The organism is Dokdonia sp., assembly GCF_039945015.1.
Taxonomy (GTDB): domain Bacteria; phylum Bacteroidota; class Bacteroidia; order Flavobacteriales; family Flavobacteriaceae; genus Dokdonia.
Genome location: NZ_JBDUXP010000004.1, coordinates 1 through 830,201, shown reverse-complemented (window position 1 = coordinate 830,201; position 830,201 = coordinate 1). Strand labels below are relative to the sequence as shown.

At 33.7% G+C, this 830,201-nt stretch carries 749 protein-coding genes, 4 tRNA genes, 1 other RNA gene, 1 pseudogene and 1 riboswitch; of the genes and pseudogenes, 462 read left to right on the top strand and 293 right to left on the bottom strand.

Annotated features, from left to right (window positions below; all coding sequences use genetic code 11):
* Nucleotides 1-148 precede the first annotated feature (148 nt).
* Nucleotides 149-2,653 carry an Ig-like domain-containing protein gene (locus ABJD27_RS05935; protein ID WP_348202008.1) on the bottom strand — a complete coding sequence of 835 codons (2,505 nt, stop codon included), beginning with the start codon at nucleotides 2,651-2,653 and terminating at the stop codon, nucleotides 149-151.
* An 82-nt stretch (nucleotides 2,654-2,735) separates the two neighbouring features.
* Between ABJD27_RS05935 and ABJD27_RS05930 the strand changes: the two genes are divergently transcribed.
* Nucleotides 2,736-2,900 (top strand): hypothetical protein, encoded by a 165-nt coding sequence (locus tag ABJD27_RS05930; RefSeq protein ID WP_348162114.1) that lies wholly within the window; start codon nucleotides 2,736-2,738, stop codon nucleotides 2,898-2,900.
* A gap of 88 nt (nucleotides 2,901-2,988) precedes the next feature.
* On the opposite strand, the gene ABJD27_RS05925 is transcribed toward ABJD27_RS05930, so the two are convergent.
* Both ABJD27_RS05925 and ABJD27_RS05920 read right to left on the bottom strand, forming a co-directional pair.
* Entirely contained in the window at nucleotides 2,989-7,101 is a 4,113-nt protein-coding gene (locus ABJD27_RS05925; RefSeq protein WP_348162112.1) for a hypothetical protein, read from the bottom strand.
* A gap of 117 nt (nucleotides 7,102-7,218) precedes the next feature.
* Complete coding sequence (locus tag ABJD27_RS05920; RefSeq protein ID WP_348162110.1) at nucleotides 7,219-7,341, bottom strand: hypothetical protein; 123 nt, start codon at nucleotides 7,339-7,341, stop codon at nucleotides 7,219-7,221.
* A gap of 660 nt (nucleotides 7,342-8,001) precedes the next feature.
* Between ABJD27_RS05920 and ABJD27_RS05915 the strand changes: the two genes are divergently transcribed.
* The 10 genes from ABJD27_RS05915 (at nucleotide 8,002) to ABJD27_RS05870 (ending at nucleotide 16,900) form a co-directional block, all read left to right on the top strand.
* Nucleotides 8,002-9,597 carry a peptide chain release factor 3 gene (locus tag ABJD27_RS05915; RefSeq protein ID WP_348162108.1) on the top strand — a complete coding sequence of 532 codons (1,596 nt, stop codon included), beginning with the start codon at nucleotides 8,002-8,004 and terminating at the stop codon, nucleotides 9,595-9,597.
* A gap of 552 nt (nucleotides 9,598-10,149) precedes the next feature.
* Entirely contained in the window at nucleotides 10,150-10,755 is a 606-nt protein-coding gene (locus ABJD27_RS05910) for a hypothetical protein (RefSeq protein ID WP_348162106.1), read from the top strand.
* A 68-nt stretch (nucleotides 10,756-10,823) separates the two neighbouring features.
* A complete protein-coding gene (locus ABJD27_RS05905; RefSeq protein ID WP_348162104.1) occupies nucleotides 10,824-11,306 on the top strand; it encodes a hypothetical protein in 483 nt (160 codons plus the stop codon).
* A gap of 74 nt (nucleotides 11,307-11,380) precedes the next feature.
* On the top strand, nucleotides 11,381-12,256 hold the full coding sequence (locus ABJD27_RS05900; RefSeq protein WP_348162102.1) for a retropepsin-like aspartic protease: 876 nt from the start codon (nucleotides 11,381-11,383) through the stop codon (nucleotides 12,254-12,256).
* 673 nt (nucleotides 12,257-12,929) lie between these two features.
* Nucleotides 12,930-14,048: an AraC family transcriptional regulator gene (locus ABJD27_RS05895; RefSeq protein ID WP_348162100.1), complete on the top strand. Its 1,119-nt coding sequence runs from the start codon at nucleotides 12,930-12,932 to the stop codon at nucleotides 14,046-14,048.
* Nucleotides 14,049-14,158: 110 nt separating this feature from the next.
* On the top strand, nucleotides 14,159-14,740 hold the full coding sequence (locus tag ABJD27_RS05890) for a YceI family protein (RefSeq protein WP_348162098.1): 582 nt from the start codon (nucleotides 14,159-14,161) through the stop codon (nucleotides 14,738-14,740).
* A gap of 10 nt (nucleotides 14,741-14,750) precedes the next feature.
* Nucleotides 14,751-15,290 (top strand): YceI family protein, encoded by a 540-nt coding sequence (locus tag ABJD27_RS05885; RefSeq protein ID WP_348162096.1) that lies wholly within the window; start codon nucleotides 14,751-14,753, stop codon nucleotides 15,288-15,290.
* 10 nt (nucleotides 15,291-15,300) lie between these two features.
* Complete coding sequence (locus ABJD27_RS05880) at nucleotides 15,301-15,936, top strand: hypothetical protein (RefSeq protein WP_348162094.1); 636 nt, start codon at nucleotides 15,301-15,303, stop codon at nucleotides 15,934-15,936.
* Between the two features lie 42 nt (nucleotides 15,937-15,978).
* Complete coding sequence (locus tag ABJD27_RS05875; protein ID WP_348162092.1) at nucleotides 15,979-16,395, top strand: DUF3052 domain-containing protein; 417 nt, start codon at nucleotides 15,979-15,981, stop codon at nucleotides 16,393-16,395.
* Between the two features lie 16 nt (nucleotides 16,396-16,411).
* Nucleotides 16,412-16,900 (top strand): hypothetical protein, encoded by a 489-nt coding sequence (locus ABJD27_RS05870; protein ID WP_348162090.1) that lies wholly within the window; start codon nucleotides 16,412-16,414, stop codon nucleotides 16,898-16,900.
* 94 nt (nucleotides 16,901-16,994) lie between these two features.
* Here the strand turns inward: ABJD27_RS05870 and ABJD27_RS05865 are convergent, their stop codons facing one another.
* The 4 genes from ABJD27_RS05865 to ABJD27_RS05850 form a co-directional block, all read right to left on the bottom strand.
* Nucleotides 16,995-17,867, bottom strand: a complete 873-nt coding sequence (locus ABJD27_RS05865; protein ID WP_348162088.1) for a hypothetical protein — start codon at nucleotides 17,865-17,867, stop codon at nucleotides 16,995-16,997.
* Between the two features lie 88 nt (nucleotides 17,868-17,955).
* Nucleotides 17,956-19,026 carry a helix-turn-helix domain-containing protein gene (locus tag ABJD27_RS05860; RefSeq protein ID WP_348162086.1) on the bottom strand — a complete coding sequence of 357 codons (1,071 nt, stop codon included), beginning with the start codon at nucleotides 19,024-19,026 and terminating at the stop codon, nucleotides 17,956-17,958.
* Nucleotides 19,027-19,202: 176 nt separating this feature from the next.
* The gene (locus ABJD27_RS05855; RefSeq protein WP_348162084.1) at nucleotides 19,203-19,652 is read right to left on the bottom strand and encodes a DUF6265 family protein; all 450 of its coding nucleotides are present in this window, start codon (nucleotides 19,650-19,652) and stop codon (nucleotides 19,203-19,205) included.
* Between the two features lie 72 nt (nucleotides 19,653-19,724).
* Nucleotides 19,725-20,534, bottom strand: a complete 810-nt coding sequence (locus ABJD27_RS05850) for a helix-turn-helix domain-containing protein (RefSeq protein WP_348162083.1) — start codon at nucleotides 20,532-20,534, stop codon at nucleotides 19,725-19,727.
* 233 nt (nucleotides 20,535-20,767) lie between these two features.
* Between ABJD27_RS05850 and ABJD27_RS05845 the strand changes: the two genes are divergently transcribed.
* Entirely contained in the window at nucleotides 20,768-21,469 is a 702-nt protein-coding gene (locus ABJD27_RS05845; RefSeq protein WP_348162081.1) for a hypothetical protein, read from the top strand.
* A 50-nt stretch (nucleotides 21,470-21,519) separates the two neighbouring features.
* Here ABJD27_RS05845 and ABJD27_RS05840 read toward each other — a convergent pair whose 3' ends face one another.
* Entirely contained in the window at nucleotides 21,520-21,978 is a 459-nt protein-coding gene (locus ABJD27_RS05840; RefSeq protein ID WP_348162079.1) for a hypothetical protein, read from the bottom strand.
* 106 nt (nucleotides 21,979-22,084) lie between these two features.
* Here ABJD27_RS05840 and ABJD27_RS05835 point away from each other — a divergent pair, with 106 nt between their 5' ends.
* The 3 genes from ABJD27_RS05835 (at nucleotide 22,085) to ABJD27_RS05825 (ending at nucleotide 24,219) form a co-directional block, all read left to right on the top strand.
* The gene (locus tag ABJD27_RS05835) at nucleotides 22,085-22,414 is read left to right on the top strand and encodes a metalloregulator ArsR/SmtB family transcription factor (RefSeq protein WP_348162077.1); all 330 of its coding nucleotides are present in this window, start codon (nucleotides 22,085-22,087) and stop codon (nucleotides 22,412-22,414) included.
* A gap of 12 nt (nucleotides 22,415-22,426) precedes the next feature.
* Nucleotides 22,427-22,867: an SRPBCC domain-containing protein gene (locus tag ABJD27_RS05830; protein ID WP_348162075.1), complete on the top strand. Its 441-nt coding sequence runs from the start codon at nucleotides 22,427-22,429 to the stop codon at nucleotides 22,865-22,867.
* Between the two features lie 374 nt (nucleotides 22,868-23,241).
* Nucleotides 23,242-24,219, top strand: a complete 978-nt coding sequence (locus tag ABJD27_RS05825) for a hypothetical protein (RefSeq protein ID WP_348202005.1) — start codon at nucleotides 23,242-23,244, stop codon at nucleotides 24,217-24,219.
* A gap of 24 nt (nucleotides 24,220-24,243) precedes the next feature.
* Here ABJD27_RS05825 and ABJD27_RS05820 read toward each other — a convergent pair whose 3' ends face one another.
* Both ABJD27_RS05820 and ABJD27_RS05815 read right to left on the bottom strand, forming a co-directional pair.
* Nucleotides 24,244-24,936 (bottom strand): YafY family protein, encoded by a 693-nt coding sequence (locus ABJD27_RS05820; protein WP_348172755.1) that lies wholly within the window; start codon nucleotides 24,934-24,936, stop codon nucleotides 24,244-24,246.
* Between the two features lie 371 nt (nucleotides 24,937-25,307).
* On the bottom strand, nucleotides 25,308-25,685 hold the full coding sequence (locus ABJD27_RS05815) for a VOC family protein (protein ID WP_348172752.1): 378 nt from the start codon (nucleotides 25,683-25,685) through the stop codon (nucleotides 25,308-25,310).
* Nucleotides 25,686-25,876: 191 nt separating this feature from the next.
* On the opposite strand from ABJD27_RS05815, the gene ABJD27_RS05810 reads away from it, so the two are divergent.
* A complete protein-coding gene (locus ABJD27_RS05810) occupies nucleotides 25,877-27,973 on the top strand; it encodes a LodA/GoxA family CTQ-dependent oxidase (protein WP_348172749.1) in 2,097 nt (698 codons plus the stop codon).
* Nucleotides 27,974-27,978: 5 nt separating this feature from the next.
* Nucleotides 27,979-29,055 (top strand): FAD-dependent monooxygenase, encoded by a 1,077-nt coding sequence (locus tag ABJD27_RS05805; protein ID WP_348172746.1) that lies wholly within the window; start codon nucleotides 27,979-27,981, stop codon nucleotides 29,053-29,055.
* Between the two features lie 71 nt (nucleotides 29,056-29,126).
* Here the strand turns inward: ABJD27_RS05805 and ABJD27_RS05800 are convergent, their stop codons facing one another.
* The 6 genes from ABJD27_RS05800 to ABJD27_RS05775 all read right to left on the bottom strand — a co-directional run bounded on the left by ABJD27_RS05800 (nucleotide 29,127) and on the right by ABJD27_RS05775 (nucleotide 34,821).
* Entirely contained in the window at nucleotides 29,127-29,330 is a 204-nt protein-coding gene (locus ABJD27_RS05800) for a YgaP-like transmembrane domain (protein ID WP_348172743.1), read from the bottom strand.
* 213 nt (nucleotides 29,331-29,543) lie between these two features.
* Nucleotides 29,544-30,617 (bottom strand): DUF2652 domain-containing protein, encoded by a 1,074-nt coding sequence (locus tag ABJD27_RS05795; RefSeq protein ID WP_348172740.1) that lies wholly within the window; start codon nucleotides 30,615-30,617, stop codon nucleotides 29,544-29,546.
* A 103-nt stretch (nucleotides 30,618-30,720) separates the two neighbouring features.
* The gene (locus ABJD27_RS05790; protein ID WP_348172737.1) at nucleotides 30,721-31,437 is read right to left on the bottom strand and encodes an ATP-binding protein; all 717 of its coding nucleotides are present in this window, start codon (nucleotides 31,435-31,437) and stop codon (nucleotides 30,721-30,723) included.
* Nucleotides 31,438-31,478: 41 nt separating this feature from the next.
* The gene (locus ABJD27_RS05785) at nucleotides 31,479-32,090 is read right to left on the bottom strand and encodes a hypothetical protein (protein ID WP_348172734.1); all 612 of its coding nucleotides are present in this window, start codon (nucleotides 32,088-32,090) and stop codon (nucleotides 31,479-31,481) included.
* Nucleotides 32,091-32,767: 677 nt separating this feature from the next.
* Nucleotides 32,768-33,985: an adenylate/guanylate cyclase domain-containing protein gene (locus ABJD27_RS05780; RefSeq protein WP_348172731.1), complete on the bottom strand. Its 1,218-nt coding sequence runs from the start codon at nucleotides 33,983-33,985 to the stop codon at nucleotides 32,768-32,770.
* A gap of 107 nt (nucleotides 33,986-34,092) precedes the next feature.
* Nucleotides 34,093-34,821 carry an NAD(P)H-dependent oxidoreductase gene (locus ABJD27_RS05775; protein WP_348202004.1) on the bottom strand — a complete coding sequence of 243 codons (729 nt, stop codon included), beginning with the start codon at nucleotides 34,819-34,821 and terminating at the stop codon, nucleotides 34,093-34,095.
* 253 nt (nucleotides 34,822-35,074) lie between these two features.
* Here ABJD27_RS05775 and ABJD27_RS05770 point away from each other — a divergent pair, with 253 nt between their 5' ends.
* A complete protein-coding gene (locus tag ABJD27_RS05770) occupies nucleotides 35,075-36,274 on the top strand; it encodes an MFS transporter (RefSeq protein ID WP_348169623.1) in 1,200 nt (399 codons plus the stop codon).
* 204 nt (nucleotides 36,275-36,478) lie between these two features.
* Nucleotides 36,479-36,563: transfer RNA gene (locus ABJD27_RS05765), tRNA-Ser, on the top strand.
* Between the two features lie 256 nt (nucleotides 36,564-36,819).
* Here ABJD27_RS05765 and ABJD27_RS05760 read toward each other — a convergent pair.
* Nucleotides 36,820-37,206: a hypothetical protein gene (locus tag ABJD27_RS05760; RefSeq protein ID WP_348169626.1), complete on the bottom strand. Its 387-nt coding sequence runs from the start codon at nucleotides 37,204-37,206 to the stop codon at nucleotides 36,820-36,822.
* A 176-nt stretch (nucleotides 37,207-37,382) separates the two neighbouring features.
* Between ABJD27_RS05760 and ABJD27_RS05755 the strand changes: the two genes are divergently transcribed.
* Entirely contained in the window at nucleotides 37,383-38,003 is a 621-nt protein-coding gene (locus tag ABJD27_RS05755) for a JAB domain-containing protein (RefSeq protein ID WP_348169629.1), read from the top strand.
* Between the two features lie 70 nt (nucleotides 38,004-38,073).
* Here the strand turns inward: ABJD27_RS05755 and ABJD27_RS05750 are convergent, their stop codons facing one another.
* From ABJD27_RS05750 to ABJD27_RS05715, 8 genes are all read right to left on the bottom strand, one after another.
* Nucleotides 38,074-38,937, bottom strand: coding sequence for a hypothetical protein (locus tag ABJD27_RS05750; protein WP_348169632.1), 864 nt, complete (start codon nucleotides 38,935-38,937; stop codon nucleotides 38,074-38,076).
* Nucleotides 38,934-41,093 (bottom strand): AAA family ATPase, encoded by a 2,160-nt coding sequence (locus ABJD27_RS05745; RefSeq protein WP_348169635.1) that lies wholly within the window; start codon nucleotides 41,091-41,093, stop codon nucleotides 38,934-38,936. Before ABJD27_RS05745 ends, ABJD27_RS05750 begins: the two co-directional genes overlap by 4 nt.
* A gap of 250 nt (nucleotides 41,094-41,343) precedes the next feature.
* Nucleotides 41,344-43,059, bottom strand: a complete 1,716-nt coding sequence (locus ABJD27_RS05740) for a T9SS type B sorting domain-containing protein (protein ID WP_348169638.1) — start codon at nucleotides 43,057-43,059, stop codon at nucleotides 41,344-41,346.
* Nucleotides 43,060-43,220: 161 nt separating this feature from the next.
* Nucleotides 43,221-45,926 (bottom strand): DNA gyrase/topoisomerase IV subunit A, encoded by a 2,706-nt coding sequence (locus ABJD27_RS05735; RefSeq protein ID WP_348169641.1) that lies wholly within the window; start codon nucleotides 45,924-45,926, stop codon nucleotides 43,221-43,223.
* Nucleotides 45,927-45,947: 21 nt separating this feature from the next.
* Nucleotides 45,948-46,382: a hypothetical protein gene (locus tag ABJD27_RS05730; protein ID WP_348169644.1), complete on the bottom strand. Its 435-nt coding sequence runs from the start codon at nucleotides 46,380-46,382 to the stop codon at nucleotides 45,948-45,950.
* A 19-nt stretch (nucleotides 46,383-46,401) separates the two neighbouring features.
* The gene (locus ABJD27_RS05725; protein ID WP_348169647.1) at nucleotides 46,402-48,258 is read right to left on the bottom strand and encodes a DNA topoisomerase IV subunit B; all 1,857 of its coding nucleotides are present in this window, start codon (nucleotides 48,256-48,258) and stop codon (nucleotides 46,402-46,404) included.
* A gap of 194 nt (nucleotides 48,259-48,452) precedes the next feature.
* The gene (locus ABJD27_RS05720; protein ID WP_348169650.1) at nucleotides 48,453-49,742 is read right to left on the bottom strand and encodes a hypothetical protein; all 1,290 of its coding nucleotides are present in this window, start codon (nucleotides 49,740-49,742) and stop codon (nucleotides 48,453-48,455) included.
* 425 nt (nucleotides 49,743-50,167) lie between these two features.
* A complete protein-coding gene (locus tag ABJD27_RS05715) occupies nucleotides 50,168-51,991 on the bottom strand; it encodes a tetratricopeptide repeat protein (RefSeq protein ID WP_348169652.1) in 1,824 nt (607 codons plus the stop codon).
* 168 nt (nucleotides 51,992-52,159) lie between these two features.
* Between ABJD27_RS05715 and ABJD27_RS05710 the strand changes: the two genes are divergently transcribed.
* A complete protein-coding gene (locus tag ABJD27_RS05710) occupies nucleotides 52,160-52,918 on the top strand; it encodes a hypothetical protein (protein ID WP_348169655.1) in 759 nt (252 codons plus the stop codon).
* A gap of 8 nt (nucleotides 52,919-52,926) precedes the next feature.
* On the opposite strand, the gene ABJD27_RS05705 is transcribed toward ABJD27_RS05710, so the two are convergent.
* The 9 genes from ABJD27_RS05705 to ABJD27_RS05665 all read right to left on the bottom strand — a co-directional run bounded on the left by ABJD27_RS05705 (nucleotide 52,927) and on the right by ABJD27_RS05665 (nucleotide 61,718).
* A complete protein-coding gene (locus tag ABJD27_RS05705; protein WP_348169658.1) occupies nucleotides 52,927-54,354 on the bottom strand; it encodes a helix-turn-helix domain-containing protein in 1,428 nt (475 codons plus the stop codon).
* A 531-nt stretch (nucleotides 54,355-54,885) separates the two neighbouring features.
* On the bottom strand, nucleotides 54,886-55,932 hold the full coding sequence (locus tag ABJD27_RS05700; protein ID WP_348169660.1) for a hypothetical protein: 1,047 nt from the start codon (nucleotides 55,930-55,932) through the stop codon (nucleotides 54,886-54,888).
* Nucleotides 55,933-56,063: 131 nt separating this feature from the next.
* Complete coding sequence (locus ABJD27_RS05695) at nucleotides 56,064-56,309, bottom strand: phosphopantetheine-binding protein (RefSeq protein WP_348169663.1); 246 nt, start codon at nucleotides 56,307-56,309, stop codon at nucleotides 56,064-56,066.
* Nucleotides 56,310-56,331: 22 nt separating this feature from the next.
* A complete protein-coding gene (locus tag ABJD27_RS05690) occupies nucleotides 56,332-57,606 on the bottom strand; it encodes a beta-ketoacyl-[acyl-carrier-protein] synthase family protein (RefSeq protein WP_348169666.1) in 1,275 nt (424 codons plus the stop codon).
* A 3-nt stretch (nucleotides 57,607-57,609) separates the two neighbouring features.
* Entirely contained in the window at nucleotides 57,610-58,044 is a 435-nt protein-coding gene (locus ABJD27_RS05685) for a hydroxymyristoyl-ACP dehydratase (protein ID WP_348169669.1), read from the bottom strand.
* Nucleotides 58,041-58,838, bottom strand: a complete 798-nt coding sequence (locus ABJD27_RS05680) for an SDR family oxidoreductase (protein ID WP_348169672.1) — start codon at nucleotides 58,836-58,838, stop codon at nucleotides 58,041-58,043. Before ABJD27_RS05680 ends, ABJD27_RS05685 begins: the two co-directional genes overlap by 4 nt.
* A gap of 2 nt (nucleotides 58,839-58,840) precedes the next feature.
* The gene (locus tag ABJD27_RS05675) at nucleotides 58,841-59,893 is read right to left on the bottom strand and encodes a type III polyketide synthase (protein WP_348169674.1); all 1,053 of its coding nucleotides are present in this window, start codon (nucleotides 59,891-59,893) and stop codon (nucleotides 58,841-58,843) included.
* Nucleotides 59,890-60,600 carry a methyltransferase domain-containing protein gene (locus tag ABJD27_RS05670; RefSeq protein ID WP_348169677.1) on the bottom strand — a complete coding sequence of 237 codons (711 nt, stop codon included), beginning with the start codon at nucleotides 60,598-60,600 and terminating at the stop codon, nucleotides 59,890-59,892. Before ABJD27_RS05670 ends, ABJD27_RS05675 begins: the two co-directional genes overlap by 4 nt.
* Complete coding sequence (locus ABJD27_RS05665; protein WP_348169680.1) at nucleotides 60,597-61,718, bottom strand: NAD(P)/FAD-dependent oxidoreductase; 1,122 nt, start codon at nucleotides 61,716-61,718, stop codon at nucleotides 60,597-60,599. The genes ABJD27_RS05670 and ABJD27_RS05665 overlap by 4 nt, the downstream gene beginning before the upstream one ends.
* A gap of 291 nt (nucleotides 61,719-62,009) precedes the next feature.
* Between ABJD27_RS05665 and ABJD27_RS05660 the strand changes: the two genes are divergently transcribed.
* From ABJD27_RS05660 to ABJD27_RS05650, 3 genes are all read left to right on the top strand, one after another.
* Nucleotides 62,010-63,641 (top strand): vitamin K epoxide reductase family protein, encoded by a 1,632-nt coding sequence (locus tag ABJD27_RS05660; protein WP_348169683.1) that lies wholly within the window; start codon nucleotides 62,010-62,012, stop codon nucleotides 63,639-63,641.
* Between the two features lie 156 nt (nucleotides 63,642-63,797).
* Nucleotides 63,798-63,980, top strand: coding sequence for a hypothetical protein (locus ABJD27_RS05655; RefSeq protein WP_348169686.1), 183 nt, complete (start codon nucleotides 63,798-63,800; stop codon nucleotides 63,978-63,980).
* Between the two features lie 590 nt (nucleotides 63,981-64,570).
* Nucleotides 64,571-64,765: a hypothetical protein gene (locus ABJD27_RS05650; RefSeq protein WP_348169689.1), complete on the top strand. Its 195-nt coding sequence runs from the start codon at nucleotides 64,571-64,573 to the stop codon at nucleotides 64,763-64,765.
* A 63-nt stretch (nucleotides 64,766-64,828) separates the two neighbouring features.
* On the opposite strand, the gene ABJD27_RS05645 is transcribed toward ABJD27_RS05650, so the two are convergent.
* A complete protein-coding gene (locus ABJD27_RS05645; protein WP_348169690.1) occupies nucleotides 64,829-66,835 on the bottom strand; it encodes a dehydrogenase E1 component subunit alpha/beta in 2,007 nt (668 codons plus the stop codon).
* A 164-nt stretch (nucleotides 66,836-66,999) separates the two neighbouring features.
* On the opposite strand from ABJD27_RS05645, the gene ABJD27_RS05640 reads away from it, so the two are divergent.
* From ABJD27_RS05640 to ABJD27_RS05620, 5 genes are read left to right on the top strand one after another with little or no spacing between them, the layout of a single operon-like run.
* On the top strand, nucleotides 67,000-67,950 hold the full coding sequence (locus ABJD27_RS05640; RefSeq protein WP_348169693.1) for a 2-oxoglutarate and iron-dependent oxygenase domain-containing protein: 951 nt from the start codon (nucleotides 67,000-67,002) through the stop codon (nucleotides 67,948-67,950).
* Between the two features lie 9 nt (nucleotides 67,951-67,959).
* The gene (locus ABJD27_RS05635) at nucleotides 67,960-68,289 is read left to right on the top strand and encodes a translation initiation factor (protein WP_348169695.1); all 330 of its coding nucleotides are present in this window, start codon (nucleotides 67,960-67,962) and stop codon (nucleotides 68,287-68,289) included.
* A gap of 39 nt (nucleotides 68,290-68,328) precedes the next feature.
* Nucleotides 68,329-69,261: a DUF1835 domain-containing protein gene (locus ABJD27_RS05630; protein WP_348169698.1), complete on the top strand. Its 933-nt coding sequence runs from the start codon at nucleotides 68,329-68,331 to the stop codon at nucleotides 69,259-69,261.
* A 6-nt stretch (nucleotides 69,262-69,267) separates the two neighbouring features.
* A complete protein-coding gene (locus tag ABJD27_RS05625; protein ID WP_348169701.1) occupies nucleotides 69,268-70,140 on the top strand; it encodes a nucleoside phosphorylase in 873 nt (290 codons plus the stop codon).
* Between the two features lie 37 nt (nucleotides 70,141-70,177).
* Nucleotides 70,178-71,032 (top strand): substrate-binding domain-containing protein, encoded by an 855-nt coding sequence (locus ABJD27_RS05620; RefSeq protein ID WP_348169704.1) that lies wholly within the window; start codon nucleotides 70,178-70,180, stop codon nucleotides 71,030-71,032.
* 280 nt (nucleotides 71,033-71,312) lie between these two features.
* Here the strand turns inward: ABJD27_RS05620 and ung are convergent, their stop codons facing one another.
* From ung to ABJD27_RS05600, 4 genes are all read right to left on the bottom strand, one after another.
* Complete coding sequence (gene ung / locus ABJD27_RS05615) at nucleotides 71,313-71,978, bottom strand: uracil-DNA glycosylase (protein ID WP_348169707.1); 666 nt, start codon at nucleotides 71,976-71,978, stop codon at nucleotides 71,313-71,315.
* Nucleotides 71,979-72,056: 78 nt separating this feature from the next.
* Nucleotides 72,057-73,214 (bottom strand): hypothetical protein, encoded by a 1,158-nt coding sequence (locus ABJD27_RS05610; RefSeq protein WP_348169710.1) that lies wholly within the window; start codon nucleotides 73,212-73,214, stop codon nucleotides 72,057-72,059.
* A 4-nt stretch (nucleotides 73,215-73,218) separates the two neighbouring features.
* Nucleotides 73,219-73,665 carry a hypothetical protein gene (locus ABJD27_RS05605; protein WP_348169713.1) on the bottom strand — a complete coding sequence of 149 codons (447 nt, stop codon included), beginning with the start codon at nucleotides 73,663-73,665 and terminating at the stop codon, nucleotides 73,219-73,221.
* Between the two features lie 90 nt (nucleotides 73,666-73,755).
* A complete protein-coding gene (locus tag ABJD27_RS05600; RefSeq protein WP_348169716.1) occupies nucleotides 73,756-74,565 on the bottom strand; it encodes a hypothetical protein in 810 nt (269 codons plus the stop codon).
* Between the two features lie 493 nt (nucleotides 74,566-75,058).
* Here ABJD27_RS05600 and ABJD27_RS05595 point away from each other — a divergent pair, with 493 nt between their 5' ends.
* The 5 genes from ABJD27_RS05595 to ABJD27_RS05575 all read left to right on the top strand — a co-directional run bounded on the left by ABJD27_RS05595 (nucleotide 75,059) and on the right by ABJD27_RS05575 (nucleotide 81,765).
* Nucleotides 75,059-76,702 (top strand): helix-turn-helix domain-containing protein, encoded by a 1,644-nt coding sequence (locus tag ABJD27_RS05595; RefSeq protein ID WP_348169719.1) that lies wholly within the window; start codon nucleotides 75,059-75,061, stop codon nucleotides 76,700-76,702.
* Nucleotides 76,703-76,821: 119 nt separating this feature from the next.
* On the top strand, nucleotides 76,822-77,028 hold the full coding sequence (locus ABJD27_RS05590; RefSeq protein ID WP_348169722.1) for a hypothetical protein: 207 nt from the start codon (nucleotides 76,822-76,824) through the stop codon (nucleotides 77,026-77,028).
* Between the two features lie 252 nt (nucleotides 77,029-77,280).
* A complete protein-coding gene (locus ABJD27_RS05585; protein WP_348169725.1) occupies nucleotides 77,281-79,452 on the top strand; it encodes a DNA mismatch repair protein MutS in 2,172 nt (723 codons plus the stop codon).
* Between the two features lie 135 nt (nucleotides 79,453-79,587).
* Entirely contained in the window at nucleotides 79,588-79,998 is a 411-nt protein-coding gene (locus ABJD27_RS05580; protein WP_348169727.1) for a thiol-disulfide oxidoreductase DCC family protein, read from the top strand.
* 105 nt (nucleotides 79,999-80,103) lie between these two features.
* Nucleotides 80,104-81,765: a DUF4139 domain-containing protein gene (locus ABJD27_RS05575; RefSeq protein ID WP_348169729.1), complete on the top strand. Its 1,662-nt coding sequence runs from the start codon at nucleotides 80,104-80,106 to the stop codon at nucleotides 81,763-81,765.
* 455 nt (nucleotides 81,766-82,220) lie between these two features.
* Here the strand turns inward: ABJD27_RS05575 and ABJD27_RS05570 are convergent, their stop codons facing one another.
* The 3 genes from ABJD27_RS05570 to ABJD27_RS05560 all read right to left on the bottom strand — a co-directional run bounded on the left by ABJD27_RS05570 (nucleotide 82,221) and on the right by ABJD27_RS05560 (nucleotide 83,608).
* Nucleotides 82,221-82,661, bottom strand: coding sequence for a hypothetical protein (locus ABJD27_RS05570; protein ID WP_348169732.1), 441 nt, complete (start codon nucleotides 82,659-82,661; stop codon nucleotides 82,221-82,223).
* 65 nt (nucleotides 82,662-82,726) lie between these two features.
* Nucleotides 82,727-82,894, bottom strand: a complete 168-nt coding sequence (locus ABJD27_RS05565) for a hypothetical protein (protein ID WP_348169735.1) — start codon at nucleotides 82,892-82,894, stop codon at nucleotides 82,727-82,729.
* A gap of 540 nt (nucleotides 82,895-83,434) precedes the next feature.
* Nucleotides 83,435-83,608, bottom strand: a complete 174-nt coding sequence (locus ABJD27_RS05560) for a hypothetical protein (RefSeq protein ID WP_348169738.1) — start codon at nucleotides 83,606-83,608, stop codon at nucleotides 83,435-83,437.
* Nucleotides 83,609-83,764: 156 nt separating this feature from the next.
* Between ABJD27_RS05560 and ABJD27_RS05555 the strand changes: the two genes are divergently transcribed.
* From ABJD27_RS05555 to ABJD27_RS05535, 5 genes are all read left to right on the top strand, one after another.
* The gene (locus ABJD27_RS05555) at nucleotides 83,765-84,328 is read left to right on the top strand and encodes a hypothetical protein (RefSeq protein ID WP_348169740.1); all 564 of its coding nucleotides are present in this window, start codon (nucleotides 83,765-83,767) and stop codon (nucleotides 84,326-84,328) included.
* Nucleotides 84,329-84,707: 379 nt separating this feature from the next.
* Nucleotides 84,708-88,664: a GH-E family nuclease gene (locus tag ABJD27_RS05550; protein ID WP_348169743.1), complete on the top strand. Its 3,957-nt coding sequence runs from the start codon at nucleotides 84,708-84,710 to the stop codon at nucleotides 88,662-88,664.
* Between the two features lie 17 nt (nucleotides 88,665-88,681).
* Nucleotides 88,682-89,143, top strand: coding sequence for an ankyrin repeat domain-containing protein (locus ABJD27_RS05545; RefSeq protein WP_348169746.1), 462 nt, complete (start codon nucleotides 88,682-88,684; stop codon nucleotides 89,141-89,143).
* 696 nt (nucleotides 89,144-89,839) lie between these two features.
* The gene (locus ABJD27_RS05540) at nucleotides 89,840-90,547 is read left to right on the top strand and encodes a DUF1629 domain-containing protein (protein WP_348169749.1); all 708 of its coding nucleotides are present in this window, start codon (nucleotides 89,840-89,842) and stop codon (nucleotides 90,545-90,547) included.
* 327 nt (nucleotides 90,548-90,874) lie between these two features.
* Complete coding sequence (locus ABJD27_RS05535; RefSeq protein ID WP_348169752.1) at nucleotides 90,875-91,504, top strand: DUF1629 domain-containing protein; 630 nt, start codon at nucleotides 90,875-90,877, stop codon at nucleotides 91,502-91,504.
* 101 nt (nucleotides 91,505-91,605) lie between these two features.
* Here ABJD27_RS05535 and ABJD27_RS05530 read toward each other — a convergent pair whose 3' ends face one another.
* The 4 genes from ABJD27_RS05530 to ABJD27_RS05515 form a co-directional block, all read right to left on the bottom strand.
* Complete coding sequence (locus tag ABJD27_RS05530; protein ID WP_348169755.1) at nucleotides 91,606-93,093, bottom strand: polysaccharide biosynthesis C-terminal domain-containing protein; 1,488 nt, start codon at nucleotides 93,091-93,093, stop codon at nucleotides 91,606-91,608.
* 2 nt (nucleotides 93,094-93,095) lie between these two features.
* Nucleotides 93,096-94,424, bottom strand: coding sequence for a glycosyl transferase family 1 (locus tag ABJD27_RS05525; RefSeq protein ID WP_348169758.1), 1,329 nt, complete (start codon nucleotides 94,422-94,424; stop codon nucleotides 93,096-93,098).
* A 6-nt stretch (nucleotides 94,425-94,430) separates the two neighbouring features.
* Entirely contained in the window at nucleotides 94,431-96,866 is a 2,436-nt protein-coding gene (locus ABJD27_RS05520; RefSeq protein ID WP_348169761.1) for a YfhO family protein, read from the bottom strand.
* A 143-nt stretch (nucleotides 96,867-97,009) separates the two neighbouring features.
* A complete protein-coding gene (locus tag ABJD27_RS05515; protein WP_348169764.1) occupies nucleotides 97,010-97,270 on the bottom strand; it encodes a DUF4834 domain-containing protein in 261 nt (86 codons plus the stop codon).
* Between the two features lie 107 nt (nucleotides 97,271-97,377).
* Here ABJD27_RS05515 and ABJD27_RS05510 point away from each other — a divergent pair, with 107 nt between their 5' ends.
* Nucleotides 97,378-98,388, top strand: a complete 1,011-nt coding sequence (locus ABJD27_RS05510) for a transporter (protein WP_348169767.1) — start codon at nucleotides 97,378-97,380, stop codon at nucleotides 98,386-98,388.
* A gap of 18 nt (nucleotides 98,389-98,406) precedes the next feature.
* The gene (locus ABJD27_RS05505) at nucleotides 98,407-99,531 is read left to right on the top strand and encodes a GTP cyclohydrolase (protein ID WP_348169770.1); all 1,125 of its coding nucleotides are present in this window, start codon (nucleotides 98,407-98,409) and stop codon (nucleotides 99,529-99,531) included.
* 89 nt (nucleotides 99,532-99,620) lie between these two features.
* Here the strand turns inward: ABJD27_RS05505 and ABJD27_RS05500 are convergent, their stop codons facing one another.
* Together ABJD27_RS05500 and ABJD27_RS05495 are read right to left on the bottom strand one after the other, a co-directional pair.
* Nucleotides 99,621-100,142: an AidA/PixA family protein gene (locus tag ABJD27_RS05500; protein WP_348169773.1), complete on the bottom strand. Its 522-nt coding sequence runs from the start codon at nucleotides 100,140-100,142 to the stop codon at nucleotides 99,621-99,623.
* A gap of 357 nt (nucleotides 100,143-100,499) precedes the next feature.
* Nucleotides 100,500-101,294 carry an OmpA family protein gene (locus ABJD27_RS05495; RefSeq protein WP_348169776.1) on the bottom strand — a complete coding sequence of 265 codons (795 nt, stop codon included), beginning with the start codon at nucleotides 101,292-101,294 and terminating at the stop codon, nucleotides 100,500-100,502.
* A gap of 146 nt (nucleotides 101,295-101,440) precedes the next feature.
* On the opposite strand from ABJD27_RS05495, the gene ABJD27_RS05490 reads away from it, so the two are divergent.
* The 3 genes from ABJD27_RS05490 (at nucleotide 101,441) to ABJD27_RS05480 (ending at nucleotide 104,255) form a co-directional block, all read left to right on the top strand.
* On the top strand, nucleotides 101,441-102,175 hold the full coding sequence (locus ABJD27_RS05490; RefSeq protein ID WP_348169779.1) for a TlpA disulfide reductase family protein: 735 nt from the start codon (nucleotides 101,441-101,443) through the stop codon (nucleotides 102,173-102,175).
* 2 nt (nucleotides 102,176-102,177) lie between these two features.
* A complete protein-coding gene (locus tag ABJD27_RS05485) occupies nucleotides 102,178-102,831 on the top strand; it encodes a hemolysin III family protein (protein ID WP_348169782.1) in 654 nt (217 codons plus the stop codon).
* 113 nt (nucleotides 102,832-102,944) lie between these two features.
* Nucleotides 102,945-104,255: a DEAD/DEAH box helicase gene (locus ABJD27_RS05480; protein ID WP_348169785.1), complete on the top strand. Its 1,311-nt coding sequence runs from the start codon at nucleotides 102,945-102,947 to the stop codon at nucleotides 104,253-104,255.
* Nucleotides 104,256-104,312: 57 nt separating this feature from the next.
* On the opposite strand, the gene ABJD27_RS05475 is transcribed toward ABJD27_RS05480, so the two are convergent.
* The gene (locus ABJD27_RS05475; protein WP_348169788.1) at nucleotides 104,313-104,564 is read right to left on the bottom strand and encodes a DUF1456 family protein; all 252 of its coding nucleotides are present in this window, start codon (nucleotides 104,562-104,564) and stop codon (nucleotides 104,313-104,315) included.
* Nucleotides 104,565-104,652: 88 nt separating this feature from the next.
* On the opposite strand from ABJD27_RS05475, the gene rluF reads away from it, so the two are divergent.
* The 3 genes from rluF to ABJD27_RS05460 are packed head-to-tail and all read left to right on the top strand — an operon-like array spanning nucleotide 104,653 to nucleotide 106,802.
* Entirely contained in the window at nucleotides 104,653-105,387 is a 735-nt protein-coding gene (rluF, locus tag ABJD27_RS05470; RefSeq protein ID WP_348169791.1) for a 23S rRNA pseudouridine(2604) synthase RluF, read from the top strand.
* Nucleotides 105,388-105,389: 2 nt separating this feature from the next.
* Complete coding sequence (locus ABJD27_RS05465; RefSeq protein WP_348169794.1) at nucleotides 105,390-106,160, top strand: hypothetical protein; 771 nt, start codon at nucleotides 105,390-105,392, stop codon at nucleotides 106,158-106,160.
* Between the two features lie 36 nt (nucleotides 106,161-106,196).
* Nucleotides 106,197-106,802 (top strand): hypothetical protein, encoded by a 606-nt coding sequence (locus tag ABJD27_RS05460; protein WP_348169797.1) that lies wholly within the window; start codon nucleotides 106,197-106,199, stop codon nucleotides 106,800-106,802.
* Between the two features lie 94 nt (nucleotides 106,803-106,896).
* Here ABJD27_RS05460 and ABJD27_RS05455 read toward each other — a convergent pair whose 3' ends face one another.
* A complete protein-coding gene (locus ABJD27_RS05455) occupies nucleotides 106,897-107,544 on the bottom strand; it encodes an SIMPL domain-containing protein (protein ID WP_348169800.1) in 648 nt (215 codons plus the stop codon).
* Between the two features lie 46 nt (nucleotides 107,545-107,590).
* Nucleotides 107,591-108,241, bottom strand: coding sequence for a rhomboid family intramembrane serine protease (locus tag ABJD27_RS05450; RefSeq protein ID WP_348169803.1), 651 nt, complete (start codon nucleotides 108,239-108,241; stop codon nucleotides 107,591-107,593).
* A gap of 108 nt (nucleotides 108,242-108,349) precedes the next feature.
* Between ABJD27_RS05450 and ABJD27_RS05445 the strand changes: the two genes are divergently transcribed.
* The gene (locus ABJD27_RS05445) at nucleotides 108,350-109,255 is read left to right on the top strand and encodes a lysophospholipid acyltransferase family protein (protein ID WP_348169806.1); all 906 of its coding nucleotides are present in this window, start codon (nucleotides 108,350-108,352) and stop codon (nucleotides 109,253-109,255) included.
* Nucleotides 109,256-109,335: 80 nt separating this feature from the next.
* Here ABJD27_RS05445 and glmM read toward each other — a convergent pair whose 3' ends face one another.
* Nucleotides 109,336-110,724 carry a phosphoglucosamine mutase gene (glmM, locus tag ABJD27_RS05440; RefSeq protein WP_348202003.1) on the bottom strand — a complete coding sequence of 463 codons (1,389 nt, stop codon included), beginning with the start codon at nucleotides 110,722-110,724 and terminating at the stop codon, nucleotides 109,336-109,338.
* Between the two features lie 289 nt (nucleotides 110,725-111,013).
* Between glmM and ABJD27_RS05435 the strand changes: the two genes are divergently transcribed.
* The 26 genes from ABJD27_RS05435 to ABJD27_RS05310 all read left to right on the top strand — a co-directional run bounded on the left by ABJD27_RS05435 (nucleotide 111,014) and on the right by ABJD27_RS05310 (nucleotide 137,546).
* Nucleotides 111,014-111,613, top strand: a complete 600-nt coding sequence (locus tag ABJD27_RS05435; protein WP_348167119.1) for an acyl carrier protein phosphodiesterase — start codon at nucleotides 111,014-111,016, stop codon at nucleotides 111,611-111,613.
* 18 nt (nucleotides 111,614-111,631) lie between these two features.
* Nucleotides 111,632-111,757 carry a hypothetical protein gene (locus ABJD27_RS05430; RefSeq protein ID WP_348167122.1) on the top strand — a complete coding sequence of 42 codons (126 nt, stop codon included), beginning with the start codon at nucleotides 111,632-111,634 and terminating at the stop codon, nucleotides 111,755-111,757.
* Between the two features lie 441 nt (nucleotides 111,758-112,198).
* On the top strand, nucleotides 112,199-112,516 hold the full coding sequence (locus ABJD27_RS05425; RefSeq protein WP_348167125.1) for a tetratricopeptide repeat protein: 318 nt from the start codon (nucleotides 112,199-112,201) through the stop codon (nucleotides 112,514-112,516).
* Between the two features lie 15 nt (nucleotides 112,517-112,531).
* A complete protein-coding gene (locus ABJD27_RS05420) occupies nucleotides 112,532-113,068 on the top strand; it encodes a metal-dependent hydrolase (protein ID WP_348167128.1) in 537 nt (178 codons plus the stop codon).
* A 417-nt stretch (nucleotides 113,069-113,485) separates the two neighbouring features.
* Nucleotides 113,486-113,650, top strand: coding sequence for a hypothetical protein (locus tag ABJD27_RS05415; protein WP_348167131.1), 165 nt, complete (start codon nucleotides 113,486-113,488; stop codon nucleotides 113,648-113,650).
* A 213-nt stretch (nucleotides 113,651-113,863) separates the two neighbouring features.
* The gene (gene ggt, locus ABJD27_RS05410) at nucleotides 113,864-115,570 is read left to right on the top strand and encodes a gamma-glutamyltransferase (RefSeq protein WP_348167134.1); all 1,707 of its coding nucleotides are present in this window, start codon (nucleotides 113,864-113,866) and stop codon (nucleotides 115,568-115,570) included.
* Nucleotides 115,571-115,757: 187 nt separating this feature from the next.
* Entirely contained in the window at nucleotides 115,758-116,429 is a 672-nt protein-coding gene (locus ABJD27_RS05405; protein WP_348167137.1) for a DNA alkylation repair protein, read from the top strand.
* 339 nt (nucleotides 116,430-116,768) lie between these two features.
* The gene (locus tag ABJD27_RS05400) at nucleotides 116,769-117,224 is read left to right on the top strand and encodes a MarR family transcriptional regulator (protein ID WP_348167140.1); all 456 of its coding nucleotides are present in this window, start codon (nucleotides 116,769-116,771) and stop codon (nucleotides 117,222-117,224) included.
* The gene (locus ABJD27_RS05395) at nucleotides 117,224-119,632 is read left to right on the top strand and encodes a 3-hydroxyacyl-CoA dehydrogenase/enoyl-CoA hydratase family protein (protein WP_348167143.1); all 2,409 of its coding nucleotides are present in this window, start codon (nucleotides 117,224-117,226) and stop codon (nucleotides 119,630-119,632) included. The genes ABJD27_RS05400 and ABJD27_RS05395 overlap by 1 nt, the downstream gene beginning before the upstream one ends.
* A gap of 68 nt (nucleotides 119,633-119,700) precedes the next feature.
* Nucleotides 119,701-120,060: a four helix bundle protein gene (locus ABJD27_RS05390; protein ID WP_348167146.1), complete on the top strand. Its 360-nt coding sequence runs from the start codon at nucleotides 119,701-119,703 to the stop codon at nucleotides 120,058-120,060.
* Between the two features lie 41 nt (nucleotides 120,061-120,101).
* On the top strand, nucleotides 120,102-121,295 hold the full coding sequence (locus ABJD27_RS05385) for an acetyl-CoA C-acyltransferase (protein WP_348167149.1): 1,194 nt from the start codon (nucleotides 120,102-120,104) through the stop codon (nucleotides 121,293-121,295).
* Nucleotides 121,296-121,470: 175 nt separating this feature from the next.
* Nucleotides 121,471-123,285, top strand: coding sequence for an acyl-CoA dehydrogenase family protein (locus tag ABJD27_RS05380; RefSeq protein WP_348167151.1), 1,815 nt, complete (start codon nucleotides 121,471-121,473; stop codon nucleotides 123,283-123,285).
* A 662-nt stretch (nucleotides 123,286-123,947) separates the two neighbouring features.
* The gene (locus ABJD27_RS05375) at nucleotides 123,948-124,877 is read left to right on the top strand and encodes an SIR2 family protein (RefSeq protein WP_348167154.1); all 930 of its coding nucleotides are present in this window, start codon (nucleotides 123,948-123,950) and stop codon (nucleotides 124,875-124,877) included.
* Nucleotides 124,874-125,314 (top strand): hypothetical protein, encoded by a 441-nt coding sequence (locus tag ABJD27_RS05370; protein ID WP_348167157.1) that lies wholly within the window; start codon nucleotides 124,874-124,876, stop codon nucleotides 125,312-125,314. Before ABJD27_RS05375 ends, ABJD27_RS05370 begins: the two co-directional genes overlap by 4 nt.
* Nucleotides 125,315-125,408: 94 nt before the next feature.
* Nucleotides 125,409-126,461 (top strand): DUF2806 domain-containing protein, encoded by a 1,053-nt coding sequence (locus ABJD27_RS05365; protein ID WP_348167160.1) that lies wholly within the window; start codon nucleotides 125,409-125,411, stop codon nucleotides 126,459-126,461.
* Nucleotides 126,462-126,548: 87 nt separating this feature from the next.
* The gene (locus ABJD27_RS05360) at nucleotides 126,549-127,517 is read left to right on the top strand and encodes a toll/interleukin-1 receptor domain-containing protein (protein WP_348167163.1); all 969 of its coding nucleotides are present in this window, start codon (nucleotides 126,549-126,551) and stop codon (nucleotides 127,515-127,517) included.
* A 156-nt stretch (nucleotides 127,518-127,673) separates the two neighbouring features.
* Nucleotides 127,674-128,210 carry a hypothetical protein gene (locus tag ABJD27_RS05355; RefSeq protein ID WP_348167166.1) on the top strand — a complete coding sequence of 179 codons (537 nt, stop codon included), beginning with the start codon at nucleotides 127,674-127,676 and terminating at the stop codon, nucleotides 128,208-128,210.
* 165 nt (nucleotides 128,211-128,375) lie between these two features.
* Nucleotides 128,376-129,014, top strand: a complete 639-nt coding sequence (locus tag ABJD27_RS05350) for a hypothetical protein (RefSeq protein WP_348167169.1) — start codon at nucleotides 128,376-128,378, stop codon at nucleotides 129,012-129,014.
* Nucleotides 129,015-129,165: 151 nt separating this feature from the next.
* Nucleotides 129,166-130,074, top strand: a complete 909-nt coding sequence (locus ABJD27_RS05345; protein WP_348167172.1) for a PHB depolymerase family esterase — start codon at nucleotides 129,166-129,168, stop codon at nucleotides 130,072-130,074.
* A gap of 758 nt (nucleotides 130,075-130,832) precedes the next feature.
* The gene (locus tag ABJD27_RS05340) at nucleotides 130,833-131,552 is read left to right on the top strand and encodes a barstar family protein (RefSeq protein ID WP_348167175.1); all 720 of its coding nucleotides are present in this window, start codon (nucleotides 130,833-130,835) and stop codon (nucleotides 131,550-131,552) included.
* Between the two features lie 77 nt (nucleotides 131,553-131,629).
* Nucleotides 131,630-132,268, top strand: coding sequence for a hypothetical protein (locus tag ABJD27_RS05335; protein WP_348167178.1), 639 nt, complete (start codon nucleotides 131,630-131,632; stop codon nucleotides 132,266-132,268).
* Nucleotides 132,269-132,427: 159 nt separating this feature from the next.
* Nucleotides 132,428-132,892 (top strand): hypothetical protein, encoded by a 465-nt coding sequence (locus tag ABJD27_RS05330; protein WP_348167181.1) that lies wholly within the window; start codon nucleotides 132,428-132,430, stop codon nucleotides 132,890-132,892.
* Between the two features lie 201 nt (nucleotides 132,893-133,093).
* On the top strand, nucleotides 133,094-133,939 hold the full coding sequence (locus tag ABJD27_RS05325; protein ID WP_348167184.1) for a metallophosphoesterase: 846 nt from the start codon (nucleotides 133,094-133,096) through the stop codon (nucleotides 133,937-133,939).
* Nucleotides 133,940-134,184: 245 nt separating this feature from the next.
* Complete coding sequence (locus ABJD27_RS05320) at nucleotides 134,185-134,634, top strand: hypothetical protein (RefSeq protein ID WP_348167186.1); 450 nt, start codon at nucleotides 134,185-134,187, stop codon at nucleotides 134,632-134,634.
* Nucleotides 134,635-134,924: 290 nt separating this feature from the next.
* On the top strand, nucleotides 134,925-136,424 hold the full coding sequence (locus tag ABJD27_RS05315; RefSeq protein ID WP_348167189.1) for a serine hydrolase: 1,500 nt from the start codon (nucleotides 134,925-134,927) through the stop codon (nucleotides 136,422-136,424).
* A gap of 153 nt (nucleotides 136,425-136,577) precedes the next feature.
* The gene (locus tag ABJD27_RS05310) at nucleotides 136,578-137,546 is read left to right on the top strand and encodes an amidohydrolase family protein (RefSeq protein WP_348167192.1); all 969 of its coding nucleotides are present in this window, start codon (nucleotides 136,578-136,580) and stop codon (nucleotides 137,544-137,546) included.
* Between the two features lie 42 nt (nucleotides 137,547-137,588).
* Here ABJD27_RS05310 and ABJD27_RS05305 read toward each other — a convergent pair.
* Nucleotides 137,589-138,053: pseudogene (locus ABJD27_RS05305) on the bottom strand (transposase); the annotation flags it as partial.
* 200 nt (nucleotides 138,054-138,253) lie between these two features.
* Between ABJD27_RS05305 and ABJD27_RS05300 the strand changes: the two are divergent.
* The 5 genes from ABJD27_RS05300 to ABJD27_RS05280 are packed head-to-tail and all read left to right on the top strand — an operon-like array spanning nucleotide 138,254 to nucleotide 142,994.
* Nucleotides 138,254-139,366 (top strand): hypothetical protein, encoded by a 1,113-nt coding sequence (locus ABJD27_RS05300; protein ID WP_348167195.1) that lies wholly within the window; start codon nucleotides 138,254-138,256, stop codon nucleotides 139,364-139,366.
* A gap of 10 nt (nucleotides 139,367-139,376) precedes the next feature.
* Nucleotides 139,377-140,336: a hypothetical protein gene (locus ABJD27_RS05295; RefSeq protein ID WP_348167198.1), complete on the top strand. Its 960-nt coding sequence runs from the start codon at nucleotides 139,377-139,379 to the stop codon at nucleotides 140,334-140,336.
* A 1-nt stretch (nucleotide 140,337) separates the two neighbouring features.
* Entirely contained in the window at nucleotides 140,338-141,708 is a 1,371-nt protein-coding gene (locus ABJD27_RS05290) for a hypothetical protein (protein ID WP_348167201.1), read from the top strand.
* On the top strand, nucleotides 141,698-142,555 hold the full coding sequence (locus tag ABJD27_RS05285; protein WP_348167204.1) for a hypothetical protein: 858 nt from the start codon (nucleotides 141,698-141,700) through the stop codon (nucleotides 142,553-142,555). The genes ABJD27_RS05290 and ABJD27_RS05285 overlap by 11 nt, the downstream gene beginning before the upstream one ends.
* Nucleotides 142,539-142,994: a DUF805 domain-containing protein gene (locus tag ABJD27_RS05280; protein WP_348167207.1), complete on the top strand. Its 456-nt coding sequence runs from the start codon at nucleotides 142,539-142,541 to the stop codon at nucleotides 142,992-142,994. The genes ABJD27_RS05285 and ABJD27_RS05280 overlap by 17 nt, the downstream gene beginning before the upstream one ends.
* A 39-nt stretch (nucleotides 142,995-143,033) precedes the next feature.
* Here the strand turns inward: ABJD27_RS05280 and ABJD27_RS05275 are convergent, their stop codons facing one another.
* Nucleotides 143,034-147,803, bottom strand: a complete 4,770-nt coding sequence (locus ABJD27_RS05275; RefSeq protein WP_348167210.1) for an ATP-binding cassette domain-containing protein — start codon at nucleotides 147,801-147,803, stop codon at nucleotides 143,034-143,036.
* A 325-nt stretch (nucleotides 147,804-148,128) separates the two neighbouring features.
* Here ABJD27_RS05275 and ABJD27_RS05270 point away from each other — a divergent pair, with 325 nt between their 5' ends.
* The 6 genes from ABJD27_RS05270 (at nucleotide 148,129) to ABJD27_RS05245 (ending at nucleotide 156,041) form a co-directional block, all read left to right on the top strand.
* Nucleotides 148,129-148,446, top strand: a complete 318-nt coding sequence (locus ABJD27_RS05270; protein ID WP_348167213.1) for a hypothetical protein — start codon at nucleotides 148,129-148,131, stop codon at nucleotides 148,444-148,446.
* 75 nt (nucleotides 148,447-148,521) lie between these two features.
* The gene (locus ABJD27_RS05265) at nucleotides 148,522-149,355 is read left to right on the top strand and encodes a LytTR family DNA-binding domain-containing protein (RefSeq protein WP_348167216.1); all 834 of its coding nucleotides are present in this window, start codon (nucleotides 148,522-148,524) and stop codon (nucleotides 149,353-149,355) included.
* Nucleotides 149,356-149,463: 108 nt separating this feature from the next.
* Nucleotides 149,464-150,114 (top strand): CPBP family intramembrane glutamic endopeptidase, encoded by a 651-nt coding sequence (locus tag ABJD27_RS05260; protein ID WP_348167219.1) that lies wholly within the window; start codon nucleotides 149,464-149,466, stop codon nucleotides 150,112-150,114.
* Nucleotides 150,115-150,272: 158 nt separating this feature from the next.
* Complete coding sequence (locus ABJD27_RS05255; protein ID WP_348167222.1) at nucleotides 150,273-150,947, top strand: hypothetical protein; 675 nt, start codon at nucleotides 150,273-150,275, stop codon at nucleotides 150,945-150,947.
* 657 nt (nucleotides 150,948-151,604) lie between these two features.
* Nucleotides 151,605-155,330 carry an amino acid adenylation domain-containing protein gene (locus ABJD27_RS05250; protein ID WP_348167225.1) on the top strand — a complete coding sequence of 1,242 codons (3,726 nt, stop codon included), beginning with the start codon at nucleotides 151,605-151,607 and terminating at the stop codon, nucleotides 155,328-155,330.
* Nucleotides 155,331-155,525: 195 nt separating this feature from the next.
* Nucleotides 155,526-156,041, top strand: a complete 516-nt coding sequence (locus tag ABJD27_RS05245) for a thioredoxin family protein (protein ID WP_348167228.1) — start codon at nucleotides 155,526-155,528, stop codon at nucleotides 156,039-156,041.
* A 145-nt stretch (nucleotides 156,042-156,186) separates the two neighbouring features.
* On the opposite strand, the gene ABJD27_RS05240 is transcribed toward ABJD27_RS05245, so the two are convergent.
* Nucleotides 156,187-157,014, bottom strand: coding sequence for a hypothetical protein (locus ABJD27_RS05240; protein ID WP_348167231.1), 828 nt, complete (start codon nucleotides 157,012-157,014; stop codon nucleotides 156,187-156,189).
* Nucleotides 157,015-157,303: 289 nt separating this feature from the next.
* Here ABJD27_RS05240 and ABJD27_RS05235 point away from each other — a divergent pair, with 289 nt between their 5' ends.
* The 27 genes from ABJD27_RS05235 (at nucleotide 157,304) to ABJD27_RS05105 (ending at nucleotide 179,237) form a co-directional block, all read left to right on the top strand.
* Nucleotides 157,304-157,969: a helix-turn-helix transcriptional regulator gene (locus ABJD27_RS05235; RefSeq protein WP_348167234.1), complete on the top strand. Its 666-nt coding sequence runs from the start codon at nucleotides 157,304-157,306 to the stop codon at nucleotides 157,967-157,969.
* A gap of 113 nt (nucleotides 157,970-158,082) precedes the next feature.
* Complete coding sequence (locus tag ABJD27_RS05230; protein ID WP_348167237.1) at nucleotides 158,083-158,652, top strand: hypothetical protein; 570 nt, start codon at nucleotides 158,083-158,085, stop codon at nucleotides 158,650-158,652.
* Nucleotides 158,653-158,676: 24 nt separating this feature from the next.
* Complete coding sequence (locus ABJD27_RS05225) at nucleotides 158,677-159,249, top strand: hypothetical protein (protein WP_348167240.1); 573 nt, start codon at nucleotides 158,677-158,679, stop codon at nucleotides 159,247-159,249.
* A gap of 226 nt (nucleotides 159,250-159,475) precedes the next feature.
* Nucleotides 159,476-160,057, top strand: a complete 582-nt coding sequence (locus tag ABJD27_RS05220; protein WP_348167243.1) for a TPM domain-containing protein — start codon at nucleotides 159,476-159,478, stop codon at nucleotides 160,055-160,057.
* Nucleotides 160,058-160,240: 183 nt separating this feature from the next.
* Nucleotides 160,241-161,017 (top strand): hypothetical protein, encoded by a 777-nt coding sequence (locus ABJD27_RS05215; protein ID WP_348167246.1) that lies wholly within the window; start codon nucleotides 160,241-160,243, stop codon nucleotides 161,015-161,017.
* A gap of 210 nt (nucleotides 161,018-161,227) precedes the next feature.
* Nucleotides 161,228-161,755 carry a hypothetical protein gene (locus ABJD27_RS05210; protein WP_348167249.1) on the top strand — a complete coding sequence of 176 codons (528 nt, stop codon included), beginning with the start codon at nucleotides 161,228-161,230 and terminating at the stop codon, nucleotides 161,753-161,755.
* Between the two features lie 20 nt (nucleotides 161,756-161,775).
* The gene (locus ABJD27_RS05205; RefSeq protein WP_348167252.1) at nucleotides 161,776-162,180 is read left to right on the top strand and encodes a hypothetical protein; all 405 of its coding nucleotides are present in this window, start codon (nucleotides 161,776-161,778) and stop codon (nucleotides 162,178-162,180) included.
* Between the two features lie 102 nt (nucleotides 162,181-162,282).
* Complete coding sequence (locus tag ABJD27_RS05200; RefSeq protein ID WP_348167255.1) at nucleotides 162,283-162,762, top strand: hypothetical protein; 480 nt, start codon at nucleotides 162,283-162,285, stop codon at nucleotides 162,760-162,762.
* A gap of 78 nt (nucleotides 162,763-162,840) precedes the next feature.
* On the top strand, nucleotides 162,841-163,641 hold the full coding sequence (locus ABJD27_RS05195) for an RluA family pseudouridine synthase (RefSeq protein ID WP_348167258.1): 801 nt from the start codon (nucleotides 162,841-162,843) through the stop codon (nucleotides 163,639-163,641).
* An 85-nt stretch (nucleotides 163,642-163,726) separates the two neighbouring features.
* On the top strand, nucleotides 163,727-164,254 hold the full coding sequence (locus tag ABJD27_RS05190; RefSeq protein WP_348167261.1) for a hypothetical protein: 528 nt from the start codon (nucleotides 163,727-163,729) through the stop codon (nucleotides 164,252-164,254).
* A 77-nt stretch (nucleotides 164,255-164,331) separates the two neighbouring features.
* Complete coding sequence (locus ABJD27_RS05185; RefSeq protein ID WP_348167264.1) at nucleotides 164,332-165,120, top strand: PhzF family phenazine biosynthesis protein; 789 nt, start codon at nucleotides 164,332-164,334, stop codon at nucleotides 165,118-165,120.
* 71 nt (nucleotides 165,121-165,191) lie between these two features.
* Nucleotides 165,192-165,674 (top strand): hypothetical protein, encoded by a 483-nt coding sequence (locus ABJD27_RS05180; protein WP_348167267.1) that lies wholly within the window; start codon nucleotides 165,192-165,194, stop codon nucleotides 165,672-165,674.
* A gap of 41 nt (nucleotides 165,675-165,715) precedes the next feature.
* Nucleotides 165,716-166,390 carry a hypothetical protein gene (locus ABJD27_RS05175; RefSeq protein ID WP_348167270.1) on the top strand — a complete coding sequence of 225 codons (675 nt, stop codon included), beginning with the start codon at nucleotides 165,716-165,718 and terminating at the stop codon, nucleotides 166,388-166,390.
* Nucleotides 166,391-166,500: 110 nt separating this feature from the next.
* Entirely contained in the window at nucleotides 166,501-167,199 is a 699-nt protein-coding gene (locus ABJD27_RS05170; RefSeq protein WP_348167273.1) for an alpha/beta hydrolase, read from the top strand.
* A gap of 27 nt (nucleotides 167,200-167,226) precedes the next feature.
* Nucleotides 167,227-168,000: a hypothetical protein gene (locus tag ABJD27_RS05165; RefSeq protein ID WP_348167276.1), complete on the top strand. Its 774-nt coding sequence runs from the start codon at nucleotides 167,227-167,229 to the stop codon at nucleotides 167,998-168,000.
* The gene (locus tag ABJD27_RS05160; RefSeq protein ID WP_348167279.1) at nucleotides 167,997-168,905 is read left to right on the top strand and encodes an alpha/beta hydrolase; all 909 of its coding nucleotides are present in this window, start codon (nucleotides 167,997-167,999) and stop codon (nucleotides 168,903-168,905) included. Before ABJD27_RS05165 ends, ABJD27_RS05160 begins: the two co-directional genes overlap by 4 nt.
* Before the next feature lie 101 nt (nucleotides 168,906-169,006).
* On the top strand, nucleotides 169,007-169,768 hold the full coding sequence (locus tag ABJD27_RS05155) for a cyclase family protein (protein ID WP_348167282.1): 762 nt from the start codon (nucleotides 169,007-169,009) through the stop codon (nucleotides 169,766-169,768).
* Between the two features lie 14 nt (nucleotides 169,769-169,782).
* On the top strand, nucleotides 169,783-170,439 hold the full coding sequence (locus tag ABJD27_RS05150; RefSeq protein ID WP_348167285.1) for a LysM peptidoglycan-binding domain-containing protein: 657 nt from the start codon (nucleotides 169,783-169,785) through the stop codon (nucleotides 170,437-170,439).
* Nucleotides 170,440-170,554: 115 nt separating this feature from the next.
* Nucleotides 170,555-171,100, top strand: coding sequence for a DUF1697 domain-containing protein (locus ABJD27_RS05145; RefSeq protein WP_348167288.1), 546 nt, complete (start codon nucleotides 170,555-170,557; stop codon nucleotides 171,098-171,100).
* Between the two features lie 63 nt (nucleotides 171,101-171,163).
* Nucleotides 171,164-171,955: a LytTR family DNA-binding domain-containing protein gene (locus ABJD27_RS05140; protein WP_348167291.1), complete on the top strand. Its 792-nt coding sequence runs from the start codon at nucleotides 171,164-171,166 to the stop codon at nucleotides 171,953-171,955.
* Between the two features lie 66 nt (nucleotides 171,956-172,021).
* Nucleotides 172,022-173,098, top strand: a complete 1,077-nt coding sequence (locus ABJD27_RS05135; RefSeq protein WP_348167294.1) for a serine hydrolase domain-containing protein — start codon at nucleotides 172,022-172,024, stop codon at nucleotides 173,096-173,098.
* Between the two features lie 101 nt (nucleotides 173,099-173,199).
* On the top strand, nucleotides 173,200-173,994 hold the full coding sequence (locus tag ABJD27_RS05130) for an AraC family transcriptional regulator (protein WP_348167297.1): 795 nt from the start codon (nucleotides 173,200-173,202) through the stop codon (nucleotides 173,992-173,994).
* Between the two features lie 72 nt (nucleotides 173,995-174,066).
* Nucleotides 174,067-175,419 carry a S41 family peptidase gene (locus ABJD27_RS05125; RefSeq protein ID WP_348167300.1) on the top strand — a complete coding sequence of 451 codons (1,353 nt, stop codon included), beginning with the start codon at nucleotides 174,067-174,069 and terminating at the stop codon, nucleotides 175,417-175,419.
* A 197-nt stretch (nucleotides 175,420-175,616) separates the two neighbouring features.
* The gene (locus tag ABJD27_RS05120; protein WP_348167303.1) at nucleotides 175,617-176,324 is read left to right on the top strand and encodes a DsbA family oxidoreductase; all 708 of its coding nucleotides are present in this window, start codon (nucleotides 175,617-175,619) and stop codon (nucleotides 176,322-176,324) included.
* Between the two features lie 147 nt (nucleotides 176,325-176,471).
* Nucleotides 176,472-177,902 carry a S41 family peptidase gene (locus ABJD27_RS05115; protein ID WP_348167306.1) on the top strand — a complete coding sequence of 477 codons (1,431 nt, stop codon included), beginning with the start codon at nucleotides 176,472-176,474 and terminating at the stop codon, nucleotides 177,900-177,902.
* Between the two features lie 126 nt (nucleotides 177,903-178,028).
* Complete coding sequence (locus tag ABJD27_RS05110) at nucleotides 178,029-178,682, top strand: alpha/beta hydrolase (protein WP_348167309.1); 654 nt, start codon at nucleotides 178,029-178,031, stop codon at nucleotides 178,680-178,682.
* A gap of 123 nt (nucleotides 178,683-178,805) precedes the next feature.
* The gene (locus tag ABJD27_RS05105) at nucleotides 178,806-179,237 is read left to right on the top strand and encodes a hypothetical protein (RefSeq protein ID WP_348167312.1); all 432 of its coding nucleotides are present in this window, start codon (nucleotides 178,806-178,808) and stop codon (nucleotides 179,235-179,237) included.
* 95 nt (nucleotides 179,238-179,332) lie between these two features.
* On the opposite strand, the gene ABJD27_RS05100 is transcribed toward ABJD27_RS05105, so the two are convergent.
* Nucleotides 179,333-179,716: a DoxX family membrane protein gene (locus tag ABJD27_RS05100; RefSeq protein WP_348167315.1), complete on the bottom strand. Its 384-nt coding sequence runs from the start codon at nucleotides 179,714-179,716 to the stop codon at nucleotides 179,333-179,335.
* Nucleotides 179,717-179,835: 119 nt separating this feature from the next.
* On the opposite strand from ABJD27_RS05100, the gene ABJD27_RS05095 reads away from it, so the two are divergent.
* From ABJD27_RS05095 to ABJD27_RS05085, 3 genes are all read left to right on the top strand, one after another.
* The gene (locus ABJD27_RS05095; protein WP_348167318.1) at nucleotides 179,836-180,510 is read left to right on the top strand and encodes an RNA polymerase sigma factor; all 675 of its coding nucleotides are present in this window, start codon (nucleotides 179,836-179,838) and stop codon (nucleotides 180,508-180,510) included.
* A gap of 190 nt (nucleotides 180,511-180,700) precedes the next feature.
* Nucleotides 180,701-180,997: a hypothetical protein gene (locus ABJD27_RS05090; protein WP_348167321.1), complete on the top strand. Its 297-nt coding sequence runs from the start codon at nucleotides 180,701-180,703 to the stop codon at nucleotides 180,995-180,997.
* Complete coding sequence (locus ABJD27_RS05085) at nucleotides 180,990-181,682, top strand: TauD/TfdA family dioxygenase (RefSeq protein WP_348167324.1); 693 nt, start codon at nucleotides 180,990-180,992, stop codon at nucleotides 181,680-181,682. The genes ABJD27_RS05090 and ABJD27_RS05085 overlap by 8 nt, the downstream gene beginning before the upstream one ends.
* Nucleotides 181,683-181,706: 24 nt before the next feature.
* Here the strand turns inward: ABJD27_RS05085 and ABJD27_RS05080 are convergent, their stop codons facing one another.
* Nucleotides 181,707-182,984, bottom strand: coding sequence for a DoxX family membrane protein (locus ABJD27_RS05080; RefSeq protein ID WP_348167327.1), 1,278 nt, complete (start codon nucleotides 182,982-182,984; stop codon nucleotides 181,707-181,709).
* A gap of 230 nt (nucleotides 182,985-183,214) precedes the next feature.
* Here ABJD27_RS05080 and ABJD27_RS05075 point away from each other — a divergent pair, with 230 nt between their 5' ends.
* On the top strand, nucleotides 183,215-183,811 hold the full coding sequence (locus ABJD27_RS05075; protein ID WP_348167330.1) for an aspartyl/asparaginyl beta-hydroxylase domain-containing protein: 597 nt from the start codon (nucleotides 183,215-183,217) through the stop codon (nucleotides 183,809-183,811).
* A gap of 147 nt (nucleotides 183,812-183,958) precedes the next feature.
* Nucleotides 183,959-184,729, top strand: coding sequence for a dienelactone hydrolase family protein (locus ABJD27_RS05070; protein WP_348167333.1), 771 nt, complete (start codon nucleotides 183,959-183,961; stop codon nucleotides 184,727-184,729).
* 1 nt (nucleotide 184,730) lies between these two features.
* Here the strand turns inward: ABJD27_RS05070 and ABJD27_RS05065 are convergent, their stop codons facing one another.
* Nucleotides 184,731-185,222 carry a YkgJ family cysteine cluster protein gene (locus ABJD27_RS05065; protein ID WP_348167336.1) on the bottom strand — a complete coding sequence of 164 codons (492 nt, stop codon included), beginning with the start codon at nucleotides 185,220-185,222 and terminating at the stop codon, nucleotides 184,731-184,733.
* 23 nt (nucleotides 185,223-185,245) lie between these two features.
* Between ABJD27_RS05065 and ABJD27_RS05060 the strand changes: the two genes are divergently transcribed.
* Nucleotides 185,246-185,950, top strand: coding sequence for a methyltransferase domain-containing protein (locus ABJD27_RS05060; RefSeq protein WP_348167339.1), 705 nt, complete (start codon nucleotides 185,246-185,248; stop codon nucleotides 185,948-185,950).
* On the opposite strand, the gene ABJD27_RS05055 is transcribed toward ABJD27_RS05060, so the two are convergent.
* Nucleotides 185,937-186,473, bottom strand: coding sequence for a DUF2059 domain-containing protein (locus ABJD27_RS05055; protein ID WP_348167342.1), 537 nt, complete (start codon nucleotides 186,471-186,473; stop codon nucleotides 185,937-185,939). The genes ABJD27_RS05060 and ABJD27_RS05055 overlap by 14 nt on opposite strands.
* A 37-nt stretch (nucleotides 186,474-186,510) precedes the next feature.
* Between ABJD27_RS05055 and ABJD27_RS05050 the strand changes: the two genes are divergently transcribed.
* The gene (locus tag ABJD27_RS05050) at nucleotides 186,511-187,296 is read left to right on the top strand and encodes a membrane metalloprotease (protein WP_348167345.1); all 786 of its coding nucleotides are present in this window, start codon (nucleotides 186,511-186,513) and stop codon (nucleotides 187,294-187,296) included.
* A 92-nt stretch (nucleotides 187,297-187,388) separates the two neighbouring features.
* On the opposite strand, the gene ABJD27_RS05045 is transcribed toward ABJD27_RS05050, so the two are convergent.
* Complete coding sequence (locus ABJD27_RS05045) at nucleotides 187,389-189,455, bottom strand: LysM peptidoglycan-binding domain-containing protein (protein WP_348167348.1); 2,067 nt, start codon at nucleotides 189,453-189,455, stop codon at nucleotides 187,389-187,391.
* 9 nt (nucleotides 189,456-189,464) lie between these two features.
* Nucleotides 189,465-190,997, bottom strand: a complete 1,533-nt coding sequence (gene guaA, locus ABJD27_RS05040; RefSeq protein ID WP_348167351.1) for a glutamine-hydrolyzing GMP synthase — start codon at nucleotides 190,995-190,997, stop codon at nucleotides 189,465-189,467.
* Between the two features lie 143 nt (nucleotides 190,998-191,140).
* Here guaA and ABJD27_RS05035 point away from each other — a divergent pair, with 143 nt between their 5' ends.
* The 3 genes from ABJD27_RS05035 (at nucleotide 191,141) to ABJD27_RS05025 (ending at nucleotide 192,838) form a co-directional block, all read left to right on the top strand.
* The gene (locus ABJD27_RS05035; protein WP_348167354.1) at nucleotides 191,141-191,737 is read left to right on the top strand and encodes an RDD family protein; all 597 of its coding nucleotides are present in this window, start codon (nucleotides 191,141-191,143) and stop codon (nucleotides 191,735-191,737) included.
* Between the two features lie 157 nt (nucleotides 191,738-191,894).
* Nucleotides 191,895-192,233 (top strand): helix-turn-helix transcriptional regulator, encoded by a 339-nt coding sequence (locus tag ABJD27_RS05030; RefSeq protein ID WP_348167357.1) that lies wholly within the window; start codon nucleotides 191,895-191,897, stop codon nucleotides 192,231-192,233.
* Nucleotides 192,230-192,838 carry a hypothetical protein gene (locus ABJD27_RS05025; RefSeq protein ID WP_348167361.1) on the top strand — a complete coding sequence of 203 codons (609 nt, stop codon included), beginning with the start codon at nucleotides 192,230-192,232 and terminating at the stop codon, nucleotides 192,836-192,838. Before ABJD27_RS05030 ends, ABJD27_RS05025 begins: the two co-directional genes overlap by 4 nt.
* Nucleotides 192,839-192,846: 8 nt before the next feature.
* Here ABJD27_RS05025 and ABJD27_RS05020 read toward each other — a convergent pair whose 3' ends face one another.
* Nucleotides 192,847-193,227, bottom strand: a complete 381-nt coding sequence (locus ABJD27_RS05020; protein ID WP_348167364.1) for a hypothetical protein — start codon at nucleotides 193,225-193,227, stop codon at nucleotides 192,847-192,849.
* Between the two features lie 147 nt (nucleotides 193,228-193,374).
* Here ABJD27_RS05020 and ABJD27_RS05015 point away from each other — a divergent pair, with 147 nt between their 5' ends.
* Nucleotides 193,375-193,833, top strand: a complete 459-nt coding sequence (locus ABJD27_RS05015; RefSeq protein ID WP_348167366.1) for a hypothetical protein — start codon at nucleotides 193,375-193,377, stop codon at nucleotides 193,831-193,833.
* 6 nt (nucleotides 193,834-193,839) lie between these two features.
* Here ABJD27_RS05015 and ABJD27_RS05010 read toward each other — a convergent pair whose 3' ends face one another.
* The 32 genes from ABJD27_RS05010 to ABJD27_RS04855 all read right to left on the bottom strand — a co-directional run bounded on the left by ABJD27_RS05010 (nucleotide 193,840) and on the right by ABJD27_RS04855 (nucleotide 240,286).
* On the bottom strand, nucleotides 193,840-197,367 hold the full coding sequence (locus ABJD27_RS05010; RefSeq protein WP_348167369.1) for a TraB/GumN family protein: 3,528 nt from the start codon (nucleotides 197,365-197,367) through the stop codon (nucleotides 193,840-193,842).
* A gap of 164 nt (nucleotides 197,368-197,531) precedes the next feature.
* Entirely contained in the window at nucleotides 197,532-198,689 is a 1,158-nt protein-coding gene (locus ABJD27_RS05005; protein WP_348167372.1) for a flavohemoglobin expression-modulating QEGLA motif protein, read from the bottom strand.
* Nucleotides 198,690-198,730: 41 nt separating this feature from the next.
* The gene (locus tag ABJD27_RS05000; protein WP_348167375.1) at nucleotides 198,731-199,582 is read right to left on the bottom strand and encodes an N-formylglutamate amidohydrolase; all 852 of its coding nucleotides are present in this window, start codon (nucleotides 199,580-199,582) and stop codon (nucleotides 198,731-198,733) included.
* Nucleotides 199,575-200,606: a glutathione synthase gene (gene gshB, locus ABJD27_RS04995; protein WP_348167378.1), complete on the bottom strand. Its 1,032-nt coding sequence runs from the start codon at nucleotides 200,604-200,606 to the stop codon at nucleotides 199,575-199,577. Before gshB ends, ABJD27_RS05000 begins: the two co-directional genes overlap by 8 nt.
* Before the next feature lie 98 nt (nucleotides 200,607-200,704).
* Nucleotides 200,705-201,499 carry a hypothetical protein gene (locus tag ABJD27_RS04990; RefSeq protein ID WP_348167381.1) on the bottom strand — a complete coding sequence of 265 codons (795 nt, stop codon included), beginning with the start codon at nucleotides 201,497-201,499 and terminating at the stop codon, nucleotides 200,705-200,707.
* 125 nt (nucleotides 201,500-201,624) lie between these two features.
* On the bottom strand, nucleotides 201,625-203,070 hold the full coding sequence (locus ABJD27_RS04985; RefSeq protein WP_348167384.1) for a dicarboxylate/amino acid:cation symporter: 1,446 nt from the start codon (nucleotides 203,068-203,070) through the stop codon (nucleotides 201,625-201,627).
* A 111-nt stretch (nucleotides 203,071-203,181) separates the two neighbouring features.
* Nucleotides 203,182-204,246, bottom strand: a complete 1,065-nt coding sequence (aroC, locus tag ABJD27_RS04980; RefSeq protein WP_348167387.1) for a chorismate synthase — start codon at nucleotides 204,244-204,246, stop codon at nucleotides 203,182-203,184.
* A gap of 104 nt (nucleotides 204,247-204,350) precedes the next feature.
* Nucleotides 204,351-206,918, bottom strand: coding sequence for a DUF4157 domain-containing protein (locus tag ABJD27_RS04975; protein ID WP_348167390.1), 2,568 nt, complete (start codon nucleotides 206,916-206,918; stop codon nucleotides 204,351-204,353).
* A 4-nt stretch (nucleotides 206,919-206,922) separates the two neighbouring features.
* On the bottom strand, nucleotides 206,923-207,444 hold the full coding sequence (locus ABJD27_RS04970) for a hypothetical protein (RefSeq protein WP_348167393.1): 522 nt from the start codon (nucleotides 207,442-207,444) through the stop codon (nucleotides 206,923-206,925).
* A 25-nt stretch (nucleotides 207,445-207,469) separates the two neighbouring features.
* Nucleotides 207,470-208,822, bottom strand: coding sequence for an ATP-binding protein (locus ABJD27_RS04965; protein WP_348167396.1), 1,353 nt, complete (start codon nucleotides 208,820-208,822; stop codon nucleotides 207,470-207,472).
* Nucleotides 208,812-209,735 (bottom strand): hypothetical protein, encoded by a 924-nt coding sequence (locus ABJD27_RS04960; RefSeq protein ID WP_348167399.1) that lies wholly within the window; start codon nucleotides 209,733-209,735, stop codon nucleotides 208,812-208,814. The genes ABJD27_RS04965 and ABJD27_RS04960 overlap by 11 nt, the downstream gene beginning before the upstream one ends.
* A 225-nt stretch (nucleotides 209,736-209,960) precedes the next feature.
* Nucleotides 209,961-210,797 (bottom strand): hypothetical protein, encoded by an 837-nt coding sequence (locus ABJD27_RS04955; RefSeq protein ID WP_348167402.1) that lies wholly within the window; start codon nucleotides 210,795-210,797, stop codon nucleotides 209,961-209,963.
* Nucleotides 210,798-210,829: 32 nt separating this feature from the next.
* Entirely contained in the window at nucleotides 210,830-212,884 is a 2,055-nt protein-coding gene (locus ABJD27_RS04950; protein ID WP_348167405.1) for a hypothetical protein, read from the bottom strand.
* Nucleotides 212,885-213,018: 134 nt separating this feature from the next.
* Nucleotides 213,019-217,209, bottom strand: coding sequence for a contractile injection system tape measure protein (locus ABJD27_RS04945; RefSeq protein ID WP_348167408.1), 4,191 nt, complete (start codon nucleotides 217,207-217,209; stop codon nucleotides 213,019-213,021).
* A complete protein-coding gene (locus ABJD27_RS04940; RefSeq protein WP_348167411.1) occupies nucleotides 217,206-219,965 on the bottom strand; it encodes a hypothetical protein in 2,760 nt (919 codons plus the stop codon). Before ABJD27_RS04940 ends, ABJD27_RS04945 begins: the two co-directional genes overlap by 4 nt.
* Nucleotides 219,966-223,826: a hypothetical protein gene (locus ABJD27_RS04935; protein ID WP_348167414.1), complete on the bottom strand. Its 3,861-nt coding sequence runs from the start codon at nucleotides 223,824-223,826 to the stop codon at nucleotides 219,966-219,968.
* 3 nt (nucleotides 223,827-223,829) lie between these two features.
* Nucleotides 223,830-224,261, bottom strand: coding sequence for a GPW/gp25 family protein (locus ABJD27_RS04930; RefSeq protein ID WP_348167417.1), 432 nt, complete (start codon nucleotides 224,259-224,261; stop codon nucleotides 223,830-223,832).
* Nucleotides 224,254-224,553, bottom strand: a complete 300-nt coding sequence (locus ABJD27_RS04925) for a PAAR domain-containing protein (RefSeq protein ID WP_348167420.1) — start codon at nucleotides 224,551-224,553, stop codon at nucleotides 224,254-224,256. The genes ABJD27_RS04930 and ABJD27_RS04925 overlap by 8 nt, the downstream gene beginning before the upstream one ends.
* A gap of 10 nt (nucleotides 224,554-224,563) precedes the next feature.
* Complete coding sequence (gene vgrG / locus ABJD27_RS04920) at nucleotides 224,564-226,363, bottom strand: type VI secretion system tip protein VgrG (RefSeq protein ID WP_348167423.1); 1,800 nt, start codon at nucleotides 226,361-226,363, stop codon at nucleotides 224,564-224,566.
* Nucleotides 226,360-227,013 (bottom strand): hypothetical protein, encoded by a 654-nt coding sequence (locus ABJD27_RS04915; RefSeq protein WP_348167426.1) that lies wholly within the window; start codon nucleotides 227,011-227,013, stop codon nucleotides 226,360-226,362. Before ABJD27_RS04915 ends, vgrG begins: the two co-directional genes overlap by 4 nt.
* Nucleotides 227,014-227,042: 29 nt before the next feature.
* The gene (locus ABJD27_RS04910; protein WP_348167429.1) at nucleotides 227,043-227,219 is read right to left on the bottom strand and encodes a DUF5908 family protein; all 177 of its coding nucleotides are present in this window, start codon (nucleotides 227,217-227,219) and stop codon (nucleotides 227,043-227,045) included.
* Nucleotides 227,220-227,237: 18 nt separating this feature from the next.
* Nucleotides 227,238-227,711 carry a phage tail protein gene (locus tag ABJD27_RS04905; RefSeq protein WP_348167432.1) on the bottom strand — a complete coding sequence of 158 codons (474 nt, stop codon included), beginning with the start codon at nucleotides 227,709-227,711 and terminating at the stop codon, nucleotides 227,238-227,240.
* Nucleotides 227,704-228,165, bottom strand: coding sequence for a phage tail protein (locus ABJD27_RS04900; RefSeq protein ID WP_348167435.1), 462 nt, complete (start codon nucleotides 228,163-228,165; stop codon nucleotides 227,704-227,706). Before ABJD27_RS04900 ends, ABJD27_RS04905 begins: the two co-directional genes overlap by 8 nt.
* A gap of 56 nt (nucleotides 228,166-228,221) precedes the next feature.
* Nucleotides 228,222-229,802 (bottom strand): phage tail sheath C-terminal domain-containing protein, encoded by a 1,581-nt coding sequence (locus ABJD27_RS04895; protein WP_348167438.1) that lies wholly within the window; start codon nucleotides 229,800-229,802, stop codon nucleotides 228,222-228,224.
* Between the two features lie 42 nt (nucleotides 229,803-229,844).
* Nucleotides 229,845-230,672, bottom strand: a complete 828-nt coding sequence (locus ABJD27_RS04890; RefSeq protein WP_348167440.1) for a hypothetical protein — start codon at nucleotides 230,670-230,672, stop codon at nucleotides 229,845-229,847.
* Nucleotides 230,669-231,241, bottom strand: coding sequence for a DUF4255 domain-containing protein (locus ABJD27_RS04885; RefSeq protein ID WP_348167443.1), 573 nt, complete (start codon nucleotides 231,239-231,241; stop codon nucleotides 230,669-230,671). The genes ABJD27_RS04890 and ABJD27_RS04885 overlap by 4 nt, the downstream gene beginning before the upstream one ends.
* A gap of 202 nt (nucleotides 231,242-231,443) precedes the next feature.
* A complete protein-coding gene (locus tag ABJD27_RS04880; protein WP_348167446.1) occupies nucleotides 231,444-232,316 on the bottom strand; it encodes a hypothetical protein in 873 nt (290 codons plus the stop codon).
* A 276-nt stretch (nucleotides 232,317-232,592) separates the two neighbouring features.
* On the bottom strand, nucleotides 232,593-236,843 hold the full coding sequence (locus tag ABJD27_RS04875) for a T9SS type A sorting domain-containing protein (protein ID WP_348202002.1): 4,251 nt from the start codon (nucleotides 236,841-236,843) through the stop codon (nucleotides 232,593-232,595).
* A gap of 398 nt (nucleotides 236,844-237,241) precedes the next feature.
* Nucleotides 237,242-237,535: a preprotein translocase subunit YajC gene (gene yajC / locus ABJD27_RS04870; protein WP_348169578.1), complete on the bottom strand. Its 294-nt coding sequence runs from the start codon at nucleotides 237,533-237,535 to the stop codon at nucleotides 237,242-237,244.
* A 3-nt stretch (nucleotides 237,536-237,538) separates the two neighbouring features.
* The gene (locus ABJD27_RS04865; RefSeq protein WP_348169581.1) at nucleotides 237,539-238,000 is read right to left on the bottom strand and encodes a DUF1573 domain-containing protein; all 462 of its coding nucleotides are present in this window, start codon (nucleotides 237,998-238,000) and stop codon (nucleotides 237,539-237,541) included.
* Between the two features lie 142 nt (nucleotides 238,001-238,142).
* The gene (locus ABJD27_RS04860) at nucleotides 238,143-239,087 is read right to left on the bottom strand and encodes a transcription antitermination protein NusB (RefSeq protein ID WP_348169584.1); all 945 of its coding nucleotides are present in this window, start codon (nucleotides 239,085-239,087) and stop codon (nucleotides 238,143-238,145) included.
* A gap of 101 nt (nucleotides 239,088-239,188) precedes the next feature.
* Nucleotides 239,189-240,286: a Glu/Leu/Phe/Val dehydrogenase gene (locus tag ABJD27_RS04855; protein WP_348169587.1), complete on the bottom strand. Its 1,098-nt coding sequence runs from the start codon at nucleotides 240,284-240,286 to the stop codon at nucleotides 239,189-239,191.
* A gap of 132 nt (nucleotides 240,287-240,418) precedes the next feature.
* On the opposite strand from ABJD27_RS04855, the gene ABJD27_RS04850 reads away from it, so the two are divergent.
* The 14 genes from ABJD27_RS04850 (at nucleotide 240,419) to ABJD27_RS04785 (ending at nucleotide 258,722) form a co-directional block, all read left to right on the top strand.
* Nucleotides 240,419-242,173, top strand: coding sequence for an ABC transporter ATP-binding protein (locus ABJD27_RS04850; RefSeq protein WP_348169590.1), 1,755 nt, complete (start codon nucleotides 240,419-240,421; stop codon nucleotides 242,171-242,173).
* Between the two features lie 76 nt (nucleotides 242,174-242,249).
* Nucleotides 242,250-242,642 carry a PUR family DNA/RNA-binding protein gene (locus tag ABJD27_RS04845; protein ID WP_348169593.1) on the top strand — a complete coding sequence of 131 codons (393 nt, stop codon included), beginning with the start codon at nucleotides 242,250-242,252 and terminating at the stop codon, nucleotides 242,640-242,642.
* Nucleotides 242,643-243,022: 380 nt separating this feature from the next.
* On the top strand, nucleotides 243,023-245,542 hold the full coding sequence (locus ABJD27_RS04840) for a M14 family zinc carboxypeptidase (protein WP_348169596.1): 2,520 nt from the start codon (nucleotides 243,023-243,025) through the stop codon (nucleotides 245,540-245,542).
* A 5-nt stretch (nucleotides 245,543-245,547) separates the two neighbouring features.
* Nucleotides 245,548-246,036 (top strand): YdeI/OmpD-associated family protein, encoded by a 489-nt coding sequence (locus ABJD27_RS04835; protein WP_348169599.1) that lies wholly within the window; start codon nucleotides 245,548-245,550, stop codon nucleotides 246,034-246,036.
* Nucleotides 246,037-246,131: 95 nt separating this feature from the next.
* Entirely contained in the window at nucleotides 246,132-246,719 is a 588-nt protein-coding gene (locus tag ABJD27_RS04830) for a superoxide dismutase family protein (protein WP_348169602.1), read from the top strand.
* Nucleotides 246,720-246,869: 150 nt separating this feature from the next.
* Nucleotides 246,870-247,367, top strand: a complete 498-nt coding sequence (locus ABJD27_RS04825) for a hypothetical protein (RefSeq protein WP_348169605.1) — start codon at nucleotides 246,870-246,872, stop codon at nucleotides 247,365-247,367.
* Between the two features lie 4 nt (nucleotides 247,368-247,371).
* A complete protein-coding gene (locus tag ABJD27_RS04820; protein WP_348169608.1) occupies nucleotides 247,372-247,968 on the top strand; it encodes a YdeI/OmpD-associated family protein in 597 nt (198 codons plus the stop codon).
* Between the two features lie 89 nt (nucleotides 247,969-248,057).
* On the top strand, nucleotides 248,058-249,308 hold the full coding sequence (locus tag ABJD27_RS04815) for an amidohydrolase family protein (RefSeq protein ID WP_348169611.1): 1,251 nt from the start codon (nucleotides 248,058-248,060) through the stop codon (nucleotides 249,306-249,308).
* Nucleotides 249,305-250,717: an amidohydrolase family protein gene (locus tag ABJD27_RS04810; RefSeq protein ID WP_348169614.1), complete on the top strand. Its 1,413-nt coding sequence runs from the start codon at nucleotides 249,305-249,307 to the stop codon at nucleotides 250,715-250,717. Before ABJD27_RS04815 ends, ABJD27_RS04810 begins: the two co-directional genes overlap by 4 nt.
* A 36-nt stretch (nucleotides 250,718-250,753) precedes the next feature.
* Complete coding sequence (locus tag ABJD27_RS04805) at nucleotides 250,754-251,623, top strand: DUF2911 domain-containing protein (RefSeq protein WP_348169617.1); 870 nt, start codon at nucleotides 250,754-250,756, stop codon at nucleotides 251,621-251,623.
* Between the two features lie 263 nt (nucleotides 251,624-251,886).
* Nucleotides 251,887-255,207 carry an amidohydrolase family protein gene (locus tag ABJD27_RS04800; protein ID WP_348202001.1) on the top strand — a complete coding sequence of 1,107 codons (3,321 nt, stop codon included), beginning with the start codon at nucleotides 251,887-251,889 and terminating at the stop codon, nucleotides 255,205-255,207.
* 271 nt (nucleotides 255,208-255,478) lie between these two features.
* Nucleotides 255,479-255,868, top strand: coding sequence for a nuclear transport factor 2 family protein (locus ABJD27_RS04795; RefSeq protein WP_348170266.1), 390 nt, complete (start codon nucleotides 255,479-255,481; stop codon nucleotides 255,866-255,868).
* A gap of 244 nt (nucleotides 255,869-256,112) precedes the next feature.
* Nucleotides 256,113-257,594 (top strand): carboxypeptidase, encoded by a 1,482-nt coding sequence (locus ABJD27_RS04790; RefSeq protein WP_348172009.1) that lies wholly within the window; start codon nucleotides 256,113-256,115, stop codon nucleotides 257,592-257,594.
* A gap of 117 nt (nucleotides 257,595-257,711) precedes the next feature.
* The gene (locus ABJD27_RS04785; RefSeq protein ID WP_348170269.1) at nucleotides 257,712-258,722 is read left to right on the top strand and encodes a pirin family protein; all 1,011 of its coding nucleotides are present in this window, start codon (nucleotides 257,712-257,714) and stop codon (nucleotides 258,720-258,722) included.
* A 90-nt stretch (nucleotides 258,723-258,812) separates the two neighbouring features.
* On the opposite strand, the gene ABJD27_RS04780 is transcribed toward ABJD27_RS04785, so the two are convergent.
* A complete protein-coding gene (locus ABJD27_RS04780; protein ID WP_348170272.1) occupies nucleotides 258,813-259,718 on the bottom strand; it encodes a M57 family metalloprotease in 906 nt (301 codons plus the stop codon).
* Nucleotides 259,719-260,259: 541 nt separating this feature from the next.
* Nucleotides 260,260-260,898 carry an LON peptidase substrate-binding domain-containing protein gene (locus tag ABJD27_RS04775; RefSeq protein ID WP_348170275.1) on the bottom strand — a complete coding sequence of 213 codons (639 nt, stop codon included), beginning with the start codon at nucleotides 260,896-260,898 and terminating at the stop codon, nucleotides 260,260-260,262.
* Nucleotides 260,899-261,051: 153 nt separating this feature from the next.
* Between ABJD27_RS04775 and lysA the strand changes: the two genes are divergently transcribed.
* The 7 genes from lysA to ABJD27_RS04740 all read left to right on the top strand — a co-directional run bounded on the left by lysA (nucleotide 261,052) and on the right by ABJD27_RS04740 (nucleotide 268,505).
* Nucleotides 261,052-262,278 carry a diaminopimelate decarboxylase gene (gene lysA, locus ABJD27_RS04770; RefSeq protein ID WP_348170278.1) on the top strand — a complete coding sequence of 409 codons (1,227 nt, stop codon included), beginning with the start codon at nucleotides 261,052-261,054 and terminating at the stop codon, nucleotides 262,276-262,278.
* Between the two features lie 224 nt (nucleotides 262,279-262,502).
* Nucleotides 262,503-263,609, top strand: coding sequence for a serine hydrolase (locus ABJD27_RS04765; protein WP_348170281.1), 1,107 nt, complete (start codon nucleotides 262,503-262,505; stop codon nucleotides 263,607-263,609).
* A 92-nt stretch (nucleotides 263,610-263,701) separates the two neighbouring features.
* Nucleotides 263,702-264,268 carry a PhnA domain-containing protein gene (locus tag ABJD27_RS04760; RefSeq protein ID WP_348170284.1) on the top strand — a complete coding sequence of 189 codons (567 nt, stop codon included), beginning with the start codon at nucleotides 263,702-263,704 and terminating at the stop codon, nucleotides 264,266-264,268.
* A gap of 230 nt (nucleotides 264,269-264,498) precedes the next feature.
* Nucleotides 264,499-264,966, top strand: coding sequence for a hypothetical protein (locus tag ABJD27_RS04755; protein ID WP_348170286.1), 468 nt, complete (start codon nucleotides 264,499-264,501; stop codon nucleotides 264,964-264,966).
* 5 nt (nucleotides 264,967-264,971) lie between these two features.
* Nucleotides 264,972-266,870 (top strand): GMC family oxidoreductase, encoded by a 1,899-nt coding sequence (locus ABJD27_RS04750; RefSeq protein WP_348170289.1) that lies wholly within the window; start codon nucleotides 264,972-264,974, stop codon nucleotides 266,868-266,870.
* A gap of 2 nt (nucleotides 266,871-266,872) precedes the next feature.
* Nucleotides 266,873-268,087 carry a ferritin-like protein gene (locus ABJD27_RS04745; RefSeq protein WP_348170292.1) on the top strand — a complete coding sequence of 405 codons (1,215 nt, stop codon included), beginning with the start codon at nucleotides 266,873-266,875 and terminating at the stop codon, nucleotides 268,085-268,087.
* 22 nt (nucleotides 268,088-268,109) lie between these two features.
* Nucleotides 268,110-268,505 (top strand): antibiotic biosynthesis monooxygenase, encoded by a 396-nt coding sequence (locus tag ABJD27_RS04740; protein WP_348170295.1) that lies wholly within the window; start codon nucleotides 268,110-268,112, stop codon nucleotides 268,503-268,505.
* Nucleotides 268,506-268,680: 175 nt separating this feature from the next.
* Here ABJD27_RS04740 and ABJD27_RS04735 read toward each other — a convergent pair whose 3' ends face one another.
* From ABJD27_RS04735 to ABJD27_RS04700, 8 genes are all read right to left on the bottom strand, one after another.
* The gene (locus tag ABJD27_RS04735; protein WP_348170298.1) at nucleotides 268,681-270,237 is read right to left on the bottom strand and encodes a DUF1028 domain-containing protein; all 1,557 of its coding nucleotides are present in this window, start codon (nucleotides 270,235-270,237) and stop codon (nucleotides 268,681-268,683) included.
* 535 nt (nucleotides 270,238-270,772) lie between these two features.
* Entirely contained in the window at nucleotides 270,773-271,258 is a 486-nt protein-coding gene (locus ABJD27_RS04730; RefSeq protein WP_348170301.1) for a hypothetical protein, read from the bottom strand.
* Between the two features lie 25 nt (nucleotides 271,259-271,283).
* Nucleotides 271,284-274,949 carry a hypothetical protein gene (locus ABJD27_RS04725; RefSeq protein WP_348170304.1) on the bottom strand — a complete coding sequence of 1,222 codons (3,666 nt, stop codon included), beginning with the start codon at nucleotides 274,947-274,949 and terminating at the stop codon, nucleotides 271,284-271,286.
* A gap of 126 nt (nucleotides 274,950-275,075) precedes the next feature.
* Nucleotides 275,076-276,638 carry a hypothetical protein gene (locus tag ABJD27_RS04720; RefSeq protein ID WP_348170307.1) on the bottom strand — a complete coding sequence of 521 codons (1,563 nt, stop codon included), beginning with the start codon at nucleotides 276,636-276,638 and terminating at the stop codon, nucleotides 275,076-275,078.
* A 145-nt stretch (nucleotides 276,639-276,783) separates the two neighbouring features.
* A complete protein-coding gene (locus ABJD27_RS04715; protein WP_348170310.1) occupies nucleotides 276,784-277,464 on the bottom strand; it encodes a response regulator transcription factor in 681 nt (226 codons plus the stop codon).
* Nucleotides 277,461-278,222: an ATP-binding protein gene (locus ABJD27_RS04710; RefSeq protein WP_348170313.1), complete on the bottom strand. Its 762-nt coding sequence runs from the start codon at nucleotides 278,220-278,222 to the stop codon at nucleotides 277,461-277,463. The genes ABJD27_RS04715 and ABJD27_RS04710 overlap by 4 nt, the downstream gene beginning before the upstream one ends.
* Nucleotides 278,192-278,851 carry a hypothetical protein gene (locus ABJD27_RS04705; RefSeq protein WP_348170316.1) on the bottom strand — a complete coding sequence of 220 codons (660 nt, stop codon included), beginning with the start codon at nucleotides 278,849-278,851 and terminating at the stop codon, nucleotides 278,192-278,194. Before ABJD27_RS04705 ends, ABJD27_RS04710 begins: the two co-directional genes overlap by 31 nt.
* A complete protein-coding gene (locus tag ABJD27_RS04700; RefSeq protein ID WP_348170319.1) occupies nucleotides 278,835-279,503 on the bottom strand; it encodes a hypothetical protein in 669 nt (222 codons plus the stop codon). The genes ABJD27_RS04705 and ABJD27_RS04700 overlap by 17 nt, the downstream gene beginning before the upstream one ends.
* Nucleotides 279,504-279,844: 341 nt before the next feature.
* Between ABJD27_RS04700 and ABJD27_RS04695 the strand changes: the two genes are divergently transcribed.
* A complete protein-coding gene (locus tag ABJD27_RS04695) occupies nucleotides 279,845-280,228 on the top strand; it encodes a hypothetical protein (RefSeq protein WP_348170322.1) in 384 nt (127 codons plus the stop codon).
* A 158-nt stretch (nucleotides 280,229-280,386) separates the two neighbouring features.
* Here the strand turns inward: ABJD27_RS04695 and ABJD27_RS04690 are convergent, their stop codons facing one another.
* The 7 genes from ABJD27_RS04690 to ABJD27_RS04660 form a co-directional block, all read right to left on the bottom strand.
* On the bottom strand, nucleotides 280,387-281,496 hold the full coding sequence (locus ABJD27_RS04690) for a hypothetical protein (RefSeq protein WP_348170325.1): 1,110 nt from the start codon (nucleotides 281,494-281,496) through the stop codon (nucleotides 280,387-280,389).
* Nucleotides 281,497-281,682: 186 nt separating this feature from the next.
* On the bottom strand, nucleotides 281,683-282,057 hold the full coding sequence (locus tag ABJD27_RS04685) for a glyoxalase superfamily protein (RefSeq protein ID WP_348170328.1): 375 nt from the start codon (nucleotides 282,055-282,057) through the stop codon (nucleotides 281,683-281,685).
* A gap of 3 nt (nucleotides 282,058-282,060) precedes the next feature.
* Nucleotides 282,061-283,011 carry a nitronate monooxygenase gene (locus ABJD27_RS04680; protein ID WP_348172012.1) on the bottom strand — a complete coding sequence of 317 codons (951 nt, stop codon included), beginning with the start codon at nucleotides 283,009-283,011 and terminating at the stop codon, nucleotides 282,061-282,063.
* Nucleotides 283,008-284,618: a S8 family serine peptidase gene (locus ABJD27_RS04675; RefSeq protein WP_348170330.1), complete on the bottom strand. Its 1,611-nt coding sequence runs from the start codon at nucleotides 284,616-284,618 to the stop codon at nucleotides 283,008-283,010. The genes ABJD27_RS04680 and ABJD27_RS04675 overlap by 4 nt, the downstream gene beginning before the upstream one ends.
* Before the next feature lie 22 nt (nucleotides 284,619-284,640).
* Nucleotides 284,641-285,834 carry a tRNA 2-thiouridine(34) synthase MnmA gene (mnmA, locus tag ABJD27_RS04670; RefSeq protein WP_348170333.1) on the bottom strand — a complete coding sequence of 398 codons (1,194 nt, stop codon included), beginning with the start codon at nucleotides 285,832-285,834 and terminating at the stop codon, nucleotides 284,641-284,643.
* Nucleotides 285,835-285,958: 124 nt separating this feature from the next.
* Entirely contained in the window at nucleotides 285,959-287,344 is a 1,386-nt protein-coding gene (locus ABJD27_RS04665) for a DUF3179 domain-containing protein (RefSeq protein WP_348170336.1), read from the bottom strand.
* A 64-nt stretch (nucleotides 287,345-287,408) separates the two neighbouring features.
* Nucleotides 287,409-288,107: a hypothetical protein gene (locus ABJD27_RS04660; protein ID WP_348170339.1), complete on the bottom strand. Its 699-nt coding sequence runs from the start codon at nucleotides 288,105-288,107 to the stop codon at nucleotides 287,409-287,411.
* A gap of 76 nt (nucleotides 288,108-288,183) precedes the next feature.
* Here ABJD27_RS04660 and ABJD27_RS04655 point away from each other — a divergent pair, with 76 nt between their 5' ends.
* Complete coding sequence (locus tag ABJD27_RS04655; RefSeq protein WP_348170342.1) at nucleotides 288,184-289,587, top strand: fasciclin domain-containing protein; 1,404 nt, start codon at nucleotides 288,184-288,186, stop codon at nucleotides 289,585-289,587.
* A gap of 137 nt (nucleotides 289,588-289,724) precedes the next feature.
* Here the strand turns inward: ABJD27_RS04655 and ABJD27_RS04650 are convergent, their stop codons facing one another.
* The 10 genes from ABJD27_RS04650 to ABJD27_RS04605 form a co-directional block, all read right to left on the bottom strand.
* Nucleotides 289,725-290,573 (bottom strand): type II CAAX endopeptidase family protein, encoded by an 849-nt coding sequence (locus ABJD27_RS04650; RefSeq protein WP_348170345.1) that lies wholly within the window; start codon nucleotides 290,571-290,573, stop codon nucleotides 289,725-289,727.
* A 280-nt stretch (nucleotides 290,574-290,853) separates the two neighbouring features.
* A complete protein-coding gene (locus ABJD27_RS04645) occupies nucleotides 290,854-291,843 on the bottom strand; it encodes a hypothetical protein (RefSeq protein WP_348170348.1) in 990 nt (329 codons plus the stop codon).
* A gap of 36 nt (nucleotides 291,844-291,879) precedes the next feature.
* Nucleotides 291,880-293,775 carry a membrane protein insertase YidC gene (yidC, locus tag ABJD27_RS04640; RefSeq protein WP_348170351.1) on the bottom strand — a complete coding sequence of 632 codons (1,896 nt, stop codon included), beginning with the start codon at nucleotides 293,773-293,775 and terminating at the stop codon, nucleotides 291,880-291,882.
* A gap of 95 nt (nucleotides 293,776-293,870) precedes the next feature.
* Nucleotides 293,871-295,487 carry a CTP synthase gene (locus tag ABJD27_RS04635; protein ID WP_348170354.1) on the bottom strand — a complete coding sequence of 539 codons (1,617 nt, stop codon included), beginning with the start codon at nucleotides 295,485-295,487 and terminating at the stop codon, nucleotides 293,871-293,873.
* A gap of 230 nt (nucleotides 295,488-295,717) precedes the next feature.
* Nucleotides 295,718-296,803 (bottom strand): redox-regulated ATPase YchF, encoded by a 1,086-nt coding sequence (gene ychF / locus ABJD27_RS04630; RefSeq protein ID WP_348170357.1) that lies wholly within the window; start codon nucleotides 296,801-296,803, stop codon nucleotides 295,718-295,720.
* A 200-nt stretch (nucleotides 296,804-297,003) separates the two neighbouring features.
* On the bottom strand, nucleotides 297,004-297,579 hold the full coding sequence (locus ABJD27_RS04625) for a hypothetical protein (RefSeq protein ID WP_348170360.1): 576 nt from the start codon (nucleotides 297,577-297,579) through the stop codon (nucleotides 297,004-297,006).
* 117 nt (nucleotides 297,580-297,696) lie between these two features.
* Entirely contained in the window at nucleotides 297,697-299,094 is a 1,398-nt protein-coding gene (locus tag ABJD27_RS04620) for a hypothetical protein (protein WP_348170363.1), read from the bottom strand.
* Nucleotides 299,095-299,151: 57 nt separating this feature from the next.
* Nucleotides 299,152-299,982 carry an alpha/beta hydrolase gene (locus tag ABJD27_RS04615; RefSeq protein ID WP_348170365.1) on the bottom strand — a complete coding sequence of 277 codons (831 nt, stop codon included), beginning with the start codon at nucleotides 299,980-299,982 and terminating at the stop codon, nucleotides 299,152-299,154.
* A gap of 130 nt (nucleotides 299,983-300,112) precedes the next feature.
* Nucleotides 300,113-300,622 (bottom strand): hypothetical protein, encoded by a 510-nt coding sequence (locus ABJD27_RS04610; protein ID WP_348170368.1) that lies wholly within the window; start codon nucleotides 300,620-300,622, stop codon nucleotides 300,113-300,115.
* 232 nt (nucleotides 300,623-300,854) lie between these two features.
* Nucleotides 300,855-301,724 carry an alpha/beta fold hydrolase gene (locus ABJD27_RS04605; RefSeq protein ID WP_348170371.1) on the bottom strand — a complete coding sequence of 290 codons (870 nt, stop codon included), beginning with the start codon at nucleotides 301,722-301,724 and terminating at the stop codon, nucleotides 300,855-300,857.
* Between the two features lie 184 nt (nucleotides 301,725-301,908).
* Here ABJD27_RS04605 and ABJD27_RS04600 point away from each other — a divergent pair, with 184 nt between their 5' ends.
* The 6 genes from ABJD27_RS04600 to ABJD27_RS04575 all read left to right on the top strand — a co-directional run bounded on the left by ABJD27_RS04600 (nucleotide 301,909) and on the right by ABJD27_RS04575 (nucleotide 309,306).
* Nucleotides 301,909-304,776 (top strand): pitrilysin family protein, encoded by a 2,868-nt coding sequence (locus ABJD27_RS04600; RefSeq protein ID WP_348170374.1) that lies wholly within the window; start codon nucleotides 301,909-301,911, stop codon nucleotides 304,774-304,776.
* A gap of 105 nt (nucleotides 304,777-304,881) precedes the next feature.
* Nucleotides 304,882-306,384, top strand: a complete 1,503-nt coding sequence (locus ABJD27_RS04595; protein ID WP_348202007.1) for a BCCT family transporter — start codon at nucleotides 304,882-304,884, stop codon at nucleotides 306,382-306,384.
* Between the two features lie 59 nt (nucleotides 306,385-306,443).
* Nucleotides 306,444-307,406, top strand: coding sequence for an acyl-CoA thioester hydrolase/BAAT C-terminal domain-containing protein (locus tag ABJD27_RS04590; protein WP_348170377.1), 963 nt, complete (start codon nucleotides 306,444-306,446; stop codon nucleotides 307,404-307,406).
* Between the two features lie 83 nt (nucleotides 307,407-307,489).
* Entirely contained in the window at nucleotides 307,490-308,053 is a 564-nt protein-coding gene (locus tag ABJD27_RS04585; RefSeq protein WP_348170380.1) for a TetR/AcrR family transcriptional regulator, read from the top strand.
* Between the two features lie 70 nt (nucleotides 308,054-308,123).
* The gene (locus tag ABJD27_RS04580; RefSeq protein WP_348170383.1) at nucleotides 308,124-308,672 is read left to right on the top strand and encodes a carboxymuconolactone decarboxylase family protein; all 549 of its coding nucleotides are present in this window, start codon (nucleotides 308,124-308,126) and stop codon (nucleotides 308,670-308,672) included.
* Between the two features lie 247 nt (nucleotides 308,673-308,919).
* Nucleotides 308,920-309,306, top strand: a complete 387-nt coding sequence (locus ABJD27_RS04575; RefSeq protein WP_348170386.1) for a group III truncated hemoglobin — start codon at nucleotides 308,920-308,922, stop codon at nucleotides 309,304-309,306.
* 25 nt (nucleotides 309,307-309,331) lie between these two features.
* Here ABJD27_RS04575 and ABJD27_RS04570 read toward each other — a convergent pair whose 3' ends face one another.
* Complete coding sequence (locus ABJD27_RS04570) at nucleotides 309,332-311,452, bottom strand: response regulator (RefSeq protein WP_348170389.1); 2,121 nt, start codon at nucleotides 311,450-311,452, stop codon at nucleotides 309,332-309,334.
* A 277-nt stretch (nucleotides 311,453-311,729) separates the two neighbouring features.
* Between ABJD27_RS04570 and ABJD27_RS04565 the strand changes: the two genes are divergently transcribed.
* Nucleotides 311,730-312,887, top strand: coding sequence for an aspartyl protease family protein (locus ABJD27_RS04565; protein WP_348170392.1), 1,158 nt, complete (start codon nucleotides 311,730-311,732; stop codon nucleotides 312,885-312,887).
* Nucleotides 312,888-312,891: 4 nt separating this feature from the next.
* Here ABJD27_RS04565 and ABJD27_RS04560 read toward each other — a convergent pair whose 3' ends face one another.
* Nucleotides 312,892-314,214 (bottom strand): amidohydrolase family protein, encoded by a 1,323-nt coding sequence (locus ABJD27_RS04560; protein ID WP_348170394.1) that lies wholly within the window; start codon nucleotides 314,212-314,214, stop codon nucleotides 312,892-312,894.
* 307 nt (nucleotides 314,215-314,521) lie between these two features.
* Here ABJD27_RS04560 and ABJD27_RS04555 point away from each other — a divergent pair, with 307 nt between their 5' ends.
* From ABJD27_RS04555 to ABJD27_RS04500, 12 genes are all read left to right on the top strand, one after another.
* Complete coding sequence (locus ABJD27_RS04555; RefSeq protein ID WP_348170397.1) at nucleotides 314,522-315,700, top strand: T9SS type A sorting domain-containing protein; 1,179 nt, start codon at nucleotides 314,522-314,524, stop codon at nucleotides 315,698-315,700.
* A 136-nt stretch (nucleotides 315,701-315,836) separates the two neighbouring features.
* On the top strand, nucleotides 315,837-316,685 hold the full coding sequence (locus ABJD27_RS04550) for a universal stress protein (RefSeq protein WP_348170400.1): 849 nt from the start codon (nucleotides 315,837-315,839) through the stop codon (nucleotides 316,683-316,685).
* Nucleotides 316,682-318,901 carry a SulP family inorganic anion transporter gene (locus tag ABJD27_RS04545; RefSeq protein ID WP_348170403.1) on the top strand — a complete coding sequence of 740 codons (2,220 nt, stop codon included), beginning with the start codon at nucleotides 316,682-316,684 and terminating at the stop codon, nucleotides 318,899-318,901. The genes ABJD27_RS04550 and ABJD27_RS04545 overlap by 4 nt, the downstream gene beginning before the upstream one ends.
* A gap of 188 nt (nucleotides 318,902-319,089) precedes the next feature.
* Nucleotides 319,090-319,617 (top strand): SRPBCC family protein, encoded by a 528-nt coding sequence (locus ABJD27_RS04540; RefSeq protein ID WP_348170406.1) that lies wholly within the window; start codon nucleotides 319,090-319,092, stop codon nucleotides 319,615-319,617.
* Nucleotides 319,618-319,727: 110 nt separating this feature from the next.
* On the top strand, nucleotides 319,728-320,369 hold the full coding sequence (locus ABJD27_RS04535) for an HAD family hydrolase (protein WP_348170409.1): 642 nt from the start codon (nucleotides 319,728-319,730) through the stop codon (nucleotides 320,367-320,369).
* Between the two features lie 182 nt (nucleotides 320,370-320,551).
* Nucleotides 320,552-323,749 carry an AsmA-like C-terminal region-containing protein gene (locus ABJD27_RS04530; RefSeq protein ID WP_348170411.1) on the top strand — a complete coding sequence of 1,066 codons (3,198 nt, stop codon included), beginning with the start codon at nucleotides 320,552-320,554 and terminating at the stop codon, nucleotides 323,747-323,749.
* 301 nt (nucleotides 323,750-324,050) lie between these two features.
* Nucleotides 324,051-324,587 carry an RNA polymerase sigma factor gene (locus tag ABJD27_RS04525; protein ID WP_348170414.1) on the top strand — a complete coding sequence of 179 codons (537 nt, stop codon included), beginning with the start codon at nucleotides 324,051-324,053 and terminating at the stop codon, nucleotides 324,585-324,587.
* Nucleotides 324,584-325,210: a HEAT repeat domain-containing protein gene (locus ABJD27_RS04520; RefSeq protein ID WP_348170417.1), complete on the top strand. Its 627-nt coding sequence runs from the start codon at nucleotides 324,584-324,586 to the stop codon at nucleotides 325,208-325,210. Before ABJD27_RS04525 ends, ABJD27_RS04520 begins: the two co-directional genes overlap by 4 nt.
* A gap of 11 nt (nucleotides 325,211-325,221) precedes the next feature.
* Nucleotides 325,222-326,160 (top strand): hypothetical protein, encoded by a 939-nt coding sequence (locus ABJD27_RS04515; RefSeq protein WP_348170420.1) that lies wholly within the window; start codon nucleotides 325,222-325,224, stop codon nucleotides 326,158-326,160.
* Between the two features lie 216 nt (nucleotides 326,161-326,376).
* Entirely contained in the window at nucleotides 326,377-327,735 is a 1,359-nt protein-coding gene (locus ABJD27_RS04510) for an FAD-dependent oxidoreductase (RefSeq protein ID WP_348170423.1), read from the top strand.
* 282 nt (nucleotides 327,736-328,017) lie between these two features.
* On the top strand, nucleotides 328,018-331,245 hold the full coding sequence (locus tag ABJD27_RS04505; protein ID WP_348170426.1) for a glycosyl hydrolase: 3,228 nt from the start codon (nucleotides 328,018-328,020) through the stop codon (nucleotides 331,243-331,245).
* 18 nt (nucleotides 331,246-331,263) lie between these two features.
* Nucleotides 331,264-331,569 (top strand): hypothetical protein, encoded by a 306-nt coding sequence (locus ABJD27_RS04500; RefSeq protein ID WP_348170429.1) that lies wholly within the window; start codon nucleotides 331,264-331,266, stop codon nucleotides 331,567-331,569.
* A gap of 81 nt (nucleotides 331,570-331,650) precedes the next feature.
* On the opposite strand, the gene ABJD27_RS04495 is transcribed toward ABJD27_RS04500, so the two are convergent.
* Nucleotides 331,651-332,004 (bottom strand): 4Fe-4S dicluster domain-containing protein, encoded by a 354-nt coding sequence (locus ABJD27_RS04495; RefSeq protein WP_348170432.1) that lies wholly within the window; start codon nucleotides 332,002-332,004, stop codon nucleotides 331,651-331,653.
* A 62-nt stretch (nucleotides 332,005-332,066) separates the two neighbouring features.
* Here ABJD27_RS04495 and ABJD27_RS04490 point away from each other — a divergent pair, with 62 nt between their 5' ends.
* The 9 genes from ABJD27_RS04490 to ABJD27_RS04450 all read left to right on the top strand — a co-directional run bounded on the left by ABJD27_RS04490 (nucleotide 332,067) and on the right by ABJD27_RS04450 (nucleotide 340,714).
* Nucleotides 332,067-333,134, top strand: a complete 1,068-nt coding sequence (locus ABJD27_RS04490) for an acyl-CoA reductase (RefSeq protein ID WP_348170435.1) — start codon at nucleotides 332,067-332,069, stop codon at nucleotides 333,132-333,134.
* A gap of 74 nt (nucleotides 333,135-333,208) precedes the next feature.
* A complete protein-coding gene (gene serC / locus ABJD27_RS04485) occupies nucleotides 333,209-334,273 on the top strand; it encodes a 3-phosphoserine/phosphohydroxythreonine transaminase (protein ID WP_348170438.1) in 1,065 nt (354 codons plus the stop codon).
* Between the two features lie 70 nt (nucleotides 334,274-334,343).
* A complete protein-coding gene (locus tag ABJD27_RS04480; RefSeq protein ID WP_348170441.1) occupies nucleotides 334,344-335,294 on the top strand; it encodes a D-2-hydroxyacid dehydrogenase in 951 nt (316 codons plus the stop codon).
* A 192-nt stretch (nucleotides 335,295-335,486) separates the two neighbouring features.
* Entirely contained in the window at nucleotides 335,487-336,119 is a 633-nt protein-coding gene (locus tag ABJD27_RS04475; protein ID WP_348170444.1) for a DUF937 domain-containing protein, read from the top strand.
* Between the two features lie 243 nt (nucleotides 336,120-336,362).
* On the top strand, nucleotides 336,363-336,770 hold the full coding sequence (locus ABJD27_RS04470; protein WP_348170447.1) for a DUF6146 family protein: 408 nt from the start codon (nucleotides 336,363-336,365) through the stop codon (nucleotides 336,768-336,770).
* A 15-nt stretch (nucleotides 336,771-336,785) separates the two neighbouring features.
* On the top strand, nucleotides 336,786-337,307 hold the full coding sequence (locus tag ABJD27_RS04465) for a DUF6787 family protein (protein WP_348170450.1): 522 nt from the start codon (nucleotides 336,786-336,788) through the stop codon (nucleotides 337,305-337,307).
* Between the two features lie 2 nt (nucleotides 337,308-337,309).
* Complete coding sequence (locus ABJD27_RS04460; RefSeq protein ID WP_348170453.1) at nucleotides 337,310-337,642, top strand: hypothetical protein; 333 nt, start codon at nucleotides 337,310-337,312, stop codon at nucleotides 337,640-337,642.
* A gap of 42 nt (nucleotides 337,643-337,684) precedes the next feature.
* Nucleotides 337,685-340,108 (top strand): TonB-dependent receptor, encoded by a 2,424-nt coding sequence (locus tag ABJD27_RS04455; protein WP_348170456.1) that lies wholly within the window; start codon nucleotides 337,685-337,687, stop codon nucleotides 340,106-340,108.
* Between the two features lie 42 nt (nucleotides 340,109-340,150).
* A complete protein-coding gene (locus tag ABJD27_RS04450) occupies nucleotides 340,151-340,714 on the top strand; it encodes a type 1 periplasmic binding fold superfamily protein (RefSeq protein ID WP_348170459.1) in 564 nt (187 codons plus the stop codon).
* Nucleotides 340,715-341,200: 486 nt separating this feature from the next.
* Here ABJD27_RS04450 and ABJD27_RS04445 read toward each other — a convergent pair whose 3' ends face one another.
* From ABJD27_RS04445 to ABJD27_RS04435, 3 genes are all read right to left on the bottom strand, one after another.
* Nucleotides 341,201-342,034 (bottom strand): peroxiredoxin family protein, encoded by an 834-nt coding sequence (locus ABJD27_RS04445; RefSeq protein WP_348170462.1) that lies wholly within the window; start codon nucleotides 342,032-342,034, stop codon nucleotides 341,201-341,203.
* Between the two features lie 113 nt (nucleotides 342,035-342,147).
* Nucleotides 342,148-342,660 (bottom strand): hypothetical protein, encoded by a 513-nt coding sequence (locus ABJD27_RS04440; RefSeq protein ID WP_348170464.1) that lies wholly within the window; start codon nucleotides 342,658-342,660, stop codon nucleotides 342,148-342,150.
* A gap of 648 nt (nucleotides 342,661-343,308) precedes the next feature.
* On the bottom strand, nucleotides 343,309-344,856 hold the full coding sequence (locus tag ABJD27_RS04435) for an NAD(P)H-hydrate dehydratase (RefSeq protein WP_348170467.1): 1,548 nt from the start codon (nucleotides 344,854-344,856) through the stop codon (nucleotides 343,309-343,311).
* A gap of 478 nt (nucleotides 344,857-345,334) precedes the next feature.
* On the opposite strand from ABJD27_RS04435, the gene ABJD27_RS04430 reads away from it, so the two are divergent.
* The 17 genes from ABJD27_RS04430 to ABJD27_RS04350 all read left to right on the top strand — a co-directional run bounded on the left by ABJD27_RS04430 (nucleotide 345,335) and on the right by ABJD27_RS04350 (nucleotide 361,846).
* Entirely contained in the window at nucleotides 345,335-345,838 is a 504-nt protein-coding gene (locus tag ABJD27_RS04430) for a hypothetical protein (RefSeq protein WP_348170470.1), read from the top strand.
* A 383-nt stretch (nucleotides 345,839-346,221) separates the two neighbouring features.
* Complete coding sequence (locus tag ABJD27_RS04425) at nucleotides 346,222-347,070, top strand: hypothetical protein (RefSeq protein WP_348170473.1); 849 nt, start codon at nucleotides 346,222-346,224, stop codon at nucleotides 347,068-347,070.
* Nucleotides 347,042-347,800 carry a hypothetical protein gene (locus tag ABJD27_RS04420; protein ID WP_348170476.1) on the top strand — a complete coding sequence of 253 codons (759 nt, stop codon included), beginning with the start codon at nucleotides 347,042-347,044 and terminating at the stop codon, nucleotides 347,798-347,800. Before ABJD27_RS04425 ends, ABJD27_RS04420 begins: the two co-directional genes overlap by 29 nt.
* A 149-nt stretch (nucleotides 347,801-347,949) precedes the next feature.
* The gene (locus ABJD27_RS04415) at nucleotides 347,950-349,554 is read left to right on the top strand and encodes an AAA family ATPase (RefSeq protein WP_348170479.1); all 1,605 of its coding nucleotides are present in this window, start codon (nucleotides 347,950-347,952) and stop codon (nucleotides 349,552-349,554) included.
* Complete coding sequence (locus ABJD27_RS04410; RefSeq protein WP_348170482.1) at nucleotides 349,551-350,618, top strand: UvrD-helicase domain-containing protein; 1,068 nt, start codon at nucleotides 349,551-349,553, stop codon at nucleotides 350,616-350,618. The genes ABJD27_RS04415 and ABJD27_RS04410 overlap by 4 nt, the downstream gene beginning before the upstream one ends.
* A gap of 563 nt (nucleotides 350,619-351,181) precedes the next feature.
* Nucleotides 351,182-351,718 carry a pYEATS domain-containing protein gene (locus ABJD27_RS04405; RefSeq protein WP_348170485.1) on the top strand — a complete coding sequence of 179 codons (537 nt, stop codon included), beginning with the start codon at nucleotides 351,182-351,184 and terminating at the stop codon, nucleotides 351,716-351,718.
* A gap of 109 nt (nucleotides 351,719-351,827) precedes the next feature.
* Complete coding sequence (locus ABJD27_RS04400) at nucleotides 351,828-352,151, top strand: hypothetical protein (protein ID WP_348170488.1); 324 nt, start codon at nucleotides 351,828-351,830, stop codon at nucleotides 352,149-352,151.
* A 66-nt stretch (nucleotides 352,152-352,217) separates the two neighbouring features.
* A complete protein-coding gene (locus tag ABJD27_RS04395) occupies nucleotides 352,218-352,724 on the top strand; it encodes a cysteine peptidase family C39 domain-containing protein (RefSeq protein WP_348170491.1) in 507 nt (168 codons plus the stop codon).
* Nucleotides 352,724-353,179: a DUF2750 domain-containing protein gene (locus ABJD27_RS04390; protein ID WP_348170494.1), complete on the top strand. Its 456-nt coding sequence runs from the start codon at nucleotides 352,724-352,726 to the stop codon at nucleotides 353,177-353,179. Before ABJD27_RS04395 ends, ABJD27_RS04390 begins: the two co-directional genes overlap by 1 nt.
* Nucleotides 353,180-353,324: 145 nt before the next feature.
* Nucleotides 353,325-354,824 (top strand): serine hydrolase, encoded by a 1,500-nt coding sequence (locus tag ABJD27_RS04385; RefSeq protein WP_348170496.1) that lies wholly within the window; start codon nucleotides 353,325-353,327, stop codon nucleotides 354,822-354,824.
* 293 nt (nucleotides 354,825-355,117) lie between these two features.
* Nucleotides 355,118-355,705, top strand: coding sequence for an N-acetylmuramoyl-L-alanine amidase (locus ABJD27_RS04380; protein WP_348170499.1), 588 nt, complete (start codon nucleotides 355,118-355,120; stop codon nucleotides 355,703-355,705).
* A 37-nt stretch (nucleotides 355,706-355,742) separates the two neighbouring features.
* The gene (locus ABJD27_RS04375) at nucleotides 355,743-356,465 is read left to right on the top strand and encodes a hypothetical protein (protein ID WP_348170502.1); all 723 of its coding nucleotides are present in this window, start codon (nucleotides 355,743-355,745) and stop codon (nucleotides 356,463-356,465) included.
* Nucleotides 356,466-356,700: 235 nt separating this feature from the next.
* Complete coding sequence (locus ABJD27_RS04370; protein WP_348170505.1) at nucleotides 356,701-358,605, top strand: FAD-dependent oxidoreductase; 1,905 nt, start codon at nucleotides 356,701-356,703, stop codon at nucleotides 358,603-358,605.
* 178 nt (nucleotides 358,606-358,783) lie between these two features.
* Nucleotides 358,784-359,362 (top strand): GDSL-type esterase/lipase family protein, encoded by a 579-nt coding sequence (locus ABJD27_RS04365; protein WP_348170508.1) that lies wholly within the window; start codon nucleotides 358,784-358,786, stop codon nucleotides 359,360-359,362.
* 21 nt (nucleotides 359,363-359,383) lie between these two features.
* Nucleotides 359,384-359,881 (top strand): hypothetical protein, encoded by a 498-nt coding sequence (locus ABJD27_RS04360; RefSeq protein WP_348170511.1) that lies wholly within the window; start codon nucleotides 359,384-359,386, stop codon nucleotides 359,879-359,881.
* A 65-nt stretch (nucleotides 359,882-359,946) separates the two neighbouring features.
* On the top strand, nucleotides 359,947-361,254 hold the full coding sequence (locus ABJD27_RS04355) for a T9SS type A sorting domain-containing protein (RefSeq protein WP_348170514.1): 1,308 nt from the start codon (nucleotides 359,947-359,949) through the stop codon (nucleotides 361,252-361,254).
* Nucleotides 361,255-361,387: 133 nt separating this feature from the next.
* Complete coding sequence (locus tag ABJD27_RS04350; protein ID WP_348170516.1) at nucleotides 361,388-361,846, top strand: protease complex subunit PrcB family protein; 459 nt, start codon at nucleotides 361,388-361,390, stop codon at nucleotides 361,844-361,846.
* 3 nt (nucleotides 361,847-361,849) lie between these two features.
* On the opposite strand, the gene ABJD27_RS04345 is transcribed toward ABJD27_RS04350, so the two are convergent.
* On the bottom strand, nucleotides 361,850-362,917 hold the full coding sequence (locus ABJD27_RS04345; protein WP_348170518.1) for a methyltransferase: 1,068 nt from the start codon (nucleotides 362,915-362,917) through the stop codon (nucleotides 361,850-361,852).
* A 276-nt stretch (nucleotides 362,918-363,193) separates the two neighbouring features.
* Here ABJD27_RS04345 and ABJD27_RS04340 point away from each other — a divergent pair, with 276 nt between their 5' ends.
* From ABJD27_RS04340 to ABJD27_RS04295, 10 genes are all read left to right on the top strand, one after another.
* The gene (locus ABJD27_RS04340) at nucleotides 363,194-363,562 is read left to right on the top strand and encodes a metalloregulator ArsR/SmtB family transcription factor (protein ID WP_348170520.1); all 369 of its coding nucleotides are present in this window, start codon (nucleotides 363,194-363,196) and stop codon (nucleotides 363,560-363,562) included.
* The gene (locus ABJD27_RS04335; RefSeq protein ID WP_348170522.1) at nucleotides 363,555-364,007 is read left to right on the top strand and encodes an SRPBCC domain-containing protein; all 453 of its coding nucleotides are present in this window, start codon (nucleotides 363,555-363,557) and stop codon (nucleotides 364,005-364,007) included. Before ABJD27_RS04340 ends, ABJD27_RS04335 begins: the two co-directional genes overlap by 8 nt.
* 16 nt (nucleotides 364,008-364,023) lie before the next feature.
* The gene (locus ABJD27_RS04330; protein ID WP_348170524.1) at nucleotides 364,024-364,401 is read left to right on the top strand and encodes a nuclear transport factor 2 family protein; all 378 of its coding nucleotides are present in this window, start codon (nucleotides 364,024-364,026) and stop codon (nucleotides 364,399-364,401) included.
* A gap of 27 nt (nucleotides 364,402-364,428) precedes the next feature.
* Nucleotides 364,429-365,289 carry a hypothetical protein gene (locus ABJD27_RS04325; protein WP_348170527.1) on the top strand — a complete coding sequence of 287 codons (861 nt, stop codon included), beginning with the start codon at nucleotides 364,429-364,431 and terminating at the stop codon, nucleotides 365,287-365,289.
* Nucleotides 365,290-365,518: 229 nt separating this feature from the next.
* Complete coding sequence (locus ABJD27_RS04320; protein ID WP_348170530.1) at nucleotides 365,519-366,004, top strand: hypothetical protein; 486 nt, start codon at nucleotides 365,519-365,521, stop codon at nucleotides 366,002-366,004.
* A 311-nt stretch (nucleotides 366,005-366,315) separates the two neighbouring features.
* The gene (locus ABJD27_RS04315) at nucleotides 366,316-367,626 is read left to right on the top strand and encodes a glycosyltransferase (protein WP_348170532.1); all 1,311 of its coding nucleotides are present in this window, start codon (nucleotides 366,316-366,318) and stop codon (nucleotides 367,624-367,626) included.
* 94 nt (nucleotides 367,627-367,720) lie between these two features.
* Entirely contained in the window at nucleotides 367,721-369,286 is a 1,566-nt protein-coding gene (locus ABJD27_RS04310) for an amidohydrolase family protein (protein ID WP_348170535.1), read from the top strand.
* A 7-nt stretch (nucleotides 369,287-369,293) separates the two neighbouring features.
* Nucleotides 369,294-370,127 (top strand): hypothetical protein, encoded by an 834-nt coding sequence (locus ABJD27_RS04305; RefSeq protein ID WP_348170538.1) that lies wholly within the window; start codon nucleotides 369,294-369,296, stop codon nucleotides 370,125-370,127.
* 153 nt (nucleotides 370,128-370,280) lie between these two features.
* Entirely contained in the window at nucleotides 370,281-370,979 is a 699-nt protein-coding gene (locus tag ABJD27_RS04300; protein WP_348170541.1) for an NAD(P)H-hydrate epimerase, read from the top strand.
* Nucleotides 370,951-372,612 (top strand): NAD-dependent malic enzyme, encoded by a 1,662-nt coding sequence (locus ABJD27_RS04295; RefSeq protein WP_348170544.1) that lies wholly within the window; start codon nucleotides 370,951-370,953, stop codon nucleotides 372,610-372,612. Before ABJD27_RS04300 ends, ABJD27_RS04295 begins: the two co-directional genes overlap by 29 nt.
* Nucleotides 372,613-373,209: 597 nt before the next feature.
* Here ABJD27_RS04295 and ABJD27_RS04290 read toward each other — a convergent pair.
* The 4 genes from ABJD27_RS04290 to ABJD27_RS04275 form a co-directional block, all read right to left on the bottom strand.
* Nucleotides 373,210-373,935 (bottom strand): hypothetical protein, encoded by a 726-nt coding sequence (locus ABJD27_RS04290; protein WP_348170547.1) that lies wholly within the window; start codon nucleotides 373,933-373,935, stop codon nucleotides 373,210-373,212.
* Nucleotides 373,936-374,955: 1,020 nt separating this feature from the next.
* Nucleotides 374,956-376,512, bottom strand: a complete 1,557-nt coding sequence (locus ABJD27_RS04285; protein ID WP_348170550.1) for a LamG-like jellyroll fold domain-containing protein — start codon at nucleotides 376,510-376,512, stop codon at nucleotides 374,956-374,958.
* A gap of 8 nt (nucleotides 376,513-376,520) precedes the next feature.
* Nucleotides 376,521-378,170, bottom strand: a complete 1,650-nt coding sequence (locus tag ABJD27_RS04280; protein ID WP_348170553.1) for a hypothetical protein — start codon at nucleotides 378,168-378,170, stop codon at nucleotides 376,521-376,523.
* Nucleotides 378,171-378,269: 99 nt separating this feature from the next.
* Nucleotides 378,270-380,000, bottom strand: a complete 1,731-nt coding sequence (locus ABJD27_RS04275) for a hypothetical protein (RefSeq protein WP_348170556.1) — start codon at nucleotides 379,998-380,000, stop codon at nucleotides 378,270-378,272.
* A 554-nt stretch (nucleotides 380,001-380,554) separates the two neighbouring features.
* On the opposite strand from ABJD27_RS04275, the gene ABJD27_RS04270 reads away from it, so the two are divergent.
* The 4 genes from ABJD27_RS04270 to ABJD27_RS04255 all read left to right on the top strand — a co-directional run bounded on the left by ABJD27_RS04270 (nucleotide 380,555) and on the right by ABJD27_RS04255 (nucleotide 383,750).
* On the top strand, nucleotides 380,555-382,129 hold the full coding sequence (locus tag ABJD27_RS04270) for a protein adenylyltransferase SelO (protein ID WP_348170559.1): 1,575 nt from the start codon (nucleotides 380,555-380,557) through the stop codon (nucleotides 382,127-382,129).
* 64 nt (nucleotides 382,130-382,193) lie between these two features.
* Nucleotides 382,194-382,601 carry an ACT domain-containing protein gene (locus tag ABJD27_RS04265; protein ID WP_348170562.1) on the top strand — a complete coding sequence of 136 codons (408 nt, stop codon included), beginning with the start codon at nucleotides 382,194-382,196 and terminating at the stop codon, nucleotides 382,599-382,601.
* A gap of 12 nt (nucleotides 382,602-382,613) precedes the next feature.
* Nucleotides 382,614-383,156 carry a Crp/Fnr family transcriptional regulator gene (locus ABJD27_RS04260; protein WP_348170565.1) on the top strand — a complete coding sequence of 181 codons (543 nt, stop codon included), beginning with the start codon at nucleotides 382,614-382,616 and terminating at the stop codon, nucleotides 383,154-383,156.
* A 60-nt stretch (nucleotides 383,157-383,216) separates the two neighbouring features.
* Nucleotides 383,217-383,750: a GNAT family N-acetyltransferase gene (locus ABJD27_RS04255; RefSeq protein ID WP_348170568.1), complete on the top strand. Its 534-nt coding sequence runs from the start codon at nucleotides 383,217-383,219 to the stop codon at nucleotides 383,748-383,750.
* Nucleotides 383,751-383,781: 31 nt separating this feature from the next.
* On the opposite strand, the gene ABJD27_RS04250 is transcribed toward ABJD27_RS04255, so the two are convergent.
* From ABJD27_RS04250 to ABJD27_RS04195, 12 genes are all read right to left on the bottom strand, one after another.
* Nucleotides 383,782-384,846, bottom strand: coding sequence for a COX15/CtaA family protein (locus ABJD27_RS04250; RefSeq protein WP_348170571.1), 1,065 nt, complete (start codon nucleotides 384,844-384,846; stop codon nucleotides 383,782-383,784).
* Between the two features lie 72 nt (nucleotides 384,847-384,918).
* On the bottom strand, nucleotides 384,919-386,319 hold the full coding sequence (gene lpdA / locus ABJD27_RS04245) for a dihydrolipoyl dehydrogenase (protein ID WP_348170574.1): 1,401 nt from the start codon (nucleotides 386,317-386,319) through the stop codon (nucleotides 384,919-384,921).
* 274 nt (nucleotides 386,320-386,593) lie between these two features.
* Entirely contained in the window at nucleotides 386,594-387,736 is a 1,143-nt protein-coding gene (ribB, locus tag ABJD27_RS04240; RefSeq protein WP_348170577.1) for a 3,4-dihydroxy-2-butanone-4-phosphate synthase, read from the bottom strand.
* A gap of 134 nt (nucleotides 387,737-387,870) precedes the next feature.
* Nucleotides 387,871-389,505 (bottom strand): LptF/LptG family permease, encoded by a 1,635-nt coding sequence (locus tag ABJD27_RS04235; protein ID WP_348170580.1) that lies wholly within the window; start codon nucleotides 389,503-389,505, stop codon nucleotides 387,871-387,873.
* A 60-nt stretch (nucleotides 389,506-389,565) separates the two neighbouring features.
* The gene (locus ABJD27_RS04230; RefSeq protein ID WP_348170583.1) at nucleotides 389,566-390,213 is read right to left on the bottom strand and encodes an outer membrane lipoprotein carrier protein LolA; all 648 of its coding nucleotides are present in this window, start codon (nucleotides 390,211-390,213) and stop codon (nucleotides 389,566-389,568) included.
* Nucleotides 390,206-392,689: a DNA translocase FtsK gene (locus tag ABJD27_RS04225; protein WP_348170586.1), complete on the bottom strand. Its 2,484-nt coding sequence runs from the start codon at nucleotides 392,687-392,689 to the stop codon at nucleotides 390,206-390,208. Before ABJD27_RS04225 ends, ABJD27_RS04230 begins: the two co-directional genes overlap by 8 nt.
* A gap of 108 nt (nucleotides 392,690-392,797) precedes the next feature.
* Nucleotides 392,798-393,547, bottom strand: a complete 750-nt coding sequence (locus ABJD27_RS04220; protein ID WP_348170589.1) for a hypothetical protein — start codon at nucleotides 393,545-393,547, stop codon at nucleotides 392,798-392,800.
* A gap of 1 nt (nucleotide 393,548) precedes the next feature.
* The gene (locus ABJD27_RS04215) at nucleotides 393,549-393,911 is read right to left on the bottom strand and encodes a diacylglycerol kinase family protein (protein WP_348170592.1); all 363 of its coding nucleotides are present in this window, start codon (nucleotides 393,909-393,911) and stop codon (nucleotides 393,549-393,551) included.
* A gap of 2 nt (nucleotides 393,912-393,913) precedes the next feature.
* The gene (gene tpx / locus ABJD27_RS04210; RefSeq protein WP_348170595.1) at nucleotides 393,914-394,411 is read right to left on the bottom strand and encodes a thiol peroxidase; all 498 of its coding nucleotides are present in this window, start codon (nucleotides 394,409-394,411) and stop codon (nucleotides 393,914-393,916) included.
* A gap of 88 nt (nucleotides 394,412-394,499) precedes the next feature.
* Nucleotides 394,500-395,144 (bottom strand): peroxiredoxin, encoded by a 645-nt coding sequence (locus tag ABJD27_RS04205; protein WP_348170598.1) that lies wholly within the window; start codon nucleotides 395,142-395,144, stop codon nucleotides 394,500-394,502.
* Nucleotides 395,145-395,329: 185 nt separating this feature from the next.
* A complete protein-coding gene (gene nhaC, locus ABJD27_RS04200; RefSeq protein WP_348170601.1) occupies nucleotides 395,330-396,799 on the bottom strand; it encodes a Na+/H+ antiporter NhaC in 1,470 nt (489 codons plus the stop codon).
* Between the two features lie 109 nt (nucleotides 396,800-396,908).
* Nucleotides 396,909-398,126, bottom strand: coding sequence for an aminotransferase class I/II-fold pyridoxal phosphate-dependent enzyme (locus tag ABJD27_RS04195; protein ID WP_348170604.1), 1,218 nt, complete (start codon nucleotides 398,124-398,126; stop codon nucleotides 396,909-396,911).
* Between the two features lie 204 nt (nucleotides 398,127-398,330).
* Between ABJD27_RS04195 and ABJD27_RS04190 the strand changes: the two genes are divergently transcribed.
* From ABJD27_RS04190 to ABJD27_RS04180, 3 genes are all read left to right on the top strand, one after another.
* Complete coding sequence (locus ABJD27_RS04190; RefSeq protein ID WP_348170607.1) at nucleotides 398,331-398,789, top strand: Lrp/AsnC family transcriptional regulator; 459 nt, start codon at nucleotides 398,331-398,333, stop codon at nucleotides 398,787-398,789.
* A 1-nt stretch (nucleotide 398,790) separates the two neighbouring features.
* Nucleotides 398,791-399,429 carry a CPBP family glutamic-type intramembrane protease gene (locus tag ABJD27_RS04185; protein ID WP_348170610.1) on the top strand — a complete coding sequence of 213 codons (639 nt, stop codon included), beginning with the start codon at nucleotides 398,791-398,793 and terminating at the stop codon, nucleotides 399,427-399,429.
* A gap of 111 nt (nucleotides 399,430-399,540) precedes the next feature.
* Entirely contained in the window at nucleotides 399,541-399,723 is a 183-nt protein-coding gene (locus ABJD27_RS04180; protein WP_348170613.1) for a hypothetical protein, read from the top strand.
* Here ABJD27_RS04180 and ABJD27_RS04175 read toward each other — a convergent pair.
* From ABJD27_RS04175 to ffs, 3 genes are all read right to left on the bottom strand, one after another.
* On the bottom strand, nucleotides 399,720-400,598 hold the full coding sequence (locus ABJD27_RS04175) for a hypothetical protein (RefSeq protein WP_348170616.1): 879 nt from the start codon (nucleotides 400,596-400,598) through the stop codon (nucleotides 399,720-399,722). The two genes, ABJD27_RS04180 and ABJD27_RS04175, sit on opposite strands and share 4 nt — an antisense overlap.
* Nucleotides 400,599-400,606: 8 nt before the next feature.
* Nucleotides 400,607-401,302, bottom strand: a complete 696-nt coding sequence (locus ABJD27_RS04170) for a hypothetical protein (protein WP_348170619.1) — start codon at nucleotides 401,300-401,302, stop codon at nucleotides 400,607-400,609.
* A 210-nt stretch (nucleotides 401,303-401,512) separates the two neighbouring features.
* An RNA gene (ffs, locus tag ABJD27_RS04165) (signal recognition particle sRNA small type) lies at nucleotides 401,513-401,611 on the bottom strand.
* An 84-nt stretch (nucleotides 401,612-401,695) separates the two neighbouring features.
* On the opposite strand from ffs, the gene ABJD27_RS04160 reads away from it, so the two are divergent.
* The 15 genes from ABJD27_RS04160 to ABJD27_RS04090 all read left to right on the top strand — a co-directional run bounded on the left by ABJD27_RS04160 (nucleotide 401,696) and on the right by ABJD27_RS04090 (nucleotide 421,464).
* The gene (locus tag ABJD27_RS04160; RefSeq protein WP_348170622.1) at nucleotides 401,696-402,757 is read left to right on the top strand and encodes a glutaminyl-peptide cyclotransferase; all 1,062 of its coding nucleotides are present in this window, start codon (nucleotides 401,696-401,698) and stop codon (nucleotides 402,755-402,757) included.
* Between the two features lie 227 nt (nucleotides 402,758-402,984).
* Complete coding sequence (locus ABJD27_RS04155) at nucleotides 402,985-403,701, top strand: carboxypeptidase-like regulatory domain-containing protein (RefSeq protein WP_348170625.1); 717 nt, start codon at nucleotides 402,985-402,987, stop codon at nucleotides 403,699-403,701.
* Between the two features lie 154 nt (nucleotides 403,702-403,855).
* A complete protein-coding gene (locus tag ABJD27_RS04150; protein WP_348170628.1) occupies nucleotides 403,856-405,412 on the top strand; it encodes a hypothetical protein in 1,557 nt (518 codons plus the stop codon).
* A 166-nt stretch (nucleotides 405,413-405,578) separates the two neighbouring features.
* Nucleotides 405,579-406,034 (top strand): GNAT family N-acetyltransferase, encoded by a 456-nt coding sequence (locus ABJD27_RS04145; RefSeq protein ID WP_348170631.1) that lies wholly within the window; start codon nucleotides 405,579-405,581, stop codon nucleotides 406,032-406,034.
* Nucleotides 406,035-406,059: 25 nt separating this feature from the next.
* A complete protein-coding gene (locus tag ABJD27_RS04140) occupies nucleotides 406,060-406,551 on the top strand; it encodes a hypothetical protein (protein ID WP_348170634.1) in 492 nt (163 codons plus the stop codon).
* Between the two features lie 89 nt (nucleotides 406,552-406,640).
* Nucleotides 406,641-407,552 (top strand): sialidase family protein, encoded by a 912-nt coding sequence (locus ABJD27_RS04135; protein WP_348170637.1) that lies wholly within the window; start codon nucleotides 406,641-406,643, stop codon nucleotides 407,550-407,552.
* A gap of 174 nt (nucleotides 407,553-407,726) precedes the next feature.
* Entirely contained in the window at nucleotides 407,727-408,314 is a 588-nt protein-coding gene (locus ABJD27_RS04130) for a 2OG-Fe(II) oxygenase (RefSeq protein ID WP_348170640.1), read from the top strand.
* Nucleotides 408,315-408,360: 46 nt separating this feature from the next.
* A complete protein-coding gene (locus ABJD27_RS04125) occupies nucleotides 408,361-408,816 on the top strand; it encodes a hypothetical protein (RefSeq protein WP_348170643.1) in 456 nt (151 codons plus the stop codon).
* Nucleotides 408,817-408,823: 7 nt separating this feature from the next.
* Nucleotides 408,824-409,315, top strand: a complete 492-nt coding sequence (locus ABJD27_RS04120; protein WP_348170646.1) for a hypothetical protein — start codon at nucleotides 408,824-408,826, stop codon at nucleotides 409,313-409,315.
* Nucleotides 409,316-409,400: 85 nt separating this feature from the next.
* Nucleotides 409,401-410,294, top strand: coding sequence for an RDD family protein (locus tag ABJD27_RS04115; RefSeq protein ID WP_348170649.1), 894 nt, complete (start codon nucleotides 409,401-409,403; stop codon nucleotides 410,292-410,294).
* Nucleotides 410,295-410,496: 202 nt separating this feature from the next.
* Nucleotides 410,497-412,203 (top strand): DUF4062 domain-containing protein, encoded by a 1,707-nt coding sequence (locus ABJD27_RS04110; protein ID WP_348170652.1) that lies wholly within the window; start codon nucleotides 410,497-410,499, stop codon nucleotides 412,201-412,203.
* Nucleotides 412,193-420,184 carry a hypothetical protein gene (locus ABJD27_RS04105; RefSeq protein WP_348170655.1) on the top strand — a complete coding sequence of 2,664 codons (7,992 nt, stop codon included), beginning with the start codon at nucleotides 412,193-412,195 and terminating at the stop codon, nucleotides 420,182-420,184. Before ABJD27_RS04110 ends, ABJD27_RS04105 begins: the two co-directional genes overlap by 11 nt.
* A 44-nt stretch (nucleotides 420,185-420,228) precedes the next feature.
* Nucleotides 420,229-420,384: a hypothetical protein gene (locus tag ABJD27_RS04100; RefSeq protein ID WP_348170658.1), complete on the top strand. Its 156-nt coding sequence runs from the start codon at nucleotides 420,229-420,231 to the stop codon at nucleotides 420,382-420,384.
* 17 nt (nucleotides 420,385-420,401) lie between these two features.
* Nucleotides 420,402-420,872 (top strand): DUF1572 domain-containing protein, encoded by a 471-nt coding sequence (locus tag ABJD27_RS04095; RefSeq protein ID WP_348170661.1) that lies wholly within the window; start codon nucleotides 420,402-420,404, stop codon nucleotides 420,870-420,872.
* A 73-nt stretch (nucleotides 420,873-420,945) separates the two neighbouring features.
* Nucleotides 420,946-421,464, top strand: a complete 519-nt coding sequence (locus ABJD27_RS04090) for a GNAT family N-acetyltransferase (protein WP_348170664.1) — start codon at nucleotides 420,946-420,948, stop codon at nucleotides 421,462-421,464.
* 122 nt (nucleotides 421,465-421,586) lie between these two features.
* On the opposite strand, the gene ABJD27_RS04085 is transcribed toward ABJD27_RS04090, so the two are convergent.
* The 3 genes from ABJD27_RS04085 to smpB all read right to left on the bottom strand — a co-directional run bounded on the left by ABJD27_RS04085 (nucleotide 421,587) and on the right by smpB (nucleotide 425,353).
* Nucleotides 421,587-424,073 (bottom strand): DUF5686 and carboxypeptidase regulatory-like domain-containing protein, encoded by a 2,487-nt coding sequence (locus tag ABJD27_RS04085; RefSeq protein WP_348170667.1) that lies wholly within the window; start codon nucleotides 424,071-424,073, stop codon nucleotides 421,587-421,589.
* A gap of 154 nt (nucleotides 424,074-424,227) precedes the next feature.
* Nucleotides 424,228-424,809: a DUF1877 family protein gene (locus ABJD27_RS04080; protein ID WP_348170670.1), complete on the bottom strand. Its 582-nt coding sequence runs from the start codon at nucleotides 424,807-424,809 to the stop codon at nucleotides 424,228-424,230.
* 82 nt (nucleotides 424,810-424,891) lie between these two features.
* Nucleotides 424,892-425,353 carry an SsrA-binding protein SmpB gene (gene smpB, locus ABJD27_RS04075; RefSeq protein WP_348172018.1) on the bottom strand — a complete coding sequence of 154 codons (462 nt, stop codon included), beginning with the start codon at nucleotides 425,351-425,353 and terminating at the stop codon, nucleotides 424,892-424,894.
* A gap of 87 nt (nucleotides 425,354-425,440) precedes the next feature.
* Here smpB and ABJD27_RS04070 point away from each other — a divergent pair, with 87 nt between their 5' ends.
* Complete coding sequence (locus ABJD27_RS04070) at nucleotides 425,441-426,235, top strand: DUF6503 family protein (protein WP_348170672.1); 795 nt, start codon at nucleotides 425,441-425,443, stop codon at nucleotides 426,233-426,235.
* A gap of 70 nt (nucleotides 426,236-426,305) precedes the next feature.
* Here ABJD27_RS04070 and ABJD27_RS04065 read toward each other — a convergent pair whose 3' ends face one another.
* From ABJD27_RS04065 to ABJD27_RS04045, 5 genes are all read right to left on the bottom strand, one after another.
* On the bottom strand, nucleotides 426,306-426,848 hold the full coding sequence (locus ABJD27_RS04065; protein ID WP_348170675.1) for a phosphoglycerate mutase family protein: 543 nt from the start codon (nucleotides 426,846-426,848) through the stop codon (nucleotides 426,306-426,308).
* A 512-nt stretch (nucleotides 426,849-427,360) separates the two neighbouring features.
* Nucleotides 427,361-428,074, bottom strand: coding sequence for a class I SAM-dependent methyltransferase (locus ABJD27_RS04060; protein ID WP_348170678.1), 714 nt, complete (start codon nucleotides 428,072-428,074; stop codon nucleotides 427,361-427,363).
* A 10-nt stretch (nucleotides 428,075-428,084) separates the two neighbouring features.
* Nucleotides 428,085-428,738 carry a hypothetical protein gene (locus ABJD27_RS04055; RefSeq protein WP_348170681.1) on the bottom strand — a complete coding sequence of 218 codons (654 nt, stop codon included), beginning with the start codon at nucleotides 428,736-428,738 and terminating at the stop codon, nucleotides 428,085-428,087.
* A 77-nt stretch (nucleotides 428,739-428,815) separates the two neighbouring features.
* Nucleotides 428,816-429,364, bottom strand: a complete 549-nt coding sequence (locus ABJD27_RS04050) for a Crp/Fnr family transcriptional regulator (RefSeq protein WP_348170684.1) — start codon at nucleotides 429,362-429,364, stop codon at nucleotides 428,816-428,818.
* 22 nt (nucleotides 429,365-429,386) lie between these two features.
* Complete coding sequence (locus ABJD27_RS04045; protein ID WP_348170687.1) at nucleotides 429,387-429,770, bottom strand: acyl-CoA thioesterase; 384 nt, start codon at nucleotides 429,768-429,770, stop codon at nucleotides 429,387-429,389.
* Between the two features lie 327 nt (nucleotides 429,771-430,097).
* On the opposite strand from ABJD27_RS04045, the gene ABJD27_RS04040 reads away from it, so the two are divergent.
* The 9 genes from ABJD27_RS04040 to ABJD27_RS04000 all read left to right on the top strand — a co-directional run bounded on the left by ABJD27_RS04040 (nucleotide 430,098) and on the right by ABJD27_RS04000 (nucleotide 440,530).
* The gene (locus tag ABJD27_RS04040) at nucleotides 430,098-431,795 is read left to right on the top strand and encodes a helix-turn-helix domain-containing protein (protein WP_348170690.1); all 1,698 of its coding nucleotides are present in this window, start codon (nucleotides 430,098-430,100) and stop codon (nucleotides 431,793-431,795) included.
* Nucleotides 431,796-431,858: 63 nt separating this feature from the next.
* Complete coding sequence (locus ABJD27_RS04035) at nucleotides 431,859-432,062, top strand: hypothetical protein (RefSeq protein ID WP_348170693.1); 204 nt, start codon at nucleotides 431,859-431,861, stop codon at nucleotides 432,060-432,062.
* Between the two features lie 229 nt (nucleotides 432,063-432,291).
* The gene (locus tag ABJD27_RS04030) at nucleotides 432,292-434,199 is read left to right on the top strand and encodes a DUF4157 domain-containing protein (RefSeq protein ID WP_348170696.1); all 1,908 of its coding nucleotides are present in this window, start codon (nucleotides 432,292-432,294) and stop codon (nucleotides 434,197-434,199) included.
* A gap of 238 nt (nucleotides 434,200-434,437) precedes the next feature.
* Entirely contained in the window at nucleotides 434,438-435,880 is a 1,443-nt protein-coding gene (locus ABJD27_RS04025) for a glycoside hydrolase family 47 protein (protein WP_348170699.1), read from the top strand.
* Nucleotides 435,881-435,956: 76 nt separating this feature from the next.
* Nucleotides 435,957-436,775: a hypothetical protein gene (locus tag ABJD27_RS04020; RefSeq protein ID WP_348170702.1), complete on the top strand. Its 819-nt coding sequence runs from the start codon at nucleotides 435,957-435,959 to the stop codon at nucleotides 436,773-436,775.
* Between the two features lie 409 nt (nucleotides 436,776-437,184).
* Nucleotides 437,185-437,907: a hypothetical protein gene (locus tag ABJD27_RS04015; protein ID WP_348170705.1), complete on the top strand. Its 723-nt coding sequence runs from the start codon at nucleotides 437,185-437,187 to the stop codon at nucleotides 437,905-437,907.
* A 110-nt stretch (nucleotides 437,908-438,017) separates the two neighbouring features.
* Nucleotides 438,018-439,058 carry a hypothetical protein gene (locus ABJD27_RS04010; RefSeq protein WP_348170708.1) on the top strand — a complete coding sequence of 347 codons (1,041 nt, stop codon included), beginning with the start codon at nucleotides 438,018-438,020 and terminating at the stop codon, nucleotides 439,056-439,058.
* 148 nt (nucleotides 439,059-439,206) lie between these two features.
* Nucleotides 439,207-439,395 (top strand): class I lanthipeptide, encoded by a 189-nt coding sequence (locus ABJD27_RS04005; RefSeq protein WP_348170711.1) that lies wholly within the window; start codon nucleotides 439,207-439,209, stop codon nucleotides 439,393-439,395.
* A 229-nt stretch (nucleotides 439,396-439,624) separates the two neighbouring features.
* Entirely contained in the window at nucleotides 439,625-440,530 is a 906-nt protein-coding gene (locus ABJD27_RS04000; RefSeq protein ID WP_348170714.1) for a hypothetical protein, read from the top strand.
* Nucleotides 440,531-440,563: 33 nt separating this feature from the next.
* Here the strand turns inward: ABJD27_RS04000 and ABJD27_RS03995 are convergent, their stop codons facing one another.
* Nucleotides 440,564-441,532 carry an oxidoreductase family protein gene (locus tag ABJD27_RS03995; protein ID WP_348170717.1) on the bottom strand — a complete coding sequence of 323 codons (969 nt, stop codon included), beginning with the start codon at nucleotides 441,530-441,532 and terminating at the stop codon, nucleotides 440,564-440,566.
* A gap of 356 nt (nucleotides 441,533-441,888) precedes the next feature.
* Between ABJD27_RS03995 and ABJD27_RS03990 the strand changes: the two genes are divergently transcribed.
* The 6 genes from ABJD27_RS03990 (at nucleotide 441,889) to ABJD27_RS03965 (ending at nucleotide 454,024) form a co-directional block, all read left to right on the top strand.
* Complete coding sequence (locus tag ABJD27_RS03990) at nucleotides 441,889-442,725, top strand: class I SAM-dependent methyltransferase (protein ID WP_348170720.1); 837 nt, start codon at nucleotides 441,889-441,891, stop codon at nucleotides 442,723-442,725.
* A gap of 412 nt (nucleotides 442,726-443,137) precedes the next feature.
* The gene (locus tag ABJD27_RS03985) at nucleotides 443,138-444,688 is read left to right on the top strand and encodes an alkaline phosphatase family protein (protein WP_348170723.1); all 1,551 of its coding nucleotides are present in this window, start codon (nucleotides 443,138-443,140) and stop codon (nucleotides 444,686-444,688) included.
* A gap of 219 nt (nucleotides 444,689-444,907) precedes the next feature.
* Entirely contained in the window at nucleotides 444,908-451,459 is a 6,552-nt protein-coding gene (locus ABJD27_RS03980; protein WP_348170726.1) for a hypothetical protein, read from the top strand.
* Nucleotides 451,452-451,985, top strand: coding sequence for a hypothetical protein (locus tag ABJD27_RS03975; protein ID WP_348170729.1), 534 nt, complete (start codon nucleotides 451,452-451,454; stop codon nucleotides 451,983-451,985). Before ABJD27_RS03980 ends, ABJD27_RS03975 begins: the two co-directional genes overlap by 8 nt.
* Nucleotides 451,978-452,829: a hypothetical protein gene (locus ABJD27_RS03970; RefSeq protein WP_348170732.1), complete on the top strand. Its 852-nt coding sequence runs from the start codon at nucleotides 451,978-451,980 to the stop codon at nucleotides 452,827-452,829. The genes ABJD27_RS03975 and ABJD27_RS03970 overlap by 8 nt, the downstream gene beginning before the upstream one ends.
* A 517-nt stretch (nucleotides 452,830-453,346) precedes the next feature.
* The gene (locus tag ABJD27_RS03965; RefSeq protein ID WP_348170735.1) at nucleotides 453,347-454,024 is read left to right on the top strand and encodes a DUF4386 domain-containing protein; all 678 of its coding nucleotides are present in this window, start codon (nucleotides 453,347-453,349) and stop codon (nucleotides 454,022-454,024) included.
* 154 nt (nucleotides 454,025-454,178) lie between these two features.
* Here the strand turns inward: ABJD27_RS03965 and ABJD27_RS03960 are convergent, their stop codons facing one another.
* The gene (locus tag ABJD27_RS03960) at nucleotides 454,179-455,072 is read right to left on the bottom strand and encodes a M12 family metallopeptidase (protein WP_348170738.1); all 894 of its coding nucleotides are present in this window, start codon (nucleotides 455,070-455,072) and stop codon (nucleotides 454,179-454,181) included.
* Between the two features lie 457 nt (nucleotides 455,073-455,529).
* Here ABJD27_RS03960 and ABJD27_RS03955 point away from each other — a divergent pair, with 457 nt between their 5' ends.
* Together ABJD27_RS03955 and ABJD27_RS03950 are read left to right on the top strand one after the other, a co-directional pair.
* On the top strand, nucleotides 455,530-456,039 hold the full coding sequence (locus tag ABJD27_RS03955) for a hypothetical protein (RefSeq protein WP_348170741.1): 510 nt from the start codon (nucleotides 455,530-455,532) through the stop codon (nucleotides 456,037-456,039).
* A gap of 270 nt (nucleotides 456,040-456,309) precedes the next feature.
* Nucleotides 456,310-456,903, top strand: coding sequence for a hypothetical protein (locus ABJD27_RS03950; RefSeq protein ID WP_348170744.1), 594 nt, complete (start codon nucleotides 456,310-456,312; stop codon nucleotides 456,901-456,903).
* A 207-nt stretch (nucleotides 456,904-457,110) separates the two neighbouring features.
* Here the strand turns inward: ABJD27_RS03950 and ABJD27_RS03945 are convergent, their stop codons facing one another.
* Both ABJD27_RS03945 and ABJD27_RS03940 read right to left on the bottom strand, forming a co-directional pair.
* On the bottom strand, nucleotides 457,111-458,571 hold the full coding sequence (locus ABJD27_RS03945; protein WP_348170747.1) for a magnesium chelatase: 1,461 nt from the start codon (nucleotides 458,569-458,571) through the stop codon (nucleotides 457,111-457,113).
* A 401-nt stretch (nucleotides 458,572-458,972) separates the two neighbouring features.
* On the bottom strand, nucleotides 458,973-460,094 hold the full coding sequence (locus tag ABJD27_RS03940) for a VWA domain-containing protein (RefSeq protein WP_348170750.1): 1,122 nt from the start codon (nucleotides 460,092-460,094) through the stop codon (nucleotides 458,973-458,975).
* Nucleotides 460,095-460,287: 193 nt separating this feature from the next.
* On the opposite strand from ABJD27_RS03940, the gene ABJD27_RS03935 reads away from it, so the two are divergent.
* From ABJD27_RS03935 to ABJD27_RS03905, 7 genes are all read left to right on the top strand, one after another.
* Nucleotides 460,288-463,488, top strand: coding sequence for a hypothetical protein (locus ABJD27_RS03935; protein WP_348170753.1), 3,201 nt, complete (start codon nucleotides 460,288-460,290; stop codon nucleotides 463,486-463,488).
* A gap of 67 nt (nucleotides 463,489-463,555) precedes the next feature.
* Nucleotides 463,556-465,478 carry a S9 family peptidase gene (locus ABJD27_RS03930; RefSeq protein ID WP_348170755.1) on the top strand — a complete coding sequence of 641 codons (1,923 nt, stop codon included), beginning with the start codon at nucleotides 463,556-463,558 and terminating at the stop codon, nucleotides 465,476-465,478.
* A gap of 84 nt (nucleotides 465,479-465,562) precedes the next feature.
* Complete coding sequence (locus ABJD27_RS03925; protein WP_348170758.1) at nucleotides 465,563-466,261, top strand: DUF2490 domain-containing protein; 699 nt, start codon at nucleotides 465,563-465,565, stop codon at nucleotides 466,259-466,261.
* Nucleotides 466,262-466,406: 145 nt separating this feature from the next.
* Nucleotides 466,407-467,327, top strand: coding sequence for an adenylate/guanylate cyclase domain-containing protein (locus tag ABJD27_RS03920; RefSeq protein WP_348170761.1), 921 nt, complete (start codon nucleotides 466,407-466,409; stop codon nucleotides 467,325-467,327).
* A gap of 201 nt (nucleotides 467,328-467,528) precedes the next feature.
* Nucleotides 467,529-468,353, top strand: a complete 825-nt coding sequence (locus ABJD27_RS03915; RefSeq protein WP_348170764.1) for a LytTR family DNA-binding domain-containing protein — start codon at nucleotides 467,529-467,531, stop codon at nucleotides 468,351-468,353.
* A 124-nt stretch (nucleotides 468,354-468,477) separates the two neighbouring features.
* Nucleotides 468,478-469,137: a CPBP family intramembrane glutamic endopeptidase gene (locus tag ABJD27_RS03910; RefSeq protein ID WP_348170767.1), complete on the top strand. Its 660-nt coding sequence runs from the start codon at nucleotides 468,478-468,480 to the stop codon at nucleotides 469,135-469,137.
* Between the two features lie 459 nt (nucleotides 469,138-469,596).
* Nucleotides 469,597-470,277: a ribosome-inactivating family protein gene (locus tag ABJD27_RS03905; protein WP_348170770.1), complete on the top strand. Its 681-nt coding sequence runs from the start codon at nucleotides 469,597-469,599 to the stop codon at nucleotides 470,275-470,277.
* A gap of 78 nt (nucleotides 470,278-470,355) precedes the next feature.
* On the opposite strand, the gene ABJD27_RS03900 is transcribed toward ABJD27_RS03905, so the two are convergent.
* On the bottom strand, nucleotides 470,356-471,048 hold the full coding sequence (locus ABJD27_RS03900; RefSeq protein ID WP_348170773.1) for a porin family protein: 693 nt from the start codon (nucleotides 471,046-471,048) through the stop codon (nucleotides 470,356-470,358).
* Between the two features lie 59 nt (nucleotides 471,049-471,107).
* On the opposite strand from ABJD27_RS03900, the gene ABJD27_RS03895 reads away from it, so the two are divergent.
* Entirely contained in the window at nucleotides 471,108-471,890 is a 783-nt protein-coding gene (locus tag ABJD27_RS03895) for a hypothetical protein (RefSeq protein WP_348170775.1), read from the top strand.
* A 578-nt stretch (nucleotides 471,891-472,468) separates the two neighbouring features.
* On the opposite strand, the gene ABJD27_RS03890 is transcribed toward ABJD27_RS03895, so the two are convergent.
* On the bottom strand, nucleotides 472,469-473,704 hold the full coding sequence (locus ABJD27_RS03890; protein WP_348170778.1) for a DUF418 domain-containing protein: 1,236 nt from the start codon (nucleotides 473,702-473,704) through the stop codon (nucleotides 472,469-472,471).
* 103 nt (nucleotides 473,705-473,807) lie between these two features.
* Here ABJD27_RS03890 and ABJD27_RS03885 point away from each other — a divergent pair, with 103 nt between their 5' ends.
* Together ABJD27_RS03885 and ABJD27_RS03880 are read left to right on the top strand one after the other, a co-directional pair.
* Nucleotides 473,808-475,025: a bifunctional alpha/beta hydrolase/OsmC family protein gene (locus ABJD27_RS03885; RefSeq protein ID WP_348170781.1), complete on the top strand. Its 1,218-nt coding sequence runs from the start codon at nucleotides 473,808-473,810 to the stop codon at nucleotides 475,023-475,025.
* 247 nt (nucleotides 475,026-475,272) lie between these two features.
* The gene (locus ABJD27_RS03880; RefSeq protein ID WP_348170784.1) at nucleotides 475,273-475,521 is read left to right on the top strand and encodes a GlsB/YeaQ/YmgE family stress response membrane protein; all 249 of its coding nucleotides are present in this window, start codon (nucleotides 475,273-475,275) and stop codon (nucleotides 475,519-475,521) included.
* Between the two features lie 101 nt (nucleotides 475,522-475,622).
* Here ABJD27_RS03880 and ABJD27_RS03875 read toward each other — a convergent pair whose 3' ends face one another.
* Nucleotides 475,623-477,515, bottom strand: a complete 1,893-nt coding sequence (locus ABJD27_RS03875; RefSeq protein WP_348170786.1) for a TonB-dependent receptor plug domain-containing protein — start codon at nucleotides 477,513-477,515, stop codon at nucleotides 475,623-475,625.
* 67 nt (nucleotides 477,516-477,582) lie between these two features.
* Nucleotides 477,583-477,815, bottom strand: a riboswitch (cobalamin riboswitch).
* 92 nt (nucleotides 477,816-477,907) lie between these two features.
* Here ABJD27_RS03875 and ABJD27_RS03870 point away from each other — a divergent pair.
* The 4 genes from ABJD27_RS03870 to cobC are packed head-to-tail and all read left to right on the top strand — an operon-like array spanning nucleotide 477,908 to nucleotide 480,777.
* Nucleotides 477,908-478,411: a bifunctional adenosylcobinamide kinase/adenosylcobinamide-phosphate guanylyltransferase gene (locus tag ABJD27_RS03870; RefSeq protein WP_348170789.1), complete on the top strand. Its 504-nt coding sequence runs from the start codon at nucleotides 477,908-477,910 to the stop codon at nucleotides 478,409-478,411.
* Between the two features lie 9 nt (nucleotides 478,412-478,420).
* Nucleotides 478,421-479,464, top strand: coding sequence for a nicotinate-nucleotide--dimethylbenzimidazole phosphoribosyltransferase (cobT, locus tag ABJD27_RS03865; protein ID WP_348170792.1), 1,044 nt, complete (start codon nucleotides 478,421-478,423; stop codon nucleotides 479,462-479,464).
* Complete coding sequence (locus tag ABJD27_RS03860; protein WP_348170795.1) at nucleotides 479,465-480,226, top strand: adenosylcobinamide-GDP ribazoletransferase; 762 nt, start codon at nucleotides 479,465-479,467, stop codon at nucleotides 480,224-480,226. It abuts the gene before it with no gap.
* Nucleotides 480,211-480,777 carry an alpha-ribazole phosphatase gene (cobC, locus tag ABJD27_RS03855; protein WP_348170798.1) on the top strand — a complete coding sequence of 189 codons (567 nt, stop codon included), beginning with the start codon at nucleotides 480,211-480,213 and terminating at the stop codon, nucleotides 480,775-480,777. The genes ABJD27_RS03860 and cobC overlap by 16 nt, the downstream gene beginning before the upstream one ends.
* Before the next feature lie 134 nt (nucleotides 480,778-480,911).
* On the opposite strand, the gene ABJD27_RS03850 is transcribed toward cobC, so the two are convergent.
* Nucleotides 480,912-481,559, bottom strand: coding sequence for a diphthine--ammonia ligase (locus tag ABJD27_RS03850; RefSeq protein WP_348170801.1), 648 nt, complete (start codon nucleotides 481,557-481,559; stop codon nucleotides 480,912-480,914).
* A gap of 83 nt (nucleotides 481,560-481,642) precedes the next feature.
* Between ABJD27_RS03850 and ABJD27_RS03845 the strand changes: the two genes are divergently transcribed.
* Entirely contained in the window at nucleotides 481,643-482,791 is a 1,149-nt protein-coding gene (locus ABJD27_RS03845; protein WP_348170804.1) for an ABC transporter substrate-binding protein, read from the top strand.
* Nucleotides 482,792-483,012: 221 nt separating this feature from the next.
* Here ABJD27_RS03845 and ABJD27_RS03840 read toward each other — a convergent pair whose 3' ends face one another.
* Nucleotides 483,013-483,435: a hypothetical protein gene (locus ABJD27_RS03840; RefSeq protein ID WP_348170807.1), complete on the bottom strand. Its 423-nt coding sequence runs from the start codon at nucleotides 483,433-483,435 to the stop codon at nucleotides 483,013-483,015.
* On the bottom strand, nucleotides 483,425-484,006 hold the full coding sequence (locus ABJD27_RS03835; RefSeq protein WP_348170810.1) for an RNA polymerase sigma factor: 582 nt from the start codon (nucleotides 484,004-484,006) through the stop codon (nucleotides 483,425-483,427). Before ABJD27_RS03835 ends, ABJD27_RS03840 begins: the two co-directional genes overlap by 11 nt.
* Before the next feature lie 187 nt (nucleotides 484,007-484,193).
* Between ABJD27_RS03835 and ABJD27_RS03830 the strand changes: the two genes are divergently transcribed.
* The 3 genes from ABJD27_RS03830 (at nucleotide 484,194) to ABJD27_RS03820 (ending at nucleotide 488,653) form a co-directional block, all read left to right on the top strand.
* Nucleotides 484,194-484,628, top strand: a complete 435-nt coding sequence (locus ABJD27_RS03830; RefSeq protein WP_348170813.1) for a hypothetical protein — start codon at nucleotides 484,194-484,196, stop codon at nucleotides 484,626-484,628.
* A 216-nt stretch (nucleotides 484,629-484,844) separates the two neighbouring features.
* Nucleotides 484,845-488,138, top strand: coding sequence for a S41 family peptidase (locus ABJD27_RS03825; protein WP_348170815.1), 3,294 nt, complete (start codon nucleotides 484,845-484,847; stop codon nucleotides 488,136-488,138).
* Between the two features lie 173 nt (nucleotides 488,139-488,311).
* Nucleotides 488,312-488,653, top strand: a complete 342-nt coding sequence (locus ABJD27_RS03820) for a DUF6249 domain-containing protein (protein ID WP_348170818.1) — start codon at nucleotides 488,312-488,314, stop codon at nucleotides 488,651-488,653.
* A gap of 105 nt (nucleotides 488,654-488,758) precedes the next feature.
* Here the strand turns inward: ABJD27_RS03820 and ABJD27_RS03815 are convergent, their stop codons facing one another.
* Nucleotides 488,759-490,954 carry an ATP-dependent DNA helicase RecQ gene (locus tag ABJD27_RS03815; protein ID WP_348170821.1) on the bottom strand — a complete coding sequence of 732 codons (2,196 nt, stop codon included), beginning with the start codon at nucleotides 490,952-490,954 and terminating at the stop codon, nucleotides 488,759-488,761.
* An 85-nt stretch (nucleotides 490,955-491,039) separates the two neighbouring features.
* Between ABJD27_RS03815 and ABJD27_RS03810 the strand changes: the two genes are divergently transcribed.
* The 4 genes from ABJD27_RS03810 to lptB all read left to right on the top strand — a co-directional run bounded on the left by ABJD27_RS03810 (nucleotide 491,040) and on the right by lptB (nucleotide 494,249).
* Complete coding sequence (locus ABJD27_RS03810; protein ID WP_348170824.1) at nucleotides 491,040-492,005, top strand: KpsF/GutQ family sugar-phosphate isomerase; 966 nt, start codon at nucleotides 491,040-491,042, stop codon at nucleotides 492,003-492,005.
* Nucleotides 492,005-492,847, top strand: a complete 843-nt coding sequence (gene tatC / locus ABJD27_RS03805) for a twin-arginine translocase subunit TatC (protein ID WP_348170827.1) — start codon at nucleotides 492,005-492,007, stop codon at nucleotides 492,845-492,847. Before ABJD27_RS03810 ends, tatC begins: the two co-directional genes overlap by 1 nt.
* Nucleotides 492,848-492,944: 97 nt before the next feature.
* Nucleotides 492,945-493,295 (top strand): carboxymuconolactone decarboxylase family protein, encoded by a 351-nt coding sequence (locus tag ABJD27_RS03800; protein WP_348170830.1) that lies wholly within the window; start codon nucleotides 492,945-492,947, stop codon nucleotides 493,293-493,295.
* 216 nt (nucleotides 493,296-493,511) lie between these two features.
* Nucleotides 493,512-494,249, top strand: a complete 738-nt coding sequence (lptB, locus tag ABJD27_RS03795) for an LPS export ABC transporter ATP-binding protein (RefSeq protein ID WP_348170833.1) — start codon at nucleotides 493,512-493,514, stop codon at nucleotides 494,247-494,249.
* Nucleotides 494,250-494,318: 69 nt separating this feature from the next.
* Here lptB and ABJD27_RS03790 read toward each other — a convergent pair whose 3' ends face one another.
* Together ABJD27_RS03790 and ABJD27_RS03785 are read right to left on the bottom strand one after the other, a co-directional pair.
* Nucleotides 494,319-494,696 carry a MotA/TolQ/ExbB proton channel family protein gene (locus ABJD27_RS03790; RefSeq protein ID WP_348170835.1) on the bottom strand — a complete coding sequence of 126 codons (378 nt, stop codon included), beginning with the start codon at nucleotides 494,694-494,696 and terminating at the stop codon, nucleotides 494,319-494,321.
* Between the two features lie 28 nt (nucleotides 494,697-494,724).
* Nucleotides 494,725-495,756 carry a serine hydrolase domain-containing protein gene (locus ABJD27_RS03785; protein WP_348170838.1) on the bottom strand — a complete coding sequence of 344 codons (1,032 nt, stop codon included), beginning with the start codon at nucleotides 495,754-495,756 and terminating at the stop codon, nucleotides 494,725-494,727.
* Between the two features lie 207 nt (nucleotides 495,757-495,963).
* Between ABJD27_RS03785 and ABJD27_RS03780 the strand changes: the two genes are divergently transcribed.
* The 7 genes from ABJD27_RS03780 to ABJD27_RS03750 all read left to right on the top strand — a co-directional run bounded on the left by ABJD27_RS03780 (nucleotide 495,964) and on the right by ABJD27_RS03750 (nucleotide 501,883).
* Nucleotides 495,964-497,019 carry a histidine kinase gene (locus ABJD27_RS03780; protein ID WP_348170841.1) on the top strand — a complete coding sequence of 352 codons (1,056 nt, stop codon included), beginning with the start codon at nucleotides 495,964-495,966 and terminating at the stop codon, nucleotides 497,017-497,019.
* Nucleotides 497,016-497,714 carry a LytTR family DNA-binding domain-containing protein gene (locus tag ABJD27_RS03775; protein ID WP_348170844.1) on the top strand — a complete coding sequence of 233 codons (699 nt, stop codon included), beginning with the start codon at nucleotides 497,016-497,018 and terminating at the stop codon, nucleotides 497,712-497,714. The genes ABJD27_RS03780 and ABJD27_RS03775 overlap by 4 nt, the downstream gene beginning before the upstream one ends.
* Nucleotides 497,715-497,846: 132 nt before the next feature.
* Nucleotides 497,847-498,542, top strand: coding sequence for a GTP cyclohydrolase I FolE (folE, locus tag ABJD27_RS03770; protein WP_348170847.1), 696 nt, complete (start codon nucleotides 497,847-497,849; stop codon nucleotides 498,540-498,542).
* A gap of 133 nt (nucleotides 498,543-498,675) precedes the next feature.
* Nucleotides 498,676-500,160, top strand: coding sequence for a cysteine--tRNA ligase (cysS, locus tag ABJD27_RS03765; protein ID WP_348170850.1), 1,485 nt, complete (start codon nucleotides 498,676-498,678; stop codon nucleotides 500,158-500,160).
* Nucleotides 500,160-500,411, top strand: a complete 252-nt coding sequence (yidD, locus tag ABJD27_RS03760) for a membrane protein insertion efficiency factor YidD (RefSeq protein WP_348170853.1) — start codon at nucleotides 500,160-500,162, stop codon at nucleotides 500,409-500,411. Before cysS ends, yidD begins: the two co-directional genes overlap by 1 nt.
* 61 nt (nucleotides 500,412-500,472) lie before the next feature.
* Nucleotides 500,473-501,393: a prolipoprotein diacylglyceryl transferase gene (gene lgt / locus ABJD27_RS03755; RefSeq protein WP_348170856.1), complete on the top strand. Its 921-nt coding sequence runs from the start codon at nucleotides 500,473-500,475 to the stop codon at nucleotides 501,391-501,393.
* A gap of 1 nt (nucleotide 501,394) precedes the next feature.
* The gene (locus ABJD27_RS03750; RefSeq protein ID WP_348170859.1) at nucleotides 501,395-501,883 is read left to right on the top strand and encodes a DUF192 domain-containing protein; all 489 of its coding nucleotides are present in this window, start codon (nucleotides 501,395-501,397) and stop codon (nucleotides 501,881-501,883) included.
* A 94-nt stretch (nucleotides 501,884-501,977) separates the two neighbouring features.
* On the opposite strand, the gene ABJD27_RS03745 is transcribed toward ABJD27_RS03750, so the two are convergent.
* From ABJD27_RS03745 to ABJD27_RS03705, 9 genes are all read right to left on the bottom strand, one after another.
* Complete coding sequence (locus ABJD27_RS03745) at nucleotides 501,978-502,868, bottom strand: hypothetical protein (RefSeq protein WP_348170862.1); 891 nt, start codon at nucleotides 502,866-502,868, stop codon at nucleotides 501,978-501,980.
* Nucleotides 502,869-502,875: 7 nt separating this feature from the next.
* Nucleotides 502,876-504,213 (bottom strand): MBOAT family O-acyltransferase, encoded by a 1,338-nt coding sequence (locus tag ABJD27_RS03740; protein ID WP_348170865.1) that lies wholly within the window; start codon nucleotides 504,211-504,213, stop codon nucleotides 502,876-502,878.
* A gap of 216 nt (nucleotides 504,214-504,429) precedes the next feature.
* A complete protein-coding gene (locus ABJD27_RS03735; RefSeq protein ID WP_348170868.1) occupies nucleotides 504,430-504,582 on the bottom strand; it encodes a DUF4295 domain-containing protein in 153 nt (50 codons plus the stop codon).
* A gap of 8 nt (nucleotides 504,583-504,590) precedes the next feature.
* Nucleotides 504,591-504,773, bottom strand: a complete 183-nt coding sequence (gene rpmG / locus ABJD27_RS03730; protein ID WP_348170871.1) for a 50S ribosomal protein L33 — start codon at nucleotides 504,771-504,773, stop codon at nucleotides 504,591-504,593.
* A 20-nt stretch (nucleotides 504,774-504,793) separates the two neighbouring features.
* Nucleotides 504,794-505,033: a 50S ribosomal protein L28 gene (rpmB, locus tag ABJD27_RS03725; RefSeq protein WP_348170874.1), complete on the bottom strand. Its 240-nt coding sequence runs from the start codon at nucleotides 505,031-505,033 to the stop codon at nucleotides 504,794-504,796.
* Nucleotides 505,034-505,109: 76 nt separating this feature from the next.
* Entirely contained in the window at nucleotides 505,110-506,357 is a 1,248-nt protein-coding gene (locus ABJD27_RS03720) for a competence/damage-inducible protein A (protein ID WP_348170877.1), read from the bottom strand.
* A gap of 5 nt (nucleotides 506,358-506,362) precedes the next feature.
* On the bottom strand, nucleotides 506,363-506,704 hold the full coding sequence (locus tag ABJD27_RS03715) for an Hpt domain-containing protein (protein WP_348170879.1): 342 nt from the start codon (nucleotides 506,702-506,704) through the stop codon (nucleotides 506,363-506,365).
* A gap of 2 nt (nucleotides 506,705-506,706) precedes the next feature.
* Nucleotides 506,707-507,318 (bottom strand): fumarylacetoacetate hydrolase family protein, encoded by a 612-nt coding sequence (locus tag ABJD27_RS03710; RefSeq protein WP_348170882.1) that lies wholly within the window; start codon nucleotides 507,316-507,318, stop codon nucleotides 506,707-506,709.
* Between the two features lie 47 nt (nucleotides 507,319-507,365).
* Nucleotides 507,366-508,139: a 3'-5' exonuclease gene (locus ABJD27_RS03705; protein ID WP_348170885.1), complete on the bottom strand. Its 774-nt coding sequence runs from the start codon at nucleotides 508,137-508,139 to the stop codon at nucleotides 507,366-507,368.
* Between the two features lie 125 nt (nucleotides 508,140-508,264).
* Here ABJD27_RS03705 and ABJD27_RS03700 point away from each other — a divergent pair, with 125 nt between their 5' ends.
* The 7 genes from ABJD27_RS03700 (at nucleotide 508,265) to ABJD27_RS03670 (ending at nucleotide 512,921) form a co-directional block, all read left to right on the top strand.
* A complete protein-coding gene (locus ABJD27_RS03700; protein WP_348170888.1) occupies nucleotides 508,265-508,897 on the top strand; it encodes a hypothetical protein in 633 nt (210 codons plus the stop codon).
* Between the two features lie 64 nt (nucleotides 508,898-508,961).
* Entirely contained in the window at nucleotides 508,962-509,906 is a 945-nt protein-coding gene (locus ABJD27_RS03695) for a M28 family peptidase (protein WP_348170891.1), read from the top strand.
* Between the two features lie 69 nt (nucleotides 509,907-509,975).
* Nucleotides 509,976-510,587: a hypothetical protein gene (locus tag ABJD27_RS03690; protein ID WP_348170894.1), complete on the top strand. Its 612-nt coding sequence runs from the start codon at nucleotides 509,976-509,978 to the stop codon at nucleotides 510,585-510,587.
* Nucleotides 510,588-510,592: 5 nt separating this feature from the next.
* Nucleotides 510,593-511,201, top strand: coding sequence for a hypothetical protein (locus ABJD27_RS03685; protein ID WP_348170897.1), 609 nt, complete (start codon nucleotides 510,593-510,595; stop codon nucleotides 511,199-511,201).
* Nucleotides 511,202-511,229: 28 nt separating this feature from the next.
* Nucleotides 511,230-511,613, top strand: coding sequence for a hypothetical protein (locus tag ABJD27_RS03680; protein WP_348170900.1), 384 nt, complete (start codon nucleotides 511,230-511,232; stop codon nucleotides 511,611-511,613).
* Nucleotides 511,614-511,627: 14 nt separating this feature from the next.
* A complete protein-coding gene (locus ABJD27_RS03675) occupies nucleotides 511,628-512,146 on the top strand; it encodes a hypothetical protein (RefSeq protein WP_348170901.1) in 519 nt (172 codons plus the stop codon).
* A 160-nt stretch (nucleotides 512,147-512,306) separates the two neighbouring features.
* The gene (locus tag ABJD27_RS03670; protein ID WP_348170904.1) at nucleotides 512,307-512,921 is read left to right on the top strand and encodes a hypothetical protein; all 615 of its coding nucleotides are present in this window, start codon (nucleotides 512,307-512,309) and stop codon (nucleotides 512,919-512,921) included.
* Between the two features lie 71 nt (nucleotides 512,922-512,992).
* On the opposite strand, the gene ABJD27_RS03665 is transcribed toward ABJD27_RS03670, so the two are convergent.
* The 4 genes from ABJD27_RS03665 to ABJD27_RS03650 all read right to left on the bottom strand — a co-directional run bounded on the left by ABJD27_RS03665 (nucleotide 512,993) and on the right by ABJD27_RS03650 (nucleotide 516,770).
* A complete protein-coding gene (locus ABJD27_RS03665; RefSeq protein ID WP_348170907.1) occupies nucleotides 512,993-514,297 on the bottom strand; it encodes a dihydrolipoamide acetyltransferase family protein in 1,305 nt (434 codons plus the stop codon).
* 89 nt (nucleotides 514,298-514,386) lie between these two features.
* Nucleotides 514,387-515,493 carry a glycosyltransferase family 2 protein gene (locus ABJD27_RS03660; RefSeq protein WP_348170910.1) on the bottom strand — a complete coding sequence of 369 codons (1,107 nt, stop codon included), beginning with the start codon at nucleotides 515,491-515,493 and terminating at the stop codon, nucleotides 514,387-514,389.
* 4 nt (nucleotides 515,494-515,497) lie between these two features.
* The gene (gene recR, locus ABJD27_RS03655) at nucleotides 515,498-516,115 is read right to left on the bottom strand and encodes a recombination mediator RecR (RefSeq protein ID WP_348170912.1); all 618 of its coding nucleotides are present in this window, start codon (nucleotides 516,113-516,115) and stop codon (nucleotides 515,498-515,500) included.
* Between the two features lie 13 nt (nucleotides 516,116-516,128).
* Entirely contained in the window at nucleotides 516,129-516,770 is a 642-nt protein-coding gene (locus tag ABJD27_RS03650; protein WP_348170915.1) for a protein-L-isoaspartate(D-aspartate) O-methyltransferase, read from the bottom strand.
* Between the two features lie 132 nt (nucleotides 516,771-516,902).
* Between ABJD27_RS03650 and ABJD27_RS03645 the strand changes: the two genes are divergently transcribed.
* From ABJD27_RS03645 to miaA, 10 genes are all read left to right on the top strand, one after another.
* The gene (locus tag ABJD27_RS03645; protein ID WP_348170918.1) at nucleotides 516,903-517,862 is read left to right on the top strand and encodes a Gfo/Idh/MocA family oxidoreductase; all 960 of its coding nucleotides are present in this window, start codon (nucleotides 516,903-516,905) and stop codon (nucleotides 517,860-517,862) included.
* A 10-nt stretch (nucleotides 517,863-517,872) separates the two neighbouring features.
* Nucleotides 517,873-518,535: a hypothetical protein gene (locus ABJD27_RS03640; RefSeq protein ID WP_348170921.1), complete on the top strand. Its 663-nt coding sequence runs from the start codon at nucleotides 517,873-517,875 to the stop codon at nucleotides 518,533-518,535.
* A gap of 50 nt (nucleotides 518,536-518,585) precedes the next feature.
* Entirely contained in the window at nucleotides 518,586-519,473 is an 888-nt protein-coding gene (locus ABJD27_RS03635) for a 3-hydroxybutyryl-CoA dehydrogenase (RefSeq protein ID WP_348170924.1), read from the top strand.
* 20 nt (nucleotides 519,474-519,493) lie between these two features.
* Entirely contained in the window at nucleotides 519,494-520,075 is a 582-nt protein-coding gene (locus tag ABJD27_RS03630) for a GrpB family protein (protein WP_348170927.1), read from the top strand.
* 2 nt (nucleotides 520,076-520,077) lie between these two features.
* Complete coding sequence (locus tag ABJD27_RS03625) at nucleotides 520,078-520,548, top strand: YcxB family protein (RefSeq protein ID WP_348170930.1); 471 nt, start codon at nucleotides 520,078-520,080, stop codon at nucleotides 520,546-520,548.
* A 17-nt stretch (nucleotides 520,549-520,565) separates the two neighbouring features.
* Nucleotides 520,566-521,804 (top strand): DUF1015 domain-containing protein, encoded by a 1,239-nt coding sequence (locus tag ABJD27_RS03620; protein WP_348170933.1) that lies wholly within the window; start codon nucleotides 520,566-520,568, stop codon nucleotides 521,802-521,804.
* A 56-nt stretch (nucleotides 521,805-521,860) separates the two neighbouring features.
* The gene (locus ABJD27_RS03615; protein WP_348170936.1) at nucleotides 521,861-522,529 is read left to right on the top strand and encodes a YggS family pyridoxal phosphate-dependent enzyme; all 669 of its coding nucleotides are present in this window, start codon (nucleotides 521,861-521,863) and stop codon (nucleotides 522,527-522,529) included.
* Between the two features lie 146 nt (nucleotides 522,530-522,675).
* Nucleotides 522,676-524,055, top strand: a complete 1,380-nt coding sequence (locus ABJD27_RS03610; protein WP_348170939.1) for an exonuclease domain-containing protein — start codon at nucleotides 522,676-522,678, stop codon at nucleotides 524,053-524,055.
* Between the two features lie 71 nt (nucleotides 524,056-524,126).
* Entirely contained in the window at nucleotides 524,127-524,939 is an 813-nt protein-coding gene (locus tag ABJD27_RS03605) for an ion transporter (protein WP_348172021.1), read from the top strand.
* Nucleotides 524,932-525,840, top strand: coding sequence for a tRNA (adenosine(37)-N6)-dimethylallyltransferase MiaA (gene miaA, locus ABJD27_RS03600; RefSeq protein WP_348170942.1), 909 nt, complete (start codon nucleotides 524,932-524,934; stop codon nucleotides 525,838-525,840). Before ABJD27_RS03605 ends, miaA begins: the two co-directional genes overlap by 8 nt.
* Before the next feature lie 40 nt (nucleotides 525,841-525,880).
* On the opposite strand, the gene ABJD27_RS03595 is transcribed toward miaA, so the two are convergent.
* The 7 genes from ABJD27_RS03595 to recN all read right to left on the bottom strand — a co-directional run bounded on the left by ABJD27_RS03595 (nucleotide 525,881) and on the right by recN (nucleotide 533,944).
* Nucleotides 525,881-526,588 carry a response regulator transcription factor gene (locus ABJD27_RS03595; protein WP_348170945.1) on the bottom strand — a complete coding sequence of 236 codons (708 nt, stop codon included), beginning with the start codon at nucleotides 526,586-526,588 and terminating at the stop codon, nucleotides 525,881-525,883.
* 2 nt (nucleotides 526,589-526,590) lie between these two features.
* On the bottom strand, nucleotides 526,591-528,126 hold the full coding sequence (locus ABJD27_RS03590; protein ID WP_348170948.1) for a HAMP domain-containing sensor histidine kinase: 1,536 nt from the start codon (nucleotides 528,124-528,126) through the stop codon (nucleotides 526,591-526,593).
* A 97-nt stretch (nucleotides 528,127-528,223) separates the two neighbouring features.
* Nucleotides 528,224-528,817, bottom strand: coding sequence for a dephospho-CoA kinase (coaE, locus tag ABJD27_RS03585; protein WP_348170951.1), 594 nt, complete (start codon nucleotides 528,815-528,817; stop codon nucleotides 528,224-528,226).
* 48 nt (nucleotides 528,818-528,865) lie between these two features.
* A complete protein-coding gene (locus ABJD27_RS03580; protein WP_348170954.1) occupies nucleotides 528,866-529,816 on the bottom strand; it encodes a hypothetical protein in 951 nt (316 codons plus the stop codon).
* A gap of 9 nt (nucleotides 529,817-529,825) precedes the next feature.
* Complete coding sequence (locus ABJD27_RS03575) at nucleotides 529,826-530,827, bottom strand: glycosyltransferase (protein ID WP_348170957.1); 1,002 nt, start codon at nucleotides 530,825-530,827, stop codon at nucleotides 529,826-529,828.
* Between the two features lie 203 nt (nucleotides 530,828-531,030).
* Nucleotides 531,031-531,855 (bottom strand): SDR family oxidoreductase, encoded by an 825-nt coding sequence (locus ABJD27_RS03570; protein WP_348170960.1) that lies wholly within the window; start codon nucleotides 531,853-531,855, stop codon nucleotides 531,031-531,033.
* 436 nt (nucleotides 531,856-532,291) lie between these two features.
* A complete protein-coding gene (gene recN / locus ABJD27_RS03565) occupies nucleotides 532,292-533,944 on the bottom strand; it encodes a DNA repair protein RecN (RefSeq protein ID WP_348170962.1) in 1,653 nt (550 codons plus the stop codon).
* Nucleotides 533,945-534,301: 357 nt separating this feature from the next.
* On the opposite strand from recN, the gene ABJD27_RS03560 reads away from it, so the two are divergent.
* From ABJD27_RS03560 to ABJD27_RS03520, 9 genes are all read left to right on the top strand, one after another.
* On the top strand, nucleotides 534,302-534,907 hold the full coding sequence (locus tag ABJD27_RS03560) for a hypothetical protein (RefSeq protein WP_348170965.1): 606 nt from the start codon (nucleotides 534,302-534,304) through the stop codon (nucleotides 534,905-534,907).
* Nucleotides 534,908-535,152: 245 nt separating this feature from the next.
* Nucleotides 535,153-535,458 (top strand): hypothetical protein, encoded by a 306-nt coding sequence (locus ABJD27_RS03555; RefSeq protein WP_348202000.1) that lies wholly within the window; start codon nucleotides 535,153-535,155, stop codon nucleotides 535,456-535,458.
* 71 nt (nucleotides 535,459-535,529) lie between these two features.
* Nucleotides 535,530-536,219, top strand: a complete 690-nt coding sequence (locus tag ABJD27_RS03550) for a DUF6304 family protein (protein ID WP_348170971.1) — start codon at nucleotides 535,530-535,532, stop codon at nucleotides 536,217-536,219.
* 196 nt (nucleotides 536,220-536,415) lie between these two features.
* Nucleotides 536,416-536,718: a hypothetical protein gene (locus tag ABJD27_RS03545; protein ID WP_348170974.1), complete on the top strand. Its 303-nt coding sequence runs from the start codon at nucleotides 536,416-536,418 to the stop codon at nucleotides 536,716-536,718.
* A 403-nt stretch (nucleotides 536,719-537,121) separates the two neighbouring features.
* Entirely contained in the window at nucleotides 537,122-537,790 is a 669-nt protein-coding gene (locus ABJD27_RS03540; RefSeq protein WP_348170977.1) for a hypothetical protein, read from the top strand.
* Nucleotides 537,791-537,954: 164 nt separating this feature from the next.
* Complete coding sequence (locus ABJD27_RS03535) at nucleotides 537,955-538,815, top strand: bile acid:sodium symporter family protein (RefSeq protein WP_348170980.1); 861 nt, start codon at nucleotides 537,955-537,957, stop codon at nucleotides 538,813-538,815.
* 54 nt (nucleotides 538,816-538,869) lie between these two features.
* The gene (locus ABJD27_RS03530; protein WP_348170983.1) at nucleotides 538,870-539,277 is read left to right on the top strand and encodes a hypothetical protein; all 408 of its coding nucleotides are present in this window, start codon (nucleotides 538,870-538,872) and stop codon (nucleotides 539,275-539,277) included.
* A 10-nt stretch (nucleotides 539,278-539,287) separates the two neighbouring features.
* Entirely contained in the window at nucleotides 539,288-540,064 is a 777-nt protein-coding gene (gene speB / locus ABJD27_RS03525; RefSeq protein ID WP_348170986.1) for an agmatinase, read from the top strand.
* Between the two features lie 20 nt (nucleotides 540,065-540,084).
* Nucleotides 540,085-541,050: a hypothetical protein gene (locus ABJD27_RS03520; RefSeq protein WP_348170989.1), complete on the top strand. Its 966-nt coding sequence runs from the start codon at nucleotides 540,085-540,087 to the stop codon at nucleotides 541,048-541,050.
* 128 nt (nucleotides 541,051-541,178) lie between these two features.
* On the opposite strand, the gene ABJD27_RS03515 is transcribed toward ABJD27_RS03520, so the two are convergent.
* On the bottom strand, nucleotides 541,179-542,069 hold the full coding sequence (locus ABJD27_RS03515; RefSeq protein WP_348170992.1) for a LysR family transcriptional regulator: 891 nt from the start codon (nucleotides 542,067-542,069) through the stop codon (nucleotides 541,179-541,181).
* 180 nt (nucleotides 542,070-542,249) lie between these two features.
* On the opposite strand from ABJD27_RS03515, the gene ABJD27_RS03510 reads away from it, so the two are divergent.
* The 28 genes from ABJD27_RS03510 to ABJD27_RS03375 all read left to right on the top strand — a co-directional run bounded on the left by ABJD27_RS03510 (nucleotide 542,250) and on the right by ABJD27_RS03375 (nucleotide 570,048).
* Nucleotides 542,250-543,131 carry a haloalkane dehalogenase gene (locus ABJD27_RS03510; protein ID WP_348201999.1) on the top strand — a complete coding sequence of 294 codons (882 nt, stop codon included), beginning with the start codon at nucleotides 542,250-542,252 and terminating at the stop codon, nucleotides 543,129-543,131.
* A 240-nt stretch (nucleotides 543,132-543,371) separates the two neighbouring features.
* Nucleotides 543,372-543,707: a hypothetical protein gene (locus ABJD27_RS03505; RefSeq protein ID WP_348170997.1), complete on the top strand. Its 336-nt coding sequence runs from the start codon at nucleotides 543,372-543,374 to the stop codon at nucleotides 543,705-543,707.
* A 173-nt stretch (nucleotides 543,708-543,880) separates the two neighbouring features.
* On the top strand, nucleotides 543,881-544,255 hold the full coding sequence (locus ABJD27_RS03500) for a VOC family protein (protein ID WP_348171000.1): 375 nt from the start codon (nucleotides 543,881-543,883) through the stop codon (nucleotides 544,253-544,255).
* A 149-nt stretch (nucleotides 544,256-544,404) separates the two neighbouring features.
* Nucleotides 544,405-545,082 (top strand): TetR family transcriptional regulator C-terminal domain-containing protein, encoded by a 678-nt coding sequence (locus tag ABJD27_RS03495; RefSeq protein WP_348171003.1) that lies wholly within the window; start codon nucleotides 544,405-544,407, stop codon nucleotides 545,080-545,082.
* A gap of 76 nt (nucleotides 545,083-545,158) precedes the next feature.
* The gene (locus ABJD27_RS03490; RefSeq protein WP_348171006.1) at nucleotides 545,159-546,484 is read left to right on the top strand and encodes an AarF/UbiB family protein; all 1,326 of its coding nucleotides are present in this window, start codon (nucleotides 545,159-545,161) and stop codon (nucleotides 546,482-546,484) included.
* Nucleotides 546,485-546,733: 249 nt separating this feature from the next.
* Entirely contained in the window at nucleotides 546,734-547,741 is a 1,008-nt protein-coding gene (locus ABJD27_RS03485; protein ID WP_348171009.1) for a beta-ketoacyl-ACP synthase III, read from the top strand.
* A 603-nt stretch (nucleotides 547,742-548,344) separates the two neighbouring features.
* Complete coding sequence (locus ABJD27_RS03480; RefSeq protein WP_348201998.1) at nucleotides 548,345-548,668, top strand: hypothetical protein; 324 nt, start codon at nucleotides 548,345-548,347, stop codon at nucleotides 548,666-548,668.
* Nucleotides 548,669-549,055: 387 nt separating this feature from the next.
* Complete coding sequence (locus ABJD27_RS03475) at nucleotides 549,056-552,127, top strand: COR domain-containing protein (RefSeq protein WP_348171015.1); 3,072 nt, start codon at nucleotides 549,056-549,058, stop codon at nucleotides 552,125-552,127.
* 138 nt (nucleotides 552,128-552,265) lie between these two features.
* A complete protein-coding gene (locus tag ABJD27_RS03470) occupies nucleotides 552,266-553,039 on the top strand; it encodes a LytTR family DNA-binding domain-containing protein (protein ID WP_348171018.1) in 774 nt (257 codons plus the stop codon).
* A 75-nt stretch (nucleotides 553,040-553,114) separates the two neighbouring features.
* A complete protein-coding gene (locus ABJD27_RS03465) occupies nucleotides 553,115-553,765 on the top strand; it encodes an intradiol ring-cleavage dioxygenase (RefSeq protein ID WP_348171021.1) in 651 nt (216 codons plus the stop codon).
* The gene (locus ABJD27_RS03460; RefSeq protein WP_348171024.1) at nucleotides 553,758-554,390 is read left to right on the top strand and encodes a YceI family protein; all 633 of its coding nucleotides are present in this window, start codon (nucleotides 553,758-553,760) and stop codon (nucleotides 554,388-554,390) included. The genes ABJD27_RS03465 and ABJD27_RS03460 overlap by 8 nt, the downstream gene beginning before the upstream one ends.
* A 77-nt stretch (nucleotides 554,391-554,467) precedes the next feature.
* Entirely contained in the window at nucleotides 554,468-556,165 is a 1,698-nt protein-coding gene (locus ABJD27_RS03455) for an NAD(P)/FAD-dependent oxidoreductase (RefSeq protein ID WP_348171027.1), read from the top strand.
* A gap of 45 nt (nucleotides 556,166-556,210) precedes the next feature.
* Nucleotides 556,211-556,705, top strand: a complete 495-nt coding sequence (locus tag ABJD27_RS03450; protein WP_348171030.1) for a MepB family protein — start codon at nucleotides 556,211-556,213, stop codon at nucleotides 556,703-556,705.
* A 214-nt stretch (nucleotides 556,706-556,919) separates the two neighbouring features.
* Nucleotides 556,920-557,369, top strand: a complete 450-nt coding sequence (locus tag ABJD27_RS03445) for a MarR family transcriptional regulator (RefSeq protein WP_348171033.1) — start codon at nucleotides 556,920-556,922, stop codon at nucleotides 557,367-557,369.
* Entirely contained in the window at nucleotides 557,366-558,703 is a 1,338-nt protein-coding gene (locus tag ABJD27_RS03440) for a S41 family peptidase (protein WP_348171035.1), read from the top strand. The genes ABJD27_RS03445 and ABJD27_RS03440 overlap by 4 nt, the downstream gene beginning before the upstream one ends.
* Before the next feature lie 508 nt (nucleotides 558,704-559,211).
* Nucleotides 559,212-560,888 carry a hypothetical protein gene (locus tag ABJD27_RS03435; RefSeq protein ID WP_348171037.1) on the top strand — a complete coding sequence of 559 codons (1,677 nt, stop codon included), beginning with the start codon at nucleotides 559,212-559,214 and terminating at the stop codon, nucleotides 560,886-560,888.
* Entirely contained in the window at nucleotides 560,885-561,049 is a 165-nt protein-coding gene (locus tag ABJD27_RS03430; protein ID WP_348171039.1) for a hypothetical protein, read from the top strand. The genes ABJD27_RS03435 and ABJD27_RS03430 overlap by 4 nt, the downstream gene beginning before the upstream one ends.
* Nucleotides 561,050-561,096: 47 nt before the next feature.
* Nucleotides 561,097-561,585, top strand: a complete 489-nt coding sequence (locus tag ABJD27_RS03425) for a hypothetical protein (RefSeq protein WP_348171042.1) — start codon at nucleotides 561,097-561,099, stop codon at nucleotides 561,583-561,585.
* Between the two features lie 92 nt (nucleotides 561,586-561,677).
* Nucleotides 561,678-563,291, top strand: coding sequence for a glycoside hydrolase family 30 protein (locus ABJD27_RS03420; RefSeq protein ID WP_348171045.1), 1,614 nt, complete (start codon nucleotides 561,678-561,680; stop codon nucleotides 563,289-563,291).
* Between the two features lie 535 nt (nucleotides 563,292-563,826).
* Nucleotides 563,827-564,372 carry a DUF4303 domain-containing protein gene (locus tag ABJD27_RS03415; RefSeq protein WP_348171047.1) on the top strand — a complete coding sequence of 182 codons (546 nt, stop codon included), beginning with the start codon at nucleotides 563,827-563,829 and terminating at the stop codon, nucleotides 564,370-564,372.
* 106 nt (nucleotides 564,373-564,478) lie between these two features.
* Nucleotides 564,479-565,369, top strand: a complete 891-nt coding sequence (locus ABJD27_RS03410; protein WP_348171050.1) for a hypothetical protein — start codon at nucleotides 564,479-564,481, stop codon at nucleotides 565,367-565,369.
* A gap of 171 nt (nucleotides 565,370-565,540) precedes the next feature.
* Nucleotides 565,541-566,665, top strand: a complete 1,125-nt coding sequence (locus tag ABJD27_RS03405; RefSeq protein ID WP_348171053.1) for an aminotransferase class I/II-fold pyridoxal phosphate-dependent enzyme — start codon at nucleotides 565,541-565,543, stop codon at nucleotides 566,663-566,665.
* Between the two features lie 621 nt (nucleotides 566,666-567,286).
* On the top strand, nucleotides 567,287-567,808 hold the full coding sequence (locus tag ABJD27_RS03400; protein ID WP_348171056.1) for a DinB family protein: 522 nt from the start codon (nucleotides 567,287-567,289) through the stop codon (nucleotides 567,806-567,808).
* Nucleotides 567,809-567,832: 24 nt separating this feature from the next.
* Nucleotides 567,833-568,336, top strand: coding sequence for a cupin domain-containing protein (locus ABJD27_RS03395; protein ID WP_348171059.1), 504 nt, complete (start codon nucleotides 567,833-567,835; stop codon nucleotides 568,334-568,336).
* Nucleotides 568,337-568,486: 150 nt separating this feature from the next.
* Nucleotides 568,487-568,897, top strand: a complete 411-nt coding sequence (locus tag ABJD27_RS03390; RefSeq protein WP_348171062.1) for a hypothetical protein — start codon at nucleotides 568,487-568,489, stop codon at nucleotides 568,895-568,897.
* A gap of 18 nt (nucleotides 568,898-568,915) precedes the next feature.
* A complete protein-coding gene (locus tag ABJD27_RS03385; RefSeq protein ID WP_348171065.1) occupies nucleotides 568,916-569,317 on the top strand; it encodes a mannose-1-phosphate guanylyltransferase in 402 nt (133 codons plus the stop codon).
* 39 nt (nucleotides 569,318-569,356) lie between these two features.
* Nucleotides 569,357-569,710, top strand: coding sequence for a hypothetical protein (locus ABJD27_RS03380; protein WP_348171068.1), 354 nt, complete (start codon nucleotides 569,357-569,359; stop codon nucleotides 569,708-569,710).
* Nucleotides 569,711-569,712: 2 nt separating this feature from the next.
* On the top strand, nucleotides 569,713-570,048 hold the full coding sequence (locus ABJD27_RS03375; protein WP_348171071.1) for a hypothetical protein: 336 nt from the start codon (nucleotides 569,713-569,715) through the stop codon (nucleotides 570,046-570,048).
* A gap of 75 nt (nucleotides 570,049-570,123) precedes the next feature.
* Here ABJD27_RS03375 and ABJD27_RS03370 read toward each other — a convergent pair whose 3' ends face one another.
* From ABJD27_RS03370 to ABJD27_RS03360, 3 genes are all read right to left on the bottom strand, one after another.
* Entirely contained in the window at nucleotides 570,124-570,654 is a 531-nt protein-coding gene (locus ABJD27_RS03370; protein WP_348171074.1) for a YfiT family bacillithiol transferase, read from the bottom strand.
* Between the two features lie 148 nt (nucleotides 570,655-570,802).
* Entirely contained in the window at nucleotides 570,803-571,735 is a 933-nt protein-coding gene (locus ABJD27_RS03365) for a peptidylprolyl isomerase (protein WP_348171077.1), read from the bottom strand.
* Nucleotides 571,736-571,792: 57 nt separating this feature from the next.
* Nucleotides 571,793-573,172 carry an alanine/glycine:cation symporter family protein gene (locus ABJD27_RS03360; RefSeq protein WP_348171080.1) on the bottom strand — a complete coding sequence of 460 codons (1,380 nt, stop codon included), beginning with the start codon at nucleotides 573,170-573,172 and terminating at the stop codon, nucleotides 571,793-571,795.
* A gap of 103 nt (nucleotides 573,173-573,275) precedes the next feature.
* Here ABJD27_RS03360 and ABJD27_RS03355 point away from each other — a divergent pair, with 103 nt between their 5' ends.
* Nucleotides 573,276-574,556, top strand: coding sequence for an acyloxyacyl hydrolase (locus ABJD27_RS03355; protein WP_348171083.1), 1,281 nt, complete (start codon nucleotides 573,276-573,278; stop codon nucleotides 574,554-574,556).
* Here the strand turns inward: ABJD27_RS03355 and ABJD27_RS03350 are convergent.
* Genes ABJD27_RS03350 through ABJD27_RS03340 form a run of 3 tightly spaced genes read right to left on the bottom strand, consistent with a single transcriptional unit; the run spans nucleotide 574,553 to nucleotide 578,549 of the window.
* Nucleotides 574,553-577,072, bottom strand: coding sequence for a TonB-dependent receptor (locus tag ABJD27_RS03350; protein ID WP_348171086.1), 2,520 nt, complete (start codon nucleotides 577,070-577,072; stop codon nucleotides 574,553-574,555). The genes ABJD27_RS03355 and ABJD27_RS03350 overlap by 4 nt on opposite strands.
* Nucleotides 577,056-577,976, bottom strand: coding sequence for a FecR family protein (locus ABJD27_RS03345; protein ID WP_348171089.1), 921 nt, complete (start codon nucleotides 577,974-577,976; stop codon nucleotides 577,056-577,058). The genes ABJD27_RS03350 and ABJD27_RS03345 overlap by 17 nt, the downstream gene beginning before the upstream one ends.
* 48 nt (nucleotides 577,977-578,024) lie before the next feature.
* Nucleotides 578,025-578,549: a sigma-70 family RNA polymerase sigma factor gene (locus tag ABJD27_RS03340; protein WP_348171092.1), complete on the bottom strand. Its 525-nt coding sequence runs from the start codon at nucleotides 578,547-578,549 to the stop codon at nucleotides 578,025-578,027.
* A gap of 148 nt (nucleotides 578,550-578,697) precedes the next feature.
* On the opposite strand from ABJD27_RS03340, the gene ABJD27_RS03335 reads away from it, so the two are divergent.
* Both ABJD27_RS03335 and ABJD27_RS03330 read left to right on the top strand, forming a co-directional pair.
* On the top strand, nucleotides 578,698-580,542 hold the full coding sequence (locus tag ABJD27_RS03335) for a hypothetical protein (RefSeq protein ID WP_348171095.1): 1,845 nt from the start codon (nucleotides 578,698-578,700) through the stop codon (nucleotides 580,540-580,542).
* Nucleotides 580,543-580,871: 329 nt separating this feature from the next.
* Nucleotides 580,872-583,109, top strand: coding sequence for a tetratricopeptide repeat protein (locus ABJD27_RS03330; protein WP_348171098.1), 2,238 nt, complete (start codon nucleotides 580,872-580,874; stop codon nucleotides 583,107-583,109).
* Nucleotides 583,110-583,150: 41 nt separating this feature from the next.
* Here ABJD27_RS03330 and ABJD27_RS03325 read toward each other — a convergent pair whose 3' ends face one another.
* From ABJD27_RS03325 to ABJD27_RS03315, 3 genes are all read right to left on the bottom strand, one after another.
* The gene (locus ABJD27_RS03325; RefSeq protein WP_348171101.1) at nucleotides 583,151-584,098 is read right to left on the bottom strand and encodes a phosphoribosylaminoimidazolesuccinocarboxamide synthase; all 948 of its coding nucleotides are present in this window, start codon (nucleotides 584,096-584,098) and stop codon (nucleotides 583,151-583,153) included.
* Nucleotides 584,099-584,229: 131 nt separating this feature from the next.
* The gene (locus tag ABJD27_RS03320) at nucleotides 584,230-584,721 is read right to left on the bottom strand and encodes a hypothetical protein (RefSeq protein WP_348171104.1); all 492 of its coding nucleotides are present in this window, start codon (nucleotides 584,719-584,721) and stop codon (nucleotides 584,230-584,232) included.
* A 29-nt stretch (nucleotides 584,722-584,750) separates the two neighbouring features.
* Nucleotides 584,751-585,704 carry a PhoH family protein gene (locus ABJD27_RS03315; RefSeq protein ID WP_348171107.1) on the bottom strand — a complete coding sequence of 318 codons (954 nt, stop codon included), beginning with the start codon at nucleotides 585,702-585,704 and terminating at the stop codon, nucleotides 584,751-584,753.
* A 195-nt stretch (nucleotides 585,705-585,899) separates the two neighbouring features.
* Here ABJD27_RS03315 and ABJD27_RS03310 point away from each other — a divergent pair, with 195 nt between their 5' ends.
* A complete protein-coding gene (locus tag ABJD27_RS03310) occupies nucleotides 585,900-586,733 on the top strand; it encodes an SAM-dependent chlorinase/fluorinase (RefSeq protein WP_348171110.1) in 834 nt (277 codons plus the stop codon).
* Nucleotide 586,734: 1 nt separating this feature from the next.
* The gene (locus tag ABJD27_RS03305) at nucleotides 586,735-587,031 is read left to right on the top strand and encodes an antibiotic biosynthesis monooxygenase family protein (RefSeq protein ID WP_348171112.1); all 297 of its coding nucleotides are present in this window, start codon (nucleotides 586,735-586,737) and stop codon (nucleotides 587,029-587,031) included.
* Between the two features lie 13 nt (nucleotides 587,032-587,044).
* Here the strand turns inward: ABJD27_RS03305 and ABJD27_RS03300 are convergent, their stop codons facing one another.
* From ABJD27_RS03300 to ABJD27_RS03275, 6 genes are all read right to left on the bottom strand, one after another.
* Nucleotides 587,045-587,932, bottom strand: a complete 888-nt coding sequence (locus ABJD27_RS03300) for a DUF4835 family protein (RefSeq protein WP_348171115.1) — start codon at nucleotides 587,930-587,932, stop codon at nucleotides 587,045-587,047.
* On the bottom strand, nucleotides 587,929-589,137 hold the full coding sequence (coaBC, locus tag ABJD27_RS03295) for a bifunctional phosphopantothenoylcysteine decarboxylase/phosphopantothenate--cysteine ligase CoaBC (RefSeq protein WP_348171118.1): 1,209 nt from the start codon (nucleotides 589,135-589,137) through the stop codon (nucleotides 587,929-587,931). Before coaBC ends, ABJD27_RS03300 begins: the two co-directional genes overlap by 4 nt.
* Before the next feature lie 6 nt (nucleotides 589,138-589,143).
* Nucleotides 589,144-589,482: a DNA-directed RNA polymerase subunit omega gene (locus ABJD27_RS03290; protein ID WP_348171121.1), complete on the bottom strand. Its 339-nt coding sequence runs from the start codon at nucleotides 589,480-589,482 to the stop codon at nucleotides 589,144-589,146.
* Nucleotides 589,483-589,498: 16 nt separating this feature from the next.
* Nucleotides 589,499-590,320: an outer membrane protein assembly factor BamD gene (bamD, locus tag ABJD27_RS03285; protein WP_348171124.1), complete on the bottom strand. Its 822-nt coding sequence runs from the start codon at nucleotides 590,318-590,320 to the stop codon at nucleotides 589,499-589,501.
* A gap of 122 nt (nucleotides 590,321-590,442) precedes the next feature.
* Nucleotides 590,443-591,321, bottom strand: coding sequence for a 4-hydroxy-tetrahydrodipicolinate synthase (gene dapA / locus ABJD27_RS03280; protein ID WP_348171127.1), 879 nt, complete (start codon nucleotides 591,319-591,321; stop codon nucleotides 590,443-590,445).
* 3 nt (nucleotides 591,322-591,324) lie between these two features.
* On the bottom strand, nucleotides 591,325-591,843 hold the full coding sequence (locus ABJD27_RS03275; protein WP_348171130.1) for a hypothetical protein: 519 nt from the start codon (nucleotides 591,841-591,843) through the stop codon (nucleotides 591,325-591,327).
* A 55-nt stretch (nucleotides 591,844-591,898) separates the two neighbouring features.
* Between ABJD27_RS03275 and ABJD27_RS03270 the strand changes: the two genes are divergently transcribed.
* Together ABJD27_RS03270 and ABJD27_RS03265 are read left to right on the top strand one after the other, a co-directional pair.
* Nucleotides 591,899-592,663, top strand: a complete 765-nt coding sequence (locus ABJD27_RS03270; RefSeq protein ID WP_348171133.1) for a 5'-nucleotidase — start codon at nucleotides 591,899-591,901, stop codon at nucleotides 592,661-592,663.
* A 4-nt stretch (nucleotides 592,664-592,667) separates the two neighbouring features.
* Nucleotides 592,668-593,579 (top strand): metallophosphatase, encoded by a 912-nt coding sequence (locus ABJD27_RS03265; RefSeq protein WP_348171136.1) that lies wholly within the window; start codon nucleotides 592,668-592,670, stop codon nucleotides 593,577-593,579.
* On the opposite strand, the gene ABJD27_RS03260 is transcribed toward ABJD27_RS03265, so the two are convergent.
* The 7 genes from ABJD27_RS03260 to ABJD27_RS03230 form a co-directional block, all read right to left on the bottom strand.
* Complete coding sequence (locus tag ABJD27_RS03260) at nucleotides 593,580-594,173, bottom strand: hypothetical protein (protein WP_348201997.1); 594 nt, start codon at nucleotides 594,171-594,173, stop codon at nucleotides 593,580-593,582. It abuts the gene before it with no gap.
* A 433-nt stretch (nucleotides 594,174-594,606) separates the two neighbouring features.
* A complete protein-coding gene (locus ABJD27_RS03255; RefSeq protein ID WP_348171142.1) occupies nucleotides 594,607-595,113 on the bottom strand; it encodes a hypothetical protein in 507 nt (168 codons plus the stop codon).
* A gap of 203 nt (nucleotides 595,114-595,316) precedes the next feature.
* Nucleotides 595,317-597,305 (bottom strand): NAD-dependent DNA ligase LigA, encoded by a 1,989-nt coding sequence (ligA, locus tag ABJD27_RS03250; RefSeq protein ID WP_348171145.1) that lies wholly within the window; start codon nucleotides 597,303-597,305, stop codon nucleotides 595,317-595,319.
* A 192-nt stretch (nucleotides 597,306-597,497) separates the two neighbouring features.
* Nucleotides 597,498-598,199, bottom strand: coding sequence for an aquaporin Z (aqpZ, locus tag ABJD27_RS03245; RefSeq protein WP_348171148.1), 702 nt, complete (start codon nucleotides 598,197-598,199; stop codon nucleotides 597,498-597,500).
* Nucleotides 598,200-598,341: 142 nt separating this feature from the next.
* Nucleotides 598,342-598,932, bottom strand: coding sequence for a TIGR00730 family Rossman fold protein (locus tag ABJD27_RS03240; RefSeq protein ID WP_348171150.1), 591 nt, complete (start codon nucleotides 598,930-598,932; stop codon nucleotides 598,342-598,344).
* Between the two features lie 89 nt (nucleotides 598,933-599,021).
* Nucleotides 599,022-599,870 (bottom strand): peptide chain release factor N(5)-glutamine methyltransferase, encoded by an 849-nt coding sequence (gene prmC, locus ABJD27_RS03235; protein ID WP_348171153.1) that lies wholly within the window; start codon nucleotides 599,868-599,870, stop codon nucleotides 599,022-599,024.
* Nucleotides 599,871-599,886: 16 nt separating this feature from the next.
* Nucleotides 599,887-600,372: a GNAT family N-acetyltransferase gene (locus tag ABJD27_RS03230; protein WP_348171156.1), complete on the bottom strand. Its 486-nt coding sequence runs from the start codon at nucleotides 600,370-600,372 to the stop codon at nucleotides 599,887-599,889.
* Between the two features lie 27 nt (nucleotides 600,373-600,399).
* Here ABJD27_RS03230 and ribD point away from each other — a divergent pair, with 27 nt between their 5' ends.
* From ribD to ABJD27_RS03215, 3 genes are all read left to right on the top strand, one after another.
* Entirely contained in the window at nucleotides 600,400-601,410 is a 1,011-nt protein-coding gene (gene ribD, locus ABJD27_RS03225; RefSeq protein WP_348171159.1) for a bifunctional diaminohydroxyphosphoribosylaminopyrimidine deaminase/5-amino-6-(5-phosphoribosylamino)uracil reductase RibD, read from the top strand.
* A complete protein-coding gene (locus ABJD27_RS03220) occupies nucleotides 601,407-602,273 on the top strand; it encodes an EamA family transporter (protein ID WP_348171161.1) in 867 nt (288 codons plus the stop codon). Before ribD ends, ABJD27_RS03220 begins: the two co-directional genes overlap by 4 nt.
* Nucleotides 602,274-602,340: 67 nt before the next feature.
* Entirely contained in the window at nucleotides 602,341-602,949 is a 609-nt protein-coding gene (locus tag ABJD27_RS03215) for a YigZ family protein (RefSeq protein ID WP_348171164.1), read from the top strand.
* Here ABJD27_RS03215 and ABJD27_RS03210 read toward each other — a convergent pair.
* Nucleotides 602,946-603,344 carry a thioesterase family protein gene (locus tag ABJD27_RS03210; RefSeq protein ID WP_348171167.1) on the bottom strand — a complete coding sequence of 133 codons (399 nt, stop codon included), beginning with the start codon at nucleotides 603,342-603,344 and terminating at the stop codon, nucleotides 602,946-602,948. The two genes, ABJD27_RS03215 and ABJD27_RS03210, sit on opposite strands and share 4 nt — an antisense overlap.
* 204 nt (nucleotides 603,345-603,548) lie before the next feature.
* Between ABJD27_RS03210 and dnaA the strand changes: the two genes are divergently transcribed.
* From dnaA to ABJD27_RS03190, 4 genes are all read left to right on the top strand, one after another.
* Nucleotides 603,549-604,976: a chromosomal replication initiator protein DnaA gene (gene dnaA, locus ABJD27_RS03205; protein ID WP_348171170.1), complete on the top strand. Its 1,428-nt coding sequence runs from the start codon at nucleotides 603,549-603,551 to the stop codon at nucleotides 604,974-604,976.
* A gap of 172 nt (nucleotides 604,977-605,148) precedes the next feature.
* Complete coding sequence (locus ABJD27_RS03200; RefSeq protein ID WP_348171173.1) at nucleotides 605,149-605,607, top strand: low molecular weight protein-tyrosine-phosphatase; 459 nt, start codon at nucleotides 605,149-605,151, stop codon at nucleotides 605,605-605,607.
* A 47-nt stretch (nucleotides 605,608-605,654) separates the two neighbouring features.
* A complete protein-coding gene (locus ABJD27_RS03195) occupies nucleotides 605,655-607,037 on the top strand; it encodes a PQQ-dependent sugar dehydrogenase (protein WP_348171176.1) in 1,383 nt (460 codons plus the stop codon).
* A 9-nt stretch (nucleotides 607,038-607,046) separates the two neighbouring features.
* Entirely contained in the window at nucleotides 607,047-607,772 is a 726-nt protein-coding gene (locus ABJD27_RS03190; protein ID WP_348171178.1) for an SAM-dependent methyltransferase, read from the top strand.
* Between the two features lie 38 nt (nucleotides 607,773-607,810).
* Here ABJD27_RS03190 and ABJD27_RS03185 read toward each other — a convergent pair whose 3' ends face one another.
* The 7 genes from ABJD27_RS03185 to ABJD27_RS03155 form a co-directional block, all read right to left on the bottom strand.
* Nucleotides 607,811-608,053, bottom strand: a complete 243-nt coding sequence (locus ABJD27_RS03185) for a DUF3820 family protein (protein WP_348171180.1) — start codon at nucleotides 608,051-608,053, stop codon at nucleotides 607,811-607,813.
* A 15-nt stretch (nucleotides 608,054-608,068) separates the two neighbouring features.
* Nucleotides 608,069-608,383: a hypothetical protein gene (locus ABJD27_RS03180; protein WP_348171183.1), complete on the bottom strand. Its 315-nt coding sequence runs from the start codon at nucleotides 608,381-608,383 to the stop codon at nucleotides 608,069-608,071.
* 76 nt (nucleotides 608,384-608,459) lie between these two features.
* Entirely contained in the window at nucleotides 608,460-610,091 is a 1,632-nt protein-coding gene (locus tag ABJD27_RS03175) for an amidohydrolase (protein WP_348171185.1), read from the bottom strand.
* A 56-nt stretch (nucleotides 610,092-610,147) separates the two neighbouring features.
* Nucleotides 610,148-610,618, bottom strand: a complete 471-nt coding sequence (locus ABJD27_RS03170) for a hypothetical protein (RefSeq protein WP_348171188.1) — start codon at nucleotides 610,616-610,618, stop codon at nucleotides 610,148-610,150.
* 12 nt (nucleotides 610,619-610,630) lie between these two features.
* A complete protein-coding gene (locus ABJD27_RS03165) occupies nucleotides 610,631-611,074 on the bottom strand; it encodes a hypothetical protein (protein ID WP_348171191.1) in 444 nt (147 codons plus the stop codon).
* Nucleotides 611,075-611,146: 72 nt separating this feature from the next.
* Nucleotides 611,147-612,928, bottom strand: a complete 1,782-nt coding sequence (locus ABJD27_RS03160; protein ID WP_348171194.1) for a TonB-dependent receptor — start codon at nucleotides 612,926-612,928, stop codon at nucleotides 611,147-611,149.
* 34 nt (nucleotides 612,929-612,962) lie between these two features.
* Nucleotides 612,963-615,986: a tetratricopeptide repeat protein gene (locus ABJD27_RS03155; protein ID WP_348171197.1), complete on the bottom strand. Its 3,024-nt coding sequence runs from the start codon at nucleotides 615,984-615,986 to the stop codon at nucleotides 612,963-612,965.
* Between the two features lie 373 nt (nucleotides 615,987-616,359).
* Here ABJD27_RS03155 and ABJD27_RS03150 point away from each other — a divergent pair, with 373 nt between their 5' ends.
* Complete coding sequence (locus ABJD27_RS03150) at nucleotides 616,360-617,043, top strand: ATP-binding cassette domain-containing protein (protein ID WP_348171200.1); 684 nt, start codon at nucleotides 616,360-616,362, stop codon at nucleotides 617,041-617,043.
* A 37-nt stretch (nucleotides 617,044-617,080) separates the two neighbouring features.
* A complete protein-coding gene (locus tag ABJD27_RS03145; protein ID WP_348171203.1) occupies nucleotides 617,081-618,511 on the top strand; it encodes a hypothetical protein in 1,431 nt (476 codons plus the stop codon).
* Here the strand turns inward: ABJD27_RS03145 and ABJD27_RS03140 are convergent.
* On the bottom strand, nucleotides 618,508-619,914 hold the full coding sequence (locus ABJD27_RS03140) for a hypothetical protein (RefSeq protein ID WP_348171206.1): 1,407 nt from the start codon (nucleotides 619,912-619,914) through the stop codon (nucleotides 618,508-618,510). The two genes, ABJD27_RS03145 and ABJD27_RS03140, sit on opposite strands and share 4 nt — an antisense overlap.
* A gap of 134 nt (nucleotides 619,915-620,048) precedes the next feature.
* On the opposite strand from ABJD27_RS03140, the gene ABJD27_RS03135 reads away from it, so the two are divergent.
* The 3 genes from ABJD27_RS03135 to ABJD27_RS03125 all read left to right on the top strand — a co-directional run bounded on the left by ABJD27_RS03135 (nucleotide 620,049) and on the right by ABJD27_RS03125 (nucleotide 623,398).
* Nucleotides 620,049-621,515, top strand: a complete 1,467-nt coding sequence (locus tag ABJD27_RS03135; protein ID WP_348171209.1) for a hypothetical protein — start codon at nucleotides 620,049-620,051, stop codon at nucleotides 621,513-621,515.
* Between the two features lie 73 nt (nucleotides 621,516-621,588).
* Complete coding sequence (locus tag ABJD27_RS03130; protein ID WP_348171211.1) at nucleotides 621,589-622,476, top strand: glycosyltransferase family 2 protein; 888 nt, start codon at nucleotides 621,589-621,591, stop codon at nucleotides 622,474-622,476.
* On the top strand, nucleotides 622,469-623,398 hold the full coding sequence (locus ABJD27_RS03125; RefSeq protein WP_348171214.1) for a glycosyltransferase family 2 protein: 930 nt from the start codon (nucleotides 622,469-622,471) through the stop codon (nucleotides 623,396-623,398). The genes ABJD27_RS03130 and ABJD27_RS03125 overlap by 8 nt, the downstream gene beginning before the upstream one ends.
* Here the strand turns inward: ABJD27_RS03125 and ABJD27_RS03120 are convergent.
* Nucleotides 623,384-623,785, bottom strand: a complete 402-nt coding sequence (locus ABJD27_RS03120) for an FdtA/QdtA family cupin domain-containing protein (protein WP_348171216.1) — start codon at nucleotides 623,783-623,785, stop codon at nucleotides 623,384-623,386. The genes ABJD27_RS03125 and ABJD27_RS03120 overlap by 15 nt on opposite strands.
* Nucleotides 623,786-624,616, bottom strand: coding sequence for a glycosyltransferase family A protein (locus tag ABJD27_RS03115; RefSeq protein WP_348171219.1), 831 nt, complete (start codon nucleotides 624,614-624,616; stop codon nucleotides 623,786-623,788).
* Nucleotides 624,617-624,649: 33 nt separating this feature from the next.
* On the opposite strand from ABJD27_RS03115, the gene ABJD27_RS03110 reads away from it, so the two are divergent.
* The gene (locus tag ABJD27_RS03110) at nucleotides 624,650-625,798 is read left to right on the top strand and encodes a glycosyltransferase (RefSeq protein WP_348171221.1); all 1,149 of its coding nucleotides are present in this window, start codon (nucleotides 624,650-624,652) and stop codon (nucleotides 625,796-625,798) included.
* Between the two features lie 10 nt (nucleotides 625,799-625,808).
* On the opposite strand, the gene ABJD27_RS03105 is transcribed toward ABJD27_RS03110, so the two are convergent.
* The 8 genes from ABJD27_RS03105 to typA form a co-directional block, all read right to left on the bottom strand.
* Complete coding sequence (locus ABJD27_RS03105) at nucleotides 625,809-626,552, bottom strand: transferase (protein ID WP_348171224.1); 744 nt, start codon at nucleotides 626,550-626,552, stop codon at nucleotides 625,809-625,811.
* Nucleotides 626,552-628,033 (bottom strand): O-antigen translocase, encoded by a 1,482-nt coding sequence (locus tag ABJD27_RS03100; protein ID WP_348171227.1) that lies wholly within the window; start codon nucleotides 628,031-628,033, stop codon nucleotides 626,552-626,554. The genes ABJD27_RS03105 and ABJD27_RS03100 overlap by 1 nt, the downstream gene beginning before the upstream one ends.
* Nucleotides 628,034-629,134 (bottom strand): DegT/DnrJ/EryC1/StrS family aminotransferase, encoded by a 1,101-nt coding sequence (locus ABJD27_RS03095; protein WP_348171230.1) that lies wholly within the window; start codon nucleotides 629,132-629,134, stop codon nucleotides 628,034-628,036.
* Nucleotides 629,131-630,102 carry a GNAT family N-acetyltransferase gene (locus ABJD27_RS03090; protein ID WP_348171233.1) on the bottom strand — a complete coding sequence of 324 codons (972 nt, stop codon included), beginning with the start codon at nucleotides 630,100-630,102 and terminating at the stop codon, nucleotides 629,131-629,133. The genes ABJD27_RS03095 and ABJD27_RS03090 overlap by 4 nt, the downstream gene beginning before the upstream one ends.
* A gap of 4 nt (nucleotides 630,103-630,106) precedes the next feature.
* Nucleotides 630,107-631,585, bottom strand: a complete 1,479-nt coding sequence (locus tag ABJD27_RS03085; protein WP_348171236.1) for a hypothetical protein — start codon at nucleotides 631,583-631,585, stop codon at nucleotides 630,107-630,109.
* A gap of 3 nt (nucleotides 631,586-631,588) precedes the next feature.
* Nucleotides 631,589-632,968: a class I SAM-dependent methyltransferase gene (locus ABJD27_RS03080; RefSeq protein ID WP_348171239.1), complete on the bottom strand. Its 1,380-nt coding sequence runs from the start codon at nucleotides 632,966-632,968 to the stop codon at nucleotides 631,589-631,591.
* Entirely contained in the window at nucleotides 632,958-633,149 is a 192-nt protein-coding gene (locus ABJD27_RS03075) for a hypothetical protein (RefSeq protein WP_348171242.1), read from the bottom strand. The genes ABJD27_RS03080 and ABJD27_RS03075 overlap by 11 nt, the downstream gene beginning before the upstream one ends.
* 131 nt (nucleotides 633,150-633,280) lie before the next feature.
* Nucleotides 633,281-635,077 carry a translational GTPase TypA gene (typA, locus tag ABJD27_RS03070; protein ID WP_348171245.1) on the bottom strand — a complete coding sequence of 599 codons (1,797 nt, stop codon included), beginning with the start codon at nucleotides 635,075-635,077 and terminating at the stop codon, nucleotides 633,281-633,283.
* A gap of 495 nt (nucleotides 635,078-635,572) precedes the next feature.
* Between typA and ABJD27_RS03065 the strand changes: the two genes are divergently transcribed.
* The 6 genes from ABJD27_RS03065 to ABJD27_RS03040 all read left to right on the top strand — a co-directional run bounded on the left by ABJD27_RS03065 (nucleotide 635,573) and on the right by ABJD27_RS03040 (nucleotide 641,554).
* Nucleotides 635,573-636,292, top strand: a complete 720-nt coding sequence (locus ABJD27_RS03065; protein WP_348171248.1) for an HNH endonuclease signature motif containing protein — start codon at nucleotides 635,573-635,575, stop codon at nucleotides 636,290-636,292.
* 160 nt (nucleotides 636,293-636,452) lie between these two features.
* The gene (locus ABJD27_RS03060) at nucleotides 636,453-636,938 is read left to right on the top strand and encodes a hypothetical protein (RefSeq protein WP_348171251.1); all 486 of its coding nucleotides are present in this window, start codon (nucleotides 636,453-636,455) and stop codon (nucleotides 636,936-636,938) included.
* 49 nt (nucleotides 636,939-636,987) lie between these two features.
* Entirely contained in the window at nucleotides 636,988-637,404 is a 417-nt protein-coding gene (locus ABJD27_RS03055; protein WP_348171254.1) for an MFS transporter, read from the top strand.
* Nucleotides 637,405-637,426: 22 nt separating this feature from the next.
* On the top strand, nucleotides 637,427-637,924 hold the full coding sequence (locus tag ABJD27_RS03050) for a hypothetical protein (RefSeq protein WP_348171257.1): 498 nt from the start codon (nucleotides 637,427-637,429) through the stop codon (nucleotides 637,922-637,924).
* Nucleotides 637,925-637,990: 66 nt separating this feature from the next.
* The gene (locus tag ABJD27_RS03045) at nucleotides 637,991-638,797 is read left to right on the top strand and encodes a hypothetical protein (protein ID WP_348171259.1); all 807 of its coding nucleotides are present in this window, start codon (nucleotides 637,991-637,993) and stop codon (nucleotides 638,795-638,797) included.
* 522 nt (nucleotides 638,798-639,319) lie between these two features.
* Nucleotides 639,320-641,554: a SulP family inorganic anion transporter gene (locus ABJD27_RS03040; protein ID WP_348171262.1), complete on the top strand. Its 2,235-nt coding sequence runs from the start codon at nucleotides 639,320-639,322 to the stop codon at nucleotides 641,552-641,554.
* Between the two features lie 227 nt (nucleotides 641,555-641,781).
* Here the strand turns inward: ABJD27_RS03040 and argS are convergent, their stop codons facing one another.
* Nucleotides 641,782-643,560 carry an arginine--tRNA ligase gene (gene argS, locus ABJD27_RS03035; protein ID WP_348171265.1) on the bottom strand — a complete coding sequence of 593 codons (1,779 nt, stop codon included), beginning with the start codon at nucleotides 643,558-643,560 and terminating at the stop codon, nucleotides 641,782-641,784.
* Nucleotides 643,561-643,760: 200 nt separating this feature from the next.
* Between argS and ABJD27_RS03030 the strand changes: the two genes are divergently transcribed.
* From ABJD27_RS03030 to ABJD27_RS03010, 5 genes are all read left to right on the top strand, one after another.
* Nucleotides 643,761-644,600 (top strand): helix-turn-helix domain-containing protein, encoded by an 840-nt coding sequence (locus ABJD27_RS03030; protein WP_348171268.1) that lies wholly within the window; start codon nucleotides 643,761-643,763, stop codon nucleotides 644,598-644,600.
* Nucleotides 644,601-645,008: 408 nt separating this feature from the next.
* Nucleotides 645,009-648,230, top strand: a complete 3,222-nt coding sequence (locus ABJD27_RS03025; RefSeq protein WP_348171271.1) for a LodA/GoxA family CTQ-dependent oxidase — start codon at nucleotides 645,009-645,011, stop codon at nucleotides 648,228-648,230.
* Between the two features lie 59 nt (nucleotides 648,231-648,289).
* Nucleotides 648,290-649,420 (top strand): tryptophan 7-halogenase, encoded by a 1,131-nt coding sequence (locus tag ABJD27_RS03020; RefSeq protein WP_348171273.1) that lies wholly within the window; start codon nucleotides 648,290-648,292, stop codon nucleotides 649,418-649,420.
* A gap of 191 nt (nucleotides 649,421-649,611) precedes the next feature.
* Nucleotides 649,612-650,061: a hypothetical protein gene (locus tag ABJD27_RS03015; protein WP_348171276.1), complete on the top strand. Its 450-nt coding sequence runs from the start codon at nucleotides 649,612-649,614 to the stop codon at nucleotides 650,059-650,061.
* Nucleotides 650,062-650,531: 470 nt separating this feature from the next.
* Nucleotides 650,532-651,650: an MBL fold metallo-hydrolase gene (locus ABJD27_RS03010; protein ID WP_348171279.1), complete on the top strand. Its 1,119-nt coding sequence runs from the start codon at nucleotides 650,532-650,534 to the stop codon at nucleotides 651,648-651,650.
* A 64-nt stretch (nucleotides 651,651-651,714) separates the two neighbouring features.
* Here ABJD27_RS03010 and ABJD27_RS03005 read toward each other — a convergent pair.
* Nucleotides 651,715-651,789 (bottom strand) — tRNA-Pro (locus ABJD27_RS03005).
* A 264-nt stretch (nucleotides 651,790-652,053) separates the two neighbouring features.
* Here ABJD27_RS03005 and ABJD27_RS03000 point away from each other — a divergent pair.
* The 14 genes from ABJD27_RS03000 to ABJD27_RS02935 all read left to right on the top strand — a co-directional run bounded on the left by ABJD27_RS03000 (nucleotide 652,054) and on the right by ABJD27_RS02935 (nucleotide 663,036).
* Nucleotides 652,054-652,827 (top strand): prolyl oligopeptidase family serine peptidase, encoded by a 774-nt coding sequence (locus ABJD27_RS03000; protein ID WP_348171282.1) that lies wholly within the window; start codon nucleotides 652,054-652,056, stop codon nucleotides 652,825-652,827.
* A 7-nt stretch (nucleotides 652,828-652,834) separates the two neighbouring features.
* Nucleotides 652,835-653,245 (top strand): hypothetical protein, encoded by a 411-nt coding sequence (locus ABJD27_RS02995; RefSeq protein ID WP_348171285.1) that lies wholly within the window; start codon nucleotides 652,835-652,837, stop codon nucleotides 653,243-653,245.
* 76 nt (nucleotides 653,246-653,321) lie between these two features.
* The gene (gene gcvT / locus ABJD27_RS02990) at nucleotides 653,322-654,404 is read left to right on the top strand and encodes a glycine cleavage system aminomethyltransferase GcvT (RefSeq protein WP_348171288.1); all 1,083 of its coding nucleotides are present in this window, start codon (nucleotides 653,322-653,324) and stop codon (nucleotides 654,402-654,404) included.
* Between the two features lie 77 nt (nucleotides 654,405-654,481).
* Nucleotides 654,482-655,330, top strand: a complete 849-nt coding sequence (locus ABJD27_RS02985; protein ID WP_348202006.1) for a sugar nucleotide-binding protein — start codon at nucleotides 654,482-654,484, stop codon at nucleotides 655,328-655,330.
* Nucleotides 655,331-655,479: 149 nt separating this feature from the next.
* A complete protein-coding gene (locus tag ABJD27_RS02980; protein ID WP_348201996.1) occupies nucleotides 655,480-655,896 on the top strand; it encodes a VOC family protein in 417 nt (138 codons plus the stop codon).
* A 191-nt stretch (nucleotides 655,897-656,087) separates the two neighbouring features.
* On the top strand, nucleotides 656,088-656,948 hold the full coding sequence (locus tag ABJD27_RS02975) for an alpha/beta hydrolase (RefSeq protein WP_348171294.1): 861 nt from the start codon (nucleotides 656,088-656,090) through the stop codon (nucleotides 656,946-656,948).
* A 38-nt stretch (nucleotides 656,949-656,986) separates the two neighbouring features.
* The gene (locus ABJD27_RS02970; RefSeq protein ID WP_348171297.1) at nucleotides 656,987-657,352 is read left to right on the top strand and encodes a hypothetical protein; all 366 of its coding nucleotides are present in this window, start codon (nucleotides 656,987-656,989) and stop codon (nucleotides 657,350-657,352) included.
* A 60-nt stretch (nucleotides 657,353-657,412) separates the two neighbouring features.
* Nucleotides 657,413-657,709, top strand: a complete 297-nt coding sequence (locus tag ABJD27_RS02965; protein WP_348171300.1) for an immunity 53 family protein — start codon at nucleotides 657,413-657,415, stop codon at nucleotides 657,707-657,709.
* 31 nt (nucleotides 657,710-657,740) lie between these two features.
* Nucleotides 657,741-658,139, top strand: a complete 399-nt coding sequence (locus tag ABJD27_RS02960) for an EthD family reductase (protein ID WP_348171303.1) — start codon at nucleotides 657,741-657,743, stop codon at nucleotides 658,137-658,139.
* A gap of 36 nt (nucleotides 658,140-658,175) precedes the next feature.
* On the top strand, nucleotides 658,176-658,886 hold the full coding sequence (locus tag ABJD27_RS02955) for a membrane or secreted protein (RefSeq protein WP_348171306.1): 711 nt from the start codon (nucleotides 658,176-658,178) through the stop codon (nucleotides 658,884-658,886).
* 148 nt (nucleotides 658,887-659,034) lie between these two features.
* Nucleotides 659,035-659,316, top strand: coding sequence for a 4a-hydroxytetrahydrobiopterin dehydratase (locus ABJD27_RS02950; RefSeq protein WP_348171308.1), 282 nt, complete (start codon nucleotides 659,035-659,037; stop codon nucleotides 659,314-659,316).
* Nucleotides 659,317-659,466: 150 nt separating this feature from the next.
* Nucleotides 659,467-660,189: a YebC/PmpR family DNA-binding transcriptional regulator gene (locus ABJD27_RS02945; protein ID WP_348171311.1), complete on the top strand. Its 723-nt coding sequence runs from the start codon at nucleotides 659,467-659,469 to the stop codon at nucleotides 660,187-660,189.
* 176 nt (nucleotides 660,190-660,365) lie between these two features.
* Nucleotides 660,366-661,970, top strand: coding sequence for a choice-of-anchor L domain-containing protein (locus ABJD27_RS02940; RefSeq protein WP_348171314.1), 1,605 nt, complete (start codon nucleotides 660,366-660,368; stop codon nucleotides 661,968-661,970).
* A 121-nt stretch (nucleotides 661,971-662,091) separates the two neighbouring features.
* Entirely contained in the window at nucleotides 662,092-663,036 is a 945-nt protein-coding gene (locus ABJD27_RS02935) for an alpha/beta fold hydrolase (protein WP_348171317.1), read from the top strand.
* On the opposite strand, the gene cmk is transcribed toward ABJD27_RS02935, so the two are convergent.
* The 3 genes from cmk to lon all read right to left on the bottom strand — a co-directional run bounded on the left by cmk (nucleotide 662,990) and on the right by lon (nucleotide 667,433).
* Nucleotides 662,990-663,685 (bottom strand): (d)CMP kinase, encoded by a 696-nt coding sequence (gene cmk / locus ABJD27_RS02930; RefSeq protein WP_348171320.1) that lies wholly within the window; start codon nucleotides 663,683-663,685, stop codon nucleotides 662,990-662,992. The genes ABJD27_RS02935 and cmk overlap by 47 nt on opposite strands.
* A 124-nt stretch (nucleotides 663,686-663,809) precedes the next feature.
* The gene (gene porQ, locus ABJD27_RS02925; RefSeq protein WP_348171323.1) at nucleotides 663,810-664,826 is read right to left on the bottom strand and encodes a type IX secretion system protein PorQ; all 1,017 of its coding nucleotides are present in this window, start codon (nucleotides 664,824-664,826) and stop codon (nucleotides 663,810-663,812) included.
* Nucleotides 664,827-664,982: 156 nt separating this feature from the next.
* Complete coding sequence (lon, locus tag ABJD27_RS02920) at nucleotides 664,983-667,433, bottom strand: endopeptidase La (protein ID WP_348171326.1); 2,451 nt, start codon at nucleotides 667,431-667,433, stop codon at nucleotides 664,983-664,985.
* 432 nt (nucleotides 667,434-667,865) lie between these two features.
* Here lon and ABJD27_RS02915 point away from each other — a divergent pair, with 432 nt between their 5' ends.
* The 4 genes from ABJD27_RS02915 to ABJD27_RS02900 are packed head-to-tail and all read left to right on the top strand — an operon-like array spanning nucleotide 667,866 to nucleotide 670,781.
* The gene (locus ABJD27_RS02915) at nucleotides 667,866-668,411 is read left to right on the top strand and encodes an RNA polymerase sigma factor (protein ID WP_348172026.1); all 546 of its coding nucleotides are present in this window, start codon (nucleotides 667,866-667,868) and stop codon (nucleotides 668,409-668,411) included.
* Complete coding sequence (locus ABJD27_RS02910; protein ID WP_348171329.1) at nucleotides 668,380-668,928, top strand: hypothetical protein; 549 nt, start codon at nucleotides 668,380-668,382, stop codon at nucleotides 668,926-668,928. Before ABJD27_RS02915 ends, ABJD27_RS02910 begins: the two co-directional genes overlap by 32 nt.
* Nucleotides 668,929-668,953: 25 nt before the next feature.
* Nucleotides 668,954-670,036 (top strand): hypothetical protein, encoded by a 1,083-nt coding sequence (locus ABJD27_RS02905; RefSeq protein WP_348171332.1) that lies wholly within the window; start codon nucleotides 668,954-668,956, stop codon nucleotides 670,034-670,036.
* 25 nt (nucleotides 670,037-670,061) lie between these two features.
* The gene (locus ABJD27_RS02900; protein ID WP_348171335.1) at nucleotides 670,062-670,781 is read left to right on the top strand and encodes a head GIN domain-containing protein; all 720 of its coding nucleotides are present in this window, start codon (nucleotides 670,062-670,064) and stop codon (nucleotides 670,779-670,781) included.
* Nucleotides 670,782-670,864: 83 nt separating this feature from the next.
* Here the strand turns inward: ABJD27_RS02900 and ABJD27_RS02895 are convergent, their stop codons facing one another.
* The 4 genes from ABJD27_RS02895 to ABJD27_RS02880 form a co-directional block, all read right to left on the bottom strand.
* On the bottom strand, nucleotides 670,865-671,617 hold the full coding sequence (locus tag ABJD27_RS02895) for a metallophosphoesterase (protein ID WP_348171338.1): 753 nt from the start codon (nucleotides 671,615-671,617) through the stop codon (nucleotides 670,865-670,867).
* A gap of 74 nt (nucleotides 671,618-671,691) precedes the next feature.
* Nucleotides 671,692-672,867 carry a hypothetical protein gene (locus ABJD27_RS02890; protein WP_348171341.1) on the bottom strand — a complete coding sequence of 392 codons (1,176 nt, stop codon included), beginning with the start codon at nucleotides 672,865-672,867 and terminating at the stop codon, nucleotides 671,692-671,694.
* 148 nt (nucleotides 672,868-673,015) lie between these two features.
* A complete protein-coding gene (locus tag ABJD27_RS02885) occupies nucleotides 673,016-674,314 on the bottom strand; it encodes an MFS transporter (protein ID WP_348171344.1) in 1,299 nt (432 codons plus the stop codon).
* A 66-nt stretch (nucleotides 674,315-674,380) separates the two neighbouring features.
* Entirely contained in the window at nucleotides 674,381-675,208 is an 828-nt protein-coding gene (locus tag ABJD27_RS02880; protein WP_348171347.1) for a M48 family metallopeptidase, read from the bottom strand.
* A 277-nt stretch (nucleotides 675,209-675,485) separates the two neighbouring features.
* Between ABJD27_RS02880 and msrB (ABJD27_RS02875) the strand changes: the two genes are divergently transcribed.
* The 3 genes from msrB (ABJD27_RS02875) (at nucleotide 675,486) to lpdA (ABJD27_RS02865) (ending at nucleotide 677,935) form a co-directional block, all read left to right on the top strand.
* A complete protein-coding gene (gene msrB, locus ABJD27_RS02875) occupies nucleotides 675,486-675,962 on the top strand; it encodes a peptide-methionine (R)-S-oxide reductase MsrB (RefSeq protein ID WP_348171349.1) in 477 nt (158 codons plus the stop codon).
* Between the two features lie 84 nt (nucleotides 675,963-676,046).
* A complete protein-coding gene (gene msrB, locus ABJD27_RS02870; RefSeq protein ID WP_348171352.1) occupies nucleotides 676,047-676,439 on the top strand; it encodes a peptide-methionine (R)-S-oxide reductase MsrB in 393 nt (130 codons plus the stop codon).
* A 119-nt stretch (nucleotides 676,440-676,558) separates the two neighbouring features.
* Complete coding sequence (gene lpdA / locus ABJD27_RS02865; RefSeq protein ID WP_348171355.1) at nucleotides 676,559-677,935, top strand: dihydrolipoyl dehydrogenase; 1,377 nt, start codon at nucleotides 676,559-676,561, stop codon at nucleotides 677,933-677,935.
* Nucleotides 677,936-678,012: 77 nt separating this feature from the next.
* Here the strand turns inward: lpdA (ABJD27_RS02865) and ABJD27_RS02860 are convergent, their stop codons facing one another.
* From ABJD27_RS02860 to ABJD27_RS02835, 6 genes are all read right to left on the bottom strand, one after another.
* Nucleotides 678,013-679,845 carry a hypothetical protein gene (locus ABJD27_RS02860; RefSeq protein WP_348171358.1) on the bottom strand — a complete coding sequence of 611 codons (1,833 nt, stop codon included), beginning with the start codon at nucleotides 679,843-679,845 and terminating at the stop codon, nucleotides 678,013-678,015.
* A 4-nt stretch (nucleotides 679,846-679,849) separates the two neighbouring features.
* Nucleotides 679,850-680,281, bottom strand: coding sequence for a hypothetical protein (locus ABJD27_RS02855; protein ID WP_348171361.1), 432 nt, complete (start codon nucleotides 680,279-680,281; stop codon nucleotides 679,850-679,852).
* 110 nt (nucleotides 680,282-680,391) lie between these two features.
* On the bottom strand, nucleotides 680,392-681,123 hold the full coding sequence (locus ABJD27_RS02850; RefSeq protein WP_348171364.1) for a diphthine--ammonia ligase: 732 nt from the start codon (nucleotides 681,121-681,123) through the stop codon (nucleotides 680,392-680,394).
* Between the two features lie 5 nt (nucleotides 681,124-681,128).
* A complete protein-coding gene (aroQ, locus tag ABJD27_RS02845; RefSeq protein WP_348171367.1) occupies nucleotides 681,129-681,542 on the bottom strand; it encodes a type II 3-dehydroquinate dehydratase in 414 nt (137 codons plus the stop codon).
* Between the two features lie 102 nt (nucleotides 681,543-681,644).
* Entirely contained in the window at nucleotides 681,645-682,307 is a 663-nt protein-coding gene (locus ABJD27_RS02840) for a porin family protein (RefSeq protein ID WP_348171370.1), read from the bottom strand.
* Between the two features lie 94 nt (nucleotides 682,308-682,401).
* The gene (locus ABJD27_RS02835) at nucleotides 682,402-682,947 is read right to left on the bottom strand and encodes a porin family protein (RefSeq protein ID WP_348171373.1); all 546 of its coding nucleotides are present in this window, start codon (nucleotides 682,945-682,947) and stop codon (nucleotides 682,402-682,404) included.
* 129 nt (nucleotides 682,948-683,076) lie between these two features.
* Here ABJD27_RS02835 and xerD point away from each other — a divergent pair, with 129 nt between their 5' ends.
* Nucleotides 683,077-683,982 (top strand): site-specific tyrosine recombinase XerD, encoded by a 906-nt coding sequence (gene xerD, locus ABJD27_RS02830; RefSeq protein WP_348171375.1) that lies wholly within the window; start codon nucleotides 683,077-683,079, stop codon nucleotides 683,980-683,982.
* On the opposite strand, the gene ABJD27_RS02825 is transcribed toward xerD, so the two are convergent.
* The 9 genes from ABJD27_RS02825 to menA all read right to left on the bottom strand — a co-directional run bounded on the left by ABJD27_RS02825 (nucleotide 683,979) and on the right by menA (nucleotide 693,533).
* Entirely contained in the window at nucleotides 683,979-684,353 is a 375-nt protein-coding gene (locus ABJD27_RS02825; RefSeq protein WP_348171378.1) for a hypothetical protein, read from the bottom strand. The genes xerD and ABJD27_RS02825 overlap by 4 nt on opposite strands.
* Before the next feature lie 6 nt (nucleotides 684,354-684,359).
* On the bottom strand, nucleotides 684,360-686,594 hold the full coding sequence (locus ABJD27_RS02820; protein WP_348171381.1) for a TonB-dependent receptor plug domain-containing protein: 2,235 nt from the start codon (nucleotides 686,592-686,594) through the stop codon (nucleotides 684,360-684,362).
* A 14-nt stretch (nucleotides 686,595-686,608) separates the two neighbouring features.
* Complete coding sequence (locus ABJD27_RS02815; RefSeq protein WP_348171384.1) at nucleotides 686,609-687,922, bottom strand: M24 family metallopeptidase; 1,314 nt, start codon at nucleotides 687,920-687,922, stop codon at nucleotides 686,609-686,611.
* Between the two features lie 91 nt (nucleotides 687,923-688,013).
* Nucleotides 688,014-688,490: a hypothetical protein gene (locus ABJD27_RS02810; RefSeq protein WP_348171387.1), complete on the bottom strand. Its 477-nt coding sequence runs from the start codon at nucleotides 688,488-688,490 to the stop codon at nucleotides 688,014-688,016.
* Between the two features lie 70 nt (nucleotides 688,491-688,560).
* Complete coding sequence (locus ABJD27_RS02805) at nucleotides 688,561-689,187, bottom strand: hypothetical protein (protein ID WP_348171390.1); 627 nt, start codon at nucleotides 689,185-689,187, stop codon at nucleotides 688,561-688,563.
* Nucleotides 689,188-689,302: 115 nt separating this feature from the next.
* Nucleotides 689,303-690,394, bottom strand: coding sequence for an AMP-binding protein (locus tag ABJD27_RS02800; protein WP_348171393.1), 1,092 nt, complete (start codon nucleotides 690,392-690,394; stop codon nucleotides 689,303-689,305).
* Nucleotides 690,395-690,458: 64 nt separating this feature from the next.
* Complete coding sequence (locus tag ABJD27_RS02795) at nucleotides 690,459-691,574, bottom strand: CPBP family glutamic-type intramembrane protease (protein WP_348171396.1); 1,116 nt, start codon at nucleotides 691,572-691,574, stop codon at nucleotides 690,459-690,461.
* On the bottom strand, nucleotides 691,565-692,614 hold the full coding sequence (gene menC, locus ABJD27_RS02790) for an o-succinylbenzoate synthase (protein ID WP_348171399.1): 1,050 nt from the start codon (nucleotides 692,612-692,614) through the stop codon (nucleotides 691,565-691,567). Before menC ends, ABJD27_RS02795 begins: the two co-directional genes overlap by 10 nt.
* 10 nt (nucleotides 692,615-692,624) lie before the next feature.
* Entirely contained in the window at nucleotides 692,625-693,533 is a 909-nt protein-coding gene (gene menA / locus ABJD27_RS02785) for a 1,4-dihydroxy-2-naphthoate octaprenyltransferase (protein WP_348171402.1), read from the bottom strand.
* A gap of 107 nt (nucleotides 693,534-693,640) precedes the next feature.
* On the opposite strand from menA, the gene ABJD27_RS02780 reads away from it, so the two are divergent.
* Nucleotides 693,641-695,329: an alpha-amylase family glycosyl hydrolase gene (locus tag ABJD27_RS02780; protein WP_348171405.1), complete on the top strand. Its 1,689-nt coding sequence runs from the start codon at nucleotides 693,641-693,643 to the stop codon at nucleotides 695,327-695,329.
* 2 nt (nucleotides 695,330-695,331) lie between these two features.
* Here ABJD27_RS02780 and ABJD27_RS02775 read toward each other — a convergent pair whose 3' ends face one another.
* The 3 genes from ABJD27_RS02775 to ABJD27_RS02765 all read right to left on the bottom strand — a co-directional run bounded on the left by ABJD27_RS02775 (nucleotide 695,332) and on the right by ABJD27_RS02765 (nucleotide 698,862).
* On the bottom strand, nucleotides 695,332-695,874 hold the full coding sequence (locus tag ABJD27_RS02775; protein ID WP_348171408.1) for an NAD(P)H-dependent oxidoreductase: 543 nt from the start codon (nucleotides 695,872-695,874) through the stop codon (nucleotides 695,332-695,334).
* 139 nt (nucleotides 695,875-696,013) lie between these two features.
* Nucleotides 696,014-697,528 (bottom strand): outer membrane protein transport protein, encoded by a 1,515-nt coding sequence (locus tag ABJD27_RS02770; protein WP_348171411.1) that lies wholly within the window; start codon nucleotides 697,526-697,528, stop codon nucleotides 696,014-696,016.
* 59 nt (nucleotides 697,529-697,587) lie between these two features.
* A complete protein-coding gene (locus ABJD27_RS02765; protein WP_348171414.1) occupies nucleotides 697,588-698,862 on the bottom strand; it encodes a hypothetical protein in 1,275 nt (424 codons plus the stop codon).
* 73 nt (nucleotides 698,863-698,935) lie between these two features.
* Between ABJD27_RS02765 and proS the strand changes: the two genes are divergently transcribed.
* The 6 genes from proS to ABJD27_RS02735 all read left to right on the top strand — a co-directional run bounded on the left by proS (nucleotide 698,936) and on the right by ABJD27_RS02735 (nucleotide 704,671).
* The gene (gene proS / locus ABJD27_RS02760) at nucleotides 698,936-700,414 is read left to right on the top strand and encodes a proline--tRNA ligase (RefSeq protein ID WP_348171417.1); all 1,479 of its coding nucleotides are present in this window, start codon (nucleotides 698,936-698,938) and stop codon (nucleotides 700,412-700,414) included.
* A gap of 84 nt (nucleotides 700,415-700,498) precedes the next feature.
* Nucleotides 700,499-700,570 (top strand) — tRNA-Glu (locus ABJD27_RS02755).
* Nucleotides 700,571-700,654: 84 nt separating this feature from the next.
* Nucleotides 700,655-700,726: transfer RNA gene (locus ABJD27_RS02750), tRNA-Glu, on the top strand.
* A gap of 35 nt (nucleotides 700,727-700,761) precedes the next feature.
* Nucleotides 700,762-701,013: a 30S ribosomal protein S20 gene (gene rpsT, locus ABJD27_RS02745; protein WP_348171420.1), complete on the top strand. Its 252-nt coding sequence runs from the start codon at nucleotides 700,762-700,764 to the stop codon at nucleotides 701,011-701,013.
* A 218-nt stretch (nucleotides 701,014-701,231) separates the two neighbouring features.
* Nucleotides 701,232-701,582: a 50S ribosomal protein L19 gene (rplS, locus tag ABJD27_RS02740; protein ID WP_348171422.1), complete on the top strand. Its 351-nt coding sequence runs from the start codon at nucleotides 701,232-701,234 to the stop codon at nucleotides 701,580-701,582.
* A gap of 863 nt (nucleotides 701,583-702,445) precedes the next feature.
* On the top strand, nucleotides 702,446-704,671 hold the full coding sequence (locus tag ABJD27_RS02735) for an NADP-dependent isocitrate dehydrogenase (protein ID WP_348171425.1): 2,226 nt from the start codon (nucleotides 702,446-702,448) through the stop codon (nucleotides 704,669-704,671).
* Nucleotides 704,672-704,783: 112 nt separating this feature from the next.
* On the opposite strand, the gene ABJD27_RS02730 is transcribed toward ABJD27_RS02735, so the two are convergent.
* The 3 genes from ABJD27_RS02730 to ABJD27_RS02720 form a co-directional block, all read right to left on the bottom strand.
* The gene (locus ABJD27_RS02730; protein WP_348171428.1) at nucleotides 704,784-706,835 is read right to left on the bottom strand and encodes a T9SS type A sorting domain-containing protein; all 2,052 of its coding nucleotides are present in this window, start codon (nucleotides 706,833-706,835) and stop codon (nucleotides 704,784-704,786) included.
* 86 nt (nucleotides 706,836-706,921) lie between these two features.
* Nucleotides 706,922-707,683, bottom strand: coding sequence for a LytTR family DNA-binding domain-containing protein (locus ABJD27_RS02725; RefSeq protein ID WP_348171430.1), 762 nt, complete (start codon nucleotides 707,681-707,683; stop codon nucleotides 706,922-706,924).
* A gap of 33 nt (nucleotides 707,684-707,716) precedes the next feature.
* Nucleotides 707,717-709,678 carry a tetratricopeptide repeat protein gene (locus tag ABJD27_RS02720; RefSeq protein ID WP_348171433.1) on the bottom strand — a complete coding sequence of 654 codons (1,962 nt, stop codon included), beginning with the start codon at nucleotides 709,676-709,678 and terminating at the stop codon, nucleotides 707,717-707,719.
* A gap of 281 nt (nucleotides 709,679-709,959) precedes the next feature.
* On the opposite strand from ABJD27_RS02720, the gene ABJD27_RS02715 reads away from it, so the two are divergent.
* From ABJD27_RS02715 to ABJD27_RS02665, 11 genes are all read left to right on the top strand, one after another.
* Entirely contained in the window at nucleotides 709,960-712,335 is a 2,376-nt protein-coding gene (locus ABJD27_RS02715) for a TonB-dependent receptor (RefSeq protein ID WP_348171436.1), read from the top strand.
* 73 nt (nucleotides 712,336-712,408) lie between these two features.
* Nucleotides 712,409-713,302: a DUF4249 family protein gene (locus ABJD27_RS02710; RefSeq protein WP_348171439.1), complete on the top strand. Its 894-nt coding sequence runs from the start codon at nucleotides 712,409-712,411 to the stop codon at nucleotides 713,300-713,302.
* A 68-nt stretch (nucleotides 713,303-713,370) separates the two neighbouring features.
* Nucleotides 713,371-713,979 carry a uridine kinase gene (gene udk, locus ABJD27_RS02705; RefSeq protein WP_348171442.1) on the top strand — a complete coding sequence of 203 codons (609 nt, stop codon included), beginning with the start codon at nucleotides 713,371-713,373 and terminating at the stop codon, nucleotides 713,977-713,979.
* A gap of 21 nt (nucleotides 713,980-714,000) precedes the next feature.
* Entirely contained in the window at nucleotides 714,001-714,333 is a 333-nt protein-coding gene (locus ABJD27_RS02700) for a septum formation initiator family protein (protein ID WP_348171445.1), read from the top strand.
* Nucleotides 714,320-715,687, top strand: a complete 1,368-nt coding sequence (locus ABJD27_RS02695; protein WP_348171448.1) for a methylmalonyl-CoA mutase subunit beta — start codon at nucleotides 714,320-714,322, stop codon at nucleotides 715,685-715,687. The genes ABJD27_RS02700 and ABJD27_RS02695 overlap by 14 nt, the downstream gene beginning before the upstream one ends.
* Before the next feature lie 20 nt (nucleotides 715,688-715,707).
* Complete coding sequence (locus ABJD27_RS02690) at nucleotides 715,708-716,274, top strand: hypothetical protein (protein WP_348171449.1); 567 nt, start codon at nucleotides 715,708-715,710, stop codon at nucleotides 716,272-716,274.
* Between the two features lie 11 nt (nucleotides 716,275-716,285).
* Complete coding sequence (scpA, locus tag ABJD27_RS02685) at nucleotides 716,286-718,424, top strand: methylmalonyl-CoA mutase (RefSeq protein WP_348171452.1); 2,139 nt, start codon at nucleotides 716,286-716,288, stop codon at nucleotides 718,422-718,424.
* A gap of 110 nt (nucleotides 718,425-718,534) precedes the next feature.
* Nucleotides 718,535-720,193, top strand: a complete 1,659-nt coding sequence (locus ABJD27_RS02680; RefSeq protein ID WP_348171455.1) for a T9SS type A sorting domain-containing protein — start codon at nucleotides 718,535-718,537, stop codon at nucleotides 720,191-720,193.
* Between the two features lie 422 nt (nucleotides 720,194-720,615).
* On the top strand, nucleotides 720,616-722,022 hold the full coding sequence (locus ABJD27_RS02675) for a hypothetical protein (RefSeq protein ID WP_348171457.1): 1,407 nt from the start codon (nucleotides 720,616-720,618) through the stop codon (nucleotides 722,020-722,022).
* 126 nt (nucleotides 722,023-722,148) lie between these two features.
* Nucleotides 722,149-723,588 carry an MBOAT family O-acyltransferase gene (locus tag ABJD27_RS02670; RefSeq protein WP_348171460.1) on the top strand — a complete coding sequence of 480 codons (1,440 nt, stop codon included), beginning with the start codon at nucleotides 722,149-722,151 and terminating at the stop codon, nucleotides 723,586-723,588.
* Between the two features lie 35 nt (nucleotides 723,589-723,623).
* Entirely contained in the window at nucleotides 723,624-724,508 is an 885-nt protein-coding gene (locus tag ABJD27_RS02665) for a hypothetical protein (protein ID WP_348171463.1), read from the top strand.
* 12 nt (nucleotides 724,509-724,520) lie between these two features.
* Here ABJD27_RS02665 and ABJD27_RS02660 read toward each other — a convergent pair whose 3' ends face one another.
* Nucleotides 724,521-725,360 (bottom strand): 1,4-dihydroxy-2-naphthoyl-CoA synthase, encoded by an 840-nt coding sequence (locus ABJD27_RS02660; RefSeq protein WP_348171466.1) that lies wholly within the window; start codon nucleotides 725,358-725,360, stop codon nucleotides 724,521-724,523.
* Between the two features lie 46 nt (nucleotides 725,361-725,406).
* On the opposite strand from ABJD27_RS02660, the gene ABJD27_RS02655 reads away from it, so the two are divergent.
* From ABJD27_RS02655 to ABJD27_RS02645, 3 genes are all read left to right on the top strand, one after another.
* Entirely contained in the window at nucleotides 725,407-726,540 is a 1,134-nt protein-coding gene (locus ABJD27_RS02655) for a C1 family peptidase (RefSeq protein ID WP_348171469.1), read from the top strand.
* 143 nt (nucleotides 726,541-726,683) lie between these two features.
* Nucleotides 726,684-727,097, top strand: a complete 414-nt coding sequence (locus tag ABJD27_RS02650; RefSeq protein ID WP_348171472.1) for a hypothetical protein — start codon at nucleotides 726,684-726,686, stop codon at nucleotides 727,095-727,097.
* 53 nt (nucleotides 727,098-727,150) lie between these two features.
* Nucleotides 727,151-727,579: a hypothetical protein gene (locus ABJD27_RS02645; RefSeq protein ID WP_348171475.1), complete on the top strand. Its 429-nt coding sequence runs from the start codon at nucleotides 727,151-727,153 to the stop codon at nucleotides 727,577-727,579.
* A gap of 5 nt (nucleotides 727,580-727,584) precedes the next feature.
* Here ABJD27_RS02645 and ABJD27_RS02640 read toward each other — a convergent pair whose 3' ends face one another.
* From ABJD27_RS02640 to ABJD27_RS02620, 5 genes are all read right to left on the bottom strand, one after another.
* Nucleotides 727,585-728,418 carry a S1-like domain-containing RNA-binding protein gene (locus tag ABJD27_RS02640; RefSeq protein ID WP_348171478.1) on the bottom strand — a complete coding sequence of 278 codons (834 nt, stop codon included), beginning with the start codon at nucleotides 728,416-728,418 and terminating at the stop codon, nucleotides 727,585-727,587.
* Nucleotides 728,419-728,522: 104 nt separating this feature from the next.
* Nucleotides 728,523-728,864, bottom strand: coding sequence for a DUF2853 family protein (locus tag ABJD27_RS02635; protein WP_348171481.1), 342 nt, complete (start codon nucleotides 728,862-728,864; stop codon nucleotides 728,523-728,525).
* A gap of 79 nt (nucleotides 728,865-728,943) precedes the next feature.
* Nucleotides 728,944-730,662, bottom strand: a complete 1,719-nt coding sequence (gene menD, locus ABJD27_RS02630) for a 2-succinyl-5-enolpyruvyl-6-hydroxy-3-cyclohexene-1-carboxylic-acid synthase (RefSeq protein ID WP_348171484.1) — start codon at nucleotides 730,660-730,662, stop codon at nucleotides 728,944-728,946.
* Nucleotides 730,663-730,710: 48 nt separating this feature from the next.
* The gene (locus ABJD27_RS02625; RefSeq protein WP_348171487.1) at nucleotides 730,711-731,832 is read right to left on the bottom strand and encodes a chorismate-binding protein; all 1,122 of its coding nucleotides are present in this window, start codon (nucleotides 731,830-731,832) and stop codon (nucleotides 730,711-730,713) included.
* Nucleotides 731,832-732,254, bottom strand: coding sequence for a hotdog fold thioesterase (locus tag ABJD27_RS02620; protein WP_348171490.1), 423 nt, complete (start codon nucleotides 732,252-732,254; stop codon nucleotides 731,832-731,834). Before ABJD27_RS02620 ends, ABJD27_RS02625 begins: the two co-directional genes overlap by 1 nt.
* A 32-nt stretch (nucleotides 732,255-732,286) precedes the next feature.
* On the opposite strand from ABJD27_RS02620, the gene ABJD27_RS02615 reads away from it, so the two are divergent.
* A complete protein-coding gene (locus ABJD27_RS02615) occupies nucleotides 732,287-732,862 on the top strand; it encodes a GNAT family N-acetyltransferase (RefSeq protein ID WP_348171493.1) in 576 nt (191 codons plus the stop codon).
* Nucleotides 732,863-732,892: 30 nt separating this feature from the next.
* On the opposite strand, the gene ABJD27_RS02610 is transcribed toward ABJD27_RS02615, so the two are convergent.
* Complete coding sequence (locus ABJD27_RS02610; protein ID WP_348171496.1) at nucleotides 732,893-734,089, bottom strand: ATP-binding protein; 1,197 nt, start codon at nucleotides 734,087-734,089, stop codon at nucleotides 732,893-732,895.
* 156 nt (nucleotides 734,090-734,245) lie between these two features.
* Between ABJD27_RS02610 and ABJD27_RS02605 the strand changes: the two genes are divergently transcribed.
* A complete protein-coding gene (locus ABJD27_RS02605) occupies nucleotides 734,246-734,890 on the top strand; it encodes an esterase (protein WP_348171499.1) in 645 nt (214 codons plus the stop codon).
* 242 nt (nucleotides 734,891-735,132) lie between these two features.
* On the opposite strand, the gene ABJD27_RS02600 is transcribed toward ABJD27_RS02605, so the two are convergent.
* The 3 genes from ABJD27_RS02600 to ABJD27_RS02590 all read right to left on the bottom strand — a co-directional run bounded on the left by ABJD27_RS02600 (nucleotide 735,133) and on the right by ABJD27_RS02590 (nucleotide 738,838).
* Nucleotides 735,133-736,542 carry a proprotein convertase P-domain-containing protein gene (locus ABJD27_RS02600; RefSeq protein ID WP_348171501.1) on the bottom strand — a complete coding sequence of 470 codons (1,410 nt, stop codon included), beginning with the start codon at nucleotides 736,540-736,542 and terminating at the stop codon, nucleotides 735,133-735,135.
* A 488-nt stretch (nucleotides 736,543-737,030) separates the two neighbouring features.
* A complete protein-coding gene (locus tag ABJD27_RS02595) occupies nucleotides 737,031-738,143 on the bottom strand; it encodes a glycosyltransferase family 1 protein (protein WP_348171502.1) in 1,113 nt (370 codons plus the stop codon).
* A 14-nt stretch (nucleotides 738,144-738,157) separates the two neighbouring features.
* Nucleotides 738,158-738,838, bottom strand: a complete 681-nt coding sequence (locus ABJD27_RS02590) for a sulfotransferase domain-containing protein (protein WP_348171504.1) — start codon at nucleotides 738,836-738,838, stop codon at nucleotides 738,158-738,160.
* Between the two features lie 163 nt (nucleotides 738,839-739,001).
* Between ABJD27_RS02590 and ABJD27_RS02585 the strand changes: the two genes are divergently transcribed.
* The 17 genes from ABJD27_RS02585 (at nucleotide 739,002) to ABJD27_RS02505 (ending at nucleotide 758,540) form a co-directional block, all read left to right on the top strand.
* Entirely contained in the window at nucleotides 739,002-741,572 is a 2,571-nt protein-coding gene (locus tag ABJD27_RS02585; RefSeq protein ID WP_348171506.1) for a hypothetical protein, read from the top strand.
* Nucleotides 741,562-741,810 (top strand): acyl carrier protein, encoded by a 249-nt coding sequence (locus ABJD27_RS02580; protein ID WP_348171508.1) that lies wholly within the window; start codon nucleotides 741,562-741,564, stop codon nucleotides 741,808-741,810. Before ABJD27_RS02585 ends, ABJD27_RS02580 begins: the two co-directional genes overlap by 11 nt.
* 9 nt (nucleotides 741,811-741,819) lie before the next feature.
* Entirely contained in the window at nucleotides 741,820-743,874 is a 2,055-nt protein-coding gene (locus tag ABJD27_RS02575; RefSeq protein ID WP_348171511.1) for a radical SAM protein, read from the top strand.
* A complete protein-coding gene (locus ABJD27_RS02570; RefSeq protein ID WP_348171513.1) occupies nucleotides 743,875-745,386 on the top strand; it encodes an amino acid adenylation domain-containing protein in 1,512 nt (503 codons plus the stop codon).
* Nucleotides 745,383-746,519: an acyl-CoA dehydrogenase family protein gene (locus ABJD27_RS02565; RefSeq protein WP_348171515.1), complete on the top strand. Its 1,137-nt coding sequence runs from the start codon at nucleotides 745,383-745,385 to the stop codon at nucleotides 746,517-746,519. The genes ABJD27_RS02570 and ABJD27_RS02565 overlap by 4 nt, the downstream gene beginning before the upstream one ends.
* A gap of 16 nt (nucleotides 746,520-746,535) precedes the next feature.
* Nucleotides 746,536-747,843, top strand: coding sequence for an NAD(P)/FAD-dependent oxidoreductase (locus ABJD27_RS02560; protein WP_348171516.1), 1,308 nt, complete (start codon nucleotides 746,536-746,538; stop codon nucleotides 747,841-747,843).
* A 48-nt stretch (nucleotides 747,844-747,891) separates the two neighbouring features.
* Nucleotides 747,892-748,626, top strand: coding sequence for a methyltransferase domain-containing protein (locus ABJD27_RS02555; RefSeq protein ID WP_348171518.1), 735 nt, complete (start codon nucleotides 747,892-747,894; stop codon nucleotides 748,624-748,626).
* 257 nt (nucleotides 748,627-748,883) lie between these two features.
* Complete coding sequence (locus ABJD27_RS02550; protein WP_348171520.1) at nucleotides 748,884-749,762, top strand: sulfotransferase; 879 nt, start codon at nucleotides 748,884-748,886, stop codon at nucleotides 749,760-749,762.
* 119 nt (nucleotides 749,763-749,881) lie between these two features.
* Nucleotides 749,882-750,322: a hypothetical protein gene (locus ABJD27_RS02545; RefSeq protein ID WP_348171523.1), complete on the top strand. Its 441-nt coding sequence runs from the start codon at nucleotides 749,882-749,884 to the stop codon at nucleotides 750,320-750,322.
* Entirely contained in the window at nucleotides 750,322-753,324 is a 3,003-nt protein-coding gene (locus ABJD27_RS02540) for a hypothetical protein (RefSeq protein ID WP_348171525.1), read from the top strand. The genes ABJD27_RS02545 and ABJD27_RS02540 overlap by 1 nt, the downstream gene beginning before the upstream one ends.
* Nucleotides 753,325-753,329: 5 nt before the next feature.
* Nucleotides 753,330-754,016 carry a glycosyltransferase family 2 protein gene (locus ABJD27_RS02535; RefSeq protein WP_348171527.1) on the top strand — a complete coding sequence of 229 codons (687 nt, stop codon included), beginning with the start codon at nucleotides 753,330-753,332 and terminating at the stop codon, nucleotides 754,014-754,016.
* A complete protein-coding gene (locus ABJD27_RS02530; protein WP_348171529.1) occupies nucleotides 754,006-754,359 on the top strand; it encodes a DUF2304 domain-containing protein in 354 nt (117 codons plus the stop codon). The genes ABJD27_RS02535 and ABJD27_RS02530 overlap by 11 nt, the downstream gene beginning before the upstream one ends.
* Nucleotides 754,356-755,480, top strand: coding sequence for a glycosyltransferase family 4 protein (locus ABJD27_RS02525; protein ID WP_348171532.1), 1,125 nt, complete (start codon nucleotides 754,356-754,358; stop codon nucleotides 755,478-755,480). Before ABJD27_RS02530 ends, ABJD27_RS02525 begins: the two co-directional genes overlap by 4 nt.
* The gene (locus ABJD27_RS02520; RefSeq protein ID WP_348171535.1) at nucleotides 755,473-756,270 is read left to right on the top strand and encodes a hypothetical protein; all 798 of its coding nucleotides are present in this window, start codon (nucleotides 755,473-755,475) and stop codon (nucleotides 756,268-756,270) included. The genes ABJD27_RS02525 and ABJD27_RS02520 overlap by 8 nt, the downstream gene beginning before the upstream one ends.
* A gap of 26 nt (nucleotides 756,271-756,296) precedes the next feature.
* Entirely contained in the window at nucleotides 756,297-757,088 is a 792-nt protein-coding gene (locus ABJD27_RS02515; RefSeq protein WP_348171537.1) for an ABC transporter ATP-binding protein, read from the top strand.
* 88 nt (nucleotides 757,089-757,176) lie between these two features.
* A complete protein-coding gene (locus tag ABJD27_RS02510; protein ID WP_348171540.1) occupies nucleotides 757,177-757,809 on the top strand; it encodes a sulfotransferase family 2 domain-containing protein in 633 nt (210 codons plus the stop codon).
* A 5-nt stretch (nucleotides 757,810-757,814) separates the two neighbouring features.
* Nucleotides 757,815-758,540: a sulfotransferase family 2 domain-containing protein gene (locus ABJD27_RS02505; RefSeq protein ID WP_348171543.1), complete on the top strand. Its 726-nt coding sequence runs from the start codon at nucleotides 757,815-757,817 to the stop codon at nucleotides 758,538-758,540.
* A 465-nt stretch (nucleotides 758,541-759,005) separates the two neighbouring features.
* On the opposite strand, the gene dnaK is transcribed toward ABJD27_RS02505, so the two are convergent.
* From dnaK to ABJD27_RS02490, 3 genes are all read right to left on the bottom strand, one after another.
* Entirely contained in the window at nucleotides 759,006-760,919 is a 1,914-nt protein-coding gene (gene dnaK / locus ABJD27_RS02500) for a molecular chaperone DnaK (RefSeq protein ID WP_348171546.1), read from the bottom strand.
* Nucleotides 760,920-761,055: 136 nt separating this feature from the next.
* Nucleotides 761,056-762,357 carry a Y-family DNA polymerase gene (locus ABJD27_RS02495; RefSeq protein WP_348171549.1) on the bottom strand — a complete coding sequence of 434 codons (1,302 nt, stop codon included), beginning with the start codon at nucleotides 762,355-762,357 and terminating at the stop codon, nucleotides 761,056-761,058.
* Nucleotides 762,318-762,686: a S24 family peptidase gene (locus ABJD27_RS02490; protein ID WP_348171552.1), complete on the bottom strand. Its 369-nt coding sequence runs from the start codon at nucleotides 762,684-762,686 to the stop codon at nucleotides 762,318-762,320. Before ABJD27_RS02490 ends, ABJD27_RS02495 begins: the two co-directional genes overlap by 40 nt.
* 95 nt (nucleotides 762,687-762,781) lie before the next feature.
* On the opposite strand from ABJD27_RS02490, the gene ABJD27_RS02485 reads away from it, so the two are divergent.
* The 3 genes from ABJD27_RS02485 to ABJD27_RS02475 are packed head-to-tail and all read left to right on the top strand — an operon-like array spanning nucleotide 762,782 to nucleotide 765,450.
* Nucleotides 762,782-763,447, top strand: coding sequence for a CPBP family intramembrane glutamic endopeptidase (locus ABJD27_RS02485; protein WP_348171554.1), 666 nt, complete (start codon nucleotides 762,782-762,784; stop codon nucleotides 763,445-763,447).
* Nucleotides 763,448-763,504: 57 nt separating this feature from the next.
* Nucleotides 763,505-764,017 (top strand): GNAT family N-acetyltransferase, encoded by a 513-nt coding sequence (locus tag ABJD27_RS02480; protein WP_348171557.1) that lies wholly within the window; start codon nucleotides 763,505-763,507, stop codon nucleotides 764,015-764,017.
* Nucleotides 764,014-765,450 carry an L-serine ammonia-lyase gene (locus tag ABJD27_RS02475; protein ID WP_348171560.1) on the top strand — a complete coding sequence of 479 codons (1,437 nt, stop codon included), beginning with the start codon at nucleotides 764,014-764,016 and terminating at the stop codon, nucleotides 765,448-765,450. Before ABJD27_RS02480 ends, ABJD27_RS02475 begins: the two co-directional genes overlap by 4 nt.
* A 152-nt stretch (nucleotides 765,451-765,602) precedes the next feature.
* Here ABJD27_RS02475 and ABJD27_RS02470 read toward each other — a convergent pair whose 3' ends face one another.
* Together ABJD27_RS02470 and ABJD27_RS02465 are read right to left on the bottom strand one after the other, a co-directional pair.
* Nucleotides 765,603-767,006 carry a hypothetical protein gene (locus tag ABJD27_RS02470; RefSeq protein WP_348171563.1) on the bottom strand — a complete coding sequence of 468 codons (1,404 nt, stop codon included), beginning with the start codon at nucleotides 767,004-767,006 and terminating at the stop codon, nucleotides 765,603-765,605.
* Nucleotides 767,007-767,424: 418 nt separating this feature from the next.
* The gene (locus tag ABJD27_RS02465; protein ID WP_348171566.1) at nucleotides 767,425-767,925 is read right to left on the bottom strand and encodes a nuclear transport factor 2 family protein; all 501 of its coding nucleotides are present in this window, start codon (nucleotides 767,923-767,925) and stop codon (nucleotides 767,425-767,427) included.
* Between the two features lie 60 nt (nucleotides 767,926-767,985).
* Between ABJD27_RS02465 and panB the strand changes: the two genes are divergently transcribed.
* The 6 genes from panB to ABJD27_RS02435 all read left to right on the top strand — a co-directional run bounded on the left by panB (nucleotide 767,986) and on the right by ABJD27_RS02435 (nucleotide 771,906).
* The gene (gene panB, locus ABJD27_RS02460; protein WP_348171568.1) at nucleotides 767,986-768,804 is read left to right on the top strand and encodes a 3-methyl-2-oxobutanoate hydroxymethyltransferase; all 819 of its coding nucleotides are present in this window, start codon (nucleotides 767,986-767,988) and stop codon (nucleotides 768,802-768,804) included.
* Between the two features lie 392 nt (nucleotides 768,805-769,196).
* On the top strand, nucleotides 769,197-769,430 hold the full coding sequence (locus tag ABJD27_RS02455) for a thioredoxin family protein (RefSeq protein ID WP_348171571.1): 234 nt from the start codon (nucleotides 769,197-769,199) through the stop codon (nucleotides 769,428-769,430).
* Between the two features lie 69 nt (nucleotides 769,431-769,499).
* Nucleotides 769,500-770,228 (top strand): hypothetical protein, encoded by a 729-nt coding sequence (locus ABJD27_RS02450; protein WP_348171574.1) that lies wholly within the window; start codon nucleotides 769,500-769,502, stop codon nucleotides 770,226-770,228.
* A 5-nt stretch (nucleotides 770,229-770,233) separates the two neighbouring features.
* On the top strand, nucleotides 770,234-770,497 hold the full coding sequence (locus ABJD27_RS02445) for a DUF2024 family protein (protein ID WP_348171577.1): 264 nt from the start codon (nucleotides 770,234-770,236) through the stop codon (nucleotides 770,495-770,497).
* 80 nt (nucleotides 770,498-770,577) lie between these two features.
* Nucleotides 770,578-771,195: a MarR family winged helix-turn-helix transcriptional regulator gene (locus tag ABJD27_RS02440; protein WP_348171580.1), complete on the top strand. Its 618-nt coding sequence runs from the start codon at nucleotides 770,578-770,580 to the stop codon at nucleotides 771,193-771,195.
* A 9-nt stretch (nucleotides 771,196-771,204) separates the two neighbouring features.
* A complete protein-coding gene (locus ABJD27_RS02435; protein ID WP_348171583.1) occupies nucleotides 771,205-771,906 on the top strand; it encodes an RluA family pseudouridine synthase in 702 nt (233 codons plus the stop codon).
* A gap of 17 nt (nucleotides 771,907-771,923) precedes the next feature.
* On the opposite strand, the gene ABJD27_RS02430 is transcribed toward ABJD27_RS02435, so the two are convergent.
* The 4 genes from ABJD27_RS02430 to ABJD27_RS02415 all read right to left on the bottom strand — a co-directional run bounded on the left by ABJD27_RS02430 (nucleotide 771,924) and on the right by ABJD27_RS02415 (nucleotide 777,929).
* Nucleotides 771,924-772,994: a family 16 glycosylhydrolase gene (locus ABJD27_RS02430; protein WP_348171586.1), complete on the bottom strand. Its 1,071-nt coding sequence runs from the start codon at nucleotides 772,992-772,994 to the stop codon at nucleotides 771,924-771,926.
* A 292-nt stretch (nucleotides 772,995-773,286) separates the two neighbouring features.
* Nucleotides 773,287-775,281 carry a lipoxygenase family protein gene (locus ABJD27_RS02425; protein WP_348171589.1) on the bottom strand — a complete coding sequence of 665 codons (1,995 nt, stop codon included), beginning with the start codon at nucleotides 775,279-775,281 and terminating at the stop codon, nucleotides 773,287-773,289.
* A 79-nt stretch (nucleotides 775,282-775,360) separates the two neighbouring features.
* Nucleotides 775,361-776,218, bottom strand: a complete 858-nt coding sequence (locus ABJD27_RS02420; protein WP_348171592.1) for a DMT family transporter — start codon at nucleotides 776,216-776,218, stop codon at nucleotides 775,361-775,363.
* A gap of 148 nt (nucleotides 776,219-776,366) precedes the next feature.
* On the bottom strand, nucleotides 776,367-777,929 hold the full coding sequence (locus ABJD27_RS02415; protein WP_348171595.1) for a hypothetical protein: 1,563 nt from the start codon (nucleotides 777,927-777,929) through the stop codon (nucleotides 776,367-776,369).
* A 118-nt stretch (nucleotides 777,930-778,047) separates the two neighbouring features.
* Between ABJD27_RS02415 and ABJD27_RS02410 the strand changes: the two genes are divergently transcribed.
* From ABJD27_RS02410 to leuB, 4 genes are all read left to right on the top strand, one after another.
* Nucleotides 778,048-779,220, top strand: coding sequence for a 2-isopropylmalate synthase (locus ABJD27_RS02410; protein WP_348171598.1), 1,173 nt, complete (start codon nucleotides 778,048-778,050; stop codon nucleotides 779,218-779,220).
* Between the two features lie 317 nt (nucleotides 779,221-779,537).
* Nucleotides 779,538-780,923 (top strand): 3-isopropylmalate dehydratase large subunit, encoded by a 1,386-nt coding sequence (gene leuC, locus ABJD27_RS02405; RefSeq protein ID WP_348171601.1) that lies wholly within the window; start codon nucleotides 779,538-779,540, stop codon nucleotides 780,921-780,923.
* Nucleotides 780,923-781,537, top strand: coding sequence for a 3-isopropylmalate dehydratase small subunit (gene leuD / locus ABJD27_RS02400; protein ID WP_348171604.1), 615 nt, complete (start codon nucleotides 780,923-780,925; stop codon nucleotides 781,535-781,537). Before leuC ends, leuD begins: the two co-directional genes overlap by 1 nt.
* A 422-nt stretch (nucleotides 781,538-781,959) precedes the next feature.
* Complete coding sequence (gene leuB / locus ABJD27_RS02395) at nucleotides 781,960-783,075, top strand: 3-isopropylmalate dehydrogenase (RefSeq protein ID WP_348171607.1); 1,116 nt, start codon at nucleotides 781,960-781,962, stop codon at nucleotides 783,073-783,075.
* 107 nt (nucleotides 783,076-783,182) lie between these two features.
* Here the strand turns inward: leuB and ABJD27_RS02390 are convergent, their stop codons facing one another.
* Nucleotides 783,183-783,857 (bottom strand): 2OG-Fe(II) oxygenase, encoded by a 675-nt coding sequence (locus tag ABJD27_RS02390; RefSeq protein WP_348171610.1) that lies wholly within the window; start codon nucleotides 783,855-783,857, stop codon nucleotides 783,183-783,185.
* A gap of 376 nt (nucleotides 783,858-784,233) precedes the next feature.
* Here ABJD27_RS02390 and ABJD27_RS02385 point away from each other — a divergent pair, with 376 nt between their 5' ends.
* The 3 genes from ABJD27_RS02385 (at nucleotide 784,234) to ABJD27_RS02375 (ending at nucleotide 789,944) form a co-directional block, all read left to right on the top strand.
* On the top strand, nucleotides 784,234-785,322 hold the full coding sequence (locus tag ABJD27_RS02385; RefSeq protein ID WP_348171613.1) for a hypothetical protein: 1,089 nt from the start codon (nucleotides 784,234-784,236) through the stop codon (nucleotides 785,320-785,322).
* A gap of 207 nt (nucleotides 785,323-785,529) precedes the next feature.
* Nucleotides 785,530-786,684, top strand: a complete 1,155-nt coding sequence (locus tag ABJD27_RS02380; protein ID WP_348171616.1) for a hypothetical protein — start codon at nucleotides 785,530-785,532, stop codon at nucleotides 786,682-786,684.
* 86 nt (nucleotides 786,685-786,770) lie between these two features.
* Complete coding sequence (locus ABJD27_RS02375; RefSeq protein WP_348171619.1) at nucleotides 786,771-789,944, top strand: hypothetical protein; 3,174 nt, start codon at nucleotides 786,771-786,773, stop codon at nucleotides 789,942-789,944.
* 93 nt (nucleotides 789,945-790,037) lie between these two features.
* On the opposite strand, the gene ABJD27_RS02370 is transcribed toward ABJD27_RS02375, so the two are convergent.
* Complete coding sequence (locus ABJD27_RS02370; protein ID WP_348171622.1) at nucleotides 790,038-790,232, bottom strand: hypothetical protein; 195 nt, start codon at nucleotides 790,230-790,232, stop codon at nucleotides 790,038-790,040.
* Between the two features lie 177 nt (nucleotides 790,233-790,409).
* On the opposite strand from ABJD27_RS02370, the gene ABJD27_RS02365 reads away from it, so the two are divergent.
* The 7 genes from ABJD27_RS02365 to ABJD27_RS02335 all read left to right on the top strand — a co-directional run bounded on the left by ABJD27_RS02365 (nucleotide 790,410) and on the right by ABJD27_RS02335 (nucleotide 796,891).
* On the top strand, nucleotides 790,410-791,504 hold the full coding sequence (locus ABJD27_RS02365) for a helix-turn-helix domain-containing protein (RefSeq protein WP_348171625.1): 1,095 nt from the start codon (nucleotides 790,410-790,412) through the stop codon (nucleotides 791,502-791,504).
* Between the two features lie 103 nt (nucleotides 791,505-791,607).
* Nucleotides 791,608-792,756 (top strand): trypsin-like serine protease, encoded by a 1,149-nt coding sequence (locus tag ABJD27_RS02360; protein ID WP_348171627.1) that lies wholly within the window; start codon nucleotides 791,608-791,610, stop codon nucleotides 792,754-792,756.
* 250 nt (nucleotides 792,757-793,006) lie between these two features.
* A complete protein-coding gene (locus tag ABJD27_RS02355) occupies nucleotides 793,007-793,837 on the top strand; it encodes a hypothetical protein (RefSeq protein WP_348171630.1) in 831 nt (276 codons plus the stop codon).
* A gap of 7 nt (nucleotides 793,838-793,844) precedes the next feature.
* Complete coding sequence (locus tag ABJD27_RS02350) at nucleotides 793,845-794,381, top strand: GNAT family N-acetyltransferase (protein ID WP_348171633.1); 537 nt, start codon at nucleotides 793,845-793,847, stop codon at nucleotides 794,379-794,381.
* A 95-nt stretch (nucleotides 794,382-794,476) separates the two neighbouring features.
* Nucleotides 794,477-794,920 (top strand): hypothetical protein, encoded by a 444-nt coding sequence (locus tag ABJD27_RS02345; protein WP_348171636.1) that lies wholly within the window; start codon nucleotides 794,477-794,479, stop codon nucleotides 794,918-794,920.
* A gap of 180 nt (nucleotides 794,921-795,100) precedes the next feature.
* Nucleotides 795,101-796,351 carry a DoxX family protein gene (locus ABJD27_RS02340; protein WP_348171639.1) on the top strand — a complete coding sequence of 417 codons (1,251 nt, stop codon included), beginning with the start codon at nucleotides 795,101-795,103 and terminating at the stop codon, nucleotides 796,349-796,351.
* Between the two features lie 117 nt (nucleotides 796,352-796,468).
* The gene (locus ABJD27_RS02335) at nucleotides 796,469-796,891 is read left to right on the top strand and encodes a hypothetical protein (RefSeq protein WP_348171642.1); all 423 of its coding nucleotides are present in this window, start codon (nucleotides 796,469-796,471) and stop codon (nucleotides 796,889-796,891) included.
* Nucleotides 796,892-797,108: 217 nt separating this feature from the next.
* On the opposite strand, the gene katG is transcribed toward ABJD27_RS02335, so the two are convergent.
* Complete coding sequence (gene katG / locus ABJD27_RS02330; protein ID WP_348171645.1) at nucleotides 797,109-799,319, bottom strand: catalase/peroxidase HPI; 2,211 nt, start codon at nucleotides 799,317-799,319, stop codon at nucleotides 797,109-797,111.
* Between the two features lie 224 nt (nucleotides 799,320-799,543).
* A complete protein-coding gene (locus ABJD27_RS02325; RefSeq protein WP_348171648.1) occupies nucleotides 799,544-800,779 on the bottom strand; it encodes a S8 family serine peptidase in 1,236 nt (411 codons plus the stop codon).
* A 310-nt stretch (nucleotides 800,780-801,089) separates the two neighbouring features.
* Between ABJD27_RS02325 and ABJD27_RS02320 the strand changes: the two genes are divergently transcribed.
* From ABJD27_RS02320 to ABJD27_RS02310, 3 genes are all read left to right on the top strand, one after another.
* Nucleotides 801,090-801,236 carry a hypothetical protein gene (locus ABJD27_RS02320; protein WP_348171651.1) on the top strand — a complete coding sequence of 49 codons (147 nt, stop codon included), beginning with the start codon at nucleotides 801,090-801,092 and terminating at the stop codon, nucleotides 801,234-801,236.
* Nucleotides 801,233-802,369 carry a serine hydrolase domain-containing protein gene (locus tag ABJD27_RS02315; protein ID WP_348171654.1) on the top strand — a complete coding sequence of 379 codons (1,137 nt, stop codon included), beginning with the start codon at nucleotides 801,233-801,235 and terminating at the stop codon, nucleotides 802,367-802,369. Before ABJD27_RS02320 ends, ABJD27_RS02315 begins: the two co-directional genes overlap by 4 nt.
* Nucleotides 802,370-802,454: 85 nt before the next feature.
* Nucleotides 802,455-803,354, top strand: a complete 900-nt coding sequence (locus ABJD27_RS02310; protein ID WP_348171657.1) for a hypothetical protein — start codon at nucleotides 802,455-802,457, stop codon at nucleotides 803,352-803,354.
* Between the two features lie 13 nt (nucleotides 803,355-803,367).
* On the opposite strand, the gene ABJD27_RS02305 is transcribed toward ABJD27_RS02310, so the two are convergent.
* The 4 genes from ABJD27_RS02305 to ABJD27_RS02290 form a co-directional block, all read right to left on the bottom strand.
* The gene (locus tag ABJD27_RS02305) at nucleotides 803,368-803,706 is read right to left on the bottom strand and encodes a hypothetical protein (protein ID WP_348171660.1); all 339 of its coding nucleotides are present in this window, start codon (nucleotides 803,704-803,706) and stop codon (nucleotides 803,368-803,370) included.
* A 96-nt stretch (nucleotides 803,707-803,802) separates the two neighbouring features.
* Complete coding sequence (bshB1, locus tag ABJD27_RS02300; RefSeq protein ID WP_348171663.1) at nucleotides 803,803-804,519, bottom strand: bacillithiol biosynthesis deacetylase BshB1; 717 nt, start codon at nucleotides 804,517-804,519, stop codon at nucleotides 803,803-803,805.
* Between the two features lie 45 nt (nucleotides 804,520-804,564).
* A complete protein-coding gene (locus ABJD27_RS02295; protein WP_348171666.1) occupies nucleotides 804,565-805,740 on the bottom strand; it encodes a PLP-dependent aspartate aminotransferase family protein in 1,176 nt (391 codons plus the stop codon).
* 249 nt (nucleotides 805,741-805,989) lie between these two features.
* A complete protein-coding gene (locus tag ABJD27_RS02290; RefSeq protein WP_348171669.1) occupies nucleotides 805,990-806,598 on the bottom strand; it encodes a hypothetical protein in 609 nt (202 codons plus the stop codon).
* A gap of 289 nt (nucleotides 806,599-806,887) precedes the next feature.
* Here ABJD27_RS02290 and hutI point away from each other — a divergent pair, with 289 nt between their 5' ends.
* The 5 genes from hutI to ABJD27_RS02265 are packed head-to-tail and all read left to right on the top strand — an operon-like array spanning nucleotide 806,888 to nucleotide 810,936.
* On the top strand, nucleotides 806,888-808,117 hold the full coding sequence (hutI, locus tag ABJD27_RS02285) for an imidazolonepropionase (RefSeq protein ID WP_348171672.1): 1,230 nt from the start codon (nucleotides 806,888-806,890) through the stop codon (nucleotides 808,115-808,117).
* Nucleotides 808,114-808,689, top strand: coding sequence for a hypothetical protein (locus ABJD27_RS02280; RefSeq protein WP_348201995.1), 576 nt, complete (start codon nucleotides 808,114-808,116; stop codon nucleotides 808,687-808,689). Before hutI ends, ABJD27_RS02280 begins: the two co-directional genes overlap by 4 nt.
* The gene (locus ABJD27_RS02275) at nucleotides 808,689-809,693 is read left to right on the top strand and encodes a formimidoylglutamase (RefSeq protein WP_348171678.1); all 1,005 of its coding nucleotides are present in this window, start codon (nucleotides 808,689-808,691) and stop codon (nucleotides 809,691-809,693) included. Before ABJD27_RS02280 ends, ABJD27_RS02275 begins: the two co-directional genes overlap by 1 nt.
* Entirely contained in the window at nucleotides 809,680-810,144 is a 465-nt protein-coding gene (locus tag ABJD27_RS02270; RefSeq protein WP_348171681.1) for a GNAT family N-acetyltransferase, read from the top strand. Before ABJD27_RS02275 ends, ABJD27_RS02270 begins: the two co-directional genes overlap by 14 nt.
* 6 nt (nucleotides 810,145-810,150) lie before the next feature.
* Nucleotides 810,151-810,936 carry an MBL fold metallo-hydrolase gene (locus ABJD27_RS02265; protein ID WP_348171684.1) on the top strand — a complete coding sequence of 262 codons (786 nt, stop codon included), beginning with the start codon at nucleotides 810,151-810,153 and terminating at the stop codon, nucleotides 810,934-810,936.
* A gap of 143 nt (nucleotides 810,937-811,079) precedes the next feature.
* On the opposite strand, the gene ABJD27_RS02260 is transcribed toward ABJD27_RS02265, so the two are convergent.
* The 3 genes from ABJD27_RS02260 to ABJD27_RS02250 all read right to left on the bottom strand — a co-directional run bounded on the left by ABJD27_RS02260 (nucleotide 811,080) and on the right by ABJD27_RS02250 (nucleotide 816,145).
* Nucleotides 811,080-812,927, bottom strand: coding sequence for a T9SS type B sorting domain-containing protein (locus ABJD27_RS02260; RefSeq protein ID WP_348171687.1), 1,848 nt, complete (start codon nucleotides 812,925-812,927; stop codon nucleotides 811,080-811,082).
* A 177-nt stretch (nucleotides 812,928-813,104) separates the two neighbouring features.
* Nucleotides 813,105-813,986, bottom strand: a complete 882-nt coding sequence (locus ABJD27_RS02255; RefSeq protein ID WP_348171690.1) for a hypothetical protein — start codon at nucleotides 813,984-813,986, stop codon at nucleotides 813,105-813,107.
* A gap of 131 nt (nucleotides 813,987-814,117) precedes the next feature.
* A complete protein-coding gene (locus ABJD27_RS02250; RefSeq protein WP_348171693.1) occupies nucleotides 814,118-816,145 on the bottom strand; it encodes a S9 family peptidase in 2,028 nt (675 codons plus the stop codon).
* A 370-nt stretch (nucleotides 816,146-816,515) separates the two neighbouring features.
* Here ABJD27_RS02250 and ABJD27_RS02245 point away from each other — a divergent pair, with 370 nt between their 5' ends.
* Nucleotides 816,516-817,070 (top strand): hypothetical protein, encoded by a 555-nt coding sequence (locus ABJD27_RS02245; RefSeq protein WP_348171696.1) that lies wholly within the window; start codon nucleotides 816,516-816,518, stop codon nucleotides 817,068-817,070.
* A 55-nt stretch (nucleotides 817,071-817,125) separates the two neighbouring features.
* Here the strand turns inward: ABJD27_RS02245 and ABJD27_RS02240 are convergent, their stop codons facing one another.
* Entirely contained in the window at nucleotides 817,126-817,575 is a 450-nt protein-coding gene (locus tag ABJD27_RS02240; protein ID WP_348171699.1) for an Lrp/AsnC family transcriptional regulator, read from the bottom strand.
* A 114-nt stretch (nucleotides 817,576-817,689) separates the two neighbouring features.
* On the opposite strand from ABJD27_RS02240, the gene ABJD27_RS02235 reads away from it, so the two are divergent.
* The 8 genes from ABJD27_RS02235 to ABJD27_RS02200 all read left to right on the top strand — a co-directional run bounded on the left by ABJD27_RS02235 (nucleotide 817,690) and on the right by ABJD27_RS02200 (nucleotide 823,742).
* Complete coding sequence (locus ABJD27_RS02235; protein WP_348171702.1) at nucleotides 817,690-818,115, top strand: hypothetical protein; 426 nt, start codon at nucleotides 817,690-817,692, stop codon at nucleotides 818,113-818,115.
* Nucleotides 818,116-818,311: 196 nt separating this feature from the next.
* A complete protein-coding gene (locus ABJD27_RS02230; protein ID WP_348171705.1) occupies nucleotides 818,312-819,157 on the top strand; it encodes a helix-turn-helix domain-containing protein in 846 nt (281 codons plus the stop codon).
* Nucleotides 819,158-819,226: 69 nt separating this feature from the next.
* A complete protein-coding gene (locus tag ABJD27_RS02225) occupies nucleotides 819,227-820,120 on the top strand; it encodes a pirin family protein (protein WP_348171708.1) in 894 nt (297 codons plus the stop codon).
* A 49-nt stretch (nucleotides 820,121-820,169) separates the two neighbouring features.
* Nucleotides 820,170-821,015 carry a phosphatase PAP2 family protein gene (locus ABJD27_RS02220; RefSeq protein WP_348171711.1) on the top strand — a complete coding sequence of 282 codons (846 nt, stop codon included), beginning with the start codon at nucleotides 820,170-820,172 and terminating at the stop codon, nucleotides 821,013-821,015.
* 10 nt (nucleotides 821,016-821,025) lie between these two features.
* On the top strand, nucleotides 821,026-821,373 hold the full coding sequence (locus ABJD27_RS02215) for a hypothetical protein (protein WP_348171714.1): 348 nt from the start codon (nucleotides 821,026-821,028) through the stop codon (nucleotides 821,371-821,373).
* A gap of 578 nt (nucleotides 821,374-821,951) precedes the next feature.
* On the top strand, nucleotides 821,952-822,500 hold the full coding sequence (locus ABJD27_RS02210; RefSeq protein WP_348171717.1) for a carboxymuconolactone decarboxylase family protein: 549 nt from the start codon (nucleotides 821,952-821,954) through the stop codon (nucleotides 822,498-822,500).
* Nucleotides 822,501-822,546: 46 nt separating this feature from the next.
* The gene (locus ABJD27_RS02205) at nucleotides 822,547-822,924 is read left to right on the top strand and encodes a cupredoxin domain-containing protein (protein WP_348171720.1); all 378 of its coding nucleotides are present in this window, start codon (nucleotides 822,547-822,549) and stop codon (nucleotides 822,922-822,924) included.
* Between the two features lie 113 nt (nucleotides 822,925-823,037).
* Nucleotides 823,038-823,742: a hypothetical protein gene (locus ABJD27_RS02200; protein WP_348171723.1), complete on the top strand. Its 705-nt coding sequence runs from the start codon at nucleotides 823,038-823,040 to the stop codon at nucleotides 823,740-823,742.
* A gap of 74 nt (nucleotides 823,743-823,816) precedes the next feature.
* On the opposite strand, the gene ABJD27_RS02195 is transcribed toward ABJD27_RS02200, so the two are convergent.
* The gene (locus tag ABJD27_RS02195; protein ID WP_348171726.1) at nucleotides 823,817-824,305 is read right to left on the bottom strand and encodes a Rid family detoxifying hydrolase; all 489 of its coding nucleotides are present in this window, start codon (nucleotides 824,303-824,305) and stop codon (nucleotides 823,817-823,819) included.
* A gap of 136 nt (nucleotides 824,306-824,441) precedes the next feature.
* Here ABJD27_RS02195 and ABJD27_RS02190 point away from each other — a divergent pair, with 136 nt between their 5' ends.
* Genes ABJD27_RS02190 through ABJD27_RS02170 form a run of 5 tightly spaced genes read left to right on the top strand, consistent with a single transcriptional unit; the run spans nucleotide 824,442 to nucleotide 828,200 of the window.
* On the top strand, nucleotides 824,442-825,986 hold the full coding sequence (locus ABJD27_RS02190) for a helicase HerA-like domain-containing protein (protein WP_348171729.1): 1,545 nt from the start codon (nucleotides 824,442-824,444) through the stop codon (nucleotides 825,984-825,986).
* Nucleotides 825,987-826,006: 20 nt separating this feature from the next.
* The gene (locus ABJD27_RS02185) at nucleotides 826,007-826,534 is read left to right on the top strand and encodes a hypothetical protein (protein WP_348171732.1); all 528 of its coding nucleotides are present in this window, start codon (nucleotides 826,007-826,009) and stop codon (nucleotides 826,532-826,534) included.
* Between the two features lie 21 nt (nucleotides 826,535-826,555).
* The gene (locus ABJD27_RS02180) at nucleotides 826,556-826,924 is read left to right on the top strand and encodes a cupin domain-containing protein (RefSeq protein ID WP_348171735.1); all 369 of its coding nucleotides are present in this window, start codon (nucleotides 826,556-826,558) and stop codon (nucleotides 826,922-826,924) included.
* A 2-nt stretch (nucleotides 826,925-826,926) separates the two neighbouring features.
* The gene (locus ABJD27_RS02175; RefSeq protein WP_348171738.1) at nucleotides 826,927-827,769 is read left to right on the top strand and encodes an alpha/beta hydrolase; all 843 of its coding nucleotides are present in this window, start codon (nucleotides 826,927-826,929) and stop codon (nucleotides 827,767-827,769) included.
* Between the two features lie 5 nt (nucleotides 827,770-827,774).
* A complete protein-coding gene (locus ABJD27_RS02170; RefSeq protein ID WP_348171741.1) occupies nucleotides 827,775-828,200 on the top strand; it encodes a VOC family protein in 426 nt (141 codons plus the stop codon).
* A gap of 98 nt (nucleotides 828,201-828,298) precedes the next feature.
* Here ABJD27_RS02170 and ABJD27_RS02165 read toward each other — a convergent pair.
* Nucleotides 828,299-830,201, bottom strand: a 1,903-nt coding sequence (locus ABJD27_RS02165) for a T9SS type A sorting domain-containing protein (RefSeq protein WP_348201994.1), incomplete at its 5' end; no start/stop codon positions are given.

Here is an 830,201-nt window from a genome sequence, read left to right as displayed (position 1 = left end):
TAAATAAGACACCCTATTGTTAAATGCTTCATTTTTTTTCAACTTTTACAAATACTTAAAATCTATTATAAGTACTTATATGATTACTTATTTCCTTTAATATGAGTACGCTTTCGCGAAAGCGTACTCACATCTATTCTTCTTATTATTATCTATTGAGATATAGATATCCTGCTTGCTGCCTGGTTTCTCCATCTGCTACATATTTAACTATGTAATAGTATGTTCCTACTGGAAGTTCTTTTCCACTATTTAATGTAGCTCTTCCTTCTGAAATACCTGCGAAACCTTGGCTATCATTTAAATATCCTTCTCTAAAGTATACCTCTATTCCCCATCTATTAAATATCTGTACTGTGTTATCTGGGAAATTTTCGATTCCTCTTATAATAAAGATGTCATTTGAGTTATCACCGTCAGGAGTTACTCCATTAAAAATTTCAATATCATCTTCATTAAGTACACCTGTAATAATAATTACAGTAGGATCATCTGGTTCTCCATCTCCTTCTAGATCTACATTTGCTGTTTCTAAAGGATCATCAGAAAGGTCTGTTACTACGTTACCATTTTGATCAGCTCCAGTTACAGTTGCTTGATTTATTACCATTAGTGCTTCTATATCTGCATCTGTAAGAATATAAGTAGCAGTAAACGTAGTGCTATCCATTTCTCCTGGTAATAAATCTATAGGTCCTCCATCTACAGTAACTATCGGATCATCTATTGTGATATTAAATAACGGTACATTCCCAGTATTTGTCACTTTAAATGTATACTGAATAATTTCTCCCGCTTGTGTAAATTCATCACCATTAAGATCAATAATCTCTCCTGTTTTCTCTAATGTAATACTTCCTTGAGGGAGTTCTGTTACAGTTTCATCATCCTCTAATGTTGTATCATCATCAGAAATATCAATTACATCTTCTCCGTCTGGATCTTGACCTGTTGCAATTGCTTGATTAACGACTTCGCCATTAATAAGGTCTTCTTCTGTAATTGTATAGATTCCTGTAAATGTCGTATCATCAACTTCACCTGGTAGCAGTTCTGCAATTGGTCCACCTGATAATACAAGTCCTGGTAATGGATCGTCTAAGGTGATATTTGTAATTGTTACATTTCCTGTATTTGTTACAATAAAGGTATATGTAATTGTCTCACCAACTTGTGCAAATCCATCTCCGTCTTCATCGTTGAATACACCAATTTTTACTAATGATATACTACTTCCTTGTGGAAGAATAGTTATCGTAGTGTCATCTTCAATTGGACTATCATCATCAGATTCATCTGTAACATCACCTCCGTCTGGATCTTGACCAGTAGCAAGTGCTTGATTCATTACAGAACCTGCATCAATATCTGCTTGTGTGATTGTATACTCTCCTGTATAGGTAGTACTATCAGTTTCTCCTGGATCTAATTCTGCAATTGGTCCTCCTGATAATACAAGTCCTGTTAATGGATCTGTAATTACAATATTGGTTACTGTTACATTTCCATTATTAGTCACCGTAAAAGTATAACTGATAGTTTCTCCTACTTGTGCTACACCATCACCATTCTCATCGTTAAATGTTCCTGTTTTGATTAGTGCAATACTTGGATCTTGATCTAATGGTGTAATTGTACACTCTAAACAATCTGGATCAATAGGTGGATTATCAGGATCATTTGGATCAATAGGTGTTGGATCCTCTGACTCATCTGTTGCTGGTTCGTCAGCTCCATCTACTCCATTTGCTATCGCTAAGTTATATACACCACCTGCATCAATGTCTTCCTGTGTAAGAGCATAGACAGCTGTAAAGGTTGTACTATCACTCTCTCCAACTCCTAAATCTATTGGACCTCCTAGTACTGTTACCGATGGATCGGTAATGGTAATATTAAATAAAGGTACATCACCATTATTAGTTACTGTAAAGGTATAGATTACTGAATCTCCTTCATTTACAATACCATCGCCGTTCGTATCCTCATAAACACCATCTTTTAATAATTCTAATGATGGGTTATCAGGAGTTACTATTACTATTACCGTAGCAGTCTCTGTCGTAGTAGAACCATCTGGATTAGTTACCGTTACTGTATAGTCAAAAGTATCGGTTCCATTATAGTTAGGGTCTGGTGTATAAGTCACCGTTCCATCTGCATTGATTGTTACTGTTCCATTTGCTGGATCTGTAACATCTGTTACCTCGACATCACTGTTTGGATTAAACGTATCATTATCTAATACATCGATATCTACTGGAGTATCCTCTGGTGTGGTAGCAGTATCATCCATAACATCCTCTACTGGAGTTACTGTTACCGTTACCGTAGCAGTCTCTGTTGTAGTTGATCCATCTGGATTGGTTACCGTTACTGTATAATCAAAAGTATCTACACCAATGTAATCAGGATCTGGCGTATAAGTCACCGTTCCATCTGCATTGATTGTTACCGTTCCATTTGCTGGATCTGTAACATCTGTTACCTCAAAATCATCTCCATAGATTCCTACAAAAGTATCATTATCTAATACATCGATATCTACTGGAGTATCCTCTGGAGTGGTAGCAGTATCATCCATAATATCCTCTATTGGAGTTACTGTTACTGTTACTTTTGCTGTTGCTGTATCACCTGTACTATCTTCTATTTGGTAGAATAATTCATCTACACCAACAAAGTTAGGACCTGGTACATAATCGATTGTATCATCGGTTGGGTCATTCGGTGTATTGTTATCATTTACAGTTGCTGTTCCGTTTGAAGCAACTACAGTAATGATAATAACTCCTGTTGAAGGGCCATCTGTTCCAAAACTATCGTTATCGGTAACATCTATATTTACAGGAGTATCTTCTGGAGTTGTAGCAGTATCATCTTCTGGGTCTGGAGTTTGATTAATAGAGCCAACAGTTACTGTTTCTGTATATGTACATCCATTAGCATCGGTTACAATAATAGTATAATCTCCTGAATCTAGATCTGTTATCGAAGCTGTTGTTTCCCCATTACTCCAAGCAATGGAGGTGTTCCTCCTGAAGCAACAACCGTTGCTGTTCCATCATTTGCAGTTACACCATTTTCATCTGTAGTTGTAACATCACCAGTCACAGCGCTGTCTGGTTGTGCTATTGTAGCATCTACTGTAATAGTACATCCATTTGCATCGGTTACTACTACTGAATAATCACCTGCTATTAATTCTATAATATCTTCTGTAGTCTCTCCATTACTCCAAGCAAATGTATAAGGAAGTGTTCCTCCGCTTACTGTCAAGTTAAGAGATCCTGTATTCTCACTAAAACAAAGTACATTATTTACTGCGATTCCTCCACTCAATACACTTGGTTCATTTACAGTTACCGTAGATTGTGCAGTACAATTTGTAAAACCATCTGTTACCGTTACTGTATAATCGCCTGCAACTAAACCTGTAATATCTTCGGTTGTTGCTCCATTACTCCATAAGTATGTGAATGGCCCTACTCCTCCGGTTGTGTTTGATGAAGCAGTTCCATCTGAAAAACCATTACAACTTACATCAGTTGCACTTGTGGTAATTGCCAAATTATTACAACTTCCTGGATTTACAGTCACAGTATTCATTGCTTCACAACCATTGGCATCAGTAACTGTAACCGTATAATCGGCTGGAGTTAAGCCTGTGATTGCTGCAGTAGTCTCGCCATTACTCCAAGAGTATGTATATGGTGGAGTTCCACCTGTTCCTACAGCTGTTGCTGTTCCATTATCTAACCCTGGACCTGTCTCATCCGTAGATGTAACATCAACTCCCACTGGACTTGCTGGTTCAGTAATCGTTACACTCTGCTCTACTGCTAAACAAACTGTTCCATCTATTGTTACGCTCACTGTATATACTCCAGCTGCTAGATTACTTAACGTACTTGTTGTAACTCCTGCATCTACTTGACCTGTATTCCACGTAAACGTAAATAAAGCTCCTGAATTTGCATTGGAACTAGCACTTACAGTAGTACTTCCTGTATTTTCTCCAGCACAAAGTACATCTGTAACATCTTGAATAGCAATAACCGCATCACACGTATCACTACAACTGATAATAACACTCTGTACTAATTCACAACCATTCGCATCTGTTATTGTAACCGAATGAACTCCTGCTCCATTTCCATTAAAGTTTCCTGGTAAGTTGGTAGCAGTTGCCGTTGTCTGACTTCCTGCACTTGCACTCCATAAATATGTATATGGTGCTGTACCTCCACTTACAGTAGCGGTAGCTTCTCCATCAAGACAACCCTGTGCTGTTGTGGCATCAATTCTAGTAATATTAACACTTAATCCACTATCTGGCTCTGTGATTGTAAAGCTATCTGAAATCGTACATCCATTTGCATCTGTTGCTACTATTGAGTACGTACCAGCTACTAAGCCTGAAAGGTCTTGAGTAGTCTCCCCATTACTCCAAGCATATGTATATGGAGGTGTTCCTCCATCTATTGTAAAGTCAATCGCTCCAGTAGCGTCACCGTTACATAAAACATCTGTTGTTGTTCCCGATGCTTCTAAAGCTTTCGTTGGTTGTGTTACTGTAGCATTTGCTGTAACTATACATCCATTTGCATCAGTTACTACTACTGAATAATCACCTGCTACTAATTCTATAATATCTTCTGTAGTCTCTCCATTACTCCAAGCAAATGTGTATGGGAAGGTTCCGCCACTTACTGTTAAGTTAAGAGATCCTGTATTCTCACTAAAACAAAGTACATTGTTTACTGCAATCCCTGCACTTAATACACTTGGTTCATTTACAGTTATTGTAGATTGTGCAGTACAATTTGTAAAACCATCTGTTACTGTTACTGTATAAGATCCTGCAACTAAACCTGTAATATCTTCGGTTGTTGCTCCTGTACTCCATAAGTATGTGAATGGACCGACACCTCCTGTAGTATTAGATGAGGCGGTTCCATCTGAGAATCCGTTACAACTTACATCAGTTGCACTTGTCGTAATCGCTAAATTATTACAATTTCCTTCATTTACAATCACAGTGTTCATAGCCTCACAACCATTAGCATCGGTAGCTGTTACCGTATAGGTATTTGGTGCTAAACCTGTGATTGCCGAAGTAGTCTCGCCATTACTCCATAAATAAGTATATGGAGGTACTCCTCCTGTTGCACTAGCTGTTGCTGTTCCATTATTTAAATTTGGGCCTGTCTCATCTGTAGATGATACACTAACCTCCACAGAACTCGTTGGTTCAGTAATCGTCACACTTTGTTCTACTGCTAAACAAACAGTTCCATCTATCGTAACACTTACCGTATATACTCCAGCTGCTAGATTACTTAACGTACTTGTTGTAACTCCTGTATCTACTTGACCTGTATTCCACGTAAACGTAAATAAAGCGGCTGCGTTCGCATTTGAACTTGCGCTTACGGTAGTACTTCCTGTATTTTCTCCGGCACAAAGTACATCTGTAACATCTTGAATAGCAATAACCGCATCACACGTATCACTACAACTGATAATAACACTCTGTACTAATTCACAACCATTCGCATCTGTTATAGTAACCGAATGAACTCCTGCTCCATTTCCATTAAAGTTTCCTGGTAAGTTGGTAGCAGTTGCTGTTGTCTGACTTCCTGCACTTGCACTCCACAAATATGTATATGGTGCTGTACCTCCACTTGGAGTTGCTGTAGCTTCTCCATTAAGACATCCTTGAGCTGTTGTTGCATCTACTCGAGTGATGTTTACACTTAATCCACTATCCGGCTCTGTAATTGTGATAACAATATCTTCTGTTCTACCTAAAGCATCAGTCACTGTTACTGTATGTGCTCCTGCAAGTAAATTATTAAAAACTCCACTTGATTGGTTTGGTCCACCATCCACACTAAATTGGTAAGGTGCTACCCCTCCTGTTGCAGAAACTTCCAAAGAACCTGTAGCTTCTCCATTACATAGAACATCTGTTTGTCCTTCGGCAGAAATTATAAGTTCAAATCCGTCTACATAATCATTATTACAACTAGATTGAATATTTATTGTCCTATTAATGGTATTATCATTTGCTCCATCAACATCAGAGATCGAAATATAACCCGCTAGATCTGTTTCTGTTATTACATAATCAACGACTGCATTAATATCATTTATCTCAGTTAATGCTCTATAATTTCCGTCTGCGTCTGTAAAAACTGTTGTTGATGTATTATCATCTCCTACAACATTTATTTCTACATTTTGTAAAGGGTTTCCTTCTTCATCACTTACATTTCCACAAATAACTGGAGCTGTAATAAATATAGACACTGGATCTACATACGTAGCATTTGTAAGGTTTAAAGAATAAAAACGATCAGAATCATCATCTAACTTTCCGGTTCTATATTTAAGATTTGAATAATTTTCGTAATAATTACTAAACGTATATCTAGGATCTGTAGATATACCATTTCCATCATCAGGTGCATTACTAGGTGATTGTGCTTCCCCACGCACAAATGTTGCATTATTCGTAACATTTAGAAGTGTATTACTAGACACATAATAGGCATCAGGTAGTGACAGTTCTGCATATTCTCTCACTGTATCACTATCACCATCAATATCAAGAGGTGTCCCAAAAAATGACAATAAGATCTGATCTGCTGCTGTTCCTCCAGAAGTAACAAACTTAATATCAAAGAGGACACTTTGATCTCCATTGTTTGTACTATTAATTTGAGGTTGGAATGCAGCTGCTGTTCCAAAACCTGCAACATCAATTTGTAATAGAGAAGCCCCGTTTGCAAATTCTTCGATTTCTACGAGTGCATCTATATTTGGAAACACGTTAGAAAAACGATATACAGCACCAACTTGTAGATTTGATCCTGATATTAAAACAGGGTCGCTAAAATCTCCATTTTCTACAAATGGACTACAGGTACAATCTCTTGGAAGCAATGTATTCCTTGTATTTGCATTTGCAAAAGAATTGGTTTGTATTTCTGTTACGTTAGTTGTCTGTGCTTGTACTGAAGCCACAAACAGGATCATAACACTTAGCGCTAAAATTTGGGATTTTAATACCTTTAAGTAGTTATAATTCATATTACATTTATTTTTCATTGTGATGATGTGTAATCAAATCAAAAAAATCGCAACACAACTATCTCAAAGAATAGCGATGTCACCATTAGTTAATGTCTATTTTAAATATCTAAATTGTCAGAGGGTTTTTGATTCTTTTAAGAATGAATGTACACGACGAGCATTATCTTGAAATGCAATCGTACTTGTAACTCCCCAATGAGTATATAGATCTATTCGTCTATTTCTATACTCTACCATAATATTCACATTTTATAGTTGTATAAATTGTTTATGCTATTAGTTTGAATCAAGTTGGGTGATCAAATATATTTCAATATTACCAACTGGAAATACATTATTTTAGTTTTTAGACCTTTGTGACCAAATCATCGACGAACTACACACATTATGGTTTTCCCATAATGTTTTGTACGTGTTTAATACACAATTTTTAACGAAAATCGAAAATACTGTTTTCCCATAACAAGCAAAATGATCTACAACTCTAATTACAATCATTTCAGCATTTTAAGTTTGCTTCCGCGAAAGCGAAAAATAAATAAAAACCTAATAAAACCGTAAAAAAGGTTACAAATGAGATGTTTTTTTCTGTTTCTGTTAAGAGAAAATCGTTAAAAAACCAATAGTTCTTTGACATCAAATTTTGGAGGTTTATTTATGAATTTATTAAGTTATTTTTTGATCTCAATTTTATAAAAATAGAGGCACTCATTTTTAAATATTCAACAGGTTTTTTTTCCAAATACGACCCCATCTGAATATCCAAAAAATGTAAACAGAAAATAGTCCCTAATTATCATTCATTTTTTATTATAGCTCTATTTTTTGAGAATACATACGTATTTATTTACTACATGGTTTCCCTTATATTTGCACCAGAAAATTTATCCCATATACATGAGTATAAAAGAAGAAATCGCAAGACGTAGAACATTTGGAATTATCTCTCACCCTGATGCTGGTAAAACCACATTAACAGAGAAGTTATTACTTTTTGGAGGAGCGATTCAAGAAGCTGGTGCTGTAAAATCCAATAAGATTAAGAAAGGAGCGACCAGTGACTTTATGGAGATAGAACGTCAACGTGGGATTTCTGTAGCTACTTCTGTGTTAGCATTTGAATATCAGGGAATTAAAATTAATATCCTCGATACACCTGGGCACAAAGATTTTGCCGAAGATACCTTTAGAACCCTCACTGCAGTAGATAGTGTGATTGTCGTGATAGATGTCGCAAAAGGAGTTGAGGACCAAACCGAAAAACTCGTAGAGGTATGTCGCATGCGTAATATTCCTATGATTGTATTTGTAAACAAGCTGGATCGTGAAGGAAAAGATGCGTTTGAATTGCTAGATGAAATCGAGCAAAAATTACATCTATCTGTAACCCCTCTTAGTTTTCCTATTGGGATGGGATACGATTTTAAAGGGATCTATAATATATGGGAGAAAAATGTCAACCTCTTTAGTGGTGATAGTCGTAAAAACATAGAAGAAACGGTAGAAGTATCTGATCTTCAGGATGAAATACTCGATACCCTCGTAGGAAGTGAAGCTGCAAATAACCTAAGAGAAGAAGTAGAGCTTGTACAAGGTGTCTATCCAGAATTTGATAAAAAAGCCTATTTAGAAGGGCAACAACAACCTGTCTTTTTTGGTTCTGCTTTAAATAGTTTTGGAGTTCGCGAACTCCTAGATTGCTTTGTTCATATTGCTCCTACTCCACGTCCTAAGCAAAGTGAAGAACGTTTAGTACATCCAGATGAAAAAGATTTTTCTGGTTTTGTCTTTAAGATTCATGCCAATATGGATCCAAAACACAGAGACCGTCTTGCCTTTGTAAAAATTGTGTCTGGAGTCTTTGAACGTAACACTCCTTATTTACATGTACGCAACAAAAAGAAATTAAAATTCTCAAGTCCTAATGCCTTCTTTGCAGAGCGTAAGCAAATTGTCGATATTTCCTATCCAGGTGATATCGTTGGACTGCACGATACTGGTAATTTTAAGATAGGTGACACCCTAACCTCTGGAGAAGATATTCGTTATAAAGGAATTCCTTCCTTCTCTCCTGAGCATTTTAGATATATTAACAATGCAGATCCTATGAAGTCCAAACAACTGGCAAAAGGGATTGATCAATTAATGGATGAAGGAGTTGCGCAGTTATTTACACTAGAACTTAACGGCCGTAAAGTCATTGGTACTGTTGGTGCATTACAATATGAGGTAATCCAATACCGTCTAGAACATGAGTATGGAGCTAAGTGTACCTATGAACCGCTTAGTGTATACAAAGCCTGTTGGGTACAACCTGAAGATCCAAAAGGAGAAGAGTTTAAAGAATTCTTACGTGTGAAGCAACGCTTTATGGCAAAAGATAAAAGAGGTCAATTAGTATTTTTTGCCGATTCTTCCTTTAGCTTACAAATGACTCAGCAAAAATACCCCTCCGTAAAGATGCATTTTGTGAGTGAGTTTGAAACGGCTTAAAAAGTAAATTCTACAAATAACCTATTTTATTTCGTTCAAAAATCAAGACCCATGTTTTGCTATGGCTTATTTTTAAACATGGCTTAAAACAGCTTTAAAAAGGCATGAATTTTTGAATGCATAAGAAAATTTTATTTTCACATAAGTGTACTATAAGTTTTTCTTATTTGTTAATTTTTATTTTTTTCTAAGTTCGCTTTCCTGCCTACCGGTAGGCAGGCGCGAAAATGTATACAGAAATTATCTGCTTGATAAAATAAGTACATCTCCCCTATTTCGTTTTAGGTTCTACAAATAAAAGAAATAACAAACATTATTTTTCTCTACCAAAAGATCACAACAAGAGGATACCGAAAATGTATAAGGAATAATAGACAATTTTGTATCCCATCAATTAATTATATAAATTAGTGATCCCTTACATTATATGTATTTCTCAAAACAAGCCTCAGTATTCACTAGAGGGTATCTATTTATTCCCCTATATGATTACAAAAATCTATCCCTTAGACAGGATATATTTTTACGTTACACTACATAAAATCAAAAAAAATGAAGGTAAAAACTGAAATTGAATTAAAAGACTTGATACAAATCATATTAATTATTATAGGAGGAATCTTAACATATTGCTTCGTAAACGCTATTACAGTCAAAAATGACACCGTCAGAACAAAGCAACTACTTCTAGAAGAAATACCAGCACTATATCCCAGCCTACAGCTTAACTACACCAATCAATTTAATGAAAGCAAGGACACCCTATATATTAAGGTATACATGAAAAACTACGGAAAGTTTCCAGTTTTTGTTCCGTCACCTAATATGTATTTATTGTCTCAAAAAGACACCCTTTGGGGATACAAAACACCTAATCTGTTTTCAACATATGGAAGTTTAGCACCTGGACAAGAAAGGAAAATCGAATACATTGTGTATCAATACCCAGAAATTCCTGACTCGATAAGAATGCGCTACCCAGTAAACTTAGATGAAGAAATTACCAAAATATATTCTGAAGTGTTATCAGAATCATTAAAATCCATGAGTCATGAAAACATTGATTGGATAACAAACAAAAAGTATGACTATTACGAAGAAACCTATCAACATGGGGATAATACCATTTGGAATGATTTCTTTGACAACCCAAGGTAAGATACACTGAGCACATTTTTTCACATAAGAAGAAACGATAATTTTAATTGAATTAAACATAAGGATAAATGAATAAATGGTCAGATGTGTTATGTAAAACCACTATTTCAACACATGTACTTGAAGAAATACAAAAAGAATGTAAAAGCAAAATTACAGTATCATTCTTGGAATCAATTTCAAAAGACATCAAAAATGAAAGTGACTTTGAAGAACTAGAGAGAAACGTAAAACAATTAAAAAAGAGTATTTCTAAAGAGTTATTTAATACGGTTTTAGAGGAGCTAACCGAAATTAAAGAGGACTTAATATGGATTGGCTCAAAAAGAGGAAAATACATTGCAGAAATAAATGACTGGGCACAAAATTTCTACTCTGAATTTAGACTACATATAGAATTCGAAGACATTTTGATGGGTGGCCATTCTGAGAGAATGGTACTATTTTTAACTGGAAAGATTAAAGGAAAAGATGCATTTGAAAAACTCTTACAGTATATGGAGTCAAAAAATCCTCCCTACAAAATATTAAGCCACATTGAGATCTATTAAACGCTATAGTATACATACTATCAGGCAAGATCTATAGTTATTTATAGACGACAATTAATCTATCATACATCGATATGAAATATAACATCTTATTTCTTTTACATTTTTGTATCCTCTTTTTTTCTTTCCCTATTCTTGCACAGGACACAATTCCTATTACGATAGGTAATGACAACAGGATTTATTTAAAAGCAAGTGTAAATGGATCTGAAGCGTTAGATTTTATATTTGACACAGGAGCATCGGCAATGGTTGCAAATACAACCATGACAGACAAAAAACTCCAACTAACCTATGGCAGTACTATAGAGAATATAGGTGCAAATGGAGTAAGTACCCAAAGAGTAAGTGCAGGAAATACATTAAGAATTGGCCGTTTTGAACGAAAAAACGAAGAACTTATAGGCATTGCATATCCTAAAGAGCATTATTCATTTGATGGGGTTATAGGATATCCATTTTTTGAAGATTATCTTATGGAGATAGATTATGCCTCTCAAAGAATCGTCATACATACTTCAGAGAAGACCATTGCAAACCCTAATACCTTCGAAAAAATATCCTTACAATTTATGGGGGATCTCTTCTATATGGATATGACGGTCTTCAAAAAAGAAACTCCTGCAACATTTCCAGTTATGATTGATACCGGTTATAATGGTGATCTTATAGTCTATCATAAAATTGTGTCTCAAAAAGGACTAGCCGACCAATTTCAAAATTTAGGAAGTTCTCAATCCGAAGGTACAGACGGAACCATCATGCGATCTGATGAAGTGATGATCCCAAAAGCAATGTTTGCAAACATATTGGTAGAAAATATCAACGCAAATTTAAACAAAACCCCAGCAACTATAGATTTTACTGCAATCGTAGGTGGTGCTATTATGAAAGATTTTCATTGGATTTTTGATTTTAAAAAGAGACTCCTTTATATAAAGTCTAGGTAGGGTTATTTCTGTAATGGTTAGGTTATTCGTGGACAAAAAATAAAGTAGTGCTTTTTGTTATGCGTATAGAAACAGGAGAAAAAGAATATGCTTTTCTGTCTTAGTCTATAGTACGCTTGCCTGCCTGCCGGCAGGCAGGCGCGAAAATGTATACAGAAACTATCTGCATGAGAAAATGGATGTGTCTTTTCTATTTTGTATTGTGGGTTTCTGTAATTGTATATTTTTAAATTAAAAAACCTCAAATTCCAATTTTTACTTAGATATTCTCTTTATAAATTACGTACGCAACGTTAACACTTCCCTTACTCCCTTACTTCTACAAGCTCAGCACAACGCCTCAAGGAGGCAAACTCGTACACTATTTTCATTCCCTCTTTGGAGGTTAGGAGGATTCTCGTCAACCTGAACTTGTCTGTGCTTAACCTTTTTCAGTATTTCAGGTGCTCAAATAAAAGAATCATGTATGCCTAATGAGATTCCGAAATGAATTCGGAATGACGATAAGAGAAACCACACACAAAACATGTCTGAGTACATCGCCAAGTACAGAAACAAATTAAACAGCATCAACAATTCAATGAAGCATCAAAATGTTTTTATACAACATAAAATCTCCAACTTCATTTTATTTTAATACATTTCAGTACGCATAACACAAATCAGTACTTCATTGGATATTTGGTCTATCATCATCATCATTTTTGTAGCACAAGGTGTTTTTACACTAAGTCTATTGTTGTTATCACCACAACGTAAAGCTGTAATTGCAAATAGATATCTCGCTATTCTCATTGTATTTGTGATTTGGGTATTACTAGAATTCCTAGCAATACGAAATGCGTTTAAAGTCCCCGTTAATGCATTTTATGGTACTCGATATGGATCTTGGCTACTGGTTGGGCCTCTCCTCTATTACTTTTACAAATCGCTCACTATAGAAGGATGGCGTTTTACATGGAAGTCCTCTTTACATTTGATTCCTTTTTTGCTTTTTGTAGGTATCATTCCGCTTATAAGCGGGCAAGATTTAAGTTTGCGACAAATTCATTATGGGATGCTTGCCGTTTTTGATTACAGACCAAAAACAGTAACTGTTTTTGAATATGTGTATTCGACTGTTTTTTATGTACAGTTTGTGCATCTAGCTATCTACCTCATCATAAATTATAAGATCATCACTTCCTACACAAAGAAACTTAAGGATGAATATTCTAATTTGCATCGCATTATCTGGTTAAAAGCTTTTACCATTATCCTGATGGTTGTTTTACTTCTAGCGTCAGTATATCTCTATATTTTATTTCAAACCGATGTATATAGTAGAAATCTAGATTATATCTATGTGGTACCTATGGGACTTTTTATGTACTCTATAGGGTATTATTTATCTGGTGTACATTGGCGTAAAGTTGAGCAACCCGCTCAAAAATATCAAGCATCTAGTTTAAAAGAGGCTGTAAAATCTGATATGCAACAACGCTTAGAGCAGATTATGGATATTGATAAATTATATCTACAAAATGAGTTAAGAATCAAAGACCTTGCTTCCAAACTAGATGTAAGCAGTCATCATGTATCGCAACTTATCAATGAGCAATACGGGTGTTCTTTTTTTGACTTTGTAAATAAATACCGAATTCAGGAAGCAAAAAGCTTGATACAAACTTCTCCAGAGAAAAATTTACTACAAATTGCATTTGATGCAGGGTTTAATAATAAAACCTCTTTTATCAATGCGTTTAAAAAGTTTGAATCACAAACACCATCGGCATTTAAGAAAGCGCTGTAGCTGTTAATTTTTTACTAATTCTATGTATATACAGACAATCTTTATAAAGATTGTCGATCCCACGTGTAAGAAACAATACCATTGTTTCTTCAATCTTAAACGTATATACCATGAAAATCAAACTTACTTTTATCTTTCTTTTTTTACTTGTAGCTTCAGAAGTGGCAGCCCAAAATTATACCATAGATAGCGAACATAGCTCCGTGCAAATCCAAATCCAACGGTTTGGAGTTATTGATGTCGTGGGGAGATTTAAAGATGTAGAAGGAACTATTACCTATTCAAAAGATGATATTACAAAGTCTGTAGCAAATGCAGCTATCAAAGTAGCGAGTTATGATGCCAATAGTGCTGGTGGCGAAGCTGCTGTGAAGAGCAATGTATTTCTTGATGCAGAAACCTACCCAGAAATAACATTTACAACAACGAGTGTAGTACAGGAGAATGACAAAAACTATCTAATAGGAAATGTAACAATCCATGGTGTGACTAACGAGATTAAACTACCATTTACCATCCATGGTCCCTTACTAGACCTACCTACAAAGAAACAATCTATTGCATTTGTCGCTACCATTACTATAAATCGTCAGGATTACGGAATTGCCTTTAATGCAAAGCTCGCATCTGGTACGAGTATCATAGGAAATGATGTAAAGATCACATTGAACATTCTTGCCCTTGAAGAATAATCGTGTCTTCATGAATAGAAAAAAAGCTATGGTCGTCTTGTTATGGAGTATAAGTTTCTTATGCTATGCACAAACAGCGTATCATGAGATAGACACCGAGCAATCGACCATAGCCTTTTCTATCACGCACATGGGGCTCCTAACTGTAGAAGGTCACTTCACAGGTTTTACAGGGAGTATGATCATAGATTCTCAGAAAGAATTAAAAGATATCCAAAGTATCATTTCTGTACATAGTATAGATACTGGAGATACATCTAGAGATCAAACTCTGCGAAGCGAAGCCTATTTACACGCATCAAAACATCCTCAAATTACGTTTAATGCTACTCAGATCACAACAGATACCATCACAGGAATCTTACAAATAAAAGAGGTCAAGAAAGAAATACACCTTCCATATATCTTTCTCAATACAAAAAACACCGATGCGATTGGTATACGAATGACAACCACATTGAGTAGAAGTGATTTTAAATTAGACTTTGGCGCTATGAATATGCTTATAGGAGATACAATTAAAATCGAACTTACTATTTATAAAAAATAAACAATCGAACATGAATAAATTAATACCATTCTCGGCGATAGCATTATGCAGTGCCGGTGTACTCATTGTGATTGTAAATGCCATCGTCACTCCTTTTTTTGATACACATCTTTCCTTTGAGCAACAAGCAGCATCAACTCTTTTTTTACTAAGACAGGGATTATCTGCAATAACAGCGATACTCCTATTTTTTGGAAGTATAGGAATCTATCTATCCCTATGTAATAAAGCAAATAGGCATGGTTTTATCTCCTTTATCCTAGTATCTATAGGCAATATGGTGTTGCTTGCACAAGAATGGGGAGAGATCTTTATTATTCATCAACTAGCCCAAACAACTCCGGATGCACTTGTAAAAATAGAAGCAATAGAAAACTTTAACCAATTAGACCTAGGCGCTATTATTGCTTTTTCCTTTTTTGTTATAGGATGGATTCTATTTTCTATATTTATCATGCAAAATAATGTATATAAAGCTGTAGGACCTATATTGATTATTTCGGGTTTGTTTGCTACACCAATACTTAGTGCTGTACTTTCAGCTATCATTGGGCTCATTATAGGAAATACACTTGTAGGGTTAGGGTGGTTTATGCTAGGGCGCGAACTCTTTTATAAAATTCGCTCACAAGCAATAGCTATATGACTCCGTAAAGGAAAAGAACAAGATGTATATAAAATTCATCATATGAAGAAACCCGTTCGAACAGGATATTCAGGGAAGCCGCTGTATCAAAAGTTAGGCATCAAAGAAGAACATACCGTACGTCTTATAGATGCACCCGAAGCATATGAACAATGGTTAGAAATTCCATTTGTAATAACAAAAGCAACAGACATACAACTCGCAGACATCGTACATATCTTTAGTTTTGAAAAAGTAAAACTACAAGCCTATTTATCAGAAAATAGACATCGTATACAACAACATGGTATGATTTGGGTTTCATGGCCAAAAAAAGCTTCAAAAGTACCTACAGATATTACAGAGGATACCGTAAGAGAACTCGCATTTCCATTAGGGCTTGTAGATATAAAAGTATGTAGTGTGAGTCCAGTATGGTCTGGACTAAAGGTTGTGATTAGAAAAGAAAACAGAACATAATTATAGCATATATCTTATGAAAACAAAATACATTGTATTGACCGTAGGCATCGTTTTTTTGACTACGCCATTATTTGGACAAACCATTTTTGAAAAGATAAAAGAGGTTCCATGGGTAGGCACTGGGACTTTAATGAATAGCCCAGCAACATATAGCATGCATTGGTCTCAAGAATTAGATAATGCATTTTACACCTTAGATTTTGAAAATAACAGAAAAACAACCGATGGAAATGACATCACTTTTAAAGCAAAAGCCTACTATAAAGTAACGCAAGACACCATGGTATCTGGAACTTGGTTTGACGCTAGAGGTGTTCAATTTCCGCTTAAAGGAACAGTTTCTGAAAATCTTTTAACGATCTTTTGGGGTTCCCCAGAAACAGAGCAAGGAAAAACAGTCTATACCTATACCAAGGAGGTAGGTATTACTGTTCAAGACTATATCCTCAATAAAGAGGCCTATTATAAATTTGGAACAGCTACCTATCCAAATCCTAAATAACCACTATAATTAGAGTATAAGATATAAAGCCTACTACTATGAGCAGTAAGCTTTATAGTTCAAATAGCTAGCTTATTCAGGCATATAGCATATCTTATTGTCTGTAGGTACCATCTGGTAATATCGAAGGCATCATATACGTTGGATTTGTAAAAATTGAAAAAGCCGCAGGATCGTTAGCCTCAACTAATGCTCTTGTATTTAATCTCCATTCATTATCTATCTCATCCAATCTATTTTCTTGACCTCCTAGCATAGATGTCATTACCCAATATAAGTATTCCCCTACCTGACAATTATAGTCACACGTAGGATCATCATATGTATACCAAGCATCTGCAGGGTAATTTGCGGGTGGATTTTGAAAATTACCTCCACGAGCAATATCCATCGCGTTACTGATTTCCGAGTTAGATTGTGAGCTAAAAACTTCTGGATAAGCCCTCTCATGTCCACCATTGGTGATAATATGCCACACCTCTTCTATCGCAGCATCAAACTGTCCAGTATGTCCATTGGTATGCCATTCTGGAATGGTCTCATCGTTTCCTAAATCTTGACCAACAGTAAAACCATTAGGAGGATCAAAATTCTCTAGATCTGCTTCGACTTTCCACATAAATAAAAAGGCATTATTAGAACGCATAGAATTATAAATCGTCATATTATCTATACTACCATCCTCATCATTATCCAAGTATTGCGCCATGAGATTTGCCGCGTGTAATAGTTTTCTATCTTCTACTTGTGCTACTGCATAAATTGGAATATCAAAAACCAATACTTTTCTATTAAAATTAGTAAACCCAGTGTCCTCATTTGCTACAATTGTAAAATTTGGATCATTCCCTGGGGTTATGTTTTCTGTTGTGATAGGTGTCGTATCTGTATCGTCATTAGAACAAGACATACAGCTCATAAGTAGAAAGCAAAAAATCATTAAACTTGTCGAAACTATTTTTTTCATAAATATGCGTTTTTTGTTTTAATTAATAATGAATAACAAACTAACGGCTAATGATAAAAAATATGCACAAGAATACGTCCGACTGCATCTATTCGGACTCTTTAAGAGACAATTCGTATGCTTTTGGAGTCATCCCTTCCATGGACTTAAAAACTGTATAAAATGTTGATTTTGAGGAAAAACCAGACTCTTCTGCTAACCCTAAAATAGACATTTTCTGAGCCTTTGGAGATTCTAGTAGTCTTTTAAACTCTTCTGTACGTAAACCATTAATAAACTGATAAAAGTTTCCTTTTGTATTCAAATTAATTAGTCTAGAAACATCTCTAGAAGGAAGCGCTAGAGCATCAGAAAGTATGTTAAGAGTTAGCTTAGAATTTGCATATAATTTTTCTGAATCTATACGTACGCACATCTTTTCAAAAAGAAGCATATCTGCTTCTGATATCATATCTAACTCCTTCTCTTTGCTATCTACCTCCTCAAAGGGTATATCTTCTTCTCTATGAAACACTTGTTGTTTGAACGTTTCATGCTGTGTAAATCCGTTATAACCTATCCAATAGACCATAAAAAAGGTAAGCACCGTTGAGAGCTTAGCAAAAGACTCCACAAGATTTTCATTTTGAGTCACTACAATATCTTCAATAAACCAAAGCATATAAAACCCAAGATATATATAAACAATAATGGTAATCCATCGTATGGTTTTATGCTCCAAATCTGAATAAAAACTATTCACACGTATGCTATGTTTTTTTACGATTCTTAAGATGAATAACAACAAGCTTATATTAAAAACATAATCAAAAAGACGTAACATCCATTGGGTTCCTTCTTCAAGATCTAAAAAGTTAACCAGTACTACGGGGATAAAAAGAGCAACATACCAACCTTTAATTTTACTATTGATCGTTTGATTGATATACAATACTAAAAAAGGAATTGTCGCAAGGGATGTTTCCGGAATATAAATAAACTCTTCATAAAAAGCATCCGATATAACACCTACTACCTCAATCGCCAAACTCCAAAGAAACAAGCCTAAAAATATGTTTGCTCTTCTATTTTTAGAAGGTGATGTCATAAATAACAACCCTAACATGATAGCTGTTGCAGCAGTAAGGTTATTAATGATGATAAAGAAATCAAGTTCCATAAAACAATGATATAATTATTATATCAAAACGCGTATGTGATTTTATATTTTATTCTTAGTTGTGATGTTTGTATATACGCTTTCGCGAAAGCGTATAAAGTCACATTCCAATAGCCATTCAGATAATAGTATGATACTATTCTTAGAAAAGACTATAACACCTTATTAAAACGCACTTATTGCTTTATTATATGATATGAAAATCCTTTATCATCTTCTCCAAGTACCTGTACCAAAATTTTAGAATCTGTTACCTGTTGGTATTGAATTTTCTTTGGAAAGTCGTGATGTAAATTCTCAAAAGACAGCTTATCTGTAACCAAAGGATTCAATACAAAAGGAATCGTCTCACCACTATTTTGATTAGGTACTGTTGCTTTATAAACAACGTTTGTATCTATAATAGCAATTTGTAATGTTTCTGTAATAATTTTATTCCCATTATTCATTTTATAGGAATGTCCTATAAATTGGTCATCCTCCAGATTCCAGACTTCAAAAGTTTCTTTATTCTCTATTTTCCAAGTACCGCTTAAAAAGCTGAGGTCTTCTAGAGCAGATTGTCCCTGGCAAGAAGTCATAAGAATAACAAAACATAAAGAAGCAAACATTGATTTAAGTATCATTATAAATAGTTTAAGATTTTATGGCTAAACTACGTTTACATACCCATCTAGTATTGTAAAAAACCGACATCGTTATTTTTTCAAAAAGAAATTTGCCATAGTCTCTTCTTCAAATCCATAATTGGAAGGCTCCTCTCCTGTAAACTCTTTAAAGTTTTTAATAAAATGAGATTGGTCATAAAAACCACCTAGATATACCACATCAGACCATTTAAAGCCCTTCTCTTGCACCAAATTAAAAACATTGGAGAATCGTAATATCCTGTAATAACGTTTGGGAGATAATCCTATATGTCTTTTAAAAAACCGTTCTAAGCTTCGCTCACTGATATCAACTTGCTTTCGCATCTCAGTCAGTCCAAGTTTTCCTTGGCTTTCGATCATACATTCTGTTGCTCTTATCCCCTTTTGTAACGTATATGTGATTGTATCTACATATGTAATAAGCCAGTTTTCTATATCTGTGACTTTATCTTCAAAAGTATGATCATCTTGGATTGCAATTTGTTTTATAGGGCTCAGTACTTTCAACAAGCTATGATCTATAGTAATGACTGTATCTGTGATTGTAGCCATGTCAATACCAAATAATACCGTAAGTGCCCAAGGTTGAAATTTTATAGCAAACATCTTTGTGACACCTGTATTCTCTAGGTAAAAATAATTTGTAATCTGTCCTGCAATAAGATCTCGATCTTGAAGTTGCCAGACTCCATGAATTGTTGTGCGATAAGAATCTGCACTATGAAAAATCATTTCAGGGTATCCATCGGGAATGATTTTTTGCCTGTTAATAGTAGCATCCTGTCCACTATCTATCATCCAAAAACTCTTAATGATATGCGATAATTCAGAAGAAGGTTGTTGCTGCTTATAATTCATACTGCTATTGCTGTAGTGCTAAAATAAGTCGCATTTCTATATGCTCGACAAATAAAATTCATCCTATCTATAAAAAATATACATGTGGTTATATACGCTTTCGCGAAAGCGTACTCATAAAGACTAGAAACACATATAAAAACTAGTAATCTGCATATGGGTATAAAATTCTTAGAGGTCAATTGAACGCAACCTTTTGAATAACAACACATCTATACTAAAAAGATCCATTTATGAAAAATAATTTTTTGCTTGTTTGTTTTCTACTCATTAGTACGCATAGCCTGTTTGGACAATCTGAAGAGGTTCAAAGAAAATCTTACGTAACGTTTGATGTTCTTTCTCCTATAGCCAGTTATAGTCCTGCCTGGAAAGTAGGATATTTTAGAAAAATAAATGACCAATTTATTATCGGAGCAGAGGTCGGTATAGGAACATATGGGACCTCCATTAATTTTGTAGGAGATGGAGATTGGATTGAAAATGACTATTTTAAATTTGAAGTTTCGCCAGAATTAATCTACGTTCTGAATCCCAATCATACATTTGAGAATTTTGTTTCGGCCGAAGCTTTCTATATCCGTCATACAGATAGTTTTGAAAACAGTTCTTACAGAAGTGAAACCAATTCTCAGTATTTCAACTATGATAGTGCTGATTACCGAAGGCAAAAATTTGGTCTAAATCTTAATTATGGAGCCATTATTAATTTTTCAAAGAGATTTGGTTTAATCCCAAAAGTTGGATTTGGAGTAAGAGTGAGATCTGTTGATTTTTCAAACATTGTAAATCCCGAACTAGACCCTAACAATCAAGGAGAAGATGGTGGACTTGTAGAATCGGTCGCTCCAAATATTAGAGATTTTCTAGAAATAGAAGGGTCTGTTACAAGATTGAATTTTAATTTTGACATTAAACTCTTTTACAAATTTTAATAGACTATGTCGTATATAAAGCACCTGAATACTTGGCATTGATACGCCTCCTAGCCTGATCTATTTTTCTTTTTCTGTCGCGCTGCTTTTTTGAGAGATTTTCGTTCTTGTTTCTTTTGTTTTCGTGCTTGTATTTTTTCTGGGGAACCTCGTAGTAGATACACCATATAGCCAACTCCATTTCCTATCCCTATGCTTATATAGTGCGGGATCGCAAAAAAACCTTCAAACACTTTTCCAAAAACAGTCCCATGCTGTGCAGTACACGCCCTTCCGATATAAGACATACGCCACCAGTGACGTGTAGACTTCCCTTCGCGTCCATCTTTATATACTTCTGTTCCTGTTATATAGACACATTGTAGGTGGTGCCAAGGGGTACACTTATTTACTTTTAAAGTACCTCTTTCAAAAAGTAATACAGAGAGGCTGTCATTTACCACCGGTGTAATTTCTTGTGCTTCACCTTGCACATACACCAATAACAGAATAACACATACGAATCTCATACTACCAAGGTACGTAATTTGGTGGTAAGATGTGTCTTAAAAATTTGCGCAAGTGATTGCTTTCCTATATATTTGCAAGCAATTACTTGCGTATTAAGTGATAATTATGAATAGAGATGTATTTAATGCTATTGCAGACCCTACTAGAAGAAGTATACTCATGTCCTTGACAAGCGAGTCTCAACATGTAAATGCATTGGCAGATAAGTTTGATATGACCCGACAGGCAGTATCCTTACATATCAAATACCTACAAGAATGTGGTGTTATCACCATAAAAAAAGAAGGTAGAGAGCGTCATTGTAGTCTTGAAATTCAAAAACTAACCGAAATAGCCGATTGGTTAGAACCTTTTAGAAAGATGTGGACTGGAAAATTTAATCAACTTGATACCTTATTAGACGAACTACAATCTAAACCAAAAAAGGAATTATAAAAAACGTTTACCATGGAGAACAAACCTTTATTAATAGAACAGGAATTCAATGCACCAGTAGAACTTGTTTGGCGTGCTATTACTGAAAAAGAACTCATGAAAAAATGGTATTTTGATATCACAGATTTCAAACCAGAGGTGGGTTGCAAATTTCAATTTGAAGGTGGTGAGGAAGACAAACGTTATATCCATTTATGTGAAGTTTTAGAAGTCATTCCGCTCAAAAAACTCAAGTATTCTTGGAAATATGAAGGATACACTGGGATTTCCTTTGTTACGTTTGAATTATCATCTGTCGGTGAGAAAACTAGCGTAAAACTCATTCATGAAGGGCTTGAAACGTTTACAAATCCCGATTTCATCAGAGGCAATTTTGTAAAAGGATGGGAATACTTGATTTATACGTCCTTAAAGGAATTCCTAGAAAACGGCAAGACGCATAGATATTGGTAATCTAGCTCTTATTTTTACCTCTTCTTTGGGAATTAAGGAGACGTACTTCCTTCTGTCAAAATGATGCGTAAGTTATTTTATTTCCAAAATTAGAGTACTACTCTAAAATAAAGTGTTACTCTAATTTTTGCTTTCATTTCCCTATGAGGATTAGGGAGTCAACCGGAATTCGTCTCAGGTTCTCATCATAAAAAAGCATTACCCGTATACTGAGATTCCGAAATAAATTCGGAATGACGAGTTTCAATTTTAAAATCTACTCTCGGATTCTATATGCTACATTTTTTCAATCTAGTCGTATACAATTCGTAGACATAGGGTGTTTTATTGTTTTTATCGTACGTTTATTTAGCTTACAATAAGTATCTTGAAGTATGAATACTCATGCTGACAAAACACAAGAGAATAAAAATCAATCGGCAGCTCATGCTACTTCTCAAAAACAAAGTGATAATACGTCTGCTATTTATCTTGAAGATAATAGGCCTAAAAGTGTAGCACAGCTCAAGTTACAAGAAGCGACCCATAATAGCACATCACAACAACCTATCCAGAGGGCTATATATGAATCAGGTGGACAATGGTACTCAAACATTGCTGGGGGTCCTTTTAGAAATCAACAAGAAGCTAGGACTAAAGACCTAAAAGCTGGTGGTGATGGTCATGTTATGCCAACTCCTCAGGCTAGAAGACTTCAAGCGCCTCAACATGCGCCTTCCTACGGTGGTGGTTTTGCTCCTCCTCCGTATAGTTATTCCCAAGGTCTTCAACAACCGCCTTTTTACGGTGGTGGTAGTTTTGCTCCTCCTCCGTATAGTCATCCCCAAGGTCCTCAACAAGTGCCTTCTTATGGTGGAAGTAGTTTTGTTCCTTCTTACGGTGGAGGATATGGCAGTCAAGCACCTCGACAAGCTGCGCCTCCTGTCCTTAAACCACAATCTAAGCGTTTATTATTTGTAGATCCGAGTTCTAAAGAAGGCAAGCAAGCATTAGCTCAAGGACAACAGAGAAAGGAAAGGGAAAAAGCAGAAAGAGCGGCAGCAAAAGAAGAAGCTGCAAGAGAAGAAGCTGCAAAACCAGAAAATATAGCTCTTAGGAATCTAGAACAAGAAATTGATGATACAACTACCATTGTATATAGTCATAGCTATGGTAGCGGAGCTGCCCTTGGACATGAATGGAGTATCATGAAAGGAGGAAAGAAAATTGGAGTATATCACTATCATCCTAATCCTGCAGAAGGTGGAGATAGTTCTCCAGAATCAATTAAAGTAACTTCTTCTGGACCAAAGAGTTATTCTATACCACAAGGATTTAAAGTAAAAGCACTTACAGATTTAGCAGATAAATAAAAAAGAACAGTCTATATATCTAACCTACTTATCCCCAAAAGGACAAGTAGCAAAATAGTCTTGAATACTAAACTTGCGATCCTCAAAAGTCTCAGATAAGATTTTATAATGCTGGATGCGATCAATACGGAAGGCGCGCATGTCTTTACGTAAATGACACCAAGCAATCAAAATCCATTTATGATAGGCAGAGTACATCGCACAAGGTTCTATTTTTCTGAACGTTACATTGGGATCATCGGCTTTCTGATACTGAATCTCCATATACTTAAAATGGGTAATCGCTAACTGAATTTCTGACAGTGCATTACTAGAAAACTCTTCCCGCTCCCAATTAAAAACAAGCAGTTTGTCGTTTAATAATTCACTTTTTTCTTGTACAGATGTACGAAACACAGATTTTATCTTGATAAGTGCTTCGTTAAAATCGGTAACAAAGGAAGCATCTTTAGATTGACCGATAAGATGTTGTGCGGTAATCAAGGCATTGGCTTGTTGTTCTGTAAATTGTACAGGAGCGACTGTATATGTATCACCTAAACTATATCCACGGCCCTCTATCGTATACACAGGAATGCCAGCTTCTTCCAGTTTTCGTATATCTCTATAAATGGTACGTACACTCACATCATATTTATCTGCCAACTCCGTAGCCGTTAGCAATCGTTTAGATCGTAACAGTGTAAGTATTGATATGAGTCTAGATAGTTGTGACATATAAAACAAAGATAGCAAACGCTTGATCAAGGCGTTTGCTATATTGTTAGCATAAATTCAATGTAAAGAACTAATTAATTTCTTTGTCTAATCTTGTTAAAACTTCAGCATATTAACTTATAATCATACTTATTGTTCATTTTCTTTGCTTGTCCAAAGAAAACCGAACCAAAAGAAAAGACACTTTTTCTAAGGTATTTTTTCGCTTTAAGCGAAAAACCACAAAGTGTATCTCCGTCGCTCAGGCTCGCCCAAAGCTAACGCTTTGTCGTTTCCAAGGCTTCAAAAATTTTTAACGAAAACACTTTGTTACACTGGAGAAAAAGAAGAAAAACTTAATGATTTACTTCAAATTCACATTACATTAATAATTACCCCATAGAATGGAGTGCTACACGATTCCCTTCGGTATCGTTAAATTGAGCAATAAATCCATTTTCCTGGATATCTGTTTTTGGCATGAGTATTTTTCCGCCTGCTGCCTCTACTCTAGCCAAAGGAACACTAAGATCTTCTCCTCCATTCAAATAAATGGTAGATCCATCTGCAGATGGATTCATCCCTTCCATTTGTAAAATGGCACCACCTACTTTGTTATTCTCCATATCATACGGAAAAATACCATATTTCATATTCTTATCATCCATATGGTGGTCAATAATCTCTGCTCCTATTACTGTCGAATAGAATTTTTTTGCTCTTTCGTAATCGTTTACTGGAATTTCAAACCAATTAACTGCGTTTTTCATGATGTAATATGTTTTTAAATGTTTACTACTACAAAAGTATTTGTGATCTTGACAGAATATGTCAGGGGTGGTTTTTAAAATTTAAAAAACAACAAATTATAGCTTACTATCTGTAAACCAGTATAAATACGCATATAACTTTCGGAGATCAGTAGTAATTTTATGGCTTAATCATTTTAAATACCAAAAACATGAACCTACCTAAGTTTAGAATTTACCCCTCCATTGGAATCGCTCGAATGGGAAATGGTCCCGCTACAAAAGATCAAGTAATTTTTAGTCCAGAAGTCCCTTGGGCAAATCTATACGACACAAAACAAAATTATATTACAGAAGATGGTGCCTTAAAAAAACAAGCGCAGCGTTTTTATATTTATGAGTGTGATGCAGATGGAAAACCAGTCCGAGTCATTAACCCCGAAGAGTATGATATTAACTGGTCTGTTGAAGTCGCCAATAAAAAACCTTTTTGGTATGATTTCAATAATAGTTTAGATCTTTCTGTTGTTGCAGACAATCAAAATCTATCTCCAAATTTTGTTGAAAAAAACATTGCACCTGGCGTAGGTGCAAAGCGTAGAAATCCTAATGTATTAAATCAAGGATTACGACAAGGAGGCGGATATGATTATCGTAAAGAATTGGTAAATAGCCCTGATGCTGTGCATGTAAGTGAAGATCATAAAAGACAAGAAATTCACGGAAAATTCCCATTTACAAAAGGGAAAGCACAAAGTTTACTTGCTAAGAGTTTAAATACAAATTCAAAACAAGTCAATCTAGGAACTGCCGAGTATGATGATGGGACTTTAATATTTTATCCTGCAGACGGTCTCTCAGCATCCTTAAATCCATCGGATTTAAACACTGATTTTGCAGATAACTCAAATTGGTATGATGATATCTGTGATGGACGTATTACGGCTACTATTAAGACAAAAGACGGTAAAAAAGAATACCACCTTAATGACTCCGAAAGTGCTGCTTGGGTAGCGTCTGCTCCACCAGATTATGCCCCTCAAATCCAACCTATTTCAACCATGTTTGATTTAGTCTGTGGCGCTGCAAATGACACCTATGAACCAGAATTAAGTCTCGTATTTCCTATGATGTACCGCTTGTATAGAATGCAATGGGTGAACCTTGGAGATTTTCTTTCGCCTTCTTTTAAAGAAACCATGGATAAACTGGCAAAAGAAAATAAATTCAAGTACATCTATTCTAAAGGAACTACTCTTGAAGAAAGAGAAGAAGCAGACAAGGTTCGTGAGATGGTGTTTAACCTCTTCAGAAATCCAATTTACAACTACGACAATGAGCCTATCATTCCTAGTAAGGATATGACTAATATTGATAATCGAGGTAGCGGAACAGAAACATTAAAGTTACCTTATTATCCTGGTGATGGTATTGATTATCCGGGAAGTCCTGCACAATGGTTTGCAATTCCTCCCATGATATATGACGAATTACGTAAATGGAGAGATGGTGAATTTGAAACACCAGAACATTTCCATTTTAAGAATATCAACCAAATGGGTAAGTATTACCGAAAGCGTTTTAAACAAGCTGCAAAAGATGAAGCTAAAAAACCATTATTGATGACTAGAGCAGTTCTAGAAACACTATATGGAGGTGGATTCCATCCAGGAGTAGAACTTACTTGGCCAATGCGACATAATACTATGTATGCAGAAAACAAAATGATATATCCTTGGATATCTGAACATAAAAATTACACCTATGGTTTTTATGGCTTACGCGAAATACGTCTCAACACAGCTTCTCCAGAAGAACAAAAAGAAATCTTCTATAATGATTTTGGATTCCAAATGGATTCTGATAACATTAAAGAATCTATGAAAAAAGGAGCAGATCACTGGTTATGGAAAGCTACTCCTGGAGATTTAACTAAGTGGATGGGAATTCCTTGGCAATCTGATGCAGGAAGTTGTCAAGCTGTATTTGTAGAAAAGCAATATCCTATTCCATCTTGGTGGGCTGCAAACTTACCCGTTCAGGTATTACCAGAAGACTCTTACAATAAACTATTAGATCCAACTATCTTACTCAAAACAAAGCATAATATTTATGCATCACGTTTGGCTTGGTTACATACTACCGATACTGGGTTTATAGGATATCATGCAGAAGGAGGCTATATGAATGGCTTAATTAACATGGTTTATAAATGGAAAGATATTGGTGTCGTTACAGGTAGAAAATTAAACGTAAGAGGTTTACCAAAAACGGTATATGTTGCCTATAATGGAAAACAATCAAAATAGAATATATGATTAAAACGGATGTGATTATCATAGGGAGTGGGATTTCTGGTCTCGTTCTTTCGTTACTCTTAAAGAGGAAACAAATACCACATATTGTTTTAGATCGTTTACAAAAACAGAAAGTTATGGCATTGGCGGAAACACTTCCGCCATCTGCTATGACGTTACTTGAAGAATTAGAACTCCTCAAATTGTTTGAAGAAACGGCGCTTCGTAAAACATATGGATATCATTCTATATGGGGTAGTAAAACAATACAAACCAAGCATTTTTTTGATAATAACCCTTTTAAATATGGTCTAAAAATAGATAAACAAACGATTCGAGATACGTTAAAAACAAATGCAGAAACGCACATATTATCGTATGATTTATTAGAGAATATAGCTATTACGTCTGAAAAAGTATGTATCTCAACGCGTTATCAAAAAGAAAAGCAACACATTCAAGGGAAATACATAGTAGATGCAACAGGAAGAAATAGAGCCTTACTTCATTCCTTGCAAATTCCTATACACCACTATGATGAGCTTATATCTTTTAGTTGTCATATCCCAAGAGCAAAACATAAACATATGGTTCACGATGTGTTTACAGAATCTTTTGCTGGTGGATGGGGTATCGTTTCTGGTTTATGTAAAAACACACAAGTCATGACGTTATATACTGCCAAAAATACGGGGTTACATAAGCAACTAACCGACTATTCTAACTGGAAAACTATTCTCGCTGATACCAAATACTTACGCAAATTCTTATCAAAAGAAATTCCAGATACCATTTTAGGTGGAAAAGCAAATTCATCTGCACCTCAACACATGGCAGGTAATAATTGGCTAGCTATAGGTGATGCCGCTATGGCTTTTGATCCTTTATCCTCCCATGGGATTACAAATGCAATATACACTGCACATCGCGCCAGTCAAGCGTTAATAGCATCATCATATACCTTAGAAAATTATAAACAGGATATGCAAGGGATTTTTACAGCTTATCTAGATACTAAAAACAAACTATATCAACGTGAACAACGATGGTCAAAAGAAGCATTTTGGGAAACATATAACTTACAAGAAGTCTAAACAACTTAAGGAATTAATGTATAGATAAAATATATGTTTTATACGCTTTCGCGAAAGCGTACTCAGGAAAATTACTTGAAATATTCGTCAGAATTATTAAAATCTACGTTTATAGATTTATAAAAAGGACAAAACCCGCTAATACCAGCAACTACAAATAGGATAGATAAGAGAATAAATAAAGAACTTAAAAGTATGCCTACAGCACCGTAAATAACTACAGCAAGAAGTGCAATCGCTACGACGCATCGTGAAATACGGTCCATTATATTCATATTTTTTTTATTTCTAACCATAAGGCATTGAATTAATTACAGTACAAAAGTATTGTTTTTCCGCAAATAAACAAAGAAATATCTTACAAAATTAAATATATTATTTTTAATATATACTTAAAAAAACCAGCAAACCAGAAGGTATATATTATCAAAGTTTACTATATAACATACAAAAGTAAACCAAATCTTCTAGGCATTAAAAAGAGAAGGTTATTTTTCTGTAAAAGCTTTTAAGTTATCGAGAGAATTTTTCATATTCTTTTTGAAGTGCTTTTTAATCACCAATGCGATGATTAATTTTTTAATAAGTGAGCGTGTGACCCAGTAGGTTTCGCAAGTTACGGTACAGCTATTTTCTGTAAGTGATTCTAAAGTGTAAAACTGATAAAATTTGTCTATGGGAGGAATACTCTCTGTGAGTTCGCCATAAATCATCTTCCCTGGATCTACATCTTTTGTGACTGTCGTAAAGTTAAAATGCTTCCCATTAATAACACATACATGTTCTGACCCTAAGCGTGTGATCTCGCCTTCATTATATTCAAATCGGTCTACGCCTTTTACCCAATCTCCTCTATATCGATAATTGGTGATAATTTCTAAGACCTCATTTGCTGAAGCATCGATCTGGATCGTATAAGAAAGATTAGGTTTCTTATCCAGCTCGACGTATGTTGGGCTTTCATAAGGCAATAACTTTAGTAATTCTTTATCTACTTCTGAATAAATAAATTTAATTTCTTTGTCATCGTAGTTTTCTGCGCTTTCGCGAAAGCTAAACAATCTGCTTTCATATCCCAGACTCATCTTCAATTCGCTTGCGAGTTCATCGCTAATCAGAATATAGTTATCACTATCTATATTATTTTTAAGCAATCTATGGGTCTCTATTACAGATTCTCCAAATGGTTTTTTATTCCCTTGTACTTGTAATGACTGAATCTCTCCACAATGTGCTACAATCTTAAGTTCTAGCTGAGGTGCCATAGTACAGGCATTGCACGGGCAAATTCTATTTTTCTCCAGAAGTTTAAGGTGCCCATAAAAAGCAGTGTACATTGTCTCTACTTGGGCGAGTAATTTTTCTTGCGATGGAATGTCTTGTTCTTTATAAAAAAACAAAGCATCTCCCTCTACTTCTGCGAGTTGCAATTTTTGAGTGTTTGAAGCGATAAGAATTTCTAATAATTCTGCAATCACATGCTGACTATGCTCCACCTCTGTTGTTTGCACAAACTTTGTGAATCCAGAAATATCAGGAATAAAGAGTAATGATTTTAGCATACAGTATAATCTGTCGGAAATGATTTATAAAGATATCAAGATATTCTAATTATTTTTAAAGCCTCTTTAGTACTTTCATATTTTATGAATACTTTAATATCTCTTACGATTTGCATTTTTGTTCTTCGGAAGCTATAACCTTGCTTTTAACAGCTCTATGAATAATATCTTTTGCTTCGGCAAAAGAGATATCATACTTCATTGTAAGATTTCTGTATTCTTCAGGATATTGAGCTAGCATCGTATTATAATACACATTTAATGCATCTCTGCTAGGCAACTCATACTTTAATCGTAATTGAAATCTTCGTAACAGAGCTGTATCAATACTTTTAGAATGATTTGTAGCAGCTATCAGTAAGGTACTTTCTGGTAGGTAATCGATCAATTGAATAAGCGTATTGACCAATCGTTTCATTTCTCCAGAGTCCTTAATGTCACTGTCTCTTTCTCTACCTATATAATCAAATTCATCTATAAACAATACTGCATTTTCTATATCGGCTCTTTGAAAGATGCTTGCCATATTCTTAGCCGTTTCTCCTAATCGTGAGGAGATCATTTTCCCTAAATTTAAAATAATGATTTTTTTATTTAAGGAATGAGCAATTGCCTTTGCTGTTGTTGTTTTTCCACAGCCAGTATGACCATATAACAATACTTTATTGTCTACCGGGAGTTTATATTTTTTTAAAACATCAATATGTTTAAACTCCTTGAGTAACTGATCAAGAGCTTCTTTGTTCTCTTTACTAAACTGGATTTCACTCAATGGAAGTACATCTTCTACAGAATGCATAATTAAATCGTGTGTGCTCATCAAGTACTAGATAAAATTTATAGATTTCAAAATTAATATGTTTACACGAATTGTTTCATCTTTTCAGATATTGATTTGTAAGGGACGTGTCCAAACCATTCATCTAGAATCTCATATTCTTTGTTAAACAACACAAAACTAGGAGTCCCTCTTAATTGGTTTAATGTGAATGTGAGTGCAACTTTGTCCAGTGTACTTATATATTTTTTTACCCGTTTTTGTAATGCTTCTTTTTCTGCTTCTCCCCACTGTAGATAGTTTGGATTTAAAACACAGATACTTTCTATGACCGTATCCATATCACTAGGGTCTTCCTCAAGTTGATCCATGGCTATAGGAAAGTCTAATGTATATGGTAGTTTTTCATATCCTTGTTGGATCATCATCTTTTTAGTTTCTCCTATGACAACAGCATCCTCAACCAATGCTTTGGTATTTGCCAATGTATTTTTATCAAAATCTTCAAAAGCTGTAGAGAGTGCTAAAAAAGAAACCCCATCAGAAACAAACTCCTTATAGAGTTGATTGAAAAAGGGCAAGGCATAAGAAAAACATCCAGGGCAATTTACTTGAAATACTAATAATACATTAAGGTTTTTAATTTCAAAATCTCCCTGTAAGAGATGGTTATAATGAAATTGTAACGTTCGCATAGTTGTCATTTTTAATATACACTGCTTACTTAATAAGCAACGTTCTGATTATATATGTGTTTTCTTTTTTTGCTTTCGCGAACCTGCCTAGCCGGCAGGCAGGAGCGTACTCATAACAATTCTTATTACAAATATAGTTAGGATGCCTAATTAACAAGTATCTATTTACATACTAATTTCTTATGAAGCTATCATTTTATTTAATAAACGTAAAATGATAGCTCATCTGCTTAGATAATGTGTACTTATTTGTTAAGGATACATTCTATTTTTCTAGAAATTTAAGGTGTTCATCATTTATATACGAGTTAACACGTATTAATTACGTATTAGTACTTATTTAATAGCGTATTGTTTCCATGTACCTTGCCAATATTATTGAATTAAAAAGTAGTTTGCCCAACGAATTACAAAAATTCAAGTTTTATTTTTAGTTAGTTAGGGATACATTGGAGTTTGTGAGGTAGCTCCAAGTCTAACTTTTGAGTTTTATATCCCAACTGTAGTTGTAGTTCATAATTAGGGGATTATAACTAAAAAGCCATATCATTGTGATATGGCTTTTTTTTGTTTTCGAGAACCTCAGACTTGAGCGTATTCTAAGCGATTCTTTTTGCAAATACAATACAAATACTTAATCAAAATAATAACTCATATACGTAGGTAATTTGCACCTATTAATCTAGATATTCGGACACATCATAAATGGTTATAGGTTTTTTAAAACCCTTTATTTTAGTTCTTATATTACCTATAGGAATTATATCATTAGAAATTTGTTCATAAATAGCATCAGAAATCAAGATTTGATTTGCTATCGTTAGCGCTTCTATTCTAGCTGCGATATTTATATTTTCTCCAACAACACCGTATTTCATTCTTCTTTTTGATCCAATATTTCCAACAACCAAGTTTCCACTATTTATTCCAATGCCCATCTCTAGAATGGGAAGCTCTTTAATTTGTAGCTTTTTATTTACTTTTTTTAAGCCTCTTTGCATAGCACGAGCACATTTAACAGATTTTAAAGCAGCATCACCTATATCGTTTGGTGCGCCAAAAATAACAAGGATACCATCGCCAAGAATCTCATTAATATAACCTTCAAATTTTTGGATAATTTCTATCATTTCTTCAAAATAAATATTCAAAACTTCTATTACTACTTTTGCATTATAATTTTCAGACAAAGGAGAAAACCCTCTTAAGTCACTTACCAGTACAGTAACATAGCGCTCTTCTCCTCCTAGGTCTGTTCCTTTCTTATTTTTAATGACTTTTTCCAATAAAGATTCACTCATATACTGTCCAAATATTTGCTTATAAAATTGATTAGACTCGAGCAATTCATTATTAAGTTCTTCTAAATGTTTTTTAGATTCTAAGATTTGATGTTGGAGATCTCCTAATTTATGAAGCCTAATTCGTTCGGTTAAAAGCTTTCCCATCATTTTTAATATTCTTAACTCTATCTCTTCAAGTTGTCTTGGTTTGGTGTCTGCAATGCAAAGAGCTCCTATATTATTACCTAATAGACTTGATAATGGATATCCTGCATAGAATCGAATCTTTGGGTCATTAATGACCATTGGGTTATCTATAAAGCGCTCATCAAGAAGGGTATCTTCAACAATCAAAAGATCATCTTGCAATATGGTATGTCCACAAAAAGAAGTCTCTCTGTCTGATGATTCAAAATTTAATCCACAAGAAGAGTGGATATTTTGTTTTTTACTCTCGATAGATGAAATATATGCAATGGGAACGTTTATGCATTTTGACAAGATCATAACGACACCATCAAATTGATCTTTCTTATATGACTCAGATAAGTTAAGTGATAGCAAGTCTGCTAATCTTTCTGATTCATTTTTGGGTATTAATGGTTTAATCATAGTTTAGCATTACTTTTAAAATAGGAATCATATTTAGGTTTTTAAGTACTAAACAAACAGGATTTGAGATGTATCACAAACCCTGTTTTATCTGAAATAATGATGGATTATTCAGTTTCTAATCGCTGTTTTAATTTCATGGTTGCTTCTTTCATAACTTCCATTTTTATTTTCATACCCTGCATCATCTTTTCTTTTATAGGACGTAGATCAATTGTATATGGCATTGCTTTGAGCATTAATGCGCCATGTATTAAATTTTGGGCTGTCATTTCGACATTTCTATTTACATACGGGCTTAATCCTCCCATTGCTTCTATATAACTAGCTCCTGGACCTGCATCACCTACCCAATACACATCTGTATTTGGTGGAATCGTGCACCCAAAATGAGCCAAATTGTACAACGTATTTGCTGCTACATCATGTGCCCCATCTTCATTTCCTGTAACAACAACTCCTGCAACACTATTATACAATGGGAATTGTGTTCCCTCACCTTTTGTAGTTCCATCAAGTCTTTCTATAACCATCTGACCTACTGAGCAACGTACTCCCATCCAGACTGGCATAGCCATCACAAAAATGTCACAAGACTTCACTTTCTCAAGTATGATTGGCCATTCATCACCATTTCCCATATCATTACTAGCTCCTCCAAATTTGACATCATAATCAGTAACTCTAAGAAGTTCAATTTCTAGATTGGAATGTTCTTTTTTCATCCTCTCAATAAGCTTATGAGTAAGTGCTTCTGTATTTGATTCTTCTGGACTATATTTGATCGTGCAGTTTAAAAATAATGCCTTTAATTTTTGATCTTTGCTTACATTCATTATTCTTGTTTTTATCGTTTGTTTTATAAATTATTCATAAATATATATTTTCAATACTTGTTTTTTTAGTATTAAAATTTTAGAAGTTCCCTTAGCAGACACTTAAAAGAAAAATGTCCAGTTATTGCCTTTTCTGACTTCAAAATCATGGCAAGAAACTTCTATAAATATCTATTGCGTATTGAGTAATCGTAGCAGAAAATGGGATAAACAAAACAGCTTTCTTATCTTGACTTTTATAAGGAATTAACCAATGCCCGTAGAACACCGTTCATCTAAGCATACATCTGTATATAGTATTTTATATACTATAAGCTTTGCTCATTTTATAAATGATGCATTACAGTCTGTGATTCCTGCCATGTATCCTTTACTTAAGAGTAACTACAGTTTGACATTTACACAAATAGGGTTTATTGCTTTGTGTTATCAATTAACAGCTTCTTTGTTCCAGCCATTAATAGGGAATCTAACAGATAAGAGACCTTGGCCTTTTGCTGTTGTCATTGGAGCACTATGTACATTGGTAGGGATTATTAATCTATCTTGGGCACCTAACTATCTTTGGATTCTTCTATCGGTAGCTATTATTGGTTTAGGGTCTTCTATTTTTCATCCTGAATTATCAAGGATTGTTAGTCTTACTACAGCAAACAGAAAAGGGTATGCACAATCAGTTTTTCAAATAGGTGGTAATTCTGGTAGTGCCATAGGACCATTACTTGTGGCTGTATTTGTAATTCCGTATGGACAAGCACATGTTGCTTGGTTTGCAGTAGGTGCATCATTAGGTGTTTTTATACTCTATCGAGTTTCTAAGTGGTATAAGAATCATATCTCCGAGAGAAAAAAACAATCAAAATCACTTTTTAATGAAAAGTCATCCATGCCGTCATCTCAAATAAAAAGGGCAATTGCTGTTTTAATTATACTTATGTTTTCTAAGTATTTCTATATGGCATCTATGACTAATTACCTTACCTTCTTTCTTATAGAAAAATTTAGTCTTTCTATACATCAATCTCAATTGTATCTATTTGCATTTTTGGGTGCTATAGCCTTGGGGACATACTTTGGAGGGCCATTAGGCGACAAGTATGGGCGAAAGAAAGTAATATGGGGATCTATCCTTGGAGCAGCGCCATTTACTTTGCTATTACCTTATGTGGGTTTATTATGGGTTTTAATACTCTCTATACTCATCGGGATCATTATTGCCTCTGCCTTTTCGGCAATCTTAGTGTATGGTCAAGAGTTGCTCCCTCATAAAGTAGGTATGATTTCTGGATTATTTTTTGGCTTGGCATTTGGGTTAGGTGGTTTAGGAGCTGCATTATTAGGATATTTAGCTGACCAAACAAGTGTAATCTATATCTTTCAGTTATGCGCTTTCTTACCATTATTAGGTATTGTAACCGGATTATTACCTAATCTTACAACAACAAAGAAATAGTATCTCTCTACTAAAAACACAATACATTATGAGTATGTATTATTTTTGGAAAAAAGTATTTAAAGCATCAAATTTTATGTTTTTACAATTATAAATTTTAAAAGTAAAAATTCTTTTTAAAAAAGTAATGAAAAGGTTTTTGAAACAGAAAAAAGGTCATATATTTGCACCCGCATTCAAGGAAATACCTTGATGAGGCACTCAGGAGAATTGGCAGAGTGGTCGAATGCGGCAGTCTTGAAAACTGTTGAGGGTCACACCTCCGGGGGTTCGAATCCCTCATTCTCCGCTTAGAGCAAAGCTCGATTTCTGAATAGAAATCGGGCTTTTTCTTTTTCAAAAATGTTGAAAACATAGTTTTCCTGAATGGATGAAAAAGAAAAAGCCCAGAGATCGCGTAGCGAGATCGAGCTTTATTGTCACAAACGTGTGATCAAGGGATCTGTAATCCCTCATTCTCCGCAAAAAGCCTCGTTATCGTAATGATAACGGGGCTTTGTTTTTTTAGGTGTCAATATAGGTGTCAAAAGTCTTCCATATAAGGCTTATAATGCTCTTAAAATTATCATTTCTATAAAAAAGTAAGTATCAAAATTTCTTGTTTCAAAATTTACCGTACAAAATTCATTACCATTAAACCTTATGACATTGATTTTGAATCTTTGCAGGTATTGAAATAACACTTCTAATTGATCACTTGTCACAATAATTGGATTAGATCTATTAGCATAAAAATCTACCCAACCACCAATAGTGAATTCATTAGATTGATTAGGTTGACTTAAACCATCTCGCATATGTATTATTATCGAATAAAAAAGTTCTGGAGTAATGTCTGCATTATGTATTCTTTTTACATTATCAATTAAACTACTAATCTGTTCATCACTATTTATTACACCTTCATAGTGTACTGGATATTCTATAAACATATTTTATTTATTAATTATTGATTTCTAAATGATTTTAACCATCTGAAAGGTAAGACTATAAAACATAATCTCTATGATTTATAAAAAATACTTAATTGAAAATATTAACCCCTACACCCTTTTAATCCTTATATTTATAAATAACATAATTTCTATATAATTGTATATTTGATACTATGAACGTACGCCTTACCGAAGATCAAAAAATCCAAATTTTAAATGCAGGTGATGTATATAAGATTATGCAACAAATCTTATTACGTCAAAACAAAATACGTCGTAGTCAGGAATATTTTTGGGTGGTAGGTCTGGATAATCAAAATACGGTCTTATTTGTTGAGCTAATAAGTATAGGTGGTACAAATCGTGTAAATGTATCGCCACCCGATGTTTTTAGAATGGGTATTTATAAACTTGCTGTTAAGATGATCTTAGTACATAATCATCCTAGTGGTGTGTTAACTCCTTCTGAAAACGATAAAAACTTTACTGACCGTCTTTTAAAGGTGGGTAAGATGATAGATATTAAGGTTATAGAACACCTCATCATTACCGAGAGTGATTACTTTAGTTTTATGAATGATGGTCTTATATCTGAATTTGAAAACAATGGTCTTTACGAACTTGTCAAAAAGGAAAGTGAAGAGATGAAAGCTTTCAAATTAGAGATTGCCGAGAAGAAGGCTAAGAAAGAAGAAGCTTTAGAGATTGCTAGGCGTTTAAAATCCTTAGATGTAGATATTGAAACTATCAAAAAATCTACAGGATTAACTAAAAAGCAGATTGAGAAGATATAGTTAACTATTGAAAATTTTATTTATGAATTCTAAATCTATCAAAATACTTATATCCAATAATATATTTATTTTACTTCTGTTTAATTGCAATTAATATCTTTCTTAACTCTAGAAGTTCTTGTCTCATAACAAACCTTACTACTCCTAGATGCTCATTATCAATAGATTTATATATTTTTAACAATTCAAATTCTTCTTTTAATGTATCTAAAAAATCAATATCTGAATATTTAATATAATTATGATATGCTTTTTTTATTCTGACAATTTGAATTTGAACACCCTTCCATTTTTCTCTTCTATCTTTATGTAAATCACCTCTATGTAAACCAAACGTTTCTACAGAGGTTTTAACCATTTTCTCTTTTCTTATGTTTATACCTTCAATTGGAAAAATCTCTCCATCTTCATTATATCTAATCATAGTTTCAGGTTTATCAATACAAGGATTTATTAACAGCCTCACTTTTTCTTCTTCTTTTAAATCATTACCATAACTGGCTCTTTTTGATTCATCAAATAAAGGGAAATAATCTAGTTTACCAGAAACAAATTTTTCACCTAGATCTGTTTCGTGAGTTCCTGTTCTATTACAATGTGCACAGGCAGATAATAAATTATCCCAGTCTGCAGCTAACCAGTAATAACCTCTTATTGAATTACCTGTTTCTTTATTTTTAATACTAGTTTTTGGGCGAAAATGTTCTTTATCAATTGGAGCAGTTTTATTGATTTTAGATTCACAGTATGCACATTTACCATTAAATAATTTTATCAAAGCTTCTTTAACTTCAGGCTTTTTAAAAAGCTTATGATCAAAAGCTTTTTCTTTACCATCTGTCACATAATGTTTATGAGCTTTTTCATGTTCAATATTAGAATCCTTTTCTAGAATTTCTGGTTTTTTAGCTTTACTTCGATCTATAAATATCATTCTTCCAAGTCATTTAAAAATTCATCCATTAACTCAATTGCTATTTCTTTAACTTCTTTTACAACTTTTATTCTTGAGAATGGTTTTTTAGATTGTTTCTGTTTACTTAAAATTTCATCTATTGCTACATATAGTAATTCTTCTCTAAGGCTATTTCCTAAATGATTTTTTTCTCTAAGTACCTTTTTAAGGTCATCCAGTCTTCTTTTCTCTGAGATATTTAATGATTCACTTGACTTATATAGAAGTTCATAATATTCTATAAAGTCTTCTTCCATTTCTGGGTCAACTGTACTAAACAAACCAAAAAACTCTGAAGTTAATAATTGATCTGCTCTATACTCAGAAGGGTTTGGTAAATCTGTTAATACTTCAAGTTCCCCATTATTAGACTTCAAAACATAGGTTTCATTTTCTTCAATTCCCTTGAGACAAAGAGGGTCATGTGTTGTTGCCAAAAATTGAACATTAGGAAATGTTCTTCTTAGTCTTTTTACTATTTGCATTTTCCATCTTGGATGTAAGTTTGCACCTATTTCATCTATAACAACAAAACCTGAAGCATTTTCAATACTTTCATTATTAAGTAATAAACCTTCTATTATATTACACCCTAATGTTATTATAGATTGATAACCATCACTTAACTGATTAAAAAACTGTTTTCTATCTGAATTGTTATATTGAAACCAAACTTCTTCTGTATTTTCTTTTCTATAGATTTTGGCTCTATTTTCTAACATTAATAAGTCTAATAAAGAAATAGCTACATACTCAAACTGTTCAGGTGTTAAACGAAGAATAAATTTTAATGCATTATGTAAAGGAGTAGCTGGATTAAAAAAATTATCTACAAAACAACTTCCCTTAAAACTTTTATAATAACTATCATTTTTGTTAGAATGTTTGAATGGCCCGAATGCAAGTATTGAACTATTAATAAAATGGTCTTTTGGTAAGAAATACAATATCCTATCTGCAATTAAAACATCAGCATTTAAATTATTATTATTAAACGAAATTATAACAGATGCATTTTCGTCCTGATCTCTTTTTATTTCATGTTTATTAAATTTGAATCCAGAGTAATTTCTGCCAATTAATGTTTTTAAAGTAGCTGAAAGTGTGGAACTTTTACCAACGCCATTTTCGCCAATTAAGATTGCCCAACCAGCATTTCCATTTTTAGTACGTTTAAAATCAATTGTTATTTCATTTATAGACTTATAATTTTTTATGGAAATAGTGTTAATTTCAAATTGATTAATAACAGTTCTTGGTATATCATTAAAACTATGTTCTTGCTTTAGTGTAATTTTTAATTTTCGTCTAAAACTAGTCGGCAAAAAATTCTTTGGAGAATTAATTATATTTCTTTCCCAGAAATATTGACGAATAAAATATCTACGCATCCCCAAATAAGGAATTTCATTAGTATTAAAACTCTCTTCTAAACGCTCAAAAATATTTTGCATCTCGCTGCTATTAAAGAATGTACCGTCTGGATTATAACCTTTTTGCGCTTTTAATAAATCTTCAAAAAGATAATCCAATTCAAAAACAACAACTTTTCTAGCTTCAACCAATTCGGTTCTATTTAAACCTAATAAATCAATAGTTATTCTTCCTCGTTCCGTCTTAGTATATATTATTCCATTTTGGTCATAATAAAAATATTCTTCTGGATTTTCATATTCTGGATCTATAAAAATTGGGTTTTCTTTATTGAAAAGTGTTCCTTTTCCATAATATTTAACTGTAGCTCTTTGTTTAGATATTGGAAAATAATTTTTTTTATTAGAATTACATACTTGACAAACTGGGTACAAATTATTCCAATTAAAAGCTAACCACCAATAATGTTCTGATGAAATTTTACCATCAATATCTGCTGCTGCATGATGTGGTCTAAAATGATCTATAGTAACAAAAGAATCTTTAAATTCGGATTCACAGTACGCACATTTATTAGCTGTTTTTTTTAAAAGCTCACTTTTTACATTTTTAAGTTTTAGCTCTATGTCACTAATCGGAAACTTTTTTTGACTACGACGAGATATTGGTTGCGAAAAATGTTTTATTAATAAGCTTTTAAACTCTTTTACATCATTAGATTTAAAAAAGGCAGGCTCTTTAACTTTTATGGTTTTAATCATAATAATTTTACAGTTAACAAAATCGTTGACAGTAAAGGTAGTATTTGTTATGATTCTAGGGTAGAAATAGGTAGTAAGTTATTTGTTTATTTACACACAACTCATTTGAATATAGTCATTAAGACAAATAAAATAATTAGGATAGATCCCTCATTCTCCGCAAAAGAAACCCGCAACAATGTTGCGGGTTTTTTGTTTTCTGACAAGAGCCAAGCTTGCTTGCGCGAAACGTCTGAAAATAAAAACTCTATTACCTCCGCAACGCAAAATGTCCTACAAGAACTTGATTGCTTAACGTAAACGCTTTATACCAAAATCCAGCATCTAACAGACGTCTCCCATTAAAGGTACCATCCCAGCCCATACTTCTCGGACTAAAACTTGTAATACGTTTTCCATAACGGTCATACACTTCAATACGGGTGATGGTTTCTCCGCGTACTACAATACCACGTACTTGCCAGTAATCATTGATACCATCACCATTAGGTGTAAAATATTTTGGAAACCCTAAATCTATATCTGCATTAAGGCTTGCACTATCAATCCCACAACCATTACGATCTCTTACAAAAACTTCAACATCAGAAATTCCAAGATTAGTAAATACAGGACTATCCTGATACGGACCATCGGGAGATACGATAGAATACTCATAATCCCCTATCCCACTTACGGCGACATTGATACTCACATTCAGATTTTGAATACTTACATTTAAATCCTCTATAACTGGCGCTTCTGATACAGATACTGTAAAGGTGTGCGAACTATCACAGGTAATGATTCCTTCTTCTATAGGTACTTCTGTGATTACGTCAAGTCGATATGTACCACTCTCTGTAATAGTGACATTGCGAGTGGAAGAAATTTCTAATGCAGCGCCATTTACCATCTGAATCCAAGAAAACACCTCGCCTACTCCTGTATAGCTCAATTGTAAAGGATCATCATTATTACAAAAACTATAACTATCCTCTAAAATGATTTGAGGATTTAAATCGACAGTTTCTCCTGTGATAGGATCAAAGTAAGGACCACAACCTAAAGTCGTTGTAAAACACGTCTGTGTACAATCTATCGCATCTCCAGCAGTATTATAAGGAGTTACTGTTACATAATATTTTATTCCCTCATCAAAATCAACAACAAAGGTAGATGTCACATTTCCAAAATCTATATCATCCACAATATCTGAAGCAGTTGGACTACTACCTATCGTAAGTCTATACCCATCTGCATTGGCTACAGGTACCCATGTAAGTAAAGGCGTAATCGCGACATTATCTTCTCCATTCATAGGTGAATTAAGCATCGTACATTCTGGTACTTCCGAAGCATTGATTAATGTAGTAAAGGTACTATCGTTGTTGCAGGCTACGGCTTCTCCTACAGCATTACGAGGGGTTACACTCGCATAATATAAAGTTCCTTCTGCAAGGGGTGTTGTGATTTGAAATGAAAGCCCTCCATTGGTAATCAATTGATTTGCCAGCACGTCATTCCCTCCTAGTGTGGTTCCTATATTAAGTAGGTATTCTGTTGCTCTCGGAGCATAACTCCAGGTAATAAGAGGGGTTAAGGGTACATCAATAGTACCATCTAGCGGACTCGTAATCATATTACATCCTGGTAATGTAGTGATGCTACCTATAGTAAAAGTTTGCGCATTACATAATGTAGTGGGATCTGGATCTGCTGGATCTTCTCTAAGACCAACGATAATTGTATATGTTTCGTTTTCTGGCCATCCCATAGCAGGTCTATAAAACGTTTGTGATGGCGTTCTTTGAATTTCTGACATAACTCCACCAGAATCTGTAATCATAAGTGTATAGCCTCCTGCAACACCTTCATCTGTCCATGTAAGTTCATTTTCTACAGGTAAAGGATTGGGACTTGTTAGGGTTGCACAATCTTGCGCTTTCGCGAAAGCGGAAACAACAAACAGCAATATAGTACACAACTGTATCTTAGATATGTGAACGAAGTAAAGAATCCCTCAATTTTATTTAAATATACTTTAAAACAATGATAATGCGGTAACTTTAACAACGCAGACAATTAACAACTGTTCTAAAAAAAGCAGTTGCTACATTAAATAAAACATTAACTTCCTAGTAGTAACTAAAAAAGTGTAATCTGTCCTTCATCATCATCTTGTGCATCACCATCGATATTTTCATCTTTTGCTTTTGGAGGGGTTTGATTTGGTGTCGTACCATCACTATCTTCTGATGAAGACACTGTTTCTTCTCCTATAACTTCTATCTCTTCTTTAGGGATTTCTATAGGCGCTTCATAAGGAAGGGATTCTAGCCAATTAAGTTGTTTTAACTTTTGAGGATACAATTGGTTTCCTAATGCATTGATTCCTTTTACAGCGATAAAGTCCTCCATACTCACCGATTCATTCTCTTTTTGATCTTTCCCTCGTTCTTTATAAAATATAAGTTCGGCGACCGGTCGGTGATCGGTAGAGACTAATTCTAGTTGACTATTTGCATGGTCAGAGATAAAGGTTTCATTCTTCTCTGGATTATCAATAAAGAAACGTTTTCCATAATATCGTTCTTTTTCACCATCCCAATAAATAGCAGAAATAGGTTTTTTAGGTTCCCATTTTTCTAGTACGATCATATCATTATCAAAATGTGCTGTTACATCTGGAACAATGGTACGTGCATTCCCATGTTGATTAATAATGAGTAGCCTGTCTTCGGATCTAAATTCTCCTAGTAAATCTCCTCTACCGTCAACATTAAGGCGTTGTACAGTATCATCAAACCAAATTTTACGTGGTTTTAACGTAGAGAGTCCTTTCTCCTTAAGCTCAACCGATTTTACAGAATGTTTTGTAACAATATTTCCTTTAGAGGCACGTCCTTTTATAAGAATATCTGAAAAATCTAACTCTAAGCGTAGTTTTTTAACGCTTGCAACTGCTCTTAAATATACTGTAACTGTCTCTGCTTCCCCATTAGGATTTGGGGTAAAATAAAACATCACAGATCCTTTCTTATCATTGGTAAGATCGTACTCTTTATCTCGTGTGATTGAGGTTACATTAAAACGTTTTACATATGTAGCACCTCCTGCTCCATCTCTATAAATCATATTATAAGTCGTGCGCTTGTCTTTTTTCTTAAACACCGCCACATGAATGATATCTTTACCTATAAAGGTTTTAGTATCTACTTTGGTCACCATCATTTTACCTTCTTTGGTAAAAACAATAATATCATCTATATCAGAACAGTCAGTAACATACTCATCCCTTTTAAGAGAAGTTCCTATAAAGCCTTCTTCTCTATTTACATAGAGTTTGGTATTTCGTAAAACTACTTTTGTGGCTTGGATATCATCAAAAATGCGAATCTCCGTTTTGCGCTCTTTTCCTTTACCATAGTCTTTCTTTAAACGGGTAAAGTAATCTATAGCATATTGTGTAAGATTATCAAGGTGATGATTTACTTGTGCTATTTGTTCTTCGAGCGCATCTATTTTTTGTTGTGCTTTATCAATATCAAATTTAGAGATACGTTTGATTCGTATTTCTGTAAGGCGTGTTATATCTTCTTCTGTGACTGCTCGTTTTAAATGCCCAACATGTGGTTTTAACCCTTTATCTATCGCCTTTATAACTCCGTCCCATGTTTCTTCTTCTTCAATATCACGATAGATTCTATTTTCTATAAAAATACGCTCTAAAGAAGCATAATGCCATTGGTTTTCAAATTCATTACGTTGTATTTCTAATTCTTGGCGTAATAATTCTTTTGTACGATCTGTACTACGTTTTAACATTTCTGTCACTCCAACAAACAACGGGCTATTATCCTCTATCACACATCCTAAAGGAGAGATAGAAGTCTCGCAGTTTGTAAATGCATATAATGCATCTATGGTCTTATCTGGTGATATTCCAGAGGGAAGGTGTACTAAAATTTCAACATTTGCTGAGGTATTATCTTCTATTTTCTTAATCTTAATTTTCCCCTTATCATTGGCTTTTAAGATAGAATCTATTAAGGAACCTGTAGTCTGCCCAAAAGGGACTTCTGTGATGACAAGGGTATTTTTATCCTGTTGATTCATGCGTGCTCGTACACGTACTTTTCCACCTCGGAGTCCGTCATTATAGTTTGTAAAGTCGGCAATTCCTGCAGTTGCAAAATCTGGAAGTATTGTAAATCGTTTGTCTTTAAGATGCTTAATCGAAGCATCTATAAGTTCTATAAAATTATGAGGTAATACTTTGGTACTTAATCCTACCGCAATTCCTTCTGCTCCTTGTGCAAGAAGTAATGGGAACATCACTGGTAAGTTAATTGGTTCTTTTTTACGTCCATCATACGACGCTTGCCAATCGGTAATTTTTGGATTATACACTACATCTAGTGCAAACTTAGAAAGTCGTGCTTCTATATATCTAGATGCTGCTGCACGATCTCCTGTGAGTATATTTCCCCAGTTACCTTGGGTATCTATCAATAAGTCTTTTTGACCTATTCCTACCATAGCATCACCAATACTCGCATCCCCATGAGGGTGATACTGCATGGTGTGACCTACCACATTAGCTACTTTATTATAACGCCCATCATCTAGTTCTTTAAGCGCATGCATAATACGACGCTGCACAGGTTTAAAACCATCTTCTATAGCAGGTACAGCACGTTCTAGAATTACATATGAAGCATAGTCTAAAAACCAATCTTGAAACATCCCCGACACTCGAGTAATCGTTTCTCCTGTCACTTCCCCTCCTTCCTGAGGTAGCATCTCTTCGTTTAACTCTTCTTCGTTATGCTCGTTTATTTCTTCACTCATTGGTCAATAAAGTCCGTTAGTTTATTTAGTATTAGGTAAATAAGTATCTGCTTCTTTTCTGGTATACGATCCAACTTCATATTTCATTTCTGTTCGCAACCAAGTAAAATGTGTTTTTAATACTTCATTATTTTTTTCAAAATCTTTTTTAAGAATATCTAATGCTCCAAAAAAATGATCTGCAGCTTTAAATGATAACATTAAACCTCCTCCATTAGAATACCATTTTTGTAGTTTTTCTAATCGTTTGTCTTGCTCCTCTTTCTTGGAAATATTGTTCTCACATAGTTTCCAAAGTTTGATGTACGTTTCTGCTTTTTTCTGAGCAATCGAGTTTTTCAATTCTCGTTGTAATGCCATCTTAGCATTATATTTTGCTAGAAAAAGGCTCGTAATATATCCCACAATGATTCCTGCGGTGGCAATAAGTAAGTTTTGAAGTACATCGGTGGTCATGACTATTTGATATCGTTTACTAACTTTCTTCTACTCTATCTAATTCTACTTTCAGATTTTCAATAATAAATTTCTGACGATCTGGTGTATTTTTGCCCATATAGAAAGAGAGTAAATCTTCAATCATTAAGGCTTTATCAAGCATCACTGGTGCCAAACGAATATCCTCTCCAATAAAATATTGGAACTCATCAGGAGAAATCTCTCCAAGTCCCTTAAATCGGGTGATCTCAGGTTTTGCCCCCAACTTAGCCATCGCATCTTGTCGCTCTTGCTCACTATAACAATAGATCGTTTCTTTTTTATTACGAACTCTAAACAAAGGGGTTTCTAAAATATATAAATGTCCTTCTTTAATAATTTCTGGAAAGAACTGTAAAAAGAAGGTGATCAATAATAATCTAATGTGCATTCCATCTACATCGGCATCAGTTGCGATGACGATATTGTTATAGCGTAAGTCCTCGATAGACTCTTCTATATTAAGCGCTGCTTGTAGGAGATTGAATTCTTCATTTTCATACACAATCTTCTTGGTAAGCCCATAGCTATTTAAAGGTTTTCCTTTTAAACTGAAAACAGCTTGTGTATTTACATCTCTTGATTTTGTAATCGATCCACTTGCTGAATCTCCCTCTGTAATAAATAGGGTGGATTCTAGATTACGTTCTTTCTTACTATCCGTAAGATGAATACGGCAGTCTCTTAACTTTTTGTTGTGTAAGTTGGATTTTTTTGCTCTGTCTCTGGCTAACTTTCGGATACCAGAGAGATCTTTACGTTCTCGTTCTGCTTGTAATATCTTTCGCTGTAAAGCATCTGTAACCTCAGGATTCTTATGTAAAAAATTATCTAACGATTTTTTAAGAAAGTCATTAATATAGGTGCGTACCGTAGGTAGATCGCCTCCCATATCTGTACTTCCCAACTTGGTTTTTGTTTGAGATTCAAAAACAGGCTCCATGACTTTAATACTAATGGCAGACACAATAGATTTACGTATATCCGAAGCCTCGTAATTTTTACCGTAAAATTCTCTAATGGTTTTTACTACGCTTTCGCGAAAAGCTGCCTGATGTGTTCCACCTTGTGTCGTATTTTGTCCATTCACAAACGAGTGATACTCTTCTGAGTACTGCGTTTTACTATGCGTAATCGCTATTTCTATATCATCTCCTTTCAGATGAATAATAGGATATAAACGATCCCCTTCAGCAATACTTTCAGAAAGTAAATCTTTTAGCCCATTTTCTGAAAAGAACTTTTCCCCATTAAAAACAATCGTCAATCCAGGATTGAGATACACATAATTTTTAATAAGACGTTCTACATACTCACTACGAAATTTATAATTTTTGAAGATCTTCTCATCTGGAGTAAAAGAAACTTTCGTCCCGCGACGACGAGACGTTTCATCTAATAAATCTTGATTATTCAGTTCTCCTCGTTCAAACTCTGCCGAAGCAGATTTTCCATCACGGGTAGACTCTACTCTAAAATAACTAGAAAGTGCATTTACTGCTTTGGTACCTACTCCATTAAGTCCTACTGATTTCTTGAATGCACGAGAATCATACTTTCCTCCTGTGTTCATTTTTGAAACGACATCTACCACTTTGCCTAAAGGAATCCCACGTCCAAAATCGCGTACAATCACCTTCTCTCCTTGAATGGAAATTTCAATGGTTTTACCAGCACCCATCACAAATTCATCAATACAGTTATCAAGTACTTCTTTTACAAGAATATAGATACCATCATCTGCACTTGATCCGTCACCAAGTTTTCCAATATACATTCCTGGTCGCATACGAATATGCTCCTTCCAATCAAGCGATCGTATATTATCCTCGTTGTATTGCGTTTCTTTAGTCATAATTGTAGGTAGAATGGCTAATATAAGACATCATAAGCGCTTATAAAACCCGATAAAAAAGAAGTAATCAACAATTTTATGATAATAACTGTTGATTGTTTTATAACTACTTACTTATGTATTTTTTGTGTATGTTTTACAAAAAATAAATCCCGCTATATAGCAGGATTATTTGCAATAATTTTAATGTTTTATCAATCATTTTGACAAGGCTTTGCATGTTGTGCTAATTGCCACATAAAATTAGTTTGATAATAGGTAGCATCAGGATCTGATGCATTTGTAAGATAATCTTCTGGTATTGGGGTTCCTGAATATGTTACTGGGTGAAAACCTAGTGTCGTTGTGTCTGATGCTCTTTGAAATTGAATAGTGCTGCTTAAATCCACTTGATTATTTATACTATCAATGATGAACATTCCTAGATTACCACGTTGTCCATTGCTATCTTTTATATTATTTACCGTAGCTCTTGCGTGACAGGATATACAGGAAGATGAAGTCACAAGATTTGCTTCTAAAATAGAATTACCAAGTAATAGCGTATCTCCCATAGTATTTGTGTATTCCGTCTGACTTCCTTTTAATCTATAGTTCTCAAAAACACTTGGGACTCCAAATTCTTTGAATAATGCTTTGAGTTCTGGAGTTGTTTTACCTATGGTATATCCTTTATTGACTTCCTCATGAGAAGGAATATAACTTGGTGTACATCCAAAAGCATCTTTACAACCTATATAATCACACAATCCTATATTACTTGAATGTTCAAAAGTAGCCCATACCCAATTAGGTAATTCATGAGTGACAAGATGAAAAGCAACAAGCCCCATATTTGTTTTTCCCGTAACTGTAGAGTCTACTGCGTTATAACCACTAATTATTTTTTGATAATATGCATCTACATTTTTCCCTTGTTCTACCAATTGATCTACGGGTAACCATTGTGCCTTTATCATCATAGCATCAGAAGGAAAACTAATAGCATTGGTTTTTGCCATATCATATACCGTATTCTGATTGTATAGTTCCATTTTCTGTATATACTCAAACATAGGTTTATTAATCCGTAATTCTTCATAATATGGAGCTGTAAAATTAAGGGTTAAGAATACAAAATCTGTAGTTATAAAATTTCCTGGACGATTATTAATTCCATCTAGAATTGCAACTCTTTTTGGAGTAGCCTCAGACACGTCAACGATATCTAAAGGCCAAGAAACACTATCACAAGGATTGCTATAGGCATGCTCAGTAGTAGACCAAAATTCCCAATTTAAATTTATAGGGTCTTCTGTTTTTACTTGGAAACTTCTAACCATTTTTTCCCAAACATACTTATCCGTTTGATATGTTGCCATTTTTGCATCTGGCTCTTGTGTTACCGCTACATATGAATCTGACTTGGAACAGCCTAATACAATTGTAAGAAGAGAAACATAGAGTATCAGAAAATAAATGAAGTGACTTTTTATTGATTTCATAATAGTTTGATTAATATTAACTCATCAAACATATTGACTATCAATAAATTAAAAAAGAGGGTAACCCCTTGAATTACAATACGTATAAACCCTTATTCTTGATAAGGAATGCGTAATTTAAATGATGAAAAAAAATTCCCCAAGAGGTTAGTTATACAAAATCATTAACACACTTAAACCCCAAATTCAAGTGACTCACTTAATAGCAAACTTCCCCAAATCTTTTTATGGCCCTACCTGTAATTAAACAACCATGATATGATTTAAAGCTTACCGCGCGAACTCTCGAGGAATCACATAATTATCAAAACCTCTATAGTTATGATGTTATAAATTTAATAATCAAATAGATAGATTGCCCAAAAAGTATATATACAATCTATATACAATGCTTAAAAACACATCTATACAATCTATATACAATTCTAAAAAGTACTTATGTATTGCGTTAGACTTTCTTCTTTAGAAAGTCCTAGTTTTTTGCGCAATCTCGATCGGGCAATTAAAATACTATGTGGTGTCTGGTTTGTAATAGAAGATATATCTTTTGTAGACAATCCTAATCTAAGAAAAGCGCTAATTTTCTTTTCATTAGGTGTAATCCTTGGAAATTTTGCTAATAAGTTATTATAAAAATCTACATGTACTTTTTCAAATACATGTTGAAATTCTTCCCAGTTATAACTCCGTAAAGAAGCTTTGGTTTCTCTAATTACTGCTGCAATTTTGCTGCTAGCATCATCATCATTACTTCCAGAATGAATATCAGAAAGTTTTTGAATAAGAGATTCATATTGTTCTTTTTGTTGTAATAAAGACATCGCATTTGTAGTGAGCTCTTTCTCTTTTAGCTTTAATTCAAGAGCAATAATCTCTTTTTCTTGTTGCTGTTGTTTTGAAAATATCTTTTCATTTTTAAGCCGTAATGCGATTAAGTCTGTTTTATTTCTTTCTGTTTTAAGTTGTAATTCTTTTTCTTTTACTAAAAAATTGTTTTTCTTTTTCTGATAAAACCAAGTATACCAAAGCACTACTAATGCCAGAATAGTAGAAAGAATCCATATCATTGTGTTACGTTTTGTAATCGCATTTGCAGCTGTTAAGCTTTGTATTTCCTTTTCTTTTTCACTTGTTTGATACTTAGCATCTAGCTCCAACATGAGTTCATTTTTATCCTGATCAAACATATTATTTATGATCTCTATATATTCTTCTTTTAAAACAAGACTATTTTTAAAATCTCCTTCCAACGCATATGCATGACTGAGATTACGTGTAGCGTCTTCTAAGTGATATTGAAGCCCTAACGTACATGCGCCTTCATATACTTGTTTTGCAACAACCAAAGCTTCTTTAGAGCGATTTGTAGCCATATATAAAGACGATAACTCCTTAAGGGTTGCTACTCTTCTTCTTGGAATAGATGACCAAGCGTCTATTTGCATTGCTTTAGACAAATAGATATCTGCTTTCGTATACTCTTCATTTATAATATAAAACCGCCCAAGATTATGGTATAAAATAGCTTCGCTAAAAGGGCCATCTATAATTGATGAAGGAATCATAGATTCAAGAAGCGCAACTGCCTTTTCTAGTTGGTTATTCTTATCATATGCTAATGCTAGGTTTAAAGACATTATAAATTTAGAATGCACATACGTACTATCAAGTCTATTGACCTCTTGTCTAGCAAATTCCATATACTCTACTGCTTTTTCACCATTACCCTGCAACCTGTACACATCTGCAATTCCAGAAAAAGCATAAGCCTTTATTTTATAATTTTTAAGATTATCTGCTATTTTTATATTTTCTAGATGTAATTCAATAGCTTCACTATATTTACCAACGTCATCATATAAATATGCCTTTAAAATATTAAGACTATATAACTCACGTTGATTTTGAAGTTTCTTATTAAGAGCATACCCTATATCTAAATAATATCTTGAAGAGTCTCTATCAGATTTTTCGTGATAATACTTCTTAGCAAGACCAATAACAGATGTAAGTTGTAACGTATCTATATGATGCTTACTAGCTATACTATAACTTTGAGTAAGGTGATATATAGCAGAGTCCACCTTTTTTGATTTAAATGATTTACTTAACGTATAATGAGCTTGCGCAATAGCGATAGGCACTTCACTTGTTTTTATAACAAGCTGTAAACTATCATTAGTTGACTTTTGTGCATACATAGTAAACACAAAAAGACAGCATAATGCTGAGAGGTGGTATTTAGACATTTTTTTAAGTTGGGTATACACATATACTACTAGCAAATTATAAAATCACAGTATGTATATGTATACAATTTATAAAAAACTGAATGGAAAAACAATTCATGGTATCTTTAGCTCAAGATATTGATCAACTTCTACACCAAAATAATCCTAGTAAAAAAAGAGTAAAATATGACTACAAAAACTACATCTGATCGCTTTGTCTATATCATAGGAATTGTAATTATTGGATTTATCCTCTTCAAAATCATAGGATATATATTACCAGATCAAGATCCCAGATATGACGCTACTTCTCTGTTAGAAACTGTTATGGAAACGCAAGGTGGAAAAGAAAACTGGAGCCATATTAAAAACATGAATTATAAAAAATCATTTCAATTATATGCAGAAGATGGTAGTATAGAAAAAGACCTCAAAGAGCAACATACATATGATTTTACAGAAGGAATAAATCGTGAGGTAACCTGGATTCAAAATGATACTTTATATGAAATACATCGATCAGATAGTGCTATATATCAAATTAAAAATGGTGTGTCTGATACATTAGCCACTTCAAGTCAATTACAATCTAAACTAAATGCTGCAACTTTTGTGGTAGGGCTTCCATATACCTTAGATGCCCCTACTTCAATAAAAACGTATGAAGGAGTTCAGGATTTCCAAAACACTCCTTGTCACGTATTAAAAGTCACTTTTAAAGGCTCTCAAGATGTATGGAGACATTACTATAGTAAAGAAGACTTCTCTTGGAAAGGATACTGGGTTAAAACATCAGATCACTATAGCCTTATTATAAATGAAGAAATGATCACAGAAAATGGGTTTACGCTTTCGCGAAAGCGTAAAAGTTACCGTACAGATTCGTTGAAAAATATTACTTATTTACGAGCGTCTTATCTATATGAAGATTACAAAATAGAATAAATCCTTATTTATGCAGCTCCTCTTTCCAACTTCATAAATTGAGATGGCGTAAGATTACTAAATCGCTTAAAGGACTTATTAAACGTCACTTTATTATTGTAACCAACCTCGTATGCAATATCAATAATATTGAGATTATCTTTATTAGACTTGAGTAATTCCATAGCCTCTTCTACTCTATATTTATTAATCAACTCAAAGAAATTAAGATCAAAATGTTCATTAATAACTTGAGAAGCATTATGTCTTGTTGTACCAAGTCTTTCGGCTATAGTTTCAAGTTTAATAGAGTTTTGTCTGTATACTTTTTCAACTTCTAATAATCGAACCAATTCTTCTTTTAACTCTGTAGAGAAACTGGTTGTAAGTCCTGAATTCTTATATTTAACAACCTCTTTTTTAAGCGCTTGCACAGTACCCACAAGTACTTGAGGGTTTGCATAAGCTATATATCCAACATATAATACTAATGTTGCCATAGCAAAAAATTGAATATCAAAAATAACACCTTCAAAACCAATCGTCATAATATTAATTGCATATAATGTATATGAAATAGCATACACTCCATGAATGATCATGATCATTTTTTGAAGCTTTATTTTCTTAGGTGTTACTTTAGCCGATTTTTTGACATTCTTAAGATACAAGCGTAATGTATAATAACCATACACCATAAGTGATGTTAACTTTATAATTGCAACTTGATTCAAATATGGATGCTCATCATATTGCCCTACTCCAAGCATTACTTTTAATTTTTCTTCTGCAGATAAACTATAAATAGGTATAAATACAATGATAAATCCTAGGGTAGGTAATAGATGTAATAAATCTGATTTTTTAAACGAATAATTTTCAGTGATTCTTTTAAAATAAAAATACAAAATTGGACCATATAAAAAAGATAGCATGGTTGACATATTCTGTGTATGCGGGTGGTATAATGTATAATGGCTTGTATATAAAGTTGTATGTATTAAAAAGAATGAATGCATAAGTACAAAAAACCCTATAAGAGCGTTTGCTACTCTATCTGTACGTTTTCTTAAATTAAGCACAAGTGCAATAAAAATTCCTATCAGCCCTACATATAAATACAAAAACGAAATTATACTAAAATCAACAATATATTTATCTTTAAGTTCCTCAAAACCTTTACTATTATTTATGCTTTCATAAGCACTACCCTCTAAGATTGAAAAATCACCCGTTGCAAGAATATAATTTCTAATACTTTCTACAGCAAGATCCGTTTTTCCTTCTTTAGTGTATTTTATAGATTCTCTTTTATAGTTATCTCCCTGAGTAAGCTGAAAATCGCTTGTACTTACATCACCAATTTCAGGATCAATAGTAAGACTAGTAAAACTAGATATGCCACAAAATAATGTGACGATTAATAAAGCTCTTGTAATGTTTTTTATAAGCTGCATATATTGGATGGTATTATAGGAACAACCACAATAAAGGTACAAAATTGTCGTACATATCAAAATATTATAGTACGCACCGATAAATGTTTACTTTTAAACCTTTGCCCATTTTTAATTTTACAAAAGAACAAAAATACTCAAAACACTATAAACAAAGGCTTTAATTAGTAAACTTTTATCGGATAGACAATAGTAAATAGTAAAATATAATCGGATTAATAAAAGTGTTAAAATTAAGACGAAGGGGAAACAGTAAGCCAATTACGTGTAAAATGCATATAAATTCTTACAAGAACTAAGCAAAACATCGATAAAATACAGTTTATTTATTAAGTTTTTAAAGCCAAATTTTAAAAAACACAAGCAGTAACATCAATCTTCAAGTATGTATTATCTCAATAATAAGGTCAAAATAATCTCTACATTAAGATTGTAGCAAACTAATAAGTTAGAGTATAATCATACTATTATTAGATTTTTAATATTAGCATTAATAGTATTTTAAACTATGTATATAACTTACAATATGTCTTAGTTTTCAATTGTTTGTTGAATATTAGTGTAGACTATAGCGATATATCCTACAAATAAAACTAATGATGCCATTGCAAAGAATTGTATATTAAAAATAATACCATTAAAACCTACAGTCATAATATTAATAGCATACAATGAATATGAGATTACATAGACTATGTGAATAATTATGATCGTTTTTTGAATATCAGCTTTTATAGAAACATTTGTTATAGATTTATTGACGCTTTTAAGATACATTCTTAGCGTAAAATAACCATAAATCATTAGAGACATTATTTTCATAATAGCTATATATCCCAAATATGGATGTTGATCATATTTCCCTACTCCAAGCATAACTTTTAACTTTTCCTCTGCAGATAAGCTATATATGGGTATAAACACAATGAGGCATGCTAGTGTAGGTAATAGATGTAATGCATCTATCTTTTTGAACACATAATTTCCTGTAATTCTTTTAAAATAAAAATATAAGATTGGTCCATATAAAAAAGAAAATATTGTGGACATATGTAGTGTATGTGGGTGATATAAGGTATAATTAGCCTTATACAATATTGTATGGATTAAAAAAAGCGAGTGCATAAGAACAAAAACGCTCAAAAGTCTATTTGCAACTTTATCTGATCGTCTTCTTAAATTAAGTATAAATGCGATAAAAAACCCAATTAAACCTATATAAATATAGAAAAACTCACTAATTCCAAAATTAATAGTGTAATCATTTTTAAGTCTTATAAACCCTTCATCACGAGATATATTTATATAAGCACTACTTTCTAAAATTGAAAAATCACCAGTAGCAATAATATAGTTTCTAAGGCTCTCTACAGCAAGATCAGTTTCTCCATTTCTAGTATATTGTATAGATTCTCTTCTATAATTTTCAACTTTAGTAAGTTGAGAACTATGTATACTAATTGTCTCTACTCTTTCAGTATCTACTATAGCGTCCACTTTAAGTTCAATAAAACTAGATAAGCTACAAAATAATATAATCACTAAAAATATTCTAATAATGGTACTTAGTAATTTCATATTTGGATGGTGTTAGTAGCAGTAATTACATTAAATATACAATATTGTCATAATTATAAAAAATGATATCATATTATGTACTTAAAAACATGTATATCAATCGATATTGAACATCAACAACATAACTGTCACTAGTTTACTTTCTGACCAATAATTTCTAAAGCGCTGGCAACAGTATCCATTTTTTCAATTTCGTCGTCTTCAATAGTGATGTCAAAATGATCTTCTACATCTAAGACTACATCTACTAAGTTTGCAGAATTGATATTTAATTCATTTATCAAATGGCTATTAGGTGTGATATCATCTACAGAAACATCTTCTGGTAAGTAAATTTTAATAATAGTTTTTAATGCCTCGTAGTTGTCTGTATTCATAGTATTGATTTTTATATTTTTATTATATATCGTATTTTTTTAAAAGTATACAACAGTTTACGTCTCCAAAACCAAAACTAGCCTTGGCTGCTACTTTAATTTCTGTGTGTATCGTTTTATTTGGAATTCTCTCTTGATCTACAATTGTAAGTATATCTTCATGGATATCATCACAATTTACATTTCCAAAAACCATACCTTCTGAGAGTTCTAGTACTGTTGCAACACTTTCTATACTTCCTGCAGCAGCAAGACAGTGTCCAGTCATGCTTTTAAGGGAATTTATATATGGAAAATCTTTACCGGCTCGTCCTAGTGCTTCGCTCCAGTTTTTTACTTCTGTAGGGCACATTCCAGTTGCTGTAAGATGCCCATTAATGGTATCTATGGAATCTGGATGGACATTTGCATACTGTAATGCATCCTTAATGCATCGTTGAACTGCTACACTATTAGGTGCGGTCATGCTTCCAGCTTGACGTTGTCCACCACTATTTACAGCGCCTCCTAAAATTTCTGCATAAATGGTTGCTTCTCTAGCAATGGCACTTTCTAAGCTTTCTAGAACTAATGCTCCTGCTCCACTTCCTGGAACAAATCCTCCTGCATCACTTTGCATAGGTCTACTTCCCAATTCTGGTTGATCATTATGTTTTTTATTAAGAACACGCATAGCATCAAAACCACCCCATATATAAGGCCCAGAATCGTTACATCCACCTACAAGCATACGTATTGCCTGTCCATTTGCGATACGCTCATATCCCATCAAGATACTTTCTGTACCTGTTGTGCATGCACTAGAATTGGTAGTCACTTGATTACCACAACCTAAATAACCTCCTAAATACGCGCTTATACCGCTTGCCATCGTTTGGATAACTGTAGTACTCCCTAGACGTTTTACTTTTCCCTCATCAGTAAGATAAATGGCTTTTCTAAACTTCTCAGCGCCTAATAGAGAAGTACCAAAAATAATACCACTATCATAATCTACAGTTTCTTTATCAGTAACAGTAAGACCCGCATCTTTCCAAGCATCTACACCAGCTATCATTCCATACACAATGCCGGTAGCTTCAAGATCTCTTAACTGTAAAGGAGTAAAATATGATGAAAGCAAATCTTCAGGAATTTGAGGTTGACCAGCGATTTGACATCCAAAATTGAGATCAGCTAGTTCTTGCCTAAATTGTATTCCAGAAATCCCTTCTTTAATAGATTTTGTAAACGCAGGAATTCCAACTCCATTAGGAGCACAAACACCAAGCCCTGTAACAACAACTCTTTTTTTCATTTTTTATACTTGAAAAACTCCTGCTAACTCTCCTTGACAAACTACTTCGTCTTGACTGTTATAAAGCTTTACATTACATTTTAACTTATTAAATCTAAAATACTTCATATCGGACACCACTGTTACTCTTTCATTAGGATATACAGGCTTTAGGTACTCCACATTAGCATTTGTAAAAGCTACTTTCATATCCTGAAGTGGTGCTTTGTCTTTAAGTAAGTAAATACCTAAACACACAAGTCCTATTTGTGCCATGCATTCTGTAAGAATGACACCTGGTGTTACTGGGTATCCTTTAAAATGTCCTTTATAGAAGAAAGCATCATCTGTAAAAGTATAGGATCCTTTTATATGGGTATTGGTTACAACTTCTATATCATTTACAAATAGAAATGGCTCTGTATAAGGTAATAGTGCTATGATTTCTTCTCCTTTCATCGTATGTGTTCTCCCCCGTCTACAGGTATAACGGCTCCATTAATCCAAGAAGCTTCATCTCTACATAAAAGATACACTGCATTTGCTACATCATCTGGGATAGTCAAACGTCCATAAGGATTACGCTCTATCGATTTCTCTTTCATAATAGCACTTCCTGGTATTAATCGCAAGCTTTCTGTATCTGTTACGCCAGCTTGTATACAATTTGCTTTTATGCCCAATGGTGCAAATTCTAGCGCTATACTACGTGTGATACTCTCTAAGGCTGCTTTTGCAGCTGCGACAGCTCCATACTGTTTCCAGGCTTTGTGACTTCCTTCACTTGTAAAGGAAATAATTCTCGCATCTGGTGAGAATAAGTTCGCTTTCGCGAAAGCGGATACCCAGTCATATAAACTTATTGCCATAGCATCTAGTGTACGTACAAAGTCATCATGACTCAAAATAGTTCCTCCATCGCTATGCAAAGGTTTCAAATTTCCTCTTGCAATACTATGTATCAATGTTTTTATATGTCCTTTACCTATTTCTTTTAATAAATCATCGATTACCTGCAAACGCTTTTCTGTATTCATAGCATCTACATTATAGGCTAATACATGTATACCAAAAGATTTCATCTCTTGAACTGCTTCTTCAAAAGGAGCTAGTACACTTCTTCTACTACGATGTACAATACAGATGTTCATGCCTTCTCTAGCAAGCTTATGAGCAGTAGCAAGTCCTAAGCCACTACTTCCGCCTAAAACAATACCCCATTTTCCTTTATAATCTTGCGTAGCATCTATCATACTTACCATTTTAATAACACGCGTTGTGCTGAGAATCCTGGGCCAAAACTGAGCATAATCCCTATATCGTCTTTAGGTAATTTTTTATCCAGAAATCGTTCTAAAACATACAAAACAGTAGCACTACTCATATTTCCATATAATCGTAATACTTCTTTGGTATCATCTATATTCTTTCCTAATTTTCCAAAAAGATCTTCTACAGTTTCGACAATTTTACGTCCTCCAGGATGAAATATAAGGTGATTTACAGCATCTATATTTAGTTTATTTTTTTCTAAAAAGGGATGTATAATATCTGGAAACTGTTGTGCTATTGTTTCTGGAACTTTTTGGTCAAGGATCATTTGCAATCCCGTATTTACAAGCTTAAAACCCATCATTTGTTGTGCATCATAAAAATGATACATTTCTGTATCTATAATTTCTGGACCTTCGTCTTCCTCTCTAGATGAAAGTAATACACAAGCGGCTCCATCTCCAAAAATAGCAGCGCTCACTACATTTACCATAGAAAAATCTGTGTGTTGAAATGTAGCTGTAGGGCTTTCTATGGCAATAACAGCAGCACGTTTACCAGGGTTTGCTTTTAAAAACTCATTGGCATATACAACTCCAGAAACTCCTGCAGCGCACCCCATTTCTGTTACGGGTAATCGTACAATATCTTGTCGTAACTGTAAACTATTAATCAAATAGGCATCCAGTGAAGGAATCATGATCCCTGTACAACTTACTGTAATAATAAAATCTAATGATTGCGATTCCCAGTTTGCTTTCTGAAAAGCTTTTTGAAGTACTTGCTCTCCGAGTTTTACAACTTCTCGGGTATAGATATCATTTTTTTCTTCGAAGGTTGTTGCTGTAAAGACTTCTTCTGGCGCCATAATACTATAACGCTTATCGACAGCTGCATTACCAAAAATCTTTTTTACTTTTCGTTTAAAACGATCATCCTGCTCATGCAACCATACATCTAAAAAGGGAATAATTTCGTCTGTAGTTCTATGGTATTGCGGAAGTTGTTTTGCAACAGTGGTAATCTTTACATTCATAGGGTTTTAATTAACCACAAGTATCGAAATGCCCATTTCCAAGTGATCTCAGAATGTTCTAGTTTCAATTGTTGTGCAAATATTTTTAATTCTTCTTTTCTAAATCCGCTTGCAATAGACACAAGTCCATCATTTTTAGCCACATGGCTTTTGATAAAAATACGACTAAATAATCTAAATAACAGATATGCTATTTTACTTCTATGTAAGTCGTTTATAATTACTGCAACTTGCGCTAGTTTTACAAATTGCTTCATAAATCTAAGAATCTCTTGATCCTTAAAATGATGTAAAGTAAGTGTACATATTACTATATCACAACCAAACATCTCATTATCAATAGTTAATATATCCTTTTCTAACAATGTTATTTCTGGGTATGTTTTTGACAACTCAATTCCCATCGCAATACTTTGTGAACTTAAGTCAACTCCTATTAACTGTAAGTGTATATCATTATTTTTAAAATAGTCTGCAATAAGACGAAGCATCTCTCCATCTCCACAACCTACATCTACAATGGTCCATTCTTTTTTTAATGGGTTTTCTTGTATGAGTTTTTCTATGGCCTTAAATGTGATCGCATTACCGCCTAGCATCTTGTTTGACTTAGAAATATCAATAAGTGCATTTCTTAAATCTACCTCAGGAATATCGGGATCATCCATGAGTTCTCTTTCTGTAGATCTAACAGTTATATCTCTCATACTAATGGATGCCCATGTGTGGATTTTATAATATTCTTTAATACGTAAGGAGAAGTTCCTACTAATGATACTCCTATACGTGTCAATCTTTTATTTTGTAATGCTTGTTGGATAAGTCGTCCTGCTTTAAGACGTTTTTGAAAGGCAAGGTTCCATTGTTTTGTATATAAATCTTCAAGTTGATCTCTAGAGATATTTTGTAATCGTTGTGCTACAAGTAAGCTTGCTGCAATCTTTGCACTATGAATTGCCATGGCCATACCGTTTCCACATAATGGATGGATTAAACCAGCACTATCTCCTATCATAAGAATATGATCTGTTACGGGTTCTTTCTTATCAAATGATATTTGACTTATCGTTAAGGGTACATCAAAGACAATCTCACTGTTTTCAAAAAAGGTTTTCAATTCTTTATTTTTATATAGTACACTTTTTTGATACGCATCTATATTTTTATATTTTTTGAACGATTTATAATCTGCTAGATAACATAGATTAATGTGATCTGTTTCTACTTTTGAAAGGCCACAATAGCCACCATTAAAGTTATGAAGGGCTACGACATCGCTAGGGAAATCTGCCTTATAATGTGCTTTGACACCAAGCCAAGATGATTTTTTTTGTATAAATTTTCGCGAAAGCGTGATATCAATATTACTTCGTTTTCCGTAAGCTCCTAAAACATAATCTGCTTTAAAACACTGATTGTTAGACGTTGTAATTTGAAATTGAGTTTCTTGAAAAACAACACTCTTTACAGTTGCCTGAACCACTTGAACTCCGAGTACAATAGCTCTATCAACCAAAATTTGATCTAATGCAAATCTACTTATTCCAAATCCTCCCAGTGGTAATTCTATATCAAGTGTCGTTCCTGATAAGCCAGAGAATTGAAATCTATGTATTCTTTTTGCTTGATGTTCAAAGGGATTAACCCCTAATATTTCTAGGTATGGAAGGACTTCATTAGATACGTATTCACCACAAACTTTATGTTTAGGAAATTGATTTTTTTCAATTAATATTACTTCAAAGCCTTCTTGTGATAAGTGAATAGCACTCGTCAAACCTGCAAGGCCTCCTCCTATAATTAAAATAGTGTTTTTTGTATTCACAATAAGGGAAGTTAAGTATTCCTTTTAAAAGTAGTCGTTACAAAACAAATATTTATACCATTTATAATAAAACAATTAATATCTCTAGCGTGTACTTCAAATGTCTTTATATTTTTAAAACTATGAAGATAGTATGTAATAAAATGACCCAATGATTTTGATTTTAATACCACATATGCTGTTATAATTTTCATTTATTTTAATACAATTTGCTAATCAATGTATTTTTATGTAAAAATAAAATGTAACTTAGAACTTGTGATTTAACACTTTACATACATCAAAACATATATGCAAGATCAATTATTTAATATTCTTTACAAATTATTGGTAACGAATAAGATTAAACTTAATAAAGAGGAATTAAAATTACAATTATTAAGTCACCCATCATACCCCAGTTTACATTCAGTAACTGGAGTTCTCAAGCACTTTGGGGTGCCAAATCTTGCTTTACAAGTACCTACAGATCAAGATACATTAGATCAATTGCCTACTACTTTTATAGCAAATGTAGCTGGTGATAAAGGAAATAATCTCGCTTTAATAGAGAAGAAAAAAGGAGCTATACAAATGCATCTTGATCAAAAGCAAGTAAAAAGTGTATCTGTTACCAAGTTTATAGAAATTTGGGACGGTATTATAATTGCGGTAGAAAAAGATGAAACGGTAAAAGAAGAACAAACAACAAATACCACAAAAGTATGGCAATGGTTATGTATTGTTGGACTTGTAGCTATAGGTGTTCTTTTATTTAAAGACACTTCTCTTTTTGTAGGAATTCATTATTTCCTAAGTGGAGTTGGGTTGATTTTAAGTATCCTTATTGTATCTCACTCATTAGGGATAGAATCTGCTAGTACTGCCAGTATTTGTAATTTATCAGAAAAAACAAGCTGTGATGCCGTTCTTAACTCGAAAGGAGCCAAAATAGGTGGTTTATTAACACTCAGTGATGCAAGTATACTAGCATTTGCTGGATACATTTTATTTTATTGTTTATCATTATTAAGTAACACACCTACTGTGGCCATAATAGCTGCATTAACATTATTCTCTATTCCATTTGTGTTATACTCTGTATATTATCAAGCTAGTGTTTTAAAAAAATGGTGCCCGTTATGTTTAGGTATTGTAGGTGTTCTAGCGCTTCAAGGTGTTATTTTGTTTGCTACAGGTAATTATAATGAATTTGCTTCTATAGGATTAAAAGAAGCTGGATTATATGTGACTAGTTTATTGATCATTGCAAGTCTTTGGTTTTACATTAAACCGTTATTGCATAAGAAAGTGGCATTAGGTAAATTAAAAATAGAAAGTAATACGTTTAAAAGAAACTTTTCAATCTTTCATACATTACTAAAGGAGAATGATGCAATTGTAAATGATATGAATCTTCCTCAAGAGATAGTTTTAGGGAATAGAGATGCACCAATAGAAGTCATTTTGGTTACAAGCCCGTTGTGTTATTACTGTAAACAAGCACATACAGATATAGAGAATGTATTAAAACAAGCTGATAACCTACTTAAGATTATTGTTCGTTTTAATGTAGGAGCAGACAATCCCGAAGATACAGGATTTCAAGTGACTTCACATTTAATACACGCATATAATACAGAAGGAGAGGTAAGCTGTATGAAGATGATGCACGAAGTATATCAAGATGATGTTGATTTAAAACAATGGTTAAAACAAAAAGAATCGATACCAAATGCAGATTATGGTGATGTCTTAAAAGCTCAAAAAGAATGGTGCACAAAGAATAGCATTAACTTTACACCAGCTCTTTATATTCTTGGCAATCAATTCCCAAAAGAATATGATAGAAGTGATTTGTCATTATTTTTAGACGATCTAGCCGAGTTATCACAAAATCAAGCAACAGAAATAGGAGATGATAATGCGCTTATTTCTTCATAAAGAATGATCAAGAAATTATTAACTTTAAAACTATATAAAAAGTAAAAATTAAATTTTCAATAAAATATATTTTGTTAATCCCTATACTACAAATAGCATAGACAATAACCTGAATGTCTCTAAATTGTTCAGGAATTTTAACTTAATATTTTTATCATGAAAAAATTAATGAATCTTAAAGGAGCTCAAACATTAAATAAAGCTCAACAAAAAGAAGTTAATGGAGGTGCAAAACTATGTAATGGAAACTGCGCTGGAAGACCACAAGGATCACGTTGTTATTATCACGGTCATTGTGGATGTCCAGGAGTATGCTTAAACGGATGCGTACCTTTATAGAATAAGATATCAACATTCAGAACTAGATATAAATTTTAGTTCTGAATGTTTTTATACTTTTTAGCCTATCATACAATAGACACTAGTAGTTATACTATACTTGAATTATTAAATGGGAACTGTTCAGGAAAACCAGATAGATCACGTTGCTATTATCAAAGTCATTATAGCTATCTAGGTGAATGCTCTAGTAATTATGGAGGATGTATTCCATACTAGAAAATACATGATAACAATCAAACTTAGAAAATACTATCTAAGCTTGATTGTTACTATTTTTATTTAAAATTTTCCTATAAAATATATCCCATATCTACATTATGGGTAACAAATCAAACTTTCTGACTCTATAGAGTATAGCATGCTTATTTATTAAGTAGTGGATACTCGTCGTATTCTATATTGTATTTGAATTACTGAATTGCAGATAATAGAACAACCAGACACACTTCAAGGCATACACCGTTACATTAAGAAAGTTATAAATGAGATTTAAAAATAAATTTTGTTATCCCTATCCTACAAACAGCATAGACACTAACCTGATGTCTTTAAACTGTTCAGGATTTTTAACTTAATATTTTATTATTATGAAAAAACTAATGAATCTTAAAGGAGCTCAAACATTAAATAAAGCTCAACAAAAAGAAGTTAATGGAGGTGCAAAACTATGTAATGGTAATTGCGCTGGAAGACCAAATGGAGCGCGGTGCTATTATCAAGGTCATTGCGGTTGTCCAGGTGAATGTTCTACTAGTCAGGGAGGGTGGTGTATTCCTTACTAGAAAATACCTAGTAACATTCAGACTTAGATTAAACTATTTAAGTCTGAATGTTATTTTCTATTTTTAATACGCCAGTAATTCTTTTAATCGCTCTTCAAGTCGAGTACGAGAAAGATATTGTTCTTCTAGTTGTTCTGCAAAAGGAATAGGTGTATCTATACTTGTTACACGACGTATAGGAGCATCCAGAAATTCAAAACATGCTTCAGTAATCATTGCCGATATATCTGACATCACGCTTCCAAAACCTGCATCCTCTGTCAACAATAAAACTTTACCAGTTTTCTTTACAGATGCATATATTGCCTCTGTATCTAGAGGTTGTAATGTTCTTAAATCTATAAGATCTGCAGAAATAGCCGTATTCTTCTCTAACGTTTCTAAAGCCCAATGTACTCCAGCTCCATAAGTAATAATTGTTACATCATTTCCTTCTTGTAAAGAAACTGCCTTTCCTATAGGTAGTGTATAATATGCTGTAGGCACTTCTTGACGTATTCTTCTGTATAATGCTTTATGTTCAAAAAACAGTACTGGATTTGGATCTTCAATGGCTGCAGCAAGTAATCCCTTAGCATCATAAGGAAATGCTGGATAGACCACTTTAAGTCCTGGTGTATGTGTAAACCAAGCTTCATTTGTTTGTGAATGATATGGTCCCGCTCCTACTCCTGCGCCACAAGGCATACGTACAACAACATCTGCTGGTTGTGACCAACGATAATGTGACTTTGCCAAGTAATTTACAATAGGATTAAAACCAGAAGTAGCAAAATCTGCAAATTGCATTTCCATGACAGCTTTTTTTCCATTAATTGCAAGCCCCATAGCCGCTTCTACAATAGCGCTCTCACAAATAGGAGTATTACGAACACGTTCCTTTCCAAAAGCATCTACAAAGCCATCTGTAATCTTAAAGACACCTCCATACTCTGCAATATCTTGCCCCATAATCACAAGATCATCATAACGCTCCATAGATTGTTTTAATCCTTCAGAAATAGCATCTATAAGACGTAATTCTTCAGTTTCTTCATTAGGAGGCGTATCTTGATATGTATATGGAGCATATACATCTAGTAATTCTGTTTCTAGATTAGGAATAATAGCCTCTTCATTATAAGCTATATCTAAATTTTCATTAATTGCTTCTTTGATTTGAGAAGCCATTTCTTCATGCATCTCTTCTGTAAGAACATCTAATCCTAATAAGTAATTTTTATAATTTTCTATTGGGTCTTTTTCAGCCCAAGCTTCCATTAATTCTTTAGGGACATATTTTGTACCACTCGCCTCTTCGTGACCACGCATTCTAAACGTTTTAAACTCTAGTAATACAGGTCTTGGATTAGTACGTATATCTTCTGCTAGCGCGTTTACGGTAGTATAAACTTCTAATATGTTATTACCATCTATGATATGACTTTCCATACCATATCCTAGAGCTCTATCGGCTAAGTTTTCACAATTATATTGTTCGCTTGTAGGTGTAGAGAGTCCATATCCATTATTCTCTATACAGAATAAAACCGGTAACTGCCATACAGAAGCAACATTAAGTGCTTCGTGAAAATCTCCCTCACTAGTTCCTCCTTCTCCTGTAAAAACAGCCGTAACTGCTTTTTCTTTACGCAATTTATGAGCTAGAGCAATTCCATCAGCAACGCCAAGTTGAGGTCCCAAATGAGAAATCATTCCTACAATATTGTATTCTTGAGTTCCAAAATGAAAACTACGATCACGTCCTTTTGTAAAGCCACTTGCTTTCCCTTGCCATTGTGCAAAAAGACGATATAAAGGAATCTCACGTGTTGTAAACACTCCCAAATTACGGTGCATCGGCAGTATATACTCTTCAGATCGCATAGCTGTAGTCACTCCTACAGAAATCGCTTCTTGACCAATCCCTGCAAACCATTTTGAGATTTTACCTTGTCTAAGAAGAATAAGCATCTTCTCTTCAATAAGTCTTGGAGTAAGCATTGCTTTATATAATTGCAAAAGCATTTCGTCCGTAAGTGTACTACGGTCGTAATCAAAATGAACTTTGGGTGCAGTTTTTGTTGCCATTTTCTGATATTAAGAACAAATCAAATGTAGAAAAATAAGTAACAACAGAAACGTTTTATTTTAAATTTATAGAAGAAAAAATATTAGATATACGCTTTCGCGAAAGCGTATGCCTACACACGAAAATTCGTATCTTTGTAAGACAGCTATTTAAGATAAAAGTAATGAATAATATACCAAGTGTAGATCTCGCCGATTTTTTGAGCGACGATCCCAATCGCAAGCAAAAATTTGTACAGGAAATAGGAACTGCTTATGAGGAAATAGGTTTTGTTTCTTTAAGGAATCACTTCTTAGATGACGCTCTCGTTAATGGGCTATATAAAGAAGTTAAAAGTTTTTTTGCATTACCTCTTGAGGATAAAGCAAAATATGAGATAGAAGGATTAGGTGGACAACGTGGATATATCTCTTTTGGAAAAGAACATGCAAAAGGAAAAAAAGAAGGCGATTTAAAAGAGTTTTGGCATTTTGGACAAGAAGCAGATGAAGATGCAAATCTTATAGAAGAATATCCAGAAAATGTTATTGTAAATGAACTTCCTGATTTTAATGCAACAGGTATGGAAGCCTATCGTATGCTTGAAAAGACAGGTATTTACGTATTAAGAGCACTTGCATTATATATAGGACTTGATGAGCACTATTTTGATCATTGGGCAAGTAATGGAAATAGTATTTTACGCCCGATACACTATCCTCCTATCACCGAAGAACCTAAAGGAGCCGTACGTGCTGGAGCGCATGGAGACATTAACCTTATCACCCTTCTTATGGGAGCTTCTGCAGGAGGATTACAAGTACTTCGTAATGATGGAGAATGGATCGATGCGATTCCTAATGAGGATGAACTCGTTATTAACGTAGGAGATATGCTAGAGCGTCATACCAACAATAAACTCCGTTCTACCATACATAGAGTAGTAAACCCTCCAAAAGAACAATGGGATACGCCTCGTTTTTCTATTCCATTTTTTATGCATCCACGTAGCGATATGAAATTAAACTGTCTAGATGCATGTGTAAATGAAGAACATCCTAAAGCATTTGATGATATTACTGCTGGAGATTTTTTACATCAACGTCTGGTAGAAATCGGATTAATAAAGGAATAAATCTATCTCATGGATTTACAAGATCAACTCAAAAACCTTTTTCCAGATCATACCCCTTCTGAACCAGAAATTCAAGAAGAAACGGAGAATACATTATGGATGCAAGACGATCCTCTTATCTGTAAGTATGAAAAGCGTAAAGGCAAACCTATTACTATTATAGAAGGGTACACAGGCGCCGACAGTGATTTTAAACTCCTTGCCAAAGAGATTAAAAAACTCCTTAGCGTAGGTGGTAGTTTTAAGAATGAGCAGATCATTATACAAGGAGATTATCGTGATAAAATTATGACCTTCCTAAAAGATAAAGGTTTTAAAGTGAAACGCGTTGGGGGATAAATAAATTACCGTAAGTACCACTTTATATAAATATCAATTTTGTCTACAAAAACATTACATATTACTAATGGTGACAGCCTTAATAATTGGCTTCTTGATCTAAAAATCAAAGGTGATTATGCGGTATGGAGAGAAATGCTTTGTGAAGGAAAAACAACCTATACGATAGGAAGTAAAACTTTTATTGACGATCGTACTACTTTTTTTAAAACCGATTACAATCTAGGAGACTCTAATTATGAAGCCAAATTTATCACTCAACTAGAACTGATAAAAAGTTGTCATGAGTATGATGAAATTATCCTTTGGTTTGAATACGATGTATTTTGTCATATCAATATGATAGCTTGCATAAGCTACCTTTTACAAAGTCATTGTACAACTCCAATCTATCTTGTCTGTAGTGGCGAGATATCTGGAGAAACTGGTCTCAAAGGGCTTTCAGAACTTACCGAGAAACAATTGCTTGAGCATTATGAGCAAAAAATACAATTAACTTCTAATGACCTCTTACTATGTGATCATCTCTGGAAGATCTATTGTAGTGATGATCACACGCAGTTACAACCAGAACTAGCTACAGGTAGTAGTTTTCTATACTTATATGCATGTATAAAAGCACATAAAGAACGTTTTCCAGATAAAGTATCGGGTTTAAATGCACTAGAAATTCAGATTCTCAAACGTATAAAAGAGCATATTCCAACTTCAGAACATCAATTATGCAGACATATATTACGTAATCAAGGATACTATGGGTATGGAGATATGCAAATCTTTAAGATAATCAAACGTCTTTCTTCCTATTTTGAATCTCTAGAAGAGCACCTTACCTTAACAGAAAAAGGACGTAAAGCACTCGATGGAGAGTATACCATTTATGAAGGTCGAGAAAAACCTTGTTATTTTGGAGGTGTCTCAAAATACGCATACATTTATAATAAAGACACACAACAACTTATAACCTCTTAACACCCTATGAGCATTCCCGCTTCCGAACTTATTTTAAATCCAGACGGTAGTATCTATCATTTACATCTTCGTCCAGAACATCTTGCTACTACAGTGATTACTGTAGGTGATCCAGATCGAGTAGATACCGTTACAGGGTATTTTGACACGATCACGCATACAGTACAGCGAAGAGAGTTTAAAACAACGACGGGAATCTATAAGAATAAATCCATTACTGTGATCTCTACAGGAATTGGGACTGATAATATTGATATTGTTTTTAATGAACTAGATGCTCTTGCAAATATCGACCTAGAAACACGTATGATAAAGGAGACGCATACATCTCTTGACATTATACGTATAGGTACGAGTGGTGCAATTCAGGAAGAAATTCCTGTAGATTCTTTTCTTTTAAGTGATATGGCCATTGGATTAGATGCATTACTCCATTTCTATAATAGTACGCATATACAGTATCCTGAGATTCAGAAAGCATTTGTAAAACATATGGATTGGTCTCCTCAAAAAAGCGAACCCTATATCGTTTCTTGTAATAAGGAACTTGCATCTGTTTTTAATGGAGAGAACATAGTTAAAGGCGTCACAGCTACAAACATTGGTTTTTATGGACCGCAAGGAAGAGTCCTTCGATTACCAACTTCTGATGCAATGATGAATATGAAATTGGGGGAATTCCGCTTTCGCGAAAGCAAAATTACAAACCTAGAAATGGAAACTGCAGGTATTTATGGTCTAGCTAAACTTTTAGGACACAGAGCTGTATCTCTTAATGCAATTCTAGCAAATAGAGTAACTGGAGACTTTAGCACTCAACCCAGCAAAACCGTAGACAAATTAATACAATATACATTAGATCGTATCGCAACTATGTAATAGGATTTGCGTAATTTTATACTACATTTTAATACACATGAATATCATACGAATAGGAGGCGTTCCTGAGCATTTTAATCTTCCATGGCATCTTGCCTTAGAAGAAGATTTATTTTTTAAAGCTGGAGTATCTGTCGTTTGGGTTGAATTTCCTGAAGGAACTGGTGCAATGAATAAAGCATTACGAGCAAAAGAAATAGACCTCGCTGTTATACTCACTGGTGGCGTTATAAAGGATATTGCAAACGGCAATCCTTCTAAGATTTTACAATTGTATGTTTCTTCTCCTCTATTATGGGGCGTTCACGTACCTCATCATAGTCCTTTTACTACTATTGATGAACTGCAATATGCAAAAGCAGCAATAAGTCGCTATGGTTCTGGATCACATGTAATGGCACATGTACAAGCAAAACAAAGAGGATGGGATACTTCAAAACTAGAGTTTGAAGTGGTCAATACACTAGAAAATGCTGTAGAAGCACTTACAGAAAAGAAAGCAGACTATTTTATGTGGGAACATTTTACTACAAAACCTATTGTAGATGCTGGAATCTTTAGAAGATTAGGAGACTTTCCTACTCCGTGGAGTTGTTTTGTTATTGCTGGGACAGACGACGCTATTAAAACTAAGAGTAAAGAAATACAAACAGTACTCCAAGTTATTAATACTGTTAGTCGTGATTTTAAAAAAATACCATCTATAGATCGTACGCTAGCCCATCGGTATGAACAACAACTGGAAGACATCCAAAAATGGTTATCTGGCACTACCTGGTCTCAAGAACAAATCACTACCGAAGAAATTAATCGTATTCAGTCAAAATTAACTGAATTACAAATGATTGATAACGAGATAGATGCAAATGAAATTTATGTTAATTTACATTAATTTAATTTTTTTTTAACTTTAGACGCAACCTTATTGAATTTTACGCATCTATAAGGTATACTAATTAATTTGGGGACAATGACTACATTTTTTATAGTAATAGGAATTTTGGTTGCAGTAAATTTTTTACTCTTACAGTTTAGCTGTAATAAAACCATTGAGCCTGATCCAGACGAAGAATAAACGTTCAGATTTATATATATAACACAAGACTAAATGGCGCTGAAGCTTAATTCAAATTTTCGGCGTCATTTTTTTATGCCATAAATTTAAGGGCTTATTACCACTGTATCTCTTTCTTTCCAAAAGAAATCAATAATTCATTCGTCTTACTGAAATGTTTATTCCCAAACCAATATCCCCTATTAGCACTCAAAGGTGATGGATGTCCTGCTGTAAGAACGTGATGTTTTGAGGTATCTATTTTTGCTCCTTTCTTTTTTGCATATCCGCCCCAAAGAAGGAAAATGATGTTTTTACGCTTTCGCGAAAGCGTACTTATCACCGCATCCGTAAAAGTCTCCCATCCTTTTCTTTGATGAGACCCTGCTTGATGAGCACGTACCGTTAGAGTGGCATTTAATAAAAGAATTCCTTGGGATGCCCATCGCTCTAGATTACCAGTCTTAGGAAATGGAAGTCCTAGGTCTGTTTCTATTTCTTTAAAGATATTAATCAGGGAAGGAGGCATAGCAATCTCATCTTGTACAGAAAAACACAAGCCATTAGCCTGTCCTACTCCGTGATAAGGATCTTGTCCCAAAATAACCACTTTTACCTCATCAAGTGGACAATGATCAAAAGCATTAAAAATATCTTTCTCATTTGGAAAACACGTATAAGAAGTATATTCATCTGTGACAAAAGTGGATAGGTTTTTAAAGTACTCCTTCTCAAATTCGGTCATGAGTTCTTCCTTCCAACTTGCATGTATATTTACATTCATGTATGCGCTACTATTGATAATGTATAAAGTTACGTGCTTTCTCTAAAAAAACACAACTAAAGTATCAATTACACACCTTTAATCATATTCATTAATACCATATAATACCTCTTTCATCTTACTTCCGTTAATCTCAACAGGTTTATATGCTGTGTTAAATTTATCAATTGCTATGGAGATGTTACTTTTAAGTTTTTTATACTCTGCAGGAATCTTTGTAGCACATTGTTTTTCATTTTCATAACTATTGAGCATAATTCCAAATTTCTCATAAAACTTTGCTCCTTGGTCTATATGAGAATTATATTGTGTGATAAATTGCAGTAATCTATCGATAGGAAATTCCAAATTAATTTGCATTTTATGTGCTCTGTAACGTTGAGTATCATCTTGAATGATACTATTTAATGTTTCTAAATAGCTGTATAGATGTTCTCTTACCTCATCCCAGTCATCACTTCCTCTACATTCCTTTAATGCTGTTTTATATTTTATAGGTTTTGTAAAGTCTACAAAGAGTTTTTCTAATTCTAGAATAATATTATCATTACTTTTTTGAAGAAATGCTGTCTCAAAATAGATAGTGTTTAAATCGTTATGCATACGCAATGTAAAATCTAAAATACACTCCACATCTTTTAACTCTGCTTCTTTTTCTTGTTTTGATCCATTATTACTTGTAAATAAAGAAACAAATGAATATAAGATAGATGTATAAATATTATCTCCTAAAATAGAAGGAAGTGTAAACCCCATTTTTTTATTCTGATGACTAGATAAGCCGTCTTTCAATTTTTCAAATTCAGGGTAATGATTAGGATTACTTAAATTATTAATCTCATTAAAAGTTGCTACAGATGTAAAATGGTGATCTAATGATAATGTCTTTTCATATAAAATCTTTATGATCTGTAACCCTTTTAAATAACGCACTTTGCTCAAATCTGAAACTTCAGATAATACACTAAACGCTAGTTGATCTTGTAGTTGATCTTTTTTAATAAGCAATGCAACTTGCTTTTCTAAAATAATGGTATTCTTTAATCTTGAGTTGATTTTGTGTAGTTCTGTTTCTAATGAATGATGTATCGCATTGTATTTATTAGTGATAAACGATGTCTCCTCTATTAAATCCATTAAAACGATCTCTAACTCATCCGTATCAGAAATTGTATTGCTAAAACATAATTGATTTGTACATAATAGTAAGCACAAGAAATAGAAAAAATGTTTCATAACATTATAGTTTAAAAGTAATTAATAAATGTTCTTTAGATACATAAACTGGGTAACTTCCTTTTGTAATAATAACCGTTTGTGACGGTATTTGTAAATAGGTTACCAGCGTTGTGTTTAGTGTAAAATCATCATCCATGATAAAGGACAATGTCATATCAATATCTGATGCTTGTATAGGTCTTCCTAAGATTTGAATTTCCTCTGCTGTACTGATACGGTTTCTGTCTATAGTAAAAGTAATGGCAGCCTTATTATCATTGTATGCGATAACTGTATTATTACTGTCCATGTTTTTCTCCTCACTTATACTACACAATCCATTAGTTCCTCTACAGTGTCTTCCACTAAAGTTTGTATTACCAGAAGTTTCATTTTTTATAACTCCATCTTGAGATATACTAGATATTGTATACCAGATACAGAATAATAGTGTTATTGCTTTTTTCATAATTCCTAAAGACTATTGATGAGAAATAATGTGGTTATATTATATATGGCTAGTACTTTAACTTCTTTAAAGTACTAGCCATATCAGGTACTATTTCCAAAGCTGTGCTGAATTTCTTGCCGTACTAAAGAAAGCATCCATAGCAAAAGAATCTCTTTCGGATAAATCATTGTCTGATCGTACTTCTCCTTCTACAAAATCAAGATTTGCATTAAATGAATCTACTGTATTACTATTTAAAAGTAAAATCAAATAATCACGGAATTTTTGTGTATCCACAGTATCTGGTAAATGCTTCAAGATAAACTCAATAATCATATCGTTATTATTAGGAACTCTTAAATACATACTCTCCTGAACAATTTGATCATAATCTTTTTTAGTGAGTATAGGCGTTGTCCCTCTAGGAAATACTCTTTCATCATTTATCACAAACTTATAGAAGGTATCTCTATTAAAAGTGTTGTGTTTATCAAAGTATTCAGATATGATTAGATTATGTAATTGCCCAATTTGGTCATTCTGATTAGTTGTTGTTTTTGAAGTTCTTGAACTTCTTGAGTTTCCTGAGTTTAAAGCTGACTTTATAACCTGAGCTTCTTCGGCATGCTCTACAGAAGAAGAGTTACTTGTGACAGCAACAGAAGCGCTTGCACCTCCTAATATTGCGCCGCCTCCTAAGGCTACCCAACCACCTGGTGTAATCGAACCAGGCCCTATAAATCCTCCTACGGCACCAGCGCCACCTAGAGCGCCACCTGCATCTACCAATGCTGTTTTCCACCATGGTAAATCATCAGATGATCCAGGTGGTTGTGCCGGTTGTGCTTTTACGCTTACTGATAAAAAGAAAATAAGTACTACTGAAAGTGTCGTTATTCTATGTATAAAATTTTTCATAATATGGTTGTATTATTAGTTTACCTACTCATACGCTTTTCGGTTTCCGCGAAATTTTAAAAGTGTTTCATAATTAAATGAATCAAACACTCATTAAGGATTCTGTAAGACGATCTACCTTGTAGAAGTTATCTTTGTACTGTTTAAAAAATTAGCTCATAAAATATATTTGATTTTGATTAGTAATAATTTTTAACATCTGTAAATCAAATAACTAGGGAATCATAGTTGGTTGATTTCTGTTACAAATGTTTACCGAATAATCAAAGGAAACAAGGACAAGTACTGTCCCGTTTAAGAATGAAGACTCTTCATTTAAGAATGAAGATTGTTAGGAGGAATACTCATAAAATGCTCTAAATAAGCCTGTTTTGTCTAACAAGAAGCAATAGACTATCTTTAAAACTCTGATTATTCTAAGAAATTCATTTTAAATTTAATTTTATTCAAAATGTATATAAGGAATTCCGTATTTATCTTTTTTTTAAGCATTTTGGGACCTATTTTTCTTAATGCCCAAGAAAAAACACAAGATTCACTTATACAGTTAGATTATAACGAGATAAGAAAATCGTTAATAACACACGCAGACGATTCCATAACAGCAATGAAGTATGCCAATGCTTTTATACTTAAAGCAAAAAGAGAAAAAGATACTTCGAGAATGGTAAAAGGGTATTATTTCAAAATTATTTTAGATACAAAAAAAGAGAAATCATTTCATCTGTATGATACGATCATTGAACTCTCAAAAAATCTAAAAAATGAAAATTTCCCAGCGACTGCATACTTCGATAAAGGAGTTATTTATCATAGAAAATATCTTTATAAAAACGCACTAGACAACTATATTCAAGCCTCTAAGTATAATAATGGAAGTAGAAAAGAACACTTAGAATTCCTTATTAATCAAAGTCTCGGTTTATTAAAATCTAATATAGATAAAAACCAAGAAGCCTTAACACTAGCAAAAAATTGCTATAAATATGTTATTGAACAAAATTATAAAGAAGAGAATTCTCCGCTTTATTACAATGTATTATACGCACTGACCAATGCATATAGAAAAATGAATTATATAGACTCTGCGAGAGTATATAACAGATTAGGTTTACTAGATAAAAACACATCAAATAACTCTATTAATTACAATCATTTTTTAATGTTAGATGGTGTTTTGAAGTTTTATACTGGAGAATATGCCGAAGCAGAAATCAATATCCAAAAATCATTACCACAAATTGAACAAGTATTTGATCAAAACTCATTAGCCCTCGGGTACTATTATTTAGGAAAAACGCATCTACATTTAAAAGACAAACCTAAAGCTATTCAAAATTTTAAAAAAGTAGATAGTGTGTATCAACATACAGATTATATAGTACCAGAGCTCACAAATGCATACCAAGAAATTATAAAATATTATAAAGAAAATAACAGTATAGAAGATCAACTTGAATATACAGAAAAGCTCATAAAAGTAGATCATGTTTTAACAAATCGATATAAATATCTTAGTGAAGAAATAATAGACAAACTAGATATTCCAAAACTTATCAGTAGTAAAGAAGCACTTATTGTTCAATTAAAGTCTGATAAGAAAAAATCCAAAACTTCATCTATTGTTTTAATAGCTATTCTAACTGGTATTATAGGCATTGCAATATATCAGTTTAGAAAGAAATCATTCTATAAAAAAAGGTTTAAAGAACTTATACATAATACTCCAAAAAAAACACCTTTTACCCAGGTCTCAGACACTATTATACCAGATGTTCCTGAAGACATTGTAAAAGAGATTTTAAATAGGTTGTCCGTTTTTGAAGAAGAACATAACTATACAGATTCTAAAATAACATTACATAGTCTTGCTTCAAAAATGAATACAAATAGCAATTATCTATCTAAAGTTATAAATACAAATAAGCAAAAAAGTTTTACTTCGTATATAAAACAACTACGTGTAAATCATGCATTTAATAGATTAAAAGCAGAAGAAAAACTTAGGAAATTTACCATAAAAGCAATTGCAGAAGAATGTGGTTTTAAAAGTGCTGAATCCTTTTCAAAAACGTTTTATAAAATCTATGAAATCTATCCTTCATTTTTTATTAAACAACTTAACAAGTCAAAATAAGTATAAACGACTACTTCTTACAATGTCTTTATTTATGAATGAAGACAGCTCAAATTAAATAGTCTATTATAATGTTAATTATTCTTTTAACTTTATAATGAACTAAAATATAAAAGATTATGAAAAAATCTAAATTAAAAAACCAACTCCTATTTCAAAAAACTAACATTGCCCGATTAACACAAAATAATCTACAAACTATTATTGGAGGGGCTACAAATAATTCTGAAGAAAGACCTAAACCACGTACAGACACGATCTCATTTACAGTAATCACATCTTCTTGGAAATGCATTGATTTATTTGGAGTCACTACAAGTAGTTAATCTTATATTTTGATAAATAAACCATCAAAAAAAGCCCTAAAAGTTATCTAAACTTTTAGGGCTTTTTTAAATATTCTTAAAACAGATACTGCTTTATCTTAGTACGCTTTCGCGAAAGCATACTAAGACACTTAATCACATTTATTTATTCTGTACTTTTGTGTTGTTATTATAACGTGAATTAAATTTTTAAAAGAAAAAGAATATACCGTAGGCTATTCTATATTAATAGACACCTACAGCATCCCTACGATGATAAACATACATCAGAAAACCCTTAAAGATCTAGAATTCCCAACAGTTTGCGAACACATCGCAGAACGCTGTATTACTGAGCATGGAAAAGCCAAAGCAATGGCTATTGTCCCATACGCCTCTTCAAAATTAGCTCTTTTTGGGCTACACCAAACCAATGAGTATGTCTCATCTCGATTTCATGAAACAGTAATTCCTAATCATGGGTTTGATTCTGTAGATAGAGAGATTAAATACCTTGATATAGAAGATAGCGTTTTAGAAAAAGGAAGTTTTAAAAAACTATCTAGCATTTCTGAAACGACTAATATCCATATAAAATTCTTTCAGAAGTACCAAGAACGCTATCCTACGCTTCATCAGACAGTATCTAGTACAGAATATACAACGATTGTTATAGATGCGGTAAATATCGTTTTTGATCGTTATGGAGAGTTACGAGATGATGCCTCTACCTTATTACAAACAACACGCAGAAGTATCAATCAAGTAAAAGGAAGAATAAACTCTAGTTTCTCTTCTGCATTAGGTCAATATCAAGGATACGGTTACTTAGATGATATTAGAGAATCTGTTGTTGAAAATGTACGTGTACTTGCTGTAACAGCAATGCACCGTCGTAAAGTAAAAGGATCTATCATGGGAAGCTCCAAAACTGGAAGTATTGTATACATACAACCTGAAGCAACTCAACAAGCCCAGCGAGAACTCAACAATCTCCTTTTTGAAGAAGACGAAGAGATCAAACGCATCCTTAAAGAACTTACAAATACAATACGCCCTTTTATACCTCTATTTGAAACATATCAAGATTTACTAAGCACTATTGATGTGATAGCAGCAAAAGCAAAATATGCACAAAAACTAAATGCTGTATTACCAACCATCACAAAAGATAGAGAAGTAACACTTAAAGAAGCATATCATCCTTTACTCTTATTAAGTAATACTGCCAAAAAAGAAAAAACATTCCCTCAAGACATTCATCTTGATAAGGGGAGTCGCATCATTGTCATTTCTGGACCCAATGCTGGAGGTAAAAGTATTACCTTAAAAACAGTAGGGCTTTTGCAACTCATGCTACAAAGTGGAATGTTAATTCCGGTACATGAATACTCTAGAATGTGTCTTTTTAATAGGATACTTACAGATATTGGAGATAACCAAAGTATAGAAAATCATTTAAGTACCTATAGCTATCGTCTTAAGAATATGAACTATTTTCTTAAGAAATGTGATAAATACACCCTATTTCTTATTGATGAATTTGGAACAGGATCTGACCCAGAACTTGGAGGAGCGCTTGCCGAAACTTTCTTAGAAGTATTTCATGAACGAGAAAGCTTTGGAATCATTACCACCCATTATGCAAACCTTAAAATGATGGCCAATGAAACACAGGAGATTGTAAATGCAAACATGCTCTTTGATGCCAGAACTCTAGAGCCATTATTTAAATTACACTTAGGAGAAGCAGGAAGTTCCTTTACCTTTGAAGTTGCTCAAAAAAATGGAATCCCCTACTCCCTCATTAACCGTTCAAAAAAGAAAGTAGAGCGCGGTAAAATACGTTTTGATAAGAGTATTGCAAACCTTCAAAAAGAACGTAGTAAACTTGCAAAAACAACCTCTACCCTTAAAGAGAAAGAACAAAAAGCATTACAACAAGATCAAAAACTACAAGAGATCAATGCCAAGGTACAATCTAAGTTAGAAAACTATCAAGAACTATATGATAGTAACCAGCGTCTTATCTATTTAGGTCAAAAACTAGACACTGTCAGTGAGAAGTTTTATCGCGATAAGAAAAAACGAGAACTTGTTGCCGAGCTTATGAAGATTGTACAAATAGAAAATTCTAAACGTAAAAAACAATCGGTAAAAGAAGCAAAAGTTCAAAAAGCAAAAGAAACACAAGTAAAGAAAGAAGTCGAAAAAAAGGTAGCAGTTATTCGAAAAAAGAAGAAAGAAGCAAAGATCGAAGCTCCTAAAGTAGAAAAACCAAAAGCTATTTTAAAAGTTGGCGATCGTGTACGTATGCAAGATGGCAAAGCCGTTGGAGTTATCGATGCCATAGAAAAAGGAAAAGCAACAGTAGATTATGGTATGTTTACAACCAATGTTTCTATCGATCAATTAGAACTGGTACAGGCAAAAAAGAAGAAATAATACATTCTTGTCTGCATAGTATATAGAGAAGCTTAACAAGATTTTAAAAGAACTGTCCTACAGTGTCACTACCTTTGTAATACCAATAAAGAAAATGTAACTATTGGAATAAGATTCCCATATTCACAAGAATTCATGGAACTACCAAAAGACAAGAAGATTATTTTATTTGACGGCGTTTGTAACCTATGCAATACGTCTATCATCTTTGTGATCAAGCATGACCCAAAGGATCTTTTTCGATTTGCTCCTCTACAAAGTGATCTTGGTAAAGCACTTATCTCAAAACATGACATAGATAGTACTAAGGTAGACTCTATTATTCTAGTTGATCAAGAAAAAGCATATACAAAATCATCGGCAGCATTACGTATTGCGCGCCATCTTTCTGGCGGTTATTCTTTCCTGGCCATCTTCTTAATCTTCCCTGCGTTCCTTAGAAATGTAGTGTATGATTACATCGCTCGTAATCGTTACAAATGGTATGGAAAGAAAGAATCATGTATGATCCCTACTCCAGAATTAAAGGCAAAGTTTCTAGACTAGCCTATCTCGTATATTCCGTTTACGCATCAGAAGTACCACTTCCCTCATTGTAGGTTTTACACATCATTGTTTGGACATAATTTTGAGCAAACAAACAATACACCCATGAAAAAAGTATTTCTCCTTATTGCATTTCTTATTGCTAATTACGCTTTCGCGAAAAGCCTGCCTGCCGTAGGTATGGCATATACAGAAACTTCAGAAATCCCATCTACAGTCCCAAAATCTGTAGCCTCAAACATCTCTTTAGTCACTGTATATCTCAATGGAGCTCAAGTAGAAAGAGCTGCAAACGTATTGATCTCTGAAGGTACGACCACCTTTATGATAGACAACCTCTCAAATACCATAGACGAGAATAGCATTCAAGTATCAGGATTGAACGATGCCACCATTCTCTCTATAAATTATAGCATCAATCATCTCACAAAACATAAAAACACCGAGGCTGTAGAAGCCTTACAAAAAGAGAAAAAAGCCATTGTCTTTAGCATCAAGAAACTGAACAATCTGATGACAGGCTTGCATAAAGAAGAAGAGGTCATTACCCTTAATCAGAAACTTGGAAGTACTACTCAAGAAGTAAGTCTAGAGAAGGTAAAAGCACTAGCAACCTATTATAGAGAACGTATCACAGCAATTAAAAATGCCCTCTTAGATGCAGAACTCAAAAGAGCTGAATTGCAACAACAAAATCAAGATCTCACAAAACAATTAAACGAACTTAATATCACCGAAGAAAAAAGTACAGGACAAATCACTCTAAAAGTATATAGTGACTTAAAAACATCATTACAACTTAATGTATCATACAATGTGAGGAATGCAGGATGGTATCCTTTATATGATCTGAAAGCAAAAACTATTAATACGCCTCTAGCATTATCTTATAAAGCGCACATACACCAAAATACAGGTTCAAATTGGGATGATGTAAAACTTGTGATCTCTACAGGAGATCCTAACACTAATAACTTAAAGCCAGAATTAGGTCCTAAATACTTAAACTTTATAAATAACTACTATCGTAGCAAACAGAAAAAAGCATTAGGATATGCTACAACCGAAGTACAGTTAGAAGATATAACAAACACGCTAGAAGGAAAAGCTAGAGGAGTCGATGTAGATTACACAAGCACAGGAGATATCAAAACAGAAGGCATTACAACGACACGTTTTGAGATTAAAAAACAATACTCTATTCCTTCAGACGGTGATATTACCGTGATAGAAGTAGACACTTTTGAGATTCCTGCAACCTATGAATATTTTGCAGCCCCTATCCTTAATGAGAATGTATTCTTAACAGCTAGTATTACAGACTGGACAAAATATAGTTTATTACCAGGAGAAGCAAACATCTATTTTGAAGGGAGTTTTTCTGGTAAAACTTTTATAGACCCATTGACCACTACAGAAGAGTTAACCATTTCCTTAGGAGTAGATCAAGGTGTCATTATAAAACGTGAACAACTAGATAATATAAAAGCAACCTCATTTATAGGGTCACAACGCATAATAGATAATAGCTATACCATAGAAATCAAAAACAACAAGAAGATAGCAATTAATCTTAAGCTCTTAGATAGAATTCCTAAGTCACAAAACAAAGAAATAAAAGTAGATGATATAGAAACGGGGGATGCAAATTATAAAACCAAAACAGGATTACTAGAATGGAATCTAAACATCACACCCAATAGTACACAAGAAAAAAGTTTTTCATACGAGTTACGCTATCCTAAAGAGAAACGTATCAATCTATAACTTTAAATTTTTATCAAAAGTAAGAATAAGTAAAAAAGAAAAGGCGAGTCAAGACTCGCCTTAAAGTCTTTAATTAACGCAACAGCAATTAGGATCCGTATTGGTATGATGACAAAAACAAGCATAACAACCTCCTCTTGAACCATTAATAGATACTAACTCTTTTTTGTCCAGTTGTTGAACACCTTCAACATTTAAAATGCTTTTTAACATAATAATAAAATTTTAAAGATTAATAGTATGCTAAAAGTATATATACACTCAATATAATTCAACAATAACCTATTAGAATTCACTGAATTAACGTAACAAAAAACAATGATTATTTTTTGATTTTCTTTAAGATATCAACCACAACTTGGTATACTAAATATAAAAAATAAGAATGCTTGTTTTGGTCATATTGCATCTTTTTGCTGTAATAAATGAATAGCACTATGTAGCCATAGTAAATTTTAAAATATTGCAATTGACGCAGAAGAATTAGGGCCGGCTCCTTTCTTCTTAAAACACAAAGAAGTAAAACCACTAGGAGGTGCACAAGTATTGACACCATTAGGAATAAAAGTATCACAATCGGGAAAAATATTACAAACTCCTCCTTGAGTTGGGTCAGAAACTCCGTTTCCAGGACCAGACGGGAGACCTCCATAACCGATTCCAACTACGTAATCCCCCGGTGGAGCCGTATAATAATTGTTAGCCCAAAAATTAGCAGGCACAACTAGTTGGCCAGAAATTATAGGATTATTACAACCTGCTGTATCCGTGTATACGATAATGGTTTGTGGACAATTTGTGCTATTCCAGACCGTAAGAGATGGAGATTGACTCTTAGCATTAAAGCTAGTAAATATAAAAAAAGATAATAGAAATAAGTGAACGAATGATTTCATGGCAATAAAATTTATGAGTTATGAAAAGCAAAAATAAAAGCGGGACAAGCCCGCTTTTATAATAATTAATACCAGTGGCATCTATTACCACACCAATACCCTGGTTCGCAAAGCGTAAAACCAGAAGGGAATGTCATACAACATATTCCTCTTGAGCCACCTCCGCCAACAGACTTCTGTGCAGTTTTGTCTAATTCCTTAACACCTTCTACATTTAAAATTGATTTTAACATACTAAATGATTTTTAAAATTAATAATAGAACTAAGATAGTAAATAATTGACAATCAGATAATTATGGTTTTTCCGTAATTAAAAACATATACAGAATATCGTAAAGAGCAAAAGAAAAGCGAGCTATGCTCGCTTTTCTTATTTTGGATCGTTACTTAAAAATTAACAATGATAATCTGATTCTACACACGTACACTCAAATCGATCCCATTCCATACCAATTGGACACTCGTGAGGTCTACATATTAAAATCCCACTACCCTTAATTGACTCTTGCTCTTTTTTGTTTAAGACTGTACCTAAACCTGAAATGTTTTTTAACATAATTATACTTTTTAAATTAATAATAGAGTGAATTTAGCAAGGAACAGGTATTAAAAACAAAGGTCGTATTATCAAATTTATAAAATTGATAATATAGGAAGTATCGTCCGATAATGGCGTACTAATCCCTGATATTCAAACAAGTAGATAAACACCAGATTGTAGTGATACAGGTAACAATGAAAAGCAAACCTAAGCTTGCTTTTCATTATTTAATTATGCGCAAGGGTCTACCGAGATACAGGTAGCCGGAACACCAATTCCAATACAGTAAGAAAGTTCACGGGTTTCAACCGTAGGTCTTGATTCTCTACCTCCTCCATTAGTATTTCTAAGATTAGAAATCGTGGTTTTGTTAAGTCTTAAGCTTGTAAGATTCTTTTTTTTCATGATATAAATGATTTAGGATTAATCATAGTAAGGCAACAAGAATATCTTAAAATATTGATTTACAGTTATTTAAAACTTTGGCACGCTCCTTGGTTTATAATAACCAGAAGCGTAAGCCGAGAGTCGGTAACGTAATAACCCTAATATTTTTTAAGTATGAAAAAGTTAGTCGTATTAGCAGTATTATTTCTAGGAGGAATGACTGCACAAGCAAACGAAGTGACGAATCTCGATCACAACAACAACACAACAGGGATACGTTACAATGTACCACAGTCAATTTCATTTGTACAACGTGGTGTAAAATTTATTGTATATCCAAACGGAGAATTTGATTTCAGATTCTCAAACCCACAACATCATGGGAGACGTGGTCACAATGCACCAGGAACCACATATTCTAATCGAGGAAATCGAGGATATGTAGCCTATGATTATTTAGGCAACGCTACAAAAGTTGGACGTAACTATATAGGATATAATCGCAATTGTGATGTTAACCAAATAGGAAATATAACCTTACGATATGCACACGGAAGATTAGTACGTGTAGGAAACCTAAGAGTATATTATGATCATTATGGAGATATCTCTCACACAAAAGGATATGTTACTCATTACAGTCATAATAACAACTATAACACCTATGATAATGACAATGATCATTATTATGGTAGAAAAAGAAACCGTAACGCTGTAAAACGAAACGGTAGAAGATAATAGATTTTTGGTTGGTTAGTTTGAAAGCCCCATATAGCATTTGCTGTATGGGGCTTTCTTTTTATATATAGTTTGTTTATGATAATGTACAGGTATACGCTTTCGCGAAAGCGTATAAAGACACCTTTCAAAAAACAGTCACTTCAGTAAATAGATTACACATCGCATAATCTACTGAAACTACGGATCCTACACCTCAAAAAACTTTACTATTAGCCTATAACAGTTCATCTTTGTAGTTCATTATACTTAAGGTATATGGGTTGGTTTTTAATGCAGAATAGGCGCTTCTTATAAGCGTCTATTCTCATCTATCCTCCCTTTTATACAGGAACAAATAAGTACTGTCTCATACAGTCATAAAAAATAAAGATCATCTATGTACGAATTTAAGCCAAGACCTAAAGTAGTACCGCAAAAAAAAGCAGTGAGCCCAACATCTAAGGTAAAACCAGATCCCGAACTAGAAAAGGAAAAACTAGAAAGTACGACTCAATCTGATATACAATCTCCAGAAAAAACAGATGGAGTTCATAATTCGGATACTACACATACAGGAACAGGGCTTCAAGACGACGCAACGACAGCTGGTGACAAAACGGGAGCAAAAGGAGATGCTTTTCAGCAACTTATCGCAAATGATCCTATCACACAATTACTAGATAATGACCCTATTACACAACTCTTAAAGAATGATCCGTTTATCCAACTGGTAAACAACACTAATGCCCCAAAAGACAAGCTAACAGAAGAAGAAACAAAAGATACTACCGTACAAACAATAGCAATAAAAGATACGGGAGCATCACAAAACAAACCAAAACAAGAGATTGCTACTTCTTCCCCAGAAGCAGCCATAAGTAGTGTTACAAAATTACCGCCTCTACAGGCATTTGGCTCTATGAAAGAGGCAACTACCATAGCGGCACAAGCGCAACAAGGACAACTTGCAGAAGCACAAGCAGGCATGGAAGAAATTACCATTCCTACTGGTATAGATGCTGCATCAGAAGTATCACAACCAAAAGTCAAAGCTTTACCAAAAGGAAAAGTTCCAAAAATTAAAACGCCAACTACAGCTAAAAAAGTAACCGCAGACAAGGATACCAAAAAACTAGATAAAGCCACTAAAAAAGCACCTATTGGAAAAGTAACCACAAAGAGAGGCGCGTTTATAAAAGACATACAGCAGTCAAGAGAAAATTTAGGTAATGTACAGACAGCTGCACAATCTGATCTTGGAGCACAACCTGCAGCAAGTTTTGATGAAGCATCAAATCCTGCTCAGATACAAGCAAACAATATACAAGCACAGCAAAGTGTAGGAAACGAATTAGGAAACGCACAAAAAGCTACTATCCAAGACTTTGGAGAAAGTGGTATGTTCCCTAAGAAAGCACATAAGAAGGCAAAAATTAATATCAAAACGGAGTTGACAGAACAACGTGAAAGCTTACTGTCTCAAGACACTGAGATGCCAAGTTTTGATGATACAGAAACAGCAAGTATCAATCAGGAATTACAAGCACGTTACCAAAACGAAATTGATACTGCATCACAAGATATGCAGACTGCTGGTACAGATAAAGACCAGAACATCATAGCTGAGAAGAGCAAACATCAACAAGATATGATGAATGCTACCGAAGAAGCAAAAGCAGCACAACGTGCAGAACGTGGTAAAGGACAACGAGACGTTGTTAATCAAAAGCAAAACTGGCAAGCAGAAAACCAAAAAATTAAGGAAGATGCTTCGATGCAGTTGGCGAAGGAGCAAACCAAGAATGAGGCTAGTATCACCAAAAAGCAAACAGAAGGAAATCAACAAATAGCAGATACCTATGCTAAAGCCGATAAAGACATTGAAGCCAAAACAAAAAAGGCAGATCAAGATGTAGCGCAACAAGAGAAAGAAGGCGTAGAGAAAGAAGAAAAAGGTTGGTTTGATAGTGCTATAGATTGGGTAAGTGATCAGTTTGATAAAATCAAAAAAGCAGTGAATTTCATTTTTGATAAATTACGCGCTGCTGTGAAAAGCCTTGTTAATTGGGCAAAAGAAAAAGCATCCGGTATTATCAATGCGGTAAGAGACTTTGCAATTAAAGCAGTAAAAGTATTTGGAGAGATTGCAAAATCTGTCGTGAGCGCTGCTCTATTTATGTTCCCAGAAACAGCAGCAAAGTTCAATGCCTATATAGATAAGAAAGTAGCGCAAACTGTTCAGGTTATAAACAAGTTAGCAGAGGCATTAGAAAAAACAGTACACGCATTACTAGATGTTATAGGTAAGGTAATAGATATGATTTTAGTACTATATCAAAAAGCCATTAATCTAGCACTAGATGTATTAGAAGCGATTACGGTTGGGGTATTAATAATCATTAGGTTTTTAGCCAATTTAGGAATCGGAGCTAGTTATTCAACTATAGAGTTTTTAGGTGCTTTAGGAGAGGAAGCTTTAGGAGGTAACCCTGGAGAACCATTACAAGACACAGAAGTTTCTATTCAAAATGAAGGTAAATGGTCTCAAGCTATGGGCTTACCAGAAGGAAGAATAACCTTTGATGGCAAAAGAAATGGAATCTCTTCAGAAGGGGCGTCAATACCAGAGGTGCTAACAAAGAATCTATTAGCAGATGATGATGTGGCAATTACTCCAAATCCTCTTGTCGAAATGGATCCATCATTAGCTTCTCAACAATTTAATAGCATGAAAGATGGAGAAGTTTTTGAATTAGGAGGATCTGCAAGTCCAATAACGCGAGAGCAAATTCAAGAACAAGCCGCTGGACAAGAAGGATTTGCTAGCGATCTTGGTCAAGAAACTACAGGAACTGAAGGTGCAACAGGAGGAAGTACTGATTTCTATAATATGAGTGATGAAAATAAACTAACCTATTATAATGATCAAATGCTTCAAGAGTCTGAAGCCGCAGGAAGTAAAGAACCTAATGGTCCAGAACCTAAAAGTCAACCCGTAAATGATACGAGTCCCGCAGCATTAATGGCAAAAACTGGGCGTCTAAGTATTGGAAGAAGAATAAAGTATTTTGGACAACAAATGCTTACAGGAGTTAAAGTATTATGGAATAAGTATAAAGCATACATTATTGGAGGGCTAATCGCAGCATTAATAATTGCTGGTGTAGCCGCATTCTTTACAGGTGGTGCAGCAGTACTTGCCGCAGTACAACTTATCATGAATGCATTAATTTTAGTTTTTGGAGCTATAGCCATATACCGCGCTAGTGGAAAAATAAAAGAGTATGTACAACTAGCATGGAATAATAATCCTAAAGATGCAGGAAAAGCACTGGCTTCTGCCTTTGCCATTATAGTGGTAGAGTTTTTAATAGACCGTATTTTACTTGGAATGGGGAAAGTTCTTAAAACTACGATTAAAGCTGTAAAAGCAACAAAAGTTGGTAAGTTTGTAGCTAAGAATACTAAAGGTATACGTAAGATAACTAAAGGAGCGATTAAAGGAAGTAAAAAAGGATTAGCAACTATAGGTTCTCGCCTGAAAGGAAATAAATTAGTAATAAGTTTTAACAAGAAAGTAGGGAAAGGAATTAAAAAGTTTAATACATTTAGAAACAGAGTTCTGGATAAATTAGGCTTTAAGAAAGTTTGGTTTGAACGTCACGGGAATCGTTTACAATTATGGGGGCAATTTAATGCTAAAGTATTATTATCTAACATAGATATCAATGATCAGAAACAAAAAGGAGTAATTGAAATTGATTCCAAAAAACTTAGAAAAGATTTAGATACACGTCAAATAGTTGGTAAAAAAACTAAGGTAGGCGAACAGGATGGAATTATTATAGCAGATGAAGGGAATAAATTTTCCAATAAAATAGAAAATTCATCTAAAGCGGATCAAATTGAAGAATTTGGAAAATTAGATAAATTAGATGATGCTGCTAGAGCTGAAAAAATTAGAGGAGGAGTAAAAAGTGAGCGAGTTTCGTTAAGAAAAGATGTAAAAGATGAAATCTTTGAAACTGCATATACAGGGAGAAAAGACGCTAATGGTCATAAAATATATTTTGATGGTAAAACTCATAAGGACATTCCAAACTTTGGCACTCACTATCCAGAGTTTACACCCTTAGGACATAAGCATCCTAAAGCTGGTCAAAGAGTACCAGAAAACTTAATAGGGCAACCTAGAGCAGATATTGGACATATTAAAGGACAAACTTGGGAAAAAAGATTAAAAAAACATAAGGAAAAAGGAAGTACAAGAAAAGAAATTATTGAAGCTGAAAATAATCCAGACTTGTATATTTTAGAAGAAAGAAGTTCAAATAGAAGTAGAAAATTAGATTAAATTATAAAACATTAATTATGAATTTTGGAACAATTATTAGAGGAGAAATAGATCTTCTCAAATTAGAATTGGAAAAAGGTATTGATGTAAATCAAAAAGATGAATTTGGAAATACAGCATTACATATAGCATGTGATGAAGGATATATAAATATAGTAAAATTACTTTTAAAGTACCCTGTAAATATTAATACCAAAGGGCTTCATGATTATACTCCTTTATTATATGCGATTTCAAATAGAAATACAGATTTGGTAGTATTATTATTAAAGCACAAGGCAAATATAAACTGTCAAGATGATGAAGGTAATTCAGCGATAATGACCGCAGTTATGAGATATCGCAAAGGTGACACTAGTGTAATTGAAACTTTATTAGAACATGGTGCAGATCCTAAAACACCTAATAAACATGGTATTACTTTATATAAATTATTGGATATGCCTAGAAAAAAAGAAATCGCTCATTTATTTGAATAAATAATAAGTGAGTATGAGCAAAAAGCTATGAATAAGATATCATAGCTTTTTGTCTTTTAGAGAAACGAGTAAAACTATATAGTAGGCCATATTGTAGTATTGATCGATTATATGAATTAATTTTCTTACTCAAATCTCCACCAGTTACAAACTGGCGGGAGTAGGGGGTTAAACTCTAATACCTTAATTTCAGAAAAATTAAAAAATGATATAGAACAAAAAGGTCTTACAGGAATAGAATTTAAAGAAATGGATATAGAGTTTTATATAAATGAATAAAATTAAATATTTTATTATTAACTCCCCGCTCCCGCCAGTTTGTAACTAGTCGCAAGAAGAGTATTTAAAATAATAAGTGAGTATAAGCAAAAAGCTATGATATCCAATCATAGCTTTTTGTATTTTAGAGAAACTAGTGAAAACTATATAATAGATCATATCGTAGTATTGACCTATTATATGAATTAGTTTTCTTACGCAAGTCTCCACCAGTTACAAACTGGCGGGAGCGGGGATTTAATGATTATGCCCAAGAAATATTAGAAAAGCCTATTGATGCTGTAACAGCACTAGAAGTCAGAAAGTTTATGGATAATTTTGCAAAACAAATAAATAACAAAATAGATGATCTTATAGAACTAAATAAATCTCTACCGTTAGATAAGAAAATAAAGTTAAACGATATTATATTTTAAGATGAAAAAAATAAGTTATTATCATTTAAATCATTCTATAGAACCAAAAATTGTTGGAAACATAAATGATTCTGAATACAATACTCAAGTAGATAATTTTATTGATCCTGAGAATAATGATGAAAATAGGTTTGATTTATATAAAGGCTTTAATTATTATGAACACATATCTAAAAAATTAGACTTAACAAAATTTAAAACTCATAATAAAGCAAAAATGACAGACTGTATGAGTACTAGATTTTTTTCTACAGATGGATTTTTTATATCTGATAAATTATCAAAATTACTTAATAGATTTGACTTAGAGAATAGCCAACTATTAGATTGTTTAATAACTAATAAAGATCAACATCATAATTATTATTTATTAAGCTTTTTAGATGCTAAAGACATATTCAATTATAAAAAATCAATCTTTGGAATAGTAAGTGGGCTAGATAAAGTAGACAAAAGTATTGAGTTAAAGTTTAATGATTCTGAAGAATTAAAAAACAAAAAAAAAGAATTATATTTTGAAACTAATGGAGAAAATACGATTACTCCACTAAAAATAATTTTGACAAAAAATGTGGACTTATTTAAATCTAGCATAGACAAAAGCATCTTAATTTCCGAGAGGTTAAAAAACGATATAGAAAAAAATAAAATTACTGGTTTCGACTTTAAAAACAGAAAGACACAAACAGAATTTTATGAAGATTTTTAAAAATTGAAAAGCATTAACAAAAGCCATAGTTTAAAACTATGGCTTTTTGTATTTTAGAGAAACTAGTAAAAACTATATAGTAGGTCATATTGTAGTATTTATTGCCTATATGAATTAATTTTCTTACTCAAATCTCCACCAGTTACAAACTGGCGGGAGCGGGGGAACTGATTTTAAAAATAAAAGATATTTCAGTTAAAAATGAAGTAAAAGTTAATGATTTATTCAAAAAAGGACCTAATATGGGTAACGTCAATCCACGAGAACTATATATGTCTGTTTTAAAAAAACTAAAATCAGAAGGAAAATTACTATAAAATAATAAACATGATTAGTGAAAAATATTTCAAACTAAACTATAGTACTGTCATTAAAGAAATTGGCCATTGGAAACAAATGGATGTTCCTAATAAATATTGGGAAATAACAAATAATTTTGAAACAATAAATTACCATTCGTTTCAAGAAAAAGCACCTAATCTTAAAAACTTTGAATTAAACAAAAAAGCAAAATTAACAGACTTTCTAAGTACAATTCAACTTGATATATCAAAAGGAATGTTTGTGTCTTCAAAAACCAAAGAAATCATTGAGAAACACAATGCCTTTGGAGTTAAATTTTATAATACTTCTATTCTAATGAATAAAAATGAGGATATTAATAATTATTTCTTTATGCATGTAATTGATAATTATGGAGAACTTTTAAACATTAATAAAAGTAAATTTATTGATTTTTTAGAGGATGATAAAGAGGTGAAATTAGACTTAAATGAACCTATTTCTGGTTCTATTGCACCTAAAAGATTAACATTAAATAATCCATATGACTTGTTTAGAAGTCCTGGAGGTGTAGAAATTATTATTTCAGAAAGTTTAAAGAACTCTTTTACTAAGGCAAATATTACGGGTTCATTTATCGAAGAACTCACTGATTATAAAGTTTATATTGATTAAATTAATAAGCTCGTTTATCACCATTATAAATAGTAATTAGATGAAGCTTTAAGGATAATATATATAAAAACTATATGGTGTGTTATAGTATTAATCGTTCATCACTTCCTGCGTTTCAACACCCCATCTATAGCTTGTGTGACATCCTGAGAGACATTTAAAAAATAAATAGCAAGAAGATAACTACCACCCAACAGTATAGATTTTAAGGCAATATTTACAAAAGGATGAAATGTAAAATCCCAAAAGTAAAAAGCACTAAAAAACAAGATGAGTAATACAAATGTTTTAAAAGATCCTTTTGTAAAGGGTTGCATTCCAAATTTCTTATACACAATAATAATCTTAAATAAGGTATATAGTACTGAAGCCACAAACGTGGCTATAGCAGCTCCGTTAATCCCATAAATTGGGATAAAAACTGTATTGAGTATAACCGCTACTATAATTAATAATACGCCCAATACAAGAATGATTCTATAATAATCACTGTTGTATAAAATCGCATTATTAATACCGAGACAATTATCTAATAGTTTTGCGGCGCCAATACACAATACAACATACAATCCAGTTCTATAATTAACCGTCACCATATCATATAGACTTGCTATATTACATACAATCAGTAAGAATAGTAGAGAAGCAATAACAAATAGCGTTAACGAACTCTTATGATAGAGTTTTCTCATATCATCGTATCGCTTGTTATTAAGCATTTTTGCCACCATAGGATAGGTAATTTGATGCATCGCTCTTGCTGGTACTGCAATGACCGTAGCGATATAAATAGCCACAGAGTAATACGCTACGTTTTCTATCTCTTTATACAACCCTAACATCACTTTATCCAAGTCTAACAATAAATTTGCAACAGACCCTGCAATTATAATAAGGCTTGTATACTTAAGAATAGCCATAAAATTTTCTGGACGCCTCCTGTTTGTAGTCAAGCTTGTAATGGTATACCGTATGTGTTTAGGTCTTTTAAGCATAAATGCATACACATTCATCACAAACATACGAAGTACATAGACGCCTACTAACGCTTTTAAAAAAGTATCAACCGTGATACTATCAAAAGCTAATAAGGTAAGAAGTGTTGTGATTCCTAGTCTATGAAATACCTCTTTCATAAAATTACCAAAGATGGTTTTAAACTGCACTTTTGACCACGCAAAAAAGGCTTCAAAATAAGCAGACGATACGGCAATTATAAAGATGTACCACACATAATCATATACAATCTCATTTTTTGTCGCTAGAAACAAGCCTATTTTCTCATAAAAAAAGAAACAGATCAATGCGCCTGGAATAGCCACTAGTAAAGGCAGTATAAGCATCCAATTCAAAAAGACACTCTGTTCTCTCCCTTTGTATGCTGAGTAAAACTTTACAAGCGTATTGTGTACTCCAAAGGCTGTAACTGGCATTAAAATCATGGCGGTAGAGACAATAAAACTCACCAGACCATAATAGTCTTCAGACATGAAATTGATATACAAAAACAACGTATTAAGTGCTCCTATCGCAAACCCTAGATAGGTAGTAATAAGGTTACTAAATGATTGCTTAATAACGATTCCCATAGCTATGACACAGTTTTAATAAGCGTAGCAAGAGCTTCGGTTAATGCTTTTCTATGGTATTTTGAGATGGCATCTCCCCTATCCTTCCAATCTGGAGAGGTATAATTCTCAAATAACTGTAGTATCAATTGTTCTAATCTTTCTTCTTCACTGTAACTTACATAATGCCCGCTACCTGTCGTTGTAATGATCTCCCCTACATCGGCATCTTTAGGTCCTAATCCTAAGATAGGTCGTTGTGCAGAGAGGTATTCAAATACCTTTCCTGGGATAATTCCTTTGGTAATTTCGGCATCTATCTCTATGAGTAACAATACAGCAGCTTCTCTTTGTAATTGTATCGCTTCTGGATGAGAAACATAGCCTAAATTTTTGACATAAGACGTAAGCCCATATTCTGCTATTGCATCTATGACTTCTTCGCTTATCTTACCAGCTAGTGTTAACGTGAAGCTATTTTTAAACGCTTCATTAGTATCTACTAACTTAGAAAGTACTTTCCACAACACCATAGGATTACGATCAGATAATAGTGATCCTATATGCGACATCGTAAAGCTTGTAGGTGTTATTACTACTTCTTGTTGTTTGGTATCAAAACCATTTGTAATCACCGTTATGGGTTGTTCTGTAATGGTGCTAAATTCCTTTTTTGTTGTGGGACTGGTAACAATAATGGCATCGGCTGTTGTGAGGACGGTACGTTCTAACTCCTTATGTTTCTGCTGTGTCTTTGCCGTCATTTTCAATTTATCGTGATACCCTATCGTAGTCCACGGATCTCTAAAATCGGCAATCCATTGTATATTTCTTTTGGAATCACCTTGAGCAATTTTCGCTTTAAGCTGCATCCCTATAAGATGTAAACTATGTGGCGGGCCTGTAGTGATGATCGTTTCTATTTGATGCTTCTCGATATAATCCTCAAGATATGACACAGAAGGTTTCACCCACCCTACACGGGCATCTGGAACAAAAAAGTTCCCACGTATATACAACATAAGTCGTTGTACCAAAGATTGTTTTGTTTGTTTAGGTACAATTCCAGCCGATAATTGTTTGACACTTTCGCGCCTACCTGTCGGCAGGTAGGAAAGCAAACTCGCAAAGCGATACGGTTCTTTTATAGGTTGTGTAAGGATCGTTACTCCATCTGGAACTTCTTTTATAAGCGTCGTATCTACAATCGGATACTCAGGATTTTCTGGTACATATACGATAGGTGCTATATCAAATTGTGGTAAGTACTTTACAAATTTTAACCATCGTTGTACTCCAGGCCCTCCTGCTGGAGGCCAGTAATAACAAATGATAAGTACTTTTTTTGACATGAAAAATTAAGCTTCTTCTATAGCCGTCTGTTGATCTTGATTCTTAAAACTCATATACATCCCTCCAATCACAAAAAGGATTAGTATGATAAAACTTATGAGCATAATCATTCCTCCTTTTTTAACTACGGGAGGGTCAAATGTAAATTGAATCTTGTGTTCTCCTTTTGGAACCCTTAATCCTCTTAACATATAATCTGCTTCAAAAATTGAAGCTTCTGTTCCATCGATTGTTGCTTTCCAGCCATTTTTATAATACGCTTCAGAAAAGACCACAAATCCATCACTTGTATTTGCAGTAGTATACTCCATCTTATTAGGAGACGCTTTTACTAATTGAACCGTAGCAAGGCTATCTTTCTTAGGAGCAAAACCGTTTAATTCCTCTTTATATGCACTTCTGAGAACAGCAACTTTCTTTGTATCTACAATATCCAATGCATCATACACACTATTATAATCTGGCAACAGTTGTATCTCCTCTACAAACCATGCAGGTCCATTTGCATATGGATTGCGATTTGCAAACATATTACCTTCATTCTCTTGGATGATATATTTTACATTCAACATATTAAGCACTCCTATTTTACCCGAAATGATTTTATCATAGATATCCTCCATACGTTGTGGACGCACAGCAGAGTATCCGTTAAGAGAATTAAAGAAATAAGAAGTATGAGAGTTATTAAACCCTCTAAAATTATCTAATACTCTAAAGTAGCCATCATCTTTTAGAATCATATCATCTGCTGGAGTCGCTTCAAAATTCTGTCTGTATTCTCTTTCAGATATAAAATTATCCTCATTAACACTTCTTCTATCGACGCCTACCAAGTCTATCACAATAAAAACACCAACAATAATAATAGCGATGTTTTCTGAAACCTTCTTTTTAAACGTGAGCCACAAAATCCCTGCAACCCCAATAATAAAAAGCAATGATCGCAAACTATCACTTTTTAAAACATGTAAACGATCTTCTTTTAAAGCGTTTAAAATAGGTGCTTGCTCACCAGTAGCCATCCCTAATTCTCTAGATGATCGTAAATTAAATAAACTTCCTCCAAAGAGATAGAATAGCAAACATAAACCTCCTAGAATACCAGAGGCTATCAGTAATTTTTTAAGTCTTTCTTTAGGATCTTCTCTATCATTAAAAAAGCGATACAGTCCAAAAACGGCTGCTATAGGGATTAATAATTCTAAAATTGCTTGAATACTAGATACCGCTCTAAACTTGTTATAAAAAGGGATGTAGTCTATAAAAAAGCGTGTGAGCCCTTCAAAATTCTTACCCCAACTTAGCAGTAGTGATAGTATAATTCCTCCTAGTAACCACCATCTAAGTCGTCCTTTTACGAGTAACAATCCTAATAATGCAAGAAAGACAACGGTAACACCAAGATATGGCGGTGCTTCTACAAAAGGCTGTTCTCCCCAATAAAGCGGAACTCCTGAGTAATATTTTGCTTCGGCAGGAGAAGCTCCTAACTGTATGTATTTTTTATAAAGTACAGATTCATTACCCAAATCTGAAGCTCTACCTGCTCCAAATAATTTAGGCACTAAAAGATTCAGAGATTCTAATTTTCCATAACTATACTCTGTGATGTACTCATAGTCTAATCCATTCCCAACTTCATCACCAAAAGCTGCAGGGTCTTTAAGTAATTTTTCTCCTCGGATACTTGTTTTTGCATACTCTGCTGTCGAGAGTAATGTTGTAGCATTGGTTGCCAGTCCTAGCGTAACAGCAATTAACAAAACACCTATGCATTTAAAAAAATGAGGCAATTCTTTCTTTTTATACGCATCTATAAGGTACGCGATTCCTAAAACGATCACCGCAAGTCCTAGATAATACGTCATTTGGTAATGATTTGCCTGTACTTCCAATCCCATGGCAACGGCTGTGAGTATAAATCCCCATATATATCGTTTCTGAAAAGTGAGTATAATACCAGAAAGCACCAATGGGAAATAAGCAATGGCGTGTGCTTTTGAGTTATGTCCTACCCCAATAATAATAATAAGATACGTTGATAATCCAAAGGCAAGCGCTCCTATAACAGCAAACTTCCAAGGTACTCTCATTACAAGCATGAGAACATAAAAACTCAATAAGTATAAGAACAAATAATCGGCTGGGCGTGGTAGGAATCTTATAAGTTTATCAAGCTTATCCATATAATCATGAGGGAACTTAGCGCCCATCTGGTAAGTTGGCATCCCGCCATAAGAAGAGTTTGTCCAATATGTTTCTTCACCCGTCGCTAGCCTATGATCATTTTGTTGCTTTGCCATCCCTTCATACAACTTGATATCATTTTGGTAAATCATTTTACCAGATAATACCGGACTGAAGTATAACAATGAGACAACTATAAATCCTATAACAACCAGAAAGTGTGGTAAGAAACGTTTGAACTGAAAATTCATAAAAGCAAATTAGAGTATACGCACAAAAATAACGGAAAAAAGACGAAGATATACTAGTCTATTCTCATACTTAAGAGATATACTATTAACAAATTATCGGGTATGGATGTGTTTACGCTTTCGCGAAAGCGTATAAAAGAGCATTAATCGATCTCTTCAAAATCAATATAATCACCCACTGTTTTTTTAGATTTCTTTTCAACAGGCGCCGGTTCTGGCGTATTATCTTGCGGAAAACCGTTGAAACCTTTAAAAGTAGTTTCCATTTTTTGTCCAGCTTTCTTTGCTATATAGCGCATGAAGTACGGAAATAGCAAACGCCCTAAAAAACGTAGGGTTACATATACCAAGACGATGATTAAAATCGTTTTAAAAAAACCATCTAGTGCTAAAAGTAAGAGCATTGTGTGAAATTTTTAGTAAAATTAGGCATTATGATTTATAACAACTACCTAATAAAGCTTAAAAAAATGATAAATTCTTATATATTTGAATGCTAACTCCAATCGACATGCGTAAACCTATTTATGGACTCTGTATTTTTTTATGTTTTGCATTAAGCGGAACAGTATATGGTCAATACACTGAGACAATTAACTCTAATCGTCCTGGAGAGTCACAAGGCGCCTTTGCTGTAGGCACACAAGTGATACAAGTAGAATCTGGTTTTGATCTTGGAAATGACACTCATGATTTACTTAATACAGATATTGATATCACAGCATTTAATCTTGATTTGAGATATGGGTTCTGGAAAGAAGCCTTAGAAGTAAGTACTTTCTTTAGATATCAATCTAATAATGTTTCATTTACAACAGGGAGTATAGATCCACGAAGAGTAAATGGGGTTGAGAACCTACAGTTAGGAGCAAAATATCTTGTGTACGATCCTCATAAAAAAGGGGAAGACGAGCCTAACTTATACTCATACCATGCAAATTTCAAATTTAAATGGAAATCATTAATCCCAGCAATCTCTGTGTATGCAGGTGCTGTTTTTGATTTTGAAAACGAATTAGACACACGTCGTGAAGCTGGTATAAGCCCTAATATAGCGCTTATTACACAAAACAATTGGGGACGTTGGGTTTGGGTAAATAATATTATTGCAGATCGTGTTACGAGTGATTTTCCAGCTTATTCTTGGATTACAACAATGACTCACTCTGCTACAGAAAAAATTGCATTTTTTGCAGAATACCAACTCATTACAGGAGATCTATATGCCGATAATATTGCACGTGCAGGAGGTGCTTATCTACTCACAAAAAATTTGCAAGTAGATATCAGTGGTCTTGTTAATTTTAAAGACACTCCTACTCGATGGAATGTTGCCGCTGGATTATCTTGGCGATTAGATCTTCATAAAAAAGATGAAACAATAGAAGACACAAGTGGAGATGATGAAAAAGATGGTAAAAAGAAAAAATCTGCTTCCAAACGACAAGCAGAAAAAATAAATAAGAAAAAAAGACGAGACGGCGTAGACCCAGATGGTGGAGACGATGATGGCAATTTGTAAAACGAAGTATTTGACTAGATGATTACCCTAAAAGAAATGAAAACCCCTTCGGAACTTAAACAGTTTGTTAAGTATCCGTTTTTATTATACAAGGATGAACCCAACTGGGTAGCTCCTATTATTGCAGATGAGTTGGATAGTATGGATCCTGCTAAGAATCCTGTTTTCAAAAATGCAGAGGCTCGATATTTTATCGCTTACATACAAGACAAACCTGTAGGTCGCATCTGTGCGATAATTAATCATATAGAAGTTAAAGAGCAAGGAAAACCAAAAATGCGTTTTGGTTGGTTTGATACGATAAATGATATTGAAGTAACAAAAGCATTACTAAACAAAGTAAGTGAGATAGGAAAATCTCATAACTTAGAATTTATAGAAGGTCCTGTTGGTTTTTCAAATATGGAGAAAGCAGGTCTATTAGTAGAAGGATTTGACTATTTGAATACCATGATTACTTGGTATAATTATGCCTATTATAAAGATCATTTTGAACAATTAGGTTTTGAAACGGCAGCAGAATGGGTAGAATTTAAAATAAAAATTGATCCACCAGAAAAGCAAAACCCTAAAGTAAAGAAGTTTGCAGATATCATTGCAAAACGATACGATCTTACCCCTTTACAGTTTAGAACCTCAGATGAGATCAAACCTTATGTAGATGAGATGTTTGGTTTATTAAATAAAACCTATGATAAACTCTCGACATTTGTTCCCATTCAACAATATCAAATTGATCATTACAAAGAGAAATACTTAAAATATATCCACCCCGATTTTATAAAATGTGTGCAAGATAAAGATGGGAACCTAGTCGCTTTTGCAATTACAATGCCTTCCTTTTCTAAAGCATTAAAGAAAGCAAATGGAAAATTATTTCCATTTGGATTTTATCACTTATTAAAAGCAAAAAAGAAAACAAGTACCGCTGCTTTTTATCTTATTGGTATTGATCCAGAATATCAAAATAAAGGAGTGACTGCCGTTATATTTCAAATGATGCAAGATCTCTTTAATAAAAGAGGGATTACCGATGTAGAAACCAATCCTGAACTAGAAGAAAACAAAGCTATCCAACAGCTTTGGAAAAACTATGAACACGAACTACATAAACGCAGAAGAACATATAGAAAAGATATATAACACGATCTTAATATAACCCATATATAAAAAGCCAATGAAATTACTTTGTAATAGCATTGGCTTTTTAAGTGTCGTATTTTAAACTACTACTAGTTGTCCCATGATATGTCAATATATGGATCCCAGTAAAAACGTCCAACAGTTTCTAAAGTCCCATCTGCATGTGGTTTCATAATTTGAAAGTAAAAATTATATGTAACATTTCCTTCTTTATAAGCAGTTGCTGACCAATACCCAAGATTTGCTTCTAACACATTTGGATTTTGAATATCATTTGGATTAATTTCTGCTATCATCTCAGAGCTTCTAGCTGGTTCTACTCTATCAAGTAGACTCTCACCTTGAGTAACACTAATTGCATATAGATTTACGGTATACTGTCCTCCAAATGTCAGTGTTGACGCCCGCCATCTTATATCTTGATTAGGGTGCATTTTAACATTTAATTCTGCAGCCCCATGACCACTAATTTCATTTGCCTTTTGTGAGACCATATAGATCGTATTCGCTGAATTGTTAACAAATACTGGATTTCCAGTATTTCCACCTTGAGTTGAGATAATTGTATCTGCGTCTATAAATATTCCTACATTTACTATGTCTGTTGCCATGATAATTATTTTTAAAATGATTAATTATTGTGTAAGTCTAAACCTGTAATAAGAAAGAATAATAGTAGCTACTTAATCAAAGTCATATACTTTAAAATACAGGATGTTTATTAAACGATATCGTAAATTTTACTAGGTTATAATTACCTGTACTTAATTTATTTCCAATTGTTTAACACTTCAAAGATGAAGAATAGGCGGTTTTGAATTTAAAAAAATGTTATAAACACGGGATATATAGGAACGAGAGACTGTAAATCTGGAATGAGTTTTGTAAAAAGTAACAAATGCAAGTACGAAACTATAGATCATAATTCGACTTTTCTAGTTAAATTCATACAATCAAAGACGTATAAGTTACTCTATAATCTCTATCTCAACCCTACGATCATATTTACTACCCTTACCCAAAGGTTCTAGGTATGCTCTACCTTCATAGGCCAATCGTTCATTTGAGATTCCATTATCTACTAAGTAATCATATATCGCTTTTGCTCTATCTTTTGAGAGGCTGTAGCTTTTTGTAATAACATTAAATCCATCTTTACTAGATGGAATACTTCCATGGCAACATATATGTCCTATAAGATTAATATGGGTTTTTGGGTTTGTATCTAAATAATCATACAATTCTTGTAAAACTGAAGTACTTTCTTCTAATATAGTATCTGTCCCTCCTAGAAAGAGAATTCCTTTTAAAACTATTTTATCACCTATCTCTAAGGTAGAAAGGTCATTGATTTCTTGAGAGTCAGAAACTTCCTTATCTATAATGACTGTTTCCTTTTTTGTATGCATAAAACGAGAAATAAAGATATCTACCCTTCTATTTTTACCAGATGTGCTCTCCAGTGCTCCGTAACCTTCTGTTTCAAGGATATGATAAGTATCAAACAATAATTGGACTTCTCGTGCTCTTTTTTTAGAAAGTTGTACATTATACCTATCTGTTCCATATGCATTTGCAAATCCTTGTATTCGTATAGTTATAGAATCCTGAGTAATCAATAATTGTTTTATACTATCTATTTTTTGTACATGTTTTTCTTCAAGTTGGTACGCATCATGATCATAATATAAACTCGCTTTTATTTCTGTTTGTGCTATAAGTAGAGAAGGAAAAAACAGAAACATAAAAACGAAATACTTCATAAGAATAGTTGAATAGTTTTCTAGAAAAAACGTAGTATTCACGTTCATAGTATATAACACAAACTTTAAAAACACTTTTATATCTTAGCGATTGCTAAGTACCTATCTAACCTATTTTCTATTTGCAATTATATACCCTCGTTCACATGCGATTCTATCTCTTTCTTGTTTTTTTATGTTGCTACAGTAGTACTTTCTGCCAGGAAACATATTATAATTTTCAAGACGACATATATGATGAAGTACGCTTTCGCGAAAAGCTAAAATCCATCGAAGAAATCTACTCACAACAAAGTAATTATAAATATACCACAGCAACTTACAAAGTCCGATCTACTGTAGTACGTCAAGATTCTATTATTCAAAATGTCGAAGTTGTACTCTCGCAATCTAACTCATCGCCGCTAGATATTAATACAGGCGTACAAAGTTTTATAAATAAACCACTCCCCTATTTTGAATTACAAAATCTTCAAAATCATATCAAAACTAATACCGATTATACAGATAAAGTCACCCTTATAAATCTATGGTTTACTTCCTGTCCTCCGTGTATTACTGAGATTCCATATCTCAATTATCTAAAAGATACCTATGAAGATCAAGTACATTTTGTTGCCATTACTTTTGATCCAAAAGATAAAGTAGAACGGTTTTTAGAAAAGAAACCATTTCACTTTGAACATCTGGTCGATGCTATTACTTATTTATATAGAGACTTAAAAAACAATGTGTTTCCGAAGCTCATTCTTCTAGACAAAAAAGGACAGGTTCGCTTTGTAGAAAACGGCGTTATTCTAAGTGGAAATACGTCTTCACAACCTGAAGCTGCAGTCGTAGAACTTAAGACCCAATTAGATTTCTTATTATCCGAAAAGTAATCATGGGAAAACAATACACTGCTGTTACCTATAGTCCTCTAGAAGAAGATTGGAATATCTATACGCACCTGGTTGGTTTTATTTTGAGTGTTGTAGGACTTGTGATGCTATGCTTTCGCGAAAGCGTAACAACAACCTACACCATAAGTGCGCTTGTGTTTGGGCTTAGTTTATGTATCCTCTACTTTGCATCTACTATCTACCATAAAGCGACGCAACCAAAACGAAGAGCTAGACTCCAAATTTTTGATCACGCCGCCATTTATATTCTTATTGCAGGAACATATACCCCTTTTACACTTGTAACATTAGAAGGAGAAACTGGGATCATTATTTTTTGTGTTACTTGGGGCATTGCACTATTTGGAGTGATCCTCAAAATTTTTTATACAGGACGTTTTGATGTTTTATCTACCATACTCTATGTTGCTATGGGATGGATGATTGTCTTTGCCTACAAACCTTTGATAGCCAACCTACACCCTACTGGGGTTCAATGGTTATTTGGAGGTGGAATTGCCTATACGGTAGGCGCAATCATATATAGCTTTAATAAGATTCCAGGGAATCATGCTATTTTTCATGTCTTTGTTTGCATAGGGAGTTTTTGTCATTTTATGGCTGTTTACCTATACGTTTGGATGCCTATACACTAGATTTATCCAGTATCCAAAATAGATTCTTTCTGATATAAGATTTTATAAATATTCTTAGAAATAAATAAAAAAGTACGTCATACACTTTGCTTTAATGGTAGTACCTTTGCGGTATGATAAGTCATCAAAAAAATCAGCAGCAAATACTAGCAAAGCTTGGTATTACAACTCTTAATGACATGCAAGAAGCTGCTCAGCTTGCTATTCATGCATCTAAAGATGTTGTTTTACTCTCCCCTACAGGAACAGGGAAGACACTCGCTTTCTTATTACCTACGATAGCCGAGCTTGATCCTGACATTCAGGAAGTACAATTGCTTATTGTAGTACCGTCTCGCGAACTTGCAATACAGATAGAACAAGTAGCTCGTAATATGGGCACTGGATATAAAATACATGCTGCATACGGTGGGCAATCTTTTAATACAGATAGACAGGCCATCAAACATAGACCCGCCATACTTATAGGAACTCCTGGACGTCTTGCAGATCATTTACGAAGAGAAACCTTCCCGACAGAAGATATTAAGACACTCATTCTTGATGAGTTTGATAAATCACTAGAAGTAGGTTTTGAAGGAGAAATGACAGAAATCATAAGTTACCTTCCTAATCTATCTAAAAAGATATTGACTTCAGCAACACAAGGAATTACGGTCCCCTCATTTGTAAAGCTTGACAAACCAGTAACGGTAGATTACCTTCATGAAGGAAATTCTAAACTAGAAATTAAAGCCATTGTATCTCCAGAGAAAGATAAACTAGCCATGCTAGAAAAGGCATTGAGACATCTCGGTAATCAGCCAGGGATTATCTTTTGTAATTTTAAAGATACTATCGCTCGCATAAGTGAATACTTATCAGACTACGGGATTGCACACGGTTGCTTTTACGGAGGAATGGAACAACGAGACAGAGAATTATCATTATTAAAATTTAGAAATGGGACGCACCAGTTATTACTAGCAACAGATCTTGCGGCCAGAGGAATTGATGTACCCGATATTAAATTTATCATTCATTATCATCTACCGGTACGTGTAGAAGAGTTTACACACCGTAATGGCCGTACTGCCAGAATGCATAATGAAGGCGCTGCATATGTCCTTCACTGGCGTAATGAGCGTTTACCCGATTTTATAAAAAAAATGGATGAAGAATACATTCTAGATAAAGAAGTACGTCCAGCATCTATATGGGAAACCTTGCAAATTTCTGGAGGTCGTAAAGACAAAATATCAAAAGGAGATATTGCAGGACTATTCTTTAAACAAGGAGGAATTACCAAAGAACAACTAGGTGTAATTGAATTAAAACAAGACACTGCTTTTATTGCAGTACATAAAACAGTCGCAAAACAACTCATTCATACACTGGATAATGCCCGTGTAAAGAAAACCAAAGTAAGAGTTAAACTAGCTTAATCCTTTTGAGTCTATTAGAATCTCAATATACAGATCATATAAAAATATAATAAGGAACTATTCTGGCTTCTTATCCTTCTTAGGAGGCATTGGTCCTCGTAAATGAATAACAAGACCGTTTAAAAAATTACGTAAGAACTGATCACCACATTCCATATACTTAGGATGATCTTCTGCTCTGAAAATAGCGCCTAGTTCACTTTTGGTTACTTTAAAATCAACAAGACTGCATATTTTAACAATATCATCATCACGTAATTTATGTGCTACACGTAATTTTTTAAAGATATCATTATTTGTAAGTGCCATATGCTATATTTAAGAAGACAAAGTACGTGATTTTAATTTTTTCGCGAAAGCAAACAGCTAACGATTAATTCTTTTAATTTTGCCAACTATGGAAGAACAAAAAACCACACGTATTAATAAATACCTAAGTGAGGTAGGATATTGCTCGCGAAGAGCTGCAGATAAGCTTATAGATCAAGGAAGAGTCACCATAAATGGTAAAGTGCCAGAAATGGGTACAAAGATTGTTTCTGGTGATAAAGTGCACGTAGATGGGGTTTTGATTTCTCCTACAGATGAAGCGCTTGTATATATTGCTTTTAATAAACCAGTAGGTATTGTGTGCACAACAGACACGCGTGTTGAGAAAGATAATATCATAGAATATATCAATTACCCAAAACGTATCTTCCCTATCGGTCGTCTTGATAAACCCAGTGAAGGTCTTATTTTCCTAACCAATGATGGCGATATTGTAAATAAGATTCTAAGAGCTCGTAACAACCACGAGAAAGAATATGAAGTAACGGTAGATAAACCTATTACTCCTTCTTTTATACAACAAATGAGTAATGGAGTTCCTATCCTTGATACCGTTACCCGTAAATGCGAAGTAGAAAAATTAAGCCGTTTTAAATTTAAAATCATCCTGACACAAGGATTAAATCGTCAGATACGTAGGATGTGTGAATATCTAGATTATGATGTGGTGCGCTTAAAGCGAAATCGTATTATGAATATAACCCTCGATATGCCAGAAGGACAATGGAGAGATATCACCATAGAAGAACTTGACGAAATTAATAGACTTGTCGAAAAATCAACAAAAACACACGATTCTTAAGCATGGAAGAACTGATAACAAGACGTGATTCTCTTAAGAAGAAAATGTATAAAGACAAAGCAATATCTATTGGAACGTTTATTGGAGGTCCACTAGTAGGTGGCTATCTTTTAGCTGAAAACTTCAAAGCCATAGGCCAATCGGATAAAGTAACAAAAACTTGGATCATAACAATCCTAGCAACTATCGCCATTTTTGGATTAGCATTTTTAATACCTGAGAACACTCGTTTTCCTAAAATCCTAATTCCTGCCATATATACAGCGATTGCTTCTGGTATATTTAAAAAATATCAAGAGCCTAATGTACTAAACCAACTTGAATCTAGTGGAGAGTATTATAGCTGGGGAAGAACTATTGGGGTTTCAATAATAGGTATAATAATAACTGGGGCTATACTTCTTATAACTGCTTTTACAATTATAGAAATTGAAGAAAGTAATATGGCTACAAAAAAATATGGTCTAACGGTAAAACATGAAATTGAATATAATACTTCAGATTTTACTGTAACAGAAATAGATCAGATTGCAGATGGCTTTATAGAACACGCATTTTTTGACCTTGATGTTGCAAAATATGTATACGTAAATAAAGAAGAGCAAACTTATGAATTGTATATGCCTATTTCTGAGATGTATGCAGATGATCAAGGAGTCATAAAAGAGTTCACAATTCTTAAAAAAAAAATGGATTCATATATTACTGATAAAAAAGTGATTATGAAGATTGTAGTAAACGATCTTGACAATGTAATACAGGTTATAGAATAAAAAGTATATATTTAGCTCAACAATAACCATCAAACTATGATCATATACGGAACCAAACCCGTTCATTTAAAAACCGTTGAAAACAAAACAGTAAAATGCGGAAATTGTGATACCCAAGGGCAAATTGCTTTTAGTTATTACAGTAGTCATTTTCATGTATTTTGGATTCCTATGTTTCCATATGTACGAAAAGGGTTTTCTAGTTGTACAAATTGTGGAGAAGAATTAAAGCCCAAACAAATGCCTGAGCATATGCGTAGGGCGTATCAAGAGACTAAAAAAGATACCAAACTTCCTATCTGGCAATTTGCTGGAATTATACTTGTAGCACTTTTAATAGGTTACTTCATCTACCAATCTAAAGCAGACGATGCAAAATATGCTGAGTACATGACAAGCCCAAGGAGTGGTGACATATATAGATATAAAGAAGGCTATGAAGAATTTACAACCCTTAAAGTAGCTGAAATTACTGAGGACTCAATTTTTGTTATTCCAAATGAATATATGACCAATCTAAGGACAGGTATATCAGATATTGATATCGATGAAAACTACGGAGAATTTATGTATGGCATCTCTCGTGATGAAATACAACGTATGTTTGAAGCAGAGGAAATTTATCAAGTAGATAGAGAATAAGTCAGTTGAGGTGTTTACCTCTTTCTTTCATAAAAAACATCCTTTCAGTCATATGATCGAAAGGATGTTTTTAATTTATATAATATGTAAAGTATTATTTCAATTCAAAACTAGCAGAGATACGTACTATTATAGACAACTCACCAGGAGCAATGCTTTCACCACCAGCATCAGATGAAGCTTCCATTGCAAAATTGGCACTTTTAAATCTAGGTTGTGGCGACTGTGTAGATGATTCACTTATTTGAACTGCTTTTCCTACAGATTGTCCAATAGCACCTGCATACGTTTCTGCTCGTTTTTTTGCATCTAGCATTGCCTTTACTCTAGCTTCTTCCTGTAAAGCTGTAGCCTGAGAAGATTTAAACTGAACTCCATCTATACGATTGATCCCTGAGTTTAATAAACCAGATATAATCGTTTCATACTGTTTGATATCTTTAAGTCGTACTGTAAGTGATTGATTTGCCTTATAAGAATACGTCTTTGAGTTATAATCGTAATTCTTATTTAAGTTAATATATTCTGTTTGTACATCTTCTTTTTCTAAGCCTTGAGCTCTTAAAAATTTAATCACCGCATTGATAGATGCGTCATTCTCTGTCTTAACAGCAACAGCATTTTTACCTTCACTCTCTACTCGTACTTTAATATCTACTTGATCTGGTGTGACTTTTACGACTCCTTTGCCTACAACATTAACAAGAGGTTCTATAGTATTGGTTTGTGCAGTAAGGCTCATAGTACAAAAAATTAAAAGGATACAAATTGATTTCATTGTGATAGAATTAAATTTTACCTAATTTAATCATTACAAATAAGATTATAATAGGTATTGCGAGTAAAATAACCATTAACGTACTGGTTTCTAATAAAAAAGGAGCAATAAATAAAGTAATGAGGTATCCACCTACAGCTCCCCCAAAGTGAGCATCATGCCCTATATTATCATTTTGAGCACGCATCCCATATATAGAATATAAAAGATATCCTATCCCAAATACATAAGCAGGGATAGGTATAGGAATCAAGATAAAAGCTAGTTTCATCTCTGGATTTAATAAGATAGCCGCATATAAAATACCAGATACTGCACCACTCGCTCCTAATGCAGAATAATGATACTCATCTTTATGGAAGAAATAAGATAACAAGTTTCCTATTAAAAGGCTTCCTACATAAATAATTATAAAATTAATAGTACCTAATGCAAAAATAACTGCGTCTGCAAAGAAGTATAACGTAAGCATATTAAAAATAAGATGAGGAGGATTGGCATGTAAAAATGCTGAGCTTATCATACGTATTTGCTCACCTCTACGAATAGCTCCTATATTAAATAAGTATTTCTCTCTAAAACTAAAATCATTAAAACCTTTCAACGAGACAAGTGCGTTTAATACTATAATGACTATTGTTACTGGATGTAAGTCCCCCATAATTTATTTTTATACCGTTTAAATATACACCATTTAGAAATCCAATGAGTATCAATACGCAGTAAAGATACCTATATTTGTGATATTGAATTATAACATTTTTTCTGAATGCAAGCTATAGCATATTGGCTCATATATCCGCTACTTTGGATTATTTCAAAACTACCTTTCAGGGCATTATATATGCTTTCTGATGTCGTTTATATCCTTATATATCGCGTGATTGGATATCGTAAAAAAACAGTGCGTTATAATCTTAAAACGGCGTTTCCAGAAAAATCATCTACTGAACTACTACAAATAGAAAAAAAATTCTACCATCATCTCTGTGACTTATTCTCAGAAATGATAAAAACCTTAAGCATTACTAAAGAACAACTCAATACTAGAATGACGTTTACCAATATAGAAGTTCTACAAGGATATGAAAAAGAAAAGCAAAATATTATTATACTCCTAGGTCATTATGCTAGTTATGAATGGGCATTTGCCATGCAATTACACTTAAAAAATACAGGACACGGTATTTATAAAAAAATCAAAAATCCACACTTTGATAAATTAGTAAGACGTATTAGAGGGAGATGGAATACAGAACTCATTGCAAATAAATTTGCCGCAAAACGTATGGCACAACATAAGAAAGATGGTATTACTACCATGTATGGCTTTGCTGCCGATCAATCTCCTAAGCTTCAAAAATCTAGTTATTGGACTATGTTCTTAGGACATGAATTGCCTTTCTTTACTGGTGTTGAGCGTATTGCAAAAAACTTAAATTTGCCAGTTGTCTATCTTAAAACAAAAAAAACAAAGCGAGGGCATTATGAAGGAACATTCATTCGCCTAGCAGAAAACCCAAATGAGGTAGAAAATTTTGATATTACTGACGCCTTTGCAAAAGCATTAGAATCTCAAATACAAGAAGAACCACGTTATTACTTATGGACGCATAAACGTTTTAAACTCCTTGGAAAAAAACAACAATCAGCAGGAAAAGACAAGACTTCTTAAAATACGTATCCATTTTTAATGTAAATAAAAAAGCCCTCTTAGTGACAAGAGGGCTTTTTTATTTATGCTAGTTATAGTTCTTATAATCCAGCTACTTCTTTAATTTCATCAATCATCGCATCGGCTACACGAGTTGCTTCTTCTTGTGTACCTGCCTCTGTGTAAATACGAATGATAGGCTCTGTATTAGACTTACGTAAATGTACCCAGTGATGTTCAAAATCTATCTTAACACCATCTATTGTACTAATATCTTCATGGGCATACTTTGTTGCCATCGTTGCTAATAAAGCATCTACATCAAGTGTTGGTGTAAGTTGTATCTTCTGCTTACTCATAAAGTATTGAGGATAACTAGCTTTAAGTTGACTCACAGTCATGGTTCCTTTTGCAAGATGTGTTAAGAATAACGCAGTTCCTACAAGACTATCACGTCCATAATGAGAGGCTGGATATATAATTCCTCCATTCCCTTCACCTCCTATAACAGCATCGGTATCCTTCATTAACTGCACTACATTTACCTCACCTACAGCACTGGCATTATAAGTTCCTCCATGCTTTTGTGTAATATCTCTAAGCGCACGAGATGAAGAAAGATTAGACACGGTATTCCCTTTGGTCTCTCCTAGTACATAATCTGCACAAGCAACAAGGGTATATTCTTCACCAAACATCTCTCCAGTCTCATCTATAAAGGCAAGACGATCTACATCTGGGTCAACTACAACTCCAAAATCTGCCTTTTCCTTTACTACAAGTTTGCAAATATCACCTAAATGTTCTTTAAGCGGTTCTGGATTGTGTGGGAACTCTCCATTAGGTTCACAATACAATTCGACAGGAATCACTCCTAATGCATCTAGCAATCTAGGAATCGCAATACCTCCCGTGGAATTTACTCCATCTACTACTACTTTAAACTTTGCAGCTTTAATCGCATCTACATCGACAAGATCTAGTGCTAGTACTTCTTCTATATGCAAATCGATATATGCATCGTTTACCGTGATCTTCCCGAGATCATCTACCTCAGCAAATGTAAAGTCTTCATTTTCGGCATAGTTAAGAATCTTCTCTCCTTCGATACCATTTAAAAATTCTCCTTTACTATTAAGCAGTTTAAGTGCATTCCATTGTTTTGGATTATGAGATGCCGTTAAGATTATCCCTCCATCTGCATGTTCCATAGGAACTGCAACTTCAACCGTAGGTGTTGTAGATAGCCCTAAATCGATTACATGAATTCCCATTCCTATTAAGGTATTCATCACAAGTTCTTGAATCATGGCTCCAGAAATACGAGCATCTCGACCTACCACAACGCGATACGTTTCTTTATTGCGATCGTTTTTGAGCCAAGCGCCATATGCCGCAGCAAATTTTACAGCATCTATTGGAGTTAAGTTATCACCTGTAGAACCTCCTATGGTTCCTCGTATCCCAGAAATGGATTTTATTAATGTCATATGATTGGTTGTGCTTTCGCGCCTGCCTGCCAGTTAGCAGGAAAGCAAAAATATTTATTGTTGTTAATAATTCATTTAGCATTTGGGGGATTGCAAAAGTAAGAAAAAGAGAAACTATTTTAGCTTCATTCTAAGAATAGTAAAGTTTTCATAATATCAACGGTAGGATGTGTCGGTAAATGTACTAAGTCCGCTTTCGCGAAAGCGTATAAAACCTTAACAAAACAACACTAAAAAATGTTATCTATTTTTAGGAGTTATTACGTAGCAAATAGTACCTTGTTCACTTATGAATTTTCTCGCACACATATATCTTTCTGGAAATGATGACTTAATTACAATAGGCAACTTTATGGCCGATGGCATCAAAGGGAAGAAGTATTTAAAATATCAAGAAGGCATCCAAAAAGGAATTCTTATCCATCGCTGGATTGATAGTTATACCGATAGTCATCCTATTACCAAACAAAGTACTAAAAAATTACACGCCAAATATGGTCATTACAGTGGCGTTATTGTAGATATACTCTACGATCATTTTTTGGCAAAGAACTGGAAAAACTATCACGATCAACCTTTAGATGAGTATGTAGACGATTTTTATACACTCCTTAAAGACAATCATGATTTGCTTACTACGCGTATCCAAAAGATGATGGTCCCTATGATGAAGCAAAACTGGTTATTAAGTTATGCTACGCTAGAAGGTATTGAGACTGTACTCTATAATATGAACATTCGTATAAAAAATAGAGTTCCCATGGATGAAGCGATCCAAGACCTAAAAGAACATTATGATGCTTTTGAAAAAGAGTTTACTGCCTTTTTTGAAGAGTTAAGAACTTTTATAGCTCAAAAAACAAAAGAAATCAACGCCTCGTTTAACTAAGAATATTAAAATAATATCATGAATAAAATAATCCTAACCATATTTTCATTATTCCTGTCGATATCTGTTTTTTCTCAAGAAGAAGATCCTTCGATGAATCTGACTGTTCCCTATTATGAAGCAGTAGATCAATGGGTAATTTAGACTCGAGATAAAGAAAAAAATGAAGTAGGATATGGTCTTATATACCTAGATAATACCGCAGGATTTACATATAACTATGAAGGTAGTGCAACTATACATGAAAATAAACTTACTAAGATAGAAGATAAGTTTATAAATAGTTCTATAAAAGCAAGGCTAGACCCTCAGAAAACCTACACCGTAACGCTATTATCAGAACAACAAATAAAAGATTTAAAACTTCCAAAAACTCCCGAATGGTTAGCTACATATAAGTCTGGTGAAAATACCGTTAACTATTTAAAAAATGAAGGATATCATTACAATCATATAGGACAATCACAAAGAGCATTAATTCCATTAGAAAAAGCATATACGCTAGATCCTCATTATGAAGGATTAGAGTTTGAAATTACATATGCCTACAATGCGCTCAAACAATACAAAAAAGCAATTCCAATCTTGATAAAAGCCATCGATCATAATCCTAATAATTTTTATTTTTATCGTGAATTAGGATTTTCTTATAGATATCTCGGTAATATAGAAGAGGCAGAAACAACCTATACAAAAGGGATTGAAATTTCTGACGATGACTTTGAAAAAAGCGAAATGGCTGTAAATATGGCTAACTATTATTTTCTTATTAAGAATAGAAAGAAATTTGAAGAATGGGCTAAGCTCACTAGAAAATATTCTACCACAGAAAGAGGATATAATCATTACATAGATTATTTTGAAAAAGAATGGGATAATGAATCTCTTAGAAAACAGAATTAATTATATACAACACATATGGCTTCGGCATTTGGTCATGCATTTGCAGCAATAGCATTAGGAACTACATTACCTAAAGAGATGAGGTCTATCAAATTCTGGTTACTTGCCATGATCTGTTCAATACTTCCTGATGCAGATGTGATTGGATTTTCTTTTGGAATTCCGTATGAATCCTTTTGGGGACACCGAGGTTTTAGTCATTCTCTGTTATTTGCCATTTTGGTAGGTCTCATTATCTGTTTTCTTTTTTACTACAAACTATTTTTTTCTAGAAAAGGAATCATAATCATTCTATTTTTTACGGTAGCAACAGCCTCTCATGCAATTCTAGATGCTATGACAACGGGAGGGTTAGGTGTTGCTTTTTTTTCTCCTTGGGATGACACACGTCACTTTTTTGACTGGAGACCTATCAAAGTCTCTCCTATAGGAATTGGTAATTTTTTTAGTGATCGAGGAAAACGTGTTATCCTAAGCGAACTCATATATATAGGCATTCCAGGAACATTATATATGATGATCACAAGTAGTATACATAGATTTAAAAAATAGAAATACATCAGCTTTAACAATATCATTATAAATCCTAACAATTAATTAACATCTCTAGACACAACCATTTAGTATTTTACAACTCTATTATATAAGAAGCATACTATGACCTTACTATAATAGTATCAAAGCAGTCTGAATATAGTGGTGCATATCCAGACTGCTTCTTTTTTCAATCCACATATAAAACGTATTTGCTATTATTTTTAACATATTGATTATCAATATGTTAAAAATATCCTTTTTTCTTCTATCAGCGTGTTAAAAAACACTTTCATAAAAAATAAAACATTTATATTCAGGCTATTAAATTACATTCTTGCAAGAATAGACATATACCTGAGTGTCTTAAATGATCAGGCATAATAACCTTATAACTTATTTAGTATGTTAAAGAAAATTTTAAATGTAAACGGAGTGCAGCTATTAAATCATGCTACACAAAAAAACATCAAGGGAGGAACCTGTCCATTATTACATATCATTTCTACTCAAGAAGGATGTGAAAGCTGTGGAGGGAATTGGTCTGGTTTTGGCAACAGCGGTCTTTGTGAATTACCAATTAATCACTTCTGTCAATAGTAAGCATATTTTAAAAATACATAAAAACAGCCTGAGTATATTTCATATATTCAGGCTATTTTTACATACGATTACAACCATCATATAAATAGTGTCTCAGGAATATTTTTTCATTTTAATAAGAATCCCTACTTTTAAAAAATAAAGAACAATACGGGTTATACTCAATCATAACCTATCTAATTCTTCTTAAAAAGATATTCTTATTACTCTATGAAATATTACATCGCATCCCTTTGTTCCCTATTATTCTTAGTCACAAGTTGTAAAACCGAAACTCCTCAAGAAAAGAGAGAGATCAAGCGTGGCGTTATTACCCAAAAAGCTATGGTAGTTTCGGCACGAGAAGAAGCCTCAAAAATAGGATCGATGATTATGGAACAAGGCGGTAATGCCTTTGATGCCATGGTTGCTACAGAAATGGCACTTGCCGTAACCTATCCCTATGCTGGAAACCTAGGTGGTGGTGGTTTTATGGTCTACCGCACTGCCGATGGCCAAGTAGGAGCACTAGACTATCGTGAGAAAGCACCAGGTGCAGCAGATAAGGACATGTACCTAGATGAAGAAGGCAATGTAATTCCAAACCTAAGTACAGAAGGCGCTATGGCCGTAGGTGTTCCAGGAACCATCTCCGGAATCTTTGCCGCACACGAAAAATTTGGATCAATGCCTATAGAAAAACTATTACAACCCGTAGTAGATCTAGCAAGGAATGGATATGTAGTTACAGAGAAACAAGCCGGTCGATTTAAAAAATATAGCGATGTTTTTAATAAAGTAAATGGAGACAGTACGATGCTATATAGTACCGCTTTCGCGAAAGCTGAAACAGTAAAAAACCCTGCTTTAGCCGAAACCTTAGAACGCATCATCACAAACGGAAAATCCGAGTTTTACGGCGGAGAAACAGGTCAAAAAATGGTCCAATACCTACAAGATAAAGGAGGCATTATGACTGTAGCCGATCTTGAAGCATATGAAGCACAATGGCGTACACCAGTAACCTTTGAGTATGATAACCTAAAAATTATCTCTATGAGTCCACCATCAAGTGGAGGTGTTTGTCTTGCACAAATCATGCAAATGATAGAACCGTATGACGTATCACAACTAGGGCATAACTCAGAAAAAACAATACAAGTCATTACCGAAGCAGAACGTCGTGCCTATGCAGATCGAAGCTTCTACTTAGGAGATCCTGACTTTGTAGATATCCCTATCGAAACTTTAATCTCCGATACCTATAGCACCAACAGGATGGATACCTTCTCTTGGGAAAAAGCAACACCATCTAGCGAGGTCAACCATAGTGACCTTCCTGGTTATGAAAGTATGGAAACCACCCACTACTCTATCGTAGACCAATTTGGGAATGCCATTGCTGTAACAACGACATTAAATGGTGCGTTTGGATCAAAACTATATGTAGACGAACTTGGTTTCTTCTTAAATAATGAGATGGATGATTTTTCTTCAAAACCAGGCGTTCCTAATATGTTTGGGCTTTTAGGAGCCAAAGCCAATGAGATTGCACCAGGTAAACGTATGCTCTCTAGTATGACGCCAACTTTGGTAGAAAAAGATGGAAAATTCTGGATGACCGTTGGAACCCCAGGAGGATCTACCATTATTACCTCGGTATTACAAACGATTCTTAATGTACATGAATTTGAAATGGGAATGCAAGAAGCAGTAAATGCACCGCGCTTTCATCACCAATGGTTACCAGATATTGTAATGTTTGAACCTAACAGTTTTGATCCTACACTACTTGAAAACCTAAAAGCCAAAGGATATACACCTAATGAAGAGGTATCTCCTGTAATAGGAAAAGTAGACGGAATTCTTGTACTTCCTGATGGAACACTAGAAGGAGGAGCAGATCATCGTGGCGATGATACTGCTGTTGGATTTTAGATATTTTAAAAGTAAAGAAAAAAGAATATAGAAAATAGACGAGTTAAAGGTAACTGAGTGCTTTAAATCAAAAATATAATCAAACCCAGAAACCTCTACTTTGTAAAAGTTATGAGTTTCCCCTCTAGGAAGAGAGGATTAAGGGGTGTGTCCGTTTAAAATAATATATCATTAATCCATAACAGTAATGAACTTCGTCTCAGACCTTATAGATTCTCTTTCTGCAGTAGCAAATACAGCACATGCAAAAAGCATGACAGAATATATGAGAGGGAGGTATAGTTATTTTGGTATCAAAGCTCCAGAGCGAAAAGCCATTCTTAAAACCACCATAGATCACTATAAACCACAACTAGATAGATCCACCGTAATTACTATTGTAAAGCAACTCTATAAACATCCGCAACGTGAACTCCATTACTGTGCCGTCGAACTTGTAACTCGTTTTCTGAAAAAGAAATTTCGTAAAGAAGACATTTCGCTTATTAAACATCTCATTATTACACGTGCGTGGTGGGACACCGTAGATATGATTGCAAAACACCATCTCGGTGGGTACTTAAAACTATTTCCAGAAGAAACGATAAAAGTAATTCAAGAGTTTAGTACTGCAAACCATCTATGGCTTAATAGAAGTGCCATTATTTTTCAACTAGACTATAAACAAGGAACCGACACTTCCCTACTCTTCTCTCTATGTTTACAACATAAAGACACTGGGGAGTTTTTTATGAATAAGGCTATTGGTTGGGCATTGCGAGAATACAGTAAAACAAACCCACAAGCGGTTATAGAATTTGTTTCTAAAAATTGCCTCGCACCATTAAGCGAGCAAGAAGCCCTTAGAAAGATTAATTAAAGAAAATTAATATACAATAATATAGGGTTTATTTGTAATACGCTTTCGCGAAAGCGTATACCACTCCTAGATATACTCCCAATATATGTAAATAAATAATATCTCAATTATTATTATACAACATCTCAAAATTGAAGCAATCATACCTATAAGTAAAATCTTTCCTATATTTATAAAGTTATAATCGTACAAAAATTGTTAAAACACCTCGCAAACCGCTACTGTGAGTCCTTTATAACTAACATTCCCTTATTATATTAAAAATTTATATGTATTTTACTATGCATGCATAGCATATTTATGTATCTTTACAACGATTTCGAAACTTAACACTCCCTAATGAAAGATAAAACCATTGATTTTTGTTTGCGTTATACTTGGCAAGCCGTTATAAAAATGTATAACGAGCAAGCGTCAAAATACGATGCAACCATGGCCCACGCATTTGCGCTTCTTAGTATAGATCAAGAAGAAGGGACTCCTTCTACAGCATTAGGACCTCGTATGGGAATGGAAGCTACTTCTCTATCTCGTACGCTTAAGACTATGGAAGACAAAAAATTAATCGTACGTAAACCTAATCCAGCAGATGGAAGAAGTGTTTTAATACATCTTACAGAAGAAGGAAGACGTAAACGTCAATATTCAAAAGATCATGTACTCCAGTTTAATAATAAAATCCGAGAACATGTTTCTGAAGAAGAAATACTAGGGTTTTATAAAGTAATAGAAACTATAAACGACTTAGTACAAAACAAGAAAATATTTAATCAAGAAGAAACTATACATAAATAATGGCAAAACGTATAATAAGAAAAGTAGCCGTCATCGGTAGCGGAATTATGGGAAGCGGAATCGCTTGCCATTTTGCAAATATTGGTGTGGATGTACTCCTTCTGGACATCGTCCCTCGCGAACTAAATGATAAAGAAAAAGCAAAAGGATTAACATTAGAGCATAAAGTCGTACGTAACCGTATGGTAAACGACTCATTAAAGGCTGCCTTAAAAAGTAAGCCCTCTCCTATTTATAGTCAAGCTTTTGCAAAACGTATTACCACAGGAAACCTAGAAGATGATATCGCCAAGGTAAAAGATGTAGATTGGATCATTGAGGTTGTTGTAGAACGTCTAGATATCAAACAACAAGTATTTGAGAACCTAGAAAAACACAGAACACCAGGAACCCTTATTACTTCAAACACCTCTGGAATTCCTATCCAGTTTATGAATGAAGGACGTAGTGAGGATTTCCAAAAACATTTCTGCGGAACCCACTTCTTTAATCCTGCACGTTACTTAAAGTTATTTGAAATTATTCCTGGTCCCAATACAGACCAAGACGTACTTGATTTCTTAAATAACTACGGAGAACAATACTTAGGAAAGACCTCTGTAGTAGCAAAAGATACGCCAGCCTTTATCGGAAACCGTATCGGAATTTTCTCAATTATGAGTCTATTCCACGCTGTAAAAGAAATGGGACTTACTGTAGAAGAAGTAGACAAACTTACTGGTCCAGTTATTGGACGCCCTAAGTCGGCTACCTTTCGTACCGTAGATGTTGTAGGACTTGATACGCTTGTACACGTAGCCAACGGAATTGCTCAAAATTGTAAAGACGACGAGCGTAAAGAACTCTTCGCCTTGCCATCTTTCATCAACACCATGATGGAAAATAAATGGCTAGGGTCAAAAACTGGACAAGGGTTTTATAAAAAAACAAAAAACGCCGAAGGGAAAACAGAAATCCTTTCGTTAGACTTAGATACCTTAGAATACCGTGCAAACAAACGTGCAAAATTTGCAACTCTTGAACTTACAAAAACGATAGACAATGTCGCAGATCGTTTTAAAGTACTCGTAGGAGGAAAAGACAAAGCAGGCGAATTTTACCGCAAATCCTTTGCTCACCTATTTGCCTATGTACAAAACCGTATCCCAGAAATCACTGACGAACTCTATAAAATAGACGACGCAATGAAAGCTGGTTTCGGATGGCAACACGGACCTTTCCAAATTTGGGATGCCATCGGAGTAGAAAAAGGAATCGAACTTATGAAAGCAGAAGGACTTGAAGCAGCTTCTTGGGTGACCGAGATGATCGCTTCTGGAAGCACATCTTTCTATTCTGTAAACGAAGGAGCCACTCATTTTTATGATATCCCTTCAAAAACACAAACTAAAGTTCCTGGACAAGATGCATTTATCATCCTAGATAATATTAGAAAACAAACCGAAGTCTTTAAAAACTCAGGCGTTTCTCTACAAGATCTCGGTGACGGAATCTTAAACCTAGAGTTCCGTAGTAAGATGAATACCATTGGTGGTGATGTATTAGCAGGACTAAATACAGCCATTGATATTGCAGAGAAAGATTTTGCAGGTCTCGTGATAGGAAACCAAGGAGCTAACTTCTCTGTAGGTGCCAATATTGGAATGATCTTTATGATGGCAGTAGATCAGGAATATGATGAGCTCAATATGGCCATTAAGTATTTCCAAGACACGATGATGCGTATGCGTTACTCAGCCATCCCAACCATTTCTGCCGCACACGGTATGACTTTAGGAGGTGGATGTGAGTTATCACTTCACGCAGATAAAGTAGTTGCCGCAGCCGAGTCATACATTGGACTTGTAGAATTTGGTGTTGGTGTCATCCCTGGTGGTGGAGGTTCTAAAGAAATGGCATTACGTGCCTCAGACACCTTCCAGAAAGGAGATGTAGAGCTTAATGTATTACAAGAACATTTCCTTACCATTGGTATGGCAAAAGTATCTACATCTGCCTATGAAGCTTTTGATACAGGGATTCTACAAAAAGGAAAAGATATTGTCGTTGTAAATAAAGACCGTCAGATTGCTACCGCAAAAGCGCACGCAAAAATTATGGCAGACGCAGGATACACACAACCGGTAAAACGTAATGATGTCTTAGTATTAGGAAAGCAAGCCTTAGGAATGTTCTTAGTAGGAACAGACAGTATGGAAGCAAGTCATTATATCTCAGAACACGATAAGAAAATAGCAAACAAACTAGCCTATGTGATGGCTGGAGGAGATCTTTCAGAACCAACAAGAGTATCAGAACAATACTTACTAGACTTAGAACGTGAAGCCTTCTTATCACTTACAACAGAGCGCAAAACATTAGAACGTATTGAGCATATGTTGAAAAGAGGAAAACCGTTGAGAAACTAGTTTTGTTCGCTTTCGCGAAAGCGTATAAAAGAATATAGATAATAGAGCATAGATTATAGAGCACATAGATGGCGAGACATAATTTTAGAAATTTAAAAATTTGGAAAGACGGAATAAGTTTCGTGACACTGAATTATAAATTGACAAAAACATTCCCAAAAACGGAACTCTATAATATAACAAGCCAAATGAATAGAAGCGCACTTTCTATTCCATCAAATATAGCAGAAGGGACAGCAAAGTCAACAGATAAACATTTTAAAACATATCTAGAGACAAGTTTAGGATCTGCATACGAATGGGAAACACAACTAGAAATTGCAAATATTCAAGGCTATGTTACAGATACAGATTACAAAGAATTAATAGATAGAATACACCAAATACAAAGAATGATAGGAGCTTTTATAGATCGTTTAGACAGTTAAGTCTATATTCTATACTCCATATTCTATAATCTTATATAAAGATGAAAACAGCATATATAGTAAAAGCCTACCGTACAGCCGTAGGGAAAGCACCAAAAGGAGTATTTCGCTTTAAGCGAGCAGATGAGTTGGCAGCAGAGACCATTCAATATATGATGAATGAGCTACCCAACTTTGATAAAAAACGCATAGACGACGTGATTGTTGGAAATGCAATGCCAGAAGGAGCGCAAGGACTGAATATGGCACGTCTCATCTCATTAATGGGACTAGACATTATTGATGTGCCAGGTGTGACTGTCAACCGTTTTTGTTCTTCAGGAATAGAAACCATCGGAATGGCCGTTGCCAAAATCCAATCAGGAATGGCAAGTTGTATCATTGCTGGTGGAGCCGAGTCTATGTCGTCTGTACCGATGACAGGATTTAAACCAGAATTAAACTATGACGCTATTGTAAAAGCAGGACATGAAGATTATTACTGGGGTATGGGGAATACTGCTGAGGCTGTAGCAAACGAATTTAAGGTCTCTCGTGAAGACCAAGATGAATTTGCCTATAACTCACATATGAAAGCCTTAAAAGCGCAAGCAGAAAATCGTTTTCAAGATCAGATCGTACCCATTGATGTAGAACAAATATATGTAGATGAGAATGGGAAGAAAGCCACAAAGAAGTATACGGTAACCAAAGATGAAGGACCTCGTGCAGGAACCAATACTGCAGTGCTTAACAAACTACGCCCTGTATTTGCTGCAGGCGGAAGTGTTACTGCAGGAAACTCTTCACAAATGAGTGATGGAGCTGCCTTTGTACTTGTGATGAGTGAAGAGATGGTAAAAGAATTAAACCTAGAACCTATCGCACGTATGGTAAACTATGCTGCGGCTGGTGTACCACCGCGCATTATGGGAATAGGACCTGTTGCTGCAGTGCCAAAAGCATTAAAGCAAGCTGGATTACAACAAAAAGATATTGAACTTATTGAGCTTAATGAAGCCTTTGCTTCACAATCATTAGCTGTGATTCGTGAATTAGGGCTAAATCCAGACATCGTAAATGTAAATGGAGGAGCCATTGCCCTTGGACACCCATTAGGATGTACGGGAGGAAAATTATCAGTACAACTCTTTGATGAGATGCGTAAGCGTGATATGAGCGGTAAATATGGAATGGTGACGATGTGTGTAGGTACTGGACAAGGAGCTGCTGGGATATATGAGTTCCTTAAATAAAGCCCATGGCTTTTAAGAGTATAGAAAATAAGGAGTAAGCTTTCGCGAAAGCTTAAAAAAATAATAAAAAAGGATTGAATATTAAAGCATAGTATATAGATAACTCAGACCTAATTAGATAGTGTCTATACTCTATAATCTATGTTCCATAATCTTATTAATAAATAGACAACCAATGAGCACAGAAGCAACAGAAAAAGATATCCTACGCGGCGGACAATTCCTCGTGAGAGAAACCGCATGTGAAGATGTATTTACACTCGAAGATATCAGTGAAGAACAGAAAATGATGCGTGATAGTACCAAAGAGTTTGTAGATCGTGAGATCTGGGCGCATTGGGAACGCTTTGAGCAAAAAGATTATGCATTTACAGAAGCATGTATGCGCAAAGCAGGCGAACTAGGTTTACTAGGAGTTGCTGTACCAGAAGCTTATGATGGGCTTGGAATGGGCTTTGTCTCTACCATGCTTGTTTGTGATTATATCTCTGGAGCTACTGGGTCATTTAGTACTGCCTTTGGAGCACATACGGGAATTGGTACCATGCCAATTACTTTATATGGTAACGAAGAACAAAAGAAAAAGTATGTTCCAAAACTTGCGAGTGGTGAGTGGTTTGGAGCCTACTGTTTGACAGAACCAGGCGCGGGATCTGATGCAAACTCTGGAAAGACAAAAGCAGTCCTATCTGAAGATGGGAAAAGTTATAAGATTTCAGGACAGAAAATGTGGATCTCAAACGCAGGTTTTTGTAGTGTTTTTATCGTGTTTGCACGTATAGAAGATGATAAGAATATCACTGGATTTATTGTAGAAAATGATCCTAGCAATGGAATTTCTCTTGGAGATGAAGAGAAGAAATTAGGAATCCACTCCTCGTCTACCCGCCAGGTATTCTTTAGCGATACTGTAGTACCGGTAGAAAATATGCTTTCTGAGCGTGGTAACGGATTTAAAATTGCGATGAATGCCTTAAACGTAGGACGTATCAAACTAGCTGGCGCGTGTCTAGACGCACAACGTCGTGTGATTGATGAGTCTATTAAGTATGCAAAAGAACGTGTGCAGTTTAAGACACCTATCATTGATTTTGGTGCCATTAAAGCGAAGTTGGCACTTATGGCGACTAATGTATATGTAGATGAGTCTGCATCATATCGTGCTGCCAAAAACATAGAAGATCGTATTGCAATGCGCGAAGCAGCAGGAAATTCACATCAAGAAGCAGAGCTTAAAGGTGTAGAAGAATATGCTATTGAGTGTTCTATTTTAAAAGTAGCCGTATCTGAAGATGTACAGCAAACCACCGATGAAGGAATCCAAATTTTTGGAGGAATGGGCTTCTCTGCCGATACCCCAATGGAATCAGCTTGGCGTGATGCACGTATCTCACGTATTTATGAAGGAACAAACGAGATTAATCGTATGCTTTCTGTAGGGATGTTGGTAAAGAAAGCAATGAAAGGACATGTAGATTTCTTAGGCCCTGCAACTGCTGTAGGTGAAGAACTGGTAGGAATCCCTTCATTTGAAACACCAGATTATTCGGAGACACTTTCTGAAGAAAAAGCATTGCTTGCAAAGCTTAAAAAAGTATTCTTAATGGTGTCTGGAGCAGCCGTACAGAAGTATGGTCCGCAACTAGAAGAACACCAACAATTATTAATGAGTGCTGCCGACATTTTAATAGAGATTTATATGTCGGAAAGTGCTATATTGCGCACCGAGAAAAACGCAAAACGTTTCGGTGTAGAAAGTCAGTCGACCCAAATCGCAATGACACAATTGTACCTATTTAATGCTGTAGATATCATACAAACCAAAGCCAAAGAAGCTATTGTTTCTTTTGCCGAAGGGGACGAACAACGTATGATGCTTATGGGCCTTAAACGTTTTACCAAATATCAAAACCAACCAAACGTAATTGCATTACGTAATCAGATTGCCGCCGATCTAGAAGAAAATGGCGAGTATCGTTTTGATGGATGATAATACGTTTATCTAGTTTTATTTATTGAGAACAAAAACAATTAGATATTCGGACACTTCTACACAAGTAGAAGGGAAACCACCTCCAAAAGAGGTGGTTTTTTTGTTTTAGAATATTACGTGACCACAACTTCTCTGTTCTTCTTCTCTACCCTCTATATTCTCTTTTCTATATTCTTTTTTAAAATCGCTTTCGCGAAAATCATCTCTAAATATATTTTTTAACTGGGTTACGGGAATCCGTAAGGTGGTTCTATCTGAGTTAGTTAGTTTTATAAATTGAGCATGTGATTTGTAAAATATTTATAAGAAAATCGTAACTGTTTGTATTTACAAAAATTGACATTTTACAAGTTATCTTAATTATTAATAAATGCATATTTATTCAAAACATGATTATTCTAGTATTATGAATGCTATAAGTAATATCAATTTGACCCAGCATAACTAATCGTTTCGGACAATACTACTTGTACTCAATATAATTGTTAAAAATGATAAAATCTTTAAACCAAATTATCTGATGAATTTGAATTTGAAGAATACAGTTGGATTAAAATAACTGATAATAACATAATGAATATAAATGCTTCCGTTTACAAAAAAAATTCGAGTAATTAAAAATCAGTTTTCATTCATGTTAACAAAGTAAAAATAAATTTATGAGGTATGAAATTAAAGAAGCACTTCCTATTTTAGAAAAGCTTCTTATAGAAGGTAAACTTAATATTTTTATTGGTTCAGGAATTTCCATTGATTCAGGAATTCCAACTTGGAATGGATTAATTGAACAATTTATTGATATGGCAAGGCATATTCGATTTGTTCAAGAGAAGGACAAAAAGGCTATTCATGAAATTTGTGATATGGCAGATAAGAGAAAAGCATCCGGACGTTTTAATCCTATTGAAATAGCGACTGTATTAAAGAATAGATTAAGAGATTCTATAGAGTTAACTATACCTCAATCACAAGCTTATAAAGACTATCATAACTGGATAGGTTCAACATTTGGAAGTAATAAAGCTAATCAAAAACATATTGATATTGTATCTACAAATTATAAATATATTTTAACTTCTAATTATGATGATTTATTACAATCAGCTGCGTATGATGTAGGACATATAAGACTATCTGGAAATACTTTTAGCTTTAAAAATCAAACAGAAATAATAAAATTAATAAATAATGAACAATCTGCAATTATTCATGTTCATGGTATAGTTAATAATCTTGAGATTGATGAATTAATTTTTGCAAAAGAAGATTACAATAAAATAATATTAAAGAAATATGAAGGTTTCTCTTTTGCTTTGCGTATGCTGTTTACTCGTTATTCAACACTGTTTGTAGGATATGGCGCTAGTGATCCGCATTTAGAAGAAGTACTAGAAGAATTAGCTGAATATTTTCCATTAATAGATTCTTCATACTCATTACCCGAATCATTTTTGATTACTTTAAGAGACAAAGCTGATATTATCTTAGAAAAATATAAAGAAAGAGTAGGGACAAATTTAATTTTAATCGATGACTTTGATCAATATAATAATTTGCTATCGCACCTAAAAAACATACAGCCAAGATGAAAAAAGCAATAAATGCATATACAATAGGAGATAAACTATTTAATCTAGAACGTATTCATAGTAAGATCGTAACTTATACTTGTAAACACTTTCAGTTTAATCAAGGATTAGATTTAAAAGAATTAAAAACTTTTCTTGAAAATCTAAATATATTAGTTGAATGTATGAGTGAAAATTTAAATTCTAAAAATGTTTTTGATTATAGTAGTGCAATATCTCAAACACTAAGAATAGTTAATGAATCTGAAAAAATCACTAACATAAATCTATTTAATTCTTGTTGTTATTTACACGGATGTTTTACTAGATTTAATAAAACTTTAAAAAATGAAATTAAAAGAGGTTGTGAAATAAATTATCAAAATGTATGCAATCCATTAATGTTATTAGAATTAGAAATAAAAAATAAAAAAAAACATAATTCTCGTTCTAATTAATTAATTGCGAAAACAATAGCAATAGTTATTACTCAATTAAAAAATATTACTTTCATATAAATTCTCCGACTATTACATACTTTAATAATAAATAATGAAATTAAACGACATTTTAGGACTTGGGAAAGTCTTACCGATTGACAAACTAATTGACATTGTCTCAAATTCAGTTGGCAGAATATCCAAGCCCTATTTTGATAGGAAAGATGTCGACACACAAGCATATGCAATAAAGAAGCTTGCAGAAGCAAAAGCTGACGAAATGAAAATAATGGCAAACGCTATTAAAGAAAATTTTAAGTTAACAGGTGGAGGAATAGAATATAAAGATGATAAAATAGCTATTAGTTCGCCTAAAGAATTACCAATAAAAACTGATGAGCCAATTCTAATTGAACCGCCAATTGAAGAACGAGTTCAAGAAAGAATCAACTTCCAAGAAACTAAAAAACAGATTAATTTAGAAAATGTTACAGCTTATGCAGCCGAAGAACTAAAAAATGAAGGTCTTGTAACCGATGAACCAGTTGATAAAGATTGGACAACTCGATTTTTCCGTATTGCCGAAGAAGTTAGTAACGAAGAAATGCAAGCTTTATGGGGGAAAATCCTTGCTGGAGAAATAAAACAACCTAAAACCTATTCTTTAAGAACATTGGAACTGATTCGTAATCTTTCAAAGAAAGAAGCAGATACTTTTATGAAAGTTGCAAGTTTCGCAATAAAATCAGCAAACACGAATTATTTATTTAAAGGTAAAAACGAAAAAATATTAAGTGAAAAATACAAACTATTCTATGCAGATATAGCTTTATTAACAGAAATAGGATTAATACAACCAGGAACATATGTAAACTACCTAATAGCAAAAGACTCAAAAGAAACTCAAAGAGTATTTACTTCTGGAAGTATCGTGATAATCGCAAAAGTAAAAGCTAATACACCAACAATAAAAATGCCTGTTGATGTTTTCAGTAATGCTGGCAATGAACTTATTAACCTTATAAAACCAAATCCACCTTTTGATTATTTGACATATTTTGCTAATTCTATTAAAAATGATTCAGTTGATGTTAAATATGCTCATATATTAGCTTTTGAAAAAGATTCAATAAGACATACTCAACCACTTCAAGAATTTAAATAAAAAGGCAGCACCTAACAATGTATAAAAAAAATAGGGCAAGTCATTACTAATACTATAGTTTGGGCATTATTAAAGAACATAATAAGTATGGCAAAAATTTATATTTTACACTCAAGAGAAAAAGATGGCTTTGTTCGTGCTTTAATGAATAGGTTGACTGATTTAGGTCACGAATTGGTGCTAAGTGACTTTGAAGTAGGTCACGATATAAATACCTCGCTGAAGAATTCTATGAAAAGTGCTGACATTCAAATAGCCTTGATTTCAAATGATTCGATGAACTCAAATTACTTTACGAATGAAGTAATGCAACTACGGAATTATTCAGTTCATTCGAATCTTCGAAAACTTTTTATTCCAATATTCTACCCGAATGTATTTTTTAACGATTTACCAAGTTCTATTAGAAATATTCAGGGGATTACGTTAAACGGTGTAACTGAAAATGATGCAGAAGAAACCGCTCTGGAATTAGATATTGCAATTAACTCATTCTATGGTAAACAAATAGCAATTGAGGAGCAAGAAAAAGAGGTTAAAGAAAAAATTGAATCTTCTGCACCAGAATACATTGAACAAACTTTAAGTGACCTAAAGTCAAAAGAATCTAATATGAAAAAATACGCATTAATCTGGTACTCTCTAGGTTTTATTGCGCTTGTATCTGGAGTTGCTGCAACAATATGGCTCTCTAACTCTGGATTGGAAAATTTTGGAGATAATGAAAATTGGAGTAAAACAATATTCTTTGCTATCAAAAGTGCCCTAATTATAATACTACTAATTGCATCTTCTAAGTACTCATTCAATTTAGGCAAATCCTATATGAACGAAACAATGAAAATTGCTGATAGAATTCACGCAATTTCATTTGGTAAGTTCTATTTACAAGTATTCAATAAAAGAATTGAAACAGAAGAACTAAAAGATATCTTCCGAGATTGGAATATTAGCAATCAATCTTCATTTATGGGGCAAAAAAGTGAAGATTTTGACCCTAAATTATTAGAAAAAATTGTGGAAATTATAGACAAGATTAAAGGCAAGGATAAATAATGCTGTCCAACAACGTATATAAAAAATGCGCTCGATGGTTAATGAATTAAAACTCCTACAATTTAATTAACTTTAGTCTTTCGGAAAGTACCGCGCATCAAAAGCCGCACTTTTCATACACAAACCGTTGTGTAGCATTAAACAAACGATAAAAATATGGCATCAAGCTTTATCGAATTCAAAGATTACGGTTTTTGGGCAAAAGATGGTTTTGTAGAAGCAATGCAAAATTGTCTTATTAATGAAATTAAATTAACTGAATTTGATTCCAATTCATGGATAATTCAATATAAAGAAGAGCTTGCACTGCATTCATTACCTTTGATTTATGGAGGAATGTCAATGAGTTTAGATGAATTTTTGATTGACAAAGAACGAAAAGAACTAATAATTAAACTTATTAAAAAAATAATTAAAAAAATAAATTCAAGTGAAAATTATATCTCAAATGAGAATTTGAGAGAAATGCGAAAAAATGCTTTACAAATTTTGCTTAAAAATGGAAATGCATTTAAAGATGAGTCAGAAATTAATGAGGATGTAAAAAATTCAAGATGGAGAGGTATTGATAATTGTGTAAGCCAATATAAAGATAGATATATTAATGCATTCTTGTTACTGGAAAAGTTAATTAATGAAAAATTAAAAACCGATGCTTCTTCTGTAGAAAGTTATTGGGAATATAAAAATTAACCATAGAATTTGGAATAATTACGTTACACAACACCGTGTATAATTCATTGCTAGAGTATCGTATGTACTAATCGGAGTATTCTCCGAATATTCCTCAGGTTCCTCCCCATTTGCTATCTTTAATCCCAAGGCAACGAAATCATACACAAACCCGTTAGCAAACATATGAAACAGACTATCTGCATATCATTAATCTTACTCCTTTTTAGTTGTAACACTAATAATGAAAAAGAAATTGCTGAATTATTTAAGCAAGTAAATAGTAACAGAATTTCGGGAAAAAAACGTGCAGCCATTAAAGATTGTGAAAAAATTATATTGTTAGACAATTCGAATATTGATGCTTATCGGGTTTTGTCTGAATTAACTTTTGAAACTCTCGATTTTGAAAAGTCTTTAGAACTGAATAAAAAATTGATTGAGCTTAATCCAGATTCATATCAATATTATTCTAAAACTGGACTTTTGTTAGCGGTCTTTGATAAAAATGAGGAGTCTGAATTGTATTATGAAAAAGCACGAGAAGTATTTTCTAAAAAAGCGCAAGAATATTGGACAAAAACTGACACATTAAGTATGGCATCAATGTATATGACGATTGGCGATAGCATTAGAAGTAAAATTTTACTAGAATTAGCTATTAAAAGAAAGCCTAATGATTCTATATATTTTGAGGTTTTTGAAGAATTTAATGATTATAGTCACATTAAAACTATAAATCAATTAAAAAAAGTAATGACGGAATCTGAATATACTGAATCAGATGATAATAGCGAATCAAAAATAATCGAAGTTGAAAATTAATACGTTTGCTAACACCGTATAAAATTAATTGCTTGTACAAGCCAACTTACGAAAATCCTCTTGAATTTTCTATTCGGTTTGTATTTGCTAAATTAGGTACTGAAACACGCAACTAATCTTATACAAAACCGTTGTGTTTAATTAAAACGAAATGACAAAAATCATATATCTATTTATATTTACAACATTAATCTCTTGTAACAAACAAGACGATAATCAAACGATTGAATTGGAATATTATGAATCCATTGTTAGTGACGGATTAGAACGAACTTATTTTGTTCATTTACCTGCAAGTTATAATCCTTCGATTTCCTACCCTTTAATTTTTGCAATGCACGGAGGTGGACAATTAGGTTATGAAGGAATTGAATTTCAATCTCAGTTATCCGAACTTTCTGATTCAGAAAACTTTATTGTTGTTTATCCTGAAGGCTTAAAAACATTCGGATTTAGAACTTGGAATGCTGGAGATTGTTGCCCTTCAGCTACAACACTAGCAACTGATGATGTTGGTTTTATAAATTCATTACTTGAAAAATTAAAGCTTGAAATATCAATCAATCGTAAAAAAGTTTATGCAACAGGTTTTTCCAATGGAGGTCAATTTGCATATAAATTAGCTAACCGATATCCTGATAAATTTGCTGCAGTATCATCAGTTGCTGGAGTACTTCAGGATTTCCCATTTAATCCTATAAGAAAAGTACCTATTATACATTTTCACTCATACCAAGACTTAAATGCACCTTATAATGGCGGATTTTCTTCCTCACCTAATATTGACTTTGAGTTTCCTTCAATTGATTCTACTCTGCTGTTAATTGCTAATGATTATAATTGTGATTTAATTAAACAAACCATATTTAGTGATTTAAATACGTATGATTTTTTCAAATACTCAGATTGTGAGAATAACGTACAAATAGAACTCTATGTAAGTCAAGATGGAGGTCATACTTGGCCAGGTGGACAAGCTTTGCCAAATTTAGAAATAACAAATCATTTTAATGCTAGTTCTTTAATGTGGAACTTCTTTAAAAATTACGAATTACCATAAAATAACTACTGCCAACAATGGCTATAGTTAATACGGGTTTTGGTACTTAACCCAAAATATATTGCTTTTTAACTAAGTCCGCTAAATCTTTTGATTTGGCTTTAAAACAAAAAAGATAAAACAAAATAAAAAGATTTGGCTAAGTGCTTAATCGGGGATTAGTTACTTTTAATTCCCGTACTAACCATAGCCGAGACGTTGTAGGTAATTTGAGAAATGACGAAAAAAAGTGAATTATATCATTTAAGAAGTAAAGAAAAACGAGATTCTAGAATCAAGGAAACTCGGAATTTTATACTCGAAAAAACTTCTGGAAGTTTATTGAACAATCATAAATGGTATTGGATATTTGAATTGATTGAACAAAACAACGCTGAATTTGAATTAAAAACTCTTCTCTCGCCTGAAATTAGAAAACCTAAACATATACTCGAACTCGAACAGACCTCAATTCTGATTGACAATTCTGGGGACTTTATAGAGTTCTTGGAGTTGGAGCATCTAACTCTGAATAATACGTCGGAATTAAAAGCTGAATTAGAAAAGACAAATATAGAATTCATTACGGAATTGAATAAAATAAGAATACATGGTTATCGGAAATAAAAACTACCTACAACAACGCATAAAAATAATGCGTAATTTAGTGCTTAAACAGAGGGCAGTGCATTTTTGTTACTTCTGAATTTCCTGCGGAAATTCCTCGCACACAAAACCGCATTATTCTTATACAATACCGTTGTATGTAATTTACAAAGATGATAGGATTAAGATTTGACAATTATCCAAAACCACCCAATATAATTGCTTACATTGCTGATATTGGAAGCCTTAAATTTGAGAAAATTGAAGGAAAATATCATACTATTAATATTCAAATTAAGAATGAAGAATTAAACTCTAATTTTGAAAATGAAAGAGAAAAATTTGTCACTGAAGGATATTTAAGCCTCCTAGATCAAAACAAAAAAATTTTAGGAGAATTATCTATCTGCGATATTACGATATTAGAAAAGCATAAAAATTCAAATTTGATATTAACTGCAAAGGTCCATGAATCAAGAAGTGGTGAATTAGATGTGTGGAAAATGTATTTTCAAAACTCTATTAAAACTGTTGGGCTTTGGAAAGAGTTATCAGAAGAAAATAAGGAAGGTTGGCTAGTTGTTTCTTATAATTTCCAAAAACATAAAATAACAAAGGATAAAGATAATTTAGTCGTTAAATTGGATGGGGAATTAATAGATTCTGAATTAGATTTTTATTGTGCCTTAGGTGAAGCCGTAAATGGGATTGGAGGTTACTTTGGTTTCGGATTAGATGGTTTACATGATTGTTTTTGTGGCGGATTCGGAGTAGGTAAACCTTTTACTCTAATATGGAGCAATCATGAGTATTCAAAAAGAAATTTAGAGAATTACTTTGATTCGATTATCTCAATATTTAAAGAATATAAATACTTAGTAGAATTAAAATAAAACAACATACAACACTGTGTAAAAATGCATTAAAACGCATTTTACACTAAACGTTACACCACATTTGAGAAAACCGAATGAGAACAAAGAAAATTAGAGGGCATAATCGAATTTGGAAAGACATTGAAAAATGGAAAAACGCTAATCTGAAACTTGATTTAGAAAATCTAAAACAGAGCGAAAGAGATTATGCAAAAATTTGGGTTCATCCATTTAGTGGAATATCAATAACAAATAGCCAAAATCCTGAACCAAAACGAGAAACGAGAAAAAGAATTCTAAACGGACTCTTAGATATTTATGAAAGTTGGAAAAAACAACTTGATGAATTGAATGAATCTTATTATTTGAAAATATGGTTTTTCGAGGAAAGGTTCTCGAAATCCCAAGTTGTCTGTGCAATCGGAAACTCAATTGACTTTTATAATAAGACTTTTAACATTCCCGAAAATATAAAAGAATTTAAAACTGACCTTGGCAGAATAACAAAAAATCGGATTGAAAACTTTAATTGGGAGCATAGACTTGACGAAGATTTTATGTTTAGTACTGATATTGGAAATCCAGACGATTATGAAAATGAAAAAGAATATTTAGAAGATAAAAAATGGTTTAACGATAGATTAAAGCGAAACCACATTAAAAAAACATTGAAAGACGGAACCGAATCTTATGCTTTTGAAATTGGAAAAGTTTGGGTCGGAGAAAAAAACTGAAATAAAAACGTTGGGTAACACCGTGTATAATTCATTGCTAGTACTCGCCTACTTACGAAAATCCTCGCGGATTTTCTATTCGGTTTGTATTTGCTAAATTAGTTGCTGAAAGACGCAACGAAATCATACACAAACACGTTAGGCAATATTTTGAAACATATGACATTTAACCAAGTCCTTGCAAAATTAAAGACATATCATATCGATGATAAAATCTTAAAATGCATATTGGAAATGGAAACTAATGATGTGTTATTTCAGAGAGGGTTTTCAAAACCTAGAACGGAATTACAGAGCCTTTATGCCCTAAGATTAAACATCGCAAAGGACATAAATCCAACGAAATTTACAACTGACGAAATTAAGACGTGGGACCTCGCAATGAAAAGGCTTTTAGAAAGCAAAGCAATAAATACACATTTAAACGTAGTACATACAGAATTGTACAGCTATTTTTTTTTCTGGGATTCGGAATCTTATAAACTTGATGCATACATCGAATTGAAAAGTAAAAGTTCCCTAGAGGAGTCGGAATTAAGAAATGATGAAATTATTGAGAAAGGATTTTCGGTAAGCCAAACTAAGTTTAGTAAAGGAATAAAAGCAAGAGATTGGAAAAACTGAAATCCAATCAGAAAGAATACAGAACGCAAAAAAAACATTGCCTAACAAAACCTAAACGTAATGCGGACTTTTGGGCTAAATCGAAAGTCCTGTGAATATTTATAAAGTCTGCTAAATAATAAATCGAATCGAAAGTGCTTATCTCCTGTCCTATGATTTCTTATATTGAACGTTGTGAGCAATAAGAAAAAACGAAAAATAATGAAAGTTGCTATCTTTTCGGATATACACGGAAAAATATTACTTCCCTTCAAATTAGTAGACCTCTACCAAAAAGAGACCAATGAAACAATTGATTTTATATTGCAATGTGGTGATATGGGCTGTTATCCGAATATTGATAACTTGGACAAAGCCACAATTAAACACGCAAAAACCGATAGAGACGAATTAGGGTTTTATGATTACTTTATAAAAGATATTCCTGAAGTCAGGAGTTTTTTAGACAAATTAAATATTGATATGATTTGTGTAAGAGGTAATCACGAAGACCACGAATATTTAGATAAATTAGAAAAAGAAACAGAAGACTCAAGATTTCCAATAGATATTTATAATCGTGTTTTTGTATGTAAAACTGGCCATAAACAAGAATTAAAAGTTGGCAAAGAAACTTTAAGTTTTGTAGGAGTTGGTAGAATTGGAGATAGAAAGGAACGAACAAATAATAGATTTATTCAAGAGTACGAAAAAAAGAAAATAAAAGAACTAATAAAGGAAAATAAGGAGATATTCGATTTACTCATTACTCACGACAAAGATGATAGCAGTCAAAGAGGGTATGGAATGAAAGAAATTGGAGAGCTTTTGAATAATGTAATTTTCAAATATCATTTTTATGGACACACAGGAGAACCATACAATGAAGAAATTTATACAAATGGTATTACTAATTCTATTAAAATTAGAGAAGCAGAATTTAACAATAGTGGAATATTAGAAAAAGGTTCAATGATTATTCTTGAAAAAGTAAACTCTAATATTACTATAAAAATAGTTGACCAAAAATTAACTGATAAATTAACCAAATTTAATTGGAACATATAAAGATTACTGCTCACAATACGGTGCATAAGTAATAGTAGTTTAAGTGATAAAACAAGAGTATAAACATAAAACAAAGGTCAATGCAAAACCGAAAGGTTTGTGAGTAGAAATCCACTACTACTCATACACTAGATCGTTACCTACCATATGAAGCAACTTAACTAAATGAGAAATTCCATTCACTAATTCAAGCTTGAGAAAACAACTTGAATAACCGAATTTCACACTTATTAATTATCAACCATATGAAAAAACTAATTCTCATAACATTAATTTTAGTTGGAAATATAACTTTCGGACAAGAATCAAATGCGGAATGGAAACAACTCGATAAATCTATATCGCTGAAAAGTTATGTGGAAAAACAAGCGTACGACTATTTGGAATTTAACGCAGAAAAGAAAGATTCTATTTCTGAAAAAGGAGTAATAATCTCTCACGAAGGAGTCGATACTGAAATAATTGTTCGTGATTTAGCGACAGCAAAAAATCCTTTGATTATTATAAATCAATATGCACTAGAGAAACTAAAAGTTTTGGAATTTATCACTTTAGAGAATATTGAAAAAATAGATTTGCATAAACCGACTGATAAAATATGTGAATATTACGGTTCACGTGGAAAATACGGACTGATAATTATTACAATGGACAAACGGAAATGGAGAAAACTAAAAAGAAAATACGGTAGGTAACACCGTGTATTATAACCTTAATTCTCTCTTTTGTTCTTTCTAATGAATACTTAAAAGTTAAGAAATCAAACTTAAGACGTGTATAATTAATTGCTTGGTTCTCGCTTACTTGGGAATTCCTGCAGAATTTCCTCTGGTTAGTTCTATTTTACTAATTTAGTTCTTGCCAACGCAACTAACCATACACGAACACGTTAACCTTAATTTTTGAAACTGTAACAATTAATTGAAGTCTAGTTCTTTAAAAAGAACTGTAACAAAATTCAATCAGACTAAAAATCTAATTTCCAATGAAACCATTCCTAACAGCCATCTTCTCGTTAATTTTAATTGCATGTAATACAAATGAACCAAAGATAAATAGCACTATTGTTAAGGGTGAGACGGGTTATTATATAGATAGTATATTGACACCTTATGTTCAAGATCTTAGAAAGTTAACAGACAACTCCGCTGGTTTAGCAATAGGAATAACAAAGGGGGAAGATATAATCTATGCGCGAACATTTGGCTTTGCAAATATTGATCAAGGTCAAAAAGTTGATCTAAATTCACGTTTTCATTTAGCATCTGTTTCCAAACCTTTTAGTGCTGTAGCAATTGCCAAACTAGTTCAGGAAAATAAAATAAATTTAGAAGACCTTTTAATTGAGTATATCCCTGAATTTAAAATGAAGGGTGAAGGATACAGCAAAATAACTATTCAACATATTCTCACTCATACATCTGGAATTCCCCGTAATATCAAAATAGATGATTGGCTAGACCCATCCTATGGTAATAACGCTTTGGATGAGAATATCGAGATTGTCAAGAATCTTCAATTAGATTTTGAACCTGGCACAAAATTTAGCTATAGTAATTCGGCATTCGATATACTAGGAATCGTAATTAGTCGTGTGAGTGGGATGCCGTTTCATGAATATTTAGATGAAGCAATTTTTAAACCAGCAGGAATGATGAATACCTCCTTGAAGAAACCTAAGGACGTATTACCTTCAGATTGGGCTAATGCACATTCACATGGTCTAGAAACTCAAACTTTATCTCCCTTTCCATATAATGAAAGAATCTTTCCAAGTTCGGGTATTGTTTCTAGCCTCCTTGATATGTGTAGATGGGGACAACTTCATGTTAACCAAGGTACTATTGATGGAAATTCAGTAATAGATAAAAAACATTTCAAAATGATCGTTTCGCCAAAATACGAGACACCTTGGGGAGATAATATTGGATTAAGTTGGTTTTTACAAACCTATCTTGATCGTCCTATAATAATGCATACTGGTAGTGATACTGGCTTTGAGGCAATGTCATACATATTCCCGCAAGATGAGGTTTCTATCGTTGTTCTAGCGAATCGAGATTTTTCAAGAGCAGGAAGAATTGTAAATGCCGCATCTGAAGCAGTATTTGGAGAACCACTAAAGGAATATAAACTTTCATCCAAGTATAAATTTACCGAAGTGTATAAAAAATATGGAATAGAAAAAGCTAAAGAGCAATGGAATATGTTAAAAAAAGATACCATGGACATTTATTTCACAGACGATCAAGATATCTTATCAACTGGAGCTTTAATTAATGACCAAAAGTTATTAGAGTCAAAAGAAATTTTAGAGTTTTACAACACTTTAAATGAGAAATCTACCTATTCGTGGAGACTACTTGGAAACGCTAATTTAAGTCTTGGCGATACTATCACTGCTATAGCGTGCTATCAAAGATGCCTAGAAATTAATCCTAAATATGAAAAAGCGCGAATAGCATTGTTGAGGCTCAATAAATAAAACTAAGGCTAACAACGTATATAATTAATTACAGGTTTCTATGCGCTAATCGAGAAATTCTCCAAATTTCCCTCAGGCTCGCCCCCTTTTGCTATCTTTAATCCTAACGCAACTAACCATACACAAACACGTTGTACGTAATTTGACAAAATCATGAAAAATATAGTTTCAAAAATAATAGCCTTGTTTTTAATCTTTACAACTTCATCAATTGTTGCTCAAAATAATATTGATGAATTTTTAAAGAATCAACCAATTATCGATATGCATTTCCATATTACTAAAGGGTATGCAGATAATGAGATTTACAACCAACGAAAAGTAAATATTGATAGTGCGCGAATAGATTGGATTATTGAAGATTACAATAAAAACAATGTGGTTTTAGCACTTGGTGGAGGAACATTAAAATACGCTGAAATGTATGTTGAAACTGATAGCCTTTTTTGGGGAGGATTGGTTTTTCCCTGCATGAAAACAGTCGAACAAGATGAACCTTGCTACAAAGAGTTTTTTAATGAATTAGAACTTCGGGAAATATATAAGACTGGAAAACTTAAAATTTTGGGTGAATCGATGTTTAACTACTATGGAATTCCACCAACCGATAAGAGACTAGAACCATACTGGAAAATTGCTGAAGAATTTAATATTCCAATAGGCATTCATGCCGATATTGGACCACCACCAGAAAGGGTAAACAATGAGGAAAGACCTAATTACAATCCAGTTTTCGCAAATCCAGAATTGTTAAAACCTATTTTAGAAAAACATCCTAATTTAAAAATTTATCTCTTGCATTATGGAGGAGGTTATTCAGAACAAGCAATAGAATTGATGAAATTGTACCCTCAAATATATTGCGAAGTTTCAGCAGTGAGTTTATTTATGCCAAAAGAGATTTGGGAGCCAAATGTAAAAAAATTGTTTAGTGAAGGTCTTGGAAACAGATTGATGTTCGCCTCTGACTATTTTGGTACAGTTAGAAAGCACATTGAAATAATTTATAATATAGACTGGTTAACTGAAAAAGAAAAAAGAGATATTTATTATAATAACGCAGCTCGCTTTTTGAATTTATCTGAATCTAAAATAAAAGAACACCAAAATAAAGTAAATTAAAAACTACGTACAACAAAGAACTGAGTTAAAAAACAAATCTTTCTAAGCTAATCTTGATTTAAAATTTTCATCATAAGGTATACCTGATTTTACAATAGCAAAAGCCTGTTTTAAAAGTTTATTTGCTACCGCTATTAACGCCAGTTTCTTACTTTTCCCCTTTGCCACAATACGATCATAAATCGCCTTACACCCCTTATTATATTTACAAGCAGAAAACGCACAAAGAAACAGCAAGTTTCTGAGCTTTTTATTCCCAACTTTACTAATTCTACCCCTACTCCTCACACTACTTCCAGACTCTTGTATAGTAGGTGTGATACCTACGTAACTACACAATTGTCCTGCATGCTCAAACTTAGAAAACCCATCTGTTAATACAATTAAAAACAAAGCTATTTTCTCTCCCATTCTAGGAATACTCTTGAGCAATGTAAGTTGCTCTTGTTGATCTTTCTTTACTAATTTCAATAGACGACCCTCTATCGCTGCTATTTCCTTTTTAAGACCACTTCACGAAAAGTATCTCTAAATCTTATTTTAATTGAGTTACGGGAATCCGTAAGGTGATTCTATTTAAGTTATTTAGATTTAGAGCTTTACAAGAAGATATATCTAAATCTACAACTATTTTGAATTTATATATAAGATAAAATAATTGAGTGAATAGTTGTTCAATGCTAAATTAAATAACTAAAAATAGAATAATGAGCAAAAAAACAAAAATATCTCCAATTGTTAAGTTGGCTGCATGGTTATTAAGTTTAATAACATTTGCAGTTGGATTTTGGCATAGTCATCTAGGCTTAAAGAAAATGAATGTTTTTGATTCTGAATATGGTAGTATTGCTATTGCTAGTATAATTCTACTTGTCATTTTGATCTCATATAATATAGCAATAAATGGAAATAAATCTGCATTCTATTTCTACGTTATAGGTGCTCTATTTCTTTTCATTTTTAATTTAAATTATTTCTATCCATCATATCTAGCTCGACAGCTTGTGAAAGAAGAGGCAACTAAACTAAATGACACGTTACAATCTTATGCGAATCAACTTTCAAAATATGAAAATCAAGAATTAGTAAAGGATTATGTAAATCTAAAATTACTTAAGACTAAAATATTAGATGAAATTAAATATCAAAATGGATTTGGAATTCAAGCAAAATCTTATTTAAAACAGTTTAATGATTTGATTAATAAAAATATTACAAATCCAACAGATAAAAACATAATCTCACCAAGTTTCAAAGTAGGAAATACAGACGAGGATAGGGAAAAAATTTACATTTTTTTAGAAAAACAAATTAATGAAGCTTTAACTGCTTTTGATACTAAAAATACTGCTGATGGCAAAAATGAAAATGCAATTACTTTATATGAAGGGATTAAAGATTTAAATGAAATTCAAATATTATATACTCCTAAATTAAAAGAAATAAAGAACGATAATTCAGAAATCAAATTAGACTCTATAGAAACCCATTTACAAATTAAAACACTAAGTGATTTAATTTCAGAAGTTGATAACGCATCAGATAAAATAAACAATGCACACGATGAAGAGATTTATGCAAAACTCAATGAAGCAAAATCAAGAAATATTGGAAAATTTGAACACACGATATCATCTATAAAAGAAAGAATTGGGAAAATTGATACTTGGGGAATTATAATTCTTTGTCTATTTCTAGATCTCTTAATTCCATTATTCATTTATTTAATGATCAGAGTAAAGAACGGCGAAGAAAATGAGGGTAATCCCTTCTTCTTATGGAATAAAATAACTGGCAAAAAACAACCTCAAAAATTTTAAAAAAAAACTAATGAGCGATTTTAAATTAAATATTGAAGATAGTAATCTGGAAAATGATAATAATGATTCTACAGAAAAAAGAGAATTTCTTGCAGATTTAGATATACAAAGTATAGCAAGAGTTTTTACAAATTTTAAAAAAGAAAATCGAATATTAATTATACCAATAGGGTTTCCTCAAGCAGGAAAATCATTGCTTTTATCTTCTCTTATGTACTATTCGAGAAAAGGAGAAGATACTTTATTTAAAACAAATCTCGAGGATAATTTTCCGTTTGATAAAGGTAGAATAGCAGTTGATGAAATGATAAAATACTTCAATGAGGGTAAATTATATGAAGCTACTGCAAAGAATACTTTAGATCTAATAGGCATTAATTTAGAACCATCAAAAAACAATATTCCAAATTTAAATCTTGCATTTTTAGATTTGGCAGGAGAAGATATTAAAAAAATAAAATTAAGTGAAGGTTTAAATTTCACTGAAAAGATTAGTGCTGTATTCAATGGTTTAAAAATAGATAACTCACCTGTTATTTTCACCTTAATAACACCTTACAGACCTGCATTATTGGATAATGAAACGTTACAATCTGCTCATGATAGGGAAGATACACTACATTATGATTTTTTGAATTATATTGAGATGAATCAACCTCATTTATTAAAGAGTTCTAAGTTTTTTGTTATTGTATCTCAATGGGACAATAACCCAAATGAAAATGAAAAAGTTGAAGATTATATCGCAGAGAAAAGACCCTCTATTTATAATTATGTTAAAAATAAAAATGTAGTATGGGGAGAATACTCTATAGGTAAATTATTAGAGAGTGAGATTAATGGTTTAAAAATTCAAGAAATTGTACGTATTAATAGAGATTATCCAGCTAGGTATTGGAAAAAATTATATCAAATATGTACAGGTAAAGAGTTAGATAAAAAAACTTGGCTTCAAAAATTATTTGGATAATATGAAAAATTATTTAGTGTTTTTTGGCAAATCTCAAGATTTTACAATTGAAGTATTTGATGTTAATGGCATTGTAACTGAATCTAATCCTATTTTTAATAGTCTACACCTATTAGAATCAGGGGTTTTTACAATTGATGATCCATCAAATAAAGAAATATTAGCAAAATATAATTTTGCAGATGACAAACAAAAATACTCCCTATTAAAATTATATTCATTGGCACAAGCAGTTGATGGGACTAGAATATCGGGAAGTATTTATGGAGTTGCTTTTTTATCTACCTCAAACTTAAAAATATCTGAAACAAATAATAAATTATTAAAATCATTAAAAGAAGAGTTTTCAAAATTAAGTTTAAACAAACGAAAATTTAATAAAAGTAATTTTAGAGAGGATGTCTTCAAAATTTGGAAAGCATTTGTAACTCAAAATTATTTTGATAAAATAAAAACTACACAACGTATTAATATAGCCAAAAACCAGGTAAATTTAAAAGCATTTTTAGTAGATAACATAATTTTAAGTTCTGTAAAATTTGACAATGAAATAAAAAATACTTCAAGATTATATTTTTCAAATGACAAAGAGCACTTAATAAGAACTCATAAAAAATGGGGTGATAAATTTACTTTTTTTGAAAATACAGATGACAAATTGATCAAGTATGAATCAGTAAAAATAGAAGCAAAACCTGAAGTTAAAAGTGAAAGTGGTAGTGATAGTATTATAAATGCTTATGAAGTAAAAATATTCAATTTAAAATACAAAAAACAAAAAATTTCCAAAAAGTATAAACGAGCCAAAAAGCGTTTTAATAAAAAAATTAAATTATTATCTATAATATGCCTTCTCCCCTTATTATCATTGGGAATATTTTTTTTTAATGATAATCTCATTTTTGATAAGGAAAATCCAGAAAATAGTACAAATACTATTACTAAAGCTAAAGAAGGGGAAATTATACTTGAAGAAAAAATGGTTCAAAATTCATTGTCAAATTTTAATATTTTAAATAACGATGATATTATTATATTATCGAATTTATCTACAAATCTCAAAAAATTTAATAGTACTAAAGATAGTAATAAATCACTAAAAATCTTTGATGCCATCCGAAGAGATAGCGACTATTTACATATAGATTTATCATATTTTGACAAAAGATATAATGCTTTAAAATTAAAAAGTGAACAGATTTCCAAGTTATTAAATTCAAAAAAATTAGATTCTATAAACACGAAAGATCAATTAAAATCTTATTTAGAAGATCTTGGAAAAGCTAACAAAGAAAAGTTAAGCGATAATCAGAATGACATATTAAGGGAACTACAAAAAAAAACAAGAAAAAAGATTAAAGATGCGAATTAATCTATTTTATATACTATGCTGTGTTTCTACCCTTCAATCTTGTAATGGTAATTGTCCTGATGAAACTGTAGAGAAAATAGAATGGGTTACTTCTTATACAAAAGAGACAAAAGATACTTTGGTAAAATATCAAGTCATAGAATATAAAACAACATTCATTAGTCAAACAGAATTGAGGTATAAAGTTACTGTAGCAAATACAAATAACACCTATAATAACAAGTTTTATATTAACTTTTATCAGTACACTATAGATTATTATGGTAATAAGAATTGGACAAAAACCTCTACAGATACGGTATCTATAAAATCAAATAATCGTTATGAATTTGTATACGTGAGTGATCAAGCTAGTAAATTTATTAATTTTGAAAATGCCTTTTATATCCATCAAATACCCATAAAATATGAATCTTACAAAAATAATGATTCCCTGATTAAAGAAAAAATCACATTAAATAGCTGTGAGATTAACATTGAAGCATTTGTAAAAGAACAAAAATCAATTGAAAAACTATTTAAAGAAAAGATTACAAAAAATAATGGAATCTTATTAAAAGAAAATTGGAGTAATGGTTTTCTTTTGAATAGAATGGCATGGAGGATTTATGAAAATTCAAATAATCTTGAAGAATTGAATCATGCTATTACATTAGTTCAAAGATCAATTGAAATAGAAAAAAATTACTATAATTTAGATACATATGCTGCTCTATTATATAAAACTAACAATTATGAAACAGCGCAGAAAATTGCTGAAAATGCAATAAAAATAGCAAAAGAAGATAATATTGATTTTAGTGACACTAAAATGTTAATGAAAAAATTTAATGCAAAAAACAAATAATATATACAATTACAAAACAAATAAAAATAAAAATGAAGAAACTCATTTCTTATATATTAAAGGTAGAATTACTATAAAAGCATTTCTTTTAAGAGTATTATTAAGTGTCATTATTTATATCTCGGTTAATCTTATTAATTTATATTATATAATTCCTAAAAAAGAAATTGCAAAACCGTATGATACAACTTTTAATACAACTGTATCGTATTTTGATAGTTTTTATACCTTGATCTTACCTATATTTTTAATTTTATTTATCATTATTCAAGGTATTAAAAGGATTCATGATATAAATAAATCAGGTTGGTTTATCTGTATACCATTGTATAATTTAATTCTACTATTTTCAAAGGGATCGATTGGTTCTAACAAATATGGAATTGATCCTAAACCCAGTAAAAATGTCACATATTATGATGAAATAAAAAATAATTAAGATATAATAAGAAAATCAAAATTCAACACAACACACACCTCATCCCACAACAACTCCCCCATGCTCCCCGCTCCCAGGACCCAACATAATTACTTGATCAGCAGAAGCAATCAAAGTACTATTATGTTCAATAAAAAGAACGGTATCCCCACCATCAACGAGTGATTGAAAAACGGTAATGAGTTGTAGAATGTCAAAATAATGAAGTCCCGTACTAGGTTCATCAAAGAGATATAAGGTCGTGCCTTTTCGTTTTTGTAGCATGGAGGTGGCAAGTTTCAAACGTTGGGCTTCGCCTCCAGACAAGGTGTTTCCTGATTGACCTAATAGTAAATGCCCCACACCTACTCTACTTAAAATCTCCAAATGTTCAACAATAGTTCCCGTATCAAAAAACGCCATTGCTTCTTCTACAGTCATTTGTAATATGTCACCAATTGATTTTCCATTCAGTGTACAAGCCAGAGCAATAGCATTGTAACGCATGCCTTTACAGGTATCACAGGTAAGCCAGATATCGCTCATAAAATCCATGCTCGTTTTCAGTTTTCCATAACCTCCACAAGTTTGGCATTTTCCATTCTTACTTTGATAAGAGAAATCGGCTCTTTTGAGTCCTGCATTCTTAGCAACCTCTGTTTTTGAAAATAAGGTTTTTATGTGTTCGATAATGCCTGTATACGTTGCTGGTGTGCTCAGTCTATTTTGTTTCTGTATCTCTTGATCTATAAGCAATACTTCTTCAAAAGCATCCAACCCATAGACAGCCATACAATGTACAGCTCGTTTTTTAAACCAAGAACGATATAACACCTCTTTAATCAAACTTGATTTCCCACTTCCTGAAACACCAGTAACCGCTATGAGTTGACCTGCATAAAAATCGACATCAATATTCTTCAGGTTATTAGCAGAGGCACCTTTTACACCAAATGAAGTCACTTTTCTAGATTGTTTCATAACAGAATCGACTTTCTGCTCTTGAAGCATCTTGTAGGTAACGGTATTTTTTGCTTTCGCGAAAGCGTTTAAATTCCCTTGACAAACCACTTTACCACCTAAACGTCCAGCGGCGGGTCCCATTTCAATCAGGTAATCGGCAGTTTTGATAAAAGAGGGATCGTGTTCTACGACGACTACAGTATTTCCATTGGCAACAATTCTTTTTAATACTCCTGATAAAACGGCAACTTGTGTTTCATCCAATCCTATGGTGGGTTCATCCAACACATAGGTAACACCAAACAATTGTGTAGACAATTGACTTGCTAGTGTCACTCGCTGTCGTTCGCCTCCAGAAAGGGTAGTCACCGCTCTATCTAAATTCAAATATCCCAATCCAAGATCGGCAATGGTCTTCAACGGTTTTGTCACTGCTGGTAAAATAACGTTACTGATAGCTAAAACAACTACATCTACTTTAGTATTGATCTCCGATAGTAACTCTAAACAAGAACTTATACTCAATTGAGAAAGTTCATGAATATTCTTTCCTAGAAATGTGGTGTTTAATAATGCTGGTTTCAGTCTGCTGCCGTGGCATGTTGAGCATACTACATCATGTAATATGTCTTCCAGTACTTTGATATTCTTGTTATGTAATTTTCGTTGGTATTCATCATCGATATAGTTACAGAGTCCTAGCCATTTTGCTGTCAATGATTGCGTTCCTATTCTTGATTTGGTGGTATACTCCCAAGTCACATCCCATATCGTATCTTTTGTTCCATACAAAATCACATCTTTTATCTCAGATTCTAGCTCTTGCCATGGACGTTCGAGATCCCAATTCTTTTGTTTTGCGACTTCCTTGAGTGTTGCCATGAATTGACCATGTACATCGGCGTAATAACCAATGGCTTTGTTTGTAGCTATCGCTCCTTCAAAAATGGATCTATCGGGTGAAACGATGATGGCGTCTGGATCGCAGGTACGTTGTACTCCGAGACCTTGGCACATTGGGCAGGCGCCTAGATGATGATTAAACGAAAAGTGTTGTGCTGTATAGTGTTCGCCTTCGTGTTGAGCTATTCTTGAATACAACAATCTAAAAGCATCATATACTCCTGACAGTGTTCCAACAGTAGATCGTTTTGAAGGACTTCCCCCTTTTCTGTTGATCCCAATAGTGGGTCCTAACCCTGAGAAAAAAGTGATTTCTGCTTCGCTGTTTTGTTGAAGGAAACTTCGGTTATACGTCGATAAGGACTCTGTAAATCGGGCATTTGATTCTGCAAATAATGTGTCATACACTAACGATGATTTTCCGCTTCCAGAAAGACCCGTAACAACTGTCAACTGATTTTTAGGAATCCGAACATCTATATTCTTAAGGCCGTGGGTCGTGACACCATTTAAAATGATCTCATCATTCCTTAGCGTATTTGGCACTTCTTTTTGGATTCCTTTCTTGGAATTTTCTACGTTAGGAATTCCTTGATACAGAATCACACCTCCTTCTCTCCCACTTTTGGGACCGAGTTCGATATGCCAATCACTCCAACCTATAATAGCTTCATCTTGTTCAATACACACAATGGTATTGCCTTTCTCGGTGATGCTGTCAAATAATTGGGTGAGCGTCTTAATATCATCATGATGTAATCCAATACTTGGTTCGATGATGATATATAAAGTATCTCCTGTATCCTTTTTCTGTAACTGATTGGCAATTTTAATGCGTTGCGCTTCCCCTCCCGATAGTGTGGTAGAAGATTGTCCAAGCGTCAAATATCCGAGTCCTATGTCTTGTAATATTTGGAGTCCTTTTAATACCTTTTTCTGATCTTCAAAAAAGATCACAGCTTCATTGATGGATAGTGTATAGACATCTGCTATGGATAATCCATTATAGCGTATCTGAAGCGTTTCTTCGTTAAATCGATCTCCATTACAGGTACCGCATACCAAATCTACATTGCCCAAAAAGTGCATGCCTATTTGGGTTTTTCCTGCACCTTGGCAGGTTTCGCATCGTCCTCCTTTGTTATTAAATGAGAATCGAGATTTGGTATAGCCTTGCGTTTTTGATTCGGGCAGACTTGCGTAGAGATCACGAATATGATCAGACAATCCTACATAGGTAGCTGGATTACTACGGGGCGTTTTTCCTATAGGGGAATGATCTATAAAGATCAATTTATTAATGGCATCTAGATTTTCATGTCTATTCAGTTTTGGAGAATCGTCTATTTCGATTCCCAACTGTTGTTGTACTGCTTTAAGCAAAGTCCCTTTGACTAGACTTGATTTTCCGACACCTGATCTTCCGCTGACGACATTGAGTTTTCCAAGCTGAAATTGAACATCAATGTTTTTGAGATTTCTTTCGCGACAGCTAAAAAAACGAATAGAATTATCTGCTACTTTTGATACTGATGATGATCTAGTCTTTCCGTTTGAACTTGTAATCGCTCTGTATGTTGGACTGATTTCTTTTAATGCCTCTTGTTGAGAGAACTCAGAAAACGGACCATTAAAAATGAGTTTTCCTCCGTTAACGCCTGCTTTTGGACCAATCTCTATGATATGATCGGCACTCGTGATGGTATCCAGATCGTGCTCTACTACGATAACAGTATTCCCTTTCTCTACGAGTTGTTTCAAATGATACAATAATCGTTCATTCTCTTCTCGATGTAATCCTATGGAAGGTTCATCAAAAACGTACAGTACATCACTCAAGGGAACCAATAGTTGATTTGCTACTCGGATGCGTTGAATCTCACTAGAACGAAGTGATTTCGCAGAACGATCTAAGGTCAAATGCCCTAATCCTAAATCTTCTAATATAACTACTTGGGCTTCTATTTTATCGATGATTTCTTTCGCGACAGCGGACCAATTATTAGATTGCATCCACGTTTTGAGTTCGTTTAATTCTAGTGTTACGAGGTCTGCTATTGATTTTCTGTGAACGGTCACACTCAACGCATCGTCATTCAAACGCATGCCATGGCACGATTGACAAGTAATGGAATGTACATATTTGAGAATATTGGCATTGCGATCTCTTCTCAAAATATCCGACATTATCGGAATCATACCTTTGTAATGTCCTTCTTCTCTTGGTTTGGCTTTTATACCTGTCCACTTCAATCGAGATTCCAAACTGTGTTTTCCAAATGGGACTTTGATCTTAGTACTTCCATGTAAAATAACGTCACGCTGTTGAGTTGTCAATGCATTCCACGGGATATCCACATTGAACCCTTCGGCTTCGCATACCTGATTGAGTACATCGATCGTTACTTGCGAGTACATAATGTACCCATTGGGTAACGTGGGCGCCAATGCTCCTTCTCTAATTGATTTTTCGGGATGACTAATAAGACGGTTCAAGTCTATTTGTTCTTCATTACCAATTCCATGGCAGCGGGTACACTTCCCAACGTCTGAGTTGAATGAAAAAAGAGCGCGAGAAAGTGAGATATTTTTAGGGGTCGTTCCAGTCCTTGCAAACAGTAAGCGCAACAAATCATAAATATCAGACATCGTTCCAACCGTAGCGCGTGCATGCATTCCCGTAGTACGCTGTCCAATGGCAATGACTGGAGAAAGTCCATTAATGCTATCTACATCAGGGCGATTCAGTTTCCCCATAAACTGTCGTGCAAAAGATGGCAGGGTTTCAAAATACCTGCGTTGTCCTTCTTTGGCAATGATTTCAAAAACAAGACTCGATTTTCCAGATCCAGAGATTCCAGTCACAACAATCAATTTGTTATGCGGAATACGCAACGAAATGTCCTTCAAGTTGTTGGTTCTCGCTCCTTGAATAACGATTTCTGGAAGTGCTTTGGAATTCATCGCGTGAAATTAATAAAATAAGTTTTGCCAGCCTCCTTCTCTCTTCTCTCTTTCTTTAACCGCTTTCCTGCCTACCGGCATGTAGGCGCAAAAAGCGATACAACCCATCTTAAATTCCCAATATCAAATCTTCTCTATAACCTTATATTTTTAAAAAAAATCATTAATCAACAAACTGCTACAACAATACACTTTTAAAAATTATAGTAGTTTTGTGAGGAAACATACATAATAAGAAGTAACGCTTATGTGTGTTATGAAGTAATTGTGTGTAATTAATGTAGTAATAATTAAACACAACTATTGAAAATAGGAAAAATAGAATATGATATTTGACAAAAAATTCTTTAAAGGATTAATAAAGTACTTTGGTATTGTATTATTAATACATATAGTTCTAATATTTATTGCTGGTGGGATGGTTATGGATGGAGCTGGAAACTATCAAGAAGAAGCTAGTATTCTAATCGGAATTGTAAGATATGTTTTTGGTTTTCCGACTTTTTGGATCATTGATTTTGATCTATATTTTAATCAAACAGAATTTCCAGTTTTACTATTAGTATTATTCATTGTAAATGTTATTTTACAATGGGTTATTATTAAATATATTCAGGAGAGAATAAAGAAAAAAAAGGCATAACATTATGTAAAATACATTTTACACAAACCTTTACACATAAGTTTAAAAAAGCAAGACGATAGATTAAAATTATCAATGAAAACAATAATTAATTCTTTTAAAAAACATATTAGTTTTTCAAATTTTTGGATTAGAAATGGCTTTATACTTATAATAATATCTATTCTATCAAACCATCTTTTTGAGCCTGAAAATTTTCCATTTAACAAAAATTACAAATTCCCTTTATTTCCAATTGTTGTATCAATAATTGCAGGAATTATAGTAATTCTTATCGCTAGATTTAATTTCAACCATTTTAAAAACAAGTACTTTACTAGAAAAATTGACCCGCAAATACTATTACGCTTTCTATTTTCAACTTTAGGTTATATTACTATACTATATATCTCTTTATATTATGTTTTAAATGGCTTGATTAATGGAATTGAATCGTACAGTATTTATCATCTACTAACGGGACTTTCTGTCTCCCTACTAATATGTACTCTCGGAATTACTCTTTTATTTTCAATTGATATTTATAAACTTCACAAACTTCTCTCAGTAAAAGGAGTACTTAAAGTGCAACAAGGTGGAAAAACAACCTTAGTAAAGTATGTAGAAATTGCCTTTATATATAGTGAAAATAAAATAGTATATATCGTAAAAACTGATGGTACTACAATTATTACAGATTTTACTTTAAATGACATCGAAAGTAAAATCATTGAACAAAATTTTTATAGAGCAAATAGACAAACTATTCTTCATGTCCGTTCTATTGAACAAGTTCAGTCTATAGAAAATGGGAAATTATCTGTGCAACTTAAATCTACTATTACCAACAAAAAAGCCTTTCAAATAAATATCAGTAGATATAAAAAACAAGAATTTATGAATTGGTTTAATGGTAATCTAGAAATCTAATGATTATTCAGCAGTTATTTTGATACCATTCAGTAAAAACGAGCAGTATATCACTGTTTATCTTGCTTTATCGTTCTTTCTTTACTTAAAATTAAAAACGATAAAAAAATGAGTAAAAACTTTTTAACCACAAAATTGACTCCAATAATCGCTATAGTTCTTTGCTATATTTTTTACCTATCAGGATATTTTCAAATGATTATAGCAGCTTTATTACTATTAATAGCAAGTGCCATAGAATACAAAAAAGAACTTTTTAGTTCTTTAGGTTTTCAACCTAAAAAAATAAATATAAAGAGTCTACTCATTGTAGCACCACTATTAGGTATAGCTATCTTCCTATTTTATAGCTATGTAATGCTGCCAAGTGTTACCTATCTTACAGGACAACCCATTGACCTTTCTGTGTTTGAACCCTATAAAGGTAACCTACCTGCTGCATTAAGCTTATTAGCTCTTATGTGGACATCAGCTGCATTTGCAGAGGAAATTGTATTTAGAGGATACCTAATGAGACAATTTATTAAGTTTTTTGGATCAAGTAAAATTAGCCTTGTTATTAACATTTTACTATTTGGATTTATTTTTGGTTGGGTACATGCATATCAAGGAATAAGTGGACAGATTTTATCAGGTATTACAGGTACGCTTTTGGCTGTTATTTTTCATATCCGCAAGAATGATTTATGGTTCAATATTGCTGTTCACGGATTTATTGACACTACTGCATTAGTATATATATATTATGGTTGGATTTAATAATTTAAAAAAGTAAGGCCTATCTATAACATTGTGTATTATTTATTGTTAGTACTTGCCTACTTGTGAACTTTTTATTTGGCTTTTATTTACTAAATTCCGAGTTAAAATACACAACGCATCATATACAAATCGCTATATGTAAATAAGAAAAATAAATGAGCTGGAAAGCAGACCAAATATATACTAAACCAACGCCTGAATTAATAGCGTATTTAAAAACTATTGAGGGATTTGTTGATGAACTATTCCTTGTTGATAATTTTGAAGGAATCAGATTTGATTGGACAAGAAGTTTTATGCTATCTGATAAACCAAACGAAAACAGCTACAGAAAACATACGCTACCTGAAGGAGGTCTTTTAGTAATAAAACCTAAATTATATAAGACTGGTTATGACAAAGATTATAAAACAAATAATTTTTGGAATAAATACAAAGAATATCCAACCGAAAAATGGAATTTCATAGACTCTGTATCTTCTGTCAAAATGGATTTAAATCTTGATTTGACTGATAACCAACTTAAGCTGTTAACTTTTTTAAAGTCTTTGAATGAAAAATTTAATATCCCATTTTTATATTATTATTGTGTAATGTGGGGTGGAGATATTGAAGAGGAATATACAGTAGTTCTTGATAATGAAATCAAAGTTTATCAATATGATTATGAAACTAAGAAAGACCTTGAATTAATCGGAAATAAAAAATCAGAATTAAGTTCAACAGTTCTTCAAACAAGTTTCAAATATCTTAATCTAGAATTACCAACTTGGTTTTTCGCTTTACACGAAGGATCATTTGATTGGAAAAAGTATCACATAAAAAAATAAGTTTTGCCAGCCTCTTTCTCTCTTCTCATTACGTTATATTCTTTTTAAAACCACTTTCAAAGAACATCGCGATGTAGAATTTTATAGGAAGTATGCAGAAGTACAAAAGGAATCAGGAATCGAGACAAAAATTAGAAAAACCTTGAGTCCTGATTCTTCAAGCATAACGATCCTGAATATTTTCCTATCATTCAAAACCCACATTAATTCTTATTACCAAATACCAAATGTAATTTTATACGCTTTCGCGAAAAGCGCCACGATATATCATAAATCCCCAACATTAAACCTTTGTTATATGCCATAATTCTACCATCTATATTCTCTTCTCTATATTCTATATTCTCTTTTTATTAAGCTCGCTTTCCTGCCTACCGACAGGCAGGCGCGAAAAGTACTACAGTATGCTTTAATCTTCAAATCACATATGTTCGATTTTACTAAAAACCCTTACAAACAAATAGTTATATCACTTTGTTTTAAAAATTTATAGTAAATTACATATACAAACACACACGATAGAAATAACACGCATGTGTGTTATATTCTTGTTTTTTACAATCATGTTATCCCTACGTGCATCTATGAAAAGTGATCTTTTCAGGAGATCTCTTTTCATAAAGTCAAACCAATCAATTATCTAAAAAGAAGGGATCCATGGATACACTAACTCAATTTTTCAGTAAATTATTAACCAATACAGATACTCTAGATCGTTTTAATTCAGGTTCAACCAAGGGCGAAATTGCGAGCAATCGACAACGCATGTTACACGCAGCAGGCATCAAACATTCAGAAGATATCATTGAGATGGCTCCACAGGATTTGCAAAAATTCATGGAGAAAGAATTGGCTCAAAAAACGAACGATCATCTGGAAACAACCATCAGCGAGCTCATTGCAAAACAAATGCTAGCACGTCCCAAACAAGTAGCCATTATCGATGGCGAGACCCATATTGATTATAAACTTCTTATGAAACGAGCAAATGAAGTTGCGGGAGAGCTTCATAGTCGAGAGATACAACCAAGATCATTGGTTGGCGTATGTATGCATCGTTCTTGGGAACTGGTGGCTGTACTCATTGGTATAATGCAAGCTGGATGTGCATACATACCATTAGATCCCGCATATCCACAAGATCGAATTCAATATATGTTAGAGAATTCTCGTGCTATAGCGGCAATCGTAGATCAGGAAAACACTGCCAATCTATGTAGTGGCGTACCTGAACTCATATGGATTAATGAACTAGGAAATCGTACGAATAGCACAGTACGACCATCTGCAAATGATTTGGCTTACATCATTTATACCTCAGGATCTACAGGACAACCAAAAGGAGTCGCTGTCGAGCACAGAGGCATACTATCTATGAGACAGTCTATGCGCGAACTATTCAGTGATGAAGAGTTAAAAGGGATGCTTGCTGCAGCTTCTGTATGTTTTGATACTTCGGTTATGGAGATTATGGGTACATTATCCTTAGGCGGAACTATCATACTTGCAAAAAACGCCTTAGAACTAACCAAACTTCCTGCTGTAAATCAGGTACGAACTTGTGTCATGGTTGCATCGGCAATGCAAGCATTACTCTCCGTAGAAAAATTACCAAAGGGAATACAATGTTTGGTCTTTGGAGGCGAAGCGCTCAAACGCTCCTTAGTAGAACAAGTATATGCACAAAAGCCAACATTACGTGTACTAAACGCATATGGTCCTACAGAAGATACCGTTTACTCTACCATCGCCGAAATTCCTTCGGGTACCCAAGTCATTACCATTGGTCGCTCAGTGCCCAACTCACGTGCGTACATCCTAGATTGTGATATGATCCCAGTTTCTAATGGAGAATCGGGAGAATTACATCTCGCAGGTGACAAACTTGCTCGTGGATACTTATATGATGATGCACTTACCAAGAAGCGTTTTATTGAGATAGAACCTAGTGATCTAATTCCAGATAATCGGTTGTACAAAACGGGTGATTTATGTCGCTGGACAGAAAATGGAGAAATTGAATTTCTTGGACGAATCGACCAACAAGTAAAGGTCAGAGGTTATCGAATTGAACTTAGAGAAATTGAGTCAACACTTGAATCGATGCAAGGTATTGATGCCGCAGCTGCAGCAGCCGTAGATGGAGGTATTGGTCAGAAAATGCTTGTGGTCTATGTAGTAAGTAAAAGTAAAACTATAACACAGACAAGCGTCAAAGCGTATCTAGCAGAACGCCTTCCAAAGTATATGGTTCCGCAAGTGGTAAAACACCTAGAGTCACTCCCATTTTTACCCAATGACAAACTCGATCGCAAGAAACTCATGAACATGGAAGTAGCGGTGCCTTCTGAACAAGATATTCTTGCACCATGTCAAAGTGTAACTATCGTCAACAATAACGCTCCTTTACAACCATTAACAGGTACAAACGACGAACAACAAGCAACAATCTTGTCAATCATTCAGAAAGAATTAGCATCAATCCTTAACCTAAGTGATCCGACACATATATTGCCAGACGATACATTTGATAACCTTGGACTTGACTCTCTAAGTACATTAGAATTCAGTAGTCGACTCAGTAAAGTACTGGGTAAAGAGTTACCAGATCAGGCAATCTTTGGACATCCCACCTCAAACGCACTAACTAATTATATCTTCAACATCATGGATAGTGGTACCAATACTGCTCTAGCAGTTAATTTGCCAACTGTCTTAAAAGATACTCTTGCAAATTTCCAAACGCATATGCAATCCAGCCATCCAACATTTCAGGCTGCAAAAGTACCTACTTGGTCTGTGACTGATAAAAGCAAGTTGGTTCAAGAAGTCCTGCGTATGGTAAATAATAATCGTAGAAATCCTTATAGTAAAGTATTACGAACAGGAAGCGGTACAAGAGGTCTTGTAGGAGATGCCTACAATGATGAAGAGCAAGAAGCGATTATATGGACGACCAATCTATATCTTGGCTTAAACCGCGATCCAGAAGTTATTAAAGAAGCATCTATAGCTTTAGAACATTTTGGAACTGGAATGGGTACCTCGGCAGCAGCCTCAGGGATGACCAATCAACATCTAGAATTCGAAACAGAATTTGCCGATCTAGTAGGAAAGCCTAGCGCTTGTCTATTCCCAACAGGATACACAGCTAATGTCGGGGCAATTGCAGGGCTTTTAGGAAAAAATGATGTAGTCGTTATCGACCAGCTCTGTCATGCATCCATCGTTGATGGTGCTCGTTTATGCGGTGCTACGATTAGAACGTTCCAGCACAACAATGTATCAGACTTGGAAACTGTTCTTACCTCTGAAGTATCTCCCTATCGTACTATTCTAGTAGTTTTAGAAGGTGTATATAGTATGGGTGAAGGTGCTGCTCCTGTTGCAGAAATTGTGCGCATGGCAAAAAAACACAAGGCACTCGTTCTCGTAGACGAAGCACATTCTTTTGGTTTTTACGGCAAAGGTGGCGCTGGTATTTGTGCGGCTCAAGGCGTTACCGAAGAGGTAGATTTCATTATGACAACACTCAGTAAGGCTCTAGGAAGTCTTGGCGGTGTTGTTGCAGCTAGCCAAGAACACGTTGACCTTATGAAATCATCTTCTAGAGCTTATATCTTTCAGGCATCCATTAGTCCTGCAGATATGGCTGCGGCACTTACTTCATTAAGACGCCTCCGTTCTGATGATGCATTACGTGAGCGCCTCTGGAATACGACGCATTACATGCGTCAACGATTTGAAGAGGCAGGCTATGATCTAGGAACTGGGGACGGACCTATCGTTACGCCACATTTTACTGATAAGGATAAATTATATGCCATTGTACAGAATTTATATCAACGTGGCGTTCAAACATCAGCAGTGACGTATCCCATTGTGGAAAGCGGACGAGGACGCTTGCGACTTATCTGTTCGGCAGCTCATACGTATGAAGATGTAGATAAAACAATAACAGCGCTTATCGAAGCAGAGCGTGAAATAGATGCACAACTCGCTACAACACTTGATGATACAAAAGACACATATATCACCTTAGCTAGTATTGAAGATTGGGCAAATACATATACTGCCTATCTAAAAAAAACAATTGCTAAAACCACTGTTCCAACACCAAATCTTGCTATAGCTGTGAGCATTTCAGAACAGTCTGAACCCATCACTATGGTTATTAAAAATGAAGACGTGACATTGGGTGCTCCTATAGATTCTGATTTAGCTACTTGTTCGTTGCTTCTTAAAGATCGTGTCACTGTTACTGCTTTGAAATCATCGGATGTACAAGGATTACTTGGTAGTATCTGTAAAGGGACCTGTGTACTAAAAGGACAAGTTGAAGCATTTATATGGTTTATTGCACGCATGGTAGATATGCGGTAGGAAGTAGAAATATACAGATTCAATGCATTTAGTTCATCTTGAAAGTTATCAAAGAAACTGGGATTTTGTTGCTACTAATTATGACAAAGATTACACAGAGGAATAATTGAAAAAGTAACGTTATCTTACACAAACTATTAGAGCATATAGTAAAAGACGAAATATGATCGTTATAAAGCATTAAAATTCAACAAAATGAAGTTAAAATTAATTATCCTACTTTTTATCACAACCATATGTACTATACAGACAAATGCACAAAATAGCGCTTCAAATATTTTAGAGAATGCACTTACTCAAGCTAAAGCTGAAAACAAGAATGTTTTTGTAAAATATAGTGCTTCATGGTGTGGTTGGTGTAAGAAAATGGATAGACAAATGAAAAGTGACAGCTGCAAATCATTTTTTGACGCTAATTATGTTACAGTAACCTTAGTAGTAAAAGAATCAAAAAATAAAAAGCATTTAGAGAATCCTGGAGCCATTGATTTTCTAAAAAAACATAAAGGAGAAAAAGCAGGTTTGCCATTCTGGGCTATACTTGATAATACTGGAGTTTTGATGGAAGACTCATACAATGCCAAAGGAGAAAACATAGGGTGCCCAGCAACAGATAGTGAAGTGGCAGACTTTATTACCATTCTGAAAAAGACTTCAAATCTTACTGATGAAAATCTCAATATAATCTCTGAGATATTTTTATCGAAATAGTACATGAAATAACGTGTTACAAACCAAAGAGACAAGTTGATCCTTATTATTTAAATTCAACATATTTTACTAACTACTAATTGCTTATAATTTTTTTAGCAAAATTATTTTTGGAATAGGATATGCTTCACATACTTAAAGTTAGTTATTTAGAGAACCGCAACAACCATTTATAAAAATGTACACTAGCATGCATTTCGGTCCATGCATCATGGCTGTCGATGACGCCACTTGTGAAAATTAGATCATGTTTTTCATAATCTGCTGATTTAATAGAAGAAGATTTATGAAACGATGTTTCAAATTCTTTTTCAAGACGCTTGACAATACCATCAGAAGCTCTATATGGAACCACATTGTCTTTTGTATTATGTGTAGCCCAGATAGGTAAACCTTCTAATTTATTATAGTCTGTTATCCCTGCTGAACCTCCACAAATAGGCGCCACAGCAGCAAAAACATCACTCATCCGAGATGCCAATCCCCAAGTTCCATACCCTCCTCGACTTAAACCTGTGAGGTAAATTCTTTCTGAGTCTCCATTATTATTTTGGATGACACGATCGAGAATGCTACGCATTGCAGCTTCTCCATCATAAAATTCACGATTCTTAATATGAGGCATAACCACAATAAAAGTGTCTTTTAATAAAACTTCTAATTCTGATTCCATTGAAGGGCTTTCCAAAATTGCTTTTGGAAGATCCCAATTAAGAATGTTAGCAATGTCTCCGCCAACAAGTCTTCCTCCATGAAGAAAAACAATGATGGGATATTTTTTGCTACCCTTCTTGCACGATTTTGGGACATACAAATTATATCCATCGATTGAGCTACTTGGAAAATCTTCTTCAATTGTTACTAATACTCCTGGGTGAGATGTGTCTAGAGATGGTCTTGTAGTGTCAATTTGTTGTGCACTCGATATAGAAGTGGCGAATAAAATGGTAACTAAGAGCAGTAATGATCTCATGGTATAGCATTTAAATGGTTATCTATATAACGCCAATTATGTCAATATTGTATAAAAATAATATTTAGGATGCATTTGCTATGTAATTGACTACGATAACACATTTGAAAACAACCAATGCTTCATTCCTATTTAGTTCAAATGTATATCTTTGAATAAACATCTGATTTAAACGTACATCGTACACAAACACGTTCTAGCTAAGAAGTCATAAAGATGACGGCAACTTGACGTAACAAGTAAATATGTTTCCAATCTACATTTGCTGAAACAATAAATAACATTTAAAATGGAAACAAAAGATTTAGCAAAAAACTTAAAAGAATTAAGAACAATTCGTGGAATGTCTCAAGAATATTTAGCAGATGAATCAAGAGTCAGCTTGAGGACTATTCAAAGAATTGAAAATAATGAATCTGAACCAACAGGCGAAACGATTAAAAGAATAGCAATTGCTTTAGATGTAGAATTGACTGAATTAATTGGTTCAAAATCGGTTACGGAAACAAATGATTTAAAAGCAACTATAATTTTTCTAAAAAAACAGCTTTCTAAAACCAACGAAAAATCGGAAATCAAAACATTCAAAAAATTTATAGCACTTTTACAAAAACTAAAAGAAAAGGATTTAAGTCCTGAAAAAATAAAAGGAATTGAAAGTTATATTAAATATTTAGAACTTGAAAAAATTCCATCATTTAGCAACGAAATGTTTAAACAGAAACTAGCTAAATTCAAGAAGTATCTAAAAAACAAATTACGTTTTGTACCAAACAATTATTACACAACATGGGCTGTCAATTTTGCGGTTCCATTTGCTATTGGTTTTGTTGTTCAAGGTAAAATAGATTATAGTATTAAAATTGGTGTAATTATAGCTGCCTTAGTATTAATAACGATTGGGATCATCCTGGATTTAAAAATGAAAAGACAGGAACGTTCTCTTAGTTTTTGAAAACAACGGGTTACAACACCGTGTATAATTCATTGCTAATACAAACTTATTTACGAAATTAGGTACTGAAACACATAACTAATATTATACAAAACCGATAGCAAACATTTTGAATGAGTAAAATTCCAATCGATATATTAAAATCAATACAAGCAGAAAGATTGGTCACTAAACGATGGTTACTTGAAAAGATTATTGATTATTCTATGTATTCATTATTTGCGAGTCTTTTTCCTTTTATAGCAATAATGCAATTTAGTTCAGATTTAAGTAAAAATGAGCCTATTATCTTATCATTACTATTTTTGATTTTAGTAATTACTATAAGTTCACTACTAGTTTATTCAATTATAAATTTGTATTCTTTAAAACGAATATCTGGTCTTTCAAGGGGGAAGAACTTAGGTCTAATCAAGAAAATAGCAGAAAACAACAATTGGAATATTTCATCAACAAATCACCAAATAACAATAATTGATTTTTCTTGGCAAGATGCTGGAACTGATTGGGGGAAACAGATGACAATTCTTTATGATGAGAAAGATATTCTTGTGAATTGCATTTCTTTTGGATTACATTCTAGTCCATCGCCATTTCATTGGTTTGCCAATAAAAGAAAAATAAATATATTAAAAGTAGAATTTGAAAACAAAATAAAAAACGTCTTACAGCAACGTGCATAGCACATAGGACAAAACAAAAAATAAATGAATAAAATTGTAATTCTATTACTAGTATTAACTATTGGATTTGTATCCTGCAAAAATTCTGAAAAAGAAATTGACAAACTTGAAATTGCAAAACACTATTATGAGGTTCTTGACAATTCTTATGATTCTGAAATAGCAATTTTACTGACCGATAGTATTTTGACAAAAGAAACAGAATATGACTATGAGCAGACATTTTCTCTTAAAGAATATATCGAATGGTTAAAATGGGATTCTGTATTTGACCCTACATATGAAATCCTTCACATCGAACAAGAAAATGGAATTGTGAAAGCAACGATTTCTAAAGCGGATAAAAGAATCCTATTTCTTCATAAACAACCTATTGTCACTAATCAAGTGCTTCGATTTGATCGTGATAAAATAACCAGTATAGAGACCGTTAAATACCTAGTTTTTAATGATACGACGTTTGTTAAAAACAGGACAGATTTTTTAAGTTGGATAGACGAACATCATCCAGAGTTAAATGGATTTATACACGACCAAACGGAGACAGGGGGATTAAAGTATCTAAAAGCAATTGAATTATATAAAAACAGTAAATAACGTGTTATAATATGAGATATAGCAAATACGATATTAGTCTCTAATCAACAAAAGAATTATTTACGAAATCGTCTGCTAGTGCTCATCTGTAACGAGTAGTTAATAGGTAAACTATACTGTAGCATAGTACGCTTTCGCGAAAGCAAAAGAAGATGTTTAGGTATAAAGATATTGTGCTAAATCAATTAGAGAAGTAACTAAAAGCAGTCAACAACGTAGATATATAATGAAAAAGGTATTAAAAATTTTAGGGATTACAGTTGTTGTCATTTACTTCATTGGCAATGTATTACCAAATCTAATTGGTGTTCCTTTAGCTGCTTATCATTCGTATAAAATGTGGAATGAGAGCGGGATACCAGCTTCTGAATTTACATCAGAATCCAATTTTAATACTAAATTTCCAAAATCGACTGGAATTATTAATGACTTCAGTCGAGTTTTTACTGCTAGTCAAAGGAATGAATTATCAAAAATTCTACACGATTATAACGTTGAAACAACAAAACAAATCGTAGTTGTTACAGTTGACAGTATTTCTCCTTATGAGGATATCCAAAAATTTGGAACGGATTTAGCAAATGAATGGGGTGTTGGTTCTAAAGAAAAAAATAACGGCCTTGTGATCGTATTATGTAATCCAATAAGAGAAATTGGAATTTCAACTGGGACTGGAACTGAACAAATTTTAACCGATGAAATTTGCAAAAGAGTCATTGATCATACAATGGTTCCTGAATTCAAAAATGAAAATTATTATGATGGGATAAAAAAGGGAATAGCTGAATTAATGATTGAATGGGAATAAAAGTTCTATGCACAACAATGTGTATATAACCAAATAGGAAACATTTATTTTTCATCCTATTAATTCATATACTAGCTGTCGATCATAAAAAGGATTGGTTTACTCATCCAAAAGAATAGTTTACTCATTAAGTGTTTTAGAACATTTAAAAATAAAATAGATTTGATAGGAAATCTAATCAACATGAGAAAAATAGTAATCCTAATCATTTTAAGCTTAACAATTCAATGTTCATTTGGACAAGCTTGTGGAATTTATCGAATAAAATATGTTGGGAAAATACAATCAAATTCATTTAAAATTGAAAAAATAAAACTTCCAACAATTAAATTCCTACATGGATTAGAAAATGAAAATTCTAAAAATTCCTCTGTGGAAATTGAGCTGACTAACAATCAATTTCTTATTGAATTAAGGTCGCATCTAACATCTATTTATGAGAACGCGGAAGATCTTCTCAGATTTTATAAAGAAAAAAGAGAAGGTATTCCAATCATTTTTTTAGTTATCGTAAACGGAAAAAAGAAAGAAATTCAAACAGAATTGACTTGGGACAACATTCAAATTACTATGGTGAAAGATGATAAGTTTGGAAATTTATTTGAACTGAATCTGAATGAAATTGACTTGGAAAATGATACATTAAAAGAAGAATATCCTTGGGATAGTGTTGTAACTAAAGTTGCCCTAAATGCTATTCATTTATCAATAAATAATTTTGTAAATGAAGTTAAAGATGAAAACTTCCCATCTTCTCCTGGCCCATTTAATGTTCCATTCAGACAAAAGGAAATTACTGAATTTGAAATAATTGGTTATTCTTATTCAGAGACTAATCCTCATATTTATCAAATTGAATTTAGGCCTAGCAATCAGACAGGCTCTGGAAATAGGATAACCGTTGTCATGAATATAAAAACAAAAGAAGCATTAAAAGTATATATGCAGGCTGATGGATAAAATATGATTAATAAGTGCTTAATGGGAAGAGCTACGTTTATTTACAAAATACAGCCTGATAGTATTTTTCGCGAAAGCGATATATATTTTGGTTTTTAAAATTGATATCTTAAAGACAAAACATAAAAATTTGGTTCTATAATAAACTCAAAATGTAGTAACTTTTCACACGCTACATTACATCAACTGTTAGGGACAATTCTATAGATAATGAGTACATATTGGATAAAAAGAGAAAAACGATATAAGAGACACTTCTTATGTTTTAATTGTCGTAAAAATTTTAAACAGCCAAATGAAAAGGATTTAGCTCAAAAAAATGGGGAACTATCTTTATTGCTGAATGCATTTTACTTCTCTAAACCGAAGAAAAAGATTTCAGAAGATCTAGTAGCATATTTAAATGAGAAATATTTCACTCAAACTGTACATTGTCCTGAATGTAGGTCTGAAATGGTTGAGGTTTCCATGTCATTTGAAACTCCTGCAAAAAAGTATGTCAAAAAATGGGAGATTCTTGAATCTCATTACAAGGCTGATGGATTTGTACACAATCAATTACCTGATAAAATGAAGGACTATATTCAGTTATTAGAAGATAGTTATGCTTGGCACATACACATGCTTCAAAATGCTCAAGATCACAAAGCATATAATGAAAGTACTTCAGAAGCAAGGGAGCGATTAAGAGAAAATACAAATGCTCTGAAAAATGAATTAAAAAACGTACTTAAATGAAATTATCCGAAAAAAATAAAATGTCGCTTTTAATTTCAATACATCAGTTGATTGAGGAAAATGCAAGTCATACAGCAAATGATCTTGAAAATAAAAGAATACAACGATTAATAAATTATCCGCCAAATGGAGGATTGACAGAATCAGAAAAAACTGAATTGTCTAAATTGACTATAAATCCAACGTTAAAAAGTGCATTGAGAAAAATATTAGCCAGTAATACTGCTGATTGCTTTTTCTCTTTATTAAATATCATTGATGGAACTGCCGACCCCACTGTAGAGTATGGAGAATGGAGTGAGGTTATGCTGGTTGACCATGAGGAAGAACATGATATGGAATCCATGCTTCACGATGACTTTTATGGTACTTATTGGGATTGGAAAGAAGAGCGAACACATCCAGGATGGGAATTGGACTTATGAGGTTACTTTTGGAAAACCTTCTTTTATCATTTAAAGTTAACCTACCAGGTAAGTCATCCATAAGAGTGTTTTTACTACATTTAAAAAAACTTTACAAATTGAATGAAACTATTTCCGACTAAGAATTTTAAAGTAACATTGAAAAATGATTATTCAAACTCTATGGAGCATTTGAAATCAAATACTGATATTACTGATTTACTAACATCGGATTGGACAAAAAAAGCATTTCGTGGACAAGTACACGAAAAGGGATTCAAAATAATATCATCTGAAATAGGTCGTGGAGCAATATGTGTTTTGATTGGAGAATTTGATGGGAAAAATGGCGAACTTGAAATACGAATACATAAAGCGTTTAAAGTTATGTTTTCAATATTAATACTCATGCCGTTCATTGGATTTGGAATTGCTATAATAACTAATGGAATTGAAAAATCAATCGGAATCATAATTCCAGCAATCATAGGAATTCTATTCTTGAGATTTGTGTTTATTGAATTAGGATTTCGGTTTGTCTCAAATACCGGAATGAATAAACTATCTAAAATTCTTATGATTAACGAATTAAATAAAGTGTAATATAATAACACCATCAAACTCATTGAATCCCATATTGTCCCTACACTCTCTACTCCTATTCGGCTACAAGAATACGGGGTGGGTATTTTTGATTCCGCTTTAACAAAATCTGCATTAAAGAAAATACTTAAGAAGCAATATATTACAGTTAATGATGTGATCGCTACTTCGGCGACATTTATTAAAGGTGGAGAATGCATTGTCTTATCTATTTTAGAAGAAGATAAACCGAAGAAGAAACTGATATTAAAACTTGATGTACTCTTTGAAGACGACTACTTAGCATTGATCCATAAGCCAGCTGGTATCTTAGTAAGCGGTAACAGTTTTAAAACCGTTGCCCAAGCTTTACCACAAAACATACAACGAAGTACTCTACCTGATGCTACAAAACCGCAACCTGTTCATCGATTGGATTTTGCTACGACAGGTATTTTATTAGTAGGAAAAACGAGTAGTAGTATTCGTGCTCTAAATAAAATGTTTGAACATAGAGCGATTAAAAAAACTTACTATGCCGTTACTATAGGTAAAATGGAGAGTCAAGGAGAAATCACTTCTGAGATTGATGGTAAGAAATCGCAATCAAACTATACACTTTGTGAATCTGTTTCTTCAGATAGGTTTGGTCAACTCAATTTGGTGCAGCTAGAACCTCAAACAGGAAGAAGGCATCAACTACGTAAACATCTATCGGCTATTGGAAATCCGATATTGGGAGATAAAGAATATGGTATTGAAAGTTTGATCCTGAATGGAAAAGGCTTGTATTTACATGCATATTCTCTAACGTTTATACATCCATTTACCCATAAAGAAATTCACCAAAAAGATGATTTCCCTCAGAGGTTTAAAAAAATATTTCCTCAAATAATGTAATTAAAACGATTTATAATAACTTACAATAAGCTATTAAAATTGCTCATACAATAGACAATTGTCTACCATCAAAAACTAAACTCACATGAAAGATATCCGAATATTAGACAATGGTGTTTTAGAAATCACTCCATCAGAAACATCTTCAAAAAATGATTTTGATTTTTATGTTGGTTCATGGAAAATTAAAAATAGAAAACTAAAAGACCGTCTTTGCAACTGTACAGAATGGATAGAATTTGATGCTTTACAAAAAATGCAATCCATACTACTTGGCCTTGGGAATACTGATGATTTTGTTGCATCATTTGATGGAGAACCTTTTGAAGGAAGAACTATTCGCTTATTTAACCCTACGACCAGACTCTGGAGTATGTATTGGACCGACAGTACTACGGGTGTTCTTCAACCTCCCACCGTTGGTTCATTTTATGGGGATGTAGGAAGGTTTTATACCAAAGACATTTTTAATAAACAAGACATCATTGTAATGTTTGAATGGGATAAAACGGATATTGAAAACCCCATTTGGAGTCAAGCATTTTCTACAGATAACGGTACTACTTGGGAATATAATTGGTATATGTATATGTCAAAAAATGATGACTGTTAATGTATACGCTTTCTTGCCTGCAGGCAGGAAAGCGTAAAAACAATACTCCACAATAGAGATCATCCTAACAATACAAAATGAAGCTTGAATTATATCAAATAGATGCCTTTACTGACACCATTTTTGGAGGAAACCCAGCGTGTGTTGTTCCATTAAAAGAGTGGTTGCCAGATGAGATATTGTTTAAAATTACGCAAGAGAATGCTGTTGCAGAAACTGCCTTTTTTATTGATAAAGGAGATAAGATTCATTTACGATGGTTTACTCCAGAAATAGAAATGGATCTTTGCGGACATGCGACACTTGCGACTGCACATTGTTTAAAGACAATTTTAAACTATCCAAATGATACGATCGTATTTGAAACATTAAGTGGAGATGTCACGGTTTCTATAAAAAACGATCTGTATTATTTAGATTTTCCGTCACGCATGCCAACCATTTCTTGTTTACCAGAAGTCATCCATAAATCCTTAAACATTCAGCCCACTGAAGTCTACAAATCTAGAGATTATGTACTCGTATATGACTCAGAAGAACAGATTAAAAGCATCAAAATTGATAGGCAATTATTTGATACCATAAACCTTGATCCAGGTGGTGTCATAGTCACTGCAAAAGGAGAACACTGTGATTTTGTATCGCGCTTCTTTACCCCACAAGCTTCCATTCTAGAAGATCCAGTAACTGGGTCTGCACATTGTTCTTTAATTCCTTTTTGGGCATTGAGACTTGGTAAAAATAAGCTCTCTGCGATGCAAATCTCTGAGAGAGTTGGGACTTTACAATGTCAACAGAAAGGAGATAGAGTAATCATAAGCGGCAAAGCAAGAACATACGCTATAGGGCACTTATGGACTGTATAAATTTTCTGATCAGAATAGATGAATCATAAGTCCGATGGTTCTTATATATTTGACTTTCTAAAAAAAGAAAAATGAATGAACACAAAATGGATCAAATATCTATCACTGATCTTAAAGGAAAAATAGAAATTTTTGATTTTAGTTTAACATTAGACGGTGGATCTGTATCATTTTATTGCCGAAATCATGGGCATGTTTTTTTAATTAGGTTAATTCAACATGTAGATTTAGAAAAACCATTTGATGAAAGCTGGTTGCCAGGTGCGCTATACTTTAATGAAAACATTGTAGCAATAGACTCACCTGATGAAAAGAAAATAATCTCAAGCTTAAAAAATTGTACGATTAAAAAAGAGCTATATGAGTTTGATAACTCTCAAAATCCATTACTCAGTAATTCTAAAACAGTAGTCATTGGAGAAAGTCTAAACAAGCAATTTGACGCTTGGAGAAAAAGTCCTGGAAATGCAGTTGAGCAATTTATTGATGATTCTTTAGCATTTTTAGAATCAAAAAAATACAAAGAAGTTGCTGCAATAGTAGGTAGACTGTAATAGTATATCACTCAAACGATCACAGATAACACAAGAATTACATGAAAAAAAATATCATTATTCCTATTGCAGTACTCCTTATGAGTACGCCCCTTTTTTCACAAAAAATACATACTAAAATTGCAACCAAGATTTGTAAGTGCCTTGAAAAAGAAAAGGCAACAACAGAAGAAGGTTTAAATTCTTGTTTTGAAAGAACATTAATGAGTAACCTAGACGGATTATATAAACATTATGATGCTAAGACAATAGATGAAATTGATATGGATGAAGCTGGAGGTATCATTGGAGCTCATCTGGCAAAAAACTGTGATTATATTTTAGATGTATTTTCAGATGAAGCTGGAAAAGAATCAGGGTTTATAGAGTCTGAAGAAGATCTTACATGTTTAGATGTACACCAAGGGGAGTATTATTATATAAATGAAGTAAAAGAGCTTAATGTAAAAGATACAACTTATCTTACTATAACAGATACAATGTACTTAGAACGTATGAGAGGTGGCAAAACCTATTCTAGATTACAAATAGAATGGACAAGCGATTGTGATTTTAAATTAACGTTTAAAGACAGTAATGACCCTTTAAAAAAAGCACTGAGTGAGCCTGGTGATATATATACCTATGAGATTATAAAAAAGACACCTGCATCTATCATTGTAGAGACATTCTTTAGAAAAAAGAAATATCAAGTTGAGTTTTTTAAGATCAAATAACAATACATACGATTGTAAATCATTTTAATATAACGTGTAACAAGTTTTTAGAAATTTTCGCGAAAGCGAAACCTAAAAATAATTTATATTCGTCTTAAAATGAAAAGGATATGAATCAGAAGTTACTTCTATTACACGGCGCCTTAGGTTCTAAAGAACAGTTTAACAGTCTAAAAGAGGCATTATCTAGTGACTTTGAAGTACACACATTAGATTTTGAAGGTCACGGAAATAGAGCGTCTTCCAAAGATTTTTCGATGGCTGTATTTGTAGGTAATGTCATTGATTATCTGAGAGCACATACCATTGAGAAGGTTCACATTTTTGGCTATAGTATGGGTGGATATGTTGCATTACGCCTTGCTCATAAACATCCTGGATGTATTGGAAAAATCATCACTTTAGGGACGAAATTTGCATGGAACAAAGAAACTGCTGCCAAGGAAATGAAGATGCTTCATCCTGAAAAGATTGAAGAGAAGGTTCCGGCTTTCGCCAAAAAACTGGCAACAGTTCATTCCCATAATGATTGGAAAGAAGTCATGCATAAAACAGCACAGATGATGCATGATTTAGGAAATGGGAAAAAAATAACATCGCAAGAACTAACACAAATAGATCACGAAGTACTCATAGGAATTGGAAGTAAAGATCATATGGTAAGCATCCAAGAATCCAGAGAAAGTGCAGAAGCCTTGCCTAATGGTAAATTAGAAATCTTAGACGAGGTGCCACATATGATAGATGCGATCCCTACAGAAAAACTTAGGAGTATATGTGTTAACTTTATAAATAATACGATCAATTAAATATAAAGACAAAAAGAATCTACCTGTATGAGAATAATCATAGTAGTCATACTATTATCTATACTGTCACTATCATGTAAAGAAGATAAACAACAATCTGAAACACTTACTTATGATAGTGTACCCATCACAACAGTTAATGAGGAAGCAAAAAAACATTTTAAACAAGCACAATTTTTAGTTCAAAACGGATTAGATGCACATCCAATAATGCAATATCAGAAAGCTATAGCTTTAGATTCTACATTTGTAAGAATGTATAATTTCATTTCTATATACGCTCCAAATGACTCTATTAAAAAAAGCAACCATGAGTTAGCAAAAAAGTATAAGCATTTGGTTTCTGAAGCAGAACAATTACTTGTTGATGCAACAGAATACAGATTTGAGCACCCCAATGATCATGCAGAAAAGCTATTGTTTAAAGTAGCAGAATTATATCCATCTGATAAATATATATACCATACCATTTGTTTTTTATTATTTAGAAAGAATCCTAGCTTGGCAATTACAGCAGGAAAAAAATCAATAGCAATAGATCCAAACTATGGTTCTGGATACAACATTCTTGGATATGCCTATATGCGCAACGACGAATTAGAAAAAGCTGAAAAAGCATTTGACAATTATATAAGATGTGAACCTAATAAAGGGAATCCATATGATTCAAAGGCTGATGTCCTACTACTCATGGGTCGATATAAGGAGGCATTAATACTAAAGCAAAAAGCATATACGTTAGATACTACTCTCAATTGGATTCCTGATGAGATCATTGACATCAAAAAGAAAATCAAATGATATCATCACAATTAACAACTTGGGAAGCAACAGGTGAATACATACCATATGGTCCATTCCAACATACATTATTTGTCAAACAAATAGGTGATTCTCAAGCAACGTCAGACAAAACGATCTTACTCATTCATGGATTTCCAGAATCCTCATATTCGTATCATGCCATTGTAGATGGTTTATTACAGCAATTTGATCGTATTATCTTGTTTGACCTGTTAGGTTATGGCTTAAGTGATAAACCAGTGACAGGATATACATATTCTTTATTTGAGCAAACGGATACTGTTTTTGCAGTTTGGAAGCATTTTGGTATCAAAGGGGGTCATCTCCTTGCTCATGACATGGGTGATAGTATTGCTACAGAAATAGTAGCCAGATATGAAAATGGGCTTCTGCCAACTTGGTTTTCGGATGGGTTACAAAGTATAACATTTACAAATGGAGGGATGGTACTTGAGTTAGCTAGTCTACGAGTTACCCAAAAAATATTGCTATCTAGGTTTGGGTCTCTATTGAGTAATCTAAGTACTTTTAAGTTATTTAAACAACAAATACGCAGTGCACATGGAAATCAAAATTTATCCGTAGAAGAGATACAAACACTCTGGGAGTTACATATAAAACAGGATGGACATAAAAATGTACATCGTACCATTACCTATTTGAATGACAGGAAACGATTTGAAAAAACACGGTGGTTACCTGCATTACAACACACTAAAATACCTATTCATATTTGTTGGGGTAATGAAGATGCCGTTGCAAAAGTGGCTATCGCTCATTATTTAAAAGAAAACATATGCAAAGACGCCACATTAACAATTATGGATGGTTTGGGGCATTTTTGCCAATTAGGAAGTCCTAAGAAATGGATCGAACACATCCTTTCTTTTTATAAAAAATAAAAAAATCAACTTTTAAGCACCAAAAAATACAGTATCTTTTTTTTTTTGCTTTCGCGAAAAGCCTGCCTGCTGTAAGTATGGCGTAAAAACAACATCATCCCATGAAAATAGTAGATTTATCTAAGCCAATTCAATACAATAAAGCGGATCCTTGGTTTATGAAAGTCAAGATCAAGCATAAACCACACAAAAAGGCAAAATGGCTTATTCGATTTTTGGGATTGCCTTTTAAACTATTTCCAAAAGGTTTTGAAGGCTGGGCAGATGACACGATCCAGAAAATGGGAGTTCACTCAACCACGCATATTGATGCGCCTTGGCACTACTCGTCTACGACCAATGGTAAGAAATCAAAAACAATTGATGAGATTCCTTTAGACTGGTGTTACGGAGAAGGGCTTGTCATTGATATGAAGCACAAAGCAGACTTTGATCCTATTACGGTAGAGGACATTGAAGGTTTTCTAACAGAACATGACTTAGCGATCAAAGAAGGCATGATTGTGCTTATTAAAACGGGAAGGGATATTTATAACGGCACCAAAGACTTTCATAAAGTAGGTACAGGCATGAGTGCTCAAGCAACTGAGTGGCTTATAGACAAAGGCATAAAAGTCATGGGTATTGATGCTTGGGGGTGGGATTTACCGCTTCCATATATGCTCAAAAAAGCAAAAGAAACCGGAAACTCTGAATTGTTTTGGGAAGCACATCTAGTAGGTCAACAAAAAGAATATTGCCATATGGAGCAATTAGTCAACCTAGATGCCTTGCCTTATAGTGGATTTAAGATTGCTGTTTTCCCTTTAAAAATTGTTGGAGCATCGGCGGCACCAGCAAGAGTTGTTGCGTTGTTTGAGTAAATAAAAAGAAAACTATGAAATTAAAAAATAACCACATAGCTACATTCCTTCTTTCATTCCTTCTTACATTTCTATGTGCCATTCCATCTATCGCACAAACGCCTAATAGTACATATACCATTGAGCAAGGTGACTGGTTAAGTAAAATTTCAAAAAAAGCATATGATAGTCCGCATTTGTATTATCGTATTATAGAAGGCACCAATGAGAAAGCTACTTCTGATGCGAGTTTTCTTAAAATCAATAGCGCCAATGATATTCGTATTGGGCAAAAAATTTGGATTCCAGGGCTTCCATCTCCTAAGAATTTAACCCATGTTCCTAAAACAGATTGTGAAATCAGGCTTTGGTATAATTATCAGATTGTAGCAGTAGGAGTTATCAATGAGAAATGGATGCAAGATGGAATCGATCTAGAAACACGCGCACATAAAGCATATGATTTACGTCACAAAGCGAGAGTTAATGCTCGTTTTATGATGCAAGACAAAGAAGCTGTAAAGACACTACAAGCAAGAGATATTAAAAAATATGGAAATCCCGATGGCCCTACATTTACATATTTATTAAACAAAAGTATGGAAGGTGGTCAGAGTCAAGAAGTAGCCTATCAAACTATTATAGATAGCAGTAGCAAGACAGATACCAGATATAATGCAGATTGTCAGTAATTCTTTTCATAGCATACATACTTCTCTAGTACAATTTTCTTTATACGCTTTCGCGAAAGCGTATATTTAAACCTATCTTTCAAAGTATAAACTTCTGATCAGAAAAAATTAACTCATGAAAACTTACGTCGCTTTTTTACGAGGAATTAATGTAAACGGGCATCATAAAGTCCCTATGGTACAACTTCGTGTTGAAATGGAAACACTAGGATTTACAAATATCATCACCATTTTAAACTCAGGCAATGTATTGTTTGATACCGAAGTTCATGATGAAGAATTACTTGAAAAAAAAGTTACTGAGCATTTAGAAAAAGTTTTTGGTTTTCCTATTCCAACAATGGTACGAAGTGCAGAAACAATCTATCAATTACTCAAGAGCGATCCTTTTAAGGACATTGTTATGACAAAAGACATTAGATTATACATATCGTTTTTAAAGGACACTACAGAAGCCGATTTACAAACGCCATGGACAAGTGAAGACAATGCCTATACAATTCTAGTCAAACAAGAAAAAACCATCCTAAGTGTCTTAGATGTTTCTATTAATAAAACGCCAAAAGCAATGAAAGCCTTAGAATCCTTTTTTGGGAAAAACATCACTACTCGAAACTGGAATACCATCAAACGAATAGAAAAGAAACTTGAAGGTAATTAAGTAAGGCTGTATATTACACTCACAAAAACCCTCATTTAGTAGTTAACAAGTATACAAACAATCGTGCGTCTCTTACCATTACATACCTCTTATAAATATCATGTTATCATTGCAGGGATCATTAGTCTTTGGTTAGTTTCTTTTCTCGTACTTATTGCTCCTTTTGATGCTTCAGATTTATCATTTATAATTAGGCTACAAATACTTCCATTTTATGGTGTCATTTCGTTTATAGGATATATGGTATTAATTCCTATTCAGAATAAGGTATTTACTACAATGAATCGTTGGACACTGATTTCTGAAATTATTTTTATCTCTACCTTTAACATCCTTGTTCTTATAGGTAGTTATGGGTATTATAAAACTGGGATTATTAATGGTGATTATTCTTTTTCAAAATTTTCGCTAGAAGTCTTCACTCCTATTTTCTTTATCTTATTACCCATATTGATTTTTTTACGATGGTTTCTCAATAGAAAGGCACCCACAAAACCTGTTACAAAAATCACCCTAACAGGAGAAAATAAGCTAGATATTTTACAAATCTATATCACCGATCTCATTAGTGTTTCAAGTGCAGATAATTATATAGAAGTGAGTTATCTCAAAGACAACTTGCTTCAGAAAAAGTTATTGAGAAATACCTTAAAAAACATACACGAAGAAACGCCAAGTTTATTAAAAGTACATCGGTCACATCTTATAAATCCGATTCATTTTAAAGAATGGAAGAGTACTTCACTATTAGGATTAACACACGTAGAGGTTCCTGTTTCAAAAAATTATAAACAAGCTGTTTTAGATTTAAATCATTCATCCCTAAAAACAGATAGTTCGTCCCAAACCCTATAAAATATATGGTTTTGGCTTCTTTCAGATATACTTTTGGCTTATCGTTTAATTCTTAAAAATCATAGCATGCAAAAGTATTTCATTCTCATAGGTATCATTTTCATCTCATTTTGCGTAAGCGCACAGACGCAGCCGGAGAAAGCAGATCTCATTGTAGAATCTCTCATATCAGAAAATATAGTTGTTGGTCTTGTCGCAGGGTATTCTGTAGATGGAGAAACCAAATGGCAGTCTGCTCTGGGGTATTCAGATCGTGAAAATGAAAAAAAGATGGAGCTTGGTACCATCACAAGACCTGCCTCTATTGCAAAATCAATGACTGCCCTAGCAGTTATGCAATTGGTAGAACAAGGACGTATTGATCTAGATGCTCCTATACAAACATACATTACTGACTATCCAAAACAGAAAAAAACACAAATCACTACGAGGCATTTATTATCGCATACGTCTGGAATTGATGGTTATAAAAACGGAAAAGAAACAGAAACCACAAAGACCTATGCTACGTTAGCAAAAGCTGTAGATGTTTTTAAAAACAGAAAACTACGCTTTGAACCTGGTACACAATTTAGTTATACAACCTATGGATATACAGTTTTAGGGTTGCTTATCGAGCAAGTTTCTGGGGTTACATTTGAGGAGTATCTCCAAAAAAACATTTGGGATAAAGCCGATATGAACAATACTGGTGTCGAAAAATATGGCGTAGCAATTCCAGGAAAATCAAAATTATATCACCGTGATAGAAAAGGAAAGATAAAACAGTCTAAACATAATAATTTAAGTAATAGAATCCCTGGAGGTGGCTTTTATATCACACTAGAAGATATGCTCAAATTTGGGAATGCTGTACTAAATAATACATTTGTCTCACAAAACACACTAGACCTGATGAGACAACATCACAGCTTAGAAAAAGAAGCAAATGCCTATGGTTTTGGTTGGTTTTTATATAATCCAAAACCAAATGAAGGAGCTATCATTGGGCATAGTGGGGAACAATCTGGATCGGCATCACAACTCTTTATCATTCCAAGTACAAAAACAGTAGTAGTTATACTAGCAAATACTGCATTATCCTGGAAAGAAGTCTTTGTAGCCACAGCAAAACTCATGGGTATTTCTCAGGAAAAAGAATAATAAGTCAAAAACTATGTTGTTTACATGAGGATGTTTTGTTTTATACGCTTTCGCGAAAGCGGACTCCACCATATTTCATCTTAAATGAGTAGCTTTACAGAATGATTGTTTTAAACAAGGGAGAATATACGGGAGAAGTTATACATCGGCTACACATAGACGGGAGTACAATTACCAATACCCACTACTCTACTCGTAAAAATAATCCTGAATGGCATTACCACGAAAATCTTCATATCTGTTTTGTATTTGAAGGAGGTAAAGCAGAAACAAAACATCAAACCACCTATAGTAAAAAAGAAGGCAGTATCTTTTTTTATCATGCCGAAGAGCGTCACCGATGGATTTCTCCTGCTCCTATCTCAAAAAGTGCCAATATAGAAATTGATCGTTCCTTTCTTTCTAAATATGACCTTACTGAGCAAGATATTAAAGAAGCTGTTGAAACCAATGTAAATGCCAAAGCATTGATTTTAAAAATGCAAAAGGAATTACTGTATCTGGATCAGAACAAATACATGCATTTGCAAATCCTTTTATTAGAACTTGTTTCTAACCAAAAACAAAACACGAATAAGAGTCTACCAAGATGGGTTGTTTTACTTAAGCAATTACTCCACGATCAATGGAATGAAGCACTATCACTACAAGAAATAGCAGTACTTGTAGGAGCCCATCCTGTGACGATTTCTAAGAATTTTAGGAAGTACTTTCAGTGCACCTTAGGAACCTACCAACGTAGATTAAAGATTGAAAAGAGTATTGATCTTATCAAGAATTCTAAGCTCTCTTTATCAGAAATTGCCTTTTACTGCGGGTTTACAGATCAAAGTCACTTTATACGAAACTTCAAACAACTTACTGGATTTTTACCTCGAGATTATCGGAAGTTTTAAGAAACTGGCTAATTTCATTCTATTTTTTGATACACGACTTCTGTTATTTTTACAGTATCAAAAAACGAATCCATGAAATCATATTGCAAAAAAAATCAACTACGCATATCAATGTTTGTCATACTATTACTCTGTCTCTTTTCAAAAGAAATGCAGGCACAGCAAAACAACGATATCCAACCAGTAACCGAACAAGAGGTTAATACCATTGTAGACTCTATAACCTCCATTGTAAAACGCTATTATATAGATCCTGAAATAGGCACCAAAATCGTAAACAACATACGTACCAAACATAAAAACGGAGCATACACTACAATGACTAATCCTCAAACACTTGCAGATACACTCGAAGTTGATTTAAGGGCTATTAACAATGATTTGCACATGAGTATGATCTATCGTTCTCCGAGAGAAAGAACGACAGGGGATGCCCCATCTATACAAGTAAATTCATCAGGTATTTGGTCCAATTATGGTCTTAGTGAAATCAAAGTACTCGAAGGAAACATAGGATATTTAAAAATCAAGCATTTTACACGACATCAATATTTTGAAGCGATTAAGCCTGTTGTGACTAGTGCTATCGAATCCTTAAAGAATACAGAAGCTCTTATTGTAGATGTACGGGATAATGGCGGTGGTTTTGAAGATATGGTTGCATACTACATTAGTTATTTCTTTGATAGTAAGGAGCCCATTCACCTTTCGGACTATCGCTGTACGCTACACGGTCATACCTACGGCATCTCAACCGATCCAAATGTACTCGGCACCAAACTTCCAGATACGAAGCTATATGTATTGGTCAACGCTAATACTGGATCGGCAGCAGAGTCGTTTGCCTATATGCTCAAGCATTTGGGTAGAGCAACCATCATAGGTGAAACGACGGTAGGCGCTGGTAATGGTGCTTCTATACACTCTGTTAATGATCGCTTTATCGTACAGGTCTCTAGTGAAGAAACCATTAATGCGGTGACCAAAACAAGTTTTGAACAGGTAGGTGTTATTCCGCATATAAAAACCACAAGTGCACACGCTTTTACAAAAGGATATCAGCTCGCGATAACCTATGCAAAAGAGAATAACACTAGCAATATCGACCCTTCTAATTATGAGAATCTACTTGAATTCATTTCGATTCCTGATAGTAACGCCAATATTGATACTTCGGCATACACAAAATATTTAGGTACGTATCAAGGTGGAGCTATTACCATTACGATTACATTAGAAAATAATATACTTTACGGACAAGTTCGTTCTAATGGGGGCAAAATGGCGCTAACACCATTGGAAGATCACATTTTTAAAGTAGGAGATATCAAAGAACGTATTCAGTTTGTACTAGACACCAAAGGCGAAGTTACACAGCTTATAGGTATTGACTCTCCTATGGAACTTACCAAGGTGGTAGATTAAGAACTAATCGATGTTATTTTGAATTTGTCGAAGGATAGAAGAATCTAAATCTATAAACCCACTTTGGAAATGAAGTGGGTTTTGTTTTTTATGCGCTTTCGCGAAAAGCTTGCCTGCCGTAGCTATGGCGTATATATTTATAATCTAGTAAGGAATCTCCACTCCTCCCTACTAACTTTCCAAATAAGATCAAACCTATGAATACCACGTTACAGACTCCTATCAAAATAGATATTGTATCAGACGTTGCATGTCCTTGGTGCTATGTTGGGAAGCGAAGACTTGAAAATGCCTTAGCACAATGGGAAGGTGCTCCTGTAGAAATTGAATGGCACCCGTATCAATTAGACCCAACCATGCGTGCAGAAGGTCTGAATAGAGATACTTATTTAGGAAATAAATTTGGAGATATAGATCGTGCCAAGCAGATGACAGATAACTTGACTACTGTTGGGAAAGAACTAGGAATAGATTTTGATTTTGGTGATAACTGGCTTGCTGTAAATACATTGCCATTACATCAAATGCTTGTCATTGCTGGACAGGAAGGATTTAAAAGCGAACTTAAAGAGCGCTTCTTAAAAGCCTATTTTGTAGAAACATTACATCTTAATGATACGAGTATATTAGAAGGCATTGGAGCCGAATTTGGTTGGTCTGCTGAGAAAGTACAATCTATTATACAAAACGAAGAACTAGGAAAAGCAGTACAACAAAAAATTAAACATTTTCAAGAATTGGGTGTTTCTGGCGTCCCTTTCTTTATCATTAATAATAAGTATGGTATCAGTGGTGCACAACCTTCAGAAGTATTCTTAGATGCTTTTAAACAGGTTACCAGCTTAGAAAACGCAGAAATTACATCTGAAGGAGAAAACTGTGATGTACATGGTGAGAACTGTTAAGTAGCCAAACATTATAATCATATATAAAGCCACTTCTTTATTGGGGTGGTTTTTTTATACGCTTTCGCGAAAGCGTACCATCCCACAATACATTCCATCCACACTGTAACGATTATAGAGAAGTCAGGTCTTTGAATAAATCACCAGATGAAATCAATGATCATTGCCCTAGGCATTGCACTACTTCTTACTTCGTGTCAAAAAACAATACAAGAACCCAAATCAATAAACGGAACTTGGGAATCCATAGGTGCTGGTTGGCTGCTTCAAATACAAGATAGCACACAATATGCTTTATATGATACTACCGATATTTCATGTCTCCTCAATAGAAAGGCGGGACTAGAAGAGATCATGGCATCACTCTCGCTCACCAACGACACCTTGCACCTAAAGAAGGGTGTCATGACCTATCTGTTTACAAGAACAGAAGAAACCCCTTCACTTTGTACTACAGATCGTACCGAAGAACAGCAACAAGATCCTTTACATAACTTTGAAGTATTTGCGCAAACTGTAAAAGAACATTATGTATTTATGGAGCTCAATAACATAGACTGGCAAATACTGTATGAGGAGCAAAAAAGAAAACTTACTCAAAACCCAACCGATACCAATCTATATAACGTCTTAGAAGAAACCCTTGAAAAGCTAGGCGACAATCACGCTTTCCTTGAAGCATCTGATGCGCTGTATACAGCTTTAGAAGCTATTCCTCAGAAAGAGGAAGAAGAGTCTATTACAGAGGATGAAGAACAAGAATATGGTGATTTTCAAATCGCAAACATGGTAGCAGAAGAGTATCTTACAAAAGATATGACTGCCGATTCTTGGCTTGTCAAATGGGGAAAAATGGAAAATAACATAGGCTATATTCAGCTAAAGGCGATGTGGTTATATGCTCAACTTGATATCCCACAAGCATTGGTTGATGAGATAGGATTTGTAGATGCGTATGTCACTACATTCCACACGATGGATGAAGGGCAGTATGTTCAGAAAGAAGTAAAAGGAATCATAAAACTCATGGATCGTGTTATGAATGATCTCAAGGATACAAAAGCAATGGTAATAGATGTCCGTTTTAACGGTGGCGGGCAGGATGCTGTGAGTTTTGAAATATTAAAACGTTTTAATGATCAAAAACGAAAAACAGTAACCACCAAACTAAAACATAAAGATCATTTCTCTCCGGAGTTACCTTTATACTTAGATAGTGCGCTCACTCCGTATACCCATCCTGTATATATACTCACATCTCCACAAACGGGTAGCGCCGCCGAAGCTTTTGCAATAAGTTCTATGGCGATACCACATCATAAAAGAATAGGTGCATCTACGCAAGGAGCACTCTCTACGGCTTTAGAAAAAACATTGCCTAATGGGTGGGCATTTTCTATCTCAAACGAGGTCTATATGGACCTTAAAGGGAATTCTTATGAGAATATAGGCGTGCCTGTGGATTATACGATATCATATCCTACCGATAGGCAAGCCTTTTTCAGATCGGTTGCTAATGATTTACCGAAGGATAAACAACAAATACTTGATGCGATAACACATTTGGAAAAGCAATAAATAGTATAAGAATATCTCATTTTGAATATCAATCAAATGTAGATATACAGGAATGTGAGCTTCATTTTAAGTTTTAATAATTACATTTAAACGTAACGTAAGGCTTTAATTCTTTATAAGTAGTGTATGAAAATCATTTTCATTCCAGGTTTAGGATATGACCATAGGATTTTTAAGTCCTTAGAGTTATCATATCCTATGATAGCGTATCTAGATTGGATAGATCCAAAAAAAGGAGAACATATTCACGCTTACGCACAGCGTCTATTTTCAAAAATCAAGGATGATGCTCAAGACATCGTTCTTATAGGTCATTCCTTAGGAGGCATCGTTGCTCAAGAAATTGCAAGCGTTCATAAAATTCATAAAGTAATCTTACTCTCAAGTATCACATCTAGGAAAGAAATGCCGTTCTCATTTCGTATTGCAAAACCATTACGATTAGATCTTTTCTTTACCAAAGAAATAAGTATCCATACTATAAATTACTGGGGGAAATCCCACGGATTTGAAACAAAAAGTGATAAACAACTTTTTAAAGATATGGTAGGATTACAATCTAATAGGTATTTACAATGGGCCTTACGCGAACTATCTTCTTGGCATGCTCCCAAACTTCCTAATACAACGCAACTCATACAGATTCATGGGACTAGAGATAAGACATTTCCTATAAAACATATCAATCATCCAGATATTATTATAGAACAGGGAACACATATATTTGTTTATAAACAAGCAAAAAAAACAACAGATATCATTCATAAAATACTAAAATAGTAAGTATTTATATCTACATTGTATAAAGATACTGAGTATGCTTTCGCGAAAGCGTACTCAGTATTCACAAAATCCCCAAAAAGACAGCATACTTATAAGATAATATTTGAGTACAAGAAAACTATGGGGATATTTAATACATTGTTTGGAAAGAAAAAGCTAAAAATTACAGATCCTGATTATGGAGATATTGAAAGCATTCATATAAAAGGAACTCATGTAGATTGGTTAGTAAAACAATCTTTTATAGGTACTCACATTGATGTTTTTCTAAGAGGTGACAAAAATGGAATTTCAGACATTCAGAAACGTACCTTACAAACAATTTTAACTCAGGAAGCACAGATATCTTTTGAATCTGAAAAAGCACTTAAAGAGCAATTTGAAAATGCCAATATGGAGTTTATTAATATAGATACTCATTTTGATGTACGTTCATTATTTATCCAAGAACAAGGTTTTGAACTGACCTTTCAAGAAAAGAAATCTCCATATTATTTCTTTAATGTTTTTTTTGAAAACAATAAAGCTGTCGGTGTTTCTGTAGATGGGTAATATAATAAAGACATCATTATATAACAGTCTACAACCTATCATACAACGATGCCTTTACAAACTACATGTCACTGAAATTTATGTTTACTAAATTTTTAATTACGCGCTTTAATAGGTGTCATTTCTGAAAGTTTTGCTAGTGAAAAAGCTGCAATAGCCATCACAATATCTCGTACTGCTACATCTACATAACTCCAACTTAAAATGAGGGTTAAGGCAATAGCGACAAGCCATCCAGCAACAACGTATGCTCCAATTCTTGTTTTGGTCAATACGAGAATTCCCGCAACAATCTCAATAATACCAACGATCATCATAAATGTTCCTGCTTCAAGAGGTAACATTCCTGCAAACCCATCTGAGACATACTGACTCCAATCGGTTAAGAGGTTTGTAAATTTATCAAGTCCTGCAACAATAGGTACTAACCCAAACGTATATTTTAATACATTCTTTACTAATTCTAGATTTGAATTCATAAGTTCTTTCTTTAAGTATTTAAAAAGTGATTACCCTCTTTGGATTGGGAATTTTAAAAAAGGTTACATTTTTTTGTAACTTCTTCATCTCTTCTATATCTAAAACAAAAAGATATCCAATGGAAGCTATCGCAATCAATGATTTTAATAATCAAAAAATAAAAGAATCCGAGGTTATTGCACGCATTCTTAAAGGAGAGAAGGAACTCTATGAAATACTTGTTAGGAGAAACAACCAAAAACTATATAGAGTCGTCAGAAGTTATTTAAAAAACGAAGCAGAGATTGAAGATGTGATGCAAAATAGTTATCTCAAAGCATATTCAAAATTATATCAGTTTAAGCTAGAGGCTTCTTTTTCTACTTGGCTTATAAGAATTGCTATAAATGAGACCTTAAAAAGATTAAAAGAAAAAGGAAAGGTATATCCAATCCAGGATCTTTCAAAAGATACAGCCCATACTCTAGTCTTAGAAATACCCGATACTAAACAATTAAGTCCGCATGATCTGATGATACAAAAAGAAACCAAACTAGTATTAGAAAATGCTATTGATAGTCTAGAGTTAAAGTATAGAACGGTATATATCTTAAAAGAGATCGAAGAATTAAGTCTTAAAGAAATTGCTCAGATTTTAAACATTACTGTTGCCAATGTAAAAGTACGATCTCACCGTGCAAAAGCAATGCTGAAAGAAAAACTATATGAACTCTCCAATGATACTCCTATTTTTGAATTTGGCTTTAATAGATGCGATCGTATTACAGAGTATGTAATGAAGCATATTTCTTAATAGAAAACATGACTTTATATAAAACCTTTTTAATTAAAAGTTCGTTGTCACGAAAAAGTATAATCGCTTACTCCTATTCGTAATCTATAGAATCCCTTGAGTCATTAATTGATCATTTCCAGGAATAAATGCTCCATAAGAATATTCTTGATTTATAAAATATTAGTACCTTAACTTAAATACTATTCCTATGATTTTAAATATAGCATATAAGGGGTATTTCGGAACTGGGGAAATACAGATAACACTACTTGAAGATGCAACGGTAAAGGATTTATTGACACAGTTTCATATAGCCATAGAAGAGTCAGAAACCTATACCATTCAAGGAGGAGCTCCTCCTCATAGAAGAGCAATGCAAGTTACTTATGATTATTTTATAAATACGAAATCTGTAAGAAAAAAAGACATAACAGTAGCATCATTACAACTTGACGCTACAAATACGGTACAGTTACTTATAGAGAAAGGACCAAGAGTTGACTAAATACATATACCATAAAGAAATTTTACCCTCTGTCTTAGAATCACTGCAGAGATTTCCAGAAGAAATTGCGCTCATAGAAGGTTTTCCAAGTCAGGATTACGTGTTAAACGATTTTCTTTCACATATAGGAAATGCTGTACACGAACATCTCAATGAAGATTCTGGTAGTATTTTTAAAGTACAAGTACATCACAAAGAGGCTCACTTTAGCTCGTATGCAAATTCAAACTTATTCTTCCCTGTACATACAGATTGTTCAAATTATAAGGAGATTCCAGAGTATGTTGCTTTATTATGTGTGACGCCTAGTATAGAAGGCGGAGAAAGCTTATTTGTCAAACTTTCTGAACTCATACAAGAATTACCTAAACCACTCTTAGCTATTCTAACACAAAAACATTGGGCATTTGGAAATGTGTATCGCCCAGTAATCTCACTTATACAAGGGAAATATAGTATTTGTTATAATCGAATAACCATGGAATCTTATACAGATCTGACGCAGGATGAATTACATATTCTTAACGAGTTTGACGATCTGTGTCGGAAGTTAACTTTTACCTTATCACTAAAAGCAAATGACTTGATTATATTTAGAAATGACCTATTGCTTCACGGCCGAACAGATTTCCCATTACATGCGCATCGTGTTTTAAAAAGAGTACGTTTATATAGTAAGAATTAACCAGAACTAACCCATCATATAAACTTACTCTCCATCTGTAACCCATTTAAATCGTTGCCTTGTTAGTTGATAATCTTTCAATGTTTTTGATTTGGTTTTCATCCAGATAGTATCCTGTGCATGTGTCCCTTCAAAAATGAATACTCCATTAGAACGTTCTTTATACGTAAATGTATATATGTCATTGGTATCACCTCTCATAGGATGAAACATGATCGTTTTTGCAAGAGTGTCTGCTTCAAAAGAAAAGTTATTTCCGTACCCACTTTCTTTGGTAATCATCAAGGTTTCTGGGATATAAGAAGCTCCATTAATTGAGAGTGATTTCCAAGCAAGATCTTGCGAACTTACAGGTATCGTATCACCATTAATCATAAAAGTTTCAATTTCGTGAAAACGAGTTAAAGATGGGTACCTATTATCTGTCTGACTATGAATTCTGTCTGAAAAATTCATGATATTAGATATCAAAAAATAAAGCAATAATGTGCCTTTAAGGGTATACCCAACTCGTTTTGCTTTTTTTCCTGTAAATAATGGAAACTCTACATGGGAAGAGGCCGTTTTATTAAGTATAAAGAAATTAAATATTCTTTTAAAATGATCACTCATTAATAGAAGGGTCATAAAGAATAAATGAATCGCAAACATTTTTACACGTACATCATAGCCTATATCAATAAGTACCACATTTGCCATAGCAATAAACAAAATAAAAGCACCTATAAATGTAGATCTTCTAAATAATAACAAGACACCACCGATAACTTCAATCCAACCACTAGTCATTGTATACAACTTGGAATAACTCATAAATGTCCATAGGAAACTCATCCCAACTTGATCGCCCATAGACGTTTCAAGTCGATTTAAGTCCATCTCACCAAATTGGAGCATAAATACCTTAGACAATCCATAAATAATAAGGGTTAATCCTACGTGATATCGCAAAATAGTATGAAGTAACACCTTTAGTTTTGAAGGATAGGAAATCTTAAATTTTACATCTATAAAATGCCAGATAATAGTGCCTATAACAGACAATGTCGCGATTAAAAGAAACCTGCTATAATCGTATTTAGAATCAAATCCGTTTAATAAATAATCTTCGTTTAAATCCCATCCAATAAACGTTTCTCCAAACCATATGGTAATACCATTCCAGAAAGAAATATCACTAGTAGTTAATTCTTGAATATATTCAAACCCATAGGGATATATGTACAGTATGATATAAAGAAAGATGAAGCGATACCAGAGTTTTTTAAAGATACTCCCCTTCTTATTTTGACTACTATCCATATGGTGTTTTTTGATTATTGACACACTAATATAATGAATAGCTAGTATAAAAGAGACCTCATTTTTAGTATATGCATTTTCTTTAGTATAGCGTATGATACGCTCCTGCCTGCCGGCGAGGCAGGTTCGCGAAAGCGTATAAAACAAAATCAAGTAGTTTTACGGGTGTTTATATAAATACATAGTAGTATTTTGAAATCACTATTATTAATCCTCAAAGACTTGTTATAATGGACACAATAGCATCTAAAACACAAAGTAAAGACCGTATCAAATTACCATTTACATTTGATACAGAAAAAATGCTCGCTGAGTTTGAAGCATTACAATTAGGAAACTTTGAATATTATAATGTCATTCCTTTACGTTGCCCTGCACACGAAGTAGATAAATCATTACCATTTCCTCCTCCTGCCGCCGATTATGCTGATGGTTCTTGGACAGATTGGATGGATACACCTGCTCTAGATGCGGCTCCATATTTAAAAAGTGTTATAGATACATTTAGAGAACACACCAAAGTAACATTAGTTCGTTTATTGAGGCTCGCTCCAGATTCTATAGTAAAAGAACATACAGATCCCACCTTAGGTCTAGAAGTTGAGAGATCAGTTATCAGGCTTACTATACCCATTTTAAACAATGATCAAGTGGAGTTCTTTCTTAATAACACTACTGTACCTATGAATCCAGGAGAATGTTGGTACTTACGACTTACCGATCCTCATAGAGTGATTAATGGCGGAACAGAAGAACGTATCAATCTTACCATTGATATGATTCCTAATGAATGGATACGAAAAATCATTACTGATAGCCAAGTTTAATAGTACTTAAAAAGTATATCTCAAACACAAAAACCTTGTATAATACCGATGTTCACTTTTTGTTATGTCTTTGAAATACATATCATTAAAATAATATTTTAATAAGTATGCTTATATTTAGATACAATTATAAAATCATCTACATTCATGAATACGGCAATTACTCAAATAACATCGTACACTAAAGAGTCATTTACAAGTACGTTGAGAAACGGAAAAATAGTAACTCATGATATTTATACACAAGGAAGTGGTACTAAAGTATTAATCCTAATACAGGAATTACCTGGTATTGGACAAGAGACGCTGGCACTTGCAGATCGATTTGTAGCACAAGGATATACGGTCGTACTACCTCATTTATTTGGGAAAATTGGGAAAACAGCCACGATTATCAATATGGTAAAGGTCTTCTGTATGAGAAAACAATTTAGCGTATTTGCAAAAAATCAATCCAGTCCAATTGTCGACTTTTTATCTGACCTATGTACTATGATGAAAGAAAGACACCAAGTAAAAGGTGTTGCAGTCATAGGGATGTGCTTAACAGGTAATTTTGCAATTTCACTTATGGCAAATGAGAATGTTCTTGCTGGATTTGCAAGCCAACCTTCTTTACCTCTTAAAAAACAAGGGTTTATTCACATGAGTGATGAAGAGGTCACTGCTGTTAAAAATAGACTTGATCAAATAGGGCCTATGCATTGTGGGCGACTCCAAGGTGATAAAATTTGTGCCGCCGAAAGATTTGATGCCCTTGACAAGGAATTTAATAGCGATAGACAACGTATTATTTTACATCAACTACCAGGAGATGGACACTCAATACTCACTTTAGACTTTGTAGATAAAGAAGGGCACCCTACAAAAAATGCGCTTCAGGAAGTGATTGGCTATTTTGATAATCAGTTAAATTAACTTACTGTATTCTGCGTTTCATTTCTTCTACAATATTATAAGCCGCTGGGCAAATAGCAACGTTTTTAAGCGTGAGATTAGAAATTTGTTGAAACTTCTTCCTGTCGGTATGTGGGAACTCTCTACACGCTTTAGGACGCACTTCATATATAGAACAATAGTTATCTGCTCCTAGAAAAGTACAAGGGACACTTTGTAAGACATAATCTTGCTCTTCATCTACTCGTAAATACGTATCTATAAACGCTTGCTCTTTCATTCTAAAATGCTTTGCAATACGTGTTACATCCTTGTCTGTAAACAAAGGTCCTGTTGTTTTACAGCAATTTGCACATTCCAAACAGTCCGTACGTTCAAACTCAGATTGGTGCAAGTCTTGCATTATATAATCTAAGTTTTTAGGAGTTTTTTTACGCAGTTTTGCAAAGAACTTTTTGTTCTCGTTATGCTTATCTTTGGCAAGCTGTGGTAATGATTTAAGTACTTCCTCCATAGCACAAATGTAAGCAAGTATTTATGGATATAGACATATTTGGGCAGGCAGTTATAGACTATTACAATGATGACTATACAGAAGATATTATTGTACATTCCTCTATTTCAGAAGATGATGTGCTACCTATTCCTTACTTGTTTAGACCTTATAATGAGATGCCATCTATAGAGAAAAAGGCCTTACAACTTTGTAAAGGCAAAACCCTTGATGTAGGAAGTGGTGCAGGAAGTCACAGTCTTTGGTTACAAGAACAAGGAATAGACATCACTGCGCTTGATATTTCTAAGGGATGTAGTATGCTTTCGCGAAAGCGTACCCTAGAAAAAGTAATAACCTCATCCATTTTAGATCATAAAGGACAGTATGACACACTTCTCATCCTTATGAATGGGACTGGGATTTTTGAAGAAATCTCAAAAGTAGATGCTTATTTACAGCATTTAAAAACACTTTTAAAACCTAACGGACAGATCTTAATAGATGGATCGGATATTAAATATATGTTTGAAACCGAAGATGGCGGCTATTGGATAGATATACATAATACATATTATGGGGAAGTCACTATGGCCATGAGCTATAAAGGACAGCGTTCAAATGATTTTAAATGGTTATATCTAGACTTTGATACACTTCAAGAATATGCAAAAAAAAATGAGTTGCAATGCAAACTCATTTTAGAAGGTGATCATTATGATTATTTAGCATGTCTTACTCTTGCATAACATATCCTTTTGCTGCAAGTTTATCGATAATATTTCTATATAAATCACGACTCCAGATTTCAGAAACCTCTCCTACTCTACGCCCTATTTCTTGTTCTGATGTAAGTATTTTTTGACCTGTTTGTGAATTATAAAATACAGATGCATCTTTTTGCTGCTCATAATTCAAAGCTGTTTTATCAGCTAACAGTTGTTTTCCAGTTTCTGTCTCATAAAACGTCATCATATTTTTAATATCATCATGCTCATAGGTTCCTCTATAAGCAGAAACCAACATATTTAAAATACGATTTACTTCTGGAGCGGTATCTTTTTTGAGTTCATCCCACACATCACTTGTAACATTCTGATTTTTATATTGTTGTTGCAATAAATCAAATAATTGATTGATTGCTTCCCCATATTGATTTGCAGTTCCATTCATGGTAAGGTATCTCAAAACATCCTGATGATAGGTTGCTTCTTGAGCATTAAATTGTAAGGAACATAAAAAAAATAGTGCGAAAAGTAATTTTTTCATCATTTTTACGATTAAATTTATAGCATTAAAGATATAAAAAATGATATTTAAAAGATTGAGACTACCTATACTATCCGTATTATTCATTGCTTTTACCGTTGTAGGGTGTGGAAATGACGATGAAGGGACAACAACTCCTCCTACTGCAAATAATTCTGCAAACCAACAACCATTAGGAACATCTGCAAATGAGTTATTATCTTCAAATGAATTTACAAGTTTACGTCTTGAACTTGCGTATGTTGACGGTTTTCGTCCTACACAAGAAACGATAAATCTTATCCAGAGTTTTCTAGAAAGTAGACTAGATAAACCCGATGGAGTCACCATCGTAGAAAATCAAATTACATCTGCAGAGACGGCTCCTTATGATATTAATGAAATCGTTGCTATAGAAGATGCAAATCGTACGGTATTTAATAATGGAGATGAGATTGGTGTCTGGATGTTTTTTTCTGATGGGATTTCTGCATCAAACTCAGGAAACTCATTTGTATTGGGTACTGCATATCGTAATACCTCTATGGTGATTTATGAAAAAACATTTATTGACCTAGCAAATAACTCGACAGAACCTATTAATAGAACCTTATTAGAAACCTCAACATTACGTCATGAATTTGGACATATCTTTGGATTAGTAAATTCAGGAACGCCCCTTACGTCAGATCATGAAGATGAGAATAATGAAAGACATTGTAATGTCCCTGGCTGTTTGATGTTTTTCCAGACAGTAACTAGTGTATTTAACTCTAGTGATATAGGAGATATTCCAGAATTTGATCCCTTATGTATTGCCGATTTACAGGCAAATGGAGGATTATAAAATAGATCACTTCATATACTTGAAATGATAATAGCATAAAAAAAGGCAATCTTATAGATTGCCTTTTTTTATGCTATGTTTTTTTGACTAGATTAATCTTCTATCGTTTCTTCTACAACAACTTCTTCAAGTTTTAGATCTTCTGTATATTTCATCAAGTAAATAGCGGTATTATAAAAACCACCTGAAGATTTTCTACCGTATCTAAACTTGTTTTCTATATAGTCTGTTTCCATTCCTGTACTCGCTGCACTGTACAAGTCTTTTGCAAATGCAAGGCGTAATAAGGTATCATACATAATATCGTACCCACGTATTGCTTCCTCACTAGGGCTAATCTTATAATGTTCTTCATACGCATCTATAAATGCTTTGTTATCCTCATATTTATATTCCTTATTCATAGATGGGAAATGAAAATTCAAATGCATTAAATGCATATGTTGAATAGCATCACTATCATAAGTTCTACTTGATCTATTAGTTGTAAATAGTGTGATTTTATGCGTAGCAACAAGTGTATTAAGACGTGTAGTAACGGTGCTTATAAGTGGTACATCTCCAGTTTCTATAATCACCCAATTTTCTTTTGTATCAGAAATTTGACTAGGAATATCATCTGGATATAAAAACAACCCATCATCACTCGTCCTAGGATTCACCACTTTTGCATTAGGAAATAAGGAAATAAGTTTTCCTTTAATTGCGGCATTCTTTGCATCGGCAATAATGATAATGTTCTTATCTGCCCCTTCTTTCTTTAAATAATCAAGCATCGCTTGACGTAACATGGCTTCACTAGGTCTAGATTGGAATACATTTGATTTCTCGTCTACTTTTCGGGTTTGAGGGGAAATTAAAGGAATATTTTGACGAGCTAGTAAACTGGAGGCTCTATTAAAATTTCCAGAGATTAATGGCCCTATTACTACATCTACATCTGTAAAATCTTGACTAGAAATAATAGATTCTACTTTACGAGCATTGGTAGCCTTCCCATCCGCTTGTACATAATCAGTATCATAGATTTCTAAATCTGTAGAAATTCCATGTCCTTTTGCTGTTTCTAATGCCATTAATGCACCACTATAAAAATCTAATGAAAATCTAAGCACACGATCATTTTTAATAATATCTTCTGCATCAGATAATGTATCTGCAGTGGTACGCTTAAGACCAAATGGAAGCATTAATACCACTTTCTTTTTAGAATAATCAGAAAGACTATCTAGTAAACTTGTTCTTGTCGTAGTTTCAGATACAAGTACATCTCCTGTATTTTCTGTTGTTGTCGAAATCGTACCTACAACTCCTTTAGGTACTTTAAGAATCATTCCTTCTTTAAGTCCATCTGCAACAGTAGGGTTAAGTACAACAAGTTCATCTACATTGATATTGAACTCTTTTAAAAGGCTATAAATTGTATTCCCTTTTTGAACTTCATAAAAAGCATATACTTCTTCATTAATAACTGCTGTATCTGTAGCTAGTACTGTAGTATTAGGAACACTAATACGTTCTCCTACTTTCAATCCAGTTCCCATTCCTGGATTCATTTCTTCTAGTTCTGCTATTGTGATACCATATAAGCGTGCTATGCCATATTTTGTTTCCTTAGGTTGTACCACATAAGGAACGAATGCTGGTCCTCCATCTTTTGGGGCATCGTCTTGTGAGATTCCTCCTCCAGTGCTTACTATCGTTACTTTCTCTTCTACAACACCTACATAATTTAATGGGATTCTAATTCTATCCCCTTTACGTAGTGTCTCACTATATAAGCGTTTATTATACTTTTTAATAGCATCTTGAGTGACATTATATTTTTTGGAAATACTATATAATGTTTCTTTACGTCTTACTTTATGTTTTTTAAATCTAATATCTTCTTGATCTGGTGATGCGTCAGAAGTTGTTGTTTTTTTAGAAGATGAAGGTAATATAAGTACTAGACCTTCATACACTCTATCTTTTGCATCTGGATTGAGTTTTATAATTTCTTTCTCAGTAATCTTATATTTTCTAGCAATGCTATATACCGTTTCTCCTTTGGTTACTTGATGCGAAATAAATTCTTGTAAGATAGGTGTTCTGTATGATTCCGCTTTCGCGAAAGCGCACGATGCCACACATATCCATATAAAAAAAAGATGCTTCATAATTTTGGTTTATTCCCACTCTATAGTGGCTGGCGGTTTAGAACTGATGTCGTATACTACTCTATTAACGCCTTTTACTTTGTTTATTATATCATTTGACACTTTCTGCAAAAACTCATATGGTAAATCTACCCAATCTGCCGTCATTCCATCTGTACTCTCTACAGCACGTAATGCTACACATTTTTCATAGGTACGTTCATCTCCCATTACTCCTACTGAGTTTACAGGAAGCAACATAGCTCCTGCTTGCCACACTTTGTCATAGAGTCTCCATTCTCGAAGACCGCTTATAAAAATATGGTCTACCTCTTGTAATATACGTACTTTTTCTCTAGAGACATCTCCAAGAATACGTATAGCAAGTCCTGGACCTGGAAATGGGTGTCTACCGAGTAATTGTGCCGATAATCCCATACTTGCTCCAACTCTACGCACTTCATCTTTAAAAATCATACGTAATGGTTCTACCACTTGTAACTTCATATAGTCAGGTAAACCTCCTACATTATGATGCGATTTTATCGTTGCACTTGGTCCTCCTGTAGCACTTACAGATTCTATAACATCTGGATAGATCGTTCCTTGTGCTAGCCAAGTTGCATTTTCTACCAATTTACTTTCATCATCAAAAACTTCTACAAATACACGTCCTATTGCCTTACGTTTGGTCTCTGGATCACTTTCTCCTTCTAGTGCATCCAAGAAGCGTGCCGAAGCATCTACTCCCTTTACATTAAGACCTAAGCCTTCATATTGCTTAAGTACATCTGTATACTCATTCTTGCGAAGCAAACCATTATTCACAAAAATACAGTGTAGGTTTTTTCCAATAGCTTTATGTAATAATGTTGCTGCCACTGTACTATCTACGCCACCGGAGAGTCCAAGGATCACGCGATCATCACCTATTTTTGATTTTAGGTCTGCTACTGTAGTTTCTACAAACGCGTCAGGCGTCCATGTCTGGGCAATGCCAGCGATTTTTACTAAGAAATTTTCTAGTAATTTTTTCCCATCTGTAGAGTGATATACTTCTGGATGAAACTGGATAGCATACGTATCTTCTCCTTCTATACGATACCCTGCATTCTCTACATCATGTGTAGATGCAATACGTACTGCTCCTTCTGGAAGTTGTTTTATCGTATCACTATGACTCATCCATACTTGACTATCATTAGAAACTCCTTCTAAAAAGACTTCACCGTCTTTTACCATAGATAGATTTGCTCTACCATACTCACGGGTATTAGATTGTCCTACTTCTCCTCCATGAAAATGCGCTATATATTGAGCTCCATAACATACTCCTAAAAGTGGTTTCTTTCCTTTAATTTCAGAAAGATCCGGATGTGGCGGATTTTCTCCTCGTACAGAATGTGGCGATCCTGATAAAATTACTGCTTTATATTTTGATAAATCCTTAGGAGGATTATTATAAGGCTTGATTTCTGAATAGATGTTAAGCTCACGTACGCGACGTGCAATTAACTGTGTATACTGAGACCCGAAGTCTAAAATAAGGACGTTGTTTTGCATAGGCAAAAATACCAATTTTAACATCAGTAATTCAAAATTCTAAACCACAAAATATAGGAGTTTTTAACAGGTATATTTACAGAAAAATTGATTCGTAAATTCGATATATAATATACTATATTGTAAGTGATTAATATACTGTTATGACTAGAGAAGAACACTTACAATCCTGTAAAATATGTAAAAATCAAAAATATGACCCCAATCAAGGAATTATTTGTGGATTAACAAATAGTATAGCAACATTCCAAGATCAATGTGAGTTTCTAGAGGAAGATTCTTATCTAAAAGAGAAAAAAGTAAAAGAAGATGCCCAAAAAGAACTCGCTCAAAAAACAGTAGGTAAGGGAGTACGACTTGCAAATTATATTCTTGATTTTCTATTCATTATAGTTCTTAATATTCTATTTTATATGCTCATAGCTGTGATTATTCTAGTAACAAATTCCTCTGTAGAAAATTTTATGGGAAGTATAAGTGATTTCATATTGTACTTGATAAGCTTCCTAATCAGCTTTATATATTATACTGCTCTTGAAGGGTTTTCTGGACGCACTATGGCTAAGTTTATTACACGTACCAAAGTAGTTGCTGAAAATGGAGAGAAAGTAACTTTTAATGCTATTGTATTGCGTTCCTTATGTAGGTTTATCCCTTTTGATGCATTTTCATTTTTAAATGATGACGCTAGAGGATGGCATGATACCATGTCAAAAACAAGAGTGATTAGTGTTAAATGACAACAAGAATCATATGCCCAAATTTCATTTTTAAACTTTTAACATTACAGAAAGTAAGAATATAAAATAACCTCTGTTTAAGAAAACAAGTAATTAAATATTTATAAATATAATACATAGATTTGTGATGTATTGTATTTTTATGTATATTTGAACTATGTATTCTAAAGAACTTTTAAAAGGAACTCTATCGGTCATTATCTTAAAACTTCTATCTGATCATAGTAGGATGTATGGATATGAAATTTTTAAACTTGTAAAAGAACGGTCTGATGAAAAAATTTTATTGAAAGATGGGTCATTATATCCTGCTTTGCAAAAAATGAACAGGGATGGACTTATCTCTTTTGAAGAAGTATATATCGGTAAACGTGTACGCAAATATTATTATTTAACTCCAGAAGGAGAAAAGGCTAAAATATTTCACATCGAAGAACTCAAAGATTTTATGAAGACACTTGATAAAATCATTTTCAATCAACTTAGTCCTTTATGAAGTTAACATCTAAACAAGAGGATACTATAAAAGCCCTTGTTAAAAAACAAGGAATACAATTACCTTCTTTACAAGATGATATTATAGATCATTTGTGTTGTGTGGTAGAGAGTCAACTTGGAAAAGAAAAAGAATTTGATCAACTCCTACAAGAAGCAATCATAGATATTGCTCCTAATGGACTAAAAGACATACAACACCAAACTATATTTTTATTAAACTCTAAACGTATTCTTATTATGAAAAAATTAATGTATTCAATTGGTTTTCTTGGGGCTCTTTCTTTAACAGCTGGTATTGCTTTTAAATTATTTTGGTATCCTGGAGCGGATATTCTTTTTACAATAGGAATTATTACACTATTCTTAGTGTTTATTCCTTTAGTTGCCTTAGATCGCTATAAAGTGGCTATTTCTAAAACACTCTCAGAACGATTAAAAATAGTCTTAGGAGCTATAGCTGCAATTATTGCTGGAATAACAGTGCTTTTTAAAATATTCCATCTACAAGGAGCAGATATATTATTAGGCGCAACGGCTATTATATTTGGCTTTGGATTTCTACCGTTCTTATTTTTTACGATGTATAAGAAATCTGTTTCCTAAATATAGTATTATAGTTCTGTCAAAGAAAAAGATAATTCTTGTGTATCTAGTGTCGTACACACATCTTCTAATCGTCCTACTGTAATAGACTCAGTAATAATTGTCTGGAAGCCAGTAAGCGCTATAACAAGGACGTAAGAGCCTTCGCGTTCAAATACTCCTTGATATGTTCCTAGAGTTGCTGTTTCTTCTAGAACTTCTTCAAAAGTATTACCTTCTCTTGCTGTTATTGTAACTCCAGAGAGTGCAGTGCCAGTACTAGCATTAGTTATTTGAATTTCAAAACCTGGAAATGCTTGTGTAGTGCATATTACTGGATCATCTCCATTATCATCACTTCCACAAGATATCATAAACACACAACATATAACTACTACTAAAAATCTCATCACATTATTTTTTTGCTAATATAAAATATTCTATCTATTGATATAAAGTATAAAGCATCATTTTATAGTATCAATTAGTATATCTAACTTTACATGAGCTATCTTTAGTCTAGTTCCTAGTCGTATTACAAATACTTATGTTATTCTATGAGATTACTTGTCCTCTTTTTATGTTGTATAATACTGACTATCTCCTGTCAAAAAAAAACTACTCAAATCCCAAAAGGAGATTTTGATTATCTCATAGGGAATTGGGAACGTACCAATGAACAGGAAGGAAAAGTAACCTTTGAATATTGGGAACATACTAAAGAATCTCTTTACAAAGGAGTAGGTTTTACACTTCAAAATAGTGATACAATTTGGAAAGAACATATGCAATTAATACAACGAGATACGACTTGGACTCTTGAGATTCAAAGCGATGGAGAACCTATAGTTCCATTTGCTATTATTAAGAAAACAGCAAATACTTTTACTGCGCATAATCCTAGTAATGAATTTCCAAAGCATATCGCATATTCTTATTTTGATGATACACTGACTGCCATTGTCTATTCTGATGATATGAGAATTCCTTTTATTTATTGGCGTGTTGAAGAATAGAACACTTTATTTTTTATGTATGGAATCTAATAAAGAGATTGCTTGATTATCTAGAGACTCTTCAGACATTACTTCATACGAATAATGAGCTTCCAGTAAATTAAAATCCGTTACATCTATAACTCCTTTTTTAACAACTCCTAGATAATTTGATGTATACACTTCTCCTTCATCAGGAGTAATTGTGTAGGATACTGTGTATATATCATATTCTTCCCCTTTATAGGGTATAGTCTTATTATATGTTATCTCATCCGAATATCCATGATAATCACCTATAGCATTATACAAAGATAATTTTGCAAAAGAGGATGGTTCAAGGTATTCCATAGGTATTAATTCTTCTTTACCCGATTTTAGTATAACCTGCATAGCTTCAAAACGATAGTATAATTCTTCTAACAATGAGGAAGCTACTGCCTGATTTGGCATATCTGTATTTGTAATATAGTAATCATACAACCTGTAGGTATACCAATTTCTCTTATCAACATGATGAAATAGATTTTCTATAACCTCTTTGGTTTCTTTAGTATCAATATTCAGTGAAGAGTACAAGTTTATGTAATCATTAATAATTCCCTCGTAACTTAGATATATGGGAAGTATTTTGGAAGAAGTATTTGTGTATAACATAACATCTTCTTCAAAATGTTTAAAAAGTTGATCTTTCCTTTCCTTTAAAAATTCAATCGCAGTCGAATCTTTTCGTATAGTTCTTACCCAATATGAAATAACAAGGTCTCTAAATTCAGGAGTATCGTTAAGTTTAAGGATTCGATCTCCATATTTTTTGTAAGATAATATAGAATCTGCTTCAGCATCTAATATTGGATATTCACCATCAACTTCTCGTATAGGAGGATTGGTCTCTATAAGTCTAAAGTATACTTCATTTGCTTCACTTAATTTCATTTTTGTAAGTGCGACTAGAGTCATTGATTTATTATATTCTTTAGCGGCATCACTGTTATAAAATGATTCTAATTTAGAAATCGTAGATGTATTTCCGATAAGCCCTAAGTTGTATATTAGTAAGTTTTTTGTTCCATAATACGTCGTATCGTTTATATACTTTCGGGTTAAACCTTTTTCTAGAATAGTTCTGTCTGATGTTTCGAAATCATAATAATCAAGAGCGCCATTTGCTTCAAAACGAGTGATACTATCCGAAGATTTTATATCTTTCATGATCAAAGAAGCCTTTGAAGTATATACATCAAAAGCCTTTTGTTTCTTCATAGTTACTCCATTAAAAAAACGTGTTGCTTTTTGAGATTCTGTTTCTTCTTCACCCAAATAAGAGCTTAGAACAACTAAGCGATTATTCATGAGTATAAATTTGTGTCTTTTTAAAACAGGAGTATCATCAGACCTCATATAGTATTCTTTTGCTGGGTATTTTTCGTCTAAAAACGATTTCTTCTTATATATAGAATCTCCATACTCTTTATAAGCATCTGCATACTCATCAAAAAAAGTTCCTATTTCATCTTTATTAACCCTAAAGTATTTTTTAAGATCACTTAGATTAATACTATAACATCCTCCTGTATTTTTATCTAATCCATAATAGGTTTTTGAATCAGCAATGTAGGTATCATATTGTCTTTCTGTGTCTATTTCTGATCGAAGTTCATTAGGGAAAATAAAAGAATATTTTCCATCAACATCATCTACGCTTTTAAAATCACTAGGTTGATATTCTTCAAACTTAAATGAATTAAAAACAGGATTATCAAAACTTACTGTGTCGATCTCATTAACACTTTGACTTAAAAGAATATATGTTCTACTATCTCTAAAGAAATATCGTATTATCGAATGGTATTTACCCTGTAGTTTTACTTCAAAATCATATGTAGTATATCCATTATGCGTTGATATATTATTACTTAATACTTTAGCGCCTGTAGATTGTTCTACCTGACTCACTAATTCTCCAGCACTCTCTGTTTGATTTTGAAGATAATACCCTAAAGGAAAGTTATTATAACGTACAATATAATTATGGCCACTTCCGATGTCTTGAGCAAAGTACATATTGATCTCATAAGGATCTCCATCTGGATCAATTGGATTAGGCGTTGTTCTAGAATTATCAGTAATATCACCTGGCATATCTACAGAAAAAGCACCTTCTTTATGTATAAATGGTTGCCATAAAGAATTTTCTAACGTGGGTATTTGAAAGGTAACATTCTTAAAGAAATTTTCAGCAATTACGCTATGATTACTCTTACTATACTCCATCCCAAAAACATAAAAGAATCCATTTTTAGAAATAAGTTCAAAATGATTTACTTTATTTAAACTCTGACCTTTTATGATGATTTGTTTATATACTCCATTTTCACGAACTACTTCTTTATTTGACAATACCGCTGTAGAATCTTTTAAGACTAGGTTTTGTACAAATTTTTCTGGAGCACGTTCTTGAAGAAGCTTGCTTTTATCTCTCATATCTAATCCAAAATGAAAGAAAATAGTTCCCGATTTTAAATCTACAAAAGCTTCTTTCCCATCCTCTTCTCCTATTTCTATTTTTTGAACAGAGGCAGGTAGATTTAAGGTATATCCATGTAATACATCTGTATACGAATCCCATGCATCAAGATTTGGTTTTATAACAAAATTATTAGATAACCCTGTAAATACATTCTCAACTTTTTTTACTGTATATCCTTCTTTTCGAAGGAGGTTAATCACTCCCGTTTCACCTGGTAAATGAGCAGCTCCAATCGCTGCAAATAAACTTTTATCCTCTATGATGGATGTAATGCTTGCAACCATCACTTTATTCCTTTTTTCTAAAACAGCATCATAACCAGAATAGGATTTTATAAAAGCATCTATCTTATTAAGATCACCAGACACATATACTTCTATCATTTTCTCTATTTGAGACACATACTCTTCATCAGAGTAATTGATAAGTTCTAATACTGTATTCTTAACCTTTTCATCAGAAAGAGTTGTATAATCAGTCATTTGATCTTTTAACTCTTCTAATCCATCTATTTCTTTATCAAGAGATGCAGCAATTTGATATAAGTATAAGTCTAAAAATATATCTTTATCATCTTCCTTATCTAAATCTGGTCTAAAAATCGATTCTAAATAATCTGGATCATTTACTGGTAATTCATCTAGATCATCGCCCGTTTTATCTTTAATTTTCTGTCGTAGCCTTTCATAATCATCACTATCTAAGATTTCTTTATACTTTGAAGATAAATCCTTGAATAGCTTGATTTTTTCTAAATCCATTTCTAATGTTTCCGGATTTAATTCTAAAGCAAAAACCTCGCTTGCCTTAAGAGCAGGCAAAAATGCATCACTAAAATCAAAAACACGTTTATCTTTTAAGTGCATCGTACCAAACAAATAAGATTTCTTTGTATCACCTTTATGCTGTATCTCCCACAGGAGTGCATAATCAGATCTATCCTGAGCTTGTAAAAAAGAAAAAACAAATATGGAAAATAAGAAGGTTATACTTATTTTCTTGATACTAAAACGAATAAAAAACATAGCAATATTTCTAGAACAGAAATATAAGTAAGCTCATCAATATATAAGAAGGATTCTTAAAATAATTTTCCATTTATATGAACATAGATACTCATTTCACGTACTTTAAAGATAAAGCAATGATAAATACGCACCTCATTATACCTTTTGAACGTATCGTTATCTTATTTCAAATTACTTAATATAAAATCTAATTTTGTATTTGCATTTAAATTTTGAGTATACGAATCTGTAATATGCGTACTAGGAATTGCAAGCCCTAAATCCATCATTTTTTTTATGACCGGAAGGTTTTCTAAGGTTACTTTTCCTGTAAGTAATAAAGAAAGATCTTCCCCTTTTTTATAGTAATCATATACTTTCTTAAGCCCTGTTAAGTATAAAAAATCTTTAGTAAATCCACCACCTCGATGCACTCGTAACGTGATTTGCCACGCTTTTTCTTTAGGAACTTTATATTGATTAAAAAGTAAATCAAAGGTATCTACAAAACTATACCCTTTAATAAGACTATCTGCTGCTATCACGCGATGAGCTAATTCTTTAAGTCGACTTAATGTAAGATTACCACTCATATATTCACTAAAGACAGCCAGACCTTCTTGTGTTTCTGTATTGTTTACAAAACCATTAGAAAATATTTTTAACGGCTGTGCTTTTCCATTATGAGTTGTGACAAGATGTACTCCTATCTCATGGTTTGCTAGTACTTCTATTTGATTCTTACAATAGGTATGATTTTTCTTTAAAAGCATCGTGTCTGATGCATTAAGTACCATAGCTGCTGCCGAAATATGATTGCTTTGTTTTATATTAAAATCAAAGTCATATCGTTTTCCAAACTCCTCAAAATAAGTTTGTGCCTCATTTACATTGTATTTTGGAATCATATCATCTCCTTCTTCTTCATTTGCAAAATGAAGAATAAAACGCGCATTCTCAACATCACGTTCTTTTGGAGTTCCAAATACCTTGAGATTATTATAATAAAACTTTTTTCCTTTTCCTATGGTTTCTATACACGCTATTAATCCAGAGTATTCATATATAATATCTCGATACAGTCGTTGGATATCTTCATCATCTATGCGTTCTAAACGTTGATTAAAGAACAATCGCTGAAGCTTAAAAGGGCTAAATTTAATTTTACGATACTTAAACTGAGGTTCGACCGTGTATTTACTAGCAAAAAAGCGCTTCTTCTCTATCTCTATATTTAACGGATTGAGATAGTTAAGCAATTCTATATTATGAACTAGTCGATCAAGATTTTGATCAATTTCAAAAATGGCGGCGTTTGTATCAACAGCTTGAAAATGCATAGAGTAATTTAGATCGTCAAAAATATAAAAATCTTACAGATTTAGTTAGGTAACAATCCATTTTTCAAGATAAAATCGTTATAAAATGTAGTTGCGTGATTACGTAGTTTTAATTTTAATTGTTCTTCAATAGCAGTAACTACCTCTGGAAAGATGATATATTCATACTCATCACAATAAATTTTTGAAAACTCTGTCGCGAGTACCAACGTATTATCAAAATGATCTGTAATGTATTTTAAAAAATAACCATTGCCTTGAAAAGTGTCATTAATCCCCGCCGTTGTTTCTATGTTGTGAGGCAATATAATCGTTTCTAATGTATCTCGCCACGCTTTCGCGAAAGCGGAAAAACGATCATTATCTATATTTTTTGTCCCTAAGTTAACCACAGGAACTGGTCTATCCCATCGTTTCCAATTATAGGAATGCATATCATACACAATGGCTGCGCCAAACTTTTCTTCCATTTTTAGAATTAATGCGTGTACTACTTTGTAGAAGTTCTCATGTTTAGATAAACTCTTCTGTTTTTGATTTTCTGGTAATGGTGTATCCCATAATTTTTTACCCCAAGCGTCCTCATAGATCGCTGTGTCTGGAGCTCTGTTTAAATCATATTCAAACCGGCTATCTAGTCCTGCTATAACCATAGGATTACTTTGTACCATCTGTCTAGTACAAGGATCTTCTTCATACCAACGGTCATATTCCGAATGAAGACAATTGTCCCACAATTCTTTTCTAAACTGGTGACCATCGTGTACAGCACCGCATAAAAAATAAGTATAGCTATCTATTTTTAAAGTAAATGAATAATCATCAGAAACTGCATGAAAAGGCTCTTCCCTACCGATTCTTGCTATTATATCGGTGATTGAAAGTTTAAGCATCTGCTACCGTTTTTCTAAGTTTTGCTCTTCGTTCTATACGGCTTACACGTTCGAGTACTTTATCTTCTATAAAGTTGATTACTTTTTCTTGAAGCTTCACCTTATAGACTTTATTGATATATGTAATTCCACCAGGGCTCATCACATTAACCTCAACAAGCATCCCATTTATAACATCTATCCCTACAAAGTAAAGACCATCTTTTACAAGTTTTGGTCCTATACGTCTACACAATTCTTTTTCTTGCTTTGTAAGTGTATGCTTTTGTACAGATCCACCAGCAGATACATTAGATCTGTGATCATCAGTTCCAGGAACACGCTTCATGGCACCTATAGGTTTGCCATTAAGAATTAAGATACGTACATCACCCTGATCTGCTCCAGGGATATAATCCTGAAGAATTACATAATTTGTAGATCCATCCTTATTATCTATATAAAAATCTAAAAGCGATCGTATACTTGACATTGCTCTTTTTTCTATCAAAATAACACCAGAACCTCCAAAACCATTAAGAGGTTTTAGGATCATTTTATCTTCTTCTGATTCCCGAATCATTTTGATCAAGTAATCTTTATTTTTTGTCACGTGGGTTCGTGGTATAAAATCTCTTGTGTTATCTTCAAAGGCAGCTGTATACAACTTATTGTTAGCACGACGCACACCATCTACATCGTTCATAATAAAGACATCGTCTTTTACAGAATCTAAGAAGTTGAGCATAATCATATCTAGTGGCGGATTGCTACGTAATATAATCACGTCAAAACCTGCCAATGGAAGCATTTCTTCTCGTAAAGTTGCCTTCTTATGAAACGACTTTAAGTTTCCAGGCACTTTTTCCATTTTGTTTATTGCTTTACAAAATGCAAATGTCTCACTATCTCTAATAGTAAGGTTTGCTGGAGTTGTTATAGCAACACCATGCTCACGTTTTACACATTCATGGATTAAGGCAAGAGTCGTATCATTATCTGGGTCCATAGTTTCCCATGGATACATTATATAGCAAACATTCATGTACAGTTATTTAGATAAATTAAATATACTAATTATGATGAAACAATAAATATGTTTCCAGTTTTTATGTATAAAAAATAAAAATATTTACTTGAAAATCATTCAAATACTCTGAAATTATCAAATCCTGCAGTATCTGTATTTCCATTTTGATTAATAATTATAGAAATACGAACATTTGTTACTGTATTTGGTATGTTTAAGGTTGTAGTTCCACTTAAAGAAATGCCTCCTACTATCCCTGTTAATATTGGAAATGTTCCTTGACTTACATCATCATAAAACAATTCATAAAAAACGCTGTCACCTGTATCATATTCAAAAATATCGTAATCAAAACTTACTTTTGGTGCTGTGGCCGTAGAAACATCAATATTATCAAAAGCAATCGTATGATCACCTGAGGCGGTAGGGTTATCCAAATCTTGACATCCTAAAAAGTTACCTGTAAAACCTGTTATATCATCAAGTGTGTTTACCACATCCCAAACATCAATAGTTATGGGATCATTATAAGCTGTAGGTGTTAATGTAAAATTCCACGAAGTTGTTGTGTCAAAATCTTGGGCTGCTAAAACTGTAAAACCTGTAGCCGAAGCATTGTTTGCACACTCCCATGTAGTTCCTGTATAAAACTGTAAACACTGGACCCCTTCTACAGAATCATTAATAAAAACAAGCAACCCAACATCTGTAGCTGTTACAGGTATTAAATTTCTTTGAGCTACTGTCATTACTGGAGGCATTAGCCCTCTAAACGTAGTGCCACCATCTGGTGTTGGACTTATATCCAACATAGAGGCATCCGAAGGTGTTGTAGTTCCTATCCCAACTTGAGCGTAAGAAACTCCAATAAAAAATAAAAAGGCAATCTGTAATATATTTCTTTGCATGGTAATCTTTTTTTTATAATATTAAGTAGTATCCATGCGCATATAGACTTTGGGGGTCATAAAATACAACAATTCTTATACTCATTTGTTATAGTATAAGAATCGTTTTGTAAGTTCAAATTGTATTATTTTTCTGGATCAAAAGCATCATCTGGATCTTTTGATGGATCATAATGTAGCATTCCTTCTCCTTTTGCAATAATAGAAGATACGGTCGCATCTCCAGTTACATTCACCACGGTACGACACATATCCAGAATACGGTCTACTGGGAAGATAATAGCGATCCAAGCTGGATTTAACCCTACAGATCCTAGAACCACAATAAGCATCACAAGACCTGCACTAGGAACTGCTGCCGATCCTATAGAAGCCAGCGTAGCTGTAAGTACAATGGTAAGCTGTTGCCCTAAGGTAAGATCTATCATATGAAATTGTGCTAAGAATACCACTACGATAGCTTGATACAATACGGTACCATCCATGTTTACGGTAGCTCCAATAGGTAATACAAAGCTCGTTATCTTTTTATCTACACCTAAGTTATCCTCTACACACTCCATCGTTACAGGAAGCGTTGCAGCACTACTTGAAGTAGAAAATGCGGTCGTTTGAGCAAGTCCCATTGCTTTAAAGAAGCCTTTATAAGGAACTACACGCACTAGTAATTTCATAATCAAAGGATATACAAAGAATATCATCAAACCAAGTCCGATAACAACCGTCAGAGAATACCAAGACAATCCTTTAAAAATCTCTATTACTTTTCCAACATCATCTCCTGCCATTTTACTAATAACTCCAGCTAATAAAGCAAATACAAAAAACGGTGCTGCTTGCATCACAAAATCTATCATCTTTAGAAAGATTTCCATCATACTATCAACAATCTTTATTACTGGTTCTGATTTGCTTTTAGGAATAAATAATAAACTGACTCCGAAAAAGAGCGCAAAGAAAATCACTTGTAACATTAATCCATTATCTGTAAGTGATTTAAAAATATTTTGAGGTACAAGTTCTACAAGTGGTTTTAGTGGTCCTGCATCTTCATTTTCCTTTACCGTTTTCAAACGTTTAACAATCGCAGGGTCCATTACTGCATTTTTTTCTCTTTCGATAACAGCTGCAATACGATCTTTATATTGAGCATCTTCTAAGAAATGAACACCATCTTTAATAGCAATACCTTCTCCTTGTGCCCATAATTCATAACTTATTCTGTTATCTATACGAGTATTTTCATCAACCATGGTTCCTGGTTGCATGGCATTAACTAGAATCAACCCTAAGGCCACGGCAAGTAAGGTCGTCGCGAGGTAAGCTATAAGAGTCTTCCCTCCCATTCTACCTAAACTAGAAGGATCACCTATACCAGCAACTCCGTTTATAATAGAAAATAAAACCAATGGTACAGCAATAAGTTTAAGAAGATTAATAAAAATCTCTCCAAAAGGTGCTATCCAATTAATTGTAAATGAACTCCATCCTAAAGAACTAGATAGTAGGGCCCATACAATTCCTAATAATAGACCAATAATAATCTTCCAATGTAATGCTAGTTTTTTCATATGTTATTCCTTTTCGCGAAAGCAGAAATACATCTCACCTTCTACATGTTTAATTAAATATATACGTTGTTAGTATCCTTAAAAAGAAAATCCTTTCTAAGTATTCATACATTATAACTTGATTGATTTATCTCTCAACACAAAATCGGCAAGAACGAGTGCTGCCATCGCATCTACAATAGGTACGGCTCTTGGCACTACACAAGGGTCATGTCTTCCTTTTCCGTGCATCTCTACAATATTCCCTTGCGAGTCTATCGTTTCTTGTTTTTGCATAATGGTCGCCACAGGTTTAAAAGCTACTTTAAAGTAGATATCCATCCCATTACTTATGCCGCCTTGTACCCCACCACTTAGGTTTGTTTTGGTACTTCCATCGGCATTAAAGATGTCATTATGATCACTTCCTTTCATCTTTGCACCTTCAAAACCACTTCCGTATTCAAACCCTTTGACTGCATTTATAGACAACATCGCTTTTCCAAGCTCTGCGTGTAATTTATCAAATACAGGTTCTCCTAGCCCTACAGGTACATTTTGTATCACGCAGGTAATCACACCTCCTATGGTATTTCCTTCTTTACGGATTTCTTTTATTCTTTCTATAAACGCTTTCGCGAAAGCGTCATCAGGACATCTCACGTCATTACTATCAATCTTACTAAAGTCAAGCTCTTGATATGGAATATCCATCTCTAGTTCTCCCACCGAAGACGTATAGGAATGGATCGTAATATCTTTTAAAAATTGTTGTGCAATAGCTCCTGCAACTACTCTACTGGCTGTCTCTCTAGCCGAAGAGCGACCACCACCACGATAATCACGTGTGCCATACTTTTGATCATAGGTATAATCTGCATGACTAGGACGGTAGGTATCTTTAATGTGTGAATAGTCTTTTGACTTCTGATTGGTATTTACAATCTCAAAACCTATAGGGGTTCCTGTAGTTTGGCCTTCAAAAATTCCAGACAAAAAATCTACCGTGTCAGGTTCTTTACGTTGAGTAACAATCTTTGATTGTCCAGGTTTGCGACGTTCAAGCTCTTGTTGGATAGCTTCAAAATCTAGGGTTAAACCAGCTGGACAACCATCTATAATGCCTCCTATCGCTTTTCCGTGTGATTCTCCGAATGTAGTTAATTTAAAAAGTGTCCCGTAGGTATTTCCAGCCATAAATAAAGAATCGTGCGTTTCAAAACAAATGTAATTTTAATATCCGACACTTGAAAATAGATTGGAGGGGAAATAGAGTATAATAAACCTCTTGATTCTATTCTTTATTTTTCTTCATCCTTTTTCTTACTTTCTATCTTCCATAGATATTTAACATTTTCAGGCTTACCAGTTAATTCTTTTAATTTCTCATCTCCTCCAAATTCTTTATATCTCACTTCTAGTTCTTTCTCTACTGCATCTATAAATTCTTGGTCATCGGGCGTCCATTGCCATTTTATTTTTACATTTTTGAGTTTGCTACTTGCATCTTTTTCAGATTCAAATATTTGAACCCTTCCATTGTCAGGAAACCAAGGGTCTACTTCTTTTCTAAGTGGTTCTTTATCCTTTTGCTCTTCCAGTAATAATACGGAGCGATGTTTATTATACTCTTCTGAGGGGGGTGTAACCTTATACTCTTTATCAGGTTTTGGTTCATAACTTACCAACACTGGTTTTTTACCTTTATCTGCAAGATTCATATATGTAACTGCTGAGATATGGTCACAGGAACCGCCACCTGTTTTTTGTAACACAAAATTTCTCCATACAATTTCTGTTAGATTCTTTAGTTTTTTTGCTTTATCAAGTTGCTCTGCTCTTTCTTTTCCTCCATTCATAAAACCAACGTAATGGGGAACAGTTAGATAATCATAATCTTTCATTTCATTTTTTCTATACAAAGCATCTCCACCTAATCCATCTAAACCTCTATTTTCTTCAGTTTTGTTGTTTTTTGAGTTTTTTGTTATAAGTAATAAGTCTTCTAATTGTGATGCTAGATCAAAACTTTCTTTCGCCTTCTTTGAACTTGTTGTTTGATTCCCTGGGCCATCAGTCATCAAATCACGAACCTCATCAACAGTATCTTCTTCATCACTAAATTGTATCGGAGCATCACTTTGTAATTGTGCAACTTGTTGTATTGGTTTACTTAAAGCCAAGGTCATTGCATTAGGATATCTACTCTCATTTTCACTATGAAAAGATTGTGCTTCCGGACCATACATTCTAAAGAAGTAACGAGGGTCTAATGCTTCTGGGTCATGATCATCTGCTTCTTCTTTTTGCCTTACATAATTTTCCATGGTAATATAGTCTGCACCACTTCTAGCAATCACTGTCGCAAAGTGATACGGAGCAAAATTTTCAATAGGATTTCCCGTACGATAATCCATCATACTTTGCACACCATCATTTGTCATCCCCTTTCCTATTGAAAAAATGGCCATAGCATCTCCTGCATCTGGTGCAGCACTTTCATTGATTCCTAATTGATCTATGACTTCTTTGCTTCCAGGTTGCATTAAAAAATCTTCAGAATAATGTTGGGCAATTCTATCTGGCATATCAGGGTCAAGTCCACCTGCACTTTTATCATAACCAATAATCTTATCTCTAGATTCTATAGATAGACTTCTTGCCGTATCCATCATTATTTGTTCTTCACTAGGTTCTAAAATGTGTTCATCATCAGCAGAAGAATCTTCAGAAGCTTTTTTATCTTTGAGATATGCAGGTAAAAAGCTTGCAGTTCTAGCTAGTAAATCATGCCCTAGAGTTCCTAGAAGAGGGTCAATAGCATTTTCACCAGAGTTAAATTTTCCTTTAAACATATTCTGACTACCACCCAATTTTGTAATTGCACAAGCCGCTTCATTACAGTTTTCTGGGATTCTAATATTGGTTCCTGTAGCCTGATCTTCAGCGCCTTCATTTTTAATAGGAACAATAAGGTCTAATACATGTTCGAATCCATTTTCATCGCGCACTGTAATCTTAGCAGATCCCATATCAAATGATATAGGAGATTCTATAGATTCCATAGCTGCATTAGCCTGCGCAAGAATGTCTCCGTCTGCATAAAAGAATTTTGCTTGTCGAGCTCCTTTATCAGAATCTTCTATTGCCATTTTTCCTGAAACAGCTACACGTACTTTGCTTTTCTCTTTTGTTTCAAATTTGGCTTCTTTACCAGTATCATCTAAAAATGTTCTTCCTCCCCCGTCTTTATCTCTAGATACCTGTGACGTAAAACTTCCAGCAACCTCATCCTCAGGTACTATATATCGTTGTGTTGTTTTTTTAGAAATAGTAACGGTTTGCAACACAGATGTTCCTCCTTTTGATTGAAATTGCAATGCCTTTGCTCCCATCACATCGGCTTCTTTTTCTAATCCCACATCATCATTGATATTCACCTTGCTTTTTAATTGCATAGTGGGTTGTACTCTTCCTTGTTTTTGTTGTACGACATGCCACGCTTCATGGGCTAAGTGTTGTTCTTGTCCAGAACCAAGATGTATATCGGTGCCTTGTGCATAGGCATGTGCATTGAGTTGTGCTGGTTTATTAGAATTATAATGCACTTTTACATCATCCATCGCATACCCAGAAAGATTCTCAATACCGGACTTAAGTGTATCAGGAAGCCCAGTATTATTTTCCTTTTTTTGTATAGGTGCAGTCATGCTTTTATGCTCTAAAGCATCTATTGTCTTTTTCTGTATTGGGGTTGCAGATCTATTATCTTCTAGGAACATGCCATTATCCCCAGCATTTCTAGAAGTTATTTCTTGCTCTATTTCCTTGTTCCTTTTTTGTGGATGCATTTGTTCTTTATATTCCATGCACTCACTTTTTATCTATTTGAACTTGTACAGGTCCTTCTGCGGGTCCTTTTACACCTACATAATTTAGTACTGAACAATAATTATAGTTATGAGTAAGCCTTTTTAATCGTGCAAATTCTGGACTGTAATATGGAGGCCCTTCCATATGACCAGTGATAAGTTGGATCAAATATTTGTTGCGTAATATATGTTTTGTAAACATACTATACTGATTGTCTAAATAAACAACCTTCTCATCTTCCCAATTCATTTTTAAATATCGATATACTCGTATTTCTATTTGTTCAGAAAGTACCGTAAGTATGTGGTGTATACTATGCTTTTTAGAATGGATAACAAGACATATATGATGTTGAGTAATCAAGTATCCTTTAATCCTAACATCTTCATTATACACACAATAGTTGAGAGATACTGCTATTATAATCTTAACGTTATCCTCTGGTATATCTTCTATCCAAGATCCCAAATGCAACAGCAAATAATGTGTCTTATGTTTATGTATTTGCTTGTCTTTACTCATGTTTCGGGTGATTATATAATGATCATTACAGCCTTGCTATTGTTTTATTTTCTTTTTTAAATTCTCTTCTCAAGCCTGCTAGAAGTTCTTGTGAAGTAACTACAGTATCCTTCCTTTTTATAGCTGCTAAGGCACAAAATCGTAATATGTTTATAATCGCTCCTCCAGCAAGTTCGTAATCATCTGCTATTTTTCTAAGGTCTATTTCTGGATGTAATTTACACGTCCCAGAGAATGCTTGTTGCCATAGTATATAACGCTCTTCTGGACTAGGTATACTAAAACAAATCATCGATTGGAAACGTCTTGTAAAGGCATCGTCCATATTTGCTTTTAGATTGGAAGCCAGTATAACAACGCCTGGAAAATCTTCTATACGCTGTAATAAATAAGAAGTCTGCTGATTGGCATGTCTATCATTTGATGAGTTTGCTTCTGTACGTTTTCCAAACAAAGCATCTGCTTCATCAAAAAACAGAATCCAATCTTGGTATTGAGCAATATCAAATATCTTAGAGAGGTTTTTTTCTGTTTCCCCTATATATTTTGATACAATCATAGATAGGTCTACTCTATACACTTCTCTTCCAGATACTTTGCCTAATAAAGACACGGTTAATGTCTTTCCTGTCCCCGGAGGTCCATAAAATAAAGATCTGTATCCAGGTTTGATTTTCTTATACAATCCCCAATCATTCATCAATGTATCTCCATGTTCTAACCAAGCATTAATTTCTAATACTTGATCCATCACAACATCATTAAGAACTAAATCATCCCAGTCTAAATGAGTATGTAATTGCGTAGCTGGAAATGTACTACTATGTGCAATCTTAGGTTTTTCTCCAGTTATAAAATAATGCAACCACCGATCATCTAGGTTTAGTACACCATTATACGTAGGCATAAAAGATTCTGTTTTCTCAAGGGTTAGAACTTGTTCTTTATATAAAATAGAATCCCCTTGCAAAGCTTGCATTATTTTAATTCTCGCTTCTTTATCTGTTACCGTAGCAATAAATACTAATGTTTGTCCTGTAGGCAAGAATCCGCTATGATGTTTATCTATGATTCCTCCAAATTCTGTAAAGCCTCTATCATAGAGTTTATTTTTACCAAAAAATATGTCTAATACTTCTGGTCGTACATGAGGCACTAGCGATAAAGCAAGTGCTAGACGTTGATACATATTTAATTCCCAATCCCTAATCGTAATTGCGTATGGCGTATCTACTTCTGTATAATCGGGTACTGGAATCTCTCTCCAGTCCTTATAATTTACAGCTTGCTGTAAGTATATTCCTATCGCATGATGAATGACTGTTTGTAGCCAATCTATTTCTTGGTATAAGGTACTAAGAGGTGTATCAGTATCCATAAATAGTAAACATTTTTTCTACATCATCTAGGTTAGTATCCTCCCATTTAAAATAGGATAATGCTGTATTAGGATTAAGTTGATTTGCTTGTAACATATCCAGAACACATGCTTGCGCACTTGTAGATACAGCACTAGGAAAATGAACCGTATCGTGATAAAAATCATATTCAAAAAATGAAGAAGCCCAATCTACTTTCTGTGTATTCTCACGGATTAAATCACTTATAAATTCATCTAGTTTTCCTTGTTGAACAACTAGTTTCTTTGCTTTAAAAAACGAAGGTTTCTTCTTGGTTTCTTTATGATAATATTCTATTTCTCTTGCTTGAATGGTTTTTGCATTCACATCCCCAAACAAATCTACCAACCCAAAACTCTCTGACTCTGTCGCAATTTCTAACTCTGCTTTATCAGATCCAGCTACGGCAAGTGTCCACTCTGAAGCTACTGCACTTTCTGTCACTACATATAATTCCCTAAAAGAATAGATGGTTTGCGTAAGTTTAATAATGAGTTCTCTTTCTATCTCATTCCAGTTTATAATCTTAACAGATTCTGGATGTTGCCCACTAAAGAAGAAACTTCCTAAACTATCAAAAGCGAGCACTTGTTTACAAAATTTAAATTCCCCATCTATAATATTATTTCCTTGATCTCTCCCAGAATAGGGTTTTGTAACACCCTCACTAAAATTCCAACTCGCAGCATTTAACGTAATCCCACTTTGAATAATACAATCTTCTTTTCCAACAATCCCATTACGATATATGTTTCCTAAGATGATCATCTCCCCATTACGAATCTGGAAAAAATCTCCTGGATACATGTTTTGATTAATAGGTTTTGTTGGAATAAATCCAGAAGTTCTGTTATAAAAGGATCTATAAAATTTTTTAAATACACTACTCATATATTACATTTTAATTGAGATTACTTGGTACAACTATTATTAGAAAGATACTACACATTATAATGAGTATAGGACCTCTCAGGGGTATTGGATGTATATTATATACGCTTTCGCGAAAGCGTACACAGCAACACTTCCATTATTAAAAACTTGACCCTATAACATCCTTAATTAAAAACACAGGCCTACTTACCGTCTCCCGTTAAGTAGACCTATGTTATTTTCTTAAGAAGCAAGTGAGGCTGCATTTGCTGCTGCAAGTCCAGCTTCTAAAGAACTTAATTGCATTTTTGCTCTTTCTAGGTCTGCAGTAGCATTACTAAGTTGCTTTGTAATATCATTATTAGCATCTAGTGCACTTGCATATAATACTAATGAATCATCATACATCTTATCTATGAGTGTTTTAATATTTGTTTTAGGTAAGCCATCATCTTTACCATTTGGATCTTCTTGTGTCATAAACTCAAATAACTTCTCTGCCTGAAAGTTCTCTAAGATCACAATAGCTTCAGACTCAATAGTATTTGCCTGAGATGTAAATACAGCGTTTAAAGCTACTAGTGTTAATGCTACAGCGCTGTTTGCATTTGTTCCTGCAGTTGCGACCATGGTTACTAACTCATCAGACACAAGAGGGTTTATTGCTTTTTCTCTCACGACTAAGTTTGAAAGCTTATTAATCACCTCTGCCGAATAAATCAATTTATCGATAAGCTCTTTAGTATCTAAAGCGACATGCTTGATCTTTAAATTTGATTCTTTAATTTCTAATCCTACTATTTTCGAATTATTATTTAGCTCTGTTACCTGATCAACAACTGTATCTAGTAAATCTTTATTACTCAGTGCTTTTGTTTTATTACCATCTCTAGTTGCAAGCTCTGCTTTTATTGTTGAAGCTTTGCTTGTTAAGGATGTAACAACGGCTTGTATTTCTTCTACTTTATTTTGAGCTTCTAATACTTTTGATGTCATCGCATCTAGCTCTTTCTTCTTTGACTCAGTAACTCCACGTTTTTTTATAGAATCGAGTATATCTAATGTGTCTATCGTACTCATATGTATATTTTTTATAGATTAATATTTTTTGATTATCCATCATAGGTAAATGATGGTGTGTTTTTAAAATCAGACAATGCATTTGTAATTTGTTTATTGATATTTTCTACATCATTAGACATTGATAATATCACAGGGATGTATGAATACCCTTTTTGTAATCTGTTACCAAAATTGTCTGTCATTGCTTTTGTAACGACTAGTGAACCACTGAGTGATATGCCATTAGCTTTAACTTTAGCTGACGGGGCTTTTGCATCTTTTCCAGTACCAGAAGGCGGAGCTTCAAGTGATGCTAAAGCAGAAACAATTTCTTTTACCTCTTTATAACTACCTGCAGGAATCTTTTCTGCAATCATAAGGTTAAAACAAAACCCAGGAATTTCATAAGCCATGTGAGAATGATTTAAAGCTTTTGCTTTAATCTCAATCATCAATTTTTCTAGCTTTTTTAAATATTCGTCTATTTTACTTTGAGTAGTGTTTAATAATTTTGTCTTAGCATCTTTATCTTTTTTAGGTTTAGCAGGCACTTTACCATCATTAGTTGTCTTTCCATCTTCTATTTGCTTTTCAAGCGCTCGGATTTGTTCTATTAATCCTTCTTTCGTATTCTTTTCTTTTGTTAAAAGTTCTTCAAGTTCATGAATTTCTGCCGTGTATTCGTCTTCAGCTGCTTGTAAGGCTTTTTGTTCATTTTCTATAGATCTTAATTCTCCTACAGTTAGTAATCCTTTAGTAAGAGTTTTGTCATCAGGAAGAAAAATACATCTATATTCAATCTTAGTAGCTACATTCTTAGCCACATTAAAAGTGACTACTTGCTCATTAGTAACTGCGGTACTAGGTGGTGCATCTGTTGGAGTTTTCTTCTTTGGAGGACCTACACTAATGTGAGTTGCTGGAATCAAATGATCTGTAATAGCAAAAGAAGGTGAAGACGCTGTTAGGTAATTATCAAATGTATTTATAATCCTTTTATACTCTGTAGATAAATCAGCAAATACAAATACAACATACGTACTTCCTAATTCAAAAGGGTTTCCATTAACATCGTTTAATTCTTTACTTGTAATCGTTTTAGAATATGGCTCTGTTGTCCCTGTTGCCGATATTTTTTTATACTTCTTATCCTTATTATCTGGATCGTTATTAATGATACTCTCAGCATTTGATATTGAGAAATTCTTTTTTACTGCATCTTTTACTAATAATACGTAATACGTTTCTACAGGATATGGTTTTGTACCTACATTTGGTCCTTTAAAAGCACTCATAAACGGATTAAAAGAGACCGTATATTTGTAGTCTTTACTCACTATATCTTTTGCAACTACAACTTTTAAGTCTAGATTAAGTTCTTCATTATTTAAATGATACGCAGATTCTGAAGCATAATAAATCGAGTTTATATTTTCAAGAGTTCCTTCTGCTTCTTTTTCTGCTTTATTTGTTGTTGCCAATGTTTCATTTGCAGCAGTAACTGTTGCCGAAGCTGTATCAAGATCTGCTGTAGTAACACCTAATAAGTTCTTAACTCCTGTATCTGTAGCAGTTGCTTTATCTGCAAGAATTCCTGTAGCGACTTCGGCTATTGCACCAGAAGCTTCCATACTATATTGAGAAACGCTTTCTGCAAGATAAGCTGTATCATCCATAAGTTTTTTTGCTTCATTGCTCTGGTCGTAAATATCACCTCCAAAGTTTGCAGCTTGGACAATACTATAAATACTACCGGTATCACTAGCCAATTTTAAGATTGCGTTTGCAGCTACTTGTACATTTGCTGCTGCTACAGCCGTATTTGTGACCGTATTTGCCACTATTTCTTTTGCCTTAGTAGCAGATTGTAAGACATTTGTAGAGACATCACTATCAATAACAGCTTGCTCTGAGATGTTCTTATGAGATTCATATTCCTCACTCGCCTTATTTAATTTCTCAGCTGCTGTAATACGACTCCCTTCAGAGTAGTATAACGATAGCATAGAAGCATCAAATTGCCCCTTTAATTTTTTTAGTTCTATTTCTTGATTGTTCAATGAAGTAACAATTCCAGAATGTAGATTATCATTGTAAGAATTCATAGAAAATGATTTTAAATTATTAATTACTTTATACCTCAAAGAGGCTTTTATTGTATTATGCGATTACGTATCTATAGCTTAACTACTATCTATAGCAATACATGGTGTATACAGTTCTATCATCATTATTATTTTTAAAATGACCAGATGACATGCAATGGTTTTGTCATCCATGGTAATTTGATTATTGAAAATGAAAAAGGAGATTTAAGCATTAGTATATCATAGCTTCTTTTTTCTACTTGAAGTTCCCATCGATCTTCTTCTTCTCTTAAGATTCCGTCTCGTACCAACCAGTTTCCCCTAAAACCGTCTACAGAACATTGTCCTATTGCTGGCCAATACCCTATAGCAGCTTCAATAAGTCCATGTATTAAGTTCTTATGATCTTCTGAGATTTCTATTCCTTCCTTAATGGGTGTTGTGATAGGAATTCCACAAAGCACTTTATTTAATACGAGTAATGATTCTTCCGTTTGTGCTAGTCCGGTTATTAAATACTGTAAATAATGTACGGCATCTAGCTGATTCTCATCAGAGGTAAAAGAGTTGTTCTCTACAAGTCCTAACCTATCAAAAAGCATCGCTATATAGGTATTCATAATCACCATTCCTGCATTATGAACAGTAATTCCTGCGCTCAATGTAATAGATGGTTTCTGTGGTTCACTCATAATCTTAGGTGGTATTAAATGTGTTGACTCTTTAGGTTGCACTTGGATTTTTTTAGATTTCTGTATTTGATCGTATGTGATTTGAAGCGCAACTGGCAATCGTATCTTGAGATCGTCAAAAGCATTAAAAAAAGATGTTTTTGAAATGCTTCTTTTTGCACATATTTCCCATAGCAACTCGGTCCATATGACACTATCAGAAATCAATTCCCAATTGGACGTTTTCCAAGCAGTCAATAGTTTCTGAAACAGAATATTCCGAACCATCTTGCTAGACATTCCAATGATCTCAATGGTTCCTAATACCGCGTAGAAGTTTTTAAAAGCCTCAAAATGCTTTTGTTGTCTAGGATATAGCTGTTTTAATACCCCTAAAAATTCTGTGTATGATATCGCTTCATACAAACGCATAAATTGCATTTCGGTAATAGAATGTCTTCTTAAAACTGAAAGTAACTGCAAAGGATATTGGATCGCAATGTCTTTTAAGAATATCTTGGGGTTATGGTATTCTGTAGTATAAAACCAAGAAGGTATTTTATTATAATGTAGGACATACAATAACACTTCCTCTATTTTATCTATCGTGACACCATATGTAATGTCTTTTGACTTTTTATTTTCTTGTACTGAAACTGGAAGGGTTTTAAATGCAGCATTTTCTATAACCAATCTCTTTTTTAAAACTTCTGGAATTTTAATATGTTTTTCTATGCTGTATCTCATAAGGTGTTCAGTATTCATCCCATTTTCTTTAGATAGTAGGTCTAGTGTGTACACTGTGAGCTCTTTTAAAATGGTGGTATGTTGCTTCTTTCCTTTGAGGAGTTTAAATATTTGTTGCCAAAAATGATGTATACTTCCAGTAATAGATCGGCTGATCTTAATCTCATGCAGTAAACGATATAAAGAACATACTGCAACATAAAATTGAGATAATGCAGGTTCTTTTATATCGGTAGCGATAAGTGATACGAATTGTTCAAAATCAATAGCCTTTACAAATACATCTAGCTGTTGCTTTGTTATGGACGACTTATAAATTAACTGTCGGATGCGCTCTGGAGACTGTTCTAATCCTACTACTAATATTGTTTTAAATGCTACATTCTTTTTATCTATTTGTATAGACAGTTCTGAAGTAATAATACAACGTTCAATATAAGTATATACCCCCTCTTCTGATATTCTCAAAAGCTTATCATGATGTGCTATTGGGTATTTTTTTGTAGTGATACCAATATTAACCTTTGCAGATTTTAATGCTTCAAAACGATAGTATACGGCTTTCTTAAATAATGTTTTAAACAGTGCTTTATCCCCTCTATAGCTTTGATAATCTATGAGACAATTCCAGTATATATACCGTAGTATTTCTTTTACAGCACCTTCATCTTGCTTGTTACTATATGTTTTATACTCTAGTATATACTCTTTTATAAGATCTTGTAAAAGAGACGCAGTATTAGGTAATAAATAAGCTTGAACCTCTACAGACAATGATTGAAATACTTGTGTCTCTAATCTATTATTGATGAGTAATTCTTTAAGTAGTTTTGCAACATATGACTGTCTCGATGGTTCTTTTATCACGCTATCTAGTAAGGTGAGCGTATCTTCATCTTTTAATAGTGCATCTTGTTCTTTCTTTAGTAATTTCTGTAGAGATGCGTCTCCTATTCTTTGATAGAAAATGGATAAAATTTCTGAGATCGCTTTCGCGAAATTTAAAGAGTTCCCTATCCCTTCTTGCACTCTAAGTTGCGCTATAATACGAGTGACAAATTGTATAAACGTCCCATTTTTATGACGCAACATAATTTCTAAACCTAGTGTTACAATACAAGATTGTATAGTAATAAGGAGTTTCTGATTGGATGTTTTTTGTGAGATTGCTAATGCAATACTATCCTGAAAATCTTTTAGAAAAGAAGCCTCTTTTTGATGTTTTCTTTCTATAAACACTTGTGCTTTTTGTTCACCAATAAGTGCTGAGATGTATGGAATTATTTGTTCTTTATTTGGATATTCTAATAACATATCCCACACCTTTATAGCATCCTTTTCTATCCAATCTAGAAGCATCGTATGCAATTCATGAATAACTATCTGATCTAATGAGTTGTTTTGTAATACTTCTTGTAATCTATGTAATATGATACTGAATCGTTCTTTTGTAAAAACAACATCCTTACGAAGTACTGTATCCATATGAATCTCTTTCAGTACTTTATACATAGATACTGCATCTATCGTTTTATGTGTGTGTTTAATTTCTGTATGGATTAATTTTTCTAATACTTCTGTTTTTGAAAAATGATGTGTACGACTAAGTGTCGTGACCACATGGGTCATAAAACGATGATCATCATACGTTTTTGCATGATTTTTTAGTAAGAATTTAATCCCTATATCCCATAATCGTGTAGCAGGAAGTGCAAATGCTTGTTGTACTTCTAACGTTTTAAAAAAACGTATTTGTGAGACAAGACGAGTTCCTTTTTCTGGCGCAATGATATAGAACACTTTTTCTACTACAGAAGGTCTCAGGTCAGAAAAAATCTGAATCCATGCATTTGATTTTATCGCAGATGAAAAAAGAAATTTTTTAAGTCTTGAGGGATCAGTTTTGACAAAATATAGAATAAGGTCGTTTAATTTATTTTTGGCCGTAGTTACTTTTCGCGAAAGCGGATTTAAAAACATATTCTCTAAAAGCTCCCAGTGTTGCTCTTTTTGCTTAAGTGTTACGGGTGCTGTGACATCTTCATTTTGTTCTTTTGATAAAGCAATAAGGATGAGTATAAAATCATTTTTTATAGAAGTGTTTTTATGAATTCTATATACAGCTTCTTCTATAAGTTCAAATAGTGTATAATACGCTATATTAAAATGATTTGCCATTTGTCTAATATTACTTTTTACAAATGTCATTTTATTAAAGATGGTGCCTCGCTCAACAAAGAGGTAATTAAGAATCCAAAACCATAGATTTTTTTTAAAATCATGTAAGCTCGTCTTTACAATAGACTCTTTCTTTTGAATATTGACGATCTCCTCAGAAAAGAGAAAAATTTGATGATGGTTACTCGGTTCTAAATTTTTAATTATCTTTTTTATCACAGCATCTTTAAGCTGCCATGCAATTCTTCTCCTCACATATTGATGTACTCCAACAGATAAGATCATCTTCATTAATACAGCACTATTATGAAGAATCTGGTTATCAAATATGGCATGTATATTTCCATCAGTCTTACTATAATTCCAAGGCATAATTCCTTGTAGTAAAAAACACTTGAGAGATTCTATATAGGATATATCTTCTTGTATTATTTCCAATCCTTGCCCGTGTGCATACGGGTACATAATAATATCTTGTAATTTCTTGAAGAGCTGTTCTTTTAATTTTAAAGTAAGTTCTTCTTGAAAATTTGCATACTCTATAATACCTAAGTCTACTTCTAATGCATTAATTTTTAGTGTCTGTCCTTCTGGACAAATGGTATTAAATATAGGATTGAGTTCTCTTGATAAATGATAACGACTCCAATGACTTATCATATCTTGTAACTGGACACCATGTTCTTTTGAATCAAAAGAGGTATTCCAATTACAATGTGCAATGATATGTTGTCTGTTATCTATCATCTCGAAGTGATTAGTTTTATAATGATTGTTGCAAATTCTTTGATACTTTCTGTTAGTGGTGGAGTTGTTGTTTTACTCGGGTCGGTTTTTTTATTATCTCCCGTATCATAAATGAGGCTATTATGCCATGCCACATAGAGAGGGATGATTTTTGCAATTTCTGATAGTTGTAAAAACTTCTTTTTTGGTGTTACCTGAATAGGTAATTCGTTTTCTAAGAAATAATCTAACTTTTCTTCAAAATGAGATTCCTTCTCTTTATCATTATCTTCATTCGTACTATTTTCAGTACCTAAAATGAATTTTGGAAATAGTAATACAACAGTATCATTAAACAATGGATCATATAACGATATTGATGTATCTTCTTCTTTATCATTATCTATAGGGAATACCACTGCCCAAGCATATGGAGTATCCTTTACAGCTTGAAAAGAATCTGAGTTGATTGTTGTTTTTGTAGATTCACTAAACTTCAGAGTTTCTTTTATTACCTGTATGATTTCATTTTTTATAGTATTGAGATCTTGACCTTTTACATGTTTTAAAATTTGATCGAGTTTTAGAATTTGCTTATAATCCAATTTTCTATCTAGCGTAACAAAAACTGCTTCATTGTCAGAACGTGTTTCTCTAATCACAAAATCATATTTAAGAGATTGTTTTAACAAATCCGTTTCAATAAAAAAGAGTCCTTTTCTATTATCAAGCAACCATAAGGCAATTCCTTTATCATCTTTACTATTTTTTTCTTGTATCAAGAAATTATGATAATAACTATCAATGGCAAAGAGTAGATTGAGTTTTAATACTGCTGTTGCATGGTTTTGAAAATCTACAGGTTGTATAAATTGTTCTTTATCAACAGCTTCTGTGTTAAATATAAAATCGCTTTGATTACCTTCTAATAACTTTTCTATATATGAGTCTGTAACTGGTTTTATGGTATCATATAGTTTTGAAGCACCTAAATAATCATAAGCTTTTGTTCTATAATAAGACAATGACTGATAATTTTGGAGGAGTAAACTTTTGATTATAACTTGAGTTTTTAAAGGCATTGCTGAATATGCATGAATACTAATGATCCTATCTATAATAAATGGAGATTCTCCATGTCTAGCCAGAAGATGATCTAGAATCTTATTACGTCTATCTAAATTTACTTGCTCATCTTCTATAAATACCATGAGCCCATGTATATAAGCGTTATAGGGATCTTGCATATAAGCCAGCCAACTATCGTTCTCTAAAATTTTTGCTGGTTTATTACCAAAACTGTACTTATATGTATCATTATTTTTTAATAAAGGACGTATGTATGGAACAGAGTTATAAAGTGATTGATAAAAGTATGTAGCAGAAAAGCTCTTAAATGATGCTGGGTATTTAGGATTTTCAAGATCAAACTCATTTCTTGTTTCATTAAAATGCTTTTCTTCTGTAGGAGCTCCTGTCATAGGATTTTTAAAAGAGAATAATGTTCCTAGATTAGCAAGTTGTGCAAATTGATTACTCAACACTTGATCAAATAGTGTTAAATATCCTTTTAACTGTCGAGATTGTGCTATTTGAAAATTTGTTGCATTTGCTTCTAAAGCATCAATTCCTACTGCATATATTTCAGGAAATGTATTCTGAATAGAGTAGTAATTACTTATGTCTCTATATTTTCCTTTTGGATATTCCGAATTCATTTGTATAGAAGCAACTCTTTCTATTTGAGAAGAAGGAAGTTTTAAAGTAGCAATCTCATTAATAAAATCTTGATTAATTGTTTTGTTTAATGCTCTTCCTTTCCTCACAATTGTAAAGGATTTAGTCACTTCTATAGATTCTATAAAGTTTAATGTCAAGACTTCATTTGGTTTTGATGAAATGCAATAAGGGTCTTGAGTAGTATTTTTTATATGTTGAGAAGGAGTAAAGCGTACACCTGTAATAGAAATAACTCCTTTTATACTGCGTATTTCTTTTTGAATTTCATAAGCTTCAATAACATTTTTTTTAAAACCTATTGTTGAATTATCAACCCAACCATTCTTGAGTTTTGGTCCATTAAATATATTATTTATAGAAACCCCTTCTTCTTGTAATGTATCATATCCCGTTTGAACAATTTCTGGAAAAATAAAGTTATTTATACTATAATTTATCTCAGTCAGAATTGAATTCATATTGTATCCCTGCGCTATCTCTAAAGTTCCAGATACTAAAAAATCTATAGGATTGAGAGGCAAAGGATTCAAAAAATATTCTCCTAGATTACGTACTTTATTTACTACAAAAAAAACTTCTTGACATATAGCATCTATTTTTTTTGGGTCCGTAATCTTAGCATCAATTAAAAGATATATTTGATACTGTCGTTGTATGGCTCCAGTTATGTTCTCAAATATATCTATATAACAGTTTTTAACATGAGCTACCCTATCTACAATATATTTTACATAATCTGTTGTTGTAATAGGTGATGTTGTCAAGATGTCTTCTGGAGAGAAAAACTGATTTTCTGTTTCTAATACCCCATCGCTATTTGTCAAAATATCTTTGATAGGAAAGTTTGCACAATACCCTAGTTCTGTAAATGCATAACACAATTGATTCAAAATTGTAATTCCAGGATCACTAGGGTTCAAGTTTGTCCATTGATTACCGCTATGCTTCTGAATGTAAGCCATACCCTCTTCCTTTAGAGCTTTGTAATCAAGCTCTAAAGGAAGTTTAGAATCTTCTATGTGATGTAGATCTTCCATTTATGAATATGTGATTCTTTTACTGTCTAATGAGGGCACAAATAATTGATTATCATTAGAAAGGGTTAATTGTTTTTCGGCATTTGAGTAGATGGTTTTCTTAGGATCAGATATATCTAAACTCTTTTGTATTTCTACATTTTCAACATTTAAAACACCTTTTTGGCTTTTTATGAAAGAAGCAATTTGAGCGGTATCTAAATAACTACTTATTGATATTTGTTCTTGATTACTTTGAATCCAAGGGGCTAGAAAAATATTAATCATTGTATTGATTTTTCGCCCTATTCCTAAAGGTTCATTTCCTTTCTCTACAGAGACATCAGCAAGTACTCTTATATAAACAATTTCAAAATTGCGCACTTTTTTCTTTGTAAAAACAGAAGTTTTGTTTTTTAAATATTCTTGAATTTCTAATCGTTTACAAGAAGTCACATAAGGTCTAAATGCATGTGCATTCATCCAATTTGCAACTTTATTAATAACATATATTTCTACACATGCATTCTTTTTAGAATACACAGGCTTTACATAATAAATCGATGTGAAGTTTTGTTGAATTGCTCTAAAATAATCGGTAGAAGTAACCAATCTATCCTTCGTTTTAATCCTCTTACTAATACGGCGATCCATCTGAGTATTTGTTTCTGAAGCAACACCTCCAAAAGAAGAAAAAGGTTGAGCAATTGCTGCAATTGCTGGGATTCCATTAAGAGTAGTTAGAATTGTATCTGGCTGAATAAAAGGCTTCGTATCTAGCGCACTAAATTCTTGATCTACTCTTTGTAATTTTATCCCATTTGTTTTTAAGAATACAGTTTCTGGAAATGCATCTAAATTACCTTTTACTCCTATAGACAAATAATAAAGAACTCCTAAACCTGGCATGGTATGCGTATCATTAGATATATCGTCCTGAATATTAAATGTGATAATTCCTGAACAACTAAAACCATTGGTTTCATCTGATAAAACATCTAAAGGTTTCCATCCACTTGTAGATAAATACTTGTATTCTATCTCTACAGTAGCTACTTGTTCTGTAGTATTTGTGTTTGCCAATTCAAAGAAAAAACTAACTTCTGCTGGTGTAATTATATCTGTAAGTGTTATAAGTAATTGCCCATCATAAGGTAGGTATTGAAACATAGGGAGTGCCTTCTCATCTGGATGTTCCTGGCCTATATACCCATCTTCAGTATCATATACTTTAAAATTACAAAATGGCGAATAGTAAAAACATTCTAAAGGATACTCATTTTTTTCAGTACTAAAAGAATACGAAACAGAAGAAGTATAATTACCTATAAATAAGCTAGCTGTTGGAGAATATGGCTCATTAGGAACGTTTTCTAACGTAGCATTTTCTGGGTCATTTATATACTTTATAATTTGTTGTGCATTATATAGTGCAATGGCACTCACAACTTTCGGATATAATGACATACCAAAACCATAAGATGGTGCTGTTAATTGCATTCTTAAAAAACCAGAAGTACTGCTATCAGAATATGGTATTGTTTCTAATTGTGCTATTGGATTCTTTTCATTTTGAAAATCAGCTATTGAAGAAGATGTATATGAACTATATGTTTTTAAACTAGTATCAGTTTTAGGGCTCTCATCAGTATCTTCAATAACGGTTTTGCTTGCTTTATTTTGAAATAGAGATAACGGTTCTGCCACTATAGTAACTTCACTATTTTCATCTGAGTCTAAGGTTTGTTCTTGTGGTTTACTTATATCTACAGACGATGCATTCACTATAATAGGTACCCACTCTCCATATTGTAGCAATTGAAAATCAATATGAAAACACGTATTATTGAAGATTTTTGGTACCGAATTATCATCGGAGTTATCATCGGGATTATTTTTTACAAGAGAACGCATTTTCTCCAAGAAAGTTCCTATAACTTTAAATGAAGAAGTATCAGAAACATCTGAAGTATCTGGAGGTTTTTGAGAACAATCCTTTTGTATATCAGAATAACATTGATATAAGAACTTATTATAGGCATTATAATAAGTTGAAAATTCATCTAAAGGTGTATCTGGTGGTAGAGGAGGTAAATTATCCCAATTGAGTTGAATATCTAATGTATCAACTTTTTTAGTAAATACCTCATTGCTTCCTATTATAAAACTCTGATCTTTTGCTGGTGATAATCCTAAGGGTTGAAAAGGTTTTTTAGTCTCTAATACTCCAAAATCATTATACAATTGAAAATTACGTACTCCTTTTACATCTACATCAATATCTAAAGAATCAATCTCTGGCGGCTTTTGCCCTGTCTCCAATTTTGGAAATGATATCCTAAACATAGGCCAAACACTTTCTATACCATCAGGATTTTCTAAAAAGGCTTCTATAGAAGGATCTTCTTCTTTTAATTCTATTAAAACCGTAACTTTTCTACCATCTATAGTAATCAAATTCTCTTCTTTAGAAGGAGTTTCTTCACCTACAATAATTGGATCATTTGGTTTAGTCAGTATTTCTAGCCAATCAGTTTGCGTACTCAGATAAAAGGCTGCATCGGTAAACATCTTTGTTTCCTTAACTTCATTTTTTAGTGTAAAAACAATCGTTATCGTACGCTTCCCTTCTCTCAAGAACAACATAGGAGATGCAAAACAAAACCCTATAGAGACTTTTTGATCAGGAGAAGGAATTGATGTGCCAAAAGTTTTCCAACTCTCTATTACACCTTCTTCATCCTTTTTTACAACATCGACTTCTGATTGTTTTGCTAGGTATAAATCACTAAATTTCTTATCAAGGGTATCTTCTATTTTATATAATGTATAAATAACCTGTACCGTTGCTGGGTTTAAAGACACTTGCTTTTCAGATCCAAATAAAATAGGACTGGTATCTTCATAAGTTCCTGCGATAAACAATGTATTCTTAGGCAAATCATATTCTTTATCTATCTCTACTAAATCTGCACATATATACACACTGTCTGCTTTTGCATGTTCTTGATTCTGTTTTAAAATGTCTTTATAATAAAACTGAAGATGTTTACTTGATAATGTGTTTAACTGATTTTCATATATCTGTAATAGATTGGTAAATGTGCGTAGTAATAGCGTATCTGGAAATTTTCCTTTTATTTTTTTTACATTCTTATACTCAACATTAGAATATTCTATGATACTGTTAAAAAAAGAAAATAACATATCACCAGCACTTTTTACAGCTATATAATAATCATAAACTGTATTTTCATTCAAAAGAGGATTAAGTCCTAATACATCCCAGAAAGGTCTAGTATCATTTGTTTCTTTCCATATTTTTTTATCAAAAGATTCAAAGGAATACCAGTTTACATCATCTATCTGTTTATGTATTTGAGATAAATACGCTCTTAATGATAAGATGGCCCATAATAATTCACCATACACTTTTTTAATTTCTGTAATCACGTAGTTTTTAAGAACATACACTTCATCAGATTTATATAAAAAATAAGTCCACCTTTCTATGATATGAAACACTTCTATTAATTGATCAAATAATATATTTATGATTTCTAAAGTAGTAAACGTAGTATCTTTAGTATCTGATGGAGGATATTTACGACGTACTCGAATACAGCTTTTAACATACATTGTATGTATTTTTTGAAAAGGTGTTTTAGAGATAGACGCCATTAAAAAGACTGGATCTTTCAACAAAAAAGGAGACCAGTTTCCATTAATTTTATTTTTATTGTCATAAAAATTAATAAGAGAAGCAAAATTTGTCAAGAAGCTTAAACGGTCACTTTCTGAACGGCTTTCAATCAAATAAGGGCTTGGCACTAAAGCTTTATTTAGTGATACAATTGCGCTATTTTGATCTATTAAATTCATAAGTTATCTTCCTAGATTTGTTCCTTCTTTTATATAAAAAGGATATACATAATTATGTCTTGTATTTGTTTGGTTATACTCATAATCAATTTTAATTTCTATAAGTCCTCTTTCCATATCTGTAAAGAAGACATCCACATTTAATATTGTAATTCTGGGTTCATTATCTAAAAGCGCAGATTCTACTGTATTTTTTATTTTTCCTTTTAAGGTTTCATCCATCGCTTTAAAGAAGAATCGTTGTAAACCTGATCCAAACTCTGGTACTAGAGGGCGCTCTCCAAATTTTGTTTGTAAAATAACATCAATAGAGTCTGTTATATTTTTTTCATACCGAGTAAGAATCAACTTATGATCCCCTATAGAGAATGTTACAGGAAAAGACCAACCAGAGCCTAAAAATTCCTTTTTACGATTTGTTAATTGATCACCCACCTATCATGACATTAAAAGCTCCCAAAACTATTTGCCCACCATGTGCTGTGGTATCTCCCATTCTAGCAGCTGGCTTCCCTCCTATCATAACAGTACTTGACCCTTTTATAATACTATCTGGAGGACCAACACAAACTAGCATATCACCTAGTCTAGCTGCTGGTAATCCAACTATCAAAACATTAGGTTGACCTGGCCCTATAATGGGTCCTCCTACATGAGGAATAGGCACAGGAGCTGGGGTTTGCATTGGACATTGATGAAAATCTGTTAATCTAGCTGCTGGTGGCATATCTTTCTTTTTAATTTATCATAACCATGGCACCTTTAATAGTTGTATTTAAACCCCCATTAATTTGCGCCGAGGCACTTGCTTTTGCTGCAAGCTGTGCTTTTGCAGTAAGCTTTATATTTGTTCCTTTTATATCTACATCTCCAGGTGAAGATTCTATATTTACTCCTTGTTTCCCTTTTATAGTCACTTTTTGATTTGCTTCAATATTGATGTTTTTTGGACTCTTTATATCAATCCCAGAAGAAGACATAATGATGCTATTATTATTCTGATCCTTTATCGTAATCTTCTTGTCTTTATCACTTAGAATAAATGTATTTTTCTTGGGAGTTTCAATCGTAAAAACCTTGTTCTCATCATCAAACTCTATAAATATTTTTGAATTTGAAACAATTGCCTTCTTACTGTTTTTGTTGTTTGGAGTTAATCCAGTAAAAGGTTTATGGGTTGCTCCACTATAAACGCTTCCTAGTATTACCGGAAATCGTGGATCTTCATTTAAAAAACCAACAATAACCTCATCTCCTATCTCTGGAAGAAAGAAAACACCTGCTCCATTAGTAGAATAAAAATTTGTTAATCGCGCCCATATACCCTCTCTTTTTTTGTCAAATAGCGGAATATCAATTAGAATGCGATATTGTTTGTCTGGATCATCGTCTATCTTCTTGACAACACCATTAAACAACCCTTGAACTCCAGGAAGTAATCCTGAAGCAGGTGGAGCCATCACATCTGGTTCTTCTGTAAACCAAATATTAGAAAACCCTACAGAAACTTCTGTAATCCAATTACCGTCACTAATTTCATGGTGTACCCCCGACACAAGATGATCACCATTAAAACGCTCTCCTAAACCATCAAGAGTAATATAAGTTCCAGGTTCTATAACTTCAGTCCCTTGAAGCTTCATCTCTCCTTGTATTTTTGAATAGTTACTCTTTACCAGTTGGGCTTTTGACCAATCTGTTAGTTCAGTAGATGTCAAAGGAGCTGTACTTTGTAAATCGTACTTAGATAATCCTACAACTTCAGATAGTTTTTTTGAAGATAAATTCCCAGGCCCTTTATAACTATTACTAGTTTGTCCTGTATTTACTTTTTGTGTTTCATAGTTCCAACTACTTGCAGTTACATTATTTAATTGAGTAATTGAATTAAGCTCTGCATTAAACTCCATAAGATTCTCTCCATAGGTTACTTCCAATACCGACTTTGTATTTGCAGATGGCGAAAACACAGCCACTTCTCCATTAAGAGTAGTTACTACCATTCCATTTGCTTCTGCCCTCGCTAGAATAAAATCCCAATCTGTTGCATAATATTGGATCTGTTCTGGCCATACAGTTGGTGTAGCTGTAACTTTAGAGGATAATCCTGAGTACTCTTTTACAATTGTACTTATGATGTCACTATCTTTCTTTTTTATGTATGCGACACTCTTTCTCCCTACAATCATTTTAATAGCCTCATCTCTACACTCTACTTCAAGAACAGGCCCCTTCTCTTCATCAATACGAATACTTTGTTTTGTAACAATACCTTTAAAGACTGGGTAGTTTACAGAATTATATCCCGTTTCAACACTTACCTTAGTCCCAGGAACAAAATTATCTGAAGAGCTTGCTGGAAATTTCCCATTACTTGCATCACCATCTATAATAATAAATGTTGCTGTTGCTACTTTATTAAGCTTCTTCTCAACAAGTATACTTTTTACTATGACCGTATCGGGAAGTGTATTTCCTCCTACTTTAAGATCATAGGTGACTAAGCCTCCATTCTCTGTACACGATGAATCACTCATGATGGTTTTATTATTGGTGGAAAAACTAATTCTTGACCGCCTTTAAGGTGTCTAAATTTATTAAGGTCATTATACGCTGCAACTTGTACATAGTAGTAGGGAGTATTCCATACTTTATTTGATAATTGCGGTAAGCTCTCTCCTTCTACAACTTCTATAAGATGTGTTATATCTGGAGAAGTTTTCTTTTCTTTCTTTTTCCTTTTCTCAGGACATACATATTCCCCAAAACTTAAAGAGACTTTTGCTCTTAAAGGGTCTCCATTAGGTCTAAACAGCGTATACTCTGTATTGAAAGTTTTAAGAACACTATCAAATATTTGACCAGCACCCCACTGTACGCGTACATAATTAGGTCTATGAATCTCCCCGTTATACGTATATACAATAGTCTCTAAGTCCTGTATCTCCTTAGACATATCTACCCTATTAGAATCTACAACTCCAGTACAATCTATGATAATATCAAAATTGAGATTTACACTAGGACTGCTCTTATATTTTTGAGAAGAAGTACTAGAATCTAAAGGTTGTTGCTCTGTATATGTAATCTTACGATCCCATTTAATCGAATTAGGATTGATCATAACACTATATGCAGACACACCAGGCATTGGTGTTTTAAAATTCCCATCTAGGAATGCGGTCATTGTTAAGAAATTTAAACTCATGCTACGCTTTATCTATTGTATTTTGTTCTCCTATTCACATCAGAAATCATACGCTTACATGAGTCTAATAATTGTAACTTTAAAACAGTAAAGTCTTCTTCACTTATTGACTTTGTCACAGTTGCGTCAGACATTGTAGTTCTTATTTCAGTCTTAATGGTAAGTTCTCTTATTTCTATAGGCATAACATTAATATTTTATCATCATACTGGATGAATTTTAAAAAAGGAATATGCGAGCTCTATAGACTCCATAAGAACCTCGCTTTCTTGTGATTTAAGATCCGAAACGGAATACTTCACTGGGTATGCATTATTAAAAACCCATTTCATAGACACAATTCCTTTTTTATCTAATAAGTCTACAGATACATTCTGTGTTTTGATTGGGTATAATAACCCCCCATCAATACATTCTTCACACCAAGTAAGTAGGTTAGAACCCTCTAGTATTATAGCTCTTTTAAGCACTAAATTTTTACTAGAAGATCCTGTAGGAAGTCTATATTTATACTGGTTTTCACCACCTCCTACAACATCCTCTACATTCATCTCTTTTGAGATACCTGATATTTCTTGAAAATCGACATCTATTTCATCTCCAAATGAAACTGAAAAATAAAAGCCTACAGGAAATTTCCCAATGACCTCTTCTTCTGGTGATTTCTTATTATCCATTTGTTATAATGAGCTGTTCGTGTGCTATTTCTATAGTATCAATAGCCACTTCATTACCATCAGATTTTAGATCTGTACTAGAGATTTTAGTAGGCCAAGCATTGTTTAATTGCCATTGCATAGTCACCTCTCCAGATTCGTCCAGTAGTTTAATAAGTACTGTTCTCCGTTTAATGGTATTCATTTTAATTTCTTCATGCCAATCCCAAAATTTGTTATCGTTTACAAAAACACCACGTTTCATAGTGACATTTCCGTACTTAGCAATGCCAGGCATTTTTTCAGTTGAAAAAAGAGGGCTATTACTTTTACGATATTCAATGATTTGGTTTTCGACATCCATTCCAGAAACTTCCTGAAATGCGACTTTTGTTAAATCGCTACCTAAATCTACTTCAAATCGGAACTTTGGCATGGGCCACGTTGCGCCTTGTGCGCTTCCATCATCTGCCATAATTATATGTTTTTATAATATTAATTAATAAATATGTTTAAGAATAAATTGGTCTATTAACTAGATGTAGCCATCTGCTGTTGAAATGTCAATACGATAAATTCTGCTGGACGTACAACTGCCACTTTAATGGTTACGTTCATAAATCCTTTAAGTATATCTTCACCAGTCATGGTAATTCCAAGACCACATTCTACAGAAAATGCATCTGCAGCGCTAGCACCTTGAAGACCTCCTTGTTTCCATATATCGGACAGAAATCCTCCTATCATAGCTTTTACAGATTCCCAAGTATTCTTCGTGTTAGGTTCAAATACATAGGCATTTGCCGCTAGTTTACACGATTGCTCTAGGAAGTTCATGGTTCTTCTTACAGAAAGATATCTCCAGTCCAAACTGTTTGCATCTAGTGTTCTTGCGCCCCAGATCAAAATTCCTAATCCATTAAAAAATCGAATCGCATTAATCGCCTTTCCAGAAATAGCATCTACATTAAGATCTCCTTGTTGTGCTTCTGATAACTTAATCGGTAAGCTATTTGCACTTACCATAGACGTATTTGCAGGTGCTTGCCAAGGTCCTACTTCATTATCAGTTTTAGTAATAACACCAGCCATACCACCACTAGGAGGTAAAATATTTACATCTGCCAGTATATTGTTTATAATGGTAACATAGGTCGGACTTGCAACAACTAAGGAGTTATTATATTGACTCACCGTAAGAGGTTCTCCTGGTGGCTTTTCTATATTTGAAAGAATTGATTTTACAGTCTCATTAGGACTTGAAGGTGGACTTAAGAGCGGTTCCAATTGTTTTATATCGCCTCCAAATAAGTTTGTATAATCTATATCTGTACTCTGCATGATCGATGTCCCAACAAAAGGGTAATATGCTGTACCATAATCTAGACCATTTGCGCCTGTACTATTTCTAAAAGTAGTAATTGCATCCATATACATAATAGGATCTGGATTACGTCCTCCTATCACATCAAAAATGCTTACTGAAGTTTGCATAGTAGAGCTCTGCAATAACATTGCTGCCATTAAACCAGCATTATTCTCTACAGATAATAATGTTGCTTCTGGGCAGATATACATAGTCGGCTCTTGTTCATTTTTTAATAATGCCAACCCGTCTGTAAGATCTGTTAATGCCACATTTGTATTTATAATCTGATCACCTGGAGTCATTGGCGTTCCTGAAGGAGCACCATACGTTCCTACAGAAACGATGTAAGCATCACCTCCTCCATTATTATAAAATAAACGAATACTATTGTATAAATAGTAAATTGTATTCGCATCAGGAACGATCGAATAGAAATCATTAGCAATCATGATATAGTCCCCCTTTTCTGGTTTACTATCTTGTTTTACTAAGTAATACTGTGGTTCATATTGCTTTTTAGGATCTGCCGGTGGTGGCGGATTATCATAGCAAAATATAGTTTGAAAGTCTGCGAATGACGTTATTTTCGTGGGTACATTCGTATACGATTTCCCTTCGTACATTGCTTGAGGAGTATATCCAATAAATGCTGGTACAGCAGAAGGAATAGGCACAACTGCATTTGGAAAAGCATTAATCTCGTTGATATAAACCCCTGGAGATTTAATAGTTGATAAATTCATAGAACATTGTTGTTACATTGATATTTGTTTTAAATAGTCGTATTATATATATATGTATAAAGGCGATGCAACTTGCGTTGTACCGCCTTCCTCTTCGGTATAGGTTTCTATACTGTTACTCTTTGCTATAGGTAATCCATTAAGTATTATTTGTGTACGCGTATTTCCTAGGTTTGTTTTGGTTCCTAATAAATTAAATGTATACGTAGCATTTTCTTGTAATGGCAATTTTGTATCACCCGAAGAAAATAAAAGAGCCGTCGCATTATTTGGCAATGTTACTTCTATAGGCGCATCAAACTGTACTTCTGAATCTCCTTTAATCTCTAGTTTCTCAAAATGCTGGTTACTATTGTTTATGATATAATACCGCCATTGTGTCTTTCTAGCTCTAAATTTAATTGTATAGAAGGGGTTGTTTCCGCTTTCGCGAAAGCGTATAATAGCATCATAATCTACAGTTACAGAAAAAGATATATTACTTGCTGTTCTAGGTTCAAACACCTCTTTCAAAATCGTAACACCATCTACAACAATACTATGACTACTGTCAAAAGAAAATACTCCTAAAGTAGTAATGGGATAGTCTGTAAACACTGTAAAATCTTGATTCATAGATACCACATCAAAAGAAAAAGAAGTCGTATCCTCTGTTGTTTTTATATAATTTAAAAAATCTTTAATAGATTGATCTGTAGATGCATAAAATGAAAAACCCTCAAGTGTTCTTTGCAACTGTAATCCATATCGATCCATCACTATTTGAGTTTGTTGTGATGGTTTATAGTGTAAATCAACACAAATACCATTTGTATAATACGTGTGCTCTATAGCTACAGAAAATAATAAGATGAATTGGCTTGCTATCATAAAGTAGATCTATTTGAGATTTTAGTGATTTTAGGCACAAACTCATCAATACCTGTAGAAGCAATCGTTACTAATCGCATCTTATAAATAACTGATGGTTGATATTTTGCACCTAATGCACTCCATAAATTATGCATCTGCATATAATCTCCTCCTTTTTGAAGGTCAAAATTTAACTTCTGTAGCCCTTTAGGAAGATCAGAATTTATAGTAGCATCTAGCGATTGGTGTTCTTGAAAAAACTGTATAGAAGCATTTAAGAACTTTAAAGTTTCATTATAATCATCAAAATATGAAGTGACCAATACATATATATTGTATCGTTCTGTTTGCGGTGATGCTACATAATTACCATTTGATACTTTTTGGTTTTTAGTATAAAAAGGTTTTACAGTCTCCTGTTCTATATGAATAAGGGACATAATAATCTTATTTTGATTCCCCACTGGTATTGCACCACTTTGATCTACAATAGTGTTTATAACTACTGCATCCTCATCTACTCCAAATTTATTTTTAATAAATTGATTAAAAACGTTGCGAGTGTATTGAAATGCCTCTTGTATCATAGGTATAGTAATATTTTACAGGTGTAAAACATTCACTATAAAACTATACATACTAAAGATAAAATATTCATATTCCTTGTATACCATTTATGTACAAACACAAGTTTTATCTATATAACCGTAGACAATTCGTAGACAAAAGTAAAAATGTCGCAAAAAGAGATATTCTTAAGTAAATAAAAAACAGGTAGTTGACTATATATTAATTAGAAAAAGCGCGGAGATAAAGACGTAAATCTTGGTTTTTTGATAATGTCATTTTCTTTTTTAATCGATACTTATGAGTACGTACACTCTCTTGATTAATTCCCAAAACATGTCTTATATCCTCATTAGACATATTCATTTTAAGATAACAACAATATTTTAAATCTTTATTTGTGAGACAAGGATACTTGCGAGATAGATCTTTTAAAAATGCAGGATTTATATTCTCAAAATACAATTTAAAATCTTCCCAGTGCTTCGTGTCTTTTGTATTTACCTTAATTGTATTTACAATAGACATGAGTTTTGTTTTTATAGGATGGCCTACATCAGAATATAATTCTTGGATACGTTCTTTGATTTTAAAAAGCGTCGTAGATTTTTGATCCAACTCCATAATATATCTCGCTAGATTTTTATTTTGATCTAAAAAACTATCGTCAAGTGTAGTGTGAGAAGAAGTATTATTAGATTGAAATTGTCTTGTTTTATATACTAAATTAAGAATGCTTTGTACATTATTTTTTAAAAGCTGGTCTCTAATAGCCGATTCAAAAGACTGTGTAAATAAGATCAAATCTACCGATATATCTACCTCTATAATTTCATGAGAGCGGGTAAGACATAATATAGGAGTGCATTTTATATTTGGATAACGCAATACTGTTTGTATAAGTTCTTGAGGATTTCTGAAGTAAAAAATCATTAAAGCTGGTTCTAATGATTTTGCTATATGAAGGCTATCTTGTATTCGTGTAGAAGTCACAAATGAATAATGACTAAATCCTTTCAGACTTCTTATAATAGAAGCCAAAGAAGTAGAGATATCACTCCCTATAAGGATATATTCATTTTTTTCGGTGAGCATTATTAGAATACCTTTAATTGCTTATTGCAATCTATTTTATCACTTAAATAATTTGGAGTACATCATAATATTGAATCCTTAAATCTAATAAGGATATAAAATAATATATACCCATAGATGCATAGGGTATTATATTTTTCTGAAAAGTAAAAGAAAAAGAAATAGCAAACACGCGTAAAAACACCTATTTATTAAATTGATTTACAGTACTTTATTTTTTTCATAAAAAAAGCCCCTTTACAAAGGGGCTTTAAAATGTATAACATTAGAAGGTAATTATTTCACAATCAACTTCTTTACAATGGTTTCGTCTTCACTTACAATTTGCATAAAGTATATTCCAGTAGAAAGTATACGTATATCAAATTGTTGAGATTGATTAAAGTTACTCAAATCAATTTGCTGTACTTTTTGTCCATTCACATTAACAATAACAAGTTCTTGTAATTGCTTAGTTCCAGAATAACCTAGTGTGATCTCACTTGTAGCTGGATTAGGATATACAGTGATATCATTTGTAGCTATTACTTCGTCTTCTGTACTCAATACTTCTCTCTCTTCAAATACTATAATAAAGCGATCTGGTTGTATTCCTTTAGTCGCTGTAAACGTATACGGTGTTTCCTTAAGGTTTGTAATAGTATTAAGAAGGTTATCTATAATAAATATAGGAGCTTCTTCAAGCCCTGTTCCTTCAAAATGATCTATACTGATTGTATACGTTTCTTCAGCCTCTACTGTAGTAGCAAATCCTAAATCTAATTCTATCTGTGTATGGAAAGCTTCACGTCCTTGAATTGAAAGTTGTTCCCCATCTAGATTCGTAAATAATGATAAGAAGGTTCCAAGTCTTTTTGTATCATACCCATTATCAAATTCGGGCGTTGCAAGATTTGTAAATCCAACACCAGCTTGCGAGACAGCTTCGTCATAAGCAGATGTTGTAAGATTTAACCATAGTTTATCAAAAGAGTTATTTGATACCGCTTCATTACTTCTAAAACCATCATTATTACCTGTAACCCTCATACTGTTATTAAACACTACCGGGGTAGTATTTAAAGCCTGATCTTGTTGTGCTTTAATACCAAAACCTTGTCCTGAGGACATAAATTGGGTAGGTGCTGTGCCTCCATTTACGGCAACAGTTCCCATCATAGCATTACGTACAGAAATATCATTCATAGAGAAATTACTCGTTCCTGCTCCTGGTAAAGCCGAAGAAGGGCCAGAAATATGATCCCAATAATAGACTTCGTTTACAGCATTATTTGCATTTATAAAAGCCGTAACATCTATAGCAGATGCATATGGATTTCCTAAAATATTATAGTTATTTATAGTAGCTGGACCATTATAAGTAATAGGCACAGAAATAGCACCTGAGTTTAAAGTCCCTTGTGTATATGTAAGCGTATAAGCTCCATCTCCTACATTAGGTGCTGGTTGAGGAAAAATAAGTTGACCTATTCCAGCATCTGGTAAAGCAGTGCTTCCAGTAACTGGTAATAAATAATCGTTATCATCATCAAGGAAATTCTCTGCTCCAACAAATTCTGGAAATGTCATAAGATCAATATCAAAAGGCACAAAATTAGCTGGAATGATACTAAATACAGCTCTAGAATTTCCATATACGCCATCTCTTGTCTCGGCAGTCATAGGGCTACTCATGGCTACATAATTGCGATCATCGATTGTAGGTGTAATTTTTTCTACACTAATGTTTCCATTATTAAAGGTCTCTGCAGCATCAAAAACTTGTATCACACTCCCTGTATTAGATATATCTAGTGTACCATTTACAGTAATATCGTTTTGAACACTTACAAAAGTACCGTCTTCTACAGTAAGTATAGCGCCAGCACTGATCGTAAGTTCACAAGCAGTAATACTACCTAAACCACCATCTGACGTATCATAACTTTCTGCTATAATCGCTCTTACAGAAGCTGTAGGAGCTCCATTATCCCATCCTCCTGCGATAGTATAAGTCGTGGTTGTAGGACAAGAATTTAAGTCAGCTTGATACATTCCATTACCATGGGTTCCAATTAGCAGTATATTATCACCAGGGCGATATACCAAACTACTTACAATAGCTAGTCCTACTTGATCAGGAGATTCAAGTCTCCAATCTACAGTTGTAGGATCTGTACTAGAATACAACCCTCTTGCTGTACCTACAAAATACGTAATCACTCCATCTACTTCTGTAATCGCTGCCGATCGTATAGAATGTGACGATAAGTTACGTTCTGCAAGGGTCCATGAAGGGTTTGTCTCTGTTAGATTTGACGTTACATATATATTATTAATCCCATAGTTAGAATAGACGACCATTCCAATATCAGGATCTGTAGGGTGTATTGCGACACCACTTACTACCGAATTTACAGCTGTAGACGCGCCTCCAGGTGTAATATTATCTGCTGTATTAAGGTCGGTATTTCGAGGATTAAGATGTCTAAAAACGCCTCCATTTTCACCTCCAATCAGTGTAAAACTATTCGCAGTGCTATATGCTCCTCTTGTAGCTGCCATACTACGTATATTTTGAGCCGTAGATAAGGTTCCTATATCCGTCCATGAAGCTGCAGAAACTGCTGAAGTTACTGTAGGTCCATCAAGAGTCCTATATAAATTTGTCCCATCTGCATAATACAATGTATTTGTTTCTGTATCTAAGTAAAAATAGGTAACAAAAATACTACTGGTTGTTCCTGTAGGTCTAACATTAGCAAAAAAAGCTCCAGAATTTCTAAATGTAAAAATGTCTCCACCTTGAGCTCCTAAGTATAATTGAATGTCTGCTAAATTTAAAGGACCATTACCTGTTCTTCCTATAGCTGCAGCAACACCATCTCCTCCAAAAAAATCAAGATGTTCTGTACTACTACCTACCCCTGTTAATCCTGCAGCGCCACCTAATGAAGTACCATTATCTTGTGCTCCTCCTATGACAAAGTCTGTTCCATCCAGAGGATCCATCCCAACATGATAATATTGATACGTTTGATAGTTATTGTTAAGTGTTGTCCAACGTACTGTTCCCGATGTAACATCGGTTGTATGTACACCGCCATCAGTTCCAGAAAGCAATGTATTTGCATCAAAAGGACTAAATACCAAATCATGAATATCTGGATGATGCGTATCACCGTCATTAGCTGCGGCATCACCAGAACCATAAGATGCAAAACTTAAATTACTGATATACCCACCTATACGATCAAATGTCGCATCAGTTACAATATCTGCTATACGATATACATTAGTACCTCCTATCACGACAAAGTCTTCGTTATCAGGTTTTACAGACACTTCAAGGTCATATCCACTTTGTATAGAAAAAGGATCATTTCCTCCTAAGTCTCCACCTGCCTCATCTGGAAGCTTTCCAGAAAAATCTGTCCAAGTATTTGTTCCTAAATCATAGCGCCATAAGTCTGCTTCTATTTGAATAGGTACAACACTAGACGTTTGTCCATTATTATATAAAGCATACACTACATCTGTATCTGATGGTGCAATTCCTAATACAACTCTTCCTGTAGACGCCCATCCTGCAGGAGACCCGTTCTGAGCAATACGTGTATAACTTCCTGTACCTGTAGGAGATGTATAAACACCATTTTGAGAGCCATTAGTACCTGCCACAGAAGCAAATACTCTTCCTGTAGAAGTAATCTTTACATCAGTTTCCTGAGCTGAAGATGCATTAACCTCTAGATTAAAATTAGTTCCATCATATCTAAATATACCACCAAATGCAGCAATAAATAATTCTCCAGTAGTTGGATGTACAGCTAAAGAGTTAATAATATCAAAATTAGAATCAAAAATTTCAAATGTAGAACCTGTTCCTGGCAATTGTGTCCAAGTCACTCCGCTATCTACAGATCTCCAGATTCCTTGTCCTAAGTAAAACGCATTTCCTATACCTGCACTATTTCCAAACACTTCTCCAGTTCCATAATACCAGATATTTTGAAATCCAACTCTTGGATCTTGTGCTATAGCAGTTACATTATGAATATCGTCATCTTCAGATACCTTTGTCCAAGATGTACCTCCATCTGTAGTTCTAAAAACACCACTACTTATTCCTCCTGCTAACATGGTATTACCAGTAGCATCACTAAGGTCTATAGCAAGTGCTCTTGTACGTCCTCCAAGATTTGAAGGTCCTCTAGATTCATAAGGGGTTGTAAAAGCTCTTGAGCTTGAGTTTGTAGTTAAACTCGTATTCTTCTCTCTTATGGCAACCTGAAGTTCTACATCTTTTTCTTCTCTAGGAATCAACCCTGTCGCAGGGTTTTTTTGCATGTCAAATTCAAACGCAGCGCGTTGTTCAACGCTTCGTTGCTTTTCTTCAATTGTTTTTTTTTCTTTCTTCTCTGTTTTTACAGATTGTAATGTTTGAGGTTGGGTTTGTTCTTTTTCTTCTGATCTTTCTCCATAAAAAAATAAGAAACTAATAATTCCCAAAACGAGAATAGATAGCGCGAGTACTTTTTTGTTCATAGTTGATTCTTTTTAAAATTTAGGGAATTACTAATTTTTAATACCATAATCATAACATTATAACATCAATGATTTAAATATTTTGGATATAAGTAATTATGAGGTAATTATTCACATCCTCATGAGTTATTGTTAGCATGAGTATTAATATCTTGTTAAAAATACGAATAATTTAAAAAAAAATCGACAAAATACACCAATAAAACGATTAAATACACAAATCGTTTAATAATATCATTCATATGCTTATCGTTTTATAGTATTCTAAAAATCATTATTTCATTATATAATTGCATCTCAATGTATGATCGTAAATACATTGTAGGTTTTAAAAAATAGCGCACAAAAAAAGAGCTATCCAAATGGATAGCTCTTTTTTTACTTAAATAAAAGTACTCTTATTTTTTTTCGACTACTGGAGTATTGAGTTTACTGCTCATTTCTATAGAAATTGCAGAACGTTCAAATTTCATTTTTCCAGCTCCTGTTTCAAGAACACACGTACCATTATCATTTAATTCTAATACTTTTCCGTGCAAACCGCTTTTAGTGATTACTTTATCACCTTTTTTAAGAGCTTTATCAAAGTTCTTTTCTTGCTTGATTTTCTTACGTTGCGGTAATACTATAAAGAATATAATAAATACCGTAAACAGTAAGAGTGGTCCTGCAAGTTGTCCTAAATCACCCATATATTATTTGCTTGCTGGTGCAGCTGGTGCATTTACAAATGCTTTAATCTTTAATGCTTCTTTACCTTTTTCAGTATTTGCAGTAATCGTGATTGATTTTGTAATTGCATTTGTACCACTAGCGTTATACTTTACAAGTAATTCACCTTTTTCTCCTGGTGCAACAGGATTTCTAGAATACTCAGGAATTGTACATCCACAAGAGCTTTTTGCATCTACAATTACTAAAGGAGCTTTTCCTGTATTTGTAAATGTAAATTTATGCTCAACTGGGCTTCCTTTTTCAATGGTTCCAAAATCATATTCAGTTTCATCAAAAGTCATTACAGGAAATTCAGTCGCTTGTGCATCACGTGCTGCAGCTACTTCAATGTTTTCTTCTTTTACTTTACTAGATGCATCTTCTTTACAAGATGTAAAGATCATAGCTGTTAGTACACCTAATACTAGAATACCTTTTTTCATTTTTTATAATTTTAATTAATATAGTTCTAAAGCAAAAATACTAAAAATAGTTATATCCTATGAATAGGAAGTAGTCTTTCTAGCATTTAGATTTTTATCTTATAAAATCTTTATAAGAATATAAAGAGAGATACTTGCATAATTATTCCAAGCCTCTACCTTCTTTCATAAATTTATTTCCTTTTTCATACTCTTTTACAAGCTTATCAAGTATTCCATTAATAAAGATGCTACTCTTAGGTGTAGAATATTCTTTAGCAATTTCCAAATATTCATTAATTGTAGCTTTTACAGGAATTGACGGGAATTTTAAAAACTCACATAAAGCCATTTTTATAAGTACAAAATCGACATCTGCAATACGTTCTTTATCCCAATTGGGTGTATTTTTTTCTATTTCATCACTTAAAAACACACTATTACTTACTGTACGTTCTAGCAGTTCTATACTAAACCCTCTATCGTCGTCATTCTTAAATAAACTAGGAAGAAAAAGACTTTCAGGAGAGTTAGGTTTTACTTTTTGTAATCGCTTAAGGATTGCCATATTTACAATTGGCAAATCATCTATCCAAGTAAGCCTATTATCTTCTATATAATCGTATAGTTTATCATTAGGAGCAATGAGTTCTGTATACCATTTAATAATAAAATTCTTTGCACTTTTAAATCCTGCCTCCTCATTATTCATGTAAGCATCGTATAATTCACTTTCTACAAGTTCATTATATATAACGGCAACATATTCATCATCCATGCGCCAGTTTTTAAGCTTACGCTTGTCGAGTTCATCTTGTAATAAAGCATTATCACTCAATTTTACAAGAACTTCGTTTTCAATAAATTTAGTATTAGGATTTTTATCCTCTTCGGTAGCAAGAATTTTTTTGGATACTTTTTCTGAGTGCGCTTTCGCGAAAGCGTGTACTTCCACCATCATATCTAGCATCAAAAGATACAGATTATAGACTTGTGCTATACTATCATTTACAAATTTACCCTCTACTTGGAGATCATTTTTCTCCTTGCATCCCATAGCATATATGGTTTGCATCACCTTCACTCGAATGTGTCTTCTATTCAACATAGCAACAAAGAACTTTTTCTTTTAAATAAATAAAAAAGGGATTTTATCGTCTTTGACAAAATCCCTGCAAAAATACATATTTTTAAAAGGAGTATTCCTACTTATTTTTGATTTTTACGTGCTTCAATACGTTCTATAGCAACTTTAAGTGCTGCTTGATGTGTTGTAATGTTACTAGACTCTGCAGTACGGAAGATTTCAAGTGTTGTATCAAAAATATTTTCTGTTTTACGAATGATTTCTTGTTTTCCGTAATTTTCAAGTTCTGCATACACATTAATAATACCTCCAGCATTAATTAAGAAATCTGGGGCATATACAATTCCTTTCTCTTTTAGTAGAGATCCATGTATGTTCTCATCTGCAAGTTGATTATTTGCAGCACCTGCAATCACTTTTGCTTGTAATTTATTTACAGTATCATTATTTACGGTAGCTCCTAAGGCACAAGGAGCATAAATATCCATAGGTATACTATACACATCATCTCCTCTATAAATTTCTGCTCCATATTTTTTACTTACTTCTTGTAAGCGAGCTTCATTTATATCACTTATGATAACGTTTCCTCCCTCATTGGTAATATGTTCAACAAGGACTTCACCTACATGACCAATACCTTGTACTACAACAGTACGTCCTTCTAAATTATCTGATCCGTATGCAAATTTTGAAGCTGCTTTCATTCCCATAAATACACCATACGCAGTAATAGGCGATGGATTACCTGCTCCACCTTTACTTTCTGAAATCCCAGTTACATAGGGAGTCACTTCACGTACAAGATCCATATCGGCAGTTTCCATACCAACATCTTCTGCGGTGATATATCTTCCACTTAAAGAATGAACAAATTCACCAAAACGTTTCATTAACTCTGGTGTCTTTTGTGTTTTGGCATCTCCTATAATAACTGCTTTTCCTCCTCCAAGATTAAGCCCAGTAATTGCACTCTTAAATGACATTCCTCTAGAAAGGCGTAACACGTCATTAAGGGCATCCCATTCTGTAGCATAGTTCCACATACGTGTACCTCCAAGAGCTGGTCCTAGAACTGTATTATGTATTCCTATGATTGCTTTTAAACCTGTATCTTTGTCATTACAAAAAACGATTTGTTCATGATCATTAAAAGAAGGCTGTCCAAAAACTGGATTTACTTTTTTTAGCTCTTGTGGGGTAAGTATATCTGCAGTCATAAATTATTAAGATAAATTTATTGTTGTTTTCTAAAAATAAGAGTGTAAAAATAATGAATAGTTCAATTTGTTACTGCAAAAATGCAGTTAAAATGCGAATTTATTAATAAAATAGATGTTTGCCTTTTTTAAATGAAAGCACTTAAAACCCTAAACCACTACTTCTTACGTTATAAATGGAGACTTATTATCGGGATCTTTACCATCATTGCTGCACGCTTTTTTGCTGTGACAGTGGTTACACTAGTTGGAGAGTCTGTAGATGTTATTAAAGCTCATTATAGTAATGAAATAACATATGCTCAATTAAAAAGTGACCTTAAGCATTCTCTTCTTCTGTTACTTGGAGCTGTTCTTTTATCTGGGTTATTTACGTTTTTAATGCGTCAACTCATCATTGTTGTCTCACGTTTTATTGAAGCAGATCTTAAAGATGATATCTATGCGCAATACCAAAGATTATCCTTAGGATTTTATAAGAAAAACAGAACAGGGGACTTAATGAACCGTATTAGTGAAGACGTAGGAAAAGTACGTATGTATGTAGGGCCAGCCATTATGTATATGCTTACGGCTCTTGTACTTTTTGCAACTGTAATTCCATATATGTACACAGCAGCACCAAGTCTTACTTTATATACACTCATTCCTTTACCTATACTATCTATTGCAATTTATAAGTTGAGCCGAGAGATTCATAAGCGTAGTACAATTGTCCAAGAATATCTTTCTAAACTAACAACATTTACACAAGAGTCTTTTAGCGGTATTTCTGTAATCAAAGCATATACTCTAGAATCTCATACATTTAAAGGATTTACACAATTAAGTGATGATAGTAAGGATAAGAACTTAGATTTAGTAAAGGTACAAGCACTCTTTTTTCCTTTAATGATTGGACTCATAGGAGCTAGTAACTTACTTGTTATATATATAGGAGGCAAACAATTTATTGATGGTACGATTGCCGATTTTGGTACCCTTGTAGAGTTTATCATATTTGTAAACATGCTTACTTGGCCTGTGGCTACTGTGGGATGGGTTACATCTATCATAAAAGCGGCAGAAGCTTCTCAGGTTAGAATTAATGAATTTCTAAAAATTGAACCAGAAATACAAAATCATACAGAAGACTCTACTCCTATTCAAGGTCAAATTGTATTTGATAATGTAAGTTTTACTTACGAAGACACTCATATTACTGCACTCAAAAATGTAAGCTTCTCTATTAAAAAAGGAGAAACAATTGCTATCATAGGGCGTACTGGTTCTGGAAAATCTACTATTCTTGAACTTATAAGTAGGTTATACGATGTGACTGAAGGAGAAATTCGTATTGACAATACCCCTTTAATACAGCTTAATTTAAATGATTTACGCGCATCTATAGGATATGTTCCTCAAGATGCCTTCTTATTTTCCGACACTATAAAAGAGAATATAAAATTTGGTGCGACAAAAGCAACCGATGAAGAAGTAATTGCTTATGCAAAAGCAGCAGTTGTACATCAAAATATTAATGAATTTAAAGATGGATATGATACAATCCTTGGAGAACGAGGGATCACATTATCTGGAGGGCAAAAACAACGAGTATCTATTGCAAGAGCACTTATAAACAAACCAAAATTGATACTATTAGATGATTCATTAAGTGCTGTAGATACCGAAACAGAAGAACAGATTCTAGAAAACCTTAACACATTTAGTCAAAATACGACCACAATTATAGTAAGTCATAGGATTTCTTCTGCAAAAAATGCTGACCAAATTATAATTCTAGACGAAGGAAAAATAATCCAGAAAGGCACTCATAATCAGCTTATAAAGGAAAAAGGATACTATAAAGAACTATATCTAAAACAACTTGATGAGAAAGAAATGTAAAAAAAAATTGGGCGACATTCTTTTTTTTATCATTTTTGAGCTAAGAATTACTAAAACTTAAAACTATATATTAACTATGAGTGATTATGATACGCGTGATAATGAAGAGATTTTTTCTAAAGTACTAAGAGCCGGTAGAAGAACATATTTCTTTGATGTACGCTCTACAAAAGCTGGAGATTATTACTTAACCATTACAGAGAGTAAGAAGTTTACAAATGATGACGGATCATTTCACTTCAAGAAGCATAAAATCTACTTATACAAAGAAGATTTTTCTGGATTTACAGATATCTTAAACGAGATGACAAGCTATATCCTTGAAGAAAAAGGAGAAGAAGTTATAAGCGATCGTCATCAAAGTGATTATCAGCGTCCAGAAGTTGCCCAAGATAATGATGGAGCAGAGGATAATGCTGAGACACCAAATGCTGAGAGCTTTACTAATGTAAATTTTGAAGATATATAATCATATATTGATTAAAAAAATCCTGCACTATACCCCCGTACAGTATTTAAAAAACAGCTACTTTTCAAGTAGCTGTTTTTTTATTTCTCAAAAACAAAAAAATTACAAATCTCAAACAATAGATATGTTTTAATAACTCTATAAAAACAATACAAGCCTATAAGTAATCTAGAATTCAGGAATAACCAACATAGTTTGGATCATTAAAAACCTTAATGGTCGATTAGAGTATTAAAAATGATAGCGCGTATTTTAAGAGTTATGCAACTAATTATCCGTTAAAACCTGTACTTTTTATATTCTTCATTAAAAATTACCTTATTTTTAATGCTTCAGTTTAAAACTGACCAAAACAACTCACTAAAATTACATTTACTACTATGCGTTTATTTTACGTTATTGCCACGCTATTCTTATCGGTATCAATTTCTTTTGCTCAAAGCGGAAAAGTAGATATGTCCTATTACCTACCACAGGACGTTTCTTATAATAAAGAAATACCAACACCTGAGAGCATTATAGGTTTTGTTCCTGGTGAATGGCATGTAAGCCATGATAAGTTATCAGAATATATGCGTATCCTAGCTGCAGCTAGTGATCGTATTACTATAGAAAACAGAGGGACTACTGCAGAAGGTCGTCCATTATTATTACTTACAATTACATCTCCTTCTAATCATAGTCGCATAGAAGACATACGTACAGCGCATATAAAACTTACTGAAAAAGGAAGTACATCACTCTCTACTTCAAATATGCCTATTGTAGTTTATCAAGGGCTATCCATTCACGGAAATGAACCTTCTGGAGCAAATTCAGGTTTGGTAGCAGCTTATTATTTAGCTGCCGCTCAAGGGGGCAAAATTGATGCTATGCTAGAAAACACGGTCATCCTTTTTGATCCTTCATTTAATCCTGATGGGTTACAACGTTTTGCGTATTGGGCAAATACAAATAAAAGCGCAAACATTAATGCAGATCCACAAGATCGTGAGTATAGTGAAGTATGGCCTAGAGGGCGTTCTAATCATTATTGGTTTGATATGAACCGCGATTGGTTACCAGTACAATTACCAGAGTCTAGAGCGCGTATCAAGACATTTCATCACTGGTATCCAAATATCCTAACAGATCATCACGAGATGGGAAGTAATGCTACCTTCTTTTTTCAACCAGGAATACAATCACGCACACATCCATTAACTCCTAAACTCAATCAAGAACTTACGAAGAAGATTGGAACATATCATGCTTCGGCACTTAATAAAATTGGAAGTTTATATTATACAGAAGAAAGTTTTGATGATTTTTATTATGGAAAAGGGTCTACATTTCCAGATATCAATGGAGGAATTGGAATCTTATTTGAGCAAGCAAGTTCGCGAGGACATGCACAAGAAACAGACAACGGATTACTAGAATTTCCGTTTACTATTAGAAATCAATTTACAGCCATACTTTCTACACTAGAAGCTGCACAAGGCATGCGAACAGAATTACTTGATTATCAACGAGATTTTTTCAACAATGCTCGTAGTGAATCAAAAGGTGGCGCATACGCATTTGGAACTGAAAAAGATGCCGCAAGTGCATATCACCTTGCTGAGATTCTTAAAAGACACAAAATAGAAGTACATGAAGTGGGTAATAGCTTTCGCGAAAGCGGAAAAGAATACAAAAAAGGCTATAGCTACATTGTACCAAAAAGTCAGCGACAAAGCAGACTTATCAAAGCCATGTTTGAAAAGCGAACTACATTTCAAGATAGTCTCTTCTACGACATCTCTGCTTGGTCCTTCCCGCTTTCTTTTGGACTTAACTTTACCGAAAATGCATCGACAGCAAATGCTGGACCTGCTATTCAAGAACTACAAAAACGCGCTCCAAAAGCAGTCACTACAAGTACCTATGGATACTTAATGCAATGGCACGAGTACTATACCCCTAAAGCGCTTAATAAAATTCTAAATGCTGGATTACGAGCTAAAGTAGGAATGAAGCAATTTACCTTAGAAGGTAATTCCTATGACTATGGAACGATCTTAATTCCTGTTCAAAATCAAGAAATGAATGCACAAGAACTCAGCCGTTTTTTAAGTGACATTTCTAAAGATACGCAGGTTGATATTACAGCTGTGAGCACAGGACTTACCGAGGGAATAGATTTGGGAAGTAATCAATTTAGGGCTTTAGAACCTGCAAAAGTTGCTATTGTTCTTGGAGAAGGTTTTAATCCACATGATGCAGGAGAAATTTGGCATTTATTTGATACTCGTTATGATATGAAAATAACAAAACTAGATATCAAAAACCTGAATAGATATGACTTAAGCCGCTATACAGATATTATTATCCCTCACGCTTTTGGTGGAGTACTTGACAAAGGAAAAACAGAAAAATTAAAAAAATGGGTACAACAAGGAGGTACCCTTATAGGCTATCGTAATGCAGCCAACTGGCTTGAAAAAAGCAAAATGCTTTCTATCGCTTTTGAGAAAACAAAAAATCCAGCAAAGAATGTGAATTTTGAACAACGTGGAGATTTTAATGGCGCACAAGTTATTGGAGGTGCTATTTTTGAAGCAAAGCAAGATCGTTCTCATCCTATCAATTTTGGATATGTAAACGATCGTATCTCTATGTTTAGAAACACGACCATTTTTGTAAAATCAGATTCGACGAGTTATAGAAATCCAATTCAGTATACTAAAAACCCATTACAATCTGGATACATTAGCAAGATCAATCTAAAAGCAATGTCAGAAACCAGGCCTTTTGTACATCAAAGTTCTGGAAGAGGAGAAGTTATTTTATTTACAGACAATACTAACTTTAGAGCATTCTGGTATGGAACAAATAAATTACTGATGAATGCGATCTTTTTCGGAGAAGAAATGTAATATAAATGGGTCTTTGTTCTCCTAAATTTCCAGTCCATATCACAGGAACACATGCCGTAATGATACCAGAGGAGCATGCTATTCCATTTGTAAATGGAGGTCATAAACGGATACATATAAAAGCATTTTTTGAAGAAAAATGCATTGTCTTTCACGGAGCGCTTCGTTTATACCAAGGTAATTACTTAGTAAGTTTTGGAAAACGGTATCAAAAAGAGCTTGGTGTCTTTCCAACTGATTTTTTTGAATTTCAGTTTTTTGAAAATACAACCACCTATGGCGTAGAGATTCCTGAAGCATTACAAGCTGTTATGGATAGTGATCCAGAAGGGTTTTCATATTTTGAAAACCTCACCGATGGTAGGAAAAGAGGATTGATTTACTATATAAAACGTTTTAAAAATGAACAAACTCAAGTAGATAAGTCTTTACTGATTTTTGAAAACCTAAAACAAGGGATCACAGACCCGAGAGAGCTAATCAAACGATTATAAGTACTAGTCATTATAATGCTTTCTCATAAATAGAAAAACCTGTATCTTAGAGATCATTTTAAAAGAGAACCATTAAATCCAAAAAAAGAAACCCTATGAAAACAACATATATAGCAAGTGCTATGATTGCAATAGCATTATTTGCTAGCTGTAAAGGAGATACAAAAACGACAGAAAAAGAAGCTGAAGAAGTCGTTAAAGAGGTTAAAAAAGAAGTAAAAGAAATAAAAGTTGAGAAACTAAAAATAGGGTTAGAATCAAAGAGTGATACTAAAACTACTGGAAGTATCATTTTTGAAGAATCTGAAGGTACCGTAAAAATGATGGCTTCTATACAAGGTCTTTCTGAAGGAACCCACGCCATACATATACATGAAAAAGCAGATTGCTCTTCTCCTGATGGGAAATCTTCTGGTGGACATTGGAACCCTACGGCACAACCACATGGAGCTTGGGGAGCTGCAGAAGGATATCACAAAGGAGATATAGGAAACTTTAAAGCAGATGCAAAAGGAAATGGAGAAATCACTTTTAAAACAGACCAATGGTGTATAGGTTGTGGAGATGAAAAGAAAGATATTGTTGGAAAAGCAATTATCGTACACCAAGGAACTGATGATCTAACATCACAACCAAGTGGAGCTGCTGGAAAACGTATAAGCTGTGCTGGAATTATCAAATAAGAAATTCTAATACATACCAATTATAAAAAGACTTCGGGTATTCAATTATTCGAAGTCTTTTTTAATTTATAACTATTGATGTTAAAATGCTAGTCAATTCAAGAAGAGCCTAACTATGAGGAATTATTTTGTGTATATTGAAGTCTACATATGAAGTATCTAGTTTTAATATGGATAGGGATATTCTCCTGTATATATCCTCTTGATAATACAACGATCGTTGCATCAAAAGGGAAGCAATATCGCTATTTTCCTAAAGAACTCACTAAAAAAGGAATCTATCTAGGAATGTCATTAGAAAAACTAACTAGAAAACGAAAAGAAGCAACTCGTAGTAATACACCTTCAGCATTTAAAATAGAAGTATCAGAACTTGCAACGACTTCAGGAATTAGTTCGTATACCTATTTATTTACAAAAACTGAACAACCCCTACTCTATCAAATTATCATTACCTATACGACTATGGAGGGAGTTCATGATAGAGCTGTAACATTATTAGGAAACCCCAATCATCAAGGAGAATGGCGTGTTAACGCAACAACAATAAAAGAAGACTTTACTATGGGTATTTGGACATTTGGTCAAAAATGGGTTTTTAGCGGAACACTCGAAGGTAGTGAGTGGGAAAAAGGGTTTTCAAATTAAGAATATGAGCACAATTCCAGAATTATACTTTCCTCGTGATGTAGAATGGCGAGAATGGTTACATAATAATCACGCAACAACAGGAGGGATTTATTTAATCTTCTATAAAATCGAAACAAAAGTACCATCGATGCGCTGGGAAGAAGCTGTAAAAGTAGCCTTATGCTATGGTTGGATAGATAGTACTGTAAAAAGTCTTGGAGATGGAAAGCGCAGACAATACTTCTGCCCTCGAAACCCTAAAAGTGTCTGGAGTAAACTTAACAAAACCTATATCATAGACCTTGAAAAATCAGGTCTCATGCAGGAAAGTGGCAGACGCCTTATCAAACAAGCAAAAAAAGATGGCTCTTGGGCTGCACTAGATGGTCCAGATAATGGCATCATTCCAGAAAATTTACAAAAAGCATTTGACGATAACCCTCTAGCATTTACAAATTACAAAAACTTTGCGCCAAGTTACCGTAGGAGTTATTTATACTGGCTCAATCAAGCAAAACGAGAAGAAACCAAACAAAAACGTATCAAAGAAATTATCCATTTATGCGAAGCAAACCAAAAGTCTAGAGACGGTGGAGGTTGGGGTCAAAAAAAGAAGTAATACACAAAAAATTGAAAAATAATTATGAGATTTCCACTGGAGTTTATGCTGAACCTAGCCGAAGTATGGAAATAAAATGAATACCTGTTATGAAAAAAATACTATTTCTTGTAATCACCATATGCATCACACAACTACATGGGCAAACCGTTTTAAGACCAGATGCCGTTTTTGATGGAGAAACACTTCATAAAGACTGGGTAGTCGTTGTCACAGATAGCATTATCACCTATGCAGGTACTCCTTCAAAAAAAATGGAAAGATACTTTTCTATAAGCTTAGAAGGTATGACCCTCATGCCAGGTCTTATTGAAGGGCATTCTCATCTCTTATTACATCCATACAATGAGACGAATTGGAATGATCAAGTCCTCAAAGAATCACATACAGAGAGAGCTATACGAGGTGTAGTACATGCAAAAAATTCTTTATTAGCAGGCGTTACTACCATGCGAGATTTGGGTTCTGAAGGAGCTGGATATAGCGATGTATATTTAAAGAAAACCATCGATGAAGGTATTATTCCTGGTCCTCGCCTATTGGTTGCAGGACCCGCTATTGTAGCTACAGGAGCCTATGGCCCAAAAGGGTTTCATGAAGGCGTCACTGTTCCATTAGGGGCAGAATCTGCTAGCGGAACTACGGAAGTTATCAAAGCCGTACGTAGACAAATAGGTAATGGCGCCGATTTTATTAAAATCTATGCCGATTATCGCTGGAGCTCTGGTGAACCATCGCAGGCTACATTTTTACAAGAAGAACTCGATGCTATGATCGCTGCTACAAAAAGCGCTGGTAGATATGCTGTAGCCCATGCAGGTACTCCAGAAGGAATGAAAAGAGCCATTCTTGCTGGTGTAGAAACTATAGAGCATGGAGATGGTGGAACCTTAGAAATTTTTAGACTCATGAAAGAAAAGAGAGTAGCCTTCTACCCTACACTAGCTGCTGGAGATGCCATCTCTCGATATAGAGGATGGAATAAAGGTATAGATCCAGATCCGAGTCGTATTAGAAATAAAAAGGCATCCTTTGCACTTGCGCTACAATCAGGAGTTACGATAGGCTTTGGAGGTGATGTAGGTGTATATACACATGGAGAAAACTATCGCGAACTCGAATTGATGGTTGACTACGGAATGACTCCTATCCAAACATTACGCGCAGCAACCGCTGTCAATGCAAACGTATTTCACTTAGAAAAACTAGGAAACGTAAAAGAAGGGTATTGGGCAGATCTTATTGCTGTTCCTGGTGATCCTACAAAAGATATTACTACAATGAGAAATGTCACATTTGTCATGAAAAACGGAAAGGTTTACAAACAAGAAAAGCTATGAAAACACTTAGAAACATCACTAGTATTGCCATTATTTTTCTAGCTATAAGTTGTAAAGATCAACCAAAGGAATCACCTAAAGAGCTACCTAAGGAAATCTTTGATCTTGTTCTCTCTAATGCGCAAGTAATCGATATAGAATCTGGAGCTATTACTAAACAAACGTTGTATATAAGAAAAGGCGTTATTGTAAAAATCACACCAGAATTTAAAAAAGACTTCAACACTTTTAAACACATTGAGGCAGATAGAGTTTATGTACTCCCTGGTTTTTGGGATAACCATGTTCATTTTCGCGGAGGGGAAGAACTCATTGCACAAAATGAAAAATTCTTAGAGGAATACATTAATTATGGTATTACGACCGTACGCGATGCTGGTGGAGATCTGACCCCACAAGTCCAACAATGGAATCAGGAAGTCTATTGTTGTACTCGTACAGGTCCAACGATTTATACCTCAGGGCCAAAGCTAGACGGCCCTAATGCACGCTGGGCGGGATCACTACCCGTTTCGACGGCAGAAGATATTACCACAGCGTTAGACTCCTTACAAGCACTAGACACGGATTATGTAAAACTGTATGATAGTACGCTTTCGCGAAAGCAATACCTAGATATCATCACTGCTGCAGAAACTCGTGATATGATCACTTCTGGACACATGCCTTTTACTGTCGAATTACAAGAAGCCATCGATGCTGGACTTGATAATATTGAGCATTTATACTATGTCTTAAAAGGATGTTCTTCTAACGAAAAAGAGATTACACAACAAATTATAGATGGTACACTTGGCTTTTGGGGAAGTATGGAACAACTCATTGCAACCTATGATGAGACGATTGCACAACAAACATTTGCTCGACTCAAAGCCAATAATGTTTTTGTAACCCCTACCCTACATATAGGCGATGTCTTAAGTTACTTGGATGAAGTAGATCATTCTCAAGATGCCTATCTCAAATGTTTAGAAGTTGCCTTTACCAAGACCTATGAAGGACGTATTAAAGGCGTTATGAACGCTTCCGCGAAAGCAAAAAAAGACAGAAAAGAACTGCAACAATTCTTTATCATACTCACCAAGTCGCTACACGATGCGGGCGTATCTCTTCTTGCTGGATCTGATGCCGGTGCGTATAACTCATACACCTATCCTGGTCCTTCCCTACACGGAGAATTAGCACAAATGGTCGAAGCAGGATTAACCCCACTACAAGCATTGCAAACTTCTGGATACAATGGATCAAAATTTTTAAAGAAAAAAGGGTATGGAATTGCGGTAGGCAATAGAGCCGATTTGGTGATTTTATCAAAAAATCCACTAGAAGATATTAGGAATACACAAAGTATACGACATACCATCAAAAATGGAAACCTACATACTGTAGACGACAATCAAGTCGAGTAATATAGTATCCGTATTCCGAATAAAATAATTGTACCTATGAATACCATCAAAACCATTGCCTTTAGCATCCTATGTTTTGTATCTGTGATTAGCAATGCGCAAATCACAAAACCGAGTCTAAGTCCCAAAATAGTCACACAACAACAAGTAGGTCTTGCCAACTTCACCTTAGAATACGGACAACCGAACAAACAAGGAAGGGCCATTTTTGGAACGTTGATCCCGTATAACAAATTATGGCGTACAGGTGCTAATGCGTCCACAAAAATCACAATAGATACAGATGTAACTTTTGCTGGCAATGCCATCCCTGCGGGAACGTATGGACTATACAGTATTCCTACGAAGGGTGAATGGACAATTATTTTAAGCAAAAATAGCAAACTTTGGGGAGCTGGAAATTATAACGAATCAGAAGATTTTATTCGTTTTAAAGTGCCTTCTATTGCGCTAGAAGATACCTTAGAAACCTTTACGATTCACTTTGAAAACTTCAATACCAATGGAGGTGATCTCGTAATTGCATGGGAAAACACCAAAGTTCGCATCCCTGTATATGTAGATTCAGACAAAGCAATCTTTGCAGAAATAGATGCAAAAATCACAAATGCTACAGGAGAAATCACAGCCGCTACCTATTTTGATGCAGCACAGTTTTATTACCTAAAAAATGTACAGTTAGACAAAGCAGTCACTTGGTTTGATAAAGCCATAGAAATGCGTCCAAGTGCTTTTTGGTATGTGTATTACAGAGGAGAACTAGCGTTACAACTCAACGATACAAAAACAGCAAAAGCATATGCAACGCGTTGCCTAGAGGCTGCTAAAAAAAGTACATCTAGTGATTATGGATATATCTCAAAAGCAACCTTACTTTTAGAAAAGATAGAAGCTTCTGGGAGGTAGTATTTATTATAAAAATAACATATATAAAAAGGCATAGATTCTTATAGGAATCTATGCCTTTTCTAATCTTCCCCTTAACACCTCTTTAACACTCCTCTTTCACTACAATTTGGTATCTTAGAAGACTAAAACTGGGATACAGAATAGAAAATCTATTACATCTTGAATCTACTGTAAAAACGACCACTTTGTTTCGTTTTAATTGTATCTTCAAGCTTCATTACGAAGTTCTATTCCATATTTCAGTTAAAAAATAACACCCTATGACCAAAAGATTCCTCGTTGCGTGTATTGCGCTAGTGCTTGCATTTCCTGCAACTGCTCAAAAGAAAAAGAAGAAAAGTAAAAAAGACAAAGACACAAAAGAAGCCACATGGGATGTTGCAAATCCTGGAGATAGCTTTAATTACAAATCACACTCCTTTACAACAGACGAAGGAACATGGATGAACCTTGATGTAAGTCCTGATGGTAGTACCGTGATCTTTGATTTGATGGGGGATATCTATACCATGCCAATCTCTGGCGGAAAAGCCAGCCCACTCCGTACTGGAATTCCTTTTGAAGTACAGCCTAAGTTCTCTCCAGATGGAACAAAAATTTCGTTTACTAGTGATGCAGGCGGTGGTGATAATATTTGGATCATGAACGCAGATGGTAGTGATGCCAAGCAAGTCACCAAAGAAAAATTTAGACTGCTTAATAATGCTACGTGGACAGCAGATGGACAATATCTTATTGCTCGTAAACACTTTACGTCTGGACGTTCATTAGGAGCTGGAGAAATGTGGCAATACCATCATACAGGTGGTGCTGGATTACAACTCACCAAACGTAAAAACGATCAACAAGACGTAAACGAACCATCTGTATCTCCAGATGGAAAATACCTATACTATAGCGAAGATGTCTATCCTGGAGGATTCTTCCAATACAATAAAGATCCTAACAAGCAGATCTATGTCATCCAACGGTATCATTTTGAGGATGGAAAAATCCAAACCTTAACCAATGGTCCTGGAGGTGCTGCGCGTCCTACCGTTTCGCCAGATGGAAAACTACTTGCGTTTATCAAACGTGTTCGCACAAAAACGGTGTTATATATTCATGATCTAACCACAGGAGAAGAATGGCCTATATATGATGCACTTAATAAAGATCAACAGGAAGCTTGGGCTATTTTTGGGGTATATCCCAATTTTGATTGGATGCCAAATAATGAAGAAATTGTCTTCTGGTCTGGCGGAAAAATCAACAAAGTAAACATCCGAAATTACAATCATAACCTGATTCCGTTTACAGCAGATGTTACCTTACAAATTGCAGAAACGGTTCATTTTAAATCTCCTGTCGCTCCCGATGAGTTTGATGTAAAAGTGATTCGTCACGCCACCACATCGCCAAATGGGAATACGCTTGTTTTTAGTGCACTCGGTAAACTATACAAGAAATCATTGCCTAACGGAACGCCACAACGTATCACTTCTCAGAATGAAGATTTTGAATTTGAGCCTTCATTTTCGGCAGATGGACAACGACTTATTTATGTCACTTGGAATGATGACAATTATGGAAGTATCCGCACTGTATCTATAAACGGTGGGACTTCTCAAAAACTCACTCAAGAAAAAGGGATTTATCGTACGCCCGCTTTTTCACCTGCCGGGGCAGGCGCGAGAACGATCATCTATCGTAAAGAAGCACGTAATACAGATCAGGGATTATCTTTTGCAAAGAAACCTGGTATCTATACATTAACGCAAGGACAACAACCGAAACTGATCACCCAGAACGGAGAATATCCAATGTATACCGCCGATGGAAAACGTATTTTCTTGCAAACTGGAGGTACGTATTTTGGGAATCTTACCAAGAGCCTTATCTCTGTAGATCTTAACGGAAATGACCAACGGACACACGTTACATCAAAATATGCAAATAGACTCATACCGAGTCCTGACAACAAATGGATTGCCTATACCAATCTTCATAAAGCATTTATTGCGCCGCTTGTGATGAACGGAAAAACAATCGATTTAGATAACAATTCAAAATATGTCCCTGTATCTCAAATTGCAAAAGACGCAGGAATCAACATCCATTGGTCACCAAATAGTCAGAAAGTGATGTGGACTTTAGGGGATCAATATTTTTCAAATAACATCAAAGACCGTTTTACGTATTTACCAGGATCTCCAGAGAAAGTTCCAGAAATAGATGTAACGGGAATTGCTATTGCGCTTAAAGCGAAAACAGATAAACCATCAGGCGTTACTGCATTTACAAATGCACGTATTATCACCATGGAAGGAGATCAAGTCATTGAAAATGGAACCATCGTCATTACAGATAATAAAATCACAGCCATGGGTCAGAATGTATCGATTCCTTCTGGAGCAAATACTATTGATGTATCTGGAAAGACGATCATGCCTGGACTTGTAGATGCTCATGCACACGTCGGTGCTTTCCGCTATGGATTGCCATCACAAAAACATTGGCCTTTCTATGCAAACCTAGCTTTTGGTGTTACCACCTCACATGACCCGAGTGCTAATACTGAGACCATTTTCACGTTAAGTGAACTTCTAAAAAGCGGTGATATGGTAGGACCACGCCTCTACTCTACAGGATTTATTCTATATGGAGCCGATGGTGATTTTAAAGCAGTGATCAATAATCTAGATGATGCGCGCTCTGCGATACGACGTACCAAAGCTTTTGGCGCAAAATCAGTGAAGAGTTACAATCAGCCACGAAGAGAGCAACGCCAACAAGTAATGCAAGCTGCTCGTGAGTTAGGGATTAATGTTGTTCCAGAAGGTGGATCGACTTTTTATACCAATATGACCATGATTATGGATGGACATACTGGGGTAGAACATAATATTCCTGTAGCTCCAGTATATAAAGATGTACTCGAATTATGGGGAACGAGTAACACTGGATATACACCAACCCTTATTGTAAATTATGCAGGTGTTAATGGAGAATTTTATTTCTACCAACATGATGATGTGTGGGAAAATGAGAAATTACTGAAGTATACTCCACGCTCTATTGTAGATGCAAGATCACGTCACCGTACGATGGTTCCAGATGAGGAGTATCAAAATGGTCATATTCTTACTTCAAAAACCGTAAAAGCATTAGCTGATAAAGGTGTTAAAGTAAATATGGGAGCTCACGGACAATTACAAGGTCTTGGGGCGCATTGGGAAACGTGGATGTTACAGCAAGGTGGTATGACCAATCTTGAAGCGTTACGTGCTGCAACCATTAATGGTGCTGAATATATCGGAGCCGGCGATGAAATAGGATCGCTTAAAGTAGGTAAACTAGCCGATCTTATTATCATAGATGGAAACCCAATAGAAAATATAAGAGATACAGAAAAGGTAACTCATACGATGGTGAATGGTCGATTATATGATACATCAACAATGAATGAGGTAGGTAATACCACCAAAAATCGTGGAGAATTCTGGTGGGAAAACACAAAACAAAGCACTGCCTTTCCTTGGCATCAAGAAAGTAATAGTTTCACTATTCCTGGATGCGGATGTCACGTAGGGCATGAGTAAAGTTGAAATTAGAAATACGAAATACAAATGTTAAAATGATTATAGTACAATAGCATCCTTGTGGTGGTTATTCAAAAGGATGTGTAGCTTTTGGCACACATCGGTTTTGAATTTTCCGTTAGTATAAAGCTAAAGGCATAAATATAATTAATGAAATTCCCGCCTTCACGGGAATGAAGTGAAGGCTTTCCTCCTAGGAAATAGGAATTTAGGGAGGTGTTTTTTGGCACAAACCAGTTTTAAATACTTAGTCATCATAAAATAATGAGACATGAATAACGTAGATAAACAAAAACTAGAGGTTATCAAAAGTTATATAAACGCATATAACAGTTTTGATGTGAAAGGAATGATAAAAAATTTATCTTCTGATATCATCTTTAAAAATATCACGAATGACACTGTTGACTTAGTTACTAACGGGGTTGATGAATTTAAAACACAAGCAGAAAAGGCAGTATCATTTTTTAGTCAGCGAGAACAAAAAATCATAAATGCTATACAGGAAAATGATATTATAACAATAGGTATTGATTATACTGGAACTTTGGCTATTGATTTACCTAATGGATTAAAAGAAGGAGAGATACTTGAAATGCAAGGGAAATCAATATTTAGATTCGAAGGATTACAAATTATTGAGATTAATGATATTAGTTAAATATGCTGAAAAAATATAAAAATTACCATTATGTAGGAGACTGAGTGATTTAATTTCGCCGAAAGGCAGAAAGAAAATAGTATCGAAATCTCATTTTACAACTATAAAAATAGAGTACTACTCTAAAATAGAACAATACTCTATTTTGGAATAACCAATAATGTGACTTCCACCTTCGTGGAGGTAAAAATGAATAACCATGAAAAAAACACTATTCCTATTTGTATTTGTTAGTTTTCTATGTATGACTACCTATGCACAAGACAAGATGATGTCTAAAGATATGATGTCTCAAAAGGTAAGCGTTCCTGTAGATGAAGAGGTCGTTACAAGTCATACAACGACAATCAAAGGAAAAACCATTCCATATACTGCAACAGCAGGTTTTCAGCCTGTATGGGATGAAGAAGGAATGCCTATAGCTTCTCTTTTGTATACTTATTATAAACGTAGTGATATAAAGAACGATGAGAACAGACCTCTTGTTATTTCTTTTAATGGAGGACCTGGATCTGCTTCTGTATGGATGCATGTTGCTTATACGGGACCTCGTATCTTAAAAATAGATGATGAAGGTTTTCCTGTACAACCTTATGGGGTTAAAAGCAATCCGAATTCTATTTTAGATGTTGCTGATATTGTCTTTGTAAATCCTGTAAATACGGGATACAGCAGAATGATTGCTGGTAAAGATGGCAAGATGCCTGATAAGAAAAAGTTCTTTGGTGTAAATGCAGATATCAAATATCTTGCAGACTGGGTAAATACCTTTGTAAGTCGCGTAAACAGGTGGCGTTCTCCTAAGTATTTAATTGGAGAAAGTTATGGTACTACGCGTGTTTCTGGACTAGCAGCGGAGCTTCAAAACAGAAAATGGATGTACATCAATGGGGTGATTCTTGTATCGCCTACACAGATAGGTTTTGAATTTGATGGACCTGTAGAAGTAGCAAACCGTCTTCCATATTTTACAGCGGCTGCTTGGTATCATAAAGCATTACCTCCTGTACTACAAAGTAAAGATCTCCTAGAAGTTCTCGCCGAAAGTGAGCAATATGCGGTAAATGAATTACTACCTGTGATGGTAAATACGGGATATATAGACCCCGCAAGAAAAGAAGCTGTGATTAAAAAAATGGCTTATTATTCAGGTTTATCAGAACGTACAATACGACAACATAATCTAGAGGTTCCTAAAGCTTATTTCTGGAAAGACCTTCTTAGAGATCGCGATGGGTTAACGATAGGGCGATTAGACTCTCGTTATAAAGGACTTGACGTCAAAGAAGCAGGAGATCGTCCTGATTATAATAGCGAACTCACAGCTTGGTTACATGCCTTTACGCCTGCCATTAATTATTATTACCCACAAGAATTAGGGCTTAAAACTGATTTGAGTTACAATATGTTTGGTCCTGTACGTCCGTGGGATCGTACTAATAATAATTCGGGAGCCGATTTAAGAGAAGCCATGGGGGTTAACAAAAACCTTCATGTGATGATTCAAAGTGGGTATTTTGATGGAGCAACAACTTACTTTAATGCAAAGTATGTTATGTGGCAATTAAATGCTTCTGGAAAACTCTCTGATCGATTGAGTTTTAAAGGATATCGCAGTGGTCATATGATGTATTTACGTAATGAAGATTTAATTAAAGCCAATGATGATATCCGTGATTTTATCAAAAAATCATCTGCAAATATCAATCAAGGAGCGAGGTACTAGACTCGTAAAAATATACTATATATACGACTAAAAGGTAATGTAACGGTGTATGCTTTCGCGAAAGCGTATACTAGAATTTTAAAATAAGATTTCCGCTTTCACGGAAATCAAGCAGTTATGAAAGCAATAAAAAAGATACGAGAGCTTGGATCACAATGGGAAACACAGGATCCATTTTTGTTTTGTGCATATCATCTAGACAAATATCCAAAAGGCAATGATCAATTAGGACCCGATGCATCACTAGCTGGTCGTAATATAGGCATGGATTTTCACGGAAAAGATGGATGGAATATGTACCATGGACAGACAGTACCTGGTTTTCCTGCACATCCGCATAGAGGTTTTGAAACCATTACTATTGTAGAACAAGGTCTTGCAGATCACAGTGATTCTCTTGGTGCTGCAGGTAGGTTTGGAGAAGGAGATGTACAATGGATGACCTCTGGTAAAGGGGTACAACATAGTGAGATGTTCCCTTTATTAAACCAGGAAGGAGAAAATCCTTTATTGTTATTTCAATTATGGCTCAATCTACCTAAGGTAAGTAAAATGGTAGAACCTCATTATAAAATGTTATGGCATGAGGACATTCCTGTAGTAACGCATCAAGATAATGATGGTCACACAATCAAAGTGAAAATTATCTCTGGTCAATATCTAGATACCATTGCCTTATCCCCTGCTCCTGATAGTTGGGCTGCGCAAGCAGAAAACGGTGTTCAGATTTGGCTTATTACACTGGATGCTCAAGCACGTTGGAACGTTCCTACATCAGATTCAGGTTTAAATAGAACATTATATTTTTATAAAGGTGATGAGATTACCACAGATGGATATCAAATTCCTAAAAATCATGGATTAGATCTCATCTCAGATCAAGAGATTAGTATTCAAAATGGAAAAGAAAAAAGTTCGTTCTTATTTATTCAAGGTAAACCTATTGGAGAGCCTGTAGCAAAACAAGGTCCATTTGTAATGAATAATCATCAAGAAATTAATGATGCAATAACCGAATATCGCAACACTGAATTTGGGGGGTGGCCATGGCCAACACATGATCATACACATGACAGAAACAAAGGACGTTTTGCTATACACGCCGATGGCAAAGAGGAAATTAAATAATCTTTTTTACAAAATATATTATAAAAAAAACGCTTCCATTTCTGGAAGCGTTTTTTCTTTTTCAATAATAAATAAACTAAATAAAATATATTAATACATATTACGCAATGCGGTAATATCATTATTATCAAACTCTCCATCCTCATTACTTGAGAAACAAGCTTGCATTACAGAGTTTACATCTCTTCCTGTTGGAGTACCTGCTACGTGAATAGCACCATCAGAACCTTGACCTTCATTTCCTTGAGAAGAAGATGGGCAACTTAAACGATCAAACCAATCTGAATGACGGAATCCTATAGAATGTCCAATCTCATGAGTGATTACGTGCTCGTTTACGTTTGTAGAGAATCCATCAAGATTGTAAATCTGTATAAACTTGTGAGGCGCTCCTCCGTTAGTTGGGAATCCAGCTACACCTCCAGAACCATTATTGTTTGTAGAGTTATCATATACAACCATATCAGCTGCTTGGAAATTTGTTCCATACGTTAGATTAAATTGTAATGTCACTCCACTCAAACGGTTATAGTTATTTACTGCCCACTGCAAAGCAGTTTGTCCTTTACTAGAAAGTCCAAATTGATCATTTCCTGTGTATCCTATGATATCAATCGTTCTATTAGATCCAGTAACAAGGTTAATTGTACGGTATTGACGGCTTTGTGCATCTACTGCTTGAATCGCTCTTAGCTCTTCTATAGTCATTACAATGTCATCTCCTATATAAATACGCTCTTCTATACTTCCATCAGGTAAATGAAAGTCACCTTTTGTTATAGTTCCTGCATCAATCTCTAAAGATCTAATTAATTCTAGAACGGTCTCATCTGTGACAGCATCACGAGAAGTAACATCATCATTTACAATTTCGGGAGAAACCTCTACAACTAGATTCGAATCTTCATCTAAAGTAATCTCATCACGCTCACAACTTGAGAACAATAATGTAGCTCCAGCTAGTAAGAAAAAAACTGATTTAAAATTTGCTTTCATTTTAATAAATATTTTGATTAGTAATGGTATAAATGTAATGAGAAATTATAATAAATTACGAATACTACAACATTTTAACATAAATTATCTTAAAATTTACGGTAAAACCATAAAAAATTATGTTTTTATAACTATTCAATAAATAAAATATACTAGTAAAATAATGTAAAGTAGATTGATTAGCGCTCATTTTTAAATAAAATAGAGCTAGAAAGCATCTCTTAGAAGATGCATAAACGATGTTTAAAAAATGTAATAGAAAGAGTAAATCTTGTATATGATTCTTTATTTTGTTACTAATTTCTTTTTAAAGAAATGTGCATTCTCTTCTTCTGGGAATGCATCGTATATATTTTTTTAAAGCAAGTAGACTCTAATTAAATTAGTAGTAACGTTTTTTATTTCTTTTCCTTATTACAAACATCTTATGTTAATAGCATTATAAATATACAAGTAATAAACTATATATTGAGTATTATTTAATAAATTAACATAAATCATTGCAAAGTTTACGGTAAAACCACAAAAAATAGCATATATATTAGTATTCTTCAAAATCTAATGGGTCAAAGTTTTTAAAATGCCCATTTAATTTTATAATCTCTTTGGTTCTATTTATAGATTGTACAGTAGGTAACATCGTTTTAAGATGTTGAATTAAAAAAAGATATCTTTCTTTTTCTGAAGCAATCTGAAGTAATTTATATTCTTGAGCAACGCTAAGTCCCATCTTATGAGATAAGCTATAACTTGTAACTTTATTTACATCTACGGCAGGAGTTTCTATATCTAGTTCGTTGTAAAAAGCATTAAGTAAGTTAATAAAATTGTCTCTTACGACTACTGTACCATCATCTATGGCGTCTATAAAATGTACAACAGCTCCTGCATATAGTTTGTCATCTAGTCTATTATAAAAATCAATAAGTTTAAAAACACGTACTCCTTTACATATAATATCACTTGCCCCAGAAGGATATCGTTTCACCACTTTTAAAAGTTCCATTTCTGTTCCAAATTCTAATCGTTTATCTATATAGGTAGGGATTCCAAAAGTGATACGACCTTCTACACAATCTTCTAATAATTGTTGGTATCGCTGCTCAAAAATATGTAACGAAAGTTCTTCTTCTGGAAATGCTACCAATTCAAGAGGAAACATAGGTAATGTCGTTGTCATTTTTAGTACTGTTTTTAATAAAAAAGTTGAAAGGAAGGTACTAATTGTTATCGAAATCTTAAATTTTAACCTTCTTATTGATCTTTTTAGCTTTTAAGTATTGTCTATTAAAATTAGTCTACTAATTTCGTAGGCTTAAAATAATTAATAGAAATGACAAACAAAGATCTTTTACAAGTAGTTCGAGAGCATGGAAGTCCTGTGTATGTGTATAACGCTGCAACAATTACATCTCAATATAAACGCTTAACTGCTGCTTTTAAGAAGGTCAAACAATTACGCCTAAACTATGCGGTAAAGGCGTTAAGTAATATCTCAGTCTTACAACATATTCATGGTTTAGGAGCTGGGTTAGATACTGTTTCTATACAAGAAGTACAACTGGGTCTTGCCTCTGGATGCCCTGCAGACCGTATTATTTTTACTCCTAACGGGGTATCCCTTTCTGAGATAGAAGCTGTAGCAAAGATGGGTGTGCAAATCAATATTGATAATTTATCAATACTTGAACAGTTTGGAACCAAATACCCTAATGTTCCTGTGTGTATTCGTATTAATCCCCATGTAATGGCTGGAGGAAATACAAATATTTCGGTAGGACATATAGATAGTAAATTTGGTATTAGTATTCACCAAGTACCACATCTTTTACGTATTGTAGAAAATACAGGAATGAATATAAATGGGATTCATATGCATACTGGGAGTGATATTTTAGATATCGATGTATTCTTATATGCGTCTGAAATCCTTTTTGAAACAGCAAAACAGTTTCAAAATTTAGATTTTATTGATTTCGGAAGTGGTTTTAAAGTACCCTATAAGCCTGGTGATATTGAGACCAATATAGAAGAGTTAGGAGAGAAATTGGGAGATCGTTTTAACGCTTTCGCGAAAGCGTATGGAAAACCACTCACCTTAACCTTTGAACCTGGTAAATTTCTTGTGAGCGAGTCTGGTAAATTTCTTGTAAATGTGAATGTTGTTAAACAAACAACCTCAACTGTTTTTGCACAGGTAGACAGTGGTTTTAATCATTTAATAAGACCTATGCTTTACGGAAGCCGTCACGAGATCCATAATATTAGTAATCCAGAAGGGAGAGAACGTTTTTATAGCGTTGTAGGATACATTTGTGAGACAGATACTTTTGCAAATAACAGACGTATCTCAGAAATTAGTGAGGGAGATATCCTTGCTTTTAGTAATGCTGGTGCTTATTGCTTTACCATGGCTAGTAATTATAATAGTCGGTATCGTCCGGCAGAAATACTCTGGAAAGATGGAGAAGCGCATTTGATACGCAAAAGAGAAACATTTGAAGATTTACTTCATAACCAAGTACCTCTAAAAGCTATAGAAACTTCTGATATAAAATGAAGTAGTTGATACTATAATCTATAACAAAGCGCATAAAGAATTTACACTCTATGCGCTTTGTTTTTTTCTTCTCCTTTCCAAAAGTTACTCTTTCGTTTTACTTTAAAATACGTCCAAAAAGGCCATTAAAAAAAGGCAAAAAATACCTTAGAGAATAAAATCAACATATAACTTCTTAAAAATTAGTATTTTTAAAAATGCGGGTTCTTGTATTTTTAATTATAATGCTTTGTATAGTATGTATTTCTTGCGATACAACTATAGATACTCTTTTAACATCAGACCATCCTAGTATTAAGAAGGTAATAGATAGCATAGAAAAACATGAAGTGCAAATTCTATACACCCAAATAGATACAACAGATAAAGGAGATATTCGTTTTAAAGATTTTTCATTTCAAGCAAAGAACAAAGATTATTTCTACCCTGCTAGTACTGTAAAATTACCCATTGCATTGCTCGCTGCAGAATATTTAGAACAACATAAAGAACTTCACCTAGACACTCCTTACATCTCAAGAAGAGATACAATCTTACATAGTGTAGCAGATGATATACGGCAGATCTTTGCTGTGAGTGATAATGAAGCGTATAATAGATTATATGATTTATTAGGGAGAGATCAGATTAATAAACGGCTTAAAGAACTAGGTTTCTCTCCTACTCGGATTGCTCATCGTCTCTCTACTTCAAATGCCAATGATCCTAAAAGAGATACTATAAAGTTTTTTCCTTCTTATGAAGGCCAAACCATCATACCAGATTTTTCTCCAGATCTGCCTATAAAGATCCATTCTCTCAAAAATCAACAAAAAGGAACTGGATATATAAAAGACGGTGCTCTTATAGATATGCCTTTCGATTTTTCTAAAAAAAATTACTTTCCATTAGAAGCCCAACACGAATTGACAAAACGATTATTTTTTGGAGACCAATTTTCAAAAAGAAAGCGGTTTAAAATATCAAATATAGATTTATATCGTATCCAAAAAGCAATGCGTACACTTCCTAGAAATGCAAAATACGATCCAGAAACCTATTACGATAGTTATGTAAAATTCTTTATGTTTGGGGATTCTAAGGACTCCATTCCTGATCACATAAAAATCTATAATAAAGTAGGTTACGCTTATGGTACACTTACTGAAACAGCCTACATTGTAGATACAAAAGAAAACATTCAGTTTATACTCTCTGCAACCATACTCGTAAATGAGAATAGGATCTTTAATGATGATATCTACGAGTATGACACCCTAGGGATTCCTTTCTTAGCGCAACTTGGCAGAGAAGTTTACGAACTTGAAAAAAGTAGGAAAAACGACAAATAAAAGGTGGCATCATTTAATAAAAAACCATTGCTATTTCCAGCATTTATTTCTTCATTTTTCGTTTCTTCGCGAGACGAACAATCCAAGATATTATGAGCAACCTGAGAGAACTACAAAAAAGAAGTACTGTATGTGAATTATGTGGTCACGATGAAGATCTACAAGCCTATACAGTTACTCCAAAAGAAGAGCAGATTCTCGTGTGTTCTAACTGTGCTGGGCAAATAGAAGACCCAGAAACGATGGACTCAAATCACTGGAGGTGTCTTAATGATAGTATGTGGAGTGAAGTAGATGGTGTAAAAGTAGTTGCTTGGCGTATGCTTCATAAACTCAAAAAAGATGGATGGTCACAGGATTTACTTGATATGATGTATTTGGAAGAACATGTGCAAACTTGGGCAGAAGCAACCGGAGATCACATTGAAGAAGATGAGAATACGATTATCCACAAAGATTCAAATGGAGTTCGTCTTTCTCACGGAGATAGCGTAGTGCTTATCAAAGATCTTGATGTAAAAGGAGCTAACTTTACCGCAAAACGTGGCGCTTTTATGCGTAATATTTCATTAGTTCATGACAATGCAGAACATATAGAAGGAAGAATCAATGGTCAGCAAGTAGTGATTGTTACAAAATATGTAAAGAAGAGTTCGTAAGTTTTCAAAAAATCGCAAAGAAAACAACACTACTAAATAGTAAACTGATCTATCATTTATATGCTACTATATACGCTTTCGCGAAAGCGTATAACACCTCAACTTATTATCACTCCATCAGCAGTATACTCATCAAACATTCTAAATTTTATCCTCCCATAAAATACACGTATAAATACGTGTAAAACAAAAACACCAAAATTGTATTTTCATCTCATAATCAACCTATTATGAAAGAAAATAATAATGGATCCGAAATACTACTAGAGATTTCGGCTTACTTAACAGGTTTTGAAAAAGCCGATTTGTTAGGTACAGGGATGCTTGATCCCTATTATAGATATACTATAAAGCAATATGTAGACGCAGACGACGCTGGCACATTACAATCCTTTCTGATGGAATCAAAAGTAATTGTAGAAGAATTTGGTCCTGATGAAGATGCAGTTATTAATGCTGTAAAAGCTCGTTTTCTACCCTATGCAAAGTTCAATACACTTGTCACACAACTAGTAACCATGTGGTATACTGGAGAATGGAATGGCGAAGTCATCTCTATAGAAGGATACAAACAAGGGCAAGCCTATGTACAAGGATTAATTTGGGATGCCGCAGAGACACACCCACCAGGAGCAAAACAACCTGGATATGGATCATGGGCTAAAGAACCTATTAACTCAAAAGGAAACATAAAATAAGTGTTATGAAAGACAAAGAATACGACGTTGTTATCGTAGGATCAGGAATCTCTGGGTCTATCATGGCAAAAACCCTTACACAAGCAGGTAAAAGTGTATTGCTTCTGGAAGCAGGACTTACCGCAGGAGCAACCATGAAAAGCAATGGTTCATATTATAATTATATGACCTATATGGAAACATTTTTTAATGCTGCAGCAAAAGTTCCTAACTCTCCGTATCCAAACTTAAAAGATGCCCCCTCTATCGATGTGATTAACATCGAAACAATCCCAAGTCCAACAGAACCAAGTACCAAAGGTGACTATCTCGTACAAGCGGGTCCTTTACCTTTTGGAAGTGACAACTGGCGTGGTCCTGGTGGAACTACCATGCACTGGCTAGGAACTACACCACGTATGCTACCTAATGATTTCCAGATGAAAACCAAGTATGGTGTTGGCGTAGATTGGCCATTTGGATACGATGATCTAAAGCGGTATTATGAGATGGCCGAGTTAGAAATTGGCGTTTCAGGTAATGTTAAGGAACAAAAAGGACCAGGCGTTACTAAAAGCTATTATGGGGATTATGATTTTCCTATGGAGAAAATTCCGCAGAGCTACCTTGATCAAGTCTTTATGAAAGAAATGAAAAAAGGAGGAGATTCTGTAGTAAAGCTGGATGGTAAAAAATATAAAATAGAGTTTGTTAGTACCCCACAAGGTCGTAACTCTATTCCTTGCCCAGAATATCAATACCGTGATATAACTTGGGATAAGAGAAGGAAAAAACTTCAACTAGTAAGAAGTACCGCTACAGAAAAATACAAGCAATCTGGAGCCATTTGGAGTCCTAATGTAGGACTACGTTGTGAAGGAAATGCAAGTTGTGTCCCTATTTGTCCCGTACAGGCAAAATACAATGCTTTAAAAACATTGAGAAAAGCAGTCGGTGAGTATCTAGATATCAAAACACAAGCCGTAGCTTCTCGTGTTCTTGTAGATAAGAAAGGAAAAAAAGTAACAGGTATAGAATATAAAACCTTTGACACAGGCGATGATGTAATATACAATACACGTGTAGCAAAAGGAAAAATTTATGTTCTCGGTGCTAGTGCTATAGAAAATGCAAAGATTTTACTCGCCTCTGGTATTGCAAATTCAAGTGACCAAGTAGGTAGAAACTTAATGGATCATCTTGTATTATTAACCTGGGGATTACTTCCTAAAAAAGCATACCCATATAGAGGACCTGGATCAACAACTAATATTCCAACGTTTAGAGATGGAGCATTTAGAAGTAAACATGCTGCTTGGATTTCTCCTGTAGACAATTGGGGATGGGCTTGGCCTGTATTTTCTCCAGGATCAGATTTGAGTGACGCCTTAGGGAAAGATATGTTAGGAAAAGAATTGAAAAATCACCTTAATCATGTTCTCACAAGACAATTATTACTACATTTTGAGTGTGAGCAAACACCAGATCCAAACAACAGAATTACAATAGACGAAGCTTATAAAGATCCTATTGGTAACTATCGCCCAATTGTACATTACAATACAAACGAATACATGAATAAATCGTTTGAAGCTGCTGTAAAAGTATCTAATCAGATTTTTGAAGAAGCAAATATTGAAGATCACACAAGTTATAGCCAAGAACTTGACCCTGATTATGTAGAGTACAAAGGGAAAGGATATAATTTCTGGGGAGCTGGTCATATTGTAGGTACCCACAGGATGGGAACAAAACCGAGCAACTCTGTCGTAAACCCAGATCAAAGGACCTGGGATCATGACAACTTGTATCTCATAGGATGTGGAAATATGCCAACATTAGGAACTTCAAATCCAACACTTACCATGTCTGCTCTTACTTTTAAAGCAGCAGAAGCTATTCTTAAACACTTAGATAAAAAATAATAATGAGCGATTCATATAATAATACAAATCCAAGACGTCAGAAACTTAATAGCCGTCTTAAACATCAAGAACAACAAGCGGTTACTGCAAAAGCAGGATTACTTAGAGCATCTGGAGCTATTAAAAAGAAAAAGAAGCCTACTCTAAAAAAGCTAAAAGCCAATTTACAAACGGCCATGAAGCTAGAACATTCGACGATTCCTCCATATTTATGTGCATTATATTCTATCAAGGAAGGTAAAAACCTTATGGCGACAGAAATCATCAAGAGTGTTGTCATTGAAGAAATGTTACACATGGTAATGGTGGCAAACCTAATCAATGCTATAGGAGGAAAACCTGTTGTTGGAGAGGTGAAAGGAGAACCTTTTATACCTTCATATCCAACACCACTTCCAGGTAATGTAGATCCAAGTCTTATTGTGAACCTAACATCTATGACCAAAAAACAAATACGTGTTTTTTGTAAAATTGAACACCCTGGCGATGAAGAACGTGAAGAAAGAGCCAAATTACGATCGATAAAAGATGGAGAGACAGAATATGCTTCTATAGGTGATTTTTATGCTGCAATTCTAGATGATATGGAGGCGTTAGAAGAAGACGCTCATAAGAAAGGAAAAACCATCTTTACTGGTAAAACACCACAAGTTACTCCAGAGCATTATTATGGTGCTGGAGGAAGCATTATTCCCGTTCATAATATAGATGATGCCCGTGCCGTAATTGATGAGATTGTAGACCAAGGAGAAGGAAGTTTCGGATCTATTTTTGCCGAGCCATATAAAGAAGGAAAAGAAGAATACCTCTGGTTTGGTGCCGATGTCGAAGAATATGCACATTACTTTAGGTTTAAAGAAGTTCAATTTGGTCGATTTTATAAACCAACAGATTCTGCCCACCGCGATAGTCCTAATCGAGGGCGTCCTACAGGTGAAGAGATTGACATTGATTGGGAGGAAGTATATATGATGAATGACAATCCAAAAATGAAAGACTATCCAGAAGGTTCTGAAATCCGCAAGAAGATGTACGATTTTAATAAAACGTATTCTAATTTATTGGATAATCTTAACAAAGGTTGTAATGGAAAACCTGAAGTCCTTAGAGAAGGCATCATGATCATGTTTGATATGAAATACAAAGCACTTGAACTTATGAAAATTCCAGGGAATAACGGATTGGCAGTCGGTCCCAGTTTTGAATATATAAAGTAACAAACATAAAACACATAAAAATATGGTATCCGTAACCGCAGTCTGGACAATCCTTAAAGGAAAAGAGAGTGAAGTCATTCCAGCATTAGAAGCCCTTGCAACAAAAGTACAAGCCACCGAACCTGGCACACTACTCTATCTCCCACAAGCAATAAATACGAAGGGGTACAGTGACCCTGTCCCCAATCCTAATGACATTGTATTTGTCGAAATGTATAAAGATCAAGCCGCCTTTGATTATCATTTATATGGTCCTAATGGACAAAAAGATCCTAGTGGTACTTTTGTTGATTTTGTAAACGACTATGGTCGTCTTTTTGAATGGGACACACAAACAGATATGCCTAAGATGGTAGTTACTGCGCTGAATCCATTTACAGGGTTTGTAAGAGAAGCTATGGATTTTCCGTGTAAGTAAGGCTTTTATAAGTACGCTTTCGCGAACCTGCCTGACGGGAGACAGGAGCGTATACAAAAGATATCCATCATATTCAAATCGTTCCTAAAAAGAGCATTTCACCTTCTATAAAACAAAAAAATCAACCATTTCTGGTTGATTTTTTTTATAAAATATGGTTGATTATTTAAGAAGTTTAACGCTTTATAACTTGTCTAACCGTTGTCCCGCTTTCTGTAGAAATTTCTACAAAATATACCGCAGATTTTAATGCAGATACATCTATCTGTGAGTTTTGAGAATCTATTATTTCATCTGAAACAATACTACCTTTCACATCATATATTTTTACTTGTTGAATCACTGTTCTAGGAGAGTCTATATTCAACACATCTTGAATTGGATTAGGATACATCTGTATTGTTTCTAAGGCAAGTTCGTCTATTCCTAATACTTCAGAAGATAGCATGATGTTATCAATAGCAACATCTCCACGTTGTCCTATTCCAGTAGTACTATCCATTCTAAGTTGGATGGTTTGACCTGCATATTCTTCAAGGTTTATTGTTGCTGTAGTCCACTCATTTCCTTGATTTCCATTTAATAACCAAACTGTAGTCCATCCAGTACCGTCATTTACACGTACTGCCATATTTCCTACGTTTACTCCAAACATATGGTAGTCAAAGGTTAGGGTTGGAGTCTCAGTAATACTACTAAGATCAAAACAAGGACTGTTTAAAACAGCTCTCTTTGTTGGATTACCTACATTAGATCCCGTAGCTTCTGTGTATAAGTAAAAATCCCCATCTGTTGCACTACTTGGTCCCGTGTTTGATGTTGGTGTTCCATCTGCATCTCTTGTCCAGTCAAAATCTGTATTTCCTACGTGTGATAAATCATTATCGTTTTGCTCCCATAAACCAAGATCTGTTTCAAAACTTTCTGAATATGGATATGTTGTTACCGTATCACTACAGGTTGTTCCTGGATTGGTTAAATAAAAATCATACGTCGTTTGTAATACATCTATTGGATCTTCTGCAAAAGCTGTTTTACTTACATTAAGATCTACTGTTAAATGTCCGTAATTGGTAAATAAGTCTTCTACTTTGGCTACACGTAAAAAAGCCGATTTAGAACTTGTCTCATTACTCGTACAAGAAGTTTGAGCCCCAATACGTTTTGCCCCTTGCATAGCAGCCATTAACTTATCTGCCAGTGTTCCTTCTGTTTCTAGAAATCCTGTTTCCATATCATCCAGTACATCTTGTGATAAAAGGATATTTCCTTGAATAGCATAATTAGGCCCTACAATATGGTTTGCAAAACTACCATTATTACTTCCTGTAAATCCTACAGCTCTTGGAGTTCCTCCAGGTCCTCCTATCAAATCTACAATTCCATACTGTCTTGTTTGATGTTGTGAGTCATTGGCCATTAACCAATCTAGAATTTCTTGTGGCGAATCCCCTGCTTCCATCCTTGCTCTTGCTTGTGCTTGGATTTCAAAGGTGAAAAAGGATTGAGTATGTATTCCTCCTACACCTAAAATAATATCACTTATCACAAGTGCTCCTTCTTCTCCATTAAGATCATCTATATCAAGACAGGTTGCTCCTGCACTTCCTATTTCCCCCGTTACTGGGTCTACAGCGACAATAGAAAATGTATGTTGTGCATAGCTATATGCTGAAAAAATTAATACTAAAAAGGCTGTTAGAATTTTTCGTTGATTGTTAAAGCGATTCATTTTTTTTGGTTAAAGAGATTATACTTTATGTTATGTAACAGTAAAACCATTAAAAACTATAGAGGTCAAACACTTTAATACTTCCAGTTATCACAGGAGTATGCCTTATTTTCTTAAGAATAGGAAAGTATTGTTTTCTATAGCAATTATTATTAATAGGTTTCTTTTAATCTTAAACAATTAAAGCGTGTAAATTCCTACCTCAATATCTGTTTCATTTACTGGTTATGTAGATGGTGAATTATGGTTGTAGATCTATTTAGAATTTAAACCTTCTAAATTTGTCTCAAAGAGATATTAATCTTTCTTTATACGCTTTCGCGAAAGCGTATAAAAACTCTTTAGAATTTCTAAACATGTATGTATGATATAGGAGTCCTCATAAAAAAGAACCTACTCAATGAGTAGGTTCTTAATCATAAACAATGCATCCTTTTTTTTATATAAAAACCACGCATATCTACAATACCAAAACCATTTTGTTCTCTTTCTTAAAGTTTAATAAATATGCTTCCAGCTAAAGATGTAAACGTTTTTAGTCAAAATACATTGAGATAGGTTCTGTATCTTCAAGTCCCTCAGTATCATCCTCACGGAATAAGATGTAATAAAAATCATGTCCTGTGGGAGGATCAGGAAGAACATCTTGAAAAGGCTTCCCAACATATATATATTCTCCAGGGAGGATTAATCTTGAACCCCGATATAGTGGCCTTGTCAAACGTCCATATATAGCATTCACACTACTTCCGCTACCTTTAAGGCGTACGTGCATATTAGTACCACCACTGCTAGATGTGAAGCCAGAAGGTATTAATACTTCATCTGTTCCTGAACTTCCATCCATAGTCATGGCCAATCCAGTGATAGGTGTATTTCCATTAGAACCCCCGCCAAAATTAATTAGTAAGGTCACTTTTCCTGATCCCATTTCGGTAAACTTTCCGTCTTGAGTATAGATTTTATAGCTACACACTTTTCTTATTTCGTTTGCTTTGTCGTTGTTATTTTCTGTATCCATATTATATTTATTTAATTACATAGTATTATTTCCTAACGATATTTAAAGGAGCCAAATCTAAGTGAGCAACGGTTGCGGCTCTACATAATTCACTCATATCAGAAATTACATTACAGGCCACTCCTACCATCATAAGAGCTGCTTTTGATTCAGGCTCATCGTCAAAGGTTGCTACATTTAATACACAACCACCCGTGGTTGATGTCGCCTTAGAAAAAAGTTGCCATTCTGTATTTATTACATGCTCGACGATATGATCTTTATCTTTAAAATCGGGATGTGTAATAGCAGTTAGGTTGTCAATGTATACATATCCTCCATACGCCATAGAGATAAGCTTACCTACAATTTTTAATGCACTCGATACTTTTCCAGAAGGCCCTGGACTAAGAACACCATATATATTTCCGCCAAGTGGAATCCAGTAAATCACCCATCCTATATATTTAGAGATTGTAGGAGTTCCATATGGCATATTGCACCCAACCCTTACTATGTCTATAGGCAAGTTTAAGTACGGTGGTATGGAACCTCCTGAGAGCGCACTAATCGCAGTAAGAGGACTTTCTAAGATATTTAATACTCCATTGGTGAGTCCTTTCATGTGTGATAGATCTTTATAAACTCTCAAAGGCATCGTTCCACCTTCAAGGGCTTTAAAAAGAGGTGCTCTTTCTAAGCGATCCATGCCTCCAGTATTTGGAAATGGAGTGCGATTGGTCACCATCTTAAACATCACTGTTGTAGGAATTGCCATCACTAACATGAAGAAGTTTACAACATTTAATCTCCTACTTCGAGCTGGTAAATCTGCTCCACCACCTAGTTGAATTAACATGTCAAACAATCCGTTTATATAGGAATTTGGAATAATTACATCAAATAGAATTTTTTCAAATACTTTAAATATCTCTCCTACGATATCAAACAGAACGTTTACAAGTGCTTTTCCACCACTAGCAAATCTGTCTAGTATATTCTCAATATTCTTATATAAGTCATTTGGATTGGTTAGATCCCCTTGAACCATTCTTTTTACGTTCTCTATGATTCTAATTAAGTCATTGACAACTGCTTCTATCCAGCTTTCCAGATTACCTAAATGTACTTCCCAATCAATCTCTTCATTACTTAATTTTTGTCTAACCTGATCTAAGAACGTATCCAGTTCCAAAGTAAGAGTTGGAGTTATGAGTGCACCAGATTGAGGGTCTTGACTAATCAAACCTCCATTTTGTAATTGAAAGAGTCCAAAATTTCCTCCTGGACTGTTCCGAGTCATACTTGCTGCTTTTTTAGCCTCAGGGCTTTCATGCTGACGACCATTGTTTAGGTTATCATTAATTTTATGTTTCAACTTTGGATGACTTTCCAAGTTTCTAATGGATTCTGTAATGTTGGTATGCGTTTTATCAATCCATTTTATTGCTTCTTTTTTTAACTCCTGTACACGATGCTCTCCTTGTTTGAAACTCTGATACGTCAAATTAGAATATACACTATAAGTGGTCACTACATCCTTCCAATCAAATAGAAAACCAATCCATTTGAAAATAGCATCTAGATCAATACCTAACCCATGCTTTAATATGGTTTTAAATACTTGATAGATTTGTGCTGCTGTTTTTACTACAAAACGAAATATTTCTTTCCCGATTTTTATAGCAAAATGCCAAATATCATCTATCATTTTAACGATGAAGTCAATAGTATCTGACATTGCTTTTTCTGCCCACCTAAGTACATCAGAAGCGGCAGATTTTAAAGCATCCCAGAACCAATTTCCGTAAACATCAGCAAGTGCTGCATCTCCTTCAACATAACTTGCGTTGCCATTAATAATTGATAATCTCCAAGTATTTACAGGATTAACATCACCAGAAAAATCAATCAATTCTCCACGATCAAGTTTCATACTTACATCGATTTGTTGAATATTATGAGTGACCTTATAAACCTCCTCGAGATTTTCTTTATGAGTTTCTGGGATAAGACTCTCACACGTATTTTGATCTACTAGGTCATTTTCTAAATCTTCTTTTGTTTTATATGAATGTAATTTTCGCTCAAATTTTCTAGAAAGATTCAAATTTAGTTTCTCTTCAAAATAAGGGCTTCCTAAGATTACAGGTGGAATACCCGGAGAAACTGTCTGTTTGACAATCGTAATCTTCCCATTCATATCTGGATATACTAAAGTGTTTTTATTGGGAAGCAAACGTTCATGTTTTCCATTGATGAGTACCTCTATTGACTCCTCACAATGCAAAGTAAAACTGGGACGAATAAATTCATGGGATCTCTCGCTATTGAAAGCTTGTCCATCTTTACGGTGAATATTAATCTGCATAGTAGAAGAATGAACTTCATTAATCTCTTTCTTTTCATTTGGAATTGGAATATTCTTTTCGTGCCAACCACTTAGACTGTGCTCAAAACGCGCTATTTTATTTTCTTCATCTATAAGAATCAATGATTCTGAATGTCCATCCCAACCGAGAACTGGATGAAATTCCTTAATATTATTATGGATAGGAGCTGGACTGAGATATTCAGGATCGCTCAAATAGGTGTTCAATGTATCTATATCGAGTTTACGACATAGTCGATAAAGAATTCCCTCTTCATTAAGTGCTAGCGCAGTTACTTCTTTATGATCACTGACGGTAAAAAGTTGCTTGATATTTTTGAGTTCATTCTCCTTAGTAAGGCGAATTGGTTGATTGGTCTTTGCAATATTCTTCTCCGTACCTTCTGCTTTATGTACCCATAACCCCTCTCCTCCAAGATAGAGATCAGTATGTTCATCTTCATTTGAAAGCGCAGAATCTATAGATCCTATTCCACCTGGAGGCAGCACTAGTTCGCGACGAGTTGTTTGCATTCCTCCATCTACGTCTATTAAAACATTAAGGCTTAACGTCTCAATACCACCTCGTTCAATTAATGCATATATTCCATACCCATCCATACTTTGCATGGGAACGATCGCTCTAAGGTTATTTGCTGTAGTTGTTAAGGTAAACTCACGCCAATTGGCCTCTGGAGAACCAAGACCCGCTGGCTTCCAAAAATAATACCTTAAGTCTCCCTTATTAAGGGTACTTACTACTTCAATAGGTTCATATTTTTTGCCATTGGTAAGTGTTATAGGTGCAGTTCCTACAAGAATTTTCTGAGCTTTACCGCTAAGAATTCCACGGTTTTCAAAACGTCTTACTCGTTTTAAGAAATCCTCATTTATCTTATTGGATATAGATCCTGAAGTTAATAAATGACTTATGTCTTTCTCTTTTTCATAAATTTCTATGAGTAGTTTGAAATGCCCAGACTTGGTCTGGCTTACTTCAAAAGTTGTAATGTTAAGGTCTTTTCTACCTGGGAAATGATCTTCAAATAATTGATCAGAAATGGTTGGCAAATTCCATTCTTCCTCTCCTTGTTTAAAGGTTGAAACTTTATAAGCTAGTTTTAATTCGTTCTCATCATTTAGGAAAAAAACCATCGGGAAACCTTCAGCGTCTTTAACAGCTCTCAAGTTTTTTCTGGCAATAGGTTCAGGATGTGCCCCTGGACTGTATTGCTTCATCAGGTCTGAATTTACTGTAATATGTAGTTGATCATTGACACCGTCAATTCTTGCAGGAACTTCAAACTGGTGATCGTGTTCATGAGTTTTATAAGTTTTCATTTTAAATCTGTTTTTAGTTATTGTTATCTAGTACATGGGAAAATCACAACAAATACTATATGTTACTGATTTTCAATATTTTCAGTACGCTTTCGCGAAAGCGTATACAACCTAATTATCAACACATTATGCATTTTTATCAGGTACTTTGTTATTGTAGTTAAAATATGTTCTGAGATTATTAAAGGTGCGGTAACACATCATACTAGGAACAGATAGGCGAAAGTCATTACTCGTAGGGAAGAATACTGGAGTTGCTTGGTTACGCCAATGTTTAGGATTAAAAATGGTTCGTTCTGAGCCTTGGTACAATAGGAAGTAGCGGGAAACTTGTCCAAAATGCTCGCCCTCTTGCGTTTCTTGTTTATCGTCAGCAAATCGAATATAAGCCCGATAGTCGGCTTGGTTAGAAATCGTAGGCAAGGTATGTGTGTTCCTTGAAAATTCAGGATCATCATGAAAAAAGAAATGACGACCATCATCTATTGTTAGATATAAAATGAGTTTTGCTTGCATATTGGATTGTGCTCGAAATCTTCTTGCACTAGCATGGCGAATAATAGAGGCATTCATTTCTACCTTTACACAGCGGCCATGTTTTGGATGCTCATAATCACGTATATCAAAAGTGTATGCATTAACCGTTGAAAAAGAATAAGGAAGTCCTCTTTTTAGTATTCCTTTTCTAACTTCTGTATGAAAAGAAGTTCCCCATTTACCACAAGCTGTTTGTTTGAATTCCCACTTAGTAGGATGATTCCCATGTTGCAAACGGGTTAGGTAATTTAAGGAATCAATAAACCCTTTCAAGATAAAGTGAGACTGAGAATACCGTAAGATTCCTCCTGCATCATTAGGGTGCTCTCTTCCATTAAAATTTGGAGTGTAATACAGTTTTCCTCGAGGATCATTATCATCTTGTAAGGCTTCCTCTGGAGGTGATGGTTGATGCAAGGACATTGCCATAAAATTCAGTAAACTATCTTGAGGTTGTTCCTTATTATAGGTTAGAGAATGATGTAGTTTACTACCCCAAAATATATGTTCTGGATTGCTGTAATGGTAATTTTGAGGAACCTGAGGGCTTAAAGAAAGGATATTTTGAACCTCCATCAGGTTTGTAGTCTTATAATACGTATCCAATAGTTTCAAAAGAATACGCTTATCACGTGGAGTCATATTTCCCGGAAGGGAACTCATACTTAAGTCAGCAAGTTCGCTTAATCTATCCTTTGTAAAGGTGAAATAAATCTTTATGATTTGTAGTTCTTCCCACTTCTTAAGTTCCTTAATATGGGTTTTGACTTGATTTTCAAGGTGGCAAGATTTTGGTGTCCAATCTTCATTCTGGATTTCTTGCTGTACCAATGTACTAAGGTAAAGAATCTCCCAATTAGGCGGTATTATATTTTCTTCATAGGTATGATCTTCTCCTACAAACACATCTATTTTAAAATTCACACCAATGAATGCCCTTTGTTGTTTTTGCCCTGGCTCAGCTAACAACTGAATCTTATGAGGTAATAGCGTCGCTTTTAATTTACAGGTGCCATCCGAAACATTGATATTTCTAATGTGTCTAGGAAGTCTACGGTTTAGAACAGCAAATTGACTGTTAAGTACTGCTTGCCTGATAGAAACAACCATATTAAATCCGCCTAAATCGTAATTTTGATTTGAAGTAGTCATAGGTTTAAAAAGTGTTTTGATTAAACGTTATGACAAAGCAACAGGATTTCAGAGGTGTAATATAGGACGTAAATACCTCCTTTTATGATTAAGGTAATTATACCTACTACAAGGAAATTGAATTTATATATTGATAACCAGATAGTTATCCTAAAAAATAATCATCTGGATGGATAAGGTTATGTTGTACACTGTAGAGCACCAATCCAGCGGTATTCTTAACACCCGTTTTTAAAAGAATTCGGTTTTTATGTCCTTCAACCGTGCGTTGAGTGATAAAAAGACGCTCTCCTATTTCTCTAGCCGTAAGTTGAAGACAAATCAATTTTAGGACTTCCAATTCTCTTTCTGAGAGTGCATCTTTTGAGGCTAAAGTAAGTTTTGGTGTATTGCTAGAGAGTTGTTCTTTGATCACATCTACCTGTTCTGGCAAGAAATAATGTCCTTTTGTATGGACTTCAATTAGAATATCTAGAAGTTTAGTAGCCTCTATTTCTTTAGGTAAAAAAGCATTGGCGCCAGATTTGAGCATAAAACCCATAAAGGATCTTTTATAATGAGAAGACAGCACAACAATTTTAATATCTGGGAATTCTTTTTTAAGAACAGACATCGTATCTATGCCATTCATTTTATCCATACGTAAATCGAGCAATACCATATCTGGAAGCGTATCGTTTTCCTGCAAAGCTTCTATCAACTCTACTCCATTGTATGCTGTGATGACAACTTCTATAGTTGTTGTTTCTTGAAAGAAGTTTTTTAATAACTCGACCACGAGTTTATCATCGTCAACAATGGCTAGATTAAAATGAGTTGTATTCATACGATGGGTAGTTTTATGAGCAGCAATAAGCTTGTTCCATTTTCTTTTGAAGAGGTAAGTTTATAGGTGCCTTTTAGAAGTTGCATTCTTAGTTCGATATTCTGTAGTCCAAGACCTTCGTGTTTTCCCTTGGTGCTAAAACCAATACCGTTGTCAGTTATTTTTAAAGCAATGTACTTTTTTGTTTCGCGTAGCGTAAATGACAGTTGAGTTGCCTTGGCGTGCTTTATACAGTTATTAATCACTTCTTGTACAATCCGTATGAGTTGTAGTTTTACATCTTTAGGGACTAAAAGAGAAGGTTCTTCGGTAATCGTTACTGTAACGGTATAAAAATTTCTGAGAGGTGATACCATATCACGTATCCACTCTGCTAGAGGTGTTTCTTCTAATAATGGAGGTGAGAGGTCATGAGAGATTCTACGAGCAATACCAATACTATCTCTAAGCATCTTTTGTGTGTCAACCTCTGTGGTTTTAGACGCTGATGCAAGTAATACTATATTAAGCTTTCCAATAAGTTCATCGTGTAGATTGGAAGCTATTCGTTCTCGTTCTCGTTCCTGCACTTTTATGCTAGAATCCAATAATGCTTCTTGGTGTTTAATTTTTTCGGCACTCAGTTTTTCTTGTGCAGTGACCATTTTCTTTAAATGCACTTGGACAAATACGACAATCGCCACTCCTAAGAATAGTACAATTAAAAAAACGATGAGTATCCAGAAAACTAACGTTTCTGAATCTTGCCATTGTGCCATATATAATAAGCTAAGTATAAATAAAATAATGGCATCGCAATCGCATTGATCAGCCAAATTGGAAACATTATTTTATTTGGAGTATTCACAAGAAAATTTACGATTAAAAACCATATACTATTTAATAAAAAGAATAACAACACAATACCATTAAACACTAATATATGTCCATCTTTTTGTACATCATTCTTTAGTACTTTCCAATAATAATATAGACTTATAAAGACCAATGCTACACTATCTATCACTCTTCCATATGATTTAAATTTTTCAGATTCAAAAGGATTGCAAGTAGCAATGTCTATTATAATGAGTAATAATAAAACTCCGATAATAAGTTGAAATACTCGGTTACTATTTTTAAATAAAAACCGATGGTATAGCATAGAAAATAGTAGTAATTCTATGAAACCAAAAATGGGTATTAAAATAAGATTATTATTAAATGCAATTGCTATATACCTACTTAGTAAATATGCAATAAGAGCAATAACTAAATAGAAGAAAAGATATTTACTACCTATGTCTATTTTTTTATAAATAAAAACTCCAACAATAATTCCTATAAATGAAGTTATTGCTGGGAGATGTTGTAATATTTTCAACCAAAAATCAATCGTAAATAGCATTTGCTAATTTTAGTAAATAGAATTTTTCTTTAGTAGCTATTTCTTTTAATATTGGTTTAAATGGAGGTACTAAATAAATCGTATTATAAAACGTATCCCCAGTATCATCATTATTTGGATACACAATCGCATTGGTATCTTTATCCCATACAATCATATCGCCTACCAATGATGTTACATTCCCTGGAGTTCCTACCTCATCTTTTAGCGCAAAAAATGCTAGATACGTTCTCCCTCTTTTCAAATATCTTTTGGGTATTACAAATACTTGATGAATTATCTCTTTCTCATCCAAGCGTGTTTTTAACCAACTCTCACAATGGTTTTCCCAATTCCCAATTCTCCTTTTTGCATCCTTAGGGTCTACTACATCTTTTAGTATTTCCTCATAACCTAGAGCCACTTTTACTACATGCTCCTGGATATACTCTTGCTTTTCACGATCCTTGCTTCGAGGAATTAATAACATATCTAGTGTATCTGTTTTGGACACCGCTAAATATGCATGTATAAACGCATCGTCACTTGAAAAATCGTCAGGCCATGTAAATGTAAAACAGTTCACACCTTTAAATAAGGCTTTCATTCCATCAAGGTCATTTCTTGAAGTGTCCCATTTTTTTATTGCTTCTTTTATTGCATCTAGTTTCATGTGAACGATTATTTAATTGACACTACTAATATAAATCAAACATCACTTAATCCACTACAAATAAGCAAATTATAAAATAGTATGATGTTATATATATACATCTCATAGTAAATAGGTACACTTGAAGTTTATGTTGATTCACCAACATCAGACAAAAACGAATACGGCTATAACCCCACTTCAAAACACATTGATTGCCATAAAAAACTGGGGTATTCACCCCAATATTCTAAAAGCTTTCCAAATTACTTTTGCTATCGTATTATAAGAAATGGAATTCATTCAGTAAAAATAATACGAAGCGTATATCTAAAAATCACTATTTTAAAAACACTATTACTATGAATCAGATTAAAGTACTTTCAAAATTATTTGTTATTGTCTCCATGTTATTTTTGAGTTCTACAATGTTTGCCCAGATTAAGCAAGTTTCTGGGAAAGTAAATTTTATAAGAGTCCATGAAGTAGGCGGAAAATATGGGCCACCCAACGATCAGATTGATGCAGAAGTTATTATTAAATTCAGAAACCATCCTGGAAAAGCTTTTGGGTTTACATTAAGAAACGATACTAATGAGTCCGTTAAAAATGGGATGTTAGACATTTTACGAGATGCGTTTAAGAATGATTATACAGTAACTATAGACTATAAGGCAAAAGCTGGGAATGATGTTAGACCTGCTGGTAAAAATGGTCTTATCATAAGAGTTTGGATTACTAAATAACTAGTCACTAATGATCTGGTATACGCTTTCGCGAAAGCGTACAAACTATATATCAAACAGATAGAGAAATCCAGATCCATTTATAGTTGAATCACAAAAAAATGCTGGACAAAATTGTCCAGCATTTTTTTGTTGCCTACTAGTAACCTATCAGGTCATTATGTATAATTCTTTACAACGACATCATATAAGGGTGTTTTTGCTAGTGTGTCTACTGTCATAGATGATCCATCACAGCTACCGTTATCCCAATGTGTAAAATCTTTATCACCATAATCTATCGTACATTCCGTTCCTCCCGCATGGCTATAGGCACCAAACATCGCTTCAGAATCTCCTTTACTTAACCACACTTTATCTGCAAATTGAAAGTAACATAGTCCTATTAACTTGCTCGGGTTTTGAGTATGGTATGCAATACTTCCAGACAATTGACCATCAACAAAAGCTTCATAACCACTATTATTTCTTCCGTAGCCAATCTCAGTAAAGAGAATCGGTTTTTTATAGGCATCATACGCCAAGTCTACATAGCCTTTGCCCGAGCCCTCTGCATTTGTAAACAAATAGTCCTCATTGTTATACGTTTGAGGTGCTAGAAACAATCGCTTATTTAAGTTCTTTGCAGTGACTTTATCTAAAGCAGCAAACAATGGATCCCAAAATCCAAAACATGGATACTGTCCGCCATAGGTAGCAAAATCTACAGGATGCCCAATTTGCAGTTCGCGATAGCCACTATACGTACTTGCCTCTATTGTTGCCCAATCTGTCGTAAAATCAATACAATTCTGTGCATCAAATCCATTTAGTCTTGGCTCATTTCCTATAATAATCCCTTCGATTGCCGAATGGTAATCCGTCTTCCCAGCATTCGAAAACGAATCGATAAGACTATGGATTAATGTTTTTCTATTAGGCAGTCCTTCACCAGGTTTTAAAAAATAATTGGAAACAGGAACGAGTACTTTGATATTATGTGCATTGCAATAATCTAGAAACTTTAAGTGATTATTTCTTGGTTCCCAATCGTATAATCTAATTAATTGTACCCCCATATCACGTAAGGTTTGAATATCATTTCGTGCTTTATTTGGGCCTGTTAAGTTACACGAACTTCCCGTAGAAGACGTATATGCATTTCCCCAAATAGGTTCCATAGGGTCGTACGCAATATCACTTCCAAAAAAAATACATGTCTTGTTTGCCGTAGAAGGATTATATCCTGGAGGAAATGGTTGGTAACAAATACCTTTAAAGTTTGCCATCTTATTTCTGTGGTTTGATTAGTAAGATCTAAACTTATCAATTCCATATCAATAAAAACTGCGCATAAATACGGGGTTTCATTGGGGTGTATTTGTGTGTTATTTAGGAAATCGCTTTATAATTACTGGAGGGTATACAAGTAATGTTAAGGAGTAGCTAAAAGTCAATAATTATATAACATGGTGTTACACATCCGTATAAAACGTCAATCCATTCATATTTGGATCATAAAAGGCAAACTCACGAGTGCCCCAAGACGTTTCTTTTAAAGACGTATTTTTATGGAAGACATCTTTAGTTTTATATTCATCATATAAAGCATTTATGTCTTGTATTACAAAGCGAAGTGAAGAAGCATTCATTTGCTTCCAGTTAGAAGCGTCATGCCATTGTAAATGAATCTCAATACCATCACGAGTAATTCCTGCATACATAGGATTGTGTTGATCATCTGCAAAAGCAATCTCAAATCCTAGCTTCTCTACATAATAACGCAACGAGGCTACCACATCCCTTACAGGAAGTACTGGATGAACGGTTTGTAGATAGCCTTTTGGCATACGTTATAAATTTCCTAATGCAGTAAGTTCGGTTTTTGCCTGATTATATTCGGTGATCATATCAGAGACGATTTGACCAGCAGGTTTAATATCGTGTATAAGTCCTGAAATTTGCCCTATTTCTAATTCGCCATCCTCAAGATCTCCTTCAAACATACCGCGTTTTGCACGTGCTCGTCCTAACAATTCTTTGAGTTGTTCTGGCGTAGGTGATGTTTGGTATAACTCAGCTAACTGGTTATAGAATTTATTTTTAATTAAACGTACAGGAGCGAGTTCTTTAAGGGTCAAAACGGTATCACCTTCATTTGCATCTACAATTGCTTGTTTAAATAATTGATGCGCACTTGACTCTTCGCTCGCCGCAAAGCGACTTCCTACTTGCACGCCATCGGCTCCGAGAACCATCGCAGCAAGCATGCCTCTTCCGGTACCTATTCCTCCTGCAGCAATAAGTGGGATATCAAGCTTCTCCTTTACCATAGGAATGAGCGTAAGCGTTGTTGTCTCTTCACGTCCGTTATGACCTCCAGCTTCAAAACCTTCGGCTACGATCGCATCTACACCAGCATCTTGTGCTTTGAGTGCAAACTTCACACTACTCACTACGTGAACGACTTTGATATTATGCTTTTTAAGATGAGATGTCCATAACTTAGGATTTCCTGCACTCGTAAAAACAATAGGGACTTTATAGTCTACTATGGTTTTCATGTGTTCCTCTATATTAGGATACAGCATTGGGATATTTACCCCAAAAGGTTTGTCGGTTGCTTTTTTACATTTTTGGATATGCTCTACAAGTACCTCTGGATACATAGAAGCGGCGCCTATAAGCCCCAATCCTCCTGCATTACTTACGGCACTTGCCAGTCGCCATCCACTATTCCAAATCATTCCGCCTTGTATTAACGGATATTGTATATCAAATAAGTCTGTGATTTTCCCCACTATTGTTTAATCAGCTTTTGTGTTGTAGAAAGCGTGTCATCCTGAATCTGAACAATATACACTCCTGTAGTCAGTCTATCTATAGCCACTACATTATCTGTAGTCGTTACATCTGTATTGATCACTTGTTTTCCTAGCATATCATAAATGGCAATACGCGCTCTTTCTATTCCTTCTGGAAACTGGATTTGAACGATATTACTACTTGGATTTGGTGAAAGTGTATACGCTTTCGCGAAAGCGGACTCCTCACCGACACTTAATGTATTGGTAAATGCATCTTCAAAATTGGGAATTCCATATCCCATTTGAGCATTTGGTGTATCAAATAAATGTGCCGATTCTCTCACCAATTGCATAATCTCTTCATTTGTTTTTTCTGGGAATGCTTGCCAGAAACAAGTGACTGCACCTGCCATAATAGGCGAACTAAAACTTGTCCCACTACTTGTTGTAATGGTTCCATTAGGTATAATTACAGCACTGCTTTGTCCTTTTGCCATTACATCTGGCTTTACACGTCCATCACTAGAAGGACCTATACTACTAAAACCAACGTAGTTTCCGTTACTATCTACGGCGCCTACAGTAAGCACACCAGGTGCATCTGCTGGGGCAGCAATCATATCAGTACCTGAATTACCAGCACTAGTTACCAAAAGCATTCCTTTTTCAAAAGCAAGATTGGATCCTCTAGATATAAATGCAGTTTGTCCATCCATATCTTCATAAGAATAGCTATAGTTAGGATTATCATAATTACGATATCCAAGGGATGTATTAATCACATCAACTCCTAGGCTATCTGCGCGTTCTGCTGCTTCTACCCAATACGATTCTTCTACTGGATTTTCACTAGCTACATCTTCTGTACGAAAACAATATAATGATACATCGGGTGCCGTTCCTACAAATTGATCTTGTATAAATCCAGCTATATCACTAGCTGTACGAGTTCCGTGACTACTACCTCCAAAGGCAAACTCATTATCTACACGCGCCACAAAATCATATCCATCTAGTAAACGTCCTTCATCTCTAACACGCGCAAAACCAGCATTGGTGTCAACTCCCGGAAAACCTGAGTCTAATACGGCTACAATCATGCCTGCTCCAGTAAAATCTTGTTCGTGTAAAAAGTCTGCAGAGAGCATGGTGACTTGATTTTCTGTAGCTCCATAATTATATGTAACTCGCTGTTGAACAGATACGGGTTCATTCTTTGGATTTTCAAAATCTGGTGCAAAACTCGTTAAACTATCATCAGCAAATTCTATACTAGATACAAATCCTAATGTTTCCAAAGCATCAATATCTGCCTCTGAACCACGTACGTGTACACAGTTCATCCACTTTGACTTGGCTAGTACCGTAATACCCGTTTGTTGTTTTATTTGTGTAATGTAAGATTCATTTACAGGAACATCTCTCTCATCTATAGCCACACCATGCGAGGCTTTACGATCGATAGCTTCTTGTGTAAGAATTGTTAATGGGTTTGCAATGCTCGTTGCTACGTTTTCTTTATCTGTAAAAAACACCCAAGCATCTTGTTGTGCAAAGGTCATACATGGCATAAGTAGGATCGCCAATAGTAGAATTCTTTTCATAATATGTAGTTTTTTTATAAAGTTACGAAATAACTCCCGAACCTAAGCACTCATCTCCATGATACCAAGCAACAAATTGTCCTTCGGCAATAGCAGTTTGTGGATTATCAAAGATTACATACATCCCTCCTTCTACACGGTATAGTGTTGCTTTTTCTAGAGGTTGTCTATAACGTATACGGGCTTCTACGTCCATGGTTTCATCTATAGACAATGTCAGATCTTCTCGTATCCAGTGTATTTCTTCTTCTTTTACAAAAAGTCCTTTACGGTATAATCCAGGATGACTTTTTCCTTGTCCTGTATAAATAACGTTTTCTTTTACGTCTGTTTCTATCACAAATAAAGGTTCGGCTGTACCTCCAACAGCAAGTCCTTTGCGTTGCCCTTTTGTAAAGTAATGGGCACCTTGGTGCTTTGCGACGACCTTTCCGTCTGCTACTTGATATACTGGTTTTTCTGCGAGAAGGGGTAAGTCTGCTTTCGCGAAAGCGTTACTAGCCACATCCCTATTTATCATTTGTGGAACAGCACTTTCTGGAATCTCTACAATCACACCTTCTTTAGGTCGGAGTTGTTGTTGTAAAAAATCAGGAAGGCGTACTTTACCTATAAAACAAAGTCCTTGAGAATCTTTTTTTCCAGCGGTAACTAGATCTTGCGCAAGGGCAATTTCTCTTACTTTTGGTTTTTGGAGATGTCCTATTGGAAATAATGTTTTGGCAAGTTGTTCTTGCGACAATTGACATAAAAAATACGACTGATCTTTATTTCCATCAGCTCCAGCAAGTAATTGGTGTACTTCTTTACCGTCTTTTTCTATCGTTGTTTTTTGGCAATAATGTCCTGTAGCCACATAATCTGCTCCTAAACTCAATGCAATTTTCATAAAAACATCAAACTTAATCTCACGATTACATAACACATCAGGATTAGGGGTACGCCCCATCTCGTATTCCTTAAACATATAGTTTACGATACGCTCTTTATATTCTTCACTAAGGTCTACAGTTTGAAAAGGAATACCCAATTTATCTGCAACAAGCATGGCATCATTACTATCATCTAACCAAGGGCACTCATCAGATATGGTGACAGAATCATCATGCCAGTTTTTCATAAAAAGGCCAATCACTTGATATCCTTGTTCTTTTAATAAATAGGCTGTAACACTACTATCTACTCCTCCACTAAGACCTACAACTACTGTTTTCATAATATTCTCTGCCTAAGCAGAGATTTGTTTTTAATTACTATTTATACGCTTTCGCGAAAGCGGAATCAACCGCTTATAATATGTTGCAAAATTACGCAATTATTTAGGGAAATCTATTGATTCCTTACTTCACTAGTTTTGTGTCTGGATATGCTGCTTGCCATCCAAACCAAAAGGCATTAAATGTATGTATTCTAGGTCTCACTTCACCCGAAGAATTTTCTATACGATCTTCATATACTGTCCAAACGTCTCCTCTTGCGTCTGTCGCTGTGCTCTTTTGATCGTATTTTTTAAAATTGAGATTCCTAGCATTGTATACTCTATTTGCACCTGTTTTATCTGTAAAAACGACAAATCGTGTATCTCCAATTGTAGATTGATATACAGGGTTTTTCTTAAGGTATTTTACAGAAATTGCGAGTGGTTGTTCTGGGTATTCAGGAAGTCGTATAGCAAGTATAGATTGTTTGTTTTTTAACTTTCCATTTACAGAAGGGACATTAAACATTAAGTCATCGTTTGCAAAATACGCTTGGTAGGCTACTCCTTCTCCATAATCTCTACGGTGTCCTGTGCTTAGAGAAAGTACTTCTGTTTCTGGATGGCGTTCTTTCCATTCTCCCCAAGTGGTTGTGACCACACTTAAATAATCCATTTGAATTCCTTTGCCTACAAGAGGGCCAACTACTGGTTTTCCTTCTAATGTACTCCATAGCGATTGTGTAGCTTGATCATACATGAGTTTATTAGATCGGTACAGGAACCCGCTAGTTCCCATCTCATGTACAATGCCGTTTACTTCACTTTTATAAAGAATCACAGTTCCACATAAGGTACAATAGACGCCTGTTACTGGGATGCCTCCTACTTCATCTACAAACATCTCATGCCATGCGAGAATTCGTTTTGGATATGCGCGTGCATCACCATTTACTACGATTCCAAATACAATATGATCATCTTCTAGATAGGAAGCACTACTTGCCGGAATCATCGCTGGATCACGTAATGGAGGGATTCCATCTTGTTGCACGCCTCCCCAACGTATTTCATCCATACGAATTAAACTAGAAGGTTGACGTCCTTGGAAATAAGTTTCAAATTTAGCGTCTAGTGATTTGTGAAGTTGTGATTTAAAATACGCATAATCAGGAAGTATTTTTTGTTCCTGATTCCACAGGTATTCATACCATTTATTAAAATCCAGACCAAAATTCTGACCTGTCTTTTTTTGTAAAACCAATGCCATCTTAACGCCTATATCTGATGTGTATCCAAAATACATCACTTCTATAGCCATAATGGTAAACTCTGGTTTCCAGTTTTTTTCTATGGTTGTGAGTAACTTTTCCTGTTCAGATCGACTTGATGTTGTTACTAAATCTAAGAAATAATGAATTTCGCTTGATGCAGATACTTCTTGAGAAAACATTTTTGGACTATTAAGAAGTCCTATTGAAATCCCAAGGAGAGAAAACAATACTGTTTTTTTAATAGCTTGTAACATATCTTTTCTTTTGAAAGTCGTTACAAATGTTAAAATCTAACGTATGATAACAGAAGTTTAAGAATTAATGCGTTCCTGTTCCAAATTTATTACGAGGAAATTTGACTGTTTTTTCTAATTTTCCATTTTTATAATACTTCCAAGTTCCGTCTTTCTTATTGTCTTTATACTTTCCTTCTCTTAATAATGTACCGTTTAACTCATACAACTTTACTGGGCCGTGGAGTTTTCCGTCTACGTGGGTATATGTTTTTACAACAATACCTTCTTCACTATAATGCGTTTCTACTCCATTTTCTTTTCCTTTTGTATAATTTACTCGCTGTGCTATAGCACCATTCTCAAAATACACGACACGTTCTCCTTCTAATAGGTTATTTACATAGTATTCTTCTGTCATCACCTTTACTCCGTCTTGATGATAATACATCCATTTTCCTTCTCTAGAGCGTTGTTTCATTTTTCCTTCACTCACTTTTTTTCCTTCAGTTGTGTAAAATATAACATCTAAAAGTTCGTTTCCAACCGTATATATTTTGATCGCGGTAGGATGTCCACCTTTTGAGTCATAAAACTTAAAAGTTCCCACTTCTTGACCATGATCAAATGCTCCTTGATATCGGATCTGTTTTGACCCTTCATAAAACTTGCGCCAAGTACCATGTTTTTTACCATTTTCATCTATATTGTTAACTTCTTGTGCTATTGCAGAAAATTGAAATATCACACAGAAAACGAAAAAAAATAAATTTTGTTTAATCATTTTAATTTTATTTTATACTCTTTGCTTACCTAACCTAAGTATTATATTTGTTATTAGAGAAGCAAACACAATCACTATGAAAAGATTTATTAATTATACAAAAATAGCAATCCTTGCTATAACGTTCACAGGAATCATTTCTTGTGTAGATGATGACGATAATGGTAACATTATAGATAATACACCAAGTAATAGCATTTTGGATATTGCTATAAGCAATCCTGATTTTAGTTCTTTATTAGCTGCATTACAGCAAACGGGTCTTGATGCTACACTTGCTGGTAGTGGGACTTTTACTGTATTTGCTCCTACAAATGACGCTTTTGATACCTTCCTAGGGGGAACCTTACTAGAAGATATAGATGATGATGTATTAACTCAGTTATTATTAAATCACGTCATTAACGCTGAGATTCCATCTGCAGATTTAATAACCGGATATCAAAAGAATTTAGCAACAGAAGCTTCTACAAATGCAAATATTGATATGTATATAGATACTTCAAGTGGTGTAACAATTAATAATCAATCTACAGTTACAACTCCTGATATAGATGCAGATAATGGAATAGTGCATATCGTAGATACTGTTATAGAATTACCTACTCTTGTCACGCTTACAACTATAAATCCAGTATTAAGTTCTCTTATCGCTGCTCTTACCGATGAAGGAAATACAACTTTTGTTGATTTATTATCTGATACGACTTCAGATTTTACCGTATTTGCTCCTACCAACGATGCTTTTACTACTTTTTTAAATGGTAGTACCTTAGATGATATAGATAATGATGTTCTTGGACAGCTCTTATCAAATCATGTAATTCCAAATACAGTTGGTATCTCTACTGCCATAGGAAACTCTTATGTAAGTACATCTGCTATTTTTAATGGAGAAGCAGACGCTCCTATAAGTATGTATCTCAATACAGATAGTGGTTTAACTATTAATGGAAGTGTAAATGCTACTCAGACAGATATTGTTGCTGTAAATGGTGTTATCCATATAGTTGATGCAGTTATAGAACTTCCGGATGTAACAACATTTGCACTTGCAGATCCTATGTTTTCTTCACTTGTAACAGCACTTACAACAGACGCTTCTTTTAATTTTATAGATGCACTTCAAACACCTAATGGAACAATGCCAGCACCTTTTACTGTATTTGCTCCTACAAATGACGCCTTTACAGAATTACTTGCAGATTTAGACCTTGTAAGCCTTGATGAAGTTCCTGTTTCTACATTACAAACAATAATAGAATTACACATAGTTCCTGGTGCAAACGTACGAACAGAAGACCTTGCTGATATAGATGGTACAAACGTAACAACACTAGGAGGCACCGCTATTACAATAGACGCTGCTACACCTGCTCTTATAGATCCAGATGGTGAATCTAATGGAATTATAGTAACCAATGCTCAAGCTACAAATGGAGTTATACAAACAGTAAGTCGTGTATTAAGAGATTTCTAATACAAAAAAATCAATACCATACTAACACATTTTTTAGATTAATGACAACGTTAGTATAACAGAAGCTCCGATATTTTCAGTTGTATCGGAGCTTTTATTATGGATGCAACATAATTCTATAAGTATTTTAAACCCCTTTAGACAAGTGAAGGATAGGTAAAAAGTAATAGATGAGTTAAATTAAATAGCATATGCAAAAGCATTGAACTTTCTATTCTTTTTGTTTTATGATATATATATCCATAAAATACTCCAGCTATAGAAGCGAGAATTATATATAGTATTCCGCCATTATAGTGTGCTAATCCAAAAGCTAACGAAGCCACAAGTAAACTAACAGTTAAAGCATACTTACTAGGCAACGCATCATAAATTCTTTGTTGGATAAACCTCCTAAATATGGCTTCTTCTGCTAGACAGGTAAAAAACAAATTAACGAGAATCCATATAGGTGTAAAGTAAGGTAGTTTGGGTTCAAACTTAGAATACCCTAATACTGTTGCTAACACAAAGAAAAGTAGTGCCATAATAGCGAGGCTTATTCCTATTTGCTTTAGAATAAATAAGGTATTTACTTTTAGAGCTTTATAACTAAAGGCTACTATAAATATTCCTATGGCCGTTTTATCCAAATTAAAATATAAACTATACGAACTAGAACTTGGACTTAAAACAATAGCGTCTACATATTTATAATTATCAAATCCAAGAATTTCAATATGGAGCATTAAAGGAATAGCTAGAAGGAGTACTAAGAAGAATAGGAGAATACTCCTTTTTTGATAGTAATAATAAGTTGCAAAGCCTAAGGTCGTAGTATATACTAATGATACAACAGATGCTCTTTCAAATGATAAAGCACATATAAATGATAGTATTATAAAAAACAACCATAATGGTATTTTATTAAATAGTTTATATCTAAACCATATAGAAATAACACTAACTAATAGAAAACCGTACGTAAGAAGAATCGTTATATCCATATTTACAATACTAATCATTTAAAATAAAAGTGCAATCAATAAACAAAAAAAGTGATGCAAATGCATCACTTTTTCATCTATATATGAAAGGAATATTATTTCTTCCCTTTAGCATTCTTTTGTTTTTCAGCTTGTTCCATCATCTCAGCCATTTTCTTTTGGAAACGACCTTGTTTTTAAAAGCAAAAACGAAAAGTCTTATAAGATATAATTTTAACCTTTCATGAAACCAATATAGCTATCTATCATTACTATATATAAAAGCTAGAATTACTAATAATTATTCTGTACAAATCCCTTGGCTTAATTGAAAACTGGTTGGATTAAATAAGTTATTTTCTACAATAAAATTGCCGACCAAGCCATCAGATGTAATTACTGGTACCAATCCGCAGAAATCAGATAAAGACTCATTTCTAGATATATCCAATTCATTTGTGATTGCTGTTAAATTAGAAAACCCATCCAAGTTTTGAAGACTATTATTATCTAGAATTCTAATTCTATTTATACTTGTAAGAGAATTAAAGCCATCAATATTGGTCAAATTTTGATTAAGTAAAATGGATAGTTCGCAACTAATTCCGGTCTCGGTAATGCTTTGAAGAGCATCTATATTTATAAGTTGATCATTATTTTCAATTTTAATATCTGACTCAACATATTCAATATTAATACCGTCAAGTGATTCTAGAAAATTCATGTCCCCAACACTAAATACATTTGTAACTCTTTTTAAACCAGAAAAAGCAAAAAGATCTGTCCAAATTAAGTTACCAATAGATAAGACTTTAATTTCTTCAATATTACTAAATGTTGTCGTATTTTCTAACATCGGAAGGTTTGATATACCAATACCATTAATTATATTTCCATCCAATTGTAAAGCATCAATGCTTTCTAACCTAGGGTTACTGAAAATCTGAATATTTTGAACTTCTCTTAAGTTTTCTAATCCATTAAATGTTTCTAATTGAGAATTACCAGATACACTTAATATATTAACCTTTCTTAATGAATTAATAGGGGTTAAATCAATAATAGGATCACTTAATGCACTTGATATATTCAGAGTTCCTGTGACTTCAATTAAATTCATCTGACCATAAAAATCGACATTACCCTGCGATGTTAAGAATAGGTCTCCCACATGTATGTATTCTTCAACTATAGATTGATTTACCTCAGCATCATCATCACTGCAAGACAGAAATAAATAAGAGAAAAGAATAAAAGCAAATGTTTTAAAATAGTATAACTTAAAAGGCATAATATTGAGTTAATTAGTACTGAATGATAAAACCAATTATTTTTTAGCATTCTTTTGTTTTTCAGCTTGCTCCATCATCTCAGCCATTTTCTTTTGGAAACGACCTTGTTTTTTAGGCTTTGCTTTCTTCACTTCTATTTTTGCTTTGATCTTATCTTCATCAATAATATACTTCTTGATAACCAAGATAATACCGATAGTAAGTAAGTTAGAAATGAAGTAATATAAACTCAATCCACTGGCATAATTATTAAAGAAGAATAACATTAATAGTGGAGAGAAATACATCATATATTTCATCATTTTACCCATATCTGGCATCCCTTCTTGCGTAGGCTGTTGCATCGCTTGATTTCCTGTTGTTAATCGCATAGAGAAGAAAATAGTTACTGCTGCTAATATTGGAAATAAACTCACGTGGTTCCCATAAAAACTAGAGATAATAGGAATATTAAAATCCCACTGGAAAATAGCATCATAAGAACTTAAATCTTCTGCCCATAAAAAGCTTTTACCTCGTAAATCAAAAGCAGATGGAAAGAATGTAAATAAGGCATAAAAGACAGGGATTTGCAATAACGCTGGCAAACAACCTGCTGCTGGACTAGCGCCTGCTTTACTATACAATGCCATTGTTTCCTTTTGTTTCTTCATTGCATTGTCCTTGTACTTCTCAGAAATAGCAGTTATTTCTGGTTTAAGTACTTTCATCTTTGCTTGAGAAACATACTGTTTATACTGTACTGGAGATAATAATAACTTAATAAAAACTGTCATTAAGATAATCGCAATTCCTGCTGGTAAAAACCCTGATAAAAATCCAAAGAATGGAATGACTAGGTATTTATTTAAGAATCCAAAAATTCCCCAACCCAATGGCATTGCTTCATCTAGGTTACGGTCATACTCTTTTAAGATTTTATAATCTGTAGGACCATAATACATATTCATTGCATAATCTAATTCTCCATTTTTAGGAGCCAATAAAAGATCTGCTTTGTATTCTTTTGTAAACTCTGTTTTTTCCTCTGCATCATCTGCAATTTTAAACAAATCGGTAGATGTTAGTTTTGCTTCTTCAAAGGGTGTATCCGTCAATAGCATAGAACTAAAGAAGTGCTGACGATAATTCATCCAAGAAAGATCTTTTCTTAGTTCATCATCCTCACCCATCTGACTTAATTTATCAGTCTTCCCATCTTCATATTCATATGTAAGTCGTGTATATCTATTTTCATACTTAATACTCTTTGCATGACGCATTCCTTTAAAATCCCATTGCAAACGCATAGGTTGACTTGTATTAAGTACACGAGAAAGTCCTTGCGATCTCATCCCAAAATCAAGCATATAATCGCCTTTCTTTAACTCGTAACGATATTCAAAGAATTCTGTAGGCGAAACTTTTAAACGCATTGTCAAAACCTCATTATCTCCATTTTTTGAAAGTTGTGGTTCAAAAAATAAATCTTTTGTATTCAGGTTACGATTATCTGTCGTGCTAAAAGAAACATTAAACTCACTATTTCCATCCTTAATTAGATATACTGGAATAGAATCAAACGTTTTATGTTGTAATAAAGTAGCTTTTACAATATGCCCTCCTTTATTACTTACCTCTAGTTCAAGAACATCATTCTTTACTACAGTCACCCCTTCCTTTGCCGAAGCTAATGTTCCTGAATATGCAAAAGCTCCTAATCTGTTTTGCAATTGAGAACGTCCTATAGAATCTGTAGGTGTAACCGTATTAGTAAAGTCTGGTGTCGCAACTTCTGAAGTTTCTTGTGCTTGCTCTTCTTGTACTTGTTCTTGTTTTGCCTCTTCTAGCGCTTGAAGTTCTTCAGGACTAGGTTTGACATAAAATATATATAGAATAATGGCTCCCATTAAGAGCATTCCTATCAGTGAAGTTCTATCGAGTTTTTTCATTAATTGGTATTATATAGTTCGCTTTTGCGAAAGTAATATTTCTTATAAGAGATAGCAATTCTATCTCCAAAGGTTTCTTTTATGCCATACTGGCATTATTTTTTTTCTGCATATGTAACTGCTGCTTTCACAAAAGCTACAAATAACGGATGAGGATTTGCCACAGTACTCTTATACTCAGGATGATACTGTACTCCTACAAACCATGGGTGGTCAGGTAACTCAATAATTTCTACAAGTCCTGTATTTGGGTTTGTTCCCGTAATTTTCATTCCTGCAGTGACAAGCTGGTCACGATACGCATCATTAAATTCATAACGATGGCGATGACGCTCTTCTATAATATCAGTTTTGTACACATCGCGTACGATACTTCCTTCGGCAAGAGCACATTCCCAAGCACCTAAACGCATGGTTCCTCCCATATCGGTAATGCTCTTCTGTTCTTCCATGATATCAATCACTGGATGTGGTGTAGTAGGATCCATTTCGGTTGAGTTCGCTTTCGCGAAAGCGCACACATTCCTACCATATTCTATCACTGCCATCTGCATTCCTAAACAGATTCCTAAAAACGGAATTTTATGTTCTCGTGCATATTGTACAGCTTTGATTTTTCCTTCAATACCTCGTTCTCCAAAACCTGGCGCTACAAGGACTCCATCTAATTTTGAAATTTGATTTTTAATAACCTCATCAGAGATATATTCACTATGGATACTTTCAATCTTTACTTTAACTTCATTTTCTGCACCTGCATGAATAAAAGATTCTAGTATTGATTTGTATGAATCTTGAAGTTCTACATATTTCCCTATAAGTCCAATAGTAACTTGAGACTTAGGGTTTTTATGCTTGGTTAAAAATTCGTTCCAACGCGTTAATGTAGGCGTTGTTGTATCATCTAAATCTAAGTTCTTAAGAACAATTTTATCCAATCCTTCTTCCAACATAAGATTAGGAACATCATAAATTGTGCTTGCATCTATAGACTCTATCACTGCTTCTCGTTCTACATTACAAAAACGAGCTAGTTTTGAGCGCAATTCATCATTAAGTTTATGTTCTGTACGACATACTAGTATATCTGCTTGTATCCCGCTCTCCATCAATGTCTTTACACTGTGTTGTGTAGGTTTTGTCTTAAGTTCACCTGCAGCAGCAAGATATGGGATAAGTGTCAAATGTATCACAAGTGAGTTTTGCTTTCCTAGTTCCCATTTTAATTGACGGATACTTTCTATATATGGTAGTGATTCTATATCTCCTACAGTTCCTCCTATTTCTGTGATTACGATATCATAATCTCCACTTTTTCCAAGAATCTGAATACGTTCTTTAATCTCATTGGTAATATGAGGAATTACTTGAACTGTTTTTCCTAAAAACTCTCCTCTACGTTCTTTATCTATTACACTTTGGTATATACGCCCTGTTGTAACATTGTTTGATTGTGAGGTTGGAACGTTTAAGAAACGCTCGTAATGTCCTAAATCTAAATCTGTTTCTGCTCCATCATCTGTCACATAACACTCCCCATGTTCGTATGGATTAAGGGTTCCAGGATCAATATTGATATAGGGATCTAGTTTTTGAATAGTCACTCGGTGGCCTCGTGCTTGCAATAGTTTTGCAAGAGATGCGGCAATGATGCCTTTACCTAATGAAGAAGATACTCCGCCCGTTACGAAGATGTATTTTGTAGTTGCCATTAATGGAAATCTATGATTCGTTTACGGGGCGTAAAGGTACAGAATTTTATAGGTAGATGCCCTATTTTTTGGAGGTTATTTTATAGGGCGTTCTAATTAATTGCATCTATTTCTTGTCCCATTGGATATCAATGATTCGCATGTATGTATGCTACAAATCATCTTTAAAAAACTAAAAAGCCAGAACAATAATGTTCTGGCTTTTTTATAGTATTATATATTCTTCTATTTTATAAAAAGTGCATTACATCTCCATCTTGAACGATATATGCTTTTCCTTCTGCTCTTAGTTTTCCAGCTTCGCGTGCCTTAGAATCACTTCCGTAATGTACGTAATCATCATAACTTACTACTTCTGCACGTATAAATTTGTTTTCAAAATCTGAGTGTATTACCCCTCCTGCTTGTGGTGCTGTAGATCCTATATTAATGGTCCAAGCACGTACTTCTTTAACACCTGCTGTAAAATACGTTTGCTGATTTAATAATTTATAAGCGCTACGTATTAATTTTGCACTTCCTGGTTCATCAAGTCCAATATCTGCAAGAAACATCTGGCGCTCTTCATAGTCATCTAGTTCTGTAATATCGGCTTCGATTCCTACAGCAAGGACTAACACCTCTGCATCTTCATCTTTTACATTTTCTTTTACAAGATCTACATATGCATTTCCGTTTACCGCACTATTCTCATCTACATTACATACGTACATTACAGGCTTATCTGTTATAAACTGTAATGGTTTTACATAAGTTGCACGTGCGTCATCATCTATAGCGATAGCTCGTACAGACATACCTGCTTCTAATCCTTTTTTAAGAGCTACTAATACAGCTTCTTCATCCTGCGCTTCTTTATTTCCAGTCCTAGCGGCTCTCTTAACTTTTTCTAACTTCTTATCTACTGTTTCCAGATCTTTTAATTGAAGCTCTATATCAATGGTTTCTTTATCACGTATAGGATCTACATTTCCATCTACGTGTACAATGTTATCATTATCAAAACAACGCAATACATGTAGGATCGCATCAGTCTCACGGATATTTCCAAGAAATTGATTTCCTAATCCTTCTCCTTTACTTGCTCCTTTTACAAGTCCTGCAATATCTACTATATCTACAGTTGCAGGTACAACACGTTCTGGGACTACTAGTTCTTCTAGTTTTTCAAGGCGAGGATCTGGTACATTAACCACTCCTATGTTTGGTTCTATGGTACAAAATGGGAAGTTTGCACTTTGCGCTTTGGCATTAGACAAACAATTAAATAAAGTTGATTTACCAACATTAGGTAATCCTACGATTCCTGCTTTCATATATGTGTTTTAATACGCTTTCGCGAAAGCGGCTTTCTTATCAACCACTTTTTTTCGAGGTGCAAAGATACTAGGAAAAGAGATACTATAACAACAACCTACAATCAAAAAAGGAATCTCCATATCCTAAAGTAAAAAAGCCTCAACAAATGTTGAGGCTTTTGAAACTATATATATCTTACATACAACAAGGGTATATTCTAAAGTGCACATTCCAAACCACACATAGCGATAAAGACTGGACTTGCGATACTACATCCTATTATTGTAAAAATATTTTCTTGACAAACATCTACCAATCCTTGAATACAATCGCCAAAACAACTTCTCATTTGCCATTGTACTTCAATTCCTTTTTCTGTCTCCACTAGTGTATACTCTGCAAAAACTTGATGAGAATCGTTACGGATTTTGAAATTTACATTATTGGTTCCTGCTACTGTATGACTTTCTATAATCATTGATTTACCAACTTGATTGTTTTCTACAGTAAAAAATAATTGACTTTGAGCAACCTTATTATTTGTTACGTCTGTATTATTTACCACATCCATAGAATACAGTGTTTGTCCATTTTCTGTATGCAATGCTAAAGACCTATCCATCGTAGTCTTATCTACATCTGGATAATTATTTTCTATCTGTTCAAAATTTTCTGTAGAGAATAGAAGTTGGGCTTCTGGTTGAAACTCTGAACTTGTATCAAGATCTGTTTCTGTTTCACAGGCAGTGAAGGCTAATAATACTAAAGATAACATCAATAAATTTTTCATCATTATAATATTTTATGGTTAGTAATAATGAAATGTATTTCTATATATAATGCTGCACAAAAAAACGAAGATTTAGTGTATAAGTGTTGATGTTTTTTTCAAATTCGTTTTATAACACGCTTATTCATTGCTTTTTATAGTCACTTTCCCCTTTTGCCCGTACCATTTTGTAATGGTGTTTTCGGCAGGCTTAAAACGAGGTGTAAAGTCTACGCTATTCTTAGTACTTTCTGGTGTAGATCCAGTATGCCATTGCCATATATAACATCCAGCAAACCAAGGTTCATCCCATAATTTCTGAAACATAGCTTCGTAAGCTAGTTGTTGCGTTTGATTTGATTTTTTCTTAGTTAACGCACCAGTAATTGCTCCCCATTCCCAAGGTTTTATAGTCGCAGACACATCACTACGATAGCCAACCTCTGTAAATAAAATAGGTTTTTTATAGGCTTGAGATGCTATTTTCATCTTTTCAATATGTACATCCCAACCTTGCTTGATTTCTTCTAAATTTGGACTTTTATTTGTTGTCAACGGAAAATAAGCTTGAAGTCCTATATAATCCAGTTCATCCCAAAATGGAATATCTTCTATAGGGTCATCCCAGTTTAAAGCATAGGTTAACTTTCCAGAATACAAGGTCTTGATCTCTTTTATAAGTTCAAACCAAGCATCTGGTTTATTTTTAATTACAGTACGTAGTTCTGTGCCTATACAAAACAAAGGAACATCTGTCACTGCTGCTATACGGGCATATTGTAGCATTCTTTCTTTATAACTATCAAACCATATCGTCCAATCTTCATTGGAAAGTTTAATATTAGATCGCCATCCATCTACCAGCCAAATATGAGGTTTTAAATGTACTCGAATACCTCTTTCTTGTAACCAACCTATTTGTTTTATCACTGAAGAATCTCTACGAGACCAAACACCAGGAATTACTCGACCTTCTATCTTATTGGTCTCTTCGGTTTCCTGATCTATAAATGGAATGACAGTCGCCCATTCTATGTTATCTTTAATAAGATCCTTTGTGGCCTTCTTATAGTCTTCATTCCTATTATAGGACCAAAAAACACTCATCCCTCTGTGTTTTCCATCTATATCATAGAGGTTTGTCGCGTTTTCTGTGGTATTTTCTATCGTATGATTCCAAGTATACTCGTATAGCTCTTTACTATTCTTAGCAACAACTCCTTTAATGCTTAGAAAAATGAATAATACGGGAAGTATTAATGAGAAGCTTAATCGTTTAAAAGCTGTTTTCCAACCGTTACTTTTAAATCCTCGTATGGCATACCTACCAATAAGAAATAATACGTATAGTAGTAGAAAAAGGAAGTGAAACCCAATAAGAAATGTAGCATTAGGAATCACACTTAGTAATTGATACATCGCTTCTTTGAAGGATACTCCTGCTTGCCAAATCCCGATACAATATAGTATCAAGAATATCAGCCATGTGCATAGATATACAATGGCGATAGGGCGAAGTTCTTTTTTAAAATGCATCATAGATTTCTAAAAGCCTATATCTCTTAGAAGATTATAAAGTATAAATGTTACAGTTTCTTAGTGTTTTTCAAGAACCTGATCAATAGTCTCTGTATATTCTTTAAAGTTAACGAGATCATTATGACCTCCATCTGGAATAGTGATGAATTCTTTTTTTGACGAAGTCATGCTATTAAATAGCTTTTGTCCGTGCGTATAATCAACAACCTCATCTGCTGTCCCATGAAAAATAGTAATAGGACATGAAACATCATTTATATATTGATGGGTAGCCATCTTATATTTTAATAATCGTTTTATAGGTAGCCAAGGAAAGCGAGATTTTGCTTCATCTTCGATACTATAGAAAGGAGTTTCTAAGGTTACATTTTTAGGGTTATTTTTACTTGCCACATAGGTAGCAAAGGTAGTTCCTAAACTTCTCCCATATACGTGAATCTGTGATTCTGGATAGTTCGCTTTCGCGAAAGCGTACCATACATCACTATCATCATATAGTGCCTGTTCTGGATCTAGAACTTTATCACTAGGTACTTCGCTCTTTCCATAATTACGATAATCCATAACAATCACAGCATATCCTTTTTTTGTAAAGAAACTCGTGATTTCTCCCCATCGTCTTACACTACCGGCATTTCCATGAAAATAAAGAATCACGCCTTTGGCATTCTGTACAGGAAAGTGAAGTCCATGAAGTTGAATCCCTCCTTCTCCAGTTTGATATACTTCTTCAAAAGGTTCGTCAAATTCAAAAACATATTCTTTGGGTAGTTGTTCAGGATGAAATAACATATTCTCTTGAAAGAAATAGAGTCCACCACATAAAATTCCATAGATATTTCCCAAAATAAATAGAAGGATTGCTCCTCTTTTTAAAGTACGCTTCATTACGCTTTAATTTATAACAAAGTACAGCATAAGTTACCATATAAACAACCCCCGATTCATAACGACTATGGATCGGGGGTTATTTAGTATCTTTTAATAAGATATATTATGATATGTGTCGTAACTAATACTAATTAACAGAAATAGTCTCTACAGTTTCTGATTTAGTACACGTACCAGAAGTAACACAAGGTGTACAGGTCCAACCGTACTCAGCATGATCTTTTGGATTACATCCTACAGTACATCCAGTACAAGTAACAGAGCCACCAATAGCCATAATACGACGTACATTATTAATCTCTTCTCCTAAGGTAATTGCAGTCGCAATTTTTACAGTTCCGTCTATACTTGAAGCCATTAATATCATATTGTATTCTCCACTTCCATCAAGATCGACATCTACAAAGTCAAATCTTTCAAGTGTCACATCATGTCCTTCTGTACGCAATGTCTGTTCCCATTTTGATTTAAGTGCATTTTCATCATTGATATGAAATTCACCATTTTCTTGTACTCCTATAACTGCTGTTATTTGAGCTGCTGTTTCTGGTGCATTTGTGTTCTCATCTGTAGTACAGGCATATACAAATGTTAATACGATAAAAAGTATCCCTGCGGCAATTTTTGAATTTTTCATAATAGTTTATAATTAATAGTACCTACTCTATAATAAGCTTTTCGGTTTCCGCCTTTATAAAACACCTGATCAGAGTATTGTAATGTTTTGAATTACTGATTGTTACATCAACAATTCTTCTACGAATATGGAAAGAAATTATAGGAATTACAAGAAGTCTATATCTGTTTTCAGGAATTCAGATATGAATGTAAGTAGCTAATTATCAGCTAAAAACAGCGTTATTACTAAGTTACGCGTTTTTGCGTTTTGTATTATGAATAACTTTAAAACTAGTCCCTTCTAGATCGACATCTTTTGGTTTTGAGTTAAGAATCTCGGTAAGCATTTTATGGTAACTCTTAAAGTTATTGAGGTTTTTATGTCCTCCTCCTATAACCGTGTATAATTGGGTAAGCTTAGGTTTTACTTTAGAAAGTTTTACACTCGTTTTATAAGGAATCAGTTTATCATCTGTTCCATGGATAATATGAATAGGGCATTGTACATATTTAAGCCATTTATATGTAGGCAAAGGATACTTTATTAATAAAGAAAGTGGCATAAAAGGAGCATATCTCGCAGTAACTTTAGTAAGGCTATAATAAGGAGCGTCTAGAACTAACATTCTTGGATTGTTTACCGATGCTATTTTGGTAGCAAGCCCAGAACCTAAACTACGACCATACAAAATGATATGTTTTTCGTCTACGTGTTCTCGTAACTTGTTATAGATAACCTGTAAATCACGTTTTAGTGCTTTTTGATTTCTACGCCCAGTACTTTTACCAAAACCACGATAATCCATCATCACTACATCATACCCATTACGAGTAAAATCAACAGCAAATTTACCCCAGCCTTTGATGCTTTTAGAATTTCCTTTAAGATATAAAACAACACCTTTTGGTTTTTCTACTTTAAAATGAAGGCCATTAAGAATAGCACCATCACGAGTCTCAATATTATATTCGTCTACTTCTTGATTTTCATAAAAGAATTGAAAATCAGCAGGTAATTTTTCAGGTTTAAACAAAAAATAATCTTGTAAATAATACAGTAACAAGCTAATGACTATATAAATCGCAATAATTAATAATAATGTTGGTACCCAATATGCCATCCTTAAAGGTAGGGAAAAAGTAGGTTACTTCTCTTTTATTCCATTAGACTTCATATATTCTTTGCTTCGTAAATAAGCATGCACAGTACTAAACAACCGTTTTTAAACGTTAAATTCTTTAACACAAATAGGCTTTTGTACACAAAAGTTGTGTTGTACATTGTACCATTCTAATATAAAAACTATGACATTACAAAAATCTTTACGACTAGCGTTTATCGCACTAGTACTACCAAGCTTTTTTATTGCTTGTTCTGAAGGCACTAGCGATAATGCTGAAGAGAGCACTTCTTTTTCTGTAGATTATGAAAAATATGAGCTTGCAAATGGACTTGATGTGATTTTACATCAAGATAAAAGTGATCCTATTGTTTCTCTAGCAGTTCAATATGGTGTGGGATCAAATCGTGAAAAAACAGGACGTACTGGGTTTGCCCACCTTTTTGAACATATGCTATTCCAAGAGTCTGAAAATGTACCACAAGATCAGTTCTTTAAAAAGATACAAGATGCTGGAGGTACGCTTAACGGAGGTACTTGGAAAGATGGCACCATATATTATGAAGTAGTACCTAACAATGCTATGGAAATGGTAATGTGGCTAGAAAGTGATCGTATGGGGTATTTAATAAATACAGTAACCGAATCTGCTTTTTATAACCAGCAAGAAGTAGTTCAGAATGAAAAGCGCCAACGTGTAGATAACAATCCTTACGGACACACAGGTTGGGTAATCGATAAAAACATATATCCAGAAGGACATCCATACAACTGGCAAGTCATTGGAGAACTAGTAGATCTTCAAAATGCGACTATTGATGATGTAAAAGAGTTTTATGCAAAATACTACGGTCCAAATAATGCGACACTTGTACTTGCAGGAGATTTTGATACTGCAGAGGCAAAAGCGATGATCGAGAAGTATTTTGGGGAAATTAAAAAAGGAGAAGATGTACCTAAACTATCTCCACAACGTGTGACTCTATCTGAAACGAAGCGTTTATATCACGAAGACAATTTTGCGCAAGCGCCACAATTAAATATGGTATGGCCTACTGTAGAGCAGTATACAAATGATGCATATGCATTAGATTTCTTAGGTGAGATTTTATCCGATGGAAAAGAAGCACCTATTTATGAAGTACTTGTAAAAGAAAAAGAGTTAACCTCAAATGCCTTTGCATTTAACAACTCACAAGAACTTGCTGGAGCATTCCGTATCTCTGTAACGGCAAATGCTGGTAAGAACTTAAATGATATAGAGAAAGGAATTTTTGAAGCAATGAAACGCTTTGAAACAAATGGAATTAAAGAAGGTGATCTTGAACGTCTTAAGGCAAGTCAAGAAACTGATTTTTATAATGGCATTAGTAGTGTATTAGGAAAGTCATTCCAAATGGCACAATACAATGTATTTGCTGGAGAGCCTAGTTTTATTGAAAAAGATATTGAGAATATCAAAAATGTAACAGAAGCAGACATCTTACGTGTGTACAATACATATATCAAAGACAAACCATTTGTATTGACAAGCTTTGTTCCTAAAGGACAATTAGACCTTATTGCAGAAAATTCTGAAAAAGCACCTATTGTAGAAGAAGCTATTACAGAAAATGTTACAAAAGAAGTAAATGATGTAGAAATAGAAATTGTAAAAACAGCATCAAGTTTTGATCGCTCTGTAGAGCCTGCACAAGGACCTGCTCCTGCGCTTAATATTCCTGCTAGTTGGACAGCAAATCTTTCTAACGGATTAAAAGTATATGGTATAGAGCAAAACGAAATCCCTACCGTAAACTTTAACCTTGTTATAGAAGGTGGACATTTACTAGATGATAAAAACAAAAATGGTGTTGCAAACCTAATGACCGACATCTTAATGGAAGGTACAGCTAGTAAAACACCAGCTGAGTTAGAAAAAGCTATTCAAAGCTTAGGAGCAAGAATAAATATGTTTACCACTCGTGAATCTATTATAGTACAAGGAAATGCGTTAACACGTAATTTTGAAGCAACTATGGACCTGATAGAAGAAATACTATTAGAGCCTCGTTGGGATGAAGAAGAGTTTGGACGTATTAAAACGGCAACTATTAATGGTATCAAGCGTTCTAGTGCAAATCCAAATGTAATTGCAAATAGAATCTATGCAAAGACATTATATGGCGAAGATCATATCTTCTCATACCCTAATAGTGGTACAGAAGAATCTGTAAATGCACTTACTATAGACGACTTAAAAGCATTTTACAATACCAATTTCTCTCCATCTATAAGTAGATTCCATATTGTAGGAAAGATTGATAAAGCAACAACGTTAAATGTGCTTAAAGATCTTGAAACAAAATGGGCTGCAAAAGAAGTAACGATACCTACGTATGAAATTCCTGCACAGAGAGAGAAGTCTTCTTTATTATTTGTAGATGTGCCTAATGCAAAACAATCTGTAATTAGTATTGGTAATATTGGACTTGCTCGTACAGATAAAGATTTTTACCCTGCAGAAGTAATGAACTATAGTTTAGGTGGCGCCTTTAACGGTGTAGTAAATAGAATTCTTCGTGAAGAAAAAGGATACACCTATGGTGCACGTACTGGATTTAGTGGTACTAAAATCCCAGGAACTTTTACCGCATCATCAAGTGTACGTACAAATACAACTGGAGAATCTGTACAGATCTTTAAAGATGAGATTGCACGTTATAAAGAAGGAATCACTGCAGAAGATCTTGAGTTTACTAAAAACGCATTGATCAAATCTAACTCTCGTCGTTTTGAAACACAAGGGGCATTGTTAGGTATGTTACGAGAAATGAGTGCTTATGACTTAGCTCCAAACTATATTGAAGGAGAGGAAACTACGGTACGTAATATGACGTTAGAGCAACACAAAGCACTTGCAAATAAGTATCTTAATGAGTCAACGATGGCATACCTCGTTGTTGGAGATGCAGCGACGCAATATGCACAGTTTGAAAAAATGGGCTTTGATGAAGTAAAATTACTTGATAAAGATGGTAACGAAACCAAGCTTAACCCAGTAAAACAATAAACAATTTAATACCTATTTACAAAAAAGGGACACCATATGGTGTCCCTTTTTTAATGCTACCTTTCCAATTCATACTATAGATTTAAGTACCTTAGTCATCAGTATATATTTAAAACGCTACCTATCTTTTCGCATATTAAGAAATATCCCGTTCTCACCTTTTCTATAGGGTTACTCCTCCTATTTGCAGTTATTGTATTTGCAAATACCATAGGTTTTTACAACAGTATTGAGCAAGCCTCTTTATGGGTGCGCAAGTGGTTTGGAAGTTTCTACCTCTACCTTGGGCTTTTTTGTGTGTTGTTTATTTTGGTCCTTGCGCTTTCTCCTTTCGGGAAAAAAAAGCTAGGTAAACCAGAAGATATACCAGAGTTTTCTAGATGGGCTTGGATAGCCATGCTATATAGTGCCGGTATGGGTGCAGGCATTTTACTAAGAGCTGTACAGGAGCCTGTATTTATGCAACAAAACCCTCCTATACAAACAGGGAATTCTTCAGAAATTATAGCATTAGAATATACCTTTTATCAATGGGGATTTACCGCTTGGGCATTTTATGGTCTCTTTGCACTCATCATAGGATACTATCTATTCTCTAAAGATCGACCAGCACTTATAAGCTCATCCATACAAAGTATAACAAAACATAAAGGCACTAGACATAGTATTGACATCTTAGCAACAGTAACAACCGTCTTTGGACTTGTAGGTGCTGTAGGATTAGGAACCACCCAAATAAACGGAGGACTTAATCATCTTACACAAGGAGGCTTTGGGCTTTGGACCACCATAGGCATTACTATATGTATTGCGATCTTATCCTTTGTATCTGTATGGAAAGGAATGCACAAAGGGATCAAACGTATTTCTACACTTAATATCTGGATTACTTTAGGCATCCTTCTCTTTATCTTTATACAAAGTGATATGACTGCTGTGGTATCCGCTTTCGCGAAAGCGTTAACACATTACATCCTAGATTTTATTCCACTAAGTCTTGCTATTGGAGATTACAACCCTGGTGAAGCATTCCTAACCGACTGGACGTATTATTACTGGGCATTCTGGTTGGCTTGGGCTCCCTTTACAGGAATCTTTATAGCACGTATCTCTCGCGGACGAACCATTAGAGAATTGCTACTAGGGGTCTTAATCATTCCAGCATTAGGAACGTTTTTTTGGTTTAGCGTTTTTGGAGACAGTGCTTTTACACTCATAGATAGTTGGGGTAATTATAATGGGCAGTTTGGCGATGTATTCTCCTCTATTTTTGTGTTTTTTGAAAATTATCCTTTTGCAAGCATACTCAATATTGTAACCATTGTACTTTTGGTTAGTTTTTTAGTCACCTCTGTAGACTCGGCGGTATTTGTACTCAGTATGTTTACCGATAAAGGCAACCCTACACCAAAACGTAGACATAGATTGATCTGGTCTATTTGTATTGCCGTCTTTGCAATCGCAATGATTCTTCTTGGTAATGCACGTCCAGAAATTAATGTTCTTGTAGCCTTGCAAAAACTACTCATTATTACTTCGTTGCCTTTTGCATTATTTATGGTCATAATGGTTGGAGTATTTATACGAGATATACTGAAGAAGAAGTAAACAAAAAAGATTTTTATACGTTATAATGAATGAAACGTTGATATTCTTAATACAACAACATGAAGAGATCCCTAGTTTTTTTAATATATATCTTAATCTCTGGATGTAGTGATATTCCAGAAAATATTGCTGTTGAAAAAATTAACCAAACAAATATTTCTGCTAGGTTAATATCAAAATCAAAAAACACAAGTAGACCATTAGTTATTGTTGTTCCTGGCTCTGGGGGAAGTTATATTCCAAACAAAAAACTCTACGGTTTAGTCTTTAGTGGATATGATGTGCTCTCTATTGCATATTTTGGAGAAAGTAACTTACCTCAAAAAATCGAACTAATTCCTTTAGAATATCTTAAGGAAGTAGTCTTATGGTCAAAAAAGAAGTTTCCAGAAAGAAAAATTGTTTTGTTAGGAATCTCTAAAGGAGCAGAATATAGCTTAGCTTTTGCAAGTAATTATGATCTTATAGATGGATTAATATGTTACTCTCCAAGTTCTTTTATTTTACCTAATCACATTGGAGTTCAAAAAAAAGAATCACAAAAATCTTCATGGTCGCTTCATGGTAATGAGGTCCCTTTTGCAAGGCTCAGTCCATTTAATGATCCTGCTGGAAAAATAGTATATAAAAATTATATAACTCCAATTTTTAATAATGCAGAACAAATAAAAAAGTCAAGAATTCAAGTAGAAAATAGTATGTGTCACATATTGCTATTATCTGGAGAAGATGATTTGGTATGGCCATCTTATAAAATGGCAAATTTGATTAAATCTGAAGCAGAAAAAAATAAACAAGAACGTATACTCACACATATTTCATATAAAGATTGTGGACATCAATTTGTTTGGTTTGATCAAGAAGTCCCTCAAAAAAGAACTGAATATCAATCTATGAACTTGACTGGTATAAAAAAACATAAATTCTTATACGGAGGTACTCAGGAAGGAACAATTAATGCTATGATAAACTCACGAATTCAAGTACTCCGTTTCTTAGAGAAGCTATCATCATTACAATAAAATCAAATATTGATGTATAAAAAATATCAAACATTTTTTTATTTCTAACCGATTGTTTAGTTTTGTGTTGTTATTAGAGAATAATGGCTAGAAAAAAAGAATATAAAGAAGAAGAGGTAATAGAAAAAGCAATGGCTTTATTCTGGAATAATGGTTATGAAACTACTTCTATGCAGATGCTCGAAAAAGAAATGGGAATCAATAAGTTTTCTATATATGCTAGTTTTGGCAATAAAAATGGTGTTTTTCTTGAATGTATGAAATGCTATAAAAAGAAACTAAACCAAATCATCCTTCCTTTAAAAAATGCAACAGATGGAATGAAAGGATTGAAACAATATTTTTATGATTTTATAGAATTTTCTAGAGATCCACAGATTGCAAGAGGATGCTTAATTACAAATACAGCTAATGAATTAAATGAAGATGCAGATCCCACTATAAAAGCAGAATTATCAAAATTTACAGGAGAAATAAGAACTCATTTTGCAAATGCTTTAAAGCGTAACACAACAAAAGACGCAATCACTATAGAAAATCAAGCTGACTACTTTCTTATCTCTATGTTTGGGATGGCTTCTGCATCTAGAGTATTCCCAAAAGAACAATTACATAATTATATAGAAAACATATTTAAAAACGCATAACATTTTTTTTATCCAATAACTAAACGATTGTTTAGTTATTTATAATTACAAACACTAAAAAACTAAGACTATGAGTACCTTAAAAGTTCACACCATCGAATCTGCTCCACAAGAGAGTAAAGCATCATTAGAAAACTCTGTAAAAGCATTTGGGATGCTACCTAATTTACATGGTGTTTTATCAGAAGCTCCAGGTGTATTAGAAGCGTATAAAACAATACATCAATTATTTTCGGATTCTTCATTTAATGCAGAAGAGCTTACTGTTGTTTGGCAAACTATAAACGTAGAACACGAGTGTCACTATTGTGTTCCTGCACATACGGCTATTGCGCATATGATGAAGGTAGACCCTGCTTTATCAGAAGCATTAAGAAATAATACCCCGATGCCTACAGAAAAATTACAAGCATTACAGGATACAACCTTAAGTATTGCTAGAAATCGGGGCCGTATCAATGATGCCGAATTAGAAGCATTTTATGCTGCTGGATATGGACAACGTCAAGTACTAGAAATCATTTTAGGGATCTCTCAAAAGGTGATAAGTAATTATACAAATCATATTGCAAACACTCCTGTAGATGAGCCTTTCCAAAAATTTGCTTGGTCTAAATAACGATTAAAGCAAAAAATATACAAACTTACAATCTCCCCTTATTTATTAAAAGCAATCTAAGTACTGTACTTAGGTTGCTTTTATCATTGTATACTAGAGAGCGCTCTTTTATCTTGAATAATTCAATACCATATAGATATGTTGCTTTATACGCTTTCGCGAAAGCGTACTTAGAGAAAACATCTTGCGATACACCTGATTATTTTTAAAAATAACTGCGCTATTGTTAGTACCTTGCTCCTATCTTATGAAAAAAGAAATTACTACTAGAGAAGATGTCTATCTTCTTGTCTCTTCCTTTTATAGTCGCATACGTAAAGATGTGTACCTCGCTCCTATCTTTAATCGTCATATTCAAGATTGGGATGAACACCTAGAACATCTTACCGATTTTTGGGAAGCTCAACTCTTTTTTGATAAGAAATTCACTGGAAATCCACTACTAAAACATCAAGAAGTAGATGCTTCTGAAGGATATACGATTAATGAACAACACTTTGGAGTGTGGTTAAATCATTGGGTCCAAACGATAGATGATTTGTTTATAGGAGAAAAAACAGAGGTATTAAAAAATAGAGCTAGAAAAATAGGTACGTTTCTACACGTTCATATTTTTAATGCGCGTCCTAAATAAGGTAGTACTCGTCTCTTAGAGCTTATTAGCAAAGCATCTCTTGTTTTACGGCAACACAATGAATTTTTTGAATAAAATCTGCTGTTATAAATGGTTTTAAAATATATCCATTCATACGATGATTATGGATTTGCTTCTCTACTTCTTCTGTAGATGTTGCAGTGAGAGCAACAATAGGCGTGTCTTTATCAAACTCTCTTATGATAGTTGTCGTCTCATATCCATCTAATTCTGGCATGTGAATATCCATCAAAATACAATCAAAAGAGGTTTCTTTTATAAGTTCTATGGCTTTTTTACCAGAATCTACCACCTGAGAAGCTATATGGTATTGATCCAAAATCTTCTTAGTTACAAGCAAATTAATCTTATTATCATCTACAACCAGTATGGTCTTATCTGAGAGATCTACGATGAGACTCTTAAGGTCTTCATCTTTAAGAACGGACTTTGTGCTTTTTGATAATTGTAATTCAAAACTAAAAGAAGCGCCTTCACCTTTGATACTCTTTATCATAATAGCACTTCCCATGGCATCAAGTGTTCTCTTTACAATAGGTAATCCTAAGCCAGTACCCTTAAATGATTTTTCTGTCTTAGAATGCTCTTGATAAAACTCTTCAAAAATCTTAGACTGATTCTCTTTTGAAATGCCAATCCCATTATCTTTTACCGCAAAAAAGACTTTTACCTCATCAATTTGATTTTCTAATAATTGCGCGGTAATGGTAATCGTGCCATTGCTCGTAAATTTAATAGCATTTGAAATAAGATTGATAAGTACTTGTGAAAGCTTTAATGAATCCCCTACAAGTAATTCTGGAATGTTTGTATCATACTCTAATTGCACTTTATTGTTACTATCACGCAGTGCATATTCTAAGCTTTCTACGATACTTAAAATTAGTATTTTGGGTCTGAATTCTAAAAATTCAACTTTCATTCTTCCAGATTCTACTTTATTTAACTGGAGTACATTATTTATTAATGACAGTAAATGGTTTCCTGAAAAATTAAGAGATTCTAGGTATTCTTTATGACTACTATTTACATTTTCCTTTAGTAATAGTCTAGAAAGTTCTATAACAGCATATAATGGTGTACGTAATTCATGACTGATTTCTGAATAAAATTTACTTTTTACCTTAGATAATTCTTCTGCCTCTTCTTTTGCAATCTTAAGCTGTTTGTTTTTCTTAAAGATAGCATATACACCAAGTAATAAAATGGCAATTAAGCCAATGAGTACTATATTATAAATCTTTGCTTTTTTTATTGTTGTCGCCTGAAGTTCTTTTTCTTGGTTTGCTAGATCTAATTTTTTGGTATTTTCTTTTAAAAATCGATTAGTCTCTAGTTCAGCTTGTTTTGCAATCTCTAATTCTTGGAAAGTATAAATTGTATCTGCAACCTCTGTATATTGTCGTAATGCTAAAAAAGCATCTTCTGTCTTTTTACTGTTATAATAAATCTCTGATTGTCCTCTATAAAAACTAGCCAAAACACCATAAATCTTATGCTTTTTGGTATAAGCAACACCTTCATTATAAAGAATTGTAGAACGTTCTGTATTTCCTAATGTATTATAAATACCATGCAATCGTAAATATAAATATCCAACAATAGATCTTCCTTTTACAAGTTCTGATTGTTTTGATAATTCATACGCCTCATTTAAGTATATCAAGGCGTTCTCATAATCGCTTGTATTATGTAAGTGTCTACCATAATTATATAAAGGATAGATAATTTCGTCCTTATTTTGAGATGTTCGACCTAGGTCTATAGCTTCCTTAAAATAAAGATTTGCTTTTTCTATATCATTGTATTCTCTATAGGTAACTCCAATATCACTCGTGGCTTTTATGGCATTACTTATATCATTTACTTTTAAAAGAAGATCCCTTGATTTAAACAAGTATTCAAAACATAAAGAGTCATTTCCTGTATTATAATAAGTATTTCCTAATACATTATATGCTTTTGCCTTTAAGTGATCATTAGAGGTTTTTGTAGCATATTCAATGACTTTATGTGACACTTTAATTGCACCTCCATAATCAAACTTATCAAATAAATCATAAGCTCTATCTACCTCTTTTGACATAGAGTCTAATAAAACAGTGCCCGTTTCTTGAGCAGACATGCACAAGCTAAAGCACAAAAAGGCTGTAAATATATATCCCCTATATCGCATTCAAGTAGTTAGTTGTAGATTTGTAATTTAAGTAAAAAAAATAACAAATTGCTTTTTATCGATTAAAAACACACTTTTAACGTATAAAATATTTAAAAATAAAAAAAGATATTCATAAATATTACAAATAATACTTGTGAAAAATTGCTTATTTATGTAATAAATATCTGTTAACACTCATTAACTATCATTTATCATCTTGTTTCCTACTTTTGGAAAAAACACCATGAAGTATTTCTTATTTTTCATTTTCATAGGTATATATACCACAACGACAGGGCAAATAGCTAGTATTCCATTTATAGAAGATGGACTTGTGTATATCCCTGTTACTGTACCTGGAGAAGAGGAAACACTTCAATTTGTTTTTGATACGGGGGCTTCGACAGCAGTCTTAGATAAGAGTATAGCCACACGATTAGGAATAGAAGCAGATACCAAACAATATGCTACAGGAGCTTCTGGCTCGCAAGAGTATGAAATTGCAATACATAGAACATTAGAAATTGCCGATATTCGTTTTGATAAATTAAACCTTGTTCTAGTAGATTTACAAGAATTAAGTAATCGCTCTGGCGTACGTATAGATGGTATTATAGGATATGATGTGATTAAAGAATATATCACTCAATTTGATTTTGCAGCGCAAAAAATACACCTTCATAAAAACATCAATGACATTAATACACAAGATTTCTCTTTACATCCTATTCAGATAAACAGTGCTATCCCCTTAGTAACAATAGACTGTACGCTTAAAAACGGAAAAACAATTTCTGGAGAATTTCTTTTTGATAGTGGAGCCAACTTAACGGTACTCTTTAATACCCCTTATGCAAAAAAACATCAATTAAAAGACAAGGTTGACAAAACAGTTGTTATTACAGCGCGAGGTCTTACAAGTACATCAAACTCTACCATAGGAACCCTCGCTGGAGCTACATTGTTGGGATATAACTTTGAAGAACTTCCTATTAGTATATCACAAGCAACTCATGGGGTGAGTTCTCAAAAAAACTTTGCAGGAATCCTTGGTGCAAAAATCATTAATCGTTTTGATATGATTTTAGATTATAAAAATAAAAACATCTACTTAAAACCAAATGCACGCTATAAAGACGCTTTCGAAATGCCATTGGTTGGGTTTGCATTAAGAAAAGTTGACAATAAAATTATTATTGCAGACGTAATAAAAGATACAGAAGCAGCACAAAATGACATTACTGAAAACGATGAAGTGGTCTCCATAAATGGCATCTCTCATACTACATTAAAAAAGTATCGAGATCTTTTAAAAAAGGAAGGAGAAACTATACGTATTATAGTTAAAAAAGCATCTGGAGAACAAAAAGAGATCACACTCACTTTACAACGATTAATATAGCTTCTTATTTATATTGTTTTCCATGCTTAATAACAATATCTACATTTTGTAATAAGCTTATGTGTCTTAATACATCCCCTTTTACGGCAATGATATCTGCAAATTTGCCTTCAGTAACGGTACCTACCTCATCAGCAACCCCCATCCATAATGACGGCCAGTATGTAGCACCACGTATTGCATACATAGGGTCTATACCAAATTCATTTACCCATACATCCAGTTCGTTCCAAGTAGACTGACTATGAAATTTCATAGGAATCCCACTATCTGTTCCTATCATAAGTACAACTCCAGCATCTATAAGTTGTTTAATTTTTGTCTCTAACGTAGGCTTACGAGCAGGAGTAAGTTGGAAATAAGGCAAACGATCTTTATGTATAAAACTATTCTTAATATCTGTTACAATCGTATCGTGAAGTCCGCGATGCCAAGAATCATTATCTAGATGCTCTCCGTTATCACGTACATATTCATAGTTATACAATCCCTCGACGGTAGGGCACCAAAATAAAGGCCCTAAATTCATTTGTGCTGTACGTGATCGTATGGCATCCATGACATTATCTGGATATCTTGGTGCAGATGATAATCCCGTATGTTCAAAACAATCGGCTCCCGCTTTAAGTCCAGATATAATTTCCATAGGGCGATGACCATGCGCTACTACTTTTAAATTATGTTTATGTGCCTCATCGACAACAGCCTGTAACTCGGCTTCTGTCATTTGATCCTGATCAATCAGTTTGATACAATCTACACCAGCATCTGCAAGACGTTTTACTTTCTTACGAGCGTCATCTACTCCGTTAATACCCCATCTAAAAGCCTCAGTACCAGGATATGGTTTCTTTTGTATAAAAGGGCCAGATACATATAAAGTGGCTCCAGGAATCTCTCCCTTATTAATACGATCTCGTACAGAAATACTTTCCTCAAGAGGCGCTCCTAGATCACGAGCACTTGTCACTCCAGCCATCAATAATTGCTCTGCAGAAGAAGGCATAATCGTGTTTTCTAGTAAAGGCAAATACGTCTTATCCCAATAAGCATAGTCTGCATGTCCATTAATCATTGTATGTACGTGCATATCCCATAATCCAGGAAGTACAGACATTCCTTCTGTAGAGATAACTTCGGCTCCAGCCGGAATTTTTACCGTATCTATAGTACCTACAGTTTTAATCTTATCTCCTTCTATAATAATAACACTATTCTGTATAGGTGTAGATCCATAACCGTCAATAAGAGTCCCTCCTACTAATGCTTTTACTTGCGCTTGAAGCGAAACTGTCCCAAGAAACAGTACAAAAAGTAATTTCTTCATATATGCCTATTTTTTTCTTAAATATAAGTAAAATAGAGAGAAGACTGTGTCCGCTTTCGCGAAAGCGTATACCAGATATTTAATACTAAAATTTAAATAATCAAGCAAAGTTCCCGCCTCCTTAAGGTGCAAATTCTTATCTCAAAAAAACTTTCTTTGCATTAATACAATCTTATAAAACAAGAGACACTATAACAGTATTTAACTACTTCATAGCATTTTATAACAAATTTATAACAAGAAGCACTTCTATTAATTCATTCAATCTCTCTACATTTATACTAACTAATTATTTACTCTATCAATTATGAAAAAACAATTACTACTAATTGCCATTTTACTATTTTCTATAAATAGCATTGGGCAAACATCAGAAACGCCATCCCTTTCTGAACTTTTGGAGCGCTATCAAAATATTCCTCCTAATGGAAACAGTATATCTCATTATTTTACAACATCAGAAATTACTATACTACAAACACATTTTGCAGCATCTCAAAACAATGCTCCGGAAGACAATAATGGCGGTGATGCTGCTATTATTTTTGGATATAGCTTTGATGATGACGCTTTCGTTTCATTAGGAGTAGACACTCCAGATGTTCTAAATATTTTGGGAGATAATTCTAATACTACAGATTTTGAAGCTGCAGGAGATATCGATCCACAAGATTTAGATACAGCCTATGTATTAACACTAGGACTAGGTGAATTTTATAGTCTTGAAGTCTCAAGTGGTAATTATACATTTCTTGGTACTATTACTCCTCCAAATGGAGAAAACTGGAACGGGATAGAGTTTGATCCAGATACAACTCAACTATATGGTATTTCAGCAAATTTTTCAAATAGTTCTACATTATCTATAATAGACATTGATGCTTTAACTGCAACACCTGTAGGTACAACAGGAACTGCTGGTATGATTGCAATTGCCATAGATGACAGTGGTAATATGTATGGTCATGATGTAGTTACAGATAATTTTTATGCTATTGATATTAATACTGGACTAGCGACACTTCTCGCTCCGCTTAGTTTTGATGCAAATTTTGGTCAAGATTTAGAATGGGATAAACCATCTCAAACATTATATATGACTGGCTACAATAATGGAAATGCTACAGGAGAATTTAGATCCGTAAATACAGAAACTGGAGAAACAACATTTATATCTAATATAGGAATCTCTGGATCACAACTCCCTTGGGCAAGTATCCGTAATACAACACTAAGTGTAGATGATACTACTGTTATTCCTCTCTCTATCTTCCCTAATCCTGCTAAAGATCAAATCACAATACGTACTACAAATCCTAGTACTTCTATTAAAGTGGTAAATATGGTAGGGCAAGTTGTTATAGAAAATAATGCTATAGAAAATCAACAAAGTGTCGATATCTCCAAACTATCCAACGGAATTTACTTTCTACAAGCGACCAATATCTCTGGAAATCAAAAGACAATACGTTTTATAAAAGAATAAGCATATAACACCTTTACAAGAAGAGCCTTTTACAAGGTTCTTCTTGTATTATATATCTCAATAATATTTTATATCTGTTAAAATATTATTCAAAAAAAATAGTATCTTCCCTGCTTAACTTTTGATTAAAAACTATTTGAATACACAACCATTTCATGTCATAGGTATAGGCGCTGGATTTTCTCCTAACTTAAAAGCTAACGTATATGAAGCCGCAAGGTTATGTCTGTTTTTTAATTCAAAATTAATTCTCATTCACGTAGGAGACTTTTCTACAGAAAAGCAAGATAAGCTTGAAGAGATTGTAGCCCCATTTATAAAAGAAGGACTCTCCTATGAATTTGTATTTAAAGCAGGAGACCCCGTAAAAGTCATTCTTACAACTACAGAACAAAACAATATTGACTTATTAGTATTAGGAGCTGCACAAAGAGAAAATATCCTAAAATATTATATAGGCTCTATCGCTCGTAAAATTACTCGAAAAGCAAAATGCTCAATACTTCTACTTATTAAGCCATCTGTAGAGCGTATTCCTTGTGACCATATCGTAGTAAATGGACTTGAAGATGCTAGAACACTACAAACAATAGATGCTGCATTTTATGTTTCAAAAAAACTAAGTGCTTCACGTATTACAATTGTTGAAGAAATAAAACAGCAAGAAGTAGCGGTACAAGTAAATGATGACAAATCCCTTAGAGAAGCGACCATAAAAAAAGAAAAAATAAGTAGACGAGAAGATCACAGAGTAAAACAAATAATCACTGAAGTTCCAGAAGATTACAAAAAAGGAATTTCTATAAATACACAGGCTATTTTTGGAAAACAAGGATATAGTATAGGTCACTATGCTGAGGTAGTTAGAGCAGATTTATTAGTGATGAATGCTCCTACAAAAGTCGGTTTTTGGGATCGCCTTTTCCCACATGATATCGAACACATTTTAACCGAATTACCCACAGACGTTTTAATTATCCAGTGAGTCCAAAAGAAAACAAAATAGCAACTTTTTTTAAAGCACTTCCTAAAAATATATTTTCAGGATTTGTTGTAAGTCTTATTGCCTTACCATTAGGCTTAGGGCTAGCAATGGCAAGTGATGCACCTCCTATTGCTGGTATCATTACTGCAGTAGTCGGTGGAATTTTAGTATCCATATTAGGTGGTAGTCATGTAACCATTACTGGACCTGGTAATGGTCTCGTAGGAGGTTTATTAATTGCAATGACCGTATTAGGCCCTACAGGCGCATATGCTGCTATTATTGCATCTGGAGTCGTTTTACTCATCCTTGGATTTTTACGTTTAGGAAAACTAGCCGACTTTTTCCCTTCCTCAGCTATTCAAGGAATGCTAGCTGCTATTGGATTGATTATCCTAGGAAAGCAATTCCATATTATGATGGGTAATGAGATAAAAAGAGATGGTAAAATTCAATACCTATTAGAAATTCCCGCGACCATAAAAGGAGCTTTTTCATATGACAGCACCGGGCTTACCTATGCTGCTATTGCAGGGGTTCTAAGTTTGGCTATTATGGTATTTTATCCTAAAATTAGAAACAAATACTTACAATTGGTTCCAGCACCGATGTGGATTGTATTACTATCTATAGGGTTTAGTTATTATTACGAACTCATTTTAAAACTTCCAAATCCTATTGATCCAGCATATATGGTCTCTAATATTCCTGCATTGGGTCAAATTGTATCAGACATACCTACACCAGACTTTTCAACAATAGGTACTTTACCATTTTGGTCAAGTGTAGTGGCATTAACCCTTATTGCTAGTATTGAATCTTTATTGAGTATTAAAGCCGTAGACAAGTTAGATCCTCAAAAAAGAAGGTCTAATATCAATCGTGATTTAAAAGCACTAGGATTGGCAACCGTAGGAAGTGGTTTCTTAGGAGGACTTAATGTAGTGACTGTTATTGCTCGAAGCTCTGTAAATGTAAATAATGGAGGGACCAATCGAAGTGCAAACTTCTTTCACGCTGGTTTTCTAGTTTTATTTATTGCCCTTTTTAGCACACAACTCACCAGAATACCTTTACCAGCATTAATGGCCATTCTAGTATACACAGGATACAAACTAGCATCTCCAGTAATGATAGGAAAGATTTTTTCTATTGGACGTGAGCAACTTATTATCTTCTTTGGAACTTTAATTACAACATTATTTCTAGATCTTATTACTGGTATAGCCGTAGGAGTATTGATAACATTTATCATACACATTATTGTAAATAAGAATATGGCACTATTTATTAGGAATGTATTAAAACCTAATGTATTAATGTTTAAAGAATCCGAAGGGATTTCTGATAATAGCTATTATGTAAGTGTAAAACATTTTTGCACATTCTTAAACTACTATAAACTCAAAGAAAAACTAGACGCCATCTCAGAAGATACTGATGTTGTGGTTGATTTTTCTATGTGTGAATTTGTAGATCACACAGTGATGGAAAATTTACATAACTATCAAGAATTATTTTCAAAACGAGGAGGTCATTTTGAAGTGATAGGACTTGATATGCACGATACAAAATCAGAACATCCTTTTGCATTACGTCGCTTATTACCTATTTCAAATGTTATTAAAAACAATCTTACAAGAAGGCAAGTAGCCTTAGAAGAACTTGCAAAAGATTACCATTTAGAATATAATGCTCAGAAAAGCACAGAAACACATTTCTTAGAGAGTTTTTACTGTTTCAGAACAAAGAAAATTGAGCATATTAACAATAGAATCTCTAATCCAGAAAACATCATTAATTCCTTTGACATCACCTTTTCTGAAGGAGAATTTATTGCAAAAGAAATTATACGTACCACGATGCTTATTATAAAACTTCCTAAAGCAATTCCTTCTTTTAAAATAGATCGTGAAGGGCTTTTAGAAAAGTTTTATTCCTTAGCAGGATATAAGGATATTGATATCAAAAATCATAGCGATTTTTCCAATCGTTTTTACCTTGTAGGAGAAAACGAACAAGCTATACGTGAATTCTTCTCGGACGATCTCGTACACTTTTTTGAAAGCAATCCATATTACCATATAGAATCTAACGGAGACCAATTACTCATCTTTAATAAAGAACGTATCGCTAGTATCAAAGAGATTAAAGCACTCTTGGATTATGGAAAACGTTTACAACACGTTATTTGTAAAGAACCAGTCGCAGTATAAAAAGTTTTTCTTTTTGAGTTCGCTTTCGCGAAAGCTTTTACAAGCATCTCCGCATTTTTTTACACTTCTAATACTATAAGCAACACCTTATAAAATCAATTAATTACTTGAAGTCTCAATAAATCTTTACTTTAGTGTATCAAAGCGCTATGAAAATCATAATTTTTTAACCATTAATTTTTTTCAAGATGAAGTATTTAAAGTATGTATTAGGTCTCATTTTATTAATAGCCATTATCTTTTTTGGGAAAGGCTTATTAACCCCTTCTATTAATTATGAAAGCGAAATAGTTGTCAATAAATCGGTAGAAGAATCATGGGCAGTTATGTCGGATGAAACCAAATTATCCCAATGGATAAAAGAGGTAAAGAAAATTGAATTAGTAAGTGGTACTGCAAATACTGTAGGAGCAGTTTCAAATGTATATGTTGAAGATGGAGGACAAGAAATGGTCATGGAAGAAACGATTACCAAAATAACGCCCAATGAATTAATGGCCATGACATTTACCATGGATTTTATGAATATGGATTATGAAATGCATATGAAAGAAGAAGGTGGTAAAACAACCATTACATCAAAATCAACAACTACTGGAAACGGACTATTTGCAAAGTCTATGCTTTCATTTATGGGTGGTTCTATGAAGACACAAGAAGACAATAACCTGAACAATCTAAAAACATTGATAGAAGAAAACAAAAAAAAATATTAATGTAAGATTAGAAGTTAGAGCATAAAAGCGAGATAAGTGCCATTGGAAATTTATGAACAGAGTAAAAATTAATCTAAAAATTCATTTGGTATATTAGCATGAAAAACTAAATGAAATACAAAACATTGATTTTAGATTTTGATGGCACTCTAGCCGACACAAAAGAAAGCATCATTCAGACTATGAGGTTTGTGTCTAACACTCTAAAGACTAAAAATTTTGATGAAGGACTTATAAAGAGCCTCATAGGACTACCTCTCAAAACTACGTTTGAAAAAGCATTTGCATTTGATAAAAAATTAAGTAAAGAAGCCACTTTAATCTATCGCAAACACTATAATGAAATTGCCATCGATACTATTTCTCTTTTTGATGGTGTCAAAGAAACATTGATTGATTTTCATAAGAAAGACATACACTTAACAGTTGCATCTAGTAAAGGAAAAGAAGCGCTAGTTAAGATTCTTAAAAAGCACAATATCTATAATATATTTTCATTTGTAGGTGGCGAGGAAGATGCAAAAAACAAAAAACCTTCTCCGGATATTGTCAACCATATTATAAATACATATACCTATCAACCCAATGAATGCTTAGTTGTTGGCGACACTATCTTTGATATAGAAATGGGACAAAGAGCTCATGTAGATACCTGTGGTGTCACCTATGGAAACAACACAAAAGATGCATTAAAACAACAAAACCCTACGTACATCATCGATAGTTTTCAAGAACTTAAGAAAATTGTATGATCGTACTATAAAAAATAACTCTAGAAATAAGTAGTCTCTCCTACTCTTTCTTTTTAAAAACCACTTTCGTAAAAGGGATACATATGTGTATTCTAAACTTACTAGAGTACTAAATAAGTTTTTTCATACGAATTTGTTACTTTTAAAGTCAAACACCTTTTCTAACCTTAAAGACATCTACTTTGAAGATTAAAAAACTCTGGAAACGAATTCTAATAGGACTCATCTTAGTTCCTATTGTATTGGTAGGAGGTCTAATACTATATATTCAAAGCAACCAGTCTGAAATTATTAAAGGAGAGATCGCAAAACTAAATCAAGAACACAAAGGTCTTATAAGTGTTGGTGAAAGTGAATTATCCCTTTTTGGCAACTTCCCACACATCTCTATAAAAGTAGATGATGTGCAAGTTTTTGAAACAAAAGAAGATAATGCACCCATCATAATGGATGTAAAAGACATATACATAGGTTTTAATCTATGGGATATTGTTAACAAGAACTATGATATTCAATCGGTATTAGTTGAAGAAGGCGTTTTTAATATTGTCATTCACGAAAACAATACCACTAATATTCAAAACTCCTTAGCAAGCACTTCCGAAATAGAAACACCCACCACCAATATTCATCTTAAAAAAATTAAATTTAAAAACTTAGATATCCATACATTAGATGAAGCTACAAATACAGATGTTGAGAAATTCATATATACAGGCACCGGTGGTTTTAGCCAAAAAGATAATATTACCGCTGGACATATAGATACAGATTTTGAATTAAATGTGATAAAAGATGGAGATACAACCTTCATCCATAAAAAACATTTCGAAGTACATACAGATATTATATATAATGACGATACAGGTATTCTTGACATACAACCTTCAGGTATTGTCATGGAGAATGGCGATTTTGAATTAGAAGGTTCTATAGACACAAAGAATGATGTAGACCTTGACCTTTCTATAAAAGGAACAAAGACAAATTTTGATATGTTTATAGCCTTTGCTCCAGCAGATATAATACCCATATTAGAGAAATACAATAACGCAGGTAAAATTTATTTTAATGCGAGCATCCAAGGTCCTGCCAACAAAGGAAATAGACCAGCTATTAATGTCAATTTTGGAGCAGGAAAAGCCTTTTTAGAAAACACTGTAAGAAAGAAAAAGATAGATAAAATGGGCTTTAATGGCCATTTTACAAATGGCGAAAACAGAGACGCAACTACCATGGAGTTTTCATTAACCGATATCACTGCATCTCTGGAAGAAGGTGAGTTTCAAGGTTCAATTTTTATCAAGAATTTTGAATCTCCAGAAGTAGATATGCAAATAAACTCAAATTTTAATCTTGATTTTATTGCAGACTTTTTTGAACTAGAGCAAGTACAAGATGCGTCTGGGCAAGTCTCGTTGAAAATGAATTTTCACGATATTATTGATATTGACAATCCCAGAAAGGCATTACAAAAATTAAATCAGGCATATTTTGCAGAATTGATTGTGAAAGACGTAAATGTAGTTTCCAAAGAACTACCCGCTCCCTTAAAAGATTTGAATGTAAACGTAGTCATGAATGGCAAAGAAGCAACGCTAAAACAGTTTGAATTATTAATGGGAGATTCAGACCTATCCATCAATGGTTTTCTTTCAGACTTACCCGCCATTGTACATCATACAAATATCCCTGTAGAAGCTCATTTAGATATTTCTTCCAAGTATTTAGATATTGCACAATTAACAAGTTTTTCAATACAAGACTCTGTCCAAACTGGTTTTGATGAACAAATAAAAGACCTGAATTTAGGGCTATCTTTTAGCGCTTCTGCAAAAGACTTTACAGAATCCAAATATTTACCAAGAGGCGAATTTTTTATCGATAGTTTGCATGCCGACTTAAAGCATTATCCTCATGAACTACACGATTTTAATGCCGATGTATTTATAGATGACAAAAACTTAGAAATAATAGATTTTACAGGCTATATAGATGATAGTGATTTTCATTTTGATGGATTTATACATGAGTATGCCTTTTGGTTGCAACCAGAGCTTAAAGGAGATGTAGATTTAGATATAAATCTAACATCTAAGAAGTTAAGACTAGAAGATGTCTTTTCGTATAAAGGAGAAAACTATGTTCCGGAAGAGTATAGACATGAAGAATTTGATAATTTGGCATTGCATGTTGCCTCAAGTATGCATTATAAAGATTCCGTATTACATTCCATCGATCTCGCTTTAGACAAGCTAGATGCAAAAATGAAAGTACATCCGCTTCCTTTTAAAAATTTTAAAGGAAACATACATTATGAAGACGAACATATCGTCATAAAAGACTTTCATGGAGAAATAGGAACTACCAATTTTAATTTTGATCTAAACTATTATTTAGGAGAGGATCAACAAATAAAGAAACGAGATAACTATTTGGAATTAAAAGCAAATTATATTGACTTTGATGCCCTTTCCAATTTTGATGAAAATTCTCCTAAACCAACAGAAGTGGCGAGTTCAAAAACAGCAGATGTAAAAGAACATGCAGAAGCCTTCAATCTATATGAATTGCCATTTACAGACATGCAAATTAAGGTAGATATTGGTCATTTTATGTACCATAGAATAGACCTTCAAAATATCAAAACAGCGATAAGAACAACCCCCAATCATTACATCTATATAGATACACTAGATATGGATGCCGCAGGAGGAAATATTCGATTAAGTGGCTATTTTAATGGGAGCGATCCTAAACACATTTATATGCAACCAGATTTGGTGATGACTAATGTTGATTTAGATAAATTGCTGTTCAAATTCGAAAATTTTGGACAAGACCATCTCGTTTCAGAAAACTTACAAGGCAAACTCACCACTAGAATAAAAGGAAAAGTTAGAGTATACCCAGATATGACACCAGATCTGGACCAATCTACCATAGAAATGGACGTAAAAGTATTAAATGGAAGATTAAAAAATTACGACCCAATGCTAGCACTTTCAGAGTATATGGGAGATAAAAACTTGCAAAACATTCGGTTTGACACCTTACAAAATAGCTTAGATATACAGAAAGGAAAGATTCGTATTCCTGCGATGACTATTGAATCTACTTTAGGTCATATAGAATTATCTGGTACGCATGATAGTGAACAAAATATAGATTATTATGTACGTATTCCTTGGAAAACAGTAAGAAAAGCGACTTGGCAAAAACTATTTAAAAACAAGAAGGACACCATTGTAAATACGGAACAAGAAGATAAAATTGTAGAAGTAGACTCCACCAAAAGAATTAAATACCTCAACCTAAAAATAAAAGGAAACATCGATGACTATAAAGTTTCATTAGGTAAGAAAAAAGAAAAAAAATAGTTGATAAAACGTCATTCTGAATTCATTTCAGAATCTCACACACAATCATTCTAAGCATCGTTGTCTAGAATTTAGACTCTATTTTCTCTATATATTTTATATCCCATATTCTCTTTTTAAAAAGTTCCGCTTTCGCGAAAAAGTATACTAATCTCTTTATAGAAAAACGTTGTTCAAAATCCATTTCACAGTTGCTCTCTATCATTTACTTCATCTTGTTAAGAATAATTAATACAACTTTTTTGCGACACTTTTAAAAAAGGTGCGTTATTATAATAAACCAACACATCAAAACCGATTTTTGGAACATTCAGAATTAATAGAAGCATGCAAAAACAATGATCTAAAAGCACAAATGCAAGTCTATCTGCTATACAAAGATATGCTGTACAATGTGAGTTTTAGAATTGTAAAAAGCAAACAAGATGCACAAGACACCGTGCATGATGCCTTTATAAAAGCGTTCCAAAATATTTCAAAACTAGAACACAATCATAACCTAGGCGCCTGGTTAAAACGTATTGTCATCAATTGCTCTTTAGATTTCTTACGAAAGAAAAAGAAACTCGGTTGGTTACAAGAGTCGATTGAGATTCAAGAAGAGGAAGAAGACACAGACACATTTGAAGATAACTCTTTAAAAGTCGAAGAAGTAAAAAAAGCAATCAACACATTAAAAGACAAATACCGAATCATTATAGTACTGTACCTCATTGAAGACTATTCACATAGAGAAATAGCCGAACAATTAGGGTTAAATGAAAGTACCGTACGTAACCAATACAGACGAGGAAAGCGTCTTTTAATACAGCAATTGCAAAACAAATTAGTAATATGAGTGTAGAAGAATTTATAAAAAAGCACAAAAAAGCATTTGACGATCAAGAAATGCCTGCTAATGCACCGTTAGATTTTGAAACGAGATTGAAAAATGAGTTGCATGCTTCAAATCGTTTTAAAAGGATAAAAATGATACGGTATATCTCTATGGCGGCAAGTTTGATTATCCTAATGTCACTCGGATACCTCTATAATGAAAACAAAAAAGAACAAACAGAAATTAGAGACAATTTGGTACTTGCTTTAGGAGAAGATCAAACAAATAGCACACGTCTAGAAGCCATTTATGAAATAGAAAATCAGTATGAAAATCAAAAAGAAGATGAAAAAATACTAAATGCATTTTTTAAAATTCTAAAAGAAGATTCTGATAGTAATTCTAAAATAGCAGTGATCGATGCACTTTTAAAATTTCCAAATAATCAAACGGTAAGAAACAATCTTATTAATGCTCTAGAAAACGAAAAAGAACCCTTAGTACAGCTTAAACTTATAAAATCAGTGTCCATTTTAAGAGAAAAACGAGCAAAAGAGCCACTTAAAAAAATCATAGAAAATAAAGAATCATTACCCTTAGTCAAAGGAAATGCTTCTGCCTCATTGGCCATGTTAAATCAATAAAAACGAACAAAATGAAAAATATAATCACACTAGTAACGCTCCTATTTATCGCAGGAATAGCTTACGCACAAAATAATGAAAAACGCATTGCATTTAATAAAGGAACTCTAAAAATATGTTCTACTTCTAATATGAAAATTAGTGGATATGATGGAGATGAAGTTATCATCAAAAGCCTTAACACTAATACAAACTATACATTTTATAATCGCTTTGGTGAAAAGATAAATAATCTAAAAACATCAGACTCTGTTTTATTTAGATATAAAAGCTTTTATAATCTAGGCGAAAATAAAGAATTGGAAGAAGGCCTGACACCATTAGGAAATAAATCAAATAATCCAGCAGACAATTTATATTTAGATATCACAGAGAATCTAGGAGAACTAATCATTAAGGATTATAATGCAACAAACTCAAGTCAATCTAATACTTATGAAATAATAAACGCTGTCAATTTTAATAACAAGTATGAAATACTAATCCCAAATTCAATTAAATTATTATGGAATACAGAAAATTGCACAAAGACCAATTCGAATACCTTTTTTATAACCTCTGATTCTAAAGCAAGGGATTTATCAAATTTCAAAGGAGAAGCCGAAATCTCAACCTCCTATCGCTCTATTAGCTTAACAGACGTAAGTGGTCCAGTAATAGCAAATACAATAGGCGGAAATATAAAAGTAATCTTTGATAAGACATCACCTACAAATCTATATTCATTAATTAGTAATGACGGGTACATAGATGTAACTATGTCTACCAATGTCAATGTACAACTAGATGTTACTGGCAATCGTATTTTAAGTGATATTGATTTTAAAGTCTTAAATGAAGACCTCACCGAATTTGATGGAAAAAGAATGAGACTTCAATTAAATGGAGGCAAGACTAAAATGAAGTTAGATGCGAGTTTAGGTAGTGTTTATCTTAGAAAAGGGAATTAGTACAATATCTGTTTATTTATTTGTACTCTATACGCTTTCGCGAAAGCTACCACAACTTATTTTAACTTAAATATAATGATACAAGATATATCATTGAATAGATTAATAAATGGTCTCTCTTACTTCCAGAGAAATCATTATAAATACGAGTATTAGGTTTTTATATTATTTTTAAATTACTTTATACAGTAGTTATTCATAATTAAAATCTCTTACATGAAACAACTTATTCTAGTAACAGTTTTAGGGCTTCTAGTTATATCCTGTAAAAAAACAAATTCCGATATAAATGAAGTAGTTGTAATAGGTGGAGGTTTAATGGGCAGTAGTACTGCTTGGCAACTTTCAAAAAAAGGAAAATCAGTCCTATTATTAGAAAAGCAAGATTCAATCTACACTCAAGGGTCTAGTTATGGAGAAGCTAGAATCGCCAGAAGCAACAATCGAGGAAATGATATGTGGTCATATTTACACAATCGTTCGGTAAAGGAAACAGAAGAATTAATAGATTTTTTAAATAATGATACTCCCAATGCATATAAGATGGAAGATATCTATACGACCTCTCCTGTAACTTATGTAGGACGAACTCATATTTATGATAAGTTAATGGCTTCTTTAAAACGCCAAAAAGTTGATTATAAAATTGCTAGTACTCCGAAGGAAGGGCAAGAAATATTCAATGTTTTACTTCCAGATAGCGTTCTTATACAAAGAGAGTATAATAAATATTCTGGCACAGTTAACCCTAAGGTATTAATACAATTGTTACACAAAGCAATTGTAAAAAAGAATAATGAAGTAAAATATGGACAAACAGTAACTTCTATTCAAAAGCTTCCCAACTATTATGAGATCTCAGTAACTGATAATAAAACGAAAGAGCAATATAATATTAAAAGTAAAAAAATTGTAAGCGCTGCTGGGCCTTATACTGGAAAATTACTTGGAAAGATCGCCCCAGCATTCGATAGTTTAATTAAACCTGAAAGAGTGTTTTTATCATTCTTAAAAATAAAAGACGAAACCTACACAAGTTTAAGTCAAGCACAGAAAGAGGTGATTAAAAACTCATACCCAGTAATAAACAGTAGCACGGGAACAAGAGGTGGTAGTTTTTTCTCAATGATTGAAAACTACGTCGATGATAAACCAATAATTAAAATTGGAGGTCATTTTCAACGTTCTAAAATTAATAACTTAGATGATGTTTGGAATGAAAAACTTACGCCAGATGAAATTGAATGGAGTAAGACAAGTACATTACGTTACTTTACATTATTACAACTTCCCCTTGAAATAAAAGATTTAGAATTAATAGATGGTTATTCCTGTGTATATTCCCTCACAGAATCCGAAGTGCCTTATGTAACAACACTTTACAAAGACAATTTTGAACCAGACATGAATTTTATTGTACTGGCAGGAATGTCTGGTGTTGGTGGCAAAGGAGCTATGACCTATGGATTAATTGGAGCAAATCTAATAACAAATGAATCAGAATCTGATCCTCAATACACTGAAGTTAAAAATGCACTTGGCTTTAATCGATTATTATCAGATATTAATGATTAATGATTAAAATAGTATGTGTTACTATTTAATCTTATAGACACATAAATGCATGTTTTCTTAATAATTCTATATTAGTTTCTATATTGTCTTTACCAAGAATACAGGAACTTCAAGACATATACGTTTTTTGTTATGAATTGACAGTTTAAATAAAACACTAAAAAACTTCGTTAAATTTTTAACATACAAACCAAGCCCTACTTCGTTTTTTGTAATTTTAGGAGTTATGTATTCTTTATCAAAAGAACACATTCAAAATAATCACTAAAACCACACCAAAAAATGAAGATTGCTATTAACTATGTGATGCTATTCCTATGCGCGGTTAGCATGACACTTCATGCGCAAGAAAAATCCAAAAACCCATTTAATGGTTTAGAATTTAGAAATATTGGCCCTGCCATGACTTCTGGAAGAATTGCAGACATTGCTATTCATCCTGAAAACGAAAATGTCTGGTATGTCGCTGTAGGATCAGGAGGTATCTGGAAAACAACCAATGCTGGAACTACCTGGAAATCTATATTTGACAATGAAAAAGTGTACTCTATGGGGTGCATTACCATAGATCCGAATAACCCACATACCATCTGGGCAGGCTCTGGCGAAAATGTAGGAGGACGTCATGCAGGATTTGGCGACGGGATTTATGTAAGTCATAATGATGGAAAATCATGGAAGAATATGGGATTGGAAAACTCAGAACATCTTTCCAAAATTATTGTACATCCAGAAAACTCAGATATCGTATGGGTAGCTTCTCAAGGACCTCTTTGGAGTAAAGGAGGTGATCGTGGAGTTTATAAAACCATAGACGGAGGAAAAACTTGGAATCGTACCTTAGGAGATGACGCATGGGTAGGCGCTACAGATTTACTTATTGACCCAAATAACTCTGATGTACTCTATGCAGCTACGTGGCAAAGACACCGTACCGTAGCTGGTTACTTAGGTGGTGGACCTGGATCTGGACTTCATAAAAGTACGGATGGAGGAAAAACGTGGAAACCTCTTAAAAGTGGAATTCCTAAATCAAATCTTGGAAAAATAGGATTGGCAATGTCACCTTTTAACACAGAGGTTATTTATGCAGCTATCGAATTAGACCGAAGAAAAGGAGGTGTATTTATCACAAAAAATGGAGGGACGACTTGGACCAAACAATCTGATGCTGTTGGAGGCGGTACAGGACCGCATTATTATCAGGAATTAATTGCTTCGCCGCATTATGAAGGCACCCTATATATGATGAATAATGCTGCTTTGATCTCAACCGATCATGGGAAAACCTTTACCAATATGAAGCGTTCAAATCAGCATAGTGATAGCCATGCACTAGTATTTAAAAAATCAGACCCAAATTATTTATTAATTGGGACCGATGGAGGTCTATATGAAAGCTTTGACAATACAGACAGCTGGAAATATGTAAGAAACTTACCCATTACACAATACTTTAAAATTGCGGTAGACGATGCCCTACCCTTTTATAATGTATACGGAGGCACACAAGATAATGGATCACATGGAGGTCCTTCTAGAACGATAAGTTCTGATGGTATTGCTAGTGCCGATTGGTGGAAAACCTTAGGAGCTGATGGAGCACAAACTGCTACAGAACCAGGAAATCCTGATATCACTTATGGAGAATTCCAACAAGGAGCTTTATGGAGAATTGATAGCAAGACAAGAGAAACGGTTTTTATTCAACCACAAGCAAGAGAAGGCGATCCATACGAACGCTTTAATTGGGATGCCCCTATTGTCGTAAGTTCACATAACCCTAAAAGACTCTATTTTGCTTCACAACGTGTTTGGAAATCAGAAAACAGAGGAGATGGTTGGGAACCTATTTCTGGTGATTTAACTTTGAATCAAGAACGAGTGACCTTCCCATATTATGACAAATCGCAAAGTTGGGATAATGCTTGGGATGTTTTTGCCATGTCAAATTACAATACCATTACCTCATTAGCCGAATCACCAAAACAAGAGGGGTTATTGTATGCAGGTACAGATGATGGCCTTATTCAAGTAACCGAAAATGGAGGAACAAGTTGGAAGAAATTCACCTTAAATAATATCAAGGGAGTACCAGAAACTCCTTTTGTAAATGATGTTCGTGCAGATCTTTTTGATGCAAATGTAGTATATGCAGCCTTAGACAATCATAAATATGGAGATTACAAACCTTACATTATTAAAAGTAGTGACAAAGGAAAAACTTGGAAACTAATTAATGGTGATTTACCAGGAAAACTATTAATATGGAGATTGGTACAGGATCACGTAAAGAAAGACCTTCTATTTGCAGCTACAGAATTTGGTGTATACTTCACATCTAACGGAGGTGGAAATTGGACCAAACTAAAAGGTGGAATGCCAACCATTCCAATTAGAGATATTAAGATTCAAAGACGTGAAAATGATCTAGTAGCAGGTTCGTTTGCAAGAGGGATTTACATTCTAGATGATATTACACCACTACGTAATTTTAATACAAGTATGAATGAAACTGAAGCTACTTTGTTTCCTATCAAAACAGTAAACTGGTACCGACAGTCAAGCCGAGTGGGAAGTCAAGGAGATGCAGAGTGGATTGCAAAAAACCCACCATTTGGAGCTAATTTTACTTATTATATGCCTGACAAAATCAAGTCTAAAAAAGACCTGAGAAAAGCTAAAGAAAAGAAAGGCAATGCAAAATTCCCAGGTTGGGATGCTCTTGAAGAAGAAAGTAGACAAGACAAACCTTCTATCCTATTAGTCATTAAAGATGCAAATGGCCAAGTAGTCAATACAGTGAAAGGAACTAATAAAAAAGGATTCAACCGTGTGAGTTGGAATTTAGCCTATCCTAGTAAAAGAGGAGAACGCTTGCAAGCACCTAGAGGTCGTCGCGGCTTTAGAGGCGGTGGTGTCATGGCAACTCCTGGTAGTTATACTGTAACTTTAATAAAACAAATGGACGGTAAACAAACCATATTACAAGGTCCAGAACCGTTTAACGTTGTTCCGTTATTTGAAGGGGCACTACCTAGAAAACCATATAAAGACATGGAAACCTTTAGAGAAGCCACTTTTGCTTTTCAACAAGACTTAACTGCTACCAATATTGCTTTATCTAAAAGTCAGCAAAAAGTTGATGCGATGTTACGAGCCTTAAATAAGGCAACGTCTCCATCTAATGATTTATATACCCGTTTACAAGATGCAAAAATTGCATTACTAGATATAGACAAAGAACTTCACGGAAATCCTATAAAAGGTCAAATTGGGGAACGTACAAACCCTACAGCAAGTGATGGAAATTCATTAGGAAGATTTTTAGGAAACACCTATGGTCCAACCGATGAACATAAAGGGTTATTAAGTAGGGTGCAAAGTCAATTAAGAAAAGTAAAGACAAAACTAACACCTATTATAAACTCAACACTTCCATCACTAGAAAGTGACTTGAAGAGAGCTGGTGCTCCTTGGATAGAAGGACAAGGGTTAATTAAAAACTAAATTATTTACATTAAATCCATGAAGAATATCATTCAAAAATCATTGTTCATCATATTAACATGTATTCTTGTTAGTAGCTGTTCAAAATCTTATGAGCCAATAACACTACAAAAATTTGAAACTGAATTAAAAGCAAAAAATATTGAAACGATGACTTATGATAGTACTAATAGAAAAGTATTGATAGAGTTAATTAATAGTGAAGAAATATTTGAAATTCAAAATAACGATGAAACTATCCTTTCAAAACATTGGATTAGACAAGTGAAAGATATTGTAAGTAAATATAATACAACAGACATTCAATTTATAAATCAAATGTAAATTGTCTATTTATTAGTTATTCAAAACAAAAAACACCTCCAAATGGAGGTGTTTTTTGTTTTTATAAGTTAAACTGTTTTTTTAATTTTCTGGATGCATAAATGCTTGTTTCCCTAGAAGGACTTCTTCTGTTTCTACATGATCTTCATCAGGAACACAACAATCTACAGGACATACCGCAGCACACTGAGGTTCATCATGAAATCCTTTACACTCCGTACATTTATCAGGAATGATATAATAAATCTCGTCGCTTACAGGTTCTTGAGACTCGTTTGCATCAACAGCTTTTCCATTAGGTAACACAACATTACCCTCTAGACTTGTTCCATCTGCATAACGCCAGTCATCTGCTCCTTCATAAATTGCTGTATTTGGGCATTCTGGTTCACATGCTCCGCAGTTTATACATTCATCTGTAATGATAATTGCCATAGGTTCTTTTTTCAATAACTTTGTACAAAAATAGTGCCTAGCCATAGATTAGGCAAGTTCATATGGAATTACTACAAAGAATTAACGCTTTTACACAATTAGGAGACTTTTTATCTCAGTTTTCAAGAACAGATATTGCCCAGAAAGAAGGCATCCCTCATAATGAACTTTTTTTTGAAGGATTCCAACATCAAATTAAACTCGCCGGCGAACACAACGGTTGGTTTACAAAAGAAAATATCATATTTGCCATCGAGGGATGGGCAGCTTTACTTACTCAAGAACATCTAAAAAACTGGTTAAATGAGTATGAGTCCGCTTTCGCGAAAGCGTATACAACAAAAACCATCGCTATTATCATGGCAGGTAATATCCCGCTGGTTGGATTTCATGATTTCTTATGCGTTCTTATATCTGGACATAAAGTTGTTGTAAAACAATCTAGCAATGACAAACATTTACTTCCTTTTCTAGCAAAATACTTAGAATATGTAGCGCCAGGCTTTAAAGGACAAATTACTTTTACAGAAGGAAAACTTCCAGAACACGATGCAGTAATTGCCACAGGAAGCGATAATACAGCACGTTATTTTGATTATTACTTTGGTAAAAAGCCAAATATCATCCGTAAAAACAGAAACTCTGTTGCTGTTCTTACAGGAGAAGAATCTTCAGAACAATTGGAAGCCTTAGCAGAAGATATTTTTAGATACTATGGCTTAGGATGTCGTAATGTTTCAAAACTATATGTACCTCAAGGATATAATTTTGATGCATTCTTTAATGCTATTTATCCTTGGAATGAGATCATTAACCAAGCAAAATACGCTAATAATTACGATTATAATAAGGCTGTATACCTTATGAGTCTTTTTGATCTCTTAGAAAATGGATTCTTAATGCTTAAGGAAGATCCTAGTTTTGGATCTCCTATTGCTACCTTATTTTATGAGCGTTATGACTCTTTAGAAAAATTGCAAGAAGCTTTACAAGAAAATTCAGACCGTATACAGTGTGTGGTATCAGAAAATTTAGAAAGTACCACTATAAAATTTGGACATACTCAGAAACCACAATTGCATGACTATGCCGATGGAGTCGATACTATTGCGTTTTTGTTAAAAAAATAGTGTATAAATTATCATTTTGACAACGCGTTTTTATATCAATTTAGGCATCTTTGCAGTGTATAAAAAAACACTTTATGAAGAAGCATAATTTTAGCGCAGGACCTTGTATTTTACCACAAGAAGTTTTTCAAGAAGCCTCTCAAGCTATTTTAGATTTTAATAACTCTGGATTATCTATTCTAGAGATTTCGCATCGTAGCAAAGACTTTGTAGATGTGATGGATGAAGCTCGTAATCTAGCATTAGAATTATTAGGGCTTGAAGGTCTTGGATATAAAGCTGTGTTTTTACAAGGAGGTGCAAGCACACAATTCTTAATGACTGCTTATAACTTACTTCAAACCAAAGCAGGTTATTTAAACACAGGTACTTGGAGTGATAAAGCGATCAAGGAAGCAAAACTCTTTGGAGAAGTTATTGAGGTAGCATCTAGTAAAGATGTAAACTATAAGTACATCCCAAAAGGATTTATGTTACCCGAAGGATTAGATTACTTACATCTTACAAGTAATAACACCATTTTTGGAACACAAATTAAAAACTTTCCAGAAGTAGACTGCCCATTGATTTGTGATATGAGTAGTGATATTTTTTCGCGAAAGCTAGATTTTTCAAAATTTGATATGATCTATGCAGGTGCTCAAAAAAATATGGGTCCAGCTGGAACAACTCTAGTTATTATACGTGAAGAAATTCTTGGTAAAGTAACGCGTGCAATTCCTAGTATGTTAGATTACAAAACACATATCAGTAAAGGCAGTATGTTTAATACTCCATCTGTATATGCCGTGTATGTGTCTATGCTTACGATGAGATGGCTTAAAAATTTAGGAGGTATTACTGCTATAGAAGAAGTAAATGATCGCAAAGCGGCTTTATTATACTCAGAAATAGAACTCAATCCATTATTTAAAGGATATGCTGCAAAAGAAGATCGTTCTTCTATGAATGCAACCTTCTCTCTTACTGATGGAGATTTAAAAGAAACCTTTGATGCCATGTGGAAAGAAGCTGGTATTAATGGACTTAATGGACATAGAAGTGTAGGTGGTTATAGAGCTTCTATGTATAATGCCTTATCACTAGAGAGTGTGGGAACACTTGTAGATGTGATGAGCGAATTAGAAAGAAAAGCATAGTTTAAAATAATTAATCAAGTTCTTATTATAGTAAGAACTTAAAAAGATCCCCACTTATGTGGGCATTAATATGAAAGTATTAGCAAACGACGGAGTTTCACAAACAGGTATAGATGCTTTAGAAAAAGCAGGATTTGAAGTTATTACAACAAAAGTTGCACAAGAACAACTCGCAAATTACATCAATTCAGAAAGCATAGATGTAGTATTGGTACGTAGTGCTACAACAGTACGTAAAGAAGTTATAGATGTATGTCCTACTCTTAAAGTAATAGGACGTGGTGGTGTAGGAATGGATAATATAGATGTAGCCTATGCTCGTGAGAAAGGATTACATGTGATCAATACTCCTGCGGCGTCATCTGCTTCTGTAGCAGAACTTGTATTTGCGCATTTATATGGAAGTGTACGCTTCTTATTTGCTGCCAATAGAGATATGCCTCTGGATGGAGATTCAAAATTTAAAGATCTTAAAAAAGCATATGCAAAAGGAGTTGAACTTAGAGGAAAAACTCTAGGTGTTATCGGATTTGGTCGTATAGGACAAGAAGTTGCAAAAATTGCTATAGGGTGTGGAATGAAAGTAATTGCAAGTGATCCATTTATGGACAATGCAACTATTGATGTTCCTTTCTTTGATGGACAATCAGCTTCATTTACTATTGAGACTATTGGAAAAGAAGATGTGCTTAAAGAAGCCGACTTTGTTACGCTACACGTTCCTGCTCAAAAAGAATACGTTATTGGAAAAAGTGAATTTGCCATGATGAAAGATGGTGCTGGAATTGTAAATGCAGCACGAGGTGGTGTGATAGATGAAGTTGCATTAGTAGATGCCCTTGATAAAGGAAAACTTTCTTTTGCAGGACTTGATGTTTTTGAGAATGAACCAAAACCAGCTATTCAAGTATTAATGAATCCTAGAGTATCGCTTACACCACATATAGGAGCAGCGACACAACAAGCTCAAGATCGTATAGGAACAGAGCTTGCAGATCAGATTATTAGCATCCTAAAATAGGATACACCCCTATTATATAATACATTATAAAAAATCACTCTCACATTGTGTTGAGTGATTTTTTTTGAACTATTTTCAAAAAACATCGATTAAAAGCGTATTTACTCGATTAAAAGCAAGTTAACTAAGTCTAACTGCATTTTATCTAAATATTTTGTAAATTGAAATCATTAATAACTTAAAATATAAAACATGTCAGGATTACTAGACTTATTAAATAGCCCGATGGGAAAGCAGATTATTAGCGGAGTGAGCGGGTCTACAGGTCAATCAGAAAGTGCAACAGGCAGTCTGTTAAGTATGGCGATGCCAGTACTTATGGGTGCTATGAAAAAAAATGTGCAAACTCCAGATGGAGCTGCAGGATTAATGGGAGCGCTTTCAGGAAAGCATGATGGAGGAATACTAGATAACCTTGGTGGTCTTTTCCAAGGAGGAGTAGATGAAAGTGTAACAAAAGATGGAGACGGAATTTTAGGACACCTTTTAGGAGGAAATCGTTCTAATGTAGAGAGTGCCTTAAGTCAAAAATCAGGAATAGATGCCGGATCAGTAGGGCAAATACTTAAAGTAGCTGCGCCTATTCTTATGGGTGTATTAGGAAAGCAAACAAAACAAGCTGGAGTAAGTGACGCTGGAGGAATGAATGCTTTACTTGGTGGTATGCTAGGGGGACAACCTAAAGAAAATCAAAGCCTTATCTCATCATTACTTGATGCAGATGGAGACGGAAGTATCTTAGATGATGTTGCTGGAATGGTATTAGGAGGAAACAAAAAAGGTGGAGGCCTTGGCGGATTGCTAGGAGGTCTTTTTGGAAAATAAATTGCACTTAACCTAAATTAAATGTTAGCGAGAATCACATAATACTCAGGTATTATGTGATTCTTTGTTTTAAGGAATAGTATTAATCTATTCTGAGATAAGATCCCTCACTCAAATCTCCCATTCCCTCATTTATCATTTTTATAATAACGTAAGTACTATAGATTTGTTCACGACAAAAGCAGTAATCATCCTGCTTTACATTAACACATTTTTCAAACTATATTTAGTACATTTAAGATTATGAAAAAGATTTTTTACACACTAGCACTTGCCACTTTTATTATAGGATGCGCGACTACCAACACAAAAAAAGACATTGCAGCTACTACAGATGGCTATTCTGATACAGTACGTATCGCAAATGATAGTCTAGAATACGAAATCCTTATTATTGAACCAGGTTTCAATTCATGGCTTGTCACACAAAGACCTAGAGGGTTTTATGAACAATTCTGGTTAGAAAACAGAAATATTGTTCGAGTCACACAATACAATAACCGAGTTTTAAACTCTATTCAGTTTGATCCAAATGTCTATTTACAGCAAATAGATTACCAACGAGGTGTAGATTATGGGTACGAAGTTAATTACCTATTACACAATTGGTTTGAATTTTTTGAAAAACGCTACAAACAAAAGCTACGATAATCGTACTTTTGACTTGTGATACAAACTATTAAAAATCGTTGGGAAATTACCCAAAATTGGCAATTCATCCATGTAATCCTTGGACTGATTGCCACTTTTTTTTCTGCTTACCTTATTACTAGAGGGATTCTAAAAAGTATTACCATACAGAATGATACGCTTAAACTAGTCGCAATATCCCTAGGAACACTTCTTGTAGGATATTTATTATTAAAAATCACATTTTGGTTATTTAAAAAATTATATAGTCGTTGGGGTGTTACACATAGATGGCAACTCATCGCAATGTTTCTAGTCTTTGCAGTAACAGGGTCTACCGCAGGAAAAATTTCAAATCCATTAATGGAATTTATCGGACTTACAAAAGAAACCACCAACGGATGGATCTACTGGCCTGTTAGAATTTTGTTAATTTTCCCAATTTATCAAGTTTTATTGGTCATTTTTGGGTGGATATTTGGTCAATACAATTTTTTTAAGGAATTTGCGATCAAAATGGCCTCCAGAATGGGGTTTGGATTTTTATTTAAAAAGTAAGCTTGCGTATATATCGTTTACATATTATAAAAAACATATCGGCAGTAGCCCTTATGTTCTTCTTATTACTACCAACGGTAGTAAACTTTTTGCATAGTGCAGAAGGACATAACCATGACGATCTTTGCGAAAATACATCAAGCACACATATTCACGAAAAGGAATTAGATTGTTGTCTTTGCGATGCTACGCTAAAGAATAATGGAATTTTTACTCCTACTAAAGAAATCCTGTTTATACCATATCAGGATATTCCAGAAAAAGCTATTCATACACAAACGGTATACCTTTCTATATATCGTACTACAGAGTCACGAGGTCCTCCCGCTTGTTAATGATAAGTTATACTACGCTTTAAATTAACAAATTATTTACTCATGAAATTTTTTATCATGCTCTGCGCATTCATGTGCAGTAGTATTAGTATAGCACAAAGCTGTACAAACACTCTTACAGGTTACGTAATTGATTTACACGATCAGGAAACTCTTGTTGATGCAACACTCAGCATAGAAGAACTAGGAAACATCATAAAAACAGATGCTAAAGGAAAGTATACTTTTAGTAATTTATGTAATGGTGCAACCTATACTATACGTGTGTCACATCCATTATGTAATACACAAACTATTAATGTTACAATTAATGGGGATACAGAGCGTACCATAAATATGGAACACCACTTAGAAGAATTAGGGGAAGTTTCAATCACTGGAGAAGCAAAAAAGAATGGGGGAAAAACGGCTATTGAATCGCAAGTTTCTAATGAGATTATTCAAGCAAATAGCGCAGGTTCATTAGGAGATGCTTTAAACCAGTTAAGTGGTGTTTCTTCTTTAAATACAGGAAATACTGTTGTAAAGCCTGTGATTCAAGGGTTACATAGTAGTCGCGTAGTATTAATAACAGAAGGAACTCGATTACAAGATCAGGAATGGGGTGTAGAGCATGCTCCAAACATTGATTTAAATAATGCGGGAAGTATTTCTGTTATCAAAGGAGCGGCAGGACTACAATATGGTGGAGATGCCGTAGGTGGAACTATTATTGTAAATCCAAAACGTATTCCTATTTCTGATAGTCTCTATGGAGAGACCTTACTTACAGGTGTTACAAATGGACGCGGTGGTAGTGTTACAACCAGTCTTACTAAATCCTATAATTCAGGATGGTATGCTAGTTTTCAAGGAACTTTAAAGCGTTTTGGAGATTTTGAAGCGCCAGACTACATCCTTAGCAATACAGGAGCCGATGAACGTGATGCTGCAGTTCGCATTGGAGTCAACAAGTATTCTTACGGAGTTGAAGCAAGTTATTCTATTTATAACAACAAATTAGGGATTTTACGCGCTTCTCACGTAGGGAGTGCTGCAGATCTTGCTAATGCTATTAATAGCGATAGGCCGTTATTTATTGAGGATTTTACATATGATATTAATCCGCCAAGGCAAGAAGTTAAACATCAAGTAGCGAGATTAAATGCTTATAAGCGTTTTGATGATATCGGGAAGTTTAGCTTTCAATATGACTTTCAGCAAAACAATCGTTTGGAATTTGACATCAGACGTGATAGTGAAGATGTGCGACCAGCAATTGATTTAGAATTACGTACACATAGTGCTACGTTAGATTTTGAATATACAGCCGACAATACTATTGATGCAAAAGCTGGATTATTAGCACGTACACAAACCAACTTTCCAGATCCTACAACAGGTATACGAAGATTGATTCCTGACTATGATCGTGTTGATTTTGGTGTCTATGCATTAGCTTCCAAAACACTAGATGCTTGGACTATTGAAGGTGGTGTACGTTATGATTATAATTTTATAGATGCACAAAAGTTTTATCGTACTTCTTTTTGGGAAGCTAGAGGGTATGATGTTTTATTCCCAGAATTGGTCGTAGAAGATTTAGGGACTCAGATTTTGACAAATCCAGAATTTACGTTTCACAATGTATCAGCTACTGCTGGTGTGGGATATGACTTTAATGATCTATATAGTATAACAGCAAACTATGCTCTTTCAAGTAGAGCGCCTAATCCGTCAGAATTATTTAGTGATGGATTGCATCAAAGTGCAGCGCGCATTGAACTAGGTGACATTCGTTTTGATCAAGAAACCTCTAATAAGGTGTCTGTTGCGCTTTCGCGCCTGCCTGCCGGCAGGCAGGAAAGCTTTTGGGATGGATGGTCTTTCACGGTGGCTCCATTTGCAAATTTTATTTCAGATTTTATCCTGATAGAACCTACCGGAAGTCAACAATCGTTACGTGGTAATTTTCAAGTATGGGAATATCGCCAGACCGATGCTCGACTTTTGGGTATAGATGTCGATAATGAGTTTCGCGTAAGCGAGCATTTTAGTATTAACAATCAACTATCTATTGTAAAAGGACAGGATACTACGTTAGACTTACCATTGATCAATATTCCACCAGTAAATACTACAAATCGTATTACTTATACTAATAAAAAATGGCATAATTTAAAAGTATCTGCTGAGAGTCAGTATGTCTTTAGACAAAATGAATTTCCAAATAATAATTTTGAAATTTTTATTGTCGAAACTGATCAAAATATACTTGTAGACGTTAGTACACCACCAGATGCTTATCATTTAATCAATCTAAGAGGACAGCTTGACTTTACAGTTAGTAATAAATCTACATTACAAGTAGCATTAGCAGTTAATAATCTTTTTGATACATCGTATCGTAATTACTTAAATAGACAACGCTTTTTTGCTGATGATCTTGGCAGAAATGTGAGTCTGCAACTCAAAATAAATTATTAAAATCAAAACCAATTTAACATTAAAATTAAAAAAACAATTATTATGAAATCTATTAAATCTATTCAGACCTACATTATTGCTCTTGCCACAGGGATTATTGCATTTTCTTGTTCTAGTGATGATGACAACACACCTATAGTAATCAATGATGAAGAAGTAATCACAACAGTAAGGGTACAGTTAACAAGTACTGCAGGAAGTGTTACTTTACAAAGTTTAGACAGTGATGGTGAAGATGGGCCAAATGTGCCTGTAATCACAATTACAGGAGACGTTATGGCTAATACGACCTATGCAGGAACTGTAACTTTCTTAAATGAAACAGAAACACCTGCTGAAGATATTACAGAAGAAGTAGAGGAAGAAGATGATGAGCATCAAGTATTTTTCACACCTGCTGCTGGTCTTAACATAACTACAGAGTACGGTAACTTTGATGATGATGGAAATCCATTAGGAACGGTATTTACATTAACTACAGGAGATGCAAGTAACGGTAATTTTACAGTAACACTACGTCACGAGCCTACAAAACCTAATTCAGGTCTTGCTGATGCTGGGGGAGAGACAGATGTAGAAGTAACATTTGACGTAACAGTTCAATAAAGATAAATATTTTGATAGTAAGGCGGTTACAATGGTTAGTAACATTTGGTATCGTAATAGATATCGTAACCGCCTTCATTTAAAGTAGTATACTCATTCATACAGATTAAGTTTAGAAAATAATAGTCTACTTAACTGTAAATAAAGCAAATATTTTGATTTGTAAGGCGGTTAAATAATTAGGAACTATAAAGATATCATCGTACAAGGATATCATAACCGCCTTCTTTTAAATATTTTAAATAATATACTGCTAGTACAAAGCTAAATATAAAAGTAATATTCTATTTAGTTGTACAATAAGAAATAAATTTTTTGATTAGCTGTTGGTGGTTATGTAATTCTACAGGAAACATGCATAACGTAATCGCCATCTTTAAAAAATAGAGTACTATTCTAAATTAGAGTAATACTCTATTTTTGTTTTATGAAGTATACGCTTTCGCGAAAGCGTATTTAAAAGAATTCCTCTTCAAAATTAAAGGGTCACACGTATTTCATAAAGAAATCAGGTTCTGGGCGTACTCTATAGTTATCAGTAAGGTCTACAAACTGGATGATTCCTTCTTTATCGGTAATCACGACCGTTGGTAATACGGTATCACTATCATATCCTAAGGTTTGAAAGCCAAATGGGATTCCGTTTTTAGAAAGGATGCCAAGTTGTTTGGCTGTCGTATTATTAGCATCGGTTAGAAAGTGAAATTGCAGTCCGTGTTTTTTGGATAAGTTTTCAGAATACTTATGTGGTTGCGGACTTATAAATACAGTGTTTACGCCTCGTTCTTCCAAGATTTTATATTGATCTACAATCTCCTTGATTTGTGCCATACACAACGGACACCAATTACCTCTATAAAATAAATAGATAGTTGGATTGCCTAGAAAGTCAGCTACAGGTATGGTTTCTTTTTGAGCATTTTCTAAAGTGACATTAGGAAGCTTCTCTCCTACTTTTAGTACCGTTGTATTTCGTTTATTAAACACTGAGTACCATTTGAGATATAATACCCATCCTATAATAAGTACTACTCCCAATAGGTGTGCTTGATCTATACTATCAAAGGCGTACCCTATCATACTGATGACAAATCCTATTCCAATAAGATTGGTATAGATGTTTAAATATCGTTTTGTTCTTGCTACTGGTTTTAAAAAGAGTCCCGCAAAGAAAATTACAACTGGCAAAGCAGCGATAATCATTCCTAAGGACTGTGTCGAGAATCCTGTTTGTAGTAGTACCCATATGTATTGTATCACTACATAGAGTGCAAAGACAGGGAAAATGGAAATGAAAATGGATTTGAGTAGGTTTTGCATAGGTGGTAAATAGATGTTTAAAAAATGTCATCCTGAGTTTGTCGAAGGATTATCAATAATCAACTTATGAAAACTTCGACAGGCTTAGCTTAATGTATTATATATTCTGTTATCTAAAAGTTTAATTCGTTGTCAGCAAAAAGTATTAATTCACGAAACGAATCTATTTTTTTTACGGTTTCAATTTTCTCAACAAGAATATTCCGTTCACAAAATAATGCTGTATAATCATGACAACCATCAATGATTCGTTTCTTCATGTTTTCTAAAGTTTCATGCTCAACTACATTTGAGGGGTATGAAAATCCAGTTTTCGTTTCTTTATCGTAATGTTGGTGTGATAATGTATATGACTTCCCAGAACTATCTATTACTATTGTTGACTCATCGGTTGTATTTGCTAGATCTTCATTTAATCCCCAATGTCCAGAGATTGATTCACCTATTAAAACTATTGGTTCTTGGTATGTTCGAAAATCCCATACTATATCAGAAAACATAATTATCGGATATTTTAATTCGTCCTCCTGTATTGATGCATACACCTTTTCTAGATGTTCATTCCATTCCAAATCTATTTTCCCACCATTCTTCTTTGGATAGAATACTCTTTTGATAAAGTTCATATTTCAAAATTGTATATTGAATGTTTTGTTAGCAATATTTTTTAAATGAATGTTAAGATAATAGCTATTTATAATCATATTTCTTGCTCTTGTTCATTTTTTTCATTGCCAAAAAAACGAACCAAAAAACGCTAGACGTAACCAAGCTTTACTAAAAACTTTATTCGCTACAGCGCAAAATAAAACTATTTCAAGGTAAGAATCTTATGAACTATATAGAAAATATAAGTTGTATTAGAAACTATGAACACACTCTATTTTGCTTAACCTTCCGCTCATTTCGTTTTGTTACGTAAAGCTTGCTTAAGTCATTACAAACTATAATAGATTACAAGTTGCTATAATAAAATCCCACTTTCAACACTTAGTTTTCTTTTTCTCCAGTATACGACAGAATGTAAGTTCTGGGCGAGGAGAAGCGATGGCGTTTACGTTAAAAATTTTTGAAGCCTTGGAAAAAATTTAACAAATCTTACGCGATTTTTCGCGCAAAGCGAAAAAATATCTAAGAAAAAGTATCTTTTCTTTTGGTTCGTTTTCTTTGGACAAGTAAAGAAAATGAACAACATTGTTGCTTATAAGTGATTTGTATTATTTTTTAACAAATCACACAAAACAATTAGTTACGCCAAATTTATAATTACTATTCTACCCTTCAGCTTGTTGCTGTGGTGGTTGTTCTGGTTTTGCAAAAAGATCCATATACGCTCTTCCTAAAAACTCCGTCACATCACTAGCCATCAGCCCTTCGATTCCGTATTGGTTAATCGCAATATCGGCAGCTCTTCCATGAAAATATACCCCCATTAGTGCCGCTTCCATAGGATGATATCCTTGTGCTAAGAGTCCAGTAATCACACCCGTTAATACATCACCACTTCCTGCAGTTGCCAGTCCTGGGTTTCCAGAATCATTGACATACAACTTCATATCGTAGGTGGTAATGGTATGTGCGCCTTTAATCACAAGAGCCACATCGTGGTTTTTGGCAAATTTGGCTGCCTTTTCTAGTTTATCAAAGTCATCTTCCCAAGGGCCTATCAAGCGTTCTAATTCGCCTAAATGCGGTGTAAATACCGACAAGTTGGGTACGTGTTCTAAGAATGCTGGATTGGCAGCAATGATATTAATCGCATCGGCATCTATAACGATAGGTTCTTTCTGCGCTTTTAAGAAATCTTCTACAGCTTTTACCGTCTTCTTATCGGTTCCCATACCAGGACCAATTCCGATCGCATTGGCTTCTGTTTGGAAGTCAATTTCTTCCAGTACTTTCCCATTAAAGTTATCGGTTTCTGCCATCGCTTCTGGAATAGCTGTTTGTAAGATCGGCACTCCTATTTGTGGTACATAGGCGGTTACCATACCACTTCCAGCACGCATTGCCGCTTTAGTAGCAAGCACAATCGCTCCCATCTTCCCATAGCTTCCTCCTATGAGTAAACTATGCCCATACATCCCTTTATGTCCAAACTGATGACGACTACGATACATCTGAATCACTTCTTGTTTTCCGATGAGTTCTACATCGGTAGGTGTTTTAGCTAGGTATTCTGGATCAAGCCCGATATCTAGCACATCCCACGCTTGCATAAACGGTGCTGTAGCTGGTAAAAAGAACGGTAATTTTGGCGCTTGAAAACTCAGCGTAAATCGGGGTTGTATAATTACATCCCCTTCTTGTGGCGATATATCCATATACATTCCCGAAGGGATATCAATACTTAGGACATATGCATTGGATGTATTAATGGCAGTAAAAAGAGCCTTTACCCAATCTTGTACGACGCGATTTAGACCAATACCAAATATGGCATCTACTACAATGTCTTGCGGACTAATCGCTGGTAACTCGTCTCCTTCATTAATCACGATAGGCCAATTCTTTGTCGCCGACTTTAATCTGCTATAGGCTTCGAGGAAATCAGGAACACGTTTTGTGTTGTAATTTACCACATAGGTCGTGACATTGTAATTGTTTTCTATCAGGTATCTCGCGAGTACCATCCCGTCGCCTCCATTATTTCCAATTCCGCAGAATACTTTGATCGGTACTTTACCACCTTGTAAACGTTCATTCACCCATTCATAGATGTATCCACCTGCGCGTTCCATCAAGTTAATAGACGGAAGGTTTTCCTTTTGTACGGTTACTTGGTCGGCTTCGTAGATCTGTTTTCTGCTATATATTTTCATCGAATCTTGATTCTTTTTTAAGTTGTCGGGCTATCTCATAACTCCTGTCGTAAAAATACTATTTTTTTAGGGTACGCTTTCGCGAAAGTATATAGTGATCTAAAAGCATCTTTTAAGTGTTACAGATGTCTGTCGAAGTACGAAAGTATATAGTGACCTAAAAGCATCTTTTAAGTGTCACAGATGTCTGTCGAAGTGTGAAAAAGAAACAGGAATCAAAGGAATCAAGAATCAGGATGGAAACGTAGTAGAAATCGTTAGTCATCTCGACCATAGGAAAGATCACACATCTAGCTCACGGTTATGCGATTTCCTGCCTACGGCAGGCAGGCTCGTCGTTCGTACCTTCGCTCGTTCCAAAATGATTACTGAACAATAAAAAACTATGTTGATTACGGAAAGCCGTAACAAGGTTGCGTTTGGGTTTTTTAACTTACTAGACTAAAGGAAGTATATATCATTAGCAATAAAAAAAACCATGGAAACTACAACTATAATTGATAAAAAGGAATTCGATACAATAGACAATTTTGGAATTCTTCCTGAAATTCAAAATTTAAATTTTGATAGAATCAAACATAAGATGGCTTTAAAGGAATCATTGGGATGGTCTGAAGAAAAAATCAATTTGGCAGAGAGGGAATACAAAAGATACCTAACATTAATTAAACTACATATTAATAAAAGGATTGTTCCTAGTAAACTAATGGATGAATTTTGGCATATGCATATTCTTGACACTAAATCTTATAGAGAAGATTGTCAACAGATTTTCAACAGATTCATTGATCATTTTCCATATTTTGGAATTTATGGACAAGAAGATCATCAGAACTTATTAAATGAGTTTGAAGAAACTAAAAAGATGTATCAATCTGTATTTAATACTGAAATTGGAGATGCATTTGCCTCTAGATGTGAAGACCATGCTTGTCATGTCGTAACAGAATGTGCATGCCGAGTTGAAGGAGCTTGTAAATAACTAACTAATATGTTACCTATATATTCTATAAAAACCAATACTAAATGTTAGACTGAAAACTTGTGAAAGTGTAAAATACAATATGCAAACTACTTGTCATACTGAATCTATCGAAGTCGTATTTAAAACACAAAACAATAAAAAAAATCATGCCCATTGCGGAAAACCGTAAAGAGGCCATGTTTGGGTTGTTTAGCTTGCGGAGTTAGAGGGGGTTTCTTTTCAAAACATAAACATGTATCAATGTGTATAATTGTTAGCAATGTTTATAAAATCACTTCTTATTTAAAATCAAAACCGCTAAAAATAAGACTGTTATGCTTTTTCATAGTATTTTAGGTGATCTATTATAAATATGTTGCAAAATATAATAATGAGAAAAAATGAATGAAAAAGAAGCCAGAATTAATATCCGATATATTGGTGGAGAAGCGGATGGTCACAGACTTGACCTATACAACGCAAGTACATCTTTACTAGGTATATCAAAAGCATTAGCGATAACAACTCAAGCTGTTATAACCAGAGGAAATGACATTCGAGTAAAAGGCGCTAATATTCCAGATGTGAAATTTTATTTACACCCTCCTAAAAAGGGAAGTTTTATAGAGGTTGTATCAGTTGTTTTTGGAGATCCTGCGGTTCAAGCATTAGGAACAAGTGTGGTAATTTCTGCTTTTTGGGATATGCTAGAATATTCTTGGAAAATTGCAACAGGAAAAGATGCTATTCCTAAAACTAGAACTGTTCAAAGAATAGTAAAAGGTAATGAACTTATAACAGATGAGCTAAAAGCTGTTTTAGAAACACCATTGCAACAAATACATAGACCTATAGATAATTCAGATTTGAAAATCCAGATTATTAGACCAAGAAGTGGAAAAATTCTTGTTCTAGATAATGACACAAAAAATTATGTCTATTCTAAAAATGATGGAGGCTTAAGAGAAGATATTTTAGGTAATGTAACAAAATACAACATAATCACAGGTTATGGTAGATTTTATATGGATGATGAGAAAAAAACTCTTCCTTTTAATATTGATAAAAATGAAATTAGTGTAGAACAAGAAGAGTTATTAAAATGGTCATTATATAAAGCTTCTGTTTATGGGGGAGAAGGGAAAATATTCTTAAAAGCTCAAGTTATTAATGATAATATAGGTAATATAAAAAGATTTATAGTAAAAGGTACATATACAGATGATAAAGATAACTCACAAGTCGGCTAATATTTTTTATAAAACTATCAAAAACCCTATAGCTGCTATTTTCATTAGTTTAATAATTAGTTATATATTTTATAATTTAAGTACTAAAAATAAAGAACCATTATATAATATTACTGAATCAAAATTAGTAGCAAAAAATTTAAATGATTCTAATATTTCGATTAAATGGAAAGATTCGCTAATTAATAACATTCATAAAATAGACATCAGAATATGGAATAATGGAAACGACATAATTGATTATTCTGATTTTGTGGAAAATAAACCACTTACATTGTACAATGAAGGAAGTGTTAAATTTTTAAAAGTTTCATCTATAAAGAGCAGTAGACCCAATATTAAATTTATTTCAAAAATTTTAAAAGATTCCATTATTTTCTCGTTGTCAAATGCAGAGGCTTTAGAAAAAGGAGATGGAGAAATATTTTCAATATTATATTCAAAAGTAAATGAAGGAAAATGGGTACTAACTAGTAGAGTAAAGGGTTCTAAGAATGGTTTTGGCTTCCAAGAAGTATCAAGCCTGAATAATAACAAAGGAAAATTTACAATTTATACCACCATCTTTTTAATCTTAATCATCATTTCTAGAATTATCATTTCAATTTATAAACATAAATCTGTGAACTTAAAAAATTGGGAATTAGTATTTGTAATTTCTTACATTTTAATCATCTATGTGATACCATATATCCAATCTGATGGAGAATTACTTTTATGGATGAAGTAAATTATAACATTTTGCAACAATGGGTATAAAAAAATACTTAATTCAATAAAATAGAATGTTTATGAAAATAAATTTAAACATCAGAAAATTATGATTTCAAAACTAATCTCATTAACATCTTAAATGCCTGATTATCAAATACAAAAATCATGATAATTAATAAAATAGTCATTAAAAATTACAAATCATTCAAAAACCGATTTGAAGCTGAATTATCGAGTGATATCAATATTATTGTTGGAAATAATGAGTCAGGTAAATCTTCAATTCTTGAATGTATTAATTTAGCATTAACTGGAACAATAGGAAACAAGTTTATCTTGAATGAATTGAATCCTTTTTATTTTAATCAAGAATCTGTAAAAGAATATATTGAAGCATTAAACTCCACCGGACCAAATCTACCTCTTCCTGAAATAAGTATTGAATTATACGCAAAGGATCTCGATAAAAATGCAGACTTAAAGGGAATAAACAATTCTTTAGGTTTGAATTGTCCTGGAATATCTTTCAAAATAAATTTTAATTCAATATTTTCGGATGAATATGTTCAATACATTTCCGACCCTAGTTTAATAAGGAATATTCCCATTGAATACTATCATATTGAATGGTACTCTTTTAAAGGAGTACCCGTAACTTCTCGATCAATTCCGCTAAATGTAGTATATGTTGACACATCTTTAGGAGAAGTATCATTTACTGGAACTGACAAATATGTAGCTAGAATAATTAACAATTTTCTAAACGTTAATGAACGAGCTGGAATAAAACTAAATTACAGAACTTTAAAAGAAAAGTTCGAACAAAATACAAGTATTCAAAATATCAATAAGAAGTTAGAGGAATACTCTGATCGCATAACAGATAGAAAATTGACCTACTCGATTGATGTTTCGAGTAAATCAGCTTGGGAAAACACTTTAACAGCTTATATTGAAGAAATTCCTTTCGGTTTTATTGGAAAAGGTGAACAGAGTTCTATTAAAACAAAATTAGCTCTTGCCGAAGTATTGGATAATACAATAATTTTAGTCGAAGAACCAGAAAATCACCTGACTTATAGTAAGATGTCTTCTCTCATCGATAAAATAAATGAACGAAGTAAAGGAAATCAACTAATTATCACAACACATTCAAGTTTTGTTACTAATAAATTAGGCTTAGAGCATTTAATCTTACTCTCTAATAAAAAAATAATTAGACTTAATGACCTTGATTCAAGCACATATAATTATTTTAAAAAATTACCAGGACATGATACCTTGCGAGTAATTTTATCTTCAAACCCAATATTAGTAGAAGGTCCATCTGATGAATTAATAGTTAATTACTCCTATTTCAAGAAATATGGTAAAACACCACTTGTAAATGGAAGAGATGTAATTTCTGTTAAAGGACTTTCGTTCAAAAGATTTCTTGAGATAGCTGACCGATTAGATTTAAAATTAACTGTAATAACTGACAATGATGGAAATATTGAAGCCTTAGAAAAAAAGTATGAAGATTTTAAAAATTCGAAAAACATACAGATTTCATATGACAAAGACATTGATTATCCAACTTTAGAGCCACAAATTGTAAAAATCAATGAATTAGAAGTGCTAAATAAAGTTTTCAAGAAAGAATTTAAATCAAAAGATGATGCAATTTTATGGATGACTTCTGGAAGTAATAAAACAGAATCTGCATTAAAAATATTAGAGTCGGATGGAAAAATTTTAATTCCTAAGTATATTTCAGATGTAATATGAATAAAGCCATCTTTTCTTGCGCTGGTTCTCGTAAAACTACAATGGTTATAGATGATTCTATTAGCTTATTTAACAGTGAGAAGAAGGTTTTAATATTGACTTATACAATTATTAACAAGGATGAGTTAAAAAATAGAATCAACTCTCAACTTGGCTTCATTCCAAAAAACTTATCAGTGTTAACTTGGGTATCATTCCTTATCAATGAATGTGTTAGACCTTACCAAAATATTTCTTATAATGAATCAAGGATATCAGGAATAACTTTCATTCAAGGGCAATCAGCAACATATATAGATGAGAAAAAAATTAAAGGACACTATATTACAACAAACGAAAATCTCTATTCTGATAAACTCGCAAAATTTGCTGTCAAATGTAATCAAGACTCAAGTGGACTAGCAATTCAACGACTAGAACAGCTTTGGGACTATATCTTCGTAGATGAAGCTCAAGATTTAGCTTCTTACGATTTAGATATTATTGCTTTGTTATTTAAGTCAAAAATTAAAATCATCGTTGTTGGTGATATTAGACAAGTTGTTTACTCTACTCATCACGCAAAAAGATTAAGTCAATATAGAAAGGAAAAAGCTATTGATTTTTATCGAGAAGCTGAAAAAAGAAATTTGTGTAAAATAATTGAAAGAAATGAATGTTTTAGATCAATCCAAATTATTTGTGACTTTGCTGATATAATTTTCCCAGAATTAACAAAAACATTAAGCAAGTACAAAGGATCCACAGATCATCAAGGTATATTTGCAGTTCACGAAAAAGATGTACAAAAATATTATGAAGAATATACTCCAATTGTTCTTCGCCATAGTAAAAGCTCCAATACTTTTGGTTTAAGTGCTATTAATTTTGGCAAGTCTAAAGGACAAACTTATGAACGAGTATTAATTTTTCCGACTAAACCCGTTAGAGATTTCCTCAAATCTGGTGATATAAGTTTTCTCAAAGACAAACACAAATTCTATGTTTCAGTTACTCGGGCATCTGAAAGTATAGCCTTTGTTTATAATTCAAAATCTATAATTTCTATGATTCAAGAATATTAAAAGTGGTACTAAACAATGTACGTATAATTAAAAAACTTCCACCCCTCGCTCCCGCCAGTTTATAACTGGTGGCGTTCTAAATACTTAATACCTTAAAAATGGAATATAAGCTCTTACTTCTATTTATTGCTGCAATATGCATCTGGTTCATTGAGCGTTGGGTATTTAACATAAAACGTAAACGTCGTCGCGACTATTATAGGGACGTATACCTCAAATCAGATGCATGGAAACGTAAGCGCTATGTTGTGCTAAAACGAGACAACTGGCGTTGTGTTTATTGTGGGAAGCGCGCTACTCAAGTTCACCATAAGAGATATGCAAAAAAGAACATTGGAAAGGAACCTATCAAATGGCTTGTTTCAATATGCAGGCCTTGTCATGAATCTATACATAATTAAATAAAATATTTCTACATACATCTTCCTCACTCCCGCCAGTTTATAACGGGTGATCATCTGAATACTTAATACCTTAAAAATATCTAATTCTCAGTTTATTTGAAAAATGAGTATCTTTTTACACGCTACGTTTCATATGCAAAATCATTATACATAATTAGAATGACAGTAGAACAAGTTATAGAATTAATAAAAATACTTATATGGCCAATAATAGCCTTAGTAGTATACCTTACTAATATTCGAAGGTTTAAATCAATTTTTAACTCTCTAGAGTCAAGAATAAAGTCCGGTTCTGAATTAGAATTTCAAGGCTTTAAAGTTGGTGTTGCCTTATCTCTACCCGAAGCAAAGCAGAATGAAGATATAACCGATGAGCATTTAGCTTTAATTCATTCAAGTTGGAGGTATCAACGAAAAGACAAAGAATTTGGAAAAAGAATGTTTGGAATTCAGGTAATTGTGCAAGGTCAAATCTCTGCCTTAGATAGAATTGAATATGTGAAATATAAACTAGATGCTAGTTACCCTAATCCTGTTCAAAAAAAATATGATAGAACAAGAAATTTTGAATTAAAAGAACTTGCTTGGGGCACATCAACTATTAGAGCGGAAGTGAAAATTAAAGATCAAGAAAAGCTTATTAAATTATCGAGATTTATCAATTTATCAGAAACAGGCGAAAAATTAATAGACTAGAAAAAATATAGTTTAAAAAAATCCACTCTCCCATATTTACAACCGATACCATTCTAAGTAATCATACGTTAAAATAACATACCCAAAGCCATTACCATTCTTCATTAAAATGAATTCTATTTTAATCAAAACACTTAAGAATTTTAAAATTTTAGCGGTATTGCCTGTTTTAATTTATGCAATTGGAATAACCATTAGCCTACTTACAGATCGATTTAGGCTGTCTCAAGAATTAAACTGGTTGTATGTTTTTGGAAAAATGATCTTGTATCTTCTTATAGGCGTTTCTTTGATTTCATCTCTCATAATAGCTATTGAAATCGTAAAAAGTAAAACGTTTTACTGGAAGAAGAATATCATCTGGTTAATTATTTCTTTGATTCCTATACTTTTCTTTTGCTGGGTCATTTTGGTTTCTTCTTTAGGGTTGTAAATCCCTTGCTTTTATATCATAAAAGAACGTACATTGACGGTTTGTAAACTTAGAATACACTATGCAATGGTAATAAACATAATAGATTTTCTTATAACGTTATGTGAAGTAGGATATAAAAAAATATCAAAGAAGAAGTTTCCTTTCATTAAAGAGCATTATGGGTATGAGTGTGGACCTAGATGTCTACAAATGATGTTTAAGTACTATGGAAAAGAGGTCGATTTTGATACTATTGCTCAAGAAACTGACCTGACAGAAAAAGGAGCAAACTTATTAAGCTTATCAAATTGTGCTAAGAATCATGGGTTTAAATCTCTGGGTGTTAAAGTAACCTTTGATGGAATAGATGGAAAACAAAATGGTTTGGTAGATGTTCCCTTACCCTGTATTGCGCACTGGGATGGTAATTATTTTGTCATACTTACAAAAGTAACCTGGGATAAAATTACTATGATTCACCCAAGAAAAGGGAAACTCATTTTTAATAGACACGAATTTTGCGATAGATGGATTAGTCGCACAGAAGATGACGATACTGGAATTGCTTTATTAATTGAAAAATTTAAATAATGTTACAAGACGCTATACTCCTTGAAAAACGACATCAACGATTTATAAAAACGGTTTGCGAATCTGAAATCGTTTACGGACTAAAAAACAGAAAAGGGTTTGCGACTTCGAGTTCTATACATGACGAAGATGATCAAGGAAATCCCATTGGAATGATTTGTTTTTGGGCAAATAGAGCATTGGCAAAATCTTGTATTACAGATGGTTGGAGAAGGTATAAAGTTATCGAAATTCCATTATCTGATTTTATGGAAAACTGGTGTATTGGCATGGAGAATGACGGACTTCTCATCGGAACAGAATTTGATAAAAACATGTTTGGATTTGAAGCCAAGCCTTTAGAACTACTTCTTGAACTATCCACTGAGTTAACAGTACTCGGAAAGGATGTGACATTTAAAAAATTCAATGGAATCACTGATTTGAAAAAGCAGGTACAATCAATACTTGAATAAAACGAGTAGTTTCCAGTACACGCTTTCGCGAAAGCGAACCCAAAAATTTAAAATCCAACCCTACATTTCTCACAAAATCATCTATACTCCGATTACAGAACTGTAACAAGCCAAACAAGCAAAGGTCTTTAGTAAAATTTATACCATGAGAATATCCATCTTTGCTATTATTTGTCTCTTATTAATCAGTTGTCAACCTGCTACAAAAACAGAAGACGCTCCTTTTGACCAACTTACCCAACTCATTGATCAGTATGCTAATGATGCGTTACAACCTGACCATATCAACTCAATTGCTGTAGCCGTGTATAAAGATGGGAAGATGTATCACAATTATTTTGGCGAATTGGATAAAAATGCACAGAACAAACCCAATGATAATACGTTATATGAAATAGCATCTATTACCAAGGTTTTTGCAGGATCACTTGCTGCAAAAGCTGTTTTGGAGCATAAAATAGCGCTGGATGATGACATTCGAAATTACTTAGAGAGTCCATATCCCAATTTAGAATTTGAAGGACATCCTATTACTATCAGGCATTTATTAACGCATACTCTTGGACTGAAAGATAGAAGACCTAAGGAGTTTGGAAATGTTATAAAAAAAATATCAGAAGGTTATTATGAAAATAGGGTTATAGATTACACTATGACTGATTTTTTGGAAGAGCTAAAAACTTCAGAAGTAAACAAAAAGCCAGGAACATTTTATGAATATAACTCTGCAGGACCAGAACTAGTGGCTCATATTTTAGGAAAGGTATATCAGAAACCATACAAAGAGCTTCTTATGTCTTTCTTGAGCGAATTGGATATGAATGACACCTTCTTACTAGATAATTCTCCAGAGGGTTCAAAAGATATTGCAAATGGATATGACAGTGATAGAAAAATTGTTCCAAAAGACAAAAATCCACTCACTGGTGGAGCATTCGGGTTAATCAGTACGTTACCAGATTTAATGAAGTTTATGAAATTTCAGCTAGAAAGTGATGATCCTTTAATTAAGGAGTCCACAAAAATACTATATGAAGATGATGACGATAATGTCATGGGGTATTTATGGCAAGATATGGGAATCGCTGAAGAAGAAGGTTTTTACTATTCAAAAACAGGAACCTCTGAAGGCATACAAAGTGGTTTACTACTTTGCCCTGATAGTAATTATGGACAAATCGTACTTATAAATAACAACTCCGACGAATCTTTTGATGATTGGATTCAATTATTTATCGGTAAAATAGAGCCAGATTTGATTAAATTTCCCAAAATCAATTTGACGTCATTATTAAAATCTAAGTTTCTAGAAAACAAAGAAGCTGGTGTAACAGCGTTTAATGCACTGAAAGATCAGGAAGACAAATACTTCAACACAAGTCTTTCCTACGCACTAAATCGTATAGGGTATGATTTGTTGGCCTCTGAAAAAAATAGAAAAGAAGCCATTGAAATGTTTGAGTTTGCTGTCAAAAAATTTCCAGATAATGCCAATTTATTTGATAGTCTTGGAGAAGCATATCTTACTGATGAAAATTATAAAAAAGCACTTGAAAATTATAAAATATCTCTCAAATTGAATCCTAATAATGATCATGCAAAAGACGTTATTTCTAACATTGAACAATCAAAATCAATACAATAACGTACTATTGACAACTCAACTTCTACCCATTTGTAACTGGTGGTCTTTTGAATAATCTCTTCTTGATATATACGCCATACCTACGGAAGGCAGGCTTTTCGCGAAAGCGTATACTTCATAAAACATAGGTATTGTATACACTTATAAACACCTCCAAACGTCTAATCAATATCCCAAAAGGAAATAAATCTCAGAAATGAGAGTTTGTAATAGAACTAGAAACAATGACCTGCCTTCTATGATCATTGTTATTTCAATCAAACGAATTATCGTCATCAAAAAAACAAACTCTTATGAAACAGCTACTAACAATCATTGGGATGATTGCCTTAACACTTATGTTATCTTTTACAACATCTACAAAAAGAACCATTGTGATTGATGTGGGACATGGAGGAAAAGATGCTGGAAAAACGGCTCACGGAATCCATGAAAAAGAAGTTGTATTGCGTATTGCACACAAAATAAAAGAGCTTAACAAGGACGCAAACATTGATATTATTCTAACGAGAGATTCGGATACATTTGTTACTTTAAAAGAGCGTACTGCTTTTATTAATTCGCTAGCACCTGAATTTGTAATTTCACTTCACACAAATGCATATCACAAAGAAACGGTGAAAGGGAATGATATCTACATAAGTGACAATAATAGCGAAAAAGAAAAATCAACAGCGCTTGCACTAAAAATTAAAGATGCACTTAAAGAACAAAATCGTGGTATTAAAAAGGCAAATTTTCATCTCTTAAAAAATGTAACGTATCCTATCGTTCTGGCAGAAATAGGTTTTCTCTCCAATGAAAAAGATAGACAGCAGTTAACTAGCGAAGAAGGAATTTCTGAAATAGCACAAGCAATCTATACCGTAATACAGCAATAGATTGGAATATATAAGATTATAATAAGTAAGCTAAAATATGAACATACTACAAAGAATCGCTAGAAAAATAATAAAACAGTCCTTTGACTTTTCAGTTTCAATAATCGAGTTCTTTAGTAGTATGGAACCTTATAAAGAGAAGGTATCAGAATTAAGGAAGCTTGAGCCTGGGACTCTAGGTAAAGAAATAGCAACCTGTCTTGACCTGCATCAATTGACTTTAGTGCCTACATACGAAAGTCATGATTTGAAACATGTATTGCTTGACTATAAAATGACAGCAGAAGACGAAATCCGAATGCAAGCGTTTATGATTGGGAATGGAAACTACTCCATTCCATCTTTTGCAATTTTGATTTTTGGAGTAGTATTACTTCCTGATCTGTGGTTGACTTTTTACTCAGATTATAAAAAAGGAAAGAGATCTATCCAAATATCTGAATGGACCATCGAAAAGTATGCGCATAGAAATCTAATTGAGTTAAGAGCTGAAATCATAAAACCAATAGGAAAACAAAAACCAATCATTGATATGAAACGAATAACAAAATTTGGTGCTTTTGCATCTATAACAGCAGGTATTTTTGGAATGCTATTTTGTTTACCATTTTTGTTTTCATCAAATATGGCAGATCTTGTTGGTGCTGGATTTCCATTTATTGGAGGAGCGATACTTTCTGTTGGCGGACTTCTAGCATTATCTAATCTATCGCGACCAGATAAAAGTCAATACCTCACAACGTATATAGATACTCATTAGACAGTTATTTAATCAAAAACATACGGTAGCGAGCTATCTCAACAATTTGTATGCAAATTCTAGTCAGGAGTCGGTAAATTTCACGAAAGTGAAAAAATAAATTATAATTATAAATAACTGATAACTAAATAATTGCAAATAAAAAGTTATATTAAAAAAATAAAAACAGGGGAATACCCCCGAAATAGACTGCCATCAATTGTGTAAGTTTAGTCAACCTTAAAAACACAAGAACATGGCACACTATAAAAGTCGTAAAGACTTTCTAGAAGACAATCCTCAAGCCTCTGCATTTGCAGCATTAGCACAGGCAACTCGACAACAAAAACAAATTACCGATCGTGCAATAAACCTCACTCCTGGTCAGCTCAAAGGGAAGGAAGTTATTATTGTAGGATCTGGAGTTGGTGGATTAACTACTGCTTACGAAATACTAGCACAAAAATCTGGTGCTAAAGTAACGGTATTGGAAGCACTTAATAGAACGGGTGGTCGTTGTTTAAGTTTGCGAACTGGTGATGTCTTAACGGAAGATATAAATAGTGATTTATTCAACTCTACGCCTGGCGAGTCACAAGTGGTTCGTTTTAAAAGACCTGTAGGCGATGCAGAACCATACCTCAACGCTGGTCCAGGGCGAATACCAAGTAGTCATAAACGATTACTTCATTACTTAAAAAAATTCTCGGTTGATGTTGAAGTGTATGTGATGAATTCTGAATCTAATTTGGTTCAAAAGGATAGCAGTTTTGATGGAGAAGCTATGGTGTATCGTCGTCTAGATCATAATACACGTGGCTGGCTAGCACAAATGGTATATAGTAAAGCTGAGGATTTATTAAGTGACTCAGACATGAATATTGATCAGAAAAAACTTAAGGAACGTATTAAAGAATTACAGAGCTTAATGATCAGTTTTGGGGAACTTGATACGAAAGGAAAATACGTAGTCACCGCTGGAACTCCTGGATTTGAAAATGGAAAAACGCGTGCTGGTTATAAAGTCCTACCTGGTGTTGCTGCAGGAATTGTTGCCGACGTATTGAGTTTTGATAATTTATTGGAGTCTAAGTTTTGGGAAGGCACGAAGTTTTATCAGCCTACAGATTTCTTATGGCAACCTACATTATTCCAGCCTGTTGGCGGGATGGATCAAGTACAGCATTCTTTTGCTCAGCAAGTTGCTGCTTTAGGTGGTGATATCCATTTAAATAGTCCTGTTAAAAAAATAGATTGGTCTGAGAAAAAGAAAAAGTTTATCGTTTCTGTGAGCCAAGTAGGAACAGAAGATCTTATTGTATACGAAGCAGATTATTGTGTTTGTAATCTCGCTATGCCCTTTTTAAAAGAGATTTTATCAGACACGCTTATGAATAAAAGCAATAGTGGGTTTGAAGATCGATTTAAAGTAGCACTTAATGCTGTATATACTGCTCAATTTGAGCCTACCAAGGCACCTGGGTATAGACCTAAACGCGAAATATATGTCCCACGTTTTTTAGCCGATACTACAAAAGTAGGCTGGCAAGCTGATAGACACTTATGGCAAGGAAGTCCCATTAACGCTACAACGGGTGATGTAGAGGATTCTGAAGTTGGGGTTGTTCCTATTTTTGGAGGGATCTCATGGACCGATAATGATATTCAGCAAATTTGGTATCCGTCTACGGCATATCAAGATCAGAAAGGTGTTCTAACAGGGGCTTATAATTTTGGAGGGACTGCTCGAGAATGGGGTACATTACCTATTTCTGAACGATTGGATAAAGCGAGAGATGATGCCGAGAAATTTAATGAACGATTTGGGAAAGGATTAAAAGATGGGTTAGCAATTGCATGGCAAAACATGCCTCACATTAAAGGAGGTTGGGCTTATTGGCAAGCTGTAGGTGAACCTAAATATGCCACAGAACAATTTAATGCCATTGCTCAAGGAACTAGAATCTATGATCCGAGTAGCGACACACATACTATTCCTTGTTTCTTTATTGTGGGAGATCAAATTTCATCTCTACCAGGTTGGCAAGAAGGTGCTATTGCTGCTGCGATTAATGTTATTAGTCGTATGGCAAAGCCCGATATGGAAATTGCACCTTTAGCAAACTTACCAGATACACGTATGATGGTAGAAGGTATCTAAAATCTTTAAAGGGATGTATAAGTGCACCTAATTTCTAAATCAAATTAAGTAGTACCTAAGCAAAAAAATGCGAAGAGGAATGTATTCCTCTTCGCATTTTTAATTAGAAGTTAGCTTGGAAATTATAACGGATAAAATTATTTAGGGTAATCATACCTATCTTTAACAAAAACAACAGATGGATCGAGAAAGAATTGTTTGCATAGGCGATAGTTTAACTGCTGGATATGGGGTACAAATAATTCATGCATGGCCTCACCTACTAAGTCAAGATTTACATATTGAGGTTATGAATAGTGGTATTTCGGGAGATACAACTTCTGGAATGCTAGCTCGATTTCAGGATATGGTCATTAAACATAAGCCTACGCATACTATCATTATGGGAGGCACAAATGATTTATCATTACAGCTTCCCAATAACATACTCATAAGCAACATACTTGCCATGACAAGATATGCTAAACATCATGGTATCATTCCGATCATAGGAATTCCAACACCTTTTTATAATCAAGAAGATAGTATAGATGAATATGTATCTACTGAGGTTCTTAGTTTAAGTAAACGAATTCAGTTGTTTCAAAGAACATTAAAACAATTTGCGATAGATGATGGTTTAGATTTTATAGATTTTACAGTAGGTATGACTCCAAAATTATTTTTGGAAGATGGATTACACCCTAATGAAGAAGGACATATCCTAATGTTTGAAAATGCAAAATCAAGTCTACTGAAATTTTTAAATCACATCTGAATATAAACAATAACAAAGATTGTGAAAACAAAATTTAACGCATACGGGAAGACGCTTTATGAGTTTACAAATAATATATATGTTGTTTGTCCAAAGTGTAAAAATCAAGCAATTGTTACTTCTAAGGGTTTCTTAAAAGAAAAAGATGAAACAGAAATAAAGTTGACTTGCTCCTCATGTGGAATGAATACGTATTATGCTGAAACGCCAAAAGATATATGGACTTTGCAACATAGTGAGGTAACATACGAAACACGGAATCTAATTTTGGGAGCAAATATAGATCCCTATTTTAGACTCCCGCTTTGGCTTCAGAAAGAAATGCCAGATGGGCTTTTATGGGCTTATAACTATGAGCATTTGGATTTTTTAGAAAAACATATACATGCGAAACTGAGATATAGAGATCTTACAAATAATCATAATCGGAGTTTAGGAGCAAGACTTCCTAAATGGATGACATCAAGAAAAAATCGAACTGAAGTATTAAATGGGATTGAAAAACTAAAACAGAAATAGAATACTATCATATATAAAATTAATTATATTTGATTGCCCGTTTTTAATAATTTATATACCTACTTATGAAAAATTTACTACTTTTTTTCGTTGCAATTGTCTGTGCTATAAATTTAAATGCACAAGAACATCTTATTGAAATTCATCCTGAAGGTAGAGTCGCTTCATTATTAATGGAGCCATCAGAATATAACAATTGGATTATCAATGATGAGTTTAATAATGCTACAGTTAGACATTCTCTTTTTCAAGATATATATCAATATTTTGAAGATGATTTTGATTTTGTTTTTTTAATATTGAATGAAGATACTAGACCTAGTAATCTCCCATTTGGTCAATTAATTAATGTTTCAAATGACATTGAAGGCATTGGTAAAAATATATTTAACAACAGTCCAAACTATGGTTCTAATGGTCAATTAAAAGCGGTGATGCATCTTACACGAAGAGATTATTTAAGAGCTGGTCCATCACTACATGAGATTATGCATAATTGGGGAAATTCTGGTATTTATACAGAATCAGTATCTGCTACAGGAGATGATCTTTCTTCATTCCCATATATACCACATTGGGGCTTTACTGGAGGAAGTAACAAGGGACAATTAGGAGGTTTTGACCAAAGTACGCTTATTGAAAATGGCGAAAACTCATATACTGTAGAAGATTTTGGCCCTAATGCAAATGGAGGTAATTCTGTTCCTTATTCTCAAACTGAACTATATCTTATGGGCATGATTCCTATTACTGATATTGATCCTTTTGATGTTTTTACAGATATTACATCTTTATCTGTAACTCCAGTAGATGATCCAGACATGTTTCACTTTGAAGCTAATGATAGAACAACCTATACTCCAGAGCTTTTAGAATCAACTCTAGGAATTAGAAATCCGTCTTATATAGATTCACAGAAAGATTTTAAACTTTTGGTTTTGATTTTAACAGACACTCCTCTTAGTACCAATCAATGGAATTTGGTAAATGATCATTCAGAAAAATTTGGAAGACCAGCATCTGATGATGCATCTCACACTCATAATTTTTGGGAAGCCACAAATGGTGTTGGGAGTCTAGAGACAGGCAATTTATTTAATTCATTAGGCATTAATGATATCACAATAAGCGATTCTATAAGGGTGTATCCTATTCCAGTAAAAGATCAAATTCTTATTGATGTTAATACTGATGTAAATATTAATTCGGCTTCATTATATAATATATTAGGGCAAAATGTAGGATTATATGAATTTAAAAACTACCCAAGTCAATACAGAATTGATATGAGTAATTATCCATCTGGCACATATTATCTTAAACTTAATACTGACAAAGAGCAAATCATTACAAAAAAGATAATTAAAAATTAGTCTATGTTTGACGCAAAATGTTCTATGTAACGATTACGTTTACGTCTTATGTCGTTTATATATACTATATAATAGTGTATATAAACGCAACCATATACATCTTTTTGCATCTATTATAAAAACACTGTCTGTTATGAAAAAGGGTATCTTACTAATTCTAGTATCAATATTGGTTTTAAGTTGTAATTCGGATGATGATTCTTCTGAAGTTGTTGTTATTGAATCTACACTAATTGCTAAATCCATTCTTTCTGGAGCAGGAGACGAAGGAATTGTACAACAAAACAGCGTTATTACTGACCAAAACACTTGGAACAATTTAATAACTCAAATGAATACTGTAAACAATGTTTCTGATAGCTTTTCGGAAATAGACATTGACTTTTCTGAATTTACCGTAATTGCAGTTTTTGATGAGGTAAAAGCAACTGGAGGTTATTCCTTAGAGTTGGATATTATGTCAAATTCTGTAAATATCATAGTAAATATTACTCATGTCGTTCCAACTGGAGGAGGTGTTACTACTGCACTTACGCAACCTTATTATATTGTAAAGATCCCAGTTACTGATTTGCCTATTATATTTGAATAAGGTTTACTTATGGGTAAGTTCCCATAGTTCCACTTCTTCTGAGTCGCGCCAATGCTGGTCCCGTTTTGTGTCTTTAGAAGCTAATTTTACTTTTTTTGTAAAGCATCTTTCTAACTGAAATCGTCCCCCTTCTGCGAGTTCTTTTTCTATAGGATGTTCTTGTGTGACATTTGTTATTTGTGCCAAATTGGAGAATAAGAGGACTATTTTCCCTTCTGGTAATAATTGTTTTTTTGCTTCCGCGAAAAAATCAGGAAATAGATTCTCATTATAATAGATTGCTTCGTCTATACTATCTGGATTATATGATTGAGGTAACCAAGGTGGATTAAAAACAATGAGCTCAGTTTGTTTTTTAAACCTTCCAAAAAGAGAAGCAAAGTCTAATTCTATCTTACGCGATAGTTTTGTATCTCCCATAAATTCTTTCAATCCCACAATAGCATTGGGGTTTGTATCTGTTCCAAACACTTTTTGAAATCCATGTTTTACCATTTGAAAAGAGAGGATTCCACTCCCCAATCCTATGTCCATTGCTGATTTTTTAGGTCCTTCATAGCGTTTTAACCAATTATCAAATAAAATTAAATGATCAAAACGTGTTGGGAAGTAGGTGCCAAAATAAGGATGTACTTTATTACGTAATACGGGTATTACAATTCCGTTTTTATACCATTGCCAAGAGCTATTTAATCCTTGTATTTGAGGGAAAGGCAAGAAGAAATTGCTTGTATCTGGATATAACTTTTCTAACCAACCGATAGAGGGTGCTTTTTTTACAGCAATTTTATGGTCTACAATTTCTATCAAGATACGATTTGATAGGGTATGGTATGCAGCACGATAAGCTCGTTGTTCCTTAAAAGATTCGGTAGGTAGTTTTCTTTTAAGATGTTTCTTTAATGCATCTTGTAATAACAAACCATTACTATAAAACTCTGTTATCACTACAGGTTTACCAGATTCTAATATCGTAATAGTGCGCTTAAAATTTGTATCGCGATCAAACAATGCGACTTGTTTTTTAGGAACTATGGGTCTTGGCTTATTTATCTTTATATCTGTAGTCATTATTTGGTTCTTTATTTATGATCGTACGTGTTTTGCGTGAGGGATTGTAGTGTAAATCCCACAGCCCGACAAAGGAGGTGCGAGGAATTGAAACAGAAAGCCCGACCTGATTCCTGAACTTGTTTCAGGATAAAGGTCACGCCCTTATTTTTTAATGGAAACGAATAATATCAAAGATACTTTATAAAAACTTATAATTCGTTTTTAAAAACTCTAACCTACCCCATTCTCTCTATCCTATAGTATCTTTTTATGTAACATTATTTGCGTAACCGAATGATTACATATATATTTGTAACCGAACAGTTACCTATTATGAGAAGAGATGTATTTCAAGCGATCGCAGATCCCATAAGGCGAGATATTATAGAAATATTGGCCAAAGAAGCGCTTACCGTAAATGAAGTTGCTGAAAACTTTGACATAAGTCGTCCTGCGATTTCTAAGCATCTTAAAATATTAAAAGAATGTGGTATCGTAGCGACCAATCAACAAGGTAGAGAACGTCTCTATGAAATAAAGCCACAAAACTTGATTCCTGCCTTTTTATGGATAGAACAATACAAAAATCTTTGGGAAAGTAAGCTTGATAACTTTGAAGCGTATTTAAAAGAATTACAAACTAAAAATCAAAAAAATGAGTAATACAAACAACCGCACAATCACACTACAAAGAACGTTTGATGCACCTATCAAATTAGTATGGCAAGCTTGGACACAACCGGAACATATTGCGCAATGGTGGGGACCAAAAGGAATGGACATTAATATCATTGAACATAGTTTTAAAGTAGGAGGCGTATGGAAATATACCATGCCTATGCCTAATGGGAAAGAGTTTATTTCTGAAGGAGAATATCTAGAAATTATCGAATTCCAAAAAATAGTCACAACAGCAGATTTCAGACCTATGACTGAAGGGGTCGAACTACATATTACTTTAGAAGAACAAGGAGATAAAACTCATTTTACATTCAGTGTCGTTCATAAAACAGAGGCATATTGTAAACAACAAGAAGCTATGGGAATTAATAATGGTTGGGGATCTGCCTTTAGTAGATTAGAACTCTTTTTAGAAAATGTCAAATAACAATACTTAAAAAAACATGAACCAAGAAAGAAATAAGGAACATGCGATTGCCTTTTATAAAATGGCATATGAAGGTAATCCTAAACAAGCCATCTCACACTATACTGGCGAAGAATACATCCAGCACAACCCAGATGTTGCCGATGGTACACAAGGGTTTATAGACTATTTTGAAAAAATGCAAGAAGAATACCCCGATAAGTCTATCGAGTTTGTGAGATGTATTGCAGAAGGCAATTTAGTCGCATTACACACTCATCAAACGTGGCCTGGAAATGATCAATATGTTACGATGGATTTTTTTAGATTTGATAAACAAGGAAAAATTTGTGAGCATTGGGATGCTATTCAGCAGATTCCTGAAAAATCAGCAAATCCAAATACGATGTATTAATCATCATCAGTTATAAAGTACCAAAGAATGAGTCAAAGAATATTCCCTGAATATACCATTGTAGATAAAGAACCAATTACTATTTGTAAACAGATCAATGGAGAAGCATTTGACTATCCATTTTTTAATGAAGGTGCTATAGCTCTACAAGGTGGAAACCACATTAAAAAACAATATAATCTACAAGAAATAGAACTTCTTGATGATAGCAACTTACTTGAAATCAAAGGTTTCATTTTTCATACTTCTCATTGTGGATCAACATTACTCTCAAGAATGCTGGGTATATCATCAAAAATTAGAGTCATCTCAGAAACAGAAGCTATAAACGGATTATTACTTTCATACCTATTACACAACCTTCCTGAGAAGAAAGTAATGACTCAATTAAAAATTATCATAGATGCATACCGCCAACCCATCGGGGAAGAAAAATACATAATTTTTAAATTTACATCTTGGAATGTGTTTATGATACGCTTGTTTCAAAAAATATACCCATCTACAAAATGGACATACATAGACCGAAATACAGAAGATGTAGTGGCATCTCTTTATAAATCAGATGGAGGCATACAAAATTGGTTTTATCAACCTACAGATATACTAAGAAAACATTTTATAGAAAGAAGTTTTACAAATACCTCCAAAGAAAAATATCTAACTCATATAGTAGAGCAACATCGTAAACAGGTAAAAATTTATACCAATGACAATCTTTGTTTACTTATGTATCCTGAATTTATCGATAAATTTGAAACAGAAATACTTACGCATTTTAATCTTCAATTTTCAGAACTAGAACTAAAAGATGTAAAAGAATTAATGGGTTTCTATTCTAAATCTTGGGAGAAAAAACCTTACGGAAAGGTGAAAACTGTAAAATAATGTATCCTCCAAAGGAAGATAATTCAAGCCAACAAATATTCCTTACACTAATATTTGTTTAAAATATATACGCTTTCGCGAAAGCGTATAGTGTCAAAAAACCAGTAAATAACTGATCTGTAAAACCAAGAAGACATCTTTAATGTATTTAAACCACAATACGTATCTTTAGACAATAACTAGCAAGCATACAATCGCCCATTATAAATACCAACTACAATCAATACCTATGACTAAAAAGATAATGTACACTATCGTTTTCCTAATCACAACTTCCCAAATAGGGTTTTCTCAAGGAACACTTAGATCAGAAAAGTATCATTTTTCATTTGAAACGTCTGCAAATATAGCACAATACGATACAGAGTCTGATCGCGTTGTAGGGTATGAAAATGATGATCTTGCTGTAGATATAGAAATATTTTACCCTAATGAAGTAGCAAAAGATTACTTTGTAAATCTTTCTAAAACAACAGAGTCAATCGCTCGTCAGTTATCCTTACACGAGGTGAAAACTGCTATAAAATTACCACACATGGAACATGGATATTATGTAAGATCATCGGATCTAGATGAAGATCCAAAAACACCCGTTTTTGTAGTGGTGATGTACAACGAAAAAGAAAAAATTATTTATGAAGCTACCATCTATTGTTATAATCAAGATGTCGTTGCTGGCGAAAAAATAGCACAGAGTTTTAGACTAATAAACTAGTACTATTTAAAATAATCTTCTATATAAAAAACAACTACTTCTCACGTTGTATTTGTTTTGAATCTATACGCATTGGCAAAAAACATATCTGCTGTAGGTGTCGCGTAAACTCAACAAAACCTACTTCATTAATAAAACATTATAGATGGGAAGTATCATCCCTTTATATATTAAGAACTCGTCTGTTTAATTAGTCTCTGCAAGAGCAAATACTTCTCTTTTCATCATTTTCGTATACAAATCGTAGACACAACCTGTTTTACATAAGTTTTACTCCTTGATTTATAGCGTATTATAATATCTTTAATGGTATGCAGACTCCAATCAGTAAAAAAAAAGAAACTACAACTCAAACGGCTTCTGCCAGATTACATCAAGAAAAACAAGGAAAAACACCTATTTTTCAATTTACAGATAATAGACCCGAAACTACTGTACAAAGAAAATTGCTAGAGGCTATGGAGCATAGTAATCTTACAAATGAACATCATAGTTTTAAAAATAAATCGCCAGATATTAATACACTACAACAACCTATTCAAAAAAAAGAAAATACTAATCATAGTGAATTAAAATCATCTACGATAAGATCTAATAATCAATCACCTATTCAAGCCATAGGGTGGCCATTAGGAGGGTTAGGTGGAATGATTGGAAATGTTATGAATGGTCTGGGATATGTTATAAATGGTTTCGGAAATGGTATTATGGGTCTTATGAATTTATTAGCCGGAGGTCAACAACAACAAATAGCACCTGTAGGAGCTGGAGAAGAAGCTGGAGAAGAAGCAGCTCCAATCATTAATCAAAGAATGCATTTTGTTTGGTTAGGAGGTCGCCTTCCAGACGAACGCAGAAATAATATCATACTATGGCGTCAAGCCATGGGAGAAGGAACTACATTACGTTTATGGGTAGATGATAACTCTCAAGCTGCAAGCGCAGATCAAATTGAAGCATTAGGAGAACATAATGTTCAAATCGCAAATATAAATACCTTAGGTGATGATGACCCACGTATAGCAGATGCTACAAATAAATTACCTACAGTTAACGATGCAGGTGCTGTAAACCCACCAGCAACAGGAGCATTATCAGACATTGTTCGCCTAGCTGCATTGCAAGCCGAAGGTGGTACTTATATGGATTCAGACAATTTACCTACCGAAGGATCTGCTGGTTTAGTTGGTGGTGAAGCACCCGCTGGATTTAAATTGGGTAATATTAACGGTGTTATGTCTAATGATGCCATTTCTGCCACACCTGATAGTCCCTTTATTGAACAATATCTTGCGAGTGCAAGTGCAAATTTAACAGATGAACAAGCTCAAATTATTCTTGACGGTGGCAATGCTGCTAGAGATGCCGTTATGAATACCACAGGTCCTGAAGCTTTAGCTCGGTTACCATTACCAAACGCAGGTCCTATTCTAGAAGTAGCTGCTCGTTATCCAGGTGCATTTGCACAAGTCCCTGAAGATCAAATCACTATTTCTGACCTACGTAATCTTCAGGCATATCAAGAGATAATGACACCAGAAGATAGAGAGATTATAAATGCATATAGAAATCGCATTGGTATGACAGATTTCCAACGAGAACAAGGGAATGCTTGGTTATAACATCTATCAAAAAAAAATATAATTCAAAATTAAGATTCTTATCTTCGAAGGATTACATAAGTAAGATTATCACCACAAAGAGATTAAGGATATTATGAAAAAACAATTACTTCTTACGCTAACATTTGTTTTGAGTCTATACGCTTTCGCGAAAGCGCAAACCCAACAAGGCCCTTTTAATCAATTAATCATACGAGGAGTGACCGTCATAAATGGAGACGGTGCACCACCAATAGGTCCTGTAGATATCGTCGTAGAAAACAATATCATCAAACAAATTAAAGTCGTAGGGTATCCTGGAGTTCCCATAGACAATACAAAACGTCCTCAACTTAAAAATGGAGGAAAAGAACTGGACGCAAATGGAATGTACCTCTTACCAGGTTTTATCGATATGCACGGACATATAGGTGGCGTTGCACAAGGAGCAGATTGGGATTATGTATTTAAATTATGGATGGCGCATGGTGTGACTACAGTACGAGAACCTTCAGGAAGAGGGCTTGATTATACATTAGACCTTAAACGTCGATCTGCAAAAAACGAGATCATTGCACCAAGACTTGTTGCTCATACAGGTTTTGGTTCTGGAAGTAAAACGCCTATCACAACAGCAGAGCAAGCAAGACAATGGGTACGTGACAATGCAAAAAAAGGAGCCGACGGGATTAAATTCTTTGGAGCCGAACCGCATATTATGAAAGCCGCTCTAGATGAAAATAAAAAGTTAGGTCTTACCTCATCCATGCATCATGCACAACTAAGTGTTGCAAGATGGAATGTATTACATTCTGCAAGAGCTGGACTTACCTCCATGGAACATTGGTATGGATTACCCGAAGCACTTTTTGAAGACCGCACTGTACAAGATTATCCGCTAGATTATAATTACAACAATGAACAACACCGATTTGGAGAAGCTGGGCGCTTATGGAAACAAGCTGCAGCTCCTTATTCTGACCATTGGAATGCGGTGATGAACGAACTCCTTGAACTCGATTTCACATTGGATCCTACCTTTAATATCTATGAAGCAAGTCGTGATCTTATGAGATCTCGTCGCGCAGAGTGGCATGAAGATTATACCCTACCCTCTTTATGGCGCTTTTATCAGCCAAGTAAAATCTCTCACGGATCATATTGGCATTTTTGGGGTACTGAAGAAGAAGTCGCTTGGCGCGAAAACTACCGCTTGTGGATGACTTTTATCAATGAGTATAAAAACCGAGGAGGTCGCGTTACTACTGGGTCTGACTCTGGATTTATCTTTCAGCTATATGGATTTGCATATGTCAGAGAGTTAGAACTTCTTAGAGAAGCAGGATTTCATCCTATGGAAGTTATCCGTGCAGCCACTCTTAATGGAGCTGAAGCTTTAGGAATGGATGATAAAATAGGGTCTGTACAAGTAGGAAAACTAGCCGATTTTGTGATCGTAGACGAAAACCCACTTCAAAATTTAAAAGTACTGTATGGTACAGGTGCTATTAAACTTACTGAAGATAATGAGGTCATTCGAACTGGAGGTGTAAAATACACTATCAAAGACGGTATTATCTACGATGCAAAACAATTACTGCGTGATGTAAAAGCAATGGTCGATAAAGCAAAAGCTGATGAAGGTGGTTATGAAATTAAACAACCTGGTATAAAAGAATAAAGCCTATATGAGGCAGTACGTATCTGTTGATAAAGCTATTTGGAAGGGGCATTTTATGGTGAACGCTCCTGTACTTTTAAGTCTATTTGGTATCCCTGCATTATCATTTTACTTAAAGTATCAAGGACTCATTCCTGTTTGGGGAATATTTGTTGCATTTTTGATTGGTTTTGTATTAGCATGGCTCATCTGGAGTTTTATGATTACAAAATGGAGAATATGGGCATTTAATAATGTAAGAAATGTTCACGAACTAAAGAAAAGAGCTATTGAAGAAAAATTGATTTGGGGAGATCATAGCAAATTTGAAAAAACAGAAATCAGATCTAAATATCAAAAAGAAAAAATAGATAAACTCAAACATAAATTTGAAAAAGAAGACATCTATAAAGAAGATTATTCACTTCCTTTAAAAACTGCTATTTATTTTTCTAAAACTACCATTATCTTTCAGCTTGTCATCTCTATATTTTTATTGATTGTAGGAATCTATTTTATATTTTTTTCGAAAGAAAAATACCAAATATGGGCTTTCCTTGCTGTCATTTTTGGTGCCTACTACACCTTTAAAAATTTAAAAAAATCACTAGACAGAAAACCACATATTAGTATTGATCGGCAAGGAATTACTTCCAGAGTCTATGGCTTCGCTCCTTGGGCTGAGATCATGGATGAAGAAATCATTTATGAACCAGATGGAAAGAATACAATTCCATTCCTATTTTACTACATAGGTGAGGATGTATATGAAAAGATTAAAATTGATGAGCTTAATGTCTCTCAAAAAAAACTAAAAAACATATTAAGAACATATAGAATTCGATACACAAAAAATATGTAATCTAAAGTTCATAATTATAGAATTATGAATAGTGTCGTAAAGAAGACACACTTATCAATTCTACATTTTTAATACGTAAGTATTTTTTATTTCTTTCGTCTAGTAAGTTAGTAAAACTGACTATTACCTAACAACCAAAATCATTATAAGTACATGTCAAGTATTGTACATTATCCAATAATCAAGTATTCAAAAGAAAAAGCATTAACGCTTCAAAGCTTTATGGATATGGATTATTATGCAGTTGCACATTATAATCTTCCTATAGAGCTTATGATGGAAAATGCTGGATACCAATTAGCTCAGGTAATTTCAAAAACAGTTGAAAAAACACAATCTATTAAGATAGGTGTTGGTAATGGAAATAATGGTGGTGGTGGTCTTGTTGCCGCCCGTAGACTAGCAGCTTGGGGATATCTGGTATATATAGATCCATTTACAGAGATTACAAAAGAACTTCCTAAAGCTCAATTAAAAAGAGCTTTAAAATTTGGAGCTTCCCTCGATACGATATCACAACCTGATGTTTGGGTAGATGCTTATTTAGGCTTTTCGCAAAAGCTACCATTAAGAGAAACCTTAGAAGAAAGAATCATACAAGCAAATGCTAGTAATGCGCAAAAAATAGTGCTGGACATCCCAACAGGGTATTTGGGAAATCCCCATACACTCTTTTTTGAAGCAGATACTATTGTCACACTCGCTGCTCCTAAAAAAATCTTATATGATCTTCCTACAACAACAAAGATTTATATAGTAGATTTAGGAATTCCGGCTACAGTATATAATCAGTTTCAAACAGAGATTCTTCCTTTTGACCAAGGTGGCATCTTACAACTTAAAAGATACTAACTCACTAAATAAAGAATTCATGCCAACACAAAAAAGATGTCTTGCCATTTTAGAAGATGGAACACTTAATAAATCAGTCTCTTTCTCTAAAGAGGAACGGGCACAATTAGGTTTAAGAGGCTTATTGCCTTATTCTGTAGAAAGTCAAGATACACAGGTAGAACGCATCATAGCAGGGATACGTCGTAAAGGATATGATATAGAGCGTTATATTTTACTATCCTCATTGCAAGAACGAGATGAACGTCTTTTTTATAAAGTAGCTATAGATCATATAGAAGAGATTATGCCATTGATTTATACTCCAACTGTAGGTCAAGCAAGTACAGAATTTTCTAATATTTTTAGAAGTCCAAAAGGGTTTTACATTACACCAGAAGATAAAGGAGAAATAGAAACCATTCTGGATAACTGGCCACAAGATGACATCCGAATTATTGTCATCACAGATGGACAGCGTATTCTTGGTCTTGGTGATCTAGGAGCTAATGGTATGGGAATTCCTATAGGAAAACTAGCGCTTTATACGGCTTGTGCTGGAATACCCCCACATCAAGCTTTACCAGTCATGCTTGATGTAGGAACTAATAATGAAGAACTTCTCAATGATCCATTATACTTAGGATATCCAAAGAAAAGACTAGAAGGGCAAGCATATCTAGATCTCGTTGAAGAGTTTGTTCAAGCTGTACAAAAGAAATATCCAAAAGCACTTATACAATTTGAAGATTTTTTAACCCCTAATGCATATGGGCTATTAAATACTTATAAAGATCGCGTCTTAAGTTTTAATGATGATATACAAGGTACTGCTGCTGTAGCTCTAGCTGGAGTATATGCTTCGAGTAGGATTACAGGCCGTTCTTTTTCTGATTCAAAAGTGATGTTTTTGGGCGCAGGATCTGCAGCTACAGGAATTGCAGATTTGATGGTTGCTGCTTTTATAGATGAAGGATTATCACCAGAAGAAGCTCGCAAACGTCTTTGGTTTGTAGATTCAGAAGGATTAGTGGTTGCAAGTCGTACTGACTTAAGGTCTCATAACTTACCATATGCACATGAAGTACCACATCGTCACTTTGTAGAAGCGATAGATACTATACAACCTCATGTACTTATAGGAGCGACAGGAGCACCAGGTACATTTACACAAGAGGTGATAGAACACATGACCACTATAAATGACCGTCCCGTTATTTTTGCTTTGTCTAATCCTACATCAAAAGCAGAGTGTACTGCCGAACAGGCATATACCTGGAGTAAAGGAAAAGCTATTTTTTCAAGCGGAAGTCCATTTGATAAAGTATCCTATAATGGAAAAGAGTTTCGTCCTGGACAAGGGAATAATGCCTATATATTTCCAGGGTTAGGCTTAGGAGCTATCATGGCAAATGCATCTACAATTCCTGATGACTTATTCTTAGTCGCTGCTAGAACACTTGCACAACTTGTTACCGAAGAAAATATACAGGAAGGAGCATTATATCCAAGATTAACAGAAATTAGAAGACTGTCATTAGATATCGCTGTAGCTGTAGCAGAAAAAGCGTATGAATTAGGACTTGCAAGAGATGAAAGACCTACTGACCTTAAAAAATATATAGAAGAGCATATCTATCACCCTAATTATTAATCATAAAAAAAGAGGTTAATCTATATAGATTAACCTCTTTTTTTTAATATAAAACCTTAACCGCAAGGTTACCAACAGACTAAAGAGTCTCACAGAAACACTGTTAGGTGTTTTGGCCTAGAGTCTCTCTCCCATGAAGATCCTACTAACAATCACTTGAAAAGCAATATATATCTTCACTCTCAAAAGCAGTCTATGTTTACAGAAGTATATTCTGAGGGAATAGTGAGCCGTGATCTACAGGTCTAAGTTTTGATTTACCGAAGTAAATCGCGGCTTAAGTTAGTAGACTCGTGTCTTACTAAAGAACCCCCCATTTTTAATACTAGTGTAACCTGTCTTCTACGGTAGTACATATGAGTGTTGATGAGCCGTGATCCACGGTTGTAAGTTTTTGATTTACCAAAGTAAACCTCTGTTTACAGGTGCGAACCCTTGTCTTATCAAACAATCCCACTTTATAGTACTGGTGTAAATTCTAACTCGCCTAAGAAAGCTATACATATATAAAAGCTAGTCTCCTGACTATCTTTATAAAGGTTAAACTTATAAAGGCATCCTACACAGTTAAGGTTATTTTATTTATGAACGTATTGCTTAATTAAAAGCAAAATTTATTGCATCTGTTTCTTCTCCATTTCCTAATACTATTTTTAAGTCTATAGGATGAGACGTATAATCCATATTATCTATGGTAACTTGTAATTTTACTTGAATTGGAACAAATGGTTTATTATGTTTAGAGTATTTAAAAGATCCACTTCTATATATACTACCAGAAGGCCTAAATTCGCTAAAATTATTATGTGGTTTAAAATAATGAATAGGATTTACATTTATTATCATTTCTTTAGAGGTCACATCATATTCTGATTGTCTATTCCAGAATGCAGCATCCTCAACTTTTTCTTTATAAAAACCGGCAGGTTTTACATAACCACTAGCTAATTTCTTCTTTTGCTTATAGCGCTCTATAATAATTTTAGGTTGGTGTTTTGCAATATCGATAGCACCTTGTATTTTAAATATAAGCTGTTTATACTTTACTCTTCTACTCAAAACATGAGTATAATTTGCTATTGTATCTGCTGTACTACCAAAAGAAGCTTCTAAAATCTTATGTCCAGCTGAAGTATTATTAATGTTAGTTGCTCTATAAAAATGGTAAAAAGATTCTTTTAAGTCTCCAGATGGATATACTTTCAATCCAAAATTCAATTCATTTAAATGTACATATGACTCTATAAGCTCTGAAAACTGAGATTCTGTAGGACGATCTCCATTTTTAAAATATTCCCTTAGTGCTTCTCTCTGTTTTCTCATAATTCTAATTTATTACACAGTATCGTATGTATAATACACAACTTTTTTTAATAATTTTTCAATATCATTCTTCATTCTAACTGTTGTCAAAAGTAGATCAGTTTGTTTTAAAAATCACTACTTTTTCAGGATTGAATCGGTAGTTTCAGTCGTTCTTTTAAAACTACATAATCCAACTTTTCAATGAAATAGCACTACTTAATATACACTTAGCATTACTATGTTATTATCTTGATTTCCATCATTCTAACTGTCATCAAAAGTAAATCAGTTTGTTTTAAACATCACTACTTTTTCAGGATTGAATCGGTAGTTTCAGTTCTTCTTTTAAAACTACATAATCCAACTTTTTAATGAAATAGTACTACCTAACTTATTCTTAGTATAACTATCTTGTTATCCTGATTTTTATCATTCTAACTGTTGTCAAAAGTAAATCAGTTTGTTTTAAACATCACTACTTTTTCAGGATTGAATCGGTAGTTTCAGTTCTTCTTTTAAAACTATATAATCCAACTTTTCAATGAAATAGTACTACCTAACTTATTCTTAGTATAACTATCTTGTTATCCTGATTTTTATCATTCTAACTGTTGTCAAAAGTAAATCAGTTTGTTTTAAACATCACTACTTTTTCAAGGTTGAATCGGTAGTTTCAGTTCTTCTTTTAAAGCTACATAATCCAACTTTTCAATGAAATAATACTACTTAATATATACTTAGTATTACTATCTTGTTATCCTGATTTTCATAATTCTAACAGTTGTCAAAAATAGATCAGTTAGTTTTAAATATCGCTACTTTTTCAGAGTTGAATCGGTAGTTTCAGTTCTTCTTTTAAAGCTACATAATCCAACTTTTCAATGAAATAATACTACTTAATATATACTTAGTATTACTATCTTGTTATCCTGATTTTCATCATTCTAACAGTTGTCAAAAATAGATCAGTTAGTTTTAAATATCGCTACTTTTTCAGGATTGAATCGGTAGTTTCAGTGTTTCTAAAACCATTTTGATTTAAGACAAGACATCTACTCCTGCCAATTGTTTGTTATATAGTGCTATAACTTCTTGTTCTTTTAGTTCTCTATTTTTCCAGATCTTAATAGTATCCATTTGCCCATTTAGGAATAATCCATTTGTCCACTCATCTCTCCCTATATATGTTTCTGCTCCTGTATTATCCATTCCAGTATAATTGCCGACTTCTATATTTTCTGAAGGCAGTAATACACCATTTTTATATATTTTTAATCCACTTGCATCTTTTGAACCATCATATCCAAAGTCAAGTTGTCCCCATTCTCCAATAATTAAAGGATTATTAACTTTTGCTTGTATTCTTCCAGTATTATCACCTAATCGACACATAATATATAGATAGCCATTAGATATATTAATGGACCATTCTAGTTTATTTTCACCAGTCCGCCCTCTCCTACTTATAAAAAACTGGTCATCTAACGTGTTTATTTTTGTTAAATACGAAATATGAAAAGGAAGATCCTGAGTTCCATCTGTAAATGTAAAATCATCTGTAGGTGGAATAATCAAATGACCTGTCGATCCATCAAATTCGGCAGTTTTTCCAACTAACCCATTTACGAATTTGACAATCCCAAATTTTGCAGCATTATTTGCTCCAATAGAATCACTAAAATTGTCATTAAATTGGTATGCCGCTGTTAGATTTGTTAGAAAATCAACTTGTTTTTTATCTCCGTTTATTTTTCTAATAATAAAACTCAATTCATCTTCCTCTGTTGGATCTGTATAATCTAAACCGCTTGTTAAATAAGCTATAACTTCTGTTTTCTTACTATTTAAAGCATCTAGTATTGTTTTTCCATGGTAACTATTATGGTTAATATCAAGCAACGTATTAGACGTTAATTGAGTTTCAAATGTAGAAGCATTACTAAGTAACCAGGTAGGAACACCCCCATTGGTTTCTATAAACTGTAGCATATCTACACTTTCCCTATAACTAGTGAAATTTACATCTTCTATTTCCTTAAAAGATGTCACAGCATAAAATCTATCTGTAGATATTTTGGAAAGTTCATTAGTTTGATAATCTAATTTTACATTATATCCATAAACAGAAAATACATCATCCCATTTTAAGAGATCATAAGTAGCTTGTGGCTGTGCGATACTAATAGCAAGTATATTATTATCTTGATATCCAATCCACATACTTATACCAGCACCAGATGATTGCCCTTTTAAAATAAATTTATCCCTATCTAAATTATAGGCACCTAAATTATTTTCTAGGTATTTAATTAATTTTAAAGAAGATTCTAAACTAGAAATAATTCCTTTTCTTTCTACAACTGTCTCCATTAGATCATAATTAGCTGTTATATAAGCTATTTTATTATCTAATAATGCTTCTATAAAATCTTGCTTAGTCGTCTCATTATAGGTATTGGTCTTATTTCCAGATATAAATCCGCCACCATGAAATTCTATAACTACCCCTGTAGGAGTATCAGAAACGGGTAAGAATATGTCACACACTTCTCTATTCGTTTCTCCATATAAAATATTATTATAATCTGGTATCATATTTCAAATTATAATTTAATTCTTAATTCTCCTGTTGCTGTCATATAAACTGTGCCAGTTATTAAAGATGCTGCAATAGCCGCAGTCTCATCAGCATGTATTGGAAGTCCTTCAAGAATTAAAGTAGAATCAGGTCCTGATCCTATAGTAGAAACCAAGTCTCCTCCTAGAACTGTCCCTGTTTCTGAATAACCTTCAAAAGTTGGAAAATCTTCTACTAAAGCGATTCTACCAGATCTTTTAGGAAATAAATAGGTAACATTTCGAAACCCTGAATTAGGATCTTCTATTTCACTACCTAAGAAATCAAATATGGCATAATATCTAGGACTTCCATTATTTATAGCAAATCTTATATCAGGAGTAACAAAATCTACGCTTCTTCCTGAACTAAAACCTGTATCAAAAATTATCCCAGACATTCCAATTATTAGATCTCTATTAAATTTTGATATTATAGTTGTGTCATCTGTTAATTCTATAACATCTGCAACAGATTGTTTAAAAGTTATATCATTCCCATTTATAGTCATACCATTGGAATATAGAAAACCTCCTTCATCATCAGATTGGGTATTTCCTACTCTAAATAGATTAGTGTCAGTTTCTATAATTGTTTCTTCTATTAAATTTCCTCCTAATTTAATATCCCCAGAAGTTTCAGTTACCCCATTAGATGCAGTAACTTCACTAGTTCCTGTTAAAATTTTACCAACATTACCATCAGAATCAACCCCTAAAGGTTTTAACGCTCCTATAGTAGTCGCTGCTGTTCCAGTAGTTGCTTCATCATCATTATGTACATACCCTTCTATTAATGTATCATCAGCATATTCTTTAAGTTGTAATAAAGCTCCTTCTACAGTTGCTATCCTAGGGCTTAATGTAATTCTAGCAACAGTCTCTGTATGATTAACAGATGCCCTTAAAACCAGATAAGCCTCATTCTTTTTACCTAGTTCTCCTCCTTTATTAAATACTTGAACAGCCGTTGCATTTCCATCTTCATGTCTAGCTTCAAAAACACCTACATATTCAGATTCTGGATTTCCATTATTGTTATATGGAAAAAATGCTGATCTAGCATATTTAGTGTTTGTTAAGCTAGCAATCCCCATTCCTGTTGATAGTTTTCCTGACGCAGGGACTAAAGAAGAAATATCTCCTGTATAAAAATACCCTTGAGTTCCTGGATGCGCTGATTGATCTGGAAAAAAGGCTAACGTATTCGTTTTTATTAATCCACTAGGCAATCCTATTTCACTATTCGTGTTTTCTCCACCTAAAGTAGCTCTAGCTATAGAACCATCTGAATAGGTATATTGAAACTTTCCAGAACCAATAACATCTACTGTTTCTATTGGATCTGGTTCTCCTACACCTATTTTACCTTCCCTGTAAGCAGACATTGTTGTGTCAACATTAGGTGTTCCATCACCTACATTTTTAAATGATGTATTTTGAAAATTAGCTTTTTCATTTTCATATACTTCCACATCTAATTTTTCATCTAAATTTTCTTGTATATTTTCTATTGACGAAAAAGGAATTTGCTCATCCTTATGCCAAAAACTATCCCAAGTTGCCCAAAATTGTGTTTGTGTTGGTCTTAAGCCATTTCTAAACCAATCTTTAATTGTGCTAATTGATACTTTCATGTATTCTTTTTTTTAATTGTGTATATGTTATTATTGAGGTTTACTTTCTTGTAGATTATTCCCTCTAGTATTCGTTTAGTATTACCTAATCAATCTATCCTACGATATAAATTGAGCTTGTATTATGTTATTACTTCCAGCATTTGAAAACCACAGTTTGTTATCTTTCACATAAAACCCGCAGGGTTGATTTGCATTCTGAATAATAATATCTTCTATATATGTGTATGTTACAGGATCGTGTCTAGATATAGCATTTGTTTCTGTTCCATGAGTAAAAAACAAACCTTGTGTTTCAGAATAATACACTCCTCTAATTTCATTTGCATTAAGTGCTATATCTTGTACAAAAGTGTAAGTGTATGGAGTCCCTGCTGTTATTGTATATAGTTTACATCCTCCTGAAGTCGACAAAAACATTTTGTTCCCTACAATATGGATATCTGAAGTAGTAAATGATGGTACATCTAAAGTATCCACTACGGTTAATTTATTTGTTGTATTATCAAATGAGTAAATTCGAACAGCATTAACTATTCCAACATATAATCTTTTAGATGTAGTATCATACCAACCACTGACTCCAAAAACAGTATCCGTAATATCTTGATGTACTATATCTAGATTAGAAAGACTACGGACTTGAATCCTTGATAATTGAGGCGATGCTGCTGGTATTAATAATAAAAAAACTACATCGTCTGATTCAGAAGATACAACGCCTCTTACACCAGCTTCAAATGATAATAAATGAGTAGAAAATACTTCGGTTGTTTTATTTACTTTTATAATTCTTCTTGAACTTCCTACAAGTATATGATTTGTCGTATCTGCTACATCAAATGATGGTTGACCTATATTAATAGATTTATTAAATATAAAGTTTATCAATGGTGTAGAAGTTTCAAATAAAATACTCTCTCCCATAACTTCCTTTTCATATATAGCTTTAATAACAGCAGGAGAAACCTCTATATTATAAACACTAAATTCATCACAAGCGCCATCATAATATGAGTTAGAATATTTCATTAATTGATAATTTGCTCCTTGTAAATCTACACTTATAGCATTTCCTGCATAAAAAGAATTTGTAAACAAATTAGATCCTACATATATATCATAATTATCTTCCTCCTTAATGTTAATGAATAAGAAATTCCACCCAATAGAAAGACATGCTTCATCAGTAATAAAATCTTTCCTAGCTGTATCTCCGGTACCACCTGAGCCTTTTCTCACAAGGAGTTTATCGGATACTTGCAAAATAGAAACACCTACATGTTCAGTCAAATCTGTGCCATGTATTACAACTCTGACTTCAGTTAAGTTATTACAATAAAACCATATTTTAAAAGCGAATGGAAAAGCTGTTAATCCTAAATTACCCAAAGATTGGACGCTAGCATTTACACCATTAAAAATAGCTCCTTTCCCTACAATCCCATCAACAGAAACATCTATATTTCCTTGTACTATTCCATTTACAGGTCCAATTTCATCTACAAAAGTTGAATTAGATATCTCATTAAATGTATAATGATGCGTAAGCCCATTTTTAAAATCATCATATATAGAATTTACTAATGTAATTAAACCATTAACAACAGAAAATTCTTTTCCTGACTGATCAATAAAAGAGCCTGTATAAGCATCTGTCGTATTGTTTTCTTGAATCGTATCTAAAGTATCTTGAAGACCTTCTATACTTTCAATAGGTAGTTTTTCATCCTTATGCCAAAAACTATCCCAAGTTGCCCAAAATTGTGTTTGTGTAGGCCTTAAACCATTTCTGAACCAATCTTTAATCGTATTAATTGATACTGCCATGTATGCTCTTTTTTTAATTGTATATATGTAATTATTGAGGTTTATTTTCTTGTAGACTATTCCCTCTAGTATTCTCTGTAGTAAAACAACTATAAGAGACGATTACTTTGATGTCTCAGAAACATGTTCGTGTCTTATAGTATTACTTAATCAATTTCTATTATTACTATGTTGTTATTTCAGTTTTATCCTTCAAACAGAAGTCAAAAGTACATGAGGAAATCAAGAATCACACTAATTTTTCAAGATCCTTCCAGTAGTATCAGCGTTTCCCTAATAAGCGCCTTAAGCTACTTTAAGAAGATATTTATGCCTTACTTTTTCGTATTATTGGCACTTCGTTATCTTGATTTCCCTCATCTTAACGTACACGTCAAAAGTATATCAGGAAATTCAAAATCATAGCATTTTTTTGAGATTGGATCAGTAGTTTCAGTGTATTTATAGGAAGATCGCATAAGACGTTGTAACTTTATCATTTCTACGACTAAGAAGTATTACTTTTAAGAATAGATACGTTGTATATACCAATAAAGTTATAGCATATAGGCATTATGGAATTAAAAATAGATAACACATTTACTACAAAATTACCTGCCGATCCTATTACAGGAAATACAAGGCGACAAGTCGAGAATGCATGTTTTTCTTATGTAACGCCTAGAATACCATCGGCTCCTTCTTTACTTCATGTATCTATAGAAATGGCAAACGAACTTGGTCTATCAGAAGATGATGTACACACCAAAAGATTTCTATCTATGGTGACAGGTGCAAACGTCCTAGAAGACACATCTCCATATGCCATGTGTTATGGCGGGCATCAGTTTGGAAACTGGGCAGGACAATTAGGAGATGGTAGAGCAATTAATCTTACGGAGATAACGCATCGCAATAAACGTTGGGCAATACAACTTAAAGGAGCTGGAGAAACGCCCTATTCTCGTACAGCAGACGGTCTTGCTGTACTTCGTTCTTCTATAAGAGAACACTTGTGTAGCGAAGCGATGTATCATTTAGGCGTTCCCACAACACGTTCCTTATCTTTATCGCTCTCTGGAGATCAAGTACTAAGAGATGTCTTATATGATGGGAATGCAGATTATGAAAAGGGAGCCATTGTATGTCGTGTAGCTCCAAGCTTTATACGTTTTGGGAGCTTTGAAATTTTTGCAAGTCGTCAAGATTCAGAGACTCTTAAAACACTAGTAGATTATACAATTGAACAGTTTTACCCTCAGTATGAAGGAGGAACAAAAGAGAACTATCTTGGTTTCTTTAATGAGGTGGTACAAAACACGCTAGATATGATTATACACTGGCAACGTGTAGGTTTTGTACATGGCGTAATGAATACCGATAATATGTCTATTCTTGGGCTTACTATAGATTATGGTCCTTACGGATGGCTAGAAGGCTACGATCCAGAATGGACACCCAATACAACCGATAGGCAACATAAACGATATCGCTTTGGAAACCAACCACAGATTGGGCTTTGGAATCTATTACAACTTGCCAATGCACTTTACCCATTAATTGATGAAGCAGCTCCGTTAGAAGCTATTTTACAAACATATCATACCGAGTATCCTAAAAAATATATGGCAATGATGCGCGAGAAGTTAGGACTCCAACTTGCTGTAGAAACAGACATTCAACTCATAGCAGATCTGGAGAAAAACTTACAGGCGTCAGAAACCGATATGACTATTTTCTTTAGGAATCTGACTCAGGTTTCTAAAGAAGGAGCAAAGGATGCGGAGGATGCTTTTTTTGCTTTCGCGAAAGCGGCCTTCTACACCCCAGAAGAGATCACAGGAATTATTCGTTCTGATTGGGAAGCATGGTTTCTCGCCTATCGAGAACGACTCTCTCAAGAACATCTCACCGATGAAGAACGCAAAACACAAATGAATGCTATAAACCCTAAATATGTCTTACGTAATTATATCTCGCAACTCGTAATCGATAAGGCAGACAAAGGGAATTATGAGCTTCTTAACGAAATTCATACACTCCTAAAAAACCCATATGATGAACAACCAGCATATGAACACTGGTTTGCTAAACGTCCCGAATGGGCACGTCATAAAGTAGGGTGTTCTATGTTATCATGTAGTTCGTGATATACATTTAGTTTCAAATTCTATACATTATATCTCAATATACATCGTATATAACAACAAATACATGGCAGGAGAGAGAAATTTAGCTGAGTTAATAAAAGGCATGACTCCAGAGTTACAAGATGGAGAGTATGTGTTTTGTACAATACAGGATATACATACGATAAACAGGAAAGATACCATTTGCGAGTTTAAAGAAAAGGAAGGGACTACTGTTATTATAGAGCGTAGAAAAGCAGATGCGTTACGACTTACCTATGAATATATAGCTTCTTGGATTACATTAAAAATTCATTCGTCGCTAGATGCTGTTGGCCTGACGGCATTATTCTCTACTGAATTAGCAAAAAATGACATTAGTTGTAATGTGATTGCTGGATATTATCACGATCATATTTTTGTAGATCACGCAGATGCTCATAAAGCAATACACGTTTTGAACCAACTCTCAAAAAACTATAAAGAGCACTAAACATATATTATTTTGATAGAAGATGCTGTTCAAATACTAAAAGACAAAATTGCCAAAGCCAATTTATGGGAATCTGTACTTGAATTTAAAAGAGATGTTTTTATTAAAGAGGCTGGTACAGTAGATACAAATCTATATTTTCTGGAAGAAGGAAGTGCGCGCGTCTATTTTACAGAAGATGGTAAAGAACATATCGTATATTTTGGATATACACACTCATTACTCTCTGCTATAGATTCTTTCTTGACCGATACATCTTCAATACTATGTATTAAAACCATCAAAAAGACAAAAGTTAGAGTCATATCCAAAAAACAGTTTTTACAGTTTATCGAGAAAGAGAAAGAAACATTGGCACTGTGGCAACAAGTACTTTCACAACTTTTATTAATGCAGATTGATCGTGAGAAAAACTTATTACTTGATTCACCAAAGGCTAGATATCTGCAAGTATTGGAAGGTCATCCCAAGTTATTTCAAGAAATTCCGCATCGATATATTGCTTCCTATTTAAGGATGACTCCAGAAACATTATCAAGAATTCAAAAACCTTGATTTAAATCAATTTTTTTGATTAAAATTCGTTGTAAAATTGTGATATCAAACGAGTATCCTATGTCATTTGACTTTAACACCTATCAATTTGAATTGTTGCAAGAAGAAGACAGCCTTTCTTTTTTTACGCTTATCCAAAAGAATAAAAAACGATTAAACGACTTCTTTGCAGGTACTGTTGCAAAAACAGGTACTCTTGAAGCTACACAAAGCTATTGCAAAGACATCATGACACGTATAGAAGATCGCGCCTATTATCCATACCTCATCAAGGAAAAATCTTCCCAAAAACTTATAGGATTTATAGATGTAAAGAATATAGATTGGGAAGTTCCTAAAGCAGAACTAGGTGCTTTTATAGATGAAGATTATGAAGGAAAAGGTATTATTACCCATCATCTTACTGATTTAATAGATACCATTGTTCAAGAACATGACTTCAAAAAGCTTCTCTGTAGAATCGCCAAAGAAAACAAAAGAAGCATACAAGTAGCCCTACATTGCGGTTTTGAATATGAAGGCACCATTAGGCGTGATTATCGTACTACGAGTGGGCGATTAATTGACTTAAACTATTATGGAAAATTGTTTTAAGAATCTATAATATGTTTTTTAAAAGATACTATTATACTGCAATCACTTCCTTCTTATCTTTAAAACTCTCCAAATACACATAAAACTGTACGCCAAATAGCAACGATGCTACTACAAGATGTAATGGCTGTGTTCCAAATGGGAAATCTATATAATACATCGCAATTCCTGTTACGACTTCTAGTGCAATTAAGATAAGTACCCACAGCAATAAATTGGCATGTCCTAATAGGTATTTTCGGTTACGCCAGAATAGGTATACGTTTAATAAAGTGACGAGTATAGAGAATGATCTATGTACATAAAACAAAAATGTAGGCGGATTGAGCCATTGATCCTTGGCATCATATCCCAACGCCATTACTTGCTCATCTACATGTTGACGTACTTGAGTTCCAAAAGCGACTTGTACTAAAGTAAGCACACCTGCAAATAGAATTAAATTTTTAAATAGTGGATCATACTTTTTTTGCTCCTGCCTACCGGCAGGCAGGTTCGCGAACATACTCCTCTCCTTTACCTGAGATGTATACCATAGATATAATAAGAGCGCTACGATAAATAAGGCAGCAATCAAGTGAATGGTAATCTTTACAGGTAGCAAATTAGAATCTACTACTTGTTTTCCTAACCAAGCTTCAAAGCCCATTAACGGTAGTACAAAGAAGGATCCAAAGATGAGCCACGGACGCCGTCTCCAATACCAAAAAGCACTGATAATCATTAAGAGAATCGGAATACCCGCGAGCACTGTTACTTGTCTATTGATGTACTCTATCCAGGTTTGCCATACATTAAATTTAGCATAATCGTGTTTATCATAGGTAGACCAATTGCTTTCTGTATATGCTGTACCAGAGGTAAAATCTTTGGGAGCAATACGTAACGACTCATCTACAATAATAATGTGCCCTTCTTTATATTCCTTATTAGATTCCCATTGAATTTGTGCTTCTTGGGTAGGTGGTATATAATACCCAAAGCACTTAGGCCAATCTGGACATCCCATACCGCTTCCTGTCATCCTAACAACAGCACCAGCAATAATAATGAGATATAAAAAGATGATGGATATTTTGAGGGTCGTTCTGTACATAGTTAGTTATATCAAAGTACACTATAGTTCAAAAAAAATCCCGCGACAAGCGCGGGATCATTCAGTTATATGTTAAATATGTAATGGTCTGTCTTCTGTAGCAGCAAGTGCTGCTTCTTTTACGGCTTCGGCATAGGTAGGATGTGCATGGCTCATACGTGCAATATCTTCTGCACTTGCTCTGAACTCCATTGCTGTTACACCTTCTGCAATAAGATCGGCTACACGAGCGCCTACCATATGGACTCCTAGTACTTCGTCTGTGGTTTTATCTGCAAGGATTTTTACAAATCCATCTATATCACCACTTGCACGACTACGTCCTAAGGCACGCATCGGGAATTGTCCTGATTTATACTCGACTCCAGATTCCTTAAGTTGTTCTTCTGTTTTTCCAACAGAGGCAACTTCTGGCCATGTGTATACAACACCTGGAATTAGGTTATAATTGATGTGTGGTTTTTGCCCTGCCAATGTTTCGGCTACAAAAACCCCTTCTTCTTCGGCTTTATGTGCAAGCATTGCTCCTTTAATGACATCACCTATCGCATAGATGTTTGACACATTAGTTTGTAAATGTTCATTTACTTCTACTTTCCCACGATCATCTGTTGCAACACCTACAGCTTCCAAGTTTAATCCGTCAGTATAGGCATGACGTCCTACAGCTACAAGGACATAATCTGCTTTAAACTCTACTTCTGCGTTTTTCTTATTATTGGTTGCCTTTACAGTAATTTCATCTCCATTACGCTCTACAGCAGTTACAGCATGAGATACGGCAATTTTCATTTTTTGTTTCTTGAGTGTTTTGAGTATTTCTTTACTCTGTGCTCCGTCCATTCCTGCAATAAGGCGATCCATATACTCAACTACAGTTACCTCAGCACCTAGACGTTTGTATACTTGTCCAAGTTCTAAGCCTATCACACCTCCACCGATAACGACAAGGTGTTTAGGTACTTCTTTTAACTTTAAAGCTTCTGTAGAAGTGATGATACGTTCTTTATCCAAAGTAATAAAAGGAAGTGTACTTGGTTTAGATCCTGTAGCAATGATGGTGTTCTTTGCTTCGATCGTTTCCTTCTTTTCTCCGTCTATATTGATATGAGTTGCATCTTTAAAAGATCCAACACCTTGATAAACGTCTATTTTATTTTTCCCCATTAGGAATTCAATTCCCTTTGTGGTCATATCTACAACGCCTTGCTTACGAGCAATCATCTTCTCTAGGTTGAGTTTTACCTCTCCTACTTCGATTCCGTGTTCTTCAAAATGCTTTATCGAATCTTCATAATGGTGTGAAGAATCAAGCAATGCTTTTGATGGAATACACCCTACATTAAGGCAAGTTCCTCCTAAAGTACTGTACTTCTCTATAATGGCAGTTTTCATTCCTAGTTGTGCGCAACGTATTGCTGCTACATATCCTCCAGGACCAGAGCCTATAACGGCTACATCGTATGAACTCATAAGTTTTTTTTAAATAGTCGTACAAAGGTACAAACCCTTCCTTGAGTTTAAAAGTTTATAGGTTTAATTGTTTTGGACTTACGTATAATTTTTAAGGTTCATTCTTACTTAAATAGGAAGTTCTTGTGTTATTATCTTTCTAAATACACTTTCGCGAAAGCGTATAACATACTTTACTTTTTTTTAAAGCAAATAGTTAAGTTAGATAGAAAGCAAAAAAAAGAGTAGTGCTCTATTGTAGAGCACTACTCTTTTTCAATATGTCTATATATTTTTAGTATTGTACGCGATCTACAATCTCAAGACCGTATCCTATCATACCAACACGTTTTGTTCCATCGCTATTAGATAATAATTTGATCTTCGTTATAGAAAGGTCATGTAATATCTGTGCGCCTATACCAAAGTCTCTAGCGTCCATCACAATATTAGGCGCTTTCATCACTCCGTCTTTCTGATTCTTTTTAAGTTCGCTCAGTCGTCCCAATAAGTTTGCAGCGGTATTATCTTGATTGACAAATACAATGGCTCCTTTTTTTGCAGCATTAATGGCTCTAAACATATCGTCTAGTTTCTTATCTACATTATTGGTAAGGGTCCCTAGGATATCATTATTGATCTGTGTAGAGTTTACACGTACGAGTACGGGCTCATCTTTTGTCCAACTTCCTTTGGTAAGTGCTACGTGTACTTGGTCATTTGTGGTTTGCTTATAGGCACGTAATCTATAATCTCCAAAACGGGTATGGATTTCAAAATCTTCTTTCTTATTGATAAGGCTATCGTGTTCCATACGATAGGCAATAAGATCTTCTATAGAAACAATTTTAAGGTCAAATTTCTTAGCAACTTCTAAGAGTTGTGGTAGGCGAGCCATCGTTCCATCTTCATTCATGATTTCTACAATCACACCAGCAGGTTCAAATCCTGCAAGTCTTGCAAAGTCTATAGCTGCTTCTGTATGTCCGGTACGACGTAAAACACCGCCTTCTTTTGCTTTAAGTGGGAAGATATGTCCTGGTCTGCTTAGGTCGTGTGGTTTTACATTAGGATCAATAAGAGATTTTACTGTCTTTGCACGATCTGATGCAGAGATTCCTGTTGTAACACCTTCTCCTTTTAAGTCTATAGAAACGGTAAAAGCAGTTTCTAATGGATCGGTATTACTGGTCACCATCATATTAAGTTGAAGCTCATCACAACGATCTTCTGTGATAGGTGCACAAATCAATCCTCGTCCATGGGTTGCCATAAAGTTGATCATTTCTGGAGTGGCTGCTCCAGCGGCGGCTACAAAATCTCCTTCATTCTCACGATCTTCATCATCTACTACGATAATGACCTTTCCTTGTCTAATGTCTTCTATCGCTTCTTGTATGGTGTGAAGTTGTGTTGTACGTTCTGCAGTTACTTGCATAGCTCTTATTTTTGAATACAAAGATACGGATTATGATGTGTTTTTAAGAACAGAAAAAGGTACTTTAATACAACGTTATCATTTGTAAAAGAGAGAGGTTGTTATATAAATCGAAATCAATACACTCTTATAAATTAAAGGAATCCTTGAGATTTAAGGTTCTCTTTAGTAATTCCTAAAGCTGCTAATCGGTCAAGGGCTCCATGTTTTACAGCCTCACTATAATTATCTTCTTTATATGTTGTAATAAGCTCTTTTAACTGATTAATAGAGCGAGCATCTAGCAATGCTTCTTCATCCTCTGTTAGGGTGTACGCTATCTTTTCTTCTACAACGTCTTCTACTTCTTTTTTCTTTTTACCAAAAATCTTTTGGAAGAATAAACGTATAGGGTCAAAGTCTACTATTCCTTGGTCTGTTGTCGCTCTATAGGTGAGATATACGCCTATGGGTAATGTGATAAACGTACTTAACCAACTTGCTGTAAAAGCCGATATCGTACCATCTTCGGCACTATTTTTTGCAAAAATCCCTACAAAGTGAAATGTCAAGAAAAGTCCAACGCCTATTACAATAGGAAGTCCTAGTCCTCCTTTACGAATAATAGCTCCCAAAGGTGCTCCTACAAAGAAAAGTACGATACAACTAAATCCTAATACATACTTATCATGAATAGCAATTTCAAATTTGCTAAGTCTCTTTACATCTACCGCATGGATCTTCCTCCTTCTTTCTATAGAGGTTATAGAATTATTGATACTCGTTTTCATAGTTTGCAAAATAGCAACTCGATCTACAAGCTCGTAATTATCTAAAAGAATCTCCTGAATCGTATCTGCTTCTGGAACTTTAAAATCCTTTAATGGAGAAAAATTTGCTTTTCTAATAAAGGTCTCTCCAAAATCGGTTCTACTTTTAGTATAGTTTACAGATAACTCTTGTAAAGAAGAATCCAACTCTTTTGCATTAAGCATTTGATAGGAGTTATCAATTCCTTTTTCGTCAAGATCTACATCATCTAGACTTCCTAAATCAATGTTAAGCGTGTATGTTTCAAAAAAGCTCTTTACAAAAGGCTCTCTTTTCTTTTTCTTATAGTCTTTTTGGACTACTTCACTATAGTAATTCCCTTCAGAAAGTTTTAGAGAGAGAATAGGTGATTCTAGCGAACTAATAAGTTCTCCTTTTTTTGCTTTGATGACCGTAAAGTTCCCTACGCGACCTGGTTCCTTTTTGTGTATAATAACATCTGTAAGATATTGATCACGCTCTCCATGTTTATTTGCAACACGTATATTAATTTCGTCTCCAACAGCATTAAACTGTCCAGAACGTATAATCATTGCTGGTTTGAGTTTTCCTATGTTATTACGGAGATTTCTAAATTCAAATTGGGATGCAGGGATTACATAGTTTGCAAATAAAAATGATGTGATTCCTAAGAATACTATAAAAACAATCAAGCTTTTCATAGCACGTTGCAACGAAATCCCAGTAGACTTCATTGCGGCAAATTCATAATTTTCGGCAAAATTCCCAAAAGTCATAATACTCGTAAGCAGCACCGATAATGGTAATACGAGTGTCACTAGACTTGGTGTTACAAATAATAAGAATTTAAGTATCACTCCAAAATCAAGATCTCGTCCTGCGAGTTCTTGAATATAAAGCCAGACACTTTGTAAAACAAAAATGAACATCAATATGATAAAGATGCTCAAAAATGTTTTCACAAAAGTGAAAAGTATATAACGGTCTAGTATTTTCATTAATAGGAAATCCTAAAACAAAAATACAATACCTTCTTCATTCTTACAGTACAGAGGTTGTTATATTTTGTTAATGTAATAATCTGCATACTTACTTTTATCAAATGTAAATGCATTTTTTGAAAGCGGTTGATTCGACTTAAAAGAGTTTACAGTTATCGTGATTTTTGTATCATTTTTCTGTACAATAATTAACCTATAAATATGCTTAGTCTCTGTGTCTATGCCTAATAACGTGTGTTTTACTTCACTGTTAGAATCCATAGGGGTAAGCTTTACATACTGGATAGTACGTCCTTTAATTTTCTGACTGATATCCATTTTCTGGGTATATCCATCATTAAAAAAAGAAAGCATTTTTGAGGGTGTAATTGCTGTTTCATCTTGATCAGCAATTGCACTTATAGTCACTTCTTCATCTTCTGGAACAATGGTATATATATTTGATCCATCAAAGAGTTGTGTAGTTCCTAGTAGGTTTAAAGCATATAAATCTCCGTTAAGCACTACATTTCCTTTAGTTTCTTGATTTACTCCTTCGGCTTCATTGGTTAATGCGTACTTAAAATCGATGGCTATATTATCATAGCTCTTTACTTTTGCATCTACTTCTTTAAGTAACGATTGTGCAGATTGCGCTTTCGCGAAAGCGTACCCTCCCAAAATTAAAACCATACTCATTAAAAATCGCATACGTACTTTATTCATTTCCTTCATTGTTTAAAAGTTGATCTAGAGCCAAAATATCTGGAACAAGAACTTGACGTGCTTTACTTCCTTCAAAAGGTCCTACGATTCCAGCTGCTTCCAGTTGGTCTATAAGACGGCCTGCTCTATTATATCCTAGTTTGAGTTTACGTTGTAATAAAGAAGCGCTTCCTTGCTGTGCTATCACTAGTACTTCTGCTGCTTCGCGGAATAACTTATCTCTATCACTAATGTCTATATCAAGACCCGTGCCACTTTCTTCTCCTACATACTCTGGTAATAGATGTGCATCTGGATACGCTTTTTGCCCTCCTATATAATCCACAATACGTTCTACCTCAGGAGTATCTACAAAGGCACATTGTATACGTACTACCTCATTACCTTGTGTATATAACATATCTCCACGTCCTATTAATTGGTCGGCTCCAGAAGTGTCCAAAATCGTACGGCTGTCTATTTTTGAAGTCACTCTAAAAGCAATACGTGCAGGGAAATTGGCTTTAATAATCCCTGTAATCACATTTACAGAAGGACGTTGTGTTGCTATTATGAGATGTATTCCAATAGCACGGGCTAGCTGAGCCAGACGAGCAATAGGGGTTTCTACCTCTTTTCCTGAAGTCATAATAAGATCTGCAAACTCATCTACTACTAACACGATATAGGGTAAGAATTTATGTCCATTATTAGGATTAAGCTTGCGCGCTTTGAACTTAGTATTGTACTCTTTAATATTACGACACATCGCATTTTTAAGCATGTCATAACGGGCATCCATCTCTATACAAAGAGAGTTAAGTGTATTAATCACCTTGGAGTTATCTGTAATAATAGCTTCCTCCGTATCTGGTAATTTTGCCAAGTAATGACGTTCAATTTTATTAAATAAGGTAAGTTCTACTTTCTTAGGGTCTACGAGTACAAATTTAACTTCGGCTGGGTGTTTCTTATATAGTAAAGATGCAAGTATTGCATTAAGCCCTACCGATTTTCCTTGTCCTGTTGCTCCAGCCATCAATAAGTGAGGCATTTTTGCAAGATCTACCACAAAGGTTTCATTAGAGATTGTTTTACCTAACGTAAGTGGTAATTCCATCTCTGCTTCTTGAAACTTAGGAGATGCCACTGCAGAGCGCATAGATACAATTCTTGGATTTTTATTAGGTACTTCAATACCTATGGTTCCTTTCCCAGGAATAGGTGCTATAATACGAATACCAAGTGCACTTAATGATAAGGCTATATCGTCTTCTAAGTTTTTAATCTTCGAAATACGTACACCAGCTTCTGGTACAATTTCATATAAGGTAACTGTAGGGCCTACAGTTGCTTTGATATTTGCAATCCCAATTTTGTAATTATTTAAAGTCTCTACAATTCGGTTTTTATTTTCTTCTAATTCTTGCTGATTGATAGTTATACCTTGTCCTGCTGTATAATCTTTTAATAAATCAATAGGAGGAAATTTATAGTTTCCTAATTCTAAAGTAGGGTCAAATTCTCCAAAATCATCAACGAGTTTATCACTGAGATTCTTCTTAACTTCTTTTTCTTCTACTGGAGGTTTTATTTCTATATTTAGTTCTTCTGCTACTTCTGGTACAACAACAAGTTCTGGCTCTGGTGTTGTAATCTCCATAGGGAGGTCTTGTACCTCTACCTTGGTCTTTTTACCTATGGTAGGCTGTAGGTTTTCTACATTCATTTCAAATGTAGATTTTGTGGTTGTCTCTTCCTCCTTAAGTACTGGTTCTTCTGTAGGAACTTCTTCTGTAGATTGGGTAACTTCTACAGTAGTTTCTTCTGATAATGGAATTTCGTCTGTGGTAGGTTCTTCTGTGGTAGGTTCTGTAAATTCTTCTGAGAGTTGTTCTTTTGTACTTTTAAAGAAGGCTCCCACTTTATCTGGTGTCATTTTAAGTCTGACTACAGCATAAGCAATGGCTAGGAATGCCATCATAAATGCGGTTCCTATAAACCCTAAGTAATCTTGTAAAAAATCATTGATTTCAAATCCTACTCTCCCCCCTAAGATATCATTCTTCTCATGAAAGAATCCTAAAAACACAGAGAGCCATAGCATGACTAATATACCCCAAAACCAAAATTGGCGTAGTTTCTGTTTTGCATAATCAAAGAAGTAATATACTCCAGAAATTGCTAATAATATTGCAATAATAAAGGCAGGAATCCCAAATCCTTTATACACAAAGAAATCACTGACTCCAGCTCCAAATTTACTAAGCCAGTTTGCAGCAGGAATCTCTCTATCTGAAAGATTAGGAAGGATACTTTGATCTATTTTCCCAGTAAAAAAATAGGAAATAAATGAGAAGAGTAAAGCGACCCCTAAAAAAAACAAGAAACTTCCAAGTATAATCTGCTGTTGTCTAGAAAGTTTAAAGTTTATGGGTTTTCTGGGTGTCTTTACTTTTTTGGGTTTGCGTTTGGTCGTTGTTTTCTTTTTTGCCATTAAGCAATTGATTGGATTGCGTTGTTGTGTTAAAAATACAAATATGAAACGGAAAAAATCAAAATTTGGTGTTTGTAGTTATCACGAGTTATAAAAAAGGGCTCGATTCTACTGTATTATAGTTTGCGAACTAACAAATGTCTTGATTTCACTTGCTATTTCTGGTGTTAAGGAACTATTATAAGGTGAAGATATAATATTTTGATCAGAAAATAATTTCTTAAAAAATAACCCTGCTGTTAGGTATGTACCATTAAGATTAGGATGTATAGTATCGTCATCATATATATTGATACTAGAAGCGGTCAAAAATGTTTCCCACGCACTTCCTATAGAAATAACAGGGAAATCTGATAATAAACTAGATTCATTATATGCAGTATCTAATAAGTTATTCATTTCCGGCATATCTTGATATGCCCATGTTTTAAACAAATAAACTTGCATATTAATAGATGCTAGTACATCCTTAAAAGCCAGAATACTTTCTTTCATTTCTTCTGTTTCATAAGCAGCTCTATAGGTGTTTTCTTGTAATATAATAACATCCCAATCTGTATTATTTATTATAAAAAGGGTACTCTCAGATTGTAGATGCTCTTCTAGTGTAAATCCGTTGGGGGCTATGATTTGAGCTTGTATTTCTATATCTAAAGAAGAGGCAAATCCTTCTAGATGAGTTGCTATCCCCGAGTTATAATTTGTATGACTATTTCCTATGAAGAGTATAGACATTGTCTCATCGATAGGCATCTCATTATCTGATATTACTGTTTGAGTATCATCATTGTCACAAGAGATTACGATTACCAATAGTAATACGGCATACCTTTTAAAAAATAGTTTTAAAAACTTCATTTTAAAATATCTTAGGCACATAAATAATACCTGCAACAATCACAGCAATAAGTGCGGCAATACCTACAGCACCAGCAGCAATATCTTTTATTCTTCCAATTTTACTATGAAAATCTGGGTGTACAAAATCTGCAATTTCTTCGACGGCTGTATTTAAACCTTCTATACTCATCACCATTCCTATACATAAGGTTTGTATCATCCACTCTGTAGGTGATATATGATAATAAAAACCTGCGATTGTAATCAGAATAGCAATCCCAAACTGTACTTGAATACTGGCTTCCGATTTTAAGAGTAGTATACCACCTTTAAAAGCATATACACATCCTTTAAGTCGTCCTTTTATAAATGTAAGAGGCATTATTATAGTGCATTAAGAGCAGATTCATAATTAGGTTCGTGCCCAATTTCTGGGACTTGTTCTGTATGTACTACTTTCCCTTTTTCATCTACCACAATAATAGCCCTTGAGTGTAATCCTTCAAAACCTCCATCTATAAGCTCTACACCATAGTCTTTTCCAAAGGCACCTGTTTTAAAATCAGAAAGTGTACTTACATTTTCTATTCCTTCTGCACCACAAAAACGCGCTTGTGCAAATGGCAAATCACGAGAGATGCATAGTACTGCTGTATTTTCTAAAGCAGCTGCTTTCTCATTAAATGTTCTGATAGATTGTGCACATACACCAGTATCTACACTTGGAAAGATATTTAATACTAATTTTTTTCCTCTATAATCATTAAGTGTTACAGAAGATAGGTCATTTCGCGAAAGTGTAAATGCAGGTGCTGGACTTCCAACTTCTGGAAGATTATTTATTGTATTTACTGGAGTTCCCCCTAGAGTTACTGATGCCATAATTGAGTCTTTTTGTAAAAGTAAAAAAATCTAAAAGAAAAAGCCTTGCTTCTCAACAAGACTTTTTACAATTATATATTGTGATTTCTTAATTAAGTTGCTCGCTTAAGTATGTTGCAACTCCCTCTCTATCAGCATTCATAGCTTCTTCTCCTTCTATCCAATTTGCTGGACAAACTTCACCATTCTCTTGTACATGTGTATACGCATCGATAAGACGTATAAATTCTGACACATTACGTCCTACAGGCATATGGTTTACACTTTCGTGAAAAACAATCCCTTTTTCATCAATAAGGTAGGTCGCTCGATAGGTTACATTATCTCCATCGACCATCACTGTTCCGGTTTCTTCATCATAACGCTCATTGGTCACATCAAGAATCCCTAACTGATTTGCTAGGTTACGATTACTATCTGCAAGTATAGGATATGTTACTCCTTCGATTCCTCCATTATTCTTAGGAGTACATAACCATGCAAAGTGTACTTCTGGGGTATCACAAGAAGCTCCTATTACAATCGTGTTTCTTTTTTCAAATTCTTGTACAGCTGCTTGAAATGCATGAAGCTCTGTAGGGCACACAAATGTAAAGTCTTTTGGATACCAAAAAAGGAGTACTTTCTTTCCTTGGTTCTGTGCTTCTTCAAGGATGTTTATTTTTTTGTTTTCGCCTCGATGGTTTATAGCATCTACTGCGAGGTTTGGAAAGTTTTTTCCAACTAATGTCATAAGATTGATTTTAAAAATAGTAGTTCTTTGTTATATAGATCAAGTAAAAAACATCTTGATATACAAGCGCGCAAAAGTAAATATGTGACGTCTAATTACAAAAGTAAAATGCTATTTTTTTAAGATAAAAAAATGGCTCCCTTATATCTATAAGAGAGCCATTATAATAACGGTATAATATAATGTTATTTTGCTGCTTTCCGAGCATCTTTTAACTGACGAATCTTAATATTAAATGCTGCAAATAACAAGGTTGTAAAAGGGCTTAACCAATTAAAAATAGCATAAATAAAGTAATCAGCTACAGAAACGCCTAGAACAGTACTCTGATAGGCGCCACATGTATTCCAAGGAATTAATACAGATGTTACTGTTCCAGAATCTTCTAGAGTTCTAGATAAATTTTCTGGAGCTAGATCTTTATCTTCATATGCTTTTTTAAACATTTTTCCAGGAATCACAAGTGCCAGATATTGATCTGATGCAATAGCATTAAGTCCTAAACAACTAATTACTGTACTTGCAAATAAACCAAATACAGAATCTGTCATTTTTAACAATGATTTTGTAATACGAGCTAATGCTCCTATTCCATCCATGATTCCACCAAAAACCATAGCACAAGCAATTAATAAAATTGTCCAGATCATTCCGCTCATCCCTCCCGAACTAAATAGCTCATTAAGAGTTTCATTTGTAGTTGTAATAGATGTATCTGTTAACATTGCTGTTGTAATAGCATTCATTTTAGAATCGGCCAGACTCGTTAGAATATCTGGTTGAAAAATAAAAGCAAAAATCGCCGCAAGAACAACTCCAGTTAAAAGGGCAATAAGAGGTTTTGTCTTGGTTAATATTAATGCAATTACTACCAAAGGAACTATAAATAAATATGGCGTAATATTAAAGGTAGCATCTATCGTTGTTAAAAGTCCACTCACATCTGCATTTCCAGAAGTATCAATAGTAAAACTTAAAATACTAAATACAACAAGCGCTATTAATATTGTAGGTACTGTTGTAATAGTCATGTATTTAATATGCGTAAATAAATCTGTTCCTGCCATGGCTGGCGCAAGATTTGTAGTATCACTTAGCGGAGACATCTTATCTCCAAAATAAGCACCAGAGATCACTGCTCCAGCAATCATTCCTGTAGGGATTCCCAAAGCAGACCCTATTCCAATTAATGCTATACCTACCGTAGCAGAGGTTGTCCAAGAACTTCCGGTAGCGATCGATATAATTGCAGCTATAATAACTGATGCAGGCAAGAAAATAGTAGGGTTAAGTACTTGTAATCCATAATATACCATAGCAGGTATAATACCACTCACAAGCCAAGTTCCCGCCAAAGCTCCTACCAAAAATAATATCATAATAGGAACAAAAACACTTTTAAGGTTTTCCCAAATCTCAGCAATCATAGTATTGATAGACGTTTTATTATAAAACCCAACAATAGCAGCAACGCCTCCTCCCATTAAAAGAATGTATTGATTAGAATAATCTCCTAACCAAGCTCCTTCTTTAAGGAAAATATTATACGCTAATAATCCCATAAGAATAAGTACAGGAATAAGAGCTTCCCAAATATTCAGTTCTTTATTTTCAACAATATTTTGGTTTTTAATATCTTCTGTCTGACTATCCATTCTTGATCTATTTTTGAACTCACAATGTAACCATTTTATAGAAAAAAAATAAAGTCCAAAACAAATTAGTTTTGGACTTTATCCGTCATATTATATTTCAAATGGTTAATTAAGCAGGAACCATTGTTTGAAGAATTTCTAATTTCTCCATACAAGCACGCATTTTTTGGTACGTACGTTCTATATCATTATCAAGTCCTACAGAAAAACGAATCAATCCATCGGTAAGTCCCATGGCTGCTTGCTCATCTTCTGGAATTTCTGAAGAAGTCGACGTACATGGAGCGCTAAACAATGTTTTATAAAATCCTAAACTCACCGCTAAATACCCAAGATTATCTTCTTGCATGGCCTCCATAAGCGCATTTGCTTTATCTAGACTTCCTACATCTACCGTAAGCATTCCTCCATACCCATACTCTTCATTCATCATTCTCTTAAATACCGTATGACACGGATGAGATTCTAATCCTGGATATACTGTACGTAATCCATCTGCTTCAAATTGTTTTGCAAGATAACTCGCATTATAGCTATGTTGTTTCATTCTAATATGTAGTGTACGCATATTCTTAAGTACAGAAGCAGCTCTTAAACTATCCATCGTAGATCCTAACAACATACTAGCGCCATCATTTACATTACGTAATTGATCTATAAATTCTTGACTCCCACATACTACACCTCCTACGGTATCTGATGATCCATTTATAAATTTAGTCAAACTATGGATTACGATATCTGCTCCAAATTTTACAGGAGTAATAGACAATGGAGAGAATGTATTATCTACGACTAGTTTCAGGTTATGCTTTCGCGAAAGCGCACTTAACGCCTCCAAATCTGCAATCTCCAAAAGTGGATTACTTACCGACTCACAGTATAATACTTTTGTTTGTGGCGTGATTGCTGCCTCTACACTTTCAAGATTTGTTATATCTACAAAGCTAGTTGCAATACCGAATCTCGGTGTAAAATTCTTAAGAAAAGCATACGTTCCTCCGTAGATGGTTCTACTAGAAACGATATGGTCTCCTGCTTCACAAAGTTGTAATAATACAGGGGTAATAGCTCCCATCCCGCTCGCAGATACATTTGCGGTTTGAGTACCTTCCATCGCTGCAAGTGCTTCTCCTAAATGTAGATTAGAAGGTGTACTATGACGAGAGTATAAATAACATCCATCTGCATTTCCTTCAAAAGTATCAAACATGGTCTTTGCTGATAAAAAGGTGTAGGTGGAGCTATCAGAAATAGAAGGGTTTACGCCTCCAAATTCTCCAAAATATTGTAAATCTTGAATTTCGTTTGCTGGTTTAAAAGACATCGTATATAGCGTTTATGTGAATGAATATGATGTAATCACACATTAATGGTGATTATTTTTTATACATCAAAATTAGATTATTGTAGACTAATTATCAATGATTACAATAATATTTAGAAAATTAAACTATATTAATTGTATTTTTGCTGTATACGCTTTCGCGAAAGCGTATAGAAATTTGCAAACCTTAGAAATATTTTCTGTATGAACTTTGATGCCATAGACAAAAAGCTCCTTGCATATCTGCAAGAAGACTGTAAAAAAACCAATAAAGAGCTTTCTGGACTTTTAAATCTATCGGTTACCGCGGTATATGAGCGTATCAAAAAACTGGAACGAGAAGGGATTATAGAAAACTATGTTGGTCTTGTTAATAAGACAAAAGTGAATCGTGATTTTGTCGTATTATGTCATATAAAATTAGTGCAACACCGTAAAGAATATCTTACTACTTTTGAAAAAGCAGTTCTTGCTATAGAAGAAGTTGTAGAGTGTTATCATGTGAGTGGTGATTACGACTACATTTTAAAAGTATTGGTCGCAGATATGAATGATTTTAGAGAATTTATGGTTACAAAACTTACCACGCTAGATCATATAGGTAGTACACACAGTGCATTTGTGATTAATGAAGTAAAACACACCACCGCAATTACGATTTAATATGAATTTACCAAAGTATCTTGCTGCAGAGCTTTTTATACTGTTTATTGCTTTACCTCTTAGTTTATTATTACCGTATGACTTTAGGATTAAAGGGATTTCTATATTGGTCGCTTTTGTATACCTCCTATTTGTTCTTTTTAAAAAGACACCTGTACGTTTTAAGATAATGAAAGGGATAGACTGGCGTTCTTTTTGGAAGGCAACTGCCATCAAGTTTGTAGGTATTGCAGTCATAACGTCTATATATGTTTATATTATGGACGCTTCTGCACTTTTCTGTGTTCCTAGAAATAAGCCAGATCTTTGGGTGACGATTCTGTTTGTGTATACTTTCTTATCTGTATGGCCTCAAGAAGTGATTTACCGTACTTTTTTCTTTGAACGTTATGGTTCGTTTTTTAAGAATAAAAAACTACTCATTTTTATAAATGCCATTGTTTTCTGTATGGCACATTTATTTTTACGTAACACCCTCGTAACTGTTCTTACATTTATAGGAGGATTGTTATTTGCCTATACATATTCAAAAACAAAATCGACGACCTTTGTTTCTATAGAGCATGCTTTATATGGTAATTGGCTCTTCACCGTCGGAATGGGACAAATGCTTGCTTTTCCTGGTATGGATGCCTGTTAGGTTTTATAAAGTGGGTGGTTGTTTACGTAACACATCTCTTAGATTTTCTTGGTATGGAGATGCAGGCTAATAATTAGTGAATCGCTTTAATTTTAAAAATATAATTTTTCAATGTTTCTTTCTCCTTTTCTGTATGTTATTGCCATGACACTTCAAGGAGATTATATTTTTGATAGAGATCGTAAACCATTAACTGATATTGAAATTACACCTTTAGAAGCGATTATGTTAATCCTAATTCTTGGTTTTATAATAGGTTCTGTAATGACTTATTTTGAAAGGGATAAAGATTAACTTTTATCAAAAACATCTAAGAAGACACCACCAGTATAGGATGGACTTGCATAAATAATACGTCCACTTAGTATGGCAGTATATCCAAATGATACACCCCATTTTTTTGTGAAGTAATATGAAACTTCACCACCTAGGTTTACAAATTCTATATTATTAGCAAAAATGCTTCCTTGGCTAGTTTGAGCATTCAAGCTTCCATTATTAAGAGATTCTACAACATTAAATTTACTTATAATCCATAGCTTATCCTTCCATAGGTTTGCTCCTACTTCTATGCCAGTACGCCATTCACTTGAAAAATTTTCTGTCCTGTTATTGTATCCTAAGTATCCTTTTACATATAAAGGTGTTTTCTGTATCTTAAATGGAATTCCAGCATTGATTTGTAGTAATTGATTAAACTCTCCATCTCCAGTTTGATAACTTCCATCGCGTCCTCCATCATTCTCACCTGTAGGAATTCCTAATTTTAAAGTTCCAGATAGTGCAAATTTTTCTGTTTTGACAATAGTATAAGAGGCTCCAATTTCTATATCTCCAATAGCGTTTACCTCATCCCCTTCCACAATAAGATCTCCTGTAACTCCTGAGATCACATCGTTTTGATAGGTTCTTGCAAAAAAAGGAATATAGGCTATTAAGTCTAGCTTATCGGTAAGGCCGTATTCTCCATAAAAGTTTATATTAAACTGTCCTCTAGTTGCATTAGGGTCTTTCTCTCCTTGGTCTGTAAAGTGCTCATCGGATTCAAGAAACCATGAGGACAATTTATAATATCCTTTTCCTTTCTCATGCCCCCATTGTCCAAAAGAAGGCGTTGACATAATAACTATTAAAAAGAAGATTCCTTTTTTAAGAAAGTGATTGTTCATAAAAACTGTTAGTTAATAGTTCCTTCTCCTACTTTTACACTAAAAGGTTCGCACCAATATAGAAGGTATTGGAAATCATTTATTTGAACATCATCAAACTCATAACTATGTGCTCCATCAAAAACGGCTACAGGTCCAGCATTATACGCATTTGCTATAGAGTTAGGGTTGTTTGTTAAATAAAGATATAGTCCAGGTAAGTTAGAAGATGCTTGATAGCTGTCATTAAATGATAGTCGGGTACTATTAGATTCAAGAATTTCTTCAAATACAAATGCTCCTTCCAAGGTATAACTACTCGTGGTTTCTATAATTCCAGATTTTACAATAGCAATAGGCTCTTCTTCTTCTTCAGAGCTTTCTACCACTGCAAGTGTATTATTGGAAATGACATTAACATCATCTTGAATGACTGCTGCAGAAACGGTGATTACCCCTTCTGTAATTCCTGTGGCCAGTCCATCTTGCGTAATATTTATGATATTCTCATCAGTACTTGACCATAGTATCGTTGCATTCTCAGGCTGCCCTACATTATTAAAATAGGTTGCTTCAAACTGATATGTTTCTCCTATCTCAAGGTTTAATACAGGATTATCTATACGAACAGCTTCGTCTATACTATCATCAATAATATCTTCTCCTATGCAACTACTCAGCAAAAATAGGACAGCAAAAAGTGAAGTGGTTAATAATTGTTTCATTTTTATATAAAATGTAGGATCAATAATAGTTTAAGGATTATGTCGAAGAAACTTAAAAAAATTACTTAGACTACCTAAAATATACTCCAATTTATAATTAATTAATAAACGTCATACAAAAGCTGAAAGTATAATGTTGTATAAACAAAAAAAACCGAAGCAAAATTGCTTCGGTTTTTTGATATATGAACTATTAATAACTAACAATAAAAAAGGCAAGCTACCTACATCACACCGCTACGACCGTCTACCCTTGCTGCGTTCCCGCCCTGGGGGATTCAACAGGAGCTAGTTGTGTAGGACTTGCCTCTGCAAAGATACATCATTTACATACCTGTGCAAGGTTTTTTTGCCCGATTTTTTGTTATAAATTGCCATACCAATAAGACACTCATGACATCACTATATAAGACCCTCATTCTTTTAGCTTTACCACTACTTATTTTTTCTTGTGGAGACGCAAAAAGTTTAACAGATAATTATACGATTACTACTTCAAAAAAGAAGAATGCTGTTCCAAATGGACAGGAAATTTCTTTTTCGCTTAAAGCGAAAAAATCCTACCCTATAGACTCTATCGTTTATACATTAGATACTAAGAAGCTCGCAACCACTACACAGACTAGCGATTACAAAACAACAGCACAAAGTACTACCCTAGGTCGTAAAACTCTTACAGCAACTGTATATACCCCAGAAGGAACGACAACTGTTACAGACTATATTACCATATTACATACAAAAGCACCTAAGATTTATGGGTATAAAATAATCAATCGCTACCCTCATAAAACAGATGCCTATACACAAGGACTAGAATTTGTTGGAGATACTTTATATGAAAGCACAGGAAGGTATGGATCTTCGAGTCTGCGTAAAGTAGATTATAAAACAGGAGAGGTATTACAACAAATAGATCTAGGTGATGCATATTTTGCCGAAGGCCTTACTGTTTTTAATGACAAATTATACCAACTTACTTGGAGAGAAAATATAGGATTTATTTACAATTTATCTAGTCTTGAAAAAACAAGCACATTTGCGTATTCAAAAAGTAAAGAAGGTTGGGGATTGTGTAATGACGGAAACGTGATCTATAAATCTGATGGTACAAGTAAAATATGGGCATTAGACCCCGCAAATCTTTCTGAGCAAACCTATATTGAACCTACTAATCATAAAAGCGTTTCCAAGGCTTTTAACGAATTAGAATTCATCAATGGTAAGATTTATGCAAACACCTACCAAGTGGCGAGTATCGCTATTATAGATCCTACTTCTGGAGCTATAGAAGGACTTATTGACCTTACATCATTGCCTAAAGAAGTACAAACTGGACTTGATCCTCAAAATCAAGTATTAAATGGAATTGCATATAAAGCAAATGAAAATAGGCTATTTGTAACAGGTAAAGACTGGAATACCTTATTTGAAATCGAAATTGTAGAAAAGTAAATTTCTCTAATCCTTATTTTTTAAAATTCAAAATAGAGTAACACTCTAAATTAGAGTTGTACTCTAATTTTAGTATTTTCTATGACAATACACATCCCTTAGTCCACTCTAAAAAAACAGGAAACTTGTAATGATCGCGTTCCCTCAATAAAATAACCCATTCCCTCATTCACGGTTTTATTAGGCATGTAAAAAACCTAGGTTTGACTATGTCAAAACAAAAACCAATGAAGAAGTCAATCAAAATAACGATTCCAGAACCATGTCATGAAGATTGGGCAACCATGACCCCTACTCAAAAAGGAAGACATTGTGCCCTCTGTGAAAAAGAAGTTATTGATTTTACAAACTACACCAACGAGCAATTATATAAAACGGTGGCAAACGGTGGCAATCTCTGTGGTCGATTTTCAGAAAAGCAATTAGATCGCAATATATCTCTGTCTCGCAAAGAAGGAAGGTCATGGGCGAGTTATGCCGCTTCCCTACTTATTCCTGCAGCTATACTAGCGACACAAGAAATCAAAGCCCAAGGCGAAGTGTACACTACAGAACAAACAGATGGGCGTTATACGAGTTTGGGAATTAGTTCGCTTTCGCGAAAGCAAAACAAACAAGACACCCTCCAAAAACAAACAACACGCATCATAAAAGGAACGGTCTCTGAAGGATTTGGACCTTTACCCGGTACAGCTATTTTTATTAAAGGAACCAAAAAAGGAACACACGCCAAACTCGATGGCACCTATGAATTAGAAGTTACTGTAGGAGATATTCTCGTTTTTAAATATGTAAGTCATAAAACGGTAGAAATCAACATAGATAAGGAAACGGAAGCAATCATAAATATTACGATGGAATCCTATAAAGTTAAAAGTATTATGATGGGGAAAATTGCATATGTTCCTGATAATTCACACACATCTTCAAAAGGAAAAAATTAAAACATACAAAGAACAAAAAACGTACAAAAAATATAAGAAAACACAGAAAAAAGAACTTTGCAAAACCAAAAGCTAGACTCAAAATAAAAGTAATCGTATAACAAGGCAATATTACACTACCTAAAAAGTTATATTTGTTATAAAATTTTTCTGAATGCGCAGTATATATACGTTACTCATTTTAGGTTGTATTATTTTGGCAAGTTCATGTCGTAATGACTTTGACACTACACCAAGTACAGGAAATTTACGATTTTCTAAAGACACGATTTTCTTAGACACTGTATTTACTAATATAGGATCAAGTACCTTTAATCTAAAAGTATATAATGATAGTGATGAAACTATCAATATTCCTACCGTACGATTAGGTGATGGAGAAGATTCTGACTACCGTCTTAATGTAGATGGAATCCCTGGACGTACGTTTGAAAATGTAGAAATTCTTGCAAACGATAGTATTTTTGTATTTGTAGAAACGACAACAGACATTAATGATGTAGGCGCTGGAAGTTTGGAGTTTTTAAGTACAGATGCAATCGAATTTGATAGTGGTGCAATTCAACAGAATGTAGAGCTTGTGACCTTAGTAAAAGACGCTGTTTTCTTATTTGCAGACCGTGATGAAAATACTGGTATGGTAGAAACCTTAACAATAAATGGTGTAGAGACCACACTAGAAGGACGATACTTAACCGATGAGGAACTTACCTTTACCAATGAGAAACCTTATGTTATTTATGGGTATGTCGCTGTAGGAGACCCTAATGGAAATACACCAAAAACATTGACCATAGATGCTGGTGCTCGTGTTCATTTTCACGCAGATAGTGGGATCGTCGTTGCCGATGAGGGAACCCTTGATATAAATGGTACTTTAAGTACAGATCCAGAAGCTTTAGAAAACGAAGTAATTTTTGAAGGAGATCGATTAGAAACTTCTTTTTCTGAAACTCCAGGACAATGGGGAACCATATTATTAACCGACGGAAGTGTTAATAATGAAATAAATTATGCTACTATAAAAAACGCTACTGTTGGGATTCTTAATGAATCTAGTTCGCAAACGGGAAATACAGATTTGACAATAAGTAACACACAGATCTATAATGCCTCTGCCGTAGGTTTATTAAATCGCCTGTCTAATGTAGAAGGATCAAATATGGTGATTAATAACTGTGGGCAATTCTCAATGCTAGTTCAATTGGGAGGAAGTTATAACTTCACACATTGTACATTTGCAAACTACTGGTCACAGAGTTTTAGAAATACACCATCTGTATTCTTAGATAATACACTTCTTGCAGGAGATACCCTTTTTGTAGCCGACCTACAAAATGCCAATTTTACAAACTGTATCATTTTTGGAAACCAAGGAGAAGAATTAGGTTTTAATCAAGATGAAGATGCTACGCTAAATTATAACTTCAGAAATACACTCATCCGTTTTGATGACACCTTTGGGAATTTTGATGAAGATCCATTCTTTGACTTTACAAATACTACTTTATATACAGACATTATACGTGGTGGAGATCCAGATTTTCAAGATGAGTTTAATAACATCCTACAAGTAGGAGAAGGAACTGTAGGAAATGGACAAGGACTACAAAGTGCCGCAAGCTTATTTCCTGTAGACATTAACGGAACTAATAGAACAACGTCTCCAGACCTTGGAGCGTATGAGAGTATTGAATTACCAGAAGGATGATCCTATACTATAAAAACTTCTTAAAAGCCATTTTGTAACGAAATGGCTTTTTTGTTTTTGTAGGATAGCACATCAGGACTCATCTATGCGCTATAACAAATATTCTTTTTCTTTTCGCTTTCGCGAAATGTACTATCTTAACTTTTAAAATAACCAATTACAAAAGATGATTGAAAGACTTCAACATAATGACATAGAAGTATCCAAAAAAATACGTGCAGTTTTTCAATTATCATATAAAGTAGAAGCAGAAATATTAAATGCCATTGATTTCCCTCCTTTAAAAAGACCTCTTGAAAAATATGTGAGTAGTAACACAGCATTTTTCGGGTACCTAAAAGATAGCGAACTTGCTGGAGTTATTGAAATCGAACATAACAATAGCTTTACAAGTATTAACAGCTTGGTTGTAAATCCAGCATTCTTTAGACAAGGAGTTGCGAGAACATTAATGGAATTTGTTTTTAATACGTTTGATTCCAATCTTTTTGTTGTCGAAACGGGATTGGAGAATGGACCTGCAACTGAATTGTATAAGAAATTTGGTTTCAAAGAAGTTAAACAATGGGACACCGATCACGGAGTTAGAAAAATAAAATTTGAACATAGCATAAATAACTAAGTACGATAATTACTATAGAGAATTTATGAAAACAAATAAAATAACATACCTGATTTTCGGGATTTTAATTTTTGTGAGCTGTAAAAACAAACTTGTTTTAATGGATTATAAAGGGGATAGAATTGGTATCATCCAAACAAGTAAAGAATCAATTGAAAACATCGAAATTGAAAAACTTACGCAATTTTACGAATCCGGAGAACTTAAATCAAAAGGGCAATTTAAAGTTGGTGATTATACGCAATGTTGTTTCGCCGGACCTTGTATCCAGAACTATATATATAAAGTTGGAGAATGGAGTTATTTTCACAAGAATGGAGAATTAAAAGCCTATGGTAAGTACTTAAAGAGGAAACGATTTATCTCGACTAGTTGTAAAGGTGGAGATTCTATCTTTTCTGGATTTGTTGATCAAAAATGGAAATTTTACGATAAAAATGGAGATCCAATTGTTAACGACAAGAAACTTATTTCAGAAATAGAAGATGAAAGTGTTTTGATCAATTATACACTGTAAATGTATATACCCATTGCTATTTTAAAATTAGTCAACACAACTAACCAGATATGAACACGTTATCTATACATAGACAAAACTTAAAACATATGCGTTTCTTAACTAAGTATTTTTTCTGGTGTTTATTCATTCCAGTGACAGCCTTTTCTCAAGAAATAGATGAACGTCTTACCTATCTTGAACAAAAACCTCCATCTATGACCCCAGAAGTATTTGCTCCTGGTCTTATTTCTAAAAATACAGAATCAGAATTTGGTTCTGTTTTTAATGCTAAAGCAACAGCTTTTTTCTATGGTGTAGATATGGGTGGACGAACAGAAATAAGATATTCAGAACTCATAGGAAACACATGGAGTGCACCTCGAACGATCTTATCACACGAAAAATATGGATTTAATGACCCTTTTCTATCTCCAGATGAAAAGAGATTATACTTTATATCAGAAAGATCATTAGATGGCTCGGGAGCCAAACAAGATCATGATATCTGGTATGTAGAAAAAGAAGGCAATAAGTGGTCTGAGCCTATCAATGCAGGACTTAATATTAACTCAAGTAGTAACGAGTATTATATGTCATTTACACAAGAAGGAACCATGTATTTCTCTTCAAATAAAAGAACACCTGGTGAAAAGCAAAACAGCTTTGACATATACACCTCTAAAAGTATTAATGGGGAGTTTCAAAAAGCGATGAAGCTTGGAGAGTCAATTAACACTTCAAATTACGAAGCCGATGTTTTTGTTGATCCAGCAGAAACCTATGTTATTTTTTGTGCAAGACGATCAGATGGATTAGGTCGAGGTGATCTTTACATTAGTTTCAAAAATTCTGATGGAACTTGGACACCCTCTGTGAATATGGGAGATACAATAAATACAGAAAACCATGAACTCTGTCCTTTTGTCTCAAAAGATGGCAGGTATCTCTTTTACACAAGTAATCAAGATATTTACTGGGTAAGTACAAAAGTCATTGATGAATTAAAAAAAAGCAAGTAACATTTCATATTACTACGCTCTAGGTTTCACTTCTGAACCACAGTTATTATCTAAATAAATTAACTATCTTGATTTTTCATTCTAATAGACTAACACAAAGAATCTTGTGACTATCAGAATGTAATAATAAAGGAGCATTCTATTATAATTTTTCATGAAACAATACTTTCAAATATGGCAATAAACTATTCATTTGGTCTTCCCCTCAAACATAATTTTGCAGAATACATCTATTATCAAGGACTGTTCCTTCCTCATGAAGTAGATAGAATCCTTAACTTTTGGGATGATAATAAAACAATAGAAGCAACTATTTCTGGAGAAGGGAAATCTAATGATGAGTTAAGAAAGAGTTCAGTCATGTTTATTGACAACAATCAAGAGAATGAATGGATTTATAAAAAACTAGCAGACCTTGCTATGCATTGTAACAATGAGCGATATTGGTTTGACTTGTTAGGTTTTCATCAAGAATTACAACTTACACGATATTCAGAAGGAGATTTTTTTGAATGGCATTTAGATTTTGGTGCAGGAGAAATTTCAGCTCGAAAACTAAGTATGACGATTCAGTTATCAGATCCAGATGATTATGAAGGTGGAGATTTACAATTTATGATTAATCAGAAAATAGTAAATGCACCGAGAGAAAGAGGTACTATTATCATTTTTCCATCATTTATCATTCATCGAGTTACTCCCATAACAAAAGGTACACGTCAATCCATTGTTGGTTGGGTATCGGGGCCTCCATTTAGGTAATATATTGAAACATATCTCTAAGGGTTAATCTATATATTTGAAGGTCATGAAACATATCAATAAAGCTAGCCTGAGAAAGATTACAATTGCAGATCAAAAATACCTATGGAAGGTTGGGCATTATCATTTAGAATCTTTTAAACATGCCAAATGTGTAGAAAAAGTCGTCATTTACTTAAAAGACTATAAAAAAGCACCTTTACAACTTCTATTTAGAGAAGAAGACAACTTATGTACTAGCACAGATATAAAGAAACAAAAATGGTGTGTTGGATATCCAGAAACGGGTGTTATCTGGCTTTCAAAGCCAAGAGATGATGAAAAACCTCAAACCGAAAATATAGATATAAATCTTAATAGACCTGCTATCATCAGAAAACTTATTGAATATTATATATCAAATGGTTGGTGTCCAAAAGAACAAAATAAACCATTCCTCATAGAGAATGCATTACTAATCCTTGAAGAAAAAAAATTCTTAATAGAAATTGCATCTTTATAATTTCCTTATGAATTACAAACTACCAATAAATATTTATAGCAATAAAAAATCAATTCTTCAAGAGGATTATATTTTTATTTGCCGCCGATCTGATGGTTTCAATAGAAGGCTTTTAAAAATTGATTTATTGATAAACAAAGAATTTGAATATGAAATGAAAATGGAATCATTAGAGTATCAAAATTCAACAGGAAAAAAGCTTTGCTTTTTTTTAAGCGGTAATATTCCTATAAATATTCAAGAACCTCTCGAGTACTTACTATCATTAAAAAAACTAGACACATTGATTTCACATTCTTACGGTAAGTATATGACAGATATTGGAGACAATGATTATATATTTATTAATAAGAAAAATGTGATTAATACCTCCATTCACATTTTGGATTACGAAACATTTTCTAAGAAAGCTAATTCTGCAGAAAGTGAATTAATAAACTTACATGATTCATTAAGGGTTTGGGTAGAAAATATTTATGAAAAAATGAAATCTGTATAATTTATAATCATAAATAATTAAAGACTATAATATCATCATTATAAAATACATACAAATAATTTAAAGTATCTTAGAGTATACATAATTGATATCATCTACAGACAGTATGGATGCCATGACAAGAAGCGAAATCCACAAAAAGGTTGGCAAAGAATGGGCGCTGGCCGATGATATTGTGCTCACTTCTCAACTCATCTATTTATCTGGAATTACTGGATTTAACACCTATCTCAACGGGAAAGATCAAAAAGATATGGATAGCGTCATTCGCATCAAAGGAAAACCTAGGGGTATTGTGTTCAAGTTTACCAATGGGATCTCTTCTGTTGCAACGGCTATTACATATCAGGAGATTACTGATATCGCTATTGTACCTTTTGAGAGCTATTATATTCTTAAAGTGACTACTACAACAACAGCTATTTATTTTGGGTCTGATAAAGAATCTATTTTTAACGTTATTGATTTTTTAAGAAGTCTTAAGAGGATAGATATCATTGAAGATAAGATGATAGAAGTGCCTAAAGAAATTAAAGGAAGGTTAGAAACATTTCTATATAAACATACAGATATACTTCCTATAAATATTGAGACTATCAAAGCATCTAAAACAAAGCGTTTTCTAAACTATAGTATCGACCTTTTTATGATAAGTCTCTTATATATGCTCTTCTTTAGAGATATAGAAAGCCAGCAAACATCATCTGTCGCTTTTCAAAGTCTCACACTTCAATTTTTGTATTATTTTATTTTAGAATATGTATTTAAAACAACAGTAGGAAAGACATTAACCCAGACTAAAGTGGTAGGACAAGACGGTTCAAAAACAAACAATATCTTTTTGAGAACTCTCTGCCGAATCATCCCATTCGAACCTTTTTCTTTCTTATTTGGACCCAAAGGATGGCATGATCATTTTTCTGAGACGAATGTTATCGATATAAAACTTAGGAAAGAACAAATCTCTACATTAAAATAAATGTTTAGTCCTAAAAAATCGAAGTTAGAATCAACCAAAATAATATAAAGTCCTTATATCTGAATAAGGAAAAATCTATTTCATGTATCCTCAATTCTGAGGATATACAAATCCTCATATATACTGTACCATACATTATTCCTTCTTAATAGCTTAGCCTGTAGTTATTTAATCTGACATTAAATTTAATGCGAAGTGTTATATGAAAGTATTCTTAGCTGGAAGATTTAAAGAATTTGAAGAAGAAAGAAAGATCATAGATTCTAAATTCAAAAAATATAATGAGGAAGGGAATTACAACATTCAGATAATTAACCTAGATGATGATGAAGCTCATATTAAAGGCCCTTTAAGAAGATCGATGGAAGCTGTTAGAGAATCCTCTATGATGATTTTACTTATTGGAGACACTTATAGTGAAAATATTTATAAGAATGATCTTTCAATTACTCATTTAGAATATCAAGAAGCAAAGGAAAATAATATAACAATAATACCATATTATATAGGGAAATATGATGATAAACCTTTCTTTACTTCTAATTATTGCCCTGAGAAATTAGCTCAATTTAAAAAAGAGGTTTTTATACAAAAAAATGAGAAGTATATATACAAATCGTATAATATTAACAAAAAGTCTAGAAAAAAGTATTGTAAAGAAATAATTAAACACATTAATAAAAACTCAAGTAAACTTCCCAGTATAACTCAAGAATTAGATACAGCTAAGATTAATCTTAATATAGAAACAGTATTCAGAAAAGGATATCTTATTAACGATACATTCACTACAAGTTTACTGGAAATTAATGTTTTAAAATACCTTGTTTTTAATAGATTAAATTATGTTCATATATGGATTGGAAGCCCAGACATATTTATAGAACTTCAAGAATTAGAAAATTATATTCAATTCTCTGAAAAAGGATACAAAACTCGAAACTGGGAAAAAAACATTGAAAAGTCTAATAGTGATCAAGATTCACTTTTTATAAACATTCAAAATGAGGATGATTATCTATGTCTAAAATCTAGATTAAATGATTTACAAGGATATAATGTAATTATATGCTTCAATTTAAAAAGTATCGCTATATCAAAAATATATGCCGCTCAAATATCCCTATCTCTAAAATCAAAGAAGCATAAAATAAGATTACTTACTGATAGTAAAGTAGAAAATAAAAATAAAAAACCTTTAAAAGATATTTTAAAGATTTTAAACACGTCTAGTAACTTACTATCTACCCTAGGAATAGATTCAAATAACTTTAATCATTTTTATAAAAAGGATACAATTTTTTATTCCAAAATAGAACAAAATGGACTAATCAATCAATTTTTAAAACTTCTCTTCACATTTACAGAATACAGTCAAAAGGAAGTTTTTATTAAAAAAATAACAGCATCGAAATCAGATATTTACGAGCAAATAAAAACAGATTTAAATCTTTTAGAAAAATTTTTAAATCAATTAAACACTCAAGAATTCACCACTCTCTTACAAGTAAATAAAAGAATTATTTTTCTTACTGCATTTAATAAAATTTTGAACCTCAAACCTGAATTCTATATCATATTAAAGAATAAATTACCTAATCCCTACCCCTATATAAAATATATAGAACCAAATAAGAATGAAGATTTAAAACCAACAAATCGAAAAGAATTTTGGCTTTTACTAAAAACAAATAAAAGGTTAATAGATACTATTAATTCTAAAAATCTAAATCCTGCTATAAAATATTTAAAATCAATAACATCTCCATTTTCTGAAGATGAATTATCAAAAATAATACAAAGTCCAGATTTAAGATTGGCCTATCATCTTGTTAAGGAAGACGATAGTAAAAATGCATATATCGAATCATCCTTTTTAGAAGAAAATCTATATATCTATGAAATTTAATCCACTAAGAGATTGGCATTTTACACTAAGCATGGAATGCCCATTTGAGCAAGCAAATGTTTTTTTAAATTGCTTAGACATTATTAATTGGCAGAATACAAATCATAATGCCTTAAAATCTGCCATTGAGCAACTCAACTTATTAGACGATTACTATAAAATATATGCATACCCACAAATCTTAACTGTATTATTTGAAGTTAAGGATACGTTCTCAAGGAAAATAATCAATGATTTTTGTATTGATTTTTTAGCTAAAATAAATGCAAGCTCTTTTCACAATCTTTATAATGAAAAAAACAAAAATCACCATAGATTATACAAAGAACTAAGTGAAATAAACGAATCTGAAAAGTTAGATAACTACCAAGATATTTATCAATACAAGGAAACTACTGTCCTATTAAGTTATTTGTATATAAACTTAAAAAGTAATCTTGAATTTAAACATGACTTCCAAACAGAATATGAGGAAGAAGAAGAAGAAAACAATCCTCTCAAAAATTTAATAAACAATGCATATTCATATCAGTATGGAAGATTAGCATTTATAATTGCAGCGAGAATCATACGATTAATTGATTTTGAAAATTATAAAAGCGGTATTAATGATCAGATTTTTAAATATGTTAGCTATAGAGACATACACATAAATCCAGATTTAACAGAGTTAATCATTGATGCTCAATATTTTGATATAGAAGAAGAATATATAGATGATCACGAGAATGATGAAGTAGATGAGATAGATGAGATAGATGAGATAGGTAATCAAAAAAACAATAACGATAAATCGCACATAATCACTAGTAAAATAAAAGAAGAATTTTATGATTTGGTTTTATTTAATAGGCTATCAGAAAGAAATAAAGATGAAAATAATTATTATTTCCAACAACTTAAAGAACCTATCAAATCAAATACCACTACAAGTTTTTCTCTTCGAAAAAAGGCATTAAAAATAACATATTGGCAATTTAATTTATTAAACACGTTTTTTTTAAGAGATCCAAAAATATCATTAGAATTTTTTGCATCTACTATTATTGAGCCTGAACATAACATTAATTTTCAGAATTTACCAATAGAAAATCAAAACGTAACAGCCATTTATAGTTTAAAAAACATTTATAAATGGAAAAATGAGAATCACATTGATGTTACTATAGATGAAATAAAAAAACAAGTATACTCTCCTTTACCTCGAATTTCACTAAACAAGCCAGGAATTCTTTTTAATGATCCAACTTGGTTTCAAAATAGTGAAGATCCATTCTTATATTTTAGAACTTCTATTTTTGGATATTTAGGGACTCAATACTTGTCTTTTAATCAAATTAGTAACAGTCAAACTTTTGAAACTTTATTGAAATTATCAACTATTAGTATGAGATTTCATAAAGAATATTGGGGATATATTAAAAATAGAGATCATAAAGCATATCATACTATGCTCAATATGAAAAAAGAAGGTCGTCATAGAGATAACTCTTATATTGTTTGCTATGGGTCGGAAAAACAGATAAGCATTCAAAGATTATTTTACGAAAGAATTAAAGGAATCTCATCTTTACCCAATATAAATGTATATAAATGGTTTTATGATAAAACAACGAGTACTATTACAGAAGGGTACCAGCTTTTAAGTAGTAGTAACTACTCTGATTTATATTTTAATGTTATATTACCAAATTCAATCTTTTTTTGGATCACACAAACCTATCTTTCTGATGAAATAGAAAATAAAAAAATTGGTGTTCTAAAACTTGTTATAAATCATGAAGTCTCTCTAAAAAATCTTCAGGGTAAAAAGTTCTATGGTGTCGCCACTTTTATTAAAAACCAATTAAGTTGTTTACATTCGTTTTCTTCTTCAGAGAAGGATATTTCTGATTATAGTAAGATTGAATACTCTCCATTAAAATTAGACCTTACTGCTTCAAGTCCTAGGTGTTTATTAAGTGCTTCTACTGAAGAAGAACTTAAAAGACTTATTAATACACCAAACAAAAATAAAAATGGAAGTAGTCTCCTATTACATAAAGCAATTAGGATTATCTATATTATAAACAAAGAAAATATTTATGATGAATATGAAGAAACCGTAGACACCTCTTTAAAAGATTTAGAAAAAGAATTATCTGCTGTATTTCATGAAGTACAATTAGACCGCTATGTTAGGTTACAGTTAATTCATTCTTTAAATAACAAGCTTTTATTAAAATCTGAAAATGATATTATTAGAGAATTAATAGTATACTTAATATTAGAATATGGCGGCATTTATGATATAGATTTATTATTTGACACCCTATTTACAACCTCTAAAAATGAGTTAAAACAACAATTATTACAAAAAAAAATAATCTATGGTTTTTATACATTACTTAAAAACAAAACAACAGAAAGAGGGCTTATAACTTCTCCATACAATGCTTTATATCAAAAAAATAAGATAGCATTTATTCAAAAAAAATTAACTTATTTGGCGCTAAACTTTTCAAAAAATCCATTGATAAAGGACTCCTTAATTAAAAATAATGAAACATTAATTCATTTTCTTTATGGGGAAAAAAATCATTTTAACCAAGAGCCTATAACTACTGATGCTGATAAATATTTAAAAAACGTAGATCAACTACAGGCTATTTATCATGATAGAAATAATTATTCTACGAATATTGTATTTAAACAAAAAAAGGATTATGCAAAAACCTACAATAATAAAAAAATCAAAATAAAGGTTGCATCCACTGGCAAATGGAATTCCATAGACTTTTTACAACAATCTTCTTACAAAAAAGAAATAGAAAATCATGAAGATTCTCAATGGTTAGTAGATATTATTGGTATTAAACAAAACATTCATAATGATACTGAGTACACTCCAATTACGTATCAAATAGCATCTGGGGTATCAAATCCATATCCATTAAGTCTTTTTGAATTTATTTGTGAAATCACCGACCCTAAAAAAGAAATAAGATTTGTATTACTATATAATAACTATACAAATCCTATCACTGGTAAAAAAGGTGACTTATGGTCATATGCTATTGGAAAAAATGTATTTATAGAAAAGAATCAATATGAAATCACTACTCTAGAAAATATTGATCATATTTTTGAAGTAATAAGGACAAAATACAGCGGAATTAAAAATGCAACTAAAGGATTAATTCTATACTTCACGATTAATGATGATGGCACAAAAATGTCAATGTCAGAAAAACTCTTCTCCGAATTAAAAGAAAATATAACCATAAAACATGATCTATTACCTACTATAAAAACAATCTATAAAAACAAAGAAAAAAATAAATGGGTAGCCAATTTAAAAAACAACAACGTAAGTAATCTATACTCATCTGAAATAAATATAGACTTCAATCATCCTCCAATATATGAAGAGGAAATTGTATTTGATATATCAGAATATTCTTGGAACCCCTTTATAGAGGTAATAAAGAAAATTCCTCAAAAAAAATCAGAACCTCTTACACCGTCATCAAACGGCAAAAAGCTTCCAGAGAAAGGAACTGGCACACCTCCGGAAGAACCAATACAACCTCCCAAAAAACATGATCTTAATTCAGAAAAACTAAATGCATTTTTAGACTATAACCAATTAGACAAACCAAATCTTAAAGCAAAAATTGACGCTAAGAGAAATATTACGTTAATAGATTACTATTTACCAGCTGATTTAAGAATACCAACTTCTTCAAACACCAAATGGGTTAAAACGTTTCATCCAAAAACATTAAGTAGCCAAATAAACATATCACATTTATCACCTAATACGTATAACTCTACCTTTTTTAAAGACTATGATCAAGGTTATAATGCTTTCTTAGAATTAAGGGTCTGGAAAAATGGACTGTATATTAGTACATCAAAAATAAAACCTTATGATTTACAAAGTTTTTCAAAATGGTTTTCTAGATTAAATGCAGAGGAGCAAAAACGCTTTCAATTAACATATATTGGTATATATGACACTAACGATTACAAATTCTATTATAATTCAACTACAGAACTCAAAGAATATCTTTTTGAATTTGGATATGGCAGGGTCATTATTTTAGACGAAACTCAAATTAAAATTCATACAACAAGTATTGCAAATTATAAATCTATAATATTTTATGGAGATAAATTTACCAACATAAAGATAGACTATGATAAAAATACAAACTCTAATAAGTGGATAACTACTCGCAAAATTGACTTTTTCACAAGCAGAATATACAACGAATCTTTACGTAAAAATGTAATTCATACGTTGCATATAAATTCAAGAACAAAAGAAATCATAAAAGTTGTATCTACAAATTCTAGATCAGATTTAAAGACAAATAATGTTCATAAAAACCAAAGGAAAGTATTTAAGTTATCTGAAGAATCTAAGGAAATTTTAGAAAATGAACATTATCAAACTGATGAGATTATATTGTATGCAAAAGTAGAAGAACAAACAAATGGTAGCTTTATCGAGTTTAATATCGTCCAATTAAGTAATGATACTAATACGTTACATAACAAATTAATGTTTTTTAAAGCTGAAAACATTTATTATGAAAATAATATTTATAAATTAAAAATACTTCCATTATTAGACAATGTACCTGAGCATAATGTATCTACTGATTTTTTAGAAAATTGTTTTATAAAAAAAAGAGATTTTTCATCAGAAGCTAATACATTAATGACACTTTATAATGAGCGTCTAGATAAAAGTAAAGAAACATCTGAGTTGGTAAAAGATGAGCTTTTCTTAGTCCATTTAAGCTATGATAACAATAAGGGTAAGTATCATTTTTCTTTAATAGGAACAAGAGATACAATACGTCACGGTCGCTTTAATATGCCCATTAGACATGAATCAAGTTTAAACGGAATGTTAGAGAAAGGAAACATTACAGCTGTAGTTATCAATCATGATAGGCATCGTAATAAATATAGAGTTGAATTAAAACCTGGCATTTTTATAGAAATTGGTATAATCAATAAAAAATATTTTAAGCATGGAGATGTAGTAAAAATAAAGAAAGAAAAAGATGGCATTATATTTAAAATGGTAATTCCATCCGATATTCGTTTTTTTCAAGGCACAAAACTCATAAGTATTCTTCCTAAAAATGACATCCATGATATTGATCCAAATAGTATAGATGACTCTTTCTATACCAAAGATTATTTTATCGCATCAGAATTTGCAAACATTGAACTTAAACTTAAGAAGACTCATAAACTAGTACACTTCCTACAACAAAAAGATAAAAATGCCTTGATTAATAACTTTGTAGCAAAGGTTGATATTAATCAAAACTTCAGGTATAAACAAGTTGAAATTTTATTTAAGAATAATTATTTAGTAACTAAAAATAATTCACTTCTCGTTCATTTTTCTAATAAAAATTATGAAATATGGGGAAGTCAACTTTCTTTTCAAGAAAAGCAATTTTCAATTATTAAAGAACAGTTTTTAAATTCAAGTTGGCGTTATATAGATCAAACAACACAAATTTGGGAAAATGATCATTGGAAGAGTGTATCTATCTCTAATAAAAGATACAATAATAGTATAATTACCTCTTTTTTAAATAGAAGAGATAATATGACTTTTAGGTTCCCTTTTCACTCAAATAAAAAAGAAATAGATGTAACAGAATTATCTAAAATAAGCCTTCCTACGGCAAGCCTTGTTTATCATCTTAAAAATCAAAAAGAAAGAACCACAGATGTAACTATTGTTTGCGAATATGAAAATAAATTATTTATAGAAGTATTACCCACTAGAATTGTTGAAATTCAAAGTGATTACTTAAAGTTTAAGAATTCAACATTAGGAATGAATAATATTCCTAAAGGGTTATTAGGTACTGGAGATCGTTTAAAATTGAAATTAAAAATTGTTAATTATTATAACTATGAATTAGACAGCGTTGAAGTATTAGAATGGATTCCTTCAGGAAGAAGCTCTTTTAACGAAAAAGCGATATTACCATTTGTACAATCTAACATGGGTTTATTAAAATTTGGAAAAGGCAAATTCGAAATTAAAATCCCACAAGTTTTACATAGAAAAAATCAGACTACAGATCGTAAAGAAATTCGTGCAATAGATACTACAAGTAATTACCATAGTCGAGTAGATAAAATAAAAAATATAACATCCTGTACAACGCTTCTTTATATAGAAAATAACACCCTTAGACTTACTACACATCTGTATATAGATTATAAAATTATAGTTAAAGGAGAAGATTCTTTTTTAAATCAATGGTTTACCACAGAGCATGTAAAACAACTCATTGATACCGCTGGAGGTTATATTCCAGTTACTGTAGATTCTATAAATGACACAATAAAAGAGATTTATATATCAAGGGATTATCAATTAAATAAAGTTCCTCAAATAAGTAATAAAAGAAATGTTATAGTAGCTATTATTTTAGGGAAACTAGATGAAGATACATTATTATTAAAATCAGGTCCTCTTTTATTAAATTTTAGAATCCAAGATTTAATACCATATATTCCTAAGGAAGTAATTACAGATTCTAGTGTATTAAAATCATTAAGTGAACTCTTAAGAAATAGATTCTATATCACACAAAACGAAGAAAACTTTATTCATGGTATTAATATAAAATCTCAATTTGTACATAGTAATAAAAATAATGATATAGATAAAACTACTATAGATTCTCAACAACAAAAAGATCTTGATTGTGAGTTAGTAAAACCTGTCTCTATTGAAAATCATGAAGGAATTATCATTTTCAATCAAGTTGATATGACATTACATTATGTCAATTATAAAGATATTTCTTGGATTCGTCCTCTCAATGGAATTACTAAAATTCAATTAATTAAGCATATTGTTAGAGGGCAATATGATAAAAAACTCAAGATTCATATTGATACTGAAAGTTCTTTTATTCATACTCAATTGGCTACTACAGAATTTGATAGTCTACACAACGGAAAAACAATAACAATAGAATACATAAAAAAACTAGAAGAGGAAACAGTAGTACATCCAACAGAAGGATATAGCTATCATCTTGTTAGGTCAAAAACCTCAAATATTGCTATGCTAGCTGAATCAAACCTTGATAATGATTCCATAAAAAACATAAATTTAGGTTTGGTCATTGATTATTCTAAAAAAGATAAAACAGTACTTATTGCTATAGGTGAGAAGAGAATTGTAATCGACACCTATTTAAAAGAATTCTCAAATTCAGATTATAGTCATATAGATATCAAAAATAAATATATAGAAGAGTTAAAGGCTATCTCTAAAAACGATCTTGAAAAATATAATTCCATAGGACAGGAAATCCTTAACACATCTAAACTATCCGTTTTTATACCATTATATTATTTAAAAACCACCTATGATATCATAAAACAAAATCTCGGAAATGGAAATGATCATAATTTAAGAAACACATATATCTCAGTTATTAAGGACATGGCAATCAGAGCCATGAGAGAAAGGCATTCTGAAATTATTATTTCAAAATGGCTTCATTCTGATGATACCAAGAAAAAAGTTTCTAGACTGTGGAATCGTATAAATCACATAGGAGAACAAGTGTTTAATGATACTACATCAGAAATTAATAAAGATTTGTTTAGAGCTATTGAGAACTTGAATAATATAGCACTTCCATTAAGGTCATCTGTAGAAAAAGAAGGATTTATCGAGATTAGTAAAGCATTAATGATAGCTATAGGACAAAACAATGGCATCATTTTAAGCAATACAGATACACCTATTGTATCCTCACTAATTGAATTAGGATTAAAAGCTTTTAAAAATGGAAGCGAAGATCATTTTTTTAAAAATAAATCAAATCTGGATGAAATTGAAAACATCATAAAAACATGTAATACGTATGGTTATTTCTATCTTAGAGATAATCTAATATATAGTACTATTAAAAACCTTAACAGCGTAAAATAATGATTAAATAGCGTAAATTTAGAACTACAAAAAAAATCATTATTATGGAAAAAGATAACAAAACATCTATCCAAATAAGTAAGAATATTCTATTAACAAATATTGACTTACTATCTATTCAAGGAGGAAATAATACTACAATCCCTACAGGAGAAGCTGATTTTGCATTACAATGGGAATCACAAAATGTACTACCATAATTTTAATATCCAATCCAATGGCAACTACCGCACACATTGCAAAGCATCTTCGAGACGTCTATTTTTCTGGAAACTGGACATCGTCCAATCTTAAAGATCAACTTGCAGATGTTAATTGGCAAGAAGCAATAACCCAAGTATATGATTGCAATACCATCGCAACCCTTGCCTATCATATCCATTATTATGTAGATACAGTCACAAAAGTACTAGAAGGTGGCCCACTAGAAGGAAAGGATAAATATAGTTTTGACCACCCTCCTATCCAATCTAAAGAAGAATGGGACACTTTTTTAGAAAAAACATATATAGCTGCAGATCATTTTGCATCTCTTATAGAGCAACTTCCTGATGATATTGTGTGGAAAGATTTTGCAGATCCAAAATATGGTAATTATTATAGAAACCTTCAAGGCATTGTAGAACATACACATTACCATCTAGGACAAATTGCAATTCTTAAAAAGATAGTGAGGCAAAAAAAATAAATATGATAATAAATACGCTTTCGCGAAAGCGTACACAACAGCATTACCTATTTAACAACGATACGTGGTTCCCATGTCAAAAACGATCATATTAGAAACCGAACGTCTCTCTCTAAGAGAGTTTACACTCCAAGACACGGAGTTTATTATCACGCTTGTAAACACACCAAGCTGGATAGAGTTTATTGGAGAACGTAATGTCAAAACTACGCAAGATGCACAGAAGTTCATCACAGAAAGCCTTATTAAAAGTTATACAAACCATGGATATGGTCTTTGGCTAGTTGCCTTAAAAGACACACAAAACCCTATCGGGATGTGTGGTTTGGTCAATAGAGATACACTTGAAGATATAGACATCGGATTTGCTTTACTACCTGAATATGCCGGTAAAGGCTATGGTTTTGAAATGGCATCTGCAACATTAAAACACGCAAAACACACTTTAAAAATAAACAAAGTGATCGCTATTACAGATCCAAAAAACGGTGCATCTATCGCACTCTTACACAAGATCGGACTGCACTATGAAAAGACAATGCAACTCTCCGATTATGATACGGTACTCCTATTTTCTCCAGTAGAAAAATAGAAAAGCCTACTACACCCAAGAGTTTTAGCATAATAGGCTAATCAAAAAAAACTCATTTATTAATGTTACCTCAGATCTACTTCACTAGAAACGATCATACATAACATCTCTTTTCTTTATTCTTAAAAACTCATCCCAAACACAAAGGCACCATCATTTGAACCTAGTCCTGTAGAACGTATATAATCTACACGCAGGAAACGAAATTTCCCCCAACCTATATTATCCAGTCCAATAGAATATTCCATATAGGGAGTTGTACCATCGGTACTTAATACGTGCGCACCAGCAACAAGATTAAAATTAAGTTTGTTAATTCCAGGAATCTTCCCGAGAATCCATCCTTTAAAATTATGTTCTGCATGTCCTTCAAAATATGCTTTGTTGGTACTACGTTCATAATATGGTAAAAGATTAAAGCGATTCAGATTAGAACCATCTAGCGTCACTCTCGTTTGGTTTCCGTTAAAGTGTTGGTAATCTATAAAACTCGCTCCATTTGCCGAGTTTAAAAATGTTCCTCCTCGTAAGTTATATCTAAAACGACCTTTATTTCCTATATCAAACCCTTGACGCAAACGAATACCTAATTGCGTAAAATTATTTCGGCTATTATCTGATGCTAACCCACCTTCATAGGTTAAGAATAATGTAGGGTACCTATCATTAGAAATATTAAATTTTGCATTCGGATAATTATAATATTTCTGTCCAAAATTAATACGTGCACTCAACTGTGTTTTTACAATAGAATGATTCTGTACCCCAGTAGGATCTGGTGGAAAAAGATTTTCTGGATCTCTTGGATTATTACTAGAAAAGACAATATCATCTTTTGGATAAAATGTCTGATCTGTGGTATTCTCCAATCCTTTTCTATCCTCATAACTTACACTTCCCCATAAACGTAAGCCATTAAATATCTCCTGAGAGTAGGCCACATCTACAAAAGAACGCTCATATATTTTTAAATAATTACGTTCAAAAAATAAGGAAGCGATAGTGTTTACTGTATTTGTAATGGGGTTTGTTGGATTAAACTGCTTAGTCTCTACCCCTCCAATAACGCTTAAAGTAGCTCTATTTTTTTGATTGAACTGGCGTGTAAATCCAGCTGTATATCGCAATCTATCGTCTGAGATGCCGTAGCTCGCTTTCGCGAAAGCGTATAACGTCTTTGAATAATCATCATCATTCCAAGTAAAATAATTAATCCCTGTAGAACTATTCCATCCTTGTACCGTATTATACCCCGTACTATTCAAAATCCCATCATAACTAAAACGCCACCGTTTGTAGGTATTGCCATAAGAATATCCCGTAATCGGATCTAAAATTTTAAATGCATTACCTCTCGTATCTATAGAGTCTAGATACTTCTGCGATTTTCTAATAACCTGAATACTATCTTTCTTAAGATAATCACTAGACTCCTCTACCGTTAATGGTACAGGGCGTTTTCCCTGCCAGTAGGTACTATCTTTTTTATTGGCCTCATCAGCAAAAGAAAGGACTTCATTTGTAAATGATCCTTTTATAAAATTGGGTTCAAAATCATAATTACTATAACCCGCCGTAAAGCGTCCATCCCCTTTAAATCCAAAAAGTCCAAAGCTAAAATCAATCACTTGGGAGATTTTTACCCATTGTTTATACTCCTCATTATATTTATAATCTTGTTTAAAACGAAGTTGCTCTACTATAGGTACTTGTATCGCTTGACCATTAGTATTAAGATCTACCCCATACAATTGCCACTCATCTTCTACGATATACACAAACCCATTAAAGACACGATCATTGGCGCGACGCGGCGTTACCTCTATCTTATTAATAATTTTTCCTTGCTCATAAAAAGTACCTATGAGCTTATATTTATAATAGGAGAAAGCATTTACTCCAATAGGCGAAATAATCTGAGCATTAAGATCTATCGTGTTTTCATAAAAAGAAAAATTGGCATCAATCGCCGAGTTAAAACTGAATCCATTATCATCACCACTCACTTTACTGGCAATAATTTTTTCAGAAAAATTATTAGGACGTTGGTATGCAATCTCAGAAATGGTCTCACTCAAGTAAATAATCCCTGTACGGGTAGAATCTAGACCTCCACCTAAATCCCCTACTTCTTGACCAAGAAACTTTTCGGGTGCATTTTTTACTTGCCACAACCCACGAGAATAAAAATCAGCTTTATACTCGCTGAGTTTTTCGAGATTGATTTTCCTATTGGCAATCGTTGCACGTATGACTCTGTCGGCAGGATTTACACCAGCTTCAACAATTACCTCATCAAGAGAGGTTGTCTCTGGTGTCAATATGACATCAAGTGTATGTTGAGATCCTTGTACATTGATTTGCTCACGTATAGTCTTATACCCTAAAAATTGAAAGACAATCGTATAGGATCCACCAGCTCCAGAACTCAAAACATCGAGTTCATATTCTCCAGCACCATTGGTAGTCGTTCCATCTGTAGAGCCATCTAGGTATATGTTTACAAAAGGAAGTGTTTCTCCTTTATCATCTCGTACCGTACCCGTAATTTGAGCCGACACTATAGATACCATAAAAGATAAAAAAAGTGTTAGTGTAGTTTTATTCATGATTGTTAATTGGTTAGTACTTCAAAGAAACTATACTTAAGAACGTTACCTTCTTAAAAAAATGTTAGTTGTGAATCTTTTGGGAAGAAATAGCTTTTTAAGCTATTGATAATCAGTATTTAAAATATAATTTTATCTTAATTTTAAAAGTTATTTAATACTTAGATACAATTACAAATCCATTTAATATTGCAGCATTAATTATAAAATCTTTTAAACCTTGAAATATAGTTTTAATAGAATCTTTATCTATTTGGGTAACTTTATAAACTCCATCCATGTACATCTTCTCAAAATCATAATGCCTAATAAGATCCTCATATTTGATACTTTCAATCAATTCCTTTTTCTTTTTAATCATTTCTCGATCCCAATATTTAAGTAAAAATCCTTGTCCACTTCTCAATTCATCAACAGGTATGCCATCATTAAAAAATGATGATTCTTTTTTGTTTTCATATTGAGCAATTAGATAGTTCAAAGCGCCATAAATTCGATTTGTATCAAAATGATATTTATCTTCAAACTTTTTCTTAGGATAATATTTCACTAAGGAAATTGCATCTTTCCTAAATGCTATCCAATCTGGGTGTCCAAAATCAATAAAATCAGATTGAAAAGCACTTGGTAAAGTAAACAATGCATCTGCGTATTCTGAATCTTTCTTCTCAACAGATTTACTTAAGATATTTTTTACTTGAATTGGTACTGCTGTAAGTGATAAGTCAATTGCCATAGCACGTCTTTATTTCAGTAATAAAATCTACACTTCAATAATTAATAATTCCCAAATCTTACTTTGATATTTAGTAATCTATCTAGTTATTAAAGTTTTTCTTGATGCGACTTAAGTCACGTTTGTTATCACGGTCTTTCATTACTTCGCGTTTGTCGTAGATTTTCTTTCCTTTAGCTAGAGCGATTTCTAGTTTTGCAAATCCTTTTTCGTTTGTAAATAATCGTAGTGGGACAATGGTAAGTCCTGCTTTATTTACTTCCCGTTGCCATTTTTTGAGTTCGCGTTTATTTAATAATAATTTGCGTTCACTTTTTGGCGCATGATTATAATAAGTCGCATGCGAATATTCCTGAATCGTCATATTAATCACAAACAGTTCTTGTCTGTCATTAAATTCACAAAAACTCTCAGCAATAGATGCTTTCCCTTCTCGTATGGATTTTATCTCTGTTCCAGCAAGTACAATACCTGCTGTAAGACGGTCTAAAATCTCATACTCAAAACGCGCTTTCTTATTTAATATATTTACGGTATTTGACATTGCCACAAATGTAATGAAAATGCTACTTTTGAGACTAAATACTATTTCCAAATTTAATAGGATATCCATACTAATATATTTTACTACATGATGAGCTCAAAAAACAATGTTCAAAAGTTCTTTACAATACACAATCTAGTAGGTATTATTGCATTTATAGGCATTATCGTACTTGCATCTTGCGCACCAAAAACACCTGATGTACAAGAGATTGTAGACAATGCGATCGCACATAGTGGTGGGACAACCGTTCAGAATTCTAACATCCAATTTAAATTTAGAGATCATTATTACAAAGCTACTCGTCAAGATGGGACACGTACCTTAGAAAGATGCCTTGATGAAGCCTGTGTACAACAACGTGATGTATTATACAATGATGGAGGTTTTAAACGCTTTCGCGAAAGCGAACTCACACAAACTCCCGATAGTATGCAACAAAAATATGCCAACAGTGTCAACTCGGTACACTATTTTTCTGTGTTACCATTTGGGCTGAATGATCCTGCGGTGACCAAAACACTTATTGATACCCATGATGTAAAAGGAAAATCATACTATCGTGTACAAGTCGTTTTTGCTGAAGAAGGTGGCGGGGAAGATTTTGAAGATCAATACATGTATTGGATCTCAACCGAAGATTATGCAGTAGATTATATTGCGTATAATTATCAAGTAGATGAAGGAGGTACTCGTTTTAGAGAAGCTTATAACGAGCGTGTTGTAGAAGGAGTTCGTTTTGTAGATTATCGTAATTACAAACCAAAAACGCAATTCCCACCGCTTACAGATCTAGATACTCAATTTGAGAATGATGAATTAAAATTACTTTCTAAGATAGAAACCGAAAACCCTAAAGTAACTCCTATTGCTGTAAATTAAGAGTGTACAAAATAAAAAAAGGTGATTGAGAATAATGTCTCAATCACCTTTTTTTATTTCACACGAATTACTAATCTACATGAAGTAATTGTGCACTTCTCTCATCACCTGTAACAGTGACAATATATAAATTACCATTATTGGTATCATCTATTTGGGCAAATTGCTCTTCTTTTAAAATAGCGTTGGTAAACATAGGTGTTGTATTACTATGCCCTACAACCAATACCGTTTTACCTAAAGTTTCTTTTTCAAAAGTAGCATCAAAGGGTGTTCTTGGATCATAACTCTTTATTTCTAATCCCTTTCTTTTTGCCGTAGGTGTCGCTGTTTCTTGAGTACGCGCATAATTGGTACTATATACCATATCAAAAGTCACATCTTTAAAAACCTCACTCCATTGCTGTGCTCTTGCAATTCCCTCTTCTTTAAGAGATGGGTTTCTATTTTCTGGATCACTCCGATCCTTCTCGGCATGTCTGATAAGGTAATAGGTAGTTGTTGTTATAGCTACTTCTGGAGTAGCTACTTCTACAGGTGGGGTTGTTTTGGCTTCTTTACAACTTGTAAAACAAATCATAAAAAATAAAATGGGTAGAAATAAATAACGCATAATCATATATTTTTTAGATATGCTAAAATACGCTATTGATGTCAAATTGACTTTTTTTTTATTATTTATGTAAGGAGCTATATTCCTAGTCGACTGATAGGGAATATTCATCTTTTTTGATGTTATAAAAGACATTAAAAATCTGCTATGATGAAGAACGAAATCTGCGTACAAGTACGCAGATTTTGTATTTTATGCCTATTTGTACAGTGGGTGATTAAACCACTGCCATTACCTGGATAAGTGTATAGGCGCTTACAAATGTTGTTGTTAAAATTACATAGATACCTAATAGTGTATTACGCCTATAATTTTTGGGGTTTTCAGTGGGTGTTTGATTCTCAGTTCTCATAATGATTTGATTTATTGATTGATACTTAAAAGACGACATAACTATTAATTTGTTACAACAAATTGAGATATGCTTGATGAAATGTCGAATTTCCGGGACAAACTGTATAAAAACGAATATGAATTACATCTAGAAAAAACACATAATTTACAGGTATTACCTATATTTTCTTAATAGCGCGTATACACATAAAGGCTGGAAAGGCATTAAGCTCTTTAAAATGTTTAGGGTCTAGTGCTTCAAAAGCGGCTACAGGTTTTGGTTCTAGTATGGTGTCTATCAAAAATCCATTTCTAGTTAGAGGATTAATACACTCTTGAAGTGATCTTCGGTAGCTATGCACCTCAACAGGCATTCCAAAACCATTCCAAGTACATGAGACAGGTTCTACATCAAAGTAATGTGTTGACTTATAATAGTTATACTCAAAAAATGGATGTTCTATAGATATTACTAGGGTTCCATGTGGTCGTAATACTCTATAAAATTCTTGAAGTGTCTGATTCCAATCTTCTATATAATGCATGGCTAATGCACATACAATAACATCAAACGAGTTATCCTTAAGCAGATCAAAGGGTTTTTCTAAGTCGTGTACAAAAAATGATCCTTCACCCTTGTTACGTGCTTTGGCGTGTTTTATCATTTCGGGACTGATATCAAAACCAACCACTTCTGCTCCTTCCGAAAGTAAGATCTCTGCATACTTTCCAGGGCCGCAAGCTGCATCTAGAATCTTCTTGCCTTTAGGTGCTGTGATCAACCCTAATGTATTAGGACGATCATAATAAGCGTTGTGTGGCTTGTGATCTATTAAAGCATTATATCGCTCTGCAAGCACATCATAGGTCTGTTTAATTTTTTCTTTACTCATATAATAATGTTTACTGGATCTCTTTTCTTTTTTTTATTGGTTTAACGATTAAGAAACCTGCGCTCAAAATCCATCCTGCTAGACTGAATACAATAATTCTAAATCCAGTTAAACTTGTAAATACAAAACCTGCCAAAGCACCTATTGTAACAAAGATGATAAATAACATCCCAAAATATCCTAACCATTTAGGAAACCTATCAGTACGTATAATAACGATAGAGTATATTGCTATTGCTAGACAGAAAGAAACAATAAAGATATAGTCCAATGGTTTATTGATGGCAAAACTATAATCTAAAATAGAGCTTAATACAACGCTATTTTTTTCTAATCTATCTGCATATTGTCCTAAAAAATAAGGGACTGTCAATCCATTTATGAGGGCTGCAAACATAGCAGCAATACAACCAAAAACTAAGGTAAAAAAAGCAAGTACGGATAACTTCATAGAATCCATGAGTTTCATCGTTAATCCATAAAATCCAAAGAGAACAATAGGCATGCAAAAAATAGCTAAGGCATGCGCAAACGTAATTGTTTTTGAAATAGCAATAATACGTTCCATACTGCCACCAGAAGGGTGTAGTACCATTGTTGCGATAATTAATAATGACCCAACGACAAGAGAAATTCCTGTACTCTTATATGCTTGATTTTCCATAAAATAGTGATGTTTTAGTTATTACATCAAATATCATATAGGAACTGTAGAATCACACTTGATTTGAATCAAGAAATCTAAGAAACTCGCTTTCGTACGCGGCTTAAGGTTTCTGGAGTTATTTTGAGGTAAGAGGCAATCATTGTTTGCGGAAATTTCTGAAGCAATATTGGTTTATGGGTTAAGATATGTGCATATTTCTCATCTGGAGTATAGTTTCCATCAAAAAAATGAATCCGCGATGTTGTTTCTTCAAGAACTTTACCCATTTGAAGAAAGGATTGTGATAAAGCTATAAGCTTGTGAATAGATGTTATAGATAACTCATACATCTCACTATCTTCATACACTTGTATCTCGCATGCCGATGGTTTTCTAGTAGTAAAACTGGTATGATTTACTACCCAATCGTGCGTCACATTTAGATCAATGATCTGTACATTACCATCTTGGTCTGTCCTATGATGAGATACAGCTCCTTTCTTAATAAAGTAGATAGAAGAACTAACCTCACCTTTTCTTAATAAGTAGGTATTTTTTGTACATAGATGATGTTGTACTTCTTCTTGGAGAAGCATTGCCTCTTCCTCAGAGAAATGTCCTGCTTTATTTAGAAATTCAATCATTGCGTTTTCTTCTATAAAAACCTTATTTGATTTTTATTGGATTCTTTTGATCATCTATGGCTACAAATGTAAATTCTCCAGAAACTGCTTTTTCTCTAGAATCCGTATACATTTCTTCTACAAAGATATCAACTCTTATTTTTAGGCTTGTATTTCCCAAATACGATACTTTTCCAACTAATTCAACAATCGTTCCTGCTGGAATTGGTTTTTTAAAGTCAATACGGTCACTACTTACTGTCACCATTTGTTGTCTACTAAAACGAGTGGCAGTGATAAAAGCGGTTTCATCCATAAGTTGCATGGCAGTCCCTCCAAACAAAGTGTGATAATGATTTGTTGTATTGGGAAATACAGCTTTAAAGATGGTAGTCTTTGAGGATTCTATACGTTCTTCCTTGGTCATGATACAGTTTTAAAAAGGGATTCTTTTTAGGTTGTATAAAGGACGTATTTTCTAATGAAATAGCGTAAGCATTTTGCATTTTATTCTGTCTCAATATTCTTCAATAGCATATTTCTTGTTTCATTCTGGGATCACATTTAGAATATGTTTGTACGGTATTAGAAGCATTAAAAGATAGGTGGTGTTTCTAAGTACGCTTTCGCGAAAGCGTATCATTCAAAATTATAATCTATAAGTAATAAAAAGGAAGTCTATAAGATTTGACTATTTTAGATGCAAAAAAAAATGTCACCCCTAAAAAGACATACAAAAAGTATACGCTTAACGATGAAGTGGTATCTGATATTTTGGTGCTTCTTCTCTGTGACGATTGCTACGTTTGGTCAAGAGGAAAATTTTCAAATACCAGATTCTCTTAAAGGTAAAGATTACGAATATCTATATGATAGATACTTAGAAAATTACCAAGACACTACCGCTGTTAAGTTATATCTCAACACATATCTTACAAAAGCAGTCGTAGCAAATGACAGAATAAGCCAATCTATTGTACTTAATAATCTTGCGTATTATGCAGATACCAAAGAGATCGAGCTAGATCTCATTCACAAATCCTTATCAATAAGTAATGCTGTAGATTCTTTATACTCTATAGTTACATATAATCATTTGGGAATATATTATCAAGCTGAATATGACTATGAAAATGCACTTCAACAACATCTAAAGGTGTTACACCTTTCTGAAAAATATGATTATGAACAATATGAAATTTTTTCATATAACAATATTGCGAGCTTAAAAAAATATATAGGAAAGCATAAAGAAGCGCTTGATATGTATAAGAAGAGCCTCATCTTACAACAAAAGAATTCTCCATCAGGTTATAATGGGATTATTCCGATTACGGTATTTCTGGCAGAATCATTTAGAAATAACAAACAGCATGACTCTGCATCTTACTATTATACTATCATTAAGGAAAATGCTCAAGAAAAAGACGCTTATTATCTTAATATAGCAACATTAAACGAAGGGATCAATTTATATTATAAGAACGATATAGAAGAGGCAGAAGTACTTTTACAAAAAGTTACACATCAAATAAATACAAGCGATCTCTCTGGCTCTAAATATGATATTTTATTACAATTTTATCTTGGAAAAATACAGCTATCTTCAAATCCCGAAGCAACAAAAAATCATTTCTTAAAAGTAGATTCGTTATTGACTCAAACAAATACAGTCCTCCCAGAAGTAAGAGAAGTATATGAGTTTCTTATTAAAAAATATAAAGCAGACAAGAATCATATAGAACATCTTGCTATTACTGATAAATTAATTCGATTTGATAGTATTGCATTCCTCAGAAAAATAAATATGACTGATAAGCTACACGCAGAGTTTGATACTCCAGAGCTTATAAAAAGTAAAGAATATTTAATTAAACTATTAGAAAGTAAAAATCAGACATTAAGTGTAAAAGCCTTTTTAATATTAGCGCTTTTTTTGATTTCTATTAGTATACTCATTCTACAGTTAAGAAAGCATCGTTTATACAAAAAACGATTTGAAGCTATTATTACAAAATTAAATAATCAACAAACAAACAATACAACATCACATACGCTAAAAACACCTTCAAAAAAACTTGATATTGATTCTCCAATAGTTACAATAATCTTAGAAAAACTAGTTGCTTTTGAAACTAAAAATGAATTTTTGAAAAACAATATTACAGTCACTTCATTAGCTAAAAAACTAGGTACAAATACAAAATATCTATCCAAGATTATTAATACCTATAAAGAAAAATCGTTTATACATTATATCAATGACTTGAGAATCAATTATATGATGAGGGAATTAAAAACCAATCCCACTTTACAACGATATACTATTTTGAGTATTGGTCAAGAAGCAGGTTTTAATTCGGCTAAGTCATTTTCTGACGCCTTTAAGAAAACAACGGGTATCAGTCCCTCATACTATATCAAAAATTTACAGGCGAAAAAAACTGCGTAATACATATACCTCCTTACCTTAACGTATATTTTTTGTAACTTTCAAATAAAATATAGAAACAATATGAAAAATAAGCCTTCCCTAAAAAAACTGTCTTTAAAAAAATTAACCATTTCAAAATTAAATAGTTCATCTACTATACAAGGTGGGTCTGGTGTTTGTGATAGTGGTATATGCGCAGCATCTACTGCTGTAAATTGTCCTTCTTTTCCAAATAGATGTCCACCACCTCCTTCTTACAAAGGATCATGTAGTTGCGATTGTTAATCAGTATGTAATCGTTATATATGTATAAGATTACACCTGTAATATAAAACAGCACACACAGTATACATCCCACTAGTTTTAAGAAACTAGTGGGATTTTTTTATACAATTTTCCTGAATAAGTATTGATTTAAAGTCATTTTTAAAACTTCCGTAGACATTTCATAGACAACAGCTTTCTTTCATGCTCCCGCCTCTCTCTAATTTCCTCATATTTAGTACATTTAAGTATGAATACTCACGCAGATAACGTGCAAAAAAATAAAAACGAGTCGGCAGCAAGTGCAGTTTCGCAAAGAAAAAGCAGTAGTAAGCCAACTTTTCATTTTGAAGATAATCGTCCTGAAGCAGTAGCACAACGAAAAATACTAGAGATGGTAGATAACTACACTTCTCAACAACAGCATCCAATCCAAAAGAAAAAAAATGATACTGGCTTACCAGATAATTTAAAAACAGGAATAGAGAACCTATCTGGAATATCAATGGATGATGTAAAAGTCCACCGAAACTCTGATAAACCTGCACAATTACAAGCACACGCGTATGCGCAAGGATCTGATATTCATTTAGGACCTGGACAAGATAAACACCTCCCTCATGAAGCATGGCACGTCGTTCAGCAGAAACAAGGACGCGTAAAGCCAACCATGCAGATGAAAGGGAAAGTAAACGTGAATGATGATGATGATTTGGAAAAAGAGGCAGACCTAATGGGAGCCAGAGCAATGGCGCTACAACTTTCTACAAAAGAACAAACCAATGATCTGGCTACGCCAACATCAAAAGCACTCACTGGACAGTCTAATGTTTTCCAAATGCGATGGATAAACATTGATGGAACAAATCAATCATATTGGGAAGGCAGAAGGGGTCCTACACAAAGTGACTTGGATGCCCTAGCCAGAAATAGAAGAATTCGAGTAGATCCCCCTGCACTCCAATCAATGCCAAATGCACCAAATGCTAACCGACCACACGGGCTTTTTCTAGCAGCTTCAGATACCTCTCGAGGCGAAATAGGAGCTCCATTTCCATTACCGCCACCAAGAGCCGATCAAGTGATGCCACAGAGTACACATCACGAGGATGTCTCATGGTTTCATGATGGACATCGCGTGCAACACCAAGAACCTAGACGTTCTGAACGAACTATTCATGGAGGTGTTTCTGCTAGAGATCAATTACAACAGTTTGGACTACCAGATTACCCACGAGCACCTTGGGCACATACACAACCTGACCACGCCACGCCAGTAGGGCAAGACCGAGAAGATACGGCTATGCGCCACCCATCTACAGAACAAGCCAATCAACAACATACTGTTCGTGAATATGCTCAGTCAAGCGTGGCAAGAAGAATGGGCGGGGTTATTGCTTCTCGTCATTTACAAGGCGAGCAGCCAGGCCGGCCTGGCTTATTCAGCACTATGGATTTTGGTACAACATTTCTAACTGGACAAGACATCAGAACACATACAGATTCTGTTCCATATTTTACCCAACAGCCAGGTCGTTACGGTGATGAAGATGCACACGCACATACACTGGATACATTTGGTGCAAACGCTCTAGGGTCGTCATTGCGAGATAGCGGTTTTCTTGATGAAGATGATCTACCCGACCAATTTCATAGCCCTCCAGATACTGATACAACGGGAATGGTTTGGGAAGAATATGGAAGTTCGACTAACCCATCTTCGGCAATAGAAATGGCAGATGCAGATGAAGAAGCAGATGGGGATGGAGGACCTCCCGTAATTGTTCCTGCACCTGCTAACACATTAACCTTAGCTCAAATGGACGCTCACTATCATGCGGGAAACGTTTGGGCAGGGAACCAAGGAACATTCAGTGCTGAATTTGCAATTTTTCAAGCAAACCCAGCATTTGCTTTCACCACACTAGTTCAAGGTGGGTTACTAACTGCTAATGCCCTAGCTCTTGCAACTGCTCTAGGGAATGCTTTTACAGCACTAACAAATCATTACCAACAACAAGGCCTAGCGGTACCCAACTACATTCCACCAGACATTCAGGATATAGTATTTGATCATATAGATCCAGTTCATGGTCGATCGCTCTGGGCATTACTCAGATATCTTACTGCTGCTAATTTAGGAGGTGGCGGAGATTAAAACACAAAGAATTTCTCACACTTAATTGGGGGTATCAAATACTTAATTTTCCGCTTTCGCGAAAGCAAATACCACCTGTTTTATATATAGATTATTAGATACACCTACTTTGGGAAAACCTCAACTAGTGCTATACCCAAAAAACCCTCTCAATTCTCCTCTCATTTACTTTCTTTTATTAATTTAGGCCTAGTTAATATCTCCCTATTCATATGTGTTGCATTCAATTGAAAAACAAATGAAATCTATCATCATTGCTATCCTTACTGTAACCATATTGGTTTCTTGTAATTCTTCAGAGAAAAATAAAGAGAACATAGATAAACCTACTAAGGATGTGATCGTTGACACTTTAGCTTACGATGCTGATGAGATAAAGACAGAAATGCTAAGATCTTGGAGTGCATATAAAGAATATGCTTGGGGTTATGATGTATTATTACCTCTTTCAAAATCTGGCTATAATTGGTATGAAGAATCGCTTGGGATATCACCTTTTGATGCATATAGTACGCTTGCATTAATGGCATTAGATAAAGAAGCTAAAGAAATAGAAGAATACGCTCTATCCAAAGATTGGGATCAGGACATATATGTACAGGTTTTTGAAGTGAATATTAGAATTCTTGGTGGACTACTCGCCATTTATGATGATACTAAAAATAAAGAGATTCTTGAGAAGGCCATTGATTTTGGAGATAGATTACTTCCTGCTTTTGATTCCCCTACAGGAATCCCCTATCATTCTGTTAACTTAAAAACAGGAAAGACATCCGGAAATCTTGGTGAGGGCAAAGGAAACATTGTAAATACAGCTCAAGCAGCTACTTACTTGTTTGAGTTTGGAATCTTAAGTTATTATTCTAAAGACCCCAAATATTATCAAGCTGCCAAAAAAGCAACCAAAGCCATATTTGAAAGGAAATCCGAAATCGGTTTACCTGGAGATTTCATACATGTGGAAACAGGTGAATGGACCAATAATTGGTCGTATCTACAAGCTGGAATGGATTCTTATTATGAGTACTTATTTAAAAGCAACCTCCTCTTTCCTGATCCAGAAATAGAAGAGATTTGGGAATATAGTTTAGAAAAGATAAACCAGTATTATGCCGAAGAATATAATGGCAAACAATTTTATGCTTGTGTAAACATGCATACTGGAGAAATTGTAAAAAGATCGATGTCACTATACGATGCTTTTTTTCCTGCAATTCAGGCACTACATGGAGATCTTGAAAATGCAGAAAAGAACATGGCAACTTGGGATTGGGTATGGGACAAGTATGGCCTCTTACCGACTCGTTATCTATACGAAGCAGATTCGATTGAATATGCCAATTCTGAATTAAATCCTGAGATTATTGAATCTGCCTATTATTTGCATGAAATTACAGGAAAACAAAAATATTTGGATATGATCTATAAATATTGGAAAGACATGAAGTCTTGTTGTCGAAATAATGTTGCATTTAACTCGATAGAAGATGTGCGTACGATGAAAGAAAAAGATCATTTAGCTACCTATTTCTTTGCCGAAACACTTAAATATTTTTATGTTGCTGTAGTAGATAAAAATAAGTTTGATTTCAATGATTATATATTTAACACAGAAGCGCATCCATTTAAGAAAAGTAACTTTAAACAAGAGAACATAAAAAAATATCTTGGTATTAACTGAGTGTAACAAAAATAAGTGCCCTTAAAACAAGCAATGCTTTTATACCATTGTGTCTCATTAAAAAATAAAACAATACATGAAAATCGAGAAATACAATCAAAAATTATTAGCTGTTTTAGGAACCGTTGGAGTACTATTTTTAATAGTTGCGTTGATAGCATTTATTTCAGTTACAATTATAGAACATCGTAGATATAGTTATGATGACGTTGAAACTGGAATATTGTCGGACGAAAAAATTGAAGAACTACAAAAAGAAAATAAACGAGAACAAGTCATCTCATACAAAACGCCTAAGCTTATTGACACCCTAAACTCAATCTATATTGTGCCTGTTTCACATAAAACTTTGAATGAAGAAGAAGATATAAGCGGTCTTCTAAATGCAATTTCTGTATCAGGTAATTTTGAATCACCAGACACTAGGTATTCAAGTGGATTTTACGGAACATATAATAATATTATTGTATATCACTCCAATGATGGAATAAACAAAAAACTATTTGACAAACGAGTGAATTTTAACACTATAAATACAGAATATTTTGACAAAGAAATTCTTCTATTCATAAAGGCTTCCGAAAAAGATACCCACAAGGATGGAGTTATTAATTTAAAAGATTTTAAATCACTGTATATCTATTCATTTAGTCAAAATGAAATGAAAAAAATCGGAATTGACGGGATGGATGTATATAATTATAAATTCATAAATAACAGTAAAAATTTGATTATTGAGTTTGGGGTTGATAAAAATAATGATGGACAATATCAAGAATATAATGAGCCTACTTTAATCAAAAAATATGATTTTGAAAGTGGAAAATTAACTGATATTATAAATGAAAAAATAAATTCTGATTTACAAAAAACACTAGAAGGAACGCAGAAATAATACACTGCAATACTATATATAAAACGATTGACTAACAACGTTTATTCATCATTACTTTGGGGACAGTCGCTTCGCTAGCATCAGTTTATAAACTGGTGTTACTCTGAGTAGTGAGTGACTCATCTATAAACATATTCTTCATCCACATTTCTATAAGTACTGGTCTCGCTTTCGCGAAAGCGTAACAACGCAGAAGCCCATTCTAAATCTCACACTGCCTCCACTTAAACGCAAAACAATTCCAACTACTTTTCTATATCGATTATGGAAAACCGTAATGGTATCTGGTTTGGAATCAATAGGTTTACTAATTAATTATAGATGACTATTAGGTAACTTTTTAAAATGTAACATCCTTATCTACAATTAAATAAAACCCAAACAATACTGAAATAAATTTAAAACTAGAATGAAAAAATTAATAATCCTTTCCATTGCAATTATTACATTACATAGTTGCTCATCAGATTCTGACGAATTTCAACCAAACTTATCTTTTAACATTGAAAGTGGAAGCAGAATCGCATCTTCCGAAATTAATATTACCAATACAACTACAAACCAAAATGGAGGTTATATCTGGGAAGTTATTTCAGACTTTGGGGTTGAAACTTTTACATCACAAAATTTAAATTTCAATGCAAACCGAATTGGAGACTATACCATTAGACTACGGTCAAATCAATTTGATATACAAACCGAACAAGCCATTACGATTACAAGACCTTCAAGTTTGTTATTTAACACATTGACACTAAAAGATATTCCTCAAAATTATAACTCCCTTTATTTTAGAATAAATAAACTCACACTAAATGGGACATCGTATACATACACATCACAAACAAGGCAAAACATTAGCTCTATAGTTCCTAGCGCAACAGATTGGACTATAGATTTTCCTGGAAACACAATACAACTCAATAATGGAAGTAACGCTAATAATACAGCTGTGTATCAAATAGAATTTTATGATGAAAATGACAATTTAGTGACTAAAATGAATTCATTTGGAGACACGTATTTTGATAGTAATGAGTTTATAGCTGGAGAAGAGGTAATAAATACAACCACAATAGGATGTTCTAATTGTGATTTTTTTGAGATAATAGCAGAATTTAGCTTCCAATAGAAAGACCTATTCCCTATATCATATAAAAATTTGGTGTCGTAATAACTTGAAAAGTAAGCATCTTTTTATACATTACGTTTCATATACAAGATATGACTCCAAATTAGACTATGAGAAATAGAATAACTGTTTTATTCACTTTTGTTATGCTAGTACTTGCTCTTAATTTGCAAGCACAGGAAACTGAAGCCAAACTACAGGAAATACAACTTAAGGGATATATTGCCGACAGGGAATCGGAGATTTCTGGGATGGCATGGTATAATGATTACTTAATTTTATTACCTCAATATCCAGAAAAAAAAGGTGAAATTTATAGCCTTCACAAAAAAGAAATATTGGAGTATTTGAGTAACGTTGAGAAAAATAAAAACCCCAATCCTTTACGACCAAAATCAATAAAGTTCACAACACAATTCTGGAAAATTATAGATGGTTATGAAGGATTTGAGTCGATTGTTTTTGATTCAAGAACGGGAGAATCTTGGTTAACAATAGAGTTTGAACCAGAACAATCACCTCCCTATTCGGTAATAGTCAAGGGACAACTCAGTAAAGACATGACTTCTATCTCTATTGATCCCATTGAATATACATCATACGTCAATCAAAAAATCCCATCCCAATCCGACGTAGAAAATATGGCAGAAGAAGCATTAATTCTTACATCTTCCAAAAAAAGAGAAAAAAGCCAACTCATTTCTTTTCATGAAGCCAATGGCGTTCGTGAGAAAGATCCAATATATGCATCTGTATTCTCAAAAGAGTTACAAAAAATGAAACCTATAGAAATGCCAATAATTCCATTTCGAATTACGGATGCCACAGCATTGGATTCTGATGGACACTTCTGGGTGATAAATTATTTTTATCATAAAGAGAAAGCATTAAGTGTCGTAAAAGATCAAGTTATTGAATGGTATGATATAGAACAAGGAATCACACATCAAAAAAACCCATTTGTTGAGCGGCTAGTGGAATTGCAATACAAAGATGGCAAAATATCGCTATCTGATCATAAACCAATTCAACTTGAATTAGAACAGGAAGAAAGCAGAAATTGGGAAGGCATTGTAAGGCTTGAAAACAAAGGTTTTCTTTTGATTACTGATAAGTTTCCAACAACAATACTTGCATTCGTAAGTAAATAAAACACTCACTCTCGTTAGTTTCTAGTTTGTGGTATTTCAAATCATTCACATAAATACACTCCAGTGGATTATTAAAAATAAATCCCTAGAAATCTTAGAGATAGCATACACATTTTTTGTAACTTTAAAATGAAAAATATAAAACACTATGAAAAACAGACAATCTATTAAGAAACTCGCTTTAAACAAATTAACCATTTCAAAATTGAATAATCCTTCTTCTATACAAGGTGGTAGAGGAGGCGTATTAGGTATTACAGATATGACAGGTATGACAAGTTCTTGTCAACCCACAGGATGTCCACCACCACCACCACCAACGATGGTAGATTGTTAATACGCATCTACATATATGACTTTTACAAGTCATAACATTTTACTATAAACAACATACAATACCTCCCGCTGCATATTAAAAAGTAGCGGGATTTTTATATTATTTGAGACTATTATGACATCGTAACGCATCATTTAAAAACAGTTTGACTCATTCAAAAGTCCATTTTACTCATTATCCCTTTTCTGATCTTTACAATTGAATGATATTTGAGAAACCAACATCCAAAATGAAATTATTTATTATAATAATAATTATGAATTCCTTTTCTATGATAGGGCAAGAACTAGAAGGTACTTGGCTATATGATGATCAAAGTTCATTTATTTCAAAAAACGATCATCTTGTTACAAGTGATATTTTTGATTTTTTTGGAGACTATAGTACAGAAAACGATACGTTAAAAATTAAACATCGGTATCCCAAATATGAATGTATGACTACAGAAAATGGTAAAACTGTAGTTATTCCCTGTCCATATGATTCTATTCCAAATTCATGGTTTAAAATAACAAAACTAACTTCTGACAGCCTCTATCTAAATCCAATTAATCGATCTGCAATAGCGATCTCTGCAAGGTTAAAGAATAGGTTTATTGACCAATCAAAAACAATTATTTCAGATTCAAGTTTTACACCAGACTATTTTAAGACCATTAAATTATACAATGCAAATACACTTATTGAAAAAATAAACTGGTCAAAAATTAGAGTATCTTGGAAAAGCAACGGTTGGTTTCAAGAATATTATAATTATTTAGAAATATATCAAGATGGAACATTTAAGATACTTAAAAAAGTGAATCCATTAAAAAAGGAAAACACATCAGAAGAGAATACTCAAGAGACAAATTATTATAAAGGTTCTCTGACTAAAACCGAACAAATTCAATTAAAAAAAGATGTAAATGCAAGTGGCATTTTCCGTTTTAAAATAGACAATATTGGATTATCATCTCATGGCACTCTGATCAAGATAAAAGTATTTGCTAACAATAAAAGACAAACACCTGTTGGGTATAGCTATAAATATCCAACATCAGCTTTACCGATGATAAAATTTTTATCATCAATCGTTACTACAGAGACTAATAAACAATTGACAAAACCTTTTAAAACTCCACGAAAGTTTTAAAATAGTAATTATCAAGAACAATAGTAAAAAGTCTTACAAACTTGATAAAACCGAGTTCATGATATTAAGACTATACGTATTTATTTTTTGATGTGATGGCATCCAACCCAGTAAGAATCGAGTAAAATCAGTACAAGCAATAGGATACAGCTTCCGCCATTCGGATTCCAATGCTTTAAAATCAATACTGGATGTACTAGTATCAAATGCATGTTTTAATGCTGAAAAATAGAAATCCAATAACTCCTTTTCGTATACTTCACATTCAGAACTAGAAAGGCAACTTCCCAGGAAATAAGCAACATCTTTTATTCCGCATCCGCCACCAACGTATTGAAAATCGACAGCCGCTACTTCTCTTCCATCCTCAGAAAAACAAAAATTAGCAAGCTTAGCATCTCCGTGAACAATTGTTTGATAGGTACACTCATTTAGTGAAGTATCAATGATGTGCGCCTTTGATTTTAGCTCTTGATGCTCCATCGTATTGAACTCATCAGGACGTGTCTGCAAATGCCAATACGTTCCCACTTCCCATAAACCAACTGGCTTGTGATTTAAAAAGGTCATATGGAAACTTGCTAACCAAGTTAAGCATGCTTTTACCTCTGTAAGGTGAAGTTGTTCCTTTCGTAACGGAAAGTGTAGATTCAAATCCTCCAAAACAATCCATTGATGAGTTCCTTCAGTAAAGGAACCAATCAACTTTGGGATTTTACAATCATCGGTGCAAAGCTGACCCCATTGTTCATACCAATGTGTTTCCACTTTGTATGATTGCACCTTTCTATTATGAGAGAATTCTGTATTCCAACCTCTTGGATGTTCACCAGATGTATTTAAAGAGATTTGTTTTACGACAACGGTAGGAAATGATGCATTGTCCAATTGGTATCGGGAAATGCTACCGTAACCACTCCACAACGATTGAATGACCTCCACCTCTCTACACTCTGTAGATGAAGTAATCTTTAAAAGGTAGTTTGTAAAGTTTGGATTCATGAGGTAGTCAATCTAATAGCGATGAATGTTCTGCAAAAATACTACTAATTCAATATGTTATTTTCATTTAAAAGACACAAATAAATACTAGATATTTTTTAAAGAAAATTAGTAGTACCTATTGATTTTTATATCGCTGATTTGAGTAAAAAAACAGGAAGGAAAAATAATCATAACGTACAAAAATCACAGCAACTACATATAGACACAAAACGCAGTGTTAGGCACTATAAACGCTGCAATTCATATATTTTTACAAAAACAAAATCAGTGCATAAAACACACTATTTTGATGTGATATTCATTCAAAAATCCGTATCTTATATACACTAAACTAATGTATTAAATTGAAGGATATGAATATACCAATAGACTGGAATAATACGAAAGAATGGGATCTTTACTTTGAAGAAAATCAAGTAGTGATCAAAGACATTGCTAATTATGAAATAGAAGATAGTTTGAGATATTTTTCGGCTGTAGCAAATAGAAAAGTGTGGGTTTCTGGCTGTGGCTTAGAATTAAGTCCTTGGCTATTTTCTTATCTCAACTGTGAAGTTTTAGCCACAGATATTTCTAAAACTGCTATAAAATTTCAAAGTGAATTATTAAAGAAAAATCCATTCAAACTATTAAATCAACTTCAACCTGTTCTTGATGAAATAGACATCGAATATCAAACTAAGTTTATTGAACCCCAAATTAAGGTTGCAGATTTTAGAAATGAATCTCCTAATGAACTATTTGATGTTGTCTTAAACAATAATGCCATACAAGGGTTATCAAATTCTGATATTGAAAAGGCTGCAAAGGTATTCTTTAACGCCACAGAAAAAGGAGGTATTATGATCTCTTCAACAATGAATGTACAAGGAGAAAAAAGAACCGAAATAGAAAATGCTTATGTTAGGTCTGGTTATTTTATTGCAAATCTAGAAGCAGAACAGTGGTACCGAAAAAAACTTGAAGACACAGGAATTCTATACGTTATGATATTAGGGAATCCTATGGTGCCACAATGGGATCAGTATCAAAATAAGGGAGGCAAAGAACAAGAAGAGAAGGATAAAGAGATTTTAAGGTCCTTTCGAACAGAATATCAAGAAAGACTACAAGTAAATTACGAAAAAGACAAAGAAACGTATCGTCCTGAAATTGATAAATTGGCATATATCATATACAATACCGGGTGATTAAAAATACTACCCACCATTTTGGGTATACTACATAAATAACATTCCGTTAGACTCTAGACACAAAACGATACTTCCACATCCCTCCCACTTTAATATCTCTTGTTTCCGCTTTCCTGCCTACCGGCAGGCAGGCGCGAAAGCGTATAACAATACAAATCTATACTGAGTGAGAATCATACTAAGCCTACCAAAACGTTTCTCACTTTTTTGTCTAAACTCTTACTTCTTTTGTGTACGCTTTCGCGAAAGCGTATACAACAACTTCCATATCTAAATCACCTACAATAAGATCATTACATATGCACTCTACAAACTAAAAGTGAATAAATAAACAGCGATCTGTTTTGTCATGAGCTCTTTTGAATTTATCTTAGGTTCTATTAACCAAACAATTAACCTATTTATCACTATGACCGATCTTACCAAATTTAAACATGTTGTTGTTATGATGTTCGAAAATCGCTCTTTCGACAGTATGTTGGGGTATTTATACAAAGACAATAATAACATATCTCCTTTAGGACATCCTTTTGAAGGCTTAACAGGGAAAGAAAGTAACCCAGACAACGAAGGGAATGAAATCAAGGCATTTCCTATTCAGAAAGAGCATCCGTATGCCTATTTTATGCCGCAGAAAGATCCAGGAGAAGGCTTTGCGAATACGAATTTTCAGCTTTTTGGAGCGGGACAACCTCCATTCCCAGAAGGCATTGAAGACAATCAAGGATTTGTACGTGATTTTCAAAGTACCATTGACAATGCCCCATTGGAAGATAAAGAGATGAAGGATGATCCCTTTATAGTACCTATACAGAGAAAAAAATCTCCAGATACACATCACAAATACCGCAGTGATGCCTATAAAAAATGGTACAAAACACCTCCTCCATCAGGTCATGCCTCTGAAGTTCCAGACTTAGAAGAAGTGCAACCTAAAGATATTATGGGAATCTATACCTCTGATATGCTTCCTGTGCTTTCTGGTCTTGCAAAAGGCTATGCCGTCTGTGATCATTGGTATTGTTCTGCACCTACAGAAACACTCCCCAACAGAGCATTTACGCATATGGGAACCTCACAAGGTTATCTATATGATGAGGTAAAATCATACAGTGCAAAAAGTATTTTCAAACACTTAACCGATAACAATCACACTTGGGGGATTTTTGGAAATCATGGTAATCCATATACTCTTTCTTTTTGTCAAGATCTCCAAACACCGTATCCATCAGGATGCAAAACAGGAAGTTTTGAAGATTTTAAAACTGCATTAACCGATAAAACATTGCCAAGCTATACCTTCTTGGAGCCTATCTGGGGATCCAAAGGAAATAGCCAACATCCTAACTATAATGTTGCTTTAGGAGATGACTACCTTCTTGAAATATACAAGGCACTAAAATTATCTGACTATTGGGAAGATACTTTATTGATCATTACCTATGACGAGCATGGAGGTTGCTACGATCATGTGACACCGCCTACAAATGCCGTTTCTCCCCCAGCAAAATCACTAGCATTTGATTTTGACTTTACGCGATTTGGCGTTCGTGTACCTACCGTCTTAATTTCTCCATGGATCGAAGCCGGAACCGTATATCGTACCAAAGGCGAAACTCCATTGGATCATACCTCTATTTTGGCAACACTCAGAAAATGTTTTGATTTAAAAACACCTCTTACAGAGCGTGATAAAGCCGCACCAGACGTTATGGATGTATGCACACGTTTAACACCAAGAACCGATGACCCTATGGAAGGCGTGGTTCCTCCCATAGCCAATCCTAATATTCAAATACAACCGCATGCTTCTCAAATTCAAAAAATGCATGCAGGAGCGCTCGCAGAAAAAGCATCACGTGAAACGGGTACAACCGTGACCCCTCCTGAGTTTCATAATGGGGATGATGTGTCTAAATATATTGATGATATGCATAAGAAGTATTATAGGAAGGAGTGAATAAACTGAGTGTCACACTGAGCTTGTCGAAGTGTTTGTTGAAATCCCAAAATGCCTCTTACTGCTTTTCTATATGGATTACGGGAAACCGTAGTGGAGTATGAACTTAATATGGTAGGTTTAGTAACGATTACAAAGGAAAATTGAGATATTTTACAAAAGTCTCTAAACACATGACAAACAATTAATTATATTAGAAAACTGAATAGAATTTAATGAATGGAAAGAGATTGGCAAAATATAGGGTATCCTGAAATTAATGACCTTTTAAGTAATATTGATAGTCTGAAAAAAAGCCCCAACCTATCAATTACACTTACTAAAGGGCAAATAGATCCTGTTTTTTTTTCCTATGTTTTACTTTTACTAGTAGAAATAGACCTTCTAAATGTTATTATAACTCTTAAAGACGACAATACGGATAGGTATTATAGTGCTTCAACCCAAGTTAATCAAATCAATTTTTTATATTCTAAAATCACTAATAACGGAAAAAGGTTACAATTTCAATTTTTAGATACTGACACTGGAGAAACAAATGATTATAAAACACTCCAATCTAGTAGTGGGTATATTCCGCATTTATTAATATCCGAAAATAAGCAAATTGATTATTTCTTTAATGAAAGAATTGTAAAGAATAAACTTTATGATTTATATTTAGAAAAAATAGAAAAAGAGATTGATAAAATATTAGGTAAAACTGTTGTAAAAAAAGATAGGAAAATTCTGTTGGAGAAAATTGAAAAACTATCTTTTATCGAATTATCAATATTGAGCTTATTTGTATACAAGGCTACAAAGAAAAAATTAAACAATTTTTTCAAATCCTTGAAGGGTAATAAAAATATTGCTATTAAAGAAAATATAAGAACTATATCAAATTTTATTCTTTCTACTAAAGAAATCTGCTATGGTTTAAAAGAACTGGCCTTAAACATAGTACAACATAGTGGGAAAAACGGTGTTATTTCTGTACGAAATTATGATAAGCAAAAAATATCACTAATAAAAAAGAGAGATGGTGATGAGAATAAATTTATTTCGACATTAGATTTTTCTGATTTTATAGATATTAATGTCATAGATTTAGGAAATAAAAATATCAAAGAAAAATTTATTACAAATCTAACAGAAACAAAAAAGACATACATAGAGGCTCTAAATGAATATGAAATAAAAAGAAAAGAGAACAACAAAGAACCTATAAATAATAAACTTAAAAAAGTTTTTGGGTTATCGTTTGATTCAGACATTAAGAGATTAGAGCAAAATAAAATCACTTTTAAAGATCTATTTATACCCAAAGATAAAGCTGAAGGATTATCAGTTCAAAACAATAAATTAACAACAAGAATTGGTCTCCAGTATTTCACACGTTTAATTATAAACAAATATGGAGGATTTATTAAAATTTCTTCTCTAAATGAGAAAGCAATATTTTATGATAATGAGGAGAGAGAATTAAATTTAGAAGCAAGTAGGCAAGAAGACTTTATTGCGTTTGGAACTTTTTATAATGCAATAATTCCTATTAATAATTGGGAACATAAAAACATTAGTCAACATAATACAACTACAAATACTAAAAGCTCTAACTATAACACTTTTGAAAGTTTAGAAGAGTTCAACTTTTCTCAAATAGGTGAAGATTTAAAGAATTATATAGTTGGTATAAACAATATAATTAGATATAAGCCAACTTTTGAAGTTGAGTCAACACCAACAATAAAAGATAAAAGCCTTATTTATATTTCTACTCTTTTATCATCTTATAATTATAACAGAGATAATGATATTATTGCAGTAAACTGTAATAGTATAAAAAAGGAACATATCGAAAACGCCAGTCAATGGCTTAGATTTATATGGACATTAACTGATTTTTTTGACAACATAATACTATATGATATTCGTTTAGAGTATTTTAAAGAGATTATTAATATTCGTAAACTTTTTTATGAGACTGAAAAAAATATTGATAAAAAAAACATATGGGATGATGAAAATTCAAAAATTCTTTTCTATTCCAAAAACATTACCGATAATGAGTACTATAGATATGGAGCAAATATATTAGCAGGTAAAAGTATAGATGATTTCAATTATATTAATAGGAAAATATGGACTCATCATTATAGCTATAAAGAAGGCGTTTTTAATATAAACAAGATCTCAGAAGCAAATAAAAATCTAGGCGTTTTTAATAGTGTTTTATTTAGCGGAAGCAGTAAAAATTTAAGATACTTTGAGGTTTTGTTAAACACCCAAACAGAAAATGAAGATAAAATTTCACTTTTTGAGAAATCGGTTCAATATTCTCTAAACACGCTTTTACAGGAAAGAAGAACAGAAAATACTAATAACAAAGGATATAAGATACAAGATACCCACTTTAGATTAGGCTCAAAAATTCACATATCTGATTTCTATTATGCAAAAAAACTTTTTCAAAACAGTTTTTTCACAACCCCATTAGCATACCAAATTTCAGAAAATATATGGAAAGATCACTCTGGAAAACTATTAGATAAGAATGATGAATTAAAATCATTTACCCTAATTGGTTATGAAAACTATTCAAGCTTATTAATAAGTAGTATAAGAAATTTTTTAACAAAAAAAATAGAACAAGTAAATGATATTGAAATTAAAATAAATCATTTGACCATAGACAAAGATGGACAACTTTCTAGAGAAAGGCATAAACTAATGCAAAATGTTATTATTGTTGTACCAATTGCAACTTCATTTAATACTTCTCTAAAAATAGAAGATCAATTAAATGGTATCGTAAAAAGAGGAAAAAAAATCGAAGTATTTGATTTCCTAAAAATCAATGTCCTTCAACCTACTCAAAATGTGATATTAGTTGCTCACAGGCCTATTAATGAAGATGGGAGTAAAAGTGTGTTTTTAATAGATTTTATTGACAATAAAGGGAAATTCATTAAAGAAAAAATTTATTCAGAATATAACTGGAAAATAGCAGATAAGGAGAATAAAAAAATAATTGTAGAAAGATATAATTTTCCTAGAGATGAAAGAGAACAAAAATATCTAGTACCGGTTTATACTACTTGGCATAAAGCAAATGAATGTAAATTATGCTACCCTGAAGGTGCTTACGATGAAAGGTGCTTAATTGAAACCGGGCAAGCTTCTATAACCCCACAAATAATTTTTAGTTTTCCAAAGACCAAACCTTACCACTCTATTTTTGGTTCCGATAAGAACTATCTATCACTTGAAGGTTCATTACTATATGGAAACCTAAAAAAGAAAAATAACCAGTATCTCTACTATAATAGAACAGGAAAGGTAATTACTAATAATGAAGAGGAAATTAAAAATTGGATAATAAAACTAAAGGAAAGGTTTGAAAAAAATGAAATTTACAAAAAAGACTTTATAGATAAAAAAGTAGTAGTAGTAACTCCTAGTTCTGGCTCTCGTTCTAATTTTCTGGATTTAATAAATGAGTTTCTTTATGAGTATACAGCTAATTGTATAATTATTTCTTTACAAGAAGATTATATCGAAAATTCTGAAACTTTGTACTCTGACGGACTCTATAATGCGGACACCATAGTATATGTAGATGATGTATTATCTACAGCTAAATCATTTTTGGATGTAAACTATATCATAAAATACATACGTAATAAAAACCACTCAGGAAAAGGGATAGATTATTGTTTCACGCTAATAAACAGATTAGCATTTTCTGATGAAAATAATATTTTATTAAAGCTTAAAACTCTTGAAATAAATAAAAATACAAGTAGTGAGGATGAAGACAAAGAAAAAACAAAAAAAGGGGAACCAAATGATGGTGTAATAATAAAATCCATACCTCCTGAAGATAAACTGATTTACTATTATAAAATTAACAACCCAACTATTGAAGAAACTAATAAGAAATTCCCTTTAGAAATAGAAAAAAGTAAATACGACTACTTAGAAAAAAGATCTTCATTGGATGAAGTAAGAAATTACTTCTATAAAAAAAGGAAAGGAATTGAGGCTAATAATTTAAATAAAACACCATCTTTAAAAGTTAAAGATTACTCTCTTGATTTTGAGAAGAAAAAAAAACGAAATAAAAAACTATATCAAGCATTAGTATTAAATGCCTTATATACCATTTTCGAATACGACTTTTCTCCTAGTTCAAATAATGAAAAAGAAATAATAAATTATAAAAAAAAAGCAGACGATAAATGGCTAGAAATAATACAGCACTATTTCCCATTACTAAAATCTGAAGAGGATAAAGTCTTTAAACTAGATAAAAAAGGATACAAGATTGTACTTGAGTCTATTAACAATATTAAAAATAAAATCGAAGAAGAACTAAAATTCGATTTAAAACACAGATTAATAATATATGAAAACAAAAATAATCTTGACTACACTATTTTAAAAGTGATATGTAGTACGCCGCTAATCTACTATAAGCAAATAAGAAAAATAGCATTTTATTGGGTTCATATTAAAATAAATAGAACCATTAAAATTATAAACAGAAAACTAGAAAATCATCCAATTGCATTTTATGAGTTAAACTCTAAGACTAATTATAGTATCTACCAAGATTTAAAATTTTTACTAAAAAAATCTATCAAGTTACAGAGCAATATTATATTTCATAAAGACACTTTTAAATTCTACAAAGTTTTAATTGAAAAATTAAATAAAATTGAACCCTCTAAAAAGAGTAATGCAAAAAAAAGAAATAAATCTTTCACTAAAAACTTACAAGAAATATGCAAAAATAAAGTGTATTTAAATATCCCAACGATTAAACTGTTTCTTTATGATTTTGTTCAAAATAATATTAAAAACAATGTAATTGAAGAATTTACTTTTGATTCTAAAAAAATTACAAAAAAAGGAATTGAAAATGAAGATAAAAAAATCACGGATAATTACCACAAAAGCCTAATTAAAGAACATTACTACTATAGAGATCAGATAGCTAACTCAATGGATAGTTTTGAAACGAATAACAACTTCCCATTAATTAATCGTAATGATAAAGCATCATATACTAAGTTCAGAGAATCCTTTTATAATCTTCTAATTGAAAACCCAAGATACAAGCTATCAAACACAAAAAAACTAATTAACCATTTAGTTGCATTAGTACAAGAATTGGTAATTCAAAACGAAACAAAATCTATAAAACTAGATAAGGTACTAAAGAATGAACGTGAAAATGATTATGACCCAAATTGTAATGAAAGTGCAACATACAATCATTTACTAAGATTACTTCACTTAGAGAACACCGAAATATTAAATAAATATGCCGAAGAGTTTATCCCAATATTAATAGACAAAAAAATTGAAGATCTAAATAAAACTTTATTGGGAAACAAAAAATATGAGCAACTTGTTGAAGTTCAAAATAAAGATGAGACAAGTCTAAATCATTTTCTTTACGTTAAAAAACTCTTGAGTAAAAAGAGTATAAAAAAACAAAAAGATAGTGGAAAAAAAATTCAAAAAATAATAAGGCCTCTCTTATCCCATATAAATAAAATAATTGGAGAAAGAGTGGAAGATATTTTCTTTACTATAAACTACAAAGAAATAAATAAGTATGATAAAGATGATATTCATACTTTTAGCTTAAACGATTCTTCTACTAAAAGACTTGAGTTCACCAAAGAAAAAAATTCTCTAACTACTATGATGGGCGAAGAGAGGTTTAAATCGGACAACGATTTATACTCTCATTTTGAGGTAAGAAAAGACAACTTAGGAGGGCCATCATGTAGAAATGATAAAGAAGTAAAAAGGAATATTATAAAGACTGAACAATTTAAAGAATTGGAAAAAGAAAAATCCATTTTATTAATTCGTATATCTGATTTTATTGAAAACGATATAGATAAAGAGCAATCTGAACTAGTATTTAACACATTAGGAATATTTACAATTTATCTGAATCAATCTACTAGATTAAACGAAAAGAAGCTTCGCCTATTATTAGCACTACGACAAGATTTTACAAGTTTTATAAAAAATGAGACCGCTGGGACAAGCTTCTTAGGATTAATTAGCGTTGAGATTGAAGAAAACTTAATTAAAAACAATGCCCATTATTTAAATAGCTTTAAATCCAATCTAGAGCAAATAGTAAAGAAAATCAATAATTTTGAAAGCGATTTAAAAATCCACATTGATACTATTGATATAATAAACTCTATTAATAACTTAACTGTGGGTGACATTAACTCCGAATTTTATAAAAAAGAAGATTTATTAAAAACCCATAAGATAATTTTAGATGCCGTGTTTTCTCAAATTAATATGATAAAAATAAATCATTCATCGAAGTTTTACTCAAAAAAAACAATTGAAGAATTCATTATATTAATATTAAAATCTAAGTTAATTGAAGGAAGCTCATTTTCAGAAGAACAATTTACTATAAATTTAGATTTAATAAATAAGTTGTATATGAATATTCTACAATACAACATAATAATCCCTCAATTATTGATTAATATTAAAAGATATACAGATAATAATCTTTCAAAAAACATTGAAATCTACTTTAAAGATGATTACTTGATTTTTAAAAATAGAATTGGTAGTAAAAGTGAACAAAAGAAAAGAATAAGAGGAGGTAAAAGTATCTGTAAAAATTTAATGCAAAAGACATATAATATAGAAGATGGTAAATTAGAAAAATATATTTCTTTTAAAACTATTGGCAAAAATCATTTTGTAAAACTAAAAATAACTAAACATGAATAATATTATATTTATAGAAGATGATATATCTAAACTTGAAGATATAATTAAAAAAATAACTGTACAGAAAATAGTAGAATACACAAATATTTACCCAAGAATACTGAATAAATCAAATTTAGATTTTAGTGATATAGAAAGTATCGAAAATTTTAAAAATTTAAAAAGTAAAAACTATTCAAATGATTTTCTATTATTAAAAGATGTTTATAAAAAAATTAATGACACAAATCGTGAAAATGTTTTTAACAAAATTATTGCATCTCTTTATATCAACAATGATTCTTTAATTTTCATTGATGTAGCACTTAAAGGCAATGTAGATGATGAAGGTTTAAAGTTTTATAATTATTTAATGAGTAAAGAAATTACCAAAAATGCGAAATGTTATATTATAAGTGTGGCCGAAGAATCAACAGTTATTGAGAATTTAAAGGAAATAAATGAAAGTTTGAAGATAAACCATATACAAAAGGATGGCTCGGGTGCATATGAAATTGACATAATTAAAAAAATTATGAATGGATAGAGATAAAAAAATAAAAGAACTTGAAAGCGAAATAAATGATCTGATTTATAATAAATTAACAAGTTCAGACAATGCTGGTAATTCCAAAGTTTTTTTAAAAAAACTATACTTAGTTAGTCCAAACTGGTTTACCAAATTTATTGATAGGCTATTTTATGCAAGACGCTTATGGCGCGATAAAGCTGAGTGTATTTTCACCCTCATAAGGTACGCAATGTTTTTATTAATTACATTATCGCTAGTTTACTCAGTTTCAATGTTTTTTAATGACATAAAAGGAATAGTAAACTATTCAAACACAAAAGACTATAGTAAGCAAATAGTTGACTCTTTAAAATTAAATATCGAAAAATCTATTAGAATAGATACTACATTGGTTCAAGAAAATTTAAAATTAAAAGATGAACAAATAAAAATTTTATTAAAAACAATTGAAAATGAGAGTGAGCAAATAGTAAAAGTAAAGTCTAATAAAAAAGATCTAGAATCATTAAAAATAATTGAACATATTTTTGTGTATCTATTACCCTTTCTAGTTTTGTTAGGTCTATATTATTATTTTGAATCTAATTTTAAAACAAAGTTAATTAATTCTGGCAGTACAGATATAGAGGATATAAAGCAATCAAAAAATAATTTAAACACAACTAAGACTTTATTTATTTCTTCAATGATGTCCTATACCGTTATAAAAATTATTGAAAAATTATTTATAGAAAAATCATCAGGTCTCGATCTTAAATATTTAGTTGCTTATGGTATATTTTTACTACTTCTAATGATGTATTTAATACTATCTCATAATCATAGTTTATCAGAGGATGAGAAGAACAAAAAACATTAGCTGCATACACATTTACAATTCGAAAAAGCAAATATTCAAAATCAAAATTACAAAAGAGTATGTTAAAGGATAGGAAATCTGTAGAGAACAAAGTATAAAAACTGTAGTTTTCTCATCTTTGTTAAAAAAAGGCGCAAAGAATACAGAACAACCACTATTGGACTTCATAACAGATTACCCCCTCGCTACCGCCAGTTTCTAACTGGTGGTCTTCAGAGTAACTAGTAAATCTACTTTTAGTACTAATTCAAAATGTAGTGTCTTTTTATATATTGTGAGTCATACACAAGACCATTAACAATAATTAAAAGAAAAAAACAACTACGCAAAAAAGAATGCTTACTTCTATTTTAGATTTGAGTTTTAAAACAAAACGTGACAATTCATAATAAATGTAGAAAACTAAATACGTTGTAAGTCACTTCAACAAAACCTATTTTAGTAACATGTTGTAATCTCATTCGTCTATTTTCTAGATTGCCTTATACACATTGATAATCTAGTTAATCAACTAATTATGAAAACAATCTCACTATCTAATGTAGCAATTATAGCAGGTTTTGGCCTTCTTTTAATGGTTTTAACAGTTCCATTTGCCGAATTTTATATTTTTCCAAAACTGATCAGTGAAAATTCTGAAAATACTGCAAACAATATTGTAACTAACAAAATGCTCTTTACAGTAAGCATTTTCCTTCATTTCATAACATTGATCTGTGATATTATTGTGGCTTGGGCTCTTTACGTTTTTCTTAAACCAGTTCAACAAAGCATTTCATTATTGACTGCTTGGTTTAGAATTATTTATACAGCAATGTATTTAGTTGCACTTGTTAATTTGATTAAGATATTGACTATAATTAACCATTCAGAAAATACAGAATTTGTAAACTTTTCTGATAATGTAGCGTTTTATATAAGTTCATTCAAACTAGAATGGTCGTTTGGACTCATGATCTTTGGTATCTATCTTTTTCTATTAGGTTATTTAGTATATAAAGCTATCTATATTCCTAAAATATTTGGAATATTATTGATAATAGCTGGTTTGGGATATTTGGTTCATACTTTAGGTGCCTTTTTATTTCCAGAAATTAATTTAGACTTCTTATTCTTTACCTTCTTTGGAGAGTTGGTTTTTATGGTTTGGCTTTTAGTTAAAGGAAGAAACATATCTACTAACTCCAGTTCCTAGGTAATGCCATTTTGGTAATGAGTACCTCGCTCCTAACATTTTGCAACCGATACCGTTCTAAATAATTTATAAAACTTTAAAATATAACCCTGTTCATATCATAAAAAAAGCGACTGTTTCTCAACAGTCGCTTTTTACCTTTAAAAATAAATTATTAATTATACATCGCATTCATAGCATCTATATCTCCATCAGATAAATTATCTCTTTGTGAGACCCAAGTAGATCCGTCCAATTTGGTCATTGTTGGTATAGACGTATCATATACCCATTCTGAACTATATCCAGATGAAGGATATAACATGATTGAATCAAAATCAAATACACCATCTCCTACACAATTTCCTACACATGGCTCAAACTGATACGTAGGTGAACCTGGTTTAATATTATCCCAGTTAATAATGATAAATTGCTCTGCATCTGGTCTTTTTTGCTCATGCTCTAAACCTACGGCATGTCCAATTTCATGAATCATACTACCAGCATTATAATACCTACTATCTAAGCTTATGATTTGTCTACCTCCATCACGACCAATACTTGTACTGTAAGCAACGCCACTCTTGTTACTTTGTACCTGGATATAATCACCATTATAATCATTAGCTACCTCAATAAAGGTAAATCCTAGATCATTCCCCCATGCAGCTGCTGCTGTTTGAAAATAATTTTTTGTAGCATTATTTGGTTTGTTTCGTCCTCTTGCATACGAATAATAAACAGTACGATTTGCCCAAGCATTACCATTATAAGTTCCTCTCTCTATCGGTTCTCCAGGCAACGTAAATTGACTTCTATTAAGAATAATATCTCCATCATACAAGTATCGCTCTTCATCTATTTGAAATAAGGTAACAGGTTTATCATTATATATCGCTTTAATTGATTCGCCTGTGGTTTCAATATGCGCGGGGAATCCAATAGTTGTTTCTAAATTTAGATTTTCTTCAAGAGTAATTTCATTCTCCGATTCACAACTAGTAAGAAATAGTCCAGCACAAAGAATAGCACTTAATGTGAATCCTGTAAATTTAATTTTCATCATAATAAAAAAAGTTTGGTTAGTAATAAATAATAGCTGCTTCATGTATTGAGCAGTTTATTTTTGGTATCTGTTTATTTATAGAGAATTATGATATGATCACTTCTTCTCACTGTATTGCAGCCAAGTCAGATTTCTATAGCTATTTTTTCCTGTTTTAGGAATCAATCCAACTGACTGTATCGAGTATAAATCAATATCATTTGCGACGCTATAGATTATGAGCTCCTGATATCTCTTTAAAAACACTTTTCAAATGTAATTAACAAGATTATTCCTACAAATAAGAGTTAGTACGTAATTTGCTATGCACTTATACGTACTAACACGTATAAGAGAAATTGAATGAGTTTGTATGCATTCACAAGGCTTTTGAAGATTCCATTACAACTGGTTATTTTTACAATTTTTAAATTAGATTAGATTTGTAAGAACTGTAATCATTCGTATAAGAACACACATGAGTCAATCATTAAATTTAAAATTTATTGAAGCTGATATTTATGAAAAAGAGATCCTCACTTTTCATATCCCACGTTCCAAGAAGTTACCAGATGATCATAAATACTTTGATAAAAGAATTATTTGGACATTAATAAAATGGGAGGACATAGAAGAATATCCATATAAAGCCATAGAAGAAGATGAAAAAAAAGGTATTCGTTATCAGGAAATACCTGAACAAATTATAACAGAAGTCCATGGGATTTCAAATACGATTATTGAAGAAGTTATTAATTTAGAAACATGCTTTGCTTTTACATATACCCCTAACGAAGGTGATAGATTAATAGTGACGAGTGAGTATACTTATGCAGAAATAAAAACAATCCAACAACCATACACCAGAGGGTTTGTATATATGTCATTTACATATAAAAATGAGTATTGGGAAATTGACACAGAAATATTAAAAAGAGTTATTAAAAACGCTACAAAAGGAATCGTTGAAGTAACAGAAATAAAATAAAAACTCCACGCCCTTAATTTACTAATCATACATCCGCTTTCGCGAAATATTACACCGAGCACTTCGATAAACTCAGTATAACCTCCACTCCCGATAGTGGCAGTTTGTAACTGATGCTCCCATAATTCCTACTCCCAAAACTTCACACCCACTACAACTCCAAGACACCCATAAACACAAAACTCAATTTTCAAGTCTACCTTAAAATGTAGTATCTTTTTGCGTGTAATACCTCATACACAAAATCTTGTACAAAACACCTGATTAAAAATGTCTTCCGAAAAATATAAAAAGATAGATAACCCTGATTATTTGAAGATCTATTCTTCAAATGATATTTTGGTATATCATCATGATAAATTACAAAATACGATCTATCACTATTATAAAAGTGGGGAATCAAAATCTATTGAATACAGGAGTAATTCTATATTTTTAGTACATACTAAAAAAGGAGCATCTATAAGTAATACATCAAATCAAAATGACATCAATCAATTCATAGAAAAAAACTACTTAGAGATTAATTCTGAAGATGATGATAACATAAGAGCGTTTACTTTTTCCTGGATAAAAGAAATAATGAAATCTGATCCAAAATACATCATACCAGTTTTAAACAATTTAATTAGCGCGAATGAAACTGGAATGAAAACGTATGCTATTCAATTTGCAGCAATACATCATATATCAGAGTGTGTAGAAACTATTTCTTTAGAATTAAATAATACTACTAAAACTGATATATATAGAGGCCCAAAATGGGATGATTATGAAACTCCAGAAATATTTACCGTTGATACTTTTTCTGAATTAGCCAAAAGTGCCATTGAGATGATAAAAACAAAGAACAACGATGCATAAAATAATACATTGTTAAATGCTTAATCCACTTAACACTCCTGCCAGTTCATAACAGATACTCTTTTTACAAGTCATTAAAACGCATCCCACTCGATAAAGGATAGATATTTAACTTCTTATATTTAGAAAGGCAAGGCGGAAAGTTCTGTATTCTTTGTCAGAAAAAAAGGTACAAAGAATACAAAACAACCACCCAATTTTTACCACTTACGACAGCCCAGAAATATAACTCCCATACAAGTCATTAAAACGCATTCCGTTAGACAACGGATACTTACTAAGTTTCTTATATTCCACAAGTGCCCATAATACGAATTCTTGCATAAAATACATATCTGCGGCGTCGGTATCAGGTTGGTATTTTTTAATAAGTGCAACTAAAGGCGTGATACTATCCAGTTTTGCTTTATACTCGGCATCAGAAAGATCATCCTCTAGGACAAACCCACTCTGTTCAAAGAACCATGAGAGCACCTCATCATACGGATCTTGATCCGTTTCTTTAGTGAGTTTCTCAATTTTAGGGAAGTAGTCATCAAAGAGTGATTTTGTTGCTTCTCCAATTAAGGTTTTCGCTACAAAATCAGCTCCCTCCTGCTCTCCTTCATAAACGAGTTCTACCTTTCCAGTAATTGCAGGCACAATCCCCATCAAATCGCCAAAACGAATCGATGTTTCTTTCTCCCTACTAATGAGCATACGACGCTCTGCCGTACTCATAAGATTCTCAAAAGCCGTAATACTCATACGTGCACTAATCCCGCTCTTCTCGTCTATAAACTCACTCTCACGCGCTACGAAGCTAATCTCTTCCAATAAATCCTTCACCAAATCTGGTACATGTACCTTCTCTTTCTGGCGTTCATCTAGACGCGCTTCCTGCTCTGTAATCGCTCTAGCAGTGGCTACATCTTCTGGATAATGCGTCAAGATTTGCGAACCAATACGATCCTTCAACGGCGTGACGATACTTCCACGGTTTGTATAATCTTCAGGGTTTGCAGTAAAGACAAATTGCATATCCAGAGGTAAACGCAGTTTGAAACCGCGAATTTGGATATCCCCTTCCTGTAAGATATTAAATAACGCTACTTGGATTCGTGCTTGTAAATCGGGTAACTCATTAATCACAAAAATACTACGATTGGCACGAGGAATCATCCCGTAATGTATCACACGATCATCAGCATAACTTAATTTTAAGTTGGCTGCTTTTATCGGATCTACATCTCCCACAATATCTGCTACTGTTACATCGGGTGTTGCGAGTTTTTCTGCAAAACGCTCTGAGCGATGTACCCAAGCAATAGGTGTATCATCTCCTTTTTCGGCAATGAGTTCTGTTGCGTAGCGAGAAATAGGATGTAACGGATCATCATTAATCTCCGATCCTTCTATAATCGGCATCCATTCATCCAGTAAATTTACCATCTGTCTGGCTAGACGCGTTTTTGCCTGTCCGCGTAATCCTAACAGATTGATATTATGGCGTGATAGTATTGCACGTTCCAATTCTGGAATCACCGTATTCTCATATCCGTGAATCCCCGTAAACGTAGGTTCTTTCTTTTGCAATTTTTCAATTAAATGCTCGCGAAGCTCTTCCTTAATACTTCGTGATGTCCAGTTGGATGCTTTTAATGCTCCTAGTGTTGTGATGTCTTTCATAGTTTCATTTTCATTCCCGTGAAGACGGGAATCTCATATATTCTATTCAAATCGGTCATTTCGGTACTATTTTCTTTCTGCCTTTCGGCGAAATCAAATCACTCAATATCCTTTGCTTTATTATTCTTTTTATTCTCAGTCATCTCGACGATAGGAGAGATCACACATCTAGCTCCACATTATGTGATTTCCTGTCTGCGACTGGCAGGCTCGTCACTCATTCTTCGCTCTGTCGAAATGACGTTGCTTTATTATTGTTTTCATTCTCACGAAAGTAGGAACCTCATCATCACTTACTCCTTACTGTCCTACGTCTTACGTCCTAAAGCGAAGCGGTCTTACTTCCATTTTGCGCAAGCAAAACTCTTTTAGTCTATATTCTATACTCTATTATCTATACTCTATTTAATCCGCTTCTTCCTATTTGTTTCGTAATCCTGAAAAATCATCTCTCCTAGTCCTTTTAAGCCAGTATAAAATGCTTTTCCTTGATTGGCTTCAGTGAAGTTATCTACAAACTGTTGTAAATACGGATCACTTGCGATCATAAACGTGGTAATGGGAATGTGTAATTTTCGCGCTTGACGCGCCTTCGTATAACATTTCCCTACGATATGTTGATCTAACCCATTCGGATTTTTATAATACCTCCCATCTTTAAGACGTAAACAACTCGGTTTCCCGTCAGTAATCATAAAGATTTGTTTGTTGGTATTACGTTGTCGACGCAAGATATCCATCGCTAGCTCCAGTCCAGCCACCGTATTGGTATGATACGGACCTACTTGAAGGTAAGGTAAATCCTTGATCTTAATGCGCCAGGCATCATTACCAAATACAATAATATCTAAGGTATCTTTTGGATAACGTGTTGTGATGAGTTGTGCCAGTGCCATCGCCACTTTCTTTGCTGGTGTGATTCGATCTTCGCCATACAGAATCATACTGTGTGAGATATCAATCATTAAAACCGTACTCATCTGTGCTTTAAAATGAGTCTCTTCGACCACTAGATCATTTTCGGTGAGGCTAAAATCTCCAACGCCATTATTGATCTGTGCATTGCGCAGGCTTTCGGTCATCGAGATGCGTTCTAAGGGATCGCCAAAACGATACCCGCGATAATCACCCGTATGCTCATCCCCTCGTCCACTCATTTTAGAGCGGTGATTCCCTTGGGCACTTTTCTTTAGTTTCCCAAAAATCTGATCCAAAGCGCGCTGGCGTATAGCGCGCTCTGTCTTCTCAGTAATGGCACCACCTTTTGTCCCATCAGGGCGTACTTCTTCTCGGATATATCCTTTATCTTTTAATTCTTGGACAAAATCGGCTAAGGTATAGTCTTCATTTGTAAGTTCATATTCTTTATCTAGTTGCTCCAGCCACTCCATCGCTTCATCAAAATCTCCCGATGTATGCGTGATTAACTCTTGGAAAATATCAAGCAGTTTATCAAATAACGACTGACTTTCTGCTTCGTAGGGTTTAAAGACAAACCCTTTTCGTATCTGTTCTTTTTTCATGCCATATAAAAATACGATAATTGTGTTAATTACGCTTTCGCGAAAGCGAACTTAACACCCCTTTAAGATTTTAGGCTTTCACATTTCCTTAACTTAGTCGATTCAATAAAAAATGGTTAGCAAATACTACCGTAACCAAGTAGTAATTCAAAAAATTAAGATGCTAACAGATACCATATATTAAATCAACCAAATGAAACACATTTTCTCACTCCTTTTCTTGTGCGTATGTACTCTTGCAAGCGCGCAAAAGCTCGACATGTCTGTTCTTCAAGACATGCAACCACGTAATATAGGCCCTGGCGGTATGTCTGGTCGTGTGACGGCTATAGATGTTGTAACCGATAATCCAGATGTGATGTACGTAGGTACTGCCTCTGGTGGTCTCTGGAAGTCTACTTCTGGCGGGATCAAATGGGATCCAGTTTTTGATAATGAATTGACGGCTTCTATTGGAGCAGTTGCGATCCAACAATCTAATCCTAGTGTAATTTGGGTAGGAACGGGAGAAGGAAATCCTCGGAACTCACTAAATGGTGGATTTGGTGTCTATAAATCACTTGACGGCGGAAAAACCTGGCAGTCTATGGGTCTTGAAAAAACAAGGCACATTCACCGTGTAATTATCGATCCTACAAATCCTGATATCGTGTATGTAGGTGCGATAGGATCTCCTTGGGGAATACATCCAGAACGTGGGGTATTTAAAACTACCGATGGCGGAAAGACATGGAACAAAATCTTGTTTGCAAATAATAAAACAGGGGTTGCCGATATGGTGATGGATCCTAGCAATCCTAATAAATTACTTGTTGCGATGTGGGAACACAAACGTGATCCTTGGTTTTTTAAGTCTGGAGGAGAAGGTTCTGGTTTACATATGACACACGATGGTGGAAAAACTTGGAAGAAATTATCTGATAAAGATGGGTTACCAAAAGGAGAGTTAGGTCGTATCGGAATCTCGATTGCGCCTAATAAGACAAATGTGATCTATGCACTGATCGAAGCAAAGAAGAATGCACTATATCGCTCTGACGATGGTGGGTTTAACTGGAAGAAAATAAATGACAAAACAGATATTGGGAATAGACCTTTTTACTATTCAGATATTCACGTAGATCCAGATAATGAAAATAGAGTGTTTTCTGTATTTACCTATGTAAATGTATCTGAAGATGGCGGAAAGAACTTCTCACAACTCATGGGAGCTTATGGGGTTAATAATGGAGTACATCCAGATCACCACGCTTGGTGGATTCATCCAGATAACGGTCAGTTTATGATCGACGGAAATGATGGAGGAATGAACATTACTAAAGATGGCGGTAAAACATGGCGTTTTATAGGAAACCTTCCTGTAGCGCAGTTTTATCATATTAATGTAGATAATGAGTTTCCATACAATGTATACGGAGGAATGCAAGATAATGGTAGTTGGAGAGGTCCTGCATACGTTTGGAAAGCACAAGGAATCCGTAATAGTTACTGGCAAGAAATTTCTTTTGGAGATGGATTTGATGTCATCCCAGATAAAGACGATAGCCGTTATGGGTGGAGTATGAGTCAGCAAGGGTTTGTAAGTCGTTATGACTGGCAAACTGGGAATAATTATGGGGTAAAACCAACACATCCAGATCCAGATGTATTCTTACGTTTTAACTGGAACTCGGCAATTAATATTGATCCATTTGACAATAACACGATTTATTTTGGAAGTCAGTTTGTACATAAATCAACAGATAAAGGGTTAACGTGGAAAGTGATTTCTCCAGACTTAACAACCAACGATCCTGAGAAGCAAAAACAATCAGAATCAGGAGGTCTTTCTATGGATGCAACGGGTGCAGAGAATCACACAACAATTCTTGTGATTGAGCCATCGCCATTAGAACGCAATATGTTCTGGGTAGGAACCGATGATGGTCGTGTACATTACACCACTAACGGTGGAAATAGCTACACAGAAGTCACCAATAATATTAAAGGATTACCCGCTGGAAGTTGGATTGTACAAATTAAAGCGAGTAATAAAAAACAAGGAGAGGCATTACTAATAGCAAACGATTACCGTCGTTTTAACTATATGCCATATGCATATCGTACGCGTAACTACGGAAAGACGTGGGAACGTATTGTAGATGGAAATGATGTACAGAGTTATACATTATCTATTGTAGAGGATATCGAAGAACCTAACTTATTGTTTTTAGGTACCGATGATGGTCTTTATATTTCGTTAGACGCTGGGTCTAGCTGGGAAAAATGGACCAAAGGATTTCCTACAACACCAGTAAAGGATTTAGTGATTCAGCCGAGAGAACATGATCTTGTGATTGGAACTTTCGGTCGTGCGGCTTGGGTTCTTGATGATATCAGACCATTACGTGCAATTGCAAAGGATAAGGGTACGCTTTCGCGAAAGCTACAACTCTTTCAACCTCCTACTGCATATCAAGCAGCCTACCAACAACCTACGGGAAGTCGTTTTGGGGGTGATGCATTATACAATGCTGAAAACAGAGGACGTGGTGCACATATTACATATTATGTAACCAAACAAGAAAAAAAGAAGTCTAAAGAGAAAGGTGAGGATAAAGAAGATGAAGCAAATGACTCAGAAGTAAAGAAAGTAACATGGGATTCTATCCATCTTAAAATTTATGATGGAGATAGACAAATACGTCACTTAAAATGGAAAACACCAGACAGCACAGGGATTCATAAAACAAGATGGTTTATGAACGAAGTTGGAGGAGATAGACCTTCTCGTACGATCCGTAAACGCAGAAATGAGCCAGGAGGTGTTGGAGTAAAACCAGGAACGTACAGACTTGAAATGAGTTATGGAGATCAGATGAGTGCCTCCACGATTACAGTGGCTTCAGATCCTAGATTAACGGTAGCACAAAAAGCAATTAATGATCGCTATACTGCTGGTAAAACACTAGAAGGATTGACACAAACTGCTGCCGATGCTGTAAAGCAACTGGTAGAAAGTAAAACGATTGCCGAGGATTATAAGAAAGTACTCAAGAAACTAGATAAGGATGCTCATAAAGAAGATCTTAAAACTATCGGAAAAATGGTAAAAAGTATTGATAAAGTAATTGCCTTATACTTAGGTACAGTAGACAAGCGTCAAGGGATTACACGTAATCCGGAAATCACTGCGATGCAACGTATAGGTTTAGCTAGGCGTTATGCAGGTAGTCGTCCTAATGGACTGACGGATACGGAAGACTTACTTATTCAGCAAGCAAAAGATGAGTTACAAAGTGCTCTGGACAAGACCAATACGTTCTTTACAGATGAATGGATACCTTTCCAAGCGAAGTTAGAAGCGCTGGATGTGAAGCCATTTAAAGAAATTAAGCGTTTTAATATGAATTAATAAAACGTCTTATATATAACCCCTCCATAACGGAGGGGTCTTTTTTAATAACTAACAATCTAATCGTATGAAAAAAGCAGTTTATCTCATAGCTGGTTGTGTTTTGATTCTTTTCTCATGTAAAGAACAAACACAAGAAGCTACGCCCCAAGAACGAACCATTGCTCAATACTCTATCGAGCAATTTATGGATAATGAAAGTGCAGGAGCCAATGGCTTTTCTGCCGATAAATCCAAGGTATTAATTACAAGCAATCGCTCAGGAATTATTAATATGTATTCTATTTCTGCAAAAGGAGGAGAACTCACTCCTATTACACAAAGTGATAGTAGCTCTGTTTATGGAATCTCTTATTTCCCTAAAGATGATCGTATCTTATTTAGAATGGACGGAAATGGTGATGAGATTTTTAAGCTGTTTGTAAAAGATGAAGAAGGCGTAAAAGCATTGACTCCACTTGAAGGTGTAAGAACTGCTTTTAGAGGATGGTCTAAAGATGGTAAAAGTTTCTTTTATGGAAGTAATGAGCGTGATCCTCAGTTTCTAGATCATTATGAAATGAACATCGATGATTTTACATCAAAAATGGTCTATAAAGTAGAAAGTAGCTTGGATTTTAATGCGATGAGTGATGATGGAAAATACATCACCTTATCTGAAGCGATTAATACTAATGATAGCAATCTATACATCGTAAACACAGAAACCAAAGAGCAAAAGAAAATCAACTCTGAACTAAGTAGTAATGGACACTTAGATTTTTCTCCTGACGGAAAAATGCTTTACTTTTCTACAGATTTAGGAGCCGAAAATACTTATGTAGCAAGCTATGATATTGCTACAGGTACTATAGAACGTGTTACCAATAATGAATGGCCAGTATTTAGTTATTACTTCACTCGTAACGGAAACTACAATGTGTTCTTTACAAATGACGATGCAAAAACAGTCATGAAAGTAACAGATGTTGCTTCTGGACAAACAATAGATTTTCCAGAAATAGATGGACAGTCTGTGGGTAGTGCTAGTTTTTCTAGAGATGAGTCTATGGCGTTATTACGCGTAGGAAATTCAGCTAAGCCTTCAAATATGTACTCTTATAATATGAAGACCAAAGAGTACCACCAATTAACAGATGTACTTAATAAAGATATCAATCCAGATGACCTTGTAGAAGGTGTTGTGGTACGATTCAAATCTTTTGACGGGGTAGAAGTTCCTGCTATCTATTATCAACCTAAGCAAGCAAATGCAAACAATAAAGTACCAGCATTAGTAATGGTACATGGTGGTCCTGGAGGGCAATCAAGACTTAATTTTAGTTCGCGTACGCAATATCTCGTAAATCAAGGATATGCCATTCTTGCAGTAAACAATAGAGGTAGTAGCGGATATGGAAAGACTTTTTATCAGATGGATAATCAAAATCATGGAGATAAAGATCTTAAAGATTGTGTTGCTGGTAAAGATTGGCTTGCTCAACAAGATGTTATTGATCCTGATAAAATAGGAATTATGGGTGGCTCTTATGGTGGTTTTATGACTATGGCAGCACTTACATATACTCCAGAAGAGTTTAAAGTTGGTGTGAACTATTTTGGTGTAACCAACTGGATTCGTACACTTAAAAGCATTCCACCATGGTGGGCGTCCTTTAAAGATGCGTTATATGACGAAATGGGAGACCCACATACTGCAGATTCTATTCGTCTGAGACAGATTTCTCCACTATTCCATACTGATAAAGTAACAAAACCATTACTCGTATTACAAGGAGCACAAGACCCAAGAGTACTACAAGTAGAAAGTGATGAGATTGTAGAAGGGGTTCGTAAAAATGGAGTGCCTGTTGAGTATGTTCTTTTTGAAGATGAAGGCCATGGTTTTGTTAAAAAAGAAAACCAGATGGAAGCATCAAAAAAAGTAAAAGAATTCTTAGATCAATACCTTAAAGGAGATCGCAATGCTTTAAAAGAAAACGATTTATAAAAAACAAATTAATCCAAAATAAGTGCTTTGATAATTAACCTATAGGGTTTATATTTATCAAAGCACTTTTACTATTTATATACAATGAAAAAATTACTATTACCTATCTTATTACTATTTATTAGTACACTTACAATACAAGCACAAGAAACAGGAGAAGATGATCTCGGGGCTTGGTATATGTTATTTACAAATCATCGAGTTTCTGAGAAGTTAAGTATCCACGCCGAAGTACAATATCGTAACTATGAGTTTGCAGATAATTTTAATCAATTATTATTACGTTCTGCTTTAAACTATCATATCTCAGATAAAGCCATGGCTTCTTTTGGATATGGATTTATTAGTACGGACCCTACTTTTGAAGAACCAGATGGAGAAAAAAATACTACAGAACACCGTATCTACCAACAGTTTGTACTACGTAACTCCGTAGGTAAATTTAAGTTCAGTCACAGATATCGTTTGGAACAACGTTTTATAGATAGTCCCCTTTCGGGAAATGATACGCAACATCGTGCCCGTTATTTTTTAAGGATTACGTATCCATTTAATGATAAATGGTTCTTAACTGCTTATGATGAAGTATTTATTAATTTACAGAATGATTTCTTCGGACAAAATCGTTTATATGGCGCTGTAGGGTACAATTTCTCTAAAAACTTGAGCACACAAGTTGGCTACCTTAAAAATGATTTTAGAGTAGATACCTTTGATCGTTTTCAGGTTGCCGTATTTATTAAAACTGATTTTAGAAAAAAGAAAGAAGAGGTTAAAGGTTAAAGGAAAAGCTAGATGACCAAATGTTATATGTCCTATAGTTCTTCATTACAAAAGTCTACCTTTATTCCTATGTTTTATACAATTGTCTCGTCTAAACATAAAACGAGTTTACAATCGTCTAAACTAGAGAAGCAAAAAATAACAAATGAGTCATACTACTTCTAATAAAATTCACTTATTTAAAGAGAAACAAGAGATTCATTGTGCTGAAGACAACACTATTTTAAAGGCAACATTAGCAGCACATATAAATCATGCGCATGCCTGCGGAGGGCAAGGAAAATGCTCTACTTGTCGGGTGAGTATTATGGAAGGAATTGAGAATTGCTATCCAAAAAATGAACTAGAACTTCTCATTGCAACGAAGCTAAACTTCCCCGAGGAAATCAGACTGGCTTGCCAAACAAAGCTAAAAGGTGATGTATTAATCCGAAGAATGGTATCAGACGAACTAGATATCGATCTTATCTCAGAACAATTTTCTGAAGACTCAGAAATTGCTTTAGGGCGGCAACAAAAGTTAGCGATTGTATTTACCGATATTGTAAATTATACCTCTTTTGCTGAAAAATTTCCTCCGTATGATATTGTACATGTACTCAATCGGTATTATCAAATGATGAATTCCATTATTAAAGACAATAAAGGAATTATTAGTGATGTAGCTGGTGATGGGATTTTAGCAGTATTTGGTATCGATGAAGATAGCGACAATGCTGTCTTGGATGCCATCCAGGCGATTGAAGGTATGAATCAGAAATTAGAAGATTTTAATGAATACCTCAAAGAGAATTTTAATACTCATTTTGGCATAAGAGCTGGAGTTCACTATGGAAATGTGATTGTAGGTCCCTTTGATACAGGTGCTATGAAAAAGCTAGCTATCATAGGTGATAACGTAAATTATGCCAGCCGTATTGAATCTGCCAATAAGGAATTTGGCACCAAACTCCTACTCTCAAAAGAAGCATACCAAAAAGTGGAGGAAGCATACCCGACCTGTAATGTCTTTGAAACTACTCTAAAAGGAAAGACAGGGCTTTATACATTGTATGAAATCTGTTAGTCATTTGTGATTACTGAGGTATGGTAGATGTTTTAAAACTCGCTTTCGCGAAAATGAAACAAAATATAAAAACTCGGCTCTATGTTAATTCGAAAATTAGCATTTTTTAGACACCATATTTCATACATAAGATTGTTGGCGAAAGTTCTATAGAGAAATTATTCTTTACTTTTGAATTTGAAAAAAAAGAGCTTCTAATTCATGAGTAATAAACAACCAACCAAGAAAACAGAATGGCATACCTGTATCAGTAGTTCTTCATGGCGTTGGGTCCAAAAAGCAATCATATTAACGATTTTTGCTTTAGTTGTAAATCATTTAGCAACGCGCAGTTTTCCAGGTGGTGAATCCTATAGATTCCCTATTGTAGGTTTTCTGTTTACCATTGTTTTATCTATTCTCGTCGGAATCATGGCGGATCTTAATTTTAAATTTTACAAAAAAAAACATTTCTCAAAAAAGGTGGAGACTTCTACCATCGTAAGGTTCATGGCTTCTACTTTAGGATATATTGCAATAATTTATATTCCTGTAAGTATTTTTATAGAAATAGTTGCAGGTGGACAGCTACAGTTCTATTATGTATTAATTGGTTTACTAATCACTTTATTAATATGTTTTATCCTCATCGTTTTATTGTATGCTCAAGACATATACAATTTATATAAGTTATCTATAAGAGATGCTGAAATTACTATTGAAAGTGGCGCGAAAATGACAAAGCTAACCTATGAAAATATTGCATGTTTTTATAGCGAAAACAAAATTGTGTATACTGTACAAAATGATGGCACTACAATTAATACTGATTTTACATTAAATGAGCTCGAAGAAAAAATAAACGATCAATTATTTTTTAGAGCTAATCGGCAAATCATCATTCATAAAGATACTGTAGACCTAATCGAAAAGATTGAAAATGGTAAGTTGCGTATTCGGTTAAAAGCTTTCATTAAAAATGATGCAATTGCCGAAATCAATATCAGTCGTTACAAGCGAAAAACATTTATGGATTGGTTTCAATAAAAGATGCCAAAAACTACCGACTATTCAGTTACTAATTACGACCATTCAGTAAAAGCATAAGTGTTTACGGGGGATTTCAGAGATTTTGTTCATTATTTCGTTTAGAATTTAAAATCAAAAAACAATGAACAAAATCACCTTACGACAAATATTAATTCCATTAATCACCATTTCAATCATCTGCTTTTTTTGGTTTGGACCATTCCGTATAACCATAGAAAATATCATTATTTCTATATTAATCATTATAGCAAGCTATATAGAATATAAAGAAAAACCATTTTCTGCACTTGGATTTCAACGTGAAAAGTTCACATTTAAAAACATTTTCGTACTTGCTCCATTAGTGGCACTAGGGCTCTTTATTTTTTATGTCTTCCTATTGGTTCCTGGGATTACAGAACTCACAGAAACTCCTATAGATTATTCAAGTTTTGATCAATTAAAAGGAAATCTTCCAGCCTTTTTAATTACTTTATTATTAGTATGGGCTACTGCGGGATTTGGTGAAGAAATAATCTTTCGTGGTTATTTTATGCGACAATTTGTAAAATTCTTTGGGGAAAGCAAAGTCAGTATTGTGCTTAACATTGTCCTAATTACTGGTTTTTTTGGCTTTATGCATAGCTATCAAGGAATTACTGGACAACTTGTTACTTGGATTGTTGGAGCACTCTTAGCCCTGATATTCTACTTGCGTAAATACGATTTGTGGTTTATTATAGCCGTACATGGTTTTTTTAACACCATAGCTTTAACTTGTATTTACTTTGATTTTGTGTAACGATACCAAGTAATAATACGAACACCTTGAGTGTACTCAATAAAATGTTCCTTTTTGGAACTATACTTTGTTATAAAAATAAAACAGAACAATGGCCATGCCCGATGAGTTTATAGGGTTTAGACAAAATAGTTGTGCTGAATCTAACTCGAAAAATAATTGAGATAATTACAATTGGAGCGTTTCATACTTTAACCAATACCGTATATACTTTATAGCTATTACTTGCTTATTTACGAATATATTTATTATCATTTTATATGCTTTTAATTTACTATATTTTAGTGCGTGAAATTCGCTACAAAACATATACAAATCCGTTGTAAATATTAAAAAAAAATAGAAGTACATAAATAACTAACTTTAATACTACAAATCATTGTAGCATTCACCGTTTTCCCACAGCTCATCGAGATGTTTTAAGTTGGTTATTAATCAATAGTATAACAAAACATAATTATGAACACAACCAAATCGTATAGCCTAACATTGGAGGAGGATCAATTCCTACATGATTATGCTACTTTTAGAGCAGCTACTTCTCAAAATTTTACATATAATAAAAACAACTATCCTGCAGTATACCTGGATGGCAATCAGTATGCATATTTAAACATCACTTCCAATAAGAGCCAACTTACCTTGATTATAAACCTTGAGTTTTATTATGTATATGGCTTCAAGATTGACAATCAATATTTCGCCTATGAAGGAGAAGCTTTTGATTCCTTGAACCAAGCTGGTTTTACGATTCCAAAAGCAAATAAAATCCCTTACGGTGATGCCTATTATCAAATTGGCACCTATACACAAATTGATAGTGTTTGTCAGGAATCAGTTACTTTGGCAGCCCTACAAAATTCCATAGATCAAGTTGTTGATTTGACCATTGATTGGACGGATAAAAATGAAGATTTGCTTCGCCTATTTTGGTGTTTGGTTGAAGGAATTCGCTTTAGCGAAATATCAACTATTGTGCACGAACTTATTGCAGGTAACTCGTACAATACCACTTTTGCTTATTTCTATTATATGGCCGAACGTTGGGCTGAGCTATCCGTCGGAGCTGCTTATTCAGGCAAAGTAGATAAAAGTATTGCAGTGTATGAATTGCATCGACTTCAACCTTACACGAAATAGGTTGATCCTGTACGTATAAAGTAGAAATTCAATAAAAATCCCGAATGGAAAAATTTAGTGAATGGGAAATGGATTGAATTAGAATAAATAAGATACAGTGAATGAAAAATAATAGTCCTGCCCTTCTATATCAACAAAACGAGACACCACAGGAGCTTGTCTATAAGGATCTGTAATACTTCGGTAGTATCTAAACTGCGCTAATATTTTTTCGTTATACTCGACACTTAATCCGACGGCACCAAAAATATTAAAAGAGACTTTCTCATTCTCATCATCAAAACGCAAAAATCTTGGTTCTAATAATAATGGTTCAAGAATGTGACCTTCATCAGAATCATTTACAAGTTCAAAGCTGTGTAACAAATGAAACGAAGGTCCAGCCTGAACGCCAAATTTAAAATCATCAAGGAGGAGGTAATTGTAGTTGAAAATTATAGGTACAGAAAAATCAACGAGATTAAAAGGAATATCTTCCTGAGGGCTTAGCTCATCTTCCTTACCTACTAATTTTACACGGTGTTGATTATAATTGATTTCCATAATCAAACTAGATCTATCAGAAAATTCAGCAGTTCCAATAAGACCTACAGTAAATCCTGTTCCCGATTTTGAGAAAAGAAGATTTGTATCTGTCACATAGTTTGTCACTCCTATAGTCACTCCAAACCTACCATCAAAAATACCATTTGCAGAATTATTATTAAAGAATTGAGACAACGCTATTTGAGTACTAAAAAGTACAACAACACATAAAATAATTTTTCGCATAGATTGATTTTACTGGGCGCAAATATATAGAAATGTTATATTTGCGCTCAATTTTTACTATGAAAAAAGCTATACTTTATCTAATTGCTATTATATCAATAAGTTGCGAAATCGAAAATATTGACCCTCTTGCACCTATAATGGTAACAGATGAACCTACTAACATTCAAGCAAACTCTGCCGTACTTGGTGGTTTTGTATTAGGAGAAGGTGGGAAAGCAATTACGGAGTATGGTTTGGTACTTGGATTGTCTAACCCTCCAACGGTTCAAGATGTAAAAATTCAAGTAGGCACAGGTATTGGTTTTTTCTCAGACACCTACGATATCTTAACACCGAGTACAACATACTATTATAGCACGTATGGTATTAATGAAGTAGGAATTGGCTATGGACAGGTTTTTCAATTTACTACAGATCCAGCACCATCTTGTGATCCACAACAAGAAAACTCGATCAATACAGGATTTGGTACAATTTCAATTAATACAGTTTCCTTAGATGATCCAAGTGGTTTTAACGATGGTAATCTTGAATTTGAAACAAGCACTTTTAGTTCTACATTACGAATTAAAGTTCGCTTTAATGAGATAGATGCAAACCTACCACTTACAGGAGCCTATACAACCGTAAATTCGTACGATAATCAATCGATCAGATCTAACGGAGAAGTGATCATACTTATAGAAGATTTTGGTATAGGGAGTCAAGGTGGAGGTACTTCCCCTATTGATGAAACTTTATTTATTGAAAACGATGGTAACACGGTCACTTTCATCTTTTGCGATCTATCAGTAGGTAGTGTTTATAACCTCAATGGTAAATTTTCATATCCTAATTAATATAGATAGAGTTGTTTAAAATGTTATAAAATAGAACTTTAGAAGTGTATTGACGTGATAAATTCATCTCACTAACAGGGGAGATTGCACATCAAATTCCAAACTTCTGCTATTCCTTCTATATTCTTTTTTCCGCTTTCGCGAAAGCGAAACAAGAATCAAAAGAATCAGGAATCAAGACTAATACTTAATCAAAAACCTCTCATAATATCAAAATAATGATTGTAGTCATCTCGACTACAGGAGAGATCACACGTCTAGTTAAGATCATATGATAAATACTCAATATGATGCTATTTCCTGCTTGCGGTAGGCAGGCTCGTCGCTCATACCTCACTCTATCGAAATGACTGAGACAAAAATCTTGAGTCATAAGTCTAGAGGGAAACATCACATAATAAATGACAACAAAGTAGAAATAACTAAATTTATTGATTGGGCGACCTCTAATGATAGTAGGATGAAGAATTTAGCAAAAGAGCTAAAAAGTAAACTACAAGTTAAAAACAAAATATAAAATTCGGTTCTATATTTATCTGAAAAATTAGTGTCTTTTTACACTTCATTATTTTTTACATTCAATCTCCCTTCCTAATCCCCAACACCTTCCAATACGAGATACAACGCCATACCCATTCTAAAGGACCAAACTTAAAGAACTGTAACCAGAGCTTACTAAGTAATACTTGCACCATAAATACAACAATAGCGAGTCCTATCGTTTGCGAAGGTGATAAGGTTTGATACCAGTGTAATCCAATAGAAGAAAAAATAAACAGCCCTATAGCACTTTGTAATAAATAATTAGTGAGTGCCATACGTCCTGCGTATTGTAATGGACTTAGTATTTTTTTCCAAAATCTATATTGGTATAGATATACAATCAACCAAACATAAAACAATGCCATCAAGGTATCACAGATATGCATGAGATAGATAAAAGTGTCTCTCCAAAAGGGTGCTTTCCAAATAGCCGTTTCCCATAAAAAGAACAAAAAGAATACTCTATATATATTAGACAATACAGCAATCCATAAAACGGGTTTCTTAATTTGCTGTATCCACTTATCAATATCTTGTAACCATCCCTTCTTCCCTATCGTGAGTCCTAAAATAAACATTGCAAAAGCGATAGGCATTAATGATAGGAATAATACGGCTACATTGCTTTTATATTCTTGTATGCGTAATCCCATACCATCTCTATACGAACCTTCTCTAATAACTTGTACGATATCATCTGGTTTATAGTTTGCCAAATAGGACTCAGGTTGATATCCAGTGGTAGAAAGCACCCACTCAAAAATGGTATTATAGAAAGGAAAAAGGAATATACATCCTGCTAATAACAATAAATTTTTAGGTTTCCATCGTATTAAGAAAAGAATACACAATCCTAAGAGTGCATAAAGGTGAATCACATCACCTGACCATAAAAAAAGAATATGCCCAATTCCAAACAGAAACAAGGCACCCATGCGGCGATAAAAAAACGTCATCGATATCCCCTTTCGCTTTAAGCTTAAAAATTGAATACTGATTCCTACGCCAAATAGGAAAGAGAAAATAGGGAAGAATTTTCCATAAAAGAAAAATTGTTGTACTCGTACAGCAAGACGATCTATAGGAGTTGTCCATTGTTGTGAGAATGTATCTTGATTCATAAAGACACAATTCATAATCTCTGCATTCACCATAAAAATACCAAACAATGCAAATCCTCTAAGAATGTCTAGTACTGCTATTCGTTTTGATATAGGGTATATGCTTGCTTCTTTTTCTACGGACATCGATACTGTTAAAATGGTATTCAAAAATACAATTTAGAAATGGGAATATTTGTAACTTAACGCACCGAAAAACGTTAGGAATATTACAGAAAACCGACTTAGAGTACCATCAAAACAAATCAATTTCATGAAATCAAGCAAATTAACATTCACAAATAAAGAAGGGAAATCCTTATCAGCACGATTGGATCTTCCTGCAAATCAAAACCCTCATAATTTTGCCATTTTTGCACATTGTTTTACCTGTAGTAAAGATTTTAGTGCAGTACGTAATGTGAGTCGTGCACTAGCATCAGAAGGTTTTGGGGTATTACGTTTTGACTTTATGGGTCTAGGAGGTAGTGATGGTGATTTTGCCGATACGAATTTTTCTAGCAATGTAACCGACCTTATTAGTGCGTCTGAGTTTCTTGCAAAAGAATATAAAGCACCTTCGCTTATTGTTGGGCATTCTTTAGGTGGTGCCGCTGCCATTTTTGCAGGGGGGCAAATAGATAGTGTCCTAGCTGTGGCGACTATAGGAGCTCCTAGTAATCCAAAGCATGTACAAAAACAATTAGGTAGCAAACTAGATGTAATTAAGCAAGAAGGACAGGCTAATGTAACACTTGCCGGACGTGATTTTACGTTTAAGAAACAATTTATAGATGATCTAGAGTCTAGCTCTTGTGTAACGGCTGCTCGTCATTTACATAAAGCATTATTGATTTTACATTCGCCTCAAGATGCTACTGTTTCTATTAAGAATGCAGAAGAGATTTATCACGCAGCGCATCACCCAAAAAGTTTTGTTACTCTGGATGGTTCTGAACATTTATTAATTGATAAGAAAAATGCTTCTTATGTTGGTAAAATTGTAGCAGGATGGGCAGCACGATATATTCCAGCTCCAGAAGAAGAAACAATTACAAGTACATACCAAGTAGCTGCAAGTCTAGATGATGAAGATGTGTTTACCACGCAACTTAAACTAGGAAATCATTATATGAAGGCTGACGAACCGCCAAGTATAGGTGGTAACGATTATGGACCTACACCTTATGAATTGCTAGCTGGATCATTATCTGCTTGTACAGCAATGACCATACAAATGTATGCTAGACGTAAAGGGTGGAAAATAGACAATGTAGAGGTACATACAAGTTACTCTAAATCGTACCCTCAAGATTGTCAAGCTTGTGAAGACGATCCAACAGCAAAAATAGACACCTTTACAAGAGTCGTAAAACTGACTGCCGATACACTAGACGAAAAACAGAAAGCACGTATCATGCAAATTGCAGATAAATGTCCTGTACATAAAACATTACACAACGAGACACAAGTGATTAGTCTGTCAGAATAAATAGCTATATATTTTTACATCTAGCTATATACATATCCAAACGGAGGTTATTATACAAAACAAGTATGATAACCTCCATTTTTTTATGACTATACTTAATATCTAACTTCTGTATGTATACTAGGGATTGATGACGATAAAGAAAATATTTCTGATACAAACAAGCATCTAAAAACACAGTAGTAAATAAACAATCTCAAAAAAATCTGTTACATTGGTAGTATACTAACAACTAAAAAATCAAAACATGGGATTAATTGCAACACTAATTATTGGAGCATTAGCTGGTTGGCTAGGGAGTAAACTATACAAAGGCAGCGGGTTAGGCATTATTGGTAATATTATCGTCGGGATCATCGGTAGTTTTGTTGGTAATTGGCTATTAAGAAAACTTGGCGTTAGTCTTGGTTCTGGTTGGATTGGAGCCATACTTACAGGAGCCATAGGAGCAATCGTAATTCTATTCTTATTTAATCTGATCTTTAAAAAGAAATAGATCTCCATAAAACTAAAAAAGCACGTATCAATATATGATACGTGCTTTTTAGTTGTACTCTATTTACAATGCAAATAGAATATGCTTAATTCAACTAATTCTTATAAAAGATTAAGAGTTACTCCAAGTTTCACGTTTGCGCCTCTTGTCGTAAATCCAAAAACATCTTGATAATCTTCATTTAATACATTATCTACACTTACTAAGAATCTCCATTTGTCATTCTTTAATGTATGACCAAATGCTAAATTCACTAGACTAAAACTTTCTAATGTTACTACTGTAGCTGGAAAGTCTCTAAAATCATTTGCCAGTCTATCATCTGTATACTGATATGCTACAGAAGCAAATGTTCTAGGAGAAAAATCATATCCCACTACAAAACTTCCTTTACTTTCAGGAATAAGTACAGCTTCATTTTCATTATCTATATAGGTATAGTTTGCTGTTAATGATAGGTTCTTTAATGGAGTAGCGTTTACCTCTACTTCAATACCACTTGTGTTTACTTCATCAGGATTATTAAAGTACCCTTCTGTAAAATCAAAAAGAATCACGTCTGTTTCCTCTCTATCAAAGTATAAGGCACTTGCTCTAAAGTTCTTTCCTAATTTGACCTCAACTCCTCCTTCTATCGTTAGGTTTTCTTCAGGATCTAATTCTGGATTAGGTCCAAAATTACCGAATAACTGACTTATAGATGGAGTGATAAATGATGTGCTATATGATCCAAATGGCTTTACATAACTTCCTTCTCCAAATTTGTATGTATATGAAGGGTTTACATTGTATGTAAAGTTTGATCCATACTCGCTATGGTTATTTAATCGCGCTCCAACATTAATATTTAACCCAAAATCTGATACATATACCACATTTGCATACGGATCTATAATATTAAAATCAGGATTCTCGTTTACTGTATTTCCTTCAAATGTAACTTGGTTGTCTATTACATTAAGACCTATAATCGTATAAAATGATTTATTAAAAGTATACTTATTGTATACATCCAATATTAAGTTCTCTCCTTCGGCAGAAAATGGGAAATCAGAAATAAAATTTCTTTCAAATGTACTATACGATGCATTTACATTTACACTACCATTGGTATATTTATATGTAGATGAAAGTCCCACTCTATATTGATCACTTTTAAAGACACTCCCTGTCACATCTGCAAAAGACCCACCATCAAAATCTGAATTAATATCTGTTACATTTCCAAATACGTTTACAGAAAATGCATCTGTAAATTGGTATCCTAGATTTACATCAAAACTCTTTCTAGAGAAATCATCTCTTTCTCCTTCTCCTTCTTCTACAATAGCAGCAGAAAGTCCGTCAGTAAATTGCTGATTGTATCCAGCTTTATATGTAAACTTATTTAGCGTTCCGTTTACATCTACACTATTATTAAAATCTGATAATCTGTAATCTTGATCATCTTGAGATTGATTTGTCCCAATACTAGAACTTACGACAACATTAATAGCTTCATCTGTTGCTTTTTTTGTTGTAATATTAATAACAGCTGCTGCTGCGCCACTTCCATAAAGTGTACTCGCTGCCCCTTTAATTATCTCTATTTTCTCTATATTCCCTAAAGATAATAGACGTAAATCATACTCTCCATTAATTTGAGATGGATCAGAAACTTGTACTCCATCAATAATAACAAGTACTTGACGATTTCTTCCTCCTCGTACAAAAACACCTAAGTTTTGTCCTGCATTACTTCTACTTCCGTTTATTTCAATACCAGATTTTGTATTGATTAATTCGGCTACAGAACGTCCTTGATTTTTTTCAATTTCGTCTTTAGAAATTGTAATTACTGTTTTTCCAGAATTTTCACGTTTTAATGCAAAACGAGAATCTGTTAACACTACTTCTTCTAATGTTTCAACTTTAGGTTGTTGATCTTGTTGTGCTGATGCAAACATAGAACACAAGATTCCTACTGCTAGAAACGCGTTTGATTTTTTTTTCATTTTTTTTAATTAAAATCGAGAATAGTATAATCACTATTATACGTAAACTTTTATCCCGAAAGTTTGACTTATTTTGCTGAAAATGGGCAGGTCTCCTGACTTATCTTATGTTATCATACCTTCCCAGCTTATGCCAGTGGTCTTGTAGTAAATAACATCCAAAAGGTGCCGAAATACATCGGCAAAGAATTACAGTTGCGGGAACAGTCCTGGAATTAATAGTTCACTATTTCACCAGATTCCCTTTTAATTGATACTATCATAAAATGACATAATCAAACCAAAATTCGATACGAAGATACTATCATTTTTATAATCAAATCTTATTTTCTTTACTATTAATTCAAAAAAACATAATCTTTGCATTCATAAATTCTGAAAAATAGAAGTATATGATCTATTATATTACAGGTGGTGAACGTTCAGGAAAAAGTAGTCATGCGCAAGCACTGGCTACTTCTCTATCTGACACACCAATATACATTGCAACATCACGCAATTGGGGCGGTGACCATACAGATCGTATTGATAGACATAAAGCAGATAGGGATGAACGTTGGACTTCTATAGAGGAAGAAAAAAACATTTCAGCAGTAGTTTCTACCGATGATGTCGTGGTAATAGATTGTGTGACTTTATGGCTTACAAACTATTTTGTTGATACAAAAAATGATATCCAGCAATGTTTAGCTTTCGCGAAAGCGGAATTTGACAAACTAGCAAATATAGATGCTACTATCATTATCATTTCTAACGAAATAGGAATGGGTGTGCATGCACAAACCGAAGTAGGTAGAAAGTTTACCGAACTTCAAGGTTGGGTAAATCAACACATTGCAAAACGAGCAGATAAAGCCACTTTTATGGTTTCTGGAATTCCTATGACTCTTAAATAAACTCTATACATGAACGTTACCATCACCTCTACTAAAAACAAAGAGTTAGAAGCTAAAATTCAACATAAAATTGACTTAAAAACAAAACCCATAGGTGCTTTGGGAATGCTAGAAAACATAGCCTTTCAAATAGGATGTATACAACAAACCGTATCGCCAAAAATCACAAAGCCAACTATCGTTGTTTTTGCTGGAGATCATGGGATTGCTGCTCAAGGAGAAGTAAATCCTTTTCCGCAAGAAGTAACATCTCAAATGGTGTATAATTTTGCACAGGGAGGTGCTGCTATTAATGTATTGAGTAAAACTAATAATATTGATTTAAAAGTCGTTGATGCTGGTGTAAACCATGACTTTGCAAATGATCTTAACATCATTAATGCAAAGGTCGCTATGGGAACTAAGAATTATCAGGATAGTCCTGCTATGACACCTCGTGAACTGGAAATTACGATTCGACACGCAGAGGATATTGTTTCTAATTTACATAAAGAAGGTGTAAATACGATTGGATTTGGAGAAATGGGAATAGGTAATACCTCATCGGCTTCTTTACTTATGAGTTATTTTACACAGATTCCAATAGGAGAATGTATCGGTTCTGGAACAGGGCTTGATCAAAATGGTATTAGCAAAAAGCAACGTATTCTATCAGAGGTATATCGCAACTATAATATTCAAAATCCAATAGAGGCATTAACAACTTTTGGAGGGTTTGAGGTAGCCATGATTACGGGGGCAATTTTAAAAGCCGCCGAATTAAAAATGACCATCGTAATTGATGGATTTATTGTCACTGCAGCTTTACTAGCTGCACACGCCATCCAACCCAACGTATTAGATTATTGCCTATTTGCGCATACCTCTAATGAGCAAGGGCATATAAAAATGTTAGATTTTTTAAAAGTACAACCTATACTATCTTTAGGATTACGACTAGGAGAAGGAACGGGTGCAGCACTAGCCATACCGTTGTTACAAGCTTCTGTTAATTTCTTAGATGAAATGGCTAGTTTTGAAAGTGCAGGTGTAAGCGGAGAAACAACCAACTAAATGAAAAAAGAAATTCATGTTTTTTTTACAGCCCTTATGTTTTTTACACGAATTCCGTGTCCAAAATGGGTAGACCACAATCCTACGTATCTCAAAAAAAGTGCTCGTTATTTTTCTTTAGTAGGGATTCTAGTAGGTAGTATCGCAGCACTTGTATTTTATGGAGCTTCGTTTATTTTACCTTTAGAAATTGCCATTTTACTAAGTATGGCAACATCAGTATATACGACAGGTGCTTTTCACGAAGACGGATTTGCAGATGTATGTGATGGTCTTGGAGGTGGGTGGACCAAAGAAAAAATCCTTCTCATTATGAAAGATTCTACGCTAGGCACCTATGGTGTCATTGGTTTAGGGTTATTACTAGCTATTAAGTTTTCAGCATTACGAGAAGTTCCTACGTATTATATTCCATTAACTATTATTTCTGGACATAGTTTAAGTCGCTTTATTGCTACTACATTACTGTATACACATCCTTATGTAAGAGATACAGAAGACAGTAAAGCCAAGCCTGCTGCAAAGAATATCAGTATAGATATTGTGATTATAAGCGGGCTTATAGGAATCATCCCATTATTCTTTTTTAAATCTCCTTGGGTATTTCTAGTCATCATTCCTATGTATCTATCCAAAATGTATCTGGGAGCCAAATTCACCAAATGGCTTGGCGGTCAAACAGGCGATTGCGCAGGTGCAGTACAACAGCTCTCTGAAGTCATTTTTTATATAAGTCTTATCACATTATGGACATTTATTTAGTACGTCACACCACTCCCAAAATAGACAAAGGCATTTGTTATGGTCAGAGTGATCTCGAACTTGCAGACAGTTATCCTGAAGAATTTAAAGCTATACTAGATGTAGTTCCTGAAGATTCGTATCACGTTATTTCAAGTCCTTTACAACGTTGTTCCGCTTTCGCGAAAGCGTACAAAACCCCCATCACTTATGACAATAGGCTAATGGAATTAGATTTTGGAGATTGGGAGCTTATGCCTTGGAATGATATTCCTCAAAAAGACATAGAGCCTTGGATGAATGACTTTGTAAACGTACGCGTTCCTAATGGAGAGTCCTATGTAGACTTGGCAACACGAGTATATTCTTTTTTTGAAGAATTGCAACAAGCTGAAACTATCCAAAATACTATTATTGTTTCCCATGCAGGTCCTATGCGTGCTTTGTTAGCTAGGTTACTTGACATTCCTTTAGAAAAATCATTTCGTATTAAGATTCAATACGGAGATGTGATTCATCTCAGGAAAGTGAATCAGGAGATTAAAGTAATGACTGATATTCCTGTTTCTTAATTCTTTTGAATATTTATAAAGTGATAGAAAGTATAATAGTTGTCATGCTGAACTTGTTTCAGCATCTCAAAAGATTACTCATGATTGTATTATTGAGACTCTGAAACAAGTTCAGAGTGAAGAGTTCATAAAAATTACTTCAGCTGTAATTCTGCAAAATTATAATTACTCGAAGTAGCTTTTCCAGTCATTTCAATATCTAATCGGTTCTTAAAAAAAGGAGTATTTACGACTAACGTATGATATTCTCCATTCTCACCGCAGGCGTCTACTCCCATAGCTTCTAATTCTTCTAGAAGTGACTTATCAATCATTCTTCCTAGAAAATCAGACCCTACTGTTTGATTACAAGACACAATCATAGCTTCTACTCCATCTTCGATCATGGCTAGCACTAATTCCTTTCTATCTCCTTGCCATAAAGGCAACACCGCTTCTACACTTGCTGCAGCAGATACTTTTTCCTCCCAAGCACGATGAGAAGCAATATCTATATCTCCAAAAACAGCATGAGACAAGTCATACCTCTTTACAAGGTCTTTTAAGTGTTTGATATAGTTTACTTCATAATCTGTCCACGTACTATTAAAAAAATGGATAGGAACTCCTATGGCTGTTGCTTGAGCCTCAAGAATTTCTTTAGGAATCCCATGAGAACGAGATCGATCTCCATATTCATTCATCACATTAAGAAGAACCGTAGGTTGATATCCAGATTGTACTGCTTTATAAAAAGCATAACAACTATCCTTACCTCCACTCCACGAGCATAAAAAATTCATTCATTATAATTTATCCCAAAAATACTTTTATGTAGATAGCAATACAAAAAAAATAACGAATTTTGATTTTCTAAATTCTACTTATGCGATTTATCATTGTTTGTATCTCCTGTTTATTTTTATATACTTCCTGTAAAGAAGAAAGTAAAAAGACCTCAACACCTTCTCAAGAAATAACCAAATCAAAAAGGTTCGAGGATATACAGTATGCAAAAGGGTTTTCTATAACTCATTATGCAGATTACAAAGAAATCACAGTCACATCTGCTTGGCCAGATAGTGATGAGATATTTACATATATTCTAACTAAAGATAAAAGTACATATACGCAACAAGACGAACATACTGTGGTGATTGAGTTACCTATAAAGAGAGTCATTGCAATGTCTACTACCAACATTCCATCTCTAGAGTACTTAGAAGTAGATGATTTGTTAGTAGGTTTTCCAAACACAAATTATATTTCTTCAGAAAAAACAAGAGCCAATATTGATAACGGAAAAATTAAAAACCTCAATAGTGATGTAGACATTAATATGGAACTTCTCTTAGAGCTAGAACCCGAACTTGTTATCGGTTTTTCTGTAAATGGTAGTAATAATACATTAGATAAGATAGAGCAATTTGGAATCCCCGTTGTTCTAGATGGTGCTTGGACGGAACAACACCCATTAGGCCGTGCAGAATGGATAAAATTTATTGCTGCATTTTTTGATAAAGAAACAGAAGCAGAGGCCATTTTTAAAAGTGTAGAAAGTGATTATTTAGAAGCCAAGAAAATTGCTTTGAATGTAAAAGAAAGGCCTATTGTATTTTCTGGATCGACCTTTAAAGATGTATGGAATATTCCAGGTGGAAAAAGTTTTGTAGCAAAATACTTAGAAGATGCAAATACCAATTACCTCTGGAAAGACACTCCTAATACAGGAAGCCTACAACTAAATTTTGAAAATGTATTGATCAAAGCGCAACAAGCACCATTATGGATTGGTGCAGGAAGTTTTACAGATAAAGCGCAGATGGTTGCAAACAATAAAAACTATGCTTTTTTTGATGCTTATAAAAATAGCAATATCTATACCTACACAAATAAGATTGGAGAAAACGGAGGATTACTTTATTTTGAATTAGGGCCCTTACGTCCAGATCTTATTTTAAAAGATATTATCTCTATAGCTCATCCAGAAATTTTGACAAACTATGAACCTTTCTTTTTTAAAAGATTAGAATAGAAATACCACACTATTTACGGTCATAAAAGAATTAATAAATATATGTGAACATTCTTTTTCCTATTTACGGAAAACCGTAATACAATTACATATCGTTTACAGAAATTAGCCTCCGAAAGATTAAGAGTTAGTTAATTTTTTACGATTATTTACGAAAGTGCTTACCTAGGGGAAGGGTGGGCACTTTTTTATTTATAAGCTATTATTTAATAAATAATAGCCTACCATTTATATTTCCTTTTCAAAATCAAAATCTCAATCACTAAGAACCCTGCTAGTGTTAACGTTCCATATACAAAAGGACTTGTCGTTGCTACACTCATATCTACATTTGGCACATTAAAACTAGGCAATTCCCAAGTAGGAATCTTAGTTGAAACATCACGTAACGCACTAGAAATTGTAGTAAGTCCTATATTCTGTATACTTACATATCCTATAAGTCCTCCTATAATCGCAATGAGAAAACTCCACATTCTTCTAGAAATAAGAGGTTCATATACTATTACTGTTTGAGTAGCTTGTTCTGTCTGAATCTTATCCATAAGAGTTTGAGTAAAATCTACCGAAGGAGCTTTTACGTCTACACTCTGAATGGCCTTAGACACTAACTGATCTACTATTTTTTCTTCATTAATTTTCATAACGTGCTACTAGTTCTTGTGGCAACTGTCTTGCCATAATCGTATATAATTTCTTTCGAGCTCTAAATATTTTCACTTTCACATTGTTCTTTGTCATCCCAGTCACGGTTGCAATTTCTTCCAATGATTGTTCTTCTAGATAATACAAAGTTACTAGAAATGCATCTTCTTCTCGCAATTGCTGGATACACCCCTCCAATTGATCTCTCAATTCTCTAGTTTCAATCACTTCCAGAATACTGGCTACTTTCTCTTCTGTAATCTCTTCATTAATTTCGGCAGCATGATGTGTCGGTATCTTACGCTTTCGCGAAAGCGTATCCAAACACTTATGATACGTGATACTATATAACCATGTACTAAACTTTGAAGTTCCTTTAAAAGTATCCAACTTCTGAAATACTTTCAAGAATACATCTTGAGCTACCTCCTCTGCATCTTCTGTCGTTTTCATCATACGCAAGCAAAGTGTATAGACCATGTTTTTATAACGATCTATCAATGTAGCAAAGGCATTTGCATTGCCCGCTAAGGTCATTGTTATGTATTTCTGGTCATCTTGATGGGTCATTCTTGATGGATCATTACAGTAGTAAGACTCAAATATGTATCATACGGTTACATTATTTGTTATAAAAGTTACTAAAAAAGAAAATAGAGAATAAATTTGTCAAGGAAACACTCGTTAGAACATAGATATATTATATTTCATTATTGTAAATCATATAGAAAAGTTGACACTCCAGAAAAGAGATATATTGAGGTATAAAGGAGCAGAGATTCAGATATGGGATAATATCTTAACTGAATATTTTGAGAGATATCCCGAAAGAGTTTCCAAGACTCCTTTTATGATTACGTCTTTATGGAGAGGTTATTTTTCAGAATTTGAAATATCAAAAAACAACGAACTACATATTGTTTCTTTAAAGAGATATATAGGAGTTGATAAAAAAACTTCTGATTTTTTCATTCCAGAAAGTGTTTTAGACAAAGCATTTCCTTCTACTAAAAAATGTGAATTCTTTTCTGGATTTCTAAGAATTGACGATGCTCATACAGGTGTAGAAAATGCCATATTTATAGTATTAGAATTTGATCAGGGAACGCTGATAAAAGAACATCATTTAAGCGTTACTGAATTTCAAAAACTATATGAAAAAGAAAGGGTGTATAATAGTAGTTATACTTAATAGTTTATTCTTTGTCTATTAAGTAAATCATACAGTTACTTTCTAGTTTCTTTTGTTTTGTTTACTAACTTTATCAACACAGTTAATTATATGTAAACACATTACTCACTGTTAAAGCTTTAGGTAGATACAGTTTATAAATGCAAAAATAGTAGTTGTATATTTATAATTACAATCAACAAGGTTTAATTCATCTTTCAATCAAAACTTATATCCATGAATACATTATCAGTATTTCGTTTATCAAAATCTGTCATACTTCTTTTCTTTAGTTTTTTTGTCTATTTCGTTTCATCAGCACAAGGGTTTGAAGGGTATTACCAAACACCAGCTATTTATGAGAACACCATTGTATTTGCTGCCGAAGGTGATCTTTGGACAGTTCCTTTAACTGGAGGGTTAGCCCAACGATTGACGACACACTCTGAAAGAGAAATGTTCCCTTCGATTTCTCCAGATGGAAAGACTATTGCTTTCTCTGCTAGTTATGAAGGACCTACAGAAGTTTATACAATGCCAATCGAAGGGGGGCTACCTAAAAGGTGGACTTATGAACGAGCATCTTCTATCACCAATTCTTGGACACCAGATGGTAAAATAATATATAGTACTCGAGCTTACTCAAAAGTTCCTAGTAATCAGATTCTAGCTATAGATTTAGTAACTAAACATAAGACTAAAATTCCACTTTCTCAAGCTAGTGAAGCCTCTTATGATGACACAGGTAAAACAGTGTATTTTGTGAGTCCAGGTTATCACGGAAATGTTACTAAAAGATATAAAGGTGGTACAGCCAGACAAATCTGGAAATTCACACAAGGAACTGATGAAGCAGTAAAATTAACAACAGATTACATTGGAGGAAATCATCACCCGATGTGGTATTCTAAAAGGATATATTACATCTCAGATAGAGACGGTATTATGAATATCTGGTCTATGAATGAAGACGGGGAAGATCATAAACAGCATACAAGTCACAAGGATTTTGATGTTCGCTCTGCTAGTATATCTAATGGTAATATTGTTTATCAAATGGCTGCAGATCTATGGCATTATAATTTAACCTCTAAAGAGAGTAAAAAAATCAACATCAAATTGGTCTCTGATCTTGATCAACTACGAGTGAAGTGGGATGATAACCCATCTCAATATATTACTTCTGTGCATGCTGATCCTAATGGTAAACAAATTGTAATAACAGCTAGAGGTCGCGTTTTTGTAGCTCCAGTCAATTCAGGTCGTCTTATATCCTTTACAGATAAGACATCTGTGAGATATAGAGATGCCATATTTTCTCATGATGGATCAACTATTTACACACTCTCTGATGAGTCAGGAGAGTTTGAATTTGTAAGCATGCCATCAAATGGACAAGGTTCAGAAAATAGTATTACAAGTAATGGTGATGTTCTTAGATATGGAGGCGAGCCTTCTTCAGACGGCAAATGGATTGCCTATAATGATTTAGAAAACAATATGTATGTCCTCAATATATCTAATGGAGTGAGCAAAAAGATTTCTACTAATCAAGAAGGTATCAGAGGTTTTTCATGGTCTCCAGATAATACATGGTTAGCATTTGTACAAACGGCTTCTAATACGATGGCACAAATCAAAATTTATAATGTGAATACTGGTATCTCCTTTGATCTAACGACTGATAGAGCTAATAGCTTCAATCCAAAATGGAGTCCTGATGGTAAGTTCATTTATTTTATTTCAGATAGGAGTTTCACTTCTTTAGTTGGTAGTCCATGGGGTACTAGACAACCAGAACCATATTTTGATGCAAGTGAGAAAGTATATCATGTCGCTTTAAAAAAGGGAACACGTTCCCCTTTTAGAGAAGACGATGAACTTTTTAATGATACTAAAAAAGAAGACTCTTCTACTAAAACTGATAAGAAAAAGAAAAGCGAGGAGGAAGATAATAACAAATTAGTAGTCAGTATAGATCAAGTAGGTATTCAAGAAAGAATCATAGAAGTTCCTATCAAACCGGGTAACTATAATGGACTTGAAGTGAATAAAAAAGCACTTTATTTAACCTCAAGTGAAACAGGAGTCAATGCCAAGAGACATTTATCCTTTGTAAAGATTGACAATAAAGACGTGAGTCTAAAAACAATGGTAAACGAAATTAATTCATTCGAACTTACGAGTAATGGTAAAAAAATTCTGGTTAGAAAAGGGAGGAATTATCATATGATTGATGCAGGAATATCTAAAGTAAGTAATCTATCAGAAAGTAAAATAAATTTAAACGGGTGGAAATTACCGATTATACCTCAAGAAGATTGGAAACAGATCTTTACTGATGCTTGGCGCATGGAGCGTGATTATTTTTACGATAAAAATATGCATGGGGTAGATTGGGATGCAATGCATACCAAATATTTACCACTCGTTGACAGGGTCACAACACGAAGTGAACTTTCTGACCTCATCGGTAGGTTTGTTGGAGAACTATCTGCTCTACACACGAGTGTTCGAGGTGGTGATCAAAGAAATGATGATAAAAATATTTCGGTAGCAAGTCTGGGTGCTGTGTTTATTAGGGACGAGCAAAAAAAAGGATTTAAAATCGAGCATATCTATAAAGTTGATCCTGATTATCCTAATGAAAAGTCACCTTTGGACGATCCCTATTTAGATGTACGTATCGGAGATGTAATTACCCATGTTAATGGTAAAGAAGCATTATCTGCCGTTGATATAGGTGAGTTAATTCGTGATCAAGCTGGAAAACAAGTACGAATGACACTATCCCGCGGTACTTCATCTAGAGATATCATTGTTAAACCAGTAGCAAACGATTATAACCTTCGCTATCGTGATTGGGAGTATGGCAATCGTCTTGATGTGGAAAAAAAGAGTAAAAATGACATTGGTTATTTACACTTAAGGGCTATGGGTAACAATGATATTAGTCAATTTTATCGTGAATTCTATCCAGTTTTCAATAAACCAGGCCTTATTATAGATGTGAGGTATAATTTTGGAGGTAATATCGATAGCTTTATTTTAGAAAAACTTCTAAGAAAGGCTTGGATGTATTGGAAAGCAAGATCAGGAGAACCATACTGGAATATGCCTTATGCATTCAGAGGTCATATTGTAGTACTTGTAAATGAAAACACATATTCTGATGGCGAAGCATTTGCAGACGGTTTCAAAAAATTAGAGTTAGGTACAACAATAGGAACTCGAACATGGGGTGGTGAAATCTGGTTAAATAGTAGTAATAGATTAAGTGACAATGGACTTGCTAGAGCTCCTATGTTTGGTGTATATAGTGACAAAGGGGAATGGTTGATTGAAGGACGTGGATTTGAACCTGATATTGAAGTAGAGAACCTTCCTCACTCAACATTTAATGGACAAGATGCACAACTCGATGCTGCAATCAAACATCTACAACAACTCATCAAAGAAGATCCTCGAGAAGTCCCAGCACCACCTGCCTATCCAGATAAGTCATTTAAAAATAATAGAAAGAAAGGGTAAAAGACAACTACAAAAAGCTATACGTAGTCGTATTCTACTAAATATTAAACCTAATGCTTCCTAGAATATTTTTAGCGAAAGCAAAAAAACTTTACAATTTCTGTAACCGTTTTAAAATATACCCCGTCTTATGAGCAAATAAATAATCATAAATCAATTAAAAATCAACAATTATGGGAGGAGAAATTATCATATTTATATGTCTTTTTGGAGCCTTTTTCGGAATCGCTTACTTACATTACTCTACACGTAACAAAGAACGCCTAGCACTCATTGAAAAAGGGGTAGATGCAGGCATCTTTAAGCAATCTAAAGAAACTCCACCTATTTGGAAAGTACTGACAATTAATCTAGCGTTATTATTAATGGGAATTGGATTAGGAATCTTAATCGCACTGATACTTCATCCTGTATTTGGTCATGAAGACGCTATATATCCAGCTGTTATCTTCTTAATGGCAGGAACAGGACTTCTTTCAGGATTCTTCCTAACAAGAAAATTAGTAAAGGAATAAGTATAACACGCTCATTGCTTTTGAAGTCAGGTACGTGATTACGCGTACCTGATTTTTTTATATGCTTTCGCGAAAGCGTATAAAAAAACTTAAAAGTTGTGAATTTTAATTTGCTACTTCACTGATGAATTTAATACGATACAGACGTAACTCTTCATCATCATAATCTCCATCAAACTCTTCAAGTGCCGCTTCTATTCCATCGGTTTCGGACTCTATAAAATACTCATGAAGTTCTTCTTGTTGATCTTCATCTAGCAAATCATCTATCCAATATGAGATATTAAGCTTTGTACCACTATAGACAATGGCTTCCATTTCTTTAATGAAGTCCTTCATGTCCTTCCCTTTTGCCGCAGCAATATCATCTAGAGGTAACTTACGGTCTACATTCTGAATGATGTATAGTTTAAGTCCGCTATTGGCTCCTGTACTTTTTACAATAAGATCATCTGGACGCAAAATTTCATTATCAGCTACATATTTTTCAATAAGAGCGACAAATTCTTTTCCATATTTCTTTGCTTTTCCATCACCTACTCCATGTACTGAAGAAAGTTCTTCGATCGTCATAGGGTATTTAATCCCCATATCTTCAATAGATGGGTCTTGAAAAACGATATATGGTGGTACATTCAGTTTCTTGGATACTTTCTTACGAAGATCCTTAAGCATTACTACCAATTTTTTATCGGCACCTCCACCTTTGCCTCCAGAGACAATCTGATTATTTGTATTCTCATCATATGTATGATCATCTGTCATCATAAATGAGGTAGGTGCATCTATATATGCCAATCCAGCTGGTGTCATTTTTATAACGCCATAAGTCTCTATATCTTTTTTGATATACCCCGCTACTAACGCTTGTCTTAATAAAGCATGCCAATAGGTTCTCTCTCGTTCTTTACCACAACCAAAGAAAGGCTGTTGGTGTGTTTTATGAGAAGTAATGATCGCATTTTCTTCTCCTCGTAAGGTAAATACGAGTTCTTTTCCTTTATATATTTGTTTGGTATCTCGTACTACTTTAAGCACAGTTATAAGCTCATCTTTTGCTTCATGCTTTTTCTTAGGATAACGCATATTGTCATCAAGCATTCCTCCTTCTCCAGTCTCATTGTCAAATTCTTCTCCAAAATAATGTAAGATAAATTTACGTCTAGACATACTCGTTTCTGCATAGGCAACCACTTCTTGAAGTAATGCTTGTCCTATTTCCTGCTCTGCCACAGGCTTGCCACTCATAAATTTTTCTAGTTTCTCTATATCTTTATAAGCATAAAAAGCAAGACAGTGTCCTTCTCCTCCATCACGACCAGCACGACCAGTTTCTTGATAATAACTCTCTATACTTTTAGGAATATCATGATGTATCACAAAACGTACATCTGGTTTATCGATTCCCATTCCAAAAGCAATGGTAGCAACTACTACATCTGTATCTTCCATCAAGAACATATCCTGATGTTTCACACGTGTTTTTGCATCTAGTCCTGCATGGTAAGGAACAGCTTTTAGTCCGTTTACCTGTAATGTTTGTGCAAGTTCTTCTACACGCTTTCGCGAAAGACAATAAATAATACCACTCTTCCCTTCGTTCTGTTTTACAAACCGAATAATATCTGCATCTGCATCCTTTGTTTTAGGGCGTATTTCGTAATAAAGGTTTGGTCTATTAAAAGATGCTTTAAACGTATTTGCATCTGTCACTCCTAAGTTTTTAAGAATATCTTCTTGCACTTTTGGAGTAGCTGTAGCAGTTACAGCGATGATAGGAATATTATCTCCTATTCTTTTAATAATACTGCGGAGGTTACGATATTCAGGTCTAAAATCATGACCCCATTCTGAAATACAATGCGCTTCATCTATGGCTAGAAAAGAAATAGGAACCGATCGTAAAAATTCTGCATTTTCTTCTTTGGTAAGAGATTCGGGTGCTACATACAGTAGTTTTGTCACACCACGAGTGATATCTTCTTTTACCGTTTTTATTTCACCTTTGGTCAAAGAAGAGTTCAACACATGAGCAATTCCCTCTTCTTGGGAAATCCCTCGTAATGCATCCACTTGGTTCTTCATTAAAGCGATTAATGGAGAAACCACAATGGCCGTACCTTCTTTTAATAATGCAGGTAATTGATAACAAAGTGATTTCCCACCACCGGTAGGCATAATCACGAATGTATGGTCTCCACCAACAATACTTTTTATAACTTCTTCTTGAAGTCCTTTAAACTGCCCAAAACCAAAATATTTTTTAAGCGAAGCGTGTAAGTCTATTTGCCCAGTATTCATGTATTCTTGTGCATTTTTGCATACCTTTGTATTACATAAATATAGTGAATTCCTTACGGTATACAAACCTAATAAAAACTAAGTTTTGAACATTTCCCAGCAAATAATTGCTAGCGCTCAGAAAACCATAGCTATAGAACAAGAAGCAATCGCTCATCTACACACATTAATAGACGAAGAATTTGCCCAGGCAGTTTCGGTAATTTATAATTCTGTAGGAAGAGTAATTATTACCGGAATAGGTAAAAGTGCGATTATTGCTCAAAAAATTGTAGCAACACTCAATAGCACAGGAACTCCTTCTATTTTTATGCATGCCGCAGATGCTATACACGGAGATCTAGGAACCATTCAGCAAGATGATGTGGTGATTTGTATTTCAAAAAGTGGAAATACACCCGAAATAAAAGTATTGGTTCCTCTTATTAAAAAAACCAACAACCCCTTAATTGCAATTACATCCAATAGAGATTCTTTCTTAGGAACACAAGCTGATTATGTATTACACGCTTACGTCAGTGTAGAGGCTTGTCCTAATAACCTTGCTCCTACTACAAGTACAACTGCACAACTTGTAATAGGTGATGCCGTTGCCGTTGCATTACTAGATCTCAGAGGATTTTCTGATAAAGATTTTGCAAAATACCATCCTGGTGGAGCTTTGGGTAAAAAACTTTATTTACGAGTAAGTGACTTAACCGAGGCAAATGAACGCCCTTCAGTCGCTCCAAATGCAAGTATTAAGGAAGTGATTGTTGAGATTTCGGCAAAAAGATTAGGCGTTACAGCTGTAATAGAAAATACAGAAATCATAGGAATCATCACTGATGGTGACTTACGTAGGATGCTTTCTGAAAATGATAATTTAGAAGGACTTACTGCTCGAGATATTATGAGTGCATCTCCTAAAACAATAGAAAACGACGCCATGGCTGTAAAAGCCAAACGTGTCTTAGAAGAAAACGGAATTAGCCAACTACTTGCGACAAACCAAGGGATCTATGCGGGTGTTGTACACGTACATGACTTAATAAAAGAAGGTATTATTTAATGGCATCAAAAAAAATCAAAAAAAATGCAGGAGAGATGTCTTTCCTAGATCATTTAGAAGAATTACGCTGGCATTTAATACGATGTACTCTGGCTGTTGTTATTATAGGTACTGTTGCCTTTATTTTTAGAACCTTTTTATTTGATGTCATTATTTTTGCTCCAAAAGATGCAGACTTCATATCCTATGATATCCTCTGCAAAATATCGAATCTTATCGGTATGGAAAAAGGGTGTATAGGCGAAGGAGATTTAGATTTTATTGTACAAAGTCGCAAAGTTGCTGGGCAATTTAATGCTGCTATCTGGACATCTATTACCGCAGGTATTGTCGTTGGATTTCCATACATATTATATGAGTTCTGGAAGTTTATATCCCCTGGCTTATACGACAATGAACGTAAAAGCTCAAGAGGTTTTATTATCATCGCATCTTTATTATTTTTTATGGGTGCATTTTTTGGATATTATGTAATTACGCCATTATCAGTAAATTTTTTAGCTGGATTTAAGATCTCAGAAATTATACTAAATGAATTTGATATTGATTCTTTCATTAGTTTAGTTAGAGCATCTGTACTGGCCGCTGGAATCATATTTGAACTTCCTATCATTATTTATTTTCTAACTAAAATTGGACTAGTAACACCTACATTTTTAAGAAAAAACAGAAAGTATGCACTAGTTATCGTATTGATCCTCTCTGCGATCATTACACCTCCAGACATCTCAACGCAAGTTATTGTGGCTGTACCTATATTGATTTTATATGAAGTAAGCATCCTTATCAGTAGGATTGTTGTAAAACGAGAAGAGAAAAGGCTCAAAAAACAGCAAGCTTAATTAAAATCTAAAATGTCAGATTACACGATTCTAATGAGTAAATCATTTGTATAAAAAGAAGAAAAACCTCCTACGTGGGAATGAAAATATAAAAGCTATGAGTAAGCAAGTAGAAGAATTTAATGAGTATCGCGTTAGAATGAACGAGATGATACTTGGTGATAATAATAAAGTAATCAAACGTATTTTTAATCTGGATACCAATACCTATACAGCTGGTGCTCTTGATGTAAAAACCAAAGAATTACTAGGGCTTGTTGCCTCAGCTGTATTACGTTGTGATGACTGTATAAAGTACCATCTTGAAACAGCTCATAAAGAAGGAGTCACCACAGAAGAAATGATGGAGACAATGAGTGTTGCAACCCTTGTGGGAGGTACGATCGTGATACCACATTTACGTAGAGCAAGAGAATTCTGGCATGAGTTAGAAACACAAGGCAACTAAGACCGAAGCGTTAACACATTCCTAAAGTATCTTCTTACTTTATAGCAAATCACACGAAACACGTATATTTACGACTTATGAAATGAGTGTAAATAAATTTAATTAATTATTTACTACCTAAAAGTAATTAAATTTTTTATGCGAAAGCGTAGCGGTTGATTTAAGCATAAAATTTTTATTTATTTCATCTTTAATGAAATAAAAATTTAAAAGTAAATGAAATTACGCGCAGATAATCTAATGAAATCCTATAAAGGCCGAAAGGTTGTAAAAGGAATTTCTGTAGAAGTAAATCAAGGGGAAATTGTAGGACTTCTTGGGCCTAATGGCGCCGGAAAAACGACTTCTTTTTATATGATTGTAGGATTAGTAAAACCCAATGGAGGAACTATCTTTCTAGACAATCAAGAGATTACAAAATTCCCTATGTATAAGCGTGCTCAAAATGGTATTGGGTACCTCGCACAAGAAGCCTCTGTTTTTAGAAAACTGAGTATAGAGGACAATATCCTAAGTGTATTACAACTCACTAAACTTTCTAAAAAAGAGCAACTCCATAAAATGGAAGAACTCATTGAAGAGTTTAGTCTAGGACACATACGTAAAAGTAGAGGAGATTTATTATCTGGAGGAGAACGTAGACGTACAGAGATTGCTCGTGCACTTGCAACCTCTCCCAATTTCATATTACTGGATGAACCCTTTGCAGGAGTAGATCCCGTAGCAGTAGAAGATATCCAGCGTATCGTCGCACAACTTAAAGATAAAAATATAGGGATTCTTATTACCGATCATAATGTACAAGAAACCCTTGCCATTACAGATCGCACCTATCTTATGTTTGAGGGTAGTATCTTAAAACATGGAATTCCTGAAGAACTCGCTGCCGATGAGATGGTACGTAAAGTATATCTAGGGCAGAACTTTGAACTCCGAAAGAAAAAATTATTTTAATCAATATATTTATATACACAAAAGCCCTTTTCAAAATTTTGAAAAGGGCTTTTTAATTGAATCACATTTTTATGCTTCAGGTGTTATTCCTTTCTGTAATTTAATTGTAAGTATTAGCATTGCCAGTCTTCCTATCAAAAATGCTAAGAGCCCAAATACTGTTGTAAGTAAAGCAACTTTAAGACCTGAGGCAAACATAGGTTGAGATACATTACCTCCTATAGCTTCAAAAGCGTCAAAAGCACTAATAAGCCCTAAAGTAGATCCCAAAAATCCCCAAATCATTGCAAAAAGACTCAGATGTCCTATAAGTTGATTGGTGTGTATCGTATTTTTCTTTCCTAATAGACTCAGGGTAAATAATACTATAATGGCAATAATGATAAGTACCAGAGGAACCATAAATACTGGGCCTCCTTCTTGAATTCTATCTATTAATTGTGACATAATTTCTAAATTTTAAAGTTACTGATTATTATTCAAAATATGTTTGTAAGACACCCATCATGATCTCCTGTAAAGATCCATCATAAGCATTTGCGACTAACGTTATTGATACTTTTTTCTCTGGAAAAAAAATAGCTAATGATTTAAAACCGTCTATTTGTCCACTCATTCCATACCCTTGCATATTCATAATAGGCGCACCTCCTAATCCCATTCCCATACCTGAACTTACATCTGTCATGTGCTCATACGAAGTTTGTGATATAAGCTCTCCAGTATATAAAGCATTTGTAAATACATTTACTTCTGACGGGGTACTTATAATAGCTCCTGCCCCTGTTGGAGCACTCATATCTGTATATTGAGACACCATTTCCCAATCTTCATCAACACGTTGGTAGGATACTGCTTCTTGTTTGCCTTGTGGCATATCTGTACCTATTCTAGTAATGTCTAATTGTAACGGTTTTACAAGTCTATCTTGAACGATATTATAGAAGCTTTTTCCTGTAGCCATCTCTGCAACATACGCTAGCAGTATATAATTTGTATTACAATAAGAAGTATCGGTACCTGGTTCAAAAATAACACCATTTTTAGTCATACGATCAATCATTTTTACACGTGTTTGAGGTTCGTACATCCAAGTTGTAAAGTGCTCATCTTCTGTAATATTAAATAATCCACTTTGATGTTTAAGGAGGTTCTTAATTGATATTTTGGAAGCATTAGGAAGTTTTGGAAAAAACGTACTTAATGGAGTATCCATTTTTAATTTCCCTTCTTCTACCAATTGTATAATAATAGTTGCTGTATACATTTTGGTCACAGATCCTATACGATATTGGGTCATATTATTCCCTTTTATCTTTTGATCGATATTTGCATACCCAAAAGATTTCTGATATACTTCTTTACCTTCTTTATAGATGGAAATTCCTCCCATTCCTTGTGCCGTTGTTTCAAGGGTATTAAAAATAGTATCTAACTCACTTTGACCTTTGTTTTGTCCAATGATAGAGCAGAAACTTAATAAAAATAGTATTGTTATTTTTTTCATAGGTGATGTATGTATCATTTAATACTTCAAATGTATCTTCTATACGCTTTCGCGAAAGCGTAATGCGACCAATACCCTCTTTTACACTCGTTATAACATAAAATAGTATCATAAAGACATATCGCGTGATGATTATGTCATTTACAGCGGAAAATCTGTAATCTGTCTCAAAAACCTGCATAGTTTAAAGATTTTATTCACCTTTGTATGATGTTTAAATCAATACTGAAGGAACTAAAATTTACACCAGTACATATTATTTTATGGATGGGTGTATGGCTATTCTATAGCTATTTCTTTAGTTATGGATCAAATAATACAGACTTTGTATTCTGGTTTTCTACAAGTCTTTTACCAGTAACAATTATTATTACGTACTTTATATCGTATGGGCTTATTCCTAAATATTTGATTACAAAAAAGTATGTCCTCTTTATAACATATCTAGTTTATACAGTCATTTGCTCTATATACCTTATTCTTATTATTACTTTTATTAATCTAATTTTCTTATCTGATTTTAGAATTACAGAAATGCCATTACTTACTCGTAATGTGATATTTGTTCTTATCCTTGTATATCTTGTGGTAAGTGTGGTTTGTTTTATACAGTTATTAAGGTATAATCACAAAACATCAAACAGAAATAAAGAATTAGAAAATAAGCTTTTAGAAGGAAAGCTACTTCTTAAACAAAAAGAGTTGTATTACCTCAAACAACAGATACATCCTCATTTCTTATTCAATACACTAAATACCGTTTATGGTTTTGCTCTTAAAGGATCAAAAGAAACACCAGAACTTATACTCAAATTATCTAATCTCTTAGATTATATTTTAAATCAGATAGAAAAACCAACGGTTCCATTAACAGAAGAAATCAAACATATAGAGGCATATATTGGTCTAGAACGCGTTCGTTTTAGAGATACGTTGCGTATTACTTTTACAAAAGACATTCAAAAAGAGATACAAGTTCCTCCTATGTTATTTATTGCCCTTGTAGAAAATGCCTTCAAACACGGAGCTCCTGTGAATGATTTTTTAGATATTAAAATCCATTTAAAAACAGATGCTACTTCTTTATATTGTACTATTGAAAATACGATAAACATAAAAAATAAAAATAAAGAAAGTCACGGTATCGGACTGGAGAATACCAAAAAACGTTTAGAAACATTATATCCAGATTTATATACATTAAGCAGTGTACAGGAAGAAAACACTTATAAAGTACACGTAGAGATACAACTTAATTCATGACAAAACAGTATACAGCCATACTTGTAGATGATGAGCCAACTGCTCGTGAGATACTTGCTACGCATCTAAGTAAAATAGATGCTATTCAGGTAGTTGCTAGCTGCAAAAATGCTACCGAAGCTTTTTCAGAATTAAGTAAACAGCATATAGATCTCGTTTTCTTAGATATCAATATGCCAGAAGTAACTGGATTGATGTTTGCAAATGCAATCCAAGGAAAGAGTAATGTCATCTTTACAACAGCGTATCGAGAATATGCTGTCGATGGGTTTGAACTACAGGCTGTTGATTATTTATTAAAACCTATTTCCTTAGAGCGTCTTATGAAAGCCGTTCATAAGTTTATAGGAGAACAAACGACGTCACAGGTACAACAAGTACACGAGTTTACTTTTTTTAGATGTGATCGTAAGATGGTCAAAATCAATTTTGAAGACCTCTTATATACAGAAAGTCGTGGAGATTATATAAAGCTTTACACAAAACAAGAAGCATATATTACTAGGGAAACCATACGTACTATTATTGATAAACTTCCTGAACAGTCCTTTATACGTACGCATCGTTCTTTTATCATAAATATCTCAAAAATAGATAGTTTCACAAATGAACATATTACGATAGGACGCTCCTCAATCCCTATAAGTAGAAGCTATAGAGATGCTGTAGCTCACCGTCTTAATACAATAAAATAATAACTATAATAACTATATTAAGTATCTTTGCAAGACTGCTTAATTTCTTTCGACAGAGAGTAGTATAATAATAAAAATATTTCTAACGGAGTTTATACAAATGTATAATTAACGTGTTGGAATTACACGAAGATGAAAACAGAATTGGAAAAAAACACTGAATATTACCAAGAGCAAATAGATGCTATGGGTAATGATCATATAGGTTCAAGTGCCATTACACCTCTACGTGATGATGCTTTTGAACTAAGTGATATAGAAAAAATAGCAAGTATCAAAAAAGATGTTGCTCATATCATGCAAACATTAGGTCTTGACATGACTGACGATAGTCTTAAAGGTACTCCTACTCGAGTAGCAAAGATGTTTGTCAATGAGATTTTTGGAGGTTTACATCCAGATCGTAAACCTAAAGCATCTACATTTGATAATAATTACAAGTATGGAGAAATGCTTGTAGAAAAAAATATTGTTGTGTACTCTACGTGTGAGCACCACCTCTTACCTATCGTAGGCAGGGCGCACGTAGCATACATATCAAATGGTACTGTAGTAGGTCTTTCTAAAATGAATCGTATTGTAGATTATTATGCAAAACGACCACAGGTACAAGAAAGACTTACGATGCAAATTGTCCAAGAGCTCCAAGAAGCTTTAGGTACAAAAGATGTAGCCTGCGTTATAGATGCAAAACATTTATGCGTTAATAGTCGCGGCATACGCGATATAGAAAGCAGTACTGTTACCAGTGAGTTTGGTGGAAAATTTAAAGAAACAGAAACTCGAAGAGAATTTTTAGATTATATAAAATTAGATACTAATTTTTAATTCCTTTTAGAAAACACACCAAACATCTATTAAAATTTAAAAAAGCGGTAACCAATGTGTTATCGCTTTTGATTTTGACACAAAGCATACTATCTTCGTTATCAATATTACAATCATTTTAAAAGCCCAAAGAATGGCATTATATAAAGAGCAACAGTTAAAAATGTACAATTCTCTAACAGGAAAAAAAGAAGCGTTTATTCCCCTTCTAGAAGGACATGTTGGAATGTATGTCTGTGGTCCTACTGTATATAGTAATGTACATTTAGGAAATGTACGCACATTCATGAGTTTTGATATGATTTTTAGATACCTTAAACATTTAGGATATAAAGTACGTTATGTACGTAATATCACAGATGCTGGTCACTTAACAGATGATGGAGATCAAGGAGAAGATAAAATTGCAAAAAAAGCACGTCTTGAAAAAATAGAACCTATGGAAATTGTACAGCAGTATACTGTTGACTTTCATAACGTTTTAAATACCTTTAATTTCTTACCTCCTAGCATAGAACCAACTGCAACAGGACACATTATAGAACAGATAGAAATCATTAAAAAGATCATAGATAACGGATATGCCTATGAAAAAAATGGTTCTGTATATTTTAATGTAAACACATTTAATAAAGATCATGAATACGGTAAATTGAGCGGTCGTAAATTAGAAGATATGATTGCCAATACGCGTGCTCTTAATGCACAGGATGAAAAAGAAAATCCGCAAGATTTTGCTCTTTGGAAAAAAGCAGGTCCAGAACACATTATGCGTTGGCCTAGTCCTTGGGGAGATGGTTTTCCAGGATGGCATTTAGAATGTACTGCAATGAGTACAAAATACCTAGGAAATCAATTTGATATACACGGTGGTGGTATGGATTTAAAATTCCCACACCATGAATGTGAGATTGCTCAAAACGAAGCCGCTCTTGGAACTGTACCTGTTCGCTACTGGTTACATGCAAATATGCTCACGCTTAATGGTCAAAAAATGTCAAAAAGCACAGGTAATAATATTAATCCTGGAGAAATATTTACTGGAGATAGCCCACATCTAACTAAAGGCTTTGCTCCTAGTGCCGCCCGTTTCTTTGTACTACAAGCTAATTATAGAAGTATTCTAGATTTTAGTAATGATGCATTACTTGCGAGTGAAAAAGGCTTTAATCGTCTTATGGAAGCTCTTAAAATCATGAAGTCATTACCTACAAGTACTACAAGTACTATGGATATTGCAGCATGGCGACAGTCTTGTTATGATGCAATGAATGATGATTTTAATAGTCCAATTCTGATTGCACAACTCTTTGAAGGTGTAAAACAAATACATCTAATTAAAGATGAAAAAGCAACCATTACGGCCGATGATTTAAAGGTATTAATTCACACTCTTGAAACTTTTGTTTTTGATGTATTAGGTCTTGAAGATGGGGACGCTTTCGCGAAAGCGGACGATTCCAAACTCTCTGGCGCAGTCGAATTATTAATCAAACTTCGTAAAGAAGCTAGAGAGAATAAAGACTTTGCTACTAGTGACAAAATAAGAGATGAATTACTTGCTTTAGGAATCCAATTAAAAGATGGCCGTGAAGGCACTACGTTTACGACAAGCTAATGGCATCTTTTAAAAAAATAGCTGTTGCGCCGTTTCTAGGAATCATTTGGTTTTACCAAAAATTCATTTCTTCTTGGACACCATCTAGTTGCCGATATACACCTACCTGTTCGCATTATACAAAAGAAGCATTGCAAACACACGGACTTATAAAAGGAAGTCGTTTATCTATAAAACGCATTTTTTCATGTCATCCATGGGGAGGACAAGGACATGATCCTGTACCTCCTATAGAAGAACCTAAAAATTAAGAGAAGGATAACGCAAAGGCACATGGACTTTGTTATCTTTATCCTTTAGATAAGAATAATTATGCTGCCACTCAAATTTACTTGGAATCCAATTTCTGGATTAGATCTTGGTTTTCTTACCATTCATTTTTATAGTTTAATGTTTGTCATTGCCTTTTCATTAGGATTCTACCTCATGAAAAAAGTGTATAAAAACGAAGATATTCCATTAGAGAAGTTAGACAAGCTATTTATCTATGCGGTTGTTTCTATCCTTATAGGAGCACGTCTAGGCCATGTTATTTTCTATCAAACAGAATTATTATGGGAAGACCCATTCTCTGTGTTGCTTCCTTTTACATTTAAGCCTGAATTCCAGTTTACAGGTTTTAGAGGACTAGCTAGCCATGGCGCCGTGATTGTAGGAATGTATGGGATGTATCGTTATAGTAAAAAAGTATTAGGTAAATCTGTATTGTGGACATTGGATCGTGTTGTAATTCCTGTATCATTAGGCGCTATGTTTGTGAGGATAGGAAACTTTTTTAATTCAGAAATGATAGGAAAAGTTACCGATAGCCCTATCGGAATTAAGTTTGTACAAGATGCCATTTCTGAAAGACATGCAACAACTATTACAAACATAAAAAATCCAAGAAAGGCATATCAAGCTCTTACAGAGGATTCTCAATTTGCAGAAAAAATTGCAGACATCCCATATCGTTATCCCGGTCAATTAATGGAAGCTGCCGGCTATGCTGTTGTTTTTCTTATCATCTTCTATTTATACTGGAAAACAAAAGCCTCAGAAAAGACAGGTCTCTTATTTGGTACGTTCTTACTTCTATTAATGGGCGTACGTTTGATTGTAGAAAACTTTAAAGAGGTTCAGGTAAATGAACGTGCAGATTGGGCATTAAATACTGGCCAACTATTAAGTATCCCATTCATATTAATTGGCACTTATCTAGTATACACTGCGCTTACAAGAAAAACAGTATAACATGAATATCATAAAAAGAATCTTAGGTATACTTCTCATTGCTATTCTAATAACGAGTTGTAAGAAAAATACAGAAGAAGGTTCAATTGTTTCTAGTGAGATTCCTTTTACAAAAGAAGGGACACTTACCTTAACAAAGGCTGATGGAAGCCTTATTAAAAAAATAGATATTGAGTTTGCCGAAGATGATTATGAACGTGAGACCGGCTTAATGCATCGCTCAAGTATGAAACCATTACAAGGGATGCTATTTATACAAGATGAAGAGCGCCTGCAGAATTTTTATATGAAAAACACGCTCATATCATTGGACCTTATCTTTATAGATAGTAATAAAAAAGTAGTGTCTTTTGCTGAGAATGCAAAACCACTTGATCTTACATCATTACCATCTCAAGTCCCTGCAAAATATATCCTAGAAATCAATGGAGGCCTTTCTGAAGATTGGATTATTGAAATAGGTGACTCTGTGGAGTGGACGAGAGATTAAAACGCTTATTAAGCTTTAAGAATTAAATAATAAATGATTCTGAGTCTTTTTTGTTTGTACTAACAACTAAAATATAAAACTGTTTCGATTCCTCTTATTTATTATTATTTATAGTTTTTATTTCCTTTTTTAAATAATCTGTATATAATGCGGCTTCATCCCTGGGCAAATGGATTCCATCTGAGGTTTTGTATTTCTCTAAATCTCTTGGTGCAGCTATAAAAATATGGTTTGGAAAACTTTTTTGGATTAATGATCTAATTTGATTCGGTTTACTCAAATTGTGAATTTCAATATTTACTGGCATTTCAAAAAAGATCACATTTATATTTTTCTTCTCTAAATTACGTACAGCAAATCTTAGATTATCTATAAGTAGCGTGATTTTTTCATTAGATAAGAGTTGTGTATTTCTTTCTACTTGAAGAGCTTTCATCTTCTCAAATAATGATGAATCTGATGATTTATTAAATGATATTGAATTATCAAATGTTTTGTAGTATCCTTTTCTTATCAAACGATGAACCCTACTAGCAAAAGGCTGGATTATACGATCTCCAAATATTGCTAGAGGTTGTTTATCAGAACGGAATGCCAAAAACTTCTTTTTTGTCATATAAGGAACTTGGGAAGTTAATGACCTAGTAAATGTTTTGTTTTCTTCTTTATACAAAACATTAATTTCAATAAACACATTATTAGGTGAGTTTGCTTTTGTTGTGATAACTTTTAATCCATCAAAGGTGCTCTGACCTCCAAATGACAAATTATAAAAGGTAGGTAAACTATCCATAATAATTCGGGTAGAAAGTGAGGATCCAATAATTACATTTTCAATTTCATCACTTGCATATAGATACTTTTCTGCTCTTATATAATTGTCTTGCCATTGGTGTTGTGAGACACTAAGGTTGGGATATGCATATAGAATTATTGACCAAATTGAAAATAAAACAATGCTCGTTAATATCGTTTTTTTTATCATTTTTAAATTAAAATTGGAAATAAATAAAGTCACCAGGTGTACCACTATTGACTAAAATTAACAATAACATAATTGAGTAGAATATAAATTCAAATCGTTTAAGATGCTTCTTGCCAAAATTGTTTACGTATAAATAAATTAAATGATATATCAATATAGGGGATGAATATATTAATATTTTAATGACTAAGGGGCGTTCAAATGAAATAGTAAAATTATTATAAATAGCTTCTATATATTTGATTACATGATCGAACTCTGGTAACTTAAATAATAACCAAGCTATTGTGACTAGACTAAAAATTGTAATCCATTGTAAAAAGCGAATTCCTGGGAATTTTATTTTTCGAGTATATGGAGAGAAAACTCTCTCGAGAGCCAATGCTAATCCATGAAACAAGCCCCAAATAGCATAGCTCCACGCCGCTCCATGCCACAAACCTCCTAATATCATAGTTATCATAAGGTTAATGTAAGTTCGGTATTTCCCTTTTCTATTCCCTCCAATTGGGATATATAAATATTCCATTAAAAATGATGAAAGAGAAATATGCCAGCGTTTCCAAAACTCTTTAAATGATGTTGATATATAAGGAAAGTTAAAATTATCATGAAGATTATACCCAAATAGTCCTGCAATGCCAATTGCAATAAGTGAATATCCTGCAAAGTCTGCAAAAATTTGATTAGAATAACCAAATAGCATAGTAACAAGGGATACAGAATCTTTGCTCTCAAAGTATGGGTAAGAAATCCAAAAAGTAAAATCTTTTAAATTATCTGCAATGACCATTTTTAAAAAATAACCTGTCAAAATATTCTTAAAGCATTTTTCCCAATTAATGGTATTCAACGTTTTAATTTTTATTTGAGGTAAAAAATCATGTGCCTTTACAATGGGTCCAGCAATTAATTGCGGAAAAAATGCAATGAAGAAAAGAGTGTTTTGTGCATGAGTGGCTAATGAATTCGGAATGATCTTTTTATTTTCAAAATGATTTTCTTTATAAACATCGACTAATAAGCTGATTCCTTGAAACGTAAAAAAGGAAATACCTATAGGAAGGGGAATTGAAATAAGAAATTCGCTAAAATCAGAATCATTTAATACTGTTTTGGCAATTAGCCCACTATATTTAAAAAAAGCAAGAATAGATAGATTAGATATTACACCGATAGATGCAATGAGTTTTTTATTTTTTTTATTATGAATTACATAGAAACTAGTTAAGATATTGACACCCGCAGAAGTTAATAGTAATAATAAAAGCAATGCATCATGCCAAGCATAGAAAATTAAACTAGCCAGTATTAAAATTCGAACTTGAGTTTTTACAGTTTTCACACTATAAAAAATCATGAAAGTTAATGAGACTAGAATTACAAATGATAAACTATTAAAAAGCATATATTTAAAATTATTGTGGTTAACAATGATATATGTGCGCGGATACCTATTATGTTTTTCGCAAATCTAGAAGATTTATAACTAACTTAAATTATAGAAATAAAAAAAACCGTCTTCAAATGAAGACGGTTTTTTATACGTTGTAAGTAAAACTTATTTCTTAGCTAAGAATTCGTTTACTTTATCTGGTGCCATAACAGACTCAACAAAAGTGTAAGCTCCCGATTTTGGAGATTTTACCATTTTGATCGCTTTTGTCAAACGCTTTGATCCTGTCTGTAACGATGCTACTGATTTCTTTGCCATGTCTTAACTTATTTAATTTCTTTATGAACGGTCATACGCTTAAGTACTGCGTTAAATTTCTTTAACTCCATACGGTCTGGCGTATTCTTTTTATTCTTTGTTGTAATGTATCTTGAAGTCCCTGGCTCACCAGTTGCTTTGTGCTCTGTGCACTCTAAGATCACTTGTACTCTGTTCCCTTTCTTTGCCATTTCTGTTACTCTTTATGGGATTATTTTGTTAAGAATCCTTTTGCACGAGCTTCTTTAAGCACTGCAGAAATTCCTTTCTTGTTGATATTTTTTAAAGCAGAGGTAGACACTTTTAGTGTAATCCACTTATCTTCTTCAGGAATGTAAAAACGTTTTTTCACAAGGTTAGCGTTAAATCTACGCTTCGTCTTATTCATGGCGTGAGAAACATTGTTTCCAACCATTGCTTTTTTTCCTGTAAGCTCACAAACTCTTGACATCTTAATAATCTTTTCTTGTTATTTCAAAACAGGGTGCAAATTTACATAAAATCCACAGTTACACCAAAACAAAATGCTAGTTTTTTAAAATTTCTTCATGTAATAGCTCTAATGCTTTATTTACAGCCTTTCCAATCACTCTTTCTCTATGAGTTCCCATCATAAAATGATAGGCTTTTACCCCTTCTCTTGTAGCAATTCCAATATAAACTGTTCCTACTGGTGCTTCCGAATCTCCTTTTGTAGGTCCCGCATTTCCAGTAGTCGCAATTGCGTAATCTGTATCGTATAAATCTCTTACTTGTTTTGCCATGGCTTCGGCTACTTGAGCACTAACAACAGAGTGCGTTTCTATAAGTGCTTCATCAACTCCTAAAACTTCGGTTTTGGATCGTGTAGCATAGGTAACTGTACTCCCTGCCAAATATCCCGAAGCGCCTGGATTTGCAGTAAATCGTTGCACAATGCTACCACCGGTACAACTCTCTGCTATAGCAAGGGTTTTAGAACGAGCCACGAGTTCGTTTCCTATAATAACTTCAAGAGGTCCTTTCTCTTCAAATCCTACAAAAACATCCTCAATAAGAGGTTTTAGTTTTTCTAACTGTATTTGCATGGTAGCGTCTACTTCTTCTTTATGAGTTCCTGTCGTAGATAAACGCAAGCGTACGCGTCCTAAAGATGGCAAATAAGCTAGTTTAATCGTTGCTGGTAATTCATCTTCAAAGGTTTCTATCCGTTGTGCTAGCGCACTTTCTCCCATTCCATATGTGAGTAACGTTTTATGTAGAATGTATGGAAGTTCAAATTGCTCTTGTAGTTTAGGTAATACCGAACCTTCCATAAGGCCTTTCATCTCATGGGGTACACCTGGCATAGAGATAAAGACTTTCCCGTCTTGTTCCATCCACATGCCAGGTGCTGTCCCAAAACGATTGGTTAGAATAGTCGCTTTAGAAGGTACTAACGCTTGTGTTTTATTAGCTTCTAATAATGGTCTCTTGACATAGGCTTTAAAAATATGAGTCACATGATCAAGTACTTCTTGACTAAGTACCAATTCGTCATTAAAAAACTCGCAAAAAGTATGCTTTGTAATATCGTCTTTGGTAGGTCCTAATCCTCCTGTAATGATAATGATATCTGAGTTTGCTTTCGCGAAAGCAAAACTTTCCAAAATATGATCTCGCTCATCTTGCACAGAACTTATTTGATATACAGATATTCCTATTTCATTAAGCGCTTTTGATATATATGCAGAGTTTGTGTCTACAATCTGACCAATGAGAATCTCATCGCCTATCGTAATAATATGGGCTTTCATAGTGCTTAGAAATTAAAATCTTCTTTTAATTCTCCAATCACAATGGTGAGTGTGGTGATGATTTCATCAAGTTGTTGCTCTATAGCTGAAGTGGGTTTATTAGAATCTGACCACTTCTCCATAGCCACAATTTGTTTTAATAAATCAATTCCAAACATATCTAAGTTAGGCTTCATTTTATGAGCAAATTGATATGCCATCTTATGATTATCATTCTCTATCGCTGTTTGCATCGCTTCCATATCTGGTGGAATCTCTTGCAAAAAAGTTTCTACTATTACTGTAACAAAGCTATCGTCACCTCCAGCAATCTCTCTTACCTTTACTAGGTTATAATTTTTTGCCATACCTATTTTATATTGATAGAAAACAACTCTGTATCTCCTATAAATCCTTTTAATTTATCATTTACCGCAACAGATCCAACTCCCGCTGGTGTGCCTGTAAATATAATATCTCCAATCTTAAGAGTAAAGTATTGAGACACATAACTTACTAATTCGTCTATTTTCCATAGCATGTGGGTTGTATTTCCATCTTGTACCACTTTGCCATTTTTTTCTAAGGTAAACGGAATGTTGTCTACGTTTTCAAAAGTATTTTTAGGTAACCAATTCCCAACAACTGCTGAGCCATCAAAGGCTTTTGCTTTTTCCCAAGGTAAACCTTTTGCTTTAAGATCAGATTGTAGGTCACGTGCTGTAAAGTCAATACCTAAGCCAATTTCATCATAATAAGTATGTGCAAATTTTTTATCTACATACTTCCCTATTTTTTTAATTTTCACAAGAATCTCAACTTCATGATGTACATCTTTTGAAAATTCTGGAATTACAAAAGGGTGTTTCTTAAGAAGAATAGAAGAATCTGGTTTTAAAAACACAACAGGATGTTCTGGTCTTTCGTTGGCTAGTTCTTCAATATGTTTGGTATAATTTCTACCGATACAGATTAACTTCATAGGGAGTGATTCTTCAAGGGTTATTGCTAGAGATAAGAGGTTTTTGTTTAAAATTTATTATTAAAGCCTCTTAATTTAATTGCTGTAAGGACTTTTTTGGTATATAAAGGGAAATCTGCATTTTGAATCCATCCATAATATCCAGGTTCTTGATCTAATACTGTTTCGACTAATTTTCCTTTGTGTTTTCCAAAAGCAAATATCTCGACTCCATTATCATTATACCCAATAAAACCTGCAAAATCTGCTATTTTTTTTCGTGTGCTAAAATCGGCTAATGATTTCATATTATTTTCTAAATCTTCATAGCGATCTAGTTGTGATTTTAGAACCTCATACGTTGCTTTCGTATCGGCAGCTGCACTATGTGCATTTGTAAGATCTTGATCACAATAAAATTTATATGCAGCTACTAGCGTACGTTGTTCCATTTTATGAAAGATATTCTGCACGTCAATAGCATTACGATTTTTCATATCAAAATCGATATCACATCGTAATAATTCTTCTGCAAGTAATGGGATATCAAAGCGATTAGAATTAAATCCAGCTAAATCTGAATCTTTAACAATCGTATGTATTTCGGTTGCCTTTTCTGCAAAGGTAGGCGCATCTACAATATCGGCATCACTTATTCCGTGTATTGCCGTAGTTTCTGCAGGAATAGGAACTGTAGGGTTAATACGCTGTGTATATTCCTCTTCTCTACCGTCAGGAAATACTTTTAAAATAGAGATCTCTACAATACGATCTTTAGCAACATTGATTCCAGTAGTCTCTAAATCAAAAAAACAAATAGGTCTACTTATATTAAGCTTCATAGGATTCATTATTAGATAACAAAAATACAATTTTGATAGACTATCCTCCTTTTTTATTTATCATAAAAATATAAGAATATGTATCTTGTACCTTAATTTATCCTAAATGACTTTACTTGCAAACCATGAAATACATTATTGCTTTTTTTTCTCTTTTTAATACAGTAGCAATACTTGCTCAAACTCCAGCGGTAGAACTCATAGAGGATAAGCAACCTAAACGTTGGACATTGTATGCTCAGAACAATACAGATGTTGCGCATGAAGCATTCTTATTGGTACAAGGAGAGGGTTTCAGACGTAGTGCAGATCGTCCTATCATAAAAAAGGTCCCACCACATAGCAAAGTATCTATGATCGTCTTAATTCCGTTAAAAGGTGCAACCCCAAGCTATACAAAGATCTTTACCTTTGAAGAGCAATTACAAACGATACGTAGACGCAAAGGAGAAGGACAAAAGGAACGAGTTCATCTACGACCAGTGAATCCTGATCAACTCACTGTTTTTATAGAAAAAGATTGTGAGAAATGCGACTACCTTATAAACTATCTAAATACTAATCGCATTAAATACAGAAAGCTTGATATTAAAAAGAATGATGCAGTTTTTGATATGATGTGGTCACACCTTAAGGATTCTATTTCAGGAGGAGAACTTGTTAAACTACCGGTACTAATGCACAAAAAGAAAATGTACTTTGATGCGCTATCGATGAAGCATTTTATACAAAATTTTGACTGGGGACAAATAGAATAAGCATTGTTATTTTACGTAGTCCGCTTTCGCGAAAGCGGTAACAAACCTTTTATACTTACCAAGAATGAACATAAAGATCATCATATCACGTTTTACCATTTGCATAGCACTACTAAGTATAAGTATAGGTTGTAAAAACACATCTTCTAAAGAAACGATAGCGATACTCAGCCATACAACGCCTGCAAACGAATTACAAAAAGAACAAATGCACATGGTTGCTGCATTCTCTGGAGCTACAGAAATATCGCAAGGTCAAACCATAAAAGGGAGGTTTGAAGAAGAAGAAAAAAGCTTTGTAAGAAGCTATATAAACGAGCAGTTAAGGGAGATTAAATTATCTCCACAAGATCATGCTTACGAGATTACAATCACTTATGATGATGGCTCTACAAAAGATTTTGAAGGCACAAATGTATACACCACCATTCCGTCTACGATTCCTAGTGATGAATATATCTTAATAGGTGCGCACTATGATGCTGTACCATACTCTCCAGGTGCAAATGATAATGCTACAGGTTGTGCTTTGGTATATGGGATATCAAAACAAATTTCTTCTTTAAAGACTAGAAATAAAAATGTGATCGTTGCCTTTTTTGACCAAGAAGAATTTGGACTAGTTGGAAGTAAAGCCTTTGCTCGATTTATTAAAAAAGAAAAATACACAATTCATTCTGTTCATACGGTAGATCAAATGGGATGGGACAAAGACAATGACAAAGCCATTGAACTTGAATTACCTACTCCCTATCTTAACTCTATATATAAGAAACATGCCAATAAGATGAACCTCTCTGTATTTAAGACAGATGTAGCCTCTACAGATCACTCTAGTTTTAGAAGTGCGGGATATAAAGCCATTGGGCTCACAGAAGAATATAAAAACGGAGATACCACACCTCATTATCATCAAAATTCTGATACTTATGACACTATAGATTTTGAGTATTTATCATCCTCCACAGAACTTATGTATCAAGTAATTAAGGAATTGGTGACTGATTAAACCTCGCCTCTAGCAATAGTCGTATCTTTTTCAAAAAACAATTAGTATCTTCCTGACTACATTATCTTTATGAATGCACTTTCAAGAAATTTAAACTATATATTCTGGGGTACTTTACTCATTATTTTTGACATAAATTTTGAGTCTAGTACAAATGGCTATGGATTAAAAATTGATATGCTTAATGACGTTATAGGTGCCTGCTTTGTATTTATAGGAGTACGGTATTTACTCAAGGCAAATATCCTAAATCAAGCCTATTACAAGCATCTAAAAATAGCATTATACGCTGCTAGTATTTATATATATCTAAGTTTTATAGATTTTATAATTTCTCCTTTTCCACCTGAGTTCAATTTCTTTAATCTCCTTTTAACATTATTTGTTATATATGGCGAAATCGAATTTTGCAAAGCAATGAGTATGCTTTCTGATACTGCAAATGATTTTGTATTAAAAAGAAATTGGAGAACTGCTATGTTATTAATTCTATACATTAACTTTATTCCATACACCTTGTTTGTTATAAGTACTATGCTGGATGTAGTAGGACTCAATATAAATCTAGACCTCTTTTCTTATGCATCTATCTTGGGACTATTCTTTTTCCTTCAGTTTATATCTCCTATTTATATACTTTGGGTTCTTTACAAAACAAAACAAACAATTAAACAGATATAAGCAATTTGAAAACAATAGAAAGTAACATCCTTGGAACATTAAAACAAGCAAAAGGCTTTGATGATTGGTGGGAAAGTGACCCAGTAGCTATTTCGTTTTTTGAAGATAAAAAAACAACCATTACCTACATGGATGTTGTCCCAGATAATGATCCAACTTTTATAGAAGAGGCAGATCAAGCTATCAAAACCTTTCTTTCAAAAGAAAGAGAAGATAGATTTGATATTTCTGCATTGGCTTACAAAAACTGTATGGACTTTTTAAGAGCTGTCGAATTTGATGAAGCAGATCAACCATTGTGGGATATAGAACATGAAAACGATATTTGGAAATTTATCTACCCACACGATATCTATGTAACTAGAGGCCACGGAAAAGATGATGGTATCTATATTAATGTAGCATGTGAATGTGAGTGGGAACAAGAACACGGTTTTCAAATGATTTTTAAAAGAGGTAATCAATTAGTAAAACTAAGTGAACAAGATGGATATATCGCAGAAGAAAAAGAAACTCTAAATCTGCATGAGACCTCAAACACATTTGATCATAAAATTCCAGAAGAACAACATACAACAAGTATTTGGTCTAAATTTAAAAGGTTCTGGACATAGAACTCTTTTAATAAATCACACATACATTATGCACCTTATCTATATCATATTACTCCTTTTTTATCCTAATGAGATAAGAAGTCTAGACTCTATTTCCCAAGAAACTATAATACAATCCGAAATACCTCAAGGAAAAATGACATTTGAGTTGTATTTTTCAGAATGGGATGGTCGTATGCCCAACACTTCTGTAGATGTGATTATTAAAGGAACTACCATTACTGTTTTAAAAAATAAAAAAACAAACCTAACTGGAGAAACCTTCATTACAAAAGGCATTCTCATAAAACATACATCTGGTGTCTGGATCATTGCAGAAAAACCATCTGATAAAGATATTGAAGAAATTGGAGGATGCACAGGAGGTCCTATCCCTATTAATTTTAAAAAGAAAATAATAGAATGGTGCTAAAAAAAAAACACATTATGAATATTGTAAAACAAAATAATACCGTCTTAATTCTTTTAACCATTTTCTTCACAACACAGATCACTTTTGCCCAAAGCGTAGAGCAACAAGAAATGGCAAAATTATCTTTTATGATTGGTGACTGGAAAGGAACAGGCTCTTCATTACCAAAAGAAGAAAACAAACCATATGATGTTTTATCAAAGGTGAGATATGACCTTGATGGAGAACTGATTGTTTTAAAACATAGATCACAAAGAGGTGGTAAGTCTGTATTGAGTTTACATACTATTATTTATTACAATGCAGAAGAAGAACAATATTATTACTATGCATTTAGAAAAAAAGGAGCACGTCCTTTTACTGGAACTATTATAGATGGGAAACTTATTTGTACTATAGGGGATGATTATCAACTTGTATTTCAAAGAACACCTGAAGGCTTTTTTAATGAATATGGAGAAAAACGAGTTGATGGAATTTGGGTAAAAAACTTTGAAGATCTTTTACTTCCGACTTCTGAAATTACTTTTTAGATGTTTCATTTTACGCTTTCGCGAAAGCGTAACCCACACAATAACAATTATACATCTTAGTTATACTACTAAATAAGCTCAACCGCTATATATACAAGTGCTTATTAAAGGCCTACCTATTATAATTATTAGTACCTTACATTACTAAATCCTATACATCATGATCAAAAAACTACCACTTATCCTCTTACTATTTGTAGTATGCATTGCAAAAGCACAAGACCGTCCCATTAAAATTATAGATGAGAAAAAAGCAAATCGGTTATTATTATATGCCGTAAATGAAAATGAAAAAGACTTAGATGTCATGGTCACCGTTACAGGAACTGGTTTTAGACAAAGTAAATCAAAACCTAGACTTACTCGGATTCCTGCTACTTCAAAAGTAAATATCAAAAGCCTCGTTATAGAAAGAGGAAAAACGCCTAAGTATGAATGTGAGATCGTAGTAAATGATAGTTTATCACGCCGTGCTCTTAAAAGACCATTTGAGCTTGTTAAAATTGAAGCAAAACGTCCTATTCTTATTTACTTAACAGAACGATGTACAAGTTGTGATAGCCTTATTTCTAGTCTAAAAAGTAGTATTTATTTGTTTAAAACGCAGCAATTAAGTGAACAACCTAAGATGCGTGATTACCTAGAGAAAACATTGGAGAACTCTGCTACGCCACTTGGAAAACTCACCACTCCTATTGTAAATTTAGGTGGAAAGATTTTTGTAGATATAGAAACCTATGAAAAATTAATGGAGACACTTGCAACGATAGAGTAATTCAAAAAACGCTAAAGATAAAAAGCCCAATTCGATGTGAATTGGGCTTTTCTTATACTATATAGTTTCTATTAGATTTCTCTATTTATATCCCAAGCTTCGAGATAATCTGCAACGCGTTTTACAAACTGTCCGCCTAAAGCTCCGTTTACTACACGATGGTCATATGAATGTGATAAGAACATTTTCATACGTATTCCTATAAAGTCTCCATCTGGTGTTTCAATCACAGCTGGTACTTTACGTATAGCTCCTAAGGCAAGTATTGCTACTTGAGGCTGATTTATAATAGGTGTTCCCATAATACTTCCAAAAGTACCTACGTTTGTTACCGTATAGGTTCCTCCTTGTGTATCATCTGGTTTTAATTTTCCTCCGCGAGAACGTCCCGCAAGATCATTAACCGCCTTTGTCATTCCGACAAGGTTTAATTGATCTGCATTTTTTATTACAGGTACGATAAGGTTCCCGTCAGGAAGCGCTGCAGCCATTCCTAGATTTATATTTTTACGTTTGATAATACGATCTCCATCTACAGCAATATTGATCATTGGGAAATCACGTATTGCTTTTGCAACGGCTTCCATAAAGATAGGAGTAAATGTAAGTTTTTCTCCTTCTCTTTGCTCAAACGTTCCTTTTACTTTCTTACGCCAATTCCAAATGTTTGTTACATCGGCTTCTATAAAAGATTGTACGTGAGCACTTGTTTGTACCGAAGCAACCATATGATGAGAAATTAGTTTTCCCATACGAGTCATTTCAATAACCTCATCTTCTCCATTTACACTTACAGGAGCAGCGGTTACTTTTGGAGCTTTTGCGGTTGGAGTTGTTTTTTGTGGTGCAGCAGCTGGTGCTTTTGTAGCAGTACCTCGTGTTGCGATATAGGTAAGCATATCATTTTTTGTAACACGACCTTCTTTTCCAGTTCCAGGAATGGTATCAAGCTCTGCTTGTGCAATCCCTTCTTCTTTTGCCATGTTCTTTACAAGAGGAGAGTAAAAACGATCCTCAGAACTTATAACTGGAGCAATAGTATCTTTTGCAGCAGTTACCGTTTTCTCTACAGCGGCTACTGCTGGACTAGCTGTTTCTATTTTTGCGGCTGGAGCTGGTGCCGAGGCTTCATCTCCATCAGTTTCTATAATAGCTATTGTTTGTCCTACTTGAACAACATCATCTATATCAAAAAGTTTTTCAACAAGAACTCCATCTACCTCACTAGGTACTTCACTATCAACCTTATCGGTAGCAATTTCTAATACAGCCTCATCTGCCTCTATAGTATCACCTACTTCTTTAAGCCAAGAGGTCAATGTCGCTTCTGCAACACTCTCTCCCATCTTTGGTAGTTTAAGTTCAAATTTTGCCATTTTCGTATTTAAAAGATGTTTTTATTATTATTTATGCAAAAATACTATTTTATACAGACTTAAATTATGAAATCAATAATTTAATCGTTCTAAAAATGGAGTACTTCACCTCTTCCTTCTCGACTATTACTTCCAATCGCAAAGGTAGTATTTTTAGGGATAATTTTAAAAGTTACTCCCTTCTTCTCAGATTCTGAAATCAATGCAATACATCTCGCATAAGATATTGATCCCGCATCCAGAAATACTTCTGTTCCTTCTATCTCTTCATGTATATCGATAACTTTTTTAACTGGAGCATCTATAGACTTAGAAACCAATTTTATAAGTCTCTCATCATCTGTAATCATTACATAGTGTTTGGGTTGCTCTATAGGTAATGTAGGAGTACGCTTTCGCGAAAGCGTAGCAAACCACAATCCTATACGTACCACAAGTGCTTCTACCGTATTGTTATTAAAATGCTTATGGTAAAAAATACGCATAGCATCATAAAATCGTTTTCTATAAGTAGCATCTTTTGAGGTGCTCTCTCCTTTATAATGTAATGTCGTGGTTTCTCCAAAATAATAATTTTGATACCCAGTTTTTACAATGGTGTATGACAAATCTATATCTTCTCCATACATAAAATACTGTTCATCAAACCCTTTTACTTCTATATATACCGATCGTTTAAGAAACATAAAAGCACCTACGAGTATGGTTACTTTCCCAATTGCATCTTGGCTAAGATCATCTACATAATAAGAAGTGCCACTGCCAAATATTTTTTGAAATGCTATTTTTGGTGTAGGTAGGTTACGTTTACTCTCTGGTAAAAATCGCCCTGTACCGTCTACAAGACGTGTTCCTACAGCTCCCATTTGAGACGTTTGAGAAGCAAAAACTAATAGCTTTTTAAAGGTATCTTCTCCTACAACAGTATCGGGATTAAGAATACAAACGTAAGTTCCTTGTGCTTTTTCTACACCTTGATTATTTGCAGTAGAAAATCCTACATTTTTCTTATTTGCAATTAAAATCACTTCTGGAAACAGCCTTTGCATCATAGCACAACTATCATCAGGGGAGTCATTATCTACTACAATAATTTCTGCATCTATAGTCCCAATAGCTGCTTGTACACTTCGTAAGCAGAGCTCCAAAAAGTGACGCACATTATAGTTTACTATGATGACTGAAAGTTGTTTCAAGTATTTAATTCTTTAATGAAGATTCAAAAGGAATGCGATGTAAGATACTTCTTCCTAAAGTAACCTCATCTGCATATTCTAACTCATCACCTACGGCGATTCCTCGTGCAATTGTTGAGGTTTGTATTTTATATTCTTCAAGTTGGCGATAAATATAAAAATTGGTCGTATCACCTTCCATTGTAGAGCTCAATGCAAAAATGACTTCTTTAACAACACCTTGTTTTACTTTTTCTATTAAGGTATAAATATTGAGTTCTTGTGGCCCTATTCCATCCAGCGGACTAATTTTCCCTCCTAAAACATGATATAAACCTTTATATTGACTCGTATTTTCTATTGCCATCACATCTCGTATATCTTCTACCACACATACTAAGGATTCGTCTCTTTTTGGATTTGCACATATCTCACAGAGTGCTACATCAGAAATATTATGACATTTCTTACAAAACTTAATGGTATCCCGCATAGTAAGCAATGCTTCTGCAAGATGATGTGTTTGTGTTTCTGGTTGCCTCAATAAATGTAGTACGAGTCGTAATGCCGTACGTTTTCCTATGCCTGGTAATTGAGACATCTCATAAACTGCATTTTCTAATAATTTTGAGGAGAATTCCATATATGAAGTACTCTTAATTTTTATCTTCTAGTAAAGGTACAAATCGAAACTCACCAAATTCTTTCTTCTCAAACTTAGTCGCTTCTACACGAACAAAAAGTGTCATTACTTGTGGATCATCACCTACAGGTATAACGAGCCTCCCTCCTATTTTAAGCTGGCTCAACAAAGGTTTAGGAACAAAAGGAGCGCCTGCTGTTACAATAATACTATCAAAAGGCGCATACTCTGGCAATCCTTTATAACCATCACCAAAACTCAAGAACTTAGGTCTATATCCCAATTTAGATAAAAAGAGTTTTGTCTTTTTAAATAACTCTTGTTGTCTTTCTATAGAATATACTTTGGCTCCAAGTTCACAAAGAACCGCAGTTTGATACCCACTTCCTGTTCCTATTTCTAGAACTTGATCTCCTTTTTTTATTTTAAGTAATTCACTTTGAAAAGCAACGGTATAAGGTTGCGATATTGTTTGGTCTGCTCCAATGGGAAATGCTTTGTCTTGATAGGCATGATCTTCAAAACTACTATCCATAAAAAAATGTCTAGGTATCTTCCCTATTGCTTGAAGTACCTGAGGATTTGTAATCCCTTTTTTTACGATTATATCGACCAGTTGTCTGCGCTTTCCTTGATGGCGTGTTGTATCCTTCATTCGGTATAAAAATACAGCTTTAATTGAGCTTTCAAAGAAAAGTATAGGAGTTTAATTAAAGATCAATTTTCTATATAAAAATCTTAAAAAAAATCCCTTAAATAACACTATTTTTGTATAAAACACAACCCTATGCTTAAAGCTGGAGTGCTAGGTGCTGGACACTTAGGAAAAATACATTTACGACTCATACAACAATCTGAAAATTACGAGCTTATTGGTTTTTATGATGCTTCGCCAGAAGTACGTAAAGCTATTTCCGATGAATTTGGATATACACCTTTTGATACCATGGAGGAGCTTATTAATGCCTGTGACATGGTAGATGTAGTGACTCCTACAACATTTCATTATGAATGTGCAAAAATGGTAATTACTGCCGGAAAGCATCTTTTCATAGAAAAACCTATTACAAGTACTACTCAAGAGGCAGAAGAACTTCTTGCTCTTGCAAAGGAACATAATGTACTTGGTCAAGTAGGACACGTAGAGCGTTTTAACCCAGCTTTTATGTCGGTAAGTGACTCGATACAAAGTCCTATGTTTATAGAAGCACATAGACTTGCCGAGTTCAACCCTCGCGGAACAGATGTGCCTGTAGTGCTTGACCTTATGATTCATGATATAGATGCCATCTTAAGTGTCGTAAAAAGTCCTGTAAGAAACGTATCTGCTAGTGGTGTCTCTGTAATCAGTGATACACCAGATATTGCAAATGCTCGGATTGAGTTTGAAAATGGATGTGTTGCAAATCTTACGGCAAGTCGTATTTCTCTTAAGAATATGCGTAAAGCGCGTTTCTTCCAGAAAGATGCGTATATCTCTGTAGACTTTTTAGAAAAGAAAGTAGAGGTCGTAAAAATGAAAGATGCTCCAGAGAATCCTGACGATTTTGCTATGATTCTTCAAAACGCAGAAGGCATTAAAAAACAAATCTATTTTGACAATCCAGAAGTACCTTCTAATAATGCGATTCTTGATGAGTTAGACGCTTTCGCGAAAGCAATAAAAAATAATACCACTCCTATTGTGTCCCTTGAAGCTGGGACAGAAGCATTACGAGTTGCAAAAATGGTCATTGCAGACTTTTAAAACGACATACATGCGTACGTATTTAACAACCCTATTTATAGTATTAATAGCACTACCTGTATTTGCGCAACAAAAAGCAGAAAAAGTAGAAGTTATTGATCTTGCAAAAGATTTAATATTGACAACCAAGGTAGAAAAGAATATCAAGCAAGTTTGGTGGATTCCAAGTGAGTACTGGAGAATTGCATTATCTGACACACCCGATATAGGAGAAAGTATTATTGTAGATATTGAAACCCAATTAGATGGATATTCTCTATTTTCTGTTGTCAACTCAGATGTAACTACACTTGGCGGTTTTAAACCATTACCAGCAACAGTAACGATTATAAATAATGAAGCAATACTCAGTCCTATTCCAGAAGATGAAATACCTGCCGAGATAAAAAGGTTATTAAATATATTAAAACCTTCACTTGCTGGTATGATAGGACAACTAGGGGAACAAATGAATTTTTATGTATTTAAAAATACCCTAGAAAATGGAACTATAGCCATATCACCATTTAATAAAGGTGAATTATATGTAAAAGTTAATGATGCAGACTTCAAGTACCGTATTCCATTACAATCTATGGTTGAAAAGAAAATATGTCCAAAAGATGGAGAACATCTTAATGGGAATTGGGACTATTGTCCTTGGCACGGGAGTAAACTTCTTATAAAAGAATAATGATTAATAGTAAATAAGATTTCCAACTACACGGAAATAGCATAAAACATATGAAAAACGTAGCAGTCATCGGTGCTGGAACCATGGGTAATGGAATCGCACACACATTCGCACAAAGTGGATACAAAGTTCAATTAATAGACATTTCTCAAGACTCTCTTGACAGAGGTATGGCAACGATCACAAAAAACTTAGATCGTTTACTTACAAAAGAACGTATTACAGAAGCACAAAAACAAGAAACATTAAGTAACATCACCACATTTACAAATATGAGTGAAGGTGTTGAGTATGCTGGTCTTGTTGTAGAAGCAGCTACAGAAAATGTAGATCTTAAACTTAAAATATTTAGAGATTTAGATGCTGCCACAGGTGAAGACACGATTCTAGCTACAAATACATCATCTATCTCTATTACTCAAATTGCAGCCGTTACAAAACGCCCTGAACAAGTCATAGGAATGCACTTTATGAATCCAGTACCTATTATGAAGTTGGTAGAGATTATACGTGGTTACAATACAAGTGATGCTGTTACAGAAACTATCATGGACATGTCTAAAAACCTAGGCAAGGTGCCTGTAGAGGTTAATGATTATCCTGGTTTTGTAGCAAATCGTATTTTGATGCCTATGATTAATGAAGCAATAGAAACACTATACAATGGTGTTGCTGGCGTATATGAAATAGATACTGTTATGAAACTTGGAATGGCCCACCCTATGGGACCTTTACAACTTGCAGATTTCATAGGTCTTGATGTATGCCTTTCTATTCTAGAAGTAATGCATGATGGATTTAAAAACCCAAAATATGCACCTTGCCCATTATTGGTAAATATGGTACGTGCAGGAAAATTAGGTGTTAAGTCTGGAGAAGGATTTTATGATTATTCAGAAAGTCGTAAAGCCGAGACTATAGCAAAAATGTTTGCTTAATCAACAATCTATAAAGGATCATGAAAAAGAGCATATACGACTTAACAAAAGAAGATTGGAACACACTCTTCCCCATAGCTCTTGTCGATCATAATCCTGAATGGAAGACGATCTATAAACAAGAAGAAAAACGTATTATAGATCAGTTAGGTACCAATGTGATTTTACAAATAGAACACTTTGGGAGTACCTCAATTCCTTCGATTAAAGCAAAACCATATATTGATATTATCATTGAAATTTCTAAAGAATTACTTTTTGATGATAGCATTATACAAAGTTTTGATGCATTAGGATATGTCTATTTTATGGTTCCTGAACGAGAAGGTATAGATGCTTATATGTCTTTTGGAAAAGGATATAATCTCGATGGAGAAAAGGAACAAATCTATCATATCCATATGTGTCCAAAAGATAATTACATGTGGCAACAAGTCGATTTTAGAGATTATCTAAATACAAACATAGATAGAGCCAAAGCGTATGAAGATTTAAAAATAACATCTGCATCAAAGTTTAAAAATGATAGAGGTGGTTATGTTTTATCCAAGACCGATTTTGTAAATGACACATTAGAGATGATACATACTAAGAAAATATAACGATGCAAAAGATAACTACGCATCCTTTTCGCTTAGAGAAAGCTAGATATTTTAGCTTGTTGTTACAACTATATGCAAGAAGAAAATGGTATTTGATAGTGCTAATCATTGGAGTTCTTGCTTTATATATCCCTAAAGCTTCTAGTGATAGTGTCGCAGGTGTTTTTGTTCTTTTTGGATTACTTTATTTCCCATTAATTATATTTAGGTTTTATAGATGGGTATATTCAAAAGAAAATGCTAATTATTTTATTGAAAGTCAATTAACCGTTGAAGATTCTTTTTTATATTTTAAAGACATAAACGGCAATGAATCAAAAATAAATACTTCAAGTTTTGTTAAAGTAGGTCAAACAGAAAAGGAATATCTTCTATATGTATCGCAAAACAATTTTAGTTATATCCCAAAAGCCGCCTTCAAAACAGATGAGGATCGAGAGCATTTTGAAAAAACTCTGAATATTACTTCTTAATTATATACGTAAAACAAATGCCTAAAATCATTCCATTTCGCGCAGTACGCCCAACTAGGGATAAAGTAGGTCTTGTTGCAGCAAGATCTCATGAATCGTACTCTAAAAAAGGACGTAAATTCAGAATGGATAGAAATCCATATTCATTTTTACATATTATAAATCCTGGTTATAAATATCATAAAGAAATCAAAGGAAAAAAGGGTTTTACATTAGTACGTAACAGATACCAAGAGTTTAAAGAAGATAAAATCTTCATGAAAGAAGAAGAAGCCTCTTTTTACATTTATAAAATTATAGATCGTAATGGTGAGGTCTTCTCTGGTCTTATTGCTGCAGCAAGTGTTTTTGATTACGAAAACAACATCATAAAAAAACATGAAGACACTATTGCAGATCGAGAAGAGTTATTTAAAGAATACTTAGACATTGTTGGCTTTAATGCAGAAGCAGTGTTACTCACCTATCCAGATAATGACACCATAGCGTCTATCATAGCCAAAACAACAAAAGCACGTGCTGAGTATGAGTTTACCACCACCTATAGAGATACTCATTATTTATGGCCATTAAGTGATTCCAAGAGTGTTGCAATCATTCAAAAAGCCTTTGAACAAATGCCACAACTCTATATTGCAGATGGACACCATCGCTCCTCTTCCTCTTACCTTCTTGCAAAAGATCATCAACAAAATGATGAAAACTATCATGAAGACGCTCCTTATAATTATTTTATGAGTTACTTACTTCCAGAATCGGATATACGTATTCATGAATTTAATAGACTTATAAAGGATCTTAATGGGCTTTCTAAAGAAGAATTTCTAATTGCATTAGATACAAATTTCAGAATAGAAAATAGAGGACTTACCGCCTATAAGCCAAGCAAAAAGCATCACTTTTCCATGTATCTGGACGGTGAATTTTATTCGCTCTATCTACGCAAAAGCAATTATAATTTTGAAAATACATTAGAAGCACTTGATCCACAGATTTTATACAGAACGGTTTTAGAACCTATACTAGGTATATCAGACCTACGTAATGATTCTCGCATCACATATGCTGGAGGAAAAAAAGATATGGTATATACAAAGAGTGTTATCGATAAAGAAGAATATAAAGTAGGGTTTGGAATGCTTCCATTAACTATGGATGAGTTAAAACAAATCGCAGATGATGGATATACGATGCCTCCAAAAAGTACGTATATTGAACCAAAATTAAGGAGTGGTATTACCATTTACGAATTTTAAAACCAAATACACCTACATAAGAATATCATTAAAACTCTTACCAGACCCCAAAATATATGAGTAGTATAGAAGAAAACATTACACATCTTCGCAAAGACATCCCTCCTACTGTTACACTCGTTGCTGTATCTAAGACAAAACCAGTGATAGCTATACAAGAAGCCTATGATGGAGGGCAACGTATTTTTGGCGAAAATAAAATACAAGAGATGTCCGAAAAATGGGAACAACTCCCTAAAGACATTCAATGGCACATGATTGGACATGTACAAACCAACAAGGTAAAACAAATGATCTCATATGTAAACCTTATTCACAGTGCCGATAGATTAAAACTTTTTAAAGAAATAAACAAACAAGCCATACTTACTAATCGAATTGTAGATGTACTGTTACAAGTAAAAATTGCTCGTGAAGATACTAAGTATGGAATGCCTTTATTGGACGCAAAAACACTCTTGGAAGGAGATCAATTACTAGAATTTCCAAATGTAAATGTAGTAGGTCTCATGGGAATGGCATCTTTTACAAATGACCTTACTCAAATAGAAGCCGAGTTTAAATTATTAGAAGGTTTATTTATACGCTTTCGCGAAAGCAAAAACCTATCCATTCTCTCCATGGGAATGAGTGGTGATTATAAACTCGCTATAGAAAATGGAAGTACAATGATCAGAGTTGGGAGTGCTATTTTTGGAGCTAGAAACTATAATCAGACACCATAATATCATTAACATGATTATATGATTGGTTTATCTAATAATAATAGTATCTTTTACTCTCATTAAAATTGAAATTTTAGATCTTTAACGATCTAATTTAATAACACTAAAAACGAAGAGCAAGATTCTCATTCTTGTGAGAATTAAGAATGTACGCGATTATAGACATAGAAACTACGGGTGGTAAATACAACGAAGAAGGTATTACCGAAATCGCTATTTATCGTTTTGATGGACATCAAGTCGTAGATCAATTTATAAGTCTTGTCAATCCTGAGCGTCCTATCCAAGCATTTGTTGTAAATCTTACTGGGATAAATAATGACATGCTACGTAATGCACCAAAGTTTTACGAAGTTGCAAAACGCATTGTAGAAATCACAGAAGGTTGTATTATCGTTGCTCATAACGCACAATTTGATTATCGTATCCTTAGTTTAGAATTTGAAAGATTAGGATATCCTTTTGACAGAATGACCTTATGTACCGTTGCTCTTTCTCAAGAATTATTACCTGGTCATACAAGTTATAGTTTAGGTAAACTAGCAAAAGCATTAGGCATCCCTGTAACCGATAGACATAGAGCAAGTGGAGATGCACTAGCAACCGTTAAGCTTTTTAAGATGCTACTTACAAAAGACACTGAGAAAAAAATCATACAAGCATCTGTCAGAGCTTTTCCTAAAAAAAATATGGACAAAAAGCTTAAGGACATTATAGCTGAAGTTCCGTCTGTATGTGGGGTATATTATATGCATAATGTAAATGGTACAATTATCTATATAGGCAAGAGCAAGAATATCAAAAAGCGATTGACACAACACTTTACAAGTGATAATCGTAAAAGCAAAAAAATACAAGAAGATATTGTAGCCGTTACCTACGAAGAAACGGGTAGCGAACTCGTTGCATTACTTAAAGAGAATGAAGAAATAAAACGTAATAAACCTATTTTTAATCGAGCTTTACGTAGAACCAAATATAAAATACAACTTACACAATATATAGACGAACAAGGATATATTAACTTTAAGACAGAAAAAGCAGATGGACGTAAGAAAGGAATTACCACGTATAGTTCGTTAGCATCTGCAAAATCACATTTAGAACGCATTACAGATACGTATATGCTATGCCAAAATAAAACGGGACTCACCAGTTCTAAAGGAAATTGTTTTGGGTATTCTATAAAGAAATGTGAAGGTGCCTGTATTAATGAAGAAGCACCCGAAGTGTATAATGAACGCGCAAAAAGCTTTATTAAAAAATATAGTTACGATAACAGAAGTATGCTTATTATTGATAAAGGTCGCGATGTAGATGAACGCTCTGTCATTTTTATTGAAGATGGTGTTTTTCAAGGAATTGGCTTTTACAATCTTAACTTCCAACTCAATAATATAGACATTCTAAAATCTATTATTACAAAGATGGATAACAACAGAGATGCGCAGCATATTATACAAAGTTACTTACGTAGTAAAAAAGTATATAAAGTCATTCCATTATCAGATATCCCCAGTTCCTAACTATTTAGTACTTTTATACACTCTAACACCAACTATTGGAAACCCTACATACAAAAAACTGGAAGCGTAAAATGCATGAAGTCATCTATGAGGCAGACACGCCCCAAGGACGATTTTTTGACGTCATTCTTCTAATCTTAATTCTTGCTAGTATTATACTGGTTATGCTAGAGAGTGTAGACAATCTAGATGAAAAATACCACGATATATTCTATGCTGGAGAATGGATCATTACCATCTTTTTTACATTAGAATATTTTGCTCGAATTATCACTGTTAATAAACCAAGTAAGTACATCTTTAGTTTTTATGGAATTATAGATTTTCTGTCGACTATTCCATTGTACCTATCATTCTTTATTGTGGGCTCACATGCATTACTTACCGTAAGAGCACTTCGTTTATTACGTGTATTTAGAATTTTAAAAGTTACACGTTACATAGGAGAATCTAATAAGCTTACAAAAGCGCTTGTAGATAGCAAAACAAAAATCAGCGTTTTTCTATTTACAGTACTTATTATCTGTATCATTTCCGGAACAGTAATGTACTTAGTCGAAGGAGAGGAAAGCGGTTTCAGGAATATCCCAGTAAGTATTTATTGGTGTATTGTCACATTAACGACTGTAGGCTATGGAGACATAGCTCCTATTACACCTTTGGGTCAATTTCTCGCTTCTATTATTATGATTATGGGATATGGCATTATTGCTGTTCCAACAGGGATTGTAAGTGCAGAGTATACTAAAAGTGCATTACAAAACCCTACACAAGATGATTATATAAATACCAACACACAGTCTTGTGCAAATTGCAATCATGATAACCATGACGATGGGGCTAAGTTTTGTAATAGTTGCGGTTATTCTCTACATCATGAGTAAATACCTTATTGCTGTTGTAGGCCCTACTGCTATAGGTAAAACAGCATTATCCATAAAAATAGCACAGCACTTTCAAACAGAAATTATCTCTGCAGATTCTAGACAGTTTTATAAAGAAATGGCTATTGGCACCGCTGTTCCTGATTCGGATGAGCTCGCCGCTGCAAAACATCATTGTATTCAACATATTTCTATAGAAGACACCTATAGTGTAGGACATTTTGAAAGAGAAGCATTACATCTGCTCGATATTCTTCATAAAAAAAATCCTTATGTAACCATGGTAGGAGGTTCAGGAATGTATGTAGATGCCGTTATTAATGGATTAGATTATTTTCCAGAAATACAACCTGGTATTAGAGAGCAACTCACTACTTTATATAAAGAACAAGGAATAGAAGCATTACAAACGCTCCTTAAAGAAAAAGACCCTGTGTATTATAATCGAGTAGATATACAAAATCATCAGCGTGTATCTCGCGCTTTGGAAGTATCACTTTCGGTAGATGCTCCTTTTTCTTCATTTCTAGATAAACCCAAACCCATACGTCCTTTCCAAACGATTAAGATTGGACTTTCGGCAGATAGAGAAGTGATCTATGATCGTATTAATAAACGGGTAGATATTATGATAGCAAATGGACTGGTTGAAGAGGTTCAGGGTTTGCTTTCGCGAAAGCGGTTAAACGCTTTACAAACCGTTGGATATCGTGAGCTTTTTGAGCATTTTGAAGGAAAAATATCTTTAGAAAAAGCCATCGAAAACATCAAGACAAACACGAGGCGATTTTCAAAGAGACAAGGAACTTGGTATCGAAAAGATGAAACCATTACTTGGTTTGATTATCAAACATCTTTTGAAGAAATTGCATCTTTTATAGCAAAAAAAACGTCCCACTAAGTAGGACGTTTTTCTCTTTCTTCACTAATATCTAAGGTATTTAAAGTGCTTTTACAACAAGTCTAAATCCTTCTCCGTGGATATTTAGTATTTCTACAGTATCATCCTTTTTAAGATACTTACGGAGTTTTGCTATATATACATCCATACTACGAGACGTAAAGTAATTGTCATCTCTCCATATTTTTGTAAGTGCTAATTCGCGAGGCATCAAATCATTCTCATGTAATGCCAGCATACGTAATAATTCGTTTTCTTTTGGAGATAGCTTGATAGGCTCCTCTTCTCTATAGGTTAAGAAACGTAATTTAGAATTAAGGTGAAAATTCCCTATAATAAATTCAAATTGCTTACTATCTGCAACAGAATCTACACTCTTACGTTGTATGATTGCTTTAATCTTCATTAATAGCACTTCGCTATCAAATGGTTTATTAAGATAATCGTCTGCTCCTACTTTATACCCTTTAAGTACATCTTCTTTAAGCGCTTTTGCAGTTAAGAAAATGATAGGTACATCTGCATTTTTCTCGCGGATCTCTTTTGCTAGTGTAAAACCATCTTTATATGGCATCATGACATCTAGTATACAAAGATCAAAATCGTCTTTTTTAAATTTTTCAAAGCCCTCCATTCCATTCTTGGCATGAGTGACGTCATAATCGTTCATAGATAAATAATCCTTTAGGACAGTTCCAAAATTTGGATCATCTTCTACGAGTAAAATCTTTTTGTTTTCAGTTTCCATAATTATGATATTAGTGGTAATTTAATGATGAATGTACTTCCTTTTCCTTTTTCACTTTCCACAAAGATTTCTCCTTGATGGTCTTCTACTATTTGTCTGGCATAGGCTAATCCTAAACCATGTCCTTTGACATTATGAATATTTCCGGACTGTTCTCTATAAAATTTATCAAACACTTTACGTTGTGCCACTTTTGACATCCCATCTCCTTGATCTTGAATTTTAACGTAGATATAGTTTTTTACATTTTCTGTAAAGATATCTACCTTAGGTTCATCTGAAGAATACTTCACAGCATTCTCTAACATATTAACGATCACATTTGTAAAATGTGATTCATTTGCCAAAACAGATGATTTAGGTGCATCAAGATGCATCTCTATATATCCATTACGATCCTCCACAATAAGTTCTACATGTCCTACAGCATCTTCTATAATATCGTGTAATTTGTAACGCTCTTTACGTATATCAAGTTCATTCTTTTCAAGCTTAGAGATACGTAATACATTTTCTACTTGAGCGTGCATACGTTTATTCTCTTCACGTATCATCTTATGGTAATAGGCAACTTTCTCTTTATTGTCCGATACCTTAGGGTTTTTAACTGCATCTAATGCTAAGTTTATCGTAGCAATAGGCGTCTTAAACTCATGCGTCATATTATTTATAAAGTCTGTCTTAATCTGTGAGATTTGACGTTGTTTATTTAATTGATGTAAAGCACTTGAATAAGCGACTACTATAATTAGTGTGAAAATAATAGACAGTCCTACCATACCTAGAATAGAAGAAATCACAATCTTTTTCTCTCCAGGAAATTCTGCATATAAATAATAATCACTTTTCCCTTCATTATCTACAAAAATCGGAGCTTGATAGAATTGAGAAGATCCTGCAAATTCAAAATTTTCTGAACGTACTTTTGTTAGAAGGTCATTATCAAAGATTCCAAATTCAAAATCTGTTTCTAGATCTTTTTCTACCAGCTCTAAGAGCATTATACGCTCTATTTCTTTTACAGAAACACGTTTATGAATTGGTTTTTTTTCTAATACTTCATTTATAAAGTTCTCGTACGCAAGGCTTCTAAAGTCTGTTATTTTTGAAACCTCTTGTATTTTATCTTGACTAGCTATATTACCATCTATAGATCCTCTACTGAGGACTTGTCTAGAGCTTAAGTTAAAATAGCGTTTAAACTTTATACTATCATCTATACCAGTATCTAATACTGGTGCAGACAATTTAAAGTCTTGCTGCAAAATCCCGCTACGATATAAGAAAACCTCATTTGTACTAGGATCCTCATCTATTAAGAAATGTTCATCAAAGGTAAGATCATCAGGGATTCCTATACTATCTATATTTCGTTCTACAAAATAATAATAGTCTTCAAATTCCCTGTCTTGTATTCTTTCTGCGACATTAACAACTGCTCTTTTTGCATTAAACGAGAATTGTTCTCGTTTTGCCTCAACGCTTTCCAATATCCAATACCCTTGAACAAATATAATTCCTATCAAGGATAGGCTCATGAGTATTATTAAAAGGTAAAACAGTTTCTTATTCACTAATCAAAAGTAATATTTTAACATTTAGTCGGCTTTCCATTTAACCAAATGTTAACAGCTTTTACCAATTGTTAGTTATTCTAAGCAACAAGTGATTATGAATACGTAAGACTTTTCTTTTAGTTTCTTCAAGTATACTATTCTCTATAGTTATATCAGATAATGCAGTTTTCTTTGCGTCATCCCACTGCGCGTCCATTCTATCCCTGATTTCTTCTTCAGAGCTTTGATCTCTTTTTTTAAGTCTAGAAATCCTATCCTGCATCGGAGCTGTGACCAGAATCATAAAATCACAATCACGATAACCACCATTTTCAAAGAGAATAGCCGCTTCTTTTATAACATAGGGACTATCTTGTTGTTTATACCAATTTGCAAAGTTGATAGCAACTCTAGGGTGTACAATAGCATTTAACTGTTGGAGGAGTGTATTATCTTGAAATACTTTACCTGCGATATATTTTCTATTAAGCCCATCAGATGTATAAGAATCTGGCCCAAGTAATTGAACAATCTCTCGACGTATTTCAGGAGAGACATTCATGAGACGTTTTGCCTCTGTATCTGAAATATAAATGGGAACGTCTAAATCTTCAAAAAAGTTTGCAACGGTTGTTTTACCACTACCTATACCACCAGTAAGTCCTACAATCATAGTTTAAATTCAAAGATTTTTAAGATGAAGTCATCTTACAATTTTTGATTAATTTACAACTATATATTTAATTTGCTTAGTTCCTAGTCTCGCACTCTTAACAGTATTAGGGTATTTTTTAAGATCTAATATGATAAAATCATCTTGATTTGTATGCTTACTAAAATCGCAAATAACTTCAAAATCAATAGCTTTAATAGATTCATAAGCTTCTAAACTTACTGTAAAATATACCTCTACTGTTTTAGGAAAAATTTTTACATCATTCGCATTTTTATTGACAACTTTCACAGGAATAGAAAAAGAACCTTCTGTAAATTTTGTCACCTCTTGTTTATATTCAAAAGTATACGAAGACAATTTAATCTCCTGAGGTAATGCCAAGGAATCTACACGAAGTTGCGTTAGAATAGTATCAGAAACATCTGTAAAGTCTTGTTTCTTTGTTTGTATAAACGTAATTGTATCTATATACGTTTTGGGGCCTACAACAGTTACATGTGTTGGTGTAAGTGTTGCTTCCTCTTTAGGGCCGTATCCAGTTTCATAAGCCGCTTCTATAGTAGGATATACAGGCACTTCTTTGCTAGCAAGTGCATCCACCTGAATCGTTACTTGTTGAGGACGTATGGCTGTGATTTCAGAAACTCCAGAAAGGACTTCTGCAATTTCAAGAGGATGTCCATCTGGAATATATCGATATGCTTCTGAAGCTGTTTTCTCCAGTTGATCAAAATCAATTAGTAATTTAAAATCCGAAAACTGATTAGAAAGCACCGCAAATCCATTAAGATTAGTTGTTATTTCAAGTGTACTAGGTATTATGGTACTTACTACTTTATCTATAGGAACATTTTCTACTTGTATAGGTATTGTGTAAACCGTAGTATAGTTTTTTGAAAGCTTACTAAGAACTGCAAATATTGCTGTAAGTAGTAAGAAGAATAAAAATTCTCTTACGTTAGATCTTTTAAATGAAATTCCTTTAAAAACTGACATACCTCTAAATTACTTAAAAAATAAATGAGGAAACCGTTTTTTGGGTTCCTTTCCTAACCATCGTATCGCTATGATCGATTTTAAAAAACCTGTGCCATATCCATAAAACTGTATAAGTGTCGCTGCAATAGCCATCACACCTATAGTAAGATTCTTATTTACAAGAGTAGCGTGTACTCCTATAAGAACGATATAACCTATCACAAAGTATAAAGGCAAAAACCATCCAAATATACCCACCACAATACTACCTATAATCCCAAGAATAAATACCGTTGGAAACCAATAGGTAATCTTTGTAGATGCTGGGTGCCAACTATTTAATATGGGGCGTACCATCCCAAACTTATTAACTTGTGTATAAAATTTTGACCAAGAAATACGACGTTTATGGTATACATAAGCATCGGTTAGCAAGCGTGTTTTAAATCCTAAATCCCATAAACGCAATACCAAGTCTGGATCTTCTCCTGGATGAATATCTCCAAAACCATTACTGGCTTCAAATGCTTTTTTAGACAATCCCATATTAAAACTACGGGGTTGAAAATCGTCTACTTGTTTCTTTCCCCCTCGTATACCTCCTGTTGTAAAGAAAGAAGTCATACTATAGTTTATCGCTTTTTGCAAAGTAGAAAAAGAAGGGTGTGCCGCATCGGGTCCTCCAAAACAATCGACATATTCTTGTGATAACGCTTCATCCATCACACGTACATAATGTGGTGGCAAAATGCAATCTGAATCTAATATGATAAAGTAATTACCCGCTGCACGTGCCATACCGTAGTTTCTAGAACTACCTGGTCCTGAGTTGGGTTTTGAAAAATAAGTAACATTTAATAGGTCTGTATACTCTGTTATCACCACATCACTAGGTATAGAAGAACCGTCTTCTATAATCACAATTTCGTAAGGTATTGTCGTATCCTGACTTGCAAAACTATCGAGTAGTTCTTTAATCTCATCAGGACGATTGTATACGGGTATGATAAATGAATAGGATAATTGCATATTGCACAAAGATAGGGTTTCGGGTTATTTTCGCTTTCGCGAAAGCGGAAAAAATTAAACTCCTTTCTCTAGAAGAAAAACGAAGACACAAAAAAATAGAGTACTATCCTCAAGTAGAATAGTACTCTATTTTATATACTGTAAATAATTTAAAATATCTGAGTATCGTTTTGCAAAAAACAAAATCAGACAAACAACTTATCTTATTCTTCCTGATCTTTTATAAAAGCTTCCATCACTTCTCTACTTACACCTGTGTTACTAAACCCACCATCATTATATAGGTTTTGCATAGTTACACGCTTGGTAAGATCTGAGAATAATGTCATTGTATAATCTGCACAGTCTTGCGCTGTTGCATTTCCTAGCGGGCTCATCTTTTCTGCAAAGGCAATAAAGCCATCAAATCCTTTAACTCCTTGTCCAGCTGTTGTTGGTGTTGGGGATTGAGAAATGGTATTTACACGTACATTTTTCTCTTTTCCAAAGTGGTATCCAAAACTACGAGCAATAGATTCTAAAAATGCTTTATTATCTGCCATATCGTTATAATCTGGAAATACACGTTGTGCAGCCATATAGGTCAATCCAACAATACTTCCCCACTCATTCATTGCATCCTTCTTATATAAGGTTTGCATCGTTTTGTGAAAAGATACGGCACTTACATCCCATCCTTTTTCGGTCCACACATAGTTTTGATCTGTATATGGACGTCCTTTACGTACGTTTACAGACATCCCGATAGAGTGTAGTACAAAATCAAGTTTTCCTCCTAAAATCTCTTGCGCTTTGTCTACCAAGTTCTCTAGATCTTCTATAGATGTTGCATCTGCAGGAACAATCTCAGAACCTGTTTTCTCTGCCAATGTTTTAAGTGTTCCCATACGCATTGCGATAGGTGCATTGGTAAGTACAAAAGTACCACCTTCTTCGTGTACTCTCTCGGCTGTTTTCCAAGCAATTGAATGCTCATCTAATGCTCCAAAAATGATTCCTTTTTTTCCTTTAAGTAAATTATACCCCATGGTTATAGTATTCGGTTAAAAGTTGATTCTAATTACAGAACAAATATCGGCGTTTATTTTTTAATATATATACGTGTGAATGGAGAATATTTTACAACGGTAGATTGTAGAAAAAACAAAAACCTGTAGTTTTTATAAAACTACAGGTTTTTCCAACTTGATATAATTTTTATTTTGTTTCAGATGTATTTAAACACTCACTGTTCCATAGCATCTAGGTTGTTTTTATTATCAGCTTCATATGTATTCAAAATCCCCATTTTGATATTTAGACTGATACAACCTCCAAATCATAATAGTACAAATATAGAGTGGTTTTAAAACTGATGACACCTGATATATACCTAACCTAAAAAACAGGTAGTTCTACGGGGTCATGTGTGTAGTTCATCGATGTTTTTAAAAAATATCAATACTAAAAGTGATCTTAAAATCACTAATTCAGTAAGTTTTTGGCATGTTCTAATGCGGCAGTAGTTTGACTATTACCGCCCAGCATAGCTGCAATTTCAATAATACGATCGTCTTCTGAGAGGGTATGAATTTTGGTTTTGGTCTTCTCTCCTTCGTCTGTTTTAAAAACTTTAAAGTGTGAAGCTCCTTGTCCTGCAATTTGTGGCAAATGTGTGATGCTTATAAGTTGCATTGTATTGCCCATGTCTTTAAGAATCCCCCCCATTTTTACAGCGACATCGCCGCTAACTCCAGTATCGATCTCATCAAAAATAAGGGTTGGTAATTTTTTATGTCTACTTAAAACGGCTTTAATTGCAAGCATAACCCTGGATAGTTCTCCTCCAGAAGCACCTTTCCCTAACGGTTTTACATCCATTCCTTTATTGGCCGAAAATAAGAATGATAATGCATCGATTCCTTTGGCAGTGAGCTCGTTTACAGGTACTAATTCAACTTGGAATTGTGCATTTGCCATGCCTAATTCTATTAATATTTTCTCAATAGAGGCTTTCAGTTTTGGGATAGTTTTGGTACGTTTCTCACGTAATTGGGTAGCAATTTTTTGAGATTCCGCTTTCGCGAAAGCGATCTCCTCCTCCATCTTTGCAATCTGATCATCTACATTTTGTACCGCATATAGCTCGGCATCTAAGCGTTCCCGAATGGCAATAAGTTCACTCACCGAATCTACCTGATGTTTCTTCATCAAGTTATACAATAACTGGATACGGTTGTTTGTTTTTTCTAAAGTCAATGGGTCTGCATCTACTCCATCGGCTAGATCTGAGAGTTCCTGGGTAAGGTCATCTAGTTCCAGAAAAACGCTATGTAATCTATTATAAATAGCTTCATACCCTTCCCCAAAACTACTGATCTTGGAAAGTGCATTTCTCGCCTCCGATAATTGATCAATAATCCCTAATTCGTCTTGTGCTAGTTTTTGTTGTGCCGTCGCTAGGCTTTCTTGAATTTCCTCGGCATGACTTAAGGTTTTGAGCTGAGTTTCTAACTGCTCAAATTCACCTTCTATAAGTTTGGCCTCATCCAGCTCATTAAACAGAAAAGATTGGTAATCAAATTCTAACTGTGCTCGTTGTTTCTTCTCTTGAATTTGAGTCAATAATGCTTGTTTGTCTTTCCAAGCAGTATAGTGCTTTGCGTATGTTTTACGAAGTGGTAATGCATTTGCAAAGGTATCGAGTACTTCAAATTGATATTCATTTTCTAGGACGTCCAGTGTTTTATGTTGACTATGGATATCGACCAGTCGTTCTCCTAAAGCGTGTAATTGCGCTAGTGTAACGGGTGTATCATTGATAAACGCACGACTTTTTCCTGATGGTAAAATCTCCCGACGGATGATCGTTGCTTCTTCATAATCCAAGTCATGTCGTTTAAAGAATGTCACTAGTTGGTAAGCCGCAATATCAAAAACACCTTCTATGATACATTTGGCAGTCATATCTCCTGCACTTGAGCTATCTGCTCGCTTCCCAGTAATCAATCCTAACGCACCGAGAAGAATAGATTTTCCCGCTCCCGTCTCTCCCGTAATGACTGTAAAGCCATCTTTAAGATTGAGTTGCGCTTCTTCTATAAGCGCATAGTTTTTTATGGATAAGGATGTGAGCACGTGCTTGGATTTATGATGCTGTAAATATATGGAGTTTCTCCAAAACACGAATGGAATTTATAGTGTTATTTGGAATTTTTCCGATTTTATGGAGTTGATTTGATTTTGTGTTGCTATTAATTTGGGGTGGATTACGGGAAACCGTAAGATTAGTTGGAGGGGATTTTGGAGATTGGTGAATACTAGATGCATATTGCAATTTACAAATGTTTGTAGTCGTTTGTAAATAATTGTATCGGATATATATTCACCTTTTGCTTTTAGCAAAATCCACTATAAATGAGAGTGTTATATTTTTTTTATAGTATTTTAGGTGATTATATATACATATTGGCACAATTTGAATCAAAACGAATAATGGACGAGAATTTTAAGGACATATTAGCGGATACAGGAGAAATGGCACTTGATTCACTTATTGAAAATGAAGTCATAAAAGAAATTCCAATTCTAGGCACATCTTTAAAAGTAATTAAAGGAATAAAGAACATACGTGATAAAGCCTATTTAAATAAAATTAAAAGGTTTGTTGAGTGCATTGGAGAAATTGATGAAGTCAAAAAAAGAAAATTGATAGAAGAGTCTAGATTAGACTCTAAAAGAAGAATCAAATTTGGTGATGCTTTGTTTACTTCAATTGAACAAAGTGATTCCTTGGCGAAGGTTGAATATATTGCAGTTGCATTTGAAGCTTTTTTAAATAGCGAATTAAGTGAAAACGATTTAAGATTAATTTGTCACGTAATCAGAAATTCATTTACCGATGAATTAGTTGATATAATAGAAAAGGACACACCTGAATTGGAATTAAAGTATTCTGTTGCTAGCGGACTAGCCGATATAGAATATAAAGAATTAAGAGTCAGTATGATCAACACAGAACCAAACTATAGTATTTCACATGCTGCAGAACAATTAAGGGACGCTTGGAGGAAATATAAAACTGTGCCTAACAATGGCTAATAAGTAATTGCTTGTCTTCGCCTACTTCTGAAAATCCGCGAGGATTTTCAGTTTGGTGTGTACTTGCAAAATTAAGTGTTAAACCACGCAACTACTCATAGCTGAGGCCGTTATAAACAATAAAGCATATCGAATTCATAATCCACATATACCTTGGCTTTCGTTTTTGGATAGCAATGATTTACCATAAAAACTCATTGCCAAAGGAAACTTCAATTTCAAATCCCAAAATGGAGACTGAGGGTATGTCTTGGGCAGTTTATTGGGAGGATGAAGGTATACCAAATCCGTCATATAATTTGACTCGTGCCTTTGTCTATGTAATCCATTATAGGACTTGCTTGATCGTTGGAGACAAAGATAAAATAGAAAGTTACGGACCAAAATACTTTAATAAACTAATGTTTAAACTTGCAAAAATTCACTTCCCTGACTGGATCGGCTTTGATAGAGAAAGATGCTCATATAATCCTGAATTAGCAAATAGAATTCTAAGGATTCAGAAAGTAGCTGAATGGCGGTTGAATAAAATGTTTGATATTGAAATATAAAAAATTTATAGCACTATGTAAAAATGCATTAAAACGCGCCATACACAAACACGTTCGTAATAATTTAGAGAATGATAAACCAGAGAACATTTAAAGGTTTTTTTGAGAATAATTCAGATGTATCTGAAATTGAAATTGAAAACGATTTTGAGTATCTAAGATTTGAGTTAAATACTTTCAAATTTGAAGGTACATCCTTTGATGATTTTGAATTGTTAAATCATGACGATTATTCAAAAACTGGATTAGAAATATTTTCACTAAATAAAGTCTCTTGCGGACAAGGGTTTGTTTATGAACTATGCGACTGTAAAATAAATGTTTTCATTCCTATACTAATAAAAGACATTGAAAGGAAAGAAGTTTTTGAAAAAGAGCTTGATATAAAAATTGAACTCGGAAAAAGTTTAGGAAATGGTGTAATAGATAGAATTGGAGTTTCTTTGAGTTTAAAAATGAATAATGAAATGTTAACTGTTAAGAGTGAAGATTTTGAAGGAGTTTTTACTCTAATTCAAAAGAAAATTGAACCGAAATATAAATTTAATAATTGCTTTGGTTGTAACTTTTCAGACTATAGCCCATATGGGAATCCTATATTTGGAAGTATGTTCTGTTTCAAAAATCAAAAAGAAGATTATTTAAAAGTCAAAAATAAAACACAATTTTTCGGTTTAAATAGAGAGGATAGAATAGTACAAGAAACTTATTACTGTGAAGAATACGAAGTAAGAAGTGAGAATGTAGGATATAGAGGATAAAACTATTGCCTAACAAAGAACTGAGTTAAAAAACTTATCTTTTTGACGTTATTATGGGCGAAAAAGAATATTTAATGATTGACATTGACACATCAGAATTGTATAAAAATAAAAATTGTAACTGATTATTAAACACATATTCAGTACCTTACTTAAAATTAATCAATTAATAGTAATATTTATAAAACAGTATATAATGAGCATAGAAAAAAAGAGTTTACAAGCCAACGAGAGTGAAATTTTAGCAGCACTTCCAGAAAATTTTCATGCGGACTTTAAGAATCAATTGACAACAATGTCTGATGAAAATGCACCACAATTAACTGGTGATGCTGAAATTGCAGCTATTAAAGCTGAATTGAAAGCAAACCCAGCAGTTGATGAAAATGCCGCTGCCGCTGAGTTAACAAATATTGAAGCTCCTAAGCCAGTTATACCTGCGACTGACGCAGAAATAGCAACAGAAAAAGCTGAATTGCTCAAGCAGCATAAACAGTAGCAAAAATAACAGCAGATAAAGTAGATGCTGTAGCTAAAAAAGAAAGCAACTGTATCGCTTAACAGGCTGTACATCAGAATGAAGAGGCTATTCATAAGATAGAAAAGGAAGTATCTGACGCCACCCATATTAAAGAACTTTAATAAAAAGCATATAAGAACAAAAGCTATGATCTTAGGGTCATAGCTTTTGTCTATTAGGAATAATCCATTGGAATTAATCCTTATTTTTAGAATCTCATACGTAAACGATCACTTGATATAAACTGACAGGATATTCGGGAAATTTTACTAATTTTCTATTCAGTTGGTATTTGTTACATTAGACGCTTAAAGAATCTACCTTTGACAGGTAGACATAACTCATCGTATACATAATCATTAATTGGAAGCATACGCACCAAATGAAAATAACTATTAATACATTCATACTTCTTTTCTTTATTGCAGCGCGAGCCCAAAATGATGTCAGCGAATATTATTTCTCAAAAAGTAAAAACAAAAATCCAACTACTTATCAATATGTGAATATCAAAGACTCAAAGGATCGCTATTTCTGGAGGGTAACATATGATGATGTAAGAGATGAATTGATAACTGAAGGGTTTAATGAGGAGTTTTTTAAATTCAATTATTTTGTTGAGAAGTACGTTAGTAACGGAACAATTTTAGTTAAAGCTATTGACTATCAAAAGCATTATTTTGTATTAACAAAATCACATGTTGCCGATATCGTAAAAAATGATGTCTATAAATGGAATAGTGATATTGAATATGATTATGAAATTAACATTACGGGTGAATATGGGAATACGACTCTTAACAAGTCAAGAAAATTTATAGGCTTTGAAACTATTGAAGTACAAGGAAAATCATACGATTGCGCGAAGTTTATAGAAGAATATAAAAATGTGTTTCACGATCATAATGTAACACATGAAATGTATCAAATAACCTATTATGCACATTCCTTAGGTATGATAAAATGTGTAAAATACATTGATCAAGATACGATTGACTATGAATTATCATCAATTCTGACCGATGAAGAATTTGACGAACTCAAAGATTAAATCAGAAGCTAACATTCTTCTATAGTATTCATTCTTTATTCTAGGTATACTCCAAAAACACCTTGATCGCACAAATTTGTGTCTATCCCAAAATCTTTCCCTATTTTTAGAAAGCTTTTAAAAAGCGCTGACTAACAACAACCTAACACTTAAAATCAATCTTTATGGATCTAGGAACTATTATTCTTGCCGTTGCATTAATCATCATTATGTTTGGTATGGGATTATCATTAACCCTACAAGATTTTACACGCCTGTTTCAACGTCCTAAAGCCATTATTGTTGGTTTACTCAATCAGATTATACTACTACCCATTATCGCGTATGTACTTGTCTCTGTAATGAACGTAGATACCGATATTGCCATTGGAGTGATGATCCTTGCTGCTTGCCCAGGAGGTCCTACATCCAATCTTATCACACATCTCGCCAAAGGCGATACCAGCTTATCCGTATCACTTACAGCAGCCAATAGCCTTATCACCATATTTACCATTCCATTTGTTATTGATTTTGCTTTAAAGCAGTTTTTAAATGCCAACGAGATGATCCAAATAGATAAACTACAAACAGTGATTCAGATTTTTGTAGTTGTGATTATTCCTGTGACAGTCGGGATGGCCATAAAACGTTCTAAACCTACCTTTGCAGATAGCATGAGTAAACCTGTAAAAATTGCTTCGGCGGCAGTCTTATTTTTGGTCATTATTGCATTGGTCTTAAAGAAAAAAGAAGATATCATCCCCTATTTACAACAGGCTGGATTTGCAACACTTGCATTAAATCTAATCACCATGAGTATTGGTTTCGCGACAGCTAAAATAGCCAAATTAAACTTTGCTCAATCCCTCACCATATCCATAGAATCTGGGATTCAAAACGGAACCATGGCTATCGCCATAGCTTCTGGAATTTTACTAAATGAAAATTACGCCATTGCACCTGCAGTGTACAGTCTTATTATGTTTCTTACCAGTGGTATCGTGATAGGTATAGGAATGAAAATGGCGAATAGCAACCCATGAGTTAATTCTATAAATAGTATATTTAGGTCAATAACTAACCTAAAAACATATCGTATGAATCCTATTCTTAGAAATATTTTAGCCATTATTATAGGATGGCTTGGTGGTAGTCTTATTAACATGGGCTTGATCCAAATAGGCTACACAACCATGCCTATTGAAGGGCTTGATCCTAATGACATGGAAGCACTAGCCGAAGTCATGCCTACCTTAGGTGCAAAACATTTTATCTTTCCATTTTTGGCACATGCATTAGGAACGCTAGTTGGAGCTATCATTGCATATAAGATTGCAACAACTCATAAAATGAGATGCGCTATGATTGTTGGAGCAATATTCTTACTAGGAGGCATTGCAGTTAATTATATGGTACCAGGTCCTACTTGGTTTACAATCACCGATATCGCACTAGCTTATATTCCTATGGCGTGGCTCGGCGGAAAAATAGCTGCAAAATTATAATCATACCTTCATGCATAAAATAGCAATTCAAGGAATACAGTTTGATGAAAAATCATCTTATCAACAAGGACCAAAACTAGCGCCTCCCCTCATTAGAGAGGCATTACATTCTGGCTCTCTTAACTTATTTGCCGAAAATGGAATTTCTATAGAACAAGATAGTGTTGAAGACAAAGGAGATTTTGAAATCACTGACTATTTTGATATTGAAAAAATAACAGAGAAACATCTTGATTCAGGTCATAAGGTGTTTACACTAGGCGGAGATCATTCTATCACATTTCCTATTATAAAAGCGCATCATAAAAAGTATCCCAAATTAGATATTTTACATATTGATGCGCATGCAGATCTGTACGATAATTTTGAAGGAGACCCCTATTCTCATGCCTGTCCATTTGCTAGGATTATGGAAAATGGATTTGCTGTAAAATTAGTTCAAGTAGGTATCCGAACACTGAATACGCACCAAGCAGAACAAGCAGAAAAATACCAAGTAGAGGTTCACCAAATGAAGGATTATGATATCAACAATATTCCTACATTTAAAAATCCATTGTATATCTCACTAGATATGGATGGTTTTGATCCTGCTTTCGCACCTGGTGTGTCACATCACGAACCTGGAGGTTTATCTTCCCGACAAGTTCTTGACTTATTACAAAGCATCGATGCCGAAGTGATAGGTGCTGATATTGTAGAGTACAATCCCAATAGAGATTTTCAGAATATGACCGCTTTTCTTGCCGCCAAAATGATGAAAGAGATTCTAGTAAAAATGATGTAACATAAGATTTACATATACCTATGAATAGAAAATATAAGAATTTACTTATTGCAGTTGCAATTCCTACTGCATATGCTATTGTATTGCGACTCATCTTTGGCGTAAAAGATTGGAATGGTGTATTCTCCGTCATGTCAGTCACTTTCTTATTTCTTTTACCATCTATACTAGGTGCATTAACAGTGTATCTATCTGACAAAGAATTGGCTAAAAAAGCATGGTATCGCATTTTAGCCCCTTGGTTACCCATTATCTTATTTCTATTCATCACGCTTGCTCTTGAAATTGAAGGCTGGGCATGTTGGTTAATGATACTTCCAGTTTTCTTAATTGCATCTTCTATCGGAGGTTGCATCGGAGGATACTTAAAGGGTAGAAAACGTAACGACCGACTACACATTTCTTTGTTGATACTTATTCCCTTTCTTATTGCTCCTTTAGAACAAGTCATAGAAAAGATACCAGGAACCTATAAAGCATATACTTATATAGATATTGAAGCAGATGTAGCAACTATTTGGAAACATGTCACTCGTGTAAAAACAATTGAACAAGATGACGACACAGGATATCTCACTGAATTCTTAGGATTTCCTAGACCATTAAAAGCCGAACTAAACTACAATGGTGTTGGAGCGTATCGAGAAGCTATGTTTACCAACGGACTTATCTTTAGAGAGACGGTTACAGAATACGAAGAGAATAAAAAAATGGTGTTTTCTATCAAAGCAAATACCTACGAAATCCCCTCTACGACACTAGATGAACACATCCTTATTGGAGGGAAATATTTTGATGTCTTAAATGGAACATATGAACTCGAAAAATTAAAAGAAGGCACCTATCGTTTGCATTTATATAGCAACTTCAAAATGAATACTACTTTTAATTTTTATGCAGGCTGGTGGGGAAAAATTATTATGAAAGATATACAAAACAATATCTTAAAAGTAGAAAAGAAACGAGCAGAAGGATACAAGCATTAATTAACTATCTATTTTAAATGATACCTGATTATAAAAGATACTTCTGGGATGAATTTCATAAAGAAATTACCGTATATAAGTTAATTGTAAAGAAAGGAAACCTCTTAGCAAGTACACTTTTTTATATATTAAACGTCAAGAAATGCTTTCTTTACTTCATCGATAAATGAATGTTCGATATTAGAAATTTTATGCAAACTCGCAACAGACCAATTCCGCTTTCCTAAACTCGCATCAAATGGAATTATTTCTAAATTCTTAGTATGTATAAAAGGAGCTACAGACCATTTTGCCATCACAGAAATTCCAAGGTTTGCACTTACCAATTCAATAATTGCTTCTGTTAATTGTACTTTCTGAATAGAATTTACGAGTCCTATATTATTATGTAAGATATTGGTGAGTACATAATTCTTTTCTTCTGGGATATCGTATAGAATTAAGTTTTGATGAATGAGGTCTGTTAAATTGAGTTTTTCCAACGTGCATAATGGATTGTCTTTAGATACAACGGCAACCATCTCATCGGTAATCAAAGGTTCAAAATGAATAGATGAATGATGAGATCTAGTGCTTACAATAGCTAGATCGATGGCTCCTTCCATAAGGTATTGTAAAGGTTCTTTTGTAGCCTCGATATCAATCTGTACAGTAATCGCCGGATTGCTTTTTCTAAATTCTTGAATGACACTTGGCAACCAGTGATAGCATGTATAACACTCGGTTGTCAATCTAATTTTCTTTTTCTTCCCTTTTTTTATTTCATCTAATTCTGAGTTGAGCTGATTCATAGAAACCAACATCTTTTCTGAATTATCAAAAAGAATTTGTCCTACTTCAGTAAGAATTAATTTTTTGTTTAGCCGGTTAAACACTTTTAATCCTATTTCTTCTTCTAGCTTTTTAAGCTGATGACTTAATGCAGGCTGAGAAAGGAATAATTTTTCTGAAGCCTTTGTTACTGAGCCCTCTTTTACAATAACATTAACCAGTTTTAAATTTCGTAATGAAACATCCATTATTCAAATAATTTATAGAAATCATAAAATTAATTCATTTTTTTTATATATACAATCATTTTATCTTTGTACCATCAAATAATTGTAGGAATCATGAAGGATATTTTTCAACTTTCAAGTACTAAAATCAAAATTCTATTAGTCGCATTTTTTTTTACAGGAATCATTAAAACAGAAACTATGGCACAAAATAATCAAGACCCGCACTCCAATTATTATGAAGTTTATGGGAGTACAATGCACGTACTAGAATATGGCAAGGAAGAAAAAGGAAATCCAATCTTATTTTTACACGGAAATCCAGCAAACAGTTTTTTATGGCGAAATATTACGCCGTATGTACAAGGGACCGGACATCATATTATTGTTCCTGACTTAATGGGAATGGGAAAATCTGATAAGCCCGCAATTGACTATACGTATATGGAGCAATATGGCTATGTAGAAAAGTTAATCGAACAGATGGGGCTTAAAAACATTACATTGGTGTTACATGATTGGGGATCTGGAATAGGGTTTAATTATTTTGCAAACCATCAAGATAATGTAAAGGCAATTGTTTTTATGGAAGGAATCATCCAAGATATTGGTACCTTTTTCCCAAAAGAACACATTGAGTTTTTTACTAAGTTACGTGGTCCTGAAGGCTATAAAATGGTTGCAGAAGACAATATATTTTTGAACGATGTTCTACCAACTTGGGTCTCAAAAGGGTTAACAGAGGAAGAATTGGAAGGATATAGAGCTCCTTTTCAAACAGTAGAAAGTAGAAAACCCATTTGGAAATTTATTTCTCAGGTGCCTTTAAACGGGAAGCCTGAGTTAACTGCTTCGATTGTAAAAAATTATAGAGAAGCCTTGCAAAATTCTAAACTCCCTAAATTATTCTTTTATGCTGAGCCTGGTGCCTTTATGCCAGAACCCGTAAGAAATTGGATTATTGAAAACATACCCAATTTAGAATCTGTGAATATTGGAGAAGGAGTCCATTTTATTCAAGAAGATAATCCTGATTTGATTGGTCAAAAAATAAAAGAGTTTATATTAAAGCTTGACGATTAGATTCAATTTAAAGTAAATTCTAAATCATTTCAAGAACCCTATAAGCAAATCGTTTATAGGGTTCTTTCTTGTTACTAGAGTATATCAAATGAATAGGAAGTTGTATGTTTCTTTTATACGCTTTCGCGAAAGCGTATAAAATAATATATATCCTTCTAGCTGGTGATTAACAATGCCTAAGATTGTAACAATCGTAATGTTCTTTATACAAATAAGAGTAATAGCCTCTAACGTAACTAAATGAAAATAGCGATCAAAAAAAACCTTCCTGAATTAATTCCATCTATACTCATAAGTTTTGCTCTTAGTTTTCCACTAACTGGATTTTTACACGGATTTATAATGTCTACAGGCAGTGGAAGTTTTGTCTCAGAATTAAAAGGACGATTATTTATAGGCGTATTTGAAGCAGTTGCAAGTGCTATGAGTTATGGAAAACCTTGGGGAGATGGATCAGAAGTAGCATCACTAACGATCCAATTTAGGATACTAGTCTTTCTTGTCTTTATCATCTTAACCATTCTATTTTTTAAACTATTTAAGCGGCTAAGTAAAAAATTAAAATCCTTAGAGTAATTACTCTTTTATACGCTTTCGCGAAAGCGTATATCTCAATAATACTACATCATAAAGAAATCAATAATATAAACAATACTCGCCTTTTATTGATTTCTTTATGATGCATCGTTATTTTTACTTTATAAAATCATTTTTTATAAATTTAGGTATGTTTAAAAAAACAGTAACCCATGGAATTTATGGTAACATCAATACGCACTTTTATTGGAGCAAAGAACTATGACATCTCTAGAAATTTCTATCTAGATCTTGGTTTTAAAGAGGTGAAAATAGATCCAAAAATGTCCTATTTCTCCATAGGTGATTTTGGTTTTTATTTACAGGATTATTATGTAAAGAAGTGGATAGAAAATCTTATGGTATTTCTAGAAGTAGACACTGTAGAAGATCATCTCATAAAAGTAAAAGAGTTACATCTAGACTCAAAATATAAAGGTGTTCGCGTTTCTGAAATACACCATAATGATTGGGGAAAAGAATTCTTTGTACATGATCCATCAGGCGTATTATGGCATATCGGAGAGTTTGCACAATCCAAAAATTAGACACCTCATCAAGGGATATATTACTTCTCATCCCCCAGTATTCCTATCTTCTTTCAAATATTTTGAAACAACTTTAACAAAGTATTTTGTTTAACGATATCTAATATACGATAAACGTTTTTTATCTTTACTGTATAAACAACTACGTTATGGCAACTTCAAAGAAAACGACTAAGAAAAAGATAGACGCGACTACGATTATTTCTATCTATATGGACTACGTATTAGAACATGGAAAACCACCAGCAACCATCTATAAGTTTTGTAAAGACTCAAAATTTACAGAAGCTGAGTTTTATGAATTCTTCGGGTCTTTTGAAGGTTTAAAACAACATATCTGGGTTGCATTATATGAAAATACTGTAGCCGTTTTACATAAGGATAAAGACTTTGAAAATTACCCAAATAAAGATAAGATGCTTTCTTTTTTCTTTACGATGTTTGAGAATCTTACAGCAAATAGAAGTTATGCCTTGTATGCATTAAAAGAGCATCAAATGCCCTTAAAAAATCTAGAACAACTTAAAGAGTTACGTCATAAAGTACGCGAGTTTGCAACTGCGCTTATTGAAGTGAGTAATGAGGAGAAAGCATATAAGATCACCAAAAACCCAGTACAACTCTTTAGTGAAGGTGCTTGGCTGCAATTTTTATTCCTATTAAAATACTGGATGGATGATACGTCGGCTGGATTTGAAAAGACAGATGTCGCGATAGAAAAATCTGTAAAGGCCATTTTTGATGTATTTGAAACAACGCCTCTTGAAAGTATTATTGATTTTGGAAAATTTTTAATCAAGGATAAGTTCGCTTTCGCGAAAGCGTAAAAAGAAAGAACACCGCTTTAAAACAAAATACCAAACTCATTAAAATAAAGTTCCCACCTACAAAGAATTGAAGCCTATGAAATCAATAGATCACATCCCTACCAATAAATTGCAACGCGCTTCAAAACTTGTAAAAACAGGAGCTAAAGTGGGTGTAAATTATGTAAAATATTATGGTGAGAAAGTCATAAACCCTTCCCTTACCAAAGAAAAATTAAATGAAAACAATGCCGAAGATATTTATGACAGTCTAAAAAGCCTCAAAGGAAGTGCCCTTAAAGTAGCACAAATGCTAAGTATGGAAAAGAACATCATGCCTAGAGCATATGTAGAGAAGTTCTCACTTTCTCAATTTTCTGTACCACCGCTTTCTGCACCACTGGTACGTAAGACTTTTAAAAGATACTTAGGAAAATATCCAGAAGATTTATTTGATACATTTACGGCTCAAAGTGTGAATGCTGCGAGTATAGGTCAAGTTCATAAGGCTACACTAGACGGGAAAAAACTTGCTGTAAAAATCCAATATCCTGGCGTTGCAGATAGTATCAGTAGTGATCTTGCATTGGTAAAACCTATTGCATCTAGGATGTTTAATCTACAAGGAAAAGGCAAAGAAAAATACTTTAAAGAAGTAGAAGACAAACTCCTAGAAGAAACCGATTATACATTAGAACTCGCACAAAGCATGGAGATGGTATCCGACTGTAAGTTGATCCCTAATCTTATCTTCCCTACCTATTATCCAGAAGTATCTAGTGAGCGTATCCTAACAATGGACTGGATGGATGGAGAACATCTTAGTGAGTTTGTTGCCCATAACACAGATCAAGCAACATCAGATCAATTGAGTCAGGCATTATGGGATTTTTATATGTTCCAAATGCACCGTCTTAAAAGAGTACACGCAGATCCTCATCCTGGAAACTTCTTGGTAGACAAAGATGCTAATCTAATTGCCATCGATTTTGGGTGTATTAAGCACGTACCCGAAGAGTTTTATGTTCCCTATTTTGAATTAGCCGAAAAGAAGAACATCAATAACCCTGAGGTTTTTAAAACCAAATTATTTGAATTAGAAATTCTTAGAGAAGATGATACTCCAGATCAAATTGCATTCTTTTCAGCACTTTTTCATGAGATGTTAAGCTTATTTACAGAACCATTACATCTAGAAGAATTTGATTTTAGCGACTCTACTTTCTTTGATAAGATTGCCACTTTAAGCGAAAAATACAGTAAGGATACAGAAATCCGAAAAATGAATGGAAATCGCGGAAGCAAACATTTCCTATATATCAACAGAACATTTTTTGGACTTTATAATTTAATGCACGACTTAGGTGGTCGTATCAAAGTAAAAAACTTTGAAAAATATGCATATACACCTCAAGTAGCATAAAGGAAAAATAAATGATTAGCCGAGTGCTTTTCATTTATTTGGTTAGGTTGTTAATAAAAGAGCGCTTTTAGTCAAGTGCTCTTTTTCAGTTATATACATAGTATTTAAGGAATTCAAATCATACGTTACTATTACTATGCGCGCATACTAAAGAGTGTGTGCTTTCTTCTCAAGAAACGACCAAAGGCATATATTTGTGTTTCGTTTTTTTCGCTATTGTGAGAAACTTATAAAATAAAAAATACGTGTATGTATAATTCTAGAATCGCCGGTTTAGGCGCATATGTTCCTGAAAATATTGTTACTAATGATGATCTATCAAAACTGATGGATACCAATGATGCTTGGATACAGGAACGTACTGGAATTAAAGAACGCCGTCATATTAAAAAAGGAGATGGAAACTCTACGGCAAAAATGGGCGTAAAAGCCGCTACTATTGCCATAGAACGTGCTGGACTTACAAATAAGGATATCGAGATGATTGTCTTTGCTACCTTAAGTCCTGACTATTACTTTCCTGGATGTGGCGTACAAGTACAACATCTTATGGAGATGGAGAACATTCCTGCACTTGACGTACGTAATCAGTGTAGTGGTTTTGTATATGCACTGGCTACAGCAGATCAGTTTATAAAAACGGGCATGTATAAAAATGTGCTTGTCATCGGAGCCGAGAATCATAGTGGTGGTTTAGATTTTACCACCAGAGGACGATCTGTTTCTGTAATCTTTGGAGATGGCGCTGGAGCAGCTGTGCTTACGCGTGAAGAAGATACCACCAAAGGAATTCTTTCTTCTCATTTACATAGTCAGGGAGAACATGCTCTCCAGCTTTCATTAAAGGGTCCAAGTACAGAACAATGGGTTCCTGAAATTATTGAGACCAATCCTACAGAAGATATTCCGTATTACCCATATATGAACGGTACGTTTGTGTTTAAACATGCTGTCGTACGCTTCTCTGAAGTTATTAAAGAGGGACTTGCCAAAAACAACCTTACTGCAGATGACATTGATATGCTCATCCCTCATCAAGCCAATCTTCGTATCGCTCAGTTTGTACAAAAGAAATTTGGTCTTACTGATGATCAAGTTTTTAATAATATCCAGAAATACGGAAATACAACGGCTGCCTCTATTCCTATTGCACTTACAGAAGCATGGGAAAAAGGGAAAGTAAAAGAAGGAGATACGCTTGTGCTTGCTGCCTTCGGTAGTGGCTTCACATGGGCTAGTTCTATCATTAAATGGTAACTTCGATACAATTTTCCTTTAGAAAATCACTCAGCTACCTTGCATTGTAACTTAAAAATACTGGTTAACAACGGGTCGTTCATTCAGTAGTAATTCCCCCTAACTCCCGAAGGGGAAACTCATATATTACGTTAATGACTTTTTTATAATTCGCTTTCGCGAAAACAAATACAGTAACCTATATACCTGAATTCGTATCTTTAAATAAAAACGGGTGGTTGTTTTCTATTTTTTGTAATATGCGGAGCACAAAAAAGAGAAAACTTTCCGTTTCCGAATCGTATATTAGATGGTAGCTTCGATATAATTTTCTTTTAGAAAATCACTCAGCCACCTTACATTATAACTTAAAAACACGAATTAACAACAGGTCGTTCATTCAGTAGTAATTCTCCCTAACTCCCGAAGGGGAAACTAAAATATGCTCTGAATACCTTAACTCAAAATGGAAATCCAAGCATACTTCAAAACTAAAATCAAAAGCTCCTCCCCTCAGCGACTTGTGCTAAGCTTGTCTAAGTAGCAGAGGTGGATATATCGAGGCACGAGATATAGACGGAGGGGAGCATGTTACATTTTCGTAAAAACACAAATAAAACACCTATGGAAGAACAAGAAGATAGCTTAAAAGATGCCTTTGAAAAGGAACTGGAAAGCATCCAATCAGAAACCGTTTTATCCCCTCAATACAGACGAAGAAAAACAATCATTTGGGCGATCCGTACGCTCATAGCCATCGCTTTGTTTATCATTTTTTGGAAGCATACGTGGGTACGATGGGCACTAATTGCATATATTCCTTTAAATGTATTTAGTTTATTTTCTATTTATGGAAGTAAGGCGCTTTTAGATAAAAAAATAAACAAAACCAGACGTGCCATAGAAGAAGCAGAACAAATCATCAAGGAAGATGATGAGGAGGAATAACATGTATCTTCTATGTGCTCCAATTAAGCAGCAATTCAAAAATCTACAAAATAGAGTACTACTCTAATTTAGAGTGTTACTCTATTTTTGTTTTAAAAAGTAATCTACGCTAGCACACCATCCCCTAACTCCAAAGGGGAACCAAAACGTGCTCTGAAATCCCTTAACTCAAAATGGAAACCCAAGCATCCTTGAAAACTAAAATCAAAAGCACTCTCACTCTTATCCAAAAAATCACTCTGTCATTGTGGATACCCGTACTAAGACACGTGATAATTTTACTATCTTCACTCTACACAAAAGACACTCATAATCAGTTACATATACACAACAATCCTAGGATATACTGTATAGTAATTTGAATTATACGTTTATATACAAGAATAAATGAATAAAAATTATCAAGAAGCATTAAATCGCATTGCCGAAGCAAAACAAGAGAAATTGACAAAATTGAATTTGTCAAATTTAGAACTTACAGAATGTCCTGAAGAAATCTTTGAGTTGACACATTTAATAGAGCTAAATTTAAGTCATAATCCGTTGACTGAAATTCCAGAATCTATTGGAAAATTAACTGAATTAACCATCTTTGAATTATACAATAATGTATTAACAATACTACCCGATTCTATTGGGGATCTGATTAATTTAACCGAGCTTAATCTAAGTAATAATCAGTTGACTGAAATTCCAGAATCTATTGGAAAATTGACACATTTAATTGAGCTTAATTTAAGACATAATGAATTAATTACACTACCTGAATTTATTAGGGAATTGACTAATTTAAAAAGCTTAAGCTTAAGCTTTAATAAATTAACAGAAGTTCCTGAGTTCATTGGAAAACTGACTAATTTAACCGAACTTAATTTAAGTAATAATCAGTTGACCGAAATTCCAAAATCTATTGGAGAATTAAGTAATTTAATTAAGCTTGATTTAGATAACAATCAATTAACTTCATTACCAGAATCTATAGGAAAATTAATTCGTTTAACTAGACTCTATTTAAATAGCAACCAGTTGACAACAATTCCAATATTTCTCAAAAAATTAACTAATTTATCAATATTGGTTCTCGGAGGTAATCGATTCATCACAATTCCAAAGTTCATAGAAAATTTAACTAACTTATCTGAACTTTATTTATGGGGGAATCAATTTGTTACAATTCCTAAGTTCATTGGAAAGTTAATTAACTTAAAAGAACTCGCTCTGCATAAAAATAAAATAACTTCATTTCCAGAATCTATTGGACAACTAATCAATTTAACTAATCTCTATTTAGATGAGAATCAGCTAACATTACTCCCTGAGTCTATTGGAAAACTGACAAATTTAGAAAATTTTGATTTAAGAAATAATCAACTAACATCACTCCCAGAGTCTATAGAAAACTTAACTAATTTAAGTTATTTTGATTTAACAAACAACAAATTTCAAGTAGGTGACGAAGTATTTGAACTCTCTGCCAAAGAACAAATCCAACATATTCTTAACTGGCAACGTGCTCAAAAAGCAGGAACCCTACAACCCATTCATGAAGCTAAAGTGATCTTTATAGGAGAAAGTAATTATGGGAAGACTCACCTCATTGAGTTTCTTAAAAATGGAAAGATCAAACGGAAAATTAATACCACTCATGGGATAGAACGAAGTCAACTTACTGTACCTTTTAAAAAGAAAGATATTCGTTTAAATATTTGGGACCTTGGAGGGCAAGAATTTATGCGAAGTACGCATCAATTCTTTTTCTCTGAGCGTACCTTATATGTCTTAGTAAGTCTAGCACGTAGAGAACGTAACGAACTCAATCACTGGCTCAAACTCGCAAACCAGTTAGGGAATGAAGCACCAGTACTGGTCGTTATTAATAAAGTGGATAAAGACCCCCACGACTTAGACCGTAATAGCCTTCAAAGAGACTATCCAAACATCATTGGTTTTGTAAGAACGAGTATTAAGAATTGCGATGAAGGAAAAGCTGTTGATACGCTCGAGAACTTAAAAAATAAGATTACCACCATTGTAAGCGATAAACATATCATGCCTGGTGTTTTTGAGCAACGCCCTCCTGAGTGGTTCAAAGTAAAAGGAGCACTTGAAAAACTAGAAGAAGAAGGAACAGATTTTATTACATATGATGAGTATGAAGGGCTTGATTTTATCAAAGACCTTCCAGAAGAAGAACGTAAAAGCAATCTAAAATTGTTAAGCATGTTGGGAGCAGTCGTGAGTTTTGTAGATGACCCACGTCTTATTAATACCAATGTGATCAATCCCCAATGGATTATGGATGGTGTGTATGCCATCATAAATGACCCTAAAGTAAAAGACACAAACAAGGGTAAATTACATATTGAGGATTTGGAACGTATCCTTCCAAAAAAGAAATTTCCAAAAAGCAGGCATATCTATTTGTTAGAATTGATGCATAAATTCAATTTATGTTATGCTGCCAAAGAGCAACCTAATGTTTATTTTATTCCAGATCTTTTTGAAGATATAGAACCAGAATATACTTGGGATAGTAAATCCTCTATGCATTTTAGATATGACTATGATGATTTTTCTCCCGATGCCTTTATGACTCGTTTTATTGTAGAGGTGCATCAGGATATCATCGATGAAAACCGATGGCGAAGCGGTGTCTTTATTTCTAATGGTGCATGTAGTGCCAAAGTGTACCAATCCTATCGTAAAAACTATATCCATATTGAAGTCATTAGTGATGAAGGAGAAGGTCGTGGCTACCTATATACCATACGAGAAACGTTTAGAAAACTACATCACTCCTTTAAAGAAACAACAGTAAAGCAAGAAGTCCTTTATAAAAAGGAGTGGTTAGACTACCAACAACTTGTCAAATTAGAAATAAAGCATAAACCATGGTATCACGTAGATCTTGATGAAGATCTTCCTATAACAGATATCCTTAATGGGTATTCTACGCCTACAGATAGAGGAGGAACACAAAAACGTATTAAAATATTTCTAGCATCTTCCTATGAATTAAAAGACGAAAGAGAGCAATTTGAAATTTTTATTCATCGTGAGAATCAGCTACTTTATAAGAAAGGTGTTTTTATTGAACTCATCGTTTGGGAAAATTTTATCGATAAGATGTCCCAAACCCGCTTACAGGATGAGTATAACAATGCGATTAAACACTGTGATATTTTTGTAAGCCTCTTCTTTACCAAAGTGGGAAAATTCACCCTTGAAGAATTTGAAACCGCTTTTGGTCAATTTCAAGAAACTGGAAAGCCATTTGTGTATACGTATTTTAAAAATGCAGATATCAAAAGTGAAGATATTAATGAAGAAAACATGCAAAGCCTGTTTAACTTCAAGAAGAAACTAGGAGACTTAGGACACTTTAGAACTGTATTTAAAAATAGAGAAGATTTACAATTACAGTTTAAGAGGCAATTGGAGAAAATTTTACCTAATTAATAATTAAAAAAATGGATGATGTTTTATACGCTTTCGCGAAAGCGTATAACTACTAACGTAATCATTACTTAACAACTCTTTAAAACAAAATTTCATTAATAAAACGTATCTTAATCCTAGTTAACCAGCATTCAAGAAATGATGTCTATTTCCATTCAGAAATACAATAATGCGTTTACAAAAGGACTACTAACGCTGATTGCACTCATAGCCGTTGTTATCAGTAAAGATCTCGCACATGCCTTTATTAGAGATTATTCATTTTATCTATCCGAGTCATTACTCTTTGGGACATTCTGGCTACTATTTGTCCCATCTATTTTAATCATCAGAAAAAAGGTGAAAAGGAATCTATTCCTTCCGCTTGTGATGAGTATCATTCATCTAGTTGTATTCTCTTTATTAGTATATATAATATCAACTGTGTTTTTTAAATATCCTTTTGGTTTTTATAAGACATTCATAAATACGGCCTCTCAATATGGGATTGTTTGCATTATGGTATATGGAGTATATACATTTCTTTCTTTTAATAAGCAGCCTGTATTAAAAACACCGAAAGAACAACTCGTTTCTGAAAAAATAAAAATTGCCTACCAAAATAATATCGTACTATTGGATTGTAAAGACATTCTATATATAAAATCCGAAAAGCCATACATTGCGCTTGTCACCAAAGAAAAAACCTACCTACATACAAGTACGCTCAAAAAGTTTTTGGAGGAAAAAGCTACCATAAATTTTATACAGATTCATAAAAGTACCATTGTAAATACGAGCTATATTATTGGGTATTCTTCTCGCAAAAATGGAGATTATGATATCCTATTAAAAAATCAACAATCCGTAAGAGCAAGCCGACATTTTAATCAGAATTTCAAACCTTTTTTTGACAGCATCGGCTTAGCATAAAAACGACTCCATTCGGCTTATTTTATTTCTATGTAGTTCTTTTCTGTGTTACTTTTATAAATAAACGTAGCATTTATGAAGTATCAAAAAGTAATCCTTGCTGTACTCTTCTGTAGTATATTCAGTGTAATAAGTTGTCATGGACAAAACACAAATCAAATTGTAGGCGGCCCTTGTCAAGGTTGCGAAGCTCTTTTTGAGTATGGCTCCAAAAAGTTGACAACAGTAGATACGCTTCCTGATTTTGCGAATCTGCCTGCCGGCGAGGCAGGAGCGAAACTCAAATTAAAACTCACAGGAACTGTATTTAAAAAGGATGGAAAAACACCTGCAAAGAATGTAATTCTATACATCTATCACACAAACAGACAAGGAATCTATGCTGCAAAAAGCAATGCAAAAGGCTGGGCAAAAAGACATGGATATCTACGTGGATGGGTAAAAACAGATGAAACAGGCAGGTATACATTTTACACTTTTAGACCTGGCGCTTATCCAAATAGAGCAGAATCAGAACATATACATCTTACCGTAAAAGAACCATCCAAAAACGAATATTATATGGATTCTTTTGCATTTGATGATGATCCATTATTAACTATAGAAAAAAGAAAGAGGCTAGAAAAACGAGGAGGCTCTGGTATTGTAAAACCCACATTAGAAAACGGAATTATCACATGCAAAAGAGACATTATTTTAGGAGCACATATTCCAAATTATGAATAAACACATTCTGTATATCATCCTTTGTATTTTTCTTTATTCATGTATGGGGACATACAATACAGATGCTCAAAAAGCAATCATAACAGAAGAAAGCAGATCTTCTATTAAGAATTTAGGAGACACGATTACAATGTACCCTACAGCATCTAGCGTTTATTGGAAAGGTACCAAAATGCGTGGCGCAGGAAAGCATGAAGGGGAAGTTCTAATAAAAAACGGATATTTCATTACAAAAAACAAGCAGATAATAGGTGGTCATTTTATCATAGATATGTCAACCATTGGGGTTACTGATATTCCAGAACATGAACTGATTCCGAGAAAGAATCTTAATGACCATTTAAAAAGCTCAGATTTCTTTGACGTTGCGCATTTTCCAATAGCGGTATTTGATATTATAACTATCAAAAAGAGTACCCAGAATCGTTTGAGGGTTTCAGGTAACCTAACCTTAAAAGGCATTACAAAAACTATTGAGTTTGATGCTTTATATACAGATCATGTTTTTTCAACGGTATTTACCATCGATCGATTTCAGTGGAATATTGCCTACAAAGGTGATATCATAAATAAAACACTGGTCGATAAAGACTTAGAATTAACAATACGAATCATTACAAAATAAAAGATATACACTTCTCTTTCGCTTTATGCTTTTACAAAAAATTAAGAATTATCTTGTAAGACCAAAATAGCAACTAGATGCCAGTACAAACTCAAGCCAAATCTTTACATAACACAACATTTGATACTGTTATTATTGGTTCTGGCGTTGGTGGTCTAGCTGCTGCTATATGCCTATCCAGAGCTGGACAAAAGGTATTGGTTTTAGAACAACACGATGTTCCTGGGGGTTGGTGTCATAGCTTTTACCTTAATGGCGATCGTTTTACACCTGGTGTACATTATGTAGGCTTGGTGGGCGATGGTTTATCTACAAGTGAACTCTATGAGGGTTTAGGTATTGCCAATGATATGGCATTTTATCGTCAAAATCCAGATGCCTTTGAACACTGTTGGATTGGAGAAGAACGTTTTGATTATCCAGCAGATTTCAAACTATTTGAAGATCGATTAATAGAACGTTTTCCACACGAAAAAAAGAATATCATTAAGTATTTAAAACTGGTTAAAAATGTTGGGAACCAGTTAGGTTTAATACCCAAAATTAAAGGCTTGTGGCAACAAATCACTATTCCTTTTCGCACAAAACATATGGGAAAATACTCGCCATTTAGTTTAAAACGAGTGTTGGGTTGGCATATAAAAGATCCATTATTACAACGTATTTTAAATATTCAGTTTGGAGATCATGGGCTCGCTCCTGCAAAAGCTAGTTTTATATTACACGCAGCGATTATGCATCATTATCATATGGGTGGTTTTTATCCTATGGGAGGTGGTGGAGCCATTGTAAAAGCAATGACAAATGCTATAAAAGCAAAGGAAGGCATCATAAAAACTAGCACAGCTGTACAACGTATTTTATTAGATCATACAGGAAAAAGAAAGAAAGCAATAGGTGTTGAGTTGGCAACTGGAGAACACATATTTGCAAATCGTGTGATCTCTAATGCAGACCCTGGAATAACATATCAGAAGTTAATAGGAGAAGAACATCTAAGCTCCAAATTAAAGAAAAAACTTCATAAAACTAAATACTCTTGCACATCCTTAATGCTCTTTATAACGGTCGCAATGGATGTTACAACATTAGGTATGGACTCTGGAAATATTTGGCGTATGCCCGATAAAGATATGGACGATCTGTATGATGATATGCAGAAAAAAGATCTTTTGGAAGATAAAGAGTTTCCTGGTATGTTTATAAGTTGTACTACTTTAAAAGATCCTATTAGTTTTGATGGCAAACACCATACGATAGAAGCCATCACCTATATTAATTATGATGCCTTTGAAGATTTTAAAGGCGAAGACATAGAGCGTTCTGCATCTTATTTAAAATTTAAAGAACAGTTAATCGCTAAGTTTTTTGTGACTTTAGAAAAAGTAATTCCCGGTATTTCAAACCATGTGGTGCAAAAAGAATTAGGTACTCCATTGACGAATAAATACTATATAAATTCTACACGCGGTAGTGTGTATGGTACAGAAAAGAGTTTAAAACACATTGGTCCATTTGCTTACAAATCTAAAAGCGAAATAGAAAATTTATATATGTGTGGCGCAAGTATTGTATCACACGGAGTTGCTGGTGCTAGTTACTCGGGTGTACAAACCGCCGCATCTATTTTAGGGTGTCGTCAAGATGACTTAATAAAACCATCAGATGATCAGCATTTAAGAGTGTTTGAAGCAGAAGATGATACTGATTATCCTGACTGGATGCGCAAAAAAATAGCCATGAAACATCTTAAAATGAAATCAAAAACTGCTTAATTTTTTTATACGTTTTCTTATACACCAATAGCATTAATACTACATATGGATACGTATTTAACCCACATCAAAACTATCGTTTATGACCGCATTGGGTTCGAAATTTCTAATTTTTGCATAGAACCAGAAAGTAAGGAATATGCTGCATGCCAATTTGAATTAAACGGGCAAAAAATCATAAGTAGGAACGCTAAAATCACACCCAAAAAAATAGGGCAATTTGTGACCTTCTGGAAACGACATGAAAATGGACCTATCGAACCCTTTCACCAAGCCGATCCTATTGATTTTTATGTCGTAAACGTACAGACTAAAAATACATTTGGACAATTTGTTTTCCCAATAGCCATCCTAATTAAAAAAGGAATTATCTCCACAGATAACAAAGAAGGAAAAAGAGCTTTCAGGGTATATCCTTCTTGGGACATTCCAAAAAGTAAACAAGCAGCGCGAACACAAAAATGGCAACTGGATTATTTTTATGAAATCAATGATTCGGTAGATTTTACGCAGGTTGCAAAATTGTATTCTATAAAATAATCGTACAGCATACTCCTTATGATACCTCTTTAATGTTGCAGGTATACGCTTTCGCGAAAGCGTATAAAGAAACAATTTAAGTCATTTTGACACTAGAAAAGATCACATAACTAGCTCATGGTTATATGAATACACAACACAATACATTAAAAAAAAGTTAAAACACATCAATATAATTGACATATCAATTATATTTGTATCAAATACATAGTATATGAACCTACCCCTTCCGTCGGAAACAATATTTCATGTCATCGAAAGCACCATTAAAGAATATCGAAAATTTGCACAGAAAAATATTTCAGAGCAAATACAGGACATGACTATCGATCAGGGTTTGGTACTTCTCTTTCTAAATAAGCATCCAGACTTAACTCAGAAAGAAATTGCCGAGTTGGTGTTTAAAGACAACGCCTCAATGACGCGCATGATTAATACCATGGTTCAGAAAAAATACCTGAAACGCTCCATGAATCCTGAGGACAGAAGGCGTTACAAAATTGAAATCACAGACAAAGGAAAGGAAGTTCTGGAAACCCTTCCTCCTATCATTCATCACAATAGAAATTCATCATTAAAAGGAATCACAAAAAACGAACTCAATCAATTGGAAATCATTTTGAATAAAATCAAAACCAATTGTACAAAAAACATGATATTATGAAAGTTATAAAAAAATCTACCATAGTCGTAGTCACACTGTTAATGTTATTCACCGCTCTTCTGAGTGCACAACAAAAAGTAACCCCATTAACACCAAAAGAACAACAAACTGTTGTCGATTCTATAAGCAGTAAACTAAACGCCAACTATGTTTTCCCAGAGATTGCAGCAAAAATGTCCTCAAACATTGAATCAAAACTTAAGAAAGGCAATTACAAATCTATCTTAGATCCTCAGGAATTTTCCTCCATATTAACGGCAGATCTCCGAGCAATTAGTAACGATAAACATATAAGAGTCACTTTTTCTCCCGACCGAATAGCTGAGCAACAACAAACAGTTACCGCCGAAGATAGCGTCGCTTTTTTAAAGCGTTATGTCAGCAATTTGAAGCGAAATAACTTTGGCTTTAAGGAAGTAAAAATCATGGCTGGCAATGTTGGCTATTTAGATCTTCGAAGTTTCTCTAATGTAGAATACGCTGGAGAGGCTGCCGTAGCTGCCATGAACTTCTTGAGTAATGCAGATGCGATTATTATTGATCTTCGAAATAACGGAGGCGGAAGTCCAGCTATGATTCAACTCATCACGAGTTACCTCTTTGGAAGCGATCCTGTTCATTTAAACAATTTCTATTGGCGTCCATCAGATCAAAATTCTCAAACCTGGACTTTACCTCATGTATATGGTACACGCAGTCCAGAGACTCCTGTTTATGTATTAACGAGTGGTAGTACTTTCTCGGCAGCAGAGGAGTTTAGTTATAACTTAAAGCATCTAGAACGTGCTACGTTAGTAGGTGAGACGACAGGTGGCGGAGCACATCCTGGTGGTTCTGTCGTAGCAACAGATCGATTTATGGTTTGGGTACCTACGGGTAGAGCCATTAACCCTATTACCAATACCAATTGGGAAGGCACTGGTGTTAGTCCGCATATCAAGACTCCCGCAGCAGACGCGCTCAATATAGCCTATACAGAAGCATTAGAATCCCTTATGAAAAATAACAAGAATGAAGGACTACAAGCTTTCTATGAATGGCCACTTGCCGAGCTACGTCTAAAAACCAATCCAGTCACCTTAACTCCTAAAACATTAAAAACCTTTGCAGGAAGTTATGGCCCACGTATGGTGACCTTTGAGAATGACAAATTATTCTATCAGCGAGGTAGCGGAACAAAGTATGAATTACTTCCGTATAGTACTCATGAGTTTATGCTGAAAGGTAATGATAGCTTTAGAATTCGTTTTCTATCCGAAGGAAACACAGTAACCGCATTGCAAGGATTGTATGACAATGGTCGTACCGATAAGAATGCAAAAGGAAAAGAGTAGATACTCTTTATTCGATTTTTTTTTAAACTTCAAAAAAGGAAACACCACACTATAATTCCCTAATTATAATTCCTTTTTTGAAGTATTAAAATAGTATACAATACCGTTGGCTCTTATTTTAAAAAACAAGAACAACAAAAAAACATCCATTTTTTTAGTAATGACCTTTATGTGGCCGTGGACTTTTTGGAGTATTGGTCTGCATTATCTGGCAGGCAGGAGCGTATAAAGAAGCAACCTAAAGTCATCTCGACCCTAGGGGAGATCACACACCTAACTCACTGTTATGTGATTTCTTGCTTACGGCAAGCAGGCTCGCGAAAGCAATTGTGGACATTCAACCGTTGGCTAAAAAACATTGCTAACGGACTTTCCCACTTGGAAAAATCACGTAGACGAAATTTTGTTTGTCTTTTTCATTAAATTCACGCTAAAACAAACACAACGTTTCTTAGCCAAAGCTGTTGTAACCAAAATAAAATCATTCAGGAAAAAATACCAGAATCAGATGAAAACAACCACCATCCTTTTTTCTCTTCTATTAACGCTCTTTTATAGCTGTCAAACGGATAAGAAAGAAACAATCGCAGAAGCTCAAACTAAAATAGAAAGTTTCACCTCTAATGATTATCTAGATTTAGTCGCTTTATTTAAAGAATGGAGAACATTTGAAAAACCACCGCTCCTAGATGGGGCTCCTGATTATACCCTAGAAACCTTTGAAAAGCGTTGGCCAAAATTTAAAGAATTACGGTCAGGATTACACGCTATTGACACCACAAACTGGTCCGTAGAAAATCAAGTGGATTGGATGATTGTGTGGGCAGAAATGAATGGCTACGGTTTTAACCATCGTATTTTAAAACCTTGGGCTCGTGATCCTGCTTTTTATAAATCAGTTTGGTCATATAGAAGCGATGTGCCAGCTCATGAGGGGCCAACCAATCATGGCACCACAGAACTATGGACATATACGTTTCCTTTATCGACAACAGAAAGAGATAGACTCTTAACGGATCTAAAAGTAATTGCACCGCTCAATGATCAAGCAAAGAAAAATTTAATAGGAAATGCTAAGGATTTATGGATCACTGGTATTAGAGATATTCAATATCAGAGTGTGGTACTTACCGATCTAAAAAAGCAGGCTACTATTAAAGATGATGCAGCATTAGTTTCGGTGATTGATGAAGCTATAGCTTCAACGAATGACTTTGTTTCTTGGTTGCAGGCGGAGTCCAAATCAAAAACAGGTTCATCAGGAATTGGCAAAGACAATTACACGTGGTATTTACAAAATGTACACTTGGTTCCCTTAACATGGGATGATGAAGTGATGATTCTAAAACGTGAACTCGCTCGTGCTTGGACTTCGTTAAAACTAGAAGAACACAGAAACAGAAAATTACCAGAATTAGTGGACGCCAGCTCTCCCGAGGCTTACAATAAAATGGCAGATGAAGCTGCCAAAAGCTTGATTACCTTTTTGGATCAGGAAGAAATCGTTACTGTAAAACCCTATTTTGATCCTGCATTACGTGAGCATTTAGGCGCGTTTGTACCAAAAGAGAAACGAAATTTTTTCCTCATAGGAGAACATTATGACCCTAGACCTTTATACTCCCATTTTTACCATTGGTTTGAATTAGCACGTATGGATACGGAGCCACATAAAAGTGAGATAAGAAAAGGACCATTATTATATAATATTTTCGATTCAAGAAATGAAGGGACAGCCACAGCTGTTGAAGAACTATTTATGCAAGCGGGTTTATATGATGATAGCCCAAGAACCAAAGAGATTGTATATATCATGATTGCGCAACGTGCTGCAAGAGGGTTAGGATCATTATATGCGCATGCCAATGAGATGACCATGGAGGAAGCTGGAGGTATTCATAGCGAATACACACCTCGTGGTTGGATGAAGACTGAAAAGGAACTCCTCATTTTTGAGCAACATTTGTATTTACGTCAACCAGGATATGGAACAAGTTATATTACGGGTAAATATTTACTAGAAAATGCATTGGCAGATTATGCCAGAATACAAGAATCACAAAACAAACCATTTATTCTGAAAGACTTTTTTGACACCCTAAATAGTATCGGAAATATCCCTACATCATTGGCTCATTGGGAAATGACTGGCTCAAATAATCATTTAAAAACTACTACTAATTGATGTATGCATTCCGCTTTCGCGAACCTGCCTGCCGGCAGGCAGGAGCATATAAAGAAACATTCCTAGTCATCTCGACCATAGGAGAGATCACACACCTAGCTCACTGCTATAAACGTGCTAAGAACAATGACCCAAATTACCTGAAAGTAAATAGTTCGTAGATTTTAAAGTATATTTAATTGCTTTTAAAACAAGTAGAACAAGTCATATGAAAAACTTGAATCATTATGTAGCGATGTATAAAGCGCAACTTGATAAAGGGGACATATTAATTGCCTATAATCAATTAGTGAAGTTTGTTATGAAGTTAAGAGTAGATTTTATCAAAAGTCTCTCTGAAAAATATTCATTTACAGGAATTCTTCACGGGTATATGGACTACACCTATTTCTATTATTCCAATGACTTCTTGAAAAAGAAAAAGCTAAAATTAGGGCTCATATTAAATCACTCAGAAATGAGATTTGAAATTTGGCTTTTAGGAAATACCATGAGCATTCAAAAAAGATATTGGGATTTACTGAGAGAATCTACTTGGAACAAAAACAGAAAAGAAATGCCTAAGTATTCGATTTTAGAAGCAGTAATCGAAGATGAACCAGACTTTGACAACCTCCCTTTATTGTCTAAAAAGATTGAAAAGAAATTAGTCGAACAATCAAACGAAATAATTAGTGTACTAAAAAAGTTGACTTGAAATGTAACGTATACAATGCATTGCTGGTACAGCTCTATTTACAAAAACACAGCAAGTTTCTATTCAGTCTGAATTTGCTCAATTAAAACAAAATGATAGACCAAACAATTTTTCAAATTCCTCGATCTCCCCTTTCAAAGTGTATACCATTGCTGGTTCTGGTCATATCTGTTGTATTTGTAAGCTGCACTCCTAAAAGTGTTTATCAAGATTATGTAGTCGATGTTTATCAAACTTCGCAGGCTGGTGACAATCTCAAATTAATTTCAAACGATCAAGCAGAAATAACTACCACAAAAGGAAAGAAAATCTCTTTACGTCTCCTTCCTGAAGAAGAACTTCAAAAATACTACGGCTTTGGAGCTTCTTTTACGGAGTCTTCTGCATGGAATTTGGCTACTATTCCAGTGGACTTGCGCAAAGATGTATTGACCCGTTTATTTAGCCCAACAGAAGGTGCTGGTTTTTCCCTCACGCGAACTCACATTAATAGCAGTGATTATTCAAACAATCATTACACATACGTTGAAGAGGGAGATGAAGACCTTTCTACTTTCAGCATATATGAAGATATGAAAGGGTTTTCTGGTGAAGAAAACGAGCAAGTACTTGGTGTTGAACTGGTAGAACCTAAATATGACATTATCCCAATGATTAAAGAAGCATCCAACATTGTTGGTGCAGACTTCAATATTATTGCTTCTCCTTGGAGTCCTCCTTCTTGGATGAAAACAGGAGAAACTGCTGAGATGACTAATGGCACTTTGCTTCCTAAATACTACGGGACTTGGGCAAAATATTTATCAAAATATGTAAGCGCTTACGCCGAGCAGGGAATTGACCTCTGGGGAATTACTCCACAAAACGAGCCATTGCATGCACATGATGCTCGCTGGGATAGTAATGGGCTAACTCCCAAACAAGGTCGAGATTTTTTACGAGATCATCTCGGTCCCCAATTGGTACAAGATGGTCATTTAAATCTAGATGATTTAGATGCTGGATTACGTGTATTGATCTATGATCACAATAAATCTACCATGAACGATTATGTGACTCCCACTTACGAAGATCCTGAGGCTTCAAAATATGCATGGGGTACTTCTTTTCATTGGTATGCAAGTTCTGAACTTGAAGAACATAACTGGTACGCCCAAGAACTAGAAACATTACAGACAACTTGGCCAGACAAGGGGATGATTCATTCTGAATCGAGTATCGATATTGATGTTGATGATCCGATTGGTCAATATTGGAGAGAAAGTACTGATTATGCGGGCACTTTTGTACCATTTGACACCTATGCTTTTGATATCATTACAGACTTAAATCACGGTGCTCAGGGATACATCGAGTGGTGCATTATTCTTAGTAACCAAGGTCAACCAAATCCTTATGATAACTTTAATAGCGCCCCAGTACTTATCAACCCTGTTACTGACAAAGTAATGTATACTCCACTGTATTATTTATTAAGCCACTTTAGTAAGTTCATCCGTCCTAATGCTCACAGAATTGGTTTGGAAGGCGAAGAAATAGAGGGTGTCATATATACAGCTGCAAAAAATCCTGATGGATCTATTGCTGTGGTGATTTTTAATAGAAACGAAGAAGTTCACGAAATATCGATAACCTTGGAATCTACTGTTTATGAGATGCAAATTGCACCCAAGGCCATTCAAACGATTCATGTACGAAGTAAATAAAGAAACACCAATCCAAGTATTCTTCACCTTCCATCACCAGTTTCTTTAATTCCTAAGTCATCTCGACCTAGGAGAGATCACACAAATAACTAGGAGGAGTTCTATTTTATTTCCCCTTCGGGGGTTAGGGGGATCTTGAATCTTTTTAAAACCGCTTTCGCGAAAACATATAAAGAAGCAATCTAAGTCATCTCGACGTTAGGAGAGATCACACACCTAACCAGGAGAAGTTATATTTTATTCCCCTTCGGGGGTTAGGGTGATTCTGAGTCTTTTTTATCACTATTGTGAAAAACCGTAAACAGGTATCATTAGAAAAAGGTAAGTCTAGTAATGACTACAAGCATTTACAAATAATTATAGTCGTTTGTAAATGATTCTTGAGACTTTTACAAAAACTAAAAAACATCTAGAAAACATTCAATTACAATATTTTCAAAGAAAAGAAATACATTAAATTTGAAAAAATACACATATATAATATAAAGTACATGTACTTTATATACTAGTTAGCTGTAATTTAGAAGCACATAAAATGAATAAAGAAAAATTTATTGAGGAATTAATAGAATCATTGATCTATCATTTTAAGTCTATAAAAGAAAACACTCAATTAATTTCATTCGGAATATACACAGATGGTGATGCAAGTACAATTGGTATACATTATAACACGAAAGAAAAATTAGAGAAAGATTTAAATCACGCTCAAACAGAATATACTGGAGAAATGTTTGAAACCATGTCCTTGTACTATACCTTTTGCATGGAGGAGTGGATAAAAGATATTAGTGAGGCTTTAAGAGAAGAAAAACTTTTAGAATTACAGGCTATTATTAATAAATACGGAGAGGAAGAATATGATAAAGGAAATGAAAACTATAAAGATGAAATTCTTGATTTATTTTCAGAAGCGTTAATTAAAACAAAAGAAACTGATCTCTTTAAAAACGAAAGCAATGATTTTTTTATTCATTTAGAAGTTTCCGATGATTTTACTGACGATAAAATGCTCGATAGGATGTCAAATATTCTTAACGAAAAAAGATTTATTGATTTTAAAAAATATAGTGAAGATTAAAAAAACAGCTAACAATTTGTATAATGCATATGCTCCCTTCGAGACGCAAACGCACCATACAAGAGACGTTACTTGCAATACCTAGACACACTTTAAACATATTAGAATGGCAATAGAATTTATAAGTGAACAACATAAAAATATTACCTACACTGAAGAGGCAAATTCATTAATAAAAAAATATGTTTTAGAAAATCCCAATGCAATTGTAAATTTTAAATTGAACGATTTAAAGAAGAAAAATGGTTTAGAATTATTTGAATTTATTGGAAATGAATCAGATGCTCGAAATCAGATATCTGACTATGAAACTATTGAATCAATTCTTAAATATAAATCCTTAAAGGGATTATTCATTAATGAACATACAAAACCAAAAGTTGATATGTCAAATTTCCCAAATTTAAGACTACTTTCTTGTGATTGGAACCTTAAAATTTTAAATATTAGCACTTTAAAAAAATTACAACAATTCAATCTATTTCAATACAAACCAAAATCAAAAAATTTGATGGAACTATCTACTTTAAGTTCATTAAAGTATTTAAAATTAGGCAGTGGGAATTATGAAAGTTTAAAAGGATTGAATAAACTAAAGAATTTAAGAGAGTTAAGAATATACAGTAATCGATCTGTCAAAACTGATGATACAATTATTCTTGAAAGTGTAGAAGCTTTATACATTAGTAGTTGTAAATCTTATGACCATGATTTTTATAAAAGTTTTCCTAACCTTAAGATATTACATTTAGAATCAAGTAATGATTTAGAATCTTTAAAACCTATTCTAGACAACCTTATCAACCTCAAAGAAATTAATATTTGTGGCATCAAAGTTTTGGAAGAAGACAACACATATTGGAAAGACTATAAAAATATAACTACGCTTAATTTTTTTAACAGAAAACATCAAAAATTAAAAACTAAAGATTTCGAAAATTATCCATATAAACAAGATGGACAATGGAAAGGAATACCACGTACTATAATTGAATAGTGATTCCGCATAAGTACAGCAGATAACAACGTGTATAATTAATTGCTTGAGTGTGTTTAAAGTTTACCACGGAAATTCTGTCGAATTTCCTCTGCGCTGTTCCTTTTGTTATCTTAGTGCTTACACCAACTAACCATACACAAACCGTTGTCGGTCATTTAGAAAATATCTATGAAAATAAAACCATTCAAACTCGAAAGATATTACACCTTGCACGAACATACTGCTAAACATTCCCTCTGTAATTCCGATTGTGAAGCAATGACAATTGCTGACTTACTCTCTTTAGAAAACGGAGCGAAAGAAGTATTTGATAAAACATGGTTAGGATATACACATACGCAAGGTAATCCAGAATTAAGACAAGATATTTCTACAATTTACAACAAAATAACATCAGAGGATTTAACAGTTTGCACAGGCGCACAAGAACCAATTTTCTTATTTTCTCATGCTGTGCTAAACTCAACCGATGAAGTTATTGTACAAACGCCTTGTTACCAATCTTTACAATCTGTACCAGAGAGTATAGGCTGTAAGGTTTTGAGTTGGAATGTGCATTATGAAAAAAATACTCCTTGTTTTGATATAGAAGCACTAAAAAAAATGATAAGTAACAAAACCAAAGTTATTTATTTAAACGCACCTCATAATCCTACTGGATTTCTTTTTACAAAAGAAGAACAACAAGAAATAATAGAACTTGCAAGAATCAACAACATTATAATTTTTTGCGATGAAGTTTACCGAGAACTAGAACACAATCCTTCATTTGCAATTCCTGCATTTGCAGATTCTTATGAAAATGGTGTTTCAATAGGTGTTATGTCTAAAGCTTATGGTTTACCTGGATTAAGAATAGGTTGGTTAGCAACACAAAATCAAAAAATTTTAGAAAAAGTTGCCATTCTTAAAGAGTATACAACCATTTGTAATTCTGGTCCAAGCGAATTTTTAGCAGGTGTTGCATTAAGAAATAGACATACTATTTTAGATAAAAACCTGAAAATTATACAAAATAATTTACCGCTTTATGATACATTTTTTACGAAATATGCAAACTTGTTTTCGTGGTACAAACCTAATGCTGGACCAATAGCTTTTGTAAAAATGCGTTTTGATACTGATGATATGGGTTTTGCTGAGCAAGCCCTGAAAGAAAAAGGCATTTTAATACTTCCTGGTGGCATTTATGATTTTAATGGCTATTTTAGAATAGGCTTTGGTAGACGAAAAATACCAGAAGCATTAGAACAATTTGAAGCCTTTGTATTAGAAAATTTAGTTGGCAAATAAAACATGTAATCTATGAACAAATAAATGATTTATTAAAAATAGAAGATTTATTCGAACCTATAAAATAGGCATTTATTGATTATAATTTGTCATCTCTAATTGGAGTTCCTGTGAGTTTACTTCACTTTCCCAATAATGTAGACATCCATATAAAAACAGTTGATCTAAAAGGTTACGACTACTTTTTTATAAAAGTTGTTTCTATGTTTCCTGATAATTTAAAACAAAATTTATCACCTTATAGTGGGGCTATTTTTAGAGAAGCCTACAGAGAGTAACTACTCTAAATTATATAGACTTTGGAAGTCAAAAAAAACTGAGCGAAGAAGCTAAAAGAATTGGGAGAATCCTATAAAAGAAAAAACTTTCTAAATTTAATGCAATTCGGAGTGTTAATTACAAATCAATTAAGCATCAATTCAAAGGCTTTAACAATAAAACAATGAATTTAATTTCTTCATATAAGTTTCTAATACATAAAAATTCTGAGGTAAAAGAAAGATTTATATTTGTGTATATGAATGCCATATATGACAAGTTGTTACTATATGACGTTCCTACATAAACCAAAAGAGTGTAATTTTTTGGTTTCGTATAACACCTATACACAAACAAATACTCATGAAATTTGATTTACAGAAATCTATAGCCATTCTAGAAAGAACACCCGATGTGTTAACTACGATGTTACAGGGAATCTCAAAGGATTGGATACACACCCATGAAGGAGAAGATACGTGGAGTCCGTATGATGTTGTGGGACATCTCATTGTGGGTGAAAAAACAGATTGGGTCGTACGAACAAAAATCATTTTGAGTACTTCTGAAAATAAGATCTTTGTACCCTTTGATCGATTTGCACAATTACAAGAAAAGCAAGACATTCCTATTGCTGAGTTACTCACCGAATTTGCATCCTTACGAGAAAAGAATCTTACAGAATTAACTACATTACAAATTACTGAACAAGATCTTACACGTACAGGAATTCATCCAGAACTTGGCGAAGTAACGCTTGCGCAATTACTGGCTGCTTGGACGGCGCATGACTTGGGACATATTGCTCAAATCTCAAGAGTCATGGCAAAACAATACACAAGTGAAGTCGGTCCTTGGAAAGCCTATTTAAAAATAGTCAATTAGTAAAAAAGTATAAACATAAATACTATGACCCCATTAGAAACACTCATTAAACAATTAGACTTACTCCCTCACCCAGAAGGAGGCTACTATAAAGAAACCTATAGAAGTCAAGGAGACATTATAAAAGAAAGCCTTCCAGAAGCCTATGGAGGTAGCAGAAGCTATGCAACCGGTATTTACTTTGTACTGACTTCAGACAATTTCTCCTCTTTTCATAAAATCAAACAAGATGAGATGTGGCATTTTTATGATGGTGCTCCTATCCTACTCCACATCATTTCTGAAGCGGGTGTGTATACAAAACATACCATAGGAAGAAACATTTCCGCAGGAGAAGTTCCGCAATTTGTAGTACAAGGAGGCGATTGGTTTGCCGCAGAAGTAATACAGCCAGACAGCTATGCTTTTGTAGGATGTACCGTAGCACCAGGATTTAGTTTTGAGGACTTTGTACTTCCAGCTAGAAAAGAGTTAGTTGCATTATTTCCTGAACATACAGAAATCATTAGGAGATTGACGCATCAATAAAAAAATAGCTGTTACTTTATCTCTGTAATAAATTGATAAGAAATGAAACTAAAAAAGGAAGTTAGATTAATTCTTACAATGTTATTTTGGGGTAGTATATACCTTTTGGTAAAAAGTCAGAAACTTGACGTTGCTAAAACCCCATATATAATGAATGCAATTTACATTTTTTTTATAGGTCATATAGCATATGAAGGCATATACAGAAAAAACAAAATTGACTCTAAGCGAAAAGAGGTTAAAAGTAGACATCTGAATGAACTAAAGTCCAACCTGTCTAATTTTACGCCTAAAATAGCAACTGGTAAATTACCATCAGGACTAACGAAGTTTATACCTATTATTAAAAAATGGGGAGTCGACAATAAAATTCTTAGAGAAGATCTTTATGAAAACTCAGAAAACAATGAACTTCTAATATTAAAGTCTATAGAGTCTAAAAGAGACGTTCTTGAAGAATGGATTAATGAAAACCCTGAGGAACAAAACACAATAAAAGCGATTAACCTAACGCTTAAATCATACGATGATTTAGGCTTATGGACTTGGAAATCTAAATAAATATAGAACTCAACATTAATGAAACCAGCATTAAAATACATAGAACTTAAAAGCGGATATAGTGATAATGGACCTGCTTGGATTGGTATAGCCGAATTTTCAAAATCTGGTCGAACCGTTTATTTTAATGGAAAAGCATTAAAAAGTTCGGCGGCTCAAGGAATTGCAGGAAATTATTACGATCTAGAGAATGGTGATGAATATTGGGTTTCTGGGGTTAAAAAAAATGGCACCGACCGACATTGGGCTGGCGGAGGAAAAATAATGATAGACAGAAACGTAGTCGATCTTTATTTGAGCCAAGTTAATTTTAATGTATTAGATAAAAAACAATTTGAATTCGTTGACATACTCCCTACTGACAAACAGAAGTTTTCAAAAATGGAGAATGAATCATTAAATGAAAAAGAATATCAATGAAAAAAGAAATGGGCTTAAAAATACGTTTAAAATAATCCAATGAAACTAAATCTCCTCGTCATAAGAACGCAAAATCCCGAAGCACTAAAATGTCAGTACGAATTACTTGGGATGACGTTTGAGCATCATAAACATGATAAGGGTCCTTATCATTATACATCTGAGATAGATGGGATTGTTTTTGAGATATACCCATTTACAAAATCAATGACAGAAGCAGATGGAACACTTAGACTAGGATTGGAAGTTTCAAATCTAAAGCATACTATAGATGCTATTAGAAATAGTAATTGGATCATACGTTCTGATGCACAAAAAATGCCTTGGAGAATAACTGCTATTGTTCAAGACCTAGATGGTAGAAAAATTGAATTAAAACACAAAGAAGAATAACGATGCACTACCAATTGTTTTTTGGAGATAGAGAATTAGGAAGTATTCAGCTTATAAGCCAAGATTTTCCAAATTTATTTGGTCATTATAAATTAGTACCTACCATCAAAGAGGATACAGGTCTTTTAGGTCAATATATACAACACTCCGTTCAAGCAAACATCCTTATGGAATCTGATGAAGAAGCTTGGTTAGCATTGATAGCAAAAGAAGAAGATTTATTTTTAGAACTTATTGAGTCTAATGCTTGGAAATTAATAGACTCAAAAAAAGAAGAGCATAACATACTCATTCCCAATTTTTGTGATAAAAAAGAAGTTGTTTGGCGATGGGCATAATACAGTATCACAACTAAAAAAGTGCATTATTCATATGAATAATGCACTTTTTTAGTTTGTGTACAACCTATTAATTTACAACCAGTTTTCTCTTTTTACAAGATTTGCGATATGCATATAATGATGCATACCATGCCAAGCATATTGCCCTACATTTTGGCGTAACGAAATCACTTTATTTCCATCAGGATGTACAAACGTACGGTCAAATTGTGCATCAGATATGCTACGTAATAATCGTACTAATTTATAATGCACCGCTTCTATATGTCTTAGCGACCACTCTACAGGCATTCCTTTAAGGTCTGGAAGATTTGTCCATTCTTTTTCGAGATACGGCTTAATCGTTGGGTTATCTTCTGTAAGCGCCCATTTAAAACGGATATAACTATGGTGATGACTATCTGATATATGATGTACTACTTGTCGTACCGTCCATCCATCTGGGCGATACGGAGTATCAAGTCGCTCATCATTCATATCACTTACCATATCTCGCAACTGCGCAGGTAATACTTCTAGAATGGTGATCCATTCCTTTAATTTTTCGTCTGTAATGGTTTCTGGGGGCGTAAATGTGCCTATTGGGTATTTGAGTGCTTCCATGCCCTAAAAATAAAAAAAGTGTCTACCGTAATAGACACTTTTTTATAAGTAGTTATCCACAGTTTATACAACTTGGATAGTATGTTTGTGTTGTTTCTTTGTACGCTTTCGCGAAAAGCCTGCCTGCCGTAGGTATGGCGTGTACAACTTACTTTACAGCAACAAGTTCTACATCAAAGATAAGCGTTGCATCTGGAGGAATTACTCCACCAGCTCCACGACTTCCATATCCAAGATCAGAAGGAATCACTAGACGTGCTTTATCTCCTACACCTAATAACATAATACCTTCATCCCATCCTGGAATAACTTGTCCTTGACCAATTGGAAAATCAATAGGCGCATTACGCTTATATGAACTATCAAATACAGTCCCATCAGGTAATTGTCCTTTATAATGTACAGAAACTATTTGTCCGGCTGTTGGTTTTGCACCGTCAGCTTTTTGGATAATCTGATATCTCAGACCGCTTTCTGTTTTATCAAAACCAGCTGCGATAGCATCTAGTGCTGCATCTTGCGCTGCTCTAGCATCTGCGATTCTTTTTTCTCTAGCACCTTCAAAAGTTCTGAAAGCTTCGATAGCATTCCATCCTTCTGCATCTGCTCCTTGGCGTACAATAGTAACGCTATCCATAAGATCACCAGTCGCAATAGTATCTACCACCTCTTGTCCTTCGATTACAGATCCAAAAACAGTATGCTTACCATCCAACCATGGTGTTGGTACGTGTGTGATAAAAAACTGACTCCCATTTGTTCCAGGTCCTGCATTTGCCATACTTAATTTACCTGGCGCATCATGAATAAGTTCTGGATGAATCTCGTCATCAAATTGGTATCCTGGACTTCCAGTTCCAGTTCCTTGAGGACACCCTCCTTGAACCATAAAATCAGGAATTACTCTATGGAATGTTAACCCATCATAGTATGGAGTTCCTTGTGCCTTAGCACCATTCTCCATGTTTCCTTCGACAAGAGCAACAAAATTCCCTACTGTTCCAGGAGTTTTCTCATGCTCTAATTGCACTAATATCTCGCCTTTTGGCGTACTAAATTTTGCGTATATACCGTCTTGCATTCGTTCCATTTTTTAATAAAGTGCAAAGATAGTTATATCCTAATGAAGGGTAAACAATTAGCCTTTAGATTTTTTGAAACTACCGAAGTATTTTTTTGCTTCCTTCATCACTCTAGGTGCCATATATAAAGTCGCAAGCATCGTAGGAATAGCCATTAATGCAAAAACACCGTCTATCAAGTTGATCATCATACTTAATGACGTAGTTGCTCCTAGCATAATACTTCCTATATAAAAGATATTGTAATACTTCTTATTTTTTGCTCCCGCTAGAAAACTTAAACTTTTAGATCCATAATATGAGTAAGAAAATAAAGAGGAAATACTAAATACAGCGATACATACCAATAAGATGTATTTTCCTGCACTAGGGATCGCTTTCGCGAAAGCGGTTGCCGTAAGGCTCACCCCATTTGCTTCGGTACTTTCCCAAACACCTGTCACTAAAATAGCCAGTGCCGTTAGTGTACAAACAATAAGCGTATCTATCGCAGGACCTAACATAGCAACCAGTCCTTCTCGTATAGGCTGAGCTGTTTTTGCAGCGCCATGAGCCATGGGTGCGGTACCAATACCTGCCTCATTAGAAAATGCACCACGTTTAATTCCCAATACAATAAGAGCTCCTAAAATACCTCCATATAAAGGTTCTCCTTTATATAAAGTTGCCGAAAAAGCATCTGTAAGAATCAATTTAAAATAGGAAGGAATCACCTCTATGTTTATAATAAGGATATATGAAACCGCTATAAAATAGAGAACAACCATCGTCGGTACTAGCCTAGATGCCGTTTTACTGATACGATTAAGTCCTCCTAAAATAACAACCGATGTGATGGCTACGAGTATCACTCCAATGATGATATTACTTTGCAAACCTACTTCAACACCCTGCGGTTTTAATAAGATATCATTAATGGCTTGGGTTAACTGATTTACATTAAAAACGGGTAAAGCTCCTATTAATGCAGCAACACTAAAAAAGATGGCAAGGGGTTTCCACGCTTTTCCCATTCCTTCTACTATAAAGTACATAGGTCCTCCTTGAGCAACACCATCACTATCTTTCCCTCGATACATCACTGCTAGGGTTCCTGTAAAGAATTTGGTTCCCATTCCTACGACAGCACTCACCCACATCCAGAATACAGCTCCAGGCCCTCCTATCGTAATGGCTACCGCTACTCCAGCTATATTCCCCATCCCTACGGTGGCAGACAAAGCTGTTGATAATGCTTGAAAATGACTTATTTCTCCTGGATCATCTGGATCATCATACTTCCCTCGTAAGACTTGAACGGCATGCCCTAAATATCGAAAAGGCAAAAAGCGAGAATAAATAAGCAAGAAAAGACCTCCTCCTATTAATAATACCAATAAAGGAATGCCCCAAACGGCACTTGAAAAAGCAGCAATAATCGAGTCTAGTTTTTCCATAGTTAACGCATCATAAATTTCCCTAAATCTACAACTTATAGCACTTTTTTCTATAGATTAATTAATTAAACTATCTTCCAACTTTGAAAATTTCAAAAATTACATGAAAAATCCTACTTGTGTTTTAGCAAAAGAAAAAATAGTTTTAACGATTCTATTTTTATTGTTTATCAATACGTTGCATACATCCTATGCACAGACAGACACCTCTCCTATTACGATAATCCCTGAGTTTATTTTTGGCACCTCAGCTGCCTCCAACAAGACGTTTCCAGAACGAAAACTACAAAAACAAGCTGTTTTTAACCTTGTATGGCATCACGAAAATAATACACAGGAATGGGCGCAGTGGCTCCATAGTCCGCGTACAGGAATTAGTCTGGGATATACTGATTTTGGTAATTCTGATCGATTAGGAAGTGCTATAACACTTATGCCTTTTCTAGAATTTAATGTCTTTAAGAAAAAACGTCTTACAGCATTAATAGGGGTGGGAACTTCCTACTTTACAAATCAATTTGATTTTGAAACCAATTTCTTTAACAGAGCTGTAAGCACTGATTTTACATGGTCTTTTAGAGCTTTTATGAATTATAATTTTCTTCAAAAAGAAAAAGTAAATTACAGAGTAGGCGCTGGGATTTTCCACCATTCTAATGGACATACACGCTTACCCAACCAAGGATATAATTCGTTTTTAATAAGTCTTTCTGCCGAGATAAAAGGTGCAAAATACAGAGCATATACAGAAAATCCTGTAGTACATACAAAACCAGAAAGAACGGTTCAAAACTATATCGCTATACGTACTGGGATTGGTCAAAACGTATTTAGTGATGTGTCTATTTTTAATGAGAAAAAAGAGGTATACACACTTTCTGCTGAGTATGGTAAAATATATAATAAGACTTTAAAACTAGGTATAGGTGCTTTTTATAATCTTTATGAACATTATTACGACTATATTAATGACAATGAATCTTTAGTACAAGATGGTGAAGAGTTTGCTTCTTTAAGAGACAATCCATGGCATAATGCATCTAATTATGGACTCTTTCTAAAAGGAGAAGTACTTCTTAATCATATAGGTATTGAGGTGCGATTTGGCGCTAACTTCCATAAACCTGCATATCAAATAGATTGGAGAATTAATGAGGGTTGGGATTTTGCTCCTCGAGAAATACCAGATGGTTGGGTCTTAGGAGAGCTAGATTCTAAATTCAAATTTAAAAACGCAATTAATGCTCGCGTGGGGTTAAAGTATTATCTCATTGGTACAAATGCCGCTCCTAAACACAATGTATATGCTGGTGCATTTATTAATGCAAATTTAGGACAAGCCGACTTTACAGAGCTAGGTGTTGGGTATGTAAGAAGTTTTTAATAGTGTATTCTAAGAACTGTATTAAATGTTGTTTCTAAGGCACTTCTTTTAAACTCTTGAGCATTAGAAGTTCCATCTACACGGAAAAAATTCTCAATAGTATTATCATTATTTGTCAAGTTCCAAATAGAAAAACCAATATCTGCACGCCATCGCTTATTTGTTTTTAATTGATATAATGCCGAAAAATCTGCTCGTATATAATCGTCTAGATTACTACTGTTTGCATCTGTAAAATTGATTTCATCATTTACAACCTCAGCTCCTGAAATAAGACCAGTTGTTGGTTTTCCTGTTCGCCAATTTACGCCTAAAGCAACTTTAAGATTCTGTATAGTATATGTTGTTCCAAATGTAAACGCATGGGTGATATCAAAGTTACTAGGAAATGTAACTTCTGTTAATGCATCAAATGTATAGTTGTTATCTATAAACGAATAACTAAGCCAAGAATTAAATTTTCCATAACTTTTACGTACTAATACATCTATTCCTAAGGCTTCATAACTACCTGTTGTTCTTGTAAATTCATATTTGGTTTGAAATGCTTGACTTTGTGTTGTTATTCCTTCTATTCTTTTGTAATACGTATCTACATCTATTAACAATCCAGAACGACTATAAGATGCGCCTAAAGAGCCTTGTTTACTCTCTATCACAGGAATATCATCATCATTTGCAAGTTGCCACCTTCTTCTTTCTATTCCTAAAAAGTCATTTTGAAAATTAATAAATTGCGATGTGTTTTGATGCTTAAATTCTCCTAAGATTTCTACAGAGAAATAGTTCCAGAATTGATGATTTATACTCAAACGCGGCTCTATTAATATCTTTTTAAATTTATCTATATAATTAAAACGTCCTCCTATATTAGCCTGTGTATTTTTATCTTTTGATGTATATGCTAGTTGAGAAAAAACACCATGAGTTCGCACAACATCAGATCGTAATTCTCTAAACAAAGGTTCATCTATATCATTGAGGTTTGTAATCTCTGTTTCTACTACGTGATATCCGCTATGTAAGCTAAGAGATGATGTCCATTTGTAAGCTGTTTCAAGCTTTATCCCAGTTTCTGAGACTACATTCTCTTGTAAAAAACGTTGAGATGCAAGGAGGTTTGCATTAAAACCCCTAAGGGTATAATCAGTCTCATATATATGAATATTCGTTTTAAAAAAATCATTCCAGATACGTTCATAAAAGATACCACCAGCAATACTATTTTGAGACAAACTACTTTCTCTAGTCTCTAATACACTATCTACGTTTGTTATTTCATTAAAACTTAGTTCGTTTTGGATATTTATAAAATTGAGTCGAATCCTGTCTTTATTAGAAATTTTATAAAGCCATCGTAAAGAGGTGTCATAAAAATCAAAATTTTGATTTGTATTAAGGATCGCGATATCATTATCTTGAACTTCAGTTTCTTGTGTAATCCTATCAAAAAAAGCAATATACGTAGGAGTTGTAACCAAATCATTAAGTGACTTTCTTACGCCTACTTGAACAGATGATTTATCAGAAAATGGAAGGTCTACAAATGCATCGACACTTAAAAGATTTGCGCCTAAAGAAGCATGAAAATCGGTTGCGACTTCTGTCTCTGTTTGCATAGCAATGGTTCCAGAAACGCCATCTGTATAAGCGGTATTTGTACCATTTTTTATAATAGAAACGGTGTTTGTAATCTGTGGATTAAATCCTGAGATTAATCCAAAAAAATGCCCAGACTGGTACATCTTAATATCATCCCATAGCAATAAGTTTTGATCATTACTTCCTCCTCGTATATTAATATTGGAGATGGTTTCATCTACACTTATAATACCTGGAAGTGCTTGTACAGACTGTAGTACATCAGTTTCTATCAATCCTGGAAGGATACTAAATCTTGAAAAATCTATTTGTGTACTTCCATTACTTTTTTTATCAATCCCCTTAACGATATAACTGGTTAAAATTACTTTTGACAAAGAGATTTCATCTGGATACATTTGTATAATACCACAATTGACATTCTTAAAAAAAGTAGCTTGACGTTTTATATTTCTATATCCAATATGGTTGATTTCTACAATAGCTTGTTTATTATTTTCTAGTAATTCAAAATAACCAGTATCATCAGTGACTATGATGTTATTAAGGGTTTTTAATGTAGCACCTACAATAGGTTTTTGTGTTTCTATATCTCTCAAGTACCCGCAAATACGGGTATAAATTTCTGTCTTGGTAATGTAATAAATATGCTCTCCTATCTTGGTATATGTAAGTCCAGTTTCCTTTTGTAAATAAGATATGGATTCTTCTAGAGTTCGCTTTCGCGAAAGCGGAATCACAACAACCCCTTCTAAATCCTCAACAGCATAATTAAACTGGATATCGTATTCTTTTTCTAGCGATGTCAGGATTTCTAAAACGGAATTTTTTTGCACAGTCTCCTGAGCAATTATCCCATAGGGTATGCATATGATAAATACGACATATATATGTCGTTTAATGTGTTGCGTCATATATAACCACCTTCCTATTGTTTTCTATGTTATAGTTCATACGTAGTGGGGCTGTAATCGCTGTTAATGCGTTTGGGAGATCTGAGTGTTCAAATCCTCCAGAAAATAAGATGGTGCTGTCTATATTTGTAAGATCTATGCGTACATCATATTGCCTTTCTAATTCTTTAAATACCTCAATGACGGCTACTTTAGAAAAAACGCTTCTGTTTGCTATCCATTGTGGTCCATCACCAGAAATTGTGCCTTTTGTTTCTATAGTATGGTCTAATCTAAAGGTTGTTCCTGCTGGAAGTTTTATTTCTTTATCATTATATGATACACTTACTAAACCTTCATAGCAAGTTACTTCAAAAAAATGATTTCGTTGTTTTACATTAAATGATGTTCCTAATACAGATACAATACCGTCATCTGTTAGTACATCAAAGGTTGCGCCTTTTGCAACATTAAAAAAAGCTTCTCCATCCAGAGATACTTCTCTTTTTGTATCCCAAGTATCTTTGGCATAAGTAAGAGACGTTATAGCGTTGAGAGTAACTTGTGATTGATCTGGTAAATGAACTGTTTCTTTTTGTGCTAACTGTGTAGTAATTGTCGTTGTAGATTGAGCAGTAATTGCATAGTATGCACCAAGTATAATGACAAATAGTGCAGCAACTCCACTTAATTTTTGTATCCAGTTAAAACGTATAACCTTTGTAGGTATCGTGCTGTCTTTATCTTTTCGAGAGTTAAATACTTCAAAATCATCAACAAGATATTGCTCAGAGGCATTAAACCGCTTTGCTTCTTGAATGATTTCCTGACTTAGAGCAGCATCGTCTAGTTCTCTAAACGCTTCTAACTCTGAGGGCGTTAACTCGTCATTCAACCATTTTTTATATAAGTATTCTTTTTCCATTAATACACTGTCTATTATAAGAACAACTTTGTCCTTAGATATCCTGAACTATTTTAAATTAAATCCTTCTAGTTCTTCTTTAATTTGCTTGAAAGCACTATATATTCTATACTCAACTACTTTTTTTGTCACTCCAAGTTCATCTGCAATCTCTTGATGTTTTTTCCCTTCGGCTTTATTAAGTAAGAACGCTACGCGTTGTTCTTCAGAAAGTCTCCCTAATACTTTTTGATACTTTATTAAGAACTCTTCTTTTTGAAATAAAAATTCGGGAGATTCATTTGTATATTCCTTAGGTTGTATTTTTCTAAAGTTCACAACTACTTTATGATGTTTAACATGATTGAGCATCATATTATTTGCAATCGTATATAAATATGATTTTGCTTTAGAAGGGTCTACTTTTTTACAATTTTCCCATAATTTTACAAAAGCTTCTTGAGCAGTATCTTTAGGGTTAAGATAATCTCCATACTTATAAAAGAGAAAATTTGTTAATGCCTGCGCATAGGTATCATATAACTTTGAAAAGATATGATCTTCACAAATAGAGGTATGTAGCGGTTTTTTCAAAAGAAGAAGTTATTTGTTTACAAAGCTATGAGAATCTTTTTAATTTTTTTTTCAGGAGATTTTAAGTACTAGTTGTTTTAGATATGAACGTTCATAATTCAATTTACTTTTAAAATTAATTTTGCTAATCAAAATAAAACGAATATTTATGAAATTCTTAAAAAACACCCCTCTTTTACTTCTTACAGTGTTTTTACTATTTAGTGCCTGTAGAACAGAAGATGAAGAAATTATTAGCCCTCCTGCAGAACAAGTACTTGCAGCAAACTCAAATGCAGCAAACTTAATTACTCGTGTTTCTACAAATGATGGTTCTAATGATAATATTTTAGATAATGCAAATTGTTTGAGTATACAATTACCAGTTACAGTTGTTATAGATGGTCTTGAAATTATTATAGATTCTGAAGAGGATTTTGATACTATTGAAGATATCTTTGATGAGTTTGGAGATGATATAGATGAGTTAGATTTTATATTTCCTATAACCATCATTCTTAGTGACTTTACAGAAATAGTAATTAACGATGTTTCAGAACTAGAAACACTCATAGAAGATTGTACTGGAGAGAATGAAGAAGATGAAGATATTGAGTGTATTGATTTTCAATACCCTATTACATATTCTGTTTTCAGTCAAAACAATGAACTTATAGAAACAGTAACAATAGCAAATGATGAAGCACATTATGAGTTTATTGACAATCTAGATGACACTGATATTGTAAGTATTAATTTCCCATTAACATTGATTCTTTCTAATGGAGAAACTGTTACTGCAAATGACATTCTTGAACTTGAAAACATTATAGAAGAAGCTATAGATGATTGTGATGAAGACGATGATAACGATATCGATGATGATGATTGTGAAGATTGCGATGATTCTAGTTTAATAGAAATTTTTGATGCTTGTGATACTGGATTTATAATAGACGAATTCATACAAAACGGGGATAATAGTACACAACAATATTATGGTGCTGTATTTGAATTTAACTCTGATGGAACTGTCATTGTAGCGTTTAATGGAACTGTCTTTGAAGGAACTTGGTCTACATCTGGAAGTGGTAATGACATTACTTTTGAACTTTCTATCCCTGGACTACCTGACTTTAATGATGTATGGGATATTATAGAGATAGAAGATGAGGAAGATGAAGATCTTAGTTTTATAATTACCAACGGAGAAGACTATATTAATTTTAACTGTAATGAAGAAGATGAAGAAGAAGATTTTGACTGTCCAGATTTAGAAGCTAATATTGGTGACGATTGTGAAAATCCAAATGGAAATGATGGTACCATAAATCAGGATTGTGAATGTGTCGTAGAAGAGGAAGAAGATTTTGACTGTCCAAATTTAGAAGCTAATATTGGTGATGCTTGTGAGAATCAAAATGGAAATGATGGTACGATAAATCAGGATTGTGAATGTATTGTAGAAGACAATCCATTTGACTGCCCAGACCTTCAAGCAAATATAGGAGATTCTTGTATAGATCCAGATGGAAATAATGGTACTATAGATGGAGATTGTGAATGTGTGGTAGAAGAGGAAGATTTTGACTGCCCAAATTTAGAAGCTAATATCGGTGACGCTTGTGAAAATCCAAATGGAAATGATGGAACGATAAATCAGAATTGCGAATGTGTAGAAGATGGTGAAGAAAACAGTACTTTAGAATCCACTTTACTAAATGGAGACTGGATAGGTGTCACTAATTCTCCAAATGGTAATCTAGTAGTTATACTACAGAATTTCACTTTTAACTTTAATGAAAATAATATTGTAATTGCTACCGATTCTAATGGTGATGTTAATGGTTTTTGGGACGTATCAGAAAATGATGCATTTTTTGAATTAGAATTCCCTACAGATTCTTCTGGATTATCTTTACTAAACAATGTATATACAGTTATTTCAATAGAAGAAGATCGTATAGAGCTAGCTTTCAATAACAATCTATCATTAGTGTTTGAAAAAATCTAAACGAGTCAAAGTGCTTGATTATAAAATTGCCAGGTAATTAATTTAAGTTTTACCAGATTTAAGTTAAATACACAAAGAGGTTGTCTATTTTTAGACAGCCTCTTTTTTGTTATGAGAATCAAACTATATCTTAATATTAAACATATTGGTATAGAATAGACACTAGTACATTCTTACCAAAAACATCGATAAACTACACATAATTAGAGATTTATACTTAAATAAGCTTATTTATAAAAATAGTATTATCTTAATAATCTATTTGGGACGGCCTAGCTCAACCACTAAAAATAGTATTATTCTTAGTCATATTTTATTGGCCCTAAACAATGAATAAAAACCCTGATCATACTTCAGAAGTTTTACAACTTCTAGAGACCGCTTATGAACAGCGTGGTGTAAATATGCATTACAGTATACAGCTTGCACAAAGCGCACTTGAAAAAAGTAGGGCACTGAATAACGCTTCCCTTATAGGAAAAAGTCTTAGTCGACTGGCTCTATTCCATATGATAAGTGCCGAAAATCAAATCGCTATAGAAATGTCTGAAGAAGCCATAGAGCACTTCAGAAAAGATAATGATGAGCTTGGCATTGCAAATGCCAAATACAACATAGCAGGTGTCTATTATAAAACCAATAACTATCACTTAGGAATGTTCCATTTGATAGATTGTCTTACCATTTTTAGAAAGCATAATGATAAACATAATGAATCTAGAACTCAAAAAACATTAGGGACTATCTATGAAGTTTTAGGAGATCAATTAAATGCGATTAAAGCCTATGAAAGTGCCATACAATGCGCTATCGATGTAAAAGACAGGAATTTAGAATCCAATGTATACAACCCGCTCTCTGGTATTTTCTTAAAACAAGGAAAAATAAAAAAAGCACTAGATATCATAGAATTATCTGTAGCCATCAAAAAAGAGACAGGAGACAGACGAGGGTATGCTTTTGCTATTTATGGTCGAGGTAAAGTATATACACAACTAGAAAAATACGAAGAAGCCAGAAGTGATTTTAATGAAGCACTGGAGATACATGAAGATGTAGGAGATTTATTTGCTATCGCTATGTGTCATAATAAAATGGCCAAACTCTTTATAAAAACAGGTGAAAGAGAGATGGCAAAAAAATGTTTATCAGCAGCTATTGACATAAGTACTGCAAATAACCTTTCCATCATGAAATATAAATGCTATTATTTTATGTATAGCATATATAAAGAAGAAGGAGAATCGGTTATTGCATTACAATACCTAGAAGATTACTTAAAAGAAAAAGATGCCGCTCTTAATTCTCAAACACTTAAGGTGATAGAGAATTACGAACGTATCTCTAAGATACAATCTAAAGAAAACGAAGTAAAGCTAAAACGACAAAAAGCAGAAATCATAGCAAAGCAAGAACGTGCAGAACAAGAGGCATCTATGAAACAAAATTTTCTTTCGGCTATGAGTCACGAGATACGCACACCTCTTAATGCTGTAACAAGTATCATCTCATTATTAGAGGATCGATCTGATGAAAGTGAAAAAAAATTACTAACATCTCTTCGGTTTTCTTCAAAAAATTTATTGCGCATTATTAATGACATATTAGATTTCTCTAAGTTAGAATCTAATAAAATGATCCTAGAAAAGCATCCTGTAAAATTCAAAGAAATTTTACAAAACATCAAGCAAACTTATATAGGGCTCGCCGATGAAAAAGGGATTGTTTTAAACTTATCCATAGGAACTACTGTTGCTGATAGCTATAATATCGATGAGACAAAACTATTTCAGATTTTAGGAAACCTAGTCAGTAATGCAATCAAATTTACTGAAGAAGGATCGGTAGATATTATCATAGATTTAGTTACTACACATAAAGAAATAGACACCATTTCTTTTAATATAAAAGATACAGGAATTGGTATTCCATTAAAAGAAAGAGAACGTTTATTTGAGAGTTTTTATATGCCGCAAGCCATTACCACCCGTAATGATGGGGGGACCGGATTAGGGCTTGCTATTGTAAAAAAATTGATAGAACTCCATGGCAGTAGCATTTCTATCGAAAGTGAAGAAGGTAAAGGTTCTGTATTTAATTTTGAACTTGAGTTTGAAAAAGCTGAAGCACCAGAAAAAAGCAATACAGACATGTTTAAAATACTGCAAAACAAGACTGCTATTCTAGCTGAAGATAATGAGATTAATGCCTTAGTAATGCGTCAACTTCTTAATAAGTGGGGAATCTCTATAAAAAGAGTAAAGAACGGAAAGCAAGCTATTGTTCAAGCTCAAGAAATAAAAGTTGATTTTATTCTTATGGATATTCACATGCCCGAAATGAATGGGTATGACGCTACACGTATCATTAGGACTACAAAAAACAAAAATCAACATACTCCCATTTTTGCACTTACTGCAGATATTACTTCGGCAAATAACGAAGAATATATAGGTTTATTTAATGGCTTTTTATGGAAACCTATTGAGATTAAACGCCTATTTAATGTGCTCACGGAAATATATACAGAAAAAGACATTTCTATATCTCAAAAAAATAGAAATTAAAATAGCGTAATCTTGCGTATTTTATAAAGAAGATAAAAATATTATACCCCTAGATAACTTAATACATTTCCTTCGATTCTGGCTTCAATATTTGATACGTCCGCTTTCGCGAAAGCTTCCCCAGTAATATTCTCATACAATTCAATATAACGATCTGAAACAGTTGTTATATATTCATCAGACATTTCTGGTACCGTTTGTCCTTCTAATCCTTGAAAATCATGACTAATCAACCATTGTCTCACAAATTCTTTAGACAATTGCTTTTGAGCTTCTCCTTTTGCTTGACGTTCTGCATAGCCATCTGCATAGAAGTAACGAGAAGAATCTGGTGTATGAATCTCATCTATAAGGACAATCTCTCCATCTGATGTCTTACCAAACTCATATTTTGTATCTACAAGTATAAGACCTCTACTCGTTGCAATCTCAGAACCTCTTTTAAAGAGCTTGCGAGTATAATCTTCTAAGACTAGGTAATCTGCTTCACTTACAATACCTCTTTTTAAAATATCTTCTCTAGAAATATCTTCATCGTGGTCGCCCATTTCTGCTTTTGTCGCTGGCGTGATAATAGGATTTGGAAAAGCATCATTTTCTTTCATACCATCTGGCATAGGTACACCACACAACATTCTTCTTCCTGCCTTGTACTCACGTGCCGCATGACCAGACATATAACCACGAATTACCATCTCTACTTTATACGGATCACAACGTTTCCCTATAGCTACATTAGGATCTGGAGTAGCAACGAGCCAGTTAGGCACTATATCTTCTGTATCCTTCATCATCTTGGTAGCAATCTGATTAAGAATTTGACCTTTATAAGGAATCCCTTTAGGCATCACTACATCAAATGCACTCAATCTATCTGTAGCTACCATTAACAATAAATCATTGTCAAGAGTATATACTTCTCGTACTTTTCCTTTATATAAATCTTTTTGACCCGGAAAATTAAAGTTAGTGTCTGTAATTGTGTTCATAGTTATGTAGAGTGATCGTTGTAGATTATCTATTAAATCTTATGGATATTAAAATGCAAAAATAATGAATACTCGTGTTTTCATAAACTCAAAAAAGAAGTCAAACAGTGATAGTTGCTAACAAAGGTTGACTAATAACTAATGAGTCGTTGTACATTCTTTTTTAAATGCTCCAATACGATACTGTTTTCAGGGGTATTAGATTCATAAATAACAGCATATCGATACGCTTGCGAACCTAGTTTACTTTTAGAAAAAACGGTATACTTTTGACCATTTACTTTATACTCAAACTCATGAACATAATGTATAAGTCTACTGTTAGATCTAACAGGAATACTCTCTATGATTTTACCATCAGTCTTTTCTCCATTTAATAAAATGGTAATAATTTTCTTTTTTCTTCGTTCCCAAAAAAATAAAGACGCTATAAAAATAAATTGAAAAACGACAATCAATACTTTGAGAGAAGTATCTTCAAGAGTTATTAATTTAGGATATACACTAAACATATCATAATCTACAATAGCAAAAACAAGTAGTATAATAACTAGCAAATAATTATCTCGATGAACAGCTTTACGAAGCTCTTTCTCATCTTTTATAAGTATCTTTTTTGCCAATCTGTTAGCATTTATAGTAATACCACTTATTAATTCCTGTTTTCAATATCCTTATATGCCGCAATTACTTTTTTAACAAGTGGATGTCGGACAACATCTTTATCGTCCAGATAGATCATCCCTACGCCTTTTACATTTTTAAGAATAAGCAATGCTTCTTTTAAACCACTAGTAACTCGTCTAGGCAAATCTATCTGTCCTGGATCTCCTGTAATAATAAATTTAGCACTACGTCCCATACGCGTAAGAAACATCTTCATTTGCGCATGCGTCGTATTTTGTGCTTCATCTAGAATTACATACGCATTATCGAGTGTTCGTCCTCTCATAAAAGCCATAGGAGCAATTTGGATAACCCCTTTTTCTATAAAACTTTCTAGCTTCTCATGTGGGATCATATCTCGTAATGCATCATATAAAGGTTGCATATACGGATCGAGTTTTTCCTTCATATCACCCGGTAAGAATCCAAGATTCTCTCCAGCTTCTACAGCAGGACGGGTTAAAATGATACGTTTTACAGATTTCTCCTTAAGAGCTTGTACAGCAAGAGCAACACTAACATAGGTTTTACCAGTTCCTGCAGGACCTATAGCAAACACCATATCGTTCTTCTTTGAAAGCTCTACTAACTTGCGTTGATTTGCAGTTTGAGGCTTAATAAGCTTCCCACTCACACCATGCACAATGGTCTCTCCACTTTCTTTTGAAGTCTCATAGTCCGATTTACTTTGGCTTGTCAGTACACGCTCGATAACATTTTCATCAAGCTTATTATACTTCCCAAAGTGCTCTGTAAGCATAGTAAATCGCCTATCAAATTCCTCTAATAAGTCTTCATCACCATAGGCTTTTATCTTATTACCTCTAGCGACAATTTTCAATTTTGGAAAATAGCGTTTAAGCAGTTCTATATTTGCGTTTTGTTGTCCAAAAAACTCACGCGGATTGATTTCTGAAAGTTCAATAATTAATTCGTTCAAATGGCAAGCAGTTTTTATGAGATTCCTCAGTAAATTATTTTAGATTTGTTGTATAAGCAAAGTACGAAATTTTTGAGCTTCATGCATCGTTCAATTGTTATCGTATTATTAAAACTAATAAACAATTTTGGGAAGGTTGTTGTTTTAACAAAGTTATACGCTTTCGCGAAAGCATAATACACTCCTATTCTATATATGGCAATTATCACTCTAACAACAGACTTTGGCGAAAAAGACCACTTTGTAGGCGCTGTAAAAGGAGCCATTTATAGTGAACTTAGCGATATTCGTATTGTAGATATTACCCATTCTATATCTCCTTTTCATATTACAGAAGCGGCATATATTATACAAAATGCTTATAAAAACTTCCCAGAAGGAAGCATTCACATCATAGGCGTCGATAGTGAACTCACGCCTGAAACCAATCATATAGCGGTAAAACTAGAAGATCATTATTTTATTTGTGCCAATAATGGTATCATTTCTCTTATCACTCGAGATATCGTTCCACAAGAGATGGTAGAGATTAATATTCATAATAGACTTACAACAAACTTTACAGTTCTAGATGTTTTTGTTCAAACGGCATGTCATATTGCACGAGGAGGAACTTTAGGAGTAATTGGAAAACCTATTGTAGAAATAAAACCGCTTACTGGTATTCAACCCGTTGTTAATAAATCGCAAAAACAAATTATAGGCAATGTGATTTATGTAGACAATTACGGCAATGTTGTTAGTAATATTACTCGTAAACTATTTGAAGACGTCGGGAAAGGACGTCCATTTAAAATAGAAGCAAGACGTACTGAGATTTCAAAAATACATAAAGCCTATAGTGAGGCTATTAATTTTAATCTAGAAAAGCACAAACGAGAAGAAGAAGGTAAAAAACTAGCTATTTTTAATTCTGGAGGCTATATAGAGCTCGCTATTTACAAAAGTAATCCGAGTACCGTAGGAAGCGCTGCAAGTCTTTTTGGACTTGACTACAGAGATACTATTACTATTAATTTTGAAGACTAATATGCTTGTACGAATTGTAAAAATGCGCTTTCGCGAAAATGAAATCCCTACCTTCTTAAGTGATTTTGAAAAAGTAAAAGAATCTATCAGAGCCTTTCCTGGATGTAATTTTTTAGAACTCTATAGAGGTCAAGATGATCCTCGTATATTTTTCACTTATAGCTATTGGGGCTCCGCCGAAGCATTAAATAACTATCGCCATTCAGAGCTTTTTAAAGGAGTTTGGGCAAAAACAAAACCGCTTTTCTCAGATAGACCAGAAGCTTGGAGTGTGGATAAAGTTGCCTCTTTAAAATAAAAAACAACCCTTCTTAAAAAGAAATCTGTCGCCAGAAACTAGATTTTGTAGGCGCAATACGATTAAGCGTTGTTAATAAATCTGTAATTGGGATTTGTGGTCCTCCAGAAAACATAGAAGCAATCTCCTCTGCTTTTGAATCAAAGAAAACACGATTCAGAAAGTTATTAGGTCTCTTATTATACATTGCTTTAAGCTTTGTAATCGAGTTTAAAACAGCCTGTTTTGCTTTTTTGTTATCATCTGCCATAAGATCTAGTCCACTACGATGATAGCCATACAACACATCACTAAACTCTCTAAAATTTGGTGATAATAAATCTTCATTAAGCCTGTATCTTGATTGTGGTCCATCTTGTGGTTTCCACCCTCTATTATTACCCGATTGAGCTGTTGTTACAATTTGTTTTGCTATCTGGAAATACTTATCTCCATCATTTTTCTTAAAGGTATTACTATCATATCCTAAAATCGTATATACATAATATGAAATGACAGAAACTAAGTTAGAATCAAACGTATTAGGATTAAAAATAAGTGGTTGAAACTCTACATAGTCAAAATCAAAATCCCTGTCATTAAAATTAAAAATAGGGCTGTCATAATTAGTATTAAATATAGGACGTGATGACTGTACTTGAACACTTGCTCTAAAAGCGTCAGAATTAATCTCTTGAACAATAATATTAAAAGAACACTCTACACGTTCTTGTTGTTTATATTTTCTATCGGTCCACTTTGTATTATTAATAAACTCAGTTAAGGAACGTTCCAGTGTTTTAAATACTTGAAGTTCTGCTTTTCCAGTTTGTTCAGCATTTATGATTACTACTGCATTAAGCTCTTGTGCTTGAAGCGATAGTGTACATAAAATTGCAAAGATTCCAATAAGTGTTTTCATGTCGTTTTTAAAAGTATCTGATCAAAAATATCTGCCGCAACTTCCTTTTTTGATTTTAAATCATATAAAGTAGGCGATCCATTCTTGTCTATGAACGTAATTTTATTGGTTTTGGTCTTAAAGCCAGCCCCTTTATCTCTAAGCGAATTTAAAACAATTGCGTCTAAATTCTTCTTTTTCAACTTTTTTAAAGCATTTTCTTCTTCATTTTCTGTTTCTAAAGCAAATCCAACAAGAAATTGTCCTTGTTTCTTTTCTCCCATAGAAGCCAGAATATCTTTCGTTTTTACTAAGTTAATGGCAAGCTCATTATCATTTTTTTTGATTTTCTCTTGAGCTACCTGAGCAGGTTTATAATCTGCTACAGCTGCAGAAGCAATAGCAATATCACATTGTCCATATACATTGTGTACCGCTTCATACATATCTTCTCCAGACACCACATGATGTACCGAAATAAGATCATGGTGTACTTTTATAGCACTAGGCCCTAAAATCAAATCTACAGATGCTCCTAAGGCTGCTGCTCGTAATGCAAGCTCTACTCCCATTGTGCCACTACTATGATTTCCTATAAACCTTACTGGATCTATAGCCTCATACGTAGGTCCAGCTGTGATCACAACACGCTTGTTTTTCAAAGGTAATTTTCCTTCTATAGTTCGTTCTATAAAACGTACAATATCTTCTGGTTCTGCCATTCTACCTTGCCCTACAAGTCCGCTAGCAAGTTCTCCACTTGTTGCAGGAATCATAATATTACCGTAAGATATTAATTTTGAGAAATTTTCTTTTGAAGATGGATGTATATACATATCCAGATCCATTGCTGGGGCAAAATATACAGGACACTTTGCACTTAAATATGTTGCTAGTAATAAATTATCACAAGTACCTTGTGACATTTTTGACAATGTATTTGCTGTTGCTGGAGCAATCACCATTATATCTGCCCATAAGCCCAACTCTACATGATTTGTCCATACCGCATTATCATCACCTTCTACTGTAAAAGAGCTATGAACTGGATTTTTGGAAAGGGTAGATAATGTAAGGGGAGTTACAAAGTCTTTTGCACTTTCTGTCATTATTACTTGTACAGAAGCGCCAGCTTTAATAAATCCTCTTATTAAAGTGGCGCTCTTATAAGCTGCTATACCAGCGGTAACACCTAATAGTACTTTCTTACCGCTTAATACTGACATATATGACTATGCTTTTGTTTCTTCCTCAGATATACTGGTATCTCTATGGTAAATACGATCTTCTAACCATTCTTGCACTGCAAGTGCATGTGCTTTAGGAAGACGTTCATAGAACTTAGATACTTCAATCTGCTCTTTGTTTTCAAAGATTTCTTCAAGGCTATCATTAAAGGTAGCAAACTCATCTAATTTATCAGAAAGCTCTTTCTTGATCTCTGTATTGATTTGTGTTGCACGCTTTGCTATAATAGAAATTGCCTCATACACATTATTTGTAGGAGCATCTATTAGATTCTTATCTATGGTAGTTGTATTTACTGGTGCATCAATATCTTTAATATTCATCTTACTAATATTTAATTTATGGTCTCTTAGTCTCTTCTTCTGTTGATAATAATAACTCATTGACCTTTGCGATCATCTCTGTTACATCTTCTGTATACTTTCCTGCTGGATAATATTTTTCTAACGTTTTATAAGCTTCTTTTGCTTCATTCAATCGTTCATTCATTAAATCTTGACGACTTCCTAACGCAAATTGATATGCAGAGTTAAATCTCCAGTACATAGCATCTTCTCTATAAATAGATCCTGGATATGCAGATATAAAATTATCAAACGCTTTAATAGCATTTGGGAACGTCCCTCTACTTGCGCCTATCTTATTATATCCCTTTGCAATTTCAAATTCTTTCTTTTCAAGTTTTGTTTGCAATTCTTTTACCATTGAATTTACAGTATCTTGTCTTTCAGATTCTGGATATGCATTGACAAATTCTTGCAGTTTCTCCATAGCCTTATCAGTATCTGCTTGATCATGATAATATCTTGGAGATAAATTATAATAGCTCTCGGCACTTTTAAAAGCTGCCTCTTCTCTCTTAGTACTCTGCGGGTATGACTTTACAAAACGCTCAAATTGATATCCAGCCAAGTAATAGTCTTCTAATTGATAATAAATATCAGAATAGGTATACATCACACGTTCTGCTTGTGGACGCCCTCTATACAAAGGAACAATCTGTTCAAATAATTTAAGAGACTTTTTATAGCTTCCATTTTTATACAAGGAATCAGCAAATGCGTACTTAAGTTTTATATCATCAGATTTCAACACATCTTGATACGTTGAACATGAACTTAATACGGTGGCAAAAACTAAAAGGATAAGAATATTCTTCATAAGACTAAAACAGCAGGCAAAATTACATAAAATCTATCACATATTAAAACAATATGTCGTGATTCAAAAATAAGCGTATTTATGATGCGTATCCTAGGATTAGCATAAGATTAACGCTTCTTTTATAATGTTTTAAGAAATGACCCAATCTTTTGATTTAAAGTATCACTTGCTTTGACTAGTGGTAATCTCACATAATCTTTACAAATCCCTATGTGTTGTAATAGCGATTTTATTCCTGCAGGATTTCCTTCTTCAAATATGAGATCAATACTAGGCATAACGGTATAGTGGAATTGATACGCTTTCGCGAAAGCGCCCTCCAAACCAAACCTAATCATATCCGAAAATGGTTTTGCAACACCTTGTCCTATAACAGAAATCACACCATCTCCCCCAGCCGAAACTATAGGTAGTGCCAACATATCATCTCCAGAAATCACTAAAAACCCCTCTGGTCGATCTCTTAATAAACGAAGTGCTTGGGTCATATCTCCTGCTGCTTCCTTTACTGCAATGATATTTTCAAAATCTCTCGCAAGACGCAATGTTGTATCTGCTGTCATATTACTTCCAGTACGCGAAGGCACATTGTACATAATAATAGGTAGTGGAGATGCTTCTGAAATAGCTTTATAATGCGCATAAATCCCATCTTGAGAAGGTCTATTGTAATATGGAGATACGGAAAGTATAACATCAAAACCTTCTGTAGTATCGCCCTCTTTTAATTCTTTTACAACAGCAGCTGTATTATTACCGCCTACCCCTAATACAAGAGGCAATCTCCCTTTATTAATAGTAACAATATGTTTCTTCACCTGTTTCTTCTCTTCAGAAGATAAGGTTGCACTCTCGGCTGTAGTACCTAAAGCGACTAAGTAATCAATTCCTTGATCAATATTATGTTCTATTAATCGAGTTAATCCATCAAAATCAATTGATAAGTCTTCATTAAAAGGAGTAATAAGAGCTACTCCCGTGCCTCGTAAGGATTGCATGTGCTAAATAATTTTTAATATTTGTAAATACTTTTCTAATTCATCTATAAAGATATCTTCTTGCCCAATAACCGTTGTAATAATTAAATCATGAAGTGCTTCTTCTTTATGATTCAACCCAACCTTAAATGTAGCTTTTGATAGTCCAGTAACAACTTTAAGAGGTAGTCGATCCTCCGTATAATAACTTAATAGAATATCAAAGTTTTTTGAAGTAAACGTTTTAAGGTTTGATGTTTTTAAAACAGCATTCCAACCTATTCCAGATTCAGAAAAAATCCCTTCAACCTCTTTTTGATCTTTTTGTATTTTATCTACATAAGAAATCATTTCAACATCCTGTTCTTTAATACCTAATACAGTGACAAGTTGTGCTATCTTTTTTGAATCAAAAGGAGTTTGTGCTTCCTGAATAATTCCAACACGTTGTATTGTAGTATGAGATGAAGTATACTTGCGATTTTCGGTCTCAGTTTTAAGTTTTCTTACAATGGATTTTGTCTTTAATCCGTTTAAAAACATTTATCTTCGCTTTTTACGCAAATGTAGCTAAAAAACAGACTAATATTCACTAAGAATGATACGTAAACTAAATATATACAACATCCTATTATGTAGTACCTTTATATTGCTTTTAGGTTGTAACCAAGAAGATTATAATACTTCCAGAGTAGATGCAGACCTTCTTCCAATAGATAGGAATATAAAAAGTGATACTACGATTACGTCATTCATAGCTCCTTATAAAGCTTCTGTGGATAAAGAAATGGATAGTGTACTAGCCTATGCACCAAACTCTATTACAAAAAAAGATAGTAAGTACAATACGGCTATTGGGAATCTAATGGCAGATGCAATTTTTGAACTTGCAAACCCAGTTTTTAAATCTCGTGCTGGATATACATTTAATGCTGTATTGCTAAATTATGGGGGAATACGTTCTCCTCTTTATAAAGGAGATGTTACTCCTCGTACGGCATATCAAATGATGCCTTTTGAAAATGAGGTTGTGATCGTAGAACTCAGCGGAATTCAAATGAAAGCGCTTTTTCAATACCTCACAAATGGGACTGCGCATCCTATATCAAATTTACAGGTAATTCTTAATCCAGATGGAAGTCTCAAAAAAGGATTGATACAAGGTCAAGAAATTATAGACAACGAAACATATTTTATCGCTACTAGTGATTATTTGCAAAAAGGAGGTGATAACATGACCTTTTTCAGTAAGCCTGTAAGCTTACTTACATTAGACTATAAGATTCGTAATGTACTTATAGATTACTTTAAAAAGCATGACACCATTGCTCCAGTAAGAGACAACAGATTTATAAAAGAATAATACTATGAAGCGTAGACAATTTATAAAACAAACAGCTGCTGCAGGAAGTCTTATTGGATTAGGAGGAATTGCAATGAGTTCTAGTTCTCTTGTGACAAAAAAGCAACTTACTATTTTACATACAAATGATGTACATAGTCATATAGAACCATTTGCTGCAAATGATCCTAAATATGCAAACCAAGGAGGTGTTGCAAGACGATTAACTTTGATCAATAGTATACGTAAAGAGAATCCAAATGTTTTACTACTTGATGCTGGAGATATATTTCAAGGAACACCTTACTTCAATTTTTATGGTGGTGAGTTAGAATTTAAGTTAATGTCTATGTTAGGATATGATGCTGCCACTATTGGAAATCATGACTTTGATAATGGTATTGGTGGTTTAGCAAAGCAAAAACCACATGCATCTTTTGAGCTTCTCTCTTCAAATTATGATTTTACAAATACCATTATGGATGGACATACAAAACCGTATCGTGTTTTTGTAAAAGAAGGGGTGCGTATTGGTGTTTTTGGAATAGGAATACAACTAGAAGGTTTAGTAAATAAACGTCAATTTAAAGAGACAAAATACTTAGATCCAATAGAAGTTACGCAAGACATGACTCGTATTTTAAAAGAAGATGAACACTGTCATATCATAATTTGTTTATCGCATTTAGGATATGATTACAATAATAAAGAACGTATTTCGGATCTTAAACTTGCTGCAGCAACTAGTAATATTGATCTTATTATAGGTGGGCATACACATACCTTTTTAGAAAAACCAACACTTACTCAAAATAAAGACGGGAACATTGTCCTTGTTAACCAAGTAGGATGGGGAGGTATTAACTTAGGACGTGTAGATTTTCATCTAGACCCTATTGCTGGAACTGAGCACACAAGTACTTTTTATAATATTTAATTAATTATACTCCAGTTCAGTTTTCTTAATATTCTTAATACGTATAAGGTACATAGTAAATATAATTTTTATAAAAGCTCCAAAGAGATGAGCTAACACTAAATAAGCTTTATAATCAGATATATATTCATAAATAAAAGCACAGGCCATTTCGGCAATTAAACCACCTCCAATACCCCATAGCATAATATTGTCTGGATGCTTATTAAAAAAAGGAATCCCTATACAGATAATCACCATTATAAAAAAAACAATCACAGAAGGTAAAAACAATGTTAGATCTGGTATTAAAGGAAAAATTAGATATAGTAAATACCCAACAATATAACTGATCCCTAGGAACCCAATAATTAGTTCTAGTAGATTATGAGTACTATAGTTTTTTAAATTTATTTTAAGTATAGAGCGTATAAGCCAAAAAAAACACATCTGACCTATGAGTTGCGAAAAAGACAATACATTTATATATTTTTCAAAATCATATAAAAACATTACTTCTGCTACTAACATAGCTATTAAGTAAATTAATAAAACGACATTAAACTTCTCTGTAGCTTTATAATGATATAAGAATAAGAATAGTATATATGTCACAAAAAGTATTGATACATACTCAATGTCAAAAAACACGCTAGTTAATGCTAAAAGCAAAGACATTATTATTGCTAGTGTCCTATATACCCTACCTTCTATATGATCTGCTTCTCTAATTGTATTATGTTTAAGAATTCATATTCAGAGAATTATTGTGATTCCTAATCCTCCTGTTTTTAAAAGTTTACTAGATCCTACTTTATCTACGATCACCATACCTTCTTTTTAAGCCATTGCGATAACATCAATAACTTTATAATCCTTCACTATTTTTTGCTATTCACTCTCCTACCTGTTATATCCTTAATTAAAAAAACATATCGTTCTTGACAATCAAGTAGGATGGAGAGGTATTAACTTAGGACGTGTAGATTTTCATCTAGATCCTATTACTGGAACTGAGCACACAAGTACTTTTTATAATATATAAAGGTTACCCATACTCTTTTTCAGAATTCTTTATATCTAGGATACGTGTGAGATATATAGTAAATATAATTTTTAAAAATGCTCCAAAAACATGAGCCATTACAATAAAGATTCTGTAACCTGACACGTACTCAAAAATAAATGCACACGTCATCTCAGCGATCATACCACCTCCTATTCCCCACAAAATAATATTATCTGGATGTTTATTAAAAAATGGAATCCCTATACATAGGATCGTTATTATCAGGTAGGCAATTATACTTGGTAAGAATAAGGTCAAATCTGGTATTAAAGGAAAAATGAGATATAATAAGTACCCTATAATATAACTTACTCCTAAGAAACCAACAATTAGCTCTGTGAGGTTATGTGTACTGAAATTCTTCCATTTAATCTTTAACACAGGTTTCAAAAGCCATAAAAAACACATCTGACTTATGATATAAGTAAAAGCAGTAAGATTAATATAGGTTTCAAAATCATATAAAAACCCTACCTCAGAAATCATAAGAGCTACCAAGTATATGAGAAAAATAATATTAAATTTCTCTGTAGCTCGGTAGTGATACATAAATAAAAACAACGCAAATAAAACAAAGAATATAAATGTATGTTCTACCTCAAAAAACATAGTAGTAAGTACCAAAAGCACAGATACAATGATCGTTAATGTCCTATAGATTCTTCCGTGTATGTAAGCTGCTCTTTTAATTAAATAAGGTTTAAAAATTCTTGTTCAGAAATAAGAGTAATTCCTAGCCCTTCTGCTTTTGCAAGCTTGCTAGGTCCCATCTTATCTCCAGCAACAAGAAATGATGTTTTTGAAGAGATAGAACTTGACACTTTTCCTCCATTATCTTCTATTAATTTCTTTAAATCATTACGAGGCATTTCAAAAACTCCAGATACTACAAAGGTTTTTCCTTGTAATATATCCGATTGATTTGCAAGTTTCTCTGCAGATATTTCTAATTGAACTCCATGTGATTTTAAACGCTCTATCAATATACGATTATCTTCTTTTGCAAAAAAAGCAATCACACTCTCTCCTATTTTTTCTCCTATTTCATCTACAGCAACCAGATTTTCTTCTGTAGCAATAGCTATAGCATCAATCGTTTTATAATGTTTGGCCAGTTTTTTTGCAACCGTTTCTCCAACATATCGTATTCCTAATCCAAAAAGCACTCGCTCAAAAGGAATCGCTGTAGACGCTTGTACACCTTGCACTAAATTTTCGGCACTTTTTTGAGCCATCCGCTCTAGAGGTAGTAATTGCTCTACAGTAAGTGTATACAGATCTGCATAACTCGTAATCAACCCTTCTTTTACTAATAATGCAACAGTCTCTCCTCCCAGTCCTTCTATGTCTAACGCTTTACGCGAAATGTAATGCTGAATCCTTCCTATAATCTGAGGAGGGCATCCAGATTCGTTAGGGCAATAATGCTGTGCTTCTCCTTCTTTACGTACCAGTGATGTCTCACATTCTGGACATGCCGAAATATAAGACGTAGGTGTAGATGCTGCTGGTCTTTTTGTAAGATCTACTGCTATAATTTTCGGGATGATTTCTCCTCCTTTTTCGACAAAGACTTCATCTCCTTCTCGTATATCTAGTTTGGCTATTTGGTCTGCATTATGTAATGAAGCCCTTTTTACAGTGGTTCCTGCTAGCTCTACAGGTTCTAAGTTTGCTACGGGTGTAATCGCTCCTGTACGACCTACTTGGTAGGTAATTTCGCGTAAGCGTGTAGACACTTGTTCTGCCTTAAACTTATACGCCATTGCCCAACGAGGTGCTTTTGCCGTATATCCTAGCTCTTCTTGTTGTTGAAGATTATTTACTTTTACAACAACCCCATCTGTTTCATATGGCAAGTCATGACGTGCTACATCCCAATGGTTTATAAAGGCTAATACTTCATCTATATTCTTAGCCAATTTTGATGCATCTGGTACTTTAAAACCCCAATTTCTTGCTTTTTCCAAACTTTCTATCTGACTTACAATACCGAGATTATTTCCAGTTATATTGTACAACAGACAATCTAAAGGGCGTTTTGCTACTTCTGCACTGTCTTGTAATTTTAAACTTCCAGAAGCCGTATTTCTAGGGTTTCGATATAACTCTAACCCTTGTGCTTCTCTCGCTTTATTCATTTTTTCAAAGCCTGCCCAAGGCAATATAATTTCTCCTCGTATGTCAAACTTAGGTGGGTAATCTCCTGTTAATTTTAAAGGGACAGATTTAATCGTTTTTACATTAGTCGTTACATCATCTCCCTGAATACCATCGCCTCTAGTTAAGGCTTTTACCAAGGCTCCATTTTCATATGTCAAACTTATAGAAGCACCATCATACTTAAGTTCACAAGTATAAGACACTTCTCCATCTACTTGTTTTTTTACACGTACTTCCCAATCTTCTAAGTCTTGTTTTGAATACGAATTATCTAATGAATACATACGATGCTCATGAACAATCGTATTAAAATTTTTAGTCACATCACCACCTACACGCCTAGAAGGAGAGTTTGGATCATCAAATTCAGGGTGTGCAGCTTCTAATGCTTGTAACTGTTTTAGTTTCTGATCAAATTCAAAATCAGAAATTGTGGGATTATCAAGTACATAATAAGCATGGTTATGTTCTTGAAGTTCTTTACGTAGGGAAGTAATTTGCTGTTCAGTATTCATGGATGATATGCTTTCGCGAAAGCGAAATTCTTATTATAATTAAACTCATTATTATACATCACAAAATACCAATTTTTAATAGTATTACTTATATCTTTTGCAAAAAGCTATAAACAAAAGAGTCGCATAATCTATGCAACTCTTCTGTCCTTCACTTCACTTCTTTTGGCTTTTCTTATCTAAAAAAATGAATTAATCGTCTATAAATATTTTACGTACTAATGCTGCAAATACACCTCCAGCTATAGGTGCTACAATAAATAACCATAATTGTTCTAATGCAATTCCTCCTGCAAAAAGAGCAGGTCCTAAACTACGTGCTGGATTTACAGATGTTCCTGTAATAGGAATGGCTACAAAATGAATTAATGCTAATGAAATACCAATAGCAAGTCCTGCCATTTGAGGAGATGCTTTTTTTGCTGTTGTTCCAAAAATGACCATTAAGAATAAGAATGTAAATACAAACTCTGTAATAAAGGCCGACTTCATATCATAGTTACCAAGGTATCCTTCTCCCCAACCGTTGCTTCCAAGTGCCCAATCTACCATTTCAAATCCTGCGCCACCTGACGCTATAATATATAATACAGCTGCTCCCACAATAGCTCCTATGCACTGTGCTATAACATATCCTATAAGATCTTTTGGAGATAATTTACCTGCAATACACATGGCAGTAGAAATAGCGGGATTGATGTGGCATCCAGAAATAGGCCCTATGGTATATGCCATAGCAACTACAGCAAGACCAAATGCTAAAGAAATCCCTAATAGACCTAGTCCAGAAGGACCTGCTGTAGAGACTCCTGCAATGGCAGCGGCTCCACAACCAAATAACACCAAAGCAAAAGTTCCAAGACCTTCTGCTGCATATTTTTTAATCGAACTCATAATTAACTGGTTTTTAGTTAGTAATCGTAAATTACTAAATATAATTATAAGAGCATTATAATAAGTATCTATATAGTACTTACCGACAAAAGACCTAAAAAGACCGTCAAAAACATTAAAAAGAACTCTTTTTAAAATGGCATTACGTACGATCTCCCTTTAACCATTTAGGAACTGGTTGCGGTTTGTAGGCTTGCATTTTTTTAATAAGCCCTTCTACAGTAGTATCTACGATAAGAAGTTCATAGTTTTCCATTTTTAGGAAACCGCGGCGTACCATATGTTCTAACATCTTCAATAAATCATCATAAAATCCATTGATATTTAATAGACCTATAGGTTTTTGATGCAATCCTAGTTGGCTCCAAGTCATAATCTCAAAAAGCTCCTCAAGCGTTCCAAATCCTCCTGGCAATGTGATAAATCCATCAGAGATTTCTTGCATCGTCATTTTGCGTTGATGCATATTGTCATTGGTTATCAGTTCTGTTAATCCTAGATGTACAACTTCTTTAAGTTTTAAAAACTCTGGAATAACTCCAATCACTTTTCCTTTATGATCTAAAGCAGCTTGTGCCACTTGCCCCATCACTCCTATTTTTGCAGCACCATATACAAGCGTGATCTCATGGTGTGCCAGATACGTTCCTAATTCCTTAGCTTGATCAGTTATTTGCATATCATTACCCTCACTACTACCGCAGAAAACGCATATAGATTTTATCTCAGTCATTGTATATATTTTAGAAATTTCCAAGAAAATGGAAATTGTATTTGTTAGTTATATATCTATTTTTAATAGTATTTCGCTTAAAGCGAAAATCACTTCGTCGCCTTTATCATCCTATCATTATCAAAGATATCTTTACGTACGATCACATCTGTAAATCCTATTTTTTGAAGGAGTTGTTTAGTTTCTTTACTAAGGTACTGATTGATTTCAAAAAACAGACTACCACCTATTGATAAGTTATCAAATGCAAGTTCTCCAATCTTGCGATAAAAAATCAAAGGATCAGTATCAGAAACAAATAATGCCGTATGGGGTTCATTGTCTAGCACATTAGGATTCATTTCTTCTTTTTCTAATTCTCGTACATACGGTGGATTAGACACAATAACATCAAATGTAGGTGCAAGTTTTGAGATTTCTAATATATTGACCTCCTTAAATAATACGTTTACATCATTTTGAAACGCATTCTTCTTTGCTACTGCTATAGCACCTTGAGAGATATCATAGGCCGTTACTCTAGCCGTTATTAGATGTTTTGCAAGGCTAATAGCAATACAACCCGAACCAGTGCCTATATCTATTAATTGAAAATTGTTTACGCGTGATTTGCAATCTTCGATGATCCAAGCAACCAGTTCTTCTGTTTCTAGTCTTGGAATTAATGTATCTGGTGTAACATCAAAAGGTAGTTCATAAAATTCTGTACTCCCTAATATGTATTGTATAGGCTCTTGACGTTCTAATCGATGAAGTGTATCTTGAAAATCTTGAACTTGTTCCTTAGAAAGCACTTCCTCTAAATTTAACACAATATCGGTTCGGCTGTAGTTCAAGAAATGCTTTGCAGTGATTTGAAAAAAACTGTGCACTTCTTCAATAGGATAGAGATCCTGTAAATGAGTTATAAAATTGGCTCTGAGGTCTTTAATTTTCACGAAAGTGTATATAATATTATAGATCAATAAGCATATGAACGGGACAAGAAAAATGACCTGTGTCTCCCATAGGTCCATCTATATATTTAAATCCTGTTCTCTGATACAGTTTTTGAGCAGCATTCATATACGTCATCGTTTCTAGATAGCATTGGTCATACCCAAAATGACGTGCTTGATCGAGACATACCTTCATCATCTCACTGCCAAGTCCCTTCCCTCTTGCTTCTTCAAGAAAATACATTTTTTGTAATTCACATACATTACCATCATAATTATCAAGTTGTGCTACTCCTGCAGCTCCTATTACTTTTTCGTCAGATACAACTACAAAATAAGCTGTTCTAGGATGGTTATACGTTTCAAACATCATGTCTAAAGATCCGTCTGCATAGGCAGTTCCAACTTTAGGAACTCCAAAGTCTAAAAGTATTTTACGAATCATCGCAGCAACTTGCTCATTGTCTGCTTTTTGGATTGGGCGAATAATAGGTTTGCTCATCGAAAGTTATAGTTCTATTTTTGCAGTGTGAAGATACACGAAAAGTATATAAAGCGCTGTATTGATTTAGCTAAAAATGGCTTCCCAAGCGCAATACCAAATCCATCTGTAGGAGCACTCCTTGTGATCGACAACGTCATCATTGCAGAAGGATACACAAGTGCTTATGGCGGAAATCATGCCGAAGTAAATGTCATCACATATGCAAAAAAACATACGCCAGATCTTATTACAAAAGCAACACTCTATGTCACTTTAGAGCCTTGTAGTCATTATGGAAAGACACCTCCGTGTGCAAATCTTATTATCGAGTCAGGTATTCAGAATGTGGTTATTGGTACAATAGATCCCCACTCTAAGGTGGCTGGAAATGGGGTTAAAAAATTATTAGAAGCTGGTGTTACTGTTACGGTAGGAGTTTTGGAACAAGCATGTTATGAAGTAAATAAACGTTTTTTTACATACCACGAAAAAAAACGTCCTTATATTATACTAAAATGGGCAGAGACTATAGATGGATATATAGCTCCATTACATAGAGATCGCACAGCACCTGTATGGATTACCAATCCATACTCAAGACAGTTAGTACACAAATGGCGTAGTGAAGAACAAGCAATTCTTGTGGGAGCACAAACCGTTCTTTCTGACAATCCATCTCTCACTACACGAGATTGGGAAGGGGATTCTCCAGTACGTATTGTCCTTGATGAACGTGATAACTTACCTAAAGATGCTCAGATTTTTAATGATCAAGCAACTACGATTAGTATCTCTTCTCAAGACCCAAAAGTGATTGTAGATACATTATATAAAAAAGAATTACAATCAGTTCTTATAGAAGGAGGTGCAAAAACAATACAGCAATTTATAAATGCTAGACTTTGGGATGAAGCTAGAGTATTTACAGGTACTATCGCTTTTGGAGAAGGAACTAAAGCCCCTTTATTATCATCTACAGAAAAAAATATACAGCAAGTGTCTACTTTACTCATAAAAGAAGACCTTCTTACTATCTATAAAAATAAAAGCTCTTGATTTATCTAGTACTTAGCATTGCTGCATCCAGTCTAATTTTTGTAATTTTCAAACTCTTTGCACGCTATAAAATAAATACACTACATGCGATTATTGTAAATTATTTTACCGCATGTATTTGTGGTTTGTCATTATATCAAGGGACAACAACCATCGCATCTATTCCTGACCAAGAATGGTTTTTAATGACCGCAGCATTAGGAATTGTATTCATTCTCGTTTTTAACCTCATGGCACTCACGACGCAGCGTAGTGGCCTATCGGTAGTCTCTGTCGCTACCAAAATGAGTGTGGTGATCCCTATATTATTTGGCGTTTTTTATTACAAAGAACAACTCGGACTTTTTAAAATCATTGGAATTATCATTGCACTCATTGCTGTTTACTTAGCCTCTGTAAAATCTAAAGAAGGTATTGCACTTAAAAAATCAAATCTTATATTTCCAATTCTTGTATTCTTAGGAAGTGGTGTAATAGATACGAGTATTAAATTTATAGAAGGTCAACATGTCGCAGCCGATGATGTTCCTATATTTTCTGCAACTGTATTTGGAGCTGCTGCTTGTATCGGTGTTCTTGTCATTATTATTCAAATTATAAGAGGTTCCTTTAAATTTGAATCCAAGAACATACTTGCTGGAATCTGCCTTGGAGTTCCAAATTATTTTTCGATTTTCTTTTTAGTAAAGGCTTTACGCCATGATGTTTTTGATAGCTCGACTCTTTTTACTATAAATAATGTAGGAATTGTCATGATCTCTACCTTCTTAGGGATTTTATTATTTAAAGAAAAACTCCTTACCAAAAACTGGATTGGTATTGTGCTTGCTGTAATTTCTATTATATTGGTTTCACTTTCGTGAAATAAAAATCAGGTCACATACAAAACATGCCTATTTAGCTTTCGCGAAAGCAATCTAAAACTTAGTAATGAAAGACACCTATAAAACAATCACCACTCCATCTCCCGAAGTTTTATTTAAAGATCGGAATAGTAAGTTTTATGGATATGCATTCCCTATACAAGATGAAAGTCAAGTTAAAGAATATATTGATGTTTTAAAAAAACAACATCATCAAGCGCGGCATTGGTGCTACGCATGGGTACTAGGAAAAAGCTATGAACGCTATCGTGCAAACGATGATGGAGAACCTTCAAACAGTGCTGGAGCCCCTATACATGGACAATTACAAGCATATGATCTTACAAACACATTAATCGTTGTTGTACGCTATTTTGGAGGAACAAAACTAGGCGTAGGAGGATTAATCAATGCATATCGCACAGCTGCACAACAAGCATTAGAAGCAGCGGTTATCGAAGAAAAAACAATTGACATTGAGTTCACAATTATTTTTGACTACCCACTTATGAATAAAGTCATGCGTGTTATTAAAGAGCAAAACATCAAAATTATCGGTCAACAGTCAGCGATGGCATGTGAATATACATTGGCTATTAGGCAAAAAGATTTTGAACGCGTAAGTGTACTTGTAAAAAATATATACGGTGTAAAATTCAAAGAAAGTGATGACTAATCTTGTAGTTTGTCGAGAATATATGCAGGACATCTTATTGGCTTATTAACAAGTGCATCCATAAAGATCAATTCTGTACTTGCAATTGTTAACAATTTATTGTCTTGATTATAAATTTTGTAGTCAAAAATGATCCTTACTGTAGGTAATTTCCGAAGGCTTACAACAACCTTCAGTAGATCATCGAATTGTGCCGATTTCTTATACGTAATGTCTATATGATACACTGGCAACATGACCCCATTTTCTTCCATATTTTTGTATGAAATTCCTAAGGTATCAAGCCATTCAAGCCTTGCTATTTCAAGATACTGCGCATAATTGCCATGATAGACGACACCCATCTGGTCAGTTTCTGCATATCTCACTTTTATAAAAGTATTATGTGTTTTCAAGTCGATGGTTCGGTTTTTTTTTGTAGTTTTAAAATCAGATAAAGTATGCACAAAAATTAATCAAAAAACAACCCCTAAGTCGTTTTTTTTTTCAAAAAATTGTTCACATATTTGCCCTAAGTTAAAACGGGGAAGATTATGTTTATAATTTATCAATTTTTTAGCTCTCTTTAACAACCAACAACCAATAATTTATACTAACTAATGAGTAGAACTGCGCAATCTGTATGGGATAATTGTCTGTCTTTTATAAAAGACAATATTACACCCCAAGCATACAAAACGTGGTTTGAACCTATCAAAGCTGTTAAGCTTACCGATGTGGCACTTAATATTCAAGTACCAAGTAAGTTTTTTTATGAGTGGCTAGAAGAGCATTATGTCAAGCTTTTAAAAGTAGCACTTAACAAGGAATTGGGGGATAACGCAAAACTGGTGTATGTCATTAAGATGGAGAACACCTATGGTAATAATCAACCATTTACAGAAAAGATCCCTAGTGCAAATCGATCTTCTCTAAAATCGCAGAACGTTGATGCACCATTAAAAAACAAAAACCCTGAACTTAAAAATCCATTTGTAATCCCTGGAATACGCAACTTACAAATTGAATCTCAACTTAATCCTAATTATAATTTTGATAATTTTTTAGAAGGAGATTCTAACCGCCTTGCTCGCTCGGCCGGAATGGCAGTTGCAAACAAACCAGGAGGAACTTCATTTAACCCTTTACTTATTTTTGGAGGTGTTGGATTAGGTAAGACACACCTTGCACATGCAATAGGAGTTCACATTAAAGATCAATATCCAGACAAAACAGTCCTTTATATCTCTGCTGAGAAATTTACACAACAGTATATAGAATCTGTTAAAAAGAATAACAGAAATGACTTTATTCATTTCTACCAAGTAATTGATGTCCTTATCGTAGATGATATTCAGTTATTAAGTGGTAAAGCAGGAACACAAGATGTCTTCTTCCACATATTTAATCACTTACACCAAAACGGAAAGCAAGTCATCTTAACCAGTGACAAAGCTCCGGTAGATATGCAAGATATTGAGCAACGTCTCTTATCTCGTTTTAAATGGGGATTATCGGCAGAGTTACAACATCCAGGATTTGAGACTCGTATCTCTATTATAAAGCACAAACTATATCAAGATGGTGTAGAAATGCCAGAAGAGATTGTAGAGTTCCTTGCCAATAATATTAAGACCAATATTCGTGAATTAGAAGGCGCTATCATTTCCTTAATTGCACATTCTTCATTTAACAAGAAAGAAATTACACTTGACCTTGCTAAGAAGATTGTAGATAATTATGTGAAGCATACCAAACGCGAAGTATCTATAGATTATATACAAAAGATTGTATCCGATTATTTCCAGATGGATGTAGATACACTTCAATCTAAAACACGTAAACGTCATATCGTACAAGCGAGACAACTTGCGATGTTCTTTGCTAAGAAATTAACCAAAGCATCTCTTGCAAGTATTGGTTCTCAAATAGGACAACGTGATCACGCTACTGTATTACACGCATGTAAAACGGTAGATAACCTTGCCTCTACAGACAAGCAGTTCCGTAAATATGTAGAAGATTTAAATAAAAAGTTAACCGTTTAATTTAAACGTTATTATAGTGTATTAAAAAGGCTACATGAATTTGTAGCCTTTTTTTTTAGAACATTTCGTCATCTAGACACCAAGTATTCTTTTACATCCTGTATAGATTGAAAAGCATTCCGCTTTCGCGAAAGCGGAACTATTCTTATTTTAGATTTCCAAACTAACAATTATGAACAAAACCAAAATTCTCATGGTGTGCCTTGGCAATATTTGCCGTTCACCTCTAGCCGAAGGAATATTACGTACAAAACTCGATGCAAATCAATATACAGTAGATTCTTCAGGAACAGGGAATTGGCATGTAGGAAATCCCCCAGATAAGCGAAGTATTGCCGTAGCCAAAAAATATGACATCGATATTTCTGATCTTCGAGGTAGGCAGTTTACAAGTCGTGATTTTACAGATTTTGATCATATTTATGTTATGGATAGTTCTAATCTAGAAAATGTGTTAGCACTCGCTCAAGATCAAGAAGACAGAAATAAAGTTACTATGATTTTAGATCTGATATTTCCTGGAGAGAGAGTTGATGTTCCTGATCCTTATTATGGTGGCGATGATGGTTTTGAACGTGTATATAAAATGCTGGATGAAGCATGTGATGTTATCACACAACAAATAAGTTAATCCGTCCTTCATTTTAGATTTTGTATATTTAAAAAAACTACTTTATTATGAAAAAATTCAAAATCCTACAATTGCTATTATTAACTACTTTTTTATCATATGGACAAAATCCCGATGTTGATATTTTACAAGTAGCAACCGGCTTTAACCGTCCTATCGATATTCAAAATGCTGGTGATGACCGTCTTTTTATCGTGGAACAACCAGGCACTATTAGAATTTTAAATAGTGATGGTACCGTAAATGGTACTCCATATATAAATATTCCTGTAAATGATAACGGAAATGAACAAGGACTCTTAGGACTTGCTTTTCATCCTGATTATGCAACCAATGGTTTCTTTTATGTAAACTATACAAGAAACAATGGAGACACACGGATATCAAGATATACTGTGACTGGTGATGCAAATATCGCCGATCCAAATTCAGAATTTGAAATCCTAGAAGTAGATCAGCCTTTTGGAAATCATAATGGAGGAGGTCTCGCTTTTGGAGATGATGGTTTCTTATATATCGCGTTAGGTGATGGTGGATCTGGTGGAGATCCTGGTAATAGGGCTCAGAACCCAAGTGTTCTCTTAGGTAAAATGCTACGTATCGACGTAGATAATCAAGATGATGGGTTAAATTATGCTATTCCTGATACAAATCCTTTTGTAAGTAATACTAGCTTTAGACCAGAAATATGGGATTTAGGATTACGTAATCCTTTTCGTTTTTCTTTTGATGATGAAACAGGAGCGATGTGGATAGGAGATGTAGGACAAGACAATATAGAAGAAGTAGATCGCGGTACTGGTGGTGGTCATAATTATGGATGGCGTTGTTATGAAGGGAATAGTCCTTTCAACACTTCGGGATGTCCAGATCAAAGCGAACTCACCTTCCCTGTTGCTCAATATAATCACAGTGGTAATGGACCATTTAAATGCTCTATTGCTGGAGGATATGTCTACCGTGGAAGCCAGTTTCCAACCATGCAAGGACTTTATTTCTTTACAGATACATGTAGTGATGAGATCGCATATATAGATGCTACAACGCCTGCTGCGATTACGTATAGTGAGCAATTTAATAATAACTCATTTGTTACTTTTGGAGAAGATATAAACAAGGAATTATACATTGCTGGCCTTGCAGGAACCGTATATAGAGTTGTAGATGCCGATTTATTAAGTGTAGATGATGTTACTCAAGAAACAACAATAACGATGTATCCTAATCCAGCGACAGATGTATTAACTATTGAATTTTCTAGATTTACAAATGAAGATACGCTTACTATTTTTGATATTACAGGAAAATTAGTAAAGTCTCATACAATTCAAGATCTAACAACAACAGTATCTCTAGGAGACCTTACATCTGGAATATATCTTGTACAACTTGAAGCGTCTGGATATACCCAAAAGCTAATTGTTAACTAACACAATACCATGACCGAGCCCCAAGTACTAGGCAAACTATATCTTATTCCTACAACATTAGGAGATACAAGTGCCCTAGAAGTAATACCGCTTTCTGTAAAAAAAGTAATAGAACTAGTAGATGACTATATTGTTGAAAATGAAAAAACAGCAAGAAGATCTATCAAAGCTATTTCTCCTGGGAAGTCACAACCTAAATTAAAGATAAAACTATTGAACAAGTATACAGATGAGCAAGAACTGCCATCGTATTTAGATCCTTGTTTTGAAGGTATATCTGTAGGGTTACTTTCTGAAGCTGGTGTTCCTGGGGTGGCAGATCCTGGCGCCGATGTTGTAAAAATTGCACATCAAAAAGGGATTCAAGTAGTTCCACTTGTTGGGCCTTCGTCTATTCTTATGGCTATTATGAGTAGTGGTATGAATGGACAGAATTTTGCATTTAATGGGTATTTACCTATTGAGCAAAAACAACGTAAAATGGAGCTTAAACGTCTAGAAAAACTCTCTTATGAGACTGGACAATCACAGTTGTTTATAGAGACACCTTATCGCAATGATAAAATGTTACAAGACATTGTCAGCTCGGTTCATAAAGATACACACATATGTATTGCTTGTGATATTACATTACCAAGTGAATACATCTTAACAAAGCCTGCGAGTTACTGGAAAGCAAATATGCCAGAACTTCATAAACGCCCTGCTATTTTTATTATACACAAAGGACTATAAAAAAAACACCTCTATTAGTAGAGGTGTTTTTTTATTATTTATTGCCTCAAATTTGAGGGTCTAGGATACGTACGCTGTACTTTCTTAATCATAGGTTCTAACCCATTGATTTTTATCTCATACATTTCTTGAAGTAGGCGCCCGAGTTTTCCTTCTGGAAATCCTTTTTGTTTAAACCATACGTAATAATACTCTGGTATATCAACGAGATAGTAGCTTTTATATTTACCAAAAGGCATTCTATAATGAGCGAGTTCTATAAGGTGATCTTGAGGTGTCAATTATTTTTTTTAAATCTATGTCATTTTTCTATTTCGCAAATCATGAATTCCAAATAAAATTATCCAAATACAGATTAATACTACTAATATAAAAAAACCAATAAAAAATTTAAATTTCTCATAAGTACTAAAGTAATCACTACTCAAACTTATCAAGAATGCAAGTATTGCAACTCCATACACAATAGATAGAATTCCAGTATAAAGCTTCAAGAAATTAGTTCCTTTCTTTCCAGAAACTTCATTAAAAAAGATGATTCCCATTAAGACAACATATATCAATGATGAACCATTGAGTATATTAAGGAATATGGTTGATTTTTCTGACACATTGAACAATGCATTAAAAAACATTACTATTAATAGGAATCTTGATATTATCCAAAAATACTTAATTATCTTTTTTTTATTCGCCATATACTTGTTCTCCTCCTACATAGGTAGTATGGACCTCTAGGTTTGGAATTTCATTTTCTGACACTGTCATAATATCTTTATCCATGATAATAAAGTCGGCAAACTTTCCCACTTCAATACTTCCTTTTTCTTGTTCTTCAAAATTAGAATAAGCCGCCCAAATCGTCATTCCTTTTAAGGTCTCTTCTCTAGTGAGCGCATTTTCCATTTGGTATCCTCCTTCTGGATATTGTTTTAAATCTTTACGAGCGACTGCTGCATAAAATGTATAAAAAGGACTTACTTGTTCCACAGGGAAATCGGTTCCTAAAATCACAATTCCAGATTTTTTTAATAAATCTTTATAGGCATAAGCACCTTTAACACGATCTGCTCCTACTCTATCTTCTGCCCAATACATATCACTAGTGGCGTGTGTAGGTTGTACAGAAGGTAGCACTTTGGTATTAAAAAAATCAAAATCTCCTTGAGCGACTACTTGCGCATGCTCTACTTTCCATCGTGGATCTTCTATATCTTTTAACGCTTCTTTATATGCTCTAAGTACTACTACATTTGCACTATCACCTATAGCATGTGTATTCATTTGATATCCTGCTTCTGCTATACGTTTTGAGAGGTTTTGAATATCAGATACGGGCGTCACCATCGCTCCAAAATGTCCTTCTTTATCGCTATAGGTTTCTTTTAGCACAGCGCCTCTTGATCCTAAAGCACCGTCACCATATACTTTTACAGAACGTACATTAAGGTAATCTGTTTTTACTTTTCCTGTTGTGAGATAATGATCTAGATTTTCTTCATTATTAGTCACCATGGCATATACACGCATCTTAAGATCACCAGCTACTTGAAGACTATCTATCATCTCAATAATATCCTTATTCAGACCAGCATCATTTACCGTAGTAAGTCCATATGAAAAGCATACTTCCTGTGCATCTTTAAGCGCTGTTATATTTTGTAATCTACTAGCTTTTGGCATGACAGCATCTATAAGTTCTTGAGGTCTATCTACTAGTACTCCTGTAAGTTTTCCATTATCTTTTACGATTTCTCCTCCTGTTACTTCTGTTGTCGCTGTAATTCCAGCAAGATCTAAGGCTTTTTGATTTACTAAATAAGCATGACCATCTACGCGTTCTAATGCAACTGGCACATCCGGAAATAAAGCATCTAACTTTTCTTTTGTAGGGAATTCTTGGACTTCCCAATCATTTTGGTCCCATCCTCTTCCTCTCAAAAATGTAGTTGTTGGGTTCGCTTTCGCGAAAGCGGAAACACGTTCCAACACAGCGTCATAGCTTGTTGTTCCTACCAGATTTACTACTTGAAGGTTTTGACCAAGTCCAAAAAAATGACAATGCGCATCGATAAGTCCTGGAAGAATCGTTTTTCCTGAAGCATCTATCACTTCTGATGCTGTGTATTTAGCCATCATTTCTTCGGAAGTTCCTATGGCTACAAATTTATCATCTACAATGGCAAAAGATTCTGCTTTTGCAAAAGCATCATTTACAGTATATACATTTGCATTAATGACAAGTATGTCTACCGCCTCTTTTGATTCACAGGCGTAGAATAGTATTGCAAAAAGAGATAGAATGGCTATTTTTTTCATAAAAAAGATTTTGCACTAAAGTACAAAACCTTCTTCTTTTTAAAATTTTCTCTTTCTTAAAAAAGTAATCTATAAGTATTCAGGTCTAAATTTACGATTCCTGCATTATTCCCTTCTATTGATACATCATTATAAATATTACCTACACAGCAAGGATCTTCTATCAATGCAACAGAAAAACTAAGCGCTATATCAAATACATCGGGAATAATTACTTGATAATTTTCTGTAGCACTACTGGTTCCAAAAGAAGGCAATGTTATAAAAATTTGTTCTGAAAATTCTAACCTATTCACTCCAAAGGGAACAGTTTCTTCTGTACTTGTATTAATAATTTGTAAATTATTAATAGGAAAGGCTTCATTAAAAAATAAATCTTCGTTTGTTTCTTGGTTGACAAATTGTAAGGCTAGTACAGGCGTTGCACAGTCTACTAGAGCACATGCATCTGATGTTTCTTCATTATCTGAAGAGCAGGCAATACAAACAATCAATACAACTATAAAGTGGGGGATCTTTTTAAACATTATATATTGTTTTTAAATAAAAATACGCAAGAATAATCCTTCAGGATCTGTAGTCTCGAAGGTAGCATTGGTTACGGCAACATTATTATAATTATAAGTAGGACAGCATCCATTAGGTATTGTTTCTAATTGAGACGAAATCTGAATATCAAAGATTCCCTCTAAGGAAACTTGAATATCTTCTAAATAAAAATTCAGAAAAATACGCTCTTGTCCTATAAAATAATCTTGATTAACGACAAGTTCATTATTATCCTCATTATTGGTAATAACCAAGCCATCTAGTGTACCACCATTTGGAATATTTGCTAGTATACTAACATTCGTATCTGTATCTATAAGTTCAAAAGTAAGTACTGGAGCTGCACATAAAACCGTACTACAGTCAAGGTCATCATCTGAATCGCATTGTATCAAGGATGCACTTATAAATAATATAAAGATTAGTCTTCTCATACCCTTAAGATTCTAAAAAGTACAAAAGGTTGCGTCTTATAAATAAAATCTAACGATTATATTCTTTTAATCCTAAAAATCAAACTTATATGTCGCTCCTATCATGCCTTGGAGCCCTTGTACTTCATAGTTTAACCATTTCTGATAATCGCTATTAAGAATATTATTAACTCTACCAAAAGCAGAGAGTCTATCATTAAAGCGATATCCTACGTGAGCATTTACATCTATATAACTTTCTAAGGTTGTAATTTGTGGTTGTGCAAGAATGTCTAATGGGTTATTTGCAAATAATAGATCTTGACGTTCTCCTACAAAGAATAGATTTACACCAGCAAACCATTCTCGTGTAATTTGATAATCTGCAAATAAAGAAGCTTTTAATTCAGGTAAATTCCAAGCCTCCATTTGACCATCGGTTGTATAAGAGTTATACTGAGCATTTACTTTCATTTTGAAATTGCTATTGACATCAAAGTTTAACTCTCCAAAAATACCTAACGTCTCTACATCATCATACACAACGCTGAAAGAATTTCCATTTAGAAAAGCAACTTGAGAAGGAACTAGTGCTGGATTAAATAGGAATAAAGCTTTGTTACTTTCTGATGCATAATTTGCGCGTAAGTTATAACTCACACTGTTAGACAACTTTCCTTTCATCCCTAGATATCCATCATATTGTTGATCTGTTGGAGTAATAGCAAGTGACGGAGCTATGAATGGGTTTTCATTTGCAAAATCATAATAACTATTTTGTTTTAGATTTCCTTCTAATCCTGCATAAGCAATAAAATAATCACCTACGACGCGGTATGAGGCTGTGATCTTTGGATATACAAAAATATCTGTTGCGCTATTCTCACTATCGAGGCTTACAAATCCTGCAACTCCAAGATTTACAGTAAGGTCATCTCTTAATATGACTAAACTTGGGTTTATTCCTACATTAAGAATACTGTGATTTGACTCTTCTAGTGTTGCATTAAAATCATTTGCAAAACTTCCACCTACATAATCTACTGTAAATGCTGTTGTAATATTTTCTCCAGCAATAGGAAATTCTATTGTTGGTTGTACAATAGCTCTTAACTCACTACTACTTTCTGAGTCTCCAAAGTAACGTATTGTTGCTTTTCCTTCTTTAAAGATTGCATCTTTAAATTGTAGATTCCCATTTACACCTGCCGTAAAATAAGAATGTGTTACATCAAAATCTTCATTTAATATTGGTGCATCTGCAGGTCCAGGTATTCCTATAATTGATGGTGCGATACCATACCAATTAAATACTTGATGTCGTACATCTAAATCTGCACGCCATGACAAATCACGTTCTCTCGCCCCATAATTCAGGTTTAATCGAGTGTCGTAAAAAAAGTCATCTACCAATACGTTATCAATCCCACCTTGTGATGAATTATGATTTAAGAAGACCCCAAAATCTTCTGTACGACTAATCTGGATGTTACTATAAAACTCAGCTAGTACAGAGGTAAAACTACCAAAACCTAAGGTCGCATAATTATCATATAACTTTAGTTTTGGTGCTTTTTTTACAGCAGCTGCTTTTCCTTTTGCAGGTGTAAATGTACTTGCTACTGGTACAGAAAAAATACTATAGGTAACTTTCTTCTTTGTTGTATTTACAGAGTCATTCAGTTTTGGGGTTGCTTTTACTTTAAAAGCATCACTTATCGTAGGAGTGTAAGGTTTTACAACATTAACAACTTCTGTTCCTAAGTTTTCTTTTTCTTTCTTTTCTTCTTTTTCTTGTGCCTGTACTTGACATATCCCTCCTAAAAAGGTAAGGAAGAAAAGAGTTCTATATTTTTTGATGTGATGAAATATCATATATCGTTTTGTTAAGTCTGTGATTGATGAACTATTAGTTTCCGCCTTCTTCTTCTACAGAAGAATTTGTTTTTGCTTCATTTGCTTTTATGGTGACTAAGAGTGCTTGTGACTCTTTTACAACCTCTGGAAAATCGGCAAAATTTGTAATAACACTTTCTAGTATATAAGTGGCTTGATATGCATCTTCTAGGGCATAAAAGTTTTTTGCCATTAGGACAAGTCCTTTGGCTCCAAATTCTTTATATCCACTATAATCTCTTGCAAGTTCTTGCACGGTTGTGTTTGATCCTGCAAAATCATTTGCTTGGTGTTTAAAATAAGCATCATAGTATAATGCTTCGGCAGCTAGTGCTCCTGTTGCTATTTGTCTTACTTCGTTATATGCTGTTTTTGCACGATCTTCATCGCCTGTTTTTATAGAAGCTCTTGCGATGATTACTTGCGCATCACTTTTTACAGCGTTATCTATTTTGGTGTTTGTCAACACTTTTTCTGCATAGGTCACTGCTTGCGCGTAATTATCTAACTCATAATGTGATTTCATAAGGTTAGATTGTGCAAAAATGACATTTTGCGGGAAGTCTGCTTCGGTTTCTAAGCGTTCTAATACTGGAATAGCTTCAGCATACGTCTGTTCTGTTAAGAATACCTGTCCTAATCGTGCTAAGGCTTGCTCTGTAAATTCAGATCGCTCTTTTGCAATTACATATTGATAATGAGGAATGGTTGTTGGGTAGTCCGCTTTCGCGAAAGCGAGTTGCCCTAAATAGAAATGTGCTTTAAGTGCATGTTGTCCGTTAGGGTATGTCTCAATGTATTCATCCAAAAGACGAGTTGCTTGATTTGCATTATTTTCCAGGTATTGTTTTTCTGCCGAAGTATATGCTGCATCATCCAACTCTGCATCTTCTACATCTATAAAGTCTAAGGTACTCACCCACTGTCCGTACTCATTTACTCGTCCTAAATCAATATATATCAGTTTTGCTGTTGTCACTGCTTGTAGTGATTCTGGCGTTCCTGGATAATCTGCGGCTACTTTACGTAGAATTGCTAGGGCTTTATCTGAATCATTATTATTATCAAAAATCAATGCTTTTTTAAGCAATGCTCTAGAGACATATGAGCTTCCTGGTACATCACGTACCAGTTGATCATATGCGGCAATTCCTTGAGCATTTTTGTTTTGTGAGACATATACGTTTCCTAATTCATAAAGTGCATCGTCTCGGTAACTTGATTTTGGGAAGCTTTGCGAGAAATTAGACAATCCTTCAATCTTATCATCATTACGATTTACAAAACCATAGCTCATTGATTTCTGGAAAGTTGCATAATCTTTGTCGGCTGCGTTTAAGGCAATGGCTTTATTATAAGCTTCGAGTGCTGGCCAGTATTTACTAGAAATAAAACGGCTATCTCCTAATCTCAAATAGGCGTCATTACGTCGTACGTTATCATCTGTGTTATTTGAAGTGAATTTTTCAAAATAAGAAGCGGCATTCTCATAATCTTTATCTGAGAAATAAGCATAAGCAAGGTTATAATCTAAATCTTGATATTCTGGAGTCGAACTAGCATTACTATTTTGAAGGTATTGTTTATATCCTATGATTGCTTCTTTATGATTGCTTAAGATATAATCACACTCTGCTCCCCAATAGGTCGCTCTAGCTACAAACTGTTCGTCTCTAGGTTCTTTTAATGATTTTTCAAACATTTCCTGAGATTCTAAGTAACTTCCTGCATTGTACAACTCGACACCTCTATAAAAAGCTACTTTTTGATAGGCAACCTTATTTTCAAAGCTTTTATTCTTTTCTAATAGGACAAGTGCTTCTTTATAGTTTTTTGACGTGATATAGGAATCTATAAGTAATGCTTCTAGTTCTTCTTTTGCAGGTGTTTTTGGGTAGTCTTTTACGTAGTTTGCTAGAATTTGCGGAACAGTTTGATACGCATTTCCTATCTCATAACTCAACTTTGCATAGTTAAGACCACTATCTTCTTTTATTTTTGCATCAAAATCCATCTCTGATGCATTTTTAAATGCATTTAATGCTTGTTGTTTCTTTTCTGTTTTTAAGTAAGATTCTGCTAAATGGTAATAGGCGTTTTGAGCAACACTATTACTTCCGTCTACAATTTTATTAAATTCATTAATGGCATTTTCATAATCTCCTTGTTTGTAATAGGTATATCCTAATTGGTAATAATCTGTGTTATTCCATTTTCCTCGTTTTCCTTTATACTCTTTTAAATATGGTAAGGCTTCGGCATACTTTTCTTGATTAAAGTAGCTTTCTCCTATGATTTTATTGAGTTCTGATTTTTCTTTCGGGTTTGCAGTAGGGAGTTGTGAGGTTCCTTCGGCAATGGCTTGATCAAATTTTCCCAATTTAAAATTGAGGTCTGCTTTAAAATAAGCGAGCTCTTCTTTATAATCTTCCTTGTCTTCTACAGCATCAAAAAGCTCATCTGCTTCTTTATAATCATCTCCTTCATAAGCCATAAAACCTAAGTAGTATTTGGCTTGTGATCCATATTTTTGAGAATCGCGTACACGATTTAAAAATGTCTTTGCTTGATCAAATTGTTTGCTTTTATAGTATGAATATCCATTATTAAAATCAAAGGTTTCTCTTACACTTCCTGTAAGATTACCTTCATCTACACGGTCATACCATTTACGTGCATACGCATATTTCCCATTATCAAAATAGAAAGAAGCTACATCAAGAAATGCAGAATTACGTTTTGTACTTGTAGGATAGTCCGTCACAAAGCGTTGCATAAGATTATCTGCTCCTTGCTGATTGAGACGTACTGCAGCATTTGCTATATAGTACGAACAATCTCCTTGAATTGTCGTGTCATTAGATTCGTTTTTAACCTCTTCAAATAAGGTTTGCGCTGCTAGGTATTGCTGACTATTGTATAGTGAGAGTGCTTTATTATACTTTACAAGGTCATCTGTATAGATCGCTGTTTGTTGTGCCGAGAGTACAGTACTATATAGTAGAAATGCGGTAAGAACCGTGATTAATTTCTGCATAATGGGATGTTTTTGATATGATGTATTGAACGTATGTAAATCTTTTCTATTTCCTAACAAAAAGTTAAAAACAAAAAATCTAAATATGCTCATTTTGATTGGGTCTATTTTCTTACTCAAAGATACTTTTCTTCTGTATGGATAACGGGAGAAATGACGTATAATTATATAGAGTTTTAAAAAGGAAATTAACAATTTAAGAAAAGACAAAAGTTGCTAGTAATATTTATTAAGTGATTTATACAAAAAGTTCAATTATATAATGCTTATATAGAATGATCAATTATTACGTTGTTAATAAAAGTTAGAATAATGCATACGATACACCCGTTACTTATTTTAATTTCTAGTATTTTTAAACCAAATACCAATTATGTCCGATTCAGTACTTCATCTTAACAATGCGGCTATCTACCAGCGAGAAAACTTAATCCTCTCTGATGTCAACGTCACTATAAATAAAGGGGATTTTGTATACCTCATCGGGAAAACGGGATCTGGTAAGAGTAGTTTTATGAAAACGCTTTATGGAGATTTACCACTTTCTGAGGGTGAAGGAGAGATTGTAGGATTTACTCTACACGGTTTAAAAGAAAAACAAATTCCATTTTTACGCAGGAAATTAGGTGTTGTTTTTCAGGATTTTATATTACTTAATGACCGTACTGTAAAAGATAATTTACTTTTTGTCTTAAAAGCAACAGGTTGGAAAGATAAGATTGCCATAGATGCAAAAATAGAAGAGGTCCTTACCAAAGTAGGTATGAAGAGTAAAGATTTTAAATATCCATACCAACTTTCTGGAGGAGAACAACAACGTGTTGCTATTGCTAGAGCATTACTCAATGATCCAGAACTTATTCTTGCTGATGAACCTACAGGGAATCTAGATCCGCAAACAAGTGTTGAAGTGATGCAAGTATTGCAGGAAATTAATAAAAACGGAAATACCATCTTAATGGCAACCCACGATTATGCATTGTTACTTAAGTATCCATCTAAGACCTTAAAATGTGATAACAATAAGATATTTGAGGTCGTGCAACGGACGGTGTAAGATTATATAAGCAATCTCATTTGCATATTAACACAATATGAATAATAAACAATTTATTTTTAGTCATTCATCACCTAAAAATCATGATAATTGTTCTGTTGTAAAAATCAAACATTATACGCTACAGTTTAATACTAATTTAAAATATACGCATGCTCAAGAGGGTGACTTTTCGTTACACTTACTAGGCAGTTTATTTGATTATGTAGATACCAAGTCATCCAATCAAGATTTATTAGACATTCTTGTTAAACAACAAACGAAGGAAGGCTTTTTTAAGCTTCTTGATACATATTATGGAGAATATGTAATTATATATGTTACAAAGAAAGAGTTCTTCTTATTAAGTGATTCTTGTGCTCAAAAAGAAGTATACTACACTGAAGATTATGCTGAGTTAGGGTCTCAATTAAACTTACTTTCAAATAAAGATTGTCGTCAAGAAAATCACCCGTATTATAATTCGACTCTTTTTGATAAAAAGAAATTATTTATAGGAACAAGCACCTCAAGTACAAATGTAAAACACCTTGCACCTAATCATTATATTGATTTATCAAATAAAGAGACAGTACGTTTCTTTCCAGTCACTAAAATTGAGTCGCAACCTATAGACGATGTTGCTAAAAAAGCAGCTGTTATGCTCAAAGGGTATATCACAGCTATATCACATAGGCATAAAATCATATTACCCGTAACTGGAGGATTTGATAGTCGTCTTCTATTCCTTGCTAGTTTACATACTGAATGTGATTATTTTGTATCACAACATAAAGATATGGATGATGATCATTATGATATCAAGATCGCTCAGGAAATCACTGCATTATTTAATAAAAAACTTCACGTTATAAAAGATTCTGAAGCGTCAAACGATACATTAGATACTACTCAGAATATCGATAACCCTAGAACAACCTCTTTTCCAAAACTAATTGCTGACAAAATTTTAATTAATGGTAACATCAGTGAGATTGCAAGGAATTACTTTAATTACATCACTCCTGTCACAGCAAAAAAACTAACATTGCTTAATGGGTATTCTGACAATGTATTTGTTATTGACACCTATCAAGAATGGTTATCTCAAAATAAAAAAACTTTAAATCAATATGATTATAATTTGCTAGACATGTTTTATTGGGAAGAAAAAATGGGAAACTGGACTGCCAAAGCTAAAACAGAAGCACATGCATTGAACTTTGAATTAATGTCTCCTTTTAATTCAAGAGCTCTTCTACGTCTCCTCTTAGCCACAAAAAGGAAAGATAGAGATAAGTTTACGAGTAGGCTTTATAAAAAAATTATCGAATATCTAGTAGATAATCACGAAGCGGTTAATGCGATACCCACAAATCCTGATTTTGAGAGAGCAAGAGCATTATTTTTAAAGAAAATAGGTCTTTTTAATATGTTTGACGCACTTAGATTAGAGCTGCGAATTTTAAAAAGAAAAATCAAACGTTAATTTGGTCTTTTATATAAGGTAAGAAAGACTCCCATACTTGTGTATTCTTTTACAATCTCCCACTCTTTTTTTAATATTTCTATCTCCTCATCTTGTGTTTTATTTTCAATGTTTGAAAATAAATAAAACTCATTTTCTTGTAAATCGATACTCGCAAATTGAAATTCTGAAGCTCCATCATCTTTTGCACGTGCATACGCTCTATTATGCATAGGAAGATTTGTTCCAATTTGTGTAAAGGGAATCTCTTCTTGCTCTATAAAAGACAACATCTCTTTCTCTAGTCCATAATATCTCAAATATGCTAAAGAACTATCCCAACCTTGTGCTATTGTTGCTGGGTAAATCCATAAATGCCCTGTAATAAAAGCAAGTACCGTAATTGCTATTACTACCTTTTTTTTAATTGATGTATATTCAAAAGTATATAACGCGTTAAAAAATAATAAGATAGCAAGGAGGTTACAAATCATGAGATAACGAGGCCCCATAGGGTTACTAAAAGGCACCATTCCTAAAAAGAAAATAAATAAAAACAAAAAGAGTGGTATTAAAAGTGCTTTTGATCTACGATCAATATTCTTTCCTTTTCTGAATTTTAAAAGATACACTAGTAATGGTAACCATACCACAAAACGTCCATACTCTAACAAGTTTTTGGCAAAAGCAATACTATTCTTTAGTGCATTGATCAAAGAGGTACTTTCTCTATGCTGTGAATACGATTTATTTTTTGTGATAATAACCCATCCTAATTCTTGATATTGATATAATAAAAAGCTTAAAAAAGCAACAATAGCAATAGCATAACTATAATACATATTTCGTTTTAATGTTTGTATACCAAACTTAATATATGCTATATGCGTAAGTATAAGTACTATTGCAATATAAATACCTCTCAGGTTTGTAAAAAGTATACCTGTAAGTGCTATTGCATATAGAAACCAACTATTTTTCAGTAAACTATTGATTCCTAATAAAGTAAAAAACAAGAGTAATATGTCATTATTAAGACTTGTTGTTTGCGCTATAAATGTAGGTTCTATACATAGTACTAAGAATAGTAGTATAGACACTTGAGGAATGCGTGTCTTTTTAAATAATAAAAAGAGTTGATACACAGCACCCATATTCACAAACAGTAGCAATAGTCGTGCTGACCAAATAGCTTTTCCAAACACTTTCCAGAAAATAGCAATACTTGAGATCCATAAGGGAGGATGTCCTGAGTTATACTCGGTAGGGACTACAAGTTGTTTAAAATTGTGATCATATAACCACCCAGCTCTTAAAAATTTACTTGTAGCATCCCAAAAAGCAGGAATATCTGTAAGAAAGAAAAACTCCAGTATTAAAAATAAAAAACAAATGGAGAGTATGATTTTTTCTTTTAAGGTCATTTAAAATTATTTAACAGATCAAAAATACTCTTAAATACAATACTATTTTAAAAGTCTTATTTTTCTGAACATCTTTTGATAATTAAAATAACTAATCCTATATTGAGTATTAGGGATTTCAAACATAAACATCATTGAAAAGAAAGCAGTATTTCATCACAAACAATCAAGAAATTACTGTTTCTGATAAGACGTTTTGTAGCTATAGTGTGCTCAATTACACTATCTTTTATCACGAAGATTTAGATTTTACAAGCTCGTATATTGATGATTTGCACATTGTATTGTTCGGTTTTATAATCAATCCATATGAACCTACGCATTCTAATCAACAAATTGTCGATGCACTTTTAAAACATAAAACACAGGAAGAACTTTTTAAAGCCCTTGAGTTATTATCAGGTAAATATGTTTTATTCTATGTATCTAAAAATGAGCAAATACTAGTTACAGACTGTTTCGCCGAAAGGCAACTTTACTATTGGCAAAAAGAGGATCTATATTATATATCATCGTCTGATACTTTATTACTAGACCTACTTGATCTTACTCCTGAAATAGCTACTGCAAAAAAACAATTAAAAGAATCTACGCTCTTTTTAAACATAAATGAACATTGGTTTCTATCCGAAGAAGATTGGGATGATCGATTCAAAAAATTATTGCCAAATCATTTTTTAGACATAAAACGACAGGAGACTAAGCGACTCCCCATTTTTGTGAATTCAAAACTAGATGAGCATCGTGTAACTCAAGAAATTCAAAAGCTTCTTAAAAATACGATGGAGGCTATCACTTTGCGTTATGATGCTATATATCTCCCTATCACTGCTGGATATGATTCCAGATTACTTCTTGCTGCTAGCTCTAACTGGAAAGATAAAATCAAGTATTATATCTTTAATACAGGAAAAACGTATGTAGTTAGGGATGTGAAAATAGCCACAAAACTCGCGCACTATTTTCAACTTAATTTTAAAGAAATAAAGCTTAACGAATTAACCGAGGGCTTTAAAAAAGAATATTCTGACTATTTTATAGTCCCCCGTTTTTTATCAAAAACAAGAAATATAGCTTGGTTTAAAACTAATATTAAAAAACCGTCTATTAATCTATCTGGTGGTGGGGATTATTTAAGAGGGTTTTATAACGAAGACGATTTTACATCTATAAAAAAAATTATATCTGCTATAGAATATGAAGATATCCCTATACATACAGATGCTATAAAAAAATGGCTTACCTCAGCTATACCATATGCAAAGGAATATAACTTACGGATAAGTGATCTTTTTTATCATGAACTACGCATGGGAAAATGGGCTTCAAAAATGTATCACGAATCTGACATAACTGCTATGGAGTATTTTTCTCCTCTCAATAACAGACACATGGTGTACTCCATATTATTAAACATTCCCGAGCCTAAAAGACATGCTCCTACATCTCCTTTTTATAGGACACTTATGGAAGGAATGTTACCTGATTCAACAACAATTCCATTTAATCCAAAAACGTGGAGAGATTATATTAAAAGTATTATTCCTTATCATCTTATAAAAAAACAAGCTAGGTTATTAAGGTATAGAAAATCAAACTAAAACCATCATATCAAACTCTTTTTTAAAACCCTATAGATGATCTTTCTTAATATTGTATTTTCGTAAGTGAGCTATGCTTTCTATTTTAATTCCTACATATAACTATAATATATATACGTTACTAGAAAACGTACATAAGCAACTGGAAAAGAGTAGCATAATTGCTGAAATCATCGTTTCAGACGATCACTCTACATCTTTTGTAGAAATAAATAGAGAAATTGTTTCTTTCCCAAATACGACATATCTTTTTCAAAATAAAAATTTAGGTCGCACAAAAAATCGAGAAGTACTTGCTAAAGAAGCATCCTATAATTGGTTACTCTTCTTAGATGCAGATGTATTACCCTTGACACCATTTTTTATAAAAAATTATATAGATGCTATACAGGAACATCTAGATGTTATTTTTGGAGGCATAACCTATCAGGAATCTGTCCCTAGTGTTGATCAATATTTACGATGGCATTATGGAAAACATCGAGAATCTCAATCTATAGAAAAAAGAAATCGACAACCTTGGTTTATTATTTCTCAAAATTTACTTATTAAAAAAGAAGTGTTCTTTAAAGCCAATGTTAGTAAAGAAAACAGATATGGTCTTGACAATCTTTTTTCTAATAGATTAAAAACACTCAATACTAAAATATTACATATTGACAATCCAGTTGTTCATTTAGGGCTAGAAACTAACACTTGTTTTTTAAAAAAAACATTAGATGCTATTGAAACTACAATACATTATGAGAACAGTGGACTGATGGAAAATAACTTAAGTAGTTTACAAAAAAGTTATACCTTTCTAAAAAAGAAAAAAATTACTCGATTATTCTTACGATTAATCGCCCCATTTAAAAACAGAATTCAGAAAAACTTAGTAGGGAGATCTCCTTCTTTATTTCTTTTTGACTTATATAAGTTACAACATTACACTTCTTTAAAAAACAACAGAAATGCCTAAGTTTTCTGTAGTCATATCTGTTTATAACAAAGAAGGGTTTATAAAAAAGACACTTCAAAGTGTTTTTGCTCAAACACTTCAAGACTATGAGGTGATTGTTGTTAATGATGCTTCTACAGATCATAGCGAGGAAGAAATTCAGGCTATTGGGCACGAGATCATATATCATGCTTTCTCTCAAAACAAAGGAGCCGCCGCTGCTCGTAACAAAGCCATTCAACTAGCGACGGGAGATTATATTGCTTTACTAGATGGTGATGACCTCTGGTATCCAGATTATCTCGAAGAGATGAATCATTTACTACAAGAATTTCCTACATATTCTGTATTTGCTACAGCTATTGATATAGAAGATCATGATGGCAAAAGAGCATCTGCATATACATTCCCTAATCCAGAAAACAAACAACGGATAGCAGTTAATTATTTTGAAGCTAGTTATAAAAATACCGTATTAACAAGCAGTTCTACCGTTATTAAAAGAAGTGCTTTTGAAACTATAGGGGATTATGATGAGTCCATTAAAAGTGGGCAAGACACTGATTTATGGATTCGTATAGGATTGCAATACCCGATCGCTTTCAGTACAAAATCATGTGCAACCTACACCTATGCTCCCGTAAGTCTGTATAAAAGCATAGGCTCTGTAAAGCATAGACCAAATTTTGTAAAGTTTGAAACTTTAGAAAAAGAAAATAAGGAACTTAAGAAGTTTTTAGACCTCAATAGATTTTCTCTAGTCATACGTGCAAAACTTTGGAACGAACCCAAAGAAGCACAATTTTTTATAGATCGCATAGACATTACCAACCTAAGTAATAAACAAGTAAAGTTACTCAATGCTCCTGCTTTTGTTATAAAACTATTATTTAGTGTAAAAAGAACTTTAGAAAAACTAGGAATACGATTAGGTATTTACTGAAGCTATAAACTGTTCATAATCTCGAATATAATCTTCTTCTTCATATACATCTGAGGCCAAGACCAAACAGACGGCACCAGAAGAGAAATTTTCTAACTCTCGCCATATGCCCGTAGGAATCAACAATCCTTTGTTAGGTTTATTTAAAGTCACTCGTTTTTTTGATATTCCATCATCAAGGACTACTTCAAAACTACCACTTAACGCTACCAAAAACTCCATACATTCTTTATGAGAATGTCCACCTCGATATGCGTCACTGGGGACATCGTAGAGATAATATATTCTCTTTACTTCATAGGGAAGTGTATCTTTTTCTACCACGGCAAGGTTTCCGCGAGGATCTGATATTTTTGGAATATCTACTATCTCTATTTTCTCGATCATTTATCTACGTTCTTCTCCCGAAGTTATTAATTGTTTATAACGTTTAATTCCTGAATATGCTTTTTTTGCTTTCGCGAAAGCGTACTTAGGCGCAATACTCTTATGACGCACTAAGAAAAACACATATTTAAGCACCCAAAGATACCCCCAAATACCATAACATTTATATGCTAATGCTCCTCTAAGATACAAAAGTCGATCGCTTCCTATGTCTTGACCCGAACTTACATCTGGATGTGTCAAGATAACTTTAGGTATAAAATAAGCTGGCAATTTTGCCTTTATGACATTTCTCATAAACACATACTCATTTGCGCCGCTAAAAGTAGCTCCTAACCCAAAATGTGAATTATACAATACTTCATTTTCTAAAAGAATATCCTTCTTAAAACTTATAACAACTCCATTTACGGTTTTATAAGATGAATTTGTATGCCGTGTTACATTTGGATATTTTCTAAATAACTCACCCTTTGAATTTTGTAATTGGAATGTGACTACAGCAGCATCTGGATAGGTCGTGTATGCATTAAGAATAATAGATTCCAAATCGGGTACATACACTACATCATCATCTGCTACAAGACATACTTCTCCTATAGCGTTACGAATTGCCATATTACGACTCTGCGGTAAGCCACGTTCTTCTGTATTAATAACCCGCACATTCTCTTGATCTGAATGCAATTGTCGTGCTGCATCTGTTTGATTAACAATCAAGATCACATACATACTATAATCTCTATTGGGAAACATGATTTCCAAAAATGATAGATCCGATCGAAACATCGTCGAGATTAAAATCTCAAAAGGTACAGAAGCGTGAATCATCTAACGGATTATAGTATATTTGATATCCTCATTATGAAGATACTCTTAATAGGCGAATATAGTCGTTTTCACAATTCTTTAAAAGAAGGATTGATCTCTTTAGGTCACAGTGTAACCATTGTTGGTTCAGGAGATGACTTTAAAAAATATCCAGTTGATATTTCTATTGCACCTACTCGGAGTAAAGCAAATTGGTTTATTACAAAACTGCGCCACGCTATTTATAAATTTACAAAGACAGACATCTTACTTATAGAGACTGGAAATAAATTCTGGAAACAACGAGAGCAGATGAAAGGCTATGATGTTGTACAATTTATCAACTCCTGGAGTATACGCACGACTATTTCTAAAGAGAAAAAATGCATTGCTTTTCTAGAACAACATAATAAAGCGTTATTCTTATCAGCATGTGGGACAGACACTCCTTGGATAGAAAGTCTATTAGATACACCAGATGTTCCATATCATATGTTAACTCCGTATCTTAAAGATTCATCTTTAAAAAGCTACTATGCGCCCGCGCTTAAGTATGTAACAGAACCACATAAAGAATTATATACGTATATAGAAAGTAAAGTAAAAGCAGTCATTCCTACAGATATGGATTATCATATAGGATTGCAAGGTCATAAGAAAGCAACAACGCTTATTCCAACCCCTATTCACATAGATAGATTAGCATACCAACAAGTTCCTGTAAAAAACAAAATAATCATCTTCCACGGAATTAATCGTTCTAACTATTTAAAAAAAGGAAATGATATTTTTGAAGAAGCATTACGCATTATCAATAAAAAATATGCATCAAAAATAGAAGTTATCACGGTAGAATCTTTACCCTATGCAGATTATATAAAAGCATATGACAAAGCGCATATCTTACTCGATCAAATATATTCTCATGATCAAGGATATAATGCGTTAGAAGCGATGGCAAAAGGTAAAGTAGTATTCACAGGAGCAGGAACACACTTTAAAGAACACTATGGGTTAGATCATCAAGTTGCTATAGATGCCACTCCAGATCCTCACCAAATAGCAGACGCCTTAGAAAAATTAATTGTAAACCCTGAGCGCATACAAGAAATTGCTAGTCATGCAAGAGCCTTTGTAGAAACATATCATGATCACCATATAATTGCTCAAAAATATCTTGAGATTTGGAATACGTATCTATAAATTAGCTTTCTTACTTCTTACGTATCAATCCATCCAGAATAGTTTGCTCTCCTTCCCAATCACGTGTAATATCTGTTTTGAGAAGCTTTGCTGGAATACCACCTATAAGGGTATGATTTCCTAAATCTGTATAATCTTTATTACAAAGAGAGTTAGACCCTACTGTCATATAATCTGGTGTTATTGTGCCCTTCATAATAGTAGATCGATTGCCTATCCAATTGTAATTTCCTATTTCAATAGGAGCCGTTTTGTCTTTCTTTGTGTCAGTCTTAAGGTCGATAAGTTGATGGAAAACAGAATCTAATAATTGTGTTTCATAGGCCACACGTACATAATCTCCTAAGACGATACGCTCTCGACAGATTAATGTAGCTTGAGATCCTAGGCAAGAAAAAGTCCCCATCTCACAATAAGCATCCTTCCCTACTTGGAAATAAACATCTTTTCCAAAATGAACATAGCCTTTAAAAACCACTGTCCCAACAATAACAACCTCTCCTATTCCTCTAGAACGGGTTTGTGCTTCAAAGGGATGACCTATTCCTATCATAGCTCTTTCTATAGGAGCATCTATAATAACATCTCCACTAATGCACGTTAATTTATAATTACCATAAATAAATACCGGAAGCTTCATGGCCATTTTAAAAGGGAACTTCTTCAGGTTAAAATAATACGTCTTGATCCAGTTAACCGCCCAGAAAGCTTTCCAGCGTTTACGCAGTCTTCGTAAAGGATTAAGAACACTCATTATTTTTTCTTTTTTAAGATGGAATTTATCAATGATTTAAAACCAATCTTCTTATCTAATAATCGGAATGAATATAAAGAAGAAATTGCAATTAAAACGACTAGGATGCTATATTTCAATATAGACTCTTGAATATACGATGCCACAAAAGCAAAAACACATAGTAGTAAACACTTTATAAAAATAGAATAAAACCCAGATTGCATTTTAAAACCATACCTATAAAAAGTAATGATTCTAACCACTATAAAATGAATGATATAATACACAAGCAAACTAATACCTACCCCTTCTAACCCTAAATAATGATATCCTATCACATTAAGCAATAGCAATACACTATTAAAGCCTAATGATGTTTTCATAAAGAGTTTAGAATCTCCTTTTGCGATAATCACATACCCCATAGACCAAGACACAGCTTTAAACACCATCCCTACTATTCCCCATCGTACAAGTGACACCGTAGGCTCAAACTCGCCAGAATATAAAATAGTAATCACCAAGGGAGCAAAAGCGATGAATCCAATAACAATAGGAGTAATCACTAATATCGCAATAAATGCTTGTTCAAACACAGCCTTTACAATCTGTTGTAAATCATCACATATCGCAGCAAGTCTCGGATAATAGTCTGTAGACATGGCATTAAAAATAAGTCCTACATAGGTATTTAAAATAACCATTCCCGCTGCATAAAATCCAGCTTCTGTTTCTCCTCCTTTAGATCGGATGTATACCAAAATTAAATAAGCAACAACAAGTCCTATAATACTACTAAAACTAAGTGCCATTCCCAGCTTTATCATAGGTTTCCCTTCTGATAAGACAATAGCATTAGTAACAGAAACATGTGTTTGTACCGCTCTTCTAGCAAATAGATACGCAAACAAAAAGATAAACCCCGAAGTAGCAATGATCGCCGGTAAAATACCATCTAATTTTAAAAAATAATATAATGGAATCGTTACGACCAACCCTGCAAAAGCGCCATATACATTTGCTTTTGCCAAGAATTCTAACTTACGTAATCCCTGTAATACAGCAAAATTACTCATGGCTAACTGATTAAAAAGAACAGCCAACCCTAACCAAACAAATGTGAGCATATACGCATCAGAATCAAAAGTAAATCTGCTCAATACTGGAGAAAGTAATACCATACAAACCGCTCCAATAATAGCCGTAATCCAAACCAATCGTTTTAAAATAGCGATCATCCGATAAGGATCTCCCTCTTCTTTATTGTATTGAGAAGAAATCTCTTTTACGGCACTTTTATCTAAACCTAGTTGTGTTGCTGTCGTAATGAGTTGTAGTGGTCTGGTCAATAGGTTAGAAATTCCTACCCCTTCCGGTCCTAGTAATTGCGCCATGACTTTGGATCTGATAATAGTAATCAAAATACGAATCACTTGTACTCCCCCAAAAAGAGAGGTCGCTTTCATCACATGTTGATATGACTGTTTATCTTCTTTCAATCAATACGCATTTAATGCTTGAGTGACCTCACTTACCATACTGTCGCTCATTACAGGACTCAACGGGATACTCAGTACCTCTCGATGAATCTGTTCTGTCACAGGAAACGACATATCCGCATACGCATCTAACGCTTCTTGTTTATGAGGAGGCACTGGATAATGTATAATACTTCCTATTCCTTTTTCTGTAAGATATCTTTGTAAAGCATCACGGTCTTCACAACGTATCACAAACAAATGAAACACATGAGCATCAGATCCGTCCCAAGAAGGCAAGATTAATTTCTTATTATTAATTTCGTTTAAATACCGTTTTGCAATCGCTCTTCTTCGATTATTTGAAGTATCTAGATCTCTTAATTTGATACGTAAAAACAAAGCCTGTACTTCATCCAGACGTGAATTTACTCCCTTATATGCACTTACATAACGTTCTTTAAATCCATAATTACGATACGCCTTAACTACTTCGGCAAGGGCTTTATCATCTGTAGTAATTGCACCACCATCTCCTAATGCGCCCAAGTTTTTTGTAGGATAAAAACTAACCCCTGAGGCATCGCCTAAGCTTCCGCTACGTTTTCCATTAGAAGCAATAGCTCCGTGTGATTGTGCGGCATCTGTAACGACTAATAAGTGGTTTGCTTTCGCGAAAGCGGTTACACCATCCATATCAGTTAATTGACCATATAAATGAGTAGGCATGATCACCTTAGTCTGAGTCGTTGTTTTGTGTTGTAAATCGTCGAAATCAAAGTTATATGTATCTATGTTTGCTTCAACCAATACGGGAATTAAACCCGCTTGTTGGATACCAAGAATAGTTGCGATATATGTGTTTGAAGCCACCAACACCTCATCTCCTTCTGATAGCTTTCCTAAAATCTTATACCCTTCTAGAATCAGTCGTAATGCATCAAGACCATTGGCAGTACCTACACAATACTTCGTACCACAATAGGCTGCATATTCTTCTTCAAAAAGACGTACCTCATCTCCTAAAACATACCACCCTTTTTCTAAGAATGTTTTAAAACGTTCTTGAAACTCGCTATCGTACGGAGCATTGATCTCTCGTAAATTTAAAAATGGAATCATAGCAACACGTCGTTTAAAAAGTGATGGTTTGCTGTCTCAATCTCATAAAACCGATGTACATAGGTACGAGCGCCAAAACACGCTTTCCAATAGGATAATCCTTTATTGAGTTTCTGTCCTTGTTGTTCATTAGAAATTCCAAAATCAAAATACCAATTATCCGAAAATGTATTGGTAATCAATTCCTCAAAAAGAAAATCTAAAGCACCTAACTCTTGTTTCTGTTCATTGGCAGAAATATATTGTACATGTGCTGTTGTTCTAGTTTGAAAAATAGTCGTGCCAGCTACAAGTTGATCCTCTTTATAAACATTAAATTGTCTAATTTGTTTTGAGAATTTCTCTTTAAGCAATGTAATTTCTTCTAGTGTATGTGTAGGTTGTGCGTTATGTCGTTTGCTTAAATTGGGAAGTAATATCTCATTCCAAAATGCTGTAAAGTCCTGAGTTTCTTCAATACGTAATCCTTGTTTTTTTGCCTTCTTCACCCCTTCTATTCTATTAGATTGTATGGCTACTCTATTGCGATAATCTATAACCGAAGCTGTGTCTACTCTTGTACAAGTTGCACCTACTAACTGTAAGATATATGCGATCTCTTCTGATGGAAGTACATTATAAAAAGAAGGCACTTCTTTAAGATGAAGTTTTGCAATTCCTTGATCTTGTAAATATTTAAATAGTGTTTTACAAACCTCAATTACATCTATTAGTTTTACCTTGGAAGATAACACCAAGCCTCCGTAGGTTAATCCTTGATGACTATATACTGCCTGATCTACAGTATTGGCTGGCAATACAGCAACAAGCTTAGATCCTTTATATACAAGTAATGAGTAATCTGTAAAACGATTACTATGATACTCCATAAAATCTCTATGAAATAAAAACGTAGCATTCTTTGCAGAAACGATAAAATCGTTCCACACACTGCTATCTGAAGCCTTATATGCTTGTACAGTATACATGAATCTACTTTTTTATAAAGGTAATCTCTCCTGCATCATCTATACATTGGTATACTCCTTTGGGAGCTCCCTTTTTGATAACGATATAACTTGAGTTATCTTCTGTATGTTCCAAATATTTTTTATCTGCACTAAGATATGAAAACAAGACTCTAAAAATATTAACCGCACTTTTTAGGTCTCCTTCATGGCGTTTTTGTCCATCTGGCCAATGTATTGCAAGATTACTACTAAAGATAGAATACAAGATATCTCGTTCTTGTGTCTTGGTATGCATTTGTGAAGTACTCTCTAATCCTACAAAACCACCATGATCTGCCATGACAACAATAAGTGCTTTAGGGTCTTTTTCTTTAATCAAGCTAATGGTTTCTTTAAGACGCATATTAGCTACTCGTACACCTTCTAACCAGAGTTCACGTTCTTTTACAATTCCTTTAGAATTTGATGCGTTGTTAATATGCCCTGGATTAAAAATTTCTACAAAAAAGAATTTAGGCGACTCTGAATCTTCATCTAAATTCATTCGTAATGGTGCAATAAGGTCTACACGCTTTCCTAATCCCTTTCCTAAGAATGCTACTTCATCAAAACTGAAATTACAATAATCATATCCTATTTCAGGTCTATTCTGTAATAGATACGGCAACTCGGTAAGTAAATGTGTTTTATAGCCATTATTCTTAAATATGCTTAAAACGGTATTATCAGAAACAATGATATTACGTGCATTAATAGTTTCTAAACTTAACCCTTTATCATAATAATGATGTTTCATCATAAAGGTTGCACTATTAGATGTAAGCGTAGATGCATAATTGCTTCTAAAATTTGGATAAAAACTAAATGCTTCTTCTTTTAGGTATTGTTGAAAAGAATGGTCTTCACTATTATAATGTCCACTGAAGATCTCTGAGAAATTTACATACCCATCTGGTTGTATAAAATACACATTAGGCTTTGTCTTAAATACAGCTTCTTTAATATCATCTGGAGATGTTTGCCACGAACTATCATAATTATAACTTTCAAATGGTTTTGAAATAAAAGTAATCAGTCCCATAATAGCCAACACCCCTTGAAAGGCCATAATTTTTTTATAATGTTTCCATAAAAAATAAGCGACTAAGCAAGCGATTATAAACACTAGGATTGACCTCCATAGTTCAACACCTCCAAAAAGCGAAATCTGAATTAAAAACAAAAAAGAAAAGGTTCCCGAAAAAGGGATAATATATTGGATCCATTTTCCTGTTTTTACTTTTTTTCCTAGCCAGTATGCAATAGCGATTCCTACCATAGGAACTAAAAGAAAAACGCCAATAAAATACAAGACATGTCCTATCGTATTAACAAGCGTATAGTTATTGGTTGCATAAAAAAAGATAGGATACAAACCTGCTAGCAATCCTGCCAGAATAGGATATGACTTAGAATCTTTAAGGAACCGCTGAATCAAATTTTCTTTAGACGACGCTGGCATACCTTATATTTTTTTAAAGAGATAAAGCACTCTAGACGTTCCTTGAATGATTTCTTTTTTCTCTAGTGTAAAGTATTGTTTAAAGCCCGTTTCAAAGTTGGCTTCATTATAAAAATCAAAGTGATTTATAAATTCTCGTTTACGAACCAATAATGAGGTCACCCAAGAATCTTCTCTCTTTGGAAATTCAATGACTAGATGCTTAGAAAAGGAAGCAAAAAATGCTGCCGATTTTTCGAAAGGTACATTTCCAGACAGGGTGATATGATGTATTAACGCCAATGCCATAGTCACATCTGGCGCATAGGATTGTAAGCGCTCTATCAGTGAGCTACGTTCTGTATTATTAAAACCAACACCAGGTACGGGTTGTAATACATCACATACAAAGGCAAGCATGTTTTGCTCTTTGTTTTGTTGCGCTTTCGCGAAATTTTGATCCACTGCATTTGCATCTATATCGGTAACAATAAGATGTGCATTGCTATCTAGTGCACGTGCAAAGGTGCCGTCATTCCCGCCTACATCTATAATGCGTTTTGCTTCTAATGGTGCAACCCAAGATTTAATAAGTCCTTTTTTGGCTTCAAAAGCTGGTGCGTCATAATTAGTTTTTGTGTAATAATCTCCCCACTCTGTAGCCTCATTAAGCGATAACTTCTTGATATACTCATACAAACTATCTAAAATAGTGTTCTGTGCTTTCAGCGAAAGTTTTGCTACTTTGGTTTCTGCCTTATAATCTTCACTATGCTTCCCTTCCATCTTTGCTAATAAATGGATATTGGTATATAGTGTAGAACTCAATTTGCTTTTCCCCGGTAATAAGGAAGCAATTAGTTTTACAGGAATCCCATCAATATGGGTTTGCATCATTTTAAAAATATCTGTACCGTGATATTTGGCTAACGCCAAAGGACCTAGAAAATGAGTGATAAACTGTTTGTAAGCTCTCCACGGAGTTCCTTCTTCATAGAAATCAAAAGATAGGGTATCTATAAAAATAGGCTTCCCTTCATACATAGTTACATTATATGCAGAGGCATCCTTCAAGATAAAACCTTTGGTCAATGCATATTTCTGAATACGTAAAGTGAGTAATGCTGCTTGTTTATATTGTTCAAAACTCCATTCATACGGATGTGTAATAAACGGAATGACTTCTGGTGTGATGATAATTTCGGTATCAGAAACAGACGTCTCTTTGTGAGGTATGAGTAAGCGTTTTCGCGAAAGCGTATCAAAAAAACCACTTTCCGTAAGTTGCTTATACTGTTTAAAATAAATAGGGAGTATGTTCCTTCTCAATATATCGCCATCATAAAAAAGATGTCCTGATGGATCTCTAAAGGAAGCTTCGTGTGCCGTATTATTACTCGTCATCTACTGGTGTATCGTTCTCATCTATATCTATAGAGTCATAATCACTTTCCTTCACCAATCCAAAAAAGAGTTTAATCTTATACATGACACTCTTTGAAAAAAGAACAACAACAGCCGTTGCTGCTACAATTCCTTGAACAATCATAGCTCCTAATCCCACATCAAAATATAATAAACTCATAACTCTATAGTAACGTATTAAGTACCAAAAATACTATAATTCCTGTAGAAGTCATTTAGACTCCTACATATAAACGCAAAAAAAAGCCCTATTCATATAGAATAGGGCTTTAAAGACTCTTTATTTAGAGTTTATGCAATCTTATTACGCTTACGGTCTACTTCTTTTAAGAATACTTTACGTAATCTTAAAAAGTTAGGTGTTACCTCAACGTATTCATCTTTCTGAATATATTCTAATGCTTCTTCTAATGAGAATTTGATAGCAGGAACAATCTTTGCTTTATCATCTGCACCAGATGAACGTACATTACTTTGCTTTTTTGCTTTTGTAATGTTGATATTCATATCATCCTGACGACTGTTTTCTCCAATCACTTGACCTTCATAAATATCTTCTCCTGGAGCTACAAAGAACTTACCACGATCTTGTAACTTATCGATAGAATAAGGAATCGCACTTCCATTTTCCATAGATACTAAAGAACCACTGATACGTCCAGGAATATCTCCTTTAAACGGTTGATATTCTTTAAAACGGTGTGCCATAATTGCTTCTCCAGCGGTAGCTGTAAGCAATTGGTTACGTAATCCTATAATACCACGTGATGGGATCATAAATTCAATAATCATACGCTCTCCTTTTGCTTCCATAGAAAGCATCTCTCCTTTACGCATAGTTACAAACTCTACTGCTTTACCAGAAACATGCTCTGGAAGGTCAATTGTAAGCTCTTCTATAGGCTCACATTTTACACCGTCTATTTCTTTTATAATTACTTGCGGTTGCCCGATTTGTAATTCATATCCTTCACGACGCATTGTTTCTATCAATACAGATAAGTGCATTACGCCACGTCCATATACTAAGAATTTATCTGCACTATCGGTTTCATTTACACGAAGTGCTAAGTTTTTCTCTAACTCCTTCATCAAACGATCTTTGATATGACGAGAGGTTACAAACTTTCCATCTTTCCCGAAGAAAGGCGAATCATTAATTGAGAATAACATACTCATTGTAGGCTCATCTATTGCAATCGTTGCAAGTCCTTCTGGGTTTTCAAGATCGGCTACAGTGTCTCCAATTTCAAATCCTTCTAGTCCTACAATCGCACAGATATCACCTGCTTGTACACTTTGTACTTTCTTACGACCTAAACCGTCAAACGTATGTAATTCTTTAATACGTGTTTTCTTAATAGTTCCATCACGCTTTACAAGAGATACTTGCATTCCTTCTTTAAGTTCGCCACGATTTAAACGCCCTATCGCAATACGACCCGTAAATGAAGAGAAATCTAAAGATGTAATTAACATCTGTGTATTTCCTTCTTTCGTTTCTGGAGCTGGAATATTAGCCATCACCATTTCTAGTAACGGTTCGATAGAATCTGTTTGATTCTGCCAGTCATCACTCATCCAGTTATGCTTCGCACTACCGTAAACGGTCGGAAAGTCTAACTGCCACTCTTCTGCACCAAGTTCAAACATAAGGTCAAATACCTTCTCATGAACCTCTTCTGGCGTACAATTTTCTTTATCTACTTTGTTTATTACTACACAAGGCTTCAATCCTAAATCTAATGCTTTCTGTAATACAAAACGTGTTTGAGGCATAGGACCTTCAAACGCATCTACAAGAAGACACACACCATCTGCCATATTCAATACACGCTCTACCTCTCCACCAAAATCGGCGTGACCAGGAGTATCGATGATATTAATTTTGGTATCCTTATACATCACAGATACATTCTTAGATGTAATAGTGATCCCACGTTCACGTTCAAGATCATTATTATCAAGGATTAATTCACCCTTAGATTCGTTTTCACGAAAAAGTTCACAGTGATACATAATCTTGTCTACCAAGGTTGTTTTACCGTGGTCAACGTGTGCAATGATTGCGATGTTTCTAATATCCATAACAAATGCCCGAACAAACGGGTATCTTTTAAAATTAATTGCCTTATTAATCAAAACTGACTATCTACAAATAATAGCTCGTTTTTGGCGGTGCAAAAGTACTCTTTTTTAATGTATAAATACGGTATTGTAATGGAATATCCTTTTGATAACGATTTCGTAGGATTGCTAGTTCCCTTAATATATATGTTAACTAGTAGTATTTGCTCGTTTTAGAGCCTTTGGAAGTCATATATTACAGATGGTATTTTTTTACTGAAAGTATTGATAATTACGCTTTCGCGAAAGCGTACTCAACACCGAAACTTATACTAGATGCCATACTCAACATGCCTAAGTACTCAGCCGAAGCATGAAAATTTTGATAAGATATATCTGTATAGATGACACCTATAAAAGATTCTTATAACCTTCTACTATTGTCTTTTAGCATTTAAAAATGATTATATTGCTTATATACAATAGTTGATAACAATTCGGGAGCATCAGAAACATATGAAAATTAAAGAACGAATCTTTCATTCTTGGTTAATAAAAACACAACCTCAAATTGGTAATCCTGGAAAATATTCCAAAACAATAACTACGCTTTCAAATCATCTAAAAAAACAAAATATAAGTAGTACTGATTTGTTCTCTATTGACAGTTATAGCGAAACAGAAAATTTAAAAGAATTATACTTTGCGAATAATGAATTGTATGAAAAAAATGTTCGTGGAAATAGAATGTATAGTCGTGCATTTGATCTTTATCTAGAATTTCTCAAAGACAATTACGAATCAGAAAGTATTTCTGATGATATAATTAATACAACTAATCGAAAAGGAATTACAGAAACGGAAAGAAAAAATTATGTTCTAAGTCGAATTGGTCAAGGTTTTTACCGAAAGCAATTAATTGATTATTGGAAATCTTGTTCCGTAACTGCAATTAAAGAAGTTCCTCTTCTAATTGCATCGCATATAAAACCTTGGAAAAAATCTAATGACTTTGAGAAACTTGATGTTTATAATGGACTTCTACTTACACCTAATTTGGACAAAGTTTTTGACTTAGGGTTAATTTCTTTCGATAACGAAGGAAAAATAATAATATCTGAATTCTTAGATGATTACGTTTCTTTTGGAATTAAGAAAAATATGATTGTTAAAATTGCACTAGAACATAAACCATATTTAGAATATCATAGAAAAAATATTTTAAAAACTAAATAAAAACTACTGCCAACAAAGTTTATAATTAATTGCTGGTTCTAGCCTACTTACAAAAATCCTTGTGACTTCCCTATTCGTTTTTTATTTGATAACTTAGTTGCTTAACCACGCAACTAGCCATATACAACACCATTATAGAAACAATTAAAACTCTGTAGCTATGAGACTATTATCAATAATCATCTTAAGCTTTTTCTTTATACAAGAACCCATTGACACCAAATTGGAATTAGAGAATTTTGTCTTCTCTAAAGAAGAACTTCCTGATGGATGTAAGCTAAAATTAGTAGCAAATAACAGCCGCTTGCCTTGCAAAGCAACAGCAAATCCTTTTATTTCTTCAGATCGTGGTTTTCTGGATTGCTTTACGAAACGACTCATTCAAGACTCAACATTAGTGCAGCAGGTAAAAAGAGGATTGTTTTCTGTATATGAGGGTCAATCAGAAATTGGAATTTTTGGACTGGAAACCGATTCAAAAAAAACAACTACATTAATTTTAGATAACATCATGGCAAACTCTCCTAATGATGGAAGTATGGAATTCATTCAGTCTGGTAAGATTCTTATTTGGTTATGGCGAGATAGAGAAGAAACCAATTCCTTCCATGAATTAAAGAAATTAATAAACGCTCGGATTAAATAAAAACTGTTAACATACACATTGAATAATCACATAATTAATCTAAAAAATAATGAAAGAAAAACTTAAAGTTATCAAGATCATTCATCTAGCATTGTGTTCAGGAGTCATCCTTGCATACATATTCTTAGGCAATGTAAGTGATATAACTAATTTTGATATTACAAACATCGACTCATCTGATATTGTGTATCTATTAATCCCATTCTTGGCTTATTTTCTTAGTAATTTCCTATTCAAATCTCAATTAAAAAACATCGACACTACATTAGACATTGAGGAAAACTTTCAGTTTTATCAAACAGCATCTTTGACTAGATGGGCTATACTTGAAGGTGCCGCTTTTGCAATACTATTTATGAAACGAGACTTTATGATTCTTGGAGTATTGATCATTCTATATCTAATCTTTCTAAGACCAACTCTAGATAGAATAAAAACAGATTTGGCTAAAAAGAGACTTAATTAAAAATACTCAAAAGCATATAAATTTGACAGAAAGAGAAAAGAGATTATTTAATCTTGGAATAATTACTGGTGAATTAGGAGCTATTGCTCAATTCAATACCAAAACGGATCATGGGTATGAATTTGAAATAGAAAAATGTCCGAAAAACGAAAACATTAAAGATTCTATTGCAAAAAGAACACAGCACATAAGTGATTCTTATGAACTAAAAAGAATAGAAACGAAAAATGCTTTCAATATTTTTTTCAAGTTATTCCATGATAAATGGTTTTATGCGTATCAAAATAAAGATGAATATCATTTATCTGATGTTGGTGATCATTTTTCTTTATATGTAAATCCTTGGAAAAAAGAATGGATTGAAGAATTTGTAGATTTCTTATTACAGACATTAAATCCAATGAATATATATGAAATTGAATATGACTATCTTAAAACATATTATGCTTCAGATTATGATGAATTCTTATTTGAATGCGAAGATGGAATCTATCATTTAAGATTAAGTGTTTCAGATTAAAGCATAAACAAAACTGCAACTTTTCATATACAAACTCCGTAGTCTTCATTTACAAAAACCAAAAAAATGAATTTAAAGATTGTAATTCTATTCTATTTAATCTTAAACATTGTTGGGTGTAAGCAGCATTCTGATAAAAATGGAACCGTAACTAACTCTGAGATGGAAATAATCCAGTCTCAAAAGACATCCAGTTATATTACGGATTGGGTCAATGCGATTAATGATAACAGCATTCCGAATATTGAAAAGATGTATGCATCCAATGCCATTAAAGTTATTCCTAGTGATAGCATACTCAATAGTTCAAAAAGCATAGCTGCATATTACGGAATTCAAAAAACAAAAATCATTTCAGTTGAATCATTATTTAATGTCGAAGCAAACAAAAACAGACGCATTACGTATGAATTAATCAGATATAAAACTGAAGACCTGAAAGAATATATGCAACTTCTTATTTGGAGATTTGAAGATCAAAAAGTTATTCGAGAATTTGAATTTACGGAGGAGATTAGTTCTGAATCAAAAAAAGTAGGCACTAGCGATATAACAAAAAGAAGAAAATTATGGATGGAACTTTGTAATGAGAATAACGCTGAAAAACTAGTCCAAGAACTCTATAGCTCCAATACGATTTACTTTAATCACAAACCAATAATAAAAGGAGTAGAAAATGTGATTAAAGAATACGCTTACATGAATAATGCCAATTACAGTCTAAACCTTCAACCCTTAACATTGGAAGTTGTAAACGCAAACTTAGTATATGAAATTGGACAATGTAGCGGAAGCTATAATGGAAAATATATTCTTGTTTGGAAAAAGGAATCTAATGGAATTTGGAATATATACATTGATTCTAATATTTGAAATTATAAACGAAAACTAACAACGTTATTGGCTATTAAAGAAACTACTATGCATCAAATAAAATGATTTGAACGAAAATTTGATTTCTCCTTTGAGGAAAATATTTCCCCGCTAGCGCTCGTCTGTGACGAGTGTCGTACTGAGTAAAGCTTTATACCTAAACTCCCGCCAGTTTGAAACTGGTAATATTATAAGCGATTAAAACTATCTATTTCCTAATATAATCACTTGTACATACCTTTTCGTACTTCGACTAGGCACTTCAACAAGCTCAGTGTGACACTCAGTATAAACTTCTGCGTCACTACGTTCCTTGAAATCTAACTTGTGAGATTCACGACCACGGGGAGAGCGAAGCGTTAAATCATATAAACCACAATCACCAATAAAATTTACCAGAAAAAGACCCTTTTATTTTTCCAATTCCATTAATAACTCTTCCAACTCATCTTTAAAAATTCTAAATATTTACTATTTTAGTTAATTTAGGTTACTATTTAAACCATCGAATAGCTACACACTATGGAAAACATACCAAAGAAAGGGATTAAGGGATTAATTGAAAATTGGCAAAGTGATTTAATCGCAGCCGTAAGTGTCGCACTTATTGCATTACCCCTTTCACTAGGTATTGCTTTAGCAGCAGGAGCTCCTGCCATGTCTGGTATCTTTTCAGCGATTATTGGTGGTGTGGTTACCACTCTTTATCGAGGTGGTCATATATCAGTCAATGGACCTGCCAAAGGAGTCATTGGAGTCATACTTTTGGGTATTACATTAATGGATGATGGCTCAGGTCAAGCCTTTAATTATGTATTGGCAGCCGTAGTGGTTTCTGGTGCCCTACAAATGTTATTGGGGATATTGAAATTAGGGCGACTGGCAGATATCTTCCATTCTTCTGTGATTCATGGTATTTTAGCTGCCATCGGAATTATCATATTTGCAAAACAAATCCATGTGGCTATGGGCACACATTCTGATAGCCCTAACATTATACAAAACCTTATCGATGCTGTTGTATACTTACCTCAAGCCAATCCTTTTGTAGTGATTATTGCCTTGTCAGGATTACTCTTATTACTGTTTTATTCTAAAATTAGTAACCGGTTTTTCCATTTGTTGCCTGCTCCTATGTGGGTCATAGCACTTTCTATTCCATTTGTATATCTTTTCAATTTCTTTGATGAACATACACTTTCATTCTTTGGAAAAGCATATGAAGTAGGACCTCAACTATTGCTGGACATTCCCGATACGATTACGGATTCTATTATGCATCCTAACTTTAGTAAAATAAACACCATTGAATTCTGGACCACCGTATTTTCTATTTTGATTATCACAAGTATTGAATCCCTAGCCATTGCAAAAGCCGTTGACAAAATTGATCCTTATAAACGAAAGACAAATTTGAATAAGGATTTAACTGGTATTGGATTGAGTACAATGGCAGCTGGTTTCATTGGAGGTTTGCCAATCATTGCTGTGATTATTAGAAGTACGGTAAATATTCATAATGGCGCCAAAACAAAATGGTCCAATATGTATCAAGGGCTTTTATTACTCCTTTTTATTGTGGTATTGAGCCCCATCATGAGACAAGTACCACTATGCGCTTTTGCTATTTTACTCGTTTATACTGGGTTTAAATTGGCCTCACCATCGGTATTCAAACAAGCATATAATCAAGGAACCGAGCAACTCATATTCTTTATTGCAACAATGGTTTTAACCCTCTATACTAATTTATTAATTGGTTTATTGGGTGGATTATTACTGGCACTGGTGATGCATATGTTATTGGCGAAGCTATCCATCCCTCAATTTTTTAAAATGGTGTATAAGTCCCGTACAAAGTTGATGAAGCGACCAGATGGCTCTTTCGATGTAAAGATTAGAGGGATTGCAAATTTTCTAGGGATTATAAAAGTTGACAAATTAGTAGCTCAAATTCCTTCTGGAGCAGATGTCAATATTGATTTATCAGAAACAAGATTAGTAGGTATGACCTATATGGATTATCTGGTGGAATACTTAAAGACACAAAGAGCTACAGGTGGTAAGGTCTTTATAACAGGATTGGATTCACATGTGTCATCATCTACATATAATAGAGCTTTAAAAATTAGTTTGACTGGTCCTACCAAAAAATTATCGCAACGACAAAAACGATTACGAAATTTAGCTACTGAGAAAGATTATCAATACACAAGTCAAGTGGATTGGAATACGATTTATCTAAAGAAGTTCCACTTTTTTGAAATTAGACCTATTGAACGCAAATACAATTGTCTCAAAGGAACATATGAAGGCTTGGATGCGTCTTGGGAAATTGCGGATGTAACATTTAATGAAGGCCAAGCTTTTACAGCTGAGACATTTAATACAACACTAATGGTTCTAAAATTAAATAAAAGAATACCTGTTTTTACGATGGAAAAAGAAGGTGTAATAGATAAAATATTTGACCGAGTGATAGCATTTACTGGCTATAAAGACATTGATTTTGATATGTATCCAGGTTTTTCTAAAAAGTTCCTGCTTATGGGTAATAATGAAGCTGAGATTCGATCATTTTTTACAGGTGAGATCATTCGCTTTTTCGAAAATCATCAGATTTATCATTTAGAAAGTAATGGCGAATCACTCATCGTTTTTAATAAAATTAAATTGGCTCGAACAGATGAAACTATTGCATTTATAGATTATGGCAAAAAATTGGCTACACTTTTAGATGCAAAAACAACATCATAATAGAGATTAAGAGAAGCTAATATAAAACCTTCTTAAGAAAAATGTACGGAAATGGAAACAATGACAGTATAAATAAGAAGAATTGATTACGCCTTCTATCCCTCACTAATGCTAGTTTGAAACTGATGCCTTATCAACAAAAAACTTCTGTTTTTTTTACTACAATTACTGTTTGATACGCTTTCGCGAAAAGCCTGCCTGCCGTAGGTATGGCGTATACAACAACATTACATTCTTTCAGGGACATCTATTCCCAAGAGTCCAAAGGCGCTTTTAATCACTTGAGCTACTTTACCACTCAATGCCACACGGAATGATTTTTCTTCTTTATTATCAGTTCCTAAAATAGTAACATTTTGGAAGAACGAATTAAACCCTTTAGCAAGATCATAAGTATAATTAGCAATCAATGCTGGGCTATGATTTTGAGCTGCAAGTTGTATGGTTCCAGGATATTCTTGAAGCAATTTTAAAAGTTCCTTCTCTTTAGGGTGCAATTCTGACATAGAAACAGTAGTTGTATCTACTTCTAGTCCTTTTGCTTTACGCAATATAGATTGAATACGAGCATACGTATATTGGATAAAAGGTCCTGTATTTCCTTGGAATTCTACAGATTCTTCTGGGTTAAAAAGAATACGTTTCTGAGGATCTACTTTTAGGATATAATACTTAAGCGCTCCTAATCCTATAACCTTATAGAGTTTTTGTTTTTCTTCTTCAGAATACCCTTCTAATTTTCCTAGTTCTTTAGAAAGAGTTTCGGCTGTTGTTGCCATTTCCGAAATAAGATCATCGGCATCTACAACGGTTCCTTCACGAGATTTCATTTTTCCAGAAGGAAGATCTACCATTCCATAACTTAAATGGAATAGGTTTTCTGCCCAGTCATATCCTAATTTCTTAAGGATTAAAAACAATACCTTAAAATGATAATCTTGCTCATTTCCTACAGTATAAATCATCCCTCCTACATCTGGGTTGTCTTTTATACGCTGGATGGCAGTCCCTATATCTTGCGTCATATACACTGCTGTCCCATCAGAACGAAGTATAATTTTCTCATCAAGCCCATCTTCTGTAAGGTCACACCAAACAGATCCATCTTCTTTTTTATAAAAAACTCCTTTTTCTAATCCTTCTACGATGTTATCTTTCCCTAATAAATAGGTATTACTTTCATAGTATAAGCTATCAAAATTTACTCCTAAGTTTTTATAGGTAACATCAAACCCTTCATATACCCAGCCATTCATTTTCTTCCAAAGAGAAACTACTTCCTCATCTCCTGCTTCCCACTTAAGAAGCATATTCTGAGCTTCTATTAATATAGGTGCTTCTTTCTTTGCTTCTTCCTCCGTTTTACCAGTAGCTACAAGGTTTTTTATTTCTGTCTTATATTCTTGATCAAATCTTACATAGTAATTTCCAACAAGTTTATCTCCTTTAAGTCCTGTACTTTCGGGAGTTTCTTCATTTCCATAACGTTGCCAAGCAAGCATAGACTTACAAATATGAATTCCACGATCATTAATGATCTGTGTTTTGTATACATTTTTTCCAGAAGCTTGGATAATTTTCGCGACAGCGTACCCTAATAAATTATTACGGATATGTCCAAGATGTAACGGTTTATTGGTATTAGGTGAAGAATATTCTAACATCACAGCTTTTCCTTCTGGTGCTTTAAAACCAAAAGTTTCATCTCCTAAAATCTCTTTAAAAAAATCTAGGTAATGTACATCAGCAATGACAAGGTTTAAAAACCCTTTAACCACATTAAATGCGCTCACTTCAGAAACATGAGCCACTAGATATTCTCCTATTTGAGTACCTATCTGTACTGGATTACCTTTTACAACGCGCAACATAGGAAAAACCACTACTGTAATATCACCTTCAAATTCTTTGCGGGTTGCTTGGAACTCTACTACAGACAAGTCTGCTTGATATAATTTTTGAATAGCTTCTTTTACGTGTGTTGTAATGGTATTCTGTAAGGACATAGTGTCTTCTATTTTAATATATGTAAGATGCCCGTTTACACGGGCATTATGAATCTGCAAAGATAGCGCAAAAATGAAATTACACTAAGAAACTTCATCTTGAAAACTGTAACTACACATAAATAATAAAATATCATTTAGTAATTCCATTTTTTTACGACTAACGTCTAGCTCTTTTACACTTAAAAAGAATTCTAAATATGAGATTAGATTATATAGGTACAAAAGATGAAAGCGTTTTTATCTTTGCAGATTTTAAATGTTATCCTTCTCAAGAAATCTTAAAACAACCTAATCTTTACAAGATTATATGGTGTCAATCAGATGCTGTACAGATTACCATAGATGGATATGATATTGTATTACAAAAAAATCAAGTTATCTTTTGTACTCCTTTAAACATTCTTGAAATACCTGCTGGTATTGAAGGTTTGGTTTCTATCGTTTTCAATAGAGAATTCTACTGTATAAATGACCATGATCATGAAGTTTCTTGTAACGGATTCTTATTTTATGGTTCTTCCCACCCTCCTATCATTACACTAGCTCAAAAAGAAAAACAAAGTTTTGATATGCTATTTTTCTTCTTTAAGGAAGAGTTTGAGACAAGAGATCATATACAAGGAGAGATGCTACGCTCATTGCTTAAGCGATTGCTTATCAAATCCAGTCGGATGATCAAGAGAGAACTTCCACAACCTACCATTCCTACATCACAACTTGATGAAATTAGGAAGTATAATATTCTTGTGGAAAAACATTTTCGTGAAAAGCATAAAGTAGCCGAGTATGCAGGTTTACTATTTAAATCTCCAAAAACAGTTGCAAATCTTTTTCATAAATACAGTCATAAAACGCCATTAATGGTTATAAATGAACGCATTCTTCTTGAAGCAAAACGCCTCCTACGATACTCTCATAAAACTTCTGAAGAGATCGCTATCGAACTAGGGTATAAAGAAGCAGGGCATTTTTCTAAATTTTTTAAAAAACATACAGGAAGTAGTCCTTCAAATTTTAAAAAAGAGCATGTTTCATAAAGAATGTCTTTTTTAAAATAGTGACATCAAAGTAAAGGAATAATATATCATTTATAAGGAACAACTTATATGTAATGGCTTTAGTAAATATATCATATTTACACTCCCCTTTACAAAACAACTATACTAATACATATAATGATTTTTTCAAATAATTTTGGTTTTATGACTAGATACTATGTAGTATAGAAAAGGAGGGTTTTCTATATAGTCATAAATAATAAAGAGCTTAAAATCATATGGTTTTAGGCTCTTTTGTTTTAGTGATATACAAATCAATTCTAATTAATTGATACCCCGTAATTATACCTGTTTCTAAAAACAATGCTTTTTACCTGTAGTTACTGAGTTGGATTCTTTGAAATTTATAACGTTTTTAAAACCAAATCTTTAACCACTTATATAACCATGAGCAAAAAATCCTCCACAAAACAAAACATAGATAAACCAACAGCAAATGACATAAAATGTTGGGATAGTAACGGATCTACAAAAGTTGTAACACAACGTCTTAAAGAGATGTTTGTAGAAATGGGACAAAAAACAAGAATTGAAAACGGTCAAAAACCTGCAGAAAGAGCTGTTTTTAGAAAACAACACGGAATTGCATATGGTAATTTTGTTATTAAAAAAGACATTCCTAAAGAATTCAAGGTAGGTATATTTGCAGGTGATTCTTATGAATGTGCCATGCGTTTCTCAAGTGATACGTCTCCAACTTCACCAGACTTACATTCCACTATAGGTGTTGGCTTAAAACTCTTTGGGGTAAAAGGAAGAAATTTATTTGGTCAAGGTGACACGGCTGATTTCATTTTTCAGAGCATAGATCGCTTTTTTGCAAAGGATGCTCAACAAATGTGTGCCTTTACAACAGCGGGTGCTATAGATCAAGACTACGATTCTTATATAGATAAGCATCCAGAATTAGGAAGAATTCTAAAAGCAATGGCAAAAGAAGAAGCCAGTTGCTTAAGTGCTGGTTATTGGGCAATCTTACCATTTAAATTAGGTAAATCAAATATTGTTAAATATCGCTTAGTTCCAGACGAAACCTATAGAGGAGCTCCATTTGATGATGCCAATTACCTAAAATTAGATCTAGAAAAACGTCTTCGTAATGGGGATGCAAAATTTAGATTTGAAATTCAGTTAAGAACCGATGACAAAACAATGCCTCTGGATGATGCACAAGTAGTATGGAGTACTAAAAAGAGTCCATATATATGCATTGCCGAATTATATATCCCACAACAAGATATCACAGCTATCGGTCAAGCAGAATTTGGTTCTAATTTATCTTTTAATATTTGGAGAACGCTAGCAGCTCATGAGCCATTAGGTTCTATAGCAGAAGTTAGAAAAACTGTATATGCCGCTAGTGCAGAAGCACGTCATCAAGCAAATGGACAGCAACAACAAGAACCAAAAGAAATGTGTCCCTTCTTTAAAGGAAATACAGACGAAGACAGTGATTGTATTGTAAGAGCTGGTATTTATCCTCCTATAGGAGTTATGCGTGTAGGAAATAGTGAAGATGAATACTTTCCAGGACCATTAGTTGATGAACCAGAAGTCCAGTCTGATCAATATGCATATCGTGATAAAACAGGAGCATTAAAGCGTCAAGCTGCTCAATTTAGAATCTATGGCTTTAATGCTGCAGGAAAAGCAATCAAAGAGTTAACTAGTGAAAACTCAAAAATTACCTGGCATGCTAGTTTGGCCAATCAAAAAGCATCTTGGTATCAATTCCAAATTGCATTAGATATTCCTGATGCTAGTGATCCAAACATACCACCATCGCTTTTACGTAATATTGATGTAAAAGATAGAAGCACCTTATTAATTGATGGAGGTTCGCAAAGTATTTCAAAACCAAATGTCACAAAAGGGCACACTTTTGAAGGAAAATTTCAATCAAAGAAAGTATACCTTGGAGAAATGCATACAGATGAAAAAGGGCGTCTCATTATGTTAGGCGGACATGGAAAGTCAGAAAATGTTCTCGGGGATATTGCTGTTACTTTTGCAAACAATGAAGGATGGTATGATGACACTTCTGACGGGCCAATAACAGCCGACGTAGAGTATGAAGGAGTTGCATTAAATGTAGATCCAGCCTGGGTTGTATGTGCACCGCCAGATTATGCTCCTATGCAAAAATCGGTACGTACTATGTGGGATTTAATGCGAGATGTCGCAGTACAATCGGGTATGCTAGAACGCCCAGCAAGACCTTCGTTTAAAAAAGACATCTTACCTATTTTTGAACGTATGACCAACTTACAGTGGGTAAATGCAGGGTTTGCAGCTGCCTTTGGTTGGGGTGGTCAGTTTGATTATACAAGTGCTCAATGGGTAAAGAAACTTGGAGATCCATCTTCTGCCAATTATGAAATGCGTCGTACGATTTCTAATAATTTCCGTCGCTATGATATTTCTGGTGCAGAAGCGCCTCAATTATGGCCTTGGATGTATGGGGATGCTGTTGCAATTCCTACAAATGGTTCTGTACGCCAACACTCCACCCTATCTGATTTACAATTGAGTTTTTTAGATCAATGGGTAGAAGGTGATTTTGATGCCGATTTTGTTGACATGACAGGATGTCCATATGCTTCAAAATCTGTCTCTATTGATGAATTACCTATTCACGAACAACCAGATATGCTTACAAAAGCGGCTATGGATTTCTGTTTAGCAGATGCATTCCACCCTGGGTGTGAGATGACTTGGCCTATGCGTACTTCTGGAATGTACTCAGCTCCATTTAGATTAAAACATGCACCAAAAACACCAAAAACAGATATGAACTATTATGGATCGACCATGAATAGTGATGTTATTACAATGCCAGCAGGTCCTTTATTAGGTGGACAAGTTCCTGGAGGGATTACACGTTGGATGGCAATTCCTTGGCAAACAGATACAGCAAGCTGTAGAGATGGATATACAACATCATATGATCCATATCTACCAACATTCTGGCCAGCTAGAGTTCCTAATAACATTTTAAGTGAAGAGCGTTATAAAGAAACTATTGACCCAAAATTACCAGATGAGACACGAAGAGAAGCTTTTGCCTATCGTTACTTCTGGTTAGATGATTTACCTATGGATGGAGAAGCTCCTACTCAGACAAATCAGATTAATAAGATGGTCAAGTATTTTGATAAATTAGCTATTGTTCAAGCAAAACCTGGCGTAATTAATGATCCAAATTTCCCGCCAGAAATGCAAGTAGCTGTCGTCCCTGATGAAAAACAACAAGCTGCATTATTGTCTGAAACGATGAAAGACATAAAACGAGTTTTAAGCAGCAAAAAAAGTATAGGACGTAGAGAAAAAGACTTATTAGATACTACTGTAAAACATCTATCTCATAAGAAATTACTAAATGAGCAATTCTTGATGGAAGGGGCAAAAGGTCAATTACTCTCTTTGATTTCTCATGAATTGACAGATGATTATAAAATCACAGCTAGTGTTCAGAAGCTATTAAATTTACTCGCTTCTATGACTCATGAATCCACAAAAACGACATTAACACAACATCAAAAAACATCAACAAAGTCAGTTGGGGTCCCAGAGAAAATGGTTCGTTTCCAGAGATATATACCAAAATAGAAATTAATACGTATACGCTTTCGCGAAAGCGTATATAATAGAAATAGTATAAATACATATTGACAACACATAAAGAAACAGATATACTTATCATAGGTGGCGGTATTGCGGGTTGCATTGCCGCCATCTCATTGGTAAATCATTATAATGTCATCTTAATTGACAAATTAAGTGAGCCTAAAGAACGTATCGGAGAATCCTTAGCACCAGCTGCACAACGAATTTTAAAACAACTAGATCTATTAGAAGGAATGCAGCTCTTTGAGAAAGAAGAACTCTATGTACAAAACCTAGGGATGCAATCATATTGGGGAAGTGAACAGGTACATATCGTAGATCATTTACGCAATCCAGATGGGCTAAGTAAGAGTTTAAATCGAAAAGCGTTTGAAACTTATCTTAGAGCTTCTGCTATTAAAAGAGGGGTGCAATGTATTTGGCCTGCAAAGTTGTATAGAAGTGCTTTTGAAGCTAATAAATGGAATGTAATTACTACATCTGATGATCACAAAGAACAGTGTATAAAGGCTAGTTTTGTAATTGATGCTACAGGCAGGCAATCACATTTTGCAAAAAGCCTTGGCATTAAACGTTTACATATTGACAAACTCATAGCTTGTTGGGCAACACTTCCCAATAAAGAGGAAAATAAAATGAGTACCATTTCTGCGACAGAGAATGGTTGGTGGTATAGTGCTGTTGTTCCTAATAATAAACGAATCCTCGCTTTTCAAACAGATTCAGATTTGATTGATAGAAGTGCTATTAAAGATCTTCATGCATTTATTCAACTCTCAAAAAAGAATAAACAAATCAATCAAATTTTAGAAAAAAATATAGATGAAATTACCTTTCAAGGTACTGTAGCTGCAAATTCGACACGGTTAGAGCAAGTCATTGGACAACAATGGGTAGCACTAGGAGATGCTGCAATTAGTTTTGATCCGCTTTCATCACAAGGAATGTTTAATGCTATGGCAAGTGCTCAACAATTAAAAAAACTACTCACAACATCAGACATCATTTATAATCATACACCTGTAAAAGAAGCCCAATTTCAAGAAACCTATACACAACAAATCAACAGTATATGGGATCAATACTTATATCATAAAAATCTATTTTACAAAGCAGAAATGCGATGGATAGAACATCCATTTTGGAAAAGAAGACAGGTAAGAAAATCATAAAAGGAACATCCATTTAGGAAACGTCATTCTTGGTTAGAACAAAAGACAACACCAACCTCTATCAAAATTTCATCAGAATGATTTAAGGTTTATCCTTCAAGAAAGGAATATTCTCTTCATTTTTTTGTATCTTATAATACAAAATATTATTGATTTAATATCAATCTCACACTCACACTAAAATTCCAAAAATGATGAAAACTTTATTAATTTTTAGTTGTTATTTGATGGTTGCTACACTCGTATCGGGTGATGGAAGAATTACAGTAGATGAAAAAATATCCTTAGAAGGGGTTTGGGAACTCCAAAATCAACAGATGTATGAAGATGGTGTTGTATCTGAAACCATGGAAAATGAAAACGGGTATAGGCAAGTAAAGATCTATAGTAAAGGAAAGGTTATGTGGACACGTAATGATCCTTCAGATTCAAATGAATGGTTTGGATACGGAACCTATAGTATAAAAAATGGGATGTTAGAAGAGCGTTTAGAATATGCTTCTGGTCCTATGATGAAAATTGTAGATACTACTCAGGTTTTTCTTTTTGAACTTCATATCGAAAAGAAAGAATACCAACAAATTCAGTTAGACGATGAAGGAAATCGTTTTCATGGAGAAAGTTACACGCGGGTAGAATAAAAACAAAACCACATTCCCTTAAATTCACTTAGTAACGTATTTGATATATTTTTTATGTTCTTAATTTAAATCGTATTCGTTTTCATGTACGTATCACATGAAAACGAATACAATTATATCAATCATTAGTATAGACAGAATTAGCACTAACCATCATCATTTGAGCTTTATATTTTTCACCCTTAAGTTCAATGACTGTCTAGGCAACAAGATATACATACCAAATCCATTTATTTATTGATATATATCAAGTTCTTTTAATATTATATATAATACCTTGACTCCACAAATATTTTATAGAACACGTTGATTATATCGACAAAACATCTTGCTAGTCTTTAAGGTTTGCATATCTAGTATGAAAGGTTTTTTAGAAAAACCGACTTAGGAAGGTAAGTTTGCTCAAAACGTTGAGTAGAAGAATAAAGACTTTACTACACCATTAAAGAACTAATACATTAGATTGGATTATGAAAAAACTGTACACATTATTAACCGTGTTCCTCTTCACAAGTATGATTCAATCTGTGCATGCGCAAACTGCAAAAATAGAATATATAGCACACGCTACTTTTGTTGTAGAATCATCTAGCGGAACTCGCGTTTTAATAGATCCATATCATAGTTATGGTCAGTTGGGATATACATTCCCTACAGATATTAATACTGATTTCATTTTAATAACACATCCACATTTTGACCATGATGGAAGCAAATCTTTTAGTGACAATACACCCGTTTATAGAACTGCTGGAACGTATACTTATAATGACATAAAGTTTTATGGTATTGCAAGTAAACATGCAGGATGGGAAGGTATGGAAAAGAGAGGACGACTGTCTTATAATATCATTTGGGTTGTCGAAGTAGATGCTATAAAAATTGCACATTTGGGAGACAATCAAATCCTCTCTGCTGAGGAAGTAAAACAACTTAGTGATATAGATTATGTAATAGGACACCCTCAAGACGAATCTTTAGCAAAATTCTCATCAGACATTGTGTACATTCCAAATCATTATTTGTTGCCAGAGATATCAAAACATACAAACTGGATGACCTCTATTGATGGTTGGCTTGAAGATAAAAAAGAAGTCACAAGATTAGACGGAAATACATTTGAATTTAAATCAGATAGAAAGACATCAAGAATATTGGTCTTTAAACCATCAACTAAAGTAAAAGAATGGCCAAAAAGTTATTATGACGCCTTAGCAGTAATTAAAGACGCCTCAAAAGAGTTTTCTACATCAAAGGATTCTGATGCCTTTCTAGTTGCACTAGACGAGGTTATCCATCTATCTCCAAACACTATAGAAGGATACTCATACAAAGCGTTTCTTTTATCAAATCTAGAAAAGCACAGTGATGTCATTAACGTTATAGAAAAAGCATTTGTTAAAGTTCCAGAAATAGACTGGAGTACAGAAATAAGACTTCGCAAAATGCTTGCACAGGCGTATGAAAAATTGGATCAAAAAAAACAGGCGTATGATCAGTATCTATGGCTATACAAACAGAGCGATATTACGGATCCTGCAACAATAAATACTGCCAAAGAATTTATATCACAATTTGAGAATCATTAAAATAAGAAATACATTTAAAAGTGTAGAAATAAAAAAAGCTGAACGATATGTTCAGCTTTTTTTGTCGGGGTGGCAGGATTCGAACCTGCGACCTCCGCGTCCCAAACGCGGCGCGATAACCGGGCTACGCTACACCCCGAATCGGTGTTTGCGGGTGCAAATATACTACTATTTTTTAGTTACAAAACAATATTTCTACAACTATTTTAGACAAAATTATACTTTTAATTTTTTAAAAGTATAGAATGCTTTTATACGCTTTCGCGAAAGCGTAATTAATATAATTTTAATCAGTAGTGTTGTGACTTATACCACCTTTCCAAATTTTCATAGACCCTCCTTAAAGCATTTTATACATTTTACATATTTTGAGTATCTTACCCATAATTAATTGTATACTAATATGAGACTCTTCTTACTATTTGTAATGTGTATAGCATCTACAGCCATCGCTCAAAATCCAACTTTTGGAAAATGGAGCATTGAACATCAAGACAAAACGCTTTCCTATCGGATTTTAAAACCTGTAGATTTTGATGAATCAAAACAATATCCTCTTCATATTTTCTTACACGGCGCAGGAGAACGTGGAGATGATAATGAAGCACAACTTGTACACGGTAGTAAACTATTTATAGAGCAAAATTCAAAATATCCCGCTATTGTTATTTTTCCGCAATGTCCTGAAGATGATTACTGGGCACAAACAACATTTAGTAGAGATGAAAAAAGAGGTACTAATGTATTCAAGTATCCAAAACAAAGTAAACCTACTTGGGCAATGAGTGCCTTAATCGCATTGGTAGATTCCTATTTAGAAGAAGATTATATAGACACAAGTCGTGTGTATCTAAGCGGTCTGTCTATGGGTGGTATGGGTACTTTTGAGCTTCTTGCAAGAAGACCAAACGTATTTGCTGCTGCCACTCCTATTTGCGGAGGTGGTAATCCAGAAACGGTAAGCAAATGGGCAAAAGAAACGCCTGCTTGGATTTTTCATGGTGTTGAAGACAAAGTAGTTCCTGCAATTTACTCTAAGAAAATGTATAAAGCGATTTTAAAAGAAGGTGCCAAGCCTAAACTTACATTATACGATTATGTAGGTCATAATAGTTGGGGACGTGCTTTTGCAGAAAAAGAATTCCTCTCATGGATCTATAGTCATCAAAGAAAATAAAAGACCAATGGACAATAAGAAACTAGATGCAATATTTCATACACTTATAGATGATATAAAAGGAAGTTATGGACACTGGCAATTTACCCTTGGCGATACACAAATCATCTGTCTTACGGATGAACTTCATAACAGAATGCGTTTTATGGCACCTATCATAGAAGTATCTAAAATGACAGACGCAGAAATGACAGCTAGTCTAGAGGCAAATTTTCATACCGCATTAGATATCAAGTATGCAATTTCTGACGGTGTCTTATGGGCGGTATTTATGCATCCGCTTCGAGAATTGACAGAAGGGCAAATAGAAGATGCCATACAACAAGTATATGCTGGTGCTCAAAATTTTGGAACGTCTTATAGTAGTTCTAACTTGTATTTCCCTACAAAAGAAGATCGTAAAAACAGGATGAATTAAATACAGAATATCACCCTTTTAAAGCTATTATTAGCCCTTCATTTTACGTACATTTGTGTTGTAAAATTTGATACAAATGAAAAACACTGCATTAACCGCAATACATGAAGCATTAGGAGCAAAAATGGTTCCTTTTGCTGGATATAATATGCCTGTTTCTTATGACGGGGTAAATGTTGAACACGAAACCGTACGTAATGGCGTAGGCGTTTTTGATGTCTCTCATATGGGAGAATTTCTTATTAAGGGAGATAACGCATTAGATTTTTTACAACGCATCTGTTCTAATGATGTTTCAAAAGTTGGTATCGGTGGTGCACAATACAATTGTTTGCCTAATGAAGATGGCGGTATTGTAGACGACTTAATCGTATACCGCATACGCGAAGACGAATATCTAGCCGTCGTTAATGCATCAAATATAGATAAAGATTGGGCTTGGTTTAACAAGCACAACAGTTTTGGAGTAGATCTTAGAAATATCTCTGAAGATTTTTCGCTTCTTGCTATTCAAGGACCAAAAGCTGCAGAAGCAATGCAATCTCTTACTGAGGTTGATCTTTCTACTATTAAGTTTTATACCTTCCAAATAGCCTCATTTGCAGGGGCAGAAAACGTAATCATTAGTGCTACTGGATATACAGGTAGTGGTGGGTTTGAAATATACTGTCATAACAAAGATGCAGAGACTATCTGGAATAATGTATTTAAAGCTGGAGCCGATTGGGATATCAAACCTATTGGTCTTGCAGCACGTGATACATTGCGTTTAGAAATGGGATACTGTTTATATGGTAATGATATAGACGACACTACATCACCACTAGAAGCAGGATTAGGATGGGTGACTAAGTTTTCTAAAGACTTTGTAAATAGTGAAGCTCTTAAAGCTCAAAAAGAAGCAGGTGTTACAAAGAAACTAGTTGGTTTTGTATTAGACGAACGTGGAATACCACGTCAAGGATACGATATCGTAAATGACGAAGGAACAAAAATTGGTCATGTAACCTCTGGTACGATGGGACCATCTGTTGAGAAAGGAATTGGTTTAGGGTATGTAGAAACTGCCTATTCTAAAGTAGATTCAAAAATTAACATACAGATACGCAAGAAAGCAGTCCCTGCTACCGTTGTAAGACCACCATTCTATAAAAAATAGTTTGACATTTTATCATACAATATAAAGTTAGCTATAGATTAAGAATCAAAATAATCTGTAGCTAACTTACTTTAAAAATTCCCCCGATTATCGCTTATAAAAAATCAAAAGATAAAGTCCTTATTCTAGGAGCCTCTGGCTTTCTAGGGGCTGCTTTATACAAGGAGTTATATCGGTACTATGACACTTATGGCACCTATCATTCTGGCCGAATTTATAGTGACAACAAGCATTTTTATAGATACGATCTTGTCGAAGATGACATTTTTGAATTGCTCAAAGAAATAAGGCCTTCTGTTATTATTTCTTCTTTACGAGGACCGTTCCCTGCCCAATTAGAAGCTCATGAACTTATAGTACAATATGCAGCGATCAGTAGCTGTAGGCTTATCTTTTTATCCAGTGCAAATGTGTTTGATGCCTTTTCTCATTACCCTAGTTATGAGAATGATAAAACCTTATCTGAGAGTATTTACGGGAAACTCAAAATACGTATAGAGACTTTACTTATGCGTAATCTCCCAGAAAAACAATATGCCATTGTACGATTGCCCATGGTTTTTGGTGTGCAATCAGAACGCTTGCGCGAAATAAAAAACAATATTCTTTTAGGAGAACCTATTGAAGTGTTTCCGCATTTGATAATCAATACTACTACCGACTCAAAATTTAGCCAACAGCTACATTATATCATTAACCGAAAGTTACACGGTATTTTCCACTTAGGAAGTAAAGACTTGATACATCATAAAGAGTTTATAAACGATCTCGTTACTATGCTTGACCTTAACCTTAAGCCTGTCTACAAAAATGTGTATACGAGTAACTTTGATCGATACCTCGCTGTGCTACCAAGAGACAACAAATTGCCAAAGCATTTAGGCATCACCAATGAAGAGGTAGTTGCTGGAAGCCAGAAGTTGTAGGCTGAAAGTCATAGTCTCTTCTAAAGTTTATCCTGAGCTTATCTAAACTTATAGTAGATTTGTATAAAGACACACCTGTCTTTTATAAAGTAGTTGTGCCTCATTTTTGCAGCTATAGAAAAAGTAAATACTAATCTAAAATAAGTTCTATGACAAAAATGAATCCATACATTTATTTTAATGGTAATTGTGAAGAAGCCTTCAATTTTTACGAAGGAGTTTTTCGAAAAAAGATTTCATACATTGGACGCTATAAAGATGTTCCAAAAAAAGATAGACACATTTTCCAAGAAATGGACGAAAAGAAAATCATGCATGTCACTTTGGATATTAGTGCAGAAACAAGTTTGAATGGAGCTGATTATACAGAAGGATATGAAGAGTCAAAAGGATATAGCAACTTTGGCCTTATCATTCATACAGACGGTAAAGATGAAGCTGACAGGTTATTTAACGAACTCTCCGAAGGTGGACAAAAAACATTACCAATGCATATGACATTCTGGGAATCTTATTATGGTAATTGCATTGACAAATTTGGTATTACCTGGAAGATTACTACGTAATTAAAACAATAAAGCAATTCATTAGACGGACAAAAAAAGAATGCACAACAACATGTATAATTAATTGTTAGAGTGTCTATCTGCCAATTGGAAGATTCTCCGAATTTCCCTTAGACTCGTCCCCTTTTGCTATCTTAGTTGCTAAACTGTAACTAACCATATACCTAACGTTACCCACAATTCTAGATCACATGCAAGAAACAATTAAAGTAACCATGGATGATTTGGTATTCGATTGCCGAACTGATGGTGATAAAGAAGACGAATTAGTGATTTTTTTACACGGATGGCCAGAAACTTCATATATGTGGAAAAAATTAATGTCTACTTTTTCCGAAAATGGGTTTTACTGTGTCGCACCAAATTTAAGAGGATATAGTAAAGATGCTTGCCCGAAGGGTAAAAAACACTATAGCATATCTAAACTAGCTAAGGATGTTATAGGCATTTCTAAGTTTCTCAATAAATCAAAATTTCATCTTGTCGGGCATGATTGGGGATCAGTCATAGGTTGGAAAGTAGTACATGACTATTCAGACAGTATTTTAAGTTGGACTGGAATCTCTGTGCCACATCTGCAAGCTTTTGGAAAAGCAATCGTCGTTGATAAAGAACAAAGCAAGATGAGTCAATACATAAAAAAGTTTCAGTTACCCTATCTTCCAGAAAGACTAATTAGAAAAAACGATTTTAAAACATTAAAATGGTTATGGAAGAATAGTGAACCTACTGAGATTGATGATTATTTAAGCGTTTTCAAAAATCCAAAACAACTCACAGCTTCCATCAATTATTACCGTAGTAATTATAAGTTATTAAAGAAAGCTGCCAAAGATCAAATACTTGGAGATATTCATGTTCCCACTTTATTTATTTGGGGAAATAAGGACATTGCGATAGGTTCTTATTCTGTAAACGAAAGTCATCAATACATGAAAAATGAATACGAATTTATAGAATTAGATGCTGGTCATTGGTTAATACAAACAAACTATAACGAGTTAAAAGAAGCTATTACTAAGCATGTTAATAGGAACAAGAGCTGTATATAATTAATTATTGAATCATTTGATAGTATCACAAAACAAATATGATTACAACATTAGCTATAATAGAAGACAGCTTTAAAATAACTGGAATAGGCATTCTTCTTGAATTAAAACATAATCAACTGGGATTGGCTGAATCAACAAAGTTAATTTCCGAAAAGTCTGGAAAAATTTGGATAATTAAGACAAGAGTCCTTTTTGACCATGCCGTTGATGAGCAACAAATATTTAAAATAGAATCGACAAATTATATGCACTTGAATTTTCGATCTGTTGAAAAAAAACAAGCATCAATAGAGAGAGTAAAGGAAAGAGAGTCTAATAACATTTACCAGTACCTTGTTGAACCAATTGACCACAACGAAAAGCCAGAACAAGGAGAAAAGTTAAAAATAAACTACCCGTAATGAGATGTATAATGCATAACAATATTCATAAAACCAATTAATTATAATAATACAATACAGATGGAAATTTTAGATTGGATACAACATTGGTTCAAGAACAATTGTGACGGAGATTGGGAACACGGAGATGGAATCCAAATAACCACCTTGGAGAATCCAGGATGGGATGTAGAAATTGATATATCAAAAACTTCAATAGCCAATTTTAACCTCGAATGGATCCTTAACGAAAATGGAAAACAAGATTGGTACGGTGTGAAAATCGAGAATCAAAAGTTTAATGCAGCTGGTGACTCTGGAAAACTAATATTCCTATTAAACTTATTCAAAGAAATGATAGAGAAAATCGAAAATTAGTACCTTGTAACAAATCAATACATCTAGTTACATGAAAACCAACATCATCTTTCTATTTCTTATTGTCAGCATAGGCTTTACAAGTTGCCAGCAAGATACTTCTCATACTAAAAAAGGCATGGTTAAAGTAACAATCCTATATCCAAATAGTGATGGAAAAACATTTGACATGGATTATTATTCTAATAAACATATGCCTATGGTGGCAAGCCTTTTAGGCGAGTCCTTAAAACACGTAGCCATTGATCAAGGAATTGCGGGTGGGAGACCCGATGCTCCTATTCCCTATCTCGCTATTGGTTATTTATACTTTGATTCCCTTGAAGCATATCAAGAAGTTTTTGGGCCTAATGCAGAAAAAATCATCGGTGATATCCCGAACTATACCAATAGTCAGCCTGTGGTACAAATCAGTGAGATATATCAATAATTGTATAATCAGAAGTCTATCATAACATATAACATCATGAAAAAAATATTTGCAGTACTCATCTGTACATTTCTCTCTCTAGGAATCAATGCACAAAACATTATTGGTGCTTGGGAAAGTTATACCACTTCCGATACTGGGGAAAAACTAAGAAACGTAGTCATTTTTGCCGATGGATACCAAGTCCTAACGACTTATAATGCAACTACTGGAGCATTTATTCATACAAATGGAGGTACTTGGACATTAGAAGGTGATGTCATAACAGAAAAAGTAGAGTTTCATACAGATGCTTCCGAACGTGTAGGTACTAAGAGTCGTTTTAAAGTAATCATCACAGATACTACCATTCAGATTGTGGGCAATGACATGATCCTACATAGAATAGATAACGGAACCCCAGGGAAATTACAAGGTGCTTGGTTAATGTCTGGAAGAATACGAGATGGGAAAACCCAAGTGCGTGATACCAATAGACCAAGAAAAACTATGAAAATACTCTCTGGCACTCGGTTTCAATGGATCGCTTATAATACAGAAACAAAACAGTTTATGGGAACAGGCGGTGGAACTTACACAACGATAAACGGTCAATATACTGAGACCATTGAATTCTTTTCAAGAGATGATTCCAGAGTTGGGCGTAGTCTACCGTTTACCTATGAGCTTATTGATGGCGCGTGGCATCACAAAGGATTCTCTAGCAAAGGAAATCCTATACACGAGATTTGGAGTATAAGAAAATAATCTCCCATAAAGAATGTGAAGTTTTGGCTATTAAAAAGTATTGAAAATTTCTATGTTATTTTTCTCTTAAGTACGCTTTCGCGAAAGCGGAATTACGTACATTACATATATAATAAAATTCGAATTTTATAACTAAAATAAGATAGATATGAAACTTACAGAAGCACAAATTAACGATCGTTTAGAAGATTTTCCAGATTGGGAATATGAAGATAATGCGATCCATACTACTTTAGAATTTGAAAACTTTAGAGAAGTTTTTTCGACTATGACGCGTATTGCCTTTGAAGCAGAGCGTTTACAACACCACCCAGATTGGAGTAATGTATATAATGAGCTATCTATAACATTATCTACACACGATCATGGAGGTGTTACTGAAAATGATTTTGAACTTGCTGCTGCCATTGAGGATATTCTCAATGCATAGATACTTTGATAAGTCTTACTTTTTATTATTTTTACAGACTTAAATCAACTACTTCGGGATACAACCACGGAGTATAATTTGAAAACTGACTTTTTAATTTTGATAACAAAGTCATAAAATGAAGCCCTCTGGAGGGATTAAAGATTATATATGGGAAGAGCATTTGAGTTTAGAAAAGCACGTAAAATGAAACGTTGGAGCGCGATGTCAAAAGCGTTTACACGTATAGGAAAAGATATTGTGATGGCTGTAAAAGAAGGCGGTCCTGATCCTGATAGTAATTCTAAATTACGTGCCGTTATTCAAAATGCAAAGTCTGTAAACATGCCCAAAGACAATGTGGAGCGTGCTATAAAGAAAGCAAGTGACAAAAGTCTTGGAGATTTTAAAGAAGTGATTTTTGAAGGTTATGCGCCTCACGGAATTGCTATTCTTGTAGAAACAGCTACAGATAACAATACGCGTACCGTTGCAAACGTACGTTCCTATTTTAATAAATGTGATGGAAGCTTAGGTACTTCTGGGTCTGTTGTATTTATGTTTGACCATACCTGTACATTCCGTATCAATGCAGAAGGACAAGACGTGGAAGAAATCGAACTTGAATTTATAGATTATGGAGCCGAGGAAGTTTTTCAAGATGAAGAAGGGATTCATATTTATGCTTCTTTTGAAAGTTTTGGTGCGATTCAATCTGCATTAGAAGAACACGGTGCTGAAATTTTATCTTCTGGATTTGATCGTATTCCTCAGGTTCTCAAAAAACTTACACCAGAACAAGAAGCAGATGTCAATAAACTCCTAGAAAAAATAGAAGAAGATGATGATGTCCAGAATGTATTCCATACAATGGAAGCCACCGAAGAAGAATAAACATCTTCATTTTTAACAATTATAAAAAAAGCCACAATATGTGGCTTTTTTTTATGGCTAAGAAATATCGTTTTTGCAAACTAATAAGTGTAGAAATCATTTATTAATAACATACCTTTACTGATACGCAACCTTTTATAGAATTGTAAGTCCTACATATAAACAATAACATCACTATGAAAAAACTATTACTTCTTATCTTATTATGTACTTCATTGCACATGTCTTCTCAAATCACCATAGACGAAAGCATGACTCCTCAACAACTTATAGAGTCTATATTTCTTAACAATTCTGTGGTAGATGTGACCAATGTACAATCACAATCTGGAAGTGATTTTGGCAATGTTAACAGTATTGCGGCATTCTCTAATGCAAGCTCAGACTTTCCTTTTTCGGGAGTTATACTAACGACAGGAAACGCGACTGAAGCACCTGGACCTAACCTCACTAACCAAAACGAAGGTGGTTGGGCTGGTGATGCTGATATCGAAGTATTTACAGACATTTCAAGTTCGAATGATGCTACTTTTTTGCAGTTTGATTTTGCACCATATGTAAATATGTTGAATCTCAGTTTTATACTCGCATCAGAAGAGTATAATCAGAACTTTGAATGCTCGTTTGCAGACTCATTTGCTTTTATCCTTACCGATCAAAATACAGGTATCTCAGAAAACATAGCACTAATTCCTGGAACAAATATGCCCATTTCGGTAACTGGTATACATCCTGAAGTCCCTGGACAATGCCCCGCAATAAATGAAGATTTTTTTGGGCTATATAATTTTGAGCCTTTTAGTCCTATGAATGATTCTGCGACCAACTTTAACGGACAAACAGTAGAAATTATGGTCGCTACAGAACTTGTTGTAGGACACGAATACACGATAAAACTAGTCATAGCAGATAATCTAGATACTATTTTTGATAGTGCTATCTTTTTAGCAAGTGAATCTTTCGGTTTTCAATTAGATCTAGGGGTGGACAGAATGGCAAGTAACGACAATGCTCCTTGTGGTAATAGTATAGAAACAGTAGGAATTCCTGAAGATGAAAACACTACCTACCAATGGTTTGAGTTAAATCCATCTACAAGTATATATGAAGCTATCAGTGGAGAGACTAATAGCAGATTAGATATTACAACTTCTGGTGATTATAGATTGGAAGTTACTGCTGCAAATAATGCGGTACTTATGGATGATATTACTGTTGAGTTTGAGGGAGATTTTGGCTTAGGAACTCCTAATGATATTTTTATAGATGAAGGAGATTTTGACGGGATGGCGATCTTTGATCTTACTGTAAATGTGCCGATGATCCTTAATGGAGAAAACCCTGCTGATTTTACCATCAATTATTATGAAACACTACAAGATGCCGAAGCTGAAACAAATGTTATCGCCACACCTACTATGTATCAAAATATAGCAAATCCGCAAACAATATATGTAAGAACAACTAGTCTTGCTACAGGCTGTAGAGCAATCTCAGACTTTTTATTAGAAACCGATGTGCTTTCTATAGATACTGAAGATAACCAGTTGTTTTCTGTATATCCTAATCCAACATCAGATGTTGTAAATCTTCGCTTTTTTAATCAAAATGAAACGGTAGATATACACATCTTTGATATTCAAGGAAAACTCATTAAAGAAGAAATATCTATAGCTAGTACAGATCAAACAATTGACATACGTACATTATCACAAGGCCTATATTTTATACAGGTGCGTAGTGAGAATAAAGTTTCCGTTTTAAAATTATTAAAAGAATAGTACATCCCTTTTACAATAGATGTATAAAAAAGTATAGCAACTTCCTGAAGTTGCTATACTTTTTTTTGTAACTCAAAAGGTAAAAAACAGTCTAACGTTACAATAGATATATAAAATTGATATGGCAAAAAAATATAGAAAACGTAAACTACTAGCAATACTCATTGTTATAGGCTGTATTACTGTTTTATATATCACACATTACGTATTACCATATGCTATTATATCTCGTCATAAGCAACCCTTAACCATCACTCCTTCAGAAGTGGGGTTACAAGCAGAAGAAACTTCATTTATGATTAATGACAGTCTTCATTTAAAAGGGTATTGGGTCACTCCTAAAGAAGGGAAACCACAAAGTGTTCTCTTATTATTACATGGTATTGGTGGTGGCAAAGAACATTTTTATAAGCTTGCAAAATCACTAGCAGAGCAACAGATTGCTTCTGTCGTATATGATGCTCGTGGTCATGGAGAAAGTGATGGTCAATACATATCGTATGGATTTTATGAGAAACAAGATGTATCTGTCATTGTCGCAGCTACTAAACAACGATATCCTGACATCCCAATTGGGATATGGGGAAACTCTATGGGAGGTGCTGTAGCGTTACAAGCACTGGCTATAGAACCTCAACTTGATTTTGGAATTATAGAAAGTACCTTTACAGATCTTAATCAGATTGTATATGACTATCAGAAACGATATTCGTTTGGGATAGCATTAAAACCGATATGTGATCATGCCTTAAAACGTGCTGGAGACATTGGAAAATTTGATCCAAAACAAGTACGCCCTATTGATGCAGTTACAAACATTCATCAATCCGTTTTTATCGCTCACGGAACAACAGATCCAAATATTAATTTCAAATATGGACAAGCGCTTTTTGAGAATTTAAAAACAGAAGACAAGACCTTTTATCCGGTAGAAGGTGCCAATCATTATAATTTATTTGAAGTAGGTGGTGATGCGTATGTACAGGCAATCATGGAGTTTATTAATAAACAAAAGTCAACTACTTTACTCTCCCTGCAATCCGATCTTTTGCCAGTTGCAGAATAGTGTGAAACTGGTCTTCAACGTTGGTTTCTGTATTGTCTATCTCAATAGCATCCTGTGCTTTGACGAGTGGTGAGTCTTTACGCGTCGTATCTATCGTATCACGCTCTACAACGTTACTTAATACAGATTCATAGGTGATAGCATCACCGCGTTCTAAAAGCTCTTGATAACGTCTCTTTGCGCGTTCTTCGGCGCTGGCAGTCATAAATATTTTAAGTGCCGCAGTAGGAAAAACAACAGTACCTATATCACGTCCATCCATCACAATTCCCTTCTCTTCTCCCATACGTTGTTGTTGCTCTACGAGTTTTGCACGTACTTGAGATACAGTCGCTACTGGACTTACATAAGAAGATACTTCAAGGGTACGGATGTACTGCTCTACATTTTCACCATTCAAGCATACATCTGCTTTTCCAGTAGAAGTGTTTTTTACAAAAGTGATTGTAATTTCATCAAGCTTATCTATTAATGATTCCTTATCAAAAAAACCATCGCTTATCAATCCTTTGCGCATTGCATATAAAGTAACAGCACGATACATTGCACCTGTATCTACATAAATATACTCAAGCCAGTCTGCAAGTTGCTTTGCGACCGTGCTTTTTCCTGTAGAGGAATATCCGTCTATGGCTATGGTAATTTTCACGAAAGTGATATTAAGAATACGAATGTAGAAATTAGAATTATAGGGACGAAATAATATATGTGTTTTTTATTAAGACTGCAAAATACTAGAAACAAATGAATTTTTATAATGTCTTAAAAATCAGTTATTGTAAGTCAATATTTAATCCAAATAAGCTACTTGAAGCTGCGCTGTTAAAACGAGCATACGCATAATTAAAACGAATTTTATTGATCTTAATTCCAATTCCTGCACTGATCCCTGCAAAGCTTCGCTGATCAATAATACGCAATTCTTCACTACGTCTAAAGTTATATCCAAATCGGATATTAAACCCGCTTTTAGGAAAAAGCTCTACACCAACAATTGCATGGCGTATTACATTATCTAGAATCCCTATTTCTTCTCCTGTAGTATTTCCATCAAGATCTGTGATCCCACGTGCTTCATTTTCAAAAGCGATATTCCATAATTGTAGATTCTCAAAAGTAAGGTGCCAACGTATAGGAACGTTAGGTAAAATCTGAGAGATACCAGCATCTATCTCTAAAGGTAGTTTCTCAAAGGTATCTACATAAGGGGTGATTTGTGTTCCTAGGTTACGAACCACTGCTGCTATATTAAGATCCCATTTTTCATAATTATAAATAAATCCAAGATCTGTTGCCACTCCTAAAGAAGTAAATTCTTCTAGTTTTGATGTAATAAACTTCACATTTGCACCTACATGAAAATCAGTATATGGGATATTAACTGCATATCCTAATGATAAAGCTGCTTCTCCTCCACCAAAATCTCCAGTTGGGTTTCCGCTTTCGTCTCTTCCGTCAAAGGTTCCGTAATTGATATAGGTTATTCCTGCGTGAATGACCTGTGTTCTTCTATCCCATAAATAGGCATAACTCGCCGTTCCATAGTTTATGTCTGCAAGGAAGTTTACGTAGTTTACAGAAAGTTGATTATCCATCCTATAATTAATCGTTGCTGGATTATATAGGGCAGAATCTGGGTCGTAATCGTAATTTGTGATGACTTTTCCTCCTAAAGCTGCTTGTCTAGGTGAGGTAGTAAGATTGAGAAATTGATAAGTCGCTCTACCACCCAATTGTGCATGTGCTATTGTGGATAGTAGGATTATTAAGAAAAAAACATATTTCTGCATGCAACTCATTCTAGTCTTTATACTATTATACTGCCTTTTTTAGAAGTAACAAGTACTCTCTCAAAACGTGTACAAGTATAATATATTTTGGTAGGAGCATAAAATATAAAGGACGAGATATTTCACTCGTCCTTACATATTATTTTTTTTCTCTATTTACAGCTTTTTTGCATTCTTCACTTTTTGCTTTGTAAGTGCTAATTCTAGGACTTCACTCATCTCTTTTACATAGTGAAATGTAAGTCCTTTTAGATACTCAGCATTAATCTCTTCGATATCTCGACGGTTTTGCTCACACATTAAGATTTCTTTGATTTTTGCACGTTTTGCTGCAAGGATTTTTTCTTTGATTCCTCCTACAGGAAGGACTTTACCTCGTAAGGTAATCTCTCCTGTCATGGCAATGCTCTTCTTCACTTTACGCTGTGTAAAAAGGGATACTAATGAGGTAAGCATGGTAATACCTGCACTTGGTCCATCCTTTGGAGTAGCTCCTTCTGGCACGTGAATGTGTACATTGTATTTATCAAATATGTCTGTATTAAGACCTAATAACTCTGCATTTGCTTTAATGTACTCCATGGCAATGGTAGCACTTTCTTTCATCACTTTTCCTAAATTTCCAGTGATGGTCAATGCTCCTTTTCCTTTTGAAAGTGCAGATTCTATAAATAGGATATCTCCTCCTACGCGTGTCCAGGCAAGTCCAGTGACAACACCAGCAACATCATTATTTTCATATTTCCCGCGTTCTAATCGTGGAGCACCTAGTACTTCTATAATATCATTGTTTGATACTTTGACATTATATTCTTCTTCCATCGCAATGTTTTTTGCGCCATAACGTACCATTTTTGCGATTTGCTTTTCCAAACCACGTACTCCGGACTCACGAGTATATCCTTCTACTATTTTTTCTAGTTGAGGCTTTGCAATTTTAAGTTGGGTGTCATTCATCCCATGCTCTTCTATTTGCTTAGGTAGTAAATGACGTTTTCCTATTTCTACTTTTTCTTCTATCGTATATCCAGTCACATTAATAATCTCCATACGATCTCGCAATGCTGGCTGAACCGTATTAAGGCTATTTGAAGTTGCAATAAACATCACCTTAGAAAGGTCAAATCCCATTTCTAAGAAGTTATCATAAAACTCACTGTTTTGTTCTGGGTCTAGTACTTCTAATAATGCAGATGATGGATCTCCTTGATTTCCTGCACTCAATTTATCTATTTCATCTAGAACAAATACAGGGTTACTTGTTCCTGCTTTTTTAAGGCTTTGTAAAATACGTCCTGGCATCGCTCCGATGTATGTCTTACGATGTCCTCGGATTTCTGCTTCATCACGAAGTCCTCCTAAACTCATACGTACATACTCTCTTCCTAATGCTTCTGCGATGGATTTTCCTAAAGATGTTTTTCCCACTCCTGGAGGTCCATATAGACATAGGATAGGTGACTTCATATCATTACGTAACTTTAAAACAGCTAGGTATTCTATGATACGACGCTTTACATCTTCCAATCCGTAATGATCTCTATCTAATATTTTCTTAGCACGTTTTAGGTCAAATTTATCTTTGCTAAATTCATTCCAAGGTAATTCTAAAAATAGATCTAAGTAATTGCGTTGTATGCTATACTCTGCTACTTGCGGATTCATACGTTGCATTTTTGCAAGCTCTTTATTAAAATGCTTTGCTACTTTCTCGTCCCATTTCTTGTCTTTAGAGCGCATACGCATCTCTTCTATCTCATCTTCGGCAGAGACCCCTCCAAGTTCTTCTTGAATGGTTTTCATTTGTTGATGTAAGAAATATTCACGCTGTTGCTGGCTCATATCACTTTGCACCTTGCTCTGAATATCATTTTTAAGCTCCAATTTCTGGCGCTCCATATCCATAAAAGTAAGTGTTTCTAATGCACGCTTATGAAGGTCGTTTACTTCAAGTAATTGTTGTTTTTCTTCAACAGTAAGATTCATATTAGAACTCACAAAGTTGATTAAAAACGAGTTACTCTCTATGTTTTTAATTGCAAATGATGCTTCTGAAGGGATATTTGGAGAGTCTTGTATGATTTGTAAAGACAGGTCTCTTATAGAGTCAATTGCTGCTTTAAACTCTTTATTCCCTTTTGCTGGGCGTTTTTCTGGATATTCAGAAATACGAGCCATCATATATGGTTTTTCAGAAGTAACTTCTGTGATTTCAAAACGTTTCTTCCCTTGGATGATGACTGTTACATTTCCGTCAGGCATTTTAAGTACTCGTAAAATACGTGCAACAACACCTACTTTATGAATATCATCTGCTGTTGGGTTTTCTACTTCTTCATCTTTTTGTGCAACAACTCCTACGACTTTTCCGCCTTTATTTGCTTCATCTATAAGCTTGATAGAGGTATCTCTTCCTGCCGAAATAGGAATAACGACTCCTGGGAAAAGTACCATATTACGCAATGGTAAAATAGGAATACTATCCGGTAGATCTTCTTTATTAATCGCTTCCTCGTCTTCTGGAGTCATTAAAGGGATTAACTCTGCATCTCCATCTATATCTTGCAATGACAATCTGTCAAGGGTTGTGAATTTTGGTTTTGCCATATCGTATGTACGTCATAATGTCACTTTACTAGTCACTTAGACGTTTTATTTTTTTTTATTAATTATCAGCATATTACACTTCTGTACATAAAAACTCCATAAATACGCTGTCTTGTACATATAGAAGTCAATTGTTGTGCCAATTTGTTATTTTTCAAAAGCAGATATCCTTAAATTTTAATACTTTTTTTGCTTTCGCGAAAGCGATAAAACACATTTTAAAAAGTTTATAATACAAAATTAAAATAAAGGAAACGACAGGGAACCCCTATAAAAACAATCTCTTCACTATCTTTAAAGTAGTCGTATTGATATAGATGTAAAATATTTTTTCACGAAAGTGTAACAAAATAGAAAACGACACATCTTTATACCAGAAACAACCAAAATAAAGTGACGCTAACCAATCGCGATATTATTGATCTAATTCCAATGTGTAAACGTGGAGAGCAAGGTGCACAATTAGAAGTGTACAATCGCTACTACAAAGCCATGTATAATACGGCGCTACAGATTGTAAAAGATACTGCCGAAGCAGAAGATGTGATGCAAGAAGCATTTCTGAATGCTTTTACAAAGTTGGATAGTTTTAAAGGAGAAGCTTCTTTTGGGAGTTGGTTAAAACGGATTGTTGTAAATAAGAGCTTAAATAGCTATCAACGCACAAAACGTCTAGATGAAACTCCTCTCGAAGATCACTTATATCGTATAGAAGATGATGCAGATGCAGATGGTATTACCGAAGCTGACTTAAGTCAAGTAAAAGCGCAAGAAGTGATCCAGGCTATGAATCAATTAAAAGATAATTACAGACAAGCATTATCTCTTCATCTCATTGAGGGATATGACTATGAAGAAATGAGTACCATATTAAATGTAAGTTATGCCAATTGTAGAACGGTGGTGTCGAGAGCAAAGGAAAGCTTACGTAAATTATTAAACAATCATGAAGAAGGATTCTATAGAACAACTATTTGATCGATTAGAAGGTCAATTGCAAGTAGCAGAACCTAGCTCAGATCATAAAGCTCGGTTTTTAGAAAAGCTACAGAGCACACAAGTACAAGAAGAAAAGCCTGTACGCAAACTCAATTGGTGGAAACCACTGGCCGTTGCTGCAAGTATTGCACTTGTTTTTATGATTACGCTTTCGCCAAAAGGAGACACAGAAATAAGAGAACTTGCCGATGTCTCTCCAGAAATGGAACAAACGCAAACATTTTTTACGCAAACCATAGAAAGAGAGTTGTTTGAATTACAACAACAAACAACTCCAGAAACACAAGCGATCGTAGATGATACTATTAAAAGACTTGATAAACTTGAAACTGCATATGATGAACTAAAAGATGATCTTGCAGAAAGTGGACAAGACAAAAGAGTTATTTATGCAATGATTAATAATTTTCAGAATAGAATTGATCTTTTACAGCAAGTGCTAGAACATATAGATGCTATCAAAAATTTAAACGATTTACATTCTTCTACAATTTAGAAGACTGGTTTACAACCAAAATATTATGAAAACAAAAATTAAAATACTTCTTTTTATCCTTATAAGTATCCCCACTATTGCACTTGCATACAATGGCTTTAAAGGGAAATATACTAAAGAAAAAAAAATAAAGAAGGAATATACCGTAAATCCTGATGCTCGATTAAAAATAGATAATAGCTATGGGAATATAAATGTTGTTTCTTGGAATGAGAATCGCATCCTTATCGAAGTTTTTATCAAAACGAATGGAAATAATGAAGAAGCGGTACAAAAAAAAATGGATGAGATCGACGTAGATTTTGAAGGGAATGCAAGCTTTGTAAGTGCTACTACAAAATTAAATAAAGGCAGTCGTTCTTGGTGGAGTAGTTGGAAAGATAGCAATGTAAATAGAGAAATACGATACGAAGTAAAAGTGCCTGTAACCATCGATGTTGATATTAGCAATGACTATGGAGGAATCTATATTAATGAGATACAAGGGAACACAAAAATAAACTGTGATTATGGTAAACTTATCATAGGTAAGTTACTAGGGGATAACAATAGCTTAAACTTTGACTACACAAATAATGTCACTATAGAGTATATGAAGAGTGGTCGTATTACCGCAGATTATTCAAGTTTTACAATAGAAAGTGCAGGTAATATTGACTTAAATGCAGATCATACAAGAAGTGAATTTGGGGAAGTAGAAAATCTAAATTATGTATGTGACTATGGAAGACTTAAAGCTGGTACTACAGGAGTACTTGTAGGACGAGGAGATCATTTAACGACAACATTTGGCACTGTAAACGGAGATGTAAACCTCAACACAAACTATGGTTCTGTACGTATAGATGAGTTAAGCGCTAATGCTGGTGATGTAATCATCCAAAGTGATTATACAGGAGTCAAATTAGGGTACAACAGTAATTACAACTTCACATTTAATATCTCTCTTGAATATGCTGGACTGAGTGGTCAAGGTGATTTAGAGTTTTCAAAAAAACAAGTTGAAACTGGGGATAAATATTATGAAGGGTATTATGGAAATGCCAATAGCCAAAACAATATAAATATCAACTCTGAATATGGAGGAGTTGCCTTAAACAAATTATAAATAAATCAATCTAAAATCGAATATTATGAAACAAATAATCACAATCTGTCTAGTCTTAGTAACTTCATTGCAAGTACAAGCGCAATGGTGGGGTAAAGGAGTAAAAGGAAATGGTAATGTAACTACAATCACACGATCTGTAGGAACGTATGACGAGATCAATGTAGGAGGTTCTTTTGATGTAGAGTTAGTTGCTGGAACAGAAGGTACTATCACTATAAAGGGAGAAAGTAATTTATTAGAATATATTGTTACAGAAGTAAGAGGAAATGCGCTTAAAATTAAAGTAGTAAACAATAAAAATATACGCAGTACTAAGAAAATTAAAATCACCGTTCCTTTTCAGGATATAAGTGAAGTATCTCTTGCTGGGTCTGGAGAAATGTGGAACAAAGATCTTATCAAAGCAACAAACTTTAAAACAGCTGTAGCTGGGTCTGGAGATCTTACTTTAAAAGTAGATGCAGATAATATAGATGCTAGTGTTGCTGGGTCTGGAGATCTTACATTAAAAGGAAATAGTAGAGATATAAAAGCTAGTGTTGCTGGGTCTGGAGAGATACATGCAAAGGAATTAAAAGCAGATAATGCTATTGTAAGTGTTGCTGGTTCTGGAGATGTTGCTATAAATTGTAGCAAAAGTCTTAAAGCACGTGTAAGTGGTTCTGGAGATATTGAGTATTATGGAAACCCAGATAAACAAGACACAAAGGTATCTGGTTCTGGTAAAATCTCTATGAACTAGAAAATGTCTATCGTATAGTTCAAAAAAAGGCGCTCCTTCGGGAGCGCCTTTTTTTTGGCTTTTAGATTTTAAATAAAATAATCCTAGATATCTATCACCTTTTCAAAATTAAAAGTACGATGCTCATTCATTCCTAAATACCCTAATTGATTGGTGATCATCTTGGTTTTTCCTATCGTAAAATCAGGAAGATTTCTATGACTATGCCCATAGATCCAATAATCGATATCAGACCTTGAAATAAAGTCTGTCTTATCTACACAAAAGGCATCATTTAAAACACTTCTCATAAACTCTTGAGCATTGCAGGCATCACTTGGAAGATGATGCGTCACAACGATCTTTTTACCTTCTTTTGCAACTTCCTTTTTTATAAACTCAAAACATGCATCATGAATGGTATTAAAATCATTTATCGTAAACGGATTTCCTTGATACTTAATTCTTCTAAAATCAGTCATTCCTCTATAAACTTCGAGAATGTTCTTTTGAATTTTAGACCATAGTGTAGAAAATATAAAGTGAACTCCTTCTATGTGTTCTGTCACGTTATGGACTAGTACCACATTTTTTTTTATCTCTATTCGAGAACTATTCATCGCAGTAGCTACATCAAATCCTCCATAATACTCATGATTTCCTGGAATGAGGTATGTCATTTTAAATTCATCAGATACTTTTTTAATAAAATCTAAAGATTCAAAATTCTTATCTAGATGGAAAGTATCGCCTGCAATAATAAGTACCTCTCCCTTAGCCACCAATGGATGTTTTTTTAACCAATCACGATTTTCTTTAAACTCAAGGTGCAAATCAGAACATAATTGAATAAGCATATTTTTTCGATTTTATGTATAAAAAAAGAGGCGGTATGACCGCCTCTTTTTTTATATATTTTATAGCAGTCTTCTTAGATCTCTATATTGATAATTCCTCCAGTTATAGTAATTACATCACCATCGGCATTCATCATAGGTCCTGAGAAAGTTCCTACAATCATCACTCCATCATTTTGAGTGATCTCACTCATAAATTGAGGATCACCATTTAAAACAGGTAGAAAAGCAACACCGTCTATAGTAAGTACAACACCTTGAATAATGTTTTCTCCCGTTTGTTGTAATACGACTGTAAACTCAAAAGTATCAGTTGTATCTATATCAGTTGCAGTTACTTCAAATGTAGAGCCATTAATAGGAGCCTCGGCTACATTAAAGTTTTTAAATTCTCCATCTATAGTCATTCGTACTGGCCCATCATCTTCAGGGATAGAACAATCACCTAGCTCATCTACAATAGCTTGTAAACTTCCATCTTCATCTCCACAAGCAATAATTTGTTCTTGTAAAGCTAATGAGTAGTTACCACAGGCTTCAACATAGGCCATTTCATCTGCAATATCTGTCATATTAAATACTGCGAGAGCGTCTTCTGTAGCTGTAATAGCAGTAGCACAAGCAGGGTCCATACAATTTAACCCATCAATAATAGCTTGTATACTTCCATCTGCATCTCCACATGCTGTTATTTGTGCTTCTAAAGCTGTTCTATAAGCATTACATAAGGCCAATTCGTTATCAGGAGTAGCATTTTCAAATGCTACTTGAGCATTTGTAGCTATTGCTGTTACATCATCACAAGAAGAAGGGTCTGGGTCTGGATCAGGGTTCGGATTAGGGTCTGTATCTTGATAAAAGACTGAATTACTAAAGGTGTCTCCCTCATTAACAGATATCTCAGCTGTCATCGTTGATATCTGAAGATCAGAAATCCTAACTATAAAGTTTGGAACTAGTTGTCCTGGAGTATTAACATCATTTACTTGTATTAAGCCATTTCCTTCATCTATATATTGCCAAGTACCAGATCCCTCTGTTGTACCTAATCGTTGTTGAAAAATTCCACTAGAGGAAAAAAACAAGTCCGTAGCAAAGTCATCACTGTCAAACCACCATTTGTCTAGGAGTAGTTCACTATCTCCTGAGTCAGGAAAGAACTCTCCTTCTAATTGCTCATCATCACAAGAAATAAAGGTAATTGTTGTTAGTACTAAAAGAAGGGATAAATAGTAGGATATTTTTTTCATTCTGATTTAGATTTGTAAACTTCAAACGCAAACTTAAGTAAAATATTTTACTCTCATTTACTAAAATGTCTCAATATAAACAATGCTTAGATAGATCATCTTCTAGTATACGCTTTCGCGAAAGCATACTATTAAAAATAGAACCTAATTATTTCCCTTCTTTAGGAACTCTTCTTAACAAGAGAACACCTACACCAAAAAATAAGATTAAAAAGATAATAGAATATCTCATACTTCCTGTAAGTTCTTGCATGGCAAGAAACATAAGCATTCCAAAAACAATTCCTATCTTCTCAGATACATCATAAAAGCTAAAATACGAGGTAGTATCATCTGTTTCTGGAAGAAACTTCGCATAAGTAGATCTAGAAAGTGCTTGTACTCCTCCCATCACTAAACCTACAACAGCTGCTGTTATATAAAACTGAATAGGGGTATATACAAAAAATGCCCAGGCACAAATCGCAATCCATATGATATTGATCACAATAAGTGCTTTGATATTTCCAATTCTTGCCGATAATTTTGAGGTTAACGTAGCTCCAACGACTGCGACTAACTGGATTAACAAGATACTCACAATAAGTCCTAGAGTCTTATCTGTCTCTCCCCAATCCAATTCTTCGGCTCCAAAATATGCTGCTGCTAGCATTACCGTCTGTACTCCCATACTATAGACAAAGAATGCAATAAGGTATGCTTTTAAACGAGGTTTATGATGCATCTCTGCCCATATGGATTTAAGTTCTTTAAATCCTTGATAAAAAACACCCTTAGATAAGGTACCATCACTCTTATTTCCTTTAGGTAAATACTTATAGGTATACTGACTAAATACAATCCACCATACTCCTGTGAGTATAAATGAATATTTCATCATATCAACTTGATCTTTAGTTTCCTCTTGACTCATGACCATGCCAAGACATATCAAAAGAAGGATCACACTCCCTATATATCCTAAAGAAAACCCTTTTGCACTGATACTATCATGTTGATCAACATTTGCTATATCTGGTAAATACGAATTATAAAAAACGAGACTACCCCAGAAACCAACTAAAGCCAGTAGATATAGCGTAAGTCCTATAAAAATGTGATCAACAGAAAAGAAATATAATCCTATAGTACTCAACGCTCCTAAATAGCAAAAGAATTTCAGGAAGAACTTTTTATTTCCTAAGAAATCGGCTACTCCAGAAAGTAATGGAGATATAATCGCTACAATGGAAAAAGCAACGGCTGTAGTTCCAAAAATCAAAGAACTACTCTTCCACTCTACTCCAAAAACTACTTGTGTGTCTCTTCCTGCTATTGAAAAAATAGCATCATAAAAAATGGGAAATATAGCCGATGCGATGACCAGACTATATACCGAATTTGCCCAATCATAAAATGCCCACGCATTTAAAAGCTTCTTACTTCCTTTTTCTAATTGTGTCTTCATATCACTAAAATAAGAAAGCTACACGATTGTGTAGCTTTCTTATCAAGATATTATTGTAAAATGTTCTTAATTAAAATCTGTAACGCCAAATTTTGCAGCTTCTTTTACTGCAACTGGTGCCATTCTAGTAAGGTTTGCAATTCTAGAATCATTAGAAGGGTGTGTGCTTAGTATTTGTGGCGGTGCTTGTCCTCCACTGTTTGCTTTCATACGTTTCCATAAATTTGCTGCTTCATAAGGATCGTACCCTGCAATGGCTGCAATTACAATACCTATTTCATCTGCTTGTGTCTCGTGAGAACGGCTAAAAGGAAGCATTCCTAGCACTTGTGATCCTACTCCATATAATTGCATCACTGCTTGTTGTTGCGCTGGAGTTGTATCACTTAGCCCTGCTCCTACTGCTACACCGAGTCCAACTCCTTGTTGGATTTGTGCTGCACTCATACGCTGTGCTCCGTGATCAGCCAGTGCATGTGCAAGTTCATGCCCCATCACCATGGCAAGACCTCTTTCTGATTGCGTTATAGGTAATATTCCTGTGTAAACAACAATCTTACCACCTGGCATTGCCCAAGCATTTACGGCATCATCATTTACTAGATTATATTCCCATCGATAATCCTTAAGGTATCCTGGTTCTCCTAATGCTGTAAGGTATCGCTCTGCGGCTACTGCAATTTTTTCGCCTACGCGTTTTACCATATTTGCATCGGCAGTACCTGTCACTACATTATTTTCAGAAAGAAACTGATCATATTGCTGAAACGCTAATGGAAATAGTTGATCGTTGCTTACAAAATTTAAGGTCTTCTTGCCTGTAAAAGGACTTGTCTTACAAGCACACACTAATACAACAGTTAGTACAAGAGTAAATAATTGCTTTGTTTTCATGGTCATCATTGATTTAAGTACACTAAAGTTACAAATAACTTTAAAAACTCTATAAACTCTAGGCGATAAAACTTCAATTAAGATTAAAATCGTTTTTATAAGGATGAATGACACATAATAACACATTTTAAAATGAGGTTTAATGGGTAACCGCTTTCGCGAAAGCGGACTCTTGAGAAAAATCATCTAGATAAAATACTTATGTACCAAGTGTCATTTCTGAGTTCTTTTTACGACTAAAAAATCGATTAAACGTATTTTTACAAAAAGAAAAATTATGATAAAACAATGTATACTCGCTTTATTTGCATTGGTCTTAGTAAGTTGCAATGGAAAAGCGCAAGAAAAAACACCAGAAGTCTTTCCTGTTCATAAAACAGATGCCGAATGGAAAGCAGAACTTACTCCTGATCAATATTATATTTTACGTAAAGCGGGGACAGAACGTCCGTTTTCTAGTGACCTAAATAAGAATTATTCAAACGGAACTTATAAGTGTGCTGGATGTGGTATTGCTCTTTTTGAAGGGCAACATAAATTTGATAGTGGTACAGGATGGCCAAGTTTTGATCGTCCTATAGAAGGAAACGTAACCTACTCTACAGATCGTAAATTAGGATATACACGTACAGAAGAGCATTGTGCAAATTGTGGTGGGCATTTAGGTCATGTCTTTACAGATGGACCTAGAAATACAACAGGAAAACGTCATTGTATTAATGGTGATGCTCTTGTATTTGAACCAGAAGGTTAATAATATCTTATCTTAGTATTAAGTATAAAAACAGAGATTGATTAACCATAATAAAATTTCCATATCATTAGGAATATAGTACTTATGAAAAAATATCCCGTTGAAAAAACAGAAGCAGAGTGGCTAGAGCAATTAGGTCCAGAACGCTATAAAATCCTTAGAGAAAAAGGAACAGAACGTCCATTTACAGGAACCTATAATCTTCATCAAGATGATGGTGCCTATAATTGTGGTGCGTGTGATGCTCAATTATTTGATAGTACAAGCAAGTTTGACAGTGGTTGTGGCTGGCCAAGTTTTGATGCTTCTATAGAAGGAACTGTAGAGTATGTGCGAGATACCACTCACGGTATGATGCGTACAGAAATCTTATGTGCAAATTGTGGATCTCATCTCGGACATGTCTTTGATGATGGGCCAACAAATACTGGACAACGCTACTGTGTAAATTCGGCAAGTATCGATTTTAAAGGATAATCTTCTTTCCAAAATAATAATAATTAAAATCCTGAAGAAACACTTCGGGATTTTAGTTTTAAGATATGGTGTTTAATATGTATTTTCGCACTAGAAAATAGACCTAAAAAAATCTAAATATGAGCAAGTATGATGTTATCGTTTTGGGAACTGGCCCTGGCGGATATGTAACAGCTATTAGAGCTTCTCAACTCGGTTTAAAAACTGCAGTTGTAGAAAAAGAAAGCCTTGGCGGTGTATGCTTAAACTGGGGATGTATCCCAACAAAAGCATTACTTAAAAGTGCCCAAGTTTTTGAATACCTTAAACACGCAGAAGATTACGGTCTTAAAGTAGAAAATGCTGATAAAGATTTTGCTGCTGTTGTAAAACGTAGTCGTGGAGTTGCAGAGGGAATGAGTAAAGGGGTTCAATTCTTATTAAAAAAGAATAAAATCGACGTCATTGAAGGATATGGGAAGATTAAGCCTGGAAAGAAAGTAGATGTAGACGGAAAAGAATACAGTGCAGATCATATCATTATTGCAACTGGTGCACGTTCTAGAGAATTACCTAGTTTACCACAAGATGGAAAAACTGTCATAGGGTATCGTGAAGCAATGACATTACCAGAGCAACCTAAGAAAATGATTGTTGTAGGATCTGGTGCTATTGGTGTAGAGTTTGCGAGTTTTTATAATTCTATGGGTACAGAAGTAACCATCGTAGAGTATATGCCTAATGTAGTTCCTGTAGAAGATGAGGATGTTTCAAAACAATTTGGACGTTCTATGAAGAAAGCTGGAATCAAAGTCATGACAAATAGCTCTGTTGAAAAAGTAGAAAAAACAAAAGACGGAGTAAAAGCTACTGTTAAAACAAAGAAAGGTGAAGAAACACTAGAAGCAGATATCGTTCTTTCTGCTGTAGGAATTAAAACCAATATTGAAAATATAGGATTAGAAGATGTAGGTATTGTTGTAGACCGTGATAAAATCATAGTAAATGACTGGTATCAAACAAACATGCCTGGATATTATGCTATTGGAGATGTAACAAAAGGACCTGCGCTTGCGCACGTAGCTTCTGCCGAAGGAATTACTTGTGTAGAGAAAATTGCAGGAATACATGTAGAAGCTATTGATTATTCTAACATTCCTGGGTGTACATATGCTACTCCAGAAATTGCAAGTGTAGGAATGACTGAAAAGCAAGCAAAAGAAGCTGGTTACGAACTTAAAATAGGTAAGTTTCCATTTTCTGCCTCTGGTAAAGCGAGTGCTTCTGGAGCAAAAGATGGTTTTGTAAAAGTAATCTTTGACGCAAAGTATGGAGAATGGCTAGGATGTCACATGATAGGTGCTGGTGTTACTGATATGATTGCAGAAGCAGTTCTTGGTCGTAAATTAGAAACAACTGGTCACGAAGTTCTAAAAACAATTCACCCACACCCTACGATGAGTGAAGCTGTGATGGAAGCTGTGGCTGATGCGTATGATGAAGTAATTCATCTATAACATATAAAATCACTCCATAAAAAAACACCTTATTAAATTTTAATAAGGTGTTTTTTTTATATTATAATGATATGCTTTTAATTTGAGCTTGTAGGAATCGAGCCTATATTAAAAGATGGAATTGGTAATCTCAATCCAAAATACCAATATGGATCACCAGTAAATACATTAATAGCAATTCCTGATTGTACATAATCGTTTAGTATGGATACAACTAAACCAGTACCTAGCTCTGGCACATCATCTCCGTCAAAATCTGGTGCAGAAATATGAAGTCCAATCCCCCAGTTAAAAATCTTGTTATACGTTACACTTTCTCTTCTTAATTTCTGATCCCAAAGTCCCTTGAGAATCAAGTTATAATAAGGAGCCATCTGAAATTGTGTTTGTACATTTGTCCTAGCAAGTGGATCTGCAAAAATAACACCAACAGTACTTTCTATATGTGGTAAAATTCTAAACATATATACTTCTCTATTTTCTGTATATATGGTTTTCTCTTTAGTGGCCACCTCAAACTTAAATGCTATACGATCACCATCTTGTCGTACTCCAGTACTATATAAATCTAAATCTGCTTGCTTTGGTAAATCCTTTAATGATAATTTAAAAACCTTATCGCTAAATTTTAATAACTCAAAATCGACTGGGGTTCCTTGTAAAAGTTCTTTTATTTTAGAAATATTCGTTTTCTCTAAAGTTGCATCTAACCAAGTCTTAAAGTGATTTTTTACATTTTCTGCAAGTCCTTCCAAAATCGCTGCGTCACTAATCGTCGCTTTAATATCATCATATAATTTAGTAGCCTGAGCTAATAATGCTTTACCATCATTTTCAATAAAATTCACATCACCTTCAATATGTGTCAATACCTGTATTACAGAAGTTTGAGAATTTACAGTTAGATTTTCATAATATGAAATACGTTCTTTTACGCTGCTTTTAAAACTATTAATCTTCGTCTTTAAAGCATCTAAATCTGTAATTATTGGCCCAATTCTATCATCAACTACTTGCTTCACTTCTTGACTTAAAGAGTCTACAAGTAAGTTAAATTGTCCTGTAACTACTCCTTCTAATTGTTTTACCTGTACATCAATAGCCTTTTTAAGAACTGATAATCCAGCATCTTTATTTTCTTGAGCTAAGGCACTAGCATCTTGTAATTGTGCTAATTGCTCTGTTGTTGGAAGTATTCGCCATCTTTCTACTTGATAAGGTGTTTGTGGTTTAATAGAATCAAAACCAGGAATATGTAATGCTGTATTTTGATTGTTTTTCTTATACAACCATGCTCCAAATTGCACATAAACTCCTTGCTTCTCAGCAAAATCCTCTACCTCTTTAGTCATACGTTCCAGTTCTATCTGTGCTCTTTCGTAGGTAGGACCTGGTAATGGGTCTGCATTTCCGTCATCTCCAGACGCTATATAAGAACTTACATCCCAAAGATTTACAACAATCATAGCTGATTTTTGCATAGCAGAAGCCCATTCTTTATTAAGATCAGGGTTTTTTTTGAAGTCATCATAATTGTAAGTACCCAATAAGCTATCAAATACTTTAAGAGCATTTTTACGATCTTTTAAAGCAAACGTAAGTTTGTTAATCTTTTCCCCAATACCAGCAGGTAAACCAGTTGTATTATCCTCTATTTTAGATGTAATAGTTCCTAGATCTAAATCTATTTGTAAAACACTATTAATATCTACAATCTTATTATTAATATATGAAGACTCTTTATCCTGATAGTCACCATCTCTATCTTTTTCTAAAATAAAAAATACAGATTTTTGATTATCATCACTTTCTTTGTCTTGCCCTTCTTTGTTTTGTCCATAAGACATCACTATCGAAATACAATAACAACAGATGAAAGTAAGAACTCGAACGTTTATTTTTATACTCATGATTTTATGCATTTAAATTTTTATCAAAAGCCAATGCCAACATAATTGATGTATCAATATATCGTTTTGGTTGATTATCAAACTTAGAAGCTAGTACTACATTACCAATATTATTAAAAACATTAGTAATCGAAAAAATCAAATATGAATTAATAGAGTTCCATTTTATAGTTTTTAGTCTTGGACTAACGTTTAAACCTTTTAATGTATCAAGAATAAAATCAATATTTGGAGCTTGTACAACTCTTACTCCTTTATAAAAATGATCATCAGAATTAATAAGAGAAGTAAGTGTTTTTACAGCGGTATTGGATTGAGTAGTATCACCTATCACCAGTATAAGTGTTGCTGGCACATTTGTCGAATCTAAAGTATCATTAAAAACGCTATTAGCTAAGCCAGAGTTAGTCTTGGATAAAGGAATTGGTTCTATCATATGAGTTTAGTTAGTTAGAATATGTATGAATTGTTAAAAATATATTAAAAAAAAGACAAAAAAAAGGGGGGAAACCCCCGATTTTATTGATAATCAATTTTATATATTAATTATTCTGGCAATAAATCACAATACCAGAATGCTGTATCCCAACTTTTTTGATCATCATCATCTACAAAGCAATTATCCTCTTCATCATCCGCCTTATCATAACCGCGTAGTACCTTCTCTCCTATCGTAAAAGGAATAGGGTGTTTAAAAATAGGGCCATCATATACAAACGTATGAAACTCTCCATGCTCTCCACATACATCTACTGTATCTGGCAAATCTTCTATAAAGGAAGCATCGATCTGTCTACCGCAAAAATGTTCATCTAGATATTTTGCATTCACACAAACCGTTATGGCTTTAAATCCTAAATCAATAAACTCTTTAAGTAATGCCTTTGTATCTTTTTTCCATAAAGGATATACTCCTTTTATTCCAACTTTTGTTAATTGTTCATCTCGATATGCTCTTAGATCTTCCAGGAAAATATCTCCAAAAACGCCATGAGTATATCCATTTGAGCACAATTCTGTAACCTTAGTACGCATCGTATTAGAATATGCTTCCATAGTAACTTGTGCTGGAAACGCTATTTGTTGTAAAGGCAATTCTATACTTGCTGCTTGTTGTTCTAGAAGTTCAAGACGTAACCCGTGCATAGATACACGTTTATAATCAGAATTTACCGTTGTAATAAGTTTTGAAACCTCATACTCAGAATCTTGTAATATCTTATATAGTGCTAGACTAGAATCTTTACCACTACTCCAATTAAAATATGTTTTATGCATCTGTTTTATAAAAAGCTTTGAATAGCAAGATCGTAACTTTGAAGTCCAAATCCTAAGATAACACCCTTTGCATATTTTGATATAAATGACTGATGACGAAACTCTTCTCGCCCAAATGTATTAGAGATATGCACTTCTATCACTGGAATTCCTATTGCAGCAACAGCATCTCCTATACCTACAGAAGTATGTGTATACGCTGCTGCATTTAAGATCACACCATCACAAGTAGTATCTGCTTCTTGAATGTGTGTAATCAACTCTCCTTCTACATTAGATTGAATATAGGAAAGCTCTATGTTTTTAAATTTAGCCTGTAGTTCTTTAAAATAATCTTCAAAAGAGTGTCCTCCGTATATTTCTGGTTCACGTTTTCCTAAAAGATTGAGATTAGGGCCATTAATGATGCGTATTTTCATAAATTTTATGCTTTCGCGAAAGCATAAAAATACTACATATACAAGCATAAAAAAAGCGCTTTCTTGTTAGAAAGCACTTTAACGTATAATTCTTTTCTTAATTTAAAATTTATATCCCGCCGACAATTGAAAATTACGATTGGTCAAACTATCTTCATTAGGTCCTCCTAGTTGTACTTCTGTACTATCAATATTACTTATTCCTAAAATATATCGCGCTTGAAAAAATAGCCCAATAGGAAGTTCATATTCTCCACCTACAGCAAGTCCAAAATCAAAGGTATTTGTTCTATCTGAAATATCTTCGGTACTCACTGTCTCATTACCAGAAATAATATTACTAACTTCTAATTCTGAATCAATATTAAATCCAAACTGAGGACCAGCTTCTACACTTAATCCTTTTACTATAGTATATTTAGCAAGGATTGGTACGTTTATATAACTAAATTTTGAGATAGATTCTGATGCTATTAAAATTGTTGGGTCATTAGGATTCATGATTGTAGCAAACTCAGATTCTGTTCTACTCCCCTGCTGTGAATACATAAGTTCAGGTTGTATAGAAAATTTATTAGATATAGGTACTTCTACTAATACACCTACATGAAATCCTGTTCTCGTTTTTTGATCTACTATAAAATCTCTCCCTCCAAAAGTGGCAAAATTAACCCCTCCTTTTACTCCAAAAGAGATTTTTTCTTGTGCATTAATACTAGTAATCGTCATTATTGCTAGTATCGCTAAAAGAAAATGTTTTTTCATAATTACTATTTAATTGGTTTTAGTGTACTCCATAAGTAGTATTATAAAAGAAATGTTACATAATCTATTATCTTTTTAAAAAGTATACATAAAATTATCCTTTCTTATCTTTTGATCTCAAGGTAAGTTTATAAGCAACTCCTATACTAAAGAAGTTAATTTTGGTACTCACTTCATCATCATCCCCTTCAAAATAATCATTGAGTTGTGGCGCAAAACGCAAATTAAGATTTACATGATCATTAAGATCAAAGCCAGCTCCAAATCCCAAAGCGATATTAGATTTTCCCAAGTCTTCTGAGGTATCATCTAAGGTATAGGAAAACTGAGGTCCTGCTTGAAAATAAAAATTAGTGTCTCCCATATAAAACTTTACAAAGAGAGGAATTTGTATAAAATTCGTATTTCCAGCAATTAAATAATCTACTTCTGTTTCTATATGAATCCTACTCGTAATTCTTAGATCAAAAACAATACCTGCATATACGCCTTGCCTATTATTCTTAACAGTTTGCCCATCCAGTTCAACACGACCTCCTGCATTTACGACACCACCTGTAACACCAATTCGTGTTTTTTGTGCATTCATAGTGAGACATCCAAATACTGCAATCAGTACAATCAAAGTAATTCTTTTCATAGATAAATATGTTATTAAATAATGGTAGAAATCATCATATTTCTGTAGAATAAATAAAAAACAAGTACTTTTAAACTCCCTTGTTTTTAATATAAACGAGGGTAGTCACAAAATGCATTCTTTACTTACATGAACTGGAACAATAGTATTACTGATTATAAAAATTACTTACGTATAGAGCGAGGACTGTCTGACAATACTATTTCAAATTACTCTAGAGATCTTACCAAGCTTACAAAATTTCTTAAGGAACATACCATTACAAAAAGTCCTATTACTATTTCTAAAGAAGAAATTCAGCAGTTTATTTATCAGATTGCAAAAGAAGTACAACCCAGATCTCAAGCTCGTATTATCTCTGGGTTAAAAGGTTTTTTTAATTACCTTATTTTTGAAGATTATCGCAAAGATAATCCTACCGATCTTATCGAATCTCCAAAAATAGGACGTAAACTCCCAGATACATTAGCCGAAGAAGAAATAGACGCCCTCATTGCGGCTATTGACTTAGGTCATCCACAAGGAGAACGTAATAGATCGATGTTAGAGTGCTTATATGCTTGTGGTCTTCGTGTATCAGAACTCATTAGTTTACAACTGTCTGATTTATATTTTGAAGAAGGGTTTATTAGTGTCACAGGAAAAGGAGACAAACAACGCTTTGTTCCTATAAGTTCGCATACACAAAAGTATATTAACATATATCGAAATGAGGTACGTGTACATGAGCACCCAAAACCTGAGTATACCAATACGCTATTCCTTAATCGGAGAGGGCGCCAATTAACACGTGCTATGGTTTTTACAATTATAAAAGATCTGGCTGTAAAAGCTGGTATCCAAAAAGTCATTAGCCCGCATACCTTTAGACATAGCTTTGCTACTCATTTACTTCAAAATGGAGCCGACTTACGGTCTATACAACAAATGCTAGGTCATGAGAGTATCACTACAACAGAAATCTATATGCATGTAGACCGTTCACAACTTTCTGATATACTTCATAAATATCATCCTAGGAGTAAAGAGAATTAAATTACATCAAAATCTATTTTTTGATTAGCTATCTTTTCTACAAGGTTAGCTTCCAAGATTTTAAAATTATTTTCGCGCATATAAAGAATAAACGATTCAGGAAGTTCTAATTTATGTTTTACTAAATAATGTTTTATCCATATGGGCCATATCCATTTTCCGTCAATATGATAATTTCTAGAACCTGCTTCTTCTCCACATAGTTCACAGATTTCCTTACTAGCTACTGTACTAATTTTCCTTCCATTGTCTAAATAGTCAATCATTTTATTTAAATCAAAATAATTTGATTTATTAATCAACTCAGGTTTAATCTTTCCGTTATCGCTACGTATTTGACTTAAAATGTCTCTTATTATAGGTTTCTCCATACAATGTTACATCGATATTTCAAGAACTGTATAGGGTTGATTTACATCTGTCAAACGGACAACTTTTACCTCTTTAACCTCTGTAAGAGTTCCATAATCATCATACACTGTAAATTTCATGTATGTAGGTGATCCATCATCATCTGACATTTTACCATAATAAATGATATTAAATGTCCACTTCCCTTTATCATCTTCGGTTAAGAAAAACTCTTCCATTTGAAAACCATCTCTTTTCTCTTGAACAATGCGTTGCATCGCTACTTTTTCTGTGTGTTCCCAAGTAAAAAATCTGTTTTGAGGATTTACGATTTGCAAATCAAATTCAGCATCTTGATGATTCCATTCTAAAACAATGCGTTTTTTAAAGGTTTCTGGTTTCTTTAAAAACACTGGAGAAACTGTACTTACATTTATTGCTGATTTATATTTTCTAATGAAGTTTTTATATTCTTTAATAAGACTCTCTCCTATTCCTGAGGCATTTATATTAATATTTCCTTTACCTTCTACAATGCTTTGATATATTCTAAAAGCATTGCTTATATCACCATTCTCTGCATAAGCAAGTGCAAGGTCACGATATGATTGTACTTCTAAAGATCTAATACGATTGATATATTTATATGCTTCTAAAGCTTTCTTTTTATCTCCTATTTCGTCCATTTTAAAAGCCATAGCTCGCAATGCTGTTGCATCACCTCTAGCAATTTCAGAAACATTAGAAAGAATACGAGAGGTCATTTCTATATTATTCCATCCTTCAAAATAATCGGCTACATTGAGGTAAAAACTAGGCGAGCTACCATATGCTTCACGTTGTATAAGATATTCTTCAAAAGCAGCATCTATCGTAGTATGCTTTTGTAACGCTTTAATATAATCTGTCTCAGGTAATGATTCTATTTCTAATGCAGTATCTGAGTATGTGGCTGTTGTCCCTTTAGGAGTAGTGTCTCTCTGTGCAACCTCTCCAGCAAGTGCAGATTTGGTCGTAATCAGTATCACACCTCCTTTTCCTAAAGTTCCATATCTATTTGTAGCTGCAAGTCCTTTAAGGTAGGTAATACTTGCAATATTATCTGGATTGATATGAGAAGTATCCCCTATATTGTCACTATTGTAAGCTATTCCTTGAAGATCATCAAAACCTCCAGAATTTGTTTTTGATTGTGGCACCCCATCGATGACTACTAATCCTGTTTGATCTCCTAAGATTGTCATATTTTTATGACGCCCCAAAAACTGAGATAAATCGACTCTATTGGTACCATTATTTGCTATTTCAAGACCTGCAAACTGCCCTTTTACAGCTTGTTTTACATCTAAATCAAGTTGAGATATCTCTTTATCAGTAATGGTTTCTACAGAGTATCCTAGTCTTTTCTTCTGGATTTTATGTTGTCCTAAATCTACTTCTTTTTCTTCGGCAGGAACCTCATCTCTACTTTTTCCTGTAATCACAACTTCTTTAAGCACATCTCCTTGATTGCTAAAAATAATATTTAAAGTACGTTGATTTCCAACTCTAAAACGTCTAGATTGTTTTCCTACATAGGATACTTCTATCACGCTTTCTGGAAATGCCTCTATTTTATAATTCCCTTTACTATCAGTAACTGCTTCTATATCATTATTTCCTACAATTGTAATTCTCGCACCTTCTAATGCCTGACCATTTCCTACACTATTATCAATAACAAATCCTTGAACTGAAATGGGTTGTCTATCTTTTTTAAGTGCTAGTTTTTTTGTATTTGTAAGACTCCCAACCGTATTTAAAGCCAGTTGTATAATAGAATTATCTGTAGTATTTGTAATAATATGTACGGGAGCACTTGCTTTTTTTGGCAATTCAGATGAAATACTTTTACCATCTGTCGATATAACATAATGAGTGGTAGGTAGGTTAAAATCTAGAACGTCAAAAGATACTGCCCCATCATATACTGTCTTTTTTAATTCTTCTTTTAACAAAGCCCAATTCCCATCTGTTATGGTAAATTTTTCTTCAGAAATGACTTCTGTACTAAAAGGTACAAAGTGAACAATTGCATTTTTATGTTTTTGAAAAAAAGAGTCTAAATGCTCTAACTCTACAGAAAGATTTCTATCCTGCATCGATAGAGAAGCATCCCAGTAGAAGATAATATTTTCTGTACTTTGAGTCTCTTGTGCTTGTGTGGTATACGCTTTCGCGAAAGCGAAAAAAACAATAAAAACAATAGCAATCTTTTTCATAATGATGTGGTTGTTTAGTCTATAAGTATCAATGCTTCTTGTCTTCCCGAAACGTATCTAAAACCATTTGTTCCCCAAAACCCTGCTTCTTCAAGCATAATTCGAATGTCTTTTTTCCAAGCTGGAATGGTAACAGTTGTATTGAGTTCTATAGCATAGGCTGTGTTTTCAAAAAGCGGATAGTCTCCAGTTCCTTTAACTCCTCCTTGGCTATCCCACATTCCTATTGTAGGTCCAGCCGAGTGCCCATATAAACCTAATGGATGTGTATAAATTGCTGGTGAATACCGATCATCTTTTCCTTCTTGCAATGCCTTGATTAATATCTCATTTCCCGTCTTTCCGGTCTTAAAATTTGTTGTCAAGATATCTTGTACTCGATTTCCATCTCTAAAAGCATTTACCAGATAATCAGGTGCTTGAGACTCTCCATCATGTAACACGTATGCATGTTGCTGGCAATCTGTATTAAGACGTAAATACGTAATTCCAAAGTCACAATGTAGTAAATCACCCTTCTGAATAATCTTCCCTTCTGGTCTATTTGAAAAGGATTCTATATGACTTTTAAGTTGTTCATCACTACGCTGAATATCAATCGTAGGATGAAACCAAGTTTCTAAGCCCATATCGGTAACGCGTTGTCTTAGATACCACACAACATCATCTGTAGTTGTCTTTCCTGGAGTGATTACAGTTGAGCTAAAAGCATCTTTTATAATATCGTGAGTGATATCTACCAGTTGCTCAAACTGGTGCATTTCTTTTTCTGTGCGTGTCTCAATCCATCCTATAGCAAGCTTCTCTGCCGATACAATTCTTGAAGTATACGCTGGCGGTAATGCTTCTATAAATTCATTATAATCTGTACGTACAATACCATCGGCTAGTCCAAAATTATCAGAATAGTTCAATCCTATTTTTTGAGGATTTCTAGCTTCTATAATTTGTGTTAATGCCTTCCATTGATTTGGTTCTTTTTCTTTATCCCAAGCAGAGGTAATACTTTTACCTACATTATATCTCGCAATCGCGAGTTTTTCTATAGTATTTTTATTTTTATCTCTATAAAATACCAATATTGTTCTCCTACGTGCATTGAGCCAGGTTGCAGGCAACATTGTTTTTAAAACAGGATCTTCATTATATTCTCTAGAGATAAGCACCCACATATCAATATCAGAACGATCCATCAATGCTGGGAGTAAGGTATTAAAACGGTCTTCCAAAATTTCATCTATAATAGCAGCACGTTCTCGTTCTGGTACGACTTGAGCTGTTATAGAAAAGGTTATTAGAAAAAAAAGAAACGTATAGATTTTTGACATTATATAAGTATTAATTTATGTATTAAAATTACGCAAAATAAAAAAGAGTGCTAGAAGCACTCTTTTTTATTTAATAATATATAGGATACTTCTATCCTTTTTTATTTTTCTTCCTCTTTTTCTTCTTTTCTTTTTTATCTTCTTTCTTTTTCTCTTTTGCCTTATTACCAAACTGCTCTTCTAGAAGAATTTTTTCTACTTGTTCTTCAGAAAACACTTCTTTAAGCGCTTTTTCAAACTTTTTCTGCTCGACGTTAATCAACTCTCGTTTCTCGTCAAATTTTAAATCAGGATTATAATCTATATCAACACGAGCTCTATAGTAATCTTTAAGGTACGTTCTTAATACTTCTTTTTCAAAAACATCAATTCCTAAAATATCTTTATATAAACTAGCCTTATCTAGACTTAATTGATTTACATCTGGTTTTTCTGGTTCACCTGCCTCTGCAGGTCTTGCTGATGGTGAATAACCTCGTTGTCCTCGCTGAATATTCCCTAAATTTTGAGCGTCTACAGAAAGGGTTCCTATAAAAAGGACTAAGGCAAAAACTATCTTGAGTTTCATATTAAAAAATTTTTACAAAGATGCATCTTTTATTTGATTCTGAAGTATTCAAAAACAATGCCTAATATGTTTAATCTTTAATTACTTCTAATATTTCTGGCAAAATACTAAGTGCTGTAATTGCTATTGCGCCTCCTAATTTATAGGATTTACCAGCCTCTTGATGTTCTTCCCTTGTTTTTTTATTTTTTTTCTCTTTTATAGAAGCTGTTGCTACTACATTTGCTTCTACTTGATCATTACGTAACATAATCACTTTATTTTCTGATCCTTCTACATAATATCCTTTTGCAAATTGGTATGCTATATCAATACCATCTTTTTCTTGATCCTGTGTATCCGTCGTATATAATGTATACAGTTCTTTCATCACTTGAAGGGCATTTGAAGCTTCTGTATATGCCAGTACAGTTCCATTACTCGCTCCATATGTACCAATAGCAATTTTATCTTCTGGTTGTAATCTTTTAAGTAATAACTGTACTCCTTGTTCTAGAAAGAAACGGTTATCTGTATCGATCCCCGAAGTTCCTACCTCAACCAATAAATAAATTTGTTGTGGTTCTTCATTAGGATATACATCTGCTGCATGTGTTATTAAATCTTTTAGTTTTATAACTGTTGTTGAGACCTCTTGTTGTGCTTTTACTTGTGCTACCATAAGTACAAGTATTGTGAAGATTACGTGTATTTTCATCAGATTGGATTTTTAAATTCAATCCAAACCTACTTCAGAATAAGGGGCTATAAAATAACCAATGAGGGAACCTCTTTCTTGAATGAGGGAAATCTACATTACGATGTTTTATGAGTTATGCCCTTAACATTTTATAGACTGTCTGTCCTCTTTGGAGTTTTCCATTAAGAGTGCGTTCAAATCTTGGGATAGAAAAAATAACTTTAGGAAATTCATATTTTTTGAAGCCTGAAGTGTCATAGTCCGCTTTCGCGAAAGCAAAATCTTCTTCTTGCTCAACAAATAATGCTAATTTTTCTCCTAGCGTATCATCTGGAATTCCTGCCACAAAAAAGGGTACATAAATCATCTGAGACAATTTTTGCTCAATTTGTTCTGGGTATAACTTCACCCCTCCACTATTAATCACATTATCTACACGCCCTAACCAAACAAACTTTTTATAGGTTTCTATCACTACTAGATCATTTGTAATTACGGGATCTGTGCTTACCATAGGTGCTTTAATAACAAGGCATCCACGATTATCAGTATGTACACTTACCTTAGAAAGTGATTTAAAAGGAATACTTCCTTCCTTTATTTTTTTTGGGTTTATACGTCTTGTTGCAATGTGAGTCACCGTTTCTGTCATACCATAGGTCTCATATACTTTTGTAGAGATTCCATATAACTTCTTTTTTAATGTTTCAGAAACAGCTCCACCTCCTACAATGAGTTTTCCTAGTAAATGCAATCTAGATAAAGAATTATCTAACTGAAAAGGGGTCATTGCACAAAAATCATAGCGTCTATACACATTATCTAAAGGATTGGATTTAGGTTGTGTCATATCAATATGCCAACCTAAGACAAGCGCGCGTACAAGCATCATTTTTCCTGCTATAAACTCGGCAGGCAAACAAAGTAATGCAGTCGTTTTTTCTGGTAATTTAAAGTGCTTTGCTGTTGCTTTTGCACTATTAACCATGTGGATTTTCTTAATCTTTATAGCCTTAGGAGCACCTGTAGATCCTGAAGTTTTTACGGTAACATACGACTTATCATCTAGCCAGTCCAACAAAAAACTACCCACCGACTCTTCATAAGGCTCCCCATTTTTTATGAATGCATCTCCTTGTACTCGTAACGTAGCAATAGTATGTTGCACTCCATTAAGTTTAAACTTAGGATGTACACGTATATACCGTTCTTGACCTTCTATCATAATGCGCCAAAATACAGACTTAGCATAAAGTTAGCGTTATCTTAGTATAACCCTATTATTAACTTTATAACACCTCATTTTGAGGTTGTTCTACACGTCCAGTTAATTTTTCTTTCCAGTTTGTCCACTTATATTTTTTTGAAAAAACAAACGTAAGTATAGGTAAGATAATAAATATAGGTATAATTTGACCCATCGCCGATGGTTCTGAAACATCAAGAAATATTGAATCTGTTTGTAAAGCGGTCCAATCTGATGTGACTAGTAGCGCTATAATCATATTATTTGCAGCATGAAAACCTAAGGCTAATTCCATCCCATCATCCATAAGTGTAATAATTCCCAAAAAGAGACCTATTCCTACATAAGCTGATAATACGATGTATCCTAATTTTTCAATTTCAGGATTAAGGCCATGCATCATTCCAAAAATAACAGAAGTAAACAATAGAGGTATCCATTTTCGTTTTAAAGCATCCGTTTTTAATAGGTTTATAACTGGATATAAAATAGAACACACTAATAGAGTAACACCAGTTGTTATCAATATATCAAATTCGAATATTAAAAGAATACTTAGAAATATGAAAGGAAAAATAGTTAGTAAAATCACAAAGATTCCAATAGCTTTATTCTTATTTACATTTATACCAATACCCTGCATAAGATATCCTCTAAATAAGAACTCTTCAAAACTTGTTTGTAATGGTAATATAAGTATTGTAATAGCTAGTAGTCCTAAAAACGGCATCAGGTTAAAATTCCATTGTAAACTCTCTGGAGATAAATAATAAGCAACCAATGTTGTAATAATCGAAAATGCTGCCCAGATACCAAATGCAAAAAACACCCTTTTCCAATCAAATTTTGATCTTGCCGTAAGCATCGTCACAAATTTTTGCTTATGTAGGTATTTTACAACTGGAATTAAAGCAATTAATCCTCCTATAAATGTAAATAACATGAGTAGTAAGTAGAGGTTATTTTCTCCTTCATATAAATCAATAAACATCTCTTGTGAAGATTCTGCAAACGTAGCAATGTCTGGAGCCCTCATAAAAGCACTACCTATTATAGGAATAGCACCTATGATTTGCCATCCTATAACAAATATGATTATAAATCCTATGATGTATCTCCATCCTTCTGATAACCCTTTATACGCCTGTTCTATAAACATAATTCATCTATTTTAAAATCCCAATCTGTCTGGGCATTGTATTTTAATGTTCCTTGTGCTACCTCTAAAGGTGCTTGTATATTATTTGTAAAAAGACTCCCTGTTCCTAATCCTTGTGGGCCTTTTGCTTTCAATTCATAAGTCCATTGTGCTATGGCATTCAATCCTATGTTACTTTCTAGGGCAGATGTAATCCACCACCCTATACCCAAAGCTTCTGCTTGATCAATCCACGCTTCACTACCTTGAAATCCTCCAATAAAACTTGGCTTCAATATAATGTATTGTGGCCGTATAGTTTGTAGCAATTCACGCTTTTTTATTACATCTACAATCCCTATTAATTCTTCATCTAGCGCAATTGGAGTAGGAGTATCTTCACATAGTATTCTCATCTGTTCCCAGTTACCTACCGGAATAGGTTGTTCTATAGAATGTATATCTAAATCTGATAATTGTGTTAGAATTTTTTTTGCTTTCGCGAAAGCAAAACCTCCATTAGCATCTACACGTAAGGTAATTTTTGAAGCATCATAGTGCCTTCTAATAAAAGCGAGTAATGCAAATTCTTTTTCTACATCAATGGCTCCGATTTTCATTTTTATACAATCAAAACCTGCTGCAAGCTTTTCATCAATTTGTTCCTTCATAAACACCTCATCTCCCATCCACACTAGACCATTAATCGGGATAGCATCATCTCCTTGTGTAAATTTTGAAGGGAAAAGTACAAAAGGATCTTTTGCTTCAAGAGATAAAAAAGCCATTTCTACACCAAATTGTATACTGGGGAATTCTTTTAATTCTTCCCATAATACCTCTGGACCTTTCTCGATGTTTGCACAAACCCATCGTAATCGTTCTTCATAGTCAGGTCGATCATCATAACTCAACCCTCGTAAAATTCCGCACTCTCCTATTCCTCTTTTACCACCGTCATATAATACAATATACCATGTCTCTTTTGTTTTTAAAATACCTCTAGAAGTTCCACTAGCTCTTTTAAAATCAAGAATATGTTTGTGATATGTAGCTTTCAAAAAAAGGACGTTATAGATTAAAAAATGAGAGTACAAAAAATAATATGGAGAGTAAAAAGGTAGATAAAGCAACCACCTTTAATTGAGGGTCTAATGCTGTATGGTCTTTTGTTTTTTGAACCTTCATAAAGTGTTTAAGTAAAGGTAAAAATGCAATACAACTTATAAATAACATAGGTTTTGCTTGAGACAATACCAAGTAACCTATCCAACTTAAAATACTCATCACAAAAAGAATGTTATGATATCGTAAAGCACCTTCTGAGCCTAGTAATACTGCAAGAGTATTCTTACCTACTTTTTGATCTTGTATTCTATCTCTCATATTATTAAGATGTAATACAGTGGTAGACAAAAGACCTATAGTCGTCGCTCCTAAAAACTGTTCTAATGGTAGCTTTTGAGCATATAAGAAATACGATCCCATAACACCAACTAAACCAAAAAACAGAAATACAAAAACATCGCCTAATCCCTTATATCCGTATGCACTTGTTCCTACGGTATATTTTATAGCAGCAATAATAGCACTTATTCCTAAAAAGATATATATGAGAGATATGATTAATTGGTCTGCTCCAAATGCCATATATATTAAGCAAATGACAACAATTGTTGTTAGTATTGATGTAAGTATGATTCCTTTTTTAAGATCTGATGCTGTAAGTAAACCACTTTGCATAGCTCTGACAGGACCTACTCTATCTTCATTATCTGTCCCTTTTACACCATCTCCATAATCATTTGCATAATTTGATAATACCTGAAACCCTAAGGTTGCAAGTAATGCAAGCAGGAAAATGTTCCAATTAAAAAAATCGGTACGAGCAGCCATTCCTCCTCCAACTAATATACCAGAAATAGATAACGGTAAAGTGCGCAATCTAGAGGCTTGAATCCAAGCTTTTACTGACGACATATATGAGTTTTTAATATTTTCAAAAGTACTTATTTTCTTTCGCTTTACGCGAAAAGGTGCTGACTTTAAACCTCATTTTAGTAGCTTAGCTTTTTAAACTAGCTCTCATGAAAAATAATACCCTCTATTTCCTTAGTGCATTACTCCTTTTACTTTCTGGTTGTAAAGAAGAAAAAACAGAAAAGAACACAGGTAATATTGTGGAAGAAGAGGCTGTAGTAACAACACCTTTTTTATGGGAAGCTGCAAATATGTACTTCTTATTGACAGATCGTTTTTATAATGGAGATCCATCTAATGATATGCATTTTGACAGGTCAAAAGAGACAGCCGTACTACGTGGTTTTGAAGGAGGTGATTTAAAAGGGATTAAAGACAAAATAGAAGAAGGCTATTTTAAAAAACTAGGTATAAATGCTCTTTGGTTTACTCCAGTGGTAGAGCAAGTACACGGTGCTGTAGATGAAGGCACAGGTGTAACTTATGGATACCATGGATATTGGACAAAAGACTGGACACAATTAGATCCAAATTTTGGAACTATGGAAGAGTTAAAGGCATTGGTAAATACAGCGCATCACCATGGGATTCGTATCGTGATGGACGTGGTTTTAAATCATACAGGTCCCGTAACAGATCAAGACCCGTTCTGGGGTACTGATTGGGCAAGGGAAGACCCAAACTGTGAGTTTTCAAATTATGAAAACACAACAGCTTGTAGTCTTGTCGAGAACTTACCAGACATACTTACTGAAAGCAAAACAGAAGTTGACTTACCGCAACTTCTTGTAGATACATGGAAAGCAGAAGGACGTTATGAACAAGAAATGAAAGAACTTGAATCATTTTTCTCTACAAATAATTATAAAAAAACACCCCGTAATTATATTATAAAATGGCTTACAGATTATGTGCGTGAATTAGGAATAGATGCATATCGTGTAGATACTACAAAGCATGTAGATGAAGCTTCTTGGGTCGTTCTTCGAGAACAAGCAGATATAGCTTTTGCAGCCTATAAATCCTCAAATCCAGAAAAAGTATTAGATAACAATGCCTTTTTTATGTTTGGAGAAGTGTATAATTACTCTGTAGATAATGGGCGTGCTTTTGATTTTGGAGATGGTACTACCGTTGATTATTTTGCTCATGGTTTTGATAATCTTATCAATTTTCAATTTAAATATGACGCTCAAAATGATTACGAACAACTTTTTAAAAAATACGATAGTATAAATAGTACCTCACATAAAGGAATAAGTATTACCAACTATGCAACTTCACATGATGATGGACAACCTTTTGATGTAGATCGTACAAAAGCAATAGAAACCGGAACTAAGTTATTACTCACTCCAGGAATGTCTCAAGTGTATTATGGAGACGAGAGTGCAAGAAATCTTATGATAGAAGGTACAAATGGAGATGCTACATTGCGTAGCTTTATGAATTGGGAAGATCAGCAAAATTCCCCAGAAACAAAGGCTATTTTAAAACATTGGCAAAAGCTTGGACAATTTAGAGCAAACCACCCTGCGGTGGGAGCTGGCAAACACACTAAATTAAATGATTCTCCATATATCTTTAGCCGTCACCTTAAAAAAGGCAACTATACAGATCATGTAATCATTGGTCTTAACCTTCCTTTTGGGAAGAAAGAATTTTCTGTTGGGGACGCTTTCGCGAAAGCAGAATACCTCATAGAATCTTACTCAAAACAAAAAGTAAGAGTAGTTGACGGGAAAGTAAGTTTTAGCTCTCCTTTTGATATTGTATTGCTAGAAAAAGGGAAATAAGTCTACCCTCCTACTTCTTGAAGAAAAGAGGCTATTACCTCTCCTACTCCTAAGGCTAAGGTAGGATTTGTAATTGCATTTGTCTCTACGTCAAAATTTTCTTGAAATGAAGGAAAACTAAAACTTTCGACAACGGCACCTCCCATATAAGGCAATGCACCTTTTGCAAATTCTAAGGCATTTTTACCACCTCTTGCTCCTGGTGATGTACTCATTAAAAGGATTTTCTTTCCACTCAAATAATTGCGATCTACACGAGAGAGCCAATCTATTATGTTTTTAAAAAAGGCAGAAACAGAACCATTATGCTCATTTACAGATAGAATAAGACCATCATGTTCTACTATTTTATTTTTAAGCATCGTCACTCCTACTGGAAAACCTTTATCTATTTCTTCATCTATAGAATACATTGGGATTTCGTAATCTGTAAGCTTTATAACAGATACAGATGCGCTTGTGATTTGTGTAGCAACATAGTTAATTAACTGTGCGTTAATAGATTTTTTACTATTACTCCCCGCAAAAGCTATAATTTTTTTCATCTACAAATAAATAAAGTAGTTCTAATTAAAATTGAAAATTAAAGATACTATATAAAAAGAAAAATAGTTGCCATTATGACAACCATTTTTCTTGTTACTCTATCAAATTTTACATTTGATATATGTAGTATATTTATAATTATAAACTAAATGTTAGTGTTGCTACAACTGCTGTATTTGTTCTATTAATAGCAGCTTGACTTGTTAGGCCTGTATTAAATAACGCTTGATTACGATCTTGTTCTGATCGATCTACGGCTACATCAAATTTTACATTCCTCCAGCTATATCCTGCTCCTACAGAATATCCTGTTAAGTCTCCAACAGTATTTCCATCTTCATACGGACTTTCTTGAAAGCGATATCCTGCTCGCAAACTCCATTCTTTTATTCTGTACTCTCCTCCTACTTTAAATGTAGAAACCGCCTTTAATGTATTTTCGATAGCGTTATTTTGTTCTATAAAGAAAGGATCATTTGTAGGTCTAAACGTTAAGTTTGAAAAATCTGAATATGAATAATCAACACTTAACAATCCTTTCTTTCCAAAAAGATATGCTATACTTCCTGTATATTTCCCTGGAACTCTTAGTTCATAATCCTGAAATACATTTGTAACTCTTGGGTCAATAGTCGCACTAAAATCGCCATCTACACCTCCTCCAAGTGTAGAAATACGTTGTGTTCCTTCTTCTGAAATAGTGTACCAAGTTGGAGAATCATATGTAAATCCTAGACGTAAATCCTGAGTTACTTTTGCAATAGTTCCTAATTGAAAAGAAAAACCATTTGATATAGTTCGCAAATTGTTTTCAAAACGAACGTCTGTAATTAAACTTTCATCGTTTGTATTTGTTTCAAATAAAATGGTAGACTGATTATGTTCCCCAAAATGGGAATTTAAATTTAATCCAAAGGATAATCGCTCATTATATTGAGCGCCTATATTAAATGAAGCTTTACTGTTGTATCCTTCAGAATTCAAAAGATACTCTTGATCAAAGGCATTTCCAGCTGTATTAACGATATAAGTTGTGTTATTATCATCAAAGTCTACAGGATCTATCAAAAATGATTGAAAGCCTAAAAATGCTTGTTGTGCTCCAAATCCTTCTTCTTCTCCTAAAAACTGATATAAACTTGAGATAGTCTCACCATCTAGAAGTTCTAATAAATTTAATGGAACTCCTTGAGCAAACTCTGAAAAATAATTAGCTATTGAAGTATTTCCTATTCCTGATGCTATAAACTCATCATCAAAATTTGAAGAACGGTCATAATTAAAAGCAAGCGTTATTTTATTCCACTTTGAACCTGTGTTATTTCCTATCACAAAAACTCCACCTGCTTGGTTAAATGACACATCTGTTTCTGATGTACTGTTATTGGTTCCAAAATAGTTTGTATCATTTGTATAAGCATCAACGGCAAGTGTAAAAGAAGTTGTTCCTCTTGTAAAAATGGCGCTACTTGCAGGATTAACGCCTATTGCACTTAAGTCTCCTCCTAATGCTCCAAAAGCTCCTCCGAGTGCTCTAAATCGAGCTGTCCCTGTCACATCTGTAGTCCCTAATCGCAATCCATCTGCTATACTTTGAGCATACGTTGTCCCAGTCACACATAAAAGTGCAATTATTATAAATAGTTTGTTCATGGATAATTAATTATCTGAATTATATATTCTTGAATTCTATTCTGGAAAAAAGAAATAGACTATCCCCTTCCTCCTCTTCTTGAAGATCCACCACTTCTTGAAGATCCTGAAGATCTAGAGCTCGAAGATCTACTACTTCTTGACGCTCCACTACTTCTTGATGAAGATGATGGTCTTGTATAAGACGGTCTTGATCTTGAGGATGATGGTCTTGTTGCAGGACGTGATGCTGGACGACTAGCTGGTCTTGCAGATCCTTGAGGACGAGACCCTCCTCTTGGTCTCGCATTTGAGTTAGGGCGAGAATTTCCTCCCCTAGTATAACTTGGACGAGAACTTCCATCAGAACGTCTTGCTGTAGAAGGACGTGTTCCATTACCTCTACTTGGGCGTGTCGCTGTTGCTCCTCCACGAGTTGTTCCATCTCTATATGTACTTCCGTTGCCTCTAGATGTGCTTCCGTTTCCTCTAGAAGAGTATCCGTTACCTCTACTATTTATAACAGTTCTAGGTCTTGTAGTACCTCTACCTCTCGAATATGTAGTTCTTGATCTAGTACGGCTTGCTATTGCATTTCTAGTTGATGCTCTTCTTGCATCTCTTTGTGCTACTGCAGAACTTGATGTTCTTCTTCCATTATGGTATGCTACACTATTTCTTCCTCTATTATATCTACTTCCAGAATATGCATAGTTATCATAATATCCTCCGTAACCAAATCCACCACCATAGAATCCTGCTCCGAAAAAAGGACGGTTAAAACCGTATCCAAAACAGTAATATGGATTGTAAAAGTTTCCATACCCAAAATAAGGGTTATAGAATCCTCCATAGCCAAAGCCTCCATAGCCAAATCCTCCATAGCCATAACCAAAACCTCCTCCATATCCAAAGCCATATCCTCCATAGAACCCACCGTAAAATGGTCTATTATTATATACATTTACAATAACACTCTCTGTTTCATCTCCCCAAGCACCACGATTAGAGTCATAACCATCTCCTTCTACATATTCAGCATCTTCTTCAGAAGAATACGAATCTACATCTGTAAAAATAGCATCCTCTTCTATAAGATCTTCTAAGGCTTCTGCCTCCTCTTCAAAATAATTTTTATAAGCTAACTTTGACGCACTAAGGTCGTCTGAAGATTTTTCTGTAGCTACTGTAGAAGAACTACCATTATATATCCCATCATCATCATAAACAGATTGTGAAGAGCTACATGAAAGTAACGTTAGTGTTGCCAGTCCTGAAAAAAGGAATGATTTTAGAGTGATTTTAAGAGTAGAAGAAAGTTGCATATCTCTAAAGTGTTTAATTGTTGTTCGCATTAAAAATAACTAATTTCGCATTAATTATTATTTGTCTAATATAGACACAAACTTTGTGCCAAAACAACTTTTTATGGGGAAGAATTTAACAAAAAGAAGCGAAGATTACTCAAAATGGTATAATGAGCTCGTTGTTCAAGCAGATTTAGCAGAAAATTCTGCTGTCCGTGGATGCATGGTCATAAAACCATATGGTTTTGCTATCTGGGAAAAAATGCAAGCAGAACTTGATAGAATGTTTAAAGAGACTGGACATCAAAATGCTTATTTTCCTCTTTTTGTTCCGAAAAGTCTTTTTGAGGCCGAAGAAAAAAATGCAGAAGGTTTTGCCAAAGAATGTGCAGTAGTTACACATTATAGACTTAAAACAGACCCAGACAATGATGGAAAACTTATTGTAGACCCTAATGCAAAGCTAGAAGAAGAACTTATTGTTAGGCCAACCAGTGAAGCTATTATATGGAATACGTATAGAGGGTGGATACAATCTTATAGAGATTTACCTTTATTAATAAACCAATGGGCAAATGTTGTACGTTGGGAGATGAGAACACGTTTATTTTTACGTACCGCAGAATTCTTATGGCAAGAAGGGCATACAGCTCATGCGACCAAAGATGAAGCACTTGCAGAAGCAGATCTTATGAATAATGTGTATGCAACATTTGTTGAGAATTTTCTAGCCGTTCCTGTAATTAAAGGGTTAAAAACCGAGAGTGAACGTTTTGCTGGAGCCGACGAAACGTTTTGTATAGAAGCATTAATGCAAGACGGCAAAGCTTTACAAGCGGGAACTTCTCATTTCTTAGGTCAAAATTTTGCAAAAGCATTTGATGTAAAATTTACAACTAACGAAGGTAAGCAAGAGCATGTATGGGCAACTTCTTGGGGAGTCTCTACACGCCTTATGGGAGCCCTTATTATGACGCATAGTGATGATCAAGGTCTTGTACTTCCTCCAAATTTAGCTCCATATCAAGTTGTGATTGTTCCTATATATAGAAATCAAGAACAACTAGAAGCTATATCACAGGTTGCAAATGAGATTGCAAATGATTTACGATTACATAATGTCTCTGTTAAGTTTGATAATAGAGATACGCACAAACCTGGATGGAAATTTAATGAGTATGAATTAAAAGGAGTTCCTTTACGTATAGGAATTGGCCCAAAAGACTTAGAAAAGAGAACGGTAGAATTAGCAAGAAGAGATACATTAACAAAAGAGTTTGTTGCAAAAGAGAGTATTGTTGATACAGTCGTTCAATTATTAAAAGAAATTCAAGAAAACTTATATACGAAGGCAAAAGATTATAGAGACAATCATATTACTGAGGTTCAAAACTTTGATGAATTTAAAGAGATACTGGAAGCTAAAGGAGGGTTTATAAGCGCTCACTGGGATGGCACCACTGAGACTGAAAACAAAATAAAAGAGCTTACAAAAGCGACGATACGATGTATTCCTTTAGACAATCCAAAAGAGGATGGTGTATGTGTTTATACAGGTGCTCCATCGACTCAAAGAGTACTATTTGCTAAGGCATATTAAATAGTTTTAAAAAAAGTTCAATTTAGATTTGTGTCGTATAAAAATAGTTGTATTTTTGCATCCGCAATTTGAGCAATTGTTCTAGGCCCGTTCGTCTATCGGCTAGGACGCATGGTTTTCATCCATGTAAGAGGGGTTCGATTCCCCTACGGGCTACAATACCAAAGTACGAGGTAAAAAGTACAAATTAAAAGAGCTAGTAACTCTTTCTTTTGAATTTGATATTTCAGACTTTACCTAGGCCCGTTCGTCTATCGGCTAGGACGCATGGTTTTCATCCATGTAAGAGGGGTTCGATTCCCCTACGGGCTACATATTTTATAATATAATTTAAGCAATTAAAGACAATGGCAAATCACAAGTCAGCATTAAAGAGAATAAGAAGTAACGAAGCTAAGAGACTGAGAAATAGATATCAGCACAGAACGACTCGTAACGCGATCAAGAAATTACGTGACCTTACTTCTAAGAAAGAAGCAGAAGCTCTTTACCCTGCTGTTATTTCTATGATAGACAAGCTTGCAAAACGCAATGTTATACATGATAACAAAGCTGCAAACTTAAAGTCAAAACTTGCAAAACACGTAGCAGCACTTTAAGAGTGTTTACCTATACAATATCAAAAACTTCTACGACTCTGTAGAAGTTTTTTTGTTATTTATAATATATGTGTATAGTCCATAAATAGACTATAAAAATTATAAAATATATCATTGCAAAAGTAATTTTAAATTGTACTTTTGCATCCGCTTAGGATAACCTCTGACGAAAATCGTGAATGTTGTACTAACCTAAAAAAACATTAAAATCCATAATTATGGAAGATTTAGTAAAATTTGTACAAAACGAATTTATCACAAAGAATGAATTACCAGAATTTAGTGCTGGTGATACCATTACTGTGTATTACGAAATTAAGGAAGGTGAAAAAAGCCGTACTCAGTTCTTTAGAGGAGTCGTTATCCAATTAAGAGGAACAGGAAGAACTCAAACATTTACGATTAGAAAAATGTCTGGAACTGTTGGTGTAGAGCGTGTTTTCCCATTAAACTTACCAGCTATCCAAAAGATAGAAGTAAACAAACGTGGTAGTGTACGTAGAGCTCGTATATACTACTTTAGAGGACTTACAGGTAAGAAAGCCCGTATTAAAGAAAAGCGTTCTTAAGATCTTTTTAAAATCATATAAAAAAGCCTTCGATGATCATCGAAGGCTTTTTTATGCACAATTGTTAATAACCTAAGTTCATAAACAGTTGATAACTAAATATATACTGTTTTTCCATTTGTATATGAATAATGATTACTTTTATATTAATGCTACTACAAAATGGCATTAGCTCATCATTGTATTAGCCATACGGTTTCAAACATAGTATTTATATTATTAAGAGACTTGGTCGTGTCAGACTAATAAGAAAAGCTGCAAAAGCTAGATAAGTACCATAGTAGTGATGTTCAGTTATTACATTGTTATTCTAATCGAAGAATCTTAAGTAAATGACAGACCGCATCAAAGCATACTATCAAGGACTTTAAGTAACTGATATATGTTTTGGAGGTATATTCAACAGTTTTAGGTCTATAATATTCCTAAATATAAACGTAACAAGTTTACTGGTAAAAGAAGATGCCTAAAAAGCCATATCAAGCATGTATTTGCATTGATATGGCTTTTGTCATTTTTATACCAATGCTATTTTTCAATAAACAACACAGGTTTTATAATTAAAATCCAAGAGCATTAAGACAACTTCTTTAAATTAAACCCCTATAATCATTGAAACAATCACTCTTTTGTAATATACTGACATATATTATAAGAGTCATTGCTCTCTCCCTTCCTATTCTAACAACTCAACGGTTATCTATTCTCTTTCATAGGATTATTTTGTAGCAAATAAATATTTCACAAAACATTAACCACATACTCCTCTATATCCTATTATAATAAATGCTTCGTAATAGCTATATTTGCACTCCTTTTTAAGTCCTCTTTTGACTTATAGACTAAGGATAAAAAATCTTTATATGGCAAACGATACAACTATCATTAAATATACGTTTACAGACGAAGCGCCAATGCTAGCAACGCATTCCTTCTTACCAATTGTAAAACGTTTTACTCAATCATCTAATATTGAAATAGACACAGAAGATATTTCCCTTGCTGGAAGGATCATTTCAAACTTCTCTGACTTTTTAACAGAGGATCAAAAACAAGATGATTCTTTAGGAGATTTAGGAACACTTGCAAAAAAACCAGAAGCAAACATTATTAAGTTGCCTAACATTAGTGCTTCTATACCTCAACTTACTGCTGCCATAAAAGAATTACAAGATCACGGATATGCAATTCCTGATTTTCCTGAAGAGCCAGAAACAGATGAAGAAAAAGCAATACGTAAGCGTTATTCTAAGGTTTTAGGAAGTGCTGTAAACCCAGTATTACGAGAAGGTAATTCTGATCGTCGCGCTCCTAAGCCAGTAAAGCAATATGCAAGAAATAATCCACATAGCATGGGTGCTTGGACTGCAGACTCTGCATCTCACGTAGCTACTATGGAAAGTGGTGATTTTTGTCATAACGAAAAATCAACAACAATTACGCAAGCTGGTAATGTACGTATTGAACATACTGATGCTTCTGGAAATAAAACAGTTCTTAAAGCAGAAACTCCCGTTTTAAAAGATGAAATTATCGATTCATCTGTGATGAATAAGAAAGCACTTGTTACTTTTTTGGAAGAACAAGTAAGCGATGCAAAAGACAAAGGCATCTTATTTTCATTACACATGAAAGCAACCATGATGAAGGTATCTGATCCTATCATTTTTGGACATGCTGTTCGCGTATTTTTTGCGCCTGTATTTGAAAAATATGAAACCGTATTTGAAGAAATAGGTGTTGATGTAAATAACGGTTTTGGAGATTTACTTTCTAAAATCCAAGAATTACCAGAAACACAACGCACAGAAATAGAACATGCGATTACTGCTTGTTATGCAGACCGCCCTAGTGTAGCTATGGTAAACTCTGATAAAGGGATTACAAACCTGCACGTTCCAAGTGATGTTATTATCGATGCATCTATGCCAGCGATGATCCGTACTTCTGGAAAAATGTGGAATACAGATGGAAAATTACAGGACACAAAAGCTGTTATTCCTGATAGTAGTTATGCTGGCATATACCAAGAGACTTTTGATTTCTGTAAAAAGCACGGTGCTTTTGATCCTACAACAATGGGGACAGTACCTAATGTAGGACTTATGGCTCAAAAGGCAGAAGAGTATGGATCTCACGACAAAACATTTGAAATAGAAAGCGACGGTACAGTTGCTGTTATAGATGATCATGGGAACACACTTTTAGAACATCCCGTTTCTACAGGTGATATCTGGAGAATGTGTCAAGTAAAAGATGCACCTATCCAAGATTGGGTAAAACTTGCTGTAAATAGAGCGAGAGCTACACAAACACCTGCTATTTTCTGGTTAGATAAAAATAGAGCACACGATGCTCAATTAATAGAAAAGGTACAGGTATATCTTAATGATCACGATACCAATGGACTTGACATTCAGGTTATGTCTCCAGTAGAAGCAACACGATATACATTAGAGAGAATAAAGAAAGGAGAAGATACCATCTCTGTTACAGGAAATGTATTAAGAGATTATAATACAGACCTCTTCCCTATTTTAGAACTAGGTACAAGTGCAAAAATGCTTTCTATTGTTCCTCTTATGAATGGTGGTGGTTTATTTGAAACAGGAGCTGGTGGATCTGCTCCAAAACACATCCAACAGTTTTTACAAGAAGGACACCTTAGATGGGATTCTCTTGGAGAATTCTTAGCACTTGCTGTTTCTCTAGAACATACATCAGAAGCAACAGGAAACAAACGTGCTGCTATCCTTGCCGAAGCACTAGATGAGGCTACTATAAAATTCTTAGCAAATAAGAAATCTCCATCTCGTAAAGTAAACGAGTTAGATAATAGAGGGAGTCACTTCTATCTTGCTATGTATTGGGCACAAGAGCTTGCGAGTCAAGATCTAGATCAAGATATCAAAAATGAGTTCGCATCTATTGCAGAAGCCATGGCAAAACAAGAACAAACGATTATAGAAGAATTAAATAATGCACAAGGGTCACCTATGGACATAGGAGGATATTATCACGTAAATTCTGCAAAGACAACTGCTGCGATGAGACCTAGTGCTACTTTTAATGCTATTATAGACGCTTAAGTACGCTTTCGCGAAAGCGTATACAGTATTATTATAATATATAAGTAAACAAAAAAACGAGTGCTAAATAGCACTCGTTTTTCATTTATAAAACCTCAACCTAACTTAACTTTTATTTTTTTAATACTCTTTTAGTTACTTCTCCTCTATCTGTTTTAATCACTAAGAAGTACATCCCATTTGCAAATGAAGAAACATCTATAGATGTTGTCTGATCGTTTGCATCTTTAGATAAAATAACCCTTCCTTGCACATCATACATTTGTACAGTCTGTATCCTAGAAGTAGCTTCTATCGTTACCACAGTATCGCTTGGATTTGGATATAGCGCAACAGAAATCTCTTCTCCAAACTCATCTACAGATAGGGTTTCAAAAGTCGTATCCGCCATATTTGTAGTTACTGGAAAATTAAAGTCAAAATAAATATTAGCTTCATTAGACACAATATCACTTATGACTAGGTTTCCATTTGTTTTCATTTTAAGCAGGATATTTCCATGTCCGCCTGTGCTTAGACTAATATTTTCAAATATAAACTCTATGAGGTTATTGTTAATACTAACACTCATCTCATCTGAAGCATTCAAAATTTGTAATGTATTTATATCAAAATCATCTGGATTAATCTCTGCTGTTACTACAACATTTTGTGCTATAGCATTTCCTGTATTTTCAAAATTTATAACATAATGTAAATAGTCTCCTATAAGTGTAGAAGGTGCTACATCTCCTTGTAAACAGATAATATCATTAGGGTCAAAAGATCCTATCACAATCTCATCATACACAAAAGTATTATCATCAGGTGTTTCATCTGCCTGACCAGTACTAATATTGCTTGTAAAAGTTAGTACATCATTAATATTTACAGGTGGTGTTTCTGTTGGATCATTTACATTTAAAACGATCTCTACAAACCTATTTTCAAAAGGTTGCAGATCTATAAAATCAAATGACAATAACCCTGTATTTTGAGAATCTGGTGCCGTTGTCGAAGACACAAAATCTAATACAGTATCATCATATGCAAAATCTACAGTTCCAGAAAGCACCTGGTTTCCTTTGTTTTTATAAACTAACCTGTACGTTGCATCAAATCCTGGTCTCGAACGGAAGATAGGTGCTATCACAATCTCTGCATCAGGACGAACTCCATTTGCCGTAATACAAAAATCTTGAATGATAGTACTGTTATCTATTACTGTGACAGGTACATCTGCTGGTGAGGGTGTTGCTATAAAATAATCTGGATTCTCAAAATTTGCTGTAATAGAGTATGTTCCTATATCTCCCACATATAAATCATAGACACCCATTTCATCAGTATACACCAATGATCCAGTTGAGCTGGCATCAAGATCTACATCAAAACTCAGATAAGGAATTGCAAAATCTCCTGGATCACACCCATCATTATTTGCATCAAATTGTGCAGTTCCTGTGATGGTATTAAAGTTTCCTCCTGGCGGTATGCTACAATATGAATTTACATGATAGTTTGCGCCTGCAAATCCTTGAATTTGTGCAACCTGATCCTCATCTGCACACACGTATACTAAATTTGGGTTATTCCCAAAATCCCAATTTTCTTGCCAACTACCGGCGTCTATATCTTCACTTTCATCACTTCCGTTTTTTATAAAAACAGTTTCTAAAAATTGATTCCCTGCTATAGCCAAGGATGTCAAATTAAAATTATTACTACAATCTAGCGACAAAAGGTTTGTTCCCGATAATCCAAGCATTTGAAGGGAAGGACAGTTAGAAAGATCTATATCTGATAAAGGGTTTGACCAGGCTTGTAATACAGTTAGATTTAAATTATTAGATATATTAAGGGTTGTTATTTGGTTTTGAAAACATTGAAGAGTTTCTAATGCTGTGTTAGAAGAAACATCTAGTGACGTTAATTGATTTTGATTACAATTAAGCCCTGTCATATTTACAAATGCTTCTATTCCTTGTAAATTTGCTATATTCTCACCAACAACATTAAGCATCCCAGTAAACGCTGCTGCTTCTGCAACCTGTATCTCTCCATCGTTATTTGTATCGACTCCTAGAGCTATCAAACTACTTTTAAAATTGGCATCAGGGACATTTACAATTTGTGCATTTGTCAAGCCAGCAACAAAAAGTAATAAGAGTGTGATTTTTTTCATCGTTTTTTAATTTTAAATAAACTTACTATCCATTTATCAATTTTTAATAGGTAAATGAGTAAGTGATGGATTCGAATTAGAATTCGTCAAATAGATTTTAATATTTCTTGTAATCGTTCTCGCTTTCTTTGAGAGATAGGAAGATTACTTCCATCAGTCATAATCACATATCCACCATCTTTCTTAATATAGGATTTTAAATAATTCAAATTAATCAAATGCGATTGATGAATACGCTCAAAATTATGTTCTTTAAGGAGTTCTTCATACTCTTTTAGTGTCTTAGATATAAGGACAGATTTGCTGTCTTTAATATAAAACTTCGTGTAATTATCTGCGCTTTCACATCGTATAATATCACTGATATCAAATAGGTGGATCCCATCAGATGTAGAGAGTGCAATCCGTTTAAAATTATCTACATTTTTTCTGATATTTTCTAGCAGTAAATCAATATGAGAATAATCATTCTTCTTCTCTATAACAGATTCTATCTTTTGAATCACTTTTTGTAATTCTTCTGGATCTACTGGTTTTAATAAAAAATCTAATGCACTAAATCGAAATGCTTTAATGGCATATTGTTCATGAGCTGTTATAAAAACAATGTTAGATTGTATGGTATTATTTTTTTCTGCAATCTTTTCTAAGATATCAAAACCAGTTCCGTCATTTAACTGTATATCTAGAAATACAACTTGAGGATTTAAGGCATCTATCACTTTAATTCCTGTAGCGACGCTATCTGCCTCTCCAATAATTTTTATAGAAGGGGCAAAACGAGTGAGTAACCCTTTCATCCCTTCCCGAAGGTTTTTATCGTCGTCTATTAAAACAGCGTTTATCATATGTGTAGGTATTCTCTATAATGAGAAGATTTATTATTCGTGTAAATATTGTAAAGGAAGCTGTAATACTACTCTTGTTCCTGTTATTTCTGTATTATTAATTACTTCTTCAATAACAATGGTTGCTTTTTTTGCTGTAGATTCAGAAATCATATCTAAACGTTTCTTAATAATATCTAAAGCCATAGATTTATGAGCAAGTACTAGGTTTTCTTTATTTTTTTTAGATTGATTAATACCTACCCCATTATCTAGAATTACACAAGTTAATGATTGATTTGTCAACGAGAAATCAATATGAATGGTTCCTTTTTCTTTTTTAGGGATTACTCCGTGTATGATGGCATTTTCTATAAAAGGCTGTATTAACAAAGGAGGTAGTGCTACATCATCTTCTATGTCTTTACTTTTTACAATGGTAAAGTCAAATTTATTATTAAACCTAAGCTGTTCTAATTCCAAGTAGTTTTGTAAACTCTCAATCTCTTTATCTATTGGTATCAAGGATTCTTTAGAATACTCTAATGTCAATCGCATAAGCTTTGAAAATTTAGACAAATACTTTATAGCTGAGTCTGTTCCGTTCTGTACAATAAAACTAGAAATAGATCCCAGACAATTAAATACAAAATGAGGATTCATTTGCAAATGCAATGCTTTTTGCTCATACTCTGCTAATTCTTTTTGAAGTGTGAGTGTCTTTTTAAGTTGGTTTCTATTATAAATCAAGAAACCAATTCCAAATAATAACAATGCTATTAAAGCTCCAAAAGCTAGTTTTGTTTTTGAATTCTTAGCCTCTTCCTTTAAAAGGAATTCTCTCTTTTTATTTTCTTCTTTCTGAAGTAATTCTTTCTTTTCAAATTCATAATTCATAGAAGCTTCTATTGATTTACGAATATCATTTTCTTTAAGTAAACTGTCTTTTATAGCACTATGCTTTTTATAATGTTCTAACGCCAAGCCATCATTACCACTTTGCGCATAGATAGTACTCAGTAATTTTTCTGAAACAGATTTTTGCTCCAATACATCAATCTCATTAGCCAGATCTAATGCTTTATTTACCATTTTTAGAGCAGGCACTTCTTGTTTTTGAGTTAAATAAAACTGTCCTAAATAAATATAGGTATCTGCTAGTCCAAACTTGTCATTAATACTCTCAAAAGCAACAATAGCTTTTTCCCAATTTTCTACGGCCAGATCATTATGATCTCTAGAATTATAATATTCTCCAATATTATTATGCCATTCTCCTAAAGCTCTTGGATTTGGATAGGTATCTATACTATTTTTTGCAGCTGTATAATACTCAAACGCTTTATCTAAATTCTTTTGTTTAAAGTAGATATTTGCAATATTGGTCTGTGTAATTCCAATATTAGGGCTTTGCATTTTTTTTTGAATTTCTTGAGATTTTATAAAATAAGTTAACGCCTTATTATCTAATGATTGTGACTTATAAACAACCCCTATATTATTATATATTTTGGAACTTTGACCCTCATCTTTCAATGCTTCATAGATCGTTGCAGATTTAAGATAATATTGCAATGCTTTTGCATAATTACTTTGCTCAGAAAAAACAATTCCCATACTTCCGTAAGTCCGTGCAATACCTTGATCAACCTTTTCTTTTGAAGCATCAGAAGGGGTCATCCCTTCAAAAATAGCTTTTGCCCAAACAAAATGATCTAAGGCCTTTTGATAATCGCCCAAAATAATATACGCCGTTCCAATATTAAGATATGCAATACCTTCTTCTATTTGATAACCATTCTTTTGAGATAATTCCAAGGCTTTTGTACCATATTCTAATACCTTATCTGGGTCACTGTATTTATACTCATTTGAGATCTCATTATATAAGGTCGTTTTATCTATATCGTTTGATGCATTTTTAATCTCAAGCTGTAAACTATCCAAGACACTATTCTGTGCTTGTGTTACAAAAGAAAGAATTACAATAAAATAAAGTTTTACTATTAATTTCATGGAACAAGTATTACCTAACGAATATAAGGTTCCGTTTTTTATTGAGATATAGTAAATGAGAATTTGATGGTTATGAATGAGAATTTGATAATGTCTCTGAGATCGCTTTCGCGAAAGCGTACTAAACATTATTTGATTTTGTAATAGTTACATTCTTTAATAATTTCAAATACATTTATGACATACGAAATTAAAATCATTCCTATTATAGATATAAGGTTTTTACATTTTTAACACCCCATTTCAAAAATTGACATTAGATTTACTACAAATCCTTTTTTATGAAAAAAAGCTTTCTTTTTGTACTACTATTTTGCTTAGGATTCTACACTTCATTTTGTCAAGAAAAATTCACTCTTAACGGTACCATATCAGACAGTGCTAGTAATGAAACCTTAATAGGAGTCAATATTTTATTTCCCGAAACATCAAACGGAGTTGCTACAAATTCCTATGGATTTTACTCTATTACACTACCAGAAGGCACCTATCAAATCATCATAAGCTATTTAGGATATACAGAGATTACAGAAACTATTGTATTAGACAGAGATATACGTAAAGACATACAATTATCACTCTCTACAGAATCATTAGACGAGGTTATCATAGAAGAAAAAGTAGAGCGTGTCAATATCAGAAAACCACAGATGAGTGTAAACTCTCTAACTGCCGAAACCATAAAAAGAATCCCTGTTGTACTAGGAGAAGCAGATGTTATAAAATCTATATTACTATTACCAGGAGTCACTAGTGCCGGAGAGGCCGCATCTGGTTTTAATGTACGAGGTGGCGCTGCAGATCAAAATCTTATTTTACTTGATGAAGCGATCATCTTTAACTCATCACATTTATTTGGCTTATTTTCTGTATTTAATCCCGATGCCATTAAGGATCTAAAATTATATAAAGGAGGAATTCCTGCTCGATTTGGAGGAAGAGTATCTTCTGTGTTGGATATTTATCAAAAAGAAGGAAATAGTAAACAATTTAAAGCAAACGGAGGCATTGGTCTTATTTCTAGCAGGTTATTATTAGAAGGACCTATCAAGAAAGATAAAGGTGCTTTTTTAATAGGTGGGCGTTCTTCATATGCACATTTATTCTTACCATTATTTGATATAGATAACCGTGCTTCTTTCTTTGACCTCAACACAAAACTCAACTATAAAATAAATGACAATAACAGTGTTTATCTCTCTGGTTATTTTGGAAAAGATGATTTTACTATCAGTGATAGTTTTTCTAATAATTATGGAAATGCTGTAGGTAATTTTAGATGGACACATCTTTTTTCTGACAAGCTCTTTTCTAACCTATCCCTAATCTATAGTGACTATTCATATGGTCTTGAATTAGATTTTGTTGGCTTTAATTGGGATTCTGGGATTACCAATCTAAACCTCAAATATGATTTAAAACATTACCTCAATGATAAGATTCAAGTTAACTATGGGATTAATAATGTATACTATGCATTTAACCCAGGAAAAATAGAACCCAATAGTCCTGAATCTGGCATTGTAGAAGATCAACTCACAAAACAATTTGCAAATGAATTTGCAGCCTATATTGATATTGAACATAAAATCACAGACAAGTTAAACATTCAATATGGAGTGCGTTGGAGTAATTTTATCCGTCTGGGTCAAGACGAAGTAAATGTATATACAGATGATAACCCAGTTCTTTTTGATCCCTTCTTATTATTATATCAAGGAGCCGAGATTAATAATGTAGACACCTCTTTTAGTCGTAGTGACAAACTAGCTACGTTTAATACACTAGAACCTCGATTTGCATTGTCATATGCTTTTAATGATAACACTTCTATAAAAGCGAGTTACACGCATATGGCACAATACATTCACTTATTGTCTAATACAAGTTCTCCTACACCACTTGATGTATGGACTCCTAGCGGTCAATTTATAGATCCGCAAATATCAGATCAGTATGCTATAGGGTATTTTAAGAATTTTAAAGAAAATGAATACACGCTAGAAACTGAAGTATTTTATAAAGATATAGACAATCGTATAGATTATATAGATGGTGCAAACCTTATAGCAAATGACGCTATAGAACAAGTAATCCTCAATGGAGAAGCTAGAGCCTATGGGCTTGAAGTATTATTCAGGAAAAATGAAGGAAAGTTTACAGGATGGTTAGCGTATACTTTATCAAAATCAGAACAACGTACTCCTGGAAGGAATGAAAATGAGGTAGGGATTAATCTAGGACAATGGTATAATACACCTTATGACAAAACCCATGACATATCTATAAATGCAAATTATGAAATGAGTAAGAAATGGCGTTTTGGAGCAAATTTTATTTATCAGACAGGACAACCTACCAACTTCCCTGTTGGGCAATTTGAATTTCAAGGTCTTGTGATTCCTACGTATGGCTTTAGGAATGAACAACGACTCCCAGATTTTCATCGTATAGATGTATCTGCAACACTTACACCAAAACAAAATAAAGACAGAAGATGGCGTTCAGAATGGGTATTTAGCATCTATAATTTATACAGCAGAAAAAATGCTGCCTCTATTAATTTTAGGCAAAATCAAGAAACGAGAGTTAATGAAGCTGTTCGTACTTCCATTTTTGGAATCATACCATCGGTTACTTATAATTTTAAATTTTAAAAATAATGAATACGCTTTCGCGAATCTGCCTGACGGTAGACAGGAGCGTATCATACATCATATACATAAGATTATGAAAAACATACTATATATCCTACTCTTAGCTATTTTCTTCACTAGCTGTGAAGATGTTGTAGATGTAGACTTAGATCCAGAGCCACCTCGTCTAGTAGTCGATGCCCTCATACGCGTTGACACCTCACAAAACGTAACAGAAGCAAACATAAGAGTCTCTTTAACCTCTTCTTTTTTTGGCGAGATTCAACCTGCCGAAATAGAAAGCATGCAAATTCAAAATGAAGAAACAGGTGCTTTTGTACCTTATGAGCCTGTACCTGGCGAACCAGGATTATATCGTCCATTTCCCACAACGGTATCTCCTGTCATAGATAACATGATCCTTACAGACTTTCTCATAAATCCAGATCCCATTTATATTTTTAGTATCACCTACCAAGATGAATTATATCTAGCAAGAACCTCTTTTAGCCCCACGACTCCAATAGATAATATCGTACAAGGAGACAATACATTATTTGATGATGATGACACAGAGGTTATTATAACTTTTACAGATGCACCAGATAGAGAGGATTTTTATGTCTTTGATTTTGATTTTGGAGAATTCCTAACCGTAGAAGACACTTTCTTTCCAGGCCAAAACTTTGAATTCTCTTATTTCTATGAAGGAGATGATTTCCCTTTGGAATCAGGACAAGAAATAAACATTAGTATTCTTGGAGCAGACGAACCATTTTATGACTATATGGAACAACTCATTACTCAAAGTGATCTCGGAGATAATGGTCCTTTTCAAGTTCCTGTATCGACTGTAAGAGGAAATATTTTAAACGCAGAAGGAATAGATAACATTGATGTTTTTGATAATGTAGATAGACCCAACAATTTTGCATTAGGCTATTTTGCCATTGTTCAAGAATTTAAAAACACGATTATCATAGAGTAAATTTTCAAACATACACTATTGATGCCTGCATTTGTTTTTTCTACCTTTGGCACAAAATAAACGAACTTATGCTCATCATAGGAATAGGAGGCGGTACTGGAAGTGGAAAGACAACAGTCGTAAATAAAATCATTGCTGAAAACCCCCAAGGCGACGTTGCCGTTATATCTCAAGATTCATATTATAAAGATTTATCACATCTTGATTACGAGTCTCGTACCAAAGTAAACTTTGACCACCCTAACTCTATAGATTTTAAACTCCTTTGTACACATCTTGCGCAATTACGTAAAGGAGAATCTATTGAGCAACCCGTGTATTCTTTTGTAGAACATAACAGAACCGACGAGACAGTAGTTACGCATCCTAAAAAAGTAATTGTTGTCGAAGGTATTTTAATCCTTACAGATCCTGTAATACGTGATCTTTTTGACATTAAAATATTTGTACACGCAGATAGTGATGAGCGTTTGATACGCCGTTTAAAACGTGACACTACGGAGCGAGGACGTGATCTAGAAGAAGTTTTACAACGATATCAAACCACACTAAAACCGATGCATCAGCAATTTATTGAACCTACAAAAGAGTTTGCAGATATTATTATCCCAAATAACCGTTATAATACTGTGGCAGTAGATATTGTACGTACAATAATAAATGAGCGCTTATCATAGTGTTTTAGTATCTTCGTGATTATGGGATTAAAATCATTAAAAAATAAAAAATGGTTTAAGATTATAAGTAACAAATATGTACTTATAATTCTCATTTTTATGATCTGGATGTTTTGGTTTGATGGTAATTCTTGGTTAATACATCAAGAACTTAATGATGATGTAGATAAGTTAAAAGGAAACATAGAATACTTTGAAGGCGAAATTCAAAAAGATCAATCTCAAATAGAAAAACTAAAAGACAGCGCGGGTATAGAACGCTTTGCAAGAGAGGAATATCTGATGAAAAAAACTGACGAAGAGATTTATATTATAGAATACGAAGACAGCATATCAAAGAATGACAAAAAATAAACTCTTTACCGATTTTGATCCCGTATCTGCAAAAGCCTTCAAACAAAAAATACAGTTTGATCTTAAAGGCAATTCATATAATGACACCTTAATTTGGAGTAGTAATGAAGGGATCGATATAAAACCATTTTATCATAAAGATGATGCCGCTGTATTTCCAGAAGTGCCGGGAATGCCGTCCTTCTGGCATATAGGAGAAGATATTTTTATCTTAGATCCTAAGATTGCCGCGACTACAGCAAATACAGCTATAGAAGCTGGAGTGGAAACACTATATTTTATAGCCGATGCTCCTTTTAACTGCAAAACGCTTTTTGATGCAATTACTACAAAGGAAACCCCGATACATTTTAGAATACGATTTCTTGATGAATCCTTTTGTAAGGAATTAATTCAAGAAGCAAAAGATCGCACTATATATCTTAATTTAGATCTCATCCATAACCTAGCAGAAGATGGGAATTGGTATCATAGTCTACAAGAAGATCATCGTGTTCTTAATACGATTTTACAAAAAGAAAAGAACACCCTATCTATAGATATAGACCTCTACCAGAATGCAGGAGCAAATATGGTACAACAACTTGCCTATGGACTTGCACACGCTAATGAATACTTACAACATATCGAGACACAGAAAGTTTCTTTACCAACCTTAACTTTTCAAGTAGCAATAGGATCTAATTATTTCTTTGAAATAGCAAAACTCCGTGCGCTAAGACAGTTAATAGCTGTGTTATCTCAAGAGTACGCTTTCGCGAAAGCGTTAAAAACCCACATCATAGCTCGCCCATCGCTCCGTAACAAAACGATATACGATTACAATACCAATATGTTACGTACGACAACAGAAGTCATGAGTGCAGTTTTAGGAGGAGCAGATACAATCATTAATATGCCTTATGATTATATCTACCACAAGGCAAATGATTTTGGACAACGCATCTCTCGTAATCAACTCATTATTCTAAAAAAGGAAAGTTACTTTGATGCCGTAAGCAATCCGGCAGATGGCACCTATTATATAGAAGCTATTACAAAACAACTTGCAGAAAAAGCATTACTTCTTTTTAAAGATATTGAGCAACAAGGAGGTTTTTTAAAACAACTCAAAGAAGGAACCATACAACGTAAGATAAAAGAGAGTGCCTCCAAAGAACAAACTCAATTTGAGAATCAAGAAAAAATTCTTTTGGGTACAAACAAACATCCTAATCCTAATGATAAGATGAAGGATAATTTAGAATTATATCCTTTTGTAAAAATAAAACCTAGAAAAACACGCATCGTTCCTATTATAAAACGTCGTTTATCCGAAACTATAGAACAAGAACGTCTTAAAACCGAAGTATAATTAAAATTAAAAATATAGACATGAAGAAAATTGCATTTTTAATTCTAGCAGCAACAAGCATTATGAGTTGCAATCAGAAGGCCAAATTCGATTTTAAATTTGCAGATCAAGAACAAGTAATCTCTTGTTCTGAAAAAGATAATGCCCTATTAAACGAAGTTTTATATAGCTTTGAAAACGACTTATTAACCAAGTATGATTCGGTAAATAGAAGCAAAATCAAAGCCTATGGAAATTTTATTTATAGAGGTATGGATGGCTCTGCTAAGTATGCAGAGATGACGACTCCAAATACACAACCTATTATAGATGCGCTTATCGCAGAAAATATTCTTATTATAGATAAATCTCCTAGTCATCTTAATTATGAACATCCCGCTGTACAATGTATTGTAAACAATATAAAGGATGAAAACTTAAGAACGACTCTTAATGGACTTATCAATACCAAAACGATGAACCCAAAATTATTCAATTCACGTTTACGCAATTTTGGACGTAATGCAGATAAAGATCGTTACCAAGCTTTATACATCGCCTTAGATGGTTATTACCAACAGATTTTAAATGTAGAATCTCAAGAATAGAAATACCATTAATGACTAGAAAAAAGTTAGACCATATTACATTAGACACATTAGTTACTTCTCATACTGCAGAAGTTGCAAATGAAACAATAGCTACTGCCGAAACAATCGATCTTAAAAAATCATATACTAAGGAAGACATCACCTCTTTAGAACACTTGGATTTTGTGGCAGGTATTGCGCCTAATTTACGAGGCCCATATAGTACTATGTATGTACGTCGCCCTTGGACCATACGTCAATATGCAGGATTCTCTACAGCCGAAGAAAGCAATGCTTTCTATCGCCGTAACCTTACTGCTGGTCAAAAAGGACTCTCTGTTGCTTTTGATCTTGCTACGCATCGTGGGTATGACAGTGACCATGAACGTGTTGAAGGTGATGTAGGAAAAGCTGGAGTTGCCATAGACTCTGTAGAAGATATGAAGTTATTATTTGATCAAATACCATTAGATCAAATGTCAGTCTCTATGACTATGAATGGTGCTGTATTACCCATTATGGCATTTTATATTGTTGCTGCCGAAGAACAAGGAGTCTTACCAGAGAAACTATCGGGAACCATTCAAAATGATATTTTGAAAGAGTTTATGGTGCGTAATACATACATCTACCCGCCCACTCCTTCTATGCGTATTATTTCAGATATATTTGAGTACACCTCAAAGGAGATGCCTAAGTTCAATTCTATTTCTATATCTGGATATCATATGCAAGAAGCAGGTGCTACTTGCGATATCGAACTTGCATACACCCTAGCCGATGGATTAGAATACATCCGTACAGGGCTTAAAGCTGGTATGGATATAGATACATTTGCCCCTCGACTTTCATTTTTCTGGGCGATAGGGATGAATCATTTTATGGAAATCGCAAAAATGCGTGCTGCTCGCATGCTTTGGTCAAAACTAGTTGCACAATTCAATCCTAAAAATCCAAAATCGTTAGCATTAAGAACGCATTGTCAAACTAGTGGGTGGAGTCTTACAGAGCAAGATCCTTTTAATAATGTCGCACGTACATGTATTGAAGCAACCGCAGCTGCTTTTGGAGGAACACAAAGCTTACATACCAATGCACTAGATGAAGCAATTGCATTACCCACAGACTTTTCTGCACGTATTGCTCGTAATACACAAATATACCTTCAGACAGAAACAGAGATCACGCGTACCGTAGATCCATGGGCTGGAAGTTATTATGTAGAATCCCTTACCGATGCTATTGCACATAAAGCTTGGGCACTTATTGAAGAAGTAGAAGAGCTTGGTGGTATGACCAAAGCTATAGAAGCTGGGATTCCTAAGTTACGTATAGAAGAAGCTGCTGCTCGCAAACAGGCTCGTATTGATAGCGGACAAGATATTATTGTAGGAGTAAATAAATACCGCCCTACAGAAGAAGAGTTTCTTGACATTCTTGAAGTAGATAACACAAAGGTACGTGATGGACAACTCGCACGTCTTGCCTCAATAAAAGCACAACGAGATACAGAAAAAGTAACGACAGCACTTTCGGACTTAACCGAGGCTGCTCGATCAGGTACAAATAATTTATTAGCTTTGGCAGTAATCGCTGCACGTGAACGTGCTACTCTTGGTGAAATCTCTGATGCACTAGAAGAAGTATACGGCAGGCATAAAGCGACGATAAAATCATTTAATGGCGTGTATAGTAAAGAAATTAAAAAGGATCCCGCTTTCGCGAAAGCGCAAGAACTAGCAAATCAATTTGCCGAGTTAGATGGACGTCGCCCGCGTATTATGATTGCAAAAATGGGACAAGATGGCCATGATCGTGGTGCAAAAGTAGTCGCCACTGGATATGCAGATATAGGTTTTGATGTAGATATAGGACCCCTTTTCCAAACTCCTAAGGAAGCTGCAAAACAAGCTATGGAAAATGATGTACATATCTTAGGTGTATCCTCCCTTGCTGCTGGACATAAAACATTAGTCCCAAAAGTGATTGAAGAACTCACAAAACTAGGACGTCCCGATATTATGGTTATTGTAGGTGGTGTGATTCCTCAACAAGACTATCAGTTCTTATTTGATGCTGGTGCTGTAGCTGTTTTTGGACCTGGAACAAAAATAAGTGAAGCTGCTATTGGATTGTTAGGTATATTACACACAAAATTTGAAGAGTAATTTTTTATTCTATTGATTATTGATTATTGATTCATTTTTTCAGAATAACTAAATCATGAATTTAATATCTGGACATACATTGTGATACCATTTTAAAAAAATCCTTTATTATGAAATACATATACGTACTCATTTTATCTTTTTGTGGAGTAACAGTCTTTGGACAAAGTTCCTTTCAAAAAACAGATAATACACCTATCGATACTAGAAATGTAGTACCTACAACTATTGTAGCATCTATAGCGTATCAAGGATATGAAGAAGATCAAGCATATTTTGGAGAAGGAGAATATGAATTGTTTGTAGATCAAATTGATGGTGTTTTGGACAAACCTATTATTATATTGGATGGCTTTGACCCTGGTGATACACGTACTATAGATGGGATTTATAACACACTGAATTTTGATGGACAAAACCTAGGTGATATTTTACGCTCTGAAGGTTTTGATGTTGTAGTACTTAATGCTCCTCAATATATGACTGATGGAAATCCAATAGATGGAGGAAGTGACTATATACAACGTAATGCCATGGTTCTTATAGAACTCATTGATTTTTTAAATGCAGAAAAAGTAGGTGATGAAGAGCTTGTTGTTTTTGGGCCAAGTATGGGAGGACTTATAAGTCAATATGCATTATCATACATGGAAGCAAATAATATGACGCATGAAACTAGGTTATTTATATCATTTGATGCTCCACACAAAGGAGCAAATATTCCTATAAGCATGCAATACCTTATCAATTATCTGGCAGAGACTTTAGCCGATGAAACGGCACAAGCTATTATCGAAGGCGTGTTTAATTCTCCAGCAGCCAAAGAAATGCTTGTTGACCATATACAAGCACATTTACTTGATGATAGTGTTGAGCAAGACCCTACAAAATTACTTCCTGAAGGTGCTCCTAATTTTAGAGATGCATTTCAAGAAGAACTGGATCTTCTTGGTTTTCCAGAATTGGTTCGCAATGTTGCTATGATTAATGGTAGTGGACAAGGCACAACAACTGGCTTACCAGATATGCAAATTGTAGACACTACTATAGAAGTAGCTGCAGGAATTACAACAGATATAAATTTACGATTTACCCCTCTTGCTTCAGCAACCAATACGGTAACAGATATAGAGACATTTTTAGTTGGCGTACCAGTAAGTCAATACACAACAATTGCCGAATCTTTTGATGTTACAGATGGTGTTGATAGTGCGCCTGGTGGAACATCAAGTTTTTCAGATGCTCTTGGTGGTGACGGTAATACAAATCCAATCATAGTAACCTTTATAGAAGCTATTGAACAAGATGAGTTTTCTTTTATACCAACAATAAGTTCACTTGCCATAGAGAATGAAAACGATTGGTTTGCCATTCCTGATATAGGTGGTATTCACAACTCACCATTTGTAAACACATTTATTGCGCAAACAAACGAAAGTCATGTACAGACAACAATTGAAAATGTTGAATTTGCACTTGATGAAATACGTCAGACCTCATTATCAATAAACGATACATCTATTATTGAGCGATACAAACTTGTGAAAAATCCTGTAAATAAGGATATCCAAATTTCCCTTAACTCATCTTTTGAGTATCCTAAAGTACAAGTAATAGGATATAATGCAACGGGTCAAAAAGTGTTAGAGACTACATATACACATCCTAACTCTCAAATAACAATTCATCAGAATTTAGCAGCTGGTGTCTACTTTTTAAACATCATAGATGCCTCAGGTAGTAGTCAACTAAAACTATTAGTGAATTAAAACCTCCATTATATATAAAATGAGCTTATTGATTAACTTTAATCTATGATAAGTATTATAGTAAATAATTTATAAATGGTTTTTACATTTTAAAAATGTAAATAGAATTCTATCAAGCAACTAGGTTCTTACAAAAACAATGATTTCAAAAAAACAGGTAGTATTACCTGTTTTTTTTTACCTATTGCATATTACTTTTGTCATATAGTTATAATGAGAAAATCATTAGGTATTGTATGCCTATTAATTAAACAACACCTTATTACAACTAAGCTCTTATAGGCCAGCACATTACCTTAAGTAGTTATTTCTCCCCTATAGAATGAAAGAAATAATGACTCCATAATGTGGTATAAATAGAGCAATAAACAAATAATGAGTACTTTAGCACTTGAAACTATTAACCTATTTACAATTATCTCATGAAAAAATTATTCGTATTAGCTTTTGCTACGATGCTATGTGTAGCTTGTAGTACAGAAGAAAACACAACACTTGATGAAGGGTCAAACCTTGAAGTAGTTTTAGAAAACTACAAAGGAGTATTCACAACCTTAGACGGACAAACCAGAGGAACACTAGATGTAGAGCTTTCTGAAGACAACCGATATGCGACTGGTAACCTTACCTTATCTACTGGGGAGGTGATAAGCATCTTTACAGATCAAATCACAGATTTAGGAAACAGAAAAGAAATCTCATTTAATTCAAATGATCTTTCTTTTACAATGACTACTGGAGAAGAAGAAGAAATTATGGAAGTAGATGCTGTTACCTTTAGAGGTGCTGAGAGCTCTATTTTAGTAGGACAAAGTACAGAAAGAGCTCCATTAAGCCCTGTTGTAGGAGCATATACGTGTACAATGTGTCCAGCTCCTTTAGATAATACTGCTTCAGAAACATTTAACCTTCTTATTCCTTCTACTGGCAATACGGCGATAACAACACAAACAACACTTGGAGGAACTACTTACAACGGAGTAGGTACACAATCTGGATGTGTCGTTAATGGAAGTCAAACAACTTGTAACTTAAATAGTGGAACTGTTGCTGGAATAACTGGTACAGCATTTAATCCAGGCGGTGGTCCTGTAACCTGGTCAGGTACACATACATTTGATAATGGCGCTACTGGACCTAGTGATTGTTCTACAGTATCTGGAACTTGGTCTTGGGCATCTAATACTATAGGGACTGTAGGAGGTGCTTTTACTAGCGCTAGTTCTGGAGATTGTGCACCACCGCTTACGCAATTAAGATTTGAAGATTTTGAAGATAACACACTTACATTTTCTGTAGAGCAAGGCTCTTTATTTCACGATGGAGGAAATGATTATGTACATATTGTTCCTTTAAATGGACCTGCTGAAGCTGATATTGCATCTATTGGCAACAACCATTTTGGCGTTGAAGATATGGATGATGGAAATTCGAGACCGCGTACTATTGAATTACGTTGGGAGGATATACCTGTAAGCTCATTTTCTAATATTACTGTTGCCGCTAATTTTGCAGAAAGTAATGCTGATGGATCTGAGAGATGGGATGCTAACTCAGCTGTATTTGTTCAATACTCCTTTAACAATACAGGTTGGACAACCATTCTTTCTATACAATCAACAATTAATGGTGATAACTCTGCTCCTAGAATAGATACTGATGGAAGTGGAAATGGTGATGGTACTGAAATAACAAATGTTTTTCAAGAGTTTGCACCTGAATTTGCTACTGGAGGCAATCCTACAGTAAGTATCCGTATACTTGTTGAAAACTTAGATTTAACTAACGAAGATGTCGCCATAGATAATGTAACAATATCAGGAAACTAATATATTTCATATAAATTATATAATAACGGCTATCCAAGGGTAGCCGTTATTTTTTTGATCTTTTTTTAGAAGGAGTTAACATTCTCATTCTATTTTTTATCTTCGCTAGCAAACTCTAACAAACCAGTGCTATTTAACTCTTTTGATTTTGGGCTTTTCTTACCCATCGTCTTTATCCTATATTGGGTAGTAGGACGTAAGCGCATACAAGGTCAAAACCTAGTACTGCTTATTGCGAGTTATTTCTTTTATGGGGTTTGGGACTGGCGATTCTTATTGCTTATTTTTGCGAGTTCACTAGTAGACTTTTATGCTGGTAAATACATAAGTAAAGCACAAACCAAACAAAGAAAACGACTCTGGTTATACAGTAGTCTTAGTTGGAATCTCGGTGTTCTATTTGTATTTAAGTATTACAATTTCTTTTTAGACAATTTAAAAACACTTTTTGAGATTCCAGAAAATACGTTTACCACACTGGATATTATCATTCCTGTAGGGCTTAGTTTTTATACATTCCAAACCATAGGATATACTATGGATGTATATCGTAAAAAAATACCTCCTTCTCAAGACCTCTTAAAGTTCTTATGTTTTGTGAGTTTCTTCCCTCAATTAGTAGCAGGACCAATAGAACGTGCTAGTAAGTTATTACCTCAATTTAGCAAACAACGCACTTTTGGCTATGATAAAGCAAAAGATGGCTTAAGACAAGTATTATGGGGGCTCTTTAAAAAGATAGTCGTTGCCGATAATATTGGGGTTGCTGTATTTGCAATTTACAATCATCCAGAAAGCTATGGATCACTCACCATTATATATGGAGCATTCTTATTCTTATTCCAGTTATATGCCGATTTTTCTGGGTATTCAGATATTGCGATAGGAACAGCTAAACTCTTTGGGTTTGACTTAAGCACTAATTTTAAGCTTCCGTATCTAGCAAATAGTGTTACTGGTTTCTGGCGTAGGTGGCATATCACCTTATCAAAATGGTTTCAAGACTATGTATATGTTCCTTTTGTAAAAGGAAATACGCTAGGTTTTTTATCCAAACAATCTAAGAAAATAGTAGGGCTCCTACTCACCATGGGGCTTATAGGTTTATGGCATGGTGCAGATTGGACATATCTTGCTTTTGGATTATTACACGGAGTTCTTATTATCATAGAAGGAACAACCATCACTCGTAAAGGCAAAAAAATGAAATTGCACCAATGGTTAGAAACGGGTGTATTCTGGTCCAAGTTTTATACAGTGACATTTTTGGTAGTGTCCTTGATTTTCTTTCGCGCAAGCACACTAGAGAAAGCAATTGTGATGTTAAAAGAGATCATTACTCAAAACGTTGCTTTCTATAATTTTAATCTCATCATTGGTAAAAAGATTATATTTCTAATTATTATGATTGTGGCAGAGGTTTGGAGAAAGCGATACACACATCCATTTACAAACTTAGAAGGTGTATTTCCAAAAATAGTGCGATGGGGAATTTATTATTTCTTGATATTTGCAATCATTAGATATGGACGCCCTCAAGAAGAATTTATTTATTTTCAATTTTAATGATTAAAAAATTTCTCATACATACATGCATTTTCTTGATTCCAGTAATCATAGGCTATGCTATTCTTGAGAACTATACTCGTAACTTACCTCTTTCTCCAAAAGCAAAATCTGCTTTTTATAAAAAACATCAAAATAATATTGAGATATTAATCTTAGGTGCATCTCAAAATAGAGATGCCATCAATCCTGAATTTTTATCCCAAAAAGCATTAAATCTTGCGTATCCTGATCAAGACTATTATGTAAGTTCTAAACTATTAGAACAAATAGGGCCAACACTCACATCCTTAAAAACTGTTATTGTCCCTATTTCTTATGGTCATTTTGAAACAGCACCAAATCAAAAAGAAACATGGAAAAACAGCATGTATCGTCACTATTTTGGGGCAACCATATCAGAAAAGTTCACTTACTTTAAAGACAACTTTCTATACATCAGTTTTCCAAATTACTATTCTACAAAAATAAACAGTCACAGAAATGGAAAAAATACAGTAGACTGTAATGAGTATGGGTATAACAGGGATGTGAGTACTTCTGCTTTTTATAAATTAAAATACGATAGTCTCTCTATTGCAAAAAGCCCCGTCCCTATAACACCTTTACAGGAAAATCCTGCATTTATTCCTGAGAATATAGAAAGACTAGAAGCAATATTAAACTATTGCTCACAGCAAAATTATAAGGTGATACTTCTAGAAACTCCTACAACAGTGCTTTTTAAACAACAAAGAATTCCCGAAGTACTCCATAGAAAAGATAGTATTCTATCATTGATCAAATCAAAATATACGATACAACACATTGATCTAGATACAAATAATGATTACTCTATAAAAGATCGTAGAGATAATAATCATTTAAGCACGCAAGGGGCAAAAAAATTTACAAAACGTCTCAATAAAATAATAGAATAGCTTTCTATATCTTTAAGGAATCCATTTTTTATCAAAATTAGGCTTGCGTTTTTCCAAGAATGCATTTCTTCCTTCTATAGCTTCATCTGTCATATATGCAAGTCGCGTTGCTTCTCCTGCAAATACTTGTTGTCCTACCATACCATCATCGGTAAGATTCATTGCAAATTTGAGCATTTTGATAGATATAGGAGATTTTGCAAGAATTTCTTGAGCCCATTCGTATGCCGTATCTTCTAACTCATCATGAGGAATTACGGCATTCACCATTCCCATCTCATAAGCTTCTTGAGCAGAATAATTACGCCCTAAAAAGAAAATTTCTCGAGCTTTTTTCTGCCCCACCATTTTTGCGAGGTACGCAGAGCCATATCCTCCATCAAAACTGGTTACATCTGCATCTGTTTGTTTAAAAATAGCATGTTCTTTACTAGCCAATGTAAGATCACATACCACGTGTAAACTATGTCCACCTCCTACTGCCCATCCAGGAACTACAGCAATCACAGCTTTAGGCATAAAACGAATTAATCGTTGTACCTCAAGGATATTAAGTCTATGATATCCATCATCACCTACGTATCCTTCTTTACCACGAGCTTTTTGATCTCCTCCACTACAAAAGCTATATACGCCATCTTTAGAAGAAGGGCCTTCGGCAGATAACAGGACAACTCCTATAGAAGTGTCTTCGTTTGCGTCATAAAAAGCATCGTATAATTCACTTGTCGTTTTTGGGCGGAATGCATTGCGTACATCAGGTCTATTAAACGCGATCCTAGCCACTCCATTCCTTTTTTTATACGTGATATCTGTATATTCTTTGGCTATTTTCCAATCTGAACTCTCCATAAATACTATTTTAGCGTAAAAATAAACCTTTATTAGATTTTTAGACATGAAAAAGTTGACCTTTTGTATTGTTGTTTTTTTTGCTTTCGCGAAAGCGGTATTAGCCCAAGAAACAAATGCCCCCTATATATTTACAGATCTAATTAATCTTGAAGCTACTCCTGTGATTAGTCAAGGAAATACTGGAACTTGTTGGAGCTTCTCTACCTCGTCCTTTCTCGAAAGTGAGATTGAACGCCTCACTGGCAAAAAAGTAGATCTCTCAGAAATGTATACTGTACGTAATACGTATCCCATAAAGTCAGAAAATTATGTGATGCGACAAGGGAAGGCACAATTTAGTGAAGGTGGGCTTGCTCATGATGTTATTAATAGTGTAAGTCGATTTGGCCTTGTACCTGTAGATGCATATTCTGGGCTTGCTCCTACAGAAAATAGACACAACCATGCAGAGATGGTTGCTGTGATACAAGCAATGCTAGACACTTATATAGAGAATCCTGGACGTACCCTTAGTAAAAAGTGGAAACCTGCAGTAAATGCTGTACTAGATATATACTTAGGAGAACAGTTAACGCAATTTTCATATAATTCTAAAGAATATACTCCGCAAAGTTTTGCGAGTGCAATGAAGATACATCCTGATAATTATGTATCGCTTACTTCATTTATACAAGCACCGTTTTATGATTCATTTATATTAAATATACCAGATAATTTTTCAAACGGATCATTTTACAATCTACCACTAGACGCCTTTATGCAAAGTATAGACGATGCCTTAGATAAAGGTTTTACACTCACTTTAGATTGTGATGTAAGCGAACTATCATTTTCATCAAAACAAGGAGTTGCTGTCATCCCTAAACAAAGTGAAAATGCAAAGTTAGCTGTATTAGGTCCTGAAAAAGAAAAAATGATTACTCAACAATACCGTCAAGATGAGTTTGAAAACTTTAATACGACAGATGATCACTTAATGCATATCACTGGTAAAGCAAAAGATCAGTATGGTAACATCTACTATAAAGTTAAAAATTCTTGGGGTACAGATACTAACCGTACAAAATATGATGGATACATATATATGAGTGTTTCATATATGCGTTTAAAGTCAATTTCTGTGCTTATGCATAAAGATGCACTATCAAAATCGATTGCAAAAAAAATTAAATTATAACCAACAATTGATCAAAATTGCTTCATAATGCTTATTTCATCGAGCAAAATAACCACTTAAACGATTCATGTTGTTTTATTTTGCTATGCGCGCATAGCAAAATAAAGAGGGATTATCTTTGTACTCTATAAATATCTAGGGGTATGTATTTAACAGAGTCAATTATAAGCACGGAGGTAAAGAAAGTTCATAATTTAAAAAAGGGAACTCTCTATGTATTTGATAACTTCATAGTTTCAGAGTTTAATGAAGGGATTATTTTAGATTTTGATTGTATCGTAGAGGTATACCATTATCTTAATCTATACAGTAAGAATAAACATAATTTCGGATATATTTCAAATAGAATTCATCAGTACACTGTAAAAGTTACTGATTTTATGAAAGCAAATGTCCTAGCTCAAAAAATGTATCCGTCTGCAGTTGTCGCATATGATGAAGCTAGTAAGAATACATTTAAATTTGAGAAACAACTCAATAATTGTCATGCTATTTTATGTGACTCTCTAGAAAATGCTGTTGTTTACTTAACAGGAGTTTTAACAAAAGTGTGTTAAGTATGGTCTGATTATTGTGATTATTTACTAGATTGCTCTTAAAATATCACGCTATGAAAAGATTGTATTTTTTGCTTTTAGTTTTTCTTCCTTTTGTGAGCTTTGGACAAGGCTTAGATTTTGAAACTACGGGTTTTGAGATTAAAGCTCTTACACTTACAAATACAACTAGAAGTTTATTATCCTACGATCTTATAAACGAAGATGTACCTACCCGATTAAAAAGGTTTGACTCTAGATCACGACAAGAAATATATAATACAAGCCGATCTTTTATCTATGCAGTAAGAAGTAATTTCAGTAACAGAAATACTAAAAATCCCATTGTAAATATTGCACCTTTAAGTGAAAATGACATGTATGCTTTTGGAGATGATGGCGCGATTAATGGTGTAAAAAACATTGCATATAAACCTTCATCTGGTGGCAACATATATGCTGCATATTGTGCTGCTGTATATGCTGCTAGGGCTCAAAATTGAAAAACCTAGTCTATAAGGTGAATTCCATCTTCTTTAATAAGAATTTTTTGATCTTTATATAATGTTCCTATCGCTTTTTTAAAGCTCTTTTTACTCAGTCCTAGTTGTGACTGGATATCTTCTGGCGCAGACTTATCATGTAATGGTAAGAATCCATCATTTGCTCCTAGTTCTTCAAATATAAATTGAGCATTAGGTTCTATACTTTTATATCCCTCTTCTTGTAGTACAATATCAATTTTTCCATCAGGACGTATCTTTTTTACCCATCCTTCTAATTGATCTCCTGTACGTATATCTTCAAAAATATCTTCCTTATAAATAAGCCCTTTATGTTTTGAATTTACAATGGCATTTGCTCCTCTATCTGTTATATGAGAAATCAACAGGTTGACTTTATCAAATTTTTTAATTGTAAGATCATCATTAGAGAGATATTTTATCGTCTTACTTGTCGCTGCAAGTCGATTTGTTTTTTCATCTAAGTACATATATACAATATACCAACTCCCTACTTTCATTGGTCTGGCTTGTTGTGCAAAAGGAACAAAGAGTTCTTTTTCAAGTCCCCAATCTAAAAAGGCACCAATATTTGACACAGTAGTACATCTCAAATAACCAAAACTATTACGTTCTATAAAAGGCTTTAATGTTGTGGCTACAGGGCGTTCTTCATGATCAAGGTAGACATATACATCTAATTCATCCCATATCTTATATTCTTCTGGAACATATTTATTAGGTAATAATACATCATCACCGGCTTCATTAGATAAAAAAAGACCAGGTTCTGTCTCTCTATCTATTCTCATTCTATGGTATTGTCCTATCTCTAGCATATCTTATAATAAGGTGCAAAAATACAATTACTTATACAAAAAAACGCTTTGACTATCGTCAAAGCGTTTTTAAAAAATGGATTGGTTAGTTAAGCTAGTCCATTTTAATTATATACAGATTCTTTATTAAAATGCTTTGTAAGCATATAATAAACAACTGCACGATATTTATTACGGTTTGATTTTCCGTAAGTATCAAGAACGCTCGCAAGACCGCTATCTAATGCTGATCCATCACTTAATCCTAATTTCTTTATTAAAAAATTATTTTTAACTGTAGCTAGTTCACTCTCATCACTCCCAGATACTGTAGCGGCATCTGCATTATATATAGATGGGCCACAACCTATAGTTACTTTTGTAAGAAGATCCATATCAGGAGTCATTCCACATTTGTTTTTTAAATCATCTGCATACTTTGCGATGAGATCGTCTCTTTTGCTCATAATGATAAAATTACTTGTTGGTTTAAAATATTATTGCACTTAAAGATAAAATATTTTCTAATACTTATCCAATATTTTTTTATTTGATATGTTTAAAGTAGTTTAAAAGCACTTCATCGTTAATTTTACGCGGTGTAAAGACTTCTAGAAGCGTAGGTTGTTCATCTGATGCATATAATTCATTTTTTATAATTGCACATTCTTCTTCATTTACAGCTTTCAGATATTTTAATCCATACATCACACAAAGCTCTTTGGCTGTTAATTGATGCGTTGTTTCAAAAAAAGTGTCAAAACCATTGGTGTTTTTATCTCTATTTGGGAGTATCCTAAAAATACCTCCTCCATTATTATTAATAACTATGATTTTAAAATTAGTAGGTATATACATATTCCATAATGCATTACTATCATAAAAGAAGCTTAAATCTCCTGTAATAAATGTCGTAGGTTTCTGTGTAGCGACTGCAGCTCCTATAGCGGTACTTGTACTCCCATCTATACCGCTAGTTCCTCTATTACAATAAACATCTAGTGTTTTATTAAGATCAAAAAGTTGTGCATAACGTACTGCACTACTATTTCCAATTTGTAACATAGAACCATCTGGGATGACAGAAAGCATATGGTCAAATGCCTTAAAATCACACCAAGGCATTTGTTCAATATAGGTTTTATGTAACTGATAACGCTTTGTTCTTATAGATAACCAGTATTCTTTATAATTTCCTTTTCCTTGAGACAGCTTAGGAATAAAACAGGTAAAAAACGAACTTGGAGTAAGTTCAAAATGTTTATTTAAACAAAAATAAGTGTCATATGCCTTTTTCACATCTACATGCCAGTGATTTTTAGGTTGATAATTACGTAAAAAAGCTTTTATCTTTTTTGATATTACCATACCTCCAAACGTAAGTAAAATGTCAGGTTGTAGCATTTTAAAACCTTCATCATCTAATGCACCTATCATATTATCAATCCTAGTAAAAAAGTCAGGATGACTTATATTTGATGTCGTTTCTGAAAAAACAATCACAGAAGGGTCATTTCCCAATACGTCTATAACTTCCTGATCTATAGCATGAGGTGGGTTGACTCCTACAATAATCATCTTACGCTCTGCAGTATTCCAGATATCTACAAAAGGTTGCATCTCTTCTTCACTAATTTCTTGTTCAATAGGATGTGGAGCAACTTGAATTGGAGTTACTGTTTTTTCTGAAACCATTTCATATAAGGGTTCATAAAAAGGAACATTAATATGCACAGGACCACTCTGTTCTATAGCCTTGTTAAGTGCTTTATTAATTTCCTGTTCATTATGACGTCTACTCTCCCCTATCTTCTGCAATAGATGTTTATCTGTAATCGTTTCTACAGGAACTATCTCTGAGTATAAATTTGCAGAATACATGATGTGATTTTCAAACACATTTTTCTGTCTTATTGTTTGTCCATCTCCTATATCGATGCGTTCTACAGGACGATCTGCGCTTATAACAATAAGAGGGATGTCACTATAAAAAGCTTCAGCTATAGCTGGATAATAATTAAGTAATGCGCTCCCTGAAGTACAAACCAATGCAACTGGTTTTCTGGTTTGTTGTGCAATTCCTAATCCAAAAAAAGCAGCACATCTTTCGTCTACAAGACTATATGCTTTTATCTCAGGGTTTTTGGTAAACTCAATAGTTAATGGGGCATTACGAGAGCCTGGAGAAATAACAACTTGAGTTATTCCTTTACTAAGACAAAGGCTAACGATAGATTGTGCAACTGGTATTTTAGAATGCTTCATGTGTCGTTGTAAAAATACAATACTCTAAGGATAATTCAGCTATATATCTTAAAACAACACTTTCCCCATGGTTCCTAATTTATGCACCGTTTCTTCCCACTCTGCATCTGGAATACTTGCAGCTGTAATACCACCACCTACATATACATGTGTACCTGCAGCTGTACGTTCCATACATCGCAAATTCACAAAAAGATGTGTACTCTTTTTTACACTACGATACGCAAGATTTTCTACATTACGTCGAGTTCTTGACCTTGTTGTCTCTCTTGTGATATTAAGCTCTCCTAAAAACCCTGTGTAAAAAGAACGATCATAATGTTCGTTTTCCAGAATAAATGCTTTGGCATCATCTACTGGTAATCCACATACCGCTGGTGTAGGATGTAAGGCTTTAATAATAGATTGCAATGTTACTTTAGTCTCATCAAACTTTGCAGAGATTGCTGTTTTTAAGTGTAATAAACTACCCGCCTGATGATTTTCTACAGTACCCACAATAATTTCTTGTACCAAAGGTTCTAAACGAGATACAATCGTATCTGTCACTAGTTGTTGTTCTTCTATTTCTTTGGTCCCCCAAATGATATTTGAGGCATTTGTATACTTCTGAGTTCCGGCAAGGGACATCGTATATACCCTCTTATTTTTAACAGAAAGTAATGTTTCTGGAGTTGCTCCTAGCCACAAACCAACCTTAGGATGATACCATATATAAACAAATGCATTGGCATAGGTCTGTAATAACTTCTTAAAAATAGTTATTGGAGCTGTCAAGGTATTAGGAAAAGTACGCTTTCGCGAAAGCACAACCTTCTTTAACCCATTCTCTAGTATTTCATCAATTCCACTTTGAACCAAAGAAATATGTATTTCCTTATCGGTTTGATCTTCTTTTGGAAGTATAAATTCTTGTACTGTTTCTGAAGAATCTGTTGCTATGTATTCACATTGTATAGCATATGTTTCTGGAATAAGAATTCCTTTTTGACATTCATCAAAAGGGGCAAATGCAAAACCAGATTCTTCAAAATTTTCAAGATAATGCACCACATCTGTTTCTTGATAAAAGCCATATAAATGTGACTCTCCAGGCTTTCTGTAAGCAACAAATGGCAACACATCATCAAACTGATTTGTTATATGTTCAAAAAAAGAAGTGTTTGTCATTATTTTTTAGGCAAAGCTATGGTAGTGAGTTTTACTTTTGAGATTAAGGTGTTTTCTTCATCAACCACATCAATATTCCAAAGTTGGGTAGTACGTCCTTTGTGTATAAAAGTAGCTTTTGCATACACCATTCCATCTCGTTTACTCTTTAAGTGATTTGCAGAGATCTCTATACCACGCACATACATATTTTCTCCATCTAGAAACATAAAACTCGCGGCACTTCCTACACTCTCTGCAAGGGCAACCATAGCACCTCCATGCAAGACGCCATCTGGTTGATGTACTCTAGGAGTAACTGGCATTTGAGCAACAACATAATCATCCCCAAAGTCAACATACTGGATCTCCAGCGTTTCCATTAAGGTGTTTTTACAGCTATCTGCAAGTTGTGCAAGGATTTGTTCTTTAGTCAAATTCATTACCGTATTTTTATACAACGAAGATACAATTTATGAGAGCAAAGACCTTACAAAATGAACGTGCAAAACTATTACCTCTTGAGTCACATCATTATCGGGATTTATTACCTCTTTCTAAAGAAGTTGATTTATATCAATACGGATCGTCTGACATATCTACTCCTAAAAAACTTAAAGGATATATGAAGGAAGCTTTTGCAAAAAAAGAACAAGGTCTTGCCCTTCCATTTATTATTTATGACAAAAAATCAAATCACTTTGCAGGAAGTACTCGTTTTGGTAATATTGACAAACATAACAAAGTAGTTCATATAGGATGGACGTGGTTAGGAGATGATTTTCGCGGAAGCGGACTCAACCACCACATAAAATACTTAATGCTCAGTTATGCTTTTGAAAAACTATATTATGAGAAAGTAGAGTTTCGTATAGATGAGCGTAATATGCGTTCTAGACGTGCTGTTGAGAAAATTGGAGGTATTCTAGAAGGTATCCTACGTAAAAACATCATTACCAAAGGAGATTTTAGACGCAGCTCTGCCTGTTACGGTATTTTAAAAGACGAATGGCCTACAATTAAAGCCACTATTTTTAAAGATATAAAATAAAAAACGTTTGTTCTTTAATTCAAAAACAACCTATTTCTTAATCGTAAAGCTAAAGATAGATCCTTGCCCTACAGCAGATTTTAATATAATTTCTCCTCCAAGTTTATGAATAAGTTTTTTTACAACGGCTAGCCCTATTCCAGATCCTGTATTTCCTTGGCGATCTTTATGATCACTCCTATTAAAAAGATTAAAGATCGTTTCTTGTCTTTCTTTCTCTATTCCAATACCATTATCCTTTACAGCAAAATAATAAAAAGCCGCATCTTCAGAAAAGGTAGTTTCTACATAAGGGACTTCACTATGATTATATTTTAATGCATTCCCTATAAGATTCATAAATATCTGAACAATCGCTGTTTTATTAATAAAAACAGAAGTATCTATCTCTGGATGTTTAAACTCCGCACGATCCACAAACATAATAGCATCTATCTGACGATAGATATTTTGTAGTTTTACTTCTTCTTTAGAATGTTGTAAAATCTTATCACTCTTATAATAGTTAAGCATTCCGTCTATATAATCTCGGAGGGCATCAGAAGATTCTTCTATATATGCTACATATTGATTTCCTTCTTCATTAAAAACCGAACCATACTCTTCTTTTAATAGATATACTAATGAAGTAATAGTAGCCAGCGGGGATTTCAAATCATGAGAAACAATTCCTGCAAAATCTTTTAATTGCTTATTTCGTTCTTCTAATTGTTCTTGACTCTGAAGAAGTAGGCTATTCTTTTTATGCAATTCAAACAAGTTTACTACTTGGCTTCCCAGCTTAATCATTGCTTTTATTTGATGATCATTTAACCTTCTAGGTTTTGTATCATAAACACATAATGTTCCTAACGAGTAATTATCATCATTTACGAGAGGAACTCCTGCATAAAAAATAGCATTATGTTCTTTTACAAGAGGATTATCCCTGAAGCGATCATCTTCTCTTGCATCTTCGATCACAAAGATTTCTTTATCTTCCAAAATTGCATGACCACAAAAAGAAATAGTACGAGGAGACTCACTAAAGGGTACTCCTAAATGAGATTTTAAAAAATTACGTTCTTTATCAAGTAACGTTACTAATGAGATAGGAGTATCGCAAATTGCTGCAATAAGAGAAGTTATATTATCATAATCCTTTTCTGGAAGTGTATCTAGTAATTTATAGGATTTTACAGCTTCTAATCGTTCTCTCTCATTATCAGGAAATCTCGGTGCTATCATATCTTCATTTTATTGTAAAACAACTATATAGTCGAAATAATAATACGCAAATTTCAATAATAAATTATATATTCTTATTTAGAAAGAAATCAATTAAGGTTATTTTTGAGGTTTAAGGATATTATATGATTTCCGCTTTCGCGAAAACTAATAAAGATGATAGAAAATCAAATTACATATACGCATACAAATACCTACACCACTCTATATACGTGTACCCAAAAAACAAAAAATGTATGGTTTGCTTTTCATGGCATGGGACATCTCACTCGGTATTTTATAAAACATTTTGAAGGACTTAATCCTGATGAAAATTATATTATCGCTCCACAAGCGCCTAGTAAATATTATCAAGATAGAGGTTTTAAGTATGTAGGAGCTAGCTGGCTTACCAAAGAGAATACGGCCTTAGAAAAAGAAAATGTATTGCGTTATGTAGATGCCGTTTGGGCAACTGAATCAAAAAAATGGGAAGAACTAAACGTTAATCTCATTCTGATGGGATACTCACAAGGAGTATCTATAGTAACACGTTGGGCTAGTAGTCGCAATATAGATTGTAAGCATCTCTTACTCCATTCTGGTGCCATCCCTCAAGAATTAACGCCTTCCGATTTTGAACATTTATCACCTACAACCACCGTTACTTATCTATATGGGGATAAAGATAAATATATCAATGAAGCGCGCAAAACTGAGCAACAGTTAAAAGGAACATCTCTTTTTGGTAATCGTTTACACGTTGAAGTTTTTGATGGAATTCATGAAGTGAATGATTCTTTTATAAATACACTTCTGTAATTCTTACTAAAAATCCCCATGATATATAAGTCATAGGGATTTTATACCAATTATTATTTATAAAAGAATAAGCCATGCTTTTTCCAGAAAAACATCTTTTCAAGTTCTACGTTTTTTTGACTGTTTACTTTCTGTTCAGATAATGAAAAGTGAGATACTTTAACCCTAAGAAATTCATACAAAAGGAAAAGCTGCTCTTAAAAAGAGCAGCTTTTCTAAATTATATATATAGTTAGCTTAGACTATTTTGATTTTTTCTGTCTTTGAAGCCTTTTATATTCTTTTTTGGTAAGCCCTTCCATTTCCTTATTGAATCTTCTTTCAGCTTCTTCATTGACAGGAGACTCAGCGCTATTTACAATATTCTCATCACAGAAACTAATAGACCAGCTATTTAATGTTCCTTGATCACCACCTGCATCATCAGTTACACTTAAAACCCAATTACCAGTAGTAGACTCCCCATCAAAAGTAGCTGCAAAAGTACCACCTTCTGGTTGGAACATTCCTGTAAATGGCGCAGCTCCAGTTGTAATATTAGGAGCTCCATCTCTAAACTCAGTCATTGTAAAGCTGTCACCAGCACCTCCGTTATCGGAAGTTAAATCAAGCATAGTTCCAACTGGAGATATTAATGTAATATCTAGATCACCATCAAAAGTATGAAAGATATCAAGCGTTACATTATCAATATCTGCATCTACACCTATAGTTCCCATAGCCGTGCTTGTAGCCGCAACAGTAAATGTTGTATTACTTATAATATCAGTACCAGCACCACCACCAACAAACGTGTTAGTCATTCCTTCACAAGGAAAAATACACATTGCATCTGTAATAAACGTTCCAGAAAGACCATTTGCAGTACTCCAAGTACCTGAAGATGTAGAACAATCTACGCCTGTTGTAAATGAATGTGTTCCATTCCAAGTAATATCAATACCTTGTGATGTATACATTCCTTCTACAGTACAAGTAGTTGAACCTCCACCTGCAGTAGTAGTACATCCACTTTGTGAATTACCCGTTGCAGATCCAAAATCTAATGTATTAAAGATCGTTTGTGTTGTGATATCTGTATCATCTCCATCTCCAGTACCTGTATTAAAGATAATGCTCCAAGTACCACTTGCTGCTGTTACACTCATTGCATCAGAAGAAAAAGATCCTGTAAGTGGCACAACAGCACCACGTGTGTTTTCTTTTACTACAGTAATAAGAGATGCTTTTGAATTTGAATTTGCATCTGTAATTGTTGGATTAGATCCATTGCTATTTACATTAAAAACAAATGAAGAAGATCTAGAATTACTAGAATTGAATACTATATTCATTTCATCATTAGCTGTCAATCCATTTTGTTCTTGTACTGTTCCATTAAAAAACTCAACGACTCCGTTAAGATACGTAATGCTCGCCTTAGCCGTTTCATTATTAATCACTTTAATTTCTACAGTACCGCGATCTTGACTATCTGCCGTTGTATACACACCTTTATACATCCCAAGAGATGAATCTGTATACGTACTTAAATCTGCTACAAGTTCAAGACTATCTATAGTACTTGCATCTTCGATAGTAAGTTCTTCTTCAGAACAAGAGAATAATACTCCCACCAAAAATAAGGAAGTAAATAATTTGGTTAGTTTCATGATTTATCTAGTTTATTTATTGAGTTCAAAAGGTTACAATATATTAAGAATAAATGAGGGATTTAAACTTAATTAACATCTCAAAACACTTTTCGATAAAATACCACTAAGCATCGATGTAATACTCAAACAAATAACTATCAGGTACTAAAAATTAAATTTTATATTTTTTTTAACAAAAATTGCGTTTAAAAACGCAATAATAGCTTATAAAATTGCGTATGTATTCTCTTAAAATATGGGGTTAACAGACTTTTTACTGTTAGGGTATATTCTTTTTTGAACTCCCCTATTACTTTTCGCCATTTTTTAAGCGTCTACGGTAATAACAAAATTTAGGGCAAAAACGTTGAATTGTATCACTTGTCAGAACTTACTTTTAAATCCTTTTTCATACGCTTTCGCGAAAGCGCAACACATAAAAAATCTTCATAGCTTTCCATTACAAGGATTCTTAATTTCATAACCCGAGTTCAATTAAAATAGTGTTAATTTGTAATCAACATCTCGATATTGTTCATAAAAGAATCAACATGTTTTTTCCACGAAAATAGCTGTGCCTGTTCTACGTTTTTTTGACTATTTATTTTCTGTTCAGGTACTGAAAATTGAGAAATTTTAATCATTTTCTCTTTTATTTCATCAACAGATTGTGGATTGCAGTAGTGAGCTACTGTTCCTCCTACTTCTGGTAGACTGGATGTATTTGAACATATTACATCTGTGCCACAAGCTAACGCTTCTAACACAGGAAGGCCAAAACCTTCATACAAGGAAGGATAAATTAAAGCGCTCGCATGACTATATACTATTGGTAATTCTTCTTCTTTTATATATCCCAATATTTTTATATGGTCTCTATATGGGTGTATTGCTAGTTCTTTTTTAAAGTTTTCAGTTTTCCATCCAAGTCCACCTGCAAACACAAGGTTGTATGGCTTGTTTGTTTCGTTCATAAAAATGGTATAGGCTTTAAGTAAACGTACCAAATTTTTTCGGGGCTCTATGGTCCCAACAGACAAAAAATATGGTAACTCTATACCGAAATTATGAACTACATCTTTATTTTTATTTGGTTGAAATCTATTGTCTTTCCCTAGTAAAAGAATCTTGTTTTTACCTTTGGTAAATGGGTAATGTTGCTCTAAATCTTTTCTAGTGTTTTTAGAGTTTGTAAAAATCAAATGTGTATTCTTTAATATTCGTTTCAAAAATATCCGTTGCAGTATCTGGCTATGCCAACGATGATATTCAGGAAGTATTATAGGCGTAAGGTCATGTATAAATGTAACGCGTTTTATTCTTTTAGGTAAATTGAAAGGTCCAAAATGAGCGGGTTCAAAAACAACATCTACTTTTTGTTTTCTTAGTATATAGGGAATTATAAAAAACAATCTAAGCGATGCAAAACCAATAGGTAGGCTACTATTTGGAATCGCAATCTGCTTTATATGAGATAGTTCATCATCTTTTTTTTGACGAACTAGAATATATTCATGTCCATCATTTCTTTTTAACAACTCTTTAATCAAAGATGTAGTATATATATGAATACCTGCATTTTGATTATCTAACGTGTCGGCAAGTATGGCAATTTTCATAAATGAACTGTTAATCAATAATAATTATTTGTTTTCATTTGCTTTTTATTTTTTAACCAAAATAACATCTGAAATATTTTTGGCATTTCATCTTTATAAGATCCAGCTATTCCTCTTCTAAAAAATTTATTAACATGTTCTACTTTTTGTTCTGTATTTTTTATTCTCCTTCCTTCAACTCCATATTGTGGCATTCCTTTTTTTAGTGATTGAAATGTTGGGAGTTTTTTTAAATTAGGCGCTGGAAGCTCCATTATTTCTTTGAGGCGTTCCACTTGACCAATGGGATCTTTAATTAAGTCTTCATAGCGAATTACAAGATCTGCTTTGTTCACCCATTTCTCTACATTTACAGACCAACCTCCAAAAAAACTACCTCCTCTTGCTAGGATTGCTTCAGTCAGATTTTTGTAATAATTAGAACCAGGAGCGATGATGTCTTTTCTGTGGTGGGCAATAGAAACCAACGCATCTCGACCGTCCCTAATTATATATACAGATTTCATAGATTGAAGATCTCTTGGGAGTTGATGAGGCAATAAGTGCGTTTTAACTACAGGAAATGAAGAGAAATTCTTGAGTACTTTTTTGTCTGTTTCCATATGAAACTCACTAGATTCAATACCGTATACATCAAAAAGAATATTTCTAAAAAAAGTGTTTCCTGACCTAGGAAAAGATGCTAACCAAATCATTAAAAATATTTATATTTATCCAATATACAAATATACCTTAAATAAAAGAGGAGCAAATGTATATATTTGTAGTCTTACTTATAGGAAATCATTGTTCTTATTTACTCGCCAAAAACATTTATTATTAAGTGCAAACTACTCACATTGATAATCATTATTTTTCATGAACCAAATTGTTAATTTATTTAAGTGTAATTTAAATGAACAAGTTTTAAAAGTGAACGAAAATTCTTTTAGTAAAGGAAAAATAATTTCGCTTCTCAAAAATCTTAGTTTGACCTTTTTATCTACTTGGGTGATTTATGCATTTGATATAGAGGGTGATTTAAATTTGCCCGTTATTATGGCAATAGCATGTGTGGCATTTATTATAAACGCTTTATTACCAATCTCATATAGGCTTTTCTTTTTTTTCATAGCCTCATTAGTCCCTATTTTTTATTTTTTTTCACCTGCCCAAGCTTTTACATTTATAGGAATCGCATTAGCTTTGATAGGTATTTGTCATTTACCTTTTTCTATAACAATAAGAAAATTACTAGTAGTCCTTTTTGGAATTTGCTTGGCATTTTGTCAATATACTATTAAAAAGACTGGTTTTGTAGGTGGTCTTGCATTAACGTCAAATTTTGTGAGTTTACTTGGAGTCATGTTTATGTTTAGAATTATTCTATACTTACATGAACTAAAGTATCAAAAGAAAAAACCTTCTATCTGGCAATCACTTTCTTATTTTTTTACTTTACCAAATTTTAGTTTTCCTATCTTCCCTATAATTGATTTTAAATTATTTAATAGCACATACTATAACAAAAAAGATACAGAGATATATGAAAGAGGGGTTAACCTTATTATACTTGGTTTATTTCAGCTATTATTCTATCGTGTCGTTTATTATCTCTTACCTTTAATAAGTGAAGTAGATGGAGTTCTTATGTTTTTTTATTACATAGCTATTTCATATTTATTTCTAATTAGATTAAATGGACTATTAAATATTGCTATAGGCATACTACGATTATTTGGCTTTAATTTACCTGATATTTTTAACTATATGTTTTTAGCACATGGTTTTGATGATTATTGGAGAAGGGTAAATATTTATTGGAAAGATTTTATGGTGAAAATATTTTACTATCCTATCTATTTTAAATTTCGTAAAAAAAGTACAATTCTAGCACTCACAATTGGCACAGTACTTACATTCTTTTTCAATTGGTTCTTACACTCTTATCAATGGTTTTGGGTTTTAGGAAAATTCTCTTTAAGAGGGCCCGAAATAGTGTTTTGGTCTATACTATGTATCCTTGTATTAGTTGCTGTAGTATATCAAACTAAAAATAGAGGTAAAGCAAACGTGTCTCACTTAAATAATAAAACTTGGAAATTTGCATGTACTCGAGCGCTTCAAATTATTTTTACAAATCTAATCATTGCCATTATTTATAGTCTGTATAACAGCCCATCCTTTTCTGATTGGATAAACCTCTTGATAAAAATAAAAAGTTCATCGATAATTGAAATAGGATATGTGCTTCTCATTTTTTTATTAACATTATTATCACTTGCTTTAGGTGTCTGGATGTACGAAAATGAAAAATTCAGAACCCTCTTTCGATTTTTTTACAGAAGTCAAGATATCTACAAGTTTGCATTTTTGATAGGGGTATTATTCATTACTAGCTCATTTGCAAGCAATTTGTTATCCAAAAAGAATCAAAGAACATTACAAGCCTATGTTTCGCATCGGTTAAATAAAACTGACACTGAACTTCAATCTAAAGGGTATTATGAAGAGATATTGACTGGTAACCAATTTAATTCTCAATCTTGGCAAAATGAATCAAAGAGACCAGCACGATGGATTCGACTGAATAAAACTGGAGCTATGATTCAGAAAGACCTCTTTGTTAATTTGAAACCAAATATTGACATCATATTTAAAGATGGGCATTTGGTAACTAATAGTTGGGGCATGAGAGACAAAGAATACGCTAAAAAAAGACCTGAACATACAACACGAATTGCTATTCTAGGCGGATCTTTAGAAATGGGTACTGGGGTAGACAACAATGAAGTATTTGAAAATTTGATTGAAGATAAACTTAATGGTAATAGAAAAACTAGTGATCCTAATTATGAAGTTTTAAATTTTTCTATATCAGGCTCCTCTGTAATAGAAAATATTGAAAAATTTCATAAACAAGTAAAGGATTTTGAACCTACTCATGTGCTATTAAGTATGCACGAAAAAGAAGTTTTTCATTTCCAAAAAACATTGAAATGGATTAAAGAACAATCTACAAACACAGAAAGTTTCGAACACATATTAAAAAATAGCCCCTGGCTGTATGAATTAGTCAATTTTATAGAGAAGGAAAATTTAAGTTTTGACCCTAATATGAAGGAAGATGAGGAAATTAAGAAAGGAAATATATTAATAGATTGGTGCATAAATCATCTCAATAAAAAGTGCGTAGAAGAAGGTATAGATTTTTCATTGATTTTATTTCCTAGTTTAGACAATAAAACGCAAAATCTAAACGAGATAGAACATATATCTAAGAAGAATAAGATTAAGTATTATGATATAAGCACCGCCTATTTAAACTATAATAAGAATCTGTTAAGAATAGCAGAATGGGACAACCATCCTAATGCAAAAGCTCATGAATTAATAGCTGATGCACTCTATTTGAAAATCAATAAAAAAATAAATTTGAATGAAAACTGAAATTGAAAATAAATTAAAAGAATATATTGTAAAGAATTTTTTTAGTGGCGATCCCAATTCATTGACCTCTGATACCGAATTATTGACTAGTGGTATCATTGATTCTATTTCAGCATTAGAAATAGTAGACTTCATTGAAGAAAATTTTAATTTGCAATTTGAAGCACATGAAGTAGATAAAGAAAATCTAAATACGATCTCTATATTATCAGATTTTATTATAAAAAAACAAGCATAGTAATCAACTTTGGTAAGAAAAAAAATCATTTTACTAGACTTCAAGTCATACTACACTTCACCACCTTACCAGTTGGGTTTGCTGGTGGCGTATGCTAACAAAATACAAGAGGTTAAAGAAAATGTAGAATTTCTCATTCTTGAATATCCAAGAGAAATTCCTGTTTCAAAAATAGTAAATGACATATTGGATGTAAATGCAGACTTAATTGCCATTTCAGATTATTCCTGGAATCATAAGAAGATATGCGACACGCTTAATATACTTTCCGAGCAAAAAACACTCCCCAAAATACTCATGGGAGGACCAAATTGTTCAGGCAAGCAAGGTGAAGAAATACTTGAAAAGTATGCTATCGTATCTTGCCTAGTAGAAGGTGAAGGTGAACCTTCATTCGCAGATATTTGTCTTGCTCTAGTTCAAGGTAAGGACTTATTTGCTAATTCAAAAAATTGCGTATTTAGAGATGCAAAGGGTCAAATAGTACGACCCAATATTGGTCATAGAATTGAATTATTAGATGACGTTCCATCTCCTTATCTCTCTGGTCTAATTCAACCTAAACCTTCACCCGTATTTTATGAAACAAATAGAGGTTGTCCCTATAGGTGTTCATTTTGTTATTGGGGAAATGGAAACTCCAAAGTGTATCGGATGTCACTTGAAAGAGTACGAGAAGAAATGGATTTTTTTGCTAAAAGTAGAGTCAGGGCTTTTTGGCTGGCAGATGCCAATTTTGGAATTTTTCCGAGTGACGCAGAAATTGCCGAGATCATTGTAAATGTCAATAAAAAAAATGGTTTTCCATTCAAGTCTGTAGGTGTAAATTGGGCAAAAAATAGTAGTGATAGAATCTTGGAAATAGCTTCTATTTTCCAAAAGGGAGGTATCTCATGTGCAACCACTATTGCACTACAAACTGTAACTTCAAAGGCTGAAGAATTTTCTAAACGATACTCCATGTCTCCCTATAAATTTATGAATCTTATACGAAGTGCTGACAAGAGAAATGTTGATACATATACGGATATCATTATTGGTTTACCTGGCGAATCATTAGAAGACTTCTTAAATGGAATTAACATTGTCACAAGTAGTCTAGTACCATCATTGAAGATACATCAATTAGTCTTAATACCAGGTACTGAATTTTATGATAAAAAAGAACAATTAGGTCTTTTGACTACGGCAGATGTAGTTACAGAGCAGGTGCCTGACGATGAAAAATCTGATTATTATGATTGTACAGTAATGAGCAATCCTCTATTGAGCGTAGAGGATATGAAAAGAGGGAGATACTTTATGGGTATCGTTCACTTTCTTCATAATCATAATTTGGGTCAGATGACCAATCATTTTTTATCCAAGTATGATATTTCTAATAAGGAAATATTCCTCTTCATGAATGATGTCCTCCAGAATGAGGATTTGCTTTCATCTAATGAAAGTTATCAGGATTTCCTCTTTAGATTAAGAAATATATTTAAATACTTCATTGATAAATTTGGTGTAGATGATAATCAGTATTTGATGACAGTCAGTCATTCTATTTGGTTCAAAACTAATCAAAAAACAGGATTAAAAGAAAATAACATTCCTTTTCTAAAAACCTTCATTCATGATTTTTATACTGCATTATGTAAACAATATGATTGTTGTCAATCCCAAGAAGAGCAACATCTCTTACACGAAATTATTGAATACAACTTATTGATTGCTCCAAAGCCTAGTTGGAAACCAAAAGACTCTTATGAATTTCAATACAATGTGCATGAAATTTGTAATGATCTGAAAAGCACAATTTTGAACACCACAGATCTTCTTGAAGGCAAAAAAAACACAAAATCTGGGAATATTACTCCTTGGATAGATCTGCCAAAGATCATAGCTGTAGAAACTAAAAAACTAATGTCAAATAGCTACTTGAAATCAAAGCATTACACTATTTCGTATTTAGTTAAAAATCCGTGGGGAATACCGCCATCCAAGGGAAATATTGATTGGCTTCTCAATAGTAAAAGTAAACATTGTGTTGTACACCCCTTGGCTTCTAAAGTCTTATAAATGCATAGTATACAAGACATATTGCATAACGGTTTCAATATAAATCTTAATAGTGTTGCGCTATCTGATGCCTCCAATAATCTCATCACTTACGGTGAGTTACATCATAAAATTTCCATTATACAAGATGTTCTTAATTCTATCGAAATAGGAGAAGGTGTTAGAGTTGGTATCATATCTCGAAAAACTATCAATGCAACCATTTCCATTTTTGGGATTTTAAAATCTGGAGCTGCATATGTTCCTATAGATGCTGAATCACCTGTAGAACGAATGTCTATTATAATTGATAATGCTCAACCAAAAGCGATAATCATTGAAGAAGCTTTAATTGATATTTTAAAGCCTTATCTAAAAACATATTCTATCCAAATAGATTTACCTTTGAATGGGTTGGTCTTAGTCATAAACGAATCATCAGATAAAAATCTTCTTGAGCAACCCAATGATCTTGCTATTATTCTTTATACCTCAGGTTCTACAGGTACACCCAAAGGAGTAATGATTACACATAAGAATGTTTTAAGCTTTATTAAATGGTCAAACGAATTATTAAGTGTTAGTCATGAAGATGTTTTTTTATCTATTGCACCATATCACTTTGATCTATCGACATTTGATCTCTACGTAAGTATGATGAAAGGTGCTCACCTAGTCCTCATAGATGCTGCTACCTCTCGAAACCCAAGAATGATATCTTCATTGATAGCGCAAAGAAAAATTTCCACCCTATATGCAACACCTAGTTTTTTAAAATTGATGCTAAGATTTGGTAAAATTGAACGATTTGATCATACTTCAATAAAGCATGTGCTATTTGCAGGGGAAGTATTCAACATAGAATCTCTTATAGAGATAAAAGAAAAGTGGTCAACTGGAAATTTTTATAACTTGTACGGCCCTACTGAAACGAATGTTGTAACGTACTACAAGATCCCGAATGTGATCTATGGAAGACAATCTGCATTTCCTATAGGTTTACCTTGTCCTTACGTAAAATCGAAATTGTATGACGAGACAAATACTACTTCATCAATAAAAAAAGGAGAGCTACTCATCAGAGGTTCGTCTGTATCTCCAGGATATTGGAACAATAGTGCTAAAAATGCAGATGCTTTCATAAAAGATGATGAGAATGAAACATGGTACAAAACTGGTGATTGGGTGATGTTAGATGAATCGGGCAATTATGTATTTATTGGTCGAAAAGATAGAATGGTGAAAAAGAATGGCTACAGAATAGAACTGGCAGAAATAGAATCTGCACTTCAAAAACATGCCAATATATCTGAAGCGGCAATCATAGCACAAGAGCATGAAGGGAAAATTGAAATAAGTGCTTTTTATCAACCTGTAGAAATACATAATAAAGAATTGCAGGTACTAGAACTGAATGAACATTGTCTCAAATTCCTCCCAAAGTATATGCTTCCAGATAGATTTGTTTCTTTATCTTTAATTCCAAAAACGAGTACACATAAAGTAGATTATCAGAGCTTACTAAAACTATGACCTATATCCTAAATAAACAGCAAATTGCATTGAGAAATGAGATCATAGACTTTTCTCACTCAGAGCTCAATGAAGGAGTAGAAGACAGAGATCGAAATGAGACATTTGACAGAGCCCTTTGGAAAAAATGCGGCGATCTAAAATTACAAGGCCTCTGTATACCAGAAGAATACGGAGGAAAAGGATTGGGTTTTGAAAATATGGTCATAGCATTAGAGGCATTGGGGTATGGATGTACTGATAATGGTTTGAGTTTCTCTATAGGTGCTCACCTATTGGCGTGTACTATTCCAATTTGGAAATATGGCTCCGAAATACAGAAAAGAGAATATCTGCCGATTTTGTGCGATGGTTCTTGGATAGCTACAAATGCGATCACAGAACGAAAAAGTGGTTCTGACGTTTTTAAGATGAGTACTATTACAAGTAAAGCAAAAAATGGATACATCCTTAATGGAGAAAAATGTTACTGTACGAATGCACCCGTTGCAGACTTAGCCGTCGTATATGCAATGACAAATGAGCAAAAAGGTGCACTAGGAGGTGTAAGTGGTTTTGTATTAGAAAAAAAATACTTCGAAGCAAGTGAGAAAATTGAAAAGATGGGTCTTCGAACTGCATTGATGGGTAATGTCACTTTCAAGAACACAGAGATACCAAACTCCAAATTAATAGGTAAAGAAGGTGGAGGAACAGTACAATTCACAAAATCAATGATGTGGGAACGTGTTGGACTGAGTGCAATTCATATTGGTACCTTACAAAGACTACTAGATGAAGTAGTTGTATTTGTAAAAGAAAGAAAGATTGCGAATCAAAGCATTATAAATCACCAATCCATAGGCCATAAACTAGCCGACATAAAAACAAAAATAGAAGCTGGAAAGCTCTTAATAGCTAAAGCCGCTTTTCTCATAGAAAATAATTTAAAAGCAAATATTGCGGCATCAATGGCAAAATTGTATGTCAGTGAATTATACAAAAATGCATCCTCAAATATATTACAGATATATGGTGCAAGTGGTTATATAAAAAATAAAGATATTGCACGATCATTCAGAGATGCAGCAGCATCAACACTATACTCAGGAACTTCTGAAATACAAAAAAACTTAATTTTAAGAAGTCTTTGATTTCAAAAACAACAATATGAATAGTAATATCCCGGATAAATGTGATGTAGTAGTGATAGGAGGAGGTCCTGCCGGTTCTATTGCTTCAGGAATATTGGCAAAAAAAGGATTCGAAGTAGTTGTATTAGAAAAAGAAAAATTTCCTAGAAATATTGTGGGAGAAAGCATCATACCTACCTTTTGGAAATTTACTGATCTTATAGACGCTTCAGAAGATATCGAAAACGAAGGCTTTTTACAAAAAACAGGGGGAATAGTAGCATGGGAAGGTCAGACAAAAACACTCTCATTTAAATCTTTTGGCATAAACAGAAATGCACTGCATGTAGAGAGAGATCGTTTTGATCAGATATTGCTTAATAAGGTAAGGGAAAAAGGTGGGTCTGTATTTGAACAGACGAAAGTGAAGCATGTAGATATCTCTAATCCTAATGAGGCAATCGTTAGCTATCAAAACACCATCACTGGTGAATCGCATGTAATAAAGGCCAAATATGTCATTGATGCATCTGGACAAAGAGCACTATTTTCTAAACAAAAACGATCGAGAGAATTTGATAAGGATTTTGGTTTTCAAGCTGTATGGGGATATTTTGACAAAAGCAATTTTTATGATAAAAATTTAAAGATAAGAACCTTTGAAGAGCGATATGATCATGGTGGAATGACTGTAGTATCCGATATAGGAAATTGGGGATGGAGCTGGAAAATAATGTTGAGAGAGAAAGTGAGTGTTGGCATCATTTTATCTAACGAACATCAATCAAGTTTTAAGGCTGGAGGAACAACACTGGAAGAAAGATTTGATTCGTTTAGTAAAGAAATTCCTCTTGTAGGAAATATGTTGTTAGAGAGTAACCTTATATCTGGTTCTGTAAAATCAATTAGAGACTATGCATATAAGTCAACGGACTTAGTTTATGAGAATTGTTTTCTTGCTGGAGATGCCGCCGCTTTTGTAGATCCTATCAGTTCTGAAGGCGTACCAGTATCCATGTATGGTGGCTATTTAGCCGCATGGGCAGTAAGCAATAGTTTGAGAAAACCATATAGGAAGGAATTCTATAAAAATGTATTTGCGCAAGAATATGACAAGCGACTAAAAATATTTAAAATATTGGCATATCCTTCGAAGCAAGTCCCTGATCATTTATTCAAATTAGGTCAAAAAATTATTCACTCCTTTAGTGAGCAAGAACTGTTACTCATTCTAGCTCAATCTAAGATGACAGGCAGATTCGAAACACTCAATAAATTGCTGGGAAGTAATAGCGTAAGTAGAGAAGTAAAAGAAGTAGATTTGGTAACACCAACATTATTGTAATTTTATCTTGAGATTTCTTAATTATCATGAAATCCTAATATCGAAAGTATGTCAAAACAAATAAAGAGTGGATTATACTGGGATCAATTATATAGGCAATTAAATGCAAGCAAAGAACCTGCACTATGGGATGTAAAGCCTTCACGCGCTATTGAAAAAGATTTTTGCATATTTAAACCGTACTTTAATTCTTCTCTCCACCTTATTGATATAGGATGCGGTACAGGTGTACAAACTCTTTATTTGAGTAAGCATTATAATAATGTAACAGGTATTGACGCTTCTAAAAAAGCTATCCTTACTGCAAAACAACTAGCAAATCACCAAGGACTTAAATTTGAGGTAATGGATATGCTAGACACTAAAACATGCATAAAAACTCATAAAAAAGTAGGAGATTCAAATATTTATATGCGTGGAGTAATACATCAAATCCCATATAAACACCGAACAACCTTTGTTCAAAATTTAAAAATTCTATTAGGTCAACAAGGTGCTATATTTATGATCGAGACCGCACTTAATATCAGGGAATTCATATCTAAACTTGTCCAAAATCATTCTAAAATACCTCAAACACTACAGAACACCTTATCTAGTAATTTTCCCCCATTAGGAGTATCGAAAAAAGAACTACTTTCTTGGTTTCCAAAAGAAGAATATCAGCTACTTAGTATACAGGAAACATCCCTAAAAACAAATATAGTATTGAACTCTGGTGATTTTGCTGAACTACCAGCAATTTATCTTCTTACTAAATCTATAAACTCTGAGAATGTATAAAAAAAATTAGCACTTTACTTTTTTCTATTATTTCTCTTTCCATCTTGTAAAACTGGTGTAGAAAACAAGAAGTCAGACGATGCTCTATCTAGTAAAATTTCATATAGAATAGAGAAAAATAGTGCTATCAAATTCACAAAAAGAACAAATTATAAAATTGTATGTTAGATTTTTTTTTATAATCTTAAAAGTTGTCTTTGAAATTTAAATGTAATTCTATAATTTTTAATAACAACTTTATTTCGTTTATTTACTTAATGAATAGAGATAAAGCAAAAAAATTTAAAGTTATAGCTGGTCCTTTTTGGTTTTATTACTATGTGATGTCCTATCTTAAAGGATTAAAATTAAAAGAAGATTTTTCTCATATCAATAATTACATCTTTTTTATCGGATATCCTCGAAGTGGACATAGTTTGATAGGTTCTCTGTTAGATGCCCACTCAGATATTGTCATTTCAAATGAAATGAACTCACTTTATTTTTTTAAAAAAAAGTATTTCCGTCATCAAATATTTTATTTCATCTTAAGAAATTCTAAAAGACATGCGGCTATAGGAAGATCAAATTCAGATTATAGTTATGTAGTACCTAATCAATGGCAAGGTAAATACCGTAAACTAATTGGAATAGGCGACAAAAAAGGAGGGAAAAGTTCTTCTATTTTCGGAGATGAAAATCACATGAAATTACTTCATAACATAGAAAAAATTAGTCAAGCCAAATTAAAAATTATACATGTAATACGAAATCCTTATGATAATGTAAGTACTATGATTTTACGTCAAGTAAAAAAAAACGGAAAAGAATTAACGGAAGATTTATTTAACAAAAGAGTACATAAATACTTAGAGCTAATAGAAACAAATACAAAACTAAAAGCACATATTCCAAATAATATTTGTGATGTGCATTTAGAAGATTTTATAGCAAATCCTAAGAAAGAGCTTATTAGAATATTTCAATTTTTGGAAATAGATGTATCTCAAGAATACATAAAAGATTGCTCTTCCATTGTTTGGGACAAAACAAACCAAAGTAGATTTGACTTGCCATACTGGACAACAGAAAGAATACAAAATTTTTCAAATAGTATTAAACCATACGCTTTTTTAAATAGGTATAATTATGAATAAGTACTATAGCTTTGAGAAAATGTTGACAGATTTACTCAGCCACTAACAATTAATAATTCATTATTTTACACTAATACTATTTGAAGTGACATTGATTTTTAAATACCAAAACGAATACTATGAAAAAAATATTTCATTTTAATTTACTAGTAGCATTAACGCTATTGGTTATAGGCTGTGTTGAAAACAAGAATGCAACTGCAAAAGAGGGTGTCAATTTAAATACTACTCCTACAGAAAATGTAGAAACAGAAACTAAGCTACAAGAAAAAAAATCCCAAATAATAGTTAGTAAAACCGACCCTCCTAAATATGCAAATAAGGCCGAAGTAATAGAGTTTTTAATAGAGAAGTTAAATAAAAGTAATCCAAAAGCTCCACTTACTAACGAACAGATTGATCAAATAAATGCTCTAGCTGAAAGTTCACGAATAACTACTTTTAAAGATCAGTACGCTTGTAGTATATTTAAAAGAAAAATGGTTCAGAGAATAAAATCAAAAGTACTTACTCCAGAACAATTACTATTATTCCCAAGAAAATCAAAAACAAAAAAATAATGTTAAGCGCTAAAAAAAAAGCATTTTTTTTGAAATTTGGATTAATCTTATGGACGCTATGGGTTCTTGTTAATTATCTGATACACCATCCCTCCTATTTTTATGCGGCTACCCATTCCCCTTATATTAAAATAATTTTTATTCTGACTCTAATTTCGATAGGGGTTTTCTTTTTATTCTCTAAGAGTAATTTTAAATGGAGGGGATGGAAGATATATACGTTTCTTCTTCTAGCATTAATGATTGTCTATAATAGTTTTGCTGAAGAGGCATCTATATTTAATGGTTTTTCATTTAAAGGTCAAGGGTTCTTTTTGATTAATAGTATTTCTCTTCACCTTGGCACATTTTTAATCTTTTTATGCTGCTATGCGGCGGGAAACAAATTTCTTAAACCATTTAAAGGAGTATTAAATGTTCATCATAAATTAATACTTGGAGTTGCCATAGGAATGGGAATACTCACTTTATTATTAATGGGATTGGCTACCATAGGTTTCTTACATACTTGGGCAATCATTCCCATACTATTACTGTTAGTAATATGGCAACGAAAGGTTTGCTGGTCCTTTATAAAATATGTTTTTTGGAACCCTATCAATACTAAAGATGTATCCTTTTGGACATTTGCTGTTATTACTATGATTTTAATTTTTACAGCTTTTAATTTAGTAGGAACGCTAAAAATTTTTCCACTTGGTTATGATGGGGCTGCATTATATCAAAATGTAACAAAAAATTTAATCGACTCTCAATCTTTAATAAAGGGAGGACAAGCTTACAATTGGTCACTATTTACAAGCTTAGGTCCTCTACTTTATGGAAGTATGGTATTTTCTATTTTTCTTTCCCATATCATGGGCGTACTTTCTATATGGGCGATGTTTCATCTAGGACGTATTTTTTTAAGTAGCGCTACAACTTGGGTAGGAATAGCTATCTTTTATACATTACCAGCGGTTAGTTTTCACAACTTTATTGATGAAAAGGTAGATCTTGGTTTTCTTTTTGTTTGTATATCTGTTATTATTTTTTTTCTTAAGTATGCCAAATTTGTACAGTATGATTTTTCAATAAAAAGCAAAAATTCTAAACTGTTTTTCAGTCTTTTAGGTCTATTAATAGGCTTTGCAATTGGAATTAAATATCTTGGATTACTACTAATTATTGGTATCGTTTTACTACTTATTTATCAATGGGGTGGGATCAAAGCCTATTTAGGATCAATACTTACAACTTTATCTTTACTATTTCTATTTAAAATAGATTCTTTTGGTTACCTAGAGATCTCTTCTATAGAGCGATATACCATCATCGGAGTCTTTGGTTTTTTAGGTATTGGAATATTTATTTTTTACTTCAAGAAATTTGATTGGATAAAAGGGCGTAGCATAATTCAAAATATTTTCATTATTTCCATTGCCATAATGCTGAGTGTTATGCCTTGGGTAATTAAAAATAGTGTTGAAACGGGGCATATTTCAAGTAAAGCATTACTCTATGGAAAAGGAGCTAAAGATTCTTTTGAAGATAATTATTCATTTTTAATTGAAAATAATATTCCAAGTAAAATATCAAATGAGGATAAGGCCCGAATCATTGAATATCTAGGAGGAGAAGAATATGTTTCTGGTTTTGATGATAAGAGTTTCATTAATCAATATGAAGAAATAAGAAAGCAACGAAAAAATACTAAAAAGAATTTTAAGAGAAATACAGGTAAACGAGAAGAGATACTAAGATATCTAGGGTATGAGACAGGCTTGAATAGTTATTTGTCTTTACCTTATGATGTGAGTGTGGGAGTCAATATCCCAAATAAAAGAGGAGTAGATTTTGGTTTTTTATTTTTACTTTTTCTCCCATTATTAGTACTATCCCTAAAAAAAGGAAAAATAGTTAATTTAAAAAATAGTATAGGTCTTTTTGTTTTTGGGATCATTCTTTTACTGAGTTGGAAAGCTGCCATGATCTCTAAAGGTTCTACACTAAGTTCTGAAAAGTATCTAAGTAATTTTTATCCAAATTCAAGTAATAGTTTTCTTGATATAAGCAAAGATGTTTCCTTGCCATTTCTAAAGCTACAAACTAGTGTCAGTGAGTTAACCCAACCATTATTTGGAGTGTTTTCAGAAATGACATTTCCTTTAATTTTATGTATTCTTATAATGCTTTGTATACTTTTTGCTTGGATAGCAAAAGACAATTGGAAAAAGTTTAACCAACCTGTCAAATTAGTATTGATATTTATAATGACTTATGGATTTTTATGGTGGATACTAGGGAATGGAATACCATACTACGCTTTAGTTATTTGGTTACTATCCTCTTTATTAATTGCATATTATTATGAAAATATATCCCTTTTTGTTTCTGAACATATAAATTCTATGATTAGAAAATGGGCTCAAGTAATATTCTCTATCTTTTTATTATTAAATTTATTAGCTCATTTTTCTAATAACAATAATAATCTAAGTCAACTAAATAATGTCTTTTTTGAACCGTTTATAAGTCATTATTCCAATCATTTTATAACAGATACAAATTTTAATAACCCAAGGTCCATAATTACCCCTGCGGCTGAAGTTCTTAATAGTGATATTTCGACAAAAATTTATCGTGTTGGAACATTTATGAACTATCATATAAAAAATAATAGTTCGAGAGTGTATGAGGATACTCAACTAAACATATTTGATCGTGCTAGTAATAAACTACAAAATCCAGATGATTTTTTAACTGTTTTAAAATTAAATAATGTTAAGTACATTGTTTTTAGTTTAAAAGTTGCCACAATTGACCAAACACCAGAACAATCCTTAACTGATAAAGCTACTAGGTTTGTAAAAATTTTAAATAATAAGGATAGAATTCGATTGGTAATGACCAATAATAAAGTGAGTAGAACAGATCCAAAAACGAATGAAACAAAAATAGGGTATGGCCTGGTTGGAAAGACAGTAGAACAAGGGAATCTTGCTATTTTTGAGATATTATAATGTCTATGATAGTAAAAGACGACATATGGGTTTTTTTACCAGCTTATAACGAAGCTACAGTCATTAGAGATATTATTAAAAATCTAAAATCTTATGGCTACGCTAATCTTGTTGTCGTGGATGATGGAAGTACAGATAACACCTATAAATTTGCTCAGGAAGAAGGCGCAAAGATATTGCATTTATGTTTAAATAGAGGTGTTGGAGCTGCTATAAGAGCTGCTATTCTTTTTGCAAAAAAAAAGAATATTGAATTTATGGTTTTTATGGATGCTGACGGACAACATTTCCCAAGCGAAATTGAAAAACTAGTAGATGAATTACAAAAACAGAAAGCCGATATTGTAATTGGTAGTCGTTTTTTAGAGCATCAGTCTAAAATACCATTCTCAAGGATTATCTATAATAAGATAGCAAATATGTTTACTTATTTTGGAAAATCAACAGTAACAGATAGTCAATCTGGATTTAGGTTATTAAATAAAGTAGCCATACATAATTTAGACCTTGAGTTAGATGAATACGGTATTTGTACAGAAATGGTTTGGAAAGCTAATTCTATGAAACTAAATTTAGTAGAAACACCTATTAAAGTTCAATATACCAAATACTCTCAAAGTAAGGGTCAGAATTTATGGAAAGGAATAAAAACTGCTTGTAATCTATTAAAAAATATTTTTTATGAACATTAGATCGTTTCAGATACTAGTCCCCATATTAGCTGCTATTTTTATCCTATGGCAATTATGGAAAATATACCGTTTTAAGGCAAAATGGAAAGCTATATGGCCAGGTATATTAGTCGCTTTTTTCATCTCTATCATTGCATTATTCCCAGATGTCACTACAAATTGGTTAGCTAAGACATTAGATTTTAAGAGTAATGTTAATGCCATCATTTTTGTCTTAATTGGTTTTTTGTTTGGCGCTGTAATTATACTTTACGATTTATACAAAAGACAACAAAAAATTATCACAAAATTAACTATAGAATTATCTTTATTAATGGCTGATAAAGATGATGTTGATTCATGAGAATATTATTCGTCTTAGAGCATTTTCACCCATATATTGGAGGAGTAGAATACTTGTTTTGGCAATTATCAAAAGCATTAGTTATTCAAGGCCATGAAGTTAAAGTAATCACGACAAGGTTTGATAAGAAACTCCCTCAAAGAGAGCGTAATGAGGGAATAGATATTTACCGTGTTAATTGTAACAACCGTTTTTCTTTTTTTATAAAAAGTGTTCCAAGCATATTTAAAAACAGTAAGGATTTCGATTTAGTTCATACAACAACGTATACCGCAGCGCCGCCTGCTTGGCTAGTATCTCGTTTGAGAAATAAAAAAAGTGTGTTAACTTTTCATGAGTATTGGGGAGATTTATGGAAACAACTACCTTACCTCAACTTTAGACAGCGGTTTTTATATAGTACTTTTGAGCGAATGGTGTCTTATTTGCCATTTTCTAAAATTGTAGCCGTTTCAAAATTCACACAACAAAGACTTATTAAAGCAGGAGTTGATCAATCAAAAATCAATATAATTTACAATGGACTAGATTATAATAGTATCAAGCAAATAAGTGCTAAAATTGATATTTCGGATGTAAAAACTATAAAGAAAAGAACAGCGCTTGATTATATTTTTGTAGGTAGGCTTGGAGTTTCAAAAGGTTTAGACCTATTGCTAGAAGCTTCAGATATTTTTCTTCAAAAAAACCCTGAAGCTACCCTAAAACTAGTGATACCTGAGCTCCCAAAGAAAATGTATGACCTGATAGTAAACAAAATTAATAGTCTTCCATGTGTCGATCAGATTACGGTGATGCATAATTTAACCAAAGAAGAGTTATATAAACAAATAAAACGAGCATCCTTTATTGTAATACCCTCGTATTCAGAAGGGTTTTGTTTTGTTGCAGCAGAAGCTTGCGCATTAAACATTCCTGTTATTAGTTCACATTGTGGAGCTTTAAAAGAAGTTGTGAGTGGACCGTATATAGCTATGGATTCACTTACAACAAAAGGGTTATTTGAAGCATTACAGAAAGCCAAACAACAAGAATGGCAATATAAAGAAAGCGTACAATTTTCTTTAGATAAAAGTGTTGAACAATATGTACATTTGTATAAAGAAATGATAGATGGATAACTACACCTATACTATCCCTAAACAATCAAAGAGGTTTTTACTACAAGAGTTAATAAAACTTAGATTGTTAGCAGACCTTAAACGGTCACTCCTTGGTTGGTTATGGTTGTTAATACTCCCTGTATTTGCAATTTTAACTTGGATTTTCATGAAAGGTGCAGGCATACTTGAACCTGGTCAAATGGAAATTCCTTACACAGCTTTTGTATTATTGAGCACCACTATTTGGGCGTTGTTTTTTGAAACCTATAAAAATTGCAGCCAAATCTTTATAACCTATGGTAAGACACTTTTAGTAAATAAGCTACCCATTAATATAATTATCTTTACTGAGCTTATTGTAGCGGCTATTAAATTTTTCATCCCTTTTATTTTCATTATAGCCTACTTCTTGTACATTGGGATTTCATTACACCCATTGGTTTTTATTTTTCCAATAGCAATACTACCTCTTCAACTTTTTGGAGCTGCGATTGGTTTATTAACTGGACTTTTTAGTGCGCTTGCAAAAGACTTTACATTTTTAATGGATAATTTTATTAAATTATTTTTACTCCTTAGTCCTGTAGTATATACTCCAGAAATTTCAACGGGTTTATTAGCAAAATTTATTAAATACAATCCATTAACGTATTTAATTAGTAGTCCTAGAAACCTATTATTAAATGGAGAATTATACCAACCAATGATTAGCTTAATTTGTGCATTATGCGTTACCATATTATTTCTGTTACTAACTCGATTTTTTGTTATTAATACTGCAAGAATATTAGAAAGAGAAGGAATTTAATGAATACGGCTAACAAACAAATATCAATGAGCACTGACGAGACAACTTTAAAGCCTATCCCTTTACTTAAAGTAACAGGACTGTATAAGAAATTTTGCAAAGACCTTACCTATAATATGTACTATGGTATAAAAGATCTTATTATATATTTCTTTGGCTTAAAACCAAATTACTCTTCCTTGCGTAAAAAAGAATTTTGGGCATTAAATGATATTAATTTTAACATTTATGAAGACGATATTATCATTCTAGCAGGTATTAACGGTTCTGGGAAAACAACATTGACCAGAATGCTAGCAGGAATCTATGAAACAGAGAAAGGCACTATTGAATATCACAAAAAGATTAAAAAAATTATTAGTGTGTTTGCTATTAAATCAGGCTTTAACCAGATATTGACAGGTAGAGAGAATATATATTTGAAAGCCGCCTATTATGGTATGTCACGCAAGGAAGTAGAAGCAAACATGAATTTTATTATATCTTTTTCAGATGTAGGTTCTTTTATAGACACTCCTATAGGAAAATATTCATCTGGGATGAAAACTCGCCTCGCCATGTCTCTTGTCCTTTCTATAAAAAGTGATATTCTATTTATAGATGAAGGATTTAGTTTTTCAGACTCAAAATTTAAAACAAAGTGTTATAAATTTCTAAAAGAAGAATATTCTAAAAAGGGAAGAGCATTGATAATTGCCACACACCGTTTAACCGAAATAAGTGATCTAGCCAATAGATTAATTGTATTAGAAAAAGGTAAAATAATAAATACAACTGTTGATATTATTCAAGGAATAAAAGACTATAAAGCAAATTAGCGCTACTTATTTTAATAATATTGCTCTTAATGCCTTAAGGTTTATATGCCCCCTAGAATAAGTAATGATCAAATGAATTAATAGAGTTATGAATTTATTTTCAAGGTTTAATCGTAAAATACCCTATCCTTTTTACATAAAAAAGAGAGATGATATCATTCGCATTCATATTGTAAAAACGGCTGGAACAAGCTTAATTTTTAGTATGAAATTTAATAGAAGTAGCCAATCCAGTAAAACTAAAAAACACTATTTTGTAAAAGAAATTATTGATATTGTAGGTCAAGAACATTGGGATAATGCCTTTAAATTTACATTTGTGCGTAACCCTTGGGATCGTCTTTATTCTTTATATCGATTTAAGCAACGAAAAAACAAAATAGCAAGCGAAGCCCAAGGAAATACATTCGGATTATGGTTAAAATCAACTTTAAATAATCAATACGATAACCCATATGAAAAATCAAAACCTCAAGTAGAATGGCTCAAAAATTATGACGATAAAATAGATATAGACTTTATTGGGAGGTTTGAAAACTTAGAGTCTGATGTTGCTAAACTTGGTCAATTATTAGATATGAAAATAGATTTACCTCATATCAATCAAAGCCTACCTATTATTCATTACAGCACAGCATATGATGATGAATTAGAAGAACTAGTACGAATACATTATAAGGAGGATATCGAAATGTTTGATTATTCTTTCTGTAGAAAATAGATTTTATGCATACATACTATTCATTACTTAACATACATCGTCGCCTTGTTGGAACCCACCAACGCAATGCAGATTGGTCAAAAGTTAAACTTGTATCTATTCATATTCCAAAAACAGCAGGGACTTCCTTCATTCATAGTTTAAAAAAGCAATATGGTCATAAAAAAGTAACACGCATTGATATTAATGATAATAAGACAAGAATCAATAAAATACATGTAAATAAAGCTTATTTGTATAAAAACACAACAGTAATTCATGGGCACTTTACCATCGATTTGTTGCATAACCAATTGAGCCTTCTCCCCAATACACCCATTATTACTTGGTTACGAGACCCTGTTGAACGTGTTATCTCTAATTATTATTATTTATATAAACGATTGGATGAAGAATTAAATGAAGAAAAAAAAGGGCTTAATATTCTTTCTAAAATGCGACGTTCTTTACTTGAATATGCACAAGACGAAAGAAATTGCAATAGAATGTCAAAGTTTTTAAAAGGTATTGACCTTAAAGATTTCTTTTTTATTGGTATCGTAGAAAATTATGATGAGGATATTCAAGAATTAGGGAGAAAATTAAATTGGAGTACTCTTGAGATTGTAATGCATAATAAAACAGGTGCGAGAAACAAACCTGTTGTAGATGAACAAACAAAAGCATTAATTAGATCTTATAACCAAAAGGATCAAGCACTTTATGAACAGGTTCTTGCTTTTAGAAAGTAACCTATCCAATTCACCTAAAATTAAATTACAGATACAAGCAAAATATGTAATCTTCCTGCCGTCGAGAAGAGAACTACAATCATTTCGTATTCTATGATTAAAACAAGTAGAAATCTCTGTATTGAACTTTCACCAGCTAGTTAATTATTGCACGACACATAGCAAAAAAGGCCATCTAAAAACAATTTAGACGGCCTCTTTTCTAGCAATATATTATTTCGCTTAAAGCGAAAACAAAAATCTCTTAGACATTAACCATCTAGAGGTATTCATATATCTCCTGAGATACTCACATGTATGGGCATAAGCGATTCTCTCACTTTCACTTACAACGAAAATGGAACAAAAAATCCCCGTAACAAAAATTACGGGGATTCTTAATATAGTTATTGTTCAGTAGATCCCGAGACAGGCTCGGAATAAGTGATTCACATACTTTTTGCTTCACAAAAAGTGGTTCTCTACTTACTTTACTTCTTCAAAATCTACATCTTCTACATCACTAGATTCGTCTGCAGTTTCATTTCCACCTGCTTGTGCATCTGGTCCTGGTTGTGCTTCTCCACCTTGTGCTTCTGCTTGTGCTTTATACATCTCTTCTGATGCTGCTTTCCAAGCTTCATTAATAGCATCTAGTTTAGGCTGAATCGTATCTACATCTTTTGTCTCAAAAGCTGTTTTTAATTCTGCAAGAGCATCTTCAACTGGTTTTTTCTTATCATCAGATAATTTATCACCAAATTCTTTTAACTGCTTCTCTGTTTGGAAGATCATTCCATCTGCTTCATTAATCTTATCTGCAGTCTCTTTTGCTTTTGCATCTGCATCTGCATTTGCTTCAGCTTCAGCTTTCATCTTAGCGATTTCATCTTCCGTAAGTCCAGATGATGCTTCAATACGAATATCTTGCGTTTTGTTTGTTGCTTTATCTGTAGCGCTTACTTTGATGATTCCGTTTGCATCGATATCAAAAGTTACTTCGATTTGTGGTGTTCCACGTTGTGCTGGAGGAATTCCATCAAGATGAAAACGTCCAATTGTTTTATTATCTACTGCCATCGCACGTTCTCCTTGTAATACATGGATTTCTACCGATGGTTGATTATCTGCTGCTGTCGAGAATACTTGAGATTTTTTTGTTGGGATTGTTGTATTTGCTTCAATAAGTTTTGTAAATACATTACCCATGGTCTCAATTCCTAAAGAAAGAGGTGTTACATCTAGTAATAATACATCTTTTACATCTCCTGTAAGTACACCTCCTTGAATTGCAGCTCCTACAGCTACTACCTCATCTGGATTTACTCCTTTTGATGGTGACTTTCCAAAGAATTTCTCTACTGCTTCTTGTACTGCAGGAATACGAGTAGATCCTCCTACAAGAATAATCTCATCTATATCTCCAGTACTTAATCCTGCTGCTTTAAGTGCCGTTTGACATGGCTCTATTGTTCTTTTTACAAGATCATCTATAAGTGCTTCAAACTTTGCACGGCTTAATGTACGTACTAAGTGTTTTGGACCGCTAGCTGTTGCAGTAACGTATGGTAAATTAATCTCTGTTTGTGAAGAAGAAGAAAGTTCAATCTTTGCTTTTTCTGCAGCTTCTTTAAGACGTTGTAAAGCCATTGGATCTTTACGAAGGTCCATATCTTCATCTGCAATAAACTCTTCTGCAAGCCAGTTAATTATTTTTTGATCTACATCATCTCCTCCTAAGTGTGTATCTCCATCGGTAGCAAGTACTTCAAATACACCGTCTCCTAATTCTAGGATAGATACATCATGAGTTCCTCCTCCAAAATCAAATACTACGATTTTCTGATCTTCATTTTTCTTATCAAGACCGTACGCTAATGCCGCCGCTGTAGGCTCATTAATAATACGTTCTACTTTAAGACCTGCTATTTCTCCTGCTTCTTTTGTTGCTTGACGCTGGCTATCGTTAAAATATGCAGGCACTGTAATTACAGCACGAGTTACATCTTGTCCAAGGTAATCCTCTGCTGTTTTCTTCATTTTTTGAAGTGTCATTGCAGATAATTCTTGTGGTGTATATAAACGACCATCAATGTCTACTCTAGGAGTATCATTATCGCCTTTTACTACTTTATATGCAGAGCGATCTGCTTCTTTAGAACTTTCGCTGTATTTATTCCCCATAAAACGCTTAATAGAAGCGATTGTTTTTGTTGGGTTTGTTACTGCTTGTCGTTTTGCTGGATCCCCTACTTTAATCTCCCCTCCTTCTACAAAAGCGATTACAGATGGTGTTGTACGCTTTCCTTCAGCATTAGGGATTACTGTAGGCTCGTTACCTTCCATAACAGCAACGCAAGAGTTGGTAGTTCCTAAGTCAATTCCTATGATTTTGCTCATTATATTATGTATTAAGTGTTATTTAAATTTTTCTACACTACACAATAGTCAATCATTATGCCACTGCAAACAGACTGACAAGGTGTCATTTTCTGCTTTCGCGAAAGCGTAATTATAAAAAAATAGTACACATCACTTATCCTATTTCCAAGAGCTCCCTCCACTGTGTTGTATAGCGAGGACTTCGTTCTCGTTTAATTAATTCCCATTCGTGAATACGGGTTCCGATCATGGCAGAAGACACTGTTGTTTTTCCAAATTTCATATTAAGAGTGTCTACAATTTTCATGATTTTTGCATCGGTAATCTTAGATTGTTGCTCAAAAAGATTCCCTTGTACATGTTCTTGAGGAATTAATCCTGTCAGGTTTACAGCTACCTTTTTATAACGATATCCTGATTTATAAATACCATGTAATGCTTTACGAGCATGTGCGATAAGAGCAAATGTATCATTGGTAGGAATAGGCATAGTTACTGTCATACGATTTGAGTATTGCTTATCTATTGTACTATGGTAATTGGTATACAACGCTACATGTACATAGGTTGCACACGATTTTTGAGCGCGTAATACTTCTGCCACTTCGGTGATATAATAAGCACAAGCTTCTTCGATTCTTCCCAAATCTGGTAATTTTTGCCCAAAAGATTTTGCAGTTCCTATCGCCTTTTTAGGGTTAGGGACTGTCATAAATTCCAAACACGACTCTCCTCGTAGTTCTTTCCACAAGCGTTCTCCTACAATGGTCATCTCTTTACGTACCCAAGCAAGTGGTAGGTTTACAAAATCGATTGCTTTAAAAACACCTATTGCTTGAAGTCGTTTTACATGCTTTCTTCCAATACCCCATATATCACCTATATCTGCCCATTGTAATGCTTCTATACGTTTCTCTTCTGTATCCATTACATAGACATGATCGTATATAGGGATTTTTTTTGCCATGCGATTTGCTAACTTGGCAAGTACCTTTGTAGGTGCAATTCCAACACCTACTGGTAATCCTGTATATTGATAAATACGTTCTTTAATGTCAAACCCATAGGCTTGTATATCTATATGAGAGAATCCGTGTACATCAAGAAAAGCTTCATCAATACTATATACCTCAACACAAGGAGAAAATGTCCCTAGTATATTCATTACTCGTTGTGACATCTCACCATACATCGTATAATTAGAAGAAAAAAAAGTGACTTTATTTTTAATCAAGATATGCTTGATTTTATACACTGCCTCAAACATAGGAATATGCGTAAGTGCTTTTGCTTCTTTGTTTGCAGCAATGATACAGCCATCGTTATTACTTAAAACAACAACAGGCCTACCCCATAGATCAGGACGAAATATCTGTTCACATGAAGCGTAAAAGCTATTACAATCTACCATTGCTATCATCGGGCGTAATGTATAATATAGGTAATCACTCCCCATAAGGTACAGGTATCTTGATGTTTATCAAACGGAATGCGAATGACTTTAAACACCCCTTCTTCTACCACCAAAGCTAAGTCTTCAAAATGTGGCGTAAGCGACCTATCTACAATGAGCACGTCTTTATTTAGAATCATAAAGTCTTTCCAAGCATCTCCTTTAACTCTTATATAAAAAGTAGCATCTTTATGTATGGATAGTTCCTCGTTAAGATCTATAGGTGCTTCCATATAATGAGTTGCAGCACTAGGAAACCCTGTCTGAGTTGATACCTCAGCGCTATGGCGTTCTTCTGTTTTTCTGATCTTTCCTGACACTTCGATTTCCATAATTCAAAATTATGGAATTATTCCCATATAATGGAATAATTCTTATCGTAACAATTTAATACTTTCGCATACTAATGGTACCATACAATCATTATATGACCTCAAGCCAAAAAACACGCCTCCTATTTTTAGCCTATTTTAAGATGTGGGGATTCTATATCTTATTCTTTATAACCATGGCGATTTTAAGCATCTGGATTCCCGAACTTAAAGATAACGGCTATGAAGACACAACTCTAAGTGAGATGTTGACAAATAATCCTTTTAAGTTATTTGTTCTTGCATGCATTTTTGCTCCTATTGTAGAGGAAATGATGTTTCGTACACTTATCAAACCTACCCATACAGATCTTATTTTATTTATTTGTTCTTGGCCTGTTTTTCTTGGATTAGGTTTTCTTCCTCATGATATCCATTGGGGAATTTTACTTCTCTTTGGTGCTGTAGTCATCTTTACATTATTTTATATTTTAAAGCATCTTATTTCCGAAAAGACAACACAACGACTACGTACCTTCTTACACACATACACAACACCCATGCTTATTATTGTATCTATTGTATTTGGACTCGTACATATTAATAATTATGTAGATGATTTTGTAATCAATATTGCGCTCATTGCGCTCATTGTACCTCGTGTTATTTCTGGTTTTATGATGGGGTGGATCAAAATAAAAAACCAAGGACTTATCTGGTCCATGGGGCTTCACTTTATGAACAATGCCTTTGTGGTAGGGCTAGGAATACTGGCTAGTTAGAGAATAAAATAATGCACATTGACACTATTTTAAAGTGCATCTTTTTATCTTTACAAGATGCACTACATTCCTATTTCTATACAAGACATTGATCTTTTACAAGCACTTGCTATTCGTACATATATAGATGCATTTGCTCATAAAAACAAGCCTGGGGTTTTGGAGAGTTATGTAGAGCACGCTTTCGCGAAAGCGAACTTACGACAACAACTTCTAGACAAAAATTCCTATTGGTATTTTATACAAACCAACGATACCATTATCGGATATCTTAAGTTAAATATAGGAAGTACCCAAACCGAATTTCAAGATCAAGATGGACTTGAAATCGAACGTATTTATATAGATACTCCATATCTCAATAAAGGTTTTGGAAAAAAAGGGATAGATTTTGCAATTTCTCAAGCCCATACACTGGAAAAAAGTTACATTTGGTTAGGCGTTTGGGAAGAAAATCCAGACGCTATTAGATTTTACAAAAAAAACGGTTTTAAAATTACAGGCACACATCAGTATGACATGATTGCTGAAATTCAAACCGATTATATTATGCAATTGCATTTCTCATGAAAGAAAAAGAAATAGAATGTATCTCCATTTTTGATATGCTTAAGATAGGCGTAGGCCCTTCGAGTTCACATACATTAGGTCCTTGGCGAGCAGCACGACGTTTTATAAAGAAATTAAAAGATGAACAACTTTTTAATACTGTAGAAAGTTTACATATAGATTTATACGGTTCTTTATCCCTCACAGGAAAAGGACATGCGACTGATGTAGCTGTGATGATGGGACTTATGGGAGCAGATCCAAAAACATGTTCTATTAGTACTATTCCTACTACAGTTGAGAGTATTAAAGCAGAAAAAAAGTTATCGTTTAATGGAGACCGTACTCTTTCTTTTGATCCTTCAGAAGCAATAAAATTTAATCGTGAATTTTTACCATTTCACCCCAATGGAATTACCTTTAAAGCCACTACAAAAGATACTATTCTAGAAGAAACATTTTATTCTATAGGTGGTGGTTTTGTTGTACAAGAAGAACGTAAACGTTCTGAATTCAAAATACACCAATTTCAATGCTTTCCAAGACCGATATCCCTAGCAACCGACCTCCTTGCATTTTGCAAGAATGAGAATAAATCTATCTCTCAAATTGTATTTGAAAACGAACTTTATCTAAGGCCCGAAGAAGAAATTAATGAACGTCTCAAACAGATATGGGATGTGATGTTGGACTCTATGTATACCGGATGTCATACAGAAGGAACACTTCCTGGTGGACTCAATGTAAGACGTCGTGCTTATGACAGTCATAAAAAATTACAAAAAGGAACTCCGTATACAGATAAGTATGAATGGATAGAAGCAATACGCGGAACAGAAGTGCGCTTTCGCGAAATATTAAAATGGGTTTCTTGCTTTGCATTATCGGTAAATGAAGTAAACGCCTCTTTAGGACGTGTCGTAACGGCGCCTACTAATGGAAGCGCGGGAGTAATTCCAGCTGTCATGATGTATTATATGGTTATTGAAAATCACGATGCCAACTTTGACGATATTAAAAAATATATGCTTGTCGCTGGAGAGATAGGAAGTCTCTTTAAAAAAGGAGCTACCATCTCTGCTGCTATGGGAGGATGTCAAGCAGAAATAGGAGTATCTAGCGCTATGGCAGCTGGAGCACTTACAGAACTTATGGGAGGAACACCAGAACAAGTACTTATCGCTGCAGAAATTGCTATGGAGCATCATTTAGGACTCACATGTGATCCTATAGGAGGTCTTGTACAAATTCCTTGTATCGAGCGTAATGCAATGGGAGCAATCAAAGCTATAAATGCTTGTGAGATGGCTCTTGATACAGATGCTGCAAATGCAAAAGTCCCTCTAGATAAAGTAATAGAAACCATGTGGCAAACAGCGCAGGATATGAATACAAAATATAAAGAAACAAGTGAAGGTGGACTCGCTGTTAATGTAGGGATGGCAGATTGTTAATTCAATATTATAAGAAGTACACCCTTAGATAAAATCTAAAATAAATAGTACTTTCTAATACTACTACCGTGTACATAAAATACAAAAAGTGAAAGCTAAGAAAAGATGTACCTTCCTTAGCTTTCTATCAAAATCAAACAAACTTCAAGATATTATATAGCTACAATACCTTGTGTATTTGTATCAGGTAAATTATTTGATTCTTCTGATATAAATTCTAATGATTCTCCATTAACTCTATATATTCCAATAGTACCATCTAATCCATACAATTGGTATAAATACTGTCCGTCATCAGAGATCCACATATCAATCCATCCGTCTGTACTTGCAAATGCTTCTGGACCATTATCTGCTCCTCCTGTACCTGTTCCTTGAGCAGCTGTTTGATCTAGTAAGGTTACAGCACCATTATCAAAACTATATGATGCAAGACCTGCTTCAATAGCATTTGACACAAAGAATGTATTCCCATCTGCAGTAAAGTCTAACCAACAAGCTGTTCTTCCTGTGTTACCTTCCCCAGAACGTACATCAAGTGTGATAGGCGTTAAGGTACCATCGCCTTGTATTTGCCAAGTAGATACAGAGCCATCTTGTAATGCAGGGAAAGCTGGTGGCGTTCCATCAGGTTGAAATTCTCTTGCTTCGGTTACTACTACATAGTTATTTCCTACTACTTGAAAACCAATAGCAGATGGTAAGTTTCTTCCTTCTGTATTATCTCTCAATGTAGAAGTAGCTGTACCCCATGAATTTGCACTTAATACACCGTCTGCCCCTACATTATAGACTGTTACTTCATCTTCACTTCCTGATCCTAATGCAACTGCTCCAGAATTAATAGATGTTATAACTAACCATTGTCCATCTGGTGAAAATTGTACCGCAGATGGTCTGATAGGCAAGTCTCTTGTCGACCCAGGAATTGCTTGTAAAGCACCACTTTCTAGTAACCAATATCCAGTTACTGTACCCTGATGCATAGGCTCACCTCCTGCTAAAAATTCTGGACGTGTAATATTTGACACATATACAAGACCTTTTGTTCCTGCAACAGTTACGTCATCTGTTGTTGCAATACTATTAGGGCCTACAGCACCAGTATCTAAAGGATCTCCTACCGCTTCTAATGAAAAATCGTCTGCAATATTAAAAGAAGTAATCGTATTACTTCCAGCATTTACCGCTAGTAAATTCTCATTATCGTCTGTTTTTGTAAGTGCATATGCAGAGATTAGTGGATCTAGTCCTTCTCCCCCATCATAATCACCTCCGTTGCCACCAGTTGCAAATGGCCCGATAGGTGTAAGAGAACCATCATCTGCTCTTCCATATGCAATAATAGTATTAGGTCCTTGTATATTTGTTCCTGCTATTTGACCATCACCATTAGTCATAGCATATACGGCTCCAACAAAACTAGCTGTATCATCATCATCATCTCCTTGTTCTTCTCCATCTGGAGTAGGGGTGTTATCATCATCAGAATTACACGAGACAAAAGTGATAGATAGTACTAAAAATGCGACAAGCATTAAATTAATCTTTTTCATTTTCTAAGTATTTAATTTTTGATTTTTATTTTATACGATTACAATCAAATTTGGCCAGATCAATTGTAATACACATGAGAAAATAGAGTGTATTTTTTCACTGTATATTTAGTATTCATACTATTTTCTTACTTACGTGCTTTTGAAGATAAAAAAGCACGTTTATGAATTTAGACTAGATTAAAAAATAATTAAATTATTGATAATCAGATACATAGATTATATTTATACAAGTATAAGTATTCTCTATTAATGAAGTATTGATATACAAAAGAATGTATTTTAACTTTTTATTAACAAATATGCTTATGAAAATTTAATCTAGAATGTAAGCTATCTAACACAAATCAAAATTGTAACGTCAGATATTCATCTAAGTAGTATGAAAAGAAAAGATTTTAGATTTTAATTTTGGGTATTATCCTCGTTTTGCACCACAATTTTCTCGATCACGTGTATCTACAATATAGAAAATCTTCCATACGCCGTCTCGTTTAAAGAGTTGAAAACTATTGGTGCCACAATGACTTAGTTCGCCATTTATATAAAAAGAGTAAGGAGTCCATACGTTTGCCATCTTACCATCCATTTGGACTTTATAGCTTTCGATACGTTCTTCAAATTTGGTTTCATCAGGGATAGAACATATAGAAGTTAAGAAACCACTAAAGTCTTGTTTACTTAATACCACTTCACCTGTTCTATTTTTTCCAATAGATTGCATGAGTATTTTTTCATGAACAACACTTTTAATAGTAATAGAGTCTTGTTTATGAAAACCATCAAAAAAACGTTCTACTAGTTCTTTTACTTTAACCTCTTCTGTTTTGATTGATTGATTTTGCGCTGTAGAAATTTTCGCGAAAGCAAAAAAAACAAGTCCAAAAATCATTCCCAAAATAATATATTTCCCCTTCATAAAAATCATGATTAATATAGATATGTAATTTACTACTTTTGTAGGATAAAACATAACCAAATGTCTGTCGCAAAAAAAGAATATAAACGTATTACTGTAAAATCTCTTACAGAAATGAAAAGTCGTGGCGAAAAAATATCTATGCTTACTGCTTATGATTATACCATGGCAAAGATTGTAGATGGTGCTGGGATTGATGTCATCCTTGTAGGAGACAGTGCTTCTAATGTCATGGCTGGTCATGAAACAACACTTCCTATCACGCTAGATCAGATGATTTACCATGCGTCTTCTGTAATACGTGCTATAGATCGTGCTCTTGTCGTTGTAGATCTTCCTTTTGGAAGTTATCAAAGTGATCCTAAAGAAGCATTGCGCTCTGCCATACGTATTATGAAGGAAAGTGGAGGACATGCGATAAAGGTAGAAGGTGGTAAAGAAATTAAGGAAAGTGTCAAGCGTATTTTAAATGCAGGAATTCCTGTAATGGGTCACTTAGGCTTAACACCGCAATCTATCTATAAATTTGGAACATATACTGTAAGAGCAAAGGAAGAAGAAGAAGCTGCAAAACTAAAAGAAGATGCATTGATGTTACAGAAAGCTGGATGTTTTGCAATCGTACTAGAAAAAGTACCCGCAACTCTTGCAAAGGAAGTAGCAGAAAGTCTGACCATTCCTATTATAGGAATAGGTGCTGGTGGTGGTGTAGATGGTCAAGTACTTGTAACACACGACATGTTAGGTATGACTCACGAATTTAATCCTCGTTTTTTAAGAAGATACCTTGATATGTATACAGCAATGACAGATGCATTTGAACAATATGCAACAGATGTAAAGTCGCAAGATTTTCCTAATGAATCTGAGCAATACTAATTTTTTTTGCTTTCAAGGAACATCGTGACGCAGAAGTTTATGCTGAGCTTATCGAAGTACGAAATCCTGCCTGTCATAGAAATGGCGTATACTGTATAAAAAATAACACCATCCTATGGAATATTACCACTTTTTGTGTGAAATACTCTAACAGGAAAAAGTGCAGATCACGGACCCCAAAGCTCTTGAAGTAAACCAAGAATCGTATCACCCTATAATCATACATACAGAACATCCCAAGATTTTGTAGAAATAACTCGTTTTAAAATTTCTAAAAAGAAACTTGGGTGTATGTGAAAATTTAAAATTCATATTTTTTTATAAAATATAGTTAGGATTCCTAATTAATTTATATCTTTGAACTATTATTAATTATAAAAACTAAAATACACATGAGTAAAACCATCTTTTATCACGCAGGATGTTCAGTATGCGTAAGCGCAGAAAGTGATGTCATTAATTTAATAGGAGAAGAAAATTTAGATATCGTAGATATCGCACAAAACAGAAACAGGATTCCAGAAGCCGAAACTGCTGGAGTACAATCTGTTCCTGCACTTGTAACTCCAAATGGAAATGTACTTCACATCAATTTTGGAGCATCTATGGCCGATGTTATTGGCTAATTTTAATATATATAGTTAGGATTCCTATTTAATTAAAATAAGAATCCTAACTATAAAAAATGTATCATTATGAAAACAAAAACTTCAATATTTATTGCTTTATTATTTGTAGGGTTATCTGCAATAGCTTGTACAGATAAGAAAGGCACTTATGAAAATGATGACTTTGCTATTACAAAAGTAGAAGTCACACATCACAGCGATTTACAGATGACTATCTGGGAAATTACTGTAAAAGGAAAAGCAGGTCACACAACTCCTGTCCCTGTAGGACAACTAGATGGAGCGCCTGTGCTCGCTTATGTATTTCCTACTACATTAAAACCTACAGATGTTGGTTTTAATGAGACTGAAGGTATTGTTGCCTTAGGTCTTACGTCACATCCAGATTTTGACGATACTCCGTTATGGGATGAGAATAAAGATAAAGTCTTTGACAATGACGGAATTATCTGGCATCCACATTGGGTAATTTTAGTTCCTGATGATCGTGTTGAGGGAGGTCTCGCTGTCAAGGAGTTTAAAAAAGAGGATACTAGCGTTATTTTACCTCCTACAAATCCAGGGATGCCTATGTATATGGACTCTCCAGGATACCAAGTTATCACTACTGGAAATACGATTAAAGTCATGATTCCAGATTATCGTATAGCATCTACCAATTTTTCATACGATGGTGTCACTTCTTTAATGAGAGTAAATACGAGTATAGAAGAAAAACCACTATTAGGCGTATATGAAGTATATCATGTGGCAAGTGGAGACCTTTCTCTTCCTTATGCTGTTAAACAAAAATAAAGAATATGAAAGTGAATGTTTGGGATACTTATGTCCTTAAAAAAAATGGAACCTTAATGCACTTTGACATCCTTGTTCCTATGGAAACTTCAGAAGAAGAAACTGTTTTTCAATACGGAGATGATTATCTAAATACAAAGGAAGTTCATATCCAATCACTAAGCGCTTCAGAATGTCGTTTATGCCATATGGAAACCGCTCCTTCTCAAGTTATAGCTTCTATTCAAGAAAAAGGATATCATATCATAGAAATACAAAACTGTAATTAATTGCAGAGTATTTGATCATGTAATTAGGATTACTAACTTTGCCCATAGAACTTCATGGTATCTATGGGCTCTGTTTTCTTATGAAAAAAACAATATTTAATACCGCATATCAAAACGACACTGCCAATAAAGTAGTGGTTGGATTAGAACGTATTTCCGAAGCTTTTAAAGTATTACTTTGGGAACATGCAAAAGTGGTAGGTTTAAGTCCTATCCAAATACAAATCTTATTATTTATTGCACACCACAAGCTCGATATGTGTACTGTGAGCTATCTCGCTCAAGAATTTAATATTACAAAACCTACGATAAGTGACGCTGTAAAAGCACTTCTTAAAAAAGAATTGATTCAGAAAAAAACAGTCTCTACTGATAGCCGAAGTTATGCCATCGCACTGACTCCGAAAGGAAAAACATTGCTTCTTCAAATAGAAGATTTTGCACTTCCCATTAAGGATCAATTAGAACATATAGATCAGGCTGAGGTAAAACAACTATACCATACTATTACAAAATTAATTCATGGATTAAATAAATCTGGAATCCTTAGTATACAACGCAATTGTCATAGTTGTATCTTTTACGAGAAAAAAGCAAAAAGCCATTATTGCAATTTTCTAAAACAACCTTTAGAAAATCATGAGATTCGTTTAGATTGCCCTGAATATGAATCAAAACCTACAGGAACGGCATCCTAGTCTGTTATTATGAACACCCACTCTACTCCCACAAACTTACAAGTGCTTTATGAAGATAATCACCTCATCGTGATTAATAAACGTGCAGGAGATATTGTACAAGGTGATAAGACAGGTGATGCCCCACTAAGTGAGGTCGTAAAGAAATATATTGCAAAAAAATATAACAAACCTGGTGCTGTTTATTTAGGGGTTGTACATCGTTTAGATCGTCCTACTAGTGGTATTGTAATATTTGCCCGTACAAGTAAAGCTCTGGCGCGACTCAACAAACTATTTGCCGAAAGAAAGACGCAAAAGACCTATTGGGCACTTGTAAAAAAGCATCCTTCGCCAGAACAAGCTACGCTTACTCATTATTTAAAACGTAATACAAAGCAGAATAAAAGTTATGCTTACGCGAAAGCAGTACCAGATTCAAAAGAAGCTAGTCTCACCTATCGAGTCATCAAGAAATTAAAAACGTTTACACTTCTTGAAATTGATTTACATACCGGAAGACATCACCAAATACGTAGCCAACTCACAGCTATAGGAAGTCCTATAAAAGGTGATTTAAAATACGGATTCGATCGTTCTAACAAAGATGGAAGCATTAGCCTACACGCTCGTAAACTGACCTTTATACATCCCGTACAGAAAGAAAAAATGACCTTTATAGCTCCTGTTCCAGAAGAAGATACGGTTTGGAAAGCGTGTAAAAATGATTAATTCAATTATAAATATAACTACAACCTTATTACTTGTTTTATAATACGTACTTGTTCCTTTATTAGTGTAAGGATATAGACCCCTTTTGCATACTCAGATAGATCTATTGAAGTGTCCTCATTTTGTATATCTGTTATATACAATTCTTGCCCAGTTAGAGAATGTACTACTGCTTTGGCTCCTACAAGCGTAGAGGGAACTCGTAATGACATGGTATCTACAACTGGATTAGGAAAAAGTTGTATCTCATTTTCTAATATCTCATCTGTTACAGACAATGTAGGATCTTGATACACTCTTACATAATCTACCTCCATAGCACTTTCATTAAAAGAATTCAAAATTTCTGGCAAGATGGCAACATTAAGTAAGATATATTGATTTGCATCAAAAGGCCAAGTTGATGGATTTTGTACGGGTGGATTATAGGTATAATGTTCAACCCCATCAACACTAAAAACCATTTGTTCTGGAGTCCACTCCAACGTATACGTGTGAAATTCTGATGAGACTGTTGAGATATTTTGTCCACCTTTGTTTACTGTATTCCCAAAACTAGAAGGGGTATGCATGGCACTTTGCACAAAATTTTGATTACTTCCCCAATGTTCCATAATATCTATTTCTCCACAAGCTGGCCAAGAAACCGACCCCATAGATGCAGACCAAAAACCACCTGATTCAATAATATTCTGTCCTAATGTCCAGATCGCAGGCCACGTACCTACACCTATAGGTAACTTGGCGCGTACTTCTACATAACCGTAGGTAAAAGCAAATTTAGAATTCAATCTAGCTGAAGTATGTGACTTGGTATATCCTTGATCCGTAAATGTTTCTTTTCTAGCTACTATTTTTAAAGTTCCATTACTTACAAAAGAATTTAATGTACGGTTTGTATAGTGTTGTATTTCTCCATTGTACCAATTTCCGCCATTAGGGATTTGAGTTTGATGATGCCATTTAGTCGAATTTATAGGACCAGTGCCACTAAACTCGTCAGACCAGACCAATTCATAATTGTCTCCTTGTCCATATATAGGTAAACCTACAGAAAGGAAAAACATCAATACAATAAAAATTCTCATAGCATGTACATCTTTAGAGATCGAAAGGTACAATAATAGCCATCGTTTCCCTTAAAATTGACCTATACAAGAATACATCATTTGCAGTATTTTATGATTTTTGTTACACCAAAAGCACATGAAAACAGTTTTTGTTTATTTTAAAAACTGGAGATAACAATGAAAAACTAGTATCAATATCAAGAAGACATATGCTCATAACATTGGTGTATTTTTCTTTCTTACGCTTTCGCGAAAGCGATATATATTTTATAGAAGTACCAAATTTATAAAAAGTATACTGTACTTAATTCTAGGTTTCTATACTCGCTGGCCATTGGTGGATCAATGGTGAATTCTCGCCACTATGATCAATAATAAAGATTTCTATTGCTTTTCTAAACGCTTCTAATGCTATATTTCTAGGGTCATTTGGATCGCTAAAATATAAATCTGTATCATTTCCAAACAATGGTAATAAAGGCTCGTAGGGAGCAGAAAAAATAAAGATATAATAGAATGTCATCATAGAACCTATGGTTCCTGTATTTGGTAAATACCCTAAAATGTCATCAATTTTAAATGTTGCATCATCCGGTTTTACAATCGTTGCGTTTTGGATACAAGGAGGATAATTTGCTACAAAAGACAGTCCTGGACCTAACGATCTCATTTGTCTAGAATTTCCATGGGCAACAACTCTATATACCAAACTAGTTAAAACCGATTTTAATGCTTTCTTACTATCCATCTTAGGCAATCCTCTCACATTTCCTTCTTCGACATTTGAAGATGCAGTCATCCATTTTTGTAATTGAGTGTCATTAGATACTGCTGCATCATTCTTGTATGTCGTTTCTACAAAAACGTCTACCATACCTTCTGAAGCATCCCAGAAATAAAGTAATTGTTTTACTATTGGGTATCTATCCCAATCTTCTTTATCTGTAAAATCATCTTTGTTAAGTCCTAAGTTATCTAAAGCAACCTTTGGATCGTCTTCAAAAAATTCTCGTCCAGTTGCAAATGTATTTGTAAGTTCTAAGAAAGAATCTGGAGTAGAAAATGATGTTGGTGGACCAATTGTTTTCCACAGTAATAGTAAGGTATCATTAAACCCTATAAGTGATTTTGACTGTGGATCCAATAACTTTCTGAGATCATGATCCTTTTTTACATTATTAAATAATGTCATCTGCATAGGAGCAGATACAATATGCCAATGATATACATGTCCTAACCATATTCCATATACAGTAACAGCTGTTCTTGCTGCGGCTAATGCATAAATCCACGTAGCACCCGTATTTGTTGTATTGTCCTGTGTATTATGTGGTGTGTATATATGCGCTTCAGTACTATTTGAAATTTGAACACAAATAGGGCGTAATTTCTTAGTGTCTTTATCCTGTTCTAATATAATAAAAGCTCCTGGAGTCCAACGATCAAATCCGTCTACTTTATTTGCATCCCAGTTATTAAAAATGGTTAGATCAATGGCATATAATAGTCCTTCCTCTTGAATAGGTTTTAAAAGTCCATCCCATTCTTTATGAAATATTGATTTTACTTTTTTTAAGCAAAGTTTTTCTACTTTTTGAAGAAACAATAAATTATACGCCAATCCATTTTCGGCAATCATAGGCCAAAATTGTTTCGTAGCCTCTTCTGGATCTGTTAGAATAGAAGCATACTTATCTCCACGTGTCTTAATATTATCTTCATAGACATTATAGTAATTCGTCCAAGACATGCTAAAATCTGTTGGTTTGCCTAAAAAGAAATCTGTAAAAGTTTTTCCTCTTTTTGGATATGCAGAAAACGATGCTTTTTCTAAATGTGCGTGTAATGTCTCCTTATTTAAAAATTCACTTTCAACAGATGTTTCTAGTCTTTTCAAAAGACTCATTCGTTCTTCTTCTCCAGTATCAATAGGGGCATCATCATACATAAATGTATACCCACTTTGTGTCTCTCCTTGTATTGTATACTCAGTACTCAATCCGCTTTTTGCCATCTTGGTCTCTTGCGTTCTCAATCCTAGTTTTACGATGGTTTCAATGGTTTCTGTAATACTAAAAGGAACCGCAGGCATCTCTGTAAATCCCTTTTTCCTAATAGGCAGATGATGCATTGTTGTAAATTCTTTTTCTACCTCTTTTTCTACCTCTTCTGTAAGTTCATTTACAACGTCTTTTACAACATCCTTTAGAATTTCTTTTGCATACTTCTTAATAAAATAATAACCGATAGCAAGCATGATCATTATTATAATTACAATGACTACTACATATTCCCAAATTTTCATATTGATGATTTTAATACGACTAAGCTAACTCTCTATCTTATTAAAAAACAGCGTATTTGTACCTGTTTTTAATAAGATATTATTTAATAGCTTTCCTACTTTCTATGAGGACACTTATTAAGATAAGAGCTCCTCCAATAACGGTACGCATACTTGGAATTTCATTAAGGAATAAAATACCCAAGATAATTCCATAGATAGGTTGTGCGCTACTCATTAAACTGGCAGTTGTGACCGAAAAATGTTTAAAACTCAACAAGAATAAGGTATGACCTAAAGCAGTTGTCACTAAGGCTAAAATCCCTATATATGGAAGTTCGTTTACAAATCCATCTGTATCAAAAAGGAAATAAGCAGGTATAAGCATTATTGCAATAACAAGGGTTTGATACCACATCACTACAGAACCGTTATATGTAGTGATTTTTGTTTTGACCAGAAGATTACGCAATGCATAACAAAGCGCTGAAAACAATCCTATCAATATGGCAAGAAAGTTATCATTATCAGTATCAAATTTGGGGGCGAGAAAGTAAATACCTAGTAGAACTAGAAGTCCAAGAAGCACGTGCATCTTAGAAAATTTTGTTTTTAAGAAAATAGGTTCTAGAAGGCTCGTCATCACTGGAAATGTAAATAGTGATAACATCCCAATCGCTACATTAGATAACTGCAACGCATAGAAGTAGGTAATCCAATGCATCCCCATTAAGATTCCAGAAAGAACAATGGCAGAAGTATCTTTATGCGCGAGTTTAAAAGAAAGCCTTTTCCAGGCTATAAAAATCCCTAATAATAACATCGCTCCAAATGCTCGGATTCCAATAGTCACAGCAGGTGGCAAATCAATATACCTTCCTAATACACCTGATGTACTAATGAATAACATCGCCAGGTTAATTTCCAGAATAGGACCTAAATTTACTTTTTTACTCAACTCTTATTTTTTCTATTTTTTAGTGACTTATGTACACTTTAATACCATTTCAATAAATATAATACTTGAATAAGTAAACATATATTCTTGATGAGGTAACTGTTGCTTTATATTATTTCGCTTTAAGCGAAAATCAAAAATACGCTCCTTACCGCATCAATGCTTTTGCCTTTTCTTTAATCACGTCGGCTACGGGTCTGTTTTGGATTTTACTTTCTAACCACGACAATACATCTAGATATAAGAAGGCTCTACGCTCATAAGGATCGTCTTCATATACCTTTAGTTTCTTATACAGTTTCTTAAAAGCGCCTCGAAGTTCATGTGGATAGATATTCTTAAGTCCTTGCACAAAGTTGATCATCTCCCGTTGTACCTCGTGAAGGTCATCCATTTTTAATAGGAACTTATAGGTACTACGTAATAAGGATTCTAAATGGTAATCTTTTGCTGCTTCATAATGTGCAATCAGATTAAGCAATCGTGCAAAACACATAAGATCCTGTCGGGTCTTTAAGCTTTTTGCATTAATGATTTTGGATAGATATTCTATACACTTGGTATAGTTTTCGGCACCAAAATACAGACAGGCAATTTTATAATAAAAGACCATAATATGATGTTCATCGATACGGTACTTTGGAGAGGAAATTCCTTCCATAGTCTCTGTCACCAGTGGTTCAAAGTCCTCATAATCTCCGACCATAAAACGATGATTGAGTTTATTACTCAATGTATATAAGAATAATAAGGTATCTAGGTTATCTCCTTTAGGAAAGTTTTTATCATCTCGTAACCCCTCTAGACGTTGTAATGCTTCATCAAACTTGCTACTTAACTTAAGATAAAACAGGGATTCTAATAAGTAATGTTGCCCTTTAAGATAAAAGACGGGATTACGTTCTATCATCGTCGGGTTGTCTTCAAAAAGCAACACCCATCGTTGTGCATATTTATAGCAGGAAACAAAATCTTGTATTAAGAAACTATACCATAAATGTGCTTTATATAACCAGAGTTTTTCTCTAAAACCAAGTGTATCATGATCGTATTTTGGCATCATTTTATCAAAATAAGTTTTGATTTCTTGACGTTCTTCATCACTTCGTACATACCCAGTACGTAACATCATACCATACAGCTCTAGGGATACATTAGACAATTTACTTGTCATCACATTAGCTTTACTCAATGCTTTAGATTGTGCAGAAAGTTCATCGGCGCGAGACGCCATGCTTCGGGTGATATATTGTGTTTCGATTACTTTTTCTAATTCTACAATCTCATAAGCAATGTTCTTTTCTTCATTCTCTATCGCCATTAATTTTGCCTTATCAAGTACTTTAAGGCTCTGTTTATACAATCCCTTTTGATATAGTATGGTTGCAAAATCTAATTGTTCTCGTATCTGTACTCTAATATTTCTATGAGAAGGGGTGAGTCGTAAGCTTACAAGAAGTTGTCTATACAAATGAGCTTTTAGGTTGGAGAGTTGTAATTTGGTTACAATTCCCTTCTTTATAATAGCTTGTTCATCGTACGACGCCATCTTATCGAGTGCCTCAAAAAGTGCCATAAATTTTGCATCCGTATTACGCTCTAAGCGTCCGACGTACAACTTAAATTGTCGTTTTTCGCTTTTAGATAATGACTTAACAAGCACAAAAAGAGAATCGCTTTCGTCATTTGGCGTTGTAATGATTTTTCTCATAAATTATTATAAAACAGATGTTTACGAAATTCAAAAAGCTATTTAACGTCGTAAAAATTACTATTTTTGACATCTCTTAGCTATCTCCAATATATATATTCGTAATTAAAAACAGAGAATGTCTAGAGATAAAATTCAAATCTTTGATACCACACTTCGCGACGGAGAGCAAGTACCAGGATGTAAGTTGGCTACCAAAGAAAAGTTAATCATTGCAGATCGTCTAGACCATCTAGGCGTCAATGTCATAGAAGCTGGTTTTCCTATATCAAGCCCAGGTGACTTTAATTCCGTTCAAGAAATTGCAAAACTTGTACAACATGCAACAGTATGTGGTCTTACACGCGCGGTTCAAAAAGATATCGAAGTAGCTGCACAAGCATTAAAATATGCAAAATTTCCTCGTATTCATACAGGAATAGGGACTAGCGAATCTCATATAAAATATAAATTTAATAGTACACCAGAAAAAATTATCGAACGCGCTGTAAAGGCAACTGCTTATGCAAAAACATTTGTCGAAGATGTTGAGTTTTATGCAGAAGATGCTGGACGTACTGATAACGTATATCTCGCTCGCGTACTAGAAGCAGTGATCAAAGCAGGTGCTACGGTATTAAACATTCCGGATACGACAGGATATTGCCTTCCAGATGAATACGGTGCCAAAATGAAATACTTAAAAGAAAACGTAAAAGGCATTGAGAATGTAACACTTTCTTGTCACTGTCATAATGATTTAGGGCTTGCTACAGCAAATTCGATTGCAGGTGTACAAAACGGGGCAAGACAGATAGAATGTACCATTAATGGGATAGGAGAACGTGCAGGAAACACTTCACTAGAAGAAGTTGTTATGGTGTTAAAGCAACACCCATACCTTAACCTAGACACTACGATTAATACACAATTACTGTACGACACTAGCCAGATGGTAAGTGAAAAAATGGGAATGCCCGTACAACCCAATAAAGCCATTGTAGGTGCCAATGCATTTGCACACAGCTCGGGAATTCATCAAGACGGCATGATTAAAAATCGTGAGACCTATGAGATTATGGACCCAGCCGATGTAGGTGTGACTGAAAGTGCCATTATCCTCACAGCTCGTAGTGGTCGTGCTGCCCTCGCCTATCGTTCTAAGAAGATAGGGTATGAACTCACTAAAGACCAACTCGACCTTGCTTATAAAAATTTCTTAACGGTAGCAGACCACCAGAAAGAAGTATGCAATGATGATATTCATCGCATTATGGAAACAGCACAGATTCAAGCTGGCGTACTTGTGTAAAAAAGATAAAAAGAGCATAGAATATAGATACTAGAATTATAATTAAGTACACTCCCCTAACCCCTCTTAATAGAGGGGAATAAAATAACTTAAGAAGGTATAAAAAAAGAAGAACTAAAAAAGAGTATTGAGTGATTTGAAAACGAAGCAATAGCGAAGTATTCAAGAAGCAATAGCGAAGTATTCAAATTGTACCGAAATATAAATTCAGTCATTTCAGTATAACAAACTCATAATCTAACAAGTAGATTTAAAAATAACTACATTTATAGTAGTTAGAGATAACATAAAAGATACTCGCCTACGCGAGCACAAGCATGGGAAAAACCTTATTTGATAAAGTCTGGGATGCACATGTGGTAGATACGATACCCGATGGACCACAGGTTTTATATATAGACAAGCATTTGATTCACGAAGTGACAAGTCCGCAAGCGTTTAATGAACTGGAAGCAAGAGGTATTCCGATTGCGAGACCAGATCAGATTGTAGCTACGGCAGATCATAATACACCTACTGTAAATCAGCATTTACCGGTGGAGGATCCGCTTTCGCGAAAGCAATTAGAACAGCTTTCCAAAAACTGTAAGAAACACGGGATTACCTTATATGATTTAGGACACGAGTATAACGGGATCGTTCACGTCATTGCTCCTGAATTAGGAATTACCCAACCGGGAATGACCATGGTTTGTGGCGATAGTCATACCAGTACACATGGTGCTTTTGGAAGTATCGCCTTTGGGATTGGTACCAGTCAAGTAGCACAAGTATTTGCGAGTCAAAGCTTATTACTTAAAAAACCAAAAAGCCTACGCGTAAGCGTTAATGGAAAACTCCCTTCTGGCGTATTACCAAAAGATGTGATTTTATATATCATCTCTCAAATAGGGACCAATGCAGGTACAGGTTATTTCTGTGAGTATGCAGGAAATGTATTTGAAGATATGTCTATGGAAGGCCGTATGACGGTTTGTAATATGAGCATTGAGATGGGTGCTCGTGGAGGTATGATTGCACCCGATCAAACCACATTTGACTATATAGAAGGAAAGAAGTTTGCGCCGCAAGGGGACGCTTTCGCGAAAGCGGTATCCTACTGGAAAACATTACCTACAGATGATGATGCCTCTTTTGACAAAGAATATCATTTTGATGCGGCAGATATTGCACCTATGCTTACTTATGGAACCAATCCTGGGATGGGTATAAAAATCAATGAGCATATCCCAGAAAAAGGAGATATGACTTTTGAGAAAGCATTAGAATACATGGATTTTAAAGGGGGATCACAATTATTAGATACCACGATTAATTATGTATTTATAGGCAGTTGCACCAATTCTAGAATTGAAGATTTTAGAGTAGCAGCTAGTTATGTAAAAGGAAAACAAAAAGCGCCAAATGTAAATGCGTGGTTGGTTCCTGGATCACAACAGGTTGCCAAACAATTACAAGAAGAAGGACTTGTTGAAGTGTTTGAAAATGCTGGATTTACGCTGAGAGAACCAGGTTGTTCTGCTTGTTTGGCCATGAATGATGACAAAATCCCAACGGGAGAATATTGCGTCTCTACATCTAACAGGAATTTTGAAGGACGACAAGGACAAGGAGCGCGTACCATACTTGCGAGTCCGCTAGTAGCAGCAGCTACAGCGATAGAAGGAAAAATAGTAGATATCACAAAAACAGCATTTGCGTAATGGAGAAGTTTACAAAATTAACCGCCACAGCCATTCCGTTACCTATAGAAAATATAGATACCGACCAGATTATCCCTGCTCGTTTCTTAAAAGCAACAGACAAGGAAGGATTTGGAGATAATGTATTTAGAGACTGGCGATACGATAGTGAAGGAAATCTCAATCCAGATTTTCCATTAAATGCGCCGCAGTATTCAAAGGGTCAGATCCTTGTTGCTGGAGATAATTTTGGATGTGGTTCTAGTCGTGAGCACGCAGCTTGGGCAATTGTAGGATATGGCATTAAGGTCGTCATCTCTAGTTTTTTTGCCGATATATTCAAAGGAAATGCATTGAATAATGGATTACTCCCTATTCAAGTATCTCCTGAATTTTTGAAACAATTACTTACCTGTGTACAAAAAAATTCAAAAACAAAAATTACAGTCGATTTGGAAAGCCAAATCGTTGCCTTTGTTGGTATCTATAATGAACAATTTCAAAATGGAGAAGAAACTTTTGATATTGACCCTTATAAGAAAGTATGCTTGATAAATGGATATGATGATATTGATTTTTTAGTTAGCAAAAAAGAAACCATCGAAGCATTTGAGAAAGAGCGGGTCGTGTTTTGAAAAAGACTAAAAAAGATAAAAGAATAAAGAGTATAGAATATAGAATATAGAAAAGTATAGTTTTGTGAGATTCCCGCCTTCGCGAGAATAAAATGGAACTTCCCTCCTAGGAAGGCGATGTACTGAGCTTGTCGAAGTAAGGGATTGAGGGAGGTGTAAAAACGAAATGCACAACATAGAGGAAAATATAAACAGATTCCCACCTTCGTGGGAATGAAAAAGATAAAAGGGTATAAAGATGAGGTTTTAAAAAATAGAGTACTACTCTAAAATAGAGTAACACTCTATTTCTGTACAGATATAAAATAACATTTATACTTTCCTCTTAAGAAGAAGAGGTTGAATAAAGTCTAAAAAAGGCCAAATAATAAAAAAACAAATCCTACATAAGGAATCAAAATATTGAAAAAACGAACAGATTAATGAACTACAACATCGCAATTATTCCCGGAGACGGGATAGGACCCGAGGTAACTGCACAAGCCACAAAAGCGCTTGATGCTATTGCCGATATGTTTGATCATCATTTTACATATACACAGGCACTTATGGGGGCTTGTGCGATAGACGCTACTGGTAATCCATTACCTGAAGAGACAATTGATATTTGCGAAGCTGCAGATGCGATTCTTTTTGGTGCTATTGGGCATCCTAAATATGATAATGATCCTAATGCAAAAGTACGTCCGGAACAAGGACTTTTACGTTTACGTAAATCACTAGGTTTATTCTGTAATATCCGCCCTGTAAAGGCGTATGAACAATTAATTGATCGATCGCCTTTAAAGAAAGAGCGTATCATAGGGACTGATATTTCTATTTATCGCGAACTCACGGGTGGTATTTATTTTGGTGAGAAACATCTAAGTGATGATGGTCAGGTAGCTTCAGATGGATGTACATATTCTGTTGAGGAGATTAGCCGTATTGCGCATTTGGCGTTTAAGGAGGCGCTTTCGCGAAAGCGTAAACTCACCCTTGTAGATAAGGCAAATGTATTAGAGACCTCTCGTCTTTGGCGTAAAACCGTGACAGAGATCGGAAAAGAATATCCAGAGGTGGCATTAGATTTCCTCTTTGTAGATAATGCAGCGATGCAAATGATCTTAAATCCTAAGCAGTTTGATGTGATCTTAACCGAAAACTTGTTTGGCGATATCATCTCTGATGAGGCAAGTGTCATCGGTGGATCTATAGGGTTACTAGCATCGGCATCTATAGGAGCAGATAATGCGTTATTTGAACCGATACACGGGAGTTTCCCACAAGCAACAGGAAAAGATATTGCAAACCCGCTAGCGAGTATTTTAAGTGCCGCGATGTTATTACGTCATTTGAATTTACATAAAGAAGCAACATTGATCGAAAAAGCAGTAGAAAAATCATTAGAACTCAATTTTACTACCGAAGATCTAAATGCCGAAAATCCATTTGGCACTTCAAAAGTAGGCGATTTTATCGCCGACTTTATTATGAATCCAGAGGATCCAAATCGCAATTTTGAAAATATTTTTGTAGGACAGAGTACGATTATATAACTAAACTAACTCATCCTATATTTAAAAGTCAGGCTCGTGTACATTGCCTGGCTTTTTTATTGGATTAATTTCTTTTATCAATTACTAAAGAATAAAACAAATTCTATTTACTCAGCACCAAAAAATCCAGCAGCAATAAACCGACCATCTACAAAATCATCTGAATCGGATTGGACTTTGGTTACTCCATGAAATGTATCTGATGCAAATGCAATGAGTAAGTTATCTTCAAAGTCAATTGTAAAAATTGGTTCTTTATTATCTTCTCTTGAGAGATCATAATCATTATCAAATAATTCAAGATCTCCACCACAAAATACCTTAGGAATACGATTAAAATAATAGAGAATTGAAATCTGGTAATCTCCATTTATAGAATCTCTATGTGGGGTTCCATAATGACCATCAGGACAATTAATCAATGTTAGATTAATATCTGAAACGACAAACGGTTTGATGTCTAACATCTCAAACAGGGAAGGAAGTTGTTCAATAACTCGTTTACTCAACGCTTTATGTGCCTTCTGAGTAAGGATAGCTTTTTCCTTATTTGTTGTATCCGATTTTAAATCTAAAAATTTTGTCACTCCAACATTAAGATTAGAAGAATTGTAACTTATAAATTCACTCTGCTCTTTGCATACTGCTTCGTATAGAGCATCGCGCTCCTCAGTTGGCAAAAATTGAGACATTCGCGCTACTTTTACTGTTCCCAGTTCAATTAATGAAGAGATACACTGATGTGTATCTATAAGTTGATTCTCATTATCCAATGGATTCATAGAGTGTGTATGTTGTAAGTTATATTTAGCATATATCAGTAAAATTACAATATTGATCTCAATGACAACGACAAATAGATCAATCGTATCGCTAAATAAATGATATCATATAGTTGAAAGTCAGGCTCGTGTATATGCCTGGCTTTTTTATTGAAATTATTTTTCTTTGGATTGTGGGAAACCGTAAAGAGGCTTGGTCGTCTTTGATTAGTTTTAAATGTATATATAGTGTTATTGTTTGTAAACGATTATTGAGGCTTTCCGAAAAAGCTTAAAATACCTGACAAACAATTAATTACGCGCTTTCTTCTTTAAAATTACACTAAATTTGAGAAGCATATACATATATACTAGTTAACGACAAGCTAAAAAAAATATGAACGTAGAAAGATTACATAGAATTTTAATTGACCTTGACCAAGAAATTAAATTAAGCAAAGTAACTGCATTACTTCAACAAGTACAAACTCACTTGCAAAACCTAGTAAGTCAACCGAATCAGCCAACACATCAAACTAATTTGGTTGCTGATTTGGGAAAACTTTATAAAGCTCTTGAACAAACAGAATACAATAGTTATTCACCGAGTTGGAAAGAAATAATATCCGAAATTAGTGGAGAAAATTTATTTGGGATTTTTCTTAAAAAAGAAATTGAACAAATACTATCTTCAAATACCATAACACCTGCAAAAGCATTAGAGGATATTAAAAAAATAGCAACGGATTTTCAAACATTTCAGATAGCAATTAAGAACACTCTGACTGGTTTCAAATCTTTGGGAATAGAAGAAGAAGATTTAGAACAAGGTGAATGTGAACTTGGATATACAATTCCAAGAGGATATGTTGAAAACAAACTATCTGAACTAAAGAATGAAATAAATGAATTAAATTTTATTCTAAATAATATTTCAGAGGCAGTAACAGGAGAAAAACAAGAATATAAAGTAAAAACAATTTCTTCTAGTGACTTCTTATTTTATATTATAATTAGCTTACAAGTTGCAGATGTTCTATCAAAAGCAACTGAAAGAATCCTAAATCATTATAAACAAATACTTGAAATAAAACTTTTACGTAACCAACTCAAAGAAAAAGGAATTCCTGCATCAAAAACTAAAGAGATTGAATCTCACGCAAATGGAATGATGAAAGATGAGATAAAGGCTATTGCGAAAGAAGTTATAGCTAAACATTATGACGGAGAAAATGGAAGAAAAAATGAACTTGAAAATGGATTAATAATTTCTCTAAATAAATTAGCAAATAGAATTGATAAAGGGTTTAATGTAGAAATAAGAGTTGAGTCCTTACCAGAACCGGAAGAAAATGAAGAACAAACAACTGAATATGAATCAAAAGTAGAATTAATTAACTCTATAAAAGAAAGTTCTCAAAACATTGAATTTATAGAAACTGGAGGAGAATCAATTTTAAAATTATCTGAAAAGAAAGCACAGTAAAGTCAGTAGTTAACAACGTATATAAAACATAGCTACTATAGGATTTTCGAGAGGTTTGTGTTTATTTACAAAGACTGCCAAATTTTTAATTTAGCTTATAAAAAAGAATAAAGTATAAAATAAATCGCCCTTGTGTTAAGCTGAAAAGTTGCGTCTTTTACACGTTATATTTCATACACAAGACCGTTATGCGTCATTTGAGAAAATATGAACAATAAAGAAAAGATTAAAATAAAAAATTGGGATGGTGTTACTAAATGGATTATAGGAATTTCCATATTCGTTATAATTTTTTCTTTTCTTTCACCTCTAATTTTCACTTCAGCATCAAATTCTGAAACATTTGACTTTACAGAAACTGGGCAAATTGGAGATACTATTGGCGGAATAATTAATCCTTTTATCGCTTTAGCAGGCGTACTTTTGACTTTTTTAGCCTTTTACATGCAAATAAAAGCTAATCAAATTCAAATAACACAATTTAAAGAAGGTATAGAAAAGGATAAGGAATTAAGATTATTAATTGAGCGAAAAGGCTATTTTAATAAATTAAGCTTATTAAAAGTAGACCTTACTGTAATAGAATCTGACATTAAATCAAAAGCTAAAAATTTAAAATATTTTTTTGAAAACGAGAAAAAATTACCATTTCAAACAAATTTCCTAATACGAACACCTTCAAAAAATTACTCAAGAATTTTAGAAATAGATAGGCTTTCAATTTTCAATGGGTTTAGCGAATTTTTTAACCATAGAGAAAGATGGATTAAAGAATTTAGTAATCTTTATAACATTCTCGATTTTCTACCAGAGTTATTCAAGGATTTATACGATAAATACGAATATCATTCAAAAGATATGTTTGATAAAAAAGTGTTGGTAAGGAATGGATTAATTCAATTAATGGATAGATTGTCGGAACTTATAAATATCTATAAACGAGAAACCAATCCAGAAGACTACCTAAAATATCCAGCAAGTGCTCTTGCAAATGAAACTATTTTTCGTTATTACAAAATAATCGAAGAATCATTTGACGAAGATAGAAATCCAATTAAAGAAACTGATTTGAATGAAATTGATGAAACAGTCCTAAAATTCTTTAATCAAGAAGCATTGACAATCAGAAACGGAGAAGATGGATATGATATCAGACTCGAGCCAATTGTAGAATTGATAAGTAACTTGCGTAAACAAATATATTTAGTAAAACAACGTGCAATTGAGTTTTCAGAATCAATTGAAAGTCAATACAACAACTTAATGATTGATGACGGAAAAAACAAAAGCTATGTGACTTTGATAAACGAGATACATTCAATGCTTGAGATTGAATTAAACAAAGTGAAAATTGAAGATTAAAAACAAACGCACAACAATGGCTATAAGTAATTGCTGGTTATCACCTACACTCAGATAAATAAAGAAACATAAGCAAAAAAAATAAAATGAGTACAAATACGCAAGATATTAAACAACTCGATGAGGCCAGCGTCGAAAGAGAGAAACAGCGAACTGAAAGTGAGGCCAGAGACATTATTCACGATGTGGACAGGCTTTATACTTTTCCTGAAGACAAGAAAACAAGATGGATTTGGGAGCTTTTACAAAACGCTAAAGATGTTGCCAATCCAGAAGGAATCGTAATCTCGATAACACTCACTCAAGACAAGCTTAAGTTCTCTCATAATGGTAAGCCATTTGAGACGAAGCATCTACTTGCAATTCTTTATAAAACCTCAACCAAATCACTGAATGGTGAAGATGGCACAACAGGAAAGTATGGAACTGGATTCGTTACCACTCACATCTTAAATAAGAAACTTTCTATTGATGGTGTGCATGCCAATGCGAATGGTAAAAGAAGGTTCTTTCTTCAAATTGACCGTTCAGCAGCCACTTTGGATGAAAGTATCTCATTGGACGCCATGCAGAAATCTCTGCGGCACACCTTTTCTGAGATTCAGGTCATAGGCAAAAAATTAGCGGAAAATGTTCTAGATCACTCCAATACTTTCGTTTACAACCTGACTTCAGATTCATATAAATACGCTGAAAAAGGATTGATTGAATTGAGAAACAATGCTATCTTCACGCTTCTTATCAATCGCTCCATTAAGAAGATTGAGGTTTCAACCCCTGAGTGGTCTGAATCATTCAGTTTACATACAGAGGTCTCAGGGATTCCAGATTTTCAATTTGCAACCACTGATTCAGAAAATGGTCTTTTATTCCATCAGTCAGAAAAGCTAATCTTTGGCATTCCTGCTAAAAAAAACAGCAATACCTACTCACTTGTTCCTTTGGATAATCAAGCAGTTCTTTACAAGGAATTTCCTTTGATTGGCACTGAAAAATTCAATTTACCTATCCTTTTACAGCACAGAGATTTCCACCCAACAGAACTGAGGGACGGAATTAGAACCAAGATTACTAATAAAAATGAACCCGATCCAAGTGCCAATAAAAACAGAACCGCACTTGTGGATTTCATTAGCCTTTACCTTAAATTCATTGATCAACTATTACCAAAGATTCAAAATGCTCATTTGTTAGCAAAGAGTGGTTTACCCGAGCATATTGACAGATATTCAAACATTGAATGGTTTGAGGAAAACATCCAAACACCAATCAGACAATTATTGCTCTCAAAACCCATTGTTAAAACCATATCTGGCTCACAAATAAAAATAGAAAACGCAAGATTCATTCTTTCGGATTCAGAATCTAAAGACGATCTCTTTGATATAGCAAGTACTGTAATCCCTGAATATCTCCCTGAAAAAGAGAGCATTTGGCATTGGTCTGAAATAATAGAGCAAGAATTACAGCGGTGGCCAGCCAACATTGATTTTAATATCAATCATCTTGTAACTTTAGTTGAAACGAATATAGATCTAAGCGATGATATATCTTTTGAATGGTTAAAAAGTCTTTATGAGTTTCTTAATCAAAATAAGTTATCACACCTTGGGGATTCCACGCCTATATACCCTACCGAAGCAAATTACTTCAAATCAAAGGATAGTGAACTGTATTTGCACCCAAAGATTGATAATGAATTTAAGTATGTATCCAAAGGTTTAGGGAAGGATTTGAATGAAGAATTTCTCAATCGAAAGGTCGGTAATGTTGAAGGAATCAAACCTTTTGACCTTAATAATTTTCATAATGACCTAAACAAAAACCTAATCAGTGACCTAAAAATCGAAGATGCATCAGATGAGCAAATAAAGGCAGTATTTCATGTTTGTTGCCTATTCAAAAGTGATAGAGCTTTCAAACGAGAACTATGGTTCAATACCATTAACCAACTTTTACCGGAGTTTGCATCAGAGAAAAAAATCATATCAACAGAATATGAAAACTATTACCGTTCAGCTGATCTCTGGTCGGTTAAATATGTGAGTTACTTAATAGAAAAATCAGAGAAGCCTTCATCTTTCTCAGAAACCTACTTTGAAGGCCATTCTGATTCCTTTTTTGAATGGTATAATCAATTCTTGACTTATGTATTTGGAATGCAGGAAGATTCTAAGGAAGTCATTCTAAAGAAGAACATTATCCCTGTTCAAAGTGATGAGTTCAAGTCCTACAACGATTTCATCTATGCAGAAGCTGATTCTCAATACTTTGATGATACCATAAAAGACATTTTCAAGAATTACACCCCACATGGCGATCCTCGTAGCAACATTGTAGCAAATCAAATAAGTAATGTTGAGATTCGATCGAAAGGAATTGAAATCATTACCAATGAAATAGATAAGCTCTTTTATCCTGATGATATTGACACCAAAGTAAAGCCAGGTAAAGAGTACAATAGCCTATTTCTGTCTTTAAGTGCATGGGTTGATCAATTTCCAGCTCTTCCCGAAACCTGTTTAACAAAATTTGAAGATAAAAGACCGCATCTAAATATGCTTGCCTTAGGTGAAAAATTCAGTCAGCAAATTAATGGTATCATTAAGTCTGGCAAATCCATTGACGACATTGAAGATTTGGCTAAAATAAACCTTACGACCGAGGAAATGAAAAAATTTGAATCAGCAGCTAAAGAACTTGGTACAGACCAATTACTTGCAAAAGCCCAAGAAATGCTTGATGCCAAACATCAGGTTGAACGATGGAAAACAATTGGCAAAGCTGCAGAAATTGTATTTGAAGAAGCGGTGGCTGGGTTAGATGCAGATTTTAGGATTGAAAATCCAGATCGAGGTAAAGATTTTGAATTGATATTAAATGCGAAAGGGTATTCAATCGAAATAAAGAGTGTAGCTAAAGGAAAAGAAAATGTTCGAATGTCTACACTTCAAGGAAGAACAGCTTCCAATAATCCCGACAATTACGCTTTGTGTGTAATGACAAGACCAGAAGACGGCCAAGTTGTTGACAAAAACTACTTTATTAATGAATCTCAATTTGTAGTTGATATTGGACATAAACTTTCAGCCAAAATTCAAAACTGGGATGAAGGTTTACAGAAGCTCATAATTGATGATGACGTGATGGTTTATCTTGATGATAAAACCGAATCGGTTTACGTCCGAAGAGAAATCTGGCGAAATGGAATTTCTTTCAATGAATTTGTAGAAGTTTTGAATAAACACTTTGAAAATTAGTACAAGTGCTAAGCAATCACACACATGCTAAGCCGTTCAAAGCATTCCCCCGCTCCCGCCAGTTTGTAATTGGTGGAGGTATGCGTAAGAAATCTATATTATAAACTTCTCAATAAATCCTATATCATCAATCTCTACTATCGTATGATCTTTTGTAAAGTTTTTAGCACATGGATACTTCCATTCTATAGCTTCTGTTATAAAGCCAAAAACGACAGGGATATTATGAAATTTAGAATCCCTATTCATTACCAAAAAATATGACAAACTATAAGGGATATCATTCATAAAACCGTTATGCAATAATTTAGCCCAATGAACAATTCAAGACTTTCCTTTCTGTTTTAATAAAACATTTTATAATATTACAATTTACTTAACTAAGTAGTATACCATACATGATTTATATTCGCAGGGGTATAAAATCAGATTACAAATCATTTGACTTTCTGCATACAGCCAAGGATGAATCAAAACATACTAGACTTTGTAATTATTAGCAGTGGCATTTTAGGATATTTTTTATGTCTAGCATTGGTCACTACGTCTTTTTATAAGAGTCGCGCAAACAACTATCTCTCTCTATCATTATTTTTATTAATAAGCTTAACCTTTTTAGGTAGTTGGTATGATAAAGAAAATCCTATTTTGGACTTTTTAGGTCTTGTCATGTTAGAGTATCTCGTTGGTGTCACTTTATTTATATACTTCCTCATCCAAATTGAACATAAATATCTAAAAGAAAAAAGGTATAAGTGGCTGTATGCTCCATTTATTGCCTCTGTTAGTATAGAAATTATTCTTCATCTAGATTCCGTTTTTCACCTATACGATTCAGATTTTGCCGTTTTTGTAGACTATATTAAGCTTACTACAGTGTTTGGGTATAATTTCTTTTTAATCTTTTGGGGAAGGCATTTAGTAAAAAAGTCGAACACGATCTCAGAAGAGAAAAAACGCTGGTTACTAAGATTAAACTTTTTCATTATATGCATTATCATATGTTGGCTTATGGCCAATATAGAAATTGGTGTTTATGAGTCGGAATACAGTATAGGTTTCTTAAGAATCCTCCTATCACTTTTATCTTGGTGGATATTGTATTATGGTGTATTCAAACTGCAAATAATTGTTCAAAAAGATGAAATACATCAATATTTAACTCCAAAAAAGACAAACAATCCTAAGACCAAAAGGAAAATAAATGAAACCACCATTTCTAAAATTGTGATCCAACTCTATGCGTTAATGGAAGAGGAAGAGTTATTTAAAGATCCTTTTTTAAGCAGGTCAGATTTGGCAACCCGATTGGAAACAAATGAAGGCTATTTATCGCAGATTATAAATCAGGAAACCAATAAAAGTGTTGTTCAGTTTGTTAATGAATACCGAGTTAAAGCTGCTGAAAATATATTACATGATCCAGCATTTGATAAATATTCTGTCGAAGCCATTGGAATGGAAGTAGGTTTCAAATCTAAAAGTGCTTTCTACAAAACATTTAATTCTAGTATAGGAATGTCGCCAGGAGCCTTTAGGAAGCTTAAAGAAACGTCCTAATTCGTAAAACTCCATTGTTTTAGTACCTCTACAATCTCAAAATTAACTTTTTGTTTTCTTTTGAAATCTACATTTGAAGTAGTAAATCAAAAAACATAAAATCATGAAAAAAACAAACGCAATCGTATCGCTTCTAATACTATCATTACTATTAGTAAGCTTTAGTTATACAAATAGTGCTGAGCACGACTTCATGCTAACTAGACACGACAAGGATGACGCTAAGTTTTTAAAACTTGCTGAGAAATTTGAAAAATATATATGTCATTTAAATCTACCTGATTGTGAAGGTACAATTATAGCAGATCAGTGGGCAATATCTGCTGCGCATTGCGTCGAAGCAATTGCGAATAAATTTAACAATGGAAGGAAGCATTTTGTTATTATAAATGATGTCGAAATTGAAGTAGATAAAGTCATCATGTATAAGGAATGGGATAATCCTCCAGAGGATATTTCATCATTAAATGATATTGCGTTATTACACCTAAAGACAAAACCTGTAGATGCAATGCAAGCAAAATTATATGTTGATGAAGATGAAGTAGACAAACTAATTTATATGGTAGGTAAAGGTGACAAAGGCAATGGACTCATTGGAGTAAATGGCAACGACGGGAAACAAAGGGGATCTACCAATAGAATTGAAACAGCAACTGGAAATTGGTTAACATGGACATTTGACCATCCAAACACTCAAACAAAATACCTCACAGAATATGAAGGAATTAGTGGACCTGGTGATAGTGGTGGACCTGCTTTCATCCTCAAAAATGACACTGTATACTTAGCAGGAGTTAGCTCATGGCAAGATACAAAAGACGGAGACGAAGGTTTATATGGTGTTGTAGAAAATTATACAAGAGTATCGCAGTATATAAAGTGGATTCATGATGAAATGGCAGGAAATAGTACTACATCTGAAGCGATGTTAAGAGTAACACCGAAACCTGACGCTATTGATTATAGACCTAAAGTCATATATGTAGATCCAAGTACTTTAAAACAATATGTTAGTGAATATGAAGTACAAGGAGTTGTAATAAAATTTTACACACAAGAGAATGGTACTAAACTTTATTTTTCTGTACCTGAACAACCACCATATGAATTAATTCCGACTGGTGAACATGAATTTCATCTTAAACAATCACTGGAATATAAAATAGAATTTAAAAATCCAGAAAATGGTGTATTTAAAGAATTGATTGTAACTCAACCTGACGGAACATACAAGGCAGTTCTTAAATAAAAAGGAGGGCAATTAAAAGTAATTAGAAATTTGACAATTTTCAGATAAATGTAGTTGACAAAGAACGGTTGCCAACAACTTATATAACTCATTGTGGTTGAATTCTTAATTAGAATTCAACCACAATTTGCTATCTTTCAGTCCGACTGGAAAGTTCATTAGACTTTTTGCTACTAATCATTCACAAAACCGTCGTCCGATATTTTACAGAATGAACTTAAATAAACACATCCTACTTGTATGTATATTCGTGATACTCACATGTCAAAGTTGTAAAATAGCTGATTTAAGAACGTCAGCGATCAATGATACGACTCCTGATCGAGAGCAAAAAGCAATTGATCTATTGGACAAAGCCATTAAAAATCAAAACCTTGATATTCTAGTCAATTCAGAAATCTATTCGTACAAAATCACAGATAACTGGAAAGGGCTTTCAGCCATACTAAATCCATTTCCAAAAGATAATGAACTCATGGAAATGCGCTTCAAACCTAAGTCGTTTGATTCGCAATTTTTCTATGTGAATGCAAAAGATCATATAACCTATGGAGTCCAATCATTTAAATATTATAAAATAGACGAAACTGGAAATGTAAAATTTAAAGATAAAAAGTCGATGTCTTTTTCGTTGCCAGCCATTCAGTATCTCTTCGAACTCCCCATACGCATCAAAGAGGCGCCTATTTTGAAATATGCTGGAAGTGAAGAAATGGAAGGCATCACCTATGACTTAGTGTTTGCTACTTGGGAATCTTTAGAACCCAATAAAGAATTTGATCAATATCTACTCTACATCTCTCAAAAAACAGGCGTAGTCACCTTTGCAAGTTATACAGTGCGAGATGCGTATCTCCCTTCACCAAAGAATGTGTATGGCTCTATAAGGTATGAAGACATGCGAGAGAATAGTGACGGAATTAAATATCCTACAGTTATATATATTCAAATCAATAAACTTAAGAGTAAGAATACATGGACTCGTAAAATGACTTTACAAGACTTAACATTAAATGGTTTTGAAGCTTCTCTACTCTATCCAAACAAAAAATTAAAATTTTTAGGGGATTCCAAAAATTGAATGTAAAATGCATAAAAAATTTCCAATTCTAGAATCTGAAAGAGTTCGCTTAAGACAAATCGTTGATTCGGATTTAGAACACGTTTTTAGAGGACTTTCGCATCCTGATATTATAAAGTATTATGGGATTAGTTTTGATAGTTTAGAAGCAACCAAAGAGCAAATGGTTTGGTTTGCTGACCTTGAAAAAAACGAACAAGGAATTTGGTGGGCTATTTGTTCAAAAGACAACGGAAGATTTCTTGGAGCAGGAGGATTAAACGATCTGAGTAAAGAAAATAAAAAAGCAGAGATTGGTTTTTGGTTATTGCCCGAAAATTGGGGGAAAGGTCTTATGACAGAAACAATGCCACTTATCGTCAACTATGCATTTGACACTATTGGACTACATAGAATTGAAGGGTTTGTAGAAACAGAAAACGTAAATTGCAAAAAAGCGCTTGCAAAACTGCAATTCAATTTGGAAGGCACTATGCAAGACTGTGAAATTAAAAATGGAGATTTTATTAGTATAGATATTTACTCAAAAATTGCTAATACATAAAAATGTTTGAGTTCAATGCAAAATCAAAAGTTCATTGCTTTCTGTCACTCTATTTACTATATAGTAAACGTTGAAGATACATTAAGCTACTAACTATGAATAAGCTTGAGATAAAAAAATACCTCCTTCAAAAGGAGTTTGCAAAAGTTGACGAAAGTGACCTCAACTATTCTGATTATTTATGCGGTACTGGTCGTGCATGTGATCAAGTAATTGATATGGGTGATGAATCACAATTACGCGTGAATATCGATATTTCTATAAAACTGGATGCACATGCTCAAATCCAGGAAAAAAAATTAACGTTTATCAAAGATATCCCTTTTGCTCCTACTTCAATCATAGAAATTGGGGCAATTGTTGAAACAAACAACATATTTCTAATTATAGCAGCGTCGACAAAACCATTTGAATACGACAACAAACAGTTTGTAGGGATTTCTATAAACGCTCCTTTATATAGATGTTTGGAAGGTAAAACCATTGGAGACGAATGTATCTATAACGATGTGAAATTTGTGATAAAGAACATCTATTAGCAAAGAAATAATCGCATCAAAAAAGAATCAAAGCTTTTTTATTGTCTTGTACTGACTTTTATTTTCAGGTAGTCTAATTAGAAATAATAGAAGCTTTTCTATCAAATTCTTGTAACACATTCCTCATTTCAAATACTGATAAAGTATTATCATCTACAAGAAATTAAATACACATCGTACTTGAAACTACTAACACAAGAATATAGAGAGCACTGGAATACAGCAAGCAAAGTCCTATTCAGAACACTATGTACTTATTTTGTACTCTATATGCTTCTTATGTTATTGAGTCCGCTTTTTGAAACTCCCTATAGATGGATAGGTAAAACAGTTTTTGATATCAATTATGAATATGAAGTAAGTGGTAATGGTAGTGGAGATCACACTTTTGCCTATTTAACGTTATTTGTAACTGTAATTTTAACCATTATAATTGCTAGTCTTTGGAATATTTTAGATAGAAAGCGAAAAAACTATAACAAGCTTTTTTATTGGTTTCTAGTTTTTCTTCGTGTGATTTTAATCGCTGCAATGCTTCTTTATGGGTTTGTAAAAGTCTTTAAGCTTCAATTTCCATCAGCCTCATTAACACACTTACTAGACCCTTTAGGTGATTTTTCTCCCATGGGATTGGCATGGACATACATGGGATTCTCCAAAGGTTTTAATGTATTTGTTGGTCTTTTAGAAATAGTAGGTGGTTTGCTTCTAATTCCTAGACGAACACAGACACTTGGCGCATTCATAATTATTGGGGTTATGATGCAAGTTGCTGTGATGAATTTTTGCTATGATATTCCTGTGAAGTTGTTTTCGATTCATTTAATACTCATGGCTTTGGTCATTTTTGTGACAGACCATAGATTTGTACAGGTTTTCATCAAAAATAAAACTGTAGCAGCATATCAGTATTATCACCCTATTAAAGGTACTAGATATCATAAAATCATTTTTCGAACAAAATCTATTGTCTTAGTGATTCTTGTTAGTTTTATTTCTTTTAATTTTTATACCACAGAAAGAAATAGAGGAAGCAACAGAAAGAAACCGTTGCTTTATGGTATTTGGGAAGCTTCAACGTTTATTAAAAATGGAGATACACTTCCACCTTTAATTACTGATGTTTATAGATGGCGGTATCTTATTGTTGATTTGAAGAATGAAGCGACTGTAAAAACAATGGATGACCTAAAGCATGAATATACATTTATAACAGACTCAACATCTCAAAAAATAATGATTCATCAAAAGGGTTCTGAATCCGAAGTTTATAATTTTAACTATAAAAACCCAAATTCTGAATTTCTTCAACTCGACGGAATTATAGAATCAGATACATTACATATACTATTTTCTAGAATAGATCACACTAAATTTGATTTAAACGCACGTGGTTTTAATTGGATTAACGAATACCCTTATAATAAGTAAGATGCTTTAGGATAACAATACCTGTATGCTCAAAAGATATTCATCCCAAAGGACAGTTTTAACAACTGCTTTACGCAACGAAACCCTTGTCATTGTATCTATTAAGAAAACTACACCATGAAACATTTAAATAAATTATGGATACTCTTTGCTATTTTAAGTGTATTCTCTTGTAACAGTGATGATGATAATGATCTAGGTTGTTCAAATATCGCATGTACAGAAATCTTTGTAACGATTACAGTATCTATAGAAGATCAAAGTCAAAACCCAGTTGCCTTAACTTCTTTTCAAGTTATCAATACAGAAAATGGAGAAGACGTAACGCCACCTTTTAGCGACTCTGGACTTGAATTTTTTCAACAAAACGGATCATACCCTATAGCTGAAGATGGCAGTATTGAGACAGACCAAGTGCGTGAACTTCAATTTAAAGGGTTTATAGATGGCCAAGAAGTTATTAGTAGTACTTATGTCGCAACAGCAGATTGTTGTCATATAAATCTAGTTTCTGGAGATACGACATTAATTCTTGAGTAATTTTTCTGACACATCCATCGATTGATAAAAAGTATAGTTTCCGTCAAACTGAACTTGTTTCAGTTTCTCACTTTATTAAAAATTAATGTGATAAGATTCTGAAATAAATTCAGAATGACGTACTAAGTTACTTTTCTGAGTACGCTTTCGCGAAAGCAAAAAAAGCACCCTAACCTACAGGCTAGAGTGCTTTTAAATATATAATTTAACGTATAACTTACGCTAGGTCAAAACGATCTAGATTCATCACTTTTGTCCACGCAGCAACAAATTGCTGCACAAAATAAGCTTCAGAATCTCCAGTCGCAAATACCTCAGCAAGTGCGCGAAGTTCTGTGTTTGATCCAAATATAAGATCAGCACGGGTTCCTGTCCAAGTAAGATCACCTGTAGCACGATTACGTCCTGCAAATACACTATCATCATCAGAAGTAGCTGCCCACGTAGTTCTTATATCAAGTAAGTTGACAAAGAAATCATTGGTAAGTACTCCTGGACGATTAGTAAATACTCCATGCTGAGACTCATTATGATTTGTATCAAGGACACGTAACCCACCAACAAGTACAGTCATTTCTGGTGCCGTTAATGTCAATAGATTTGCACGATCTACAAGCATCTCTTCTGCAGATACGTTGTATTGTTTTCTTTGATAATTACGGAAACCATCTGCCATAGGTTCTAATGCTGCAAAAGAAACAACATCCGTTTGCTCTTGTGACGCATCACCTCGTCCTGGTGTAAATGGAACTGTAATGGTATGTCCTCCATTTTTAGCAGCCTCTTCGATACCTGCAGATCCTCCAAGTACAATTAAATCGGCAATAGAAATGGTTTTTCCACTTGCATTAAATTCTTTCTGAATGCCTTCTAGTACTTCAAGTACTTTTGCTAATTGTGCAGGACTATTTACTGCCCAATCTTTTTGTGGCGCGAGTCTAATACGTCCACCGTTTGCTCCTCCTCTTTTGTCAGAACCACGGAACGTCGATGCAGAAGCCCAAGCTGTATTAACCAATTGAGAAACTGTCAATCCAGAAGCTAGAATTGTTTTCTTTAATGAAGCAACATCTTCGTCGTTTACTAACTCATGAGTAACTGCTGGAATTGGATCTTGCCAGATCATTTCTTCTTTAGGAACATCTGCTCCAAGGTATAAAGCCGTTGGCCCCATATCACGGTGCGTTAACTTAAACCAAGCACGTGAAAATGCGTCTTCAAATTGTGCTGGATTTTCGCGAAAGCGTTTTGAAATTTCTAAATATGCAGGATCCATCTTAAGTGCCATATCTGCTGTAGTCATCATAAGAGCTTCTCTCTTAGAAGCATCCCCAGCCGCTGGTGCCGTATCGGCATTTGATGCTGCAGTAGGTGTCCATTGATGTGCTCCAGCTGGACTCTTTGTTAATTCCCAATCGTAATCTAATAATACTCTAAAGAAATCATGATCCCACGTATCTGGATTAGGCGTCCAAGCTCCTTCTATACCACTTGTAATGGTATCACCTAGAACTCCTGTACCATAGGTGTTTTTCCAACCTAAACTTTGTTCTTCTATAGATGCTCCTGCAGGTTCTGCTCCTACATATTGATCTGGGTCTGCAGCACCGTGTGCTTTCCCAAAGGTGTGTCCTCCAGCAACAAGTGCTACCGTTTCTTCATCATTCATTGCCATACGACCAAATGTCTCACGGATATCTTTTCCAGAAGCTATAGGATCAGGGTTTCCATTAGGTCCTTCTGGGTTTACATAAATAAGTCCCATATGTACTGCTCCTAATGTACTCTCTAATTCACCATCTGCGTAACGATCATCATTTCCTAACCATTCTTTTTCAGAACCCCAGTAAATATCTTGCTCTGGCTCCCATATATCTTCACGTCCTCCAGCAAATCCAAAAGTCTTAAGACCCATAGATTCAATGGCACAATTCCCAGCTAAGATTAATAAATCTGCCCAAGAAATTTTTCTTCCATATTTCTGTTTGATTGGCCATAATAATAAACGGGCTTTATCAAGGTTTCCGTTATCAGGCCAACTGTTAAGCGGCGCAAAACGTTGTGATCCAGAACCAGCTCCTCCACGTCCATCTTGGATACGGTATGTCCCTGCACTATGCCAAGCCATACGTACCATCAATCCTCCATAATGACCATAATCTGCTGGCCACCAATCTTGAGAATCTGTCATAAGGTTACGTAAATCTTCTTTTATCGCTTCTAAATCAAGACTTTTAAATGCTTCTGCATAATCAAAATCATCTCCCATTGGGTTAGACAACTCAGAGTTTTGACGAAGGATGTTTAGTTTTAATTGGTTGGGCCACCAATCACGGTTTGAAGTACCGCCTCCAGCACTTTGATTTAAAGTTCCTCCCATAAATGGGCATTGGCTTATGTCGCCATTATGATGATTGTTATTATCCATGATATATATCTTTAAGTTTGACAAGAGTAAAGTTACTCTCATTCAAGAGAATATCGTTATAAAATTTATCTATTTAAGTTATTAAAGTATCAATAAACGTTATAGTATTCGGTACGTCTTATTACTCCAAAACAGTAAGCATTGTAAAACGGTCAGGTTATCCCATAAAAAAAGGTTGCCTAGTTCTAGTAGACAACCTTTTCTATATTATTAATATATTCTTTTTATAAATGGATGATCGCGTCTGGAGAACCGTCAGGATCATTATTTACAGTTCCATCTGTAGATGGGTTTCCAAAAAGTAATACTCCAGCAGCATGTGGAGCTGCCATAGATGTACCACTTATTGTATTATACCCTCCACTTTTCCAAGTTGAGAATACAGCAACACCAGGTGCACAATAATCTACAGGCGATCCAAAGTTTGAAAAGCTAGCAAAGTTATCATTGATATCCATCGCAGATATTGTATACACATTAGGTCCATTTGCTCTTGCAGGAGAAGAATTATTAGCATCTTGAGATTCGTTCCCAGCTGCTAGTACGAACTTCACACCCGTCGAAGCTGCAGAAATTACTGCATTATCTAACGCTGTAGATACACCTCCACCTAAACTCATATTTGCAACATCTCCGTTACTTCCATTTGCTGCTACATAATCAACTCCAGCAATAACACCAGAGTTAGAACCGCTTCCTCTTCTATCAAGTACACGTACAGCCACTACTGTTGTTCCAGGTGCAACACCTATAGATCCAATGTTATTATCGATTGCAGCAATTGTTCCTGCAACGTGTGTTCCATGACCGTTTTGATCATCAGGAGACTGATTAGAAGGAGACCCTGATAAGAAAGAGATACTTCTAGCTGTATCTACATTAAGATCTGGATGATCTTGATCGATACCACTATCGATAACCCATGCAGTATTAGAAGAAGCAGATGTTCCTCCACCAACTCTCGTTGTTCCATATGGTGTCTGTTGTGGATCATCTCCACCACCATTACCACCTCCTGGTTTTCCCATTCGGATTGTATAATCTTGTTCAATATTTTTTATACGAGCATCTTTTTGTAATAACTCAACTTGATTTTTTGTTAAATCTGCAGTAAACCCTTGTAATGCATATCCATAACTAGCTGTAATGTTTGCATCGGTAATACCCATAGATTTAAAATCATCTACAAAAATATTTTGAATAGCTGCAATCTGGTTTTTATACTCTTGAGCAGATTCTACTTTTGTTACTGCTGGCATTCTTCCATTTACATCATTATACTCAATAATATATCTTCCTGGAATCGCTTGTGATGTCCATTCTGAATTTTCAACTTGAACTTCAACAGTTACATTTTCTGTAAGTGGTGCTGTCTCATCGAGTGCTTCAGTTTCACAACCGATCATTGCTACTGCAAGTGATCCACATAAAGCGTACTTTAAAATTGAACTTTTCTTCATTTTGTTTAGTTTGATTTATAATTAATTAGTGGCGCAATGTAAGTAATGACTTTCAATAAACAAATTTTATTTTTGCATTTTATTAACAATTTTGTTGACATAATGTCATTTTTACATACAAAAAACCGCTAAAATCCTAAACAAAACAAGCATTCACGGTACTATATTAACAAATCCTCAACCTGAAGCACATTAAAACAAAATCGACAAAAAGACAAATACTCATGATGTAATACACACACCACAACACCTATTTAACACACGATTTTAGCAATAACATCTTATTTAAATAAAATCATGAGTTTGTTATTTGAAGAATTTATATGATAACATCTCTACATCTAAAGTAAATGAGTATGCTTTCGCGAACCTGCCTCGCCGGCAAGCAGAAGCGTACTCATCCCTTTCTTTACTTTGGAATGGTATCTATAAAATAGATATATTGCATCTACTATGAAGAATACATTTGTAAAAGGTATTATAATTGTCTTGCTCGCTGGAGTTCTTCTTTGGGGAGCTTTACAACTCATGGTCTCTATAAAAACAAGTGTTCCTGATCTCGAACTCACTACAGCTATTTCAAGCGAAGACGGTATCGCCTCACTAGATCAATGGCTCTCTACCTTAGCATCTGAAGATTCATTTAATGGTGGTGTGCTTATCACAAAGGAAGGTACTCCTATCTTCAAGAAGGCATATGGATATACAGACCATCTTCGTACAACACGACTATCTTCTACTTCTTCCTTTAGACTTGCATCTGTCTCAAAACAGTTTACAGCTTTTGGAATTATGCTTTTAGAAAACAAAGGATTACTTGATTATGATGCTCCTGTAACTACGTATATACCTACATTCCCTTACAAAGATGTTACCGTACGTCATTTATTAAATATGACTTCTGGGATTCCAGATGGTTATTTACAATTGGCAGATCAACATAAATTAACCGTTGGAAATGTCTTGAGTATTCAAGAAGCCGTCTCCTTACTTTGTACCTATCCATCTAAAGCAGCACTTCCTAATAGTTGGTTTAACTACTCAAATTCTAATTATATTTTGCTTGCAGGTATTATAGAAAATGTATCTGGACAATCCTTTGAAGTGTATATGCAGCAAGCTATTTTTGATCCATTAGAAATGAAAAATGCACGTGTGTGGAATCTATTTTCTAAAGACAAAACGTTTCCTAATAAAACCCTTGGTTTTGAAAAACAAGGAGATGTATACATACCTATGTATCCCACATTTATAGACGGTGTTTCTGGGGATGGTGGTATTTTTAGCAGCTTAGATGATTTTGTAATTTGGGATCAAGCGTTATACAATAACAGCCTTTTATCTCAAGAGAAACTCAAAGAAGCTTTTACAACTCCTACGTTAACAGACGGCACTGTTTCTGATTATGGTTTTGGTTGGTCATTAGGTGATGAGGTGATGCAACACTCTGGAGGTTGGCTCGCTGCTCGGACTTTTATCTATAGGAATACAAAAACTAAAACCTGCTTAGTAATTCTAGATAACTCAGCAAATACATTACACTTTATGAGTATTCAAGAAAAATTACTGGAAGTCATGGATACTTTATAAAGTATTCTTCAAGCTCATTTAACACTTTGTATAGACTTTTTCGTATTGCATTCACTAATTTTAATGTTCATATAACGATCCAATCATGAAGTCATTTTACATACTAGTCATTGCGACCATATTTTGTTTTTCTTGTAATAACAATACAAAAACTGAAGCTCCTTCAAAAGATGTAGCTGAGAATACACCAGACCTAACTCAAAAAACCCCTAAAGCGACCTTCTTAACAGAGACGCTAGGGTTAACACATTGCGAATCGGCAGTATATGATAGTACAAATGATGTGATTTATGCCTCTGTTATAGGAAACAGAGAACCTGGAGATGGATCTATTGCAACGGTAGGTACAGATGGAAAATTACTAAATGTTCAATTTGTATCTGGTCTTAATGATCCTAAAGGGATTGCCATTACAAAAGACAAGTTATATGTTTCTGACGTTACAGAACTTGTTGAGGCCGATATTAAAACTGGAAAAGTTTTAAATAAATATACGGTAGAAGGGATTGAGTTTTTAAATGATGTAGCCATTGCTCCAGATGGTGCCATTTATGTATCGGATACGCGTACTTCAAAAATTTACAAATTAGATACCAAAGGGAACTTTGATTTTTGGCTTGCAGATCCTAAACTAGATAACCCTAATGGTTTATTGGTTCAAGGAGATACGATGTATGTAGCTTCTTGGGGTGGTGCTCCTGAAGGTGGACGTGTATCAAAGTTTGATATCAACAACAAAAAGATAGAAGCGGTGACTGAGGTCATTGGGAATCTAGATGGCATTCGTCCATATGATAAAAATAACTTAATCATCTCTGACTGGCGTAGTGGAAAAGTACACCTTATGAGCTATCACGATGGAACAACACAAGAAGTTGTACAAGTGGGACAAAGCGTAGGTGATATTGCTTATATAAAAGAAAAGAACTTACTATTACTTCCTATGAATAAGCAGAGTCGCTTACTATTTTATGAGTTGAAGTAATAATAAATATTATTTACTCCTTAAGAGGGTATATTTTTAGATACTTTGTTTTTGTAGTATCTACTGTCTTAACTGGCATTGGATAGTTCTCTGAATTTGGTGTTGGATACACAGGCATTCCCTTTTTATCTTTTATAGCCTGTTCTTTTCGATAAGTCTTAGTTAAGTCTTGGAGTTGTAATTCAAGTACTTCTTCTGGATTTGTAATATTTGCAGGTAATTGCTTTTTCTCAAACCAAGCAAACACAGGATTTGTATCTGTTGCATCCTTCTTTTTTGTATCCTTAATTACTTCTTGAGCATTCCCTATAATGCACATTAAAAGTATAAAGCTTGGTAGTATCGTTTTCATAGTCATAAATATATAAAGTCATTATCTACAATAGTGTTAAAGGAATGTTTTTTAACACTTTGAGGTATTATTATTTAATAAAAGAACCTAAGTTACCTATATCAAATCAAAAAGGCTATCTACAGCTGGGTAGCGTTCTACATTAAATCCTTCGGCATGCTCTGTTCCAATAAGTCTTCCTAAATCTTGTGCTCTATAATTGATACTTTCTTTAAAAGTCAAACTAGAAATAGGTGTACTTCCTTCCCCAGAATTTGGATCATAGAATTGTGTTTTATATGCAAATACTGCTTCACATTTTTTATCGATAAATCCAGAGACATCAACAACAACATCTGGTCGTATCTGCATCCATTGTTCGTAATGATAGACCGTTTTAGGGCGCCACTTTTCTTGAGCAATACCGTCTCTTTGAGTTTCAATTTTTCCAAGTCCACTCAAGAAACAAGCATCACTAGCGAGTTTACTTCCTTTACCATGATCAATATGACGATCGTCTATTGCATTACAAAGTACCATCTCTGGTTGGTATGCACGTATGACTTCTATAATTTTTAATTGGCTTTCTTTATCGTTTTGAAAAAAACCATCGGCAAGACCTATATTTTCACGTACACTTACTCCTAAAATTGCAGCCGCATTTGTTGCTTCTTCTTTACGTGTATGTATGGTTCCTCTTGTTCCTAATTCTCCCCTAGTCAAATCAAGAATTCCTACTTTTTTACCTCTTGCTATTTCTTTGGCGATGGTAGCACCACATCCTAATTCTACATCATCAGGATGTGCGCCTATGGCTAGTATATCTAATTTCATTCTACTATTTTATTCGTTGCGTACTGTGTCGTATTTATAACTCTTTTATAACACAGGTTCTTCTACTCGAGCCATAACTATGAGCAAGGCTTGTTTTATATCTTCTATTAGGTCTTCCTTATCTTCTATTCCTACAGAAAAACGAATCAGTCCTTCTGCTATTCCTTGATTTGCTCTTTCTTCTTCTCCTAGTAAAAAATGAGAGGTCTGCGCAGGAGAAAGCATCGTACTCTCAACACCAGCTAGACTCATAGAAGGTTTTATTAATTGCAAAGATTTTTGGAAAAGTTCTGGATCAAGTCCTTCGGCTAGTTCAAAAGAAAGCATTCCTCCATAACCTCGCATTTGCGCAGTTGCAAGTTCGTGATCTGGGTGTGATTTTAATCCAGGATAGTATACATGATCAATAGCTTCATTTTTATCCAGCCATTTTGCAAGTTTCTTTGCATTTTTATTTTGTGCTTTTACACGGATCGCCATCGTCTTCATACTACGCTCAAGCATCCAGACGGTCATATCACTTAAGCTGCCTCCAAGGTTTTTGCCAAGGTTCCAGATACGCTCAATATGTTCTTGGCTTGCCGCTACTGCGCCTGCACAAATATCACTATGACCTCCCATATACTTGGTAGCACTATGAATCATAATATCAATACCAAACTTCAAAGGGTTTTGATTAATAGGTGATGCAAATGTGTTATCTATCATCGTTACAATGCCATGCTCTTTTGCTAGATCTCCTACCATTTGCATATCGGTGATGGTCATTAGAGGATTAGAAGGTGTTTCTATATAGAGTACTTTTGTTTTTGGTGTAATCGCTTTCGCGAAAGCGGACGCATCAAGACCATCGGTAAATGTATAATCAATCCCGTACTTCTTAAACTCTTCTACCACGAGGTTATATGTTCCTCCGTACAATGTTTGTTGCAGTACTATGTGATCTCCTTGTTGTAAAAAAGCAAGCAAGGTTGTACTTACTGCAGCCATCCCACTTCCAAAAATCATTGCCGTTTCTGTGCCTTCAAGCGCTGCAATCTTTTTACAGAGTGCTTCTTGATTTGGGGTATTAAAATATCTTGGATATCGTTTTACATCTACATCCATAAAGGCATATGATGAAGATAAATAAATAGGAGAAACAGCTCCTTGAAACTGTTCATCTTTCACCTCTCCTACGTGAGTACAAATTGTATTTATTCCTTTTTTATGATTATTCATACCTAGCTTTTTTTTATCATCTAAAAATACAAAAAAACAAGATCGAATCTGCTCTATTTATAGCATTGAAAATGAGATATTTTCTTACATACTTTTAGAAAGAATATTATTAAGAGAAATGATGTAGATTCCTTTTGTTTGTTTAGAACGAGGATGTGGCTAATTACGCTTTCGCGAAAGCGTATACATCCCCATTACAAGCAATTTTCACTTTTCTATAATCTGATCAGGCCTTTCTTAAGGCAGTTCTTATTTAAGTTTTCGTTTAAAAAACCAGGAAATATTTAGACTCAGTTTAGCATAGGCTGCGGCTATTCGCAATTCTCGTTTATAGGGTGCAATTCCTGCTTCAACACGATATGGATTTTTAGCTTTCCAAAGAATCACATCTGGATTTGAAATCTCATAAAGACTTAAAGCTACTTCAATTTTTGCTGGTTGCGCAAATCCAACATTATAACCAGGATATGTCCATAATGTTTGTACATGCAAATTATAGGTCGCATCTGGATTATTCTCAACAACGTTAATTTTTCGTTTTTTGGGAAGTTTATGGTTAATATATTTTATAAATGCAGGCTCAAAAACAGAATCCCTATCAGCAAACCAAGATCCTCGAAATCGTTCTCCTTCACCAGTACCAGGTTTATGCTCTTCTCTAAGTCTAACCTTAGCCTCTATAAACTCTTCTTCACTATTAAAACCATGAACCATCATATTTTCATAACTAAAGGTTACCGAAAGTTCTTTCTCTCCTATCAGTTTTGAAATATCACCCTCTAGTGTTTTAACACCTTGAGCGTTCATTGTACTTGACGAAATTAAAACTGCAACTAAAACTATTAATATTCTTATCATATCTATATATACCTGTGAATCAAGAGTTGCAAGTTAGTAAAATATATTAGTATGCTTCCCTATATCTATAAGCAACACGATTATAGATACAAACTATTAATTAACAAAAACTAATCGCGCAAAAAAAATGTAAGAGTCATTTACAAATTCTCTATATCACTAGTATTGTACGAATTTTCAACCCTTCATTTATAGTAAGCATAAATTAGGTATTGATTGCATGCAATTGTTGAAAAATTAGTACGTTGTTTCTTAATATAAACAATAAAGTACCTACCTTTAATATTTCATGAAACTCATCACAAACATCCATCAACTACTTGTTACAGGAGAGTTTAATACCCCTGTGAGTGGACAAGCAATGTCACAAATGCCATTTATAAGTGACGCATACCTTCTTATTAAAGACGATCGCATTCACGATTATGGAGCTATGAAAGATGTTCCTACAATCGAAGGGGCAGAAATACTAGATGCTACTGGAAGAATTGTATTACCTATGTGGTGTGATTCACATACGCATCTTGTATATGCAACAGGTCGTGAAGATGAGTTTGTAGATCGTATTAATGGACTTTCTTATGAAGAAATTGCAAATCGTGGAGGTGGGATTCTAAACTCTGTAGCTCGATTACGTGCTATGGATGAAGATGTTTTATATGAAGATGCTCTTAAAAGATTACAACAACTCATACAGTTAGGAACTGGCGCTATAGAAATTAAGAGTGGTTATGGTCTTTCTGTTGCCGCAGAAAAAAAGATGCTTAACGTCATTGCTAGGCTTAAAAAACAAGCAGCTATTCCTATAAAAGCAACCTTACTTGGTGCACACGCTATTCCAAAAGAATATAAAGACAATCGTGAAGGATACATCCAACTCATTATCGAGGAGATGATCCCCACATTTGCAAAGGAAGGGTTATGTGACTTTATAGATATATTTTGTGAATCAGGATATTTTACCGTTGCAGAAATGGAAGCTATCCTAGATGCAGGAAAAAAATATGGATTACAACCTAAAGTACATGTAAATCAGTTTAACGCTATTGGAGGTATTGCAGCTGCTGTAAAGTATGATGCATTATCTGTAGATCACTTAGAAGAACTTACAGAAGAAGATATCAAAGCACTCACTGGAAGCAATACTATTTCTGTTGCTTTACCTGGTTGTTCTTTCTTCTTAGGCATACCATATACACCAGCTCGGCAAATTATAGATGCAGGATTGCCACTTGCCATCGCAACAGATTACAACCCTGGGTCTTCTCCTAGTGGAAATATGAACTTTGTTGTAGCACAGGCTTGTATACAATTAAGAATGACCCCAGAAGAAGCCATTATAGCAGCCACCATTAATGGTGCTTTTGCTATGGATGTAGCTTCTGATACGGGAAGTATAACCAAAGGAAAAAAAGCTAATCTTATGATAACGACACCCCAAAAGTCATACAACGCCATTCCATATAGGTTTGGACAACATCAAATTGAACAACTCATTGTAAACGGCTTACCGATATGAGTTTGCCTAATTTTAATTTAACAAAAGGAGGGCCCGTTTCAGATCAATTTTTGAAAAAGGATATTATGACCTTTCACGATGCTATACGCTTTATTCATAATTTACCGTACGGTCGTAATAAAACTCCTGAGATTATAGAAAGTATTATAAATGAAGGTGTTGGAACTTGCGCTACAAAAAGTTCTTGTTTAAAAACACTAGCCGAAGAAAATGAGATTCACAGTATCAGTCTTAATCTCTGTGTGTATTCTATGAATGAAAAAAATACTCCTGGTGTAGGTATAGTACTAGATAAATATAAACTACCTTATATCCTAGAAGACCACACCTTTTTAAGCTATGCAAATGAGCGATTTGACTATGCATTTCCTAACAGTTCAAAAAAACTTTGGGAACCCGATATTCTTATAGAAATCACCATAGATACTGATCAAATATTAGATTACAAGATATCTTTTCTTAAATCCATACATAAAGATTGGATTCAGCGAGATAATATTCCCTATACTTCTGATGAGTTATGGGATATTAGAGAGCAATGTATCCAAGCATTAACCAAAAATTTGAATTAATGATCCAACTTCATATCCAGTCACAAGAATCATTACAAGAGCTTATCTCAAAACGAGATGGGGAAACAAAGATTGGAGAACGATTACAGTATTGCTATAGTCTTGAAGATATAGAAAAAAGTGATGCACGATATGTCATTTTTGGAATTGCAGAAGATTTTGGTGTTCGTGCAAATTATGGAAAACGAGGCACTGCAAAAGCATGGAATGCATTCTTACAGGTATTTGTAAATATCCAAGAGAACAAATATAACAAAGGGAATGATGTTTTATTATTAGGGCATATTTCTGTCACTCCAGATGGTATTACTTATACAACTCCAAAAAAAGTATTAGGAGATGTAGTGCACCGTATAGATAAAAAGGTAGCATTCATTGTAAAAACCATTGTATCTGCTGGCAAAATTCCAATTATTATAGGGGGCGGTCATAACAATGCGTATGGAAATATTACGGGTACTTCACAAGCGATAAACAAACCTATAAATGCAATCAATATAGATGCACATACAGACCTAAGACATATAGAGTATCGTCATAGCGGCAATGGATTTTCATACGCCTTATCTCTTGATAATCCAGAAGCAACTACACTAGATAAATATGTTGTTTTTGGCTTACATAAAAATTACACGCCTCAATATATTTTTGACCTCTTTCATCTTCATAAAGATCGATTACAACACCGTCTCTTAGAAGATCTATGGCTTGAACCTTCACTTAATACTCAATTTGAAAATTCGTTACAATTTGTATCACAACAACCTTTTGGTTTAGAATTAGATTGTGATGCTATTGCAAATTTTCCTAGCAGTGCAAAATCACCTAGTGGTTTTGAAATAAACAGTATACGACAGTTTATAGCCATAGCTGCTAGTCACAAAAATTGTTTGTATTTTCATATCTGCGAAGCAGCTCCTACTCGGAAAAAAAGCGGACAAGTAGGAAAAGCTATTAGCTATTTTGTAACCGACTTTATGCGAACACATCATGCAAATCGTTAACTACCATCCTTCATATGCCCCTACATTTAAAGCCCTTAATATAGAATGGTTAGAAACTTTCTTTTATGTAGAACCTTATGACAATGAAGTTTTAAGTAATCCTTCAACATATATTATTTCTAAAGGTGGTCATATTTTCTTTGCTATTCTAAACGAGAAGATTGTAGGCACTGTTGCCTTAATGCCCATGCAAGAACCTAATGTTTTTGAACTCACTAAAATGGCTGTCGATACTACGATACGAGGAAAAGGTATTGGTCAACAATTGATGGCGCATTGTATCGCTTTCGCGAAAGCGGAAAAAGTACCAAAGCTTATTTTATACTCAAATACTATCCTTGAAAACGCGATCTATATTTATAAAAAATGGGGTTTTGTAGAAATTCCATTAGAAAAAGATGTTCATTACGACAGAGCTAATATAAAAATGGAATTAGTAATCAAAAAATAGCACATTATGAAATATATCCTTACCCTAGTTCTGGCTTGTGTATTCTTATCAAGTTGTAAAGAAAAACAAGTCGAAACGGCAACCGTAGTTACTGAAGAAGTAACACCTGCCGAAACTAAAAAACAAGCCGATTTTAAAGTAACTCCTATAAGTCATGCAACCATGATCTTAGAATGGGATGGATCAATAATCTATATAGATCCCGTAGGAGGCGCTGAGGTTTTTGCTTCCTATCCTCTACCTGATTTAATACTCGTAACAGACATACACGGAGATCACCTTAATGTAAAAACAATCGAAGGTCTAGATACATCTAAAGCAAAAATTATAGTACCACAAGCCGTGGCAGATAAAATGCCTGAAGATTTTGTACCTCAACTAGATGTCTTAGGAAATGGAGATAGTAAAGAACGTTTTGGTTTTTCTGTAGAAGCTATTCCTATGTACAACCTTCGAGAGGAAGCCTTAAAATTTCACACCAAAGGACGTGGTAATGGCTATGTGATAGAAAAAGATGGAACACGTGTCTATATTTCTGGAGATACAGAAGATATACCAGAAATGAGAGCACTTAAAGATATAGATGCTGCCTTTATCTGTATGAATTTACCTTATACCATGACAGAAACTAGTGCTGCCGATGCTGTACTCGAATTTAAACCTGTAAAAGTATATCCGTATCATTATCGCGGTACTGAAGGTCTAAGTGATGTTGCAAATTTTAAAGCAATTGTAAACAAAGAGGACGCTTCTATAGAAGTGGTGCAATTGGATTGGTACGAGAAGAAATAGTTACTCTTCGTTTTTTAAATACTTTTAATTAAATCATATCAAAACGTCTTACATAAGAAAAAGAACTGAGAAGGCTAAAACGTTACATTATAAAACCTCTCCTACTAGGTATCGATCGGTTTTTGCTTTCGCGAAAGCGTACATTAAAGTAATAAAGAGATGTGACCAACAACAAGTCTATCATTTGTTTCTATCTCATACCAATAATCATTAGGAAGTAATAACTTCCCTTGATATGTACCATCCCACTTAAAGGTAAGACCATTGCCACTTGCTAATAATTTGCCAAAACGATCAAATACTCGGATAAAACTTGAAGAAAAGAAAGAAGCATCGGGCAGTCTAAAAAAGTCATTGATGCCATCATTATTAGGAGAGAAAAAAGTAGGGATATTAAAATGATAAAACTCGGTTAGAACAAAGGGACAACCATTTCTATTTCTAGCAAATATCGTTTTTAAACCACCAGGTTGGTTTCTAAAAACTGGTGTGCTACTATAAAATACACCATCTAGAGAATACTCAAAATCACCATCGGTTTCTACTTCTATCACAATGCTCTCTCCTTGAGAAAAGACATTTGCTATCACAGGTGGATCAAACCCTTCTACTTGAAATGTTTTGGTTGCATTACAACCTCCGTCATTAGTTACAGTCACTGTATATACTCCTCCTGTTTCTATCTCTATAGAAGGTGTAGTCTCTCCTGTAGACCATAGGTATTGAACATTAGATAGTCCAGCAGATAGAACTTTAATTTCTTGGCCATTACAAATTCCTAAAGTTTGGATAGGATTGTTAAAAACTGGAGCTGTAAGTTGACTTAGTGTTACTGGAGTTCTAGAAGTACTTCCACAATCAGTACCTATAACAAAAGATTGTGCATAAAATGTTCCCATTGTTTCTGGTGTATAGCTAGTCCCCGTTGCTAGCACTTCTGCACTAGTCTGACTGGCGAACCATCGTACTTCAGAACCTTGAGTCGTAGTGACCGTAATTGCAGGAATATCTTCATTATCACAAAACATACTATCCCCATTACTTATAGGTGCTTCTGGACCTTCAATAAAATCGATGAGGTATGGGTCAGAAAAAAAGGAACAAAATACATTATCCAAATTATCTATATCTGTTGCCGTATTTACTCTATAAAAGGTTTGTGTTGTAATACCCGGAGTGATATAGGTTAGAGATGTTGCCCCAGGAATTGTATTCCAATTTGCACCATCAAGGCTTACTTGCCATTGTAAAAAAACATCAGGTGTTGCTGTCACCGTAAGTGTCGTACTTAAAGATGATTGATTATTACAAAGTATTAAATCGTCTTCACCAGAAATTTCAGAGCTTATGGTAGTAATATCTCCACAAGCTCTAAAGACAATATCATCTATAGCAAGGTCGTTACCACAGCCTCCATCTCCATTATTAATCATTTTTAGAATAACTTCCGTCTGACTAACTCCTGTTTCAAACACAAGACCATACTGAGTCCAAATAGGCGTTGATGTTCCATCTATATTACCTGTATCTCCAGACCCAAGAAGTATTGTATCTGTACTATCCCATATCTGAAAACGTACATTTACAGGAATTCCTGTATTGGCACAGACTCCTGAGGCACTATTATATAAATTGAGAAGAAAAGCAGAAAACTCATAGGAGGTATTCTCACAAAGTCCAGTTATTGTTCTATTATAAAACTGGTCTGCCGTAAAACTAGCATTCACTATAAATGCTCGTCCATCTACATCACCTAATGTATTATCTAAACCTGAATGGAAAGCTCCTAGTTGTTGTAGCTGTGATGATATGGTATAAAAACCATCTTGAGGAGCATTATTTACATATGTATATGTGGTAACAGCTGGGTCTAATGCAGGTCCATTGGTAGTTCCTGATCCAAAATCTTCTGTAAAAATAGGATCTCCAAGATCCCCTTCACAAAAACTCAACTGACTATACATTGTTCCAAAATGAATGATGGAACACAAAAAAATAAAGGCTTTTTTTGTTACTTTAAACATTACTTTCAAATATACTACAATACTAGATCAACTTTAAAATATAGTATAGTCTTATCTAAAACAAAAAAATTCCGCAAGGACTGTGACATCACATCGCGGAATCTTTCCTTCAAAAGTGTTTCTTCCTACACAAATAAATGATATTTACTTAAGCGTAAATGTGGTTTGAGCAATAAGTGCTGGACCATCATATACGTTTACTGTATACACACCTGCTTCAAAGTTATCACCTATCGGTGCTATATTCTCACAAACGTCTAATGCTGTATTTTCATAGTAAAACTTTGAAACTTTACTATAGGTAATTGTTTCTTCATCAAAAGTGACAGACTTGTTAGCTCCTAAAATATTTTTTGAAGGGTCAACTACTTGTACGTATAACTCTCTATCTCCAGCTTCTGCAAGTCTATTCTGTGGTACTGTAAAACAAGCTCTTACTTTATCTACACGACGAGCTCGTGCATTTTCAACTAATTTCCCGGAAGAACGCTCTATTACTCCAACTGCTTTTAATTTGTTTGCAGCAATAGCAGATCCGAGTTCTACGCGTTCTACGAGTTTATTATTCTCTAAGAATAATGAATCACCTACACCTCGTTGTACTTCTAATTCATAACTAGTGCTATCTACACGCATTGCTAGTAATTTATTACTTCCTCTTAAAGAATCATTTTGCGCAAATAGGAAATCACGTTCTTTACGCAATTTAAATACCTCAGTTCTGTATTTCCCTAGGCTTGTAATGGTTGCTTCTTTCTCATTAATATTATCTATAAGTCCTTGAATCTTGTTGCGAGCATCATTAAGCTCTGTATCTTTCAAGTTATTTTCTTCGATAACAACATCGTATTTATCAACCATTTCTTTAAGATCTGCAAGAACGACTGTTTTCTCTTTAGTAAGCTCTGCTTTTGTGTTCTTCTCTTGGTTATATAACTTAATAGCAAATGCTCCTGCTACTACTAATAATACAGCGAGAATACCTGTTATTATTTTTATTCCGTTATTATTCTTCTCGTTTTCCATGGTTTTAAAAATTTATATTTAATGGTTATACGTATAACGACCCTATTTGGATTATGGTGTTTATTATTTTGCGAAAGTATGCACATTTAAAATACAATTAACATTCTTTCATAAAGTTTAGCCAAAAATGACTATTTCATAAACTTTTTAAACCAAGCCAACGTATGATTTACTTTTGCAATAAGATTACTTGGTCTTGCAGCAATCCCATGAGATGCTTCAGGGATCTCTACAAGTACCGTTTCTTTCTTTCTAATTTTCAGAGCGTGGTATAACTGTTTAGACTCACTTGGAGGAGTACGTAAATCATTCATACCTACCATTACCATGGTTGGTGTTTCTATATTTCCAACCAATGATAAGGGAGAGAATTTCCAATATCCTTCAAAATTTTCCCAAGGTTGTCCTGGATAACGAGAGTTTGCATATCCATAATAGTTATCTGCCACCAATGTTTTTGAAATCCAGTTCATTACTGGTTTTGCAACTACAGCTGCTTCAAAACGATGATTTTTTCCGATGATCCAGGCAGTCATAATACCTCCAGCACTTCCGCCTGTTACATAGAGTTGATCTTCAGAAGTAACTCCTTTTGCGATACACGCATCTACCCCATCCATCACATCGTTATAATCTTCTCCCGGATAGTTATTATATAATAGGTTTCCAAATTCTTCTCCATAACTAGTACTGCCTCTGGGATTAGGATAGAAAACAACATAGCCTGCTGCTGCATACAATTGTATTTCTGCAGAAAAACGATCTCCGTAATTAAGAATAGGTCCTCCGTGATTTTCTACTAATAAAGGATATGTTTTTCCTTTTTCGTAATTAGGAGGATATACAATCCATCCTTGTATAGAGCGACCATCAAAAGAAGAGGTGTACCATAACTCTTCTACTTTTCCTAATGTTCTATATCCTAAAAGGTCTTCATTTAATTGTGTTCGGATTTTAGGTTGTTTTTCTTTTTTATACAAAACACCAAGATCTGCTGGACGGTCAGGTCGTGAGTAGGTAAAGGCAATTGTTCCATCTGTTGAGACACTATAGCTTCCGCTTGCATAGGGACGTCCTAATGTAGTTCCGCCTAGATCATCTGCCAGCTTTGTCACTTTTCCAGATAGACTTACTTGTGCTATTTTAGAGTTTCCTTTATCGTCATACGTGCAATACAACGTCTTTCCATCTGCACTCCATTGTATATTAGAAATACTACGATCTAACTTTGTGTTAATCTCTTTTTTCTGAGTTCCATCTTGATTCATAACATACAATCGTGTGACTTGATAGGTTTGTACTTTATCATCAAAACCTAGGTATGCTATTTTTTTTCCATCTGGAGATACAATAGGACTACGATCAGGACCATTACGATTTGTAAGTGTTGTTATAACACCCGTTTGGGTATGTACCTTATATATCTCGCTATTGCGAAAATCATATTCCCAATCTTCTGTGAGATTTCCAGAAAAGTAAATATGCTGTCCATCGGTTGACCAACTCAAAGAACCACCATGATTAAAAGCACCAGAAGTAATCTTACGAGCAGTTCCTCCTTCTGATGGAATTACATATATATGACGAAATCCAGGTTTTAAATATCCTTGCCCGTCGGCTTCGTGTTTAAAGCGATCTGTAATTCTAGGAGTTGCGGCCCACTTTGCTCCTTTTGGTTTTTTAGGCATTTTTGCTATTACAGGTGGTGCGATATATTCCATCGCACTAAAAGAAAGCCATTTCCCATCTGGAGACCAACTCAGTCCTGAAGGGCTATTTTCTAGTTGGCTCAATCTAGCGATAGCTCCCGTTTCAATCCAATATAAAAAAAGTTCGTTCCCTTCACTTGTACTAGCAACATATGCAATTTTCTTACCATCTGGGGACCATCTAGCCTGAGACTCATTGCCATCCATTTGTGTGAGTTTATGATGTTGTGTCCCATCTGTATTAAGTATCCATAGGTTTCCTCTGCTTCGGTCTTTCATAATATCAAACCCAGTACGTCTATAGATTACTTGACTTCCATCCGGTGATATTTGAGGATCACCTGCATATTCTAATTCAAAAACGTCTAATGCCTCAAAAGGCTTTTCTTGCTGTGCTATGAGAGAACAGCTAAAAAAAATGACCATGAAAGTTCCTATTATATATCTCATATCTTAATATAATTGTTATTTATTATAGATGCTCTAAAATAAGTAAATCTTACTAGGTACTCTCTTATTTAAACAGCATAAAATTTTATTAGACATATTACTTATATCTTAAATGATTTCTCCATATCGCTAAGATCTTGTTATAATTTACAATGAAAAAGCATTTTTCTTGTAATCATCTATTTACAAAATAGAACTTTACACTTTAAAATTGCCAATAAAAAAGTCAAACATCGGCACTTTTTGATCCCTTGTCGAATATATTAAAATCCGATACTTAAAGTATATGCATACCGTTATAAATAGTATACTTTTATAGTGTAACTATGATTATATAGTCATCCAACTTAATATTTAAATCCAACTTAATATGTATGATGATGATGAAGAGGATAGCCATGATTATGATGTAGATTCTTGGAGAAAATTACCAGTTTTCATCCAAGCTGAGGTTATTTTAAAGCTTGTAGAACATATTGTAGACTGCATACCTAAAGAAGATAGTAATGCTTCTTCTGCGTATGAGTACGCTCTGTTTGATCATCACACAAGTAGTATGATGGAGAATGCACTTATTATTCCTGCAAAAATTGCTGGGATTCATGGAGTAGAGCTTTATGATATAAAAATGGAGAATGCAACTAGCATTCGTAAGGCGGCACGTGCTATTATTACAGATTTACGAGGACTTCAAATAGCAGGTTTTAAAGAAATAGAATACCTAGATTTACTACGCAACGAGATTGAAGTTTTAAGACCATTATTTGCCGAATGGATAAAAACCTTTAATCCGTATAACTATATTATAGATCGGTGGGGACTATTCAATCCACCTGGTGTAAATTATGATGATAAAAGTCCTAGTGATGATTTACCCTATGACACGAATCGCTTCTTTGAAGATTTTGATAACGACGAAGATTAATACTTACCTTTATATAAATTAAGAATACGCTTTCGCGAAAGCGTAATACCCCTTATCACATTTTCTTTGTAAACTTAAGTATTGGATTATAACTCACTACATGTGATAATACGATTTGTGTTTTAGATTCTCCATAACTTATAATTTGGTCAATAAATTTCTCAAGATGTTGCTGGTTATGTAAAACCACTTCCATTACTATATTTTCATTCCCAGTAATACGATAACAGTTTACAACCTCATCCCACGTTTTTACTTTCTCTAAAAAAGGTTTTAGTTTTCCCATGAAAGCACGTAATGTAATGATCGCTTTAAATTGATATCCCATTTCAAGAGGGGATATAATCGCTTTAAACCCATTAATAACCCCCATATCTTCCATTTTACGAATACGTTCAGAAACAGCAGGAGATGAGATACCTACTTGCCTTCCTATTTCTGCATTAGATTGTCTTGCATTCTCCTGTAAACATTTTAATATGCGTTGATTAAGCTCGTCTACCATCGTTTTTAAAGTATAATTTCAAAATTACGTTATTTTTAAATAAAAATCGCATTTTTACTTTAACTTCAAAAGTTACCTTACACTATCATGATTGTAAATTTGTTTTATAATATCATGTCAAAAACACATAATTTCATAACGCCCAATACGCAATCTGTAAAGGATATATCGCTCTATAACAAAGCACTAGACATTTATGCATTGTCTAGAAATATCACTTCTCATTTAACACAAAATAAGACATTGGATACTTTGTATGTTTCAAAAGATGAATCTGAAAATACACTGGAAGAAATTGTGATTAGTGCCGTGACATTACCATCAAAAATAGCGATTGCTCAAACGACAAAAAATTTACGCCTTCGTTTAGATTCTTCAAAAAGTATCATACACCATATTGATAAAATAAGAGAGAATTGTAAAAAGCTCAGAAAAACGTCTAAGCGTAATAAAAAACACATGAGTCTTTTATCTTCTGAAATACTAGCATTTAATAAAATGTTCCAGCAATGGAATATTGCCATTACACAGCAAAATTAATTTCATATTTCAATTCATTTTTAAATTTGATGATCTATATAGAAATAATTATAGACCATTTAGGCATGTTTTCACGTATATTAATAAAAGCAATAAATTACTAAATACCAGCAAATTACCATTAATATTAAATTAATATTAAAAAAAAAGAAGTTTTACTGTAAGTTCTGAAAAGAAAAATAGACAATTATTTACTATGAAGAAACAATTTTCAGAATTTACTACTAATGCCATTTTTTATTATGGCGATGAAGAAATCTTAGCTCCATATATAGAATCTAAGCCTTTAACTCTATTTACATTTATTTGGGCTCAAAAAAACCCTGTTTCTTTACGACTAGATCAAGTAGACTTTATACTTCAGCCTGGTCAAATTATTGCTCTTACCCCATTACATCATTTACAGTATATAGAAGGAAGTGCTGTGGTTTATCAATTTAATAGAGAGTTTTATTGTATAAAAGATCATGATAAAGAAGTAGGGTGTGTAGGAATTCTTTTTTATGGAAATTCAGAAATGCCTATTATAAATCTTGATGGAGATCAGAAATATAAACTTGAAATGTTACATGAGGTTTTTCTAGAAGAACTAGAAACTAAAGATAGCATACAAGCTGAAATGTTACGTTTATTAATGGCTCGTTTTATTATCAAAATAACGCGTTTAATGAAAACGCAAGGGCATTATGGGCAAGTGCATGATGAAAAACTAGAAATAATACGCATGTTTACTTTTCTAGTAGAGTGGCATTTTAGAAAAGAACATTCTGTTTCTTTTTATGCATCTCAATTAAATAAATCTCCAAAGACAATTTCTAATTATTTTTCAAAATTTGACAAAACACCATTGCAAATTATACATGATAGAATTGTTCTTGAAGCAAAACGTTTACTTACCTACACGGACAAGTCTGCAAAAGAAATTGCTTTTGAAGTAGGCTTTCATGATGCTTCACATTTAAGCAGATTATTTAAAAAACAAACAGGAGAATCTCCTTCAGCTTTTAAAAACAAAACAAAGCAACTTGCTGCAACAGCTTAACTAATAATTTACCATCGTTGTCTTCTTGTATTTATTTGTACTTTAACTAGTATAAAATATACAGAAATCATGTCAAATACTGGATTGATTATAGAAGAACGAAGTCGTGATATAGGAGATTTCCTAGTAGGACGTTTATTGCCTTTTCGTAAAAAGAGAATGGTAGGTCCTTTTGTTTTTATAGATCATATGACTCCAACAGTTCTCGGCCCTGAGACATATATGGATGTAGGTCAACATCCTCATATAGGGCTTGCTACACTCACCTATTTACTTGAAGGAAAAATAACTCATAAAGATAGTATGGGGAGTGATCACATTATTTTACCTGGTTCTGTAAATTGGATGGTCGCTGGTAAAGGGTGTACTCATACAGAACGCACGCCACAAGAGGCTAGAAATAAAAAAGAAATTTTTACCATGCACGGATATCAAATTTGGGTTGCATTACCCAAAGAATTAGAAGATATCACTCCTGAGTTTCATCATATAAAAGCAGAAGATTTACCTAGATGGACAGATAAAGGAGCACATTATACACTTGTTGCTGGTACTGCATTTTCCAGAACATCTCCAGTCCCAGTACATTCTGACTTATTTATGATAGATATTACTACCAAGCATGATCACACCTTTACAGCTCAAGGTAATTTAAAAGGAGAGATCGGAATTTGTATTGTAAGCGGAAGCATTACGGCTTGTGATCAAACAATAATGGCAGGTCATATGCTTGTAAGTAAAACAGAAGACATCTGTACAATTCATATTACTGCAAATAGTCAGGTCTTAATATTTGGAGGACAACCCTTTCCTGAAGAACGTTTTATACATTGGAATTTTGTGAGTCATTCTAAAGAAAAAATTGAAATTGCAAAAGAAAAATGGAAAGTAGGTGACTTTCCTAAAGTTGCAAATGACAATTCATATGTTCCATTACCTGATACTACCTTTTTTAACAAATAACGTATATTGCGTAGATAATCATCCCTTGTATCATTACAAACAAACGCTTTTGAAAAATTATATCATACTTATAGCATTGCTTATTTCCGGGCTTCAAAGTTATGGGCAACAAGCACTTAATTCACAACAACAAGATAGTTTAAACATTTGGCAACTTGCCAAATATGATGGAGGTTCTGCCTTAGGCGGTTTACTTCACGCATATAGTCGTCCTGCACATTGGAATGGAGATGACTGGGCTACATTTGGATTTGTTGTAGGAGGAACAGCACTATTATACTTTGTAGATGATGAAACAAGTGAATTCTTTAGACGTCAAGAAGAAGGATCTCCTACAGTACTAAAAGAATTTGGAGAGCGTTTTGGAAGTCCACAAATAACCTATGGTCTTACAGGTTCTATTTATCTTTATGGATTATTTACAAAGAATGAACGTGTACGGGAAACCGGTGTTTTACTAATCTCATCTGCTACAGCTGTGGGTCTTATCCAAACACTTGCAAAAACAACAATAGGTAGATCAAGACCACAAAATAACCAAGGTAAATTTTCTTTTAAACCCTTTAGTGGTGAAGCTGGTTTTAGATCTTTTCCATCTGGACATACCATATTATCATTTACAACCGCATATGCTATTTCAAAGCAATTTGATAATCCTTGGATAAAAGCAGGGATATATACAGTAGGTATGATCTCTCCTATTTCAAGAATTGTTAATGGTGCTCACTGGCTAACCGATGTTGCATTAAGTATGGCAATAAGTATCGCTACTGTAGATGCTATAGATAATTATTTAAACAAAAAAAAGCTATACCCTAACGACAAATACAAAAAAGGAATTACTTGGAATATTAAAGTTGGTGTAGGAAGTATGGGTATTACAGGCACCTTCTAAAACAATACGTATGCCTTTTGAATTCTTTATAGAATGGTTGTATCCACTTCCTTTAAAACATAAAAAAATGTTTGGTGTAGATGCATACTATATATATGATCGCATTGTATTTGCATTATGTCAACACAAAAAATACGAACCAGATCATGGTATTTGGATAGCTACAAAACAAGAGCATCATCAAGAATTATCTTCTATATTTACTAGTATACGCCCCATCAAATCATTAGGTATAAAAACATGGCTTGTCCTCCCTGAAGATCATGATGCTTTTGAAGAAGATGTAGCGACATTAGTCTCTCTTCTAAAATCTCAAAGTAAACTCATAGGGAACTTACCTAAAAAAAGAAAACCCTAAAAATAACTTTCTAGGGTTTCCAGCATCAAATTGGGGGAAGACATATTAAGAGCAATATGTAACGTAGGCCCTCCATTTTATATTTAACTTAACCATTTACAAAAAGGACCTACTAACTGATATACTTATTATACGTCAGTAATTACTGTTTTAGATTTCTTAGATCATATTTTTTTTAAACACTACTATTTTTTATCACTATCCATTAATAGCATATTCTTCTCCCAAGGTAATATTGACAATTAGTAAGGAATATACGACAACTCAATACTGTAAGATGTCCCTTTTTCGCAAGACCAAGCTGTCAAATAAAAAATAAATGACTACAAAACATATATCAGCACTAAATCTTATAGAGATTTTCAGAAAAGGAAAAACACAGGTTATAAACACAATAATCCCAAAAACATATTGCTCTCAAAAACATATACACGATTATTACTGTGATAAAGAAATATCTATTACAGTTATAAAATAAGAGAATTGACATGTAATAGGGAAGAAATGAAATTCCGTTCTTTTAATTATTCTCACATCTTTGTACTATCAAAATCGACATAAAAAAATAAAATAAAAATATGAGCACATTTAATGTACCAACAAGAGATCAAGTAAACGAAACAAATCAAGGAATATTTGATAATTTAAAAGGAGCTTTAGGTTTTGTACCTAACATATATGCAACCTATGCACTTTCTAATAATGCACTTTCAAATTACCTAACATTTGCAAATGCTCCAACATCACTTAAAACAAAAGAAAAAGAAGTTGTAAATCTAGCTGTAAGTGAGGTAAATGCTTGTAAATATTGCCTTTCTGCACATACAGCGATAGGAAAAATGAATGGATTTAGCGATGAGCAAATTTTAGGATTAAGAGCTGGAAATGCTCCATTTGATTCAAAATTAGATGCATTAGCAAAATTAGCAAAAAACATCACCGAAAATAGAGGTCGTGCAGAAGATGCTATCGTAGAGAATTTCCTAAACGAAGGATGGTCAAATGAAAACCTAATAGATACCATTGTATTAGTAGGAGAAAAAACAATCTCAAACTATGTACATAACACAACACAAGTCCCTATTGATTTTCCAGTAGCGCAAGCACTAGAAACAACAGTAGCTTAATAAAAATAATAATCAAGTAAATAAATAAAACAATTAAATTAAAGAAATGAAAAAAGTAATAGCATTATTCGTATTAGTATTCGCAGTATCATTTGCAGCACAAGCGCAAGATAAAATGACAAAAAAAATCACGCTAGAGCAAACTAAAGGAGAGTTTACTCAAAAGCAAGTTACTGTTTCTGCTGGAACATACGTTTTTGAAATAGACAATAATAGTGTAGGTCATAAAGTAGGTTTTGTATTAGTAAAGAAAGGACAAGATGTATCTAATCCTGAAAACCACATCAAAACTGCATATGTAACTGAAACTGTAGAAAATAATACAACAGGGCATTCTAATCCTACAAAATTAGAAAAAGGAGAGTATGTATACTTCTGTCCTCTTAACCCAACATCAACAGATAACACACTTATAGTACAGTAATATCACACACTGTTTATTTGAAGTGAAAAAGACCACCGTTAATGGTGGTCTTTTTGCATTTACAACTTAAATATCCCTTACTTTTTCAGTATTTTTGATATAAACAAAATTGTATGAAAACCATCTTCTTATCGGCTATTGCCATTGTATTATTTATAAGTTGTAAAAATGACACAACACAAGAAAAAGCTGCTTCTCAGAAAGAGCAAGCAGTAGAAAAAGAAATAAAAAAAGAACGTACAGAAGCAGAGCACATTGCTTATAAAAACGGGTTTGAAAACTGGAAAGACGTATCTCAAATAGATTTTACATTTAATGTTGATCGCGACGGAAAAAATGTAGCAAAACGTTCTTGGTCTTGGAAACCTAAAACTGGAGATGTTACTATGACAGACAAAGACCTAATTGTTTCTTACAATAGAGCAACTATAGATAGCTCGTCTCTAGGATCAGATCAAGGATTTATTAATGATAAGTTTTGGTTACTAGCTCCGTACCAACTGGTTTGGGATGAAGGAACAAAAATTACAGTGCAAGATACTGCGACATCGCCATTCTCTGGAAATGTCACAAAAAAACTAACAATCCTGTATGGGGATGAAGGAGGATACACTCCTGGAGATGCCTATGATTTTTATTATAATGAAGATTATATTGTAGATGCATGGGTTTTTAGAAAAGGAAACAGTTCAAAACCATATATGATGACTTCTTTTTCTGATTATCAGAAATTTGAAGGTTTAAACATTGCTACTTCACACTCTGACAAAGACGGAAACTTAAAATTATACTTTACAGATATAAAAGTGACGAAATAACACTATAAAGGATATTATATACAAGAGAGGCTATTTACAAATGTAAATAGCCTCTCTTTTTTCAAAATCTTTTATTACTGCTTTACAGCGATGACTTCAATTTCAATTTTTGCACCAGCAGCAAGTGCTTCGGCAGCAAATGTTGTACGTGCAGGTTTTTGAGGTAGGTATGTTTTATAAATTGCATTAAAAGCAGCAAAATCTCCTATATCATCCAGAACAACAAGCGACTTCACCACATCACTCATATCCATCCCATGTTGAGCTAGCACTGCCTTTATATTCTCTAATGTTTGTGTAGTCTCTGCTTCTACTCCTCCCTCTACAAGCGTTCTCGTAGTTTGATCCATTCCTATCTGTCCAGATAAGAAATACATATTTCCTACTTGCACTGCATCAGAAAAAGGAGCGTTTGCTTTCTTGGGTTCATGAGATGCATGATACGTAACTTCTGTTTTTATAGCATCACTTTGATCATTTGTTCCAACAGAGGTTGTTACTTTTGTTTCACAAGAAGAAAGCAATATTGAGAAGAATAATATAGATAAAAGGGTCGTTTTCATAGATACATTGTTTTATAAGAGATAAATGTAACAGATAATTATCGCTTTTTTAAGGGATTGTTTATTTTTATGCTTTCGCGAAAGCGTATGCTATCTCAACCCCAATAGATCACATACTCTTCACAACCAACATATTATGGATACTACACAAGAATTTTTTGACTTTATCAATGCAGGAAACACCTTTAAAGGAGACTTTATTACGATGGGAGCAGCCATGCTGGAAGGAGAAACCATTACAAATGCACACGTAAAAGTCCCTTTAAAAACCTTAAATCGTCATGGTTTAATAGCAGGAGCTACAGGTACAGGAAAAACAAAAACACTTCAAGTACTTGCCGAAAATCTTTCTGAAAAAGGAATTCCTGTTCTTATGATGGATATGAAAGGAGATCTTTCTGGTATTGCAAAAGCAAGTCCTGGACATCCTAAAATTGATGAACGTCATAAAAAAATTGGAATCCCATTTGATGCTAAAGATTTTCCTGTAGAAATTCTTACACTGTCAGAACAAAATGGTGTACGTCTACGAGCAACAGTAAGTGAGTTTGGACCTGTGTTATTCTCTCGTATTATAGATGCTACGGTAGCACAATCTGGAATCATCTCTATTTTATTTAAATATAGTGATGACAATAAACTTCCATTATTAGATCTGAAAGATTTTAAAAAGATTTTACAATACGCGACCAATGAAGGTAAAAAAGATATTGAAGAAAATTATGGACGTATCTCTCCTGCTTCATCTGGATCTATCTTACGCAAAATTGTTGAGTTAGAACAACAAGGAGCCGATATCTTTTTTGGCGAAAAATCATTTGAGACAGATGATCTTACACGTATTACAGATGAAGGACGCGGTATTATTAATATTGTACGCCTTACCGATATACAAGATCGTCCTGGCTTGTTCTCTACATTTATGTTAAGCCTGCTAGCTGAGATTTACGCTACATTTCCAGAGCAAGGAGATAGCGATAGTCCAGAGCTTGTTATTTTTATAGACGAAGCACATTTAATCTTTAAAGAAGCTTCAAAAGCACTACACAATCAAATAGAAAGTATTGTAAAACTTATTCGTTCAAAAGGTGTCGGAATCTACTTTGTAACACAAAACCCTACAGATATTCCAGAAGGCGTTTTAAGTCAGTTAGGATTAAAAATACAACATGCACTTCGTGCTTTTACAGCAAAGGATCGTAAAGCAATAAAGCTTACTGCAGAGAATTATCCAGATTCTCCATATTATGATACAAAAACAGTACTTACATCTTTAGGAATAGGAGAAGCATTAATCTCTGCTCTAGATGAAAAAGGACGTCCTACACCACTTGCTGCAACTATGTTAAGAGCACCTATGTCCCGTATGGATATACTTACTCCACAAGAACTAGATACTATTAATAAAAATTCAAAACTAGTTAAAAAATATAGCGAGGTAATTGATAGAGATAGTGCCTATGAATTATTAAATAAAAAAATAGAAAAGGCTAATGAAGATGAAGCAAAGGCAAAAGCAAAAGAAGAACGTGCAAAATCTTCTCGCGCTAGCTCTAGATCTCGTAGTAAGAAATCTTCAAGATCTACACAAAGTGCTACTTCAAAAGCGATCATTAAAGTACTTACAAGTGCAACGGTGATACGTGGTGTCTTTGGTATATTAGGAAAAATGCTTAAATAATTAAATAACAAAACTCATTCATGAATCGTACTTATAGTGTATTATTATTACTTATCCTTTGTCTTGTTTCTTGTAAAAAAGACACTACTTTTTTAATCTCTAACGACGCTATAGGCGCTATTACAAAAACGACCAAAGCTAGCGAACTAGAAACGCTTCTTGGAAGTGCTACAGATAGTCTTGTAAAAAAAGAAAATAGTTTTCTTCTATATGAAAAAGGGGGCAAAAAATTAATGAAGCTATCTACAAAAGAAGAAGACAAAGAAATCATTGATCATATCCAATTTTTTGATGATCGATATACTACTGACAAAGGAATTTCTTTAAAAAGCACTTATAAGGATATAGAAGCTGCATATACTATAGAAAAAATAGCAAATATGATCGATTTTATTATTGTATCTGTAAAAGAAAGTGAAGCATATTTTATTATTGATAAAAAACATTTATCATCAGAAGTACGCTTTAGTACAAGCAGTAAATTAGAGCCTACTCAAATTCCAGGAGAAGCGCCTATAAAACATTATATGTTTGCTTGGCCATTATGATCCTTAGTTAATCTTATACACATGAAAAAATCATATCACATACAAGATGCTCCATTTGTTGTCCCAACAGATGATGGGAAACGTATAGAAGAACATTGGGGACGTGCTACAGACGGTAATACGGATATTAGCATAGCGCATATGATAGCACCACCAGGGTGGAGCGAGCCCTTCCAAACACCCGAATTTGATGAATACACCTATATCATAAAAGGAAAAAAACAATTTATTATTGATGGAGAAACGGTTATTTTAAAAGCTGGACAGTCTATTAAAATTAATAAGAATACCAGAATACAGTATAGCAATCCTTTTGACCAAGATTGTGAATATATTGCTGTTTGTACTCCTGCATTTTCACCAGACACCGTTCACAGAGAAGAAGCATAACCTTGAAAAAACTACTCATTAAAATACTCCCAAAAATCATTGGTTCCCAAATCAATGTGATGTCATTGTGGTCAAAAAAAGCGGCAGCTCGTAAAGCTTTTCTCATATTCTGTACACCAAGAGGCGGCCGGATAAAAGAAGATCAAAAAACATTCTTGGATGCGGCAAAAGATACTCGACTTGTAATAAATGATAAAGTAACCGTACAGACCTATCGATGGGAAGGAACGGGGCCTACTGTATTATTAATACATGGGTGGGAAAGCAATGCACACAGATGGTGGAGACTCATAGAAGTATTACAAAAACATCAATATAATATTATTACGTTTGATGCCCCAGCTCATGGAAACTCTACAGGAAAAATCTTAAATGTTCCTCTTTATACAGAAAGTCTTGAGATTGTATCTCAACATTACAAACCAAGTTTTCATATAGGACATTCTGTAGGTGCATTAACAACTATATTTCATTTCTATAAACACCAACCAGATTATATTAAAAAACTGGTAAGCTTAGGTGCTCCATCAGAGTTATCAGAAATCATGAAGGATTACCAAGCCATTCTAAGTATGAAAAACGTTGTAATGAAAGGCTTAGATCAACTCGTACAACAACGTTTTGGATTCTCTATTGATGAATTTTCTGGATATAGTTTTGCAAAATCAATTAATGTCCCTGGTCTTATTATTCATGATGTCTATGACAAAATAACGCCTGTAGAAGCTTCTAGAGGCATTCATAAAAATTGGAAAGACAGTATTTATATTGAAACCTCAGGACTTGGACATTCCTTATATCAAGATGAGGTACGTAATCATATTATTGAATTTATAAAACAGTAATCCTTATGAGCAATCTAAGACCATTCCACTTAGCTATTCCTGTAGATAATGTAGCAAAAGCTAGAACATTCTATCGAGATATCTTACAACTAGAAGAAGGCAGAAGCAGTGATCATTGGGTAGATTTTAATTTTTTCGGACACCAACTGGTGATTCATTATAAAGAAAAAAATGTAACCGAAGAAGATCATCATAACGAAGTTGATGGTAAGGCAGTGCCTGTACCACATTTTGGTGTTGTCTTGGGGTGGGATGATTTTCACGCTTTCGCGAAAGCGATAACACCTCACATCACATTTATCATTGAACCCTACATTAGATTTGAAGGATTAGTGGGTGAACAAGCAACCATGTTTTTTTATGATCCTTGCGGAAATGCGTTAGAATTTAAAGCTTTTAAAGATGATAATCAGTTATTTGCTAAAGATTAATTGCATAAAGTTCTTTCTTTTTTTATAATATAAAAGGGCCGCCAAAAATTTGACGACCCTTTTCCCAACCAATCATAAACAAGAGTTTATTACAAACTCTATCTTTTTATAAATCGTTTTACACTTCTCGTATTCGAATCAGTATCTACTACTTCTAATAAGTACATACCATTACTCAAATCTGAAACTTGCAATCTATTTTCTTGTGATGTATAACGCTCACTCTTTACAATCTGTCCAGTAACAGAGTACACATTTACAGAATATCCATTGTTTACTCCTGTTAAAGAGATATTGATAAAGTCTGTCGTTGGATTAGGATATACTGATAACTCAACATTTATTTGAGCAGCATCATCTACCGCTAATACATCTGTACGTATTACTTCTACAAAATCTTCAGAAATATCAGAACAATCTTCATCTCTTAACACTTGTAATGGTTGTCCAATAAAATCAGGAATACTAGCTCCTAGTCCTCTATAAGACCATCCCCATATCTGACATGTTCCTAATCCAGCTGCTTCAAGATCAATCTCATTTGAGTCAACTATATTTAAGATCGTACTGTCATCACTACTATCTGTAATTACATAACGATATGTTAAGTTTGGAGAATCATTCTCGTGTTGTACTACTACTGGGTTTCCAATACCATCTCCTACTAGGATTGTTACAGAATTATCTCCAGTAACTATTGTTGTTCCTTCTCCAATAGCATCTGTAGCATCTATATCGATACTTACAGTACCTCCATCGGCAGCTTCTCTGATTACTCTAACAAAATTGTCTGAGATATCTGAACAATCTAAATCATCTAATGAAGATAATGGCTCACCTATTTGATCTAATCCGTTTCCTGGTACATTTCTGTAAGACCATCCCCAGATTTGACATGTTCCAGGAGCAACTCCGTTAAGATCAATACTGTTTGTATTTACTACATTAAGAATAAGACCTGTAGCCTCATCTGTAATTACATAACGGTATGATAAGTTTGGAGAATCATTCTCGTGTACTACTACAATAGGATCTGGACGCTCATCAAGACAGATAACTACTTCTGTATCTCCATTGAAACTTGTAGTTCCATTTGGATTTCCTGTCGCTTCTAAATCTATCGCTACAGTACCTCCATCGGCAGCTTCTCTAATTACGGTAACAGCATTATCTGAAATATCTGAACAATCTAAATCATCTAATGATGAAAGTGGCTCACCTATTTGATCTAATCCATTTCCTGGTACATTTCTGTAAGACCATCCCCAGATTTGACATGTTCCTGCAGCTACTCCGTTAAGATCAATACTGTTTGTATTTACTACATTAAGGATAAGACCTGTAGCAGCATCAGTAATTACATAACGGTATGATAAGTTTGGAGAATCATTCTCGTGTACTACTACGATAGGATCCATTTGTGTATCAAGACAGATAACAGCTTCTGTATCTCCGTTGAAACTTGTCGTTCCATTAGGGTTTCCTGTCGCTTCTAAATCGATACTTACTGTACCTCCATCGGCAGCTTCTCTGATTACTCTAACAAAATTGTCTGAGATATCTGAACAATCTAAATCATCTAGTGATGAAAGTGGCTCACCTACTTGATCTAATCCATTACCTGGTACATTTCTGTAAGACCATCCCCAGATTTGACATGTTCCTGCAGCTACTCCGTTAAGATCAATACTGTTTGTATTTACTACGTTTAAGATTAAACCTGTAGCCTCATCTGTAATTACATAACGGTATGATAAGTTTGGAGAATCATTCTCGTGTACTACTACGATAGGATCCATTTGTGTATCAAGACAGATAACAGCTTCTGTATCTCCATTGAAACTTGTCGTTCCATTAGGGTTTCCTGTCGCTTCTAAATCGATACTTACTGTACCTCCATCGGCAGCTTCTCTGATTACTCTAACAAAGTTGTCTGAGATATCTGAACAATCTAAATCATCTAGTGATGAAAGTGGCTCACCTACTTGATCTAATCCATTT

Excerpts from the sequence above, each read along its gene's own strand:
- ABJD27_RS04605 (WP_348170371.1), bottom strand. The coding sequence starts at position 301,724 with ATGGCATATTGGGTACCAACATTATTATTAATTATTGCGATTTATATA.
- ABJD27_RS05710 (WP_348169655.1), top strand. The coding sequence starts at position 52,160 with ATGACTACAAAAACTACATCTGATCGCTTTGTCTATATCATAGGAATT.
- ABJD27_RS03990 (WP_348170720.1), top strand. The coding sequence starts at position 441,889 with ATGAATATACCAATAGACTGGAATAATACGAAAGAATGGGATCTTTAC.
- ABJD27_RS04375 (WP_348170502.1), top strand. The coding sequence starts at position 355,743 with ATGAACATACTACAAAGAATCGCTAGAAAAATAATAAAACAGTCCTTT.
- ABJD27_RS03365 (WP_348171077.1), bottom strand. The coding sequence starts at position 571,735 with ATGCAAGACGGTATATACGCAAAATTTAGTACGCCAAAAGGCGAGATA.
- ABJD27_RS02415 (WP_348171595.1), bottom strand. The coding sequence starts at position 777,929 with ATGAGAAAAATCATTACAACGCCAAATGACGAAAGCGATTCTCTTTTT.
- ABJD27_RS05755 (WP_348169629.1), top strand. The coding sequence starts at position 37,383 with ATGAACGTACGCCTTACCGAAGATCAAAAAATCCAAATTTTAAATGCA.
- ABJD27_RS02215 (WP_348171714.1), top strand. The coding sequence starts at position 821,026 with ATGCCTTTTGAATTCTTTATAGAATGGTTGTATCCACTTCCTTTAAAA.
- bamD (WP_348171124.1), bottom strand. The coding sequence starts at position 590,320 with ATGAAGAATATTCTTATCCTTTTAGTTTTTGCCACCGTATTAAGTTCA.
- ABJD27_RS05480 (WP_348169785.1), top strand. The coding sequence starts at position 102,945 with ATGATAAGTCATCAAAAAAATCAGCAGCAAATACTAGCAAAGCTTGGT.
- ABJD27_RS05435 (WP_348167119.1), top strand. The coding sequence starts at position 111,014 with ATGAATTTTCTCGCACACATATATCTTTCTGGAAATGATGACTTAATT.
- ABJD27_RS03955 (WP_348170741.1), top strand. The coding sequence starts at position 455,530 with ATGAGTCAATCATTAAATTTAAAATTTATTGAAGCTGATATTTATGAA.
- ABJD27_RS03085 (WP_348171236.1), bottom strand. The coding sequence starts at position 631,585 with ATGCCAGCGTCGTCTAAAGAAAATTTGATTCAGCGGTTCCTTAAAGAT.
- ABJD27_RS05625 (WP_348169701.1), top strand. The coding sequence starts at position 69,268 with ATGAGCATTCCCGCTTCCGAACTTATTTTAAATCCAGACGGTAGTATC.
- ABJD27_RS04285 (WP_348170550.1), bottom strand. The coding sequence starts at position 376,512 with ATGATACCAGATTATAATAATATTTTATATGGAGAAACGAATAGAGAA.
- ABJD27_RS02850 (WP_348171364.1), bottom strand. The coding sequence starts at position 681,123 with ATGCATAAAACATATTTTAATTGGAGTAGTGGTAAAGATTCTAGTCTA.
- ABJD27_RS03710 (WP_348170882.1), bottom strand. The coding sequence starts at position 507,318 with ATGAAGTTAATCTGTATCGGTAGAAATTATACCAAACATATTGAAGAA.
- ABJD27_RS02480 (WP_348171557.1), top strand. The coding sequence starts at position 763,505 with ATGCACTACATTCCTATTTCTATACAAGACATTGATCTTTTACAAGCA.
- ABJD27_RS03695 (WP_348170891.1), top strand. The coding sequence starts at position 508,962 with ATGAACATAAAGATCATCATATCACGTTTTACCATTTGCATAGCACTA.
- ABJD27_RS04800 (WP_348202001.1), top strand. The coding sequence starts at position 251,887 with ATGACCAAAAGATTCCTCGTTGCGTGTATTGCGCTAGTGCTTGCATTT.
- ABJD27_RS02655 (WP_348171469.1), top strand. The coding sequence starts at position 725,407 with ATGAAAAAGTTGACCTTTTGTATTGTTGTTTTTTTTGCTTTCGCGAAA.
- ABJD27_RS04685 (WP_348170328.1), bottom strand. The coding sequence starts at position 282,057 with ATGCCAAAAGGCTATCTACAAACCGTTCATCCAGTACTTCCTGTAAGG.
- ABJD27_RS05350 (WP_348167169.1), top strand. The coding sequence starts at position 128,376 with ATGAAACAGACTATCTGCATATCATTAATCTTACTCCTTTTTAGTTGT.
- ABJD27_RS02510 (WP_348171540.1), top strand. The coding sequence starts at position 757,177 with ATGAATTTATTTTCAAGGTTTAATCGTAAAATACCCTATCCTTTTTAC.
- ABJD27_RS03980 (WP_348170726.1), top strand. The coding sequence starts at position 444,908 with ATGGAAAGAGATTGGCAAAATATAGGGTATCCTGAAATTAATGACCTT.
- ribB (WP_348170577.1), bottom strand. The coding sequence starts at position 387,736 with ATGCAAGTAACTGCAGAACGTACAACACAACTTCACACCATACAAGAA.
- ABJD27_RS04070 (WP_348170672.1), top strand. The coding sequence starts at position 425,441 with ATGATGAGCTCAAAAAACAATGTTCAAAAGTTCTTTACAATACACAAT.
- ABJD27_RS04915 (WP_348167426.1), bottom strand. The coding sequence starts at position 227,013 with ATGACCGCATTCCTAGATGGGAATTTTAAAACACCAATGCCTGGTGTG.
- ABJD27_RS05570 (WP_348169732.1), bottom strand. The coding sequence starts at position 82,661 with ATGAAATCATTCGTTCACTTATTTCTATTATCTTTTTTTATATTTACT.
- ABJD27_RS03055 (WP_348171254.1), top strand. The coding sequence starts at position 636,988 with ATGAAAGAAAAACTTAAAGTTATCAAGATCATTCATCTAGCATTGTGT.
- ABJD27_RS02650 (WP_348171472.1), top strand. The coding sequence starts at position 726,684 with ATGTATTTAACAGAGTCAATTATAAGCACGGAGGTAAAGAAAGTTCAT.
- ABJD27_RS02370 (WP_348171622.1), bottom strand. The coding sequence starts at position 790,232 with ATGAATGATATCCCTTATAGTTTGTCATATTTTTTGGTAATGAATAGG.
- ABJD27_RS05590 (WP_348169722.1), top strand. The coding sequence starts at position 76,822 with ATGAAAAAATCTAAATTAAAAAACCAACTCCTATTTCAAAAAACTAAC.
- ABJD27_RS05925 (WP_348162112.1), bottom strand. The coding sequence starts at position 7,101 with ATGAATTATAACTACTTAAAGGTATTAAAATCCCAAATTTTAGCGCTA.
- ABJD27_RS05820 (WP_348172755.1), bottom strand. The coding sequence starts at position 24,936 with ATGTCACAACTATCTAGACTCATATCAATACTTACACTGTTACGATCT.
- ABJD27_RS03510 (WP_348201999.1), top strand. The coding sequence starts at position 542,250 with ATGGCACAAAATAATCAAGACCCGCACTCCAATTATTATGAAGTTTAT.
- ABJD27_RS04005 (WP_348170711.1), top strand. The coding sequence starts at position 439,207 with ATGAAAAACAGACAATCTATTAAGAAACTCGCTTTAAACAAATTAACC.
- tatC (WP_348170827.1), top strand. The coding sequence starts at position 492,005 with ATGGCATCAAAAAAAATCAAAAAAAATGCAGGAGAGATGTCTTTCCTA.
- ABJD27_RS04755 (WP_348170286.1), top strand. The coding sequence starts at position 264,499 with ATGAAAGAAAATAATAATGGATCCGAAATACTACTAGAGATTTCGGCT.
- ABJD27_RS05135 (WP_348167294.1), top strand. The coding sequence starts at position 172,022 with ATGCAAAAGTATTTCATTCTCATAGGTATCATTTTCATCTCATTTTGC.
- ABJD27_RS02535 (WP_348171527.1), top strand. The coding sequence starts at position 753,330 with ATGATAGTAAAAGACGACATATGGGTTTTTTTACCAGCTTATAACGAA.
- ABJD27_RS04835 (WP_348169599.1), top strand. The coding sequence starts at position 245,548 with ATGGGTCTTTGTTCTCCTAAATTTCCAGTCCATATCACAGGAACACAT.
- ABJD27_RS05780 (WP_348172731.1), bottom strand. The coding sequence starts at position 33,985 with ATGATTAAACCATTAATACCCAAAAATGAATCAGAAAGATTAGCAGAC.
- ABJD27_RS05815 (WP_348172752.1), bottom strand. The coding sequence starts at position 25,685 with ATGAAAAACGCAGTTAATTGGTTTGAAATTCCAGTAAACGATTACGAA.
- ABJD27_RS04475 (WP_348170444.1), top strand. The coding sequence starts at position 335,487 with ATGTCAGGATTACTAGACTTATTAAATAGCCCGATGGGAAAGCAGATT.
- ABJD27_RS05640 (WP_348169693.1), top strand. The coding sequence starts at position 67,000 with ATGAATAATATACCAAGTGTAGATCTCGCCGATTTTTTGAGCGACGAT.
- ABJD27_RS05695 (WP_348169663.1), bottom strand. The coding sequence starts at position 56,309 with ATGAATACAGACAACTACGAGGCATTAAAAACTATTATTAAAATTTAC.
- ABJD27_RS02720 (WP_348171433.1), bottom strand. The coding sequence starts at position 709,678 with ATGAAATTAATAGTAAAACTTTATTTTATTGTAATTCTTTCTTTTGTA.
- ychF (WP_348170357.1), bottom strand. The coding sequence starts at position 296,803 with ATGAAAGCAGGAATCGTAGGATTACCTAATGTTGGTAAATCAACTTTA.
- ABJD27_RS05540 (WP_348169749.1), top strand. The coding sequence starts at position 89,840 with ATGAAAAAAATAAGTTATTATCATTTAAATCATTCTATAGAACCAAAA.
- ABJD27_RS05680 (WP_348169672.1), bottom strand. The coding sequence starts at position 58,838 with ATGATAGATGCTACGCAAGATTATAAAGGAAAATGGGGTATTGTTTTA.
- ABJD27_RS05865 (WP_348162088.1), bottom strand. The coding sequence starts at position 17,867 with ATGAAAAAAATAGTTTCGACAAGTTTAATGATTTTTTGCTTTCTACTT.
- ABJD27_RS05100 (WP_348167315.1), bottom strand. The coding sequence starts at position 179,716 with ATGAATTCAAATCTAGAATTAGTAAAGAATGTATTAAAATATACGTTT.
- ABJD27_RS02620 (WP_348171490.1), bottom strand. The coding sequence starts at position 732,254 with ATGAATTTGACTAAAGAACAAATCCTTGCACAACTTGCAGATAGCTGT.
- ABJD27_RS05340 (WP_348167175.1), top strand. The coding sequence starts at position 130,833 with ATGATAGGATTAAGATTTGACAATTATCCAAAACCACCCAATATAATT.
- lgt (WP_348170856.1), top strand. The coding sequence starts at position 500,473 with ATGCTGCCACTCAAATTTACTTGGAATCCAATTTCTGGATTAGATCTT.
- ABJD27_RS02815 (WP_348171384.1), bottom strand. The coding sequence starts at position 687,922 with ATGTCAAAAATCTATACGTTTCTTTTTTTTCTAATAACCTTTTCTATA.
- ABJD27_RS03975 (WP_348170729.1), top strand. The coding sequence starts at position 451,452 with ATGAATAATATTATATTTATAGAAGATGATATATCTAAACTTGAAGAT.
- ABJD27_RS02580 (WP_348171508.1), top strand. The coding sequence starts at position 741,562 with ATGAAAACTGAAATTGAAAATAAATTAAAAGAATATATTGTAAAGAAT.
- ABJD27_RS03105 (WP_348171224.1), bottom strand. The coding sequence starts at position 626,552 with ATGAGTGTTCTTAATCCTTTACGAAGACTGCGTAAACGCTGGAAAGCT.
- yidD (WP_348170853.1), top strand. The coding sequence starts at position 500,160 with ATGGCATCTTTTAAAAAAATAGCTGTTGCGCCGTTTCTAGGAATCATT.
- ABJD27_RS03075 (WP_348171242.1), bottom strand. The coding sequence starts at position 633,149 with ATGAGTTTATTATATTTTGATGTGGGATTAGGAGCTATGATTGTTCAA.
- ABJD27_RS05915 (WP_348162108.1), top strand. The coding sequence starts at position 8,002 with ATGAGTATAAAAGAAGAAATCGCAAGACGTAGAACATTTGGAATTATC.
- ABJD27_RS04825 (WP_348169605.1), top strand. The coding sequence starts at position 246,870 with ATGAAGTATCTAGTTTTAATATGGATAGGGATATTCTCCTGTATATAT.
- ABJD27_RS02715 (WP_348171436.1), top strand. The coding sequence starts at position 709,960 with ATGAAAAAAAGCTTTCTTTTTGTACTACTATTTTGCTTAGGATTCTAC.
- ABJD27_RS03015 (WP_348171276.1), top strand. The coding sequence starts at position 649,612 with ATGATGAAAACTTTATTAATTTTTAGTTGTTATTTGATGGTTGCTACA.
- ABJD27_RS02770 (WP_348171411.1), bottom strand. The coding sequence starts at position 697,528 with ATGAACAAACTATTTATAATAATTGCACTTTTATGTGTGACTGGGACA.
- ABJD27_RS03940 (WP_348170750.1), bottom strand. The coding sequence starts at position 460,094 with ATGAAAAAAGAACAGATACGAAAAGGGTTTGTCTTTAAACCCTACGAA.
- ABJD27_RS02450 (WP_348171574.1), top strand. The coding sequence starts at position 769,500 with ATGAAAACAAAAACTTCAATATTTATTGCTTTATTATTTGTAGGGTTA.
- ABJD27_RS04080 (WP_348170670.1), bottom strand. The coding sequence starts at position 424,809 with ATGGCAATTGACTTATCACTTACAGCAGTACCAATTCAAGTAAAAAAT.
- ABJD27_RS02960 (WP_348171303.1), top strand. The coding sequence starts at position 657,741 with ATGAAAACCAACATCATCTTTCTATTTCTTATTGTCAGCATAGGCTTT.
- ABJD27_RS03155 (WP_348171197.1), bottom strand. The coding sequence starts at position 615,986 with ATGCAGAAATTAATCACGGTTCTTACCGCATTTCTACTATATAGTACT.
- ABJD27_RS02645 (WP_348171475.1), top strand. The coding sequence starts at position 727,151 with ATGAAAAGATTGTATTTTTTGCTTTTAGTTTTTCTTCCTTTTGTGAGC.
- ABJD27_RS03780 (WP_348170841.1), top strand. The coding sequence starts at position 495,964 with ATGATGTTTAAATCAATACTGAAGGAACTAAAATTTACACCAGTACAT.
- ABJD27_RS03775 (WP_348170844.1), top strand. The coding sequence starts at position 497,016 with ATGACAAAACAGTATACAGCCATACTTGTAGATGATGAGCCAACTGCT.
- ABJD27_RS04600 (WP_348170374.1), top strand. The coding sequence starts at position 301,909 with ATGACATTACAAAAATCTTTACGACTAGCGTTTATCGCACTAGTACTA.
- ABJD27_RS02485 (WP_348171554.1), top strand. The coding sequence starts at position 762,782 with ATGACCTCAAGCCAAAAAACACGCCTCCTATTTTTAGCCTATTTTAAG.
- ABJD27_RS03170 (WP_348171188.1), bottom strand. The coding sequence starts at position 610,618 with ATGTTTAAAAAGATCCCCCACTTTATAGTTGTATTGATTGTTTGTATT.
- ABJD27_RS03950 (WP_348170744.1), top strand. The coding sequence starts at position 456,310 with ATGTCTTCCGAAAAATATAAAAAGATAGATAACCCTGATTATTTGAAG.
- ABJD27_RS03310 (WP_348171110.1), top strand. The coding sequence starts at position 585,900 with ATGGCAATTATCACTCTAACAACAGACTTTGGCGAAAAAGACCACTTT.
- ABJD27_RS04710 (WP_348170313.1), bottom strand. The coding sequence starts at position 278,222 with ATGGCACAATGGCAAGATTCAGAAACGTTAGTTTTCTGGATACTCATC.
- ABJD27_RS05835 (WP_348162077.1), top strand. The coding sequence starts at position 22,085 with ATGAATAGAGATGTATTTAATGCTATTGCAGACCCTACTAGAAGAAGT.
- ABJD27_RS02545 (WP_348171523.1), top strand. The coding sequence starts at position 749,882 with ATGAAAAAAATATTTCATTTTAATTTACTAGTAGCATTAACGCTATTG.
- ABJD27_RS03390 (WP_348171062.1), top strand. The coding sequence starts at position 568,487 with ATGAATGCAATTTACATTTTTTTTATAGGTCATATAGCATATGAAGGC.
- ABJD27_RS02560 (WP_348171516.1), top strand. The coding sequence starts at position 746,536 with ATGAATAGTAATATCCCGGATAAATGTGATGTAGTAGTGATAGGAGGA.
- ABJD27_RS04820 (WP_348169608.1), top strand. The coding sequence starts at position 247,372 with ATGAGCACAATTCCAGAATTATACTTTCCTCGTGATGTAGAATGGCGA.
- ABJD27_RS03635 (WP_348170924.1), top strand. The coding sequence starts at position 518,586 with ATGAAAAACGTAGCAGTCATCGGTGCTGGAACCATGGGTAATGGAATC.
- ABJD27_RS04890 (WP_348167440.1), bottom strand. The coding sequence starts at position 230,672 with ATGATAGCAAGCCAATTCATCTTATTATTTTCTGTAGCTATAGAGCAC.
- ABJD27_RS05275 (WP_348167210.1), bottom strand. The coding sequence starts at position 147,803 with ATGAATTCCAAAGCACTTCCAGAAATCGTTATTCAAGGAGCGAGAACC.
- ABJD27_RS05050 (WP_348167345.1), top strand. The coding sequence starts at position 186,511 with ATGATATTTAAAAGATTGAGACTACCTATACTATCCGTATTATTCATT.
- ABJD27_RS04975 (WP_348167390.1), bottom strand. The coding sequence starts at position 206,918 with ATGGAATATAAAGAACAAATGCATCCACAAAAAAGGAACAAGGAAATA.
- ABJD27_RS02680 (WP_348171455.1), top strand. The coding sequence starts at position 718,535 with ATGAAATACATATACGTACTCATTTTATCTTTTTGTGGAGTAACAGTC.
- ABJD27_RS05280 (WP_348167207.1), top strand. The coding sequence starts at position 142,539 with ATGCAAAAAACAAATAATATATACAATTACAAAACAAATAAAAATAAA.
- ABJD27_RS04300 (WP_348170541.1), top strand. The coding sequence starts at position 370,281 with ATGTCAAGTATTGTACATTATCCAATAATCAAGTATTCAAAAGAAAAA.
- ABJD27_RS04725 (WP_348170304.1), bottom strand. The coding sequence starts at position 274,949 with ATGAAAACTTATAAAACTCATGAACACGATCACCAGTTTGAAGTTCCT.
- ABJD27_RS05090 (WP_348167321.1), top strand. The coding sequence starts at position 180,701 with ATGATTTTAAATATAGCATATAAGGGGTATTTCGGAACTGGGGAAATA.
- ABJD27_RS02475 (WP_348171560.1), top strand. The coding sequence starts at position 764,014 with ATGAAAGAAAAAGAAATAGAATGTATCTCCATTTTTGATATGCTTAAG.
- ABJD27_RS02540 (WP_348171525.1), top strand. The coding sequence starts at position 750,322 with ATGTTAAGCGCTAAAAAAAAAGCATTTTTTTTGAAATTTGGATTAATC.
- ABJD27_RS04445 (WP_348170462.1), bottom strand. The coding sequence starts at position 342,034 with ATGCAAAACCTACTCAAATCCATTTTCATTTCCATTTTCCCTGTCTTT.
- ABJD27_RS03455 (WP_348171027.1), top strand. The coding sequence starts at position 554,468 with ATGCCAGTACAAACTCAAGCCAAATCTTTACATAACACAACATTTGAT.
- ABJD27_RS05520 (WP_348169761.1), bottom strand. The coding sequence starts at position 96,866 with ATGAATTTTCAGTTCAAACGTTTCTTACCACACTTTCTGGTTGTTATA.
- katG (WP_348171645.1), bottom strand. The coding sequence starts at position 799,319 with ATGGATAATAACAATCATCATAATGGCGACATAAGCCAATGCCCATTT.
- ABJD27_RS04690 (WP_348170325.1), bottom strand. The coding sequence starts at position 281,496 with ATGGCAAACTTTAAAGGTATTTGTTACCAACCATTTCCTCCAGGATAT.
- ABJD27_RS05565 (WP_348169735.1), bottom strand. The coding sequence starts at position 82,894 with ATGTTAAAATCAATTTTAAATGTAGAAGGTGTTAAGGAATTAGACAAA.
- ABJD27_RS05515 (WP_348169764.1), bottom strand. The coding sequence starts at position 97,270 with ATGCTCTTACTTTTAGCACTAGATGGTTTTTTTAAAACGATTTTAATC.
- ABJD27_RS03910 (WP_348170767.1), top strand. The coding sequence starts at position 468,478 with ATGAACAAAATCACCTTACGACAAATATTAATTCCATTAATCACCATT.
- ABJD27_RS04030 (WP_348170696.1), top strand. The coding sequence starts at position 432,292 with ATGAATACTCACGCAGATAACGTGCAAAAAAATAAAAACGAGTCGGCA.
- ABJD27_RS02835 (WP_348171373.1), bottom strand. The coding sequence starts at position 682,947 with ATGAAAAGAATTACTTTGATTGTACTGATTGCAGTATTTGGATGTCTC.
- ABJD27_RS02350 (WP_348171633.1), top strand. The coding sequence starts at position 793,845 with ATGCATAAAAAATTTCCAATTCTAGAATCTGAAAGAGTTCGCTTAAGA.
- ABJD27_RS02735 (WP_348171425.1), top strand. The coding sequence starts at position 702,446 with ATGGCAAACGATACAACTATCATTAAATATACGTTTACAGACGAAGCG.
- ABJD27_RS03665 (WP_348170907.1), bottom strand. The coding sequence starts at position 514,297 with ATGGCAAAATTTGAACTTAAACTACCAAAGATGGGAGAGAGTGTTGCA.
- ABJD27_RS02290 (WP_348171669.1), bottom strand. The coding sequence starts at position 806,598 with ATGATAAGAATATTAATAGTTTTAGTTGCAGTTTTAATTTCGTCAAGT.
- ABJD27_RS02190 (WP_348171729.1), top strand. The coding sequence starts at position 824,442 with ATGGATACTACACAAGAATTTTTTGACTTTATCAATGCAGGAAACACC.
- ABJD27_RS05055 (WP_348167342.1), bottom strand. The coding sequence starts at position 186,473 with ATGATGAAAAAATTACTTTTCGCACTATTTTTTTTATGTTCCTTACAA.
- ABJD27_RS04505 (WP_348170426.1), top strand. The coding sequence starts at position 328,018 with ATGAAGATTGCTATTAACTATGTGATGCTATTCCTATGCGCGGTTAGC.
- ABJD27_RS04785 (WP_348170269.1), top strand. The coding sequence starts at position 257,712 with ATGAAAGCAATAAAAAAGATACGAGAGCTTGGATCACAATGGGAAACA.
- ABJD27_RS04025 (WP_348170699.1), top strand. The coding sequence starts at position 434,438 with ATGAAATCTATCATCATTGCTATCCTTACTGTAACCATATTGGTTTCT.
- ABJD27_RS03355 (WP_348171083.1), top strand. The coding sequence starts at position 573,276 with ATGAAAAATCCTACTTGTGTTTTAGCAAAAGAAAAAATAGTTTTAACG.
- ABJD27_RS03405 (WP_348171053.1), top strand. The coding sequence starts at position 565,541 with ATGAAAATAAAACCATTCAAACTCGAAAGATATTACACCTTGCACGAA.
- ABJD27_RS03230 (WP_348171156.1), bottom strand. The coding sequence starts at position 600,372 with ATGAGCAAACCTATTATTCGCCCAATCCAAAAAGCAGACAATGAGCAA.
- ABJD27_RS04395 (WP_348170491.1), top strand. The coding sequence starts at position 352,218 with ATGGTAATAAACATAATAGATTTTCTTATAACGTTATGTGAAGTAGGA.
- ligA (WP_348171145.1), bottom strand. The coding sequence starts at position 597,305 with ATGAATACTGAACAGCAAATTACTTCCCTACGTAAAGAACTTCAAGAA.
- ABJD27_RS05190 (WP_348167261.1), top strand. The coding sequence starts at position 163,727 with ATGAAAGATATCCGAATATTAGACAATGGTGTTTTAGAAATCACTCCA.
- ABJD27_RS05555 (WP_348169740.1), top strand. The coding sequence starts at position 83,765 with ATGAAAAAGTTAGTCGTATTAGCAGTATTATTTCTAGGAGGAATGACT.
- ABJD27_RS04615 (WP_348170365.1), bottom strand. The coding sequence starts at position 299,982 with ATGAAGCGTACTTTAAAAAGAGGAGCAATCCTTCTATTTATTTTGGGA.
- ABJD27_RS05805 (WP_348172746.1), top strand. The coding sequence starts at position 27,979 with ATGATTAAAACGGATGTGATTATCATAGGGAGTGGGATTTCTGGTCTC.
- ABJD27_RS04675 (WP_348170330.1), bottom strand. The coding sequence starts at position 284,618 with ATGAAAAGAATTCTACTATTGGCGATCCTACTTATGCCATGTATGACC.
- ABJD27_RS05160 (WP_348167279.1), top strand. The coding sequence starts at position 167,997 with ATGATATCATCACAATTAACAACTTGGGAAGCAACAGGTGAATACATA.
- ABJD27_RS04730 (WP_348170301.1), bottom strand. The coding sequence starts at position 271,258 with ATGGATACAGAAAATAACAACGACAAAGCAAACGAAATAAGAAAAGTG.
- ABJD27_RS05035 (WP_348167354.1), top strand. The coding sequence starts at position 191,141 with ATGACTAGAGAAGAACACTTACAATCCTGTAAAATATGTAAAAATCAA.
- ABJD27_RS04270 (WP_348170559.1), top strand. The coding sequence starts at position 380,555 with ATGGAATTAAAAATAGATAACACATTTACTACAAAATTACCTGCCGAT.
- ABJD27_RS05330 (WP_348167181.1), top strand. The coding sequence starts at position 132,428 with ATGACATTTAACCAAGTCCTTGCAAAATTAAAGACATATCATATCGAT.
- ABJD27_RS02495 (WP_348171549.1), bottom strand. The coding sequence starts at position 762,357 with ATGGGGAGTGATTACCTATATTATACATTACGCCCGATGATAGCAATG.
- ABJD27_RS05360 (WP_348167163.1), top strand. The coding sequence starts at position 126,549 with ATGGCAAAAATTTATATTTTACACTCAAGAGAAAAAGATGGCTTTGTT.
- rplS (WP_348171422.1), top strand. The coding sequence starts at position 701,232 with ATGGAAGATTTAGTAAAATTTGTACAAAACGAATTTATCACAAAGAAT.
- ABJD27_RS03195 (WP_348171176.1), top strand. The coding sequence starts at position 605,655 with ATGAAAAAATTCAAAATCCTACAATTGCTATTATTAACTACTTTTTTA.
- ABJD27_RS03275 (WP_348171130.1), bottom strand. The coding sequence starts at position 591,843 with ATGTTTTTAAACGGATTAAAGACAAAATCCATTGTAAGAAAACTTAAA.
- ABJD27_RS03825 (WP_348170815.1), top strand. The coding sequence starts at position 484,845 with ATGAATACATTATCAGTATTTCGTTTATCAAAATCTGTCATACTTCTT.
- ABJD27_RS02570 (WP_348171513.1), top strand. The coding sequence starts at position 743,875 with ATGCATAGTATACAAGACATATTGCATAACGGTTTCAATATAAATCTT.
- ABJD27_RS03715 (WP_348170879.1), bottom strand. The coding sequence starts at position 506,704 with ATGGCAAAAAATTATAACCTAGTAAAGGTAAGAGAGATTGCTGGAGGT.
- ABJD27_RS05310 (WP_348167192.1), top strand. The coding sequence starts at position 136,578 with ATGAAAAATATAGTTTCAAAAATAATAGCCTTGTTTTTAATCTTTACA.
- folE (WP_348170847.1), top strand. The coding sequence starts at position 497,847 with ATGAAAACAGAATTGGAAAAAAACACTGAATATTACCAAGAGCAAATA.
- ABJD27_RS05560 (WP_348169738.1), bottom strand. The coding sequence starts at position 83,608 with ATGAAAAAAAAGAATCTTACAAGCTTAAGACTTAACAAAACCACGATT.
- ABJD27_RS05380 (WP_348167151.1), top strand. The coding sequence starts at position 121,471 with ATGAGCACAGAAGCAACAGAAAAAGATATCCTACGCGGCGGACAATTC.
- ABJD27_RS05405 (WP_348167137.1), top strand. The coding sequence starts at position 115,758 with ATGAACTTCGTCTCAGACCTTATAGATTCTCTTTCTGCAGTAGCAAAT.
- ABJD27_RS02235 (WP_348171702.1), top strand. The coding sequence starts at position 817,690 with ATGTCAAAAACACATAATTTCATAACGCCCAATACGCAATCTGTAAAG.
- ABJD27_RS04320 (WP_348170530.1), top strand. The coding sequence starts at position 365,519 with ATGACTAAAAAGATAATGTACACTATCGTTTTCCTAATCACAACTTCC.
- ABJD27_RS04130 (WP_348170640.1), top strand. The coding sequence starts at position 407,727 with ATGGCAATAAACTATTCATTTGGTCTTCCCCTCAAACATAATTTTGCA.
- ABJD27_RS03140 (WP_348171206.1), bottom strand. The coding sequence starts at position 619,914 with ATGACCTTAAAAGAAAAAATCATACTCTCCATTTGTTTTTTATTTTTA.
- ABJD27_RS05230 (WP_348167237.1), top strand. The coding sequence starts at position 158,083 with ATGAGTAAAATTCCAATCGATATATTAAAATCAATACAAGCAGAAAGA.
- ABJD27_RS03110 (WP_348171221.1), top strand. The coding sequence starts at position 624,650 with ATGAAGATACTCTTAATAGGCGAATATAGTCGTTTTCACAATTCTTTA.
- tpx (WP_348170595.1), bottom strand. The coding sequence starts at position 394,411 with ATGGCATCAGTAACTCTAGGGGGAACTCCAGTAAATACAATAAATAAT.
- ABJD27_RS05170 (WP_348167273.1), top strand. The coding sequence starts at position 166,501 with ATGAATCAGAAGTTACTTCTATTACACGGCGCCTTAGGTTCTAAAGAA.
- bshB1 (WP_348171663.1), bottom strand. The coding sequence starts at position 804,519 with ATGAAATTAGATATACTAGCCATAGGCGCACATCCTGATGATGTAGAA.
- ABJD27_RS04560 (WP_348170394.1), bottom strand. The coding sequence starts at position 314,214 with ATGAAGAAATTACTTTTTGTACTGTTTCTTGGGACAGTTTCGCTTCAA.
- ABJD27_RS04815 (WP_348169611.1), top strand. The coding sequence starts at position 248,058 with ATGAAAAAAATACTATTTCTTGTAATCACCATATGCATCACACAACTA.
- ABJD27_RS04940 (WP_348167411.1), bottom strand. The coding sequence starts at position 219,965 with ATGGAAGATCTACATCACATAGAAGATTCTAAACTTCCTTTAGAGCTT.
- ABJD27_RS02605 (WP_348171499.1), top strand. The coding sequence starts at position 734,246 with ATGATAGAAAATCAAATTACATATACGCATACAAATACCTACACCACT.
- ABJD27_RS05840 (WP_348162079.1), bottom strand. The coding sequence starts at position 21,978 with ATGAGATTCGTATGTGTTATTCTGTTATTGGTGTATGTGCAAGGTGAA.
- ABJD27_RS02565 (WP_348171515.1), top strand. The coding sequence starts at position 745,383 with ATGACCTATATCCTAAATAAACAGCAAATTGCATTGAGAAATGAGATC.
- guaA (WP_348167351.1), bottom strand. The coding sequence starts at position 190,997 with ATGCAAAACAACGTCCTTATTTTAGACTTCGGGTCTCAGTATACACAG.
- ABJD27_RS02915 (WP_348172026.1), top strand. The coding sequence starts at position 667,866 with ATGTGTAAACGTGGAGAGCAAGGTGCACAATTAGAAGTGTACAATCGC.
- ABJD27_RS04985 (WP_348167384.1), bottom strand. The coding sequence starts at position 203,070 with ATGAAAAAACTAGCATTACATTGGAAGATTATTATTGGTCTATTATTA.
- ABJD27_RS04805 (WP_348169617.1), top strand. The coding sequence starts at position 250,754 with ATGAATACCATCAAAACCATTGCCTTTAGCATCCTATGTTTTGTATCT.
- ABJD27_RS04850 (WP_348169590.1), top strand. The coding sequence starts at position 240,419 with ATGAAAGCACTTAAAACCCTAAACCACTACTTCTTACGTTATAAATGG.
- ABJD27_RS03410 (WP_348171050.1), top strand. The coding sequence starts at position 564,479 with ATGGCAATAGAATTTATAAGTGAACAACATAAAAATATTACCTACACT.
- ABJD27_RS03800 (WP_348170830.1), top strand. The coding sequence starts at position 492,945 with ATGAGTAAGCAAGTAGAAGAATTTAATGAGTATCGCGTTAGAATGAAC.
- ABJD27_RS03460 (WP_348171024.1), top strand. The coding sequence starts at position 553,758 with ATGAATAAACACATTCTGTATATCATCCTTTGTATTTTTCTTTATTCA.
- ABJD27_RS03350 (WP_348171086.1), bottom strand. The coding sequence starts at position 577,072 with ATGACGCAACACATTAAACGACATATATATGTCGTATTTATCATATGC.
- ABJD27_RS05610 (WP_348169710.1), bottom strand. The coding sequence starts at position 73,214 with ATGAAACATTTTTTCTATTTCTTGTGCTTACTATTATGTACAAATCAA.
- ABJD27_RS04735 (WP_348170298.1), bottom strand. The coding sequence starts at position 270,237 with ATGAATCGCTTTAACAATCAACGAAAAATTCTAACAGCCTTTTTAGTA.
- cysS (WP_348170850.1), top strand. The coding sequence starts at position 498,676 with ATGGCATTATATAAAGAGCAACAGTTAAAAATGTACAATTCTCTAACA.
- ABJD27_RS02275 (WP_348171678.1), top strand. The coding sequence starts at position 808,689 with ATGATCCAACTTCATATCCAGTCACAAGAATCATTACAAGAGCTTATC.
- ABJD27_RS05495 (WP_348169776.1), bottom strand. The coding sequence starts at position 101,294 with ATGAAGTATTTCGTTTTTATGTTTCTGTTTTTTCCTTCTCTACTTATA.
- ABJD27_RS04345 (WP_348170518.1), bottom strand. The coding sequence starts at position 362,917 with ATGACTACAGATATAAAGATAAATAAGCCAAGACCCATAGTTCCTAAA.
- ABJD27_RS04020 (WP_348170702.1), top strand. The coding sequence starts at position 435,957 with ATGAAAATCGAGAAATACAATCAAAAATTATTAGCTGTTTTAGGAACC.
- ABJD27_RS04390 (WP_348170494.1), top strand. The coding sequence starts at position 352,724 with ATGTTACAAGACGCTATACTCCTTGAAAAACGACATCAACGATTTATA.
- ABJD27_RS04185 (WP_348170610.1), top strand. The coding sequence starts at position 398,791 with ATGAATTTACCAAAGTATCTTGCTGCAGAGCTTTTTATACTGTTTATT.
- ABJD27_RS05110 (WP_348167309.1), top strand. The coding sequence starts at position 178,029 with ATGAAAATCATTTTCATTCCAGGTTTAGGATATGACCATAGGATTTTT.
- ABJD27_RS05345 (WP_348167172.1), top strand. The coding sequence starts at position 129,166 with ATGACAAAAATCATATATCTATTTATATTTACAACATTAATCTCTTGT.
- ABJD27_RS03330 (WP_348171098.1), top strand. The coding sequence starts at position 580,872 with ATGAATAAAAACCCTGATCATACTTCAGAAGTTTTACAACTTCTAGAG.
- ABJD27_RS02610 (WP_348171496.1), bottom strand. The coding sequence starts at position 734,089 with ATGATAGCACCGAGATTTCCTGATAATGAGAGAGAACGATTAGAAGCT.
- ABJD27_RS05290 (WP_348167201.1), top strand. The coding sequence starts at position 140,338 with ATGAAAAATTATTTAGTGTTTTTTGGCAAATCTCAAGATTTTACAATT.
- ABJD27_RS05000 (WP_348167375.1), bottom strand. The coding sequence starts at position 199,582 with ATGCTTAAACTTTCAATCACCGATATAATAGCAAGAATCGGTAGGGAA.
- ABJD27_RS03505 (WP_348170997.1), top strand. The coding sequence starts at position 543,372 with ATGAAAATAGCGATCAAAAAAAACCTTCCTGAATTAATTCCATCTATA.
- ABJD27_RS02315 (WP_348171654.1), top strand. The coding sequence starts at position 801,233 with ATGAAGAATACATTTGTAAAAGGTATTATAATTGTCTTGCTCGCTGGA.
- ABJD27_RS04450 (WP_348170459.1), top strand. The coding sequence starts at position 340,151 with ATGAAATCTATTAAATCTATTCAGACCTACATTATTGCTCTTGCCACA.
- ABJD27_RS05660 (WP_348169683.1), top strand. The coding sequence starts at position 62,010 with ATGCAAGATCAATTATTTAATATTCTTTACAAATTATTGGTAACGAAT.
- ABJD27_RS02550 (WP_348171520.1), top strand. The coding sequence starts at position 748,884 with ATGAATAGAGATAAAGCAAAAAAATTTAAAGTTATAGCTGGTCCTTTT.
- ABJD27_RS03215 (WP_348171164.1), top strand. The coding sequence starts at position 602,341 with ATGAAAGACACCTATAAAACAATCACCACTCCATCTCCCGAAGTTTTA.
- ABJD27_RS04190 (WP_348170607.1), top strand. The coding sequence starts at position 398,331 with ATGAACTTTGATGCCATAGACAAAAAGCTCCTTGCATATCTGCAAGAA.
- ABJD27_RS04765 (WP_348170281.1), top strand. The coding sequence starts at position 262,503 with ATGCTTTGTATAGTATGTATTTCTTGCGATACAACTATAGATACTCTT.
- ABJD27_RS03500 (WP_348171000.1), top strand. The coding sequence starts at position 543,881 with ATGGAATTTATGGTAACATCAATACGCACTTTTATTGGAGCAAAGAAC.
- ABJD27_RS05505 (WP_348169770.1), top strand. The coding sequence starts at position 98,407 with ATGATTACCCTAAAAGAAATGAAAACCCCTTCGGAACTTAAACAGTTT.
- ABJD27_RS05510 (WP_348169767.1), top strand. The coding sequence starts at position 97,378 with ATGCGTAAACCTATTTATGGACTCTGTATTTTTTTATGTTTTGCATTA.
- leuC (WP_348171601.1), top strand. The coding sequence starts at position 779,538 with ATGGGAAAAACCTTATTTGATAAAGTCTGGGATGCACATGTGGTAGAT.
- ABJD27_RS03705 (WP_348170885.1), bottom strand. The coding sequence starts at position 508,139 with ATGAAGCTTAATATAAGTAGACCTATTTGTTTTTTTGATTTAGAGACT.
- ABJD27_RS04100 (WP_348170658.1), top strand. The coding sequence starts at position 420,229 with ATGGAAAAAGATAACAAAACATCTATCCAAATAAGTAAGAATATTCTA.
- ABJD27_RS03475 (WP_348171015.1), top strand. The coding sequence starts at position 549,056 with ATGAATAAAAATTATCAAGAAGCATTAAATCGCATTGCCGAAGCAAAA.
- ABJD27_RS03650 (WP_348170915.1), bottom strand. The coding sequence starts at position 516,770 with ATGAAGGATACAACACGCCATCAAGGAAAGCGCAGACAACTGGTCGAT.
- ABJD27_RS04610 (WP_348170368.1), bottom strand. The coding sequence starts at position 300,622 with ATGAAAAATTCAAAAATTGCCGCAGGGATACTTTTTATCGTATTAACA.
- dnaA (WP_348171170.1), top strand. The coding sequence starts at position 603,549 with ATGAGTAGAACTGCGCAATCTGTATGGGATAATTGTCTGTCTTTTATA.
- ABJD27_RS04440 (WP_348170464.1), bottom strand. The coding sequence starts at position 342,660 with ATGAACTTTATCAAAAGAGTATTCTATCCAAAGAAGAATGGTGGGAAA.
- ABJD27_RS05030 (WP_348167357.1), top strand. The coding sequence starts at position 191,895 with ATGTATTCTAAAGAACTTTTAAAAGGAACTCTATCGGTCATTATCTTA.
- ABJD27_RS03360 (WP_348171080.1), bottom strand. The coding sequence starts at position 573,172 with ATGGAAAAACTAGACTCGATTATTGCTGCTTTTTCAAGTGCCGTTTGG.
- ABJD27_RS02555 (WP_348171518.1), top strand. The coding sequence starts at position 747,892 with ATGTCAAAACAAATAAAGAGTGGATTATACTGGGATCAATTATATAGG.
- lpdA (WP_348170574.1), bottom strand. The coding sequence starts at position 386,319 with ATGAGTTCATACGATGTAGCCGTTATAGGCTCTGGTCCTGGAGGATAT.
- ABJD27_RS02325 (WP_348171648.1), bottom strand. The coding sequence starts at position 800,779 with ATGAAGAAAAGTTCAATTTTAAAGTACGCTTTATGTGGATCACTTGCA.
- ABJD27_RS05015 (WP_348167366.1), top strand. The coding sequence starts at position 193,375 with ATGAGATTACTTGTCCTCTTTTTATGTTGTATAATACTGACTATCTCC.
- ABJD27_RS05175 (WP_348167270.1), top strand. The coding sequence starts at position 165,716 with ATGAAAAAAAATATCATTATTCCTATTGCAGTACTCCTTATGAGTACG.
- ABJD27_RS02180 (WP_348171735.1), top strand. The coding sequence starts at position 826,556 with ATGAAAAAATCATATCACATACAAGATGCTCCATTTGTTGTCCCAACA.
- ABJD27_RS04220 (WP_348170589.1), bottom strand. The coding sequence starts at position 393,547 with ATGAAGTTTTTAAAACTATTTTTTAAAAGGTATGCCGTATTACTATTG.
- ABJD27_RS05220 (WP_348167243.1), top strand. The coding sequence starts at position 159,476 with ATGAAAAAGGTATTAAAAATTTTAGGGATTACAGTTGTTGTCATTTAC.
- ABJD27_RS04235 (WP_348170580.1), bottom strand. The coding sequence starts at position 389,505 with ATGAAAATACTAGACCGTTATATACTTTTCACTTTTGTGAAAACATTT.
- ung (WP_348169707.1), bottom strand. The coding sequence starts at position 71,978 with ATGAATGTAAATATACATGCAAGTTGGAAGGAAGAACTCATGACCGAA.
- ABJD27_RS05490 (WP_348169779.1), top strand. The coding sequence starts at position 101,441 with ATGCGATTCTATCTCTTTCTTGTTTTTTTATGTTGCTACAGTAGTACT.
- ABJD27_RS04045 (WP_348170687.1), bottom strand. The coding sequence starts at position 429,770 with ATGACCAAGGAAGAACGTATAGAATCCTCAAAGACTACCATCTTTAAA.
- ABJD27_RS05095 (WP_348167318.1), top strand. The coding sequence starts at position 179,836 with ATGGAAGCTATCGCAATCAATGATTTTAATAATCAAAAAATAAAAGAA.
- dnaK (WP_348171546.1), bottom strand. The coding sequence starts at position 760,919 with ATGAGCAAAATCATAGGAATTGACTTAGGAACTACCAACTCTTGCGTT.
- ABJD27_RS05745 (WP_348169635.1), bottom strand. The coding sequence starts at position 41,093 with ATGATTAAAACCATAAAAGTTAAAGAGCCTGCCTTTTTTAAATCTAAT.
- ABJD27_RS04810 (WP_348169614.1), top strand. The coding sequence starts at position 249,305 with ATGAAAACACTTAGAAACATCACTAGTATTGCCATTATTTTTCTAGCT.
- ABJD27_RS04275 (WP_348170556.1), bottom strand. The coding sequence starts at position 380,000 with ATGGCAGTATCAATTAATACGATTAAAGATTGGTTCAGAAATGGTTTA.
- ABJD27_RS02440 (WP_348171580.1), top strand. The coding sequence starts at position 770,578 with ATGAAAAAAACAATATTTAATACCGCATATCAAAACGACACTGCCAAT.
- ABJD27_RS04625 (WP_348170360.1), bottom strand. The coding sequence starts at position 297,579 with ATGATGAAAAATTTATTGATGTTATCTTTAGTATTATTAGCCTTCACT.
- menA (WP_348171402.1), bottom strand. The coding sequence starts at position 693,533 with ATGTCGTCAGTAAAAGCTTGGATTCAAGCCTCTAGATTGCGCACTTTA.
- ABJD27_RS05705 (WP_348169658.1), bottom strand. The coding sequence starts at position 54,354 with ATGCAGCTTATAAAAAACATTACAAGAGCTTTATTAATCGTCACATTA.
- ABJD27_RS04230 (WP_348170583.1), bottom strand. The coding sequence starts at position 390,213 with ATGAATAAAGTACGTATGCGATTTTTAATGAGTATGGTTTTAATTTTG.
- ABJD27_RS04490 (WP_348170435.1), top strand. The coding sequence starts at position 332,067 with ATGGAATTACTACAAAGAATTAACGCTTTTACACAATTAGGAGACTTT.
- ABJD27_RS05270 (WP_348167213.1), top strand. The coding sequence starts at position 148,129 with ATGATATTTGACAAAAAATTCTTTAAAGGATTAATAAAGTACTTTGGT.
- ABJD27_RS04085 (WP_348170667.1), bottom strand. The coding sequence starts at position 424,073 with ATGAATAAAACTACACTAACACTTTTTTTATCTTTTATGGTATCTATA.
- ABJD27_RS05825 (WP_348202005.1), top strand. The coding sequence starts at position 23,242 with ATGAATACTCATGCTGACAAAACACAAGAGAATAAAAATCAATCGGCA.
- argS (WP_348171265.1), bottom strand. The coding sequence starts at position 643,560 with ATGTCCTTACAGAATACCATTACAACACACGTAAAAGAAGCTATTCAA.
- miaA (WP_348170942.1), top strand. The coding sequence starts at position 524,932 with ATGAGTAAATACCTTATTGCTGTTGTAGGCCCTACTGCTATAGGTAAA.
- ABJD27_RS05355 (WP_348167166.1), top strand. The coding sequence starts at position 127,674 with ATGGCATCAAGCTTTATCGAATTCAAAGATTACGGTTTTTGGGCAAAA.
- serC (WP_348170438.1), top strand. The coding sequence starts at position 333,209 with ATGAAGAAGCATAATTTTAGCGCAGGACCTTGTATTTTACCACAAGAA.
- ABJD27_RS03960 (WP_348170738.1), bottom strand. The coding sequence starts at position 455,072 with ATGATGAAAATTAAATTTACAGGATTCACATTAAGTGCTATTCTTTGT.
- ABJD27_RS02360 (WP_348171627.1), top strand. The coding sequence starts at position 791,608 with ATGAAAAAAACAAACGCAATCGTATCGCTTCTAATACTATCATTACTA.
- ABJD27_RS02245 (WP_348171696.1), top strand. The coding sequence starts at position 816,516 with ATGTATGATGATGATGAAGAGGATAGCCATGATTATGATGTAGATTCT.
- ABJD27_RS05225 (WP_348167240.1), top strand. The coding sequence starts at position 158,677 with ATGAATAAAATTGTAATTCTATTACTAGTATTAACTATTGGATTTGTA.
- ABJD27_RS03970 (WP_348170732.1), top strand. The coding sequence starts at position 451,978 with ATGGATAGAGATAAAAAAATAAAAGAACTTGAAAGCGAAATAAATGAT.
- gcvT (WP_348171288.1), top strand. The coding sequence starts at position 653,322 with ATGAAAAACACTGCATTAACCGCAATACATGAAGCATTAGGAGCAAAA.
- ABJD27_RS05285 (WP_348167204.1), top strand. The coding sequence starts at position 141,698 with ATGCGAATTAATCTATTTTATATACTATGCTGTGTTTCTACCCTTCAA.
- ABJD27_RS02700 (WP_348171445.1), top strand. The coding sequence starts at position 714,001 with ATGGGATTAAAATCATTAAAAAATAAAAAATGGTTTAAGATTATAAGT.
- ABJD27_RS05215 (WP_348167246.1), top strand. The coding sequence starts at position 160,241 with ATGAGAAAAATAGTAATCCTAATCATTTTAAGCTTAACAATTCAATGT.
- ABJD27_RS02385 (WP_348171613.1), top strand. The coding sequence starts at position 784,234 with ATGAACGTAGAAAGATTACATAGAATTTTAATTGACCTTGACCAAGAA.
- ABJD27_RS03615 (WP_348170936.1), top strand. The coding sequence starts at position 521,861 with ATGAGTAGTATAGAAGAAAACATTACACATCTTCGCAAAGACATCCCT.
- ABJD27_RS04215 (WP_348170592.1), bottom strand. The coding sequence starts at position 393,911 with ATGCCTCTTACATTTATAAAAGGACGACTTAAAGGATGTGTATATGCT.
- ABJD27_RS05585 (WP_348169725.1), top strand. The coding sequence starts at position 77,281 with ATGATAAACATACATCAGAAAACCCTTAAAGATCTAGAATTCCCAACA.
- ABJD27_RS04935 (WP_348167414.1), bottom strand. The coding sequence starts at position 223,826 with ATGAATTTAATAGATCAAAATAGCGCAATTGTATCACTAAATAAAGCT.
- ABJD27_RS04365 (WP_348170508.1), top strand. The coding sequence starts at position 358,784 with ATGGATCGAGAAAGAATTGTTTGCATAGGCGATAGTTTAACTGCTGGA.
- ABJD27_RS03010 (WP_348171279.1), top strand. The coding sequence starts at position 650,532 with ATGAAAAAACTGTACACATTATTAACCGTGTTCCTCTTCACAAGTATG.
- ABJD27_RS03305 (WP_348171112.1), top strand. The coding sequence starts at position 586,735 with ATGCTTGTACGAATTGTAAAAATGCGCTTTCGCGAAAATGAAATCCCT.
- ABJD27_RS03120 (WP_348171216.1), bottom strand. The coding sequence starts at position 623,785 with ATGATCGAGAAAATAGAGATAGTAGATATTCCAAAAATATCAGATCCT.
- ABJD27_RS04405 (WP_348170485.1), top strand. The coding sequence starts at position 351,182 with ATGACAGTAGAACAAGTTATAGAATTAATAAAAATACTTATATGGCCA.
- ABJD27_RS04195 (WP_348170604.1), bottom strand. The coding sequence starts at position 398,126 with ATGTCTTTTAAACCAGCAAACGAAATTCAAGATTTACAATATTTTGGA.
- ABJD27_RS02520 (WP_348171535.1), top strand. The coding sequence starts at position 755,473 with ATGGATAACTACACCTATACTATCCCTAAACAATCAAAGAGGTTTTTA.
- smpB (WP_348172018.1), bottom strand. The coding sequence starts at position 425,353 with ATGTCAAATACCGTAAATATATTAAATAAGAAAGCGCGTTTTGAGTAT.
- ABJD27_RS04410 (WP_348170482.1), top strand. The coding sequence starts at position 349,551 with ATGAATAAAGCCATCTTTTCTTGCGCTGGTTCTCGTAAAACTACAATG.
- ABJD27_RS04250 (WP_348170571.1), bottom strand. The coding sequence starts at position 384,846 with ATGTACAGAACGACCCTCAAAATATCCATCATCTTTTTATATCTCATT.
- rpsT (WP_348171420.1), top strand. The coding sequence starts at position 700,762 with ATGGCAAATCACAAGTCAGCATTAAAGAGAATAAGAAGTAACGAAGCT.
- ABJD27_RS05785 (WP_348172734.1), bottom strand. The coding sequence starts at position 32,090 with ATGCGAACGTTACAATTTCATTATAACCATCTCTTACAGGGAGATTTT.
- ABJD27_RS05700 (WP_348169660.1), bottom strand. The coding sequence starts at position 55,932 with ATGAAATTACTAAGTACCATTATTAGAATATTTTTAGTGATTATATTA.
- lon (WP_348171326.1), bottom strand. The coding sequence starts at position 667,433 with ATGGCAAAACCAAAATTCACAACCCTTGACAGATTGTCATTGCAAGAT.
- ABJD27_RS05180 (WP_348167267.1), top strand. The coding sequence starts at position 165,192 with ATGAATGAACACAAAATGGATCAAATATCTATCACTGATCTTAAAGGA.
- ABJD27_RS04925 (WP_348167420.1), bottom strand. The coding sequence starts at position 224,553 with ATGCCACCAGCAGCTAGATTAACAGATTTTCATCAATGTCCAATGCAA.
- ABJD27_RS03255 (WP_348171142.1), bottom strand. The coding sequence starts at position 595,113 with ATGATTTCTGAGGTAGGGTTTTTATATGATTTTGAAACCTATATTAAT.
- ABJD27_RS05605 (WP_348169713.1), bottom strand. The coding sequence starts at position 73,665 with ATGAAAAAAGCAATAACACTATTATTCTGTATCTGGTATACAATATCT.
- ABJD27_RS05575 (WP_348169729.1), top strand. The coding sequence starts at position 80,104 with ATGAAAAAAGTATTTCTCCTTATTGCATTTCTTATTGCTAATTACGCT.
- ABJD27_RS05645 (WP_348169690.1), bottom strand. The coding sequence starts at position 66,835 with ATGGCAACAAAAACTGCACCCAAAGTTCATTTTGATTACGACCGTAGT.
- ABJD27_RS04880 (WP_348167446.1), bottom strand. The coding sequence starts at position 232,316 with ATGCTCACCGAAAAAAATGAATATATCCTTATAGGGAGTGATATCTCT.
- menD (WP_348171484.1), bottom strand. The coding sequence starts at position 730,662 with ATGAAGCATTCTAAAATACCAGTTGCACAATCTATCGTTAGCCTTTGT.
- ABJD27_RS03935 (WP_348170753.1), top strand. The coding sequence starts at position 460,288 with ATGAAACACATTTTCTCACTCCTTTTCTTGTGCGTATGTACTCTTGCA.
- ABJD27_RS02910 (WP_348171329.1), top strand. The coding sequence starts at position 668,380 with ATGAAGAAGGATTCTATAGAACAACTATTTGATCGATTAGAAGGTCAA.
- ABJD27_RS04305 (WP_348170538.1), top strand. The coding sequence starts at position 369,294 with ATGAGGCAGTACGTATCTGTTGATAAAGCTATTTGGAAGGGGCATTTT.
- ABJD27_RS03675 (WP_348170901.1), top strand. The coding sequence starts at position 511,628 with ATGAATATTGTAAAACAAAATAATACCGTCTTAATTCTTTTAACCATT.
- ABJD27_RS04790 (WP_348172009.1), top strand. The coding sequence starts at position 256,113 with ATGACTACCTATGCACAAGACAAGATGATGTCTAAAGATATGATGTCT.
- ABJD27_RS02730 (WP_348171428.1), bottom strand. The coding sequence starts at position 706,835 with ATGAAAAAAATCACACTCTTATTACTTTTTGTTGCTGGCTTGACAAAT.
- ABJD27_RS05675 (WP_348169674.1), bottom strand. The coding sequence starts at position 59,893 with ATGAATGTAAAGATTACCACTGTTGCAAAACAACTTCCGCAATACCAT.
- ABJD27_RS03060 (WP_348171251.1), top strand. The coding sequence starts at position 636,453 with ATGAGACTATTATCAATAATCATCTTAAGCTTTTTCTTTATACAAGAA.
- ABJD27_RS03820 (WP_348170818.1), top strand. The coding sequence starts at position 488,312 with ATGGGAGGAGAAATTATCATATTTATATGTCTTTTTGGAGCCTTTTTC.
- ABJD27_RS02435 (WP_348171583.1), top strand. The coding sequence starts at position 771,205 with ATGAACACCCACTCTACTCCCACAAACTTACAAGTGCTTTATGAAGAT.
- ABJD27_RS03030 (WP_348171268.1), top strand. The coding sequence starts at position 643,761 with ATGAGATTAGATTATATAGGTACAAAAGATGAAAGCGTTTTTATCTTT.
- ABJD27_RS05045 (WP_348167348.1), bottom strand. The coding sequence starts at position 189,455 with ATGAAGCATCTTTTTTTTATATGGATATGTGTGGCATCGTGCGCTTTC.
- ABJD27_RS03435 (WP_348171037.1), top strand. The coding sequence starts at position 559,212 with ATGAAAACAACCACCATCCTTTTTTCTCTTCTATTAACGCTCTTTTAT.
- ABJD27_RS02600 (WP_348171501.1), bottom strand. The coding sequence starts at position 736,542 with ATGAAACTAACCAAATTATTTACTTCCTTATTTTTGGTGGGAGTATTA.
- ABJD27_RS02365 (WP_348171625.1), top strand. The coding sequence starts at position 790,410 with ATGAATCAAAACATACTAGACTTTGTAATTATTAGCAGTGGCATTTTA.
- ABJD27_RS05795 (WP_348172740.1), bottom strand. The coding sequence starts at position 30,617 with ATGCTAAAATCATTACTCTTTATTCCTGATATTTCTGGATTCACAAAG.
- ABJD27_RS04035 (WP_348170693.1), top strand. The coding sequence starts at position 431,859 with ATGAAAAATAAGCCTTCCCTAAAAAAACTGTCTTTAAAAAAATTAACC.
- ABJD27_RS02710 (WP_348171439.1), top strand. The coding sequence starts at position 712,409 with ATGAAAAACATACTATATATCCTACTCTTAGCTATTTTCTTCACTAGC.
- ABJD27_RS03270 (WP_348171133.1), top strand. The coding sequence starts at position 591,899 with ATGATACGTAAACTAAATATATACAACATCCTATTATGTAGTACCTTT.
- ABJD27_RS05250 (WP_348167225.1), top strand. The coding sequence starts at position 151,605 with ATGGATACACTAACTCAATTTTTCAGTAAATTATTAACCAATACAGAT.
- ABJD27_RS03610 (WP_348170939.1), top strand. The coding sequence starts at position 522,676 with ATGTACGCGATTATAGACATAGAAACTACGGGTGGTAAATACAACGAA.
- ABJD27_RS05900 (WP_348162102.1), top strand. The coding sequence starts at position 11,381 with ATGAAATATAACATCTTATTTCTTTTACATTTTTGTATCCTCTTTTTT.
- lptB (WP_348170833.1), top strand. The coding sequence starts at position 493,512 with ATGAAATTACGCGCAGATAATCTAATGAAATCCTATAAAGGCCGAAAG.
- ABJD27_RS04500 (WP_348170429.1), top strand. The coding sequence starts at position 331,264 with ATGAAGAATATCATTCAAAAATCATTGTTCATCATATTAACATGTATT.
- ABJD27_RS04875 (WP_348202002.1), bottom strand. The coding sequence starts at position 236,843 with ATGAACAAAAAAGTACTCGCGCTATCTATTCTCGTTTTGGGAATTATT.
- ABJD27_RS02945 (WP_348171311.1), top strand. The coding sequence starts at position 659,467 with ATGGGAAGAGCATTTGAGTTTAGAAAAGCACGTAAAATGAAACGTTGG.
- ABJD27_RS05685 (WP_348169669.1), bottom strand. The coding sequence starts at position 58,044 with ATGAAAGGAGAAGAAATCATAGCACTATTACCTTATACAGAGCCATTT.
- ABJD27_RS02955 (WP_348171306.1), top strand. The coding sequence starts at position 658,176 with ATGAAAAAAATATTTGCAGTACTCATCTGTACATTTCTCTCTCTAGGA.
- ABJD27_RS04425 (WP_348170473.1), top strand. The coding sequence starts at position 346,222 with ATGAATGAAAAAGAAGCCAGAATTAATATCCGATATATTGGTGGAGAA.
- ABJD27_RS03930 (WP_348170755.1), top strand. The coding sequence starts at position 463,556 with ATGAAAAAAGCAGTTTATCTCATAGCTGGTTGTGTTTTGATTCTTTTC.
- ABJD27_RS05715 (WP_348169652.1), bottom strand. The coding sequence starts at position 51,991 with ATGTCTAAATACCACCTCTCAGCATTATGCTGTCTTTTTGTGTTTACT.
- ABJD27_RS04335 (WP_348170522.1), top strand. The coding sequence starts at position 363,555 with ATGAGTAATACAAACAACCGCACAATCACACTACAAAGAACGTTTGAT.
- ABJD27_RS04655 (WP_348170342.1), top strand. The coding sequence starts at position 288,184 with ATGAAAAGATTTATTAATTATACAAAAATAGCAATCCTTGCTATAACG.
- ABJD27_RS02935 (WP_348171317.1), top strand. The coding sequence starts at position 662,092 with ATGGCAAAAAAATATAGAAAACGTAAACTACTAGCAATACTCATTGTT.
- coaE (WP_348170951.1), bottom strand. The coding sequence starts at position 528,817 with ATGATTGTAGGACTTACTGGTGGTATAGGTAGTGGTAAAACAACCGTT.
- ABJD27_RS05185 (WP_348167264.1), top strand. The coding sequence starts at position 164,332 with ATGAAGCTTGAATTATATCAAATAGATGCCTTTACTGACACCATTTTT.
- ABJD27_RS04205 (WP_348170598.1), bottom strand. The coding sequence starts at position 395,144 with ATGACATTAGTTGGAAAAAACTTTCCAAACCTCGCAGTAGATGCTATA.
- ABJD27_RS04775 (WP_348170275.1), bottom strand. The coding sequence starts at position 260,898 with ATGACAACGACATTACCTATGTTTCCTCTTGAATTGGTAGCATTTCCA.
- ABJD27_RS03785 (WP_348170838.1), bottom strand. The coding sequence starts at position 495,756 with ATGAAAAAAATAACAATACTATTTTTATTAAGTTTCTGCTCTATCATT.
- ABJD27_RS05905 (WP_348162104.1), top strand. The coding sequence starts at position 10,824 with ATGAATAAATGGTCAGATGTGTTATGTAAAACCACTATTTCAACACAT.
- ABJD27_RS03025 (WP_348171271.1), top strand. The coding sequence starts at position 645,009 with ATGAGCAAAAAATCCTCCACAAAACAAAACATAGATAAACCAACAGCA.
- ABJD27_RS03465 (WP_348171021.1), top strand. The coding sequence starts at position 553,115 with ATGAAGTATCAAAAAGTAATCCTTGCTGTACTCTTCTGTAGTATATTC.
- ABJD27_RS03920 (WP_348170761.1), top strand. The coding sequence starts at position 466,407 with ATGAGTCATACTACTTCTAATAAAATTCACTTATTTAAAGAGAAACAA.
- ABJD27_RS03145 (WP_348171203.1), top strand. The coding sequence starts at position 617,081 with ATGAATAATAAACAATTTATTTTTAGTCATTCATCACCTAAAAATCAT.
- ABJD27_RS05530 (WP_348169755.1), bottom strand. The coding sequence starts at position 93,093 with ATGGGAATCGTTATTAAGCAATCATTTAGTAACCTTATTACTACCTAT.
- ABJD27_RS04720 (WP_348170307.1), bottom strand. The coding sequence starts at position 276,638 with ATGACTACTTCAAATCAAAATTACGATTTAGGCGGATTTAATATGGTT.
- ABJD27_RS05850 (WP_348162083.1), bottom strand. The coding sequence starts at position 20,534 with ATGAATTATAAGCAGCAACAACCTTCTTCTGAATTATCGCATATCATT.
- ABJD27_RS05125 (WP_348167300.1), top strand. The coding sequence starts at position 174,067 with ATGAAATCATATTGCAAAAAAAATCAACTACGCATATCAATGTTTGTC.
- ABJD27_RS03115 (WP_348171219.1), bottom strand. The coding sequence starts at position 624,616 with ATGATTCACGCTTCTGTACCTTTTGAGATTTTAATCTCGACGATGTTT.
- dapA (WP_348171127.1), bottom strand. The coding sequence starts at position 591,321 with ATGCAATCCTTACGAGGCACGGGAGTAGCTCTTATTACTCCTTTTAAT.
- ABJD27_RS02590 (WP_348171504.1), bottom strand. The coding sequence starts at position 738,838 with ATGATTTGGTTAGCATCTTTTCCTAGGTCAGGAAACACTTTTTTTAGA.
- ABJD27_RS05910 (WP_348162106.1), top strand. The coding sequence starts at position 10,150 with ATGAAGGTAAAAACTGAAATTGAATTAAAAGACTTGATACAAATCATA.
- ABJD27_RS04910 (WP_348167429.1), bottom strand. The coding sequence starts at position 227,219 with ATGCCTATAGAAATAAGAGAACTTACCATTAAGACTGAAATAAGAACT.
- ABJD27_RS02280 (WP_348201995.1), top strand. The coding sequence starts at position 808,114 with ATGAGTTTGCCTAATTTTAATTTAACAAAAGGAGGGCCCGTTTCAGAT.
- ABJD27_RS05395 (WP_348167143.1), top strand. The coding sequence starts at position 117,224 with ATGGCAAAACGTATAATAAGAAAAGTAGCCGTCATCGGTAGCGGAATT.
- ABJD27_RS05375 (WP_348167154.1), top strand. The coding sequence starts at position 123,948 with ATGAGGTATGAAATTAAAGAAGCACTTCCTATTTTAGAAAAGCTTCTT.
- glmM (WP_348202003.1), bottom strand. The coding sequence starts at position 110,724 with ATGACATTAATAAAATCCATTTCTGGGATACGAGGAACCATAGGAGGT.
- ABJD27_RS05445 (WP_348169806.1), top strand. The coding sequence starts at position 108,350 with ATGCAAGCTATAGCATATTGGCTCATATATCCGCTACTTTGGATTATT.
- ABJD27_RS03420 (WP_348171045.1), top strand. The coding sequence starts at position 561,678 with ATGATAGACCAAACAATTTTTCAAATTCCTCGATCTCCCCTTTCAAAG.
- ABJD27_RS03345 (WP_348171089.1), bottom strand. The coding sequence starts at position 577,976 with ATGGAAAAAGAATACTTATATAAAAAATGGTTGAATGACGAGTTAACG.
- yidC (WP_348170351.1), bottom strand. The coding sequence starts at position 293,775 with ATGAAAAAACTCGATAGAACTTCACTGATAGGAATGCTCTTAATGGGA.
- ABJD27_RS04380 (WP_348170499.1), top strand. The coding sequence starts at position 355,118 with ATGAAACAGCTACTAACAATCATTGGGATGATTGCCTTAACACTTATG.
- ABJD27_RS02530 (WP_348171529.1), top strand. The coding sequence starts at position 754,006 with ATGAACATTAGATCGTTTCAGATACTAGTCCCCATATTAGCTGCTATT.
- ABJD27_RS03165 (WP_348171191.1), bottom strand. The coding sequence starts at position 611,074 with ATGAGAAGACTAATCTTTATATTATTTATAAGTGCATCCTTGATACAA.
- ABJD27_RS02860 (WP_348171358.1), bottom strand. The coding sequence starts at position 679,845 with ATGAGTATAAAAATAAACGTTCGAGTTCTTACTTTCATCTGTTGTTAT.
- ABJD27_RS04745 (WP_348170292.1), top strand. The coding sequence starts at position 266,873 with ATGAGCGATTCATATAATAATACAAATCCAAGACGTCAGAAACTTAAT.
- ABJD27_RS04090 (WP_348170664.1), top strand. The coding sequence starts at position 420,946 with ATGTCAAAAACGATCATATTAGAAACCGAACGTCTCTCTCTAAGAGAG.
- ABJD27_RS05235 (WP_348167234.1), top strand. The coding sequence starts at position 157,304 with ATGGAAACAAAAGATTTAGCAAAAAACTTAAAAGAATTAAGAACAATT.
- xerD (WP_348171375.1), top strand. The coding sequence starts at position 683,077 with ATGAACTGGAACAATAGTATTACTGATTATAAAAATTACTTACGTATA.
- ABJD27_RS03445 (WP_348171033.1), top strand. The coding sequence starts at position 556,920 with ATGAACCTACCCCTTCCGTCGGAAACAATATTTCATGTCATCGAAAGC.
- ABJD27_RS04515 (WP_348170420.1), top strand. The coding sequence starts at position 325,222 with ATGAAAAATATAATCACACTAGTAACGCTCCTATTTATCGCAGGAATA.
- ABJD27_RS02335 (WP_348171642.1), top strand. The coding sequence starts at position 796,469 with ATGAAACATTTAAATAAATTATGGATACTCTTTGCTATTTTAAGTGTA.
- ABJD27_RS02270 (WP_348171681.1), top strand. The coding sequence starts at position 809,680 with ATGCAAATCGTTAACTACCATCCTTCATATGCCCCTACATTTAAAGCC.
- lpdA (WP_348171355.1), top strand. The coding sequence starts at position 676,559 with ATGAGCAAGTATGATGTTATCGTTTTGGGAACTGGCCCTGGCGGATAT.
- ABJD27_RS04750 (WP_348170289.1), top strand. The coding sequence starts at position 264,972 with ATGAAAGACAAAGAATACGACGTTGTTATCGTAGGATCAGGAATCTCT.
- cobT (WP_348170792.1), top strand. The coding sequence starts at position 478,421 with ATGAACGTTACCATCACCTCTACTAAAAACAAAGAGTTAGAAGCTAAA.
- ABJD27_RS04470 (WP_348170447.1), top strand. The coding sequence starts at position 336,363 with ATGAAAAAGATTTTTTACACACTAGCACTTGCCACTTTTATTATAGGA.
- ABJD27_RS05165 (WP_348167276.1), top strand. The coding sequence starts at position 167,227 with ATGAGAATAATCATAGTAGTCATACTATTATCTATACTGTCACTATCA.
- ABJD27_RS05465 (WP_348169794.1), top strand. The coding sequence starts at position 105,390 with ATGGAAGAACTGATAACAAGACGTGATTCTCTTAAGAAGAAAATGTAT.
- ABJD27_RS02430 (WP_348171586.1), bottom strand. The coding sequence starts at position 772,994 with ATGAGAATTTTTATTGTATTGATGTTTTTCCTTTCTGTAGGTTTACCT.
- ABJD27_RS04415 (WP_348170479.1), top strand. The coding sequence starts at position 347,950 with ATGATAATTAATAAAATAGTCATTAAAAATTACAAATCATTCAAAAAC.
- ABJD27_RS05300 (WP_348167195.1), top strand. The coding sequence starts at position 138,254 with ATGAGCAAAAAAACAAAAATATCTCCAATTGTTAAGTTGGCTGCATGG.
- ABJD27_RS02310 (WP_348171657.1), top strand. The coding sequence starts at position 802,455 with ATGAAGTCATTTTACATACTAGTCATTGCGACCATATTTTGTTTTTCT.
- ABJD27_RS04095 (WP_348170661.1), top strand. The coding sequence starts at position 420,402 with ATGGCAACTACCGCACACATTGCAAAGCATCTTCGAGACGTCTATTTT.
- ABJD27_RS05260 (WP_348167219.1), top strand. The coding sequence starts at position 149,464 with ATGAGTAAAAACTTTTTAACCACAAAATTGACTCCAATAATCGCTATA.
- hutI (WP_348171672.1), top strand. The coding sequence starts at position 806,888 with ATGAAACTCATCACAAACATCCATCAACTACTTGTTACAGGAGAGTTT.
- ABJD27_RS03190 (WP_348171178.1), top strand. The coding sequence starts at position 607,047 with ATGACCGAGCCCCAAGTACTAGGCAAACTATATCTTATTCCTACAACA.
- ABJD27_RS04055 (WP_348170681.1), bottom strand. The coding sequence starts at position 428,738 with ATGGAAAATCAAGCATATAAGAGTACAGGAATTTCTCTTGTCGTTGGG.
- lysA (WP_348170278.1), top strand. The coding sequence starts at position 261,052 with ATGACAAACAAAGATCTTTTACAAGTAGTTCGAGAGCATGGAAGTCCT.
- aroC (WP_348167387.1), bottom strand. The coding sequence starts at position 204,246 with ATGGCTGGAAATACCTACGGGACACTTTTTAAATTAACTACATTCGGA.
- ABJD27_RS04900 (WP_348167435.1), bottom strand. The coding sequence starts at position 228,165 with ATGGCAGATGATGGAAGCGCACAAGGCGCAACGTGGCCCATGCCAAAG.
- ABJD27_RS05335 (WP_348167178.1), top strand. The coding sequence starts at position 131,630 with ATGAGAACAAAGAAAATTAGAGGGCATAATCGAATTTGGAAAGACATT.
- ABJD27_RS05790 (WP_348172737.1), bottom strand. The coding sequence starts at position 31,437 with ATGAGCACACACGATTTAATTATGCATTCTGTAGAAGATGTACTTCCA.
- ABJD27_RS03425 (WP_348171042.1), top strand. The coding sequence starts at position 561,097 with ATGAAAAACTTGAATCATTATGTAGCGATGTATAAAGCGCAACTTGAT.
- ABJD27_RS03790 (WP_348170835.1), bottom strand. The coding sequence starts at position 494,696 with ATGTCACAATTAATAGATAGAATTCAAGAAGGAGGCCCAGTATTTATG.
- ABJD27_RS05200 (WP_348167255.1), top strand. The coding sequence starts at position 162,283 with ATGAAACTATTTCCGACTAAGAATTTTAAAGTAACATTGAAAAATGAT.
- ABJD27_RS03040 (WP_348171262.1), top strand. The coding sequence starts at position 639,320 with ATGGAAAACATACCAAAGAAAGGGATTAAGGGATTAATTGAAAATTGG.
- ABJD27_RS03130 (WP_348171211.1), top strand. The coding sequence starts at position 621,589 with ATGCTTTCTATTTTAATTCCTACATATAACTATAATATATATACGTTA.
- ABJD27_RS04040 (WP_348170690.1), top strand. The coding sequence starts at position 430,098 with ATGAAGTGGTATCTGATATTTTGGTGCTTCTTCTCTGTGACGATTGCT.
- ABJD27_RS03395 (WP_348171059.1), top strand. The coding sequence starts at position 567,833 with ATGACCCCATTAGAAACACTCATTAAACAATTAGACTTACTCCCTCAC.
- ABJD27_RS02965 (WP_348171300.1), top strand. The coding sequence starts at position 657,413 with ATGGAAATTTTAGATTGGATACAACATTGGTTCAAGAACAATTGTGAC.
- ABJD27_RS02445 (WP_348171577.1), top strand. The coding sequence starts at position 770,234 with ATGAAAGTGAATGTTTGGGATACTTATGTCCTTAAAAAAAATGGAACC.
- ABJD27_RS04495 (WP_348170432.1), bottom strand. The coding sequence starts at position 332,004 with ATGGCAATTATCATTACAGATGAATGTATAAACTGCGGAGCATGTGAA.
- ABJD27_RS05240 (WP_348167231.1), bottom strand. The coding sequence starts at position 157,014 with ATGAGATCATTACTGCTCTTAGTTACCATTTTATTCGCCACTTCTATA.
- ABJD27_RS02695 (WP_348171448.1), top strand. The coding sequence starts at position 714,320 with ATGACAAAAAATAAACTCTTTACCGATTTTGATCCCGTATCTGCAAAA.
- ABJD27_RS02195 (WP_348171726.1), bottom strand. The coding sequence starts at position 824,305 with ATGAAAACGACCCTTTTATCTATATTATTCTTCTCAATATTGCTTTCT.
- ABJD27_RS02970 (WP_348171297.1), top strand. The coding sequence starts at position 656,987 with ATGATTACAACATTAGCTATAATAGAAGACAGCTTTAAAATAACTGGA.
- ABJD27_RS04010 (WP_348170708.1), top strand. The coding sequence starts at position 438,018 with ATGAGAAATAGAATAACTGTTTTATTCACTTTTGTTATGCTAGTACTT.
- ABJD27_RS02940 (WP_348171314.1), top strand. The coding sequence starts at position 660,366 with ATGAAAAAACTATTACTTCTTATCTTATTATGTACTTCATTGCACATG.
- ABJD27_RS03645 (WP_348170918.1), top strand. The coding sequence starts at position 516,903 with ATGCTTAAAGCTGGAGTGCTAGGTGCTGGACACTTAGGAAAAATACAT.
- ABJD27_RS05810 (WP_348172749.1), top strand. The coding sequence starts at position 25,877 with ATGAACCTACCTAAGTTTAGAATTTACCCCTCCATTGGAATCGCTCGA.
- ABJD27_RS03515 (WP_348170992.1), bottom strand. The coding sequence starts at position 542,069 with ATGGATGTTTCATTACGAAATTTAAAACTGGTTAATGTTATTGTAAAA.
- ABJD27_RS05120 (WP_348167303.1), top strand. The coding sequence starts at position 175,617 with ATGAATACCACGTTACAGACTCCTATCAAAATAGATATTGTATCAGAC.
- ABJD27_RS05010 (WP_348167369.1), bottom strand. The coding sequence starts at position 197,367 with ATGTTTTTTATTCGTTTTAGTATCAAGAAAATAAGTATAACCTTCTTA.
- ABJD27_RS04845 (WP_348169593.1), top strand. The coding sequence starts at position 242,250 with ATGAGTGATTATGATACGCGTGATAATGAAGAGATTTTTTCTAAAGTA.
- ABJD27_RS02855 (WP_348171361.1), bottom strand. The coding sequence starts at position 680,281 with ATGATAGAACCAATTCCTTTATCCAAGACTAACTCTGGCTTAGCTAAT.
- ABJD27_RS03095 (WP_348171230.1), bottom strand. The coding sequence starts at position 629,134 with ATGATTCCATTTTTAAATTTACGAGAGATCAATGCTCCGTACGATAGC.
- ABJD27_RS02975 (WP_348171294.1), top strand. The coding sequence starts at position 656,088 with ATGCAAGAAACAATTAAAGTAACCATGGATGATTTGGTATTCGATTGC.
- ABJD27_RS02425 (WP_348171589.1), bottom strand. The coding sequence starts at position 775,281 with ATGAAAATTTGGGAATATGTAGTAGTCATTGTAATTATAATAATGATC.
- ABJD27_RS05020 (WP_348167364.1), bottom strand. The coding sequence starts at position 193,227 with ATGAGATTTTTAGTAGTAGTTATATGTTGTGTGTTTATGATATCTTGT.
- ABJD27_RS02470 (WP_348171563.1), bottom strand. The coding sequence starts at position 767,006 with ATGAAAAAGATTAATTTAATGCTTGTCGCATTTTTAGTACTATCTATC.
- ABJD27_RS04150 (WP_348170628.1), top strand. The coding sequence starts at position 403,856 with ATGCGCAGTATATATACGTTACTCATTTTAGGTTGTATTATTTTGGCA.
- ABJD27_RS04585 (WP_348170380.1), top strand. The coding sequence starts at position 307,490 with ATGGCTAGAAAAAAAGAATATAAAGAAGAAGAGGTAATAGAAAAAGCA.
- ABJD27_RS03945 (WP_348170747.1), bottom strand. The coding sequence starts at position 458,571 with ATGAAAGACATCACAACACTAGGAGCATTAAAAGCATCCAACTGGACA.
- ABJD27_RS03150 (WP_348171200.1), top strand. The coding sequence starts at position 616,360 with ATGTCCGATTCAGTACTTCATCTTAACAATGCGGCTATCTACCAGCGA.
- ABJD27_RS04155 (WP_348170625.1), top strand. The coding sequence starts at position 402,985 with ATGAAGAAGTCAATCAAAATAACGATTCCAGAACCATGTCATGAAGAT.
- ABJD27_RS04965 (WP_348167396.1), bottom strand. The coding sequence starts at position 208,822 with ATGGATACTGATACACCTCTTAGTACCTTATACCAAGAAATAGATTGG.
- ABJD27_RS02455 (WP_348171571.1), top strand. The coding sequence starts at position 769,197 with ATGAGTAAAACCATCTTTTATCACGCAGGATGTTCAGTATGCGTAAGC.
- ABJD27_RS05875 (WP_348162092.1), top strand. The coding sequence starts at position 15,979 with ATGAAGAAACCCGTTCGAACAGGATATTCAGGGAAGCCGCTGTATCAA.
- leuB (WP_348171607.1), top strand. The coding sequence starts at position 781,960 with ATGAACTACAACATCGCAATTATTCCCGGAGACGGGATAGGACCCGAG.
- ABJD27_RS04855 (WP_348169587.1), bottom strand. The coding sequence starts at position 240,286 with ATGACTGCAGATATACTTACCCCACAAGAGCTAAAAAAAGTAAATCCA.
- ABJD27_RS05070 (WP_348167333.1), top strand. The coding sequence starts at position 183,959 with ATGAATACGGCAATTACTCAAATAACATCGTACACTAAAGAGTCATTT.
- ABJD27_RS05130 (WP_348167297.1), top strand. The coding sequence starts at position 173,200 with ATGATTGTTTTAAACAAGGGAGAATATACGGGAGAAGTTATACATCGG.
- ABJD27_RS03905 (WP_348170770.1), top strand. The coding sequence starts at position 469,597 with ATGAACACAACCAAATCGTATAGCCTAACATTGGAGGAGGATCAATTC.
- ABJD27_RS05420 (WP_348167128.1), top strand. The coding sequence starts at position 112,532 with ATGGCTTCGGCATTTGGTCATGCATTTGCAGCAATAGCATTAGGAACT.
- ABJD27_RS05525 (WP_348169758.1), bottom strand. The coding sequence starts at position 94,424 with ATGTCAAAAAAAGTACTTATCATTTGTTATTACTGGCCTCCAGCAGGA.
- ABJD27_RS03160 (WP_348171194.1), bottom strand. The coding sequence starts at position 612,928 with ATGATATTTCATCACATCAAAAAATATAGAACTCTTTTCTTCCTTACC.
- ABJD27_RS02345 (WP_348171636.1), top strand. The coding sequence starts at position 794,477 with ATGAATAAGCTTGAGATAAAAAAATACCTCCTTCAAAAGGAGTTTGCA.
- ABJD27_RS05620 (WP_348169704.1), top strand. The coding sequence starts at position 70,178 with ATGAATATCATACGAATAGGAGGCGTTCCTGAGCATTTTAATCTTCCA.
- ABJD27_RS04715 (WP_348170310.1), bottom strand. The coding sequence starts at position 277,464 with ATGAATACAACTCATTTTAATCTAGCCATTGTTGACGATGATAAACTC.
- ABJD27_RS05025 (WP_348167361.1), top strand. The coding sequence starts at position 192,230 with ATGAAGTTAACATCTAAACAAGAGGATACTATAAAAGCCCTTGTTAAA.
- ABJD27_RS04885 (WP_348167443.1), bottom strand. The coding sequence starts at position 231,241 with ATGATACAAGAGGCATTTCAATACACTCGCAACGTTTTTAATCAATTT.
- ABJD27_RS05870 (WP_348162090.1), top strand. The coding sequence starts at position 16,412 with ATGAAAACAAAATACATTGTATTGACCGTAGGCATCGTTTTTTTGACT.
- ABJD27_RS02380 (WP_348171616.1), top strand. The coding sequence starts at position 785,530 with ATGAACAATAAAGAAAAGATTAAAATAAAAAATTGGGATGGTGTTACT.
- ABJD27_RS02250 (WP_348171693.1), bottom strand. The coding sequence starts at position 816,145 with ATGAGATATATAATAGGAACTTTCATGGTCATTTTTTTTAGCTGTTCT.
- ABJD27_RS04120 (WP_348170646.1), top strand. The coding sequence starts at position 408,824 with ATGAATTACAAACTACCAATAAATATTTATAGCAATAAAAAATCAATT.
- ABJD27_RS03620 (WP_348170933.1), top strand. The coding sequence starts at position 520,566 with ATGCCTAAAATCATTCCATTTCGCGCAGTACGCCCAACTAGGGATAAA.
- ABJD27_RS02800 (WP_348171393.1), bottom strand. The coding sequence starts at position 690,394 with ATGATAGAAGGTCAAGAACGGTATATACGTGTACATCCTAAGTTTAAA.
- ABJD27_RS03520 (WP_348170989.1), top strand. The coding sequence starts at position 540,085 with ATGAATAGAAAATATAAGAATTTACTTATTGCAGTTGCAATTCCTACT.
- ABJD27_RS03850 (WP_348170801.1), bottom strand. The coding sequence starts at position 481,559 with ATGAATTTTTTATGCTCGTGGAGTGGAGGTAAGGATAGTTGTTATGCT.
- mnmA (WP_348170333.1), bottom strand. The coding sequence starts at position 285,834 with ATGAAAACAGTAGTTGTAGGTCTTAGTGGAGGAGTAGATAGTAGTGTT.
- ABJD27_RS04840 (WP_348169596.1), top strand. The coding sequence starts at position 243,023 with ATGCGTTTATTTTACGTTATTGCCACGCTATTCTTATCGGTATCAATT.
- ABJD27_RS04760 (WP_348170284.1), top strand. The coding sequence starts at position 263,702 with ATGAGCAACCTGAGAGAACTACAAAAAAGAAGTACTGTATGTGAATTA.
- ABJD27_RS04420 (WP_348170476.1), top strand. The coding sequence starts at position 347,042 with ATGATAAAGATAACTCACAAGTCGGCTAATATTTTTTATAAAACTATC.
- ABJD27_RS04780 (WP_348170272.1), bottom strand. The coding sequence starts at position 259,718 with ATGAAAGCAAATTTTAAATCAGTTTTTTTCTTACTAGCTGGAGCTACA.
- ABJD27_RS03530 (WP_348170983.1), top strand. The coding sequence starts at position 538,870 with ATGAATCCTATTCTTAGAAATATTTTAGCCATTATTATAGGATGGCTT.
- ABJD27_RS04665 (WP_348170336.1), bottom strand. The coding sequence starts at position 287,344 with ATGTTACAAGCTATTAAAAAAACAGTATTGTTTTCTCTCCTTGGGATT.
- ABJD27_RS03915 (WP_348170764.1), top strand. The coding sequence starts at position 467,529 with ATGAGTAATAAACAACCAACCAAGAAAACAGAATGGCATACCTGTATC.
- ABJD27_RS05150 (WP_348167285.1), top strand. The coding sequence starts at position 169,783 with ATGAAATTAAAAAATAACCACATAGCTACATTCCTTCTTTCATTCCTT.
- ABJD27_RS05155 (WP_348167282.1), top strand. The coding sequence starts at position 169,007 with ATGAAAATAGTAGATTTATCTAAGCCAATTCAATACAATAAAGCGGAT.
- ABJD27_RS04905 (WP_348167432.1), bottom strand. The coding sequence starts at position 227,711 with ATGGATAATAAGAAATCACCAGAAGAAGAGGTCATTGGGAAATTTCCT.
- ABJD27_RS04705 (WP_348170316.1), bottom strand. The coding sequence starts at position 278,851 with ATGCTATTTACGATTGATTTTTGGTTGAAAATATTACAACATCTCCCA.
- ABJD27_RS05065 (WP_348167336.1), bottom strand. The coding sequence starts at position 185,222 with ATGGAGGAAGTACTTAAATCATTACCACAGCTTGCCAAAGATAAGCAT.
- ABJD27_RS03300 (WP_348171115.1), bottom strand. The coding sequence starts at position 587,932 with ATGAAAACACTTATTGGAATCTTTGCAATTTTATGTACACTATCGCTT.
- ABJD27_RS03540 (WP_348170977.1), top strand. The coding sequence starts at position 537,122 with ATGAAAATAACTATTAATACATTCATACTTCTTTTCTTTATTGCAGCG.
- ABJD27_RS04945 (WP_348167408.1), bottom strand. The coding sequence starts at position 217,209 with ATGATAGATAACAGACAACATATCATTGCACATTGTAATTGGAATACC.
- ABJD27_RS04860 (WP_348169584.1), bottom strand. The coding sequence starts at position 239,087 with ATGTTGAATAGAAGACACATTCGAGTGAAGGTGATGCAAACCATATAT.
- ABJD27_RS02185 (WP_348171732.1), top strand. The coding sequence starts at position 826,007 with ATGAATCGTACTTATAGTGTATTATTATTACTTATCCTTTGTCTTGTT.
- ABJD27_RS05320 (WP_348167186.1), top strand. The coding sequence starts at position 134,185 with ATGAAAAAACTAATTCTCATAACATTAATTTTAGTTGGAAATATAACT.
- ABJD27_RS02465 (WP_348171566.1), bottom strand. The coding sequence starts at position 767,925 with ATGAAGGGGAAATATATTATTTTGGGAATGATTTTTGGACTTGTTTTT.
- ABJD27_RS05920 (WP_348162110.1), bottom strand. The coding sequence starts at position 7,341 with ATGGTAGAGTATAGAAATAGACGAATAGATCTATATACTCATTGGGGA.
- ABJD27_RS02725 (WP_348171430.1), bottom strand. The coding sequence starts at position 707,683 with ATGATAAACGCTGTTTTAATAGACGACGATAAAAACCTTCGGGAAGGG.
- ABJD27_RS05500 (WP_348169773.1), bottom strand. The coding sequence starts at position 100,142 with ATGGCAACAGACATAGTAAATGTAGGAATATTTATAGACGCAGATACA.
- ABJD27_RS02810 (WP_348171387.1), bottom strand. The coding sequence starts at position 688,490 with ATGAAACTCAAGATAGTTTTTGCCTTAGTCCTTTTTATAGGAACCCTT.
- gshB (WP_348167378.1), bottom strand. The coding sequence starts at position 200,606 with ATGAATGTTTGCTATATAATGTATCCATGGGAAACTATGGACCCAGAT.
- scpA (WP_348171452.1), top strand. The coding sequence starts at position 716,286 with ATGACTAGAAAAAAGTTAGACCATATTACATTAGACACATTAGTTACT.
- ABJD27_RS04695 (WP_348170322.1), top strand. The coding sequence starts at position 279,845 with ATGAATCAGATTAAAGTACTTTCAAAATTATTTGTTATTGTCTCCATG.
- ABJD27_RS05770 (WP_348169623.1), top strand. The coding sequence starts at position 35,075 with ATGCCCGTAGAACACCGTTCATCTAAGCATACATCTGTATATAGTATT.
- ABJD27_RS04990 (WP_348167381.1), bottom strand. The coding sequence starts at position 201,499 with ATGCAAAGAAATATATTACAGATTGCCTTTTTATTTTTTATTGGAGTT.
- ABJD27_RS05365 (WP_348167160.1), top strand. The coding sequence starts at position 125,409 with ATGAAATTAAACGACATTTTAGGACTTGGGAAAGTCTTACCGATTGAC.
- coaBC (WP_348171118.1), bottom strand. The coding sequence starts at position 589,137 with ATGTCAGTATTAAGCGGTAAGAAAGTACTATTAGGTGTTACCGCTGGT.
- ABJD27_RS03415 (WP_348171047.1), top strand. The coding sequence starts at position 563,827 with ATGAATAAAGAAAAATTTATTGAGGAATTAATAGAATCATTGATCTAT.
- ABJD27_RS02900 (WP_348171335.1), top strand. The coding sequence starts at position 670,062 with ATGAAACAAATAATCACAATCTGTCTAGTCTTAGTAACTTCATTGCAA.
- ABJD27_RS04255 (WP_348170568.1), top strand. The coding sequence starts at position 383,217 with ATGTCATTTGACTTTAACACCTATCAATTTGAATTGTTGCAAGAAGAA.
- ABJD27_RS05475 (WP_348169788.1), bottom strand. The coding sequence starts at position 104,564 with ATGGCACTTACAAATAATGATATCTTTAAAAAATTACGTGTAGCACAT.
- ABJD27_RS04565 (WP_348170392.1), top strand. The coding sequence starts at position 311,730 with ATGAAGTATTTCTTATTTTTCATTTTCATAGGTATATATACCACAACG.
- ABJD27_RS04050 (WP_348170684.1), bottom strand. The coding sequence starts at position 429,364 with ATGATTGAATTTCTAAATAAAGCAGGACATTTCTCTGAGGAAGAGGCA.
- msrB (WP_348171352.1), top strand. The coding sequence starts at position 676,047 with ATGAAAAAATATCCCGTTGAAAAAACAGAAGCAGAGTGGCTAGAGCAA.
- ABJD27_RS03065 (WP_348171248.1), top strand. The coding sequence starts at position 635,573 with ATGAAAATTAAAGAACGAATCTTTCATTCTTGGTTAATAAAAACACAA.
- ABJD27_RS03570 (WP_348170960.1), bottom strand. The coding sequence starts at position 531,855 with ATGGGGTATAATTTACTTAAAGGAAAAAAAGGAATCATTTTTGGAGCA.
- ABJD27_RS04355 (WP_348170514.1), top strand. The coding sequence starts at position 359,947 with ATGAAAAATTTACTACTTTTTTTCGTTGCAATTGTCTGTGCTATAAAT.
- ABJD27_RS05880 (WP_348162094.1), top strand. The coding sequence starts at position 15,301 with ATGAATAAATTAATACCATTCTCGGCGATAGCATTATGCAGTGCCGGT.
- ABJD27_RS05655 (WP_348169686.1), top strand. The coding sequence starts at position 63,798 with ATGAAAAAATTAATGAATCTTAAAGGAGCTCAAACATTAAATAAAGCT.
- ABJD27_RS03885 (WP_348170781.1), top strand. The coding sequence starts at position 473,808 with ATGAAATCAAGCAAATTAACATTCACAAATAAAGAAGGGAAATCCTTA.
- ABJD27_RS03550 (WP_348170971.1), top strand. The coding sequence starts at position 535,530 with ATGATAAACCAGAGAACATTTAAAGGTTTTTTTGAGAATAATTCAGAT.
- ABJD27_RS03640 (WP_348170921.1), top strand. The coding sequence starts at position 517,873 with ATGCGTACGTATTTAACAACCCTATTTATAGTATTAATAGCACTACCT.
- ABJD27_RS05080 (WP_348167327.1), bottom strand. The coding sequence starts at position 182,984 with ATGGATAGTAGTCAAAATAAGAAGGGGAGTATCTTTAAAAAACTCTGG.
- ABJD27_RS02240 (WP_348171699.1), bottom strand. The coding sequence starts at position 817,575 with ATGGTAGACGAGCTTAATCAACGCATATTAAAATGTTTACAGGAGAAT.
- ABJD27_RS04160 (WP_348170622.1), top strand. The coding sequence starts at position 401,696 with ATGACATCACTATATAAGACCCTCATTCTTTTAGCTTTACCACTACTT.
- ABJD27_RS02505 (WP_348171543.1), top strand. The coding sequence starts at position 757,815 with ATGCATACATACTATTCATTACTTAACATACATCGTCGCCTTGTTGGA.
- ABJD27_RS04290 (WP_348170547.1), bottom strand. The coding sequence starts at position 373,935 with ATGAGAAAACAGAGAGAAGCACTAAGGGAATATTTTAAAAATGGAGAT.
- ABJD27_RS04510 (WP_348170423.1), top strand. The coding sequence starts at position 326,377 with ATGAAACAACTTATTCTAGTAACAGTTTTAGGGCTTCTAGTTATATCC.
- ABJD27_RS05535 (WP_348169752.1), top strand. The coding sequence starts at position 90,875 with ATGATTAGTGAAAAATATTTCAAACTAAACTATAGTACTGTCATTAAA.
- ABJD27_RS04895 (WP_348167438.1), bottom strand. The coding sequence starts at position 229,802 with ATGAATTTATCAACTATTAAATCTCCAGGGGTTTATATCAACGAGATT.
- ABJD27_RS05390 (WP_348167146.1), top strand. The coding sequence starts at position 119,701 with ATGGCGAGACATAATTTTAGAAATTTAAAAATTTGGAAAGACGGAATA.
- ABJD27_RS03200 (WP_348171173.1), top strand. The coding sequence starts at position 605,149 with ATGAACAAAACCAAAATTCTCATGGTGTGCCTTGGCAATATTTGCCGT.
- ABJD27_RS05750 (WP_348169632.1), bottom strand. The coding sequence starts at position 38,937 with ATGATATTTATAGATCGAAGTAAAGCTAAAAAACCAGAAATTCTAGAA.
- ABJD27_RS05210 (WP_348167249.1), top strand. The coding sequence starts at position 161,228 with ATGAGTACATATTGGATAAAAAGAGAAAAACGATATAAGAGACACTTC.
- ABJD27_RS04430 (WP_348170470.1), top strand. The coding sequence starts at position 345,335 with ATGGAAACTACAACTATAATTGATAAAAAGGAATTCGATACAATAGAC.
- ABJD27_RS04330 (WP_348170524.1), top strand. The coding sequence starts at position 364,024 with ATGAACCAAGAAAGAAATAAGGAACATGCGATTGCCTTTTATAAAATG.
- ABJD27_RS02265 (WP_348171684.1), top strand. The coding sequence starts at position 810,151 with ATGAAATATATCCTTACCCTAGTTCTGGCTTGTGTATTCTTATCAAGT.
- ABJD27_RS03495 (WP_348171003.1), top strand. The coding sequence starts at position 544,405 with ATGGCAACTTCAAAGAAAACGACTAAGAAAAAGATAGACGCGACTACG.
- ABJD27_RS05295 (WP_348167198.1), top strand. The coding sequence starts at position 139,377 with ATGAGCGATTTTAAATTAAATATTGAAGATAGTAATCTGGAAAATGAT.
- aroQ (WP_348171367.1), bottom strand. The coding sequence starts at position 681,542 with ATGAAAATACGCATCATTAATGGCCCTAATCTCAATCTTTTAGGAAAA.
- ABJD27_RS04105 (WP_348170655.1), top strand. The coding sequence starts at position 412,193 with ATGAAATTTAATCCACTAAGAGATTGGCATTTTACACTAAGCATGGAA.
- msrB (WP_348171349.1), top strand. The coding sequence starts at position 675,486 with ATGATAAAACAATGTATACTCGCTTTATTTGCATTGGTCTTAGTAAGT.
- ABJD27_RS04065 (WP_348170675.1), bottom strand. The coding sequence starts at position 426,848 with ATGCGTTATTTATTTCTACCCATTTTATTTTTTATGATTTGTTTTACA.
- ABJD27_RS04060 (WP_348170678.1), bottom strand. The coding sequence starts at position 428,074 with ATGAGTAAAGAAAAAATTAAACAGACCTATGATGTGCTTGCAGAGCGA.
- ABJD27_RS05450 (WP_348169803.1), bottom strand. The coding sequence starts at position 108,241 with ATGGGGGACTTACATCCAGTAACAATAGTCATTATAGTATTAAACGCA.
- ABJD27_RS02585 (WP_348171506.1), top strand. The coding sequence starts at position 739,002 with ATGAACCAAATTGTTAATTTATTTAAGTGTAATTTAAATGAACAAGTT.
- ABJD27_RS05385 (WP_348167149.1), top strand. The coding sequence starts at position 120,102 with ATGAAAACAGCATATATAGTAAAAGCCTACCGTACAGCCGTAGGGAAA.
- ABJD27_RS04635 (WP_348170354.1), bottom strand. The coding sequence starts at position 295,487 with ATGGCAACTACAAAATACATCTTCGTAACGGGCGGAGTATCTTCTTCA.
- ABJD27_RS05075 (WP_348167330.1), top strand. The coding sequence starts at position 183,215 with ATGGACACAATAGCATCTAAAACACAAAGTAAAGACCGTATCAAATTA.
- ABJD27_RS05315 (WP_348167189.1), top strand. The coding sequence starts at position 134,925 with ATGAAACCATTCCTAACAGCCATCTTCTCGTTAATTTTAATTGCATGT.
- ABJD27_RS03700 (WP_348170888.1), top strand. The coding sequence starts at position 508,265 with ATGAAATACATTATTGCTTTTTTTTCTCTTTTTAATACAGTAGCAATA.
- ABJD27_RS04135 (WP_348170637.1), top strand. The coding sequence starts at position 406,641 with ATGCGTTTCTTAACTAAGTATTTTTTCTGGTGTTTATTCATTCCAGTG.
- ABJD27_RS05105 (WP_348167312.1), top strand. The coding sequence starts at position 178,806 with ATGGGGATATTTAATACATTGTTTGGAAAGAAAAAGCTAAAAATTACA.
- ABJD27_RS04175 (WP_348170616.1), bottom strand. The coding sequence starts at position 400,598 with ATGAACAATCACTTTCTTAAAAAAGGAATCTTCTTTTTAATAGTTATT.
- ABJD27_RS02950 (WP_348171308.1), top strand. The coding sequence starts at position 659,035 with ATGAAACTTACAGAAGCACAAATTAACGATCGTTTAGAAGATTTTCCA.
- ABJD27_RS04590 (WP_348170377.1), top strand. The coding sequence starts at position 306,444 with ATGAAGAGATCCCTAGTTTTTTTAATATATATCTTAATCTCTGGATGT.
- ABJD27_RS02525 (WP_348171532.1), top strand. The coding sequence starts at position 754,356 with ATGAGAATATTATTCGTCTTAGAGCATTTTCACCCATATATTGGAGGA.
- ABJD27_RS04325 (WP_348170527.1), top strand. The coding sequence starts at position 364,429 with ATGAGTCAAAGAATATTCCCTGAATATACCATTGTAGATAAAGAACCA.
- ABJD27_RS03045 (WP_348171259.1), top strand. The coding sequence starts at position 637,991 with ATGAATTTAAAGATTGTAATTCTATTCTATTTAATCTTAAACATTGTT.
- rpmB (WP_348170874.1), bottom strand. The coding sequence starts at position 505,033 with ATGTCAAGAGTTTGTGAGCTTACAGGAAAAAAAGCAATGGTTGGAAAC.
- ABJD27_RS03840 (WP_348170807.1), bottom strand. The coding sequence starts at position 483,435 with ATGAAAATTAATGAAGAAAAAATAGTAGATCAGTTAGTGTCTAAGGCC.
- recR (WP_348170912.1), bottom strand. The coding sequence starts at position 516,115 with ATGGAATTCTCCTCAAAATTATTAGAAAATGCAGTTTATGAGATGTCT.
- ABJD27_RS03325 (WP_348171101.1), bottom strand. The coding sequence starts at position 584,098 with ATGAACACAATTACAGACACTAACTTTAATTTTCCGGGTCAAAAAGAT.
- ABJD27_RS04830 (WP_348169602.1), top strand. The coding sequence starts at position 246,132 with ATGAAAACAACATATATAGCAAGTGCTATGATTGCAATAGCATTATTT.
- ABJD27_RS05730 (WP_348169644.1), bottom strand. The coding sequence starts at position 46,382 with ATGACCACCGATGTACTTCAAAACTTACTTATTGCCACCGCAGGAATC.
- ABJD27_RS05885 (WP_348162096.1), top strand. The coding sequence starts at position 14,751 with ATGAATAGAAAAAAAGCTATGGTCGTCTTGTTATGGAGTATAAGTTTC.
- ABJD27_RS04570 (WP_348170389.1), bottom strand. The coding sequence starts at position 311,452 with ATGTCTGCTCAAGAAACGGGCACTGTTTTATTAGACTCTATGTCAAAA.
- ABJD27_RS04580 (WP_348170383.1), top strand. The coding sequence starts at position 308,124 with ATGAGTACCTTAAAAGTTCACACCATCGAATCTGCTCCACAAGAGAGT.
- ABJD27_RS03560 (WP_348170965.1), top strand. The coding sequence starts at position 534,302 with ATGGACGAGAATTTTAAGGACATATTAGCGGATACAGGAGAAATGGCA.
- ABJD27_RS02885 (WP_348171344.1), bottom strand. The coding sequence starts at position 674,314 with ATGAAGACACAATTAGAAAAAGGAAGTAAGAAGCTTTTAAATGCGTGG.
- ABJD27_RS05890 (WP_348162098.1), top strand. The coding sequence starts at position 14,159 with ATGAAAATCAAACTTACTTTTATCTTTCTTTTTTTACTTGTAGCTTCA.
- ABJD27_RS03400 (WP_348171056.1), top strand. The coding sequence starts at position 567,287 with ATGAAATTTGATTTACAGAAATCTATAGCCATTCTAGAAAGAACACCC.
- ABJD27_RS03870 (WP_348170789.1), top strand. The coding sequence starts at position 477,908 with ATGATCTATTATATTACAGGTGGTGAACGTTCAGGAAAAAGTAGTCAT.
- ABJD27_RS02690 (WP_348171449.1), top strand. The coding sequence starts at position 715,708 with ATGAAGAAAATTGCATTTTTAATTCTAGCAGCAACAAGCATTATGAGT.
- ABJD27_RS05005 (WP_348167372.1), bottom strand. The coding sequence starts at position 198,689 with ATGCATTTTCAAGCTGTTGATACAAACGCCGCCATTTTTGAAATTGAT.
- ABJD27_RS04340 (WP_348170520.1), top strand. The coding sequence starts at position 363,194 with ATGATTACATATATATTTGTAACCGAACAGTTACCTATTATGAGAAGA.
- proS (WP_348171417.1), top strand. The coding sequence starts at position 698,936 with ATGGGGAAGAATTTAACAAAAAGAAGCGAAGATTACTCAAAATGGTAT.
- ABJD27_RS05265 (WP_348167216.1), top strand. The coding sequence starts at position 148,522 with ATGAAAACAATAATTAATTCTTTTAAAAAACATATTAGTTTTTCAAAT.
- udk (WP_348171442.1), top strand. The coding sequence starts at position 713,371 with ATGCTCATCATAGGAATAGGAGGCGGTACTGGAAGTGGAAAGACAACA.
- ABJD27_RS03860 (WP_348170795.1), top strand. The coding sequence starts at position 479,465 with ATGAAAAAAGAAATTCATGTTTTTTTTACAGCCCTTATGTTTTTTACA.
- ABJD27_RS04660 (WP_348170339.1), bottom strand. The coding sequence starts at position 288,107 with ATGATTAAACAAAATTTATTTTTTTTCGTTTTCTGTGTGATATTTCAA.
- ABJD27_RS05775 (WP_348202004.1), bottom strand. The coding sequence starts at position 34,821 with ATGAATGTAAGCAAAGATCAAAAATTAAAGGCATTATTTTTAAACTGC.
- aqpZ (WP_348171148.1), bottom strand. The coding sequence starts at position 598,199 with ATGAGTTCGATTAAAAAATATGCAGCAGAAGGTCTTGGAACTTTTGCT.
- ABJD27_RS03590 (WP_348170948.1), bottom strand. The coding sequence starts at position 528,126 with ATGAGCCTATCCTTGATAGGAATTATATTTGTTCAAGGGTATTGGATA.
- ABJD27_RS03545 (WP_348170974.1), top strand. The coding sequence starts at position 536,416 with ATGAGCATAGAAAAAAAGAGTTTACAAGCCAACGAGAGTGAAATTTTA.
- ABJD27_RS02895 (WP_348171338.1), bottom strand. The coding sequence starts at position 671,617 with ATGCTTATTCAATTATGTTCTGATTTGCACCTTGAGTTTAAAGAAAAT.
- ABJD27_RS03605 (WP_348172021.1), top strand. The coding sequence starts at position 524,127 with ATGCATGAAGTCATCTATGAGGCAGACACGCCCCAAGGACGATTTTTT.
- ABJD27_RS04015 (WP_348170705.1), top strand. The coding sequence starts at position 437,185 with ATGAAAAAATTAATAATCCTTTCCATTGCAATTATTACATTACATAGT.
- ABJD27_RS04435 (WP_348170467.1), bottom strand. The coding sequence starts at position 344,856 with ATGAAAATATATAGCAGAAAACAGATCTACGAAGCCGACCAAGTAACC.
- ABJD27_RS03670 (WP_348170904.1), top strand. The coding sequence starts at position 512,307 with ATGATCAAAAAACTACCACTTATCCTCTTACTATTTGTAGTATGCATT.
- ABJD27_RS04700 (WP_348170319.1), bottom strand. The coding sequence starts at position 279,503 with ATGAAACTAGATGCAATAAAAGAAGCAATAAAAAAATGGGACACTTCA.
- ABJD27_RS03985 (WP_348170723.1), top strand. The coding sequence starts at position 443,138 with ATGACCGATCTTACCAAATTTAAACATGTTGTTGTTATGATGTTCGAA.
- ABJD27_RS05455 (WP_348169800.1), bottom strand. The coding sequence starts at position 107,544 with ATGAGCCTTACTGCACAAACCAATACTATAGAACCTCTTGTTAATGTT.
- ABJD27_RS05720 (WP_348169650.1), bottom strand. The coding sequence starts at position 49,742 with ATGAAATCAATAAAAAGTCACTTCATTTATTTTCTGATACTCTATGTT.
- ABJD27_RS02795 (WP_348171396.1), bottom strand. The coding sequence starts at position 691,574 with ATGTTTATAGAACAGGCGTATAAAGGGTTATCAGAAGGATGGAGATAC.
- ABJD27_RS05635 (WP_348169695.1), top strand. The coding sequence starts at position 67,960 with ATGGATTTACAAGATCAACTCAAAAACCTTTTTCCAGATCATACCCCT.
- ABJD27_RS02675 (WP_348171457.1), top strand. The coding sequence starts at position 720,616 with ATGAAAAAATTATTCGTATTAGCTTTTGCTACGATGCTATGTGTAGCT.
- ABJD27_RS03485 (WP_348171009.1), top strand. The coding sequence starts at position 546,734 with ATGTATAATTCTAGAATCGCCGGTTTAGGCGCATATGTTCCTGAAAAT.
- rluF (WP_348169791.1), top strand. The coding sequence starts at position 104,653 with ATGGAAGAACAAAAAACCACACGTATTAATAAATACCTAAGTGAGGTA.
- ABJD27_RS04370 (WP_348170505.1), top strand. The coding sequence starts at position 356,701 with ATGGCACACTATAAAAGTCGTAAAGACTTTCTAGAAGACAATCCTCAA.
- ABJD27_RS04400 (WP_348170488.1), top strand. The coding sequence starts at position 351,828 with ATGAATTCTATTTTAATCAAAACACTTAAGAATTTTAAAATTTTAGCG.
- ABJD27_RS03900 (WP_348170773.1), bottom strand. The coding sequence starts at position 471,048 with ATGCGAAAAATTATTTTATGTGTTGTTGTACTTTTTAGTACTCAAATA.
- ABJD27_RS02230 (WP_348171705.1), top strand. The coding sequence starts at position 818,312 with ATGAAGAAACAATTTTCAGAATTTACTACTAATGCCATTTTTTATTAT.
- ABJD27_RS05255 (WP_348167222.1), top strand. The coding sequence starts at position 150,273 with ATGAGCTGGAAAGCAGACCAAATATATACTAAACCAACGCCTGAATTA.
- ABJD27_RS03385 (WP_348171065.1), top strand. The coding sequence starts at position 568,916 with ATGAAACCAGCATTAAAATACATAGAACTTAAAAGCGGATATAGTGAT.
- ABJD27_RS03625 (WP_348170930.1), top strand. The coding sequence starts at position 520,078 with ATGCAAAAGATAACTACGCATCCTTTTCGCTTAGAGAAAGCTAGATAT.
- ABJD27_RS03125 (WP_348171214.1), top strand. The coding sequence starts at position 622,469 with ATGCCTAAGTTTTCTGTAGTCATATCTGTTTATAACAAAGAAGGGTTT.
- nhaC (WP_348170601.1), bottom strand. The coding sequence starts at position 396,799 with ATGGATAGTCAGACAGAAGATATTAAAAACCAAAATATTGTTGAAAAT.
- ABJD27_RS02255 (WP_348171690.1), bottom strand. The coding sequence starts at position 813,986 with ATGGAAAACGAGAAGAATAATAACGGAATAAAAATAATAACAGGTATT.
- ABJD27_RS02890 (WP_348171341.1), bottom strand. The coding sequence starts at position 672,867 with ATGAAAAAAATATCCTACTATTTATCCCTTCTTTTAGTACTAACAACA.
- ABJD27_RS05725 (WP_348169647.1), bottom strand. The coding sequence starts at position 48,258 with ATGACTAAAGAAACGCAATACAACGAGGATAATATACGATCGCTTGAT.
- ABJD27_RS03335 (WP_348171095.1), top strand. The coding sequence starts at position 578,698 with ATGAAATTCTTAAAAAACACCCCTCTTTTACTTCTTACAGTGTTTTTA.
- ABJD27_RS02205 (WP_348171720.1), top strand. The coding sequence starts at position 822,547 with ATGAAAAAAGTAATAGCATTATTCGTATTAGTATTCGCAGTATCATTT.
- ABJD27_RS04555 (WP_348170397.1), top strand. The coding sequence starts at position 314,522 with ATGAAAAAACAATTACTACTAATTGCCATTTTACTATTTTCTATAAAT.
- ABJD27_RS02640 (WP_348171478.1), bottom strand. The coding sequence starts at position 728,418 with ATGCTAGAGATAGGACAATACCATAGAATGAGAATAGATAGAGAGACA.
- ABJD27_RS02805 (WP_348171390.1), bottom strand. The coding sequence starts at position 689,187 with ATGAAAATACACGTAATCTTCACAATACTTGTACTTATGGTAGCACAA.
- ABJD27_RS04145 (WP_348170631.1), top strand. The coding sequence starts at position 405,579 with ATGATTGAAAGACTTCAACATAATGACATAGAAGTATCCAAAAAAATA.
- ABJD27_RS03265 (WP_348171136.1), top strand. The coding sequence starts at position 592,668 with ATGAAGCGTAGACAATTTATAAAACAAACAGCTGCTGCAGGAAGTCTT.
- ABJD27_RS03845 (WP_348170804.1), top strand. The coding sequence starts at position 481,643 with ATGCGATTTATCATTGTTTGTATCTCCTGTTTATTTTTATATACTTCC.
- ABJD27_RS03480 (WP_348201998.1), top strand. The coding sequence starts at position 548,345 with ATGGAAGAACAAGAAGATAGCTTAAAAGATGCCTTTGAAAAGGAACTG.
- ABJD27_RS04170 (WP_348170619.1), bottom strand. The coding sequence starts at position 401,302 with ATGAAACAATTATTAACCACTTCACTTTTTGCTGTCCTATTTTTGCTG.
- ABJD27_RS02170 (WP_348171741.1), top strand. The coding sequence starts at position 827,775 with ATGAGCAATCTAAGACCATTCCACTTAGCTATTCCTGTAGATAATGTA.
- ABJD27_RS04315 (WP_348170532.1), top strand. The coding sequence starts at position 366,316 with ATGCAGACTCCAATCAGTAAAAAAAAAGAAACTACAACTCAAACGGCT.
- ABJD27_RS04125 (WP_348170643.1), top strand. The coding sequence starts at position 408,361 with ATGAAACATATCAATAAAGCTAGCCTGAGAAAGATTACAATTGCAGAT.
- ABJD27_RS02980 (WP_348201996.1), top strand. The coding sequence starts at position 655,480 with ATGACAAAAATGAATCCATACATTTATTTTAATGGTAATTGTGAAGAA.
- ABJD27_RS03580 (WP_348170954.1), bottom strand. The coding sequence starts at position 529,816 with ATGTCAGTTTTTAAAGGAATTTCATTTAAAAGATCTAACGTAAGAGAA.
- ABJD27_RS05545 (WP_348169746.1), top strand. The coding sequence starts at position 88,682 with ATGAATTTTGGAACAATTATTAGAGGAGAAATAGATCTTCTCAAATTA.
- ABJD27_RS04970 (WP_348167393.1), bottom strand. The coding sequence starts at position 207,444 with ATGAGTAAAGACAAGCAAATACATAAACATAAGACACATTATTTGCTG.
- ABJD27_RS05860 (WP_348162086.1), bottom strand. The coding sequence starts at position 19,026 with ATGGAACTTGATTTCTTTATCATCATTAATAACCTTACTGCTGCAACA.
- ABJD27_RS04265 (WP_348170562.1), top strand. The coding sequence starts at position 382,194 with ATGGCAGGAGAGAGAAATTTAGCTGAGTTAATAAAAGGCATGACTCCA.
- ABJD27_RS04000 (WP_348170714.1), top strand. The coding sequence starts at position 439,625 with ATGAAATTATTTATTATAATAATAATTATGAATTCCTTTTCTATGATA.
- ABJD27_RS02820 (WP_348171381.1), bottom strand. The coding sequence starts at position 686,594 with ATGAAAAAGATTGCTATTGTTTTTATTGTTTTTTTCGCTTTCGCGAAA.
- ABJD27_RS03470 (WP_348171018.1), top strand. The coding sequence starts at position 552,266 with ATGATGTCTATTTCCATTCAGAAATACAATAATGCGTTTACAAAAGGA.
- ABJD27_RS02515 (WP_348171537.1), top strand. The coding sequence starts at position 756,297 with ATGAGCACTGACGAGACAACTTTAAAGCCTATCCCTTTACTTAAAGTA.
- ABJD27_RS04955 (WP_348167402.1), bottom strand. The coding sequence starts at position 210,797 with ATGAGTACGATAGACACATTAGATATACTCGATTCTATAAAAAAACGT.
- ABJD27_RS02200 (WP_348171723.1), top strand. The coding sequence starts at position 823,038 with ATGAAAACCATCTTCTTATCGGCTATTGCCATTGTATTATTTATAAGT.
- ABJD27_RS03690 (WP_348170894.1), top strand. The coding sequence starts at position 509,976 with ATGAATGCACTTTCAAGAAATTTAAACTATATATTCTGGGGTACTTTA.
- yajC (WP_348169578.1), bottom strand. The coding sequence starts at position 237,535 with ATGGGTGATTTAGGACAACTTGCAGGACCACTCTTACTGTTTACGGTA.
- ABJD27_RS03680 (WP_348170900.1), top strand. The coding sequence starts at position 511,230 with ATGCACCTTATCTATATCATATTACTCCTTTTTTATCCTAATGAGATA.
- ABJD27_RS04385 (WP_348170496.1), top strand. The coding sequence starts at position 353,325 with ATGAGAATATCCATCTTTGCTATTATTTGTCTCTTATTAATCAGTTGT.
- ABJD27_RS02765 (WP_348171414.1), bottom strand. The coding sequence starts at position 698,862 with ATGCGAACAACAATTAAACACTTTAGAGATATGCAACTTTCTTCTACT.
- ABJD27_RS02625 (WP_348171487.1), bottom strand. The coding sequence starts at position 731,832 with ATGACAAACACTTCTTTTTTTGAACATATAACAAATCAGTTTGATGAT.
- ABJD27_RS03735 (WP_348170868.1), bottom strand. The coding sequence starts at position 504,582 with ATGGCAAAGAAATCAGTAGCATCGTTACAGACAGGATCAAAGCGTTTG.
- ABJD27_RS02390 (WP_348171610.1), bottom strand. The coding sequence starts at position 783,857 with ATGAATCCATTGGATAATGAGAATCAACTTATAGATACACATCAGTGT.
- ABJD27_RS04795 (WP_348170266.1), top strand. The coding sequence starts at position 255,479 with ATGAATAACGTAGATAAACAAAAACTAGAGGTTATCAAAAGTTATATA.
- ABJD27_RS05735 (WP_348169641.1), bottom strand. The coding sequence starts at position 45,926 with ATGAGTGAAGAAATAAACGAGCATAACGAAGAAGAGTTAAACGAAGAG.
- ABJD27_RS03595 (WP_348170945.1), bottom strand. The coding sequence starts at position 526,588 with ATGGAAACTGAAAACAAAAAGATTTTACTCGTAGAAGATGATCCAAAT.
- ABJD27_RS05145 (WP_348167288.1), top strand. The coding sequence starts at position 170,555 with ATGAAAACTTACGTCGCTTTTTTACGAGGAATTAATGTAAACGGGCAT.
- leuD (WP_348171604.1), top strand. The coding sequence starts at position 780,923 with ATGGAGAAGTTTACAAAATTAACCGCCACAGCCATTCCGTTACCTATA.
- ABJD27_RS02905 (WP_348171332.1), top strand. The coding sequence starts at position 668,954 with ATGAAAACAAAAATTAAAATACTTCTTTTTATCCTTATAAGTATCCCC.
- ABJD27_RS03995 (WP_348170717.1), bottom strand. The coding sequence starts at position 441,532 with ATGAATCCAAACTTTACAAACTACCTTTTAAAGATTACTTCATCTACA.
- ABJD27_RS03175 (WP_348171185.1), bottom strand. The coding sequence starts at position 610,091 with ATGAAAAAAATAGCCATTCTATCTCTTTTTGCAATACTATTCTACGCC.
- vgrG (WP_348167423.1), bottom strand. The coding sequence starts at position 226,363 with ATGAGTGATTCATCGTGTACAGAGAATGGAGGCTTAGTCACCTATGAT.
- ABJD27_RS03370 (WP_348171074.1), bottom strand. The coding sequence starts at position 570,654 with ATGGAAGCACTCAAATACCCAATAGGCACATTTACGCCCCCAGAAACC.
- ABJD27_RS03895 (WP_348170775.1), top strand. The coding sequence starts at position 471,108 with ATGAAAAAAGCTATACTTTATCTAATTGCTATTATATCAATAAGTTGC.
- ABJD27_RS05325 (WP_348167184.1), top strand. The coding sequence starts at position 133,094 with ATGAAAGTTGCTATCTTTTCGGATATACACGGAAAAATATTACTTCCC.
- cobC (WP_348170798.1), top strand. The coding sequence starts at position 480,211 with ATGGACATTTATTTAGTACGTCACACCACTCCCAAAATAGACAAAGGC.
- ABJD27_RS04960 (WP_348167399.1), bottom strand. The coding sequence starts at position 209,735 with ATGAGTAGTGTATTTAAAAAATTTTATAGATCCTTTTATAACAGAACT.
- ABJD27_RS02225 (WP_348171708.1), top strand. The coding sequence starts at position 819,227 with ATGTCAAATACTGGATTGATTATAGAAGAACGAAGTCGTGATATAGGA.
- ABJD27_RS05650 (WP_348169689.1), top strand. The coding sequence starts at position 64,571 with ATGAAAAAACTAATGAATCTTAAAGGAGCTCAAACATTAAATAAAGCT.
- ABJD27_RS03440 (WP_348171035.1), top strand. The coding sequence starts at position 557,366 with ATGAAAGTTATAAAAAAATCTACCATAGTCGTAGTCACACTGTTAATG.
- ABJD27_RS03745 (WP_348170862.1), bottom strand. The coding sequence starts at position 502,868 with ATGATAAAAAAAACGATATTAACGAGCATTGTTTTATTTTCAATTTGG.
- ABJD27_RS03240 (WP_348171150.1), bottom strand. The coding sequence starts at position 598,932 with ATGACTGAGATAAAATCTATATGCGTTTTCTGCGGTAGTAGTGAGGGT.
- ABJD27_RS03875 (WP_348170786.1), bottom strand. The coding sequence starts at position 477,515 with ATGAAAAAAAAATCAAACGCGTTTCTAGCAGTAGGAATCTTGTGTTCT.
- ABJD27_RS03380 (WP_348171068.1), top strand. The coding sequence starts at position 569,357 with ATGAAACTAAATCTCCTCGTCATAAGAACGCAAAATCCCGAAGCACTA.
- ABJD27_RS02490 (WP_348171552.1), bottom strand. The coding sequence starts at position 762,686 with ATGGAAATCGAAGTGTCAGGAAAGATCAGAAAAACAGAAGAACGCCAT.
- ABJD27_RS05690 (WP_348169666.1), bottom strand. The coding sequence starts at position 57,606 with ATGAAAAAAAGAGTTGTTGTTACAGGGCTTGGTGTTTGTGCTCCTAAT.
- ABJD27_RS04480 (WP_348170441.1), top strand. The coding sequence starts at position 334,344 with ATGAAAGTATTAGCAAACGACGGAGTTTCACAAACAGGTATAGATGCT.
- ABJD27_RS02660 (WP_348171466.1), bottom strand. The coding sequence starts at position 725,360 with ATGGAGAGTTCAGATTGGAAAATAGCCAAAGAATATACAGATATCACG.
- ABJD27_RS03815 (WP_348170821.1), bottom strand. The coding sequence starts at position 490,954 with ATGAATACTGGGCAAATAGACTTACACGCTTCGCTTAAAAAATATTTT.
- ABJD27_RS05845 (WP_348162081.1), top strand. The coding sequence starts at position 20,768 with ATGAAAAATAATTTTTTGCTTGTTTGTTTTCTACTCATTAGTACGCAT.
- ABJD27_RS03965 (WP_348170735.1), top strand. The coding sequence starts at position 453,347 with ATGAAAACAATCTCACTATCTAATGTAGCAATTATAGCAGGTTTTGGC.
- ABJD27_RS04225 (WP_348170586.1), bottom strand. The coding sequence starts at position 392,689 with ATGGCAAAAAAGAAAACAACGACCAAACGCAAACCCAAAAAAGTAAAG.
- ABJD27_RS05430 (WP_348167122.1), top strand. The coding sequence starts at position 111,632 with ATGAATAAAATAATCCTAACCATATTTTCATTATTCCTGTCGATATCT.
- ABJD27_RS04455 (WP_348170456.1), top strand. The coding sequence starts at position 337,685 with ATGAAATTTTTTATCATGCTCTGCGCATTCATGTGCAGTAGTATTAGT.
- ABJD27_RS03880 (WP_348170784.1), top strand. The coding sequence starts at position 475,273 with ATGGGATTAATTGCAACACTAATTATTGGAGCATTAGCTGGTTGGCTA.
- ABJD27_RS04650 (WP_348170345.1), bottom strand. The coding sequence starts at position 290,573 with ATGGATATAACGATTCTTCTTACGTACGGTTTTCTATTAGTTAGTGTT.
- ABJD27_RS05855 (WP_348162084.1), bottom strand. The coding sequence starts at position 19,652 with ATGATACTTAAATCAATGTTTGCTTCTTTATGTTTTGTTATTCTTATG.
- ABJD27_RS02305 (WP_348171660.1), bottom strand. The coding sequence starts at position 803,706 with ATGAAAACGATACTACCAAGCTTTATACTTTTAATGTGCATTATAGGG.
- ABJD27_RS03720 (WP_348170877.1), bottom strand. The coding sequence starts at position 506,357 with ATGAAAGCCCATATTATTACGATAGGCGATGAGATTCTCATTGGTCAG.
- ABJD27_RS04645 (WP_348170348.1), bottom strand. The coding sequence starts at position 291,843 with ATGCCTTTTAAGTTATACTATTTTAAAACATTTGCTTTTATTCTTTTC.
- ABJD27_RS02210 (WP_348171717.1), top strand. The coding sequence starts at position 821,952 with ATGAGCACATTTAATGTACCAACAAGAGATCAAGTAAACGAAACAAAT.
- ABJD27_RS05205 (WP_348167252.1), top strand. The coding sequence starts at position 161,776 with ATGTCGCTTTTAATTTCAATACATCAGTTGATTGAGGAAAATGCAAGT.
- ABJD27_RS05485 (WP_348169782.1), top strand. The coding sequence starts at position 102,178 with ATGGGAAAACAATACACTGCTGTTACCTATAGTCCTCTAGAAGAAGAT.
- ABJD27_RS02825 (WP_348171378.1), bottom strand. The coding sequence starts at position 684,353 with ATGGAGAAACCTATAATAAGAGACATTTTAAGTCAAATACGTAGCGAT.
- ABJD27_RS02410 (WP_348171598.1), top strand. The coding sequence starts at position 778,048 with ATGTCTAGAGATAAAATTCAAATCTTTGATACCACACTTCGCGACGGA.
- ABJD27_RS04740 (WP_348170295.1), top strand. The coding sequence starts at position 268,110 with ATGGTATCCGTAACCGCAGTCTGGACAATCCTTAAAGGAAAAGAGAGT.
- ABJD27_RS05670 (WP_348169677.1), bottom strand. The coding sequence starts at position 60,600 with ATGAGAGATATAACTGTTAGATCTACAGAAAGAGAACTCATGGATGAT.
- ABJD27_RS05830 (WP_348162075.1), top strand. The coding sequence starts at position 22,427 with ATGGAGAACAAACCTTTATTAATAGAACAGGAATTCAATGCACCAGTA.
- ABJD27_RS04280 (WP_348170553.1), bottom strand. The coding sequence starts at position 378,170 with ATGAAAGTATCAATTAGCACAATTAAAGATTGGTTTAGAAATGGCTTA.
- speB (WP_348170986.1), top strand. The coding sequence starts at position 539,288 with ATGCATAAAATAGCAATTCAAGGAATACAGTTTGATGAAAAATCATCT.
- ABJD27_RS05060 (WP_348167339.1), top strand. The coding sequence starts at position 185,246 with ATGGATATAGACATATTTGGGCAGGCAGTTATAGACTATTACAATGAT.
- ABJD27_RS02375 (WP_348171619.1), top strand. The coding sequence starts at position 786,771 with ATGAGTACAAATACGCAAGATATTAAACAACTCGATGAGGCCAGCGTC.
- ABJD27_RS04620 (WP_348170363.1), bottom strand. The coding sequence starts at position 299,094 with ATGATGCATTTTAAAAAAGAACTTCGCCCTATCGCCATTGTATATCTA.
- ABJD27_RS05800 (WP_348172743.1), bottom strand. The coding sequence starts at position 29,330 with ATGAATATAATGGACCGTATTTCACGATGCGTCGTAGCGATTGCACTT.
- ABJD27_RS04350 (WP_348170516.1), top strand. The coding sequence starts at position 361,388 with ATGAAAAAGGGTATCTTACTAATTCTAGTATCAATATTGGTTTTAAGT.
- ABJD27_RS04950 (WP_348167405.1), bottom strand. The coding sequence starts at position 212,884 with ATGAATTCTTACAATGATAATCTACATTCTGGAATTGTTACTTCATTG.
- ABJD27_RS02635 (WP_348171481.1), bottom strand. The coding sequence starts at position 728,864 with ATGAGCAAAAGAGACGATCTCATCGCAAAGTATGCAGATGATTTAAAA.
- ABJD27_RS03080 (WP_348171239.1), bottom strand. The coding sequence starts at position 632,968 with ATGACGAGTAATAATACGGCACACGAAGCTTCCTTTAGAGATCCATCA.
- ABJD27_RS05600 (WP_348169716.1), bottom strand. The coding sequence starts at position 74,565 with ATGAAAAATTTTATACATAGAATAACGACACTTTCAGTAGTACTTATT.
- ABJD27_RS02595 (WP_348171502.1), bottom strand. The coding sequence starts at position 738,143 with ATGAAAATTGCCATACTTGCCGACACGTTAGATAATCAAAATGCAGGT.
- ABJD27_RS03490 (WP_348171006.1), top strand. The coding sequence starts at position 545,159 with ATGAAATCAATAGATCACATCCCTACCAATAAATTGCAACGCGCTTCA.
- ABJD27_RS05760 (WP_348169626.1), bottom strand. The coding sequence starts at position 37,206 with ATGTTTATAGAATATCCAGTACACTATGAAGGTGTAATAAATAGTGAT.
- ABJD27_RS02780 (WP_348171405.1), top strand. The coding sequence starts at position 693,641 with ATGAAAAATAATACCCTCTATTTCCTTAGTGCATTACTCCTTTTACTT.
- ABJD27_RS03000 (WP_348171282.1), top strand. The coding sequence starts at position 652,054 with ATGAGACTCTTCTTACTATTTGTAATGTGTATAGCATCTACAGCCATC.
- ABJD27_RS04575 (WP_348170386.1), top strand. The coding sequence starts at position 308,920 with ATGAAAAAAGAAATTACTACTAGAGAAGATGTCTATCTTCTTGTCTCT.
- ABJD27_RS02775 (WP_348171408.1), bottom strand. The coding sequence starts at position 695,874 with ATGAAAAAAATTATAGCTTTTGCGGGGAGTAATAGTAAAAAATCTATT.
- ABJD27_RS04535 (WP_348170409.1), top strand. The coding sequence starts at position 319,728 with ATGAAATACAAAACATTGATTTTAGATTTTGATGGCACTCTAGCCGAC.
- ABJD27_RS03835 (WP_348170810.1), bottom strand. The coding sequence starts at position 484,006 with ATGACCCATCAAGATGACCAGAAATACATAACAATGACCTTAGCGGGC.
- ABJD27_RS03090 (WP_348171233.1), bottom strand. The coding sequence starts at position 630,102 with ATGTATACTGTACAAGCATATAAGGCTTCAGATAGCAGTGTGTGGAAC.
- ABJD27_RS03750 (WP_348170859.1), top strand. The coding sequence starts at position 501,395 with ATGAATATCATAAAAAGAATCTTAGGTATACTTCTCATTGCTATTCTA.
- ABJD27_RS04540 (WP_348170406.1), top strand. The coding sequence starts at position 319,090 with ATGAAGTATTTAAAGTATGTATTAGGTCTCATTTTATTAATAGCCATT.
- ABJD27_RS03630 (WP_348170927.1), top strand. The coding sequence starts at position 519,494 with ATGAAAAAGAGCATATACGACTTAACAAAAGAAGATTGGAACACACTC.
- ABJD27_RS04110 (WP_348170652.1), top strand. The coding sequence starts at position 410,497 with ATGAAAGTATTCTTAGCTGGAAGATTTAAAGAATTTGAAGAAGAAAGA.
- ggt (WP_348167134.1), top strand. The coding sequence starts at position 113,864 with ATGAAATATTACATCGCATCCCTTTGTTCCCTATTATTCTTAGTCACA.
- ABJD27_RS05115 (WP_348167306.1), top strand. The coding sequence starts at position 176,472 with ATGAAATCAATGATCATTGCCCTAGGCATTGCACTACTTCTTACTTCG.
- ABJD27_RS04520 (WP_348170417.1), top strand. The coding sequence starts at position 324,584 with ATGAGTGTAGAAGAATTTATAAAAAAGCACAAAAAAGCATTTGACGAT.
- ABJD27_RS05245 (WP_348167228.1), top strand. The coding sequence starts at position 155,526 with ATGAAGTTAAAATTAATTATCCTACTTTTTATCACAACCATATGTACT.
- ABJD27_RS03555 (WP_348202000.1), top strand. The coding sequence starts at position 535,153 with ATGTCTTGGGCAGTTTATTGGGAGGATGAAGGTATACCAAATCCGTCA.
- typA (WP_348171245.1), bottom strand. The coding sequence starts at position 635,077 with ATGGATATTAGAAACATCGCAATCATTGCACACGTTGACCACGGTAAA.
- ABJD27_RS05580 (WP_348169727.1), top strand. The coding sequence starts at position 79,588 with ATGGAACTACCAAAAGACAAGAAGATTATTTTATTTGACGGCGTTTGT.
- ABJD27_RS05400 (WP_348167140.1), top strand. The coding sequence starts at position 116,769 with ATGAAAGATAAAACCATTGATTTTTGTTTGCGTTATACTTGGCAAGCC.
- ABJD27_RS02840 (WP_348171370.1), bottom strand. The coding sequence starts at position 682,307 with ATGAAAAAACATTTTCTTTTAGCGATACTAGCAATAATGACGATTACT.
- ABJD27_RS05370 (WP_348167157.1), top strand. The coding sequence starts at position 124,874 with ATGAAAAAAGCAATAAATGCATATACAATAGGAGATAAACTATTTAAT.
- ABJD27_RS04140 (WP_348170634.1), top strand. The coding sequence starts at position 406,060 with ATGAAAACAAATAAAATAACATACCTGATTTTCGGGATTTTAATTTTT.
- ABJD27_RS02880 (WP_348171347.1), bottom strand. The coding sequence starts at position 675,208 with ATGAAAACAAAGCAATTATTTACTCTTGTACTAACTGTTGTATTAGTG.
- ABJD27_RS04180 (WP_348170613.1), top strand. The coding sequence starts at position 399,541 with ATGTTTCTTTCTCCTTTTCTGTATGTTATTGCCATGACACTTCAAGGA.
- ABJD27_RS04865 (WP_348169581.1), bottom strand. The coding sequence starts at position 238,000 with ATGAAAAAAGGTATTCTAGTATTAGGTGTACTAACAGCTATGATCTTT.
- ABJD27_RS05460 (WP_348169797.1), top strand. The coding sequence starts at position 106,197 with ATGATCATATACGGAACCAAACCCGTTCATTTAAAAACCGTTGAAAAC.
- ABJD27_RS02615 (WP_348171493.1), top strand. The coding sequence starts at position 732,287 with ATGAGAGCAAAGACCTTACAAAATGAACGTGCAAAACTATTACCTCTT.
- ABJD27_RS03450 (WP_348171030.1), top strand. The coding sequence starts at position 556,211 with ATGGATACGTATTTAACCCACATCAAAACTATCGTTTATGACCGCATT.
- rpmG (WP_348170871.1), bottom strand. The coding sequence starts at position 504,773 with ATGGCAAAGAAAGGGAACAGAGTACAAGTGATCTTAGAGTGCACAGAG.
- ABJD27_RS03535 (WP_348170980.1), top strand. The coding sequence starts at position 537,955 with ATGGATCTAGGAACTATTATTCTTGCCGTTGCATTAATCATCATTATG.
- ABJD27_RS03375 (WP_348171071.1), top strand. The coding sequence starts at position 569,713 with ATGCACTACCAATTGTTTTTTGGAGATAGAGAATTAGGAAGTATTCAG.
- panB (WP_348171568.1), top strand. The coding sequence starts at position 767,986 with ATGTCTGTCGCAAAAAAAGAATATAAACGTATTACTGTAAAATCTCTT.
- ABJD27_RS02995 (WP_348171285.1), top strand. The coding sequence starts at position 652,835 with ATGGACAATAAGAAACTAGATGCAATATTTCATACACTTATAGATGAT.
- porQ (WP_348171323.1), bottom strand. The coding sequence starts at position 664,826 with ATGCAGAAATATGTTTTTTTCTTAATAATCCTACTATCCACAATAGCA.
- ABJD27_RS03290 (WP_348171121.1), bottom strand. The coding sequence starts at position 589,482 with ATGAATATTAAAGATATTGATGCACCAGTAAATACAACTACCATAGAT.
- ABJD27_RS04310 (WP_348170535.1), top strand. The coding sequence starts at position 367,721 with ATGAAAAAACAATTACTTCTTACGCTAACATTTGTTTTGAGTCTATAC.
- ABJD27_RS03575 (WP_348170957.1), bottom strand. The coding sequence starts at position 530,827 with ATGCAATTATCCTATTCATTTATCATACCCGTATACAATCGTCCTGAT.
- ABJD27_RS03925 (WP_348170758.1), top strand. The coding sequence starts at position 465,563 with ATGAAAAAATTACTATTACCTATCTTATTACTATTTATTAGTACACTT.
- ABJD27_RS02295 (WP_348171666.1), bottom strand. The coding sequence starts at position 805,740 with ATGAATAATCATAAAAAAGGAATAAATACAATTTGTACTCACGTAGGA.
- ABJD27_RS05550 (WP_348169743.1), top strand. The coding sequence starts at position 84,708 with ATGTACGAATTTAAGCCAAGACCTAAAGTAGTACCGCAAAAAAAAGCA.